The 922,746-nt window shown below is 46.6% G+C and carries 766 protein-coding genes, 3 tRNA genes, 6 pseudogenes, 2 riboswitches and 5 other annotated features (2 of these 782 only partly in view); of the genes and pseudogenes, 163 read left to right on the top strand and 612 right to left on the bottom strand.

From position 1 onward, the window contains the following. From ABXR35_RS08235 to ABXR35_RS08335, 21 genes are all read right to left on the bottom strand, one after another. Nucleotides 1–798, bottom strand: partial view of an ABC-F family ATP-binding cassette domain-containing protein gene (locus ABXR35_RS08235; protein WP_367058031.1) — the 5' portion only. Its footprint begins 759 nt before the window's first position; only the first 798 of its 1,557 coding nucleotides appear in the window; its start codon is at nucleotides 796–798; its stop codon lies beyond the left edge, outside the window. Between the two features lie 141 nt (nucleotides 799–939). Further along, a complete protein-coding gene (locus ABXR35_RS08240; RefSeq protein ID WP_367058033.1) occupies nucleotides 940–1,362 on the bottom strand; it encodes a hypothetical protein in 423 nt (140 codons plus the stop codon). A 199-nt stretch (nucleotides 1,363–1,561) separates the two neighbouring features. Next, the gene (locus tag ABXR35_RS08245; RefSeq protein WP_367058035.1) at nucleotides 1,562–2,737 is read right to left on the bottom strand and encodes a sugar ABC transporter permease; all 1,176 of its coding nucleotides are present in this window, start codon (nucleotides 2,735–2,737) and stop codon (nucleotides 1,562–1,564) included. An 11-nt stretch (nucleotides 2,738–2,748) separates the two neighbouring features. Next, nucleotides 2,749–4,269: an ATP-binding cassette domain-containing protein gene (locus ABXR35_RS08250; RefSeq protein ID WP_367058037.1), complete on the bottom strand. Its 1,521-nt coding sequence runs from the start codon at nucleotides 4,267–4,269 to the stop codon at nucleotides 2,749–2,751. A 191-nt stretch (nucleotides 4,270–4,460) separates the two neighbouring features. After that, the gene (locus ABXR35_RS08255) at nucleotides 4,461–5,588 is read right to left on the bottom strand and encodes a sugar ABC transporter substrate-binding protein (protein WP_367058040.1); all 1,128 of its coding nucleotides are present in this window, start codon (nucleotides 5,586–5,588) and stop codon (nucleotides 4,461–4,463) included. Nucleotides 5,589–5,929: 341 nt separating this feature from the next. Next, nucleotides 5,930–7,225, bottom strand: coding sequence for a D-xylose ABC transporter substrate-binding protein (xylF, locus tag ABXR35_RS08260; protein WP_367058042.1), 1,296 nt, complete (start codon nucleotides 7,223–7,225; stop codon nucleotides 5,930–5,932). Then, the gene (locus ABXR35_RS08265; protein WP_367058045.1) at nucleotides 7,222–8,763 is read right to left on the bottom strand and encodes a response regulator; all 1,542 of its coding nucleotides are present in this window, start codon (nucleotides 8,761–8,763) and stop codon (nucleotides 7,222–7,224) included. The genes xylF and ABXR35_RS08265 overlap by 4 nt, the downstream gene beginning before the upstream one ends. After that, nucleotides 8,738–10,204 carry a sensor histidine kinase gene (locus ABXR35_RS08270; RefSeq protein ID WP_367058048.1) on the bottom strand — a complete coding sequence of 489 codons (1,467 nt, stop codon included), beginning with the start codon at nucleotides 10,202–10,204 and terminating at the stop codon, nucleotides 8,738–8,740. The genes ABXR35_RS08265 and ABXR35_RS08270 overlap by 26 nt, the downstream gene beginning before the upstream one ends. Further along, on the bottom strand, nucleotides 10,201–11,178 hold the full coding sequence (locus ABXR35_RS08275) for a sugar ABC transporter substrate-binding protein (protein WP_367058051.1): 978 nt from the start codon (nucleotides 11,176–11,178) through the stop codon (nucleotides 10,201–10,203). Before ABXR35_RS08275 ends, ABXR35_RS08270 begins: the two co-directional genes overlap by 4 nt. A 217-nt stretch (nucleotides 11,179–11,395) precedes the next feature. Continuing rightward, entirely contained in the window at nucleotides 11,396–11,932 is a 537-nt protein-coding gene (locus ABXR35_RS08280) for a cysteine hydrolase family protein (RefSeq protein WP_367058054.1), read from the bottom strand. Nucleotides 11,933–12,620: 688 nt separating this feature from the next. Further along, complete coding sequence (gene cysI, locus ABXR35_RS08285; RefSeq protein ID WP_367058057.1) at nucleotides 12,621–14,345, bottom strand: assimilatory sulfite reductase (NADPH) hemoprotein subunit; 1,725 nt, start codon at nucleotides 14,343–14,345, stop codon at nucleotides 12,621–12,623. A 52-nt stretch (nucleotides 14,346–14,397) separates the two neighbouring features. Then, complete coding sequence (locus ABXR35_RS08290; protein WP_367058060.1) at nucleotides 14,398–16,236, bottom strand: assimilatory sulfite reductase (NADPH) flavoprotein subunit; 1,839 nt, start codon at nucleotides 16,234–16,236, stop codon at nucleotides 14,398–14,400. Between the two features lie 242 nt (nucleotides 16,237–16,478). Beyond that, nucleotides 16,479–17,333, bottom strand: a complete 855-nt coding sequence (locus ABXR35_RS08295) for a hypothetical protein (RefSeq protein WP_367058063.1) — start codon at nucleotides 17,331–17,333, stop codon at nucleotides 16,479–16,481. A 109-nt stretch (nucleotides 17,334–17,442) separates the two neighbouring features. After that, entirely contained in the window at nucleotides 17,443–17,985 is a 543-nt protein-coding gene (locus tag ABXR35_RS08300; protein WP_367058066.1) for a GrpB family protein, read from the bottom strand. Further along, nucleotides 17,986–19,638 carry a DUF6138 family protein gene (locus ABXR35_RS08305; protein WP_367058069.1) on the bottom strand — a complete coding sequence of 551 codons (1,653 nt, stop codon included), beginning with the start codon at nucleotides 19,636–19,638 and terminating at the stop codon, nucleotides 17,986–17,988. Nucleotides 19,639–19,777: 139 nt separating this feature from the next. Further along, entirely contained in the window at nucleotides 19,778–20,980 is a 1,203-nt protein-coding gene (locus ABXR35_RS08310; RefSeq protein ID WP_367058072.1) for an alanyl-tRNA editing protein, read from the bottom strand. Further along, complete coding sequence (locus ABXR35_RS08315; protein ID WP_367058074.1) at nucleotides 20,977–21,447, bottom strand: GNAT family N-acetyltransferase; 471 nt, start codon at nucleotides 21,445–21,447, stop codon at nucleotides 20,977–20,979. The genes ABXR35_RS08310 and ABXR35_RS08315 overlap by 4 nt, the downstream gene beginning before the upstream one ends. A gap of 230 nt (nucleotides 21,448–21,677) precedes the next feature. Further along, on the bottom strand, nucleotides 21,678–22,505 hold the full coding sequence (locus ABXR35_RS08320) for an aldo/keto reductase (protein WP_367058077.1): 828 nt from the start codon (nucleotides 22,503–22,505) through the stop codon (nucleotides 21,678–21,680). Between the two features lie 349 nt (nucleotides 22,506–22,854). Then, on the bottom strand, nucleotides 22,855–23,877 hold the full coding sequence (locus ABXR35_RS08325; RefSeq protein WP_367058080.1) for an acyltransferase family protein: 1,023 nt from the start codon (nucleotides 23,875–23,877) through the stop codon (nucleotides 22,855–22,857). A gap of 631 nt (nucleotides 23,878–24,508) precedes the next feature. Beyond that, nucleotides 24,509–25,555, bottom strand: coding sequence for an LLM class flavin-dependent oxidoreductase (locus ABXR35_RS08330; protein ID WP_367058083.1), 1,047 nt, complete (start codon nucleotides 25,553–25,555; stop codon nucleotides 24,509–24,511). A gap of 83 nt (nucleotides 25,556–25,638) precedes the next feature. After that, entirely contained in the window at nucleotides 25,639–27,291 is a 1,653-nt protein-coding gene (locus ABXR35_RS08335) for a tetratricopeptide repeat-containing diguanylate cyclase (RefSeq protein WP_367058086.1), read from the bottom strand. Nucleotides 27,292–27,668: 377 nt separating this feature from the next. Between ABXR35_RS08335 and coaA the strand changes: the two genes are divergently transcribed. Both coaA and ABXR35_RS08345 read left to right on the top strand, forming a co-directional pair. After that, nucleotides 27,669–28,598 carry a type I pantothenate kinase gene (gene coaA, locus ABXR35_RS08340; protein WP_367058089.1) on the top strand — a complete coding sequence of 310 codons (930 nt, stop codon included), beginning with the start codon at nucleotides 27,669–27,671 and terminating at the stop codon, nucleotides 28,596–28,598. A gap of 50 nt (nucleotides 28,599–28,648) precedes the next feature. Then, the gene (locus ABXR35_RS08345) at nucleotides 28,649–29,020 is read left to right on the top strand and encodes a DUF423 domain-containing protein (RefSeq protein ID WP_367058092.1); all 372 of its coding nucleotides are present in this window, start codon (nucleotides 28,649–28,651) and stop codon (nucleotides 29,018–29,020) included. 268 nt (nucleotides 29,021–29,288) lie between these two features. Here ABXR35_RS08345 and ABXR35_RS08350 read toward each other — a convergent pair whose 3' ends face one another. The 15 genes from ABXR35_RS08350 to ABXR35_RS08420 form a co-directional block, all read right to left on the bottom strand. Further along, a complete protein-coding gene (locus ABXR35_RS08350) occupies nucleotides 29,289–32,099 on the bottom strand; it encodes a chitinase N-terminal domain-containing protein (protein WP_367058095.1) in 2,811 nt (936 codons plus the stop codon). A gap of 476 nt (nucleotides 32,100–32,575) precedes the next feature. Then, nucleotides 32,576–33,715 (bottom strand): AI-2E family transporter, encoded by a 1,140-nt coding sequence (locus ABXR35_RS08355; RefSeq protein ID WP_367058098.1) that lies wholly within the window; start codon nucleotides 33,713–33,715, stop codon nucleotides 32,576–32,578. Nucleotides 33,716–33,932: 217 nt separating this feature from the next. After that, nucleotides 33,933–34,811: a fumarylacetoacetate hydrolase family protein gene (locus ABXR35_RS08360; protein WP_367061280.1), complete on the bottom strand. Its 879-nt coding sequence runs from the start codon at nucleotides 34,809–34,811 to the stop codon at nucleotides 33,933–33,935. Between the two features lie 120 nt (nucleotides 34,812–34,931). Beyond that, the gene (locus tag ABXR35_RS08365; RefSeq protein WP_367058101.1) at nucleotides 34,932–35,243 is read right to left on the bottom strand and encodes an L-rhamnose mutarotase; all 312 of its coding nucleotides are present in this window, start codon (nucleotides 35,241–35,243) and stop codon (nucleotides 34,932–34,934) included. A 135-nt stretch (nucleotides 35,244–35,378) separates the two neighbouring features. Further along, nucleotides 35,379–36,254: an MBL fold metallo-hydrolase gene (locus tag ABXR35_RS08370; protein WP_367058104.1), complete on the bottom strand. Its 876-nt coding sequence runs from the start codon at nucleotides 36,252–36,254 to the stop codon at nucleotides 35,379–35,381. Between the two features lie 331 nt (nucleotides 36,255–36,585). Next, nucleotides 36,586–37,290, bottom strand: coding sequence for a bacillithiol biosynthesis deacetylase BshB2 (bshB2, locus tag ABXR35_RS08375; protein WP_367058107.1), 705 nt, complete (start codon nucleotides 37,288–37,290; stop codon nucleotides 36,586–36,588). Then, the gene (locus ABXR35_RS08380) at nucleotides 37,290–37,637 is read right to left on the bottom strand and encodes a YojF family protein (RefSeq protein WP_367061282.1); all 348 of its coding nucleotides are present in this window, start codon (nucleotides 37,635–37,637) and stop codon (nucleotides 37,290–37,292) included. The genes bshB2 and ABXR35_RS08380 overlap by 1 nt, the downstream gene beginning before the upstream one ends. Before the next feature lie 322 nt (nucleotides 37,638–37,959). Further along, nucleotides 37,960–39,072, bottom strand: a complete 1,113-nt coding sequence (locus tag ABXR35_RS08385; RefSeq protein WP_367061285.1) for a rhamnogalacturonan acetylesterase — start codon at nucleotides 39,070–39,072, stop codon at nucleotides 37,960–37,962. A 575-nt stretch (nucleotides 39,073–39,647) separates the two neighbouring features. Further along, nucleotides 39,648–40,076 (bottom strand): universal stress protein, encoded by a 429-nt coding sequence (locus tag ABXR35_RS08390; RefSeq protein ID WP_367058110.1) that lies wholly within the window; start codon nucleotides 40,074–40,076, stop codon nucleotides 39,648–39,650. A gap of 19 nt (nucleotides 40,077–40,095) precedes the next feature. Further along, complete coding sequence (locus ABXR35_RS08395) at nucleotides 40,096–41,187, bottom strand: YhgE/Pip domain-containing protein (RefSeq protein ID WP_367058113.1); 1,092 nt, start codon at nucleotides 41,185–41,187, stop codon at nucleotides 40,096–40,098. Between the two features lie 99 nt (nucleotides 41,188–41,286). After that, on the bottom strand, nucleotides 41,287–41,718 hold the full coding sequence (locus ABXR35_RS08400; RefSeq protein ID WP_367058116.1) for a MarR family winged helix-turn-helix transcriptional regulator: 432 nt from the start codon (nucleotides 41,716–41,718) through the stop codon (nucleotides 41,287–41,289). A 104-nt stretch (nucleotides 41,719–41,822) separates the two neighbouring features. Then, a complete protein-coding gene (locus ABXR35_RS08405) occupies nucleotides 41,823–42,074 on the bottom strand; it encodes a YolD-like family protein (RefSeq protein ID WP_367058119.1) in 252 nt (83 codons plus the stop codon). Nucleotides 42,075–42,360: 286 nt separating this feature from the next. Next, the gene (locus tag ABXR35_RS08410) at nucleotides 42,361–42,789 is read right to left on the bottom strand and encodes a universal stress protein (protein WP_367058122.1); all 429 of its coding nucleotides are present in this window, start codon (nucleotides 42,787–42,789) and stop codon (nucleotides 42,361–42,363) included. A gap of 257 nt (nucleotides 42,790–43,046) precedes the next feature. Continuing rightward, the gene (locus ABXR35_RS08415) at nucleotides 43,047–45,005 is read right to left on the bottom strand and encodes a glycoside hydrolase family 127 protein (RefSeq protein WP_367058125.1); all 1,959 of its coding nucleotides are present in this window, start codon (nucleotides 45,003–45,005) and stop codon (nucleotides 43,047–43,049) included. 384 nt (nucleotides 45,006–45,389) lie between these two features. Further along, entirely contained in the window at nucleotides 45,390–47,051 is a 1,662-nt protein-coding gene (locus ABXR35_RS08420; RefSeq protein WP_367058127.1) for a formate--tetrahydrofolate ligase, read from the bottom strand. A 365-nt stretch (nucleotides 47,052–47,416) separates the two neighbouring features. Between ABXR35_RS08420 and ABXR35_RS08425 the strand changes: the two genes are divergently transcribed. Continuing rightward, nucleotides 47,417–49,072, top strand: a complete 1,656-nt coding sequence (locus ABXR35_RS08425; RefSeq protein ID WP_367058129.1) for a putative bifunctional diguanylate cyclase/phosphodiesterase — start codon at nucleotides 47,417–47,419, stop codon at nucleotides 49,070–49,072. 212 nt (nucleotides 49,073–49,284) lie between these two features. Here ABXR35_RS08425 and ABXR35_RS08430 read toward each other — a convergent pair whose 3' ends face one another. The 6 genes from ABXR35_RS08430 to ABXR35_RS08455 all read right to left on the bottom strand — a co-directional run bounded on the left by ABXR35_RS08430 (nucleotide 49,285) and on the right by ABXR35_RS08455 (nucleotide 57,420). After that, nucleotides 49,285–50,283 (bottom strand): GH12 family glycosyl hydrolase domain-containing protein, encoded by a 999-nt coding sequence (locus ABXR35_RS08430; RefSeq protein WP_367058131.1) that lies wholly within the window; start codon nucleotides 50,281–50,283, stop codon nucleotides 49,285–49,287. 530 nt (nucleotides 50,284–50,813) lie between these two features. Then, entirely contained in the window at nucleotides 50,814–51,728 is a 915-nt protein-coding gene (locus tag ABXR35_RS08435) for an ABC transporter permease (RefSeq protein WP_367058134.1), read from the bottom strand. A 90-nt stretch (nucleotides 51,729–51,818) separates the two neighbouring features. Continuing rightward, complete coding sequence (locus ABXR35_RS08440; protein WP_367058136.1) at nucleotides 51,819–52,745, bottom strand: ABC transporter permease; 927 nt, start codon at nucleotides 52,743–52,745, stop codon at nucleotides 51,819–51,821. Between the two features lie 2 nt (nucleotides 52,746–52,747). After that, on the bottom strand, nucleotides 52,748–54,373 hold the full coding sequence (locus ABXR35_RS08445) for an ABC transporter substrate-binding protein (protein ID WP_436669352.1): 1,626 nt from the start codon (nucleotides 54,371–54,373) through the stop codon (nucleotides 52,748–52,750). A gap of 366 nt (nucleotides 54,374–54,739) precedes the next feature. Further along, on the bottom strand, nucleotides 54,740–56,170 hold the full coding sequence (locus ABXR35_RS08450; protein ID WP_367058139.1) for an LLM class flavin-dependent oxidoreductase: 1,431 nt from the start codon (nucleotides 56,168–56,170) through the stop codon (nucleotides 54,740–54,742). 2 nt (nucleotides 56,171–56,172) lie between these two features. Beyond that, on the bottom strand, nucleotides 56,173–57,420 hold the full coding sequence (locus ABXR35_RS08455; protein WP_367058141.1) for a M20 metallopeptidase family protein: 1,248 nt from the start codon (nucleotides 57,418–57,420) through the stop codon (nucleotides 56,173–56,175). Nucleotides 57,421–57,714: 294 nt separating this feature from the next. On the opposite strand from ABXR35_RS08455, the gene ABXR35_RS08460 reads away from it, so the two are divergent. From ABXR35_RS08460 to ABXR35_RS08470, 3 genes are all read left to right on the top strand, one after another. Then, on the top strand, nucleotides 57,715–59,007 hold the full coding sequence (locus tag ABXR35_RS08460; protein WP_367058144.1) for an acyltransferase: 1,293 nt from the start codon (nucleotides 57,715–57,717) through the stop codon (nucleotides 59,005–59,007). 193 nt (nucleotides 59,008–59,200) lie between these two features. Continuing rightward, on the top strand, nucleotides 59,201–59,899 hold the full coding sequence (locus ABXR35_RS08465) for a response regulator transcription factor (protein WP_367061290.1): 699 nt from the start codon (nucleotides 59,201–59,203) through the stop codon (nucleotides 59,897–59,899). Between the two features lie 102 nt (nucleotides 59,900–60,001). Continuing rightward, the gene (locus tag ABXR35_RS08470) at nucleotides 60,002–61,114 is read left to right on the top strand and encodes a HAMP domain-containing sensor histidine kinase (protein WP_367058147.1); all 1,113 of its coding nucleotides are present in this window, start codon (nucleotides 60,002–60,004) and stop codon (nucleotides 61,112–61,114) included. Nucleotides 61,115–61,316: 202 nt separating this feature from the next. Here ABXR35_RS08470 and ABXR35_RS08475 read toward each other — a convergent pair whose 3' ends face one another. From ABXR35_RS08475 to ABXR35_RS08520, 10 genes are all read right to left on the bottom strand, one after another. Then, nucleotides 61,317–62,921, bottom strand: a complete 1,605-nt coding sequence (locus ABXR35_RS08475; RefSeq protein ID WP_367058150.1) for a sensor domain-containing diguanylate cyclase — start codon at nucleotides 62,919–62,921, stop codon at nucleotides 61,317–61,319. Nucleotides 62,922–63,107: 186 nt separating this feature from the next. Further along, on the bottom strand, nucleotides 63,108–64,076 hold the full coding sequence (locus ABXR35_RS08480) for an NAD(P)/FAD-dependent oxidoreductase (protein ID WP_367058152.1): 969 nt from the start codon (nucleotides 64,074–64,076) through the stop codon (nucleotides 63,108–63,110). A 326-nt stretch (nucleotides 64,077–64,402) separates the two neighbouring features. Next, nucleotides 64,403–66,811 carry a glycosyltransferase family 39 protein gene (locus tag ABXR35_RS08485; protein ID WP_367058155.1) on the bottom strand — a complete coding sequence of 803 codons (2,409 nt, stop codon included), beginning with the start codon at nucleotides 66,809–66,811 and terminating at the stop codon, nucleotides 64,403–64,405. Between the two features lie 423 nt (nucleotides 66,812–67,234). Continuing rightward, nucleotides 67,235–67,873, bottom strand: a complete 639-nt coding sequence (locus tag ABXR35_RS08490; protein ID WP_436669353.1) for a pectate lyase — start codon at nucleotides 67,871–67,873, stop codon at nucleotides 67,235–67,237. Between the two features lie 381 nt (nucleotides 67,874–68,254). Next, nucleotides 68,255–68,764 (bottom strand): metallophosphoesterase family protein, encoded by a 510-nt coding sequence (locus ABXR35_RS08495; RefSeq protein ID WP_367058160.1) that lies wholly within the window; start codon nucleotides 68,762–68,764, stop codon nucleotides 68,255–68,257. A gap of 1 nt (nucleotide 68,765) precedes the next feature. Beyond that, nucleotides 68,766–69,638: a (2Fe-2S)-binding protein gene (locus ABXR35_RS08500; protein WP_367058162.1), complete on the bottom strand. Its 873-nt coding sequence runs from the start codon at nucleotides 69,636–69,638 to the stop codon at nucleotides 68,766–68,768. 273 nt (nucleotides 69,639–69,911) lie between these two features. Next, nucleotides 69,912–70,979 (bottom strand): class II fructose-bisphosphatase, encoded by a 1,068-nt coding sequence (gene glpX, locus ABXR35_RS08505; protein ID WP_367058165.1) that lies wholly within the window; start codon nucleotides 70,977–70,979, stop codon nucleotides 69,912–69,914. Nucleotides 70,980–71,557: 578 nt separating this feature from the next. After that, the gene (locus tag ABXR35_RS08510) at nucleotides 71,558–73,261 is read right to left on the bottom strand and encodes a M4 family metallopeptidase (RefSeq protein ID WP_367058168.1); all 1,704 of its coding nucleotides are present in this window, start codon (nucleotides 73,259–73,261) and stop codon (nucleotides 71,558–71,560) included. A 495-nt stretch (nucleotides 73,262–73,756) separates the two neighbouring features. Then, nucleotides 73,757–75,400, bottom strand: coding sequence for a M4 family metallopeptidase (locus ABXR35_RS08515; protein ID WP_367058171.1), 1,644 nt, complete (start codon nucleotides 75,398–75,400; stop codon nucleotides 73,757–73,759). Nucleotides 75,401–75,963: 563 nt separating this feature from the next. Continuing rightward, nucleotides 75,964–77,415 (bottom strand): aldehyde dehydrogenase family protein, encoded by a 1,452-nt coding sequence (locus ABXR35_RS08520; RefSeq protein WP_367058173.1) that lies wholly within the window; start codon nucleotides 77,413–77,415, stop codon nucleotides 75,964–75,966. Nucleotides 77,416–77,843: 428 nt separating this feature from the next. Here ABXR35_RS08520 and ABXR35_RS08525 point away from each other — a divergent pair, with 428 nt between their 5' ends. Continuing rightward, nucleotides 77,844–79,547 (top strand): methyl-accepting chemotaxis protein, encoded by a 1,704-nt coding sequence (locus ABXR35_RS08525; RefSeq protein ID WP_367058175.1) that lies wholly within the window; start codon nucleotides 77,844–77,846, stop codon nucleotides 79,545–79,547. 117 nt (nucleotides 79,548–79,664) lie between these two features. Further along, nucleotides 79,665–81,365 carry a methyl-accepting chemotaxis protein gene (locus tag ABXR35_RS08530; RefSeq protein WP_367058179.1) on the top strand — a complete coding sequence of 567 codons (1,701 nt, stop codon included), beginning with the start codon at nucleotides 79,665–79,667 and terminating at the stop codon, nucleotides 81,363–81,365. Nucleotides 81,366–81,582: 217 nt separating this feature from the next. Here the strand turns inward: ABXR35_RS08530 and ABXR35_RS08535 are convergent, their stop codons facing one another. After that, entirely contained in the window at nucleotides 81,583–82,275 is a 693-nt protein-coding gene (locus ABXR35_RS08535) for a serine/threonine protein kinase (protein WP_367058181.1), read from the bottom strand. A 216-nt stretch (nucleotides 82,276–82,491) separates the two neighbouring features. Here ABXR35_RS08535 and ABXR35_RS08540 point away from each other — a divergent pair, with 216 nt between their 5' ends. The 3 genes from ABXR35_RS08540 (at nucleotide 82,492) to ABXR35_RS08550 (ending at nucleotide 85,649) form a co-directional block, all read left to right on the top strand. Further along, nucleotides 82,492–83,724, top strand: coding sequence for an aminopeptidase (locus ABXR35_RS08540; protein WP_367058183.1), 1,233 nt, complete (start codon nucleotides 82,492–82,494; stop codon nucleotides 83,722–83,724). 424 nt (nucleotides 83,725–84,148) lie between these two features. Further along, complete coding sequence (locus ABXR35_RS08545) at nucleotides 84,149–84,751, top strand: TetR/AcrR family transcriptional regulator (protein WP_367058185.1); 603 nt, start codon at nucleotides 84,149–84,151, stop codon at nucleotides 84,749–84,751. Between the two features lie 172 nt (nucleotides 84,752–84,923). Next, nucleotides 84,924–85,649 carry an MBL fold metallo-hydrolase gene (locus ABXR35_RS08550; protein ID WP_367058188.1) on the top strand — a complete coding sequence of 242 codons (726 nt, stop codon included), beginning with the start codon at nucleotides 84,924–84,926 and terminating at the stop codon, nucleotides 85,647–85,649. Between the two features lie 233 nt (nucleotides 85,650–85,882). On the opposite strand, the gene ABXR35_RS08555 is transcribed toward ABXR35_RS08550, so the two are convergent. Beyond that, on the bottom strand, nucleotides 85,883–87,022 hold the full coding sequence (locus ABXR35_RS08555) for a zinc-dependent alcohol dehydrogenase (protein ID WP_367058190.1): 1,140 nt from the start codon (nucleotides 87,020–87,022) through the stop codon (nucleotides 85,883–85,885). 326 nt (nucleotides 87,023–87,348) lie between these two features. Here ABXR35_RS08555 and ABXR35_RS08560 point away from each other — a divergent pair, with 326 nt between their 5' ends. Further along, the gene (locus ABXR35_RS08560) at nucleotides 87,349–88,122 is read left to right on the top strand and encodes a TraR/DksA C4-type zinc finger protein (protein ID WP_367058193.1); all 774 of its coding nucleotides are present in this window, start codon (nucleotides 87,349–87,351) and stop codon (nucleotides 88,120–88,122) included. A gap of 318 nt (nucleotides 88,123–88,440) precedes the next feature. On the opposite strand, the gene ABXR35_RS08565 is transcribed toward ABXR35_RS08560, so the two are convergent. After that, nucleotides 88,441–89,766 carry a hemolysin family protein gene (locus ABXR35_RS08565; protein ID WP_367058196.1) on the bottom strand — a complete coding sequence of 442 codons (1,326 nt, stop codon included), beginning with the start codon at nucleotides 89,764–89,766 and terminating at the stop codon, nucleotides 88,441–88,443. Between the two features lie 392 nt (nucleotides 89,767–90,158). Between ABXR35_RS08565 and ABXR35_RS08570 the strand changes: the two genes are divergently transcribed. From ABXR35_RS08570 to ABXR35_RS08580, 3 genes are all read left to right on the top strand, one after another. Beyond that, on the top strand, nucleotides 90,159–91,085 hold the full coding sequence (locus ABXR35_RS08570) for a carbohydrate ABC transporter permease (protein WP_436669354.1): 927 nt from the start codon (nucleotides 90,159–90,161) through the stop codon (nucleotides 91,083–91,085). A 56-nt stretch (nucleotides 91,086–91,141) separates the two neighbouring features. Then, entirely contained in the window at nucleotides 91,142–91,906 is a 765-nt protein-coding gene (locus ABXR35_RS08575; protein ID WP_436669355.1) for a carbohydrate ABC transporter permease, read from the top strand. Between the two features lie 182 nt (nucleotides 91,907–92,088). After that, nucleotides 92,089–93,474: an ABC transporter substrate-binding protein gene (locus ABXR35_RS08580; RefSeq protein WP_367058201.1), complete on the top strand. Its 1,386-nt coding sequence runs from the start codon at nucleotides 92,089–92,091 to the stop codon at nucleotides 93,472–93,474. Nucleotides 93,475–93,658: 184 nt separating this feature from the next. Here the strand turns inward: ABXR35_RS08580 and ABXR35_RS08585 are convergent, their stop codons facing one another. The 3 genes from ABXR35_RS08585 to ABXR35_RS08595 all read right to left on the bottom strand — a co-directional run bounded on the left by ABXR35_RS08585 (nucleotide 93,659) and on the right by ABXR35_RS08595 (nucleotide 96,026). Continuing rightward, nucleotides 93,659–94,066 (bottom strand): spore coat protein GerQ, encoded by a 408-nt coding sequence (locus ABXR35_RS08585; protein ID WP_367058204.1) that lies wholly within the window; start codon nucleotides 94,064–94,066, stop codon nucleotides 93,659–93,661. A gap of 335 nt (nucleotides 94,067–94,401) precedes the next feature. Further along, nucleotides 94,402–95,373, bottom strand: coding sequence for an SDR family NAD(P)-dependent oxidoreductase (locus ABXR35_RS08590; RefSeq protein ID WP_367058207.1), 972 nt, complete (start codon nucleotides 95,371–95,373; stop codon nucleotides 94,402–94,404). 218 nt (nucleotides 95,374–95,591) lie between these two features. Then, nucleotides 95,592–96,026, bottom strand: coding sequence for a MerR family transcriptional regulator (locus ABXR35_RS08595; protein ID WP_367058210.1), 435 nt, complete (start codon nucleotides 96,024–96,026; stop codon nucleotides 95,592–95,594). A gap of 285 nt (nucleotides 96,027–96,311) precedes the next feature. Between ABXR35_RS08595 and ABXR35_RS08600 the strand changes: the two genes are divergently transcribed. Next, nucleotides 96,312–97,502 (top strand): LLM class flavin-dependent oxidoreductase, encoded by a 1,191-nt coding sequence (locus ABXR35_RS08600; protein WP_367058213.1) that lies wholly within the window; start codon nucleotides 96,312–96,314, stop codon nucleotides 97,500–97,502. A 183-nt stretch (nucleotides 97,503–97,685) separates the two neighbouring features. Here ABXR35_RS08600 and ABXR35_RS08605 read toward each other — a convergent pair whose 3' ends face one another. The 3 genes from ABXR35_RS08605 to ABXR35_RS08615 all read right to left on the bottom strand — a co-directional run bounded on the left by ABXR35_RS08605 (nucleotide 97,686) and on the right by ABXR35_RS08615 (nucleotide 100,449). Beyond that, on the bottom strand, nucleotides 97,686–98,432 hold the full coding sequence (locus ABXR35_RS08605) for an SDR family NAD(P)-dependent oxidoreductase (protein ID WP_367058216.1): 747 nt from the start codon (nucleotides 98,430–98,432) through the stop codon (nucleotides 97,686–97,688). Nucleotides 98,433–98,748: 316 nt separating this feature from the next. Continuing rightward, nucleotides 98,749–98,925: a hypothetical protein gene (locus ABXR35_RS08610; RefSeq protein WP_367058219.1), complete on the bottom strand. Its 177-nt coding sequence runs from the start codon at nucleotides 98,923–98,925 to the stop codon at nucleotides 98,749–98,751. Nucleotides 98,926–99,144: 219 nt separating this feature from the next. Further along, complete coding sequence (locus tag ABXR35_RS08615; RefSeq protein WP_367058222.1) at nucleotides 99,145–100,449, bottom strand: WD40/YVTN/BNR-like repeat-containing protein; 1,305 nt, start codon at nucleotides 100,447–100,449, stop codon at nucleotides 99,145–99,147. A gap of 248 nt (nucleotides 100,450–100,697) precedes the next feature. Here ABXR35_RS08615 and ABXR35_RS08620 point away from each other — a divergent pair, with 248 nt between their 5' ends. Beyond that, nucleotides 100,698–101,627 (top strand): L-lactate dehydrogenase, encoded by a 930-nt coding sequence (locus tag ABXR35_RS08620; RefSeq protein ID WP_367058225.1) that lies wholly within the window; start codon nucleotides 100,698–100,700, stop codon nucleotides 101,625–101,627. A gap of 368 nt (nucleotides 101,628–101,995) precedes the next feature. Here the strand turns inward: ABXR35_RS08620 and ABXR35_RS08625 are convergent, their stop codons facing one another. Continuing rightward, nucleotides 101,996–103,096, bottom strand: coding sequence for a DUF3900 domain-containing protein (locus ABXR35_RS08625; RefSeq protein ID WP_367058228.1), 1,101 nt, complete (start codon nucleotides 103,094–103,096; stop codon nucleotides 101,996–101,998). Nucleotides 103,097–103,432: 336 nt separating this feature from the next. Here ABXR35_RS08625 and ABXR35_RS08630 point away from each other — a divergent pair, with 336 nt between their 5' ends. Further along, a complete protein-coding gene (locus ABXR35_RS08630; RefSeq protein WP_367058231.1) occupies nucleotides 103,433–104,284 on the top strand; it encodes a leucine-rich repeat domain-containing protein in 852 nt (283 codons plus the stop codon). Between the two features lie 235 nt (nucleotides 104,285–104,519). On the opposite strand, the gene ABXR35_RS08635 is transcribed toward ABXR35_RS08630, so the two are convergent. The 20 genes from ABXR35_RS08635 to ABXR35_RS08730 all read right to left on the bottom strand — a co-directional run bounded on the left by ABXR35_RS08635 (nucleotide 104,520) and on the right by ABXR35_RS08730 (nucleotide 134,002). After that, nucleotides 104,520–105,494 (bottom strand): DMT family transporter, encoded by a 975-nt coding sequence (locus ABXR35_RS08635; protein ID WP_367058234.1) that lies wholly within the window; start codon nucleotides 105,492–105,494, stop codon nucleotides 104,520–104,522. Continuing rightward, complete coding sequence (locus ABXR35_RS08640) at nucleotides 105,491–106,174, bottom strand: GntR family transcriptional regulator (protein ID WP_367061295.1); 684 nt, start codon at nucleotides 106,172–106,174, stop codon at nucleotides 105,491–105,493. Before ABXR35_RS08640 ends, ABXR35_RS08635 begins: the two co-directional genes overlap by 4 nt. A gap of 263 nt (nucleotides 106,175–106,437) precedes the next feature. Further along, nucleotides 106,438–107,835: a branched-chain amino acid transporter BcaP gene (gene bcaP / locus ABXR35_RS08645; protein WP_367058237.1), complete on the bottom strand. Its 1,398-nt coding sequence runs from the start codon at nucleotides 107,833–107,835 to the stop codon at nucleotides 106,438–106,440. A 393-nt stretch (nucleotides 107,836–108,228) separates the two neighbouring features. Continuing rightward, nucleotides 108,229–109,194, bottom strand: a complete 966-nt coding sequence (gene pelA, locus ABXR35_RS08650) for a pectate lyase (protein ID WP_367058239.1) — start codon at nucleotides 109,192–109,194, stop codon at nucleotides 108,229–108,231. A 536-nt stretch (nucleotides 109,195–109,730) separates the two neighbouring features. Further along, nucleotides 109,731–111,131, bottom strand: coding sequence for an MFS transporter (locus ABXR35_RS08655; RefSeq protein ID WP_367058242.1), 1,401 nt, complete (start codon nucleotides 111,129–111,131; stop codon nucleotides 109,731–109,733). A 363-nt stretch (nucleotides 111,132–111,494) separates the two neighbouring features. Next, nucleotides 111,495–113,240 carry a proline--tRNA ligase gene (locus ABXR35_RS08660; RefSeq protein WP_367058245.1) on the bottom strand — a complete coding sequence of 582 codons (1,746 nt, stop codon included), beginning with the start codon at nucleotides 113,238–113,240 and terminating at the stop codon, nucleotides 111,495–111,497. Nucleotides 113,241–113,663: 423 nt separating this feature from the next. Continuing rightward, complete coding sequence (locus ABXR35_RS08665) at nucleotides 113,664–114,551, bottom strand: EAL domain-containing protein (RefSeq protein WP_367058248.1); 888 nt, start codon at nucleotides 114,549–114,551, stop codon at nucleotides 113,664–113,666. Between the two features lie 237 nt (nucleotides 114,552–114,788). Next, complete coding sequence (poxB, locus tag ABXR35_RS08670) at nucleotides 114,789–116,519, bottom strand: ubiquinone-dependent pyruvate dehydrogenase (protein WP_367061298.1); 1,731 nt, start codon at nucleotides 116,517–116,519, stop codon at nucleotides 114,789–114,791. A 260-nt stretch (nucleotides 116,520–116,779) separates the two neighbouring features. Further along, on the bottom strand, nucleotides 116,780–117,499 hold the full coding sequence (locus ABXR35_RS08675) for a GNAT family N-acetyltransferase (protein WP_367058251.1): 720 nt from the start codon (nucleotides 117,497–117,499) through the stop codon (nucleotides 116,780–116,782). A gap of 1,751 nt (nucleotides 117,500–119,250) precedes the next feature. Beyond that, complete coding sequence (gene lipP1, locus ABXR35_RS08680; protein ID WP_367058254.1) at nucleotides 119,251–120,177, bottom strand: LipP1 family hormone-sensitive lipase; 927 nt, start codon at nucleotides 120,175–120,177, stop codon at nucleotides 119,251–119,253. 360 nt (nucleotides 120,178–120,537) lie between these two features. Further along, the gene (locus tag ABXR35_RS08685) at nucleotides 120,538–120,777 is read right to left on the bottom strand and encodes a YkuS family protein (RefSeq protein ID WP_367058257.1); all 240 of its coding nucleotides are present in this window, start codon (nucleotides 120,775–120,777) and stop codon (nucleotides 120,538–120,540) included. A 308-nt stretch (nucleotides 120,778–121,085) separates the two neighbouring features. After that, complete coding sequence (locus ABXR35_RS08690) at nucleotides 121,086–122,228, bottom strand: 5-methyltetrahydropteroyltriglutamate--homocysteine S-methyltransferase (protein WP_367058260.1); 1,143 nt, start codon at nucleotides 122,226–122,228, stop codon at nucleotides 121,086–121,088. Nucleotides 122,229–122,522: 294 nt separating this feature from the next. Next, nucleotides 122,523–123,644: a 5-methyltetrahydropteroyltriglutamate--homocysteine S-methyltransferase gene (locus tag ABXR35_RS08695; protein WP_367058263.1), complete on the bottom strand. Its 1,122-nt coding sequence runs from the start codon at nucleotides 123,642–123,644 to the stop codon at nucleotides 122,523–122,525. A 9-nt stretch (nucleotides 123,645–123,653) separates the two neighbouring features. After that, nucleotides 123,654–124,586 (bottom strand): LysR family transcriptional regulator, encoded by a 933-nt coding sequence (locus ABXR35_RS08700; protein WP_367058266.1) that lies wholly within the window; start codon nucleotides 124,584–124,586, stop codon nucleotides 123,654–123,656. A 362-nt stretch (nucleotides 124,587–124,948) separates the two neighbouring features. After that, nucleotides 124,949–127,375 carry a putative bifunctional diguanylate cyclase/phosphodiesterase gene (locus ABXR35_RS08705; RefSeq protein ID WP_367058269.1) on the bottom strand — a complete coding sequence of 809 codons (2,427 nt, stop codon included), beginning with the start codon at nucleotides 127,373–127,375 and terminating at the stop codon, nucleotides 124,949–124,951. A 104-nt stretch (nucleotides 127,376–127,479) separates the two neighbouring features. Continuing rightward, the gene (locus ABXR35_RS08710; protein WP_367058272.1) at nucleotides 127,480–129,852 is read right to left on the bottom strand and encodes a putative bifunctional diguanylate cyclase/phosphodiesterase; all 2,373 of its coding nucleotides are present in this window, start codon (nucleotides 129,850–129,852) and stop codon (nucleotides 127,480–127,482) included. Between the two features lie 354 nt (nucleotides 129,853–130,206). Further along, nucleotides 130,207–131,739 carry an acetate--CoA ligase gene (locus tag ABXR35_RS08715; RefSeq protein WP_436669356.1) on the bottom strand — a complete coding sequence of 511 codons (1,533 nt, stop codon included), beginning with the start codon at nucleotides 131,737–131,739 and terminating at the stop codon, nucleotides 130,207–130,209. 200 nt (nucleotides 131,740–131,939) lie between these two features. After that, the gene (locus ABXR35_RS08720) at nucleotides 131,940–132,536 is read right to left on the bottom strand and encodes a ferric reductase-like transmembrane domain-containing protein (protein WP_367058278.1); all 597 of its coding nucleotides are present in this window, start codon (nucleotides 132,534–132,536) and stop codon (nucleotides 131,940–131,942) included. Then, nucleotides 132,529–133,530 (bottom strand): FAD:protein FMN transferase, encoded by a 1,002-nt coding sequence (locus ABXR35_RS08725; RefSeq protein ID WP_367058281.1) that lies wholly within the window; start codon nucleotides 133,528–133,530, stop codon nucleotides 132,529–132,531. Before ABXR35_RS08725 ends, ABXR35_RS08720 begins: the two co-directional genes overlap by 8 nt. Before the next feature lie 82 nt (nucleotides 133,531–133,612). Beyond that, nucleotides 133,613–134,002, bottom strand: a complete 390-nt coding sequence (locus tag ABXR35_RS08730; RefSeq protein WP_367058284.1) for a hypothetical protein — start codon at nucleotides 134,000–134,002, stop codon at nucleotides 133,613–133,615. A gap of 254 nt (nucleotides 134,003–134,256) precedes the next feature. Between ABXR35_RS08730 and ABXR35_RS08735 the strand changes: the two genes are divergently transcribed. Beyond that, on the top strand, nucleotides 134,257–134,931 hold the full coding sequence (locus ABXR35_RS08735; protein WP_367058287.1) for a response regulator transcription factor: 675 nt from the start codon (nucleotides 134,257–134,259) through the stop codon (nucleotides 134,929–134,931). Next, nucleotides 134,897–136,339 carry a sensor histidine kinase gene (locus ABXR35_RS08740; RefSeq protein WP_367058290.1) on the top strand — a complete coding sequence of 481 codons (1,443 nt, stop codon included), beginning with the start codon at nucleotides 134,897–134,899 and terminating at the stop codon, nucleotides 136,337–136,339. The genes ABXR35_RS08735 and ABXR35_RS08740 overlap by 35 nt, the downstream gene beginning before the upstream one ends. 299 nt (nucleotides 136,340–136,638) lie before the next feature. Here the strand turns inward: ABXR35_RS08740 and rhaD are convergent, their stop codons facing one another. Continuing rightward, on the bottom strand, nucleotides 136,639–137,487 hold the full coding sequence (rhaD, locus tag ABXR35_RS08745) for a rhamnulose-1-phosphate aldolase (RefSeq protein ID WP_367058292.1): 849 nt from the start codon (nucleotides 137,485–137,487) through the stop codon (nucleotides 136,639–136,641). 538 nt (nucleotides 137,488–138,025) lie between these two features. Between rhaD and ABXR35_RS08750 the strand changes: the two genes are divergently transcribed. Continuing rightward, nucleotides 138,026–139,261: a family 16 glycosylhydrolase gene (locus tag ABXR35_RS08750; protein ID WP_367058295.1), complete on the top strand. Its 1,236-nt coding sequence runs from the start codon at nucleotides 138,026–138,028 to the stop codon at nucleotides 139,259–139,261. Between the two features lie 608 nt (nucleotides 139,262–139,869). On the opposite strand, the gene ABXR35_RS08755 is transcribed toward ABXR35_RS08750, so the two are convergent. Continuing rightward, on the bottom strand, nucleotides 139,870–141,243 hold the full coding sequence (locus tag ABXR35_RS08755; RefSeq protein ID WP_367058298.1) for an MFS transporter: 1,374 nt from the start codon (nucleotides 141,241–141,243) through the stop codon (nucleotides 139,870–139,872). Nucleotides 141,244–141,255: 12 nt separating this feature from the next. After that, complete coding sequence (locus tag ABXR35_RS08760; protein WP_367058301.1) at nucleotides 141,256–142,311, bottom strand: quercetin 2,3-dioxygenase; 1,056 nt, start codon at nucleotides 142,309–142,311, stop codon at nucleotides 141,256–141,258. Between the two features lie 169 nt (nucleotides 142,312–142,480). Here ABXR35_RS08760 and ABXR35_RS08765 point away from each other — a divergent pair, with 169 nt between their 5' ends. Further along, nucleotides 142,481–143,368, top strand: coding sequence for a helix-turn-helix domain-containing protein (locus ABXR35_RS08765; RefSeq protein WP_367058304.1), 888 nt, complete (start codon nucleotides 142,481–142,483; stop codon nucleotides 143,366–143,368). Nucleotides 143,369–143,519: 151 nt separating this feature from the next. Here ABXR35_RS08765 and ABXR35_RS08770 read toward each other — a convergent pair whose 3' ends face one another. After that, a complete protein-coding gene (locus ABXR35_RS08770) occupies nucleotides 143,520–144,596 on the bottom strand; it encodes an SDR family oxidoreductase (protein WP_367058307.1) in 1,077 nt (358 codons plus the stop codon). Nucleotides 144,597–144,972: 376 nt separating this feature from the next. Here ABXR35_RS08770 and ABXR35_RS08775 point away from each other — a divergent pair, with 376 nt between their 5' ends. Next, nucleotides 144,973–145,890: an alpha/beta hydrolase gene (locus tag ABXR35_RS08775; RefSeq protein WP_367058310.1), complete on the top strand. Its 918-nt coding sequence runs from the start codon at nucleotides 144,973–144,975 to the stop codon at nucleotides 145,888–145,890. Nucleotides 145,891–145,951: 61 nt separating this feature from the next. Here ABXR35_RS08775 and ABXR35_RS08780 read toward each other — a convergent pair whose 3' ends face one another. The 7 genes and pseudogenes from ABXR35_RS08780 to ABXR35_RS08810 all read right to left on the bottom strand — a co-directional run bounded on the left by ABXR35_RS08780 (nucleotide 145,952) and on the right by ABXR35_RS08810 (nucleotide 154,897). Beyond that, nucleotides 145,952–147,928 (bottom strand): ATP-dependent DNA helicase, encoded by a 1,977-nt coding sequence (locus ABXR35_RS08780; protein WP_367058313.1) that lies wholly within the window; start codon nucleotides 147,926–147,928, stop codon nucleotides 145,952–145,954. A 206-nt stretch (nucleotides 147,929–148,134) separates the two neighbouring features. Beyond that, nucleotides 148,135–149,652: an ABC transporter permease/substrate-binding protein gene (locus ABXR35_RS08785; RefSeq protein WP_367058316.1), complete on the bottom strand. Its 1,518-nt coding sequence runs from the start codon at nucleotides 149,650–149,652 to the stop codon at nucleotides 148,135–148,137. A 68-nt stretch (nucleotides 149,653–149,720) separates the two neighbouring features. After that, nucleotides 149,721–150,428, bottom strand: a pseudogene (locus ABXR35_RS08790) (ABC transporter ATP-binding protein); the annotation flags it as partial. A gap of 300 nt (nucleotides 150,429–150,728) precedes the next feature. Then, nucleotides 150,729–151,865, bottom strand: a complete 1,137-nt coding sequence (locus ABXR35_RS08795; protein ID WP_367058319.1) for a bifunctional cystathionine gamma-lyase/homocysteine desulfhydrase — start codon at nucleotides 151,863–151,865, stop codon at nucleotides 150,729–150,731. Between the two features lies 1 nt (nucleotide 151,866). Further along, nucleotides 151,867–152,790: a PLP-dependent cysteine synthase family protein gene (locus tag ABXR35_RS08800; protein WP_367058321.1), complete on the bottom strand. Its 924-nt coding sequence runs from the start codon at nucleotides 152,788–152,790 to the stop codon at nucleotides 151,867–151,869. Between the two features lie 330 nt (nucleotides 152,791–153,120). Then, a complete protein-coding gene (locus ABXR35_RS08805) occupies nucleotides 153,121–154,221 on the bottom strand; it encodes a YflT domain-containing protein (protein ID WP_367058324.1) in 1,101 nt (366 codons plus the stop codon). Nucleotides 154,222–154,372: 151 nt separating this feature from the next. Next, nucleotides 154,373–154,897 carry a general stress protein gene (locus tag ABXR35_RS08810; protein WP_367058327.1) on the bottom strand — a complete coding sequence of 175 codons (525 nt, stop codon included), beginning with the start codon at nucleotides 154,895–154,897 and terminating at the stop codon, nucleotides 154,373–154,375. 638 nt (nucleotides 154,898–155,535) lie between these two features. On the opposite strand from ABXR35_RS08810, the gene ABXR35_RS08815 reads away from it, so the two are divergent. The 5 genes from ABXR35_RS08815 (at nucleotide 155,536) to ABXR35_RS08835 (ending at nucleotide 167,780) form a co-directional block, all read left to right on the top strand. Beyond that, nucleotides 155,536–156,507, top strand: coding sequence for an ABC transporter permease (locus ABXR35_RS08815; protein ID WP_367058330.1), 972 nt, complete (start codon nucleotides 155,536–155,538; stop codon nucleotides 156,505–156,507). A gap of 39 nt (nucleotides 156,508–156,546) precedes the next feature. Continuing rightward, nucleotides 156,547–157,458 (top strand): carbohydrate ABC transporter permease, encoded by a 912-nt coding sequence (locus ABXR35_RS08820; RefSeq protein ID WP_367058333.1) that lies wholly within the window; start codon nucleotides 156,547–156,549, stop codon nucleotides 157,456–157,458. A gap of 59 nt (nucleotides 157,459–157,517) precedes the next feature. After that, nucleotides 157,518–159,176 (top strand): type 2 periplasmic-binding domain-containing protein, encoded by a 1,659-nt coding sequence (locus tag ABXR35_RS08825; RefSeq protein ID WP_367058336.1) that lies wholly within the window; start codon nucleotides 157,518–157,520, stop codon nucleotides 159,174–159,176. Nucleotides 159,177–159,563: 387 nt separating this feature from the next. Further along, nucleotides 159,564–163,352, top strand: coding sequence for an S-layer homology domain-containing protein (locus ABXR35_RS08830; RefSeq protein WP_367058339.1), 3,789 nt, complete (start codon nucleotides 159,564–159,566; stop codon nucleotides 163,350–163,352). A 600-nt stretch (nucleotides 163,353–163,952) separates the two neighbouring features. Next, a complete protein-coding gene (locus ABXR35_RS08835; protein ID WP_367058342.1) occupies nucleotides 163,953–167,780 on the top strand; it encodes an S-layer homology domain-containing protein in 3,828 nt (1,275 codons plus the stop codon). Nucleotides 167,781–167,962: 182 nt separating this feature from the next. Here the strand turns inward: ABXR35_RS08835 and ABXR35_RS08840 are convergent, their stop codons facing one another. Then, nucleotides 167,963–170,335 (bottom strand): helix-turn-helix domain-containing protein, encoded by a 2,373-nt coding sequence (locus ABXR35_RS08840; RefSeq protein ID WP_367058348.1) that lies wholly within the window; start codon nucleotides 170,333–170,335, stop codon nucleotides 167,963–167,965. 630 nt (nucleotides 170,336–170,965) lie between these two features. On the opposite strand from ABXR35_RS08840, the gene rsgA (ABXR35_RS08845) reads away from it, so the two are divergent. Then, nucleotides 170,966–172,036, top strand: coding sequence for a ribosome small subunit-dependent GTPase A (rsgA, locus tag ABXR35_RS08845; RefSeq protein ID WP_436669357.1), 1,071 nt, complete (start codon nucleotides 170,966–170,968; stop codon nucleotides 172,034–172,036). A 178-nt stretch (nucleotides 172,037–172,214) separates the two neighbouring features. Here rsgA (ABXR35_RS08845) and murB read toward each other — a convergent pair whose 3' ends face one another. Next, nucleotides 172,215–173,237, bottom strand: a complete 1,023-nt coding sequence (murB, locus tag ABXR35_RS08850; protein ID WP_367058354.1) for a UDP-N-acetylmuramate dehydrogenase — start codon at nucleotides 173,235–173,237, stop codon at nucleotides 172,215–172,217. A 269-nt stretch (nucleotides 173,238–173,506) separates the two neighbouring features. Between murB and trhO the strand changes: the two genes are divergently transcribed. Further along, nucleotides 173,507–174,400 (top strand): oxygen-dependent tRNA uridine(34) hydroxylase TrhO, encoded by an 894-nt coding sequence (gene trhO, locus ABXR35_RS08855; RefSeq protein ID WP_367058357.1) that lies wholly within the window; start codon nucleotides 173,507–173,509, stop codon nucleotides 174,398–174,400. A gap of 325 nt (nucleotides 174,401–174,725) precedes the next feature. Here the strand turns inward: trhO and ABXR35_RS08860 are convergent, their stop codons facing one another. Next, nucleotides 174,726–175,223: a GNAT family N-acetyltransferase gene (locus tag ABXR35_RS08860; protein WP_367058360.1), complete on the bottom strand. Its 498-nt coding sequence runs from the start codon at nucleotides 175,221–175,223 to the stop codon at nucleotides 174,726–174,728. 154 nt (nucleotides 175,224–175,377) lie between these two features. Here ABXR35_RS08860 and xerS point away from each other — a divergent pair, with 154 nt between their 5' ends. Then, nucleotides 175,378–176,460 carry a tyrosine recombinase XerS gene (gene xerS / locus ABXR35_RS08865; protein ID WP_367058363.1) on the top strand — a complete coding sequence of 361 codons (1,083 nt, stop codon included), beginning with the start codon at nucleotides 175,378–175,380 and terminating at the stop codon, nucleotides 176,458–176,460. A gap of 162 nt (nucleotides 176,461–176,622) precedes the next feature. Here xerS and ABXR35_RS08870 read toward each other — a convergent pair whose 3' ends face one another. From ABXR35_RS08870 to ABXR35_RS08925, 12 genes are all read right to left on the bottom strand, one after another. Continuing rightward, a complete protein-coding gene (locus tag ABXR35_RS08870) occupies nucleotides 176,623–177,171 on the bottom strand; it encodes an NADPH-dependent FMN reductase (protein WP_367058366.1) in 549 nt (182 codons plus the stop codon). A gap of 73 nt (nucleotides 177,172–177,244) precedes the next feature. After that, nucleotides 177,245–177,796, bottom strand: coding sequence for a molybdopterin-guanine dinucleotide biosynthesis protein B (mobB, locus tag ABXR35_RS08875; protein ID WP_367058369.1), 552 nt, complete (start codon nucleotides 177,794–177,796; stop codon nucleotides 177,245–177,247). Continuing rightward, nucleotides 177,796–179,061, bottom strand: a complete 1,266-nt coding sequence (locus ABXR35_RS08880; protein ID WP_436669358.1) for a molybdopterin molybdotransferase MoeA — start codon at nucleotides 179,059–179,061, stop codon at nucleotides 177,796–177,798. Before ABXR35_RS08880 ends, mobB begins: the two co-directional genes overlap by 1 nt. A gap of 554 nt (nucleotides 179,062–179,615) precedes the next feature. After that, nucleotides 179,616–182,360, bottom strand: coding sequence for a beta-mannosidase (locus tag ABXR35_RS08885; protein ID WP_436669359.1), 2,745 nt, complete (start codon nucleotides 182,358–182,360; stop codon nucleotides 179,616–179,618). Between the two features lie 271 nt (nucleotides 182,361–182,631). Further along, the gene (locus ABXR35_RS08890) at nucleotides 182,632–183,393 is read right to left on the bottom strand and encodes a DUF4247 domain-containing protein (RefSeq protein ID WP_367058375.1); all 762 of its coding nucleotides are present in this window, start codon (nucleotides 183,391–183,393) and stop codon (nucleotides 182,632–182,634) included. A gap of 12 nt (nucleotides 183,394–183,405) precedes the next feature. Further along, nucleotides 183,406–183,921, bottom strand: coding sequence for a DUF4178 domain-containing protein (locus tag ABXR35_RS08895; protein WP_367058378.1), 516 nt, complete (start codon nucleotides 183,919–183,921; stop codon nucleotides 183,406–183,408). A 69-nt stretch (nucleotides 183,922–183,990) separates the two neighbouring features. After that, nucleotides 183,991–184,395 (bottom strand): DUF350 domain-containing protein, encoded by a 405-nt coding sequence (locus ABXR35_RS08900; RefSeq protein ID WP_367058381.1) that lies wholly within the window; start codon nucleotides 184,393–184,395, stop codon nucleotides 183,991–183,993. Nucleotides 184,396–184,610: 215 nt separating this feature from the next. Further along, nucleotides 184,611–185,279 (bottom strand): PspA/IM30 family protein, encoded by a 669-nt coding sequence (locus ABXR35_RS08905; RefSeq protein ID WP_367058384.1) that lies wholly within the window; start codon nucleotides 185,277–185,279, stop codon nucleotides 184,611–184,613. Nucleotides 185,280–185,990: 711 nt separating this feature from the next. Further along, nucleotides 185,991–187,679: a copper amine oxidase N-terminal domain-containing protein gene (locus ABXR35_RS08910; protein ID WP_367058387.1), complete on the bottom strand. Its 1,689-nt coding sequence runs from the start codon at nucleotides 187,677–187,679 to the stop codon at nucleotides 185,991–185,993. Between the two features lie 570 nt (nucleotides 187,680–188,249). Beyond that, on the bottom strand, nucleotides 188,250–189,278 hold the full coding sequence (locus ABXR35_RS08915; RefSeq protein ID WP_367058390.1) for an NADH:flavin oxidoreductase/NADH oxidase: 1,029 nt from the start codon (nucleotides 189,276–189,278) through the stop codon (nucleotides 188,250–188,252). Nucleotides 189,279–189,752: 474 nt separating this feature from the next. Continuing rightward, nucleotides 189,753–190,475: an amino acid ABC transporter ATP-binding protein gene (locus ABXR35_RS08920; RefSeq protein WP_367058393.1), complete on the bottom strand. Its 723-nt coding sequence runs from the start codon at nucleotides 190,473–190,475 to the stop codon at nucleotides 189,753–189,755. Further along, nucleotides 190,462–191,919 (bottom strand): ABC transporter substrate-binding protein/permease, encoded by a 1,458-nt coding sequence (locus ABXR35_RS08925; protein WP_436669328.1) that lies wholly within the window; start codon nucleotides 191,917–191,919, stop codon nucleotides 190,462–190,464. The genes ABXR35_RS08920 and ABXR35_RS08925 overlap by 14 nt, the downstream gene beginning before the upstream one ends. 914 nt (nucleotides 191,920–192,833) lie before the next feature. On the opposite strand from ABXR35_RS08925, the gene ABXR35_RS08930 reads away from it, so the two are divergent. The 8 genes from ABXR35_RS08930 to cydC all read left to right on the top strand — a co-directional run bounded on the left by ABXR35_RS08930 (nucleotide 192,834) and on the right by cydC (nucleotide 202,644). Then, the gene (locus tag ABXR35_RS08930; RefSeq protein ID WP_367058396.1) at nucleotides 192,834–194,030 is read left to right on the top strand and encodes a M20 family metallopeptidase; all 1,197 of its coding nucleotides are present in this window, start codon (nucleotides 192,834–192,836) and stop codon (nucleotides 194,028–194,030) included. A 48-nt stretch (nucleotides 194,031–194,078) separates the two neighbouring features. Beyond that, a complete protein-coding gene (locus ABXR35_RS08935) occupies nucleotides 194,079–195,197 on the top strand; it encodes a UCP032817 domain-containing protein (protein WP_367058399.1) in 1,119 nt (372 codons plus the stop codon). A 261-nt stretch (nucleotides 195,198–195,458) separates the two neighbouring features. Continuing rightward, complete coding sequence (locus ABXR35_RS08940; protein ID WP_367058402.1) at nucleotides 195,459–195,824, top strand: MerR family transcriptional regulator; 366 nt, start codon at nucleotides 195,459–195,461, stop codon at nucleotides 195,822–195,824. After that, complete coding sequence (locus tag ABXR35_RS08945; protein WP_367058405.1) at nucleotides 195,814–196,524, top strand: SDR family oxidoreductase; 711 nt, start codon at nucleotides 195,814–195,816, stop codon at nucleotides 196,522–196,524. Before ABXR35_RS08940 ends, ABXR35_RS08945 begins: the two co-directional genes overlap by 11 nt. 216 nt (nucleotides 196,525–196,740) lie before the next feature. Then, nucleotides 196,741–198,108 (top strand): cytochrome ubiquinol oxidase subunit I, encoded by a 1,368-nt coding sequence (locus ABXR35_RS08950; RefSeq protein ID WP_367058408.1) that lies wholly within the window; start codon nucleotides 196,741–196,743, stop codon nucleotides 198,106–198,108. Beyond that, nucleotides 198,105–199,118 carry a cytochrome d ubiquinol oxidase subunit II gene (locus tag ABXR35_RS08955; RefSeq protein WP_367058411.1) on the top strand — a complete coding sequence of 338 codons (1,014 nt, stop codon included), beginning with the start codon at nucleotides 198,105–198,107 and terminating at the stop codon, nucleotides 199,116–199,118. The genes ABXR35_RS08950 and ABXR35_RS08955 overlap by 4 nt, the downstream gene beginning before the upstream one ends. A gap of 14 nt (nucleotides 199,119–199,132) precedes the next feature. Continuing rightward, complete coding sequence (cydD, locus tag ABXR35_RS08960; RefSeq protein ID WP_367058414.1) at nucleotides 199,133–200,929, top strand: thiol reductant ABC exporter subunit CydD; 1,797 nt, start codon at nucleotides 199,133–199,135, stop codon at nucleotides 200,927–200,929. Then, a complete protein-coding gene (gene cydC / locus ABXR35_RS08965; RefSeq protein WP_367058417.1) occupies nucleotides 200,926–202,644 on the top strand; it encodes a thiol reductant ABC exporter subunit CydC in 1,719 nt (572 codons plus the stop codon). Before cydD ends, cydC begins: the two co-directional genes overlap by 4 nt. A gap of 222 nt (nucleotides 202,645–202,866) precedes the next feature. On the opposite strand, the gene ABXR35_RS08970 is transcribed toward cydC, so the two are convergent. Continuing rightward, nucleotides 202,867–203,166, bottom strand: coding sequence for a DUF7677 family protein (locus ABXR35_RS08970; RefSeq protein WP_367058420.1), 300 nt, complete (start codon nucleotides 203,164–203,166; stop codon nucleotides 202,867–202,869). A gap of 189 nt (nucleotides 203,167–203,355) precedes the next feature. On the opposite strand from ABXR35_RS08970, the gene ABXR35_RS08975 reads away from it, so the two are divergent. Next, nucleotides 203,356–204,156: an Rv1352/Rv1906c domain-containing protein gene (locus ABXR35_RS08975; RefSeq protein ID WP_367058423.1), complete on the top strand. Its 801-nt coding sequence runs from the start codon at nucleotides 203,356–203,358 to the stop codon at nucleotides 204,154–204,156. Nucleotides 204,157–204,493: 337 nt separating this feature from the next. On the opposite strand, the gene ABXR35_RS08980 is transcribed toward ABXR35_RS08975, so the two are convergent. Next, nucleotides 204,494–204,823, bottom strand: a complete 330-nt coding sequence (locus ABXR35_RS08980) for a polymorphic toxin-type HINT domain-containing protein (RefSeq protein ID WP_367058426.1) — start codon at nucleotides 204,821–204,823, stop codon at nucleotides 204,494–204,496. Nucleotides 204,824–204,953: 130 nt separating this feature from the next. After that, complete coding sequence (locus tag ABXR35_RS08985) at nucleotides 204,954–205,460, bottom strand: hypothetical protein (RefSeq protein ID WP_367058429.1); 507 nt, start codon at nucleotides 205,458–205,460, stop codon at nucleotides 204,954–204,956. An 843-nt stretch (nucleotides 205,461–206,303) separates the two neighbouring features. Between ABXR35_RS08985 and ABXR35_RS08990 the strand changes: the two genes are divergently transcribed. Then, nucleotides 206,304–207,542 carry an MFS transporter gene (locus tag ABXR35_RS08990; protein WP_367058432.1) on the top strand — a complete coding sequence of 413 codons (1,239 nt, stop codon included), beginning with the start codon at nucleotides 206,304–206,306 and terminating at the stop codon, nucleotides 207,540–207,542. 134 nt (nucleotides 207,543–207,676) lie between these two features. Here the strand turns inward: ABXR35_RS08990 and ABXR35_RS08995 are convergent, their stop codons facing one another. The 4 genes from ABXR35_RS08995 to glgB all read right to left on the bottom strand — a co-directional run bounded on the left by ABXR35_RS08995 (nucleotide 207,677) and on the right by glgB (nucleotide 215,062). Beyond that, nucleotides 207,677–208,642 carry an ABC transporter substrate-binding protein gene (locus ABXR35_RS08995; RefSeq protein ID WP_367058435.1) on the bottom strand — a complete coding sequence of 322 codons (966 nt, stop codon included), beginning with the start codon at nucleotides 208,640–208,642 and terminating at the stop codon, nucleotides 207,677–207,679. A gap of 275 nt (nucleotides 208,643–208,917) precedes the next feature. Beyond that, nucleotides 208,918–211,308, bottom strand: a complete 2,391-nt coding sequence (locus ABXR35_RS09000; protein ID WP_367058438.1) for a PAS domain S-box protein — start codon at nucleotides 211,306–211,308, stop codon at nucleotides 208,918–208,920. 339 nt (nucleotides 211,309–211,647) lie between these two features. Next, nucleotides 211,648–213,078: a glycogen synthase GlgA gene (glgA, locus tag ABXR35_RS09005; RefSeq protein WP_367058441.1), complete on the bottom strand. Its 1,431-nt coding sequence runs from the start codon at nucleotides 213,076–213,078 to the stop codon at nucleotides 211,648–211,650. A gap of 55 nt (nucleotides 213,079–213,133) precedes the next feature. Next, a complete protein-coding gene (gene glgB / locus ABXR35_RS09010) occupies nucleotides 213,134–215,062 on the bottom strand; it encodes a 1,4-alpha-glucan branching protein GlgB (protein ID WP_367058444.1) in 1,929 nt (642 codons plus the stop codon). Between the two features lie 508 nt (nucleotides 215,063–215,570). Here glgB and ABXR35_RS09015 point away from each other — a divergent pair. Then, nucleotides 215,571–216,782 carry a glucose-1-phosphate adenylyltransferase gene (locus ABXR35_RS09015; RefSeq protein WP_367058447.1) on the top strand — a complete coding sequence of 404 codons (1,212 nt, stop codon included), beginning with the start codon at nucleotides 215,571–215,573 and terminating at the stop codon, nucleotides 216,780–216,782. A 242-nt stretch (nucleotides 216,783–217,024) separates the two neighbouring features. Here the strand turns inward: ABXR35_RS09015 and ABXR35_RS09020 are convergent, their stop codons facing one another. From ABXR35_RS09020 to ABXR35_RS09045, 6 genes are all read right to left on the bottom strand, one after another. Then, nucleotides 217,025–218,104, bottom strand: coding sequence for a GNAT family N-acetyltransferase (locus ABXR35_RS09020; RefSeq protein WP_367058450.1), 1,080 nt, complete (start codon nucleotides 218,102–218,104; stop codon nucleotides 217,025–217,027). 325 nt (nucleotides 218,105–218,429) lie between these two features. Next, on the bottom strand, nucleotides 218,430–219,827 hold the full coding sequence (locus ABXR35_RS09025) for a sensor histidine kinase (protein WP_367058453.1): 1,398 nt from the start codon (nucleotides 219,825–219,827) through the stop codon (nucleotides 218,430–218,432). Next, nucleotides 219,827–220,525 carry a response regulator transcription factor gene (locus tag ABXR35_RS09030; protein ID WP_367058456.1) on the bottom strand — a complete coding sequence of 233 codons (699 nt, stop codon included), beginning with the start codon at nucleotides 220,523–220,525 and terminating at the stop codon, nucleotides 219,827–219,829. The genes ABXR35_RS09025 and ABXR35_RS09030 overlap by 1 nt, the downstream gene beginning before the upstream one ends. A 48-nt stretch (nucleotides 220,526–220,573) precedes the next feature. Then, nucleotides 220,574–221,824, bottom strand: coding sequence for a hypothetical protein (locus tag ABXR35_RS09035; RefSeq protein WP_367058459.1), 1,251 nt, complete (start codon nucleotides 221,822–221,824; stop codon nucleotides 220,574–220,576). 166 nt (nucleotides 221,825–221,990) lie between these two features. After that, entirely contained in the window at nucleotides 221,991–222,716 is a 726-nt protein-coding gene (locus tag ABXR35_RS09040) for a phosphonate ABC transporter ATP-binding protein (RefSeq protein WP_367061305.1), read from the bottom strand. 103 nt (nucleotides 222,717–222,819) lie between these two features. Beyond that, complete coding sequence (locus tag ABXR35_RS09045) at nucleotides 222,820–224,004, bottom strand: MFS transporter (RefSeq protein ID WP_367058462.1); 1,185 nt, start codon at nucleotides 224,002–224,004, stop codon at nucleotides 222,820–222,822. A gap of 256 nt (nucleotides 224,005–224,260) precedes the next feature. On the opposite strand from ABXR35_RS09045, the gene ABXR35_RS09050 reads away from it, so the two are divergent. Further along, nucleotides 224,261–225,181: a winged helix-turn-helix domain-containing protein gene (locus ABXR35_RS09050; RefSeq protein WP_367058465.1), complete on the top strand. Its 921-nt coding sequence runs from the start codon at nucleotides 224,261–224,263 to the stop codon at nucleotides 225,179–225,181. A 12-nt stretch (nucleotides 225,182–225,193) separates the two neighbouring features. Then, nucleotides 225,194–225,967, top strand: a complete 774-nt coding sequence (locus ABXR35_RS09055) for an HAD family hydrolase (RefSeq protein WP_367058468.1) — start codon at nucleotides 225,194–225,196, stop codon at nucleotides 225,965–225,967. Between the two features lie 71 nt (nucleotides 225,968–226,038). Here ABXR35_RS09055 and ABXR35_RS09060 read toward each other — a convergent pair whose 3' ends face one another. From ABXR35_RS09060 to pdhA, 9 genes are all read right to left on the bottom strand, one after another. Further along, nucleotides 226,039–228,618, bottom strand: a complete 2,580-nt coding sequence (locus ABXR35_RS09060; protein WP_367058471.1) for a type IA DNA topoisomerase — start codon at nucleotides 228,616–228,618, stop codon at nucleotides 226,039–226,041. 231 nt (nucleotides 228,619–228,849) lie between these two features. Then, the gene (locus ABXR35_RS09065) at nucleotides 228,850–230,337 is read right to left on the bottom strand and encodes a glutamate synthase subunit beta (RefSeq protein ID WP_367058474.1); all 1,488 of its coding nucleotides are present in this window, start codon (nucleotides 230,335–230,337) and stop codon (nucleotides 228,850–228,852) included. Between the two features lie 421 nt (nucleotides 230,338–230,758). Further along, nucleotides 230,759–231,244: a dihydrofolate reductase gene (locus ABXR35_RS09070; protein WP_367058477.1), complete on the bottom strand. Its 486-nt coding sequence runs from the start codon at nucleotides 231,242–231,244 to the stop codon at nucleotides 230,759–230,761. Nucleotides 231,245–231,871: 627 nt separating this feature from the next. Continuing rightward, nucleotides 231,872–232,666, bottom strand: a complete 795-nt coding sequence (gene thyA, locus ABXR35_RS09075; RefSeq protein ID WP_367058480.1) for a thymidylate synthase — start codon at nucleotides 232,664–232,666, stop codon at nucleotides 231,872–231,874. A 406-nt stretch (nucleotides 232,667–233,072) separates the two neighbouring features. After that, nucleotides 233,073–233,222 carry a 50S ribosomal protein L33 gene (gene rpmG / locus ABXR35_RS09080; RefSeq protein WP_082472246.1) on the bottom strand — a complete coding sequence of 50 codons (150 nt, stop codon included), beginning with the start codon at nucleotides 233,220–233,222 and terminating at the stop codon, nucleotides 233,073–233,075. Between the two features lie 505 nt (nucleotides 233,223–233,727). Continuing rightward, nucleotides 233,728–235,152, bottom strand: a complete 1,425-nt coding sequence (gene lpdA, locus ABXR35_RS09085) for a dihydrolipoyl dehydrogenase (RefSeq protein ID WP_367058483.1) — start codon at nucleotides 235,150–235,152, stop codon at nucleotides 233,728–233,730. Nucleotides 235,153–235,156: 4 nt separating this feature from the next. Then, complete coding sequence (locus tag ABXR35_RS09090) at nucleotides 235,157–236,521, bottom strand: dihydrolipoamide acetyltransferase family protein (protein ID WP_367058486.1); 1,365 nt, start codon at nucleotides 236,519–236,521, stop codon at nucleotides 235,157–235,159. A gap of 290 nt (nucleotides 236,522–236,811) precedes the next feature. Next, nucleotides 236,812–237,789: an alpha-ketoacid dehydrogenase subunit beta gene (locus ABXR35_RS09095; RefSeq protein WP_367058489.1), complete on the bottom strand. Its 978-nt coding sequence runs from the start codon at nucleotides 237,787–237,789 to the stop codon at nucleotides 236,812–236,814. Between the two features lie 103 nt (nucleotides 237,790–237,892). Next, nucleotides 237,893–238,960, bottom strand: a complete 1,068-nt coding sequence (pdhA, locus tag ABXR35_RS09100) for a pyruvate dehydrogenase (acetyl-transferring) E1 component subunit alpha (protein WP_367058492.1) — start codon at nucleotides 238,958–238,960, stop codon at nucleotides 237,893–237,895. A gap of 264 nt (nucleotides 238,961–239,224) precedes the next feature. Here pdhA and ABXR35_RS09105 point away from each other — a divergent pair, with 264 nt between their 5' ends. Both ABXR35_RS09105 and ABXR35_RS09110 read left to right on the top strand, forming a co-directional pair. Beyond that, a complete protein-coding gene (locus ABXR35_RS09105; protein ID WP_367058495.1) occupies nucleotides 239,225–239,959 on the top strand; it encodes an alpha/beta hydrolase in 735 nt (244 codons plus the stop codon). Between the two features lie 577 nt (nucleotides 239,960–240,536). Then, nucleotides 240,537–241,184 (top strand): thiamine diphosphokinase, encoded by a 648-nt coding sequence (locus tag ABXR35_RS09110; protein WP_367058498.1) that lies wholly within the window; start codon nucleotides 240,537–240,539, stop codon nucleotides 241,182–241,184. A gap of 236 nt (nucleotides 241,185–241,420) precedes the next feature. Here ABXR35_RS09110 and ABXR35_RS09115 read toward each other — a convergent pair whose 3' ends face one another. The 14 genes from ABXR35_RS09115 to rnz all read right to left on the bottom strand — a co-directional run bounded on the left by ABXR35_RS09115 (nucleotide 241,421) and on the right by rnz (nucleotide 254,571). Further along, entirely contained in the window at nucleotides 241,421–242,752 is a 1,332-nt protein-coding gene (locus ABXR35_RS09115; RefSeq protein ID WP_367058501.1) for a MoeB/ThiF family adenylyltransferase, read from the bottom strand. Then, on the bottom strand, nucleotides 242,749–243,516 hold the full coding sequence (locus ABXR35_RS09120) for a thiazole synthase (RefSeq protein ID WP_367058504.1): 768 nt from the start codon (nucleotides 243,514–243,516) through the stop codon (nucleotides 242,749–242,751). Before ABXR35_RS09120 ends, ABXR35_RS09115 begins: the two co-directional genes overlap by 4 nt. Before the next feature lies 1 nt (nucleotide 243,517). After that, a complete protein-coding gene (gene thiS, locus ABXR35_RS09125) occupies nucleotides 243,518–243,721 on the bottom strand; it encodes a sulfur carrier protein ThiS (RefSeq protein ID WP_367058507.1) in 204 nt (67 codons plus the stop codon). Between the two features lie 48 nt (nucleotides 243,722–243,769). Further along, nucleotides 243,770–244,969, bottom strand: a complete 1,200-nt coding sequence (gene thiO / locus ABXR35_RS09130) for a glycine oxidase ThiO (protein WP_367058510.1) — start codon at nucleotides 244,967–244,969, stop codon at nucleotides 243,770–243,772. Further along, nucleotides 244,959–245,693, bottom strand: a complete 735-nt coding sequence (locus ABXR35_RS09135) for a thiamine phosphate synthase (RefSeq protein WP_367058513.1) — start codon at nucleotides 245,691–245,693, stop codon at nucleotides 244,959–244,961. Before ABXR35_RS09135 ends, thiO begins: the two co-directional genes overlap by 11 nt. Before the next feature lie 421 nt (nucleotides 245,694–246,114). Then, nucleotides 246,115–246,222, bottom strand: a riboswitch (TPP riboswitch). Between the two features lie 221 nt (nucleotides 246,223–246,443). Then, a complete protein-coding gene (locus ABXR35_RS09140; RefSeq protein ID WP_367058516.1) occupies nucleotides 246,444–247,349 on the bottom strand; it encodes a hypothetical protein in 906 nt (301 codons plus the stop codon). A gap of 403 nt (nucleotides 247,350–247,752) precedes the next feature. After that, a complete protein-coding gene (locus ABXR35_RS09145; protein WP_367058519.1) occupies nucleotides 247,753–249,255 on the bottom strand; it encodes a serine/threonine protein kinase in 1,503 nt (500 codons plus the stop codon). A 243-nt stretch (nucleotides 249,256–249,498) separates the two neighbouring features. Next, on the bottom strand, nucleotides 249,499–249,972 hold the full coding sequence (locus ABXR35_RS09150; RefSeq protein ID WP_367058522.1) for a DinB family protein: 474 nt from the start codon (nucleotides 249,970–249,972) through the stop codon (nucleotides 249,499–249,501). A 39-nt stretch (nucleotides 249,973–250,011) separates the two neighbouring features. Further along, nucleotides 250,012–251,082 (bottom strand): 23S rRNA (cytidine(2498)-2'-O)-methyltransferase RlmM, encoded by a 1,071-nt coding sequence (locus ABXR35_RS09155; RefSeq protein WP_367058525.1) that lies wholly within the window; start codon nucleotides 251,080–251,082, stop codon nucleotides 250,012–250,014. A 25-nt stretch (nucleotides 251,083–251,107) separates the two neighbouring features. Continuing rightward, a complete protein-coding gene (locus ABXR35_RS09160) occupies nucleotides 251,108–251,431 on the bottom strand; it encodes a YbbN family protein (RefSeq protein WP_367058528.1) in 324 nt (107 codons plus the stop codon). Between the two features lie 76 nt (nucleotides 251,432–251,507). Beyond that, on the bottom strand, nucleotides 251,508–251,846 hold the full coding sequence (locus tag ABXR35_RS09165; RefSeq protein WP_367058531.1) for a cyclic-phosphate processing receiver domain-containing protein: 339 nt from the start codon (nucleotides 251,844–251,846) through the stop codon (nucleotides 251,508–251,510). Nucleotides 251,847–251,869: 23 nt separating this feature from the next. Further along, entirely contained in the window at nucleotides 251,870–252,694 is an 825-nt protein-coding gene (locus ABXR35_RS09170; RefSeq protein WP_367058534.1) for an Fpg/Nei family DNA glycosylase, read from the bottom strand. A 65-nt stretch (nucleotides 252,695–252,759) separates the two neighbouring features. Beyond that, nucleotides 252,760–253,545: a TIGR01457 family HAD-type hydrolase gene (locus ABXR35_RS09175; protein WP_367058537.1), complete on the bottom strand. Its 786-nt coding sequence runs from the start codon at nucleotides 253,543–253,545 to the stop codon at nucleotides 252,760–252,762. Nucleotides 253,546–253,647: 102 nt separating this feature from the next. Continuing rightward, complete coding sequence (gene rnz / locus ABXR35_RS09180; RefSeq protein WP_367058540.1) at nucleotides 253,648–254,571, bottom strand: ribonuclease Z; 924 nt, start codon at nucleotides 254,569–254,571, stop codon at nucleotides 253,648–253,650. Between the two features lie 888 nt (nucleotides 254,572–255,459). On the opposite strand from rnz, the gene ABXR35_RS09185 reads away from it, so the two are divergent. Continuing rightward, entirely contained in the window at nucleotides 255,460–255,999 is a 540-nt protein-coding gene (locus tag ABXR35_RS09185) for a cupin domain-containing protein (RefSeq protein WP_367058543.1), read from the top strand. Nucleotides 256,000–256,139: 140 nt separating this feature from the next. Here the strand turns inward: ABXR35_RS09185 and ABXR35_RS09190 are convergent, their stop codons facing one another. The 4 genes from ABXR35_RS09190 to ABXR35_RS09205 all read right to left on the bottom strand — a co-directional run bounded on the left by ABXR35_RS09190 (nucleotide 256,140) and on the right by ABXR35_RS09205 (nucleotide 258,954). Next, nucleotides 256,140–256,934, bottom strand: coding sequence for an HAD family hydrolase (locus ABXR35_RS09190; RefSeq protein WP_367058546.1), 795 nt, complete (start codon nucleotides 256,932–256,934; stop codon nucleotides 256,140–256,142). Between the two features lie 166 nt (nucleotides 256,935–257,100). Beyond that, on the bottom strand, nucleotides 257,101–257,631 hold the full coding sequence (locus tag ABXR35_RS09195; protein ID WP_367058548.1) for a methyltransferase: 531 nt from the start codon (nucleotides 257,629–257,631) through the stop codon (nucleotides 257,101–257,103). Nucleotides 257,632–257,830: 199 nt separating this feature from the next. After that, on the bottom strand, nucleotides 257,831–258,028 hold the full coding sequence (locus ABXR35_RS09200; RefSeq protein ID WP_367058550.1) for a DUF896 domain-containing protein: 198 nt from the start codon (nucleotides 258,026–258,028) through the stop codon (nucleotides 257,831–257,833). A gap of 278 nt (nucleotides 258,029–258,306) precedes the next feature. Beyond that, on the bottom strand, nucleotides 258,307–258,954 hold the full coding sequence (locus tag ABXR35_RS09205; protein WP_367058553.1) for a LysM peptidoglycan-binding domain-containing protein: 648 nt from the start codon (nucleotides 258,952–258,954) through the stop codon (nucleotides 258,307–258,309). 288 nt (nucleotides 258,955–259,242) lie between these two features. On the opposite strand from ABXR35_RS09205, the gene lexA reads away from it, so the two are divergent. Further along, the gene (lexA, locus tag ABXR35_RS09210; RefSeq protein ID WP_367058556.1) at nucleotides 259,243–259,869 is read left to right on the top strand and encodes a transcriptional repressor LexA; all 627 of its coding nucleotides are present in this window, start codon (nucleotides 259,243–259,245) and stop codon (nucleotides 259,867–259,869) included. 75 nt (nucleotides 259,870–259,944) lie between these two features. On the opposite strand, the gene ABXR35_RS09215 is transcribed toward lexA, so the two are convergent. The 4 genes from ABXR35_RS09215 to ABXR35_RS09230 form a co-directional block, all read right to left on the bottom strand. After that, a complete protein-coding gene (locus tag ABXR35_RS09215; protein ID WP_367058559.1) occupies nucleotides 259,945–260,364 on the bottom strand; it encodes a hypothetical protein in 420 nt (139 codons plus the stop codon). Nucleotides 260,365–260,639: 275 nt separating this feature from the next. Continuing rightward, complete coding sequence (locus ABXR35_RS09220; protein WP_367058562.1) at nucleotides 260,640–260,873, bottom strand: hypothetical protein; 234 nt, start codon at nucleotides 260,871–260,873, stop codon at nucleotides 260,640–260,642. A 27-nt stretch (nucleotides 260,874–260,900) separates the two neighbouring features. Further along, nucleotides 260,901–262,877, bottom strand: coding sequence for a glycoside hydrolase family 127 protein (locus tag ABXR35_RS09225; RefSeq protein WP_367058565.1), 1,977 nt, complete (start codon nucleotides 262,875–262,877; stop codon nucleotides 260,901–260,903). A 42-nt stretch (nucleotides 262,878–262,919) separates the two neighbouring features. Further along, nucleotides 262,920–264,311 carry a glycoside-pentoside-hexuronide (GPH):cation symporter gene (locus ABXR35_RS09230; RefSeq protein WP_367058568.1) on the bottom strand — a complete coding sequence of 464 codons (1,392 nt, stop codon included), beginning with the start codon at nucleotides 264,309–264,311 and terminating at the stop codon, nucleotides 262,920–262,922. 307 nt (nucleotides 264,312–264,618) lie between these two features. On the opposite strand from ABXR35_RS09230, the gene ABXR35_RS09235 reads away from it, so the two are divergent. Then, nucleotides 264,619–265,581, top strand: coding sequence for a helix-turn-helix domain-containing protein (locus ABXR35_RS09235; RefSeq protein ID WP_367058571.1), 963 nt, complete (start codon nucleotides 264,619–264,621; stop codon nucleotides 265,579–265,581). Between the two features lie 301 nt (nucleotides 265,582–265,882). Here the strand turns inward: ABXR35_RS09235 and ABXR35_RS09240 are convergent, their stop codons facing one another. The 21 genes from ABXR35_RS09240 to ABXR35_RS09340 form a co-directional block, all read right to left on the bottom strand. Next, complete coding sequence (locus tag ABXR35_RS09240; protein WP_367058574.1) at nucleotides 265,883–267,994, bottom strand: CBM35 domain-containing protein; 2,112 nt, start codon at nucleotides 267,992–267,994, stop codon at nucleotides 265,883–265,885. 402 nt (nucleotides 267,995–268,396) lie between these two features. Continuing rightward, nucleotides 268,397–268,624 (bottom strand): hypothetical protein, encoded by a 228-nt coding sequence (locus ABXR35_RS09245; protein WP_367058577.1) that lies wholly within the window; start codon nucleotides 268,622–268,624, stop codon nucleotides 268,397–268,399. Next, nucleotides 268,621–269,055, bottom strand: coding sequence for an ASCH domain-containing protein (locus tag ABXR35_RS09250; RefSeq protein WP_367061308.1), 435 nt, complete (start codon nucleotides 269,053–269,055; stop codon nucleotides 268,621–268,623). Before ABXR35_RS09250 ends, ABXR35_RS09245 begins: the two co-directional genes overlap by 4 nt. Nucleotides 269,056–269,170: 115 nt before the next feature. Continuing rightward, nucleotides 269,171–270,499 carry a type I glutamate--ammonia ligase gene (gene glnA / locus ABXR35_RS09255; RefSeq protein WP_367058580.1) on the bottom strand — a complete coding sequence of 443 codons (1,329 nt, stop codon included), beginning with the start codon at nucleotides 270,497–270,499 and terminating at the stop codon, nucleotides 269,171–269,173. Nucleotides 270,500–270,523: 24 nt separating this feature from the next. Beyond that, on the bottom strand, nucleotides 270,524–270,937 hold the full coding sequence (locus ABXR35_RS09260; RefSeq protein ID WP_188777794.1) for a MerR family transcriptional regulator: 414 nt from the start codon (nucleotides 270,935–270,937) through the stop codon (nucleotides 270,524–270,526). Between the two features lie 896 nt (nucleotides 270,938–271,833). Further along, nucleotides 271,834–273,063 (bottom strand): methionine gamma-lyase family protein, encoded by a 1,230-nt coding sequence (locus ABXR35_RS09265; RefSeq protein WP_367061311.1) that lies wholly within the window; start codon nucleotides 273,061–273,063, stop codon nucleotides 271,834–271,836. A gap of 244 nt (nucleotides 273,064–273,307) precedes the next feature. Then, entirely contained in the window at nucleotides 273,308–274,594 is a 1,287-nt protein-coding gene (gene hflX, locus ABXR35_RS09270; RefSeq protein ID WP_367058583.1) for a GTPase HflX, read from the bottom strand. Between the two features lie 46 nt (nucleotides 274,595–274,640). After that, on the bottom strand, nucleotides 274,641–275,189 hold the full coding sequence (locus tag ABXR35_RS09275) for a ribonuclease FAU-1 family protein (RefSeq protein ID WP_367058586.1): 549 nt from the start codon (nucleotides 275,187–275,189) through the stop codon (nucleotides 274,641–274,643). Nucleotides 275,190–275,295: 106 nt separating this feature from the next. Then, nucleotides 275,296–277,977, bottom strand: a complete 2,682-nt coding sequence (locus tag ABXR35_RS09280; protein ID WP_367058589.1) for a transglycosylase domain-containing protein — start codon at nucleotides 277,975–277,977, stop codon at nucleotides 275,296–275,298. 277 nt (nucleotides 277,978–278,254) lie between these two features. Continuing rightward, nucleotides 278,255–278,497 (bottom strand): RNA chaperone Hfq, encoded by a 243-nt coding sequence (hfq, locus tag ABXR35_RS09285; RefSeq protein WP_367058592.1) that lies wholly within the window; start codon nucleotides 278,495–278,497, stop codon nucleotides 278,255–278,257. A gap of 91 nt (nucleotides 278,498–278,588) precedes the next feature. Continuing rightward, nucleotides 278,589–279,578: a tRNA (adenosine(37)-N6)-dimethylallyltransferase MiaA gene (gene miaA / locus ABXR35_RS09290; RefSeq protein WP_367058595.1), complete on the bottom strand. Its 990-nt coding sequence runs from the start codon at nucleotides 279,576–279,578 to the stop codon at nucleotides 278,589–278,591. After that, nucleotides 279,575–280,348: a class I SAM-dependent methyltransferase gene (locus ABXR35_RS09295; RefSeq protein ID WP_367058598.1), complete on the bottom strand. Its 774-nt coding sequence runs from the start codon at nucleotides 280,346–280,348 to the stop codon at nucleotides 279,575–279,577. Before ABXR35_RS09295 ends, miaA begins: the two co-directional genes overlap by 4 nt. 47 nt (nucleotides 280,349–280,395) lie before the next feature. After that, nucleotides 280,396–282,891, bottom strand: a complete 2,496-nt coding sequence (gene mutL / locus ABXR35_RS09300) for a DNA mismatch repair endonuclease MutL (RefSeq protein WP_367058601.1) — start codon at nucleotides 282,889–282,891, stop codon at nucleotides 280,396–280,398. Between the two features lie 191 nt (nucleotides 282,892–283,082). Next, nucleotides 283,083–285,938 (bottom strand): DNA mismatch repair protein MutS, encoded by a 2,856-nt coding sequence (mutS, locus tag ABXR35_RS09305; RefSeq protein ID WP_367058604.1) that lies wholly within the window; start codon nucleotides 285,936–285,938, stop codon nucleotides 283,083–283,085. 449 nt (nucleotides 285,939–286,387) lie between these two features. Continuing rightward, nucleotides 286,388–288,196, bottom strand: a complete 1,809-nt coding sequence (opp4A, locus tag ABXR35_RS09310; protein ID WP_367058607.1) for an oligopeptide ABC transporter substrate-binding protein — start codon at nucleotides 288,194–288,196, stop codon at nucleotides 286,388–286,390. A gap of 39 nt (nucleotides 288,197–288,235) precedes the next feature. Beyond that, the gene (locus tag ABXR35_RS09315) at nucleotides 288,236–289,135 is read right to left on the bottom strand and encodes an ABC transporter permease (RefSeq protein ID WP_367061314.1); all 900 of its coding nucleotides are present in this window, start codon (nucleotides 289,133–289,135) and stop codon (nucleotides 288,236–288,238) included. A gap of 75 nt (nucleotides 289,136–289,210) precedes the next feature. Further along, a complete protein-coding gene (gene opp4B, locus ABXR35_RS09320; RefSeq protein WP_367058610.1) occupies nucleotides 289,211–290,179 on the bottom strand; it encodes an oligopeptide ABC transporter permease in 969 nt (322 codons plus the stop codon). 19 nt (nucleotides 290,180–290,198) lie between these two features. After that, nucleotides 290,199–291,125, bottom strand: coding sequence for an ABC transporter ATP-binding protein (locus ABXR35_RS09325; RefSeq protein WP_367058613.1), 927 nt, complete (start codon nucleotides 291,123–291,125; stop codon nucleotides 290,199–290,201). Continuing rightward, nucleotides 291,103–292,134 (bottom strand): ABC transporter ATP-binding protein, encoded by a 1,032-nt coding sequence (locus ABXR35_RS09330; RefSeq protein ID WP_367058616.1) that lies wholly within the window; start codon nucleotides 292,132–292,134, stop codon nucleotides 291,103–291,105. The genes ABXR35_RS09325 and ABXR35_RS09330 overlap by 23 nt, the downstream gene beginning before the upstream one ends. Before the next feature lie 192 nt (nucleotides 292,135–292,326). Continuing rightward, nucleotides 292,327–293,301, bottom strand: coding sequence for an aromatic acid exporter family protein (locus tag ABXR35_RS09335; protein ID WP_367058619.1), 975 nt, complete (start codon nucleotides 293,299–293,301; stop codon nucleotides 292,327–292,329). Nucleotides 293,302–293,883: 582 nt separating this feature from the next. Continuing rightward, nucleotides 293,884–295,401: a carboxypeptidase M32 gene (locus ABXR35_RS09340; protein WP_367058621.1), complete on the bottom strand. Its 1,518-nt coding sequence runs from the start codon at nucleotides 295,399–295,401 to the stop codon at nucleotides 293,884–293,886. Nucleotides 295,402–295,729: 328 nt separating this feature from the next. On the opposite strand from ABXR35_RS09340, the gene ABXR35_RS09345 reads away from it, so the two are divergent. The 7 genes from ABXR35_RS09345 (at nucleotide 295,730) to ABXR35_RS09375 (ending at nucleotide 303,448) form a co-directional block, all read left to right on the top strand. Beyond that, nucleotides 295,730–296,308: a beta-class carbonic anhydrase gene (locus ABXR35_RS09345; protein ID WP_367058624.1), complete on the top strand. Its 579-nt coding sequence runs from the start codon at nucleotides 295,730–295,732 to the stop codon at nucleotides 296,306–296,308. 510 nt (nucleotides 296,309–296,818) lie between these two features. After that, nucleotides 296,819–297,382 (top strand): PadR family transcriptional regulator, encoded by a 564-nt coding sequence (locus ABXR35_RS09350; RefSeq protein WP_367058627.1) that lies wholly within the window; start codon nucleotides 296,819–296,821, stop codon nucleotides 297,380–297,382. Between the two features lie 100 nt (nucleotides 297,383–297,482). Then, entirely contained in the window at nucleotides 297,483–297,923 is a 441-nt protein-coding gene (locus ABXR35_RS09355; protein WP_367058630.1) for a hypothetical protein, read from the top strand. Between the two features lie 5 nt (nucleotides 297,924–297,928). Further along, complete coding sequence (locus tag ABXR35_RS09360) at nucleotides 297,929–298,216, top strand: YxcD family protein (RefSeq protein WP_367058633.1); 288 nt, start codon at nucleotides 297,929–297,931, stop codon at nucleotides 298,214–298,216. Nucleotides 298,217–298,574: 358 nt separating this feature from the next. Continuing rightward, the gene (locus ABXR35_RS09365) at nucleotides 298,575–300,014 is read left to right on the top strand and encodes a 6-phospho-beta-glucosidase (RefSeq protein WP_367058636.1); all 1,440 of its coding nucleotides are present in this window, start codon (nucleotides 298,575–298,577) and stop codon (nucleotides 300,012–300,014) included. Nucleotides 300,015–300,390: 376 nt separating this feature from the next. After that, a complete protein-coding gene (licT, locus tag ABXR35_RS09370; RefSeq protein ID WP_367058639.1) occupies nucleotides 300,391–301,224 on the top strand; it encodes a BglG family transcription antiterminator LicT in 834 nt (277 codons plus the stop codon). Nucleotides 301,225–301,525: 301 nt separating this feature from the next. Continuing rightward, nucleotides 301,526–303,448, top strand: a complete 1,923-nt coding sequence (locus tag ABXR35_RS09375) for a beta-glucoside-specific PTS transporter subunit IIABC (RefSeq protein ID WP_367058642.1) — start codon at nucleotides 301,526–301,528, stop codon at nucleotides 303,446–303,448. A gap of 184 nt (nucleotides 303,449–303,632) precedes the next feature. Here ABXR35_RS09375 and ABXR35_RS09380 read toward each other — a convergent pair whose 3' ends face one another. The 17 genes and pseudogenes from ABXR35_RS09380 to ABXR35_RS09460 form a co-directional block, all read right to left on the bottom strand. Next, complete coding sequence (locus ABXR35_RS09380) at nucleotides 303,633–304,787, bottom strand: PP2C family protein-serine/threonine phosphatase (protein ID WP_367058644.1); 1,155 nt, start codon at nucleotides 304,785–304,787, stop codon at nucleotides 303,633–303,635. A gap of 226 nt (nucleotides 304,788–305,013) precedes the next feature. Beyond that, nucleotides 305,014–305,910 carry a PhzF family phenazine biosynthesis protein gene (locus tag ABXR35_RS09385; RefSeq protein WP_367058647.1) on the bottom strand — a complete coding sequence of 299 codons (897 nt, stop codon included), beginning with the start codon at nucleotides 305,908–305,910 and terminating at the stop codon, nucleotides 305,014–305,016. A gap of 224 nt (nucleotides 305,911–306,134) precedes the next feature. After that, nucleotides 306,135–308,156 carry an HD domain-containing phosphohydrolase gene (locus tag ABXR35_RS09390; RefSeq protein ID WP_367058650.1) on the bottom strand — a complete coding sequence of 674 codons (2,022 nt, stop codon included), beginning with the start codon at nucleotides 308,154–308,156 and terminating at the stop codon, nucleotides 306,135–306,137. A gap of 64 nt (nucleotides 308,157–308,220) precedes the next feature. Continuing rightward, the gene (locus ABXR35_RS09395) at nucleotides 308,221–308,532 is read right to left on the bottom strand and encodes an STAS domain-containing protein (protein ID WP_367058652.1); all 312 of its coding nucleotides are present in this window, start codon (nucleotides 308,530–308,532) and stop codon (nucleotides 308,221–308,223) included. Between the two features lie 6 nt (nucleotides 308,533–308,538). Then, entirely contained in the window at nucleotides 308,539–310,797 is a 2,259-nt protein-coding gene (locus ABXR35_RS09400) for a flagellar assembly protein A (RefSeq protein ID WP_367058655.1), read from the bottom strand. 27 nt (nucleotides 310,798–310,824) lie between these two features. Next, nucleotides 310,825–311,961, bottom strand: coding sequence for a PP2C family protein-serine/threonine phosphatase (locus tag ABXR35_RS09405; RefSeq protein ID WP_367058658.1), 1,137 nt, complete (start codon nucleotides 311,959–311,961; stop codon nucleotides 310,825–310,827). Between the two features lie 265 nt (nucleotides 311,962–312,226). Further along, the gene (locus tag ABXR35_RS09410; protein WP_367058660.1) at nucleotides 312,227–313,156 is read right to left on the bottom strand and encodes a hypothetical protein; all 930 of its coding nucleotides are present in this window, start codon (nucleotides 313,154–313,156) and stop codon (nucleotides 312,227–312,229) included. 816 nt (nucleotides 313,157–313,972) lie between these two features. Further along, nucleotides 313,973–316,090: pseudogene (locus tag ABXR35_RS09415) on the bottom strand (thioredoxin domain-containing protein). A 340-nt stretch (nucleotides 316,091–316,430) separates the two neighbouring features. Next, nucleotides 316,431–316,778, bottom strand: coding sequence for a hypothetical protein (locus ABXR35_RS09420; protein ID WP_367058663.1), 348 nt, complete (start codon nucleotides 316,776–316,778; stop codon nucleotides 316,431–316,433). 828 nt (nucleotides 316,779–317,606) lie between these two features. After that, nucleotides 317,607–317,945, bottom strand: a complete 339-nt coding sequence (locus ABXR35_RS09425; RefSeq protein ID WP_367058666.1) for a hypothetical protein — start codon at nucleotides 317,943–317,945, stop codon at nucleotides 317,607–317,609. 203 nt (nucleotides 317,946–318,148) lie between these two features. Then, nucleotides 318,149–318,664 (bottom strand): hypothetical protein, encoded by a 516-nt coding sequence (locus tag ABXR35_RS09430; RefSeq protein ID WP_367058669.1) that lies wholly within the window; start codon nucleotides 318,662–318,664, stop codon nucleotides 318,149–318,151. 202 nt (nucleotides 318,665–318,866) lie between these two features. Next, the gene (locus tag ABXR35_RS09435; RefSeq protein ID WP_367058671.1) at nucleotides 318,867–319,133 is read right to left on the bottom strand and encodes a hypothetical protein; all 267 of its coding nucleotides are present in this window, start codon (nucleotides 319,131–319,133) and stop codon (nucleotides 318,867–318,869) included. 106 nt (nucleotides 319,134–319,239) lie between these two features. After that, nucleotides 319,240–319,563, bottom strand: a complete 324-nt coding sequence (locus ABXR35_RS09440) for a hypothetical protein (protein WP_367058673.1) — start codon at nucleotides 319,561–319,563, stop codon at nucleotides 319,240–319,242. Between the two features lie 167 nt (nucleotides 319,564–319,730). Continuing rightward, nucleotides 319,731–320,084, bottom strand: coding sequence for a hypothetical protein (locus tag ABXR35_RS09445; RefSeq protein WP_367058676.1), 354 nt, complete (start codon nucleotides 320,082–320,084; stop codon nucleotides 319,731–319,733). 958 nt (nucleotides 320,085–321,042) lie between these two features. Further along, nucleotides 321,043–321,552, bottom strand: a complete 510-nt coding sequence (locus tag ABXR35_RS09450) for a hypothetical protein (RefSeq protein WP_367058678.1) — start codon at nucleotides 321,550–321,552, stop codon at nucleotides 321,043–321,045. A gap of 416 nt (nucleotides 321,553–321,968) precedes the next feature. Next, on the bottom strand, nucleotides 321,969–322,235 hold the full coding sequence (locus tag ABXR35_RS09455; RefSeq protein ID WP_367058681.1) for a CPCC family cysteine-rich protein: 267 nt from the start codon (nucleotides 322,233–322,235) through the stop codon (nucleotides 321,969–321,971). Nucleotides 322,236–322,598: 363 nt separating this feature from the next. After that, nucleotides 322,599–322,904, bottom strand: coding sequence for a hypothetical protein (locus tag ABXR35_RS09460; protein WP_367058683.1), 306 nt, complete (start codon nucleotides 322,902–322,904; stop codon nucleotides 322,599–322,601). Between the two features lie 140 nt (nucleotides 322,905–323,044). On the opposite strand from ABXR35_RS09460, the gene ABXR35_RS09465 reads away from it, so the two are divergent. After that, nucleotides 323,045–323,311: a hypothetical protein gene (locus ABXR35_RS09465; protein ID WP_367058686.1), complete on the top strand. Its 267-nt coding sequence runs from the start codon at nucleotides 323,045–323,047 to the stop codon at nucleotides 323,309–323,311. A 138-nt stretch (nucleotides 323,312–323,449) separates the two neighbouring features. Here the strand turns inward: ABXR35_RS09465 and ABXR35_RS09470 are convergent, their stop codons facing one another. Beyond that, nucleotides 323,450–323,695, bottom strand: a complete 246-nt coding sequence (locus ABXR35_RS09470; RefSeq protein WP_367058688.1) for a DUF1871 family protein — start codon at nucleotides 323,693–323,695, stop codon at nucleotides 323,450–323,452. 391 nt (nucleotides 323,696–324,086) lie between these two features. Between ABXR35_RS09470 and ABXR35_RS09475 the strand changes: the two genes are divergently transcribed. Continuing rightward, complete coding sequence (locus ABXR35_RS09475) at nucleotides 324,087–325,367, top strand: Y-family DNA polymerase (protein ID WP_367058691.1); 1,281 nt, start codon at nucleotides 324,087–324,089, stop codon at nucleotides 325,365–325,367. Next, nucleotides 325,360–325,701 carry a YolD-like family protein gene (locus ABXR35_RS09480; RefSeq protein ID WP_367058693.1) on the top strand — a complete coding sequence of 114 codons (342 nt, stop codon included), beginning with the start codon at nucleotides 325,360–325,362 and terminating at the stop codon, nucleotides 325,699–325,701. Before ABXR35_RS09475 ends, ABXR35_RS09480 begins: the two co-directional genes overlap by 8 nt. Before the next feature lie 333 nt (nucleotides 325,702–326,034). On the opposite strand, the gene ABXR35_RS09485 is transcribed toward ABXR35_RS09480, so the two are convergent. Then, complete coding sequence (locus tag ABXR35_RS09485; RefSeq protein ID WP_367058696.1) at nucleotides 326,035–327,333, bottom strand: NCS2 family permease; 1,299 nt, start codon at nucleotides 327,331–327,333, stop codon at nucleotides 326,035–326,037. 575 nt (nucleotides 327,334–327,908) lie between these two features. Next, nucleotides 327,909–329,366 (bottom strand): alpha-L-fucosidase, encoded by a 1,458-nt coding sequence (locus ABXR35_RS09490; RefSeq protein ID WP_367058698.1) that lies wholly within the window; start codon nucleotides 329,364–329,366, stop codon nucleotides 327,909–327,911. A 123-nt stretch (nucleotides 329,367–329,489) separates the two neighbouring features. Here ABXR35_RS09490 and ABXR35_RS09495 point away from each other — a divergent pair, with 123 nt between their 5' ends. Further along, nucleotides 329,490–330,338 carry a helix-turn-helix transcriptional regulator gene (locus ABXR35_RS09495; protein WP_367058701.1) on the top strand — a complete coding sequence of 283 codons (849 nt, stop codon included), beginning with the start codon at nucleotides 329,490–329,492 and terminating at the stop codon, nucleotides 330,336–330,338. 240 nt (nucleotides 330,339–330,578) lie between these two features. Here the strand turns inward: ABXR35_RS09495 and ABXR35_RS09500 are convergent, their stop codons facing one another. Then, nucleotides 330,579–330,968 (bottom strand): hypothetical protein, encoded by a 390-nt coding sequence (locus tag ABXR35_RS09500; RefSeq protein ID WP_367058703.1) that lies wholly within the window; start codon nucleotides 330,966–330,968, stop codon nucleotides 330,579–330,581. 258 nt (nucleotides 330,969–331,226) lie between these two features. Here ABXR35_RS09500 and treC point away from each other — a divergent pair, with 258 nt between their 5' ends. The 3 genes from treC to treR all read left to right on the top strand — a co-directional run bounded on the left by treC (nucleotide 331,227) and on the right by treR (nucleotide 335,999). Next, complete coding sequence (gene treC, locus ABXR35_RS09505; RefSeq protein ID WP_367058706.1) at nucleotides 331,227–332,930, top strand: alpha,alpha-phosphotrehalase; 1,704 nt, start codon at nucleotides 331,227–331,229, stop codon at nucleotides 332,928–332,930. Between the two features lie 39 nt (nucleotides 332,931–332,969). Further along, nucleotides 332,970–334,988, top strand: coding sequence for a PTS system trehalose-specific EIIBC component (gene treP / locus ABXR35_RS09510; protein ID WP_367058709.1), 2,019 nt, complete (start codon nucleotides 332,970–332,972; stop codon nucleotides 334,986–334,988). 285 nt (nucleotides 334,989–335,273) lie between these two features. Then, on the top strand, nucleotides 335,274–335,999 hold the full coding sequence (gene treR, locus ABXR35_RS09515) for a trehalose operon repressor (protein WP_367058711.1): 726 nt from the start codon (nucleotides 335,274–335,276) through the stop codon (nucleotides 335,997–335,999). A 342-nt stretch (nucleotides 336,000–336,341) separates the two neighbouring features. Here the strand turns inward: treR and hmpA are convergent, their stop codons facing one another. After that, on the bottom strand, nucleotides 336,342–337,562 hold the full coding sequence (gene hmpA, locus ABXR35_RS09520) for an NO-inducible flavohemoprotein (RefSeq protein ID WP_367058714.1): 1,221 nt from the start codon (nucleotides 337,560–337,562) through the stop codon (nucleotides 336,342–336,344). Between the two features lie 222 nt (nucleotides 337,563–337,784). On the opposite strand from hmpA, the gene ABXR35_RS09525 reads away from it, so the two are divergent. Next, nucleotides 337,785–338,216 (top strand): hypothetical protein, encoded by a 432-nt coding sequence (locus tag ABXR35_RS09525; RefSeq protein WP_367058716.1) that lies wholly within the window; start codon nucleotides 337,785–337,787, stop codon nucleotides 338,214–338,216. A gap of 195 nt (nucleotides 338,217–338,411) precedes the next feature. On the opposite strand, the gene ABXR35_RS09530 is transcribed toward ABXR35_RS09525, so the two are convergent. Further along, nucleotides 338,412–339,320, bottom strand: coding sequence for a methyl-accepting chemotaxis protein (locus ABXR35_RS09530; RefSeq protein ID WP_367058719.1), 909 nt, complete (start codon nucleotides 339,318–339,320; stop codon nucleotides 338,412–338,414). Between the two features lie 359 nt (nucleotides 339,321–339,679). Further along, nucleotides 339,680–340,465: a class I SAM-dependent methyltransferase gene (locus ABXR35_RS09535; RefSeq protein WP_367058721.1), complete on the bottom strand. Its 786-nt coding sequence runs from the start codon at nucleotides 340,463–340,465 to the stop codon at nucleotides 339,680–339,682. A gap of 179 nt (nucleotides 340,466–340,644) precedes the next feature. Here ABXR35_RS09535 and ABXR35_RS09540 point away from each other — a divergent pair, with 179 nt between their 5' ends. Next, entirely contained in the window at nucleotides 340,645–341,706 is a 1,062-nt protein-coding gene (locus tag ABXR35_RS09540; RefSeq protein ID WP_367058724.1) for a Gfo/Idh/MocA family protein, read from the top strand. 170 nt (nucleotides 341,707–341,876) lie between these two features. On the opposite strand, the gene ABXR35_RS09545 is transcribed toward ABXR35_RS09540, so the two are convergent. The 4 genes from ABXR35_RS09545 to ABXR35_RS09560 all read right to left on the bottom strand — a co-directional run bounded on the left by ABXR35_RS09545 (nucleotide 341,877) and on the right by ABXR35_RS09560 (nucleotide 344,061). Further along, the gene (locus ABXR35_RS09545; protein ID WP_367058726.1) at nucleotides 341,877–342,377 is read right to left on the bottom strand and encodes a discoidin domain-containing protein; all 501 of its coding nucleotides are present in this window, start codon (nucleotides 342,375–342,377) and stop codon (nucleotides 341,877–341,879) included. 133 nt (nucleotides 342,378–342,510) lie between these two features. Continuing rightward, on the bottom strand, nucleotides 342,511–343,059 hold the full coding sequence (locus ABXR35_RS09550; RefSeq protein ID WP_367058728.1) for an AAA family ATPase: 549 nt from the start codon (nucleotides 343,057–343,059) through the stop codon (nucleotides 342,511–342,513). Nucleotides 343,060–343,066: 7 nt separating this feature from the next. Beyond that, nucleotides 343,067–343,522, bottom strand: coding sequence for an Imm63 family immunity protein (locus tag ABXR35_RS09555; RefSeq protein ID WP_367058731.1), 456 nt, complete (start codon nucleotides 343,520–343,522; stop codon nucleotides 343,067–343,069). After that, on the bottom strand, nucleotides 343,519–344,061 hold the full coding sequence (locus ABXR35_RS09560) for a GrpB family protein (RefSeq protein WP_367058733.1): 543 nt from the start codon (nucleotides 344,059–344,061) through the stop codon (nucleotides 343,519–343,521). Before ABXR35_RS09560 ends, ABXR35_RS09555 begins: the two co-directional genes overlap by 4 nt. 196 nt (nucleotides 344,062–344,257) lie before the next feature. Between ABXR35_RS09560 and ABXR35_RS09565 the strand changes: the two genes are divergently transcribed. The 4 genes from ABXR35_RS09565 to ABXR35_RS09580 all read left to right on the top strand — a co-directional run bounded on the left by ABXR35_RS09565 (nucleotide 344,258) and on the right by ABXR35_RS09580 (nucleotide 348,810). Continuing rightward, entirely contained in the window at nucleotides 344,258–345,760 is a 1,503-nt protein-coding gene (locus ABXR35_RS09565; RefSeq protein WP_367058736.1) for a hypothetical protein, read from the top strand. 206 nt (nucleotides 345,761–345,966) lie between these two features. Next, nucleotides 345,967–346,371, top strand: a complete 405-nt coding sequence (locus ABXR35_RS09570; RefSeq protein WP_367058739.1) for a CBS domain-containing protein — start codon at nucleotides 345,967–345,969, stop codon at nucleotides 346,369–346,371. 148 nt (nucleotides 346,372–346,519) lie between these two features. Beyond that, a complete protein-coding gene (locus tag ABXR35_RS09575) occupies nucleotides 346,520–347,203 on the top strand; it encodes a response regulator transcription factor (RefSeq protein ID WP_367058742.1) in 684 nt (227 codons plus the stop codon). Further along, the gene (locus ABXR35_RS09580) at nucleotides 347,200–348,810 is read left to right on the top strand and encodes a HAMP domain-containing sensor histidine kinase (protein WP_367058745.1); all 1,611 of its coding nucleotides are present in this window, start codon (nucleotides 347,200–347,202) and stop codon (nucleotides 348,808–348,810) included. Before ABXR35_RS09575 ends, ABXR35_RS09580 begins: the two co-directional genes overlap by 4 nt. 142 nt (nucleotides 348,811–348,952) lie before the next feature. Here ABXR35_RS09580 and ABXR35_RS09585 read toward each other — a convergent pair whose 3' ends face one another. Continuing rightward, on the bottom strand, nucleotides 348,953–349,231 hold the full coding sequence (locus ABXR35_RS09585; RefSeq protein ID WP_367058748.1) for a hypothetical protein: 279 nt from the start codon (nucleotides 349,229–349,231) through the stop codon (nucleotides 348,953–348,955). A gap of 424 nt (nucleotides 349,232–349,655) precedes the next feature. Here ABXR35_RS09585 and ABXR35_RS09590 point away from each other — a divergent pair, with 424 nt between their 5' ends. Next, nucleotides 349,656–350,765 carry a WD40 repeat domain-containing protein gene (locus ABXR35_RS09590; RefSeq protein WP_367058751.1) on the top strand — a complete coding sequence of 370 codons (1,110 nt, stop codon included), beginning with the start codon at nucleotides 349,656–349,658 and terminating at the stop codon, nucleotides 350,763–350,765. 150 nt (nucleotides 350,766–350,915) lie between these two features. Here ABXR35_RS09590 and ABXR35_RS09595 read toward each other — a convergent pair whose 3' ends face one another. The 6 genes from ABXR35_RS09595 to ABXR35_RS09620 all read right to left on the bottom strand — a co-directional run bounded on the left by ABXR35_RS09595 (nucleotide 350,916) and on the right by ABXR35_RS09620 (nucleotide 358,639). Next, nucleotides 350,916–351,296 carry a VOC family protein gene (locus ABXR35_RS09595; protein WP_367058754.1) on the bottom strand — a complete coding sequence of 127 codons (381 nt, stop codon included), beginning with the start codon at nucleotides 351,294–351,296 and terminating at the stop codon, nucleotides 350,916–350,918. 41 nt (nucleotides 351,297–351,337) lie between these two features. Then, nucleotides 351,338–354,478, bottom strand: a complete 3,141-nt coding sequence (locus ABXR35_RS09600) for an efflux RND transporter permease subunit (RefSeq protein WP_367058757.1) — start codon at nucleotides 354,476–354,478, stop codon at nucleotides 351,338–351,340. Further along, on the bottom strand, nucleotides 354,471–355,940 hold the full coding sequence (locus ABXR35_RS09605; RefSeq protein ID WP_367058760.1) for an efflux RND transporter periplasmic adaptor subunit: 1,470 nt from the start codon (nucleotides 355,938–355,940) through the stop codon (nucleotides 354,471–354,473). Before ABXR35_RS09605 ends, ABXR35_RS09600 begins: the two co-directional genes overlap by 8 nt. Nucleotides 355,941–356,100: 160 nt before the next feature. Further along, on the bottom strand, nucleotides 356,101–356,748 hold the full coding sequence (locus tag ABXR35_RS09610; RefSeq protein ID WP_367058763.1) for a TetR/AcrR family transcriptional regulator: 648 nt from the start codon (nucleotides 356,746–356,748) through the stop codon (nucleotides 356,101–356,103). A 262-nt stretch (nucleotides 356,749–357,010) separates the two neighbouring features. Continuing rightward, nucleotides 357,011–357,322, bottom strand: coding sequence for a hypothetical protein (locus tag ABXR35_RS09615; protein ID WP_367058766.1), 312 nt, complete (start codon nucleotides 357,320–357,322; stop codon nucleotides 357,011–357,013). A gap of 207 nt (nucleotides 357,323–357,529) precedes the next feature. After that, nucleotides 357,530–358,639 (bottom strand): GntR family transcriptional regulator, encoded by a 1,110-nt coding sequence (locus ABXR35_RS09620; RefSeq protein WP_367058769.1) that lies wholly within the window; start codon nucleotides 358,637–358,639, stop codon nucleotides 357,530–357,532. 273 nt (nucleotides 358,640–358,912) lie between these two features. Here ABXR35_RS09620 and ABXR35_RS09625 point away from each other — a divergent pair, with 273 nt between their 5' ends. The 3 genes from ABXR35_RS09625 (at nucleotide 358,913) to ABXR35_RS09635 (ending at nucleotide 362,055) form a co-directional block, all read left to right on the top strand. Beyond that, entirely contained in the window at nucleotides 358,913–360,208 is a 1,296-nt protein-coding gene (locus ABXR35_RS09625; RefSeq protein ID WP_367058772.1) for an ABC transporter substrate-binding protein, read from the top strand. Between the two features lie 117 nt (nucleotides 360,209–360,325). Continuing rightward, nucleotides 360,326–361,183 carry a carbohydrate ABC transporter permease gene (locus tag ABXR35_RS09630; RefSeq protein ID WP_367058774.1) on the top strand — a complete coding sequence of 286 codons (858 nt, stop codon included), beginning with the start codon at nucleotides 360,326–360,328 and terminating at the stop codon, nucleotides 361,181–361,183. Next, the gene (locus tag ABXR35_RS09635) at nucleotides 361,180–362,055 is read left to right on the top strand and encodes a carbohydrate ABC transporter permease (protein ID WP_367058777.1); all 876 of its coding nucleotides are present in this window, start codon (nucleotides 361,180–361,182) and stop codon (nucleotides 362,053–362,055) included. The genes ABXR35_RS09630 and ABXR35_RS09635 overlap by 4 nt, the downstream gene beginning before the upstream one ends. A gap of 84 nt (nucleotides 362,056–362,139) precedes the next feature. Here the strand turns inward: ABXR35_RS09635 and ABXR35_RS09640 are convergent, their stop codons facing one another. The 5 genes from ABXR35_RS09640 to ABXR35_RS09660 form a co-directional block, all read right to left on the bottom strand. Further along, the gene (locus ABXR35_RS09640; protein WP_367058780.1) at nucleotides 362,140–362,370 is read right to left on the bottom strand and encodes a hypothetical protein; all 231 of its coding nucleotides are present in this window, start codon (nucleotides 362,368–362,370) and stop codon (nucleotides 362,140–362,142) included. 55 nt (nucleotides 362,371–362,425) lie between these two features. After that, nucleotides 362,426–362,656, bottom strand: a complete 231-nt coding sequence (locus tag ABXR35_RS09645) for a hypothetical protein (protein WP_367058783.1) — start codon at nucleotides 362,654–362,656, stop codon at nucleotides 362,426–362,428. After that, a complete protein-coding gene (locus ABXR35_RS09650; protein WP_367058786.1) occupies nucleotides 362,653–362,952 on the bottom strand; it encodes a hypothetical protein in 300 nt (99 codons plus the stop codon). The genes ABXR35_RS09645 and ABXR35_RS09650 overlap by 4 nt, the downstream gene beginning before the upstream one ends. A gap of 40 nt (nucleotides 362,953–362,992) precedes the next feature. After that, on the bottom strand, nucleotides 362,993–363,322 hold the full coding sequence (locus tag ABXR35_RS09655) for a hypothetical protein (protein WP_367058789.1): 330 nt from the start codon (nucleotides 363,320–363,322) through the stop codon (nucleotides 362,993–362,995). A gap of 99 nt (nucleotides 363,323–363,421) precedes the next feature. Next, nucleotides 363,422–363,745, bottom strand: coding sequence for a hypothetical protein (locus tag ABXR35_RS09660; protein ID WP_367058792.1), 324 nt, complete (start codon nucleotides 363,743–363,745; stop codon nucleotides 363,422–363,424). A gap of 442 nt (nucleotides 363,746–364,187) precedes the next feature. Between ABXR35_RS09660 and ABXR35_RS09665 the strand changes: the two genes are divergently transcribed. Then, on the top strand, nucleotides 364,188–364,343 hold the full coding sequence (locus ABXR35_RS09665; RefSeq protein WP_367058795.1) for a hypothetical protein: 156 nt from the start codon (nucleotides 364,188–364,190) through the stop codon (nucleotides 364,341–364,343). Here ABXR35_RS09665 and ABXR35_RS09670 read toward each other — a convergent pair. From ABXR35_RS09670 to ABXR35_RS09705, 8 genes are all read right to left on the bottom strand, one after another. Further along, entirely contained in the window at nucleotides 364,331–364,570 is a 240-nt protein-coding gene (locus ABXR35_RS09670) for a hypothetical protein (protein WP_367058798.1), read from the bottom strand. The genes ABXR35_RS09665 and ABXR35_RS09670 overlap by 13 nt on opposite strands. Nucleotides 364,571–364,686: 116 nt before the next feature. Then, nucleotides 364,687–365,574, bottom strand: a complete 888-nt coding sequence (locus ABXR35_RS09675; protein WP_367058799.1) for a toll/interleukin-1 receptor domain-containing protein — start codon at nucleotides 365,572–365,574, stop codon at nucleotides 364,687–364,689. 40 nt (nucleotides 365,575–365,614) lie between these two features. Further along, nucleotides 365,615–367,630 (bottom strand): TIR domain-containing protein, encoded by a 2,016-nt coding sequence (locus ABXR35_RS09680; RefSeq protein WP_367058802.1) that lies wholly within the window; start codon nucleotides 367,628–367,630, stop codon nucleotides 365,615–365,617. 44 nt (nucleotides 367,631–367,674) lie between these two features. Further along, nucleotides 367,675–368,298, bottom strand: coding sequence for a TIR domain-containing protein (locus ABXR35_RS09685; RefSeq protein ID WP_367058804.1), 624 nt, complete (start codon nucleotides 368,296–368,298; stop codon nucleotides 367,675–367,677). Between the two features lie 13 nt (nucleotides 368,299–368,311). After that, nucleotides 368,312–369,319, bottom strand: a complete 1,008-nt coding sequence (locus ABXR35_RS09690; RefSeq protein WP_367058807.1) for a toll/interleukin-1 receptor domain-containing protein — start codon at nucleotides 369,317–369,319, stop codon at nucleotides 368,312–368,314. 38 nt (nucleotides 369,320–369,357) lie between these two features. Next, nucleotides 369,358–369,927, bottom strand: a complete 570-nt coding sequence (locus ABXR35_RS09695) for a restriction endonuclease (protein WP_367058810.1) — start codon at nucleotides 369,925–369,927, stop codon at nucleotides 369,358–369,360. Between the two features lie 46 nt (nucleotides 369,928–369,973). Beyond that, entirely contained in the window at nucleotides 369,974–371,938 is a 1,965-nt protein-coding gene (locus ABXR35_RS09700) for a 3'-5' exonuclease (protein ID WP_367058813.1), read from the bottom strand. 313 nt (nucleotides 371,939–372,251) lie between these two features. After that, a complete protein-coding gene (locus ABXR35_RS09705) occupies nucleotides 372,252–372,494 on the bottom strand; it encodes a hypothetical protein (protein ID WP_367058816.1) in 243 nt (80 codons plus the stop codon). Between the two features lie 291 nt (nucleotides 372,495–372,785). Here ABXR35_RS09705 and ABXR35_RS09710 point away from each other — a divergent pair, with 291 nt between their 5' ends. Further along, complete coding sequence (locus ABXR35_RS09710; protein WP_367058819.1) at nucleotides 372,786–373,847, top strand: hypothetical protein; 1,062 nt, start codon at nucleotides 372,786–372,788, stop codon at nucleotides 373,845–373,847. A 120-nt stretch (nucleotides 373,848–373,967) separates the two neighbouring features. Then, a complete protein-coding gene (locus ABXR35_RS09715; RefSeq protein WP_367058822.1) occupies nucleotides 373,968–374,675 on the top strand; it encodes a hypothetical protein in 708 nt (235 codons plus the stop codon). A 48-nt stretch (nucleotides 374,676–374,723) separates the two neighbouring features. On the opposite strand, the gene ABXR35_RS09720 is transcribed toward ABXR35_RS09715, so the two are convergent. The 3 genes from ABXR35_RS09720 to ABXR35_RS09730 form a co-directional block, all read right to left on the bottom strand. Beyond that, entirely contained in the window at nucleotides 374,724–375,137 is a 414-nt protein-coding gene (locus ABXR35_RS09720; protein ID WP_367058825.1) for a hypothetical protein, read from the bottom strand. A 456-nt stretch (nucleotides 375,138–375,593) separates the two neighbouring features. Further along, complete coding sequence (locus ABXR35_RS09725; protein WP_367058828.1) at nucleotides 375,594–377,207, bottom strand: right-handed parallel beta-helix repeat-containing protein; 1,614 nt, start codon at nucleotides 377,205–377,207, stop codon at nucleotides 375,594–375,596. Between the two features lie 128 nt (nucleotides 377,208–377,335). Beyond that, nucleotides 377,336–377,848 (bottom strand): DUF3221 domain-containing protein, encoded by a 513-nt coding sequence (locus ABXR35_RS09730; protein WP_367058831.1) that lies wholly within the window; start codon nucleotides 377,846–377,848, stop codon nucleotides 377,336–377,338. 306 nt (nucleotides 377,849–378,154) lie between these two features. Between ABXR35_RS09730 and ABXR35_RS09735 the strand changes: the two genes are divergently transcribed. After that, entirely contained in the window at nucleotides 378,155–379,531 is a 1,377-nt protein-coding gene (locus ABXR35_RS09735) for a VWA domain-containing protein (protein ID WP_367058834.1), read from the top strand. An 84-nt stretch (nucleotides 379,532–379,615) separates the two neighbouring features. Here ABXR35_RS09735 and ABXR35_RS09740 read toward each other — a convergent pair whose 3' ends face one another. After that, entirely contained in the window at nucleotides 379,616–380,221 is a 606-nt protein-coding gene (locus ABXR35_RS09740) for a DUF1836 domain-containing protein (protein ID WP_367058837.1), read from the bottom strand. 370 nt (nucleotides 380,222–380,591) lie between these two features. Between ABXR35_RS09740 and ABXR35_RS09745 the strand changes: the two genes are divergently transcribed. From ABXR35_RS09745 to ABXR35_RS09755, 3 genes are all read left to right on the top strand, one after another. Then, nucleotides 380,592–381,479 (top strand): DegV family protein, encoded by an 888-nt coding sequence (locus ABXR35_RS09745; protein WP_367058840.1) that lies wholly within the window; start codon nucleotides 380,592–380,594, stop codon nucleotides 381,477–381,479. Between the two features lie 228 nt (nucleotides 381,480–381,707). Further along, nucleotides 381,708–382,256: a sigma-70 family RNA polymerase sigma factor gene (locus ABXR35_RS09750; protein WP_367058843.1), complete on the top strand. Its 549-nt coding sequence runs from the start codon at nucleotides 381,708–381,710 to the stop codon at nucleotides 382,254–382,256. After that, complete coding sequence (locus ABXR35_RS09755) at nucleotides 382,237–383,373, top strand: DUF4179 domain-containing protein (RefSeq protein ID WP_367058846.1); 1,137 nt, start codon at nucleotides 382,237–382,239, stop codon at nucleotides 383,371–383,373. The genes ABXR35_RS09750 and ABXR35_RS09755 overlap by 20 nt, the downstream gene beginning before the upstream one ends. Nucleotides 383,374–383,432: 59 nt before the next feature. Here the strand turns inward: ABXR35_RS09755 and ABXR35_RS09760 are convergent, their stop codons facing one another. After that, entirely contained in the window at nucleotides 383,433–384,755 is a 1,323-nt protein-coding gene (locus ABXR35_RS09760) for a glycoside hydrolase family 27 protein (protein ID WP_367058849.1), read from the bottom strand. Nucleotides 384,756–385,326: 571 nt separating this feature from the next. On the opposite strand from ABXR35_RS09760, the gene ABXR35_RS09765 reads away from it, so the two are divergent. Both ABXR35_RS09765 and ABXR35_RS09770 read left to right on the top strand, forming a co-directional pair. Beyond that, entirely contained in the window at nucleotides 385,327–387,027 is a 1,701-nt protein-coding gene (locus ABXR35_RS09765) for a methyl-accepting chemotaxis protein (RefSeq protein WP_367058852.1), read from the top strand. A 325-nt stretch (nucleotides 387,028–387,352) separates the two neighbouring features. Then, nucleotides 387,353–388,453 carry a DUF4179 domain-containing protein gene (locus ABXR35_RS09770; RefSeq protein ID WP_367058855.1) on the top strand — a complete coding sequence of 367 codons (1,101 nt, stop codon included), beginning with the start codon at nucleotides 387,353–387,355 and terminating at the stop codon, nucleotides 388,451–388,453. Between the two features lie 31 nt (nucleotides 388,454–388,484). On the opposite strand, the gene ABXR35_RS09775 is transcribed toward ABXR35_RS09770, so the two are convergent. Both ABXR35_RS09775 and ABXR35_RS09780 read right to left on the bottom strand, forming a co-directional pair. After that, nucleotides 388,485–389,429, bottom strand: coding sequence for a diacylglycerol kinase catalytic domain-containing protein (locus ABXR35_RS09775; protein WP_367058858.1), 945 nt, complete (start codon nucleotides 389,427–389,429; stop codon nucleotides 388,485–388,487). Beyond that, nucleotides 389,426–390,478 (bottom strand): SPFH domain-containing protein, encoded by a 1,053-nt coding sequence (locus ABXR35_RS09780; protein WP_367058861.1) that lies wholly within the window; start codon nucleotides 390,476–390,478, stop codon nucleotides 389,426–389,428. The genes ABXR35_RS09775 and ABXR35_RS09780 overlap by 4 nt, the downstream gene beginning before the upstream one ends. 189 nt (nucleotides 390,479–390,667) lie before the next feature. Between ABXR35_RS09780 and ABXR35_RS09785 the strand changes: the two genes are divergently transcribed. Beyond that, nucleotides 390,668–391,492, top strand: a complete 825-nt coding sequence (locus ABXR35_RS09785; protein ID WP_367058864.1) for a helix-turn-helix domain-containing protein — start codon at nucleotides 390,668–390,670, stop codon at nucleotides 391,490–391,492. Nucleotides 391,493–391,693: 201 nt separating this feature from the next. After that, a complete protein-coding gene (locus ABXR35_RS09790) occupies nucleotides 391,694–392,077 on the top strand; it encodes a VOC family protein (RefSeq protein WP_367061317.1) in 384 nt (127 codons plus the stop codon). 265 nt (nucleotides 392,078–392,342) lie between these two features. Here ABXR35_RS09790 and ABXR35_RS09795 read toward each other — a convergent pair whose 3' ends face one another. From ABXR35_RS09795 to ABXR35_RS09855, 13 genes are all read right to left on the bottom strand, one after another. Then, nucleotides 392,343–392,672: a hypothetical protein gene (locus ABXR35_RS09795; RefSeq protein ID WP_367058867.1), complete on the bottom strand. Its 330-nt coding sequence runs from the start codon at nucleotides 392,670–392,672 to the stop codon at nucleotides 392,343–392,345. 489 nt (nucleotides 392,673–393,161) lie between these two features. Then, the gene (locus ABXR35_RS09800) at nucleotides 393,162–393,611 is read right to left on the bottom strand and encodes a hypothetical protein (protein ID WP_367058870.1); all 450 of its coding nucleotides are present in this window, start codon (nucleotides 393,609–393,611) and stop codon (nucleotides 393,162–393,164) included. 162 nt (nucleotides 393,612–393,773) lie between these two features. Then, nucleotides 393,774–395,516, bottom strand: coding sequence for a type 2 periplasmic-binding domain-containing protein (locus ABXR35_RS09805; protein WP_367058873.1), 1,743 nt, complete (start codon nucleotides 395,514–395,516; stop codon nucleotides 393,774–393,776). A gap of 225 nt (nucleotides 395,517–395,741) precedes the next feature. Next, entirely contained in the window at nucleotides 395,742–396,662 is a 921-nt protein-coding gene (locus ABXR35_RS09810) for a carbohydrate ABC transporter permease (RefSeq protein ID WP_367058876.1), read from the bottom strand. Nucleotides 396,663–396,780: 118 nt separating this feature from the next. Further along, a complete protein-coding gene (locus ABXR35_RS09815) occupies nucleotides 396,781–397,722 on the bottom strand; it encodes an ABC transporter permease (RefSeq protein WP_367058879.1) in 942 nt (313 codons plus the stop codon). A gap of 357 nt (nucleotides 397,723–398,079) precedes the next feature. Beyond that, nucleotides 398,080–398,952: a D-amino-acid transaminase gene (gene dat, locus ABXR35_RS09820; protein ID WP_367058882.1), complete on the bottom strand. Its 873-nt coding sequence runs from the start codon at nucleotides 398,950–398,952 to the stop codon at nucleotides 398,080–398,082. A gap of 157 nt (nucleotides 398,953–399,109) precedes the next feature. Beyond that, on the bottom strand, nucleotides 399,110–401,059 hold the full coding sequence (locus ABXR35_RS09825; protein WP_367058885.1) for a cache domain-containing sensor histidine kinase: 1,950 nt from the start codon (nucleotides 401,057–401,059) through the stop codon (nucleotides 399,110–399,112). Then, entirely contained in the window at nucleotides 401,059–402,708 is a 1,650-nt protein-coding gene (locus tag ABXR35_RS09830; protein ID WP_367058888.1) for a response regulator, read from the bottom strand. The genes ABXR35_RS09825 and ABXR35_RS09830 overlap by 1 nt, the downstream gene beginning before the upstream one ends. A 32-nt stretch (nucleotides 402,709–402,740) precedes the next feature. Continuing rightward, a complete protein-coding gene (locus ABXR35_RS09835) occupies nucleotides 402,741–404,150 on the bottom strand; it encodes a glycoside hydrolase family 140 protein (RefSeq protein ID WP_367058891.1) in 1,410 nt (469 codons plus the stop codon). Nucleotides 404,151–404,338: 188 nt separating this feature from the next. After that, a complete protein-coding gene (locus tag ABXR35_RS09840; RefSeq protein ID WP_367058894.1) occupies nucleotides 404,339–407,977 on the bottom strand; it encodes a glycosyl hydrolase in 3,639 nt (1,212 codons plus the stop codon). Between the two features lie 105 nt (nucleotides 407,978–408,082). Beyond that, nucleotides 408,083–410,941, bottom strand: a complete 2,859-nt coding sequence (locus tag ABXR35_RS09845) for a glycoside hydrolase family 2 protein (RefSeq protein WP_367058897.1) — start codon at nucleotides 410,939–410,941, stop codon at nucleotides 408,083–408,085. A gap of 227 nt (nucleotides 410,942–411,168) precedes the next feature. Then, complete coding sequence (locus ABXR35_RS09850) at nucleotides 411,169–414,654, bottom strand: chitobiase/beta-hexosaminidase C-terminal domain-containing protein (protein WP_367058900.1); 3,486 nt, start codon at nucleotides 414,652–414,654, stop codon at nucleotides 411,169–411,171. A 423-nt stretch (nucleotides 414,655–415,077) separates the two neighbouring features. Beyond that, complete coding sequence (locus tag ABXR35_RS09855) at nucleotides 415,078–415,962, bottom strand: LysR family transcriptional regulator (RefSeq protein WP_367058903.1); 885 nt, start codon at nucleotides 415,960–415,962, stop codon at nucleotides 415,078–415,080. A gap of 119 nt (nucleotides 415,963–416,081) precedes the next feature. On the opposite strand from ABXR35_RS09855, the gene ABXR35_RS09860 reads away from it, so the two are divergent. Both ABXR35_RS09860 and ABXR35_RS09865 read left to right on the top strand, forming a co-directional pair. Next, nucleotides 416,082–416,600 carry an HPP family protein gene (locus ABXR35_RS09860; RefSeq protein WP_367058906.1) on the top strand — a complete coding sequence of 173 codons (519 nt, stop codon included), beginning with the start codon at nucleotides 416,082–416,084 and terminating at the stop codon, nucleotides 416,598–416,600. Nucleotides 416,601–416,939: 339 nt separating this feature from the next. Continuing rightward, nucleotides 416,940–417,176: a binding site (T-box leader), on the top strand. Between the two features lie 88 nt (nucleotides 417,177–417,264). Then, nucleotides 417,265–418,449 carry an aminotransferase class I/II-fold pyridoxal phosphate-dependent enzyme gene (locus ABXR35_RS09865; protein ID WP_367058909.1) on the top strand — a complete coding sequence of 395 codons (1,185 nt, stop codon included), beginning with the start codon at nucleotides 417,265–417,267 and terminating at the stop codon, nucleotides 418,447–418,449. A gap of 287 nt (nucleotides 418,450–418,736) precedes the next feature. On the opposite strand, the gene ABXR35_RS09870 is transcribed toward ABXR35_RS09865, so the two are convergent. The 3 genes from ABXR35_RS09870 to ABXR35_RS09880 all read right to left on the bottom strand — a co-directional run bounded on the left by ABXR35_RS09870 (nucleotide 418,737) and on the right by ABXR35_RS09880 (nucleotide 422,200). Beyond that, complete coding sequence (locus tag ABXR35_RS09870) at nucleotides 418,737–419,801, bottom strand: M42 family metallopeptidase (RefSeq protein ID WP_367061320.1); 1,065 nt, start codon at nucleotides 419,799–419,801, stop codon at nucleotides 418,737–418,739. Between the two features lie 114 nt (nucleotides 419,802–419,915). Beyond that, nucleotides 419,916–421,199, bottom strand: a complete 1,284-nt coding sequence (locus tag ABXR35_RS09875) for a saccharopine dehydrogenase family protein (RefSeq protein ID WP_367058912.1) — start codon at nucleotides 421,197–421,199, stop codon at nucleotides 419,916–419,918. Next, nucleotides 421,196–422,200: a class I SAM-dependent methyltransferase gene (locus ABXR35_RS09880; RefSeq protein WP_367058915.1), complete on the bottom strand. Its 1,005-nt coding sequence runs from the start codon at nucleotides 422,198–422,200 to the stop codon at nucleotides 421,196–421,198. The genes ABXR35_RS09875 and ABXR35_RS09880 overlap by 4 nt, the downstream gene beginning before the upstream one ends. 263 nt (nucleotides 422,201–422,463) lie before the next feature. Between ABXR35_RS09880 and ABXR35_RS09885 the strand changes: the two genes are divergently transcribed. From ABXR35_RS09885 to ABXR35_RS09905, 5 genes are all read left to right on the top strand, one after another. After that, entirely contained in the window at nucleotides 422,464–423,708 is a 1,245-nt protein-coding gene (locus ABXR35_RS09885) for a helix-turn-helix transcriptional regulator (RefSeq protein ID WP_367058918.1), read from the top strand. A 362-nt stretch (nucleotides 423,709–424,070) separates the two neighbouring features. Next, a complete protein-coding gene (locus tag ABXR35_RS09890) occupies nucleotides 424,071–425,891 on the top strand; it encodes a sensor histidine kinase (RefSeq protein ID WP_367058921.1) in 1,821 nt (606 codons plus the stop codon). A gap of 2 nt (nucleotides 425,892–425,893) precedes the next feature. Further along, nucleotides 425,894–426,568 (top strand): response regulator transcription factor, encoded by a 675-nt coding sequence (locus ABXR35_RS09895; protein ID WP_367058924.1) that lies wholly within the window; start codon nucleotides 425,894–425,896, stop codon nucleotides 426,566–426,568. Nucleotides 426,569–426,653: 85 nt separating this feature from the next. Then, entirely contained in the window at nucleotides 426,654–427,181 is a 528-nt protein-coding gene (gene pssA, locus ABXR35_RS09900; RefSeq protein WP_367058927.1) for a CDP-diacylglycerol--serine O-phosphatidyltransferase, read from the top strand. Nucleotides 427,182–427,187: 6 nt separating this feature from the next. Continuing rightward, a complete protein-coding gene (locus tag ABXR35_RS09905; RefSeq protein ID WP_367058930.1) occupies nucleotides 427,188–427,694 on the top strand; it encodes a DedA family protein in 507 nt (168 codons plus the stop codon). Nucleotides 427,695–427,716: 22 nt separating this feature from the next. Here the strand turns inward: ABXR35_RS09905 and ABXR35_RS09910 are convergent, their stop codons facing one another. The 8 genes from ABXR35_RS09910 to ABXR35_RS09945 form a co-directional block, all read right to left on the bottom strand. Next, complete coding sequence (locus ABXR35_RS09910; protein WP_367058933.1) at nucleotides 427,717–427,887, bottom strand: hypothetical protein; 171 nt, start codon at nucleotides 427,885–427,887, stop codon at nucleotides 427,717–427,719. 197 nt (nucleotides 427,888–428,084) lie between these two features. Beyond that, entirely contained in the window at nucleotides 428,085–428,831 is a 747-nt protein-coding gene (locus ABXR35_RS09915) for an alpha/beta hydrolase (protein ID WP_367058936.1), read from the bottom strand. A gap of 171 nt (nucleotides 428,832–429,002) precedes the next feature. Continuing rightward, on the bottom strand, nucleotides 429,003–430,148 hold the full coding sequence (locus tag ABXR35_RS09920) for a metallophosphoesterase family protein (RefSeq protein WP_367058939.1): 1,146 nt from the start codon (nucleotides 430,146–430,148) through the stop codon (nucleotides 429,003–429,005). Beyond that, nucleotides 430,145–430,477, bottom strand: a complete 333-nt coding sequence (locus ABXR35_RS09925) for a DMT family transporter (protein WP_367058942.1) — start codon at nucleotides 430,475–430,477, stop codon at nucleotides 430,145–430,147. The genes ABXR35_RS09920 and ABXR35_RS09925 overlap by 4 nt, the downstream gene beginning before the upstream one ends. Continuing rightward, nucleotides 430,474–431,316, bottom strand: a complete 843-nt coding sequence (locus tag ABXR35_RS09930) for an HAD family hydrolase (protein ID WP_367058945.1) — start codon at nucleotides 431,314–431,316, stop codon at nucleotides 430,474–430,476. Before ABXR35_RS09930 ends, ABXR35_RS09925 begins: the two co-directional genes overlap by 4 nt. A 189-nt stretch (nucleotides 431,317–431,505) precedes the next feature. Further along, a complete protein-coding gene (locus tag ABXR35_RS09935; RefSeq protein WP_367058948.1) occupies nucleotides 431,506–433,002 on the bottom strand; it encodes an ABC transporter substrate-binding protein in 1,497 nt (498 codons plus the stop codon). 121 nt (nucleotides 433,003–433,123) lie between these two features. Continuing rightward, on the bottom strand, nucleotides 433,124–433,975 hold the full coding sequence (locus tag ABXR35_RS09940; protein WP_367061323.1) for a carbohydrate ABC transporter permease: 852 nt from the start codon (nucleotides 433,973–433,975) through the stop codon (nucleotides 433,124–433,126). A 176-nt stretch (nucleotides 433,976–434,151) separates the two neighbouring features. Further along, entirely contained in the window at nucleotides 434,152–435,015 is an 864-nt protein-coding gene (locus tag ABXR35_RS09945) for a carbohydrate ABC transporter permease (RefSeq protein WP_436669360.1), read from the bottom strand. A gap of 209 nt (nucleotides 435,016–435,224) precedes the next feature. On the opposite strand from ABXR35_RS09945, the gene ABXR35_RS09950 reads away from it, so the two are divergent. The 3 genes from ABXR35_RS09950 to ABXR35_RS09960 all read left to right on the top strand — a co-directional run bounded on the left by ABXR35_RS09950 (nucleotide 435,225) and on the right by ABXR35_RS09960 (nucleotide 437,576). Next, the gene (locus ABXR35_RS09950) at nucleotides 435,225–435,803 is read left to right on the top strand and encodes a GbsR/MarR family transcriptional regulator (protein WP_367058954.1); all 579 of its coding nucleotides are present in this window, start codon (nucleotides 435,225–435,227) and stop codon (nucleotides 435,801–435,803) included. A gap of 117 nt (nucleotides 435,804–435,920) precedes the next feature. Next, nucleotides 435,921–436,895 (top strand): aldo/keto reductase family protein, encoded by a 975-nt coding sequence (locus tag ABXR35_RS09955; RefSeq protein ID WP_367058957.1) that lies wholly within the window; start codon nucleotides 435,921–435,923, stop codon nucleotides 436,893–436,895. A gap of 114 nt (nucleotides 436,896–437,009) precedes the next feature. Beyond that, a complete protein-coding gene (locus ABXR35_RS09960) occupies nucleotides 437,010–437,576 on the top strand; it encodes an O-acetyl-ADP-ribose deacetylase (protein ID WP_367058960.1) in 567 nt (188 codons plus the stop codon). A gap of 170 nt (nucleotides 437,577–437,746) precedes the next feature. On the opposite strand, the gene ABXR35_RS09965 is transcribed toward ABXR35_RS09960, so the two are convergent. From ABXR35_RS09965 to ABXR35_RS09980, 4 genes are all read right to left on the bottom strand, one after another. After that, nucleotides 437,747–439,045: a galactokinase gene (locus ABXR35_RS09965; protein ID WP_367058963.1), complete on the bottom strand. Its 1,299-nt coding sequence runs from the start codon at nucleotides 439,043–439,045 to the stop codon at nucleotides 437,747–437,749. Nucleotides 439,046–439,248: 203 nt separating this feature from the next. Further along, entirely contained in the window at nucleotides 439,249–441,462 is a 2,214-nt protein-coding gene (locus tag ABXR35_RS09970; protein ID WP_367058966.1) for a bifunctional alpha,alpha-trehalose-phosphate synthase (UDP-forming)/trehalose-phosphatase, read from the bottom strand. A gap of 342 nt (nucleotides 441,463–441,804) precedes the next feature. Continuing rightward, entirely contained in the window at nucleotides 441,805–442,470 is a 666-nt protein-coding gene (locus ABXR35_RS09975) for a hypothetical protein (RefSeq protein ID WP_367058969.1), read from the bottom strand. A gap of 166 nt (nucleotides 442,471–442,636) precedes the next feature. Continuing rightward, nucleotides 442,637–443,350: a YceI family protein gene (locus ABXR35_RS09980; protein ID WP_367058972.1), complete on the bottom strand. Its 714-nt coding sequence runs from the start codon at nucleotides 443,348–443,350 to the stop codon at nucleotides 442,637–442,639. Between the two features lie 314 nt (nucleotides 443,351–443,664). Here ABXR35_RS09980 and ABXR35_RS09985 point away from each other — a divergent pair, with 314 nt between their 5' ends. Both ABXR35_RS09985 and ABXR35_RS09990 read left to right on the top strand, forming a co-directional pair. Beyond that, entirely contained in the window at nucleotides 443,665–444,348 is a 684-nt protein-coding gene (locus ABXR35_RS09985; protein ID WP_367058975.1) for a response regulator transcription factor, read from the top strand. After that, a complete protein-coding gene (locus ABXR35_RS09990) occupies nucleotides 444,333–445,733 on the top strand; it encodes a HAMP domain-containing sensor histidine kinase (protein ID WP_367058978.1) in 1,401 nt (466 codons plus the stop codon). The genes ABXR35_RS09985 and ABXR35_RS09990 overlap by 16 nt, the downstream gene beginning before the upstream one ends. Nucleotides 445,734–445,820: 87 nt before the next feature. Here ABXR35_RS09990 and ABXR35_RS09995 read toward each other — a convergent pair. From ABXR35_RS09995 to ABXR35_RS10005, 3 genes and pseudogenes are all read right to left on the bottom strand, one after another. Next, nucleotides 445,821–445,934: pseudogene (locus ABXR35_RS09995) on the bottom strand (excalibur calcium-binding domain-containing protein); the annotation flags it as partial. 744 nt (nucleotides 445,935–446,678) lie between these two features. Then, nucleotides 446,679–447,161: a hypothetical protein gene (locus ABXR35_RS10000; RefSeq protein WP_367058981.1), complete on the bottom strand. Its 483-nt coding sequence runs from the start codon at nucleotides 447,159–447,161 to the stop codon at nucleotides 446,679–446,681. Nucleotides 447,162–447,176: 15 nt separating this feature from the next. After that, a complete protein-coding gene (locus tag ABXR35_RS10005) occupies nucleotides 447,177–449,108 on the bottom strand; it encodes a primary-amine oxidase (RefSeq protein WP_367058984.1) in 1,932 nt (643 codons plus the stop codon). Nucleotides 449,109–449,331: 223 nt separating this feature from the next. On the opposite strand from ABXR35_RS10005, the gene ABXR35_RS10010 reads away from it, so the two are divergent. Further along, complete coding sequence (locus ABXR35_RS10010) at nucleotides 449,332–450,831, top strand: APC family permease (RefSeq protein ID WP_367058987.1); 1,500 nt, start codon at nucleotides 449,332–449,334, stop codon at nucleotides 450,829–450,831. A 336-nt stretch (nucleotides 450,832–451,167) separates the two neighbouring features. Here the strand turns inward: ABXR35_RS10010 and ABXR35_RS10015 are convergent, their stop codons facing one another. The 4 genes from ABXR35_RS10015 to ABXR35_RS10030 form a co-directional block, all read right to left on the bottom strand. Next, the gene (locus ABXR35_RS10015; protein WP_367058990.1) at nucleotides 451,168–451,995 is read right to left on the bottom strand and encodes a helix-turn-helix domain-containing protein; all 828 of its coding nucleotides are present in this window, start codon (nucleotides 451,993–451,995) and stop codon (nucleotides 451,168–451,170) included. Nucleotides 451,996–452,272: 277 nt separating this feature from the next. Beyond that, complete coding sequence (locus ABXR35_RS10020; protein ID WP_367061326.1) at nucleotides 452,273–453,172, bottom strand: TIGR02452 family protein; 900 nt, start codon at nucleotides 453,170–453,172, stop codon at nucleotides 452,273–452,275. Nucleotides 453,173–453,443: 271 nt separating this feature from the next. Next, on the bottom strand, nucleotides 453,444–453,947 hold the full coding sequence (gene ybiA, locus ABXR35_RS10025) for a riboflavin biosynthesis intermediates N-glycosidase (protein ID WP_367058993.1): 504 nt from the start codon (nucleotides 453,945–453,947) through the stop codon (nucleotides 453,444–453,446). 99 nt (nucleotides 453,948–454,046) lie between these two features. Next, nucleotides 454,047–454,961: an NUDIX hydrolase gene (locus tag ABXR35_RS10030; protein ID WP_367058996.1), complete on the bottom strand. Its 915-nt coding sequence runs from the start codon at nucleotides 454,959–454,961 to the stop codon at nucleotides 454,047–454,049. 846 nt (nucleotides 454,962–455,807) lie between these two features. Here ABXR35_RS10030 and ABXR35_RS10035 point away from each other — a divergent pair. Next, entirely contained in the window at nucleotides 455,808–456,179 is a 372-nt protein-coding gene (locus ABXR35_RS10035) for a hypothetical protein (protein WP_367058999.1), read from the top strand. A 177-nt stretch (nucleotides 456,180–456,356) separates the two neighbouring features. On the opposite strand, the gene ABXR35_RS10040 is transcribed toward ABXR35_RS10035, so the two are convergent. Beyond that, nucleotides 456,357–456,692, bottom strand: coding sequence for an antibiotic biosynthesis monooxygenase family protein (locus ABXR35_RS10040; protein ID WP_367059002.1), 336 nt, complete (start codon nucleotides 456,690–456,692; stop codon nucleotides 456,357–456,359). A 109-nt stretch (nucleotides 456,693–456,801) separates the two neighbouring features. Then, entirely contained in the window at nucleotides 456,802–457,929 is a 1,128-nt protein-coding gene (locus ABXR35_RS10045; RefSeq protein ID WP_367059005.1) for a helix-turn-helix transcriptional regulator, read from the bottom strand. A 263-nt stretch (nucleotides 457,930–458,192) separates the two neighbouring features. Between ABXR35_RS10045 and modA the strand changes: the two genes are divergently transcribed. The 3 genes from modA (at nucleotide 458,193) to ABXR35_RS10060 (ending at nucleotide 460,891) form a co-directional block, all read left to right on the top strand. Next, entirely contained in the window at nucleotides 458,193–459,074 is an 882-nt protein-coding gene (gene modA / locus ABXR35_RS10050; protein ID WP_367059008.1) for a molybdate ABC transporter substrate-binding protein, read from the top strand. Beyond that, nucleotides 459,071–459,748, top strand: a complete 678-nt coding sequence (gene modB / locus ABXR35_RS10055; RefSeq protein WP_367059011.1) for a molybdate ABC transporter permease subunit — start codon at nucleotides 459,071–459,073, stop codon at nucleotides 459,746–459,748. The genes modA and modB overlap by 4 nt, the downstream gene beginning before the upstream one ends. Nucleotides 459,749–460,033: 285 nt before the next feature. Further along, complete coding sequence (locus ABXR35_RS10060) at nucleotides 460,034–460,891, top strand: GNAT family N-acetyltransferase (RefSeq protein ID WP_367059014.1); 858 nt, start codon at nucleotides 460,034–460,036, stop codon at nucleotides 460,889–460,891. Nucleotides 460,892–461,148: 257 nt separating this feature from the next. Here ABXR35_RS10060 and ABXR35_RS10065 read toward each other — a convergent pair whose 3' ends face one another. The 3 genes from ABXR35_RS10065 to ABXR35_RS10075 form a co-directional block, all read right to left on the bottom strand. Continuing rightward, on the bottom strand, nucleotides 461,149–461,913 hold the full coding sequence (locus ABXR35_RS10065; protein WP_367059017.1) for a hypothetical protein: 765 nt from the start codon (nucleotides 461,911–461,913) through the stop codon (nucleotides 461,149–461,151). Nucleotides 461,914–461,954: 41 nt separating this feature from the next. Further along, nucleotides 461,955–462,407 (bottom strand): flavodoxin, encoded by a 453-nt coding sequence (locus ABXR35_RS10070; protein WP_367059020.1) that lies wholly within the window; start codon nucleotides 462,405–462,407, stop codon nucleotides 461,955–461,957. A 483-nt stretch (nucleotides 462,408–462,890) separates the two neighbouring features. Then, entirely contained in the window at nucleotides 462,891–463,301 is a 411-nt protein-coding gene (locus tag ABXR35_RS10075) for a hypothetical protein (RefSeq protein WP_367059023.1), read from the bottom strand. Between the two features lie 455 nt (nucleotides 463,302–463,756). Here ABXR35_RS10075 and ABXR35_RS10080 point away from each other — a divergent pair, with 455 nt between their 5' ends. Both ABXR35_RS10080 and ABXR35_RS10085 read left to right on the top strand, forming a co-directional pair. After that, nucleotides 463,757–464,620, top strand: a complete 864-nt coding sequence (locus ABXR35_RS10080) for a class I SAM-dependent methyltransferase (RefSeq protein WP_367059026.1) — start codon at nucleotides 463,757–463,759, stop codon at nucleotides 464,618–464,620. A 5-nt stretch (nucleotides 464,621–464,625) separates the two neighbouring features. Continuing rightward, on the top strand, nucleotides 464,626–465,843 hold the full coding sequence (locus ABXR35_RS10085) for an RluA family pseudouridine synthase (protein WP_367059029.1): 1,218 nt from the start codon (nucleotides 464,626–464,628) through the stop codon (nucleotides 465,841–465,843). A gap of 410 nt (nucleotides 465,844–466,253) precedes the next feature. Here the strand turns inward: ABXR35_RS10085 and gyrA are convergent, their stop codons facing one another. The 6 genes from gyrA to ABXR35_RS10115 all read right to left on the bottom strand — a co-directional run bounded on the left by gyrA (nucleotide 466,254) and on the right by ABXR35_RS10115 (nucleotide 475,595). Then, nucleotides 466,254–468,722, bottom strand: a complete 2,469-nt coding sequence (gyrA, locus tag ABXR35_RS10090) for a DNA gyrase subunit A (RefSeq protein ID WP_367059032.1) — start codon at nucleotides 468,720–468,722, stop codon at nucleotides 466,254–466,256. Between the two features lie 169 nt (nucleotides 468,723–468,891). Further along, on the bottom strand, nucleotides 468,892–470,871 hold the full coding sequence (parE, locus tag ABXR35_RS10095; protein ID WP_367059035.1) for a DNA topoisomerase IV subunit B: 1,980 nt from the start codon (nucleotides 470,869–470,871) through the stop codon (nucleotides 468,892–468,894). A 655-nt stretch (nucleotides 470,872–471,526) separates the two neighbouring features. Next, on the bottom strand, nucleotides 471,527–472,516 hold the full coding sequence (locus tag ABXR35_RS10100) for an ABC transporter permease (RefSeq protein WP_367059038.1): 990 nt from the start codon (nucleotides 472,514–472,516) through the stop codon (nucleotides 471,527–471,529). After that, on the bottom strand, nucleotides 472,509–473,411 hold the full coding sequence (locus ABXR35_RS10105) for an ABC transporter ATP-binding protein (RefSeq protein ID WP_436669361.1): 903 nt from the start codon (nucleotides 473,409–473,411) through the stop codon (nucleotides 472,509–472,511). Before ABXR35_RS10105 ends, ABXR35_RS10100 begins: the two co-directional genes overlap by 8 nt. Nucleotides 473,412–473,573: 162 nt before the next feature. Continuing rightward, nucleotides 473,574–474,419: a GDSL-type esterase/lipase family protein gene (locus ABXR35_RS10110; RefSeq protein WP_367059044.1), complete on the bottom strand. Its 846-nt coding sequence runs from the start codon at nucleotides 474,417–474,419 to the stop codon at nucleotides 473,574–473,576. Between the two features lie 291 nt (nucleotides 474,420–474,710). After that, on the bottom strand, nucleotides 474,711–475,595 hold the full coding sequence (locus ABXR35_RS10115; RefSeq protein WP_367059047.1) for an SDR family oxidoreductase: 885 nt from the start codon (nucleotides 475,593–475,595) through the stop codon (nucleotides 474,711–474,713). A 101-nt stretch (nucleotides 475,596–475,696) separates the two neighbouring features. On the opposite strand from ABXR35_RS10115, the gene ABXR35_RS10120 reads away from it, so the two are divergent. Then, nucleotides 475,697–476,098, top strand: coding sequence for a MerR family transcriptional regulator (locus ABXR35_RS10120; RefSeq protein ID WP_367059050.1), 402 nt, complete (start codon nucleotides 475,697–475,699; stop codon nucleotides 476,096–476,098). A gap of 141 nt (nucleotides 476,099–476,239) precedes the next feature. On the opposite strand, the gene ABXR35_RS10125 is transcribed toward ABXR35_RS10120, so the two are convergent. The 22 genes and pseudogenes from ABXR35_RS10125 to leuC form a co-directional block, all read right to left on the bottom strand. Then, nucleotides 476,240–477,976: a glycoside hydrolase family 13 protein gene (locus ABXR35_RS10125; protein WP_367059053.1), complete on the bottom strand. Its 1,737-nt coding sequence runs from the start codon at nucleotides 477,974–477,976 to the stop codon at nucleotides 476,240–476,242. A 352-nt stretch (nucleotides 477,977–478,328) separates the two neighbouring features. Then, complete coding sequence (locus ABXR35_RS10130; RefSeq protein WP_367059056.1) at nucleotides 478,329–479,042, bottom strand: ComEA family DNA-binding protein; 714 nt, start codon at nucleotides 479,040–479,042, stop codon at nucleotides 478,329–478,331. A 211-nt stretch (nucleotides 479,043–479,253) separates the two neighbouring features. Then, nucleotides 479,254–479,643 (bottom strand): DUF1450 domain-containing protein, encoded by a 390-nt coding sequence (locus ABXR35_RS10135; protein WP_367059059.1) that lies wholly within the window; start codon nucleotides 479,641–479,643, stop codon nucleotides 479,254–479,256. Nucleotides 479,644–479,883: 240 nt separating this feature from the next. Next, nucleotides 479,884–480,426: a CAP domain-containing protein gene (locus tag ABXR35_RS10140; protein ID WP_436669329.1), complete on the bottom strand. Its 543-nt coding sequence runs from the start codon at nucleotides 480,424–480,426 to the stop codon at nucleotides 479,884–479,886. 284 nt (nucleotides 480,427–480,710) lie between these two features. Beyond that, complete coding sequence (locus ABXR35_RS10145; RefSeq protein WP_367059061.1) at nucleotides 480,711–481,166, bottom strand: GNAT family N-acetyltransferase; 456 nt, start codon at nucleotides 481,164–481,166, stop codon at nucleotides 480,711–480,713. Next, nucleotides 481,156–482,343 (bottom strand): formate-dependent phosphoribosylglycinamide formyltransferase, encoded by a 1,188-nt coding sequence (gene purT, locus ABXR35_RS10150; protein WP_367059064.1) that lies wholly within the window; start codon nucleotides 482,341–482,343, stop codon nucleotides 481,156–481,158. The genes ABXR35_RS10145 and purT overlap by 11 nt, the downstream gene beginning before the upstream one ends. A 729-nt stretch (nucleotides 482,344–483,072) precedes the next feature. Next, nucleotides 483,073–484,923 carry an ABC transporter ATP-binding protein gene (locus ABXR35_RS10155; RefSeq protein WP_367061329.1) on the bottom strand — a complete coding sequence of 617 codons (1,851 nt, stop codon included), beginning with the start codon at nucleotides 484,921–484,923 and terminating at the stop codon, nucleotides 483,073–483,075. A 199-nt stretch (nucleotides 484,924–485,122) separates the two neighbouring features. Then, nucleotides 485,123–486,853 (bottom strand): annotated as a pseudogene (locus ABXR35_RS10160) (ABC transporter ATP-binding protein); the annotation flags it as partial. 429 nt (nucleotides 486,854–487,282) lie between these two features. Further along, nucleotides 487,283–491,248: a dynamin family protein gene (locus ABXR35_RS10165; protein ID WP_367059067.1), complete on the bottom strand. Its 3,966-nt coding sequence runs from the start codon at nucleotides 491,246–491,248 to the stop codon at nucleotides 487,283–487,285. A gap of 260 nt (nucleotides 491,249–491,508) precedes the next feature. Next, nucleotides 491,509–491,787, bottom strand: coding sequence for an NAD/NADP transhydrogenase alpha subunit (locus ABXR35_RS10170; protein WP_367059070.1), 279 nt, complete (start codon nucleotides 491,785–491,787; stop codon nucleotides 491,509–491,511). A 15-nt stretch (nucleotides 491,788–491,802) separates the two neighbouring features. After that, nucleotides 491,803–492,537: an endonuclease III gene (gene nth, locus ABXR35_RS10175; RefSeq protein WP_367059073.1), complete on the bottom strand. Its 735-nt coding sequence runs from the start codon at nucleotides 492,535–492,537 to the stop codon at nucleotides 491,803–491,805. Nucleotides 492,538–492,979: 442 nt separating this feature from the next. Further along, a complete protein-coding gene (locus ABXR35_RS10180; protein ID WP_367059076.1) occupies nucleotides 492,980–494,407 on the bottom strand; it encodes an N-acetylmuramoyl-L-alanine amidase family protein in 1,428 nt (475 codons plus the stop codon). A gap of 206 nt (nucleotides 494,408–494,613) precedes the next feature. Continuing rightward, nucleotides 494,614–495,183, bottom strand: coding sequence for an NADPH-dependent FMN reductase (locus ABXR35_RS10185; protein WP_367059078.1), 570 nt, complete (start codon nucleotides 495,181–495,183; stop codon nucleotides 494,614–494,616). 30 nt (nucleotides 495,184–495,213) lie between these two features. Then, nucleotides 495,214–496,458 carry an MFS transporter gene (locus ABXR35_RS10190; RefSeq protein WP_367059080.1) on the bottom strand — a complete coding sequence of 415 codons (1,245 nt, stop codon included), beginning with the start codon at nucleotides 496,456–496,458 and terminating at the stop codon, nucleotides 495,214–495,216. After that, entirely contained in the window at nucleotides 496,455–498,791 is a 2,337-nt protein-coding gene (locus ABXR35_RS10195; protein WP_367059082.1) for a M16 family metallopeptidase, read from the bottom strand. Before ABXR35_RS10195 ends, ABXR35_RS10190 begins: the two co-directional genes overlap by 4 nt. Further along, nucleotides 498,739–499,710 carry an NAD-dependent epimerase/dehydratase family protein gene (locus ABXR35_RS10200; protein WP_367059084.1) on the bottom strand — a complete coding sequence of 324 codons (972 nt, stop codon included), beginning with the start codon at nucleotides 499,708–499,710 and terminating at the stop codon, nucleotides 498,739–498,741. Before ABXR35_RS10200 ends, ABXR35_RS10195 begins: the two co-directional genes overlap by 53 nt. Next, the gene (locus tag ABXR35_RS10205) at nucleotides 499,707–500,810 is read right to left on the bottom strand and encodes a pyridoxal phosphate-dependent aminotransferase (RefSeq protein WP_367059086.1); all 1,104 of its coding nucleotides are present in this window, start codon (nucleotides 500,808–500,810) and stop codon (nucleotides 499,707–499,709) included. Before ABXR35_RS10205 ends, ABXR35_RS10200 begins: the two co-directional genes overlap by 4 nt. Nucleotides 500,811–500,822: 12 nt before the next feature. Then, nucleotides 500,823–501,500, bottom strand: coding sequence for an O-methyltransferase (locus tag ABXR35_RS10210; RefSeq protein ID WP_367059089.1), 678 nt, complete (start codon nucleotides 501,498–501,500; stop codon nucleotides 500,823–500,825). Continuing rightward, a complete protein-coding gene (locus ABXR35_RS10215; RefSeq protein WP_367059092.1) occupies nucleotides 501,497–502,102 on the bottom strand; it encodes an NADPH-dependent FMN reductase in 606 nt (201 codons plus the stop codon). Before ABXR35_RS10215 ends, ABXR35_RS10210 begins: the two co-directional genes overlap by 4 nt. A 17-nt stretch (nucleotides 502,103–502,119) precedes the next feature. Next, nucleotides 502,120–503,982 carry a hypothetical protein gene (locus ABXR35_RS10220; protein WP_367059095.1) on the bottom strand — a complete coding sequence of 621 codons (1,863 nt, stop codon included), beginning with the start codon at nucleotides 503,980–503,982 and terminating at the stop codon, nucleotides 502,120–502,122. Between the two features lie 421 nt (nucleotides 503,983–504,403). Beyond that, a complete protein-coding gene (gene leuD, locus ABXR35_RS10225; protein WP_367059098.1) occupies nucleotides 504,404–505,006 on the bottom strand; it encodes a 3-isopropylmalate dehydratase small subunit in 603 nt (200 codons plus the stop codon). 106 nt (nucleotides 505,007–505,112) lie between these two features. Beyond that, on the bottom strand, nucleotides 505,113–506,537 hold the full coding sequence (gene leuC / locus ABXR35_RS10230; RefSeq protein ID WP_367059100.1) for a 3-isopropylmalate dehydratase large subunit: 1,425 nt from the start codon (nucleotides 506,535–506,537) through the stop codon (nucleotides 505,113–505,115). A 318-nt stretch (nucleotides 506,538–506,855) separates the two neighbouring features. Here leuC and ABXR35_RS10235 point away from each other — a divergent pair, with 318 nt between their 5' ends. After that, nucleotides 506,856–507,782 carry a LysR family transcriptional regulator gene (locus ABXR35_RS10235; protein WP_367059102.1) on the top strand — a complete coding sequence of 309 codons (927 nt, stop codon included), beginning with the start codon at nucleotides 506,856–506,858 and terminating at the stop codon, nucleotides 507,780–507,782. 216 nt (nucleotides 507,783–507,998) lie between these two features. On the opposite strand, the gene ABXR35_RS10240 is transcribed toward ABXR35_RS10235, so the two are convergent. After that, on the bottom strand, nucleotides 507,999–509,138 hold the full coding sequence (locus ABXR35_RS10240) for a phosphotransferase family protein (RefSeq protein WP_367059105.1): 1,140 nt from the start codon (nucleotides 509,136–509,138) through the stop codon (nucleotides 507,999–508,001). A gap of 180 nt (nucleotides 509,139–509,318) precedes the next feature. Between ABXR35_RS10240 and ABXR35_RS10245 the strand changes: the two genes are divergently transcribed. Then, nucleotides 509,319–510,044 (top strand): DsbA family oxidoreductase, encoded by a 726-nt coding sequence (locus ABXR35_RS10245; protein WP_367059108.1) that lies wholly within the window; start codon nucleotides 509,319–509,321, stop codon nucleotides 510,042–510,044. A gap of 221 nt (nucleotides 510,045–510,265) precedes the next feature. Here the strand turns inward: ABXR35_RS10245 and ABXR35_RS10250 are convergent, their stop codons facing one another. From ABXR35_RS10250 to ABXR35_RS10265, 4 genes are all read right to left on the bottom strand, one after another. Then, nucleotides 510,266–510,382, bottom strand: coding sequence for a putative metal homeostasis protein (locus tag ABXR35_RS10250; protein WP_367059111.1), 117 nt, complete (start codon nucleotides 510,380–510,382; stop codon nucleotides 510,266–510,268). 217 nt (nucleotides 510,383–510,599) lie between these two features. Continuing rightward, nucleotides 510,600–511,205, bottom strand: coding sequence for an alpha/beta hydrolase (locus ABXR35_RS10255; RefSeq protein WP_367061332.1), 606 nt, complete (start codon nucleotides 511,203–511,205; stop codon nucleotides 510,600–510,602). A 222-nt stretch (nucleotides 511,206–511,427) separates the two neighbouring features. Then, nucleotides 511,428–512,366: a ring-cleaving dioxygenase gene (locus ABXR35_RS10260; RefSeq protein WP_367059114.1), complete on the bottom strand. Its 939-nt coding sequence runs from the start codon at nucleotides 512,364–512,366 to the stop codon at nucleotides 511,428–511,430. 309 nt (nucleotides 512,367–512,675) lie between these two features. Continuing rightward, complete coding sequence (locus ABXR35_RS10265) at nucleotides 512,676–513,485, bottom strand: carbon-nitrogen family hydrolase (protein WP_367059117.1); 810 nt, start codon at nucleotides 513,483–513,485, stop codon at nucleotides 512,676–512,678. Nucleotides 513,486–513,790: 305 nt separating this feature from the next. Here ABXR35_RS10265 and ABXR35_RS10270 point away from each other — a divergent pair, with 305 nt between their 5' ends. The 7 genes from ABXR35_RS10270 (at nucleotide 513,791) to mtnB (ending at nucleotide 521,785) form a co-directional block, all read left to right on the top strand. Continuing rightward, nucleotides 513,791–515,002: a pyridoxal phosphate-dependent aminotransferase gene (locus ABXR35_RS10270; RefSeq protein ID WP_367059120.1), complete on the top strand. Its 1,212-nt coding sequence runs from the start codon at nucleotides 513,791–513,793 to the stop codon at nucleotides 515,000–515,002. A gap of 697 nt (nucleotides 515,003–515,699) precedes the next feature. After that, nucleotides 515,700–516,809 carry a glutamate 5-kinase gene (proB, locus tag ABXR35_RS10275; RefSeq protein ID WP_367059123.1) on the top strand — a complete coding sequence of 370 codons (1,110 nt, stop codon included), beginning with the start codon at nucleotides 515,700–515,702 and terminating at the stop codon, nucleotides 516,807–516,809. A 154-nt stretch (nucleotides 516,810–516,963) separates the two neighbouring features. After that, nucleotides 516,964–518,223, top strand: coding sequence for a glutamate-5-semialdehyde dehydrogenase (locus tag ABXR35_RS10280; protein WP_367059126.1), 1,260 nt, complete (start codon nucleotides 516,964–516,966; stop codon nucleotides 518,221–518,223). A gap of 169 nt (nucleotides 518,224–518,392) precedes the next feature. Next, nucleotides 518,393–519,262 carry a pyrroline-5-carboxylate reductase gene (gene proC / locus ABXR35_RS10285; RefSeq protein ID WP_367059129.1) on the top strand — a complete coding sequence of 290 codons (870 nt, stop codon included), beginning with the start codon at nucleotides 518,393–518,395 and terminating at the stop codon, nucleotides 519,260–519,262. Continuing rightward, on the top strand, nucleotides 519,259–520,473 hold the full coding sequence (locus ABXR35_RS10290) for a 2,3-diketo-5-methylthiopentyl-1-phosphate enolase (protein WP_367059132.1): 1,215 nt from the start codon (nucleotides 519,259–519,261) through the stop codon (nucleotides 520,471–520,473). The genes proC and ABXR35_RS10290 overlap by 4 nt, the downstream gene beginning before the upstream one ends. Continuing rightward, on the top strand, nucleotides 520,470–521,144 hold the full coding sequence (locus tag ABXR35_RS10295) for a 2-hydroxy-3-keto-5-methylthiopentenyl-1-phosphate phosphatase (protein WP_367059135.1): 675 nt from the start codon (nucleotides 520,470–520,472) through the stop codon (nucleotides 521,142–521,144). Before ABXR35_RS10290 ends, ABXR35_RS10295 begins: the two co-directional genes overlap by 4 nt. After that, complete coding sequence (gene mtnB, locus ABXR35_RS10300) at nucleotides 521,141–521,785, top strand: methylthioribulose 1-phosphate dehydratase (protein ID WP_367059138.1); 645 nt, start codon at nucleotides 521,141–521,143, stop codon at nucleotides 521,783–521,785. The genes ABXR35_RS10295 and mtnB overlap by 4 nt, the downstream gene beginning before the upstream one ends. Before the next feature lie 424 nt (nucleotides 521,786–522,209). Here mtnB and ABXR35_RS10305 read toward each other — a convergent pair whose 3' ends face one another. The 18 genes from ABXR35_RS10305 to ABXR35_RS10390 form a co-directional block, all read right to left on the bottom strand. Further along, on the bottom strand, nucleotides 522,210–522,641 hold the full coding sequence (locus ABXR35_RS10305) for a LysM peptidoglycan-binding domain-containing protein (protein WP_367059141.1): 432 nt from the start codon (nucleotides 522,639–522,641) through the stop codon (nucleotides 522,210–522,212). A 1,301-nt stretch (nucleotides 522,642–523,942) separates the two neighbouring features. Next, complete coding sequence (locus ABXR35_RS10310; protein WP_367059144.1) at nucleotides 523,943–525,190, bottom strand: ATP-grasp domain-containing protein; 1,248 nt, start codon at nucleotides 525,188–525,190, stop codon at nucleotides 523,943–523,945. Continuing rightward, entirely contained in the window at nucleotides 525,172–526,413 is a 1,242-nt protein-coding gene (locus ABXR35_RS10315; RefSeq protein WP_367059146.1) for an MFS transporter, read from the bottom strand. Before ABXR35_RS10315 ends, ABXR35_RS10310 begins: the two co-directional genes overlap by 19 nt. After that, entirely contained in the window at nucleotides 526,395–527,333 is a 939-nt protein-coding gene (locus ABXR35_RS10320; RefSeq protein WP_367059149.1) for a transketolase family protein, read from the bottom strand. Before ABXR35_RS10320 ends, ABXR35_RS10315 begins: the two co-directional genes overlap by 19 nt. After that, on the bottom strand, nucleotides 527,330–528,109 hold the full coding sequence (locus tag ABXR35_RS10325; protein ID WP_367059152.1) for a thiamine pyrophosphate-binding protein: 780 nt from the start codon (nucleotides 528,107–528,109) through the stop codon (nucleotides 527,330–527,332). The genes ABXR35_RS10320 and ABXR35_RS10325 overlap by 4 nt, the downstream gene beginning before the upstream one ends. Next, a complete protein-coding gene (locus tag ABXR35_RS10330) occupies nucleotides 528,081–529,967 on the bottom strand; it encodes a M20/M25/M40 family metallo-hydrolase (protein ID WP_367059155.1) in 1,887 nt (628 codons plus the stop codon). The genes ABXR35_RS10325 and ABXR35_RS10330 overlap by 29 nt, the downstream gene beginning before the upstream one ends. After that, nucleotides 529,958–530,995 carry an N-acetyl-gamma-glutamyl-phosphate reductase gene (gene argC, locus ABXR35_RS10335; RefSeq protein WP_367059158.1) on the bottom strand — a complete coding sequence of 346 codons (1,038 nt, stop codon included), beginning with the start codon at nucleotides 530,993–530,995 and terminating at the stop codon, nucleotides 529,958–529,960. Before argC ends, ABXR35_RS10330 begins: the two co-directional genes overlap by 10 nt. Further along, complete coding sequence (locus tag ABXR35_RS10340; protein ID WP_367059161.1) at nucleotides 530,992–532,311, bottom strand: aminotransferase class I/II-fold pyridoxal phosphate-dependent enzyme; 1,320 nt, start codon at nucleotides 532,309–532,311, stop codon at nucleotides 530,992–530,994. Before ABXR35_RS10340 ends, argC begins: the two co-directional genes overlap by 4 nt. Further along, a complete protein-coding gene (locus ABXR35_RS10345) occupies nucleotides 532,301–532,966 on the bottom strand; it encodes a degT/DnrJ/EryC1/StrS aminotransferase (RefSeq protein ID WP_367059164.1) in 666 nt (221 codons plus the stop codon). Before ABXR35_RS10345 ends, ABXR35_RS10340 begins: the two co-directional genes overlap by 11 nt. 158 nt (nucleotides 532,967–533,124) lie before the next feature. Next, nucleotides 533,125–534,027, bottom strand: coding sequence for a RimK family alpha-L-glutamate ligase (locus tag ABXR35_RS10350; protein WP_367059167.1), 903 nt, complete (start codon nucleotides 534,025–534,027; stop codon nucleotides 533,125–533,127). Continuing rightward, nucleotides 534,027–534,209, bottom strand: coding sequence for a lysine biosynthesis protein LysW (locus ABXR35_RS10355; protein ID WP_367059170.1), 183 nt, complete (start codon nucleotides 534,207–534,209; stop codon nucleotides 534,027–534,029). Before ABXR35_RS10355 ends, ABXR35_RS10350 begins: the two co-directional genes overlap by 1 nt. Continuing rightward, nucleotides 534,206–534,757, bottom strand: coding sequence for a flavodoxin family protein (locus ABXR35_RS10360; RefSeq protein WP_367059173.1), 552 nt, complete (start codon nucleotides 534,755–534,757; stop codon nucleotides 534,206–534,208). The genes ABXR35_RS10355 and ABXR35_RS10360 overlap by 4 nt, the downstream gene beginning before the upstream one ends. A 502-nt stretch (nucleotides 534,758–535,259) precedes the next feature. Continuing rightward, complete coding sequence (locus tag ABXR35_RS10365; RefSeq protein WP_367059176.1) at nucleotides 535,260–535,955, bottom strand: DnaD domain-containing protein; 696 nt, start codon at nucleotides 535,953–535,955, stop codon at nucleotides 535,260–535,262. Between the two features lie 51 nt (nucleotides 535,956–536,006). Beyond that, nucleotides 536,007–537,299: an asparagine--tRNA ligase gene (gene asnS / locus ABXR35_RS10370; protein ID WP_367059179.1), complete on the bottom strand. Its 1,293-nt coding sequence runs from the start codon at nucleotides 537,297–537,299 to the stop codon at nucleotides 536,007–536,009. 38 nt (nucleotides 537,300–537,337) lie between these two features. Beyond that, entirely contained in the window at nucleotides 537,338–538,537 is a 1,200-nt protein-coding gene (locus ABXR35_RS10375; protein ID WP_367059182.1) for an acetate/propionate family kinase, read from the bottom strand. Then, nucleotides 538,534–539,406, bottom strand: coding sequence for a 3-hydroxyacyl-CoA dehydrogenase family protein (locus ABXR35_RS10380; RefSeq protein ID WP_367059185.1), 873 nt, complete (start codon nucleotides 539,404–539,406; stop codon nucleotides 538,534–538,536). The genes ABXR35_RS10375 and ABXR35_RS10380 overlap by 4 nt, the downstream gene beginning before the upstream one ends. A 273-nt stretch (nucleotides 539,407–539,679) precedes the next feature. After that, nucleotides 539,680–541,182, bottom strand: a complete 1,503-nt coding sequence (locus ABXR35_RS10385; RefSeq protein ID WP_367059188.1) for an AAA family ATPase — start codon at nucleotides 541,180–541,182, stop codon at nucleotides 539,680–539,682. Continuing rightward, nucleotides 541,182–541,709: a hypothetical protein gene (locus ABXR35_RS10390; protein ID WP_367059191.1), complete on the bottom strand. Its 528-nt coding sequence runs from the start codon at nucleotides 541,707–541,709 to the stop codon at nucleotides 541,182–541,184. Before ABXR35_RS10390 ends, ABXR35_RS10385 begins: the two co-directional genes overlap by 1 nt. A gap of 622 nt (nucleotides 541,710–542,331) precedes the next feature. Here ABXR35_RS10390 and ABXR35_RS10395 point away from each other — a divergent pair. The 3 genes from ABXR35_RS10395 (at nucleotide 542,332) to ABXR35_RS10405 (ending at nucleotide 547,283) form a co-directional block, all read left to right on the top strand. Further along, on the top strand, nucleotides 542,332–543,327 hold the full coding sequence (locus ABXR35_RS10395) for a substrate-binding domain-containing protein (RefSeq protein ID WP_367059194.1): 996 nt from the start codon (nucleotides 542,332–542,334) through the stop codon (nucleotides 543,325–543,327). Between the two features lie 37 nt (nucleotides 543,328–543,364). Next, a complete protein-coding gene (locus tag ABXR35_RS10400) occupies nucleotides 543,365–545,053 on the top strand; it encodes a methyl-accepting chemotaxis protein (RefSeq protein WP_367059197.1) in 1,689 nt (562 codons plus the stop codon). Nucleotides 545,054–545,246: 193 nt separating this feature from the next. Further along, nucleotides 545,247–545,480 (top strand) — a binding site (T-box leader). 231 nt (nucleotides 545,481–545,711) lie between these two features. Continuing rightward, a complete protein-coding gene (locus ABXR35_RS10405; protein ID WP_367059200.1) occupies nucleotides 545,712–547,283 on the top strand; it encodes a 2-isopropylmalate synthase in 1,572 nt (523 codons plus the stop codon). A 332-nt stretch (nucleotides 547,284–547,615) separates the two neighbouring features. Here ABXR35_RS10405 and ABXR35_RS10410 read toward each other — a convergent pair whose 3' ends face one another. The 4 genes from ABXR35_RS10410 to dinG are packed head-to-tail and all read right to left on the bottom strand — an operon-like array spanning nucleotide 547,616 to nucleotide 553,023. Continuing rightward, on the bottom strand, nucleotides 547,616–548,149 hold the full coding sequence (locus ABXR35_RS10410) for a cell wall elongation regulator TseB-like domain-containing protein (RefSeq protein WP_367059203.1): 534 nt from the start codon (nucleotides 548,147–548,149) through the stop codon (nucleotides 547,616–547,618). A 35-nt stretch (nucleotides 548,150–548,184) separates the two neighbouring features. After that, nucleotides 548,185–549,492 (bottom strand): amidohydrolase, encoded by a 1,308-nt coding sequence (locus ABXR35_RS10415; protein WP_367059206.1) that lies wholly within the window; start codon nucleotides 549,490–549,492, stop codon nucleotides 548,185–548,187. Further along, complete coding sequence (locus tag ABXR35_RS10420; RefSeq protein ID WP_367059209.1) at nucleotides 549,473–550,132, bottom strand: redox-sensing transcriptional repressor Rex; 660 nt, start codon at nucleotides 550,130–550,132, stop codon at nucleotides 549,473–549,475. The genes ABXR35_RS10415 and ABXR35_RS10420 overlap by 20 nt, the downstream gene beginning before the upstream one ends. Beyond that, a complete protein-coding gene (gene dinG, locus ABXR35_RS10425; RefSeq protein ID WP_367059212.1) occupies nucleotides 550,129–553,023 on the bottom strand; it encodes an ATP-dependent DNA helicase DinG in 2,895 nt (964 codons plus the stop codon). Before dinG ends, ABXR35_RS10420 begins: the two co-directional genes overlap by 4 nt. A 387-nt stretch (nucleotides 553,024–553,410) precedes the next feature. Between dinG and ABXR35_RS10430 the strand changes: the two genes are divergently transcribed. Further along, on the top strand, nucleotides 553,411–555,132 hold the full coding sequence (locus ABXR35_RS10430; protein ID WP_367059215.1) for a methyl-accepting chemotaxis protein: 1,722 nt from the start codon (nucleotides 553,411–553,413) through the stop codon (nucleotides 555,130–555,132). Nucleotides 555,133–555,303: 171 nt separating this feature from the next. Here ABXR35_RS10430 and panD read toward each other — a convergent pair whose 3' ends face one another. From panD to ABXR35_RS10480, 10 genes are all read right to left on the bottom strand, one after another. After that, nucleotides 555,304–555,687 (bottom strand): aspartate 1-decarboxylase, encoded by a 384-nt coding sequence (gene panD, locus ABXR35_RS10435; protein ID WP_367059218.1) that lies wholly within the window; start codon nucleotides 555,685–555,687, stop codon nucleotides 555,304–555,306. Further along, the gene (panC, locus tag ABXR35_RS10440; RefSeq protein WP_367059221.1) at nucleotides 555,680–556,585 is read right to left on the bottom strand and encodes a pantoate--beta-alanine ligase; all 906 of its coding nucleotides are present in this window, start codon (nucleotides 556,583–556,585) and stop codon (nucleotides 555,680–555,682) included. Before panC ends, panD begins: the two co-directional genes overlap by 8 nt. Beyond that, nucleotides 556,582–557,454, bottom strand: a complete 873-nt coding sequence (panB, locus tag ABXR35_RS10445; RefSeq protein WP_367059224.1) for a 3-methyl-2-oxobutanoate hydroxymethyltransferase — start codon at nucleotides 557,452–557,454, stop codon at nucleotides 556,582–556,584. The genes panC and panB overlap by 4 nt, the downstream gene beginning before the upstream one ends. Before the next feature lie 748 nt (nucleotides 557,455–558,202). Beyond that, the gene (locus ABXR35_RS10450) at nucleotides 558,203–559,174 is read right to left on the bottom strand and encodes a biotin--[acetyl-CoA-carboxylase] ligase (RefSeq protein WP_367059227.1); all 972 of its coding nucleotides are present in this window, start codon (nucleotides 559,172–559,174) and stop codon (nucleotides 558,203–558,205) included. Next, nucleotides 559,174–560,547: a CCA tRNA nucleotidyltransferase gene (locus ABXR35_RS10455; RefSeq protein WP_367059230.1), complete on the bottom strand. Its 1,374-nt coding sequence runs from the start codon at nucleotides 560,545–560,547 to the stop codon at nucleotides 559,174–559,176. The genes ABXR35_RS10450 and ABXR35_RS10455 overlap by 1 nt, the downstream gene beginning before the upstream one ends. A gap of 9 nt (nucleotides 560,548–560,556) precedes the next feature. Next, nucleotides 560,557–561,717, bottom strand: coding sequence for an N-acetyl-alpha-D-glucosaminyl L-malate synthase BshA (bshA, locus tag ABXR35_RS10460; protein WP_367059233.1), 1,161 nt, complete (start codon nucleotides 561,715–561,717; stop codon nucleotides 560,557–560,559). A 26-nt stretch (nucleotides 561,718–561,743) separates the two neighbouring features. Then, complete coding sequence (gene bshB1 / locus ABXR35_RS10465) at nucleotides 561,744–562,439, bottom strand: bacillithiol biosynthesis deacetylase BshB1 (protein ID WP_367059236.1); 696 nt, start codon at nucleotides 562,437–562,439, stop codon at nucleotides 561,744–561,746. Further along, nucleotides 562,436–562,864, bottom strand: a complete 429-nt coding sequence (locus ABXR35_RS10470) for a methylglyoxal synthase (protein WP_367059239.1) — start codon at nucleotides 562,862–562,864, stop codon at nucleotides 562,436–562,438. Before ABXR35_RS10470 ends, bshB1 begins: the two co-directional genes overlap by 4 nt. 64 nt (nucleotides 562,865–562,928) lie before the next feature. Further along, nucleotides 562,929–563,732: a 4-hydroxy-tetrahydrodipicolinate reductase gene (dapB, locus tag ABXR35_RS10475; RefSeq protein WP_367059242.1), complete on the bottom strand. Its 804-nt coding sequence runs from the start codon at nucleotides 563,730–563,732 to the stop codon at nucleotides 562,929–562,931. Nucleotides 563,733–563,886: 154 nt separating this feature from the next. Further along, entirely contained in the window at nucleotides 563,887–564,246 is a 360-nt protein-coding gene (locus ABXR35_RS10480; RefSeq protein WP_367059245.1) for a nucleotide pyrophosphohydrolase, read from the bottom strand. A gap of 361 nt (nucleotides 564,247–564,607) precedes the next feature. Here ABXR35_RS10480 and ABXR35_RS10485 point away from each other — a divergent pair, with 361 nt between their 5' ends. Continuing rightward, complete coding sequence (locus tag ABXR35_RS10485) at nucleotides 564,608–565,483, top strand: YitT family protein (RefSeq protein WP_367059248.1); 876 nt, start codon at nucleotides 564,608–564,610, stop codon at nucleotides 565,481–565,483. A gap of 325 nt (nucleotides 565,484–565,808) precedes the next feature. On the opposite strand, the gene ABXR35_RS10490 is transcribed toward ABXR35_RS10485, so the two are convergent. The 39 genes from ABXR35_RS10490 to ABXR35_RS10680 form a co-directional block, all read right to left on the bottom strand. Further along, nucleotides 565,809–566,468, bottom strand: a complete 660-nt coding sequence (locus tag ABXR35_RS10490) for a DUF1405 domain-containing protein (RefSeq protein ID WP_367059251.1) — start codon at nucleotides 566,466–566,468, stop codon at nucleotides 565,809–565,811. 233 nt (nucleotides 566,469–566,701) lie between these two features. Further along, nucleotides 566,702–566,941, bottom strand: coding sequence for an IDEAL domain-containing protein (locus ABXR35_RS10495; protein ID WP_367059254.1), 240 nt, complete (start codon nucleotides 566,939–566,941; stop codon nucleotides 566,702–566,704). Nucleotides 566,942–566,964: 23 nt separating this feature from the next. Next, nucleotides 566,965–567,471, bottom strand: a complete 507-nt coding sequence (locus ABXR35_RS10500; protein ID WP_367059257.1) for a gamma carbonic anhydrase family protein — start codon at nucleotides 567,469–567,471, stop codon at nucleotides 566,965–566,967. Between the two features lie 241 nt (nucleotides 567,472–567,712). Next, nucleotides 567,713–568,288, bottom strand: a complete 576-nt coding sequence (locus ABXR35_RS10505; protein WP_367059260.1) for a histidine phosphatase family protein — start codon at nucleotides 568,286–568,288, stop codon at nucleotides 567,713–567,715. 48 nt (nucleotides 568,289–568,336) lie between these two features. Beyond that, on the bottom strand, nucleotides 568,337–568,657 hold the full coding sequence (locus tag ABXR35_RS10510; protein WP_367059263.1) for a hypothetical protein: 321 nt from the start codon (nucleotides 568,655–568,657) through the stop codon (nucleotides 568,337–568,339). A 172-nt stretch (nucleotides 568,658–568,829) separates the two neighbouring features. After that, on the bottom strand, nucleotides 568,830–569,456 hold the full coding sequence (locus tag ABXR35_RS10515; RefSeq protein WP_367059266.1) for an anti-sigma factor: 627 nt from the start codon (nucleotides 569,454–569,456) through the stop codon (nucleotides 568,830–568,832). Then, complete coding sequence (locus ABXR35_RS10520) at nucleotides 569,453–570,049, bottom strand: RNA polymerase sigma factor (RefSeq protein WP_367059269.1); 597 nt, start codon at nucleotides 570,047–570,049, stop codon at nucleotides 569,453–569,455. The genes ABXR35_RS10515 and ABXR35_RS10520 overlap by 4 nt, the downstream gene beginning before the upstream one ends. 954 nt (nucleotides 570,050–571,003) lie before the next feature. Then, the gene (locus ABXR35_RS10525; RefSeq protein ID WP_367059272.1) at nucleotides 571,004–572,110 is read right to left on the bottom strand and encodes a prephenate dehydrogenase; all 1,107 of its coding nucleotides are present in this window, start codon (nucleotides 572,108–572,110) and stop codon (nucleotides 571,004–571,006) included. Between the two features lie 143 nt (nucleotides 572,111–572,253). Next, a complete protein-coding gene (hisC, locus tag ABXR35_RS10530) occupies nucleotides 572,254–573,351 on the bottom strand; it encodes a histidinol-phosphate transaminase (protein WP_367059275.1) in 1,098 nt (365 codons plus the stop codon). 121 nt (nucleotides 573,352–573,472) lie between these two features. Next, the gene (gene trpA, locus ABXR35_RS10535; RefSeq protein ID WP_367061335.1) at nucleotides 573,473–574,276 is read right to left on the bottom strand and encodes a tryptophan synthase subunit alpha; all 804 of its coding nucleotides are present in this window, start codon (nucleotides 574,274–574,276) and stop codon (nucleotides 573,473–573,475) included. Nucleotides 574,277–574,302: 26 nt separating this feature from the next. Beyond that, nucleotides 574,303–575,499, bottom strand: a complete 1,197-nt coding sequence (gene trpB, locus ABXR35_RS10540; protein ID WP_367059278.1) for a tryptophan synthase subunit beta — start codon at nucleotides 575,497–575,499, stop codon at nucleotides 574,303–574,305. After that, the gene (locus tag ABXR35_RS10545; RefSeq protein WP_367059281.1) at nucleotides 575,499–576,425 is read right to left on the bottom strand and encodes a phosphoribosylanthranilate isomerase; all 927 of its coding nucleotides are present in this window, start codon (nucleotides 576,423–576,425) and stop codon (nucleotides 575,499–575,501) included. Before ABXR35_RS10545 ends, trpB begins: the two co-directional genes overlap by 1 nt. Continuing rightward, nucleotides 576,418–577,254 carry an indole-3-glycerol phosphate synthase TrpC gene (gene trpC, locus ABXR35_RS10550; protein ID WP_367059284.1) on the bottom strand — a complete coding sequence of 279 codons (837 nt, stop codon included), beginning with the start codon at nucleotides 577,252–577,254 and terminating at the stop codon, nucleotides 576,418–576,420. The genes ABXR35_RS10545 and trpC overlap by 8 nt, the downstream gene beginning before the upstream one ends. Then, complete coding sequence (gene trpD, locus ABXR35_RS10555) at nucleotides 577,244–578,284, bottom strand: anthranilate phosphoribosyltransferase (RefSeq protein WP_367059287.1); 1,041 nt, start codon at nucleotides 578,282–578,284, stop codon at nucleotides 577,244–577,246. The genes trpC and trpD overlap by 11 nt, the downstream gene beginning before the upstream one ends. Before the next feature lie 104 nt (nucleotides 578,285–578,388). Beyond that, complete coding sequence (gene trpE / locus ABXR35_RS10560) at nucleotides 578,389–579,960, bottom strand: anthranilate synthase component I (protein ID WP_367059290.1); 1,572 nt, start codon at nucleotides 579,958–579,960, stop codon at nucleotides 578,389–578,391. Nucleotides 579,961–580,604: 644 nt separating this feature from the next. Next, nucleotides 580,605–580,973 (bottom strand): chorismate mutase, encoded by a 369-nt coding sequence (gene aroH / locus ABXR35_RS10565; RefSeq protein ID WP_367061338.1) that lies wholly within the window; start codon nucleotides 580,971–580,973, stop codon nucleotides 580,605–580,607. Between the two features lie 8 nt (nucleotides 580,974–580,981). Further along, the gene (gene aroB, locus ABXR35_RS10570) at nucleotides 580,982–582,076 is read right to left on the bottom strand and encodes a 3-dehydroquinate synthase (protein WP_367061341.1); all 1,095 of its coding nucleotides are present in this window, start codon (nucleotides 582,074–582,076) and stop codon (nucleotides 580,982–580,984) included. An 8-nt stretch (nucleotides 582,077–582,084) separates the two neighbouring features. Next, nucleotides 582,085–583,254, bottom strand: coding sequence for a chorismate synthase (aroC, locus tag ABXR35_RS10575; RefSeq protein WP_367059293.1), 1,170 nt, complete (start codon nucleotides 583,252–583,254; stop codon nucleotides 582,085–582,087). A gap of 321 nt (nucleotides 583,255–583,575) precedes the next feature. Beyond that, the gene (locus tag ABXR35_RS10580) at nucleotides 583,576–584,376 is read right to left on the bottom strand and encodes a CheR family methyltransferase (RefSeq protein WP_367059296.1); all 801 of its coding nucleotides are present in this window, start codon (nucleotides 584,374–584,376) and stop codon (nucleotides 583,576–583,578) included. Between the two features lie 52 nt (nucleotides 584,377–584,428). Beyond that, a complete protein-coding gene (ndk, locus tag ABXR35_RS10585) occupies nucleotides 584,429–584,872 on the bottom strand; it encodes a nucleoside-diphosphate kinase (RefSeq protein WP_367059299.1) in 444 nt (147 codons plus the stop codon). A gap of 951 nt (nucleotides 584,873–585,823) precedes the next feature. After that, entirely contained in the window at nucleotides 585,824–586,798 is a 975-nt protein-coding gene (locus ABXR35_RS10590; protein ID WP_367059302.1) for a polyprenyl synthetase family protein, read from the bottom strand. Beyond that, on the bottom strand, nucleotides 586,795–587,658 hold the full coding sequence (locus ABXR35_RS10595) for a menaquinone biosynthesis protein (RefSeq protein ID WP_436669330.1): 864 nt from the start codon (nucleotides 587,656–587,658) through the stop codon (nucleotides 586,795–586,797). The genes ABXR35_RS10590 and ABXR35_RS10595 overlap by 4 nt, the downstream gene beginning before the upstream one ends. After that, nucleotides 587,645–588,328, bottom strand: a complete 684-nt coding sequence (locus ABXR35_RS10600; protein WP_367059305.1) for a UbiX family flavin prenyltransferase — start codon at nucleotides 588,326–588,328, stop codon at nucleotides 587,645–587,647. The genes ABXR35_RS10595 and ABXR35_RS10600 overlap by 14 nt, the downstream gene beginning before the upstream one ends. Beyond that, nucleotides 588,319–589,194, bottom strand: coding sequence for a UbiA-like polyprenyltransferase (locus tag ABXR35_RS10605; protein WP_367059308.1), 876 nt, complete (start codon nucleotides 589,192–589,194; stop codon nucleotides 588,319–588,321). Before ABXR35_RS10605 ends, ABXR35_RS10600 begins: the two co-directional genes overlap by 10 nt. A 1-nt stretch (nucleotide 589,195) precedes the next feature. After that, a complete protein-coding gene (locus ABXR35_RS10610; protein WP_367059310.1) occupies nucleotides 589,196–589,918 on the bottom strand; it encodes a demethylmenaquinone methyltransferase in 723 nt (240 codons plus the stop codon). Between the two features lie 25 nt (nucleotides 589,919–589,943). Next, nucleotides 589,944–590,792 carry a heptaprenyl diphosphate synthase component 1 gene (locus ABXR35_RS10615; RefSeq protein ID WP_367059313.1) on the bottom strand — a complete coding sequence of 283 codons (849 nt, stop codon included), beginning with the start codon at nucleotides 590,790–590,792 and terminating at the stop codon, nucleotides 589,944–589,946. A gap of 323 nt (nucleotides 590,793–591,115) precedes the next feature. Beyond that, on the bottom strand, nucleotides 591,116–591,355 hold the full coding sequence (gene mtrB / locus ABXR35_RS10620; RefSeq protein ID WP_367061347.1) for a trp RNA-binding attenuation protein MtrB: 240 nt from the start codon (nucleotides 591,353–591,355) through the stop codon (nucleotides 591,116–591,118). A gap of 177 nt (nucleotides 591,356–591,532) precedes the next feature. Continuing rightward, nucleotides 591,533–591,805: an HU family DNA-binding protein gene (locus ABXR35_RS10625; RefSeq protein WP_367059316.1), complete on the bottom strand. Its 273-nt coding sequence runs from the start codon at nucleotides 591,803–591,805 to the stop codon at nucleotides 591,533–591,535. Between the two features lie 184 nt (nucleotides 591,806–591,989). Continuing rightward, nucleotides 591,990–592,367: a 2Fe-2S iron-sulfur cluster-binding protein gene (locus tag ABXR35_RS10630; protein ID WP_367059319.1), complete on the bottom strand. Its 378-nt coding sequence runs from the start codon at nucleotides 592,365–592,367 to the stop codon at nucleotides 591,990–591,992. Between the two features lie 2 nt (nucleotides 592,368–592,369). Beyond that, a complete protein-coding gene (locus ABXR35_RS10635; RefSeq protein ID WP_367059322.1) occupies nucleotides 592,370–592,987 on the bottom strand; it encodes a hypothetical protein in 618 nt (205 codons plus the stop codon). A 39-nt stretch (nucleotides 592,988–593,026) separates the two neighbouring features. Further along, a complete protein-coding gene (locus ABXR35_RS10640) occupies nucleotides 593,027–594,070 on the bottom strand; it encodes an NAD(P)H-dependent glycerol-3-phosphate dehydrogenase (RefSeq protein WP_367059325.1) in 1,044 nt (347 codons plus the stop codon). After that, nucleotides 594,063–594,686: a glycerol-3-phosphate 1-O-acyltransferase PlsY gene (gene plsY / locus ABXR35_RS10645; RefSeq protein ID WP_367059328.1), complete on the bottom strand. Its 624-nt coding sequence runs from the start codon at nucleotides 594,684–594,686 to the stop codon at nucleotides 594,063–594,065. The genes ABXR35_RS10640 and plsY overlap by 8 nt, the downstream gene beginning before the upstream one ends. A 12-nt stretch (nucleotides 594,687–594,698) precedes the next feature. Beyond that, nucleotides 594,699–596,021, bottom strand: coding sequence for a ribosome biogenesis GTPase Der (gene der, locus ABXR35_RS10650; protein ID WP_367059331.1), 1,323 nt, complete (start codon nucleotides 596,019–596,021; stop codon nucleotides 594,699–594,701). Between the two features lie 310 nt (nucleotides 596,022–596,331). Then, a complete protein-coding gene (gene rpsA / locus ABXR35_RS10655; protein ID WP_367059334.1) occupies nucleotides 596,332–597,561 on the bottom strand; it encodes a 30S ribosomal protein S1 in 1,230 nt (409 codons plus the stop codon). 66 nt (nucleotides 597,562–597,627) lie between these two features. Beyond that, the gene (locus ABXR35_RS10660; protein WP_367059337.1) at nucleotides 597,628–598,209 is read right to left on the bottom strand and encodes a lysophospholipid acyltransferase family protein; all 582 of its coding nucleotides are present in this window, start codon (nucleotides 598,207–598,209) and stop codon (nucleotides 597,628–597,630) included. 3 nt (nucleotides 598,210–598,212) lie between these two features. Further along, nucleotides 598,213–598,914, bottom strand: a complete 702-nt coding sequence (gene cmk, locus ABXR35_RS10665) for a (d)CMP kinase (RefSeq protein WP_367059340.1) — start codon at nucleotides 598,912–598,914, stop codon at nucleotides 598,213–598,215. A gap of 113 nt (nucleotides 598,915–599,027) precedes the next feature. Next, nucleotides 599,028–599,669 carry a PilZ domain-containing protein gene (locus ABXR35_RS10670; protein WP_367059342.1) on the bottom strand — a complete coding sequence of 214 codons (642 nt, stop codon included), beginning with the start codon at nucleotides 599,667–599,669 and terminating at the stop codon, nucleotides 599,028–599,030. A 91-nt stretch (nucleotides 599,670–599,760) separates the two neighbouring features. Beyond that, entirely contained in the window at nucleotides 599,761–600,459 is a 699-nt protein-coding gene (prsW, locus tag ABXR35_RS10675) for a glutamic-type intramembrane protease PrsW (protein WP_367059344.1), read from the bottom strand. A 130-nt stretch (nucleotides 600,460–600,589) separates the two neighbouring features. Next, nucleotides 600,590–601,201 carry a genetic competence negative regulator gene (locus tag ABXR35_RS10680; RefSeq protein WP_367059347.1) on the bottom strand — a complete coding sequence of 204 codons (612 nt, stop codon included), beginning with the start codon at nucleotides 601,199–601,201 and terminating at the stop codon, nucleotides 600,590–600,592. Between the two features lie 338 nt (nucleotides 601,202–601,539). Here ABXR35_RS10680 and ABXR35_RS10685 point away from each other — a divergent pair, with 338 nt between their 5' ends. After that, on the top strand, nucleotides 601,540–602,481 hold the full coding sequence (locus tag ABXR35_RS10685) for a polysaccharide deacetylase family protein (RefSeq protein ID WP_367059349.1): 942 nt from the start codon (nucleotides 601,540–601,542) through the stop codon (nucleotides 602,479–602,481). Between the two features lie 318 nt (nucleotides 602,482–602,799). Here ABXR35_RS10685 and ABXR35_RS10690 read toward each other — a convergent pair whose 3' ends face one another. Together ABXR35_RS10690 and ABXR35_RS10695 are read right to left on the bottom strand one after the other, a co-directional pair. Beyond that, nucleotides 602,800–603,177: a hypothetical protein gene (locus tag ABXR35_RS10690; protein ID WP_367059352.1), complete on the bottom strand. Its 378-nt coding sequence runs from the start codon at nucleotides 603,175–603,177 to the stop codon at nucleotides 602,800–602,802. After that, nucleotides 603,174–603,767 (bottom strand): CPBP family glutamic-type intramembrane protease, encoded by a 594-nt coding sequence (locus tag ABXR35_RS10695; RefSeq protein WP_367059354.1) that lies wholly within the window; start codon nucleotides 603,765–603,767, stop codon nucleotides 603,174–603,176. Before ABXR35_RS10695 ends, ABXR35_RS10690 begins: the two co-directional genes overlap by 4 nt. 344 nt (nucleotides 603,768–604,111) lie before the next feature. Continuing rightward, nucleotides 604,112–604,346: a binding site (T-box leader), on the top strand. 305 nt (nucleotides 604,347–604,651) lie between these two features. Here ABXR35_RS10695 and serA point away from each other — a divergent pair. Beyond that, nucleotides 604,652–606,244, top strand: coding sequence for a phosphoglycerate dehydrogenase (serA, locus tag ABXR35_RS10700; protein WP_367059357.1), 1,593 nt, complete (start codon nucleotides 604,652–604,654; stop codon nucleotides 606,242–606,244). Nucleotides 606,245–606,913: 669 nt separating this feature from the next. Further along, entirely contained in the window at nucleotides 606,914–607,387 is a 474-nt protein-coding gene (locus ABXR35_RS10705) for a DUF3592 domain-containing protein (RefSeq protein WP_367059359.1), read from the top strand. 75 nt (nucleotides 607,388–607,462) lie between these two features. Here the strand turns inward: ABXR35_RS10705 and ABXR35_RS10710 are convergent, their stop codons facing one another. From ABXR35_RS10710 to ABXR35_RS10735, 6 genes are all read right to left on the bottom strand, one after another. After that, on the bottom strand, nucleotides 607,463–608,890 hold the full coding sequence (locus tag ABXR35_RS10710; protein WP_367059361.1) for a HAMP domain-containing sensor histidine kinase: 1,428 nt from the start codon (nucleotides 608,888–608,890) through the stop codon (nucleotides 607,463–607,465). Then, a complete protein-coding gene (locus tag ABXR35_RS10715) occupies nucleotides 608,891–609,607 on the bottom strand; it encodes a response regulator transcription factor (protein WP_367059364.1) in 717 nt (238 codons plus the stop codon). Between the two features lie 75 nt (nucleotides 609,608–609,682). Beyond that, nucleotides 609,683–610,402 (bottom strand): pseudouridine synthase, encoded by a 720-nt coding sequence (locus ABXR35_RS10720; RefSeq protein WP_367059366.1) that lies wholly within the window; start codon nucleotides 610,400–610,402, stop codon nucleotides 609,683–609,685. A gap of 200 nt (nucleotides 610,403–610,602) precedes the next feature. Further along, nucleotides 610,603–611,190, bottom strand: coding sequence for a hypothetical protein (locus ABXR35_RS10725; RefSeq protein WP_367059369.1), 588 nt, complete (start codon nucleotides 611,188–611,190; stop codon nucleotides 610,603–610,605). A 54-nt stretch (nucleotides 611,191–611,244) separates the two neighbouring features. After that, entirely contained in the window at nucleotides 611,245–611,823 is a 579-nt protein-coding gene (locus ABXR35_RS10730; protein WP_367059371.1) for a hypothetical protein, read from the bottom strand. A gap of 175 nt (nucleotides 611,824–611,998) precedes the next feature. Continuing rightward, a complete protein-coding gene (locus tag ABXR35_RS10735; RefSeq protein ID WP_367059373.1) occupies nucleotides 611,999–614,614 on the bottom strand; it encodes a beta-mannosidase in 2,616 nt (871 codons plus the stop codon). Nucleotides 614,615–614,986: 372 nt separating this feature from the next. Between ABXR35_RS10735 and ABXR35_RS10740 the strand changes: the two genes are divergently transcribed. The 4 genes from ABXR35_RS10740 (at nucleotide 614,987) to ABXR35_RS10755 (ending at nucleotide 619,223) form a co-directional block, all read left to right on the top strand. Further along, nucleotides 614,987–615,937 (top strand): iron-hydroxamate ABC transporter substrate-binding protein, encoded by a 951-nt coding sequence (locus tag ABXR35_RS10740; RefSeq protein WP_367059375.1) that lies wholly within the window; start codon nucleotides 614,987–614,989, stop codon nucleotides 615,935–615,937. Between the two features lie 78 nt (nucleotides 615,938–616,015). Beyond that, nucleotides 616,016–617,032, top strand: coding sequence for a FecCD family ABC transporter permease (locus ABXR35_RS10745; protein ID WP_367059378.1), 1,017 nt, complete (start codon nucleotides 616,016–616,018; stop codon nucleotides 617,030–617,032). Continuing rightward, nucleotides 617,029–618,039, top strand: coding sequence for a FecCD family ABC transporter permease (locus tag ABXR35_RS10750; protein ID WP_367059380.1), 1,011 nt, complete (start codon nucleotides 617,029–617,031; stop codon nucleotides 618,037–618,039). The genes ABXR35_RS10745 and ABXR35_RS10750 overlap by 4 nt, the downstream gene beginning before the upstream one ends. 284 nt (nucleotides 618,040–618,323) lie before the next feature. After that, nucleotides 618,324–619,223 carry an AraC family transcriptional regulator gene (locus ABXR35_RS10755; protein WP_367059383.1) on the top strand — a complete coding sequence of 300 codons (900 nt, stop codon included), beginning with the start codon at nucleotides 618,324–618,326 and terminating at the stop codon, nucleotides 619,221–619,223. A 160-nt stretch (nucleotides 619,224–619,383) separates the two neighbouring features. On the opposite strand, the gene scpB is transcribed toward ABXR35_RS10755, so the two are convergent. From scpB to ABXR35_RS10790, 7 genes and pseudogenes are all read right to left on the bottom strand, one after another. Next, entirely contained in the window at nucleotides 619,384–620,106 is a 723-nt protein-coding gene (scpB, locus tag ABXR35_RS10760) for an SMC-Scp complex subunit ScpB (protein WP_367059385.1), read from the bottom strand. Then, a complete protein-coding gene (locus ABXR35_RS10765; RefSeq protein WP_367059388.1) occupies nucleotides 620,075–620,866 on the bottom strand; it encodes a segregation and condensation protein A in 792 nt (263 codons plus the stop codon). Before ABXR35_RS10765 ends, scpB begins: the two co-directional genes overlap by 32 nt. Nucleotides 620,867–621,071: 205 nt before the next feature. Then, nucleotides 621,072–621,542, bottom strand: a complete 471-nt coding sequence (ribH, locus tag ABXR35_RS10770; protein ID WP_367059390.1) for a 6,7-dimethyl-8-ribityllumazine synthase — start codon at nucleotides 621,540–621,542, stop codon at nucleotides 621,072–621,074. A gap of 83 nt (nucleotides 621,543–621,625) precedes the next feature. After that, nucleotides 621,626–622,240, bottom strand: a pseudogene (gene ribB / locus ABXR35_RS10775) (3,4-dihydroxy-2-butanone-4-phosphate synthase); the annotation flags it as partial. Nucleotides 622,241–622,302: 62 nt separating this feature from the next. Continuing rightward, on the bottom strand, nucleotides 622,303–622,974 hold the full coding sequence (gene ribE, locus ABXR35_RS10780) for a riboflavin synthase (protein WP_367059393.1): 672 nt from the start codon (nucleotides 622,972–622,974) through the stop codon (nucleotides 622,303–622,305). Between the two features lie 87 nt (nucleotides 622,975–623,061). Next, nucleotides 623,062–624,162, bottom strand: a complete 1,101-nt coding sequence (ribD, locus tag ABXR35_RS10785) for a bifunctional diaminohydroxyphosphoribosylaminopyrimidine deaminase/5-amino-6-(5-phosphoribosylamino)uracil reductase RibD (RefSeq protein WP_367059395.1) — start codon at nucleotides 624,160–624,162, stop codon at nucleotides 623,062–623,064. 433 nt (nucleotides 624,163–624,595) lie between these two features. Then, nucleotides 624,596–624,767, bottom strand: a riboswitch (FMN riboswitch). Nucleotides 624,768–624,868: 101 nt separating this feature from the next. Continuing rightward, nucleotides 624,869–625,216: a winged helix-turn-helix transcriptional regulator gene (locus ABXR35_RS10790; protein ID WP_367059398.1), complete on the bottom strand. Its 348-nt coding sequence runs from the start codon at nucleotides 625,214–625,216 to the stop codon at nucleotides 624,869–624,871. A 115-nt stretch (nucleotides 625,217–625,331) separates the two neighbouring features. Here ABXR35_RS10790 and ABXR35_RS10795 point away from each other — a divergent pair. After that, a pseudogene (locus tag ABXR35_RS10795) lies at nucleotides 625,332–626,350 on the top strand (quinone oxidoreductase family protein). A 604-nt stretch (nucleotides 626,351–626,954) separates the two neighbouring features. Continuing rightward, entirely contained in the window at nucleotides 626,955–628,187 is a 1,233-nt protein-coding gene (locus ABXR35_RS10800; RefSeq protein WP_367059401.1) for a replication initiation protein, read from the top strand. A 484-nt stretch (nucleotides 628,188–628,671) separates the two neighbouring features. Here ABXR35_RS10800 and ABXR35_RS10805 read toward each other — a convergent pair whose 3' ends face one another. The 6 genes from ABXR35_RS10805 to ABXR35_RS10830 form a co-directional block, all read right to left on the bottom strand. Further along, on the bottom strand, nucleotides 628,672–629,577 hold the full coding sequence (locus tag ABXR35_RS10805; RefSeq protein ID WP_367059404.1) for an EamA family transporter: 906 nt from the start codon (nucleotides 629,575–629,577) through the stop codon (nucleotides 628,672–628,674). Nucleotides 629,578–629,613: 36 nt separating this feature from the next. Continuing rightward, entirely contained in the window at nucleotides 629,614–630,534 is a 921-nt protein-coding gene (locus ABXR35_RS10810) for a dihydrodipicolinate synthase family protein (protein ID WP_367059407.1), read from the bottom strand. A 386-nt stretch (nucleotides 630,535–630,920) separates the two neighbouring features. After that, nucleotides 630,921–631,358 (bottom strand): hypothetical protein, encoded by a 438-nt coding sequence (locus tag ABXR35_RS10815; RefSeq protein ID WP_367059410.1) that lies wholly within the window; start codon nucleotides 631,356–631,358, stop codon nucleotides 630,921–630,923. Nucleotides 631,359–631,450: 92 nt separating this feature from the next. After that, the gene (locus tag ABXR35_RS10820) at nucleotides 631,451–632,533 is read right to left on the bottom strand and encodes an NAD(P)H-dependent flavin oxidoreductase (protein WP_367059413.1); all 1,083 of its coding nucleotides are present in this window, start codon (nucleotides 632,531–632,533) and stop codon (nucleotides 631,451–631,453) included. Between the two features lie 143 nt (nucleotides 632,534–632,676). Further along, on the bottom strand, nucleotides 632,677–634,284 hold the full coding sequence (locus ABXR35_RS10825; RefSeq protein WP_367059416.1) for an amidohydrolase: 1,608 nt from the start codon (nucleotides 634,282–634,284) through the stop codon (nucleotides 632,677–632,679). Nucleotides 634,285–634,395: 111 nt separating this feature from the next. Beyond that, nucleotides 634,396–635,256: a DMT family transporter gene (locus tag ABXR35_RS10830; RefSeq protein WP_367059419.1), complete on the bottom strand. Its 861-nt coding sequence runs from the start codon at nucleotides 635,254–635,256 to the stop codon at nucleotides 634,396–634,398. 152 nt (nucleotides 635,257–635,408) lie between these two features. On the opposite strand from ABXR35_RS10830, the gene pdxR reads away from it, so the two are divergent. After that, a complete protein-coding gene (gene pdxR / locus ABXR35_RS10835; RefSeq protein ID WP_367059422.1) occupies nucleotides 635,409–636,800 on the top strand; it encodes a MocR-like pyridoxine biosynthesis transcription factor PdxR in 1,392 nt (463 codons plus the stop codon). A 93-nt stretch (nucleotides 636,801–636,893) separates the two neighbouring features. Here pdxR and ABXR35_RS10840 read toward each other — a convergent pair whose 3' ends face one another. The 12 genes from ABXR35_RS10840 to ABXR35_RS10895 all read right to left on the bottom strand — a co-directional run bounded on the left by ABXR35_RS10840 (nucleotide 636,894) and on the right by ABXR35_RS10895 (nucleotide 649,116). Continuing rightward, complete coding sequence (locus tag ABXR35_RS10840) at nucleotides 636,894–637,610, bottom strand: GntR family transcriptional regulator (RefSeq protein ID WP_367059425.1); 717 nt, start codon at nucleotides 637,608–637,610, stop codon at nucleotides 636,894–636,896. A gap of 22 nt (nucleotides 637,611–637,632) precedes the next feature. After that, a complete protein-coding gene (locus ABXR35_RS10845; protein ID WP_367059428.1) occupies nucleotides 637,633–638,682 on the bottom strand; it encodes a sugar kinase in 1,050 nt (349 codons plus the stop codon). Continuing rightward, nucleotides 638,675–639,415 (bottom strand): 2-dehydro-3-deoxy-phosphogluconate aldolase, encoded by a 741-nt coding sequence (gene dagF, locus ABXR35_RS10850; protein WP_367061350.1) that lies wholly within the window; start codon nucleotides 639,413–639,415, stop codon nucleotides 638,675–638,677. The genes ABXR35_RS10845 and dagF overlap by 8 nt, the downstream gene beginning before the upstream one ends. An 81-nt stretch (nucleotides 639,416–639,496) precedes the next feature. Continuing rightward, nucleotides 639,497–640,603: a DgaE family pyridoxal phosphate-dependent ammonia lyase gene (locus ABXR35_RS10855; RefSeq protein WP_367059431.1), complete on the bottom strand. Its 1,107-nt coding sequence runs from the start codon at nucleotides 640,601–640,603 to the stop codon at nucleotides 639,497–639,499. Beyond that, nucleotides 640,581–641,687, bottom strand: a complete 1,107-nt coding sequence (locus ABXR35_RS10860; protein WP_367061353.1) for an amidohydrolase/deacetylase family metallohydrolase — start codon at nucleotides 641,685–641,687, stop codon at nucleotides 640,581–640,583. The genes ABXR35_RS10855 and ABXR35_RS10860 overlap by 23 nt, the downstream gene beginning before the upstream one ends. A 330-nt stretch (nucleotides 641,688–642,017) precedes the next feature. Continuing rightward, on the bottom strand, nucleotides 642,018–642,449 hold the full coding sequence (locus ABXR35_RS10865) for a peptidylprolyl isomerase (protein WP_367059434.1): 432 nt from the start codon (nucleotides 642,447–642,449) through the stop codon (nucleotides 642,018–642,020). A gap of 255 nt (nucleotides 642,450–642,704) precedes the next feature. Next, complete coding sequence (lysA, locus tag ABXR35_RS10870) at nucleotides 642,705–644,039, bottom strand: diaminopimelate decarboxylase (RefSeq protein WP_367059437.1); 1,335 nt, start codon at nucleotides 644,037–644,039, stop codon at nucleotides 642,705–642,707. A gap of 817 nt (nucleotides 644,040–644,856) precedes the next feature. Beyond that, entirely contained in the window at nucleotides 644,857–646,200 is a 1,344-nt protein-coding gene (locus tag ABXR35_RS10875) for a TldD/PmbA family protein (RefSeq protein ID WP_367059440.1), read from the bottom strand. Nucleotides 646,201–646,203: 3 nt separating this feature from the next. Then, a complete protein-coding gene (locus tag ABXR35_RS10880; protein ID WP_367059443.1) occupies nucleotides 646,204–647,592 on the bottom strand; it encodes a TldD/PmbA family protein in 1,389 nt (462 codons plus the stop codon). Between the two features lie 234 nt (nucleotides 647,593–647,826). Continuing rightward, on the bottom strand, nucleotides 647,827–648,288 hold the full coding sequence (locus ABXR35_RS10885) for a DMT family transporter (RefSeq protein WP_367059446.1): 462 nt from the start codon (nucleotides 648,286–648,288) through the stop codon (nucleotides 647,827–647,829). A gap of 11 nt (nucleotides 648,289–648,299) precedes the next feature. Next, nucleotides 648,300–648,734: a DMT family transporter gene (locus tag ABXR35_RS10890; protein WP_367059448.1), complete on the bottom strand. Its 435-nt coding sequence runs from the start codon at nucleotides 648,732–648,734 to the stop codon at nucleotides 648,300–648,302. A gap of 67 nt (nucleotides 648,735–648,801) precedes the next feature. Next, complete coding sequence (locus ABXR35_RS10895; protein WP_367059451.1) at nucleotides 648,802–649,116, bottom strand: ArsR/SmtB family transcription factor; 315 nt, start codon at nucleotides 649,114–649,116, stop codon at nucleotides 648,802–648,804. Nucleotides 649,117–649,335: 219 nt separating this feature from the next. Between ABXR35_RS10895 and ABXR35_RS10900 the strand changes: the two genes are divergently transcribed. After that, nucleotides 649,336–650,838, top strand: a complete 1,503-nt coding sequence (locus ABXR35_RS10900; RefSeq protein WP_367059454.1) for a M14 family zinc carboxypeptidase — start codon at nucleotides 649,336–649,338, stop codon at nucleotides 650,836–650,838. Between the two features lie 230 nt (nucleotides 650,839–651,068). On the opposite strand, the gene ABXR35_RS10905 is transcribed toward ABXR35_RS10900, so the two are convergent. Then, nucleotides 651,069–651,578, bottom strand: coding sequence for a YbaK/EbsC family protein (locus ABXR35_RS10905; RefSeq protein WP_367059457.1), 510 nt, complete (start codon nucleotides 651,576–651,578; stop codon nucleotides 651,069–651,071). A gap of 230 nt (nucleotides 651,579–651,808) precedes the next feature. On the opposite strand from ABXR35_RS10905, the gene ABXR35_RS10910 reads away from it, so the two are divergent. Further along, on the top strand, nucleotides 651,809–652,078 hold the full coding sequence (locus ABXR35_RS10910; protein ID WP_367059460.1) for an ACT domain-containing protein: 270 nt from the start codon (nucleotides 651,809–651,811) through the stop codon (nucleotides 652,076–652,078). A 78-nt stretch (nucleotides 652,079–652,156) separates the two neighbouring features. Continuing rightward, the gene (locus ABXR35_RS10915; RefSeq protein ID WP_436669362.1) at nucleotides 652,157–653,512 is read left to right on the top strand and encodes a PFL family protein; all 1,356 of its coding nucleotides are present in this window, start codon (nucleotides 652,157–652,159) and stop codon (nucleotides 653,510–653,512) included. Nucleotides 653,513–653,683: 171 nt separating this feature from the next. On the opposite strand, the gene ABXR35_RS10920 is transcribed toward ABXR35_RS10915, so the two are convergent. The 6 genes from ABXR35_RS10920 to ABXR35_RS10945 all read right to left on the bottom strand — a co-directional run bounded on the left by ABXR35_RS10920 (nucleotide 653,684) and on the right by ABXR35_RS10945 (nucleotide 659,530). Further along, on the bottom strand, nucleotides 653,684–654,508 hold the full coding sequence (locus ABXR35_RS10920; RefSeq protein WP_367059466.1) for a purine-nucleoside phosphorylase: 825 nt from the start codon (nucleotides 654,506–654,508) through the stop codon (nucleotides 653,684–653,686). Nucleotides 654,509–654,568: 60 nt separating this feature from the next. Beyond that, nucleotides 654,569–655,468 carry a site-specific tyrosine recombinase XerD gene (gene xerD / locus ABXR35_RS10925; protein ID WP_367059469.1) on the bottom strand — a complete coding sequence of 300 codons (900 nt, stop codon included), beginning with the start codon at nucleotides 655,466–655,468 and terminating at the stop codon, nucleotides 654,569–654,571. Between the two features lie 296 nt (nucleotides 655,469–655,764). Continuing rightward, entirely contained in the window at nucleotides 655,765–656,238 is a 474-nt protein-coding gene (fur, locus tag ABXR35_RS10930; protein WP_367059472.1) for a ferric iron uptake transcriptional regulator, read from the bottom strand. 274 nt (nucleotides 656,239–656,512) lie between these two features. Next, a complete protein-coding gene (locus ABXR35_RS10935; protein ID WP_367059475.1) occupies nucleotides 656,513–657,739 on the bottom strand; it encodes an endonuclease Q family protein in 1,227 nt (408 codons plus the stop codon). Between the two features lie 11 nt (nucleotides 657,740–657,750). Further along, complete coding sequence (locus ABXR35_RS10940; RefSeq protein ID WP_367059478.1) at nucleotides 657,751–658,326, bottom strand: NUDIX domain-containing protein; 576 nt, start codon at nucleotides 658,324–658,326, stop codon at nucleotides 657,751–657,753. A 70-nt stretch (nucleotides 658,327–658,396) separates the two neighbouring features. Further along, nucleotides 658,397–659,530, bottom strand: a complete 1,134-nt coding sequence (locus ABXR35_RS10945; protein ID WP_367059481.1) for a M20/M25/M40 family metallo-hydrolase — start codon at nucleotides 659,528–659,530, stop codon at nucleotides 658,397–658,399. A 230-nt stretch (nucleotides 659,531–659,760) separates the two neighbouring features. Here ABXR35_RS10945 and prli42 point away from each other — a divergent pair, with 230 nt between their 5' ends. Beyond that, the gene (prli42, locus tag ABXR35_RS10950) at nucleotides 659,761–659,856 is read left to right on the top strand and encodes a stressosome-associated protein Prli42 (RefSeq protein WP_367059484.1); all 96 of its coding nucleotides are present in this window, start codon (nucleotides 659,761–659,763) and stop codon (nucleotides 659,854–659,856) included. Here prli42 and lipB read toward each other — a convergent pair. From lipB to ABXR35_RS11045, 19 genes are all read right to left on the bottom strand, one after another. Next, complete coding sequence (gene lipB / locus ABXR35_RS10955; RefSeq protein ID WP_367059487.1) at nucleotides 659,841–660,542, bottom strand: lipoyl(octanoyl) transferase LipB; 702 nt, start codon at nucleotides 660,540–660,542, stop codon at nucleotides 659,841–659,843. The two genes, prli42 and lipB, sit on opposite strands and share 16 nt — an antisense overlap. A gap of 172 nt (nucleotides 660,543–660,714) precedes the next feature. Next, nucleotides 660,715–662,121, bottom strand: a complete 1,407-nt coding sequence (locus ABXR35_RS10960) for a dihydrolipoamide acetyltransferase family protein (protein ID WP_367059490.1) — start codon at nucleotides 662,119–662,121, stop codon at nucleotides 660,715–660,717. A 140-nt stretch (nucleotides 662,122–662,261) separates the two neighbouring features. Beyond that, entirely contained in the window at nucleotides 662,262–663,245 is a 984-nt protein-coding gene (locus tag ABXR35_RS10965; RefSeq protein ID WP_367059493.1) for an alpha-ketoacid dehydrogenase subunit beta, read from the bottom strand. Continuing rightward, nucleotides 663,245–664,273 carry a thiamine pyrophosphate-dependent dehydrogenase E1 component subunit alpha gene (locus ABXR35_RS10970; protein ID WP_367059496.1) on the bottom strand — a complete coding sequence of 343 codons (1,029 nt, stop codon included), beginning with the start codon at nucleotides 664,271–664,273 and terminating at the stop codon, nucleotides 663,245–663,247. Before ABXR35_RS10970 ends, ABXR35_RS10965 begins: the two co-directional genes overlap by 1 nt. A gap of 334 nt (nucleotides 664,274–664,607) precedes the next feature. Beyond that, a complete protein-coding gene (gene lpdA / locus ABXR35_RS10975) occupies nucleotides 664,608–666,026 on the bottom strand; it encodes a dihydrolipoyl dehydrogenase (protein ID WP_367059499.1) in 1,419 nt (472 codons plus the stop codon). A gap of 314 nt (nucleotides 666,027–666,340) precedes the next feature. Beyond that, nucleotides 666,341–667,093 carry an SAM-dependent methyltransferase gene (locus tag ABXR35_RS10980; RefSeq protein ID WP_367059502.1) on the bottom strand — a complete coding sequence of 251 codons (753 nt, stop codon included), beginning with the start codon at nucleotides 667,091–667,093 and terminating at the stop codon, nucleotides 666,341–666,343. A gap of 80 nt (nucleotides 667,094–667,173) precedes the next feature. Beyond that, nucleotides 667,174–667,389 carry a hypothetical protein gene (locus ABXR35_RS10985; RefSeq protein ID WP_367059505.1) on the bottom strand — a complete coding sequence of 72 codons (216 nt, stop codon included), beginning with the start codon at nucleotides 667,387–667,389 and terminating at the stop codon, nucleotides 667,174–667,176. Nucleotides 667,390–667,542: 153 nt separating this feature from the next. After that, entirely contained in the window at nucleotides 667,543–668,760 is a 1,218-nt protein-coding gene (locus tag ABXR35_RS10990) for a glycoside hydrolase family 88 protein (RefSeq protein ID WP_367059508.1), read from the bottom strand. Beyond that, nucleotides 668,757–670,367: a response regulator gene (locus tag ABXR35_RS10995; protein WP_367059511.1), complete on the bottom strand. Its 1,611-nt coding sequence runs from the start codon at nucleotides 670,365–670,367 to the stop codon at nucleotides 668,757–668,759. Before ABXR35_RS10995 ends, ABXR35_RS10990 begins: the two co-directional genes overlap by 4 nt. A gap of 25 nt (nucleotides 670,368–670,392) precedes the next feature. Continuing rightward, nucleotides 670,393–672,246 (bottom strand): sensor histidine kinase, encoded by a 1,854-nt coding sequence (locus tag ABXR35_RS11000; protein WP_367059514.1) that lies wholly within the window; start codon nucleotides 672,244–672,246, stop codon nucleotides 670,393–670,395. Nucleotides 672,247–672,507: 261 nt separating this feature from the next. Continuing rightward, on the bottom strand, nucleotides 672,508–673,833 hold the full coding sequence (locus ABXR35_RS11005) for an ABC transporter substrate-binding protein (RefSeq protein WP_367059517.1): 1,326 nt from the start codon (nucleotides 673,831–673,833) through the stop codon (nucleotides 672,508–672,510). A gap of 98 nt (nucleotides 673,834–673,931) precedes the next feature. Next, nucleotides 673,932–674,720, bottom strand: a complete 789-nt coding sequence (locus ABXR35_RS11010; protein ID WP_367061356.1) for a carbohydrate ABC transporter permease — start codon at nucleotides 674,718–674,720, stop codon at nucleotides 673,932–673,934. A 291-nt stretch (nucleotides 674,721–675,011) separates the two neighbouring features. After that, a complete protein-coding gene (locus tag ABXR35_RS11015) occupies nucleotides 675,012–675,947 on the bottom strand; it encodes a carbohydrate ABC transporter permease (protein ID WP_367059520.1) in 936 nt (311 codons plus the stop codon). Nucleotides 675,948–676,194: 247 nt separating this feature from the next. Beyond that, nucleotides 676,195–676,677, bottom strand: coding sequence for a GNAT family N-acetyltransferase (locus ABXR35_RS11020; protein WP_367059523.1), 483 nt, complete (start codon nucleotides 676,675–676,677; stop codon nucleotides 676,195–676,197). 73 nt (nucleotides 676,678–676,750) lie between these two features. Next, entirely contained in the window at nucleotides 676,751–677,797 is a 1,047-nt protein-coding gene (locus tag ABXR35_RS11025; protein WP_367061359.1) for a threonine aldolase family protein, read from the bottom strand. Further along, the gene (locus ABXR35_RS11030; protein WP_367059526.1) at nucleotides 677,784–678,236 is read right to left on the bottom strand and encodes a MarR family winged helix-turn-helix transcriptional regulator; all 453 of its coding nucleotides are present in this window, start codon (nucleotides 678,234–678,236) and stop codon (nucleotides 677,784–677,786) included. Before ABXR35_RS11030 ends, ABXR35_RS11025 begins: the two co-directional genes overlap by 14 nt. Nucleotides 678,237–678,570: 334 nt before the next feature. After that, complete coding sequence (locus ABXR35_RS11035) at nucleotides 678,571–679,113, bottom strand: VanZ family protein (protein WP_367059529.1); 543 nt, start codon at nucleotides 679,111–679,113, stop codon at nucleotides 678,571–678,573. 583 nt (nucleotides 679,114–679,696) lie between these two features. Then, entirely contained in the window at nucleotides 679,697–680,182 is a 486-nt protein-coding gene (locus tag ABXR35_RS11040; RefSeq protein WP_367059532.1) for a hypothetical protein, read from the bottom strand. Between the two features lie 273 nt (nucleotides 680,183–680,455). Further along, nucleotides 680,456–680,890 carry a hypothetical protein gene (locus ABXR35_RS11045; protein ID WP_367059535.1) on the bottom strand — a complete coding sequence of 145 codons (435 nt, stop codon included), beginning with the start codon at nucleotides 680,888–680,890 and terminating at the stop codon, nucleotides 680,456–680,458. A 1,579-nt stretch (nucleotides 680,891–682,469) separates the two neighbouring features. Here ABXR35_RS11045 and ABXR35_RS11050 point away from each other — a divergent pair. Next, nucleotides 682,470–683,339: an AraC family transcriptional regulator gene (locus ABXR35_RS11050; protein WP_367059538.1), complete on the top strand. Its 870-nt coding sequence runs from the start codon at nucleotides 682,470–682,472 to the stop codon at nucleotides 683,337–683,339. Between the two features lie 929 nt (nucleotides 683,340–684,268). On the opposite strand, the gene ABXR35_RS11055 is transcribed toward ABXR35_RS11050, so the two are convergent. The 19 genes from ABXR35_RS11055 to efp form a co-directional block, all read right to left on the bottom strand. Next, on the bottom strand, nucleotides 684,269–685,366 hold the full coding sequence (locus ABXR35_RS11055; protein WP_367059541.1) for a DUF2167 domain-containing protein: 1,098 nt from the start codon (nucleotides 685,364–685,366) through the stop codon (nucleotides 684,269–684,271). Between the two features lie 307 nt (nucleotides 685,367–685,673). Further along, nucleotides 685,674–686,501 carry a sporulation transcription factor Spo0A gene (gene spo0A / locus ABXR35_RS11060; protein WP_367059544.1) on the bottom strand — a complete coding sequence of 276 codons (828 nt, stop codon included), beginning with the start codon at nucleotides 686,499–686,501 and terminating at the stop codon, nucleotides 685,674–685,676. A 459-nt stretch (nucleotides 686,502–686,960) separates the two neighbouring features. Beyond that, nucleotides 686,961–688,700 carry a DNA repair protein RecN gene (gene recN / locus ABXR35_RS11065; protein WP_367059547.1) on the bottom strand — a complete coding sequence of 580 codons (1,740 nt, stop codon included), beginning with the start codon at nucleotides 688,698–688,700 and terminating at the stop codon, nucleotides 686,961–686,963. A 132-nt stretch (nucleotides 688,701–688,832) separates the two neighbouring features. After that, a complete protein-coding gene (ahrC, locus tag ABXR35_RS11070) occupies nucleotides 688,833–689,282 on the bottom strand; it encodes a transcriptional regulator AhrC/ArgR (RefSeq protein ID WP_367059550.1) in 450 nt (149 codons plus the stop codon). Nucleotides 689,283–689,721: 439 nt separating this feature from the next. Continuing rightward, the gene (locus ABXR35_RS11075; RefSeq protein WP_367059553.1) at nucleotides 689,722–690,588 is read right to left on the bottom strand and encodes a TlyA family RNA methyltransferase; all 867 of its coding nucleotides are present in this window, start codon (nucleotides 690,586–690,588) and stop codon (nucleotides 689,722–689,724) included. Nucleotides 690,589–690,784: 196 nt separating this feature from the next. Then, nucleotides 690,785–692,686, bottom strand: a complete 1,902-nt coding sequence (gene dxs / locus ABXR35_RS11080) for a 1-deoxy-D-xylulose-5-phosphate synthase (RefSeq protein WP_367059556.1) — start codon at nucleotides 692,684–692,686, stop codon at nucleotides 690,785–690,787. A 333-nt stretch (nucleotides 692,687–693,019) separates the two neighbouring features. Then, complete coding sequence (locus tag ABXR35_RS11085; protein WP_436669363.1) at nucleotides 693,020–693,871, bottom strand: polyprenyl synthetase family protein; 852 nt, start codon at nucleotides 693,869–693,871, stop codon at nucleotides 693,020–693,022. Between the two features lie 43 nt (nucleotides 693,872–693,914). Beyond that, nucleotides 693,915–694,175, bottom strand: a complete 261-nt coding sequence (xseB, locus tag ABXR35_RS11090; protein ID WP_367059559.1) for an exodeoxyribonuclease VII small subunit — start codon at nucleotides 694,173–694,175, stop codon at nucleotides 693,915–693,917. Next, nucleotides 694,144–695,529, bottom strand: a complete 1,386-nt coding sequence (gene xseA, locus ABXR35_RS11095; protein ID WP_367059562.1) for an exodeoxyribonuclease VII large subunit — start codon at nucleotides 695,527–695,529, stop codon at nucleotides 694,144–694,146. Before xseA ends, xseB begins: the two co-directional genes overlap by 32 nt. A 14-nt stretch (nucleotides 695,530–695,543) precedes the next feature. After that, complete coding sequence (folD, locus tag ABXR35_RS11100) at nucleotides 695,544–696,401, bottom strand: bifunctional methylenetetrahydrofolate dehydrogenase/methenyltetrahydrofolate cyclohydrolase FolD (protein WP_367059565.1); 858 nt, start codon at nucleotides 696,399–696,401, stop codon at nucleotides 695,544–695,546. Between the two features lie 109 nt (nucleotides 696,402–696,510). Next, the gene (nusB, locus tag ABXR35_RS11105) at nucleotides 696,511–696,963 is read right to left on the bottom strand and encodes a transcription antitermination factor NusB (RefSeq protein ID WP_367061365.1); all 453 of its coding nucleotides are present in this window, start codon (nucleotides 696,961–696,963) and stop codon (nucleotides 696,511–696,513) included. A 556-nt stretch (nucleotides 696,964–697,519) separates the two neighbouring features. Then, the gene (locus tag ABXR35_RS11110) at nucleotides 697,520–697,753 is read right to left on the bottom strand and encodes a DUF2273 domain-containing protein (RefSeq protein WP_367059568.1); all 234 of its coding nucleotides are present in this window, start codon (nucleotides 697,751–697,753) and stop codon (nucleotides 697,520–697,522) included. A 15-nt stretch (nucleotides 697,754–697,768) separates the two neighbouring features. Next, entirely contained in the window at nucleotides 697,769–698,308 is a 540-nt protein-coding gene (gene amaP / locus ABXR35_RS11115; protein ID WP_367059571.1) for an alkaline shock response membrane anchor protein AmaP, read from the bottom strand. Nucleotides 698,309–698,479: 171 nt separating this feature from the next. Continuing rightward, complete coding sequence (locus ABXR35_RS11120; protein WP_367059573.1) at nucleotides 698,480–698,887, bottom strand: Asp23/Gls24 family envelope stress response protein; 408 nt, start codon at nucleotides 698,885–698,887, stop codon at nucleotides 698,480–698,482. Between the two features lie 75 nt (nucleotides 698,888–698,962). Further along, a complete protein-coding gene (accC, locus tag ABXR35_RS11125) occupies nucleotides 698,963–700,306 on the bottom strand; it encodes an acetyl-CoA carboxylase biotin carboxylase subunit (protein WP_367059576.1) in 1,344 nt (447 codons plus the stop codon). 40 nt (nucleotides 700,307–700,346) lie between these two features. Beyond that, nucleotides 700,347–700,829: an acetyl-CoA carboxylase biotin carboxyl carrier protein gene (gene accB / locus ABXR35_RS11130; RefSeq protein ID WP_367059579.1), complete on the bottom strand. Its 483-nt coding sequence runs from the start codon at nucleotides 700,827–700,829 to the stop codon at nucleotides 700,347–700,349. Nucleotides 700,830–701,045: 216 nt separating this feature from the next. Beyond that, complete coding sequence (locus ABXR35_RS11135; RefSeq protein WP_367059582.1) at nucleotides 701,046–701,408, bottom strand: VOC family protein; 363 nt, start codon at nucleotides 701,406–701,408, stop codon at nucleotides 701,046–701,048. A gap of 112 nt (nucleotides 701,409–701,520) precedes the next feature. Beyond that, nucleotides 701,521–702,774, bottom strand: coding sequence for an aspartate kinase (locus ABXR35_RS11140; RefSeq protein WP_367059585.1), 1,254 nt, complete (start codon nucleotides 702,772–702,774; stop codon nucleotides 701,521–701,523). Nucleotides 702,775–703,107: 333 nt separating this feature from the next. Continuing rightward, nucleotides 703,108–703,665, bottom strand: coding sequence for an elongation factor P (gene efp, locus ABXR35_RS11145; RefSeq protein ID WP_367059588.1), 558 nt, complete (start codon nucleotides 703,663–703,665; stop codon nucleotides 703,108–703,110). Nucleotides 703,666–703,807: 142 nt separating this feature from the next. On the opposite strand from efp, the gene ABXR35_RS11150 reads away from it, so the two are divergent. Beyond that, entirely contained in the window at nucleotides 703,808–704,017 is a 210-nt protein-coding gene (locus ABXR35_RS11150; protein WP_367059591.1) for a hypothetical protein, read from the top strand. Here the strand turns inward: ABXR35_RS11150 and ABXR35_RS11155 are convergent. After that, entirely contained in the window at nucleotides 703,998–705,074 is a 1,077-nt protein-coding gene (locus tag ABXR35_RS11155) for a M24 family metallopeptidase (RefSeq protein ID WP_367059594.1), read from the bottom strand. The two genes, ABXR35_RS11150 and ABXR35_RS11155, sit on opposite strands and share 20 nt — an antisense overlap. Before the next feature lie 256 nt (nucleotides 705,075–705,330). On the opposite strand from ABXR35_RS11155, the gene ABXR35_RS11160 reads away from it, so the two are divergent. After that, nucleotides 705,331–706,323, top strand: a complete 993-nt coding sequence (locus ABXR35_RS11160) for a DUF1385 domain-containing protein (protein ID WP_367059597.1) — start codon at nucleotides 705,331–705,333, stop codon at nucleotides 706,321–706,323. A gap of 4 nt (nucleotides 706,324–706,327) precedes the next feature. Beyond that, the gene (locus ABXR35_RS11165) at nucleotides 706,328–706,747 is read left to right on the top strand and encodes a hypothetical protein (protein ID WP_367059600.1); all 420 of its coding nucleotides are present in this window, start codon (nucleotides 706,328–706,330) and stop codon (nucleotides 706,745–706,747) included. A gap of 209 nt (nucleotides 706,748–706,956) precedes the next feature. Here ABXR35_RS11165 and ABXR35_RS11170 read toward each other — a convergent pair whose 3' ends face one another. From ABXR35_RS11170 to adhE, 10 genes are all read right to left on the bottom strand, one after another. Beyond that, the gene (locus tag ABXR35_RS11170) at nucleotides 706,957–708,636 is read right to left on the bottom strand and encodes a family 10 glycosylhydrolase (protein ID WP_367059603.1); all 1,680 of its coding nucleotides are present in this window, start codon (nucleotides 708,634–708,636) and stop codon (nucleotides 706,957–706,959) included. 148 nt (nucleotides 708,637–708,784) lie between these two features. Further along, the gene (mntR, locus tag ABXR35_RS11175) at nucleotides 708,785–709,210 is read right to left on the bottom strand and encodes a transcriptional regulator MntR (RefSeq protein ID WP_367059606.1); all 426 of its coding nucleotides are present in this window, start codon (nucleotides 709,208–709,210) and stop codon (nucleotides 708,785–708,787) included. A 286-nt stretch (nucleotides 709,211–709,496) separates the two neighbouring features. Beyond that, a complete protein-coding gene (gene metG / locus ABXR35_RS11180) occupies nucleotides 709,497–711,527 on the bottom strand; it encodes a methionine--tRNA ligase (protein WP_367059609.1) in 2,031 nt (676 codons plus the stop codon). Between the two features lie 395 nt (nucleotides 711,528–711,922). Next, nucleotides 711,923–712,216, bottom strand: a complete 294-nt coding sequence (yidD, locus tag ABXR35_RS11185; protein ID WP_436669364.1) for a membrane protein insertion efficiency factor YidD — start codon at nucleotides 712,214–712,216, stop codon at nucleotides 711,923–711,925. 14 nt (nucleotides 712,217–712,230) lie between these two features. Then, entirely contained in the window at nucleotides 712,231–712,758 is a 528-nt protein-coding gene (locus ABXR35_RS11190) for a Fur family transcriptional regulator (protein ID WP_367059615.1), read from the bottom strand. Nucleotides 712,759–713,248: 490 nt separating this feature from the next. Continuing rightward, the gene (locus ABXR35_RS11195) at nucleotides 713,249–715,447 is read right to left on the bottom strand and encodes a copper amine oxidase N-terminal domain-containing protein (RefSeq protein ID WP_367059618.1); all 2,199 of its coding nucleotides are present in this window, start codon (nucleotides 715,445–715,447) and stop codon (nucleotides 713,249–713,251) included. A gap of 518 nt (nucleotides 715,448–715,965) precedes the next feature. Next, nucleotides 715,966–717,597 (bottom strand): beta-N-acetylhexosaminidase, encoded by a 1,632-nt coding sequence (nagZ, locus tag ABXR35_RS11200; RefSeq protein WP_367059621.1) that lies wholly within the window; start codon nucleotides 717,595–717,597, stop codon nucleotides 715,966–715,968. A gap of 204 nt (nucleotides 717,598–717,801) precedes the next feature. Next, nucleotides 717,802–718,539, bottom strand: a complete 738-nt coding sequence (gene pflA / locus ABXR35_RS11205; protein ID WP_367059624.1) for a pyruvate formate-lyase-activating protein — start codon at nucleotides 718,537–718,539, stop codon at nucleotides 717,802–717,804. 106 nt (nucleotides 718,540–718,645) lie between these two features. Next, nucleotides 718,646–720,913, bottom strand: a complete 2,268-nt coding sequence (pflB, locus tag ABXR35_RS11210; RefSeq protein WP_367059627.1) for a formate C-acetyltransferase — start codon at nucleotides 720,911–720,913, stop codon at nucleotides 718,646–718,648. A gap of 578 nt (nucleotides 720,914–721,491) precedes the next feature. After that, nucleotides 721,492–724,104 carry a bifunctional acetaldehyde-CoA/alcohol dehydrogenase gene (gene adhE / locus ABXR35_RS11215; protein ID WP_367059630.1) on the bottom strand — a complete coding sequence of 871 codons (2,613 nt, stop codon included), beginning with the start codon at nucleotides 724,102–724,104 and terminating at the stop codon, nucleotides 721,492–721,494. A 331-nt stretch (nucleotides 724,105–724,435) separates the two neighbouring features. Here adhE and ABXR35_RS11220 point away from each other — a divergent pair, with 331 nt between their 5' ends. Continuing rightward, the gene (locus ABXR35_RS11220; RefSeq protein ID WP_367059633.1) at nucleotides 724,436–725,164 is read left to right on the top strand and encodes a Crp/Fnr family transcriptional regulator; all 729 of its coding nucleotides are present in this window, start codon (nucleotides 724,436–724,438) and stop codon (nucleotides 725,162–725,164) included. A gap of 122 nt (nucleotides 725,165–725,286) precedes the next feature. Here ABXR35_RS11220 and ABXR35_RS11225 read toward each other — a convergent pair whose 3' ends face one another. From ABXR35_RS11225 to ABXR35_RS11255, 7 genes are all read right to left on the bottom strand, one after another. After that, nucleotides 725,287–725,604 (bottom strand): winged helix-turn-helix transcriptional regulator, encoded by a 318-nt coding sequence (locus ABXR35_RS11225; RefSeq protein ID WP_367059636.1) that lies wholly within the window; start codon nucleotides 725,602–725,604, stop codon nucleotides 725,287–725,289. 196 nt (nucleotides 725,605–725,800) lie between these two features. Next, entirely contained in the window at nucleotides 725,801–726,505 is a 705-nt protein-coding gene (locus ABXR35_RS11230; protein ID WP_367061368.1) for a uracil-DNA glycosylase, read from the bottom strand. A gap of 352 nt (nucleotides 726,506–726,857) precedes the next feature. Continuing rightward, nucleotides 726,858–727,592 carry a ThuA domain-containing protein gene (locus ABXR35_RS11235; protein WP_367059638.1) on the bottom strand — a complete coding sequence of 245 codons (735 nt, stop codon included), beginning with the start codon at nucleotides 727,590–727,592 and terminating at the stop codon, nucleotides 726,858–726,860. Nucleotides 727,593–727,614: 22 nt separating this feature from the next. Then, nucleotides 727,615–728,583 carry a sugar phosphate isomerase/epimerase family protein gene (locus tag ABXR35_RS11240; protein ID WP_367059641.1) on the bottom strand — a complete coding sequence of 323 codons (969 nt, stop codon included), beginning with the start codon at nucleotides 728,581–728,583 and terminating at the stop codon, nucleotides 727,615–727,617. Nucleotides 728,584–728,826: 243 nt separating this feature from the next. Beyond that, nucleotides 728,827–729,930 (bottom strand): Gfo/Idh/MocA family protein, encoded by a 1,104-nt coding sequence (locus ABXR35_RS11245; RefSeq protein WP_367059643.1) that lies wholly within the window; start codon nucleotides 729,928–729,930, stop codon nucleotides 728,827–728,829. Next, complete coding sequence (locus tag ABXR35_RS11250) at nucleotides 729,923–730,690, bottom strand: sugar phosphate isomerase/epimerase family protein (RefSeq protein ID WP_367059646.1); 768 nt, start codon at nucleotides 730,688–730,690, stop codon at nucleotides 729,923–729,925. Before ABXR35_RS11250 ends, ABXR35_RS11245 begins: the two co-directional genes overlap by 8 nt. 155 nt (nucleotides 730,691–730,845) lie before the next feature. After that, nucleotides 730,846–731,925, bottom strand: a complete 1,080-nt coding sequence (locus ABXR35_RS11255; protein WP_367059649.1) for a Gfo/Idh/MocA family protein — start codon at nucleotides 731,923–731,925, stop codon at nucleotides 730,846–730,848. Between the two features lie 266 nt (nucleotides 731,926–732,191). Between ABXR35_RS11255 and ABXR35_RS11260 the strand changes: the two genes are divergently transcribed. Next, nucleotides 732,192–733,016: an AraC family transcriptional regulator gene (locus ABXR35_RS11260; RefSeq protein WP_367061371.1), complete on the top strand. Its 825-nt coding sequence runs from the start codon at nucleotides 732,192–732,194 to the stop codon at nucleotides 733,014–733,016. A 240-nt stretch (nucleotides 733,017–733,256) separates the two neighbouring features. On the opposite strand, the gene ABXR35_RS11265 is transcribed toward ABXR35_RS11260, so the two are convergent. The 4 genes from ABXR35_RS11265 to ABXR35_RS11280 all read right to left on the bottom strand — a co-directional run bounded on the left by ABXR35_RS11265 (nucleotide 733,257) and on the right by ABXR35_RS11280 (nucleotide 736,338). Further along, nucleotides 733,257–733,520 (bottom strand): AbrB/MazE/SpoVT family DNA-binding domain-containing protein, encoded by a 264-nt coding sequence (locus ABXR35_RS11265; protein ID WP_367059652.1) that lies wholly within the window; start codon nucleotides 733,518–733,520, stop codon nucleotides 733,257–733,259. A 568-nt stretch (nucleotides 733,521–734,088) separates the two neighbouring features. After that, entirely contained in the window at nucleotides 734,089–734,454 is a 366-nt protein-coding gene (gene yxiS / locus ABXR35_RS11270) for a protein YxiS (RefSeq protein WP_367059655.1), read from the bottom strand. Between the two features lie 115 nt (nucleotides 734,455–734,569). Further along, on the bottom strand, nucleotides 734,570–735,523 hold the full coding sequence (locus ABXR35_RS11275) for a Gfo/Idh/MocA family protein (protein ID WP_367059658.1): 954 nt from the start codon (nucleotides 735,521–735,523) through the stop codon (nucleotides 734,570–734,572). Between the two features lie 122 nt (nucleotides 735,524–735,645). Then, entirely contained in the window at nucleotides 735,646–736,338 is a 693-nt protein-coding gene (locus ABXR35_RS11280; protein ID WP_367059661.1) for a TerC family protein, read from the bottom strand. 676 nt (nucleotides 736,339–737,014) lie between these two features. Between ABXR35_RS11280 and msrA the strand changes: the two genes are divergently transcribed. Both msrA and ABXR35_RS11290 read left to right on the top strand, forming a co-directional pair. Continuing rightward, nucleotides 737,015–737,974 carry a peptide-methionine (S)-S-oxide reductase MsrA gene (gene msrA / locus ABXR35_RS11285; protein WP_367059664.1) on the top strand — a complete coding sequence of 320 codons (960 nt, stop codon included), beginning with the start codon at nucleotides 737,015–737,017 and terminating at the stop codon, nucleotides 737,972–737,974. Nucleotides 737,975–738,300: 326 nt separating this feature from the next. Then, nucleotides 738,301–738,489, top strand: coding sequence for a DUF2188 domain-containing protein (locus ABXR35_RS11290; RefSeq protein WP_367059667.1), 189 nt, complete (start codon nucleotides 738,301–738,303; stop codon nucleotides 738,487–738,489). Between the two features lie 206 nt (nucleotides 738,490–738,695). Here ABXR35_RS11290 and ABXR35_RS11295 read toward each other — a convergent pair whose 3' ends face one another. From ABXR35_RS11295 to hxlR, 3 genes are all read right to left on the bottom strand, one after another. Beyond that, entirely contained in the window at nucleotides 738,696–741,389 is a 2,694-nt protein-coding gene (locus ABXR35_RS11295) for a septation ring formation regulator EzrA (protein ID WP_367059669.1), read from the bottom strand. 178 nt (nucleotides 741,390–741,567) lie between these two features. Next, nucleotides 741,568–742,215 (bottom strand): SDR family oxidoreductase, encoded by a 648-nt coding sequence (locus tag ABXR35_RS11300; protein WP_367059672.1) that lies wholly within the window; start codon nucleotides 742,213–742,215, stop codon nucleotides 741,568–741,570. A 123-nt stretch (nucleotides 742,216–742,338) separates the two neighbouring features. Further along, nucleotides 742,339–742,698, bottom strand: coding sequence for a transcriptional activator HxlR (gene hxlR, locus ABXR35_RS11305; RefSeq protein WP_367059675.1), 360 nt, complete (start codon nucleotides 742,696–742,698; stop codon nucleotides 742,339–742,341). A gap of 320 nt (nucleotides 742,699–743,018) precedes the next feature. Between hxlR and hxlA the strand changes: the two genes are divergently transcribed. The 3 genes from hxlA (at nucleotide 743,019) to ABXR35_RS11320 (ending at nucleotide 745,732) form a co-directional block, all read left to right on the top strand. Continuing rightward, nucleotides 743,019–743,651 (top strand): 3-hexulose-6-phosphate synthase, encoded by a 633-nt coding sequence (gene hxlA / locus ABXR35_RS11310; RefSeq protein WP_367059678.1) that lies wholly within the window; start codon nucleotides 743,019–743,021, stop codon nucleotides 743,649–743,651. A gap of 4 nt (nucleotides 743,652–743,655) precedes the next feature. Next, nucleotides 743,656–744,228, top strand: coding sequence for a 6-phospho-3-hexuloisomerase (gene hxlB, locus ABXR35_RS11315; protein WP_367059681.1), 573 nt, complete (start codon nucleotides 743,656–743,658; stop codon nucleotides 744,226–744,228). A gap of 472 nt (nucleotides 744,229–744,700) precedes the next feature. Then, nucleotides 744,701–745,732, top strand: coding sequence for an LLM class flavin-dependent oxidoreductase (locus tag ABXR35_RS11320; protein ID WP_367059684.1), 1,032 nt, complete (start codon nucleotides 744,701–744,703; stop codon nucleotides 745,730–745,732). Nucleotides 745,733–745,783: 51 nt separating this feature from the next. On the opposite strand, the gene ABXR35_RS11325 is transcribed toward ABXR35_RS11320, so the two are convergent. Continuing rightward, complete coding sequence (locus ABXR35_RS11325) at nucleotides 745,784–746,338, bottom strand: RNA 2'-phosphotransferase (protein ID WP_367059687.1); 555 nt, start codon at nucleotides 746,336–746,338, stop codon at nucleotides 745,784–745,786. A gap of 107 nt (nucleotides 746,339–746,445) precedes the next feature. Between ABXR35_RS11325 and ABXR35_RS11330 the strand changes: the two genes are divergently transcribed. Continuing rightward, a complete protein-coding gene (locus ABXR35_RS11330; RefSeq protein WP_367061374.1) occupies nucleotides 746,446–747,642 on the top strand; it encodes an MFS transporter in 1,197 nt (398 codons plus the stop codon). 219 nt (nucleotides 747,643–747,861) lie between these two features. Here the strand turns inward: ABXR35_RS11330 and ABXR35_RS11335 are convergent, their stop codons facing one another. The 34 genes from ABXR35_RS11335 to ABXR35_RS11495 form a co-directional block, all read right to left on the bottom strand. Further along, entirely contained in the window at nucleotides 747,862–748,563 is a 702-nt protein-coding gene (locus tag ABXR35_RS11335; protein ID WP_367059690.1) for a YitT family protein, read from the bottom strand. A gap of 491 nt (nucleotides 748,564–749,054) precedes the next feature. Beyond that, complete coding sequence (locus ABXR35_RS11340; protein ID WP_367059693.1) at nucleotides 749,055–750,470, bottom strand: MFS transporter; 1,416 nt, start codon at nucleotides 750,468–750,470, stop codon at nucleotides 749,055–749,057. A 97-nt stretch (nucleotides 750,471–750,567) separates the two neighbouring features. Then, on the bottom strand, nucleotides 750,568–751,083 hold the full coding sequence (locus ABXR35_RS11345) for a hypothetical protein (protein WP_367059696.1): 516 nt from the start codon (nucleotides 751,081–751,083) through the stop codon (nucleotides 750,568–750,570). A 53-nt stretch (nucleotides 751,084–751,136) separates the two neighbouring features. Continuing rightward, nucleotides 751,137–751,349: a DUF6985 domain-containing protein gene (locus ABXR35_RS24060; RefSeq protein WP_436669331.1), complete on the bottom strand. Its 213-nt coding sequence runs from the start codon at nucleotides 751,347–751,349 to the stop codon at nucleotides 751,137–751,139. Beyond that, nucleotides 751,306–751,779, bottom strand: a complete 474-nt coding sequence (locus tag ABXR35_RS11350; RefSeq protein ID WP_367059699.1) for an Imm30 family immunity protein — start codon at nucleotides 751,777–751,779, stop codon at nucleotides 751,306–751,308. The genes ABXR35_RS24060 and ABXR35_RS11350 overlap by 44 nt, the downstream gene beginning before the upstream one ends. Nucleotides 751,780–752,210: 431 nt before the next feature. Beyond that, complete coding sequence (locus tag ABXR35_RS11355; RefSeq protein WP_367059702.1) at nucleotides 752,211–753,116, bottom strand: ankyrin repeat domain-containing protein; 906 nt, start codon at nucleotides 753,114–753,116, stop codon at nucleotides 752,211–752,213. 382 nt (nucleotides 753,117–753,498) lie between these two features. Next, the gene (locus ABXR35_RS11360) at nucleotides 753,499–754,008 is read right to left on the bottom strand and encodes a cytoplasmic protein (RefSeq protein ID WP_367059705.1); all 510 of its coding nucleotides are present in this window, start codon (nucleotides 754,006–754,008) and stop codon (nucleotides 753,499–753,501) included. Nucleotides 754,009–754,254: 246 nt separating this feature from the next. Beyond that, nucleotides 754,255–754,854: a pentapeptide repeat-containing protein gene (locus ABXR35_RS11365; protein WP_367059708.1), complete on the bottom strand. Its 600-nt coding sequence runs from the start codon at nucleotides 754,852–754,854 to the stop codon at nucleotides 754,255–754,257. A gap of 106 nt (nucleotides 754,855–754,960) precedes the next feature. Next, on the bottom strand, nucleotides 754,961–755,374 hold the full coding sequence (locus tag ABXR35_RS11370) for a DUF600 domain-containing protein (RefSeq protein WP_367061377.1): 414 nt from the start codon (nucleotides 755,372–755,374) through the stop codon (nucleotides 754,961–754,963). Between the two features lie 103 nt (nucleotides 755,375–755,477). Further along, entirely contained in the window at nucleotides 755,478–755,945 is a 468-nt protein-coding gene (locus ABXR35_RS11375; protein ID WP_367059711.1) for a toxin-antitoxin system YwqK family antitoxin, read from the bottom strand. A 196-nt stretch (nucleotides 755,946–756,141) separates the two neighbouring features. Next, nucleotides 756,142–756,630: a hypothetical protein gene (locus ABXR35_RS11380; protein WP_367059714.1), complete on the bottom strand. Its 489-nt coding sequence runs from the start codon at nucleotides 756,628–756,630 to the stop codon at nucleotides 756,142–756,144. Beyond that, complete coding sequence (locus ABXR35_RS11385; protein WP_367059717.1) at nucleotides 756,627–759,437, bottom strand: AHH domain-containing protein; 2,811 nt, start codon at nucleotides 759,435–759,437, stop codon at nucleotides 756,627–756,629. The genes ABXR35_RS11380 and ABXR35_RS11385 overlap by 4 nt, the downstream gene beginning before the upstream one ends. A gap of 94 nt (nucleotides 759,438–759,531) precedes the next feature. Then, nucleotides 759,532–759,915, bottom strand: coding sequence for a DUF4280 domain-containing protein (locus tag ABXR35_RS11390; protein WP_367059720.1), 384 nt, complete (start codon nucleotides 759,913–759,915; stop codon nucleotides 759,532–759,534). Between the two features lie 187 nt (nucleotides 759,916–760,102). Beyond that, nucleotides 760,103–760,669 carry a hypothetical protein gene (locus ABXR35_RS11395; RefSeq protein ID WP_367059723.1) on the bottom strand — a complete coding sequence of 189 codons (567 nt, stop codon included), beginning with the start codon at nucleotides 760,667–760,669 and terminating at the stop codon, nucleotides 760,103–760,105. A gap of 216 nt (nucleotides 760,670–760,885) precedes the next feature. Continuing rightward, nucleotides 760,886–761,518, bottom strand: a complete 633-nt coding sequence (locus ABXR35_RS11400) for a hypothetical protein (protein WP_367059726.1) — start codon at nucleotides 761,516–761,518, stop codon at nucleotides 760,886–760,888. Beyond that, nucleotides 761,515–763,005 (bottom strand): phage baseplate assembly protein V, encoded by a 1,491-nt coding sequence (locus ABXR35_RS11405; RefSeq protein ID WP_367059729.1) that lies wholly within the window; start codon nucleotides 763,003–763,005, stop codon nucleotides 761,515–761,517. The genes ABXR35_RS11400 and ABXR35_RS11405 overlap by 4 nt, the downstream gene beginning before the upstream one ends. Beyond that, on the bottom strand, nucleotides 763,002–763,601 hold the full coding sequence (locus ABXR35_RS11410; protein WP_367059732.1) for a hypothetical protein: 600 nt from the start codon (nucleotides 763,599–763,601) through the stop codon (nucleotides 763,002–763,004). Before ABXR35_RS11410 ends, ABXR35_RS11405 begins: the two co-directional genes overlap by 4 nt. A gap of 39 nt (nucleotides 763,602–763,640) precedes the next feature. After that, a complete protein-coding gene (locus ABXR35_RS11415) occupies nucleotides 763,641–764,417 on the bottom strand; it encodes a DNA and RNA helicase (protein ID WP_367059735.1) in 777 nt (258 codons plus the stop codon). A gap of 102 nt (nucleotides 764,418–764,519) precedes the next feature. Continuing rightward, nucleotides 764,520–767,207, bottom strand: a complete 2,688-nt coding sequence (locus ABXR35_RS11420; RefSeq protein WP_367059738.1) for a molecular chaperone — start codon at nucleotides 767,205–767,207, stop codon at nucleotides 764,520–764,522. A 61-nt stretch (nucleotides 767,208–767,268) separates the two neighbouring features. Continuing rightward, on the bottom strand, nucleotides 767,269–767,958 hold the full coding sequence (locus tag ABXR35_RS11425) for an iron-dependent peroxidase (RefSeq protein WP_367059741.1): 690 nt from the start codon (nucleotides 767,956–767,958) through the stop codon (nucleotides 767,269–767,271). Further along, nucleotides 767,955–769,295 carry a hypothetical protein gene (locus ABXR35_RS11430; RefSeq protein ID WP_367059743.1) on the bottom strand — a complete coding sequence of 447 codons (1,341 nt, stop codon included), beginning with the start codon at nucleotides 769,293–769,295 and terminating at the stop codon, nucleotides 767,955–767,957. The genes ABXR35_RS11425 and ABXR35_RS11430 overlap by 4 nt, the downstream gene beginning before the upstream one ends. 327 nt (nucleotides 769,296–769,622) lie before the next feature. Then, nucleotides 769,623–771,365, bottom strand: coding sequence for a serine/threonine protein phosphatase (locus ABXR35_RS11435; protein WP_367059746.1), 1,743 nt, complete (start codon nucleotides 771,363–771,365; stop codon nucleotides 769,623–769,625). Nucleotides 771,366–771,368: 3 nt separating this feature from the next. Then, complete coding sequence (locus tag ABXR35_RS11440; protein WP_367059749.1) at nucleotides 771,369–772,253, bottom strand: PP2C family protein-serine/threonine phosphatase; 885 nt, start codon at nucleotides 772,251–772,253, stop codon at nucleotides 771,369–771,371. 12 nt (nucleotides 772,254–772,265) lie between these two features. Continuing rightward, nucleotides 772,266–772,802, bottom strand: coding sequence for an FHA domain-containing protein (locus ABXR35_RS11445; protein ID WP_367059752.1), 537 nt, complete (start codon nucleotides 772,800–772,802; stop codon nucleotides 772,266–772,268). 18 nt (nucleotides 772,803–772,820) lie between these two features. Next, nucleotides 772,821–773,357 (bottom strand): FHA domain-containing protein, encoded by a 537-nt coding sequence (locus ABXR35_RS11450; RefSeq protein WP_367059755.1) that lies wholly within the window; start codon nucleotides 773,355–773,357, stop codon nucleotides 772,821–772,823. A 31-nt stretch (nucleotides 773,358–773,388) separates the two neighbouring features. Beyond that, nucleotides 773,389–773,823, bottom strand: coding sequence for a J domain-containing protein (locus ABXR35_RS11455; RefSeq protein WP_367059758.1), 435 nt, complete (start codon nucleotides 773,821–773,823; stop codon nucleotides 773,389–773,391). A gap of 72 nt (nucleotides 773,824–773,895) precedes the next feature. Then, a complete protein-coding gene (locus ABXR35_RS11460; protein ID WP_367059761.1) occupies nucleotides 773,896–774,321 on the bottom strand; it encodes a membrane-associated protease 1 in 426 nt (141 codons plus the stop codon). Between the two features lie 390 nt (nucleotides 774,322–774,711). Then, on the bottom strand, nucleotides 774,712–776,880 hold the full coding sequence (locus tag ABXR35_RS11465) for a transcriptional regulator (protein WP_367059764.1): 2,169 nt from the start codon (nucleotides 776,878–776,880) through the stop codon (nucleotides 774,712–774,714). 714 nt (nucleotides 776,881–777,594) lie between these two features. Beyond that, on the bottom strand, nucleotides 777,595–777,693 hold the full coding sequence (locus ABXR35_RS11470) for a hypothetical protein (protein WP_367059767.1): 99 nt from the start codon (nucleotides 777,691–777,693) through the stop codon (nucleotides 777,595–777,597). Nucleotides 777,694–777,713: 20 nt separating this feature from the next. Beyond that, a complete protein-coding gene (locus tag ABXR35_RS11475; RefSeq protein ID WP_367059770.1) occupies nucleotides 777,714–778,739 on the bottom strand; it encodes a serine/threonine protein kinase in 1,026 nt (341 codons plus the stop codon). A gap of 265 nt (nucleotides 778,740–779,004) precedes the next feature. Then, complete coding sequence (locus ABXR35_RS11480; protein ID WP_367059773.1) at nucleotides 779,005–779,613, bottom strand: hypothetical protein; 609 nt, start codon at nucleotides 779,611–779,613, stop codon at nucleotides 779,005–779,007. Nucleotides 779,614–780,008: 395 nt separating this feature from the next. Further along, a complete protein-coding gene (locus ABXR35_RS11485) occupies nucleotides 780,009–781,244 on the bottom strand; it encodes an L-lactate MFS transporter (RefSeq protein ID WP_367061379.1) in 1,236 nt (411 codons plus the stop codon). 243 nt (nucleotides 781,245–781,487) lie between these two features. Then, nucleotides 781,488–782,366, bottom strand: a complete 879-nt coding sequence (locus ABXR35_RS11490) for a LytR/AlgR family response regulator transcription factor (RefSeq protein WP_367059776.1) — start codon at nucleotides 782,364–782,366, stop codon at nucleotides 781,488–781,490. After that, a complete protein-coding gene (locus ABXR35_RS11495; RefSeq protein WP_367059779.1) occupies nucleotides 782,363–784,036 on the bottom strand; it encodes a LytS/YhcK type 5TM receptor domain-containing protein in 1,674 nt (557 codons plus the stop codon). The genes ABXR35_RS11490 and ABXR35_RS11495 overlap by 4 nt, the downstream gene beginning before the upstream one ends. A gap of 360 nt (nucleotides 784,037–784,396) precedes the next feature. Here ABXR35_RS11495 and ABXR35_RS11500 point away from each other — a divergent pair, with 360 nt between their 5' ends. Both ABXR35_RS11500 and ABXR35_RS11505 read left to right on the top strand, forming a co-directional pair. Further along, complete coding sequence (locus ABXR35_RS11500; protein ID WP_367059782.1) at nucleotides 784,397–784,894, top strand: hypothetical protein; 498 nt, start codon at nucleotides 784,397–784,399, stop codon at nucleotides 784,892–784,894. Between the two features lie 289 nt (nucleotides 784,895–785,183). Continuing rightward, complete coding sequence (locus ABXR35_RS11505) at nucleotides 785,184–786,275, top strand: SDR family oxidoreductase (protein WP_367059785.1); 1,092 nt, start codon at nucleotides 785,184–785,186, stop codon at nucleotides 786,273–786,275. A 100-nt stretch (nucleotides 786,276–786,375) separates the two neighbouring features. Here ABXR35_RS11505 and ABXR35_RS11510 read toward each other — a convergent pair whose 3' ends face one another. From ABXR35_RS11510 to ABXR35_RS11525, 4 genes are all read right to left on the bottom strand, one after another. Then, on the bottom strand, nucleotides 786,376–786,828 hold the full coding sequence (locus ABXR35_RS11510; protein WP_367059788.1) for a winged helix-turn-helix transcriptional regulator: 453 nt from the start codon (nucleotides 786,826–786,828) through the stop codon (nucleotides 786,376–786,378). A 275-nt stretch (nucleotides 786,829–787,103) separates the two neighbouring features. Next, nucleotides 787,104–789,155 carry an ATP-dependent DNA helicase RecG gene (recG, locus tag ABXR35_RS11515; RefSeq protein ID WP_367061382.1) on the bottom strand — a complete coding sequence of 684 codons (2,052 nt, stop codon included), beginning with the start codon at nucleotides 789,153–789,155 and terminating at the stop codon, nucleotides 787,104–787,106. A 14-nt stretch (nucleotides 789,156–789,169) separates the two neighbouring features. Then, nucleotides 789,170–790,030, bottom strand: coding sequence for a DegV family protein (locus ABXR35_RS11520; protein ID WP_367059791.1), 861 nt, complete (start codon nucleotides 790,028–790,030; stop codon nucleotides 789,170–789,172). A 46-nt stretch (nucleotides 790,031–790,076) separates the two neighbouring features. After that, entirely contained in the window at nucleotides 790,077–791,855 is a 1,779-nt protein-coding gene (locus ABXR35_RS11525) for a DAK2 domain-containing protein (protein WP_367059794.1), read from the bottom strand. A 567-nt stretch (nucleotides 791,856–792,422) separates the two neighbouring features. Here ABXR35_RS11525 and rpmB point away from each other — a divergent pair. Beyond that, a complete protein-coding gene (rpmB, locus tag ABXR35_RS11530; RefSeq protein WP_367059797.1) occupies nucleotides 792,423–792,611 on the top strand; it encodes a 50S ribosomal protein L28 in 189 nt (62 codons plus the stop codon). A gap of 675 nt (nucleotides 792,612–793,286) precedes the next feature. On the opposite strand, the gene rpe is transcribed toward rpmB, so the two are convergent. The 16 genes from rpe to dapF form a co-directional block, all read right to left on the bottom strand. Next, nucleotides 793,287–793,949, bottom strand: a complete 663-nt coding sequence (gene rpe / locus ABXR35_RS11535; protein ID WP_367059800.1) for a ribulose-phosphate 3-epimerase — start codon at nucleotides 793,947–793,949, stop codon at nucleotides 793,287–793,289. 3 nt (nucleotides 793,950–793,952) lie between these two features. After that, on the bottom strand, nucleotides 793,953–794,873 hold the full coding sequence (gene rsgA / locus ABXR35_RS11540; RefSeq protein WP_367059803.1) for a ribosome small subunit-dependent GTPase A: 921 nt from the start codon (nucleotides 794,871–794,873) through the stop codon (nucleotides 793,953–793,955). A 96-nt stretch (nucleotides 794,874–794,969) separates the two neighbouring features. Continuing rightward, nucleotides 794,970–797,207 (bottom strand): Stk1 family PASTA domain-containing Ser/Thr kinase, encoded by a 2,238-nt coding sequence (pknB, locus tag ABXR35_RS11545; protein WP_367059806.1) that lies wholly within the window; start codon nucleotides 797,205–797,207, stop codon nucleotides 794,970–794,972. Then, entirely contained in the window at nucleotides 797,204–797,977 is a 774-nt protein-coding gene (locus ABXR35_RS11550; protein ID WP_367059809.1) for a Stp1/IreP family PP2C-type Ser/Thr phosphatase, read from the bottom strand. Before ABXR35_RS11550 ends, pknB begins: the two co-directional genes overlap by 4 nt. Before the next feature lie 6 nt (nucleotides 797,978–797,983). Next, nucleotides 797,984–799,030, bottom strand: a complete 1,047-nt coding sequence (gene rlmN / locus ABXR35_RS11555; RefSeq protein WP_367059811.1) for a dual-specificity RNA methyltransferase RlmN — start codon at nucleotides 799,028–799,030, stop codon at nucleotides 797,984–797,986. Between the two features lie 216 nt (nucleotides 799,031–799,246). Then, a complete protein-coding gene (gene rsmB / locus ABXR35_RS11560) occupies nucleotides 799,247–800,635 on the bottom strand; it encodes a 16S rRNA (cytosine(967)-C(5))-methyltransferase RsmB (protein WP_367061385.1) in 1,389 nt (462 codons plus the stop codon). Nucleotides 800,636–800,751: 116 nt separating this feature from the next. Beyond that, on the bottom strand, nucleotides 800,752–801,687 hold the full coding sequence (gene fmt / locus ABXR35_RS11565) for a methionyl-tRNA formyltransferase (RefSeq protein WP_367061388.1): 936 nt from the start codon (nucleotides 801,685–801,687) through the stop codon (nucleotides 800,752–800,754). A gap of 21 nt (nucleotides 801,688–801,708) precedes the next feature. Continuing rightward, nucleotides 801,709–802,188: a peptide deformylase gene (gene def, locus ABXR35_RS11570; RefSeq protein WP_367059814.1), complete on the bottom strand. Its 480-nt coding sequence runs from the start codon at nucleotides 802,186–802,188 to the stop codon at nucleotides 801,709–801,711. Between the two features lie 163 nt (nucleotides 802,189–802,351). Then, a complete protein-coding gene (gene priA, locus ABXR35_RS11575) occupies nucleotides 802,352–804,907 on the bottom strand; it encodes a primosomal protein N' (RefSeq protein WP_367059817.1) in 2,556 nt (851 codons plus the stop codon). Beyond that, nucleotides 804,904–806,133 (bottom strand): bifunctional phosphopantothenoylcysteine decarboxylase/phosphopantothenate--cysteine ligase CoaBC, encoded by a 1,230-nt coding sequence (gene coaBC, locus ABXR35_RS11580; protein ID WP_367059819.1) that lies wholly within the window; start codon nucleotides 806,131–806,133, stop codon nucleotides 804,904–804,906. The genes priA and coaBC overlap by 4 nt, the downstream gene beginning before the upstream one ends. A gap of 364 nt (nucleotides 806,134–806,497) precedes the next feature. Then, nucleotides 806,498–806,725, bottom strand: coding sequence for a DNA-directed RNA polymerase subunit omega (gene rpoZ / locus ABXR35_RS11585; RefSeq protein ID WP_367059822.1), 228 nt, complete (start codon nucleotides 806,723–806,725; stop codon nucleotides 806,498–806,500). A 45-nt stretch (nucleotides 806,726–806,770) separates the two neighbouring features. Next, a complete protein-coding gene (gmk, locus tag ABXR35_RS11590) occupies nucleotides 806,771–807,343 on the bottom strand; it encodes a guanylate kinase (RefSeq protein WP_367059825.1) in 573 nt (190 codons plus the stop codon). A 63-nt stretch (nucleotides 807,344–807,406) separates the two neighbouring features. Next, entirely contained in the window at nucleotides 807,407–807,667 is a 261-nt protein-coding gene (gene remA, locus ABXR35_RS11595) for an extracellular matrix/biofilm regulator RemA (protein ID WP_017814687.1), read from the bottom strand. Nucleotides 807,668–807,730: 63 nt separating this feature from the next. Then, a complete protein-coding gene (locus ABXR35_RS11600) occupies nucleotides 807,731–808,618 on the bottom strand; it encodes a YicC/YloC family endoribonuclease (protein ID WP_367059829.1) in 888 nt (295 codons plus the stop codon). A 32-nt stretch (nucleotides 808,619–808,650) separates the two neighbouring features. Next, entirely contained in the window at nucleotides 808,651–810,543 is a 1,893-nt protein-coding gene (locus ABXR35_RS11605) for a bifunctional homocysteine S-methyltransferase/methylenetetrahydrofolate reductase (RefSeq protein WP_367059832.1), read from the bottom strand. A 247-nt stretch (nucleotides 810,544–810,790) separates the two neighbouring features. Then, nucleotides 810,791–811,627 (bottom strand): diaminopimelate epimerase, encoded by an 837-nt coding sequence (gene dapF / locus ABXR35_RS11610; RefSeq protein WP_367059835.1) that lies wholly within the window; start codon nucleotides 811,625–811,627, stop codon nucleotides 810,791–810,793. 548 nt (nucleotides 811,628–812,175) lie between these two features. Between dapF and ABXR35_RS11615 the strand changes: the two genes are divergently transcribed. Then, nucleotides 812,176–814,056: an Rqc2 family fibronectin-binding protein gene (locus ABXR35_RS11615; RefSeq protein WP_367059838.1), complete on the top strand. Its 1,881-nt coding sequence runs from the start codon at nucleotides 812,176–812,178 to the stop codon at nucleotides 814,054–814,056. A 136-nt stretch (nucleotides 814,057–814,192) separates the two neighbouring features. Here the strand turns inward: ABXR35_RS11615 and ABXR35_RS11620 are convergent, their stop codons facing one another. The 7 genes from ABXR35_RS11620 to ABXR35_RS11650 all read right to left on the bottom strand — a co-directional run bounded on the left by ABXR35_RS11620 (nucleotide 814,193) and on the right by ABXR35_RS11650 (nucleotide 820,013). After that, nucleotides 814,193–814,795, bottom strand: a complete 603-nt coding sequence (locus ABXR35_RS11620) for an NAD-dependent epimerase/dehydratase family protein (protein ID WP_367059841.1) — start codon at nucleotides 814,793–814,795, stop codon at nucleotides 814,193–814,195. A 157-nt stretch (nucleotides 814,796–814,952) separates the two neighbouring features. After that, nucleotides 814,953–815,813, bottom strand: coding sequence for a PHP domain-containing protein (locus ABXR35_RS11625; protein WP_367059844.1), 861 nt, complete (start codon nucleotides 815,811–815,813; stop codon nucleotides 814,953–814,955). A gap of 52 nt (nucleotides 815,814–815,865) precedes the next feature. Beyond that, a complete protein-coding gene (locus ABXR35_RS11630; protein WP_367059847.1) occupies nucleotides 815,866–816,768 on the bottom strand; it encodes a selenium metabolism-associated LysR family transcriptional regulator in 903 nt (300 codons plus the stop codon). Nucleotides 816,769–817,045: 277 nt separating this feature from the next. Further along, nucleotides 817,046–817,483: a hypothetical protein gene (locus ABXR35_RS11635; protein WP_367059850.1), complete on the bottom strand. Its 438-nt coding sequence runs from the start codon at nucleotides 817,481–817,483 to the stop codon at nucleotides 817,046–817,048. 480 nt (nucleotides 817,484–817,963) lie between these two features. Then, the gene (locus tag ABXR35_RS11640) at nucleotides 817,964–818,278 is read right to left on the bottom strand and encodes a YlbG family protein (RefSeq protein ID WP_367059853.1); all 315 of its coding nucleotides are present in this window, start codon (nucleotides 818,276–818,278) and stop codon (nucleotides 817,964–817,966) included. Further along, on the bottom strand, nucleotides 818,253–818,693 hold the full coding sequence (locus ABXR35_RS11645) for a YlbF/YmcA family competence regulator (RefSeq protein WP_367059855.1): 441 nt from the start codon (nucleotides 818,691–818,693) through the stop codon (nucleotides 818,253–818,255). Before ABXR35_RS11645 ends, ABXR35_RS11640 begins: the two co-directional genes overlap by 26 nt. 138 nt (nucleotides 818,694–818,831) lie before the next feature. Beyond that, nucleotides 818,832–820,013, bottom strand: coding sequence for a M20 metallopeptidase family protein (locus tag ABXR35_RS11650; RefSeq protein WP_367059858.1), 1,182 nt, complete (start codon nucleotides 820,011–820,013; stop codon nucleotides 818,832–818,834). A 411-nt stretch (nucleotides 820,014–820,424) separates the two neighbouring features. Here ABXR35_RS11650 and ftsW point away from each other — a divergent pair, with 411 nt between their 5' ends. Then, nucleotides 820,425–821,765, top strand: coding sequence for a putative lipid II flippase FtsW (gene ftsW, locus ABXR35_RS11655; protein WP_367059861.1), 1,341 nt, complete (start codon nucleotides 820,425–820,427; stop codon nucleotides 821,763–821,765). 144 nt (nucleotides 821,766–821,909) lie between these two features. Here the strand turns inward: ftsW and ABXR35_RS11660 are convergent, their stop codons facing one another. After that, entirely contained in the window at nucleotides 821,910–822,317 is a 408-nt protein-coding gene (locus tag ABXR35_RS11660) for an Asp23/Gls24 family envelope stress response protein (protein WP_367059864.1), read from the bottom strand. A 201-nt stretch (nucleotides 822,318–822,518) separates the two neighbouring features. On the opposite strand from ABXR35_RS11660, the gene cax reads away from it, so the two are divergent. After that, a complete protein-coding gene (gene cax, locus ABXR35_RS11665; RefSeq protein ID WP_367059867.1) occupies nucleotides 822,519–823,589 on the top strand; it encodes a calcium/proton exchanger in 1,071 nt (356 codons plus the stop codon). Nucleotides 823,590–823,709: 120 nt separating this feature from the next. Here cax and ABXR35_RS11670 read toward each other — a convergent pair whose 3' ends face one another. From ABXR35_RS11670 to ABXR35_RS11685, 4 genes are all read right to left on the bottom strand, one after another. Next, on the bottom strand, nucleotides 823,710–824,009 hold the full coding sequence (locus tag ABXR35_RS11670) for an Fpa/YlaN family protein (RefSeq protein WP_367059870.1): 300 nt from the start codon (nucleotides 824,007–824,009) through the stop codon (nucleotides 823,710–823,712). A gap of 193 nt (nucleotides 824,010–824,202) precedes the next feature. Then, the gene (locus ABXR35_RS11675; protein WP_367059873.1) at nucleotides 824,203–824,457 is read right to left on the bottom strand and encodes an HPr family phosphocarrier protein; all 255 of its coding nucleotides are present in this window, start codon (nucleotides 824,455–824,457) and stop codon (nucleotides 824,203–824,205) included. A 228-nt stretch (nucleotides 824,458–824,685) separates the two neighbouring features. Then, nucleotides 824,686–825,801, bottom strand: a complete 1,116-nt coding sequence (locus tag ABXR35_RS11680; protein WP_367059876.1) for an aminopeptidase — start codon at nucleotides 825,799–825,801, stop codon at nucleotides 824,686–824,688. 361 nt (nucleotides 825,802–826,162) lie between these two features. After that, nucleotides 826,163–828,154 (bottom strand): diguanylate cyclase, encoded by a 1,992-nt coding sequence (locus ABXR35_RS11685; RefSeq protein WP_367059879.1) that lies wholly within the window; start codon nucleotides 828,152–828,154, stop codon nucleotides 826,163–826,165. Between the two features lie 447 nt (nucleotides 828,155–828,601). Here ABXR35_RS11685 and rpsD point away from each other — a divergent pair, with 447 nt between their 5' ends. Further along, nucleotides 828,602–829,201, top strand: a complete 600-nt coding sequence (gene rpsD / locus ABXR35_RS11690) for a 30S ribosomal protein S4 (RefSeq protein ID WP_367059882.1) — start codon at nucleotides 828,602–828,604, stop codon at nucleotides 829,199–829,201. A 204-nt stretch (nucleotides 829,202–829,405) separates the two neighbouring features. Here rpsD and ABXR35_RS11695 read toward each other — a convergent pair whose 3' ends face one another. The 3 genes from ABXR35_RS11695 to tyrS form a co-directional block, all read right to left on the bottom strand. Beyond that, nucleotides 829,406–831,658 (bottom strand): methyl-accepting chemotaxis protein, encoded by a 2,253-nt coding sequence (locus tag ABXR35_RS11695; RefSeq protein ID WP_367059885.1) that lies wholly within the window; start codon nucleotides 831,656–831,658, stop codon nucleotides 829,406–829,408. Nucleotides 831,659–831,979: 321 nt separating this feature from the next. Next, entirely contained in the window at nucleotides 831,980–834,031 is a 2,052-nt protein-coding gene (locus ABXR35_RS11700) for a methyl-accepting chemotaxis protein (protein ID WP_367059888.1), read from the bottom strand. A gap of 210 nt (nucleotides 834,032–834,241) precedes the next feature. After that, nucleotides 834,242–835,498 (bottom strand): tyrosine--tRNA ligase, encoded by a 1,257-nt coding sequence (gene tyrS, locus ABXR35_RS11705; RefSeq protein ID WP_367059891.1) that lies wholly within the window; start codon nucleotides 835,496–835,498, stop codon nucleotides 834,242–834,244. Between the two features lie 98 nt (nucleotides 835,499–835,596). Further along, nucleotides 835,597–835,930 (bottom strand) — a binding site (T-box leader). Between the two features lie 169 nt (nucleotides 835,931–836,099). Here tyrS and ABXR35_RS11710 point away from each other — a divergent pair. Beyond that, the gene (locus tag ABXR35_RS11710) at nucleotides 836,100–839,204 is read left to right on the top strand and encodes a transglycosylase domain-containing protein (protein ID WP_367059894.1); all 3,105 of its coding nucleotides are present in this window, start codon (nucleotides 836,100–836,102) and stop codon (nucleotides 839,202–839,204) included. Between the two features lie 387 nt (nucleotides 839,205–839,591). On the opposite strand, the gene ccpA is transcribed toward ABXR35_RS11710, so the two are convergent. Together ccpA and ytxJ are read right to left on the bottom strand one after the other, a co-directional pair. Next, entirely contained in the window at nucleotides 839,592–840,596 is a 1,005-nt protein-coding gene (gene ccpA / locus ABXR35_RS11715; protein ID WP_367059897.1) for a catabolite control protein A, read from the bottom strand. Nucleotides 840,597–840,711: 115 nt separating this feature from the next. After that, complete coding sequence (gene ytxJ / locus ABXR35_RS11720; protein WP_367059900.1) at nucleotides 840,712–841,053, bottom strand: bacillithiol system redox-active protein YtxJ; 342 nt, start codon at nucleotides 841,051–841,053, stop codon at nucleotides 840,712–840,714. A gap of 572 nt (nucleotides 841,054–841,625) precedes the next feature. Here ytxJ and ABXR35_RS11725 point away from each other — a divergent pair. Continuing rightward, entirely contained in the window at nucleotides 841,626–842,153 is a 528-nt protein-coding gene (locus tag ABXR35_RS11725; RefSeq protein ID WP_367059903.1) for a type 1 glutamine amidotransferase domain-containing protein, read from the top strand. Nucleotides 842,154–842,373: 220 nt separating this feature from the next. Here ABXR35_RS11725 and ptsP read toward each other — a convergent pair whose 3' ends face one another. The 4 genes from ptsP to aroA form a co-directional block, all read right to left on the bottom strand. Continuing rightward, on the bottom strand, nucleotides 842,374–844,140 hold the full coding sequence (gene ptsP, locus ABXR35_RS11730) for a phosphoenolpyruvate--protein phosphotransferase (protein ID WP_367059906.1): 1,767 nt from the start codon (nucleotides 844,138–844,140) through the stop codon (nucleotides 842,374–842,376). Continuing rightward, the gene (locus tag ABXR35_RS11735; RefSeq protein WP_367059909.1) at nucleotides 844,137–846,017 is read right to left on the bottom strand and encodes a glucose PTS transporter subunit IIA; all 1,881 of its coding nucleotides are present in this window, start codon (nucleotides 846,015–846,017) and stop codon (nucleotides 844,137–844,139) included. The genes ptsP and ABXR35_RS11735 overlap by 4 nt, the downstream gene beginning before the upstream one ends. Nucleotides 846,018–846,330: 313 nt before the next feature. Further along, nucleotides 846,331–846,762, bottom strand: a complete 432-nt coding sequence (locus tag ABXR35_RS11740; protein ID WP_367059912.1) for a CoA-binding protein — start codon at nucleotides 846,760–846,762, stop codon at nucleotides 846,331–846,333. A gap of 47 nt (nucleotides 846,763–846,809) precedes the next feature. Further along, nucleotides 846,810–848,099: a 3-phosphoshikimate 1-carboxyvinyltransferase gene (gene aroA, locus ABXR35_RS11745; protein ID WP_367059915.1), complete on the bottom strand. Its 1,290-nt coding sequence runs from the start codon at nucleotides 848,097–848,099 to the stop codon at nucleotides 846,810–846,812. Between the two features lie 150 nt (nucleotides 848,100–848,249). Here aroA and ABXR35_RS11750 point away from each other — a divergent pair, with 150 nt between their 5' ends. Continuing rightward, a complete protein-coding gene (locus tag ABXR35_RS11750) occupies nucleotides 848,250–848,555 on the top strand; it encodes a rhodanese-like domain-containing protein (protein ID WP_367059918.1) in 306 nt (101 codons plus the stop codon). A gap of 79 nt (nucleotides 848,556–848,634) precedes the next feature. Here the strand turns inward: ABXR35_RS11750 and ABXR35_RS11755 are convergent, their stop codons facing one another. The 4 genes from ABXR35_RS11755 to ABXR35_RS11770 form a co-directional block, all read right to left on the bottom strand. Further along, the gene (locus tag ABXR35_RS11755; RefSeq protein ID WP_367059921.1) at nucleotides 848,635–849,450 is read right to left on the bottom strand and encodes a DUF2262 domain-containing protein; all 816 of its coding nucleotides are present in this window, start codon (nucleotides 849,448–849,450) and stop codon (nucleotides 848,635–848,637) included. A gap of 31 nt (nucleotides 849,451–849,481) precedes the next feature. After that, nucleotides 849,482–850,036 (bottom strand): shikimate kinase, encoded by a 555-nt coding sequence (locus tag ABXR35_RS11760; protein WP_367059924.1) that lies wholly within the window; start codon nucleotides 850,034–850,036, stop codon nucleotides 849,482–849,484. 369 nt (nucleotides 850,037–850,405) lie between these two features. Then, a complete protein-coding gene (gnd, locus tag ABXR35_RS11765) occupies nucleotides 850,406–851,815 on the bottom strand; it encodes an NADP-dependent phosphogluconate dehydrogenase (RefSeq protein ID WP_367059927.1) in 1,410 nt (469 codons plus the stop codon). Nucleotides 851,816–852,015: 200 nt separating this feature from the next. Continuing rightward, nucleotides 852,016–852,612 (bottom strand): YkzI domain-containing protein, encoded by a 597-nt coding sequence (locus ABXR35_RS11770; protein ID WP_367059930.1) that lies wholly within the window; start codon nucleotides 852,610–852,612, stop codon nucleotides 852,016–852,018. 451 nt (nucleotides 852,613–853,063) lie between these two features. On the opposite strand from ABXR35_RS11770, the gene ABXR35_RS11775 reads away from it, so the two are divergent. Then, nucleotides 853,064–853,708 carry a YktB family protein gene (locus tag ABXR35_RS11775; protein WP_367059933.1) on the top strand — a complete coding sequence of 215 codons (645 nt, stop codon included), beginning with the start codon at nucleotides 853,064–853,066 and terminating at the stop codon, nucleotides 853,706–853,708. Nucleotides 853,709–853,794: 86 nt separating this feature from the next. On the opposite strand, the gene ABXR35_RS11780 is transcribed toward ABXR35_RS11775, so the two are convergent. Next, nucleotides 853,795–855,141 (bottom strand): MFS transporter, encoded by a 1,347-nt coding sequence (locus ABXR35_RS11780; protein WP_367059936.1) that lies wholly within the window; start codon nucleotides 855,139–855,141, stop codon nucleotides 853,795–853,797. A 265-nt stretch (nucleotides 855,142–855,406) separates the two neighbouring features. Between ABXR35_RS11780 and ABXR35_RS11785 the strand changes: the two genes are divergently transcribed. Beyond that, on the top strand, nucleotides 855,407–856,885 hold the full coding sequence (locus ABXR35_RS11785; RefSeq protein WP_367059939.1) for an aminotransferase class I/II-fold pyridoxal phosphate-dependent enzyme: 1,479 nt from the start codon (nucleotides 855,407–855,409) through the stop codon (nucleotides 856,883–856,885). Between the two features lie 147 nt (nucleotides 856,886–857,032). Here the strand turns inward: ABXR35_RS11785 and ABXR35_RS11790 are convergent, their stop codons facing one another. Continuing rightward, nucleotides 857,033–857,347: a DUF1292 domain-containing protein gene (locus ABXR35_RS11790; RefSeq protein WP_367059942.1), complete on the bottom strand. Its 315-nt coding sequence runs from the start codon at nucleotides 857,345–857,347 to the stop codon at nucleotides 857,033–857,035. Nucleotides 857,348–857,585: 238 nt separating this feature from the next. Continuing rightward, the gene (locus tag ABXR35_RS11795; RefSeq protein ID WP_367059945.1) at nucleotides 857,586–858,137 is read right to left on the bottom strand and encodes a stalk domain-containing protein; all 552 of its coding nucleotides are present in this window, start codon (nucleotides 858,135–858,137) and stop codon (nucleotides 857,586–857,588) included. 374 nt (nucleotides 858,138–858,511) lie between these two features. Between ABXR35_RS11795 and ABXR35_RS11800 the strand changes: the two genes are divergently transcribed. After that, nucleotides 858,512–859,252, top strand: coding sequence for an MBL fold metallo-hydrolase (locus tag ABXR35_RS11800; RefSeq protein WP_367059948.1), 741 nt, complete (start codon nucleotides 858,512–858,514; stop codon nucleotides 859,250–859,252). Nucleotides 859,253–859,357: 105 nt separating this feature from the next. Continuing rightward, a complete protein-coding gene (locus ABXR35_RS11805) occupies nucleotides 859,358–860,431 on the top strand; it encodes a leucine-rich repeat domain-containing protein (protein WP_367059951.1) in 1,074 nt (357 codons plus the stop codon). A gap of 101 nt (nucleotides 860,432–860,532) precedes the next feature. On the opposite strand, the gene ABXR35_RS11810 is transcribed toward ABXR35_RS11805, so the two are convergent. Next, the gene (locus ABXR35_RS11810; RefSeq protein ID WP_367059954.1) at nucleotides 860,533–862,872 is read right to left on the bottom strand and encodes a glycoside hydrolase family 3 C-terminal domain-containing protein; all 2,340 of its coding nucleotides are present in this window, start codon (nucleotides 862,870–862,872) and stop codon (nucleotides 860,533–860,535) included. A 315-nt stretch (nucleotides 862,873–863,187) separates the two neighbouring features. Between ABXR35_RS11810 and ABXR35_RS11815 the strand changes: the two genes are divergently transcribed. After that, entirely contained in the window at nucleotides 863,188–863,676 is a 489-nt protein-coding gene (locus tag ABXR35_RS11815; RefSeq protein ID WP_367059957.1) for a hypothetical protein, read from the top strand. 281 nt (nucleotides 863,677–863,957) lie between these two features. Here ABXR35_RS11815 and murI read toward each other — a convergent pair whose 3' ends face one another. From murI to ABXR35_RS11840, 5 genes are all read right to left on the bottom strand, one after another. After that, nucleotides 863,958–864,734, bottom strand: a complete 777-nt coding sequence (gene murI, locus ABXR35_RS11820; protein WP_367059959.1) for a glutamate racemase — start codon at nucleotides 864,732–864,734, stop codon at nucleotides 863,958–863,960. A gap of 112 nt (nucleotides 864,735–864,846) precedes the next feature. Continuing rightward, entirely contained in the window at nucleotides 864,847–865,881 is a 1,035-nt protein-coding gene (locus ABXR35_RS11825; RefSeq protein ID WP_367059961.1) for an alpha/beta hydrolase, read from the bottom strand. 307 nt (nucleotides 865,882–866,188) lie between these two features. After that, nucleotides 866,189–866,701 (bottom strand): YdhK family protein, encoded by a 513-nt coding sequence (locus ABXR35_RS11830; RefSeq protein WP_436669365.1) that lies wholly within the window; start codon nucleotides 866,699–866,701, stop codon nucleotides 866,189–866,191. A gap of 382 nt (nucleotides 866,702–867,083) precedes the next feature. Beyond that, entirely contained in the window at nucleotides 867,084–867,671 is a 588-nt protein-coding gene (locus ABXR35_RS11835) for a DUF3841 domain-containing protein (protein WP_367059963.1), read from the bottom strand. Nucleotides 867,672–867,904: 233 nt separating this feature from the next. Then, a complete protein-coding gene (locus ABXR35_RS11840; protein WP_367059965.1) occupies nucleotides 867,905–868,066 on the bottom strand; it encodes a hypothetical protein in 162 nt (53 codons plus the stop codon). 585 nt (nucleotides 868,067–868,651) lie between these two features. Here ABXR35_RS11840 and ABXR35_RS11845 point away from each other — a divergent pair. Both ABXR35_RS11845 and ABXR35_RS11850 read left to right on the top strand, forming a co-directional pair. Next, a complete protein-coding gene (locus ABXR35_RS11845; RefSeq protein WP_367059968.1) occupies nucleotides 868,652–870,013 on the top strand; it encodes a murein hydrolase activator EnvC family protein in 1,362 nt (453 codons plus the stop codon). Then, nucleotides 870,014–871,222, top strand: a complete 1,209-nt coding sequence (locus ABXR35_RS11850) for a HupE/UreJ family protein (protein ID WP_367059971.1) — start codon at nucleotides 870,014–870,016, stop codon at nucleotides 871,220–871,222. Nucleotides 871,223–871,371: 149 nt separating this feature from the next. Here ABXR35_RS11850 and ABXR35_RS11855 read toward each other — a convergent pair whose 3' ends face one another. From ABXR35_RS11855 to ABXR35_RS11930, 16 genes are all read right to left on the bottom strand, one after another. Continuing rightward, the gene (locus ABXR35_RS11855; RefSeq protein WP_367059974.1) at nucleotides 871,372–871,752 is read right to left on the bottom strand and encodes a hypothetical protein; all 381 of its coding nucleotides are present in this window, start codon (nucleotides 871,750–871,752) and stop codon (nucleotides 871,372–871,374) included. A 20-nt stretch (nucleotides 871,753–871,772) separates the two neighbouring features. Then, nucleotides 871,773–871,904: a cyclic lactone autoinducer peptide gene (locus tag ABXR35_RS11860; protein WP_367059977.1), complete on the bottom strand. Its 132-nt coding sequence runs from the start codon at nucleotides 871,902–871,904 to the stop codon at nucleotides 871,773–871,775. Between the two features lie 4 nt (nucleotides 871,905–871,908). Next, a complete protein-coding gene (locus tag ABXR35_RS11865) occupies nucleotides 871,909–872,421 on the bottom strand; it encodes an accessory gene regulator ArgB-like protein (protein ID WP_367059980.1) in 513 nt (170 codons plus the stop codon). Further along, nucleotides 872,414–873,040, bottom strand: a complete 627-nt coding sequence (locus ABXR35_RS11870) for a hypothetical protein (protein ID WP_367059983.1) — start codon at nucleotides 873,038–873,040, stop codon at nucleotides 872,414–872,416. Before ABXR35_RS11870 ends, ABXR35_RS11865 begins: the two co-directional genes overlap by 8 nt. Before the next feature lie 395 nt (nucleotides 873,041–873,435). Next, the gene (locus tag ABXR35_RS11875; RefSeq protein WP_367059986.1) at nucleotides 873,436–873,744 is read right to left on the bottom strand and encodes a hypothetical protein; all 309 of its coding nucleotides are present in this window, start codon (nucleotides 873,742–873,744) and stop codon (nucleotides 873,436–873,438) included. A gap of 264 nt (nucleotides 873,745–874,008) precedes the next feature. Continuing rightward, nucleotides 874,009–874,251 (bottom strand): hypothetical protein, encoded by a 243-nt coding sequence (locus ABXR35_RS11880; RefSeq protein ID WP_367059989.1) that lies wholly within the window; start codon nucleotides 874,249–874,251, stop codon nucleotides 874,009–874,011. A gap of 368 nt (nucleotides 874,252–874,619) precedes the next feature. Further along, complete coding sequence (locus tag ABXR35_RS11885) at nucleotides 874,620–874,829, bottom strand: hypothetical protein (RefSeq protein ID WP_367059992.1); 210 nt, start codon at nucleotides 874,827–874,829, stop codon at nucleotides 874,620–874,622. A gap of 643 nt (nucleotides 874,830–875,472) precedes the next feature. Continuing rightward, entirely contained in the window at nucleotides 875,473–876,975 is a 1,503-nt protein-coding gene (locus ABXR35_RS11890; protein WP_367059994.1) for a methyl-accepting chemotaxis protein, read from the bottom strand. 367 nt (nucleotides 876,976–877,342) lie between these two features. Then, nucleotides 877,343–877,414, bottom strand: a tRNA-Val gene (locus ABXR35_RS11895). 176 nt (nucleotides 877,415–877,590) lie between these two features. Then, complete coding sequence (locus ABXR35_RS11900) at nucleotides 877,591–878,346, bottom strand: stalk domain-containing protein (RefSeq protein WP_367059997.1); 756 nt, start codon at nucleotides 878,344–878,346, stop codon at nucleotides 877,591–877,593. 173 nt (nucleotides 878,347–878,519) lie between these two features. Continuing rightward, entirely contained in the window at nucleotides 878,520–878,798 is a 279-nt protein-coding gene (locus tag ABXR35_RS11905; protein WP_367060000.1) for a hypothetical protein, read from the bottom strand. A gap of 413 nt (nucleotides 878,799–879,211) precedes the next feature. Beyond that, a complete protein-coding gene (locus ABXR35_RS11910) occupies nucleotides 879,212–881,095 on the bottom strand; it encodes an Ig-like domain-containing protein (protein WP_367060003.1) in 1,884 nt (627 codons plus the stop codon). Between the two features lie 224 nt (nucleotides 881,096–881,319). Further along, nucleotides 881,320–881,736, bottom strand: coding sequence for a hypothetical protein (locus ABXR35_RS11915; protein ID WP_367060006.1), 417 nt, complete (start codon nucleotides 881,734–881,736; stop codon nucleotides 881,320–881,322). 23 nt (nucleotides 881,737–881,759) lie between these two features. Continuing rightward, nucleotides 881,760–882,440, bottom strand: coding sequence for a uracil-DNA glycosylase (locus tag ABXR35_RS11920; protein ID WP_367060009.1), 681 nt, complete (start codon nucleotides 882,438–882,440; stop codon nucleotides 881,760–881,762). Between the two features lie 717 nt (nucleotides 882,441–883,157). Beyond that, entirely contained in the window at nucleotides 883,158–884,261 is a 1,104-nt protein-coding gene (locus ABXR35_RS11925; protein WP_367060012.1) for a Gfo/Idh/MocA family protein, read from the bottom strand. Nucleotides 884,262–884,384: 123 nt separating this feature from the next. Beyond that, nucleotides 884,385–885,044, bottom strand: coding sequence for a ThuA domain-containing protein (locus ABXR35_RS11930; RefSeq protein ID WP_367060015.1), 660 nt, complete (start codon nucleotides 885,042–885,044; stop codon nucleotides 884,385–884,387). Nucleotides 885,045–885,207: 163 nt separating this feature from the next. Here ABXR35_RS11930 and ABXR35_RS11935 point away from each other — a divergent pair, with 163 nt between their 5' ends. Next, nucleotides 885,208–886,041 carry a helix-turn-helix transcriptional regulator gene (locus ABXR35_RS11935; protein WP_367060018.1) on the top strand — a complete coding sequence of 278 codons (834 nt, stop codon included), beginning with the start codon at nucleotides 885,208–885,210 and terminating at the stop codon, nucleotides 886,039–886,041. Nucleotides 886,042–886,908: 867 nt separating this feature from the next. On the opposite strand, the gene ABXR35_RS11940 is transcribed toward ABXR35_RS11935, so the two are convergent. The 6 genes from ABXR35_RS11940 to ABXR35_RS11965 form a co-directional block, all read right to left on the bottom strand. Further along, nucleotides 886,909–887,262: a hypothetical protein gene (locus ABXR35_RS11940; RefSeq protein ID WP_367060021.1), complete on the bottom strand. Its 354-nt coding sequence runs from the start codon at nucleotides 887,260–887,262 to the stop codon at nucleotides 886,909–886,911. A 7-nt stretch (nucleotides 887,263–887,269) separates the two neighbouring features. Further along, on the bottom strand, nucleotides 887,270–887,827 hold the full coding sequence (locus ABXR35_RS11945; protein WP_367060024.1) for a hypothetical protein: 558 nt from the start codon (nucleotides 887,825–887,827) through the stop codon (nucleotides 887,270–887,272). Further along, nucleotides 887,811–888,149, bottom strand: a complete 339-nt coding sequence (locus ABXR35_RS11950) for a hypothetical protein (RefSeq protein WP_367060027.1) — start codon at nucleotides 888,147–888,149, stop codon at nucleotides 887,811–887,813. Before ABXR35_RS11950 ends, ABXR35_RS11945 begins: the two co-directional genes overlap by 17 nt. Nucleotides 888,150–888,537: 388 nt before the next feature. Further along, nucleotides 888,538–888,623 (bottom strand) — tRNA-Leu (locus ABXR35_RS11955). Between the two features lie 223 nt (nucleotides 888,624–888,846). After that, entirely contained in the window at nucleotides 888,847–890,289 is a 1,443-nt protein-coding gene (gene gtfA, locus ABXR35_RS11960; RefSeq protein WP_367060030.1) for a sucrose phosphorylase, read from the bottom strand. Between the two features lie 53 nt (nucleotides 890,290–890,342). Further along, nucleotides 890,343–890,570 carry a hypothetical protein gene (locus tag ABXR35_RS11965; RefSeq protein ID WP_367060033.1) on the bottom strand — a complete coding sequence of 76 codons (228 nt, stop codon included), beginning with the start codon at nucleotides 890,568–890,570 and terminating at the stop codon, nucleotides 890,343–890,345. A 238-nt stretch (nucleotides 890,571–890,808) separates the two neighbouring features. Here ABXR35_RS11965 and ABXR35_RS11970 point away from each other — a divergent pair, with 238 nt between their 5' ends. Then, complete coding sequence (locus tag ABXR35_RS11970) at nucleotides 890,809–891,024, top strand: hypothetical protein (protein WP_367060035.1); 216 nt, start codon at nucleotides 890,809–890,811, stop codon at nucleotides 891,022–891,024. A gap of 117 nt (nucleotides 891,025–891,141) precedes the next feature. On the opposite strand, the gene ABXR35_RS11975 is transcribed toward ABXR35_RS11970, so the two are convergent. The 26 genes from ABXR35_RS11975 to ABXR35_RS12100 form a co-directional block, all read right to left on the bottom strand. Beyond that, nucleotides 891,142–891,215: transfer RNA gene (locus ABXR35_RS11975), tRNA-Ile, on the bottom strand. A gap of 226 nt (nucleotides 891,216–891,441) precedes the next feature. Next, nucleotides 891,442–892,083, bottom strand: a complete 642-nt coding sequence (gene pyrE / locus ABXR35_RS11980; RefSeq protein ID WP_367060037.1) for an orotate phosphoribosyltransferase — start codon at nucleotides 892,081–892,083, stop codon at nucleotides 891,442–891,444. After that, on the bottom strand, nucleotides 892,070–892,819 hold the full coding sequence (gene pyrF / locus ABXR35_RS11985; protein ID WP_367060039.1) for an orotidine-5'-phosphate decarboxylase: 750 nt from the start codon (nucleotides 892,817–892,819) through the stop codon (nucleotides 892,070–892,072). The genes pyrE and pyrF overlap by 14 nt, the downstream gene beginning before the upstream one ends. Before the next feature lie 84 nt (nucleotides 892,820–892,903). After that, complete coding sequence (carB, locus tag ABXR35_RS11990) at nucleotides 892,904–896,200, bottom strand: carbamoyl-phosphate synthase large subunit (protein WP_367060042.1); 3,297 nt, start codon at nucleotides 896,198–896,200, stop codon at nucleotides 892,904–892,906. Nucleotides 896,201–896,202: 2 nt separating this feature from the next. Then, nucleotides 896,203–897,333: a glutamine-hydrolyzing carbamoyl-phosphate synthase small subunit gene (gene carA, locus ABXR35_RS11995; RefSeq protein WP_367060044.1), complete on the bottom strand. Its 1,131-nt coding sequence runs from the start codon at nucleotides 897,331–897,333 to the stop codon at nucleotides 896,203–896,205. A gap of 107 nt (nucleotides 897,334–897,440) precedes the next feature. Then, nucleotides 897,441–898,766: a dihydroorotase gene (pyrC, locus tag ABXR35_RS12000; RefSeq protein ID WP_367060046.1), complete on the bottom strand. Its 1,326-nt coding sequence runs from the start codon at nucleotides 898,764–898,766 to the stop codon at nucleotides 897,441–897,443. A 96-nt stretch (nucleotides 898,767–898,862) separates the two neighbouring features. Next, nucleotides 898,863–899,774, bottom strand: a complete 912-nt coding sequence (locus ABXR35_RS12005) for an aspartate carbamoyltransferase catalytic subunit (RefSeq protein WP_367060049.1) — start codon at nucleotides 899,772–899,774, stop codon at nucleotides 898,863–898,865. Beyond that, a complete protein-coding gene (gene pyrR / locus ABXR35_RS12010) occupies nucleotides 899,771–900,334 on the bottom strand; it encodes a bifunctional pyr operon transcriptional regulator/uracil phosphoribosyltransferase PyrR (RefSeq protein WP_436669366.1) in 564 nt (187 codons plus the stop codon). Before pyrR ends, ABXR35_RS12005 begins: the two co-directional genes overlap by 4 nt. Before the next feature lie 812 nt (nucleotides 900,335–901,146). Then, nucleotides 901,147–902,112 (bottom strand): RluA family pseudouridine synthase, encoded by a 966-nt coding sequence (locus ABXR35_RS12015; protein ID WP_436669367.1) that lies wholly within the window; start codon nucleotides 902,110–902,112, stop codon nucleotides 901,147–901,149. A 60-nt stretch (nucleotides 902,113–902,172) separates the two neighbouring features. Further along, nucleotides 902,173–902,664 carry a signal peptidase II gene (gene lspA / locus ABXR35_RS12020; protein ID WP_367060054.1) on the bottom strand — a complete coding sequence of 164 codons (492 nt, stop codon included), beginning with the start codon at nucleotides 902,662–902,664 and terminating at the stop codon, nucleotides 902,173–902,175. A 287-nt stretch (nucleotides 902,665–902,951) separates the two neighbouring features. Then, nucleotides 902,952–906,047, bottom strand: a complete 3,096-nt coding sequence (ileS, locus tag ABXR35_RS12025) for an isoleucine--tRNA ligase (protein ID WP_367060056.1) — start codon at nucleotides 906,045–906,047, stop codon at nucleotides 902,952–902,954. Nucleotides 906,048–906,112: 65 nt separating this feature from the next. After that, nucleotides 906,113–906,389 (bottom strand) — a binding site (T-box leader). 160 nt (nucleotides 906,390–906,549) lie between these two features. Continuing rightward, the gene (locus ABXR35_RS12030; RefSeq protein WP_367060058.1) at nucleotides 906,550–907,143 is read right to left on the bottom strand and encodes a DivIVA domain-containing protein; all 594 of its coding nucleotides are present in this window, start codon (nucleotides 907,141–907,143) and stop codon (nucleotides 906,550–906,552) included. A 305-nt stretch (nucleotides 907,144–907,448) separates the two neighbouring features. After that, nucleotides 907,449–908,231, bottom strand: coding sequence for a YlmH family RNA-binding protein (locus ABXR35_RS12035; RefSeq protein WP_367060061.1), 783 nt, complete (start codon nucleotides 908,229–908,231; stop codon nucleotides 907,449–907,451). 207 nt (nucleotides 908,232–908,438) lie between these two features. Continuing rightward, a complete protein-coding gene (locus ABXR35_RS12040; RefSeq protein ID WP_367060063.1) occupies nucleotides 908,439–908,708 on the bottom strand; it encodes a YggT family protein in 270 nt (89 codons plus the stop codon). 7 nt (nucleotides 908,709–908,715) lie between these two features. Beyond that, nucleotides 908,716–909,165 (bottom strand): cell division protein SepF, encoded by a 450-nt coding sequence (locus ABXR35_RS12045; protein ID WP_367060065.1) that lies wholly within the window; start codon nucleotides 909,163–909,165, stop codon nucleotides 908,716–908,718. 2 nt (nucleotides 909,166–909,167) lie between these two features. Continuing rightward, entirely contained in the window at nucleotides 909,168–909,857 is a 690-nt protein-coding gene (locus ABXR35_RS12050) for a YggS family pyridoxal phosphate-dependent enzyme (RefSeq protein ID WP_367060068.1), read from the bottom strand. 6 nt (nucleotides 909,858–909,863) lie between these two features. Beyond that, nucleotides 909,864–910,709 carry a peptidoglycan editing factor PgeF gene (gene pgeF / locus ABXR35_RS12055; protein ID WP_367060069.1) on the bottom strand — a complete coding sequence of 282 codons (846 nt, stop codon included), beginning with the start codon at nucleotides 910,707–910,709 and terminating at the stop codon, nucleotides 909,864–909,866. A 204-nt stretch (nucleotides 910,710–910,913) separates the two neighbouring features. Next, the gene (gene ftsZ / locus ABXR35_RS12060; protein ID WP_367060072.1) at nucleotides 910,914–912,071 is read right to left on the bottom strand and encodes a cell division protein FtsZ; all 1,158 of its coding nucleotides are present in this window, start codon (nucleotides 912,069–912,071) and stop codon (nucleotides 910,914–910,916) included. A 59-nt stretch (nucleotides 912,072–912,130) separates the two neighbouring features. Further along, nucleotides 912,131–913,390 carry a cell division protein FtsA gene (gene ftsA, locus ABXR35_RS12065; protein ID WP_367060074.1) on the bottom strand — a complete coding sequence of 420 codons (1,260 nt, stop codon included), beginning with the start codon at nucleotides 913,388–913,390 and terminating at the stop codon, nucleotides 912,131–912,133. 401 nt (nucleotides 913,391–913,791) lie between these two features. Then, nucleotides 913,792–914,589, bottom strand: a complete 798-nt coding sequence (locus ABXR35_RS12070) for a cell division protein FtsQ/DivIB (protein ID WP_367060077.1) — start codon at nucleotides 914,587–914,589, stop codon at nucleotides 913,792–913,794. A gap of 133 nt (nucleotides 914,590–914,722) precedes the next feature. Then, nucleotides 914,723–915,847: an undecaprenyldiphospho-muramoylpentapeptide beta-N-acetylglucosaminyltransferase gene (gene murG, locus ABXR35_RS12075; protein ID WP_367060079.1), complete on the bottom strand. Its 1,125-nt coding sequence runs from the start codon at nucleotides 915,845–915,847 to the stop codon at nucleotides 914,723–914,725. A 203-nt stretch (nucleotides 915,848–916,050) separates the two neighbouring features. Then, a complete protein-coding gene (gene murD / locus ABXR35_RS12080) occupies nucleotides 916,051–917,526 on the bottom strand; it encodes a UDP-N-acetylmuramoyl-L-alanine--D-glutamate ligase (RefSeq protein ID WP_367060081.1) in 1,476 nt (491 codons plus the stop codon). After that, complete coding sequence (gene mraY / locus ABXR35_RS12085; protein ID WP_367060084.1) at nucleotides 917,526–918,497, bottom strand: phospho-N-acetylmuramoyl-pentapeptide-transferase; 972 nt, start codon at nucleotides 918,495–918,497, stop codon at nucleotides 917,526–917,528. Before mraY ends, murD begins: the two co-directional genes overlap by 1 nt. Nucleotides 918,498–918,502: 5 nt before the next feature. Next, nucleotides 918,503–919,909 carry a UDP-N-acetylmuramoyl-tripeptide--D-alanyl-D-alanine ligase gene (locus ABXR35_RS12090; protein ID WP_367061397.1) on the bottom strand — a complete coding sequence of 469 codons (1,407 nt, stop codon included), beginning with the start codon at nucleotides 919,907–919,909 and terminating at the stop codon, nucleotides 918,503–918,505. Beyond that, the gene (locus tag ABXR35_RS12095) at nucleotides 919,909–921,393 is read right to left on the bottom strand and encodes a UDP-N-acetylmuramoyl-L-alanyl-D-glutamate--2,6-diaminopimelate ligase (protein WP_367060086.1); all 1,485 of its coding nucleotides are present in this window, start codon (nucleotides 921,391–921,393) and stop codon (nucleotides 919,909–919,911) included. The genes ABXR35_RS12090 and ABXR35_RS12095 overlap by 1 nt, the downstream gene beginning before the upstream one ends. A 112-nt stretch (nucleotides 921,394–921,505) precedes the next feature. Beyond that, on the bottom strand, nucleotides 921,506–922,746 hold the 3' portion of the coding sequence (locus tag ABXR35_RS12100; RefSeq protein ID WP_436669332.1) for a penicillin-binding transpeptidase domain-containing protein. Its footprint extends 1,186 nt past the window's final position; 1,241 of the gene's 2,427 nt are visible here — the last part of the coding sequence; its start codon lies beyond the right edge, outside the window; it ends in the stop codon at nucleotides 921,506–921,508.

The raw sequence follows: 922,746 nt of genomic DNA on the forward strand, positions 1-922,746 counted from the left end.
CTGTTGACGTTTGAATGCTGATTCCAGCTGTTGCTTTTTCATTTCATATACTTCCATGAAATAATCATAGTCGCCGACATAACGGTTCAGCTCTTGATTTTCCATATGGTAAATAATGTTGATAACGCTATTCAGGAATGGAATATCGTGAGAAATCAGGATAAACGCATTCTCATACTCCTGCAAATACCGTGTCAGCCACGTGATATGCACTTCGTCCAAATAGTTGGTCGGCTCATCCAGCAGCAGAATGTCGGGTTTCTCCAACAGCAGCTTGGTCAGCAGAACTTTAGTACGTTGTCCACCAGACAGATCGTTAACGTCCTTATCCAGACCGATGTCTGTCAGACCGAGACCGCGTGCGGTTTCGTCAATCTTGGCATCAATCAGGTAGAAGTCCTGCGCCGTCAATAGGTCCTGAATGGTACCAACTTGCTCTAGCAGCTCTTCCAGTTCCTCCGGTGTAACTTCCCCCATTTTGCCGTACATGTCGTTCATTTCCTGCTCCATATCGAACAGGTATTGGAATGCACTTTTGAGTACGTCACGGATAGTCATGCCTTTTTCCAGCACAGCATGTTGATCCAGATAGCCGACACGCATGCGCTTCGACCACTCAACTTTGCCTTCGTCAGGTTGCAGCTTGCCTGTGATAATATTCATGAAGGTAGATTTACCTTCACCGTTTGCGCCGATCAGACCGATATGTTCGCCTTTCAACAGACGGAACGATACATCTTTAAAAATAGCCCGGTCACCAAAGCCGTGGCTTAACTTTTCTACGTTTAATATGCTCATTCATTACACCTTTTCTATTGGACTTGAGCCTGCGCGAATTGCGGATCAATAGGGCAGAGACATCTCGTCTTATTATAGAGATATATGATGGACAACTCAATGGAAAGTTGATCAATTTTGTAGATTTTTGCAATAATCGTCTCACATCTCCAAATAGATCTCGTAAAATTCCAATCGCTCGCGAGCAAAGCAGATCGCAATCTGTCCTTCGGGAACCTGTTTGCCAGTGAACCCGCCGAGACAAAGACCTAAATCAGCGAACAGTACATACGTGCCTGATTCGTTATAAGTCGCCTTATATGTTTGTTCCAATTGCTGTACAGCATGAGGATCGGAAAAGAGATTGATCTCATCCACCTGTAATTGCCCACCTTTGACGATTATCACATCCGCAAGTTTCTTTTCGATATATGTACAGCGTACACCCTCTCGCATCTCTCTGATTTCTTCCATGATGCCATCCTTCTCTACACTTAACGCTTTGCCACTTTGCTTTTTGATTTGTGCTTGTGTGCTGCCGAATTCATACGCGTCCACGCCTTCATATGGCGTTAATATCATCATGTTTGAGTCGCTCCTTTGGTTTTTTAGAGTATTGGCATCGTTGTTATTATTGCATCATTTGTATGTGGGGATGTCAATTGAAGTTGATCATGCTACAGCAAATTGCAGTTTTCCTAATACAGCAAAAAGCCTCCTGTCATGTATCATACAGGAGGCTTTGCTGACAATAAAAGAGTGAAGGTCGAAATACTACGGTATCTTATCCTCTTTTTCTACGAGTCATGACGTCGAAGATAACGGCAAGTGCCAGTACAGCTCCGCGAATCATGTATTGATAAGAGATACCAACGCCGAGCAGGTTCATACCGCTGGATAGCGATGCCATAACAACAGCACCGATGATGGAGCCAGTAATTTTACCGACGCCACCTGCTGCGGATACGCCGCCGACATACGCAGCTGCGATAGCATCCAATTCAAACAGCGTACCTGCGGTTGTTGTTGCAGATTGCAGACGGGATGTGTACAGAATACCAGACAGAGCGGACAGCATACCCATGGAGCCGAATACGATGTACGTAATCTTCTTAACATTGATCCCGCTCAGGTGAGCGGCTTCTGGGTTACTACCGACCGCATAGATATGGCGACCGAGTACCGTACGTGTTGTTAAGAAGTGGTACACGATTACGACTGCGAGCGTGATAACAACCGTCCAAGAAAAGCCGTGGTATCCGGCAAGAATCCAAGTCACATAAGCGATGATCAGAGAGACGAAGATCAATTTGACAGCGAAGATCGGTTTGGATACGACCTCGAATTTGTATTTCAGCTTTTGGTTGCGCTTGCTAAACTCAGAATAGATAAAGAACAAGATGATCAGTCCGCCGATGATCAGGGACAGCAGGTTCAGTCCACCAACTTGACTCAGCGCTGGTAGATAATCGTTACCGATTGCATTGAATGTTTTGTCTTTAACGATGATGGTACCGGTATTCTCCGTTACTTGCAGCAAGGCGCCACGGAAGATTAGCATCGCAGCAAGCGAGGATACGAATGATGGGATACCGACAGAAGCAACCAGTACACCATTGAACATCCCGATGACGATACCGAGCACCATAATGATCGGAATGGTCAGGTACACCGGCATCCCTAGCTGCGATAGCATAATCGCAGCGATGGCGCCCATAAAACCAGCAGCAAAGCCGACGGACAAGTCAATATGACGAATAACGATAACGAGTGTCATACCAACAGCGAGTACGGCAATATAGCCAGTCGCATCAAGCAGGTTACTGATGTTACGCGATGACATGAACAGACCGTCAGTCAGAATGGAAAAGGTGAGCATGATAACGAACAGGGCGATATACATACCATAATCGCGGATATTCACTTTGAGCAGGGATCTTGCTTCAGTAAAGAAGTTCACGGCCAGTCCTCCTATTGTGTGGCAAATTTCATAATTTTCTCTTGATCGGCTTCTTCCACCGACAGTTCGCCCTTGATGCGTCCTTCCGCCATAACATAGATGCGATCACTCATACCTAGCACCTCGCCCAGTTCGGAGGAGATCATAATGATGCTCATGCCTTCGCTAATCAGCTTGTTCATGATGGTGTAAATTTCAAATTTGGCACCTACGTCGATGCCGCGTGTTGGCTCGTCAAGAATGAGTAGTTTCGGTCCGACGAACAGCCATTTGCCAAGCGATACTTTTTGCTGGTTACCGCCGCTTAGGTTGCCGACGATCTGCTCAATGGACGAAGCCTTGATGTACATCGAGCTTTTGTAGCCGCTGGCGACATGAACTTCTTCGTTTTCATTGAGGATACCGCCGGAGGAGATGCCTTTAAGGTTAGCAGCGGTGACATTGCTTTTGATGTCTTGAATCAGGAACAATCCGTCGCCTTTGCGGTCTTCGGTGACATAGGCGATACCAGAGCGAATCGCTTCGCTAGTATGACGGAAATTCTTCTTCTGCCCATCGACGAATAGTTCGCCTTCTAGCTTGTAATGCTTCGGATTACCAAAGATGCTAAGCGCGAATTCAGTGCGTCCTGAGCCCATCAGCCCAGCGATTCCAACAATCTCGCCTTTTTTGACATGCAGATCAATATGTTTGGCAACATGACGACCTAGTTCCTGATCGTAAGCGCTCCAATTTTTCACTTCAAGAATATGGCTGCCGAACCGTTTGTCTGGGCGCTTCGGATAAATATCTTCGATATCGCGTCCAACCATGTTTTTGATGATGACCGATTCAGTCAATTCGCCGTTTGCTGCGTCCAGTGTACAGATTGTTTTACCGTCACGCAGAACGGTCGCTTTGTCGGCGATGGAAATGACCTCTTTGAGCTTGTGTGAGATCATAATGCAGGTGATGCCCTGCTGCTTCAGATCACGTAGTAGCTCCAGCAGGTTTTCGCTGTCATTTTCATTGAGTGCAGCTGTAGGTTCGTCGAGAATGAGCAGCTTAACATTTTTACTAAGTGCCTTGGCAATTTCGACCAGCTGTTGCTTGCCGACGCCCAGATCGCGGATTAATGTTTCCGGGTTCACGTTCAATTTGACCTTTTGCAGCATTTCGCGAGCTTTGATGATCGTTTCGTTCCAGTCGATCACGCCACCCTTTTTCACTTCATTGCCGGCGAAGATATTTTCATAGACGCTCAAGTCTGGAAACAATGCCAGCTCTTGATAAATGATGGCGATGCCCGTTTTCACGCTATCGCTGATTTTGGAGAAATTTTGCACGTTTCCTTCAAAGATAATATCGCCCTCGTAGGTTCCGTAAGGGTATACACCGCTGAGTACCTTCATTAGCGTAGATTTACCGGCTCCATTCTCGCCGATCAGGCAGTGGATTTCGCCCTTGGCGACTTTGAAGTTTACGTCGGATAAGGCTTTGACGCCTGTAAAGCTTTTGGAAATGCCTCTCATCTCCAGTATGTTACTGTCCATTGATATTCCTCCTTACCCAACGTTTTCTCTTCCTCTATTTCGTCCCTTGCTGGTGTAGCTCATTCGTTATTCCATTTGCCAGATCATATCGCTAGACCATGTGGGAAGTGGGGAATGGAATTGCAAAACAGGAACAGCATCCCGTCCCTGTTTTGCCGTTTGCAATCTGTAGCTGATAATGCCGACTAAGCTTACAGTCCAGTAAAATCGGACGCTTTGTAGTAGCCAGAATCAATCAGTTCTTTTTTCACATTGTCTTTATCAACCACGATGACGTTGGTTTGTTTTGCTTTGACGTCAACGCTACCGTTGTTGTAGGAGCCTGTTGTTTCTGGTGTTTTACCATCCAGAATTTCAACTGCCATGCCCATTGCATCTTTTACGAGTGTACGTACATCTTTGAATACAGTCATGGATTGTTTGCCGTCAATGATATATTGGATGGATGCTTGCTCTGCATCTTGACCAGTGATCACGAAGCTTTTGATTGCAGTATCCGCGCCGAATACGTCAGCGATCGAGCGTGCAGTACCATCGTTTGGTGCCAGAACAGCTACATCGCCTTTCATGTCAGCTGCGGCGGCAGTCAAGTGAGTTTGTGCTTTGTTTTTGGCTTCGTTCGGGTCCCAGTTGGTTGTTACTTGACCGATGATGGAGCCGAGCTGGTCACGAGACAATTCTTTGGTTCCTTTCAGCGCTTCCGCTTGTGAAGAGTTAGCAATTTTGAATGTGCCATCAGCGATTTTTGGTTGCAGTACTTCCCATGCACCTTGGAAGAACAAGAATGCGTTATTGTCGGATGCTGCACCTGCATACAGGTAGAGTGGTTCGCCTGTGCCTTTGGCGTGATCTACCAAATATTTCGCTTGTGCTGCACCAACCGCCAGACTGTCAAACGTTACATAGTAGTCAACTGCATCTGTATCTGTGATCAGACGGTCATACGCGATAACCGTGATGCCTTCTTTTTTAGCAGATTCAACAGCGGCTGCTGCGGCTGCACCGTCTTGCGGACAGATGATCAGTACTTTGATGCCTTTATTGATCAGTGTTTCCACGTTTTCTTTTTCCTTAGCGGATGAACCTTGGCTGAACAGAATCTCTGTCGAGTATTTCGTGCCGGACAATGCTTCTTTGAAACGTTGCTCATCCTGTACCCAACGCGGTTCATCTTTGGTTGGCAATACGATACCTACACTGATTGATCCGTCGCCGCCACTACCGCTGCTGCTTGTGCCTCCGTTATTACATGCGGACATAATGAGCGAGAACATCAATACGATGATCAGTAGGGAAATTGCTTTGCTATGTTTCTTCAATGGTATGTGCCCCTTTCGATGCTTGTCTGTTTGCTTACAGGTCAATCATAGCATCGCTTTCTGGTAATGTAAGCGCTTAAATATAGCACTCTTTTGCAACCTTCTGTACTTTTTTATCCTAGTGGATGATCCTGATTACCATGTGCCTGTTTCAGGATCGTTGTGCTCTGATGCTTGGTGGGATTGGTCTTAGATATGTAAGGCATATGAAACATAACAAAAAAGCACCCATTTCATGCACGGGTGCTTTTCCTGCCTTTATCTGCTTTGTTGGGTTGTGTGACTCATTGAACATTCTTTTGTGTGATCGATCATCATCTTCGAAAACGTACCACAACATCTCATTTTCCATACACTTCTTGTCTGGAATGAAATCCATCGGCAATGACAGTCTGGTTAATATTGTTGCGGTTCACCTCAATGGGACTAAGCAGTATAGAAGGTACTTCGATCTTGCCATTGTTCACATATTGCTTTGCCGTAATGCTCTCGTCCTTCGCCAACTTGACCGCCATCTCTGCGGTAATCTCGGCAAGCTTCCCAATCGGCTTGTACACGGTCATCGTTTGTGTGCCTGCTACAATACGCCGAATAGCTGCTAGATCGGCATCTTGTCCAGCAATCGGAATGCGTCCGGCAAGACCTTGTTCGTTTAATGCTGCCACCGCTCCGCCAGCGGTTCCGTCATTGGCTACAATGACAGCATCGATACGATTATGATTGGCAGTCAATGCTTCGCGCATATTGATCTCGGCGTTCGATGGCTTCCAGTCTCTTGACCATTGATCGTACACGACGCGAATCTGCCCCTCATCGATGCGCGGCTGCAAGACATCGAATACGCCCTGCTTAAACATGTGCGCGTTATTGTCTGTATCCGCGCCACCGATATAGACATATTTGCCCTCGGGAACTAGCTTGGTTATTGCTTCTGCCTGCAAACGTCCGACCTGTTCATTATCAAAGGAGACATATAGATCAACGTCGGCATTTTTGACTAAGCGATCATAGGAAAGAACCTTAATGCCTGCGCGATGAGCACGATTCACGATGGCGGCAGTTGCTTCAGCATTATGCGGTACGATGACGAGTACATCGACGCCTTCGCTAATCATCTGCTCTGCCTGCTCAATCTGGCGTGCATCATCACTATTGGCAGATTGCACGATGACCTCTGCCCCAAGACGATGCGCTGCCTGAATGAACAACTGCCGATCCTTTTTCCAGCGTTCTTCGACTAGCGTATCCATCGCAAAGCCAATACGAATTGGTCGGTTGGCTTTGGAGTTGCCAGTCACTGCTGTACTGCTGCTGGACGATGGGCTTGGAGCTGAATGAGTTGATGGTGTGTATTGCTGCTTGGTCGATGGTGCGACTGCCGTGGAGCTGGCAGCTGATGATTCCGACGATGTGGTTGTCGATGGTGCTGTTGAAGTAACTGTTGTGGATGGTTCAGAATGGGTCGGGCTGGATGATGAACTACAGCCGCTCATTATCAGAACTAGCAATATGCCAAGGGAGATCAGCCATAGGTGGTACGTTAGCAGATGTTTAACAGATAGAGAGCCGATTCTCCATGTGCTTGCTGCTCCATATGATGGATGCGTTGTATCTGTATATGTTTCTATTTGCTTCATTCGCGTGCTCCCAGTAGTGCCTTTCGATATTCCGTTGGTGAGACGTCACAGGACTTTTTGAACACTTTGCTAAAATAGTTCGGGTCCCGATAGCCGACTTCATAGGTGATTTCCTTGAGACTACGCTGCGGATCACCCATCAGCGTTTTCGCACGATTGATCCGACATTCGGTTAGAAAATCAATATAGTTCACACCTAGCTGCTCCTTGAACAGTTTACTAATATAAAACGGGCTTAATCCAAATTGCTCAGCGATGCCTTCCAGCGAAATATCCTGATGCGAATGTTCAGTAATATACTGCTTGATCTTGCCAATCGTATCGGGTTTGATTCGCTGAGCATACGCATCGGAAATACTGCGCATCTGCTCAATCATTAGCGACGTTTCATGACGCAACTGACGATAATCCTGCACTGGTGAGGAATAGACTGGCGGCTCTAACTCCACTCCCATCTCAGTTAGCATACGTGCCGCAATCCAGAGCCGCTGCAAAATTAACTGCTGCGCCTGCAACTGATCTCGTCCAGCCTGCTCATACTGATGTACGGCATGTAGAATATCCTCCCGAATACGATCCCAATCACCAAGACGAACCTGATCAAACAACCGCTGCTCCGCCTGACGTGCTAGTGTACCAGTTCCCGGTGATGCGGTGGACGCGTAATCGTCATAAAAGCGATGCTTGACTGGTAAATACGGATTGCTTGTCGCAATCAAGGCTTCCTGATACGATTGTCGCAAACGTCCAAGCGAGCTGCACGGATTACCGATCCCGATAAAGCATTGCTCTCGTAGCTCTTGTCCAGCAACTGCCAACAATTCACGCGCTATATCCGATGCTTGCGCGCGAAACGATTGTCCAGCACGTCGGAATCCAATGATCGGCACTTGTCGTCCATTTAATGCACCGACCAGACCTTTGCCTGTACGGCGGATTGTTTCTCGAATGGCACCGTATAGATGCTCGGCAGCATCGGGGATAATGACCGCGAGTGCGAATTTCTCACTATCGGGATCAACATCCAGCCAACGTACGGTTTCGTCCAGATGCACATCATGCACATAATCAAATAGCAGTTGCGTCACCATATCTGTCTCGATTACCGGCAGTAGACGTTCCAGCTTATCATCCCGCTGCTTGCTCTGCTCCCGACTCTGACGTTCCGCCTCGATCTCGGCAAAAACCTTTTTGACTGTTGCTGTAATCTCCCCCGCCTTGCTTGGCTTGAGCAGATAATCCTTCACTCCCAGCTTAAGCGCTCGCCGTGCATACTCGAACGTATCATACGCGGTAATCATAATGAATTTGATCTCTGGAAAAGTCGCTCCGATCTGCTCGATCGTTTCCAATCCGTCCATACCCGGCATTTTGATATCCATAAGGATGAGATTCGGCTCGAAGCTGGCAGCTAGCTCAATCGCCAGCTTGCCATTTTTCGCTTGCGCAATCTCCAATTCTGGAAACCCCCGCTGCAAAATGGCTTCTAGTCCTTCCCTCACTACCTGCTCGTCATCGACGATAAGCAGCTTCATCATACGCGTCCCGTCCCCTTACTTTTGGTATTTTTAAGAGAACGCGTACGCCGCGTCCCTCTGTGCTATGAATCTCGATCACATCCCGTACACCATAAAAGAGCCGCAAGCGCTGCACCACATTTGTAAAGCCAATCCCCGTCGAATGCCCTTCACTCTCTACCGGCTGCTCGTCCAGAATCTGCTGAATCTTCACATGACTCATGCCCGGACCATCATCGGCAATCTCCACGGTAACGGTCTCGCCGCTATCGCGGATCACAATCTCAATATTGCCACCATGTTCATCCGGCTCGACTGCGTGGGTGATCGCATTCTCGATGATCGGTTGCAGTGTTAGCCCCGGAATCTGAATTGACAAGCATTCCTCATTAATCTCGGTATGCAAATGTAGTCGGTCGGTAAAGCGCGCCTTCTGAATCTCCATATATTGTCCCATTACCCGTACCTCATCATATAGCGTGACCGAGCGGTCCAATCGCTTGAGATTGTAGCGCAGCAGTCCAGCAACACTAACCAGCAGATCGCTCGTCTCCTCCGCCCCTTCCAGAAATGCCTTCTTGGATAGCGTATCGAGAATGTTGAACAGGAAATGCGGATTGATCTGGCTCTGCAAACTACGCAGCTGACTTTCTTGAAGTAGCAGCTTGTTCCGCTGCAATTCATTTTCCAGCTGTGCCTTCTGCTGAATCTCGGAGATCAGACCATTGATGCTAATGCGCATATGCTCAAACATCTTCGCTAGAAATGAAATCTCATCCGACGAATTAACCTTAACCTGTAGATCAAATCGCCCCTTCGCAAGCTCCTGTGCCGCTTGGGTCAATTGTTGAATCGGACGTGTGATGCTCAGTGAAAACCAATACGTAAATAGCAAAAGCCAACAGGTCATCGTAAGCAAGATCCAGATACCAAGTCGCTTCAATTCACTCGATTGCTGAATAATCCCTCTGTAAAATTGCTCGTAGGTGGTCAGCTCCCGATCCAGTAAGGTGAGCGTCATATCAGAAATATATTTGGAAATGCGTGTTGCTTCGGAGAAAGCATCCGCTGAATCCTCGGTTTCCTTTTCCGAATGAAACATCACGGCGCGCTCTGACGTTTCGATCAGACTGTCGATCAAATTGATATAGCTAGTTAAGGCAAAGTCATTGCCGCTATTACGCAAATTGCTGATTTCCAACTGAGCATCCTGCAATTCCGTTTCCCGTCGGCGTAAACTACTCAAATTACCTTCAGTTGGTGTAATGAGATAACTATTGAGTGACGTAATCACTCTCTGACTTGAGGTGGTCACTTCATTCATTCGCAGGTAGCGTTGCAGAATCTCGTTGTACTGATTCTCTGTCTTCTGGTTGTAGTACATGAGCGTAACCCAGATCATCAGCATAATGAACATGATGATCGCCGTGAGTGTCCATATTTTCCGCTGAATGCTAATCATTGGACCTGCGCCTCCGTACGGATGGAAATGTCCGTCAGATAACCGTCTCGGTTCAAAGGCAGCGTCTTGCCATTCAACCACTGTATCATCATCTGCACGCTCACCTTTCCCATCTCATCAGGCGATTGCTCCAGTATGCCATCTAGCTTGCCGTCACGCAGCAAGGGCAGCACATCTGGGTTGTCGTCAAACGAATAGATTTTATATGATGCTACACTGGAACGTCGGCTGATCTCCTGTACCATCGCTTCAGTTAGATTAGAATCCACTGATATGAAGGCGTTTACATTCGGGAAACGGTTCATAATATTTTGAGTGGCTGCGACGATCTTGTCGCGTACTTCCGGGGTTTGTACATATTCGGTATGAATACCGGGATATTGTTTGAGGATATGCTCCATTCCTTGTACACGTTGTTGCTGGTCGTATTCGTTGCGATCATCGCCCATCAGGACAACGGTGCCCTTTTGCCCCATATCTTGAATCAGTTTACGAGCAATCAATTGACCAGCAGCATGTGGGTCGGAGCCAACATAGGTTTTACGCAAACTGCTCTGCATCGGCACATCGCTGGCAACGGTAATAACGGGAATACCGTAGAATGCGGCTTTCACCTTAGTCAGATTGACAAATTCATCCGTATCCAGCCCTTGCACGATAATACCATCCACGCGTGAATCAATAGCAATCTCCAACTGCTTGAGAAAGCTCTCACGGTCGCGTCCGTAACTTCCCCATACTTCTAGCTTGGCATCCAAGCGTTGTGCCTGCTGTTCTGCGGCAGTACCTAGCTTTTGCCAGAAGGGGGTGCCAAGATCAAAGGTGATCAGAACGAGCCGATATTTCGGTTGTTGCTGGGAACGCACTACAGGCAGTTCATGTTCCGATTGGACAAACCGCAGTGCCGCCATAATGGTAAAGAACAGCAGCGTTAGGGCGACGATCGCCAGTAAAGCGCTTACTTTTTTATGCAAGTGAAAGATCCCTCATTTCGGCTACGATACACGTATTATAGCATCGGTGAGGGTTATGCTAGAAGATAGGAAAGGATAATTTTTTGATGAGTTTTTGGAATGTAAACATACAACACGAGAATAGGAACGTTCGTGTAGAGAGGTCCATTGGGAAACGATCCGTCCTAATTCTGCGTTGTATTGTCATTCTTGCTATCCATCGTTCATTGCTATAATTTCAATTGGTAAATGTAATTTGATCTACCGACTCCAATGTAGCAAAGCGTTTATGCCATACACTCTCATGATGACGAATAATCTGTTCAGCCGACAGAACACTGCTATCTAGCGTACTATGTGCATCCGCCGCAACAATATTGTGTTGGTACCCGATACTGTACGCATTCCGCAGCGTCGTATCCAAGCAAAACTCTGTCTGCGCACCAGCAAAAATTATTTGTTCAATTTCATTCCGGCGCAGCCAGTCCAACAGGCTTGTCCGGTAAAAGGAATCCCAGCGCGTTTTGCGAATGACCGTGTCTCCCAGTTGCCGTGATAATTGAGCACTGATTTCCCAATCTGGCGTATCCGGGTAAAGATCATCACCGGGATTCTCGTCACTGTGTTGAATAAATACAATTGGTACCCCCGCAGCGCGTGCTTTGTCAATTAGTGTGTTGGTGCGTTCTATCAATGATTCCCGTTGGTACAACGCGTTCTCCTCACTGTTGAAAAAGAGTTCTTGCATGTCGATGATGATTAGCGCCTGTTTCATTATGTATCTCCTCCATTTAATCGGAAATGTGAGTGAACCATTTTGAAATTTTAAATTGTTTATTGTGATTGTGCAATGGGAAGTGATTCAATTTGCGTACTGGGGGTTGGTTTTTATGGTCGTTGATACGTGGTTTTTAGTTTTTATTATTGTGAATTTTTCATATAGTGAAATATTTATTTTGATGTTTTGGGGTACTTGTATAAATGGTTGAGACATATTTTTCGTTATTGTAAAATATCGTCTCTTCCTCATTTTATTTAGTCGCTAGCCTACTTCTGCGTTCGCTGGTTCGCTGGTTCGCTGGTTCGCTGGTTCGCTGGTTCGCTGGTTCGCTGGTTCGCTGGTTCGCTGGTTCGCTGGTTCGCTGGTTCGCTGGTTCGCTGGTTCGCTGGTTCGCTGGTTCGCTGAGTAATTGTGACTGGGTGTTTCGTATATGGCAAGTTTACTTTTTGATCTGTTTTTTTATATTCTCTATTGTGAATTTTTCATATGTTGATATTTTAAGATATTTTCTAAAATCCCCTCATCTGTCCTGCCTTATTTACTTCAACCTTCAAAACACTCCTCATTTATAACTTTCCCCTTCCCCATTTTTCATAAAAAAATCGGGAGCATCCGCGTTGTGAACGCGAATATTCCCGATTGCATCATTCTATTATGATTGTTTTTTCCGTTGCATCATTCTTCAAGCATGAAATTGCTGACCATCGTATACCGCTTCCACATAACCTGCACGGATAACGAAGTCGCCAAAATGCTCGCCAAGCTCGCGCTCAGTTGCATAACGCTGGATAATCGGCTTCAGTGAAGATAAAATCTCCTCTTCCCCGATATTTTCACGATACAGCTTATTCAAGCGGCTACCGTCAAATCCACCGCCCAGATACATATTGTATTTGCCCGGTCCCTTACCGATAAAGGACAGCTCTGCCAGCATCGGACGAGCACAGCCGTTGGGACAACCGGTCATACGTACAACGATGTCCTCATTACGAAGTCCCGCTTGATCCAGCTCTAACTCCAGCTTGTCGATCAGCGTTGGCAGGTAACGTTCAGCTTCTGCCATTGCCATACCACATGTCGGCAGCGATACACATGCCATCGAGTTACGACGCAGCGCGGAATAATGCGCGCCATCTGTCAGATGATATTGAGCAATCAGCGCTTCGATGGCTTTCTTCTTCTGACTGCTGACATTGCCGATAATTAGATTCTGGTTCGGCGTTAGGCGGAAGTCACCCGTGTGGACCTTAGCGATCTCACGCAGTCCAGTCATCAGCGGATAGTCTTCCAGATCGACGATACGACCGTTTTGTACAAACAGCGTGAACATCCATTTGCCATTGCTGCCTTTCACCCAGCCGTAACGATCACCGTTATGATCAAATTGATACGGACGCGCTGCTTGCAGTTCCCAGCCTAGACGTTCATGCAGCTCGGCTACCAGCCAGTCCAGTCCACGGTCGTCGATTGTATATTTGAAGCGAGCGTGCTTACGCACCGCGCGATCACCATAGTCGCGTTGAATCGTAACGACTTTCTCTGCAACGTCAATCATCTGCTCTGGTGTAATAAAACCGATGACTTTGGATACTTGCGGATAGGTCGCGGTATCGCCGTGCGTCATACCCATACCACCGCCAACTGCTACGTTGAAGCCAGCAAGTCGTCCATTTTCCACAATCGCGATAAAGCCGAGATCCTGAGAAAATACATCCACATCGTTGGATGGCGGAACGGCAATGCCGATCTTGAATTTACGTGGCAGATAGACGGCGCCATAGATTGGTTCTTGTTCGGTTTCTGTATCACGGCTATCGATAATCTTTTCCTCGTCCAGCCAAATTTCGTGATAGGCACGAGTTTGCGGATCGAGGTGGGTGCTGACTTTGCATGCCCAGTCATACACTTCGGCGTGTACATACGATTGATCTGGATTGGTATTACACATGACGTTCCGGTTAACGTCGCCGCATGCTGCTAGAGTACTGAGCAGCGCATCGTTTACTTCACGAATGGTATTTTTCAGATTCCATTTCAATACGCCGTGCAGCTGAAACGATTGGCGAGTCGTGAGACGGATCGTTTCGTTACCATATTTGTGCGCGATGCTGTCCATCATTAGCCATTGTGCTGGTGTAACGATACCACCAGATGCGCGGACACGCAGCATGAACTGGTACGCTGGTTCCAGCTTTTGCTTTTTCCGTTCGTTGCGCAGATCGCGGTCGTCCTGCATATAGCTACCGTGGTGCTTCATTAAGCGGTTGTCGTCCTCAGGGATGGAGCCAGTGATTGGGTCTTTGAGCGTCTGCTCTAGACTACCGCGCAGATAAAAGCTATTTCGTTTAATATCCTCGACGTCGCTATGCGGACGGTCATGAGGTGGAAATTTTTCGTACTGGACCATGTTCAGTTCTCCTCTCGTAATCGCGGGCGTTTCCCCATTCAGCTGTTATTGCTCAATATACGTCCCGCTGATAACGTTTTTGCTGCAGCATATTGCTCATATACTGGGCAGCTTCTTCTTGGCTCATATTGCCCTCTTCAATTAGAATGCTTTCCAATGTCAGATGAACATCGTTTGCCATATGCTTTTCATCGCCGCATACGTATACAACGGCGCCTTGTTGAATCCACTCGTACAGCTCGCGGCTGCGTTCCTTCATACGGTGCTGAACATATACCTTTTGATCACTGTCACGAGAAAAGGCTACATCCATGCGCGTTAGCACGCCATCCTTGAGCCAACGCTGCCATTCGGTTTGATACAGGAAATCCGTACCAAAGCGGCGGTCACCGAAGAACAGCCAGCTTTTGCCCTCTGCTCCAGTCTCTTCACGCTCGGCGATAAAGGAGCGGAATGGCGCTACGCCTGTACCCGGTCCAATCATAATAATCGGTGTCGAGTCATCATGAGGCAGTTTAAAGTTGTCATTGTGCTGGATGTAGACTGGCAGCGTATCGCCCGCTTCCAGCCGCTCGGCAAGATGCACGGAGCAAACACCGTAACGCTGACGACCATGCTGTTCATATTCAACCTTCCGTACTGTCAAATGCACTTCATCTGGCGATGCCTTGAAGCTGCTGGAAATGGAGTACAAGCGTGCTGGAATTTTACGAAGCAGCGACAGCAATTCATCCGCTGGAATATCATTCAGTGCAAAGTCACGGATCAGATCGAGCAGATCGCGCCCTTGTAAATACGTACGCAGATCCTGCTCGCGCCCTTCTGCCAGCAGATCGTCCAGTTGCTGATTGTCTGCCAGTCCAGCGATTTTTTCTAGTAACGGCTTGCTCAGTGTCGTGATCTCATAATGACGAAGCAGCGCTTCGCGGATGCTTAGTTGATCACCATTTTTGTTAATGACAATGGATTGCTCGTCGTTCCAGCCCGTTTGCTGCAAAATGTCCTCCACCAGCTGCGGATGATTTTGCGGATACACACCCAGACTGTCACCGGGTTCATAGCTCAAACCAGAGCCTTCCAGCGACAATTCTACATGCCGTGTTTCCTGATCTGAACCGCGACCGTTCAGATTTAGATTTTCCAATACCTCTGCTGGAAATGGGTTGGTGCGATTGTACTCCGATTCTACAGCAGAACCAGCCGTACCTTCTGCCGCTACAGACGCAGCGGTCACTGCCGTACTGGCTTGCCCCAATGCAGCCAACACGCCAGCAATCCATTCTCCTGCCGCTTCTTCAAAATCCACATCGCAATCGGCACGATCAACAATGCGCTGTGCACCGAGTTCTTCCAATCGTTTATCAAAGTCCTTACCAGTCTGGCAGAAAAATTCATATGACGTATCGCCCAGACCGAGAACGGCGAATTTCGTTTCTGGTAATTGTGGTGCACGCTTGCTATTCAAAAATTCATAAAAGGGAATCGCATTATCCGGCGGATCGCCCTCACCCTGCGTACTGGCGAGAATGAACAAATTGCGGACCTTTTTCAAATTGTTCGTTTTGTAATCGCCCATCGACGAGAGCGTAACGTCAAAGCCTTGTGCTGTCAGCTGTTGGGACAGCTTTTTCGCCAATCCCTGCGCGTTGCCCGTCTGGGAACCGAACAGAACTGTAACTTCCTTCGGTATTTCTGGTGCTGCGGGCGCTGCCGCAACCTGTGCAGCTTCATTGCTTGCAGCTGGAGCAGATACGGCACTGCTCGTTTGCAGCGAAGCGCTCAGATAACCGCTCAGCCAGATGCGCTGTGTGTCGTTCAAGGTTGGCAGCAGACGATTGAGGAGCTCTGCTTGCTCCTGTGTAAACGGACTGTTAGTAGCTTGAAATTCCAACGATATCCACCCCATCATTTAGCAACGGCGGTCATGTCGCCGTCACTAATTCCTAGTATATTGCTCAGATTAATTTATGCTTACTTGAACTTATCACAGTCCAGCAAAGCGGTCAATTAGAATGCCTTATAGGTCTTATCAGTTCTGCTGATGAACGACATAGCAAAGACAAAAAAGCCTTTTCCATAGCGATACCATACAGTAGTAGCATACCTGTTGGTACCGCCGGAAAAGGCAGATTGTTATTTTACATACACAACGAATCCATAGGTGATCTCATGAAACTCATCCCATTTTGCCGATACGCTGTACTCGTAGTATCCGAGTTTGGTCGGCAGGGTGAAGCTGCGATTGGTGAGCTTTTGTGGAATATATTTTTTGTCGGTAACCTTGTACACAAACAATTCGGTTGGCGTACCTGTCAATTGCACACTCAGTTTGGAGGAAGGCTTGAGCTGAAGTGCATTGTCCTTCATCTTCTGATCGGTTACTTGATACAAATATCCACCGCCTGCCATACCTACTTCATTGCCGGAATAATCGACCGTAGTCCAAATGGAAGCGATGTATTGTAGCGGTAGTGTCTTCTTGCCGCTATTGATCTGTACTTTATTTACAGCAAAGGTTAATGGTGATTTGGTCTTGACTAGCAGATTCCGTAGAATATCCGCCTGCTCTGCGGGAATCTCCTGCACCGCTTGCCCTGCATCTGACGAGGTAACGATCAAGGCTGATTGCCCATATGTAGATCCAAGCGATAGTCGATAGGATGTTACTTCGTTATCTGTTGTTTTTACCGATACTTCGTAATCGGCTGCTTGCTGCGAGCTTCCTTGTGAAGGCGTGCTAAGTGTAATCGCTTGCTGGAACAATTCAATGATTACTTTGTCCGTATACGTTCTGGATACGCAGGGGCTAGAGCTTGATTGTGCTGGTGCTTGAGTAGAACAAGTTGCTGTGATGGATTGCGTATGGTTGACGATGTCTAGCATTTGTTCCGGTGTGGCTGCCCATGATGGCGTAGACGGTACAATCAGGCTGCATACCAGCGCTGCTGGCATGAGCCATGCCGCCTTTTTACGTGTAAAGATGTGCATGAATAAATCTCCTCACTATATTCTATATTATGTATAACATTTAAATTATAGAATAATTTGGGATAATATGCACCTTTCATTTTATACTTATCCTTTAGCAAGTCGCCAATCAGCTGTTACGAAGAGCAAAGATTTGTTGGATATATTGCTCCTTATACGCTGTATATTCCATGATGCCATGCTGCTGTTGAGCGATAAAATTCATTTTCAGCTGTGCATACCGCTTCCGTGCGTCCTCATGTTGATTCATATAATCGCGAAAAAATATCATATTCCGCCAATGCTCACCATCATACGGAATCATATGAATGAAATGCGTCTTCACCTGAAACGCAGCATCCGCAAACCGGGCAAACACCGCTTCCTGCGGACGCTGCACCTTTAACCGATAAAATCCAGCGATACGCAGGGGTGTATCATACACTGACCATTGCGCTTCCTCTTCCTCAACACCCAGCGCTATATCAATAATTGGCTTTGCCTGTAAACCGTCAATCGCAGTACTGCCAACATGCTGAATCTGATCGGATGAGAGACTAGAAAGCTGTTGCAGCAGTTCCATCCGCACCTGTTCAAATTCACGTTTCCACAATGGATCATGCTCCACTACAAGCACTTGATCCGGCTGCAATCCAAGCTGCGGACGTTTCATCTACAGCCCTCCTTGCTTGAGAAATGCTTTCTGCTTGCTTGCATTTCCGAATAGCAGATAGAGAACCCACTCCCGCTCATGATCTTCTAGCGCTCGCAATTGCTCTGCCACAAGCTGAATCCATTCCTGCTGCTGCATAATCTGATCCCCCAGCCCTTTGACCGTTTTGGCAGATTGACCGCTACCTAGCAAGATGTACAGTAGCACTGGCAATGTCTGTTCATCCAGTCCGTGCGTTTCCACAAAAGCAGCAGCATAGGAATTGTGCGCAGACTGATGCTCAGTATCAACCAACTGCATATACCGACGCAATAGCGGGAAATAGTCGCGACTGTATAGACCCAGACCCAAAATGGCATACGTTCCCGGCATGACCGATTTCTCGCCCGGCTCTACATCTTGATACCACGCAAATTCCTGCATAACCTTTTCTCCATAGGTTGCAAGGAGTGGATACAGATTCGGATATTGCATCGCATTGGCGAAAAAGCGATGTAGCGGCGATTTGGCAAGACGTTTTAGCGGTAGCGCATTCTTTTGCTTGCTGCTGAATTTCAGTTTGTATTCACGCGGAAATCCTTGCTCCAACACATCGCATATATACGTGAGCGCTTCACGATACGACGCCTCTTCCTCCGACTCCAATGTAATACTCATCTGTTGCAGCACATCGTTAGCTTTAGCAGTTATATATTCATTTTTGCGTTCATGCTCTATATTGCCGCTGCCCTGTTTTACATACAGAGCTGCCTGCTGCGAATGTAGCTGTACCGCATAATGCAAATAGATTTTACGCTGCTCTGCATCCTGCTTCCCAATCCGCATAGCTGCATAAAGGAACATGTCCAATTCATGCGGATCAACCTCCTCCGCCGTCACTTCCTGTCGAAGGGTTCGCTCGGTGGTATACTCATGCTCTGAATCAAAATATTGCGGCAAAAAGACATCATTCGCCCAGAATTTCAATGCCATCGAGGATGTAGACTGCCATCTCTCATATTGTGTTCTGAATTCAAATAACTTCTGATCCACCTGCTCAAACAGCGGCGCTAGCGTCTGTACATCCGTTGGCACCATATCCTTATTCAGCAGCAAATTGGCGAAAAAATGTAGATCACGTTCATTGGGCAAAACAGGCGGTTCTGCATAAATCTTCTGCTCTATAAACGACTGTAACGCTTGCTGAAGCGATGTCAGCTTGACTGGATTGATAAACGTTTCGCCATATACATACCTCTCATCTGTCTGTTCACTCGCAAATGCAAGCTTAAACTCTAGCCTATAATCAAACATCCGCTTCCCATACTGATCAGATAGGAATAATTCATGCAGCTGTTCACGGAATGTAGGCATAAACTCCTGCTCCAACAAGGAAGATGTCAATGACTCGCGCTCCACCTCGCTTTCCCATGTATACGCCGTATTACTCCATGAAAAGGGTTCCTCAATCTCTACGAAACATTTGCCTGCTTGTCGACTGGAAGCATTCATTCCAGCACGTCCCATTTGATAACCGACGTGCACATAATCGCGGAATCCCGCTTGCAGCGGACTGTGATGATTTATTTCGTCAATCCGACGTTGCTCCTTGCTGTATAGCTGATGTAACTGTGTCCATGTTTCGTGTAATAACTGCTCTATATGCGGGTGCACCCTGATTCCTCCCTTGTTATACCATAGCGTCTGATGATTCATTTTCTATTCTATGTAAGCTTGCATATTCATACAAATATGCAAGCCGATCCGTATTCATCCCCTATTATTATCACCCATTGTCGCGCCTATCTGTCTGTTATCCCTGCTCCACCTTGAGCAGTTCTGACTTCGCAAATGTACAAAATTCCTGCAAAGCCTCACTCGAAGCGAAGCCAGCCTGAGCGATGGTATCATTTCCGCCGCCTTTGCCGCCATAGGTCGACAGATGCTGCTTGAAAAAAGCGCCAGATTTCACATGAGGATGACCGTTCTGCGCCAATACAATCTTGTAATCCTGCTCACTAGACAGCAGCACCGTACATTGGCGCTGATCAAGCAGCTGCGCCGCCAGACGCTGCAAATCCTGCAATGATTTATCAGCAAAATGATGCACAAGCAGTGGTTGCTCCTGCTGCGCATCCACTGAAGATAGCAACGTATTCAGCAAAAATGCGTCATTTTCGCTCCGCAGGCGTTGTAGCTCATCCCGCTGCTGGCGCTGTTCCTGCTCCCATTTATCAAAGCGTCCCACAATATCGCGCCGTCCCGTATTGAAGCGTGATGCAATATGATCCAGAATATGCAGACTTTCGCTGTAATCTGCCCATACGCGCCAGCCATATTTGAAATACAAACGAATATGCCCTTTGGTTTTCTCCGCCTTATACAGCTTAATCATGCCAAGCTCACCTGTGCGGGATACATGCGTACCGCCGCAGGCATTATGCTCGATACCCTCAATCTCCACAATACGTACATGGTCTGTTACCGATGGCGGCTTGACCAGCGTCAAGGTCGCAAGCTGCTCTGCATCCACGAAGTAGCTGTTCACCGGAATATTGCGGTAAATGATCTCGTTAATCTTCTTCTCCAATGCTACTAGCTGGTCGGCAGAGCAATCTAGTGTATCCACATCAATCGTAGATTCCTGCTCACCCAGATGAAAGCTCAACGTCGGTGCAGATAACATATCCAGACAAACCGCTGATAGCAGATGCTGCCCTGTGTGCTGCTGCATATGGTCAAAGCGTCGTTGCCAATCAATCTCGCAATATACCTCTGCACCATCTGGCTGCTCCGGCAAGCTTGGCAACTGATGCAGCACTTGTCCGTCTTGACGCTGCACATCCAGCACCGGAATACCGTCAATCGTGCCAGTATCGCACGGCTGTCCGCCGCCGTGTGGGTAAAAAGCGGTCTGGCTCAGCACGACATAATACTGACCATCCTGCTCCCATGTATGCTCAATGACCGCACTCCAGCTGGTCAAGTATGATGAGTCAAAATACAGTTCCTTCATGCTTCCTTCTCTCCCTGACAACGTTCTACTGCCAGTGTTTTAATCATTTTGCGATGCGGAATCCCTACCTCGATAAACGGTTCATCAAAGGCGGTGTAATTCAATTTTTCATAAAAAGGCAGTGCCACCTGACGCGCATTCAATACGATGTGTATGTACCCGGATTCCAGAGCGACTTGTTCCGCACGCTCTACCAATCGACGACCGATCTGTTTGCCACGCAGCGATTCATCAACCGCCACCTGCTTCATCTGAATGGTATCATCATCCACTTTTTTGAGCAGCAATACACCGACGACACGATCTTCATACAACGCGCACAGATGGATCGCCTGATCTTCGCCGATCAATTCCTCGTGATGAATGCTCATACCTAGCGGCTGACGTAGTACCACATCGCGCAGTTCCAACGTCAGTGGGTATAGCTCACTGGCAGTATCAATTTGTTGAATCGTTACTTCACTCATCTCCAGTTCCTCCTGCACCATATAATCATCTACGTTTATGACAAAGTTAATCATATCCGCGGCGGAAGATCAAGGATTCACACCCACAAGCATGCTGCCACAGGACAACAATCAAAAACGATGCGCCCACATGGACGCATCGTAAGAAAGGATTGCATTCTGTTATATATCATTCGGATATCAAAACCGTACACAACAACGTGTAACATTCCGTTCTATAATTCGCTCTATTAAAAGTCAAAATTGTCCGGGTCTGCGCCAAAGCGTTGATCCTTGTTCAACTCGTCAATCCGTATCATATCCGCATCGGACAGCTCGAAATCATAAATATCGGCATTTTGTACGATACGCTCCTGCTTGATCGATTTGGGAATTGTAACGATACCGCTTTGCAGATCCCAGCGCAGCAGCACTTGCGCAATCGACTTGCCATAGTTGTCAGCAATCTCCTGCAATGTTGGATCATTTAACAAACGACCTTGTGCTAGCGGTGCCCATGCTTCAATCTGAATACCATTTGCTTTACAGAAATCACGCAGTTCCACTTGACTGAGCAATGGATGCAGTTCCACCTGATTCACAACAGGCTGGATCTCCGCATCAGCCAGCAAATCCTGCAAATGATGGATTTGGAAATTGGATACGCCGATCGCGCGCACTTTGCCGTCCTTATGCAGCTGCTCCAGTGCTTTCCATGTTTCTTTGTATTTGCCTTTGACTGGCCAGTGTACGAGGTACAGATCGACATAATCCAGACCCAGCTTATTGATACTCTGGTCAAATGCTTTTAACGTGCTGTCATAGCCCTGATCGGAGTTCCAGACCTTGGTCGTAATAAACAGTTCTTCACGTGGTACACCGGATTCGCGAATCGCCTGACCAACGCCATCCTCGTTTTGATAGAGAGCAGCGGTATCAATCAAGCGATACCCAGCCTCAATCGCCCATTTCACAGAGCTGATTACCTCATCGCCCTCTTCGACCTTATACACACCTAGACCGAACCAAGGCATCTTCACGCCATTGGATAATTCAACAGTAGATTGCAAATGCAGCATAATGATTACTCCTCCTTCAGCGCTTACGCTATGGCAGCGCGATCTTCGATATAAAGTCATGATTGCACAGCAAATCTCTTGCCATCCACCGATCCCCCTTTTCAAGGAGACGCAGATGAATGGCAGATGCTGTTGATATGCCTGTTCACATTATACCTCACACGGGTACAGTCTTGAAATTGAAGGAAATACAGATCACCTGTACAATTTACAGTTCTTGTTTCGATGTATGGTTCTTGCTGGTAATTATGGTTCTTGTTGCGATTGTTCAGCCTACGTAACTGTATTGCAAAGCTTCAAGCACATGATCCAACCTAGACGATGCAATCTGTTTGCACATAACGTGCGCCTAACTCATATCGGTACGACTGCTACGTCCTGATTGCCGCTTGAACATACGCTTTACACCCGGCTCCACCAGCCAACTCGACATCACGCGTACACTGCTCAATGACAGCACAACCGTAATGAGCAAACCAAGCGGAATGAGCAGCAAGCCACGCGCTGGTGCATCCGTAAACCATTCGTAAAATCCACTTACCGTAAGCGCCATCACCAGAAATCCGTGCAGCAGATACGTATACAGCGTATTGCCACCCATGCCGGATACGCCAGCAACACGGCGCTGTGGCATCAGACTCATCACTGATGCCCCTACCAGCACAGCAAGCGCGTATACACCTACCCGATAGATGCCAGCAGACCATTCGTTATGACTAAGCGATTCATACGAGAAGCTTCCATATAGCCATTCCTTGTCGATGTGCGGTGCATAGATGCTCAGCATAATCCATGTTCCGATCAATATCACTGCCGACAGCATCCGCATCATCGGTGTACGCAAGCGATCAATCCACGACCGATCCATATAATACCCTAACAGGAAAAATGGGAAGAACACGATAGTGCGCGATACACTTGCATAATATTCCGCATCATTCGCATATCCCGCCCATAACGCCAGCACCACAGTCAGCGGCAACGCATACTTGATGCGAATCATATATGGCATCGCCGTTTTCCAAAGAATCATACTGAAAAAGAACCACATTAGCCAATATGGCGTGAAAAACGAAAAGACCAGTTGCTCGCGTCCATATAACCAGTAATCCCAAAGCGAATACAGCGATTCAAAAATAAGATAAGGCAAGATCAGCTTGCTGACCACTTTATTGAAATAGTCGCCCGTACCGATATGTTTGGCAAAATAGCCGGAAATCAGTACAAATAACGGAATATGAAAACTATAGATTAGTAAATATAGCGGCTGTAGCAATGGATTATCATACAGCGGCTCAATGAGGTGCCCGATTACAACCAGCGCAATCAGCACAAATTTTAAATTATCAAAATACGCATCCCTCGTCGTCATGTACTGCTCACTCCCTTCGCCTACAGACAGCATCGCGAGATGGTTATCATCAATCTGCGGTTGCTTTCTGATTTTGTAATCATGCGATGGAGGGAAATCATCACGTTTTGTTTGCCATTCTAGTAGGATGAATAGCAGGAATAGCTGTATCCTTCTTCTGGGGTCTTATACCCCGCCCTGCCAGACATGAACCCCATTATACCAACCTGCTATCTGAATATCCAATGGAGGACATACTGGGTTCGACAGTAAAAATGAACTGTTTTGAGCTGGATCAGTACTTACGAACCATACATGCGATGCAAGACATTCAGCTTTATACCCGTCAAAATATACCGAAATGAGGGAATATAAAACTTTTGATACGAGCATATGAAAAGTACTCGCATGTATGTCGGAGGAACTGTTTTTTCATGACGGTCCTATTTTTGGTAGTCAGCATCGCCATTTTTCCCTATTGCTGCTACGTAGCTAACAGTATCGGTATACAAAATCATTCATAGATTCTCATGTATTGCGTTCGGATGTGTAATGCACTACTCCCTATTTCACATACACACATAAAAAAGCAGGCACTGTCTGAACGACAATATGCCTGCTTTTATTGAGAAGAAAGTAACACCAACCATATTTAATCCGCTGTTACAGACTCTCGCAACCCCGCCACTCGGCTAATAATATCATATGAATGCAGACGCGCCTGGTGATCGTGGATCATACTCGTAATGATTAGCTCATTCACACCTGTTTCCTGAATATACTGCTCCAGCCCGCGTCGAATTGTATCCGGTCCACCCTTAATGGAGGAACGAAGCTGCTTCTCCACGGCTGCTTTTTCATACTCTGTCCATTTGCCCGTCATATCGGCAGGCGGCTGAATTTGTCCCGTCCGACCACGGATAATATTGAGGAATTGCTGCTGCATCGTGGTACTTAGCCATTCCGCTTCCTCATCGGTGTCTGCTGCTACCATATTAATGCCCAGCATCACATATGGCTCTTTCAGCATCTCTGACGGTTGGAAATATTCCCGATATACACGTAGCGCACGCTGCAAGTAGTCTGGCGAGAAATGACCAGCAAATGCAAATGGCAATCCTTTTTGTGCTGCCAGACGTGCACTAAAATCACTGGAACCGAGCAACCAGATTGGCACCTGCAAGCCTTCTCCTGGCACTGCGCGCACGGGTGCATGATACGATGTCGCTGATGCGTCAAAATACGCTGTCAGCTCTTCCAGCAGCTCTGGAAAGTCTTCGCCGCTGTTTATATCTCGGCGCAGCGCTAGCGTTGTACGGCGATCACTGCCAGGCGCGCGTCCCAGACCCAGATCAATCCGACCCGGATACATGGACTCCAATGTACCAAACTGCTCAGCAATGACCAGTGGCGCATGGTTTGGCAGCATAATACCGCCTGCTCCGACGCGAATCGTGCTTGTACCAGCAGCCAAGTAACCGATAACGACCGATGTCGCTGAGCTGGCTACGCCCGGCATATTATGATGCTCTGCCACCCAGTAACGATGATAGCCCCATTTCTCAGCGTGCTGCGCGAGATCGAGGCTATTTTGAAATGTTTGACTAGCGGTTGATCCGGCATTGATCGGTGCCAGATCAAGAATAGATAACTGTATATGTCCCGATTGATCGGGTTGGTTAAATGATGATGCAGACATTGAACTGCCTCCTTTGATGTCATTTCTAGAGGTTCAATATCCCATTATGCTCCTATTGAATCGTAAAATCCAGCCTTTTTGCATTATCCGATGGTGCTACAGCCTACAACCTTATTGCGTCCCGAACGCTTCGCTTCATATAGATTGTGGTCGGCGAGAGACAGCAATTCGGTACGGGTTACGTGCGTACCATTGGTAGTACTAACACCAAGACTGGCTGTCACTGGCATCTTACCGGTAATTGAGCTCCAATCTGCCGAACGAATAGCCTGACATAATCGATTCGCATACAGCATGCCTTGCTCGACATCTGTATCCTTAAATACCGCTAGAAATTCCTCGCCGCCGATTCGTGCTAACGCGGACGATGAAGGTGCGGTTAACGACATAATTTTGGCAAGATGTACTAATACCGTATCGCCCACCTGATGAGATAAAGTATCATTGATCTCTTTGAAATGATCCAAATCGATCAGCACTGCCGTTACAGGTTGTCCGCTAACAAGCGATTGACTAAGCAATTCGTCCAGATATGGGTCCATAAAGCGGCGATTATGCAATCCCGTCAACGGATCACGTAGCGCCATTTCTTTGAAATACTCACTATCCCGACGTGCTTCTTCAGCATCAAATGTAATTTGCAAAATCCGTGCGCGTGCTTCCCGTTCCGCCGAGCGCTTAGCTTCATTTTCCTGATGGTACAGCTTGTGCTCCTCGTAAGCACGTCGATAATCGCCAATAGCTGCATACATTTCCGACTGCTGCAATCGAACGCGAACCATTAAGCCAGACAATCCCTGCTCACGGCACATATGGCGAGCTTCGTTCAGCGTTTTCTGCGCTTGTTTGAGCTTACCCTGCAATCGCTGTGCTTCTGCCGTTGTGATGAGGCACTCTGGCAGCACACTTAGATCACCTAGGCGGCGACTGAGTGGATCGTTTACAAGCGGCGCCAGTGTCGCTTCCGCTTTTTCAGGATGACCCAGCAATAGCTCGATTGCAGCGATAGTATCCAAATGCGAAGCATTCAGCTCCACATTATTGAGTCTAGCAATTTCGCGCATCTCGGTTGCGAGGCGATAAGCTTCCTCGCCCTTGCCTTCCTCACAGCGACTATATGCCATATTGTTCAGTGCGAACAGCGATAGCTGCACATCGTCTGTAATTTTCGCAATTTCCAATACCTCATTAAAATGCTTGATCGAATCCTCATATGCCCCTACTTCATCAAGGGTCAATCCAATCATCATTAGATGGTCGGCGCGCAGCGAGAGTAGTGCATTGTCTGGCAGCTGTTGCACACTAATAATCGCATGCTGCAATGCACTCTCATTATCACCCAACCGGCGGAAAAAGCCTGCCAGCAGACGATGGCTACGCGCCAAAATATGCTTGTGTCCGTTGCGTTCTGCCCATTCATTGCTCTGACGGATAATCCGTCCCGCTTCGGCAACCTTGCCCTGACGTGCCATAATATCGGCTTGAATTAGCTTCGTTCGGATCAGCAGCGCCTCATCACCGATCTCCTCCGCAATCGACAGTGCAGGCTGCACCGCCGAGACCGAAGCATTCACGTTCCGATACGGAAGCAGCTCCAACGTATCCAGCATCGCCAAAAAGGCTTCCGGCGTTTGAAGATCAACCGACTCTCTTGTAGAATGAGCGGTATTTTCTCCTGCCTGCGGCGTTTGCTCCTGCCGGGGTGAGGTTGATTGGTTATGGATTGGTTTAGACATACTGCTTCCTCCTTCATGACATGCACAGCGCCAGCTTGCTTCTATATCATTTATTTTCGGTACATTCTATCTAAAATGTTTAAAAATTATGAATCTATATCTAAAATAGCTTTTGTTATGTAATCAAATGGGTAAGAAAAACAAATATTTTTAATATTATACACGTTTAAATTGGTTATCAGGCATATTTTTATCAATCTATTACTAACTATAGCTCAATGGATTATGTATGATAAGTCCTTTTTTTCACTTTTCCTTTACATTACGCAAACATTTTTTCATTTTGAAGTCATTTGCATCTTTTCCATTTGCCTAATAGGGTTTTTTTGCGGTACATTGGGTACATTGGAAATAAAACATGCAGAAAGTGAGAGCACATGAGACGTTATTCACCATACATCGAATTTGATCGTCGGGATTGGGCCGACCTGAGCGATCATTCCACCCCCTTACCTTTAACCGAACAAGAACTAGAGCAGCTAAAAGGTCTAAATGAGCATGTCTCGCTACAAGAAGTGCAGGAGGTCTATCTGCCGCTTACTCATCTGATTCACATGTACGTAGGCGCTTCCCAGCAGCTACATGAGCTTACGAGCAGCTTTCTACGTAAAAAGGCACGCAAAACGCCATTCATTATCGGGATCGCCGGCAGTGTGGCTGTAGGCAAAAGCACGACAGCTCGATTACTGCAAACGCTATTATCGCGCTGGCATACCCATCAGAAGGTCGATCTAGTAACAACGGATGGATTTCTGTATCCAAACGCGGTATTGGAAGAGAAGGGTATTATGAACCGCAAAGGCTTTCCAGAGAGCTATGACATCAAACGGCTGATTACCTTTATGGGTGACATCAAGTCTGGCAAACCGAATGTACGTGCTCCACGCTATTCCCATCTAACCTATGATATTTTGCAGGATGAGGAAAGTGTGATCAACAACCCCGACATTCTGATCGTCGAGGGTATTAATGTGCTGCAAGTGAAAAAGGAAAGTCCATTATTCGTCAGTGACTTTTTCGATTTTTCCATTTTCATTGATGCAGATGAAAAGGATATTGCTCGTTGGTACATTGAGCGATTCCAATTGCTGCGTCAAACCGCTTTTCAAAACCCAAAATCATACTTCCATGGACGATTCTCCAATCTGTCGGAGGAGGAAGCTCATGCGGCTGCCAAGCATACATGGAAAAGTATTAACGCGAAAAATTTGCATGAGAATATTTTGCCGACCAAGGGACGTGCGCAGCTGATTTTGAAAAAAGAAGCCGACCATGCCATTCAGCATATTTATCTACGCAAATTATAACGAAAAAGATGACTTCACTTCGAGTTTCATGTAAAACGGAGGATACCGATATGCACATACTTATTGCGATAGGCGCTATTATGATGTTTCTGGCGGTAGCGATTGGCGCATTTGGCGCTCATGCGCTCAAGCCGAAGCTTACCCCAGAAATGTTGAAAATCTACGAAACCGGTGTTCAATATCACCTGATCCACGGACTCGGTATCATTGTGACTGCTATCATTGGCATTGTGTTGCCGTCAGCAAGTGGATTGGCGACAGCCGCAGGCTGGTGTCTACTGGGCGGCATCGTACTCTTTTCCGGCAGTCTGTATGTGCTTAGTCTGACCGGTGTACGTAAGCTAGGCGCAATCACACCGCTTGGCGGTTTGCTGTTCATTGCAGGCTGGATTGTACTTGTTATAGCAGCAGTACAAGGATAAACGTTTCCCCATTCGCTATAGAAACGTTGCTTATTGTTACCCACTTTTTGGAATACATAAGCAGCTTAATCACAGGAGCATAGACGGTTAATGTACTATATCTGACAGTATGTTCACATCGCTACCTAACCAGCCGTATCGCTTGCCTGACATTTGCAACGATACATGAATATGAAGTAAGGAAACGCCCCGGCAGTGGCTACTTGACCCGTATAGGATCGAGCAGCAGTCCGGGGCGTTTTGTTTCTGCAAAAAGCTTGCCTAGCGATTATTGCGTAACGTTCACTATCAATGGCTCGCTCGTTGTGGAGCCGGAAGCATTCACCAACTCGGCAGTGTATACATATTCTCCCGGCGATTTGCCGGAAATGCTGGATACAGCGCTCTGTGCTTGTGGTGTAGCAGGCTTCAATGACTGTGTATCCACCAGCTTGCCATTTTCATACAAACGATATTCCGTCGCATTGGTGCCCCACCACAGATTTGTAGTCAGCTGATAACTTCCATCGCCATCCCAGTTGTCGCTTGCCAGCACTGGCTTGCCTGGATTTGCATCCGTCACTTTCACCGTTAGCGGCTGGCTTTTTGTCGTGCCGTAGCTGTTGGTCAGTTCCAATACATACGTATAGGTACCGTTCGCTTTGCCTGCAATCGAAGTGCTGACTTGCTGTGCATTCGGCGATTGATCAGATAGCTTGCCGCTCGCGATTACTTGATCGTTTTCATACAGCTTGTAGGACGAACCGTTATTGCCCCACCACATATTCATCGTCATGCGATAGTCGCCATCCAGTAAGCCGGTATCATGACCATTATCGTCGGACAGCACTGGCGTACCCGGTACGCCCGTAGCTTGTGGTTGCTCTGTCGGCGGTTCTGGTGTCGGTTCTTGTTCTACCTTTTCCAGATCGCTCAGACCACGCGGCTTCAGTTGGAAACTATCCTTGAAGATCGCCGCGATCCCACGAATATTGACTACATCGCCCGCCTGATAAGGAAAAGACGATTGAGTCAGACCTGTGCGTGCATCCACGCGTACATGCGTCGTTACTGCCTGCGGCGTGTATACATCGCTTGTAACATCAAATTCAAAGGAGCCTGTCGGTGTTGCACTCACGATATTGCTGATTGTTACCTTGTTCAATTGCACCAATTGACCTTGATTGTACGCATCCACCGTTACCGCTGTAGCTGGTTGCGGCAACGCGGAGGTTCCTTTTTTCTCCAAGGCAATCGGATCGGTTAATTCCAGCTCGGCATTGTAAATGGTCGTTGGCGCCGTAATGCGAATCACATCCCCGGGAGCAAATCCGGTTTGATTTTGATACACGTAGATGCCGCCTGTTTGATCCTGAATATAAAATGCTTGTCCGCCAAAAGAACCCGGTGTTGTAGTCACTACACCTTCAACCGTTACAAGCGTATTCGCATTCTGGCTCCGTGCACTAGAAATGGTGCTGAGCGCTGGAATCTGCACACCACCATTATCCTGCGGTAGCGGTTCAGCTGGTACATTTGCGATTGTAACGGACTTTGTCAGCAGGTTGCTGCCATTTTGACGCAGACGCAGACTGGCTGCACCTGTTGTACCCGGCTTGATGCGTACAGTCAGGTCCTTGATCGCATGACCTTTGCTGTCTGCAGTCAGACTGTAACTCGAGCTGTAACCATACGAAGTCGGCCATGTGCCGTCTGGATTCTGAATTTGTGCCACCTGCGTACCGCCGGTTACATAAATACCTGCGCTAAAGCCAGTGACTGTAGTATTCGGTGTCAGATCGTCGGCGACGATACGAATCTGGAATTCCTCAGCGTTTGGCAGTTGTGCTTGGTGCACAAGGCTATACGTCGGATTGGAGACACTCACTGTACTGCCGAACGAACCCGGTTTAAATGTAGAAGTATCCCACCATTTGTATCCGGCTGCTGGTGCTGCCCACGGTTCTGCTTGCGGTTCTGTCGATGTCTGTGGCGTTTCGATTGCCAACAGCTGCGTCGGCTGATCCAATTGCAGTCCGTCTACTTGATCCAGACTGGTGTAGCTCTCGTCACGAGACAACCAATTGACCGTGTTAACGAGCAGCTTACCATCATCCACTTCTTTGAAGCCATCATATGTTGTTTTCTTAGCGCCTGTTTCCTCGCGCAGATATTTCGGTGTTGCATCCTCGACTGGGGAAGAATCACCGATAAAGGCTGCTTTACCGCCACCCAGCTTGGAGACTGCTACATAAGGACCCTCAGCTACGCCGCCCCCATTATAGACGCCCTGATCGACCGCATTGCCCCATGCTTCTTTCGTTTCTGGCAAGTATACGATGCCTTTGGCTTTGGTTGGATCGGTAATCGCTAGTGTGGAACCAGCGTGCATCGCCACACTATTAACGCCTTCCGTAATACCAAACGCCTGATCCGGCGCTACGATATTGTTAGCGTTAATATCGCCGAGTGCATTATAACGGAAACGCACACCAAAGTTGTCGGACAGCCAATCAGAACTAACGACATCCTTCATCGCAGCGGAATTGCGTTCCTCCTCCGACATTCCTTTGGCTGGGTCTTCCCATGCACCACGACGATAGCCATTGATCGCCTCGGAGCCATCCCAACGGTTTTTGTTACGGTCGGCATTATAATGATCGCCAACGAAGAAAATGCTGCCGCCATTTTCCACATATTGCTTCATCGCTGCCTGTTCACTTGTTTTGAACGGTACATTCGGTTCGGCAATGACAAACACATCATATGGACTGAGATCGGCATATGTAAATGAAGATGTTTTACGCAGCTCTTTTACGTAATACCCATCATTCGCCAGCGCATTAGCAAAATCGGAGAATCCACCATCAATGACCCAGTCCGCCGCTCCTGCGGTTTGTGCGTGCGTATTGTCAAACAATACCTTTTTCCCGGCATTTTGATTGACCACTTTGGCTTCAATATACGGAGCCGGATCACTTGCTGTCTCAGCGTGTGCTACCGTTCCCCCTGTCAAAAGCGCTACTGGCAACGGCATTGCCAGCGATACTGCCAGCAGACTGGTCACCCATTTGGATCGAAATCCATTCCATGTAAGCATACATTTCCTCCTATGTATATAAAATTAAGATAACGTTACTATATTATCATGGAAATATAGTAAAATGTATTTCTTTTTGTAAATTTTTAAACAATAAGGAGATGTAAATTTAATGTTTACTCACATGAATATAAAGAAATGATTCATTAACTCGTATGAATTTACCGAAAACGTGAATAAAGTTTACACAACAATGGATTTTGATCAAATAAACTTTACTTCTATTTCTTGTCTTCTATTTCTTGTCTTCCAATCAAACAATAAAAAAACACGTCCCGCTACAGGACGTGTTTGCTTATGGATAAATAGATATTCAACGACAAGTAGGTATTCCATGTAGCATTGCCTATCGTTAATAATGCTAATTGTCTACAGACCCATTTACCATTTGTTGTTGTTTAGTGCTCGTTGTATTCAAGCAACGATTTAGCCTATACTATCTCATCTTCTACTGTAGAGTTTGATCGCACATTCGATCACTCCGGCAGTTTGTCCGATGACGTATGATGGCTGCTATCAGGATGTGCGTCTTTTCTGCCCTCACTTGTATCTTGTATAGGATCAGGCGGTACAGATACCGGCGGCTCCTTGCGCTTGTTGCCGCGATTGACCCCAATCAGATCAAGGAAGAACACGAACAGCGGAATACCGATAATCAAGCCCCACGGTCCGATAAAGTGCTCAGAGAAGATCAGAATCACAAAGGTATAAAAGACCGGCAAATTCGTTTTGCTGGACATAAGCTTCGGATTGAGCAGATAAGCTTCAATCGCATGAATGACCAGAATCAGAATAAACAGGTACAGCACATATTTGATACCACCAACACTCAGCGCAGTCAATCCGAGCGGAATAAGCGAGATGAATACGCCTGCCACTGGCACCAGACCGAGTACAAATACAATCACAGCAAGCCCCAATAGATTCGGGAAGCCCATAATCCAAAGTGCGCTGATCGTCAGAATCGTATTGATAAATGAAATCAACAGCTGTGCTTCGATAACTTTACCAAACGTATTCAAGAACATACTTCCAAAATAGCCGACCTCACGGAAAAACCAGCTCAGCTTACTATCTTGGAACGAAGCTGTAAAACGTGCGATATGCGAACGATCCAATAGGAAAAACAAACTAAGCAAAATCGCGATAAATAGCTGCGAACCAATCTGGCTGATTTTTAGCAATACGGTAAAGCCCGGACCAATAAATTGTCCAATATGCTCCAGCATCTGCTCAATATTGAGCGTCCGCAGCAATTCCACCACATAATGATTCCATTTGCTGTCCTGTGGGTTGGTATATACACCCTGAATCAGCCCGTACACCTGAGCGACCTGCATACTGATGGTCGGCACCATTCGATAAATCCCCCAGCCGATTACACCTAGCAGCACGACATACACAAGTGGTATAACAAAAAACGGCGATACACTCGGTATGACCTTCTGAAAGATCTTCATCACACCATTGTACAGACTGCCGATCAGAATCGTCAGCAGCAATGTCATCAGGATGATATTCATCATACTCGACATTGAATAGATGATCAGAATCAGAATTGCCAAGACGATAATCCGCCTGATTCCCTCATGGTTAATCCATTCCCTAAACTTCATCCACAGACCCCTTCTCTATTTCAGTCCACTATCTCCATCATAACGTGTTTAACGTTGGCTGTCACCGCATTCCTGCATAGTACACAGCTGAAGAATGGGAAAAGGGGGCATCGTTCTTGTGCTCCCCTGTTTATTTCACAGTATCTACTATGCCTTATGAGGCTGGCAAACCGAGCCTACCCTTTTGCACACTTGGTCCCCACAATCTAGTTATACCTTATACAAATGTATTGGTCAGTTGACCAAGCTTTTCAATCTCAATTGTCACGGTATCGCCAGCGGTCAGCCAGTGCTGCTGCTCCGGCGGTTGTCCGAGGATCACCCCTTCTGGTGTACCGGTCAAGATCAGATCACCCGGCTGCAAGGTCATATGACGGGACAGATAGTGAATAATCTCGTCACAGTGGAAGATCATATCCGATGTGTTAGATTGCTGCACAACTCCCCCATTACGACGTGCTGCAATAGTAAGATGATTCGGATCGCCAACTTCATCTGCTGTGACTAGATAAGGACCAATTGGTGCAAAGCGCTCACAGGTTTTGCCCAGTAGCCACTGGCTCGTACGCATCTGTAGATCGCGCGCGGATACATCGTTGGCAGCACAATAGCCGAACACATAATCCAGCGCATCCTCGCGACTGACATTACGTACTTCCCGCCCGATCACGATACACAACTCCGCTTCATAATCGACCTGCGTGCTGGCTTCTGGAATAGGCACATCATCGCCATGTGCGGCAACAGTATCAGAAAATTTACTGAATACAACCGGCGTTTCCGGCTCCGGCATATTCGTCTCCGCAGCATGCTTGCGGTAATTGAGACCGATGCAGATGACTTTGCCCGGCTGTGGTATACAAGGTAAAAAGCGCAGCATAGATTCGTCCAGTAGCTCCGTTTCCAGCTCGGACCCATGAGTATCCAGTATTTTCTGAATATCGGTATGTAGGTTGGATGCGCTTAGCAGTTCTTCCATACGTTGCGGCAATGGCTGATGGCTGTAACGGGCAAGACTAGGCAGTGACAGAATACCCTTTTCCAGTCGGATGCCAATCTCAGCTTGTCCATTCCATTCATAATGTACATATTTCATCACAAATACACCTCCAACATCTATGATGACATGTTGGAGGTGCGGATACAACTTTTTGCATCACAGTACAGCAATTTCTTGCTGCTTGCTGCTTGCTGCTTGCTGCTTGCTGCTTGCTGCTCAAGAATGATAGTGAAACACTTCAGGAATGTCACTCGATGTGCTGCCATGCTCACCAACAATGAGTAGATCAGCCATATATTCCTGCCAACGCTGATTGGCGGGATGCTTTGCTAGCGTATCCATCGCCTTGCGATAATCCTCAACTTCCATATAAGCAAACAACGTTCCTTCATGCAAAAAGATGCTGTACGTTGAGATTCCTACTTCACCGAATGCCTGTAATAACTCCGGGTATACCGCTTCATGGCGCTTGATGTACTCGTCCCGATCCTCTGGGCGAATATTCAGTACAAATGATACTCGTTCCATCCAGCCTACACTCCCTTTGATTGATATGCACCGCTTACTCACTAAATTGTAAGCGTTATCTCAGTCAAAATCAAAGGTGATTTATATTTGTTTATTTTTGCTTATTTCTATTCATATTCATTTCACAGTTGGTCTTTACTTCTCATCCAAGCCTGGTGGTGTATCGGTAGGATGATCGACATATTTGCCGTGCGACGGTCTTGCCCATTCGTCAAAATGCTCTGCCAATCCTATTAAGGATGCCGACAGCTCCGGTCCTATGATCGGCTGTCCATGACCAGTCAATGCGCTCTCCGGCTCGAGTGAAGCCAGACGCTGTACCGATTCGCGTGCCGCATCCCAATCCGTCGTTGCATAACGCGGCGGTCCGCATAGCTCTCTTTTCTGAATCAAGCTGTCCCATAGCTTGTCCTGATCAACCGTAATAAAAGCATCTCCTGCCAGCAGCATCTTATCCCGCTCGCGGAACAACGAGATATGTCCCGGTGCATGACCCGGCGTATGAATCCAGCGCCATTCCGGCAAGCCCGGCACACTGTTATCAACAGGCAAATTGTGAATATACGGTCGCAGATCAATCGGCTTATTCGGGAATACAGCTGACAATTTGGAGTTTAGCCCACCTTCTACACCCGGATCGTAGCTTGGATAACGTGATTCTCCGGTCAAAAATGGCATTTCCAGCGCATGTGCATACACCGGCACATCCCATTTTTCTGCCAGCTCTACTACTGAACCAGCATGGTCAAAGTGTCCATGTGTTAGGATGATCGCCTTTGGTCTTGCTCCTGTACCAAAACGCTCATTTGCCACCTTGATGATCTTGGATGCCGATTGCGGCAATCCGGTATCTACTAGCACCCAATCGCGCAGATTGTCCTGCTTACCAACAAACGCCACATTAACAAATTGTAGCGTCAACCCGTACACATCCTCGCGCAGCTCTACCTCATCACCACTACCAACCGTCGTCATTGGAATTTTCACATGTTTCAGCGGATTCTCAGCCATCGAAATTTCCTCCTTTGGAGTTGAATTACTTATGGTATTATTACCCAACTGTAGAACGCGCATTCACTACACGCCAATAGCTGTGCACTTCACCACGGTTACCGTTCTCAAACCATGCAAAAAACGGCTGTACCCATAAAGAGCACAACCGTTTAGCAATAGTTATAAAGTGGTGAGCATATTTCTGTTTTACCTATCATTTACCACTTATAGGCGATACGATATGTTGCTTTGCAAGCATGACTTCTTATGGAATCTCATACTTGAACAATGCAAACATAGTTTTGAATATCGAATATATGGTCTTAATCCGTATTCTTCGATACCCTAATTATGCGTTTGGATAATTGGTGTAGGTCCAAAAGCGTTCGCGGCTAAAGCGTTCACGCAGTTCACGATCCATCTTTTTGCTTTTGCCCAGTTCGCCCGGAGATGGGAATTGGGAACGGTGCGCATGGATGGAATTTAGCTTGGTTTGCACAAAGTCGCTCACATCGTTTTCCACATCTGGGAAGCCGATCTCATCTGTGCAATTTCGTGAGAAAGCCATTGTGTACAGCGGTGGACGCTCTGCTTCTGGCAGACGGCTCATCGCACGCACCACAGCCGCTCCGGTGGCATCATGATCGGGATGCACGCTGTAGCCGGGATAAAAGGTAAATACCGCCGCTGGCTTCACTTCATGGATCAAATCCAGAATCGAACCGTCCAGTACCGTACGGTCTTCAAATTCAATCGTTTTATCGTGAAAGCCCATCATGCGCAAATCTTGAATACCGATCGCTTCAACAGACTTTTGCAATTCATCGCGACGAATATTCGGCAATTCTACACGATTGGTAAATGGCGGTGTACCCATATTGCGACCCATTTGACCGAGTGTGAGGCAGGCATAGGTTACTTCGCCGCCACCTTGAATATGTTTGGCAAGCGTGCCGGACAGACTGAAGCTTTCGTCATCTGGGTGCGGAAGCACAACAAGCACGCGTGAATTGGCAGGGATATTCAACTTCATATCTTTCATCTCCTCACTCATTAGAACGGCTCCTTGCTTAGTTGTAATGCTACAACCAACTTGCCTTGTGCATCATGACCGGCAAGCAGCAGGCGCTCCTGTTCGCTATCTTCGTAATGAGTCAGTCCTTCCGAATAGACCCAACCCTGTTCCATCTTCAAGCCAACACGGAAAAATGGTGATTTTTCGGAAATGGAGCCTGTGCTGTAACGAATCTGCGCATTGCTGATAAATGTCGCGGACGGGTGCTTGCTGCTGTCCAGATGGGAGGCATAGGCACCAGTCGTCATTTCGAGGTGAATATACAAATCCTGATCCTGAAGCTCGTTCAAACGACGCTGGATCAATACCGGATCGATTAGCTGCATTGTCATCTTTATCTTCCTCCATATCCTCGCAAAAATGCTTATTATATTATACTACATTATTTTTCGTATGTATAAGTGTTGTTTGAAACGGCAGTAAAAGAGGATAGTAGAACGCCTATTTGGCGCGATGTTCTACTATCCTCGAAACGACTTCCAAAAAATGTTTACGTTAACATTCAACTGTATTTTGTCGATCAATTGGTTTCATTCATGTTCATGTTCATGTTCATGTTCATGTTCATGTTCATGTTCATGTTCATGTTCATGTTCACAATGATGATACAGTATGGTTCCCGATCACAGTGATATAAATCATACACATTTATTGATACAATCCTTGTCGCTTTAACTCCTCCACTACAAGTCGAGCAAGTTGGGCAGCTCCGGCACGGTTGGGATGCAGCGTATCGCCTTCCATGTACAATGCCAGTGTAGCAGTAGCTCCAATCGAGGTAAAATAAGCGGAACTAAGTACATTCAGATCAACCAGTGGCACATTCTCCTCAGAAGCGAGTGCAACAGTGGCTGCGCGATACCATCTGCCTTCGGCGTTATGTACGCCTGCGCTGTTAAAGTCAGTCGCGCGTCCCTGTGGTGTCGATAATACAACTGTCGCGCCTTTTGCCTTCACCTGTCTAATCATATCGCGCATAATATCTTTGAATTGTGCTTCGGTTGTGTTGTTTTTGGCATTGGTATCATTGATACCCAGCTGCACGATAAACATATCACCCGGCTTGATATATTTCACAATCGCTTCCAGTTGCCCGTCATCACGGAAGCCACGGGCAATCTGACCACCAGATGCCATGTTACGAACAAGAAAGCTAGTCGGATTAATATACTGTGCAAGCATCTGTCCCCAGCCACCCTGCACGCTGGAATCAAGCGGGTAATAGTTGGCAACCGTAGAATCACCGCCTACATAGATCGTTGGACGAGTTACCGCAATGGTAGACAGCTGCTGAATCTCAAGTGAGCTAAGTGTGAATGCCGCGCCTGTCTTGCCCTCTGTAACTAGCAAATTTAACTGCCCATCGGTCACCGGAATCTGGAATTGATCCACCGCATTGTTGCCAGTCATATTGATAATCTGGTATACACCCTCTGCTGCTACGCTAGATCGAGTTGTATTGCCGAGTGTTACTTTTACATTGTATAAACCATTAGGAAGATCGACATTAAAGGTATTATTGCTTTTTGTGCCAAATGTAACAAATTGTACAGCATCGCTGTTTACCCCACTACCAGAGGAAGATACATTGCGCATATTGGCAGGCGTATTGAAGCCGTAACCTTTTGCTGCTGTATACGCATCCTCGGCGCGTACGCCTGTATACCCTGCCTGCACCGCTCCACCGCCAAAATCGAATGTGTAGGTCAATGCGGCAGAGGCTTTCTCTGCGGGTGCTACTGTGTATAGGGCTGATAGCATAGCTGCACTCATCGCCATCATGGTCGCCTTTTTCCAAAGACTACGCTTCTTCTTAGGGGACATAGAATGACGCTGTCTGTGGGCAATAAAGCGTGATACCAGCGTACCCGATTCATGCAGATGATCTCGTACTCCTGCATCTGCCACTGCTTTTGCCTGTCGATGTGGCAGCACCTGTGGTATCTGTTCTGCCTGTAATATCGTACGTTCTACTTGCGGAGTCAGCCTGCCATCTGTGTACCGACGTTCTTCATTTGCATAATGTACCATCAAATCCCTCCTATTAATGTAAGCGTATTCATATTGCATGTTATACATTCGACTGCTAGGTACTGCCATCCTTTCTCCGTATAGGCAATGAATTATTAAAATCGGGAAATCTTAAGCATAAAATTATGGATAATCGTAATGATCATCGATATATTGTCATCTCTCGATAATCCCAGCAAGCAACTGCTGCATCCATATGAAAAACCTCCCAATCAGAATGCACATGGCAATTCAGATTAGGAGGTTTGGTATCATTCAACCGTAGTATGATGATTCGATGATAATATGCTCATTCAACCTTCATGCTATTTGACAATCGTTACCGCACATGGAGCGTGCTGAGCGACATAATGACTCACGCTACCCAGCATCCATTCCTGCAACGTGCCTAAACCGCGACTACCGATGATGATTAGATCGGCATGGACATCCGCAGCATAGCGCACAATCTCCTTGCCTGCATGCCCCTGTAATACTGTCACACGCGAAGGATGAGCAGAAGAAGTCAATGCTTTCAATCGATCCTTCACGTCCTGCTCCTCTTCGGCAAAATAAGCATCCAGCTCATGCGTCGGAATGGCGAGTTGCTGTTCCAGCAGTTGTGATTGTGTTGGGTCGACATATACAACGTCCAATGTCGCTTGCAGACCATCCGCTAATTGCACCGCCTGCTCCAATGCACGCTCTGCATTCTGTGAACCATCGTACGGGACAACGATATATTGAAATGCCATTTTTTCTGCCTCTTTTCTATCAATGATTGGCTGCTGGTTGGTTCAATGGGCTGGTTGCCGGTTTGACCAGCGCCGTACGCAGCACGGTAATGCCCCATGTAATGAGTGCAATCAACAGCAGGTGAGCAACAAAACTGTCAATTGGTGCTCCGTTATAAATCAATCGTAGATACCCCTGAATGGCATTCGGTGCAGGCAGGAACGAACCGATATGACGATAAAATGGTGTCAGCATCGCGGACGGAATAATATTGCCTGCTGTCATCAATTGCAGCGGTATTAACGCTACATTGAACAGTGGAGCCGCATTGCCAAACAAAGCAAATGCCATTTGAGTTACACCAATGCTGGCAGCATACACTAAGATATGGAAGCCCCACATTTGCCAGAAGGAAGCAGCGGTATCAGCGAATAATAGCGCTACACTCGTTACGATTAGCGAACCAATGATCGCGATGCCAAGCAACAATAGCTGTCTCCCCCAGAAAATCTCCCATTTGCTGCGCGTACGCTTGAGCATCATCGACGCTAGATTCAACTGAATATTCATCGTCATCACACCGATGTACGTAACGAATCCGAGAATCATCGGGAGCATCGATACAGCAAAATTGCTAATATCATGCGTTTTAACCACATTGGTCGTTACGATCTGTTCCTGTATATCGCCAAATGCTTCTTTGCCGACTGCTGCGGAGATAGCTGGTGCAGAGCCTTCGACAATAGACTTGGCAATATCAGAATTTGCCTGATTGACATAGTAGGACAGCTGCGCTTGCTGCTTGCTACTTCCCTGTTCACTGAAGCCTGCGGGAATCTCAATGACCATTGTCAGCTCGCCCTGATCCATTTGCTGCTGTGCCTGTTCTAACGAGCTATACAATGTCGATTGATACGGCAGTTGAGCCATCATACTACTGGCAATACTGGCGCCGTTGGTGCTGTCTTCGTTGACAATACCTACCTTGAGCTGGGATACACGTTCGGTTGCTCCGTTATAGCCGGTCATCCATACAATCGTGAATAACAGCGGTACGAATATTGCAAATACCATTCCGATCTTCGTCTGTACGATGTTTAAAAAGTCCTTCAATGTGTGTACTGCATTCATTTTGTTTCTCCACTCCATATCTTAAAATGGTTTGTAAATACATGGCTAGCCAATAAAAGGTTGTGCATCTATTATTGCAAAAAAATTTGCCGACCGTATTCAGTCGGACAAACTTTCATAAATATGATGAATGGCATCCCGTAATTGATGCTCATCAGTATCGTGCAATCGATCATATATATCACGATCCAATTGCTTCATAATCGGCATTACCTCTTGCAGCAGCTTGGTGCCGTCGGCAGTCAGATGCAAAATAACAGCACGACGATCTGCCGGATCGACATGACGGGAAATCAACTGCTTATTTTCCAACCGTTCCAGTGTTTTACCGATGCTGGTCTGGTCGCGCTCATGAATACTGGCAAGCTTTTTCTGGGAAATGGCATCGTATTTGCTGAGTTGGTGCATAATGCCAAATTGCTCCGGCGTAATATCGAATGCGCTTAATAGCTGTGAAGCTTTCTTTTTGTACACAAGATAGGTACGCGATAACAGCAGTCCAAGCGACTGATCATGCGCATCCAGAGGCATGATGATTCCTCCCTAACAAAAATACTAGCATAGCCGATAATCGACTATGCTAGTATATGCTGTATATTTTAAATTTGTCAAAACTTTTTTCTCGGTATTTCATCTTAATCACGCGGATAGTTAATATCCATAATGTCCATAAAAGGGACCTTATACAGATCTTCTACGCTCTGAACATGCACTCTACCTGTACGGGAATCCATTTTTACAATTTCGCCACGTACTGTTTCTTCCCAGCCCCAGACAGTCAGAACAATAACGGACTTCTCACGAAATGCTTCAGTCAGTTGATTGCCCAGCTCTTCTAGAACAAATTCATCGCGTGTTGGACGCTTGGCCACTTTTGCTTTAGCCAAAGTAAAACCCTCCCTAAATATATGCTGACCTTTATTTTATCGTGAAAAAGGGAACGTTTCAATAGTTTACACAAAAAAATAAGAACATAAGTTCCTGAAATAGTTCCTATCACTGGATATGAACTGGAAATAAGTAGATTCCATTCCCATCTTACTTGATCAATTTAGCATATAAAAAAGCCGCCTCCTAGGAGACGACTTAGCACTATCATGTATGTTGTTGTAAGGTGTAACCTCGGCTAAGCAGCGTACCTTCTCTGTTGCTTATTGCCACCGTGATATGCTCTTACTTTACGATCATGACAGGAGCCTGCGCGCGCTGGGTCACATAGCGACTGACACTGCCCTTCATGAATTCGTTCATCGTATTCAGTCCCCGACTGCCCATAATGATCAGATCAGGCTTCGCCTGCATCGCATATTCTACAATGCCCTTCGCGGCACTACCATAAATAATGACCGTTCTCGCATCTGGAATACGGGTAATCATTTCGCGTAGATTTTGACGTACGGTATCTTCCTTGTGATCAAAATAAGCCTCCAGCTCGCTTGAGGTCATGATCAGTGGCTGACGAATTTCCTCTACCGTTGCCGAATCGACATACAGAATTTCCAGCTCCGCCTGCATACTTTCTGCGAGTGCAGCTGCACGCTCCAATGCACGCTGGGAATGAAGCGAACCATCATACGGGACAAGCACATGCGAGATAGCCATCGTTACTTCCTCCTTTTGAATATAGGTTGGATTCACAAACGACACACACGGTCATGAAACTTGTATTACAGAGAGCCTGCACTCTATCAGACAGAAAAGTCGCCAGTGTAGACTTGATGTTCTTACTTCTAAAATATACCATTTTTATCATAATTGCAAGCGTTTTCAGTTCAAGCAGATATACTCTCGTCTACCTATGTTAAATGGCAAAAGAAAGCAGCTGTTTATGTCTTCATATATTCATGCACGTCCCATACTCAAGCGCGACGCAACCAGACTGCCATCTCGCCCTCGCCGCGATTGCCCCAAAGGAAGTATGGCACGGCAGTAAAGGATTGTTCTGTTGTTGTTATTTCATGAGTTCGATACAGATTGCCATTCCAATCCTGCTCTTGTTCACGCCATGCGCTACCTTCAATCACAACACAACCGCCCAGCAACTGTTCATCATAGTGAGCGTGCAACGGTTTATCCGTTTCAAGCAGCAACGAAGCCAATTGATCGCCGTTATCCGCCTGCTCCAGACAGTATACAAGCGGTCCGCGCTGTAATGCCACTTTACCAGCATTGGCACGCAGCTTTGGATTGGCATAGATGGTCTGTACGTCCATTTCCAGCTTCCATTCCACCACATCGTCTACCGACCATTCACGTGTCATATACACATAGCCATCGCGCAGGTGGTCGGCATATGCTACTTGTTCTCCATTAATCTGCAAAGAAGCCCGACTACACCAGCCCGGTAAACGCAATGCCAGCGTAAAACTGCGCTTACTCTCCAATGCAAAGGTAAATCTGCTTGCCCCATCCCACGGATATCCGGTTTGCTGTATGATCTTCACCGCGCCCTCTGTGAGTGGCAATGTTGCTTCTCCCCCAACATACAGATGCGTATAGATCGTATCATCGCTGCTACTGTAGAGATAACTGCCGAGCGACGTGATCAGCCGCGCCACATTCGGCGGGCAGCAGGAGCAGCCGAACCATTTTTGCCGTACAGGCTTCACATGATGCTTGCCCGGATTATGATGGCAAGCCTGTGGCCATACTTCAAGAGGATTCACATAAAAGTAGTGCTTGCCATCCTGCGACATCCCGCCCGTTACTGTATTGTACAGCGCACGTTCCAGCACATCAGCATATTCGCCCTTTGGCTCAATTTGCAGCATCCGATGGGCGAAGAATACCATCCCTACTGCCGCACAAGTTTCTGAATACACCGTATCGTTCGGCAGATCATAATCAAAGGTAAATGCTTCTCCATGATGCGTAGATCCAATACCGCCAGTGATGTACATCTGACGGGTCACAATATTGTTCCATAACGTTTTGCAGGCATCATACAATGTGGCATCTCCATTCAAGCCTGCTAGATCCGCCATGGCACTATACATGTACACGGCGCGCACCGCATGACCGACCGCTACCTTCTGCTCCCGTACAGGCAGATGTGCCTGATTATATGCCAGATCTATACGATCCGTTTTGCCAACAAAGAAATTGACCTTGCCACGCTTCTCCCACTCGTCATGCAGAAAGTTCGGCTCCTGCCCACGCTCGTCGATAAAGAACTGGCTTAACTTCAAATAACGTTCTTCACCCGTCAACCGATACAGCTTCACCAGTGCCAATTCGATCTCCTGATGACCATCGTATCCGCGCAGCTTACCCGGCTCTGGTCCAAATACGGAATCAATATAATCGACAAATTTACAAACGACATCCAGCAGCTGACGCTTGCCTGTCGCTTCATAATACGAGACAGCCGCTTCGATCATATGCCCCGCGGTGTACAGCTCATGACAATCCGCCAGATTGGTCCAGCGCTTGTCCGGTTCCTTGATGGTAAAATACGTATTCAAATATCCGTCTTCGCCCTGCGCTTCAGCTACTAGCTGGATCACATCATCCGTGATCTGTTCCAAATCAGGATCGGGATGTGTCATCAAAGAGTACCCTACGGCTTCGATCCACTTGGCGACATCCGTATCCTGAAACACGAAGCCGTGAAATTCGCCTTCCGTACGACCAGCGGCAATCTCAAAATTTTTGATCGCATGGCTTGGCTCCGCATCTGGAATCCGGTCATGTAGCGCATCATATTGATAAGGAATGACTACCTCGCGCACAAGTTGATTATAATGAGACCAGAATGAATCATGAATTTGAACATCCTTCGGACTTACCGTTTGCAGCAGTTCCTTCGCTTTTTGCATCCTCATTCTCCTTTGGATTGGTCATGGTTAGATACGATGTACTTCATATGAGCAGCATGACGCAGACACGTCATCATACAGAGCAGGACGTTTTTAGATAACGCTTTCAATTGTTTCTACCTATGTTGATTGTGGATGATGAACAACGAATCTAACAACGCATAATGCCCTCTTTTTCCTTACGATTGTAATGTGCAAATATGCTGTTATGTAGGTCCTCCTTGCCTCTATAGGTTTACATTATTCTTAATTAATATCATAATCATTAACGTTAAACAAGGGCATAGACCACGAATGGTCCATGCCCTTGCTAATGTTGTAGGATTCGTTCACCATATGTGGGATTTGTGTACCTTGAACACGTCACCCCTACATCATTCACCTTTAAAATAAGCCGTCGATCCATCCATCATCCGATATTGTCATGCGTTCAGCAGCAGGTACTTTCGGTAGTCCTGGCATCGTCATCGTATTGCCAGTTTCTATCACGACAAAGCCTGCTCCAGCTGATAGAGATACACGTGATACATGAATCGTAAAGCCTTCTGGCGCGCCTAGCAGAGACGGCTGATCACTGAACGAATACGGCGTCTTCGCCATGCAAACTGGCAATGATCCGAAGCCTTGCTGCTCTAGCTCGCTTAATCTTTTCTGGGCAGCTGGAGCATAGATCACATCCTTACCACCATAAATACGCGTCACAATGGTTTGGATTTTCTCCTGCAACGATAGGGATGCCTCATATAATGGAGCAAATGTCTGCTCATTTCGATCTTCCAATACATGCAGCAGACGTTCCGCCAGCTCTTTGCCGCCACTGCTTCCTTCTGCCCATACTTGTGAAACAGCACAAGATACACCGAGACGCGTACATTCTTCCATGATTAGCTGCAACTCCTGCGGCGTATCTCCGGCAAAATGATTAATCGCTACAATGACTGGCACACCAAATGTACGCAGATTGTGCAGATGACGACGCATATTGCGCAATCCACTGCGTAATGCCCTATGCTTCGCTTCTTCATCTGTTACATTTTGCTCTAATGAATCGTCATTATTCTGATTGGCTTGACCGTTATATGTTAGCGCTTTGACTGTGACGACGAGTACAGTTGCAGCTGGGGACAGATTGGCTTGACGACATTTAATGTCAAAAAATTTTTCCGCCCCCAGCTCTGCTCCAAACCCTGCTTCTGTTACGACAATATCGCCGAGCTTGAGTGCAGTTTTGGTGCCGATCACGCTGCTGCATCCATGCGCAATATTCGCGAACGGACCGCCATGAATGATGACTGGTGTGCCTTCCAGCGTCTGCACCAGATTCGGCTTGAGCGCTTCCTTGAGCAGCACCGCCATCGGCTCTACCGCGCGCAGGTCGGCAGCAGTCACAGGTTGCTTGTCGTATGTATAGCCGATAATGATGCGACTTAATCGATGTTTCAGATCATGCAGATCCTCACTCAGGCAGAGAATCGCCATCACCTCTGATGCAGAGGTAATCACGTAGCCGCTTTCTCTGGTCTCCCCATTACCAGCACCCAATCCAGTCACAATACTACGCAAGCTGCGATCATTCATATCAACAGCTCGTTTCCAAGTGATTGTTTTCGGATGAATGTGTAGCGCATTGCCATGATACAGATGATTGTCGATCATCGCCGCCAGCAGATTATGCGCCGATGAGATCGCATGAATATCACCAGTAAAATGAAGATTGATCTCATCTGCTGGTACAATCTGCGCTTTGCCGCTTCCGGTCGCTCCGCCCTTCATACCAAAGCATGGTCCCAGCGACGGCTCACGCAATGCCGCTACTGTCTTCGTACCGAGTGCATTTAGCGCCTGAGACAAGCCAATCGTTGTTAATGTCTTACCTTCGCCTGCGGGTGTCGGATTGATCGCTGTTACGAGCACCAGCTTGCCGTCAGGACGAGATGACAATCGCTGGCGCAGCTCTGGCTCTAGCTTGGCTTTGTATTTGCCATACAGCTGTAGCTCGTCTTCCTGTATGCCCGTGTCCAGCGCAATATCGATAATGGGTTTCATACGATGTAGTTCCTCCTATCCAAGATGCTCCTATGCAAAGCTGATTTCTCTGGTATTATCCAGCATCGTTCAACGGTTTGCAACAGAGCGGCGATGAGTTTGCGCTTTTTGTCACAACTATGATTTGGGACCTGCCATTTGTCAAAACACATGATACAATCAGATTATTCCGCACAAATAAGCATGATCGCGTTCTACATATAGGAATCCAGATCTGATTTTCTACTGTTTTATTTTATTTGTTGGACATGTACAAATTGTGCTAAGAATATATGTACTTTTGACCGAACTATACTATATAGTGAGGATAATTTGAAAAACGAGAACAATACTTTGCAAAAGCATAGTATAGGGAGTGGAATCGTATGTGTAATGACAGGAATGAAGTACCTCCGCTTCTTGCTCTGGCTCTGGATGCAATCGAAGATTTTGTATACATTATGCGTGTGCAGGATAAGCAATTTTACTACAGCTATGTGAATCATTCGGCTGCATTATTTAGCGGTGTTAGAAAAGAAGATATGGGCAAGAACTTTTTTGAGTGTTATGCAAATGAGCCGGATATGGCGCATTATCTCCATAACAAATATATGCGAGCACTGGATTCCGGGGAAAGCATGCGCTTTGAGGACGGAAATTTGCTTCCCAACGGTAATTTGAGCGGCGAAAGCATTATCTCGCCATTGCGCAATGAAGATGGAGACATCACCCATCTAATCTGTATGACTCGGGATTATACCGAACGCAGCAAGCATGAGGAAAAACTGAAATTTTACGCATACTACGATGAATTAACGCATCTGTTCAACCGCCGCTTTTTATATGAGTATGCGATTGAGCATGGCACGTTATTTTTGCTGAATATTGATAACTTCAAAAGCATCAACGACATGATGGGTCATGAGAATGGCGACGCGCTGCTGATTCAGATGGCTGGACGCATCAAGCAACTGTTTACTGATGGCGAAATCATCTGTCGCTTGGGTGGTGACGAGTTCCTTGTGGTATGTAAAGATTTATCGCGCATCCCACAAGAGACGGCGCAAAAAATGCTCGATACGCTGAGCACTCCATTTACGCTCAAGGATCGTGAATTGAAGATTACCGCTAGCATCGGGATCGCTCCTTTTACGCAGCATATGAATGCCCAGACGGCGCTGCGTCATGCCGATATTGCGCTTCATTACGCTAAAAGTCAGGGTCGCAGTCGGTATCATATTTTTGATACCGCATTACGGTATGAGCAGATTGTTCGCTTTCATCATGAGATGGCGCTGAACAGTTGTCTGGAAAAAGAAGAACTGCAACTTCTTTACCAGCCTATTTATAGCATGGAGCATCATCGAGTAATTACAATCGAAGCATTACTACGCTGGCACAAGGATCATAAGCAACTCGTCTCGCCTGCGGAATTTATTCCTGTTGCTGAGGATACTGGATTGATTTTGCCGATTGGCGATTGGGTGATTCGTCAGGTATGTAGGGATCTACCGATTTTGCAAAGTAAATATGGCAATGGTATTCGCATAGCAGTCAATATTTCTCGCATCCAGCTGGATGATCCCGACTTTATTTATCGGGTCAATCGCATTCTGGAGGAAGAACAGGTAGCCGCATGTTATATTGACCTTGAAATTACCGAAAGTGTGGCAACAAGCAATGCGGTCGAGGAGCATTCGCTATTGTCTCGTCTGCGCGAGCAAGGATATACGATCTCGCTGGATGACTTTGGTACAGGTTATTCCTCACTAAGTATGCTTACCCGATTGCCGATCGATAAAATCAAGATCGACCGCTCTTTTGTTACACAGATGAATCCACCTGTGCTCAAAGCGTTGATTACGATGGCGGAAGCACTCAATCTGAAGGTCGTTGCTGAAGGCATTGAAGATCAGGAGCAATGGGATCGTCTGGTTGAGCTAGGCTATCGCGAATTCCAAGGCTATTGGCTCAGCTATCCAATGCCAGTGAACAATTTGCCGGATCTGGATCATTTGATGCCTATTTCGCCAGCAGAGTAACATCCATCCTACCGATCGTTGAATGGCAATGGAATATCCTGTCGTTTGATCATCATGTACGTGGCGATACACTGGATAGACAATGAAAAAGCAGCCTTCTCGTTATCGAGAATGGCTGCTTTTTTGATGCTTGTACGATAGGACATTCTACTCTACATACACTTGATCATGTACCTATTTGTATCATTCGTAATGTTCAATCGTCGTTTCTTTTATTGAACACCGATATTCCATTCATTCACGGTCAATGTACCGTTACCGCTCATAACATCAGTACCGAATTTCACACCGCTCACATAGTTGCCCGTGGTTGTCAGTTCATTGCGATCTAACAGATTTTTCACAAAATCAGTCAGATTCAGTGAAATGCTTTCGGTGTTGGCTGTACGCACATAGGTGTACGTTACATTATCATTGGAATTCGCAGGTGTGATGGTATTGTCGGTATTGCTTGTTGTGCGATATACATTCCATGTCGAGCCGCCGATGCTAACGGTATCCAACCACTGCCCCCATGCGCCAGATTCATTTTGCATAGGATCTGTACTACTCATTGTTCCGGTAAACACATTATCCGCTACACTGGTTTCTGTACGATTGGACATATCACTAGAATCCATTGTACCGCTAGTGTCATCATTGCCCGCATTTGCAGAGGTAGATGTAATGACTTTGATCGTAGCTGTTGGCATGGTGTCCATACCCGCCCATTGTGTATTGTGAATATATACAGTATAGCCTGTTGCATAGTCACCTGTTACGTCAGAGGTGGTATACGCAACGGAGGTATCGATGTTTTTCATTTGCGCACCACTGTTGGATGGGCGATTGCGTGCATTATCGCGGAAAATATCTACCGGAATATTGCCAGCACCTTCATATCCATTCGTCCAGTTCCATCCGAATGAAATAGCTGGCGAGGATTGAATACCGGTTGCATCCGATGGATATGCCCATTTATAGCCAAAGGAAGTTGCATTGTCATAGAAAATCGATTGATCACTGGTCATGCCTTCTGCTTCTGTAGTCATAGAGCTTGTACTACCGGTCCATCCGGTATTACTCAAATAACTGCCGCTGTTCAGGGAGAAGCTGCCGTTTGCCATAGTATTATCGTCAGCAAATGCTGCACCCGGAAGTAACAGCGAAGCCGTCAATGTCATAGTTGCCAATGCGCAGATCGGTTTTCTCAGACTGGATTTCTTTTTCATGATTAGTCCCTCCAATGATGTGGTCAATTTGTTGTTAAGAGAGATCGATATACATGATTATACGTAAAGTGGATATTCGCCAAAATCGAGCGCTATCGAATCATCCTTTGAAAAAACTGATACATAAAAAGGCACAGTACATCCAATTGGGATATGCCATTTTACAATCAAGCTGTTGTGTACGGCGACCTGTAGGGTATCCGTCCAACCTCAGCAATTACGTGAGTTATACCGAAGCAGGCGGTATGTAGTTCCACATACTTACGCTTCATGTCCAACTTCATGATTGTATATCGATGTTCCCAGATATTATTTACCCAGCCTTTTGCATCGAATAACCTGTTTTGCAAAAATGTTTGAGAATTTGCTAATATTTGTAATCATTTCTACGTAAAAATACCTAGAAACATAGCAAAACAGACCATTTCTATGGTCTGTTGCCTACTCCCTATTTCTCAGGTTACATAGCAAGATCATACGATACGCTCACTACAATAGACGTATACATATCCTTTTCTATTCTGTGTATATTAACTTGATCTTGGGTCTAGCCGATCACGCAGTTCATCCCCGATCAGATTGACCGCCAGAACAAAGCCCGTAATCGCTAATCCGGGGAATGTACAAATCCACCATGCGACAGTCAGATAGCCGCGTCCCTGCGATAATAGCGCTCCCCAATCTGGGATTTCGCTGACTGTACCGAGACCGAGAAAGCTCAGCCCTGCACCAGTCAAAATCGAACTGCCTAACCCAATGGTTGCCATGACGAGCACAGGCGATACCGCATTGGGCAAAATATGACGGCGTACAATATGCCAGTGGGATGCGCCTAGGGTGCGTGAAGATTCAATATATCCCCGTGTGAGCAAGCCGACTATTTGTCCACGCATGACCCTTGCATAGCTTGGAATAGAAGCAACTGCAATCGCCAATATAATATTGGGCAAGCCCGGACCGAGCGCTGCCGCAATCGCAAGTGCCAGCAGCACACCCGGAATTGTCATCAGAATATCCATTATGCGCATAATGATCGTATCCGTCCAGCCACCAACATAGCCTGCTAACGCACCAAGTGCACCACCTGCCAATACACCAGCAATAACGGAACTAAAACCGATTAGCAGAGAATCTCGTGTGCCGTAAATGACCAAACTTAGCATATCACGACCAAAATAGTCCGTGCCTAGCCAATTCGCTGCTCCGGGCGGCTGCAAGATTCGATCCGCCATCATAGCGGTCGGCGCATACGGGGCAATCCATTGCGGCACTAGTGCAAATACAACTAGCATCGCCACCAGTGCCGCCGCAAAGCCCGCCAGTATTAGGCTCATACGTTGCTGCCTTTTTTGTCGTTTCCAGCCTATGCCTTCCCCTTGTATCGCTTCTACCTTGCCAGTACGATTTCGTCCGTTTAGCGCTGCTGTCCAGAATAGAACCTTCATTTGTACACCTCCCGCTCTGTGACTCCTTGTCTTCTGCATATTTTATATTGAACTGTATGCTAAACAATCTGCTTGGATACGCAATCCGGTTCAAGTGGAGCGACGAATACGGGGGTCGATATAAGCATAGGATAGATCGACAATCAGATTGATCACTACATACACAATTGCCGTGAAAAAGATGACACCCTGCACCACTGGTATATCTCGACCCATAATGGCATCCGCTAATATACGACCAATTCCTTGTCTCGAAAATACCGTCTCGATCACCACCGTACCTGCCAGCGTCTCACCCAGCTGCATACCGACAATGGTTACAACCGGAATGAGTGCATTGCGCAGCGCATGATGGTACATAATCACCCTTTCGCCGATTCCCTTAGCTCGTAGCGTGGTGATAAACGGTTCATGGATCACCTCCAGCATACTGCTGCGTACCATACGGATAATAAAACCCGCGCCGACGATACCGAGTGCAACCGAAGGTAGTACAAGCGTCTGCCAGCTATCTGAGCCCATTGCTGGAAACCAGCCCAGCTGAATGGAGAAGATCAGAATTAGCAGAATGCCTGACCAGAACGTTGGCATCGAGATGCCGAATAGTCCAATGATTCGGGCAATCATATCAATCCAACCATTCCGATGCACAGCCGATAGTACGCCAAGTGTAATCCCGATTACCGCAGCGATCAGTGTACTGGTGAGTGTCAACATCAATGTCGCTGGAAAATGGGCGATAATCTTCGGCAGTACTGGCTCAGAATTGAGCATGGATACGCCGAAGTCGCCGCGTAGAATACCACTCAGATAATTCCAGAACTGAATATAAAATGGCTGATCCAGTCCTAGCTGTACGCGCAGATTTTGTACCATTTCCGCCGTGGCATATGACGGATCAATCATCGACAATACCGGATCGCCGGGCAGTAAATAAAAGATAGCAAATACCAGCACCAGCGATCCCAGCACAACGAGCAATGAAGAGACAATACGTATTCCTGCCAGACGGAGCATCGTCACCCTCCTGTTCCTGTTAATTTCACATCGTTAAAGTCGGGATAACCAAGATGATTAAAGCTTAGACCTTGTACACTTTTGGAGGCAGCTACGGTATACGGGAAAATGTAGATCGGAATAATGATCGCCTGATCGCTAATCCACTGCTGAATATTGCGATAGATCTCTTCGCGTTTAGCTATATCCTGCTCCACTGCGCCTTCATCCAGCCACTTGTCTAGCTGCGGATTGGACAGACCGGACAGCGTCTCACGCGCTCCTTTTGCCGGTGTGTGATAAAAGGAATACAACGCATTCGGATCAGCATTGACTTGGCTATTGCCATACAGATCATACGCCTGATTTTGGTAAATGGTGGTGGCAACATCTTTTGTGATATTCACCTGAACCTCGATACCGACGGCTTTCAATTGCTGCTGCACCATGGTGGCAATATCATTGCGCTTCTCTCGGTTGGGCGAACCGTCCACATACCGCAGAACCAATCGTTTGCCATCTTTCACACGAATGCCGTCCGCACCCTTTGTCCAGCCTAGCTCATCCAGCAATTGATTGGCGCGTTCTACATTCGGCTGAATGTTGTGTTCGAGCGATGAATCGTAGCCGAGAATGCCCGGTGTGAGTGAAGACCATGCCTGTTTGTAGGTGCCTAAGTACAATGTTTTGACGATAGCACCTACATCGATGGCAGATTGTAGTGCTTGACGCGCCTTCAGATCATTCCACGGTGCATTACGTTGATTGATGAACAGCGTGTATGGTAAGCCCGGTGTATCGGCTTGCAGTAACTGTTGATTCGGGCTATTTTGCAATGCCAGTACGTTTTGTGGTGGTACCGTTTCGGCAGCCAGTACTTGATTGCTCTGTACACTGCCGATTCGCGTCGCTTCCTCTGGAATAATGGAGAACGTAATACCATCGAGATACGGCGCCTTCGTATTGCTGACCGTCTCTGGTCCCCACGCATACTTGTCATTGCGCTTCAGCTTGATGCTGGCATTATCCTCCCAGCTAACAAATTCAAACGGTCCGGTACCGACCGGATGCTGACCGAATTGATCGCCGTATTTTTTGGCGGCGGTGGGGGATACGATACCAAGCATCGATTGGCTCAGATTGACCAGAAATGCCTGCGATGGACGAGACAGATTCACTTTAACTGTGTAATCGTCGATCACTTCCGACGACTCATATGGCTGTATCAGCGCAAGCGCATTGGCTGCTTTGGTCGCAGGATCGATCACACGATCCAGATTAAACTTAACAGCTTCGGCATTGAACGGAGTCCCATCTTGAAATGTAACATTCTTGCGCAGCTTGAATGTGTAGCTTTTGGCATCCTTGGATTCGGTCCAGCTCTCTGCCAGCCACGGCTTGATCTTGCCATCCTTGTCCTGTACAACCAGATTGTCATAAATGTTATGGAAGACGCGCACCGACACCGCCCAGCCGCTGCGATGCGGATCAAGCGTATCCGGTGTTGTTGCCAGCGCATATGTCAACGTGCCGCCAGTTCCACCATTAGCAGCCTGCGCCGCATCATTGCTTGTTCCAGCACTTGTGCCGCAGCCGGAAAGGATCAACACCACTGCCATAAGACTGATCAGTGTGCTGCTCCATGCCATACGAGGTGACCACTTTTTGCGACGTTCGCCGCTGGCACGCTTAGCCATATGTCTTGACGACGAAGCATGTGGTGGTTGGTGCTGTTCCTGTGAACTGGATATATTCTCTCTATCTGTCATCATGGTCATGTTCATCTCCCCTTCTCCCCGTTCGATATGCAAAGGTATGTACATCGGCATACAGATACGTTTCTTGCAAAACGTCGGTATGCCGATGTGTGATTTCTAGTCTATTTCCGATAGACAGCCATCAATCGCGATGCGTGTTTGCGCTAGATAATGATGCGTGGCTACGCTACACAATGACGTGTGTTCGTCAGCGAAAGATCAAATACATATCCGCAAATGTTCATCTTGTAGACTCTTTTAGGAATGGATCTTTGCAGCCTGACGCTCTGCGGTATACCGATTCTCTGGTGCAGGCAGACCGAGATTCCCGCGCAGTGTGGCATGCTCATAATCGGTGCGATACAAGCCCTTCTCCTGCAACAACGGAACGACTTGATCAATAAATTCACTCAACCCGTTCGGTGTACCACCGCCAACGATAAAGCCATCCGCTGCGCCAGCGAGGAACCATTCCTCTAGCTGATCGGCAATATGCTGCGCCGTTCCGATAAAGGTCGGTCGTGGCGTTGCCGCCTGTAGCGCCACTTCGCGCAGCGTCAGACCTTTTTCCTTCGCATTGCGCTTTATGCTATCCGTTGTACTACGGAAGCTATTATCACCAAGATCGCCCAGCTCGGGGAATGGCTCGTCTAGCGGATATTGACCAAAGTCATGATGCTCAAAATAACGTCCCAGATAAGCAATCGCATTGTCGATAGTGACCAGCTGGGCAACCTGCCAGTACTTGCGCTCTGCTTCTTCGTCCGTTTCCCCGATAATGACACTGATACCCGGCAGAATCAGCAGATCATCAGAGGTGCGTCCATACTGTGGCAATCGACCCTTTAGATCATTGTAAAAATCCACTGTCTTTTCTAGACTGTCATGACGCGTAAATACAGCATCTGCCTGACTCGCCGCCAAATTCTTACCATCCTCCGATGAACCTGCCTGAAAAATAACCGGTTGCCCCTGCGGCGAGCGACCAATATTGAGTGGTCCCTGTACGGAGAAATGCTCCCCTTGATGATTCAGTGTATGCAGCTTGTTCGGATCGAAAAACTCACCGGTTTCCTTGTTACGGACAAATGCGTCCTCTTCCCACGAATCCCATAGCCCCTTAGTCACCTGCAAATATTCCTGTGCAATCCGGTATCGTTCTGGATGACTGGGATGCTCATCACGGCTAAAGTTACGTGCCGAGCCTTCCAGCGGCGATGTAACCACATTCCAGCCACCACGCCCGCCGCTAATATGATCCAGACTGGCGAACTGACGTGAGACGGTAAACGGTTCGCTGTACGATGTGGATAGTGTACCAACCAGACCAATACGTGAAGTAACCGAAGCAAGTGCCGACAACAGGGTAATCGGCTCAAAGCGATTCAGGAAGTGCGGAATCGACTTTTCATTGATATACAAGCCGTCCGCGATAAATAGGAAGTCGAATTTGCCCTGCTCCGCCTTCTGCGCTTGTTGACGATAGTAGTCAAAGTTGATACTTGCATCCACTGTAGCCTCAGGATGCCGCCAAGCCGACATATTGCCGCCTACTCCCTGAATGATGGCACCCAGATGTAGCTGCTTGCCACGAGCATTAACGTGATTAGCCGCTGAGACAGCAGGTTGCTGATGGGTAGTCGAAGCTTGATATGAATTGGATTGCGGATCATTGATAGAATGACTCATATTTATACATCCTCTCGTGTATAGGAAATGGAAGATAACGCATGTTTAGCAAACTGTACATGTAGTCGCGCACCTAGCAGCAATACATGTTCATCAATATCAAAACGTGGATGATGCAGCGGATACGCTTCTTGCTGATCCGGTGCTCGACAGCCAATAAAGGCAAATGCACCCGGTCGCTGCTCTGTGTACAAGGCAAAATCTTCACCCGCTAGCACAGGCTGCTCTAGCAGCTGCACGCCGTCTGCTCCAAATACATCCTTCGCTGCCAATTCCACCTGCCGTACGACATTAGGATCATTGCGTAGCACCGTACCTGTTCGCTGTACCACTTCAGCGGTTCCGCCCTGCTGCGCCGCAATCTGCTGGGCATACTCTGCAATCGCTGACGTAATGCGCTCTACCGTCTGCGAATCAAAGGTACGAAATGTGCCTGTCAATTCACTTTTGCCAGCAATTGCATTTTTGACTGTACCGGCGTGCAATGTACCGAACGATAACACCGCCGATTCTAACGGATCAATCATTGTCGCCATAAACAGCTTGATGTCATTGATAAAGCGTGCCGCCATGATAATACTGTCCGAAGCGAGATGCGGTGTACTGTGATGTCCCGGCGTACCGCTGAAGGTGATTGTAAAATGACTAGATGCCGCCATTGCCGTACCCGGATGAATGCCAACCTGCCCTGTTTCTAGCTGTGGCCAAACATGAAGCGCAAATACCTGATCCACTTTCTCCAAAATACCGTCCTCGATCAGATCGCGCCCACCGCTGATCAAGCGTCCATCCAGTGGGGACGGAAGTGCTCCCTCCTCTGCCGGTTGAAAAGCAAATACAATCGTGCCATGCAGCTGTTCTCGTTCTGCCGATAAGACTCGCGCTGCACCGAGTAGCATCGCTGTATGCGCATCATGTCCACAAGCATGCATCACTCCTTCGTGTACCGATGCGTATGACGTTGTATTCTGCTCAGTAACCGGTAATGCGTCCACATCCGCGCGTAGTAGAATTACGGGTCCCGGCTCTGCCCCGCGCAGAATACCGATTACGCCTTTATGAAAATGATGTCCCACCTGCTCATGCAGCTCTATATCCCATTTGCGAAGCAGACCAGCGATAAGCTTCATCGTCTCATCCACCTCAAACAGCAATTCTGGATAACGATGCAAATGGCGGCGAATACGTGACAGATCACTTTCCAACGTGTCATATATTAGCCCTGCCGACGAGGATATATGATCCAGCATCTCGTTCCTCCTCTCCTCATTTGCTTATTCATTTAATTCCTATCGAATAAATATGAATTATGACATTAAATGTATGCCTTATCTTCGTCAGCGTCAATGTATCTGCTAATAGATAAGATCAATCCGCTTATAGAATATATCAATACAAGTTCTTAGCATCTGTTAAGAATGTTTTAAAACATTCTTGTGAATATTGGCGCAAAAGCATTAAGAATTACACGTTGTAATAGATACAGTGAAACACGCTGACGTGGAATATACGCCAGCAATTTTAGTTTGGAAAGGAACGTCGGCATGACAACTTCAACTACTGTATCCAGCAAAAAAGAAAGACTCCCTCAGCTTCAGGTCGTGCGAGCCATCGCGATTATGGGCGTGATTACTGTGCATTCGACCTCATATGCCACCCTGAATATGCTGGCATCAACACACTACTGGCTGTACAATTTTCTGAATATTTTCATGAAATTCGGAACCCCTACCTTTATCGCGCTCAGCAGCTTTGTTCTGTTTTATAACTATATTGATCGTCCGTTGGATCGTACATTAGTCACTAGCTTTTATAAGCGCAGACTGCTATATATCGTTATTCCGTATGTAGTATTTTCACTGTTTTACTTTGGTTTTAGCCAGTATCTTAGTAGTAGCCCATCCTCTCTGCATGAGATGACAACGAGCTTTATCCATAAGCTGCTAACGGGTAAGGCGTATACCCATCTGTATTTTGTGTTTATCAATATGCAGTTTTACATTTTGTTTCCACTATTTCTGTGGCTGTTCAAGTCCTCACCACGTGTTGCTCGCTGGGCGATACCGCTCGGATTGCTGCTGCAATGGGCATTCGTGCTAGGGAACAAGTATTATTTTCAGGTGGATAATCGAGGTAGCTGGTCGCTGTCATATTTCTCCTATTATATGCTGGGTGCAACGCTTGGTATCTATTACAACCAGTTAAAAATATGGCTGATCATTTGTCGTAACCATATATCTGCTGCTCGAATCGGAGTATGGTTACTGCTATGGATGATATGGCTAGGAAGCGGTCTAACGCATGTGTATATGTGGTATGAGAATCGCTTGTACGACATATCGTATCATTCTACTTTATTTGATCTGTTTTATAGTCTGTATGCTTTTACAAGTGTGCTAGTACTGCTGCAATTGTCCTTTCTGTTATATCGTGGCGGACGCTCATTGACGGGGCGTGTATTGGCACGACTTGGTTCATTGTCGTTCGGAATATATCTGATTCATCCATTCTTCCTGCTTCTGTACCGCAGATTGATACCGGAATCGGGGTATTCGTTACTGGAGCATGCGTGGTATGCTGGCGGATTCCTTACTGCACTGCTATGCTCGTGGTTAGTCGTTTATCTCGCCGCCCGCTATATTCCGCTGGCTTGGCTGGCATTTGGTAGTCTGCCGAAGATAGGCGCATCGTCTACATCAGCAACCAGCCGATCCACCATGTCATCTGAATCGCATACATCCTCGTCGTCAACGACAACGACTGCATCTATTTCATCGCCAGCGATCCAAACGATGACAAAGAATCACACACCTACAACCGATACGACATATCGTTGATCTTCTCACTATATGAATCGTAAGCAAATCATCTGTAGAACTTCTGCCTACTAGCGAATGAATCTGTATACATTGGTCGTTATATTCCCAGCATCCCTATCCCGTTCATGCCATGTTCATACACCCATTGTATGATCATCTCATATGAGATGCTGCTGGATTCCACTATTAGCAGTGCGGGAGGATACGAATGATGACACAAGGTAAAATATTGCTTGTCGATGATGAGCCAGATATCGTCAAGCTGATGCAGATTTATTTGCAATATGAAGGGTACGATCTGTTAACTGCGACGGATGGACAGCAGGCGCTAGATGTGGTTGCCGCCGAGCAGATTGATCTGATGGTGCTGGATGTGATGATGCCAAGGCTAGATGGCATTCAGACCTGTATGCAGATTCGCGAAAAAGAACATTTTCCCATTATTATGCTGTCCGCCAAAGGGCAGGATATGGATAAAATCACTGGGCTTAGTGTAGGAGCAGATGATTATGTTACCAAGCCGTTCAATCCGCTCGAACTGGTTGCACGCATTAAGTCTCAGCTACGTCGCGCGCAAAGCTATACGCCACAGATCAGCACATCAAGCGAACAGATTGAGCTAGGTCCACTTCATATCGATGTGACCAATCATGAGGTCTTTGTACATGGCGAGCCAGTACGTCTAACTCCGCGCGAGTTTGCCATTTTGCTGCTGCTTGTTCGCCATCCGGGGCAGGTGTTCAGTACCGAGCATATATACCAGAAGGTATGGAAAGAAGACTATATGGATTCACCCAATACTGTAATGGTGCATATCCGTAAAATACGCGAAAAAATTGAGTCTAACCCGCGCCAGCCCCATTACCTCAAAACGGTCTGGGGCATCGGCTATAAGATTGAACATCTGTAAATGATCGTAACAATTGAATACCATCTATTGTTCAACCGATTCTCCATCCCTTGCAACACCTATTACAAAACCATCATGGACTTAGGAAAAGAGTGACTAGATATGATTCCTCGACGTCTCGATACACTAGGCTGGCGCATGACGTTCTATAGTCTCGTTGCCATCGGCTGTGCAGCCGCTATCGTATTCGCCGGATATGTAGGCGCGCGTATGCTGCTTTGGTTTCATCCGCCGCTGCCCGAGCCTGCACTGTATATTAATGTGATTCGCTGGTGTGTCAATAATATCGGCTTTGGACCAGTAATGATCCTTTGTTTTATCCCGTTCTATATGCTGTTCCTGCATCGCTTCTCGCGCCCACTGCTACAGCAAATGCGTCAGCTCAGTAACGGTATGAGTATGGTCGCAGATGGTAATACCGCACATCGACTACCCGTATCGTCTAACGATGAACTGGGCAGATTGTCATCCCAGTTGAATCATATGCTGGATCAACTTCAGCATGCAATGAATGAGGAACGCACCGCGCTACAATCGCAAAATCATCTAATTACTAGCGTTTCCCATGATCTACGTACACCACTCACTTCAATTATTGGCTTTCTTGGTTATGTAGAAAGCGACCGGTATCGCGACGAGATTGAGCTGCGCCATTATGTGCATATCGCCTACGAGAAATCACGAACGATGCAAAAGCTGCTTGAGGATCTACTAGACTATACACGCATCACCTATCATGCCCAACCTCTGCAATGCACAAACCTGAATGTGGTACAGCTATTGGAACAATTGACTGAGGAGTGCGTGCCTATGCTGGAAGAAGCGGGGATGGAATATCATCTTACATCCTCATCCCCCGTACTCATGGTATCGGGTAACGGTGAGGAGCTAGTACGCTTATTTGAAAATGTGATCTCCAATGCGGTGCGTTATGGCAGCTCTGGACATTGGCTTGATATTCAGCTAGAACAGCGACAAGGGCAAATTATGATTCGATTCACCAATTACGGTCAGCCGATTCCGCCAGAGGCACTGCCCTATCTATTTGATCGCTTCTATCGCGCAGATGCTGCACGTTCCGGTTATAGCAACGGAAGCGGTCTTGGTCTTGCCATTGTGAAAAGTATTGTCGAGCGTCATCATGGTAGCGTGTCTGTACAAAGCCATGCTGCTGAAACCTACTTTGACATTGCATTGCCTGTCGCATCATCCTAACGTATAGAAGCAGCATATTCTGCCTGCTACCAATAGATTGACATGTTAATACTATGCCTCACAATCAGAATATCCATCTCTCCATCTATCCACTACATCAAAAAGGCTGCGATTCATCATGCTTGTGCATGAAGAATCGCAGCCTTTTGTACAGAATATGTCTATTCATTTGCTGAATGACACATTCATCTGCTCATTCTATTTAATGCTTGTTGTGTGAAGGATGAGGGTCCAACATCATCTCTTTGGAAAAGACGGTTGTCCGGTTTCTACCCTCGCGTTTGGATGTGTATAACGACTCATCTGCTTTGGCAATGAGATCTGTCGGAGAGTCGCCCTGTTCTGGAAATACCACAATACCGAGCGAGACGGTAATCAATTGTCCCGAAGGTCCCGGCGTACTGCTAACCAGCTGACGCAAACGCTCTGCCACAATATAAGCACGCGTTATGTTACAGCCACGCAGCAGAATGCCAAGCTCCTCACCACCATATCGGAAGCAGAGATCACCCTCACGCGATACATTCCGCATCGTTGACGCTAAAAATTGAATCACGCGGTCACCGACCAGATGCCCGTACGTATCATTCACCTGTTTGAAATGATCAATATCAACCATAATCAATGCAAACGGCTCTGTATCCAGACACCATGCTTCTAGCGTTGCATCAAAGTTACGCCGATTCGCAAGCCCTGTTAAGCCATCTAGTGCCGTTTCATTCCGTAGCTTGTTGATGTACTTTTGCAGCTGCCGAGTCGTTAAACGCAGACTATTATACAGCAACTTGATCTCATACGTAGCTGAACGAACCGGTGGCAGCTCACCAGAGTTCCATTCGGAGAGCATCTTGTCAGAATAATCCGCCAACCTGTTCAGTGGACGAACCACCAAATAAGTCAGCACCCAGCCAGCCGCCAACGTGATCAGCAGTAGCGGTAACGATTGTAGCGTACTGCTCTGCAATAGATTATTCAGCGGATCTTGGATCACGTTCGCCGGTGTCTGCGATACAATGCCCCAGCCAGACTTCATATTGTACGCATAACCGGCATAATACTCTGCCCCGTTCATATCCGTATACGTTACGGAACCGTTGAGACCAGCAATGACCTTCCAAACCGCTTCATTAGAAGCGACATTTTTGCCAATCATCGCAGAATCTGGATGAAAAATAACATTCCCTTTGGAATCGACTGCAAATACATAAGAGCCGTCACTGTCATAATCCTGCTGCAGTATGAGCTGCATCATATTCGACTGGTGCAAATAGATCGTTCCGGCAATATATCCATAATAGTTGTTGTTTTTATCAAATAATGGACTGGTCACTAGCACAAGCAAATTACCCGTCTGTCCGACAAAGGGATCGGTAACCATATTTTCGCGTGCTTTCACAATGGCACGACTTGCATCGCTGTCCAGCTTTTGTCCAATTTTCAAATTGAGATTGGTTGGTGCAACCCCCGTTAAGGTAAAGTCATTGCGTACCACGGTCAAGGAATTGAAGTATTCACTGTTGGTCATATACAAATCATCCAGCCGCGCCTGATCGATACGACCGTCACGCTTCCACATATCCGCCATGGAACTAATACTTTTCTGAATGCGTTCCAGCAAATCGCCGGTTGTAGCGGACAGATCCATAGCACGATCATAATTGCCGCTCAAATAATTATTGACCAGGGATTGTTTACTAACATTGTAAGCGGAATGAATGGAAATGATCATTGTGAGTACAATGGATACGACAATAATAAAACTGACGATAGTAACAAGCTTAAACCCCTTTTTAGGATATAAACTCAATGTTCCATCCCACCTGGCAATAAAATAGTATATCAGCTTCATCATAACACACTGCTGAAAAGAAGGGAACGCAAAAGAACAGTATCCCCTCTTTAATGAATTCGCCATCATTCAGCAAAAAACCTTCTGCGTATACGTGCATACGTATCTGCAGAAGGCATGTTTGCCCATATACGGGGTATCTAGTTAAGAGTGAATCGTATGCTGCTGTCGATTCGCTTGTTGAGGATGCTCTTGATTCATTTTATGCAAGGTTTTATTGATCCAAATTGCTGCCTGCGCGCCTTCGCCCATAGCGATATTCGCTTGTTCGGAATGCGCCGCCAAGTCACCAGCCACCCATACATTGTCGATATTGGTCATTTTGGAGCGTGGATGTGGCTCAATATGGTGATTGTGCAGCGTCTCGACTCCCAGCTGCTCCGCCAGCTCTGAATTGACATGATTGCCACCAAAAGCGATAAACCCGCGCTCTGCTTCCAGCAGCTTGCCATCCTCCAATTCTACACTTTCCAATATTCCGCCTTCTCCATGATGCACCTGTTGAATAGCCGATTCGATATATTCGATTCCCAATTCACGCAGACGCTCCATCGTTTCTGGCTTGAATGGCTTACTCTCATGATTGACATAGACCAGTTGATCCGTACGAGCAGATAAGATCAATGCCATCTGCGCACCTGCCTCGCCTGCCCCCAGTACCAAGGTACGCCGCCCTTCAATCTCATAACCATCGCAATCGGGGCATACATACACACTATGACCTAACGTTTGCATCAAACCCGGCAGACGTGGAAAACGATCAATCAATCCCGTTGCTAGCAATAGTGTGCGTGCACGGTAGCTTTCTCCTTCTGCGCCTTTGAGTAGAAAGTGATCCTCTTCCTTCTTCGCCTCGATTATACGGTCGGCATGGAACTCAACGCCAAGCGGCTCCGCCTGACTACGTCCAAGTTTGCGTAATTCATCGCCAGAGATTCCATTGGGAAATCCCAGTATATTGCCGTAATTCTGACAAAAGGTAGAGCGCCCTTTGCCTGCATCAATCACCAGAACGCGATGAGCCGAATAACGTCCCAGCTGTATCGCTGCCTGCAAACCGGCAATACCTCCTCCTACAATAATGCAATCATATCTTGTATTACTATCAATCATATGGGAACCTCCTAGAGTTTGGATATGGAGTATATATTCATAACGATGCTTATACGTTAATATGTAAACCTTCTAGGTAATATGAAACGGTAATACCTAATATATTAAAGGATCATTTCCTAATATGCCGATCGGCAATCTATTGTATGCCTTTTCATAAATTGATATAAAAAATCCCATCGCCGCGATGCAATCGCAAACGATGGGATATAAAGTACTATTCGGTAAGAACATCCGTACGTATACAACAATCTGTGCTTGTATAGCGAATGGATTCAATGAATAGACATTCCTACTCACCGTACAGATGATGGATTGGTTAGCCTTTAGTCGGTTACATCTTCAGGAGTAATTTCATACAGCTTGTTACTCATCATGCCGAAGCCACCAAATCCGCTAATCACATCATTGATACGACTCATACCATTGCTGGTCGTGCTGGATGTACCTGATGTGCCGGATGTTGATTTGTTACCAGATAACGCATTTTGCACAACAGATGCGGTTGTTTCTTCCCATTGTGAGGATGGCACTTCGGTACCATTTTGCTCAATCCATTCGGTAATCTCACTGGAACCGCCACGACCCATACCGCCAATCAGGAAGTATTTGATCTCTCCAGCTTTGATCATCGCTTTTAGTTTATCCAGCGTTAGGATCGGATCGCTACCACTGTAGCCACCCATCGCCATAACCGCCTTACCTGTTCTGATAATATACGCGGACGCGGAATTCGCATTGCTGACCGCGAACAGATATTTCTCGCCGGTATTGTTTTCCGTCACATAGGACAGCAGCTTCTCATTCACAGAATCCGCCAAGCCCATTCCGCCGCGTGTACGGGTCGTTCTGCCGGAAGTGCTTGTTCCAGTACCACTTGGAGGCGTACCCGGCGTTGGTGTATTCATACCAGCGCCATTCATACCGCCGTTGCCAGTTGTACTTGTTCCGTTTGTACCAGCTCCCATACCTGTTCCATTCGTACCCATTCCGTTTTCCGAACCGGATGTGGTGCCTGCTCCATTATTCATACCCGGCTGACCCTGACCCGCGCCCATCATAGCGCCACCTGGACGATTGCCGCCTCCGCCAAAGCCCATTTCCGTTACGGGACCACCATAAGGCAGAGCGATATTGCTAGACGGATTCATCAGCGGGAAGGAAGACCAGTATACTGGTGTCAGCAGCAAAGCACCAATCGCACCAGAAACGACATACGTTTTGGTACGGCGTAGCGACTTAACACGCGGAATCGCGATCAGTGCTACCGTTGCAAGGATGCCCAATGCAGCAATCAGATAGAACCAGATCGAAGCAATCTCATTGCGATACGGATAAATAACATATAGCTGGAAGGCTGCGGTCAGTAACACGCTGATCGGCAGCAACCACGATAACCAGCCTTTGCCCTCACGATAAAAGCGCCACTGAGCGACCAAGCCTGCCGCTGCAATTGCCGCAACCGGAGGCGCCAGCATAATCAAATAATATTGGTGGAAGAAGTTCGCGATGCTGAAGAATCCAGCAACCGGAAGCAACCACATGAGCCAGAAGACGATTTCTGTGTATTCCAGACGACGCCAGTTCTTTCTGCGTACACCTGCAAACAGAGCAATCAAGGAAATGATGGCGAAGGGCAGCAGCAGACTTGACTGTCCCGACAATTCTTTTTGGAACAGACGGAATGGCCCTACTTCGCCGGTATTGAACATACCGCCTGTACGGCGACCCGTGTCACCGCCACCCGGAGGCTGCATATTGCCGCCCGGCATACCAGTGCCCATAGCATTGCCAGCTGCACCGTTCTCTGTTGACATTTCACCAGTTGCAGATGCTCCACTGCCCTCTGTACCGGTTGTGGTAGAACCATTTTCGCTTGTAGCGCCCGGCATTCCTGGCATACCGCCACCACCCATATTGCCAAAGGTTTGCGTTTCACCAGTCAGACGGCTAACACCGTTATATCCAAATGCCAGCTCCAGTACAGAGTTGGTTTGGCTACTGCCGATATAGGGACGCTGATCTGCTGGCACGCTATCGACGATAACTGGCCAAGAGAGCGATACCCCTGCCAGTGCAATCGTACCGAGTATCAGCACAGATAGCTTCTTTTTCCAATTCACTTTGTAAGCGAGCAGATAAAATACATACAGCGCAGGCAAAATCATGTAGGCTTGCAGCATTTTCTCGTTAAAGGCAACGCCGATCATGGCGAATCCGCCGATGATCCAGCCGATCTTTTGCAGACGTACGCCTTTGAGCAGCATCCATGAAGCCAGCAACAGCGTGAATACCAGAATGCCGTCCACGTTGTTGGAGCGCTGCACGGCTACAGCCACCGGTGTAAGCGCCATGAATAATGCAGCAACACGAGCGGCAGTCAGACCGAAGGTTGGCTTAACCATCGCATAGATGAGTCCAACCGAGCCTATGCCTGCAAGTGCTGCTGGCAATGTTACACTCCATCCGTGCACGCCAAATATCGCCGCAAACAACGTCTGAATCCAGAACGCTACAGGCGGCTTATCAATCGTTACGAATCCCGCAGGATCAAACGAAGCATAGAAAAAATTATGAAAGCTTTGCAGCATGCTTGTAATAGCAGCTGTATAGTACGAGTTGGCATTTCCGTTATCCCAAATATTCCAGAGATTCAGAAATGCGGATAAGATCAAGATGAGAATGAGGGGAATATCTATTCTTGAGCGAGATACAGTAGTGGTTCTTGGTTCCATTGGACTTCCTCCCGAATTGGTGATTGGATGATCTGACGCATCCTTTACAATCGCTCGTCTTGCTCCGCTCCGAATGAGGATGACAGATATTGGGATCGAGCAGTCATGACGGCTTATTTATTCCTCCTCATCTATTAAATATGATGTATATGTATTTTGTATGAACAACATTAAGATCAGTTCATAGAATTCTTAAAAATACATAAAAAATAAAAAAGTACCGCCAATATAGCGGTACTTCAGTCATTTCTTAGTATATATATAAGCGTTATGCAATATAAGGGGTATGTAGCACAGACGCTTGGCGCCTGTAGAAAAGGATAATTGCTGGCTATACGATACTTTGGCGATGATCATTGTATCGCATAGTATGATGGACATGGAACATAGATCAATTCCGCTCCCTATACTTTACAGGCAGGCTTAGTATTGTACATTGCCACTTTCTGTAATGTTAGCAGTGTTTACACCACGGAATTTGGTCGGGATATTATGGTAACGTGTATTTGTCATCTTTACGGTAGAGATACTGCTATCAGTACGGAAAATGGATTCTTTCATATTGGAGATGTCACAGCGATCAATAATCACATTAACTTTGAATGTGCTGCCACCCACCTGACGGATGAATTTACCAGCGTTGGAGCCTTTAAAGTTTTTTACCGTAAAAGTAGATGGAGCGTTAATTTGGAACATTTTATCATCGCCATTGGTAGCGGAACCGCCGTCCAGGGTGACATTACCGCTTTCCTTGATCGTCAGGGCATCTTCACCGATGTCTTCCCAGACAATATTTTGGAGTGTTGCATTGCCGTACGTATGTATGCCGTCTGCTGCAGGTGCGCCAATTACTACATTTTTGATAGCGCCACCATTTTCAATACGGAAAATAGGCTTTTGCCCTTCCTTTTGACTTCCATCCCCCAATGCGCTGCCTGCGATATACCGTTGACCTTTGCCATCGAATACTTCACCGCTTTTTACAATAATCGTCGTGTTCTGTACACCCGGTGTGGCAGACGTTGCCGCTGATACCGTCGCTGTAGGTGCTGGAATTATCATAATAACCGAAGCTAGTACAGTGCCTGCCATCAAAGAAACAAACCATTTTTTCATATTCTCAATCTCTCCTTTATCATAACGTTGTTACCCGAATTTTATTGTAAATAAATGGGTACTCTTCCACAGTATCATCCGTTGGATTACTTATCTATATGAAAATGAAGAACCCTTTTCATGAAATGCTGTAGAATTTTATGTATTTTTCATCATATGAACCTATACAACATTGACGTATCATTCTGTTCATATCTCCTAGATATACAAATGGTGCTAACCGTACATGCCACATATTGCATACCATACGATACGAGATGAGGCAGTTTCGTCAGGTACGCAAACATGCCGCACATCAAGGATGCACGGCATAGAAAGTAATCCTACTTAACGTTTCTGATCCTTATCAAAGAAATAATGCTCATATCGAATATCGTCATCTTGGATAAAAAGCTTCCCATAAGAATACCGAGGCTGCATGCGTTTGTCAGTTGGAGAGCCGGGATTGAACAACAGAACGCCATCACGCTCCTCCGCAAATGGAATATGCGAATGACCGAACACAATAACGTCTACTTCGCCCGGCTCAAAGGAACGGAATGCTCGATCCTGCGTCGATCCCCGGAATCCGCCGTCTCCGTGTACAATGCCGATTTTCTTACCAGCGACCTCGATAATTTTGCGGCGTCCCAGCTTATCGACGATACTCTGTGAATCATTATTTCCAGCAATCGCTTCGACAGGTGCCACCTCTGCGAGTAGCTCATACACGCCCCAGTCGCAAAAATCACCTGCATGAATAATTAACTCTACATCAGCCAGACCATCCCACACCTGCTGCGGCAAGGTCAGACGATGGCGAAACAAATGCGTATCCGAAATAACACCAATAATCATGTTACCCCTCCTTCAATGAATGAGCGAGCCGTCGTTCCTCGCGGGTATTCTTGCTAAGTTTGGGACAGTTAAAGCAGTAATCGCCATCATCCATCTGATGATACAAACAGCAAGCACTGCGAATCAACACCTGTCCATTGCGCTCCAGATTATCGGTATAACGCGGTGGTACTGCAAGTGGATTACGACTCAATGCAAATACGTCAGCAGGCAATTCATGCAGTACATAATGCAGATCCTGCTCTAATTGGCTTTTTACTGGTTCCTCTGCTTGCTGCTGCCATAATGCAACAAAATAATAATATCGTGCTGGCAATTGCCGCCAAAGCATACGTACATGTTCTCCCGTCACCTCTGCCATACATTCCATCAGCGGTCGCAACACTTCCGTATACATCGCTGTCATAACCTCATATCGGAACGTTTCCCGATCACCATTCCATGACGACTCATACAAAATATGTCGCGTTGCATGGTCATTTGATACTTCAAGCTCATCTGTCACTTCATGCTCTGCCGACAATGACTGTAGCGACAGTGTATCCACCTCAAAGGCAAACTGACAATATGCTCCGCTCATGTACATATGGAGCGTCAATTGTTCCAGCGATAAGCGAATTCCCGTTTGATGCACGGACAAGTAATACTGCATCGCTAGTGGCAGCCCAGTCAGCCATGAACAGAAAAAGGTAGCTGCTGGCGCAAGATCAGACGCTCCCAGTCGTGGTGCATAATCCTCCAGAAATGCCTTCATTCCCTCAGGAGTCGCCAATTCCGTAAATGGAATGTGATAGATCGAATCTGGCTGAGGCTGATTCACGATATAAAATTGCTGACGTAGCTGTTCCCAATCCGGCTGTATGATATGCCCCATCGCATTCATCTCCTTTGCCGTGTTCGTGATGATATTCCTTCATCCTATACCATTTATACAGGTAGTTCAAACAAACAAAAAAAGGGACAGCCCGATATACGGACTGTCCAAATCACGGAGGTAATGCTGAGAAAGCGTACCGACTCTTATACAAGCATGCAATCCTTGCATTCCCTAATATGGATCACTGCTATGGGGGAGGCCATAAACAGTCATCGAACATAAGAGCCGGACATTCAGATAAAACCCTTAACCCGATAAAGCATCAGGCGCTTATTGCGCCTGTTTAACGGCAGCCTGCTGTTTCTTACCAGCTACCGATTCCACGGCTGCCGTGCGGCGGTCTTCCGGCGTACCAGTCGACTGAATTTTTGCAATTTTATGCAGCACTTCTTTGTTCGGCAAATAATGAAGCGACTTGATATAACGAATCGTTTTGGTTTTGGCTCTCATGACGATAGAATGCGTTTCGGCACGCTCGTCGCCGACATAACGGACACCACCCAAAATCTCGCCCGGTGTTACACCTGTTGCAGCAAAGATCACATCATCGGTACCGATCATATCCTCCATGCTCAATACACGATAGGGGTCTTCAATGCCCATCGCTTTGCAGCGAGCGAACTCATCTGCATTGGCAGGCATCAGACGGCCTTGAATTTCACCGCCCAAGCATGACAACGCTGCTGCGGCAAGAACGCCTTCCGGTGCGCCGCCGGAACCGATATATAGATCGATACCCGCTTCTGGGAATGCTGGAGCCATTGCACCAGCGACATCACCATCACTTAGAAATTTGATGCGTACGCCTGTTTTGCGCAATGTCTTGATCGTACTTTCATGACGATCACGATCCAAAATCATGACCGTCAAATCCGCCATTTTCTTGCCCAGTGCCTTTGCTGCCTTGCGCAGCGTGACATCCACTGGGTCCTCAATACTAAGCTTACCGACAAGTGCCGGTCCAACGGCCAGCTTCTCCATATACATGTCTGGTGCATGGAGCAGATTGCCCTTGTCCGCTACCGCAATAACCGATAGTGCATTATTCAACCCCTTTGCTACAATGACGGTGCCTTCCAGTGGATCTACAGCTACATCCACCTCAGGAGCTTGGGTGCTACCCAGCTTCTCACCGATATACAGCATCGGCGCTTCATCCATTTCTCCTTCGCCGATTACGACCGTACCATTCACCGATACGGAATCGAACATGGCTCTCATGGCCAGCGTTGCTGCCTCGTCTGCACTGTTCTTGTCACCGCGACCCATCCACGGAGCCGAAGCCAATGCCGCTACTTCCGTTACTCGTACAATTTCCAATGCCAATTCGCGTTCCATGTCTTCCACTCCTTCTATTTGTGGGTTTTCCAAGAGAAATGATTTGTTTCTGCTGACTATAATAGCATCTTTCTTTAAATAAATGTTGCTTTTTTTGAAAATTTTCTTTTAAAACAAATTTATTGCATCAATAAAGAAAGATTATATGTAATTATAACCACTTTTCACGACATGAAACAACATTATAATTTGGTATTTTAGTCCCTTTTCCTATACTCCTTTAAGCTAAATCCATAAAAAACAGCTTAATACATAACAAAAAAGCCTAATTTCTATGAAATGTTAGGCTTTTCGAATCATTTTCAGTTATGAAAATACGACAAAAAATAGCCACTTTGAAATAAACATGAAAATACGGCTAATCAAGGGGGATGATTAGCCGTATTCAACATTAATGTCCGAAACCAACATTCAATGTTATATTCAGACATTTACAATAGGGAGAAACAAACTGTCTGCCTGGCAGACCATCCTATTGCTGCTTCTTTTGCTTGCTGTTGCCGTACGTTTCCTTCATTAGATACATATACCACTATGACTCCAAAAGGAAACTCCATGCAAGAGCAACCATTCTTATATTAGAAGATCCCCACTGCGTCGAAAGCATCCTTGACGGAAGTGGTTTGCGTGGAGCTAGCACCATACAGGTCTGTAGAAGCCTGTGTCATTGCTGCACGGAAATCGGCAAAATCGGAGGTGGACGTCAGATACAGCGTCAGCGCGCGATACACAATGGCAATCGCCTGACTGTTACCGATGCCTTTTACATCGACACCTTCAAATGTACCGCCGTGAGACAGCAGATAATATGTTTTGTTAGGAATCCCACTGTTGGTGTGTACACCGCCCCAATCACCGTCTTCGGTGTTTGGCAGGTTTTTGTATTGATCCATATGAGCTGGATCACCATACAGTGTTGGATCAGCCATCGAACGCAGCGCATCGCCTGCTTTGCTTGGCGTATATACATCCTCGCCGATCAGCCAATCATTTTTACCCTGAATGGCATTACCGAACATGTCGGCAATCGCTTCATTCAACGCGCCAGATTGATTCTCATACTGCAAATTGGCTGTATGCTCGATTACGCCGTGCGTCATCTCATGCCCTACTACATCCAGTGCACCGGACAATGGAGCGAATACCTTGCCGTCTCCATCACCGTAGATCATATAGGAGCCGTTCCAGAATGCGTTATTGTACTTGGACCCATAATGCGTAACGGATTGGATACGCAGACCAGAGCCGTCGAGACTGTTACGGTTAAACTTTTCTTTATAGAAGTCATACACTTTAGCCGCGTAGGCATGTGCATCGACCGCCGCTGGATCAGTAAAGGTAGAACTGGTGCTGGATACCGTACTCAGCGAGCCAGAGGTGCGGTTATTGATGGTATACGTCTCAATGCCACTACCGCGTGTTGTATCGCGTAGCAGATAACGTGTTCCAACCTGAGCAACAGTTAGCGATTTGGTATCACCAAGCACTCCTTTGCCTGTGCCCGTAGCATGCTCTAGCAGCTCCTGCTTCTGAACGATGGAGCCGTCCTTAGCATCGACAAAGTAGCGTGTACGCACCGGCTCTGGATCAAGCAGATTCACTTCAGTCACATAGACCAGATGCGCTTGCTCTCCTTCAGGTGCGTAGATGTACAGGGTAGCTGATGGAGCCTCCAATGGATGTACAGCACTGCCGATGGCAGTAGCTGTATCCTGCTGAGCAATCCGAATCGCTTCCGCACTACTCAGCTTCGGTGTTACTAACGATTGCCCATCTGTCCCATTATCCGTGTTAGATGAACCATTGTCATATACATCATCAGTGACAGCATAATGAGATCGCGTCTGCTTGCCATATACCTCGTCTGTCACACTTCCCTGAGAAGAAGCTAATTTACCGTATACATCGTCAACTACCTTGCCTAGATAGAGCGATACCTGACCGGATGTATCAAAATGCAGCGTCTGGTCTGCACCGTATATCGGTACACCTTTGTACACCTGCGCAAGGCGATAATGATCCGTACCTGTTGCCGAATCTGGCTGACGCTTTGTAATTTCAAATCGCTGCTGTACACTGTCGGAGGAAGAATCGGTTGCCGTCAGAGAGCGATTTTGCTGTTCAAGAAACGACCATACTTTGGCATCACCGGAAATAGATGCCTGACTGACAGCCTTCGGTGTGTAGGAACCGAGCGGATTCACATCGCCCGCTGCAAACACGGATGTCTGGGTACCGATCAACAAACTACCTGCGAGTAAAAGACCTGCTGTTTTTTTCAAAGCATTCTCCCCTGTCTTGTAAATTGGATTACTGACTAAAAAACTTACAAATTCCACATCGCTCATAACTGACAATTTGCAAGGTACAGCTTATGTATATTGCATGAACACGCATGAATGCTTCTCATTGAGCATCATTTCCAAATCCCCATGGGCATCCTCTTTTTCATACGAAGTTGTAAATAATGGAACAACTATCCATGCGTTGGAAAGAATATTATCATGATTCCTAAAGAAAATAAACACTTATTTAGATTTTTTTAAGATTTGTTTAAAAATAGTTCATTGTGCCTGACACTTTGGGTCAGCTTATTCAACGACTGGTCAATAATAATCAATACTAGATCCTACTCTATGTATAAGGGGATAGAATTCCATTACATAAAAGAAAAGCACCTATCCATTACATAAAAGAAAAACACCTCTCTACCCTCAGGCAGAGAGGTGCTTCCTTTCATGTTCATCCATGATCCGTCGAAGAGATCGTTGGCTGAATTAGTTGATGCCTACCGCGCTCAGAGAGTTCTTAACCGCTGTAGTCTGTGTGGAACTTGCACCATACAGGTCAGTGGAAGCTTGAACCATAGCGGAACGGTAGCTGGAGAAGTTCGAAGTGGACGTCAGATACAGTGTCAGTGCACGGTATACGATTTGGATCGCTTGGGAACGACCGATACCAGTTACTTTCACGCCATCGAATGTGCCACCTTGTACCAGCAGGTAGTAGGCTTTGTTAGTGATACCACTGTTCGTATGCACGCCACCATTGTCGGAAGATGTGTTGTAGTAGTCTGCCATACGAGCAGGTTGGTCACCTTTTTCAGGGTTATCCATGTAACGCAGTGCATCACCGGATACGCCTGGTGTATAGATGGAATCACCGATCAGCCAGTTTTTGCCTTCGATTGTGTTACCGAAGATATCGGAGATGGATTCGTTCAGTGCACCGGATTGACCGTAGTATTCCAGGTTAGCTGTATACTCAGTTACACCGTGAGTCAGCTCGTGACCAACAACGTCCAGATCGCCGGACAATGGTACGAAGGTTGTGCCATCGCCATCACCGTATACCATTTGGGTACCGTTCCAGAACGCATTGTTGTATTTGCTGGAATAGTGCGCAGTGGAGCGCAGAACCAGACCATTACCGTCGATGCTGTTACGGTTAAAGTTGGATTTGTAGAAGTCGTAAACTTTTGCAGCATACGCATGCGCATCAACTGCAGCTGGATCGTTGAATGTGCTGCTTGTGCTTGTTACTGTCGAACCTGGCAGGGATGTACGGTTCGAGGCAGTGTATGTTTGGATACCTTTACCACGAGTAGTATCGGACAGAACATAAGAAGAACCGGATGTGCTAACAGTCAGTGTTTTGGTGTCGCCCAGTACACCTTTACCTGTACCTGTTGCGTGCTCGATCAGGTCATATTGGAACAGGATCGAACCGTCTTTTGCATCTACGAAGTAACGAGTGCGCAGTGGTTCTGGTTCCAGCACGTTCACTTCTGTTACGTAAGCCAGACGTGCTTCTTTATCTTCTGGAGCGTAGATATACAGTTTCGCTTCAGGTGCTTTTTGAGCTTCGCCCAGTGCGCCTACTTTGGAGGCAGCATCTTTTTCAGCAACAGCGATTGCGTCAGACGCGCTCAGCTTCGGTGTTACCAGATCAGCGGAGCTGTCTTCTTTCGCGTATACATCAGCAGTTACGCCTTGTACTTTTTCGGAAGATTCCAGTTTGCCATATACATCTTCAACCACTTGACCGAGATACAGGGATACGTTACCCGATTTGTCAAAGTGCAGTGTTTGCTCTGCACCATATACAGGAATACCTTTGAATGTTTGATTCAGACGATAGTGCTCCGTTCCGGTTTTGGAATCGGATTGGCGCTTCGTGATTTCAAACAGTTCTTTTACATCTGTAGAGCTAGCATTATCCGTTACAATTGTACGTTTTTGCTTGTCCAAGAACTTCCATACTTTCGCATCGCCATTGCCAGAAATACCAGCCGTTTGTGTGATCACTTTTGGTGTGTAATCACCGAGTGGTGCCAGACTATTCGTATCAGCTGCAAATGCGGAAGTTGTTGCACCAACGAGCAAACTGCCTGCGAGTAAAAGACCTACTGTTTTTTTCAAAGTTTTCTCCCCTGTTCACTTGGTTTTGTTTGAATAATAAACTGCTCCGGTCGAAAATCCAGCGTACATCCGTAATTGTACCTGTTGCTACCCAACCCGAGATCCTGCTTACACCCTGCCAGCTATGTATAGCGGGCTTGCCAAACCTGTGATGCCGCTGCTTTCTTCACCTCCTGTAGTTGAATGTGAATCATCATTTGCGGAACACATCTCTGTGTGGGAGAAAGCGTATCACGATTCCTAAAAAAAATAAATACCCTTTTGACTAAAAAAATGAAAAAATCTTAAAAAGATCCTAATAACTAACATATGAGGTGCCTTTAATTGACAATCGGTCAAAAAAGATGATGTTTTCACACGCAAAAAAGACTTAAAAAACGCTTCTGCGATTTTTTAAGTCTTTTTTTACATGTTAAACTAAGTTTTCATTTAAAATATATAGGAATCAGGAATATGATTTATTCATTTTGACGCTATCATCTGCCTTTTTTGATTTCCCATTGTAAAAAAGGGAACTAAACAGGAAAGGTAGTTCGACTGGCGAACTATTGCAGGCTCAATGATTAAGAAGATTGATTAAACACAACAAGCTTCGTTTCGAGCATATCTTCTAGTGCATATTTGACTCCTTCACGACCAATTCCACTCTGCTTCACACCACCATATGGCATTTGATCCACACGGAAAGATGGAATATCGTTCACAATAACGCCGCCTACCTCAAGTTGACGAATAGCACGGAAGGCAGTATCCAATCGGGATGTATATATTCCTGCCTGCAATCCATAGTCGGAATGATTCACAGCAGCGATTGCTTCATCCATATCTTTTACCTTATTGATCATAACGACGGGTGCAAATGCTTCGCGGCAAGCAATCTTCGCTTTGGGATCGACATGCAACAGTACCGTTGGCAGCAATAAGCCATCCTTCAGTTCATTTCCGCACGCCACTTCTGCTCCTTGCTCTATTGCCTCGGCAATCCATTCCAATGCCCGCTTTTGCTCCTTCGGTGCGATCATCGCCGCTACATCGGTGTCCTCAGATAATGGATCGCCCAGCTTGAGTTTACCTGTCGTTTCCACAAACCGCTGAACAAATGTATCAAAGATCTCCTCATGCACATAAATCCGCTGAACAGAAATACATACCTGTCCTTGATTACCAAATGCGCCAGAAACTGCGCGTTCGATCATACGATCAATATCCGTATCGCGGTCAATGATAAGACCAGAGTTGGAGCCTAATTCTAGCGTCACCTTTTTCAAACCAGCACGCGAACGAATCGAGATGCCTACACCCGGGCTACCCGTAAACGATAAAGCTTTCACCCGATCATCAGTCACGATGATATCGCCAACGGTCTTGCCGTCACCAGTTACTACATTTAATGCGCCAGCAGGCAATCCCGCTTCTTCTAATAATTGTGCCAACAGTAAGGAAGACAATGGCGTTTGCTCCGCAGGCTTCAATACAACAGTATTACCTGCCGCTAATGCTGGTCCTACTTTGTGGGCAACCAGATTCATCGGGAAATTAAACGGCGTAATCGCACCGACTACACCTACAGGCTCTTTGATGGTATAAGCGATTTTGCCTTCACCTGTGGCAGCAGCATCCAGCGGTACGGTTTCGCCATGAATACGCTTCGCTTCCTCTGCTGAAAATTTGTATGTCTCAATGGTACGTGCAACTTCACCGCGTGCTGCTTTTAACGGTTTGGAGCCTTCGAGGGCAATCAGTCGTGCAGCCTCCTCGCTACGCTCCTCCAGCAGACGCGCCAATTGTTCCAAAATAGCAGCCCGTTTGTGAGCTGGCATATCTCGCATGATAGGTGCTGCTTTAGCGGCGGCGGCAATAGCCTGACGCGTTTCTTCCTCATTCGCTTCTGCCACATTGGCAATCTGTGCTCCATTATATGGAGAGTATAACGCTTCATAGGAAGCAGCTTCCTGCCATTTGCCATCAATATATAGATGCTTGTTCGCAATTTCATTTAGAGTATCCGTCATCATTCATCTTCCTTTCCTTATATCCTATAAAGTAAGCCTACCGTTATTTTAAACGAACAAACCTTCCGTTAATCGAATAACGTCGAAATGTCTCATTTTGTTCATAGGCACCTTCCTTAATTCGATTAAATTCGACAAAATAAGATATATTTCCTATTTTTAACAAGACAGTCCTAGGACTATAATTAATTTACTTAGTCCTACCGACATATAATACAGAGAGCAAGGACAAGAGGATTCAGAGCCAAAAGACATAGAAAACAAGGGGTTATATCATATACAGTCTTTGTTTATAACCATTGGGATACTGGACAGGTCAAAAGGAGAGCACCACAGCAACCAGATTTCAGCATACTTAGATTCGACAAAAAACTGCATTACCGCTTTATCTTTATCCTTCGCAGCCAATTCAATAAAATGGAGTGATTCACATGCGTAATTTGACCGTTCAAACGAAAATCCTTACTTTACTTGCTATCACTATCCTGTTCATGGCGGTAATCGGTTATGGCAGCTACAATGCTACCGTCCAGATCGCTGACAAAGCGAACGATATGTATCACAAAAACATGCTTGCCAGCGAAGATGTAAGCCAGATCATTATTGATAACCGTACCATTGAAGCTGCGGTGCTCGAATTGATGATCACCACTAAGGATGAACGCAATACGGAACTGAGCAGCACAATCACAGAACGCGAAGAAATGAACAAGACTTTATATGAACACATGAAATCCATCGTTCTTGGTGCACAGGCTGCCAAACTGTATAACACCTATCTCGCCAATCTTGATTCGTATCAAACGTTGCTGCAACAAGTACAGACGCTCGCAATCAACAATCAAAATACTGCCGCTTATGCACTGTTCAATACGAAAGTAGAACCACTACGCCAAGCGATGAACGATACGGTTCGTAGTCTCAATGCCGTCCTGAGCAGTCAAGCGAAAGATGCCAATGTGCAAATCGAGCAAATTACTAGCAATTCTCGTTTGGTCATGATCATTCTGATTGTATCGGCTATCGTACTGTCCATGGCAATCGGTTTGTTTATCAGTCGAATGGTAACCAGCCCGCTGCGTACTCTCCGTGAGCTGATGAGTCGTGCAGGTGCAGGCGATCTGACAGTCCATGGCGATTATCGTTCCCGTGATGAGATCGGTCAAGTGACTGGCTCCTTTAATGACATGATTACCAATATGCGTGATATTATTCGCAAAGTAGACGAAAGTGCTTTGACGCTATCCGCTTCCTCCGAAGAATTAACGGCTAGTGCAGAGCAAACCGCACAGGCTGCCGAGCATATCACTATCGCAACTAGCGAATTGTCAACAGGTGTGGAAACACAGGTAGAATCAGTGAACCAAGTGAATAGCTCGGTTAACTCTATGTATGAAAAAATGGGCATCGTCGCTTCCAACAGTCAGCAGGTCGCAGCATTAACGAATGAGATGAAATCCGCTGCCCAAAACGGTCAGGATCAAGTCAAAGATATCAGTCGTCTAATCGAAACGCTTGCGGTCGATATGCAGCGTAACCTGCAAGTCATGCAGCAGCTATCCACTACCTCTGATCAGATCGGTTTGGCATCGTCCTCTATTCAAAATATCGCCAAACAAACGAACCTGCTGGCTCTCAATGCTTCGATTGAAGCAGCACGCGCCGGTGAAGCGGGTCGCGGCTTTGCCGTCGTTGCCGAAGAAATTCGCAAGCTTGCTTCCGGCGCTGCCGATTCATCTCGTGAAATCTCTGATATGGTACAGATGATGCAGGATAGCAGCAAAGCTGCGGTAGAACAAGTTACCCATTCGTCTGCCAGCATTCAAGAAAGCGTGCAAAGCAGTCACAAGGTGAACACCGCCTTTGAAGCGATCCGCCAATCGGTCGACAATACTGCTGAACGCATTCTTGCTTCTGGTAGCATCATTCAAGAGGTAGCCCAACAATCGGAGAAAATTGCCGAAGCGATGGAAAATGTCAGTGCCATTATGGAACAATCGTCGGCAAGTCTGCAACAAACTGGAGCAGCGAGCGAAGAACAGCTGTCCACAATGGAAGAGGTTTCTGGGTCTGCTCGTTATCTGTCCGAGCTGGCTGAGAATCTGCAACAAGTAATGACTCGCTTTACCGTTTGAGTGATTGTCCCTCATTGGGAATCGTTTGAAGAGATTACAATCACACATTCGTCAGAATATAAGGAACAATCATGGACCAATACAGAGAAAATTACGTAGCATAAGGGGATATTCAACATGAAAAATTTGCGCGTCCAAACAAAAATCGTTATTTTGATCATTGTCAATCTACTGTTACTTGTAGCAGTAAGTTACAATGGTACAAACACTAGTTCCAGAATGGCTACTATTGCTACTAATATGTATGAAACCAATATCAAAGCCATTACAGCGATGGATCAAATCGTTATTAACTATAGCACCAATGCTACTCGTTTGCTGAAATTAATGAACCCTACTGCTACTACCGATGAACCATCCTTAATTAGCGAAATTAATACAACTGCTAGCAATACTAAAAAACAATATGAAATTCTAGGCGAGGTTCCACTGAGCGGCGATAATCAAAAGATCTCTGCTCAACTGATCGCCACAGCGCAGCAGTTTTCTACAGCCCGTCAGCAGGTACTTGATGCCGTGGATGCGAAGGATCGCACAGCAGCACAAACCGCTTATACCAATCTAGAGAATGTACGCACTACGCTGAATCAATATCTCAATCAAATGCGTGATAATATGATCAAAGAAGCTGCCAACAGCAAAACCGATGCTGATGGTACCTATAATACATCCAGAATCGTCACCCTTATCGTGCTCGTTGTCGGCATCATTGTTTCCCTGCTGATCGGTATCTGGATTGCGACTATGATTTCAAGACCGCTGCGTCAAGTACAGCAGCTAATGAACCAAGCAGCAGACGGTGATTTGACTGTTACTGCAAGCTATAACGCCCGCGACGAAATTGGTCAAGTCTCTACCGCATTCAACAAACTGATCGACAGCATGCGCAAAGTGATTAAAAGTGTGGACGAGAGCGCTATGACTCTTTCCGCTTCATCTGAGGAACTGACAGCTAGCGCAGAACAAACCGCTCAAGCATCCTCGCATATTGCCGTATCTTCCGGCGAGCTGTCTACAGGCTTCACGTCCCAAACGCAAACAGTCATCCAAGTAACCGATTCGGTCAATCATATGGCGACACAAATGGAACAAGTTGCTCATACAAGCAAGCAAATCGATGAATTAACTGGCAATATGAAAAAAACTGCCGAGCAAGGTTTGGGTGAAGTCAATGACATCACTGGTCGTATTCAGCGCCTATCCAACGACATTCACTCTACACTGAATGTGCTGACTAGCCTGAATAACAAATCTGAACAGATCGGTTATGCTTCTTCCGCTATTCAACAAATCGCCAAACAAACGAATCTGCTGGCATTGAATGCTTCAATTGAAGCAGCTCGTGCTGGTGAATCGGGACGCGGCTTTGCTGTCGTAGCCGAGGAAATTCGCAAGCTGGCGGAGAGCGCTGCTGAATCCTCCACTCTGATTACCGGCTTGGTCACAGATGTACAGCAAGAAAGTCAAAGTGCTGTCGAACAAGCACAGGAATCGGTCAGCAGTGTACAAGCAAGTGTGGATGGCAGCCGCCGAGTAACGGTAGCATTTGAAGCCATTCAGCAATCTGTAGGTAGTACAGTGGAACGTATTGATGAAACGACCTCACTCATTAACAGTGCCAATCAGCGTTCCCAACAAATCGCCGAAGCGATGGAGCATCTGAGTGCGCTGTCCCAACAAGGCTCTGCTGGAATTGACGAAATGAATGCCGCCAGCGAAGAGCAGCTGTCCACAATGGAAGATGTTGCGTCCTCCGCTCGTCATCTGTCTACCTTGGCGGAAGAATTGCAACAATTGATCGCCTTCTGCAAATTGTAAGAGGTACACACCGATCCTTCTGATCGTTCTATAAAATGATTTGTATGCTTCGGCATCTATAATCATCATGAAGCAAAAACTCCTGCATTATCGCGAATGATTGTATTTCGCCATGATGCAGGAGTTTTTCTGTATTTCCATCTGTATTTGCCCAATCACACGATGTTCGTTATATCGCACCATTGACCTTTATTCTAATATGATGAGAAACGCACTATCATTTCATATATCTGGAGAATAGATCGCCTGCTTTTTTGGCGAGTTCTTCCAAGTTCAGTGTATTGTTGACCACACCGATCCGAGCGTACCAGTTTTTGACTGTATCCAGCACCCACGAAGGGATACTTTTACCAGCGATACGATCATACAACTGATCGTACGCCCATACCAGATGATCCCAGCGTTTATCATCGCCCTCTTTGACATATTCGGAGACATCGATGACCTTGGCACGTCCATTTTGCATAATCACATTTTTCAAATGGATATCACGTGGATTCATACCGACTCCGCGTACATATTTGCGCGCTGCCTCCACATCCGTAATGACCTGTCTCGGCACTTCGATTCCTTGCAGCAGACAATCTTGCAATGTTGGTCCGGCTTCATAGCTTAGCACCAAATAATTCGCATCGCTACCATAACAAATAGGGAAAAACGGTGCTGACTTTAACCGTTCATATACCGATACCTCCACCGGAATCTTCTCAATCGCCTGCGGTGTGAAGACTTTAAACGCGTAACCCGGTGCCTGATCATACGTGAATACCGCTGCGTCTGTACCAATTCCGATGCAGCGAACTCCCTCGGCATAACCAGAAATGACAACCGGTTCGTTATCATCGCTACCATTAACAGTGATTTGCTGTAACGCATCTTTTGCGATTTTCCAATCTTCATTCCAATTCATCCTATGTGCTCCTCTCTCCTGCGACACTACGATCCCAATCTTCGTCTATTACATTTGCGTATCGGTTTTTCGGTAATGGTTTTCATCAGCGTTCACATCCTGTAATATAGATGGGACGGGTCATTTCATTTGTATGATCCCAGTTCACTCGTTGTGACCGCTAGAGTGCGGTGCATAACGATACACATACAGATAGTCGAAACGGAGGAACTATTCATGTCAGATTTTCAGACAAACCTGGAACAGTACGCTGAGCTTGCAGTTCGCGTCGGCGTTAATGTACAACCAGGACAAAAGTTCATCATCAACGCACCGCTGCACGCAGCTGAATTCGTACGCCTGCTGACCAAAAAAGGCTATGAAGCTGGTGCTGTATTCGTAAAGGTCAACTGGTCGGATGATCAGATTACACGCCTTCGTTATGAGCTGGCACCTGATGAATCGTTCGAGATCGGACCGAAATGGTATGCTGCTGAGATGGAAGAACTGGCAGAGGAGCACGGTGCTGTACTGCACGTCGTGTCCGATGATCCAGATCTGCTGAAAGGTATTGATTCCAAGCGTATCGCTACCTTCCAAAAAGCAGCCAGCAAAGTGCTGGTCAAATATCGCGAGTATGTGCAATCCGACAAAATGAGCTGGTCGATCGTAGCTGTACCTTCCCAAGCATGGGCAGCAAAAGTATTCCCAGATCAACCTGTGGAAGAGCAAATCAACCATATGTGGGATTATATCTTCAAAGCGGTTCGTGTTGGTCAAGGCGATACCATCTCTGCATGGCAGGAGCATGTAAAACTGCTAAATGAAAAATCCAAATATCTGAACGACAAAGCTTACAAACAGCTGCATTATGTGGCACCGGGTACAGATCTGACGATCGGCTTGCCAGAAGGTCATATCTGGGCAGCTGCGGATAGTGTGAGTGAACGCGGCGACTCCTTTATCGCCAACATGCCAACAGAGGAAGTGTTCACGGCTCCACTGAAGTCCGATGTGAATGGCTATGTGAGCAGCACCAAGCCGCTCAGCTATGGCGGTACAATCATCGACAACTTCAAACTAACCTTCAAAGACGGTCGTATTGTTGGCGTTGAAGCCGAAAAAGGTCAAGAAACACTGGAACATCTGGTAGAAATGGATGAAGGCGCACATTACTTGGGCGAGGTTGCTCTTGTACCGCACCGTTCCCCAATCTCCGAATCCAATATTCTCTATTATAATACCCTGTTTGATGAGAATGCCTCCAACCATCTGGCAATCGGTAGCGCATACGCGTTCAACCTGCAAGGCGGCAAACAAATGTCCCGTGACGAGCTGACCGAACGTGGTCTGAACAACAGTCTGGTACACGTCGACTTTATGATCGGCTCCGGCGAAATGGACATTTACGGCATTACCGCTGATGGTAAAGAAGAGCCTGTATTCAAGCAAGGCGGCTGGGCATTTTAATACCATACGAATCAAGACGGTTGGATGATACGAGAAGGAACTCAAGTTGTTCTATTATTATCCGATCCGTAGATTTGTTAAACAGCAAAGGATTGCAAATAGACACCGAGCCTACATGGTCGGTGTCTATTTATTTTGCTTGTTTGGGTGTGGACCACTCACTTACGTATGTAAACTTTAGTTTAGATTATGGATGGGTTATATGGGACATATTTGTAAGTTCCGCCTGTCTCAGCTCTATTTATATTCCTCCTCCCTGCTTATTGTTTGCAAAATGAAGCAGATCCTTTACAATCATAGAGATAATACGAATAGTCATAGTTTTTTGATGAATCAGATTCGTTTATATTTCTGACCCATTCGTATCATTTCTATGATTCACACGATCAAAGCACTATGTACGAACAGCAAGGAGGAATGTATCATGTCACCACGAATCGGCTTAAATTTGGATCAAATTGTTACGGCTGCTGCCGAAATTGCTGATGAGCACGGTATTCAACAGATCACCCTATCCACGGTTGCACAAAAACTCAATGTGCGCTCCCCTTCCCTATATAACCATGTAGACGGTTTACCGGGATTACGCCGTGCAATGGCGCTCAAAGGTCTGGAGCAACTACGTGAAATTATGATGCAAGCAGCCGTCGGTCGCTCTCGCGATACCGCAATTCGCGAAGTAGCACGAGCGTATTTGCAATTTGTGCGTACACAGCCGGGATTGTATGAAGCGACCTTTTATCAAGCAGAGCAAAATGATCCGTCTTTAAACAAAGTTGCCAACCAGCTATTGGAACTGCTATTTCAAATCTTGCGCGAATTTGAGTTAACGGATGATGGGCTTATTCATGCGGGACGCGGATTGCGAAGTGTATTGCATGGCTTTAGCTCTCTGGAGCGCAATCACGGATTTGGCTTAAAGGTCGATGTAGATACCAGCTTTGAGATTATCATTACTGCATTTCTACATGGATTACAGCAAATGAAAAAGGATGCTCCATCTGTATCCTCTTCAACCGATCAGTAAATGAAAAACAATAATCAACATACCATCCATACCACAATCAACGACTGTCTGATGATCTACATCTACACAGACAGTTTTTACATTCGCAAAAACTAATTATATTAGTATAAATTGAATATAGATATTGATAAAACTAATACTATTAGTTATGATGTGAGTAGAGGTGAACATTATGAAAATAAACAGGAAATCCTATTTGCATCAGCTTGTCTTCTTGCCCGGTACCTTTCCAGTCAATTGTTATCTTATTGAAGAAGATGACAGTCTGACATTGATCGATGCTGGCTTGCCGCATAGCTACAAAGGCATTCAACAGGCGGAAGCTAAGCTTGGCAAACCGCTAACCCGCATCATACTGACTCATGTGCATAGTGATCATGTCGGTTCGCTGGATACATTGGTGCAGCTTTATCCGGGGATCGAGGTATATGTATCGCGCCGAGATGCTCGCCTAATGAATGGCGATCTGTCATTAGATGTCGATGAAGCACAGACACCGATCAAAGGTAGTGTCCCCAAAAAGCTACAGACACGCCCTACCCAATTACTAGAGGACGGCGATCTGGTCGGTTCGCTGCAAGTGATTGCTGTACCCGGTCATACACCTGGCTCAATCGCATTGCTGGATACTCGCAATCAGTTTGTTATCGCAGGGGATGCGCTTCAAACCCGTGGTGGTATCGCGGTAGCTGGCGATGTACGTCTGTTCTTCCCTTTTCCAGCAATGGCTACGTGGTCCAAAGCTGATGCACTGCAAAGTGCGCAAAAGCTGCTGCATCTTCAACCTGCACTACTGGCAATTGGTCATGGTGATATGATTGAACAGCCTGTACAAGCAATGCAGCGCGCCATTCAGCAGGCAGCGTCTCAGTGGAATATCCAGCTTTCACTTTCCTAACTCGGTATTCTAGAAATTGAAAAGATTTTACTATCTCACTTTATACCATGGCTCATATCAAAAAGCCTGCATATGGATGAAAGAATCCTATGCAGGCTTTACTTATGAACGCATATTTTCACAAAATGATAGGTTAAGCCAAATCACATCTCATACATGAGATTACATACGATCCATGCTAACACGAACCATATGATAAAACATCATTATGACACAACATCCATCCTGATCAATTATGGCTTCAGAATAACCTTGATACAGTCTTCTTTTTTATCATTGAAAATATCATATCCGTGTTCAGCATCACTCAGCGACACCTTGTGCGTAATGATGTCTGTCGCATCAATTGTACCGTCGGTAATCTGCTTGAACAGCTCTGGCATGTAGTGAACAACTGGTGCTTGTCCCATCGCCAGCTTCACGTTACGTTCAAACAAATGACCCAATGGGAAATTGTTGTATGTTTCGCCGTATACGCCCGTTACCTGAATGGTACCGAATTTGCGTACTACATTGGCAGCAAGATTGAATGCGCTCAAGCTACCGCCCTGCAATTTGAGGTTGGTTTGGATTTTCTCACCGATGCTTTTATCTGCATCCAGCCCTACGCAGTCGATAACGACATCTGCACCGCCACTCGTGATTTCCAGCAGATGCTGATCAACATCGTCCACTTCTTTGAAGTTAATTACTTCTACATTATTCGTACGCTTCGCATGAGCAAGACGGTACGGCAGGTGGTCAACCGCGATGACGCGTTTAGCCCCTTTTTGCCATGCGAACTTTTGAGCTAGCAGCCCGACTGGTCCGCAACCGAGAATGATAACGGTATCGCCAGCTTTGACACCGCCACTCTCTACACTCCAATACGCGGTTGGCATAATGTCAGATAGGAACAGCACCTGCTCATCTGTTACTTCCGCTGATTCCGGTACGACAAATGGCAAGAAGTTTGCGTAAGGTACACGCATCAGTTCTGCCTGACCACCCGGATAGCCACCATAAATATCGAAACCGAAGTAGGCACCTGTGTTTTTCTCTTCCATTTTGTTGGAGTTGTCGCATTGACTTTCCATTTGATTTGTACAGAAGAAACATTCGCCGCACGATACGTTAAATGGAATGACGACACGGTCGCCTTTTTTGACGCGTGTTACACCGGGACCGACTTCCTCCACAATCCCCATCGGTTCGTGACCGATCACATAATCGTCATGAACGACAGGCATTGCACCGTTGTAGATATGCAGGTCGGAACCGCAGATTGCCGTCGATGTAATACGTACGACAATATCGTCCTGCTTTTGGATTTTGGCATCCTCTACCTCTTTAACCTTTACATTTTGCTTTCCTTGGTAAGTAAGTGCTTTCATCATTATTCCCCTTTCCGGTCTTCTTGAATGTGTGTACAGGCTGATCCTCCGAAATAAACAAACAATGGTGACACCTAACATTGCATAAATTGCATGCTAAGTACAAGGTGAAAGCTAATCTTTGTTGTATTAACCAACCTATTCCAATTACTAACCTTTCGTAGGTAAACAGTAGTTCTTACGATTAAGCTCTTCATTTAATAGGCTATACGTGCAGGAAGATTGATTTTTCGTTTCGCAGGGTAATTGAGGTAGAACGGGTTGTTGCTGTTCATTCGGAGCACAACCAGCCCCATGTAGCCAATGACCGAAGGGAGAAAACAATCATGAAACATTTAACAGATGCTCAAATAGAGGAATTGAAAAACAGCTTACTGGAGGAAAAGAGTGAGCTGGAACGTCACTTCAATAGCGAGGATGAAACTGCGGATGGTCTACCAGAATCAGAACGCGATTCTACTGGCGAGCTGTCCGCTGTCGATAACCATCCTGCCGATCTGGGTACAGAAACATTTGAACGTGGACGCGATCTAGCGATTGATGATCAAATGAGTGACACGCTGGAGCAGGTAAATGCTGCATTGCAACGTATCGAAGATGGTACGTATGGTGTTAGCGAAGTGAGTGGCAAGGAAATTCCATTTGAACGGTTGCAAGCACTGCCATTTACTACGTATCTGGTAGACGAAAGTCCACAACAGAACCAAATCAATGACTATCGCCCGGTCGAAGAAGATCTGATCACTCCTGCTGCGAAAGGCTCCGGTGAAAATCGTCAGCATAATACTGGTCGCTTTGACGATGCAGGTGCATGGCAGGCAGTTGAGGATTACGGGGTTGCTGACTCTCCTGCAATGAGCGCGCAACGCGAGGTTCACGATTATAATGAACTTGCTGAAGGTAGCGGTGATAATGATAATTTCACCGAAAGTATAGAAACATTTGCCGCCAATGATATAGATGGCGATAATCGTCATGTAGAACAGGGTAATGCGGTAAAAGCATATGAAGAACGCGGCGAAGGCGATACTGAGTTGCAAATCGACGAGGACGATCAAGAGGTTGATGCCGAAGTAAAAGAAGCCGATCGTCGTCGATAAGTATTGGCATGACAACCTATAACTGTCGATCAGTATTGCTCGGAAGCGTGCAACTATTGTAGTAGATGATAGGTGTTGTTAGCTAAATATAGGAATGGACTAGCCTATATACTGATATATGGATATTCTATATACTCCAAAAAAAGAAGGAATCCCATCATGCGGGTTCCTTCTTTTTTATGTTCTATTCTCATTTATATTATATTCTAAAAGCATAGTATCCTGATCGTATAGAATATCAAAAAAAGGAGCGGGATTATTCTCCCGCTCCTTTTTCCTGTACGATCCGTGCTCTGAATCGTCAACCGTAGCTTAGTTTTAGGCTCCGGCTTGATTCGTATTGACCGCGAATTGCGTAATAACCAGCTTGATCCGCGAAATACGTTTGTTCTCCGTCTCTTCTACCACTAACAAATGCCCGTCATGTGCCACGCTCTGTCCTACTTGCGGAGGCAGTGATTCAACTCGCGAATACAGCCAACCGCCGATCGTATCATATTCGGAAACATCCAGATCCAGCGAGAAGCGTGTATTGAACTCCTCAATCAGCATCAGGCCATCGATGGAATACATCATTTCATTGATCGGTTCGACTACAGGACGTTCGTGATCAAACTCATCCTGAATTTCACCGACGATTTCTTCCATAATATCTTCCAATGTTACTAGACCGGCTGTACCACCATATTCGTCGATCAATATCGCGATCTGCGTCTTGCCACGTTGCATGAGTTTCATTAGTTCGCTGATCTTGATCGACTCTGGTACAGCAATAATCGGACGAATCAGTTTGACCGAATCGATAATCTGATAACGCATCAGATCCTTAATATGCAGAAAGCCGACAATATGGTCTTTGTCGCCATCACATACCGGATAACGGGTGCGCATGCCATCAAGCGCAATCTGCAAGTTCTCCTCACGGGAGGCATGCAGACTCAGACAAATCATTTCGGTACGTGGAATCATAATCTCGTGGGCGGTTGTATCGGCAAATTCGAATATATTATCAACCAGCGCCAGTTCGGTATTATCGATCAGCCCGCTCTTGTTGCTTTCTTTCATGAGTATGCGTATCTCTTCTTCGGTGTGGGCGGATTCGTGTTCGGATGCCGGAGCGATTCCAAACAATTTCAGCAATGCGTTTGCCATGCCGTTCAACATCCAGATAAAAGGATACATGATTTTGTGAAACAGCATCATTGGTGCAGCTGTCCACAAGGTTACGCCTTCCGCTTTGCGGATTGCGAGTGATTTGGGTGCTAGTTCGCCAAGTACAATATGCAGAATCGTAATCACAGCAAAAGCGATCACAATCGAGACGCTGTGTATGGCAACTTCATTATTCCAGCCCACGGCTGCGAATAGCGGTGAGATTAGTTGGGCAATTGCCGGTTCACCAATCCAACCAAGCCCCAGTGAAGCCAGTGTAATCCCCAGCTGACAGGCTGAGAGATAGGCATCTAAGTTATTGACAATGGACTGCGCAAAGCGTGCCCGTTTATTTCCTTCATCGACCAGCGTTTCCAGTCGACTGCTACGAATTTTGACCATTGCAAATTCCGCGGCTACAAAAAAACCATTCAAAAGTACCAGTGCTAAGACCAGCAAAAGATTCAACAAACTGGGTAAGGGGTCAGTCAAGTGTTATTCCCGCGCTGTGTTCCTCTAGTGGGTATACATACAGCGACGGGTTCACCTCCTTCGAAACTTAAATTTTTGGATAATCCGACATGGTACGATCAGCATCAATTCCCCAACACATTCACCTCTTTCTCATATGTAAGTATAGACGTTGCCTGATTATATTATAGCCCGAAAATGAAAACAGTCAAACATCCCTCCGTCCTATTTTACTGTTACGAAGGATACACAATTTTTACATTCATGGCTATTGTCGTTAACATGCGCTCTTTATACTTTAGCAGGTGAACAGGAACCATGAACTGCTCTTATGCGCAGGCATAATGAAAATAGACATGAAAGTGAGGATGATGATTTTGGACAAATCTACTGCTGTTCCCGTCAAACGTAATATGAAGCGAAGTGCAGTCAACGCCCGCTCCACTCTGCGTCTACCACGACGCGCCGGACGCTGGCAGGAATATTCACTGGCAGGGTTGTTTCTTGCTCCTTCGCTGGTGCTGTTCAGTATCTTTCTATTTTATCCACTGCTCAAATCGGTATACCTAAGTGTGCATTCTACGACACCGCGTGGGGATGTTGCTAAGTACATCGGTTTACGCAATTTTGAAAAGCTGTTCGATTCTGGACATTTTCTGTCGAGTCTGTGGGTAACCTTTGAATTCATGCTATTCACCGTACCGACCTCTATTCTCGTTGCCCTGATTCTAGCGGCTATTTGCCGGACGCATTTGCGCGGCAGCAAAGTGTTCCGCTTTCTGTTCTCGCTCCCGATTGCCATATCGGTCGGTACCGGATCGGTCATCTGGATGATGCTGTTCCATCCGACACTTGGCATGCTGAATGTGGTGCTGCAATCACTTGGCTTACCCGCAGTTCCTTGGCTCACTAGCCCCGATTGGGCGCTGCTCTCGATCTCGCTGATGACGATCTGGATGAATGTCAGCTTTTTGTTTATTTTGCTGCTAGGTGGTATGGAGGGCGTACCAGAAGACATTTATGAAAGTGCCAAAATGGACGGTGCCAGCCCGATCCGCACATTTATTCAGTTAACCTTGCCGCTGATCTCACCTACGCTCTTTTTTGCCAGCGTAACCTCAATGATTGGTGCATTCCAGTCATTCGGGCAGATTCATATACTAACCAAAGGGGGACCGATGAATAGTACCAATGTGCTTGTATACAATCTGTATCAGGACGCATTTGTGAATTTCCGATTTGGTTCAGGCAGTGCTCAGGCACTTGTCCTGTTCGTACTCATTCTCATTCTGACGATCATCCAGTTCAAATTCGGAGAAAAGAAGGTGCATTACCAGTGAAGCCTAATCTTGTGCGTCAAAGTGCTGCCTATGCCGTACTGCTGATTGCTGCGGTAATGATTCTCTTTCCGTTCTGGATCGCTCTGTCGAATGCATTAATGACCGAAGCCGAATCCGCTACATATCCGCCCAAATGGTTTCCATCGAGTCTCCATCTGGAGAACTTTATTAAGGTATGGGACACGATTCCAGTTGGACGCTTTATTCTGAACAGCTTTGTGACGAGTGGCGTCATTACCATCGGGCAAATTGTGACTTCGTGTATGGCTGCTTATGCGTTTGCCTTTCTCCGCTTTCCCGGTCGTAAAGTACTGTTCGCACTGTTTATGGCAACGATGATGATTCCGTGGGAAGTGACGGTCATTCCGAATTATTTGACTGTACGCAGCTGGGGCTGGCTGGACTCCTATCCGGGGCTGACGATTCCGTTTCTAGCAAGCGCATTTGGTACTTTTTTGATGCGACAGTTTTTCCTGCAATTGCCGAAGGAACTGATGGAAGCTGCACGGATCGACGGCTGTGGACATATTCGTATTTTCCTATCCATTGCCGTTCCATTATCCATGCCGGGATTGGCTACATTGGGCGTGTATTCCTTCTTGAGCAATTGGAATATGTATCTGTGGCCGTTACTTATTACGAATACCGAAAGCATGCGTACTGTGCAAATTGGAGTCAGTATGCTGCAATTTGCCGAAGTGACCGCATGGAATATGGTGATGGCAGGCATTGTTATGGTGCTGTTGCCTTCGCTCGTATTGCTTGCGGTTGGATTGGGACGACTGGTTGGTGGACTAACCGCTGGTTCCTTAAAAGGATAATGTATGTTCCCAATCCGCCCTTCTATACTCTGTAGAAACAAGTGTGTGGAATCGCATGGATGGACTGCTAGATGAATCGACAATGATTTAGTACTTTGCAGAGACGATACAAGGCTTACGCTATTTGTCGTATGACTGAATGTTCACCCAATCTATCTTCATTTAAAGGAGAATGTATACACATGAAACGCAAACCTTTCTGGGCCCGCACATGGGGTCTGCTGACATTAAGTCTGTTTTTATTCCTTGCAGCTTGTAGTGGCGGTGCTTCTCAAGGTTCAGAGCCTGCTTCGGCGGCAGGTGGCAGTTCTTCTGAAACCTCCACTGGCCCGGTTAAAGTCGTCTGGTGGCATTCCATGAGCGGTGAATTGGGAGAAACGGTAGATAATCTGGTGAAGCAATTCAACGAGTCGCAGTCCGAAGTAGAGGTACAAGCCGTTTATCAAGGGGATTATGATGAAGGGCTGAACAAATTCAAAACAGCGATGGGTTCTGGCAGTGGTCCTACAATGATGCAGACGTATGAAGTCGGTAGCCGTTTTATGATCGATTCGCAGGCAATTACGCCGATGCAGCAATTTATCGATGCTGACAAATTCGATCTGTCGCAGCTGGAAGAGAATATTTTGGCGTATTATACGTTTGATAACAAGCTCTACTCCATGCCGTTTAACACATCGAATCCGATTCTGTATTACAACAAAGATGCCTTCAAAGCAGCAGGTTTAGATCCCGAACATCCACCAACAACGTTTGCTGGTATCGAAGCAGCAGCCAAAAAGCTGAACAAAGATGGTCAATCCGGCGGTGCTTTCCCAATTTATAGCTGGTTGATGGAGCAATTATTAGCGAATCAGGATGTACAATTGCTGAACAACAATAACGGTCGCAGCGCACTTGCTACTGAATCGCTGGTTAACTCTCAAGCAGCTGTAGATACACTCAGCTGGTGGAAAAAGCTTGTAGACGAAAAAGTCATGATCAACCTCGGTCGCAAAACCGACGATACCAAAAAAGCATTTGCTGCTGGTCAAATTGCGATGACAATGGACAGCACTGCTGCTCTACGCGGGATTGTAAACTCAGTAGGTGGCAAATTTGAAGTAGGTACTGCACCTATTCCTAAACCATCTGACGCATACAAAGGAAAAGGCGGCGTAATCGTAGGCGGCGCTAGCCTCTGGATCATGAACGACAAATCTGAAGCAGAGCAGCAAGCGGCATGGAAATTCATCAAATTCCTAACCGAGCCTTCCACGCAAGCATACTGGCATGTGAACACTGGCTACTTCCCAATTACGAAAAAAGCCTATGACGAAGATTTGGTCAAAGAAAATATGAAGAAGTATCCACAGTTTGATACAGCGGTAACACAGCTGCATGATACGAAGATTGATCCTGCTACGCAAGGAGCAGTTATGGGAATCTTCCCTGAAGCACGTCAATTGACCGAAACAGCAATGGAAGAAGCTATCAATGGCTCCAAAACGCCAAAAGAAGCATTAGATAATGCAGCTTCTCAAATTACGCAAAAGCTGCAAGATTATAACGACTCCATTGCACAATAATCGTATGATGTGCTAATCGAAATTCCACTGCAAAATCTGAAATGGTATTTGATCTGTAAAGCATAAAACTATACAGCAAAGCCCGCCACGGTCAGCATAATGACGACCATAGGCGGGCTTTAGTATAGGTGTGCTTTTTATTTAATATAGAAGGTTATTATTCGCGATGTACCAAACGGACAGCTTATTGACCTGATAACGAGTAACGACTTGGTGCTGCCTGACCCGAAATGCTTGTATAAGCGGAGGTCGATTCGGTAAATACTGCGCTATCCAATGCGGATAATGGCAATACTTCACGTTGACCAGAATTCATATGACGAACAACAAAATGATCTTCGCCTGTTGCTTCCAATCGCCCACGATACACCTGATTGTTCACACCATGACCCGGAATCATATGGAATGTACCGACCAGACCAACTTTCTGCTGTAATTGTTGACGTGTGGACATATAATCGTTGCCCAGCGCTGGCTTGTGATCCTTTACGGACGACTTTGCATTGGCATGTGGCTGAGATGCAGCCTCTCCCGGATGAGTATACCTGTGCTCCGTGCGATAGGAAACCGGACGATAAGGTTGGCTCAACATGATTGCATTCCTCCCGTAACATATATTAGACATCACATCCTATATATTACCCTTGTGCATTTACCCTGAATCGAATACATCCAACAGAATGTTACAGTTGAAGCAAATGATTCTGCCAGCTGTGGTCTATTGGATGTTAGATGGTTTGTAGAATATGTAGTATTTCATTCAATGTTCTGGAAAAGGGTGTACGGTGATTATAGCAGACTTTGATGCTGGCAGGTATGACAATAATTTCATTGTTTGTTAGGAAAAAGAACAGCCTGCCATCCTTACGGACCACGGCTGTTCTTTCTTTACATAATAAAGATAAAGAGCCTATCGCATCAAAATGATTACGCCTGACCGACTCCCGTCAATGTTACCGACAAATCCCATAACCGTTTCGCTTCATCCGAATCAACTGCATATGGCTGTACGCCAACGCGTGGGCCATCTTTGGGTGTCAGCTCAGCGATATCGCAATCCTCACAATATACGCCGCCTTTGCCCTCTAGCTGTGGCGATGTTGCTGCCCACACTTGCGTTGCTGCCCCTTGCTCTGGTGATTTGAATGCAGGATTGACGGCATTGCCTTCCTCATCTACCCATTTCAGATCTACCATTTCTTCACGGCTCAGGTGACGTTGCAATGGTGTCAAAATCCCGCCCGGATGCACCGCAAAAGCACGTACGCCTTGTTCTGCACCACGACGATCCAATTCCACCGCAAACAGTGAATTGGCTGTTTTGGATTGACCATATGCCTCGAATTTATGGTAATTGCCTTCAAAGTTCAGATTATCCCAACGAATCGGCGAAAAATGATGTCCCGCTGACGATGTAGCAACGACGCGTGCACCATCTCCTGCGGTCAGCAGTGGCCAAAGCAGATTGATCAGCGTGAAATGTCCCAGATGATTGGTTGCAAATTGCAGTTCCCAGCCCGGACCGACGCGAGTTTCTGGGCTTGCCATAACACCAGCATTCAGAATCGCTAGGTCAATACTGCGTCCACTATCTAATACTTGTTTTGCAAATGCACGAACACTATCCAGATCGGATAGATCCAGCTCGCCCACTTCCACATTTTCTACACCGCTCAGTGCTTCTGCTGCTACTTCTGGACGACGTGCTGGCACGATAACATAAGCACCTGCATGAACGAGTGCTTTGGTCGTTTCCAGACCGAGACCGGAGTAGCCACCTGTTACCAGTGCAAGCTTGCCTGACAGATCAATTCCTTCTAATACCTCGGTTGCTGTGCTTTTCGGACCAAATCCTGAGTTGATTTTATGTTGTGGTGTGCTTTGATAAGCCTGTTCCATTATGATAATCTCCTTTGCAGTTGGTAATTTCACCGATTTCGTTCACGCTGAGCAGATACACATGCGTATGGCAGTTGTTTGTGCTCCTCGGTGATGATTCCACTTTACAAGCTAGAGTCTACTCTAGGTCAAGCCTGAATTTCGGAAATTACATTGATTGCTCCGTGATGTTTGTCTTATGCTGACGATTCCTACGCTCCACCTTAGATTTCTTGTATCTATTTCTGTGCGATGTGTATCTGCTGCGCTTGTTGCTGACGCAGATGCGATTCGTAAATGTCCGCCTTGGACGTAATCACATCCAAGCACTCATTCAATTCCTCCACCTGCCTTATGACCCGCTGCTGATGTTCTTTTAAAATAGCTAAGCGCTCATATTCATTCCCCGGTCCCAAGCGTACTAATTCAGCAAAGCGCCGAATCTCGGCAATCGGCATACCCGATGAGCGTAAGCGAGTGCAGATTGCCAGCCATTGCACATCCGCTTCACTATACCGCCGTCGCCCGCCCTCATCTCGACTAATTCGCGTTGTCAGCAGCAGCCCTTCGCGTTCGTAAAAGCGCAGCGAATGCACACTCAGACCAGAGCGTTCGGATACTTGTCCAATGCTAAGCGTATGCTGAAGACTGCTATGATTAGGATTCGCATTCATTATTATTCCTCCTTTATCATCTAAACCTGTCCCTATATCCTATGGGCATATGTTGATATGCACATTGGTTCATAGTCATTATCTTATAACGAAGCGTCTGCGTATGCCAACAAAGCATTTGACACCCCTAAATGAACATGCTAGTATTTTTATACCAAGTATGTTTGTCGGATTAGTTAGTACGATTTTCTATTGCTTATGAATTATTTCTATAGATGATGTTTGAATGTTACAGCGTATCTGTACACAAGAGTATCCAATGCCTAAATATAAAGGAGTTTCCTTATGTCTACTGATTACATGTATCGTGAAAATGTTGAATTTGGCTGGTTCATGCCTACGATGGGAGATGGCACCAGTCTTGGACGTGAGTCTGAGCGCAAACCTACGCTAGATTATCTGACCTCAGTTGCCCGTACTGCCGAGCAATCCGGCTTTGAATTCGTGTTAATTCCAACTGGTGGCGCCTGCATTGACTCTTGGGTTGTCGGCTCAGCGATCATTGGTGCTACGACTACATTGAAGCCGCTCGTTGCTGTTAGACCCGGTCTTATCGCGCCAGTCTTGACTGCACGTATGGCTGCCGCTCTGGATACGCTGTCCGAAGGTCGCGCACGTATCAACATCGTAACGGGCAGCTCTCCAGATGATTTGGAAGAATTGGGCGATCCATTAGCGAGAGCGCATGACGAGAAATATGCCCGCACTCGCGAGTATCTTGATGTGATCAAAGGCGTCTGGGAACAGGCAACTGGTCTTTCCTCGACTGAATTTGGCGCAAGCGCAGATGCTTCTGTCAAAGACAATAAGGTATATTACAAAGGCGATTATTATGAGATTAACGGCGGTACAAGCCGTCCAGCTACGGTACAAAAGCCGGGTCTGCCTATCTACTTTGGCGGTAGCTCCCCAATGGCAAAAAGTGTAGGCGCCGAATATGCCGATGTATTCCTAATGTGGTCAGAGCCGCTTGAGATGATCAAGCAGCAGATTGAAGAGCTGCAAGCAGAGCAGCGCAGACAAGCCGAAGCAAGCGGCAGCATTCGTCCGCTACGTGTAGGTATGCGTGCTCAAGTGCTTGTTCGCGATACCGAAGAAGAAGCTTGGGAAGCTGCTCGTAATCTGATCAAGGATATTGATCCAGCAACGATTGAGCGTGCCAAAGCCTCCTTCAGCAAAACTGGTGCGACTGGACAAAATCGCCAAAATCAAATTCGCGATGCAGCCGCTGCCAATGATTTTGTAGTTGGACCGAATCTGTGGGCAGGTCTGTCCAATGTACGCTCTGGCGGTGCACTGATGTTCGTTGGTACACCGGATCAGGTATCGGATCGCTTGCTGGAATATGCCGAAGCAGGTGTAACCTCATTCATCCTGTCCAGCTACCCACATCTGGAAGAAGCTAAGATCTTCGGTGAAAGTACGCTGCCATTATTTAAAGAAAAATGGAATCGTCGCCTCGTATCGTCCGTTTAACAATAGAGTATAATCATATGAAAAGCCCGCTTGCATGTACATCGGCAAGCGGGCTTTTTGTAGTATATTTCATGATACATTACGGATCAGGACTTCTCTACATGATCACTTTACTACATAGCTCTTCATTACATTGTATTTCATTGCATCATACTACGTTATATACCACTACTCGATATACTACTACTCTACATAGATCATCTTACGAGTCATTCCACCGTCGATGACCAGCTCTGCTCCGGTAATAAACGTATTCTCATCTGAGGTCAGGAACAGACAGGCACTAGCAATATCTGCCGGTTTACCGACACGACGCGCTGGGTGCTGCTCATGATCTTCTTTTTTCAAAGCAGCGTAATCACCATTCTCAATCCAGCCGGGGCTAATGCAATTGACACGAATATGATCCTCGCCTAGTGATACAGCAAGTGCGTGCGTCAATGCAGTAATGCCGCCTTTGGATGCTGCATATGCCTCTGAATTCGGCTCAGACATATGCGCACGCGTTGAAGAAATGTTGACGATACTGCCGCCTTCACTCGTTCTCATGACCTTCGCTGCTTCGCGTGACACGAGGAAGCAGGCGCGTACATTCGTATTCAATACATCATCCCAGTCGTCGATGGTCAGTTCATATGGCGATTTCCAGCGTCCGATCCCTGCGTTGTTAATCACTACATCAATCTGTCCGGTCGTATCCACCACTTCTCCGATCATTTGCTTGATCTGCTGCTCGCTACGTACATCGCATGGCAAGAAATGGGCTTGTCCTCCATTCTCACGGATGGCTGCTGCCGTAGCTGCTCCCTCTGAATCTGCCATATCACTTAAAAATACAGTTGCTCCCGCAGTAGCATAATGCTCTGCCACCGCACGCCCAATGCCTTGAGCAGCACCGGTCACAACTACTGTTTTCGATGTATATTGCATCGTATCCCTCCATCAATTTCGTATTCAGGCTGCATCGTATTGCTGCGTATCCTGTTTCGACTGCATCTTCAACCGGAAGAGTCAATGCGCATCACAATATTATCGTATGCGATTCCCGCCTATACAGCAATATTCAACGACTACAACGTGTACGAAACATTCGAATGGGTCTATATATACAAATAAACCTCCACGCGTCCTGTATCGGAGTGTGGAGGTTTATGGATTGCCAGCGATAATATTTGCTGCGCCGTGAGAGAAAGGAGCGATTAGAATGAATGCTCTAGGTTCACGGCGCTTACTGTACCAGCCGGAGTCAAGCATAGTATGCGTGAAGCAGTTGGTTGGTGTCATCTTGTTCTTTATCGAACAGTCCTTGATCTGCCCAGCAAGCGAGACATGTTTCTTCATCCTGACATTTGGCGGCTTCTTCACAGTTGTAACACAGGTCCATATAGTATTTTGTAAAATTCTCGGTAACGTTGGCTTTCATCTCAATCATCTCCTTGTTTTTTCTACACCTTTATCTTAACCGACAGATGCAGATAATAATGTGATTTTTTTCACAATTGAACGCAAATTTTAAATTATTTTTTATTTATTTTGTTTTGATGAAAAAACCGTTGTGCAGATTGGATTCTGCACAACGGTTTTAGAAAAAGTCATAAAAGTCATATATGAATGCAAGCGTTCATATCAGTTGGTTATTGCATCACAGTACATGCCATGTTTTACCGCCATCGGTCGTCTGCATGAGCAAGGAACGACGTTCTTCATTTTTAGAAACGAGCAGCCAGCCTACTTCTTTGGAGAAGAATTGCAGCTTGGATAGCTCTGGGTAATTTACTAGCGTCTTTTTGAGTGTTGCATCCTGAGGCAATGCGTTCCATGTTTTGCCCTGATTTTGTGAGCGATACACGATTCCGTTCACGATGGACCAGCCCGTCGTTTCATTGAGGAACGTCGGTCCCATCGCCTGATTGATACCAGTTTGCGACTTCAATTGAAAAGGCGTCACATCCCAAGTTTTACCGCCATCGGTTGTAAAATAACCCATGTAATGCGTCGCATTGTTGCTGACACAACCAATATTCATCCAGCCCTTTGTTTTGCTAGTGCCAAAAAATTGCGGCTTGCTGGTAGTCAGTGTCGTACATGCCTTCACTTCCTGCGGTACCAATTCCTTGCCCTGCACCCATGATTCGCCGCCATCCGACGTTGTATATAGATGCGGTTGTCCATTATCCTCCAACGTGACAAACCCATTCTTTGCATTTCGGAAGGACATCCCAACCAGCGTACCATTTTGCGGGATTGCATGCGTAGTAGCATTCGCAGTGGAGATCGAGCCGGTGTTTTGCATCATCTTTTTCCAGTTCATGCCGCCGTCATTGGTACGATATAGCGCCTTCTCCTGATTGTTGCCGTTCGTTTCGTCGGATGTCATCACCCAGCCTGTTTTTTCATCGATAAAATAAATGCCAAGGATGGCTTCATCATTGTTGAACGTTTTGACATTCCAATTTTGTCCGCCATCTGTCGTATGCAGAATAAGCGTCTGTCCCACACCATTGGCATTGCGCGCCACCCAGCCATTTTTCTGATTCAGGAAAAAGATCCCGCTACCATACGCGGGAGATTCGGAAAATGTTACCGTTGGTGCTGGTGATACATTGTCCCAGATTTTTCCGTTATCCTGTGTGACATAGATACGCAGTTCATTACGCGTAATCCCCCATGCCAAACCAGCCTTCGCACTAAGCAGCTGGAAATCGGTTAGCCTCGTCTGAATGCGGTAGCCTTCTTCTTGCGTCTTGTTGTCTCCGCCTTTATTTATATTGGAATCCGTTGTTTTTTTGAGTGTAATTGTTTGTCCCTGATCTTCCTTTGACTGCTGAAGCTGTTGTCGGACCGATTCACTGACGGGAGCGATGTCCCCACCGGTTGACGTACAAGCTGACAGAAGAAGGATCATGGAGATTCCGGTTAGAAGCGATTTGGCAATACTCCACTTCATTTGGTAGTTCTCCTTCCACACACTTGCCCTAAGCCAAGATATTCATTGATCACAACTTATATTAGAGTAAACTATATTTTTGATAGGTGGTTTACAGAAAAGTTACAAGCCATTACAGTTTCAAGTCTTTTCGATACGTTTTTACAGTTTTTTGGGTAAAGGACAGAGAAGTCCTTTTTACATTGGCGTGTCTTTCCGCTACAATAGTAGCGAATCTGTAACACAAAATGAGAAGGAGATGATAATTTATGCCTGAATCCGTATCCAAACCTCACCGTGTTGTTGTCATCGGTACAGGTGCCGTTGGCGCCACTACCGCGTATACGCTGCTATTGCGTAATCGAATGTCCGAGCTTGTCTTCATTGATGCCAATAAAGACCGTGCTCTTGGCGAAGCACTTGATATGAACCATGGACTGCCTTTTGTGGGCGGCGTCAAACTATGGGCCGGCGATTACTCCGATTGCAAGGACGCCGATATTATTATCATCGCTGCAGGTTCTAACCAGCGACCGGGTGAAACCCGGATTGATCTATTAAACCGCAATGCCGCCATCTTTGACGACATTATCAAAAATATTACCCAGTATAACAACCATGGTATTTTGCTGGTCGCCACCAACCCGGTGGACATTCTGACCTATGTATCATGGAAAAAGAGCGGCTGGCCTGCAAACCGCGTGATCGGCTCCGGTACCTTGCTCGACAGCGCCCGCTTCCGTTACCTGATCGGTAAGCACAAGGAAATCGATCCGCGCAGCATTCATGCCCATATTATTGGCGAGCATGGCGATTCCGAGCTGCCGGTATGGAGCCTTGCAAACGTAGCTGGGGCCAATATCGACTTTGAGCAAGCAGAACGCGACGAGATCTTTAACAGCACCAAAAATGCCGCCTACGAGATTATCAATGCCAAAGGCTCTACCTCGTACGCGATTGCACTTGCGCTGGATCGGATCGTTGCAGCGATTCTGCAAAACGAGCATGCTGTTCTTAACGTATCTTCCCTGCTGGACAACTACCACGGCATCTCCGACGTCTATCTCGGCGTACCATCCATTGTCGGTCGCGAAGGTATCCGTGAGAAGCTGCAAGTTCCGCTGAATGCACAGGAAGAAGAACTGCTACGCGCTTCGGCACAGAAGCTGAAGGATCAGATTGCGCAATTGAATATTTAAAGAAATCGGTATGTGTATAACAGTATAATAATGAACAAATGGGGGCAGCATAATGCTCCCGTTTTCCTTATGTCAAGTAATATCCTTTGTATAGTTTCGTACATGATGTACTGTTTTGTCAATGAAGGCGTTTACATTATTGCATCCTATCCCCACTTTGAATACAGAGACAGTCGTAACGTATGATAACGAATCGTCCTCATTTTTATTTAAAGCTTCCACTACAAAGGCAAAGCAGCCAACTCATATGGAACAGACGAAGATATTGCTGTAGGTGAATGACGTAAATCTTTGACATGATAGAAATAACGTCGAAAAAAGCATCCAAGTTAACTTGGATGCTTTTTCGTTATATTCCATGTATCTGCTCAATACGGCATGTCATCATCCGGCTCAGACGGACGATTCGCTTTCTCAATCAACTGCTGTGCGAGATTCTCAAAGCTGTCCGGTTGCAGCAATTCAACCGGCGAGAAGCCTTTTTCAAATGTAAACGACTCGCCTTCGATGACCATTGCATAATGATCACCCAGCTTGGCGATATGCATACGGAAGCCAAAATCCGCCAGCAGCCCCTTCACGCTCGTATCGCCCAGCTTCACCCGAATCTCAATCTCCGGCTTGATCTCGACGATGCGCTCAGCGGCTTCGATCACCTGCTGCGGCTCCCATTTCTCCTGCAAATCGCGCTTGTCACTAGCTGCCCATAACTCTAAATCCTGTTCCTCACGCTGACGCTCCACATTCCCAGCATCAGGCCACTTTTCTTCTACGTACGTCTGCACATAATCCATTACACGCTCGTTGACGATCTCAGGAATAGACTGCTCATACGTCACGAATTTCAAAAAGTCTTCAAAATAACGCGCATGGGACGACTGATGCACCTTCAGCTCCCACTCTTCAATCATGCCCTCTTCCGGCATATGCGGGTACTGGATCGATTTCATATTGCGCGCACTAATCGCCATTTCCACTTCGCTGATCAGACTGCGCTCGTCAGAAATGCGAGCGATTTGCTTTTCAAAATCGCATTTCATAACAAATACAAATGGATCATCCAGATGCGTATCCAGCTTGACCTGCGAGACGATGAGCGCACCGCCGCGTACCGAGCTAGTATCCAGATAGCTGCGTACCAGATCATCGCAGGCATTTTTGAAATCGTCTTTGTTATCGACCGTACGTAAACGGGCAAATAAGTTAAAATTGGGATTACTGGTCAATTCATGTCCCGGTTCAACTAGGAATGTTGCCACTTTGGTTGGCGGCTGCTCGCTGGACGGATTCTTTTCCACTTTACGTTTGGCAGTACGGGTGAACTCTGCATGCAAAAAGTTCTTAATCTGGCTTAGCTCATATTCGTCCTCGTCCAGTGTTTGATAATGCTTATAATTTTTGGAGGTCTGGCCTTCCTTGCCCTCGACCTGTAATACGAAAAATGATAAAAATTGAACGCTAAATCGCATGATCTGCTCCTTTATACCATAATATGCCGATGCTCATTGAACGTGCGGATGTCGGTTCCGTATCCATATTTCAGACACTGCCGAATCAATAGCTACGTTCTCCACTATACTTGAAATTGAAGGCGAACGTAAGTTTTAATTTTGAAGATAGACCGAATGAAGCGGTATAATAAAACAGGCATATCATTACATTACAGGTATTCGATACTTTCGATAAGTATGGTATAAAATGCTGTGGCAACATTAGACCACATCCGTTCACTATATGCCCTGCTAAAGCAGCAATTATCACTACTGCTTCGTTATATTGGATACACTCACTGGAGGATACATACGATGAAACTTGATCTTGCACACCGTCAATTACATACCATGCCAGAGTTGGAAGCGGATCCTCTCAACATTACGGATCTCAACCTGTTTGACAATGAATTAAGCGAAATTCCCCATGTTGCTTTTGATATGCACAATCTAACAATTCTCAATGTATCGGTCAACCGTCTCACTCATATTTCAGAACGTATTGGCGAATTGACCAATTTGAGCATGATTGATCTAGGACATAATCAGATTAAACATGTACCGGATGCGCTGTATACACTATCCAATCTGTCAGACTATCTGTATCTGCATAACAATCACATGGAGCAGTTGGATAATCGTATAGGGGATTTTCCACGGCTTCGCTATTTAAACATTAGTGATAATGCACTACTACAGCTACCGGATGGGATTGGTAAGCTTGGCGCTATGGTGGAACTTCGCTGTATGAATAACAAGCTTACTTCCTTGCCAGACGCACTCAATGGTCTGCGCAGTATTCGAGAATTGCATTTCCGCAACAATCATTTGGTAGCATTGCCTGATATGTTCGACTCGTTGTCTACCCTGCGCGTGCTTGATCTGGAAAGTAACCGTCTAACCGCTATACCAGACAGTATCGGTCATTGTCGACAATTGCGTCGGCTGAATCTGCGACACAATGAGCTAACCACACTGCCAGAGCACATCATTGGCTGTCATTCCTTGCTAGAATTGGATTTACGCAGTAATCTTCTGACTTCCTTACCGGAATCATTACGCGAGTTAAAAGGGCTAGAACGACTAGACTTGCGCTGGAATCATGAACTGCAATATCCAGATTGGTTGGAGGACATGGAAGCCAATGGATGTACTGTATATCGCTAATCCAGCAGTATGACATGCAATATACAAGTTGTGGACAGTATACTTTTATTACATGTACTATTTTCTTGTGAAAACGAATAACGTTCAAAACAAAGAGGAAGCAACGTGCACCTACGGCACATTTGCTTCCTCTTCTGCTCTCTGCTCTCTGCTCTCTGCTCTCTGCTCTCTGCTCTCTGCTCAACGATTATCATGCAAGGACTTGCCCCGGGATACGTTCATTTGCATCGCTTGCTTATATCTCATTCATCTGCTTGAGCTTTTTCCTAGATACGCCCGGCTGTCGTGCAGATAGTATGGCGTTAACGACAACTCCGCTCACCACTAGCACCATACCGACCCACATACCTACCGACGTTAGCATAATGCCGAGTAGAATCCATTCTCCCAGTAATGTAAATACTACTTCCAGCGCCTGTGTCGCTTCTACTGCTGCCAATTGTGCAGGGTGGTTGCGTGCCTGATCCGTAGCGCCGAAGAACAATACCGTGGCGATCACTCCAGAAAAGAGTGCCACTAGAAAGGATTGACCGATTTGTCCCGACGAAGGTCCTCCCTGCTGTATCCAGCCGAATACCGACAAGATGATCCAAAAAGGTAAACTAGCGATGCTCATACCGAGCGTACGCTGAAACGCATTCAAGCGCCCATCACACACCTGCATCATTTTACGATTACCAAGCGGGTAAGCAAAAGCCGCAACAACGATCAGCACCAGTGCCTGCCAACTCGCTCCTCCCTCTTGTGCTTGTTCCAGCTGCATCAGCCCGATACCGATCAGCATAATGATTGAAATCAGAAACGCGCTACGCGGAATACGTCCACGCCGCCGCACTGGTCCGTCTGCACTTGGGTAAACGAAAAAAAATAATGGCGATAGTAGCATACCTGCCACTATCGTTAGCTGAAAGCCTGCCGCTGTTAGCCAAGCGGGAGCATACACAGCGGAAGCGCATAAAGGGGCGTAAAACAGCCCAAAGCCTACTGTACTCCACAGCAGCCACTGCCATGGCTGGCGCTTCATCTCCTGCCATACTGGAGTCAACTGACGACGCATCAACACCAATATCCCCAGAAGCGGCACCATAAAAAAGTAACGCAAGGAACCGCTCCATACCCAATATCCACCGCCCACCTCCATCAACCGATTCAGCACAAAGCTGGAAGCGAAAAAGAACGCAGCGGCAACACCAATCCAAACTGCTCTCATGATGAACCTCCATTCGGATTTGCATGATGCTGTTCGTTTAGCCATTGACCCAAACTGAGCCAATTCTGCTCCATAAGCTCCGCCGCCTGCTGCGCTTTCCCTTCGCGACATGCCTCTATAATGCGCTTATGATCTTCTGGCGACTGGGTACGATCAATCTGGCTGAATTTTGCCAATTCCAGACGACGGATTTTGGACATAACGATTTGCAACGAAGAAGCGATCTCTGGATTGCCTGCCACCTCAATAAACACCTGATGAAAACGGTCATCTGCCTCTACCGCCTTCTCTGCGTCCTGCTGCTGCAAAGCCATGATCAACTGCTCATTCGCAGCCTCCATGTCACTATAATGCGAATCCAGCAATTGTGGAGTCGCTAATCGTGTAGCCAATGCGTGCAAAGCTGCCGCTACTGGAAAAGCATATGCTGCTGCCTGTTCATTTAGCGGTGTAATGCGCGTAACTGCACCCGGAAAGGATTCAACCAACCCTTCATCCTCTAGCCGTTTCAGCGCCTCTCTCACTGGTGTCCGACTTACCCCAAATTGAGCAGCCAGTTCAGAGTCATTCAGCTTCTGCTCTGGCGGCAATTCCAAGGAAAGGATATGTTGCTTGAGTGTCTGATAAATCTGATCTCGCAAGGATAAACGATTGATTTTTTGAATATTCGATGTAGAGATGCTTGGCTTGGAGGTATGGGATTGAGCTGCACGTGTTTCTGACGAACGACGAGTAGAAGAAGGTTGAGATGATTCATTATATGTATTCATAAAACCAATATATTGCATATTGATTGCAGTGACAATATGGTTGAAACTCATTTTGTAAATAAAATCTTCCCTGCCTCAAGCTATTTAACATGACATAACCGATTTATTAAACAAAATACAATAAAAAAACCTCCCCACCGCTATCGACGATGGAGAGGTTTGAGAATTAATAATTAACGACGAGTGCCATTCAACAGACTGTGACGACGACCGTAGGAGAAGTACACAATCAGACCGATAACTAGCCAGATAAAGAATGTGACCCATGTTAAAGCCTGCAATTGCAGCATCAGATACACACAACCAACCGCACTCAGAATCGGAATAACTGGAACCCAAGGTACGCGGAATCCTCTTTGCAGATCAGGCTGTGTACGACGTAATACGATTACACCGATACTAACTACTGTAAAGGCAAACAGGGTACCGATATTCGTCAATTCCGCCAGACTGCCCAGTGGAATGAAACCGGCGAAGAATGCAATCACTACGCTGGCAACCCATGTGCCGACAGCAGGGGTTTGGCTTTTGCCGCTAATTTTGGAGAAGACTGGCGACAGCAAACCGTCACGGGACATGGAGTACAGCAGACGAGATTGTCCATACATCATAACGAGCAGAACGGTTGTAATCCCTGTGATCGCACCAAGCGATACGATCCAAGCAATGCCATTCATTTGAACATATTGCAATGCAAAAGCAACAGGATCACTTACATTCAGCATGCTGTAAGGCACGATACCTGTAAGGATCAGGGACACGACGATATACAGCACTGTACAGATCGCCAGAGAAGCAATGATACCGATTGGGAGATCGCGCTGTGGACGTTTTACTTCTTCCGCAGCTGTTGAAACGGCATCAAAACCAATGTAAGCAAAGAATACAGTTGCCGCACCTGCGGTTACACCACTGAAACCGAACGGCAGGAACGGTGTCCAGTTAGCAGGCTGTACGTAAAATACACCTACCGCGATAAAGATCAGCACGACGATCAGCTTGATTGCAACCATAACACCATTGGCGCGTGTTGCTTCTTTGATACCACGCGTCAGCAGCAATGCGATAATTAAAGTGATCGCTGAAGCCGTAATATCAAAATATGTCCCCTTTTCAGGATTAAAGGCACTGGTCAGTGCGGTCGGCAGATGTACACCGAAGCCCGCGAGTAAGCTCTGGAAATATCCTGACCAGCCGCTTGCTACCGCAGCACTGGCAAAGCCATATTCCAGAATCAAATCCCAGCCTAGAATCCAAGCGATAATCTCGCCGAAGGTAGTATAGCTGTAAGTATACGCACTACCCGATGCAGGCACCGAGGAAGCAAATTCCGAATAACATAGGGCGGCAAATGCGCACACCAGCCCTGCAAGCAGGAAGGAAAGCACAAGCCCCGGTCCAGCATATTTGGCAGCTGCCACACCGGTTAATACGAAGATCCCCGTACCGATAATGGCGCCTACACCGAGTGTAGTCAGGTCAAGCGGGCCCAGTACGCGTTTCAGATTGCCTTCGGATGGGACAATCGGTTTGCGTCTGAATAATGATTGTTCGCGTTTGAGATTGCTCATACAACAAATCCTTTCTTCCTGTAAGGTATAGTTACATTATGGACTAATATTAAACGACACCTATAAAAAACTACATAATACTACACTGTGGCGCGTTAAATTATCATAATCTTTTTTTCAGAGTGATACAAAATCTTCCACATCTGACGTATTCCATATGGACAATTCCACAATAATTGAATCAAAATTGTATATTTTAAACAAACGACTGTAAAAAAACGGTATATGGGACCTCAGTTTCTGCAAATGTTCATTTTGTTCATAAAATAAACTGCAACCGTCATGTAAGCAAATCTACATTCTTCCATTCAGATGTCTTCCTATATGAACCGATTGATTTTAGATACAAAAACACGCCTGTAGAAGAACAGGCGTGTTGCAGTGGGAGTGGAATTAGTTAATGCCGATTTTGCTCGGCCAGTTGCCATACCAGGCATAACCAGCTCTGCGCTCTTGCTCAATGTCTTTGAGAGCATATTTTACTACACCATCACGACCGGTAAAGATCGGTTTATTGGTATCCAGCTGATAAAAGCGCGCCCAGATCGGCGCTGCGCTGGAGTCGGCAACGATATAGCTATCTGTGCTGTTGCGCTCATAACGATAGCCAGTAATTTTCACTTTTTTGAACCAATCTTCAGCAGCTTTGATTGAAGCGGTAATTTGCGTCGTTGCTGGTCTTGTTTTGAGGAACTTCACGATGGTAGTGCTCTCGCCTGCGCTTAGAGAAGCGACTTCATAGATACGTGCGCTTGTCGGTTTGAGCGTATTCTCATCATGCTGCTGTCCCCATGCGGTCAACTTACCGCCGGATACGTATTGAGTTTTCAGCAGGCAGTCCACGCCTTTATCGACCGCTTGTTTGGCTTTGCTCGCCAGATTGCTATCCACAAAGGAGAAATCACCTTTTTTGTTGGCAATTTCGTCAAGCAGAATCAGTACATTCACCATCGCGTCATCATTGTACGTGATATGCGTATGATAGTCGGAGCTTTTATATACTTGCGGGAAGCCGCCATTGGCATACTGCATATTCAGCAGGAAGTTAATGCCTTTAATAGCTGCGGCAGAGTACGTCGTATTTTTGCTGCTGGTATATTCGCTGGCTAGACGGCGAATTTCCGTATATGTAGCTTTATTGTCGATAGTGGATTTTGCCCATTCGCCACTTGTTTCGGAATAGTACTTTTTCCAACCACCATCGGCTTGCTGATTTTTTAAGATGTCAGAAATACTCGCAGTGGTACCCGAACCATCTGCTGCCATAACGATCGCTGTAGGAGTCGGGGTGAACAGTGCTGCTCCTACGGAACCTAATAGAGCGATAGATAATGCACAGGTCAGTGTACGATTTTTCATGAATAATACTCCCTCTCGAAATAAATGATGTGTTGCATTGGTATCAAATCTTGTGCTGTATTACTGTACCGCATCAGCACGAGACTCATTCTAGCGAATCTATGTTAACGTTGTCAATTCATACCTTTCCTTGCATATTCTTTATATTTAGAATCATTTTCCATCTATTTCGATATTGTTATGCTTATATATTTCAATGGCATACTCCCTTCCCTTCAATACCTACATCCGCTTTCTCATATGGAAAATAATATTTGAAATAGGTTTTCATTTTGCTGTCAACATGAATGCCATTGGTATAGAGTAATAAACCATCCAAACACAGCAAAAAGACTGGGTCATCGATCCCCCAGTCTCAAGCAACGTACGCCAATACCAAAATATGGAACTCCCCTTTTTATAGATGACAGTTATTCGATAATAATCTAAATAGATACAACGTAATCATTCTTTTCCCGAATATTATGTCATTTTTAACGCTTATTTGCGATTTCGTATGACCCTTTGTAGCTTAATGTCTGAATAATGCAACTTGATTACGTATGGCGAATCGCGATATTGACACGTTCCGAGAAGAACAGCATCAATACAATAAACGCCAACACAACATACGGAAACAATCCAATCTGCACATAGCTAGCAACCACACCGAACAGCGGTGGCAGCAATGTGGCGCCAGTATAAGCAACCGCCATCTGGTAACCGATCAGCCGTGCTGAATTGCCTTCACCGAAGCGTGCAGGTGTCTCATGCAGCAATCCAGGGAAAATCGGAGCAAACCCAATACCGATCATAATCAATCCGAGCATAAGTAGACTTCCCGGCAATGGCAACAGCAGCAAAATTGCACCAACTACAGACAATAGCTGTCCAAGTAAAATCAATGTTCGATTGCTCGCTCGCAATGTCAAAAATCCAGTCACAAAACGTCCAATTGTAATCCCAGCAAAATATAGCGAAATCCAGCCTGCCGCTACTTCTGGTGCAATCTGCCGTGAGCCGACAAGAAAGCTGGCTCCCCATAAGCTAACCGTTGTCTCTGCCCCACAATAGAACAAAAACGTAAACAACGTAAACTTTACACCCGGTAAACGAAAGAGTCCGGCTCCCGGTGCAGCCTTTGGAGTACTGGCTGCTGCCGATTGTTGTGCAGCATCCTGTGGATAATGATCTGGCTCGGATGTAGAGTGAACAGTCCCACTAGGATCATTTGCCACCACATTGGTTGTCGTCTGATCTGTGACGGACGATTGTTGAGGTTGCCCTATAGCAGTATGTGCTCCCTCCTGCGTTCCTTCTCCCATCACGGACAAACCATCGATAGCATGAGTTTCCGCTGCTGCTTGCTTTCGCTGTCGTTCAAATTGCTTTTCCTGCTGCCTTAGTTTTACAACCTTGCCCCATAGTGGCAGTGTGAATAGCAGAATAAGTACCAACGCAAATTGTACACATGCAACCGCAATGTAGCCGCCGCGCCATGAACTGTCCGTACCAATATAATGAGACATAATGATCGGTCCAGCGGTTGCCCCTACACCCCAAAAGCAATGCAGCCAGCTCATATGATGCGCTTTATAGTTGGAAGCGACAAAATGGTTCAATCCCGAATCCACAGCTCCCGCACCAATACCCAGTGGAATCTCCAACAGTACCAACCAACCGAATGACGGCACAAAGGCAAAGCCAAGCAGCGCTGCTGCTGTCAAACAACAGCTAATAAGCGTAATCAGCCCAGCGCCCAGCTTTTCGATTAATTTGCCACTTGCCAGACTGGATAGAATCGTTCCAACCGCCCCAACAATTGCCAATCCGCCTGCCGCACTGAATGGCGTGCCGATATCTACATGCAGCACCGGCCATGCTGCGCCTAGCATCGAATCTGGAATACCCAGACTGATAAAAGAAAGATAGATCACAATCAGAAACAGAGTAGCCATTAACAGAACCTCCAATTATGTATGCTGTTCATCTGTTCTTTTATTGAAAATCAGGATTATCATACCATCTATTGACTTTTTTGCAAGCGGATACGCACGGCATCATTGTTAGCTGAATGAGGAAGACAGACTATATCACGGGAACTATATACGGTGTAATGAAGTGGAGCGATGTATTACAATTGCTGAATTACACATATAGAAGAATATATAGAGAAATATATATAGGAACGGGCAGTGGATAACCTCCACTGCCCTTGGTGAATGAATGCAATAGGCACAGCATAACTTAGATGTGCCTAATATAACCTGCATATCATGACACGTATTTTATACTATCGTAGATAAATAAGAACGTTGAGTTTAGGAAAGAAGCGCCAATACTTCGTGCAATACCTGCTTCATCTGTATCTGTTGGCGTTGACGATCATGACGGTTCATCCATTCTACTTCGCCGTTTACGATTCCTTTGCCTACAATAATACGCAGCGGTATTCCAATCAGATCGGCATCCTTGAATTTGACACCGGCACGCTCATCCCGATCATCCAGCAGTACATCTACACCATGCTGTCGCAGTTGATTATACAACTGCACCGATGCTTCATATTGCTGCCCATCCTTGACCGAAACGGGAATCAGATGCAATTGATATGGTGCCACTGTCAGCGGCCAGCAAATACCGTCTTCATCATGATGCTGCTCAATAATGGCAGATAGTAGGCGCGATACTCCAATTCCATAGCAGCCCATCAGCAGCGTTTGCTGCTTGCCATGCTGATCTTGAACGCGCGCCTGCATCACTTCGCTATAGCGTGTACCGAGTTCAAATACATGACCCAGCTCAATGCCTTTGCCTAGCTGCAATATGCCTTCCTCACAACGCGGACAGCCTTCGCCCGCCTCTACATTGTGCAGGTCATAACGATCTGCTGCTGGCAAATGCTGCGCAGGTACTACATGTTCGTAATGGTAATCCGCTTCATTTCCACCGCAGATCGCTTCATTCATCTCATACACAGCATGATCTACAAGCACACGTATGGACTGTTGCTTCCATGCTTTCAGTTCATACGGTCCGAGGAAGCCAACCGGTACCTGAGTCAGACGAATGACGGTATCATGATCGGCTAACGTTAGCTGCTCTGCCTGCACAATACGCTGTAGCTTGACCTCATTGATCTCATGATCACCACGTACAACCACCAATAGCGGTTGCCCATCCGCGATAAACACTAGCGTTTTGATGATAGCCGATGCCTGTACATGCAGATATTCGGCTAGCTGACTGATTGTTGTTATGCCTGGTGTATGGATTTTTTGTGGTGCTTTGTCTATTCGCTCGGTGACGGAAGCTTCAGTCCATTGGCTATCAGAAGCTAGGGAGAGCCGATATTCCGCTTTTTCCAAATTGGCAGCATAGTGGCAATGGTTGCAGGAAACAATCGTATCTTCACCCACATCGGTTAATGCCATAAATTCATGCGTCCAGCCATCGCCGCCAATCGAACCGACATCTGCCTCCACAGCCCGAAATTGTAACCCGCAGCGTGCGAAAATACGGTGATACGTCTCGTACATTAACAAGTATGATTCCCGTAATGCCTCACGGCTGATGTCAAACGAGTACGCATCCTTCATCATAAACTCGCGTCCACGCAGCAACCCGAAGCGCGGACGATTCTCATCACGGAACTTGGTTTGAATTTGATACACCTTGAGCGGTAGCTGACGATACGAGCGAATCTCGCTACGGATCAGATCGGTGATTACTTCTTCATGTGTGGGACCGAGTACAAAATGACGTCCATGCCGATCGGCAATACGCATCAGCTTGCTGCCATACGTATCATATCGTCCCGATTCTTGCCATAATTCCGTTGGGTTCAGCACTGGCAAATGCAACTCCTGTACACCAGCTTGATCCAGCTCCTCGCGAATGATTTGTTCCACCTGATGCAATACTCGCTGCGCTAATGGCAGATGCGTATAGATACCAGCAGCAACCTGTCGAATATATCCGGCACGCAACAGCAAGCGGTGGCTTGCTACCTCAGCGTCGCCAGGATTTTCACGCCATGTATGTCCAAGCAATTGGCTTTGTCTCATAACTGTTCACTCCCTGATCGGATTACGGTTACATTGGATTGAATATAAGAACGCAAAAAGACGCATTCGTCAGGGACGAATGCGTCGTGGTACCACCCTTATTTATTCATCATTGCCAACGTGTACAGCTGCATGCCGCCAGACGATGATGAATCTTTGTGCCGATAACGGGGCTGCCGGCAGAATCACCGAACATCTGCTTCTCCCATTATGCAATGAGAAAAAGAGGATTCGGGTACTGCTTGCTCACGGGATAGGACTTGATCAGACCGTACATGAGAAACCTTTCAGCCGGTGGATTTCTTCTCTGGACAACGGTAGGATGGATCAAGAGTCTCGATCATTGCAATGTTGATATGTCATGCTCCGGAATATGTAGTGAACAGATTACTGTATCCTTCCCCGATCCGTCAACACCTTTTTTCAGGCTTCATATTGACCAGATACTTCTGCACACCACTCGGCAATCCATTTGTATTTAAGTGAGGTTGCCGGTTTCCCCAACGCATATCCCTGTCCAAACTGGATCTGATGTTGACGCAAAAACAGCAATTCCTCCGTCCGTTCAATCCCTTCCGCAATAATATGCGTACCTGATTCCAACGCAAACTCCTGTAGCAATTTGACGACACGTTGCTGATCGGGACGCGAATCAATATGACGTACAAGTGACTTGTCCAATTTGATAAACTCGGGCTTCAAGCTAACGATTGACTTGAGACTGTTATACCCTGATCCAGCATCGTCAATCGCAATGCGAAACCCTTGATCACGGTAATTTGACAGCACCTTTTCAAAGGCTTCGTAATCTTCCACTGCCTGCTTTTCGGTTAGTTCAAATACAATCTGCTCTGGCTTCAGCCCATAGCGAAACAGATGGCGGAGTGTCTCCCCGCTGCGATAATTGGTATCGCCCAGCACATCAGGATGAACATTGATGAATACCGTTCCCTGTTCAGCCGATGGTGCATAATCCAGCGCATCCCGATAACGTTTAAACGATAATTCACGACAGAATTGCTCAAACGCAAACACTTGATTGGTGCTGCCAATATAATCGTAAAAAGCATCGGTATGCGGAAACAAGGATGAGAATGGCGGACGGTTCAACACTTCATAACCGAGACAGCTGCCATCCTGCAAATTCAGAATCGGCTGGAAATACGTAGCGAGCTGCTGTTCTTTCATAATCTTTTTGAGTTTAAAAAATTGACGCTGGGAAGTAATCAAATGCCCTGTTGTGTAACGCAAATACTCCAAATAACCGTACTTTCCATGTTTAGCTCGCTTGGTCAGAAAAGGGATTTTCATGTTTATTCATCCTTTGAATGCGAAAGCCAGGACAATCATTCCTGTTGCGTGAATTTTGATGGGTCTATAGTAACACTTTTTTTAAGAAAAATCGTTAATTTAAAATAAAAAATGAAAAAAGAATGGGCAACCGCTTTACAACACGATTGTCCACTCTTTTGTTTGGTGCTATAGACCGAGTTATACCTTATCCTACTTGGCTTTTTAGAGAAGCAGAACGTAATAGAACGACATCTATTAGCGTAATAAATTGGATTTGGCAAGGTCGATCAATTCGTCCCCACGTCCGTTCATAATCGCTTTTGCCATCCATAGCGAGAAACCTTTGACCTGCGCTTTGGTAATTGTTGGCGGCATGGACAGTTCCTGACGGTTCACGACAACATCCAGCAGCACTGGACCGTCGTGCGCCAATGCGCGCTGTACAGCATCCTCTAATTCTTCCGCATCCTCTACGCGAATGCCTTGAATTCCAAGTGCGTTGGCAACTGCCGCAAAGTCCGTGCTATGCAGATCCGTTCCTGATTCCAGATAACCGCCCGCTTTCATCTCTAGCTCTACGAAGCTCAGTGCGCTATTGTTGAAAACGACTACTTTAACTGGTAAATTGTGCTGCTTGAGTGTGATCAGATCACCCATCAACATACTAAGACCGCCATCCCCAGAGAAGGAGATCACTTGACGGTCACGCTCGGTTGCCTGCAAGCCGATCGCCTGCGGCAGTGCATTCGCCATCGTACCATGGTTGAACGAACCAATCAGACGGCGCTGCTCGCTCATTTCCAGATACCGTGCGGTCCAAACAGTTGGTGTTCCTACGTCTGCCGTGAAGATTGCATCCGGTGCAGCCGCATCACTGACTACTTTAGTCAAATATTGTGGATGCAATCCTTTGTTGCCGGAGCGTCCTTTGACTGCCATCTCGTCCAGTTCCTCGCGTACCTTGCGATAACGATCCAGCGATTTTTCCAAATGTCCGCTATCATGCTCGGTCGTGAGCAGTGGTAACAGACGTTTCACCGTTTCCTTTACATCGCCACATAGACCATATGTGAGTGTTGTACGGCGACCAAGATGCGATGGGTCAATATCTACCTGCAAGATCTTTGCTTTTTCCGGGTAAAATTGACGGTACGGGAAGTCCGTTCCCAGCATCAGCAGCACATCACAATCCATCATGGCATGATAACCTGACGAATATCCGATCAATCCAGTGAGACCGACAAAATATGGATTATTGTATTCTAGATGTTCTTTACCGCGCAGAGCGACAATCATTGGAGCTTGTAGTCGCTGACACAGCTCCATCACTTCGGCATGAGAGAATTTGCAACCCGCTCCACATAGCAGTGAGATTTTCTTGCCTTCATTCAAATAAGTTGCTAAGGTTTGCAAATCAGCATCATTCGGCACAATAACTGGATGTGTTGGATAAGCGACCTGCTCTGGCACAGGATGCGTGCTTTCTTCCAGACCTGCAATATCTCCGGGCAAAATGACAACCGATACACTCGACTTGGCAATCGCTGTCTGGATCGCCATCGTCAATGTACGCGGCATTTGCTTCTCAGTCATAATGGCTTCGCAAAAGTCACTGCACTCCTGAAAAATCAATTCTGGGTGAGTAGCCTGAAAATAACTGCTACCGATCTCATCGCTCGGAATATGAGCAGCAATCGCTAATACCGGCACACGATTACGATAACAATCGTACAGCCCATTGATCAAATGCAGATTTCCTGGTCCACTACTGCCTGCGCAAACGGCAATTGTACCGTTCAATTCTGCTTCCGCGCCAGCGGCAAAAGCAGCGACCTCTTCATGACGAACATGAATCCATTCGATTTTGCCTGAACGACGAACAGCGTCGATAATCGCATTCAGCGAGTCTCCGGTAATTCCGAATATACGTTTTACCCCGGCATTGACTAATGTTTCTACGACCGAATCTGCAATTGTTTTTTTCAATGTACTCACCTTCCGTTTCTCCAATATGTTCATACATCATTACCCTGAACAGCAATTCAGTTAACCACTGGAATAAGTTTCCTTATTAGGAGTTCATATTGCACTTTTATCATATTCCATACAGACACTTTTACTCTGTACATACGGAAAGCAGACCGCCTATATTGCGATCTGCTTTTCAGCTTGAGAACAGCTTTATGAATAGATATAGACTGTGATCTTATGGTTATTGCGTTGAGATTGGCATGCATGTAAAGCTACTATTCCTTCCACCATACATCGTTATAGCTACTATCGCGTTTAAATTGAACCGCAGCATAAGAGCAGGCTGGTATAATCTTTTTATTCTCTGCGCGGGCTGCATTTACCACTTGATCCAACAAGCCCTTGGCGATCTTGCCACCTCGGAATTCTGGATTCACATACGTATGGTTTAGTGTCCATGTATCATGAAATGGACCCGGAATATACGTAATCTCACCAATCACTTGATCATCTTTTTTCAAGAAGAATGCTGTGCCTTCCTGATACAACTGTCCACCTTCAATCAGCTGAGCGCCTGCATGCTGCTGATCAGCGGCACGGTCAACGTCAGTATATCCATGCTGCGTATGATTGGAAGGAGCGGCGTGCGTGTCTACATTCGCCTCTTCCGCCGTTCTACGCTCGGTAACTGCGCCGAATAGACCTTTTACGATGCTCACGCCCTGTTGAATATCCTTTTTGGTAGAAGCGATATGCTTTTTAGACTGCGTCATACCAGTGTTCGCTTTTTGGAGACTTTGCTTTAATTGCTGCGTTGAATTCTGCGCTTTCTCAGATGTTTGCTTGGCATGATCCATTGTCGTTTGCAGACGCTTCTGCACTTGATCGACATCTCCTTTGACATCGTCCAATGTACCTTTAATACCGTCCATCGTCTGCTTTACTTCGTTAATGCTATCTTTGATGCCTTTTAGTTCTTTGATTGGGTTTCTCATCCTGTATTCCTCCGTTTCGTCTCTGCCTGTTACACTGTCATTTTGTATAAATGTACATGGATGTTTCGCTCATAGAAGTATTCTCTTTATTATATTACCCACATCCTGCACCCTTTAAGACGGCAATTCAGATTATCTTACACTCGCTTAACATTTCAGTTTTTACTGATCGTACGTTTACAAAGCTATTCTCGCATTCTTTTTGTTTGTCAGAAAAAAATAATCTAGATTCGTACTGCTCTCATCTTGTTATGGAAAGATCGAAAGCCTTACATGGCGGGCATTCAAGCGATTATGCGAACACATCTTCTGTGGACGAAAGAACCAATTCAGGCGAAAAACGAACCAAATAAAAGGAAAAAGATGGATTTTAAAGTAAGGTGTATGTATTTGCGTCAAATCGGATTTTACACTGATTTAACGCAGTATATACCGCTTTCATTTTTGTACGAGCGGGTTTATGATGTAGGCATCACCAATAACCAACGCTTTAACGTATAGCATCACCGGCGTTGCAATCTGGTGGTATCCACTCAATTCCTATCCTCAGGGAAGGAGAGACGTCCGATGGAGTAGGTTAAGCAACATACCGTTTCAACTGCAGAACAAACTGGCGTCCGTGAAAACGTCCATATTGCGCAGATTGAGGGTATGTGAAGACAACACTGATCCCATTTGACGACTGTAGGAAGAAGCTTTTTCAAGCAAGCATATTCTACTTGCAAGAAAGGGGCAGGATTCCGTTGGAAAAGGTTAGCGAAGCATACTGACACAACTTCACGCAAGAGAAGCGTAGTGACAGCGTTTTTCGTGACTTTGGGGTATGCGGGGCGTACAATGTGCTGACCGTTGCATCGTTGTGAAGAAAAAGTAAGAAAGTAGGTAAGGAATGAACTGTTTTCAAGCAAGCTTTGATCGTTGCTAAGAAGGGAGCAGGATTCCAATGCAATAACGATAGCGAAGCATATTATAATCGACTGCACATAGAGAAATGTCCGTGAAAACATTTTTCGCAGATCGTGGATATGTGGGACTCAACCTATGAAACAGGAATGTGAAATACGAATGATTTTCGCTTTTAATGAATAAATACTTTTTAATGAATAAATAATTACGATTCAAGTGAAGAATAATGAAATATGGATTTCTCAAACTTCAGAAAGGCTGTGAACAGAGGAAAATGCTATTTTCGAGCAAGCTTACAACAACTTGTTAGGAAGGGAGCAGGATTCCAATGAAGCAGGTTAGCGATGCATACTAAAGTGGATTTCACGCTTGAGAAATGCCAGTGAAAGCATTGCTCGTGAAGACACCGTATGCTGGAAATCATCCCATATGCAAAGACATGGAATGGTTAACTGGGAAGTGTGCGGACCCATTATTCGATCGAATCGGGATTGAATAACATATCATTGCCAACAGGCCAGTCGAAAATGGCTGCGGCAATAGAATGAAGTAAACAATCGCTAAACGATTGTCTGCGACTGCAGAGCATCGACAATCGGCAAGCATGGACGGCGAAAGTAACCATGTCAGGCATGTGGATTGTGTATACGTATAGGAGGAACGTTTAAAATTGAATATTGCTGTTAACGATTAAACCCCCACAGTCTTGTTGATTCAAGGATGTGGGGGATTTATATTTGTCTGCTTCCATTCATACTATCTATTCATACGAACGGATAAGAATTACTATCAAATGATTACTCTCATACACTACATAGACTGGATTGTAGCAAAACGCTTGACACTTAGGATAGCAAGATACGGCGCAACTTCTCTCCTGCCTCTTGTAGCACTACGCCGGAACGATCAAATTGCAGCATAGACAGAAATCCATGAATCATGCCGTCTTCGTTTTGATACTCTACGGTGTTGCCTGCTTCTTGTAGGCTATTCGCATATTGCGCACCATCGTCACGCAATGGGTCGTATTGGGCAGTGATAATAATTGCTGGTGGCAATCCGCTCAGATCATGATACAGCAGTGGTGACGCGTACGGCTGATCTTCATTCTCGCCTTGGCTAAAATAGCTTTGTCTGAACCATGCCATCGTCTCTGCGGTCAGCATATACCCCTTCCCATTTTCGCGGTAAGAATCAGTACCCTCCCCTTTCCCTGTGGAAGGGTACATGAGCAACTGTCCTTTGATTGAAGGTCCACCTTTATCTTTGGCGATCAGGCAGACGACGGCAGCTAGATTACCGCCTGCGCTGTCACCCGCAACGGCAATTGCTTGCTCATCTACTCCCCACTCTGCTGCATGCTCAGCGATATACACTAACGAATCATACGCATCCCAAACCGCAGCCGGATATGGATTCTCCGGTGCGAGTCGATAATCAACGGCAATGACGACTGCACCAGCTGCAATGCTCAAACGACGACACATTTCATCATGCGAATTGAGACTGCCCAATACCCAGCCCCCTCCATGATAAAAAACAATCGCCGGATGAATCGGCGCATCATCTGGCGTATATTTACGTACGTTGATTGTACGGTCAGCAAGTGGAAGCGGAATATCCGTTACATCGTGCAGAGGTGTACTCTGACGCTGCTCTGCCATTTTGCCCTCCATGCTACGAATCAGCTTAGGATCAATGGTGTGCAATGGCGGGATAGGCATATTGTTAAAAGCATCAAGAAATTCCTGTACTTGCGGATCAAGTGGCATCTAGTCTCACGCTCCGTTTCTCGAATTGGATAGTGGTATACATTGTAAAAAATTTACTGCATGATTTTACTTTAGCGTATATCGGTAGCGAAAAGCAATTTGCACCAAGCACGAGTTCAGGAGTTCAGGAGTTCAGGAGTTCAGGAGTTCAAGGCAAAGGTAGCGCGATATAAAAGAATAAACCAATAAAAAAGTCGCACTCTCCAATGGAGACATGCGACTTTTTCCGATAGCGGTGTGGATCATTATGTTGAATCCTATCGCCATCGAAGATAAAACATATCAAACATGTTCGAGTATCCGCTGATCCACGATCTTGAAGATCTGGTCAGGATGAATGCTCTGCCAATGCTTATTTTGTTATTGCAGCTTTTGCAGATGATCTTCCACGCGGCTCACTACTTCATCAATGGATTGTCCATCAATGCTGATAACTGGGAAATCATACAGATCATTATTGCCATCGCTCAGTGCGCGTACCACACCTACATCATAGCCTTTTACTTCTTGATCACTCTCTACCAGATCTACTTGATGTCCTTTTGCTTCAAGTGCTTCTTTTACATCATCAAAAGGTTTTTCTACTGCAATTTTAGCCATGGGAATAACCTCCTTTGAGTTAAAGCATGGATGCGCAGGTCATTATGTATCCATCATCCAGAGGGAATGACATTCATTCGTACAGAATGATGAAATGACAAGTCATGTATGCTTTTCTATTAGAGTGCTTCACCATAACAAGGGCAATTGAAACGTTTGTTATATCATTTTATACATAAAATCACTTATTTTCATTCTGTTCAGAAGTGAAGAATCTTTGAACGTACCGTAATCTATGACGAGAAGAAAAAGAAAGCAGGGCATCTCTAACGTAGAAGAGAATGCCCTGCTTTCGGCTTCGTTTGCTATTATGAATGCCAAACCTCGTCGGCAATTTCCTTGATAAATCGGAGCTTGTCCCATTGCTGCTGCTCGGTAAGAATATTACCTTCCTCGGTCGAAGCAAATCCGCACTGCGGGCTAAGGCAAATCTGATTAATATCTAGGAATTCCGTCGCTTCTTGGATACGTTTGAGAATGGTTTCTTTGTTTTCCAGCTCACCGATTTTGGAGCTGAATAGACCGAGAACGACCTGCTTATGGGCTGGTACATGACGCAGTGGCGAGAAATCTCCAGCACGATCGGTATCAAATTCCAGATAGAACGCATCCACATTGACCGTACCGAACAGCACTTCAGCAATTGGCTCATAGCCGCCACTACCTGCCCATGTAGACTTGAAGTTGCCACGGCAGACATGCATGGTAATTGTCAGATCCTCCGGCAGATCCTTGATCGCTTCATTGTTCAGATGCGCATACAGCTTAGCAACAACCGCTGTATCAATCCCTTGCGCTTCGGTAAACTTCGTATCGCACAGCATGCCCCATGTGCAATCATCCAATTGCAGGTTGCGGCAGCCTGCTTCGTAAAATGCCAGAATCGCCTTCCGATACGCGGTGGCAATGTCGGCAACCAATTCATTGTTATCGCTATATACTTTCGCCAGTTCGGCACGATTCTCCTCATTACGGTTCAATTCAAGGAACAGCTGCGCTGGGGAAGGAATTGTTTGACGAGCAACGACATCGTCGCCAGCTACACTTTTCAGGAATGTAAAATCATCCAGATGTGGGTGATTGACATATTTGATCTTACCGGATGCGTAGGCAGTCTCAGCACGTGTCTCTACGCCGTGAAACAGATAGCCTTCACCGAGTACTTTTTTCGTAACGCCGTCAAATCCCCAGAAGAAATCGAGATGCCACCATGAGCGACGGAATTCGCCATCGGTTACGGCTTTCAGACCAACTTCCTTTTGCTTTTGCACCAGCTTGGTAATTTCTTCATCTTCGATGCTGCGAAGTTGCTCAGCAGTAATTTCGTTATGTTGAAATTGCGTGCGTGCTTCTTTCAAATTCGCTGGACGCAAGAAACTGCCTACAATATCATTGCGGAAAGGAACACTTTTGCGCTGTACAGCCTGCTCATTATTGAATACGATACTCATGGTATTGCCCCCTCGTTCACCTGATTTGCGTTGCAGTTACTATATCACGAACGTATCGCAGCAGCATAAGTTCAAAAAGCTATGACCTATTATAAATGAAAGCTATAGCGATTTAGCTTCAGGCTATAGCGGCAAAATTCCCCTTTTCGATCAATGATAAAACGAGAAAAAGACCCTCGAATCAATCGAGAGTCTAGACCATTTCCAGCAATAGAACAGATATCGTCCTGCATAAGAGAGTGATAAACGAAATTTCATTTTATCCTACATACCTACAATGTGGTGTTTATTGTGTCATACCGGATTACCATTCCAAATTTCATTCGCCGTCTCGCGTACCAGACGGATTTTATTCCATTGTTCTTCCTCTGTCAGCATATTTCCTTCCTCGGTAGAAGCGAATCCACATTGGGTGCTTAAACACAACTTGTCCAGATCGATGTACTGTGTTGCCTCAGCGATGCGCTCTTTCAGCACGTCTTTATTTTCCAATCCGCCATGCTTGGTAGTGACCAACCCTAGCACCACATACTGATCCTTCACATAACGAAGTGGCTGGAAGTCCCCCGACCGTTCATTGTCATATTCCAGAAAAAACACATCCACTTCCGCGTTAGCAAATAGCTCCTCTGCCACTGGCTCATATCCACCAGCTGCAAACCATGTCGAACGGAAATTGCCCCGGCACACATGCAGTGCAATGACCATATCGTCTGGACGACCAGCAATACTTTCGTTGATCAGACGCACATAATCGCGCGCCAATTGATCCGGGTCCTGACCGCGATTGCGAATAAGCATCCGGTGACGACTGCTGCATAGCGTTCCCCAAGTGGTATCATCCAGCTGCAAGTATCGACAGCCCGCATCGTAAAATGCCTGAATCGCTTCTCGATAGACTGCAATAATATCCTGATTCAGCTCCTCAGGATCGTTATACACGTCATTGCCGTTATAGCTTTCCACAAAATGAAATAGTGACGGCGATGGAATCGTCATTTTCGGCATTCGATCACCGGCAAGATCTCGCAAATAGCGAAAATGCTCCACCATCGGATGATCGCCAAACGAAATCCGATCGACGATACGGAAGCTTTCTGCGCGGTTGCGGTTATCGATGCCTGCGGTGGGCAGTCCGATCTTCTCTGTTCCCTGTACTCCGATAAAAAAGTCCAGATGCCACCAGCCGCGACGAAACTCCCCGTCGGTCACCGTTTGCAATCCCATTTCCTTTTGCTTGGCAACCAGCAGGGCAATCTCTTCGTCCTCAATCACCTTCAGCTGATCCGCCGTCATCTCACCGCTTTCAAACTGAAACCGTGCCTCCCGCAGCTGCTCCGGCCGCAGGTAGCTGCCTACAATATCACAGCGGAATGGAGGATGGTTTCGACGCGTACCTGTCATTGGAATTGGCATATGCTCCCCCTATAATAAAAATTGATTCATATTCAAATAACTATTCGATACCAGATCATTCAAAATATCGATATACTGCGAAGCAATCTCGCTTGGCTTGCGATCCTTATGTGCAATCCAGCCGACCGTAAAGTCCTCATTCGTCTGCAAGGGTACTGACATCAGCTGCTCATAGTTAAACTGGGACACGAGAATGCCAGTCCCAATCGTATACCCATCCGTTCCTGCCAACAGATTCGCAAGGGTTGCTCGGTCATTCACCTTGATGCTTTTGCCCACGGTGGAAAAGCTAACCATCTCTTCCGAAAAGTGCAGCGAGTTGTTCGCACCCTGATCAAATGTAATATACGGATAGGCGCTTACATCCTGCGTCGTAACATACTCCTTTTGCGCCAGCGGATGACCAGCACGAATGAAAATATGCGGACTGGTATTAAACAGCGGCGTAAACATCAGATTACCATCGCTGAACAGCTTGTTCATCACTTTGAAGTTACGCTCGTTAATATACAAGATACCGATGTCGCTACGCAATGTTTTGACATCTTCGATGATGTTGTACGTTTGGGTTTCACGTAGATGCAGATTATACTCGCTAATATCGCTTTGATCCATCAATTTTACAAATGCGTCTGCGACAAACGCATAATGTTGAGTCGATACGGAGAAGTGAGTCAGGTTACGTTTGCTGCCATGATAGCGGTTCTCGATCAGTTCCGCTTGCTCAATAATCTGGCGCGCATATCCTAGAAACTCCATCCCCTCCACCGAAATGCTGATCCCCCGGTTCGTCCGGTCGAAGATCGAAATGCCCAGCTCATTTTCCAGTTCCTTGATCGCATTGGATAGGCTCGGCTGGGAAATAAATAACCGCTTGGCGGCCTCGTTCATCGAGCCGCAGTTTGCAATCTCAATCGCATAGCGGAGCTGTTGCAGTGTCATGCCGTTCCCCCTTTGACTGTATGACTGTGGCCCGCCGCTATACGTCCGGGGCGGGTTTGTCCACCTTTACACGGAGTTATCGTAGCACAGATGACCCTCCCAATCCAAGAGTCTTTGCTTGAAAAAGAATGGATGCTCATAGATGAGTAATAGAATTCATGTTGGAATGTCGGATCAGTCTTATACGCAAGCACTACCCATAACTCCTGCAAATGATATATCAAAAAAGACTGCCCAACATAGCTCGGCAGTCTTTTTTGGCATTTTATACGATTGGATGCAGCATTCATTTGGTGTCCAGATGGAAGTACGATTCGGCATTATAATCATCAGCACAAGATAAGCTCCATCTTAGACGCTTATTATCTGATGCTGCGAACATCGTCCACTATTTCCAAACGCTTCAATTCTGGCAACTCATGATCCACCCATTGCTCGAAGTCTGACGTCTTCATCGGACGACCATAATAATATCCTTGGATATAATGACAGCCGAGTTGTAACAGCTGATGCACATGCTGCTGCGTCTCTACGCCCTCGGCAAGCACATTCATGCCCAATTGCTCCGCCAGTTCTAGAATCGAGCGTACGACTGCTTCGTTGCGCGGATTGCGATCAATATCGTATACGAGCGAGCGATCAATTTTGATAAAGTGGAATGGGAAGCTTGTGACCGTACGCATAGAAGAATATCCAGTACCGAAGTCGTCCACAGCCAGCGTTACGCCCATTTTGACGATCTCATTACAGAGCGCCATAATCTGCTCATCCTCACGAATGGCAGCACTCTCGGTAAACTCCAAACACAGCATATGTGCAGGCAGTCCCGTTTGCTTGAGTACCATCTCCACTTTATGGGCAAAATACGGATCGGTCAGCTGGCTGGCAGAGACGTTAACTGACATCTGCATATCGGTAAAATAACCACCGTGCATCCAGCGTACCGCTTGCTCTGCCGCTTCTTTCATCACCCATTCGCCGATCTGGCGGATCATCCCGCTCTGCTCTGCAATCGGAATAAAGTCCTGCGGCGACACAAAGCCCAGCTCAGCAGAATGCCAGCGGAGCAGCGCTTCAGCGCCGATCATTGTGCCCGTCTCGCTATCCACCTGCGGCTGATACACGAGTGTGAATTCTTTATTTTCCAGCGCCGTCTCCAAGCCCTGCTGCATCATGAGATGATGCTCGGCAGAGCTTTTCAGCGTTTCGTTAAACAGTTGATACTGGTTGCGCCCCATCCGTTTGGCAGCATACATCGCTGTATCTGCATTGCGCAGCAATGTTTCGGGATCACCGCCATCAAGTGGTGCCGTACAAACGCCAATACTACAGGATACATGATAATACTTTTCCCGCAGCGCAATCTGCTTGGCGAATCCGCGTAAAATATGGCTTGCGATCTCGGCTGGTGCATATTCATCCTGCCCCGCTGGAATCTCGGCAAGCAGTGAAAATTCATCGCCACCCATCCGTGCTACAACGCTATGTTCCGGTGCATGTTGACGAATCAAACGCGCCACATTGATCAGCAACAGATCGCCAGCGGAATGCCCCATTGTATCGTTAATCCATTTAAAATGATCCAGATCCATCTGCATCACCACGACACGATGATTGTACACACGCGATCTCTCCAGCGCTTCTTCCAGCCGCAAATGGAACTGATACCGATTCGCAAGCCCAGTCAATGAATCGGTGTAGGCAAGCTCAAGCAAGCGCGCCTCGTCCTTCTGCTGCTGCGTAATGTCACGGATCAGCAAATAGCAGTGCATCTCGCCATCCATCTCCAAAAAGTCGCTGTTGATCTCAACCGTATACTGAACGCCTTTGCGATTCACGATCTGAATCTGCATATTCTGCGGTAGGGATCGATTCAAAAAGCCCTGCTCAAACAAATACATATACCGCGACTTGCTATCCTCGCTAAACAGAGCAAACACATCAATATCGTCATGCCCCTCTGGCACGCCAGCCAACTCGCGAAACGCCGGATTGCTTTCTACCGCAATCCCAGAAGCATTTACCAGTGCAATACCACCACTGGATAAGGAAAAGATCAATTTGTACCGCTGCTCTGCCGCTGCAAGAAACTCATACTTGTTCATCGCTACGCGCAGTGTGCAGGCAAGAATCAGCCCTGCATACGAAGGCAGATTGTTCAACGGCACGATAGGATTTTCCGGTAGCACATTGCCAAGCAAGAAGGCGACAATCAGCCAGACCGACGCAACCAGACTGCCGCGAATCATCGTCAGCATCATCTGCTGTTCGCGCTTGTACGCACGGTTTCGCTTCAATTTGCGATAACCGAATACGGTAATCAGCATCAGATACAACAGCGAGTAACAGGCAATGACCAGAAACATAATATCAAAACCAGCACTGTGTATCTCTACACGCCAATATTGCCCTTCCACCAAGCGTACATGATAATAATCGGGATACACGATCATAAGCACAACACCACTCAATGGGACGATTCCCATCAAGTGTACTAGTATTTTCGCTACCTTTAGACGGCTCAGCTGTGTAAAAAAGTACGTTAACAGCGTTAATGCCGCAAAGCTCAATACATACGCAGTCATAGGATTGATTTGGCTGGCAATGGAGAAATCAAGCGATTGAGTCAAAAAGTCGCTCAAAAAAATCAAGCCCAGCAAAACAATCAGCGCCATCGTTAATCGATGCAACGGATGATCGGGATGACGCAGCAATATTTCAATAGCCAGAAATCCTAGCAATATAAACGGAACAAACGATAAAAGCAAAGACATTATAAATACGTACATACGCTTTTTCCTCCAGACAGAAGGTAAACCACTTAACTTATTATCGAAAGATTGGGCGCAAATTGTTAGGGTTTTGTTCTATTGGAGTTGACTGGAAACGACTGTCAGCTTGAAATGAGCCATTGTCGCAGTTCATCGGCACTCATCGGGCGAGCATAATAATAGCCCTGCACATAATGACAACCCAGTCGCTTCAATAATTCCACCTGCCGCACCGTCTCTACGCCTTCAGCTAATACGCCCATATTCAGCTGCTCCGCCAGCTCCAATACAGAGCGTACAACCGCTTCACTGCGGGAGTTTCGGTCAATATCAAAGATCAGCGAGCGATCAATTTTGATACATTGAAAAGGAATGCTCGTTACCGTTCGCAGCGAGGAATACCCTGTCCCAAAATCGTCCACCGACAGTGAGCTACCCATCGCAATTACATTGGCACAAATATCATGGATATGCTCACTCTCCCGAATCGCGACACTTTCTGTAAACTCCAAACAAAATAAGTGCGGTGGCAATGCAGTATGCTCTAGCACATGACGCATCTTCATAATAAAATGCGGATCGTTGAGCTGACTTGCCGATACATTGACCGACATTTTGAGTTCCCCCATACCTTCCTGCTCCCACTGCGCTGCCTGACGGGCTGCTTCCTTCATCACCCACTCGCCAATCGGTCGAATCAATCCGTTCTGTTCAGCAATCGGAATGAATTCTTGCGGTGACACGGTGCCAAGGGTTCCCGAATTCCAGCGCAACAGCGCCTCCACACCAACGGTACGATCTGTGCGAATATCCACCTGAGGCTGGTAGACTAGCGAAAATTCATCATATTTCAGTGCAGCCTCTAAGCCGCGTTGTAGCTGCATCAGTCGTTCCGCAGAATTTTTGAGTTGTTCATTGAACACTTGATATTGGTTACGTCCTAGCTTCTTAGCATTGTACATAGCAATATCTGCATGACTCAGCAGCATCTCCGGTGTATCCTGATCATTCTCAGAAATGTAAATCCCGATACTACAGGACACATCATAATACTTCTCCTTCAAATTCACTTCTCTACGGAAGCCTTCCAAAATACGTGTAGCAATTGCCGTCGCTTCCTGCTGCAATTGATCTGAGGTCAACGTACAGAGCAGTGCAAATTCATCCCCACCCATACGGGCGACCTGACTGCCATCTGGAATATGGCGGGTGATCAGTTCAGCGATATGAACGAGCAGCTGATCACCCGCAGAGTGACCCATCGTATCATTGATCCATTTAAAATGATCCACATCCATTTGCATAACAGCGATATGCGTACCGTCCGCTCGGCACTGCTTCAATATCTGCTCAATGTACAGACTGAACTGATAACGATTGGCTAAACCAGTCAGAGAATCCGTATAGGCAAGCTCCAATAAACGCTCCTGATCCTTTTGTTCCTTCGTAATATCGCGAATCATGGCATAGCAGTACAATTCGCCTTCAATCTCAAGAAAATCGCTATTCACTTCAATCGTTAGCTGTTTGCCAAGAAAGTTGATAATCGGCAATTGAACGCCTTGCGGCATTTTGCGTTCACGATAGCCCTTTTTGTGCATATGAATAATACTCTCACGCTGATCTAATGGATATAACTGAAGTACACTAATATCATTTCGGTCGGCAGATACGCCCATAATCGCGCGAAATGCAGGATTCATTTCAATCGCGATGCCACGAGAATTAATCAGCGCAATCCCATGGGTCGATAACGTAAATAGCAGCTTGTAACGCTGCACTTCACCGACCAAAAATTGATGCTTGTTCATGGACAGCTGCAATGTGTAAGCCAGAATTAAACCGGCATATGTAGGCAAGCTGTCAATCGGGAAATACGGGTTGTCACGTAGCCATGCTCCAATCATAAAGCTACCCAGCAACCATACAACGGCATAGGCGCTACCACGAATAATAGTTAGCATCATACGCTGTTCATGCTGGTAAATTCTCTTACTTCTTAACTTGCGATATCCAAAAAACATAATGAGCAGCAAATAAGCCATCGTGTAACAGGACGTAACGATGACCAAATACTGAAAACCGATACTCTGTACTTCGACTCGCCAATAGCGTCCTTGGGCTACTGTAATACCGAATACAGATGGCATCCACTCCATCAGAATAATGCCACATAGCGGAATGATCGCTGCTGTATGCAGCACAATACCAGGTAAGGTGATACGACTTAATTTTGTAAAAAAATAAATCAGCAATGCCATCGCGCAAAAGCTGAAAATGTAAGTTCCTCGAATGGTAATTTGTCTGGCAATCTCATGATTGAGCACCTGCGTCAAAAAATCGCTCAAAAAAATCAATGCAAGCGTACCAATCAGCATCATCGTCAGACGATGCAGCGGATGATCGGGATGTCGCCACAAAATCTTGAGCGCCAGCAGACCAAGAATCACAAACGGAACAAACGAAAGAAAAAATACAGTCACAAATGTGTACATACTGTCGCCCTCCAGCTGAAGTCAAAAAGCGTCCTATTCTACATTATCGAAACGAGACGTACAAAAAGTTATATCTAATAGGCTTAATTAGTATATTATTGTCGATATTTGTTTCATTTTGTGTAATAAGGCTGGATTTTAGCACAAAAAAAGCGTGGTTCACGGAAAGAAACCGTGATACCACGCTATTGTTATAGAAGTGTTTGGACAAAACAGATGCTGCGCATGCAAATGATATAATTCCTTTTAACTGAAAAACATATCGATCTGCACAGACTGTAAATGGAGAATTATTATTTCTCTCGTGTATCGGCTTAATCAATCTGCTGTCTTTTTAGTGATAGGTTGAACTCATTATTGCTTGTTATGCTCCTGATCGCGCAGCTCAATACGACGAATTTTACCAGAGCTGGTTTTAGGCAAATCGCTGACAAATTCGATTTTACGCGGATATTTGTAAGGAGCTGTCCATTCTTTGACATGGTTTTGCAGTTCACGTACTAGCTCTGGCGAACCTTCCACTCCGTCACGCAGTACGATGAATGCTTTGACAATATGTCCGCGAATCTCGTCCGGGCTGGCAACTGCGGCACATTCCTTCACCGCCTGATGCTTCATCAGCGCCTCTTCTACTTCAAACGGTCCAATCGTATAGCCAGAGCTGATAATAATATCGTCACCACGACCTTCAAACCAGAAGTAGCCCTCTTCATCGCGGCGTGCACGGTCGCCAGTAACAAAGTATTCGCCATTCACACTTTGCTGCTTGCGCTGTGGATCAAGATAATACGTTTGGAACAGTGCAGGCATGTCATTACGTACGGCAATATCTCCAACTTCACCAACTGGTACTGGCTGACCATGTTCATCAATAATCTCAACCAGCCCTGGTGAGATGGATTGCCCCATAGCGCCAAGACGAACCGGTGCACCAGTCAGATTACCGATCAGCAGTGTGCTTTCCGTCTGACCATAGCCATCGCGGATTGTAATATCAAAATGACGACGGAAGGTATGAATGACTTCTTCATTGAGCGGTTCCCCAGCAGACACGGCACTACGCAGCGCTGACAGATCGTAATCGCCCAGACCTTCTGTTTTCGCCATTAAGCGATATTCGGTTGGTGTACAGCAAAGCACGTTCACGCGATGCTCTTGCAGCAGCTGCAAGTATTTGTGCGGTTGAAATGGTCCATTGTAGACCAATCCAGTCGCTCCCCAGCCAAGCACGGACAGGAACGGGCTCCAAATCCATTTTTGCCAGCCTGGTGCAGCGGTTGCCCAAACGGTATCGTCTTCACGAATATCGAGCCACGGGCGAGTAATGCGTAGGTGAGCATATCCCCAGCCATGACTGTGTACAACGCCTTTGGGATTACCGGTCGTACCGGATGTATAGGCGAGGATCGCCATATCGTCGCGATGCGTATCGACTGCGGCGAATTGATCCGATTGGTCGTTCATCAAGCCGCGCAGATCCAACCAGTTTGCTGGTAATACGCTATCGTCGGCAGCAACAGAGATTTTCCATGCCCATTCTGGCAGGTTCTCATCGATTTTGTCTACCTCGGCAGTTACATTGGACCAAGCGATAACTGCGCGTGCTTGTGAATGGTGCAGACGATAAGCAAGATCCTTAGCGCGCAGCATTTCTGAGGATGGAATAATAACAATGCCGCTTTTCAGACAGGCAAGGTAAATAATATAGGCAATAATCTGTCTTGGTACCATGACCAGCACCTTGTCGCCGCGCTTGAGTCCAAGCTGCTGCATACCGTTGGCAAGCTGGTTGGCTTGCTCTAGCAGATTACCGTACGTAATCTCGGCTTGCTCTCCGGCTTCATTCAGCCATTTTAGTGCAAGCTTGGCAGGGTTATGTTTTTCCATTTCCGAAGTGATATTGTATCGTTCCGGTGCAATCCAATCTTGTTGATTCAATGTCATGACCCCTTTGTGCTATATAATTAGGAAAGAATGTTCGAAAGCTTCCATACAGTATAGCACGTCCTAGTACCAGGTTCTAATACTAATTTAACATTGACTCAAAAAAATGCTGCAAATCCGTCTACGATCACGAGTTTGTACGATCACATTGCTGTCGCTGAGCCGGATGAGGAAGGGCGCGGTGACTTGGACTTACGCTTAAACCAAAAGATTCGTGCCAGCAACAACACACCTGTTATCGATGCTGTTATCATATACATCCACCAGATGGGAGCAGACTTGGTATCTGTACCGAGCAATGTCCCATGCAGCAAAGCCATAGCATAAGTGGGCAACGCCAAAAAGTGAATCGTTCTCCACACCTTTTTGCCGAATGCCTTCATATAGTCCGAGCTGATCATAATGAGCAGTAGCATATAAAAGGATATCGTACCCAATCCAGTCAACCATCGCTCATGCGGCGTAGCAAACGGAATGAGCAGTTGCCAGATGGAATAACCGATATAATCGTCAAATACCAATACAAGCCCGTGAATCATTCCGAACAAAAGCCCAAACCACCCACACCATTGATGAATTTGACTAATGATCAGCTTACGCTTGCCTTTGGAAAAGCTGCTGCCTTGCAGCATCCCCGCACTTACCGCAACAAACAGCAGCAGATATGCCGTCAAACCGGCAGCACGCGTTGTGTACCAAACGTTGATCATATTGCCCAGCTCACTCCACAGATTACTCATTATTCATCCACTCTCCTTGTCCCGTCAAGGTGACATATCGATCTAGCGGTCCGTCGATTAGACAGCGCCCGTCCTGCGTTACACCGATCATAGCGGCATCAGGGCATTGTCGGCGCAGCCACGCCGGTCCTTGCTGTTTACCGAGAATAAGCACACATTTGGCATACACTTCGGCATCGGTCAGCGAATCGCTGATGACGGTGAGCTGTACCCAATCCGATTGCGCAGGCATTCCGGTACGAGGATCAAGCAAATGATGATGGTGTCCAGCTCCATTTTGCCAGCTGCGTTTGATCGTGCTGCTTGTTGCTACTCCGGCATCCTTGTGCATGTGTAGGGAAGCAATATGCTGTCCGCTTGACCACGGATCGGCAACATCCACTACATAATCTTGCAGATTACTTCCCCATATGATCAGATCGCCACCCGCATTTACCATGCCACTTGCCACCCCCTGCTGACGCATCATCAGCGCATATTGCTCTGCACTCCATCCTTTGGCAATGCCACCTAGGTCGACCGAGACATCCGCATGAACATGAACCGTTCGCAATATTGGGTCTAGCGTGCATATTCGACCATGGGACTGCATGTACGAAAAATCTCCCCACTGATGTCCATTCATTGTCTGTGTAATTGCATGAGCAGCGTTACTGAATTCATTCGCCTGTAGAGATACTATAGGCATTGTAGCGGTCGAAAGCGAATTCTGATTGGGATAACCAATGCGGGTCAATATTTGTCCCATAAAAGGATCAAACAAATGATCCGTGCGCTGCTGGTACTGTATAGCCTGACTCATCGCTTCATATAGTAAGGCTGAGGCATAAAATGGATACCCCTGCTGACGATTGAGCTGTGACAGCTCACTTTGAGGATCAAACCGACTCAAATGTCGCTCAACAAAAGCAAACCACGATTCGGCACGCTGAATATCCTGCTCCTCTAAACCTGCAATGTAAAATAGAGTACTCATAGCTTGAAAGCTATACAACGTGCTCCCTCCTCTTGCTGTGATACGTTGATGTTCATGCAGCAGCTCAAAGGATCATGAATGGAATGTCTTCCGTATGACATCACGAAGCATGTGTGCGTGTATGCGTAGTGGTCTTAGCAGTTTTACTGGAAGCGGAACGGTCACTTTTCTTTGTCTTGTGGGCTTTGTGAGAGACTGCGGATAGATGTTCAGCTTGAAGCGGAGTGGCAGCAGTCTCAAGCGATGATGCGGTGACATCGCTCGGACTCGATAGTGTTCCCGACTCTTCGCTCCACTGTTGCTGTAATACATCTAGTGTTGATGCAGATTGTTCATCATTTTGAGGAAGTGCCGATACATTGCCAGCCAACGAATGGTCGGTTGTCGATGCCTCTGCCTGCTCATTATGCTGAATCCAACCGATAAAGCCTGTAAACAGCAATGCTCCAGACAAGCCGGTCATCCATTTGATTCGCGTTTGATTGTTCATGGATATCATCCTCACTGTATAATTTTTTGACTGTATCAGATATACCGATACGAGAATCATTGGTCGATCGTTCTGAATCCAAGTGTAGGATAGGATGGTGAAATTACGGTGAAAGAATCGCTATGTTCTCACAGACTCCCTCATTACCATTTCATTGAATTTTCATTGAGCCGTGATATGCTGAAAAAATAAAGACAACATGAATCATCCTCTACTTGATCTTGAGGACGACATGAACGGGGGAACATAGAAGGATGAATATTCTTTTGGCTGAGGATGATATTCGGCTAGGTGAACTGATTGTACACATGCTGCAAAAAAAGGCTGGTCATGCTGTACATTGGGTAACAACCGGCGAAGATGCGTACGAGCAAGCCGTCTGCGAATCATATGACGTTCTCATATTAGATCGAATGATGCCCGGTGGTGACGGAGCAGATGTATGCAAACGACTCCGCCACGAAGGTTATGAGCGCGCGATTCTCATGCTGACCGCGCGTGATGCGCTGCAAGATCGAATCGACGGATTGGATGCAGGAGCAGACGATTATCTCGTAAAGCCGTTTGAAATCGGTGAGTTGCTGGCACGATTACGCGCACTGTCCCGCCGCAATTATGCGCCTATGCAGGCAGAGGAAATCCGTATCGGCAATCTATGGCTAAACCGCACCTGTCAGACCATCTCGCTTGGCTCGCGTTCCGTACAGCTGACGCCGCGCGAATTTCAATTATTTGATTTATTAGCACAAAATCGCGGATTCGTTCTAAAGCGAGACGTGATTCTGGATCGCATCTGGGGGCTTGATGCAGACGTTGAGCCTAAGACGATTGATGCTACGGTCAAGCTACTACGTCGCAAGCTTGCCGAATTAGACAACAAGGAGCTGATCCAGAGTGCGCGAGGGCTTGGTTACAAAATGGAAAAATAGACGAGCGGATCAGCTTACTCACAGATCGTCCGATATTTTCAAACAGACACGTGGTCAGCTGACACGCAAATACAGCCTCGTGCTGATTTCTTTTCTGCTGCTGTTTGTCATGATTCTGTACGGCTTGCTGTATGATTTGCTGATTCATGGGCAGCAGGTGTCCCTGCGCGAAACGATAGAGCAAAAAATTCGCACCTTTACTGCATATCGTTCCGCCGACTCGGATGATAGCTTACAAGAGGATATGGAATACTATCTCGTCAATGATATGTATTTAAATGGCAATCTATTCGTCGGTACAGATGGAAGTACGTTGATGGGAAGCTCTGACTTTTCTACTACGCTGAATGCTTTAGTACAGCATGCCCAAGCAAACCAAGTTCCCTTACCGACTCAACGCAATCAACATATTCTACTCACAGGCAAGAAGATTGGATCCACTGAAAAGCAAAATGATCCCGATCTCAACAATCGTGATATACACAAGCACAACGATGATAACGACGAACCTATACAAATGCTGGTAACTGCCGATCCCGTCATAGTCAACGGTCAAATGATTGGCATACTTTATGTAGGACAGGATGTGACCGAGTCATATCGGCAATTTTACAGCTTACTGCTTGGTATCGGGATCACGGTGTTCTTGTTCTGTACGTTGGCGGTTTATTTTAGTAGCCGGATGGCAAAACGGGCGATGATTCCAATCGCTGCTTCCTATGAGCGACAGCGTGCATTTACCGCTGATGCTTCACATGAGCTGCGTACCCCGCTCAGTGTGCTGCTCTCTTCTATCGAGACAATACAGATGGAAGAAGAAGTGACCAGCAACCCGTTCATCAACCGAGTAGTGCAAAATATGAAGCATGAGGTCCAGCGCATGACCCAACTGTCCAGTAGTCTGCTGATGCTAGCACGTTCCGATTCGGGTCATATTCAGCTGCATAGGATCAGTCATGATCTGAATATTCAGGCACAGCAGGCATTATCATCGGTTGAGCCGCTCGCCAAAGCACGAAACATTCAGCTGGATTATCATAACGATGAAGCTGTCGTTTGTCGCTGCGATGCCGAGCGTGTCCATCAGTTGCTGATTATTTTGCTGGATAATGCGATCAAATATACACCAGAAGGCGGAAAAGTCGCGCTGTCTTTGCAGCGCAGCGGTGAAAAGCACGATAAAGCCATTATATCCGTGCAGGATACTGGCATCGGTATATCGCAGGAGGATCAAGCACTGATCTTTGACCGATTTTACCGAGTCGATCCGGCGCGCAATCGCCAAACGGAAGGATATGGTCTAGGTCTGTCGATTGCCCGTTGGATTGTGGAGGCGCATCATGGAACGATTCAGGTACGCAGTACACCCGGGGAAGGAAGCTGTTTCATTGTGACATTGCCACTATAATCAAAAATGAGGACAGGGATTGTGGGAACTTTCTGTTAGTCCAATCTACTTAGGGCAGCTCAGGATGAAAAGAAATAGAAATCGAGATAACAATATAGCTATAGACGCAGATGTAGATTCAGATGCAGATATAGGATCAACCAAAAAGAGTCCCATAGTCGGGACTCTTTTGCTGATTTAATAGCAAATACAGAAATACCAATACCGCATCCGTCTCTTTTATTCACCAATTTCGGCATGAATCCTCACTATCTTCCATTCGCAGATAGAGATAGGGCTATATTTGCGACTGTCTTCTTTTATCCGTTCAAAATACCAGCTCGCGGCGTTACACCAAATGCCTGTGCCAGATCACTCAACTCGCTTGTCGTGATTTTCTGGCGGATTGGCAGATGGGCAATCAACATATAAATTTGAGCTGCCTTTTCAATCGTTTCAATCAAACCAAACGCTTCATCTATACAGCTACCAGTGCCAAAAATGCCATGCTGTGGCCAGATGACGGCGCGATGCTCTTTCATTTTGTCAGCAGTGGCACGACCAATCTGACTCGATCCAGGCACCATCCATGGAAGCATGCCGATCCCGTCTGGAAATACGACGATACATTCCGTACACATCTCCCAAAGTGTGCGGGTAAAGGCATTTTCGTCCAGATCATGGACAAAGGTCATCGCCAATGTATGGGTAGCATGGTTGTGAATCACGACGCGGTGCTGCGGATCAACCCGCAACCGTTCGATATGACTCATAAAATGCGCGGGCAACTCACTCGTCGGTACGGCTCCATTGTCCAATCCCCACAAGACCTCCAATTGCGCTCCATCTGCCGATACACGCAGTACACCCAGGTTGCCCGCGGGATTATCCAGTACATTTTTAAAGTATTTACCGGAGCCAGTTACGATGAAATAGCGCCCAGCCAGCTCATGTATCGGAAACGCTGGTTGTAATACACGTTTTACCTTGTGAATATCGATATACTGGGCTACCTCCTGCTCATCGAGAATGCAGCTAACATTGCCCCCATTTCGTTCATCCCAACCCGATTTCCACATGCACTGCGTAATAGTTGCCATCTCATGAACAAACGGAATATCCAATGGCTGAGGCTGTGCTACGTATTCATTGACCGATAATGTACTCATGATTATCACTCCTGAATGTAATTTTTTTCACAATAAGTGGCTAGTCGGTATAAGGGGCTTGGGAAAAATGGGATATAGATAGAGTTGATTAGATAAATTGAAGATATAAAATCAAATGAAGTAACCGTATAAAGCTGCTCTTGCTCGGCAAGATTGTATGCCGCTTTTGTATATGTCCAGCATACGCTTTTCATTTCACACAGTCAATATAAAACAAACTTATTCAAACATAAATAAAAATAATTTTTCTGTTTACGTCTGTTTTAATACAAATAAGCTTCATTTGCGTTTATCTTCTATAGATCTATCCTCAATAAATCTTTTGATTAACGCTTTAGCCCGATCATTCCAACCGGATATCATATTACGGAAATTTGCGTAAACAAGTACTTTTGTAAGCGTTTTTATATTACACTGAACTGGAATAAATTCCTTATATCTCCATGATTAAAGTGATTTATTCATCTTTATCGTATGTGTGTTTGCTGGATCACAATCTGCTTCGCCACCCTCATGTTGAAAAGGAGTGTATTTACGAATGAATGGCAAAAAGACAGGCTTGGCTCTACTCTCATTTATCTGCTCGGCAGCACTAATTGTTCCATGGAGTGCAAGTTCCTCTACGGCATCTGCCTCCTCCTCCAGTCCGTGGGTGCAAATCTGGGCAGACGATTTTAACGGAGCCAACGGCACTGGGGTCGATACTTCCAAATGGAATCAGGAAATCGGCAACAATAACGGCTGGGGCAACAATGAGTTGCAGTATTACACGAACAGCACCAAAAATGCGTATATGGAAAATGGGAGTCTGGTTCTTCAGGCAAACAAGGAAAATATGCAAGGCTCTGCCTACACATCTGCCCGCCTGACCACTGCTAACAAATTCAATGTCAAATACGGCAAAATCGAGATTCGAGCCAAGGTTCCATACGGAAAAGGTATCTGGCCTGCCGCATGGATGTTAGGCAGCGATATTGGCAGCAATCCATGGCCGGGCAGCGGCGAGATCGACATCATGGAATATGTAGGTCCCGTCGCACCGAATACCGTCTATGGTACGATTCATGGACCGGGTTATTCTGGCTCCAACGGCTTGTCCGCTGGCTATACTATCGGCGAACGATTCAGTAATGCCTTCCATACATATACTGTGGAATGGGAACCCGCAGCCATTCGCTGGTATGTTGATGGTAATCTGTATCATACCCGTACACCTGTAGATGCAGGCGACAATACATGGGCTTTTGACAAGCCATTCTTCCTGCTGCTGAATCTAGCAGTCGGTGGTAACTGGCCGGGCAACCCAGATGCTAGCACCACCTTCCCACAAAAATATCAGATCGATTACGTGCATGTGTTCCAGCGTCAAAATGGCTACAATATTGTAGCACTGAAAGCAGGCGCGAATAATAAATATGTCTCCGCTGAAAATTATGGCAACGGTGCGTTGATTGCTCGCTCGGATACGGTGAGCACATGGGAACGCTTTGAGCAGATTGATCTAGGCAACAACCGCATCGCTCTGCGCTCGCTAATCAACGGCAAATATGTGACTGCCGACAATACAGGGACCAGCCCGCTAATTGCCAACAAAACGGCAATCGGTACTTGGGAGACATTTGAACTGGGTACGACCGCAGATGGCAAGCGCACGCTGAAGTCGCTGGCGAATAATCTGTATGTCACTGCCGAGAACGGCGGCAGTGGATCATTGATCGCCAGCCGTAGCAGTGTGGATGGGGCTTGGGAAACATTTGAGTTGGTGAAACAATAAATCAAAGCGATGAACACATCAAAAAAACAGGAGAGCCTTAGGCTTTCCTGTTTTTTTGGTAATCCAGCACTTCGTCCCATATTATATACAGCAATCCGACAATGAATAGCACAATTCCCAACGTGGTCAAATGTTGAATCGAGCTATCGTAAAAAACATATAATTTACCAGCTCCCGCTAATGCACCACAAATGAAATACGTAGCATATAGCAATACACCACTCAAACACAATATTGCACCAGCTATTTTTCTATACATCCTATGTACCAGCCCTTCTCTGTTCATTCTATTATTTCTATGCTTTGTGTTCTAGCTATGTATATCGGATGAAGAGCGTATGCCCATTTCAGCTTTCAGCAAATCCCCCTCATCGTTCATTAGTTTATCCAAAAGGAATGTCAATGTCCAATGAAGGGGCGCTTATCGTTACTATCTATAATCTTATTGCATAGATGATTACCAGTCACTCGTAACAGGTATCATTAGCCTTTAGTTCTTATTTCTCCATGACTTCTCGATTGATACTTACTCTCGATGGATGCTTACTTTTGACTTGATTCTTTATTGCTTCCTGCTTGCTTGATCCTGCATTGCTTGCACGTTACTTCTAACGCTCCGTTATGTCTACCTTTTGTTCATTCTCCCGATCACTCTCTCCTCGCCGCAATAACGAGAATCCACCAGCAAAGACCACACCGATCCAAACGGCAAACACAAGGAATATTACGCTAAACACACTCCCCTGCGGCATTCTTAACACAGCGTTTGGCGCCCAGCCGCTATATCCATGATCCAGCAGCAAGCCAAGCACCGTTGTACCGACCGCTCCGCAAATAAAGCTCAGCATCATATACATTCCCATACCAACGCCCACCTGCGAACCAATCAGTGTACGTGATACCGTATTCGCAATCCCTACCTGTGCAAAGGTCAACCCAGTATTGCCCAGCACAAGTAGCAGCATAATCACCACATACGAACTTCCAGTGAACAGAGATAATAGTCCATACGTCACCAGCTGTAACGTAAATGCAATCCCCAGCAAAAAGGCATTGCCCCGACGATCCGCAAGCCGACCACCAATAATGCCAAAGATCGCCGCCACTAACGCACCGGGGAACATGACCAAACCAATCTGAAAGGAACTCATCCCGTTCACACTGCTAAGTAGCTGTGGAATCAGATACGGCACACACAGATTGAATACTAGCATGAGACAGGCAATCACCAACGTGATCGTATAATTCCGATTCGCAAACATAGCGAGATCAATGAAAGGCGCTTCTCCTCGTTTCCGTCTACTATGCCAGACGAAGATAATCCCTAGCATAATGGTCAGCAAGCCGAGTAGTATACTTGTATTCGTAATTGCCAACAATAAGAGCGTAACGCTTAATGCGAGCAGCACTCCGCCTACTGCATCCATCTGTGTCGCTTCGGTCTGATCGCGATTCAAGTATTTACGAAAACATGGGATTGTTACCAACGAGAGCAAGCTGATCGCAAATAAATACCGCCAATCGGCAAAGCTCGTCACTAGACCACCAACAATTGGACCTAATGCTGTACCAAGCGCCATGCCGGATGACGTAATGCCTAGTGCTCGTCCACGCTGCTCTGCTTGGACATATCGAATTGGAATCACCATAGAGGAAGCGGGGATCACTGAAGCCCCTGCTGATTGCAGCACCCGCCCAGCAACGACCATGGCATAATTTTGCGCTAGAAATCCTAATAGTGATCCTATGGCAAACACAAGCAGACCGAAGGTCAGTAGATTTTTTAACTTATAGCGGTCAGCCAGCTTGCCGTAGGTGACGGAACCAATCGCATAGATGATAATATAGCCAGTCACGACCCAGCTCACCTGCGAGCTAGTCAGTTGAAATTCTGTTCGCAGTGCTGGTAACGCCACATTAAACATGGTGGAGTTCATAACCGATAGAATCATAGCAAATGCGAGAATGTAGATGATTTTCATGAAATTATTCCTTTAGTTGGATTGATGAGAATTAGGTGGTGCAACGACTTTTAGATCAAGCGTATCCATATTCGCCATCACCCGATCCATACGCACTGGTCCAGCTTCATTCGGAAACATATGATACTCATACTCATCGCCCAGTAGACGGAAAAATGGTTCAAACAAGCCGCTAACTAGCAACCCGACCACTTGTGTAAAATGATCGTTTAATCGGTAGGAATGTACCGTTCCGGCAGGTACATGCAAAAAGTCGCCGGGAAACAGTTGTACCTCTTGATCATTTGCCCACATCGTCATATTGCCACGAGTACAGAAGAAGGTCTCGGTGTGATGCTCGTGGTAATGGGAGACAATCTCATCGCCTTTCGGTCCATCGCTGGCAACGACGATGTATTCGCCGCCAGTCGTTTGCTGCGTAGCCAGCAGACGGTGTAGCTGATCGCCAGTCAAGAGCCGAATCCCTTCCCCGCTCTCCAGTACATAACTGGTCACTTCACGAGGCACATGATCATGATCCACCAGTGAATAGGCGGGAAACTCGCGATGGATGGCAATGGAATCATCGACTCTGTGGAATACGATGTCTGCTTGCTCCTCTGCCTGACGAAGCTGCTGCTCATCATACGCATGCTGACTGACTGGGGGATATTCAATATGTGGATATGGCTCACCAATGATCGGATAAATCACTGTAGAATCTCCGCTAACAGAATAGGAAATAAAGCGATTCCGATGTCCGATCATCCGGTACGCATGCTCGGTACCCGGTGCAATATGCGCATAATCACCGGGCAGGAGCAAATGACTTTGCCCATCCAGCAATAGCTGTACTTTTCCTTCCAATACATACATGGATTCAAAGGTGTGCTGGTGTCTGTGCAGCGGGAAACTCTCTCCTTTTGCGCCGCCGATGATTGCAGCTGCAAATGTGCCACCTGTACTTTGTTCATTGGCAATAATCGTTGCCACCTGATTGCCGAACAAATAGCGTTCACCTTCGCCACGTCGCAGTAGATACGGTATGCTCTCCTTAGGTAAATGAGTGATAAGAGTAGATGTTGTCATCATATGCCTCCTTGAAAAAGTAATATGCCACGCTAATGAATCAACGATGCCCGATCGATTACTTTCTCATTGTAGCCAACTACACAAATTTGAAATATAGTTAAAGGCGACGTATCTATGGGCAATTACGACATGAATACATAACAAGCATACGTAGGAGAGATCTATCATGAATCGACATAGAGTACCGTATACACGACATCCATTTGAGCCTAATCATCCACTGTCTTTTATTAAAATTGATGTGGATCATTCGTATCAGCAGCATGCACATCATTTTTATGAAGTGATGTATATTTCCGAGGGGCAAGGGATTTTGTTTATTGAGCGGCAATCATTGCAGGTATCGGAAGGAGATTTATTTTTCATTCCACCGGGCATACCGCATATGCTGCAAAAGCAAGATCAGGATGTGAATGTACGCCCGCTGCAAATGCTGAACTGCCTGTTGCTACCGGAGGTGTTGGAGCCGCAATGTCAGGAGGATCAACCGTCGTGGGATACGGAATTTGAGCAGATGGCAGCCTTTTTCCGACAACGTAATTCTTGGCTCGGTTATCGGGAACAACAGCACGAATTTGCCCGCATTATGTATAGTATGCAGGCGAATCAGCAGAATATGCCGCTTGGCTATCGGCATAAGCAGTATATTTTGCTGCTTGATCTGCTGCATACTTTATATATTCAGCATCAATTCAGCTACCCTACAGCACAGACAAAGGTGGATCATCCAGCTGAGTTTGCGATCAGCTATATTGAGACCCATTATCGCGATCCACTGCGACTGGATGCACTGTGCAGCTGGATCGGTGTCAGTCCACGCCATTTGCAGCGACTGATCAAACAAGCAACCGGGCAGACATTTGTCCAAGTATTGCAACATGTACGGATGCTGCATAGCTGTGAGCTACTGCTCGAAACGGATTGGAGTGTGCAGACCGTCGCTGCGGAGGTAGGCATTCAGGATATGAAGTATTTTTATCGAATATTCAAGCAGCATTGCGGGATGACGCCTTCGCGGTTTCGGACAAAGCATAGTTCTAGAGAAACCATCTAGCCATATACGTAGAGTTCTCCTTTGTCCAAGGAAACTCCATCACATAATTAGCAGTACAGCAAAAAACCGGAGGTGGATTCCCTCCGGCTCTTTTGTATAATTTCATCTCGATGAATATAGATTCATGTATAGCAGGCATACGATGCTTAATTTATTGCGGCGCATCATGATCAATCGTTTCGAGTGGCAGACGTACGTCAGTGGTGCTAGAGTTGTCGCACTTATTCTTCGCTATTGCAAAAGCAATCGTTGCCAAACCAGCGAGTGCCAGCGTAGTAATGATCGGATGACGATTGGCTTCCACATAGAGACTGCCCTTACGAATATGCCCTTCATGCGTACCTCGTTCATGCAGCCCGTAGCCCGGCTTGTATAGAGCACTCGTTTCCTTCGGATTGGACGGACGCGACTTGGATTGCTGACCGCGGAACATAAACGCTTCAAAAATAATATCTGTTAGACGTGGCAGCGCATTGCCAAACGATGCGCCTACACGTGCTTGCGAACCGACAAACATATCACGTTTTGGATGCTCGGCAGCATACAGGATGGCACGTGCTACTGCCTGTGGCGGATAAATCATACCACGGTGAGCCGGCTGCTTGTCCAGATAGCTATGCGCATGTTCGTTATACGGTGTATCGATTCGCCCCGGATGAATGAGCGTAACGGATACTGGAGCCTTTTCCTTTTCCAATTCCATACGCAGATTTTCTGTCCAGCCATGTACGGCGAATTTTGCCGAAGAGTAAGTTGATTGCAGCACTACACCCCGATCGCCAAAAATACTGCCTACATTGATCAATGCACCCGGTACACCGCGCTCCGCAAAATGCTGTACTGCGACACGTGATCCGTATACAACGCCCCAATATACGGTATCAAACATACGCTTCATATCGTCAATGCTAACTTCGGTTGCTTTACCGAAGATCGATACGCCCGCATTATTAATCCATGTATCAAACCGTCCGAAGGTACGGATCGCTGTATCGGCAATACGTTGTACATCCTCTTCCTTACCCACATCCGCAGTCACCCACGTTGCTGGATAGCCTTTACCGCGCAGCTCTGCCGCCAGCTGAATGATTGCTTCCTCGTTGCGTGCAGCAACAACCACTTTTGCACCTTTGGCTGCTGCCATTCTAGCCGTAACCAGACCTATTCCACTTGATGCACCGGTGATAACGATTACCTGATCTTTTAGTTTTTTGAGTGATATTGCCATGATGGTGATCCCTCCTTGAAATAGTCTCATCAACCATTTACCCCTACCACATTCATGCCAATCTATCGAATGACAACATGATGTTCTACGGTCATATTATGCGTCCATACGAATCGTCAAACGATTCATATACGTGGACCAATACCAAGTAGGCAAGCATTTATGAATATATGGGTTAATTTATGAGTAGGTTTCTTCCTTTTACGTAGCCCCGATGGGTACAAAGGGAATGAAAATGAAGGTGATGTTATACGTTCACTATACTACAATATAACAAGATAGACCAAATTCGAGAGCGCGATTCCATAAACACCTAGAGCACGTACACATCTAGCAAATGGTAGCAATGGACCACATATCACGGGAGGACTATAACATGCGAAGTGTACAAAGCGTACTTGTAGAAATGATGCTCAAAACATTAAGCAATAAAAGGAATTTTTCCGATGAAAAGCGACTTCACAAGTTCATGGAGCAAAAGCGTATCGAGCACACACAGCCATATGTATTACCAGAGACACTCCGTACGAAGTACAATATTAGCAAAAAACAATACGATGGAATGGATTGCTATATTTTCAATGAGAATCATCCAGCAGCCCATCATCATATTTTGTACTTACATGGTGGAGCTTATATCAGTCAACCGAAACCACAACACTGGAGCTTTTTGGCTTCCATTGCTGACCAAACAAAATCCACAATCTTTGTACCCATTTATCCCAAAGCGCCTAACCATCAGTATACGGAATCCTTTGCAAAGGTAATGCCCATTTACAAAGAGATCATACAAACAGCAGGTTCGGAGCGAACGATCCTTATGGGCGATTCTGCTGGAGGCGGTTTTGCCTTAGCACTTGCTGAATTGCTGCTAGAAGAACATATCCCTCAGCCTAAACATCTTATTTTGCTTTCCCCCTGGCTGGATATTACATTACAAAATCCCGATGCTCTTGCACTAGAGCCTGAGGACCCTATGCTCAGCCTGTACGGACTGATTGAGATAGGGAAAACGTATGCTGGCGATACGGATCGGGAATTTTATTTACTTAGCCCAATCAATGGGAAGCTGGAAGGATTAACAGACATTTCTCTTTTTATTGGTACACATGAAGTGTTTTTACCAGATGCCCGCAGGTTCAAGCAATTGGCAGAAGCAGCGCAGGTACCTCTAAACTATTTTGAATATCCTAAAATGAGTCATGTATTTCCCCTTCAACCGATTCCTGAAGCCAAACAGGCAACACGACAGATTATAGATATCATTAACAACGGATCAGCGCCACTGTCATAATAAAGCAAAAAAAGCAACCATCCGATTCTTTCGATACGAAAGACCGGATGGTTGCTTTTTTTTATGGTAACAACTGTTGAACCGCTTGGCGCACATCATCACGCAGCAGCTCATGCCCGAAGATTGACACATGACCGCTATCACCGCTGGAACGGATCAGGCGACCGATGCCCTGACGCAGACGAAGCAGCATGTACGGCATATCCACTTCATGAAATGGATCATTCGACTCGCGGCGACGTGCCGCAAAGACCGGATCATTTGGTGGAAACGGCAGTGACCAGATAATAACACGGGACAACGAAGGTCCCGGTATATCCAGCCCTTCCCATAGCGTTACTGCACATAGGACACTGCTCTCTTCCTGCTGGAAGGTGGAGATCAGATGACTGATCTCTGCTGTACCTTCATACAGCATCCGGTAAGGAAGCGATATGCCGCTTGCTTCCACAGCTGTACGGAATGCGCTCAATTCCTGCATGGACGAGAACAATAGCAGCGAACGACCGCCAGTGTCGGCAATGAGAGACAATACCTTTTCCGTCTGCAAACGGTGAAGCTCGGCACTTCGATCTACGGATACCGCAGACACACTACCCGAAGCTACAGCCGAACCTGCAAGCGTCTCATCGTCGAACAGCTCAGCTTTCATTTGCTCCTCATAATCGTATGGTGATGCTACCGAAAACGACAAATACTGCTCAATGCCTAGATTGTCAGCGATATAATCGAAAGAACCTTCTACCGACAGCGTAGCAGAGGAGAAAATAACTGGCATTTTGCGACCGAATACCATCTCTGCCAGCACTTCTTTCACCTTTTTCGGCATGATGACTAGTGTTAGATCGTCACCCTCACCGTCTACCCATGAGATCAACTGATCCTGCTGGCGACATAGACCGAGAGCAAGCTGAATCATCTCCAAATGCTCCTCCACGATCTTCATCTGATATTCGTCCAGTGTGAATAGACCACTTTCAAATACCAATTCTTCCTCAATCACATCAATATGCTGCTTCACTCGGCTAATCTGATTCAGCAGTTCCTCGTTCCAGTGAATATCACGACGATCCGAACCCGGTACTGGGCGGCTATGCGATGCGAGCAGCTCAAACAGCAGATCGCTCTCCGCAATGACCTCTTCTACCGCGACTGCCAGCGTTTCACGTACTTCGCCTTCCAGCAAGCGCGTAACAATGCTCTCAAACAACGCCTGCTTGAGCTTATACGTCAGTGCATTTTGCGCAGCCGTTTCCAGCAAATGCCCTTCGTCAAACACAACTGAGCTATGTTCCGGTAGCAACGGCAATTGACCTTCGCGCTTACGACCCTCATAGGTCCATACATGCTCCATATAAAAGTCATGCGAACAAATGATAATATCCGCCGCTTTGCGATAATGATCGCGCGATAGCGTCTGACCACAGCGATGGCGCTGGGAGCATACAAGGCAATCCTGAAATACATCCCAACCAATTCGATTCCACTGTGCATCATCCAGCTCTGGATAATCTTTACGATTACCATATGGATAAAAACGCTGCAATGTATCCGTATAATGAACAAATTCCGGTAAGTCTGTATAAATGTCACGATAAAGATCATCCGATAGCGGCTCTGCGCGCACAGCATCCAGCTTATTCAGGCAAATGTACTGATCCGGCGACTTGCCTAGACGTGCATCCACATTCAGTCCCAAATACTGCGCTAACTTATTAATATCGCCTTCTGGCTTCACCAGCTGCTCAATCAGCGATTCATCCGCACAGGCGATAATTGCTGGCTTGCGTGTATAGCGTGCATATGCAATGGCATACAGCAGATACACCAGCGTTTTGCCTGTACCAACGCCTGCTTCGGCAAACATCGTTTTCTTTTCGGCATATGCTTTTTCGAGCTGAAAAGCCATATAAATCTGTTCATCCCGCAGCTCTAGTCCAGCTTCCGGCAAAATATCATAAAAAACATCCGCAATCCATTCGCCTGCTTGCTGCATAAATGGACGCTTCGAATCAAATGTAAAAGGATAAGTACTCAATCCGTTAGTTCCCCCACCCGCTTAAAAGTACAATCCGAACACCGCTGTATTGGACCCGGCTTCGGCTTGAATAGCATCATTTCATTATAACGGATAAGTTGGGGGTAAGGGAATCATTATTTGCATTTTATATCGTTATCACATCAAACCCTCATACAAGAAACAGATCAACCAAGGGGCGTGGTTCCATCTACTTTCTGAATGAATTATTTCAACAAGCCTTTTTGTTCCAAAAAGCTGCGTGCTACCTCCGCTGCGGGTTCCCCGCCTACATTGACACGATAGTTCATCTGCCGCATCTCATCGTCAGTAATCTGTCCAGCAAGCTTGTTCAGCGATTCAACAACTTCTGGATATTTCTGAAACGTATCGTCTCGCATCAATGGCGCTCCTTGATACGGTGGGAATAGATTCCGATCATCTTCCAGCACCTTCAATTTGTATTGCGCTAGCTCGCTATCCGTCGAATACGCGTCGATCAACTGAATATCACCAGATTCAATCGCTGTATAACGTAGCTTCGGCTCCATTGTTGTCAGATTCGGAAACGTGAAGCCGTACAGCTTTTGCATTCCTACATATCCGTCATTGCGGTCGGCAAATTCACGCGTAAAACCTACTTTCACCTGCGAAGATACCTGTTGCAGATCGGAAATATTATTTAGGTTGTACTGCTGTGCATACTGTTCCGGTACGGCGAGTGCATACGTATTGTTGTATTGCATCGGCGACAGCATATCCATATTAAACTTCTGCTTCATGCCTTCCTTTGCCTGCTGATAGACCTTGCCACTATCTGTACTATTGGCATCCTCACGCAAGAACTCGGAAATTGCAGTACCCGTAAACTCAGGATAAATGTCCACATCGCCATTTTTCAGTGCATTAAATAGGAATGACGTTTTACCAAGTCCCGGTTTAAGAGAGACATTGAGATTGGTATCCTGCTCGATCAATTGCTGATACATATTAATGAGAATTTCTGGCTCAGAGCCGAGTTTACCAGCGATCACCAGATCCTTTTGCGATTGATTGACCAGTGGACCGACAGTCAAGGCGACAACCACCACCGCCGCGATACCTAGCATCCATACAGCGCGTCGGAAGTTCGCTCGCTCCACTACCCGCAGCAGTAGATCGAACACAATTGCCAGCAGTGCGGCTGGAATGGCACCAAGCAGAATCAGTGCAGTATCATTCCGGTCAATCCCTAGCAAAATAATATCACCCAGACCACCAGCACCGATCAATGCCGCCAGCGTCGTGGTACCGATAATCAGTACCATAGCGGTACGAATACCTGCCATAATGACTGGCAATGCTAACGGCAGCTCTACCTTAAATAGACGCTGACTGCGCGTCATCCCCATCGCGTCTGCCGCTTCCAGCAGTGAGGGATCGACTTTGCGGATACCGGTGTAGGTATTACGCAGAATTGGTAATAACGCATAGATTACAATTGCGACAATCGCTGGAATAATCCCAATACCAAGTAATGGAATCAGCAAACCAAGCAATGCCAGCGAAGGAATCGTTTGCAGCACAGCAGCGACACCAAGTACACCTTCCGATATTTTCAAATGTCGGGAAATGTAAATGCCTAGCGGAATCGCGATTACGAGCGCAAACAATAAAGCGATAAACGAGATTAGAATATGCTGCGATAATGCCTCCAGCCATTGATCCTGCCGCTGTGTCCACACGTTCACCAGATCATTCCACATTATTGTTCACCCCGCTCAGACGCAATACCCGACGCATATGCCGATACATCCGGTCCAGCGGCACGGAAAAATTCACGCACAAAGTCATCAGCTGGTTGCTGGATCAACTGCTCCGGTGTATCGACTTGAACCATTTTGCCATCGCGCATAACACCGATGCGGTCGCCTAGCTTGATTGCCTCCTGAATATCATGTGTGACGAAGACAATTGTTTTATGAATACTAGCTTGCAGTGCTAGCAGATCATTTTGCAGACGTTCACGAGCAATAGGGTCCAAGGCGCTAAATGGCTCGTCCATTAAAATAACTGGCGGATCAGCCGCAAGCGCACGTAATACACCGATTCGCTGCTGCTGCCCACCGGATAATTCATCTGGTTTCCGTGTGCGAAAGACCGATGGGTCCAACCCGACCATGTGCAGCAGCTTATCAATGCGTGTATCGGTTTTTTTGCGATCCCAGCCACTCAATTCTGGAGTGACGGCGATATTCTGCTCTACCGTCATATGGGGAAACAGCGCAATCTGTTGCAGTACATATCCGATACCGCGTCGCAGCTCATGCGGCTGCATTTCCTGTACAATCTGATTGTTGACGCTGATCATACCAGAGCTTGGTTCGATGAGCCGATTGATCATTTTGAGTGTAGTCGTCTTACCACAACCACTCGGTCCCACCAATACAAAAAACTCGCCTTGTTCAATATGTAAGTTCATCGGCTGTACGGCGATTGTGCCATCTTCATACTGCTTTGTTACCTGTTTAAATGTAATCATGTCTGGCCTCCTGCATCGTGGTTACCTACTCATTTGCTATTACCCCACACACTGTCAGCTTACCCAGTGAATTACCTTTCCGCAGAAATAATTCATATAACTTTTCATAAACAATCATAACCAACCCAATTGTCATCGATAATGTGTATCGATCACCGAGTTAGAAAGAAATAGAAAAAGGCGACTATCTATCACAATAGTCGCCTTGCGTTTCCTATTTACAAACCAAGCTGTGCATTCAGGCTCAGTTGATTGGTTGAGCTGGTTAATGATACATGCCGTGTAGTGAGCTGTAAACGATCAATCTTCCAGCGCTGCGCGCAGATCGTCGATCAGATCCTCTACATCCTCGATCCCAACCGAGATACGTACCAGACCCGGCGTAATCCCCAGCTCAGCACGACGTTCTTCTGGAATAGACGCATGCGTCATCCGTGCCGGTACGGAGATCAGACTTTCCACAGCGCCCAGACTTTCTGCGAGTGTGAAGTAATGCAGTCGGCTCAGCAGACGCTCTGCTTTTTCATTGCTACCCACATCAAACGAAATGATACCGCCAAATCCTTCAGCTTGCTCCGATGCCAGCTTATGCTGTGGATGTTGTTCCAGACCCGGATAATATACTTTGCTCACTTTATCATGCTGATCTAGGAACTTCACAATCTCATGTGCATTGCGCTCAATCGCTTCCATACGCAGACCGAGTGTTTTGATACCGCGAATGAGCAGCCAAGAATCCTGCGGACCGAGAATACCGCCCACCGCATTTTGGATAAAGTGCAGCTCGTCTCCCAGCTTATCGCTGTTCACCACAGCCAATCCAGCTACGAGATCGCTATGTCCGCCCAAATATTTGGTCGCGGAGTGCAGCACGATGTCTGCGCCGAGTACAAGCGGATTTTGCCAGTATGGTGTTGCAAACGTATTATCTACAACTACCAGCAGATTGTGCTCATGACCAAGGTCGGAGATCGCGCGAATATCAGTTACTTTCAGCAATGGATTGGTTGGTGTCTCGATATAAATGGCTTTGGTGTTAGGCTGAATCGCCTGCTTCACCGCTTCCAGATCGGTCGTATCGACAAATGTAGATTCGATGCCTAGACGCGTCAACACTTTGGTAAAGATACGATACGTACCCCCGTATACATCATCCGTCAGCAGCACATGGTCGCCTGTGTTAAACAGAGTGAATACCGCATGAATCGCCGCCATACCAGAACCAAAGGCAAAGCCGCGCTGTCCTTCTTCCAGATCCTTGATCAGTTCTTCCAGAGCGAAGCGAGTCGGATTGCCAGTACGGGAATACTCATACCCTTGATGCACACCGATGCTTTCCTGCTCATACGTACTAACCTGATAGATCGGAACGCTAACCGCGCCTGTATGGGAATCGCCAGTAATACCAGCGTGAATGAGTTTTGTTTTGCGTTTCATATTAAATGCCTCCCTCGTAAATTTTCTTGCTCAGATAACGTTCGCTGCTATCTGGGAATATCGTAACGATATGCGCACCATCCGGTGCTTGCTCTGCTTCCAGCAGTGCGGCGTGCAATGCCGAGCCTGCCGAGCTACCGATCAGCAAACCTTCCCGTCGTGCCAATTCCGCTACTCGGTTGAACGCATCTTCATCTGTAATTGTATGAATGGCATTGAAATACGATTTGTCGATAAAATCTGGAATCATTTCCATGCCGATCCCTTCCGTTTTGTGAGAGCCGGATGGACCTCCATTTAGAATCGAACCTTCTGGCTCCACGATGACCGTTTTCAGCTGTGGATTCTGTTCTTTTAGATAACGCGATGTACCCATGAATGTGCCGCCAGAACCTGCACCTGCTACGAACACATCGACTTTGCCGTCCAGATCGTTCCAGATTTCCGGTCCCATCGTTTCATAATATGCTTTGGGATTGTCTGGATTGGAAAATTGACTTGGGCAATATGCGCCCGGAATCTCTGCCTCCAACTCGCGCGCCTTCTCAATCGCACCACGCATACCATGGGCTGTTGGCGTATGCACGATCTCAGCACCAAGCGCCTTCATTAAAGTCTGCTTTTCGATACTAAATTTTTCTGGCACAGCAAAAATAACACGAATGCCTTCGTGAATCGCCGCCATCGCTAATCCGATCCCTGCATTACCTGCGGTTGCTTCTACAAGGGTGCCTCCACGCTTCAGCTTACCGGTAGCGAGCGCTTCCTTAACCAGCGCACGACCAACACGATCCTTTACACTTCCGCCCGGATTCATGAATTCCAGCTTGGCGAACAAGCGAATACCACGCGGCAAATCATACGTATGAATCTCTACCAGCGGCGTATTGCCGATCAAATCCATTGTATTGTTATATAAAGTCATGATTATGCTCCTGTTCTTCTTTTAGACCATTGGTCAATAAAATGACAAACCCTGATACAGTACTGGTATATTACTTCCGCACTCTTCATTTATAAACATAACCTATTAAGCTCATAGGAATTGTATATAAACAACAATTTGAGTATATAATCCTTTGTGCTAAGCGTCAAAGGTTATTTTCTTTTTGTTATATTGAAAAAAAGATGACCAGATAGCTACAAACAACTATCTGGTCATCTTTGCTGTATTCCTTCATCTTTATCCATCATCATGGACGATCAAGAATGAACATCAATGATGGAAACCCTCTTTTATGAATGAAGATCGATATTATTTACGCATACGGTCAATTTTGTCTTTGCCACGCTCTAGTAGGTCTTTGCTTTTATCACGTAGCGACTCATCCTGTGCCGTACGGTCATAATCAGTATCGCGTACTGTTTCCGTATTGTCCATATTAGCGCCCATGGCTCCCGTGGTTCCCATACCAGTCGTGGTTGTCGTTGTATCAAGATCACGATCAACCGGTTGACCAGTACGATTGAGACGCTGTGCTTCCAGTGCTGCCTGACTTGTACCCGGATCGTCCTGATTCAGACGACGATTGGCTGCATCCAATCCATCGTTCTCGGTATGACGAATCGGCTCGTTCAGCATATCGCGATCCTCCTGACCGTCCATCATTGGCAGGGTTTCGCGCATATTACGGTCATTTGGAGTATCATTGAGCTGATTGCGGTCTGACAGATTGCGATCCTGAATTGTTGGATCGTTACGGTGCAGACGTTGCTCCGATTCTTCCGTTGTAAATACACCGCTCACATGCTCATCATTCGTTTTGATCGGTGGTGTGGATGTAACATCAGTTACGCTAGTCGTAGCGGATGTGTTATCAAAGTAACGGCTATTCGTTGCATTGTTACGTCGGAAAATATCATAGATCCGACTGCGGTTACCTGCCGCACTATCCACCATCACCAGAATGTTACCTTCATTAATGTTGGTTTCGTATTCACGAGCTTCTTCTTCTGGAATACCTAGACCAATCAATCCACCTACGAGCCCACCTGCACCCGCGCCTGCTGCTGCACCTGTAAGTGCTACAGCAATCGGACCTGCTGCCATAATCGGTCCAAAGATTGGAATTGCGGCGATTCCCAGCCCTGCCAGCAGACCCGCGACTCCACCAATCACACCGCCCGTTGCTGCGCCTGTAGCCAGACCTTCCGGTGCTTTGGTGCCTGTTTCATCGCTCAATTCACGCATATCACGGCGATTTTTACCGACGATGGAAATATCGTCCGATGAGAAGCCTTCATCCTTTAGATTACGGATAGCTTGACTTGCTTCTTCCTCATTTACAAATACACCTACGATTTTACGGGTTTCGTCCTGAAGATTGTCATTACGGTTGTGCTCGTTGTTCAACATGATGTTTCCTCCTTCGCATTCACGCGTAGTTATCTTTCAGTTTTCACTATCTTGATGAACCGTAAACCGTGCGAATGATTGCGCACTCAGTCTACTATTAACCTTGAATTTTCTTTTTAAACAAACCTGACAAACAACTGCCGCTAAGATTCTATTCCTGCGTATCCTGTACATTGGCGGCATGATTTTTACGGAAAATACGATACACTTCTGTCGTCCGTCCTGCTGATTCGGCAACCAGAATCAGAATGTTTCCATCGCCCAACTGATCATGATACCGATGAGCATCTTCTTCCGATAGTCCATAGCCGATCAAAGCACCAATCAATCCGCCAGCTCCAGCACCAAACAGTGCGCCAGTGAACATACCAATGATTGGACCCGCTGCCAGAATCGGTCCCACACCCGGAATGGCAAATGTACCAATGCCCGCCAGCATGCCTGCCAATCCACCGAACACCGTCGTTTCCGACATACTGGATTGCCGTTCTGCTTCAATGTCTACACCCGTTTCCTGTTCAATCAGACGCGCGTCCTCTGCGTCTTTTGCCAATACCGATATATCACGTTCCTCGAAGCCAGCTACCTTGAGATCTCGAATCGTTTGTACCGCATGCTGCTCGTCGATAAATACGCCCACAATCTTTTCCATTACCTTGTTATAATAATCGCTCATGCGTTTCACCCTCATTTCATAAAATTCAGATCATGATGTTATTGTTTCTATCTATTACTTAGACGTATCCATAGGGCAACTAAACGTGAATCCTTGAATTCGCGATGATCATTTGTGTAATTACCAATCCACGATATGTTGCTATGATCGTAATGGTGTATGTATATTGCGCTGTGCATTCATTTGAGATAGAAACGCATACCAACAAGCAATATAGGACAGCAGTGAACAATGTTCACGACTGCCTACTCACTCATACCTCACATGTGTAAACGCAACCAACTTACATCAAAATGAGAATGTTATTTATGATAGCGTTTTCATTAATTGCATATGCCTTTATCTCCTCTATATATCGCTATACAATAAGCCAATCATGACGTCATATTTCACATATTGCTTGTCGTACTGGGCTTTCTACAGGTCTGTAATGGTCTATCGCTCTTGCTTGTATATCCTCATATATGCAGGTACAAAAGTCTGATTCAGTATTATGTATCAAACACGGCAGCACATTCTACATATTTACGCTTCATTGCAGGTTTCCTTACAATAGCCTCAACGCGATACCGCTTTCGGCAATCTTGTCGAAGCCCACATTCGCAGGCAAACGTCACCCATTGCAAAGGAGGAATAGGATGCAAAAGAATATGTCCGATACGGTTCAAGTCGACCGGCTGTCCCAATCCTCGGTACGGGATCAACGTCAAGGCAGATGGAAACGAATTTCGCGCAACTGGGAGTTGTACCTGTTAATCGCTCCCGCCTTCCTGTACTTCCTGATCTTTCATTACGGACCGATGTATGGCATCCAGATCGCCTTCAAAAACTTTATGCCCGCACGAGGCATTACAGAAAGTCCGTGGGTCGGCTTCGACCATTTTATCCGCTTCTTCCATTCATACTACTTCTGGGATCTGATCAAAAATACACTAACCATCTCGCTCTACCAGCTCATCGTCGGTTTTCCATTACCAATTCTGTTAGCACTTGCTTTTAACGAGATCAAAAATGGCTGGTTCAAGCGTACTGTCCAAACGGTCACGTACGCTCCGCATTTTATCTCAGTGGTCGTCATGGCGGGGATTATCGTTACCTTCCTCTCGCCTTCCACAGGTATTATCGTAAAAATGATCGAATGGCTCGGCTTTGCTTCTCCTTCATTCCTTACCGATCCTGCATGGTTCAAGACGATGTATGTGTTATCCGGCGTCTGGCAAAGTACGGGCTGGGGAACCATCATCTACCTTGCTGCTCTATCCGCTGTTGATCCGCAGCTGCATGAAGCTGCCATCGTTGATGGAGCGAGTCGCTGGCGTCGCATTTTGAGTATCAATATTCCGACGATCATCCCGACGATTACTATTTTGCTCATTTTGAATGTGGGCAGTATTCTCGGCGTCGGCTTTGAGAAAATATTGCTACTGCAAAATCCGCTCAATATGAGTTCTTCTGATGTCATTGATACCTTCGTGTATCGTACTGGTTTACTCAATGTACAGTACAGCTTCTCTACCGCCGTCGGTTTATTCAACTCGGTGGTCAATGCGGTACTGCTGATCGCTGTCAATCAGGTTGCCCGTAAGACGAGCGAAAATAGTCTCTGGTAATCCCGTCGCGATATTACCGAGTGAAGGAGGAATTTGATTATGGCATCTGCGATTAAGGAAAGCCCGTCCGACCGCGTCTTTCTCATCTTTAACTATATTTATCTGGCGATTGCCCTCACTTGTGTACTGTATCCGCTTGTTTATATCGTCAGCGCCTCCATCAGCTCGCCAACGTATGTCAATTCCGGTGAGATGTGGCTGTTTCCGAAGGGCATTACGTTTGAAGGGTATCAACGTGTGTTTGAGAATCAATCAATCTGGCAGGGCTATGGCAATACGATTTTGTATACCGTCGTCGGTACGCTGGTCAATCTAATCGTGACCATTCCAGCCGCATATGCGCTGAGCCGATCTGATTTTGTGGGCAGAGGATTTTTTATGGGAATGTTTCTGGTCACGATGTTTTTCAGTGGTGGTCTGATCCCAACCTACCTGCTTGTCAAAAATCTGGGCATGGTCAACACGATGTGGGCGCTAATTCTACCGGGTGCTGCATCCGTCTGGAATATTATCGTCGCCCGTACCTTCTTCCAGTCCACGATTCCAAAAGAATTGCAGGAAGCTGCTCATATCGACGGCTGTACGAATCTGCGGCTGTTCTGGAAAATCGTCGTTCCGCTGTCCGCACCCATTATCGCGGTCATGGCACTGTTCTACGGTGTTGGTCACTGGAACAGTTATTTTAACGCACTGGTATACTTAAATGACGAATCGAAGTACCCGCTGCAAATGGTACTGCGTCAGATTCTCGTTTTGCAAGAAATGACGGGTAGTGGCATTGGGGCTGCAACGAGCGGGGAAGCCGCGATGGCAATGAATGCGCGCGCCGATGCAGCCGCTCTACTGAAATATGCAGTCATCATCGTATCCACGTTGCCGATTATCGCCATCTATCCATTCTTACAACGTTACTTCGTACAGGGTGTCATGATCGGCTCTGTCAAAGGATAATCTCGTCAAGTCATTTCCAAAGCATTATTGGCTCCAACCCACTTTGAAGGAGGAATAATATGACTCACCCATCCCGTGTTCAATCCGATTCATCCCAATCGATGTTCGCCCGGTTCAAAGCGCCCAAAACAGCTGCGCTGGTCATGTCTTTTATTCTCGGCACCTCCATTCTTGCCGGCTGCTCCGGCTCCGCTGAACCGCAGGTGGGCAGCGCCGAATCGGCTGCCAATGTGAGCAAAGAAGGCTTCCCGATTGTTAAGGAAAAGATTACGCTCAGTATGATGGGACCAGACGTAGGGATGCAAAACTGGAAAGACATGCCCGCTTTTCAGGAAATGGAAAAGCTAAGCAATATCTCCTTCCAGTTCGAAAACCCGCCGCTGGATAGCTTTGAAACGAAAAAGAATCTGGTATTCGCCAGTGGTGAATATCCAGACATCTTCTACGCCTCTTCGCTAACACAGGCGGATGAAGTCAATTACGGCAGTCAAGGCATTCTGCTGCCGCTAGAAGACCTGATCGACAATGGTTACGCGCCGAACCTGAAAAAAGTACTCGACGAGCATCCTGAGATCCGCAAGTCGATCACCACACCAGACGGACATATCTACTCCCTGCCGGTTATCAATGAGCAGAGCATCTGGTATCGCAGTCCAATGTGGTATAACGGCGACTTCTTGGAAGCGCTAAATGTAAAAGATACCGATCTCCCAACCACGACAGATGAGCTGTATGATCTGCTCGTACGCTTCCGTGATGAAGATCCGAATGGCAATGGCAAAAAGGACGAAATTCCACTCGCCTCCGTTAAGCTGGACGATATTCGTTCATGGCTGCTGGGCGCATGGGGCATCTATGGGGAAGACATCTACAACGATGCCAACGGCAAAGTGCATTTTGCCCGTACGGAAGATGGTTATCGTGAATTCCTGACCTATATGAACCGTCTGTGGAGCGAGAATCTGCTGGATCACGAAACCTTCTCACAAACACCAGACCAGAAAAAGGCAAAAGGCGCTAATAACCAGCTCGGTCTGTTCCAAGATTGGCACGCATACTTCACCCATGGCGGCAAACCAACGACCAAAGATCCGATGTTCATTCCAGTGAAAAGTGATGCTGTCGATAAGCCTGCTGTAGCCGTGCATCCGGGTCTATCCACTGGTGCATTCGCGATTACCGAAAGCAATCCGGCTCCCGAAGCTTCCTTGCGCTGGGTTGACTATATGTACAGCTATGACGGCGCCATGCTGTTTGACAAAGGACCGGAAGGTCTAATGTACGAGACCGTCAACAAAGAAGATCATACGAAGAAGTGGAAGCCGTTACCGAGCGAATATAACAGCCGTGAAGACTATCGCGGTACGTTGACGCCGAACTATGGCACACCTGCTCCTACCCTGCTGAGTCAGGATTTGCAAAAAGGATTGAAGGAAGATTTTGATATGTGGGTAGACAAGCAAAATGAGGAGAAAATCCTCGCCTATGATCCGCAGCCTCCATTCCCGATCCTGTATCTGACGCAAGAGGAACAAGCAGAGATTTCCAGTCTACGCGCCGATATGGATACGTACATCCAGCAGATGGAAGCCAAATTCGTTACTGGTCAAGAGCCACTCACTGGCTGGGACAACTATCTCGCTACAGTGAAACAAATGGGTAGCGACCGGATCATCGAGATTTACCAAACAGCTTATGATCGCTGGAAAAACAGCTAATATGGGTCAAGAATTCATCCTATCCAACGCATAAATATGCAGAATCTTATATTATAATATTGGATGAATATTCTGCTTTTCTCGAATCTATATATGATAGTATGTACACGGAATAGATTAGCATTTTCCAAGGCAGCTCTTGACGGGCTGCCTTTTTATATTGCTTACTACCTCTTTTAAAGCGTCACCAAGAAAGGTAGTAAGCAAATATTTTGTATCAAATACAGTTTGTGTCTCGCTTGAACTATATAGATATTTGTACAACAATATAAACACTTGTATCAAGAATTTTCAAAAAAAGACTTATCGAGTTAATAAAAAATAGCATAACCGCCGATAATATATTTGCGGAAACAAGATTAAATATGCAATTAAAGGGGACAGCATATGAAAAAATGGATGATTTGGTGTTTGGCGATTATGATCGCCCTGCCGAGCGCAGCAGCTACACCTGTCTATGCCGATGATAACGATACATCGACGACGACAAACACGGATACAACGAGCAACAACAGTACGGTTTCATCGGATACGTACTCAACAAACAATTCTTCAACATCTACCGAGAATACAAATCCTTCGACTTCTGGAGGCGGCGGTACAGTAACTACAGCCGCTACAACGAACCAACCAATTATCAATCTGATTGGCGACAGCAGTGTTCGTATGAAGATTGGTACAACGTTTGCTGATCCAGGCACAACGGTACAGGACGATGTATACAATGACCTCTCCGCAAAGGTAACGTATACACTCAATAACCAACCGGTTGATTCCATCAATACTAATGCAACAGGCACTTACGTGATTCACTACAATGTGACCACTTCTGACGACCGTGTTGCGAATGAAGTTACACGTACGGTAAGTATTGTAAATGTTGGCGATTATATCGATTTGTCCAGTATTTACGTACCTAATGCTTACGGAATGACTTATCACGAAGATTATGTCTATGTTGCACAGCGTGAAACTGGATTAGCACGCGTCAATCTGTATAGTGGCAAAATTGAAACGATCATTAGCTCCAACCAATCCTTTATGGCGGTCGCGCTTGATTCTGCCGGTAATCTTTTTTATACCGTGGACGGCGGCTCTACCATCTACCAATTGAATCACAGTAATCTGGACAATCTTCCTCTGAGCGAAAGTGATTTCAATGCTAAAAAGAGTGTGTATTTCTCCTCTAATAATTACCAATCATTTTATGGTCTGACGTTTGATAACCAGAATAACCTCTATTTCACGGATTTCAGTTCTAAAGGTATTGTGAAGCTGCCTGTCAATTCACTCACTCCGCAAACGGTACTGAGTGGTTTCTCCACCTCCTTTGTCAGCCTCACTATAGATCCACTTGGCAATTTGTATGCAGGCGGCAGAGATAGCAAATTGTACCGGATCAATTCCAGTTTGCTTCAATCCCTCCCTCTTGACGCAAATAGTCTTGTGAATATCAACAACGCTAATTATAATCGCATTTACGGCATGTTTTTTACACCAGATGGTACATCGTATATCGGTCCCTCTTTTACAAAGAATTCAGGATCTACACTTATTCCAGTCATTACGCTGAATGCACCCTCAAAAATCACGGTTACTCAATATGATACCTTCTTAGATCCGGGTGTAACCGTTACGCCAAGTAAATACGATGGTCTGAAACAGACTGTAACGTACACATTGAATGGTGTCTCCGTTCCAAGCGTCGACACGAGTGTTGTGGGTACGTATATCATTCATTATAATGCTTCGATTTCATCACAGTATGTCGCCAAAGAAGTGACTTGTGAAGTCACCGTTCAACCTGGACCATCACAATTGAGTGAGGTGCAAGTGAATAATGCGTTGGGACTTGCTTATTATAATGGCGATGTCTATTATGCCGATTTTGCTCTTGGCATTTCCAAAATTTCAACCAAAACATTTAAAGTTACACCAATTACCAAAACCAATAATACGATTGTAGTAGCAATTGCGTTCAATAAAAATGGCGATATGTTCTACTCGCTTGAAGGTCAAGACACGATTTACAAATTGGATCATTCTTATGTGAGCGATCCAGATAGACTGCCATTGTATGACGAAGATCTTGCAGATTACAGCAAAACGTATTACAAAGCACCATTGGACACATCCAATGATTCGTATTCAACGTCTATCAAAGGCTTGGCTTTTGATCAGAACGACCGTCTGTACTTCGCGGTGCAAATGGAAAATGAGCTACGATCCAAGTCTAACATCATGCGTTTCCCTTCCGATTCTGCAACCACTCCTGAGCTGGTAGCTACGTATCCAGCAAGAGCGTACGGTCTGACCATTAGCCCTCTGGGCAACCTGTATGTGAATGTAGGATTCACTGGTCTGTATAAAGCGGATGCTTCCTTACTGAATAATCTTCCGATATCTGCCACTCAATTCAAATCAATCGGTGATATCAAGCAATCGTACGGTGTTGTATTCCTGCCAGATCTTACAGGCTACACTAGCTTAGTAGAGACTCCAACGTTGAAAAAACTTAGCTTCTTGGACTCCCGTGCAGTCACAAGTGTTAAGCTGAATCAATCGACGCTTACGTTTACAGAAGGTGATCTCCCTGCTCTGCTCACTGCAAGCACTCTGCCAGCTAATGCGACAGATACACAGCTTGTTTGGAAAAGCAGTAATGAACAAGTAGCTACGGTTCAAAACGGTATCGTGACTCCAGTCGGCAAAGGAACGGCAGAGATCTCCGTCTATGTAGCGAACCAGCCCGATGTGTCCGATACAGCGACGATTACAGTCAATGCGAAGCCTGTGATCATAGAGCCTGTGATCGTAAAAGATGACAAAAAGAAAACGAACAGCTTAATCAAACTAGGCGTAGATGGTGGCGTAGGTAAAACGTACGTGCCTTCCACAGCTAGCGAATCCCGCTCCACTCAATTCGATGGCAGTACATTGCGTACGATCACATTTGATGCAGACACCATGCCATCTGCCATCAATTTGCTGAAAAGCATGAATGAATCGACTGTTCGCTTGAATATCCCTACCATCGACAATTTGAATTTGAATACCGATATTAACTTGCCGGTGAATGTATCCCATGCCATCAGCAACAATGACATGAACTTGAACATTAATACGAATAAGATTCAGCTTTCCATCCCATCCAGTTCCATGCTTAATGTCAATCAAGATATCAAACTCAACATCAATGTACTTGATACGTACAAAGACATGATCAACCAGAAACTACGCGCCGCAAACATGGAACTTGTAAAACAAATTGTTGGCAATGGTGATCTGTCTGCTGTTAGCCAACCAATCGACATCGTTACGAACTTCCAGAATAGACCTGTCGATGTATTGATCCCACTAGATACCGTTAAAGTACCGAGCCTTTCCGTCGTGAAAGATCTGTATGTCTATGTAGCGCATAGTGACGGTAGCCAGGAATTTATCAAGCCTATCGAAATTACTGATGATTCCGGCAATACTCTTTTGAAAATCAATACAAGCAAATTTAGTACGTTTACCGTGATGCAAGTGAGTAGCGCTTCGACTCCTACGACCACGGATACTACACCTGTAACAGGTACGAACCCTGCCAATACAAGCGGTATCGTTAAACCTGCTTATATTGAAGGCTACCCGGATGGAACATTCCGTCCAAACAACAGCCTGACTCGTGCAGAGCTCGCTTCCCTGCTCTATCGTTTGCAAGCAACAAGCAGCAATGCAGGAACCGTGAAAAGCTTCAAGGATGTATCATCTAGCTTCTGGGCAAATCAAGCGATTCAATCCATGCAGTCTGCTGGACTGATGAGCGGCTTGCCAAACGGTACGTTTGCACCATCCAAGCCCCTCACTCGCGCGGAAATGGCGATCATTTTGAGCCGCTGGCAAGGTCTTAGCGGTCAAGGCGGTACCACATTCGCAAAAGACATCAATGGTCACTGGGCAGAACGCGAGATCAAGCTCGTGCTGACAGCAGGTCTGATGCAAGGCATTAGCCCATCTAGCTTCCAGCCGAATGCACCGTTGACTCGTGCACAAGCAGTCACGATCCTCAACAAGATTTTGGAGAAAACAGCAGTACTATCTGCTCGTCCAACACCGTGGAAGGATGTACCATCCAGCCACTGGGCATATGCAGATATTATGGAAGCTTCCAACTCCTACTCGTTGAAATAAGGTAACATTGTATAAGCGAAAAGAATGGTAACAAAAACCACCTTCGAGAGAATCCAGCCTATTCACTGCTGGTACTGATCTCGTAAAGGTGGTTTTTGTGTTTTTGTATGAATTCATCTGTAAAGGGAAAATCTGCTTGAGCATGAGCTGTTCTCGCCAACTCCAGATCATCAAGATACACCAAACGGCATATGATCGCTAGAAAAGCAGCCAATATCAGTATTGAATTCTTCCTGTAATACGCATAAATATGCAGATGCTTATGTTGTGTTATTCGATATATTCTCCTTCTCCTATTCGATCTGTACATGATGATATGGCGACTGTATACAATAATATTTCCAAGACAGTCTTAACCGGGCTGTCTTTTTATATTGCTTGCCGCCTTTCTTCAAGTAGCATCATTAAAGATTTCCAGCAAATATTTTGTTTAAAATATAGTTTGCATTTTTTTAGAAGAAATCAAGCTTTGTACAGAAACATAAAAACTTGTATCAAAGATTTTCAAAAAAAAGACTTATTGAGTTAATAAAAAGTAACATACCTACCGATAATATATTTGCGGAAACAAGATTAAATATGCAATAAAGGGGACAGCATATGAAAAAATGGATGATCTTGTGTCTGGCAGCTTTGATCGCTTTGCCGGGCACAGCAGTAACGTCTGTGTATGCCGATGACAATACATCGAGCACAACGACAAGTAATACAAGTAACAACGAAACATCCAGTAACAACAGCACCGTTACATCCAACACCTACTCGACGGAAGAGTCTTCCACTTCCACCGAGAACAGCACTACCTCTACTTCTGGTGGCGGCGGGGGCACTGCTACTACGAATGCAACAACGAACAAACCGGTGATTTCCTTAATTGACGATGCGAGTGTCCGCATGAAAGTCGGCACTTCATTTGTTGATTCTGGAACGACTGTACAGGATGATGTATACAATGACCTTACCGCAAAGGTAACGTATACACTGAATAGTCAGTCGGTTGATGCAATCGATACGAACACAGTAGGTACGTATGTGATTCACTACAACGTAACTACTCCAGATGATCGTATCGCGGACGAGGTTACTCGCACAGTAAACATTGTTGCAGTAGGCGACTATGTGGATCTGTCGACGATTTCGATACCGTCTGCATACGGTATGGCTCAATATGGAGATTATGTATATGTTGCACAACGCCAAACAGGTCTTGCTAGAGTAAATCTGTATAGTGGCAAAGTAGAAACCATTGTCAGCTCGGGTAGTTCTTTTATGGCAGTGGCACTAAATACAGACGGTGACCTGTTCTACACGGTTGACAGTGACCGTAATATCTACAAGGTGAGTCACACCGATCTTCAGAATCTGCCGCTGAGTGAGAGCAGTTTTAATGCGAAGAAAACGGTCTATTACTATGCAGCCAATTACAATTACATCTATGGGTTGGCGATAGATGCGCAGAATAATATGTACTTTTCGGATTATACGACCAAATCCATTCTAAAACTGCCGCAAGGTTCGACAACGCCTGAAGTGGTATTAAGCAACTTTACCACCTACTTTGCAAGTTTTACGATTGATCCATTAGGCAATCTGTATATGAGCGGTGGCGGAGATTACAAGCTGTACCGTATCAATGCAACTACACTAAATTCCCTGCCTGTTAGCTCGTCGAATGTAACCGATATTAGTAACAATAATTACTATGGTGCATACGGAATGTTCTTTACGCCTGATGGCTCATTCTATGTAGGTGCTAAGTTTAAGAAAAACCAAGAAAACTCAGTGTCGGTAAAAGCACAACTGAGTTTGAATGGCAAAGCAGAAATGTCCGTCTATCAAGGAGAGACATTTGTAGATCCGGGTGCAAGCGTTGTGCCTGACATCGTGACTCCAACAGTAACGTACATGTTCAATGGCTCACCTACACCAAGCATTGATACAAATGTAGTAGGTACGTACACCATTCACTACGCTATACCAGCAACATCGCAGTACGATGCCCAAGAAGTGACGCGTACTCTTACCGTTCAGGCAGTACCTAGCGAACTTACCAAAGTACAAATGAATCGTCCATTTGGATTAGCATATTACAATGGCGATGTATATTACACCGATTACGATCGCGGTATATACAAAGTGTCGACTACCACATTCAAAACAGTGAAACTGTTCGATTCGTATCAAATTGTTGCGATCGCTCTTAACAAACAAGGCGATTTGTTCTATACCAAAGTATCTGACAATACAATTTATAAATTAAGTAGTAAATATGTGCGTTATAGCGCAGAAGGTACGTTGAATAAAAGCGACTTTGAAGAATATAGCCGCCAATACTACACTGTACCTGTAGATGAATCTACCAATGATGGTATTAGCATCAATGGCTTGGCATTTGACAGCCAAGATCGCCTATATTTCAATGCTGTATCGCAAAATGAGATGGAAATTTCCGGTTCCAAAATCTGGCGTCTTCCTGCTAATTCGACAGACAATGTAGAGCTGGTAGCTACTTATCCAGTATCTACGCTGGGTATGACAATTAGCCCATATGGTAACTTGTATATCAATGTGAATGGAAGAAACGGATTTGAACTGTATGAAGCAGATGCAGCATTGCTGAATAACGTTCCCGTATCTACCAATCAATTCAGAGCATTAGGCAATACAAACTATGCGTATGGCATCATGTTCCTGCCTGATCTGACAGGGTACACTAGCTCTGTTCAACCGGCTCAAAACCTGACCAAATTGAACTTCTTGGACAAAGATTATTCCATTCCAGAAGTACAAGATATTCCGGTCAGCAACGTGTCATTGGATCAGAACACCCTCAATCTCAAGAAAAATGGTTCTTCTCAAACATTGACAGTAAACATCATGCCTGACAATGCAACTCATACTGAATTGGTATGGAAAACAAGCAATCCTCAAGTTGCTACCGTCAAAGATGGTGTAGTCACACCAGTTGGCAAAGGAACAGCGACGATTCTCGTGTATGTTGCGAATCAACAGGATATGTTTGCCGAAGTCAATGTAACGGTAAAAGATTCCGACAAAACGTCTTCTTCCAGTTCGAATGACCTGAAGCTGAGCGTGGATGATGGAAAAGGCAAAAACACCGTTCCTTCGACTGCAAGCGTATCGCGTTCGGTACAATCAAACGGTCAAATGCAAGATCAGATTACATTCGATTCCGCAGCAATGCTGCAAGCGATCAATACTCTGAAAAGCGCTGCACAGCAAACGGTTCGCCTCGTTGTTCCAGATGCAGCAGATCAAGTGGCTCAAACCGATGTAACCTTGCCACTAAACGTATCGCAGGATTTGAAAAATACGGACATGAATCTTGAAATCAGCACCAACGATGTGAAGCTGTCCGTAGCACCATCTTCTCTGAAGAATGTAAACAACGATCTGTACTTCCACTTTATTCCGCTGAAAACGACAGCACAGCAAAATGCCGTAGCTGCTCGCGCGAAGCAGGAGCAAATCGTGAAAGACGCGCTGGGTAATGGTAGCATCTCGGTAGTCGGTCGTCCGATGACCATTGAAACCAACCTGCAAAATCAGCCGGTACAACTTGTTATGCCAGTTGATAACAGCGTCATTCCAACCAATGCAGCAGATCGCGAACAATGGCTGCAACAGCTGCGTATCTTTATCGAGCACAGTGATGGTGATCGCGAGCTGGTTCAACCAACGGTTGTGTCTTATGGCACGAATGAAACAGGTCTGCAATTCACTGTTAACAAATTCAGTACGTTTACGATTGTCGATATGGATAAGCTGAATGCTTCCAATACGTCAAACTCGACGACAACTGGCAATACCAATTCTGATAACGGAACAAGCGGTACAGTGAAACCAGCCTATATCCAAGGCTACCCTGACCACACGTTCCGACCAGATCAAGGCATTACGCGTGCCGAAATGGCATCCCTGCTCTACCGTCTGCAAGCAAGCGGTGGTACAGGAACAGCCGGTACAGTGAACTATAGCGATGTATCGTCCAGCTTCTGGGCAAAACAAGCCATCGACGTGATGCAATCCAGTGGTCTGATGAAAGGTCGTACAAGTACTACCTTTGCACCAGCTCAATTGATTACACGTGCCGAAATGGCTGCTATTGTTAGCCGCTGGCAAGGTCTGAGTGGTACAGGCAGCTCGTTTGCTAGTGATATTAACGGCAACTGGGCAGAAACGGATATCAAACGCGTTGTAACCGCTGGTCTGATGCAAGGTATTACACCTGCAAGCTTCCAGCCAAACCAACCATTGACCCGTGCACAAGCAGTGACAATCCTGAACAAAATTCTGGAGAAAACCGCTAATCTGTCTGCTGGTACGACTTCGTGGAAAGACGTCCCGTCCTCCCACTGGGCATATAGCGACATCATGGAAGCTTCTAATTCCTATTCGCTGAAATAAGCCACTCTACCATAGATCAGGTAAGCCAGTAAAAGGCGAGCAAGAGTCTAGATGTAGATCATAGCAATGACGAGTAAAATGATGGTGTAACCAAAAAAAGGCAGTCCTTATAATGGGGCTGCCTTTTTTGATGTGAATATTTACATTCTGCCTGTCTACTTCGTGGTTCTGTTCTACGTAGCTCATGAAATGGAGTCGCGTACCTGCAAGCTATCTTCTCCCTCACTACCATGATGCAGCTTGCGATATTGACCCGGTGTACAGCCCATTTCCTTTTTAAATTTACGGATAAAGTTAGCCGTATCCAAATACCCTACCCTCACAATAATATCCTTGAGCGGATCATCCGTTTCCGTAATCTGACGAATCACCTCATCTCGACGTAGCTGCCAAATATATTGGGAGAACGTCTGCCCTGTCTTATCCTTGAACGTCCGGCTCAAATACGAACTCGAAATGGAAAATTGCTGCGATATGGCTTCCAGACTGAGCGCATAATCGCAATACTGCTCATGCACATGCGCAACCACTCGATCCATAAGCGATACCTGTTCGGTTTCCTGCTTATGCTCGGCACATGCGCAGATACGTACAGCCAATTGCTGCAAGCGTCCTTCCAGTTTCTCTGCCGTTTCAAATGCCGACAACTGAGGCATATCACGCAGACTCCCTAACAAGCCTGCATCTGTCGCAGCACGTAGCACCGTATTGAGCAGATCAAACAATATACATCGCATCAGCGGCAATGGTAGCGACTCACTATGCACGCCTGTCGTGATCACATGAATCATATGACTCGCAACCTGAATATTCCCCTGCTTCAAGCTCTGGGACAGCTTCAGCAGCGATTCATTACTAATCCAGTATTGCCCGCTGCCTTGACGATCGTCTTCGTCATGCAATTGATTAAAATAAATGACAGTCGCATCGTCCCCACTCACCCGATATTCCATCGCAGTGGCAGCTTCGATAAACGATTGGTTGATCGCTTCCAATTGCTCATACACATTACCTACACCTACATTCGGACGCGTGCCATAATGCTTGTACACAATATCGCGCACCGCTTCCACAATCCCAGTCATACTATCGGCTGCTGTATCCTCATCCTGCGGCTGCCAGCAAACGGCAAGCGCTAATCGATTGCTGGATGAGTATTCCACGCCATACACGTGGGCAGATAATGCTTCCAGTTGCACCTCGCTCAAAATGTCCGGCAGCGTCAAATAAGGACTATATGTTTCATCCAGCAGCTCCACATTGCTCTGCTCTGACGCTGATTCGGGACGATGAGCGATCAGAGTATCACCCGACACGATCATGACAAAATAACGTTGACCCTCTTCCCGCAGTCCCAAGCCGTCGATCAATCGCGCCGTCTCTACATCATCCGGCTGTCCGTGCTTCATCAGCATCAATAGACATTGATGTCGCACATACGGCTCCTGTAAGCCGACACGATCACGGTAATCCAGCAGGGTCTGGCGAATCCATGCCCATTCGTTATTTAGCGGCTGTGTAGACGCTTTGCCACTTGAGGAGGTGGTAGAACCACTGCGACTCTGAGCGAACTCCACGAGATCGCGTAGCGGACCGTATTGGCGTCTTGCCAGCATAACCGCTACTGGAATACCAGCCAGCGCTACCAGTGCGAAGATTAGTACAATCAGCGTCTGCACATGGAAGATACGGCTAAAGAACTGATCGCTTGGCATCGTGGTGACATATGTCCAGCCGTTTTCCTCTGATTCCACGGCTACGACCGACTGCTGCTTGCCGTTCAGCTCTAGATTATGAATACCGGACTTTAGTTCTGATAGTTTGCCCAGCTCTAACGGTGTGGGCGGTGTATCATGATTATTAGTCGTCAGCACATGACCATTATTATCGAAAATATAACTGTTGCCCTTGAAGTCGCTCAATACCGAATCCATCATACCGGTCAGGCGCGATTCATTAATCAAATACACCACGGTTGCATACGGATACGCATCGGTCGGCTTGATCGGCACCATATGTACCAACATCGATGATTGGCGCGAATTGACGCTCACTTCTTCCGCAGGACGCGTGAGAGGATACTTGATTTCGTTCAGATCACGCCGGATCGCCTGCTGATCCCAACTCGTAAATCTATAGGTTTTACCGAAGACCACATTCAGCCCGCTTAATCCATCCGACGAATAAATGACTGAATCATTGTGAAAATACAGCAGCAGATCATCCACAATCGCACTATTGGCACGATATTGATCCAAGCGCCTAATCGCTTCGCTGCTATAATACGGATGCTTGACCATATAGCGAGTCAGACTGTTGTCATAGCTCATCCGAATCGCAATATCACGTAGCTCTGTCATCCGCCCATCAATTGTCATCCGCACCTGATTGAGCTGATTCACATTGGACTGCTCAATCTCAGTACGTAGACTTTTAACAGCACTTTGATAAATAAAAATAGTAATCACAATCAGCGGAATCAGAAAAATAAGCAAATATGACACCATATAACTCCGCTGCAAACGGGAACCTGAGCCTGTACGTTTAAACCTCATCCGTCTCCTCCTCACGCGCCTTTATCCGCAACAAACGGTAATGGCACCAATGAATTATGGAATACGCAACAACGTGATCGTGGTTGTTGATCGGAAATGTGGAACAAAGCTTACTGTTTCTGTAAATGATTGTGATTATTCGCAAATGACGTTCCATCCATGAAAATGTTCATAACATTACAATGATTGATTTTACAAAACGAGAACATGATTAACCCAATTGTAACTTATTTTCGCTATCTGAAAAGGCTTAACTTTAGTTGAATGCCAAATTTAGTACTTTTTGATCACCTTTTCCTAACGTAGCATTTACACAGTCTGTTGCAAAACAAAACATATAGGAAAAGTAATCCTTAGCTATATGAGCGAAATATTGTATTTGTAAGGATTGTAATACAGAAAGGAATGACTTTTTCCAATCATTCTGGTATGATGAACACGAAATCCCAACAGAAAGGATGATGATCATGAGAACCTTTACATTTTTTCGTAGCCGTCCGACGCCCTTGACCATTTCTGAATTGGGAGCCATGACCGGATAACGTATCATATGCTCCCTTACATCCAAAGGAGCTAATCGAATTGAATACAAATACGAATACCAATAGAACTACAAATACCCACGCCATCATGCACGACTATGGATACAATGATCATTTTGCCCGCGCGTTTCACGAACTAGAGCAAGGTACACCACTGATTCCGGCGCGAGTAACGGCTGTATTTAAGCATGTGCTGCGCGTAGTCTCCGCAGATGGCGAGCAATTGGCACGTCCGAAAAGCTCTGCCTTTCGTGATGCGCTACGTACCGAACGTCCGGCAATTGGCGATTTTGTCGCATTGGAGAGTCATCCGGGCGATACGTCGCTGATCCATGCTGTTCTACCGCGTCAGACGCTGTTCTTACGTGATGATCCAGACCCGGATGAGCAGCAGCAGGTGGTTGCAGCGAATTTTGATTATTGTTTTCTCGTCAATTCAGCCAATAATGACTTCAACATTAATCGATTGGAGCGCTATTTAACCATCGCTTGGAACAGCGGTGCCAATCCAGTCGTTGTGCTAACCAAAGCAGATCTAGCGGACAATCTGTCTACTTATCTGGATGAGCTAGAAGCCGCGGCGCTTGGCGTACCGATCTTCGCTGTAGATAGTCTGAGCGGCAACGGATTTCCAGAGCTGCGCGCTCTGCTCTCCCCTGGTCAAACGATTGTGCTACTTGGCTCGTCAGGTGTCGGTAAATCGTCACTGGTCAACGCTTTAGCTGGCGAGGAAAAAATGAAAACGAGCGGTATTCGCGAAGATGATGCGCGTGGTCGTCATACAACGACGCACCGCGAGTTGCATCTGCTGTCTAGTGGTGTCATTGTCATTGATACACCGGGTATGAGAGGGCTTGGCGTAGGTCAAGCTTCAGAGGGGTTAGAAGAAACCTTTAGCGATATTGAAGCGCTGGGCGAGCATTGTCGATTCGCCGATTGCTCGCACGAAAACGAACCCGGCTGTGCCGTACAACAGGCATTAACCGACGGAACGCTTTCCTCCAAGCATTATATTAACTGGCAAAAGCTCAAACGTGAGATCGCCTTTAATGAGCGTAAACAAAACAGCCAGCAAATGCGTCAGGATAAGCAAAAGTGGAAAGCAATCACCAAAGCCCATAAAGCGAACAAAAACAGTCCCAAAAAAAGCCTAAGATAGCATCTGCTTGGACATATTGTTGGAATGTAGTCATGCAAAAAGCTTCACTTTCTCTACGCGGTTCTCAGAACCAGTGGAAGAAAGTGAAGCTTTTTAGGTATCGTACGCTATGAACGGTTTTATCATATTTGAACCGTTATATGGTATGTTAACGGTTATACTGCCTGTTATTGAAAACTTACAAAATGACAACTTCCGGCTCCGGTACAAAACCAAATCGTGCATCTACCTTTTCCTGCACCAGATGAATCAGATACAGAATATCGCTAGCCGTTGCGCCGCCAGTATTTTGAATAAAATTACCGTGATGCGGTGAAATACGCGCCTGTCCATGCTGTGTACCGCGCAATCCCAGCTCGTCCACCAGCTTACCAGTCGGTTGACCGAAATCGTAATTATTTTTGAATACCGACCCACAGCACGCATGATCAAAGTGGTGCTTACCGCCGCGATCTTCGATCACATCATGAAATGCTTGCGGAACGGTATAGCCTGCTGCTTCTAGACGTGGAATCCAATTTTTGTAATAGGCAAAATATTCTGGTAAGATCGATGACGCGATGCTCGACTCTCTCATCTCGCGCATAATCTCATCCCACTGCTCCTTTTCAGGCAGCGTGTAATCCCCGATATGCAGATCCGCACCAACAATGATCCACGGATTTTGCTGAAAAATGGACTGCTTGTACGCATACTGACATTGCTCTACACCAATCTGCTGCATGCCCTTTTCCGGGTGCATCACATCAATATAATACACACGCTCCAGCAGACCACTAATATCGTGTTTAAAATATTTGGCATTCATATAAATGCCCGCCCCCATCGTACCCGGTAGCAAATACGTAAAATCCATTCCTTGTATACCGGTCATCACACCAATCAGTGCTAGCCAAGTCATCGGCACCCCTGCCGAGACGAATAGCCGATTTGTAGAGAATTCGAGTTCTACATGGCGCTTGAGCGACAGGAACAGCATATCGTCCTGTGGCTGATCTGGGAACAGTATATTAGAGCCCATACCGAACCATTTTACACCCAGTCCTTTTTGATGACTGCCTTCCAGCAGTGTGACCAGTTCGGCAGTCGTTGCAGGCTGTCCCAGATGCCGTGCAGTGCCACCAATTTCATAGGTCGAATAAGGAGCCAGACTGGCATTCAGCTGGCATAATTGATCAAATTGCAATGTGTTCACATTCATCGTAACCCCTCTGTTCATACCCCAAATGTTTGCTTCTCTCTTTTACGTATTGTTCACATGTATATTCCAATTGCCAACAATCGGCATCTTACCTATTATAGATAAGCTCGACTGAAAACCCAAGCATAAAAAAATAATAATTTTCTCATTTTCATGACTTTTTCAACATATTCATTGACTATGCCTGTGAACAGGCGTAAAATTTTAAATTGCGATTATATAAGATTCACGTGTATGCTCTACCCATTTTTGAATAAAAGGTGATAATTATGTCTACAAGTCCATACCGGATTTTGTTGTTCTATAAATTCGTCAACATTGATGATCCGGAAACATTAACCGCTGAGCATTTGCAATATTGCAAAGACCTCGGCATCAAAGGTCGCATCCTGATTGCGCCTGAAGGCATTAACGGTACGCTGTCCGGCACATGGGAGCAAACCGAGAAGTACATGCAGGATATGCGCGCAGATGCACGCTTTGCCGATATGGTGTTCAAGATCGACGAATCCGAAGTTCATGCCTTCAAAAAGATCTTCGTGCGTCACAAGCAAGAATTAGTAACTTTCCGTCTGGAAGAGGATGTGAACCCGAACGATCTAACCGGTACACATCTGTCGCCAAAAGAATTCTACGAGCAGCTGCAACGCGATGATGTCATCGTGATCGACGGTCGCAATGATTATGAATACGATATTGGTCACTTCCGTGGTGCCATTCGTCCGGGCGTCGAATCGTCCCGCGAATTCCCAGAATGGATTCGTGAGAATCTGAGCGAGTTTAAAGATAAAAAGATTCTGACGTATTGCACAGGCGGCGTACGTTGTGAGAAACTGTCTGGCTTCCTGCTAAAAGAAGGCTTCAACGATGTAGCCCAGCTGGATGGCGGTATCGTAACGTATAGTAAAGACCCGGAAGTGCAAGGTCGTCTGTTCGACGGCAAATGCTATGTGTTCGATGAGCGCATCTCCGTTACAATTAACCATACCGACGAGGATGTAATCGTTGGAAAATGCTTCCACTGCGAAGATTCGACTGATCATTATGTGAACTGCCCCGTTTGTAACTTGCAGCATATTGTTTGCGATAGCTGTGAGGACGAGCATGAGCACTATTGTTCAGATGCTTGTCGGGAGAAAGCGCTGGTAACGGCGCAGAAATAAAAGTAAGATTTTGATGGAACGATGAAGAGTGTACGATTGCTGCGGTGCAGTGATCGTACACTCTTTTTGGTTTGTGGGTAGCGCGTTCGGTTGCAACAACTACTCTAGAAAGAAATAAGAAAACGGAACTCCGGTGAAGCCGCGGGAATCTTTGCAATTGGAAAAGAATAAAGATTCCCGCCGCTCTAAAGTCGTTCCTTTTTCCTTATTTCCTTTCCTACGTTGCGTATATTCAGCTATGCTATATATTCAGCATGCTTTTCCACCAAAACAATAACACCTTGAGCTTTATATTCGCTCAAGGTGTTATTATTTTATACTGAATTTACATCATACGATTGGAATGGAAGTATTGGCTTGGTCCGCCGTGATCCAGTTCGAGCTGTTCGCGGTAGTTGTCATTGGTGTATTCGCCAATGATACGGCGCCAGAACGTTTGGGCGGGGATATTGGTACTGACTTGAGTAACTTTCCAGCGACCGGGATAATGGTCAAACAGTTGGTTTGCTGCCCATTTCCCAACACCGGCGCGTCTGTATTTGTGTAGGACGAAAAATTCAGTCATATAATAGTCAGCGGCTTCACCGGCTCCGAGTCGGTCAACAAGTGCAAAACCAGCGATATGATCGTCGGAATAGATGAGATATGGAAATTTGCGTCCGGGGCGGCTCCAGAATTCGTCAAGATCGGGGTATTCGGGAAAGCGTCCTTTTTCATTTAATTCGATATTCAAATAATATGTAAAATCATATAGATAGAGTTGCATCATTTCACGAATAACTTTCTTTTTGCTTCTTGGTACCAATTCCAGCGATAGCGTCATGATCGCCCCTCCGTTGTATGTCAGTCGGTGTGTGTACACATCCAGCACATGAAAATTTTGGAATTTATATGATGCTTTCCCTCTACTATATAACGGAGATGCGCAAGGAAGCAAATCATTATGGTACAATCGAATTATGAGGTGAGACAACCATATGACTATACAGAAAATCACGGATCGCCGCAAGCTGGATGAGAAGCTACCGTCCATGCCTTGGTATGTAGAGCAGTTTATTAGCTACAAGCTGCCTGACCTATCGCCATCCACATTGCTGGAATACATACGGGATTATGAATCCTTTTTTGGCTGGCTGATTGCGGAAGGATTATCTGCGGCGACGTCGTTCAAGGATATTCAATTGCAGGAGCTGGAAACGCTACGAATGGATGATGTGACAGGTTATCGTCTGCATTTGACGACTCGTGTGGAGGGTGCGAATGCGCGTGTAACCGTATCACGTAAGCTCTCAGCTCTCCGCTCGCTATTTCATTATTTAAGTCAGATTGCCGAGGACGATGACTTTTACCCTCTGTTAAAACGCAATATCATGGCAAAAATCGAACTCAAACGGCTACAAAAGCCCAAGGATACTGCTGCCAAGCTAAAAGGCAAAATTCTGGAGGATGAGGAGCTGCTAGAGTTTGTCGGCTATATTCTCGAAGGACACCGCGAAACCATTGCCAACAATAAGCAAGCTTTGTATTCGTATGAACTCAACCGAGAACGCGATGCCTGTATTGCTAGTCTAATTCTGAACACTGGACTGCGCGTATCCGAGGTCGTGAATTTGAACATGAATGATCTGGACCTGAATCAGAAAATGCTATATGTATCGCGCAAAGGTAATAATGACGAGACATTCAAAACGCCAGTTTATTTCCGTGAGCAGGCGCGCGATGAACTGCATACGTATTTGCAGCTGCGTGAGACGCGTTATCGTACGCCGCGCAATGAATCGGCATTATTTGTTGCCAAGCCGAATGGGCACTCATCCGGCAAACGCATGACCAAACGCGCGATTCAGGCGATGATTATCAAATATGCCACGCATTTTGGTAAGCCGTATCTGACCGTACACAAGCTCCGACACTCCTTTGCTACCGATTATTATTTGCAAAATGATATTTATAAGACAAAGGAACAGCTAGGTCATGCTTCGACTGAAACGACGGAGATTTATGCGCATCTGACGGATAAAACGATGTCGGAAGCGATTGAACGTCGCAGCGATCAGTAAGGCAGTTCAACTAATCAGCATGCAGATATGCAAACAACAGATCAACAAAAATAGATCAATAAAAATACCGTCCTGCGTTTCCTTAGGAAAGCATAGGACGGTATTTTGCTTATAGCCGTAATACAACTTGGGAACGATTATCGTTCGGTTGATGATGCTAAATTATGCTTCTTTTGCGTTCGTCAATTTCACTGCCAGATCGATAAATGAAGCAACTGCCGTACGAATCCGCAGCTCCACACCCTCATCTGCTGGATTGCCGTCCTGATCGAATTCGCGCTGTGCGCCACCGATGGAGATCCATTCTGGGCAGTTGATTCCGTGCAGATTGCGCACGATGGTTTGCAGATGAAGCAGCGAAGCAGTACCGACTTGACCACCTGCAGAATTGGCTGCCAGAACGACTTTGTTGTTAAAGGATTCGCTATTGAGGAAATCAAGCGCATTTTTCAGTACGCCGGACAGAGAACCGTGATACTCCGGTGTTGCCAGTACAAGCGCATCTGCACCTTTGGCAGCAGCGGACAGCTTCAGTACTTCCTCATGACCGTACGCTTCACCCGGACCGTATAATGGCAATGGATGCTGTTGTAGATCGAATACTTCCGCTTCATGCCCCTGCTCTTTTAGCAAACGAGCGATATATTCACACAACCGAGTTGTTGATGCTTCCGGGCGCGTGCTTCCTGCGATCAGTGTTACTTTTACCATGTCAATCTCCTCCTGCGTTGTATAATTTCTATTTGTTCACATGCGCTTGATCATCCTTCTATAGTACGGAAAATCAGGATTCTATGTAAGCATTCAATAACGTGAACAACTCCATAATACCATCTTTTCCAGATGGAATAATAGGTATTTGCTTCATATTTAAAAAATGGGTGGCGATGTTCTCTGATTGCAAACGTGCATAAATCCAGTGCAATGCCGTTACCTGCTCCAACAATTCTAGCCCCGAATCATCCGCCACAATAACGACCTTCGGATAGGGTTCCCTTTTAAATCCTTCCACAAGAATCAGATCATACGGAGGATTGCCAGTCTGCGCTAGCTGCTGAATTAGCTCATCCAGTGATGTCGATTGCTGCGACAGAATGGCAGTACGAGACGGCGAGGTGATAGCCACCGCTGCCGCACCTGCTTCAGTGTGAGCAAATGTATCGGTGCCTTCGTGATCCATTTGAAACTGATGAGCATCATGCTTGATCACGGCGACCCGCTTGCCCGCTGCTGCCCATAATGGAAGCAGCGAGGTTACAAGTGTCGTTTTGCCAGCATTTTTGTAGCCTACGATCTGGATGACAGGAATAGAGGGCTTCTCCTGATGACTACTCATTAGCGCGCCAGCCTTAATACTTGGACATTCGTACCGGCAGGCAAGGTTTCGCTCGTCGGTGGAATGATGATCAGGCAATCGCTATCCTTGATCGTTACCATCACATTCGATTCATCCAGCAGTGCCGGATAAGCAACCAGCTTGCCATGATGTGCTTCCAGCCGTCCACGCACAAAACGGGTAAAGCTGTTAATTTTCACATAATCTCGTCCCAGCTCTGCTTGCCACTCTGGTAAATAGCTATCCTGACTGCCCATCATCTGACGAATAGTTGGACGTACTAACAGCTCGCAACCAACAAAGCAGGCGCCCGGATTGCCAGATAAAGCGAATAACAGCTTACCATCCTTAACAGCACAAGTCGTTACGCTGCCTGGACGCATCGATATTTTGTTAAACAGCATCTCAACCTCATCGCTACGAACAAGGTCGCCCATAATATCATAGTCTCCTACGGATACTCCTCCGCTGGATACGACTAGATCATATGTTTCCAGTGCACTCAGCATCACGCCACGTGCTAGTTCCAGATTGTCCTCAACGGCTCCCAATAGATGCGGTTCACCGCCTGCCGCTCTAATTTGCTCCGCTAGCATTAGCGAGTTACTGTTACGAATTTTGCCCGGCTCGATCTCGTCCTCCACATTCAGCAGCTCAGTACCCGTAGAAAATACGGCTACTTGCGGGCGACGATATACCGTTACCGTATGTACGCCAAAGGTTGCAAGTACACTCATCTCCCCTGCTCCGATTACATTGCCTTGCTCCAGCAGCACATCGCCTTGTTGAACCTCAAGTCCAATCGGCGTAATGTTGCGTCCACGCTCCACCTGACGCTTAATACCGACAAAGACTTCTCCCTGCTCGGTACGCTGTTCCGTCATTTCTAGCATCACGACAACATCTGCACCGTCCGGCACCATCGCCCCCGTCATAATACGCGCTGCATGACCGGATGTAATATCTACAGATGGCGTATAACCACACGGAATATTATCGACCACCTTCAACCAGATCATCTGATCGCTAGACGCATGCTCCAAATCCGCTGCCACCAACGCATAGCCGTCCATACCGGAACGACGAAAATGAGGATAGGGGTGCGGTGCCGTTACCGTTTGCGCTAAAAAGCGTCCGCCTGCTGTATGTAACGGAATCTGTTCTGTCGCCGCTGGTTTCACATAGGCAGCAATTTGCTGCTGTGCGGCAGCTGGTGTAATCGGTTTGCGCTGAAATTTGGCGCTATCTAGTGATGCTGGCGTCATGCCAGTTGGTTCTGATTCGGATTGTGCTGTCATGGTTCTATTCCCTCCAAATGGGTGTGTAAAATGTCGTTTTTTTATCGTTTACTAACAGATAAACATGCCGAGTGCATCAGTCTGACTCGGTATCGTATTTTTCATTTATAACGCAACTAGGGTACACATGCAAGTAAACAGACAAGGAATGGATAGAGAATGGTTGGTATGATGGTATATGTAGGAGATTTGCTGATAGGATTCGTGTCATTTTTATTATTGACTAAGAGGTGGATAGTTTAAGATGAGATGGTTGACCTTTACTACATATGTTCAGTGAGTTAGACGTAGGTAGGTTGAATGTGATCTAAATGTGCATAGTACGAATCACTTATTATTGTGAATTATTCATGTATTGAATTTTTAATTTTCGTACTGATCTATTAAAAATAATCAGATCGATCAAACATATGGTTGGTTGGTTGGTTGGTTGGTTGGTTGGTAACATACTTCTATTTTTATAAAATAAAAAACAGGCATCTACAGCTTCTTCCTGTAGATGCCTGTCTATTCATGTTCATTTAACTCTCTTGACACTCCACATTCCAGCCACTCACCTTCAACGTATCCCAAAGAATTGGCTTGCCATGCGGATGCTCTATGTGAACGATCTTGCGCTCACCTGGTAGCAGATCAAAATAATTATCGCTCCATCGCAGCCTACCCTGTTGCAGCTCGACCGTTACCATACGCGCGATAACAGCTCCGTTATTAATCACAACCTGCCCCTGCTCTGCATCAACCTCAACGCTCAACCTCGCTGCAGGAAGCTGTAATTCCTTTGGTGAACGGAGATAATATCGATTTTCTGGTACATTCGGATGATTGGACTTCAGGATTACAATAACCTCATTGGCACTGACACCACTCGAACTGTCTGATGGTTGCAAAATCTGTTCTTCCGATACGCTCCCTAGCTGCAAGGCTTCGTTAGCTGGCACATTTCCCTGAAATGACCGGGAATATATCACTTCACCCTTCCATGTCATCACGTCCAATGTGACCGTCATATCCAGTATAGACAACGTATCATTCACAGCCCAGATATGCAGCGGCTGTCCCGGCTCATGATCCAGCGATAACAGCAATGGATGATAAAAGCGCTTCGCATAATAATACGCTGCTTTGGGCAGTAATTCATAGTCGATAATCGACCAACTTGTGCCAGGCCAGCTATCGTTCAGTTGCCAGATCAGGCTGCCGCTGTTCCGATGCTTATGACGGCGATAGTGCTCAATGCCATACTTTAAACCTTCCGCCTGCGTGAGCATGGAATAGCGAATATACTGCTCCATATTTTGCGGAATGCCAGTATATCCCTCCATCAGCAAAATGCCTTTGCGATGATTCGTATCCTTGTTCCGATATGCCATCTCCTGACTGCCCCAGTAATATTCATCCTCTGGCACATAACGAGATAAAGTATACGGATTGGCAGCTGCGTGCATGCCAAACTCGCTGCTGAACAACGCCATATCCTCCTTATAATGCGCAAAGCTCACTCCCTCGATGCTATAATCCAGCAGCGGCGCTTCTCCATAGCTGCGCGGATACACCGAGCCATGCCACACCTGCCAATTGTGTCGATCACCGACATTTGGATCGTTGACGTCATTCCCTCCATACGGCGAAGAAGGCCAGTACGGACGATACGGGTCCAATTGCTCCAATATATCTGGAATCCATTCGTGATAAATAACTTCGCCATAAAATGGACTTTGAATGTCTCCACCCGCTGTTTTCATATCGTATAACCAATCGATCTCATTGTTACCACACCATAACGCCAGCGATGGACGATTGCGCAATCGGCGCACATTATCCTGCACCTCTGCTTGCACATTGTTCATAAAATCATGATTGAAATCTGGGAATAACGCATTCGCAAACGCAAAATCCTGCCATACGAGAATGCCCAGTCGATCACAATAGTCATAAAAAATATCCTTCTCATAAATACCACCAGCCCATACACGCATCATATTCATATGTGCCTGCACTGATAATTCTAGCAAATCACCATATCGCTGCGATGGAATAGAACCGATCAGATTGTCCGCCGGAATCCAGTTGGTTCCCTTAGCGTACAGTCGAACCCCATTCAATACAAACGCAAACAATGGCTGTCCTTGCCCATCATCCAGCTGCAATTCTAGCGTACGGATACCAATTTGCTGTACAGATCGATCTATCTCTTGTCCGTCCTGCGTAGACAACCTCATGTCCAATTCATATAAATAAGGATCGCCCAGATCATGCGTCCACCATAGCTGGGGCGAAGGAACACACAATTGCGAATGGAGCGGAAGTTCATATGCCTTCTGTCCTCTCGTGGAATGCTCTTGTTGCGAAATGGTCACTTCCTCGCGTGCAATCTGCTGATGATCGCGGTCATATAGAGTAACGGTCCATTGCAATGCTTCTTCATCCTCATGAGCATGCCCATGTGCAGTTGTTGCATTGGTCTGAGTTGACGAGAATGTCGTTTCTGTGCCTTGGGATACAGAGGAGTTCATTCTCTGCTCATTGAAACTCGTATATCGCAGCGGACGCACCATTTCACATGTCGCTTGTATATCCACAACTGCCTGCTTGTCGTTCACTTCAGCCGTATGTACATATACATCCTGTAAACGGGCAATGTGTTGCCGCTGGATGTATACCTCACCCCAAATGCCTGCCGTGATGATACGTGGTCCCCAATCCCAGCCAAAATTCATCGCTGCTTTGCGAATCCACGGTCGCTCCTTCGTGTAAGAGGACCAATCGAACTTCTCCTTGTGGCGATGATGATCATGCAACGGGTCAAAACGTACCGCAATACTGTTCCACCCATGACGCAATAGACGCGATACATCAAACGCATACCGACGGTGCATATTGGCAGCCTGCCCAATCTCATGCCCATTCACATACACTGTCGCAAACGTATCCAATCCTTCAAACACCAATTCATGGCGCTCCCGCCGATCCGTGATCAGCTCATAATCAAATGTCGTCCGATACCACCATTCCTCCTGCTCCACCCAGCGACTCAGCTGATCCTGATGACCAAAGTACGGATCAGGAATCAGTCGATGTTGAATCAACGTACTATGTATGTCTCCGGGTACCGTCGTACTCAGCCAATATCGATCATCCAAGTTGGCAGCCGCCACTTCCAGCGGATTCATCTCTCCCTGCCGAAAATGCTGCAATCGCCACTGCCGATCTAACGTCAACTTATTTTTGTTATCTGCCTGCATTTGCCCAGCATCCAAACCCATCACCAAAAGCCCCCTCTTATGATCTGTATATCGATCTATCACCAGCAAGAAAGCGGATACATATTCTTGGTTCTTACCATAGCATATGTAGGGTACCGTTCCAAATGAAAACTTAACTTTATATACAAATAAAACCGTTACTTTACTCTACGATTCGTCTGAACGAACAGTAGGATCAAGTAACGGTTTGAATAAGACATAGCATTAGGTTTTGTATTTGGCTTAGGCTTGTATTGTGTAGCATTCAATCCATTGCATTCTGCTTACCGTTTTATCTTCGTCCACGCTTGCGTATTTTCCCTGAGCCAAAGCTCGATTTGGGTGAACTGCTGCGTGATGAGAAGAAACCGCCACTGTTATTGGATGAGCTACTACCACGGTTAATCGTTCCGCTAGACGATGGCGACCCACGATTAGAAACGTTATCTCCGTACGTAGAGCGTTTCGATCCCGACGTATTCCCTCGTTTGAAAATAGAACCGGATTTATCCACAGTTAGCGGCGGAGCTTGCTTCATATCCTGTGAGGTTGGCTTATTGTATTGTGTTTTGGGCGGGTACGTGCTCTGACTCGTATATCCTCGGTATGTACCACCGCCATATCCACCGTAACCACCATAACTGCTACCGCCGAACAATTGCTGCAATAGCGATGCCGTCAAATATCCTTGCAAAAAGCTGGAATTGTAATTTTGACGTACATACTCGGTCGAATCAACCTCAATGAGCGTATCTTGCGTTTTTGCAGGGTCACGCTGTACTTGAATTAATTCGTCCTTATATACAAGGAACATGCGCTCTGGGTCCTGCACCGACATATTTTCCGGTGTTCGCTGATCGGACAATTGTTCTGCCACCACTGGCACCGTCTGATTCGCAGCACGGTACACATAGGAGGTCGAATTGCCATTACGGCTGACCGATTCCAGTGGATAGTTGATCTTCGAGCTGCCAAATCCACAGCCCGATAGCAGCGAAGCGACCAGACTGACGATCAGAATCAGCTTAATTGTAAAAGATGAACGTTGTTTCATATGTCTTCGCTCCTAGTTAGCCCGGATGACCGAAACATCGCCATTCAGTACATATTCGCCTTCATACAGGGTAAAGCGTCCCCCCTGCCATTCAATCCGCAGCAGCTTACGATCATCCGATTGATGCATCCATACATGCTGATCGCCATTGGCTGCTCCGGGCAATACGGGCGTACGTCCTGTAGACAGTACAGATCCACTGTACTGCTCATCCAGATAATAGTCGGTGCCATCCATTTCAATATGAGTCGGTACTTCATTTGGATTTTCCAATCCACCGTCGATTGGAGCATACAGCGCATAACGCAGTTGCTCACGCGATTCCACATGCAGATACACGATGTTGGCGCCATCTTGCAGCGTCAGCATCACTGCATTGCGTGCCGTATTTCGCGCAGTGCCGACCACTTCATATGTAATCAGCGATACTTCACATATATCGCCAGCCTTCAAATCCAGCGGTCCTTTTTGCGGACGCGGTGCTTCCGGCTTGGAGATCAGGTTGCTAATTCGTTTCCACAGTCCCATGAGTGTGCCTCCCTTTCTGTACTTGTGATCATCTATTTACATTCTTTGTATCGTTCATGTATCCATGATTTACAGCGAAGCGGAAATAATAAATGCGCCAACCAATTGCAGCGCGCCACCAAGTAATCCATGTCCGATCAAGCCTTGGCGTGTGCCTTCATCCAGATCCAATCCAGCGATCTGTTTGAGCAGTAAACGCGCCAGCTGTTCCAACACCAGCAAAATGACAAACGATACGATCGATACAAGTACTGCTTCCCACAGACTCCACGATGTATTAATCGATACCGACAAAATGTATCCCTGTGCGAATAGCTTCATCACCAGTCGAATCGCTACCGCCGTATTGCCCGCCTTGATCTCGGCAATGTCTTTGTATTTGGTAAAAAAGGAATCCAGATACATTAGCACACATAACAGCACAGCGCCTACACCGGTCCATACGAGAATTTGCAATATAATATCCCAGTTCATGTCGTTTCCAGCCTCCAACAATTCGTAATCCATTCTTGTTTGTATCATTTCTTACTTGTTATGATCGATTGAATCAAAATAGCCAAACAAAAACGAAGGAAGAACCGTTATCGTTCTTGCCTTCGTTCATTATCCGTATCGTGCTGCGTATTAGGTAACGTCCATCTATACAGCGTAGCTATACGTTGACTTCACCAATGTGGATGAGGATAAAATTATTGCTTTTCGTATTGCTTCATCAGTGCAGACAGCTCGTCTTCCACTTCTTTGTTTGTACCCAATGCTTCGATTTCGTCATCGAGCGATTTGCCTTTGGCATTCATCTCGTTGCTGGCTTCGGCGCGTGCTTCCATTTGCAGCATTTTGTCTTCCATGCGCTTCATACCGGAAGCTGCCGAATCGGCACTGAAGCCGTTCATAGTTTTGTTGATCTCGGTTTGCGCTTTGGCTGCATTGTAGCGAGCTACCAGCGTTTCGCGCTTGTTCTTCATTTCGGTCAGCTGCTTGCGCATCTCTTCCAGCTTGCCGCGCAGATTGTCAGCCGCCGCTTTGTTCTGGTCAAAATTGGCTTTATATTCGTCACGCTTCGCTTCAGCGCTTTTCTTCTCTTCCAGCGCACGACGAGCGAGATCAACATTTTGAGCTTGAGCTGCAATATGAGCTTGCTCTTCGCGTTTTTTCACCAGTGCGTCTTGTTCTTCGTACAGCTGCTTAAAGCGTTTCTCAATGGCAATTTGGGAAGCGACTGCTTTTTCTGCATCCTCTAGATCAGCTGCCATATCACGGATATACTGATCCGTCATTTTGATTGGGTCTTCTGCTTTCTCGATCAGGGCATACACATTGGACAGCGTAAGATCACGCAAACGTTTAAAAATAGACATAACTTTGTTCCCTCCACTTAAGTAATTAAAATGCGTAATGCCAAACACAAAACCCCGGTACTGCACATCCGGTTGATTGCTATGCAGGGTAATACGGAGAAACATACATATGGTTTCAGCTTCATGTACCGTATAAAAAAAACGTACCCGCATCCTGTCTACCAGAAGATCTGTATATGGAATATGTACAATCCTATTCGTCAAGATCCATACCCCTTCAACAGGATAACGTATGCAATGAAGCTTTGGGCTGCAACATGATATTCTCTTCTTAATGGATGATTTCCAGTAAGAGGTAATAACCATTTACCCAAACAGATATGGCTTTGATTCTCAACAGTTTCATTTTAACGGATATTAGGACTATAGTCTATATTCGTACAGTGGAAAAGCAATATTTGCATAAGTGCGAAAGACTCAATTGTTTATCGGATAAATGAATGCTATGTATGCAAAAATCCCCATTGACGGTTGGGGAGCCGTCAATGGGGATTTCTTTGCATTCAGAAGGGGTTGGATGGTTTGATGCAATGACTTTGCCCCGGACAAAGGGCGAGTCATTGTGATGCTTGTTTCTATCTAGCTGGTTTGTCTTCAAACATGTGGATCGGTCGTTTTAGCGGACAATCTGAACCGAAATGATTGATTGATCTGATGATGTGTTTGTATAACTGATTGTTGTTTATTGCCTGTTGCTGGTAAATGACCTGATTACATCGATTTGGTCAGGGTGATGGAGCTATTGTTGTCGCTCCATTTTACGTCCCAGCCCAGCAGTTCCGTAATCGAACGCAGTGGCACTACGGTACGACCATCACTGTTCACCATTGCTGCTGCGGACAGCTTTTTGTTTTGACCATTTACAACAACTGTATTTTTGCCAATCCAGAATTTCATTGTATCGGAACCAGCCATTACTGTTACTTCATTAGCAGCTTTGTTCCATGTTACTTTCGCACCGATTCCCTCGCCCAGATAACGCAGTGGGATATACGTAGTGCCGTTCATTACCATGGGAGCCGTATCCATCATGGTTGTTTTGCCATCAATTTTCAGGGTTTTGCTGTTCAGCTTCATCCAGATCATCATATCGCTAGCATTCGAAGTCGATGGTGTAGATGTGCTTGGCGTTGTTGGCATTGGTGCTGGTGTTGTTGTTTGCGGTTGTTCTGCTGGTGCAGAAGCTGTTGCAAATTTGTCAGGGTATTGTTTTACAATCGCGCCACCCAGAGCTTCACCGATACCGAACATTGTTTTGTAGCCTTCACGGTCGGATGTATAAGAACCCGCATAGTCTTTGCTTGCATATTTGTCGATGACAGCTTGTACTTGATCTTCGTGTGTCATCAGTGCATTTTGTGCAGCGCTAGCTGGCAGGTTGTTGGCTGTAGCCGTACCCAAGAAGCTAGCAAAATCTTTAGTGAATGTCGTAATGCGATCTTTAACAGCAGTCAGTGCTGCTTGGTCATTCTTTTTCAAGGCATCCACATAGTCACTTTGTGCTTTGATATGGTTGGTTACCCAGATTTGTTCAAATTGGTCAGCGCCTGCATTACCATAGATGGATGCAATCGCGGCTTTGAAATCATTCGTGTTACCTGCTTCAGCAGCGATCAGTGCATCAGAAGCAGCGGATTTGCCATCATACTGTTCTTTCATTTGCAGTGTAGACAGTGCAAAGTGTTCAGCTGCCAGATGATTCAGTGCAGAACGCAGATCAGCGGCTGGTGTATCCACGCTGCTATTATCAAACATCGCTGGTTTTTGTGCCACAATAGCGCCAGACAGTGCTTTACTGATGGTGAACATGGTATTCAGACCTTCACGATATTCAGTATATGCACCGCTGTAATCGCCAGCTACATATTTTTCAAATACATCTTGTACTTCGTCTTCATGCAGGCGAATTGCTTTTGCTGCTGCATCTTCAGGCAGTTTATTTTCAGTTGCCGTTGCCAGGAAAGCGGCGAATTCATCGACAAAGCTTTGAACTTTCGCTTCGGCTGCTTTCACAGCTGCCTGGTCATTGGCTTTGGTTGCTTTTACAAGGTCATCGGTGTATTGATTATGAGCACGGAAGATCCGCTCGAACTCGTCAGCTCCTTGTTTGCCGTATATAGATTCGATGGCAGGTCCCATATCAACCGCATTCTGGTCGAGTGCTTTGTATGCTTCGGCTGCATCAGGTGCGCCTTCGTAGGCTTTGGTCATCGCTTCCACAGCAAGCTTGAAGTGCTCAGATAACAGGTAATCCAGTCCAGCACGCAATTCCGCTGCTTTAGTGCTTACTGTTGGTGCTGTTGAGGTAGTCGAACTCATGTCTGCCGCAAAAGCACCGGTGGTCGGTACAAGCAGGGATAATGTTAAAACAGGTGCGATCATTTTTTTCATCTTCATCATTAAAAACTCCTTTGCAAAAATGATTGTTGTTGACTGTTCCTATCCCTATCAACGCGGATGGTTTTATTTTGGATCACTTCTTCACAAAAAAATATTTCAAAATCGTTAACCGCTGCTGCACTATTTTGCCGAAAAGTCGATAACCATGCGGGTTGGCAGCTTCAATCATACGCTTGCAATTCTTTCAATTTTGTCATCTTCTATATAGCAAAAACGTTGTTTTTTATGGATCGATGCGACTCAAATAGCTCCATTGTATGCTGATTCTGTTCGATTGTATGGTGGATTCGATGTATTTATTTCACATAGTAGCTTATGAATAATCTGTACAATCAGTTCATCTCATACCAAGCGGTAATATACAAAACCAAATCACAATATGCAAAAAGGCAGCTCTTTGGAAGGGCTGCCTTTACGCTGATGGATGAATCGCGGTATGGAATATACAGTATCGCTTCATCTACTTATACTATTTTAATAGCTATGATATTTACGATTTCGTTTAGTATTGCATTCATTAAGACTTCATTCATTCGTATTGTTCATTCATCCTCTTGGTGTATCGCAAAATTAATGACGATATCCGCGCAGATATGGAACAGGTACATCTGCTTCAGCGTGCAATGCTTTGGCAGCATGAACTGGCCAATACGGATCACGCAGCATCGCACGTCCAATTGCCACTAAATCTGCTTGATCTTGCTCTAGCACACGCTCTGCATCCTCATATTCATCCAGCAGACCCACAGCGATAACAGGAATATTGAGTGAACGCTTAAGCTGAGCTGCCATTTCTGCTTGATATGCTGGACCAACCTTCATGCCGCCTGCTCCAACCGGACCTTCGCCACCAGAAGATACATGCAGCATATCAACACCAGCATCACGATAACGACGACACGTTTCCTCAATCTCGTCCACGCTGTAGCCATGATCGACATATTCGCGTGCAGATACACGCATCAGCACTGCCATATCGTCCGGTACTGCTTGGCGAACTGCCTGCACGACTCTTTCGCCAAACAGTGGTAAATCTTTGCCGTATTCATCATCACGCTTGTTCACAAGCGGCGAATGGAATTGGTGAACGAGATAACCATGTGCACCATGAATCTCTACTGTATCAAAGCCAGCTTCGACAGCGCGTCGCGCTGCATCACCATACGCTTGGATCAATTCCTCTACCTCTGCTGTAGACAGCGCGTGTGGCTCCTTATAGCCTTCGCCATTGTAAGCAATAGCAGATGGAGCTACTGGCGGGTTCGCGTCCTCAGCCTTACGTCCAGCGTGACCGAGTTGAATACCAATCTTGCTGCCATAGCTATGAACCTGATCAACGATGTGACGCCAAGCCGGAATAAACTCATCTGACCAGATGCCTGTATCTTCATCGGTAATACGTCCGTCTGGATGTACCGCCGTCATCTCCACGATGATCAGACCAGTTCCGCCAACTGCACGGCTAATATAGTGAACGTTATGCCATTCATTCGGCATTCCGTCTTTTGTATGCACGGAGTACTGACACATCGGCGGCAAAACGACACGATTTTTCAGCTCCAGGTTTTTTAGTTTATACGGTGTAAACAACTTTGCCACAGTACATTCCTCCAATAAGTAAAATAGAAATAGCCTATTTGAAATGATGATCCTATTTCGTCATGATCAATGAATATGGATCTATACATAAAGTAACTCATTCAAATCGGCATGATCGGTAATGATTATATACTATATTACTAATAATAACAATTAATCAGCTGATCTTATGATATGCCAGGTTTCGGCAAGAACATATTAGTTTACTCTGCTCTGCTCTGCTCTGCTCTGCTCTGCTCTGCTCTGCTCTGCTCTGCTCTGCTCTGCTCTGCTCTGCTCTGCTCTGCTCTGCTCTGCTCTGCTCTGCTCTGCTCTGCTCTGCTCTGCTCTGCTAAGTGTAATATCCTTTTATTGCTAGGTCATATGTTTTATTTCACAAAAAAAGCATACGATCCAGTATCCGAGTTAGGATAAGGTATCGTATGCTTTACAGTTATTTCATCAATCCATCGCCATATAAGGCCTTGTTTTACATTATAGTACTTTACTCAGGAAATCCTGTGTACGTGGATGCGAAGGTGCGCCGAAGACTTGCTCCGGTGTGCCTTGCTCTACAATTTGACCGCCATCCATAAAGATGATGCGATCGCCAACTTCACGAGCGAAGCCCATTTCATGCGTTACGATGACCATGGTCATTCCCTGTTGAGCAAGTTTCTTCATAACTTCCAGCACTTCGCCGACCATTTCTGGGTCAAGTGCAGACGTTGGCTCGTCAAACAGCATCACATGCGGCTGCATAGCCAATGCACGAGCAATCGCGATACGCTGTTTCTGACCGCCGGACAGTTGGCTTGGATAACTGTCCTTTTTGTCGGACAGACCAACCGTTTGCAGCAGATCGAGAGCGATTTTGTCGGCTGCTGCCTTGTCCAACTTTTTCACCTTGATCGGTGCAATCGTCAGATTTTGCAGAACCGTTTTGTGCGGAAACAGATTGAAGTGTTGGAATACCATGCCCATGTTTTTACGAGCACTATCAATATCATACTTGCGAGCGGTAATCAGTTCATTTTCAAAATAAATCTCGCCACCTGTCGGCTGCTCCAGCAGATTCAGACAACGCAAAAATGTACTTTTCCCCGAACCACTCGGTCCGATCACAACAACAACCTCGCCCTGTGCAATTTCGATATCGATGCCAGTGAGTACCTGATTTTTGCCAAAAGACTTTTGTAGACCTTTAACGTCGATCACTTACACTCCATCTCCTTTCCACGATGCCCAGCAATTTGGACAATACAAATGTCATTACAAAGTAAATCGCTGCCGCAATCAGCAGCGGATACAGCGCAGAATACGTAATACTACGTACGGCTTGTGCTTGGAACATCAGATCGGCGACCCCAATAAACGAAACGATCGACGATTCCTTGATAATAACAATAAACTCGTTACCGATTGCCGGCAATACACTTTTCACTGCTTGTGGAATGATAATGTGGCGCAGTGTTGCACCATATGACATACCGAGTGAACGCGCTGCTTCGGATTGTCCACGATCGACACCTTGGATACCGGCACGGAAGATCTCCGCCAGATATGCCGAGCTATTGATCGATAGCGTGATAATACCGGATTGCAGAACGCTAAATTCGATGTGGAACGTTTGCGCGATACCGTAGTGAATGATGAGCAATTGCACCAGCATTGGTGTTCCGCGCAAAATTTCGATATACGTCATCGCGATCCAGCGCAGAATGCCCAGATTGGACAAACGCAGCAGCGCCACGATCAAACCAATCACAAAGCCGAACAATACGCCCAGTGCGGAAAGCAGCAGCGTGTATTGTACGCCTTTTGCGTAGTAGTGACGATAATCCCAGAAGATGCTAAATATATTGTCTGGGGCTTTTTGTTCATCCGAGTTCAGTGCGGTTGCTTCCTGCACGAATTTGGAAACTTCGTCTGTTTTCTTCAACTTGGCAAGTGTACCGTTGATCTGATTCAATAGTTCCGTGTTGCCTTTTTCCACTGCGATTGCCATCTCGGTATCGCTATCTGGAATGGTAGCGGCTGTAATGGCAAGATCGCCACTGTTGGCAACCTGACCTTCGGCAACTGGTCCTTCCATAACTGCTGCATCGACACGACCAGACTGCAATTGCAGCACAATATCCGAAATGCGGTCAACGGAAGTCAGCTTCGCACCTTCGATATCTTTGGCGATGCCTTCTTGGATAGAGCCTTTTTGTACACCGATTGCGACACCCTTGAGGCTATCCAGCGTCGCATATTTGTCTTTATCTTCCGCACGAGTCATGATGACTTGACGCGAAATATAGTAGGAATCTGAGAAATCGACATTTTTACGGCGTTCTGCGGTTGGCGTCATGCCGGAAATGATCATATCAATCCGTCCACTATCCAGTGCCGGAAGCAGACTGTCAAATGGAATGTCCTGAATTTCTAGCTGTGCTCCCATATCCGCTGCGATCTGCTTAGCGATCTCTACATCCGAACCGACGATCTGACCTTCACCGTCGATATTTTTACGAAACTCATACGGCGCAAAATCTGCACTCAGCCCGACAACAATCTTTTTGCCAGAGCCTTGTGAGGCAGACGCCAAAGGTACAATCATAAAAAATAGCATGAGCATGCTTAATGTACATGCTAGCCATGGTTTTAGTGCTTTCAACCTTCTATCTCCTTTACGTCCTATGATGTGGATGGTGCCTTGTTCCTAATGTGACTTTAAAGTCAACCGGTTTATTATAAATGCAATTGTATGATTATTCAATGGTTTTATATACATATGTGTGAATAAATTGTCACACTGGAGTAATGGTAATGGTATTAGTGCATCCGCGGCGGGAAAGGAATTGGGGAACGTCCTTAGGTGGAGGTACGAGAATCTTTTGGATTAGATGGTAACGAAGATTCTTGTACCTCCAAAACAGTAAGATATTTCGCTTCGCAAAAATCACTTTTGATTGAAACACGTGTTTGAAAACCATAAACACTAGAAGTCGTCCTTTTCCCCAATTCCTTTCCCTCCGCTACGATAACTTAGTATCTGTAGCTTGATCTAGACTATTTAGTTTCTTTTTGAAGATTATAGTTACATTCTTTTTTTAGATGTATATGGCTTATTAATGATATGAACATATTTGATATGGGCATATCAGCGACTAGTATCTTTGTCTGTAAGGGTCATCTTTTAACTCTAAACTTTCGATCCGAATTCTATTCAGCCCCATCAAGCAATGGCAAACAGATCATATTAAATCCCATATTTCTTTTCGTCAATTGTCCCCCTTACAAGCGGCTGTTGAATGGTTTCGTTATTAGGAATAGTGGATAAACTGCACTAGCGGAAGAAAGGGGATAAGGGATAAGGGCGACTTTGGAGGGGCGGGAATCTTCATTCACTGCTAATCCAAAAGATTCCCGCGGCTCCACTGGAGTCCCATTCCCTTATCCCTTTCTGTAGCGCCTGCTGCCCCACCTCAAAAGAAATTCAACCCACACATACAGCACACTTGATTTCACCAGCATGCTATACTGGTAACATATCCCCTTCTACATATTTGATCAAAGGAGAATCACATCATGAATCATGAACAGCTAAAACAGCAAATTCGAGTAACGATTGAGCAGCATGCAGAAGCGTTTAAAGCCGTATCAACGTATATTGGACAAAATCCAGAGTTAGGCAATGAAGAGTTTAAAGCTTCGGCGGCGTTGAAAACGTTGCTAGCAGAGCATGGGTTTGAGGTTCAAGGACCTGTGCTTGGGATTGAGACGGCGTTTTTGGCGACCTATTCGGCGGCGAAGCCGGGTCCTGTTGTTGGGTTGATGTGTGAGTATGATGCGTTGCCAGAGATTGGTCATGCGTGCGGGCATCATCTGATTTGTATGATGAGCGTCAGTGCCGCGATTGGGCTGAAACGCGTACTGGATGAGATTGGCGGTACGATTCGTGTATATGGCACACCTGCTGAGGAAACGCGCGGTGCGAAGGTGCCGATGGCGGCAGAGGGCTGGTTTGATGATTGCGATTTTGCGATGATGGCACATCCATATTATGCGTATGAAGAATCCGGTATTTCGCTGGCAATGGATGCGTTACAATTTGAGTATTTTGGCAAATCAGCACATGCGGCTGCCAGTCCGCAGCATGGAATCAATGCGCTGGATGCGGTGTTGCAGTTGTTTAACGGAATCAATGCGATGCGTCAGCAAACTCGCAGCGATACGCGGATTCATGGCATTATCAATCATGGCGGTGTGGCTGCTAACGTGATTCCCGATTATGCATCCGCGCAATTTTATGTGCGCTCTGGTAGTCGGGTCTATACGAACGAATTGGTAGAACGTGTGAAACAAGTCGCGCATGGTGCGGCTTTGCAAACGGGTTGTCGATTAGAGATTTCCAATTATGAGTATTCCTACGATGAGCTGATTACGAATCAAACGTTATCAGCTACATTTAATCGCAATTTGATAGCGAATGGTATTGCTCCAGAAGAGATTCATTCCGGTAAAGATGCTGGCTCACTGGATCTGGGCAATGTCTCGGTTCGCTGCCCAGCCATTCATCCGTATATGAAGGTCACGGATGAAAAGCATGAGCTACACAGCATCGGTTTCCGTGATCGTGCGCAGGAGCCGCAAGCGCTGGATGCTATGATTTTCACAGGAATTGTGTTGGCAGAAACGGCGTTTGATGTCATGACGAATGCGGAGCTGTTACAAGAGATTCGTCGTGAATTTGAACAGCGTGTGCAAAAAGAAGCGGTATTGTAAGAAGCAAGTGTATATGAGGGATATGTATATGAATGGAGGTTTTTCGTTATGTCCACGTCATTTACAGTCATTATTCTGATCTTTGCTTTTATTATGATTGTGATCAATCTATCGAAACGAAAATCGCAGCAGCAGGGTCGTCGTGCAGCGCAGGATGAGCGATTTTTTCGCAAACATGCTCCACCGCCCTCTCATCTAGTCCCACCCGGTCATCCGTGCGAACCGTTAGCACATAAGTTGCTGCAATCGCTACCTGATCATTATGAGCAGCAACTTCGCCAACGCATATTGACCGAGCACCCAGAATTAAGTCGGGACGAATACGAGTGGCGTTGGTTTGAAATGAAGCGGTACTTGCTCCTCTGCGCCCTCTTTCGGGAAATGCCGATGTTCAGTGACCGTGTCGATGAAGTATGGCATGAGATGCTGATGTTCACACGCGATTACCAGCAATTTTGCGAACGGTTTTACGGATATATGCTGCATCATTCGCCACATGGTGGCAAGGTGTCGTTGCCAGATCAACGCGCGCTATTTGATTGGGCATATGCCGAGCTGTTTCCGATTGAGCGTGCCAATTCGTATGTGTGGGGTAGCTTCTTCCGGTTTCCGCTATCCAAATCTATGATTAACGAGATGCTTATGTTCCACCCGCATCAGCAAGGAAGCTGGGTATACAATCGAGCAACATTTGAAAAGATACCGGAAGCGCAGCAGGGCATTTTATATTTGGATCAGCGTTTCCAAAAGCATAGTCAAGCCGCATTGAATGGCAATGCGCCTAATAATGAATCAGATCGAACATCGAATCGCAATAGTAGTACGGATTCCAGCTATACCTATACATCGAGTTATTACAGTGATAACAATTATGGACTAGGTACGGCGGCAGCGGCATGTGTGTATTATTCCAATCTGCCACCAGCAGACTTCTGTTCGGCGATTAACTCACATTTGCCACAGGATGTACAGCAGCAACATTCGCAATCCACTTCGCATTCCAGTTCGGCATGCGGTACAGGTTCTTCCGGTTCAGATCATCACTCTAATCATTCGGGCGGACATCATCATTCGCATGATTCCGGTAGTTCGTGTAGCAGCAGTTCCTGTAGCAGTAGCTCTTGTAGCAGCGGAAGTTCTTGCAGCTCATGCAGTAGCAGTTCCTGATGTTTCGCTTGCATTGCATATGATCCTTTGCTTGCATTGCATTCTATAAAGGAATCATCAGGCAAAGCATAATCCATCGTTACACATACAAGAAGGCAGCATGTATCGCTGTCTTCTTTTTTTATTAGACTGAACCTGCACATTGCTTCGTGCAAATAGTCTTTGTTTTTTAAAATAGACATAGCTGCATTTTTGCTATTGACCCAGAGTTTACTCCGGGGTGTAGTATCGACTATATCCAGTAGAGAAAGCGGTGATGACATGAACAAAATGTATCCACTGAAACAAACAGCAGATCGAAGTGGACTAAGCAAAGATACCATACTGTTTTACGAAAAAACTGGATTGATTCCGCCTATCGCTCGAAATGAGATTGGTCATCGAATCTATAGCCAAGAGAATGTGGATACCCTTCAACTCATTGCTTGTCTCAAAAAGATGGGTATGTCGCTGGAAGATATTAAGCACTACCTTCACCTCAACATATCCGAGGAACGGTATGACATGCTAGAACATCACAAACAGAAACTGGCTCAACAAATGATTGAATTACAAAATGTGATCAACATCAAACTCACCAAATTAAAAAATAAAAAAGGCAAGGAGCATGAACACTATGACATCTAAAACAATTGCACTAGTTACAGGAGCCAATCAAGGCATCGGGAAGGCAATCGTTAAAGGGCTTGCTAATCAAGGCATCATCGTATATTTGGGAAGTCGCAATGCTGAACGAGGTATTGCGGCTGCAAACGATCTACAACATGAAGGGGAAGTTCACTTTATACAGATGGATGTTACGGATCCATCCTCCATTGAACAATCCTATGACACCATCCAAAAGCAATATGGACGTTTGGATATTTTAATCAACAATGCAGGTGTTGCTGCTTCCCGAAACAAACCCAGAGATGCCGATGCAACGGAATTCCGACACGTTTATGAAACAAACGTATTCGGCGTCGTTTCAATCATTAATCAGATGCTGCCCCTGTTACGAAAATCTGCCGCTGGGCGCATCGTGAACATCTCCAGTCTGCGAGGATCGCTGGGAGATGAAGGCGCATTTGTGGGACAGCCCTCTATCTCCTACTCTTCCTCCAAAACAGCACTGAACGCTCTAACCGTCCATTATGCAAGAGAATTGGCCAAAAACAACATCAAAGTAAACTCCGCTGCACCAGGGCATGTGGCTACTGAATTTAATAACTTTAGTGGAACCCGTACACCGGAACAAGGGGCTGCAATCGCTATTCATTTGGCAACGCTGGATGAACAAGGCCCTACAGGCAGTTTCTTTGACGACACCAAACGTATTCCATGGTAAATATTAGAAGTTGGAAATAGTAGTGCTCTTTAATCACGCTTCCCCTAAATGCGCAATAGCTCGAAAGAGTTATTGTGCATTTTTTCACAAAATTGACGCAAAGCTTTGTTATTTGTTTGAAAAGTGTAACAAAAGTCACATCATTCATCAAAAAATTGATACGCTAAGCCCCATCAGGAACATCATCTTACAGTAATCAAAGAAAGGATACCTATCATGATGATCGACACAGTACTTTGGAGCCGACTGGTGACCGGGCTGACGCTATCTTTCCATGTTATTTTTGCAACGATTGGTGTTGCGATCCCGCTTATGATTTCGATTGCAGAGCTGGTAGGCATTCGTAAAAAAGACAAGCACTATACGCTCATGGCAAAACGCTGGACGCGTGGATTTATTATTTCTGTTGCCGTAGGTGTGGTGACAGGAACTGCGATTTCGTTGCAATTGGCGCTGGTATGGCCTAATTTTATGCAGCTTGCCGGAAATGTAATTGCACTTCCCCTGTTCTTGGAAGTATTCGCCTTTTTCTTTGAAGCTATTTTTCTAGGCATTTACCTGTACACTTGGGAGCGATTCCGCAACCCTTATCTTCATTGGCTGCTAACGATTCCGATTGTATTGGGCGCTTCCATGTCCGCTTTTTTCATCACGACAGTCAACGGTTTTATGAATCAGCCAAGCGGATTTGTACTAGAAGGTGGACAATTTACAGCGGTTTATCCACTGCAAGCAATGTTCAACGAAGCCACACCCTCTAAAGTATTCCACGTACTAACATCCGCCTATATGACTGGCGCTGCTCTGTTGGCGGGTATTGCTGCCTTTTCCATTTTGAAAAAAGGAGCTACCGTTTACAGCAAAAAAGCGCTCAAGTTAATGATGGGCGTGCTGCTGATCTTCAGCTTTCTCACAGCATTTGCAGGCGATACGTCTGCCAAATTCCTCGCAGAGCATCAACCGGAAAAGCTCGCTGCCGCCGAATGGCATTTTGAGACTGAAAAAGGAGCAGATCTGATCTTCCTTGGCTGGCTCAATGCAGAACGTGAAGTGATCGGTGCGCTACATCTACCGAAGGCGCTTAGCTTTTTGGCATTTAGTGATTTCAATGCTGAGGTTACAGGCTTGAATGAATTTCCTGCTGATCAACAGCCGCCGCTGATGATCCATTATTTGTTCGATTTCATGGTCAGTATCGGCTTTATTCTGCTCGCTGTATCTGCCTTGTTTTTTGTACTGTTATTCTGGAAAAAGCGCAACGAGCATCATCGTTGGATGCTGCGTACGATTGTGCTCGGAGCACCACTTGCTTTTCTCGCGGTGGAGCTGGGCTGGTTTTATGCCGAAGTCGGACGGCAGCCGTGGATCATTCGCGGTTATATGCGTGTGCAAGAAGCCGCTACCACTTCTCCTAGCATCATGCCGCTCTTTTTCGTCTTTTTGTTGCTGTATATCATTCTCGGAACACTCTGTATTATCGTGCTGCGCCGACTATTCTTGAACAATCCTGCGGAAGCGGAACTAGAAAAAGCCGCCCATGCACATACGGCGATGCCTAAGGAAGCAGGTGACCTTCCATCATGAGCTATGAAATGATTGGTATTTCGGTATTATGGATATTTTTATACGGATATTTGATTATTGCATCCATCGACTTTGGCGCAGGCTTCTTTGCCTTCTATGCAAGAGCAACCGGTAAGGATCATTTGATCAATCGCCTGATTGCTCGCTATCTGTCGCCGGTTTGGGAAATCACGAATGTGTTCTTTGTATTTTTCTTTATCGGTTTAATTGGATTCTTCCCCGATGCTGCGCATTATTATGGAGCCGCTCTACTGGTGCCAGGTAGTATCGCAATTATTTTGCTAGCGGTTCGCGGTGCTTTTTACGCGTTTGAAAATTACGGTTCTAAGAAAAATATCGTCTTTTTGTTTCTGTATGGCGCAACCGGGCTGCTGATTCCAGCCTCGTTGTCGGTAGCATTGGTGCTGTCCGAAGGTGGATTTATTATAGAGCAAAATGGATCGGTGCATCTCGAATATATCAAACTGCTGACCAGCCCGCTTGCTTGGAGCATTGTCGCTTTGGCACTAACCTCGGTATTGTTTATTAGCGCTTGCTTCCTATCCTTTTATGCACATCGGGCAGATGATAAGCCAGCATTGGAATTACTGCGCAGCTATGCACTGTTCTGGAGTACGCCGACGATTATTGCGGCGTTTACAGCATTTTTGTATTTAAGCCAGCACAATGAACGTCATTTTCAAAATATGATGAATCTGTGGTGGCTGCTCGGTTTATCCGTTCTCTGTTTCTTGATTGTATTGTGGCTTCTTTATAAAGGACGTCATTACGGCTGGGCATTCATTGCGGTGATGCTGCAATTTGGTTGTGCCTTTTTCGCTTATGGGATTGGGCATTATCCGTACATTCTGGACCCTTATATTACCGTACAGGGTAGTGCTACAGGAGAAGCGATGGGCATTGCTCTAGTTTCCGTTTTTATCGGCGGGCTGCTGCTGTTGATTCCATCCCTTGCCCTCGTATTCCGACTGTTTCTATTTGATGCCGATTATGTCAAAGGGAAACGTTAAGGAGGTTTCCATCTATGAAAAAGAACGCTGGGCTTTTAAAAGAGCTTATGTACACTCAGCGCAAACGGAAGTTACTGCTTCGGCTGCTCTCCTTCGCGCTCGGTGTCATGACCATTATGCAGGCTGTGCTGCTAGCTGAAGCGGTGCAGCAGATTTTCGTAGAATCTGCTTCGCTGCGTTCATGGCTCTGGGTTGCTATCGCATTACTTGTAGTTATGATCATGCGCACATGGATTTCCTATATCAATGGCTCTATTGGGCTGAATATTGCCGCAGATGCGAAGCGCGCCTTGCGTTTGCGATTACTGCGCCTGCTGGCTTCGCATCCACTGATGTCTGCACGACAAGGGCAAACAGGCAGTAAAATCAGTCTAGCACTGGATACTGTCGATGAAGCTGATGCTTATTTTAGCCAGTATGTACCTAAAATGATCGAAGCGTCCATCATGCCGCTGATGATTTTGATCGTTGTCTTCAGTCTGCATATTCCGTCAGGACTGATTCTGCTATTTACAGCACCATTTATTCCGCTGTTTATGGCATTGATCGGTATACAAACGAAGCAAAAGTCCGAAGAAAAGTTTCAACAGCTAGCTTTGTTTTCCGGTACCTTTCTGGACTCGCTGCAAGGACTACTCACTCTCAAGCTGTTTGGACGTACCAAAGAACAGCAGCAGAAGATTGAGCAGCGTAGCTTGGGCTATCGGGATTCTACCATGAGCATATTAAAGGTGGCTTTTACGAATACCTTTGCACTCGAAACGATTGTTATGCTCGGTATTGGTATTGTGGCGTTGGAGCTGGCATTGCAGCTCGTTGTGTTCAAGACGCTACACTTTCATGTGGCATTTCTGATTCTACTGCTTGTACCTGAGTTCTATAATATGCTTAAAAATATGGGTACTGCCTTTCATGGCGGGCGTACAAGTATGGGGGCTATTCGCAATATTGAAGTGCTGCTGAACGAGGCAAATGTGCAGCAGAACGGTAGCAAAGAGCAGGCACAGACGGACATGGTAAGCCATATGCCTACGTACTCCTCTAGGATTCTGCCATTCATCCAATCGCAGGCACCCGTGATCGAGATACAAAATGTCGCTTTCGATTACGGTGCGGGAGATTTCCAGCTTACGATCGATTCGTTATGTATTGAACCGGGACAGAATATCGCTATCGTTGGCAAAAGTGGTGCTGGCAAAACGACGCTGCTCCATCTGATTGCTGGTCTGCTCCCTCCTTCGGTCGGCGATGTTCGTATAAATAATCAGCCGCTGTCTCTTAGCAATGAGCAGGCGTGGTTTGCACAAATCGGTTATATTACGCAGCATCCTTATATATTTGCAGGTACCTTTGCCGACAATATTGCCATTGCGGTGGATGGAGAAGTATCCAGAGCAGACATTGCTGCGGCAGCCGAGTTGGCTGGATTGACGGAATTGGTTGCACAGTTAGAACACGGCTATGACACACTGGTCGGTGAAGGTGGACGTGGATTGTCTGGTGGCGAAAAGCAGCGGCTCGCTCTGGCGCGTGCCTTTTTGAAAAAGCCCTCTGTGCTGCTATTCGATGAACCGACAACGGGTTTAGACCTGCATACCGAACGTGTCCTTATGCGTTCGATTCGCCTACTGTCTCAGCATGCAACTGTTATTACAATTGCCCATCGACTGCATACGATTCGCGATGCCGATCGGATTCTGTTTATGGAACAAGGCAAGCTTCAATCTAGCGGAACGCATGAGCAGCTACTGCATACTGCTCCATTGTATGCAGAAATGATTTATAACCGTCGTCAGGAGGTGGTCGGATGAGCGAATGGTCCATTTTTGCCAAAGCAATGCTTCAGGAACGCAAAGATATTCTGCTTTCGATCGGTGCAGGATTTGTAGCGGGGATCGCTGGGGTGGCTTTATTTTCGATGAGTGGGTATCTGATCGCAAAAACGGTCTTCCTCCCTCCTCTCTACACATTGATCCTACTGGCATCCTTGGTGAAACTGCTCGGTCTGACGCGCGCAGCTAGCCGTTATGGCGAGCGGCTGTATTCGCACCGTGCTACCTTCTCGCTACTCAGTCGGCTGCGGACGACTTTTTTCGCCAGATTGATTCCGCTGGCACCGGATATGTTGAGTCGTCAGCGTAGCGGGGATTTGCTTGCTCGGATCGTAGGCGATGTGGAGAGTTTGCAATTTTACTTTTTACGGGTCGCTTACCCACCGATGATCGTCATATCTGTATTTTTGGCTACGGTAATTTTCACTTCGTTTTTCTCAATATGGATTGCACTACTATTCGTACTCGGTATGCTTCTCATCGCCTTTGTCGTACCAGCAGTTGTTAGAAAAGGACAGTATAAGCAGCAGGGCGCTGTGCGCAAGCTACGCGCGACATTTTCAACAGAGGCAGCAGAAATGATGTATGGCTTTATGGATCTAAAAGTATACGGGCGGCTATACGAACGCGAGCAACAGTTGGAACAGGTCTCCCGCGAGCTGACCACCATGCAGCAAAAAGACGCTGTTCGTTTACTGCGCGGACAATCGCTACACGCCTTGACCACATTTGTCATGTCGTGGGGTGTACTCGCCTTAGGAGCATGGTTGATTGTTAACGGTTCGATGGAAGGCATATTTCTAGCGATGCTGATTATGACATCTATGACCGTATTCGACGAGTCCGCTGCGATGGCAACACTTCCTGCTTACAAACAAGACAGCGAATTTGCTGCGAAGCGCCTGAATGAAGTCGTCCCACAAACTCCGCCGAGCGAAGAGCCTACTGGATCACTGCAATTACAGGATGATATGCAGGTAAGCATCAATATGGAGAATGTCTGGTTTCGCTATGCGGATGATTGGCGCTGGACGCTGCAAGATATCTCGTTATCTCTGCCTGCTGGGTCCAAAACTGCTATCGTGGGAGCGAGTGGTTCGGGTAAAACTAGCTTATTAGAGCTACTGCTCAAGCTGCATACCGCAGACCGTGGGCAGGTTATGTTGAATGGGATGCCAATCGGTGAGCTGAATGCCGACAGCATCTGGAAGCAAAGCCGTGTGGTGCTACAGCAAGGTCACTTTTTCCGTGGTACATTACGTGAAAATTTGCTGCTAGAACGTGACGACTTGTCCGATGACCGATTGATGAATGTACTGCAACAAGTCGAACTGGGTCATAAGAATCTGGATGATCTCATGCTGGAAAAAGGAGAGAATTGGTCAGATGGCGAAAAACAGCGTCTGGCGCTGGTACGAGCATTTCTCAAACCTGGACAGTTGTGGCTGCTGGATGAGCCGACTTCTTCGCTGGATTATGTGACTGAGCATCGCATTCTTGATCTGCTGGTAGAACGCACCGAAAAATCTACCTTGGTCATGGTCAGTCACAGATTGACCGGATTGGAGCGAATGGATCAGATCGTGGTGATGGATCAAGGGAAGATTGTCGAAGTGGGAACGTATGATGAGTTGATGAGACAACAAGGTTACTTTTACGAACTGAAACAGGTGGAATTAGAGCTTATCGGCTGATGTTGTAGTTAGAGTTATGAGAGCCAATTCGTTGGTTTGCTTATCGTATGAAGTAGCTGATTATTTAGCATCTCGCATATTTCATTGAGAGATGCGTTATTATACAAGCAACCAGCAAGGATCAATATATTCCATGCTGGTTGCTTTATTGTTTGAAGGTTTTGAACATTTACCCTTTCATACGGCACATCCCAATTTTAATGTCAGCCTATTTCGCCTTTACTAATAAAGCGCTACTTCCCAACCTTCTAATGCTGGTTCCATCTGATAGTTGTCGTCAACATAACTGCGGATAAACTGAGCTGCTCGCATTTCTGCATATTTGGCATTCAGGACTGTACCCTCCTCATCCATCTCAATCACATTGGCAAAAATGGCATACGCTTGCTCCAATGCACTGGGTTCTTCAAAAATACAAGAATAATCAATACCTTCAAGTAGTGGCAGACCAACCGTACCATTTGCCATCCAAAACGAGAAGGTTCGAAGGGCTCCGCTGAAGGAGTGGCTTAATTTTTTCATTGTTTTCTTCCTTTCATCTCATTATAAAATGTACCTTAGTGATCATCTTATATTATCAGATGATTATTTATTATGTAGCATTCGCTTTCTATCGACTCTTCTGAACCATGATGAAGCAAGCTAAAATTTCTATTCCGTTTTCCCGATATACTGTGTATGGATAATACATATAAATAAAAAGGAGAACATATGAATATTATTTTTTTTATCTTTGCGAGTATAGGTTTTTTTGCTGGAATAGGCTTACTCATAGCTTCTATAATTCTTTATACAACAAAGAACTACGAAGCGAAAAAATTCTTTTTTTTCACCGGCAGCGCCTTTGCATTTTGTTTTTTGACACTGCTTATCGGTATAACAATCACTATCATTCCAAAAGAGACTGAGAGCGCTCAATCTTCTATTCGTGAGCAAATCACATCTAATCTCGAAAAAACGGAAGTATCATTAACACCAAAACAGGATAAACCCTCGGTTGTAGATGAAAAAGTCAATACGATAACTAAGGGTATTACAATTGATGCTAATGGTATTTTTGCTGTTAATAATGAAGTTCATCCAGGTTTGTACAGAAATGCAAATGGAAATCTATATTGGGCGCGTCTATCTGGATTTACAGGAGATGTGAACGAAATCATTGCAAATAGAAGTGCGGACGAGCTTGGACCTACCATTGTTGAGATAGATGAAACGGATGAAGGATTTGAAACAAACGGGACTGGAACATGGGTGCTCATAGATTCTTCCTATCAAGCAAATCCTCAAAGTACATTTAAAAGTGGAACATATATCGTAGGTAAAGATATCAAACCAGGTAAATATAAAAGTGATGGTTCCATGGTTTATTGGGAAAGACTGAGCAGTTTTAAAGGTGATATTGACAGTGTGATTGCCAATGGTACACCTGAAGGCCCTTCGATCGTGGAAATAAAAAGTACAGATAAAGGATTTGCTACTTCTGGAAGTGGTTCTTGGGTAAAGATCGATTAAGTAATCAGAAAACCGATTTCAGCAACCAGCAAAATCACTCTGTACTATTGTCTAATAAAAACATACGAACTCCCAAGCACATGACACGTGATGGGGTTCGTATTTTTTCGCATAATTATTTATACAATAGAGAAACTGTGTTCCCATCATATACAATGTGCTTAAATAGGCACTAAACAAATGGTTTTTATGCCTGGAAGGCAACAGCCACGGCTGTCTCGCCTTTAAGCATTTTTTTCTATAATCATATCTAGCAACATAGTTCCCATTTCACTTACATATGTTGCATACCCTTTTTTGGCTACTGCCTTAGAATAACTTTCACCCACAAACTCTTTCACGTATCTAATACCTTATCTTTTGAGATATAAGAAACTTCTAATTCGGCAATACTTCTATAAGTTTTTCTCATAGTAAAAAGAGTTGCTACACTTAAACTAGATGGTTCAGTATTATGAATTCGAATTCCAAGGTCATTCACAAAGTACGTATGGAACTCATCAACCGTCATGTTATAAACCGTTACTTGCTCATATTCCAGTCCGATGCTCTCAAACTTGAGTGTATTTCCATCACTATATACAAGCAAATCACCGACTTTACGATTTTTGACATACGTCCATCCTTTGCCTCCCCCATAGAATGTATGGTTGAAGGTCAATTTCATTGTATTGGAGGAATATTATAAGGGGATGATGAGGGTTAAGTTCTTTTGAACGTAGCCGCCCTCTCATTCGGCACTATGTGGGAGTAAAAGAAAGACCTTGAGGTTTATATTCTCAAGGTCTTTCGCAAACTTAAACTTCTATCACTACTTCGTCAATCCTTGTACCATCAGCAAGGTTCTCATTCCAAAACTTCCTTTGTTCTGCCCCTCCGATGTTTATACCATAATAAAAAGATGGGTCAATAAACAATTCTTGTCCATTATCCAGATTTAATTGAAGGCTGTTGCAGATCATTTGATGATTGTCACTAGACTCCATACCGTTAATAACGAAACTCTTCACCGTATTTTTGGCAGACATCGAGTCAGTTAATATGATTTGACTGACCGACGTCTTGCACGGCAACATATCCTCGTCAATTTCAAATTGATATCGAATCGCATCAACTATCCTTACACTTAGGTTTGAATATTGGTTAATTGATTCAAGTTCAATATACTTCTCACCTACTTCGAAATAATAGTAACGCATATCTGGATAAAAATCCGCTACTCCGTCTTCAATATCTACAAAACCAAGCAAGTAAATATCTTGAATTGAGCCACTCTTGAAGATATCAACAAGTTCTTCGATCATATAATCTCTCCTTCATTAAGGGACTGAAGTTCTTGCCTGCGGTAATAATAGTACAATGATGTACCCAAATCTCAAGGTTAGATACAAAGTTAGATATAAAATAAGAATGATACCCGTCGACCATGAAATTGTAAACTGCTATCGCATTCTTTAGCTACTTTGGCAATAGCAGTATATGTATACTGTTGTACTATCCCCTATATGGTAGTCATAACGTCATGATCATCCGTATGCATGGAAGCCACGTTGCCCTGACCGTCTTAGGTCAAACTCATACCACCAGTATACGCAGGCTGCATGTTGCTATCAATGTACGTGCGGTCTGTTGAACGATCGGTCCGAGCAGATTAAATCTTATCCTTTTATACCTATATAAAATACTTATACATGACTGCCCCTTCGTTTATTTTGCCCTTCACAACACTCGTAAAAAAGAGACTATAATTTGTACCTGCTATACATTGATAATCTCCGCTATCGTGCTAAAATTAAGCACAATAGTTCTGAATATAGGAGGTGTCTGGCTCACTCCATCGTAATGAAAAAGGATGATTGTATCGCCAGTTAAAGCAGGGCGAAAATAACAAGCTACATAGTTATCGACGATGAAAATCACTAAAAACAGAAGAAAGTGAATGTCCCTGTATTACCGATTACACTTGTTAGTATTTTGATCGGCACGAAATCGGCATGCTGCCCAAATGATCCCTTTTCACTACTTTGCGAGAGGATAATCATTCATCTATTCACCAACGACATGATTCTTATCTTACACACCATGAATCATCGACAATCCATTGTCCGCTCTACCATCCCACTACCTAACGGAGGATAATACACACTATGGCACGCACCTGGTTCCCCCGACTTCAAGGCAATAGCCGCGGCTGTCTTGCCTTTGAACCTTTTTTTCTAATCCCTTACAGCATGGTTATGACATATGCCACGCTGTATATGTACGAACTGGGCGTTACGGAAACGGCGATTGGTTGGATTACAACACTCAGTTTGATCGTGCAGGTATTCTCTTCTTTCATCAGCGGTTATTTGACCGACCGGATGGGTCGTAAGCGAGCGGTACTGTATTTTGACCTGCTCAGTTGGACGCTGGCGGCGATAATCTGGGCAGTTTCGCAAAATGTCTGGTTTTTTGTTGCTGCCGCGTTGGTTAACGGGTTTCAACGGGTACCTTCTACCGCATTTTACTGTCTGGTCGTTGAGGATACGAAGCCTGCGGATCGGACGTATGTCTTTACCCTGCTACAAATTATTAGTGTCATTGGCGGACTCTTTGCTCCGCTAGGCGGCTTGCTCGTGTATGCTTATGGGCTTGTACCCGGTACACGGATTATGTACATACTCGCGGCTATCCTGATGACGTTTCAGTTCGTCGGTCGGCATCTGACGACACGGGAAACGGAAATGGGTTATCGCAAAATGAAGGAAACGCGCGATCTCGGCTTACGCAAAAGTCTGATCGACTATGCAGGTGCGATACGCGAAATTACGGACAGTCGTGCGCTACTATTGATCTTTAGCGTCTATGTGCTATTTAATTTTCAGACGACGCTCAAAACGACATATCTATCGCTGTATATGGCTGACTATCTACATATCGACAGCGATCTTATCTCATTCGTGCCAGCGGTGTCATCGGTCGTCATGCTGATTGTATTATGGCTGCTAACGCCGCGCATTCCTGAACAACGCATCTACCATTCCATGATGGCGGGCTTTGGCTTATCCGTCCTGTCCAATCTGATGCTGATTGTCGGACCGATTACGCAGCTCAGTTGGATTGCGCTCAGTACAGTTATTTCTGCCGTCGGCTTGATGATTAGTTCCCCGTACTTAGAAGCAGCAGTTGCCAATGCGATTGATGACGAGAAACGTGCCAAAATCTTCTCCATGCTGTCAGTACTCATTTTGCTCATTACTTCACCAGCAGGAATTATTGGCGGTTGGGCGTATACGTTCGATCCGCGCATTCCAATCTGGCTGATGATCGTTGCTTTCGCACTGGCTTATCTGTTGATTGTCGTGTATCAGCGCAAGCAGGTTCAACAGAAGAATGGAATATAGCTTAGTATAAAAAGGAGACCCCTTCTGCCATCGCAGGAAAGGGGTCTCCTTTTTTGATCGTATATCCCGATTGGTTTCCCATCTGTTCATCGGATTGCCGATTGACATAGACAGAGAATGGGAATAGTAGAGAATTACTTGCCGTTGAGGAAATTCAGCGCATCCTGTCCAATCTTCTCGGCAGGTGTAATGCCGCGGAAGCGAGTCCACATATCGCGGTCAACCATGTATACGTGGTTATTTTTCACAGCTTTCAGGTTTTGCCATACCGGCAGCTTCTTCCACTCGTTGGTGATCGCTTCTGAATCATCGGTAGCGATAAAAATAATATCTGGATCAATCGAAGTGATCGTTTCCAGATTCACATCTTTATACGGCTCCTCTTGTGTGCCTTGCACTACATTGTCAAAGCCGATGTCTTGCAGCACTTCACCCGCATAGGATGCTGTGGTATGAGCATTAAAGCCGTCCTTACGCGCTACGCCAATCAGCACTTTTTTGTCGCTAATGCTATCAACCTGCTTTTTCAGATCAGCCATGATTTGATCATGCTGCTGAATGCGTGCTTTGGCTTCGGTTTCTTTACCAACTGCCTTCGCAATAGTTTCAAAATCCTTCAGACTTTCGTCATATGAGCCTTTGCGGCTGTTCAGTACAATCGTCGGTGCAATCTGATCTAGCTGCTCTTTGATTTTGGAATGACGATCCGTATCGGCGATGATCAGATCCGGCGCGGCAGCAGCGATTTTCTCCAAATCTGGTGTTTCGCGCTTGCCGAGTGGCATATATTCAATCGGCTTGCCCGCCAGCTTCTCCATCACTTGATCCTTATCATCATCGGCAATGCCGACCGGTGTAACACCGACGGCAAGCAGATCATCAACAAACGACCATTCCAGCGCAACCACATGCTGTGCCGGTTGTTTCAGTTCAGTCGTACCCATATCATGCTGTATGGAAATACTGCTCGTCGTGGCTGCTGTATCTGCTATGCTATTGGCAGAGGATGAACTACTTCCACCTGCATTGCCGCAGCCTGCCAGCATTGCTACACATGCGCCTCCGATCAGTATATGCTTTGCCCATTGTTGCCATTTCATATTCCTGTCCCCTTTATATGTATTACTCGCTGATAATGATAATTATTATCAACCTTGTCAGTATAACGCGTTCATGTGATGCTGTAAACCACCAATTTAATTGTATACAACAAGTATATTATTTCCAACTTATCCAAATGGAAAAGGACAAGCCATCTCGCAATAGATGCAAGCGCTTGTCCTTTGTGCTTTTTATATCGTCACTTTCTATTTTTCCATTGAAATGATCGTCACGCAAAAAGGGTATCTTACTTCTACTGTTTCCTTATAGCCTTTTACATAGGCTCTCTTCCCGATGCACTTTGATGATACGCATGAATAATACTCGACCATTTATCCAATTGCTGCTCTACATCCTGCACATGCAGCGGCTTGGATATGAAATCCTGCATCCCACTTTGCAAACAAAGCTCCTTCTCCTCTGCTCGCGCAAACGCGGTAACTGCCACAATAACGGGCAGAGCCGGATTAGCACCAGTCTCTCGAATCTGACGAGTAGCTTCCATTCCGTCCAATAAAGGCATATTTACATCCATAAAGATAAGGTCATAATCATGCAAAGCTGCCTGCTTTACAGCTTCGTCTCCATTATGCGCAATATCCGCTTCATATCCACGGCGTTTGAGAATTGCCAGCAGCAGTTTGCGGTTAATGTCGTGATCCTCTGCGACTAGAATACGCAGTGGTCCATATTTGGCTTCTTGAGACGAATATTCTTTTTCCGGCGATAGGATATTCGATTGAATCTCTGGATAATCGCTCGCATTGAGAACGACAGTGAAGAAAAAGACCGATCCCTCGCCCGGCTCACTTTGTACCTCAATCGTACCACCCATCAGTTCCACAATTTTTTTACAGATGGATAGACCAAGCCCAGTACCGCCGTAACGCTGACGTGATTGGTTACGAATTTGGGAAAATGGTTGGAATAGCCGCGACTGCTCACCCTCAGCGATTCCTAGACCCGTATCTTTTACTTTGAATCCAATCACTAGCTTCTCTGGATCAGGTGAAGGCATCTGTCGAGCAGAGATATGCACACTGCCTTTTTCTGTGAATTTGACTGCATTGCCGACCAAATTGACGAGTACCTGCCGCAGTCGACTACCGTCGCTAATAATCGCTTGTGGTAAATGGCGATCCAGCTCAGTAATGAGTATGATTTTCTTTTCGACAGCGACAGGCTCAAACAGCTCGGCAACCTGCGTCAGCAGATCACCCAGATGCACGGCTTCATATTCCAGCTCCATTCGCCCTGCTTCGATTTTGCTAAAATCAAGCAGTTCGTTGACGATCTTGAGCAGTTCATTGCTGCTATTCATGATGATACCAGCGTATTCCTTCTGTACATCCTGCTCCAGCGTCTCTGCCAGCAGCTCCATCATACCAATCATGCCGTTCATCGGTGTACGCAGCTCATGACTGATAATCGCCAGAAATTCAGACTTGGCGCGGTCCGCCTGCTCAGCAATTTCACGTGCTTGAATAATCTTATGCTCTTCGGTACGGTCGCGGAATACGATAACCATTCCCACACGTACACCATGATCCATAATCGGTGTTACACGATACGATGCGAGAAAGCTCGTATGATCTTTGCGCCATAATACAGCCTCATCGCGTTGCAACGTACAGCCCTCCTGCAATGTTTGCCAGATAGGCGTTCCTCCAGACATAATGGGACTTCCGTCTGGACCGCTCTGCTCAAATGCCAACAGCTGCTTTTGACCGACCATTTCACTAATATCATAACCAAGCATCCGAGCCGCAGATGGATTGGCAAAGATCGTATGCCCTTCCAGATCCACACCAACAATGCCTTCCGATACGGAATTCAGAATAAGCTCCTGTTGATTGCTTAGCTTGTAAATCTGGTTAATCTGCTCATTGCGTTCCGTGACATCCTGTACAATCGCATACACGCCAACTAGATCGTTCTCTATATAAATAGGCACATTGGTCACATCTACATCTACAATATGACCATCTTTGTGAATGGTCTGGATTTCATATGACTGCGGACGACCCTGTTTTGCCTGTTCAAATCGTTCCACGGTATACTCCAGATCATGTGGAGCAACCAGTGCATGGAATTTCCCGCGCACTAGCTCTTCCTCGCTATAACCGAGAATTTGTTCAAAGCTAGCATTCGCGGACAAGTACGCTCCATCCAATCCAAGTGCATGAATCCCCAATGGATTGAATGCAAATAGCGATTTATAACGGCTTTCGCTCTCCTTCAACAGCCGTCCCTGCTCAATACGCTCGCTAATATCCCGTGTAATGGCTAATACTTCTACAGCATTTCCTTCATCATCTGTAACGAGACGACAAATCGATTCTGCCCAGAAATACGAGCCGTCTTTTCTTAAATTGCGAAAGGTAAGCGTGACAGCTATATTAGGCTTTAATCCATCACTCAATTTCGCAATAAGCGTATCCCGATCTTCTGGATGAACATAGTCAAAGCCTGCTGTACCGATCATATCTTCCGCACGATACCCCATCAATTTCTCACAGGCTGGCGAAATGGCAGTATACGTAGAACCGGTATCTAATCGATGATGGCTAATAATATCATCTGTGTAATTCAGCACATTTTGATAATTATATTTGAGTCGGATTAAATCCTCATACTCCTGTTTACTGATGATAATGTCGTTCATATGTGTATTGGCTCCTTATAAGTAAAGGCTGGTCTTTTTACTATACTGGACAGCAGCCATTCTAACCATACTTTTGATCTATACTAGCAAAGCACTTGAGCAACCAATTCCATTGCCGTCTAGTCATTTGGTTACTATATTCTTTTCACCGTATATACAGCTATACAAACAGAAAAGGGCGAATTCGCCTAATGATAGCTGCATGCACCATTCCTTTTCCTCATACCTATCACTATATAAGTATGAAAAAACGGATCAACCCAAAGAATGGATTGATCCGTTTTCTTATATTAATAATTCGTTTTCTACTATTATATATACTCGTCTATTGTATGCCGCTTATAAACGGGCTTCGCGATACACATCCAAATATTCTCGCGCTGATGTCTGCCAACTGTAATCACCGCTCATAGCATTTTTCATAATCTGCTTCCATTGCTTAGGCTCTTCATAGAAGGAGAGCGCTCGGCGGATTGTATACAGCATATCGTGCGCGTTGTAGGAATGGAACGTAAAGCCGTTGCCTTCGCCAGTAAACTCGTTATACGAATGAACTGTATCGTTTAGACCACCCGTTTCGCGTACAATTGGAATGCTACCGTAGCGCAATGCGAGCAATTGACTAATGCCGCATGGCTCGAATTGCGATGGCATCAGGAACATATCGCTGCCCGCATACATCCGGCGCGCTACCCCTTCGCTAAAACGAATCTCGGCTGCAAGGCGCTCTGGATGGCGATACGCTGCGCCGCGGAACCAATCCTCATACTGCTGTTCCCCTGTGCCAAGCAGGACGAATTGTACATTGTTATAGTACAGCAATTCATCCAGCACACGGGTCACGAGATCCAATCCTTTCGATTCTGCTAGCCGTGTAACCATAGCGATCACTGGAATACTAGCATCCACCGGCAGGCCAAGCTCTTCCTGCAAGGCTGCTTTATTTTCCAAACGCTTGTTGGTGGCGCTGCGATAATGAGCGTTCAAGTACGGATCAGTTGCTGGGTTATAGCTCTTCGTATCCACGCCATTAACGATACCGCGCAGACGTCCCCCCAGCGAAGTGAGCAAACCATCGAGACCATACCCGTAGTACGGCATCTTGATCTCTTCGGCATATGTAGGACTAACCGTCGTTACACGATCCGCAAATACGATACCCGCTTTTAAGTAGTTTACATTGCCATAGTATTCCACACCCTCTGCCTGAAAGAATCGATCATCCAGACCGAACAACGTGCCTAATACTTCGTATGGAAATATCCCCTGATAGAGCAGATTGTGAATAGTGAATACACTGCGGATGTTAGCATAGAACGGAAGTGACTGATACTGTGCTTTGAGCAACAGTGGAATCATACCCGTATGCCAATCATGTGTATGAATAATGTCAGGCTGAAAATCAATCACTGGCAAAATATCCAGCACAGCGCGATTGAAGAAGGCAAAGCGTTCGGCATCGTCTCCATATCCATAGATACCTTCGCGACCAAAGTAGTATTCATTATCCAGCAGGTAGAAAATAATACCATCCTGCTTGAACTGCTTGATTCCGCAGTACTGGCTGCGCCAGCCTACCTGAACCTGAATCACATCAACCAGCGTCGCCTGATTGCGAACTGCCTCGTTAATGTTGGAATAATGTGGAATAACAACACGCACATCGCATTTTTCTTTTTTCAATGCGGTAGGCAGTGCGCCGATGACATCCGCCAACCCGCCTGTTTTAATAAAAGGGTTCGCTTCTGCTGCTGCAAATAAAATATTCATGCAAACTTCCTCCTTTTGAATGTAACGGTATCACCTTGAGGCGCCCGGTTGGTTATCAAATGCTACTACGTTTTGGCGATTTGCCAGTATGCCGTTTTAATATGATGACACTGAGCGGCGGGATAGTGAGCAGTACACTGTTTTCCTGACGATCCCACGGAGTTTTCTCGGAAAATAAGAACGATTCTGTGCGTCCGCCAGTACCGCCGAATCGCGGCTCATCGCTATTCCATACCTCGCGGTACGTACCAGCCTTCGGTACACCGATACGATAATTCACTCGCGGCACTGGCTGAAAGTTGATAATGACTAGCAACGTATCAGCAGGCTTTTTCCCTTTACGCATATAGGTGATCAGACTGTTCTGAGCATCATCAGCATTTAGCCACTCATAGCCTTCCCAATCATGATCCTTTTCCCATAAGGCAGGTGAAGCCAAATACAACTGATTCAGCTCACGGGTATAGTCCTGCACTTTGCGGTGCATTTCGTAATCAAGCAGTAGCCAATCCAGCTGATCCTGATCCTTCCACTCGATAAACTGCCCAAACTCACCGCCCATGAACAGCAGCTTTTTCCCCGGATGTGTCATTTGGTAAGCAAGCAGCAAACGTAGGCCAGCAAATTTCTGTTCATACGTACCCGGCATTTTATCCAGCAAGGACTTTTTGCCATGCACCACCTCGTCGTGAGACAGCGGCAATGTAAAATTCTCAGAATACGCATATACAAGCGGGAAGGTGAGCAAGTTATGATGCGCTGGACGTTGATCAAATGGCGTCTCCACATAATCAAGCGTATCATTCATCCAGCCCATGCTCCACTTATAGTTGAAGCCCAATCCATTTTCATGAGCAGGCTTGGTCACTCCCGGCCAAGCACTGGATTCCTCCGCCATCATTAATGTATGCGGGAAATAATGAAAGACCGTTTTGTTCAACTGTTGTAGGAATGAGATAGCTTCCAGATTCTCTACGCCACCATGTTGATTTGGGCGCCAGCCGCCGCCCTCGCGCTCAAAATCGAGTCGGATCATGCTTGTCACTGCATCTACACGCAATCCGTCAAAATGATACACATCCAGCCAGTACAATGCACTGGAGATTAGGAAGGAACGGACTTCCGGTTTGCCAAAATCAAAGGACAACGTTCCCCAGCCATGCTTCTCTGCACGATCAGGAGCCGAATATTCGTACAACGGTGTACCATCAAACTGACGAAGCCCATGTGCATCCTTAGTAAAATGTCCAGGCACCCAGTCCAGCAGAACACCAATATTATGCTGATGACACTGGTCCACAAAATACATCAGATCCTGCGGTGTTCCATAACGACTGGTTGGTGCAAAATATCCGGTTGCTTGATACCCCCATGACAGATCGTATGGATGCTCCGTTAACGGCATCAGCTCCACATGCGTATAGTTCATATCTACCAGATATGGAATCAGCAGCTCTGCCATCTCACGATAGCTATATAGACTGCCGTCTTCTTTCTGTTTCCATGTGCCAAAGTGCATTTCATAAATGTTCACAGGTCGCTGATACAATGGACGACGCTTGCGTCTCCATGCAGCATCCTGCCATTTATATCCGCCTAGCGAGGTCACGATAGAGGCAGTAGCCGGGCGAACCTCCGCATGGAACGCATATGGGTCCGCCTTGAAGATCGCTTCCCCCTGCTGCGGGGTAATATGGTATTTGTATACATTGCCCTCGGATACATCGTCAAAAAATCCGGTCCAGATGCCCGTGTGGTCCAGTTTATGTAATAAATGATGTTCCCCGTTCCAGTTATTCCAATCGCCAGCCACACTTACCTGTAAGGCATGCGGCGCCCAGACAGTAAACCGAACTCCGTTTTTTCCATTTTCGGAAGATGGATGTGAGCCAAACTGACGGTAAGCATGATAATTGGTTCCTTCATGAAACAGATAAATGTCCTCAGAACCGGGCAAATGAGATTGTGAATGTGGTTGTCTCAAAAAATCACCTCCAAAATGGATGCCGAACTGCTGGAAAACGCTGAGGAAAATAATTCCTTTCCGCTATATATGTTCCCCTTTTTTGCAGTTACTTTTTACATATTCCAGATGATCCTTACGATATTATTTCATTAGATCGTAAGCGAAATCTGTACTCAACTCCATGTATTACCCTTTTCAGTTCCTGTTGAATAGAAAAAAGTTCGTATTTTACATAGTGATTCGTCATCACCGCCGTAATCCCTGCTGCTATCGCATTCTTCTTTATTGTAGCGGCAACGGAATAGAAATACCATGGATGGAAGAAAGAAACGAATTTTGTCTCTGCGCGTGTGTATTTCGTTCTAATTTTGCAGAGTGCAAAAGCCCGACATGACTGGTGTTTCAGCACATTCGACATATTTTATAAATTTTTACAATTATAATTGTTTCAACAGGGATGGCATGCGTTTATAACACTAATACATTGTCAACTGTGCGTTGTCATGAAAATGGGAGGGAAAACAACATGAAACAGACAAATAAAGATTGCATCGCGATGTTGCTAGCTGGCGGAGAAGGACGCAGACTGGCTCCTTTGACTTCCATCATTGCCAAACCGGCAGTACCGTTTGGCGGCGACTACAAGATTATTGACTTTCCTCTTAGCAACTGTGTGAATTCCGGGATCGATACAGTCGGGGTATTGACCCAGTATGAAGCACAATCACTGCATGACCATATCGGTCAAGGCAACGCGTGGTCTACGGCAGACCAATCTATGAACATTACGCTGCTGTCGTCCGAACGGACAGGTGAATACACCGGTACAGCAGATGCTATTTATAAAAATATTGAATACATTGATGCACTGAAACCAAAAGATGTGCTGATCCTGTCAGGAGATCACATCTATCATATGGATTACACCGAAATGCTGCAATACCACAACGAAAATAAAGCACAAGCGACCATCGCTGTAGTGGAAGTACCGTGGGATGAAGCAAGTCGTTTCGGTGTGATGAGCACAGATGACGATATGAACATCACCAAATTCTCTGAAAAACCAGCTCAACCGGAAAGTAATCTTGCTTCCATGGGTATTTATGTATTTGACTGGCAGTATCTGAGACAACATCTGGTTGCTGATGCGGCACAAGCTAATTCCAGCCATGACTTTGGTAAAAACATCATTCCGCAAATGCTAGCAGATGGCGAGAAAGTCGTTGCTTACGAATTCCTCGGCTACTGGAGAGATGTAGGTACAATCAACAGTCTGTGGGAAGCTCATATGGACATCCTGCAGCACAATCGCCAATTTGAATTAAAAAATTCCGAATGGCCAATGTTCTCCGCTGATTTTAATCCGCTGGAAAACAATAATCATGCAACAGCACCGGATTGCTCTATGGTGAGCAGCAAAGCGGTATTGGATGGCGCAGTTGAACAATCCGTTGTCTTCAACGGTTCCACCATCGGCAAACAAGCGGAAGTGAAAAACAGCGTCATTATGCCGGGCGCATCTATCGGTAAGCACGCACGCATTCAGTATGCTATTATAGCGGAAGGCGCAACTGTCAAAGACGGCGCTAGCGTGATTGGTACACCGGACGAGATTGCTGTCGTTGCACCACACGATACTGTATATGCGAAACCATCCGTACGTACGCAACCAGCACGTTTGTTGCAAGAAGTGTACGACAAATCGGGTCGCGTTCACGCAGGCGGTATGTCCTCCTAATCTAGTTTCTATATGATCTACCAACCGTCTATATGATGGAATAATATAAAAAGAAGCTGTTCTCCCAAGCATCACATGATGCCGAGTAGACAGCTTCTTTTTTTGGATTTGCCTGATCATGGATACATTTGCTTGATAAAATAAGCCATTAGTATGCGCCATCTACCATCTATGCGCCATGCAAATCTAAGCTTCTGATCCAAAGTATCTACTGCATGCACGGAAGCACTCTATTTCTATTATCAATGTGAATGCAATTGCGCACGCCATTCGTCTTCCAGAATAGCCATTTCATAGACGCTGTAGTACTTGCCCTCGATCAGCGCCGTATCGCGCAGCAATCCTTCTTTGCGAAAGCCACATGACTCATACAAGCCCGCAGCCTGCTCATTATAATCAAAGACAGCTAACGTAATCCGATGCAGCCCCAATGCTTCAAAGCCAATGCGTAGCCCTTCCATCACCATCTGTCGCCCATAGCCTTTGCCGCGAGCATGCGGATCGCCAACAAGTACACGAGATAGACGCGCGGATTTATTTTTGCGATCGATTCTGCCTAATGCCATATGACCGACCGTTTGACCGCTTTTGCGATTCACTACTGCATAGATCAGCCAATCTGAGTAAGCAGGATGGTTGGCATCTGCGATATAAGCTTCCAGATCTGAGCGCTGTAACGGATAGTCCCATAATGGACCCGCCCACTGCATCAACATCTGAGCATCTTGCTGCTCTGTCCAGCCCAGTACCGTATAAAAATCACGTTCGCCAAAATATTGCAGACGCAGTTCATGTTCAACCGCAGGCGGCAGTTTTTCATAGAGATTGGCGAGCTTGCCTTTGACCTCATGAGTGCCCATATATCGAAAATCCTGCTGCTGATAAAAACGATTCAGCGGTACCAGCTCTGCTAGACAATCAAGACGCAGCCCCTTTTTCCCCTGTTGAGCAGTTCGTTCTACCGCCCAATCAAGCATCGCCGCTCCCAGATGGTGACCACGGAATTTGCGTAACACAGTCAGACGATGCAAATAGTAGTAGGATTCGTCATTTTTATCCTGCCAGTACTCCATATCGCCCTGCTGTAGCGTAAACATACCCGCAGGCTCGCCTTGATACTCTGCTACATACACTTCACGCTCGATAAAATAACTGCGGATCAGTTCCGGTGTGAACAACACTCGGCGCCACTGTCCGATGCCTTTCTCCTCCATCCAATCCGCCGCTTCAACCAGAAAATCGGTAATTAGCTGCTCTTCTCCCTCCACCGCTGGACGGATCTGCAATCCTTCGATCGAAGTCGGTTGCTGTTCTAATGGCATCTCATCTACTCCTCTCTAGCACTTATGTATGTATTCACTATACTCAAATTATATTATATTGACTACCAGCTTGGTGAAGAAGCTCAGCAAAGGATACAAAAAAAGCGAGCTGCCTCTACCTGATTTTACTATCACTCTACAGCTAATTACGCATACACTACAGCTGATACATATAACAAAAAATCCCTGTCCAGCGTCTGCCGGATACAGGGATTTTGGTTCTACCTATTCCATCAAGGTTTGATTTTACAATCCATTCTGCTTTAGCCTCGCATCATCATAGCTTGATACTACATCCATGATGGATACAACTGTACGTCTGGAATCAAGTCACTTCTTCGTCTGGCCAATCATTTGCAGATTGCTTCTCCTGCAAAGGCAGCTCGACAATAACCGTTGTCCCTTGATCCAATTCACTTTCGATATTCATTTCACCCTTATGCAGTTGAACAATCTGCTGGGTAATAGCAAGCCCCAGTCCGGTACCGCCCTGATTCGGATTGACTTGGAAAAAGCGGTCTTTGACCTTTTCCAAAAACTCTGCACTGATCCCAATCCCCGCATCCTTGACGAGTATGCGTACACGCTGCGGACCTGTTTCTACAATACTAAGTTGAATCGTTGAATCGTTAGGCGAGAATTTGATCGCATTATCAACCAGATTCAGAAATACCTGCTTCAAGCGATTGCCATCCGCATGCACAATATAGGCGGCATTGCCGGGGTCCAGCGTCAGCTTAATCTGCTTTTGCTCGGCTTTTGCCCAGACGTTGAGCATTGTCTCTTGCAGTACCTCTTTCAGATTCACCTCACCCATAACAAGCTTCATCTGATTTTGCTGCAATTTGGAAAAGTCCAACATCTCTTCAACCAATCCGATCAGACGCTCGGTTTCCTTAGAAATGATGCTCATTCCTAGCTTCGTTTCCTCTGGATCAAATCCACCGGAAACCAGCGTCTCACTCCAGCCTTTAATACCAGTCAATGGCGTACGCAGCTCATGTGAGATAGAGGAGATAAAATCGTCCTTGATCTGATTACTACGCACAATCTCATCTGCCATATAATTCAGCGTCGAGGCGAGATCACCAATTTCATACGGATAGTTGCCCTTGATCCTGACGTTAAAATCACCCTTCGCCATCATCGTGGATACGCCAATGATATTGTTAATCGGCTTAACGATGGAGTTCGCAAGACCAATACTAACCATCAATACGATGACTAGAATGATTACGCCAATCCCTGCCGAAACCAATGTAATATAAAATAGCTTCTGATTCACCAGCTCCAACGAGGTGACATACCGAACCAAGTATTCCTTGTCCCCGTTCACCTTGATCAGATGCGTAACCGCCATGACATCCTCACCGGTTCCCGATTGCTTGCCAATCCAACGCCCGGTTGAACCGGATAATGCCTGCTGAATATCACCCGTTTGTACGGGTTTATCCACGATAAAGGCGGTCGAGTTTTGCAGTACATTGCCCTCTGTATCGAGTACCTGCACTTCAGCTTTGTCCAGACTGTAATTGGATATGATATCCCGGTAATTTGCCGGAACGCGTGTATTGTCAAATGACGACTGCAAATAATTCGAGATGCCGTCATAATAATACGTCCGGATGGCGAATAAAAACACCAGTTCCACCAGCAATATCGTCAAAAAGACAACGATAAAGTAATGCAGAACAATCTGTCGGGTCATCCCCTTTTTGATCATTATGAATCCCGGCCTCTCCATTTATACCCATGGCCCCATACCGTTTGCAGGAATTCCGGCTCGGATGGGTTATTTTCGATTTTTTGACGCAGACGACGGATATTCACATCGACAATCTTCGGATCGCCCATGTACTCCTTGCCCCATACATGATCAAGCAACAGATCGCGGCTGAGCGGTGTGTTTTCCTTTTCCAAGAAAAATTGAACCAGTGAGAATTCGGTTGGTGTCAATTCGATCAGCTTGCCGCTTTTTTTGAATTGCTTGGAGATCAGATCCAGTGTGAATGGACCGGATTCAAACGAAACCTTTGTATTCGATTCACGCTGCACATTCACACGACGCAGCAGCGATTGAATACGTGCAATCAACTCAGTTGGGCTGAATGGCTTGCTCACATGATCATCAGCGCCTACGGACAGCGCATATACTTTATCCTGCTCCTGTACTTTGGCAGTCAGGAAAATAATGCCGATACGCTCGTTCTTCTCACGGATGCGGCGGCATACTTCAAAGCCGTCGATGCCCGGCACCATCACGTCAAGTAGCGCAATATCAATATCAGGTACAGTTTCCAGCATATGCAGCGCCTGCTCACCGTTTTCCGTTTCCAATACTTCAAAGCCGTTGCGCTTCAAGTTAATAATAATAAAACTGCGGATTGATTCTTCATCTTCCATGATCAGCACTTTGCTCACGAATGATCCCCTCCAAGATACCTGGTTAATGGATGTTGCTTGTTTATTTTAGTTTTGTACGACATTGATTTTGTTATTTTCCCAGAGAGCGATAATTTGTCCGCGGTTCTCGGTAATAACTCGCCAATCGCCATTGTGGTTATTCCAATCGCTTTCGCTAAAGAAACGAACCTCGGCGACTTTCTCCCCTGTATCCTTGAGTATAAAACGGATATCCTGGTTTTTGTTCGATTTGGTATCGATCGTCAGCTTGTCATTCCAATCTGGTGCGATGCGGATAACGAATCTGCCCTGATCATCACGGTATTGCTGGCTGACCAGCTTGGTTAATTGCTCGCCGCCCGTCCATTGGAAATAGTTTGTAAAGAATGGAATTTCCGTTCTGGCAATATTCTCCCAACCTTCTGGTACTTCCAGCATTCCAATTTCCAAAATACCATCATTATTAATGTCTTCACTGGCGATCAAGCTATCCTTAAATGTCGGTTGTCTGGATATTGGGAATACATCTTCTAGCTTCCCATTTTCCATCACAATCAAATGGGATAAGCCCGACAGTCCGACTGCTTCATCCAGAATGATGCCGTTCTGATTTGGTGTAACCTTACCGGCTATCGTATTGTAAAAACGCTCAATACTGCTCACTAGATCAATCGAATCGATTTCTTGGAAGCCGTTTTTGTAGCGATACGCTGTGATTTTGACATAACCGCCACTATCTACCGTAACAATCGTCAATTCATTTACGCCATCGCCGTCCAGATCGGTAATAAAGTAATACGAATACGTCGTCTCGTATTCATTTTTCACTTTGCCTTTGTCATAGCTGTAAATGACCAGCGTTTTGACACTGCTATCTGAGCTAGACGCGTTGCTAGAATAACCGACAATAATATCGCGTTTGCCATCATGGGTTACGTCTGTAATTTCTACACTTTCCAGTGTGAAGCCGGCGCCATCGATTTTGTCTTTTTTCACCCATGTATCGCCAGACTTCTCAAAGATCAAGCCGTTGATCCGACCATCAAAGGTCTGGTAAAACACAATCGTCTCACTTGTGCCGTCTCCATCCAGATCAACGGTCTGAATTTTGCTGGAATTGCCGTTTTTCGGGCTTTGGATACTTGCGCCCTCTGGCAATTCTGAACTGATCAGGCTGCTCAACGTCTGCTTATCCGAAGGAAGCTCCGGTGTCTGGATCAATGTTTTCGGATCAGCTAACGGATTAAAGCTGCAACCGCTCAAAATAAACAGCAGCCCGGCGATTGCCAGCAATTTGATCCAGATGATTTTGTTCATAATATCACTCTCTCATAAAAAGGAGCGGTATACCGCTCCATTGTTCAAATTGCCACCGTGTATCTTGCTTTGCATACCCAGCCGGTTCTGTCCGGTCTGTTGTCTGTTCTGTAACGACATTCTAGCTCACGGATATGCTATCCATGATATCGATCGCTGCTGCATTCTATAACAAGCGGCGTTCGGCGCTGGTCAATCGTCTGCCCTTAATATCAAAGGAGATATGACCATCCTGCATGCCGATAATGCGCGTTGCATAGCGCTCAGCCAGCTCCAGCGGAATAACGGAAATTACGGTCAGTCGCTCACTGCTGCATAGTCCGCGCAGCGTCTTGATGACCTCTTCGCCAGAACGCGGATCAAGACCGGTAATCGGCTCATCTGCCAGAATGACTTTAGCTCCATGAGCCAGCGCACGCGCAATGGCAACACGCTGTCTTTCGCCACCGCTCAAAGTACCGGCTTTCTGATGCGCTTTATCCAGCAAGCCTAGCGTTTCTAGAACATCCATCGCTCCCATATAATCATCCGAACGTACCATGCCAGTCACCATACGCCAAAGTGGCGTCTGCCCAGGTTGACCGATCAACACTGTTTTCAATGCTGTACGCTCTGGATGCAGCTGTGGGCTTTGCTCCAGAAAGGACCATTCTCGGCTGATTTTGCGCTTACCGCTAAATCCCGATTTTAAAATATCTGTATCGCCGACACGGAAACTGCCTTCCGTCCAGCTCTCTTTCATGGCCAGACATTTGAGCAGCATACTTTTGCCACTGCCGCTCGGTCCGACCAGTGCGATCATTTCGCCATGTTGAATTTCTAAGCTAATATGATCCAGCACACTGGTTTTATTCTCGCCGACCGTTTTGGTCAGATGTTCAATTTGAATCATCGACATCTACTGCTGACCGCCTTTCTGCGCTGTTGCTTCAACCATAACATCCTACTCTATAGTTTAGGGGAAAAAGCGAAGAAATGCCATCCGCAGACCTATTTTATTTTGATTTCCCTGAAAATGACCATCCGAATAAGGCAAACAGCACATAACAACCGCCCAGCACCCAGAACAGACTAGATGGCGAGCCAATCTCAATGCCTTTACCACCGATCGCAGGACCGATAATACTACCAAAGTTAAAATGGAACGAAGCGAGCACATTGGCAGCTGGCAAATAGGTGCGTGGCAAAATATCCGCTGCATAGGCAAGACCAAGTGAAAAGAACGAGCCGACCAGTCCGCCAGCGAGGGCAAAGATGATCGCGAGTATAATCTCCTTAGTGCCAACAAACGGCACTAGCATAAAGAGCAGCCCACCTAGACCGCCTGCAAGCATCAGTACTTTTTTCCGTCCCCAGCGGTCGCTTAGCATCCCTAGCGGAAGCTGCAAAACAAGCCCGCCAATACCGATAAAAGGTAAAAGGAAAGCAATATTGTCCGTGGAAAATCCGATCCGCAATCCATAGACAGGGAAATTACTATTCATTGCCGCCTCCATATAGCCGTACAGTAACGCCGGGATTAAGGCATACCAGGCAAGTCGGTAACTGCGGCCAAAGCGTCCTTTTTCTGGTGTCGTGCTCTCGCCCTTCGCAGGCGCGCCATTGGGCAGCTTCCACCAGACCAGCACAGCAACGATAATAAAGATCGCTGCCATGATCACAAAGGGAACCATCATGCCCCAGTCCAGCAGCGAAATACCCAGCGGCCCGATACTGAAGCCAATGCCATATGACATGCCGTAAATGGATAGATTGCGTCCACGATTGGCTGCTGGTGTAACCATCAGCACCCAAAGCTGAGCCACATAATGGATCGCACTATCGCCGATACCGACAAGCAGTCGCAATACAAACCAAAACGCGATGCCCGGAACAAGTGGGAATAGTGGCAAGGCAATAATGACGAGTAATAGACCGCATAACAACAGTTTCTTGAAACCGAGCTTGCCTAGCAGTCGCTCTGCCACCAAGGTCATGGAAAAAGAACCGACATACAATGCAGCCGCATTGAGTCCGTTCATTGTAGAGGATACGCCCATTTGCTCCAAAAAGATGGCGAGTACCGGCAGCAACATGCCTTGACTTAGCCCTGCGACAATGATGGCGAGAATAAGAATCACGAAATGCAGAGTCTGATTGGAGTCAGCTCCAGTTGATGGTTGTGCAGTGTTGTTAAGCACGGAAGATTCCTCCATTTTTGCTATGTAGATGTGTATTTCATTTTACAAACTGCCGGATTTATGCTGTAATTTAATGATGGTTCTTTTGTAAAAATCCTATGATATGAGCATTTCCGGCCATCACAATATTATAGTAGACAATTGGCCTGCAAACAAGCCATAATAAGCACAACAGGGTTTTAGGAATCAGCCTGTTTTTCAGCATTTTCCGCGGTTGAATATGCGGCTACCGACTATATTTGGGGGGCTTGGTTTCATGAGCTATCAGGTGAAAATCGACATTTCCCCGGTCTATGATCTGCTCGGCAGTTTTATGGTCTATGTGACCAAAAAATGGATTCGTGACATTGATCTGGGCCCGGAATGGATCAGGGAAATTGATAATAGGTTAAGCAATGGAGTACGCATGGCTATTTTGGAAGCTTCCTCGTGGCCATTTGACGACTATGATGCACTGTATGCTTGGGCCAGCTGCCGAACCCGCGAAGGCTCGGTTAGCGACTTTCTAGATCATTTAGAAAGTATGCCAGAAACGGATATGTGGAATGAGATTCATCCGCTGATGCCTGCACTCACACTGAGCGAAGCGATTCGTATTCAGAAAAGCTATGCTCCGCTGCTCAAGCTGTGGTACGAGAATTATTTTAACGAGATTGAGAATGAAATTTTGCCGCTGATCGCTGAAGATGGCGAGGAAAAATTGCGGTTACTTGATAAAATGGACCCTGCCGCGCTGATCGAATATGCGTCTGGCGGTTTGGTCGTTCCAGAGATGCCCGGTCTGAACACCGTTATTCTGTTCCCCACCGTGCATAACCGACCGATCAACACGTATTGTTTTTATGAAGGCTTTTTGCTGATTCAATATCCCGTGGATGTGCATGAAGAAGGCGAAGAGGACCCGCCAAACGTATTGCTGCGCATGACTAGAGCGCTATCTGATCCAGAGCGCTTACGTATGCTACGTTATATTGGCGGCGATGAGCCAAAATCATTGCAGGACATGTCCCATGATCTGCTTCAGCCACAGGAGACGCTCATGCATCATCTGATGATGCTGCGCGTAGCCGGTCTGCTGCGTATTCATTTGGGCAGAGAGGATATTGATAGATTCAGTCTGCGTCAGGACGGTGCGTCCGAGCTGCAGCTGTTTCTTGAATCGTATATCCGTATTTAAGGAGTGAACGTCATGAACAACATTCGGCACCAGCATCTGATCTTCGATATGGATGATACGCTGATTTATTGCAACAAATATTTCAATCTCATTTTGGATGAGTTTATTACCCTGCTATCCGGCTGGTTTAGCGAATACGATCTGCCAATGGATGATATTCGGCAAAAGCAAATCGAAATCGACGTAGCTGGCGTACATGTGGTCGGCTTTGCCAGTGAGCACTTCCCTGCTTCCTTAGTAGAAACATACCGTCATTTCAGCCGTCTATACGGTCGTCCGCTGAATGACAATGAAGAACGCCAGCTGAAGCTGCTCGGCAGCAGTGTGTATGAAAAAGAAGTTGAGCCGTACCCAGGGATGGTCAATACATTGGATTCGCTGCGTCAAGCTGGTCATACACTGTATCTGTATACTGGCGGCGAAACTGCCATTCAACAACGAAAAATCGATCAAATGAAGCTGAGTTCCTTTTTCGGAGAGCGCATCTTCATTCGTCAGCACAAAAATATTACGGCACTGGAAGAAATCATCACCACCCAGCTGCTGCCCCGTCAGGATACATGGATGATCGGCAACTCGCTGCGTTCCGACGTACAGCCTGCGCTGCAAGCGTCGCTGAATACGATCTATATCAAACAGGAGCAGGAATGGGCGTATGATATTGTACAGCTGCAAACAGGCACAGAGCAATCGTTCCATACCGTTTCTCATCTCACCGATGTACCGGATACGATTCATCAGCACTTGAATATCTACGATAACGAACAAAAACGGACCTGGGGTTAAACCCGGTCCGTTTTTTGTTTTTTGTCACATGCTTTATGGCATGGTAGCCGCTTGGATACAGATAAAGAACATTATGAGTCCACCGCTTCTACCGCTAGCTTACCAGTCTGACGATCTACCAGCTTGATCCGTGCTTTAAAATCATGCCCGCCCTTTTTAAAGGACAGTACCTGACTTTCACCTTTCAATAGCAACGCCTTCAACATCTGCACCGATACGCTTTTACCAGAATATTCTTTCCAAATGACAAAGCCGCAGCCCTGTTTAAAATGAGAGCAACCATAGCCTTTACGACCTTCGATAATCGTTCCTCCGCAGCCCTGACGCGGACAGCTGCCTAGTGCCGTGTGAGACGGCGCAGATGCTCCTTTAGAGCGATGAGCGGCGGCACTAGTAGAGTGGGCAGAATCACGCGAATGCGTGGTAGCACTTCGTACAGCACCAGATGCTGATGATGTCGAAGTTTTTACGTTAGCTGAACGATGATCCTCTGCTCTATCGCTACGGGCAGTGCTTGCTTGGGAGCGTGGAGACGATTCATAGCTTGCAGATGCGTATGGCTGTGTATAGTGCATATCCTCCGGCGGCGCTTCTGGCATAGGATGATCCACGACAACGGATGCCGATGACTTTTTGCGACTGCCAGCTTTACTACGTGTCGCTCGCGTGCTGCCTGCTCCATCAGAGGAACTAGCCGAACGGGAACGCGAAGATGTTGCACTGCCTGAACGACTGCTGCTAGTCGTACGGGTGCTGCTGCGTTTGCCTTTTCCTTTGGAGCGTGAAGATTCATCTCCAAATAGTCCCGCAGCGGCAGGTGTCTGTGTTCTTACCTTATCAATGACAGATACAGCGAACTTTTTGACACTTTCCAGAAAACGATCGGAATCCGCCTCGCCGCGCGAAATCTGATTCAACCGTCGTTCCCATTGTCCGGTCATTTCCGGCGAAGTGAGCAGCTCTACACCAGCGGCACGAATCAGCTCGATGGCGGCTCTTCCTTTGAGAGTCAATTCAATCTTTTTGCCCTTGGCGGTGACATAGCCCACCTGCTTGAGACGCTCAATCGTCGCAGCGCGCGTTGCCGGTGTACCCAGACCGGATTCCTTCATCGCATCGCGCAATTCCTCATTCTCAATCTGCTTGCCCGCACTTTCCATCGCTTTGAGCAACGTGCCTTCCGTATACGGCTTCGGCGGCTGGGTTTCCTTTTCCTTCACATCCGCTTTGCGACATTGTACCGGCAGCTTGCTATCAATCGTAAACGGCTTATCCGTTTCCTGCTCCTGCTGCTCCTCACCGTCTCCATCGCGTTTGGTTGATTTGTTCCCCGGCTTGCCTTTATCCTTATCTGGCAATGTAACCTTCCAGCCCGGTGATAGTAATTCCTTGATCGCTGTTTTGAACGTTTCCTGCTCAACAACAGTCAGTACCGTATGATGCTTGTACTCCGCTGGTGGATAGAATTGTGCGAGAAAGCGGCGAATGATCAGATCATATAGCTGCTGCTCTTCCTTGCTAAGCGTACCGGGTTTTTTCAATGTCGGCAAAATAGCATGGTGATCTTCAACCCGTGCTGGATTGCAGACGGATTTATTATTGACATGTACACGTTTGCTGTCCGCTTCACCTGCAAGCTGCGCATAATCGCCGCTTTGCAGCATATTCAGCACCTTGTGCATGCCATCGATATTTTCCTTGGTAACATAGTTGGAGTTGGTACGCGGATACGAAATGATCTTGTGACGCTCATACAATGCCTGCGCCACATCCAGCGTTTTTTTGGCAGAAAAGCCGAATTTGGCATTGGCATCGCGTTGCAGAAGTGTCAGATCATACAGCTTGTACGGATACTCCTTGCTTTCCTTGATGTCGTACTTGCTAATCTTACCTTCCTTGCCTCGTACCTTTTCGGCGATGGCTTCCCCTTTGGCTTTATCGGTCAAACGATCTTCGCCCTGCCATACGCCTTCATACGTTTTGTCCTTTTGCTTGAACGAAGCCTTCACTTCATAAAAGGTTTGGGATTGGAAGCTTTCGATTTCCTTTTGCCGATCATAAATAATTGCCAGTACAGGGGTCTGCACACGACCGACGGATAGCAGATTGTTATGCTTGGTTGTAAATGCTCGTGACGCATTCATCCCGATCAGCCAGTCCGCTTCACTACGCGCCCGTGCAGCACGCGTCAGATTCTCAAACTCACTGCTATCCCGCAGCTGGTCGAATCCACGCCGAATACTCTCGGCGGTCAAGTCCGAGATCCATAGCCGCTTTACCGGCTGCTTCAGCTTGAGTTGACGCTGAATCAGTGCAAAGATATGCTGTCCTTCCCGCCCCGCATCGCAAGCATTGACGATACGGTCGCATTGCTTCGCCAAATCACCGATCACCTTGAGCTGATCCTTGGTACGTGGATTCGGCACGAGCTTGAATTGCTCTGGAATAATTGGCAAATCGCCAAAGTTCCAGCGCTTGTATTTACTATCGTATGCTTCCGGCTCTGCCAGTCCGATCAGATGACCGATCGCCCAAGTGATAATATAACGTTCACCTTCAATATACGTGCGTTGATTGCGTGCGCCCGGTTCGATCACCGCCGCAATATTGCGCCCCATATCCGGTTTTTCGGCAATAACGAGAATTTTCATGCTTTCATTCCTTTCAGGGAATGGTGATGTATACCATAACGGTATGATTATCATCATTTTAACGGATTTTCGGCAAAAAAAGGAGCCACACTCTGGAGTGCAGCCCCCTTTATACCACGTTCGTATAACTCTGTTTTATTATAGCACAATGGCGTTTGTAAATCGAACCGAATCCATTGATGGTATGAATGTCGCGCAACCTGTTTACTGTACCTTTGTGCAAGTTCTGTATTAAACGAGTACCGTTGCGCCCATCAGATATTTATCCACTTCACGCGCCGCTTCACGACCTTCGTTGATTGCCCAAACGACCAGACTTTGTCCACGACGCATATCGCCCGCTGCGAATACTTTGTCTACGTTTGTGTTGTATTTCCCGTAACGTGCTTTGACATTGGTCCAGCGGTCGGTTTCTAGTCCTAGCTGCTGTGCCAGTGTTTGCTCTGGTCCGTCAAAACCGATTGCGATCAATGCCAGTTCAGCTGGGAATACGCGCTCCGTACCCGGAATCGGCTGGTAGATTTTGCGTCCAGTTTCGTCCACAATACGCTGAATCTGAATGGTGTGCAGCTCTTTCAGATTACCATTTTCATCACCGACAAATTTGGTGGTCATGATCGAGAACTCACGCGGATCACTTCCGAAGATTGCTTTCGCTTCTTCCTGTGCGTAATCCAGTGTGTACACATTCGGGAATTGCGGCCAAGGGTTAGCAATAGGATCGCGTTCCAGTGGTGCTTTATCATGTGTACCGAATTGAGTAACGCTACGACAGCCGTGACGCAGGGACGTTGCGACACAGTCAGAGCCTGTATCCCCGCCGCCGATTACAATCACGTCTTTGTCCTGCGAGGACAGGTAGTTACCGTCTTCGAGATTGCTATCCAAAAAGCTCTTGATCGTACCATTCAGATAATCCATCGCGTATACAACACCATTCAGCTTACTGCCTTCGATATTGAATTCACGCGGTTTCGTTGCACCGCCGCAAAGCACGACTGCATCGTAATCATCTACCAGCTGTTGTGCAGGGATGTCTTTGCCAATCTCCGTGCTTGTAATGAACTCAATCCCTTCCTGCTTGAGCAGGTTTACACGACGCTCCACGATTTGCTTATCCAGCTTCATGCTTGGAATACCATACGTCAGCAATCCACCCACACGGTCGGAACGCTCGTATACGGTTACACTGTGACCCGCTTTGTTCAGCTGTGCTGCGCATGCCAATCCGGCAGGACCAGAACCGATAACAGCTACACGGCGACCTGTACGCTTCTCTGGCGGCTCAGGTACAACCCAACCTTCCGCAAAGCCTTTTTCAATAATTGCTTCTTCAATCGTCTTGATCGTAACGGGCTGACCGATTAGACCAACTGTACATGAACCTTCACATGGAGCTGGGCAGATACGACCAGTAAATTCCGGGAAATTATTAGTCTTATGCAGACGCTCTAGCGCTTCTCTCCACAGACCGCGATATACGAGGTTGTTCCATTCTGGAATCAGGTTATGAACGGGACAGCCAAAGGTGGACCCTGCCATGTTCATTCCTGTGTGACAATAAGGCGTTCCGCAATCCATACAACGTGCGCCCTGCGTACGCAGCTCGTCTTCGGACATATGCTTGTGGAACTCTTCCCAGTCTTTTACACGCTCAAGCGGATTACGATCCGCAGGAATTTGTCTTTTATATTCCATAAATCCAGTAGGTGTAGACATGTTAAATTTCCCCCATCCGTTCTATACGCTGCCGACCTTCTGCAATAACCAGCCTGCCGATAAGTTTATTTTCAAGAGTAGCATTATGACCAAGACTGGCAAAATGGATTAAGCGCATAATTATTTGTACTTTTTACATAGAGATTACACCGTCATGAAAGATCTTGCAATAACATTCGCATGATTTTCATCAAATTTTGCATATTTTTATTTTTCAAATCGTATGGATAGTACTCTTTTCCCCTACAGCTGCAAGGGTTTCCGGCTTCTTATCCATCAAAATATACATTTATGCAAAATTCAAAGATTCTCCCATATCTAGACGTGTATCCAGCCATTATACAAAATCCCCAGACTGTTATACAGTTATTATAAGATTTTGTTAATAATTATACATTTTAGTTGAAAGCAATATGCCGATTTAACGACGCACATACTTTTCAAAACGGTAATCATACACATTCTTCTCATCGCGAACGCCTGGCGTGCTTTGCTCCAATTGCCATGCCGACCAATCCACCTTAGGGAAAAATGTGTTTCCATCAAATTCATGCTCAATCTGCGTCACGAGCAACACATCCGCCTGTGGTAAAAACAACTCATAAATTTGCGAGCCGCCGATGATCATTAGCTCGTCACCACCAACAAGCTGTAATGCCTGCTCAACTGTATGCACCACTTCAGCGCCTTCTACCACCAACTCCTGATCGCGCGTTAGTACAATATTGCGGCGATTAGGCAGTGGCTTACTACCAAACGATTCCCAGGTTTTGCGCCCCATGACAATTGTTTTGTGCTGTGTCTGTTGTTTAAAATAAGCCATATCGGCAGGCAGCTTCCACGGCATATCATTATTTTTGCCGATGACACCGTGTTTGCCTTGCGCCCAGATCAATGTCATTGTCATTGTGGCCAAACCTCCTGTCTTCCCATATGTGCCCGGTTGATGTGTCTGAACACAAACCGGATAAGTTTATTCTATATCATATCATTAAAACCTATCATTCTGCATCAACTTCTTGTAATCTTTTACGAATGATTTGTAAGCGTACATAATGGATAATTCGTGAAAAAGCAAGTTATCAAAAGTTTTAAATGGGGAGATTGATAAATTTGATCAGCTTACTGGAAATGGAAGGTGGAGTGGTGCTCTGCTTTTCCTTCTCACTTTTCACTACTCGTTACTCATTGCTACAATTCATTACTCTCTACTCATTTTGCTTACTGCTTACTTCATTTATTTTTGCCTAGCTGCTTGGCATTCTTGTATATTTTTTGATGGTTACTTCTCTGCTGACGTGACCTGTAGGATTATGAGATGTGTGTCTTATGCTTTTGTAGATGTCCAAATGGCTGAAAATATAAAAAGACACTCTCGAGCAGAAGAGTGTCTTTTTGGTATTTAGCTTTATTCATACAGCTCAATTGAAACTTATATACATGGAGCAGTACAAAGTACAAGAGATCTTTTGATTGAATGATAATTGCGTAGTACAGGTTCATCTGCTCACAACATAATTAGTAGATCGGATGATCAGATTGCGATTGGTGCTTTGATGGTTGGATGGTATTCGTAATTTTCGAATTGGAAGTCTTCGAATGTGTAGTCGAAGATGGATTCTGGTTTGCGCTGGATGTTTAAAGTCGGCAGTGCATGAGGCTCGCGCGTCAATTGCAGTTTGACTTGCTCCAGATGGTTATTGTAAATGTGTACATCACCGCCGGTCCAGACGAGATCCCCGACTTGTAGGTCGCATTGTTGAGCGACCATATGGGTCAGCAGTGCATAGGAAGCCAGATTGAATGGCAGACCTAGGAATGTATCGACGGAACGCATCTGGAACATACAGGATAGCTTACCATCGGCCACGTAAAATTGGAAAGCATAATGACACGGTGGCAGTGCCATATGATCAACTTCAGCAGCATTCCAAGCGTTGACGATATGACGACGGGAATCTGGGTTGGTTTTGATTTGATTGATTACAGATGTAATCTGATCGACTTGCTCACCGCCTGGACCACGCCAGTCGCGCCATTGAGAACCGTAGACACGACCCAGATTGCCATCCTCGTCTGCCCATTCATCCCAGATCGTTACGCCGTTTTCACGCAGGTAGTTGATGTTCGTATCACCACTGAGAAACCACAGCAATTCGTGAATGATGGAGCGTGTATGCATACGCTTCGTGGTCAGTAGTGGAAAGCCCTCCTGCAAGTTGATTCGCATCTGACGACCGAATACAGAAATGGTCCCTGTGCCAGTACGATCTCCTTTTTCCACTCCGTTATCCAAAATATCCTGTAGCAGTTCCAAATATGCTTTCATTTCTATGCACCTCATCATTAAGACTTTTGTTCAAAAGAAGCAGCAGCTTCTCAGTTACCTGTAGTACAGGTTCTCCTCTGTCATACTGCTCTTGTTATGCAACATCGTATGCTGCATACGGTCGCTATTTTTACACACAAAATCTAGTGTACCATTCTTCATGATTTTCTGTACAGCTTAATCCAGCTTGCTATTCATTATGTTCTATTATAATCAGTGGATCCAAAAATACCTATAGTTATTCCTGCATAATCGACTGCCATGTATGTATCATGCACATATCCTGTTCTCTCGTTCACAAATGAAAACTTTTGCTAATTATCCTCCTCCCAACAGCAATTAAGACAAAATAAAAACCCCTGACTGCCATAGCAGCCAAGGGTCTTATTACACATTCAAGCGAAAATTAACGAGTTTCGCGGTGAAGCGTGTATTTTTTCAGACGTGGGCAATATTTTTTCAGCTCAAGACGCTCCGGATGGTTCCGTTTGTTCTTGGTTGTTGTGTAGTTACGATCGCCAGTCTCTGTGCATGCCAAAGTTACGATAACGCGCATGTGAATTCACCTCACTTCATTGGTAATCAGGAATGATTAAATTAACTCTTCCGTAAAATCAATTGAAACACCTTGTCCATTTTAGCATACATTGTTTTAAAAACCAACATATTTTTACGAACATGTATTCACTTGAATTCCAGCATATGAAAAACCGCCAGGAGCTCTCTGGCGGCTTTTCTCTGCCTTTACCAGTTCGTGAATCTAGTACCACATTCCGGCGAGCCGGTGATGTGTGTCTCTCTTCACAACGGTATGAAGGCTGCAGGATTGCATACTTCTGCCATAAGCGATAAAGATGAAATTAGGAGTACGAATAAGCAACAAATATGGAATCATGGCAGAGTTTAAAAAGTAATGGGAAAGCAGCAGCGACATCCTATCACACCGCTGAATGCGATAGGATAACGCTCGCCACCTTCTTTCCTACTTCCTGTATGCAACACGGAAGGATCAAGATATATTCATCTATACGATGAACATTTGTCGTCCCTGTTCAAAGAAATTACTTTTTACGTGGAGCAATAACGTGGATCGGATGACCCATAACCAGCTCAGCTGCTTCCATTACGATCTCACCCAGTGTTGGATGCGCATGGATTGTCAGAGCCAGATCTTCCAGTGTAGCGCCCATTTCGATAGCCAGACCCATTTCTGCAATCATGTTCGAAGATTCCAAACCTACGATTTGGCTACCCAGTACAACGCCTGTTTCTTCGTCGGCAACGATTTTCACGAAGCCTTCAGTGTTACCCAGGGAAGTTGCACGACCGTTACCGGCATAAGGGAATTTACCTGCGGATACTTTGTATCCATTTGCTTTTGCTTCAGTCTCTGTCAGACCTACGCTTGCGCATTCAGGATCAGTAAACGCTACAGCAGGTACACATTTGTAATCGATCACGGAAGGCATACCGGAGATCACTTCAGCTACAACTTTCGCTTCGTAGGAAGCTTTGTGTGCCAGTGCTGGACCTTCAACGATGTCGCCGATTGCAAAGATGTGTGGGATGCTTGTACGTCCTTGATGGTCGATTTTCACCAGACCACGATCAGTCATATCTAGTTCAATCAGATCCAGACCCAGCTCGCCGTCTGTGTTTGGACGACGACCAACGGTAACAAGCAGGTAGTCAGCAGTCAGTTCTTGCTCTTTGCCGTCAACTGAGAATTTCACAGTAACATCTTTGTCGGTTTGAGTTGCACTTTCCGCTTTCGCGTTTGTGAAGATCTCTGCACCGGATTTTTTCATGTTTTTCGCTACGAGCGAAGTCATATCTTTATCGAAGCCTGGCAGGATAGTATCCAGACCTTCAATGATTGTAATTTTCGTACCGAATTTAGCATACATTTGGCTCAGTTCGGCACCGATGTATCCACCACCGATAACGATCATCGATTTTGGAATCTCAGGCAGGTTCAGCGCTTCTGTCGAAGACAGGATGCGACCACCGAACGGGAATGCTTTCAGTTCGATTGGACGGGAACCTGTTGCGATGATGCAGTTTTTGAAACGGTAGCGCGGGGACTCGTGGTCGTTGAACAGACGCGCTTCGTTTTCGTTGATGAACATGCACTCACCTTGGAAAACTTCAACTTTGTTGCCTTTGAGCAGACCGCTTACGCCGCCAGTCATTTTTTTCACAACGCCGTTTTTGAATTCTTGGGTTTTGCCGAAGTCAACTTTTACGTCGCCTACAGTGATACCGAATTGTTCGCCGTGCTGTGCAGCTTCAAACTGGTGAGCAGCTGCGATCAGTGCTTTGGAAGGAATACAACCACGGTTCAAACATACGCCACCAAGCTCGGACTTGTCGACGATCAGAACTTTTTGACCCAGTTGTGCAGCGCGGATGGCGGCTACATAGCCACCAGGTCCCGCACCAATTACTAACGTTTCAATATCGATAGAAGCATCTCCTACTACCATTGAATTACACCTCCATAGTTAACAGCTCAGGGTTACCAAGCAGTGATTTGATATGGTTCATAAAGTGTTGTGCAGTTGCGCCGTCAATAATACGATGGTCAAAGCTCAGGGACAGTGCCATTACTGGTGCTGCTACCACTTCGCCGTTTTTGATTACTGCTTTTTCGCTGATGCGGCCTGTACCCAGAATCGCAACTTCAGGGAAGTTGATGATTGGAGTAAAGAACATACCGCCTGCGGAACCGATGTTGGAGATCGAGATCGTACTGCCTCTCATTTCGTTAGCAGCCAGTTTACCGTCACGTCCACGAACAGCCAGATCGTTGATTGTATCAGCGATCATGAAGATGCTCTTACGGTCAGCGTCTTTAACAACTGGTACGATCAGACCGTTAGGCGTATCTGTTGCAATACCGATGTCGTAGTGTTTTTTGTATACAATTTCTTCTGTTTTTTCGTCGATGGAAGCGTTCAGTGCTGGGAATTGACGAGCCGCGGACACGAGTGCTTTTACGATGAATGGCAGGTAAGTGACTTTTGTACCGCGTTTTTCAGCCAGTGGTTTCATGCGTGTACGGAAAGCAACCAGTTCAGTAACGTCAACTTCGTCCATGATCGTTACGTGTGGAGCTGTGTACGCGGATTTCACCATAGCGTTAGCGATAACTTTGCGGATACCTTTGAATGGTACGCGCTCTTCGTCGCCAGCTGCGGATGCTGCTGGTGCGGAAGAAGGTGCTGCTGCAGAAGCTACTGGTGCTGCTGCTTTTTCTTCTGCTGCAACTTCGGAAGTTGCGCTAGAAGCTACTTGACCGCCACCTTGTTTGAACGATTCCACATCTTCGCGAGTGATTTTGCCGTTGCTGCCTGTGCCACTTACTTGACCCAGATCAACGCCTTGCTCACGCGCAAATTTGCGAACGCTTGGTGTAGCCAGTACATCTTTGTTTGGTGCTGCTGGAGCGGAAGCATTTGTTGCTTGACCGTCTTTCGCATCAGCTGGGCTGGAAGCCGCTGGAGAAGTGCTAGTATCAGCGCTACCTTGAGCTGCGTCGATTTCTTGACCGCTCTTCTGTTCTGGTGCAGATTGCTCAGCTGGTTCTTCTTCGTCTTGATCAGGGATATCGCCTGTTGCATCGATGATCGCTACTGTTTCGCCAACGTGGCAAACTTGACCATCTTTTGTCAGTACTTCGAGTACTGTACCTTCAACGGGACAAGGAACTTCAACAACCGCTTTATCATTTTGTACTTCCATGATGATGCTGTCGTCTGTTACTTTGTCACCTGGTTTAATATGCATCTTGATGATTTCGCCTTCGTGCAGTCCTTCACCAAGCTCTGGAAATTTATATACGAATCTTGCCACTTGCAAAACCTCCCTGATTACAATTGTTGAACAGCACATAATGCCGATATTTCAACAATCGTTGATAAGTAAATAATGTGTACCGTACAGCATATTGCGACAGTATGCCGCTTATGGGCAAAGCCAAAAGGCGCCTGTAGAAAGGTATCCGCCGGTCTCCACCTTCCCGGGATGGATGGTTGACCGGACGAATGCCATCTTGCAAACCGCCTCTGGTTTCATTGCACCTTTCATTCATCAAGTCGTGAACCGTAGGTCCAAATGAGCCGAAAGGCTGCTTGAATCCTGAATTAGAAGTTCATTACTTTATTTACAGCGTCGATAATGCGTTGTGGTGTAGGCAACCAAGCATCCTCAACTTGTGCAAACGGATAGATTGTATCCGGCGGGCAAACACGCAGTACTGGAGCTTCCAGATGCAGGATTGCTTTTTCGTTGATTTGTGCGATAACTTCTGCTGCTACGCCAGCGCTCTTTTGAGCTTCTTGCACTACAATCGCGCGGTTTGTTTTTTGTACGGAAGCAATAATAGTGTCGATATCGATTGGGCTCAGTGTGCGCAGATCGATAATTTCAGCATTAATGCCTTGTTCTGCCAGTTGATCAGCAGCTTTGGTTGCTGTGTGAACCGTCATACCGTAACCGATCAGAGTTACGTCGGAACCTTCACGTACAACATTCGCTTTGCCGATTTCGACAGTGTAAGCTTCTTCAGGTACATCAGCACGGAATGCATGGTACAGGTTCAAGTGCTCCATGAAGAATACAGGGTCGTTTTCGCGAATTGCCGCGATCATCAGACCTTTTGCATCGTAAGGGTTCGAAGGGATAACCACTTTAATACCCGGAGTTTGTGCCAGCAGACCGGACAGATCGTCAGTGTGCAGCTCAGCCGCTTTTACACCGCCGCCGAAAGGTGTACGGAACACGATTGGTGCATTGTAGCGACCACCGGAGCGGTAACGCAGACGTGCTGCTTGTACTGCCATTTGGTCAAGAGCTTCAAAGATAAAACCTACGAACTGGATTTCAGCGATTGGACGGAAGCCTTGGATACCCAGACCGAACGCCAGACCGCCGATCGCGGACTCAGCCAGCGGCGTATCGAATACGCGCTCCTCGCCAAACTCGTCTTGCAGACCTTCTGTCGCACGGAATACACCGCCGACTTTACCAACGTCCTCACCAAAGATGAGCACGTTAGGATCGTTTTTCATCTCAACGCGAATCGCGTCACGAATCGCTTCTTTCATATTCATTTGTGCCATTTGCTTCATTTCCTCCTTAAACATTTCACTGTTCATGTTCACGCATCAAGGATGTGCTACGGTACTATAGATAAACCTCAAACGTCACAAAGGACGGATGATCTTATTGGAAATCAGCTTTTTGCTCTTCCAGATCGTGAGGTGTTGTTTCGAACATGCTATCGATCAGGCCAGCAACAGTCATTTTCTCTGTTTTCTCGGCTTTTTTGATCTCTTCATTTACTTTTGCTTTTGCTTCTTCTCTTACGCGCTCTGTATCTTCATCAGACCACAGACCTTTTTCACCCAGATATTTCGCAAGGCGAGCGATAGGATCTTTTTCGCTCCAGATACCTTCCTCGTCTTTTGTACGATATTTGCTCGTATCATCGGACATGGAGTGTGGACGGAAACGATAAGTGACAGCTTCGATCAGAGTAGCGCCTTCGCCGTTACGTGCGCGTTCAGCAGCTTCACGAACAGCCGTGATTACTGCGAATACGTCCATACCGTCGATTTTTACACCTTTGATACCAGCAGCAACCGCTTTGTGAGCGATCGACAGTGCAGCGGTTTGTTTTGCAAATGGAGTTGTGATGGCATAGCCATTGTTTTGTACGAAGAAGATCGCAGGCAGTTTGTATGCACCAGCAAAGTTCAGACCTTCGTAGAAGTCACCTTCGGAAGAACCGCCGTCACCTGTGTAGGCGATAACGACTTGTTTTTGTTTTTTCAGTTTGTAGCCCATTGCGATACCCATCGCATGCACGATTTGTGCACCGATGATGATTTGTGGCATCAGAACGTTAACGCCTTCTGGAATGCGTCCACCTTCTTGGTGACCACGGGAGTACAGGAATGCTTGATGCAGCGGCAGACCGTGCCATACCAGCTGTGGCATATCGCGGTAACCCGGACATACGAAATCTTCTTTATCTAGCGCATATACGCTACCAACCATTGTTGCTTCTTGACCGGAAACCGGTGCATAGAAACCAAGACGACCTTGGCGGCCGAGGTTAACGGCACGATCATCCCAAGTACGTGTAAATACCATACGGTACATAATTTCTTTCAATTGATCATCAGTCAGATCAGGTACTTTGTCAGGATTGACAATTTTACCTTCTGGGGAGAGAACGGAAAGTGCTTCCACTTCTTCCGTGTAAACTTCATAAGGAACCTTGCTCATTTTATTCACCTCAATAAAAAATTTGAATATCATGTTCCGCTGTTATAGAATTATTATACACCTGTTCTACTCGGTTCGTCAAAGCATACATTGAAATTCATAAGCAGCAGCGATTGTTGTATGTATAACAGGTATATTCAATTGATATAACAGTTGATACAAATTTTGATATATTTCTTGAAAAGCAGACTAGTCAATCTTAACGCATTCTGTACTGCAATGCAAAATACGAATACAACAATTACGATGAAAAAGGTGATCACCATGACAGATTCCCGTTACCTCAAACGTACGATTCTAAAAGAAGAAATTCAAAGTCGCCATCTAGGCGAATCGCGTACCCTGCGCATTTACCTGCCACCCGGCTATAATGAACTGCTCAGTTATCCGGTCGTGTATTGCCAAGATGGCGAGGAGTTCTTCAACTTCGGACGGATTGCCACTTACGCCAATCAGTTGATTCTTGATGATAATATCGAACCATTTATTGTAGTAGGCGTTGAAGTAAACACGAAAATCCGTACTCAAGAATATGCACCATTCGGTAGCCGCTTTGATGCCTACACCACTTGCTTTGCCGAGGAGATCATTCCTTATATTGAAGGAAAGTATCCAGTGCGCGCATCGGCTGATGAGCGCATTCTCGCTGGCGACTCGCTTGGCGGCAGTGTATCCATGCATCTTGCCCTTCGCTATCCACAGCTGTTCCAACGCATTATCAGCCTGTCTGGTGCTTATTACGAGCAAAGCCAACAGTTGATTGCTGCTGAAAGCAACCTATCCGCTCTCGACGTATACATGATCGTCGGTTTGCAGGAAACGGATTTTGAAAGTGATACAGGTATATACGACTTTGTACAGCTCAATCGTGATACACGTGATTTGCTGCTAGAGCGCGGTGCCACCGTACGCTACGCCGAAAAAGATGGCAAGCATTTGTGGGGCTTCTGGCAAAAAGAATTACCGGATGCGCTCAAATATTTCCTCAAGGAAGTGTAACAGAGTGGCACATTCCATACTCCCTTTTGCATGAATACATCTAACCATGACTGGTTTTCGTGTCAGGTAGAGATATACATCCATAGACATGGCGATGCCCTTTCTGCGCACCATCATCCAGCCGCAGCGTTTCTGTCGCTGCGGCTTTTCGCTACACACTAGGCAACTGAGCTTGATACGTCTGCTTAAAAAATAGTCAGTCACTATAGATCTCCAGCTTGAGGTGCATGGAGCAGCAGATCACGCTACCTTCTTACAATTATAGGAACTGTCTCTTGCACTCATTGGGACTGTCATGGACAACTCTTAACTTATTACATTTAAAATTGGGAATTCAAACGGCATTTCTCAATGTTTACGCTTACATTTCAAATCGTGAAATGATTCTATCTGTTTACCTTGCTAGACAATAGACGCAGTAAACAGGCAATCTCCCCAAACTCTATTGTATCGGTGCATGTAAAAGTTGCGCAACTGTAATTTTCAATTTAGAGTTACATATATAGGAACGGGATTGCCGTAAACTGCCGCTGTTCTATCGTCGGCACATCATTATGTATAGAAAGAGGGAGATTTCATGGCTGCAACACGCGCTCTTATTTTCTCAGGCGGTCTGTTACACCCTGATTTTTTGAAGGAAATCCGTGAAGATGATTTTGTGATCGGAGCTGATCGGGGAGCCTTATTTCTTGTAGAACACGGGATTCGACCGCATCTAGCGATTGGTGATTTTGATTCTTTGCAAGATCCGCATATTCAGCTGGAGCAAATTCGTGAACATTCCGACGAGGTGATCGTATTCGATCCCATCGACAAAAACTGGTCGGATACCGAAGCCGCGTTCGAAGCCGCCATGCAGCGTCATATTTCAAATATGGTGATCTTTGGCGCACTTGGTACACGTTTTGACCATACGATGGCTAACATACAGTTATTGGTACGGGCTTTGCAGCATCAGGTGCATTGCGTGATTCAGGATATGAACAACTACATATCGTTGACGTCCACCTCCTCCATCGTGCACAAGCTGGAATACCCGTATGTATCGCTGCTACCGATTACTTCTGAGGTAACGGGTATTTATCTAGAAGGATTTCAGTATCCGTTGGAAAATGCTACGCTACGCATGGGACAATCGCTGGGGATCAGCAATCATCTGGCAGCCGAGCAAGGTAAGGTGACCATCGAAGGTGGTCTGTTGATGATCATTCAAAGCCGAGATTAAACGAAGGTAACGCTTCGCTATTGTTATACGTAAGTACAATAAATCGCAACTATTCTTCTATGAAAAAGAGATGTAAGTCATTGTGACTTACATCTCTTTTTTCGCTATTATTCCACTGTTTTTCAAAATAGCCGAATAACCTGCTCAAATTATCATTAAAATTTTAGCTGCTGTTGATGGAAAATGTAGCCGATTCGCTCCATATCTACCTGCTCAGCGACAAATATCATTCGTATTTAACCAAAATAACGGTGATATATCGTTCGTGCTTCGGCAATATCTTTTGTACCATGCACCATCACCCTACCATCCTGAAAGACGACCATTCGTCTCCCCTCATGCAGTGTCATCGACAACAGAAATGGATTTACGGTCACGTCATGCTCTGACTGCCCTCTCAAGCGACGAGCCGTCTGTGGGAGATCAAGCTGTTGTCGCTGTGCGGGACGAATCTGTACCGTATCGCGTCCGCATAACACTTCACTTTTACTCTGTCCTTCATGACTTAAATGCGGATAGGTCGGATGCTCTCCACATGATGGACAGCCGGTACGACGAGCACTATTCATTTTGATCGAAACCTGCTCATTGCGCCACAAATCAAATGACAATAGTGTTCCCCGCAACTGCTCGCTATGCCCACTGAGCAGCTTTAACGCTTCGGTGGTTTGATGGGCAACAACCATTTGCACAGCTGGTGGAATAATACCCGACGTATCACAAGTATCCCCGCCAAGCGGTGCCGATTCCATCAAGCATTGTAGACACGGCGTTACACCAGGAACAATGGTAAAGGTAATTCCGTAACTTCCCACACAACCGCCATAAATCCACGGAATACGGTGCTTTTGCGAAATGTCATTGATCAGCAGACGAGTCTCAAAATTGTCGGTCGCATCCATAATCAGATCAACGCCGTCCACCCATTCCTCGATCTCATCCGCTGTCACATCAGCGATATGTGCTTCAATCTGTACCGTGGAGTTGATCTGTCGAAGACGATCACGAGCCGCAATCGCTTTAGGGACACGATGTGCAGCATCCTGCTCGGTAAATAGCTGCTGACGCTGCAAATTGCTCCACTCCACATAATCGCGGTCAGCAATGATCACGCGTCCTACACCCGCACGTACCAATGTCTCGGCAGAGCTGGAACCCAGTGCGCCAGCACCAATAATGAGCACGGTTGATTGCAGCAATTGCTGCTGACCTTCCCGTCCAAGTGGTGTAAACAACTCCTGCCGTGAGTAACGTTGATGTGTATCAGCCACAGGTGAGGATACTGGCGGCTCGATATCCTGTTCTTGTTCCTGTTGTCTTTGTTCATCGGATTCTGCCTGATAGAGGGCTGCGGCAGCCTTTTGCTGCTCGTCCTCTACTGTATGCTCCAGTAGATCGTGAGCAACTTCCTGCTTGTCTTCCACTATGCGCTCCGATAGATCCGATGCAGCTTGCGGATTGTCCTTCGCTATATGCTGTGGTAGATCGGATTCAGCTTGTTGACGCTCATCCTGTTGATCCAATGAAGCAGCAGACTGCTGCATATTTCGTTTATCGTCTCGACTCAAGTCGTAATCATCCCTTCTGCAGGGCTGCTTGCCACTGCGTACTGCCGTACCGGAATCATGCCTGCTTCTCTGCCCAATCGACCAGCTTCCACAGCCAATCGCATGGCATTTGCCATACGTACCGGATCAGTTGCACCAGATACCGCTGTATTGAGCAGTACGGCATCAGCACCCAGCTCCATCGCACGCGCTGCATCGCCAGGGGAACGAATACCCGCATCCACGATCACAGGCACAGTCGCATCGCCAATAATCCATTCCAACGAAGACGGATTGAGAATCCCGCGTCCAGAGCCAATCGGTGATGCTCCTGGCATGACAGCATGTACACCGAGCTGTTGCAGCCTTTTTGCCAGCATATAATCATCAGAAATGTATGGCAGTACCGTAAACCCATCCGCCAGCAAGATTTCGCAGGCTTTAAACGTTTCCAACGGGTCTGGTAAAATCAATGCGTCATTGCCGATGACTTCAACCTTTATCATATCACACAATCCAGATGCTCTGGCGAGACGGGCGATACGCACCGCTTCTTCCGCTGTGTGAGCACCCGCAGTATTGGGCAGTAGCTTGTACCTTTTCAAATCTAACCGTTCCAAAATATTCGGTTCATCTGGTCGTTCCAAATTCAAACGTCGGACGGCAAAGGTTAATACTTCTGTGCCTGAAGCTTCTACTGCCTGCGTCTGTATATCCAGATTGCTAAATTTACCAGTGCCTAGCAATAGGCGGGATGAGAATTGATGCTGTCCAATATTCAACATATTAGCCACCTCCTACAAAATGTACAATCTCCAGCTTATCGCCTGCTTCTAACTGAGCCTGCCCATGATCCTGCTTTTGCAAAATCTGTTCATTATGCTCGACAATGACCATCTTCTCCTGCAATTGTAGAATGGTTAGCAATTGCTGTACGGTGCCTGGCGATTCGGTAAATGTTCGTGTATTCCCATTAATAATCAACTCCATAGCCATGTCTTCCTTTCGTTGGCGATTTTTAGTTTGCCCTATATTTGTTCATGATGTAGCAATAGGAACAGATGGAGTGTTCATGTCTTTTAAAGAATGCAAGGCACGCTCGGGATGGAAGCAGCTTGGAATGGCAGCATTGCCACGTCCAGCTATACCATCTGCCATCCATTTCGCTGTTCCAGCAGCGAGCAGAATTCCATTGCGATAATGTCCAGAGGCGATCCATAATCTGGGCATCTGCGGAACAGCACCGAGATATGGCAATTCGTCCGGTGTTCCGGGTCGTACACCCGCCCAGCAGCGTAATAATTCACCCTCGGCAAGTCGTGGGATATAACGCTGACCTTTCATCAACAACTCCATCACTGCTCCCGCTGTAAAGGTTGTATCTCGCTGCCCCGGTTTGCTGGTAGCTCCAACCCAAATGCGATGACCATGCTTTGGAATCAAGTACACCTGCTCACCATAAACCGTATGGTGCAGCCAAGGTGTAGGTGTACGCAGTTCAATCAGTTCCCCTTTAACTGGGATAAAAGGTAAACGCCAGTGTTCCGCCGTTAATAGTCGCGCTGTACCTAGACCAGAAGCCAATACTACATGCTCGCCATATAATACAGCGTCATCGGTCACTACACCACGCACCATACCTTGGTGTCCCGGTTCACGCAGCAACCGAATCACATCATGATCCCGATACATTGCTACTCCTGTAGAAATGGCGGCTCCGACCAGCGCTTCTGTCAGTAGTCGCGGAATAAGCTGCATCTCATGACGGTTATACATCATGCCTCGATCTGCCCGTATATACGGCTCGACTACAGCCAAACGTTGAGAATCCCACCATTCCAATTCTTGCTGCTGACTGGTTTCACTGTATACATCACTCTCTGAATAGGCGCTACTTATATGCTCAGAATTGGATGAAGTAGTGGCTGCATGTTCAATTGGTAAAAGAAATCCTTCACTGCGAAGCCCAATATCGATTCCGGTGCAATCATGCAACCGCTGTGCCAATGCTGGATAGAGTGAACGACTGCTTAATGCAAGCCGCTGTAAATCAGGATGGGCAAAATGCTCAGATGATGCTGCCAGCATTCCTCCCGCCGCACCAGAAGCTCCTGCTGCTGGATGTTGCTTTTCTACTATGGCGACGCTTGCTCCACGACTTTGGCATTCCAGTGCAATGGCTGCACCAATGGCACCTGCACCAACAACGATCACATCGTACTTCCCTTTATTTCGCATGGATGTCACTCCCTCCGCTGGTATGGGTATCGAATGAAACAGGTGGCTGTATAAGTTCGGCTTGTACAGTCCCTATATGTTGAATAGCAGCTACATATTGCTGAACGCTCTCCAACGGAGAGTGAGCAGTAAATATAGAGGACATCACTGCTATACCAGCCACTCCGGCGCTACGTAGCTCGGCAATATGCTGTGGCTGAATGCCGCCAATGGCAATAACCGGAATATGCAATGCTGAGCAGACCTGTGCCAGTTCCTCTATACCGCGCGGCTCCATCCCCAATTTGGAGTTAGTAGCGTAAATATGACCGAATATGGCGTAATGACAGCCTTCCTGCTCAGCTTCTACTGCACGTTGAGCACTGTGGACAGAACGACCGATGATCATTGACGATGGTTCATTAGGACCCGCTGATAACGCACCAACGCTCAGGACGCGATCACTACGATCACTGGAATTATTATAGGTCGGCATGGGTGCAAACTCTGGCATATGTACACCTTTGATACCCAATTCCACAACCAACTCTGGATGATTGTTCACCATGATCTTAGACGCAGGTATTCCTCGTAGCAACATCTGCTGCACGGTCTGCCGAATGTGCTGCTGTGTCCAGCTTTTTTCACGAATATGGATAGCTGTAACATGAGGATGAATAAGCGAGCTGATATGGATGATATCTTGCTGCGATAATGTTCCGGGTGTAACTACATGCAGCTGCATTGTGTCACCTTCTTTGTATCATTCGTTTGTATGAGTAATGGATCGTAGGCGCTGAGTAAGACAAATGTTACGCAAAAAAGCCACTTTCCTATTGGAAAGTGGCTGTTTATTTTATCATTATATAATAAACAGGGTCTACATAGAGATACACCTACACATTCAGTGATCTGTCTGCTGCCCAGAGCAATACCAGATGAATGAGGTGAAATAGAAAAAGTCATTCCATGTAGCAGCTTCTCTACACATCATTTGTATGATTGAATGGAATCATCGTGATCATCATTTGATACACTCATGATCTGGTACATCCATGATCTAATACATGATAACAACGCACCATATAATAGATGATAATGCACTCTATTCCTACCATACTTGATGCTATATAAAGCACGGAATACTTATTTATTTTTCTCATATCGTGTATGCTCTTCCACTTCCCTACGCTGGTATGATCCAGATCAGGTCCAAAGGGTTCGTCAGCAGTTCGCTGTCATCTCAGCCTCTATAGGCTCCCCTAGTGCATATGGATATGCAATTGTCGTTTCAAACATTTTCATCTTAGCAAACCTATTTCAATAAAGCAAATATAAATATAACATCTACCTTTATCAATCGGCTTGCGGCTTAGTTCATGTCATATAGTTGCTTATTTATGTAAATGCACCATCGGTGCATTTTATATTCTGTACTTATGCTTTATCGGCGTACACTTGGCGTGCGGATCACACAATATCGGCTATCATTCCATCAGACGGGAGAATATACAAGAGAGGGCATCTTCAATGCTAGATGACGAATTCGATGAATCGTGGAACGCTCGCCTGCCAGTACTGCTTGCTGCGGCAAAGCTGCATTTTCCTGCTGTTCCAATTGTTCCAACATACCAGAGGTCAGCAAAAAGGATTGTCTGAAAAATTGACCTAGCTGTTGCTCCGGCCAATCCAGAACCAAACGATTACGCATAAAGGATAACAAACGCTGCACATTCCAAGCATCCTGTAGCGGCTGGCAATGATTTAGTGTATACAACTGACGCTGCAATCCAAAGCGACGGCTGATTTCGGTCTCCGTCAGCTTGCCTTTCGGCTGATAGGCACCAATGACTGGCATCCACGATGAGCGCCATTCCCAGTCCGCGTACAACGGATTGGCAAAGAAGTTATGCAGAGATTCCCGATTCTGTCCCAAATTCACTACAACTAGATCCGCCAGTTGCAGCAAGGGAAGCTTATCTGCACCACAACCAGCATCCATCAGCACCAGATCATAATGCTGACTTGCCGCCTGAAATAGATTTTTCCAAAATACCGGATTGCGATTGGCATCATGATGTCCGTACTTGGTTCCTGCTAACAAATGAAGACGATCACGTACAAGTGGAACCATATTATCCGTTACATTGCTTGCATTTAAAATGCCCGATTGCTGTAAATAATGTAGACGATCAATGCCCGGTCCGTTCTTCCAGATGTCTGCTGCTGTCTGGCTCAAATCGGCACTTAATCCATATTCCACACCTTGTCCACGTTCATCGTTATGGCAGAGAAGCAGACGTGCTCTGTATTGCAATGCAGCTGTAATAGCTGTAATAACTGTATGCGCAGACGTTTTGCCTTGTCCATTGTCTGGACTCCAAAACATAACCGTCGTCATATTCACTCCCCCTTATCTCCCTGGCTATCCGTGGGATCATAAGCAGTCGGTTTATGATCCTGTTTGTGCGTTCGTGTGTATACAGGCAGCAGACTGACAGCACATCAGGGCGCAACCGACAACAATATGCCGGTGCAAATGTTCCTTGTAACATGGCGATTCATAATCGCAGCCCTGAAACGGTGGCTGTACAATGTTTGCGGATGGCCCGTATCCATTAACCTTTGCTACGAATAGAGAGTGAACAGGTGTGGTTGAGGTCGCAGATAGCCGTTTAGTACAGCTTATAATATATTACTATTGCTTCAAAGTGATAAAAGAACGAGTCTGGAGTAATCATATGTACCCTATCTGCTCTATAAGCATCTGCGACTTTATACATTCTAATTTGGCAAAACCGAATTTAAAACAGGGAAAGACTGAATCGGAAACGCTTTTTACGCGGAACAGACGGTAAGTAATTGCGCAAAAGAGCAGCTAATAATTCATCGGTGTCTTGCTGCCGATCAAACGGATCAGACTGACATGGCAAGCTATATACATGATCAGTTCCTAGTTCTCTCTGCAATCGTTGTACGGCTTCATCCTGTGCGAGTGGCAGACAATATTGCCACTTCTCCTGTGTATACCGCCGCAAATCCTGAACCATATTCAGTATGTCCTGATACCTCCATTCCGCTCCAGAACCGACTACAAGCGGCAAGTCGGCACGTAAAAACTCCTCTAACCGATCATTGCGCCGATATCCGCCCAGATCTAGCACAAGAAAATGATAGCTACCACTAAGCAGCGACACCACTTCCGCTCGCGCCGCTTCACGCCAGTAATCTACCCCTTCTAGCTCAAACCGTCGCGATTCGCCTAGCCTATCTTGTTCAGCCATTCCCTGCAATGCCACCTGCTGAATGCGGGCAAATGCGCCAGGATAGCTGTTCATTTCGACCAATGCGACTTTATGCCCAATCCGGGCAAGATAATGAGCAATACTGACCGCTGTATGAGTCGTTCCTGTTCCTGATGTCGCTCCGATCAGTGCAATGACCTGTGTCGTCTTGTTCCATTGCAGTATGGTGGAAGAAGATTCATCGTTATGACGAGCATTCACATGCCCAATAGCAAGATGCAGCGCAGTTCTTGCTTCTTGCGCCGACTGAAAACGGTTGGCAGGACTATATTGCAATAGGCGACGCAATATTTGTACAACAGCTGGTTTTATATCATGTCGAATTGCAGCTTCTACCTCACTATGCCACTCACTGTATTTGCCCCCAGTAGACAAGTACAACAGCAATGCTCCCAAACCATACAGATCAGAGCGGTGATCGGTCTGTCCACTACCATACTGCTCGGGTGCAGCAAAACCAACCGTGCCTAACTTTACTGTATCCTGATTTTCTTCTGGCTTAAATGTACGAGCAATGCCAAAATCAATCAAACGAATCTCACCCTGAGTCGTAATCATTACATTGGATGGCTTCATATCGCGAAATACGATAGGGGGATTATGCTGATGCAAATATTCTAGTACATTCAGCAGTTGATCACCGCAGCGCGTAATAAAATCGCCATTTACCGTATCCGGCTCCATGTGGAACCGATGCTCTAATGTATCGCCATCAATATAATCCATCACCAGATAAGTATAGCCATCTGGATCACTTTGAATATAATCTACAATGCGCGGTAAAAAAGGATGCACCAGCGTGGTCAGCATCCGTGCTTCAGCTGCCGCTTCGCGATACTTGGACGGTAGCGATATCGTCTCCTTGATCGCCCACTGCTTGCCGGGCAGCTTCAAATCGTGTGCCAAATATACATGACTCATCCCACCGCTACCAATCCGTTGTTCAATACGATACCGCTGCTCCACAATCATTCCTTGTTGCAGTCGTGTCGGAAAAACCATTTCTACCTACATCTCCCCTCCTATAAAAAGCTATAGTATAGCTCCTTACAGTTCGTCTATAGTTATGGCAGCGAACAGTGATGATCTCCTCAAGCGGGTATAAAAAAAGAAAAGCATCCCGCCGAATAAACGCCATTATGGCATTCACTCAAACGGGATGCTTTCCCTGTCCGCTGCATATTTAATGTACCTGAATTATAAATGATGTCATGATCAAAGTAAAGATAGCTATGGTGATCCTCATTACTTCGCTGCCGCAAAAGCATCGCAGTTGCGCTGTACTTGTTTGACATGCGTCTCTAAATGCGTGACACATAGCTTATCAATAACCATACGTGCCGTAATCTCACCATCCTCGGTATGAATACCAATCCGATGCTGATCTTCTTCAGTAATCGTTTCTAGCACTGGTACAAACGCTCTGCGCATTGCGAGCAATGCCTGCAAATGATGCTCCAGATCCAAACTAGCGTAATTGAGACGCTGCGCCCAACGATCCTGATCAAACGCCACCAATGTTGGCGGCTCTGCCTCACACAGAATCAATTTCAAACGGTTTTGTAGAGTAATTTCTACATCAAACAGATGAACAACAATCTCGCGAATACTCCACGCTTCTGGTGCAGGCTTATAATCCAGCTCCGCCTCGGGAATATTCCGTATTGATTCGACAAAGCGTTCCATATCAGGCCAATAACGATAAATGGTATTTTGCATCACGCACATCCTTCTTACAAGATATACAGCAACTACATATTAATATTTTACCATATACAACGTAATTTCATCACGGTTGTGAAACAATTGCTTCGCACGCTGCACCTGAAGTCGCGCATCCTCAAAGGATTGAATCACCTCGCGGATCACAGCTAGTGGCTTTTTGTGCATTAGCTTAACAGTCACAATCACAGTACCACCAGGTGATACCGCATCCAGCAGATCAATAACAAGACGCGCCGTCAGCTTCGGACTCCAGCTCATATCGCATACCAGCAGATCAAATTCGCCGGGGCTGAATTTGACATCTGCCGCATTGCGACGAACGCTTTTCAGCTGTGGATGGTTTTGGAGCGATGGGTGCATTTTGGCAGGATCAACCGCCGTAACGTGCATACCACGTTCCAACAAAAAGGATGTCCAGCCGCCCGGTGCTGCGCCGACATCCAACCCGCGTCGGAACGCGGTAAAGTCGATACCGAACACTGCTTCTGCTTCCAGTAGCTTGAATTTGGCACGCGAAATCTGACCTTCCTCACGTTGAAAACGAATAGCTCCTCCGTTCCAATCGGACAGATTGTCCTCTGGTCGGGAAATGCCTGCGTATAGGCGTTCCGCCGTCCAGAATACCGAGACAACCAGCGTCGGTTGCTGCACGGTAAATTCCGCATGAAGCGATTCCAGCTTTTCCTCCAAACGATGACGCAGCTCCGACGCATTGCCACCATCTGTTTGTGCATCGCCTGTTTTGCGAACCTGAAGCGACAGTGGGATGCCATACAGTTCCTCGCGCTTGAGCAGCAGTTCTGCCAGTGTATCCAGCGGATCAACGGTATCTTCCAGCTGTTCTAGCACGATATCATAACGCACCGGCTGAATATGTCGCAAAAACATTAGCGGTTGGCGCTGCAATTGTTCCAATACCTCCTGCTCATCAGCAGGCAGCGTAAGTAACAATACCTCGCTATGCACCAGTACCGAACTTTTGACCGAACCAAATGCACGTTTTAATTCTTCCTGCGCATACGCAGCAAAGCCGTGATTAGCTGTACCGATCCAGCGCGATTCCGCCTGTTGCTCGGACGGATGTTGTTTATCCTGATCATTCATGAAATATTCTATAGCCTCCAATAGATTATACGGTTGTACCACGCACATGCTCAAGAATACGCTGTACCGATTGTAGCCGGTACAACATACGCGGCTTCCGTTCGCGCCATGCCTCAAATACGATCAGACATGGAACGCTAGTCAATTGCAGCTCCTGCACAAGGCGGGGTGCAAAATTGATGTTGAGCGCATATACCTGTTGTCCGGGCAATAGTGGAAGCGATGCGTCCAGCATCTTTCTGCCTAGCTTGCACGTACCACAGAACGGCGTATACGCATAAATAATCGCCATTTCGCCGGATTGTGATGCCAGTTCCAGCGCTTGCTGTTCATTTATTTCCTGAATCACGACATCACCTCCTGTCGACGTTTTATACTTACCCTTTGACAATACAGTCACGTAATAATGCGTTCTATTCTTGCCCTCAGACCCGACCGGCAGCAATCTGCTCCAATCGTTCTGCCGGAATCGGACCATTATGCAAAATCACATGCTCTGGCTTGGCTTGATACAGCAATTCGTACATGCTTTTCTTACCGGACATGCTTGATGTATGCAGATAAATCTCGCGTGCATATAATCCCTCTTGGATCATCGTCTTGACCACATCGGTGCCATCCATCTGACCCCAGCCCAGCTCATGATCCAGCGATAAAATATCTACCTCGCACTCGCGCAGCATCGTCAGACATTCGCCGCCATCTCTTGCTAACGCAAAGCCTGTTGGACACGGGCGGCAGTCATCCAAATACAGATGAATCATCAGCTGTCCCTCCCGTTCCATCATTAATTGGCAAATTGCGATGCCGGACAATAATACGTCTTTTTGCCAGCAACTTCGGTTTTGACAACGGTGTCGTTGGACGAACGTACAGAAGGCTCACCCTCACGCTCATATACGCGACGCAGCGCATGGAAGCCGCCAGTTAACGCATCATTCGCAGTCATTGGCTGCCCTTCCATATGACCACCTGCTTCAATTGCTTCCTGTAGCACGATATGCATTGCATCATACAGCTTGCCAAGCGCTTCTTCATCCAGTTCCTGCACTTTAGCAGTTGGCAGCAAACCGGCTGTAAAAGCGATCTCGTCCGCATAGTAGCTGCCGATTCCTGCGATAACGGATTGATTGAGCAGTGCCGTTTTCAATGCACCGCGACGACTTTTGATCAAACTTGCAAATTGCTCACGTGTCAGCTTGCGGTCAGTAGCTTCGGGACCAAGATCAGCAAAATAAGCTTGTGCTTCTTTTGCTGAGCAAAAGTGGAAAATGCCCTGACGACCAGCGGTGTAATACAGCGAAGTACCGTCCTCAAACTGCAACTCCACATCGGACTTGCGGTTCGCATTTTGCTCGCGTACACCATAATAGAGCGAGCTGCCCAGTACGATGCTGATAACGATGCGGTGTCCGCTGTGCAGGTGCAGATTCAGATATTTGCCGCGACGTTCGATAAAAGCAACCCGGTTGCCGCTCAGCAGCATATTGGTCGGATCTGCTTCCACATTTGATACACGGGCAAGTCCAAGTACCATTTTCTCGATAGATGTATTCAAAATGTAACGAGTCAATTGAATCTTGTAATTTTCCAGTTCAGGCAATTCAGGCATAATATTGTCCCTCTCTCTCTGATAATGAAACTGCGATGTCATCTATATTCATGCTCAGTATACGTTTATTCTGCGGTCGGATGAATCTCCGCCAGCGACGCACAGATGCGATCTGCCTTCACGCCGCTACGTGCTTCGTGGGCAGATAGATTATCCGCCGTTGTCACACCAGTCGTAACGAGAATGGTATGGCATCCAGCGGCAGCTCCCGCTGCAATATCGGTCAGCATATTATCGCCAACAACAATCGTATCAGATGCAGGCAAACCGATACGATCCAACGCGTACTGCATCAAAATGGAAGAAGGCTTACCGATAATAATCGGCTCCACTGCGGCGGCGGCTGAAATAGCTGCGCCCAGTGTTCCTGCTCCTGGCAGCAATCCGTCATGAGACGGCAATTGCAGATCAGGATTGGTCAGTACAAAGCGTGCCCCCTGCCCAATTAATCGAAGCGCCATCGTCAGCTTATCATAATCAAACTGACGGTCAATCCCTTGCAGCACATAATCCGGCTGCTTGTCTGTAACGATTAATCCTGCTTCCTGTACCGCCTCAATCAATCCTGGTTCACCGATCACGTAGACACGTGCGCCGGGCTGTTCATCCGCGATGTAAGCAGCAGCAGCAAGCGCTGACGTGCACACCTGCTCTGGCGTTGCTTCAATACCCAGTTCGGTAAGATGTGCAGCTACACCGGCAGCTGTACGCGAAGAATTATTCGTCACATACAGATACGGCGTCTTGGCTTGCTCCAGCTGCTTGATCCACGATGCCGCACCAGGAATGACACGGTTGCCATGATACAGCGTTCCATCTAGATCAATCAGCATTCCTTTCGTATGCGCCATCCTATAGCCATCCTCTCTGTTACTCACAATCCCCATTGTAAAAAAAGTTGCGGCATAAGGCAAACGATTTGCTCACCTGACCGCAACCTGTTTTGTATTTTGTTATGCGTTTACCGGAAATAGTACATGCTCGACTGCCAATTCTGTATGCTCAAATACCGTTTTGGCTTCCAGCAGCAGCTCCTGAAGCTGATCTTCATCCTTATAGCGCGAGCTAAAATGAGTCAAAATCAGTTCCTGCGCGCCTGCTTCACGCGCTGCTTCGGCTGCCTCAATCGCAGTACTGTGATAATACTTGCGCGCTGTCTCTTGTAGATCCTGCGAAAAGGTCGCTTCGTGTACGAGCAGATTCGCATCTTTTGCCAGTACCAATACATTATCGCATGGACGAGTATCGCCAAGAATCGTGATAATCTTGCCTTTTTTCGGCTCACCCACTACCTGATGCGAATGAAGCGTTTCGCCATTGTCCAGTGTAATGCTACCGCCATTTTTTAGCTTGCCATAAATCGGTCCCGGTTGAATGCCGTGTTGCTTCAGCAATTCAAAATTCAATTGCCCCGGACGATCTTTTTCAATGATACGATAGCCATAGCTGTCGATCCGATGCTCCAGCAATGCCGCCTCTACGCGGAACGTCTCATCTTCAAATACAACGCCGCCCTCGTGCTCATATACATTTAGCTCATACTCGACACGGGATTGACTTAATCCCATCGCTGTATCGACGAACTGTTTTAGTCCCGGCGGACCGTATACATCTAGCGGTGTCACCCCGCCCTGATTGCCACGGCTTGATAACAATCCCGGCAGACCGAACAAATGATCACCATGCAGATGGGTAATGAAGATCTTTTCTAGCTTACTCAGCTTCAAATGAGAACGCAGCACCTGATGCTGTGTACCCTCGCCACAGTCAAACATCCAGAGCGCCTTACGCTCCTCATACAGTCGCAATCCAATCGAGGTCACATTGCGCTGAAGTGTCGGCACACCAGCATTGGTGCCCAAAAAATAAAGTTCCATACGTCAAACCTTCTCTCTATAGAACAGCCTATTCATAGTCGGCTCTGTCTCTGCACATCGCATCATAAACTTATCCAATCAAAACAATGATCTATTCACCCTACCATCCCAAACGAAGAAGTGATCGTCTCAAGCATCACAAGCGAAAAGTGATCCTTAACAATCTGTGCTGTAGTGCAGAAGATTAGAATAGATGCAAGAAAACAGTGCGGTGCAGAACCCTACTATAAATCATGCTTGTTTATGCAAAATGATAATATCCTTTATCATATCATGTTATGCGTGCAGTAAAAAGCCGTCCGGCGAATAAGCCTGTACTTCCTACCTGTATGGCTGATATGTACCATGCTCCAACTCAGTCATCTTCTTGACCTGTACTTCTGTGATTCATACAACATTTCCTATTCCTAACACCCAAATCAAGGAATACAAACTTTGTCATAATCCTATGCTTCATTTACCCTAACCTCTATTACGATAAGCAGCGTGAATATGTTGCTATTTACATCGAAAATGAACCGTTATAAAAATGGACCGTTATGTAATAGGCTTGCTGATTATACCATTTGGGCATACCTGCCTGTCTCTGTAATATCCCCTTTGCTGCTGACCTTTTCTTCTCCCACGCTATATTTTCTTGCCCGCCCCTATAAATGAGGGTTGAACCGAACAAGAAGCTACTATATCATCAAACATAATACATGCATAAACTTGCACTTTTCAGATTAAACCTGCATATTTCAACATTCATCCTACTTCGACTTCAATCGTCATACTCATGCTTACATTTCCCTACTTATATTCATAATGAGTTTTTAATGAAACTATCGACAAGGTTCAACATATCTTTTATAATACTTTAAAAACCAAGGAAAGAAGGGTAATCCGATGGCTGAAATCAGAATTAGAAATACGAATGAAAGAATTTCTGGTGATGACAACGTACTGGCGTTTTTGAATCAGCATGAAGTTGTATATGAAAAGTGGGATGTGTCCAAGCTGGCTCCTGAGCTGAGCGAGAATTTCTCCCTGACTGATGAGCAGAAGCAAGATGTCCTGCATACCTTTGAATCGGAAATCAAAGATCTCGCTGCACGCCGCGGCTATCGCACATGGGACGTGATTACCCTGTCTGAAGCAACACCGGACCTAGAAGCGAAACTTGCCAAATTTGAGGAAATCCATACACATACGGAAGATGAAATTCGTGCGATTGTATCGGGTAACGGTATCTTCATTATTAAAAGCCCAGAACACGGTTACTTTGATGTCGAGCTGGAACCGGGCGATGTGATCTCTGTACCGGAAAATACACCGCACTTCTTTACACTGGTGGAAAATCGCAAAATCGTCGCTGTGCGCCTGTTTGTAGAAACGGACGGTTGGGTTGCCCATCCATTCGAAGATGCTTCATTCCAAAAAGCATAATCCATGTATCGTTTTTGGATTCTCTAGGTATACGAAGACGTAACAAAATGAATCGCTGGAATTACAAAACCGCTCCTATGGCAGAATGCCGTTCAGGAGCGGTTTTGTATTTTATAAAGTATTGCTATCTCATTGCTCGATTATGCTAGCTGTTCAGCGATTTGATGAAGCTCGCTCAGATGCTTGATTTCATAATTCGGCTTAATATCACTGTCATTGGTTTTGGCGTTGCGATTTACCCATACGGTATGAATACCCGCAGCCAATCCACCTTTAATATCGGTTGTCAGCTTATCGCCTACCATAAGTGCTTGCTCTGGCTGAACGTGCAGCAACTCCAGCGCATGACGGAAGATCGACGGATCGGGTTTGCCTTTGCCATATGCACCAGATACAAGAATCTGATCAAAAAATGGTGCCAACTCCGGCACACCATCCAGCTTCTCTTGTTGCAATGCAGGGCAACCGTTGGTCAACAGCAGCAGCTTTACCTTGCCCTTTAATTCACTCAGAATTTGCAGCGTCTCTTCATACATATGCGGGCGATTGCGACGCTCCTGTACAAAGCGGTCTGCCAGCAATTGAGCCAACTCTTCGTTATCTACGCCCACTGCACTCAAGCCTCTAAGCCATGCTTCGTTGCGATAAATCGGTGCAAGGCGTTCCAGTTCACGGAATTCCGGTTGATCGCCAGCGCTAAACTGCGCCCATAGACCTTCAAACGGGTTGATGCCGATCATCTGTGTAAAAGGAAAGGTCTCATACGATTCATACAATGTGCGTGCTTCGCGGCGTACCGCAGCTTCCAGCTCTGTCGGCTCTACGCCTGCCTGTTCCGCAGCAAACAAACACGTTTGTTCAAATGCTTCTTCAATACTGCGTTCATCCCACAACAATGTATCATCCAAATCAAACAAAACAGCTTCAATACTCAAGTCCAAACCCTCCCGGCAATGTTCAAGCGTATTTATATAGCAAAACAGGTCATCTAGAAAACGGGATAGGATGGTATACCCTTCATTCCTATCCGCTGTATGTCTGATCTACCTGCTGCTGTAAGTTCACTCATGTATTATATAACATATTGTTGCTATATTCGGTTTACACCTTGTCTTCAATTGTAATGTGATGCTGTGCAGCAAATGTGCGCAGATGCTCTGCCATAGCTGCTGTATCATAGCGATTCAGCGTACGTGCGAATACCCAAGCACCACCTTTGGTGTTGTGCTCAATCACTACATAACCTTTTTGCAGACGAATCTTCTTCACTTTATCAGCTGTGATGATGCGGTCGCGGTTGAATTTGGTTGTGATCAAAGAATCTCTGCCGATCTTCAAATAAGGACGGCGGAAATACAAGACAACTCCCAAGAATACATACAACAGCACAGTTACCACAAACAAAATCGTACTGCTATTGGTCGCTGGATACATGATACCCATGATACCGTATACAATACCGAGCAGAACGAGCGTTGCCGGGAACACAAAATTGCGTCCTTTGTACGTGGTAAATTCGGATGCGGTACTGCTGGTGCCATTGCTGCCGATGCGATCTTGACCGGCTTTTTTACGGCGATCGTTCACTTGCTTGGTATTGCGTTTGACTTGCCTTTCCCAGGAACGGGACATCGCATTTCCCCCTAAATAAAATTAATAAATAATGCTTCTATTCAGACATGCAGAATCCTTCTAGGCTTCTGCACGCTCAATACAGACAAACGCCGCAAATAAAAGAAGATGCCGGGGCTTGATCATGGATCAGCTGCGACATCCCTGTATGGTTATTGCGTCGATGATCATAACCGGATTGGACGGGTCAAACCGTCATTCATTTGCCCTTTTCTTCCGTTTCGCTGTCCTCGACCCATTCAATGGTGTCAAGCTGCTGACGGAAATTGCGGCGGATATTACCAAGGTAAACGGCACGAAGCTCGTCGCGTTCCACTGTTTCTTCAGCGGTCAGACCAGATTCCTTCTTTTTGCGTGCCAATTCGTTAATGCGTGTAATGATTCCATCGATGTCCATAACTACCCTCCCAAAACTATCTTTTCTAACTTTGACATGTAAAAAAAAGCTTGTCAAGGTTATTCACACCATGACAAGCCACCAATAAGGTGTATATGTAAAACCGGAGGAGAACCGGTTCGTTGACTGTTGAATACCGCATATAAAAACTTTCATATAAAAGGAGAATCATCATTGCGGCTTGATAGGAGTATCAGCTCAGATTTACTAGAAACCGAATCCACAAGAGGCAAGATTGAATAGATAAAATATATATATGAGAACAACACACGATATAATTAATGATTCGGAATGACCAGTATATCGCCACTTTGAATTTCGCTGGTGGACAGATTGTTCTCATCACGAATCTCAGCGATATAATCACGAATATCTGCATCAGGGGCTTTGTACTGAGAAGCGATTGCCCACAAACTGTCACCATCCGATACGATCACATGCTGCTTCATAGATGGCGATTCGTCGGCAACGACGAAGTGCTGAACGCCACCATACAGTAATACACTAGCAAATAACAAGCATATCAGCATACGTCCGGTCGAGTTCCACTTGGACTTGCGAGATGGGCGCTTGCGTTTCTTTTTGCTTGCCAGCGATTTGCGTGCAGTCATCTGGATCAGCTCTAGCGTTTTCTGACGGAATGTACGGCTGGATTTGCGCGTGCCGGATGATTTGCCTTTGTTCTCACCTGATACGTACATCCATTCTGTTACAGCCGGCTCTTTAGACGTTACCGGATTGCGTACTGCTGAAGATTGACGCACATTGCCTGAACGAGTTGTCTTCATAGAAGAGGAAGAAATGTTGGGTTTGCCGGAAGAAGATGTATGGGAAGAACCGTCAGCTGATTCTTTGCTATGCAAGTCAGTCACTTGAGGTTCTTGTTCCTGTTGGTGGATACTTTTATATGTAGTATATTTTAGCATGTGCTTCACGCTCCAAACGTTTGTTCTTGTTTTCCTGAAAAGAATATAGCACGAACATATGTTTTGATCAAGAGTTTTTTCGAACCTTTGTTCGCTTTTTATTTTTATGTATTTCGAATACCTGTTCCCTTCATTGAACAGAGTCTATCGTACTAAAATCATCAACATATAGAAGCTTCTGTTCCCTCAAAAATATATTCTTGCTAAATTTTAGAACTTATGTTTGTGCGAACGGTAGTTCTGTGTTATACTTTTCCCAAACGTTACTAGTATTGGGGTTGATACGGTATGTCCAAGATTTCAAGCCGCCAACAGGCAATTCTGGAATTTATCCGGAATGAAGTAAAACTGAAAGGCTATCCGCCATCCGTTCGTGAGATCGGCGAAGCGGTCGGTCTTGCCTCTAGCTCCACTGTACACGGTCACCTCGATCGTCTGGAGAAAAAAGGCTTGATCCGTCGCGACCCGACTAAACCACGTGCGATTGAACTGCTCGGTCAGGAAGAATCCGAGAATAATCTGTTATTTGCGCAATCTGTATCCCGCGTACCGATTATCGGTAAAGTAACTGCCGGTGTACCGATTACTGCGACAGAGCATATCGAAGATTATTTCCCACTGCCACAGCAGTTTACCGGTGATAACCAGATTTTCATGCTTTCCGTTATTGGCGACAGTATGATCGAAGCCGGTATTCATAACGGTGACTATGTTATCGTTCGCCAGCAACAAACCGCGGACAATGGCGATATCGTCGTTGCGATGACCGAAGATGACGAAGCAACTGTCAAAACCTTTTACAAGGAAAAAGACCATATTCGTCTTCAACCGGAAAACCCTACGTACGAGCCGTTGCGACTGACACGCGTTACCATCCTTGGTAAAGTGGTCGGATTATTCCGTAACTTGCACTGATTCTGCCCGGTATCAGCTGCATCACAAAAAGGCTCCTGATGATCACATCAGGAGTCTTTTTTATGCTCATTTGCATTATCCTTGCCTCGCCGCAGCCTGCTGTTCGCCCACATCGCCTTTTTTCAATCGTGCTAGCTCGACTCGGAACATCTGCATGAGTGCGTTAATATTCGTGATCTCAGCGTGATGCTGACGTTCCAGTTCTTCAATCTTAGCACTAAATACATCTTTTGCCTTGCTAGCGTGAAACATATACGAGCTATAATCTTCATACGTCTGACCTTGCGGCACACCGGTACGCTCTACCACGCTGTAGACTTCCTCCAGCCTGCGGCATACTTCATATTCGTGCCGAACATCGATCACTTCATCACCAGATACATTGTTTTCGTGTAGCGGATTATCAATCGTATACAGCTGCTTCAAACGGGTAGTCAGGTTTTTTAGATGCTGTTCATACACAAGCGTCAATCGTTCCCTTACGTCTTCGTCCATAGCTGTTCCTCCTTGATGATGCAGGCGTAGCCGTTCATACATGCTTCATTCTGCCAGTGGATGCCTGTCCTGCTGAAATTATATTACCCATGAGACAGATATTCCTATCTTCGGAATAATGAGGCGGATGTATTAGGATACAGCATTACTTTTATACATATAGACGTAGTCAAAAATACAGCAGGTATAGCAACTCCCAAAACAACCATAACAAACAGCCGATGAGGAATCCTGCACCGACTGCTTTAAATGTAATAATATGGAGTTTCATTCTTTTAAAATAGTTTCGTTTCCAGCACCTTAGCCATCAATGCCTTAAAGTCCTGTTTCTCCGCCTTTTCTGCTAGCTGATCTTCCATCGCATTAAATGTTTCTGCTAGAAAGTAAGCATTCAAATAGAGTGCCAGATGATCCTTCGCTATTGCTTCTGCATGTGCCTTATCAGATACATAGCCTGTAATGACCTGTCCTGCAAATGTGGCAGGATGAATATTTACTTTGTTTCGCATCGTTACTCCTCCTTTGTATTCCTGTACTTAGGCTTTATGAAGCCATACCTGCATCTCGCCAGACGTGCGGTTCGCCCAGCTGTAATAAGGAATGAGGGTCAATCGATGCGGCTGAAACGTAGCTTGGACAGAGGAACGATACAATTCGCCCTCCCACTCCTGTGTAATTTGTTGTCGCTGTGCCTGCACCTCAATCGTACCAACACCGCCTAGTAGCTCCGCTCTAAACTGATACGTATACTGCGCTTCTGGCGATACACGAATGAGATGCAGATGCTCACCGTTATCCTCTTGCTCTGCGCAATAGATCAGCGGTCCACGTCCAACCGCCAGTTTGTCCTGATCACTACGTACAAGTGGATGCGCTGCATACTGACGAATATCCATCGGTAATAGCAATTCCAGTCGATCCCCATCCTGCCACACTCTATCCAGTGCTATATATCCATCCTGTAATTCTCCCTCTACCGATTCACCATTAAGCTGAAAAGTGTATCCATCCGACCAGTATGGAATGCGCAAGCTAAGTGTAAAGGCTATGGGCTGATCCGTACGAATAGTCATCTGCACCTCACCTTCCCATGGGAGCTGACTATGCTGCTCCAACTGCACCTGCTGACCATTTAACTCTACATTCGCTACACCTGTTACATACAGATGGGTGTGAATACTCTGTTGCTCCGCATTTACGGTATACACATAGTTATGCAGCGACGTGAGCAATCGTGCCAGATTGGGTGGACAGCACGCACATCCGAACCAAGCAGGACGTGTAAATTTGACATGACTTTTGCCGGGATCATGGATACTGTTCTCTGGACGCACCTCCAACGGATTCACATAATAAAAGTGCTTGCCATCCAGCGCCATACCGCCAATCGCCGTATTATAGAGCGCGCGCTCCAATACATCGGCATACTGCGACTTAACTTCATTTTTTAGCATATGAAAGGCGAAAAAGATCAGTCCGATCGAAGCGCATGTCTCGCAATACATCGTATCGTTCGGCAAATCATAATCCATCGTAAAAGCTTCCCCATCGACGGTGGAGCCAATTCCGCCCGTAATATACATACGCTTGCTCACCAGATTACTCCACAATCGACGGCAGGCTGCTAGCATCCGTTCATCACCTGCCAGATATGCAGCATCCGCCATCCCTGCACATAGATAGACAAGCCGCACGGCATGTCCCTCCGCTGTTTCCTGCTCCAAAATAGGCTGATGTGCCTGATAATAGGCAAGTGGACGATGCTGCATCCCTTCGATCACGGGACGAACACCAGAATCTGCCGCCTGCTGTCTGGCGAAAAAGGTTGGATCAGTGCCACGTTCATATAGAAAATAACGGCTCAATGCCAAATAACGCGGCTCGTTGGTGACGGTATATAGTCGTGTCAATGCCAATTCAATCTCTTCATGTCCGTCATAGCCTTGAATTTTGCCCTCTTCCTTACCAAAATGATGATCAATACAATCGGCAAGGCGGCAGGCGATGGACAATGCCTTTTCACTGCCAGTCGATTCATAATATGCAACCGCTGCTTCGATAAAATGCCCTGCACAGTACAATTCATGACTTTCAGCAAGCTTTTTGAATCGACGTTCTGGCTCCTCAATCGAGAAATACGTATGAAGATACCCATCCTCCTCCTGTGCCAGCGCGATCAGATCGATCACACCATCTGCCAGCTCCTGCAAATGCTCATCTGGGTGAAAGGATAAAGAATACGCAACAGCTTCCAGCCATTTGTACACATCGCTATCCTGAAATACCCATCCGTAATGTTTTCCTTGCTTTAGCCCCGCAGCGATTTTGAAGTTTTCGATGGCATGGCTTTTCTCCGATGGAATGGTATGATCATTGCGCTCTTTTTCGATCACAATATTGGCATCATCATTCAGCACACTCCATTGATAGGGGATCATTTCCGTGCGAACCAGTTCACGATAATGAGACCAGAAGGGATCGGTAATAGTAACCTTTTTCAGTTGTAAAGACATATGGGATGTCTCCTCTCCAAATTGCTTTTTATATACATACTGTTACGTTTGCTGTACAGACTCTTCCTTTTTGATCAGCTGTTTACGAATAAAGCTCTCCTTGCGCTCAAAGCGTCGGTAGAAGATCATTGGAACAATACCAAGCGCGAACACAATCGCAGGCAACCAAATAAAAACAAATTGAATGCCAGACAGCGATTGCGCACTTTGTGTCACATTCGGCACATACCCAAACGCCGACATAAATTGCGTCGGAATAAAGCCGCCTAGACCTGAACCTGCTTTGATACAAAATGCACTGCCAATTGCAGTCAGAATCCCGCTTGCGCGTAGCCCTGTTTTCCACTCGCCATAATCGACCGTATCCGACAACATTGCAAATGGCATGGAACAGGCAATACCCGAACCGATACAAGCAATCATCCATCCAACAATTAACGTGGAGATATGCCCATGAGCGATAAACAAAATCAATTGCCCACCCGCTGCAAGCACAAAGCCCAAAATCATTGTCAGCTGCTTGTTCGTGTATTTTACGATAAACGGAATCGACACCATACCAAGCACCTGAATAATCGAAATTCCATTGATCAGCGGCACTAGATTTTTCTGACCGATATTGTATTCAAAATAATAAACTAGCGTCGACGTGCGAATTGTTAGTGCGATCCAGAATAGCAAATTGGCAGCAACGAGCAGCATCCACGGCCAATTGCCACGAAGTGCTTTTAAGCTAGAACGTAACGGAATCGTTTTGATCTTCTCGGTATTGATCTCGCGCAGATTGCCAAAAGCGATCAGAAACATCACAATCGAGACGACACCAAACAAACATAACGTCCAGAAAAATCCTTTCTGATCATTGCCGCCACCGAGAAATGCCACTAACGGGAGCGTGAAAGTTACCGCTGCGAAGTTACCGATATTGCCGCCAACCATACGAAACGAATTCAATACGACCCGTTCATTGGGATCTCTACTCAAATTCGGCAGAATGGATGTGATCGGCGTGGAGATTCCTGTATACGCAATGCCTGCCAAAATATAGGTCACACTGGCGTATACAATTTTCCATGTCCCATCCAGATTCGGGGTCGTAAATGTTAGAATGGTAAATACAGCAAACGGAAAACAAAGCCATAGAAAATACGGTCGACTTTGCCCATATTTCGATTTGGTATGATCGACAATAATGCCCCATAACGGCGCATCAATCGCATCAACCAGCCGAGTAATAAGTAGTAGCGCTCCTGCGACACCCACCGATAGACCGAACACATCGGTATAAAAGTACAACAGATACCCGCCAATAATGCTGTACAGCAAATTACCCCCAGTGTCTGTAAGCGCATAACTAATTCTGCGGTGAAACGGCACCTTGTCTGTACGCAAGGACGGATGCTGTTCTGGTGAAGCATTGGATACTTGTTCCATAGGGATACCCTCCTGTTTCCTGATCAATACATGTCAGATGGATATTGCAGCGGTGTATGTATATCATTGCTATCATCTGGCTCTTTTATCGTAAGCGCTTTCCGATTGGCAATAAACTTAGGATTTCGTAGGAAAGGTGTATATTTGCGACTATTTGAATTCTAGATTTATTGCGCGAAACCGTATACATTCATGTTATAATAACTGGTAACAACGTAATTTTATAAATGTTTGATCTAAATAGTGTATAAATCCGACTTTTCATGTCCAAAACTGATATTCAGGTAAGGAGTGATCTTGATTTACAATGAAACCCGTATGGAAAATGAATATTGAACGTCCGCTTGCGTATTATAAGTGCGGGCAATTTGTCAGCGATGAAGGCTGGAAACACAAAAAAATGAATATGGAAAAGGATTATGAGCTGATCATCGGCTTGAAGGAAACCATCTATGTTCAGGTAGGCGAGCAGCGTTATGAGATTCAGCATGGTGATGTACTGCTTATTCAGCCACAGGTGGAATATTTCGGTTATGCTCCGTCGATCGCTGGCGCCAGCTTTTTTTGGCTGCATTTTATTCCACGTGGGGGGATTGTCACGGAAGCGGGTGATGTATTTGCCAATCGACTGTTGGGCAGTACATTGACCGAGCAACGGGATGAGACGAATGCGTATGTATGCTTGCCTGACTTCTTTTCCCTCACCTATTTGGATAAGCCATTGATGCTGATGAAGCAAATTCTGGATATTTCCAATACGTCGTATTACAGCACCTATGCCGTCGATTATTTGGTAACCGCACTGATGATTGAATTGACGGACAAATATATGGAGCCGCTGCTGCATCATCAGCTGTTGAACAAGGAGCATAATCAGAAATTCATGCAGATTTTGGAATGGATTCGAGTCAATATGTATCATGATCTCACGGTACAAAAGGTGGCGGATACATTCTGTTTTAACTCCGATCATCTCACGCGTTTATTTAAGAAAAATCTCGGCATGAGCACCATCCGTTATATCAACACGCTCAAGCTCAGTCTGGTTAAGGAGTTACTGTGTACCACGAACCAATCTATCAAGGAAATTGCATACGAGCTGCATTTTCGTGATGAAAAGTATTTGATGAAACTATTCAAAAACTATGTCGGCATGACTCCAACGCAATTCCGTGATACGTACACTAATACGTATATCAACACTGTTACCGTTGACCCGGATATTCCACTACCGCCTCATTTACGGGAGGATTCATCCTTGGTCAAGTAGAGTAGTAAAGGGCTTTTTCTAAAGATTGGGGATTTCTCAAGTAGAGGGAAATGGCGATTGGGAATGAAGTTCATTTCGCTACTAAATAATATATACGGAGCGGTAGCATTGCATCTTATTGTGCTCCATTTTTGCCTTTCATTTTAGAACGAAACAGCCCAGCGTATCCTGTGTAGAAGGAGGAAACGTTGGGCTGTTTTTTTGATGAATCTTATGATTATGAAAAGCATTTTTGCCGAGTACCTACAAATATGCAAATATAAAATACACCAAACTTCATGTTCAACGATTGAAGTTCATGTTAACGAATTTGAATATAATCCAACTCGGCATACCCGTTGCCTTTGCTAAATACAAGCGTATTATCGCCCTGCTTCAGCGTCACAGGTACGGTCAATACTTTGCGTGTACCAGCATTCGGTACATCCGAGATCCAACCACCACTCACTGGATACGATATTGCAGCCTGTGCTTGCCCATTTACGGTCAGTGCATGTGTTGAGGTTGCGCTTGTACCATTGCCATACCCAACATCCATGCTGTATGTTCCACTCGCCGGAGCATACACAGAGAAGGTTACGGAGCTATCTGGATGATCGATATTGCCAACAAACAGACGATTGGATGCAAACGAGCTGCCGACTACTTTGGCATCTTGTACCTTAGCATCTTCCGCCTCCACTCTGACATCAAAATCGCCAACAGGCTGTAGCTGAATATAATCCAGCTCGGCATAACCCGTACTGCCTTTGCCCAGTCGAATAGTATTTTGTCCCTGCTGTAAGGATACGGTTTGTTCCACACTAGCTTGATTGCCCTGTGCCAGCCATCCACCAGTAGTCGGATACGGAACATTAGCGTAAGCTTGGTCATTGACAGCCAACGTATGATTGGCATCTGCCGAATCGCCATTGGCATAACCAATAGTGAGTTTATAATCGCCAGCTGATGGCGCTTGAACCGCAAATTGCACATAGCTGTCTTCATGATCAATCGTGCCAATATAACCGCCATCCGACGCCTGAATACTCGACAACACATCAGCATCATGAACCTCTGCTTGTTCCGCTTCATAGCGACTTACGTCATTGGACTCCACTGGCGTTACGATGATGCGGTATCCGGTAGATGCTTTCATATCCGTCACCGGAATGGTAATCTGTCCGTTTTTGATATGGAAGTTGCCGCTAAACTCATTGGTGGTATTGGGGACCGCGGTATCCACCCCATACCACGGTGTACGTTCAAGCTTCACATGTGCCGTACCGGAAAAAGAAGATAGCGCGTCCAGCCCTTTCACCACGATATTATGGTTACCTGTACCACCGCCAAACACAACATCCACCTGCTGCTTGCTATCATTTACACTGGCGATGCCATCCAGATCAGCAGCCTGAGGATCAGCTGGAGTGGTCATCACCATTTGTCCCGACATGTCGCCATACCATTTATACAGCCACCATGCACCATTTTTCTGTCCAGTATTTGTTACCAAATTGCTCAGGCGTCCCGGACGGAACCAGAAGGCAATATTGGCAGTATCCACACCAGAGCGTTCAAATTCAGCAATATAGCGTACCATACTGCCCGGCACCGCTTGCTCTGAAACTACACCATATTCGTTAATGCTGATCGGTCTTGGACTGATCCCAAGCTCCTTTTCCAAGGCGCGATAAGCCGCAATATGATCGGAGATGTAGCCGGGGGCTGGTCCATTGAGATAGTTTCCTTCTGGAGCACCAAGTTCATGCCAAGAGATGATGTCTGGCAGTACATGATTATCGCGTGCATAGGTCAGGAAGTTTCTCAGCCAAGCTTCATTGTAATGAGTAATGCTAGGTCCAATGGTTTTGGTAGTCGAATCGAGCTGCTTGATGCGCAAATAGGTTTTTTTCCAGCCTTCATTGAATGGACCGGCTGCTTGTGTATTCCAAGTGCCATCTGGTTCATTCCACAACTCATATCCATATATATTATCTGCTCCCGATTGGAGTCTTGCCTGTACAATACCATCTACTTTGTTATACCAATCTTGCCAATCAACCCATTGATAGGGGAAGTTTGGGTATATGTCCGGCATCCGAATGGTCACTTCCGCACCATTTCGTTTGGCAATTGGTGCTACCTTCAGCGCATCACCAATCGGTGTATTTTCTCCATTAGGCAATTGTCCGCCATTCGGCGCCATTTGTGTAAACATCTTTGGCTTCGTTGGTCCGATCAGATCGTCCGTCGGTCGACCTTCCTCTGCTAATCCATACAATGAACCAGAAGCAACATGTGTGACAGGCCTATAGGATTCTGATACATCTACTGTAAACGTCGTCGGAACCGCTGCCGACACAGGTTGCGCAGCAATTGGCAACACACTCATTAGTAATGCCCCACTTAACAAACACGCCATCTTTTTCATTCGTCATCACCTTTCAAAATATCGTACTGTTTCTGGTCAAACGATAAATATAGCGCTTTCAATAGACGTTGGCCGACGTCCATCCACTGGTGTAAAAGTTATAACTTCACACTAATAGGTTATTGGTTTTCCAAGTGGCGGTAAACTTAATAAATCGTAGGATGGGTGCATATTACCGACTTGTAAGGTAAGAGGGATGGGAGGTAGCGATAGATAATGATGAGCCTCGTAAGCGAGTTGTAGAGCCATTTACAAGCTCCTATTCGTTCATTATGTAAAGGCACTTCCCCAATTGACCGGAGAAGTGCTTTGGTATTCCAAGCTATTTTGATAATTATCGCCAAACAAATTTCTCCAATCCTCATTTATACCGTTATGAAATTACACAGTTATGCAGTTATTTTAATCAATTTGCTGTCTAGAAGTATAAACCAAACTTCCACCTAACAATAACAACATAGTGGGGACAATGATCCATACCAATCCTACATTCAAAATATCGTATGTAAACGCGCCTCCATTGATCTGCGACGATTGAGCTGCCCCTTCCAAGCCTGCAAGTATAAACCCTGTGCATAACAGCATAACCGAAGCTAAAATCAATGTGCAGCCTACTACCAATTTGATCATAACGTCTCCCCCCATTCCCATAGACTCAATTTTCCTTTTGCCGGAATTGGTGTTTTCAATTGCTCTATCACTTCCATATCCCACGCATATCGTCCTATCGTAAAATCTCCAAATGTCCATTCTGGATCAGTAATATGCTGCCCATTTTCTAGTATGCAGCCAGACGGTAACGCTTCTATAGCTTGCCAACAATTCATCACCTTTGCTATCGCTATCACGGAGCTGGTAGGCAAGTCTGCCATTGTCAGATAACCATGCCGCTCCAGCGCCTCTCGTACATACACATTTTGAAAAGCGTCCTTATCAACTGTTTTCCCAGCATGAATAGCTAGCTGACCACGCCATGTCGTTTTCCAGCTTCGTGTTTCGTATTGCTTTTCGCCCAGTGAGACGAGTGTTGCCCACGGTTGCCTAATCGTGATTGCTTTCATCAATTATGATCCTCCACTGTCATACTTTCCCCGATCGGAGCACACACTACTATCATATCAAAAAACATATAGAAAAACCTCGGCGCTTGGAGCACCGAGGTTTTAGGTTTGGCTTTTAGTACAGCGTCATATATTGGTCGCGTTCCCATTGATGCACTTGGGTGCGATACATATCCCATTCAATCTCTTTCAGCTCGTAAAAGTGAGCTGTAGCATGCTCGCCCAATGCTGTGATCATCACATCATCACGCAACAGGTCATGCAATGCTTCTTTCAGATCGCCCGGCAAACTAGGAATGCCTTCGTCGATCCGCTCATCCTCCGTCATTATGTAGATGTTGCGGTCGATTGGTTTTGGCAGATTCAGTTTACGATCAATACCGTCCAAACCTGCTCTCAGCATAACAGCCAATGCCAGATACGGGTTCGCTGTCGGGTCTGGGTTGCGCAGCTCGATGCGCGTGCTCAAACCACGGGATGCTGGAATACGTACCATTGGGCTACGGTTACTTGCTGACCATGCCACATAAACAGGAGCCTCATAACCAGGAACCAGACGTTTGTACGAGTTCACGGTAGGATTTGTTACAGCTGCCATAGAACGGGCATGTTTCAGGATACCTGCCATATAGTGACGGGCAATCTCGCTCAGACCGATCTCATCGCTCTCATCGTAGAATGCATTCTCTCCATCGCGGAACAGCGATTGGTGACAGTGCATACCGGAACCGTTCATACCAAACAATGGTTTTGGCATAAATGTCGCGTGCAGACCATGCTGACGGGCAATCGTACGTACAACAAGCTTGAACGTTTGAATTTGGTCAGCTGCTAGCAATGCAGGTGCATATTTGAAATCGATCTCATGCTGTCCCGGTGCTACTTCGTGGTGGGACGCTTCGATTTCAAAGCCCATTTCTTCCAGCGTAATAACGATATCACGGCGACAGTTTTCACCCAGATCAGTTGGAGCTAAATCAAAATAACCGCCTTGGTCATTCAGCTCCTCTGTCGGATTACCATTTGCATCCGTACGGAACAAGAAGAATTCCGGCTCTGGACCGACCATCATATCGGTAAAGCCCATTGCTTCGGCTTCTTTCAGATTGCGTTTCAGTACGCCGCGCGGATCACCAGCGAATGGTGTGCCATCCGGCATGTACACATCACAAATCAGACGTGCCACACGATTGTCTGTTACCCATGGGAAAATAACCCATGTGTCCAGATCCGGGTACAGATACATATCGGATTCTTCAATACGTACATAGCCTTCGATTGAAGATCCATCAAACATCATTTTATTGTCCAGCGCTTTGGTCAGCTGGCTTACCGGGATTTCCACGTTTTTGATCGCGCCCAGCAAGTCGGTGAACTGCAATCGAATAAAACGTACATTTTCTTCTTTGGCAATTCGCAGAATATCTTCCTTCGTGAAACTCACGTTACCCTCTCCTCTGTGCTCTGTTTATTTTTTGTTGAAGAATCGGGATAATTCCCCTTGGATAAGAGACACCTGACCCGGACGCTTGCCGGTAACCAGTTGCTGTTTAAGCATACGATGAAGTTGGGAATCTGACAATTCCCTGCGACGCTCTTCTGTATCCGGTGTGATCACCGTTGCTTCTTCCGATTCTTTGGAAACAGGGTTCATCACTTGTTTGATACCAGCGATATTTACCCCTTTCTCGATCAGTGCTTTGATTTCGAGCAAACGCTCTACATCGTTAAATGAGAACAAACGCTGATTTCCCGATGTACGAGCAGGTACGATCAAATTGTGTTGTTCATAGTAGCGAATCTGACGTGCAGACAGATCCGTCAGTTTCATGACGATCCCGATTGGGAAAAGCGCCATATTTCTCCGAATTTCATCACCCATGTATTCATCAACCTTCCAATTCGCATTTTAGCTTTATATTCTCTTGCTACTATTGTACATATCCTGATATCGAGCGTCAATAACATGTTAAGTTAACTCACAATAATTTTATATTGCTTTAACATGCGCATAACAAACGAACAGATAGAAAGTTTCTATATATGCGCAAGCTCTCTTTTTCACAGACTTATTATAACATGAGATGCCTGTCAAATGCACGTCAGGTCGCTAATCTGTCTGTCAATATTACTATATGATGTGAAGTCGACGAGAAGCCCATGTAGAGGTGTGACTTTCCAATGCTGACTAGCTAATTTGTAATATCCTAGTTTATTGCGCAATGATAGGAAAATGACCTTCGTTTAGTCATTTCCGCAGCAAACATTACAATACGCGCGATTTATATTGTAATTCGCTTGCATTAGAATAGGAATTTGCTGTCTTTGGTAGCTTTTCTGCCCGTTAACAAATATCTCATCAACTGAAGATACGAATGCCTTTGTATGAATAGCACATCTATACTGTTTATCAAAAGAGAGTTACCACGTATAATCATAACTTTGTGACAGAGTGAACATAGTATAACGTATTCAATATCTTCCTATAGAACGAGATCACGTAGATAAAATGCAGCAGTTATTGCGTATGACAATAAACTTATATTCACAACCTATAAGTAAGAGAGCAAGCTGCCTTATTTATCCATATTGATCATAACAGTAACTCATATCTATCAAGGATTTCTATTGACCTTTTATCAACTATCGCGTTCAAAAAAAGAAAGAAAAATGATTTCCGCAACAGATCCTTTCAAATAACCTATTCAAATAGGTTGCGGAAATCAGGCTGCTATATGCTAATTACAACAACATGTAGCAGCATGATATTCTTTTTCTTTATAACAATTGACGCTCTAGCATCGTTTGCAATGCCATCAGTACACCAAGCTTCACATGGGAAAACGTTAATCCACCCTGCATGTAGCCGATATACGGCTCACGGATCGGCGCATCCGCAGACAATTCCAAGCTGCCCCCTTGAATAAAGGTACCAGCTGCCATAATAACAGGATGCTCATAGCCCGGCATATCCCACGGTTCAGGTACAACATGGCTGTCCACTGCTGCTGCGCGCTGAATTCCTTGTACAAAGGCAATCAGCTGCTGTTCCTGCTGGAATGAAACGGCTTGAATAAGATCGGTACGCGGTTCGTTCCAACCCGGTTTGCTGTTGAAGCCTGCCAGCTCAAACATCGCGGCAGCGTAAATACTGCCTTTGAGCGCCTGACCAACGATGGTTGGTGCCATATACAAGCCTTGATAGATACCGCGTGTCGTTCCGAGCATCGCGCCTACCTCGCCACCAATTCCTGGTGCAGTCATTCGGTACGATGCCAGCTCTACGTATTCTCGTTTACCGCAAATATAACCGCCCGTTTCGGCAATACCGCCACCCGGATTTTTGATCAATGAGCCTGCCATCAAATCTACACCAACTTGAGTCGGCTCTAGCGTTTCGCTAAATTCTCCATAACAATTATCTACGAAGATGACAACATCCGAGCGATATTCACGAATCTTACGTACCATCTGCTCAATGTCAGCAATCGTGAAGGATGAACGCCAATCGTATCCACGGGAACGCTGAATGCCGATCACTTTGGTGCGCTCATTCATTTTCCCTTCTACTGCCTGCCAATCCACTTGTCCTTGCTCATCCAGCGCAGCTTCGCTGTACGTAATGCCAAAGTCCGCCAGCGATCCTTTACCATCGCCCGGTTTCCCAATAACCTTGTGCAGAGTATCGTAAGGGCGACCAGTAATGTAAAGCAGTTCATCGCCCGGACGCAGCACACCGAACAGAGCCGTTGCAATCGTATGCGTACCAGAAGCGAAATGCGGACGTACCAATGCCGCTTCACAACCAAACACTTCTGCATATACCTCTTCCAGCACTTCACGTCCGCGATCATTGTATGCGTATCCGGTTGAACCAGCAAAATGATAATCGCTCACTTTATGCTTTTGAAACGCTTCAATCACTTTCCACTGATTGGCATCGACTACTCGGTCCAACTTACGAACCGCCTCGTCAATGATCTGATCTGCCTGAGCAGACCATGCCATAATTGTATCGTCAAAAACCGGCATTTCTTTATCTCCCCGCAATGATAGCCCGCCCCGGTCATGCGGGCGGGCTATATCGTATTCATGTTTGGCTGTCTGCCACGCCTGTTATTTCCGGTGTCAACAAAACGAAATCATGTATCCCGTTCTGTCATGGCGTGTCAAAATGTAAACTTTCGCGATTCATATTTTACACGAAACGACAGCTGAAAGAAATGTCATTGTGAAAATTGTCGCAATTTTGTCACTTTACTTCATACTCTTGCAGCTTGTAGCCAAACTTCTCATAGTCGACCTTATTGATTTCGACGGTGAAAATAGCTTCATTTTCCTCATACTCTTGATCCAAAATACTGCTAAACGTATACAGTTGCGAGATCAGATCACCGCGTTCAGCTGGAATGCGATAAATGCGTTTGCCACCTGCCAGTTGATCCTGAATTAACAGGCTGACCTTTTCCAGATCCGCCTCGTTATAGGCACTAATACGCAGATGTGTACTGTCAGACGGTAACATTTCCAGTTGAGATGGTGTGCACAAATCGGATTTGTTATAAAGGACTACCATCTCCTTCCCACCTGCGCCCAATTCCTGCAAAATGTCATCGACCACCTGCATTTGCTCATCTCGTCGCTCAGAGGATGCGTCTACCACATGCAAAATCAGATCCGCTTCGTTAACTTCCTCCAATGTAGCACGGAAGGCAGCTACCAGATCATGCGGCAAATTTTGAATAAATCCAACGGTATCGGTCAATACAATTTCTTTGCCGCCTGGTAGCTCTAGTGTGCGTGATGTCGGATCAAGGGTCGCAAACAGCTGATCCTGCACATACACATCAGCAGCAGTCAACTGCTTGAGCAATGTTGATTTACCAGCATTGGTATAACCAACAAGTGCTACTTGTACGACGCCGGACTTTTTACGACGTTCCCGATAGAGTACGCGATGACGCATAATTTCTTCGAGTTGTCGTTTGAGATCGGTTACCCGCGTGCGGATATGACGACGGTCGGTTTCCAGCTTGCTCTCACCCGGACCGCGCGTACCGATTCCGCCGCCCAGCCGAGACAGGTTTTTGCCCTGACCGGATAGACGTGGCAGTAGATACGTATACTGCGCCAGCTCGACCTGTAAAATACCTTCGCGTGTTTTGGCACGCTGAGCGAAAATATCCAAAATCAGCTGCGTACGGTCAATAATTTTCGCATCCAGATGCTCCTCCAGATTACGCACCTGTGCACCGGACAGCTCCTGATCGAAAATGACTGTATTGGCGCCAAGCGCTTCAAGCAAAATGCGCAGCTCCTCAACTTTCCCTTTCCCGATAAACCAGCGTACATCCGGCATCTCGCGATTCTGCGTCATCTGCTCCAGTACCTCTACGCCTGCGGTTTCCGCCAGACTGACAAGTTCTTGAATCGAGCCTTCAGCATTGACATTGTTACGCTTGTCCATCTGTGTATAGAGACTAACCAGTACGGCTCTTGCTTGCTGCTCGGTCTGTGTATCATGTGTTCCTTGTTTCATGGTATACCCCTTGTGTATGTTATGACATCATTAATAAAGCGGTTGCTCAGGAGTGATGATCCCGTCCAAACAGACTGCGCCGATGCTTGAGTGATAATGGGAACAGCGGAAAAGCATGCGCATCAATCTGCTTGAGCAGCCGTTTAGCCGTTGCATGAGCCAATTCGTAATCCTGCTTTGTAATGACTCGACGACGTAATGCATCATCTAGCTCATCCTCATCTAGCAGGAAAATCTGCCCATCCTTCATGACTACAATATCCAGATACAGATCATCAAACCACGGAACGCCTTGATCGGTAATCCCCTGTGTTTTGCAGATGTCGATGTACCACTCGATAATCTCTAGCTTGTCATCGAACATAGCGGTTACAACATAGTTGGCGTTATCCGGGTAATACTGCATCCATGAATATTCGGCAGCAGCGATGCAAAACCTCCGGCCTCCGTAAATTTTGTATAATGGTTCGCGCAAACGGTTCATATGGTAGAGCGTCACATATCCTGTAAAAATATTGTTGTTTACATAGCGACGTGTATAACTGCGTTGTATGACACGCCGCCAGTTCGCTCGATCTGCAAATTTACGTTTCATGGAAGCGTCCCTTTCCTACAAAGTAACTTCAGAATAGCATATTTGCGCCCATCGCTCAAAAAAAGCCTCCAATCTTTCCGATTGGAGGCTTGATTCGTGCCATTTCTTACGTACCAGGCGGTGTGGCTGTCGGGTTGTCGGTATTGTTTGTACCGGCATCGCCTGGACCCGCTGGCGGTGTATTATTGCCTGGATTAGGATTGGTCGTGCCCGGCGTTGTTGTACCGTCGGTTGTTCCACTTCCATCCGTACCATTTTGGCCGTTATCCGGCGGGGTGGTGCCTCCATTATTGGTTGAACCATCGGTTGGACCCGTATTGTTTCCAGTATCGCCTGTTCCACCGGTACCGTCACCAGCTCCAGGGCCGGTATCTGTACCTGGTGTTTCTTCACCAGTTGGTGGAGTTGGTGTTTCGCCTTCTGGCGGTACGACTCCATCTGGATTCTCGGCTGGCGGCTGTTCGGTTTGAGCCTGATCAATGGTCACTTGAACCGTGTTCGAGGCATCCGATTGCGAGCCATCCGCAGTCGTTGCGGTTACGTAATAATCATACGTTTGTCCCGCAGTTACTGCACCATCCGATGCAACGGGATCCGCTCCACCGCTAGAAATCGCACTAAACTGGGTGGCTCCACTCTCTTTACGATAGACGGTGTAGCTGGATGCTCCTTCCACTGGATTCCATGCCAGTGCTACGGATTGGCTATCCTGATCAAACGAAGCACTCAGACCTGTTACTGCCGAAGGAGTAACCGGTTGTTCTTCCTCTTCCGGTTCTTCTACCACAGGCGGTGGAACAGAAGCTGTATCAAAGTTCTGTACAGGATATCCTTCTAATGCAGGACCCATTACCGCTGCAAACAATGCTGCTGCCCGTCCACTGCCATCTTTTAGCAGATGAGTACGGTCTGGTTTGTCATAGCCCATCCAGACGGCTGCTGTCCATTCTTTGGTGTAACCAGCAAACCAGATGTCACGGTTGGCACTGCTGCTCAAACCGGAGATTCCATGCTGTGTCGTTCCTGTTTTACCTGCAACTGGACGATTGATCTGCGCCCGTTTACCTGTACCATTTTGAACGACATTTTGCAGCATTTGGGTCATTTCATCGGTTGCATCTTTGCTTAACACTTCGGTCGATTTAGCACTATTTTTGTATACTTCATCGCCTGTGCTGTCGGTAATACTTTTTACAGCATAAGCTGGTGTGTAATTTCCGCCGTCAGCGAATACACGATAGGCTTGCGCCATTTCTAGCGTATTGGTACCTTTGCTCAGACCACCCAGCGCAATGGCTAGGTTGCGATCATCGCCAGTCAGATCGAAACCGACCGATTTGGCATAATTAATACCAGTATCAATGCCAATCTGATTCAGCAGCCATACCGCTGGAATGTTGACGGAATCTTCCATCGCTGCGGTCATGCTAATCGTATTTGAGTAGCCACCGTGCAAGTTATTCGGGCAATACGTACCAAAACATTGCTTCTCATTGCTAAGCATGGAATTGGAATGGTAATTGCCACTTTGCAATGCCGGTGCATACGTGATGATCGGCTTAAAGGAGGAGCCTGGTTGACGATGACTTGTCACACGGCTGAAGTTGCCGCTCACGTAGTCGCGTCCACCCAGCAGTGCGACCAGACCACCGGTATCATTGTTGACGATAACCATGGAGCCTTGCACTTTGACATTGTCGGCGCTCTTTTCAAATAAATCGTCGTTTTTGAACGCATCCTCTAGCGTCTGCTGAGCCTTAGAATCCATCGTGGTGTAAATGTTATACCCACCGCGGTTCAGATCATCCGCGCTTAGACCGGTTTCATCCTCAGCTTCCTGCATCGCATAGTCGATAAATGCCTGAAACTTCGTATTTTTGCTTTCCGGTGATTTGTAGTTGTATGTTACATCTTCTGCTTCTTTTTCCTCTGCTGCTGTAATGTAGCCTTGCTGCTGCATGAGCTGCAATACAACGCCACGGCGTTCCTGCGATAGCTCGGGATTGCTTTGTGGGCTATAGCGTGAAGGTGCCTTTGGCAAACCAGCCAGTGTGGCAATCTGCCATGTTTTTAATTTGCTCAGGTCGCTGACTCCGAAATACGTTTCAGATGCTTCCTTGATGCCATACGCACCAGAGCCGAAATAAATACGGTTTAGATACGTGGTGATGATTTGTTCCTTTGTCATATTGCGTTCAATCGCAAGTGCGATCGAAACTTCGGTTGCTTTACGGAAAAACGTTTTGTCGTTGGTTAGGAAGACGTTTTTAGCAAGCTGCTGAGTGATGGTACTACCACCCTCTACAGCGGAGCGTGCTACGACGTCGCGTACTGCCGCACGACCGATCGACCATAAATCGACACCTTGGTGATCAAAAAACCGCCTGTCTTCGGTTGCCACAAAGGCATTGATGACTTCCTTCGGAATCTCTTCATATTTGACCGGATCGCCTGTGCGAATACTGCGCTGTAAAATCAGCGTTCCATTGCGGTCGTATACTTTGGTCGGCTCGGTGACCGCGAGTTTGTTGATGTTTGCCTGATAAATTTTTTCCCCGCTTACCATAATGAAGAGGTAGCCGGCAAGCGCACAAAATATACCCAGTGCTGTGACGGCAAATAATGTCCAGAATACGCGTTTGCCTGTAATTTTTTTGGTCTTTTTCTTTTTGGCACCCGAGTTGCCCGATCCTCCTGAACCTGATCCAGATGAGCTGGTCCGATTCGGACGGCTTGGTCGGTTGGTATTCTGACCCTTGTCACTACGGGATAGCTGCTGTCTTGGCATTGTTTATTCTGACTCCCTTTCAGTAAACCATGTAGTGCAATTCATGACTTGTATGCAGGACAGGAATGCGAAAGAAAAGAACAACCCTTATAGAGGGGTTGTCCGATTCCTTCTCTGTATAAGACGATATATGAAGCACAAAAGTTTCATTCTTGTAGTTCTGCTCCGAACGGTTCACCCGCCCCGAGGCATTGCCTGCGGAATATTTACTCTGTCTCTTCCACAGATGAATCTATCATCCCTACCGATTCAATCGGCGTTATTGAAGATATATTCCTTAGCTTTCGCTTTGGTTGTCCTGTTGCATTAAGGACACATTGCGCGAAGGTGTAAAGGTAGATACGGCATGCTTGTAGATCATTTGTTGGCGACCATCGCTATCTACCATGATGGTAAAGTTATCGAAGGCTTTGATTGTGCCGCGAATCTGGAAGCCGTTCACGAGGTATACTGTGACCGGGATATTTTCCTTACGCAATTGATTTAAAAAAGTATCCTGAATATTAATAGACTTGTTCATTAACCGTACCCCCAAGTGATTATTAATTCAGCATTGGCTCAATGCTCAATTGGAATAAAGAAGTTGCTGCCTGATGGTGCACACATGCGATTTAAGTTGTTGAAGTATATTCCCTATCCTGGTACAAAGTTCCTGCTACGATGTCATACACTTTCTCGATGTGCTGTTCTTTATTTTCCACATCCGTCACATCGACCCAGTGTATATCACGCATATGGCGGAACCAGGATAGTTGGCGTTTGGCAAAGCGCCGCGTATCGCGCTTCAACAGTACGACCGCTTCCTGCAGATTCATGCCGCCTGACAGATAAGCGGCAATCTCTTTGTAACCCAACCCCTGCATCGCCACCATTCCGGGGGTGTATCCCTGATTCAGCAGATGCTGAACTTCGTTCAGCAAGCCTTCTTCCAGCATCTGATCAATCCGTGCTTCAATACGTTTATATAGCATTTCCCTATCCATTGTCAAACCTACGATACACAATTCGTACGGTGACGTTCTGCTCTGACCGGATAGCTGATCCGACAGCTTGATCCCTGTCAAATGGTGAACCTCCAAGGCACGGATAATCCGGCGCTGGTCGTTGGGATGCAGACGTGCTGCGGATTCCGGGTCAACGGCAGCGAGCCGGTCATGCAGTGCCTGCGCACCTTGACTCTCGGCATATTCCGCTTGCTCGCGGCGAAAATCCTCGTCCGCTCCGCTGTCGCTGAACTGGAACTCATAGCTCACCGATTCCACATAGAGACCGGTACCACCGACGATAAATGGCAGCTTGCCGCGGCTGCTAATATCAGGAATCAGCTCCCGGCAGCGTTGCTGAAATTCAGCAACTGAAAACGGCTCATGCGGATCATGAATGTCGATCAAATGGTGGGGAATTCCTTGCATTTCTTCACGTTTGATTTTTGCTGTACCGATATTCATACCACGGTATACCTGCATAGAATCACCGGAGATAATTTCGGCGCCAAAACGCTTGGCGATTTCGATACTGATGGCGGTTTTGCCGACAGCCGTCGGCCCGATCAGCACGAGCAGCTTCGGTTTATCCGCTGTGTGGTCTGGCCGGATATTCATACATAAATCACTCCGTATTCTATTTTGGATTTTTTGCGCCGGATGCGTTCAAATCCAAGGCGTTCATATTCGGGACTATCCCATTTTTCCTTGAGCATGACCGTTTTGCGTGCAACACGCATGGCATGCTCAATGCACTGTTTATCCAATGCATCATTGTTGGCAAATCCTCGTAATGGTGCAATAGCCGATGATTCATGCAGCGCTTCTCGGAACATGGGATCAAAATAAACAATATCGACGCTTTTGTCTGGCAAAGCGCTTAAATAGGACTTATGATCCTGCGGAATGACGCGAATACGCCGCAAAGCTTCATCTACAGGTGCTAGACCACTTTCGTAAATGCGTAATCCTTCCGTTAACAGTGCTGCTAGCGGCTTGGAATACTCCAAGGCAGTAACTGCGCCCGAAGACCCAGTTGCTAGCGAGAAGACAAGCGAATCCGAGCCTAGACCAGCGGTGCAATCCAGCACCGAATCACCCGCTTCTAGACGAGACGTACTGATCATGACATCCTCTTCGCCTTTAAGCAGTCGCTTCGCACGCACAAACGCCATACTGGGATGGAAAAACATCGCAGACTCACCAGGACGGGCAAGACGCGCTTCTTTCTCCACCAGCACGATAATATCAGGATCATTATATTGAGCCGCCATACGGGCGACAGAGCGCCCTTTACGCGGAATATAGGAAACGGCGAATTCCTCTGCCAGCTGCCGAGCACGTGCCTCGGTTGCGACAGATGGCTCATCGCCAGTTGTAATCAACATACATTCATTCTCCATTCTTTCAGCTTTACATTACGCGTCTTTGAGCTTTACATTACGCGCTTGAACAGTTTTTCCAGATCATAGCTGGAAAAGGATACAACGATTGGTCGTCCATGTGGGCATGTATACGGCTGCTGACAGGCAGCAAGCCGATGTAGCAACGCCTGTGCTTCCGCTTCCGTCAAGCGCTGATTCGCTTTGATCGATGCCTTGCAGGAACAAAGGGTAGATGCTTGTTCGCGCAGCTTGGACAGATCGATTTTGCGCTCGCTTAGCACCCATTCCGTCATTTCTTGAATGACGCGTTGTTCCTCGCCTTTGGGGAACCAGTACGGATACGCACAGACGCGGAAGGTTTGCCCGCCAAAATGCTCCAGATACACACCCACACGTTCAAACCAGTGCAGTCGATCCTTCAGCTTATCTGCTTCGGCACGGGTAAATTCCAGCGTAATCGGCAGCAATAGCTCCTGTGACGCTTCTTCTGGCTGACCGAATTTGTTGTAATAAAATTCGTAATTGACACGCTCATGTGCAGCATGCTGGTCGATCAGAAACAGACCTTCTTCATTTTGTGCGATTAGATACGTACCGTGGTGCTGTCCAATCAGCGTCATTTCTGGAAACTCTGGCTGCTGTGGATCTTCAGCAGTTCCGTAGATCATTTCCGCTGGAATGCCTCGATTGGCATTGCTGGGACGCTGTGGCGGACGTGCAGATGAGCCTGAACCGGACGAGCGTTTGTAATCTGGCTGATATGCACGTTCACGCTCACGAATACCGGATGACTGATCCGCTGTCGTAGCGGCTGAAAAATGATCATATCCTGTTGCTGAATGATCTGCTTGAGCGGATGGTGCTGCCAGATCGGCATTTGGTACAGGTAGTGTATTCGCGCTTGACGTCAGTGTCTCGTTAGAGCTTGCACTATTCCCATTCCCATCATGACTAGGAACCATAGCATTTCCTTGGGATTCAGCTACCGCTTGATCATGAGGATGCTGTGAACCATTATGACGACGCACATGCTTGCCATCTGGTTCTTGCGAACGATCCGATTGGGTTGTATCAGCTGCCTGCTCCTTCGTATGACCAGCAACGGAAGCATTTGATTTCATCTGCTCCTCTTCCTTAACATACTGAGGATGTGGAAGTTGCTCACGTATCGTTGGAGACGCTGCTTGACTACTGCCATTGACTGTTGCACTACTATTATTTAAAGACGAATGTCGTGCAGCAGCTGCTTGCTCTCCCTCCATTTGTCCATTCCATTGTGGGTTCGACTGTTCCTGCTCTGGTGGTAAATCTTGATCACCCAATGGCGGTACATATGGAGCATCCAGTTCGCCAATATCTTCGCGTGCTGCCTGATGCCGTGGCATATTAGCACCGTTCGTGCTATCAGACGTTGGAGACGATACAGGCGCCGTAAACAGATCATTCCCAGCATACGCATCATTAGATACCGATGGACGTGGGAAGCTAAACTGCTCCTGAATAACGGATTCACTATTGCCGCGCTTCACGGTTTGTTTGGTCACATGTGGAATTAGAATCTCGCGACGAAGCGCCTGACGCACCGATTCCTCGACAAACATCATCAGCTCCGGTTCTTTGCTAAAACGCACTTCCATTTTGGCAGGATGCACATTGACATCCACCAGCGATGGGTGCATTTCCAGACGCAGCACGGTCAGCGGATAGCGATTGATCGGCAGTAACGTATGATACGCACGCAAAATCGCCTGATTGACAACATAGCTTTTAATATAACGTCCATTAACAATAACGGACATCGCATTACGATTGGCACGCGCAATCTCTGGTCGTCCAATATAACCGTTAATGCTGTAATCCAAATTATCATTGTTGAGCGGTAATACCATCTTGGCAGCCGATGTACCATACACGGCAGCAATGACCTGTAGCATATCGCCGTTGCCAGGGGTCTGAAGCAGCAGATTGTTATTATGTCGCAGTGTGAATGCAATTTCTGGATGCGCTAGCGACATGCGGTACATAATATCAGAAATATGCCCTAGCTCCGTCTGTACAGTTTTCATATATTTCAATCGTGCTGGCGTATTGTAAAAGAGCGAATTGACCCGAAAATCGGTGCCGCGCGGTGCGGCTTCATCTTCATTGCTTTTCAGTGTACCGCCTTCAATTAGGAGACGACGTCCAGCGCCATCATCGGTGGCACTGGTCAACAGATCGACTTTGGACACGGCGGCAATACTCGGCAGTGCCTCCCCGCGAAAACCAAGACTGGTAATCTGAAATAGATCACGATCATCCGCTAGCTTGCTGGTTGCATGACGGTAAAAGGCAGTTTCGCAATCATCCGCTGCGATTCCCGTTCCATTATCCTGCACACGAATGGACTCCAGTCCACCTTCGCCGATATGAACATCAATCCGAGTCGCACGCGCGTCAATCGCATTTTCCACCAGCTCCTTGACGACGGATGCGGGACGCTCCACTACTTCACCGGCAGCAATCTGGTTGGCAATATGTTCATCTAGTACACGAATATGTCCCAACTTGATCCTCCTCCTTTCCAATTCAGCCTGCAACAAGTAGCTTGATTGCTACCCTCTGGCACTTTGATCATCATGATCTTTGCATTCTATTTACTCGGTATTTCGATTTATTTGGTACTTCCATTTATTCTATATGCAATTGGATGACTCTCATCCTAGTGTTTGATATTTACACATGCGTTAAACCATCATTAGCGAATCGTCTTCATCTTCAATTCGTTTAGCAATTGCATCGCTTGCAGCGGCGTCATATTCATCAGATCGGCATTTTGCAGCTGGCTGATAATTTGCTTGGCAAGCGGATCTTCTTTTACCTTCGTGGGCTGAACCTCTTCCTCACCAAAGATAGACAGCTGTACAATTTCCTGCTGCTTGGTTGCAGCGGTCTGAGAGGAGTGAGTCGTTTGCAGCTCTGTTTGCGCTTCTGCTACCTCTTGTTGCAGCACCTCATCCGGCTGATGCTCCGTTTCCATAACTGCGATCGCAGGAGAAGCTGGAGATGCCGTCGGCTGCTGACCATATAGTGGTGATACTTCGCGAATAGTAGAACGCTGCTCTATCCCTTGGTCGGAATGCGTCGAAGGCACATGCGTCGTTTCATTGGAACGCTGTTCACCGTGCATTCCCGCTTCCTCATGAGATACAACGGTTGTGGTTGCCGCCTGCTCCATCCGATCCAGCAAAATATTGGCACGGTCGATAATACTGCCTGGCAAGCCTGCTAGCTGCGCACAGTATATACCATAACTGCTGCTAGCTGCACCCGGAACGAGTTTACGCAGAAAATGAACCTTATCTCCACTCTCTCGCACCGCCATCGAGAAGTTGCGCAGATGCTCTAGCGTTTCCTCTAGATGTGCCAATTCATGAAAATGCGTCGAGACAAGGGCTTTACAGCCAATCTCATGATGCACATATTCGATGACTGCCTGTGCAATCGCCATGCCTTCACTGGTGGACGTTCCGCGTCCCAGCTCATCAATAATAATCAAGCTGCGACGAGTCGCACGCTCGGTCATCACCTGAATATCCGCCATCTCTACCATAAAGGTACTTTGACCGCCAATCAGATCATCCGCCGCGCCAATCCGCGTAAAGATACGGTCAACCATCGGAATCTCAGCCTGCCCTGCTGGTACAAAGCAGCCAATCTGTGCCATGATCGACAGCAACGCCACTTGACGCATATACGTACTTTTACCCGCCATATTCGGACCAGTGATGAGCAGAATATTCGCTTCATCCTCGGTAATATCTGTACTATTCGAAATAAAATGACTATTGTTCATTACTGCTTCTACAACGGGATGACGACCATCGCGAATACGCAGATTATACTGTTCAGACAGCTCCGGCTTAACGAATCCACGCTCTGCGCTGACGGTTGCAAATGACTGATACACGTCAATGCCTGCTACCTGCTCCGCAAGCTGCTTGAGCCGCGTTACTTCATTAGAAATGCGTGTACGCAGCGCTGTGAATAGGTCATACTCAATATCGACCATTTTCTCCTGCGCTTCTAGAATGAGCGCTTCTTTCTCTTTGAGCTCTGGTGTGACAAAGCGCTCTGCGTTCGCCAGCGTCTGCTTACGCTCATATCGTCCTTCTGGCAATTGAGCCAGATTCGAGCGTGTTATTTCTATATAATAGCCAAATACTTTGTTATATCCAATTTTGAGTGAGCGGATGCCGGTTGCTTCACGCTCTGCCGCTTCTAGCTCGGCGATCCAGCGTTTCCCGTTGACATTCGCTTCCCGCAATTCATCCAGACGCTCATGATACCCTTTACGGATCAGACCGCCTTCACGTACAGAAATTGGCGGATCATCCACCACTGCATTGCCAATATCTTCTGCCAAATCAGCACACTCGTCCATGCGAGCGGCAATCTGCTGCAATGTAGTGGACGGCGATGTTGCGCACAGTTCGCGCAGATCCGGGATGCGCAGCAAGGAATCGCGTAATGCCAACATATCGCGTCCATTCGCTGTTCCGAACGCCATACGACCTACCAGACGCTCCAGATCATAAATGCCTTTCAATTGACTACGCAGGTCCTCCCGCAAAATCAGTCCCTGATGCAGCTTATCCACTGCTTCCAGCCGTTCCTCTACCAATCGCTTCGATAGAAGCGGCTTGTCAATCCAGCGACGTAGCATGCGACCGCCCATTGGCGTTTCCGTGCGGTCTAGTAGCCATAATAGCGTGCCTTTGCGCGAGCGTTCACGTACCGTTTCCACCAGTTCCAGATTGCGGCGGGTAAACGGATCAAGAATCATATAGTTTTCTGGCTCATACGCGCTAATATGTGTCAGTTGACCAAGAGAACGCTTCTGCGTTTCGCTCAGGTACGAGATCAATAAGGCAATACAAGCCTGCCGTTCCTCGTCGAGACGCACCCATGCGGCTTCGCCAAACTGCTGACGCGCCAGTTCCTCACGCTGCTTTTCCCAAGGTGTATACAGAATTTTGCGACCAAACTGTGCAGCTTGGCGATACGCATCGTCGATCAGTTCGATCTTACCAATGATCTCGGACGGCTCATACAAGCCCAGTTCGTCGCGCAGCCATTCCTGCGATGCTGGCGAAGAGGTAACATGCAACTCACCGGTAGACAGATCACAGGCAGCAAGTGCCATTTTGCCATCATGCTCGGTTACGCAGATCATATAGTTGTTGTCTTTGTCGCTCAATGCCTTGCTCTCCATCATCGTACCCGGTGTAACGACACGAATGATTTCGCGCTTTACAATGCCTTTGGCAGTGGCTGGGTCTTCGACCTGTTCACAGATAGCGACTTTGTAGCCTTTTTCAATCAAACGGTGAACATAGTTATCCGCCGAATGATATGGCACACCGCACATAGGAATGCGTTCCGGCGGTCCGCCATTTTTGCCCGTCAACGTAATTTCCAGCTCCTTGGCAGCTAGAACCGCATCGTCAAAAAACAGCTCGTAAAAATCCCCCAGTCGGAAAAATAAAAATGCGTCCTGCGCTTGTTCCTTTATATCAAGATACTGCTGCATCATCGGTGTATACTGACTCATGATTCCCCTCCATGTAAACCTGTATTTCTGTATCAGGATGTAATCCAATTGCTTTGCTTCTGCATCAGAGGAATGGTACCAATCTAATCTGCGGATTGCTATTCATCCTGCTTACGATATAAAAATAATCAGCCACTTGAGTTCCGTGCCGCTGATCATATGCAAATGCTTGTTCGTCTATCCATTATACCGAAAGAACGCAAAAACTTCTATGCTTCTCAGGACTCGCCAACGGCTGCATCTGGATATCGCAACGATTATCAAATATTGTTCACGAATATCATTTATATTTATTCCTATCATGATCGCACGACACGTAAGCAAAAAAACAGGACCGGAAAGCTTCTGCTTCCCGATCCTGTTGATCTTCTGTATACAGTTAACGATCATCAAGTATATCACACTCTTCATACTCATACTGCCGTTGATCACTTGATGATGTTGTTACATTATTGTGTAACTGGTTTGTCCGCAGTCAACTCGATACCTGCCAGTGCGTCAGCGCCGTAGCCACTGCCATACGTGATATCGTAGTTTTTCACGCGTTTGTTCATCGCTACCAGTTCATAACGGTACAGAGTCGGGATAACCGGTGCATCTGCAACCATCAGTTCCTGCCATTGTTTGTATACATCTTTGCGGTACGAATCATCAAATGCTTTTTCAGATGCGCCTTCTTTCAGCAGTTTATCATTCTCTTCGCTTGTATAACGGGAGTAGTTAAACTGTGCATCGCGACCGTACAGACCCGCAGGGTTTACATCCGTACCTGTACCCCATGCTGCTGCATACACATCAACTTCAGGATCGTCTTTTTCAATACGATCATAGAAGGAGTTGAACTCTTGCAGACGACCATCCAGCAGTTGTACATCCAGACCGATGTCTTTCCAGTTTTGGATATAGAATTGTGCCAGTGGCTCAGCAACACTATCACCGCTCATTGCAGAGAAGTTGATTGTCAGCTTGTTGCCTTTTGGATCTTCACGCATACCATCGCCATCTTTGTCTACATAACCAGCTGCATCCAGCAGTTGCTTTGCTTTTTCTGGATCATAATTGTAGCCTTTGATGTCAGCATCATAGTAATCAGCAAATGCAGGAATAATCAGGGAGCTTGCGGCAGTACGCAGACCGTGATACAGCTGCTCACCTACTTGTGCATTGTTCATTGCATAGCCCATTGCTTGACGCAGCGATTTGTTCGCCATTTTTGCATCAGGGTCCATCACGTTCTCGCCTTTGGATTTGTCCCATTTACCCAGTTTGAAGCCTACATACGAGTAAGCCAGATCTTGGTTACCCAGCAGCTCGATGTTGGTAGGCAGTGTTTTCTCATCATATTGGCTCGTTGGCAGACTCACCATATCGACTTGACCAGAACGGATCGATTCAACAACTACGTTCGGGTTGATGACTTTCAGGTTTACGCCATCCAGTTTTGGTGCGCCGTGGAAATAATCTTTATTCGCTTCAAATTCAACGGATTCACCTGTAACCATTGATTTGATTTTGTAAGGACCGTAACCAACCGGAGTTTTACGAACTGGATCGGAGGAAGACATTTTCGCAACTGGAATGTCGCCGAATACTTTTTTCTCCAGTGGGTAAGACCACAGACCAGCTTTGATACTTGGGTCTGGATTAATAAATGTGATTTGCAGTTCTTTATCATTTACGACTTTAATACCGGAAATGGAATCTGCTTTTTTGGCATGATACTCTGTCATACCTGCAATATTCGTAAAGGTGGAGTCGTAACGCACACCATCATAGTCAGGGTCACCGATGACTTCAAAAGCAAATGCATAATCTTCTGCTGTAACCGGATTTCCATCTGTCCAGTTCAGCTTATCATCGATTTTTACAGTAGCTGTTTTGTTGTCTTCGGAAAAGCTCAATGTTGCCGCACCGCCATCTTTTACGTTAAAGCTTGCATCCGTATTGAACAGCGACGGGTAGAAGAATTGGATAACCTCAAAGTCAGGGTTACCGCTGTAGAAAACAGGATTCAGAATACCTTCAAACGGTGTATCCGATACGAGACCATACGTCAACGTACCACCTTGAATGGCAGGGTCCTGATTAGATAAGGACTTTGGAAACTTACCTGTGTCTTTTGTACTTTCGCTCGTTTGCGGCGTTGTTGTCGCCGTATCTGTCGATGTGTTACTTTTCGTGCAGGCAGACAGCACCAGAACCAGTGCAATCAACAAAATGGATATCGTGCTCAGTTTTCTCTTTTTACTTCCCAACATAAACCTTCCTCCTCTTTTGATATGCATGCCTTACATTTATTATCCCAATCGCTGTCTGGCATCTGTCGCGCGCTTCAACGCTTGACCGATAAAGTTGATTGCCAGAATTAACACCAAAATCAGCAGCGATGCTGGTAACCACATCCACCAGTAATTCTGTAAAATATTCGGGTCTGTCGCATTACTGACGATCGTACCCAAACTCGGTGTTCCTTCTGGCAAACCAAAGCCCAGATAGGAAAGACCGGTCTCAATACCGATATTACCGGCAAGATTAAGCGTCATATTTACGATGACGATGGAGCTTAGATTGGGAAGAATGCCAAACGCGATAATTTTCCAGTTTGGCGTACCGAGCGTTTTGGAAGCCTGAACATAATCCAGTTCCCGCTCGGCCAGTACTTTGGCACGGATCAGCCTTGCTTTGCCGACCCACAGGAAGGCGGTCATAATCCAGATAAAAGCCCATATATCATACTTAGGTACAATCGTAACGAACACGATAACCAGCATCAGAAACGGCAGTACCAGAATGAAATCGATAAAACGCATAATCACGTTGTCGATCAAACCGCCGAAGAATCCGGCAATTAGACCGATGCTCAAACCAATCGCAGCAGCTAGCACCGTAATCATAAAGCCAATCGTAAATGAGTTACGCGCGCCGAGTACAACCTGACCAAAAATATCACGACCAGCAAGGTCAGTACCCAGCCAATGATCCGCGCTCGGTGCCGCTTTGATCGACATCAGATCGACTTTGGTCACTGTCGCCTGATCAATAAAGAAAGTAGATCCATAAATAAAGACCAAAAACAGAGCCAAAAATACTAATGAAATTAAAGCCAGCTTATCCTTGATCAATTCTCGTGCAAGGATTGACCAGCTGGACGGTGACTTTTGAATCGTTTCAGCAGGAGCAAATGTTTCTGCACGCATTCCCATACTCAGTCTCTTCCTCCGTTCATATTCAGATACCGGAACCGAAGGTCCGGGTACGGCGATCTTCGCGTTTTAGCTAATCCGAATACGCGGATCGACCCAGCTCAGAATAATATCCGACAACAATGTACCGACAAGTGCCAGCAAACCGGAGATCATAACGAGTGCCGTAACGACAGAGAAGTCACGCTGTGTAATGGATTGTAGGAATAGTTGTCCCAGCCCCGGATAACCGAAGATGGATTCGATAAACAGGTTACCAGCAAGTACTGCTGTCAGATCATAGCCCAAAAATGCAGCAATCGGCAGCAGGGAGTTACGCAGGATGTGGCGGGAATAGACTTTGGATTCCGGCACCCCTTTGGAACGTGCGGTTTTTACAAAATCTTTGAGTCGAGTATCAATAACTTCATTGCGCAAATATTGAATCGTTGCGGTTGTACTGACAAAGGCACCGGCAAACGCAGGTAGAATCATATGATAGATTCGGTTAGCGAAATAATCCCATGTGCCTGGCTGCATCCCCGGATCAATACTACCACTGGTCGGGAACCAGCCTAACTGGAAGCCGAAGACAAACACGACAACGAGCGCAAAGATAAATAATGGTGTGGCAAAGCTTAAATACGTATAGCCGGTAATCGTCTTATCCAGCAGACTGTTCTGATAACGTCCACTGAGAATACCGAGCGGAATCGAAATAATATAAGTAAGGATAAGAATAGCTACTCCGAGATAAAAGGTATTCGCAAGACGGCTGCCGATCAAATATGTCACATCGACTTTGTGCACATACGATACACCCAGATCTCCTTTGAACAAATTGCCGATCCAGCGTGCATACTGCACCGTTGCCGGATCATTGAGCCCAAGCCGTTCGCGCTGCTCGGCGATCATTTGCGGACTCAGGTTTGGATTGTTTTGAATCAATCCGGTCAATGCGTCCCCCGGCATCGCTTTTGCCAGAAAAAATACCAGTACACTGAGCACGAACAACTGGGGAATCATGATCAGAATACGGCGAAGCGTAAATTTCCACATTACTTATGTCCCCCTTACGTTACGGTAGTGCTACCTTGTGTGATGAACTGATAGTTTTCAGTGCAAGCGGTTTGCCTTCCGCATCAAGCAGCTGTTTGAGATCTTCCTGATAGGACGACATAATATTCTGGCGCAGTCTGGCACTTTCCTGACGCTGCTCTGGGTCAATATTCGGAATCGCCGAGATCAAGCGTTTCGTATAAATATGCTGCGGATTTTCGTAAATATCTTCAGTATTGCCCTGTTCGACCAATCGACCGCGATACATAATACCGATCTCGTCACACATATGACGAACGATACCGAGATCATGACTGATAAATAGGTAGGTGAGCTTGAATTCTTTTTGAATTTCCTTCATAAAGTTCAGCACCTGTGCCTGTACGGACACATCAAGCGCAGACACCGGCTCATCGGCAATGATTAGCTTCGGATTCAGCGTTAGAGCTCTGGCAATTCCAATCCGTTGGCGCTGACCACCGGAAAATTCATGCGGATACTTGAATGCTGCTTCCGGGTTCAAACCAACACGCTCTAGCAAATCCTGAATACGGCGACGCTCTTCGTCAGGCGTCAGCTTTTCAAAGTTACGCAGCGGTTCAGCGACAATATCCAGCACGCGTTTTCTGCCATTTAGCGAGGAATACGGATCTTGGAAAATCATCTGAATATCACGGCGCAGCGGATGCTGATTTTTGTGAGCGATGCTGGTCAAATCCTGACCTTCAAAGGAAACGGTACCGTCTGTAATTTTGTTTAAACCAATAATGGCGCGACCCGTCGTGGTCTTGCCGCAGCCGGATTCACCGACCAGTCCATATGTAGTGCCCGGTTCGATACTGATGGACAATCCGTCCACCGCCTTGACTTGGCTTACCACACGTTGGAAAAAGCCGCCTCTGATCGGGTAATGCACTTTCAAATTATTGAGTTCCAGCAATGCCATCCAGTACGTGCTCCTTTCCTTCATCTTCAAAATGAAAATGCTGATAGCAAGTGCAGCGCACCCAATGCTGTGGACTAACCTCATTCAAGGTCGGATTGTCAGCATGCGCTGTCTGCGGAATCCACGGAATGCGCTCAGAGAAGCGGCATGTACCACGCGGAATATTTTGCAGTGAAGGAACGCGTCCCTGAATGACGTGTAGGCTTTCCTGTCCGGCGTTAGCGCCAGGCATAGATGCCAGTAGGGAACGGGTATACGGATGAAGCGGATTACGAAATAGGTCGTTTACATTGGCAATTTCTACGATTTCTCCTGCATACATAACAACAACACGATCTGCCATCTCTGCCACAACACCAAGGTCATGGGTGATGAGCACGATACCAGCTTCTGTCTCTGCCTGCAATTGCTTCAGCAGGTCCAGAATTTGCGACTGGATCGTTACATCCAGCGCCGTTGTTGGCTCATCCGCGATAATTAGCGATGGACGACATGCGATCGCAATAGCGATCATAATGCGCTGTCTCATCCCGCCGGACAGTTCATGCGGATATTGATTGTACACACGCTGCGGGTCAACAATATTGACATGTTCAAGCAGCTCAATCACGAGTTTGGTCTTTTCCTTTTTTGATAACGAAGTGTGATAATCCAGATTCTCTTCAATCTGTTTACCAATCGTCATCAGCGGATTAAGCGCAGTGAGCGGGTCCTGAAAAATCATCCCGATCTCCGAACCGCGAATTTTGTTCATCTGTCCAGGTGACAGCTTGTTCAGGTCTTGTCCCTTAAATTGAAGTTCACCTTGGATACGCGTATTTTTGCTATCGTGCAACCGTGTCAGAGAAAGTGCCAACGCACTTTTTCCGCAACCGGATTCCCCGACAATAGCCAAAACCTCGTTCTTGTTAATCGTCAAATCAAGCTGGTCGACAGCGGGATAATGATGATCCCTGATCCGAAAAGACACCGTCAGACCCTTGATTTCCAATACCGGTTCTGTGTTCAAAATTCTGGTTGCCCCCTCATCTCAAACTTTAACGCAATGTAAACAAACCTCGTAAGATTGTTATCATTTTATATTCATAATCTTCCACAGGTCAATAAAATTTATCTTTTTTCCAATTTGGTTGAAAGATTTTAGCAAAAAAGCTATCACCTGCTGTTATAAAGGTGATAGCTTCTGCCTATAGTCTTATCCTTATTTTACCTTATTATCCTGAGTTAGCAAGGGGTTTCTGCCTTTATCCCGCTTTGAAATTTTCAAATATTGATCCAGCTCGCGGCAAAGCTGCAATGTAGCGGAATGAACTTCAAAATCTTCACGCGTATCTGGCAGATCCAGCTTCACAAATGTCTGCTGAAACGCAATCAGCATCTTTTCTGTTTTGCCAGTGTAATAGGGAGCCTTTACATCTTCAGCCAACTGCTCGAAGATCGCTCCCATCTGCTCGGCATTCGGCATTTTACAATATAGCTGCGAAACCAGCTGCATCATCGTTTGAATAGAATCCAAATGCTGCCTGCGCATATGGAAGTAAACAACCCATGATTCGTCGGGATGCCAAAACTGATTTTCCAGCTCACGGCGGGCAACGACCAGCCCTTGCTCCGCTTTACGCGTCGCTTCGATCACTTCGTTACCATCCCACACATACGCCGGATGTTCCAGCGTACGTCCGATCTGGGCAAACATCGCTGACATTAACTCATGGATCTCCATACGAATCGTATTCAGCTTTGAATGCGGATTCGGCATATAGACGAGGTTAACAATCGCCGCAGCGCCAAGACCGATTAACAGCAACTCTACCTCTACCAGCAGCGCGTGCATCGTCAGCAGTCCACCGTTGTAAATGTGTACCACCACAACGGAGCTGGTCACAATCCCGCCGCTGAAGCGCGCCTTTGTAATCAACGGAAAAGCAATCAGAATATACAATGCGAATACCCAATGTTCAAACCCGAACACGGAAAATAGCACAAACGCACAAGTCATACCAATCAGCGAAGCAAAAAAACGCGCCGAAATCGTCATCAGACTGCGTTTGCGCGTCACATCTACCCCCAGTATAGCGAGCAGTGCCGCCGACATTGCGCTGGGCACTCCCAGTGCGCTGGCTACCACAACAGCCAGCAATGCAGCAATGGCGGTCTTGATCACGCGAAAACCCATTTGTTGTTCTCTCCTTACCCTATCGCTCTCTTTATCTATCTCTTTGTTATATGAATGTTTTTATCCTACTCCATTTTGCCCAGCAGGACAACGTGAAAATATGGACAACTTCAATTTTCAGCAGCTTTTCGACAGAAATTCAGCAAATAACGAACGGGGATCGCATCGTTCGCTTTTAAACCTTGAAAAATCGATATACAATCAGCCAATTTCACCTTTATTTTAATGCCTAAATCGTGTCCCACCCATAGACATTGAATTCACTTTCTACTATTAATAATAGACTAGCAATTTTTCCAGTAACCATTTCTTTTATGCTAATAATTCCATATTTCTGTTTGAGATCCGTTATCATAGCTGCATAACAATAAAAAATCAGACATAACAATTAAAAAAGAGTGATTATCCTCATACTAATCGGGGACAATCACTCTTCTTCACTTATCTTCATCTAACTGTTGTCTCCAATGATAACTAGGAAAGAAAACAGCCTCTTTCATCATCCGCCGCATATTCCTGCTTTTCATGAAGGAATACCCAACCGTACGTTTTACTATGTCATAATCTCATGCTATATCGTAATTACAGGCTATAAATATCTGTATACTTCTGTTCCAGATAATCTGCCAGATAATCCGGGTTCAGTTCTTCGCCCGTAATATCGCGAATCAATTCAAACGGCGTTCTGCTTTTTCCAAAGCGATAGATTTTGTCAGTCAGCCATTCTTTGATCGGCAATAGATTGCCAGCTGCGATCCACTCTTCAAACTGAGGCAGTTCTTGGCGCATTGTATTCGTGATCTGGGCTGCATACATATTCCCCAGCGAATAGGAAGCAAAATAACCAAAGTCTCCGCCTGACCAGTGCACATCCTGCAATACGCCAAGTGCATTCGTTGGCGGTGTAATATTGAGATATTCCTCATACTTGCCATTCCAGACCTTCGGCAGATCAGCTACCGCTAGGTCTTCGTTGAACAGCATTTTCTCAATCTCATAACGAATAATAATATGCAGATTATACGTCAATTCATCCGCCTCAATACGAATCAGCGAATTCTCCACCCGATTCGCGGCACGGTAAAATTGCTCCTGATCCACATCGGCAAGCTGCTCTGGGAACAACTTCTGTAACTTGTCATAATACTGATCCCAGAATACACGACTACGACCAACAACATTCTCCCAAAAACGGGATTGCGATTCATGAATCCCCATGGATGTACCCGTAGCAAGTGGTGTACCGACCAGATCGGTAGAAATGTTCTGCTCATACAGCGCATGTCCACCCTCATGCAGTGAACTAAAAATCGCGCTGAGCAGATCATCCCCGTAATAGTGCGTCGTAATACGTACATCGCCGGGATTCAGCCCAGTCGCAAACGGATGCTCGCTCTCATCCAGACGACCAGCATCAAAGTCATAACCCATTTCTTTGAGCAAAAAGTGACTGATCTCTTCTTGCTTTTGCAGATCATAATGTTGCTTGAGGAAATCATGTTCCGGCGTATAACCAGACTGCTGAATCTTTTGCAGCAAAGGCACCAGACGTGACTTCAAACGATCAAATACTGCATCTAGCTTGGATACTGCCATATCTGGCTCAAACATATCCAGCAGGGTATCATACCGCGTATCTTTGGCACCCCAATAACCGATAAATTCACGCTTCATATCCACGATCTCAGTTAGCAGTGGTGCAAAGCCTTCGAAATCATTATTATGCTTGGCGTCTTCCCACACTGTTTGCGCATGCGTCGTTAGACTAGCATACTTTTGAAAACGTTCTGGTGGAATTTGGCGATTGCGATCATACTCATCCTTGCATTCCTTGACCGAACGACGATCATTATCGCTCAGCTGCTCGGATATTTCGGTACGGGACAAAAATTCCACATATTCGCCCATCTCATCTGAGATCGACAGCTTAAATGCTTCCGTAGCAAGCACGCCGATCGTATTCGCACGCATCTCAGCGCCTTTACGCGGCGCACCAGTACGCAAATCCCAGCCTAGTAGAGCGAGAGCTTCATTGTAACTACTGATTTTGCGGACAAGCTGCTGGAACGATTCTAGTACCTGTTGTACATTTTGATCCATAACCAAGGTCTCCTTTTGTAGATGGGATAGGATGCAACGTAATCCTGCTGCACATTCATTATGCTCAACTCTTACACAAACAACAAGATTTTGAGCAGCAAATCATGGTTCCTGCTTGATGATCTGTTTGGCGCACATTATAATCAATGTTACATACACTATTCTTTAGCCGTCAAGATGGAGCTGTCGGTTTCATGACTATGCAGAAGAATATTAGATTTTACATGTTCACTTTGGGTATTTATTCATTCTTCTGACTACTGTGAATAAATATCAACAAAAGTGAATATAAATACAATTAGATTCGCATTGTTTAGGAGGAGATCACATGGATTCATTGTCAAAAATCATGCAGTTTAACGAAGAGTTTGTATCCAGCAAACAATACGAGGAGTACAGTTCTAGTCCGTTTCCAGATAAAAAGCTTGTCATCGTTACGTGTATGGATACCCGTCTCACCGAGCTGCTGCCACGCGCGATGAATATTCGTAACGGCGATGCTAAAATCATCAAAAATGCCGGTGCAGTTATTTCCCACCCGTACGGTAGTGTTATGCGTAGCGTACTGGTTGCATTGTATGAACTGCAAGCGGAAGAAGTTATCGTATGCGGTCACTATGGTTGTGGCATGGCTGCACTGAATGCTGATCATATGATTAATGAGATCAAAGAGCGCGGCGTTTCTCCAACTGTACTGTCAACTTTAGAACATTCTGGAATTGATTTAAAAAGTTGGTTGCAAGGGTTTGGTAACGAAAAGAACGGGGTAATCAATAGCGTGGATATCATTAAGAATCATCCATTACTTCCCCCCCATGTACCAGTGCACGGCATGATCATTGATCCCTCGACAGGTCAATTGGAATTGCTTGTGAACGGGTACGCCCAGCAAGAAACTTCCATTTAGCGGACGGATTTAACGGCTTCCTACATAATCTTCATTACGGAAGAAGCCGCCCATACCGCCAGGACACGAAGCATGCTTCGTGTCCTTTTTATTTTATCTGCGAACTAGGCTGTTCGGTCTTTATAAAAAAATACATAAAAACCATACACATTTTTGAATCTTTTTAAGAATGTTTACGTATTATATATTGTGTATCGTTTATTTACTCTCAGCAGCCGTTTTATAGATATGTGGCTGTCAGCTGAAGCATAACGCCCGTAACAACCATGCAGCGGATTGGCCGATCCTTTTACCTGCTGGAGTTTATTTCTGTACGGGTGCACAGTTGAACAGCTTACATTCGTTGTGACTTTTGATCTGTAATTATGAAAATTGTTTGTCTATTTCCCTTTATTTTTGTGTACTTTCCCGTATTTTGTCGGCACCTTTCTTGCGAAAGCATACAGTTGTAGTGTACACTTTATCTTAAATCGGCCGATTTGTTGCTTGATAGATAGGAGAGACTGCCTTATGAATACGCTATCGTATGGTTTACTTGCATTGCTTGCCCGCAAGCGTTCTTCCGGTTATGACCTGATGCTCAGAATCCAGCCTTTCTGGCAGGCTAAGCATAGTCAAATTTACCCACTGTTGTCCCGTATGGAGGAGCAAGAATTGCTCACTGCCGAATGGGTCAAACAAACGGATAAGCCGGACAAAAAGATTTATGCTATCACCCCGACAGGTGAACAAAAGCTTCAGGAATGGATTCAACTGCCCGCCGGAGAACCGGTTACACGCGATGAACTTGTACTGAAAGCATTCTGTCTGTGGATCACGGATCGCGATACCGCTATCTCGCTATTCCGTAAGCGTTCCATTTTCTATCAGGAACAAATTCACTATTTTGAGCAGGCGATTCACAAAATGGCGGACGAGAGCCATCATTTCGGTTCTCCTGATTTTGGACTGTACATTCTTCGTCAAAAAGCGCTTGGTACAGCCCGTTCGAACATGGAATGGACAACCTGGGTTATTGATACGCTCAAACATTCAACTCCATCCGAAGCAACAACGGAACCTCAACACCATTAATTGGCTTTATTTATAAGAAAAGATTGAAACGCCTAGGCTTCCTGTTCGTATACCATTAGAAGCACCAAAAATTCAACTTACCAGAGGGAGCATACAGATAATGAAAAAAGTGCTTATGGTCTTCATGGCATTTACGTTATTTTTCGCTTCGCTTGGCGTTGCCAGTGATGCGGATGCAAGACGCGGTGGCGGCGGATTCAAATCTCAGCCTAAATCGTACACAACCACACCGAACCGTGCGGACAATAACAGCGGCAGCGTGAACAGTACAAACCGTTCCGGTGCTAACAACAGCTCGACAGCCGGAACTACTGGCAAACGTGGATTTTTCAGTGGCGGTAGCTTCTTTACCGGTCTGATGGTCGGCGGTCTGGCAGGCATGCTGTTTGGCGGCATGTTTGCAAATATGGGCTTTATGGGCGATTTCCTTGGTCTGCTCGTAAACCTGGCAGCTATTTATGTACTCTTTATTGCAGCTCGCGGCATTTATCGTATGATTCGTCAGCGTAAAAAACCAGCTGACCCTTACGACAGACGATAATGGCAATGACGCTGAGCATGGACGAGATTATTAATGCAGTATGCTTGAACATCGCTGAACGTAAAGGCATCAAGCCTACGGACGTGACGGTTCAACTGGCATGGGAAGAAGATACCGGCTATACTGCGGAAGTCTGGTCACTGGGACGCAGCCAGTACCTGATCGAAAGTAATCTCTACGAAGCCATTCTGCGTTACATGTTTTCCGAATACAATGCGAGAGTATTTCGTGAACAGGTGGAATTGATTTTGAATGAAGATGCCGAGGAGATTCAGGCAATCATTCGTGATTGATGCACGATCCGTCCTGATTATGGATCGATACCTGTGCAGACTATTAGATCCTGCTTGTATCGTATCCGTTATCTAATCACTGGACGTACTAACGACTGAAAACAAACCCTGTCCTATTGCAGACACCTGCGATGGAGACAGGGTTTTTGGTGTTTATGTATTCTTGTTGACAAGACACTCGTCGCTTGTTAGAGTTTTAGTGACAAATACATTCACTTTAGGGATGTTACCTGCGGGGCATAACCTGAACAAAATCGGCAGCCAATGAGCTATCATGCGCCGATCTTGTTCAGGTTTTCTTTTTTTCTCCCCCTCCTCCCTTCGACTCTCACTCATTCACTACGGAAGGAGATTTACCATGTCCAATTTTACATTTCCCGAAAACTTTTTGTGGGGTGGCGCCATTGCCGCGAATCAGGCAGAAGGTGCTTACCTTGACGGTGGCAAAGGCTTAACACTCGTTGATCTGCTTCCTACGGGTGACAAGCGCCGCGATATTATGAAAGGCTATGTGCCGGGCTTGACTCCGCTGGAAGGTGAATTTTATCCATCACACGAGGCGATTGATTTCTACCACCGTTACAAAGAAGATATTGCCCTGTTTGCGGAAATGGGCTTCAAATCACTTCGGATCTCCATCTCTTGGGCACGGATCTATCCAACAGGTGAGGATGCACAACCGAATGAGCAAGGATTGCAATTTTACGATGATCTGTTTGACGAATTGCTGCGCAATGGCATTGAGCCGATTGTTACGCTAGCGCATTTTGATGTTCCGGTAGCATTGATCGAGAAATATGGCAGCTGGCGCAGTCGTGAGCTGGTAGGTCTGTTTGAAACGTATTCTCGTACGGTGTTGGAACGCTATAAAGACAAGGTTAAATACTGGATGACCTTTAACGAGATCAATATGCTGCTGCATCTGCCGTTTCTCGGTGCAGGCTTGACATTCGGTGAAGGCGATAATGTAAAACAGATTCAGTATCAGGCGGCGCATCATCAGCTGGTTGCTAGCGCACTGGCAGTCAAAGCATGTCATGAGCTGATTCCAAACGGTCAGATCGGCTGTATGCTGGCAGCGGGTAGCTTTTACCCGTATACCTGTAATCCAGAGGATATTTATCAAGGTATGGAAAAGGACCGCGAATCGTACTTCTTTATCGATGTGCAGTCACGCGGGGAATATCCAGGTTATGCACATCGCTTCTTCCGCGATCATAATCTGCATATTGAGATGCAGGATGGCGATGCTGAATTGCTCAAACAGCATACAGTCGATTATATTGGCTTTAGCTATTATTCCAGTCGCACAACAAGTACAGATCCAGAAGTGATCAAAAACATGACCTCTGGCAATGTATTTGGCTCGGTTGCTAACCCTTATTTAGAAAAATCGGAATGGGGCTGGACAATCGATCCGAAAGGCTTCCGCATTACTGCCAACCAGCTGCATGATCGGTATCAAAAACCGTTGTTTGTAGTGGAAAATGGTCTAGGGGCAGCCGATCAGCCGGAACAAGACGGCGATGTAAACGACGATTATCGAATTGATTATTTACAGCGTCATATTGCCGAAATGGGCGAAGCAATACAAGATGGTGTTCCAATTATCGGCTATACGAGCTGGGGACCGATTGATATTGTCAGCGCATCGTCGGGTGAGATGCGTAAACGTTATGGTTATATTTATGTGGATCGCGACAACGAAGGCAACGGAACACTCGCACGTAGCAAAAAGAAAAGCTTTGACTGGTACAAAAAAGTGATTGCTAGTCGTGGTAGCGATCTGGGACTGTAAGTATTCCTATAGGCAACAAAGTCGAATCAGAATGTGCGAACAGTCTATAGGGCTGTAAGCGCATATTCTGATTCTTTTTTACGTCATGGAAGCGTTGACAGGAGAAGACGTTGCGGCTACACTAAACCTAACATTATAAATAACATCATTGTTCATACTGGATTAGGATTGTTACTGGTCTGCAGGCAAAACCTAAGCCGCCAAATAAAGGAAGACTATTCCGTCTCTCCTATTTTGTCGTGCTTCGGTTTTTTTGTATTGGAACAAGGAACAGATGAACGATGCGACGCAATCGCGTAAAACGCAGGTTATATTGTGCATGATAGGTTTTGTTGTGCATAATAAGCTTGTCAGGTATGTAGATCGGGGGATCGATATGAAAATTGCAAAGGTGATCAACAATAACGTAATCAGCGTCTTTCAAGCAGATGGCACAGAGTTGGTTGTGATGGGTCGGGGCATCGCTTTTAAAAAAAAGCCCGGCGATGAGGTGGAACAACGTAATATCCAGAAAGTATTTGCCCTGAAAAATAAAAAGGCTTCCGATAACTTCAAAATGCTGCTGCGTGAAGTTCCGATTGAGCTGATTGTTATCGTGGAGGAGATCATTTCCTACAGTCGTCAGATCCTCGGCAAGACGCTCAATGAGAATATCTATGTCTCGCTCACTGATCATATGAATTTTGCCATTGAACGGCATCAGCAAGGTCTAGAGATTAGAAATGTGCTGCTATGGGAGATCAAGCAGCTGTATCGTGAGGAGTTTGGCATCGGTTTGCGAATGTTGGAGCAGATCAAGGACAAAATGCAGATTGAGCTGCCAGAAGATGAAGCGGCATTTATTGCTATACATATCATCAATGCCGAGATGAATGAGGATGTTCGCACGACAATGAATATTACACGCTTTATGCATAGCATCATCAATATCGTCAAATACCATTTTAAAACAGAGTTTGAAGAGGATTCATTGAATTATTTTCGCTTTATCACCCATCTCAAGTTTTTCGCTCAACGGATTATGCATAAGACGCATTATGACAATAACTACGATCATTTGTATGGGATGATCAAGGAACAGCATCGAGATGCAGCAGCATGTACAGAAAAGATTCGACTATTCGTGCAAAAGGAATATGAGCACGAGCTGACGAATGAGGAAATGCTCTATCTGACCGTGCATATTCAGCGCATTGTTAGCCGTAATTAACGGTCAATTAATCTTCTACCCTATACTAGATCACCATTGCTGGCATTCATCATATGTATACAAGAACATAAGAGAATACAAGCAGTATACTTTAAACGTGGATTTTAAAATGTATGCGTTGACAAAAGCATGAAAGCGTTATATCTTAAAAGTATAAATCACATATAACCCGACTCGGATTGTTACTGGTTGAGCAGGCAAAACCTGGGTCATGCTAAACGGCAAGGACGTTATTTCGTTACGTTGTCCTCCGTTTGTCATGGCTCAGGTTTTTTATTGCCAAAAAATGGAGGTATGGAGTATGAATTACGAAAATCTGGCAAAAGAAATACTGAAAGGCGTCGGCGGAGAGCGCAATGTATCGTCGCTCGTTCACTGTGCAACACGGCTTCGTTTTACACTCAAGGATCAGTCCAAAGCAGACAAAGTCGGCTTGGAGAAAACCGATGGTGTCATCACAGTCAAGGAAAGCGGGGGTCAATTTCAGGTCGTGATCGGCAATACAGTCCCAGAGGTATACGAGGCGATTGGTCGTGTATCGGGAATTCTGAATGATGACAAAAAAGAAGATAAAACCGCAACTGCCAAAAAAGGCTTCGGCAGCATTGTGGATGTGATCTCCAGTATCTTCGCCCCACTGCTTGGTGTGATGGCAGGTGCAGGTATTCTGAAAGGGCTACTGCTTATTGCTAGCAATGCTGGATGGCTGGACACGAAGGAAACCACGTACATCATCTTGATGGCGACCGCAGACAGTTTGTTTTATTTCCTGCCACTGCTGCTGGCAGTAACAACGGCTCGCAAATTTGGCGGCAATACGTTTACTGCACTGACGGTAGCCGGAGCGCTCGTCTATCCGTCCATTATTGAATTGAAGACAGCAGGCACAGAGACAAGCTTTTTCGGAATTCCGGTTATTATGATGAGCTACTCCTCCACTGTCATTCCAATCATCTTGGCAGTCATTGTTATGAGCAAGCTTGAGAAGTTCTGTAACCGTCATATTCATGAAAGTGTCAAAAACTTCGTCACTCCACTCATCTCGCTCGTAGTGATGGTGCCGCTGACGTTGATCGTATTTGGTCCATTTGGCGTGTATGTTGGTAACGTGATTGCCACCTCGCTGGTTGCTGCCTTCGGCTTTAGCCCTTTGATCGCTGGAGCCATTATGGGTGCTTGCTGGCAGCTGTTCGTGATCTTCGGTGTACACTGGGGTCTGGTGCCGATCTTTATCAACAATATCGCGGTACACGGTCGCGACGGCATCAAGCCTGCGGCAGCAGCTTCTGTATTTGCCCAGACTGGTGCAGCCTTCGGCGTTATGCTGAAAACGAAAAATAAAAAACTCAAAACACTCGCTGGCTCTGCCACTCTCTCCGCTTTGTTCGGTATTACCGAGCCAGCGGTATACGGAGTAACATTGCCGCTCAAGCGTCCATTTATTGCTGGTATTATCGGCGGTGCAGTCGGCGGTGCGATTATCGGTCAGGCTGGTACGCAAGCCTTTGCTTCCGGCGCACCCGGATTGCTGACGCTGCCTATCTTTTACGGACCAGGTGGTCAAGGCTTCCCTGGCTTGATTATGGGGATTATCGCTTCGTTCCTTATTTCCGCAACCTTGACGTATGTGATGGGCTTCAAAGATCCGGTTGAAGAAACGCCAGTCGAAGCAACACCTGCTTCAACTCCAAACACAACGGCTAAAGTGAACGAAAAAGTTCTGAACCCGGTTGCTGGTCATGTGATTCCACTAACGGAAGTACCTGATCCTGCATTTGCTTCGGAAGCGATGGGTAAAGGTATTGCGATTGAGCCTTCTAATGGACGGGTCGTGTCTCCCTTCAACGGTACAATCACGGTCGCTTTTAAAAAGAAACATGCACTGGCGATCGTGTCTGATCACGGGGTAGAGATTCTGGTTCACGTTGGTATTGATACAGTTCGTTTGGAAGGCAAGCCATTCACACTGCATGTGCAGGAGGGTGATGTCGTTAAAGCGGGTCAACTGCTATTGGAAATGGATTTGCAGCAAATTCGAGATGCCGGGTGTCCAACGGTTACGCCGATTATTGTAACGAACACATTTGATTATGCGGATGTGCTGCCATTGCAGCAGGGTGTAGTAGAGGAACAGGTGGAACTGCTTAGCGTGATAGCACCACAGCCCGATTCACAGCCGAATGCAGCCGTTCCAGTGGGTCAAGCTAAAGAGGTGCTTTTGTAATATGCTATGTGGTTGGGATTGGGTTGAATGTTTCAGATACCACTAACCAAAATGACAATGATCAAGACAGGTACAGAGATATGGTGTTCTGTACAAATCTACCTCTACTCATAACAAAACGACGGTATGGTGCAAATTCGCTCCATCCCGTCGTTTTATTTATCTAGTCTACAGGTTCGTTCACTTATTGAGCCGAGTCACTCGGCAGCTGCTGCAAGTTGACCGACACAATACATACATCCTCCTGCTGACGATGCAAGCGGGTCAGTTTGGCAAGAAATGCTTCATTGTCCTGATACAGCAGACTTTGCGCGTATTGTTCCAATTCGTCAATGACCGACTTCGGATTTGTACCTGGACGAGTAATCAGACCGTTCGTATATAGTACGATGCGTGCAGCGTCCTCATATTCTACAACATGCGTATCGGTGCTCATATCATGCTTCATACCGATCGGCTCCGTTGTTACTGTCAGACGTACCGGATCTTTGCCCTCAGCTAGTAGCAAGCCTTGCGCATGACCAGCGTTGAAGTATTCAATCTGCTTCTGCTCTAGATCGACCATCATATAGATGGCGGTAAAATAAACGGCACGACGCATTTTGCCAAACAATGTGCGCATTTGCCGATTCAACTCAGCGCAGACTTCCTTCGGACGACGATAAATGCCAACGATGCCATCGAGCAAGGAACGAATCGACATGCTAATCAGTGCCGCCGAGATGCCGCTACCGGATACGTCGATCAGCAGCACACCATATTGCTTCTCGTTAAAGTTTTTCCAGTAAAACATATCGCCAGATACATCAGACGATTGAATATAGCTACTACGGATATTGATACCAGGTTCTGTCAATGATGGAGTAAGCACGCTGTTTTGCAAGTGACGGGCGAGCTGAAGATCCTTTTGCATACGGGACTCCCACTCTTTACGTGCATCGGTTTCCTTTTTCAAACGAAGCGCAGATTGTACGCGTGCCAGCAGCTCGTATTCTGGACCGCCCTTTTCGATAAAGTCCATGCCACCTGCATTAAAGGCTTCTTTAAAATGCACTCGATCCGCAGTCAGGAAAATAATCGGCAAATCCTGATACACGGGCATCGACTTAATCAGCTTACATGCTGCAATGCCATCGACTTCGGGCATAACGATATCGAGCAAAATCAGATCAATCGAAGCTGGCTTACGCGGTGCTTGACCGTCATACACACCTAGCAATTGATATGCTTCCTGTGCCGAGCCAGCAGTAATCACATCTTCATAACCAGCTGTTTTCAGTATATTTTCAATAAAAGCAAGGTTTAACTTGGAATCATCCACTATCAGTATGCTGCTCATCGGGTATTCCTCCTGAAAATGAAAAGGTATACCTCTTTTTCGTCAAAATGTGCAAAAGATGTAATAGCGATTCAGTTAGCCGTTAAGATATTTTAGGAATATCGCAAAAAAAAGGACAAGGTTGGTATGCCTTGTCCTTTTGCTATACGTATGCAGATGAGTGGATTGGTGATCAGTAGAAATGGATCGGTTACACTCTTTTATAGAAAGTTGATAAAAAAGTTACTTATAGCTCCATTACACCGCGCAGCGATACGACAGCAGAGCCTGCCATACGCACAATTGCGGATGCTCCGGTAGGCTCAACCGTCGCATACAATGTACCGCCGCGACCGATCATATCACCTTGGCGAATTTCGATCAACGATGGTTGCTGCTGATCAATCAAGCCATTCAGATATAAATACGCCATCAATGCTCCATTGGCTGAACCAGTCACAGGGTCCTCTGCAATACCAATCGCTGGTGCAAAGTCACGCGTATAGATCTGGCTGTGCTGCTCTGCTGTACCTGTAAACAGATGCGTCGTAATGACGCCCAATTCGCGGTTATATTGCGCCAAGTCATTCAGATCGGGCTTTGCTTCATCAATGGCTGCACGATGGATAACAGGTACAAGCAAATGCCAGTTACCAGTATAGCCTAATTGAATCGGATAGGTCGTATCTAGCTGTTGAACCGGAATACCAATGCCGCGACTCAGTCGTTCTACATCAATCTCTGGCTGGCGGATCGCAGGTGCTGCCTGTGTCATTTCTACCTGTGTAACTTGTCCATCCTGCTTGATCCAGCGCACCGGAATGATTCCAATATTCGTTTGCAGCTTGACGCCATCGTCCAATTGCGCTACTCCAGGCTCTGTCGCCAGAATCCATGAAATCCCTACAGTCGCATGACCGCAAAAATCCACCTCATTGCTCGGCGTAAAATAACGGACCCGATAATCTGCCGCTGCATCTTCTGCTGGCAGCAAAAATACCGTTTCCGACAAATTCAATTCATTAGCAATCTGTTGCATCTGTTGTTCATCTAAATGTGCGCCATCCAGTACAACTCCGGCTGGATTACCACCAAATTTGGTTGTTGTAAAGGCATCCACATGATATACGCGTATCGATTTCATCTCTGTCTCTCCTTGGTATTCCATAAACATTGCTATCTGTTAGCGATCATTTGTTGTACTTTAACATTTATACATCATTACGCAGCAACCGTAAAACAGATAAAACCGATAACCGTCATCGGAAAATCTGAAATTCCGTTCTCTAAGGAGAATAGGTTGACTGCTCCTAAACAGCAAATGGTTATTATCTCACCAAAAAAGCCGACCGCCTGCCATCATGACAGTCAGCCAGCTTCTTCAGCACTTAAATAAAATTCCAACAAAATCGCCGTACCTTCTGGACTTGTATGCAGCATCACTCGATCAGCCGACACATACATCAAGGCAAAGCCTTTACCTAACGAGCTTTTACTGCTGTACCCAGAAACAAGAATGGTTTTCGGCAATTCATGCAGCGGAATGCCAGAGCCATGGTCGGTGATATAAATTTGCAAACTACCCGACTTGCGGAATACCTCGATCTTCCCCTGCTGCGCATGTTTGATCAGATTGGTAACTCCTTCGGAAACGGCAAGCTTGATACTCATCAGCTTTTTGGGAAATTGCTGTCGGAGTAGATCGGGAACCTGTTCCACTACTAGCGTGCGGCTAGTCGATACATCTGCCCGTGTACGAATGTCCATGCCTGCTACTCGCTCACCAAGCTGACTCTCAATCTCCTGCTGTTGCAGGCAGATATCCATTTTGCTCTGAGACAGTGTACGAATGACATCACGGTACGAACTTAGCGTATTGTAATGCAATTCTTCCCGATATTGCAGAGCTGGTGTAATGTCAGTCAGCACGACCATCACCCGGGTATGCTCTGGATAAAAGTATGCTTCAAACGTATAGTCTTCTCCGGTGAGCACTTCATAAAAGCTCTCTGCCATCAGCAGCGCACGTTCCGCCAATCCCTCTGCCGCATGTACAATAACTTCGGGAATATCCTGTAATCCAGCACCAGATAGCTTGCCGTTTTCATCATACTTGAGCAGCCGCGTTCCCCCAGTAATGCTGGTCAGCTCCGGGCGCATCGTTTCATCTGGACGAATCACATACTCCAACTCCGCCGACATTTCGGCTTGTTTGTACAAGGTATGCTGTCGTAGCTCAGCAATCGTATCTCGATGTACGAGACGAACGAGCTGCGGGTCCAACTCCTTCCCCGCCATCTTTTCCAGCTGATGGAGCACATCTTCATCACTGGCATATTGACGAAGCAGATATTCCAGCTGGCTGCACAGATAGATAATCCGCGACTCATACGGAATATTCGCGCCCTGTAGCCCATCGGGGAAGCCTTTGCCATCGTACCGTTCATGATGATGCAAAATCCAAGTCGCTGCTTTTTTGTCACCTGTAATATTGCCGACGATTTCGGCACCTTTGAGTGGATGAGATTCGTATTCCTGCTGCTCGCTAAGTGATAATGCCCCGCGCTTGGTCAAAATATCAAGCGGCAACAGCATTTTACCTATATCATGTAGGGCGGCAATATTCGCTAGCTCTGGACGTTTCTTTTTCGGATAACCAAACTGCTCTAGAATCTGCTCGCAAATCATACCTACATTGCGACCATGCCCTTCTGCCTGATTCATAATCCGTAGTTCGCCAATACGGATAAATTCCTCTGTCCCTCGCCGACGCAGCTGAACCTGCTGAATATACCCATAGGAGAAAAAAACGATTAACAGCAAAAACAATAAAATATATACCGTCTCATACACCATATACCCCAGCGACAGATGGTGCAGGAAGTGCGGCACAATCACCGTACACAGTACAACCGGTACAGCCAATTCTTTGAGCTTGATCATGAGATTGTTACGCAGTGGAATGCCGCTAATCGTACGCGAGACACCTGCTGCCAGCGCAATATATAGAAGGCTGAAAACGAGCGTACCTACCGCCACCTGTGTATACAGCAATACATGACTGCCACTATCATTGTCCATCCACTCCATCACACGATGAGCAGCGTATAAACAGATGGTTAACTTCCCCTGCGCAGACAGTACGCGGAATCCGTTAATGTTCCGCCAGTGGAAATTCGCTTTGCGCCAGTGACTAACGATAGTACTCAGTGCAACACCCGCCAGTGCTGTGGTAGGACCGTATGCTAGCAGCAAAATCAGATACCCTGCCAGACTGCCGCTGTATTCCTCACCGCTTAATAAGCGAACAGGGAACAGATCCAGAATCACAATGAGCAGCAAAATTGGCAGTGTACTGGATAATAGCAAGCCGTCCATATCCCAGATCATATAAACAAAACTGCATATACCAATAATACTGAGCGGGAGGGTATATAGATTTTTCTCTTTCACGTTAGCGGAAAGCTTGCTTTCCTAGAATCTCGTCTAGCTGCAATAGTTCAAATACTTCCATCACTTCCGGCTGAATATGCTCCAGCCATACCACCCGCTCTTGCTCCTGCAAATCCTGCACCAGCTTAATCAGCAAACCAATCCCCGATGAATCAACAAACTGTACCTGTGCCAAATCCAGCACAACCGTCCCATAAGATTGCAACGCAGGTTCTAGTTGCTCCTCGATCAATTCCCCAGCATCAATATCAATATCGCCTTCGCAATATATGGTAATCTGCCCGTTCTTCTCTTCCAGTTGATAGGTGAACATGTCCAATCACTCCTCATGCCATACAAAATGTTGATTCCGATCCACACGCGCAAATATATGCTCCCGATCTTCGGTAAACTGATGAATCCGCTCACCGATCCGCAACGTTGTTCCGGCAAGTATACGTTTCACACGTACATAGCCGCCTTCTGCTACATGCAGCAGTGTCGTACCTGTTCCCGGTGAACCGGCTTCGTCGACCGTTATACTTTGTCCTGCGTAATACGTACCGCCACGCAATGAACCGCCAGATTGCAGCTGACCTTCACAATACAGATGGCTGTTATAGCAGCCTTTTTCTACGATAATATCACCGCCACAGCGGATCGTCGTATTTTGCACAAAATGAAACCGTGAGAAAATCTGTTCCATTGCAGGCAACACGACAACCGAATACAAATACCGAGTGCGTCGATTGAAACCTTCCAGATCATCCGCATTGCGGAAGTGACTCGATCCCTCGCTCAAAAAGCCGCGCTGCATTTCTTTGAAATAACGACCCCAGTCTTCACTCAATACCGATTTATACTGATCAGCGATCTTCTGCATCCGATTCATATGATCACGCATCCAGCGGAATCGTCCTTGAAATAGGACTTGAAACAGTGGAGCCAGACCTACATTCTCCACATCACTCAGCTTGAAGGCTGTTGCACTGCTCACCTGACGCACCGCCGCCTTCAGCAGCTCGGTCTGCTCTTCCATATACGTTAGCATCGGAGCAATCTGTCCATAAAATAGATACATTTGTCCGATCACAATGCGACTGCTGATCACATTGGCATTCACAATCAGTGATTGTCCAGCGATAATCTGTGCCATATTGACATTACTGCGGATATGAATATTGCCTTCGGCTTCCACCTGCATCGTATCCTGAACCGCACCGCTAATCTCTACATCACCGAGAAAATGAATATTGCCTGTGCTCAGATTCACATCGCCGCTATGCATCAGCTTCGGTACAATCGACAGCTTAATATTGTATCCTTGCTTGGTCTGACTCGGCATCCCCGGTCGCATTGCAATGGCACTCATTCGGTCAGTGGATAGCTCTACATCTTTGCCCGGAATAATTTGCACATTGCGCACAGGTGGAGCAGCAACGTTACGTCCATAAATATCCATGCCGTCTGTACCCGGTATAGCAGGCAATACGATACCAATAACCTCACCTTCATCCACTGCCGGAAATTCACGTGTTTCCCGATAATCAATCGTTCCATCATCACGCACCTTCGGCTGAACCTTGCGCGCCTCCGTATCAGTCTTAAACTCAAAAGAACCGTCTATCCCCGGAATCGGCAAACGTCCACTGGCAATCACAAACGTACCCGCTTCCGCTGTTTCACAAGCTAGTTGCAGCGCTTGAGCATTCACGCCATAGCTGATGTCTAGCTTGTTCAGCTGCTCTTGTACAGCCGTCACCTCAATCGGAATCAGCCGCTTATGATTTGTCACACGCAGCATCAAGCGAGCTTCTGGCGGGCTATCCAGCAGATTGCGCTGAATATGGCTCCCCGGCTCCACTTGAAGTCTGGCTGTCATCGCATCAGGATCAACCTGAATTTCCCAGACCGGCTCACGCAACTCCTCGGTCAGTATAACCTCGATATGATCCTGCTCGCTCACCTGTGCCGTCTGTCCAGCGAGTAAAGGTTGTCCATTGATCAGAATATCACCTGACTTAAAAGCATCCAGACGAGGAAGCACACCGCCGGGGAAGGTTTGAATCTGAATCTGATTGTTCGCGATCCAGATTTTGCCTTGCAGATCGGTGGTATTGGTGGCAAATGCTTTGAGATCATCATTCTGCTTGTTGGCAAACGAAGCAGCTGTCGCTTTTGCATCGTCTATTGCAGTTCCCACCTTGTTCCTACCCTCTTCTATTGGTACAGTTGGTTCCGATGACGGCATACTTGTCTGGAGCTGAGATATCTGTAGCGCAGAACCCGAAATATGTTCAGACACACGATCCATGCCCGGCAGTGACAGTGGACGTTCTAGCACTTCTGTTCCGGCAATCGTACGATGATCTGCACCTGTATAATTCGGATGGTTGTTAGTAGTAGTAGAGGCTTCGTTATCGTCGCGTACGAGTGTTACCTTCACAATAGCCGGACGAGCATGAAATCCGAGTACTCCTTTATTTTCTTCATCAATAATCTCAATACTGACATCCTGCTTGCTCACTTCCAACAATGCCAGTGCACGGTTTACAGCCTGTTCTACCGTTTTCCCTTTGGAGATTACGCTTCGTTCCATTCGTGTCTCCTCCATTCCCCTGCTATCCTATCCATCCAATTCGATTGATACGATACAGATATCATCATCCCGCTGACGGTTGAGCCGTTCTAGCTTGCCGACAAAATGTTCATTATCCAAATAATCCAGACTTTGCGCATATTGTTCTAGCTTATCAATCCCAAAATGAATCGAGGTTCCCGGTTGCTCCACCAATCCATCCGTATATAGAATAATTCGGCATGGTCCGTCGTAGCTCATATGAGCGGTCTCTATCTTCATATCCTGCTTGATGCCGACCGGAACCGTCGTTCCAACCAATTTGATCGGCGATTGATCCTTTGTTAGCAGCAAGCCGGGGGGATGTCCCGCATTGACGTATTCTAGTTCATGCTTATCTAGATCAATTAGTAGATAGATCGCTGTAAAATAAGCGGACCGCCGATTTTTCCCAAACAACAAACGCATTTGCCGATTCAGCTCCATACACACATCACGTGGTTGGCGGTATATCCCGACAATGCCGTCTAGTAGCGAACGGATCGACATGCTGATCAGCGCTGCCGGAATCCCGTGACCGGATACATCGATCAGCAGCACTCCGCATTTGCGATTCGCAAACATTTTCCAATAAAACATATCGCCAGATACTTCGGCGGACTGGATATAGCGACTGTGGATAGAGATGCCCGGTTCCAACAGCGGCGCGCTGAGTACGCTGCGCTGTAGATGCTTGGCGAGCTGTAGATCCTTTTGCAGCTTTTCCTCCCAGTCCTTACGTTCATCTATTTCTTTTTTTAATCGTAACGCGGATTGTACACGTGCGAGCAGTTCATAGTCTGGACCGCCCTTTTCAATAAAATCCATGCCACCTGCGCTGAACGCTTCCTTAAAATGCGCCCGGTCGGCAGTCAGAAAAATAATCGGTATATCCTGATATAACTCCATGCTTTTGAGTACGGTACAGACTTCGATTCCATCAATCTCCGGCATGACAATATCCAGCAAAATCAAATCCATGGAAGCCCTTTTTCGTGACGGTTGTCCATCAACAATGCCCAGCTCCCGGTAAGCCTCCTGCGCTGAATATGCAGCGCGTACATCCTCATACCCTGCCTCATGCAAAGTATTTTGCAGGTACGCCACATTGAGCTTGGAGTCGTCTATAATCAGTATGCTGCTCATCTAGCTTCTCCTCCGCCAATGTCCCGTTTCGTCGTGGACAGCGTATAGTGATACCATATTTTTCGACATCTTATAGAGGTTATGTAATAGAAATTTAGGGATGTTTGGAAATAAAAGTGCTTTTATTGATAAAAGCAGAATGGAACGGCAAAAAACCGGAATTCTTATCAATGATGCAGCTCTGGATCAGAGCATACATAAACGATAAAACATCCGGTTTCGACCATAAACCATCATTGTATACATTACAAATCACATGCTACAACTACATTTCCAGCACTTGGCGGATTTCTAATCGACGGGCAGCCAGCTTGGGATCATTCGCAAAAAATTGCAGCTTTTTATCTACCGTGCTTTGCGCTTTGCCAGTCGGAAGTGGATTGATCACAAAGGTCATCCATGTCTCTGCCATATCCTCAGCTATATTCGTCGCTGCATAGGAGGTCACGAACGTGTTGGCACCACCTTTGTTACGGTAAAAATTGGCGACTTCCTGCTCATTGGCACCTTCATTTTCGGGAGCATCCTTGCCGTATTTTTGCCAGAATTGCTTATAGTATTTGTAATAATCTGAATTCGGGTTAGCACATGAATATGGGTCTAATTTTACCGTTTTGCAAGGAGAGGTAGAGCTGTTCAGCGGCTTATACGAGGATAGGGTGAGAATATGCCCATATTCATGTACCATCGTATCCGTCGTCCAATCGGCGTCAGTCAGCCCAATCAGATTGATGCCCAGAATCCATTGATTCGGATTATCTGTCGGCTGCACATAAGCAGAGAAGGACTCATTCAGATTGTTGTACACTCGCAATTGCACAATCTTATTCACATCCGAACCCGCGATCTCGGAAAACTGATCCCAGATATTCGTCATCTGCACACTTGGCGTCCCATAATAGCGGGACGGATACAGCTTACCCTGATGAACGGGGAACATGATATTTTTGCCAATATCCTTGTCGACCTTATCAACAGCCTCTGCATCCGATGTTGCCGATGCGGCAGACGCTGGGATTGCGGCTCCGAATAGAATGGATACCGTGATCAATGCCATTAGGCAATAACGCATCGGCAAACTGATGATCTGGTGAGACGAAGGGAATATACGGGATGTAGATTGGGATGTAGATTGGGATGTAGATCGGATTCTAGCTTGAACATTTGGCTGAAGCGGTTGATGACTTGTTTTCATAAATGGCTGCTCCTATACTGTGTAATCGTCAACTTTATTATAGGTGGTCTGTGTGCTGTTGATGTGTCCTTGTATGCTGCTTATGTTCATATTCCATTCTTACCTGCTCCAATCGAGATGCGGACGGAGCCGTAATATGTTCATGCTGTGGTGATGGATATCCCATGGGCTAGCTGAGCTATATGGGTTATCTGGATGGATTACATGGGTTACCTACGTTGCTTGGGCTACATGTGGACTCCATGGGTTAGCTGGACTACAAAGAGTAATGTTTCTTTCTATTAATATGAAGTTCTATTGCGTTACTGCTCTTTACTGTCATGTTTGCCCTATACTGCTTACAACCTTAAATATGTAAAATCTCTCAGTCCTCCCTCTTGTATTCTAGCACGGCGAAATACGTTTGTTAATTGCTTCATTGGGCGAATTCTATCTACGCCCTTCTTTCTTCTTTCTTCTTTCTTCTTTCTTCCACTTCTTTTTCCGATCATCAACTACTCTCAGCAATTTATGCAGTAGCAACGATCTATCGCCATCAAGAAAAAAGGACATCTTCCATTTAGAAGATGTCCTCGTAGGATCATATATTATATCTTACCTCATAAACTTCAAAAGAAGTCTGCATATTGTCCGCTATGCTCTGTATATCATCATTTGTTCTTGTGGGATGTAGCAGATAGCTTTTATAATCATACCTGCTTCCATATCATCATGGATCACCAATGTTTCCATATCTCTAGAATGATCCCGACAATGCTCATTTTCACCTTATCTACATGGCTTGTATATCCATCAATCGCTACCTATCTCAAGCCATTACGACGGTCGCCGTCCAGCAACCAGTTGTTCACGCAGTGCTTCCAGCGTAGTCAACGGCTCATGACAGACAAAGCCTTCGCAAATATACGCAGTCGCTCCATCCTTCATGCCCATGTCCTGTATATGGGGTAACAGCTTCCGTAGAGATTCGCCCGCTTCCCCATGACTGTTAAATAATAAGGAAGCAAATGGACGATACGTCTTCTGCGCTTCCGTAATCATATGCTGGTAATCGATATCTTCGATTTTACCAGCCAGCACAATCTCTTCAGTGCCATTCAGCAGCTGCATCCCTGCCAATAATAACATCGAATACCCTGCCGGATACTGCTCGACCGTGCCTGTAAACGCATCTAGAATCTGCTCTGCATACCCGCGCAGCTGCTCATCTCCCGTTACCGCAGATAGACGCGCAAGGGTCCAAGCTGCCACCGCATTACCAGATGGAATGGCGCCATCATAGATTTCTTTAGTGCGACTTAGCAATTGCTCGCCTTCGCTGCCGGAGAAATAGAAGCCATGCTGCTCTTCATCCCAGAACAGTTCCAGCAGCTGTTCCTTGAGCGTAATCGCACGCTCCAAATGGATGGCTTCCCCTGTCGCTTCATACAACTCCTGCAAGCCCCAGATTAGATACACATAATCATCCAAATACGCTTGGTATGCAACATGCCCATCGCGGTAGCGGGACATCAAACGTCCATCTTCACGGAACATATTTTGCCAGATAAAGTCCACAGCACGCCGAGCAGCATTCGCGTATTCTGGTTTTTGCAGTGTTTTGCTGGCACGAGATAACGCGGCGATCATCATGCCATTCCACGAAACAAGCACTTTGTCATCCTTGAATGGATGTACGCGCTGCTCGCGGTAATCAAATAACTTTTGCCGCGCTTCCTCTAAATCCGTACGCAGCGCCAGCTCATTCAGATCGCGCTGCTCCGCAATCTCCTCCGCAGAATAAGGAATCAGATTGGGGATGCTGGCACCTTCAAAATTGCCTTCTGGCGTAATATCATACACATTGCAATACATGTGCATAGCTTCCAAACCAAGCACTTCCTCGATTTCTTCCCGATCGAACACATAAAACTTGCCCTCTATGCCTTCCGAATCAGCATCCTCTGCCGAATAAAATGCGCCTTCTGGCGACGTCATATCGCGTAACACATACGTAAAGACCGATTCCGCGATACGTGCATACTCTGTTTCCCCCGTCAGCCGATACGCATCCAGATAAGCGATGGATAATAGCGCGTTGTCATACAGCATTTTCTCAAAATGCGGTACCAGCCACTTTTCATCCGTCGAATAGCGGGAAAATCCAAAACCGATATGGTCATATATACCGCCGCGATACATGCTATCCAGCGTCTTCCTAACCATCTCCAACGCCTGCGGCTGCTTGTACGTGTGTGCATAGGCACTAAGAAACATAAAATGATGCGGCGTCGGGAACTTCGGCGCTCCACCAAACCCGCCGTATACATCGTCAAACGAACTCACAAACGTCTGATACCCACGATGAATCAATTCTTCGCTAAACTCACCCGGCTGCGCTTCGCTCTTATGCTCTGCCATTCGCTCGACGATCGCATTGCCCGCTTCTAGAATGCGCTCGTTCTCATTCTCCCATTTATCATGAATCTGATTGAGCATGTCGATCATACCGATGCGACCGTATTTGGTCTGTTTGGGGAAATACGTGCCTGCATAAAATGGCTTTTGGTCCGGCGTCAGCAGCACTGTGAGCGGCCAACCGCCTTGTCCGGTCAGTGCTTGGCAGTAGGACATATATAGATTGTCGATATCCGGTCGTTCCTCACGGTCTACCTTGACCGAAATATAATGTTCGTTCAGCAGCGCAGCAACTTCCTCATCCTCAAAGCTCTCGCGCTCCATAACGTGACACCAATGGCAAGTGGATGTAATCCTCCGCTAGGAATAGCCGACAGACAGGAATACTGGCTTGCCCTCGCGTTTGGCTTTGGTGAATGCTTCGGTTCCCCATGCCATCCAGTTGACTGGGTTATGGGCGTGTTGCAGGAGATACGGGGATTTTTCATGGATCAGGTTGTTGGTATGTTTGTGGTTGCCTTCGATGAATTCGCGCATGTGTGATTCCTCCTTGGGGTTGTTGTTAATAATATAACCCAATGTGGGAGGAAAGAAAAAAGACCTTCATGGATGGGATATCTATCCTACCAGTTATATGTATTAGCTTTCGAACCTATCTCAGTTTTACCAACATATTTTAAATTATGCACCTGAATTTTATCTTCATAATATTAAATTTAAAAATACTATCAACTTAACTTTCAAATTCTTTAATTATACTAGTAGATTTATTCATACCACTATTTTAAAAAGGCTACCCAATCAAATTAGGTAGCTCTCTTTTATAATTTTGTTAATTAGATATGAGAATGAATTTTGCTAAACATATAAATTCAATTCAAAAAAAAGTATCAAATGGTAAATCAAACATTTCTAATTCATTCTCTACAACCTTCATTATACTCGCCACTATAATATAACGACAATTTTTAGAAATAATAATTCGAATACTTTCAGGTAATATATGATCTCCTAGTTTCTGTTGTATATAACTAATATCTTTTTCCTGAGCTTTTTCGAATTTTACATCTGAAAGATAACGAGGTAATTCTATATAATCTACATCTAAAAACATGATATCAATATTAGTTGTATTGTTGTCATCTTTGATACTTCTTAGTAGAAGTTGTCCATGACTAATAGTGTAATACCATAATTTGAATTTTCTATCGCCAAAAGATTTCACTATTGCTAATCCTCCTCTTTTTAATCAAATGGATTTGAAGTAACTCTCAATCGGTTGTGTCTCCACCGCCTCTAGCTGCTCGCGTAACAGCAGACCATAGATTATCTATACCAGTAAGATTGAATTTAATTTCTACATTTGTATCATTCAACTTATTTGTTACTGTAGATTTCCAATTCTCGTCGGGGAAATTTCTCCATGTTTTAGCTTGTTGATTTACTGCAAAACCGTCCAAATGTTCTGAGAGTCCTAAAGCAAATTTTTCAGAACTGTTTACACCTTTTGAACTACAGAAGCCACACCTTTAGTAACAGCTTTACTACCAATTCCTACTCTACCTGTTACTACAGAGCCAAACACAAATCCATTCCATGTATTGTCTACATGAGTTCAACCATCCCCAGTGCTATATGGAATCGACTTTCCTGAAGTATAGTTCATTTATTCACAACTTCATAATCGCCACTTAAAAAACGTATTTCTACAGCCTTATTGTGTGCTGCTTACATTCCAGCAACGTCGCCATGACTTCAAGTTTGACTTTGGTTATTACTTCGGTACCTCATGCTATACAAGTGATTTAGTTACGGGGTGTTGTAGAGATACGAGGACTTTTCGTAGAGCAGGTTGTTAATATGTTTGTGGTCGCCTTCGATGAATTCGCGCATGCATAATTTTTTTTGGATTTGTTATTGTTAATAATACAACCGAATGTAAGGGGAAAGAAAAAAGGACCTTCGCGAATGAATGTGAAAGGTCGATTGTTGAGTGGTTACATATCGATATAAGACCTTGATCATTTTCATTTTCAAAGTCTTATTCTAGTAATTATTCATGAGATGTAAATAGAATTTTACAGTAAAAAGCTAAATTATCATCCTGTTGTGATAACAATAAATATTCTGTATTATGCTCAGTATCCCGCCTTATATAAAAAGTGGAATTATATTGAATAAATTGTAATAAGGAAGAAAATACACTTTTAGCATTAGATAAAGTATATTCATGTAACTTAACATGCAAATGGTATACTTTATCTTTCGAAGTAGCAATTTGAAAGTCCAAAACCTTGTCTTCATAAGCTAGACAATCTCGCATTTCAGATGATAAACCTGGAATGAGATCATAATCTACCTTTTCAATTAATTCCGTAAAAAAATTCTGCATATATACACTCCTCTGTTGATACCTTTATTCAGCTTTATGTCCTGTGCTATTTTTTACTTTATTCTCTCTACTATTAAGCGATTCATCTCACAACCTACCTTCATTCTACTTTGCAGCTACATGCTTTTAGTTTAGATACCGATTATTTTTAGAATATTTAAAAGAAAACCTTGAGGATATATGATCCTCAAGGTTTTTATTCATCAATACTTTTCAACGAATAGACCTAATTGTTCGATGGACGTAATTAATGTATCTATTGATTTTGAAACATGAATTCCCATTAGATAGTCGTATCCAATAAAAACCTTCATTCTTCTAGGGTAAAAGACATCCGAACCAACATCTTCACATAATAATAATCTACAAAAAGAGTCTACTTGCGCTAAATCTAGTTTATAGCCGTCTTTAATACTATTGTACATTTCCATTATATATTGAGAATAAAGTTCACAATCTCTTCTCAAGTCCCTAAATTTTTCGTATGAGAAACTCCATACAACGTGATTGACTGACAAGAAAGGGATTTGTAAATACTCCATTACCATAATTATGGCTTTAATATAACAGTCTTCAATTTGCTTATAGCTGTCAATCGTTAGTAGTTTACCTTCAAATGACTTGCCGATATCACTGATTGCAGTCCAATCCTCTTTAAAACATCTTCTTTTTTCATCGCGTAAATTTGGATCATATTTTGTAATTTCGTACTTATGCAAATTAATCACCCATTGGTTTCAAGTTGATATCTGATTTCTCATTCTAGTATCGTTATTGTTATAATATTTTATACGCGTTATTCTGATTCAATAAATCACTATGTAACCATTCCAAGTCTATCAACGAGTCAATGTAATAAAGATTTTTAATAAACTGGGAATATATATTTCCGTATTTTTAAGTAGTATCACAGTACATAAATTATCTTTCTACTTCAAAATAGATCAATCTATTATTAATATCAAAATAAAAATCCCCAACATAATCAGATGATTTTATATATTCATTAAACTCTTTACTGAATACCCAAGTACGATTAGTCTCATTATTATCTAACTGTATAGAAGGACTGATATCCACTTTATTCCAATTGTATATTTCCACAAATCTTTTAGCTACATCTTTATCAAGATAGACATATCCTTTCAGGCTATACGAAGAGGGTCCAAAGTTTGTATTACCAATCATCTCTGATTTCCAGTACACCTTATTTACTTTTTTTAATTTTGGAAACCGATCTATGATTGGTTTAATTTCTGTTCTATTCTGAGTAGTAGAATCTTCTCTATTGGAACTATCCCATCCATAAAGTAGTGTGATCTGTTTTAAATGCTCCGGGTAACTTTCTCATAAGCAAATCGATTCTAGAAACCATATAATTTAGATCATTGTTCTGTAAATTAGATTCTGCCCAATGTCTCAATTTTTCTAATTCATTAAGAATAGGTTGCAGTTGCTCTTTTTTTAGCTCTGTTCCATTTTTTATGTGTATAATTCCCAATTCATTCATTGCAGGTTGCCAGAACTTTGTAAAAAACTCTTCTCGTGCGACTGGTATTCCAAAATCTAACTCAAACGAATCATCTTCTTTATTTATTCTAAATACACTGACTGACATCAAGAACCTCCAAACTGAGCAGAAAAATGATAGCTCGGATACTTAATTTTAAGTTAATTAATCTGGTTTTGTACTACTCTTAACGTCGAATTATTTGCGTTTATTCTAAATACATAGTTATTGATACTTTGAATATCACCAACACAATGTATATTAGTTATAACACATTAGCCTTCATTCATTTCTTTCCAATCAATATCGTTTGATACAATGCTTACCTTACCAATATCGTCGATACCCGTTAAAATAAATTCCAATTTTTTGTTCTCGTTATTAAGTTTTATCTCAAGAATCTCATTACTATTTATCTGAAAGGAAGAGGGTTCGATCTTGAATAACTCTACCTGTGTAAAAAGTAATGCTCCTTCTTTCATTTCAGGTTTAGATTCATCGTAATTGGTTTGCTTCCACTGACATAGCTCCATTCTAATCAAAACTTCGTTTCTGTCTGATACATACCTGATATCTTCTCTAACACTGTCATGCAAATTATAAGTTGTTAATAGCTCATTCGGTTTCATATCAATCTCCTCCTATAGTTTGATATGAGATGCTTTTGAACTTTTTGCAACAGGGTTACCATTAGCATCAAGATCATTTGCACCGGTTTCTCAAGATCAAACCTCATTCTCATTTTATTTTAGGATTGATATAATCTCCATAATTTTCATTCTATGTAGAGCAATATCTTTTCACCCTTTATCAATTAATTTTACGAAGCTTTTGGAAGATTACTTGTAGAGAATTTCTTCATATCCTTGGTTCTATTTGCCTTTCAGATCAGTATAGCTTAGGATGCTGCCTGCCAATCGTAAGTGTAAATTTCTTGAATCAGTTCATTGTGATGGGTAACTATTTTTGAAAGCGACCATACTTGTAAAAGATTTGCTTGATGTTGTTTAGACGGATAGTGCGATTGTCTGTATTGGTATTTTGGTAATGCAGTCTCCTGTTCTACGTATCATACGTTTCACCAGCATATTTAAACTTATTGGCTATCATTTTCTTCTGCCTCGTCAGATTTTTCCACTGATCGTATCGGTAATTATTAGCGATAGTACCATCTACACTGATGACCTGTATAACATCACCCTGACTTCACATTCGACTTTGGTTAATCCTTCGTTCGCTACCTCATGCCATACAGTTGACTGAGTTATGGGCGTATTATAGGGATACGAGGACTTTTGGTGAATCAGATTATTAGTGTATTTGTAATTACCTTGTATGAATTCGTACTTGTGTGATTTTTCTTGGTGTTGTTATTGGTAATATACCGAATATAGACAAAAAAAGAATCTTCGCAAATTAGAGTGAAAGTTAAATAAAAGAAATAGAACAAATTATCATATTAAAATTTCATTTTCTGAATGGATATGCTAGCAATTCAGCATTGATTATATTATAAAGGATCTTAGCATTATTGCTTGTACAAGGTTCTTTTTAATACAGTTCAGACTAATTTGAAGTTTATTGGCATCATTCAATTATAATTGATTTCCCATTATCAAACTTTATGCAAATACGATTATCTTTTTCTATAAAATTCAATTCTTTTAGTAATGATTGAAGTTTTCCCATTAAAATTTTTAATGAAGGCTGCTCAGAAACGAATAAAACTAGATTTTGAATATACTTTGTTTTTTTATCTAATATTAATTTTACTTTTCTCAACTTATGAATATTATCTTGGTCAATTTCTCCTTCAACTATGATATTTTTGTTATCCATTGTTGTATGATAATCCAATCTTAATATTTCCTTTAGTTCTAAATAATCTAACTCTATACTCCACATCATCTCCACAAATTCCACAATCAAATCTTCAATCGTTCCTTTGTTCATTTCATCACGAGCTTTTTTATAACGTTCGTCATCCATCCATTTCAAAACATCTTCAGTTTTGACATCATCAATAATCAATCCAGAAGTATACTCTAATGTTTTAGCAAAGTCCCATTTATACTCTAATTCTTTTTTGTTTTTCAATATGCTATTTCCCTCCTACTATTTTAATTAGACGTTCTATTCACATAACCATACTTTATCAACATTTCCTGCTTTTTATATTGTATAGCTTCCAAATCGACCTTCAATTCTGCTGTACTATTTTAATTACATTTTTTATTTGTCCTCCTGTAACTTTCTATATATCTCCTATATGTGTAACAATTAAATTATTACCTTCAGGCAAAACAGCTCTCATTTCAGCATATGAAACTTAACAGCAATGGCAATCTTCTTTTTAATATTCACTTGTACTTTAATCGAAGAAAAACATATAGAGAATACAATTAAACTTCCCTATATTAAACGGCAAACAATTTTGCTTTTTATACAACAGCATATCCTTATTCCAATCACTACCCTAGGGTAGCGCATTCAAATAGCAAGGTTATTTTTATTCAATCTGTACTAAAATTATTTTCAGGTAGTTCTTCTTTTAACGGAGCCCTAACTAAATGCTTACGTTGAGGCTTGCTAACACTAAATCTCTTGTAATTCTCAATAGCTTGATTTAATGATATTTTATTAGCACCACTTTCTTGGTCAGGTTTCAAATGAGCTGTAAAATCAAATTGCCAAAAACACACATCACAAATATCTACAATAACTTCATCATCACTTTCAATGGTGAAATATTTACAACAAGGGCATTGGATTCTTCTCATAGGTTAATTTCCTCCCTCATTTAGGCATATGTATTGATTTCGTTTTGCCAATAATTTAATACTTTTGGCTTAAAATAAGTTCCTTCATTTGACACAAATGATTGAGTAGTTGAAGTAGGAACCTTCTCAAAAAAATTTCTTGCACCATTTAAATATTCTGTTTTACTAGGGTAACCAAAATCACTCGCATGATCATCAAAATATTTTTTAAGGTGCTTTTACCATTTCCTCTAGTAAAGTCCGATTTCATATTTCGTATTCCGTTATAAGCTTTACCCTTATAAAATTTGGCTTCATTTTAATTTTCGATTTTTAACTTATCTTCTTTATTATTTTGCATTTCAATCAAGAAACATTTGATATTTATCTCTCAAAAGGAGTAAAGATTAATCTACTTAGTGGTATCTTCTTGCATTTTTTAGCCAATTGTATAATCTCGTCAATATGATCTATTTTCTCAAAATCAGTTAAGCGTTCTTTTAACATTTCAAGTTCAGATATGAGGTTATTCATATTTGAACTTCCAAATACATCGTAAGTACAAGTTGCTAAATCCCCTAGCATTTTAAATTCTTGCTGATCATCCTGTGGTAAATAGTTCTCATTCCCTTCTCTTTCTATACTATCTAATCGCTTAGAATCGACAGACTCCAAAATAATTGTGAACATACATTCATCCTCCACATGCTTTTTTATCAAACATCATATACCTTCTTATACATATTCATCAGCTGTAATTCGCTTCCAACTACGATATGAACTATAATAGACACCAACTCAAACCATACGTTGGAAAGGAGTTGTGCTAATTGATCATTTATATCGTCATGGCATTGATGATGATTTCCGTAGCATTTATTGCATATCGCGCTTCTTCTCAGGGTCCAGAACATCATTTGGTTCAACATGCAACCATCATTATTGTGATTATTGCTGCTGCTTGGTTTTTGGTAAACGGTAATGACTGGATTGAGTGGGTACGAATCCGTTATACCTATACAGCGTTAGGCATTGTTTTCATTCTGTATGGCGCTTATGCAAAATATAAAGGCAATACAGATGGATATGGGCAGTAAAATTATATTCTTTTTCTACTTCGACAAAATAGCTAGGGGGAATGCAATTTCCTTCTAGCTATTTTCATTTCACGCTAAATCTTTATGTATACTCACGCCTAGCTATCTTTTGTAGATGATTCTTTCGAATTTTCCTAATTATCTACAGCTGTTAAGGATTGTTCTGGCAATCTGTAAGCAAGTCATTTCACTAGCTGTAAATATGTTGCCGAATCTTGTGCGAAACACATGAACGATTTCACGAGCTATATGATCTTCATTAAGCTTGTCATGACTACAAAGATAATTCTCAATCAATTTTATTTCTACTTCATACTCATCATCTGGTGCATAGGGAAACAGTTCAATAGGGTCCCAATCATCAATGATTTGCTTTATATTCATGATTCTATCTCCTCTACAAGCTATCTATCGACCATTTCAAGGATTCGGAATCGTCTGCATGGCTATGTCGTCATCATTGTTTTCCTCTCTTTTTTACATAACTCACTACAAAGTCTCCTATTTCATACTATATCCTCTTTTCCAATCATGTACAGCTAATAACTTTTTCAATAAAAATTAATCACTCGCTCTTCTCCTTATTTCTCTTATCTCCTCCATTACCATTATCTATTTCCCATTCTTATTACCAACGAACTCATATTTATTCCGAAATTGCACATCGTGCTTCATACAACCAACCGTCCAGCCATTTGAACACCTAAATCACTAAATTACAAATTACATATCTCGTGTTAAAATAGGAACAAATGTTCTTACAGGAGTGATCATCATGCAGATCGACTATTCTAAGCTTCCCCACTACAAGATTCTCTGCGTAGATCTGAAATCATTTTATGCCTCTGTCGAAGCCGTCGAAATGGGGCTTGATCCACTTCACGATATGGTTGCCGTAGTTGGTGACATTACTAGGCGCGGCGGCGTGGTATTGGCAGCTTCCCCTGCGCTAAAGGAACGCTATGGGATTCAAACTGGAAGCCGACTGTATCAAATCCCTCCAGATGACCGCATACATATTGCCAAAGCGCGAATGGGCTTATATCTCGAAAAGTCCATGCAGGTGACTCATATCTACCATCGCTTTGCTCCACTTGAAGCTATCCAAATCTATTCCATTGACGAAGCTTGGATCAATGTAACCGGAGCCGAAAATCTATTCGGGCAACAAGGAATTCCAGCCACCGCACGGGATATTGCCATGATGATCAAGCGCGCCATTTACAAAGAGCTGGGCTTACTCGCCGCAGTAGGCATTGGTCCCAATAAGTTTCTGGCAAAGGTGGTATTGGATAACTACGCCAAGAAAACCGGGCTTGCCGCCATTCATTATCCACAGATCAAAACATATCTCTGGCCGCTACCCGTACAACAGATCTGGGGCATCGGTCGACGGATGCAGCTCCATCTAAATCGCATGGCGATCTTCACACTCGGCGACATTGCTAAAGCGCCGCTACGCATCTTGAGTAAACGATTTGGTGTGATCGGTGAGCAGCTATATTACCATGCTTGGGGCATCGACCATTCGCCCGTCATCGTCGACCCGCTCGCAGAAGCGCGGAAAGGCTTCAGTCACGGTATTACGCTTATGCGTGATTACCGACATGAAGAAGCAGCCGTTGTTATTTACGAGTTGACGGATATGCTCGCTCGTAAGCTGCGACAGGTCCATGCAGCGGCGTTTACGATATCACTCTCGCTACGCTTCAGCCGCCGACATGACGTGCCTTCATTTAGCAAATCCACCTCTCTCTATTCGGCGACCAATCTCTCTCAACCACTCTATCTTGCCTGTATGGAATTACTGCTTCAAGACCAGACGTGTGCGCCGATTCGTCATATTAGCGTAAGCGTAAGTCATATGGTACATCAGGATGCAATTCAGGTAGATCTATTCGACGGTCTTCATCATAACAAGCTGTACCAGCTAGGGCTGACGACGGATCGTATTATTAACGAATATGGAATGCGCGCCATTATGCGGGCGGTGTCGTTGACACAAGCGGGTACATGGATGGATCGTTCGTTTAAATTAGGAGGGCATGATGAATAACGAGTATCAAGATCGCGGAAACAAAAAATGGAGTGCGATGCTATTGCCTGAGCATCGGGATCGTCTGCGGCAGATGGCTCTGAATGAGCACAACATCAATCGTCCCACCTTGGATGCAGATCAGCAGGAAGAATTGAATCACCAGTTGCACACCTGCCTTGCAGAGCAGAGCCAAGTTCGGATTGTCTATTTTCAAAAGCAGGCATGGGCAGAGGTGATGGGGATCATTCAGAAGTGTGATATGCTACAGCGAATGCTCTATGTCATCGACTCTGATCTACAAATCACTAAAGTTAGATTGCATGACATTCGAATGATCGAAACACTGTATTAGACAATGGTATCCTAGATAGAAGATGATGGGTGCATCGATAAACCAAGGCGTCACATGCTGAGATGTAGCGCCTTGGTTTATCGTTAAAACTATTCTATATGTTATAGAATCAGGAGAGAAAATGCTTATACATTTTGATATTCCATCATAGGTGTTTCTACGCCAACGACTTAATGAATGTATAATAAAAAAGACTGCCGAAATTTCTCGACAGCCTCATTCTATGATCTTTTACAGATAATCATCTTGCTTCTTTGCTTATACCTGTATTGGTTCGTAGCTATCAATCATCGAAACATTCAAATCCAATGACAAAGCACCATACCTTACATTCTAGTGATCCAAAAACACCAACTGAATCAAGAACAACACCGCAAATACATAAAAGATCGGATGTACTTCTTTCCCTTTACCACGTAGCAGCTTTAGTACCGGATAGAAAATAAATCCAAAACCAATCCCCGTTGCAATGCTATGCGTCAGTGGCATCAGGATAATAATTAGAAAAGCTGGAAATGCTTCTTCAAGGTCTTTCCAATTGATCTTGCTCACGACACTGATCATAAAGTAACCAACAATGATCAGCGCAGGTGACGTGATCGCTGGAATACCGGAGATCACGCTGACGATTGGGGCAAAGAACAAGGTGATTGCCAGCAGCACACTCACCGTAAGTGCGGTCAATCCGGTTCTACCGCCTGCAGCAACCCCAGTGCTGGACTCGATATACGCAGACGTTGGGCTGGTTCCGAGCAGGGAACCAGTCGTTGTTCCTACCGCATCCGCAAGCAATGCGCCACGGGAGCGTGGGAATTTGCCGTCTTTGAGCAGCCCTGCTTGCTCTGCTACACCAAGCATCGTACCAGTGGTATCAAACAAGGTGATCAGCAGGAACGTAAAGATAATCGTATACAGCCCATTGGAGAATACACCCGCCAGATCCAATTGGAAAGCGGTCGTTGCCAATCCGTGTGGCATGGACACAATCGATGCTGGTAACTGGAATAGACCGAGAATCCATGCTAGCACCGCCGTTACGACCATACCGATAAACAGATAGCCTTTGACGTTATACGCCATCAGCACTACGGTAATCAGCAGACCGATAATCGTCAGATAGGTCATCGGTTGTGCCAGATTGCCGATGGTGATCAGATTGGATTCCGAAGCGATAATAATGCCGGAATTCTGCAATCCAACTGTTGTGATAAACAGTCCAATTCCCGCTGTAATGGCGTGCTTCAGACTTGCCGGAATCGCATCCAGCAGCATATATCGAAACGAAGTAACAGACAGAATAATAAACAAAATACCAGCAATGAATACCGCGCCCAAAGCAACCTGCCACGATACCCCATATCCACCGACAACACTATAGGCGAAGAAAGCATTCAGCCCCATCCCTGGTGCCAGTACAATGGGATAGTTCGACCACAATCCCATAATGAGCGTAGCTACAATGCTAGCTAGAATTGTCGCAATGAACACACCATTAAAATCCATTCCTGTACTGCTCAGAATGCCGGGATTCACAATGACGATATAGACCATCGTAAAAAATGTCGTCAGCCCCGCAATAATTTCAGTTGAAACGGTCGTGCCTCTTTCCTTGAGCTTAAACCAGTTGTCCATGTAAAGCAGCCTCCACGCCATCATTGATTCATGTCATTCCATAACCCTGAATCATCTATATCACTGCAATGCTGAAGCACTATGATTGTCGGCAGGATTCTGTTATGAAGGGTATGAATACAATCAAGGCATTCTATTGTAGAATTATTCGTTCTTTTGCACCTTACGAATTTTAATGAAATTGACACGCCTTGTCAATGAATATTCGACTTTTTTCGCGTTATTCACGAATGATTAAGGAATGATGTTCACTTTTTATTCGTTTTATTCGCTTAGAATAACAAAAACCGGTAAAAAGTAGACGATATACAAACGTCTTTTTTACCGGTGATTGTGTGTTTTATTCTTCCTGATCAGGTGCTATAGCGATAACAGCTCTACGATCATCATAAAAGTTTTGTAGATAGACGAATATTGTATCTGATTCCTGTAATTTTGAGTCGATTCTACTTTTAATTGAATGCTGCTTTTAAGTCGATTTTAATTTTTAGTTCATTCTAGTTTTCATTCTATTCTACTGTTGATTGTATGCTGCTTTTGAGTGTATGTTGCTTTGCATCCCGTTCTGTTCTGTCTTAATCCAGCTCTATTTTGAATACAACGGGAACGGCGCTTGTCATGGAGCTGGATCGAATGATCAATGCTTCCTCTGTTTGCTCCCATTGTACCGCTTCGTCCAATCCCAGCACATGTATCGTTTGAATGATACCAGCGAAGTGGGGAGACTTTGCTCGCAGCGATTCTATGCGAACCTCGCCATGATCTGGATAGACCAGCACCGTAGCATACAGAGTAGCCCCTTTACACGTAAAACGAATATCCTGCGACGTATACGGCTTCGGCTCGCTGTCGGTAAAATGTCCCTCCGTAATCGTCGTTGGTCCTTCGCCAGAAATGCGCCAATGTGTTGTATCATAGATCGCCTCGCCATTGATACGCAGCCAGTCACCAATCTCTAGCAAAATTTGCCGATCTTCTTCTGGAATGCTACCGTCGGCTTTGGGGCCGATATTGAGCAACAGATTTCCGTTTTTACTCACAATATCTACTAGATCGCGAATAATATCGACCGATGCCTTGTACTCATTATGCTCGGTATAGCACCATGAGTTTTTGGCGACAGCGGTATCCGTTTGCCAGTAGTATGGCTTGAGATCGGCAAACTGTCCCCGCTCCACATCCGGTATAGCAGTGCCAAACATAAAGGCATCGAACTTATAGTTAATCGCTACTGGTATGCCCCATTGTTGTGCTTTGTTGTAATAATAAGCGGCAAATGTACGCAGATACGGCTTGAAGGCAGTATGTTGAATCCACCAGTCAAAATACAGCACTTTAGGCTGGTATGTATCTACAATTTCACAGGTGCGAAGCAGCCAATCTTCCAGAAACTCAGTGCTCGGTGCAGAAGCAAACAGATCATGATGATCTGGTTCCGGCTCAGCTGGCCAGTAAAAGTCGCCTAGCGCCAGCGGCTCATGGATATCCGATTCAAATTCCTTACCATGTGACATGAAAAACCAATGCTCCGCTCGATGTGAAGACGCGCACAGAACCAGCTCCTGCTGCTCAAATGCCTGCTTCATCTCACCCAACAAATCGCGGTGCGGTCCCATATTGTAGGCATTGTAGGCGGAAAGCTCGCTTTTGTACATTTGAAATCCATCATGATGCTCAGCAACTGGCATGACATACTTCGCCCCTGCTGCCTTGAACAGCTCTGCCCATTCCTGCGCATCAAATCGCTCGGCAGTGAACAATGGAATAAAGTCCTTATATCCAAATTCGGTATGCTTCCCATATACCTCCACATGATGCTCATACGCTTTGGAACCCTGCATATACATATTGCGCGAATACCATTCACTTTCAAACGCCGGAACGGAATACAAGCCCCAATGAATGAAAATGCCGAATTTTGCCTGCTTGTACCATGATGGAACCTCAAATTGACTCAATGATGCCCATTCCTCTTTAAACGTACCGCTGGCAATGGTATCCTTGATTTGTTGTATATACGCATTACGATCCATTGGATTATGCACATCCTTCCTGTCCTGTCATTGCTCTCAGTATAGCGGAGCTAGGTAGGCGTTTGAATGTAGATTAATAGCTGACTGATGTACAAAAATAGCATGGAGAGCAGGTTATGGGAGATGGAACATCGCGCATTGCTGTCAAACTATTTGTCCAATCTAAAGGTAGAACTGATCACTGCTAATCATAGTCTATGCGCACCCGATTGGCGGGAGCTGGATTACATACCGGATTACAGTAAGTTTTATTTCATCTGTGAAGGAGAGGGCTGGCTGAAGATTGGCGATCAGGAATACTATCCGCAGCCGGGAGAGCTATTTTTGATGCCCGAAGGTGTGAAGCAATCGTATTCATTCATTAATGAGCGTCCATTTCGGAAATATTGGTGCCATTTTACGGCGTATGCGGGTGGTATTAATTTGTTCAAGCTGCTCAATGTAAATCCGCAATGCCGTCCCCAACAGCCTGAGATAGTACAGCATATATTCAGCGAAATGGTTCAGTATGCGCATTCGCAGGAGGTGTATGCCCGCCTGCTTGCCAAAAGTAAAGTAACCGAGCTGATCAGTCACTATATGATGAACCTGACAAGGAATGCCGACACCGTATCGCTCAAAAATGAGGCAGTTTTCCACAAGCTGACTATGGTGCTGGCTTATATCGACGAGCATATTATGCAAAACATGACGATTGAGGAGCTATCGAGCATTCTCTATATGCACCCCAATTCGTTTATCCGCATGTTCAAGCAATATGTGGGGATGCCCCCCATTCAATATATTACTCGGCAGAAAATTGAAAATGCCAAGCAGATGCTCACCATGACCACGATGCCTATCGCCGAAATCGCGCATCAGCTGGGGTTTAACGATACGTTTTATTTCTCAAAGCAGTTTAAGAAGTATACTGGGCTAGCACCGAGCGATTATCGAAAATATGTGCAGGAGCAGTCATGGGTCATGGAATGATTGACACCAACAATATCAGGGAAGCTTGTGCATGGTTCCTACTAAATAATGAATAAAACCCGTTTGCTTGTCACTTTGGGAACTGATCCCTCGTGCAGCAGACGGGTTTTTATTCATTACAAGCTTATATATCGCCTATCATGTATCTATACGCGCAATCCTATCATCTTGAGGACTGCGTGACGTTTATTTGCCTATTCGACCTACACTCTTCCATTCCAACCTTCTTCCAGTCCCATGCTATTCTACGCAATCTGAACTCAAAAGAATCTGTTTTTGCAATTCATCATGTATTTCATCAAACACCTCATCCAGCGTGGATTCCATTACAATATCCTGCTGTTTGAGAAAAGACAGTACACGATCCGCACTTTTTCTAAATTCCACCGCAATTTTATCGTCTTCTGGACACTTCTCCATGATCGTATCCACAAAAATAGTGTAACTTTCGCAAAGAACATCCTGTGTAATCTCATCTTGTGGCAACAGCGGCAACCAAAAGCGCGCTCCACCTTCAATCACATCTGTTGATCCTTCAAGGTATTGTAGATTGGAAACTTTTAAAATGAATTCTTTCATCTGAAGTTGATAATCAATAAAGGTTGTCACTAGATCTTCCAACTTGCTCATATAGTATGCGCACTCTCCAAATTAAGTTATAAACTTAATTGTACACAATTTAACTTAGGAATCAATAAAAATATAATACTTATCCGTTGTCATTTTATCAATTGACAACTTGTATATACAGGTATACAATCAACAAGGCAAGCTATCCTGTATATACAAGTTAACAGTAAGAAACATATCCATTCGCCTAACCTACATAGAACGACGAATGATAGTTCATTTGCTGAAGCATCGCTAGATTGGGGAGGAATCATACGTATGAGTGTTAGCATGACCGAATGGTGGCGCCGATCCACTGTGTATCAAGTGTATCCGCGCAGCTTTAAGGACACGACTGGCAATGGTATCGGAGATATTCGAGGGTTGACGGAGAAGCTAGATTATTTGCAAGAGTTAGGTGTGGATATTATTTGGTTACAGCCGGTATACGTTTCGCCACAAAATGATAACGGTTACGACGTGGCAGATTATCGCTCTATTGATCCGGTGTACGGCACGATGGACGATTTTGACGAGCTGATGAACGGGCTACGCCAGCGTAACATGCGACTCATGCTGGACATCGTTGTGAACCACTCGTCAACTGAGCATGTTTGGTTTCAACAGGCTCGCCGCTCCAAAGATAATCCGTATCGTGATTATTACATTTGGCGTGATCCTGCACCGGATGGTGGATTGCCGAACAACTGGCAGTCCAAATTTGGCGGCTCAGCATGGCAGTACGACGAATTAACAGGGCAATACTATCTGGCGCTGTTCGATCGCACGCAAGCCGATCTGAACTGGGAAAATGAGAACGTACGTCAGGAAGCGGCAGACCTGATGCGCTTTTGGACAGACAAAGGTGTTGATGGCTTCCGCTTGGATGTGATCAATCTGATCTCCAAGGATCAGAATTTTCCGAATGATACGAACAGCGATCTACTCATTAGTGACGGTCGCAAATTTTATACGGATGGACCGCGAGTGCACGAGTACATTAAGGAATTGTATGAGAAGGTATTCGGTCCGCATGAACTGGTGACTGTTGGGGAGATGTCCTCTACTACGCTGGCGCACTGTATCCGTTATTCCAATCCCAATGAACGCGAGTTCTCGATGACTTTTAACTTTCATCATCTCAAGGTCGATTATCCGCAGGGACGCAAATGGGAATTGATGCCGTATGATTTTGAGGCGCTCAAGCAGCTGTTATCTGAGTGGCAAACGGGAATGTACCGAGGTGGCGGCTGGAATGCGTTATTTTGGAACAATCATGATCAGCCACGTTCGTTGTCACGCTTTGCAGATGACGGACGTTACCGAGTGGCAAGTGCCAAAATGCTGGCGACTACACTACATGGATTGCAAGGAACACCGTACATTTTTCAAGGGGAAGAAATCGGTATGCCTAACCCAAATTGGAACGATATGACGGAATTTCGTGATATTGAATCCAAAAATATGTATCGGATCATGATCGAAATGGGTAAGACACCAGAAGAGGCATTTACTATCATCGCCCGCCGTTCTCGCGATAATGCTCGAACACCGATGCAATGGACTCACGGTGCTAACGCTGGCTTCACGGATGGAACACCGTGGATCAAGGTGGATGAGCGTTATCCAGAGATTAATGCGGAACTACAACAGCATGATCCAGACTCGGTGTTCAGTCATTACAAACGACTGATTCACCTGCGCAAAACGGAAGATGTGCTGACCGACGGAGAATACATTCGGCTGGATCAGCAGCATCCTCAGGTGTATGCGTATGCTCGTCGCAATGAGGTCGATACGCTGATCGTTGTATCCAATTTTACGGATCAACCGGCGACATTCGCACCGCCCGCAGCTTACATAGATGGCAATGGCAACGCCGTTATGGAGCTGTTAGTAAGCAATACGGAACAGGCTCCCATCTGGGGAACTGCCGTCAATCTTGAACCGTATGGTTCGTACATGTGGGTCATCCGGGGGTAACGCCCCCGGTATTTTAAGAGAAAGAATGGAGATGAAGAAATGTCGGTAAACAGAGAAGATGTTGAGAAAATCGTCGCCGCGATTGGCGGCAAAGAGAATATCGAGGTTGCTACGCATTGCGTCACCCGTCTGCGCTTCTCACTGCTGGATGAAAGCAAGATAGATAAGCAAGCCTTGGACGATAACGAGCTTGCCAAAGGTTACTTTTCCACACAGGGACAATTTCAGGTTATTATCGGACCCGGTATTGTCGACAAAGCTTACGAGCAATTGATAGCGATTACAGGCGGTCAGCGTGCCAGTAAGGAAGATGTGAAAGCCGCTGCCATCAAACATAAGAGTCCGATTCAGCAATTTATTAAAACGTTATCCGACATTTTCATCCCTCTTCTCCCCGCGCTGGTTACCGCAGGTCTGCTGCTCGGCATTAACAACCTGCTGACTGGTTCGGATATTTTCTTCAAAGGACAATCGCTGGTCGAGGTATACCCGCAATGGGCGGACTTTGCCGCTATCGTAAATACGATTGCTAGTACCGCCTTTACCTTCTTGCCTGCGCTGGTCGGATGGTCAGCAGCTACAAGGTTCGGCGGCAGCCCACTACTTGGTGTTGTACTCGGCTTGATTCTGGTCAATCCTTCCCTGCTCAGTGCGTATGACTACGCTGCCGCGTACAATGAAGGAACCGTGCCGACGTGGAATCTGTTCGGTCTGCATATCAATGCGGTCGGTTATCAAGGACAGGTACTGCCGATGCTCGTCGCCGCTTATGTGCTGGTGACGATTGAGAAATGGTTGAACCGCACCGTACCTGACTCCTTCAAGCTGCTGGTCGTTGCACCGGTTGCGCTGCTCGTGACTGGCTTTCTCGCTTTTGTCGTTATCGGGCCAGTTACCTTTACACTCGGCAACTGGCTGACTGCTGGTGTCGTCTGGGTATTCTCCACCGTGCCTTGGCTGGGTGGTCTGCTGTATGGCGGACTGTATGCACCGCTCGTTATTACAGGGATGCACCATACATTCCTTGCGGTCGATCTGCAATTGATTAACTCCACTGGCGGTACGTTCCTGTGGCCAATGCTGGCGCTGTCCAACATCGCGCAAGGTGCTGCTGCTCTCGCTATGATGTTCGTCATTCGTACGCAAAAAATGAAAAGTCTCTCCGCTACGACATCCATCACTGCCTTTCTGGGTGTTACTGAACCAGCGGTGTTCGGCGTGAACGTACGTTTTAAATATCCACTGTTTATGGGGATGCTCGGTTCAGCGATTGGTGGCATATTGCTGACGATGAACAATGTACGCGCCTTCGCAGTCGGGGTCGGCGGATTACCTGGTTTTCTGGCAATCAATGTCGGCAACTGGGGCATCTTCTTTATCGGTATGGCAATTTGTCTCGTGATTCCTTTTGTCGGTACGCTGATCTGGGGTAAACTCGCAACACGCAAACAGACTACCTCTGAGGAGGATAGCGAGCAGGATCTTGCCGATCGCGCGGTAGATAAAGTAGAGCATGGACACAGTCCGCTCCCAGCTTCCGACAAAGCGGTTGCTTCCGATTCCACCTCCGTGGATGGTGTGAATACACTGGATCTGCCATCTCCCATTTCCGGTCAAGCCGTATCGCTAGATCAGGTTCCCGATCCTGCATTTGCCGAGAAGCAAATGGGCGAGGGCATCGCGATTGAACCGACAGATGGCAAAGTATATGCTCCGTTCGATGGGAATGTGGCTCATGTGATTGATAAAAGTAAACATGCGCTTATTCTGGAGCATACCAGCGGCGTACAGATTCTAATTCATATCGGTATCGATACGGTAGGTCTCAAAGGGGAAGGCTTCAAGGCTCATGTAGCTACTGGCGACACTGTAAGTAAAGGACAACTGCTGTTAGAATTCGATATGGATATGATTACATCCGCCGGTTATGCAACGATCTCTCCGATCATTGTGCCTGTCGGTCAAGAGATGATTCAGCAGATTGAAGAGTTGCCAGGACCTGTAGAGGCTGGAGAAACGCCAGTACTGCGTATTCATCTGAATGGAACGAATGCCTAATCATTGGATGGATGGTTGGCTTATTCCTTCGAATACTGGTTTGACCGATTGACCGATCATATAAGCATCTCATGATTGTAGAATAGTCTTCGTATCGCCCGCTGTACGGTTCAGAGCCGACAGCGGGCGATTTTTGATTTTGCATATTGTATGTATATGGAATACATAGAAAGTTGCATATTGGTTGAACGCTCACTAAATTCCACATGTAGAACCGTCATCTTACAAGCTAGGACTTTTGCTTTTTTATCGTATAATTCGTACAATAGATGGCGGTGATGTAGAATGAACAAAAATATTTTCTCGCAAATTTACAGTGATTATACACAGCATATTGAAGCGGGTACGCTAAAGCCGGGTGTGAAGCTACCGTCGGAACATGAACTGGCAGAGCAGTATGCCACCTCCAGAGAAACGGTGCGTAAGGCGCTGCATTTGCTATCACAGAACGGATATATTCACAAAATGAAAGGCAAAGGCTCCTTCGTGCTGGATATGAACCGGATGGAATTTCCCATTGCAGGGCTGGTCAGCTTCAAGGAGTTGTCTGAACGACTGGGACGCAATGTGCGTACATTGGTTCACGATACCTCTCTGATTCCCTGCCCACAGCATATCGCCCGACAGCTGAATATTCAGGAAAAAGAGCCGGTATGGAAAGTCGTGCGTGCGCGCGAAATCGAAGATGAGAAAATCATTCTGGATAAGGATTACTTTCTCGCTTCCATTATTCCATCGCTCACGCGTGAAATTGCTAGCCAGTCCATCTATGCGTATCTGGAAGGTGAATTGTCGCTGAAGATCGCCTATGCCAAAAAGGAAATCTCAGTCGAGCAGGTCACAGCAGAGGATAAGCTACTGCTGGACTTGAAGCGCGATACGCATATCGTCGTCGTCCGCAACTATGTGCATCTGGAGGATACGACGCTGTTCCAGTATACGGAATCTAGGCATCGACTGGATAAATTTCAATTCGTGGAATTTGCACGCCGGATGCCATTGGAAGAGTAAGTTCATGCGCCAGCTGCCTTCTGTTCATTCCCACGATACGGGATGTGGAATGCTACAGAGCTTATGTACGATGAATATGGAATAACAGCGAACAGCGGTACATGGCAGATTGCGCCTGTACCGCTGCTCGCTGTTATTTCTCTGACGGAGCAATATGGATCTATCCTATATGCTTGCGGAACATGGCATATAGAATGCAATATAAAACACAGCGTTACCTTCCTACCAAGCAACTCCACTTGCATCTCATCTTGGCGGGTTCCCACCAATCTATCTCATTAAACGGTATCCTCTATCCGCGTTATCTACTCTACCCAAATTCTTTCCACACCATACCCTCACTTAAACTAGCGCTGCCGCTGGACCGAAAAATTCATAATGACGACGTTCTACTGGTACCCCCCACTGCTCCAATATATGATGCATTTCCTTCATAAAACCAAGCGGTCCGCAAAAATAAAATTCTGCTTCTGTTGGATGCGACAATATACGTTGCAGCCATTCCATCTCCATATACCCTTCTCTGTGAAACCTCTGCTCTGACCGATCTTGCTCATTCGGTGCAGTATAACAATAATACACAGACAGCAAAGGCTCCTGCTGCTCCCACTGCGCAATCTCTTCTCGCAGGGCATGATGCTCTCCGTCATGGGTCGCATGGATGAAAACAACCGGTTGCTGCAATGGTTTTTCCAGCAACGCATGCAGCATACTGGTAATCGGCGTCAAGCCCACCCCGCCGCTTAATAAAACGATAGGTCGTTCCTGCTGCCGCTGCAATGCAAAATCCCCCGCAGGTGCTGACAGCCAAAGCACATCTCCTTCCTGCACTTGCCGATGCAGATACATAGATACTTTACCCGCAGGATAAATCCCATTTCCATCTGCTCGTCTGACAGAAATGCGGTAATAGTCATGCTGCGGTCCAGCAGATAAACTATATTGACGAATCTGCTCAAATTCCTCACCCGGTATATGCACCTTCACACTGACATATTGACCCGGTTGAAATGCTGCTAGCGCTCCTCCATCCTCTGGAACCAGATAAAACGAAGTGATGACCGAGCTTTCAATCTCCTTGCGCTGCACAGTAAATGCTCGGAATCCGCTCCAACCGCCCCACAGATGATCCGCCTGTGCATACAGCTCCTGCTCTACACCGATAAATGCTCCCGCAATGACGTCATACGCACGCCCCCACGCGTCCAAAATATCCGGTGTTGCCGCATCGCCTAACACATCACGAATCGCTTGCAACAGATAGCGCCCGACAATAGGATAATGCTCCGGCAGAACGCCGAGACTACGATGCTTATGAGCAATCTGAGTTACAACTGGCAAAATCTCTTCCAACCGATCCATATGCTGTGCCGCCAGATAGGCTGCATTGGCAAGCGCCGTTTGCTGCCGTCCCTGCTTCTGGTTCGCATGGTTGAATAGATTCAGCAGTTCTGGATGATCCCTGAACATCGTTTTGTAGAAATGACTTGTAATCTTCACTCCTTCCGTTTTGAGAACGGGGATGGTGGATTGAATGATTTGTATCGTTTTGGTGTCGAGCATGAATAGTCCCTCTTTTCGCTAATTTCATTTTTATATTAAATTGCATATATGAAATTCTAGCGCTTTTATACTGAGGTGATGTGTGATTGCAATCACAAAATGTATAAGATGTTCTAATTCTATTATTGTCTATTTCGTGAACAATAATCCATATATTGTAATTAAAAGGATTATTATGTTAAAGTGGACTTGGTTGTAAATCTAACAAAAGGAGTAATGTCTATGAAAACACGAAACATTGCATTTCTTTCTGCTTTAACGCTCACAGCCGCTTTTATCACAGCACCATTCGGGACTTCTAGTACAGTCTCCGCAGCCGCTCCTCCAGAAAACACTACATCTGCCATTTCGGTTACCGCAGCAAGCGATTTTCCTGACCATGCAGGTCCTGTTCAAATCGTATCCAACCCTAATAATGGCGGAAAAACTGGCTTATTATTTTTGCACGGCAATCTTGAAATTGAAATTAATCCATCTCGTTACGGAACTTATAATGTCACTATATTTGATAATCAGAATAATCCTATTTCCAATCTTGTATATAGCGGCAGTAGTCCGTATACGCTTTTCAAATCCGATTTTAACATAAGAGGTTATCATTATGTTCAGGTGACTTCCAGTACAGGCGCAGGAAGCTTCACAGTACACTATTGATTTTGAGTCTATTCCTAAAGCTGAACAATAAAAATCCATAATTCCAACCCTGCCTCCTCTTCTGCAACCAAAGAGAGGGCAGGGTTAATCTATTTTCTCCATCTGACCCACTCCTACCTAAGCGCAAAAATCCAGCCTGTTCTACTAATAGACAGGCTGGATTTTTGATCATTACGCTATTCATTTATAGTTGCCTTAGATCCGATTCGCTACCTTCTCCGCCTGCATATTCAACTCATGCGCCGAAGTAAAGATCGCGTTGAAGGATTCCATAGCTGTCTGTACCTGCTCCTGACCGCGCTTGAGACTTTGCTCAACTTCGCCTGTACTGCCAGAGATTTTGCGTACTTCTTGGCTCATGGACTCTACGCTACGTTTGATCTGAGCGATGGAATCCTGCACCATGTTGGATAGCTTGCTCACCTCACGCGCGACCACGTTAAATCCGCGACCGAATTCACCCGCATGCGTTGCCTCAATAGCTGCGTTGAGAGCCAGCATTTGTGTTTGAGCAGCAATTTTACGGATTGTCTGCACAACATCCTGAATCTCGTACGCCTGCTCCTGCAATGTATACACCGTCTCTGCATTGGCACCAGACACATGAACAATCTGCTCCATACTGCGTAACAGATGCTCACTATGCTGAATGCCTGCCGACGAATGCTGATTAAGCTGCTGCGCGGTTTGCTGTAGCTCACTAACGACCAGAGACAGATCATGATGACGATCTGTAATATTGGCGGCAACCTTAGTTACGCCAATGACACGGCGCCGTTGTTGATCCCAAACTGGCATATACGTCGCTTCCAGCCAAACCGCATTGCCGCGTGCATCACGACGCATAATTTTATCGTGAAAGGTTTTGCCAGAAAACAGCTGGTCCCAGAACTGCACATATTCTTTGCTATTATATAATTCAGGAAAACATAGATTTTTATGATACATCCCAATCATTTGTTCAGGAGTATACCCCAGCACCGCTGCAAAAATCGGGTTAACATAAGCGACACGGTGATCCGTATCAAAACGGATGATCGCCAGATTTTCCTGCAATGTGCGTACGACGAGTTCATCTGTAACCTGCTGATTTACATGTTCCATAACCATCCACCCTCTGCATCGGTTTTCGTTTCTTGTTTGCTTTTATATCCTATTTATTACATTTTGTATTTTTTTACTTTATTCACATTATATAGTTTCATATCAAGAATTTCATTTAATTTACTATTTATTAAACAAAAAGTGAACATCCTATTTATATATCGTCATTTACGTTTTTGTAATTAATGCCATTAAGTACCATAAAAATAAAATAAAGAAAAGTCCTGCCCATATTGGACAAGACTGAAAGGTATGCACGATATGATTTTCTATTTTCTATACGCCGTTCATGCTACATGCGATCTACGATTGCGTGATGGTTTGACAGCAAAAGATGAATGATAGGTGGATAAATATAGCTAACGCTTACGGCATACATAGATCATTTGACTAGCATTCTTTGTCAACGGAGTACCATTCCAATCCTGATAACGATGGATCACTGCTAAACCATGAGATGCCAGCAACCGCTCTAACTCCTGCGGATACGTGTATCGCAAATAAATATTGCTGCGTTCTTCGCGCTGAATAGTTCCATGTATATCTCGAAATTTGCGAATCGTAATATAGTGCTGCATTTGTTGTAACGCATCATAACTGCTAAGCGTGTACAAATCGACCGGTAATCCCGTATGCGCATCCGTTACTGTTTTCCAATAGTCTTCTCCTTCAGGTTGCATCAGTTCATCGTTGGAAGGAAAACGCATATCCATTACCATATAACCATCTGTACGCAAATGACTAGATATAGCACGCAGCAACTGATCTTGCTGTTCATTAGTATGAAAATGTTGAAACGCATTGCCATTCATAAGCAGTAAATCGGCAGAATGTGGTGTATAAAAATTGCAGCAATCCTGTTCCAGCCATTGCAGTCGTGTTTCTGGTACACCTGCAAGCTGCGCTTTATGCTTTGCTTCTTGCAGCATGCCAGCATGTAGATCAATCCCAGTCACAGTATACCCTTGCTGTGCCAGCGGTATAGCGATACGCCCTGTTCCGCAAGCCAGATCAATAATATGCTGACAATGGTCAAGCCGATTGGCAAATTGAATCAACCATTGGGTATCGACATCATATTGATTTTCTCTATCGTACTGCTGGGGGTTATCGTATTCTTCTAAATTCTCATTCATATGTATCATGCATCAATTCCTACTTTCTTCCTGTTCTATATTAGATAGCTTTGGTTGCTTTTAGTTTATCATAGAATTTTTGCGTTCACATAAACGAAATAGAATGCTTCTCTTGCTGTCTATGACCTTTTGAATATTCCAAATACAGGGTAAAATGAGAATATAGATCCAGGAAAGGTGGCTCATCTATGGAAACAAATGAAGATTACCGACTGGTGATTGTCGGGTATGGCGGAATGGGCAGTTATCATGCCAAATTGGTAGAACAGGCAGAGCGCATTCAGGTGGCTGGTGTGCTAGATATTGCCGAATACCGACAGGAGCTTGCTAAAAGTCATGGTCATACGACGTACGATGATCTGGAAGCCGTGCTGTCAGATGATACGATTGATATCGTACTGATCGCAACGCCGAATGATGTGCACAAGGAGCTAGCCATCGCCGCATTGCAAGCGGGCAAGCATGTCATTTGCGAGAAGCCTGTCACGATCCATAGTCAAGATTTGCTGGATATTTTGCAGGTGGCGAAGGAGACGGAGCGCGTATTCATGGTACATCAGAATCGGCGCTGGGATGAGGATTTCCTAATCGTTCGTCAACTGATTCAGCAGCAAACGATCGGCGATGTATTTCATGTAGAATCACGGGTACAGGGTGCTAACGGGATTCCCGGCGATTGGCGACAGCTCAAGGCATATGGCGGCGGTATGCTACTCGATTGGGGTGTGCATCTGCTGGATCAACTGCTGCTGCTCACCGATAGCAAAATTGAAAGCGTATCAGCGGAATTAAGCACCATTTTGAATACCGAGGTGGATGACGGCTTCACTGCGCGTATTACATTCAAGGACGGTCTGACCGCACTGATCGAAGTTGGCACCACCAACTATGTGAAGCTGCCACGCTGGTATGTCAAAGGCAGCGAAGGTACCGCTGTCATTCGCGATTGGGATTTGAGCGGTGAAATTGTACGCAAAAATCCTGATGTTGCGCATGTGGAGCCTAAGCCGATTCAAGCAGGACGTGGACTAACCAAAACAATGGCACCGCCTTCTGAGGAATCCACGCTTCGTAGTTCGATTGAGCGTATTCAGGATGTGCCGGAAGAGTTTTTCCATAACTTCGTAGCAGTAGTCGAAGGCACAGCCAAGCCTGCGGTGGATAATGAGCAGGTGTTGCGCGTGCTGCGTCTGATCGAAGCGCTATTTGAAGCCGCTGAGCAGAATCAGATCATCAAGCGTGAATTGTGATCGTTGCCGAGCTATTACGAGTCTTTTTACTACGATAAAAACAGCCATTTGTTCCCACTGTCTGTGCAGGTGGAGAGCAAATGGCTGTTTTGTTCAATATGAGAATGTAGATACAGATGTAGAAATAGAAGAATATCGCAACCGTTATGTTAACCGCTTACAAAATGGCGTCAATTGACCAGACGCAATTCATTGATAACCAGATTGGAAGTCGTGTTGGCATCGATCGATACGAGGATACCCTCATATGTACCAGGGGTTACCTTGATCGGATCAAGTACAGTAGCTTGCCCATTCGCGCCCGGTTCGATAGTACGAGACTCGCGTGCAATCACAGTCCATTCTTTACCTTGCAGACCATAGACCAGATATTTATGCGTCGTGGTCTTGGAAACGGTAGTCGCAATCTGAATCGCACTGAAAGATACTTGTTCGCGGAAGTACAGGCTCATCACATCACTGCTTTTCCCTGCCGTCCAAGCTGTATTGATATCACCATCAATCGCTTTGTACGGTATGTTCTTATCCGCAAAGGTATGCGTGCTCACTACCGTCTGATCTGGTACTCTGGTCGACGACAATTCACTAGCAGCACCCGCCTGCGAAAACGGAACCGCCAGCGTTGCAACACAGGTCAAGCATACAGCAGCGTACTTTAAAGACTTCATCATCAATAACCCCTCCTTTGTAATGTAGATCGTATTTATTATACCTCTTAGTTAAGTAACTTTTGTATATTTATTTATCTTTTTTTGTAAAAATTTTTATTATTTGGTTATCTAAGAGTAAGTATTACGCTCTATATCAAGGATTACGTTCTAGAACTGATTTTTGCCACTGTGCATAAATATACTCCGCCACCTGTTCTTCTGTTCGATGTTGCGTATCCACGTATTCCGAAAAATCATACTGCTCATATGCAGCCAAACAATACTCTGTCTGCTGAAACGCCCAGCTTCCTACCACCTCGCCCCGCTGACGCAAGCGTTGATGAATGGTATCTTGATCAGCAAGCAGACAAAAGTGAGCTATATCCGGCGACAGCTGTTGCAGTCCATTATGTATATATTCGTAATATTCCCGCTTATACAGTGTCATCGGTACAATCAAATGCTTGCCATATTGCCGGAGTAAATGACCCGCAATATCTACCACCAAATACTTCCAAATAACAATATCCTGAAAGTCACCCGTCTGCTCTTGCGGATGCAATATTGTAGCAGGAATTATGCGGCGCAGCAGATCACCAGGCTCCTCAGGATCATAGATCATGCTGTTAGGAATCCGCTGCTGCAACAGCTTGGCTGTCGTCGTTTTGCCTGTACCAAATGCGCCGTTGATCATAATAATCATCTGATGCCTACCCCCTTTCGATCTGATGACGTCGTCCTTGTTGATGCCACTGCTGATAGACACCTCCGATTCGGTCAAAAGCAGCATTCACCATTCCATCTAATTCCGTCATAATGTCGGGTGTCAGCTTTAAATGCGTCGTGATATTATCCACCTTGTACTTCTCCATCAGCAGAATATACGCATTGCTGAAGATCACATCCTCCAGAATCCAATAGATGACGTCATCCGTCTGTGTCGTCTGTTTGCTCATCATATTGCTGCCTCGTTCATACAGTTCAAGCAGATAATGATCGTTGTTCACTTGAATATGTGGCTGCAAATCGCCGTACCAGGATGGGTCAAAAGCTGACGCCGCCATCTCCCGCTGACGCTCGCGGTACGTATCCGTTCGTTGCAGCAGTTCGTCTATCTTATCAATTAATTGCTCGGCAGTTAAAACATTCGGTGACTGAAATGTCATGATCTATTCTCCTTTTTATATAATTGTAAGATGCTGTGTACAAACTCCGTTTTGCGGTTCGTATAGTCCAGACGATCCGATGAGGTGATAGCCAATTCCTTTTTCAACATGCCATATTGCAGGGCTGCTTCGGGATGCTGAAGGAGATGATCGCGAAAGCATAGATGATTCCGCAGTTCCGCACTATCCTGCGGGCATACATACAGATGCTGCTTCATCCATTGCTGCTGACCGGGACACCAGGGCACAGCGTTATCCAGACGATGGTACCCTTCCCTACCGGGCAACAGCTGCAACTGTTCATAGATATAGCCAAGAGTGAACAGCGCCTTCGACACTTCGGGCAATTGTGCTTCATCCTTAATCATTAGATCGATATCGAGTATAGGCTTAGCTGCTAACCCCGGCACCGAAGTACTACCTACATGCTCCACCTGCAAAATAGCAGGGCAGTTCAGCTGAAGGATCAGCTCCTTGATTTGTCGGAATTGCAATGCCCATTCTGGACGATAATCCGCTACCTCGATCAATGGTTTCATGACCTTCCCTTCCTTTCGTTGTATATCGTGTTTCATTATACGCTTCCTGCACATGACTTGCATTTCGCACCTATGATCGTTATTATGTGATTGAATTTGGATGTCATTTGACACGCTATGCTTATTTGAACTCATCATCATTCCCTAGATCGAAAGGAACCCTGTTATGCTACCATCCATTGGAGATATATACTGCGTGTATTCCGATCACATGCAGAGCTATACCGCCTGTCAAATTATTGATCTGGACATGTCTGAATCTAGTGACGAGAGCATTCTCGCTTCTGTGCTAGAGCTAGATTGGTGCGGCAAGGATCTTCCGCATGAGCATGAGTGGCAGCAAATGAAGCCGCTTATTTGCGATTTTTATTTTTGGAATCACAAGCTGGATTATAGCTATATAGACGCTCATGTTCCCTCTAACTACATCTATGTAGGCAATATGCCACCTCTCATTCATGAGAAAACGAACAGCTACAGCGGTGGCTGGAATACTGGCGATTCCTTGTACCGTCAACGTAGCTGGGAACAGATCGATCCGGCAGCCCGTCGTCGCTTCAAAGAAGCCGCCAGCGATTATACCGAAATCCAGATAGGTGGACAGACCCTTCGCCGCAATACAAACAGAGTTGACGACGCATTGCTTCAGCACTTGGAACACTGGTCTGAGCTAGAGCAACTGCCCTGTCTGACCGAAATTCAAACTTCACATTGTGATGAACAGCTGCTGGATTATTTGCACGGCAATCCATTCATTCATCGATTGAGTGTCCGCGATTGTCGTATGCCTGTGCTGGATTTGAGCGACACGGCGGTTCGTATTCTGACTTTGTTTGCACACGATATGAAGGAAGTGCGGTTGCATGATCAGGCGGATCAGCTGTATTTAAATATCATGCAAAACACTCCACTGCGTATTGAAGTCGCCGCAGATGGACGTTATCTGTCGTTATATGCAACAACGTCAGCAGACACGGGGCAGGTCGTTCCTTTCTATGGATTATCGCAGCTGCATGCACTGTATTTGCATCATGTGCGCACCTTGAATGTAGCAACGTTGATGGATCGTTTCCCCCATCTGTGCCAATTGACCGTATGGGGCGCGCCCGGCAAAGTCCAGCATATGGAGCAACTTGCACAGATGGAACGGTTACAGCATATACACATGAATGATCTATTCGACTTTACCGGTGAGCAGTTCCCGCACCCAGATCAGTTACCATCTCTTCGCTCGCTGAGTATGAACAGTCTGCCTGCCGAAGCGGCAAAAGAAATTAAAAAGAACTACAAAAAGCGCGCTGCTGCTGGTATGCAGGTGAGTATTAAGCGCCCGCGTAAACCGGAATGGCTGGCTGAGAATCTAAACAATCCATTCCGCGACTGGGACGGTCGTGAAGGAATAACAGCCACGCAGGCGAAAAAAGCAGCCAAAGCCTACAATACGCTACACGCCGCGATTCGCAAGCTGAATCATGTGGACGAGTCATCGCTGCTTCCACTGGTGGAGCAATATACTGAAGCATTCAACGCTATGCAAAATAGCCGTTCCGGTTACATCGCAACGATAGAACGCGAGGAAGTCTATACGGCACTCGTCTTACTGCTGGATCTGGCAGACGAACAGCGTCATGCGAGCGGTCATCCCCCACTACAACGAGATGCACTGTATGACGCCTTTGACAATATTCGCGATTTTTAACAAGTGGTACAGCATCACATACTACCATAGGTTTGCACATGTTATACTATGATTTGCATATCTTGTATACTGTTCATGGTACATCCCTATCCCTTTTACCGCCAGTTGACAGGCGGAAACAATGCTGTAAACCTTTACACATGGGATATAAAATATGTTTTAATGGAAGTATTATGGATAACATCTGATGTAAAGGAGTGGTCACTGTGCAAATATCGCATTTTCTATTACCCAAGGAACAGGTAACCTACATATCCTCATCCGTAACTATGCTGGAGGCATTGGAGGTGCTGGAACGGCATCCGTACTCCGCCATTCCCATTATTAACGAGCAAGGACATTATGTAGGCACCCTGTCCGAAGGCGATCTACTGTGGAAGCTGAAAAATTCATTCAATCTGGACTTTGAAGGTATGCGTCATGTGCCTATCAGCGATATTCAGCGTCGTGTTAAAAATGAAAGTGTTGTGATTACCGCCGACATGGAAGATATGCTCAGCCGAGCAGCCGACCAGAATTTTGTACCGGTAACTGACAATGATGGATTGTTTCTCGGTATTATCCGCCGGAAAGACATTATTGAATACTACAACGATACGATGACCGACTGATTGCATACGCCTAGATAGGCGTATCCATACGGTATTATCACATGATGAATTGCCCGAGCAGCCGTCAGTTATGCGGCTGCTTTCCTCATACATACAGACCAATAAGCGATATATCCAATCTATCTTGCCCCCTGAAAGGAGCTTGCCCATGTCCATCAAAGTACTCATTGCAGACGATGAAGCCGGTATCCGCAACTCCATCGCCTATGCACTAAAACGAGAGCATTTTACCGTTGAGACGGCGATTGACGGTCGTGATGCACTCAGTAAGGTGGAGCTATTTCAGCCAGATGTGCTATTACTAGATGTGATGATGCCAGAAATGGACGGCTATGAGGTCTGTCGACGGCTGGATCATCGTCGAGGGATGGGCATCGTGCTGCTTACCGCCAAGAATGATGTGATTGACCGTATTCTCGGTCTGGAAATGGGTGCCGATGATTATGTATCCAAGCCGTTTGATCTGCGTGAGTTGATTGCCCGTATTAAGGCACTCGCCCGCCGTATGGATCGTGAGAGTACACCATCACCGGATGACATTACTCGGCTTGGTCCGCTAGAGGTACAACCTGCTTCGCGTCGTGCATTGGTAGATGGTCAGGCATTGGAGTTAACCCCACGCGAATTTGATCTGTTATCGCTGCTGGTCGCTCATCCGGGTAGAGTGTACGCACGGGACGAATTGCTGGAGCTGGTATGGGGAATGGACTTTTTCGGAGAGACGCGTACGGTCGATATTCATATTCAGCGCCTTCGTAAAAAGCTTGATCCGCATCAAAATCTGCTGCAAACGGTATATGGCATCGGCTATCGGGCGGAGCCTGCCGGATGAAGCCCACTCATCCAGTTGATACAGCTTCCTCTTACCCGTCCAAGCATAGTCTGGATCAGGCGCATGATTCGGATCAGAATAACGATCAGGCTGCCTCTTATGATACATCCAACCGTCCGCGATTCAGTCTGCGCTGGAAATTCCCTTTGCTGCTAGGTGCGTTGCTCTTATTCACGGTTTGTGTGCTGAGTATGCTAGTGCTATCCGGTATCCGCAGTAACCAGCAGCAGCAAACCGAACAATTGTTGCTTCGTCAGAGTGAGCTGATGGAGATGCGTATTCGGCAAATGTACCTGACAGGTACCCGTTTGGACCCAATTCTGTTCATGCAGCGTCGAGGCAATGAATTGGCTGTCGATCTGGGATCATCCAGCAATATGCGTGTCATACTGTATGATAACAAAGGCGAGCTGCGCGGTGATTCGTTGCCGCTCGGCTGGCGCAGCGACACCAGTTCTGCGCTTCATTACGCGCTTCAAGGACAAACTGCCTATATTACCGAAGGGTCGAATGTGTTGTATTTGGCACCGGTATACGGCACCAGCAGCTTGCTTGGTGTTGTTCAGCTTCATGTATCGATTGCTGACCAGCAAGCCTTTTACCAGAATATGCTGCTCGTCTGTATATATACCGGCGGCATTGTATTGAGCGTTAGCTTTGTCATCGGCTGGCTGTATATTCGTCGGCAAACGAGAGATATTCGCACGCTAATGAAGCAGGCGCAGTTCATTTCCCGTGGTCATTATCCACAGCCCGGACAGCACCAGCCTGTACAGCGCAACGATGAACTAGGACAATTGGGCGACGGAATCGCTGAGATGGGTGGCATGATCCGGCAGAGTATGAACGAGCTAGAACGAGAAAAAGGGCAACTGGAACAAGCTGTTGCGAAGTTATCTGCCTTGGAGCAGCTACAAAAGGCATTTATCGGCAATATCAGTCATGAATTAAAAACACCCGCCACCTCCATTCAATCGTACGCCGATCTGCTGCGCATGTACGGCGATGATCCTGCACTGGTACAAGAAGCCAGCGCCAGCATTTCCTCAGAAATCCGGCGACTGATTGAACTGATTGAGGATTCGATTCGTCTATCGCTGCTGGACAAATATGATTTCGAGCTGCATCCTGAACCTGTAGAACTGAATGAATTGGTACAGGAAGCGGCAGAGCGTACACGCGGCAAGGCAACGAATCGAGCGATTGAATTAAACGTAGCACTGGATGCCTCGGCTGTGATTACCGCTGATCCTAAGCATTTGATGCACATTTTGTTGAATTTGCTAGATAATGCGGTGAAATACAATGTACCGCAGCAGGGCTGGATTACAGTGCAGACGCAGCTGGAAGAGTCGCATGCCCTGATTCGTATTGGCAGCTCCGGTCCGATCATCCCAGCATCACAATGGGAGATGGTATTTGAACCATACACTACATTAAGTCAAGATCGTTCGCGTACTGGCAGTGGTACAGGGCTTGGCTTGCCATTAGCACGTCGACTGGCAGAGCGTATGAATGGCAGCCTGTATATTATCCGTTCGGATGAGCACGGAACCTTTTTTGTATTGGATATGCCTTTGGATACGCCACCGGATAGCATCGTATAAAAAGACCTTACTCCATGAATCGGAATAAGGTCTTTTCGTTTCTTTTGCATATAGATCATACTTAGCTATACCAAGCCATAGTTTCACTCAGCATCGTCCATTAATGTCAACGACTTGCCTTGAGAAGAGTGGTACCAATCCGCTACTCCAATCGCTTGCCAAGTGCTCGTTCCTCGATCAGATCAATGCCATTTGGGGTAATGGAAAAGTGGATATAGCCCACGATGTCCTTGATCTCGATCAGACCCTTTTTGCTCAAATAATCGTAAGCAAGCCGGGTTTCCTTATCGGTTAGTGGTCCGCTGTTCTTTTTCGGTCCGGGCAAATGAAAGGAACGCTCGTCTGGTCCAAAATGATAATCATACAAATCCTGAAGCAGCTGAATCCGCAGCTGTTGCCGTTCTTCAATGGTAAATGCCATGCTTCTTCACCTCCGTCTGCCTCCGATTCACATGGGGTTGCGGAAATATACAGCGATCCGTGCCAAGCAACGAATCTACCGTCTATTCTTCACGTTGCGCGTGCATGTCACGTTTCAAACCTATCATAACACGAAGCAAACATTTGTACGATTGCCATGACATTCTTTTGTCCCGCCATGTGTACTGACATGCTTGAAGTACATGATCATCATTACTTTGTTTACAGGTTGGATACAAGTGGATATATTACGGCAATATATGGATGCTATATTGGATGTACAGCAGAAGGACACGCTACTCACTCCCATAATCAACCAAATAATAGATTCCATTTCAGTCAATGCTTTATCCCATCGTTACACAAAGGCTAAATAGTATCATGCACCAAGCATCATCTGACTATTGTGAAAAGGAGCAAACGGTATGTTATTACGAACCCATACAAAATCTAGAAGCACGAGCTCCATATGGAAGTGGCACAACGCCTCCCTCTTTTCGTTTGCCGCCATACTGACGTTTACCCTACTGCTAACCGGCTGCAACAGCACCCACACTGGTGGACAGACGCTAACCATACTGGATGAGCAGCAAACCACCCCAACAGAGGAAGCAGTTACCCTAACTTCACTCGACAAGCTGAGTAATGGATATGGGCGTACTTGGTTATCCAACGACGAGTTGATTGTAGAACGGGATGATCGATTGATTATCCATAACGCCGCTACTGGCAAGGAAAAGGAATTAACGCCCGGACGCAAAGGTTTGCAGCTATTGGCAACCGCATCACCCGATGGCAAATATGTGTATTTTACAGAGGGCGTACCGAATGACCGTTACACCATCTATGGATATATACTCACTGTCGCAACCGGCAATATTCGCAAAGTCGGACAGGTGGATATGGTAAATGAAGCAACATGGGCGGATCGTACTCATCTGATTAGCGGTAGACCCGGAACAGGGCTTCAAATAATCGATGTACAGGGGCAGACGACCAAGCTACCTTTACAGGAAGAGCATCCTACTGAACATATTCAGTGGGTACAGCAATCCGGTTCTCAGCTCTATTACTTGGGCGATGACGGCAAAGGCTACAGCGTACTCAACCGCGCAGATACGAACAAACAAGACGCTTCCACCATTCTAACCGGTACAATGAACTTCGACGTAATGCCGGGCGGCAAACAAATCGCTGTATTACAGCAAAAATGGAACAGCAATGAGCCAACCAAGCTTATCATCATTGATAATAACGGTAAAACGCTTGGTACGATCAGTGAAGGCACTTTGCTTGGACGTCCTGCATGGTCGCCAGACGGCAAACTGCTGGCATTTACCATTTATCAGGAAAGCCAGCAGGGTATGAAAGGTTTGTATATTTTTGATCAAGCTACTGGTAAAACAACACCGATCACATCTGAGTTGCAAGCATACAATACCTCAATTCGCTGGAATCCAGATGGCACAAGACTTTCCCTGTATCAGGAGGATAATGGAGTCGTTACCGCAATTGTCGGTATTGGCAAAAAGTAACGGCATGACTTTATTTTCATGGCAGCGTAATTGCAGTGCCGCACGGATCGCCATCCGTCATCTACTCAAAACAGCTTCTGTACCGAAATGCAATACTGACGATTTCGGATACAGAAGCTGTTTGATATGCTTATATAGTAGGATATTCTGCTATTCCAGATACTCCGATAATTCAATCAAATTCCCATCAGGGTCACGGATATAGACGGAGGCGATGTTGCCCATGGCACCCGTACGCTGTACAGGTCCTTCCTCTAGCTCGATGCCTAATTGATGCAGATGAGTCATCACTTCTTCCAAACTGCGATCAATAATGAAGCACAGATCAGCCGAACCGGGCTGTGGCACATTTGCTTTCGGTTCAAACTCGTGACCGACTTCATGCAAATTGATCTTTTGCTCTCCATAATGCAGCGCTTTGCGACCTTCACCAAATGTCTCCACCCGCATACCGAGCACATGTTCATAAAATTGCAGTGTCGTCTCTAGATTGCGAACCGTTAGCACGAGATGATCCAAATGACGAATCATGGATGAACCCTCCTCTACATTGTCTCTCTCTACCTTCATGCTTACACCTGAGGATGATCTCCGTATTCCTCACGCATCCGCTGCTCTAGCAGCGCTTCCTGCTCCGCCTTGCGTGCTTTGCGTTTATCCACACCACTTGCCAATACCATATATAGTGACGGTACGACAAACAGGGTTAGCACTGTGGAAAAGACCAATCCGAATACAATCGCAATCGCCAGCGGACGGAATAGTTCTTCCCCAACCGTTGCCATAGGAAGCAGTGCCACAATCGCTGCCAGCGACGTCAACAGAATCGGACGGAAACGGGCGGAAGCTGCCTGAATAATCGCTTCCTTCATCTCCATACCTTCATGCCGCGCATCTTCGATAAACTCGATCAGCACGATCCCGTTCCGCACGACAATCCCGGCGAGTGAGATCACACCCATAATCGACATGAATCCAATCGGCGTCTGACTAATAAATAGACCAAGTACGCCGCCCGCCGCTGCCAGATAGACGGTTGTCATGACGATCAGCGGAATCCACATAGAGTAGAATTGCATCGCAATCAGAATGAAGATGAGCACGATAACTACGGCAAATAATCGACCCAGATCGGCGAAAATGTCCGATTGCTTGGACGTTTCTCCGCCCGTTTCCCATGTATAGCCTTGCGGGAATTGGATCTGATTCATGCCTGCACGTACATCCTGCATCACCTCGGTAGCTGTACGTCCATTCACATCCGCTTCAATCGTGTTTACCCGTGACAGATTGTAATGGCTAATCTGCTTAATGGAAAACGACGGATTGATCGTCACCAGCTGGGATAACGGTACTTGCACATTGTCTGCACTTGTCACATTCACCTGCTGGAACAGCACGGATGGATCAACACTCGACGCATCCTTCATAAAGATTTTGATGTCCACCAGATCGCGTCCATTGTCAAAATCTCCTGCGCTCACGCCCGTACCCATCATGAGGAGAGTTCGAGTTAGACTTTCATACGTCACATTGTAGCGATCCAGCGCCGCCTTGTTCACTTCAAAATCAAGCGTATAGCTCTGGATACCCATCGTATCGCTAATGTTCCCTGTACCACTGACACCAGCAACGACATTTTTCACCTGATCGGTCAGCTTGCGCAGCTCTTCCAGATCCGTACCAGTAATACGAATCGATACTGGCTTGCCGACGGGAATCCCCAGTTCGGTTTGCTTGATCGACAGGCTCACTTGCGGAAATTTCTGCTTCAGCAAGGCAGGCCATTCATTGACTGCCTGTGTACTATTGAGCAGCGTATTATCGCCTTTGAGCAGAATCTCTGCTTTGTCGGTGCTATATGTCGCTACATTCGTAATATTGTAAAAGAGCGGCGGCGCCGAACCACCTGCCGAATATGATACGGTCTGCACACCCGACTGCTGCCGCACCCATTTTGCCATCTCACGTACCGTCTTGTCTGTATCCTCAAACGAAGAACCGGTCGGCATCGTCATATCAATCGTTAGTTCAGCGTTGGTCGATTTCGGAAACAATTGCACCGGTGTAAAAGCAACCAGTGCGTAGATCGCTGTACTAATAATCAAGCCAATCAGTCCGATCAGCAGCGGGCGTTTTAGTACACCCGGCATCATGCGATGCGCATACCAATCGGTCGCCTGTTGAATCTGCTTGCCCAGCAAACCAGCAGGCTTGTCCTGACGGCGCTTCTTACCACGCAGCAATTGACGACGCTCATACCATTCGCGGAAAATAGGAATGATCGTCAGCGACATCGCCATCGATGCTAGCATCGCCAGTGAGATAACGACCGGAATCGGTTTGATAAATGAACCCACATCCCCGGTTAGGAACATCAGCGGCGCAAAGGCAGCAATCGTCGATAGCGTTGCCGTCAAAATCGACAGTGCCACTTCTTTCGTCCCGCGAATAGAGGCATCATGCGGATTCTCTCGTAGCACGGATAATCGCCGCTCAATGTTATCATTGACGACGACCGCATCATCGACCAGAATCCCCAGTACAATAATCAGCCCGACAACGGTCACCTGATTGAGCGTAATGCCCATCGATGGCAAAATAATCATCGCCATCGCGACCGAGATCGGAATCGCCAGTGCAACGAATGACGAGGTAAGCAGATTCAATCCGAGCATACATACAATCACAACGACGGCGATTGCGATCATCGTCTCATGCAGCAGATTGCTGAAGATACGATCCGTCTCATTTTTCTGGGCAAATAACGACGTGATCTTCGCATCTGCTGGCAATGTCAGCTTCAATTGATCCATCTTTGCATTCACACTGTTATATACACTCGGCACATCGGAGCCGACTTCACTGTTAATCAGCAGCGAGATCGATGGCTGACCATTGTAATAGCTCAGATATTCTGCCTTTTCATTGGTCATCGTAACTGTGGCAACATCCTTGAGATAGACAGGTGTTCCCTGTTCCGAACGGAAGACAACCACATCCTGCAAGGTGCTGGCTTCGTGATTGGCAGGAACCGTTAGCTGATAACTACGATCCCCATAATCCAGCGTACCGGTAGGAACACGGTTATTTTCCGATTTGATTGCATTCATAACGGATTCCCACGGAATACCATACTGCTGTAGCTTCGCCATATCGGCATCGATACGCACCTGACGCTCTGGCAAGCCATTGATCGTTACATCGGTGACTCCCTCCACCGAACGCAGCTGATCACGCCAATCATCCATCAGATTCTGCATGCCCTCAAGCCCCTTGAGATCAGGGCCGTAAATGGCAAATGCCTGTACAAACGACTTGGTCAAATTATCATTAATAATCGGTGCATCTGCGCCGTCGGGTAAATCGGCTTTGGCATCTTCCACCTTTTTGCGCAGTTCACTCCATACAGTCGGTGCATCTGCGGTTGGCTGTGTCTCCACGATAATGCTGGATACACCAGCACTCGATGTAGAGGTAACCGTCTTCAGATTGGATACTTCCTTGATCTTCGATTCCAGTACCCTTGTCACCGTCGTCTCTACCAGCTCTGGTGTAGCTCCCGCATATACCGTCGTCACGGTTGCCTGCTTGACGATAATATCCGGCATCAGCTGACGCGGCAGCTGTGTCGCGCTGAATACACCAATCAGAATGAGCATGATGAAGAATAGAATCGTAATTTTGCGCTTGCGAACGATATACTTAATCATTGCTGCCATCCTTCTGCTGCGTAGCTGCCGCATCGGATGAGGCGGTGCTGTCAATCGCATCTCCCTCAAACAGTCGATCTGCTCCGGCAGTTACCACCACATCGCCGGTTTTCAGACCGCTGGTGATGACAAGCTGATTGTTATAAATGGCGCCCGTTTTGACTGATGTGCGTACAGCTTTCCCTTTTACATCCTTGAATACATATGGCTGATCATTGGTGCTTACTACCGCTTCCACCGGTACCATAATGCCCTTCTCCGCCTGCACCTGACGGGATGCCTTCACAACCTGACCGGGCTTCCAGTCGCGCTGTGGATTGGCAATCTGTACTTCGGCGCTGATCGTACCGGTATTGTCATTCGTTTGCGGATAGATGCTCGTTACCGTGCCAGTACGCTGTTGATCGTACAGACTGATGCTGACCTGCTGACCTTTTTTCCAGCTGCTAATCTCTTCGTCTGGAATCGGCAGCAGCACCTTCAGCTTCGTAATCTCTCCAATCGTAAATGCAGGATTGCCTGCGGCAACCGTCTGTCCCACCGCGATATTCTTCTCCAAGATTACGCCATTGGTTGGTGATTTGAGAATGGCTTTGGAGCGTGCCAGTTGCGCTTGATCCAGACCGACCTGCGCTTGATCGACACTTGCCTGCGCCTGTTCAATGCCCGCCTGTGCTTGCTGCAAGCCAGCACTTGCCTGCTCTACGCTCGCCTGTGCCGATTGCACACCGACCTGCGCTTGCTTGACGGCTGCCGCTGCTTTGGAACGATCCGAGCTGCTAGCGCCTTCCAGTACAAGTGACAGCTGATCCTGCGCATCCTTCAAGCTATCCTTAGCAGTAGCAAAGGTCGTCTGCGCCTGCTCATTCTCCTGCTGCGTCAACAAGCCGTTGTCAAATAGACTTTGCGCACGCTTGGCAGCCGATTCCGCCTGATTGTACGCCGTCTGTGCCTTGCTAACCGCATTGCGCGCCTGTGCCTTCTCCTGCTCACGCGCGCCATCTAGCACACCCTGCTCCTGACTGCGGGCGCTCTCCACCTGTGCATTAGCAGATGCGACACCTGCCAGAGCAGCGGAGCGAACCGCTTGCGCATTACTGAGCGATGCCTGTGCTCCTTTTAAGCCTGCCTGTGCCTGACTAACTGCTTGCTGCGCTTCACTGACCTTCAGCTCCAGATCGGCAGCATCCAGCACCGATAACGTAGTTCCTTTATTGACCGAATCGCCGACATCGACGGCAAGCGATGACACCGTACCACCTAGCTCAAAGGAAACGGGAGACTCTTCTAGTGCCTGCAATGTACCTGACAAATCATACACCGCGGTTAACGGCACCTGCTTGACCGTCGTAACCGATACTGTATTCACTGCCGCAGGTACGGTCTGTTCCGCCGAGCAGCCCGCCAATAAAACCGTAAATGCCACCGGTGCGGCGAACCAAGATGTATACTTCATTTTCATTCTCCTGCTCCTCCTGTAATCCCTATATTCCCCACAAACTCTCTCTATAGTAGATATGCCAATGATTCCGCTATTTCTGTATTGCATCTATCGTTCATATGCTTATGATTTCCACTGCATCAGCCATTAACACATCGTCATGTACATGTGGACGGGATCGTTATACCAAAAAGCGCCGAATCGTATGGAAGATCTGCTCATCGCTCAGCGGCTCAAAGTACCGCTCCCATTCGGTAGTCAACGAATGATAGAGATTGCCTAGCACGAAGGCAGTCAGTCGAATATCGTCGACCTGCACCAGCTTTTGCTCCACTGCCTTTTCCAGCAGACTCATCAATGAACGCATCGTCGCTTCATCCATTTGATCCAAGGCATTCTTCGGTGCAGGTGTGCCAAAATCTCGTGCTTCCTGTGCCAGCTTGTCCATGAGCGTATAATGACGTCGAGTCATAATCGCCGCATAGATTGCCCGATACAGTCGTTCCTCTGCTGTGCCTTCCGAACTCAATTCCGCCTCCACACGTTCGATCATATCCTTAACACAGCTATCAATGATCGCGCTCAGAATATCCTCTTTCGTCTCAAAATATAAATAGATCGATCCTTTGCTAATGCCTGCACTTTTGGCGATTCGCTCGACCGTCGTGCCTTTATACCCCAGTGTGGAAAATACCTCTCTGGACGTATTTATAATTTTGATGTATTTCTCATCCTGACGATGATTGCTCATACTTTCCATCTCTCCCATCGATATATACTCCAGCATAAATGCAACGCTGATAGATTCCTCTACTTCCAATTCCGGCATACTCTCATCTCCCTTAACGGTTGATTCCATGTTCCGCAACATCAAGCACTTATTGGATTCATTCAAAAATGACTAAAAAACTATTTTAGTTCTATGGTCAAAATATAGCATGCCGTATGCTAGATTGCAAACTCTGTTTTTGTTCGTGCATTGCGCTTGCCTGCATCTACTCCTCTCTATATGCAACACTCCCTTGTGGATGAACCAATACCTGTGTTCGTTGTAGTATGTAGAAATAAAAAAAGCGCCCGGAGGCGCTTGATCAAAATGTTCTTGTATATTCTTCTACGAGCAACTGCTGTAGTACCTCTCGCGTATCGCGGCCGTGATTATGAATAAGCCCATTCCCGTCATATACCTCTTTATTTTTGTATATGTCGTTGCCCTTGATCATAAAGTTGTTCATTCCGATCGATACGCTCCATTCCAATGGATAATGACTCGACAGATTGCACTTGGTTGGCACGCCCTTCTCTTCCAGCTGATCCAACAGTTGCTTTAATACATCGCTTACCTCTTCACCAAAATTCTTATGCTTGATATAGCGTTGGGTAATTTCTTCGATCCAATCCATGCTCGTTATATTCCTCCTTTATCCTTGAGAATAGGTATTGTCCGTCCATTACCCCTCCTCATCTTAGGAACCATACTTTGAGAATCATTCACCTTGCTATATACAGTTGAATCTGGATGCAATGTAATTATTTTACTACGTTTATTTTTATTTAAGCAAACAAGTTAAGTACACAGCAAGATTTGACAAAACCGTTCCCACTACGCATTAACGTGATAGCGGAGCCGAAAACGAAAAGCGTACTGGCACAATATGCTCATGCGGTTCATATTCGCCTTCCATCTGCGCTTGCAATAGCTGTACTGCCCACTCCGCCATACTCTGCTCATCCTGCACAATACAGCTGACCCCCGGCAAACCAGAATCGTCGAAGGAGATCATCTCCGTAACATCATTTCGCCCCAATTCATGTAATGCCGCATGGGTCAACTTCGCTGTCTCTGCCGTCAAAGCAAAGATTGCCGTCACATACGGATACTGCTGCAAAAATGTATTAATATACTGCTGCGCTCCCGCTGTCCGCAAAATATCCAGCGGCACATGACAGAGCAGATTTTTATCAATCGAAATGTGTTGATCCATATAGGCATGCTCCATCCCAAACGTACGATCCTGAATCGCCGTATTGGTATTGTCCGGCGAGATGAGCGCGATGTGCCGATGACCCTTTTCCAGCAAATAAGATACGGTGCGATAAGCACCCATGAAATTGTCCGACGTGACCCGATACGTCTCGATATTACGCAAATACCGATCCATGAAAATAAACGGAAACTTGTCTAAGGACAGGCGCAGCAACGATTCACTGTACTTCTCATCCTCTGTTGGAAACACGATCATGCCGCGCACCTGCCGTGCCACGAGCAGCCGAATCGCCTCGGTCTCGTTCACTGCTGACTCACGCGTAATATGCAAAATAAGCTGGTATCCTGCCTGATTGGCATAGTACTCCGTATAATCGACAAGCCGCTGAATGACTCTCGTTTTCATCGTGGGAATGATCAGCCCAATGACGGGTGATAGGGCCGCTGGATGGCTGAGATTCGGTACATGCCGTACGTCCGACCATAGGCTGGATGGGCGTGTTCCCGGCTCCATCGAGACGAAGGTTCCTTTGCCTTGAATCCGTTTCACCCAGCCTTCCTCGGCGAGTTCGATCATCGCATTTTTGACCGTGATTTTGCTCACCTGATATTCCTCCATCATCTCCTGCTCAGACGGAACACGGTCACGATAACGCAGCTCGCCGGATACGATTTTCTGCTGAACATGCTGCTTAATCTGCTTATAAAGCGGTAGTTTTTTCAATAGGCTCACCTCGCTTCATCCAAAATAAAAATGAAGCAACATCATTCGTAAAAACGTAATGATCCACTCCATTCTGCCTTGCTTCTGGTCAATATACTCTCATCCTATGAGATAATGCTGACATTATCTTACAAAATATGAACGCTTTCAATACAAAAATAGATACATAACAAAAAAATATATTTTTTATAAATTTATAACCAATTGATTATATAAATTGAAAAAATTGCGATTTATAATACGTGAATAAAGCGCTTACAAATTTATGATGGAGGTTTGCTTATGAAAACAACCGGACGTCTACTCACCCTTTTGCTCGCCGGCTCCCTCACGCTGGCAGGCTGCGGCAATTCTGCTTCCCAGACCAGCTCATCCACCAGTGATCCCAACGCCAACATCACCCTATCGGTCACGCATTACATGGTTGAGAAGCCCAAGGTCGATACCTTCAAAAAGCTGACCGACCGCTTCACCGAGCTGCATCCGAATATTACGTTTGATGTGCAGGTGATGCCGGTGGACAAGTACAACGACAATATCAAGATGAAGGTCGCCGCCGATGATCAGCCTGACATCATTTTCGGACGTCCACAGGGAATGGTCGACATTACGAAGTCCGGTGCGTTTCTCGATCTGACCAATGAATCATTTATGAAAAAAGTAAAAGCGGACTACCTGCCTAACGTTTCCTACGAAGGCAAAGTATACGGTCTGCCAATCGATCTGATGACCAATGCTGTCATCTACAATAAGGATCTATTCAAAAAAGCAGGCGTAGCCATTCCCAACACATACTCCGAGCTGGTGCAAGCCGCCAAAACGCTGCAATCCAAAGGCATTACGCCATTCGCAGCGTCATGGAAAGACGGCGCATCGTACATGAGCTTTATGTTCCCTGATATGTTCGGCAATCTGCTGAAGGACAATCCAGACTATCCGGGTCAAATTATGGCAGGTGAGAAGAAATTTTCCGACATTCCGGGCTACCGCGACTTCTTACAGCGGTTAAACGAATTGAGCAGCTATGCCAACACCGATGCGCGGGATATTGACTATGACCGTTCATTGCAGTACTTCGCTCAGGGCAAAACAGCAATGGACATCATGGGCAGCTTCGCGATTGGAACGATCCGCAGCTACAATCCAGAAGGCAACTTCGGGGTATTCAAATATCCGGCAACTGACAATGCGGATGAGAACGTAATGACGTACTCCACCGATGACACATGGATGATCGGCGCGCATTCAGAGCATCAGGATGCAGCCAAGCAGTTCTTTGCATTTATGGCATCCGACGAAGGCGCACAGATCTGGGCAGATGGCGTGCAGACGATCAGCACCATTTCCGACGACATCAAGCCAAAGGAGCAAGACCCTATCGCCAAGGAATTCCAAGAGATTTTCCAAACTGGCAAAGTGATCAATAACCAAGTCAAACCGCTCTGGTACGGTCAATACGATACGACATTCGGACAGGATCTGACCTTCTTCCTCGTCTCCGATCCAGCCACTCGCAGTGTAGACGAATTGCTGCAAAAGATGGACGACGACTTCTCACGCATCAACCGCATGAGATAAGGAAAGAGGCTCAGTATCTCTACTCAACTGCGACTGTACACTGGATACATGTCCATTTTACTTTCGGATTCAACACCTGTATCGCTTTACACAATCATGATCACAGAGGTGACTGTTATGACGCATCGACTGCGGGATGAATGGGTAAAATTCTCCTTTGTTGTCCCGGCGTTGCTCTTTTTCGGACTAGTCGTTGTCTTCCCGTTTGTTCGCGGTCTGAATATCGCCTTCACCAACTGGGACGGCATCGCTACTACGTACGATTACGTGGGACTACGCAATCTGCAATTGCTGTTTACCGATCCCGAACTGCTGGCACCAGTGAAAAACACACTATTCTTCACCATCGTGACTACGCTCTGCATTAATGTGTTCGGCTTGCTGCTGGCGGTTGCGCTCAATACGCGCTTCCGCGGCGTCAATCTGCTGAAAAGCTTTATCTTTATGCCCATGGTCATTAGTCTTGTGCTGGCGGCGATCATCTGGCGGTACATTTACAGCGATATTTTCCCGATTCTATTCCAGACAAGCGGCGGGTTGCTGGGCAATCCATCCACCGTTATGCTCGGTATCGCCATTATCTGTATTTGGAAAGAAATCGGTCTGGCGATGGTCATCTATTACGCTGGCTTGCAGACCATTCCGAAGGATATTTACGAATCGGCGCGCATCGACGGCGCGAGCAGCGTTAAGCAATTCAGCCGTATTACCGTGCCACTGCTGCTGCCTGCCTTCACCTACTGCATTCCGCTCTGGATTGGTACTGGGCTGCGCCAGTTCGATTACCCTATGGTCGCTACGAAAGGTGGTCCGGGTACATCCTCTCAGACGCTGGCGATGTATGTGTACAACTACGAGTTTCCATACTTCATGGCAGGCTATGGACAGATGGCGGCGCTCATGCTGTTCGTCTTTATCCTCATCGTGACCGTATTCATCACCAGCTATTTCCGCAGAAAGGAAGTGGAATATTGAACACCACCCATACCGGCGTTCCTGCTCTAACCGCAGAGGAACCTCGTCCGCGCCGTTCATGGACGCATCTACTGCGGATTGCCCTGCTGTATGTCATTGGTCTGCTATTCCTGTTCCCGTTCTACATCGCGGTCGTCTATTCGATCAAAACTCCCGTCGAAACGGCGCAAAGCCCGCTCGCGTTCCCATCGCATATCGCATGGTCGAACTATGCACAGGCGATTGAAGCGTCGAACTTCTTCCTTGCGCTGCGTAACAGCGTGCTGACCACGGTCGGTACCGTAGCGCTGACGATTGCCGTTTGCTCGATGGCGGCATATGTCATCGCACGGAATAATACGAAACTGTATAATTTCTTCTATTATCTGTTCATGTCCAGCATCATGCTGCCGTTTCAGGTGTTGATGTTCCCGCTGTACAAGACATGGAGCGAATTGAGCCTGCTCAACACCATTCCGGGTCTGATCATCGCGCTGACTGGGGTGCAGATTGGATACTTTGCCTTTCTGTATGTGGGCTTTATCAAAACCGTACCGAAGGAATTGGAAGAATCGGCGGTACTGGATGGAGCGTCGCGGTATCGGACATTTGTCAGCATTATCTTCCCGCTGCTCAAGCCGATCAACTCGACGATTCTCGTGCTGAGTGCGCTGGGGGCGTGGAACGACTTTGTGGTGTCGATGATTCTGGTGCAAAAAAAGGAAGCATCTACCTTGCCGCTGGTGCAGTTCCAGTTCTTCGGGGAGTACACGTCGCAGGTGAATATGGCATTCGCCGCGATCATTCTGTCGATGATCCCAATTATGCTGTTCTACCTATTTGCGCAGAAATGGATTATTGGCGGCGTGACGGCTGGGGCTGTGAAGGGTTGAGCTTAGACACAGTGAATGTCGAATCAATATATTACCTTATATACAATCAAAAAGAGTCGCTATGTAATATAGCGACTCTTCTTATCAATTCTTTTTGTTTTCTTTCCACTCAGCGAAAATCAAATATACGATACCGACTACTAGAGAAACGATACTCCAAGTGGTTAGTGTTCCGCCTATATCATGTAATACTTGGTCAAATGTCGTGTTGTTCAAGACGACTCCTGAGCGATAGATAGCAGCAGTCAGATAGCGAGTGCATAATAGCAGCGCGGCAATACATATACATATCACGCCAGCAGTTCTTCTAGACAAGTCAATTCACCCTTTTCCACATCTATTATTATGCAGAGCATATAGACCAATAAGATCAAGATTTGGGAACAAGGTCTTCGCCAAATGACGAACGCATCTGATGTTGTACATTCACCGCTTCATCGAAGCTCGTGGCAGGCGCTACGATATATAATGCTTTGGACGAATCGCCCTCACCCAACCATTTGTTAGATCCCCATATATTGATATTGTTAAAATCCTTGTCAAACCAGATCAAGCCCTGATCGGAGATCATATAGGGGGATTGGTTCGATTGATACGTCATATTCCCTTGGTAGATGTCGTTATTCTCGCTAGACACGACCATTTCAAGCGTATTGTCATTTTGGAAAAAGGCATGGAATCAATCACCACTGTACCTTTAAACGTCGGTTTACCGAACAGTGAACGATACAGGCGTCCATCAATGTTTACTGTTGTTTGTTTTGCAGATGCAGACTCATTCTCGGTACATTGCACAGCTGAACGAGTCACATGAATCTCTTTGGGGAACTTGTAACATGCAAAGAACAATGCCAGTGCTGCTACAGTAAAGATGGATACTATAAATGTTCTCATCATGCCCTCTTGATTGCCCCCTTATTCTACGCCCATCTTATGATCATATTCCCAAGGCTATATCGGGATACTTGTACTTATAATACCTACTTCCTTCTTTTCTCAAAAATATGTACGGCGGCTTATCAGGTGTCATATTCATCTTATACAAACGATCCTGATACACACCATCTCCATAGATAAACTGCTCCAACTCGCTATCTTCTGCCTGCACGGTATCCACATAATTCAGAGCATGTCCCCCATAGGCAGTAACAACAGGCGCACCAGCAAGCATTCGCTTCACATTGGGATATATACCGGTTTTCTCATGTCTAGATAATTCATATTCTGTACCAACATATACAACTCCCACCACCAGCACAATCAGCAAAACCTTTACCGACCTATGTATTCGCCGCATGGCATTCCCTCACTATGTACAAACACCGGATGCAGTTCTACACATCCGGCATTCGCTTGTATTTGAATATCAAAAATTCTCATTCACAATCCATTCCGCCTTCGCATCGTCTGGACGGAAATTCGTAAGCACCTGATTCATCGCATGACGAATGGCTGCTTCTGGGGTGTGCTGTCCACTCTGCTCCAACACATCTGGTGCCGACTGCTTGCCCGGCTGGTAAAAGTGGCTCACGTCATGGTAAAACAACTCGTCTCGTCCCTGCTTGATGCGGATCGCCAAGCGGGTCTTGCCCAGCTTCACATGCTGTACCCAGATCTCCCATTCCCCGATAATCGTATACCGTTCCGCTACATATTCATAATCGTCAAAAAGCTTGCCCATCTCATTCATGGTTTATACCTCCATTTACAGAAATTCATAGTTGTGGCTGATTGTTTCTGAAATCTATTGGTTCATTAACCATTTATCGCCCTGACGATTACGTATTATAGTGGGGGCTGTTATACGAAGTCAAATTTCGCGATGTCGGCAAAAGGACATTTTCACATCAACACAAAAGCGCCTGTGACGGGAATCCCGCTACAGACGCCATTTGATCCATATCCTTGTCGGCACAATCTGAGGAAACACGCGATACACTGAGATTCTACGATGCTGCTACGTTTCATTATGTTTCATACAGATGATTAGAGCGAAGAAATGAGCGAAATATTATATTTCTTTTATGGAATAGAGATGGGATGAACAAGTACTCTGCCCTATAGCCCTTTGTACTTTCGATCTGATATGCTGACTGAATGGGTTAGATCACCAAGAAAGGGAACTCACACTTATGAATGATGAGACGACATATGATGAACTGATGGAATATTTTACGATGCGGCGGAAAATTGAATTTCTGTATAAAGATATCTCGTATGCCTTTCTGTCGGTGAAAGGTGGATTTGTGCTGGTGCGCGAGAATCGTGAATGTAGCTACGCATGGTGATCTTGTTGGATTTGAAAAGGGGCTGTATTGCTCGTGCTTAGATGCTGTTGAAAACGCTGGATTTCGTTCATCGCTTGCTGCTCCTTACCGAAGAACCCGACGGTAAAGGCAGATTCGACGGTTCTGTCTCCAGCGTAGGCAGATAGGACAGTTGCATTGTCTGAGGTTTCGGCGGTGAGCGCAATGGCTTGGACACAGATTTTTTGATTTTGGCTGATGATCCACATATGTAAAATACTCCTCTCGTAAGTAGCTATGAGAGGAGTATAGAATAAAGTTAAGGTATTGGGAATATGAGGAAACAAATCGTTGCATATATTAATGTTGATGAAACGGAATGATACTATTCATTACGAATTTCTTTTAACTTGTTTAATATCGATCCAATATAACTATTAATATTTTGATTTGAGTTAACTATTATTATGCTGTGTTGATTAAGGGACTGTAATAAAATACTATATTCGGAGAATACTTTTTCTCTTATTTCTTCTCTTATCATCATTAAAGTGTAATACTTCTCTTTTTTTCTTTTAATATTTATAGCCATATCCAATTCAAATTTGCACCATTTCGATTCTAAAAAATCTTTAGTTATATAAAATAAAACAATATCAGCATCTTGTAAGCCAGAAATAATTTCGCTTTCCAAAATTTCTATATTTGCGTTTTGAGCTAATCTAAACTTATCTAGCCACGACAATTCATTAATAGCAGTAAAATAAGGAATAATTTTTTCTAGCTCTTGCTTTTGTTTAGAAGAATGGCTCAAAAAAATAGTTGTATCACCTTTTATCTTCTCAAACGCATTGTATCCTTTTTCTTTTAATCTTTGAATATGGTCAATTGATAACTTTTCTTGCTTTAATAGTACATGTCTATCATTATACCAAAATCCATATAAAGCTAACTTAGCTGTAAGTGAATCATTTATTGATATATAATCGAATCCTCTATCACCAATCCTATAAAATAGTATCTTTGATGATAAATCAGGTCTATAGATACCAATCCCTAGAAATTTTTCCTTAATTTCTTGAAGTTCATGTTGTTCATTTGTAGAGTATGACATGTGAACATATAACTCTAAATTAGACGGTATATTATTAATATATACTGCTAATTCTTTTAAAGCCGGGTATTTATATTTATCTGCCAATTTACCTAGCATCTCAAAAATTAGATTTCTATTCTCAAAGTAGTTAAACTCAATAATAAAATCTTGATCCATGTAGATACCTTCCTATCTTAATCTAATATATGAATATCAATTACTTACATATATTTTGAAGTCCTTTAAATACAAGAAATAAAGCCTCGTCTATAAAACTAGTTTCAAAAAGCTTTATATTTTCCTCATATGTTAATCCATTATTTAAAATTGAATTTGAAATTGACATAAGTACTTCTTCATCCGTTTTCACATCTATTCCTTGTTCAGAACATAAATCTAGTAACTGCTTATAACCTGGATTGTTTTGTATTTGCCATTTTTTTGTTAGTTCTTCTGATAGCGATTTATTTTTGAAAGATTCACAAATGCTTGCTGTTACTCCTCCAAATCCTCCCAAAAGATACACTGGCGTACTTTTACTATTTGCAAACAAAATTTCTTCTAATATTCCAGGTAAAATACCTTTATAACCTGTGATTCTTCCGCCAGCACAAATTCTCACATTACATTTCGTATTTATTTCTCGTCGCATTTCTGTTAAGTTTCTACTCCATACATATAAATTCGGTGTATTAACAGGAGGTAAAAATGAATCAATATTCGGTATGAATTTTAATACGTCCTTAGCTGGTTCCAATTCTATCATTGCAGCGACTGATATATAACTTGCCTTCCAGTTTTTCACGTGCTCACTATCTTTTAAATATATTGGCCATGCTATATAATTTTCTAATTGCTTCTTATTATTCATTGCTCTTGTTTGATAGGCTAGAGACTCATTAAAAATAAATTCAGTAAATCCTCCTCCTCTAAGATCTCCACCATAAACAATTCGAGCACCTCGAGAAATTAAATGTCTTGTCAAATCTTGAGATAGTTGGATCAAGTGCGCAGAAGTTTGTCCAATAATTGATAATTCTTCAGAAGAAGGTTCAGAAATAGAAATTCCAAATACTAGATTTTCCAAAGATCCATAATTCATTGTTAACGGAGTACAACATGAAATACCCAACTTACTCAAAAAATTTATTTCCTCTGAATAAACTGGAGGTTCTGGATAAAATAATCTTTTAATTCTACTTGCTATAAATCCATCTTCATTCGTCGATAGTATCTTCTCAATATCCGATACCTCAGGAGGTCGAGATAGTATTTCGTCTTCATCATTTATTACTCCAACCGATTTATATTGCTTTAGTAGCAGTTGAGCATAAAAATATCTAACAGTTTCTAATAAGGCAGCACTTAATATTTTCAACAAATCAATTTTAGTCGGTTCATTATTAAAATTAAAATGAATTGCAGGTATATTAGTAGCAAAAGGAAACCTTCTATCTTCAAACTCTTCTAAAGAATCTACAGCAATTATAGGACGATTATTGTCTTTTGCACTAATTATTTCTCTTTGACACCAATATCTTGATGAGTAAGAATCAGTATGGATAGCAATAACTGTAGAGTTCTTTATATTTTCTACAATTTCATTGTCAAATCTGTATCCTGGAGCAATATCTGTTGCATCAAAAAAATTACGCATCGCGCTGTTATCAATTAGCTTTTTCAATGCTTCTGCTATAACAACTCCACTTTCTCCATTTTTAGTATGACTTAAAAATAACTTTAGAGCAGTATCTTTACTATTCGTCATCATTTCAAAGTTTTCATTTAGTGCGTATCTATAAATCTCATGGGTAATTGAAATAAAAAAAATTTCTTTTGAATACTCCTTGTCAAATTCATAATATCTTATAAAATTTTTATCATTAATTTCATGATGTTTGAAAGCAAGATTATCCAAAGCAATAGGAATACATATTAGGTCTTTTTGTTTTAACAACCTTGATGTATAAGTCATCCATTCTTTATCTATGATTAAATCTCTGCCAACAAAAATAAAAACTATATTTTTTTGAGATAAACTTTTGATTTCTTGCGGAACTCCTTTATGCGTACTTGTTCTATAATAAACCGGAAGATTCATTGATCTTGAGAAAGGCTTTTCTACATCTCGTGATAATAAAGAAAAACAATAATCGAATATAGGTTGAACTTCTAAAGAGTTAGAGGGATACCAAACAAAGTGCACAGAAACAGGTGGATTAAATTGATTCATTTTATTTCTCCTTATCAATTCAGTATTTCATAAGTTAATTATTTTCAAAACCAAAATCCCCCAAAATTTCTAGCTTCTATTTTAGGTGTTTTTGGTAAAAGTCTTTTTTTGACATCAAAATTTTTGTTGCGCTTTTCAAAAGCTTGATTAATATAGGTTTCAGGACAAATAATAAAGGCAGAAAATTTCACAATAGCACAATATACTTCTTGATCTGTATAGTGTGCTAAGCTTCCTAAATACTCGTGATTTCTATATACCAAATCAGGTAGATAATATTTATATAAATTTGTTTGTAACCTTACTGCTCTATTACAATTACAACTTAGAGATTTACACGTATTATATTCAAATATTTTCTCGTAAATTTCGTCTCTAACTATTGCCAATAATCCGCTATAATTAGGACCCCAAAGTGAAGCTTGAATTTCTGAGTTGATGAAAGGTCGTTGTGCCGTTTCGCTTCCAACTATTACAATTGTGACTGTTGAATCCGCTAAAAAATCTCTTCTTATAATCTTCATAATAGTATCTTGTTGATTGCTAGTATTGATATCATTATCAGAAACTGATTTATCTATAAAGTTTACTTTCCCAAAATTTTTAACGATATAATCTTTAATATCTTGATCATTTTTATGATGGTAACTTAAAAATGTTTTATGCATTCTTCAATCCCCTCTATTTTCTAATTAAAGATTTTTTTATAAGGTCTAGTAATTCCCCATTTAATTCGGTTCTATTTTTTACATCGTATATTTTAAGACCTCTAGCTCTTTTAGGTATTATACGAGTACCATCACTGTTAAATATCCAAATATTCATTTTTCCTTCTTCATGCAAATTAAGTGCCAATTCTAATTCGTCAAAACACCAAGGACTACAAGCATATTCTTTACACCAAGTTGCTATAAATGTATTAGATTTAGAAACCCACTCTTGAATTTCTTTTTCTATATTTTTCCCAGTACCAAAATCTCTTTCATCTCTATAAACTTCAATATTTCGACGACGCAAAACCGTTTCAATAAAATCAGCTTCATACGGCCTTAACTTAGGATAACTAATAAAACACTTTAGATCACCGAAATCTTTATAATGATTCTCTTGAAAAACCTTGTTTAATTCGTTTATTTTTGTTTTTTTATTTAAAACATCTATATTTTTTCCTAATCGATCTTTGAGTTCAAATTGTTTACGAATAAATAACTTTTCAGCTGCTCCGCCAAAAAAACTAAATGGCAGTATGTTTTTACCCTTAGACTCTGCCAATAGCAATAACATATTCGCAGAACCTTCATATTTCCCCCCTATAGAAATTACTAAGTCGCATTCATCCAATGCCTGTAACTGACATAGAAGCCAGGAATAATTATCAGCTGCTATACAAGAGATTTTTTTTATATTCAAGTCAAAAAATTCATTGTTCAATTTATTATCTATTTCGTTTTCAACATTTTCTTTATTAGGATGATACAGTTTGACCGGGAATGAATTTATCTGTTCACTTTGTGAGAATCCTCGTAGTATCCAATAATCAGCACTATCCTCAAATAAACTACAAACATTTAACGAATAATCATTTTCTGCTAATATTTTGCCAATTTTTTTACAAGTATTTTCAAAACTTTTTTTATTGTATTGACGCAATTCTTGATTAAATTTCCCTATTATAAAGCATCTTCTCATGATATCTCCTTAATAAAACGAGTCTTTTAGTTTCTAAATCAACTTTTTATTTTAACTGCTAAAATCATCTCCACTAACTCATCCCGCGCAATCAATCGCACATTATTAGACAACGCTAAATTCTTCGCCTGCTGCGTATACTCGCTATTCGTCACAACCCATCCAGCCGATGCTTTATAATGAGCAATCGCACCATGCACCTCCTGCACAGCCTTCAATCCAACATTTTTGCTATAGCGTTTCGCCTGCACTACGATCTTCTCTCCATTCCGGCTAATCACCAGATCGGCGCCATAATCACCTTGAGCACGAGTCGCGTTTGCCTTGTATCCTTGCAATCGAAATAACTGCTCCAAATACTTTTCAAACTGAATCCCATCCATCTTGTCGATCTGTGCAATGCCGGAACGTCGTAACCGAGCAACTTTGGCTTCATGGATCAAATACGCGATTGCTGCTATTACGATCAAAGCAATCACAGCGATCACTCCTGCTGCTATCAGACTTTTTGTAAAATACAGAGTTCCTGTGCCAATCAATACGACCAGCGCCCCCATTGCGTTAAACGTTTCTTGCTGCTGTTTCTTCTTGCTTCGTCTACGTGCCATTTCTATTTCCCCTTTTATCTGTATCATCTATTGAAAATCGATCTGCTCATTTCTCCACGGTCAGATGCGCCTTCTCATCCACCCACTTCGCGAATCCTTCCACCTTGCTATAACTCAAATACAGATGCTCCATCGCCCGTGTCATCCCGATATAGAACCGCGACACCTCTTCATCCCAATCCTCTTCCTTCGCCTTCTCTCTCGGCATACCATCCACGTTCACGATGAACACCGCTCGGAAGTCCATTCCCTTCGCGCTATCGATCGTTGAGATTTTCACGCTAGGATGATTGCGGTCGAAGTTGTCTTTGGTTTTTTTGTTCTCGGTAAACCAGTTGTGCGGGATACTGTTGTTGTCCAGCTCCTGACGGATCGCATCCACGATAAAGGCATTTTTATAGCTGCCCTTCACCCGATACAGAATAACCATATCGGTGTATTCCACTTTTTTGTCCTCATGCAGATGCTTCATCTGTTCGACCACCCATTGCATCTCTTCCTGAATGGAATGACAGCGACGCATTTGTGGTTCGGGACCTCTCCGCTTCGTTCCCTGCGGTGGGATGATCTCGGCGGGTTCATTAGCAGTGATCGTGGTTTGGAATTTGTCCTTTAGCTTGGAATGGGAACGGTAGAAATCCCATGCAAAGTTAACGATTTGCGATGTATTGCGGTAGTTGATGCTCAGTATTTTGGAGCGACCGCGGAAGTCTAGCCCGGTGTTACGCGATAGGCTGACTTTGCGTCGGAAGATCTTTTGCGCTTTGTCCTCTACGATGAGCAGAGACTGGGTATCTGGGTTCAGTACTTTGCTGATCACTTCCAGCCATTGCGGTTCGAGATCCTGTCCTTCGTCGATCAGGATGGCATCGTATTGAGGCGCAGTTACTTCGCCACTCTCCATTTGATCCAGCAGCTCGGCAATTTGGCGTTCGTTTTCCTTTTCACTTTTGGAAAATTTCAATGGAAACTGCTTGTACAACCAGTCATGGAACGTGCCAATCTCTAGCTGTCGGTTCAACGGGTCGTCTGCGTGATCATCTTCTGTCTGCGATTCCATTGCCGACCATTCAAATAAGTCTTCCGGTTCGTTCAGCTTATGCCGGATCATGCTGCGAATATTGCAGGATAGCGGGCTTCCGTAGCAGAGAACCAAGATGCGCCATTCTGGATGTTCGTGCAGCAAGGTACGGGCGCGGGTGGCAAGGATCAGCGTCTTGCCGCTGCCTGCCACGCCACGAATAAGCCGATGTCGATCACCGATCTGACGGGCGAGTGACTCCTGATGCAGATCCATCGCCTGAATGTTATGCAGCGACAGCAGCAGGTCATCCTGATAATAACCGCGTTGACGAATATCGGCAGAGATGCGGACTTCGGGAAACAAATGATACCGGATCGCCTTCAGATCCTCTTCACTCAGCCATTGCCGCTGGTGAAACGGATGCGGGAACATGCTGGTCAAGCGTTCCAGCAGATGGTCGGCATGGAATTGTTCGTCGTCGGGATCGATCTCCTCGCGGGTAAGCAACAGATTCAGGTCGATGCAGCGATGAATCTCGTTGCGGATGATCTGCGCTTCTTTCATACGGGTGAAGACGACGCCGTAACCGTAGCGGAATTTGAGACTATTGGCGTAAGCGCCTTCTTGTTGCAGCAGGTTGCGGTCTTTTTTCAGTTTGTTATGAATATGGAAGGCGTAGTTGCGTGCCTGTGTGATTGGGTTTTTGACGGTTTCCAGACTGCCGGTGCCTTTTTGTGTATGTAATTGCCACTCATCTGGGCTTAACGTGTGTAGGGTGTTCTCGGTATAATCCTTCACTTCGAGTACAAGCAGACCGAGATCGGGACCGATGATCACGTAGTCGGGTCGACGGTGATGACCGTTGTTGATATGGGGTTCGTAATAGACGATATAGTCGTCGGGAAGATGTTTGCGGAAGGTGTTGAATAGAATGCGTTCTCCATTGGTTGCCGTACTCGGAATCGTTTCCGGGATCATATAAGCCATCTGTGGTATACTCCTTGCTGCCGCCGATTCCGATCGGTCTGTTTCCAGTGCTTCTGGAATGCTGACGGGTATGAATTTTTAGTTTTTAGGTATATTGACTTGTGCCATAAGAGGTAAATAATTGAATTATTTTCCTACATCATACATCGTTTGGACTATGAATGGAATACCTATTTTTCTATTTTATGTATGATCTATCTGTATTTTAATATTTTTCAAACAAAAAGAAGCCAATCTTATATCGCTATCGATGCGATTGGATTGGCTTCTGGTGTGTCGTCTGTTATGTGTGTGAACTGCTTTTGCAGCTATGTTATTGTGGCTTCATCCATTTGCTGACGGCGTAGCAGACCGAGAAGAACACGCCCACTAATACACTGAACAGTGTGGCATTGAACAGACATTCCATTACGTATTGATCCATGGATAGTTGTATTTGTATATTCGGTTCCTCTGCCGAGAGAGGCATCGTCCGTTTGGTTAGAAATGAATAAAATAGACCTGTGACGAATCCGTATATCATATATTTCACTAGCTGCTGTTCGAACTTGCTCATCATAACCTCCCTGATCTATGTATGGCATATCACTATTGGAACTATTGGTAGAATTCCCCTCCTTTCTGTCTATTATGCAGGTTGTTGCGGTACAAACTCAAGTATGAATCCTTTGTAAATATAGCGTGCATGTTAGCGATAACAAGCTGTTTTGCGAATCATTTTGCCCATTACTCCACACACATTTTTAATAAATGGATAAATAAGGTTAAAAAGTAAAATATAAGTTGTAAAGTGAAATGGATTCGGTATAATCATGTTGAAATCCAACCCCAAAGGAGATGAAGAATTATGAAAGTATGGATATGCAGTCTGCTTGTTCTGGTATTATTGTTCAGCTCGATTCCGACTATAGAAGGTACGTCATTGGCACGTGCTGCAACCGCTCCAACTTATGCGCCGCTCTCGACTGCTTCTACGGTAACTAGCGATGCCTATGCTACCGCTCCACAGATAACGACTTCCGCTACAGGTAGTGGTGGAGAATGTTTTCCTCAACTGAATGCTCAATCATCCACCTCTGCGGTCACCGCATCATCGGATACTTACATAACTACCGCTGCTTCATCTATTACGTCCTCACCGAATTTCCCCACCAATCGCACGATGGATACGGCGATTGCACTCACGCCTAATGTTCCAGTCGAAGGCTATATTCCACCTAGTGAAGAAGATTGCGTCTATTTTAAACAAGGCGTATGGTACTCGATCACGGTCGCCAAAAAGCAAAAGGTTACGGCTTTGCTGCTCGTTCCGCCGGGTCTCGATTATAGCTTGTTTATGGGAACAACCGGTTCTTTCCGCAAAGATGGTCCGTACGATCTGCTCAGCTTCGTTGCCGAGCCGGGAACATATTACCTGCATGTAACCGAATGGAGAACAAAGGGTAGCTTGGAGCAGCCGTTCAATCTCAAAGTCATGCTCTACGACCAGTTTGACGATTATGAGCAATATTATGATGATGGACATGCGACAGATGCAGGTGTGAATGTGTACGACCCTACTCCTTTTGTACAGACGATCGACAGCGTATTTGATGAAGATTGGAAATCCTTTTTCCTTTGGGATAAAGGCAAGCTGACTGTCTCCTTGAAGAATCCTTCCCATAGTAAAGGAGTATATAAAGTGGAAGTATGGGATTGGGATAACCACTTAATTACCACCATCCAGCAAAATTCCTCCAAAACCTTTGCCGTACCAGATGGACCTTATTATACACGCGTATATTCCTCTTCCTTCCGTTATGATGCAACAGTTCCGTATTCGCTATCCATAGGATTCGCTGCTGATCCTCAACCGGTGTGTCATGAAGATGAAGAACGACCGTGGGAATGGATATGCGAGTATCCTTGATTGATGTCTTCATCCCCCTATATTGCAAACCAGCATGACATGCAAAGATAATTCTTTACATGGAAAATAAATACAACAAAACGCCTTTCTCCTGTGTGTACTACATAGGAGGGTGATCGTATGAACGTATATCAAAAGAGTCTTAGCATGTTCCCACTCGCTGTATTATTGCTATCCGTAGGCTGTTTAGAGAACAAAGCACCATTCACCGAGGGAGATTCTTCTACACCAGTCCATGCAAAAGAGCCTGTATCTGCTACAGGCTCTCCTTTGCTACAAGAATCATTGTCACCAGCGCTGCCATTTCCAACAATAGAGGAATCTGCGCTTGCAGAGCAGCTTCCGTCGTCAGAGCAAACGAAGGAATTGGAAGTAGCGCCCACTACGCAGCCACTTGCGACTGCTCAGTCGCTCATGACTTCGCAGCAGCCTCAACCGCTTCAGCAAGATGAACTACCTTCACTCGTCGTTCAATCAGGCAAAACGGACATTCCCGTTGTCCAAAGTTCGTATTGTTGGGGGAGTCTCGGTTGCGCTGACTATGTAGCCACTCCGGCGATGCTACGTGATCATAAGCTACCCACAGTATCACCCGGAGCTACGATTGATATTATGTTCCCGTATACGCCGCTTCCTAGTGAGATTCAGCTTCATTCGCTCGGTACGACCGCTTCCGATCATGCTGTCATTTCACTGCAAAACGGGACATTCCATGCACCCACGAATCTTGGGACGTATTATTATACATTTCAGGCAGGGTGGACAAGCGAAGATGGCATGTATTCGATGGGCGATACGTCGTTCGTATTCGGATTTCAGGTTGAATAAGGTCTTCGTACTGTCATGTGTGGTGTACCTCGTATCAGATTCCACTTGTTAGAACGCGGAGGTCATGGCTGGTGCAGCGAAAGGAATGGTCGCTAGTTGCACTGGCACATGCTCGCGTGCTTCGATCTCTTCTTCTTTATGCTTGTACGCATAGCTGTGATGCAGATCGATACCGTCACGCGGAGCTGCATCATATTGTGTGATCATGCCCTCATGCCGTTTGTAGTAATAACGCGCATCAGGATCGTCGGTAAAATGTACTTCCACGCCGAGCATCGGATTGATACCGAAGCTGGCTTTGACATAATCAATATCGTCGGCATTATACTGACGACTGTCCACTAAGTATGCTTCGACTTGACGTTCCATCTGAACCTCACTTGTGTATGCTCCGATCCACACGACCGCTGCGAGCAGCAAAACGGTACTGAAAAACATATTGCGTTTGTTGAACGTATCCATTGATGTACCCCTCCTTTTCAGAATGAGCATCTGTATCACAGCGATGTTGAAGTGAAACCTGTGTACATGAATCATGTGATCGCTATCCTACAGATGCGGAATATATTGATGTACAGGTGGTTCCTTACTACTGCATACGGGATGATTACAGTTACGTTTCATCTTTTTGCTCAAATTTCGTTATTTTAGACGATTTTAGGCGAAATAGGTTCATTTTCGTAAAATACATATGTAATGTTGTACATGGGCAAGAGAAGATGATAAGCGACATTTCTTTGTTGGGATTTGCTTTGCAAGCAGTCTGAAAAGTCTTGAAACGTACTCTTTTAAAAGGCAAAGCCAGCAGATAACGGCTTGTCCGCTACTGCTGGCTGTTTGGAACTCGATTGTATATGAAGTTGTCTTACTCGCGTACCATCCAATCTGTCTTTCATCCATTCCATGAGTACTGCTTGCTTAATGATCTCGTTTAACCTCTCCATCCCAAATGACTCTACCATTGTCGAATTTGTATGGACCAGAACCCGGATTGATGATTGTCATACGATTATATGTGATCGTACCAATGTGTCCACTTCCCCAAACGCCTACGCCAAACTTTGCCGCATTCGTACTGGTATTATCATTGAATGTTACATTATCGATCGGCGTGCTTCCAGCATACACCAGTAGATCGGCATGCCCTCTGCTCGTATCCTGCGCTGTACGATCTACCTTATTATTGTTAATAGTCACTGCGTTCACCGACTGTGTTTGATATGCGGATTCGGTTGCGATATAAATACCTGCCATTTGTGTCAATTGGATCTGGTTGCCTTCAATCCGCACATCATGACCGCCCACTACAGAAATCCCACGCGCTCCCGAGTTATAACCTACATCATTACTTAGAATGCTAATATCGTGTGTAGGGTCTAGATTGCCACTTCCATCCACATCGCCGCCATAGCTGACTACAGCAATGGTATCGTCTCCTACATGCTGAACCTTATTATTCTGTACGGTAATGTGACTGCTACCGTCTGTAAGATGGATGCCGTCAGCATTTGTATTTTGTACGACATTGTTCGTAATGGTGCCACCAGTAGAACGTTTTACCAGTATACCTGCCGTACTTGCTTGATCCACACGTATGCTATCGATTGTAAAATTTGTAGCATTTGTTACAGTGATGCTATTTTTCTCGTTTTCTCCATCTCCGCGAGGTACCGTTGTTTGATACACATGCGACAGATTGCGAATGGCTGGGCTGCTTCCGGTCAGATCAATCGAACCGCGCTCTGGATTGGTCGAGGTCAGAATGGATTGTTCTTTATTTTCCCCCTTCAAGGTGATCCCATCTACTGTTACAATATTGCTCAATTCAAACGTCCCTGCTGGTACGTATACATCCTTGCCCTCGGTCTTCGCCTGCTTGATCGCAGCAGCAATGGCTGCGTCATCTGCCTTGTTATCCCCTGCCACAGCGCCAAAATCCAAGATCGACAAGCTGTGATCATCCGGCACATAAGCGCCCGGTGTAAATACAATCGTTGGATTCCACAGCGTATGGTCAAAGCTAATCGAACCAACACGATTGACGACAAAATGAATCTGCGTTCCCTGCTGCACCGGAATGTTGCTGACACTGCTCGGCTGTACTTCTGAGGTGGTACGGATCGTTTGTGACCACAGGTTAGTACTGTCTTTGATAATCGATGCCGTGATGCCATCGCCGTCGGCACTGCCTTTTTGAACAGAGCCTGTAATGGTAATCTTGCCGCTGTTTGGAGCAATCCATGTGCGTACAGAATCAGCGGTATTGCCCGGATGCTGAGCATTGGATGATACCCAAGGATAGGTTCCGTTCGCATCCCAGCGACTCGATGATGGCTGGTATGTAAGATCCGTGTAGGTCGTGCCATTCTTTTGCTGGTAATGCCAGTTGTTGCCGCCTTGTGCTGAACCAAAGCCAGTCGAGGCTGTGTAGGATATGGAATCTGCTGCCTGTGCGATGCCTACTGTACTCATGCTACCGACGGTCAATACTGCGGCAAGACTCCATGCGCTCCATCTTGTATTCTTTTTCAACGAAATACCCCCTGTCATTTTATAGGTTTTTTGTTAATATTAATTATTAACTTACATCATTAACCTTCTACAACCATATCAAACCTCAATAGATGATCCTGCACAAGGATTTCTTGTATGGAGATCGATCATGGAGATTGTATTGAAATACGCGGTTGATCAGGAACAATCTGCATTTGCGCTAGTTTGCCCTGCGCTGGAAAGGAGGTATCCACATTCGGCGCAAGGATGACATGAATAGCGTCTCCGATACGAATGTCATCGGCTTGAGCTATTCCATCCGTCACAAGCCAAATCGCATGAGGGTTGGCAATATTCAAAATATCATCTACAGAATGTCCATCAACCTGCTCCCGCTGCACATCCCATACAAACAAGATCGCCGGAATCTTGTCTTCCTTCTTATCGATCACATAGCCTGTATATTGCCAACTGCTTTTGAGGGGATCAGCCTCATACGGCGATGTAGAATCGGATGATTCCGTTTTGTTATCGCTCGCGCTTGGGGTAGTATGAGACATTGATTGGTCGTCCAAGGTAACGCTATTCACACGAGTGGTCTGGGTATCCTGAGTATAGACAGAACAACCAGCAATCATCATTATACAAACCATCCCTATAATCATTCCGATACGTCTCATACTACTCATCCCCTTTGGTCTGTAATGATTGACATTCGCTATATCGAGTGTAATTTGTAAGCTTGAGCATAACGTATACAATCTCTGGTTACATGGCGGAGCAACCTTATCAACACAAGATGTATACGTATACATGTATCTGAAATGGAACAAAATGCAACTAATAAAGAATATCTTTCTTCTCACCTTTTGTACCACTATTTTACAATGATTTTAGTTTGACGTGGAAGATTAAAGAACTTATGGTAGAAGATATACTATTCATTCTACTGCATGATCCCAATTTACATACAGGAGGTACACAAGATGGCTGGAGAATCCATTCAACTGAATCAGGGGCAAAATACTAATCTGCCGCCGGGCAATACACTAGATGTTATTATTCAATGCAGCGCTGCACCGTCTACACTGGATGTGAGCTGCTTTATGGTCAATGAGGATGGCAAAGTGCCTTCGGATGACTATTTTATCTTTTACAATCAGAATGTCGATCCGCATCAATCGGTTCAGCTTACCCAAGCCGATGCGTATAGCTCGCGTTTTACATTGGATCTGCAACGATTACAGCAAGCACCGATTAGCAAATGCGTATTTACCGCTACGCTAGAAGGCACTGGTACCTTCGCGCAGGTGACCAACTGCCAAGCAGTATTGCAGATGGGCGGACAACAGATTACATATACACTATCCGAAGTAACATCCGAAACGGCAATCATCCTGATCGAAGTGTACAAGTACAAAGAAGATTTCAAAGTACGCGCCATTGGACGCGGATTCTTCGGCGGATTGCAGCCGTTGGCAGAATCGTTTGGCGTGGAGATCGAAGGTGACGATTCGGCAACGGATGAACAGGCTACGTCTGGATCAACTGCCGCTGCTGCTTCGTCTTCAAGTACGACAGGGCATTCGCCAGCTGGTGCAGACTCCTCAACACCACCTGCTCCCTCTTCTACGACGCAGCCATCTCTTACTCCACCGTCTACAGAATCGGCAGCACCAAAATTAACGGTTCCGTTAACCAAGATTGATCTACTCAAAAACAAAGTCACTTTATCGCTGGAAAAGAAACAAATTGCGCCGATCAAAGCGCGTGTCGCTGTAGTCTTCGATGCGTCTGGATCAATGTATTCGCTGTATAGAAAAGGCATCGTGCAGGAAGCATTTGAACGTGTACTCGCGATTGCAGCGGCGTTTGACGATGATGGTGAATTGGATGTATGGTTCTTTGCCAAGGAGTTTTTACGGGCGAAAAGTGTACGGGCGGAGCAGTATGAGGGGTATATAGAGCGTGCTTATAAGCTGGGCAGCAAGGGTGGAACGAACAACGAGCCACCAGTGATGGAGGATGTCATCCGCAAGTATACGAAGGAAGAACCGAATGTGCATCTGCCGACGTATATTATCTTTTTCAGTGATGGCGGGGTGAGCAGTAAGAGTAAAATCGCCAAGCTGATCATCGACAGCTCGCGTTCTAATCTATTCTGGCAGTTTGTCGGACTGGGCAATGCCAATTATGGCGTATTGCGGGAATTGGATGAGCTGAAAGGGCGCTTTGTGGATAATGCGAATTTCTTTGAGCTGGATGACATCTCGAAGGTGAGCGATGAGGAATTATATGATCGGTTGCTGAATGAGTTTCCGAGTTGGATTGAGGAAGCGAAGCGGAAGAGTATTTTGGCTTGATCATACGTCATGGGCAGGTAGAAATAAAAGGAACGTATCCATTGGAGATACGTTCCTTTTTGCATTTCTATCGTGATGTACAACCTACCGTTCACATGCCTGAGCAATATCTTCTTTCCGCTGCTCCTGCTCGGCTTCGTATTCCAAGCCCGTAATCTTCTCCGCTAGAATCTTGCCCGCGTTCGCCAGTGTCGCCATTTTCAGTGAAAATCCTGCCAGCATCTCTTCTTGCGAACCTTCTGCTTGATCGCGCAGTTGTCGTCCTTCCTGCTTTGCCATCTCCATTGTATAACGGGAGGCTTCCTCTTGCTCCTCGCAGAAATGATTGTAAATCTCGCCTAGCGTCCGCGTCTGCAATTGAGTTGCAATCATCGCCTGAATGGTACCAATCGGCAACACAGGCTTCAGGTTGCAGATCATGATCAGATAGGCAATATGCTCACGGGAATACCGTTTTTTTACCGTCGGCGGAATGATCTTCTGCTTGACGTAGTTGTTGATCATGGACGGCGTAATCAGCTTGCCTGCGGCTTCGCCGGGGAATTGGCGAAATTGATACTCTAGCCATTCGACCAGCTGATCCATATAAATGCCGATGACAGGGAGTTGTTCCCAACGCGGAAAGCGGTACGCTACTTTCCCTTCGCCCCATTCCTTCAATTGATCCAACAATGGATATTGCGATTTCATTGATCTTGCCTCCTTTGATTTACGTATGTAGGGGTGTAGATGCTTGTATGTATGTTTATCATATTCAAAAATTTGAATATAAGCCAACCTATCTTCTTTTCCATTATACCGAATAAATCGCAAAACAAAAGTTATTTAGTATTAATAATCATATATAAAGTTTGTAATTACGTCTACATCTGGTTATAATAACTACATCTTAAAGTTATGAAGTACATATGTACATTTTGCTATAAGACATTCTCCATTTCTTCATTCGGAGCATGCGGGCAAACTACGCATATGCTCACAATCTTTGAAACGTGCGATAGATAATAGCACGATTTTCAAGGCATTGTTGAATCTTACTATGGAAAGTAGTGATCTGATTATGAAAACAATCGCCTGGGTTACAGATAGCACCGCTATGATTGATGCTGATTTTGCCCGTGAGCATGATGTGTATATTGTACCGCTGTGCCTGATCGCTGGAGATGAAATCTATCGCGAAAATGTCGATATTACCGCTGAGCAATTTTATGAAAAAATGCGTCAACATGAGAAAGTGAGCAGTTCCCAACCGCCGATCGGCGAATTTGTAGAGTTATATGAGAAGCTAAAGGGCAAATACGACGATATTATCGTTATCCATTGCTCATCGTCGCTTAGCGGCACATACCATTCTTCCCTACAAGCTGCCGAGATGGCAGAGGTACAAGTGATGGGTATCGACTCACAGGTCGGTGCATTCCCACTGCGGGAGATGGTATTGCAGGGTATCCAGTATTATCAGGAAGGCTTAACCGCTTCCGAAATCTGCGAAAAGATTCAAGGAATGATCTCCGATATGTCCTTTTACATGATTCCAGCTAGTCTATCGCAGCTGCACCGTAGCGGTCGCGTTTCCGGTACCCAGCTCGTAATCAGCCAATTGCTGTCGATCCATTTGCTGCTGCGTTTTGAAGGTGGTAAGGTGATTGTCGAGGACAAGATTCGTACGATGAAAAAGGCGAAGCAAAAGCTGCTGGATATTTTGAAAAAGGATCTGGAGCATGTCCGCGATGTCTGCATCATGCACGCGAACAATATGGAAGGCGCCTTCAAGCTCAAAGAGGAAATCGCCCATCTCGCACCTCGCTTGCAGATCGAGATCGCTTCGTTTATCCCAGTAGCAGGTATCCATGCGGGTGAAGGTACGCTGGCACTGGCTTGGATTAAAAATAATCGCAGTTCCTTGGGACGTTTTGGAATGCCGGTATCGGTTTCGACGATGGCTTGAGGATTGTAGACGTAGCATGGTGTAAGCCTATAAACGATTATTACAAAACAGGAGAAGGCGATGCGCCCTCTCCTGTTTTTCATATGCAATTCAAAAAACAAAGTTCCTCCCAATTGGTGATGTTGCTCGTGTATGAATGACATGACCATAAACAAATACCAATAGGATAAAACGATTTCTTCGCCTACTCCGTCTATACTATATAAAGATCAAAAAGGAGGAACAGTTTTGAATGTATCCCGTACAGACGATACAGCATGTTCGATACACCAAGAGTATACATGTGAAGAAGAACGCTTTTATCAGCAAATATTGAAGCATCGACAGCAATTATACAATATTGCCTACAGCTATATGCGTAATCGTGACGACGCACTGGAAGCGATTCAAGAGGCTACCTATCGCGCGTGGAAAAAGCGAAGGTCATTAAAAAATAGTCAAGCCTTTCACCCTTGGATCATCCGAATCTTAATCTACATATGTATTGATGAACAGCGAAGACGCAAGCGACTTGTAGCCATGCCAGAGTCGTTACCGGAAAAGAGCGTATCGATGGATCATCGCAAATTCCAGATGCTGAGTCTATTGGAAAAGCTAAAGCCCAAATACCGTCATATTTTACTATTGCGCTATTACAACGATCTGACTGTACCCGAAATCGCTCGTATTCTTGGCAAACCAGAAGGCACGATCAAAACTTGGCAACATCAGGCATTGAAGCAGCTGCGGAAGCAAACCGACCGATTGGAGGACTGGTATGATGAACACGGAGGATAAACTGGAACAAATTCTGCGCAAGGAAGCCCATCAATGGCGTGACCAACAATCCAACGCACAGGACTGGGAAACAACACGCGCCATTCGACTTGGCTTACAGCAGAGAAGCTCGATCATCCGTCGCTCTCGTTGGCGGTACGGCTGGCGTATCGGTGTGACATCCGCCATTGTGATGACGCTGATTCTATTTGCTGGAATGCATCTATGGAGTCCCTTCTTATTAACACCAGCATCTTCTGTATCCAATGAAAAGGTGCACGAGAATTGGGGTAAGTTAGAACCATATCGTGAATTAACAGAAAAATCCATTTTGTATAATCATGTGCATACCGCCATTCAGCAGCATTATGTACAGTATCTTGGAAAAACGGTCGAACACCGCGGCATTCAGTTTACCATCGATGCGGTAATCGCAGATCAGCAAAATTTGTATTTCTTTTTCACAGTATCTACCAACCAACCACTGGGCATTATGCGACCCGATCTTGTTCGTTTTTTTAATTCAGATAATATGTCACTAATTAGCGATATGAGCTCCATCGATAGCGATTCCAATCCCGCAACTTCGCAAGATCTTCGCGGTATTGGTTCGATATTATTAGATTCGCAACAACCTTTCCCAGATGATATAACAGCTCGAATACGCATCAAAACGGTATCATTGGAGCAATGGACTACGTCTACACTCAATAATGAGGTGATAGCCAAACCCGTTCCCGCCTTTGTCATTCCTTTCCGATTGGCACCTCAATTCAGCCTGCAACAAGAACAGACTCTACCCGTCCATGCTTCATTTACATGGGGAGATGGTCAGATCACGACCAATCAATTCAGCATATTGCCATTAACGACCTCTTTGCAAATCAAATTGGATGATCAAGCAAAGCAACAGTTGGAGAAAACAGGTCCTCCTGATGTGTACCTTTTGTCTAATTCGTCAGGTTCATCTACCAAGCTCGTATCAACATCTACATGGTCTTCCACGCTGGACGATGGAACAACAATTGTGAATTATCGATTTGGAAGTACCATTCTGGAACAACCGGAAGACATGTATATTGTATTACATGATGGAACAAAGCAAGAACAAAAGTACCGTGTATCATTGTCAAAATAAATCTGTAGATAAAAAAGGAGAAGGCGATATGCCTTCTCCTTTTTTATCTACAATGTCTGCTACATCCGTACAACCACATCTTCATAATCCATCGAACTCAGCTTATAAAACTTCGCCCCATGCGGGGGAACCTTCACTTCAATATCATATCCAACCTGTCCCGATTCTCCGCGTTCCCATAGATTGCGCAGTCGGTAATATCCACCCGATAATCCAAGCTGCTCCAGACTCACACGCACCAGTGCCGGATCATCGCTGGCGTTAAACAGCGCTACATACTGATCACCAGTCGTCGCATTCTCGGATGTCCATACAATCCGGTCATACTCATCTCGATACACTTGACGCGCATATCGACCAGAGCGATTCGCTTCCAGCACTTCGTCATTCGTCAGCAGCGACATCGTCCACGCGTCATTGTCCCGCAGTTCGCCGCCGAACATAAGTGGCGAACGGAAGATTGCCCACAGGGTCATCATGGTCAACTGCTCATCCTCGGTAAAGCGTGTCCAGCGGTCGCTTCCTCCGCCATCCACCGAACGAATGCCGATATGACCAAGCGGCAGCATGTCGCAATCTGGCCAGCTCCCCTGCTCTACGAACTGTGCCCATTCCTCGCAGCGCTCGAACATCTCATACAGTAACTCCCACCGATCCCAGAAGTCATCCGTGATGCGCCACATATTGGCGTTATCACGGAATGGCTGGTTATATCCGAGTGGTGCGGGTCCCGGTGATAGGCTAAGCACCATCGGGCGACCACATTGGTCAATCGCGTTGCGGATCAATTCTATTTCCGCCAGATGGGTATCGTACAAGCGTGAAGCGGCAATGTCGTCTACTTTGATAAAATCGACACCCCACTCTGCATACAATTCAAACAGCGAATTGTAATATTCCTGCGCCCCTTCCTTCGTCGCATCCACCCCATACATATCCGTATTCCACGGACAAATGGAATTGGTGTGTGCAATCTGACGCGCAGTTACATGCGTTCCCTTAATCGGCGTATCCTGATGCACTGCCTGCCTTGGAATGCCACGCATAATATGAATACCGAAGCTTAGTCCAAGCGAATGTACATAATCCGCCAGCGGCTTGAAGCCCTGACCTTCAGCTGCCGAAGGGAAACGATTGACTGCTGGCATCAAGCGCGAGTATTCATCCATTTCCAGCGGTACAAATGGACGATATGCTGATGACACTGCCCCCGGTTCGTACCATTGTATATCCACCACTATGTATTCCCAGCCAAATATTCTCAAATGATTCGCCATATATTCGGCATTCCCGCGAATCTCCTCCTCGCGTACGGCTGCCCCATAACAATCCCAGCTGTTCCAGCCCAGCGGCGGAACATGTGCCCATTGATGATGTTGCATTTTGCACACTCCTCATCTGCTGCATATATTGGTATTGCGGTTCTCGTTCTGCTTCGATCATACCTTTTGTGAACGACAAGTTCAATCATCTGGCGATATGAAGAGCACCAGAAGTAGAATGGCTTCTAGGGTATTACTATGGAAGGTATAGGATATAGGTAGAGCAGTGAACATATCCGTTTTATCTAGGTACATCTATTGCTCGTCTTGCCGATTGTGCGCGTACACGCACATATATACGCTACCATAGCAATATAGGACTATTTTTAGGATGAAACTATCTATTTAAACCATATTAGCCGCTTTAAAACACCTTAAAACGACAAAATTCTACATTTATTTTAGTGCTTAAAATTCATAAAAATTTTTATTTTATTATTTTTATACAATATAAGTTCATATAACAATGGATTTTCGTTGCATAATGTATTGTATTGAATTCATATTTCTTGTGTACTGGGTATTTTGTATTAAATTAAGTTTTTTTTCGTGTAAATTTTCTGCTAGCCTTGTCGATATACTATACATAACACAACAAGTAACGAACATTAATTGGCTGGAGCGTGAGTTTATGAAGTATACGATTCAAATGAAGTTATTAACAGGATTTATCGCTGTCATTTTACTTTTGGCGGCAATTTCAACCCTATCGCTGGTAGGTCTCAACGGCTTGAAGGTTCAAATTAAAAACATTGATGAAAAATCCATGCCGAGCGTTTCCTTGCTGGGCATTATGAATGGCGATGTATCCGATGTGGAACGTCTCGCTCTGAATATTGCTATTGAACGTAATACGTCCGAAGTAAACAGTCTGGAAGACAGCTTGGATGCACTTCTGAAAAAAATCGAAACCGAACGTGCACAGTACGCCACTATGGCGCAAACTGATGAAACAAAGCAGCTGCTCGATTCATTCAATACCAATTATGAAACATATCTCAAAACGCTGCCTGCTATGGTAACTGCCGGAAAAAACAACGACATTGATACAATGAGCAGTCTGCATAGTGATGCTTATAAAGTATGGTATACAGCCAATGACACATTGAGCAAGCTGATTGCGTTAGAAAACGAACAATCCTCTGCTTCTACTGCTTCCGCTGTAGAATTGGGTTCCAAAACAACAACGAATATTGTTATCATTTCGATTGTTGCCATCATCCTCGGTCTGGCAATTGCATTCATTATTGCACGTCTTGTCGCTAATCCAGTCAAACGTCTACAAACTGCTGCTGAACGTATCGCCGATGGCGATCTGACTGGCGAAGATATTGTCATCAGAAATCGCGATGAAATCGGTCTGCTCGCAGGGTCCTTTAACAAAATGGCTGGCAACCTGCGCAGTCTGATCGAATCGGTAGCATCGACTTCCGAAACGATTGCTGCTTCGTCGCAACAACTGAACGCAAGCAGTGAGCAAAATACGGATGCTTCTCGTCAAATTGCCGAAACGACACAAGAAGTTGCGGAAGGCACCAACCGTCAGGTGGAACTGACACATCGTTCGTCTCAAGCAATGAAAGAAATGTCGATTGGCGTGGAACAAATCGCTGTTCGTGCACAAACGGTATCTGCCTCCGCATCCGATGCAGCTTCCCGCTCGGCTGACGGTAACGATGCGATTCGTAGCGCTGTTGCACAAATGGATTCGATTCAAGACTCTATGTCTTCGCTTGCCCACATCGTACAAGAGCTGGGTGAACGCTCGCAAACCATCGGTAATATCACAGATGTTATTACCGGCATCTCTTCTCAAACGAACCTGCTGGCGCTGAACGCTTCGATTGAAGCAGCCCGCGCAGGCGAAGCGGGACGCGGCTTTGCTGTCGTAGCCGACGAAATCCGCAAACTGGCTGAACAATCCGCTGAATCTGCACGTCAGATCACTGATCTGGTTACAACGATTCAAAAAGAAACGTACCGTGCGATTCAAGCCGTAGATGTGAACAGTCAAGAAGTCAACAAAGGGATTGCTTCTGTATCGGTTGCTGGAAATGCCTTTGAAGGTATTATGAGTGCCGTGAACCAAGTAGCAGGCGACATTGAGGATGTGTCCGCAGGTGCGGAAGAAATGTCCGCCAGCACGGAAGAATTGCTGCGCTTTGCTAGTGAGATCGCTCGTATTACGGAAGAAACGTCCGCTGGTACAATGAACGTATCTGCTGCAACCGAAGAACAACTTGCTTCTATGGAAGAAATCTCGACGTCCTCCACTGCACTTGCTCAAACTGCTGAGCAGCTGCAAGCACAAATTGGTACATTCAAAATTTAATCACGCTTCCCTTCACGCTGCGACCTATCCAATGAAACATTCAGGTAGGTCGCAGCGTTTTATTATGAGTCATGTGCATCATGTGATCATTCTATAAAATCATCACAATAAACTGGAATTTAGGAACGTGAGCAGGGTACAATAGAAGTGTATCGCTATTTCTACCGCTTCCTCTCGCTTTCTCCTCTAGCATCATGTAGCTGTATATCCGATCATCCGTCATTGGGAAGCACTCATCGACGATTGTCGATCAATCAAGAACTGTACATACCGATTCTTTCCCCATTCTGAAGCCGCCGGCACAGCCGAGAGGAGGACGGTCCACATGAATAATCAGAACAACCAAGCTTCACCCTCAAAGCAGGATTCCCAGCATACAACTCCGTCCTCTTCCACGGTCATAACTACTGCCGATACGCCAGCATTGTCAAACCAAAAAAGGACGTGGTGGAGCCGTATTCGCGACTTGCTGGATATTCGCCTGCTTGTGCTTGTCATTTCCACGGTGATCGTAATTCTAATTCTACTGCTGACCAGTTGGCTCAAGCCGAATCATACGAGCAGCAATGAGCTGAGCTGGGGCGAGCTGGAGCCGTTTCGCTTTTATCAAAGTGAACAGGTGCATAATCAGAGTCTTGTATCGGCTATTGAGCATAATTACATTCAGCATATCGACAAGTCTGCGGAGCAAAATGGATATCGACTAACCATTAACGCTGTTACCGCAGACGAGAACCGCTTGATTCTGCTCTATACCGCACATACCGATAAGGACGCGTACATTCCGGGTGTGAATAGTGTCAAGCTGCGCAATATCGCCACGGGTCAACCGCTAAGTCCCGCTTCTGCCCGTCTGAATGGCATTCAGGATGAGAACAACTCACAGCAATACTATGGCACAGCAACGATCCGACTGGATCAGAAGCAAAATTTCCCACGTGAGATTGCTGCCCAGTTTCAGATTATGTCTACCGCTAGCTCGGATTATTCCGGTGAGGCAGGCGCGCAAAGTATTCACTATTCGCCTACGCTGCTTATCCACTTCTCACTCGCTCCGCAATTTCAGCGGCAGGAAACAGAGATTATTTATCCGAACCGAGTGGTGGAATGGAGCAATCACAAGCTGATCATGTCACGAGTAGAGATTTCTCCGCTAGAGATGCGTGTCCGCTTCACCTCGGATACCTCAGTCGATGAAAAGGATGCACGTCCACTCTGGCTGAAGCCAGAACATATCATTTCCGAGAAACATGGCAATGCCGTGAATCTAGTGCCGACAGGCAGTCGCTTAATTAGCTGTGATCCGTATACGTTTGAGCATGTCTTTTATAGCAATTTGCTGAATGAGCCGGATGCGCTTCAGTTAGTCGTAGAACCGCGTGATGCTTCCGCTTATGAAGATGTACGCATTATCAAAATCAAATAATTTACAGCAATACTATACAGCAAAAAGCGCATCAGATGACAAGATGCGCTTTTTGCTGTGCAATGCTTATCGTGGCGCTTACGCCGGAATTGAATTCCAAATAGTCACTCTCTACCCCATCACTGAAAATCACTCCATCTTCTGGCATCTGAGATACGATGCGCAGCGGATCATTTTCAATACGACCAAAAACCAATTCAGTCGATGTATTGCGGCTTGGAAATGGCTCGCGCACACTGTAATACAAATATGGTGAATCCCAACCAAACGATGAAGGCACAGATGGCGGCTGTACACTGAGTCCGCCGTTTGCCGCATTCATAATGCCCGCTGCTCCGGCAAGTACACTTTTAAACCATCCGGTGGAGCCCATGCCTGTTGAGATGATGATTCCGCTGGACGACTGCTGCTCCATCACCGTGCCATAGCTAATCTGATAGCGAGCAGACACATGCGTTTTGCGCCCGATAAACAGATCATTCACTCCATATAGCATCTGCCCGTCATTCAGCTCCGCACAAGCAAGCCGTACCTCCTTCACCTGCCGTCGCCGAGCGAACACATCCGTAAGCAGCGGCTGCAATTCTTGCACTCGGAACGGCAGTAATACGCCATCCCAACGCTGTGGATCAGGATTAACACCAATCAATGGCAACCCTGTTGCGTACTTCATCGTATTCGCTACCAGCCCATCCTGTCCAAGCACGACGACCACATCGTCTGGTCCGAAAATAAAGCTGGGTACATGCTCTCGATCCAGCAGCTGCACTCTGCCCAGCTGCTGCAATTGTACCGTCGCTTGCTCCAATGCCAGCTGATATTGATGATCCTCCTGCACATAATCGCCAAAATCAGCACCCAGCCGCTCAATATAAAATTGCGCTTGCTGGACGGTATTGTAGCGCACAATCAGTTCTTGTAATCGCGTCCTCCGTTTGACCAATACGATTTTATTCTCGGTCATCCGTCGGTTCATGATGTCCGACCTCCCCGTTGACTGGTCGCTCCCTGTCCATTGTCATTCAGCAATCCTTGCAGCAGATCTGGCGAAATATTCAGCTGTCCGATCCGCCCAGCATTTTCCGCTAAGCCTTGGAATGCCATCGCAATCAATTGATCCGGCTTCATGCCCATGCTTGCCATCGCCTGCAATACATGTGGTGGAACATCTTGCAGCGATTGCATTACCGCCGACATCTCATAGGCTTTTGCATCTGCTTTGGCACGGTCGTTGGTTGTACTCAGCTGGATCAGCTGATTTTTGCGTTCTTCTAGCTCGGTATCGAAGCGAAGCTGTTCTTCCTGCATCTCGTTTTGTTTGATTTTGACCGAGCGTTCGGCTTCTAGCTGGGTTTCACGAATTTGGCGTTTTTTCGTCTCGACAGCGATCTCGGTATTCAGCTCGTTCTCACGCACTTTGCGCTCCTGCTCAATCGAAGCGTTGCGGCGTTCGTACAGCGCTTCATCTGCATTACGCAAAATATGCTCCCTCGCCTGTGCTTCTAGTGCACGCATCGTTTCCTTGTTCGGTAGAATCGCCAGAATCGACAAGCCCATGATCTCGATACCAAGCTTTTGCAGCTCCTCGTTGCTCTTTACTTCTGCTGTAATATTGCGTACGAGCAGTTCACTGGATTGAATCGCTTCACGTAGCGGTAACTGCTCGATCCGCTTTTTCATCAGTACTTTGACGATATTGATCACCCGCTGGGATAGCTTGTCAGGATCATCTGATAAGTAACGGTTCTTTTTTAGATTATAGGTGTAGTTCAAAATACGTGTCGTCTGACGGTATTCAGTAATTCGGTATGTGACCTGCCCCTGTACAGTGACGGTCTGGTAATCACTCGTAATCTCTTCAAACATAAAGGGTACATCAATCGACGAAACAGGAACGACTACGACAGATGTAGTGGGCTCGTAGTAGTAAAACGATAAACCGACGCCTTCCTTCACAATCTTGCCGTTTTTCACTTTCATTACATAATCGCTGGGTTGAAATTTGGCAAACCGCAGTCCGAACATTATAAACACATCCTTTTTATGTTAATAACAATTTGTTAATATCTTTGAGTGGTCTTATCATAGCATCATCATTAGATATAATCAATATGATATTAACAAAAAGTTTATATGATTGAAACGGAATGCTTTATGCTATGTTGAAGTTATGAAGATCATGGTTGGTATCTAGATCACGATTGGAGGTGTGACATGCGTTACTTTGTTCCAGTGCAGCCACCGATGCTAGAGTACGGGGTTTTGCACAAGCATTATCGGTATAACGAATATGCGCCTGATGAGCGTTTGCGAGATGTCGTTTGCTGTTATTGGAGTTCTGCTGCGGAGCCTCAACAGGATTGCCAATGGCATCGCATTGTACCGGATGGTTGTATTGATATTATTTTTGATCTGGATGCACGGGAGATACAGGGTGCCTTTCTATCCCCGCTGATGATGTCGTATGAAGTCATGCCGCTACAGGAGCAGATGGCATTCTTCGGGATACGGATGTATGCTAGTCAACTCCGTCGCTTGTTTGGATATGCAGGTGCCACCTTGATCGGTGATCATATTGGATTGGATGGATGGTTAGGACAGGAAGCAACGGTTATAACAGAGCAAGTCATCACTGCCAGTGATCTAGCAGAACGAATCCAGCTCGTGGATACATGGCTGCTGCATTTGTTATATCAACGGGATGATCCAACATCTTCGTTATGGCATACGGTTGTTCAGGAGATACATGATCGACGGGGAAATGTGAGTATTCGGCAGCTGGCTACAGATACATACTATAGTGAACGCACATTGCGGCGGCTCTTTCAGCAGGAGCTAGGCATTTCGCCTAAGGAGTGGGCAGATATTGTACGATTTCAAGCGGTGCTTCGATACTGGCAAATGAAGCCACAGCTACCTCTACGTGAATTGGCGACAACATTTGGTTATTATGATCAGGCGCATTTGAATTTGGCATTTCATCGGTATTATGGTCTCACACCGGGACAGCTGCGTCTGCGTCAGATGGGTGCCGATTAAATAGATGCAAGATGCAGTTGAGAAGGTTGTCCGTTTTTTCCAAGAGGTCGGAGTGGAGATGCGGTACAGTATATAGTAATAGCGCTCTTGCTTATGAGGTACTCTCTGATACGAACGACATAGTATGGCTAGAGAAGTGTACATTGTATCCGTATGTATGGCTGTGAGGGCTAGAGATGAACAGAATAGGAGTCGATAATGATGAAATTGAATCTCAAGTATATTATTTTGTATGTGAATGATCTGGAGCAATCGCTACACTTTTATCGTGATTTGCTCGGTCTGCCTATCAAAATGCAGGTGGATACCTATGTGGAGTTTGAGACGGGCGATACCACCTTGTCACTAAATACGCGGCAATCGGTGAATGAGCTGCTGAATCTTGGATTGACGGACGATGTTCCCGCAGCGAGCAGCTTTGAAGTGGGCTTTGTTGTTGAGGATGTGCCGACTGTGATTGAGCATCTACGTGATCAATGCGTGATCATCAAGCATGAACCAGTGACGAAGCCTTGGGGACAAACGGTCGCTTATGTGACAGACCCAGATGGGCATTTTGTAGAGATTTGTACGGCGATTGGCTAAATGCCCGATATGGTCAATAGATAGTATAGGCGTGTGGCTGGACGGTGTAATATTGGGCATGAGTGGTTTAAAAAAGGAATTTGCTTCAGTGATTTCATATTGGAGGGCAGAAAAAAGAGGTCTTTTGTGAGAAAGACCTCTTTTTCATATATGAAAAGAATAGCCGATACCAAGAACAGGTACTGGTTCCAACTCCGAATCTAGTTCAGATTCTCCTTCAAACTTCGGTTCTAGTTCTGGTTCTGGTTCTAGTTCTGGTTTAAGGTTAACGCCGTGAGCTATTGCGTGACGTATATAATACTTTGCTTGTGGCACGACCGCCAGTTGCAAGGGCGGGCTGCTGCTTGGGCTGTGGTGCTGGGAAAGCTTCACGAAATGTACCCAGACACTGATTGCACAGTCGTCCTCTATTGATTGGCTGCGAACAGCATTCACATGGGAATGTTAAATTGGGATGATTATACGTGAATCGTCCCTCTTGAATATAGCGATACAATTCCTGCATATCCATACCGGTTGCTGCACTCAGCTGCTCGGTTGTGCTTTTCGGATTGCGCCAGAGATGATCGAGGCAATGATTTAGTTTTTGATCCAATTCATCGCGGCAACCGTTGCACATATTGCGCATATTTTTTTGATAAATTGACCCACAACGGGGACAATAATCCACCATCAAAGTCATCGAATTCACCTCTTCCATGAGATTACGTGCCGTAGTGTACGTACAAACAATCACGCGTCCTTGCGTTTATTCATCATCATCGTTTATAAGTCTAAGGAATGAATATTATCAACTATAATTCTTTGGTTGTAGGTAAATAATACTATATAAATAGACATGTAAACAATACATATTATGCCAAAAGACTTAATAATATGTCTAATTATTGGGACGAATGTATATTTTATTTAAGCAACATCATAAAAAAGTATGAAAAAGGAAATTATCCTTTTATTAGAAAATAAGATGTTCATTCTCGCAAACAAGCTATCCTACATGTATATACACAAACACGCAAAAATTAACCATACAATAATTTCCAATTCACAAAAATATGTATTGTACAAGCGATTATTTTATTAATTAGGAGGATCTAATGGATATCATACCCAACTCTCCTGCTGGAGATAGGGCTATTTTTAGACCATCCCCATATATATGAGTAATATCGCTAATCTCTTCGATCTCCCATGCTTTTGTTTTGGCAAAATCGAACCAATGATCCAAATTCCAGTTGGCCATCTCCCCCAATTCGATACAATGTTTGTTTTTCCCATGAACATCAATATCGATTGCTATGACTTTGGCTGCTTCAACAAAAAAGCTTATATTTTCGTATACATAACAATAGACATTGGATCTTCTATTTATTTTTGCTGGCTGTATATTCGACTCGCCCAGATATAAGGACAGATCTGTTACGGACGAACCTATACCTATATTCTTTACTTTTTTTGAACTGATAATACGATCAACACTCTCGACCATCCCATATGGATCATTCGTACTCATATATGGATCTTGCTCACTCATGACGGCATCTCCTTTTCTTGAATATTGAATATGAACTCATTCCTGCTAAAAGTTTACGATATAATCAACAAAAACAGCAACGCCTTCATTACGAAGACGTTGCTGTTCACATGGTTTGTAGCTATTTTAACACTGCTGAGATCAACGCCGATTGTGGTCGTGTTATTTCACACCTGCGTTTTGCAGGGCTTTGGCGTATTCGGTGGTAATATATTCGGTCAGTTTATCGGCACCTGCCTGTTTGAACGAATCGATTGCTTTTTGTTTATTCGCTGCAAAATCCTCTTCTGTTTTGGACAGAATCATCGTTGCGGCGGTACGGGCGGCAAGTTCTTTGAGCTGTGTTTCCAGCTTGAGCAGATCATCCGTCAGTACCGGCAGAACGACGGTGTTTTGTTTGACAATTTCGTCTTGGCTCAGACTTTTCAGCGGCGTATTCTCGTCATTCAACTTGCCTTCCTGCACGAGCTTGGAGAATACTTCGCCCGGATAGGTTGCGCCGTAGTGCTTGCTAAAGTCTTTTTCCAGTGTGGTCGAGCTTGCTGCCATTGCTTCTTCAGTGGAGAACAGATTGACCGGTGTATCGTTCGACGGATCAATCACACTGCCGCCGAGCCCGATCAAGTTCTGATCAAGTGCGATACCAGTACGTTCCCATGCGTCGCCACCATTGACTTTGGCTGCGATGGTGTCTTTGTTCAGCTGTGGTTTGCCGTTTTCGATAGTCCAGTCTTTGCCTTTGATGCCGCTATACAGCGTTCTAGCACCTTCATACGAGTGGATATAGTTCAGGAATTCCATTGCTTTTTCTGGATATTTGCTGCTTTTGGAGATAGCGTAGCTTTTGTCAGACCAGCCGACAGGACGCACGCCGCCGCTCCATGCTTGTTTACCGATAGGCAGCACCATGTAGCCTTTGTTATCCTTAGCATATTTAGCATTGAAATCGCCCATTGCCCATGTTGCTGGACCGAGGATGAATTGACCAGCTGTTGCTTTTGCCATGTAATCGTTATTTTTCATAGTTAGCGCATCTGGGTCCAGCAGTCCCATACGGTACGCTTTGTTGTAGAAATCCATCGCAACCCAGTAGTTGGACGTATCGTCAGTCAGTACGTTCAGCAGTCGATTCTCACCGAGCGGTTTTGCCATCAGGTCAGAGCCGCCGCTAGCGGTCTGCTGCGTAATCCAAGTGAACGGGATGATGTATGGCCAGAGACCCCAATCCTGCCACATCGATACGCCGTATATTTTTTTGCCTTCCTCTGTTGTCGGATGCTTGGCGCTGATCTGTTGCAGTACATTCAGCAGATCGTCCGTGCTATTGATCGCCGGTGTACCGACTTCTTTGTAATAATCCCAGCGCATCGTTGGTCCAATCGTTACATTCGGATATACCGGGCTTGGGTCCGCTTGAATTTGGGGTGGAAGGAAATACAGCTTATTCTGCCCTTCACTCCAGTTCGCACGGCTGTAATCGACCACCGTCGGGATCGTTTGCTCAATGTCTTTGCCGTACTTGTCCATCATGTCATCCATCGGGATAATCAAATTCCCGTCGATCAGCTGTTTACCATACTGATTCGGATCGGCACGCACGATGTCCGGCAGATCGCCACCTGCGAGCAATACGTTCATTTTGTTAGCATCCGCTTCGACATACTCGATTTTGACGCCGATTTTGTCTGCCAGCTCTTTGGCGATTTCGCTATCGGGATACGTATTCCAGTTGGTTCCGGTCTCATTCACAAGCACACGCAGCGTGACAATTCCGTTAGCATCCTTTGTTCCTGCCTGACTGCCTGCGCCCTCTTGGGTAGTTGTAGAGCCAGAACATGCTGTAAGCGTTATCATAAATGTGAGCAAAACGCTAGTCAGCGTGCGAACCTTGAGTGCTTTTTTCATGGGTTGACCTCCCTTTATGTGTATAGATAATCAATGAGATGGGAACATGACGGTGTTTCATTTACCATGTGCCTGCCAGACTGCGAATGAAGCGATGCGTCTGACAGGTCATATGCAGTTCGTTGGCTGATATACACCTTGATACATATTCGTGCATCTCGGTATTCATTATGTGAGAGTTAGATCACCAAAATGATCTAGTGTGATTGGTTTGGCACAGCTAAATTAGCCTTTGACCGCACCCATCATAATACCTTTTACAAAGAAGCGTTGCAGCATTGGATAGACGAGTACAATTGGCAATGTAACCAGCATTGTAATCGTCATCTGAATCGATTGCGGTGTCATCGTGCGCACCTCGGCGGAATTGGTCATTTCGGCGGCGCTCATGCTGGAGATGCTGTTGGATTGATTGAGGAAATTATACAGCACCAGCTGGAGCGTTTGCAGATTCGGATTCTCTACTAAGAAGAAGTTATCGAACCACGTATTCCACTGTCCCACTGCCGAGAAGACTGCGATAGTGGCGATGATCGGCGTAGATAGTGGGAAGATAATGCGGGTAAAGGTTGTAAAATACCCTGCCCCGTCAATTTTCGCCGATTCCTCTAGCGCTGGTGGCAGCTGCTCGATAAAGGTTTTGATCAGAATGATATTGAAGCCACTTAATGCGGTCGGCAACACATACAGCAGGAAGTTATTTTGCAGACCGTATGCTTTCATGGTCAGATACCACGGAATAAACCCAGCGTTAAAATACATCGTAACGAGCACGAAGCGGTAAATCAACCGACGCATCGGCATTTCACGTTTGGTGATCAGATATGCGAAGAAGGAACAGCATAATACGGTCAAAATCGTACCGATAATCGTCCGCAATACCGAGACGATTGCCGCCTCCTGCAATCCATTCAGCTGCAAGGTTGCCTTGTAGCTTTCTAGTGAGAATCCGGCTGGCCACAGGAATACGCCGCTCTGCGCCTGAAAAGAATCACTGATGGAGTAGATGAAAATGTAGTAAAACGGATAAATGGTCACGATCAGCAGCAGACTGAGGATGGTGTAGTTCACAATGCTGAATAGCAAATCAGGTATGTTGATTGGTTTGCGGGTACGTTCACCGCGTACGCTTATTGCTCTGCCCATGGGGGTTCCTCCTTTACCTGCGTTTAGCTGGTATACTTGCTTATGATTGGCTTATTGCTTTTGTGTAGGGATCGTATTTACCATGGCTAACGAGTGGAAATGTATCTGGTACGAACATTTAGATAATGCTCTCACCACGTACTTTTTTGGATAGGCTATTGATCATAAACAGCAGGATGATACTAATCACCGATTTGAACATGCCGACTGCGGTGGAATATGGATAGTCGTTGGTGACAAGACCGAGACGGTATACATACAAATCCAGCACCTCGATTTTGTCGGCAACCATAATATTGTTGAAAACGAGATATTGTTCAAAGCCTGCGGACAGCAGATTGCTCACTGCCAGCAACAGCAAAACGATAAAGGTTGGCATGATATTCGGAATTGTAATATGCACGATACTGCGGAATCGTCCAGCTCCGTCGATCTTGGCGGCATCGTATTGCTCACCATCAATGCCGACAATAGCAGCTAGATAGATGATGGCGTTCCAGCCGATGGTTTTCCAGATCAGGAGCAAGGTTTGCACCATCCATACATGATCCGGGTTACCGAGTACGTTGAGCGGCGTATCGCTGAGTCCGAGTCTTGCAATAATCGTATTGATCGCGCCCTCCGAGCTGAACATGCTAAACGCGAGTGAGAATACGATAATCCAGCTAATATAGTTCGGCAATGTGGTGGTCGTCTGAATTAGTCTTTTGAAAAATCCGTTGCGGACTTCCGATACCATAATCGCCAGAATGAGCGGCAGCGGTGCAGCGATGATCGACAGCAGGCTAAGCGCCAGCGTATTGATCAATACACGCAACATATCGCGGTCGTGCATCATTTCACGGAAATGCTCCATGCCAACAAACGTCGTCTGACTGAGCGGAATTCCCGGACGATAATCGAAAAACGCATACACCCAACCGAATAGCGGCACATAACTGAAAGCGATTACAAAAATGATAAACGGTAACGTCATTAGTAGCAGCTTGATTCCGTCTGCATGAATGCGGCGCCGCTTGCGCGTCTGAATAGCTTCTCCTTTTTTATACGTAATGTCCACAGCGGAACCTCCTTTGGTGTACCTGCAACTTTGTCCTGAACCTAGTGTATGCTTTCGGGAATGGTCGCTGAATGAACAATATGTAAAAAAAGCTGAATTATCTACAGATGTTGCTGTGAAGCGACGGGAGATGAGTAGAAAGTTGAAGGATATACAGATAAAGTTGAACAGATCTAGAATTGTCCACGGATAAAAAAGGAATAAGAGATTGGTATATTCACAGTCAGCATAGCTCGGAGCATGGATGTAGTTCTCTATGTAACGGAAGGATCATTGTAGACATAACAAAAATCCCTGTAGCTGAGGGAAACGATACAGGGATTTTTATTGATATGATTATTCATTACTGCATCGCAATTATGACAAACTGCTTACCGATCTTCCCGCATCTGCCAGTAATTGCTCCACCGCTTCCACGTACGCGGCTTGCAGTTGCTTCACGATCGGTCCCGGTGTCCCATTTCCGACAGGCTTGCCGTCGATGGTAATGATCGGAGTCGCTTCCTGAGTCGTGCTGGTCAGGAAGGCTTCGTCTGCATCCAGCAGTTGCTCACGATGGAATGCTTGCTCCACATACGGGATACCGAGTTGATTGGCAATTCGATGCACTACCTGCTTCGTAATCCCGTCCAAAATGAGATTGCCATTCGGATGCGTATAGATCGTGCCATCCTTAACAATCAGCAGATTGGATGAGGTACATTCGGTCACCACATCATTGCTGCGAATCAGAATCGCTTCGTGTGCGCCTGCTTCCGCCGCCTCTTGCTTCGCCAATGTATTGGCCAGCAGATTCAGGGACTTGATATTACACCGCAGCCAGCGAATATCCTCCAATGTGATCGCAGCAATGCCCTTCTCTATCGTAGCAGTTGGTCGGGGCAATGGCTCGCAATAACCGAGCATGACAGCTTCGCAATGCTCGGGAAACACATGCGCCCGTTTCGCTTCCCCACGGGTAAATTGCAAATACAAAATGCCGTCTTGATCTCCAAATGTCGCCGCCAACCCGTCAATTTGTTGAGACAATTCTTCGCGGCTCCAATGCAGCGTGATTTTGATCTCATCTAGACTGCGGTATAACCGATCCAAATGCGCTTCCTTTTCAAAAATCACACCCTGATATAACCGGAACACTTCATAAATGCCATCTCCAAAATAGTATCCGCGATCCTTATACGATACACGCACATCTTCTTCCTGTACCAGCTTGCCGTTCCACAGTAACATAAGCTGACCTCCGTATGATTGCGATTTTGCAAATGGATTCCTTGTGCATGGTGACCAAGAGAATATATGCAATATACATCTGTAATGAATTTTAACACGCAGACTCATCGGAAGAAACAGTGAAGCGTGCTGCGACTGTTATGAGTATCGCTGCTACTTACTTTGCCGTCTCGTCCATTTGCAGATGTGCTGGTAACTCATCTGTCAGCTTAGGCAAACGAATGGTCACCTCTGCGCCCTGCGGCACTTGGGGAATATTCACACCATACGGCTTGCCAAAATACAGCTGAATGCGTTTGTTGATATTGTACAGTCCAACCCCGCTACCGCGTTCACTGGTAGCTTCTTCACTGCCAATATGCAGGCTGCTCGGCGGCGTTTTGATGCCACTGACGTTCGGCTTGGCTTCCTCACTCTCTTCATCAACATCGTATCCTTCTCCCGCTGCCAAGCGCGCATTTAGTTCCTCACGCAGCTCTGGGTCGAAGCCTGTTCCAGAATCAACGACCGACAGCCACAGATCCTGCTCATCCTCGTATGCCTCGATACTGATCTCAATACCTTCATGATCTTCGCGTACATACTTAATCGAATTCTCCACCACAGGCTGCAAAATAAAGCGCGGAATTCGATAATTAAGCATCTCTGGCTGAATATCAAAGGTAAATACAATCGTGCTATTGAAGCGCAGATTGATAATTTTGATATAGTTTTCCAAATAATTCAGTTCGTCGCGCAGTGTACACATGCTATCCTTACTGGCGAATACCGGACGCAAAATATTACCGAGCGCCACGACGCTAGTAACAATATTGTCCGCCCGCACCATCGTCGCCATCCAGCGAATCATATTGAGCGTATTGTACAGAAAGTGCGGATTGATCTGATATTGCAGCGCTTCGATCTCTAACTCGCGCCGCTTCTCCTGCATCTCATTATTGCGCCGCAGCAGATCGACGATGCTGAGCGACATTTCATTAAACCGCCGCATTACGGTGCCAAATTCATTATTGGGAATATTGGTAAAGGTCACACCCAGATCGCCCTGACTGACATCGCGCATTTTGTGCGCCAGTAGATGCAGCGGTCGGATTAGCTTCTTTAATGAGAAATACGAGACTCCGAAAATAGCCAGAATACTCAAACAGAACACAATGACCATAATACGCTGTACAGAGAAAATCTGCTGCGAGAACAGACCGAGCGGCACTTCACGCATCATATACCAGTCGGAATCCTGCAATTTGTAGTACACGATCTGAATCGGGTCGCCATTTTTTACCGCATCATAGCTACCAAAGGTTGTATCGCTATCAGTTGGCGGCACATACGGGCTATTCTGACCAACCTCCGCTGGGCTGCTGCCTGATACGATCACACCGCTGCTATTCACGATATACATATTGCCCTCTGCCATATTCAGTGCAGCGGAATAGGTCGATGCTAGATATTGCTCATCCAGATTGAAGATGACGGTTGCATTGGTATTCGGCTCGTATAGCGGACGCACCCCACGAATGAGGCTGATCAGCTTACTTTCATTGTCTCCCGTAATATATGGATTGTAATACGATTCGCTTGTCGCTCCGGCAATCGTCAGATTCGGAAACGACTGCTTAGCACGCTCATATCCCTCGGATTGGAAAAAGCTGTCCGTCCAACCGCGTCCTTCGTGCACAAGCGTACGAGTTGCATCGCCGCCGAGTGCACCATTTTTGTCCGTGATGATGTAGATGGAATGGATGTAGTTGTAGTTGCTGATAAAGTTGGCGATACGTCCGTAGATGTCCTTTTTCAGCTCGATATTTTCCAATTGTGTGCGCGTATCGTTACTTTGCAAATAATTCTGCACATTGTTGTCCAGCAAAAATAGCTTCGACAGCCGATCCACATCGCTCAGCAGACTGTGGATATTATGATCGGTTTGTTGAAATTGCTGATACAGCAGCTTCTCATTCTGCTCCTTGATCAGTCCCAGCATGAACGTATACAGAAAATACGTAGCCAGCGAGAATACAATGATGCTGATTGCCATAAAATAGACGATCAGCTGCGTACCCAGATGCTGAATCCGACCCGTACTGCCAGAACGACGCCAGAGGCGCATCAGCGCTTCACTCCGCCAACGTCGGCGGCACCCGCTCCACTTAGCCATTGACGCCGGTATTCATTCGGATTGAGACCAGTCACTTTTTTGAATACTTTGCTAAAATACGTATATTCCGGCGAAAATCCGACCTGCACGGCGATGTCGTATGATTTTAGATTGGTGCCGATTAACAGCTCCTTGGCACGCTCAATCCGATAGCGATTCAGATAATCGACAAAGGTAATTTGCAGTTCCTTTTTAAACAGATTGCTCAGATAGCCAAAGCTGAGCGAGACATGATCAGCAACCTGCTGCAAGCTGATATTTTGTGCATAGTTTTGCTTGATGTATTGTAGCGCCCGTGCAATCTCATTGCTCATATGCAACAGATTGCGCGAATATTCTACCAGCTCAGACAGATAATCTAGCACCTGATCCAGCATCTCCGGTAGCGTATCGCACTGCTCCAGCTGCCCTGTAATATCCGACAGCAGTGTCTTCTCATTCTGATGGTGATCATACAGACTGGTACTAACCCACTGAATAAACTGGAATAACAGATGCTGCATAGCACGATGATCCGCGCGTAGCTGACTAGACAGCATATCCATATAATCATCATATCGCTGCTGCTTGAGCGGAGATAGCAATTCTCGCACTGGCATATAATGACGGATATGCTCCAAGCGCTGTTCTAGCGGCGTTAGATTCAGCTGCTCGCCACGGGTATGCACCTTACCGCTGCCAGTCAGAAACTTGTTGCCCAACGCCTGTCGTGCTTCATGATACGAACGCGACAGATGGCGATACGTATTCTCCATCTCGCTAATGCCAAACGATACCGAGCTGCCAAAATACGTACGTATCGCTTCCTGCACACGCTGTAGCATCTGATCTAGCTCCTGACGAATGACCTGCTCCGAGCGTACATCGTCAAAGCTGAGCAGCAGTAAGTAATGTCGATGATCCAAATAAAATCCTTCGCCTCGTTGAAAGGAAGACGTCAGCTCAGTCAGCATGTTCAGCAGCGTCATCTTAATCAGATGCCCGTGTTCGTCCTTGAACTTGTCTGTTAGCCGAGCATAATGATCCAATTCAATCACGCAGGCGATCAGCCGCACGGGTGATAGACGCATCCCGCTCTGCTGCACAAATTGCTCAAATTCCTCAGCAGAGTAGATGCCATATAACAGAAAGTCTTTTAGAAACTTTTCCTTAACCAGCTCCAGATTAGCGCTTGGTACAGCACGGCTATGATGGGACACGCTGACCGTGGATTGACGTTGCTGCTCGTCCAGCTCATGCCGGACACCGCCTAATACGCTCTCAATCTCCTGCTCGGTCATCGTCAATTTTAAAATGTAACCGGATACACCAAGCGACATCGCTCGGCGTGCCAATTCGAATTCTTCGAGACAAGACAGCACCACAATACGCGTCTGCTTGTCTTGCTGACGGATACTCGATATTAACTCCATTCCATCCATGCGCGGCATGCGAATATCGGTAATGATCAGATCGGGCTTCTCCTGCTGGTACATATCCAGCGCACTCTGTCCATCTGGCAGATCGGCGATGACGTGCATGCCAAACTTGCTCCAATCGACCGAATTTTTTAGACCGATGCGTACCAGCATTTCATCCTCCACAATCATAACTTTATACATTCCGCTCACTCCCTTGTATTCAGGTCATTACGTTATGTCATCCAAGTCAGACACAGCACCCAATCGTTACCTCGTCCGCTTGAAGGCGCTTTCCATTCTACATATGATTCCCGCTGCTGCGCAGGCTCTAGCAATTCCTGAAATGTCCCACTACGCGGACAATACCAGCGCGCTTGCACCTGCTGGGGAGGTAGATGATCTGCTTTTACTTTAACATACAGTCCATGCGGACAATAGACGAATATGTAGTTTTTCCCTTTTAAAGCAACCGGATAATTGCTACCTGCGGGTGGATTATGCAAAATCTGCTGCGCTGGCTGGGCAGTCTTCCATTCCACCTGCTCCAACAGATGACGTGCATGTCGCATCTGCCATGCGCCCGGACGCTGTAATGCCTGCTGCCACGGCATAATAAAATATCCTTCATGCTCGCTGCTCCACGCCAGATCATCCGGTCCAGTATACATTGACCATACCGAATGATGACCATACGTATGACCACAGGCTCCGCTAAATACCGCATAATACGCCGCCTGCCGCACATCTGCCTCATCAAAATAACCATTTTCCGCTCGAAAATCGATAGGAATATCCTCATAACATGGCTCCGAATCAAGTGTTGGACGCGTTGGTTGCAGATCATAATCATGCTGTACCAGACGATAATTATCCCGTACGCCCGCGCCATGACTGGACTGAATCATATGAAAATCAAGCCATTTCTCATCGTGTACATACAACGAAGACGACACGCCGCCCTTCGGATGAAAGGTGATCAGTTGCGACGTACTAGGCTCTGCCTTCTCCTGTATAGCGAACTCGGTTGTGTCTGGATTGCTGCGCAAGCCTTCTGCCATCTGATGAATCACGTCAAAATGTCGTCGTGTTTGCAGCGCCCGATCACCGCCCAGCACCCAAATGAGATGCGAATGCTGTCCATATCGCTGGTGCAACCATTGCCCGTATACATATGCGAGTTCTGGGGTGAAAATCTCTGGTCCTGCTCCGCCTGCCTGATGGAATTTGTCCCCCCAAGTTGGTAGCAAGGCGACATACAATCCGTAGGATGATGCCAGCTCCAAAACGGCGTCCACATGATGCCAATAGCTATAGTCTCCATCCGTATCTGGTTGACGCACATTCGGCTCGCCGTTCTCATCCAAATGTAGGGGTAACCTGCCATACGCATTCGGTGTATGCAGTCCATCGCGCTCTGCTAGCAATACCGTCTGAATAACGTTGAATCCCTGCTCTGCGCGGGTACGCAAATACAGTTCCGTTTCCTCCCTATTCAGCCGATGCAACAATTCCCACGCCGTATCTGCCAACCAGAAAAAAGGTTGATCGTCGGCGGTAGTCAGAAAATGTCCATCCGAGCTAACGCGAAGTGATGGAAGCTTGGCGGAGCTTGGGCTAGCATCTGTTCTATTATTGATGACCATATTAGATAGTCTCCTTTCAGTGCATGTATAGATGTAGATTAGGTCATACGTAGATGCGCTCACATATAGAGATGAAGGCATGAAATCATAAATCAAGACACGAAAGACAAAGCCTTGATCTCACTGGCTTTGTCTCCCGCTCGTGCTGCATGTTTATTTTACCTATTCCCTGTATTCGTCCGTTCTACTCAGTCTATAACAATCTCCGGTGTACCTTTTAAGCCAAAGCGAACGAGGCAATACCGATCAGTGTAAATATGCTCACCGTTAAAATTACCATCTGTCCAGCTCGGTGTATCGCGGAAGCTGTCAGGACCAACCATCGTCAATTCCCCACGTACATGATGATGCGGACCAAGCAAATTGCGACAGCTGGACATCAGTTCTAGCGCAATCTCGTTATTCCCCGGCTGTAGCCAGTCCGTAATGTCCGCTTCATACGGCGCCCACATCCACGTATGCACCTCGTGTCCATTTAGCCACAGTCGCGAAAGTACCGCATCCGGTCGATTCCAGACAAACGTGGCGGTTTGCCCCTGTTCCAGCTGTGGCACTTCCAACTGCTGCGTCAGCGTCACATTCCCTGCATAAAAGTTCAAGCCCTGTGTCGTCAGATCACCCGTTTGCACCGAACGAACCGGCTCCTGCAATACAAACTGTCCGGCAGTATAGATCGCTCCACGCTCGCCCTCTTCATATCCAGCCTTTGCCTGTACAGCAAAGTCGCCCAGAAGATAGATACTTTCCAGCTCAGTATCGTAAAACATCTTGTTGCCCTCAGACTCGAATTGCTGCGCACGAGCAGCAGCTTCGTACGTTTCCTCCGAATTACGGAATGTACCGCTGATCATAATCTCATTTCGTCCCGGCTGTACCTGTCCGCACAAATCCAGTTTACGGAAGGCAATATCCCGCCACCAGCCCAATTCCTGCGACGGCAGACGCTGCCCATTGACTGTAATCTCGTAGCGCTGCGGCTGCTCCATGATCAGATACAATTCACGATCCAGATACGCTCCATCTTCCGCTTCAAAGACAAATGCCAATTCAATATTCACTGCTCTGCCAAGCTGTACCAGTTCCTCTTGAATGAAAATGACTGGCTTCGCTTCCTGCCATGCTCCACCATCCACACGTAAGCTACACAGATCCAGTGTTAGACTGTTGAGATCAGTTTGTTGAAGCTGCCACTGCTCCTGAAGCGGGATAGACACTTTTCCTGCTGAGTTCAATGCCGTACTGATGTCTGTTGCTGCATTCATTGCCGCTTGAGTGGCGGAATCATGATGAGGATTGGCAATATTCTCGTCTATCGCCTCTTGTTCATGCGTTTCTTCAACGATGATACGCAACATATACGATTCCGCTGGGGCAAATTCAAGCGTTATCGTCGTTTGGTCATGCTGATGGATAACATGATTTTTAGCCATCGACGTTAGATTGATATGCTTACCAGTTTGGAGATCGATTCGCTCTATACGAAGCGCAAGCGTGGCTTCTTCCTGATGGCTTGATGAATGAGCATCGTTCGCTTGGGCTGTGTGTGCCGATTGCGAGCCTTGTATGGATGCAGCTGCTTGCGATGCTATTAACGATCCCGATGATGGCATCGTCAACAACGGCGCATGTGGAATCACAAATTCGGCATGATACCCATGCACACGGTCGGTATTGACGAGATAGATCAGTGTTTCATCGTCCAGCGTACCGATGCGACTGAGCAGCACCGTTTGTCCAGTGTGAGCAGGAGTTTCGGTCGACTCATTGCCTGCCGCTTCCTGCTGCTGGATTGTATCCGGTTGGCTGGATAGCTCAGCGGAGTGTCCACCGTCTGCACCGATTGCGGCGGTCGTATAGCTTTCCTGCTCCTCGCCTGCGGCAGCAGGATATTGAATGAGTTGCGTCAGTTCGAGCCTTGCCGGTACATGCACTTCCAGATAATCTGCCAATGCTGAGCGTTCTAGTGGAAGACATGGGATACGGCTTTCTAGTATAGCCAGACGATCATCATGCTTGCCTTCTACTGACGATGGCAAGGTGCCGAGCGCCAATACCTGTCCACCCTGCTCCAACAGCTGCAATAGCAGGTCCAGCGTATATGAGGAGATGGTCAGCATAGGCGGCAGAATGACTGTACGGTAACTACTCTGTCCGATCACGAATTCTCCCTGCTGCACATGCCCATGACCATCGATAATACTTTCTGAGCCATAATCATGACCATAATGCAGACCACATAGCCACTCGCTCACTGCCACAAAATCGCGATTCAGCCGCTCGCCTTCCTCATACGTACGATTATTGTATACGAGCCATGCCGAACGAATCGGATGCAGCAGTAAAATATCATGCTGCGGTGTACTTTCGGACAGTAGCAACGATAAGCGACTAAAATAATCATTAAATCGGCTATAATCGCTCCACCACGGCTGCTGATAATACAGAGAAGGCGGATAATCCCGCTTGCGAATCCCGCGCATGCTATAGCCTTCCAGATGCTGACACATCAGATTGATGCCATGTACATACTGCCATTCGGCAATCCATTTTAGATCGGCAAACGATACATTCCAGCCGCTGCATCCAAATGTCTCAGATAGCACGAACTTCTGCCCTAGCTGATGCGCTACTGAGCTGGCTTGCTTCGGTGTCAGCGGATTGTCGATGAATCGTCCCAGCCAGTCAATGCCGGGCGTCTGCATATACTCATACGATGCCATCGCATCGCCGACTGAGCTTGTCTGTGCGGTCAGATGGTCTTCGCATACCACATGCCCCGTCAACCGAATCTGATGCTCCCCGCACCAGTCACCAATTTGCTTCATAAACGATTCTGCAAACAGACGCGTCGCCAGCTGCCAAAACCGATAACGCACTTCCTCATACCCTTCCAGTTCTAAAAAAATCGACGGCAGATCATCCAGCAAATTGGGCACCATATCCGCTACCTGCTCATTATTTTGCGTCTGAGCCACTGCATTGCCTTCTGTATAAATGGTGCCGTCTCTATGATCTAATTCATGCTGCACATTCTGACTTCCTCGTCCTGATTGCGCACGATAAGCAGCGGCATATTGCTGTTCCAGCGTAAACGACCACGGAATCTGATTGCGACCATACTGCGGCTCATCGGTAAATATCCCTGCAACCGCCTGCCCGAAATGACCAGCAAATCGCTCCGCATACTTCTCATATGTTGACTCGATAAATGCACGCACCACATGCGCATCCAGCGTGTCAATATAATATGGATTCACCTCGTAATAGATGCGTAGTTCGGCGCGGTGCTCCTGTCCAGACTGCACCCGTACATAGCGATCCTTTTCCTTGTAATAAAGAGCAATGGTACGCTCGTTGGACTTGAAGGCGCTTGCACTATCGTTCGCATCTAGCCACTCCATACGTAGTAGCTTCTGCTGGTACTCCAAACCGAGCTGCGGCACAACACCATCGGCAAAGCCGCTAGGCCAGCCATTTTCATCGTAGCACCATACCTGCATACCGAGACGCTCCCCCTCCTCGATCCCAGCAGCAATGCACTCCATCCACTCGTCACCCATATATGGCGTTTCCAGACCAGCGCGTGCGTGCATAATATAGCCACCCAAACCTGCCTGCTTCATCTCACGTACCTGCCGCCGAATCTCCTCAGGGTCCATGCGATCATTCCACGACCAGAACGGAATGGCGCGGTAGATCGCAGGCGGGTCCAACAAATGCTCATACAGCTGACTTGCAGATAAACGATCTGGACGCTGGATATTGGCTGTGCTCTGCTGTGCCGCCAATTGCGTCTGTGCTTGCATAGATTCATAACCTGAATTCATAGCTGTCCCCCCAGATTGCATATGATTTTGGATATATGATTTGGACATCTTCCAATCGCCATAGGAATGAAAAATGGTGAAGCCGACTGCCCTATGCCCAATCTGTCATTTTACATTCCATGCCCGTACAGACAAGGATTGCGGCGAAGCAACATGAATGATCCGACTCTCGCCACGATCCAACCAGAAGAAGTTATCTTCCGCCAGCAAAATAGACGATGCTGCTTCATTCGACTGAGCGTTGCCCTGTGAAGAACTACGAATATCGTTATATAGCTCAACAGCGACAGCCGGGAATTCACCAGTATTGGTCACTTTGACTTGATGCTTATACCGCGAAGCCCCCACTGCTTGATCTGATCTGTTTGCTTGATTTATAGGGTCTGCTGCTTGGTTTGTTGAATCTACTGGTTGGTGTCCACCCAGCGCTGAGAAAGAGAGACTCACAGCATCCACAGTAATAGCAGTCCCATCCTCCCAATCTAATGACAGCGTCGTCGATGGTAGGTTCAACAATACACCCGGTCTTGCATCAAAATTCAGCCAGTAGAAGGTTCGATACAACACCTCACCCGCCTGTACAAGCTCGGATACGATCAGTAGCGGCGCATCTTCTAGCGGTGCAGAGGTCAATGAAATCTCACCCAACTTACGTACTTGCTGCGCAGCTAGAACTGCTGGTTGATTCGTAGTGTCAAGTGATGAATCGTTGCTATGCTGTGCTGTTGAATGAAGCGTATCCGACGGGCTTGAACCTGCTTGCCAAGCTTCGGATTGTAGCAACTGCAATTGTGCATCATACACACGTACCCCTGCTGTCCAGTCTTCCTGATGCAGATCCAGCTGTCGACGTTCATCTAGTAAATATACCGGCAATGCCTGATCCACATCTGGGCTATTCAGCTTCTCGAACAGAACCACTACTGCTAATGGTGCATACGAATCCGCTGTAAAATAGTGCGACATTTTCGGTACGCCATACCAATCTATCGTCGCCCAAGATACCCCCGGATATACATCATTCAGCTTGTACGTCACCACGCCTGTTTGCAGCGGCCAGTGACAGCGGGCGCGCTCCATTTTATGACGAAGCGAGACGACCTGCGCCAATTGTGTTCCGGTGACGAACTGTTCCAGCGATTCACAAGGCACAAACGAACCAGCAAACTCGGATAGAATCCGCATCTCATCCCGCGTATTAAATGCAGGCAAATGATGATAAAAGCTGCGCCCCGGTTCCGGTGGCCATTGATGCCGTTCCTCTTCTGGCATATAACGCAGTACCGATTCCAGTACCGGCGCGGATGCAAGCCCAAATTCACTCAGCAGCATATCGTCTAAGCCCGCATAATAATCAAAGCTATATGCTGGTGTCCAGCCGTTCCAGACGATATGATCATGCGTACTGCCACCAAGCGGATCGGTACGGTGAAATGGACGCGTTCCATCCAGCTCAACACTGTACCGCCCCATCATATTCATCGACTCATGATCCAATTCGCTGCTCGTCTCATTGCCGCCGCCCCACATCACCAGCGATGGATGATTGCGCAATCGTAGTGTATTACGCTGTACCGTTTCCTCTAGCGCATCGTATGGCTGATTGGCATGACTGCCCCAGCACGTCGGCCACTCCTGTAAAATCATAATGCCCAGTCGGTCGCATAGGTCATAGAAATCATCCGTTTCTGGCATCCCACCGCCCCATGCTCTCATCATATTCACATGCTGATCTGCTGCCAGTTGAAGAAAATGCTCATAATGCTCCCGTCCAAAATCCATCAGCGCATCCAGCGTACACCATCCTGTTCCTTTGGCGAATACTGGTACTCCATTTACGGCAAAGGTCCAATCATACAGCTCCTCCTGTGTTCCTTGCGGTGAAGGCAGCATGCCAATATGACGGATACCGAATGTCGTTTCCACTACATCTCCATTTACATCTGTAGCAGCTTGTTCCCTTTCCCCGTATTGATAAGCAAGCCGTATCCGATACAAAGGCTGCTCTCCCATATCCAGCGGCCACCATAGCTGCGGTTGCGGTATATTTAGCTGAAGATGCACAGGCTCATCATCAGATGACCATTCCCCTGCCTGCGGCTCCCATGTAAATAATACTGCCTGTCCATCACCCTGCTCTGGCCTTATCACACCATGCACCACATCTCCGGGCTGCACCTGACCAGTTAAGGTAAACGATACATCCACCTGTCCCGCCAACGCCTGCTCCAAGCTAAGTGCCGCGACAAACGGATGCCGAATCTCCATCCGATTCACTGCTTCCAGCTTGACCGATTGCCAGATGCCAACGGCAGGCAGATTGACATAGTGCCAGCCATAGTTGCAGTTAAATACAACCGTCGAATGCCAAATATTCCACTCATTACCGAGAGGTGCTGGATGCACACGCACGATCAACGTATTGGATGCTTGTAGCAGCTGCCCTACTTCATGCTCCGGTCCGCCAAATGCACCGTTATGATAACCAAGCGCCTGACCATTCAGCCATACATCACACGCAGGCGATACGCCTTCAAAGACCAGTCGCGCTTGCTGCCATTGCTCAAGCTGATCCAGTTCAAAATCGACTTTATGCCACCATGTACGATGACTGTAATCCTTGGCAGCATCGGCATTTTCGCCAAAGCTTGGATCGCCCAGCACCCCGTTATCCACCAGTGCCTGATGAATACTGCCCGGCACATTCACCACATAAGCATCGTCCCACACTTGTTGCAAGCGTTGCTGTTCATCGCCCTCCTCCGCCATTTGCCATTGTCCATCTAATAATAGGTGCGGTGCTTCCATAATCGTACCAGCTTGCTGTTGCCAATTTGCCTGTGCCTGCCGCCGCTCTACCTGCTCTGTCTGAATCTCGCTAATCGGCTGATCCCACGGTGTATATTGAGCTTTGAAGCTTTGGCGATCTATTTGATCCTTACTAAGCGCCTGTCGTGTATTCAATCGTCTCACCTCTCCTTAACATTCCGGCTAGATCTTGCATTCCTTATTTGTCGCGGTATAACAACGGATTGCTGACCAGTTTGGCACACTCACTTATCAAACATACAAGTGCCATATATAAACGTAACCCTTCACCTGGCAGCGAGTGACGAAGTCTGCACCGTTGTACACAAGGGCAGCTTCGTCACTCGCAGCACATGATCAAGGGTTAACGTTTACTTGATGATTTATTGTGCGTTCAGCTTCACATCATCAATGAATGCCGTATTATCGCCTGTTGTCGACGTCGCTGCGAATCGAATCGTATGATTGCCTGCTGTTACGGTAAAAGCGTTGGTCGTATACGTGGCATACGTTCCGGTATTCGGTGCGAAGGTGCCGACTTTGTTGTTATCCACATACACATCAAAGGTTTGCGTGCCGCCTAGATTCGTACGTTTGGCTCCTTTGAAGCTGAGTGTATACGTGCCGGCAGCTAGAGTTGCCTGCTGCTGAATGCTGCCGTTCACACCGCCATCTGTTTTCAGATAAGCGGTTTGGGTTCCTTCCGGTGCATTCGCAGCAGGTGCGAATACACTACCATTGGCTTGCAGACCTGCACGGGAATCGAATACCCAGTCACTTGTAAATGGACCGACCTTCGTTTTGCTACTGCTAGTGGACGCAATCGTTGGAGCTTCAAATCCGGTGTTTTTCAGACCTGTTGTTGCCGGTGGTTCTGGCTCGGTCGTACCGGAGTCACTACGAATGACCATACTATCCAAGAAAGCGGTATGATCTCCGGTTGTCGAGGTAGCAGCGAATTTCAGCGTATGTTTGCCGCCAGTGACCGTAAAGGCATTTGTCGTCAATGTTGTAAACGAACTGGACGACGGTGCGAAGCTGCCGATTTTCTGGCTATCTACATACACATCGAACGTTTGCACGCCATAGCCGCTACGCGTTGCTGCTTGGAAGCTGAGCTTGTACGTGCCTGCTGGGAAATTCAGCTGCTGGCTGATCGTTCCGTTCACGCCGCCGTCTGTTTTCAGATACGCCGTTTGTTCACCAGACGGTGCATTCGGAGCACCGAATACGCTGCCGTTATGCTGGATACCAGCGCGGGAGTCGAATGTCCAACCGTTTGTAAATGGACCAACCTTGGTGGACGTAATTGCTGGCTTTTCAAAGTCAGTATTGAAAATCGTTACAACAGGTACTTCATTCGGAATGGTTTTTGTATAGAAACAACGTTTGTCGGAGCCTGGTGCTGGATCGCCGCCAAAGGCTTCATCCGTACATAGCGCTCCATCGGTAAATGTTTTGTATTTGAAAATACCATCTGCTCCATAAGCAACCATCGCCTGACCGCTAAAGGTACAGGTTTTGCCTTCATACATACAGAACTGGTAACCGTCCGGTCCAGCTGATTGATCCAGCGTTTTGTACAATCCCGACGTGATACCGGAATTGTTCAGTCCCGACTTGATCGCAATCGCCTTCAGCATGGTGGTCCCGCCGTTCGGTAAAATGAACGCATTGCTGTACAACGTGGAGGAAGCGGTTGGTGTGCTGCCGTCTGTTGTATAACGAATCTGTGCACCTGAGGTGCCGCTCTCGATAAATACCGCTTCTGCCGAGTTGTAAATGCCCGGTTGCAAGCTAAAGGTCGGTGCATCCACACGCGTGCTGATCGAACGTGGTGTTACTTTGATCAAGGCAATGCCGTATGCGCCTGTACCAGTGCCACTGGCTGCTTTGATCGCGACCAGCTTCTCGGTTGCTACATCTGGTGCGGTGTAGAGACCATTGGAAGTAATGGAGCCGTTGTTGCTGCCCAATACCGTCCAAGTCACATTACTCGCAGCCAGTGCATACGTATCATCCGTAGCTGTTGTCGATTCCTCCGTTGTTGCTGTAGTTGCCGATTCTTCGCTACTAGCTGACGGTTCTGCTACCGCAGTCGCTGTCGACGTACCGCTTGCAGAATCGTTGTCTACCGCGGCTGCTGCATTCAGCTTCGCTTGTTCTCCTTGAATAGAGTTGGCAGATGTAGCCGACGCTGAATCTGCTGTAGAGTCAGCTGCTTCATTTGTTGCCACTGTGGCTTGCTCATCCGCCGATGACGTGGAAGTAGTAGATTCCGAATCTTGAGCGGCTTCACCGTACACATCCTCCGCTACCGCAGTTGCACCAGTATACGTGGAGTCGATGACATTTGCGTTCAATTGCAGCGTTTGTCCACCTGTCACCGTTTTCTCCGCTGGTGTTACTTCCACCTGCGTTTGCGGCTTCGCTGTCGTATAAATAGAAACCTGATACCCCGTATCGGAGCTGTTATCGGTAAACGAATTGGTTGCTGCGAATGCACCTTCTACTGGTGGCAAGATAGCATTCGTATCACGCGTTACATTGTCACGATACGTCATTTTGTAAAAGGTTTTGTTGACATTCGTATTGCCAAAGTTGACGGTCAGATTTTTGGCAGTGCCTGCTTTGGATTCAACGAGCAGGGTGTAATTGCCATCCTTCCCTTTAAAAGCAGCTGCCCGCACATCGTCCGCTCCGCCCGTGCTTACTTTCAACACATCGCTATGCTCTGGAATATAACGATTCAGGAAGCCTGCGGAATAATACGTTTTACGCGGTGTACGATCCAGCGGCAGTGAATGCCACATCGTATACGTACCGTTGGTATCTCCATCTGGATCAGAACTCCACGCCCCGTTCATTTGCCACATTACAGCGCCGTGCAGACCGTCGTTAGCCGCTCGAATGACAGAGTTGGCAAAGCCTGCATCCCAGTTGCTGGAATCGTCATCTGCCCAGCCAAACTCCGTCATCACGACTGGCTTGGAGCCAGCAGCTGTTTTGCGGTCAGAGATGACTTTGCTCAAACCGTCATAGCTAGTGCCATAGACATGGAAGGTGTACACGTCAAATGCGCTATCCGCGTTATCCTTCATATACTGCATCCAGTCCAGCGCCCCTGTTTCTTCTGGTCCCCAGATTTCAATATCATCGCGCAGACCGTCGGCAGTCAGTTTGTCGCTGACCTTTTTCACCATTTGCGCGTAGTATGCTTTTTGGTCAGAAGGACCTTCAAAGTCCCAGCTGCCGTTTGGTTCATTGTAAAAGGTTAAGTATTTGATGTTGTTGTAGCCACGATTGTTCATCAGCTCACTTAACGCTCTGGAAGCGGACACCGCATAAGCATCCAAATCCTTCGGTGCGCTGACATACGGATCTTTCAGACCGGGAATGTTAAACCAGTCCTGCACCGTGCTACCTACCTTCCAGCCAAAATTCAGTTCTACTTCGGTGCCTGCACTTTTCAGCGCATCCATGTATTTGTAGAAAGCCTTCATTTTGTCGCTGTCAAAGGTATATGTACCTTTGGCTGGCTCCATCCAGTCGATCTGGAACCATACACGCGCTACCTTAGGCTGAATCTTCTCAATTCGATTCACATCCATTGCCCAGTACGCATCGTTATATCCATATTTCGTGCCAAGCGGCATGAGGTTCGTCGGGATAATATTCACACCAACACCGAGAAAATCGGATTGTACGACGTTGCTGCTATCCACTGTAATCGTACGTGCTACGGATGCGGCTTCCGCTGTCTTCACAGGTACCCCCGGTACAGCTACTGCCAGCACGGGCAACAGCAGAGACAGCAGCAGCACCGAAACCCCAAACACGCTGAATGCTGATCTGGATTTGTTATTCATTCGTTCCTCTCCTTTTCGTATGCAGAATATGGAATCCATTTACAGTTTGAATCATGTACTATCCTACATTGCTTCTCCATCATAGGTCAAAGATAGCGCTTACAAATTGAAAAATACACAGAATAAATTGAATTATATACAGAAGTTATTCCTGCTTGTTGAGTCGCTAAAGAAACATACGTTGAACAAAATTGCGATTCGCTTGAACAATTCGACTACTAGGTAAATGAAGGCAGGAATTTCTGCAATTTCGACTGTTTTCTGGTTTTCGTTCAGCTTCATCATCGGAATTCTACATTGGGAACGCCAAAAAAGCACAGCGATAGGATGACTACCTTCGCTGTGCGTCCAATGTAATCTACTACACTCATGCCAATGGCAATGTTGCCTATCCGATCGTTTATGTTGTTGCGTGTAATATTCTTACTGTGCATCCGCCTGCACATCCAGAAAAAACTGCTTCATAAACTGCTTGAATACCGCTGCATGCGTATTGCCTCGTGCTGAGCGATGCTCGACAATCCCATGATGAATGACCACTGGCTCACCTAGATCGAGCGTCTGCAATTGCCCAGACAGCAGTTCATGTTCTACCGCGCGTTTAGGCATCAACGCGATGCCTGCCCCTCCTATTACCGTCTGCTTGATCATTTCCAGACTGGCATAGGTGATATTCCGATAATCCTGTTTGCCATACTCCTTGAGTATCCGATCCGTGACACTCTGATACATGCAGTGATTGCCAAAGCCAATCACGCGTAGCTCCTTCTGCATCATCTGTTCAGGAACGAGATGATCCGCGCATACAAACACGAATTCCTCCTGCAAAATAGGCGTATATTCCAAACGTGCTATCTGCGGATCAAATGGCACGATCCCATAATCCACCTTCTGATTCATCACATCGTCCACAATATGTTGCTGAAATCCGGTCGTCAGCTCAATGTCCACATTGGGATGCTGAGCAAGAAACTGAACCAGCGGGCTGGAAAACTGAGTCACACAAAACGATTCCAGCGCCTTGACCTTCACTGTACTACGCACATTATGAATCTCGTCGCTCATCTCCTGCGCCAGCTTACTAAATTGATGAGCGTACTTGGCGAAAATCTCGCCTTGCTCTGTCGGTGTAACACCATGAATCTTGCGATCAAATAGCTTAGTACCGAGCATATGTTCAAGAATCTGAATATGATTCGTAATTGACGATTGGGAAAAGCCAAGAATAGACGATGCCTTGCTGATATTACGGTACTCATATACGTTTAGAAACGTGTGGATATATTTACCTTCCAGCTGATTCAGCATTGTATGCACAACCCATCTGTATTTTAGATAATGGTATCAGTATTATCAATTATACAGATAGCTATTTAGCATGTACAATGATCTATGCAATCTAAATTTTGAAAGACGGTGTACACAACATGACGATGCTTAAACAGTATTTCCGCAAATTCCACTCTAGCGCACGCTCTCCCCTACCCATTCATCTTCGGCAAGCATTCTGGGCTTTTATCGGTGGTACGATTGCCGTTTTGATATTGGAAAGTCTGTCTCACAGTATGGATATGACATTGCTGATCGCACCATTTGGAGCCAGCTGCGTGCTAGCATTTGCTTTTCCTGATGTCCCTTTATCGCAACCAAGAAATATTATTGGCGGACACTTTATTACGACATTATGTGGGCTAATCGTTGTTCATGTATTCGGTAATGGCATGTGGGCATTGGCGCTTGGCGTTGGTCTAGGTATCGCGGCAATGCTGTTAACGAAAACGACTCATCCCCCTGCTGGCGCTAATCCTATTATCGTCATCACTTCCGTAAGCTCATGGTCGTTTCTGTTCACTCCCGTATTGGTAGGTTCCGTCGTTATTGTCTGCGTCGCACTGCTATACAACAACTTATTCAAAGGCAAAAAGTACCCTTCCTTTTGGTTGTAACGGATGCGTATATAGGCAAAAGCAAAAAGAACGTAAATGCGTTTTTCATTTTCAACTCGTATATGTATCTATCTCTATCAAAGAATGTATCTATCTCTATCAAAAATCACGTTTATCATATGCTCTCCAACCTTCAGCGCGGAGCGGAACCTACAAAACTTTTTTTCAAACTCCCTCTTGCAATCGTAAAATTCCTGTATTACAATGAGCCTACGATTTTGACCGGTCGGATGAATCGTGATGAGAGTAAGATTCAAACCCGCACGCATCCCGATGATTCAATCATCCTTTACGTGTGTAATCATCAAGCAATGACAGCCGCATTGACGGCTACGATAAACAAATTCCATGACGGGAAAGAGTACGTTATGATTCTGTTCACCAGAGAGTTGGGTCAGGTGTAAGCCAACGTTCAGAATATAACCGAAGCCATCCCCGAGAAGCAGGCTGAACTTACAGTAGGTGCTGCCGCATTTCCAGCGTTAACGGGAACACGTATTGATAGATACGTTGCAGAGTGTCGCTTTGTGATGAAGCGGAACTAGGGTGGTAACACGGGCAAAGCTCGTCCCTTTTCAGGGGCGGGCTTTTTTTGTTTTCAGAAAATGGACATTTCAATAGATTCACTAATAGACAGATACACCCAATCGAGGAGGAACTTATGATGAGCACGATGATAACAAGCCCCGGCAGCAGTCTGATCACGCCGCTAGCACAGGAAATGCCACAATCGGGTATTCGCAAGTTTTTTGATTACATTTCTGGACGCGAGGATATTATTTCACTCGGCATCGGCGAGCCAGATTTCAAAACACCGCGTGTGATTCGCGAAGCTTGTATCGCTGCATTGGAACAAGGTCGGACAGAATATACGCCTAATGCTGGGCTGCTGGAATTACGTCAAAGGATTGCTGGATATTTGCATGATACGCACAAGGTCAGCTATGATCCGAATGATGAGATCATGGTGACAATCGGCAGCAGTGAAGCGCTCGATCTGGCACTTCGTGTATTGATCCAGACTGGTGACGAGATTCTGGTGCCATCGCCATGCTACGTCTCCTACTCCCCGATTACGGGCTTGTGCAGCGGAACAACGGTGGAAGTGCAGACAAGCGCAAGCAATGACTTCAAGCTGACCGCCGAGGAATTGGAGAAATGCATTACCCCTCGTTCCAAGTTGCTCATCTTGAGCTATCCGAGCAATCCAACCGGCGCTGTCATGAGCTATGAAGATTGGCTGCCCATTGCACGTCTGGTGGAAAAATACAATCTGTTCGTGCTGTCCGATGAAATCTATGCTGAGCTGACATATGGCAGTCAGCATGTTAGCTTTGCCGCTATGCCGGGTATGAAGGAACGGACATTGCTGATCAGCGGATTTTCCAAAGCCTTCGCTATGACTGGTTGGCGCATCGGTTATGTATGCGGTCCGTCCGAAGTGGTGAAACCAATGCTGAAAGTCCATCAGTATACGATCATGTGCGCTCCGATTCTGGGACAAATCGCTGCTATCGAAGCACTGAAGCCAGCAGGTCTGGAAGCCAAAGATATGATGATGGATTCGTACAACCAGCGTCGTCAGATGTTTGTACAAGGGTTGCGGCAAGCAGGCTTGCCATGCCATGAGCCGCACGGCGCCTTCTACGCGTTCCCATCCATCGCTCATACCGGATTAACATCCGAGCAATTCGCTGAACGACTGCTTCAGGAAATGAATGTGTTGGTCGTGCCAGGCACTGCATTTGGCGCAAGTGGTGAAGGATTTGTTCGCTGCTCGTATGCTACATCGACCGAGAAGCTGGAACAGGCTTTAGAGAAGATCGGGCAGTTTGTACGTCAGCTGTAAGTCTATATCTATAGAGGTATGTCATTCTGCAGGAACATATATGGATCATGATGTAGAGAGATCACAGTGTGCGCTTGTACTTGCGAGTGCAATAACGATTTCACTTATTCATAAATGTATCCAAAAAAACTGCTCTATCCTATTCAGGATGAGCAGCTTTTTTAATGGGAATAGACTTGGTATTCATGCACTCACTGATCTGTAAATGGATCAATGATTCATACTGGATGACATTCAACTGTCTTTTGTCATAATATATGAAATCTCATCTGCCTTCACAGACTAAATCAGCCAAACAGTTCATCTACCGTCGCACGATCCAGCTTCTGGATTACACGCGTCAGCAACGTGGCTGCATCGTCGAAATCCTTTTTCGCCATAATCGCATTGTGGGTATGAATATACCGCGTCGCAAAGCCCATCGACAGCGTCGGACAGCCTTTGCCGCTAATATGGAATTTACCGCCGTCCGTTCCACCGCCCGGTACGGTTGCAACCTGTACCGCCATGCCAATCTCTTCGGCAGTATCCATCACTAGATCACGCAGACCGTTATGCGGAATCATGGTCGCATCAAGCAGCAATAGCAGCGGACCCTCGCCTACTTTGGAAATAACATGCTCGCCTTCTAGCCCCGGCATATCGTTAGCAATGCCTACATCCAGCGCAAAAGCGATCTCCGGTTCGACCAGATTGGCAACCGTTGTCGCACCGCGCAGACCAATTTCCTCCTGCACCGTTGCACCGGCATACAGCACATTCGGATGTTGCTGCTCTTGCAGACGCTTCATCACTTCTACTGCCAGCGCACAACCGGCACGGTTATCCAGCGCTTTACCAACCCACAGTTCGCCATCGCGCATAGTAGTAAATTCAGATACCGGTACAACCCAATCACCCGGACGCACACCCATCTGCTTTGCATCTTCTGCATCACGAGCACCGATGTCGATGTACATATGTTTTAATTGAACGACTTTATCGCGCTCAGCTGCTTCCATACCATGTGGCGGCTTGGAACCGACGATACCGATATAGTCGCCCTTGCGTGTTTTCACTTTGACGCGCTGTGCCATAACGGTATGCGGCCACCAACCACCCAGCTGTTGAAAACGCAAAAATCCTTTCGGCGTAATACTTGTCACCAGAAATCCGATCTCATCAAGGTGACCGGCGATCAATACTTTCGGGCCGCTAGCATCACCGTTCTTCTTAGCGATTACGCTGCCAAGGCGATCCTTGAGAATCTCGTCGGACAGTGGCTCCAGATAATGGATCATTTCGTCGCGCACACTGCGCTCAAACCCGGATACGCCATCCGCTTCAGTCAATTGCTTCATCATTGCTGTCATTGTATCCAATACCGTGTCTCCCCTTTGCCTGAAAATACTGACCATAGGTTAATTAGTCATTAGAACGATTGTATGCCAGATGGGGAGCGTTGGCAATTGTACAGGTGCAATCTTTTACTGTTCTTCCTCAAGCTCAATGATCTCAAATGGCAAATGCCGTCGTAATCTCTCCGCAAAGGGTGTCCACTCGAACACCTGCTCAATATGCTGCACACCGCCTGGTAAAGTACCTTCCGACTCTAACAGCATCATCGCTGCCAGCGCAGTAACCTCGGCTGTTGCATGGGACTGATTATGTCCATTCAATAGATATGACCGTTGCACTGGTCTGCCATGCTTGATTCCTTTACCATCCATGCGAATCGCATAACGATCACTGCCAACATGAATACGACCCAATAGCCACACCATCACTTTTTGTAGCAACGCAAAACGCAATAGCCGCAATGCTCCCAGCTTCTGTAATCCCGCCAGCATTCGCGTCAGCAGAACCGAATCAAAGCCCAGTCGTGTTGACACGGTAGCTACATTCAACGTTTGCGCCAGAGTCTGTTGATCCGAGAACGGAAAGCGATACACATATTGCTGCACATTCAACTGGCGATATGGCATATAAACGATACGCCTATCCGTTAAGCTATTAACCGTCATTGGTTGCCCCTCCGACATTACGGTAAACGATGATGATAGTTGTTCCACCGTCCAGCTAATCGCCGCCTGCCCATGATGCTCACCGAGACCGAGCATCACAGAAATATCCAATTGTTCTGTCTGCTCCATCTCCCGATGCACCGCAGCTGCTAACAGATTCGTCAATCCCGGTGCCAGACCGATGCTGACCAGTGCAGTAGATAAAGATAAAACAGGCGTTGTAGCCGTATCGGTTGCGGTTGCGGTTGCGGTTGCGGTTGCGGTTGCGGTTGCGGTTGCGGTTGCGGTTATACCACTCCTATTCTGCTCGCTGTTAGTCGCATGAGACATCGCTGGAGAATCACCTATCGCTTGTGAGAATGGTACTTGCGTATCGATCTTCCATTGCTCCATCTGCTGCAAATAATCGCCGTTAGCGGTAATATCCATATAATGAATCCCGTGCTTCAAACAATACTCCACCAAGGTTGTATCATTCAGATCGAGACACATTATCAGCAACCGCGCAGCAGACAGATCAGGCCACATGTCCGGTGATGATTGAATATCCCATTGCAGCGGCTGAATTTGTCCATACGTACTTTCGCTAAATGCCTGCACTGCCGCAGCATTGCGCCCTGCGGCAATCACATGATACGACAACATGCCAGACGTATCGTCGGCAATATACTGTGCTAAGCGCCGCGAAATCTGCTGTCCAACTGTACCATATCCGCCCACCACTATAATCTGATCTCGTATCGTCATGTTGGCTGCTCTCCTTCCCATGCCCGTCGACCACACCATGCTCGTATAAACAGCGTCTGAAAATAACTGTCCACTTCCACCAAGCCGGCATAACTCAGCATCCGTTCGATCTGCTGTACATTGGGCGGGTAGGAGGTGACGCCGATGGAATCCACGAATCGGTGCCAATCCTCCTCTGGAATATGATGATCCTGCATATGCTCATGCCACGCCTGCATTCGCCAATTGTTTTCACCTTCTTTCGGCATATTGGACAGGCAGGCAATCACTACCGGCGCACCCGGTTTGACGCTGGCAGCCAGCTTGTTCAGCATCTCTTGCTGCTCCTGCTCACTTGGCAGAAAGTGCAAAACAAGAATGCAGGAAGCAGCGTCATATAATGAAGCATCCGAGCTACTCTGGTTCCAGTTCGGATTGAATGATGGACAGAAAGTGCCAACAGAAGGTTTAGGATTTTCTGTATATGCTGGAATGATCGTTTCCATCGAAGGATTGTCATAAGGCAAATCGTTTAGACTTCCTTGATACAACTGACAGCGATGAGCCACGCCTGCTTGTTCTATACGTTGCCGTGCCGTTTCCAGCATACGCGCAGATGTGTCCACACCGATACATTGCCAATTTTCATATCTACTTGCCCACGTTACCATCTCCTGACCTCCACCTGCTCCGATCACGGCAATCTTTCTTGCTTGTTGCTGAGATGTAGTATGAATAGGTATGCCTTGGTCGATGGACGGAGGATGTGTCCATGATTCTCTTGTATCCATTCCTGCTTCTAATAGTCTACCGCTTAATTCATACAACACTGAATAGGCTGGAATCTTGCTTGCGATTGTCTGATGATATTGTCCCGCCGCTTTGCCTTGCCAGCTCATATCTGTTCCATCCGTTAGCTGCGTCGCAACTATCGATGCACTTGAGTTGTTTGGAGAAGGTTGAATATTCGTTCCCTCTATAGAGTCGTGCATCTGCTCGAAGCTATCTCGCTTTTGCTGCATAGGTATTGCTCCTTTCATCAAGAAATGCTGGTATGCTGGTAATTGTAGAACGATTGGCGCTTTGCTATACTTTTCTTCATTAAGAACGATTCTCAATGATGCAGTTGCGCTCATCTATTCCCTCTATAGCACTTGCTTTTATTATGAAAGGAACATTCAAATCCGCCTATCCCACAAAGCTGGGATTTAGAGATACCCACTGCACGATCAACACATCTGGCAAGATTATCAAATCATTCATTGTCAGAGAAACGAGGTTTTGTATGTATTCTCACCCTCCCCCACAATCACAACGTACGACGAATATATCGCAGCATACACAGCCAGAGCTGCCTCACCATATACCATCTGCATTGGAACAGGAAATCACGTCTTCTATCCTATATCGTCAGCAGCTATTGGATTGGCTGAACGTCTGTATACCCTTGGGCGGTTCTTGCTGCACACTGGTTGATCCTGATAGCTTGTTGTCCACAGGCGCTGTAGTTGAACGTCAATTGGAAAGCATTCATACGGGGCTACTGGATTATGAGTATCAACATGCTCATGCACCGGATGCGTATGTACAGCTCATTCATGCTCAACCTCCCGTCTCGGTACTAAGTCAGCATGATCCCTCGATTTTGCTTGATCATCCGCGTTATCGTGAATGGTTGCAGCCTGCTGGCTTTGCCGATGAATTGCGTGCCGCATTGATATATAAGGGCAAATGCTGGGGCTTTCTCACCCTGTACCGTCAGCAGCAACAACCGCTATTCAGTTCGCGTGAAAAGCAATGGATTGCACATCTTGCACCATTTATTGGAGAGCGGCTTCGTTGGTTTAGTTTGCATCCATTACAGACCTCTCAATCTAACACGGAGCAACACGAGATGTCTCATAGAGAGCTTACTCATACCGCCTATTCCGATCATAAAATAGCCAAGCATGAGGCTTTCACGAGCAATGATTCTTCCGCCTCAAGCATTGCACATGTTAATGGAAGCATTGCCAACAAGGGAATTCTAATTCTGTCTTCCGATCTGACGATCTTATCCTCCAACCGCGCCGCTTCGTCGTGGCTGGATCAATTGCGTCAGCATGAAAATGAAGACAGCTCGCATCTGCCCCGTCCACTGCATACAGCAGCATTACAGCTGCTTCGCCAATCACCAGATGCACAGCCTTTTCAGGAAGTCGTACAAAGCTGTATTCCAACCACCACGCACTATATGGCGATGCGTGTACAGCTGATGTATACGATGGATCATCATCCACAACTGGTAGTAGAAATGGAGCAAGCATCGCCAGAGCAATTATTTCAACTGCGTTGCGATATGTTCAGCCTGACATCGCGTGAACAAGAACTGATCTCTTATGTAATCAAAGGACGCTCCACGCGCCAAATTGCCAACCAATTATACATTTCTTCGTTTACAGTACAGGATCATCTAAAATCAATCTTCACCAAAACGAACACATCCAGCCGCCGCGAGTTGCTAGCATTGCTGCGCCATTCTTCTATATAGCCGTTCTGCTATTGGAGTTCTTCGATCTACTCACATCCACTCCCGATACGATGCGAAGCCATATCGCAGTATTCGGGAGTTTGTTCTGTATATCACTTCTGAATCTACACTACGAACGAGCAAATTCTCACTAGCGGACTCATTTATGCGTATGTTCCCATCTCACTCCCCTGTTCCATATTCCGATATGGACACATGAAGGACAAACCCTTTCGCTATACTGGATGTATCAGAGTGTTCTCTTCACCCATTCACAAATCAGACGGCAGAAGTGAAAAACCTGACACCTGTCTGCCTTGCTGCTATGGTATGATGCAGGGGTTGTGCACCTATTTCCGGTCGATGATACCAAAGGAGACCAGATGAGAAATCGCGGGATTACATTTAAGCTATTTATTATTACGGTGATTGTCTTTGCCTGCTTTTACGGTATGGTGATGCTCTCCCAATTGCTCTTTTTCAATCAATTTTACGAAACGTATAAAATGAAACAAGTCGAGCGCAATGTTCAGCAACTGGCAGACAGCTACGTTACGGAATCACAAGACAGCCATCTGCTTGCACGCAATGCGATTCGATTCATGGAACGTAATAAAAGCCAGCTGGCGATCGTCGATCTTAATGGTAACTTTATGCTGAATGATACGTACCAATTAAGTATTAACGAAACCTATCATCTTGTGTTACAACAAGCCGATGGCAAAGAACTATTTGTACCGCTTTCCCTGATGATTAGCACATATGGCGGTGAATTACGCCGCGCAGGCATCAAGGTAGGCGATCAATTGACCATTGATGGCACAGTACAGCAACCGTCAGGGAACCAGCCCTACACATTACTAGCACCAGAGCAAATTCGCAAAACCGGCATTCCCACCATCGGTGAGAATCTGGACAGCACACTGGTTGAGCGTACGGGAAAGGTGAAGGAATTGGTTGTGCCGGATATGACCAGTTGGCGATTGAGTCAGGGATTGTTAATGCAGGCGATCTATGAGGAATTTCCACTATCCGCTTCCCAAAAAAATAGCCTGCGGCAAATGCAGGAGCTGCAATTTGGCTGGAGCGATTCATGGAGTGGTGCTAACAACCTGATCACGATGCACCCTTTGGAAAAGAACGGCAAGCTGCAAATCGTATTTGTACTCACTTCTATTCAAGAGATTAGTGATACCAATGAGGCGCTGCGCTGGTTTTATCTATATCTGGGCATCGGCGGCTTTATTCTATTGCTGATTTTGTCGCTGTTCTTTTCAAGAATGGTAACGCGTCCGCTGATCACACTTAATGAAATGGCAAAACGAATGGTTAAGCTGGACTTCCGCAATGTGGCTCCACCGCTGCGTCAGCAAGATGAGCTAGGTGGACTGGCTCGCAGCATGCACACCATGTCCCATAATCTGGATCAGGCGCTACAGGAATTGCAGGGCGCGAATCAGCAATTGCAGCAGGATATGGAACGCAAGCAGCGGCTAGAACAAATGCAGCAGAGCTTTTTTGCCAATGCTTCCCATGAATTGAAGACGCCGCTCAGTATTATTAAAAGCTTTGCCGAAGGATTGCAGGACGGTGTCAATGTTAGCAAAACTGGGCATTACGTCAATGTGATCGTCGAAGAAGCCGATAAGATGGAGATGCTGATCAAGGATATGCTAGATCTGGCACGACTGGAATCGGGAACGATTCAGCTACATCATCGCTCCTTTATGCTGAGTGAGCTGTCCGAAAAGGTCGCCGACAAGCTGATCTATTCCTTACAGGAGCGCGGGCTGAATATGATGATTACGCCGATCAATGAACGTCCGGTATATGCTGATCCTGAATGGATTGAACAGGTGCTTCGCAATCTGATCGTGAATGCGATTCGTCATGCAGAGGAGCAGAGTTTGATTCGGATTGAAATTGAAAGTAATCTGCAATCCACCATCCTCCATGTCGATAATAAAGGCATACGCTTGACGGATGAACAGCTCCATCAAATTTGGGAGCGATTTTACCGAGGCGATACCGCATCGCGTAGCCGCAATCATGGCGGTACTGGGCTTGGGCTGCCGATTGCAAGCCAGATTCTTGATCTGCACGGCTGTCGGTATACAGTAAGTAATCTGGAAGACGGTGTACGCTTTTCGATCATGTTTGACGATCGATCTACACAGACAGCCGAAATGATAGAAGGAGCATGACGATGGCAGGAACTGTACTATTAGTTGAGGATGAATTGCGTATCCGCGAAGTCATTGCCGATTATTTTGCCGGAGATGGCTGGAATATTGTCGAGGCAGAGCATGGCGAGGAAGCACTGGATTTGTTCGATACGGTTCATCCCGATCTAATCATTCTGGATATTATGATGCCGCACATGGACGGCTTTGAAGTATGTCGCCGCATTCGGGCGTGTTCTGGTGTACCGATCATTCTACTGACCGCACGTTCTGCGGATCATGACAAAGTATTGGGCTTTGAACTGGGTGCAGATGACTATGTCACAAAACCATTCAGCCCGAAAGTACTGCTAGCGCGGGCTAATTCTCTCATGAAACGGGTAATGGATAATTATGAACCTCAAGGCTACCGCCTTTCCTTTGGCAAAGCAGCGCTCAATACGTTAACCCGTCGGCTGGAACTGGATGGCTTGCCGATTGAATTGACACCGAAGGAGTATGAGCTGCTGCTTCTGCTGATCCGCAACAAAAATCGCGTCATTTCACGCGATCTGATTCTGGATCGGGTCTGGGGAGCGGAGTTTGAAGGTGAGTCGCGGGTCGTCGATTCTCATATCAAAAAGCTTCGTGCTAAGCTGGGAACGCAATCCGGTCATATTCGCACCATGATCGGTGTCGGCTATCAATTTGAACTGTAATGGATAGTTGCCCCGTATAACCAAGTATATAGACAACATTCACATCATGGATCTGCGACTTCAACGTCGGGAAAGGATATTCATTATGATAAAATGGAGCTTTATTCCTTCTTTATTTACCGTTCTGAATCTGGCAGCTGGTGCAACCTCACTGCTGCTAACGATTCAAGGACATTATAGGATCGCGTTATTAATGATCCTGTCTGCTGCTATTTTCGATGTATTGGACGGTCTAATTGCTCGTCTACTCAATTGTCCGAGCGAATTCGGCAAACAGCTGGATTCACTGGCGGATTTGATTTCATTCGGTGCAGCGCCTGCGTTTCTGGTACTGTTCGATCAGTTGGACGGTTCGCACGGACCTGCTTCGGTAGCAGCAGTGCTATTTATTATCTGCGGTGCGCTGCGTTTGGCACGATTTAATATTTCCGGCTCGAACGATGGCTTTACCGGTATGCCGATTACCGCTGCGGGTACGCTGTTATCGCTCGTTTCGCTAACAGACAATACGCTGCGTCCGGTATTTATCGTGATTCTGATGATCGTGCTATCCCTGTTGATGATCAGCCGGGTTCCATTTCCCTCCTTCAAAAATCGCATGGTCAGGAAGTGATTGACCTTGGAATATGCTGTTGAATATATTGGTCGTTACGGGTATATCGCCATCTCTGCCCTGCTTGCGCTCGGCATTGTGGGACTGCCTGTACCGGACGAGATGCTGATGATTCTAGTCGGCTACCTCGCGTCTACCAAAGTACTTCATTTTCCACTTGTTTTAATTTTCAGCTTTATCGGTTCGGTAGGCGGCATGACGATCAGCTATTGGGTCGGACGTAAGCTCGGTTTGGCAATCCTGCTCCGATATGGCAAATGGATCGGACTCACGCCCAAGCGTTATGATCGGGTGAGGCACTGGTTTCAGCGATACGGTCGCTGGACGGTGCTATTCTCGTATTTTATCCCCGGTGTGCGTCATGCTGCCGGTTATATTTCCGGTATTAGCGCTATGCCGTTTCGCCAATATGTATTGATCTGTATGGCAGGTGCTGTAATCTGGACGGTTGTCTTCGTCTCGATTGGCTATTTTGCCGGTGCCCATTTTTTGCATCATCCTCCACGCATATAAAAATACCGCCGGACAGCGTGCATTAATGCCAGCTGCCGACGGTATATTTTTTTTTGCGACGTAAATGACGTTTGAAGGTGTTTTCTGCTTTGCGCTGGGCAAGCGTGCGACGAATGCCCTGCATCATCAGTTTATAGCGCCATTCATCATTACGATGAATCATGTGTAATTCTTGTAAAAAATAGGCGTCCATAGGGATCACTCCAGTTCTCATGATCAGTGTAATCCCAGTATAGACCGTTAATATGAACAACAGATGTAATCCATCTGAAAGCAAGCTTAAAACGCATTACCTTTGGCATCGATATTTGGCTTCATCTTGCATAACTACTGTGTCTGCATCGTATGTGGAACAGCCTACCATAACTACATGCGTCTTCGCTATCTGTACTATACTTGCCAATCCAATCTATCCAAAAAGTCGGCAATATCTGCAAACACCTGCTCCTGCTCCACATCCATCGGCAAAATATGCCCAGAGCGCGGATACCATTTTAGCTCCTTGTGCGCCGAACCGATCTTCTCGTAAATCTCCTTCGCACTCTGCTGGTACAGCTCGTCATCCTGCTCTCCCTGCATAATCAACGCTGGTACGCTAATCCGTGCCAGTCGTGCCGCTGTCGAGCTGATCAATTGACGCAGCTGCTCCAAATGCGTTAGCGGCTCGGCTGCCAGCTGCTCCAGACGCGCAGCAATAACGCTCTCATCCTTCGTTTGCAGCGATTCATACCAGCGCGCATAATCCAGTACTCTTTTTAAAATATCTGCTGTGTCCTTCTCCTGTACTGGTGCACTCATGGACACCACAGCTTTCACCGGAAATAAGGTGCCAGTGCGCAAAGTGAACACACCGCCCAACGATACGCCAGCGACTGCAATTTCCTCATAACCCTGACTGGTGAGCAGATCGTAGCCGTCCACAACACTTTGCCACCACGCGGCAGGGCGTGTGTGCAGCAACTGCTCCGGTGCGCCGCCATGCCCAGCAAATAAGGGCGCATGGCAGGTATATCCTTTTTCATGCAAATAACGACCGAGTCGGCGTACGTGCATCGTGCTGCCGGTATATCCATGCAGCAGCAGCACCGCTCGCTGATCGCCAATATACGTAAATGACTCAGGTGCAACCATCTTCATCTCTAATCTCTCCACTTCCGGTTTGCAAATTGCTGTCCATCCTTGCTCCCAAGACCATCAGTGGAGAATCATCGTCATTTCATGACTCAATCACAACCTGATCATCTCTGCAATCGACAACAGCATCCATGATCAAGAATATCACAATCTTATCCATCCATATAGGCAAACTCATATCGTTCGTGCTGAAGTGATCGGTTGCTCGGCAACGATTGCTTCTCCATATTCCAATACATAGACGGCATCCTTAATCCATACCCCATTGGCAAAATCGCGTCCGCGTAAAACCAGACGATCTGTATACAGATCGATATACCAGCCCTGACTGCCTTCCCTATACGTATCGTCATCTGTCCACAGGTAAGCGACCGATGCGGCATTGAATAGTACCGGACCGCCTTGCTCCAATACATGAACGGTATGCGGTGCTTGCAGATGCCAGTGCGTATGTCCGGTGAACAGCAGCACCTGCGGATAACGGCGCAGGATTTCTTTGCATGCGTCATCCTGCTCGACACCGTACCAGCCCTGCGCTTCCAATGAACCTGCGACTGTATTCAGTAATGGCTGATGGAGGAACAGAAATATCGGCTTGCCCGGCGATGCTGCTGTGATAATATCCAGTCGTTGCGCTAACCAATCCAGTTGCATATGGGATAGATAGCAATCCTTAGACAATGGACGCTCCGTACCAAGAAAGAGAAAATTATACCCGCCTATACGCCGATGGGTATACACGCCTTCCGTGAAGGTGGAACGGTTAAACATGCCCAGCCGATATTGCCATAGACGATACATACTCTCGTCCATACCGGCTTCTTCCTCTCCATCTGACTGTCCATCAGCCTCCACATGATTAGCCAGCGACATGGAATCATCTTGTTTAAGTGGACGCTGCTGTAAATAGTCGTCTCGCAATGTGAGCAGCTCTTGATCATCCTTACCGACAAGTGAGGACAATTCCGTTTGCCAGCTTAGATCGCTTACATCGTGATTCCCCAGTGCAAAATGAATGGCTGGTAATTCATCCCGATACTGCTCCCAGATGCGATGCAACTCTTGGTATTCTGTACTTAGCCCATGATCGGTCACATCGCCTACATGGATAATGCCCAGACTATCCTTCGCATGTGTGGCAAGATCAGCAAGTGCTAGATCCCAGTGGCGATTATACATATGATCGCTATCCGCCGTCAGATGCGTATCCGTAATCACCTGAAATCCACCCAGTCGCTCGCCCCATGTGTCGCTCGATGTCAGTCCCGCCTGTTGATCCTCTGTCAGCGTCCGTACCTGATAAAACGGTTGTCTGTTCAATGCGCATCACTCCATTTCAATCCGATAATACCGATGACGATCACTGCCATCCAGCAAACCGAAGCTATTTTCAATCGTTCACCGAATAGATAATATCCGGCGATACTGATCAGCGTAATGCCTACACCCGACCAGATCGCATACGCAATACTGATCGGCATATAGCGCACCGCATAATTAAGCAGTGTAAAGCTAGCTCCATAGCAGACAAACATCAATAACGAAGGTCCGAATCGTGTGAATCCGTCCGAAAACTTCATCATCAGCGTTCCGCTTAATTCCAGCGCAATCGCTCCACCCAGCAGTAACCATCCAGTATACACGTTCATGTGCCACCTCCGGGCAATCCAATCAACGGTACAAATGATGGCACGATATAATGCGCCAAGGGAAGCTGTTCTGCCGTGCCAATTCCGATCACTAGCGGGCAGCCTGCGGATAAACCCATATCCATATCTCCATTGGTATCTCCAATAACAGCCGCATGTGATGGATCAACGCCTAGCTTTTGACAAGCCAGCTCTACCATATCGGGAAAAGGCTTGCCGCGCTCTACCTGATCGCTGCCGATGATCACCTCCATGTGCTGCTTCAAGCCCAGCCAATCGAGATGCTTGAGCGCATTGGACGTATCATCAGCGGTCACAACCGCCAAACGAATATGATGCAAAGCGCATTGCGCAACGAATTCTCGAACACCAGACAATGCGCGGGCTGGACGCCACTGCTCCAGCTGTTCATCCGCCGCTTGCGCGCATTGCCGTACCAATCGACTGGCATCGCCCCATGATAAGCCTGCCCGGTAGCCATGCCATGACAGAACCGCGTATACATCATCCATCGTGCCCATGGCAAGCGGTCCGGCAGTGTCATAATCAATAATACGACCCTCGGCATCATGCACCGTACCCCAGATATGCGGAATCTGTTCCTGTGGCAGATGCAGCTGGCGCTTCTCTAATCCTTGTCTAAAATGACTCAACAACGCCTCTGACCATCTCCCCCACATGGATAGAAAATCAAGCAGCGTCCCGTCCTTGTCCAGTAGCACCGCTTGGATCTGGTGCTTTGCAAACAGCGATACCGGAACAGAAAACCTCTGATCAGCTATATCCTTTGGTTCAAGTACATCCTTTGCTTCGGATACATGTATGATATTGTCCAGCATCTCTCATTCCTTTCCTATGGCTAAACGAAACAGCAGTGCACAGCGCCCACTGTACGCTGTGCCTGTCTGCATCGTATCATCACTTCAACTGTTATTTTGAGACTGTATTCGCTAAGCTTCTGTATTCATTACGCTTGGTTTGTTCACATGCTCGTCTACATATCAGATACAGCTATCCAACTTGCTGTATCAGCGGTTGGCACGATCCAGCTCCTGTTGTGCTTTTTGCTGTGCTTCCTGCAATGCCTGAGCGGCTGGCACGTTGTTAATCTGTACCTGATCTGCCGCTACCTTCAGCGCATCGGTAATTTTGCCACCTGTTGGATCTTGGAATGGCGCGGAAGCGTGAGATGCTTGTTTTAACGGTACTTCGATTTGTGGATTTTTGGCGCTAAATGCTTTGAATGCCGCATCATCCAGTGCAGACTGGCGGACTGCGATATATCCCGTATTCATCGACCATTTTGCCGTATTGGAGGCTTTGGAGAAGTAGGTTAGCCATTTAAAAGCAGCCTGCTGCTGCTCTGGGCTTGCTTGCGCAGGAATGCCCGCCATAATCGCATTTGCGACTGGTTTACCTTCACCCACGCCTTGCCAGCCCGGTTGCTCCATGGCACCGACGATTTTGAAGTTCAGATCGCCCTGATCCCCGCTCGAACCGGTATAACCAGCAGCTTTATTTTTCATCACATCATCAATCGTTTTGTACCAGTATTCCCAGCCTTGCCCGCCAGAGTGAATCGTCATAATCTGATCTTCGTGAATCCACTTGCGGAACATCTCCCATGTATCGATCCATTCCGGCGTGTTGATTGTTACCGTCTTGCCATCGGCACTCAGTACGCTGCCGCCCTTACTCAGTACGGCATCCATCATATTGTCCGCCCCCCACATCGGCTCCCAGCCGTAGAAGGTCGTTTTGCCGTTTTCCTTTTTGGTCATTTTGGCAGCCGCAGCCGATAAAGCTTCCCATGTAGTCAGACTTGCCGGATCGATGCCTGCTTGTTTCAGTGCATCCTTGCGGTAGTACATGACCTGCGTGGTACCATACATCGGTAGGAAATATTGCTTGCCGTCTACCTGCCCTTGATTGAGGAAAGTTTGCACGAAGTCGTCTTTGTTAAAATCAGAATCAGCAGCAATCAGCTCGTCCATTGGCGCGTAATAGCCTTTTTTCGCCCATTCTACGTTGGAGCTGAGAACAGCAGCGGGTACCTGACCCGAAGCGATAGCAGCTTGCAGCTTTTGCGAGGTTTCATCATAATCTGCCTGCACGACGCCTTTGACAATCACGTCCTTCTGGGATGCGTTAAAGTCGTCGATCATCTTTTTCATATTGTCGCCCAGCTTGCCGCCCAATCCGTACCAGAACTCGATTTCAACTGGACCTGTGGACGCGGTTTCCGCACTGCTGGACTTGCTATCCGCGGCAGCTGGTGTACTACCAGAAGAACCACAAGCTGTCGTCAGCAGAAACGTCGATAACAGGAGCAGCGAGCAACCCGATTTCCAGCTTGGCAGACGTAGACGTTTGGAAGAATGTTTGATGGATGGCGTTGATATAGAAGGTTTAGATATTGCGGGTTTGGATAGTGCTGCATTCCATGCGATCTCTTTCATTCCTCTCATTTCTTTCATCTCTTTCATTTCGTTGATCGCTTTATTATTATCAACTCGTTGTTTCATGATTTTATTTCCTAATCTTTTCAAAAGATTCACGTATAATCAGCTCCCAATCTCATTTGAATGAATGATGGATCAAAGCATTTCTCACTGCCTGCCGCTTATCGGTGCATTCGCCGTATGCTCAGCTTTTGTTCACACCTGCGGACATATTGACGCTCTCCATAATTGTCTTCTGGGTAAATAGAAACAGCAGCAGTAGTGGTGCAATCGTAAATGCGCTTGCTGCCATAATTTGCGGCCATTTCAGTCCATACGCTCCCCCTTCCACAAAGAAGCTGCGTAGTCCAGCAGATACGAGTTGCAGATCGGGGCTCTTCGTAATCAGCATCGGCCAGAAATAGTTATTATACTGCTCGATAAACGTAATCAGCATCATCACGGCAAAGGTCGGTTTTGCCAGCGGTACGATCATCGTCCACAAAATACGAAAGTGGGACGCACCATCCAACTGCCCGGCTTCTACCAGTTCATGTGAAATCTGCATAAACGCTTGTCGAATCAGAAAAATCGAGAATACACTCACACAGTTGGACAGAATCAATCCGCTGTAGCTGTCCAGCAAATGCAGCTTACTCAGCACCAGATAACTCGGTAAATACACCGCTGTGCTTGGGATCATATAGCCAAGCAGCACCATGCCGGTAAACAGCCCTTTTAACCGAAATTGCATATGAGTGAGCGCATACGACATCATCGCCGAATTGATCACCTGCAGTAGCGCAATCGACGCGCCAACGAACATACTATTGAACATATAGCGGGCAAATGGAGCCGCATGCCACGCATCCGTATAATTGCGCCAAATCATCTGCTCTGGCCAAAAGGTTGGTGGGAAGCGGAAGATTTCGTCATTCGTCTTCAAGCCACTCATCACCATCCAGTAAAACGGAAACGCCATCGTCAATGCCACAACTGTGAGCAGCGCATAACGAACCCACGTAGAAAATGAGAATGCTGCACGCTTTTCACTCATCCGCTTGCGCTCCCTGCCGCTGTCTTGATCCGATGGAGCAGCATGATTGGTAAAAGAAGAAGAGCTGTTAGTAGATACCATATCCACTGTACTGACAGTCGGCTGTAGCAGCAGGTCGCGTTGTGGTGATGACCCGCTAGCATTGTGTTCGGTTTGGTAACGCTGTTTAGTCGTATTCATTGGTAATGCACCATCCTCCGTCCAAGCAAAAAGGATACTAGCGATAGCAGCACGCAGATCAGAATGATAATGACGGCTACTGCCGATGCCTGCCCTACGTCAAAGGCTTCAAAAGCCGCCTGATAATACATATACAGCAACGTCCGCGTCGATCCCGCTGGTCCTCCCTGCGTCATCACATTAATCTGGTCATACGCCTGCAAGGATTGAATAATTAGAATGACCGCTAAGAAAAAAGTCGTTGGCGAGATGAGCGGCAGTGTCAAATATCGAAACCGCGTCCATGCCCCCGCACCATCCATCGAGGCAGCTTCCAACAGATCGTTTGGCAAATTACGCAGTGCCACTAGATAAAAGATCATCGCCCACCCAATCGACTTCCACAGCGTCACGATCAGCACAGCAATGAGCGCCCAATGTGAATCCTGCAACCAGCCAATACCTGCAATGCCAAACCAGCTTAGTACATGGTTCGCATATCCAACATCCGGCTGAAAAATCCACGACCAGACAATCGAAACCGCTACCGTCGGCGTAACCCACGGCGAGAAGATCAGCGCCCGATAGATACCGGAACCGCGCAGCTTGCTGTTCATGAGTAGCGCCAGCAATAATCCGCCAATCATAATCGGTAGCACACTGCCCAGACCGAATAGCAGCGTCACCTTGAGCGCTTGGTAAAAGTCAGGATTGCCAAGCAAGTAGCTGTAATTGCCCAAGCCGACAAATTCCTTGTCTGGGCTCATAAAGTCCCAATCCGTGAAGCTTAAATACAATATGTATCCGAGCGGACCTAGCCAGAAGATAAGCAATGGTATGACCGCTGGCATCGTAAACAGCAGTGCCTCGCCCTCCCGCATCCATTTCAATTTCACTCTCTCCACTCCCGTGTTCAAATTTCATTGAATCCTTTTGTCTTTGACAGCTTTCCACTTCGTTTTGATCTTCCGTACAAAAATTATTGTACACTCCATTACACGACAATGAGTCAAAACAGTGTTAAACTATCGGTGAATATTGTAAAATGTATACTCAATTTCTGGCATATTCAGATCATATACGAGGTGTTATGGTGGAAAAGGAAAAAAATGTACAGGATACGAAGGAAACGAATATGGCTCATTCATCCAAGCATCAACAGTTACGTGCGGAAATCATCGACTCTATTGCGCAGACGATGGATTTGTACGGTGTGAATCATTCATTTGGCGAGCTGTACGGTATTATGTATTTTGAAGATCGACCGATGACGCTGGAAGAGATGAAGGATAGCATGAATATGAGCAAAAGCAATATGAGCTATGCCGTGCGCTCTCTCGTGCAGTCGCGCATGATTACCAAGCTGGACGACAAGCGCGATCGCCGCGATCAGTATCAAGCGGAAACCGATTATTTTAAAACCTTTCAAAACTTCTTCGGTAGCCGGTTACAGCGTGAGATTGATGTGATGACCTCCAGTCTAGAGCAGGTCATTCCGCAATTATCGCAACTGATTCTCGCTCACGATACATCTGCCGAAGAACGCGAAACCGGTCTGCGCGATCTACATAAGCTGCAACATGCACAGCAATATTATGAATGGTTACAGCATTTTGTAGATCAATTGCAGGCTGGGGCGTACTTTCCATCGAAGCCTGAGCAGGAATAGTCCTGTCCAACCATTGACGAAACCAATATTTTGGCGGATGATGGCTAAGGTGGCTTTTGTACCATTTTGTACCATACGCCACCTTATCTATCTACATATTAGGGAGTGTGAGTAGGAATGAAATACCGTAATCTAGGAAACACTGGTTTGAAGGTTAGTGAAATCTCACTGGGCAGCTGGTTAACGTACGGCACAGCCGCTGAACAACAGGCAGCCGATCTGTGCATCCGCACCGCCTTTGAAGCAGGGATTAATTTTTTCGATACGGCAAACGCTTACAATCGTGGTGAAGGCGAAAAAGCAATTGGTGCGGCGCTGGCAAGCTATGAGCGCTCTAGCTATGTACTAAGCACAAAGGTCTTTTTCCCTATGGGCGATGGACCCAATGATCGTGGTCTGTCACGCAAGCATATTATGGAGCAATGCGAAGCCAGTCTGAAGCGACTGGGTACGGATTATATTGATATTTATTTCTGTCACCGCTTTGATCAGGAGACACCAACCGAAGAAACACTGCGCGCACTCGACGATCTAACAGCACAAGGGAAAATTCTGTATGCTGCGGTTAGTGAATGGTCAGCTACTCAGATTACCGAGGCTGCTGCAATCGGTGAGCGGTTGCGTCTGCGTCCACTCGCGGCGAATCAGCCAATCTACAATCTGTTTGAACGTTATATCGAGCAGGAAGTATTGCCAGTATCCCAGCAATATGGGCTTGGTCAAGTTGTCTTCTCCCCGCTGGCGCAAGGCGTATTGACTGGCAAATACAAGCCGGGGCAAGCACCAGCATCCGGTACGCGTGCAGCTGACGATTCGGTCAATCAGGTAATCCGCAGCTATTTCCGTGACGATGTGCTAAGTGTAGTCGCTGAGCTGAACGATCTAGCTGCAAGCATGGACGTCACCTTATCGCAATTGGCATTGGCTTGGGTACTGCGTCAACCGGGCGTAAGCTCTGCGATTATCGGTGCGAGCAAGCCGCAGCAGATTCATGAAAATGTAGAAGCGGTAAATATAACATTGAACACCGAAACGCTAGAACAGATCGACAGTATTATGGAGAAAATCAGCGATTTCGCACCGATGCGCTAACCGTTGTTGCAAAAACGGCGATGTGTGGATCAATGAAGGATGAATGTTCATAGGTTGAGCATAAGAACTGTTGATAGCAGAAGGCTGCGATGTTACTAGCGGAAAGGAGATCCTATGAAGAAGCTTGTCATTAATGGGGTTACCATTGAAGCAGTACAAGGAGACATTACGCGTGAACAGGTCGATGCTATCGTCAATGCTGCCAACTCTAGTCTACTGGGCGGAGGCGGTGTGGATGGAGCGATTCATCGTGCAGGCGGTTCAGCGATTCTAGAGGATTGCTACCGCATCCGCGACCGTCAGGGCGGCTGTCCAACAGGCGAAGCGGTGATTACCACGGCGGGGCATATGCCAGCAAAGCATGTCATTCATACCGTCGGTCCCGTATGGAACGGCGGCGATCAGCTAGAACCGGATTTGCTGCGTAATTGCTATGTCCACTCTCTACAGCTGGCGGATGAGCATCAATTGAAAAGTATTTCGTTTCCTAATATCAGTACAGGCATCTACGGCTATCCGAAGTCGGAAGCTGCGAAGATTGCCGTACACGTTGTTCAGCAATATGCGGAAACTGGCAATGGCAGTGTGACGCATATCCGCTTCGTTTGCTTTGACAATGATAATCTGACGCTGATTGAACAGCAGCTGGATGCATTGAGTCATGGCGCGAGAGAGGAATGAGTACTGCTCAATATGGATCAGAGCAGAAGCATGGAGAAGCATACGTATTCAGCTCTATGACCAGAGCAGCGACTACAAGCGAGTCTGAACATAAAAAAGGATGGCATCCTACTTATCGGATGCCATCCTTTTTGTTATATCTCATTTTCGTTATATGGAATGATACTCGCTTACCCTTCCAGCAGATCGTTCAGACAGAACGCGCCATGCTCACGCACACGTACACGGAAAATGGAAGTACCCAGCGTGTCCTTAATGGTCTGCTCATAGGCAGCAGCATGTTCATTTGGCACTGCTGCCAGAATGACACCAGCGAATCCGCCGCCATGCAGACGACATGCGCCGTCACCGATACGTTGCAGGAATACCTCAGTAATCGCCAGCGCTACCGCTACACTCTGATCATGATGATCCGAATCGCGATAGCAGTTTTGCAGCCATTTCCACGACGAGTTACCGGACGCGGTCAGCAGCTTCAGGAAACCCTCTACATCATCGCGACGTAGTGCATCCACCTGTTGATCTACACGCCCATTCTCCTCCAAGAAGTGCATCGCACGCAGAACTGCACGATCTCCCGCCTGCTCACGCAACGCTGGCAGATTCGCATATACCTGCTCCAACGTAATATCGCGGCATACCTCTGCGCCCAGCTGTTTGGCTACGGCGAACATTTCGTTTGGCACGCTTGCATAATCCTCCGTCAGATCGGCATGGTTTCCGCCTGTGCTGACGATCAGCAGTGAATAGCCTTTTTCATAAAAGTCATACGGCACCGCTTCGATGACGGGTTGTTGTGGATCGGCAAAATCAATCGACACCAGTCCACCATACGCACAAGACATTTGATCCAGCAAGCCAGATGGCTTGTTCCAATAGCGATTTTCCGCATAACGCCCAATCTTCGATAATGCTACCGCATCCAATTGTCCTTCATTGTACAATGTGTTAAGAATAGCCCCGATCAGCATTTCAAAAGAAGCAGACGAGCTTAGACCGGATGCAGACAGCACATTCGTCGTGATATACGCATGGAATCCGCCTACTTTGTAACCCTGCTGCACAAATCCGTCAACGATGCCTTTCACGAGCAAGATTGTAGCGTTTTCATTTTGACCAGAACTCAAATCATCTAGATTCACACGAAATTCGCCTTCATATCCCTCGGATACAAATACGATCTCCTGCTGCTCGGTCGATGCCGCGGCTGCGATCGTATCCAGATGGATACTGCCTGCCAGTACTTTACCGTGGTTATGGTCGGTATGATTGCCGCCAATCTCCACACGTCCTGATGCGCTGAACAGGTGAACCTGCTGCTCTCCAAAATGCTGTCCAAACTGCTCTAACAGCTGTTCGTAGCGCTTCGTCTGCTCCGAACGTTCCTCTTCCCCATATAATTTCACCAGCAAATCCTGTACCGGCTGCTGCTGTACATAATCTGCCGCTTTGGATGTCAAAATACTCATCTTCATTTCCCCCTACCCGCGTGTATGTATACGCTTCAATAATTGCATTCACATCTTCTATCATAGCGCGACTTGCTTCATACGGAAAGGATAAAATACGAATATTTACGGCAGGATTCTAACTGCTTGCCTATCACGCCACCATATCCTATAGCAAAAAAGCAGAAGCGCCTTGATGGCAGCTTCTGCTTTGTTCATGCTTCTTATTTGCTTGCGTTGGTTTCCTTGCGGCTCAATTCGATGAAACGCTTGAGCAGCTGACGAATATTGCGGAACGATTTTAGGCGGTAGTTAGCATTGGTATTGCCTGCACCCACCTTGATCGAGAACGAATCCTTTGGCATTGCGGTGAACAGGTCTTCATCCGTATGATCATCACCGACACCGAAGATAAAGTCGTAATCTTTTCCTTGCAGCATCTGATGCGCACCGTGACCTTTGTTCATACGCGTATCCTTGATCTCCAGTACCTTGTTGCCTTCCAAAATACCAAGGCTCATGGACTGGGTGATCGAAATGAGCGCTTCGCGCAATTCATTACGCTTCAGTTCTGCCATTTCTGGCTCACTTTGTCTATAATGCCATGCGAGCGAGTATTCTTTTTCCTCAATCAGAGAACCCGGTGTACGGTCAGTGTACATTTCGAGTACGTGACGCACCGATTCTTTCCAATCGTTGTCCACGCTCATCGTCATCTTCCAGTCGCCACCCGGTTCACGCAACCACAGACCATGAGAAGCGATAATGTACAGATTCAGATCGCCTAGCCAGTTCTGCATGACATCGCGGTCACGACCAGTAATAATAACGACTGTGTTGTTCGGATCTTCGCACAATTCAGTCAGAATGGTACGCAGCTCCTCATCCGGCTTCGCCTGATCTGGCGTTGGCTTGAAGCCAACCAGTGTGCCATCGTAATCAAGGAACAGCACGCGTTTTTGCGATTCATTGTATGCTTTTTCCACATTGGACGGCTCGGAACGAATATCGACCACGTCTTTCGTTTCGACTTGGGATTCCGCTGTAGCTTTGAGTGCTTCAAGGAATTCGTCCGCCCAGAATTTCACGTTATAACGCGAAATGCGGCGATGCAGCATTTTGTTGCGTTCAATTTTCTCGTGATCCGGCATATCCAGCGCGGTTTTGATACCAGCTGCAATCGCGCCGTAGTCGTTAGCATTGACGATTACTGCTTCGCCCAGTTCACTAGCAGCACCGGCGGTTTCACTCATAACCAGCATGCCTTTGTAATCGCTACGTGCAGCGATGTATTCTTTGGCAACGAGGTTCATACCGTCGCGCAGCGGCGTAACGAGCAGCACATCGCTGTTCCGGTAAAAGGCGATCAGGTCTTCCTGACTGAATGTACGGAAGAAGAACCAAACTGGCATCCAGCTCAATGTACCAAATTCACCATTAACCGAGCTGACCAGACCTTCGATCTCATTTTTTAGCTCATCGTACGCTTCTACACCAACGCGAGATGGAGCGACGATGAGATTGAGACGTACTTTTTCATGGTATTCTGGATATTTTTGCAGGAATTGACGGAACGCTTTGATACGCTCAGGCAACCCTTTCGTATAATCCAGACGGTCGACGGAAATGATGTTTTGTACCGTTTTGGTGCTTTCGATAAAGTCGCGTGCCTCGTTGGACAGATTGTCTGTACCAGACGATTTGGCGAAGAAGTCGTAGTCAATGCCCATTGGGAATGCTTCGACTTGTACGGAATACGTTTCGTAATTGATTTTGTACAGGTTATGTTCTTTACCTAGCAGTCGACGTACACTGCTCAGGAAGTGACGCACGTAATCATAAGTATGGAAGCCGATTAGATTCGCACCGAGCAGACCGCGCAGAATCTCTTCACGCCAGATCAGCAGGCGATAGATTTCAAAGGAAGGAAACGGAATATGCAGGAAGAAGCCGATCTGCGTATCCGGGTATTTTTCACGAATCAATTGTGGCAGCAGCATCAGCTGATAGTCATGAATCCAGATCGTATCATTCGGCTCGATAATATCGTCAATCGAATCGAAGAACTTCTGGTTCACACGCTTGTATGCTTCCCACGTTTCTTCGTTATATTCAGTCATATTCGTAAAGTAGTGGAACAGCGGCCAGATCGTTTCGTTACAAAAGCCTTCATAATACTGTTCAATCTCATCGTCCGACAGGAAGATTGGCAAACAGTTGTATTCATCTTGAAGCTCCTGGTTGATCTGTTTCTGTTCGTCTTCATTCAGATTGTCGCTTGCAATACCCGGCCAGCCCGCCCAAACGGTGTCACCCTGCTCATGGTAGCTTTTCAAACCGGTAGCGAGACCACCGATACTTTTGCTGTATTGAAGTTCGGACTCGTTTTTTTTCACAGTCACAGGTAAACGGTTAGATACAAAAATAATTTTACTCATTGAATCCCCTCTCCTAATCAACAAAGTATAAATCGCATGTGTATGAGAACATGAATGAAACATGCTGCAAATCAGCTTGATTTTAAATAACCGATGCGCTGATGGGTCATACGGCAATTACCCTTTTTTTTGGATTTCGACACATTTACTGTGTAGTAACCTTGCTGTATATACAACAGGAATCCTTTCATAGCAAGGGATTTCATCTTAGTTAACGACCAGGCAAATATGAATTTTGAGAGGGTATGGTGCTGATGTTTTGACTATGAAAATTTGAGAATAGGAATGAATCATTTCATAAGAGTTCCATATAAAAGCATAGATTTACTAGATGTATAGCATTTAGTGCTGATTGTATAATCGCTGTCCATTGATGCTATACATTTCGATCCGATCCAGCACTCTACCTGAATATTTAGAACCTGTTCTGTTGAACTCGACTATGGCATTCATATAATATAGTTGTCCTTGCTCAAGTGGAATAATCGCTACCGTTCCATCGGTAAACTTTAAACGTACCTGTCGGATATTAGGATCATGAACATATCCATAAAAGGCATCGTACATAACTTTGCGTGAATGAGGAAAAGGTAAACTTAGTACACCCCCAGAGTTGCTAGGCTGAACTCTCACATCACCATACTGTTTTTGCGTAAAATTGCTCAATTTAAACCATTTATTTTGATGAAGACCAGCTAGCATTATGCCCATATAATTCACGCTATGATGACGAAATGTGTACAACAATATAGTTGCCCCTGCATTATCGTTTTGCTGTTCAATATGTATTGTCTGCGTATCAATATCCGTTTGATACTCCATTTGAATAGAATGACTAATCAATTCAGAAAGGGAGTCTGATCCTGTTTCAGAAACGTCCCTACTATAGCTTGCCAATTGTGTCGTAATATCTTCTAAATGGTTTTGGTTTAAGCGCATCGCATTCGCATCAGATACATTTGTCATTAATAGAATCAGAATACTTGCTGTTATTGCATATCTTTTCAATCCATTCCCTCCTTTAATATAGAAATCTTAAAATTCCAATTCATTCCATTATACAAAAAAATCTGCTCAACTAAAAAAGCCGGACAACGACAGGCTCGTTATCCGGCTTTCTTCTATGAGGTTACATCAAATATGTTGAAGGATATTCCATTCTCTCTGACATATCTTATTTTTTATCCAGTACCAATTCCAGCTGAACATTGATGTCGTTCTCTGTGCTCAGTACAACGGAGTGAGGGTTCGTCATGCCGAAGTCGGCGAAGGTAACTTTTGTTGTACCAGACAGTAGCAATTGACCATCTTGGTATACACTTTTCATATCAAAGGTTGCTTCTTTTTCTACACCTTTTACTGTCAACGTACCTGTCATTTTAAATTCATTGGTTGCACCGGATGCCCATTCGGTCGGTACATTTTCAAATGAAGTCGCTTTGAAGGTTGCATTCGGGAATTGGCTTACATCGAAGAAGTCCGCTTCTTTGACGTGACCGTCACGTTGCGAGTTGCCGGAATCGATGGCGCTCATGTCGATTTGACCTTCACTCGTCATTTGGGATGGATCGTCTACATTCACATTCCATGTACCACTAACTTTGTTATCGACAAAGTTAACCGTTTCCTGCGAAGTCGTTACAGAGAAGTATACTTTGGACGTAGATTCATTGATTGCCCAATTGCCGTTCAGTTCACTTCCCGTTACACTCTGACCAGTCGTTGTCGATGTTGTGCCTTCTGCGGACGCACTTTCAGTTGGTACAACACTTTCGATAGCTACATTGTTACCCATATAGCTTTTCAGAAAAGTGTAGCCTCCGATTCCTACAATCACAACAATTGCTACAATGGCGATTAACCAGTTCCTTGTCTTTTTGTTCATCATGTACTCTCCTTTGCTTTCTTTGATATGCACAGTATACGAAGCCAATATGTCGAGAATATGTCCAACTAGAAGATAGATTTATTTTTTTTGCAAATTTAAAAGAGTATGTGAAATATCTAAGTTTATATATAGATTGTTTTGTTTCCCTGCTATATAATGCAATCAATCCACGGTTTATATTGCCGCTGGATTTGCTGTGCCTGTACAATGGAAGGAAGTAGACGGGTGAAATACTGATTACAATGTACCCTCTGCTAACACAGGTTATATTACCGGAGTGTTGTTATCTGCTTCGGCAAGGAGTCGCTGAATAGATGAATTTGATTTTGATTGTAGAAGACGAACCGGGGATTGCCCGCGTCTTATCCGCTTATTTAAAAAAGGCAGGGTTTGAGGTAGTTCATGCTGCGGATGGCATCACTGCATTGGAGTTGTTCAAGCAGCATAGTCCTGCACTCGTTTTACTGGATGTGATGCTGCCGGGTATGGATGGCTGGGAATTGTTGCAGCTGATCCGTGAACAAGGCGCCTGCCCTGTCATTATGCTAACGGCACGCGATGGAATTGAGGATCGACTGAGTGGTCTAGACGGCGGTGCTGATGATTATATGACCAAGCCGTTTATGCCCGAAGAAGTAGTTGCGCGCGTCAATGCCGTGCTGCGTCGCCGACCGTATATGAACGACCGTAATAGCAAGCGTCACTTTGGCAATCTAGTGATTGATTATGCTGCCAAATGCGCTTATTTGAACGGTGCGGAGGTTGGTCTTAGTCCGCGGGATCTGTCGCTGCTCCTCTTCCTGTCGGAATATCCGAACCGCACCTTTACACGCGATCATCTGATCGAACAAGTCTGGGGCATGGATTACGAAGGCAGTGACCGTGCAGTCGATCTGTCGGTCAAACGGCTACGCCAGCTACTGTCCAACTGGTCGTCCGATGTGGGCGAGATTCGCACTTTACGAGGAATGGGGTATCAATTTTGGATCAACGAGTGAAGCCGACGCGTACCGTCTCGCTGTTGTCCTATTGGACGATACGCTATTTTATTATTCTCTGTATCGGGTTTGTCATTATCGCATTGGCAGCCATCTATTGGGTGCGCGATACAACAATGGATAACCGGATTCGGACGGCGGGCTTGCTCGGTCAGGAGGTTGCTGACCGGGTTACCACATCGTCTGGGCAGATCAGCATTCCGCCCAATCTGGATTACATTATCAAAAATCGCTTGCGCTTCTTCAACATCGACGATGGGACCTGCCTGATTATTACGGATAAGCAGGGAAATCTGATGTTCTCGCGTCCAGCAATTACCGAAAAACAAATGTACAACAAGCTGTCCGACGATCTTAGCCAAGCGCGCGATGAGCGCTTTATGTCGATCAACACGCCTATCGACAATAGCAGCAATCAGCAGATTGGTCAGGTCAGCATTTTACAATCCAAAAAATCACTGACCTACAGCCCGAAAGAACTGATGTTTATCTTCGTTCTGCTCGGTATGCTCATTCTAGCAGGCTGGCTGACAATCTACCTGCTCTCCCGCAAGCTGTCCCGTCCACTTGGCGGCGTAGCAGAAGCCGCGCAGCAGATTTGCGCTGGTAATTACGACGTCAAGCTGAATATTCATACGAGAGAAACGGAGATTCAAGAACTGGTCTCCTCTTTTGAGGAAATGGCACAGCGACTCAAGCATTTGGAAGAATGGCGCGCCCTCTCTCTTGCTGGTGTCACTCATGAGTTGAAAACACCAGTGACATCGATCAAGGGTCTGATGATGGCGGTACGCGATGATGTCGTATCCGGCGATGAAGCACATGAGTTTCTCGATATTGCGCTCAAGGAATCTGACCGGATGGAGCGTATGGTCGCCGATCTGCTCGATTACAACGCCTTCGCCTCTGGCAGTGTAGAAGTGCGCCGTGATAAGCTGGATTTGCAGCTGTTAATTCGCGAAGTCGCACACCAGTGGAAATTAACACATGAGATGAATGAGATTGATATTCAGCTGGACTTACCCGCAGAGCCAATGTATACGACGGGCGATTCACTGCGTATCCAGCAAATCATCGTCAATCTGCTGAATAACGGCTTTCAGGCTGCTGATCATTCAAGTTGCATTCGTTTTACGATTCGCATGTTTGCCGATAATGATAGGCTGCATGTGGAAGTGACAGATAATGGTTCTGGTGTAGCGCCGGAAGATCAGTATCATATTTTCGAGCGTTTTTACCGTGGTGAAAAGAAAAAACGCAGCGTTCGCGGTCTGGGTCTCGGCTTGACTTACAGTCAGCTGCTCGCCCGCGCGCAAGGCGGCGACTTGCTGCTACGACGTAGCTCGTCGACAGGCAGTACCTTTGCTCTAGAGTTACCGCGATAATTGGATGTAGCTTAGATATACCAATAGAAAAAGCTCCAGCAGACAGGAATTTCACCTGATCTGCTGGAGCTTTTGTTATTTTGATATTTATTCGCAAGCGATGCCGTCTTTGTCGCGATCCAGCTTCAGACGGTATCCGGGTTCGCCTTTGTACAGTGGCGCTTTGCCTGCCTTACGAACAGCCGTGCAGTTTTTGTAAAAGACACCTTTTACATTGGTAAAGCCAGATACCTGCTGCGAAGATTTAGCTTGAACCGGAGAAGATACAGCTACGCCTGTACCTGCGATCAGTGCTGCTGTAACAATGCCTGCGAACATTTTTTTCATCGTATTCATTTGTGTGAACCCCTTTGTCTGTATGATGGTTTTGTAACGGTATGTCTTTTTGTTTAGGTTAATCAGTTAGTTATGTGTTCCAGTGTATTCTATCACATAATTATGTTTTATTTTACCTTTTTTTCAAAATAAAATTGCATGGATAGAATATCGGTTTCGACGCGCATACAATGAATAGGTTTAAGAGAATATACTCATGCTGCGGATGGTAGTGGTGGATAGGTGCGTAGATTTATTTTCTCTATTATGAATTTTTCATGCATTGAAATAATTTTATTAGTATACACTTTAAAAATGGGAGGTCGTTTCCATGTTCTTCCCTCCACTTCATGAACGGGTGAACGGGTGAACGGGTGAACGGGTGAACGGGTGAACGGGTGAACGGGTGAACGGGTGAACGGGTGAACGGCTTGATTGTGTATCAAAAAGTAATATGTCCAGCAAAAACTCCATGTTTCGTTCAGCAATATGTTCGCCGGAAACATGGAGCCTTCATTATATTGATACGGTTTCTGCGTTTACATGCCTACCTTTTGCATCAATTGATCCATACTACTGCCCTACATCTGAATAGTTCCTTTCTCCTCCAATGTACTGCTATATCTGTCTTTATTCGAGCATGATCACAATGCTATAGACAGCTACACCTAGCGATACCAATGAAAAGCCTGCACAAATATAATTCATTTTCACCGTCGGCTTCTTGCGTAGCATGTTCCATAGCTGGTATCCCGCCTGTAGGATGCTAGCAATGGAAATGATCCAGATCGCTCCCATCACAATCTCCATCCACGGGATTGCACTACTCATCGGATAACCACCGTTATCGCTCATGGAGCTATGATCCATCCCCTGCATACTACTGCTTCCATTCACCCTCATGCCACTCCCACTCATGTCCATACTTCCATGTCCCATCATCACCATCGACGATGCCAAAGCAGGCAAAATCAGCATATGAATGGCATGCAGCACCACGATAACCAGAGCAGGTAGTAACGAAGATACCAGTTGTAGCGGAGACATCCCTTTCCTGCGTATTCCACCGGATATAGTACTGTCATGCACAGACCATGCACTCGTTTTCTCCATTCGGTATCCCCTCCTTTATCCATGATGATGCTGACAATGACCATGTGCCTTCGATGGCGACGGCGGTACATCTAGTGCTGGGCTGCGGTCAAAGAATCCGGTTGGCTTCAGCATAAAGCTGATATACGCTGTCGGCATCACGGGCCAGTCCTCTGGACGTGTAATATGATGATGCCCCATGTTGTACCAGACCACCACATCGGTATTCTCAATCTCACGATCCGCTGCTGCCCAATGCTCTAGACCATCGCCACCTGCATGCTGATTCGGATAGCTGCCAGACGCATACCGTTCGTCTGGGTCAAATGGAGTGACATACAGATGATGCTTGAGGAAACCCGCCCGTTTCATCAGCGGTGAATCGTCATGCGCATACGGATACGCATTTTCCCCAGCAAACAGCTTGTAGCCCACCGGATCACCCAGCGCATTTTTTGCATTTGGATTGATGAATTTCCAATAGCGCGCTGTTCGCAAATCCAGATCACGAATTGCTTCGGACTCCTTACGGAAGGTAGTCGTCACCGGATAAAAGCCATTGCTGTACGGATTATCCGGTCCTTTTTCCATCGACACGGTGTTGACCTCGCACACAGAATTGTTAATACCGTCAATCATCAGATCCATACGTACATTGAAGAAATGCTGATGATGCGCAGCAAACAGCTGTGGCGCAATCAGATTGCCATAAGGATAACGTGTATCCGGTTGAATCGCTTCGGTATGCAGAATACCCGTCAACTTCACTTCAAACTGGATCGACCCATCCTGATAAAAGTACCAGAAAAATCCGTACTCATAATTGCCTACTGTGGAGATGCTGGACAGTACCAACCGACGTGAACGACGTACCTCTACATGACCAGTACGCCAGTCTGTATGCTTCCAGCCAATCCCAAAGTCCTCTTCATGCAAACAAATTGCATTATTAATCTGAATAATATTGCCCTGACTATCTGAGAAATGAGCGTCAAAATACTGAATCTCTCCCAAGCAGTCACAGCCCAGCTCTAGCGGGTTGGCAAGCATACCGATACCATATTCGCCCGCATCAAAAGCATTGTTACGGTTCACCGGCTCCGTCGGATCGCCGTATGGCACTACCATTTCCGATAAGGAAGCACGATACAGAATCGGACGTTCTCGTCCCTGATCGTTATAGCTAACCGTATGCAGCACCAGACCCTCGCGTGAAGTGAAGCCGAAGCGCACCTTCCATTTTTGCCAGTCAATCTCATGCCCTTGCACGGTAAAGCTAGGTCCCTGCGGCTGAATAATATCAAGCGGACGTATATCACTGCGCAGTGGTCCAACTGCATCTGCTGTATAATTCCCATCCAGTGGGGGCAGCGGTACAATCTCCCGATCCACTACCTTCATCACTTCCATATGATTCAGATCTACCAGCGCATACAGTCCAGAGATTGGACGAGCATACAGATTATCAAACTCCGACGTCCGATAGTAACTGAGCGCCCGCACAATCCGTCTTCCTTCCTCTTCTTCATGTCCAAAATGTCCAGCTGACCACGGATCAACCATAATTTTATCCATATCAGTCAATCCGCGACGCTCTAACGCAGCGATCATATCAGGATTGGTCTTCACTACGTTCTGACACTCCATAAACTCATCCGCCATGATGGAAGGTTGTACGCCGGGGATATGCTCCCACGAAACGATATGCCCGCCTGTTACCGATACGACAGCTTCATACGTTTGTCCATCGCGATTGTTCAATAGAATGCAAAACGCTTCGCGCTCTAGCACATCTCCCTGCTTGTATTGCAGTACCTGTGCTTTGGGCGGCTCATATAGATTGACACTAGCGAAGCGATAATGCTCATCCAATTCCTTTTCCTTTCTCAAAATCGCAATCGTGTGCTCCAATTCAAGCGCCGTCAATGGTTCCAGTGGATGTGTAACAGCTTCAAGTTTAATCGACATGTTTCGTTCCTCCTCATATATAAAGTCATGTTTTCTGACTTCTTGTGTTGAAATCATATCGAATATCTGAGGTTTATGTATTGTAAAAATGGGATCAACTCAAAAAAATATCGCTTTTACGTTAACTAAACTAACATATATTCCGTTTTTTACAATCTTGGATCACAAGGGATGTACATAATAAAACAAGGAAGACATGCAGTACATTGAAGGGGGAATGAAGATGGAACAAACAACCACGAATGTACAACAAGATAATCGGCAGCAAACATCACTGATGCCGGACGCGTTGGGAGTACCGGGACTGGTTTTTTTCGTAATTTCGGCAGCTGCACCGTTGATGGCGTTGATGGGTACTCTTACGTTTTCTATGGGATTGGGGAATGGCATTGGCGCACCCGGCATTTATGTGTTGGCACTGATTTTATGGATGTTATTCGCGGTCGGGTATACATCAATGAGTCGTCACGTACGTAATACAGGTGCTTTTTACGCGTATGTATCGAAAGGGCTGGGCAAAATTTCTGGCATCAGCGCCAGTCTGCTAGCAATCGTCTCTTATTGTGCATTACTGCTGGCGTTATACGGACTAGTGGGCAATGCGTTCAACTCATTATTGATGGAAGTTGGGATTCATCTACATTGGTGGGTGTACTCGATCCTCTGCTGCGCGATCGTTGGTATTCTTGGGTATCGCCGAGTAGATGTGGGCGCCAAGTTACTTGGGGTGTGCATGATCATGGAAGTGATTATCCTGCTCATTATCGCCGTTGCTGCGCTCACAACTGGTACATCCGAAGGCTATACAGCCGCACCATTCCGAATGGATGTCATCTTTGGCGGTTCACCGGGCATTGCGATTATGTATTGTATGGGTGCTTTTATTGGGTTTGAAGCTACTGTAATTTATGGAGAAGAAGCCAAACATCCGAATCGAACCATCCCCGTCGCTACATATACAGCGGTCGGTATTCTTGGATTGCTGTATGCGTTTATCAGCTATAGCATCGTGATCGGCTGGGGTGAAACAGGGGTTATGACCAAAGTGAATACGATTCTCACCCAAGGTCTTGATCCTGCCAGTCTGTTTACCGATCTGGCGGCTAATCATCTGGGTATCTGGTCGGTATGGGTGCTTCGCTCGCTATTTGTAACTAGCGCTTTCGCTGGGCTGATTGCCTATCATAATGTCATTGCCCGTTATCTATTCTCGATGGGACGCTCTGGTGTATTGCCCGTCGCCCTTGCTCGGCTACACACCCATCATCGTTCCCCGCATGTTGCCGGATTGCTGCTTAGTGTGCTGTCGTTGATCTTTATTGGACTAACGATTGCAGCCGGATGGGACCCGTTTCTACAAACCTTTGCATACTTATCAGCGATGGCATGTCTCGGTCTGCTCTGTCTATATACGGTGGTCGGATTTGCGATTGTATCGTTCTTTATCCGTACAGGCAAGGATCGTCGTCTCTGGCATAGCAAAATCGCTCCGCTCCTGTCCGCCTTCGGTCTGCTTGCCGCTACTCTGATTACGATTATCAACTTCCCCTCACTTGTAGGTACGAGCGCCTCATCTGTGCCGCTACTTATGGAATTCACGCTGGCTCTTGTAGCTGTTATCGGTGTCTGCATCGGAATCTGGCTCAAACTGTATCGTCCATCCGTTTATGCATATGCTGGCGAATCTATTGCCGAAGCAGAAACGGAAGCTACTGCTCCATAATGCAATCATCCACTACGCTGCATCTGTGCGTCTCCTTGTCCATGCTCTTTACCGATCTATTATGATGCTGTGCATATAATATGTCTCTCCAAATCACACCAAAAAAGCCCGGAATGATTGTTCATTAGCATTCTGAACAACCATGCCGGGCTTTATCGCTAAGCCAGCGCGATTTCACTACAAAGGTTATCTTCCACTTTTCCAATACAATACATCGGCTGACCCCAAACTTCGTCTGTTGATCAATCATACCATCAAAGTAACCGTTGTTTGCAGATGTTGATCATATGATTTTAGTATACGATTTGTACATCCATCCACAGCGGATTACATGTTTTACAGCAACTCTAGCTCAGTGATTAATTTGCGCTGGCTCCATTCCAATCGCAGCTGATGCGGTGATAGATGACTGAATTTTTTGAAATTATTCACAAAATGCGAATGATCATAATATCCCTGCTCATGCACAATATCCAGCAGATCCACATCGTTACTCATGATCATATGCAGTGCATGCTGAAACCGAACCGTCTGGGCAAACAGCTTCGGTGAAAAGCCCACACAATCCTCAAACTTTTTACGCAAATAGCGAGTCGAATAACCGGTATACATGGACAGATCGTTGACGGTCACATTGCCACGACATGCGGTCATCTCATTCAGACAAAACTGCACCAGTTCTGGCAATGGCTTCGACATCATCAGCGGCAGAAACAGCGTGGCAAACCACTGTACTCGCTCCTGAAAATGCTGTGCTTCAAATATTCGCTGCATGTACTCATCCGGCAACGCAAATACATCCTGCAAAGCAACTCGCTGCTCCACCCATGCCTTCAGCGGAATGACACCAATCCCATGCCCCGGCAAAAAACGTACGCCAAAATAGCGTGTTCCCGGCTGAAATCGCATCACTCTTGCCGCCAACACACTTCCGCAAATCTCTGCCTTTGGCTGAGCAGCATCGCATAGAAATAACACATCCACACACCCATCCGGTACGACATGAATGACTTCTGTCTGCTCACCGTTCGTAAATTCATAATACAGTACCGGCTGATCAGGCTTTCGCGTCACATTATCTTCCATATAAAATTTAGTTTCTAACTGGAAACCAAATTGAATTGGCATGATATGAGATGGATGAACGACCGATGTACCAACCATTGACACAACCTCCTTTATACGCAGCCTAAATCTAAGAAAAACAATATCTCTTGTTATTATATTTATCACATATATTACGTATATTATAATTAAAATTTGAAGAGGTTCAAGTTCCGATTTTTACAATGAAGTTTCCAAAGATTGATATGCAGCTCTCCTCCATCCTCCATCCCAATACAAAAAAACTCTGAAACAAACAATCATACCGCTGTATGATCAGCGATACTCTTGTCTGTCCCAGAGCAATAGAAGTACAATCTTCAACCAACATAGTCATTCAAGATGACCATACTTTGCGAAACTCGCGAATGACATCACCATTGCGTGAGCGATCCAATACAGCGAATGTAATATGCTCAAATAGAACTGCATATTGCTCATCCACCAAAATGTCACGGAACCAGCGCGCCACGTCGGATGGATCATTCCGAAATACGCCACAACCGAATGCACCCAATACTAGATGACGCTCACCCTGCTCTGCAGCAACTGCCAAAATATAACGGATGCGCTCCTTCATTACGGTTTCAATCCGAGCCACATTGTTTTTTTCGCGTTCCTGTACAATTCCTGCATTCACCGCCGGCGACGTGATCATGGATACAGTATACGGATGGTTGTGCAGCTGACCATCATCCTCGCGGAATACCACCACATCTGGCGAATAGATCATATAATGCGAATAGAGACAGCTTTTTTCACGGCGATTATGGGTGTACATCTCTTCCATTTGTACAATCGAAGGATAGAGAGATGAAGAACGTGCCAGACTTTCTTCCTGTGCCTGACTTCCGCCAAGGAATCCGCCACCCGGATTGCGTGCTGAAGCAAAGTTCAACGCCAGTACATGCTGCTTATGCTCGTCATTGACTAACCTTGCAGCCGCCTGCAAAGTCGATTCATTCGTGCATTCCATCGTTGCAAATCCGTTGCCTGACGTAAGTGCTGCTTGGGTTTCGGCAATTTGCTGTTGCGCCATTTGCTCTACTTCAGGAAGACGGTTGGGACGATATAAGACGGCATCCTGTACCGAATGGGCGATGTCCTCAGCAATATGATGCTGTTGCCCGTCAGGCGAAGTGTATTGCCCTTTATCTAAAATATCCAATGTTTCCTGTGCCCATTGCAAACGGATGTTGCGTGCATTGCCTCCCTTTCCGCCATTGGAGCGTTGCATGGAATGGTTGGACTGCGTTTGCTTATGGTCTGGAGTTTGTTTATTGAGACGTGCTTGTATTTTATCATGATTGGATCGTTCCCATTTGGACATGGACGAAGATGAATCATTCTTGCTACTCATGTTACTTCCTCATTTCTGTATACATTATAAATGTAGCATGCTGCTTTTCATTTCAATAAACATGCTATTCTTACTGCTACTGCTATAGTGTTCCTATCATATTGCGAACTGCATATACCGATGCTGAATTGTTATTATCACTCTTTTGTTACTGTTCTTGTTGTTGCTGCAATAGATGATCGCGCAGCGAAGTGAGTACCTCACCAAGCCAGTTCGTGCCTTCCCAAGTATTGCGGCTGCGAATAAGTGGATTGTCTTCATCCAACCCCACACCCCAGATCGTATCGGTTGGGCTTGCTTCGACCAGCGTTGTGCCTGCTGTAGCCAGCAGCATCTCTAATAAATCAGGATTTTGTGTAAACTTGGCTTGGTTGCCTTGGTATACAATGTCCTTTGCATGCTGTTGCCACTGTTTCTTGTCAAAGTGCTGTACTTCGCGCCCCAATTGCTTTTGCTCACGAGGATGCTTGGCTTGCAAAATGCGCTGCGCTGTTTGCTCATCGTGAAATAGCATTGCCTTGCCGTACATCATATACTGCTCAGCATTTTGAAAAGAATGACCATCTATTGTAAATGCAGCCGGATGCCATTGCGAAAATGGTGACTCTGTACGATAAAAGAATGTAAATTTCTCTTTCGATTTGGAACTCATGTTCAAGCTCCTTTCTTCGTTGGTGTTATGATTGCGATACGATACGCTTGGATGTTATAAGAATTCCTTTTGATGTTAATAATTGGTGCATAACAACACTCAAGCATCTTCCCACTCTGGACGAAAACGGTATAGCTGCGAGGGACGATGACCCGCATCCTTTGTATATTCATTGGTAGCTATAACACGTGCCGCCATTTTCCGCCGAAAAGCCGGTGCGAGTAGCTCACGATCCAAAATGATTTCATATACCTGCTGGAGTGCCGACAAGGTGAATAGCGGTGGCATCAGATTAAACGCAATATCGGTATATTCAATCTTGCTACGCAGTCGTTCCAGCCCATAAGCAATCATTTTCAAATGGTCAAATGCGATACCGCCACTATCCAGCACGTCCCATTCCACAGCTGCCACTGGACCGTGATACGTCCGAGTCACACGTACTGTTCCGCTTAGTTGCAGTTGCTGATGCGATAAGGTGACTTGCATGTCTTTTTCTAAACGACAGCCATCTTCCAAATGAACCTTCTTCTCTTGCGTAATTCGGTAATCCAGCTTAAACCAGCGGGCATCACTAGCATCCTCGCCTGCACGGATCTGCTGACTGGAAGAATCCACAAGCGCCATGTATGAAGCACTGATTACACGAGTCCGCGGATCACGATTCACATCGCCCCATGTATACAGCTGCTCCATATAAATGCGCTCTAGCCCAGTCTCACTATGCAGCTCACGCGCCGCCGCTTCATCCAGACTTTCATCCATACCGACAAATCCGCCCGGCAGCGCCCATTGCCCGAGAAACGGATGTTCTCCGCGCTGAATTAATAGCAAATGCAGCGACTTTTCCGGCAGCTTGCGATAATTATCCTGCTCCTGATCCAGAATCGTAAAAATCAGCATATCCGCAGTCGCCGAAGGTCGCTCAAATTGCGAAACATCGTACCTTTCCAAATATTCATGCTCTGTCAGCCCCTGTGCGTCCACTGGCTGCTCCGGTGTACCATGGCTCATCCTGTTCCCTCCATCTAGATCTTGTTCAATCGCTATCCATATTGAGTACCATTCATCACTGCTTTGGCTTGCTATAAATCTTGCTATGGATCGTGAAGCTATTACAAATCTATTATTATAAAAAGCCAGATCATGCGCGCATATCTGTTACAGCTTGTTTATACTGGTTACATAATGAGTGTTGAGCTTTATTTTATCATTGCTACTATACATCCCAGTGATATGGGATAGCTAGTTCAAGCTATCTTGGTCGTTCTATACCTACTACACATGTCTACTCATTCTCGGTTATACATTTCATGATTATACGTGGTCTACATCTACATCTACATCTACATCTACATCTACATCTACATCTACATCTACATCTACATCTACATCTACATCTACATCTACATCTACATCTACATCTACATCTTATCAAGTATAATTAAGCTTTCTCATATCGCTACATCTTCTTATCAATTATTACTTTTTTAATATTATCTAAATGTTAATAACATAATGTTATTATATATACTCATCTCCTTGTCGTCAACCCAATCGCCACTATCCACCATACGACACCTTACATTCCTACGGAAATATTCTTCTTAAAACGAAACTATTAAGCTGCTGTTGCGTATAATTCATGATGCGGATCTTTGGCTTTACCTATATATCATTGAAATTTTTAATGAATGATCAGTAATATCATCGCTGTTATAACCGATATATAAGGTATACTATGTTTAACATATACGCGCGCCGGGCATTACCGAAGATGACCCGATCCAGCAAACAGCTATGCAGGCTGTGAATCTACCCGGATAATGTTCTATGCTGATCCGGTAAAGGAGTGAACCCATGAGAATCAATCCCATTGACGCCGTACGTAAAATCACTGCTGATTTTGCTGCTTATACACGCCAGATTTTTGAGAAACGCGTTGGCGAACAAACGGAACGAACTCGTCAAGAAACAACCAAAACGACCAATGATACGAATGTGCAATTTGATCAACTGCTAGAGAAAATTCCGGCAAATCATACCGTATTGCCTGTTGCAGCCCCTGCGGTTGCCTCGTATCAGGAGCTAGCTGCCCTTAAGCTACAAAATGGCATTTATGAACACACGCTTCCAGTTAGCCAACGAATCTCGGTTGCCCAGAAGGCATACGAAGGCTCGATGGTCGATCAAGGACATGTAACGATTGAACCGTTTGACTCGCGTGCTTGATAACAAGGTGATGCAATACAGCAAAAAACCTTCCTCTGTAATGGAGGAAGGTTTTTTATGTTTATTGTTTAGGGTATATCAGGTAACATGCCATCCTGCTTGAGTTCATCTACCAGATCATAGCTGATTCCATGTGTATCCTATCCCCAAACACGGCATATCACTATATAAGCAACATTAAGCGTTAGTAGCACCCGCTGCTGTTTTCACAGCTTTGACTTCATATTTTGCATGGCTGACATTCAACATATACTCCGGTTTCGGTCGACCTGCCTTATTGCGATGACCTTGAACATGGGCGTCGCTTTTCTCCCAATTTTTCCAGTCCTGTTCAGATTCCCAACGGAACATAATCACAACCTCTTCTTCACCACGGCGTACTTGTTTGACCAGCACCTGCATATCGACAAAACCCGGCTGTTGCTCTACAACGGTTCCCGGTTGGCTAAAACGTTCAACAACTTGCTCGGCATACCCTTCACTGACAGTAATCGTGCGTAAAATAACGAACATGATTATCCCTCCTCACACCGATTGATTCCGGCGATTACGATTATTATAATTGATAATCATTATCATTGTCAAAACAAAAGATTCTATACCAATCTATTATAAAAGATATTCAATACACACTCTCATGCAGAATCTCGCCTGTGCGCGATAAGTCGTATCCACCAATCGCTTTTAATTCATTTTTAAATTCAGTAGATTGCAAAATACGCTTCAGTGACGCAATCCATTCGGCATTTTCCGGTTTGTTCAACACGACCAGATCGTAACGCTCCAGCGTCAGCGGCACAAACTCCACACCAACTAATGCAGCCGCCTTTTCACTGCCGATCCCTACATCAGCTTCACCGGCAGCAATACGAGCCGCAACTGCAATATGCGAAGTCTCTTCATGCGTATATCCACGTAAGCTAGACGGGCGAATATTGTGTAAACGCAACTGTTCATCCAGCAGCACTCTTGCGCCTGCTCCGCGCTCACGATTCACAATACGGATGCCATTTTGCCCTAATTGCTGCCAATCCGTAATGCGTTTTGGATTGCCGCGCTGCACATACAAGCCCGCGCGCCGTGAAGCCAGATTGATTAGTGTAAATGAATGAGACACCATCAGCTTGCTTACATAGGGTAGATTGTATTCGCCCGTTTCGCCATCGAACAGATGAGTACTTACAATATCGGAATTGCCCATATACATCGATACCAGACTGTCCATGCTACCTGCAAAAGAACGCAGCGGACGATAACGCTGTTCTTTTTCCATATAACGTGCCAGCAGATCCAGACTGGTATCCTGACCTGTAATTACGATCGTTTTTAGATTACTCGGTGGCATGATCGGTTCCTCAGTAATCGGCTGCACGGTGCCTACATTGCGTAGAATCTCTTCTGGTCTAGCATAAGCCGCATGGACAAATGCTGGTGAAACGCCGGTTTCTTCATAATTGCGTTGTTCTGGCGGTAGATGATTTGCTGCATCCGGTGCCAGCCCTGCTTCGGGAATATGTGCCAGTCCGCCATTTTGCAGCTCCTGTAACTGCAATTGACCAGCATTCTCGCGCATCATTCCGTCTTTGGAGCGCTGCTTGTATTGCTCTAGATCGTCATGGTCGATCCGCATCTGCTTGCCGACACGATAGGCAGGCAAGTCGCCTTTCTTGATCAGATCGTATACCGTCAGCTTGGAGACTTTTAGCAGACGGGCGATTTCTTCGGTTGTATAGGATATCTGCTCGCTCATACGCCGTCCCTTCCTTTATCTCAAATTTTATATCAAAATCACGTATCGTAGAATCCTCATAGCAAATCACTCATAGCATCCTATCATGATCCTTATAAGCTATGTTCATCTTACCTGCGTATGTATCTTATTTCAATTCACAAAAATGATAATCAATCCACTTTAAATATAACTAGATATAATTAGTATTATCCTGTATGATTTAGTACGTATATTTTGCACGATACGGCGAAATAACATACCTTAGCTAAGGAGGATTTTACATGAATATACCATCTCACTCATCCCCTTCATCCCGTCGTCCAGCTGCGCGTCTGCGCATGACAGTGTTGATCATGCTGACCGCTCTGGCTGTAATACTCAGTGCCTGTTCTTCGATAGGCGGCACAAGCACAGATTCGTCATCGAAGGCAACAGGTACATCAAGCAGTTCAGCAGCGACAACCGAACTGACGATCTCCGCAGCAGCAAGCTTGACAGACAGCCTACAAGATATTCAAAAGGTATACGAATCCAAATATCCCAATGTAAAATTGACCTTTAACTTTGCCGCTTCCGGCACCCTGCAAAAGCAGATTGAACAAGGGGCTCCAGCTGACTTGTTTATCTCCGCAGGCAGCAAACAAATGCAAGCTCTAATCGACGAGAAGCTAGTGGACAAGGATCACGAGATCAATCTGCTCACCAATGCACTCGTTCTTGTCGTACCGAAGGACAGCACTACAACACCAGCAACGATCGAAGACTTGAGCGGCGATAGTATCAAGCGTTTGGCAATCGGTACGCCGGAATCCGTACCAGCTGGCATGTATGCCAAACAAGCACTAGAACAAGCCAAGCTGTGGGATAGCCTACAATCCAAACTTGTACAAACCAAAGACGTGAAACAAGTTCTTTCCTATGTCGAAACAGGCAATGCCGATGCAGGCTTTGTATACAAAACGGATGCGATGGAATCGGATGGTGTGAAAGTTGCTTTCACAGCGAGCGAGGATAGTCACGATCCTATCGTTTATCCAGCAGCCGTTCTGTCCGCTACTACGCACCGCGAAGATGCAGCGCAATTCTACGCTTATCTGCAAACCCAAGAAGCTCAGGCGATCTTTGCCAAATATGGCTTTACTAAGGCTGCTGCCACCTCATGAGTGAAGCATGGTCCTGGGAAAGCATCGGCTTCCCAGTCACACTTTCGCTGCAAATCGCCTGCTTTTCCAGTATCGCAGTATTCATTCTTTCGATTGCTGTCGCTATGCTCATGAGCAAATATTCGTTTCCCGGTAAAATTATTGTGGAAACGATCTTCATGCTACCGCTCGTATTACCCCCATCTGTCGTTGGTCTCCTGCTGCTTACCATCCTTGGACGGCGCAGTTGGATTGGACAAGCGGCAGAATGGCTAACTCATCAGCCAATCGTTTTTAGCGTAACTGGTGCGGTGATTGCAGCAACCGTTGTCGCCTTCCCGCTAGTGTACCAGACGCTCAAAACTGGCTTTGCCCTCGTCAATCGCGATGTGCTAGAGTCGGCACGTTCTCAAGGTGCTAGTGAACTGCAAGTGCTTCTGTATATGATTCTGCCGCTTGCTTGGCGTTCGCTAATCACTGGCTTTGTGCTCGGATTCGCGCGAGCGCTAGGTGAATTTGGCGCTACCCTAATGGTAGCAGGCAATATTCCCGGCAAAACGCAAACGCTGCCGACAGCGATTTATTTCGCTGTCGATGCAGGCAATATGCAGCTCGCTTGGAGCATGACAATCATTACGATTCTTATCTCCTTTATCCTACTATTACTAACCAGCAAAATTCGCGGCTCTGATTAAGGAGTCGCTTTTTGTTTGCCATGACTTGGATGTTCAAATATTTGGCAGTCAAACATTATTTTGAAAAATTTAATTGAGAATGCTATCATAAAGTATCACCTGTACTTCGTTTGTTCTTTTCCATCCCAATATCCATTTCGATTAGCTATGCAGTGTTACTTTCCTTCTTTTACATAGGCAATTCCATATTCCTAACATCGCTGTATTGTTCTACCCGTCCAATTTCAATAGATTTTACTATTCCTTTATACGTGCAGTTATCCATCGAAAAGAGGTTGTATATTCATGCTCAAGCTTCATCAGCTTTCCGATATTTCTGAATTGCAAACTATATGTGAAAAACACGATCATATTATGCTCAAGCTCAACTGGGATATGTTGAAAAATCGCGTTCCCAGCAGCCAAGAAGACTTTTTTGATTATGAAGATGGCGAATTGCGTTCCTTTTTGGCATTGTATCAATTTGGTGCCAAAATCGAAATCTGTGGCATGACACACCCAGATTACCGTCTTCAAGGTCGATTCAGTCGCTTATGGAAACAAGCCGTCGATAGCGGCTTGCTGGCAAATAAGGAGAAAGTACTGTTCAATGTACCGCAATCGTCTAAGGGCGGACAGCAGTGGGTAGCTTCAAGGCATACAGGTCTAAACAGTGTAGAATATACACTCAAGCTGGGCGATGATGTGAGCGGTCTAGGTATTGGCAGCACGGAAATCGTATCGCTGCGCCCGCTTACTCAGGAGGACGCGGAATTTTGGGCAAAGCTGGATGCGGAGGCATTTGGCATTTCGGAATTTCATACACTTGCTGCATTAGCTGGTCCACACCGCCCGTTATCACGCGCGATGCATGTGATTGAATATCAAGGTCTGGCTGCTGGCAAAATTGAAGTGGATCGCCAAGGTGAGCATAGCTGGATTTACGGCTTTGTGGTCGATCCGGCGCTACGGGGGCATGGGATTGGACGCAGTGCGCTGCGTCAGGTTGCATTGGATGAAAAGGGAAAAGGCAAGCAGGTATGGTTAGATGTAGTATCTGAAAATTCACGCGCACTGCATTTGTATGAATCGTGTGGATTTGTGCAACAGGATATTCAGGATTATTATGAATACGCATATGCAGCAACCCAAACAAATCGGTAATGCAACGACCGATCATGAAGGTCACTATACTAAGATAGGAACACAAAAAGCGTTTATCACAGCGATGGAGGTCCGGTCCACCGCTGGATAAACGCTTTTTGCAGAACTGCTGAACTTTCTGTACATGACTGGGACAGACGGTTCAACAGTCCTGTTTCCCTGTAACAGGGAAGGCCGTATGTTCTTGTATTGCGTATATATGTGAAAAGGCAAGTGGCATCAAAATGATGGGGGATTTTGATACCGTCCTCTTTCACCTAAGTGAGGCTCCATTTCGGAGCAAGGTATGCCGTACCGGCGTTACTTCTGCAATGTGTGCAGATCGTATGTCCGCCCGGCACGGCATGGCGGAGCAATTCCAGATAATCAATCGAACGACCATACTGTTCCGCTGACGGAATATGGTGGCTGACTGTACCTGCCGAAATGTTGAAGATCTCGATACGCTCCGGCATGCTGCCAAAGGCTGTCTGGCAAAACACAGTAGACAGATGAATAAACGCTTCTTCCAGATGGGGCTCATGCTCCCAGAAAAATTTCTGGACAATCAGGCTCTTGTGTCCGAATGGTACAACATCCGGTTGCGCTGTTGCCCAGGGAGTCTGCCATGCCGCCTGAAAAATCAACGATAATTCCGTACCCAGCTCAGGCACGATGACTTTTTGCTGTTCATACAGCATGACCGGATGCGGAGAATGCTGATGTTCGGCAAGCAATGTACCCAGATGGGCGATTACCGTGTCCTTGACCTCCCAGTAGTGGGCTTCACTTTCAAACCCGACTGGGCGGCGAGGCCAGCGAAAATCGACCAGCTTGCCGATATTGCTCACTTCTCGCATATCCGGGGAAAGGCTGTAATAGGCGTTAATTGCATGACCAATCGCGTACAGAACACGCTGCTTCCACGTCGGTTGCGAGGACGGGGAAGTCGGCTTTTGTCCGCCATAGGTTTGACGCAGCCAATCCTCCAGCTTGTAATCATGGAGCACGGGTGGCTCCGAATCTATCGTTTGTATACTCATTCTGTCGTTCACCTGCTTCCAGACAAGACTTTGCCGATTGATTAGACAACGCTGGCAACCGCGTTTACGAACTGTTTGCCGAAATTACGGCAGAGATCTTTGTCGTCCGCAGAAGGATTCAGTTCGATCTTCAGGTTATCCTGTACCAGCTCGGCACCGCGTTCTTTCAGTTTCTCTGACAGCAGATCAACCGCTGCGGCAAACTGGTCATACGCTGTGTCGCCACTGCCGAATACGGCAGCTTTTTTGCCAGACAGGTCCAGCTCGTCCATATCTTCGTAGAAATCGAGGAATTCATCCGGCAATTCGCCGTCGCCCCAGGTGTAGGCACCGAGGATCACTGCATCGTAGTCCAGCAAAATATCTGCGTCTACGTCCATCGATTGTTTTACATCCACTTCCGCGCCTGCGGATTGAACGCCTTCCACGATCAGGTCAGCCATCTCTTCGGTATTCCCGGTCAAGCTGGCAAACACAATTAAAAATTTCGGCATAGCCATCCTCCTGTATGCTTGTTTCTCTCGTCGGTTTCTCTGTGAACATCATAGTTGATAATGATTCTCATTGTCAACATTTAATTTGAATTTTTTATTTTCAGATTGATGTTGTGTATTTCTGCGAGTAGGTGAAATCCTTATAGCTAAGCGGTTTGTAGGCATTTTCATGTTGTGGAATTTATCTTTTATTTTATTGGTTTTCATTGAGAATAGGAGTGAGATTACGCTTGTATTTGTATAGCGATTCTCAGTATGGTGCTGTATTTCTTTGCTTGATCTCCATGCTCATTTTCCATTTTCACATCGTTAATCTTGAACTTATTATTGATCTTTATATACAAAAATACAAAAATACAAAATACAAAAAAAATGGAGCGATCCTCTATTGTGAAGATCGCTCCATTTATATTCTGGTAGTCTTTCGTTATTGTAGTGAATATCTATTGGTAGATCAGATGGTTGAATGATGAGAATGAACATTTAGAATGGCTCTGCCATCGACTTTTGCTCGGGTGACAATAAATCTTTGAACTCGTATACAAATTCGCCATGCTCGGCTATCAGCAGCCGCAATAAGCCCTTGCGCCGCATCTCTTCCAACACATAGCCAGCCTGCGCTAGCGTCAGTGGTGTAAGTAGACTCACATCTGCTGCTGTAAAGCGGTTGTCGCGTCCTGCGGCGATGCGTAATACTTGCCTCTCCATCCAATCCTGCTGCTTGCGCTTGGACGAATGCCAGAGTACATAACCGATTGCAGCTGGTATGATGCCCCACCATAATACGCCGATATGCTCCAGCGGGTCTGGCAATAACGTTTGCAAAAAGAGCAATGCCACAAAGCCCCCCACTCCCATCAACAGTAACGCAATCCGGCGATCTCCCTGTTGCATAATCCTCTCTCCTTTCGGATATCCAGATATGATAAAGGTTTGAATGAACGGCTATCAGTATGTGATGAGTACTGGTGTATGTGTAAACAAGTATACCGCTACTGAGCAATCACTTCCAGTTTTTACAGCCTTTGATTGCCTGAATCCTTTTGTCACACTTTTTACATAAAGGATACAAGCATGACTGTACATCAATTGGCTGCATCTGATCGATATGGGCACTTATAGTAGCATTCTTAGCAAAGTATCGTCATGATGGTAGCTTGTCACTCTTGTTTTACCTCAAAACAAAGCCGTTTTAACAACAACGACTATAGCGTGTGTGATGCGGTTGTTGTACAATGGAATGCGGTGAACCATGAAGGAACATTTGCGGCTTATGCTTGCACGTATACCCTATACTATGTATACCAATGATCCAATCGGTGAAAATTAAATATAAGGATGGTTAGACAATGTATATTGCAGATCAATGGAAAGATTATGAACTGATTGACACAGGTGACGGTGAGCGTCTGGAACGCTGGGGCGACATTTTGCTGCGTCGTCCTGATCCACAGATCATTTGGCCAAAAACAGGCAATGATCCGCGCTGGAGTCAAGTACACGGACATTACCACCGCAGCTCGTCAGGCGGCGGTGAATGGGAATGGAAACGCAAAATCCCAGAGCGCTGGGAGATGGCTTTTCAGGACTTGAAATTTCATATTAAACCGACGAACTTCAAGCATACTGGTCTGTTCCCAGAGCAGGCAGCCAACTGGGCATGGATGATGGACAAAATCCGCAATGCGGGACGTCCCATCTCCGTCCTGAATTTGTTTGCTTATACAGGTGGTGCAACGGTAGCCGCTTCATCCGCTGGCGCTGAAGTCGTTCACGTCGATGCTGCCAAAGGTATGGTTCAGTGGGCAAAGGAAAATCATCAGCTGTCCGGTATCGGCGATCGTCCGGTTCGTTTTATTACAGATGATGTGTTCAAATTCGTGCAACGCGAGCAGCGTCGTGGCAACAAATACGATGCGATCATTATGGACCCTCCATCGTACGGACGCGGTCCTGGCGGCGAAATGTGGAAGCTGGAGCAAAGTTTGTATCCATTCCTCGAATCGTGCATGAGCATCATGTCAGATGAGCCACTCTTCCTGCTGATTAACTCGTACACGACTGGACTAGCACCAACAGTATTGTCGAATATTTTGAATATGACATTGAAGCAGCGCTTTGGTGGACATATCTCTTCTGGTGAAATCGGACTGCCGATCACAAACTCGAATATGGTTCTGCCGTGCGGCATTCTCGGACGCTGGGAAAGCTGATTGCTATGAAATCACGCTCTTCTAGCTCCAAGCAAGGCTCCGGCTCTCGCAGCAAGCAGAACAAGCCGCATTCTAAAGCATCGTCCTTTGCGTCCATGAATGGCCGCAAGGGCAATGCAGCTGATAAAAAAGGAAACACTGCTTCGGAATCATCGTACAATGCACGTAAATCCGGCAGCGAATCAAAAATAGAATCGAGCGGGTCCCATACAGTCGGATCAAAACGTCATGGTATGGCGGGTAAAAAGCAACCGACTCGTCGCAGAAACGATGATGCTGCGCAGATTTCCGGTCCTCATTCCGCATCTACACCAAATCGGTATGCTGGGTCAAAAGGTAAGACAAAAAAATCCGTTCAGCCTTCACAGACGGATCGATCCACTGAGCGGCAGGATAATCTTCGAGAACTTCCAAACGGTTCTTTTCCACAACATGCTGAGCATGATGATCATATCGAAGCATCGGAGAGTACTTCTTCCCATGCCATATCCCGCTCAGTCAGCGTTCCTGTGCTGTATGAGGATAATCATGTGATCGGTGTTGTTAAACCCGTGAATATCCCTTCACAGGCGGACGATACGGGCGATGAAGATATGCTGACTCTGATCAAGCAGGATCTCAAAGAACGGCATCAAAAGGCTGGCAATGTATTCCTTGGGCTGGTGCATCGTCTGGATCGTCCGGTTGGCGGTGCTATGCTGTTCGCCAAAACCTCTAAAGGTGCTTCACGCCTGTCGGATTCAGTACGCAATGGACAGCTACTGAAGCGTTATGTAGCGGTACTGCGTGGTATTCCATCACGTCCCAAAGCAACACTACGGGATACACTGCTCAAAAATGCACGCACCAACACATCTGCTGTTGTCTCACCCGGTACATTAGGCGGCAAAGATGCGGTGCTGGATTACGAGGTATTGGCAACGCACACGCAATCTAATCTGTCGCTTGTGCTGATTACACTGCATACCGGTCGCTCCCATCAGATTCGGGTACAAATGTCGCATGCTGGTTATCCGCTATATGGCGACCAACGCTATGGGGTAAACGTGAACCGTCCGGGGGAACAGCTCGCACTCTGGTCAGTGCTAGCAGGTGCGCCACATCCAGTCAAAGACGAGATGATTCGCATTCTGTCTCTACCACCACGCGTGCGTCCTTGGAATAGCTGGGCGGACAGCTTGTATAAGCAACTGTCAGGGCGTTTGGAGCGCGAGCAGGATTGAGTGTATGGCTTTAACTTATAGGAAGTAGTTGTTGTTAAGGCGTTCTATGGATGATTATAAAAAGCTTTTCTCTTGTACTGAACTACCATTCGTATCTTGGATGTATCTGTCTGCTATCTTTTTAAAACAGATCAGGTATACCAAGATAGGATTGCGAGAGAGCACGGAGAAAAGCTTTTTTTGTTGGATTGGGCGTATGCGTTGGTGTGTATAGAAAAAGCCGTCTGAATTACATCTCAGACGGCTTTTTCGGTATGACTTGGGCTGCTTTATGCAGTTTTTATTGCTCTAGTGTATAGATTGCTTACAACATTTCAATATAGTGATGATAAGGCTCAGCTTGATTCTACAATCGGCAGAACATCCATTATTCACATGATACAGCTCAAGATACAGTTTACGAAATAGAATTAAGCTTGCCCTTTATCAGTTGCTGCCGATAAGTCTTCCAGTACGGCGATGATTACATCGTTTTTATCTAGCGTCACGATGGATTTACCGATATGGCGACGTTCGTCGGTTTGCAGTGCTTGTTTGCTGTTAAATGGAATCGTACGATTCGGCGGTGTAATGGCGATAAAGGAACGATTGTCGCGGCATACATAAGCAGCGATAATGGCATTGCCATTCGGTTTCACGCGTTTGCCTTCTTTCAATTCAAAGGTCGATACGCCTTTGCCACCACGGCTTTGGGTCTGGTATTGCAGCATGGACGTGCGTTTCGCATAACCGAGATCGGTCATTACGAGCAGCTGTCCATCCTCTTCTCCATCAATCCACAGCGCTTGAACCACAGCATCATCATCCACCAATTGAATCCCGCGAACACCAGTAGATACGCGTCCCATCAAACTGACTTCTTCTACACGGAAACGAATACTCATCCCGTTGCGAGTAATCAGCATCAGATCGCGCGCCTGTTCGCCGCGACTGACCGAGATCACTTCGTCACCTTCACCCAGCTTGCAGGCAGCAACCGCGCCGGAGCGCTTAGTAGCGTACTCCTTCAATTCGGTTCGTTTCACCTGACCTCGCTTGGTGACAAATACAAGACTGCCCTGCTCCTGATCCAGACTACGCACAGGAATAATATCGACGATCCGGTCTTCGCGAGTCATGGAAATGACGTTTACGATAGCCGTTCCGTTTTCTTTCCATTTGAAGTCTGGAATCTGGTGAACCGGCAGCAGGAAGTATTGACCGCGCTGCGTGAATACGAGCAGATTATCCAGCGTATTCACATCCATTACTTTGCGGATATAGTCATCTTCCTTCGCACCGGAGCCACCGCGTTCGCCGCCAGAGCGGGTAAACGAAAGCATGCTGGTACGCTTGATATAACCGTCGTTGGACAACGTAACCAGTACATCCTCAGAATTGACCATAACTTCCAGATTGACCTTCAGCTCTTCCACTTCATCGCGAATTTCGGAGCGACGGTTGATACCAAAGCGCTCATGGCTTTCCATCAATTCTTTTTTGATGACGCCAATCAGCTTTTTGTCGCTGTCAAGAATGGCTTGCAGCACCTTGATCTTTTTCTGAATATCGCTCAGTTCCTTCTCGACCTGATTGATCTCTAGATTCGTCAAACGGTACAGTTGCAGATTCAGAATCGCATCGGATTGGCGCTCGGTCAGACCGAACATCCATTGCAGATTTTGATGAGCATCCTGACGGTTTTTCGATGCTTTGATAGCAGCGATCACTTCGTCGAGAATATTCAGTGCTTTGGCGAGGCCTTCCAGTACATGCGCACGATTTTCCAGTTTGTCCAAATCGTAACGAGTACGGCGAGTGACCACTTCACGTTGATGGGCAATATATGCTTGCAAAATGCCTTTCAAGCCGAGTTGCTGCGGTGCTTTGTTGACGATAGCAACCATATTAAAGTTGTAGTTCACTTGCAAATCAGTCTTTTTGAGCAGGTAAGCTAAAATGCCTTCGGCATCAGCGTCCTTTTTCAATTCGACTACGATGCGCAGACCGTCGCGACCACTCTCGTCGCGCACTTCGGCGATGCCTTCTACTTTTTTCTCCAAACGGATATTTTCCATAGCGGTAACGAGACGCACTTTGACCACTTGATATGGAATCTCGGTGATTACAATTTGCTGCTTGCCGCCGCGCAGCGTTTCAATTTCGGTTTTGGAACGGACGTAAATACGACCTCTCCCAGTTTCATATGCTTCACGGATACCGCTTCCGCCCATAATAATACCACCCGTTGGGAAGTCCGGTCCTTTTACATAATTCATCAGCTCGTCTAGCTCCATCGCCGGATTCTCCATCAGGGCGACACAAGCGTCGATAACCTCACGCAAGCTATGCGGTGGAATCTCTGTTGCAAAACCAGATGAGATCCCGCTGACACCATTGACGAGTAGATTCGGATAACGTGCAGGCAGTACCATCGGCTCCTGCGTAGTGTTATCAAAATTATCCTTGAATTGCACAGTATTACGATCAATATCGCGTAAAATCTCCATCGCAATCGAGGACAGACGAGCTTCTGTATAACGCATCGCTGCTGCGGGATCATCATCTGGGGAACCCCAGTTGCCATGTCCATCCACCAGTGTATGCCCCATTTTCCAAGGCTGTGCCATCCGCACCATACCATCATAAATGGACGAATCACCGTGCGGGTGATAGTTACCCATCACGTCACCGACGGTTTTGGCGGATTTGCGATAGCCTTTTTCCGGTGTATTGCCGGATTCGTACATCGCGTACAAAATACGACGTTGTACGGGCTTCAGACCGTCGCGTACATCGGGAATTGCACGATCCTGAATAATGTATTTGGAATAACGACCGAAACGGTCACCGACGACTTCTTCTAGAAACGCCGGCATGTATTTTTCATTTGTAGACATTCACTCACCTTACCTTACCCTCCGATTACATCGGATTGTGATCAAATGCTCCGCCATGCAAAAAGGAATGAAAACCATCCACACAGGTGTCTCATTCCCAGTTGCAGCCGGCAGCTTTGTAGTTTGCCTATAGCTTATATTGAACATACCGCTCGTGGCGATTGTACGATTATTCGACGTATTCGGTAAAATCAACATTTTCGACGATCCAACGCTTACGTGGATCGACCTTATCGCCCATCAATGTGGATACGCGACGTTCCGCCTTAGCAGCATCCTCAATCTGAACTTGCAGCAATGTACGACTTTCTGGGTTCATCGTGGTTTCCCACAGTTGCTCTGGATTCATCTCGCCCAGTCCTTTGTACCGTTGCAATTCGACATTTTTGCCGAACTTTTTGAGCGATTTCTCCAGCTCTTCATCGGTCCAAACGTATTGCTCCTCGGTCTTTTTACCAGAACGCTGTGTAATTTTGTACAGCGGCGGCTGGGCGATATAGATACGCCCTTGATCGATCAGCGGCTTCATATAACGATAGAAGAACGTGAGCAGCAGCACTTGAATATGCGCTCCATCAGTATCGGCATCGGTCATGATAATGATTTTGGCATAATTGCTATCTTCAAAAGCAAATTCGGTGCCAATGCCAGCGCCGATTGCTGCGGTAATGGCACGATATTCCTCGTTTTTCATTACATCTGCCAGCTTCGCTTTTTCTGGATTCATCGGCTTCCCTTTTAGCGGCAAAATTGCCTGCGTTTTGGAATCGCGACCTTGCTTAGCAGAACCGCCCGCGGAATCACCCTCGACGATGAACAATTCGTTTTTGGAAAAGTCCTTCGATTGTGCTGGGCTAAGCTTGCCGTTCAGATTCGAGCTTTCGCTGCGTTTGCGACCGGTACGCATATCATCGCGCGCTTTGCGAGCCGCTTCACGTGCACGGGATGCCTGAACTGCCTTTTTGATCAGCTTTTGACCAACCTGCGGGTTTTCCTCCAGAAAACGCTGCATGTTCTCAGCTACCACTGCATCCACCGCGCCACGCGCGGACGAGCTTCCTAGCTGATCCTTCGTCTGACCGACAAATTCAACTTCCGCCATCTTGACGCTGATGACTGCCATCATACCTTCGCGCAGATCGCCGCCCTCAAGGTTTTTATCCTTTTCCTTAATCATGGCATTCTTACGAGCATAATCGTTCAGTACACGCGTATAGGCTGTTTTGAAGCCTGTTTCGTGTGTACCGCCGCCGCGTGTCGGAATTGAGTTTACAAAGGAAGCAATTGTCTCGGTATAGCCAGCATTGTACTGCATGGCAATCTCTACCTCGATATCATCACGCTCTGCATTGAAGTGAATCACATCATGCAGCACGTCCTTGCCTTCGTTCAAATACTCAACAAACTGACTGGCGCCGCCTTCGTAGTAAAAGCGATCTTCCTTATCATTCCGATCATCCTTGAGCAGAATCTCCAAACCAGAGTTCAGAAACGCGATCTCCTGCAAGCGCTCAGACAGTGTATCATAGTTCAGCGCAATACCGTTCTGGAATACACGAATATCTGGTTTAAAGGTAACTTTAGTACCAGTCACTTTGGTTTTACCAATGACTTCAAGTCCGCTCGTTGGCTCGCCTACATGCTCTTTGCCCTTTTTGTCCGTCCAGTATTCAAAGCGCTGACGGTGAATACTGCCGTCGCGATAAATCTCTACTTCCAGCCATTCGGACAAGGCATTCGTTACCGAAGCACCTACGCCGTGCAAACCGCCGGATTTCTTATATCCGCCGCCGCCGAATTTACCGCCAGCGTGCAAAATCGTAAAGACGACCTGCGGTGTCGGGATGCCACTTTTGTGCATGCCAGTCGGAATACCGCGGCCGTTATCGTATACGGTTACCGAACCGTCTTTATTGAGGCTAATTTCAATTTTGTTGCAATGTTTAGCAAGATGCTCGTCGACTGCATTGTCTACAATCTCCCAGACAAGGTGATGCAGTCCGGACGAACTTGTACTACCGATATACATCCCCGGACGCTTCCGTACGGCGACAAGCCCTTCGAGCACCTGAATGTCGTCAGCATCATACCCGGACGACTGCGGGTTCACGCCACGGGATGAAGTTGTTCTGGAATCGATCTCGACCATTCAAGGTCCCCCTTTGTTTATTTCAATATTGCTACGTGCTGTTTGACCTACGCTTTAGTAGTATACTGTTTCATCCGTAATTACGCCATACTAGCCGTATAATAAAGCCGCTATCTCATAATCACGGAACGCGTATCCGACAGAATGAACATCGGTTAAGCATATCATATCTACAATCCAAGCGCTCCATTTCATTTTATTTACAGAAAATGTAATATAGCCAAACGACGAATCCAATATGCAAACACGTGTTTGCATTTTCTTTATTTATTGTAATCTAAGCACTCGCTTTCGTAAAGCAAATATTACAATTCTTTACCGACAGAATCATTTGTCTGCCTATTCCACAACAAAATCGCCATCATGACTTTACGTGCTGCTGATATAAGCGTTCTCCTTTACAGCAAGCGCTGATATACATATACACTGTTTATGGGATCGTGATATCTCTTTTCTCGGCAAGTCTGTAAAAAATATAAATCGTTTTCATGCTATCTTCGTATATTCGTATGAACATTTGGTGTCCTCCTGATACATGCCGCTGCTTAATTAACGATTTTAGCTGCTTCAGGGAATCTATTGCCATACAACAAGCCTGTTTGCTGACACGTTGCATGTGCCAACAAACAGGCTAATGATCATTCCTACTATAAATTTAGTTCAATACATCCCGTTTTGTAAATACGGTAAAGGAGATTACCAATGAAACGGCCGCCCAAATGCCGAGTACAGCAAGCGAAAATGGTAAGGTCATTCCTTCAATAGGAGCTGGGCTACCGGATAGATAATCCGTCAATCCGAGATTGACCATAAACAAATATTTGGCACTGCTCCACGATGCTGCCATATTGGTTAGGATCGTCCCCGCAATCAATGCTGCCATCATAATGACAATACTCGCCGCCGTACTACGGACCAGCACAGACACCATAAATGCTAGCAAGCCAACCGTCAGACCGACAAACCAGATCAATCCCAGCTGCATCAGAATGAATTGCCATTGATCTACCGCATGTACTGTATCCATATTCACTCCGGTATCGCTCGGCTGGAATCCCGTAAATACTGGTATCGTAAACCCAGAATAACCGAACGCCAGCCCCGATATCCCATAACAAATAATAAATGTAGATACCACAATTAGCGATGTAAACATAACGAGTGTAATGATCTTGCTGAGCAGAATTTTCCACCTGCGTACAGGTCTGGTCAGCAGCATCTTGATCGTGCCGCCGGTTCGCTCACCAGATACTAGATCGGATGCGATGGTCATGATTAGCAGCGGTATAAACAAGCTGCTAGAGTTATCGAGAAACTCACGGGTAAAGGTTACGCCGCCCGGTTCATTCGGATTGACGTCATTTTGTAAATAATACTGCATCTGCTGGATAAAGATTCGACGATACTTTTTCCATTCTTCCGGCACACGGTCGCTGCCAAGTGAATTCTGATTATCGGTAATCGCCTGTTGTAGCTCTGTGCGCCAATCGTCACCGAATTTCTGTCGGTTCTCCTGAGCTTCGCGCATGGACGCGTAGGTGAACATCGGTACCAGAACGAGCAGCACAAGCAGTACAACATAGAATCTTTTTTTCTTAATAATCTTGATCGTTTCGTTCTGTACGAGCGGCCAGATGCTATTCAATCGTCTCACCTTCCGTTATGCCGAGGAACAGCTGCTCCAGGGTGGGATTTAGTTTGCGTACATTGTTCACGGCAATACCGGCTTGTACCAGCGCTTGAATGGTCGGCGCGATACGTTCTTCGGGGGTACGGGTAATGATGCTACCGGATGTGAGCGAAGCGGCGGTATCGTTATCCAGATGTGCTTCGTTGGGATCAAGAACGGTAATATCAGGCAGCGATTGCAGCAATGCTGTTGCCTGTTCCGTTGGTTCCAGCTCCCAGATCACCAGATGCTCCTTGTCCTCAACCAATTCGCTGACACTGCCGACAGCAATAACGCGTCCACTGCCGACGATGGCGACGCGGTCGCACAGCAATTGAATCTCGCTCAGCAGATGACTGGACACGAAAACTGCCATCCCTTGCGCCGCTAGCTCGCGGATAAACAAACGCATATCCCGAATCCCTTTCGGATCAAGCCCGTTCGTCGGCTCATCCAAAATCAGCAACCGCGGACGTCCAAGCAATGCCTGCGCGATTCCGAGTCGCTGACGCATCCCTAGCGAGTATTTGCTTACTTTATCGTGAATACGCTCGTCCAAGCGTACAATTTGCGTCACTTCCATAATGCGTGCTTCATCTACACCGGGCTGCATGCGGGCAAAATGCTGCAAATTTTCCCACCCGGTCAGATACGGATACATTTCTGGATTCTCTACAATAGAGCCGACATAGGCAAGCGCCTTTTCCGGTTCACGGGTGACATCGTAGCCGCAGATTGTAATTTTCCCTTCGGTCGGTCGGATCAGGTTGACCAGCATACGGATGGTAGTCGTTTTGCCTGCACCGTTCGGTCCGAGAAAGCCAAAGATTTCACCGGCTCGCACGTTGAAGGTAACATCCTTGATGATCATGCGCTTGCCGATTTTCTTTTTGACATGTTCAGCTGCGAGCACAATGTCTGGTTCTTTTGGCAATGTGGAGGTAACGATATTCAATGTACTGGAAGAGTAATTGGATCGCTTGTTGTTCATGCAATACGGCTCCTTTCTATGACAAAAATGAGAGTGGGATTACTATTGCAGACTTTGAACGATCCGGGTGGCAATCTGCTCATATCCGTCTCCGTTCGGGTGAAAATGGTCGGATGACAGGTAGCGCGACAGATTATTTTGGAACAGATCAAACGTTGGAATTAGCATCATGTGCGGCTGTTCATTTATTATGCCCATCACGGACGTATTCCAAGCCGTTACCGCTTCATTGGCAGGTACGCGAAGTTCTTTGAGATCGCCAAATGGATTGTACAATCCGAGATATATAATTTGCGCGTCTGGATTGATCTCGGCGATTTTATTCAAGATTTTCTGCAAACGGGCTGCCGTTTCTGGTTCTGCCTTCAGTAGCTGTGTGGCACTAGGCGCTTGCTGCTCCAGATTGCCAAGCGCTTCGCCGCCGTTGAACAGATCGTTGGCACCAATTGATAGCATGATCAGATTCGCCTGCTTCAGCGTATGCTGCACACCCGCTTGATTCAATGAGGATAAAATAGCAGTTGTTTTTTGCCCATTGATGCCTAGATTAGCAACTAGCTTGGCTTCGGTTCCCTGCTGCTGAAGCAGGCTAACCGTACGACGAACAAAGCCGCTACCGGCATCATCGCCCGTACCTTTTGCTAGCGAATCTCCTAGCGCCACAATGCGTACGCCTTCTGATAAGGAAGGAACCGTTGTTTGAGCAGTATCGGTTGCTTGAGAGTCAGCGGTACTATCCTGTCCGCTGCCGGATGTATACGTGCTGCCAACCGGATGCACCACATCGTTGATCGCATACACAAATCCGCCGATCAGCAACAATGTGGCAAGAATGGAGGCAATGCTCGTGATCCTCCAGATGGATGCAGATGAAGAATTGGGCTTCATAGACGAACCTCCAGCTAGTCATTTGAAAATAAGAATGGTACACGACAGTCTGTAATGGTTGCATATGCAACCGTGTGTCTTCTTCATTATATACAAGGATACATGCAACTTCCAAATATGCAGACACTATCTTTTATATACGACAAACATGCTTTCCCCGTAGCAAAAGCGGCATAGTGCCTGCCGTTATCTTTTACCCGGAGAAAGCATGTCGGTATCAGTGTATGAAAAATGCCTGTATAACGATTACCCGCCTACACAAACTGAGTATTCCAATTCTTACATGCTCACTTAGCGATTGAAATAATGCCCTTCTTCCAGATCCTCTAGCAATCCTTGATGCACTGGTTTCCAATGTAGCCATTGTTGCGTTAGATCGCTAGAGATTGGTGTATCCGCCGATGCCGCAAAGTTGATCCAGCCAAAATGCTCCTTCGCTTGTTCCGCCGTAATACTTTTCACTGGCACATTCAGATGACGACCGATTACTCCGGCAATTATTTTGAACTCGATACTACTTTCGCCAACTCCATGAAATGTAGAACCGGCTGCTGCCTGCTCAATCGCTTTGCGGAATAAGACCGCTGCATCCTGACGATGCACTGCTGGCCAGCGATTACTGCCGTCGCCCACATAAGCAGAAAAACCTTTTTCGCGTGCAAGCTGTATCAGCGTATACATGAAGCCAAAATCGTCTTCTCCATGCACGGTCGGTGCCAGACGTACAACGGAAGCATGAACACCACGCTGGAACAATTCTTCGGCTGCGGCTTCGGAATGACGCGTGGAATGCTCTGAAGAACGATCTTCCTCGGTTCCTACTTTACCTGATGCCAACATCAGTGTGCCTGATGTCGACAAGATGCGTTTATCGGTACCTTCCAGTTCGCTACCCATCGCGAGAATCGCCTGACGATCCACTTCTGCCGATGCCACAAAATTAGAAAAATCATGAATAAAGCCGAGATGGATAATGCCATCTGCTGCCCTTGCTGCTTCTCGCAAGCTGTCAGTATCCTCCAATGAACCGCGATGTACGTGTACGCCTGCGTCTTTTAACTTTTGTTCCGCTGCGTCTGACCGTGCCAATCCGGTGACATGATGTCCTGCTTGTAGCAACTCCTGTATCACTGCTGTACCAACAAATCCAGTTGCTCCTGTTACAAATACTTTCATATAAAAGCCCTCCCTGAAGTGATCTGAATACTTACAAACACAGCATAAAGTATAGAGTTCACTCTATAGCAATAGGGGAATTGAGCGTTTATAATAAAAGTATGAAAACTACATTCTCAAGTAAAGAAGTCGCTGCCGAAACTGGTTTGAGTGTACATACATTGCGCTATTACGAACAGCTGGGATTGATTCAAGGTGTCCAGCGCGATGATAACGGCTATCGTCAATACACCGAATCGGATATCAAATGGTTTCAAGTCATTCGTTATTTCCGCGATATGGGATTACCGATCAAGGAAATGCAGGAATTCCAGTCTATGCCCAAAAACATCCCCGGCTCCGCTACTGCCCGTCGCGAATTTATGGAAGCTTACCGGATCAAGGTCATTGAGCAAATGGCAGAACTACAAGACACACTGGAAAGAGTCGATGGTAAAATCGAATTTTTCAAAAATCTAGAAAGGAAAGAACAACAGCAACCTTCTTCTTCATCTATCCGCTAATTGTATGAAGAAACTAGACACTAAGCGGCACCATGTATTTGTATGTGATGCTACTCACTCATGCGAATGGAGCTAGCATGCACAATGTATAATCATAGTTTGATTGCTCGCAAACCTGATCACAGTCTAGCTTTTCAATGACTACTGCCATAGATACACTCTCGCTTCATACGGTTCCAGCTGCAAGGAACGGAGATCATGCTCTTTTGCTTCTTCAGCGCGCTCGCGTCCATGATCTCCGCCATAATTGCTGATTAATAGCTCCGGTTCACTATAGGATACAGTCTCATCCAATGTAAAGGACTGTGCCTGAGCGGTAAAATTCAGTACGACCAGTAGCTTCTTGCCTTCATACGAGCGAATATAAGCAAACAACTGCTCATCCTCCGGCTGTAGCACGGTATAAACGCCATACACGATAATATCATGCTGTCCACGCAGCTCAATCAAGCGACGATAATAATGGAAAATGGAATCAGGATCAGCCAATGCCTCCTCCACATGAATCTCGCGATGATTCGGATTGATCGCCAGCCACGGCGTACCCGTTGTAAAACCAGCGTTTTCCGTGTCGTTCCACTGCATCGGTGTGCGAGCATTATCACGACTTTTTACATAAATCGATTCCATAATCTTCTGATGATCCACCCCGGCGGCGCTGTATTCCTTGTACATATTCAAGGTTTCGATGTCCTTGTAATCATTAATCGATGGCAGCTTCACATTGGTCATACCGATCTCTTCGCCTTGGTAAATGTAAGGTGTGCCTTGAAGCGTATGCAGCAGAGTACCCAGCATTTTGGCAGATGGTTTACGATACGTTGTATCATTGCCAAAGCGTGATACCATACGCGCCTGATCATGATTGTTTAAATAATTACTATTCCAGCCTTTGCCATGCAGCAGCGTCTGCCATTCGGTAATAATGCGTTTGATCTCACTAAGCTGCCACGGACGCAAATCCCATTTGCCCCCCGGTCCTGCATCGACGCGCATCAATTCAAAATGGAACACCATGTTTAGCTCATGCCGATCCTCCTGCACATACAGCGCGCCATCCTGCGGCGTTACATTTACCGTTTCCCCTACAGTCATAATGTCGTATTTGGATAATACCTTCTCGTTCATCTCCTGCAAATACTCATGCACTCGCGGTCCATTGACGAAATGCTGCCCGCCAAAATGATATTGCGATGGTCCATCCGGTTCGCTGGTGCCCATTTCCGCGATACCGTCACGTGCATTCGGCAATCGTGGGTCTTTGGAGATCAGATTAATGACGTCCATACGGAAGCCGTCGATGCCTTTATCCAGCCACCACGTCATCATTTTGTATACTTCCTCGCGTACCGTCGGATTCTCCCAATTGAGATCTGGCTGTTTTTCAGAAAATAAGTGCAAATAATACTCATCTGTTGCTTCATCGTGCTTCCATGCCGAACCGCTAAAAAAGGACGCCCAGTCATTCGGTTCGCGCCCATCCTTACCCGGTCGCCATATGTAATAATCCCGATAATGATTGTCTTTGGACTGACGCGATTCCGCGAACCAAGCATGCTCATCCGAGCTGTGATTGACCACCAGATCCATAATCAACTTCATTCCACGCTGATGTAACCCTTCCAGCAGCTGCTCCCAATCATTCATCGTGCCGAATTCGTCCATAATATCCTGATAATTGCTAATATCATATCCATTATCGTCATTTGGCGATTGATACACTGGGCAGAGCCAGATGACATGCACACCCAGCTGGTGTAAATAGTCGAGCTTGCTAATAATCCCCGGAATATCACCAATCCCATCCCCATTGCTATCCATAAAGCTACGCGGATAAATCTGGTACACAACGCTTTCTTTCCACCATGTCTTATTCAACGAACATCCACCCTTTCTGTTTGGAAATAGCTTTCTTATTATTTCCCCAACGATCCGAGCATGAAGCACATAAACAAATTGGAATACTGCACAGCTAGTACACTCTATATGTTCTATATCTAGGCGCTCTATGTTCTTTTGATGACATTGGTTAGCATGATGGACTACACATCGCTATGCAAAACGGACATATAAAAAGCCAGCTCCATATATAGAACATAGAGCTGACTTGGATCAAAACTGATTTCTTTTTTGTTGTGAAGTACTGATCTTAATACTTTGAAATAGTTATCTTACTATCGAATGTAGGTGAAATTGCGCAATGTATAAGCTATATACTGCCCATGGTGGGTTAGCGATAGGACGAAGAATGGAATTGCAAATGAGGCTCCAATCGTTCCACCAAATGAAGCGGAAGATTCAACTCCTGTGCAAAGTGCTGCATAGAGTCAAACTGCCCAATCTCATTGCGTTTCGCTATAATTGTCTGTGCTAGAATCGTCCCAATCTGTGGCATAGCTGCCAATTGTGCTTCTGTTGCCGTATTGATATGCAGACGTGTATCTTTGTACAAATGAATACCACCTGCTGGAGCAGCGTACGCAGGACTATTCGCTTCTGAACTCCACGTTTTATTTATAGGCTGCTGAAGATCACGATAGGGGTCATAGGGATCGTTTGGCTGACTATCTTGCGTATTGGAATACGTAGGCGAAGGATATTGCTGCTGCAACTGGTAGCGTCGTTCATCCTCCCGAATCGCTAGTAATCTTAGAAAAACAGGGCGAATTCGTGCTGCACCGATGATAGATACAATCCACATCACCATATCAGTAACCATGATGATATTGATATAAGTGTCACTCTGTCCACTCATGTTAAATGGAAAGAACAGACAAACAAAAAAATAAAACACAGCATATATAACCCATTTAAACTTTCTAACTTTTAATCCTGCGTATAGAAATGCGATAAATGATACAAAACCGAATGGAACGAATACAAAAATCATCCACCAGCTTTGCAGTATTTCCCATTTCAATGAGCGATTCGTATACTGGATCACCGTGCGGCGCCTCCTCTATGTATGAAATTGTGTTGTTGCTATATTCCTTACTATCGTCCAAATGGAAGATTGTGTTTAGCCTTGAGTCGATTCGCATGTTTTCATATGGAGAGCATATCGCACCAGAGCAAACAAAAAGCTCACCGCACCTATCGGTTTGGCAAGCCTTTATTATAATCATGTAACAACTGTGTAGCAATGATAAAATGAGCTATCCAGCAAGCTTATTACGCTTTTTGTCTTTGATCTTGTTCTTTTGTTTTTCTTTATTCTTTGGTTTAGTGTTCTTATCTTTTTTATTCTTTTTTGCCTTCTTGTCTGCTTTGTTCTTCTTTTTGGTAGTATGCGATGTATCCTCGTTTTTGGATGGTTCGTCCTGTTTACGAATGAGCAGACTCAGCTGCTCATATAGCTGTTCCGGTGTGTCGGCGCAAATCAGCTTTTTGCCAACTTTGACAAATGGCTGACGGCGGCAGATTTTGCATTCTTTTAGACATCCTTTACGTTGCTGCTTCACATCGGGATACTCACGCGCAATATCGGCATGAACCTGTTTGGTACCGAGCTTGTCGTTTTTAGGACAGTATTGGATTGTTTTCATAAGTATGCTCCCCCATCGGGCATATGGTGTATAGCTGTAAATGTATCTTCATGGTAGGGAGCAGCGTGTACAATGTCAAGCGAAGCCTGTAGAAAGACACAAATAAGCAGGGCGCAATCCATATCCCATGATACGGATTGCGCCCTGCTGACGACGTGATTACAGTCTATGTTGTGTAACGACTGCTATTCGTATTTCGACTTACCTGTATCTCAACTTGCCTCTATTTTGATGATCCTTTTATTTACGGATAAATTCCTGTACCCATACGCCATTTTTCAGACCGACACCGATCTGGGTATAGTTTTTATTCAAAATATTCGCTTTATGCCCGGGGCTGTTCATCCAATCGTTCATCACTTCCGCAGCCGATGATTGACCTTTGGCAATATTCTCGCCTGCATACGTATACGTAATCCCATAGGTTTTCATCATTTTGAATGGTGTACCGTACGTAGGTGAAGTATGGTCAAAATAACCGTTTTTCGCCATATCGTTCGCTTTCACCTGCGCTACCTTTTGCAGATTGGCATTTACACTAAGCGGCTTTAAGCCAGCATTGGAACGCTGTTGATTGACCAGCTTGATCACTTTGAGAATAGCGGCGTCATTCGTACTGTCGGCAGATGCCATTTGAATGGTAGCCAGATTCGTATTGGATATTGCAGCAGTGGCTGCAGCATTCGCGGAAGGTTGAATAGCAAATGTAGCTGTACCTGCCAAGACGGCAGCAGCGGTTGTTGTCATCATCATACGTTTGATAGCAAGCTTGATGGATACCATAATTGGGTACACTCCTCCTGTGCGCAAGGGATTATTTTCGATTGCGCCCTGTATTTTATCATCGGCGCGAGAGCGTTATCAAATGTAGAGGAAGATGGTCCCATTCTGGTATGAACAACGACTTATTTAGCTAGTCACCATATATTCCCTGACTGGTTAGCGAGAAATAGTTACAATTTTGTAAAGAGTATATTCTACTGGGTCCTTGTCATCATACTGTTCCATATAAAAAAGGCGATTCCCCTTGAATCGGGAAACCGCCTTTGATTGATGTACAGCCGTGTTTACATGGATTTGATAAAATTGCAGCCAATCTTCTCATAGCCCATATGCTGGTAAAACGAGCAGGAGGACAAACGCTCATCGCGATTCATACCCGTTACGAATACCGAACGGTCGCCTGCTTCACGAGCCTGCTGTTCCGCTGCGGTAATCAGTTCGCGACCGATTCCGCGTCCGCGATGCGATTCCGCAATCACCAGACCGGTAATCTGCGACGTCTGTTGTCCTGTATCATACGATGTTTTGCGATACAGGGCGATCATGCCCACCACTTGATCATTCCGTTCTGCTACCAGCGTCAAAAACTGGGATTTGCCTTCCAACGCTTCCATCCGGTCGCGCAGTACACTTTCCGTCATCGGGTAACGAAGTTCGCGCATCAGTGAAGTGAGCGCCTGAACATCCTTACTTTCAAACTTACGGACCTTTGCAACTGGCAATAAAACATTAGTCGACATGTACATACTCCTCTTTTAGCAGAGCCGCCGCCTGCACGGCGCGCTTCCGCGCGATTTCCACACTTTCGTCAGCACTGAGCGCTACCGCCATTCGACGTCCCGGCTTGGTGTCCGGTTTGCCGAATACTCGGACCTGCGTACGCGGCAGCTTCAATGCCTCTTCCAGTCCGCCAACAACATAATCGGTTGATGCCTGTGTTGCTTTCAGTGTTGCCGATGCGCCCGGTGTGAGCAGATGAACCCCCGGAATCTCGAAGCCGAGAATTGCTCTAACATGCAGAGCAAATTCGGACAGATCCTGAGTAACCATCGTGACCATACCAGTATCATGCGGACGCGGCGAAACTTCGCTGAAAATCACGCCCTCCTTGGACAAAAACAGCTCCACTCCGAACAATCCGTACCCACTCAGATGTTCCGTAATGGTGCCGGCAATATGCTGTGCCTGCTCCAGCTGCTCCGCAGTCATGTGATGCGGCTGCCAAGATTCCACATAATCACCGTCACGCTGAATGTGTCCAATTGGTGGACAGAACAACGTGCCGGATGCTGAACGCACCGTCAGCAGTGTAATTTCACTTTCAAAATGAACGAAAGCCTCGACGATAACCCGCACGGACTTGCCGCGCGCGCCCTCTAGCGCAATATTCCAGCAGGATTCTGCATCTTCTGGTGTACGGCAGACGCTCTGCCCTTTGCCAGAGGAACTCATCAATGGCTTCACCACGCAGGGAGTGCCTAGTACAGCAACCGCTTCTTGCAGCTGCTCCAGATTGTCCGCAAACCGGTACGCAGCGGTTGGCAATCCCAATGTCTCGGATGCCAGACGGCGTATCCCCTCACGGTCCATGGTCAGTCTAGCGGCAGTCGCGGTAGGAATCACATGATAGCCTTCCTGTTCCAGTTCTACCAGTACGTCTGTGGCAATAGCTTCAATTTCAGGTACGATATAATCCGGTTGCTCCAATTCGATCACCCGGCGCAGTTCTTGCCCATCGAGCATGTCAATCACATGATAACGATGCGCCACCTGCATAGCCGGTGCTTCCGGGTAGCGGTCGACAGCGATACATTCCACTCCGAGCCGCTGTGCTTCGATAACAACTTCCTTGCCAAGTTCTCCACTACCAAGCATCAGAATCTTTTTGGCATGGCGAGAATTTGGTGCCCCCCACATGATAAACAGCACTCCCTTGTTCCGTTTTTTACACTGCTACAGATTGTGCTTTTCTCCTGTCGACGAACACATTGTAAAATTTCCGACGAAAAGATTTATAAACTTTACAATATGTTGACACTCTTATTTTCTTACCTTCCAAGTTAGATTGCAACCCAAAACCTTTAAATTTTTTGACAAAAATCGAATTTCTTTAGTTGGGAACGGTTACAATTGCGAAATTTGTCAAAAGTTGCGGATGAAGGGGATGGTGCGGATTGGCAACATCCACTTCGGAAAGGAATAAGGGAACGGCTCCGGTGGAGATGGAAGAATCTATCGAATGGGAGGTACTTGTAGATTCTCCCATCTCCAAAGTCGCCTTTTCCCTTATTTCCTTTCCTCCGTTCCGTGCGTATTGCAACAGTACCGCATCCTTAGGGAAGTAGTAAGAAAAAGATTTAAAGATATAATCTTAAGAGATTGCTAGTTTTGGTTTTTGAATAGCTGGATTCAACAAGTGAAGGTTTTAGAATATATCGTAGGTTTGAGTTGTATGTATTCATGATAAAAAGCCACTATATTTTAGCTTGTTGGGCTGTAACCCTAAGCTATGAATATAGTGGCGAAGTTAATAAGTATAGTTATATTTTGTGTAAGGTAGGAGGGATTATATAGGTGAATTTTTCTTTGTATAGATGGTGCAAGGGATTATTGGACATTTCATTAAGCGTTGCTTTGCCACGCCGATTACAGGAAACGGAATTGGGCTTCGATTAAGCCGTTGTAGACGCCTTGGTGTTGGATGAGTTCGGTATGGCTGCCTTCTTCTTTGATCTCGCCGTGATCCAGCACGACGATGTGGTCGGCGTGGCGGATGGTGGATAGGCGGTGAGCGACGATGAAGGATGTGCGGTCTTGCAGCAGTACTTTTAGTGCTTCTTGAATGCGCAGTTCGGTTTCGGTGTCGATGCTGGCGGTAGCTTCATCTAGAATGAGAATTCGTGGGTCTGCCAGCAAGGCGCGGGCGAAGGACAGTAGCTGACGTTGTCCCATGGACAGCACGTTGCCGCGTTCTTCCACTTCGGTGTCGTAACCCTTTGGTAGCTTTTCGATAAAGGTATGAGCATGGACAGCTTGGGCAGCGGCTTCGACCTCTTCGTCGGTGGCATCCAGGCGACCGAAACGGATATTGTCGCGAATGGTGCCAGAGAAGATGAAAGTGTCCTGTAGTACGATGCTGATTTGGCTGCGCAAGCTTTCTAATGTCACATCGCGAATATCGTAGCCGTCGATAGTGATTTTGCCGCTTTTGATGTCATAGAAACGACTGATCAAATTGATAATGGTCGATTTGCCGGAGCCGGTATGACCAACCAGTGCAATGGATTGTCCAGCCTTGACGTTCAAGTCGATGCCTTTTAGCGCCTGACGACCCGGCTCATATTCGAAAATGACTTTTTCAAATACAATATCACCTCGGATGCGCGGCAATACTTGGGCATCTGGTTTGTCGGCGACGGACGGCTTTTCATCCATAAATTCAAAAATGCGTTCCGATGATGCCATCGCTACCAGCAGCTGATTATACATATTTCCTAGACGGTTGATCGGGTCCCAGAAGTTGCTGACATAGTTGGCGAACGCAACCAGAATACCGATCTCGATCTCGCCACTGGCGATGAGCGTTGCACCGAAGCCAAACAGGATCATGGAGCCAAGTCCACCGGTGACTTCAATCAACGGTCCGAAGGTTTGGTTCAGAGCGGAGGCTTTGTCCCATGACTGCTTGCTGGACATGTTCATGTTGTCGAAGTATTTCATGTTTTGCTTTTCCTGTGTATATGCCTGCGTGACACGAATACCCTGAATCGATTCGTTCAAATGGGAGTTGATACGCGAGTTCTTCATCCGTACCTCCTGCCACGAACGGCGAATCACTTTGCGCAGCTTGGTCGATACGAAGAACATAATCGGCACCGTCAAAATGACAGCAAGCCCCAGCTTCCAGTTGATCAGCATCAGAATCACAACGATACCAATCAGCTGTACACAGTCGATCATGACGTTAACCGCACCATTGGTAAACAGATCTTGAAGCGAGTTCACATCATTGGTGACCCGTACAAGCACAGAACCGGCAGGTCGTTTATCGAAAAAGGAAAACGATAGCCGCTGAATATGCGTGAACAGATCGTTACGCAGATCATAGATCACACGCTGACCGATGATATTGGTATATTTGATCCGATACGCATTGGCGACCCACTGAATGAGATACAATCCAAGCGCCAGCGCGGTCAAGCCGTACAGCAGACCGAGACTTGGTTGACCATTCGCGGGCTGAATCGCCCGATCAATCGCCGCTCCCGTGATCAGCGGAACCGACAGCTTGGTAATCGTTCCAAGTACCATCATCAGTAGAATAAATGGTAGGATTTGACGCGCATATGGCTTCATGTATCCGAACAGGCGGCTGAATTGCTTCCAGTTAAACGCTTTGTCGATCAGTTCATCATCCTGATAGACGAACCGATCCTCTACGCGTACGGACGAGGTATCGTTTACCTTTTGGCGGCTATCAATGGATGTATTGTTCATGGACGGATTACTCATGCGGTCTCACCTGCTCCCTATCTGTCGATGGCTGATTATGTTTCCATGTGGTTTCTTCCTCTTCAGTCGATGCAGGAGTGGTTTCGTCGTGTTGAGCCTGTTGATGACGTTCTCTCTGCACCGCATCGACGGTCGATTGATCCAATGTGGCATTGGATCTATTCGCTTGCTCCTGCATACGCTGGATATGATCGGCATACTGTACCTTATACGTATCCTGATACAACCCTTCCACTGCGATCAATTCATCATGCTTACCACGCTGAATGACACGTCCTTCTTGCAGTACGAGAATTTCATCCGCATGTCGTAGCGACGAGATGCGGTGAGCGATGATAAAGGTTGTGCGTCCCCTCATAACCTCTTGGAAACCAGACTGAATCTCGTGCTCGGTCTCCATATCGACCGCACTGGTTGCATCGTCAAGAATGAGAATACGTGGATTTTTCAGTAGCGCACGAGCGATGGCGAGACGCTGCTTTTGTCCGCCGGACAACCCAAGTCCACGCTCCCCAACAATCGTATCGTAGCCATTCGGCATTTCCATAATAAAATCATGCGCTTTGGCAAGCTTGGCAACACGGACAACCTCATCCATACTCACCTCATTAATGCCATACGCAATATTGTTCTTAATCGTGGATGAGAACAGAAAGGTTTCCTGAAAAACAGACGATATACTAGCGCGCAAATCCTCAATACGGATATTGCCAATTTCGATGCCGTCGATTAAAATCCGTCCTTCATTGACGTTATACGCTCTCATCAGCAGCTGGATAATCGTCGATTTACCAGAGCCCGTACCGCCGAGCAAACCGATCACTGAGCCCGGTGGCGCATCCAAATTGATGTCTACCACGGCTGCCATTTTGTTGCCGTACGCGAATGTTACATGCTCAAACTGCACATGCCCCTTCATTTCGCTCGGTTGCAGTGGCTTGGCGCTCTCTGCATCGCTAACCTCGATATGTTGATTCAGGATTTCTAAAATACGCTCCGTCGATGCCTTGGACTGCGTATAGTTGTTAATATGAAAGCCAAGCCCCCACATCGGTCCGATAATGTACCAGATCAAGGTGAAAAAAGCTACCAGTTCCCCTAGCGTCATCGCCCCGTTAATTACGAGCGTTCCGCCGAAGCCGAGTAATATAACGATACATACCGAAGCCAATAGTTCCATTACCGGAAAATACCGACTCCACAGTGTCGATGTAAACACCTGATTCGTGCGATACCGTTCATTGCGCAGCGAGAATTTGTCTACCTCATGCGGTTCGCGGGCAAATGCTTTGACCGTGCGTACACCCGTTATATTTTCCTGCACCGCTGTTGTAAGTGAGCTAAGCGCCAGTCGCATCTCCTGAAATGCCGGATGAATGCGCGATTCAAACCGCAGCGCAACATAGACTAGAAATGGAATGGAAATAAGCGTGACCAACGTTAACTGCCAATTGAGTGAGAACATGACAATCGAGCCGAAGATGACCATGAGGAACACATTCAACAGCTGCGCAAATCCAAAGCCGATAAAGTTGCGAATCGCCTCCAGATCACCGGTCAGCCGTGACATCAGATCTCCTGTTTTGGCGGTGTCGTAGTAACGGAAGGATAAAAACTGAAGCTTTTCGTAGCAAGCGTTACGCAGTCGATACGCGAGGTAATTGCCCAACCGACCTCCAAAAAATCCGTGCATGAATTGCATGAATGCCTTTAACAATGTAACGGCAAACAGGGCTATGACGAGCATAGGCACCTGATCAAATCGCCTGAGCCTGATAATATCGTCAATCAGGTATCTAAGCAGATTCGGGTACACCAGTCCGAGAGCGGTAGCGGTTGCAAGACAGAAAATGGAGAGATACAAATAACTCCTTTTTTCCTTGTAAAAGGCTTGCAGTTGCCTGAGAACGTCCATGTTGCGCCTCCTTCAATCACCTGTCAGGTTATTTAGCATAATGAAGCTTACCACCGCGTCAAGCCTGCCGCAAAGACGATACAGGTCGGTTTACAGCCCTTGCTACCAGCTTAGTCCCATAATCAATATGTAATAGGTGAATTATAATGAAATCATGCCAAATTCTCGCAATCCCACCCATTTAATCGAGTGCCATGATTTTTGTAAACTTTAGAGTCCAAATGCAAAGTAAAAGCGTTGTAATTTCAAATTTAAATAACGTTTTTAAGTTATTATTTTATAAACAAATGAACCGATTATATATAATAATAAGGAACTATATGATATATAAAAAAAGAAGGTTCTTTCCGCTTCGGGAAACAACCTTCTATCATTATATGGTGATTATCTCATTTACAAGCTTCTGCTTACGATCTCGTTCCTTACGGCTTAACGTCCTGCTGTGGGTTGACTGGTAGGGACATGCAATTGCTCCAATCGGGTTGCCAGCTGCTGCCAGCGCTCCGGTCCATCTGCCATTTGCAGCGAAGCTTCCGTACCCTCTGCCCATTCGGAAATCTGGCGTTGTAACTCCTCTGCCGTCTGCTGTAGTCGTCCACCTAAACCATCAATATAATACGTAGCCAGTCGGTCACGCTGCCCATCCAGCAGCTTGCCGATCAATTGATCCAGTTCGGTACTGAGCTGATTACGAACCTTATCCCGTCCGCCCTGCTCGAAGAAATAACGCGGATTGCGGAACAGGGGCCAGAACGATTTCCAGTTGAGCGTTTCGCCTGCTAGCAGTGGCGGTAATTCTGGCGTCTGCCAATCAGTCGGTTCAAATGGCGATAAACGTAAGCCCGGTGCTTGCTTCTCTGCTTCTCGTCCATACGTCTGCATCCGGTCCATAATAAGGCGGCGTGCCGCCTTTTCCATCCGTAATGTTGTAGCTAGCACTTCCTGCTCTAGCTCAATGCCAAGACGGCGCTGCAATTCACGTCCACAGGCGGCAAAGTCAGCCTTCAAATCTGCGGATTCCTGATTAAGCTGTGCCGGGTTAAAAATTTCGGGAATCCAATCCAGCGTCTTGAGCTTCAGACGTTGCCGCACATGGAATAACAGTTCTGCACTTTCCTCCTGAATGCGGCGATCCGGCTCAGCTTCAGCAATCGCAGAAATGGTGCGATTCGCTTCCGCCTGCTCCATAATTAGCTGCTGACGGCGTTCGGCGCGATAAGCTTCCCCGCGCTGCGCGGCTTCCTGCCACGAAATAATCACCTCATGAATCCGATGCAGCTCCTCATCAGCAGCATGCACCGCCAATCCCGCCAACGTTTCATCAGCAAAGGACATGAAGTGATGGTGGAAGGCACGGAATCCTTCATCCTGCCCCTGTAGTGCGCGACGGCTCGACAACGAATAAATATGCGGCTCGCGAATGCCGGCACCATTCAGCTCCTGCTGAATACGCCCGACGACCTGCTGCTTCTCCTCTTCTGATGAAGCCAGATCGGACGCGTTGACGATGAAAAACATATTATCTAGTGCCAGACTTCCTTTGACCCGTCCAAGCTGTTCCAGCAACTGACGATCACCAGCGGTGAAGGCATGATTGTAATACGTCACAAATACAAGCGCATCCGCGGATTTCATATATTCAAATGTAACGCCCGTATGGCGCGCATTGACCGAATCCGCTCCGGGCGTATCAACTAGCACCATGCCCTGCAACGTCAGCGGGCAATCATAATACAGATCGACTCGGCGTACAAAGCACGACTGCTGCTCATCCGATACATACCCCCGAAATTGCTGCATATCAACCGTCAGTGCTTGACCTAGCTCATGACGCGCTTTGTCCCAGCCTGCCGCAGCAGCCAACACAAAGTTATAATGCGCCCGTGCCGACGGGTGAATGCGCGCAGGGTTCAATCCTGATACCCCGCGACTCCAATCCTGATCCAGTGTACGATCCGGCAAACCGAGCAGTCGTAGCGCTCCACTAATATCCTCTTGCAGCTCCTGAGCGGACTTCATATAAATAACTGCTGTCGCATGAGGGTGCTGTTCATCCGAGGACATAATCTGCGTAATCGCCGCCGTCATCGGATGCGGTGATACCGGTAGTACTGGACCGCCCAACAGCGCATTGGCAAAGGACGACTTGCCCGCACTAAAGGCACCAAACAATGCCAATGTGAATTTACCATTTTCCATCACTTCCGCCCGGCGACGCAATTCGGCTGCCTGCGAAGTTAGACCGGGAATATCATGAATCCAACCCGCAGCAGTACGAAGCTGCTCTGCCTTACTAAGCAGACGCTGCATCCGGTCGGATGAGCTGCTTACAGTATGCTCAGTGTCTAGCGATACGTTCCCTTTGATATCCGTTAAAGCCGCATGGTGCGAAGCAGTATGATTCTTATGTTGAGCAGCAGATGTATGATCCGCTACTACCGCATCACTGGTAGATGCTCGCAAGTCAGCCATTTGTTTGTCATCCGCATCCATAGCGACCGCTTCCGTCTGCTGTCCGGTCATTGTGGCATCAGTTGCATGTTCTGATTTTGCAGCGTCAGCATGAATGGCTGGCAACCATGACGGCATACCTTGTTCACGTTCTGGTAATATAGCGCGTACGGTTTGTTCCTGTTCTTGCTGCCTGCGCTCTCGTTCCAGTTCAGCAGAACGTACCGCAATGAGCTGCTCCACATGCTGCACTTGCTGACGGATGCCAGCCAATTGCTGTTCATTGGCAGGACGAAGCTGGTCTAGCAAACGATCGGTCGCATCTAGCGCCGCCCGTCGGTAGCGCGCTGCGGTCTGCTCACGCAGAGCACGTGTATAGTTCAATACATATTCGCCCGATACCGGCATGTCTTTGCCAGCACCAGTCGCAATATCCTGCTCGCTAATTTGTGGTAGCGATGATGTTAGCTCTGATTCCTGCTGTTCATTCCACAGCTCATGCTCCCTGCTCCAGCCGCGTAATAGTCCACGTACATGCACATCCAGATTGGCAGTGACCTGCTTGCGGAATGCTTCGAGAAAAGCTTCTGTACGCTGCTGCCGCTCCTGTAATGTTTTTTCCTTGGAGGCAAACAATCCTTTTTTAAAACCGGGACGCTCGCCCTCCAAATACAGCTGTGCCAAATCGCGCAGCTCAGAAGGTGTCAGATTTGCCTGCTCCACGAGTCGTCCAATCTCCCAAGCCCATTTATCCTTGAGCGAGGTCAATTGCCCAGCCGTCTCTTGCTCTTGCTGCTGCAAGATAGTCAGCTTCTGCTGCAAAGCTGGCAGATCATCGTTATACTCTTCCTGATCCCCGTCCTGTTCTTCGTCTTCCTCGGAAAAGAACGTCGAATCGTCACCCGACATAACCGCATTTGACGATTGAGACGGAGAATCATCCAGAGAAGTTGTGAAGGTGTGCGTATCGGCACTGTCATTTACCATATTACGATTCATACTATTATTGGCTGGCTCATTGACATCTCCTTGCGTATCCGTAGAGTGAACAGACAAGGATTCAGCCTGCACCTTATCCTGATCGCCCTGTTGACGCAGCCATTTGCCATGCTCCTCCGCCAATTCCCATGCCGCCTGCAAGACGCTATAATGCACCAGTGGACGATGATCCACTAGCAGCTCACCGATCAAGGAGCGTAGACGTTCCAGCTTACCATACTCGTGCTCCGGTGCCATTCGTGATACATACAGCACACCTGCTGGCTCAATACCGCGTCGAGCAAATGCCTGCTCTACCGCACGGCTATATTCTGTAAACGGCAATTCCTGATCCTCATGCTTGTCAATCTGGTTGACGATCAGATACAGCGGCTTCCCGCGCTCATACAGCGTACGCGCAAACGACAGATTCGTCTCGGACTGCACATGATTGTAATCCATTACGTAAAAGACAACGTCCGCACGGTGCAGCGCTGAATACGTTGCCGCTTCATGCGCATCATCGGTGGAATCGACACCCGGCGTATCCAGCAGCACGCCATGCTTGCCCAGCAGCGGCACATGATCCCAGAGCTCTACCGCTTCGTAATCACCGCCGTTTTTGCAATATTCGTCCAGCTCCTGCAAATCAATATCCAGCGTGCCGCCATCATGCGTATGCACAATCGCACGCGGATCGCCATCGCGGATCGAAGCGATATTCGCTGTCGTTGGCACAGGGCTAGTTGGCAGCACCTGATGACCACACAGCCAGTTCATTAGACTTGATTTCCCTGCCGAAAAATGACCGCAAAAAGCCAGCACCAGTTCATGCGAACGGTACTTGGTTAACAGTTCATCCGCCTTGCGGGCAGCATTGGTATTGCCCTGAAGGCGCAACTCTGCCTCCAGCTTTTCCAGCACAAGCTCAAAAGATTGTTCGTTGTCCGTTGTAATCGCTTGCATCAGTATGTCCCTCCGTGCTTTCTGTCTCGTCTTTGTATGCTGTCTGAATGATACGTTTCATCAGACGCCATTTGATCTGTAATGGTTTGGATCAGGATGCGGCTTTGTCTGTTATCAGCATCCCGTGAATCGTTAAGATGTAATCTTTATCCATTGTATCACTGTATCCGCCGGATCGGAAACACAAAAAAGCCTTTCATTCTTGCCATTCTCCCGTAGGAAAATGAGCAAGCATGAAAGGCTTTGCGGATGCCTCGTAATTAGATTACGCTCGCTTCCGTTTCAGCAACTGGCACCAGAATTTCAAACAGTTTGCCGTGCTGCAGAATGGTGATGCCTCTGCCTTTGTCCTTCATAACAACGACATCACGTTTTTGTGCCATACGCTCGATGTAATGCTCCGGTACGTCGCCGGAATAGTTGACTGTGATACCTTCAACTACCTTCTCTTCATTTTCAGCCAACTCTTCGGATACGATTTGCTCGAAAATATCCGAGAATTGTTCAAAATTGTCAGTGTAGACGGAAATGCATTTCATAACGTTCGACCTCTTTTATGTTGTAGTATTGGTTTCGTTCCCCTGCAGACCGATGGCCGATGACGCGGACTTTCTCGGCTTGGTTGCCTTTTTGTCTTTGATCACCAGGGACGTTTTCATTCGTTTTTTGCCTTCACGGCAAACGTCGAGCAACGGGCAAATCTGGCAGGCGGGATTTTGTGCCTTGCAATGATACCTGCCAAAAAAGATAAACTGATGATGCGACTGCGTCCAATCCTCACGCGGCACCTTTTTCATCAGCTTGCGCTCCACTTCCATTACATTGTCTTTCCAATTCGCGAGACCCAGTCGTTTGGACACCCGTTCCACATGGGTATCCACAGCAAAAGCAGGCACACCAAAAGCGTTGGACACCACCACATTGGCGGTCTTGCGTCCGACACCGGGTAACTGAACGAGCAGATCATGCTCACCCGGAACATCCCCGCCGTATTTTTCGATCAAAATATGGCACAGGTTTTGAATATGCTTCGCTTTGCTTCGGTACAGACCGATGCGCCGTATATCCTGTTCCAGTTCCTCCAGCGGTACACTCAGGTAATCCTGCGGTGTCCGGTACTTCTGAAACAAATCAACGGTTACCTTGTTGACGGTTGCGTCGGTACACTGTGCGGAGAGCAGTACCGCAATAGTCAGTTCAAAGGCGTTACTATGATTAAGTTCGCAGTGTGCATCAGGAAACATGCCGGCGATCGTATCCAGAATATGTCTTACCGTAGCGGCATTCATTTTCATTCCTCCTGCAAAAAACCGTCTGCTCGCGATGTATAATCACGACTCAGACGGTATCGTCTCGCGGTACCTGATGATGGGAATGCTGGGTTATGTTTCAGACTCTCGTGCTCCATCTTCAATGACAATACAATTCGTATCTTAACATGTTCCGGCTGTAATTGCACGCAAACTTTACATGAAATTTCAGCAATTTTATTGTCATTTAAAACAAACATTTAGCCTGCTATACGACTCCCGCACCCGATCACAACCAGATCTCGTCAGAGTGTGATTAATTTTCCACTTTACACCTGCAACGCCATGTCGCAGAAACGCAATCTACGCTTATGTTCCATGCACAACATAAAAACCGGCGTTGCTCCGGTAGAGGAACAGACGCCGGTGAAACTACAATCTTTTGCGGCAAGCCGCAGACATAAGGTATACGCAAAAATGATTACGATACGCCCATGTACTCCTTGATCCCTTTGACAATGGATGCAGCTACTTGATCCTGCTTGCTCGTATCCATCATTTTGGATTCTTCGGTTTTGTTACTGATAAAGCCTACTTCCAGAAGCACGGCTGGCATAGTTGTTTCGCGGATAACATGGAAATTGCCGTATTGCACGCCACGATCCTTGAAGCCGGTCGCTGCCACAAAATACTTATGAATCGTTTGAGCCAGTTTCTTACTGCTAGCACGTTGATAATAGGTTTCCGTACCAGAAGCTGCTGAGGAGCCGCTACTGTTGGCATGAATAGAAACGAATACGTCTGCACCCAACTTCTCGGCAATCTTCACGCGTTCCTTCAATTCAAGGAAGGTGTCATCCGAGCGAGTCAGAATCACATCAATATTCGGGTCCTGCTTGAGCAGAGCTTCCACTTTCAGAGCAAGCGCTAGATTCAGCTTTTTCTCTGTCGTTTGTGACCCAATAGCACCCGGGTCCTGATCACCGTGTCCTGCATCAATGACAACTACCTTTTTACCAGAGCCACCTACGCCTGTACCCGGCTGAGTTGGACCAGTTGTTGTTGTCGGATCGGTCGTTTTCCCTGTGTCTGGTGTCAGATCGACAATCAGCAGACTATCTTCGGTAAAGACCTCATAGTTTTGTTTGTTCTTCAGATCAATGACAACACGTACGCTGGATGGGTCCGTGCTGTATTGCGAATAACGAATTTGAGATACATTGTTGTTGTTTGGCACGGCGATTGTTGCAATCTGTCCTGCACTTGCGTCCGGTCCTTGAGCAGCAAAGCCATCACCGAAGTTTGTGTTAGGCAGATCGACCACAATGCGATCCGGCGAATCCATTTTGGACACTTTTGGCGTTACGCTCTTGTCGAGCGTCACCAGCAACCGACTTTCGCTGAAGCTGATGCCATTCACCAGTGCAAGACCATTTTCGGCGCTACCTGTTCCCGAGCCCGAATTCGTTCCTCCGCCGGTGTCATCACCCGAAGTTGTCAATGTTACGATTTTGTCGCTGTTGTTCCAGCTGAGACCGATACCCATCTGCTCGCTCACGAGACGGATCGGAACCAGTGTTGTACCGTTCTGAACGACAGGTGCCGTGTTCAGATTGTACGTTGTGTTGCCAACCGCAGCGGATTTTTTACCGATAAACAGTTGAATTGACTTACTGTCGCTATCAATCGTTACTCGACCTTCCGATTGATTCCACTGTACCTTGTAGCCTAGATTTTCCGAAACGACGCGGATCGGTATCATGACCGAGCCATCAATATTTTGTACATCCTCCGGAATGCTAAGCTCCTGGCCGTTCAGTACAACTTTTGTGCTAGTGGCGGCTTCGCCAATATGGGGAAAGGACCACAAAAACACAAACAAAAACATCAAAAAACCCAATTTCTTCATTCTTCACCCCTACCATTCCCAGTTTGATTACCGAACTCCCAGCACGGCTGTACCGGCAAATTATTACCAGACGACTAATTAGACGCTTATGCCTATCAAAAGTTGCGAAGGAATTTGCAAATCCATATGTATTTTTATAGGAAGCTTGCATAAACACGCAAAATAAAAATAGACCAATACAATACATTGTATCGGTCTATTTTGAATTATTTTATAGATTGACTTGGCAAAAACTTATGTGCGTAATCTAATAATTGCTCTGTGAATGCGTTCATACGCAACAACATATCTGCATTTTGAATCACATACTTATCATTATCTAATACAAAATCATTATTACACGCTGAAACTTGAGCAGGAATAGCTAAGCCCAGCAAGCCACGTACCACAATTCTAAGATGATCCAGTGGCTGAGTGCTTCTTATTCCGCCTCCATTAGCCAGTAACCCAAAAATCTTATTGCGACATAGATCCATATTCATCCAATCTATCGCATTTTTAAGAACGCCTGAATATGAATTATGGTAATTCGGAGAACCTACCACAATCACATCAGCTTTTTGCAAAATCCCAATAAACTCCTGTACTGCTGGATCGGGAGAAAGATGTGGTTCATGATGATAGGTCGGATCTGTCATAGGCAACGGTTTTTGTTTCAAATCCCAAAGATGGGTGGTACAGCCTTCCTCTTTCAAACGTTGCTCCGTATATTCAAGCAATGCAAGGGTATGAGCGTTTTTAGCAAGGCTACCGCAAATTAATAATACTTCTGGCATACATCTCACTCCTTTTAAAAATAGATACATTTATATGTTGGCTGTTGTATTGATAACAGGATTATTGGTATCGCAGCTTCGCTTCCACCATATATACAGTAAGATAGCCGAGAGAAAAGAGTAGATTGCTGCAATGATTAGAGATACCGCTAAACTAAATATAGATAAAAGACCACCAATAAACAAATAAGCAAACGCATCTGCTACATTGCCAATACTAGAACGAACTGCCATGACTTTACCAAGCATGCTGGAAGGAGACTGAAGTTGCAGCACTGTTGTCATAGTGGTTCCAGATACTGTACTTCCTAATCCAAGTACACAAGCTGCGATTAAAACCATTTCTATATTATTAGCATAGGCTAGAATGACATACGCTGCGCACCGAATAGTATAACCAAAAAACACCCATTTAATCGGTTGCTTCAATTTGAAGTTAGCCAGCGCTAGAGACGATATCATGGCGGAAAATGCAATAGCCGACATCACAAAGCCAAGATTTTGCTCTCCGCCTACTCCGATAAACTGAAGAAGTTCTGGAATTCCTAATTGTAATATCCCTACACCTACTAATAGTTGAAGAGCAAATGCCAGCATCATAATAAAGATGGTACGATTTCCTTTAAACATAAATCCAAAAATCGACCAGCTGTCATATAGCACATTGCTTTTAGAGAAAAGAAGACCCCAATTCAATTTACTGTACTGCATAGCTGGATATTTAATACATACAATCAGTATCGCTGAAATAAAATAAGTCAAACTATCGACATATAATAATTGTGTAGCATCAAAATGAAATAGCAGTAACAATCCTCCCAATGAAGGACCTAACATAAGACTTAAATTTTCGGTCGACCCAATATAGGCATTCACTTTATTCAATTCATTTTTATCATTTGCCAATTCAGGTATACTCGCTTGATTCGCAGGATGAAAAAATGCTCTTAGACTTGTAATTAAAAAGCTTACCACAACAATTTGTGAAATGTTTAAAATACCCAAGCTATGTGCAATGGGAATCCATAGCGTAATAACACCCCTTGCAACATCACAAACTATCATTACATGTTTACGGTTAACACGATCACTTACTGCTCCTCCAATAATTCCAATAAACAGGTATGGAATGACGGAAGCGAATAATACCGCCCCTGCTCCGAGCGCATTATGAGTATACTCAAGAGAAAGTAAGGTCAGAGCCAGTGTATAGATCGATGTTCCAAATATAGATGTAGTATTCGCCAACCATAATAAAACAATATTACGATTCATCCTCTCTCCCCCTGCTCCAAAGGTCCGAATCGAATAATCTTTGGATGTGTTGCGAGCATTTCTTGTACATATTCAAACAACGTATAGGAATCTTTCGATTGCTCCAATCCTTTATTCAAAAAGTATTTTCGCTCTAACGCTTTATAGTAAACGAAACGATCCGTTGATCGTAAACACTGTCCTACTGAATCATATTCGTTTGCTTCCCTATTGCTCCATCTTTGATTCGCCCATTGTTCAATAGTCGACACTCTCTCCACCAAATATTGTATCCATTCTTTTACTAGCTGGATTATATCTAACACATTCGTCATACTACATTGAACACCGAAGTAGTGGTACTGACGATCTGCGGCAATAATGCTTTGTACGATTCGATAGGCAAACCCTTTTTTTCTAATCCAGCTCTCCAAAGAATCAAAGTCTCTTTCCGTTAATCCAAAAGCACATTCCTGCACTATGAATGATTGTCTGCAAATCACAGGAATGGGATATGCTACGACAACCCCCGTCCAATCCCGACTCCAGTGTATACTGTTCCCATCGTCAATGGTTGCTTGCTCATTGTTGTTGTCAAATGAATCCAGATGGTTTGAATTCTGTATGCTTTGAGAAATATGATCCACCGTCAACCGCTCATTCTGAGACATCATAGGTTGTAAGATACTAACTCCCTTTAATTTCGCTAATCCATGTTCATTCGTTCCTATCCAATCGTAGTGCTTCATCGCTTCGTATGTGTTCCACTTCAAATCAAATTCTAGACTAGGAAAATGAAGTTCATCTTGTTTGATGGATGATAAGCTTGCAGTTACAGATTGCAAAAACAACCTAACTGACTCGATAGAATGAATCAAATCACTTGCCTTAAAAAAAGCAAGGTGAATCATCGTCTCGTTCCCTTCATAGCGAATATGTTCAACCATACCATTCTGATATAGCGATTTGCTGATGTCCTTCAATTGCAATAGACGTTGAGACTCCACACGGTATAACACATGATATCGTTCCGTCAGCGATAGGGTACTTAGATGAACATAGGGTAGATCATACAAGTAATCATTAGGAAGCGATTGTAAAGATGTACCCGAAACGGAATGTGCATCTTCGGTTTTGACCTGCATGATTGGGGTGAGTTCCAACGGTTCTCTACTCACAGGATATTTATGTTTTTCCTGCTTTACTGTCATACCAATGGTCTTATACGAATTATTGTAAGATTCATCTGTACCCAAACTTATCATTTCATCCAGATTCAACTGATGAACAATAGCTTGTGCAGTACACTGAAGCTGTTCCAGGCTAGGAAACTGCTTCAGCCATTCCTGTGACGAAAGCATAGGACGCTGAAGCAGATTCTCACGACTACGGAAATAATGAATTAACAAATGTGTTTTACAATATTTATATTCATCCTTGGTTAAAGGCATATTCATCAACGTTAAACATTCATTTACTTTACATTGAAAATCCAAAAAGCTTGTTCCGGCATGATCCAACGTGAACACACCAGCATGATCATACACAAATATACGAGGATTCAGCTTGAGATCAGCTACATGGACTGCTCTTTTGAGTCTATATTTCCAAATGATTAATAATGCCTCCGAGGCGTGTTGAGAGATAGGTTCGTTGTGGTTTAGTACCCACCCAGATCCTTGAAAAGAATGTTTTCTAGCAATAATTGAGTATGAATCTACTGGCAAACATGTATAGCCAACTCCAATTTGATCCACCTTTGCTAAAAAGGATGGATTCGGATCATTGTACATGTTCGATAGAAATGGACGTATGAGATCTTGGATATCCTGTTGTTTCCAAGGACCACAGCCTTCTATTTTGACCGGTGAAGGATACAGAGATGTCCATTGATTCATTATAGTTGTATGAAGCTCTGCTACATTTTCTTTGTTACCTGTAATACTTAATCCATAACTTTGATTAGCAAATATGGCTGCCTGCAATTGTTCTCGATATACATAATTGGAGTCCAAATAATATTGATCCAGTTCACGTAAAATAATAGATTTCTCTCTCTCTACTTCTTCTTCGTCCCACTTCAATTCCGCAATTGTGAACAAGCATTGCATGGCATTATGCAATTGAGAAGCATCACCAATAATTGTGAATTCGGTAAAATCTCTTGTTGTGTTTGCTGATATGTTGGCGACAAGAGCAGCCAGCTTATTAGCAATCAAATGCTCTAACATATGAGCGAGACCCACAGGCACTTCAGAAGCAGCTCCAATAGGGTAGAAAAAAGTTAATTTTCCGGTCGTTCTATTTAACATTTCCTCCCAATTGAACAGTATTTGCTTTTTGGTTGTTTGCATAATCCCTCCCGTAATACTGAGCAATATACATCAGTGAATCTGCAAATGTATAAGCTGGAACATAGCCATATAACGTATTTGCTTTTTCAATAGGCAATGCTTGTGAAGTGGCAAATGTGATCGATTCAGATTGTACTGGAAGTCGAAAAAAACATTTCAATTCATACATCAGTTGTTCTGCAGATAACATTTTTCCAGATCCAATATTTAAGATTTCAATAGATGATTCTGGATTTACAAGATTGCTTTGCAATAATTCCGCTACAAAACCTGCAAGATCCCGAACATCTGTACATTCTATCTCTTGTTTCCATTGTATGGACGAGGATAAATTCGGGTCATCTTTTATAAATAGTTGATTAATTGCAGTACTCATCCAGTTTCCGCTTGTAGATGGATTAGGTCCCAAAACTCCCGCAGGTCTCAAAATGTGTACAGAGGTATTGGTTTGTTGACTTAACCTGCCAATTAACTGTTCGCTATAAAGTTTAGAGATGCCATATGCACTAACAGGTATAGGTAATTGATCTTCAGATCGTTCACGTCCCGATCCATATACTGCAAGAGAGCTTATGTAAATCAGTTGTTTTGGTGGTTTCATGAGACATGCCTCATATATGGACATGAGCAATCGTGCCTCATTTGCAATAGCAGCTCCCGTATGCTTTTGAAATGTTTGATGCATAGAACCAGCAGCAATGATCACTGTTTCAATAGCGTACTCCTGCAAAAGAGTATACACCTGTTCTTTGCTGCTTATCGCCATATCAATCATACATTCTCTGCTCAATCCCGAAATGTTATGGATGTATTCATGCTCCAAGTGAAAACCGACCATTCTCACACAATTTCCTGATGATAAGCAGCTTTTGGCAATATGGCTTCCGATAAGACCTGCACCGATAATCAGGACCGTCATTTCTCCACCTCCTGTCTTTTTATCAATTGAGTGTACAGACTCATCATTTGATGAATAGCCGAAATGACCACATTTTTTTGTTCCCCCATACTGATTCGAATGAGAGATTGGGCAGACTCTCCAAATTCTTTACCTGGCATAACAATAATTCGATGATTTTTATACAGCAAATCAGCGAATTCAACAGCGCTCATCTCAAGTGGTGCAATATCCATACATACAAAAATCCCTGCCCGAGAAGCATAAAAAGGAATGTCTGCATTGCTCAATAGTTGAGTTACACATTCCATTTTTTCCGAAACATCCTCAGCCAAACGTTGAGGGTAATCCTTATGATAGGTTAGAGCATGGATAGCAGCTTTTTGAGAAAGCCAAGCAGAAGACATGCCCGTATTCCAATGTATTTTAGTCAACTTACGAATGAGCAATGGATGTCCTGCAATGCATCCTATTCTTGCACCCGCCATAGCAAAAGCCTTGGAAAAACTGTAAACAAGTAAGGTTTGATCAGGTAGCCATCTAACCGGGCTGACAAATGATTGCCCGCCATTAAAGTCGCGATATACTTCATCCGAAATACAAAGAGCTTTATACGTTTGACAAAGCTCACAAAATTTCTGAACTACTTTCTCTGGCGGGATAAGACCCAAAGGATTATTGGGAAAATTCCAAATTACCGCAGTTGCTCCTTGCTGCAATCCTGCCTCAATCGCTTGAAGGGTATCATCCCATCCTGTATCTATATTCAATGGATAATAGTTATAAGCGATATCCATTTGTGTTAGCATTTTATGATATAGAGGAAATCCCGGTTCCGGAATCAGTACTGTTTTGTTTGTAAGCAAAGAATAGATAGCAGATAAAGCGGAAGATGCCCCACTTGTCACCAAAATATGTTCCGAACTTATCTCATTTTGATAGGCATCCTGTAGGTAAGAAGCCAATTCCTTGCGTAATTCTATCAATCCAGCTGGTGGAGTATATCCTCCCCATTCTTGAGCTGCCAGATCAGAAACAAACGTTCGAATCCCTTCATGAGGACCTCCACGAATATCTCCAAATGATACATCGATGATTGATTGCGAAGAAGTCATATCCATCTGCATGCCTCCTTATTTACAAATACTGATTTCCACACCACATTCGTCGATAGGCAAAGTTAACGTTGAGAGAAACAAATCCTTTTGTTGAACCAGCTCGTGATAAGCTTCAAAATCATTTTTAAATTTAGACACTAGTGGATCATGTGCTAAAACGATGGCTCCGGTTGCCAATTTGGGCATCCATTGTTGCAATAACGGAGCATAATCAGATTTCCCATTATTCTCCACATCTAAAAAAAGCAAATCTACACTATCATTTTCATAAAGATCTGCTGCTTCATAAGCATTTCGATTTATGATGGTTGCATGCTGTAAGCCAGCTACACGCATATTGTGTTCTGCTTGTTGACAGGCATCTGCATTAATATCAAATCCATGAATAAAGGAAGATGGACTATTATATTTGCCTGCAGCCAACCATAACATCGCGTATCCACAATAACTTCCTAGTACAATCGAATTCCCTACACTTTCAGAAGAGCTAATACTAAATAATAAGCGCTCCATCACTTTACTAATGGTAGTGGAAGGAACATCCATCTTTCCTGCAATGCGTTGTTTGAAGCTATGAAATAGAATCGGATCAAATCGTACATCTTGTCGAAGAATTTGAAATTTCTTGAGGCGTTCGATTAGCTGCTGCATCTTTTCATCCAGCGCATTTGGCATTAATGATAGTTCGGTCATTCCAATACCTCCTGAACGTTTTGAGCTGCAATCCATTTGCCTAACTGATATAACTCATGAGCAAGTTTAGTTTGGGTTGATTTGTCAGCATGTCGTAAATTTCCGACTGTTATTTCTTTGGGATGTACTTCCGCCCCCATGGAACTAAACGTGGTGCGAAGTTGAGAAGCTGCAAGCACAGCATCATCGTATTCAGCCCCTACAACAATTAGCGATACCTTTTTACCTTTCAAAAAGTCAGCTTGTTCTGGATAATCGTAAAGCGGACCTCCCAGTACATTCAGCGCATTGGTAAAGCCACCCGATACTGTTCTCCAATACGCAGGTGCAGATACAATCAAATGCTGCGCTGACATGACCGCTTGATACCATGTTTTCACACTTTCCTCTGTATAATCCTCTGGACCTCTACCATCGAAATAAGGCAATTGAAGATCCCTCAAATCCAAATACTCGTAATGATCATAGCCATGATCAGCAAAACTTTTCTTTACAATTTTTAAAACTTCGCGTGCAGCTGACTTACTTTCTTTTCCTGGTCCAGGCTTTAAACTTCCACATACGAGAAGACTTTTACCTGTAACTTGTAATTCATTTGACATTACAATTCCTCCAAATATTAAAGAGATACTGGTGTTATCTTCTGCTTCATATATTCCAGTTCACGCTCACTATCCTGATTAACAAGGAAATCATTCATATCTACATCAGGGATCATTTCAAGATCAACCGATGGATGATAAGAAGACAATTTGCTTTTCGGCATTTTCAGAACGAAGCTTGGTAATAGGGTGACTAGTTCTGTGATAGAACTGGAAAAGAACTTCTGATCTTCCTCAGGCATCCGAGGATCATTGATGAAGGCCTGCACGGTTTCCCATGCCATCTGTAGTGCTCCCTCATGTAAATGTGACGCAGATTTTATATATCCAACAGCCTGACGCCTAAATTCTGGCCAGTGTGCTAACGCGCGAGAAAGCTCCATACCTTTTGAGTAATGATAGAACGCTTGCTCATATTGTTCATGGCAATAAGACACATAACCTAACGCTTCATAAATCCCTTCAAGATCCAATCGATCCTTTTGTTCCATTGCTATCTCTTTGGCTTTTAAAAGACAATCAAAAGATTGATCCACGACACCAGCTTTCCAAGCAAGCATTCCTGTACGATACTGGAATGTATGTTGATTTCCAATCAATCGCTCGAATGCATTCTCCCACATTTTTAAAGCATTTTGATAATCTCCTTTGATCTCAAGCAAAAATGTCATATTCGATAACAAATTGTAGCGAAGGTACAAAGCACCAGGATTATTATCTTGCTTGATCAGTTGAAAAGCCATTCGCTCTCTATAAAAAACGGATTCAAGCTGTTTCTCTTTATCTATACCAGATAATCGTGAAGCAGCTACTGTATCCATAAAGCTCATTCCGTTATACACCCATCCACGTTCGAGACGATTTTGTTCATCAGAATCATCAGTTAATGCTAGTGCCGCCTGATAATGTTGATTTGCAACATCAAGATTATAAAAACGCTTGACTGCCAATAGTGCACATAAGCAGTCAATATGAGCTTTTATAGGCAAGGAACGCGCGTTATCACCTGCTTTTAAAAATAGTGTATATGCCTGATCATAAAGCGAGAGATTGGCATGAACGAGTCCACAAATGCGATATGCTTCTTCACTAATAGTTTCCTGTTGAAATGCAGAACTGCATGCAAGATAAGCATTTTCATAATTTTGTGTAACAAGCGCTAATGCAGCATCAGCCAAAATCCCGTATTCAGATGTTTCATACTCACAATGTTCATATGTAGCCACCGAAACTTCACTTTTATATATTCTTGGTAATTGTTCTGCAGCAAGGCGCTTAAAGATTCTAGCGCGTGCAACTGCAATGCTTGTCTGAATATGAAAAGGTTCATCAAGTTCCGTTTCCAATGGCACAGAATGTTCAAAACGAAAAATAAACGCAACTTCTCCAAATGGCATCAACTTGTATAACCGATTCAGTAGGCGGATGGATGGACGATCCATCCATTCTGCTTTCTCAATGATGATTAACATTCGCTTGCCATTATACTCAGCAATAGATTGAAGAAGAGTAACCATTTTCTCAGCAGATTGGTCAATCCATTTAGCAGTCGTATTGGATTCTCTACTGATTCTGCGGATAATACTATAAATAATAGAATCAGAGTTCATATCCAATCTTCTCCAACTATTCATCAACTGGTTAAATGCATGTCTGGCTTCTTCAATTACATGTACATCAATCAAGTGTTGTTCTGCATATTCCAAAATTTGATTCCAAATCGCTTCTACTGTTGAATAAGCCACAAAATCATGACGCTCAATCAAGTGAGAAACCGCAGCATACTTTGCAAGATGTAATACTTCTTCTCCAAAACAGTCTGCAGATTCGATCCAAATCATGGGTTGAGCATGTAATTGTTCCAACTGCATCGCATTCATTATATTCACTCCTTTATTAAGGAAATATAAAATTGTAGATATAAAGAAAAGGGACAGTTGTCCCTTTTCTCTAATTAAGTATTTAGTTTGAACCATATCACGCTTACCAGTTGGCAACCAGGGAAGCAACTTCGATTTCTTCAGTTTGTGCTTCTTCTGTTTCGATGCTCAAATCTTCCAAGAATTCCAGAAGTTCTTTTTCCATAACTAACACCTCCTTATACAATTTTTGATATATGGTGTTGCTCTTTAAATTTACGATATCTAAATTTTAATGTCAACATTTTGAATGTATTTTTTACAAATAATTCTATATTATTATATAAAAAGAAAAAATGCGGAACCATATGTAATATATGATTCCGCATTATGATATATTTTCATCTATAATTATTTGTTGCGTTAATTATTCTCACCAATATTAAGCGAATAGATGAGCACCACGAGTACGCTCATATTCGCTAATCGCATCGCCATGCTGAAGTGTCAGACCGATATCGTCCAGTCCTTGCAGCAGGAATTGACGGCGATGCTCATCAAGGTCGAAATGAATTTCCAGACCGTAGATGTCGCTCAGCTTTTTCTCTTCCAGATCGACAGTCAGGGTGTAGCCTTCATGAGCTTCCGTACGTTCAAACAGATCCTGTACCTGCTCTTCGGACAGCTTGATTGGCAGAATGCCGTTTTTGAAGCAATTATTATAGAAGATATCCGCAAAGGAAGGTGCAATGACGCAGCGGAAACCGTAGTCCATAATCGCCCATGGTGCGTGCTCACGAGACGAGCCACAGCCAAAGTTGGCGCGCGAGATCAGTACGGATGCACCCTGATAACGCGGTTTGTTCATATCAAAGTTCTCATTCACATTACCCTCTTCGTCCCAGCGCCATTCGTAGAACAGAAACTGACCGAAGCCCGTGCGCTCAATACGCTTGAGGAATTGTTTTGGGATGATTGCATCCGTGTCCACGTTCACCCGGTCAACCGGGGCAACGATACCGTTCAATTTCGTAAATGCTTCCATTGTAAAGACTCCTCTCTGAGTTGCCTTGCATAGTTTTATTTCTATTTACGTATCATATCTTTTATTTAGGATCAGAAGACGATTCACTGTCCAGACGGCACAGTAATCAGTTCAGTACAGGCTCGGATTTGAATTCCCAGTCGCGTACATCGGTAAAGTGACCTTTCACCGCTGCCGCTGCTGCCATCGCTGGCGATACGAGATGCGTACGTCCGCCGCGACCTTGACGACCTTCAAAGTTACGGTTGGAAGTAGATGCACAGCGTTGTCCCGGCTTCAGTACGTCTGGGTTCATTGCCAGACACATACTGCAACCTGCTTCGCGCCATTCAAAGCCAGCTTCTTTGAAAATAACGTCCAGACCTTCCTTCTCTGCCTGCAATTTCACGCGACCAGAGCCAGGTACAACGATAGCAGTCAGACGATCCGAAACTTTGTGTCCACGCGCTACTTGAGCAGCGGCACGCAAGTCCTCGATACGACCGTTTGTGCAAGAGCCGATAAATACATAATCGACTGGAATTTCAGACATTTTGGTGCCTGGAACGAGATCCATATATTCAAGCGCTTTTTCAGCAGCTCTACGTTCATTTTCAGTTGTGAAATCAGCCGGGTTCGGTACACTAGAAGTAATATCTGTACCCATACCTGGGCTAGTTCCCCAAGTGACTTGCGGAATCAATGTTTCTACATCAAACTCGATAACGGTATCATACGATGCGTCTGCGTCAGATGTCAGTTGCTGCCAGCGGGATACCGCTTCGTCGAACGCTTCACCTTGCGGTACATATTGACGTCCACGCAGATAAGAGAATGTCGTTTCATCCGGTGCGATCAGACCTGCGCGTGCGCCGCCTTCAATCGACATGTTGCAGACTGTCATACGTTCTTCCATCGACAGCGCGCGAATCGCTTCACCGGTGTACTCGATAACATAACCAGTTGCAAAGTCAGTACCGTATTTGGCAATTACGCCGAGAATCATATCTTTTGCTGTTACGCCGGTTTTGCGTTTGCCGTTAAAACGAATTTCCATCGTTTTGGATTTGGATTGTTGCAGACACTGTGTTGCCATGACGTGTTCCACTTCGCTTGTACCGATACCAAAAGCAAGTGCGCCGAATGCACCGTGTGTGGACGTATGGCTATCGCCACAAACGATGGTTTTGCCCGGATGTGTCAGTCCCAGCTCAGGACCCATAACGTGAACCACACCTTGATCAATCGTATCGAGGTCAAACAATTTTACACCGAAGTCGCGACAGTTCTGCGTCAGCGTATCGATCTGCTGTTTGGAAATCGGGTCGGTAATATTGAAGCGGTCAAATGTCGGTACATTGTGATCCATCGTTGCAAATGTCAACTCAGGACGACGTACTTTACGGTTGCTCAGACGCAGACCTTCAAACGCTTGTGGAGAGGTAACTTCGTGGACCAGATGCAGGTCGATGTACAATACGCTCGGCTTGCCTTCTTCGCTATAGATTTCGTGATTGTCCCAAATTTTCTCATACAATGTTTTTTTACTCATCATATTCACCCCATCATAGATTGAGAGTTGGCAGTGATCATTTTTCAACAAAGCCTGTTCCACAAGCTTTGCAAACCTTCGGACCTGAAAAATGTCGTTCTGCGCTTCCCTGTGCTGTGCCTCATTTGAGGCTAATTATTATACGGCTTGCGGTGTAGCGTTCACTGTATCGTCCGATCATCATGACGACGACCTTTTTTATAATGATTACAATATAACATTGCTTGTACGATAGGTCTAAGATATTATAACTATAGAAGCTATAGGTTTATCTTATAAGAAGATTAGAGCAAGATCACATACCAAAGGAGCCACATTATGGAACTCAGACAACTACAGTATGCCCTGCAAATCGCCGCCGAGCGTAACTTTTCACGTGCAGCCGAAAAACTGCATATCGCCCAGCCCTCCCTCAGTCAGCAATTGTCCAAACTCGAAAAGGAACTCGGTGTGTTGCTGTTTCAGCGGAATACGAGTAATGTAGAATTGACGCACGCCGGAGCGAGCTTTGTAGAGCATGCGCAGAAGATTATCGATTCCGTTGAGCAGCTGCGCCGTGAGATGGCAGACATCTCTCAGCTGCAAAGCGGACGCGTGATCGTTGGCAGCATGCAGATTACTGGCTCCCATTTGCTGCCCCATGTGCTGCCTGATTTCCGTACCAATTATCCACAGATTGATGTTGTGTTATTAGAGGATACTTCGCTCAATCTGGAAAAGTTAACAGCCAGCGGGCAAACCGATCTGAGTCTGCTTGCGCTACCGCTGACCGAATCGTCACTCACCTACGAGCCGGTTGCTGAGGAGCTAATCGATCTGGCAGTACCGCCCGATCACCCGCTTGCCAAGCGCTTCCTCGGCGGTGACCATACACCAGTACGGTTGGAGGAGCTAAAGGATGAGTCGTTTATCGTTTTGAAAAAAGGACAGGGCTTCCGTAAAATTGTATTTGATGTATGTAAGGAGGCTGGCTTTGAACCGAAAGTAGTATTTGAAAGCAACAATATAGAGACGATTCAATCGCTGGTAGCGACCGGCATGGGGGTCACATTTGTACCTCATTATATTGCACGCGCTCGCCGAGGTGAATTTTTACCAGTATACCTGCCGCTGGCTGAACCCATTCCAAGCCGGACGCTGGTGCTTGCACGTCGTAAAGGTCGGTATTTATCCAAGGCGGCAGAAGCGTTTATTGAATCATTCAAAGATACGATGGAAAATGTAGTCACGCGCGAGCGCTTGTAGAACATAGAACAAACGGCACGCTTGCCTACTATGGATCGTAACGACGAACAAAAGGATCGACATCACAACCATCGCCATACACCATAACAACATTATGATGAATAGCAATCCAAACAACATCAACATAGCCTTGGCTGACTCTAGTACATATCAGTACATAGGATCAGCCAAGGCTATATTGTCGTTCACTATGGATTCAAAAAGTCAAAGCGATAACTACAACTTCTCAATAATTCGATCCAATGTACGCATTTTCTTACGAATCCAATGCGTGAACATTAATTCCTCAAAGTTGCCTTGCCCCACTGCACTCGATTCTCCCCATTGCAGAATCAATTGGTATAACAAATGAATATGCAATCGATCAATAAAATCCGCTTCTGTTTCAAAATGTAACGCTTCAGGCGTTAGATCGCGATAACGTAAACGAATATACGCATGCACCCATTCATGTGCCAATACCGTCTCTTGGCGATCAACAAGCATGATGATGATTTTCACCAGATCGGCAGCCGGATCACCAAAGTAGGCGGTCGTAAAATCGAATATTCCGCTGAGCTTCCAAGTGATCGTATGATCTTCTTCTGATACATGCTGCTCCAGTAGTAGATTTTCCGACTTAAAATCGCCCATAACTACAGTCGGACAACAGAAACGCTCCAATGTTGGCATAACATCCTGCAATTGCTCAACTATGTACTGCCATCCTTCCTTGCCAACCGTATCGCAAAATCGCTCCGCGTCTTTCAGCCAGTAGAACAATCTCTGCTCCAGCCAATGCGCAAATGGTGTAGCTGGCTGCACATACCCCTCCCATGCAAAAGGCGGCACTATTTTCCTGCCATCATACCCCGGTGCAAACTCAGATCTCAAATCGATCATTTCCCCCTGCATACCATCCCATTCGCCTACTTCTTCCACTCGCCAGCTATGCAGCTGATGAAGCGTCTGTGACAGTACATCCAAACATTGTACTTGGGATTGCCGATCGGGCAGACTATCCCAAACCTCATGAAGATGCACGCCTGTCATTTTCGGCATGATAAGATAGCTCCATCCAAATATATCCTTTTGCTCATCCAACATGTAAGGCGACGGTACAGGCAAATGAGTACGCTGAGAAATCTGATCTGCAAAAAACTGTTCTTCCTGCCATTGCCCCTTGTATATAGGGTTGCCTTTTAATATATAATGTCCGCTGGATGATTGAATGGATAGCGTTTGTGCTGACCGTCCATAAGGAGTGAAACGCCAGCTTTGCAGTTGTCCAAGACCGTGACGATCTAGCGCCTGCTGTAATTGTGCCTCTGTCACACCATGCACAGAACGAGACGAAAAATAGATGGTTGTGCTCATTCGATCACCCTTCATCATTTGTTCAGTTGATTATCAAAAGTAATCGTTATATACTGAAGAAGGATAGAGTTGTAACTAACACGGATACAACGTGTCGTAACGTATCTGTATTCACTATCTTCAGGTATGGAAACGATTATACCATGAAGCAACCTAATTTTGATTTGGAGGACAACCATTATGAAAATCGATATCTGGTCCGATTACCAGTGTCCATTCTGCTATATCGGCGAAACAAGACTGCATAAGGCACTGGAGCAATTCCCGCATGCCGATCAGGTGCAGGTGAATTATAAGAGCTTTGAGCTGGACCCTTCTGCGGAGCGCGATATTCCACTGACCAACAATCAAATGCTGGCGCAAAAATACAATACCAGCATTGAGCAGGTGCGTCAGATGAATGCCAATGTAGGCGCACAGGCAGCACAGGAAGGATTGCATTTTGAATTCGATAGCATGATTTTGACGAACAGCTTTGATGCGCATCGTCTCATGCAATTCGCTACCGCCAAGGGAAAAGGCGAAGAAACGAACAAAGCGCTGTTCCATGCTTATTTTACCGAATCCCGTCATATCGGCGATCATGATACACTGGCTGATATTGCTAGCACAGTCGGTCTGGATCGCAACGAAGTGCTGAATGTGCTGAATAGCGAGCAATATAGCGAAGAGGTTCGCCGTCAGGAGCGACTGGGCAGCCAGCTCGGTATTCAAGGGGTTCCGTTCTTCGTGATCAATGACAAATACGCTGTATCCGGTGCGCAGCCGACCGATGCCTTCAGCAAAGCACTGTCTGACATCTGGGCAGAGGAACAGCCACTGCAAATGCTAAACGACTCGGAAACTGGCGATATGTGTACCGATGATTCCTGTGTCATTCCAGATAAAAATAAAGATCAGGTATAAGCAATTATCCTCATTTGAATACGTGTCATCAAATGAATACGTGTCATCAAAACTCCCGATACTTCTTTTGCCAAAGAGGTATCGGGAGTTTGCATATCCATCTATGATCCATTAACCTGATATAGCATGGAATGTTTATTTGGTGAATTCACATAAAAGTCGAATATGGAATGATGTATTGTCATTGCGTTTGGAGTCAGCGATCGTAGTGATACAATATTTTATTTCTGACGCTTCTGCTTTTTGGCTTCTTTGATTACACGTAGGGCACGAGCACGTGTAACTTTGTTTGGACTTTTCAGCTGGCGATATGCAGTTGCTGTATCGGTTTTGGTCATAGCATTCACCTCCAACAGGATAGACGACAAGGAAGCTCTCCATTCTTCCTTATCTTCTCTTTTTATTAATAGTAATTATTACGATTTAATAATATGATAAATGATAAGCATTCTCACTGTCAAGTATATAATACCCTTCTTTTTTTATGAAACGTCATTCTGATTATAAAGAAGCGGTATGCCCATTTTGTTCGGCATACCGCTTTGGTTACGTTGATTAGAATTGACGGTTAAACCATGTTGCCGCAGCCTGAGCTTCGCTTGCTGTCAGCTGGTGACCATTATTTTCCCAGAGCAGTTCTACCTCAGCTCCAGCATCGGTTAGCAATTGCCCCAGCTCTTCACTTTCGGCACGCGGAACAATCGGATCGTTACTGCCGGAAGCCATGAATACGGGTGTCCCCGTCAAATCTGGCAACGCAATACTGCGCAGTGGTACCATGGCGTGATGCAAAATCGCACCTTTCAGCGCTTGTGCATCATGGAATAGCAGGCTGGCGGCGATATTGGCACCGTTGGAATACCCCACCGCTACGATATTGCGACGATCAAATCCGTATTCGGTTGCTGCCGCATCCAGAAAGGCATTCAGCTCATGTGTCCGTGCGATCAGATCCGGTTCGTCGAAGACACCTTCTGCGAGACGGCGGAAAAAGCGGGGCATGCCATTTTCAGATACATTGCCGCGTACGCCCAATACGGATGCTGTTGGAGCAATCAGTTCTGCTAATGGTAGCAGATCACGCTCTGTTCCACCCGTGCCATGCAGCAGCAGTAATACTGGCTGCTGTGGATTACTACCCTGTTTGAAAATATGCTTCATCGTTTCTGTCGTCATGGATTGAATCCTCCTATTGAGATGAGTATGAAATGTGTACATCTATCGTTATACAGGATGCGTTTGTGTCAGACTGCATCTTTATTCTCATGTGCAAGGGTCATGAGTCTGCGCCATATTGCATCTTTATTTCCTGTATGCTTTTTTCCTGTATGCTTGTTGTTCGTAAAGTAATGCCATGTCATAGAAATGCTGTTGAGCATCCGCTTATTGAAGCTTGCGTACTTGAATTGGCAGCAGATTATTTTCAATCAGATCGCGTTGCGGCTCATACCATTCGGGCAGCTGCAATTTGCTTCCCAGCTGGTCAGCCGTTTCATCGTTCGCGAAGCCCGGTGGATCGGTAGCAATCTCGAACAGAATGCCGCCCTCTTCACGGAAATAGACAGCGTTAAAGTATTGTCGGTCAATGACCGGAGTCGGCTGGAAGCCTGCTGCTGCCACCTGACTGCGCCATTGGTCATGCTCTTCAAAATCAGCTGCACGCCAAGCGATATGATGCACTGTACCCGCTCCGCCAATACCGCGCGGCAATTCGTGATTGTTCACATCAATGATATTGCCAATATCGCCAGTAGCTTGAAAACGTACATATCCGTCTTCCTCAGCGATCCGAGTCAATCCCAGCACATGCTCCACGGTATGGAGAGTGCGTTCAGGCAAAGCACTGAACAGTACGCCACCACCGAAGCCCTTGATCGCTTCTGCCGATGTAATACCATCCCATTCCCAAGTATTGACTGCGCCTGCTTCCCGTTCTACCAGTTCGATGCGCAATCCATCATAATCGGTAAAGCGCAGCAATTGCTCGCCAAAGCGGCTGACTGACTCCACCTCAACATGTAATCTTTGCAAGCGTTCTGCCCAGAATGGCAATGCTCCCGGTGGTACTGCAAATACGGTAATACCCAGCTGTCCGCTACCTACCACACCGCGACGTGCGCCTGGCTGCGGGAAGAAGGTGACGATGGTTCCCGGTGCACCGCCTTCATTACCAAAATACAGATGATACACATCTGGTGCATCAAAGTTAATGGTCTGCTTCACCATGCGCAGACCGAGAATACCAGCATAGAAATCCACATTGCGCTGCGGATCAGTAACAAAGGAAGTAATATGATGAATACCTGCGGTACGAAGAGTCATTTTGTTCAGCTCCTTTTGGAATATGGATGATAATATAAGAAATGTTGAATATCTTAATTTAAGACGTTTTGTATAGTTTTATTATATCCTGTTCCTCTGCAAATGAAAGAGTAAACAGCAAAACAATTTCAAAACCACAACTAACTTACTTTTAGTTAGTTTTGTTCTTTTATAAACATTCTATTCCTGTTTCGCTATTTCTTCATAAAAAAGCTCCTTGTCATTCCACCAGTACAGAGCAGGACTGTAACGGAAACGCCAAAGAGCTTTCTCTTTATAGATAAACCATATGATCAACAGTCATACCATTTATTCCTGATGCCGATACAATTCTGGGCGACGATCAGCGAATACCGGTATGCGTCCACGTACCTCATCAGACAAATCTAGATCAATCGTAGCGGTCAGAATACCTTCCTCTTCCCCACTCTCGGCAATCACTTCGCCCCAAGGATCAATCACCATCGAATGACCAAAAAACCTACTTTTCGCGTCGCTTCCGACACGATTGCAGGCGATGACATACATCTGATTCTCAATCGCGCGCGCCGTTAGCAAGGTGCGCCAATGATGCAGACGTGGATGCGGCCACTCGGCAGGCACAAACCACACCTTCGCCCCCGCTAAGGCGAGCGTACGTGCCAGTTCAGGAAAACGAATATCGTAGCAGATGGATGCCGCCGCCGTTACATCCCCTAGCGGAAACAATGCTGTCTCTTCACCGGGTTGCATGAACTTTTCCTCATCCATTAGTTTGAACAGATGAATTTTGTCGTACTTCGCCTGCTGCTGTCCATCTGCTCCATGTACATATAACGTATTGTAAAAGCCGCTGTCACGCTGCTCTGATACCGAACCGCCGACCAGCACCACCTGATGTTTGCGTGCCGTCTCGCTCAGCCAACGATTAATCGGGCCATGCTCCGGCTCAGCGATTCCATCCAGTCGATCCAGCGCATAACCGGTATTCCACATTTCCGGCAGCACAATCACATCTGGGCGCTGCTCGGCGGTCATGGCGCGCTCAATCCATTCTCCAGCACGCCGTATATTTTCCTGCGGCTCCGCCAAGGCGATATCCATTTGAATAAGACTGATATGGTATTGCCGTGCAGTCATTGCTCATCTCTCCCTATGTGCTTGATATTGCATTTATCATAGCCGCAGCAACGACACAAAAGCAATATTTCCAGACAATTCCTCTATACCAATCGGAAAAATCGTGATAGATTAGGATAACTATGTAAGCACCCAGAGAAGAGGACCCCATTTGCAGAATCGTCAGCGAGGATCAGGTTGCGTGTCATATCTATACCGGCTGATGTATGCTCAATAGAAGCATTTGATTCCTGCTCAACCTCTAGCCTTTTCATGACGTATACTAATGTACCATCTCAACTACAGTAACCGGAGTGATGAAGCCGATGTCCAATGTGAACAATAGCAGTGTATCCGCATTTCCGATTATACCGGCGGGAATGATGAATGAATTGCCGGAGCAGTTTTTTGCCAAGCTGGTACAGGATGTAAATCGGCATGTGAACGCCGGGCATGATGTGATTAATCTAGGTCAGGGAAACCCGGATCAACCGACTCCACCGCATATCGTGGAAGAACTGCGCGAAGCAGCAGGCAATCCGCAGTACCACAAGTATTCTCCATTTTCCGGCTATCCTTTTCTGAAAGAAGCCATTGCGAAGCGGTATAAGGAAGATTACGATGTCGATCTGGACCCGCAGACAGAAGTAGCCATTCTGTTTGGCGGCAAAACCGGTTTGATTGAGATCAGTCAGATTTTACTGCAAAAGGGCGATGTATGTCTTGTTCCCGATCCCGGCTATCCTGATTATTGGTCAGGTGTGGCATTATCTGGTGCCGAGATGAGCTTTATGCCGCTAACTGAAGACAATGCTTATTTGCCGGATTACAGCGCCATCTCGCCGGAAGTATTGGAACGGGCGAAGCTGATGTTTCTCAATTATCCCAATAATCCAACCTCGGCGACGGCTCCACTTTCGTTTTATGAAGAAACGGTGGAATTTGCGCGCCGCAATCAGGTCGTTGTAGCGAGCGATTTTGCGTATGGAGCAATTGGATTTGATGGGCAGAAGCCGGTTAGCTTTTTGCAAGTTCCGGGTGCGAAAGAAGTGGGCGTGGAATTCTATACCCTATCCAAAACGTACAATATGGCAGGCTGGCGCGTAGCGTTTGCGCTTGGTAATAGCGAGATTATTCGTCTAATTAATCTGATGCAGGATCATGTGTATGTCAGTCTGTTTGGCGGTATTCAGGCAGCAGCAGCACGAGCATTGACTGATGATCAGCAATGCGTTACCGATCTGGTGGATCGCTATGAATCGCGCCGCAATGCCTTTTTTGAAGAACTGGACAAGATCGGCTGGAAGGCGGAAGCACCCAAAGGCTCGTTCTTCTGCTGGCTGCCTGTTCCAGAAGGTATGGATTCACGCCAGTTTGCTACATTGCTACTGGAAGAAGCGCATGTGGCAGTTGCACCAGGTATTGGCTTTGGTACGGGCGGTGAAGGATATGTGCGCATCGGCTTGCTTACGTCCGAAGAACGGTTACGCGAAGCGGTACAGCGGATTGGCAAGCTGAACTTATTTGGTAAAAGCTGAGCTTGTTCTGTAGAGAATGAACTCATTTTGTAGAGAGTGAACGTATTCTGCAGAGAGTGAATATTTCGTAAAGACTGAACGTGTTCTCTAATCAACTAAGATCATCACTTGAACTTCTGGCAGATGTTTTACAGATAACTAGCTGAATGTATTTGCTAGCGCTGTTGCTTGAAACCTACAGCATATATTTTCCGCAAATACCGATGTTCTGAATATAAATTACACTATCCCTGCCACGCGGTACTTGGCAAAAGTCACAGTCCGTGCTATCCTAATCAGCAACACCGATTGTACGGAACCCCGTTCATCGGACATAAGGACATTATTATCTGACCGAAGTGGTGGATACACCGCACGGACAATTATACAGAACGCAATGAAGGGAATAGTAAGCAAAACAGCGGCGTGCATAGAGAGTGAATTCCAGAGGCTGAAAGGATTCACCGCCAGCTCCTGCCGAACCTGCCCCTGAGCTTTCGGCGCCAAACGCCGAACGGACTTGCCGCCGTTATCGGGCTTCAAGCCGGACAGCTCTGTGCTGTCAATAAAGGTGGTACCGCGGAAGTGTAGACTTTCGTCCTTTGTATTCATGCTGGATACAGAGGGCGGAAGTCTTTTTTGCATTCTGCCCTCGTATGCCGCAGCATGCCATCATGAAGTAATGTTATGTCGTATTATGCAGAAGGAGTGAATCATCATGCAACACCAGCGTATTGTCGTGAAAATCGGCAGCAGCTCGCTGACTGGACCACAGGGTGGTCTGAATCATGAGGCGGTCAACTTTTTTGCCGCCGAAATCGCTGCATTGCAGCAGCAAGGACATTCGGTGCTGCTCGTTACCTCTGGTGCAGTCGCTGCCGGATTCCGCGAGATCGGTTATGTGTCACGTCCACGTTTATTGCACGAAAAACAAGCCGCCGCATCGGTTGGTCAGGCGCTGCTCATGCGCGATTACCAGCAGGCATTTGCCAAGCATGGGATCGTCAGTGCTCAAATCTTACTCACACGCGGCGATTTTACCCATCGCAAGCGGGCAGGCAATGCCAGCATGACGATTGAGGAATTGTTGAAGCAACATGTGATTCCGATTATCAATGAAAATGATACCGTCTCGGTAGACGAACTCAAATTCGGCGATAATGATACCTTATCCGCGCTCGTCGCTAATCTCGCCAAAGCATCGCATCTGCTTATTTTGACTGATGTAGATGGATTGTACAGCGCCAATCCGAGCAAAGACCCGGAAGCAGTGCATTATCCGGTGATTGATGAAATTACTGACGAAATCTATGCTATGGCGGGCGGCGCCGGATCAGCAGTCGGTACAGGTGGTATGCGCTCCAAAGTGGATGCTGCCAAAATTGCCACCCGCGGAGGAATCGAAGTCTTCGTCGGGCGTGTCAAACAACCGGGTGACCTGCTGCTAGCAGCGAACCATCAAGGTAAAGGCACATATTTTTCCACTCACAGTGCGGCATTGCCGATGAAAAAGCAGTGGCTCGGCTTCCTGTCCGTACCGCTCGGCACATTGATCATTGATGAAGGTGCAGAACAAGCGCTAGTCGGCAATGGACGCAGTTTGCTACCAGTAGGCATTCGTCAGTTAGAGGGACAATTCCATGCGGGGGATGTGGTCGAGGTACAAAACATGCAGCGTGATGTACTCGGACGCGGCATCGTCAATTACGATTATGACCAATTGCAGCAAATTATCGGTTTGCCAAGCGGTAAAATCGCCGAAACGTTAGGTGTCGATCATGTCCAGCATCTCGAAGCTGTACATCGAGATGAATGGATTACATTATAATAAGAATGAAAGCATACGCACTACACCTTTCTATCGTATATGCAGTTACGAATCATAGCTTTATATGTATAGGACAAGCATAGCGAGTTATAACGAAATCTATCATTACGAAGCAAGCAGATTATCACATATGATGTTCAAGGAGGACTACGCAATGACTGAAGTAAGCGAAGTAGTACAAAAAGCAACACTGGCAAGCCGTACTGCCCTTCCCCTTGCCAGTGTCTCTACTGCCGACAAAAATGCGGCATTGCGACTCATGGCAGACGCATTGGTGGCGCAGCATGAAGAGATTATTGTCGCCAATGAGGTGGATATTGACAATGGACGTGCCAACGGCACTTCCGAATCCTTACTGGATCGACTACGGTTGACCAAGGAACGGATCGAGGATATTGCCGAAGGGTTACGTCAGATTATAGAACTCAACGATCCAATTGGCGAGCTGCTGGAAACCATTCAGCGTCCCAATGGTCTGCAAATCCACAAAATTCGCGTACCGATCGGCGTGATCGGCATGATCTACGAAGCCCGTCCGAATGTAACCGTCGATGCGGCGGGGCTGGCGCTCAAAACAGGGAATGCTATCGTACTGCGCGGAGGTTCTGCCGCCCTCTCCTCGAACCGTAAAATCATCGAGGTGATGCACGGCGCGCTCCATGATTCCGCCGTGCCAGCAGATGCGCTGCAATTGATCGAGGATTCAGATCGCGCTTCTGTCAATGAAATGATGAAGCTAAACGGTCTGATTGACGTGATCATTCCACGCGGCGGTAGTGCCCTTATTCAAAATGTAGTACAAAATTCCACCGTACCCGTGATCGAAACAGGCGCAGGCATTTGCCATACGTATGCCGATGAATCTGCTGACCACCAGATGGTGGCAGACATCGCTATCAATGCCAAAGTGCAGCGTCCTTCCGTCTGTAACTCGATGGAAACCTTCCTTGTTCATTCCGGCTATGATCAGCAGACATTGATCCGTCTGGCTGAACAACTGCGCGATGAGTATCATGTGGAGCTGCGCGGCTGTCTGCGTACGCGTGAATTACTGCCATGGGTAACAGGTGCAACCGAGCAGGATTATGCGACCGAGTATAACGATTATATTTTAAATGTAAAAATTGTTGATTCGCTCGACGAGGCTATGCAACATATCGCGACCTATGGCACCAAGCATTCCGAATGTATCGTGACCAAGGATCAACATCATGCCAATCGCTTTATGCAGGAAGTGGATGCAGCGGCAGTATATCATAACGCCTCTACCCGCTTCACTGATGGATTTGAATTTGGCTTTGGCGCTGAGATCGGCATTAGCACCCAGAAGCTGCATGCACGCGGACCAATGGGCTTACCATCTCTCACCTCCACGAAATACAAAATCTACGGCACAGGTCAAACACGCGGCTAAACGGAAGGTAGCAAGATGGCTGATTGTAAATGTTTGTTTCAGGCATTCAGGTCGTCTTGCTCATCTTGTTTGTGCACCTTTCATGGTAACTATGCTCCAATGGGTAGAACATCATAACCATGCTTCATTAGATATAGATCAATATTGGAATCAGGAAGGATAGATAAATATGGGTCATTCTGCAAAGCAACACACATTCATAAATCAATCGATCTGCTTCTACGGCGCAGGTTCGATGGCGGAAGCAATTTTGCGCGGACTGGTGAATCGTTCGGTCGTTGTACCAGGTCAGGTAACGATGATTAACCGCAGCAACACGGATCGGATGAATTATCTAATCCAGCGCTACGGCGTATCGGTCGTGAACAACGAGACGCAGCGGGATGAAGTGCTGCAAAAGGCAGACATTATCGTACTGGCAATGAAGCCAGTCGATGCAGCGGCGGCGCTTCATCAGCTAAGTCCACTTTTGAACGATAATCAACTGCTCGTATCGGTCATTGCTGGACTCGAAGTGGAAACGATGCAATATGTACTTGGCAAAAAGCAGCCAATTGCACGCACTATGCCCAATACGTCCAGCACTATCGGTCTGGGTGCAACAGGGCTTGTATTCTCCGCAGAAGTAACAGCTGCCCAGAAACAAACCGTGCAGCATCTGTTTGAAGCAGTCGGCACCGTAACCGAAATCGCTGAAGATCAAATGGAAACGTTAACTGGCATTTCCGGCAGTGGTCCCGCCTATATCTACTATGTCATGGAAGCGATGATCGAAGCCGGTGTACAGGGTGGCTTAACGCGTGAGCAAGCTCATGAGCTGACCGTTCAAACTGTTGTCGGTGCCGCTCATATGGTACAGCAAACCGGTGAACAGCCCGCTGAGCTGCGCGCCAAGGTTACGTCACCAAACGGCGCCACTGCCGCTGCAATCCAAGTATTCGACGAGCATCAAATGAAGCAAACCATTATCCGTGGGATTGAACGCTGTGCAGAACGCTCCCGAGAAATGGGGGCAGCACTCAAGGAGGAGCATCTATGAGCTATTGCATCGCTACGTACCGCTGTTATGACGAGAAGGCGGATTTTCATAAAAAAGCAACCTCTATCGCGGTTGGCATGACGGTTGGTAGTTGGACCGAATTGCCTGCCGCCAAGCAGCAATCTATGAAAAAGCATCTCGGTGAAGTCATTTCGGTCGATGTTGTGGAGCCCGCTGGCGGCGAGCGATATGCAGATATTCGTATCGCTTATCCAGACGCTAACTTTAGCAGTGATATTCCAGCGCTACTCGTTACGGTCTTCGGTAAAATTTCCATGGACGGACGTATCAAGCTGACACATCTGGAGTTTTCCGAGCATTTTCTCGGTCATTTTGGCGGACCAAAATTCGGCTTGCATGGCGTACGCCAGTTGCTTGGCGTTCCTGATCGTCCGCTGCTGATGAGTATTTTCAAATCGGTAATCGGTCATGATCTGGACGAATTGACCCGGCAATTCAGTGCGCAGGCGCTGGGCGGTGTCGATCTGATCAAGGACGACGAAATCCTATTTGAAAATGAACTGACACCGATTGAGAAGCGTGTAGAGGCTTGCCGTAAGGCTGCCGAAGCCGCCAAAGCGGAGACTGGCAAAACTGTGCTCTACGCTGCCAATCTGACCGGCTCTACCTTTCAATTGAAGGAGCAAGCTCGCAAAGCGATTGATGCAGGTGCTAATGCGTTGCTGTTCAATGTATTATCCTACGGCTATGATGTGCTTGCCGAATTGAGTAATGATCCCGCCATCAATATTCCGATCATGGCACATCCAGCGCTTGCTGGCGCGTATTATCCATCACCGTATTACGGCATCTCCGCTTCCGTGCTGCTTGGTCAGCTTATGCGTCTTGCGGGTGCCGATCTCGTGCTGTTCCCTTCTCCTTACGGTTCGGTTACGATGCCAAAAGAAGAAAATATGGCGATCCGCGAGCAGCTATTGAGCGGCAGCCTACCGTTCAAAACGAGCTTCCCTGTACCATCTGCGGGTATTCATCCGGGGCTGGTGCCGCTGATTCTGCGCGACTTTGGCAATGATGTCATCATTAATGCAGGTGGCGGGATTCACGGTCATCCGGGCGGCGCAAGCGCAGGCGGACGTGCTTTCCAACAAGCGATTGATGCGGCATTGTCTGGCGTATCGCTGGCAGATTACGCGGTTCAAGGTCATATCGAGCTGGCGCAAGCGCTGGAAATCTGGGGTGGTGAAGTATGAGCCACAAGCAACCCGTTATCTTTTGCGACTTTGACGGCACCATTACCAATTCGGACAATATCGTATCGATTATGAAGCACTTCTCTCCCCCCGGTTACAAGGAGATTATGGATGGCGTAGTCAATCAGCAGCGCTCTATCCGCGACGGTGTTGGTGCGATGTTCGGTCTAATGCCCTCCTCGCAAAAGAAAGACATTATCGACTATGTATTGCAGCATGCAGGTATTCGTGAAGGATACAGTGACTTTCTAGAGTTTGTGCGTGCACAGCATATTCCCTATTATGTGACCAGCGGTGGGATCGACTTTTTCCTTAAACCGCTGCTGGAGCCGTTTGATATTCCAGAAGATCATATATTTTGTAACAGTGCCGACTTTTCTGAGGAAACTATTACAATTCTATGGCCTCATCAATGTGATGAGCATTGCGACAACGATTGTGGCATGTGTAAAACGACCGTTATGCGTGGATTTTCATCGGAGAAGTACGAGCGCATTCTGATCGGTGATAGCTTAACCGATTTTGAAGGTGCCAAGATCGCTGATCTGGTCTACTCGCGCTCTGTATTGACAGATAAATGCCGCGAACTGGGCGTGCCGCATGTACCGTTTGAGACGTTTCACGATATTATCGATGATCTACGACAACGAACAGGAGCGATGCATACATGAGTTTTGCCAATATTGCACTTGAACATAAACAGGCAGTGCTGCAAGAGCTGAGCGGCATCAAGGAGCAATTTGCCGCACGACACTGGTTTCCGGGTACTAGCGGCAATCTGTCGCTACGTGTGGGCGATTATGAGCCGGACAACTTCCATTTTGCCATCACTGCAAGCGGCAAGGACAAATCGGTCAGCACACCGTCCGACTTTCTCTTTGTCGATCAACAGGGACGTCCGTGCGAAACGACAGCCTTGAAGCCAAGTGCTGAGACGTTGATCCATTGCGAAATCTATCGCGAGACTGGCTGCGGTGCTGTATTTCATGTACATACCGTGTTTAACAATCTGGTAAGCGAATATTTCGGAGAGCAGGGCGCTGTACCGATTCAAGGACTGGAATTGATCAAGGCGTTTAATATCTGGGAAGAGAATGCCGCTATCACCATCCCTGTACTGCCCAATTACGCCGAGATCCCGCGCATTGCTGAGTTAGTACCAGGCGTACTGAATCAGGCGATACCGGGCATTCTGCTACGCGGACACGGCATTTACGCTTGGGGTAAAAATGCGTTTGAAGCCAAGCGTCATCTGGAAGCATTCGAATTTATTTTTGAATATATTTATCGGGATTTGTTGCTGCGGAGGTAAAGGATAGCGCCTTAGCCATATAGGCGCTCCATTTTGTATAAAACCTTTGTTTATAACTCAAAAAATGGGGAGTATTTTCATGAAGATACTACCAAAACTGAACGTTAATTATGATATAAGATGGTAACGTTCGACTTTTCGGTAATGAAAACGTACAAAAAAGCTGACATTATATGAAATGTCAGCTTTTTTTATGTAAAAAATGATTTTTATTATTGCCCTTTATAATAAATACCCGTATACTAAGTTCAATCGTATAAAGCAAGCATGCAATCACTCATGTTATTTCTACATAACTGACGCATACGCTGCACCGCTTCAATAACGAAGAAATACGGAACACCCTTTATCATTATGGCAGTAATGATAGCAGGCATCCCGTTTCCGTTATATGATCTGTTCTTGGCCGATCAGATTATTCTTCTTATTTTTGTGGAACAGTCAATTGAGTTCCAGCAGGCAGCAGGTTGTTGGCAGCAACCAGCTCGTCTACAGTGATACCGTATTGAGCAGCGATTTCAGTCAGGCTGGCACCTTGTGGAACAACAACAGTGACTTGGTTTTTCGCTTGTGTAGGAGCAGTTGTCTCGCTAGGGGCAGCTGCTTCTTCTTTTGTAGCTGTAGTATTTTCGTCAGCATTTTGGTTGCCGAACAGAGCTTCGAATTGAGCATTTTGAGCGTCCAGGAATGCTTGGTTGTCAGCGATTCTGTCTGCTTTGTCTTTGCGTTTGTCGTGGTTGGATTGCTCGCTTGCAGCGAAAGCTTGGTTAGCGTTGAATGGTACAGTTACAGCTACAGCGCTTACGCTTGCAGCAACAACAGTGGACAGCAGTACTTTTTGCAATTTGTGATTCATGATTGTTAAACTCTCCTTCAGTATGTGTATAATTTTTGGTTTTGCATATTTTAAACAGGTCTGTTAGACAAAAGCTCCGGCAGTCCGTAATGACGCATTCACGGGTTTTGGCAGTTGCCCGCTTGATCATTAATGAATAAATATAAGCCGCAACGGGCTCTTATCTCTCAGCCGGTACCTGTACTAACTAGGGCAAAAGCTACTTTACTCCTATTTCAATTAAATTGCAAGCCTACTGAAATCGTTTTTTGACTTCAATCGACCTTCCCTCCACTTCCTTAATTATTTTCCATATGTTAAATATAACGCTTACATTTTACATACTCTTGAATCTGTTTTGAAATAAAGTGCATATTTTTTCACTTTCTGTTTACATTTCAGACACAAAACAAGTTTTGTTCACAAATATATCGCATTTAACTTTAATGTTATATTACCTTACATAAAAAGAGCTTTGTTTGTTCTTTATGATGTTTTTTGTTTGCTTTCCTGTTTCGTTTCCCTCTATTTTGATCATCTTATGTGGACTTTGCTTGGGATCATGAAGTAGTAATCGACCTTTGTTCTATTAATTAGCATAGCTATTTATTTGCTATATAAATGGCTTTTCCGCTCTTTTGGATAAAATAAGCGATTGCTAATTGCTACATTTTTCATATCCTCATAGGAAAATGAATGATTTAGTAAGGATTCCTATTTAGAATTCATTTGTTCGTCAAACCTGACATGAGAAGTGGTCGCTTGCTTCCACAAGAGATCAATCCAGTCTTTTCTTTTTAATATGTCATTATGGTTATATATAAATCAACATTTTATTTCATTGCATAATATTCACATATAACGAATTTTTATTCATTATTTCAAAATATCCATTTTGTTATATCAGTTGTATATATTTGTAATAAAAAAGATTTGATTTTATCGTAAAATTCTCCAAAAATTTTTTTTGAATCTTGCTTATTTGTTGCTTTTGACCTGTAATATATGTACCTCTGGTTGCAGCATGATCTTCTATATACCTGTTAAAAGACATCTCGAGTCATGAACCTATGGCAGCCTTTTGACGTAAAACCGTCTCGTCACATCTACTTATACGTTGCTTTTCTAAGATAATGAATTGATATATGTCCGTTTTACATCCTATTCACTAGATCATTCCTGTGACAAAAAGGGATACACGAATAGAGCAGTGCACCCCTGTCAGACCTTTTTTAGTTTCGACTTGGATGGATTAGCAGAATGGATCTGTTAGCTAATGATCCCAAGGATGACTTATACCGATCTCTCTAACGCATAGAGTCCTATACAACCTCGCCCACTTCTGCATAGCTAATCTCAATACGTGACAATAGTTCTTTTACCAGATCACGTGCAGCCTCTGGCGTATCGGCTTGCACAATAATATAACCAAGCCGATCATCCGAGCTACGTGGAATATCGACTGTATCTCCCTCCTGCACTTGAATCTGGTAACGCGTAATCTGTGGATGTTGCAAGTGCTCTAGACCGCCGATGGAACCGACAATGCCTTGACGATCAGCGACCAGATAGCCAATAGCAGAGGCTTGAACGGTTTGCTTTTCAATCTGCAAAGGCTGGGACAGGTATTTACGGATCGTTTCACGGAAAATATGGATACCATACGCGTTGACGATCAGATCGGATGTGATATTATCGCCACCCGGACGGCCGTTAACTTCAATAATCTTCGCACCTGACTCCGTATACTTCAGCTCTACATGAGCAGGGCCATTTTGAATGCCAATCGCTACGACTGCTTGACGGGCAACATCAATGATCTCATCCCGCTGCTCCTGATAGATGGACGACGGGAATACATGTAGCGTTTCTACAAAATACGGCAGATCAGACGTATGCTTTTCCGTGATTTCGGCAAAGGCAATCTCGCCTTCACTCAGGAAAATCTCTACACTAAATTCCGGCCCTGTTAAATATTCTTCTATTAAATACTCATCCCGCACCTTGAAATCCATATATGTTGTTTTGAATGCACGCAGCTCAGCAAATGCCTTGCGCAGATTCTGCTCGTCGTCTACAAAATACACACCTTGGCTGCTAGCGGCATTGGTCGGCTTCAGCACAACCGGATAGCCAATATCTCCAGCTGCTGTTACTGCTTCCTCCAAGCGGCTGACGACGGCAAAGTTTGCACTGGGAACCTGCTGCTGTGCAAAGACCTGTCTCGCTCGATCCTTATTGCGCGCATTCAACGCTGCATCCGCTGATGTACCCGGAATGCCCAATCGTTCGCCTACCTCTGCGGTGACAGCAGAAGCATAATCGGTTGCCGGAATCAGCGCTTGGAACTGACCGTGATAAGGGCTATTCACAATCGCCTCATAGATGGAGTCTGCATCCCGAATATCGGCAACGAGCAGATCATCATATAGCCCTTCGTATCCATACAGAGTCGGATTATCCTTGTCGGAAGCGATAACGATGACCTCACTTCCAAGTGCTTTGGCTTCCTTTACAAAGCTAACGCCATAAAAGCTTGGCTCTACAAAAACTATTTGTTTGTTTGCCATACTGCACTCTCCTTTTTGGTTAGACTGTGAACATGGTTGGATACGAATCCAAATCCAATCAGCCCCGCTGCCATCAATACACTCATAATGAGGAAGCCGTACCCTGCGCCAAACCGATCAATCACCAGACCGATCCCTGAAGAACCGCCCGCTTGAATGAGCAAGGACAACCCAGTCCAGACTGCCATCGCTCTACCCATAAATGCCTTTTGTACATTTTCCATCAGTAGCGTATTCATCACAATCCGCAGTGAGGAATTACACAATCCGAGGAAGAAGCTGCCCGCATATAGCAGCAGTACAAGCGAATTGGCATATAGCGCGAATAGATTCACAACCGCAATGACAAAAAACAGATACACCATCTGCTTATTCGACAGATTCGTCATTAGCAGTGAGACGAGAAAGCCGGAAATCAGCCCACCAATCCCATAAAACATATCCGACAAGCCAAAGACGATGCTGTCGCTTTGCAAGGTCACATTTACATAGGCGGGCAGCACCACATTGTACAGCATCGTTACTGCCAGCGGCACAATCGATATCACCCCGAGAAAGAAGATCGTTTTCCGCTGACGCAAAAATGCTAAACCGGAACGGAAGCTTTGCAGAAAGCCTTCCTGCTTATCGGTCTCGGTATGTACAATGGACTGATAACGAATCGCCGCCAGTACGGCGCTGCTGATCAGGAACACGGCAATATTAATGATCAGAATCAACTCGAAGCCATAAAATTTGTAAATTATACCGGATATGGCTCCAGCCGAGAACATCCCAACCTGTAAACTGATCTCAATAAATGAATTCCCATTGATCAGCACATCCTCCGGCAAAATCTCCTGAATCAAGCTGCGCGAGGCTGCCATATAGATCGTCCAGCCCATCCCGTTAATAACGGCAAAGCCATACATAAGCGGCAGACTAAACCCTTGGGCAAAAAATAACACCGCCAACAATGCCAGTAAAAAGGCACGCAGCACATACGTCCACAAAATGACCTTTTTCCGGTCAAAACGGTCGGTAATGATCCCAGCCAGCGGCGAGACGAGAAAACCAGCAAGTACGTTGAAGGTGAGCAAAAACCCAACGTACTGATTGGAGCCAGTCTCGGTCATTACATACCAGTTGGCGCCAATAGTTGCCATTCCAACACCAAAGCCAGAGATGACATCAGAAATCAGAAATTTGCGGAACTGCGCATGTTTCAATACGGATAGGAACATAATGGACTCCCTTTCCGAATATCAAGGATAAACTGACGTAGACGTTCTTCTGTGAATCCGAGATATTCCAGCACATCGCTATGACTGCCTCCGTATTTGGGCCATTGCTCATTAGGGGTAAAGGCATACACTTTTTTGTGCGGTAGCAGCAGACTCAGATACGAGCCGACACTACCAGCGCGGCGATGCTCCTCCACGACTACAATCTGCTCTCCACTATTCTCAAGGCGCTGCAAATTGGCGATCAGCGCTTCCTTGTCCACATAACAGAGATGCAGATGATTCAGCTGCGGCTGTTCCCTTTTCAGCGTTAACGCCATCTCGGTTGCCTGCTCGCCGATGGAAATGAGCGATACCGGCGCATCTTCATTCCAGCTACCATCCACAATCAACTCATCGCCCTCCGCGAGCGATGGAATGCTCTCAAATGTATCGTTGCGGGACAAACGGATGTAGTACGGTTGCGCAGATGCTGCCGCTTCTCGAATGACACGACGCGTTTCCTCTTCGCCATGCGGACAGGCAATACGAATATTTTCAAACGTCTGAATTACACCAATATCCTCCAACGCATGATGAGTCGTACCAAACCAGCCACCGGATACGCCACCATAGCTGCTAACAATATTGATATTTTTGCGCATATAACCGAGTGCCAGCTTAATATGCTCGGCACAGCGCAGCGCAACAAACGGAGCAAAGGTGGAGAAAAAGGGCTTGAACCCGCCTTCCGCCAATCCCGCAGCGATATCCACTGATGTCATCTCGGCAATACCCAGATTGAAAAAGCGATCTGGAAACTGCTGCTCAAACGGATGCTTTTTGCCGCCTAGATCGGCTTCTAGCGCTACGATTCGATCATCCTGCTGTGCCAGCAAGGTCAGTTCATCCTTATAGGCATCTCTTCCAGAAAGAGTCATATCAGCGCCTCCTTCCATTTGTACGCTTGAGCACGGCTGATTTTGGCATAGTGGGCGGCAGGATTGCCTTCCATCGCCTTGATGCCTTTGCCTTTGATCGTATGAGCGAGAATCGCTAGAGGGCGCTCTGCCTTTCCTTCCAGCGCCGCAGTAATCTGTTCCAGATCATGACCGTCAATTTCAACCACATCAAAGCCAAATGCTCGGAAGCGATCACCCAGATGAGGAAGAGGCGAAATATCCTGTACTAGCCCGTCATTTTGTCCGCCGTTCACATCAATAATATGAATGAAATTGTTGATTTGCTTGGCGGCGATCACCTGCAACGCTTCCCAGCAGCTGCCTTCCTGCAATTCCCCATCACCACTAATGACAATGCTTATGCCCTGTTCACCGCGAATCCGCTGCGATAATGCCCAGCCTGCTCCATACGCGGGACCGTGACCAAGACTGCCTGTAGCAAACGGAATATGCGGCAGCAAATAATTCGGATGCCCGGTAAACAGCGAATCCTTTTTCCCGTAACTGTCTGCCGGATTGTCTTGGATCAGTCCCAAAACATGCAATGTGCTGTATAGTGCCGCCGCTGCATGCCCCTTGCTTAAAATAATCCGATTGCGTTCATCATGACCGTACAGCGCAAAGCTGGTCAGCAGTAGATCGATCACCGATAAGCTACCACCTATATGGCAGCCTACCTCGGTGGCTGCCATATCAATAATCAGCTTGCGTGCTTGAATCGTCTGTTCATATCGTTTGTTCACGGTTAAGGGCATATGCTTCCTCCTTGCTGTTAAGCGAGAACCAAGTATGAATACTATTGAGCAGAATATCACGACTTAATCGCACTTCATCTACATGAATATGCTCCTCATCGGTATGATCCAGACTTGCATCACCGGGACCATAGGCGACCATCGGTACATCCGTCCACGTCGTTGCTAGTGTATTCATATCGCTGGTGCCTTTTTTCATTTGAAGGGTTAACTTATCATCCAGTATGCCATTGGCACCACGAACGAATGCCTTGACCAGCTGATCTCGGCGCGAATTCTGATAGCCCGGTGTATCACGTAGCACCGTGATGGTGCTATCTGGCCACTCTAGCTCAGCAATATGCTGTTGATAACCAGCGGTTGCCTGCGGAGATACACGGAAATTCAGTACAGCCGACGCATAATGATCTCCGTTCTCTGAGCCGGAGTGAAGCTGGATCAATGCAGACAGATGATCAGCATCATACAGTTCCATTTGCTGACGTATATGAGCGGCAAGCTGGTAGACGCGGTCAATCGGGCTGATGCTGTCTTTACCAGCGGAATGCTTTTGCTTTTGCCGCACATCGAGACGTAACTTGAACAATCCATAGTAGCCCAGCGTCAGACTGCTCGTTCCGCTCGGCTCACCGATAATAACTGCATCTGCCTGCACATGATCACGCACGTAAAAGGCACCTGCGGATGAGGACACTTCTTCCTCTACCGCTCCAATCACAAGCAGTCGAAAGGATGGCGGCACGTCTGCTCGGCGCAGCACCTCGATAAAATTGACCAGACTGCCTTTTGCATCCACGCTGCCCCGTCCCGATAACTGAAAGTCATCCGCTGTGCTGGGCCATAGATAAGGAACGGTGTCAATATGACCGAGCAGCAGCAATGTATGATGTCCATCCCCTTTGCTAAGTACAATATTGCCTACTTCGTCTACCTCTGCCGCAATCTGCTCCGAAGCGCCTCGCTCTTTTAAAAATTCAGCCAATACGCCTTCATCGCCAGATACCGATGGAATACTAATGACCTGATGCAGCAGCTTGATATCGTCGGGTAGATCATTGCCACGCCAGAACCAAGTTTTTCCGCTGCCGTGTAAAGTATGGGGACCAGTAATGGCGATGTCTGCTACGCCTTGGGATAAGGTCAGCTCCGCGGCGCGCAGCTTTTGCTTCATTCGCCCAGATACAACCACATCATCCTGCTGTGGATAAATATCCCTAATCGTTGATTGCGGATCTTCGACATTTTGCAAAATGCCTGCTGTACTCGTAACAAAGCGTACATGACTCGCACGAGTAGCGACTGCCAGATGCGCTGCCAGCATATCTGCATCAATATTGATATACTGCTGAATGTCTGGGTCATAGATTGGTGGTGCTAGGCAGACTACATCATGCGTATGCAGCAATTGCAGCAGCACGTCGTGACGCGCGCCTGTGTAGCTGCCATACAGTGAGTCGCGTACGATCAGCTTTTTGCCATCTTTGCGAACTTTGAGCGGTTTGCCTTTGGTGCCAAGCACCCAGCCATGATCACCAGCGCATTGTGCCAGTACGGACAATCCCTGTGCTTGTAGCGCCGCACGTACAGGGGCAAAGATATGATCCTCGTACGCCTGCCGAATGTGGTCCATATCGGATGGTGGGCAATAACGCACCTGATCGCCATTGTCCAATTCTAGAAATTTGAGCGGCTCATTCAGCTCGGCAAACTTCTGTTCAATCGCTTCCGCTCCGCCGCCGATCAATAGAATCTTGGCTCCACGGCGGGACAGGTCAGCGATCTCAGCAAAAATGGTCTGACTGTTAACAATCGTACTGCTACCCAGCTTGATCACATGCAGATTGTTTATCACGGCCATATCCCCTCATGTTCTGTTGTTAAACCGATGGTTTCTGGAATGTCGTAGTAGATGTTGGCAGCTTGAATCGCCTGCCCCGCCGCTCCTTTGAGCAAATTATCAATCGAGACGAGACTGAGACATTTGCCATCCTTGACGATAAAAGCTGTTTCAGCATAGTTCGTACCATGTACCGTTTTCAGCATCGGACCCGGTGAGGCTTGACCGGAATAACGGATAAACGGCTTGGACTTATATGCTTGGAAAAAGGCTTTTTTCACATCGCTCTCCTCCACTCCATCTCGCAGTACGGAATATGCACTGACAAAGATACCGCGTGCCACATCCAAACTGAATGCGGAGAAGGACACATCCAGCGCATGCTCGCTATACGTGGAAGCGATGCGTTCGATCTCTGGCAGATGACGATGCTCAAACCCCTTATGCAGACGGAAGTTATTCACACGGTCGGCGTGCGTTTCTTTACTGCTTTTGCCTGCTCCACTGGAACCGGTCTTCGCATCAATGAATACATGCCCCTGAATCAGCGAATGCAGAACAAGTGGATAGATTGAGTAAATGGAAGCAACCGCCATACAGCCCGGCAGATTGACAACGCGTGCATCATGATTCACTTCCGAGATTTCCGGTATAAAATAATGACTGCCCGCCTGCTGTACTGTAGATAGAGAACCTGGATAATATGTTTTCAATACGTTGTTATCCGTAAAACGATAATCGCCACTAATATTAAAAATACGCTTCGTATGATTCAGCACATGCTCTAGATGCTGTGGCAAAATGCCAGTCGGCAACGCTGAAAAGATCAGATCATATTCTCCATCCAGCTGCGCCAGCTTGCTGTACGTCAGCTTCGGATTCACCTTACGATACAAAAATGCTTTATGCGTTTTCTCAACCGATCTACCTGCCTGCGATTCCGAAGAGACAAATTCCACATTGAAATTGGGATGCGCACTCAACAGTCGGTATAATTCGCCACCAACAAATCCATTTCCGCCCAGTATGCCTACCCTGTATGTACTCATCCGAGCCGTGCATCCCGTTCATAAGGTGGCTGACTGTTCAGACTGCGAGCATATTCGGCAATCTGATCAATATGCTGATCCAGCTTTTTAAAAGCCAATTCATACGTCAGCAGCTTCTCATATTCAACTGGTGAACGCAATTCACGGCAGATCGCCAGCGTCGTGTTCAGCATATGCAGCGTATTTGGGAAATGTTCCAGACCATACGGCAGCTCGCCACCCTCATACAGACTAAACGGATATTGATTGCCAAAACCCTTGCGATTAATAAACGGCAGATGACCGGGAATCGGTACATTTTGCCATTCGCGTGCAAATACACCTTCCTCCATCAAAATCGTCTGAATCGCTTCCTTCACCTGATACGGCGGAATACCAGCGAATTGAGGCAAATCGACATTCAAGCGCAATCGGAACATGTTAAAGCTATGTGTATACCCTTCTGGAATATACGGTCCTTGAAACAGCGTTGTCGCGTTTAAGGTGTCAATCAGATGATGCGCATTGCGCTGCCGTACGGCATCGTAATACGGGAGTCGTTGTAGCTGACTGATACCAAACGCCGCCGCAATCCACGAAATGTCATAATCAATCCCAGAGTTCTCTAGAAACTGCTGTGCACGCACATAAGCCTCTTCTGTTTTGAAAAAGGCAATGCCACCTTCGCCTCCGACTGGAAAGTTCTTGTCCGCCATCAGACTTTGACCAGCGGTATCGCCTAGCGAGCCGCACAGCTGTCCATCAATGGATGCGGAATGCGCATGTGACGCATCCTCCACCAGCTTCAACTGATACTGATCGCACAATTGTTGAATTGCTGGGATATTGGCAGGCAAACCATGCACATGCACCGGCATAATCACCTTCGTGCGCGGCGTAATCAAGCGCTCAATATCGTTAACATGTAAGCAGTACGTATCCGGGTCGACATCGGCGAAGATCGGTACTGCTTTGGCAGCAACGACCGCCTGTGCTGTTGCGATAAACGTAAACGCTGGCAAAATCACTTCATCCCCCGGCTGCACACCTGCACCGATCAATGCCAAATGCAGACTCGATGTACCGCTCGCCGTGGAGATGGCGTAATTCGCGCCTACATATTGACGATACTGCTCGGTAAATTCAGACACCACATCGCTCGGCTGCTTCTGAATCGAGATCAGCATTTGCAGCACATCTTCCTTTGTAATATTCGGGAAAATGGTTTTGCGTCCTGCCTGCCCTAACACTGCACGTCCACCCTCGATTGCAAGCTGCTCCTGCGCCCATTGCTCTTGCGGCAGCTCTAGCAGATTCAAATTAAAATCAGTCTTCATGTTGTTTATCCCTCCGTAACAATGCAAGCTTCACGCAGGCTCCCACCAGCGGACTGAGACGATAATTGAATTGCACACCCGGCTGAATCTCTAGCTCCTGCTCCGTTTGCGTCCACATCGTACGCAGATCGAATGCACCGAATATTTTGAGCCGCTCCGACTTTTTATACAACGTTTCATCATTCGTTAACAAGGTCGCAATGGGACCGAAGGACAAGCCGGTAAAATTAACGATAATCACTTCATCCTGCCGGTGTCGCTGTAGCAATGTATCAATCTGCGCTAGGTTATTCCAATCTATGTTGATGACGGTATAGGGATAATCCAAGCCCTCCTCTGTACGCACCCCCAGCCAATCGACGAAGCGGCGTTCCTGTGCAGTCGCTGATGCTGGCAGCGAAGTTACACTGCCATGAACCAGATCCTGCCCCCAGAGCGCACCATGAATTGCACCAGTAAAGCTATTGTACAAATTCACATACGTTTTGCCAGATAACTTGGAGAGGGCATTTTCCAGACCCTTCAGTTCCTTTTCATTTTTCTCAATACTCATAATGATGCCGGTATTCAGTACACGGGCAAGCACAAATGAGATGGAAAAGTAGTCCTTCTGCGATACTTTAGCCGGTGATTCCGTGATGTTCGTTAACGACATGTGCCACTCTCCTTCAATAGAGTATGAATGATAGACATGCGATAGATGATAGAAATAATGGATGATGCGGTGATCTGCGACAATCGTCATGTTATGCATAAATATGAATAGCTACATTGTTTACATGAAGTACCATCATTTTCATTGTGCGCAAATACTTAAACGGACGAACGTACAGGTAGACTGACAAGCTCAGTTTGCGAAGCTACGCTTACACTGTACTCTGCAATCCTCTGAGCGACATCGACTTTATGGATTAACCATGATTTCGCAAATTCGGGGTTTTGATTCACTTCGCATACCATATACATGCGGCGGGTATGATCGTAAAATAAATCCAATCCATATATGCCACTTCCAATTGCATCAGTGACTTGTTTGCTGATGTTTATAATCGGCTGACTTACCTGAATCGGCTCAATGTCTGCTCCGAGATGGGTATTGGTGATCCAGCTATCATGAGAGATGCGCTTGATAGCTACAATCGGTTGATCACCGACAATCACCACGCGAATATCGTAATTGGACTTATCCACGTATTCCTGCACTAGTACCGGTAATGCCTTACCTTGCGGATCAAGCGATTCACGGGCGGCAATCCAAGCGTCCAATGTTAGACGATCATTGATCAATGTCACCCCTCTGCCCCATGATGAGCTGACCGGTTTGATGACAAATCTGCCATCAAACCGATCCAGATATTCGTACAACTTGTCAAACGTAAAGGCAATCGCAAATTCGGGCTGGGCAATCTGATGACGCTGGAACACCATCGCTTGAAACGCCTTATTCGTGCAAATACGGATCGCATCATAGGAATTGAGGGTGCGAACACCTGCCAACTCAATATATTGCGCACGCTCTAGCGCCTTGCTCTGCGATAAGCAGCGAATCAATGCCAGATCGTAATGACGAATATCGGCAAGCTCCAGCTGCATGTTATCCGTACATACATCAACTTCCACACCCGATTTGATCAGAACATCATAAATCCGACGCTCTTCCTCACGCAGCTTCGTTACGCAAAATAGCAATCTGGGATGGTGCTGTCGATTGGACATTACTCACCCCAATCTTCTTCCACTTCTGGAGCAAATACCAGATTCGGCTGCTCATTGACCCATTGGAATTCATGCTCTTGCCCGCATTCTTGGCATTCTACAATCTCTCCAGTCACGGTTTGTTGATCCACTTCGACCTCGGCATCGCAAGTCAGGCATTTGGTTGCTGTTACGCTCATCATACACGCTCCCCTATGTGTTTTAACTGCTCATTGATTTGCCGCGCCTGTTCCAGCGCAATCTGATCATGCAAAATATCTCCCGGCTTGTTGCCGGTACCAATCAAATGACCTTGCAGATCCAATTCTAAAAATTCAGCGATGTACGCAAACTGCTGTACAATCGGTTGCGCTTTGCGCTGTGGATCATCTCCACCGACAAGCACGAGAAAGATTTTCTTCCCTTTGACCTGTTCTTGAAATCCTGGTACAATACGCAGCGATTCCGACCAGCGATCAATAAAAGCTTTGAGCTGTGCCGATATGCCGTACCAGTACACCGGTGAACTAAACACCACATAATCGGCTTCCAGAAAGACTGGCAATAGCGCTTCATATTCATCCTGTCGAGAAGTGAACCCCTCCGAATCATGACGCTTGTCAACAATCAGTTCGATGTGGTGGTTCCGTAATGCAATCTCGTTGTACTCCACATGGGTCAGCAACTGCCGAGCAAGTGTGGCAGTATTGCCATCTTCTCTAGCACTGCCATCCAGATGCAAAAACTTCATGCTTCACCTCCGCAAAGGATAATCTATTTGCCCTTATCGTCGATACCAACATTCGATAAGAACATGTGTCAATGTCGACTAACCACAGTATATTACTGGAGTATATATTTGTAAACTATTAACATATTTTACTTTTTATCTTTTTGAATAGAACTACATTTCATATTAAAATTCTGATAACAACGAATAAACATCTTCATAGATATAATATTTCATTTTAGGATATTTCTCGTTTTTGTCGTTTTATATGCCATTTTGTAAATAAGGAATCGTTTTATCTATAATAAGCTAACGAAACATGGAACATTCTATGTTAGTAATGCCACTTGATTTCATTTTTATTCTTTCTACCATTTATCCATATGGAGTGTCCGTATATTAACAATAAACTCCCCTTTTGCCCATCACAAAAAGGCTGTTTCCCGCCAAAACGGAAAACAGCCTGTTCAATCTATCACCATATCCTTATATATCGCGCAAAGCGAATGTACCTTGCTCTTGCTTAGCGCTGACGAAACTTCTGTGTATATGCCCGTACATCATCGGGTGTGCGAATCCGATTGCGATTCCACTCCAATAAAATCCGGTCAATATAGCGAAAATGAAGTTTGCCTGCGAATACCGCTTCCTTCAGTGCCATTAGAATCAGCTCTTCTGGATAACGATCCTGATCCAGCCAGCCGGAGATCGTTTCACATTCCATCGGCGATAAAGGACGCGCAAATTCCTTTTCAAAAATAATGAACAGGTTGCGTTCGCGCTCTTCCTCTTTTGCCGCTGGTGTCTTCGCTGCTTCCTCTGCCTGACGAATCACAGTATTGCGCTCCTGCTGCTCCGAAGCAAGCACAGTGCCAAGCTTGACATACAATCCGCCTAGATCATAGCGTTCGTAACGCACACCAGTCAGCGGGTCCTGCTCATCCTCAATAGCGATAAAACCGGATTTCATTAATTTCTGAATCCGCGCCCCAATGATGGCAGGAGCTGCGCCTGTGCGCCACTCCAGCTCTTCCAGTGTCGGAAATTCATTATGCTCCACCTGACGAAACGATAGCAGCTGCAATAGCAGCATCGCTTCCGCATCGTCTAGATCAAGCGCCTGATAATATTTGAGCAGCGCATACGGAATATTCGCCGTTTGCGCGCCCATGGCATAGGCGGCGCCCTGTGCCCATGATTTCCATTGTTCTCCGCCCATGTTGTTCACCCTTTCTATACTTCCACCGTTGTCCTTGTGTCAGTACAGAGGTTACGGATACAGACGATACAGCATACGAGGGAATGCAATTGTCTCACGTACGTGATCCAGACCACAAATCCAAGCAACTGTACGCTCCAGACCCAGACCGAAACCGGAATGCGGAACCGTACCGTACGTGCGCAGATCCATGTACCATTGGTAAGCTTCGCCCAGATCATGCTCTTTGAAGCGTTGCTCCATCAGTTCTGGATCGTCGATACGCTGCGAGCCACCGATGATCTCGCCATAGCCTTCTGGTGCGATCATATCGGCACACAGTACGACTTCTGGACGATTTGGATCAGGCTTCATATAGAATGCTTTGATGTCTTTTGGATAATGCGTAATGAAGACTGGCTTGTCATAAGCTTCCGCAATCGCTGTTTCATGCGGCGCACCAAAATCGTCACCCCATGGAATGTCAAAGCCTTTGCCTTTCAGGAACTCAATCGCTTCATCATACGTGATGCGTGGGAACGAACCAGTGATGTTTTCCAGCTTAGTCACATCGCGCTCCAGTGTTTCCAGCTCTGGACGGCAGTTTTTCAGTACGGATTGTACGACGTGAGAAACGAATTGCTCCTGCACTTCCAGACTTTCCTCATGATTCACGAATGCCATTTCCGGCTCGATCATCCAGAACTCGATCAAGTGACGACGCGTTTTGGATTTCTCCGCGCGGAAGGTAGGTCCGAACGAGTATACTTTGCCCAGTGCCATCGCTGCTGCTTCCATATACAGCTGTCCACTTTGGGTCAGGTACGCATCCTCGTCAAAATATTTGATATGGAACAGTTCGGTTGTATCCTCTGCGGCAGACGGTGTCAGAATCGGCGGATCAACTTTGGTAAAACCGTTCGTATTGAAAAATTCCTGAACCGCACGAATGATTTCGGCGCGGATGACCATTACCGCACGCTGTCTAGTGGAACGCAGCCACAGGTGGCGATGATCCATCAGGAAGTCGATGCCGTGCTCTTTCGGTGTAATCGGGTATTCAGACGTAATATGAAGCACTTCGATACCAGTAACGGTCATTTCAAAACCGGATTTACTGCGCGGTTCTTCACGAATAACACCTGTTACATACAGCGAGCTTTCTTGCGTGAGGCTTTTCGCATCATTCCAAACGCTCTCTGGCACTTCACTTTTTACGACAACGCCTTGGATGTATCCTGTACCATCACGCAGCTGCAAAAATTGAATTTTACCGCTGGAACGCTTGTTGTTGATCCAAGCTCCAATCGTTACCGATTCGCCAATATGCTCATTGACTTTTTTAATAACGGTTTTAGTGGACATTCCTATATTCTCCCCTTGTCTATGCGTGGCTGCTGTTCTTACTTGTTGATGAGTTTATAAGTATCGCGAGCGATAACCAATTCTTCATTCGTAGGAACAACCAGCACTTCTACTTTGGAATTTGGTGTGGAGATGCGACGCGGATCGCCGGAACGGATTTTGTTCAGTTCCTCGTCGATTTCCACTCCCAGATAGCTCAAGTTTTCGCAAACAGCTTTGCGCACAATTGCAGAGTTTTCACCTACACCAGCGGTGAATACGAGTACATCTACACCATTCATCGCTGCCGCGTAGGAGCCGATGTATTTGCGCAGACGGTATTCGTACATTTCAAATGCCAGTGTTGCGTGCGGATCGCCTTTTTCCAGACCATCGGTAATTTCGCGCATATCGCTGCTGATACCGGAGATCGCTTGCAGACCGCTGTGCTTGTTCAACATCAGGTTAACTTCGCTAACCGTCAGCTCTTCTTTGTTCATTACGTAAGGCACGATAGCAGGGTCAAGATCGCCACTACGTGTACCCATCATCAGACCTTCCAGCGGAGTCATACCCATGGAAGTATCAACAGATACGCCACCTTGGATGGCAGTCAGACTACCACCGTTACCGATGTGTGCTGTGATGATTTTCAGATCTTCCAATGGTTTGCCCAAGAACTCGGCTGCCGCATGGCTAACATAATAGTGCGAAGTGCCGTGGAAACCGTAACGGCGCACTTTGTATTTGTTGTACAGTACTCTTGGGATAGCATACAGGTATGAGCGCTCTGGCATTGTTTGGTGGAACGCTGTGTCGAATACGACAACCTGTGGTACGCCCGGCATATTGATCTCGGATGCGTTGATACCCATGATTGCAGCTGGGTTATGCAGCGGTGCCAGATCGATCAGTGCGCGGATGTCTTTTTTCGCTTGCTCATCCACAATCGCGGACTCTTTGAAGAACTCGCCACCGTGTACGACGCGGTGTCCGACTGCGTTGATTTCGCTAACGCTGGATACAACGCCGTGTACACTGTCAGTCAATTTGTCGATAACTTTGCGGATTGCGGTATTGTGCTCCAGAATCTCGCTTACTTCGGTTACTTCATCCTTGCCGGTTGGCTTGTGTGTCAGAATAGAAGAATCCATTCCGATCCGTTCTACAAGACCTTTTGCCAGTACGGATTCATCGGTCATATCATACAGTTGGTATTTCAGTGAGGAACTACCTGAGTTAATTACGAGTACTTTCATATCCGGTCACCATCCTTGTCATACTTGAAGAAGCCTTCGCCTGTTTTTACGCCGAGACTGCCTGCACGAACCATCTTTTTGAGGATGATGGCTGGGCGATATTTCAGTTCGCCGTATTCGCGGAACATACGCTCCAGCGCTGCATTGACGGAATCCAGACCGAAGCGGTCTGCCATTTCCAGTGGACCATATTGGAATTGGTAGCCGACACGCATTGCATCGTCGATATCTTCAGCGGAAGCAACGCCTTCTTCCAGTACATGCAGTGCTTCATTGATCAGCAGACAGATGATGCGGCTTGTTACGAAGCCTGGGGATTCGTAAACGGTAATTCCTTTTTTCTCTACCGTTTCTTCCACGAATTGCTTGGTTTGTTCAAATGTAGCGTCGGATGTACGCAAACCACGGATGATTTCTACCAGATCGATTTTGGATACCGGATAGATAAAGTGCAGACCGATCACGCGCTCTGGATATTTTGTCGAACTTGCCAGTTCCGTCAAGCTCAGTGTAGATGTGTTACTTGCCAGAATAACGCTGCTGGAACATACTTGGTCCAGTTGAGCAAACACTTCTTTTTTCGCTTCTGGATCTTCACTGATCGTTTCGATAACAAGCTCACAAGAACCCAGATCAGCAAAGTGTGTCACTTTCTGGATTTTGCCCAGAATTAGTTTTTTCTCTGCTTGGGTCAGTGCCCATTTTTCCATTTGCTTATCCAGACTCGTTTCGATCATGGACCAAGCGTTATCCAACTTCTCTTGGTTTTTCTCGACCAGCAATACTTCGATGCCTTTTTTGGATAGCATCTCTGCGATACCTTGACCCATTGTACCGCCGCCAATGACGCCGACTCTTTTAAAATTCATGCTGTATACTCCACCCTTCCAATATTCAATACGGTATGCAAGCTGCCTGTTCTGGACATTGCCGGATACCATGCAGCCCTTCACATTTTCATTTCCTTCTCAAGCTGTATTTAAAGCAAATCCGGTCATGGCAAACGCCATTCCCAACGATTGCCGTCACTTATGAATGCGCGAAAACGATGAATGAAAAATGCCGGGCTTCTATATAATCTCCAACATCTAATAATACCGTAGCACAGCCGAAAAGTAAAAAAAAAGTACCGGCTTTGTGAATTAAGCCGGTACATTTGAACTTTTCTTGAACTGTTCACGGAATTGATCACCGGACAGCACTTCTTCACGCAATAAAATGTCGAGCGAACTGTCGAAAATGTGACGGCGTTGCTCTAGCAATTCACGCGTGCGCTCGCCCAGTTGCTCTAGAATCGCATTGCTTTCTTTCATTAGCAATTCTTTCGGTACCATATTGATCGTTACGATGCCCAGCTTGGTCAGACCCGCTTCTACCATGGTCTGCACAATATTGAGCGCCTGATCAAAGTCACCGCGCGATCCAGTGCTGCGTCCTTCATAATACATTTCCTCTGCAGCGGAGCCAGCAAGAGCGATCATGATCTGCTCCTCCAAAAATGGCTTCGTATACAGATATTGCTCTTGTTGTGGGTTATGTCTCACATAACCGAGTGCCTGTCCACGAGGGCTAAGTGCCACCTGACCAACACTATTCGGACGAACAACCTCTGCCATGATTGCGTGACCAAGTTCATGCAGCGCTACGCGCTTTTTCTCCTCGGTGCTGGACTCGCGGTCGGTTTTCTCACCCATCATCACTTTATCAATCGCCATCGACATATGGCGCTGGGAGATGGTTTGTTCATTTTGACGCATCGCGTAGATCGCGGCTTCGTTCATGACACTCTCCAGCTGTGCACCGGAAAATCCATACGCTTCCTCTGCCAGTTTATCCAGATTGGCTTCATCCGCCATTGGTTTGTTCGCAGCGTGCAGCTCAAGAATGTGTTTGCGACCTTTTTTGTCCGGCAGATCCACCTGAATATGACGGTCAAAACGACCCGGACGCAGAAGTGCGCTATCTAGCATTTCCTTACGGTTGGTTGCAGCGATGATCAAGATGCGCGGCGCTTCGTTGCTATAAATGCCGTCCATCTCAGTTAGCAGCTGGTTCAGCGTCTGATCATACTCACGCTGTTGACCGCCTTCACGTTTACCACCGATCACATCAATTTCATCAATAAAAATAATTGCACTTTGTTTATTTTCACGAGCGGCACGAGTACGGGCATCCTTGAAGAGATCGCGGATACGACCAGCACCGACGCCGACATACATTTCTACAAATTCACTACCGGATGCGCTAACGAATACAGAGTTGGTATAATGCGCTGCCGCTTTTGCCATCAGCGTTTTACCGGTTCCCGGAGGACCTGTTAACAGGATACCTTTTAGTGGACGAATACCGAATTTGTTAATCTCATCATGACGCACGAGAAAGTCCAGTGCTTCGCGCAATTCACGCTTGGCATTTTCCTGACCGCCGATCTGTTCAAAGGTCAGCTTGACTGGACCGTTCTTTTTCCGACCGCGTTCCTGACTCGCACCAACGGCAAGCCCGCCACGCATCTGCATAAATAGCAGCAAACCGCCAATGACAGCAGCAATCAACAGCAACGGTACGATGTTATAACCGATAAAAGCGAGAAAAATCAGTAAAACAGGTACGAATCCGACGACGACTTCTTTGGTCCATTTCGGCATTAGGCATTCCCTCCCGTGGCTTGAGCACCTAGTGGCAATATGAGAAATTTACTTGCTTTCCCATTGCTCAAAGATACATATACATTCCGGTCATCCATCTCGGCTTTGGCAGTAATGCCATTGTTACTGCTCGCTATACGTTGTAACGTCTTAGGTATATCAGTATATTGGCGGTTCGCCATCGCTTGAGAAATCGGGAACATGGCGTTTTCCCAGATTTGATTCAGCGTATCATCTGAATGGTCAATCACTTCAAGTTTAAGGGTACGAGCACCGATAATATCGGCACTTTGTTTGTTTAAGGTCTGAACAAGTGAGCCCAAATCCGTTTCCGGTTTCAGATCGAGTTTCAAAGCTACCTCTTTCTGGTTAATGGATACCTGAGCTGAATTTACACCAGGGTAAGAGTTCACAATATTCATCAGTGGATTGTGAAGGGTCAACTGACGATACGTAAACCATCCCCCAAATAACAAGGCAATTGAGACGACGACTGTAATAATAACAGGCAAAGCCCGGAGCTTCATAAACGTCCTCCTTTGTGAGTGTGCTTGCTTCGTGATGTTCTGTAGCAGGCTATACATTTATTTCGGCACACCATAACCTTTCGATAACACAAAAACGACAGGTTTTTTTGCTTTGTTTAAAATTTTTACACAATTTGCAGATAATCCTAGTATATCACACGGTTTTACGCATTTATAAGGCAACTCTATGAACGTTTACATAATATTGCTTGTACATGCACCATCGTATAAAGAAAACAGCTGCTTTACTGGGAACCATTTCTTTTCCATTCGGAGCCATTTCTTTCTAAACATATAGCCTTTTTTAGATAAAGCAAAATCCGAACTCTCTTCTCTGTTGTACGCAGGGCGGAAAGTTTCGGATTTTTTGTTTTTTTGTCGAAATGGCTATTCATTAAATCTTCATACAAGTCGATAACTTAGTCATCAAGGAAAACAACCTGTATTTTAGACTCCGAAAAGGATGTATGACTATACTACCGCTTTCGCACAGCATTGTGCAAGTTTACTCCGCTGTGTCAGAAATGACATGGATGTAGGCGGTCGCATCTTCCTTTTCAGCATCCAAAGGTTGTATCGATTGTAAGCGCTTTATTTATTTTATATTGATGGGGGTTACGCCATGAGATCACGCCGCTTTTTATTATCCATGCTTTGCTGTTTAATGGTATTCTGGCTTGCTGCTTGTTCTTCCACTTCTAGCAGTACAGAGTCTGCAACCAGCCCTGCATCCTCTACTGCTGCTAGCTCGTCCGCTGGCGGCAAAGCTGAGATTGGTATTGCCATCTTCGATATGAGCGACAAATTTGTCAGCTATATTACGCAGGGTATGAAAGTTGCGGCTACCAAGCAAAATGTACCAGTGAGCTATGTGGATGCCAAAAATGATACAGCTACTCAGGTCAAACAAGTTCAGCAATTTATTAGTGATGGTGTGAAGTCAATCGTGCTCATTCCTACGGACGAAAGCAGTGCCGACCAATCCATCGCCCTTGCCAATAAAGCCAATATTCCGATTATCGTTGTAAACCGGTATTACAAATCGGTGGATAACGCTACCTCCTATGTTGGCTCCGATTCTACAACTGCGGGTACGATGCAAATGGAGGCGGTTGCTAAGTTATTGAACGGCAAAGGCAATGTCGCCATTATGAACGGCGAAATGGGAACAGAAGCACAAATCAACCGCACCAAAGGGAACAAGGACATCATTGCCAAATATCCAAACATGAACGTGGTACTTGAAGACACTGCTAATTATGATCGTGCACAAGGCATGGCGCTGATGGCAAAATGGTTGTCTTCCGGTACAACAATCAACGCAGTAGTTGCCAATAACGATGAAATGATTATCGGTGCCATGCTTGCGGCGCAGCTGGATAACAAGGATAAAGATATGATCTTTGCCGGTGTCGATGCCACGATGGATGCGCTGGAATTCGTCAAAGCAGGACGATTGCAGGTAACGGTATTCCAAAATGCACCAGAGCAAGGTAATCAGGCAGTCAAAGCCGCTATCGCCGCCGCTGCTGGGCAAACTGTTCAAAAGCAGATTATGGTGCCGTATGAGCTTGTCAACAAAGATAATGTCGAAGCATATATCGCTAAATGGCAATGATGCCGCTGTCTGATCCCATACGAAGGAGCCACCGCCTATGAAATTGTCCATTCTGCAAAAAATGCTGATATCCTTTCTTGCGATTGCCCTGATCGCCGGCAGCGCAGGCGTCATTTATATTATGTCCCTGAACAAAATCCACAGTACGACCAATGATATTCTAGATCGCTATGTAGCGCTCAAATCGGAAGCGGATAATTTAAAATTTTACGCGACCGTGCAGAATAGCCATATGCTCACCTATATGCTGAGTCGGGATACGTATTACGGCTCCGAGCTGATGCTGGCGAACAAGCAAACCGCTGATATTTTGACCAGTATGAAAAGCAAAGTAACCGACGAGCATGATGTCCAGCAACTGGATTATCTCGTCAAAATGAATGATTTTTACAAAACCAGCTCAGAGCAGTTATTGCAGCTGACACCTACACAAATCTCACAATCGTATCTGAATATCAAAACCAGCCTGATTCCGATGGGCGGCGTGATCGTCAAATTTGCCCAGCAGTTCTCCGATGAACAAGATGCTCTAATGAATCAAGCGCGCGCCAACAGCGAGCAGACGATTCTAAATACTCGTTGGACTGCGATTATCGTTACCATTTTGACCTTTGTACTGGCTATTCTGATCGGTTCATGGATCTCCAGTCTGATCTCTCGCCCACTCAAAGCACTGTCTCGCAATGCCAAAATGATCGCTGATGGCGAACTCAATATGGATGATGTCCAGGTGAAGCATAAGGACGAGATTGGACAGCTCGCCGCTTCCTTCAACCTGATGAAAAACAATCTGCGCAATCTAGTACATGAGATCAACAGCAGTACCGATCAAGTCATCACCATTTCGCGCGAAGTTGCTGGTGGCACGGCTGAAACGGGCAAAGCTGCCGAACATGTGGCAGGCATTATGTATGAGCTGTCCAACAATACCAGTAACCAAGTATCCACCGTGGAAAATGGGCTGCAAGCAGTACATCAGATCAATACGAATATCGGTCAAATCGATCAGAGCAGTCAACAAGCGAGCGAAACGGCTGCTCAAGCACAAAGCGAATCCCTCAAAGGCGAAAATGAAATTCATCGTGTCATGCGTCAGATGGACGAAATTCAAAGCCGGATGACACAGATCGAAGCGGTCATTTTATCGCTGGGTAAACGTTCTGAGGAGATTGAAGACATCAATAATGCCATCTCCTCCATCGCTACTCAGACCAATCTGCTCTCTCTCAATGCTGCTATTGAAGCCGCACGCGCAGGTGAGCATGGACGCGGCTTCGCAGTCGTCACTTCCGAGATTCGCAAGCTGTCCAATGAAACGAACGAATCTGCTGTGCGCATCCGTTCACTGGTTCAAGCGATTCAAAATGAAACCCAGCGTGCCAGTCAATCGGTCAAGGAAATGGTGAACGAGGTATCTCAAGGAACCGTTGCTGCTGGCTCTGTGACCGATCTGTTCCAACAGATCAAGAAGCTGACCGACCGCACCACACAAGAGATTGGCGAAGTAACCGAAGCTCTACGTCATCTTGCCGGTCACTCTGGCAAAGTCGTCGAATCGATGGAATACATCTCCACCACAACCGGCAGCATCGCTTCCGGTACTGAAAGTGTCAGTGCCGCCGCGGAAGAGCAACTTGCTTTTCTGGAGCAAAGTACTGCGCATACGGCTACACTGCATAGCATGGCGGAGAAATTACAAGAAACGGTATCACAGTTCAAGCTGTAATCAACGTCAATCGGTAGATACAATATCGGGTGTAGCATTCATAGAAAGCCTGTTCTGCCGCAATATAGCGAAGCAGAACAGGCTTTTGTTGGCGTTTGATCTTCACGTGTGATTTTCTTTTTTTATAAAACGCTTGCTTTTTGATAAACGTCTGTGCTACATTATGTAACAAATTTACATACTTTGGATACAAACAAATGTGATGAGTAGAAAGAGTACGAATGACGATCCTTACAGAGAGCCGCTGGGTGGTGGAAAGCGGCAGTGTGAATCATTCCGAACTGGTCTATGAACAGCTGCCTGATATGTAGGGCAAGCCGGAGTTCCCCCGTTACAGGGATAGATGGTGTTAGCCATCGAACAAGCTGAACCGCTGTATGCTGGCGGTTAATTAGAGTGGTACCGCGGGTAATGCCCCGTCTCTATTATGGAGACGGGGCTTTTTGCTGTTCAATTTCCGGAGTTGAACAGCCCTGCTTGATATAGATCAACAAGATACAGCTTATAGTTAGCGTCCCTTATCTTTGCAGCATCCATTTCAAGCGCTTATGGATAGGCAGCATTAGACTTGCACCTTATGTTCACAAACATCGATGTACATCCAACATATTGCATGACAAGCAAGATCCATCATCCCATATTTCAGGAGGTAATACTTATGAACCGTAACATTATTGTATTGGACACAACGCTGCGTGATGGTGAACAAGTACCCGGAGCCCGTATGAATTTGCGACAAAAGATTGAGTTTGCCCGCCAGCTGGAGCGATTGCAGGTGGATATGATTGAAGCCGGTTTCCCCGCTTCCTCTCGTGGCGACTTTGAAGCGGTACAGCATATCGCTCGTCAAGCAGGCGAAAAAACACATATTACCGCTCTCGCACGTGCCGTCAAAAATGACATTGATGCCGTGTACGAAAGTATCCGTGATGCACATAACCCGTTTATTCATATCGTGCTGGGTACATCCAATGTGCATGTGGAGAAGAAATTCAATCGTTCCCGCGATGCGGTCATGCAGATGGGCGTAGATGCAGTCAAATATGCACGCACTCTGATGCCGCAGGTGCAATATTCGACGGAGGATGCGTCACGCTCGGAATTTGAATATTTATGGCAAACGATTGAAGCAGTCGTCCGTGCAGGTGCTACGATCATCAACGTACCCGATACGGTTGGTTATGCGGAGCCAGAAGAATTCGGTCATCTGATCTCTCGCTTGAATGATCGACTGAAAAATCTGGATGATAGCGTGATGCTGAGCGTGCATTGTCATAACGATCTGGGTCTGGCAACTGCCAATACACTGAGCGCAATCCGTGCAGGTGCACAAAAGGTAGAATGTACGATCAACGGGCTGGGCGAACGCGCTGGTAATACATCGCTGGAAGAAGTGGTCATGGCTCTCAAAGTACGCGAGGAGCGTTACCAATGCTCTACTGGTATCCGTACGGAGGAAATTATGAACACCTCCCGCCTGCTCACTCATTTGACTGGATTGGACGTACAGGTGAACAAGGCGATCACTGGCGAAAATGCCTTTGCCCATTCGTCCGGTATTCATCAAGACGGTCTGCTCAAGGACAAAAATGTATATGAGATTATGTCGCCGGAACAAGTCGGTGCCGGTGAAATGGAACTGGTATTGACCGCACGCTCCGGTCGCCATGCCTTCAAAAACGCGATTGCCAAGCTGGGCTATATCGCTGCCGATGAGCAGCAGTTTGAGGAATTATTCGCCCGCTATCTGGAACTGGCTGACCGCAAAAAGGAAATCTACGATCATGATCTGTTTTTCCTGCTGAATCAGCCGAATGAGCAGCATATTGAGCATTCCGATCATCATGCACTGTATGAGCTGGATACGTTCCAAGTCGTCACCGGTAGTCTGCACCCAACAGCAACGGTACAATTGAAAAAAGGCGGCGAAGTACACGCAGGCAGCGCTATCGGCGATGGTCCTATCGACGCGATGTACGGTGCCATCCGTGCACTGACCGGTGTGCAGGCAACATTGAAGCATTACAAAATCAATAGCATCTCCAGCGGTCAGGAAGCGATTGGACGCGTCAATATTCAATTGGAATACGAAGGTCGTTTGTATACCGGTAAAGCGATGGATACCGATATTATCAAGGCAAGCGGGCTTGCTTTCCTGAATGGGGTCAATGCGATTGTACTGGATACCTCTGGCGGTGCGACAGGAGAAGGTCAGCTGTCGCGGGTGTAACCGTCTGATCTAGCCTTGTTACGCCTAAAGAAGGATGACAAAACCAAAGCGTTGTACCTTCCATGTTGAAACGTTCTGTTTGAAAAGTCAAAATACGCTATCTTTACATGTATAACATCCTATCTTAAAACCAAAGCACTATACGTTCAGAGTCAAAATGTTCTATCTTAATAACAAACTCAACAAAAAAATTATGTTTAACGCATTCCGTTTTAAAGCAACCTATCTCTCCTAACCAAAAAAGAATCCACCGCTCCGCATACCTGCGAAGATCGTTGGATTCTTTTCCTACGTTATAATCATTATTTACGATACAGCTACTTCAGCTCACATTATGGAGTAAGCGTGCTTGGCAGCTGCATCGGTCCGCCCAGCTTGGTGCCATCGCGGAAATTGTAGAATACATAATAATACGTCTCGCCAGACTTGGCAAACACTTGCCAAGCGTATTTGCCGTTATACGAGCCGGGAACCGCGCGAACGGCTTCCGCGCCAGGCAGATCATTTTGCAGCAGTTCCATCGCTCGCTGCTGGGTGACTGTACCGGCGGTTTTCTCGACATGCACAGCATTGTTTCCTTGCGCTGGTGTGCCGTCTGTGTTGAATTTTACCCAGACCATCACATCCTGCTGTTGATCGTTCTGACCTTGAATGACCCAGTAGATGGACTTGTCATTCCAGACGGAATGATAGCTGGTCGTTACCGCAGATAGCTTGGCATTCTGCTGTGCTACTTCTAGCGCCGCCTGCTCCTGACTCCACGGCTTCGCCATCACATGTACATAAAACTGGTTCACACCCAAGATGATCAGACCGATCACTGTAATGATAATCGCAATCCATTTACCCGTTCCCAAATTTCGCAAGACACGCCATCCTTTCTGTATCGTTACGCTTTCGGTCAGCGTGTAAGCAAGCCTTCAAATGCCGATTGTGCTTCACGACGAATTTTCTCTTCGTCCAGTGTCAAGGATACGCCATCCTTGATCAGCTGTTTCCCATCAACCCATACATGCAGCACATCTTTGGCACATGCAGAATATACAGTATGAGAAATGAAATCAGTAAACGGCAGGAAATGTGGCTGATCGATATTGAGCGACGTAATATCCGCCTTCATGCCGACCTTGAATGTACCTGTATTGTTCAGGAATACCGATTGAGCACCATATTCCGTACCCATACGCAGCGCTTCCGATGCAGGTACAGCAGTTGGGTCGCCGGATACACCTTTGTGAATCAGTGCAGCCAGACGCATTTCCTCAAACATATCCAGATTGTTATTGCTGGCAGGACCATCTGTACCGAGAGATACGACCACGCCTGCTTTCAGCAGATCTGGTACACGTGCCACACCGCTAGCAAGCTTCAGGTTGCTACCCGGATTATGGGAAACCGTAACCTTGTGAGCCGCCAGTGTAGCAATCTCTTCATCATTCAGATGCACAGCATGTGCAAGTAGCGTTGGACGTGTGAACATGCCCAACTTTTCCAAATGAGCAACCGGACGCAAACCGTAATCACGTACGTTTTGCTCGACTTCGGCAATCGTTTCGGACATATGTGTATGCAGCGGCACATCCAGATCGTGTGCAGCTTGTACGAATTGTTCAATGTATGCAGGTGGGCAAGTGTACGGTGCATGCGGAGACATCATAGTGGTGATACGTCCGTCTGCTTTGCCGTGCCAATCACGTACGAATTGGATCGATTGGTTCAGCTTTTGCTTTTGCTCCTCTTCTGAACACAGACCGATAACGCCTCTCATCAGTACGGCTCTCATACCGGATTGCTCTACCACTTCCGCTACACGCTCGGAACGGTCGTACATATCGAGGAATGTGGTGGTGCCGCCTTTGAGCATTTCCAGTACCGACAATGCGGTTCCTGTGTATACATCATCGCTCGTAAATTTAGCTTCCATTGGCCACATTTTCTCTTGCAACCATACTTGCAGCGCCAGATCGTCGCCAAAGCCGCGCAGCAATGACATCGCCGCGTGACCGTGACTGTTCACCAGACCAGGAATGAAGAATTGGTGGCGTCCGTCTACAATGGCAACGTCATCGCCTACTTGCGGCTCCTCTTCACCAATATACGTAATCAGGTCATCCTCAACGACCATGTAGCCATGCAATACTGGCTTTTCGGCGTTGGGTACAGCGAAAATACCGTTTTTGATCATCCATTTACTCGGAGAGTTGTTCATTGACTTCTAATTCCTTTCCATCTTCAAGGTAGTATGCCAAACTGAGCAGATCAGTCGTAAAATCAGCTGTATGCACACGCACATGCGGTGGTGTTCTTAAAATAATCGGTGCAAAATTCAAAATCGCCTCAATGCCCGCTTCCACCAGCTGATCAGCAACACGCTGCGCTTCTGTATTCGGCACAGTAATGATACCTACGCGGATATTTTGTTCTTTTACCGCGTTCGATAACTCACTGATTGGCTGTACAGTCAACGTATTGATTTTGCTACCTACCTTAGGCTCGTAGGAATCGAATACAGCGATAATCTTCATCGTTTCCTGCAAATAGGCATTGTAGTTGGATAGAGCGTGTCCCAGATTACCAGCACCAATCAGTGCTACATTGATCTGCTGATCCAGCTTCAGAATATGACGAATCTTCTCAATCAGATACGATACATCATAACCGATACCCTTGCGTCCAAAATCGCCGAAGTAAGCAAGATCCTTGCGGATTTGCGCTGGATTCAGATCCAGCTTCTGCCCCAGCTCCTGCGAGGATACCGTTGGTACCTCGCGGGTATGCAGTTCATTCAGATATCTCAAATAGACAGGTAATCTTCGCACGACAGCTTCAGATATTTTTTCGGATTTCATGCTTGCTCCCCCTCTTGATTTGCAGCTTCCGCTTCCAGCGGCCGTTGTTCCAGCCATTCGGCGATACGGGGAATCATCTGCTGGGTTGGCATATGTTCCATTTTGGGACCAGGCAGCGAATAAAGAAAATGTCTGCCGTAATAAGCCTCAATCACCCGCGTATCATAAATCAGTACGATTCCTCGGTCATTTGCCGTACGGACGAGACGTCCAAAGCCCTGCTTAAACCGGATCACTGCCTGCGGCACGGATAATTTCATAAATGGGTTTTTCTTTTCTTTTTTCAAGCGTTCACTTTTGGCTTCTACGAGCGGATGATTCGGCGGCTGGAATGGCAACCGCACAATTGCCAGGCAGGTCAGCGCCTCGCCTGGAATATCGACACCTTCCCAGAAGCTGCTTGTTCCGAGCAATACGGAAGCAGGATGCTCCTGAAAACGACGTGTCAACTTGGTACGGCTGCCGCCATCCACGCCCTGACCGAATACGGCAATCTCACTTGTAGATAAATTCTCTTTCAATGGCTCATACACCTGCTTGAGCATCCGGTATGAGGTAAATAATACCAGCATCCGTCCTCGGGTCGCCCGCGCAGCGTCTGCCAACGAATCGGCAAGCATAGCTACAAAATTCTGATCGCCCACACTGCCCTTCAGACTTGGAAAATCGCGCGGAATCAATACTAGTGATTGCTCGCGATAATTAAATGGCGATTCCAACATCACCGTATTGAGCTTGTTGTTCTGCTCTGCTTCCTTCAATCCCAGTTGCTCGATCATATACTGGAACGTTTTATCAATCGAGAGCGTTGCCGATGTAAGAATGATGCTTTTCTTTTTATCAAAAAAGTGTTCTTTCAGCTGCTGACTCACATCGACCGGTACGGCATACATTTGCAGCGATTTGCTGCGGTAATTGCCATTGGCTTCGTACCAATATACCGTTTCTACACTATCCAGCTTGATAAAATGGCGCAAATCATCGCGTACCGCACCCAAATCCTTGAACAGCCCAGTTACATCGGTAACCAGCCCTTCGTTAACAAGCACATCATCGGATTCTTTGATTTTGCCCATCGTGTGCTCGCCCTGACGAACAATCTGACTGAGTGCAATATGAATGCGGTTCTCCAACTCGGTAATCTTTTCCCATTCTTCCGGCTTGTTCTGTGGAAGTAAACGCAGAGTAAACTGACCTGCTTCGCCTGGTGCAGCATCGCTGCGCTGTGGCAAAAGCGCAAACAGCAGCTCGCTCAGCTTATCCCAGTCTTCTTTCACATCTATGAGTTCAGGATATAGATTGTCAATTGCAATCGCCCATTCCATACCACGCTCACTGCCCGATGATCCCAGCTGCTGGCGAAGCACGGCAAGCTGTCCATTTTTGCTGTCCTTGAATAGACGCAGCAGAGGTTGAACCAATGTGAAATATTTCATGTGCATACCCAGATGCTTACCTGCCACATCCTCCAAATGATGCGCCTCGTCAATGACCAGTCGTTCATAGGAAGGCAGCAATTGATGCCCTGCCTTGATGTCGGTAAACAGCTTGGAGTGATTGGTGATCACTACGTCTGCTGCTCCCGCTTCATGCTTGGCACGGTGATAGTAGCATTGCTTAAACCACGGACAGGCGCGTCCAAGACAGGAATCGGTATCGCTTGCCACCGTTTCCCAGAACTCACCGCCCCGATTGCCCATATTCAATTCCTCATCGTCTCCGGTTTCAGTAGCGGTCAGCCAGACAATCATCTGAGCGGCAATCAACACATCTTCCTTCGGACTCTGGAATTCTTTTGTATTTATTTTATGCTCAAATTTGCGCAGACACAAATAATGCTGTCGGCCCTTGAACACGGCAGCACGAAAGGCAAACGGAATCACCTGCGTCAACAGCGGAACATCGCGCTCACGCAGTTGCTCCTGTAGATTGATCGTATGCGTACTAACCATGACGCGCTCACTGTTCTTCACGCTATGGTAAATGGATGGCAGCAAATAGCCGAGCGATTTGCCTGTTCCAGTGCCTGCCTCGATCAGCAGATGCTTATCATCGGATAATGCTCGAATAACCTCGTCGAACATATGGTTCTGAGGCTGACGTTCTTCATAATCCGGCAGCAGCTTACGCAAATTATCCTTCACCTGCTGCAAAAACTCTTCAAATGATGTATCCGCCAGCGGCATATTGCCACGTTCATCCTCGGCGGACGGAATATCGATCCAATCGCCTACTTTTAGAGCTAACTGACGATAAAAGCGATGGCTGTCCAAATCTTGTACCGGCTGCGCTTCACGCTCCATACGCACCCCGTCAAAATACCAGCCTAGATCGCTATCCTGATTGTCGAACAGCTCAGACAATCGCTGCACGGTAATGAGCGGCAGCTCGTTCAGCTCCTCAATACATTTCAAAAAAACATACGCCGTCGCCAGCGCATCACTATCCGCCTGATGCGGACGGTCATGCTGAAAGCCGAGCGAGCTGCTGACCATGCTCAGCTGATAACTAGGCAGATTCGGAAAGAAAATGCGTAGGAAATCCATCGTATCCAGCACGCGACCTGTAAAAGGCAAATAACCCGTACGATCCAGCGCACGCTGCAAAAAGCCGAGGTCAAAGCCTACATTGTGTCCGACTAGTACAGCGTCCTCCAGCAGCGGGATCATATCCAGCATCACATCGTCGAGCTCCGGCGCGTCCTTCACATCGTCATTGCTAATGCCAGTCAATCCACTGATAAAAGCCGGAATGGAGACGGACGGCTTCACCATCGAACTGTATACCTGTGAAATGGTTGAATCATGATCTATAATGGCAAGTCCCACTTGGATAATATCATCCGTCGATTGGGTTCCTGTTGTTTCAAAATCCAGTACAGCAAATTTCATGGATGTCTAAATCCTTTCCCTGCAGTTGTCTGATCCTGGTGTAAACATACTCAACTATCAGCATACCAGAAGACCGCAGTTTTGAAAATCAACCACACGCACCCACAACAAAAGGTGATACCGGGCGCGAATCGGCTCGCACAGTATCACCCTGCTTCGGCGTTTATGAATGATTACAGTATACCCCAAATCGAACGGTTGTTCCACAGGTTTGTGTAAACACCTCGGAATGGTTCGCAATTTGTAGATACCAGCCAAGCAATGATTTACACTCGCCGTCTGCTAGATTATATTAAGTATAAATACCTTGCTGCGTTGATTACTAAGCACTATACCCCTGCATATATCATCCTAATCAAGCGCTTATATTCCAAAGGAGATATTTTATTGAACAGCTTACTTGCAAGAATGATTGTATGTTTCTCCGTTTTGATCGTGATTGGGTTTGCCATTGTGGGATTGACGGTCTATCAATCCTCAAATTCATTAGTGACTCAGTCTATTGGCACACAGGCTGAACAGGTTGCTCTCCGAGCAAGCGCATTGATCGATCCGGTACAGTATTCTGCCATTCCAGCTCGCGAAGGTGGCGAGACAGCTTATTATACCAAGCTTCGTCAGCAGCTGAATCAACTACGCGAGGATAATGGCTTCCGCTATATTTATACAATGAATCGCACGATGAACAACGGTCAAGAGCAATATGTCTACATTGTAGATGGTGCGCCGCAAGACGTATCTGAGGATGATTTTTCTCCACTGGGGACAGTCGAGGAGGAAGTGTATCCCGCTATGCAGCAGGTAATGAACACCGGACAGCCTGCCGTAGGCGATCTAACCAAAGATCAGTATGGCGCAATTATTACCTCCTTTGTACCGATCAAAAATGCAGCCGGACAAACGATTGGCGTGCTAGGTGCCGATCTGGATGCGACCAATATTTATGAATTGATGCAGAAGTCCAAGCAAACGACACTTATCGTCTCCCTGCTGATCCTGCTTGTAAGCCTGCTGCTTGTGTACATTCTTGCACGTTATCTTATTCGTCCACTCCGACGATTGAACGAGGATATTCATCGGGTGAATGAAGGCGATCTGACGATTGAGATTCGTACAACCAGCAAGGATGAAATTGGGCAATTGTCCGCTTCGTTTGGTAGGCTAGTTGCCGATACACGCAATGTTATTGTCGGTATTCGCGATAGTGCACAGGAACTTCAGCAAGCTGCTATTGGTCTTTCGGAGCAATCTCGCAGCACCTCGGATACGAGTCGTACGATTGCGGGTCATGTACACGAGACGTCAGCCGATACGCAGACGCAAGCTGCTCACGCCATTGAAATGCAGCATGGTATGAACGAAGTGAATGGCGGAATGCAGCGCATTGCGGAAGCCGTCAATATCGTCTCTGATCGATCCAGTGATACGCTGGAGCAAAGTGTTCAAGGTAAACAAGCCATCGGACAAGCGGTGTCACAGATGGAAGCGATCACACAATCGTCGGATCAGATGGCAGCTGCAACAGGGCAGCTTCAGCAGCATTCCGACCGCATTGAAGGCATTTTGCAGTTGATTAATGATATTGCTAGTCAGACACATTTGCTTGCACTGAACGCTTCCATCGAAGCTGCTCGTGCGGGTGAGCATGGACAGGGCTTTGCTGTCGTTGCTGGTGAAGTACAGAAATTGGCTGGACAATCCAAATCCTCCGCTTCTGTAGTGGCTGAGATCGTAACCGCGATGCAGCGTGAGATCGGTGAGCTGCATCGGCATATGGAAGTCAATCGGACAGAAACGTATACGAGTATGAATGTAGTACAGCATGCCGGACAATCGTTTGAACATATTCACCATCGTCTCGGTGAGGTGGCAGCGCAGCTTCATCAAGTATCTGAATCCTCCTCCGAAATATCTGCGATTTCGCAGCAAATGCTTGTCTCAGTTGACGAAATGGAAGCGATCACGCGTCAGTCTGCCCGTCGCTTCGAGCAAGTTACCGAAGGCGCTGAGGAGCAGCAAGCAGCTATGGAGCATGTGAATCATTCAGCGAATCATTTAGCTGGGTTGTCTGAGCGTTTGAATGGGTTGATTGGACGCTTTAAAGTATAGTAAGACAGATATAAACAGGAACGAGCAACATTGGGTATCACATCGACAGGGGAATGACAAAATAAAAAGGAATGCCTGCTTATATAGCAGGCATTCCTTTTTTCTATATTTACGTTGAAGCTTATCTCTAGCCAAATCACGGTTCAAAACCATTCATCGGCTGACTTTGCTTTAGACAATCGTCGCGTGAACTTCCTTGTGGGCTTCCATTACGACTTTGTTCTGCTCGTCCACGAATACGACAGTGGGGCGATGTTCCTTCGCTTCCGCATTATCGACTGTAGCATACGAGATAATGATCACGTTGTCGCCGGGTTGCACCAAACGGGCAGCTGCACCGTTCAGGCAGATCACACCGCTTCCGCGTGGACCGACAATCACGTACGTTTCCAGACGTGCGCCGTTGTTGTTATTCACGATCTGTACTTTCTCGTTTTCCAGCAGATCGGCGGCATCCATCAGATCTTCGTCGATCGTAACACTGCCAACGTAGTTGAGGTTTGCCTCGGTAACGGTAGCGCGGTGGATTTTGGATTTCATCATTGTTCTATACATGCAGGGCAACCCCTTTCGTTTCCATAATCACATTGTCGATCAGACGCGTTTTGCCGAATTTGACAGCCAGCGCCATAATGATCTCGGACGATAGGTCACCGACGACCGTTGTATCTGCCAGTGTCTCCAAGTGTGGAAACGTCATGATCTCAGCATAGTCGATCACTGCAATAGGCGATGTACCAATCTCGCTGCGCAGCATGGCACGAACATCACCAGCAGTCATATGCGGCTGTTCCATGATACGCTGCTTAACCAGCTCTAAGGAACGTGACAGAACCAGTGCCTGACTGCGTTCCTCGTCTGACAAATACACATTGCGTGAGCTGAGCGCCAGTCCGTCCTGCTCGCGAATGATCGGGCATGGCACAATCTCAATATCCATATTCAGGTCGACAACCATTTGCTTGATGACAGCGACCTGCTGCGCATCCTTCGCGCCAAAGAAAGCAGCATCTGGCTTCACAATATTGAACAGCTTGGTCACCACCGTCGATACACCGTCAAAGTGACCCGGACGCGAAGCGCCACATAGAGAATCGGTCAGATCGGCAACACTCACATGCGTTTTGGTCGGTGTTGGATACATATCGTCGACGCCCGGCATAAACACGATGTCCACGCCTTCGCGTTCTGCCAATGCTAAATCGCGCTGTTCATCGCGTGGGTATTGTTCAAAATCCTCATTCGGTCCAAACTGAATCGGATTGACGAAAATACTAATCACGACAATATCATTGTGCTGTTTGGCACGGCGCATTAGACTGGCATGTCCATCATGCAAAAAGCCCATTGTCGGTACCAATCCAACGGTCGCTTCATGTCCATTGCTGGAACGCTCTCCGCGAAGATGTTTAACTTGCTGTCTGACTTCGGATATGCTGCGTACTACTTTCACGATAAATTCTCCACCTTCCGTTGTTGTCCATACAAGGAATCCAGTGCTTTTTCATCTGGATTGAACACATGTTGCTCCGCCGGAAACGCACGGTCTTTCACTTCACTGACATATTGCTCCAATGCGGTACGAATCGTCGTCCCAATATCCGCGTACGTTTTAACAAAGCGCTTGTCGCGGTAACTGTCAGTATATTTCACCACATCGTGGAAAACGAGCACCTGTCCGTCACAGCCGCGTCCTGCACCGATACCGATGGTTGGAATCGACAGCTCACCAGTAATACGAGCAGCCGTATCTTCCGTCACCAATTCTAGTACTACACCGAACGCGCCAGCTGCTTCCAGTGCCTTTGCATCATTCAGCAGACGTTGGGCGTCTTGCTCATCTTTCCCTTGAATGCGATACCCACCAATCTGATGCACCGATTGTGGCGTCAGACCGATATGCGCCAGTACTGGCACACCTGCGCGCGTGATCGCAGCTACGGTATCGGCAATCTCAGCACCGCCCTCCAGCTTGATCGCATGGGCATGCCCTTCTTGCATAATGCGCTTCACGTTGCGCAATGTTTCATCTATACTCCCGTGATAGGTCATAAACGGCAAATCCGCGACGATAAAAGTAGATTGTGCGCCCCGCGCCACCGCTCTGGAATGATAGACAATATCGTCTACGGTGACCGGAATGGTGGAATCGTAGCCGAGCACTACATTGCCCAGCGAATCCCCGATCAACAGCATATCCAGCCCGGCTTCCTCAGCCAGTCGTGCGGTCGGGTAATCATAGGCGGTTACCATCGTAATCGGAATGCCCTCGGATTTCATTTTTTTCATTTTTACAATATTCAGCGGCGTTTTGGCTGCCATGTGACATCAGGCTCCTTTGTATTCAAAATAGTTTTTGGACAAAATAAAAAACCTTTTCGTCTTGTGCGAAAAAGGTCCTGAGTCCAAAAAAGAGTCACTTTGCGATCATCTCTTCTGTCTCGGTCCCATAAGGCTCAGAGCAGAATTGAATATAGCCAACACCTCGCTTCATCTGCGTATCTCATTGGATACGATGATTGGATTCATAGCAGAATTGCCGGATGTATGGAGTTCACACTCCAGCCTGTCCAGCATAATCAGCCCTCCGCTTCCCATCAGTCAGAAAAGTCACAGACTTTTCCATAAGCCTATGCAGTGTCGGAAAATCGAATCCCAATGCTGTATAGGGCTACTGTATGCTCTATGGTCAGATTCCGAATCACAGCCGCGATGACGGTCTGTTTCATCCTCTTCCGAGCAAAGGTTACGCGTTCAGACTGCCGGTGCTTGCCTGCCAGCTCACACCAACGTAACATGAGAAAGTACGGCTCGGCGCTTGCCGATACCGTCTTCCTGCATAGTATACCAGAGTGACATTCAAATTTCACTAATTTCCGCGATAAAATAGATAGCTGTTTACGAATCGTACCTATATCCGATTTTACCACTAGGATTTATTGAATATCATGTAACAATTGTCATCCTAGATTCTATTTCGTATCTAGCTACCCTCTACACTGAATAGACCACATAAAGGCATGCAAAGATACGATATACACAACATACAACGATATAAACGACACCACACTCAGAAGCCGACTTCACCGGAATACACTGGCAAAATCTGTCCATCTGCATGTTCTAGCAGTAGCTCACCGTTTGGTCCAAGCCCGCGTGCGATGCCTTGTAACGAACCTTGTAGCGTTTTGACCGTCACTGGGCTGCCGATTGCAAACGCCAATGCTTCCCATAATGCCGCAATATGCGCAAAGCCTTCCCGATTATACAATTCGTACAGCGATTCCAGCTCGCTCATAATCGCCGTCACTACTTCTGTACGATCAACGGGCTCGCCGCGCTGAATGCGTAGCGAAGTCGCAACCGGACGTACGTCCTCCGGCAAATCCTCTGGTGCCAAATTCACATCAATACCAAAGCCTGCCAGTGCATAACGTACATATCCGTCCTCCGCTGCGGATTCGACCAGAATGCCGCATACTTTGCGACCATCGATCAGCAGATCGTTCGGCCATTTGATACCGATGTCCAGCCCGCTCACATTCCGCAGCGCACGGCAGATTGCCACCGCTGCAAGCAACGTCAGCTGCGATGTATATTGCAATGGCTGCTGTGGACGCATCACAACCGTCATCCACACCCCTCGACCGGGTGGCGAATGAAACCGTCGTCCCTGCCGTCCGCGACCCGCCGTTTGTTCCTCAGCGATAACCAGCGTACCTTCTATTGCGCCTTGCTCGGCAAGCTCCCGTGCTACATCCTGCGTTGAACCGATCGTATCCAGCAGATGCAGTGGCTGTCCCCACGATGTTCGTTTACTAAGCTGCAATCGTAAGGATACCTCGTCAAAACGGTCGGGATACCGCACAATCCGATAGCCTTTACGGGAAACAGAGTCAAATTCATATCCCTGCTCCTTGAGCCGGTTAATGCCTTTCCAGATCGCCGTACGGCTTACTGACATCAGGCGGCTAATCTCCTCGCCGGAAATATATTCACCCGGACGCGCCGTCAGCAATTCCAGCAGTTGTTCGTCGCGCATTATGCCTGCTCTCCTTCCCGGTGTCGTTGGACGGCGTATGCTACGATTGAATCCGTGTCATTCGCTAGATCGCCAACTGCCACTTTTAGCAAAATCTCGTTCATCAGCTGTCCCAGCCATGCACCGCCGCGCGTATCCAGCGCCGCTAGCACTTGCTGTCCGTTAACATTGACATCAGCGAGACTCCAAACTTTTTGAGCAGACAGCCATTCCAGTGCATGAGCAGCAATATAATGTATTGGCGGTATCGTTCCTGCTTCCGGTAATACATTGTACAGCAGCAGCCAGTGCACAGCTGCTTCGCGTCCATGATTTAACACGCCCGCTGTCCAGATGCGATAGACCTGCTCCGTTGTCCACTGTGGTTCGGCTGTCGATGACAACTCTTCGTTTAACCATTCATGCAGCCGAATCAACCGACTCAGCTTGTCGGTAAACACATTGGCAAATGTCCATTCCTTCATCGTCTGACGCACATTATCGCCATTCAATCCGAGCGACATCGCAATCAACGTCCAACTGAGCAGCGAACGATCGATCACTACCTGTTCCCATAAAGACTGCAAATCAGAATTGCCACTGTCCAGTTCTTGCACCCGCAGGTTCAGCTTCACTGCTGTCAGATCATCCAGACGCTTCAGCAGCTCTGGGCGCTGCGGCGGACAAGGCACTTGCATCTTCATATGCTCGACCAGTCCACTACTGCGCAGCAATTCAATCCCTTTATACGGATGCGGTCCAGCGATCATCTTTTCCATCTCTACCCGAATGCGCTCGGTAGCGATATAAGAGATCAGCTCACGGCGATACACCAGCGCCTGCCACGTCTTCTCTTCCAGTTCAAAATCAAATACTGAAGCGAAGCGAATCCCACGTACCATACGTAGCGCATCCTCTTCAAATCGTTCCTCCGCTTCACCTACGCAACGAATGATTCCTTTTCCCAAATCATCCTGACCGTGAAAAGGGTCCACGTATTCATTGTTCAATCCGCGTGCAATCGCATTCATCGTAAAATCACGACGACGCAAATCCTCATACAGATCGCTGACAAACTCTACCTGCTCTGGACGCCGATGGTCCACATACTGACTTTCTGTACGGTAGGTCGTCAGCTCAAAATGCTCACCGTCTACAATGACCGTGATCGTGCCATGCGCAATCCCCGTTGGCACTGTATGTTCAAACAGGTCAATCACCTGCTCTGGTGTTGCGTTCGTTGCTATATCCATATCGTTAATCGGTCGACCAAGCAGCTCATCGCGTACACAGCCACCGACAAAATAACCTTCATATCCGTGATCGGCGAGACGGCGGAGCAGGGAAAGTCCCTGTTCCGCCGTTTTCGCGTCTACCCATTTCCATTGTACCATTGCGTAATATCAGCCCCGTACCGGAGAAGGCTGCGGCGTTGGACGCCCCAGTACCCGGTAATATATTTGTTCATACTTTTCCATCATAAGATCATTGCCAAATTCTTGGCGTGCGCGTGCAATACAATTGCGACGCATCTGCTCCATCTGATCGTCGTGTTGCAGCAGCTGGATCGCATAATCTGCCATCGCTTCTGTATCGCCGATTTCTGCCAGATAGCCGGTTTCACCGTGGACGACCAGCTCAGGAATGCCACCAGCATGCGAACCGATGGTCGGCACACCGCAAGCCATCGCTTCCAGTGCAACCAGACCGAAGCTTTCCTTTTCCGAAGGCAGCATCAGAATGTCCGCGAGCGAAATCACCTGTGGAATATCGTCCTGCTTGCCGAGAAACTGTACACGCTCCGTCAAGCCCAGCTCCTGAATACGGAATTGGATCTTCGGCAAATCGGGTCCTTCACCGACAAACAGAAGCCGTGAGGGTACCTGCTCATTGATGCGGGCAAACGCCTCTACCACATCACCGACCCGTTTCACTGGGCGGAAGTTGGAGATGTGCATAATGATCCGATCATCACCGAAGCCAAAATCCTCGCATAGCTCTTGCGTTTCGCGCGGATAATATACCCGCTGATCCACAAAGTTATACGTCAGATCGATGTCGCGTGTAATATCGAGCAGCTCACGCGTTTCACGGATCAAATCCTTGGAAACGGCGGTCACAGCATCACTTTCATTAATCGCCAAGCGGATCAGGTCCTTGAGCGATTCGTCCTGCGCTAGCACTGTAATATCGGTGCCATGCAGTGTAGTTACTACTTTGAGATGATCGCCGACCATCTGCTTTGCCAGAAAAGCGCAGACCGCATGCGGCACAGCATAATGCACATGAAGCACATCCAGCTGCTGCATTTTGGCAACCTGTGCCATTTTGTTGGCGAGGGTCAGATCGTACGGCGGATATTTGAAGACATAATAGTCATTGACTTCAACTTCATGGTAAAAAATATTTTTATGAAATGTTCCTAGACGAAAAGGTACGCTATGCGAAATAAAATGCACTTCATGCCCTTTTTCGGCAAGTAGCTTGCCAAGTTCCGTAGCCACGACACCGGAGCCGCCAAGTGAGGGGTAACAAGTGATGCCTATTTTCAGCATCGTGTCCATTAGGGCAATCTCCTTTCAGTCTGCTATTACAGCAGCATATCCGCCACAAACGGCGTTTTAATCACAAAGCTCTCGGCATAAGGAATCAGACTGCGCTGCCCAGCGATGGCATCGCGATACTGTACACGTTCTACATAACCCTGCGTAAGCGGCGTTGCCACCGTATCCACACCCGCCAGACCGAATTGTGATGCATAGCAAGATAGCGCCTGCACCTTACGGTCATACTGGGCAGTCACATCAATGACTACATTTGCCGGAACCGTATCATTAATAAAATAATAATAGATCTGCTCCACCTGCACCGGTGGTAATTCCGGCATATAGCGGCGCAGTTTAGCATTAAATACCGCTTCCTCGACCAATCGGCTGCACCATGTATGATCGGGATGTCGGTCTTCCCAATACGGGGCGAAAATAATCCGCGGCGCACATTTGCGAATCTCCGCCGTAATGGCAGACAACTGCTCCTGTGTACGCTCTAGTCCGCGATCCGGCAGACCCAGATTACTGCGGTACGCCAATCCTAGCACATCCGCCGCAGCAGCCGCTTCCTGCTGGCGCAGCTCGACGGTGCCATTGGATGACATCTCTGCATACGTCAGATCGCAGATGCCGACCTTGAGACCGGCATCGCTATGTTTAATGATCGTGCCTGCCATGCCGATCTCCGCATCGTCGGCATGAGCGCCGAAGACGAGAATATCTAGCTTGTCGCTCATTTCAATTCATCTCCGGCTGGCTTGTATTTATGAGTCAGCTCGCGCCATGCAAAATCGCCACGATCCAGCGCCTTCACCAGAATCTCGGCAGTGGCAATATTGGTCGCCACTGGAATGCCCTGTACATCACAAATGCGCAGCAATGCCGTAATATCTGGCTCATGCGGCTGAGCCATCAGCGGATCACGTAGGAAAATAATCAAATCCAGTTCATTTTGTGCAACCAGTGCACCAATCTGCTGATCGCCACCAAGTGGACCGGACATAAAGCGGTGAATCTTCAATTCCGTCTGCTCCATAATTCGCTTGCCTGTTGTACCTGTGGAATACAGCTGATGACCGTGGAATACATGCTCATAGGCGGTGACAAAGTTAACCATTTCGTCTTTTTTACGATCGTGCGCAACAAAAGCTATCTGGAACATGGTAATCTCCCCTAATCTATAGTCTGTGTATATTCGTTCATGCTTGGTCTATTGTGCAATACACTCAATCTACAAATTGTTCAAATCCGTAGACCATACCGGTATATTCCATCACCTTCTCAATTCCGATCTTCACGCCCGGCATATAACCAGCGCGCTCGTAGGAATCGTGGCGGATTTTCAGCGATTGACCGAATGCACCAAAAATCACTTCCTGCTGTGCGAACACACCCGGCAGACGCACACTATGAATGCGGAAGCCATCATATTCGCCACCTCGTGCACCCGGAATTGTTTCTTTTTCATTCGGATTGCCTTGCTTGAAGGAATCACGTACTTCTTTGACCAGTTCTGCCGTCTTAACCGCTGTACCAGATGGTGCATCCAGCTTGTGATCGCCATGCGTCTCGATAATCTCCAAATGTGGGAAATGCTTGGCAGCCTGCGCAGCAAAGCGCATCATCAGAATCACACCAATCGAGAAGTTAGGGGCGATCAGACCGCCGATATTCGCCTGCTTGCACGCATCGTCCAGCTGTTGAATCTGCTCTGGCGTATAACCAGTTGTGCCCATCACAGGACGCACGCCAGCAGCAATTGCCAAGGACGCATGCTCATATGCAAATTCTGGTGTTGTAAAATCAACCAGCACATCCGCCTGCACCTCGTTCAGCGCCTGCTTCAGATCGGCAACCAGCGCCACACCAGCGTGACCGACGCCTACCATCTCGCCTGCATCCTGTCCGGCATGAGAACGTCCGATGGCAGCTGCCAACTCCAGTCCTTCATCGCCCAGTACCAGCTTCACAACTTCCTTGCCCATGCGTCCACTTGCACCAGCTACAATTACTTTGATCGGTTTGCTCATTATTTCGCTCCTTTATACGATACCCATTTATCGTTGCTGCATTATTCAGCGTGTATGATTTTCCAATAGGAATCCCTAATACCAATTACACTAGGTCTACACTATATGTGATCTTCTATGTGTAGCATATGGATTCATGCTTTCGTTTCTTGCTTTATGTCTGCTCTTGTCCATCTTCCGCTTGCTCATCCTCAATACGTGTCCAGCGGTCTTTGTCGCGGGTATTGAATTTGTGCATAACCTGATTATGCGCTTCTGTCAGATCAATGCCCAACGAATTAGCAAAACAGATCGTAATGAACAAAATGTCGCCCAGTTCCAGTTCAATCGAATTGTCGGCTTCATCGCTTTTTTTCGGCTTTTCGCCATACGAGTGATTCACTTCACGCGCCAGCTCGCCTACTTCCTCCGACATGCGTGCAAGCATCGCCAGTGGAGAAAAGTATCCTTCTTTGAACTGAGAAATGTATGCGTCTACTTCTTTTTGCATATCTGCCATTGATTTCTGTGTCATGATTTCCCTCCATACCTTTCCATTCATTAGATTGTAACATGTATTGGTTTGCTGCCTCATTAACCGTTTTGTATGCTACAGCACAGTTCGTCTTCACATAATACGTACCCAGCAGCATAAACATAACGTCTGCTGCATACGTATGCAGTGCTCGTTCCACGGCGTCTATGCTGCCTATTGCCGAATGTCCAACTTGCCCATATAGTAGGGAATGGAGCATCAGTATCGCTGCCCCACTAAGCTTGGTCAACCTTATGACATCATTCACACAATATATCATTACCATGTTAGCGCAAAGCCTTTTTGAAAACAAATCCTTTTTTGCTCAAAACGACATACTCAATCAATGGAGGGAGTCTATATGCGACAATCCTTTTGGAAACAACTGCGCGTCATGGTGCCAATTCTGTTCGGTGCGGCGATTTATGCGTTTGGTCTACTCTATTTTATAATTCCGAACAAACTAATGGAAGGCGGCGTCACGGGGATCACGATTTTGCTCAATTATGCGTTCGGGATCGCGCCTGCGTTATCTACCCTGCTGCTTAATATTCCGCTGTTCCTAATCGGTCTGAAAATGCTAGGCTGGCGGCAAATGATCTATACTGGCGTGGGGATCGGTTCCTTGTCCTTTTTCTTATGGTTGTTCGAACTGCTGATCAAGCTAGACTGGATTACACCGTTTCGGACAGAAAATGATTACATACTTGCCGTGCTATATGCCGGTGTTACGCTTGGTTTAGGTCTGGGCATTGTATTTCGCTTTGGCGGCACGACTGGCGGCTCGGATATTATTGCTACCATTCTAAATCGTAGCTTCGGTTGGAGTATTGGGCAGATCATGCTAGCGCTCGATATTCTGATCATCGGCTCATCCTTATTTTTCATCTCCAAAGAGCTGGTGCTGTATACGCTTGTCACGGTGTTCATTGCAACCAAGATTATCGACTTTATTCAGGAGGGCGCGTATTCCGGCAAAGCGTTTACGATTATTAGTGACCATGCGGAGGAGATTGCCAATCAGATCATGCTACAGCTGGATCGCGGTGTGACGCTGATTCCAGCAATTGGTGCGTACTCCAAGCAAGCCAAGCATATGGCATACTGCGTCGTATCCAGACAAGAAATCCGACGTGTGCATATGATCGTCAAAGCGATTGATGCACGCGCATTTGTGATCATCAATGAAGTTAACGATGTTCATGGAGAAGGCTTCCGCGAGGAGGTACGGCATTAATATTCCAGCGTAAATCGTTGGTCCTTTCTTATGTAGTGAAGGGCAGTGTATCATTACGCGTTTTGCTTTAATCATGTTATGCTGCCTATGTACGAGCCAAGCACCCCTACTCTGCCTACAGCATATAGGGAACATAGCATATATGGAAAGTAGCATAGACGCAGCAGCCCTTCCATTCTCAATGGTATTTTCAAAACAAAAAAGGCTCTACATGATGATGTAGAGCCTTTTTATCTATTGATTTTGTGATTTCCCAGCTATTGTTTCCCTATTGTCAGCAAACAAGCCTCATTTATCTGAGTGATCCAATGGAAAGTAACCTAGCTTAATTGGCATATCGACGAGATTCATTTTCCAGCCGTTCACGCTTCGCTAGCTTCACTGCCAGCGCTCCGATCAGAGCCGATACCAGCGTTAGTGTCACTGTAAAGTTACGCACCTGATCCAGTCGATTCACTAACTCCTGTGTCAACCACGGATATACGCCTTGCCCGTAATCCATATAATCATTCAGCAGCGTCCAACCTAGCGCCACTAGCAACGATGTCCAGCGGAAAAGGAAAAAGCGTACATACAGCAACGCTTCAATCGCCATCGCTAGATGCGATACGGTGAGCATCCAGTTTTCCCAAACAAGCTCCTGTCCAAGCGCAGCGCCCCAGAAAATCATCACAACCGCCCATACGCCATACTTCACTGACGTTACAACCGCCAGCGCTTCAAACAGCACTCGAATGCCTTTTGCCCAGCCCCTACGCGGCGGATACAGTAAAAAAACTAGTGCCACACTAAAAAACAAACTCGCCGTCGGACTGTCCGGCACAAAGACTACAATCCAAGCTGGCCAATGCTGTAGCGTATACTCCATTTGCAATGCGTACCAGTAATACCCGTAAATCGTCCCCAGCACATTGCAAATCAGCAACAACCACAAAAACCCGCGGCTCGTCAAAACATCCCTACTCCAAAAATAAGAAATCGGCATTCCCCAGTCTCCTTCATCTCGACCCTGCATCATGCAAACCCGCACACCCACAGCCCGATCACATATCCCCTTCATTGTAAAAGTACACACTGCTCTCACGCAAGACTTATATCCAAAGCCATTTTCTCCCTTAGAGCAAAACAGCAAAAAAAAGAAGAAGCCCACCTCTATGTATTCAGGTGGACTTCTATCCTAAAGCATTGTGTATAGTAAATCGCAAGTAAAATATGTTATTAGTGAGATAGCGTTTTGCGTTCATAATGCTCCACTTCTGGAAGTTCGACTTGAATTGCCGGTGTCAGTGAACGCAGTTCATTGGTCCATTGTTGAAAGGCTTGCTCGTCTCGTTCGACAAGAGCACGATCAATCAGTTCATTCAGTTCTTCCACCCGATGTTCGCGAAGGACTTGATCCCATACCATCTCTGCAGCCAGACCCAACATAACTTCGTAGGTTACTTTCATCTTGTACATAGGGCGCACCTCCATCATGCTATTCATGGATTTCTGAACTCTGCTCCTTTGTCGACATAACTTTGTGTCGTTTTGGCCATCCGCTGCAAATCGTCTTCCGTCAGTTCACGAATGACGCGCGCTGGCGAGCCGAGAGCAAGAGTGTAAGGCGGTATTGTTTTGTTCTCCGTCACAATTGAACCTGCACCGATCAGCGAATATTCTCCAATATTCGCCCCATTCAGAAGGATAGCGCCCATACCGATCAGTGAACCTTTACCGATGCGGCAGCCGTGCACAATCGCTGAATGTCCGACAGAAACATCATCTTCGATGATAAGGGGGTGAACTTCATGAACATGACCTACAGCCAGATCCTGAATGTTGCAGCGCTGTCCGATCTGCACGGGTGCGAGATCGCCCCGGAGTACCGCGTTAAACCAGACACTGCTATATTGACCGATGCTGACGTCTCCGATCAGCTTGGCGCCCTCTGCGATAAATGTATCGCTATCAACTTTGGGCCAGAGATTGTGGTAGGGTAGTAACATGTCATCCGCTCCTTATCTGCATTTTAACCAAAATCATTGTAAGCGTATCAACAATTTTGTAAAAAATGAGGACATTTAAATAAAAGAATTGTCATATTTCGCAATTCCGCCCTTATTTTGTCCTATTTTGCTATGATCCATTATCGGCAATATAGCAGCTTAACACGCGATATAAAGGCGTTATGTCGCTTCCATAGCTGCTTACTTCCAATTATAGCCAAATAGCCCGGCAGATGCCAGGCTAATTCAGGTGATCGATATTATTATACAAAATCGTATTCCATTTCTCCGATTCCCACTCCAAAATCGTCAAGGACAGATTGCCAATGCGTCGGCTATGCTTTTCCTGCATAAGCAGAGTAAATAGCTGCGACATCAATCCTCCATGACTAACCACGAGAATATTATTGTTTGGAAATTGCTGACGCGTCGATTCCATAAATTCCATCGCTCGTGTGCCGAGTATATCCAGCTTTTCCTGCCCCAACTCCAATGTCTCCCAATCTGCTCCCCATTGCGCCTCACGTTCTTCCCAAGTGAGCCCCTCAATCTGACCGAAGCCTCGTTCCTTGAGCCGCTCATCCGGTTCCATCAGCGGAATATTCAGTCGCTTGGCAATAATACTCGCTGTCTCATGCGCACGCTGCAAATGGCTAGAAATGATATGATCCCATTGGATCGGTTCTGCTGCCAGTCGTTCAGCAAGCAGCGAAGCTTGTCTGCGTCCCTCTTCATTCAACGGAATATCGCTTTGTCCCTGAATGCGTCCCAGCGCATTCCAATCCGTCAGGCCATGTCGAATCAGTCCGATTTGCATAAGTCGTTACGTCATCCTCTCATTATGTAACATGAAATACCTGCTTACTCAGACAAATGGGTTGCCTGCACGCGTCACTTCCTGATGAATCACCAATGGGTCAGAAATCAGACCGTACTGCTCATCCTCTGGATACGTCACTGCAATCTCCGGCTGCTCTCCAGCAAAATCGCGAATCGCTTCCCAAGACGACCAGACGGTGCACAGAAAAAAGTGTGCATATGTTCCTTGCTGCACGATTTGAATATAAGCACCCAGATTGCCTTTAATACTTTGTGAATGCTCGACACCAGTTTTGTGCAAATGCAGCTCGAATGCTTCCTGCTGTTCTAGCGGCACAATCCCGTGCCATGTTCTTGTAATTGCCAATTCAGCTACCTCCTTGCATGTAGCCAAAAGTATAAACGACGCCCACACAAAAAATCAACCCGCCTCCCTGCATCTATGCAGCAAAACGGGTTAGCAAGCTTCCTAACAGAAACGTTGTCGTATCTAGCGGAATATTCATTTGTCGTCAGATGTCTATTCGTTCCAGACTACTTTATTGAGGCCGAGGACGCGCCAGCAGACGTAGGGATACGAGTGCTAGCAGCATACCGACGACCGACAGAATCATCCAGTACTGCGGATGACTTGGGTCCATCGGAATTACGAGCGGATCAATCAAGCCACGCTCCGATCCGGCAAAATGCAGTGAAGAGTTCATTACCGTAGTTGCATCGCTGGTAGCTACACCAGTTGGCACAATCCCATTCACACGTTCCTGAGCGGCTTCTTTATTAAAGCTGCCGGACATTTCCAGCGTCAAAAATACAAAACTGCACAAGAAGACCGCAATCAAGCCAGCAATCCAGAAGGACAGGCGTCGACGGAACATGCGCGAGATCGGCCCACGCCGAATATCGTTTTGCATGACCCACGGCGTCTCCGCATAGATGCGTTCCATCACATTGCGGTTCACCTGCTCGGCACGCATCGTTAGTTCAGGATCATGCTCCAGCTCGGCAGCTTCCGCCTGAATCCACTCCCTGCTCTCCTGCCAGAGCGCAAACTCGGCAGCACAGTCGGGACATTCACATATATGCTTATCCAGCGCCACACGACGGGGATCGTTCGGCGCTAGATCCCAATAGATTCCGAAAACAAGTTCGGCCTCTCTGCAATTCATTTTGTATTCATCCCTTCGATTGGCTCATCGTAGACCGAATCGTAAAAATACGGCTCTAGCCGTGTTTTCACACTCGCTCTCGCACGAAACAAAAGAGACTTGACGGAGCTAACACTCTGACAGAGGATATCTGCAATTTCCTGATAATCCAACTGGTCATATTCGCGGAGGATCAAAGCGGACCGCTGCTTCTCAGGCAGTTGGTCAATCGCATCCCGTACCATCTGTACGCGCTCGCCACGGAGAACGGCATGTTCTGGAACCATCGTATTCGGAGCTACAGGCGTATAGCCGCTCTCTTCCAGTGGTACATTACCTGCCTTGTGCTTGCGCAGTTCGCTAAGCACCGTATTGCGTGCAATGGTGTACAGCCAGGTGGAGAATGAAGCATCCACCTCACGGAAGGAATGTAGGCTTTTGTATGCCTTATAAAACGTTTCCGAACACAGGTCTTCCGCCATCATTTCCAGATTGGCGCTTTTTAACATATGGTAAATGAATGCCAGGATTTTACGCTGGTAACGGCGCATAAGCTCGGAATACAGCTCTACATCACCGTTCTTTATTTCCTGAATGATCAGGGAATCTGTCATTGAAATGCGACCCTCCTCATTGCTGCCGCCGCATCTTCCAGTTCCTATGTATTCATTAATACCGAACTGGGCGGCAAAAGTTGCGGTTCATGACTGAAAACCCGCACTTTACAGCAATTCACTGATTTTATAAGTAGATGGAGTGCCTGCTGGACAGCCTGCAGGCGGACAAGAGACAATCTTTAAACGTCAATCACGACCTAAACGGAGAGCTTGCATACTTGCAATCTATACAATCAACGGATCATTATCATTAGCACATATAACATCATAAAAGGCAGGCAAAGAAACACAACCTTTATATCATACCTGACTTTTAGACGTAACGCAAAGTCGAAAGGTTGCTGTACATGCCAAAAACGCATTGAAGAAAATGGTAGCAAAAGGGCATTGTAAGGGATTGCAATGTATTGCAGGTGGGCAAGAAACGGATGTTTTTCATTATGTATACACGCAAAAATCGCTGCCGTTCTGTACTACATCCACCGCCGCACTCTCTGCCGGAAGGGTGCTTTATGTAAACACGTCTTTTCTTTATACCATAAAACGATATGCAGTACCAAATTTGGCAGATTCGAGTTATGGGATAGTAGATGATTATAAGTCCAGACAAAAAAAGAAACCGCTAACATTTGTTAGCGGCTGAGTCCCCTATTTCAGAAACTCTAGTTATTGGATAGGAGTGGAGAGAAACCATACTGTAGTTACAGTATACTGTATGCGCTTTCATTTCGTCAACCCCTTTCCGTTATTTTTTTGAAGTTTTTTAATTTTTTTGTATTTTATAAAAAACACCCCCTGTGAGGATGGATTTCCATTTTGGAAATGCCATCACTCATCCAAGAGGTGCATGTTGTCATACAAATTGCAATACAAAGTGAATGACAGAGCTGTATGTTTTATCCATTGTATTGATGCTTATCCAAGCATACTATCTTCCTTATACGGGTAGCATCAGACGCGTGCAAATACACTGTACTGGCTATCCAGCAGCATAGCCTTCGCCTGCTCCATATCGTGCTCATTGCGGAACGACAGACGCATTACGCCCGGTACATCCTCCCGGCTCTCAATAATCTGCACATTGCTAATATTGATGCCACGGTTACCGATCTCGGTCGTAATTTTACCAATAATACCAGGATGATCCGGTACATCGAGATACAGATCGTACAGAGTGGTAATCATGCCCTTGCGACGCTCCGGCAATTCATCGCGGAATGCACCGGCTTGTTCAAACTGCTGTTCAATACCCCGTGCGTCCTGATTTTCCAGCAGCTCCACGAATTCCTGTACACCCTTGTTCCAGTCTTGCAACAAATCCAGTACGATGTGCCGATTGTTCAGCAAAATGTCACGCCAAACGATCGGATCGCTGGAGGCAATACGTGTAATATCACGGAAGCCGCCCGCAGCTAGCATCCGATACAGCGGATTATTTTCATTATAGCCGCGAATCTGATTGACTAGTGCTACGGCAATCACATGCGGTAAATGGCTGATTGCGCCGACAATCTCGTCGTGCAGCACCGGCTCTACTTTTACTACTTGCGCGCGGGTATGCGCAGTCAGCAACTCGGCGAGACGCTCATATGCCGCAGTAGGTACATGCTCCGGTGGTGTCAGTACATAGTAGGCATTTTCAAATAGCAGTGCCGAAGCTGCACCTACGCCGGAGCGTTCAGAGCCTGCCATCGGATGACCACCGATAAAATGCACACCATCACTCAGCTTCAGCTGCTCTGCGCAAGCATTGATCGATGCCTTGGTGCTGCCGACATCAGTAATAATGCAGCCCTTTTTCAACGGTAGGCGGCTTAGTTGTTCTAGATAGCTGTTCAGTAAACTGACAGGTACGCATAGAAAAATAAAGTCCGCATCCAGCGCAGCCTCCTCTACCGAAAGCGTCGCATGATCCACAACCTGTCTTTCCTGAAAGGTATGTATCAATTCGGGCAGGTGCGTGTATCCAGTTATATGCAGTCCCGGCTTGTCTTTAAAGCAAAGCGCTAGCGAACCGCCGATCAGCCCTACACCGAAAATCGCAATGTTTGTCGTCATTAGTATCCCACTCATTCTTTATCGATTGTCTTTCCTGCTGCGTTAAAGCAGCAGAATCTATGATGCTACCAAACAGCCGAAGGTGGCGCCGCGCTGCCGATTGATAGCAGTCGCGGCATGTGCCATTCGTCTGAAGGTTTTCTTTATACCGTTGCCACTTGCTCTTGCAGGGTTTCTTCCAGCGCACGAATAAACGCTTCATTCTCTTCCGGCGTACCGATCGTCACGCGGATATAGGTCGGATACTTCTGGTGACCCGCACGGATAATCACCCCGCGACGTAGCATTCCCTGAAAAATATCCATTGCATTGTGCTTCGTATCCACCATGATAAAATTCGTTTCGCTTGGGAAATAAGGTAGACCCAATCGGTCAAATTCACCCAGCAGTACATCCATACCTTCACGATTTTTGGTACGGCAATCATCAACAAATTGTTGATCCCGAATCGCCTGACGTGCCGCAGCCTGAGCGATACGTGAGGTATTGAATGGCTCACGCACCTGATTGACCAGCTTCACAACATCTGCATTACCGATACCGTAACCGATACGCAGTGCAGCCAGCCCGTAGATTTTGGAAAATGTACGCAAAATGAGCAAATTAGGATAACGATCTAGCAGCTTAATACTTTGCGGATATTGCTCTGCCACGACATACTCATAGTATGCCTCATCCAGCACAACCAGCACATGCTCTGGTACACGATCCATAAAGCTAATCAGCTCATTTTCCGGTACAAAGGTTCCCGTCGGATTGTTCGGATTGCACACCCATACGATCTTGGTCGCTTCGCTAACGGCGGCGATCATGGCATGCAAATCATGCGTACCATCTACTAAAGGTACTTCCACTACTGTTGCGCCTTCGATCTCGGCATTGCTTTTATATACGGAAAAGGTCTGATCCGCCATGATCGTCTCATCGTCCGGCTCCAAAAATGCACGCGCCGTTAGTGAAATGATCTCGTCTGATCCACAACCAAAAATAATCTGATTGGATTGTACGCCCAGATGCTGCGCCAATTCGGCAGTCAACTCCACCGCACCGCCGTCTGGATACAGATACAGCTGGGATAATTCGTCTATGATCGCCTGCTGTACAGATGGCGCAGAACCGTACGGATTTTCATTGGAAGCTAGCTTGATGACTTTTTCCAGTCCAAGCTCGCGTTTCACTTCTTCAATCGGTTTGCCCGGCTGATAAACGGGAATATTCACAATACGGGATTTCGGTTTCACTATGCACAACTCCTTCAAGCATCATCGTTAGGAAACGCCGAAACTCCGGCATACCTGTCTGCCACAGCAGAGATATACACGGAGTACTCAGCATTGCCTGTATATGTGTAATTGGGTAAACTTATTTGCTTCCTTTTAATTCTGCCACAAAATTGCGAATTTGCAACAATCCGTCCGCCTTGCGTGCCGGATCCGTCAGCAGTGGAATCTGTGATTCAATATGACGTACAATCGCACTACCGACAACAACACCATCGCAAAATTGGGAGAATTGCTTGACCTGCTCATGGCTGGAAATGCCGAAGCCAACCGCAACTGGCAAGTCTGTATTTTCCTTCACGCTATTGATGAACTGCTCCACATTATTGTGGAACGATGCACGTTCACCCGTCACGCCTAGCGAAGATACGCAGTATACGAATCCCTGTGCTCCATTTAGAATCGAAGAGATACGCTCATGCGATGTCGGCGCAACTAATGGTACCAAGCTGATACCAGCTTCACGCGAACGTGCTCGCATATCTTCCGACTCCTCCACCGGCAAATCCGGTACGATCATGCCACTGATGTCATAATGACGCATCTGCTCAAAGAATCGCTCCAATCCGTATTGCAAAATGGGATTGTAATACGTAAACAGAATAAACGGCATCTGCACGCCGCGCTCCCGTGCCTGCGAAGCAACCTCAAAGCAGGTATCAATCGTCACTTGATGCGTTAAGGCACGCTGGGAAGCGCGCTGGATCACCGGTCCATCTGCAAGCGGATCAGAATAAGGAACACCCAGCTCCAAAATATTGCAGCCTGCCGCTTCCAGCTCGACGATAATATCAACGGTAATTTGCGGATCGGGATCACCAACGGTCAGAAACGGAATTAACGCCGTTTCGCCCGCTTCCTTCAGCTTAGCAAAGGTAACATCCATCCGGTTCTGACTTTGTCCTGTTACACTCACAGCGATCCCTCCCGCTCATATTTCATAATCGATTCCACGTCTTTGTCGCCGCGACCGGATAGACAAACGACCAGCAGCTGATCTGCTGTCATTTCCTTCGCCAGCTTCACCGTATGAGCAATCGCATGTGCCGATTCCAGTGCAGGAATAATCCCTTCGGTACGGCAAAGCAGCTTGAGTGCATCAATCGCCTCTTGGTCGGTAATCGGTACATATTGAGCGCGTTCAATATCTTTTAGGTACGAATGCTCTGGTCCAACGCCGGGATAATCAAGACCAGCGGATACGGAATGCGCTTCTTGCACCTGACCATACTGATCCTGCAGCAGATAACTCATGGAGCCTTGGAATACACCTTTGGTGCCGAGACTCATCGTTGCAGCATGCAGTGGCGTATCAATCCCGCGCCCCGCAGCCTCTACCCCGATCAGACGAACCTCTGTATCATTAATAAACGGGTAAAACATACCGATCGCATTGCTACCGCCACCAATCGCCGCGACTACCGTATGCGGCAGACGATTTTCCTTTTCCAAAATCTGACGACGTGTCTCGTCGCCGATAACACGTTGGAAGTTACGCACCATCATCGGATACGGATGTGGTCCGACCGCAGAGCCGAGAATATAGAATGTATCTTCTACATTGCTGACCCAGTAGCGCAATGCTTCATTGCCCGCATCCTTGAGCGTACGCGTACCAGACGTAACGGGAACGACTTCCGCACCTAGCATATTCATACGGAATACGTTCAGCTGTTGGCGTTTGATGTCCTCTTCGCCCATGAACACTTTGCATTCTAGCCCCATCAGCGCCGCGACAGTCGCTGTAGCAACACCATGCTGCCCCGCGCCCGTTTCGGCGATGACTTTCTGCTTGCCCATGCGTTTCGCTAGCAGCGCTTGACCAATTGCATTGTTAATCTTGTGCGCACCCGTATGGTTGAGGTCTTCGCGTTTGAGATAGATTTTCGGTCCACCCAGATGTCGAGTCAAGCCTTCCGCATAATACAGCGAAGTCTCGCGACCGGAGTATTCTTTGAGCAGATAATCCACTTCCTGTTGGAATTGTGCATCATCCGCGTATTTACGATACGATTCCTCAAGTTCGATCAGTGCGTTCATCAGCGTTTCTGGTACATAACGTCCACCAAAATCGCCAAATCTTCCTTTTGCATCAGGTAATGTTGTCATTATGATCTCGCCCTCTCCACAAACTGTTTGATTTTATCGATATCCTTAACTCCATCGCTCTCGACTCCGCTCGATACGTCAATGCCTTCCAGCGGATAGCCGTGAACCAGTGTATCTACATTATCTGGATTGAGTCCACCTGCAATCAGCAGCGGAATCCCGCGAGCTGATGTCCAGCGGTGATAAGCTTCAATCTCTTCCCAAGCAAATGTTTTGCCCGATCCACCACCGTACAGCGGATCATGAGTATCAAGTAAAAAGGCGTCTACAACGCCTTCGTAGGGGCTGCATTGTTGGTGAACAGCGGCAGAATCAGATTGATTCTCAACTTTGATGTTGCCTCCTGTATGGTGGAATGGATCTGTATGATTTGTCAGATCTGCATCAGGTTGCGGATCTGCGATTTTTGTATGAACGTCCGTTGGTTTCTGCGAATTCGGCGCTTCCTGCACCTCATTTGCCGGCTTTGTAGATGCTGCTTGTACAGAAATGACTTTAATGACTGGTTTGTGTAACGTCTCCCGTACTTGCCGACAAAATTCAGGCGTTTCCTTGCCATGCAGCTGAATTACGTCCAGCGGCGCTATATCCGTAATATGCACCAGCTCTTCCAATGTCGGGTCTACAAACACGCCGACACTTTTTGGAATCTGTCCCTGCGGCCACTGCTTCAACACATCTATCAGCTGCGCAGCGCGCTCACGGTCAATTTGTCGCTTACTGCGTGCAAAGACAAAGCCGATATAATCGACCGGTAATGGTATCATAGATTTTAGCACTTCAACGCTTTGAAGTCCACAGATTTTTATCTTCACATCTGCGTCGCTTTGGTCATCAACTACCGGTATAGATGCTAAATTAAGATTGTTGTCACGCTGTGGATTGGAACTGAATTGCGGACGAAATGTAATGTCATTTTCAGTCATGGGAAATTCCTGCCTGACCATTTGCTTCAGGCTCTGCTGGTGCCATCAAGTTACGTACAGCTGCTTCAATATCCGGCTGGCGCATAAAGTATTCGCCTACCAGTACTCCCGCTGCGCCCGCTTGCTGTACATATTCAATATCCTCTACCGACATAATGCCACTCTCGCTGATCAATGGCACACCTTCTGGTAACAAACGGATCAATTCTGCTGTCGTTGCCAAGGACGTCACAAAGGTACGCAGATCACGATTATTGACACCGATCAAGCCATGCTCCAATGCCCCCTTGGCATGCAGTACGGTTTCTAGCTCCGCCTGATCGTGTACCTCAATCAGAACATCCAGCCCAAGCGATACCGCCACCTCGATATACCGTTCCAGCTGCTCATCTGTCAAAATAGCGGCAATCAGCAATATCGCATCTGCTCCGATCAGACGTGCTTCATAAATTTGACGCTCATCAATAATAAAATCCTTACGCAGCAATGGAAGTTGGATCGCCGCTCGAATATCGGTCAAATATTGATTATTTCCTTGGAAATATTGAACATCTGTCAGAATCGAAATACAGTCCGCACCTGCTTTTTCATAAGCAGTCGCAATCTGTACAGGTTGAAAATCAGGACGAATCAACCCCTTCGACGGCGATGCCTTTTTCACCTCAGCAATCAGACCGAGACGACGATTCGGTGTTGCTGTCAATGCAGCACGAAATCCACGCGTCGCTGGCAGTTCCGCAATCTTGCGTTCTGCTTCGCCCAATGAAAAATGACGTGCCAGTTCTTCCACTTCTTGTTGCTTAGTAACGACGATTTTATCAAGATACATAACTATGCGCCCCCGTAGTTTGGATTAGTTGCTGCAATTTGCCTGCGGCTACACCAGAATCAATCGCTTGTGCAGCAATCGCTGCTCCTTCTGCTAGCGTATTGGCTTTGCCAGACAAATAAATGCAGGCAGCACTGTTTGCTAGTACGACATCACGATAGGCGCCATGCTCACCATTCAATACACGGCGGATAATATCGGCATTTTGCTGTGCATCGCCGCCCAGCATATGTTCAAGTGGATGTGTATCCAGTCCAAAATCCGCCGGTGTGACTTCATACGTATGCACCTCGCCATCACGAAGCTCGGCAATGCGTGTCGGTGCGGCGATACTGATCTCGTCCAGCCCATCATGACTAGCAACGACCATCGCACGTTCTAAGCCAAGCAGATGCAGCGTTTGAGCAACCGTTTCAATTTTACTGCTATCATATAGACCGATCAGCTGGCGATCTGCACCTGCTGGGTTAGTCAGAGGGCCTAGCATATTAAATACGGTACGCACACCCAGTTCACGGCGAGTGGCTGCCGCATGCTTCATTGAAGGATGGAATACTTGCGCAAACAGGAAACAAATCCCGATCTCATTCAAACAGCTGGCAGCTTGTTCAGCATTCAAACCAATATTCACACCCAATGCTTCCAGCACATCTGCACTGCCTGCTTTACCAGATGCGGAGCGATTGCCATGCTTGGCAACACGCACCGATACGGAAGCCGCGATAATCGCAGATACGGTGGAAATATTAAATTTGTGAATGCCTGATCCGCCTGTGCCGCATGTATCCAGCAGTCCAGCCGATAAGACCGGTACACGTCCGCCACTACGACGCATCGCTTCGGCAAAACCGGTAATTTCCTCCACCGTTTCACCTTTGATCCGCAGTCCAGTGAGCAAGCCGCCAATTTGGGAAGGCGTTGCTGTACCATCCATAATCGTACTCATGACTTCGTATGCTTGCTGACGCGACAGATGCTGACCTTGAATAACGTCACCAATTGCCTGCTGTATGATTTCTCCTGTTTGCATCCCATTGTCCTCCCCTAAGTGTTGATTTCTATGATATGATCCGGCAAACTGCCGATTGAATGACGAATGATGAATCTGATGACTTTCATATACAGATTGTCATGTTAGTCGCCCAGCTTCACTGGCTCGTAGCCATACAGATAATCGGGATTCGCTATATTTTGCTCCTTGCTGCTTTTCGGTGGAAACATTGCTTCGGCAACACGAATCGATTTGAGCATCGCTTTGGCTTTGTTAACCGTCTCTTCGTATTCCTTTTCAGGAACCGAATCCCATACGATGCCTGCGCCTGCCTGTACATAGGCGCGTCCATGTTTGAAAATAATCGTCCGAATCGTAATACAAGCATCCATATTACCGGAGAAGCCTAGATAACCGATTGCTCCTGCATATGCGCCGCGCGCTTCATTCTCAATCTCAGCAATAATCTCCATCGCCCGTAGCTTCGGTGCGCCAGATACCGTACCCGCTGGAAGACAGGACAGGAAGGCATCGAAAAAGTCCTTATCTTTACGAAGGGTACCCGATACATTGGATACGATGTGCATCACATGCGAATACCGTTCAATCTGCATAAACGAATCGGCTTTGACCGTACCGAATTCTGATACACGTCCAAGATCGTTGCGACCGAGATCAACCAGCATCAGATGCTCTGCACGTTCCTTTTCATCCTGTAGCAATTCTTCTGCCAATGCTACATCCTCGGCTTCCGTTTGTCCGCGTGGACGTGTACCTGCAATCGGTCTCGTTTGCAGCCGGTCGCCTTCGACCTTCACTAGCGCTTCTGGCGATGTACCGACGATAATTTCCTCATCTAACTTGAGATAATACATATACGGCGACGGATTCATCGTACGCAGCACCCGATATACTTCCAGTGGTGCCACTTCAGTATCAATATGAAAACGCTGGGACAAGACCACTTGGAAAATGTCACCTGCGCGAATGTATTCTTTCGCCCGATCCACTCCATCCAAATACTGTTCCTTGGTCATATTGGACTTGATCTCGCCCAGTTCAATATCCTCAGATACTGGTGCACGTCCAGCAGTATTGATCGGCGGCTGGGTTTGGAGCATCCGTTCCATCTCATCCAACTTGTGCGCGGCATCTCCATATGCTTCGCGGATCGCATCATCATCCGCTCCGTCAGGGACATGTACATTGCTTACCAGCAGGATATGCTGCTTCACATGGTCAAATACGACAATCTGATCACAGAACATAAAGCGAATATCATCCATATTCAGATCATCTACCTTGTGCGGCGGCAGCTTTTCATAATATTGCAGCAGATCGTAGCCGAAGAATCCAATCGCTCCACCGGTGAATGGTGGCAATCCGTCTACCTTGGGACTGCGATAGCGACGCAGCAGCGCTTTCAGCTGCTCTACGGGTTTACCGGATAAGTCGGTCTGTTCCCCATCAATGTCCAATGTGATCTTGCCTTGTTTACCGGAAATAAGCAGGAATGGATCGCTACCGATAAAGGAGTACCGCGCCCATTTGCTGCCGCCCTCCACGCTCTCCAGCAGAAACGCATGCTTTTGCTCCGCATAGCGCTGGAAAATCCGAATCGGTGTTTCCATATCGCCCAGCAGGCGTTTCACGATAGGAATCAAATTGTACTGGCTGGACATGGCAATAACCTGTTCTACATGAGGTTGGATCATGATATTCTCTCCTTTGATCTGTTTGATGTGGTAAGGGAAAGCATATCCGTGGACGGCGATAGCACCGGAAGGCAATAAAAAAGCCTCCACGCGTACGGACGCATGAAGGCTGGAATCACATCAAGTAGGTACAAATGCAGACAATGGATATACACAAATACACCATTGCTGGCTGAATCGACATATAGAGACTGATCATCATATTCGTTTCCCTTAGGAAAGAATACAGCATCGGCTGCTTCTCAAAAGGTTATACGTATAGTGTGTAGCTACCTTGGAACAAACATGGAATATCGATTCTTGCCCCTTAGGACAACAACCTATACATTCATCTTGCCCACTGCTACCTGTAACTATATAAAGGTATAATGATGTTCTATCCTGTCTATTCTGCTCTCGAAACGTCCTCGCACTTGTCTTCCTGCGGACCACCGACCCGAACCGTCCATGGATATGCTCTGACGCATATACCGGTGAACACTCCGCTCAGCCCGCCGACAAGGCTTACGTTTCCTTCTCATCTATACTGCTCTCTCTGCTTACCTGCAATCTCATCTCAATACACGGCTCTGCTTGTTTCTTAAGCTTGTTTTATACTATACCCTATAACTGGTAACTGACGCAACCCTTACGCTGGAATTGGATCAGGATGTTGCCAGATCAGGGCGTAGACGCGTTGCTTCATTCAAATAAACATGACGCATTTCCTGCTGCGTCTTTGTTGTATTCACATGAATCATCAGTCGAATGCACTGAGGCAGACTGCCTTGTACGGATGCTTCCACTGCACACATCAGCGGCACCATATTCCAGCCTTCCATCTCACGAATCGCCAGTGCTGGAAAAGCAGCATCCAGATCGGCAGTCATCGTAATCCAGATGCTACTGATGTCCTCTGGCTCAAACTGATTGCGTTCCACAATCTCCTTCAGCAAGACGAGCGTTTCGTCGAGAATCTCTTGACGTTCATTACGGGTAACCGTCGTTGCCCCGCGAATTCCACGCATGTATATAGTCATACTCAGACCTCCTCCTTTAGCTGTTCCACAGTACGGCGCACCAGATTGTAATCGACATTTTTGTTAATCTCCACTTTGCCGATCGCCTGTGGCACCACGAAGGTCATATTGCCTTCCTGAAACTTCTTGTCGTGCATCATCGCTTCCATGATAGCGTCAATATCCAGATGGTGCGGCAAAACCGTCGGCAGACCGAGACTTTGCAGCATACGACGCGTCGTATCTACTAGTCCCTGCTCGCCCCCAAGCGCTTCACCGATAATCGCAGAACCGACCATACCGATCGAAATGGCTTCACCATGAATAATCTCGCCGTAGCCAGCAACAGCTTCAATCGCATGACCAATCGTATGACCGAGGTTGAGAATGGCACGCAGATCATTTTCACGCTCATCACGCGAGACGACAATCGCTTTGATGGCACAGCCTTTTTCCAGACCGTAGCCCATCGCATCACGATCAACCGCCTGCAATGACTCCGCATGTTCCAAACACCAGTATGCAAAATCAGCATCCCAGATCAATCCGTGCTTGACCATCTCTGCCAGACCAGCACGCACCTCGCGCAGCGGCAAGGTTTGCAGTGTGCTCAGATCGTACAGAACCAGCTCCGGTTGATGGAACACACCAATCATGTTTTTCGCCAAACGATGATTGATCGCCACCTTGCCGCCTACGCTGCTATCATGAGCAAGCACCGTAGTTGGCATTTGGATAAAACGAATCCCGCGCATATACGTTCCGGCTACGAAACCAGCCAGATCGCCGACTACACCGCCACCAAGGGCGATGACCGCCGATTTGCGATCCAATCCGCCTTCAATAGCTTTGGTCATGACAGCTTCGAATACCGCCAGCGATTTGGATGTTTCACCTGCGCCAACTACAGCCGTAACAAAAGTAAAACCTGCCTCTTGCAGTGACTGTTCCAGCTTGTCCAGATGCAGTGGTGCGGTATTCTCGTCTGTGACAATCAGCAACGGGCTTTGCTTGGACAGTTTATGTTGTTCCAAATATCTGCCCGCTTGTTCCAGCAGTTGTTCGCCAATATAGATCGGGTAAGAGCGTTCGCCAAGTTGAACGTCTACTGTGCGAATCTCGCTCATCAGTAGGCTTCCAGCTGTGCGAGGTAATTGTCGTAGTTTTTACGAATCTCAGTCATGGAGTCGCCGCCGAATTTTTCAAGGAAAGCCTTGGCAACTTCCCAGGCAACCACACTCTCCATCACTACGCTTGCCGCAGGTACAGCACATGCGTCGGAACGTTCCACCTGTGCGGTAAACGGTTCCTTCGTATCAATGTCTACACTTTGCAGCGGCTTGTACAGCGTCGGGATCGGCTTCATCACGCCGCGTACGACGATTGGCATTCCGTTGGTCATACCGCCTTCAAAACCGCCCAGACGGTTTGTTGCACGGTGGTAGCCGCGCTCCTCGGTGTACAGAATCTCATCATGTACTTGCGAACCGCGAATATGTCCAGCTTCAAAGCCGATACCGATCTCCACACCCTTGAACGCATTGATCGACATGATTGCCTGTGCAATACGTGCATCCAGCTTACGATCATATTGTACAAATGTACCCAGACCGACCGGTACGCCTTCTACGATACATTCCACAATACCACCGATCGAATCGCCTTCTTTTTTGATCTGATCGATGTATGCTTCCATCTTTTGCTCGGTTTCCTTGTCTACGACACGTACCGAGGATTCCTCTGTACGAGCAATCAGTTCATCCAGTGGCAAATCATTCGCAGGCGCTTCAATCTCGCCGATACGAATGACCTGTCCACCGATTTTGATACCGAATTGCGCCAAGAATTGGCGAGCCAATGCGCCTACACCGACACGGATTGCCGTTTCACGTGCACTGGAACGCTCCAGTACGTTGCGCAGGTCTTTATGATTGTATTTCAAACCGCCGTTCAGATCAGCATGACCCGGACGTGGACGATGTACACGGCGTTTTTCTTCATCCGTGCCTTCCATCGGCTCGATATTCATAATTTTGGTCCAGTGCTTCCAGTCGTTGTTGACAACAACCATTGCTACTGGTGCACCTGTTGTATACCCGTGGCGTACGCCACCCACAATATCCGCTGTATCCTTCTCAATCTGCATACGACGACCGCGACCGTATCCTTTTTGACGACGTGCCAGTTGGAAATTCAACGCTTCAAAATCAAGCTCCAATCCGCTTGGCAATCCCTCAATAATCGCAGTCAACTGGGGACCGTGCGTCTCCCCTGCTGTCAAGTAACGTATACTCATGTTGCGTTCCCCCTTTAAACTGTTAAACTGTGCATCGCTAAAATCCGTAGTTACCTTTGCTTATTATAGTACAGCCTTCATCCATTTGACAAGGAACGTCAAATATTGTATTTGTGCATATCTGCCCGTCGTTTCTATGCTCTACTGCTATGCAAAAAGGCACACTGCCGACGGCTTTCGCCTATAGAACAGTGTGCTTGTGTTTATCATGATTGACTTGCATGTTGCGGTCGTGCACGTAGCCGGCCTTGGAGGATACCGGTTCGGAAAGACAACCGGTATCTATGTTGTTCATGTTGCAGATCAGCCCCCGCTGAATGGTCAACCTTTTTTCTGATAAAAGAATGTCTCGGAGGAATCAAATCCGTATTGACCCGGAGAAAAAATCTGCTCCGTGCTGCCTACAAACAGAACGCCGCCCGGACGCAGACTTGCTGCAAACTTGTGATACAGCAAATGCTTTGCTTCTTCAGTAAAGTAGATCATGACATTACGGCATACGATCAGATCATAGCCTGTTTCAAACTTATCCGTCAGCAGATTGCCCTTACGGAACTGAATCGATTTTTTCAGCGTATCATTTACACTGAACATCGGACCTTGGGCAGTGAAATACCGTTTGACCACGTCCGCCGGCACGTCCTTGAGCGAGCGTTCCAGATAGATCGCCTTTTTGGCTTTTTCCAGAGCACCGTCGTCAATATCGGTGGCGTGCAGCGTGCTGGACGAAAGCAGGTTTTTGTCCGCAAGAATCGTTGCAAGCGTATATGGTTCTTCGCCAGTTGAGCAGGCAGCACTCCATACTTTCAGGTTTTTGCTGGTCCGCTGCAACTCGGGCAGAATCGTATCGCGCAACACTTCCCAACGGTTCGGGTTACGCCAGAATTCAGATACGTTGATCGTCATCCGGTCGAGGAACTCGTAAAACAATGCTTTGTCCTTCAGCATGGCATCGAAGAATGCGCTGAATGTGGAGAATCCGTTTTTGGTACGCAGCGTCGTCAGACGGCGTTTCATCTGCGCTTCTTTGTACTGTGCCAGATCGATTCCTGTATTGTCTTTTACTTTTTTGATAAAGCCGGCATAATCCGCATCCGGTTGAATGGCATCATTCGTAAGCATGGAATCACTTCCTTGATCATGATTATAAGTTTAGTCCATGCGGGGGTATGTGTTAGAGCCAGGCCGAAATGTTTTTTTCGTAAACGCTTAACTCGGTTGGAGCGAAAAAGTTGGCGATTTCCCGTTCCGCACTTTCTGGCGAATCGGAGCCATGAATCAGATTAAACGGCGTATGCGCGGCAAAATCGCCACGGATTGTACCCGGCAAAGCTTCCTTTACTTGGGTTTTGCCCATTAGCATACGGGAAAGGGTGATCACATCATCGCCTTCCCACACCATCGCGAACACGGGACCAGAGGTAATGAAATCAATCAATTCCCCGTAAAATACTTTGCCTTCGTGTTCCGCATAATGGTTTTTGGCTTGCTCCTCGGTAGGAATGAGGAATTTGCCTCCGATCAATTTGAATCCTTTGTCTTCCAAGCGACTGATAATGCGTCCGATTAACCCACGTTGTACTCCGTCAGGTTTAATCATCAAAAATGTTCGTTCCATCTGACTCACTCTCCTGTTATCTACAAAGTGATCTGCTATCGGAGCAATGCAAAATGCTCACTTGTGTATTCTAACAGAAACCGTGAGGTACAGAAAGAAATGGAATCATATCCATTATGGCTCATTTTTGATACAATACCGCCCACATGAATTCTCTTACTTGTTATGCGCCTGTCTGCCGACGTGATTACTGCCATTTGTAGCATCGGGAAACGGTCTGCATACTTCAGTAATGTATATATCGACAATGAGGGGGTGGTCTTTTAGTCCCGAACATAAATAATTTGGAATTTGGTGGGAGTGGGGGGCTGTTGTGAGCGGAAGCGCTCTGGGAAGGGATAGGGGAACGTCCTTCAGTGGAGCGCAGGAATCTACGAAATAGGAGATTATTGTAGATTCCCGCGCTCCAAGGGCGTCCTTTTCCCCTATTCCCTTCCCGCCGCTATGTGCTCACAATGTACTCCGACTCTCACGGGTGGCTGGGGTAGCAGGGAAGGTCAAGGGATTTAAGGATTTAAGGATTTAAGGATTTAAGGATTTAAGGATTTAAGGATTTAAGGATTTAAGGATTTAGGGATTTAAGGATTTAGGGATTTGAGGATTTAATAATATAGAAATTTAGAAATGTAAGATTTAGGAATTTATAGATCTACATATTTGGAGATTTGGGAATTTGGAAACTTATAGACTTATATATTGAGAAACTTAAAGGCTTATATTTTTAGAGATTTATATGCTTGTATACTTAGATATTTGAGGATCAGTATGTATAGAAAAGAAACCAGCACTGACGGATCAGGGCTGGTTTGGGGTGTGGTTTTTTGGTTGACTGTCTTTGTTGCTTTTGTGGACTGCTCGTTGTTGCTGTTTAGAGAGTTGGTTTTACCTTTTTGTTCTCATCGCTTCATTGGCTCTTGTTATTACGTTGCTTGCTATCGGCAAGCTGAGCAATTAGTGGGAGCGTTTGGCTACGAAATGGGCGATTTCTTGCAAGTGTTTGCGGGTTTTGCCTTCTGGCAGTTGTTGTAGCGCATCCATTGCTTTTTGGATATAGCGATCAGCTAGCTGTTCGGCGCGTTCGATACCTTGGCTGTTTTTGACCATATTAACCGCTGTTTTGACGTCTGTTTGACCGTCGGCTTCGTGGATGCGGCGGATTTCGGAGAGCAGGGGCTGGTTTAACTCCTGTTCTTGAAGTGCCAGCAGCACAGGTAATGTAATGTTGCCTTGGCGCAGATCGCTGCCTGGTGGTTTACCGATTTGTTTTTCGGTACCGCACAGGTCGAGCACATCGTCGCGGATTTGGAAAGCCATGCCGACGTTGTAGCCGTAACGATATAGCTGACGTGTATGGGCAGCCGGTGCGTCGGCTGCCAGTCCGCCAAGTTGGCAACTGATGGCGATCAGCAAAGCCGTTTTGCGGCGGATACGCAGTAGGTAGCGACGGATCGTTTGCTCGGTATTGAAAAAGTCGCGGATTTGCTCCATTTCACCGATTGACATCTGTACCATTGCTTTTGCCAGTACGCGGTGAATCTCTGGGTTTTGCAAACGGGCAACGATGACTAACGCTTTGGCATAAATATAATCGCCCGTGTACATCGCAATCCGGTTATCCCATTTTGATTTGACGGTCAATTGACCGCGACGCGTTTCCGCATCATCAATTACATCGTCATGCACTAGCGATGCCATATGGATCAGCTCCAGTGGTACAGCGACATTGCTAAGCTTTTCTAGATCGTATGTGCCGTATTTGCCGCCGAGCAGCACAAAAGCAGGACGAAGCCGCTTTCCTCCCGCTTTTAACAGATGTAGTGAAGCCTCATTCAGCAGTGCATGGTCGGTATCAATGCTGCGGCTCAGTTCTCGTTCAATGACGTTCATGTCTTTTTTTAGTGTCCCGAAAATATCCAGTAGTTTCATTCGTTCACCCGTGTCATCGTATTGTCAGTCCATAATTCCATGTTCACTTCATGGTCCAGCAGGCCAAGCTCATACGCGTAACGGAAATACAGCGCCAATCCCTGCTGTTCCTGTATACCAAAATCATACCACAATTGGCGGAAATAATGTTCCCAGTAGTCGTGCTCGCCGCCCATCTTGCGCTGCGCTTCAGCAATGACCGGTTCAAGATTGTGCAGACTTTGCTGTTTACTGCTTCGCAAACCTGCTCCAATCTCCGTAACAAGCTCTGGATATGCTGCGGCAAATTGCTTGTTAACCGCCCATACCGCAAAGGTCATGCTGTGCCCTGTCCATGATTTCCATTCGCGCCCCAGATCGGTCACGATATATCCACTATCCCGACGCGCTGCTTCAATCGCATGATCACCGATCAGCAGGGCGGCATCGCAGCTGTCCATCATTTCATCTAGATTCGGATTCATCGATACATAGTCCGGCGCAAATCCATACCGTTTTTGCAAAATGATTTTCAGCAAATTCACGGAGGTAGCCGAAGTATTTGTCAGCGCAATCGTTCCATTTCCCAGCTCTGCTACCGGTTTTCTGGAAAACAGAAGAATTGATCCGACCGCATTCTGAGCACTGACCGATAGATCAGGCAACAGCCAGAAGTCCTGCGACCGCGTTCCATAAGCAAATGAGGATACCGGCGTTACATACAGCCGATCTTCCAGCAGTCCGCGATTCAGGTTAGCAGGCAGATCACTATGAATCACTGCCGATACCGACAGCTCCTCTGGTTGAAAATGCTGATAGATCGGCCAATCATTCGTATATTCAATTTTACCAATTTGAATCGGCAATTCAAACTTCGTCACGGTCATTCCCCCATCGTTCAAATAAATCATGATCGATCCCAAGCAGATCGAGCACTTTGCCAACCATGAAGTCAACCGCATCTTCCAGTGTTTTCGGACGATAATAAAAAGCCGGCATGGCCGGAACGATGCTGACTCCCAAGCGTGCCAGCTTGAGCATGTTCTCCAGATGGATCGCATGCAGCGGTGTTTCTCTTGGAACTATAACCAGTTTGCGCTCTTCTTTAATCATGACATCCGCTGCGCGGGTCATCAGATTGGTGGACATGCCGCCGGCAATATTCGCTAGCGTGCCCATAGAGCATGGAATAATAATCATCGCTTTGACCCGGAACGAGCCGCTAGCAATGGAAGCGCCAATATCGGAAAAGGAATGGTATACCAGCTTACCCGGCAGATGACCGAAATGCTGCGATAGCATCTCGTCCCGCCCAGAAGCCGACCAATCCATTTCTTCCTTCAAGACACGCCAGCCCGCATTTGAAATGACCAAATGCACGCTATAGCCAAGCGACAGCAGCACCTCAGCAAGACGAATGCCATATACAGAGCCGCTAGCGCCGGTAATGCCGATCACATAACGCTGACCGGCATGATTAGATTGAACACGATCGTTTCCAACAACAGTCGAAGCAGATAGTGATGATGGATGTTCCTCGTTTACAGCCATTGTTTCACCGCCAGATCAATAAGCGTGAATGCAAACATGATGATGCTGAGTGCACCATTCATCGTAAAGAACGCCGTTTGCAGGCGGCTCAAATCTTTTGGTTTTACAATATAATGTTGATAGAACAAAATTGCACATGCGATCACGACACCAGCGGCGTACCACCAGCCGAGATGCGCGATAAAGAACAAACTGATCAGACCAATCGCCGTAATGACGTGGAAGCCTTGCGCAATTTTCAATGCACGCGGAATACCAAAGCGGCTCGGAATCGAATGCAGCCCTTCCTTGCGGTCAAACTCTTCATCATCACAGGCATAAATCACATCAAAGCCTGCTGTCCAGAACGTAATCGCAACAAAGAACACGATTGCTGTCCAAGTAACCGTGCCAGTAACCGCTACCCAACCACCCAATGGCGCGAGTGCAATGGTCATCCCTAGCACGACATGGCACAGCCACGTAAAGCGTTTAGTAAACGAATAGAAGATGAGCATAAACACTGCAATCGGCAGCAATCGTAACGCCAGCGGAGATAGCTCAGTCACCGCCCAGAAGAAGACCACTAACGAGATAACGATAAAAATAACCACTTCGCCGGAGCGCAGCAGTCCTGCCGGAATAGCACGCATCATGGTACGCGGATTTTTGCCATCAAATGTACGGTCGATCAGACGATTCAATCCCATCGCCGCGCTGCGTGCGCCGACCATAGCAACCAGAATCCAAACGACCTGCTGCCATGTCGGCAAATGTCCATTTACGACATAGGAGCCAAGCATGGCACCCATAAAGGCAAATGGCAATGCAAATAACGTATGCTCAATTTTGATCATTTCCAAAAAGATTTTAATTTTCTTAAACATCCTACTTCTCCTTGATTCCAATATGAAGTGCGGCAATTCCGCCAGTCAGCGGATACGCCTGCACCTGCTGCAAACCAATTTGGCTGAACACATTAGCAAGCTCAGCCCGCCCCGGAAATGCCTTCAGTGAATCCGGCAGCCATTTATACTGCTCATACCGCTTGGCGACAAGACGTCCCATCAACGGCAGCAAATTTTGAAAATAGAAATAATAGATGCCTTTGAACGGCTGCCATGTTGGCTTAGATAGCTCCAGACATACAACCATACCACCCGGTTTCACGACGCGCTGCATTTCGCGCAATGTCTTTTCCAGATCAGGCACATTGCGCAAACCAAAGCCAATCGTTGCATAATCGAAGGAATTGTCTTCAAATGGCAAATCCATCGCATTTCCCTGTGTGAGCGTAATATTATCCTGCCAGCCATCGCGGTCGATCTTCGTCTGACCAACGCTGAGCATATTGGGACTGAAATCCAGCCCATAAATTTTGCCTGTTTTGCTTGCTTCAGCGATGCTCAGTGTCCAATCACATGTTCCGCAGCATACATCCAGCGCAGAATCACCTTGCTGTACATTCATTTTTTTCATAGTAAATTTGCGCCAGGTTTTGTGCATGCGGAAGCTGAGCACATCATTCATCATATCGTATTTCGGCGCAATCGATTCAAATACAGATTGCACGAATTGTTCTTTCGGTTTTGCACTTTCCGGTTTGCTCATTATTTCTTCACCTCTTCTGATGATCTCACACCTGATGAACAAGCTTGGCGTAGCTACTGGTCAGACCGGATATTTCACTTTGAAGCGCATCCTGATCACTCTGCTGCAATCGTTCGCCAATGGCTGCCAGTGCATGTCCGAGCAGTTTTTCGAGACGGGCGGTTGTACCGTAAACAGCATCCCACTCCTGCCAGCGCGGACTATTTTGCGGCTCCCTGTACAATTCATTTCGGCGCTCCGGTGCTTGCTCTAACGCATCGTATAAGCGGAAATGACCGAATGGCTGCTCTGCCTGACCGGGATTCAACTCGGTTGCCAGCAATTCACAGCGGCTAAACAGATACAGTAATTGCTCCCACAACTGACGTTGCTCCTCAGCGATATACGGGGTAAACGAAAGAAACAGCTGCATCTTCAGCTGTATGCTTGCTTCCATATATTGTTCCGCTGTCAATGTACCACGCTGCGATTGCTCGTACAGATTCATTTTCAATCGGTTGTTCTCACAGATCGCTTCACTGAGACGCGATACCATCTGAATCTCGCCTGCTTTAGCTAGCAATTCGTAAAATCGGCTACTGAAATAGTCGCCTGCTAGTACATTCAACTGACGTGATCTCATCTGCTCCTCCTGCTGATGGGCAGGTGAGGTATCGATCATATCATGCGTATCGAGTGCCATCTGTACCAGACCAGTCACAAGGGGAAACAATTCATCCGCATGTATTTGCAAATGATGGCTGCCTGCCTGACTTAAAAACAGGTGCAGCAAGCGGGCACGGACATCCGGAAATCCGGCAACCTCTGTATGCTTTTGAATCATATCGTATTCGGTATATTTTTGGGATGTTTCCAACAAGCGATACGGTTTCATTTCAGCCTCCGCGCCTTATTTAGGCAAGTCTATATTTTCACAAACCTGAAATACACAATACTTCAGATTTAAACCACTTCGGTTCATTATATCATATGTTGTCATCACAAGACAGGGCGATACAGTATTTGATTGCGCTCATGTCGTGAACATCGGACGCATCATAAGATATGTTACTTTTTACAATTCACTATATCCTTTTAACCCCAAAACTATAAAATACCGATACGCTTGTTCGCCGTATACCTGTAGCAGGTTTGGCGATAAACGATCGGTATTTCACAACTGCATTGCTTCTCTATAATACACCTAATAAGCCAAAATCAAACATCCGTATGCATCGTGCCATGCTTGGTCTGCACTTCCGCATCGCCACGAATTTTGATCGCTGATGTATTTTCGGTAAATTGGACGATCAGCACTTCGCCCTTGTCCAGCTTCTCGGTATGATGGAAGCGTGTATCGCGGCCTCGGGTCAATCCGATCACCTGCACGCCGTTGTCTTTTGCTTTGACCACTACATATTCGCTATTCACGTAATTATTATCGTTAGATGGCTGCATCATGTTCCTCCTTCCGCCAGCGGCGGGATTCATCAATTGTTGTATAGACACCATCTTATCATACAGGCAGGCTCAGCCATCCGTAAACCCCAGCCTCGTTTCCACCTTCGATAGACGCGAAAAGACCGTGACCAAACCTGATCACGGTCCCTTTTCTGAATATGGAATATGTACAACTTATTTAATTCCATCTTTCAACGCTTTACCAGGCTTGAAAGCCGGGATTTTGCTGGCAGCGATTTCGATTTCTTCGCCAGTTTGTGGGTTACGACCTTTACGGGCGGAACGCTCACGAACTTCAAAGTTACCAAAACCAACCAGTTGTACTTTATCGCCGCTTTGCAGAGCGCTTGCGATAGCTTCAAAGACAGCATCAACCGCTTTTGTCGCATCTTTCTTTTGCAGTTCGGTTTTTTCAATCACTTGTGCGATCAGATCTGTTTTGTTCATCGTTGTCACCTCCTGAGCAAGTATATGCGTATCCACAAGCTACTATAGTTTCGTGAATACGAAAATATGTGTAAACGGTGCGGATTTGTGCAGGTTGATCCGTCCGCCACAAACTGCGGCAAACAGAACAAAACTATAGTAATACAGCCACCTTTGAATTTCAAGCGTTTTACTTGTTTTTTATCTACCAATCGCTCAAATCATCGTTCTGCTGCTCCAACTGTCTACGAATCGCCACCTTGAGCCGATCTTCTGGCACGATAATGGTCGTCGATGCATCTACTCTCGCCTGACAGCCCAGTCGGATGCCTTCATGTAACTGACTTCCTAGCTTGCGCTGTTCGGCGGCATTTGGCGCTGATAATCCATCGCCACTCCCCTGCTCGCCCGGCTGTACTTGTACTTGTACTTTGCACATTAGACATGCTGCTCGTCCATCGCAGCGCACTGGAAGTGATACACCTGCTCGCCGAATCGCCTGCAATACTGTTGTACCCGCACTCACCTGTATAGAACGCCCAGATGGCAGCAGCTGCACATTCACTTTCTCTACTCTACTCATATTCAGGCCTGTAATCCGGCTAAACGGAGAACTCGCTGCATTAGCTGGGGATGAAAGCCATTGTTGTCGATTAATTGGCGCAGTAGCTGCTCATGATGCGTTGGCTGCTGACGCAAACGCTCTGAGATGGCTTCATACCGATCTGCACGGTCGCGCAATAGATTGAAGATCAACTCATGCTCTAGCGGCATCAGACGAATATCATGACCGTCCAGTTGTATGGTTTGCGCTGCCGCATAGAGTGTGCGATCCACATGCACTCGGTAATAGGATTCACGCGCCCGTACCTCAAAGTCACCTACCAGCTCAATTACGCAAGCGTCTCCCTGATAATGACTTAATGTTGAGCGGTACATGCGCGTTTCATTCAACTCCGGTCCATCCAATACAGGAAAAGATTCACGCAGCCGTTCATCCAGTTTGGAGATCGCAGGTCCATCCGCATACAGATCAATATCGCGCGGCGAACGTTCTAGCTGGACGCCCTGCAACAGCAATCCACAGCTGCCGCCAAGCAGCCAAGGCAAAGAGGTTGCGGAACTACCGATCACGGCAGCAAGCTGATGAAGCGTTCCTTGCAATTCCGGCTGCAATTGCAATGTCTGACTATGCTTTGCCATTGATTTCACTCCTTCCGGGTATAACAAAAGGAAGCAGCATCAAGAATGCCACTGCCTCCATGTTTCCAGCTTCATCGATTCCATTTCATTCTTCGGGTCACGACCCATGAGTGCTTCTACGGCTGTGCGTGGGTCCGCTTGTTCAAACAGTACACGATACAGCTGCTCAGCAATCGGCATCTGCACCTGATGACGACGGGACATATCATGCGCCGCTTGTGTGCTGCGTACGCCTTCCACGACCATATTCATCGAATTCATTACTTCATCCAACGTTTTGCCTTGACCTAGCATATATCCAGCGCGCCAGTTACGACTATGTTTGCTCGTACCAGTAACAACGAGATCGCCGATGCCAGCAAGTCCAGAAAAGGTGAGCGGATTGGCACCCATTTCACTGCCTACACGCACCATTTCGGCGATTCCACGAGTTAGTAGTGCAGCCTTGGCATTATCACCAAAGCCCAGACCATCCGATAGACCAGCACCAAGGGCAATGATATTTTTCAATGCACCCGCTAGTTCTACGCCAATCGTATCGCGATTGGTGTACACGCGGAAATATTCTTCATTCATAAAGAGCATTTGCGCAGCAGCAGCTGCTTTTTCATTCCCCGCTGCTACAACAACCGTTGTCGGCATACGCTTCACGACTTCTTCCGCATGGCTCGGACCGGATAATACAACCACATCGTTCTCCGGCATATTCAGCTCCTCGCTGATTACCGTAGACATCCGTTTCAGTGATCCGGTTTCAAAGCCCTTCGTTGCGTGTACACATAGCATATCCTCATGGTAAAACGGCTTCATCTGCTGACATACCTCGCGCATCGCTTTGGACGGTGCAACGATGATGACAGCAGCCGTATCCAGCATCGCTTCTTCCAAATTGGAAGTCGCAACGATGGATGATGGTAAGTCAGCTTCCGGCAAATACCGGCTATTGCGGTGAAGATTGTTGATTTCTGCGGCTTGCTCAGGCGTACGTGCCCACAGCGATACGTGAAATCCGTTGTCCGCTAGTACACAGGCAAGCGCGGTTCCCCAGCTTCCAGCTACCAGAACAGTCACCTTATCAGACAACTTTGCTTCCTCCCTTGTCCGCTTTAGCTCCGATTTTACTTTCGGTGCCTTTTAGGATCCGGCCTACATTGGCCCGGTGACGCCATACGCCCAGTGCCCAGATCACAATACTGACCGTTACAATCGGTGCCGTATAGCCCATAATCAGCAGCAGAATCGGCGTCAACGTAACAAGGATCAACGAACCGAGCGATACATAACGGGTAAATACAATCGACAGAATAGCGAATACACCAGCAATCAGTGTAGGCACAATACAGAGCGTTGCCAGTACACCGATCGTAGTCGCAATCCCTTTACCACCACGGAAGTTAAAATAGATCGGCCAGTTATGCCCCAGAATCGCAGCCAACCCACACAGCGCGGGAATCCAAAAGTCTGGTGTAGTACTCAGCCAGACACCAATCCAGACAGCAACGATGCCTTTGACCGCATCTAGCAGCAAAACGGCAATCGCCGGTCCTTTGCCGAGTACGCGCAGCGTATTGGTTGCGCCGGCATTGCCACTACCATGATCACGAATGTCGATACCTTTGATACTTTTGGCGATCAGCACGCTGAAGCTGATCGAGCCGAGCAAATAACTGATAATGATAGCCAACACAGATAAGATCACGTGCTTCTCTCCTTAATCCTCCGATGATTTACGGCGGGTAAAGATGCGAATCGGTGTGCCTGTAAAGTCGAAGGCTGCCCGGATTTTATTTTCCAAATAACGCTCATAGGAAAAGTGCATCATTTCCGGCTCGTTCACGAATACGATAATGGTTGGCGGCTTCACCGCTACCTGAGTCACATAGTTAATACGCAGACGCTTACCTTTATCCGTTGGTGGTGGATTGATGGCAACTGCATCGGATACCACATCATTCAGCAGATGCGTAGGAATACGCATGGAATGCTGTTCGGCAGCCTGTTTCACAACTGGCAGCAGCTTATGAATACGCTGCTTGGTCAGAGCGGACAGGAACACAACCGGAGCATATTGCATATAAAGGAAGTGATCGCGGATCGTCGTTTCAAAACGTTGCATCGTTTTGTCGTCCTTTTCCACTACATCCCATTTGTTTACAACCAGAATAGCCGCTTTACCCGCTTCGTGCGCATAACCAGCAACGTGTTTGTCCTGATCAATGATGCCTTCTTCGCCGTTGATTACCATCAACACGACATCGGCACGCTCAATCGCTTTCATCGCACGCATAACACTGTATTTTTCTGTATTTTCATACACTTTACCGCGCTTACGCATACCAGCGGTATCAATCAGTACATAACGCTGTCCATCTTTTTCAAACGGAGTATCAATCGCATCACGCGTCGTACCGGCAACATTGCTGACGATAACGCGCTCTTCACCGAGAATCGCATTCACGAGCGAGGATTTCCCTACGTTTGGACGACCGATCAGAGCGACACGAATGACGTCCTCATCGTATCCGTCATCTTCCAGCTCAGGCAGTTTGTTCACGATCTCATCCAACAAATCGCCCATACCGCTGCCATGACTACCAGAGATACCGATTGGATCACCAAAGCCTACATTGTAAAACTCATAAATATCATTCATCCGGTTCATATTATCAACTTTGTTGACAGCTACGATGACCGGTTTACCAGAGCGGTACAAAATTTGTGCCACTTCTTCATCGGATTGAGTCAAACCGCTCTTTACATCACACATGAATACGATGACATCTGCCTCTTCAATCGCGAGTTCCGCTTGCATACGGATCGATTTGAGCATGGTGTCTTCGCCATCTACCTCAATACCACCTGTATCGATAACACTGAATGCTTTGCCGTTCCATTCGGATGTACCATATATCCGATCACGGGTAATACCCGGTTTGTCTTCTACAATTGCTAACCGATCTCCGATCAGCCGGTTAAATATCGTTGATTTCCCTACATTGGGACGGCCAACGATTGCCACTACGGGTCTTGCCATAGGTTTTATTCCTCCTGTTCTTTCTTTCCGTTAACCATCATAGCAAAAAACGGTAGCATTGGCTAACAATTATGATGATTTGCTCACGAAAAGTGCCAATAAAAGCAATAATCGGCGAATCCACTGTCGGATTCGCCGATTATGCTGTTGGAGCTATCGCAACGCCAAGTCGTATCGAATGACGGTGCGATAGCTCCGGTGTATGAAATGTGATGGTGTTTCTTTGGCAAGAAGATCGCTTGCTAAAAATCTTAGTAAACCGGATTGAAGCGTTCCGGTTTACTCAAGCAAGAAGATCGCTTGCTTGTAATCACTTAAATTTGCTTAGTTTGTCGCCGAACAGGTCACCCAGGGTAACGTTCATGCCTTGATTGCTCAAGGACACGTTAGGGTTGTTCAGTTCTTCTTGTTTAGGTGCTTTGGATTTGCTTTCGCGTGAAGCTTTTGGCTCGTCAGCTGGAGCTTCTTCCGTTTCTTTGATGCTCAGGCTAACACGTTTTTCGGAAGGGTTTACGTCCAGTACTTTCACTGTAACAGTTTGACCTTCTTCCAGTACTTCTTGCGGAGTACCGATGTGTTTGTGAGAGATCTGGGAAATGTGAACCAGACCTTCTACACCTGGAGCGATTTCTACGAATGCACCGAAGTTAACAAGGCGTTTTACTTCGCCTGTTACTACGTCGCCAGTGTGGAATTTGTCAGCAGCAGTTTCCCAAGGACCTGGTTGAGCTGCTTTGATGCTCAAGCTGATTTTACCTTTTTCTGGATCAACGCGAAGGACTTTTACTTTCACTTCGTCGCCTTCAGACAGTACATCAGCTGGTTTGTCCACATGAGTCCATGCGATTTCGGATACGTGAACCAGACCGTCCACGCCACCTACGTCAACGAATGCACCGAACTGAGTCAGGCGTTGTACAGTACCTGTCAGTTCTTGACCTTCTTGCAGGCTCTCCATGATGGATTGTTTGTTTGTTTCGTATTCTGCTTCCAGAACGTCTTTTTGAGACAGGATTACTTTGTTGTTTTCGCGATCCAGTTCTTTTACTTTTACGCGCAGTGTGCGGCCTTTGTAATCGCTGAAATCTTCAACAAAGTGACGCTCTACCATGGACGCAGGAATGAATCCGCGAGCGCCTACATCTGCTACCAGTCCGCCTTTTACTACATCGGACACAGTAACTTCGAATACTTCGCCAGCTTCAAAACGCTGTTCCAGTGTTTCCCAAGCGTTTTCGCTGTCGATTGCACGTTTGGACAGAACGAGGCTTTCTTTGTCGTCGTTGATGCTGACAACCTTGCACTCTACTTCTTGGCCAACTTCGACTGCTTCCGAAGCGCTGTCTACGTGTACCGAAGAAAGTTCACGAACCGGAATAATACCGTCATATTTATATCCAATACTTACGTAAGCTTGATTGTCTTCAATTTTGACGATTGTTCCGGTAACCGTGTCACCTTTTTTCACAGACACTACTTGCTCCAGTGCCTCCTGGTTAGTAACTTCGGTAGTTTCCTGGTTATTGTTTTCTTCCGACATGTCAATACCCTCCTCAATTCAAATCCCATTTATTTAAACTCGCACGATGGCGTAGTTCAAAACACATTATGATTGATGTTGCTGTTTCAGCTGATTGATGGCAGCCATGATCTTATCCGTGGCTTCCTCGGCTGTACCGGTAGCTTGTTTTCCCTTGTAATCCGTCAGATCAACCGGCGTACCATATACAACTTTCATTTTACCGAATAGCTTGTAATGACCGATAATCGCAACTGGGATCACAGCTGCATCACTCCGCAATGCAAATACTGCTGCCCCTTTTTTGGCAACCTGGGCTTGCGAATTGCGCGTACCTTCTGGAAAAATACCGAGTATCCCGCCATCGCGCAGCACATTGAGCGCTGTACGAATGGAATCTTTGCTAATGCCTCCACGTTTCACTGGGAAAGCACCTAGCTTGGGAAGAATCGGTCCAAGTACCGGTAAAGCAAACAGCTCTTCTTTTGCCATAAAACGAATATGGCGCTTAATCAGAATCCCGACCAACGGTGGGTCTAGATTACTGATATGGTTAGAACATAACAACACGCCGCCTTCAGCGGGAATGTTCTCTGTTCCAACCGTCTGGATACGGAACAAGATCCTGTAAACAAAACGAATCACAGCACGAGCAAATGAATAGAACATCGTCTAGTGTCTCCCTGCCAGCGTAGTATGAGCAAGCTCTAGTATGCGGTTGGATACTTCATCAATCGACATTGACGTTGTATCAAGTACAATCGCATCTTCGGCACATACTAACGGCGAGAATTCACGTTGTTCATCCAACCGGTCCCGTTCCGCGATTTCGCGTTCAAGCTGTTCCAGCGTAATGCTCTCAGACGCGTCCATCTCCGCAAAGCGGCGTCTTGCACGCTCCTGTACCGTTGCCGTCATGAAAATCTTCAATTCGGCATCCGGCAGCACATGCGATCCGATATCCCGTCCATCCATTACGACACCTTTGCGCAAAGCAATTTTGCGTTGCACAGCGGCTTGCAAAATGCGTACGCCTTCAATCTGCGCATAGCGCGAGACGATCCGATTCACGGCAAGTGTACGAATCTCTGTCGTAACATCGTTCTGGTTTACCAGTACACGCTGTCCCTGTTCATCAGGTACTAATTCAATCACCAGATTTTGTGCTTCTTGAAGCACCTTTTCGGCATTTTCAGGCTCAATATTTAATTGAAGCATATGCCATGTAACGGCACGGTACATCGCTCCGGTATCTACGTATACATAACCAAGATGCCGGGCAACCATACGGGCAATTGTGCTCTTCCCCGCGCCGGCAGGTCCATCAATCGCAATGTTGATTTTCCCACTGTTGTGCAAATCCTGGCGTTCCAATCGGAACTCCCCCTCGACCTTCATACTCCAACTCAATAAAAAAACAGGCATGGCCTGCGTCAAGCAAATTATAACACAGTCCATACCAACATGCAAAAACGCACAATGGCTTGCTACGTGCGGAAGTCGAACTGTCGTTCAAAGCAGTAACGGATCAGCTTTTGCTGATCTGCCGAGGCAATTGCAGTATATTCAATTTTGCAGCGTCCACCTTGAGCGGTTGCTCCGCTACTAGACAAAACAATCGCTTCCAGCGGCACATGCTCAATAGCACCATTTTTCATGTGAATCAGCAGCCAGCATTCCAGACTGTCGCCGCGCTGTACATTCATGCCCGCCTCTGGTACAAATACTAGACCGCCCGCACTTACCTCAGTCGTTAATACTGTAAAGCGCTGATCACCGCATTTGACTGCTAGCTCCAGCTCTGCACGCACACGCAAGTACTTGCGACTACGCGTTTCAGTCAGCTCCTGCTCATCAGGGCGACGAAATACCGCTTGCTCCGAAGCCGCATCATACGAGACCACTTCGCTGTCAAAGTAATATCGCGTATCATTGCGCAGTACAATATAGCCGCTAATCAGTTGACCTGACTCCAGATGCTTGGCGTTACCGTCTGCACCAAGCAATGAGCCAGTATGTATGTATTGATCATCCACCAGCGTCATATCCGCTGTATAAATATCGCTTGCTTCTCCTACTTCGCCGGTACCAAACTCCAAACACAGATGTTCTGCGTGCTTCCAATCCATTCCCTGCACCTCCCATAGTGACCAACCTACAAAAAACGGACTTCGCTATCATCGGCCGGATAGCCGACTGCGAAATCCGTCTTGGATGTATTCATGTATTCATTTCTTCCTCCCGCTTTACAAAGCGTAGCGGTGAACGGCTATTGGCGCGTGCGATCTTCAGCATGCCACCATACCACAGGAACAGCATTAACGGTACGATGTACCATAGCCAGCCCTGAGTGACCGTATTCAAAATGAAATCATAGACGCCGTGCCAGAATATCGGCAGCAGCAACGAGCAGATGACAAACCAGCGACGTTTGCGAGCATTGATACTGAATTTGGCTTTACCCATATAGTATCCCATAATGACGCCGAACAGCGCATGACCGGATACAGGTAACAATCCGCGTCCAAGCAGGGATACAACCGACATGGAATTGTACAGTGCATACAGTACATTTTCCAATGTTGCAAAGCCAAGCCCGATCGCTACCGCATATACGATGCTATCATACGGTTCATCAAACTCGGTATGATTGTACAGAATGTGGTACAAAATAAACCACTTTACCGTTTCCTCTACACCAGAGGAGATGACAAACGAATATACATACGGATTATCACCAAGGCCAAACATCAGCCCCCGTTGAATAATCATAATCGGAAACACAATCGCAATCCCGAATACAAAAAAGCGGGCAACCAGATGGAGCGGCTCGGTGTCGTATTTGTCCTTCAGGTAAAAATAAGTCAATAGCGCAATGCCCGGAGCAATTGCCGCCATTAAAAGTGAAAATAAAGACACCCGTATACCCCCTCATTAAAATAGCCCGACGACCGGCAGACAATTCATGATCTGCAATGTGTCAACAGGAACTCCTTCCGGCCGGTTCTGACTATTTAGAGTGAAGGACTACCCGGATGCCTCAATTCAATCAATCATTGCGTTCAAAATGCTCGCAGATCGTCTGGATGGCGTGTTCCGGCATAATCACCTTGCCGTATTCCTCCAGCACTGCTTCCGTCAATGATGTTGCATCTCCGAATTCAGCCAGCACCGCGATCAGAGCCGCATGCTTCGACATGTCAACCTCTGCCGGATCGAGTGTAAACACCCATTGATCCTTATAATGGTACAGTCGGCCAGCTTCGGTCACATTTTGCGATAATGTATGTGCCGCTTCGATCAACGTTTCAAAATCCTTAAAGGAATACGCGATAAAATCGGTTTCCTCCAATGTGACTTCCATTTCGTATATCTCATCCGCCAGATCATCTTCGCTCATCGTGCCCAGATGCTGATCGTATTTACCGCGAGTAACGATAACTACCATGCCCTGTGCAGGAAGTGCGAATACTTCGACCGCCAGCGGACCAGTAGCGTCAAATCCAAGCTCCGTATAAGCTTGGTCCATCATCTCTGTGAACAGGTCATGCACCTTTGGAATCTCCTGCCACATATCTTCCTTTTGAATGCCGCGCTCAGTTAGATCGTCAAACGTAAGGAAAATCCGTATTTTGTCTGAGCTCAATCTTTCTATTTTCATGATAGGATCCCCCTTAAAAACATAGGTTATGATCCAGCCGACCGGCCGGTCATTTACTCCCTATTCATTTGATGATAAATATAGCGATGCTATATTCACTATGTTACCATTTATTATCCGTAAATGCACGCAATAAAACGTACTCTTGCGAATTCCTACGCTACAACCCTATTTTGCCAAAAAATGATTCAGCCGCGCTGTGGCGGGGTTAATAAAATGCGGTGTGCCTACGCTCATGCAAAAATAACGAAATATGATTGATTTTTGCTGGCTGTTATGGGTTTAATTTACATATGCGTTTTGATCAACTATTACATAAAGAAAAGAGTGTGACTTTCATGAAAAACAAAACAGCAGCCTGCCTGCTGTTGTCGGTGCTTCTTTTGTCTGCATGCAGCAGTCAGGGCGCAAGCCAATCGACAGCAACCACGTCATCAGGCAGCGGTACTTCTACAACTGCCACCACTACAGAAAACAGTTCAGATAGTGGTGATACAACCACATCAACAAACGGGGAAACGGCTTCTACTGCAACCGAAAGTGGAGAAAGTTCCACTGCGGCGACGGGTACAACGGCAACTGGCGAGCAATCTGGTACCAGTAGCGAATCGACTACAGGTGAACAGGCGGAAGCACCTGCTACGTACACGTATCATATGGACAAAAACTACAACATCATACCGAATGAGGAATCCAAGGAAACGCCGAAAAAAGTCGTTCTGCTGACATTTGACGATGGTCCGAAGGAAAAGGAAATGATCAACAGTATGATGGATACGCTGGATAAGCATAATGCCAAAGCGATCTTTTTCGTTAACGGCTACCGGATCAAAACGCATCCAGAATTGCTGAAGCTGATTCACGACCGCGGCGGTATCATCGGTAACCATACACAGGATCATATCGTGCTCAAAAATGAATCCAAAGCGAAGGTTACACAACAAATCGAGGATACTCAGAAGCTGATCGAAGATACGATCAATGAATCGCCACGCTTCCTGCGCGCTCCAAACGGTGCTACTAACGATACCGTGCATGCGCTCGCAGACAAGCATCATATGCTGTATATGAACTGGTCGGTTGGATCACTGGACTGGGTAAACCTGAAAGACCCGGATGCCGTCATTACCAATGTCATGGATCAACTGCACTCTGGCAGCATCATTCTGATGCACGAATTGCCGTGGACGGTGGAAGCATTGGATCGCCTGCTTACTAAACTAGAGCAAAAAGGCTACACCTTTGTTGATCCAAACAGCATCGAGCCTGAAGCACGCTAAGCAGTGAAACGGATACGTGTATAAACGATATATGTTTGTAGATTACGTCTGATAAATCTTGAGACTATATCTGAGAATCTATACACTACATCTGAGAAGCGCAAAGCACATATTTTACTGCATATCGCACTATACGTACCCTAAGGAAGCCCATTGTGGCTTCCTTTTTTGCTAGGAAACAAAAGCAAATCTCATCTTAACGGGTCAAAGAATCGTATGCAGTGCTCTATACCTTATACTACATACTACGCAAAAAAAGCAGCTTCGGATGAGTATACCGAAGCTGCTTTTGATTGGCGATGTGGTGGCATGTGACTATTAAGTGATCAATTGCTTGAGCCAGCTCCATGTTAATGTAAAGCCGGACAACTGGAAACCCCACCAGAGCAGCATGCTAGTTAATACGACAAACATAAAAATCAGATAGCCGTAGAAAAACTTAGCAAGCTTGATCTTACGTGATGGATAGATTGTACTCCGAGGCGCATATTCCTTTTCCTCGTCTTCTTCCTCTTCCCCATCGACGTCCTGCTCTAGCACTTGCCCATCGACCAATGCAGGCTGATATGCTGCCTGTCTTACCGTCCGTGAAGATCGCTTGCTGCGACCACCCGGCATTTTAATACGTCCACTTGTAAGGATGCCTTCATCTCGATTACTGCCATAGCGTTTCAACCGGCTTAGACGTTCGCTCATTTTTCCCTCCGCAACGAAATAATCAGACCGGATATCAGGTCAATCATAAAATGACATAAAATTGGTGCCCATAATGTACCGGATTCAATATAAATATACCCAAGAGCGTAGCTACTGACAAACACCCAGCCCGTAGGAATCCAATGTCGCAGATAACGAAAGTGAATCGCAGCGAAAATAATGCTTGTCCAGTATGGTCCGAAAGCGTATTGCAGCGCTCCACGGAACAATAATTCTTCACAAACGCCAACGATCAGCGTAATGATTATAATATGCCAAATCGGACGATTTTTGAAAATTAATTCGTTAATACCACCATCGTCCATACTATTGTCTGGCACTACTCTAGAGATGAACAAATCAACCACCAGCATTGCTGCCGCCAGCCCCAACCCCCACCATACAAAGTGCAAATCCGTTGGTAGCTTGAGCAGGGTGAGTGGATTACGTCCCTGCAACCAAATCCAGATCAATCCAACGATTAAAGTTAATCCCTGTGTCAAATATAAGTTGGCAAGCAAAAGCCGATCTGTCAATTGCTCCGGCTTGACGCGCTGCAACTTGAATGAGCGAAGCTTCTTCTTTTTCATAGTCACGATCCTTTGATGGTTACAGTCATCGGGTAGATAATAAGCATTTGGAATACGTATTATAGCATGGCGAACGAAGATGACATAGCTGTCGTTTGCAATTCATTCGGAATGCCCATGTTGCTTGTTCCAAACCAACACCGATATACCTATTTTTTGTAGTTCATTTCAAATTTTGCTTGTTTTGATTGTATTATCGCATAGTTGTGCGCTACAATAAAAGCCGAGTGATCATAACACGTATATTTCAGACCTATTCATCTTGAATATTCGTGTTTTGATTTGAAAATGGTTATTGACATGGCATGTAACCCATGTTACATTATGAAACAATTAAATCATTGAGAACGCCAATGAAGGAGAAAAGCTTCGGATCAGGTTTTCAGAGAGCCGGTGGTTGGTGCAAACCGGTAAACCGATTGATGCTTTGAGCGCTCCCGAGTCACTGTATTGAACATCGAAGTAGGTACAGTCGGATGATCCCGTTAGCGATCCGGTCAAGATTCACTTGACCATAAGGCTGACCCTCGCGAGAGGACAGCGAATTAGGGTGGTACCACGACAGCTCTCGTCCCTTTGCTACAGTTTGCAATTGTAGTTTGGAGATGAGCGCTTTTTTTGTATGATTTTTGCTTTTATGCGTTACTGCGTTTATTCGCTAACAACGTGTAGTTAATGTAATCCATGACCCGCGTAAACGCTGCGCAAACTATGATCTTCCATACTGGAACAGACTCATCCGAAATATTGACATTTCGCCGCTGCGTGTCAGCGCTGGCGACAGAGGCAAATGTTTATATAAATTATGCTGTACCCTTGCAAGTTCACTCACGATGATTACGAATGTTGAAAACGAATGACCATTCTAGAGGAGGAACAATACAATGTTTAAGGTACTGGTATCCGATCCGATCAGCGATCTGGGAATTCAACAGCTGGTGGATGCAACTGATATTACGGTGGAAAAGAAAACAGGTTTGAGCGAAGATGAACTGATTGCCATTATCGGCGAATACGATGCCCTGCTGGTACGCAGCCAAACAACGGTAACAGCTCGTATTATGGAAGCTGCAACAAACTTGAAAGTGGTTGGACGTGCCGGTGTCGGCGTTGACAATATTGATCTGGAAGCGGCAACGCAGCGTGGGATTATCGTAATCAATGCTCCAGATGGCAATACGATTACGACGTGTGAGCATACCTTTGCCATGATGATGGCGCTTGCCCGTCATATTCCACAAGCATATGCCAAAACGATCAACGGTACATGGGATCGTAAATCGTTCCTCGGCGTTGAGCTGCGCAACAAAACACTGGGCGTACTCGGTATGGGTCGCATCGGTAGTGAAGTGGCAAAACGTGCCAAAGCGTTTGGCATGGACATTCTCGGCTACGATCCGTTCCTGACTCAAGAACGCGCAGAAAAAATGGGCATCAAGCTGGCAAGTGTAGATGACATTTTGCAAAACGCCGACTTTATGACTGTGCATACGCCACTGACACCAGAAACGAAGCATATGATCTCCACTGCTCAATTTGCCATTATGAAAAAAGGAATGCGTATCGTGAACTGCGCACGTGGCGGCGTGATCGACGAGTTGGCGCTGGTGCAAGCGATCGAAGACGGTATCGTTGCCGGTGCAGCCTTTGACGTATTTGAAAGCGAGCCTCCACAGGCAGATCATCCATTCCTGAACAATCCACACATCATCGTAACGCCTCACTTGGGCGCTTCGACCGTGGAAGCACAGGAGAATGTGGCAATTGACGTGTCTGAGCAAGTACTGCATATTTTGCGCGATGAGCCGTTTAAAAATGCTGTAAATATGCCGCCAGTGGCTGCCAGCGTGATGAACAAATTGCAGCCATACTTTAGCCTTGGTGAGAAACTTGGCAGCTTTGCCGCTCAAATCTCGGTGCAAGCAATTCAAGAAATTCGCATTGAATATGCGGGCGAATTGTCCGAAGTGGATACGCAGCAGCTGACACGTTATATTTTGAAAGGCATTCTTGCTCGTCATCTCGGTTCGGAAGCAAATATCGTCAACTCGCTGCATCTGGCGAAAATCCGCGATCTGAACGTAGTCGTGACTAGTTCGCCATCGACACGCGGCTTTACCAACCTGATTACTGTAAGTTTGCAAGGTCAGGATGGTACAAGCCAGCAGGTTGCTGGTACGCTGCTGAGCGGTTACGGTGAGCGCATTGTACGCATTAACGGCTACTCGGTGGACGTTCTGCCAGCAGGTCACCAGATTCTCGTTTCCCATACAGATAAACCGGGCATTATCGGTAATGTCGGCTCCCTGCTCGGTCAAAAGGATGTCAATATCGCCTCCATGCAGGTTGGACGGAAAAATGAAGGCGGCGAAGCGATCATGATTTTGACCGTGGACAAGGATGTACCGAAGGAAGTTCTGCTTGGCTTGGTAGAACTGCCGAATCTCAATACGGCGCAGGAAGTTGTGCTGGTATAACGGATTGCCTATTGGTAAAAGAAAAGCAGCAACGCTCACCGTTTCCCGGTAGTCGTTGCTGCTTTTTTTGTTAAGCATTTGTTGTGATCTATTGATCATTTCTAAAAAAATCATATGCTATAAAACGATCAAACACAGTCGTAATGATAAATGCCCCAATCAGGATTAAGGAAAATATGCCAAATGGGTAGTTGGATAATGCATTTCCGAATAGATCATTTGCGAATTGATACGCGAATATAAGATAGACGGCGGCGATTATGCGACCGGTTATATTGGTCTTGTATTTACGTTTTGCCATCATGATGTTCCCCCATTCGTTATGTAGTTGGTTCAGTTTAAAGGAATCTTCGTAGCGCATGATTGTACAAAGTATCATCCTTACTTCTACTAGACTGTACATCTTGTTTTGAATTGATTACCTATACACTCCTACACTAAATATAACCATTACTATCCTTTATATCCTTTTTTTACGTAATAGTTACGACGTATGATTCAACTTTTTGTACGATAGAATGAATAGCATCGGTTGTAGATTATAATGAAATAACAGTATTTATATAGTCAGATAGTAGTTTATACTTAATATAAGCAAATGAATACGATAGCAAATAAGCAAGCATGTAGAGATTCATTTTAATTTTACATACTAGGAGTTTTGGAACAATGTCGATTGATTTTACTATGTATTGGTTTCATCTTGAATCCCCGTTACTAGCACCTTTTTTTGCGCTTTTGGGAATGTTGATGCTTTATTTGTCCTTTCGTTTGATTCAAAAGCATCGTTATCGCAAAAAACATTGGATTCTTACAAAAGGCGAGGTTATAGATGCGCATATCGATATCGATGTAGATATTACGCCATTTGATCGGGATGATCTCGTAGATACACAATATACACGAGAACTCAAAATCCGATTTTATACAAATTCCGGTCAAGAAATTCAATTCTGGAATCCATATAGTAGCAACCTTTCCTTTCAACGTCTTGGCAAAAAGATGAATATTCTATACAACCCCCAACGTCCACAGCAAGCCGTTATCGCCAGTGGAGTCAACGGGGCAGGCTGTCTCACTGCTATGCTTGTTTTTATGAGCATTGCTTTTATATTAGGCGGTATGATGGGAATGGTTTTATGAACATTAGAACAGAATAAATAAAAAGTCTCTGCCCTTTGCATAGGACAGAGACTTTTTGTGATGCTTCCATACTTGTTATGATGATACACGCTCGGTATGACGTAGCGGCAGCAGTAAGGTAAAAGTGGTACCTTTGCCCACTTCACTATCCGCGCTAATCGTACCATGATGCGCTTCAATAATATTACGCACAATCGCCAATCCAAGCCCAGTACCGCCAGATTCACCACGCACGCGTGCTTTGTCAGCTTTGTAAAAGCGTTCAAAGATATGCGGTAGATCTTCCTGCGGAATGCCTGCGCCGGTATCGGTAAAGGTCACCTCGACCTGCTCACCTTTTAGCATCGCTTGTACTTGGACATGTCCGCCCGACGGTGTATGACGGAAGGCGTTATCAAGCAGATTGGTAAATACCTGCTCCAATCGGTCTGTATCCGCCTCTACTACCAGTAGCGGTGGCTGACAGATGACATCTAACTTCAAGTCGCGCTCTTTAGCACGGACAGAGAATTTGCGATCCATGCGGTCCATTAGTTCATTCAGCTGCATTTCATCAAAGCCCATATCCATATGACCAGCTTCCATACGCGACAGATCGAGCAAATCCTGTACCAATCGGCTCATGCGCAGCGATTCCTCATAAATGACCTGTACCAGCTCGTCCGTCTCTTCCTTGGACGAAGCCATGCCATCAAGGAGCGCTTCACTGTAACCCTGAATCATTTGCAGCGGCGTACGAATCTCGTGTGACGCATTGGCAACAAAGTCACGCAGCATCTTCTCCGCTCGCACATCCTCAGTTACATTGCGCAGCACCGATACGGTGCCATGTACATCCTCACCGGAATAAAGTGGCGTCATATTGACCGCCCATACCTGCTGCTTCACATGAATATTGGAGCTTTCCTCCTGCCGTTCGCGAATCACACGCTCAAACATCGGGTACAGCGGCTGCGGCACACGCGATGCAGCTGTGCCTTCGCTACTGCCGTTCTGCTCCCAGCCGGTTTTGTGCCAGCTGTCCATGATCATCTCGCCCAGTGGATTATGCAGAATCATATTGCCCTGCTTGTCAAAGGTGATCACCGCGTCGCCCATACTGCGCAGCACGCTTGCCATCTGTTCCTTTTCCAATTGCAGGCTCTGGATATTCTTTTCCAATTCCTCTGCCATATGGTTGAAGGCACTTGCCAGCTGTCCAATCTCATCGCTGGTGCGCAGATCGAGACGCGTATTGTACTTTCCTTTCCGAATCCCATCGGTCGCCTGAATCAGCTGCTGCATCGGCTGTGTAATCTTAGTCAGCAAAAACAAGGCAAAAAACGTCGTCATCGTAAATCCGATAATCGACACATACGTAAACAGACGCTTGATTGCATCCGAATTGGTAAAGTTGGTATCAATGTACGGCAATAGAAACAATCCGAGCGTCAGCAGTACACACGCCACCAGACCGCTGATCGTCAGCCATAGTTTCCCGACAAGCGTTCTCCAGAAATCCACTTACTTGGGTACCTCAAGCTTGTAGCCTACACCCCAGACGGTGGTAATCATGGCGGCAGAGTCAGGAGATACTTTATTCAATTTTTCACGCAGACGCTTCACATGGGTATCCACGGTACGCAGATCGCCGAAAAATTCATAATTCCATACATCCTTCAGCAATTCCTCACGGGAAAACACTTTGTCTGGAGAGGTTGCCAAGAAATGCAGCAGTTCATATTCCTTCGGTGTCAAGCTGATCTCATAACCGCTTGCCGTTACACGGTGCGCATCATGCTCAATCACCAGATTCGGGAATACGATATTGTTGCTGGAATTGGTCTCCTGCGACAGATACGCGGTTGCTGACGAACGACGCATGATCGCTTTCACTCGGTAAATGACTTCACGCGGACTGAACGGCTTGACCACATAGTCATCCGCACCGACTTCAAAGCCCTGTACGCGGTTGACCTCTTCGCCCTTGGCAGTCAGCATCAGTACCGGTGTCGATTTGGACTGACGCAGACGGTTACACACTTCGATCCCGTCAATACCCGGCAGCATCAAATCCAGCATAATCAGACCATAGTCCTCGGCAAGCGCTTTGCGCAGCGCTGTTTCGCCGTCTTCCGCCTCTTCGATTTCATAGCCTTCCTTTTCCAGATACATGCGCAGCAGACGGCGAATACGCTCTTCGTCATCTACTACCAGAATACGATTCATTGGTTCACTCATTCCCTAATGCCCCCTAGCTGTGCGACGGAATATTCCATAGTTATGGTAAAACAGAGATCGTTCGGTAAGACTGTATTACTTGCTTCCTTTTTGCAATTGGTCGATCTCCTGCTTGGTCAGCGGGCGATAAATACCGCGCTTCAGGTTGCCGATCAGCAATTCGCCAAAGGAAATGCGTTTCAGACGGATAACTTTATGCGATAGCGCTTCAAACATGCGACGAATCTGACGGTTTCTACCTTCATAGATCGTTACACGAATGGTCGCCTGCTTTTTATCAGTATCCACATCATAATATTCCGCTTCAGCGGGCTGGGTCATGCCATCTTCCAGCTTGATACCCTGACGGAATTTCTCCAGTGCTTCGCCGTGTGGTACACCCTCAACGGTAACCAGATATGTTTTGGGTACGTGGTGTTTCGGATGGGTTAGGAAATTTGCCAATTCGCCATCATTGGTCATAATCAGCAAGCCTTCCGAGTCATAATCCAAACGGCCGACCGGATACACGCGTTCTTTGACACCGTCCATATAATTCTGTACGGTTTTACGTCCTTCTGGATCAGAAGCGCTTGTAATAACCCCTTTGGGTTTATTCAGCATATAGTATACTTTTTTCTCGGCCGCGATGGAGCGTCCGTTCACCGTAATCTCATCGACAGTTGGGTCGGCTTTTGTTCCAAGCTCCGTGACCACTTCTCCATTGACGGTTACTTTTCCCGCCAGAATCAATTCTTCACTTTTACGACGCGAAGCGATCCCTGCCTGAGCCAATATTTTTTGCAATCGTTCCATAATAGTCAATTCACCTCACACTAATGATACTCATACGCGAACAAAATCACAAGACAGTATGCAAATTCGCAAGATAAGCAATTTGCGATATACATTGTAATATCTTCGTAAATTTCAATAACTAGAAAAATAACCTATGGACAAAACCCCTCATCGAAGTTTCATCTATAGGTTATAAATGAATGAAAAGTCACTGCTTGTTAAGATGTTCTCATCCAGCCATAGATATTGCCTATTACTCGTGCAGGAAAATTTGGATTCTCATAGAGATATAAGACATAATCGTATGGATCAGTTACTATCTGTTGAATTGTAGAATCGGAAACACCAGATTTTAGAGGAACTTCTAGCTCAAGCGAATATATACTATCACTATTTCCATCCAATTTTGAGCCTTTGACTTCAACAGATTGTGTAGATATAAAGCTTTCTCGCCATTTCTCTGGAACTTCCAATCGAAAATAATACGGTTGCTGATGATCGACAATAAATGCTGTCGCATCCGGTCCAAGCTTGTACTCGAGATGATATGCGACTGTTTTTTTTTGTTTGTTATGTGTCAAAGTAAAATCTTTGATCACAAAATCTGAATTTTCCTTAAATTTATCTCCTGTTAAAAATCCAGCTTCTTCTGAGGATGCCACTTCTTTTGATTGAGAATTTTCGTTTGTATTGTCTTGTTGGATGACCTCATTTGCCGGTGCCAACTTTTTGTTAGAAGAATCTATACATGCAGTTAGCATAACTGAAATAGATAATAGAATTACACATGCACTGATTTTTTTCATATTCACCTCTATATTTATACCTCATACAATGGAGTGACATACCATAATGTCTAGTTAGACTTTTTTCACACTACTATAAGGTCTAGTCGTATAGTATGCCAGTATATACTTACTCGAAGTTACAACCCCTCCCGTGTTAGCAGTTTCAATGTAACCACTTGTTTTCATAGTCTCTTTACCTGTAGAAGCTAAATAATTCCCAGAAGGCTGTGCTGCATCTACTGTCCAACTTACGGTAGTAGTTACAGATGATTTAACACCAGCTTTTACTTCAGCGCTAGCAGTTACAGCTTGACCTATAATTTGTAATTCAGTTTCTCCACCGACAGATAATTCTGTAAATGCTTCAAGTGCTACTGCGCGAGATACTGATGTAGAAACACCTTTAGTATGTTCGATCTTAAAGCTAAAATTTTCTTTCTTAGAAGTGCTTTTAGTAGATGCATCGTAAAATTTCCCCGCACCGCCATACTTTGCAATAGCAGTAGTTCCAATTCCACCTCCTGAAACAATAGGACCTCCATTCTTCAATGAGTTGTTATATGTATCCAGACTTACAGATTGGGCTGAAACATTTGTTGATACTAGTATTGCACATACACCTACAGTTAAAAAGCTCATAATTTTTTTCATTACATTCTCCTTTGTAATCATAATGATACATCGATTTCTAAAATAGAATATATTTAATTTAGCTAGTTGTCAAATATATATGTTATGACAAATAAATACAAATATAACATTGTATAAAAATATACATAAAATAAAAAGCGTATCACAATTAACTGTGTACGCTTTTTATTTTCATCTATGATCCAATGTTAATATAATCTGCCATCGACGTTACCTTCAATCCTTCTGCAGTTGTCGGCGTAAAGTAAGCAGCGCGTACACCGTATTCCGGTTGCTGTGCATCGCGGCGCGGTACAGCAGCCATATGGCGGAAGTAGACCGTATGCGTCTGTCCCGGAAGCAGGTCAAAGTAATTGTCGCTGAACTCGCCTGTGTTATCGGCGGACAACCATACCTGACGCGCCAGCTTGTCCGTGGTCAGCTTGATGACGCTAACGCCATGTTCGGTCGTCTCCGTTACGGTAATATTCGGCTGCTCCAGCACAATATCTTTTGCAGGAACGAAGTAGTTCAGCTTGCTGTCCACAATCTCACCTTCATGCTCCAATTCCACCAGCAATACTGCCTGCTTCGGATCAACACCATCCAGCAGATGATCACGGGACAGAGATAGCTGCTTCACGCAATCGCCACCTGCTAGATTCAGCGATTGTGGAATTTCCTTGTACAAACCGCCATCCAGCCCGAGTACTTTTACCCGCAGCGTCAGTGCTGCCGGAGACAGAATATCGGAAATGGTATATATGTCGAACTGCTCGCCGCTTGTACCATCGACCGATACGGCTAGATCGCGGAAGCTGCGTTTTGCGTAATAATGCAATGCTTTCCAGCGACCATAGTAGTCCATTCCTGCCCAAGAAGCGACTGGCCAGCAATCGTTCATTTGCCAGTATAGCGTTCCCATGCAATACGGCTTGTTGCGGCGATGTGCCTCAATTGCCATCTGCATCGCTTCCGCCTGCAAAATCTGGCTCATATAAAGGAAGGAAGGGAAATCCTTCGGCTGCGGCAAGTATTTGTCCATATATTCCTTGATTAGACGGTTGCCTGCGCCATTCTTCTGGTGACGGAGCATTACTTCCGATTCCAATTCCAAATCGGATTCCTCCGCATACGTCCGTACGGAACGATATTCCGGGAACGACTGGAAGCCGTATTCGCTCATAAAGCGACCGATGTGTACATTATAGTTCTCGAATGGCTCACTGCCATGCCATACGCCCCAATAGTGAATATCGCCGCTATCTGTTAACGAACGAGTATGTTGATGCTCATCCGCTGTCAGGTCAACTAGCGGTGAAGACGGCCAATATTCGGCACCCGGTGCTTCGGTTTGCACGACATCCGGCAGTAGTTCATGGAACACCGCTTCGTAATCTGCCCAGATCTGCTCACGCTGCTCGGTGGTATAATCCTTTTTCCAGCCCCAGCCGCCGTCCTCTACATAATGCGACCATGCGGAGTCAATCTCATTGTTGCCGCACCAGAGCGCGATGGACGGGTGATTGCGTAGACGACGTACATTGTCCTCCGCTTCCGCTTGTACGCTATCCAGAAACTCCTCATCACCCGGATACATACTGCAAGCGAACATAAAGTCCTGCCAAACGAGAATACCGTACTCGTCACACAGCTCATAAAATTCGTCATTTTCATAAATACCGCCGCCCCATACACGCAGCATATTCATATTAGCGTCTGCCGCTGAAACAATCTCATGCAGATAGCGCTGATAATCGACACGCGGGCTAAAGCTATCATTCGGGATATGGTTCGCCCCTTTGGCGAATACAGGTACACCGTTGACTTCAAAATAGAACGAGGTGCCCGGCAAGTCCTCGTGCTGCTCACGTACCAAACGAATGGAGCGGATACCCGTACGTACCTGTTGCGAAGACAGCGGCTGTTGACTAACAGGATCAGCTATAGTCGTTGTAAACGTATACAGATTCGCTTCACCCAACCCACGCGACCACCATAGACGCGGATTGTCCAGCGTAATCGGTAATTCGATAACATCGGTGCCTTCCTGTAAAGTCACCTTTTGCTCCCAATTTTCCTGATCCGTAGCGATATGTAGATTCGCTTCGCGCTCACGCTCCGAATACACCTGTACAATCGCAGTCAATTCCGCACTCTCCGCCGTCACCTGATCCTGACGGATATGAATACTTTCAATACGAACATCCGACCATGCTACCAGCTCTGCCTTACGCCAGATTCCGCTAGTAACAAAGCGCGGTCCCCAGTCCCAACCATAATGATACGGTGCTTTGCGTGCAAAGATACTGACCCGTTTATCGCCTAGCTCTCCAACATCGGATTGATCATTGCTCGCTGGCAGTGGGTAGCCGAGCGCTTCCAGCTTCGGCAGATCCTCATTGATCGGCGAACGAAATACGATACGCAGTGTATTCTCACCTGCTTTGGCATAGCCTTTCACTTCGGCACGCCATGTGCGGAACATATTGTCGGCTGACAACACATGCTGATCGTTCAAATACACATCCGCATATGTATCCAATCCATGAAAAACAAGCTCTACATGCGAATGCTGCAATACCGCTTCTTCGATGGAAACGGTAGATATGTATTCCCAATCCTTTTTATCGACCCACTGCACATCCTTCTCATTGGTACCGTAAAATGGATCTGGAATTTTGTTGTGTGCCAGCAGATCGGTATGTACCGTTCCAGGCACTTGAGCATCCAGCCATTCTTGCTCATCGGTTGCTTTGAATTTCCAGCTGGATAATGTCTGGTTGTAAGGTGTAGATTGCACATTGCTCATCAGTGTATCATCCTTTCAACATAAGGTTATGCCTTCACCTTACTACGTACATACCCAAGAAGCAAATCCATTTTAAGCGTGTTGTAAGCGTTATCTAGCGCTCTCTTATACCCAAGCGCCTGTAACAACGGAATCGGCAAACTATAATCGTCCACAGACACTTTTTTATCGTTTCAATATTCTACGATTTTCATGGTAAAACAAGCGGAAAATTGCCTTCTTTATCTCGGTTCTGTTGCCTGACAGGAATTCTTGTCGATGCAAATAGAAACAAAATTAGATATTGACAAATATGGCGACTCCACTTAAAGTTTTATTGTTATACATGATAATGATTATCAATTTCATTTTATAAAAAAGGGGATTTTCAGCATGAGAAAAACGTTATTACCTTTGATGATGGCACTGGTTCTGATCCTGGGCGCGTGCGGTAATCAACAGAGCAGCACAGCAACCAACGGCGCCGCTTCAACTGAAGAAAGCAGCAGCGCAAGCAGTGACAACGCATCAACGATTACATATCAGTCCGAAACTGGACCTGTACAAGTACCCGCCAATCCACAACGCGTCATTGCACTGGATGGCTCCGCTGGTTCCGTAATGCAATTTGGTGTACCGCTGGTCGGCGTCGATTCATGGACGATGGACAGCCCCGTTTTCAAACCGCATCTGAACGGTGTAACGGAAGTGTCCGCCGACAATCTGGAGAAAATCATTGAACTGAAGCCGGATCTGATCATTGCTAGCAATACCGTGAAAAATGCGGACAAGCTGAAGCAGATCGCTCCACTCGTTACATACACCTACAACAAAGTCGATTATCTGACTCAGGTTGAGGAGATTGCGAAAGCGATCAACAAAGCGGACGAAGGCAAAGCATGGGTAGAAGATTTCAAAACGCGAGCTTCCAAAGCTGGCGATGAAATCAAAGCCAAAATCGGTGCTGATGCTACGGTAACCGTTATGGAAGGTGATACCAAATCGCTGTACATATTCGGCGACGCATGGGGTCGTGGCACTGAGATCATTTATCAAGCAATGGGTCTCAAAATGCCAGAAAAAGTAAAAGAAATGACTGCTAAAGACGGTTATTATGCACTGTCGTTGGAAGTACTGCCGCAGTATCTGGGCGATTACGTATTCTACAGCAAAGCACAGGATGTGGATCTATCCTTCCAAAACACCGATACTTATAAAAACATTCCGGCTGTTAAAAACAAGCATGTTTATGAAGCCGATGCTCGTGGATTTTACTTCAATGATGCTGTAACACTGGATTACCAGTTGGACTTCATTAAGAAAGCGCTACTGGGCCAATCCTAATTGCACATAGTCAACAAAGAAAAGGAACGCCCTGCGTTCCTTTTTTTCTAAATAAAAACGTAAGGAATGGATAGGGTAATGAAAACTTCAACTTCCAAAAAGCATTTCCGCTATTTTCCACTTCAACTGGTACTCAGCTTGATTGCGTTTGCGATTATTTTCATCGTTGCTATGATGATCGGTGCCAAAAACATCTCTCTGATCGATGTACAAAATGCTATTTTCAATCCAGACATGAACAATGACGACATTTCCGTGATTCGCGAATTACGATTGCCGCGCGAGGTTGGCGGTGTACTGGTTGGTGCTGCGCTTGGTGTAGCTGGTGCGATCATGCAAGGTCTGACTCGCAATCCGCTTGCCGATCCCGGTCTGCTCGGATTGAGCGCTGGAGCAAGTGCAGCGTTGGTAACGGTACTAGCATTTGCGCCGGGTGTGGGTTATTTTGGCATTATGATCGCCTGTTTTGTCGGTGCGGCGGTTGGTGTCATGCTCGTATTCGGTATAGCGGCGATTCGTAAGCGCAATATGTCGCCTATGCGTATGGTGCTGGCAGGTGCAGCGGTGTCGGCACTGTTGACTGCGATTGCGGACGGTATCAGTCTACAATTTAAAATCACCAAAAGTGTATCCATGTGGACATCCGGCGGTCTGATCGGTACGACATGGAGCCAGATTCAAGCGATGACACCGGTTATTGTAATCTGCCTGATTGTGGCGATCATGTTGTCTCGTCAATTGACGATTCTCAGCCTGAGCGAAAGTACCGCTGTCGGTCTCGGTCTCAAAACAGCACAAATCAAAATGATTATGTTCATTCTGATTATCCTGCTGGCAGGTACAGCGGTCGCATTAGTCGGTAATCTGGCGTTTGTCGGCTTGATGATTCCCCACTTTGTTCGCATGTTCTCCGGTACTGATTACCGGACAATTTTGCCACTGTCTGCGATTCTTGGCGCTACCTTTATGGTATTTGCCGATACGATGGCGCGTATGATCAATGCACCGTACGAGACGCCGTTGGCTGCTATTATCGCCATCATCGGGCTCCCCTTCTTCTTACTTGTGGTACGTAAAGGGGTGCGTTCATTATGATCAAACAAGTTCAAACTGCAACATACCAACGATGGATTATGCTGTTTTTATTCGTCATCGTGGTGGTGACCTTTGCCATTGCGCTTGGGATCGGGGCTTCTGCTGTATCGTATGATCGGATCATTCCGACACTGCTTGGTCAGGGCAGCTTTGTTGAAAACTTCGTTATCTTTTCTGTTCGTCTGCCGCGTATGGTGATTACGTTGCTATCCGGTATGGCGCTGGCATTAGCGGGCGCGGTATTACAGGGCATTACACGTAATGAGCTGGCTGATCCGGGTATCATTGGGATCAATGCGGGAGCAGGCGTGGGTGTCAGTCTCTTTTTCCTGTTTGCTCCGCTGGATGTTGGCAGCTTTGTGTATATGCTGCCCCTGGTTGCATTTGCGTCGGCGATGCTGATCTCGATTCTGATCTATCTCTTCTCGTATAGTCGCCGAGATGGGATGCAGCCAATCAAGCTTATCATTACTGGTGTCGGCTTCTCCTTAGCGATGTCCGGTATTATGATCGTACTGATCTCGTCTGTGAGCCGGGAAAAAGTAGACTTTATCTCCCGCTGGCTGGCGGGCAATGTGTGGGGAACGGATTGGCCGTTTGTGCTGGCTCTGCTGCCGTGGCTCATTGTGCTGATTCCGTATATATTGTACAAATGTCGCACGCTGAATCTGTTGGCGCTTAATGAAGAGACGGCTGTCGGTGCAGGTGTGCATATTCAGCGCGACCGTATTGTGCTGATGCTGGCGGCTGTGGCACTTGCGGCTTCTGCGGTATCGGTTACTGGTGGAATTTCCTTCATTGGGCTGATGGCTCCGCATATCGCCCGTGCGCTCGTCGGCCCACGTCATCAGCTGTTCGTTCCCGTCAGCATTTTGATTGGCGGCTGGCTACTGCTGATCGCGGATACGATCGGTCACAACCTGTCCGACCCCGATGGGATTCCGGCAGGGATTGTAGTAGCTTTTATCGGAGCACCGTATTTCCTATATCTGTTGCTGAAAAAGTAGAGGACTACTCTGCTAAGCCACAGATTGTAGATAAATCATGATTTGCTTATGCAGAGATGATCAAGCAGAACATGAGCACGATACCCATATAAAAGAACCCATTCATCCTCAAATGGAATGGGTTCTTTTTTTAAGCTCTTTCGGATGTCTATGGAGTTTTTTTAGGTTAGATCTTCCTTTTCTATGCTCGTCAACTTGTCTAAGGGTAATCATAACAAAAATGGACAAGCCGCTCCCCTGCACCTTTGCTACAATACAGATACCGATCGGGAGGGACATAACGTATGGATCATATTGCCTGTATACAGCAAAGTATCGATTATATTGAAGATCATCTCAAAGAACCACTGAATGCGGAACAACTAGCAAGTCTGGCAGGCTTCTCACTGTATCACTTCTACAAAATCTTTCAAATGCAAACCGGATTATCCGTGATGGATTATATCCGTCGGCGGCGACTTGCTCATGCTGCCGCAGATATGGCACATCCGAAACCATTGCTGGAGATTGCACTGGACTATGGCTTTGAGACTCATGCAGGGTTTACCAAAGCCTTTGGCAAGGTGTACGGCATGTCGCCGGAGCGTTATCGCATCCATGCGACTGGTTATGTACCTGAACGAGTAGACTTGCAGAAGCTTGCCTATTATCAACTACATGGAGGCATGATGATGAGACCTACCTTTATAACCAAGCCTGAGATTCAGCTAGCGGGCTACGCGTTGGAAACGACTGCTAATGGACAAAATCTATCCGATATTCCTGCGTTTTGGGAACGTTATAATCAAGAAGATTGGGGGCATACGCTACATGATGTGGTGCAGCCCGTTCATCATGGTGAATACGGCGCTTGTATTATGAATGCGCCGCAGTCAGAGCAATTTACCTATGTGATCGGTGTCGAGGTTGCTCAGTTTGACGATGTACCGGAGGCATTGTATACGACTACGTTACCAGCAGCGACGTATGCTGTGTTCACTACACCACCTGCGCAGCGTCAGGATGGAGGATTTATCAAAGCGATTCAGGGGACGACCAAGTATATTTTTAACGAATGGTTTCCATCTTCGGGGTATATGTATGACGATGCTGCTGCTGATTTTGAACTGTATGATGAGCGCTGCTATGGAGATGAGAATCTGGTGATGGATATTTATATTCCTGTGCAGAAGAAAGCGGAATAGAAATCAGCAAACATAGGAATGACTATGTATTACATGATAGATAGACAGTTATGATGGGACATGTAGAATATAGTAGATCAAAATAAACAAGCAGGTGAACCGGATCATTTCCAGTCCACCTGCTTGTTTATAGTATTATCAATGGATTCCGTATCATCCGTTATGACTCTTTACGATGATCATCATCCGATTCGGAACGCCCGTCACTTTGATGCGGTGCTTGTGCTTCCATTTGATCCAGCACTTCCTCGGCTGCTTCGATCAATTCCTCGCCAAGCTCCTCCAGCTCGGAAATATCTTCGCCATAGGTCTGCTCTTCCAGACGGTTGAACAACAGTTGCGTTTCCTCTTCCAAATTCTCGTTATCTTCAAACTGTGACGCATCCGGCAATTCACGCAGACCGCTCAGTCCAAAATAATCCAAAAACGACTTGGTCGTTCCGTACAGTATCGGGCGTCCAATCGCTTCGGCGCGACCGACCTCCTGGATCAAGTCCTTATTCACCAGCGTATAGATCGCACGGTCCGTTTTGACTCCGCGGATTTCCTCAATTTCAACCCGTGTAATCGGCTGCCGATAGGCTACGATAGATAGCGTCTCCAGCGCCGCCTGTGATAGCGAGGAACGGTTTGGCGAATCTGCCAGCCGCTTGTAATATGCGGCATGTGCGGGCAATGTAGACAGCTGATAGCTGCCTGCAATATGCACAATCTGAATGCCACGGCGTGCCTTTTTCAGATCAGCTTGCAGCTCGTCGATCGCGATCTGCACAGTCTCGGTATTCTGTTCGGTTACTTCGGCAATCTGACGTACATTTAGCCCTTCCTCCCCCGACAGGAAGAGCATACCTTCAATAACTGCTTTCAACTTCTGGGACTTCATTACTGCTAACTTCTCCTCTCCACTCCATCACAATATCGTCAAACACCTGGCTCTGATAACACGAAATCTGCCGCATCTTCATCATTTCTAGTATCGCTAGAAAGGTAACCACCACTTCATGACGGATCATCTCCTCATGCAGCAGTTTGGAAAAGAGCAGATTTTCCCCTTGTGTCAGACTACGAAACCGGTCTGCCACCTCGCGTATCCGATCCTTGACGGAAATCTCGTCACGCTGAATTGTAGTAATGCGCTCGCGGCGTGTTGCCCGTCGCAATGCTTTTTGAAAAGCTTCTACCAGATCCAGCGTATGTAACCCCTCGACCGGATTGTAGTTCACTCTCGCTACAAACGGTGTCATATCCTCCGGTTCCTTGGTAAAAATCAGGCTCCGCTCTTCCTCGCGCTCCCGCAGATGACCGGCAATGCCTTTGTACTTGCGGTATTCTTCCAGCTTGCGTACCAGCTCCGCGCGCGGATCTAGATCATCTTCCTCATAATAATCAAAATCGTCGATCTCCATGACCGGAGGCTTCGGCAGCAGCAATTTGCTCTTGATTGACAGCAAGGTGGCTGCCATGACCAGAAATTCGCTGGTCACTTCAAGTTCAAGCTCTTTCATACTATGAAGATAATCCAGATATTGATCAGTGATCTCACTGATCGGGATATTCTGGATATCAATTTCCGATTCATCAATTAAGTGAAGCAGCAAGTCGAGCGGCCCTTCAAACGTGGCGAGTTTGTATAGTACAGTCACAGGCACACTCCTTTGATTCAATGTTGGACCTTGATTACGTATGAACTCAGCATGACGCATATAGGTCAGCGTATCACACAAACCTTATTTTATCCTTAATGTGAAGGCATGACTATACATATTCAGCAAAAAGAAGGCCAATCCTCTTTGGACGGCCTCTTTTTGTAAAGATTTGCGCATATGCGTAATGAATGTAACGTGTAGATTAATCCTCGAATTGACGCGACAGATTCGCCATCTCAATAGCAGCATTGGCAGAATCCCAGCCTTTGTTGCCAGCTTTGGTGCCTGCGCGTTCAATCGCTTGCTCAATATTCTCTGTAGTAACCAGACCGAAGATGACCGGTACACCGGTTTTCAAATTGATAGCAGAGACGCCTTTGGCAACCTCGTTGCACACGTAGTCGTAATGCGTCGTTGATCCACGGATCACCGTACCCAAGGTGATGACAGCATCGTATTTGCCGGATTGAGCCATTTTCTGAGCGATTAATGGAATCTCGAATGCGCCTGGTACCCAAGCCACATCAATATCTTCCTGCGCCGTACCGTGGCGTTGCAGCGCATCCAGTGCACCGCTCAGCAGCTTGTTCGTAATGAATTCGTTAAAACGTCCAACAACAATACCGAATTTCAGACCCTGAGAGACTAAGTGACCTTCAAAAATATTTGCCATGAATGATTTCCTCGCTTTGTATTGGATTTGTATAAGAATGGAATAAAGGATCGTTAGGCGTTATCTTGCCATGCTTCTGGATGATCCTGCATATACCGGATTAGCTCCTGAATACTGATTAACTTCAAATCATGCTTGAGGGCAATCTGCTTCAGCTGATCCAATCGCGCCATTGTACCGTCTTCATTCATGATCTCGCAGATCACGCCTGCTGGATATGCACCGCTCAGACGTGCCAGATCGACCGCCGCCTCGGTATGACCGGGACGCGATAACACCCCGCCTGCATTGGCAATGAGCGGGAACATATGCCCCGGGCGACGGAATTGCTCCGGCCCAGCTTCGGGATCGGTAATACCAATGGCAGTCATAGAGCGCTCATGCGCAGAAATGCCCGTCGTTGTACCGATGTGATCCACCGACACCGTAAATGCCGTGCCATGATAATCAGTATTCTGTGCAACCATCGGCTGCAATTGCAATTGTTCCGCACGCTCTGCTGTAATCGGCATGCAGACCAATCCGCGCCCTTCCGTAACCATAAAGTTAATCACTGCTGGTGTCGCACGTTCTGCCAATGCAATAAAATCGCCTTCGTTCTCGCGATCTTCATCATCCACAACAATAACGACTTTCCCCTGCTGCAAATCCTGTATTGCGTCCTCAATCCGGTGAAGGCCGGAAAGCTCTTGGGACATCTTCTCCGCCTCCTCTAGCTGTATCTTGATTGTTGGGTATTTTCATATATTTGTATCTTCATTTACCAATAGCCGTTTTGCTGTAAAAAGTCGGCGGTCAAACCGCCACCTGTGCCACCTGCTGCATCATTCGGTGTCGCTTCGCGATACCGCAGCATATGCTCCACATATTTGCCCAGCACGTCACATTCAATATTGACGGTATCGCCCGGCTTCCGATGACCGAGCACGGTTTCCTTGAGCGTATGCGGAATGATAGAAATGGTAAAGCTGCCGCTCTCCACACTCACGACCGTCAAGCTGATGCCATCGACAGTAATCGAGCCTTTCGGAATAATATAGCGGAACAGATCAGATTGCTGCGGCTTGATACGGAAAATAACCGCATTCTGATTATGCTCAATCTGTTCAATGCTCGCTGTACCATCGACATGTCCCTGCACAATATGCCCGCCAAAGCGACCATTCGCTGCCATCGCACGTTCCAAATTGATAGGGCTGCCAGTACGCGCATCCTTCAAGCTAGACAAGCGGTATGTCTCCGGCATAACATCGACCGTAAATAAGGAGCCAGCAATCGTGGTCACTGTCAGACACACACCGTTGCAGGCGACACTATCGCCGATCATCAGACCGGGCATGATATGCGATGCCTGAATACCAAGCACCATCGCTTCGCCGCGTCGGTCAATTTTTTTCAATATACCGATTTCTTCGATCAATCCGGTGAACATGTATTGTCACCTTCCTTCAATCAGGATAAATGAGCAGGATCGATATCATCCTCTACTTATACATAAACCAAACATTACATTGGAATCTTACTGATGATGATAACGAGCCAGACCGCTGATGCACACATTGTCATCCAGCGTTTCCACTTCCAGCTCCTCTAGCGTGACTGCCTGATTCATCGTTTCAAAGCCGTCAAAGGTAAAGGTGGATAGATTCCCACCGATCAGCTTCGGTGCGAAGAATAGTGTAATCCGGTCAACCAATCCGGCTTCCAGCATCGCGCCGTTCAACTGCCCGCCACCTTCCAGCAAAATCGACGAAATCTCCCATTCGCCCAACAGTTTCATAGCCTGCTTCAGATCGACATGGGGACCTTCGCCGCTGATGATCACGCGTACTCCCTTTTCTTCCAGCTGTGAGATACGCTCGGCACTCGCACTAGCTGTCGTTACAACAATCGTTGGCGCTACACTTGTATCCAACAGACGCGCGTTATCAGGAATACGCAGCGTGGAGTCGATAACGATCCGCACTGGATTCAAGCCCGGCACCTCTGTACGAGTCGTCAATTCGGGATCATCCGCCAATACTGTGCCGATGCCCACCATAATCCCCTGATGGCGATGACGCATTCCATGTACACGTTCGCGAGCAGCAGCATTGGAGATCCATTTGCTGTCACCAGTACGGGACGCCAGTCGACCATCCAGCGTACTTGCCGTCTTGAGTGTGACGAATGGCAATTGGGTCGTAATATACTTGTTAAATGTTTCGTTCAGACGCTCCGAACGTTTGGCAAGAACACCTGTCACTACCTCAATACCATGACTGCGCAAACGTTCAATTCCTGAGCCAGCGACCTGTGGATTAGGATCAACCGCTGCAACGACAACACGCTTGACCTTTTCCTTGATCAGTCGGTCGCTGCAAGGCGGCGTTTTGCCATAATGACTGCATGGCTCAAGCGTGACATACGCTGTTGCGCCTTCCGCTTCTGCTCCTGCCATATTGAGTGCATGCACTTCCGCATGTCCGGTGCCGCGCTTCAAGTGCGCACCCATGCCGACGATACGACCGTCTTTCACAACGACACAGCCGACAACTGGATTAATCTCCGTTTGCCCCTGCGCGCGTTCCGCCATATCCAGTGCAAGTGACATATAAAATTCATCGTTTAACAGATTCATCCTCAGGGCTCCTTCATCTTGTGCAAATGTGATGTGATCTGTTGCGAAAAAAACAGATCATGAGTATTATTCAGTTACCATTTATAACATAGTAACAAAAATATACCACATGAACAATCCAAAAAAATGCGAAAAGCCCCGCAGACCGGCATCGTTCCGGTACTACGGGGCATCATAAATAGACAGAAATATGGGTATCCATTATGCGCAAACGAGCCGCCTAAGAATGGAGCATACCCATTCATTTAGCAGTTGCTGATAGATCGTTTGGCATAAGCCTGCATAGCAAAGAGATCTACATAATATACAAAGATGCCATTCTATAAAGGATGCGGCAAAATAAGCCACTTCCAGTCGGCATTCCTGTCATCATGCTTCTCCAAATACGCATGACTCTCCATACAGACAGCGCCTGCAATATTATCAGACCTGTCCTGTTCCTCTCCCATCCAGACTATACTGTCGGCTCTGGATTCTCACCAGATCCACCGCCAAACACCATAAGATGCCTGCCGGGTCACGGACTTAGAGCTTACAGACTGCACATAGCAACCCTGTATCTCAACACCGCCGGTGGGGAATTTCGCCCCGCCCCGAGGATAAACGTTATTCAATTGATTCATTCACTTGCGAACCACAGACTGCCGTCTTCCATGCAGTGTGATGGTGAAATCATATCACCTGCGTACACGAAAATCAAGAAATCTTATACATCTTGTTGGAATTGCTCATTGCATAATTGCTGTGCTCCCCATTCCGACATCAACTCCAGAATGGGCGCAAGCGTCTCACCAACCGGTGTTAATGAATATTCGACACGGGGCGGAATCTCATTATATTGCTCTCGATGCACCAATCCATCTGCTTCCAGTTCTTTAAGTTGTCTGCTAAGTGTCCGATGGGCAATCGGCTTCAATTCATCCCATAATCGGTTGTACCGGATGACTTTCGATTTATATAGCTTGTACAAAATCACCCATTTCCATTTGCCCTCGATTTTCGAGATCGTATAGTAAATGGGGCAATTGCCAAATTTCACATCAAAGTCCATCATGATCCTCCTATTACTGACAAAAAGGTTAGTCTATAACCTTAATGTGCATACTTTTGCAATCCATATTTCTCTTTTATACTTTGAAATCTAACATTATCCTATCAGGAGGTTGAACATGAGAGCAATCCTACATGCAGGTGGAGCAGGTGTACAGCATCTGCACGATACAAAACAACCGGAGCAGTTTCCCAAGGCTGGTGAGGTGAAAATCCGACTAAAAGCAGCTGGACTGAATCATCGCGATTTATTTCTGATGAATGACCGAACCCTTCACGATGACCCGCTCATCCTCGGTTCAGATGGTGCAGGCGTGATCGAAGCCATCGGCGAAGGCGTGGTGAATCTAACGGTCGGTACGGAAGTTATCATCAATCCGTGTCTAGGTTGGGAAAAGGCGGATCAGGTTCCTTCGGTTCCCGATATACTCGGCGGTCCCACTTCGGGTACATTTGCCGAATTTGTCATTGTGCCTCAAGAAAATGTCGTTCGCAAGCCGACGTATCTGTCATGGGAAGAAGCGGGTGGATTGTCGCTCGCCGCGCTTACGGCTTATCGGGCATTGTTCACGAAAGGGCAGCTCATGCCAGAGCAGCATGTTCTGATTCCGGGCATTGGTGGTGGAGTGGCTACCTTTGCCGCACTGATGGCATCTGCAATCGGAGCACAGGTTACGGTCACATCTAGAAATGAAAGCAAACGCCAAAAAGCGCGACAATTGCCGATCACCCAAGTACTGGATAGTCATGCAGACTGGGCAAAACAGATCGGCAATGATTCCATCGATCTTATTCTCGATAGCATCGGGCAAGCGACGTTCCTGCAATATTTTGACGTGATCAAGCCCAATGGCAATATTGTTGTCTTCGGTGCGAGCTCTGGGATCAGCTTACGATTCCGATACGTTCGCTATTTTTCCCACAGGTGAATATTATGGGAACCTCGATGGGAAGTCATGAAGAATTTGCCGCTATGATTGCGCTGATGGAGCAGCATCACATTCATCCGATCATTGATAGCGTCTATCCGCTACACAAGATTGGTGCTGCCTTCGAACGAATGGAGCGCAGCGAGCAGCTGGGGAATATCGTGATACGGATCGACGAGAATGAAGATGCGTCGGTGCCTGAAAGCTGAAGTATGGAAGTCAAAGCACACAACAGCAGCATCGGCTATGATCAACCGCTGTCGATTGCTGTTTTGATACTTGCTGCTTTGAGACATTGAGGATGTTATCTATTCTTTACTTCATGTTATATGGACAAATATAGGGCGTATGCTGGATACACTACTCCCCTTTTCTCGATTTCAAAGGCTTATTCTGATCCTATGCCATAAACAATGACAAAAATAGGGCATGTTGTACAGGATCAACGGCTATGCCCTATTTTTGTCCATAGTGACCCTTAAAGTGTCCTCTTTCGCCCTACATATGTCCATCTATATCCTATTTCTGTCCATGTATACAACCTAATTTCGTCCACACTATATCCTAAAAACGACCATGCCTCACCCTAAAAATGTCATACTTTGCCCTAAATTCGTCCATGCAAACAACGAAAAAGCCTTGATCAGATTGACTTTATGCTGATCTAAAACAAGTAAATATTTTAAAACAGTAAAAACAAGAAATGTAAAACAGGAGTAAAACATCACAAAGCGATTGTTGTTGTCTTCACTCTATGTTTCTACTCATTTATACTATATAATGGGCTGTATTATCTGTTGTGGAGGAATTGATATGCGCGGCAACAACCTCGTTACGAAAGCAAACAACTTGATCGAGACACCATTGAAATTAGGGGTCGTTGAAATGCGGATTGTCATTGTGCTAATTAGTACCATTTCTCCGCATGATGATGAATTCAAGCCATATCGGTTCAAAATATCTGAATTTGCCAAGATGATCGGTGTGAAGAACAAAAACATCCATCAGCAAATCAAGGATTATACATATAGCCTAATGTCGCAGCCCTTTTATCTGCATGATAATTTGCAGGTGACATGGCTGGCATCTGCCGAATATTTTCCGGGTGAAGGTGTCGTGGAAGTGGAATTCTCGCCCAAGCTGCGACCGTATCTGCTGCAATTGAAGGAAAAGTTCACCACGTATCGGTTGATCGATATTATTAAGCTAAAAAGTGCCTATGCGATGCGTATCTACGAATTGCTCAAGCAATATGAGCGCATTGGTAGCCGGACATTTACCGTCCAGCGGCTCAAAGAACTGCTCGGCATCGAGGATCAATATCCCGTGTATGCCGATTTCAAAAAACGTGTACTGGTCAAGGCGCAGCAGGAGATCAACAAGCATACCGACATCTCCTTTTCATTTGAGGAAATGAAGACGGGACGCAAAATTACAGAGATCAAGTTTCTGCTTAGCAGCAAGTCCGCCGATGCCAAATCAAGTGTACTGTCCGATCCTGATAAGCCTGCCAGCACGCGCCATCATACGTCTTCCCGGTTGCGTCAGCAGCTCAAGGAGGAATTTGGTCTGCAAGCAAAGGCGATTGATCAGGTGCTATCGCAATACGACAAGCATTATATCGCTGAAAATCTGGATGTTGTGCGTGCCGATGCCAAACGCGGTCGAATCAAAGATATTCCCGCGTATACAATGTCTGCGCTCAAAACCGATTATCGCAAAAAGCGCTCTGGTCTGGAAGACGAGCAGATCGCTACCCAGCAAGCCAAGCAAATCGAAAGTGATCTGCTAGAATCGTATATTCAGCAGCTATCGCAGCAGGTTCGCGATCATATTGCGAATCTATCCGCTGCACAGATTCAGCATGAGCTGGAAGGGCTGAAGTACAGTGTGCGTACGCTGGGCATTGATATTGTAGATGATGAGGTCACCGATCCATTTAGCGAAAGTGGCAGTTATTTTATCCAGTATATTCAGAAAAAGTACTTTAAGGACTATACATTTGAGCTGTATTGCGAGCAACATGCAGATATGGATATTGTATAGTATGACTGTGAATAGACTCCCCCTATCCATACCTGTATATCCATTCTTGCCTACCAAGAGATATCGGTTTACCGTTTGATAGGGAATCATAAAAAGCCAGCGACCGTTAGAGGTGCTGGCTTTTCCGTATGGATGTATGAGCAGGCTGGATGAATAGGTGAACGGTTTGGATAATAAGTAGGTGGTTTTTTTAGATGGACAAAAATAGGGTCATATATGATAGGGTGCGATATTCTGCCTAGTGATTTGACATGAATCCGTTGAGTGGTCCCCTGCTTTACCTTTAGGGACAATTCCTCTTGTTCATTGACTCTGATTTGTACCGATATAGGAAGAAAATAGAGCGTAAACAAGGGAATATTCCCATGCCCTTGCTTAACTATGACAAAAATAGGGTGGTTTCTGTGAAGCAAGCCTAATCATTACCCTATTTTTGTCCACATTAACCCTATCATTGTCGTACATGTACATAATATTTACATAATCAAAACACCTTCATAATCACCACACCTAGCAGTGCCAGTAATACACCGTACACTTCCAGCGGGCGCCATGATTCTTTGAGATAGAAACGTGCGTATATCAGCACGACTACTACGCTGAGTGCCATAATCGCCGAAGCAACGCCAGTAATTCCACCGTCAAAGGCTGCCAGCTTCAGCATCATGGCGGTTACATTGATTAGAGCGATAAGCACGCCCAATCGTAGCATGCTGGAAAACGTCCAACTGTTGGTTTTCGGCTGCTTGGTACGTGTTGTGAAGTCGTCGGTTGAAGCAGAAGCTGGATGCCTTTCCCTCTGTCTCCATTTGCCATGTAGATAGGATAGGGTAAATAATACGCTACTAGTCATGAACATTATTGTCAGCGTTGGGATAATCGAAGCGCCCATGAATAGCGCCTGCTTGGAGGTCAGATCGGTGAGGCTGTACCATACAATCGCTAGCAATCCCCACTGCCAGCCCGTATACTGCCCCTGTTGCAGCTCCTTCGTATATCTCACAATGAACAGCGACCCTACTACGATAAGCAATCCAACCCATTGCATCCATGCAAGCTTCTCCTGCCATAGCCATGCCGCTGCCACCGTGACGAGTACGGGCGTTAAGCCTGAGAAAAAGCCGATCACCGAAGCTCTGCCTACCGCATAGCCTTTGTACAGACAGGTATTCGCGGTACAAGAGAATATTCCCATCACGATACCTAACAATGCCGCTTGATTCCAACCCGGCTGCATCCATATATCCACGCCAATCATCAAGATCGTACTGCCTATGTACACCATCGCAAAAAGCAAATGACGATCAATTTGGCGCTGCGACGACCATTGATACAATATGCTGCGCAGCCCGAAAAAGAAAGCCGCACCCAGCGCACAGGTAAACCACATTAGGCGCTCCTCCTTTTTCCACAGCTTGCAGTATGACTAGGTTGTTGAAAAAAAGGAATGGGTCTGCTCGTGGGTTTGCAGGTCTTGTACGATATGACGCAACTGTTGTTGTACATCACGGCTGACGGGCTGTAGCGGCAAGGGAAGCCCCGGCTCCGAGATCCAGCCTTGTATAACGGCTAGCGCGGTTACGACGCGCAGACTGCCATATTGCTGAAATAATGTCCAGAGCGGCTGCAAGGCATGTGACAGCTGGTGGGCTTCATCTGCCTTGCCCTGCTGCGCCAGAGACGTCATGGTTAGACTGATTTCTGGATATAGACCGCCCAGTACGGAGTACCATACGTCACAACTAGCAAGCAAACCTGTCACTGCGGCAGAATCGCCGCTGATGCCGAGCGTCACTTTGCTATCGATCATGCTGCGTAGTTGTTGTACACGTTCGCGCGCCGCCTGCTGCTCTGCGGGGATTACGGGAATTTTGATCGAATGGATATGTGGTAGTGCGGCAATGCGGGTATATAATTCGTCGGTAAATTGTACATGCGATGTACGCGGATTGTCGTATACACAGAGCGGTACAGACAGTGAAGCCGATACCTGTTCATACAGACCGAATACTTCCTCATCTGTTAACGGCTGATACGAGATTGGCGCGAGCAGCACCGCACTTGCTCCTGCTTGCTGGGCATCCTCTGCCAGACGCAATACATCTGCGGTGCGCAGTGCGCTAATGCTGGTCATAACCGGAATACCATTCGCCTGCTCCACCGCCAGCTGCAATACACGCTTCCGCTGCGCATGATCCAGATAAGCATAGTTGCCAGTAGAACCGAGCACACCGATCTGCTCCACTCCTGCCTGAACGAGACGGTGGATCAGCTGGACGAATTCATTTTCATGAATAGTGGATTCATTCATTGGTGTTAATGGAAAAGCACATAATCCTTTGAACATTATTGAAACGCCCTCTCTTCGATGAACTTGAAGCTGATGGTTATTATAGGGGGAATTAAGGGTTGTTTTAAGTGCCAATTTTGCGAAAATGGACTGTGCCAATTGGAATGTACAATTTTGATATGGTGTCGATTTTACAGTCTGATGTGAAAGATGGACAAAAATAGGGTGGTGGATGATAAGACTATGATCCCTAAAGCTATGTATGCTCAATTCTCTAGATTCTGTCTAGAAATTAGGCGCAGTATGACGATCTTGGAGCTATTATACATACAACTATGACAAAAATAGGGCATGAATCGTTGAAGCAACTGATTCATTACCCTATTTTTGTCCATATTAACCCTATCATTGTCCGATTAGGGCAATATGTTGAACGCAGACGATCAGGATGAATACGTATACCCTGCTGCTATCACTTCCACATAGCTATCATAGCCAATTAGCAAAAAGTGCTTAAGCTGCAATCGTTGCAGTGGATCATACAGCTTGCCTTTTTCTTTTATAACTGTAGAATCCACAACTTCGTACAAACGAGAATCGGCAGGAAATCCATGTTGTTTCCAAAAAGACATCGGTTCCTCTTCGGTAGACTCTCCATCGGATGCCCATTCATATGCACAGGTCTCAAAAAAATTCAACGTCGTGCATCTCAATTCGGCGACAGTCGTAAAATGAAATCGAAGCTCGCGATAATGATTACGTTGAGAGTCTTCTATACTTTGCCCATCTACCCGTACCTCTACACCACCTGCCTCGGTGTATGTCACTTCAAGATCGGTAGTGGAAATTTGAAAAGCAATCGATTCTGATTTTAGCTTCATGCTGATCTGTACTCCTTGTTGATGTAGCTAGACTTGGTAGAGTTTAGCGCAATATTCATAGCTAGAATATACGACATCTCGTAGAGAGATGATTAGAGTCGCCCTTTGATCTCATTCGCTTCATCAATGATCTGCTCTACAATTTCCTTGGCGGATAGATGGGACGAAAGCATTCTCGTGCCTTGACCTGCCCAGAGTGCCATATACTCGGAACGATGTTGTAGAGCGGCAGCATTGCGAATATCGCGTGTCAGCGTATTTTGAGTGGGAAAGGATAACGGCGACAGCCCACCTGCATTCCACTGCTGGATAAATGAATTCGATATGCCTCTAGCGGGTCGACCTGAAAACGAATTCGTCAGCACCGTGCTCTCCTCTGTGCTATTCAGCAACTCTTGCTGATAAGCTGGATGTGCTCCTGATTCCGTAGCTGTCAGAAAACGCGTCCCCATCTGGACTGCCTGTGCACCCAGTGCCAGTGCTGCAATCAACCCTCTAGCATCCATAATGCCGCCAGCGGCAATCACTGGAATATTCACATGATCAACAATCTGCGGAACCAACGCCATCGTTCCAATATTGGCACCCATCGGAGCGGAGGATACATCAAAGGTACCGCGATGTCCGCCAGCTTCACTTCCTTGTGCTACAATACCGTGACAACCACTTTGCTCTGCTTGTATGGCTTCATTGACGGTAGTAGCGGTGCCGATCACGCGGATACCTGCCGAGTGAATCTTATCCATATGCTGCTCGGACAACAAACCAAATGTAGTGCTGATCACGGGAACCTTTTGCTGGATTAAGATGTCCAATTGTTCTTCCATAAGTGCACGGGTACGGACCTGATCTTGCGTGGGACGTGTAATCTTCAGTTCATCCCGTGCAGCCTGCAATTGATCATTGACAGATTCAAATTGGGTATACTCATCTTCACCCACCTGGGCAAATATATTCACTGCAAAAGGAAGCGATGTTAAGGCTTTAATCTCCTGAATCGCCGTATGTAGCTGCGCTGGTTCCATGTAAGCAGCACCTAGCGTGCCTAGCCCGCCCGCATTGGATACAGCGGCGACAAGTGGTGCCATATTCGGAATGCCCGCCATGCCTGCGAGAATGATAGGATGACGAATGCCCAGCAGATGACAAAGAGAATGATGGTCTGATATAGTCATAATACATAGCCTCCTTGTATACGAGATATAGTAGTATACGTATCATAATCAGTCGTTGAAATCAAACGAATAGGCTCCCTTTCCATTGTCGAAGCCCCTGCTGCTTCGTATCATCAGGGGCTTCATTAGGAGCTTCACTATAGTCAAGAAGAAGTATAGGCAATCTCGCCATTTACAATGGTCATGCGCACGTTCGCGCTTAGCAATTGCTCAGCGTCTGTATAAATATCGCGATCCATGACCGTAAAATCGGCAGCTTTGCCGATTTCTATACTGCCGCGTGTCTGCTGCTCACTCACTGCGGCTGCACTACCGGAAGTAAACAAATGCACTGCTTCGGCGATGCTGAGACGCTCATCTGGCAAGTAACCAGATGCTGGTTCACTTTGATCAGGACGACGACGCGTAACCGCAGCGTGCATACCAAGCAGCGGATCAAGCGGCTCGATAGGAGCATCGCTACCACCTGCGCACACAACGCCTGCTTGCAGGAGCTTTTTCCAAGCATATAAATAGGACGTTCTCTCTGCTCCTACCCGATCCAATACCCACGGGAAATCGCTGGCAACAAAGCGCGGCTGAATATCGGCAATCAATGGCAATGCCGCCATTCGTTTCAGCAAATCCGCATCCAGTACCTGCGCATGGATGAAACGATCCGGTAAATGGCTGATTCCTTGTAGCGGATACCGCTCCATCGCTGTCAATGTCATATGAGCAGCGCCGTCACCAATCGCATGTACAGCAATCGGGAAACCGAGACTGCGGGCGCGAGCAGTTAATTCGTCCAGTACCTGCTGATTGTGAATCGCCATGCCAGAGGTAGAGGGATCATCGCTATACGGCTGTTGTAGCAGCGCTGTCCGTCCACCAATCGCACCGTCGGAGAAGATTTTGGCGGCACCGATGCGCAGCCACTCATCCCCATCGCCTGCACGTACATTGAGCGCTTCTGCTTCATCCAGATGCGTATAATACAGCAGCTGATGACTGCGGAAACGAAGCCCTTCCTCTCGCAGCTCCCGGTGAATACGCAACATAGTCTCGATGCTGCCGAGAAAGCGCAAATCTTCTGTATGCGCACCCGTCAGACCGAGACGCAGACCATCTTCGCAAGCACGGCGAATCGCTGCTTTTTTCGTCTCATAATCCGGTTCTGGCTGTACACGAGTAAAATATTGATTTGCTTCCTCATATACCCAACCATTCAGTTCACCCTGCTCATTACGTCCAAACGAACCAGACGCTGGATCAGGTGTATCGTGATGAACGCCTGCACGCTGAAATGCCGTACTGTTCGCCAGAAACGCATGGAAGCATGTCCGAGTTAAATAGATCGGATGTGCCGTTGTAATCTCATCCAATTCATCCCGTAGCGGCGGCACCGCTGGTTGAAAGGCATTTTCATTCCAATTCAAGCCTAGAATCCATTCTCCTGCTGGTGTCACCTGTACCCGTTCACGAATCAGCTGTAGCATCTGTTCCTTGGAGGTAACATTGGAAAAGTCCAGCATCGACAGCTTCATGCCGTGCATAGACAAGTGCATATGCGAATCGACCAACCCCGGCAGTACATGACCACCATCCCAATCCACCACCTTGTAATCGGTGCCGGATAATTGAAGCTGCAATTCAGCACGGCTTCCTATCGCACGGATGATGCCCTGCTCGTCGGCATATACCGCATCGTGACCAGCTGCGATACGTGTGGGCGCGGCAAATACGCCATGTATGTATAAGGTTCCACTCATATTCATTCTCCCCTATTCGCTGATGTGTAGGCATGTCTTGTGTCTCTATTTCATTATGCCATAGATACTCCCTGCTTGTCCGATAGGGATCACATCGGTTGGAGGATAGAATTAAGCAAAGCGCTTCGCCGCCATCACACAACCCACGACTGCTACATTTACAACGATTAGCATCATGCCGATATGCTCATGGATCAGCAGCGCAGCTAGAAGCAATCCGAAAAAAGGCTGCAATAACTGCAATTGCCCAACCGCCGCAATACCACCCTGCGCAAGCCCGCGATACCAGAAAACAAACCCGATTAGCATACTGAATAGCGATACATATCCTAGACTCAACCAAGCCGGATAACCAATATCATGCCAATTCGTAGGTCGCAGCCAGAAGGACAATACCAGCATGATCGGCAGCGATATAGTGAGCGCCCAGCAAATGACTTGCCAGTGTCCCAACTTGTTCGACAGCTTGGCTCCCTCTGCATAGCCAAGCCCGCATACGAGGATGGATAGCAGCATATATATATTCCCCATCCACGATCCATGTCCACCCTGCGCAAAAGCAAATCCGCCAACAAGCAAACTGCCTATGATCGAAAAGAACCAAAACCATTTATGCGGTCGTTCTCCACCGCGAATAACGGCAAAAATGGCAGTCGCCAGCGGTAGTAGTCCGACAAAAATAATCGCATGACTGGTAGTCATTTGTTGCAAAGCTAGTGCAGTCAGCAAGGGGAATCCAATCACTACGCCCAATGATACGACGATCAATGGCAGCAGGTCTTGCACCTGTGGTCGCTTCTGTCTATATCCGGTTAATAAAAGAATCGCCACGATTCCCGCAATAGCTGCTCGGCAAACAGTCAGGAATACAGGATTTAGATCTTCTACCGCCAGTCGTGTTGCTGGCAGGGAGCCGCTAAAGATCAGTACTCCTAGCATCCCATTGATCCAGCCTTTTTGAGTATGATTCATGTATATTGCTCCAGTCTGTTTATTTCATCGTCTATACACTACAATGATTACATTCACTATAAACGGTAACTGGCATCGTCAAAATGGTCAGATTGCTACAAAAAAAGCAGTCCAGTTATATAGAACGCCAAGGACAGGAGCATCCAAGTACGATGGACCTTACTTTTTTTCTAGATCGAGAACATGCTACTCCGCTCTACCAACAACTCTATACTGCTTTGAAGGATCATATGCACGAAGGCAGATTGGAGAGGCAAGCACGTCTTCCTTCCAAACGAATGCTAGCTGCACACCTATCCGTCAGTCAAACGACCGTAGAACGCGCGTATGATCAGCTGGAAGCGGAAGGTTATATTGTTAGCAAACCTCGCAGTGGTCGATTTGTCGATTACGATGCTTCCAATGAGCTACAGATGTCGGTGGACGCGGTCACAAGCCGTACTGTAGCACCATCTTCCAATGAAGCGATGATTGATTTTCATTATGGCAGTACGGATACGGTTGCTTTTCCGCATACGGTTTGGAGAAGAAGTCTGCTGCATAGTCTAGATCAGTACGGACAGCGTCTATACCAAACCGGACAGCCTACAGGTGAGCCGGAACTACGAGAGCTGATTGCAGATTATGTCTATCAGGCGAGACAGATTCGTTGCTCCCCCGAGCAGATCATCATTGCAGCAGGTACGCCGATTTTGTTGCAATGGATGGGGCATTTGTTTGGTGCTACCACCTCTATCGGATATGAGCATCCGGGTTCGGCGCGCTCGCGGGACATTTTCGCTAACAATCATTGGAGTCTCCTTCCTATTCCGCTGGATCGGGAAGGCATCACGATCCATCCTTTACAGCAGCAGTGCCCTCAACTGGTTTATGTTACGCCTTCTCACCAGTTTCCTCTCGGAACGGTGATGACTATCAATCGCCGTATTCAGCTGTTGCAATGGGCTGTTGATACAGGGGCTTATATTATCGAGGATGATTATGACAGCGAGTTTCGTTATAGCGGCAAGCCTATTCCTGCCTTAAAGGGATTGGATCGACATGATCGAGTAGTGTATACAGGTACATTTTCCAAATCGGTGCTACCATCGCTACGGATCAGTTATATGATCTTGCCAGAATCGTTATTGACGCAGGGCAAGCAGATCGCTTCTCTGTATAAACAGACAGTAGCAAGCCATCTACAACTGGCACTGGCGGATTTTATGCAAAATGGTAGCTTTCAAAAGCATATCAATCGTATGCGTAAATGGTATGGCAAGAAGCGGTTGGTTTTGCTGGAAGCTATCCAGAGTCAATGGGGAGATCGTGTGACGATACGCAGTACCGATTCAGGGCTTCATGTGCTACTGGATATTCATTCTGACTTCACGGAGCAACAGCTGATTGATCGTGCAGCGCTGTATGGTGTGGTTGTGTATCCGGCATCGGTCTTCTATGAATACGATTCTCCCTCTCATACGATTATGCTTGGATTCTCCGGCATGTCGGATGAGGATATTCGTAGAGGTGTTCACTTGCTTGGAGAGGCATGGAATCTGTAAAATTGTCAGATCCCAGATAACAAAACAAAGACGACGACAGGAACCTTGATTCATGTCGTCGTCTTTGTCATTTGATTGTGTTACTCGTGTAGATTATACGTCGTAATTCACTAGATAATGCTGCAAGCTCGTATTGTAAAAGCCTTGGCTGTACTCTACCAGATTGCCGTCAATATCGTACGAATAACGCAGCCGCTCTAGCATGACGCTGTACGGCTCTACTTGCAGCAGCTTCGCCGTGTCCTCATTGGCGGACGATACGGTAAAACTATCGCGGAAATGATGCAGCTCGATGCCGTATTCCTCGATCAGATCATACAGCGATTGCAGCGATAGCCCTTCCAGCGACAACGTTTGTGGGAAGACGGGGGCTAGATAGTGCACATAATGAATATACGGCTGCTCGTCCAGCCAGTATAGCCGTTCCACCTTCAGACAACGTGAGCCAAAGCGCTGATACAGCGTGTTGTCCGCCTCGTTACTCACCCATGAGGTGTGCAATAGCTGCTTGCGAATCTGGTGTCCATTTTCGACCAGCAGCTCGGTAAACCGTTTGCCCTTGGACAATTTGGATAATGACGTATTGCGGATGACCGTAGTGCCGACACCGCTGCGCTTCTCCACATAGCCTTCCTGTGCCAGCTCCTGCACCGCATTACGAACAGTCATTTTGCTGACACCGAATTCGTTCTCCAACTGTGGCTCTGATGGAATAGTCGTTCCCAGCGGATAGACACCGTGCATGATGCGGTCTTTGATAATTTTTTTGATTTGTAAATAAAGTGGTCCTTTTTTACGCGTAATGGACATGGATGTCCTGCCTTTCCGCCCGTTACCTGTCCACATCCCTGTACATATCCGCCATCGCCTGCCTAATCTCCGTTTCGGTAGACAACGGGGTATCGCCAGTAACTGTATGCGCCAGCATCGCTGCAGCTGCGGCAAAATCTACCGTTTGCTGCGGCATCCAGTCACTCAGCTCGCCATGAATAATGCCTGATGTGTACGCATCACCTGCACCAATCCGGTCATGCACGGGGAATGTCAGACTTTCAGAAAAAGTAAACGAGCCATTCTTATACATGTAGCCCTGTAACGAGTGCATATGGTTGCTCAGAATCGCACGATGCGTTCCAGCAATTACAGGAATATCATACTGTGCAGCTACCTGCGGAATCAATTGTTTTAATTGTAGCTGTCGTTCCCCACTCTCACAGGGCATACCGAGAATGCCCATTGCATCCCGTTCATTCATCATAACAATATCTGCCATATAAAGCATCTTCTGATAATGAGGACGAGCAAATTCATAACTGTCTGCTCCCCACAGGGATGGGCGGAAGTTGCAGTCAAAGACCACTTGATTGCCTTGTTGCTTTACGGTTTGTGCAAGCTGTAGCATCTGCTGCCGAACAGTATCATTCATCGCCAGCGTAATACCGCAGAAGTGCATCAGCTTGATTGTGCCAGCGATTGCTTCCACATCGTAAGCGTCTGCTGGCGATGTGTTAAAGCTGCTGCCCAATCGATCATTATACGTCACTCGGCTCTGGCGCGACCCAAAACCATTTTCCAAAAAGTACATGCCCAGATGCTTACCGTCACGGCGAATTAGCGAAGTGGAAATGCCAAGTCGCCGCAGATACGCGATTGCTGCTTCCCCTAGTGGTGTCGGCGGCAACGTAGATACTAAATACCCATCATGCCCAAACCGTGTGACCGCAGAGGCAATATTCACACCTGTACCGGAAAAGGAATAGCGCAGCTCATTGCCTTGCGCCAGCGTCTCCACGCCCGGCACCTGTAAGCGCATCATGACTTCGCCAAATGCTCCGACCTTGTGACTTGGTGTTGCCGAAATATCATTCGGCTGTTCAGGCATAGGCATCCACCAGCTTTTTCAGCTTGCTCATTAGCGTCTCCACATCCTGCACACGGGTATTGCCATCACTGTCAATGATGGATGAATACACATGCGGAATGACCTGTGGAACACCGGCTTCCAGTGCAATCTGAACAATCTGCTCAAAGTTATCAAGGTCGATACCGCCCGTCGGTTCCAGTGCAAAATTCGCTTCTGCACATGCCTTCACGACAGCGCGATATTCCTCTTCCAGCTGCAATCCTTTCATTGGAAAATACTTAATCGCATTCCCACCCATATCGCGAATAAGGGCAATTGCCGCTTCAATCGGCACAATAGCTGGTTCCGCCGCCGCACTGAATGGACCAGTTGAGATATTCACATAGCCCGGTTTGCCGCTTGGTGAGACCAGACTGTTAATCCAGCTGTCTCGATTGCCCAGCTTGGCGCGTGTTCGTCCAACGGCGGGGAACACCTGATTGATATGCGTACCGCCATACTGCGAAGCAATCTCAGCTACCACCGCTGCCTGTCGATTATCGCCTGCACCGAGACCGATGGATACGGCATCCTCGATTTCGCTACCGTATTCACGCATCGCGGTAATGGCTGTCTGTGCATCTGGATAGCTTTTGGACAGGACACCAACCAGCACATGCCCTTCTGCGGCTGCAAATACGTCCTTCGCATTCTCGATACTATCAGCAAGTACATTGAGGGCTGCACGACCACGGTATAGGCGCTTTGCCATAGCTGGGAATACACTCTGCTCCGAAGCAGTGGATGGTACTGCTGCATTGCCTTTTGCGGAAGATGTGGATGGATTCATGGATTAACCTCCTATAATTTCGCGTAAACGGCTGGCAATCATCTGTAGATCGTCACCCAACAGTGGACGCGGATCAATATCGAAAAACCCCTGACGTACTCCATAATCGCGTGTATAAATGGCAATATCGCCTTCACGCAAACGGTCGTTCACCTGAATGGCATCAAGTCCAACGATGGACTTGTCGATATGCATTCTGCCTCGGAAAATAGCGCGTCCCGCTTCATCCTGCACAATCACTACTTTTACACCCGGCAATTCATCGGATAGCGGCATCAACACGTCTTGCAGCGCTTGCTTTTCCGCTTCGCTATTGTCTGGCTTATCGCTGTATTCATCTAGCGCTTGTAGCAGACCGAATGTGGTTTCCTTACCGACCTTCATACTGCGACCAATCCCGTGCAGATGTACCTTTAGCCATTCGATATATTGTCGTTTACCGGCGACGATACCGGATGAAGGACCTTCTATTGCTTTGGAGCCGCTGAAAATCACAAGATCAGAGTACGGAATAAATGCTTGCAAATCCTCCTCTGCGGCGGCGTCGATGATCAGCGGAAGGTTATTACGCTGTGCGACTTCCCATGCTTCCTGATAAGAGATCATATTCTTCTGCACACTATGGTGCGACTTTACATATAGAATGGCGGCTGTCTGCTCCGAGATTGCTTCTTCCAAATGCAGTGCCTTGCCTTCATTCGCATAGCCCACCTCGGTAATACGTCCGCCACCCAGATAGACCATCGTCTCTACTGGTGCGCCATACTGAACATTATGCCCCTTGAACAGCAAAATCTCGTTGCGAAGCAGTGGCTCCTGATGCAGCCGCATACTGCGCCGATGATCACCCTGCGTCACCATCGCTGCTACCGACAAGGCGATTCCGCTCGATGCAGAATTGACAACAACAGCCGCTTCCGAGCCAATCACACCAGCAATACGGTCGCCTGCCTTATTGACCAGATCAGCGATTTCGACATAGCTCTGTCCACCGATCTTCATCGCTTCCATAATGGTATCCGTCGGCGCCGAGACGCCGAGTATGCTCATGCGTCCGCTGGCATTGATAACACGCTTCAATCCATATTTAGCATGCAAAGAATGTTCCATCTTTTACCACTCCTCTGGCTGTAATCCGTTGCTGACTCTCGCGCTGCTGTCCATCTGAATCCGTTAATATCGTCGTTGTCTGATCTATCGAAAAAAGGGTCAAATCCGCTGGTTGCCCCACTTCCAGCACTGCCAGCTCCGGTCGACGCAGCCATTGTGCCGCTGTTGTCGTCACCGCGTTCACAATCTGCTCCAGCTCATAACCGAGCAACAAAAACTTGCTGAGTACGTTGGACATATTATACACCGGACCGTCCAGACGATTGCCACGATAAATGTCGGTGCTGATCGTTTGCAGCGCAATACCAGCCCGACGAGCCTGCTCGGCTACTTGAAACGAAAAGCTTGCCGAGCCATGCCCCACATCCAGATGTACCCCGCGTTCCAGTGCTGCCAGCAATTCTGGCAAGGGCTGCCCATCATCGTCAAACAAATTGTTGTCCTTGCCATTCAGATAGTGGGTGATCACATCACCGTCTGCCAACAGATGCAGCACATCGCGAATATCCGGTGGACCAGAGCCGATATGCACCATCAATGGCAGCTGCAATCGCTCGGACAATTGACGCGCTCGGCGTAGCGGCTCCAAACCACTCTCCTTGACGACACTAGAGCTAATCCGTGCCTTCAAGCCGATGATCTGTGAGCTGTATCTTTCCGCCGCCTGTGCTGCCAGCTCCTCATCAATCCATTCCAATTGCGATAATTCATCTGTACGTCGCAGCCCGATTTTGGAAATGTTCAGAAACGCAAGCAATGAGGTCTGAGCTGTCTGCCCCTTTTCCAACAATATCCCAATCTCGTCTGCACCGCAGCTGCCCGCATCTACAATCGTCGTTACGCCATGCTGGATACCAATCTCATCCATATCGTCCCCATACGGCGACAATTCAGCATACGCATGCACATGCAAGTCAATCCATCCAGTCGATACATACCAACCGTGGCAATTCACAATATGTAGGTTGTTGCCATCTGCTGCCTGCTTCTCTTGTTCAGCCAATGACGCTTCCAGAGATTCATATGGCATAATCGATGTGACCACACCATTATCCAATCGAATATTAACTAGACGTTGATCCAGCAATCGCGCTTGTTGCAGCAGTAGTGATGAGGCAGAGTGATATGATTTCGATGAGATGATGTGGGAGGATGTAGAGCCAGAGGGCAAATATTCTCCTTTTTGTTGCTGTGCATTTGAAGAGTGCTGCAAACGTTCCACCTCCTGTTGGTCATGGTGAATGGCTACATTTTGATTTCTTGGTATTACCATACCACATTCTGCTATACATTTAAACATAACGTTATAATGTTTTGAATAAAAAAATACCGGACATGTGAGTGTCCGGTATTTTTCATCCTCATTGCTGCATGATCCTGTTACAGGTAGGCAGCTTTCTGAGTAGATATTGGATTATGCTTCAACGATCTCAACGGATTCCATTTTCTCGCGACCTTGGAATGCGTCCACATACTCCATACCTTTTACCACTTTACCGAAAACGGTATGTTGACCGTCCAGATGTGGTTGTGGTTGGTAGCAGATGTAGAATTGGCTTCCGCCTGTGTTACGGCCAGCGTGAGCCATAGCCAGTGTACCGCGCTCGTGTTTGTTCGGGTTGATTTCGCAGTTGATTGTGTAGCCAGGACCGCCAGTACCTGTACCGTTCGGGCAACCACCTTGTGCTACGAAGCCTGGGATAACACGGTGGAAAACAAGACCATTGTAGAAGCCATCGTTTGCCAGTTTTTCAAAGTTTGCTACGGTGTTAGGCGCGTCTTGTTCGAACAGATCGATAACAACCTCGCCGCCATTTTCCAATTTTACTTTTGCTTGTTTCGTCATGAATAATCTATCTCCTCTCATTGTTAAGCATGATCCTCATGCCATATCGTATATCCTCATATCCCGCGTTCCTATCGCCACACCGTTATTCCATTTACCGAGATAAATGAGGCTGCCTGTTCATTGAACATACAGCAACAGGTGAACGGATAAACACAGGATGCCGTACCCGCAGACATGACAGTCCTCGGCACAGCACCCTATCAGTGTACTATGAAATTCCAGTTTACGCAAAGGATATGCAAATGCTGCAATTTAGCTGCGCGCTGTTACTGACGCACGCAGACGTGCAGGCACAACATCTTTGCGGGTAATATCTGCAAAGCTTTCCCGTTCGACGATCAGATCGCTCTGCCCGTCCTTCACCAGTACCACTGCCGGACGGCGGATACGATTGTAGTTGCTTGCCATCGAATAATTGTATGCACCTGTGCAAGGAACCGCCAGCAAATCACCCGCAATTGGCTCTGCCAGCTCAATATCCCAGATAAGCATATCGCCGCTCTCACAGCATTTACCAGCAATCGATACGAGTTCAGACGGCTCATCATTCACTCGGTTGGCGAGCAGTGCTTCATACTTAGCATCATACAGCGCTGGACGCGGATTATCGGTCATTCCGCCATCCACGGAAACGTACTTGCGTACGCCCGGAATGTCTTTGCTCGTGCCAATCGTATACAACGTCGTTCCCGCATCGCCAACAATACTGCGACCTGGTTCGATCCAGATTTGCGGCAATTCACCTTCTAGACCTTCAAACTGCTGCTTCACCGCATTCGCAATTGCTTCTACATACGTATGTGCTGCTAGTGGGCTATCCTCTTCGGTATAACGGATACCAAAGCCGCCGCCCAGATTGATGACTTTAAAGGTTACGCCAGCTTCCTGCTGCAATTGACGGGCAAAGTCCGCGACCCGCTGTGCTGCTACTTCAAAGCCATCTACTTCAAAAATCTGCGATCCAATATGCGAATGCAGTCCCAACAGTTCCACATGTGGCAATTGATGCGCATGCTTCACCGCTTCCTCTGCGGAGCCGTTACCGATGTCAAAGCCGAATTTGGAATCTTCTTGTCCCGTGGAGATAAATTCATGCGTATGAGCTTCCACGCCTGGCGTCACGCGCAGCAGAATCGCAGGCTTCAGCCCTTTTGCCGCTGCGATGGCATTCAGCATTTGCAGCTCGATGAAGTTATCTACGACGAAGCAGCCAATGTTGGCATCGAGCGCCATTTCCAGTTCATCTGGTGTTTTGTTGTTGCCATGAAAATGAATCCGTGCTGCTGGGAAGCCTGCTTCCAGCGCAGTGTGCAATTCGCCCTCAGACACAACGTCTAGCGATAACCCTTCCTCTTCGACGATGCGGCAAATTGCCATCGTGCAAAAGGCTTTGCTGGCGTAAGCAACCTGAAACTGCATACCAGTGGCGCGGAATGCGTCCATGTATTCGCGGCAGCGCTGACGAATCAGCTGCTCGTCCATAATATATAAAGGCGTGCCGTACTGCTCTTTCAATTCGAGTGTATCACAGCCGCCAATCTGTAAATGTCCTTGTTCGTTAATCGTGCTCGTTCCGTGTAAATACATCGTTGTCCTCCGTTCATTTGCTGTCGACTGATGTGATGGCAGGCGCAACGTGCTGTTGGGTGCTGTATCACAATGTAAGGTCAGTATAGATTTGTTATGCGATGTTCAGAATGGATTAATGTGCTGAACATTTGTATTTTGTGAGTTGGTGTGGGTGTTGATGGTATTGCAGGATGTTGGCTGGTGTTATTGTAACATGGAATGGGTTAGCATGGTTAAATATGCTATTGGTTGTATGTTTATACTTGGATGATTGGGAAGTGCATCAAACTCTTCGGGAAGGGATTTTTTGATTAGAGTTATTAGTTATTTACTACGCAATATAACCTATCCAAATTCAGAGTGCTTTTTCATATATGCAGTTCTGCAACTCTGTAATAGGATAACGCTATTTACTTACTCATATCATATATCGTCTTTGTTATTTTAAAATTAAATTTATTATAGGTATGGATGAATGTACTACTTAGTGGATCGATATATGTATTAGCTTGCTGAGGTCATAAGATAGGCGATTTAGAAGGTGGTCAGGTGTGAGATGGTAAAGGTTTATTGAGGGAATAAAAGATTGGTCAATGACAGCTTGAAGTGAATGGGGCGCGTAAGATGAACATCATTTGCCATGGTAGCAGGATGGATGGGAGTATACGTTATGGAGCTTGTTCTATGCTTGGTTTGGATATTGCCGGTGTACACTTGGTTGGTTATGAGCGGCTTAGCTTGACTCATTGGAAGAAGTGTACACCAGCTGTTGTAAGATGTGATGTTGCTGAATTATCTATTTACATGTTATAAGGTCAGTTTATCGATTGGATCGTTAGCTTCCTGAGATCGACAACGAGCCAATTTTTAGTGATGGTGAGGTGCAACTCCCGGTGAAGCGTAGGTCGCTGCCTAGTTCCTCTACGTCATTTAGCAGCTCGTAAAAGTTGCCGGAGACGGTGATCTGATTGACGGGACGGGCAATGGTACCATTCTCGATCAGGTAACCGAGACAGGCGAGTGAGAAGTTGCCGCTGGTTGGATCGGTACCAGCATGCATCCCTTGCAGTTCGGTGATCAGTACACCTTTATCGATGGAAGCGATCAATTCATCCAGATTGCGAGTCCCTGGCTGAAGATACAGATTGTGATACGAGATGCCCAGCTTGCCTTTGTAGCCGCCTTTGGAAGCATTGGCTGTGGTAGACAGTCCAGCTTTGGCGGCGGTTTTACGGTTGTGTAGGAAGGTCTTGAGCACCCCATTTTGAATTAAGGTATGCGGGCTGGCAGCTACTCCTTCCGCGTCAAACATTGTCGTACCCGGTACATGCTCCATTAACGGATCATCGATCAGGGTAATATTGCTACCTGCGATGGATTGCTCCAATTTGCCCACCAGACTGGAAAAGCCCTTCTCAACCTGTTCAGCGGAAAAGGCACTCGTATGCGCAGACAGTAGCGCCGACGCAGCATCCTCACGCAAAATGACCGGATAATTGTCGGATGGCACGGGAGTCGCACCCAGCTTGGATACGACCTCGTGTACCGCCTTGGCGGCAACATCTTCGATGGAAATATCGTCAAAGTCACGTAGGTCGTAGTCAAACCAGCCACCGCTGACCGTTTCGCTATCCGCTCCAGCAAGCACATACACGCTCACGCTACCAACACTGTCTCGCTGATGGCAATGCAGCCCTTTGCTGTTCGCGATCAGCAGCTCATGCTCGCGCACGCTGGCGGAGCTTTGACGCACCATCGTAATGCGTTCGTCACGATCAAGTACAAGCTGCTCCAAACGGGTAGCAGCGGCGATCAGCGTTTCTGGAGAGGTCTGAATGATGGATTCGGAGTATGTGTTCAGCTGTGGATAGGAGACGGAACCAGCGAACAGATCGCTATCGTCGGCAATTTCCAATATGCCTGCATTGCCAGCCGCTTCATCCAATAGAAAAGGAATGCTGTCCGCAGCGATCTTTTCGGTAGAGGCATAGCCCATCTGACCATTGATCAGTCCGCGGAAAGACAGCCCTTGCGTCTCGGCAACACGGTAGCTGTCCACCTCGCCCTTGCGTACAACAGCTGCGGTAGAACGGCTTGCGGAGTAGTATACTTCCATTTCTGTATATCCATACACCTTACCCTGATCAAATAAATGCTGCTGAAAATCCGTAATATTCATCTCTTACTCCCCCTTTCTGCCGCCGATGGTCATTTCGGATACGCGCAATGTTGGCTGTCCACAATTGACTGGCAGACTGCCGCTAACGGAACCGCACATACCTGGACCATGATCCAGATTGCCGCCGACCATATCGATTTTTTGCAGTGTATCAATGCCTTTGCCGATCAGCGTTGCCCCTTTGACAGGTTCAGCGATCTTACCGTTACGGATAATATAAGCTTCATTAATAGCAAAGTTAAAATCACTCGTAGCCGTATTGACCGATCCGCCACCAAGCGAACGCGCATAAATACCGTATTCCGTGTTGGCGATCATCTCCTCGCGGCTGGAATCTCCCTCGGCGATAAAGGTATTGTTCATACGCGATGCTGGGGCAAAACGGTACGATTGCCGTCTACCTGAACCTGTCGGTGCCATATTCATTCGGCGTGAACCGACGCGATCGATCAGATAGCCTTTAAGAATACCGTTCTCAATCAGCACATTGCGCTGGGTTTTCATGCCCTCATCATCAATATTAAGCGATCCCCAAGCGTTCGGGATGGTTCCATCATCAATGGCGGTCACGAGCGGCGAAGCGATCTGCTGACCGAGCTTGCCTGCGAAGACAGATGCGTTCACACCAACGGCTGTTGATTCCAGTCCATGTCCACAAGCTTCATGGAACAGCACACCGCCAAAGCCATTTTCGATCACCACGGGTACTTTGCCGCTTGGTGCATAGTCGGCTTTGACCATCGTAGCAGCGATGCGACTGGCTTCGCGTGCCTCAGCTTCGATATCCAATCCCTCTATAAATTCGAGTCCAGCATGTGCACCCGGTCCGCGGAATCCAGTCTGACGCTGGTTGCCATCTACGGCAACGGCGTTTAGGCGCAGACGTGTATACGTGCGGGTATCCTCCGCCCACAATCCTTCGGAATTGGCGATCAGCACCTGCTGCTGCCAGTTTAGAATGCCGACCGATGTTTGCTGAATCAACGGGTCCGCTGCCTTGAGCGCTTCATGCGCACGCCGTAATATATCCACCTTACGTGCATTTTGCGCAGCCGATGGCGGCTGTAACACCGGATGGCGATTCTCGACCTGCAAACGGTCAAAATTCAATACAATATCGCTCTTGGCACCTTTCAATGCGCCAGCTGCCTTACGTGCGGTCTGAATCAGATTCTGTTCGCTCAGATCACTTGTATACGCGTATACGGAAAATACGCCCTGTAAAATGCGGATTCCGATGCCGTAATCCCGCCCAGACAGCGCGCGTTCTACCACGCCGCCGATCATGCCCAGATCGCGGTCAATCCGGTCCTCGACAAATACTTCTGCAAAATCGCCGCCCGTTTCCAGCGCAGCTTGCAGTATGTTTTCTACCAGTGCAGGTTGAAGCATCAGATTCCCTCCAGTCGTTAATGTTGCCAATATTCATGAAGATGATAATATCTGCAATGTGTAATAGCGTTATTGCATTGGTAAACGATAAGCTTCTGTATATTGTAGCATTTTACATCGTCTCATCCTAATCGTATGCCACATGCCTTTTGTCGCCGCGCAAGCGGGAAGAACCGAATAGATTGCTTCCAAGTATTGTTCTTTCATCGCCTCTTATCGCAGTAGTAATGATCTTTAGGCTGTAGTTGTAGCGTCTGCCTTTTTCTCACGGAATACGAAGTAGAGTGCAATCAGCATCAGCACCACGCCGATCAGTCGTTTCCAGCCAAACGGTACAATCGCACTTTCAAACCAGCCGAATTGGTCAATCGCCATACTGGCAACCAATTGCCCCACGATCACAGAAATAACCGCTGCCGTTACGCCGATTTTCGGAACTGCCAGCACCATCAGGGATAGGTAAATAACCCCGAAGATCGCACACAGCAGCTGCCAGCGTGGAACCTCATGTAGATTTAGAATATTGCCCTGCCCGAAAAAGTTAACGACAATCGTCAAAACGATGGCTCCGGTGAAAAAAGTGAAAAAGGCACTCTCAATCGTGCCAATCTGTCGACCCAGTGTACCGTTAACAGCCGACTGAATACTCAGTCCAATTCCCGCTAACAGCGGTAAAATCATTAAAAATAAACTCATGCTTCCGCCTCCTATAAAATCAAGATAAATGATACCGCCAGCAGCACAACCGCCGCTAACCGATTTGCGTTCAATGGAATCTTCTCTACACCAAGCCATCCAAAATGCTCAATCAGAATGCTCATTATAATCTGCCCGACAATGACAGCTGTGACCGACACGCCCACTCCAATCAGCGTCACGCTAATAACGAGCAGTCCCAAATACACAACTCCCAGTAGCCCCCCAGTCAAATTCCAGCGAGGTACAGTAAAAATCTGCTTGAGATTCCCTTTACCGAAAAAGAGTGTTACCAGAAAGGTAGCCATCGCTCCGATAATAAAAATGTAATACGTACTCTCCAGCTCGCCGATATGCTCGCCAAGCGCCCCGCCAATAGCGGCTTCAATACTTAGCGACATCCCCGCAATCACAGCTGCGGCATAGATCAACAGTTTGGTCATCATGTCCACTCCTTTATATTTATATATCGAGAATATTCGATATAGACAACCGAAAAAGAACCTGACCCGGTCAGATTTCCTGATCGAGAAACCGGGCCAATTGCTTAATAGTATCTTCATTCCGCCGATAATACGTCCATTGTCCGTAACGAACGGCTTCCAGCAGCCCTGCCTTCTGCATCATGGACAGATAATGCGATACGGTTGACTGAGACAGATTCACCTTGTCCTGAATATCACCCACACATACACCGCCCTTGATACTAACCTCCTTCGGCAGATGCGCTTGTTGTTTGGGAAAATGCTGCTCAGGTTCTTTCAACCATTGCAAAATCTGAAGACGCGTCCGATTGGACAGTGCTTTAAACATATCGATTTCCGTCATGAGACACAGTGTATATCGAATAAGTTCGATATGTCAAATCCTTCATGCCACATTGATAGGCAAAATAGGAATATGTACTGGATCATGTTCCAGATCAATGGCTAAATAAATCATCTGTACCGACAAATTCCGATACCTCAATACGACTGGACTTGCTATACTGGGACAAAGCATTGCGCTTGGTGGCATTGACAACCTTATATCGACAGGAGGATTCTTTTGAAAAAGATTGTATTTGCCTTGCTAGGTCTGCTATTGCTGCTGACCTCCATCCCTATGTCTGCTGCCCAAGCGGCGAGCAGCCAGATTGTGGATTCTACCGCCACCTATACATATGCACGCATGACTCGAGACATCCAGTCACTCGCAAAACAGTATCCTGATGTGATCCAGTACAAGTCCATCGGCAAAACCAAATATGGTCGTGATATTTGGGCAGTCAGTCTGGGACATGGACAAGCGACCGTATTCATTAATGGCTCGCATCATGCGCGGGAATGGCTAACCACTACCCTCAATATGACCATGATCGAGCAATACGCTGCTGCGTATACCGCCAATCGTACCTTTGAAGGATACAATGTGCGCAGTATTCTAGACAAAACGAAAATTTGGTTTGTACCGATGGTCAATCCAGATGGTGTGACGCTACAGCAGCTCGGCTTGAGTCAATTTCCCGCCTCGATTCATCAGGCGCTCATTCGTATGAATGGTGGTAGCACCAATTTTAAGCGCTGGAAAGCCAATCTCCAAGGTATCGACCCGAATCGTCAGTATGATTCATATTGGGCGACATTAGAAGCGAATGTGGCATATCCGTTCTGGCGTAATCATAAGGGAACTGCTCCAGTGCAAACGTTGGAAAACAAGGCGATCGTGAATTTCACATACGAGATCGACCCAGAAATCGCTGTTTCCTATCATTCCGCTGGGCGTATTCTGTATTGGAGCTTCCATACGCTAGCCGCGAATCTGCCGCGCGACAAGCGCCTAGCGAATATATTCCGCCAGTTTACTGGGTATCAGCTGATGCCACAGCGCAGCGATTCCTCTGGTGGTGGATATACAGATTGGTTTATCACAACCTTTAAGCGTCCTGCCTTCACGCCGGAGATTGGGATCAAAAATGGGGAGACAAATTTGTCGGTATCCGTTTTCCCCGAAGAATGGCGCCGCAATAAGAAAATCGGTCTTTGGATTGCACAGGAAGGCTATACATTATGGGCGAAGAAACATCCGAATCCGGTCATTCCGCTGAAGGTACTCATCGACGGGCAGGAACCGACAAGCGAAACGCAGGCGTTCCTGCGTAATGGCATCAATTATGTCGCATACAAACCACTGCTGAAGCAATATGGCTTTAACGCGTTCTGGGATCAGACAACCAAGACGGTTACCGCAACCTCTAGCGCATCCGGTACGATCAGCTTCACGATGGGCAGCAAATATGCACGCGTGAATGGCAAGGTTGTCACCATGGGCGGCGCGCCAATCATGACGGATAATGTTATCTATGTACCTGCACGCCTGATCAGTCAGGCAACAGGCGCAGCACTGGAAGTAGACAGCAAATCTAGCGAAATCCGCTTTACCAGCCCTGCTCCAACGGAACCGGTGATCCCACCAACCGAATCGGAGCAACCACCGGAAGCGGAACAACCTCCAGCGGATGCTCCTGCCACATCGCCTAGTGTAGAAGATTCCACATATGGCGAATCCTGATGACAGGACTCAGATGGTATACACCAATCGTTCTTGCGTATCTCATTCTGGATGAATACACGTTTATGACAATGGACATGATACGTAACAACTGAGGAATAAATACAAAAAGCAGCTTCTACCGATTCATACGTAGAAGCTGCTTTTATATGTATCCTGTCTATAAGGAGAAGGATTTTGTTTACCAGATAGCTAGCGCTGTCTAGGGTATTCCATCCATATCCCCGATCTCAACCCGTACTTTCAACTTCAGCACCAGCATCTTCTTCCTGCCAGCCTTTGCACACATCCAACCATCCTTTGGAACCAGCAAATCGCTCTAACTCTGGCAAGGTCAATTCAATCGCAGAATTGCTGCTGCCACAGGCAGGAAAGACGGTATCAAATCGTTTCAAAGACTCATCCATATACACGTCCAATGGATTCGCCAATCCAAAAGGGCATACGCCGCCAACTGCATGACCAGTTTGCTCCAATACTTCCTCCGCAGTCAGCATACGCGGCTTGAGGTGAAGCGCGGCACGAAACTTTTTGTTGTCGATCTTGGCATCGCCTGCTGCGACAATTAGTACCGCTAATTCCCCTTCACCGCGAAACGAGATCGTTTTGGCAATACGCGCTGGAATCACGCCGATTGTATCCGCAGCCTCCTGTACTGTAGCACTGGATGTCTCAAACTCCTTTACATCCTGCTCCCGCCCCCATTGCCGGAAATGCTCTTTTACCTGTTCAATCGCCATAATTCTATTTGCCTCCCATCTGTCTATCTGTATGTTTGTCCATCTTAGGAACATATACTAAAACAATCTCTCATGCCCGTCAAATGAGGTTGAACGATTGTCAAACGTCTGACATAATAACGATAGCTCGCCAAACGGGTACAGTAACGCGGTGTCGGAGAAAAGAAAATAGACATACCGATATCCCCCGTCGGCGCTGCATATTATGCTATAAGGAGAGGTTGTTGGTTATGAAAGGAATCATTACTGTACTTGGAAAAGACAAGGTTGGCATTATCGCTGGCGTATGTACATATTTGGCTGAACAAAACGTGAATATTCTAGATATTTCACAAACGATTGTTCAAGATTACTTTAACATGATGATGATTGTCGACGCATCCGTTGCCCGCAAAGCCTTTGAAGAATTGGTTGAGGATTTGCAGCAACTCGGTGTTGAGATTGGCGTCGAGATCAAGCTACAGCATGAGGATATTTTCAGCACGATGCACCGTATTTAATCAAGGGCGTATATCATTCATCAAGCAACTATTACGCTGCCAGTCCATGTGGCGTTTTCATACAGGAGGAATAGCATGATTTCAATCGTTGAAGTACAGGAAACGAATAAGATGATCCGCGAAATGAATCTGGATGTGCGGACGATTACGATGGGTATTAGTCTGCTGGACTGTGGTCACAGCGAACTGGATGTGTTCAATCGCAACATCTACGACAAAATTACGACGCTAGCTGAGAAGCTGGTCAAAACCGGTGAAGATCTGGAACGTCAATTTGGTATTCCGATCATCAATAAACGTATCTCTGTTACGCCAATCGCCATCGCAGCAGGTGGCGTACATGCCGAATCGTATGTACCCATTGCCGAAACGCTAGACCGTGCAGCACGCGAGGTCGGCGTAAACTTTATCGGCGGCTTCTCTGCGCTGGTACACAAGGGCTTCACTACCAGCGACCGCAAGCTGATCACCAGCATTCCCGAAGCACTTGCAACAACCGAGCGTGTCTGTTCGTCGGTCAATATCGGTTCTTCACGCAGCGGGATCAATATGGATGCAGTCAAATGGATGGGCAGTATTGTAAAACAAACGGCGGAACGAACCGCTGATCGCGATTCCGCTGGTTGCTCCAAGCTCGTCATCTTCTGCAACTCGGTTGAAGACAATCCATTTATGGCGGGCGCCTTTCATGGTGTCGGTGAAGCCGAATGTGTGATCAATGTCGGGGTCAGCGGTCCCGGTGTAGTGAAGCGTGCGCTAGAAGATGCGAAACATAGTGATTTTGAAACATTATGCGAAACCATTAAACGGACAGCATTCAAAGTGACTCGCGTTGGTCAACTAGTCGCGCAGGAAACATCCAAACGCCTTGGCGTTCCGTTTGGTATCGTGGATCTGTCTCTCGCCCCAACACCGGAAATTGGCGATTCCATCGCTGAAATCTTCCAAGTGATGGGTCTGGAGGAAGCAGGCGCACCGGGAACAACCGCTGCACTGGCAATTTTGAATGATAACGTTAAAAAAGGCGGAGTGATGGCATCCTCGTATGTCGGCGGTCTGAGCGGGGCATTTATCCCAGTCAGCGAAGATCATGGTATGATTGAAGCTGTACAACGTGGCGCCTTAACTCTGGAAAAGCTGGAAGCGATGACGTGCGTCTGCTCCGTCGGTCTGGATATGGTCGCGATTCCGGGCGATACCAAGGATTCCACCATTTCCGGCATTATCGCTGACGAAGCGGCAATTGGTATGGTGAATAACAAAACAACCGCTGTCCGCATCATTCCAGTAATCGGCAAGCAGGTGGGCGAGATCGCCGAGTTTGGTGGGCTACTCGGTTATGCGCCTGTGATGCCGGTTAACGGTTTTAGCTGTGAAAGCTTTATCAACCGCGGCGGACGCATTCCAGCACCGATTCATAGCTTCAAGAACTGACAGTTCAAGACGCCGTATGACGAAAATTATCATACGCGCTACTATCGACATAGCATTGCCTTACACCAAGTCTTCACGTAGAAAAGCCGATAAAAACAAAAGACTATCGTTCCTCTATGATAAAAGAGAGGAATGATAGTCTTATTTTATACTATTGTATTCAGGAACATTTTACATTTGTGGAATGATCGCCAGCACCAGCTTCAGGAACTGATCACGCACGCGATCTGCTGTTTCCATTACTTCGTCATGCGATAACGGCTGATCCAGAATGCCTGCTGCCATATTGGTAATACAGGAAATACCGAGTACTTCCAATCCAGCATGACGTGCCACAATCGTTTCGGATACGGTAGACATGCCGACTGCATCTGCGCCCAGTGTACGCAGCATACGAATCTCCGATGGTGTTTCGTACGTTGGACCGAGCAGACCCGCGTAAACGCCTTCCTGCACCTTCAGACCTTGCGAAGCGGCAGTATCCTTGAACACAGTGCGCAGACGACGACTGTATGCTTCGGACAGATCAGGGAAGCGTACGCCCAATGCTGGATCGTTTGGTCCGATCAGCGGGTTGCGTCCGGTCAGGTTTAGGTGATCGCTCAGTACCATCAAATCGCCCGGCTCATACGACGTATTCACGCCGCCAGCAGCATTCGTTACGAGCAGACTGGATACTCCGAGTTCCTTCATCACACGTACGGGGAACGCAGTCACTTCTGGACCGTATCCTTCGTACATATGGAAGCGACCTTTCATCATCACAACCGGACGACCTTGTACGTTACCAAGCAGCAGCTCACCATCGTGACCTTCTACCGTCGATACCGGAAAATGTGGAATATCGCTGTAGGAAATAGATACGCCGTCTTCGATCAGATCGGCGAGAACGCCCAGACCGGAACCGAGGATCAGACCGATCTCTGGGGTGATACTGCTTTTGCTGCGGATATAGGCTGCTGCTTCTTGAATCGTTGCCTGTGTAATAACTGTCATGACAATTCCTCCTTCGATAAATGGGGCGCTATGCCCTGTTCTATATGATATGCAACACGATTAGGTCGCATTCGCGCGTGGATGATGCGCCTCGTACACGTCCTTCATGTTCTTTTTGGATACACGCGTATAAATCTGAGTCGTTGAAATGTCAGCATGACCGAGCATTTCCTGTACAGAACGCAGATCCGCACCATTTTCCAACAGATGCGCAGCAAAGGAATGACGCAGCGTATGCGGCGTGATGTCCGTCTCAATGCCCGCTTCGCGAGCATGCTTTTTGATAATTTTCCAGAAGCCCTGACGAGTCAGACGAGTACCGAGCTGATTCACGAACAGCGCCAATTCTTCGTCACGGTTTCGCACTAACTGCTGACGACCATCCTGCACATATTCACCGATCCGTTTAACGGTAACGCCAGTGATCGGAATCACACGCTCCTTACCTGAACTACTGGAACATCGTAGAAATTTCAAATCCAGACGCACATCCTCAACATTGACCGAAATCAATTCAGATACGCGAATACCGGTTGCATACAGCAATTCCAGCATAGCACGGTCGCGACGTCCTTGTGCCGTGCGATGATCCGGCGCATCCAATAGACGCTCCACTTCCTCGACGCTCATTACCTGTGGTAAACGCTTCTCTGCTTTGGGAGCTTCCATATGTACCGACGGGTCCTGCTGAATAACATTTTCACGCACCAAGTACTGGCAAAAGGAACGCAACGAAACCGTCATCCGTGTAATAGTGGATGACGCTCTGCCGATCTGACGCATTTCACCGAGGAACAGGGCGATATGTGTTTTGCGAATCTGATCTGGCATCATAATGTAACGCTGATGAGCAAAATCGATAAACTGACTCAAATCGCGCTGATACGATTCCAGCGTGTTGCGGGACAGACCTTTTTCCTCCGTCAGATAACGGATAAACTTCTCTAAATATTCGTTCATCTCAAGTCAGCCTCCTCTATATGTCCGTGAAATGGATGGTGTTATGTACATGGATCGAGATATGGACCGAAAGCTTGCTAGGATACCGCTGGGCTGCCCAAGCTGTAAGCTTCTTTTGCAAGCGCTCTAGCAAATGAGCAGCATGAGGCGTATACCGGTATCCATTACGGCAAAAAGACTCTCTCCCGAACAGCCAAACTATCGGGCGAGAGTCTCTGGTATCCATTTCATCTATTCAATTGTGTTATTAGCCTGCCGAGCAGGTTGTCTGAATAATGATGGCAGCGCAGTCTGAATTACTGTTCGTTGCCGGATTGATTGTCCCCGTTTTCCTTATCCTTGCATCGGTAACAGATCCCATAAAAGTCCAGTCGGTGATCCAGAACCGCAAAGTCGAATTCCTTGTCCAGCCGTTCTTCCAATGGTCCCAGCCAATCCTCACGAATCTCGTCCATGCTTCCGCATTGCACGCAGATCAGGTGATGATGGTGATGCTTGCTCGTGTCGGTACGCAGATCGTAACGCGCCACGCCGTCGCCAAAGTTGATTTTCTCTACGACATGCAGTTCACTCAATAGCTCAAGGGTACGGTAAACAGTTGCCAGACCGATTTCGGGAGCCTTTTGCTTCACGAGCATGAATACGTCCTCTGCACTCAGATGATCTTCCTCGTTCTCAAGGAGCACTCGCACGGTAGCTTCCCGCTGGGGTGTTAGTTTGTAACCTTTGGATTGTAATTGATGTTTGATTTTATCGATCCGTGCTTCCATTTTTGCCCTCCCCCTGTGGAAATCACTGCATCGCTTAAATGCTCACTTCAATTATTATAGGGGGATTATGAAGTTAAAGTCAAACGTTTTAGCAAGTTAAGCTGGGGGTGTTGGCGTAGGGCAACTTTGCTGGCGTTTGCACTAATGTGGGTAGTGTGACAGCGCTGCGGCAAGGGATTGGCTATGTAAAATAAAAAGCCGCAGCCTTTGAGCGGATTGGCTCGATGGATGCGGCTTTATGATTTTTTCTTTTGCCATATAAGCGAATGATTCTCTACCCTTTGACGACCTTGCCATAGGTTCCGCCGCCTCCGGCGCTTAGTGTTAATGTACCGGTTCTGGCTTGATGGATGTAGTCTGCAATGTCAGTACCGACGATAGTAGCGAGGTCGGTGGTTGATGTGTTGTGTAAAATATCCATTTCGGTGCCAAACGCATCTAGTAGGCGGTTCATTTTGGCAGGACCAAGACCCGGAATGAATGCTAATGGTACTTGGTAACGATACGGTGGTCGGCTTGCTGGGGGCTTAGGCTCAGGGCGGTCAGCGATGTTCAGGACGCGATCCAGAACGCCGATGGTTAATTTGGTGCTGCCGCAGTAAGGACAGCGCTCGAGCGCCGCCTCTGGCTCGTGAATGATATGCTCGCAGTTCATGCAGTAGGTTCGATGGTATTTGCCGAGACGTGGATCAAGCCCGTAATTGGCTTCGATATGTCGTCCGTTGGTACCACGCAGTACTTGTTTCAGCTCGTCGAAGCTAGGTTCCTGCATTTGCATAACATTATATTCACGACCAATTTTACCGAGCGAATGGGCGTCGGAGTTGGTTAGCAATGGATAAGCGTCCAATTCGCTAATATAACCTGCCATTTCGGTATCGGCGCTGAGTCCCAGCTCGCCGCCGTCGATCTGATCCAAGTTCAGCACATGCTCCATCCGATCGGTGACACTACCATAAATACCTTTGTGCGGGGTAAACATATGCGCGGGCATAAATAGCCCACCGCGTTGTTTCACCTGCTGTTGCAGTTCACGATAACTCGTACGCAGACGCTGAGAACTCAGCTGGAGATTCTTCATATACTTGCCCATCCAATGAGCGAAATCATCCATCATATCTAGATTGCGAAAATACACCAGTACATGCGCTTCATGATAACCCGGCTCACGAATCTCAATCTCGGAGCCGAGCAAAATGGTCGTATCGCGATACCGAATACCGCCCCCCGGAATCTCACTCATCTCGCCACTTGCAATCAGATTACGAATATCCTGACGAACGCCGGGTGAGTGGCAGTCGATAATGCCGATCAAGTTGATACCTTTACGCAGAGAAGCTTCACGAGCAATATTGGCAAAGGTCAGATTGCGACTGCCGCTGATCTTGACCGGCTGTCCGTCCTCGCTGCGCCCAATATGAATGTGCAGATCTGTATAGATGCGCTGCAAACCTGTAGACGTATCGCGGGTTGAGTCTGGCTGTGTGGTTTGCTTGTTCATCCTGTGATCCATCACTGTCCCGGCTTGCCGCCGAGCTTGATTAGCTGCCATGCCTGCACTGCCATAATCGTCTTCGCATCGCTGATCTGATTGTTGGCAATTTGCTCGTATGCTTCTTCCAGCGTGATTTTACTCATTTCCAGAAATTCGTCCTCATCCAGCTTGGCTTCACCCTCGATCAGCTCATCCGCCAGATACAGATGAATCAGTTCATCCGCAAAGCCCGGCGATGTATAAAAGGAAAACAACAGCTTCAGCTCTTTCGCCTCATAGCCAGTTTCTTCTTTTAATTCACGTGCAATCGCATCCTTCGGATCTTCGCCCGGCTCTAGCTTGCCTGCGGGAATCTCAACCTGTGTCCGCCCGAGCGGCTGACGGAATTGCTCAACAACGATCATTTTATCGTCATGAATTGCCAGTACCGCAACCGCCCCGTTATGACGAATAATCTCACGTTTGCTTGTTTCGCCGTTAGGCAGCTGTACGGTATCAACTTGCAGCTTGATCACTTTGCCGTCAAAAATCTTTTCGGTGGACAGTGTAATTTCGTCCAATGCGGGATTCGGTGTATGCTTGGAATTTTTCATGATGAGCCTCCTGAACAGGTTTAGTATATGCAGCAACATGTCTCAACATCTTGCCGATGAGTGGTACTTGTTATGCCTTCACTTTCGCAGTTTCGCGTACAATCTCAATTACCAGACGTGCAGCATTAATCAGCTCATCGCGGTGAATACGCTCGCTTGTCGTGTGAATATCTTGATAACCTACTGCCAGATTAGCGGTTGGTACGCCCATGCCATTGAAAATATTAGCGTCACTACCACCGCCAGTATGGAAAATATCATTCGGCAGACCAAGATTGGCGGACGCGCGCTGAGCAAGTGCCACCACTTCGTCATCGGCTGTAAATTTGTAGCCCGGGTAGACAATCACGCTCTGGAAATGAGCTTTAGCACCAAAATCGGCACATGTCTGTTCCAGCGACTCTTTCATCGCTTCCAGTTGGGCAACAACCTTTTCGTGCACCAGACTGCGCGCCTCAGCTTCTAGACGAGCATAATCGCATACGACATTCGTTGCGCCGCCGCCCTCGAATTTGCCGATATTCGCAGTGGTCTCGTGGTCGATGCGTCCCAGCTTCATGCGCGAGATTGCTTTACCTGCTACTTGAATGGCACTGATGCCATCTTCGGGATTCACACCTGCATGGGCAGATTTTCCGTAGATTTCCATGACAACACGTGCTTGCGTCGGTGCGGCTACAGCAATGGTTCCTACTGCGCCATTGGAATCGAGTGCATAACCAAATTCAGCATCCAGCAGCGATGCGTCCATCGCACGCGCACCCATCAGACCGGATTCTTCGCCTGCGGTGATAATCAGCTGAATTTGACCATGCGGGATATTTTGCTCGCGTAATACACGTACCATCTCGAACAGTGCCGCTACACCGGCTTTGTCATCTGCGCCGAGAATGGTGTCACCTGCGCTGCTGATCCAGCCCTGTTCGTCGATAACTGGTTGAATCCCAATCCCCGGTGTTACAGTGTCCATATGAGTGGTGAAGAAGATTTTTGGGAAAGGCTGCTCCGTATTCGGTGCCAGCGTTGCAATCAGATTGCCTGCGCCATGCCCTGTTTTTGCCGCCGATTCGTCCTCCACTACAGTAAAGCCAAGGGCGATCAGCTTCTCTGTCAGCACGTCAGCGATCACACGCTCGTGCTTCGTTTCGCTATCAATCTGTACCAGTTCCATAAATTCTTCAATCAATCTGCTTTGGGATACCACAACAATTCGCTCCTTTAATCTACATACAATTTCGATAGTACATCCGACCAGACGCATCCTAAGAGATAGTATCCACGCGCCGTTAACGCCTTATATCAGAGCTGACATAAGGATGATAAACCTCTTTGCAAATGGACAGCGGAATGGGTATGATAACAGGGATACGCCTTTTGGGGGCGTACAGGGTTAGACCTGTAAGATCATTTACCACTCGGCAAAGGAGTCTCGTTATGCAACAGAAAAAATGGTTTAAAGTATTCGTTTATGTCATGCTGCTCGCGCTAGTCGGATCAGTTATTTTCTCCCTTGTTCAGCCGTTTTTATAAAGGCTGTCCCATACCGGCTGCTCATAGCCAAAATGGCGCACAAAATGCGGTACCATATCCTCGGCAACCTGACGGATATCATATGCGCGGCCGGTCATATCCTCTAATGATGTTACCCCGTATTGCTCAATTCCACACGGAATGATTCCACTGAAGCCTTCATGTTGAATACCCGACGTTACATTAAATGCAAATCCATGACTCGTAATAAAGCCCTTACGATTACGGCACTTGTTAAACTTAATACCAATGGCAGCAATTTTCAGATCACCGATCCAGACACCGGTGTATTCTTCCTTGCGTCCCGCTTCGATCCCCTGATCTGCCAGATAGTCGATAATGACCTGCTCCAACGTACGCAGATAGGTATGCGGGTCCATGCCTTTGGCAATATCAAGCAGCAGAATCGGATACCCAACCAATTGCCCCGGACCGTGATATGTAATGTCCCCGCCACGATCAATTTGAAAAACGGCGATGCCGCGTTCCTTCAGCTCTTCCTCGCTCCACAGCAGATGCTCAGGATGGCGCTGTGAACCGATCGTATAGGTTGGCGGATGCTGAAGCAACAACAGCTGTTCGTCTAGCTCTCCTTGATCAATCTGCTGTACCAATTCCTTTTGTCTGTCCCATGCTGACGCATATTCCATCAAAGGAGTATAAGACACGTGAATGGACCTGCTCATGCTGAAACACTCCCTCCCCATCGTTACCCTCAATTACGGAATATGAAGAAAACATAAGCAAAAGGTCGACAAAACCGTATGGCTGTCAACCTTCTGCATATGCGTATTCCGCTACGTATTCACTTTATTTAATGTACCGCATTCGCTCATGCAATACAACTTTGAGCGTGTATCAGTACAGCTTGGTATCCATATTGTAGCCTTCGAGATTGTCTTTTACCCGTTGCAGGAAACGACCGCTAATGACGCCATCCAGAATCCGGTGATCCAGCGACATACACAGATTCACCATCGAACGGACACCGATCATATCGTTGATTACAACTGGACGTTTCACAATCGATTCAAAGGTCAGAATCGCTGCTTGCGGATAGTTGATGATCGGATATGACAGTACCGAACCGAAGGAGCCGGTATTGTTGACGGTAAATGTACCGCCCTGCATATCGTCCAGCTTTAGCTTGCCATCGCGGGTACGACGAGCCAGATCATCAATCTCGTGTGCGAGCCCGGCGATATTTTTCTGATCGGCGCGCTGGATCACTGGCGTCATCACCGAATCCTCCGTACCGACAGCCAGCGACACGTTAATATCGCGTTTCACGATAATCTTATCAACCGCCCAGACGGAGTTGACGATCGGATAATCCTTGATCGCGTTCACGACTGCTTTAATCAGAAACGGCAGATAGGTCAGGGTAATGCCTTCGCTACGCTTGAATTCATCCTTGAGCTTGTTGCGCAGCATAACCAGATTGGTCACATCGACCTCAATCATCGTCCACGCATGCGGGATTTCCGATACGCTTTGACGCATATTGCGGGCAATCGCATTACGCAGCGGAGTCACGTCGATCATATGCTCGCCGCGTCCCGGTGCAGAATCACTTTGCTCCAATTCGATCTTCGGAATGGCTGGCGTTTCGCTCAAATGAATACCGGAATTACGAACGGCATAATCAGTTGTCGACGGTGTTGATGCTGCAAAGGATGCAGATTGTGCAGAAGGTGCTGCCTGTTGTGGTGCAGCAGACGGTGCAGTTCCTGCTACGGCACTGCCATTTTCGACAGCCTTGAGCACATCGCGGCGAGTAACACGTCCGCCTGCGCCTGTGCCTTGAATCAACGACAAATCCAGCCCGTGCTGAGCAGCCAGCGTTTGTACTGCTGGAGAATAACGTCCAGCCATAGCTCCCGATGCTGCTGGTGCAGCCGTACGCTGTGGTGCTGGTGCAGACGATGCAACAGCGGAAGTCGATGGTTGCGCTGCTGGCGCTGCCGGTACAGTCGGTTGGGTTGCCTGTGGTGGAGCGGCTGGCGCTTCGCCCTCTCCATGAATACGGCAAATAATCTCGCCAACAGCAACTTCTTGACCTTCCGCTGCCAGCAGCTCGCCCATGGTGCCTTCCATAATAGATGGAATCTCGGCGTTTACTTTATCGGTAATCACTTCACAAATCGGTTCATACTGGTCGACCGGATCGCCGGGCTGTTTGAGCCATTTGGCGATGGTTGCGGATACGAGCGATTCCGCCAGTTGCGGCATCGCAATATCAGTCGGTTTTCCTTGTTGAGGCATTATTTTCACTCCTGAAAATTGCCGGTCACCCTGTAGATGAACCGGCAATTTATTTTGGTTGTTGTTGCGAACTACACAAGATGGCGCGGACAGGCGGTTCGACCCTCCGCTGCCATGAGATGATGCAAATACAATATATGTTAGAAAAGAGCCAGATCGCGCATAGCAGCTTTTACTTTATCCTTGTTCAGCATATACGCTTTTTCCTGCGGTGGGTTGATCGGCATTGCCGGTGCATCTGGTCCTGCCAGACGGCGAATCGGCGCATCCAGCTCAAACAAGCATTCTTCCGCGATAATCGCAGCCACTTCGCCACCTACGCCGCCTGTTAGATTGTCCTCATGCACGATCAGCACTTTCCCCGTACGGCGAGCCGCATCAATGATACCCTGACGGTCGATCGGTTGAATCGTACGCAGATCCAGTACATGACTGGTGATGCCTTCTTGCTCCAATTCGTCTGCTGCTTGCATGATGAAATGCAGCGGCAGACTGTAGCTGATTACGGTAATATCGTCGCCTTCGCGCAGCACATTGGCTTTGCCGATCGGCACAACATAATCATCCTCTGGTACATCGCCTTTAATCAGCTTATAACATTTTTTATTTTCAAAAAAGAGCACTGGGTCTGGGTCGCGAATAGCTGCTTTGAGCAGCCCCTTCGCATCGTACGCAGAAAATGGAGCGACGATTTTTAAACCAGCGGTTCCAAAAAACACGGACTCCATACATTGCGAGTGATACAGACCGCCGAAAATACCGCCGCCGATCGGCGCGCGTACAACCAGCGGACAGCTCCAGTCGTTGTTAGAGCGGTAGCGAATCTTCGCCGCTTCACTAATAATCTGGTTCGTCGCTGGCAGCATAAAGTCCGAATATTGCATCTCGGCAATCGGCTTCATACCGTACATTGCTGCACCGATCGCCACACCGGCAATCGCCGATTCGGACAGCGGCGTATCCATGACGCGATCTTCGCCGTAGAGTTCTTGCAGCCCTTTGGTTGTGGTGAATACGCCGCCTTTGACGCCGACATCCTCACCGAGTACGAATACATTCTCGTCCAGCGCCATCTCTTCCTTCATCGCCAGACGAATCGCATCAATATATTCCATCATTGCCATTACTGTGCATCCTCCCCGTCACCTGCAAATACGTGCAGCAGTGTGTCTTCCGCGCGCGGATAAGGGGCGTTGTCCGCGTATTCGGTCGCTTCCTTCATGATCTGCGTGCATTCCTTTTGCAGCTCTTGATCTTGCTCTTCGGTCCAAATACCGCAATCCAGCAAATACTGCTTGTAGCGCGGCACGCCGTCTTTTTTCCAGTTCGCGTCCACTTCTTCCTTGGTCCGGTAAGCCAGATCGTTATCGGAGGTGGAGTGCGGGGACAGACGGTATACCATCGATTCGATCAGTGTCGGACCTTCGCCGTTCATGGCACGTTCGCGTGCTTCTTTGACCGCAGCGTAGACTTCTAGTACGTCATTACCATCGACACGAATACCAGGGAAGCCGTAACCGAGTGCGCGGTCGCTGACCTTGCCACTCAATTGCTTGTGCAGCGGTACAGAGATCGCGTACTGGTTATTTTCACACATAATGATAACCGGCAACTTATGTACACCGGCAAAGTTACAGCCTTCGTGGAAGTCGCCTTGGTTGCTTGAGCCTTCACCAAACGTTACGAAGGATACAAGCTTCTGCTTCTTCATCTTAGCGGCAAGGGCTACACCGACAGCGTGTGGCACCTGCGTCGTTACCGGGCTAGAGCCTGTTACAATGCGCAGACGCTTGCTGCCGAAGTGACCTGGCATCTGGCGTCCGCCGCTGTTTGGGTCTTCCGCTTTGGCGAATGCCGACAGCATCAATTCACGGGCAGTCATACCAACAGACAGTACAAATCCGTAATCACGGTAGTATGGCAGGAAATAATCTTGCTCGCGATCCAATGCAAATGCCGCACCGACCTGAGTCGCTTCCTGTCCAACACCGGATACGTGGAAATTAATTTTACCAGCGCGTTGCAGCAGCAGACAACGTTCGTCAAACTTACGCGCCATCATCATATATCGATACAGTTCAATCGCCTGTTCGTTGCTTAGCCCGAGCTGTTCATGTCGGGTTTGCTGGTCAATAGTACCTTTTGCGTTCATTACAGGTACCTCCTTCATCAATAGCGAAGCCGATGTTCGGCTTCTTGGCTGTGTGGAATATCCTTCATCCGATGGGATGCACGTTGCCTTTGGTCTGTATAGGTTAAGGGTACACTTCTGTCTACTCATTCGCAAATGACGCTTCGTTATCTTCAAGCAGGACAACGTTTATGACGTAATTGCCTACCGCAGATACGCGTTCATTGGCGCTTGTCTTAAAACCTGGTACTAAGACTTAGGTACAACCCTATTATAAGCATACTTTCTGGCAAAAGAAAAGATGGATTTGTCCATTCCGCAGAATGGGCAGTCCATCTTTTACGATTTGTTGAAATTACATGCCAGTCGCTTTGCCATCTACCGCCAGCATCGCCTCGCCCATAATTTCGGCAAGCGTCGGATGCGCATGCACCGTTTGTCCCACTTCCCACGGTGTAGCATCAAGGAATTGCGCCAATGCTGCTTCACTGATGAGATCGGTTGCTTGTGGACCAACGATTTGCACGCCGAGCAGATCGTCCGTCTGCGCATCGGCAACCACTTTTACAAAGCCGTCGCTCTCGCCATGAACGAGTGCTTTACCGATTGCTTTGAATGGGAATTTGCCGATTTTGACAGTTTTGCCCTGTAATTCGGCTTGTGCTGCGGTAATGCCCACACTAGCAACCTCTGGACGTGTGTAGACGCAGCGGGATACTTGATCAGCATTATAATGCACATGTTCGCCGGACAGATGATGCACCGCTGCGATGCCTTCATGACTGGCGGCATGAGCTAGCTGCAATCCGCCAATCACATCGCCAATTGCATAAATATGCGCTTCGCTGGTCTGCATATTTTCGTTCACTTTGATAAAGCCGTTCTCCACTTGAATATCCGTATTGGCAAGACCAATCGTCTCCACATTGGCACGGCGACCGACCGATACTAGCATCTGTGAGGCTGATAGAGTAACGGTTTCCTCCTTGTGCAGCATATCAATGGACAGCTGTCCATCACCAGGACGATATGTATCCAATTGTAGCGCTGCTCCAGTGTAAATGGTCACGCCACGTTTTTCCAGTAAACGACGCAGCTCGCGCGCTACTTCCTCGTCCTCCAATGGCAAAATCTGTGGTGCCGCTTCTACAACTGTCACCTGCACGCCAAAGTCATTCAGCATCGACGCCCACTCCATACCAATGACACCACCGCCTACGATCAAGATCGACTCAGGCAATTGCTCCAATTGGAGTGCATGATCACTGTTCAGAATAAGCTGTCCATCCGCTTCTAGACCGGGCAGATCACGCGGACGCGAACCGGTGGCAATGATCAGATTTTTGGATACCACTGTCTCCATCTCGCCATCTTCAAATTCAACCGCGACCGCACCACTTTGCGGGGAAAAGATCGATGGGCCGATGACACGTCCCTGTCCCTGCACTACGCGAATTTTATTTTTGCTCATCAAATATTGTACGCCCTTGTGCAGCTGATCGACGATGCCCTGCTTGCGCGCCTGTACACTGGCGAATTTCAATGTCACATTGTCCGCAGCTACGCCATAATGCTCACTGTCCTGCATCAAAGTGAACACTTCGGCGCTGCGCAGCAGACTTTTACTTGGAATACAGCCACGGTGCAGGCAGGTTCCGCCCAGTTTGTCCTGCTCAATAATAACGACATCCTTGCCAAGTTGGGCTGCACGGATCGCCGCCACATATCCTCCGGTGCCGCCGCCTAGAATCGCTACATCACAATTTATAGTCATAGGTAAGTCACTCTCTTTTCGGAATTTGAAATAAAGTACGGATAATCATCCCATTATGTCATATAGAAAACCCTTGATTATAGTAAATCCAGACACCGACAAAATTCAAGTCCGAATATATGAACTTGTATCCCAACTGCTATTTTCTTATGCAATTGTGTTGTACGATGCTGAATATAACTCTGTAGTGATTGTGGATTTTATGCTATTCATCCATGTTGATCCTTGTTTGTTCATTGCTATAGCTTATCTTATCTCTGGAAACATGTCCTGATCATCTAACTATCATCCCTTTGAAACAGCAGCCCTTAACCTTAACGACGACGAAGGATCAACAATTCATGTGCTCCTTGCTGAAAACGATAGTTGGTAGGCTGCACTTGAGATACCCACTGCCCTTCACCAGCAATCTCCACTACATCCTGCCGATATTCCACGGGATGCCCTTCCAGCGTAACTAACGGAAATATCCGTAATTCATTCGCCGTTACACGCATCAGTTCGCGCAGAGTAGCAATATGAAAATCCCGATCCAGTCGATCGGCATACAAAAATAGAAAATGCGCACTCAGCGTTAGATCAAACTCCTGATTCGCAAATGGCAGCTGCGGCAACTGTGCCGCTATGTAGCGCTGTGGAAATGCACGGCGATCCTGCACCATCTGTTCTAAAGCAGACAGTCGTACCTCTGCCAAATGCTGCGGATGACGCATCAACGACCAGTCGTAGCGATCACGAGCCGTCTCCATCGAAATCAGCATATGATCAATATCGCTGCGACCTTTATGATACAGATCATCTCCGGCAAAATAATATGCAATATCCGCCGCAGTCGTATCCGCGCCATGCTTAGCCGCTTGCGCACTGAATGAACAAGCGCCGCCTGGACAATCCAGTATCTTTTTATGATTCAGCTCAGGGATGGTCAGATTGAACATGCTGCTGTATTCCTCAAACGTACGTCCTAGAAAGACGATGCGCTCCAACTGCAAGCCTGCTTGGGCTTGATGCTCTGCTGATGGTATCTGTTTATCTTGATTCGACTTCTCATTCAAAAACTCACTCATCTCTGCTCATCCTTTCTCGTCTCCACTATTCTGTTCTCGCCAATTGTCATCTTCCCCATCGTTGCACGAGCCGATATTATTTACTCGTATAACGCATCCTTCAAACGAGTGGACATTTTCGGCTTCTTGCTGTTATTTGCCTTCACCAATGCACTGCGCAGCCGCTGATTCTCTGCTTGCAATGCTTGCACCGTTTCTAGCAAATGACGTACGGACTGCTCATCATCCGGGCTTAATCGTTCTTGACGCAATAACGCCTCCACGTCTTCGATCCATTGCTGATGTTGCTCATTCATAGCTGGTTCCTCCCTGTCGCTGCGGGAATGGACGGCAAAACACAGATAAACCAGGCGCAACAGGCCCGGTTTATGATTCGCGTCCGTATGTTCAGATGATCCCACACCTCTATTTCTATAGTTCCACAATGCCTTGCAAGCGTCAAGCAACAGTTAAGGACGTGCCTGCAAGCCCGGTGTCATCAGCCCTTGTCCACCACGCAGCTTAACCAGCGCTTCGGTAAAAAAGTAATCTCCATAAATGACCGGTACGTGCAGATGCCGCTGCTCTGAATCCGCCACATAGGCATCTGTAATCAGCCCTTCATCGTCCGTATGCCGAGTCGAATACTGCTCATATAGCCCCTTTACCCCGATCAACGCGGCTCGCTGAAATCGACGTCGCTCCGATTTGATCACATAGTTGGACAGCTCCAGCAGACTGCTGGCAGCAATCGCAGTTGCGGAGGAATCGATAAGATGTCGCTGTTCTGAGGGTGCACGCCAATCCCAGCAAGGCACTACTTGTTCATCCAACTGCTCCAGAAAATAGTCTGCAATCCTCTGTGCCAGCTCCAAATATCGTGTCTTGGCAGTATACGCATAGGATAACGTAAACCCATACAATGCCCATGCCGTTCCGCGCGCCCATGACGAACCCACATGATACGCCTCACCTGCATGTTCCCGCTGTCGTTGTCCCGTAGTATGATCAAACTCTACCACATGGCAGACTGAACCATCCTCCCGTACCATTTCACGCGCTATCGTATCCGCATGCGCCATTGCCAGCGCACGATAACGCGGATCACCTGTTTGCAGCGATGCCCAGTATAACAGTGGTAGATTCATTAGACTTTCGATGATCGTGACCCCGCGCGTATCCATTCGCGCCGATTCAAAGTTCCACGCCCGCAAATACCCGCCTCGCACATTAAATCGTCCCGCCAATAAATTGGCAGCCAGCAGACTACGACGTCGCGCCTCCCTATCACCAGTCTGCTCATAATTTGCCACCCCACTGAGTGTCCAGATCATGCCCAGATTGTGATCCACCTGTTCAGGATGATACAGACATCGTTCCAGCTGCTGCTCACAGCTGCATGCCCAATCTCGCAATAGCGCGTTCGGCTTCACTTGCTGATATGCTAGCGATCGTAGAGATTCACCACCATCATAGTGCATCGTATCGCTCACATCATAGCGCTGCACCAACCACAACAAGCCTGGCCAAAAGCCAGCTGTCCACCATTCAGGGCTACAGCGATCATACCGACCATGCTGCGCGATATGTGGGAAATGATCGCGAATAACCGATGCCTGTGCTCGTAGTTTCTCCATCGTCCATATCCAGACTTCACGGGAGCTTTGCATTCCCGCCGTAGCGTTCATCCCTGTTCTCCTTTGCTTTTGACAGGAGATTGACCGGTATACAGCTTGTATAATTTCAGAAAATAGCTCTTGTACTGATAGCCAAGCATCCGTGCCACCTCTTCCACCGTGCCTTCGCCCGACGAGATCCATTCCTGAGCACGCTGCATTTTGACACGTGTAACATATTCGATAAACGTCTCTCCTGTCTCACGCTTGAACAGACGGCTAAAATAACTATGATTCAGATGCAGATGATCTGCCACCTCTTCCAGCTTGACTAATCGGTACATATGCTGCTCCACATAACTGCGCGCTCGAAAAATCTCCGGTCGGCAATCTGGCTGTCCCGCCCAGTTGCGCGCTCGCTCTGCCAGCGCTCCGAATGTACTATCCAGCCATTCCTCTAGTTCTCCAAGATGTCCTACTTCCGACATTTGCCGATGCAGCTGCTCCACCGGAATAGCAAAAGGCTGCCCGTATCGCTGCTGCCGCTTGATTTGCCAGTCAATCGCCAGCTTGAGCATAAACGATTTGACCACCTCTGGGTGATAGCATTGCTCTGTGATTTGCTGTAATCGCTCCGCGATCCACATATGAATATCACCTTCGGGCTGCAAAGCCGCGGCAAGTGTTTCCGTTACGACCGGATAATGAGCAAACAACTGACTTTCCTGTCCAAAAGACACTGGTACTGGTGCTCGATACAGCTGCGACGGATGCAAATAGAAATAACAATCACTCTGCTCCTTGAGCAGCATCGACTGCCGAATTAAAGGCAACAGGCCCGACTGGACGGCTCCAGCGACAGCAATCATTTCCGCCTTGGCGAATGTTTTGACACTGTGCATCATCCGGTAGATCACATCATGCAAAATACGCTCCCGCTCGCTATGCGACCGCACTGGCAGTGAGATCCAGATATAGCCTTCTCCGCCCTGCTGACTCAAATGAATCGCCCGCCCAGACCCTTCAGCAATCTCCTCCACGATATTTTCGACCGCAAACGACAGCAGCTCCAGATCGTGAAAACGGCGCTTACGCTCCGCACTGGCGGTAATCCGGTAATACACTGGCACCAATCCACTTCCATTCCATTCAAATCCAAAATGTGCTAAGCGCCGAATGCCATACAATTCGTCTACCTCACCACCCGACAGCAACTCATCCGTCAGCTTGCGCTTGAGCAGCAGTCGATGACGACGATGCTCCTCCTGTAAACGACGGCGTTCACGGGAATCAGATTGCTCGCGCTCCAGCCGTTCGCAAATTTCCTTGAGCACATGCTCCAATTGATCTGCCGTCAGATTCTCCTTGAGTAAATAATCTTTTACCCCCAGTTTCACTGCCTGCTGTGCATAGGCAAATTCACCATGACAGGAAATGATCACCGACTGCAATGCTGGTTGCAGCTGCTTGATCTGCGTAATCAGCTCAATTCCGTTCATCTCCGGCATACCAATATCTGTTACGACAATATCAATGCCATGCTGCTCCGCATACGTCAGCGCTTCACGCGATCCACTGAAGCATCCCTTCAATTCCAGCCCCAACGACTCCCATTGCACCGACCGAGACAAATAATTCAAGACGGGTCGGTTATCGTCAACGATTATTACGCTGTACATACAGCTTCTCCTCCTTGTTATTTCATCATTCTGTCTCGGCAAGCGTACCGAGAGGTATAGTTGATTTGGAGTATCCATCCGTTGATTCGCCTGAATCGGCTTCCACTGCATATGGATGTAGCGGAATGCCCAGCATAATGCCAGTGCCTTCACCCGGATGACTATCCACCTGAATTTGGACTTGATTGCCATAGATCATATAGAGACGCCGTACCACATTGGTCAGCCCGATACCAGAAATACCAGTACGTGCTAACAAATCCGAATCGTCAAATACATCTGCATCCACAGGCTCCGCCAGTGCAGCCAACTTTGCCCTCACTTGTTCCAAACGTAGCTCATCCATGCCTTCTCCACTGTCACGCACTTCAATATGCAGAAACGCTTCACTCACCCACGATTGAATCCATAATATGCCGCCATAGCGTGACAATCCGTGCTGATACGCATTCTCGACTAGCGGCTGAATAATAAAGCGCGGCAGCATAACTTCCAGCGATTCCGGCTGCATATCCATTTCCAACCTCACCCTTGTATCGCGTTGAAAGTCGATGAGTCGCACATAATGACGGACGGTTTCCATTTCTTCCCGAACCGGAATCATCTCATTGCCTCGATTGATCGTCATACGCAGCAGTGAGGAGAGCGAACCTAGCAGCTCCGCTGCTTCCTCAGAGCCTTTGAGTAGCAGATCCATACGAATTGCACCCAAAATATTGAACAGAAAATGAGGATTAATCTGTGCTTGCAGCATATCCAATTCAGCCCGCCTACGTTCGCTCTGCTCGCGCTCCACCTGTCGGATCATATTCTCCACCCGATCCAGCATATCGTCGAGTGATTGACCAAGTAGCCCAGCTTCATCGTCGCCGCGAATGCCAGAGCGCAAATGCAGATGCTCATTGTCGATCTGACGTACCACTCGCACGAGTCGGGCAATCGGCTGTGTCAATCGGGCGATACCGAGCATCAGTAATACCAAGAACAACAACACAACGACCGCCTGTACCAGATTGGTCACCTGATAGATTCGGTTAATCTTCTGCGCGGCTGCTCCATACGGCACTAGCCCTGCCAGCCGCCAACCAGAAACAGACATATCACGCTCCACCTCTACCAGATCGCTACGTCCGTTTTTTACAGCATCAAAATCCTTGCCAATCATCCCATCATCATTATGCGAAATAATCCGATTATCTGGTCCGACCACCATCATCTGAATGGTGGAGCTATATTTGCTCAGCACTTCCTTGAGTCGCTGCTCATCCATACTGATCACCACATAGCCATATGGCTTGCCTGATAAAATGCGCAAACTTCGCGCCACGGACAGCATATACGGCTGCTGCTGCTCATCTGTCCCCTGCTGGCTAATATACGATGGATGCAGCCAGAAATTTAGCCGTCCGCCGGGTGCAAATTGCTCACTATGCACAATACTGCTCATATTCAGCCCATCAATCCGATATTGATCCGATTGAAAATTGCTATAAATCATCTTGCCATCGCCTGTCCAAACCGAAATGTATACCGGCTCACCTGCATACGACAGATTGTCCAGCTTGCGCATCACATCAGATACTTCTGTTTGCCCGACATACACGCCACTTTGCCGATATTTCAGCGACAGATTCAATTCATTATCTAAATATAAATAATTGGAAATATAGATCAGACGGTTGATCTGATCGGTCAAATACAGATTCGCCGCATCAAGCGAATTGCCCGCATTCTGGATAACGGTTTCTTTCATCATATCCTTCGTTAACCAGCTCGATAGTAGCGAACCTGCTCCGATCGTCAGCAACAGACAGCAGGCGACTGCTACAATCAGCTTGCTACGCAGTGATACCGGTCGCCATCCGCGCCACTTTTTCATCCCGTCCGCCTCTTTTCCATTTGAATTGATGGTTTGGATCATTCTTTGTTTCGACGCTGCAAGTATGCTTTCTAACAATATGATTCCGTATGCTCTGGATCATCCATCGATGGTTTTTTTGACTATATACTTATTATATTGTTATCGCTTACATTATAAATCGGGAAACGGAACAACGGCGCGTCAATATGCTGAACGCGCCGCAGCCGAGTGACCGTTTCCCCTATTGCCTATACGGGTTATACGTATATCCGCCCTTCGTCAATTGCGATTGGCATCTATAATTTGCTGCACAATCGCTTTGCCGTTGGCAATCGTCGTATTCAGGTCCTGCTTCTGCAAAATATACTTTTCAAATTCAGCATTCACTTCGGATTCGATCTCTGACAGATACGGAACAGCAGGCGGCTTGTTGATGCCTTCGCTCACTTTAAAGGTGGCAGTGAGTGAATCGAGATCGACGTTTTCTGGATGCGTACCATTGTTGACGATCGTTTCCAGTTCCTTGCTCACATCTGCCTTTTTCCAAGAAGAAATGTCCGTGCCTTGTGCTTGCAAGCCTTCGGTTGTCATCCAGCGAATGAATTGGAAAGCGGTCTCTTTCTGCTGGGAACCAGCACCAATGCCATAATAATCATAATCATTGCTCGTATAGATCGTTTTGTCAGTTGCGTTGTTTTTCGGATATGGTGCTACGGCTACTTTGAAGTCTGGTGCCGATTCTGCTGTACCGGAGATGGTAGAATTCATCCAGCTTCCCATCACCAGCATACTGGCTGCACCACTGAGGAATTGATCGCGGTAGTTCAGCTTTTGAGAAATAGCATCGCTGTAAGGAACTGCCGAATGATCCGTATGCTCAACGTCATAACGCAGTTGGAATGAGTTGCGCAGATTAGGATCATCCATATTGGAAGTACCATCTGCTTTGAGATAACTGTTGTTTTCCGGCTGGTTCAGCAGCTCTAGCAGCGTCTGGGATGCCCATGTGTGGAAATACACACCATAGTAGCTATGATCTGGGGCAGTCAGTTTTTTCGCATAATCACGGAATTCGTCCCATGTCCAATCCGTGGGCACTTTCAAACCTGCTTTGTCCAGACGGTCTTTGTTCAGCAATACGTAGGTGATCGAGCGCTTGCCCGGAATCGCATATCGCACATGATCTACCGGGAAATCTGCCAAATATTCATCCTCATACTTAAAGTCAATCATATCATCCAGCGGTGCAAACATACCCATATCCACGCGCTGTGCATAGGTCATCGCATTGTTGACCATCACCACGTCCAAATTATCGCCTGACCCAGCAGCGAGATCGAGCTTTTTGATATATTCGTCAGTATCGCCCTTGGTGGATAGACCGACGTACTGGATGTCGATGTCGGGATGTGCCTTTTGCCAAGCCGCATATACTGTATCCCAGTTAAATTGCTCCTTCGTATACCATGTGTAAAAGGTGATCGTCTTCTTGCCGTCTGCTCCGGTAGTGGCGCTTTGCGATTTGCCACAGCCTGCCAGTACCAATGATAAACAAAGGAAGATCAATAAGGCGGAACGGAATGTATAGGATGTATAAGTCATCATAATCCCCTTTCGACTACGAAATATTGGATATTCTCACGCGTGCTATTTGCATTATTTCTCTTTACCTAATGATGAATACGTAGGGGTACTCTGTCTGATTAGCCTTTGACCCCGCCCAGCGCGATCCCGCCGATAACATGCTTTTGTGCCAGTAAGAATACGATTAATAGCGGTAAAATCGCCGAGCATGTACCTGCCATAATCAGCGAATAAAATTCCCCAGTCGCATCCGCGAATCGATTAATGCCTAGCTGTACTGTAAATAGCTCCGGCGAACGAAGAAAGATCAGCGGAGCCTGATAATCATTCCATGTCCAGATAAACCGCAAAATGGCATAGGTCGCAATAAAAGGCTGTACGAGCGGCAGCGCAATCTGGGCAAAAATACGCGCATGTCCAGCTCCATCAATCTTGGCAGATTCGATAAACTCTGTATGAATCGACATAAACGCCTGCCGCAGCATAAACGTCCCCAGCGCGCTAAATGATTCCAGTAGCACCAATCCGATATGCGTATCAAACAATCCGAGACTGCGATACATAATGAATTGCGGTACAAGCAGCGCCTGACCCGGAATCATAAACGTCAGCAGCACCACGATAAACAGCGTATCTCGACCGCGAAATTGAATTTTGGAAAAGGCATACGCCGCCATCGCCGAGGTAATCACCGAGATCAGAATGGTCAACACGGACACTTTAATAGAGTTCCAGTAATACAATACAAACGGTGGGTCACCGAACCATACGGTGCGGTAGTTCTCAATAGCGTTCCAAGTTTGCGGAATCCACTGCACTGGATATTTGAACACATCTGCTTCCGGCTTGAATGAAGCGGACAACATCCAGAGGAATGGTAGCAGAAAAATGACGCCTATGATCAGCATGATAACGGTTACAATTATTTTCGTCAAAGACCATTTGACGGTAGGACGGCTCTTGCTTTTGGGTGGTACAGAGCGTGCAGGAGCTGGAATCGAATTGAGTGGATTATCCAAGGGACACACCTTCCTTTCAGCTGGATTATGGGTAGGTGGATGTGCTTCTTACATGGTCCGCTGCGGAAAGGAATTGGGAAACGGACTATAGTGGAGCTACAAGAATCTTTTGGATTAGGCAAAATGTGGTTCGTGTTGTGTGAATACGTTGTAGTTCAGTTGTTGTATTAATGAGATGTATTAGTAGTTGACCCACTTTTTTTGACCCCAGAATTGTAGGATGGTGATGAGTAAGATGACCGCGAATAGAAAGACGGATTCAGCGGCAGCGTAGCCCATTTTGAGATTAATGAATGCTTGGTCATAGATTTCGTATACCATGACATTGGTAGACTTGGCGGGACCGCCTTGAGTGAGCACGGCGATCAGGTCGAACGTTTTGAAGGAATAGATCACACCAGTGATTAGTAAGAAAAAGGTAGTTGGCGACAGCATCGGTACGGTGATCGAACGGAATTGGCGCAGCTTGGATGCGCCGTCGATCTCGGCGGCTTCGTACAGATCTTTGGGAATGGATTGCAGACCTGCCAAGTACACGATCATGTTGAAGCCGATGGATGTCCAGACGCTGATCAGCATAATGGACGGCAATGCGTACGATGTATCGGCAAGCCATTTGGGCGGGTTGTCGATACCGATGGACATCAGAAAATGGTTAACTGGTCCTTGCGACGGGTGGAATAGAATCTGGAACACAATCGCCACCGCCACTACGCTGGATATGTAGGGCATGAAATAGATGACTTTGAAAAAGCTTTTGAAATACACCAGCTCATCCACAACAATCGCCACAATCAGCGATAGGAATAGCGTGACCGGAACAGCAATTAGCAACTTCAGGTTGTTCAATAGCGATACGAAGAAAGTCGTGTCCTGAAACAGATGGCGGAAGTTATCCAGTCCGACCATCTCCACCCCGCTCAATCCTTGAATAAAATTCCATTTGGTCAAACTAACGAAAAAGAGCGAGATCATCGGAATCAAAATAAATACGGTCAAACCGAGCAGCATTGGCGCGGCGAATAAGTAACCAGCCAGTGTTTCTTTCATCCTGACCGACAGCCACGAACGCGAGCCGGCTGTTTTGGATGAAGCTGTGGATGCGGAACGCTCCATCGCAGGCACCTCCCTGATTCCTGTTTGCCCAGCCGCGGACTGGTGCAGATACAGGAGTATGATATGTGACTTCTGCTGTTATTGTATCGTTTGGCAGAAAAGGAGATAAGCAACAGATATGACTGCTTTGGAGACAAATCTTACTTATTACGGCAAAAGAAGCCCCGTCTATGATTATGTTGGTTCCTTCATCATAGACGAGGCTTTAAGTTGTAGTAGGAAGAGTACGCTGTGGATGTAGGGATTGTTATTCGGTAAGATCCTTGACATACCAAGCATCACAGGCGCCATGCTCGGTATCTGCGAATGGTTCTTCTAATTGACGGAAGCCGAATTTCAGATAGAGATTGTTGGCGGCTTCCAGTGCTTTGAAGGTTTCGAGATAGCAGGACGTATAGTGCTCTGCCGCGAACGAGAGGGTGGTTTGCATCAATTGTTTGGCGATGCCTTGACCTTGAGCTGCAGGAGTAAGATATAGCTTTTGCAGTTCACAGACATCGGGATTTTGACCAAATGGACCGATGCCAGCGCCGCCCAGTACTTCGTCGTGATCGTTAACAGCTACCCAGTATTTGGCTTTATCGTGCTGCTGATAGTATTCAGCAAGATTGCTCAGCTGCGGATCAAAATAGGCAGTGCCGGGTAGATTGAGCTGGAACGATTCCAACGAGCGCTTAATAATTTGCTCGATAGCGTAGTTATCTTTGGGTTGGATTTCGCGTATGTTCATAGGTACAGCTCCCCTCTTGTCATATTATATTATGGTATGTGCTAAGCGTACTTTGCCATCTGTTGACCATTGCTTATGCTTGCTGCTCCAATACCTCAATATCTGTAACCAGTTCGTCCACCTGTGCTGGATTGGTTGCCCAGCTTGTACAGAAGCGGATCGCGCTATGATGGTCATCGACCTTTTCCCAGAAGGAGAATGAGTATTTCGCGCGCAAGGTCTCCAGTAACGTATCATGCACAATGGGAAATTGCTGATTGGTGCTGGAATCATAGCGGAAATGGAATCCACGTTTAGCAAATACGTCACGAATACGCAGCGCCTGTTGTACGGCATGCTGTGACACTTCTAGATATAATCCATCCTCAAACAGCGTTTCGAACTGGATACCTAGCATGCGCCCTTTGGCAAGCATACCGCCGCGCTGCTTAATAAAATAGCGAAAATCCTTTTTCAACACATCATTCACAATCACAACCGCTTCGCCCATCAGTGCGCCGACCTTAGTACCGCCGATATAAAAGACATCGCACAGCTTCGCCAGCTGCGGCAAGGACAGATCATTCTCTGGAGATGCCAGCGCATAACCAAGACGCGCACCATCAATAAATAGCGGCAGCCCATTGCGATGACAGACCGCATACAGTGCTTCCAACTCAGCACGACTATAGATCGTTCCATTTTCCGTCGGCTGGGAAATGTAAACCATCCCCGGCTGTACAATATGCTCATGCGTTACGTCATTCCAATGTGCATCATATGTATGCTGCACCTGAGCAGCAGTTATTTTGCCATCGTCGCTGGGCAGCGTGATCACTTTATGACCGGTTGCCTCGATTGCACCCGTTTCATGTACAGCGATATGCCCGGACTCTGCTGCGACTACGCCCTGATGCGGTCTGAGAATCGCAGAAATCACCGTCGTATTCGTCTGTGTACCACCGACAAGAAATTGCACCTCAGCCTTGTCATCGCCGCAGGCACGGCGAATATGCTGTCTGGCGCGTTCGCAATACTCATCCATTCCATAACCGCTAGTCTGTTCCATATTCGTTTGTATCATCTTTTGTAAAATACGCTCATGTGCGCCTTCGGTATAATCGCTCTCAAATCGTATCATCATCCATCCGCTCCAGTTGGTCCAATTTTTGTTCAATCTCGCGCATTGATGTGTGCATTTCGATCAGCTCCTGCTCAGGTAGAGCACGAAACAGACGAATAATCTGCTCATCGGATTTATCATTGATCTCGTTGTATAATTGCTGCCCCTTCTCTGTCAAATGAAGCAGGCTTACGCGCTGATCTTCATTCGACGGCTGACGCGACAGGATCTGCAATTTGACCAGTCGATTAATAATCCGGCTCATATAACTGCGGTCAATATTGAGACTGCCTACTAGCATATTGGCGATACAGGGCTGACTCATACCAATCTCAACCACTACACGTGCCTCAGCAAATGAATATCCACTATCTAGCACATGACTATTCAATACGCCAAGCGTGTTCGTGTAGCGACGGTTAAAACGGCGAATATCTGCAATAATCTGTGCATCCATATCGGTCACTCCCTCATGGCTGTCCATCAATTAGTGGACATCGTCCACAATCAAGTTGTATGTATCATAAAGTGGTTTGTGGACACTGTCAACAAAATTCTACTGTTATCGACATTCTCTTGCTATGTATAGCCTTTACTTAACTGTACATCGCTTATGCGTATTCCTTCCTTAGTTCGCTACACCTTTATCCCCAGCTATACTTTTAACTGCTGCCCATTGCATACACGCATTCATAACTAAATACAAAGCATGTATCCATAGCCAAGCACAAAAAAAGACAGGCTATATGCACCTGTCTTTACTATGTTTCCTATCATGTGCCTACGAATCTCTATGAAGCAAATCGTAGCCCTTGTTTACGATAACGTCGCTTACGAATCAACGCATAGATAGCGACGACTAGCATAATACCAATCGCATCAATCAAAGTATCCGCAAAATGCCCTGTACGCCCTTCAACAAAGGTCTGATGCCATTCATCACTACAAGCATATGCGTAAGCAATAACACCGCCCCACAGCAGCGGAGCATACGTAGAACGCATCCATAGCGACAACACCCGGATCAGCAAAAAGGTCAACACAGCGAACTCGCTCACATGCCCGCCTTTGCGTATAAAAAACTCCCAAAAATCATACGGATGCTGTCCGCTCACTGTGTACCCATCATATGTAAATTCCAATGGTGGCGTGAACGCCGCCAACGATGGCTCTGCAATCCAAGTAGCCAGCAGCGGCTTCATATCCTGCTCCTGATACGGTTGATTGGACATCATAAATATAAAACCCATCCAGCCAAGCGTCAGCAATGACCAGATGATTAGCGGTACTACACGCGGACGCTGTTGATGATAAGACGAATGCGTCGATAGCATAGCGCATCCTCCTTTCTACTGTTCAATATGCACATATGCCGTGTAGTATACTCGTTTTGATAGCGCTTTTCAAACACGAACCATTCGTCTGTACGGTTTCAGTCATGTCTTACTTGTCGGGTTAAGTATTATCATACGTACCACTGTGCGAATCGTAATGAATCCTAGACATCGTCCATATCCAGTGGACATTATTGTAGTTCTCCCAGCTAATTCAACAATCAAATATCGATACGTAAATACGCCATATTGTTGTCGACATATGTTCCGAATAGCTACACTATGTACGGCATGTCCCCTTGATCAGTATGCAGAACACGCATACTAAACCGATTTCAGACATCCCCATTTTCCAATCTGTATCCTCTAGTTGTGAGGGTTACGAAGTTAACCATTGTTTTATTTTACTCGGTATACGCCCTATTTTCGTCCATACTTTACTATCGCACAATAACCTAACTTATTAAGTGAAAAATTGCTACCAGAATGAAAACAGTCTGTCTATGTCAGACCAAATGAGCGCACGGACTTCTCCCAATCATCCGGCATTCCTTTGGCAGTCATAGTACAGACTGTCGCTATATTATTCAATCGGAGCGCGTTCTACAAAATATTTGTTGGTCATATAATACGCTTCACCGCGAGAAGTTTCTACTTTACCCTTTTTCGGGTCCAAAAATACGATTTCTTTACATTTGGTGCAATACCATTTGGTCCGCATAAACGGCGAATCCGTTGTATAGGCGGTTCCACATTTGCAATCCACTTTGATCAGAATTTCGTTTTGCTTGTAAGCACTGCTCAGATGTTCCTCTTCCTCCGGCTGCTGATTTGGTACAATGACACGCTGGTAGTCGGAGAATTGATTCTGTACTTTAAAATCGGCAACAAGCTCTGGATTCAAACCAAAAAATTCCTTGCCTATACTGGTTACATAACGCGTATTCGTTCTGTAGCTTTCAAGCCATTCTTCAATTTGTTGATTGGATAAAGGCACAGTGCCCTTGATTCCGCTGTTCAAGGTGTAAGTCATGATGTGCAACGCATCATTCTGTTTGCTTGAGTACATTAGAAACCTCCTCTTTCTTCAAAAGCTAATGTACTACAAAATATCATTTTAATCAAAGCGTGAATTTAACTAAAATTCCATGTTATTCAATTCGCAATCAGCTTTGACTGTATTCAGGATATTTGGCAGTCTGGCATAGGTTCATTATCGCAATCCGGTAAATTGGAGTTACCCAATGATCCCATCCTATCATCAGCTTATTTCAAATGTCGTAATTCTATCGTTTCCTGCTATTCACATGCTGTTCCATTACGATCAGGTTATCATGCCTAATTATATAAGATCGCCCATATCCACTGTCCAGTTTACCCGGTTGCGTTGAAGCCAGAGCTGTACAGCATCGTGCAAATGGCGCGCAAATTGTTCCTTCTCAACCTCGTTTACCCAGCAAAAATGGTCCACCAGATGATACTTCTCAATCCAGCCATTCATATCTGCAAAACCGATATGCTTGACCATATGACACTGGAAACACAACGACTGGAAACCAGTCAAATGCTGAATCTCATTAGGTACATCGAATGCCCACATTTCATGACAATGAAGTTTATGTATGTCATGTCCTTTCTTGCGTCCGCAGATGACACAGGCATATTCATCACGTCGCTGAATTGCCTGACTGAGCTTCTTCCACCGATAAGGGGTAAGTTGGCTGCGTACATTCACATTCATCGTAGGTAAAGGAATCAGTTCAATTTGTAGTTTCATGGCTCTATCCTCAAAATTAATGCGGTTAAACTTTGACGTACAGACATGCTATTGTACACCGAATATGCAAGGTCGTCCAATCTATGATGATCGGTGCTCAAGTGTTAACGCAAAGACAAAGCAAAAGTTGTGCTGCTATTCTTCGCTACTACCATAAGCATAATCCATGCCTAGCCATACTTGGGTACTTTCTTTCACATCCTCTGGCGCGATGATATTTAGTGAAGCTTGGTTCGATACGTATTCAAAATTGCGCCTGTTTGATCATAACCCTATTATCTTCATTTTTACCAGATAATACATGTTATTATTGTACTGTATTTAATAGCGATTATACATGAAATCGACAAAATTTCACCTGTTATTTGTGTGTTTATGCAATTTTCCCGAAAGTTTAATCTCGTTTGCTTGCAGATGTTCATATTTCAACGGAATGATGACATTGGAAACAATTTTTTTCATTTTTTTGTAAATAGCACTAGATGTTTATGTAAACCTATGCTAAACTATCCCCATACAGAAAGGAGGTGCGTCAACATCAATAATCACATGTTGAACGCGTCCTTTACCCAAACCGAGGTTCTGGTGTAAGAACCAGAATTTCCGGTCGGCGCGGGATGCGGTCAGATTCAAAATAGCGCCATCTGGGTTAGAAAGGTCACCTGCGGGTGGCCTTTTTATTTTGCCTTTTTTCGGTTTATCTACTCTCTCGTCTACTCACCCCATTCAGGTACCGGTTCCAATTTATTCCATATCGTTCACTTCCATATGATTACATGATCAGTATACGTTCCAAAAAGCGACACCTTTTTGCCGAAACGATACACCAGCCGCGCTACCTAATGGTATGGCATCCTTGTTTCTAATTTCATTTGCTTTTTTCAGCATTGAAAATGAGAATAGCTCATCGGGTTATTCATATTGCATATTTGCTATAGTATGTATACAAAGATTGGTCCATTCAACTATCTTATCTACCTTCATATTCAAAATAGCGAAATACAGTTGCAGATTATATAAGCTGTATAGCTAAATGGTAAAACAACTGTTTTATCCTGTTTCTTCCTATTAATATGTATATCATCTGAATATGTATATCATCTGAATATGTATTTCTCTTCGTATTTGTGTTATGTCAATTTGCTATGTGTTTTATTTTGCATGTATGCTGTATCGTTTATTTCTTCTAGAGTTATTCGGCATCTATACATAGATCTATGAAAAGATACACTCTACAGTCTAGACAAGTTATTTGATCCGTTCTCTTCTTTTCGATTTCTCGTTAATACTATTCTCCGCAATCACACATCTGTTATTTCATCATCGTTTTCTCTATTTTCCTCTTTCCTACCACTTCCTTTTTCAGATATATTCTTATAAAATACAAAAACATTCGATGAAGTGTACATGAAAGAATTGATAATTTTAAAGATAACGCTTACAATTTAGTTATGCTTTTCCACGGGTAACTGATTCAATTACTGTCGTATTGGAATAGAATGTCGGACAGAATGTACCTTGTCATTCGCGCGCCGGACTTCTTTATTCCGCATGCTACCTATGCAGGAGGAAGATCATTATGATGAGCTACTGGGAAAAGGCATCACATGTATGGACAGAAGATTCAACTCGCCTTATACTGACGCCGTCTTCTACTGCACAGGCCTACTACTTTTACGTTCAAGAAATCGGGCATTTGAAGACGTCAGCGCCCTTTGCTACCGATCGCGAGCATCTCAATTCCTATCTCATTTTGTATACAGTATCTGGACGTGGCAAATTGCGTTATCATGGTCAGCAATATACGCTGAATGCGGGAGATTTGTTCTTTATCCATTGCAGTGAGCCACATCGTTATGAAACATGGGCCAATGAAGAATGGGAGTTCTTATGGCTGCATGTGCGTGGTGTAGCGATGGATGGCTATTACGGACCATATAGCCAGCGTCAGCTGCCTGTATGTCATCCGGCAGACTATTCGCCTATACCGGAGCTAATGAATCGTTTGTACAACGTTCAGACGCCGCGCAACAACAAAACTGAGCTGATCAGCTCGCAGCTAATCGTTCAGCTGCTAACCGAGATTTTGCTTACTTCTATTTATGCAGGCGAAAAGCATAATGGAATCCCTGCACCGATTCTGGATTTGCAGTCGTATCTGGAAAAGCATTATACCGAGCCGATCACACTGGATGATTTGGCAAAGAAATATGCAACCAACAAATTCCAGTTAAGCCGCGATTTCAAGCAGCATATCGGTCTGCCACCGATTGAATACCTGATTAACATTCGTATCAATGCCGCCAAAAACATGCTTCGCTATTCTGACAAAAGTATTCAACAGATTGCGAGCGAGGTTGGCATTTACAATGTATCGCACTTTATCAATCTGTTTAAGGCACGTGTCGATTGTACACCGCTAGCGTATCGCAAAGAATGGACACATTGAGCTTGAATCGAAGCAGCTGAGAAAGCAGATTAGACAATTGCAAAGGGATGCTATGAATCGAGTGTATGTACAAAATAATAGGTTCTTTCTGCGATGTTGCTATTGCGAATGATCGAAAGAAAAAGTCGTTGCCCCACTTGCTCTGCTGATTAAGATCAGATCAAGCAACTTGGGGAACGACTTTTTGCATGTTTGTAGGCAGTGGTCTGTAAGGATGACTGCACGATGCAGTTCATAGCACAATATGGCTCAACAAGCTTACATCCCATCGCTTATACTTATTGGAAGAATAAAATATCACTCAGCTTCCACGTTCCGAAAAACAACAGTACGCCTACAACATATGTACCAAGTACCAGCACCCACGCATTTGTCTTTTCCATATCTATCCCTCCGTTCTGTGTAGTCTCTGTACAGATATATTTATTATATACGTTTACCGAAGTGTAAGCGAATCATAGCGATGAAAGTACACTGTATAGCTGGAGTATGATTGGGTAGCATTACAGCATCACCAGAGCATTATTGGAGTATTATCAAAGCACTATTAAAGCATTATAGACTATTACTGGAGCGTTTTAAATTGAAGCTTTACTAGAATCTTTGTTAGCGCATCATTCTAAATAAATACAGTATGATTATAAGATTAGATTGCATGATAAAATACGAATTCATCGTCTTTCTTCTATACTATAGTGTTTGATTTTATATAGTTTTATTTATTCCCACATACTGAAGTATGTTTATGTTAATAGCATTCTATACACTTTATTTCCTTTTTTCGTTGTGAGAGAACGAATCGTTTCAGCATAGTGAGATTAAAGGGATTTTCAGCTCAAGGATTCACTTTCAAAAATAGCATAAAGAACTTGTGCTTTATACTCTCTTCTACATAAGTACCTACTATACATCGTGTTGCCAACTTTCCATTAGTGCTTCTCCTCAGAAGATACAGAAGATTTCTCTTGAACTAACGGTGCTAGCGGCGGTTCTGGCTTAGGGCGGCGAACGGGCAGCTCATTTTGCTGATAATCACGGGATTGAATCTCCTCGATCATCTCTTCATGCTCACGCTCACGTTTCGCACGGTTGCGCTGGTATAAATAGATGCCAACGGCGATCAGCGCAACGATGTACCATAATTTTTTGACAAAGAAGTAAAAGCTATATCGATGTGCAGCTCCGATCCCTGCGCCACTCGCAATTAAACCTTGCAATGTCATTGTGGAGACGTGATCCTGATTCGGAACATAACTGTCGTATGTGGCGGCCGGATTAATATGCATATAAGGCAAAATGGATTGATTCAGCATGTGAGTATCATAGGAGTAGTGATCTCTGGTTGTAATCAGCAATGCACTGATATAGCCTGTACGCGTTAAGATACGGGCATTGTAATTGACTGTATTGTCAGATGGACCACTGACCATCATCAAGTACCATGATAGCGTATGAGTTACATGTTGATACATTGGCATCTGTCCCCAACCAACGACTTGCAGTTGCTCATCTGCCGAGACTTTTTTATTTTGTTCGTCTACATTACGTCTATATGTGGATAGCAGCTCTTGAGAATCAATTTGATTATAATCATTGTCCAGAATATGCCCTGACTCTACATATTGCAAAATAATCCAACTGTCTGTTTTGGGAATATTGATCATGCCTAGCATGGAACCATTAAGCAAATCGCCAGTATCAAAAAACTTGGTAAATGCAGCTGCATCTTTTCCATTCATATATTCGAGATTTTGATTCAGTGTTAATGAAACAATGTTATCGAGTTGAACAGTGGCAGGAGCGACCTGTACGTGATATGTAAAGGATTGATCATCTGTACTGCTTTCTGAATCGCCTTCATAGACGAGCGTTCGTTCTTCCTGGTGAGTGGCATTGCTTGATGAATGGGAAGATGAATTTTGTTGCGTGGTTGTAGCTGAAGCATATGCCGTTGCCGTGACTGGCATAGTGATGGCTGCCGTCAATGAAGATAGCAGCACAAGTTTGGTAAGAATATTTCGTTTCAAGTTTGAGCCTCCTATATAATGTAGATTTACAATCCAGTTGTAAGCAATATAACAAGCAAAAAGTGCTAAGTGTATTTTAGCTGATGTTTGATCATGATAGTCAATTAAAATTTAAGCATCATGTCATTTAGTTTGCCTCATATCAACGCGCACCACCTTCAAATTCCAAACAAAAACCGTCAGCTTGGATCACTGACGGCTTCAGTTGAGTGATTCTGTGGCATATGCAATTTGTATCATATCTTTATTGATAATTTGCGCATTTGCTTAGCTGGATGAGTTCACACTGAACATTACAAAACAAATATCAATTCGGAACTTTGTTTTCAATACGTAGCTTATCTGCAACCATGGCGATAAATTCGCTATTGGTTGGTTTGGATTTACTAATATTGATCGTATAGCCGAACAGATGGCTAATGCTGTCGATGTTCCCTCTTGTCCAAGCCACTTCAATCGCATGACGGATAGCACGCTCAACACGTGAAGGTGTAGTTTTGAATTTCTCAGCAATGGCTGGATAGAGCGTTTTGGTGATAGAACCGAGAATTTCGATATTATTGTATACCATCGTGATCGCTTCGCGCAGATACTGATATCCCTTAATATGCGCTGGTACACCGATCTCGTGAATGATTGCTGTAATACTGGCATCTAGATTACGACCTTTAGCTGGAGCAGACATAGGCTTGTTCGCGTTATGAACCATGCCATTCATATTACCAGAAGCCACGTTATTGCTCACCGTTACTGGTACACCTACCAGCTGACGTACGCGACTGACCAGCACTTCCATATCAAACGGCTTCAAAATATAATACGACGCGCCTAGCTGTACTGCACGCTGCGTAATGTTCTCCTGACCAAACGCAGTCAGCATAATAATCTTCGGTGAAGGATTCAGATTCATGTCGCGCAAGCGCTCCAATACACCCAGACCATCCAGATGCGGCATAATAATATCCAGAATCAGTACATCCGGCAGTACAGGCAAACTTTCAATCGTCTTCAATACTTCTTCACCGTTAAAAGCAATACCGGCTACTTCCATATCCTCCTGACTGGAAATATAATCAGCCAGCATATTCGTAAATTCGCGGTTATCATCGGCAAGTAAAACTTGAATGTTAGACAAAGTAGTTCCTCCTCTAAAATCGGTATATGCTTCGCTTCATAGCATGAATACATTCCACATGAATGATTCGCCAAAATAAAACGGAAAATTTAAAATTAAGCGTTCATATCCTTATATTATATGTAATTCGACATTTGTAATATAATACCTTCTGTCGAAAATGAAAAATCACATAAATTTCCCAATTTTTCTATACTATGTATCGTTACTGACCTCACCTATTATTAGGCTACGATAAACTACATTACACATGACACTAAACGCCTTTTAAAGATCATGGACAATAAGCAATATATAGAAATGAACATTTATATACATATGAATATACACATAGATATGGATATATCCAGCAGACATGAGACAAAAGAAAAGGAAGCTCTACCTTAAATGGCAGGCTTCCCGCTCCGCTAATACACATACATATGGAAATACATATCAATTTAAGGCATGCCTATCATTCTAGTGAACGGCATACGTTGCGCCATCTTTACGTGCCTCAGCCAGCTTGAGCATTTCGAGCGCGTGGTGATTCGTTTTCTCCGTAATCTCTACCCCACCCAGCATACGTGCCAATTCATCCACACGTCCATCTTCATGCAGTGATATAACACGTGTTGCTGTACGGTCGGCAATGATTTGTTTTTCGATCAGATACTGATGATCTGCCATGCAGGCAACCTGCGGCAAGTGAGTGATCGAGAATACTTGGCACTCGGATGACAATTTGAACAGCTTCTCTGCAATAGATTGTGCCGCACGTCCGCTTACACCTGTATCGACCTCGTCAAATACTAGTACAGGAACTTGCTCATGACGGGCAAAGATACTTTTCAATGCCAGCATAATACGTGACAGCTCACCACCAGAAGCGATTTTGCCCATTGGACGAAGCGGTTCGCCAGGGTTGGCAGAGATAAGGAATTCAACATTGTCTAGCCCTTGACGGGTAATGCGAATGTGACGACCATCGCACTCTACTCCGTTAGGATCATCAATATAATCCATTTTCACACCAAGCGATGTACGCTGCATTTGCAGATCTTTCAATTCTGCTTCCACCTGTTTTGCAAGTTCGTCTGCGGCTTCACGGCGAAGCTTGCTCAGCTTGCTACCGGTTTCCAGCAACTGAACACGCAATTTGTCGCGCTTGGCTCCCAGCTTGAGTAGGTGCTCATCCTTGTTTTCCAGCAAGTCGGTTTCGCGTTTGATTTTTTCGTAGTATTCCAGAATTTGCTCAACGTTTTCACCGTATTTACGACGTAAGCCGATCAGCAGATTCAGACGCGATTCCACTTCCTGCAAGCGTGAAGGGTTGAACTCAATATTTTCTTGGTATCCGCGTAGCTGATACACAACATCTTCTAGCTGGTAATAAGCAGATTGAAGCTGCTCCACTACAGGATCAAGGTTTTTGGAGTCGTAACGCGCTACATCGCTTAGACGGGATAGGGCAATACTGATTGCTCCCATCGTACTGTCGCCATTGAGATTATGATACCCACCAGCTACCGCTTCCATCATTTTCTCACTGTGAGCGAGACGCAGACGTTCTTCTTCCAGCGTCTCGTCTTCGCCTGGCTTCAGATCAGCTGCAGCAATTTCTTCCAGCTGGAAGCGATACAGATCCATCATCTGATATGCTTTTTGACTATTTTCCTGCAATTCGCGCAGCTCACGTTCCACCTTAATATAGGCGCTGTACTGCTCATTATATTTTAATTTGACCGGAGCGATCTTCACATCGCCAAATGTGTCCAGCAGACCGAGGTGACGTTCCGGCTTCATCAGTGATTGGTGTTCATGTTGTCCGTGAATGTTGACGAGTTGCTCGCCTACCTCGCGCAGCATGGACAGATTCACGAGTTGTCCGTTGATACGCGCTGTACTTTTGCCGCTGCTGGTCACTTCGCGACGGATCACAAGATGTTCTTCCGCTGTGCCTTGAATACCAAGGCGCGAGAGCGTTGACCAGACCGGATGGGTAGCGCGCAGCTCAAACAGCGCTTCCATCTCTGATTTGTCGCAGCCGTAGCGGACGATCTCCGCTGAGCTTCTGCCACCTGCAATAAGACCGAGCGCATCGATGATAATGGATTTCCCGGCTCCCGTTTCACCGCTTAGCACGTGGAATCCTTTGTGAAAGTAAACGTCGATTTCTTCAATAACAGCCAGGTTTTTAATGCTCAGCATGACCAGCATGCAGATCACTCCTTCTCGTCATAGAAACTGACGATCAACCACTATAATCCCGTGGAGCTTTGTTTCTGCATGCCAGCATACTCATACTGACAATCATTGAATACTATCGACTCTTTATGCACGTATCTCCAATCAGGAAATAAAGCCCATAATTTGTTCGATTACCTTCTGGCTGTCTTCACCAGTACGACAGATGATCAGCATCGTATCGTCACCGGAAATGGTTCCCATAATCTGCGGCCATTCCATGCTGTCGACCAGCGAGGCAATGGAGTTGGCAGTACCAGGAAGGCATTTCATGACAACCAGATTATTCGTGTAGTCAATTTGCAGAAAGTTATCCACTAGTGCACGCTTCAGCTTTTGCACCGGGTTATAGCGTTGATCGGTTGGTAAAGAATATTTATATCTTCCATCGTCTGTCGGAATCTTGATCAGTAATAATTCTTTAATGTCACGGGATACGGTTGCTTGAGTCACCTGAAAGCCTGCTTGACGCAATGCTTCAACCAGATCGTCCTGAGTTTCGATATCCTGATGTGTAATAATTTCTCGAATTTTAATATGTCGCTGTCCCTTCATAAAGACCTCCGTTGGCAGTATGCTCTATAGTTATTATGCAAATGACCGTTATGATGAATGATTTAGAATACCGGTTCATCTCATACACCGGATTCTATAATTATTCGTCCTTATGCAGGTATATTCCTTTTTGCTTCATAAAATTGGAAAATCCTACTCCTCATAACTGAATCGCAAATTTAGCTCGCACATTACCCTATTGTAACATTCAGAACGGAAAGGTCCAAACCCCAATGCAGATCACTTCAGGGCGGAACGTTCGTTCTCATTATATAGGAATATCTGTTCGTAAATCAATAGCCAAATTTGAATTTGGATCATTAAATTTGTCAACTTTTGTATATGTTGCGTAGTGGTGCGGGTTGAGCGTCATTGTAAACGCAAAAAGACCCGTACCGGCATGGGCGCCCTTGTACGGGTCCTGGCAAGTTGTACTATGTTACTCCTTTGCCGCACCGCCACGAAAACGATGCGATGCTTCTGCTGCGGTCTGAACAGCCAGCGCTTTGATGTCCGTAAGCACTGGTGATGCCTGTTGTTCGTCTGCTGCTATTTCCTCTGTAGATGGCAGATGCCAGTGCGCCAGAAACTCAATATTACCCTCGCCGCCAGTAATAGGCGAAAAGGTCAATCCTCGAAGCTCATAACCAAGCTCCTGTGCAAAGCCTAATACCGTTTCCAGCACTTCCTGATGCACCTTGGAATCGCGCACTACGCCCGTTTTACCGACCTTTTCACGCCCAGCTTCAAACTGCGGCTTGATCAGCGCCGCCACATCCGCAGGACGCGCCAGTAATTCCTTGAGTGGTGGAAGCATAAGACGCAACGAAATAAACGATACGTCAATACTAGCGAAGTTAGGCACAGGTCCTTCCAACTGATCTGGTGTCATATAACGGAAATTGGTACGTTCCATCACATTGACCTGCGGATGATTGCGTAGCGACCAGTCCAGCTGATTGTAGCCTACATCAATCGCGTATACATACTCCGCACCATGTTGTAGCGCGCAGTCAGTAAATCCACCAGTAGACGAACCAATATCAAGCATTGTACGTCCCTGCATATCAATACCAAAATGATTGATTGCCTTTTCCAGCTTCAATCCGCCACGACTGACATACGGATGTACAGCACCTTTAACATTTAACGCCGTATCGCGCGGGATCTTCATACCCGGCTTTTCCAGACGCTCGGTGCCTCCATAAACAAGTCCTGCCATAACGGCGGCTTTTGCTTTTTCCCTGCTTTCATAATAGCCCTGTTCGACGAGCAGGACGTCGAGACGTTCCTTATCACTTGCCATGCGTTTTAGCTCCTGTACGGCTTACCGTATTTTTATTCATAATTAAAGTATACAATAAACGGCAAACGAAGCGGAAAGGAAATCCTTCCGCTTCGATTTACCACTATATAACGACTTCGTTGGTCGCGATTGTATCATACTGCTCACTCTCATTTACGATCCTATCACGAAAATGAAATGGCATTATAGGCTTGGCTTAGACTGAGTTCTTCTGGAACGTCCAAGCTTTTCCCGGTGCAAGTGCTTTTAACGAAGCAGCGATATGTTCTGGAGTCAGACCCGCTTCGCGCTGCTGATCCTTAATACTGCCATGCTCGATAAATTCGTCTGGAATCCCCATCAGACCGACTGTTACATCGTGCAGACCACGTGCTGCATAGAATTCCAGCACTGCACTGCCCATACTGCCTGCTTGAGATACTTCTTCAACGACGAGCATACGTGTACCGCGATCTGCCAACTCAATCAGCATGTCCTCATCCAACGGCTTCATGAAGCGAGCGTTAATAACCGCTACATTCATGCCATCGCGCTTCAGTTCTTCAGCAACTTCAAGTCCCATTTGTACCATTGGACCGGATGCGATAATGGCATAATTCTCGCCTTCGCGTACCGTTTCCCATTGACCAATCGGAATAGGTGTCAGCTGTTGATCCAGTGGTACGCCTAGCCCGTTGATCCGTGGATAACGGTAAGCGATAGGACCATCATTGTATTCAAGCGCCGTTTTCATCATATGGCGCAGTTCATTTTCATCCTTCGGCATCATGATGACCATATTCGGAATATGGCGCATAAAGGCAATATCATACACACCTTGATGCGTCTCACCGTCCGCGCCGACAAAACCAGCCCGGTCAACAGCAAACATTACATTTGCATTATGACGGCAAATATCATGCACGATCTGATCATACGCACGCTGCATAAAGGTCGAATACACCGCATAGACCGGCTTCATACCTTCCATTGCCAGCGCTGCACACATCGTTGCTGCATGCTGCTCGGCAATACCAACGTCGATCATACGATCTGGGAAACGAGCTGCAAACGGGAATAATCCCGATCCGCCTGGCATTGCTGGTGTGACCGCAACAATGCGCTCATCCTGCTCTGCCAGCTCGATCAGCGTCTGACCGAATACTTCGGTATACATCGGATGACCAGCGGCTTTGACCACCTGACCGGATTCGATTTTGTACGGCGTAATGCCATGCCATTTGTACGAATCGGCTTCAGCAGGCAAGTAGCCTTTACCTTTGATCGTTACGACGTGAATCAGTACCGGACCATCCACGTTATCCGCCTGACGGAATGTTTCCAGCAGCTTCGGCAAATCATGTCCATCGACTGGACCGAAATACGTAAAGCCCAGCTCCTCAAACAGGACGCCAGATACCATCGCATATTTCAGCGAATCTTTCAGCTTTTCCGCTGTTTTGGCAATTTTGCCGCCAATAGCTGGAATTTTCTTGATCAATTGTTCCACTTCGTCCTTGGCACGCAGGTACCCTTTGTCCGAACGGATTTTGCCGAGATATTTGTGCATGGCACCGACATTGGGAGCAATCGACATCTCGTTATCATTCAGCACAACGGTCAGCTTACGCTGCTCATGACCGATATGGTTAAGCGCTTCAAATGCCATACCGCCAGTCAGAGCGCCGTCGCCGATAACAGCCACGACTTTGTTATCTTCTTTCTTGAAATCGCGTGCAAGCGCCATACCCATCGCCGCCGACAGCGATGTACTGCTATGCCCGGCTTCCCATACGTCATGCTCGCTCTCATTGCGTTTGACAAAGCCACATAGTCCTTTGTACTTGCGCAGCGTGTCAAAACGATCCATCCGTCCAGTCAATACTTTATGCACATACGCCTGATGCCCAACGTCAAAAATAAATTTATCCTTCGGACTGTCATACAGATAGTGCAGCGCCAATGTTAGTTCCACGACGCCCAGATTGGAAGCCAGATGCCCGCCGGTTACCGACAATTTTTCAACCAGAAACTGACGAATCTCACCCGCCAGCTCGGTCAACTGTTCTGTTGTTAAATGTTTAAGGTCACTTGGTTGATGAATCTGTGGAAGCAGCACACCATTTCCCCGCTTTCCTGTGAGTATCGTAACGGCACTCAAATGTTGTTTACATGCAAGTTCCATGTCATTGATCTGTTTTATACGTTTTATAATTACTTTCCACTATACCACAACGACAACATTTTACGAAATCCAACACTGTGGTTGATCATCGCTTAACAGGGAGATAGCTTACAAAATGCTGTTGCAGTACAGCTTGTAGTTCATACCATACGTTTTCTATGCAGATCAGTGCAAGTCAAATGCCATGGTTCCACTCCGATAAAATACCGGCTATTGAGCACCTTGCTTGTTGTATATAGGACGAACCTTACTGGCTATACGTAACCATTAATGATCGCGTTGCACCAGATAATCGGCGATTTCTTCCAGACGACTGGAGTCTTTGAGATTGGCTTGTTGTAACGCATCCTTCGCACTTGCTGTTAGCCGCGCCACCTCTTGCTGCGAAGCCTCCAAGCCGATGAAATACGGATACGTTACCTTTTGCAGCTTACTGTCGCTCTGCGTTTTTTTGCCAAGCTTGGCTTCGTCGCCGATCACATCGAGAATATCGTCCTGAATTTGAAAAGCAAGCCCAATATCTGAGCCAAAGCGACGCAGCGCTTCCAGCTGTTCATCCGTAGCGCCAGCAGTTCGTGCACCGGCAGTCAGTGAAAACATGAACAGATCGGCTGTTTTGTGCAGATGAATATATTGCAGCTGCGATAGCTCCGTCATGCCCTGCTCGCCTTCCATATCAGCAACTTGTCCGCCCACCATACCGCGCGGACCAGCATATTCTGCTAAATCACGTACAATATGCAGAGCAGCTTCGGCGCTTACTCCATGCTGTACCGAATCGGTAGCAGCATGAAACGCATGGGTTAGCAGAGCATCGCCTGCCAGAATTGCCATCGCTTCACCGTAGACTTTGTGGTTGGTCAGCTTACCACGACGATAATCGTCATCGTCCATCGCAGGCAAATCGTCGTGAATGAGTGAGTACGTATGTACCATCTCGACTGCACTCGCAACTGGAGCCGCAGCTTCCCGACTTCCGCCAAGCGCTTCCGCTGCTGCAATTACGAATACGGGACGCAGACGCTTTCCACCTGCCATCAGCGAATACAGCATGGATTCCTTGAGCGTCCCCGGCACCTGCCACTCCTGCGGCAGAAACTGCTTCAGCTGTTGTTCCATAAATGCAGAAATATCGTTGATATAAGATTTCAGCTCTGGACGACTAGTCAATGATTTCACCGCTTTCGGCAGCATCAAAAGGCTTTTTGCGCAGCTCGCCGTCTTCCTCAACGATCATCTCGATCTTACGTTCCACTTCTTCCAATTTGGAGCCGCAAACCTGCGACAGCTTCATTCCTTGCTGAAACAGATCAATCGCCTTTTCCAGCGGTACATCGCCGTGTTCCAGTTCGGATACGATTTCTTCCAGTCGATCCATCGCCTGTTCAAAATTAAGCTCCTGTTCCTTTGCCGCCTTCGCCATCGTTGTGCGCCTCCTCTATCGTGAATACATTACAATGCAATTGTCCATCTTCTAGATTCACCTTGATCATATCGCCCGGTGATACTTGATTGACCGATTTGATCAACTGCTGTTCCGGCTCATCATATACAAGACTGTAGCCGCGCGCCATGACCTTGAGCGGGCTGAGCGCATCCAGCTGTTTGAGACCGAAGCCCAGCTTCTGCTGCTTTTGTCGCACAATCTGCTGCATACGCAGCTCCAATTGACGACGAGCAGATTCGGTGCGACGTTTCGCATACACTAGCTGATCCTGTGGATTATGACGTGCTAGACGCTGATTCAATCGCCCGAGTCGGTCACGCTGAATATGCCCGCGCCGCTGCAAACTGGATGTCAGACGACGCTCTAGCAGATCAAGTCGAGTCATATGCTGAACGAGCTGACGCTGTGGATGCAGCAATGCAGGCGAGCGCTTGAGTCGATTCAAGCGATCCCGCTGGCGCTGAGACAAACGGAGTAATCCCTGACGTAGCTGGCGCCGCAACTGACCGATTTGTGCTTTCAGCTCATTCATGCTCGGCACTGCCAGTTCTGCTGCTGCTGTCGGTGTAGCCGCGCGCAGATCAGCAGCAAAATCAGCAATCGTAAAATCAGTTTCGTGCCCCACCGCGGAGATGATCGGAATCTTCGAGCCAACGATAGCGCGTGCCACCATTTCCTCATTAAATGCCCATAACTCTTCCAATGAACCACCGCCACGACCGACAATCAGCACGTCGGCTTCGCCAAGTGCATTCAGATCGCGGATCGCTTTGACAATGGAAGGTGCTGCACCTTTCCCCTGTACCAGCACCGGATAAACTATGATGTTGACAACCGGATACCGTCGACGCAAGGTGATGACAATATCACGTACCGCAGCACCGGTTGGTGACGTAACGACACCAATCGTACGCGGATATTGCGGTAATGCCCGTTTGCGTGAGGAATCAAACAGCCCTTCATGCTCCAGCCTCTGCTTGAGCTGTTCATACGCCAGATACAGACTGCCGATACCGTCCGGCTGCATCTGAGTAGCATAAAATTGATACTGTCCGTCTCGCTCATATACAGAAATATAGCCGCGCGCAATGACGCGCGCGCCTTCTTTCGGAATAAACGGCAACCGCTGATTGTACGATGCGAACATAATACACTTAATCCGGCTACCTTCATCTTTTAGCGTAAAATACATATGTCCGCTCGAATGGTGCGTGAAATTGGAAATCTCGCCCCTCAGCCAGACTTCGGAGAGCAGCGGATCAGACTCCATTTTCATTCGGATATATTTATTAATCTCCTTGATGGAGTATATGCGCTGCTGTTGCTGCATGTAAGCCGCCTTTCTCAGTTCAAGCCATAGGCACGTCGTGCAGCCACCAGCGTATTTTGCATCAGCATGGTGATTGTCATAGGACCAACGCCGCCCGGAACCGGAGTGATTGGACCGGATACTTCCTTCGCACTTTCAAAATCAACATCGCCCGCCAGCTTGCCATTTTCGAGGCGGTTCATGCCCACATCGATGACAACAGCACCCGGCTTAATGAAGCTAGCATCGACAAAGTTAGCACGACCGATTGCTACTACGAGCACATCCGCTTGCTTTGTCAGCTCTTTCATGTTAGCTGTACGGGAATGACACATCGTAACCGTCGCATTCTCGCGTTGCAACAGCAGGGACACCGGTTTACCGACGATATTGCTGCGTCCGATGACGACCGCATGCTTGCCGGACAGATCGATGCCCGTGCGTTTGATCATCTCAATCACGCCTGCCGGTGTACATGGCAGCAAACTATCATCGCCGATCACCAGATTACCGACATTGATCGGATGGAATCCGTCTACGTCTTTGATTGGGGAAATCGCGTCGATTACTGCTTTTTCCTCAATATGCTTCGGCAATGGAAGCTGAACGAGAATACCGTGAATATTGTCCTGCTTGTTCAGCTTATCAACGAGGGCAAGCAGTTCGTCCTGCGACGTTTCAGCCGATAGACGATGCACTTCGGAATAGTAGCCTAAATCATGGCAAGCCTTTTCTTTATTGCGTACATAAACCTGTGAAGCTGGGTCTTCGCCGACCAGTACAACTGCCAGTCCGGGCTGAGCACCCTGCGCTTTCATTTTCTCCACTTCCTGCTGGATGTCCTGACGGATGTCCTTCGAAATCTGTGTACCGCTAATGATTGTTGCTGCCATGATAATTCGCTCCTTTAACATTGAAAAATGGTATGATGCAGGGTAACCCTGTGTATACACGTAACTTTTGCAATGACCTGATGCGGAATAACACTCATGCTGTCGATAATTACTGCTGCTTGCCTTTGAGCTTGTCGAGATCCTGAATCATTTTACCAAGCACGCCATTTACGAACTTGCCAGATTCCTCGGTGCCAAAATGCTTGGACAATTCAATTGCTTCATTGACCGCAACCTTCGCCGGTACATCCTCGGTAAACACCATCTCATACACCGCCAAACGCAAAATTTGACGATCCACACGAGACAGACGGCTAACCTGCCAATTCTGCAAATAATCCACCAGCAGCCCGTCAATCGCTTCGCGTTGATTCCAGACGCCATTTACAACGTCCAGCACATACGCACTCAGTTCTACTTCGTCGCGTACTTGAACTTCTGATTCATTATCCGCAGCCGCTTCTTCCAGCAGCATCTCGACCGCTTCCTTCGCCTGCACCTCATTCATTTCCATCTGATACAAACTTTGCACCGTAATCTCCCGCGCCAATCTTCTTTTAATCGCCATTTCCTTCATATCCTTCCGCAACCACCCGCAGTCCAAGATAACCAAGCCATACCCAGCCGCCACAACCCCACGCCCTATATCGCCCATCATCCCAAGCCCACGACCATTGCCTCTTTATTGTGTGTAATCCATTCCAACAACATTCATATCCAAAACAAACAAAACAAACTTCAACTCATACCACTATAAAATGAAGTTCATCCAAACTCAAAGTTCAAGCCCATCTTCTAACACCCAACCAAAGTTTTCATTTGCAACCTCTCCCAAGCGCCAAAGCCCATTCTTGCAAGCTCTTATGCTCTTGTCTCTTACCAAGCAGTCTCCAACCAGCAACCTAATGAATCACAAGCGCCAGCCATTCACCCATAGTCCGCAGTGCATAACATCCAGCCCACAGCCTATGCGCAATACTCTTTTGAGAAAAAGAAAGCGTCGTAGAACACCCTCAGCACCAAAGAAAAGTTGCAAATGAAAAACCCCATCATACATAATTTGCCGGTTCACGCCTCAACAATAATAGTGCAATCCGGGAAATGATGTATGACAGGGTTCATCGAAATGGACGCCAGCGGTCGCCGAACCATTCACCGAGGCGCTGCCACGGAATGAACGGACCAAGCCGGAGATCCCGGTTTCGACCGACGGTATAACCTATGAACACTAACAATGCAAAGAACAACATATCCCAAAAACCAACCGTTAAATACAAAATACCGCAGCAGATGCCTGCCAGCACGCCAAGAATACGTCCGCCGTGCGTCTCCCAGATCTGTTTCCATATCATGAGGATAGCCTCCCTCTACTGCACTCTGCTCTTGAATGCAGGCGAATGAACGATATTGGCGATGTAGACCGAAACATTGGACACAGGAATCCCTGTAATCTGCTCAATTTCGGTATGAATACTTTTTTGCATACTTTCCGTCAGACCGGGAATCGGCGTCTCGCCGTCTACAACGGCACGAATCGTAATATCCAAACCGGATTCAATCACACGAACACGGGTTTTGAGATCCCGCACACCGCGCGTTCGCTCCGCTACCTTCAACGTCATATTTTCAATCGTTTCCAGTGAAATCTGAATATCGCCAAACTCAGTATGCTGATGCACCGCATTCATGTTCCCCCGCTCCGTCCGAATGGACACATAGAAAAAGCGGATGCTAAGCAAGAATAGTACGACGGCAATGATTACGATGGTGATATATACATTTTGCTCATTCCGGTAATCCAGTTCCATGGGAACCTGACCGCTAAGCAGTAAGATGACCAGCACGGAGAGAATACCAATACTGAGACTGTAAATAAATAAGAGCAGCCGATCCATAATTTTAGCCAACAGTGTGCAGCCCCCTTACAATATACTAAACCCCAGACTGCCTCGTCAGGGGTTTATGATTGAGTAGCTTAGTGAAACCAAGCGAACTCGCTTCTGGCATATACGATGCGCATATGCGGGGTTGAATAGAATGCGGCAGCTTATGTTTTGCATAGATGCTGCCGCTTTCTTTTATTTTACACGGTGGGTGAATTCGCTCTCTTCCGCTTTCTCCACGGTTTCCAGATGGACATCGTGAATCTGCACGTTGACTTCAATAACGCTCAGACCGGTCATTGTTTCGATGGAACGTTTCACGTTGCGTTGAATCTCGGCAGCCACTTCTGGCAAACGATGTCCGTATTGGACAATAACCGATACGTCAACCGCTGCTTCGCGCTGACCAACCTCGACTTTGACACCACGGGACAAATTTTTGCGTCCCAGCAGTTCAGCGATTCCGCCAGCGAAGCCGCCGCTCATGCCTGCCACTCCGTTCACTTCAATCGTCGCTAGACCAGCGATGACCTCGATCACTTCGGGCGCAATCTGAATCTCGCCGATGTCCGTCCGTTCAAATTCAGTCGGGAATGTACTCATGATTTATACACCTCCTGCCAAGTAAACTAAATATAACATGTACCCGTTTGCTTGACAAACGCAAGCTGGCGGGGATTACACTTCGTTTTCTTCGAGGAATTTGATGTCAAAATCGCCGCGTACAAACGTCTCGTGATTCAGCAAACGCAGGTGGAACGGGATCGTCGTATAGATGCCTTCAATCGCGAATTCATCCAGCGCACGCTTCATTTTGGCAATCGCTTCGGCGCGTGTCGGCGCCCAGACGATCAGCTTAGCAATCATCGAATCGTAATACGGAGAAATAGTGTAGCCTGGATACGCGCCACTATCGACACGCACACCCGGTCCGCCCGGTGGCAGATAAAAATCAATTTTACCCGGGCTTGGCATAAAGTTACGATCTGGATCTTCCGCATTGACGCGGCACTCGATGGACCAGCCGTTGATAACGACCTCTTCTTGTGTAAAGGACAATGGATGCCCTTCTGCCACATGAATCATTTCCTGAATCAGATCGACGCCGGTTACCATTTCGGTTACCGGATGCTCTACCTGAATCCGAGTGTTCATTTCCATGAAGTAAAATTGCTCATCTGGACCGAGTAGGAATTCCAGTGTACCTGCACCAGAGTAATTGACCGCTTTGGCTGCGCGTACAGCCGCTGCGCCCATTTTCTCACGCAGTTCTGGCGACAACACAGGGCAAGGTGCTTCTTCTACCAGCTTTTGACGACGACGCTGTACTGAGCAATCGCGTTCGCCCAGATGCACGGCATTGCCATGACGGTCAGCGATGATCTGTACTTCGACGTGCTTCATGCCTGTCAGGAATTTCTCCAGATACACGCCGCCGTTACCGAATGCTTTCTCGGCTTCTTGCTGTGCGTTTGTAATCTGTTTGACAAGTGATTCTTCATCCTCAGCAAGACGAATCCCTTTACCACCACCGCCAGCAGTTGCCTTGATGATGACCGGATACCCGATCTCACGCGCGATTTTCACCGCTTCGTTCAGATCTTCGACAATACCGTCGGAGCCTGGAATAACCGGTACGCCCGCTTCCAGCATCGTACGCTTCGCTTCGGATTTGTCACCCATACGATTGATCGCGTCTGGAGACGGACCAATAAAGGTGATGTTGCACGATTCGCAAATTTCCGCGAAATCGGCATTTTCCGCCAAAAATCCATAACCCGGATGCACCGCATCGCATTCTGTCAGCGTTGCAATACTCATCAGGTTCGTCAGATTCAGGTAGCTGTCCTTGGACAGTGTTGGACCGACACAGTATGCTTCATCTGCAAGACGAACATGCAGTGATTCGCGATCTGCTTCGGAATATATCGCTACCGTGGAGATACCCAGCTCACGGCAGGCACGAATAATACGAACCGCAATCTCGCCGCGGTTCGCGATCAGAATTTTTTGAAATTTCATTTGCCTTTCCTCCTTCAGCCTTATACGCGGATGCGTGGTCTTATTCCGGCTTCACCAGGAACAAAGGTTGGCCGTATTCAACCAGCTGTCCGTTTTCGGCAAGCACTTCGACGATCGTTCCGTTCACTTCCGCTTCCAGTTCGTTCATCAGCTTCATCGCTTCGATAATGCAAACAGGGGATTTGGTGTTGACCTTGTCGCCTACACTTGCGAATGGTCCCGCTTCTGGGGACGGGGAACGATAGAAAGTTCCGACCATAGGAGACACAATTTTATGTAGTGTCGGATCGGCTTCCGGTGCTACTGGCGCAGCGGCAGGTGTCGCTGCAGGAGTTGCTGGTGTAGCTGCGGCAGGTTGAACCGCCGGTGCTGCTTGTACAGCTGGCGCTTGCATGAATACCGTTTCGGCTTTGCCTGGTTTACGGATAACGAGGCGAGAGCCTTCGTTTTCGATTTCAACTTCCTGTACGGACGTCTCGTCCACCAGTTGAATGAGTTCTTTGATCTCGTTTAATTTAAACATCTATACATTCACTCCTTTGGCTTTATCGCCTGTCAGATGAGCGCAATTTGGCGCCCATTTCGGGAAAATTACACATAACGCTATGTATTATAGCACATTCATCAAAAAGGCGTGAACATCTTTGTTCACGCCTTTTGCGGAAGAAGTCATTTACCCGCTATTCGGTGAACGACTGCTTGCCAATTTTCAATTTTACAATGCAAAAGGAATACGGTATTACGATTCCTCTGGTGAAACGATCCGACCAATACGTACCAGTAAACCAGTAGGGTCGCTGACTGCAAATTCATACACGCCCCACGGTTTGACGCAAGGTGTTCCTTTTTCGATAATCAAATCGCTCACCTGTGCCGCTATCTCATCGACGTTATCCACATACAAATACAAACCAAAGGGATTGTCCTCGACCGTTTTAGGCCAATCGGGTACATGATTCAAATGCAGATGCCAACCGCGTCCATCCGCGAGAATCCGGTACTCGCCGTAATCACTGAGTACGTCAAACCCTAATCGTTTATAGAACGCTTCACTTTCATCCAAATCTTTGCTCGCTATAATAGGAACGGAATAATGATTCACTTCATCTTCCTCCTCTTTGTAGGCAAAGCTGCTGCCGATTTAGCATGATCATGTCTGTCCCTTTAAGACTATCCTTAGGCTCTATCGTATGTTGCTGTGGAGTTCAGTCGACTTAACGACGATCCTGTGGTCCGCCTACGAAGGCTTGTTCTTCGGTATCCAGACCGTAAGCGGTGTGGAGAGCAGCTACAACGTCATTCAGTTTGCCTGCTTCGATTACGCAGGACACTTTGATTTCGGAGGTGCTGACCATTTTGATACTAACGCCTTGAGTGGAAATCGCCTCGAACATTTGAGCAGCTACACCCGGATGGCTAACCATGCCTGCGCCAACGATGGAAACTTTGACCAGATCAACTTCGGATGTCACTTCATCGTATGGAAGTTCGCCGCGGATCGCTTGGATCACTTGCAGGGCGCGTTCGCGTTCTTCGAGATTCACGGTAAAGGAGAAATCAGCTTTGCCGTTCATTACGCCGCTTTGTACGATAATATCCACGTCGATCTTGGCAGTTGCGAGTTCGCTGAACATTTTGGCGAGTACACCGGGAATGTCATTGACCCCTCTGACCGTAATACGTGCTACGTTTTTGTCATAAGCGATGCCGCTGACTACCGCTCCCTGTTCCATAACCGCTTCCTCCTTCACTACCGTTCCTTCATTATAGTTAAAGCTGGATCGTACTACGAGGCGTACGTTGTTGTGCTTGGCGTATTCTACTGCGCGTGGATGCAATACCGCTGCGCCGAGGTTCGCCAGCTCCAGCATTTCGTCATAAGAGATTTCTTTTAGCTTGCGAGCGCATTTGACAATACGCGGATCGGTGGAATAGATGCCATCCACGTCTGTATAAATTTCGCATACATCTGCGTTAATAGCTGCTGCCAGTGCTACAGCTGTCGTATCCGAGCCGCCGCGACCGAATGTCGTAATCTCGCCGTCTTCGGTAATCCCTTGAAAACCAGCTACGACTACAATTTGACCAGCGCCAAGCGCTTTCAGTATACGTTCTGGGCGAATCTCGCGAATACGAGCGCGACTATGCTCTGCTTCCGTTTCAAAGCCTGCTTGCCAGCCGGTAAAGGATACCGCTTCGCGTCCTTGATGTGCAATCGCCATCGACAGCATGGCAATCGAAATCTGTTCCCCCGTCGTCATCAGCATATCCATTTCACGCGCGGGCGGATTCGGATTCAGCATCAGTGCTTGATCGATCAGATCATCTGTCGTGTCTCCCATAGCGGATACAACGACGACGCATTGGTGTCCTTCATCCTGCTTTTCAATAATGCGTTTTGCTACGCGCTGCATGCGCTCTACATCGCCGACGGAGCTACCGCCGAATTTCATCACGTACAAAGCCAAGACATCTTCACTCCCTACTTGATACTGGCTCGGCAAGCGCCACAGCCATCATTAACAGCATATCCATTCTACGGATATGACATGATATGAAACACTCAGTCTTTACCAGTATAATACGACAACGCGTTAAGTACTACCGTAAATTTTGTACGTTTCGGCTTCTATCGCTTGCCGCTGTTGTCTATGTACATCGTACTGCAAATGATCATGCAATTTATGCAAATTTATGACCTCGACAGTATAATTATGCAATATGTTGTGTAAAAAAGCAGGCTGTTTCCGCCAAAAATGACGGAGAGCAGCCTGCTGTGCAGTCCATAGACTGTCGAATGATTACGCGCGGGAAACGTATTTGCCTTCGCGTGTGTCGATGATCAGTACATCGCCTTGATTGATAAACAGAGGCACTTGAACGCTGTGACCTGTTTCCAGTTTTGCACTTTTCGTTGCGCCTGTAGCAGTGTTACCTTTGATACCCGGCTCTGTTTCAACGACTTCCAGCTCAACGGATGTTGGCAGGTTGATTCCGATGATTTCGCCTTGGTAGCTAACGATGTTAACGGTCATGTTTTCTTTCAGGAATTTCAGTTCCCATTCCAGTTGGCTTTCGTTCAGCTCGAACTGGTCGTAGGTTTCGTTATCCATGAAAGTGTGCTCTTCGCCGCTTGCATACAGGTATTGTACGCCACGGTTTTCGATTTGTGCACGAGCAATATTTTCGCCAGCGCGGAATGTGCGCTCAACAACGTTACCGTTACGCAGGTTTTTCAGCTTGGAGCGTACGAATGCAGCACCTTTACCTGGTTTTACGTGTTGGAACTCAATAACGGAGAAAATGTTACCGTCTACTTCTACGGTCAAGCCTGTTTTAAAATCGTTAACTGAAATCAAAATAACGCCTCCTCATGTATGGTAAAGCCAGTGGTCATACAATATATGTTCATTTTTACTGCTGCTGAAACATTCGTGATGGATGTCCTCAGCCTCACTTCTATATATTGTACCCTTCCTGCCAGCGTATGGTGACGACTGTATGCAGAAAGTTGCGGAATATGCGTTGGCGGAGGAATCGCCACAGCGACGGACCGGTGATAATACACGACTGCTTGCACAGTCCTCGTTCATCACCGGTCTGTCGAGATGGCGACCCATATCTCCGCGCGCATGCTCCATGTATTTTATTCGGCATCCTAGTCTCCGCAACCTGCTGGAAGCGGAAAATGTTATGCCGGTAAAATCGTGAATTCTTTGCTCGAATGAGTCAGTACACGGATACCTGTTTCGGTAATCAGCACATCATCCTCAATCCGTACACCGCCAAAGCCTGGAACATAAATGCCTGGCTCGACTGTAACAACCATGCCTGGCTTGAGCACCATGTCGCTCATTTTGGACAGACGAACATCTTCGTGCACCTCTAGACCAATTCCGTGCCCAGCACTGTGTCCGTAAGCGTCGCCATAGCCGTGTGAAGAGATAATGTCGCGGGAGAGTGCATCCGCTTGCTTACCAGTCAGACCCGGTTTTAGGTTTTCCAATGTATGCAGCTGCGATTCCAGTACGATATTGTAGATCTCGCGATGCTTATCCGACGGTGTACCAACGAATACGGTACGTGTGAGATCGGATACATAGCCGTTGTACAATGCGCCAAAGTCAAACGTGATGAACTCATCGCGTCCAACAGGCTTCTCGCTCGCTGTACCGTGTGGCAGAGCCGAACGTACACCCGAAGCGACAATCGTCTCGAACGAAGGACCGGACGCACCTAGACGGCGCATGAAAAATTCCATTTCCAGCTCCAGTTCTTTTTCGGTAACGCCTGGCTTGATGTAGCCGAGGATATGCTCGTACGTTTTGTCAGCAATCTCGGTTGCCTTTTCGATCAGGGCAATCTCGTCTGCATCCTTGAAGTTACGAATGCCTTCCACCAGTCCAGATACCGGCACTAGCTCGATTGGAGTCAATTGTTCCTTGTAGCTTGCATAGCGGCTGAACGATACATGCTCCTGTTCAAAACCAAGCTTTCCTATGCCCCAGCCGGACAGCAATTCCTTGACTGTCTCTGCTACATTTGGCTTGTGCTCTACAACGGTAAATGCGGTCGCCTGTTCTGGCGCCTGAGTCATATAACGGAAATCGGTTAGCAAATACGCCTGCTCTGCGGTCACCAATACATAACCCGCAGAACCTGTAAAACCAGTCACATACCGGCGGTTGATACCGCTTGTAATCAGGATTGCTTCCAGTTCACGCTCCTGCATCGCATGGCGCAATTGGTTTAAACGTGCTGTAGTCATAAACACTCTCCCCTTCGCTCCGTTCTGTCTTCAAATAGCCAGAGATTATTTTACCATACCCGCAGCATTTTTGAGAATAGTCAGTTGTAACATTCCGCATAGCGCAGCGGTTTGGAACATGTGGTAATGATACGGGAAATCCGCTACAATATAGTGTATCAACACTTTGCGCCTCTATGCGCTTCATCAAAATAGGCGCAATTGCCACTTTAACTATCATCCACTCGGATGATCAATTATGGAAGGGTGACTGTACTTGCCAAAACAATCTTCTCCAGTCAGCTATGGCGGCCAGGCCGTAATCGAAGGCGTTATGTTCGGCGGCAAACACGTCAATGTGACCGCAGTCAGACGCAAGGACGGCGAGATCACCTATCTGGAAGTTCCACGCAGTGACAAAGCTTGGGTGCGCTCTCTGCGACGTATTCCGCTATTGCGCGGGATTGTCAGTCTGATCGATTCTAGCGCCAAAGGCTCGCGTCATCTCAATTATGCAGCGGACGCTTATTCTGAGGATCAGATGGACCCAGAAGAATATGCTCGCGAAAAGGAAAAAGAACAATCCAAAACAAGCCTCAATACGATTCTCGGTGTTGCCGTTGTCGGTATTCTGTCCCTGATCGTCGGCAAACTGATCTTCACGGTCGTACCTGCTGCGATTGAAGGCTTCTTATTCTCTCATTTATTCCAGAGCCAGTTTTTGCATACATTGCTGGAAGGGGCAATTAAGATCATTCTGCTGCTCGCGTATCTGTGGGGCATCTCGCAGACACCGATCATCAAGCGCCTGTTCCAATATCACGGTGCTGAGCATAAGGTAATAACCGCTTATGAAAACGGCTCCGAGCTGACACCGGAAAAGGTACAGCAATTCAGCCGTCTTCACTACCGCTGCGGCAGTAGCTTTATTATTTTGACTGTAATTATCGGTGTATTGATCTACTCTCTCTTTCACTGGGATGGCATGACCGAGCGCATTATTCAACGAATTGTGCTGCTGCCGGTCGTGATCGGCGTTTCATTTGAGTTTCTGAAGTTTACGAATAGTTTGCGGGATATTCCGGTGCTCCGTTATTTGGGTTACCCCGGCTTGTGGCTGCAGCTGCTCACAACAAAAGAACCTACGCTGGATCAGCTGGAAGTCTCCATCGCCTCCTTTAACCGGATGCGCGAGCTGGATACACAGCTGGAACGACAATCCGTAGCCACAGTTGTACCGGATGCTTCTCCTGACCCTGTGAAAGGATGATGTAATGATGAGAAAGTCACCTGCTCAAACGGTGTTTGTTGGCATTATGGCTGTACTGGCGTTGGTCGGACTGGTCTGGGGAGTGTACCGCATGATTTTTATGCCATCCACGATTGATTGGAGCGGCATTATCGTAACGCTGGTGCTGATTGGTATTCTGGTATTTGCCTTTCGTTCCTCGGCATTTCAAGGAGGCTCACGTAAGCAACCGAAGGTGAAACCATCCGCTCGTACAATGGCCAAAGTCAAAGCACAGCAGGGCAATTACAAAAACATGTCCCAATCATCTCCTTTTGCCAAATCCAGCTCACCGAACAGAAGTACATCAAGTTCGGTCGGCAACAAGCCGAAAAAGAATTATCCGTTCCATGTGATTCAGGGCAACAAAGGCAAAGATGACGAGGAAGTTCCAAAATATCATTAATCCTATTCTTTTTATAACGCAACTGTCTTTATACGATACGATTATTTGAACTGTTTGATATGATAAAAGAGCTGCTTTCCTAGTGGAAAGCAGCTCTTTTTGGATTCATCTGTTTTTTTCGTATATCTGTTACCTTTACATATCTCTGTTTATTGTCACAGTCTCTGTCCCTCGTATGATCACAGGGCTGGCTGTTTGTCTATGATCGCTTACAGTCCCCAGTACGAACGCAGCTTACTGAGAACATCCAGCGGGTTCTTTTTCAGGTCCTTGGCACTGAAGAAGATGCTGCCTTTGATTGTGCTGTATTTGGCATTGTATTTGAGCTGGTTAATGATCTCATTGGAAGTATTCCAGCCCACTTCTGGGGTGTTGATTTTGTAAATGGCATGACCGATGTACAGATCAACGCCGGAGTTTTTCGTTTCGTTTACCCACCAGTCAACCACTTTATCATAACGGGCAACGGGCAGAGACAGACTCCAATATACTTGTGGTGCGATATAATCGATCCATTTATTTTTGATCCATGTGCGTGTATCCGCAGACATGCTATCATAAGCGGTTACGCCAGCTTTTGTATCGGAGCCAGTGACGTCAGTTGCCTTGTTACGCCATACACCGAATGGGCTTACACCGAAGCGAACAGATGGCTTCGCTGCATGAATATCTGCACCCAGATCTTGAATAAAGCTATTGATATTGGCTCGTCTCCACTCTGCTTTGTTGGAGGTTTTGCCTTTGTACGTTGTGTACGTGCTATCGTCGGCGAACTTGTTCGAGGACGTTTCGGAGGACGGGTAGAAATAATCATCCAAATGCACGCCATCCACATCATAGTTATTCACAACTTCCATCACAGTATCAATAATGGATTGACGAGCTGCTGGAATCCCCGGATTGATGTAGTATTTATTGTCAAACTTGATCACCCAATCTGGATGCTGTAGCACGACATGATTGGATGCGAGCGAACTAGTATTGGCATCAGTCGTCGCACGGAATGGGTTGAACCACGCGTGCAGCTCCATACCACGCTTGTGAGCTTCCGTTACCATGTATGCGAGTGGGTCATAGCCCGGATTTTTGCCTTGTGTGCCAGTCAGGTATTTTGACCATGGCATTGTGGACGATTTGTACAATGCGTCACCAGAAGGACGAACCTGTACAAACACAGCATTCATGCCCATGCCCTGCAATTGATCCAACAGACTGGAAAACTCTTGCTTTTGCTTCGTTGCGCCGGATGTACTGCTGCTCGGCCAATCCAGATTAAACACAGTGGAAATCCATGCACCGCGCATTTCCTTTTTGGCACTTGGCGTTGGTTTAGACGATGTACCTGTCGATGTCGATGTACCGGTTGACGTACTGCCAGAGTTGTTCGATGTGCCCAATGTACTGCCATTGCCTGTTGTACTTCCTGTCGTTGTACCGCCTTTGGGAGTACCGCCCGTTTGCAATGTCACAGTCTGTGTACTCTGGTTCCAGCCAACAGTCAAGCCAAGCCCTTCACCGATAAAGCGTAGTGGCACCATCACGCGTCCACCTTTCATCTGAACCGATGTATCCAGCGATACGGATGTACCATTAAGGGTCGCAGTCGGTTGTCCTGAAGTCAGGATCAGCTCGTTATTGCCGCTATTGATTGTAACTGTGCTGGTTTGTTGATTCCAGCCGATGGTAGCACCCAGATTTTCACTGATCAGGCGCAGCGGTACCATTGTGACATTGCTGTCACTCGTTATGTACGGAGCTGCGTCTCCCTGAATGGTCTTGCCATCCAATACAATCTGAATGTTTGATGCTGCTACAGCCATAGTGCTGCTAATGATAGGGAAAATAACGACAAGTGCCAGAAATAAAGATGTGAAACGAATCCATTTCATAGGTTAGCATACCTCCAGTAAATCATTTGCCCCTCTGCCCAACGTCTCTCTATACGGCATACTGCTCTTATTTAGTTAAACCTGATCCACGGTGAAAAGTTGCGCACAAAATAAAAGACATCTGTCAGATGAACGACAGATGTCTGCCTTATGAATCGCTAACTAGCTCATTTTGCAGCTTTTTCAGTGCTTCGACACGTTCCGGGTCGCGGCGGAAATATTCAACCAGCGTCTCGATCTGCGTAATCGAATCCCAGCTCAGGTGATGCTCAATGCCTTCTACGTCCTTGTATATATAATCGGGATTCACTCCGATAATATCCAGAAAATCCTCCAGCAGTTGGTGACGTTCTACCAGCCGTTTTCCCATTTTTTTGCCTTTGCTTGTCAGCACAAGACCACGGTATTTTTCATAAATCAGGTATTCATCTTTATCCAGCTTCTGGATCATTTTTGTAACGGATGAAGGATGTACTTCCAGCCCCTCGGCAATATCCGATACACGCGCATAGCCCTTTTGATCAATCAGCTTGTAGATGCGCTCCAAATAGTCTTCCATACTGGGCGTTGGCATCTTGCTCCCCCTTTGGTTACACTCTCTAATTCATGATTCTGCTGCCGATGAATGGCTTCGCTGCTTGCGATCAGAATCACATGGTTCATTCAATAATCATACATGGAATAACGACGGGTTGGCAAGTTTTCACGTATTTTTTTGCCGGATAAAGAACCTTTCACACACGCTGTATATACAGATCACAGCGGTATGAAAGGTTCCGTCCAACTTGTATATTTGTTCTTATTTTCGTTTGAAGATAACGGTGGTTTGCGTAGGGTATACTATGATGGTTTTGCTAGTATTACTTGACGATAGCGCCATTTGGCATGCTATCTGGCACAGTTGCCAGTGTCAATTGATCGCCCTGTGATGCCGCCAGAATCATACCACGGGATTCTTCGCCGCGCAGTTTGACCGGTTTCAGATTGGTGACGCAGATGACTTTGCGTCCAACCAGTTCCTCTGGTGTATAGAATTTGGCAATACCAGATACGACTTGACGTTGCTCAAAGCCCAAATCCAGTTGCAGCTTCAACAGCTTGTCGGCTTTTTTGACTGGCTCGGCAGCGATAACCTGTGCCACGCGCAGCTCTACTTTGGCAAAATCGTCGATGCTGATTTCCGGTGCAGACTCTTCTTCCTGTACAGCTGGTGCAGTGACTGTTTGCTGCTCAGTCGTCGCCTGTGCTGTTTGCTCGGCTTCCGTTTTCAGTACGCCGCCCATTGCTTCCACGATATATGCCACTTCTTCTTTGGAATCAAGACGCGGGAAGATTGGATCGCCTTTTGCTACCGCTGTACCTGCTGGAATCAGACCAAAGCGGCTAGCGCTGTCCCATGTGGTCAGTTCGCCATCGGCAATGCCGATTTGCTGACGAATCTGCTTCGGTGCGCGTGTCAGGAACGGCTCCAGCAAGATGGAAATAATGCGCAGTGCTTCTGCCAGATGGAACATGACCGAATCCAGCTGCGGACGGTTGGCTTCATCCTTCGCAAGTACCCATGGCTGGGTTTCGTCGATATATTTGTTCGTACGGCTGATCAGCTGACTAATCGCAGTCAATGCGACCGAGAATTCCAGTTTCTCCATCGCCGTTTCGATTTTGCCAATTGTATCGCCGATAAACTCCTGCAATTTGCCGTCTACTTCATTCACTACGCCATTGTAAGCAGGCACGGAGCCACTACAGTACTTGTCGATCATCGCGACCGAGCGGTTCAGCAGGTTACCGAGATCATTTGCCAGATCGGAGTTTACTCGATCTACAAAGCTTTCCGGTGTAAAGGTACCGTCAGAGCCAAATGGCACTTCACGCAGCAGGTAGTAACGCAGCGCATCAAGACCGTAGCGTTCGATAAGCGTTACTGGGTCTACAACATTACCTTTGGATTTGGACATTTTGCCGTCCTTCATCAGCAGCCAGCCGTGACCGAATACTTTTTTCGGCAGTGGAATATCCAGCGCCATCAGCATGATCGGCCAGTAGATGGTGTGGAAACGCACGATTTCTTTCCCGACCAGATGAATGTCTGCTGGCCAGAATTTGTTGAATAGCTCTTCGTTGTCGCTGCCGTAGCCGAGTGCTGTAATATAGTTGGACAGCGCATCGATCCATACGTATACAACGTGCTTCGGATCATTTTTCACCTTAACGCCCCAGTCGAAGGTCGTCCGCGATACGGCGAGATCTTCCAGACCCGGTTTGATAAAGTTGTTGATCATTTCATTTTTGCGCGATTCTGGCTGAATAAAGTCAGGATGATCCTGATAGTATTGCAGCAGACGATCTGCGTATTTGCTCATACGGAAGAAGTAGGATGCTTCTTTAACGAGCTCGACCGGATGTCCACTGTCTGGGCTCTTACCGCCAGTGACTTCGCCTTTATCATTGCGCTCAATATCAACCAGCTGCGTCTCGGTGTAGAACGTTTCATCAGGAATGCTGTACCAGCCTTCGTATTCGCCTTTGTAAATATCGCCTTGCTCCAGCAAACGGTCGAAAATATCTTGTACGACCTTCTTATGACGCTCTTCGGTTGTACGAATAAAGTCATCATAGGAGATGTCCAGCTTGTCCCACAGGCTCTTGATGCCTTCCACGATGCCATCGACGAATTGCTGCGGTGTTTGACCTTTCTCAGCAGCTTTGCGCTCAATCTTTTGACCATGCTCGTCCGTACCAGTCAGATAGCGTACCTCATATCCGCGCAGACGCTTGTAGCGTGCCATAGCATCGCCTGCTACCGTCGTATAGGCGTGACCGATATGCAGCTTGTCACTAGGATAATAAATCGGGGTCGTAATATAAAATGTTTTGTTCTCTTCTGGCATCTTGATTCCTCCTTGGATTAAATACATCCATCATCTGATGGGCAAGTCTAGATCGCTCGCTATACAGCAAATGGACGCAAAAAAGCTCCCGCCCCTAATGGGACGAGAGCTTGTACTCACGCGTTACCACCCAACTTCCCCGCTTTTTTGCAAAAGCAGGCTCAGCAGCCTATACAGGCTGACCCTTAACGCGGGCTTACGCTGGAGCCTTACGTACCGATATAATCCGGTATGCGCTCGACTTCAGTTCCTCCCGGACCATGTTCTACAGTGGCTTCCAGACCGGTTCGCAGCTGTTCCGGCTCTCTGTGCTGTGCCTATTCCGTATACTTATCCGTTCACTGGATTGCATATATAACTATGTTTCTCAATATACCGAATACCCGCCGAAGCTGTCAAGCATTCCGCGGGTCCTGTTTGTATTCATGGATATGATGCTCCGGCTCATGATCCACATCCTGACGCTTGCTGCGCGGCGGTGGAACAAGATCAATACCGCCCGGATGAAACGGATGACATTTGCTGATGCGGCGTGCTGCGAGCCAGCTTCCTTTGAGTACACCATGTACTTCAATCGCTTCCAGCGCATATTGCGAGCAGGTTGGGTAAAAGCGGCAGCTTGGCGGCTTAAGCGGAGAAATGAATTTACGGTAAAAGTGAATCGGCACCTGTACAGCGCGACGGCTCAGCTTTTGTGGCGTATTCACTGCTCTTGCCCTGCCACTGCGGATACGGCTTTCTTTTTCAAATGAAGCGCAGGGCCTTCCTTGCCGTCACCGCCGATAGGCATACCCTCTTCGCCGTTTGATCCGGCTTGTTGTGCCAGACATTCCTTACAATAACCGAACACCTCGAATTTGTGGCGGATCACCTGAAATTGCTCTGGCATATCGGTCATATCCATCGGACAGAAAGCGATCGGATACGTTTTTTCACATTGCAAGCAGATCATATGGTGGTGATGATGATCCTGACTGCAATGACTTTTGAATTTGACTCCGTCTTCAAATACAACCTGTTCCAATACGCCCAGCTCCTGCATAACGCGTAGATTGCGATACACGGTATCAAAGCTCAGACCGCTATATTTACGTTCCATATATTCGTATACATCCTTAGCAGTCAAGTAGCCCGGCGCTTCAGCAAACAATTTTGCCAGCGTCCGACGCTGATCGGTAATACGCAGACCCTGCTTGGACATAATATCAATAATTTGCTCTGTGGACAGCATGAATCTTCCTCCTATCATCGTTCTGAATCGTCTACGATCAGAAACCCGCTTCTATAAATAATCATTTTCTATATCCTGGTTCCTTTAACTCTTATCAAATCCATCATAGTTCAAACAAAAATAGACTGCAAAGCGCATACCTTGCAATACCGGCAGTCCTCTACTTTTCGTATACATGATCTGTAGATATAACACTATTCGTAATCATAACTATTATACACGAAAACGAGCGTAATGCCGAATATTTCTTAGAATTCATAAGAATTATTTGAACGGTTGGAGCCTATGTATTGTGATATTCCGCTTTGATTCCAACGCATTCATTGGATGCAATATAGAAAAAACCGAAACCGCAATCGCGGCTTCGGCTATTTGAACTGGATAGCCCGTACATCACAGGCAGGGATGCGCATGAGGTGTACGGGTGTAGGTTCCAGTTGTTGAGATCTGGCAAAGTTTGTGAGCAGACATTCTTTGTGTCAGATCTTGATTATTGTTTTTTGGTTGGCATTTGGTTAAACAGCAGGTTGACTGGCAAGTTACTGCCCGGTGCGGCTGTAAACCAAATTTCTACTGATTCCGTATCCAGTGTACCGGTACGGTAAATGACAACATTATCGTTCGCGCTAGTTGTACCACCGTTGTTTTTGATCGGAGTACTGGTGCCATTTACATAAATATAACCAGAATAGCGTCCGCCACGCGCATTAAAGGAAATAAGCGTATTCGGTGCTACCATATCCAGCTTGATTCTGTACAATACACCAAAGTTACCAGCGTTGGATGCTTCGGTTTGTGCCAGCGGGTCCGTACCAGTCAGGTTCGGGTCGCTGTTGTTGTCGCCCAGTGGCAGACGAACGCTTGTGTTGCCGATCAGCTCGCCCACGTGGATAATGCGAGTCGCATTGTCATACGTACCGCGGTTGTGGATACCGTCGCGATCCAATTTTGGCAAAGTGTTCATCGCTTGCAGCGGATCAGCGTTCTCATCCACCATGAGTACGGTGTATTGAACGGTAGCATCACTGACCAGATCACCGAACAGGGAAATAACGGTGTCGTTTTTCATCGTCGATGCGCTGAGTTGATTGAAGATCACTTGGCTTTGACCCGGTTGCAGGGTTACGGTTTGAGCATCTGCACCAGATTGAATGGATTTGTAGTAACGATCGATCGAGACTTTACCCGCTGCGGTTGCATAAGGGTTCGGTCCACCAAAACCAACATCCTGAATATTCAGGTTTGCCGGTGTAGCATTGGTGTTGGTAGCAACGATGTACATTTTTACATTTTTGCCTGTTTCGTTCAGATGGTGAACCATGAAGCGTGTTGCACCCGTTGCGGTTTCTTGATAAACGATACCTTCCGACAGTACGCGTTCTGGACTGTTACTGCGGATCAGGCGTACCGGCTCAGAGCTGGTTTCGAATGGTGTAATCGCGCGACCCGGTACTTCTGCACCGTTAAAGTCGAAGGAATCACCGATTGGTGTAAACAGCGGGTAGAACTCATCAGCTGTGTACAATGTGCTATCTGTAATGTTGATCGTTTTGCTATACGTGTTTGTTTCGCCGTGCTTGTCTGTTACCGTTAGTGTGACGGTTTGTGGACCTGGAGTAAAGAATGCAAGCTGCTTGTTGCCCCATTCCGTTTTGGTAATGGCATTCTCATCATCTGTACTCATATCGGTATACGTGATCAGTTCACCCATACGATACGAGTCGGTGTTGGTATTGAACATAGCAACTGGCGGTTGGTTTGGAGGCAGTACATTGATCGTTACACTGTACGGATCGCTCCATTGTCCATTGGAATCCAGAACTTGATACGTCACAACATGCGCGCCCGCATCAGCGAAGATGTCCTCGCGTCCAGTCCAACGCTCATCCACAATGGTAGCTCCGTTGGAAGAACTCGATTGTGTTTTGTATTGTACGGTTGTTTGAGTCGCATAGACATCTTTAGGCGATACAGTAAAGGATGCTGTCGGTTTTACCTGAAGATCCATGATGACCATTTTGCCTTGTACTGTATACGGAATACCCAGTGCGGCAGTGATGGAAGTGAGCGGCACCATAAACGTTCCTTTTTGCTGGAACGATGCGCCTTTCATCAGCGATTGTACGCCGTTCACTGTGTAATACTTGCTATCTGTTTTGAAACGCAGTTCTTTGCCGTCTTTGGTCATGACGGTTTCTTTGGTTACGGAATCATATGTAAGCGTAAGGCCAACACGTTCCACCAGTGCGCGCACAGATACATAGGATACACCGTTTTTGACAGTCATCGGCTGATTGGAGAAATACAGCTTGCCGTCACGGTAAATCTGATTGGAGTTCATCATAAAGATCAGTTTGTTCGGACCTGCGGAATACACATCCGTTACCACCTGTGGTGTTGTCGTTACAGGTGCTGTTGGTGTAGTGGTCGGTGTTGTCGGCGTAACCGGTGTGGTTGGCGTCGTGGTTGTACCGTCCGTTCCTGTAGTGCCGTCCATGCCTGTTCCGTCGCCCGTTGTTGTCGGATCAGTTTGTACGGTATCCGTAGTAGAGTTATCGCTATATACATCCTGTTGGACAACTCCATTTGCTGTATCGCCTTCTGCTGCGAAAGCCTGCGCTGCAGGAAACGTTGCCACAACCTGTGTGAAGGCAAGTACAGCTACTAGTATGCTCTTCTTGAATTTCATCGTTCGACTCCTTCTTGTATCTTTTTTTCTATACCGAGATGTCAAAGAAAAACTCCCCCTGAAAGGCACAATTCCCTTCCCCTTCGCAGGTCGGAAGCCGGTTGCTGCAAAGGCAAAATTCCATTGTCCCCCCGCGTCTGTAAACTCGACGCTTGTATGACACATTAATAAGACGCGACTTTTTTTGAAAAGTTTCTCTGGAATATCGCAATCACTCATTAAAAGTCATGTATTCACAATTCGTTCACATTTACATTTAGGGGTACTTGAGCTTATTTTCATAGGATATGTAAGTTATTGTATGCCATTACAGCCATATACCTAGACGTCCTGCACATCGAAAAAGCCTGTCCATCCGTAGATCGACAGGCTTTGTTACACGCACTGGCGTTTGTACTTTATTCGTCGCATAACCGGAACAGGAATACATGATCTCGTTCGGCATGCGCAAATAAAGATTCTTTGAACATCTCGCTAAAGGTTATGCTTCACATGATATGCGCTGGCGACAGACAAAGTCAAATTTGCACCAGATAACCTGGATTCAAGCTGACTGGAAGCTTGCCTGTAGCGGTTTCTGTTCCTGCCAGCACCGCCGCTAATGCCTCCACTGCATATTTCCGATTTTCATACGTACAGATATAGGTACGTAGCTCTGGCAGCTCATTCCAATCATACGGATTACGCATCGACACGACGATCAGAGGTATCTGCAATTGTTCATGCAGAGCGTGCACCAGTTGCGCTTGTTGTTCTGGCAGCTGCCCTGCGGAGGTGTACGTAATCTGCACCACAAAGCCAGCCTGCTGTGCCTGTTGCAAGGCTTGTTCTCGCTCCTCTGCATCCGGCTCCGTGCTAATTATTAAGCGCTCTGCTGGCAAGCCAAGTGCTGTCAGTACCTCCGCCAGATTGCGATCATGTCCCACTGCCTCAGCTACTTCTGTACGACGCGATAGCTGTGGCCAGATGACCAACCCCTGCTTACCATCCGTTGCAGGCTGAAGCGGTAGCTGATCATCATCCTTAACTACAGTGATGCTGTGTAGAGCGATGGAACGCAATATATTGGCATTGTCCTCATTGCGTAGGATCGTCATTAGTTCCTGTTCGCTGACTGGCTCACGATCCATATTCCGTTTGGCTTTTAGCTTGCATATCCGTGCAACTGATTCATCGATCCGCTGCTCAGATATACGTCCCTGTTCTACCGCCTGCCGCACCGCTTGAATCGCAGCGATTTGGTCTTCTATCGTATGGCTAACTAACAGCAGATCCGCTCCTGCCTCCAATGCCATCACGGTCGCCTCGGGAATGGGAAAATGCTTCGCAATCGCGTGCATTTCCAAACAGTCGGTCACGATCACACCGTCAAAACCCAGCTGCTGACGCAGTAGTCCCGTTAACACACGATGCGACAACGTCGCTGGTATAGAGTCCGGTTCAAATGCTGGGAACATCACATGCGCGGACATGATCAGGTCAGTGCCAGCAGCAATCGCCTTCTGGAACGGCAGTAGTTCTATTTGCTCCAGACGCTGTACATCATGCGGCACCGAAGCCAGTCCATAATGCGAATCCACCTCTGTATCGCCATGCCCCGGAAAATGCTTGGCGGTCGCAGCTACGCCCTGCTCTTGCATAGCGGTGATCGCTGCTGCACCGTGAGCCGCGACAACGTCTGGCTTTTCTGAATATGAGCGTACGCCAATGACGGGGTTACGCGGATTGTTATTCACATCGACACAGGGCGCAAAATTCACATTGATCCCTAATGCACGCAACTCACGAGCACTAATCGAGGAAGCTTGCGCTGTCCAAGCCGGATCACCCGTAGCCCCCAGCGACATATTGCCCGGAATCAGACTCAATTCCTCCTGATCAATCCGGCTAACCATACCACCTTCCTGATCAATCGTAATCAGTAACGGTGGCAAGCCCTGATCATGCGCCTGCTGCTGTAGCTCTGCCGATAGTCGGTGAATCTGTTGCGGTGTACCAATATTGCGGCGAAAATAAATCACCCCGCCAATCTGATACTCTGCAATCAACTGCTTCACTTGAGCATCCGGCACAATATCATGAAATCCGCATACGAATAACTGTCCAATCTTCTGCTCCAACGTCCACTTATCCATCGTCCATTGCGACATCTGTATCCCTCCTGCGGACCCGTACACTTGGCGATCCGGTAGTGTATGTATTGTAATCCAGTATAAAGTCCACTCACTCCTACAACAATTGGACAAACTGTACAAAAAAACACCCCGTCCGAAGACAGGGTGCCCATGAGGTGAAGCGGTAGACTTATGAATACACACGATTTCATACATGAGGATGATACAAACAGATATATCTTATACGCAGGCTCCTTGACGTCTGCCCTGCTCAATCAGGCGATACGCGCGTTCTACTTCGGCTTCTGTCGGTGAAGGTACGCCGTCCAGCGGATAGAGGCGACCAAGCGACTCCCATTTGTAGATGCCCATCTGGTGGTATGGCAGAATCTCGAATTTCTCCACACCATGTAGGGTAGCGATGAATTCACCCAATGCGATCAGGTCTTCTTCCGCATCGTGGATGCCTGGTACGAAAACATGTCGTATCCACATTTTACGTCCATGATCCGATAACCACTGTGCCAGCTTCAGTGTACGCTCATTGGATACGCCCGTTAGCTTTTTGTGCTTTTCATTGTTGATATGCTTGAGATCCAGCATAACGAGATCGGTCACGTCTAGCAGCTCGTGAATCTTTTCCCCATCATTGTAGCCGTTGCTATCGAGGGTTGTGTGCAGATTCCAGCGTTCTTTGACCTCTTTGAACAATGCTTTGACGAAAGGGGCTTGTAGTGTCGGTTCACCACCAGAGACGGTAAGCCCGCCGCCGGAGCTGCGATAGTAATTCAGGTAAGGCTGGATTTCGGAAAGAACTTCTTCCAGTTCCATCACCTTGCCGCCGTCTAGATTCCAGGTATCGGGATTATGACAATACTGGCATTTCATCAGGCACCCCTGCATAAATAGTACGAATCGAATACCTGGACCATCGACAGTACCGAAGGTCTCCAGCGAGTGAACACGGCCTGTTACCATGATCATTCAGCCCCTTTCATTATGAGTGATTTGCAGGACATGTCTATTGCTGTTACATATGACATGTCCTGCAAGCGTTGATGTGTTGGTTGAATATGCTGCGTAATTACATGTTGCTGTGGAACGTACGGTTGATTACGTCCAGCTGTTGCTCTCTAGTCAGTTTAATAAAGTTAACCGCATAGCCAGAGACACGAATGGTCAGCTGTGGATAGTTCTCTGGATGTTCCATCGCATCCATCAGTTGTTCACGGTCAAATACGTTGACGTTCAAGTGGTGAGCGTCACTACCGAAGTAGCCATCCAGCATAGCCACCAGATTGGATTTGCGAATTTCTTCTTCTTTACCCAGTGCTTTTGGCACGATGGAGAAGGTGTTGGAGATACCGTCTAGGCTATCTTCGTATGGCAGTTTAGCAACGGAACTCAGGGATGCCAGTGCGCCTTTTTTGTCGCGTCCATGCATTGGGTTCGCACCCGGTGCAAATGGTTCGCCTGCTTTACGTCCGTCTGGTGTAGTACCTGTTTTCTTACCATATACGACGTTCGATGTGATGGTCAGTACAGATTGAGTCGGCAGTGCGTTACGGTACGTTTTGTGTTGGCGAATCATGCTCATGAAGGTTTCAACCAGCTCTACGGCGATCTGATCGACACGATCATCGTTGTTACCGTAGCAAGGGTAGTCGCCTTCAATTTCAAAGTCAACAGCGATGCCTTGTTCGTTACGGATCGGTTTCACTTTCGCGTATTTGATAGCGCTCAGGGAGTCAGCAGCAACCGACAGACCGGCAATACCGCAAGCCATTGTACGCAGAATGTCACGATCATGCAGTGCCATTTCGATACGCTCATAGCTGTATTTATCGTGCATGAAGTGGATGATGTTCAGTGCATCCATGTACACTTTCGACAGCCATTGCATCATCGGTTTGTAACGGTTCAGCACTTCATCATAATCGAGGTACTCGGAAGTAATCGCTGGGAATTCAGGCCCTACTTGTGCGCCGGATTTCTCGTCTTTACCACCGTTGATCGCATACAGCAATGTTTTGGCAAGGTTGGCACGTGCGCCGAAGAATTGCATTTGTTTACCGATACGCATCGCGGATACGCAGCAAGCAATACCGTAGTCATCACCATAGATCGGACGCATCAGATCATCATTTTCATACTGAATAGAGCTTGTTTCGATAGAAACTTTGGCACAATATTTTTTGAAGCCTTCTGGCAGTTGTTCAGACCACAGAACAGTCAGGTTCGGTTCTGGTGCAGGACCTAGATTGTACAGGGTATGCAGGAAGCGGAAGCTGCTTTTGGTTACCCGAGTTTTGCCGTCGACTGCCATACCACCGATTGATTCGGTTACCCATGTTGGGTCACCACTGAACAGTTCGTTGTAATCTGGTGTACGCAGGAATTTCACAATCCGCAGTTTCATAACAAAATGGTCAACTAGTTCTTGTGCTTGTTCTTCAGTCAGTGTGCCTTCTTTTACATCGCGTTCAATGTAAATATCGAGGAAGGAAGATACACGTCCGAGCGACATTGCTGCGCCGTTTTGTTCTTTCACAGCTGCCAGATAACCGAAGTACAACCATTGGAACGCTTCTTTAGCATTTTGTGCTGGTTTGGAAATGTCGAAGCCGTGTTCGGCTGCCATTTGCTTCAGTTCATTCAGCGCTCTGTATTGCTCGCTGATTTCTTCCCGTTGGCGAATGGTGTTTTCGTCCATGTATTCGCCCAGTGTTTCGTCATGCTCACGTTGTTTTTGTTTCATCAGGAAGTCTACACCATACAGCGCTACACGGCGATAGTCACCGATAATGCGTCCACGACCATAAGCATCTGGCAGACCAGTTACGATACCGGATTTGCGTGCTGCACGAATCTCAGCAGTGTAAGCATCGAATACACCTTGGTTATGCGTTTTACGAATGTTAGTGAAAATGTCGATTATGGATTGTGGAACTTCAAATCCGTATGCTTTACAAGCATCGATCACCATGCGGATACCACCATAAGGCTGAATCGCACGTTTGAAAGGTGCATCCGTTTGTACGCCGACAACTTGCTCTTTGTCTTTGTCCAAGTAGCCCGGACCGTGCGATACGATGGAAGCTGGTGTATTCACGTCTACATCCCATACACCGCCACGCTCGCGTTCTTCTCTGGACAGCTGGGAAACGATGTTCCACAGGTCATTTGTATTTTGAGTTGGACCTGCGAGGAAGTTTTCGTTGCCAACATAAGGTTTAATATTTTCGTCAATGAAGTTTTTTGTGTCTACATGATTGGTCCATTTACCTGTGTGAAAACCTCTCCAGGCTTGTTGTTGTGATTGATCCTGTACGTTTCTTTCGATTACCGACATTGATAATCCCTCCATTATTTGTGAATAAAATCACAAATTGTGTTATGACATTGACTTGGTTGTCTCAGCGCCGGTTCGTTGTGTTCCGGCTATGTCCTTATTATGCAGGATGATGGATCATATTGATGTGATTTTTATCACATTAATGGCGTCTCATTATGATTTTTATCACTTTCTGTCATTGATACAGCAAAATTTTAAATATGATACAGATGCACCTCCTTAGCGACGGACATATGCAAAAAATACAATAGTCCACATCCCCTACACTCTACTGACTTGATACAGGAAGACGAGAAATCCCGATACAGTTGCCGTACTTTTGAACAATATAAAATGGAACTGCTGCAATTTGAAATGCACTCCGCTTCCTTCAAATTATATTCCGCAGAGGATATGGGATGACGAGCAACACCTCCTTTCCAGAATAAGAAAAAAGGCTGCGGTCAATCCGTACTCACAGCGGATGACAGCAGCCTATCATAAAGGGAGGAGAAACTACATCGAACACATTAGGCAATTATAGGATCATGGCAACGATTCATTTCCAGCTTTGGCTCTGTCGAGCCGCTGGTCATTTATTCAAATTTGCCATAGAACGCGTTGCGGTATACATCAGCCAGCTCGGTTACAAGCGGCATTTTCGGATTGGCAGTGGTACATTGATCTTCAAAGGCACGGTCTGCCAAATAATCTACACGCGATTCAAAGTCCTTCGCGTCAAAGCCCAGCTCTTGGAATGTCTCAGGGATGCCCAGTTTGCGGTTCAGATCGCGAATCGCGTTGACCAGACTATTCACACCTTCTTCTGTCGTACGAGCAGGCAGTCCCAGAATACGGGCGATTTCGGCATAGCGTTCGTCAGCGATAAAGTGCGAATATTTAGGGAACGATGCAAACTTGGTCGGTTTTTTCGCATTGTAACGGATGACGTGTGGCATCAGAATCGCATTGGTACGTCCATGTGCGGTATGGTATTGACCGCCCCATTTATGCGCCAGACTGTGGTTGATGCCAAGGAATGCGTTAGCAAATGCCATACCAGCGATGGTCGAAGCGTTGTGCATTTTCTCGCGTGCCAGTTTGTCGCCAGTCAGTGCCGATTGCTCCAAGTATTGGAACACCAGCTGAATCGCTTTGATCGCCAGACCATCGGTGTAGTCATTCGCCATATTCGATACATAGGCTTCGATAGCATGAGTCAGCACGTCCATACCAGTATCCGCTACCGCTACACGTGGCAGGCTGTATACAAATTCGGGATCGACAATCGCTACGTCTGGAGTCAGCTCGTAATCTGCCAATGGATATTTGGTATTGCCTTTTTCTTTGTCGGTGATAACAGCGAACGAAGTCACTTCCGAACCGGTACCCGATGTGGTTGGGATGGCAACGAATTGTGCTTTTTGACCTAGATTTGGATATTTGTAGATCCGTTTGCGAATATCCATGAATTTTTGTTTCAGGTTGTCAAAGCTTACATCTGGATATTCGTAGAACAGCCACATACCTTTGGCAGCATCCATTGGCGAACCGCCGCCCAGTGCGATAATGCAGTCTGGCTGGAAGCGTTCCATCATTTGACGACCGCGTTCTACCGTTGCTGTCGATGGATCAGGTTCCACTTCCGAGAATACTTCAATAGCTACTGGCGTTTGACGCTGACGCAGATAGTGCTCTACTTTTCCCACATAACCGAGCTGTACCATCATCGGGTCAGTAACAATCGCTACACGGCTGATGTTCGGCATTTTGGCAAGGTATTGCGTCGATCCTTTTTCAAAGTATACTTTCGATGGGATTTTGAACCATTGCATATTCACGGTACGGCGAGCCACCCTTTTAATGTTAATCAGATTGACGGCAGTGACGTTCGACGATGTCGAGTTGCGTCCATACGATCCGCAGCCCAGTGTCAGCGAAGGCAGGTTCGTATTGTAAATGTCACCGATTGCGCCGTGGGTCGAAGGCGAGTTAACGATGATCCGTCCTGTTTGCAGACGATCCGCGAATTTCTGGATTACGTCTTCATTGTTCGAGTGGATCGCCGAAGAGTGACCCATGCCGCCAAATTCTACGATTTGAGCCGCACGTTCGATGCCTTGATCAGCATTTTTTACTTTATAGCAAGCCAGTACAGGGCTTAATTTCTCAGCAGATAGCGGATATTTGGTGCCTACCCCTTCCAGCTCGGCTACCAGAATTTTGGTATCAGCAGGAACGGTAATTCCGCTCATTTCAGCAATTTTGGTGGCAGGTTGTCCGACGATGACTGGATTCACTGCACATTTGTCCACATTCATTGCGCCGGCAGTCAGTTTGCCGACTTCTTCTTTGGTGAGGAAATAGCAGCCGTTGTCGATCATCAATTTTTTTACTTGATCGAAAACAGGTTCTTCAATAACTACCGCTTGCTCGGAAGCACAGATCATACCGTTATCAAACGATTTGGACAGGATCAGATCAGTTACCGCTTGTTTCAGATCGGCGCTTTTCTCAATAAATGCAGGTACGTTACCCGGACCTACGCCCAGTGCAGGTTTACCGCAGCTATATGCCGCTTTTACCATCGCACCACCACCAGTAGCCAGAATGAGTGCTACGTCAGGGTGATTCATCAGCGCGTTTGTTTTGTCCATCGACGGATTGTCGATCCATTGGATACAGTCAGCAGGTGCACCATGTTTGACAGCTGCTTCTAGCAAAATGCGAGCAGCTTCACGGCTGCATTGCTGTGCAGATGGGTGGAAACCAAAGATGATTGGGTTGCGCGTTTTGATTGCAATCAATGCCTTGAACATTGTTGTAGATGTCGGATTCGTTACAGGCGTGATCCCCATGATAATTCCAACTGGTTCAGCAATCTTTTGGAAACTGTCATACGCGTTGTCTTCAATCACGCCGACTGTTTTCTCATTTTTGATGCTATGGTAGATATATTCGGTAGCAAACAAGTTCTTGGTGATTTTATCCTCATATACCCCCCGGCCTGTTTCTTCCACTGCCATTTTAGCAAGGTGCATATGCTTGTCTAGCCCGGCAAGCGCCATCGCCTGTACAATGTTGTCGATTTGCTCCTGATCCATTTTCATAAAAGCGTTGTAGGCTTTGTTGCCCTTGTCGATCAGCTTTTGAATCTCTTCCTGTGCAGTCAATTCAACGGTACGAGCGGCATCATTTTTTACAGCCATTTCTCTCATCCTCCTCAGAATGTGTGTTGCTTTTGTCTACGCACTGATCATAGCATAGAGACATAAATCATAATGTGATTTTTTTCACAATCAATTTTAATTTTTAAAAATTTCTTTTTTCTGTTTTTTCTTTTTGCATTTTAAATTAAGTAGAGGTATACTATAAGTGAAAATAATCACAAAGTTATTTATATTATGTTTTCTTTCTTTTCACCGATATGATTAAGAGTACCATATGGAAGAACAGAAATATTCTTACTAATTTTTCCTATAATTTAATGCAATCTGGTTATTTTCTACGTATAATGGGGACAAAAGGAGAGGACGAATCATGAATAATCAAATGGAACGCATGACTCAGAACGAAAACAGCAATACGACTAGCTTCTCGCCCGTCAATATGGAGCGACTCTTATCGTATGCAACGGAGCGCAATGTGCCTGCCGGTTCGCATCTGTTCTGGGAAGGCGATATTTCGGACAAATTATATTACATTAAAAGCGGACGTGTAAAACTAACCAAATCGACTGACGAAGGTAAAGAACTCATTCTGTATATGTACCAAAATGGCGATATGATCGGACAGGCAGATCTGTTCTCGGGTACGCGTCTGGGCTTCACTGCGGAAGCGTTAGAGGATACCGAGGTTGCGGTAATCGATCATAAAGACTTGGAGCTGATCATCTGTCAGCACTGTGACTTTGCGATTGATTTTATGAAATGGATGGGTACACACCACCGTCTGACTCAAACCAAAGTACGTGACCTGATGCTGTACGGCAAACCAGGTGCACTCTGCTCGACGCTCATTCGTCTGAGCAATACGTATGGCGAAGATTATAATGAAGACGGCTCGATCCTGATCAATAAAAAAATTACACATACTGATCTGTCGAATATGATCGGCGCTACCCGTGAGAGCGTCAACCGGATGCTGAGCGATTTGCGTAAAAAAGATACGATTGAATACGAGCATGGCATGATCATTATTCACGATCTGGAGGCTTTGCAGGAAGTGTGTCATTGCGAACTATGCCCGAAAGAAGTCTGCCGCATCTAATCCCCTCTCCCCCTACGTATAACCAGATAGATTCATATAGCAAAAAAGCTTTCCACCGGCATTCACCGGGGAAAGCTTTTTTTGTATGGCCGAAACTCCAACAGATCAGCCTGATCGACGTATTAGTCTACCCACTGCTCCGCCCAATTTTGGATTTGATCCATAACCGGCTGCAGGGCGCGTCCTTTTTCCGTCAGTTCATACTCAATCCGTACCGGAGTCTCCGGATAGACCTGGCGTAACAAAATACCGCTTGCTTCCAGATCCTTCATACGCTCTGAGAGCATTTTGTCGCTCATCATCGGGATGAGATTGGATATGTCTTTGAACCGTTTAGGTCCGCTCATCAGGGACTGAATAATCAGGCCGTTCCATCGTTTCCCGAGAAAAGAGAACGCTGTCTCAAACCGCGGACATAAACCCAGCTGATGCTGTTCCATCGTTTCACCTCTTTACTGGTCCGTAGCCCGATATCATCCTGCCTATCGTACCGGAACTCTCAATGTAAACTTACAATAAGTTAGCATATATAGTTTAACATATTTTTAACTATAATAAAACGAAAACCTACCGATTTCAGCGGTTTCTGTCGTATATTTACACCAGTTCGCGCTGGACATAACCACCTATAATAAATCATTGTTCCGGCTTATATTTTATAACTTCGTGAATGAAATCGCGCAATCGATGCAGATCCTCCTGAATGGTCTGCTCTAACGAACGATTGTACAGAATTGCTGCTGGATGATAGAGCGGAAACACCCAATAAGACTGCTCCGACCACGTGTATCCTTGTTCTGGATGGTACGGGTCTACCTGCCGAATCGCAGTCTGCCGTGGTTGTCCATGAATCTGCGATACGCTGGTGCTGTTGCCGATCAATCGGTGCAACCCAATATTGCCCAGTGTGATCAATACCTGCGGCTGTACAGTAGCAATCTCATAATCCAAAATGGGTGCATATGCCAGCACTTCTTTGCTGGTCGGTGTACGATTCGCCCGACTGAGGCGCTCTGGGTGATTCTTCACTGGCTTGTCACGATACGGACGACTACGCACCGCACTCGTAATGTATAAATCATCGCGCGTCAATTGTAAATGATCCAGATAGCCGTCCAGCACCTTGCCTGCTTGTCCGCAAAATGGACGTCCCTGCTGAATTTCGTTGGCTCCCGGCGCTTCGCCAACTAGCATCAGCGAACCCGGCCATTTGCCGAATCCGGTCAAAAACCCTTCTAACCGCAGCCCTTCGACACGCTTGAGACAGGACTGTACTAGCTCTGGCGGCAAAGGAACATGACCAATTGCAAAAGCAGAGTCGTGGCTGTTCCTATATTCCATCAATGCAAACCCCTCCTCAGACATACCTAATCCTCTTGCCTGTCGGGTATCCGGTTTTAAAGAATGAACCGGTCATAAAAATCTCCCCATAGCTTATGAATCTATTACCCCAATCCTAGTACTAGCTACAACAATCAAAAAGGTACGTCTGCTGGTCGGAATCAACCATGCAGACGTACCCTGAAAATCATGCTCGTCTATCTCATTATTATGGCATTACATAAAAGTTAGGCGTCCCGTCCGTCCATCTGCTCAATCACAACAGGTTGCATACAGTATGATCAAAGTGGGCTTGCCGATCCTTATCGGCAGGCGTACTAACCCTTCCCTTATGCCGACGCAGCTGACAATATTATACGGTCAGTTTGCTGCTGCCGATTGCACGTTGCGGTTCGGTACGTCCAAATGCTGGACGTGCGTTGCTGGCAGGATATGCCCAGCGTACCGCATTGGCAATGATGTGCATAATATCTTGATTGTAATACGTAGGGTACGTTTCATGACCTGGACGGAAGTAGAAGATCTTCCCGTGACCACGGCGATACGTACAGCCGCTGCGGAATACTTCCCCGCCTTCAAAGTTGCTCAGGTACACCAGTTCATCCGGCGCTGGTACATCAAAGAATTCACCATACATTTCTTCTTTGTCCAGTGTGATCGAAGGGTTAACGCCCTGTGCGATCGGATGCGTCGGGTTGACACACCATAGGATTTCCTGCTCGTCGGCTACGCGCCATTTCAGATCGCAGCTGGTGCCCATCAGTTGTTTGAATGGTTTGGAAAAGTGTCCAGAATGAAGCACAATGAGACCCATGCCTTCATTTACGCGTCGTACGACTGCTTCGGCGATATCGTCGTCGACCAGGTCGTGCGCAGTATGGCCCCACCAGAGCATAACATCCGTAGAGTTCAGAACGGATTCCGTCAGACCGTGCTCATCCTGATCCAGCGTTGCTGTGCGGCAGGCGAAGCCTTCTTTGGTCAATCCGTCTGCGAGTACTTTGTGAATTCCATCCGGGTATACGGCTTTTACATCATCGCGGATTTGCTCATGTACAAACTCATTCCAGACTGTTACGTTAATCATACTGTTACTGCCTCCCTGTTGTTTAGACCCACCACATCTCGCCGAGTTCTTCTTCGATCATAACCTGCTGCAAGTTGTGGACGGCTTTAGTAAATCCTTCGTTTACGGACATTAATCCGTCTTCATGCTCTATGCTAACAACGTAATCGTAACCTACCAGGCGCAGGGCGCTGACAATGTCTGCCCATGTTTTCAAATCGTGACCATAACCGACGGTACGGAATTGCCATGCTCTATCGTTCATCTCCGCGTAGGAGTGCATGTCCGTTACACCGTTCATATTCATATTATCGGTATCCGTGATCGTATCTTTAGCATGAAAATGATGAATTGCGCCATTTTTCCCCAAAATTTTTATTGCTGCGACAGGATCGATCCCTTGCCACCACATATGACTTGGGTCAAGGTTCGCTCCAATCGCTTCGCCTGCTGCTTCACGCAGCTTCAACATTGTGCCTGGGGTATGCACGGAGAATCCACCGTGTAGCTCAATACCGACTTTGACATTGTGATCAGAAGCCAGCTTGCCATTCTCCGTCCAGTATGGAATGACTTTCGTATTCCATTGCCAGTCCAGCAGATCGCTGTAATCCGTTGGCCATGGTGCTACGGGCCAGTTTGGATATTTAGCGTTGTCGCTGTCACCCGGACAACCAGAGAACGTATTCACGACTGGTACATCCAGCTTTTGAGCCAGCTTAACTGATTTAACAAAATCCTCATGTGCTTCCTGAGCAATCGCTTTTTGTGGATGCAGCGGATTGCCGTGGCAGCTCAATGCGCTAATCATCAAACCACGAGATTCTACCGCTTTTTTGAACTCGCGCAGCTTGCCTGCATCTGCCAGCAATTCGTCCGGCTTACAGTGAACTGCGCCCGGATTACCGCCCGAACCGATCTCTACCGCCTTAACGCCTTTTTCGGCAACATAGTCAAGCGCCTCCTCAAAGCTTTTGTTGTTCAGCAATACCATAAATACGCCCAATTTCATTCGTGTTTCCTCCTGGTTCAACTGTTTTGTTAGGTAAAGTGGAATGGATGTTGTGTTTGATTGGTTCGAATGATCTTCTACCTATTAATACGAACTCCATACCGATAAAGTTTGAAATTTCAGGAAATTTGTTAATAAAATTTTACTTATCTGTCATATAAAAAATTTTGTTTAGGCTGCCTATATTCTGCGTTGATGTTGTTCAACAACTTCTCGCCGCGAAATAGACGAGTAGCGTAGCATTTATACCGATGCTACCTGCTGCTGCAATTCAATCGCTCGACCTGTGCGTGCTGATTCGTAGATGGCTTCTAGAATTTGCGTAACAACCAATGCCTGCTCTGGCTTCACCAGCGGCTCGGTATCGTTGATGATCGCTTCCAGCCACATGCGAGCTTCGCGTGCACCAGCATCTTCCGTATCGCCGGAGTAAAAAGCAACGCCGCCAGAGTTGAGATCAACCTTGCTGTCGATCAGACGCCCATTCTTTTCCCCGTTGATATGCAGCCCATCACTCATATCTGCACCGCCCTCGGTTCCACACAGTAATGTCTGTGCTTCGCCGAATTGACGAATATTGAGCGCCCAGCTGGATTCCAGCGCGATGACCGCTCCATTCTCCATCGTGATAAAGCCAAATGCTGAATCCTCTACCTTAAACTGTTCTGGGTCCCAAGGACCGAACGCATTCGCAGAGTTCGGACGTGGACCGAGCTTATGGAATGTAGAACCAAGAACACTTTTTGGCTTGTAATTGTCCATCAGCCATAAGGTGAGATCCAAAGCATGGGTACCAATATCGATCAATGGCCCGCCGCCTTGCTTGTCCTCATCCAGAAATACACCCCACGTCGGTACAGCGCGGCGACGCAGTGCAATCGCCTTGCCGTAATACACATCGCCTAGATCGCCATCTTCGACCATTTGCTTCAAGTAGAGACTGTCGTCACGGAAGCGGTTTTGGTAAGCGATAGATAACTTTTTGCCTGTGCGTTTGGCTGCATCGACCATTTGCTGGGCTTCGGCAGTCGTTTTTGCCATCGGCTTTTCACAGAGTACGTGCTTGCCGGATTCCAATGCCGCAATACTGATGACAGCATGGGAATCATTTGGTGTGCAGACGTGAATCACATCAATACTGCCATCTGCGAGCAGTTCCTTATAATCGGTATATACTTTGGCACCTGTAACGCCGTATTGCTCTGCTGCTTCCGCTGCGCGCTCCTGCACAATATCACAGAAGGCAACGAGCTTGGCAAGCGGCTGCTTGGCGAGACTTGGCAAGTGCTTGCCGTTAGCAATCCCGCCGCAGCCGATGATGCCAATATTCAATGTCTGATTAGACATTTACGACGCCTCCTTTGGCGCCATAGCTTTTCACCCAATTGATACTCTGCTCGATACTTTGCATCGGAGCTTGCAGGCTGTTGTCCTGTTCCACAATGATCCATTCCGCTCCGGCTTTGTCCGCAGCATCCGCGACGCGTGCAACCGGCACTTCGCCTTCACCCAGCTCCATCATTTGAATACCATCATCGGTACGTTTGAAGTCTTTCCAGTGTACGAGCGGCAGACGGCCAGCATATTTGTCAATATATTCAATCGGATCGTAACCGCTATACTGTACCCATGCTGTATCCAGCTCTACCTGAATCAGATCAGCAGGCAATTCGGAATACAGAGCATCGAATACAGTGCTGTCACCGATCTTCTCTGTAAATTCAAAATCATGGTTGTGATACAGCAGAACTACATCGTTCTGGTTACAAACCTCTGCAAACTTACGCAGATTCGCAAAGATCTCTGGCCAATTGCCACGTTGCTCCTCAGACAGATAAGGAACAATAATATATTTGTTACCAATCGCTTTGTTATAATCAATCAGCGATTGAGCGTCATTCAGAAGATCATTGTATTGCGTATGGGAACCGACCACTTCCAAATTGTTCTTTTTCAGCAATTCGTTAATTTGGTCGGCACTGCGTCCGTAAAATCCAGCAAACTCTACACCTTGATAACCGAGTTGAGCAATCTTTTCAATCGTACCTTCAAAATCGCGTTCCAGATCTTCACGTACGGTAAACAGCTGCAATCCAACTTTTAACATAATAGAATTCACTCCTGTAGGTAGTTTGGTTGAAACATGCGATGATGTCGATTCCAGATGCTAGTACTGCTATTTACTGTTATGCTATGTGTGGTATCTGTCGCTGTATCTAAGATATAGCGAGCAGGTGTATGCAAAATGGATGATGCGATTGGTTAATACACATTGCCCTGACGATAACCGGCACGACTCTCAATGATGACATGCTTGCCTTCCAATGAAGAACGCTGGAACGCATGCATCACTTCTAAGACGTGAAATGCCAGTTCTCCGCTAGCGCGATGCGGGCGATTGTCGTGGATAGCAGATATCATCTCATTCAGCCCTTTGCCGCGCTCATTGCTGACCGGCTCAAATACCGGTGTAACAATCTCGTAGCTCTCTGCGCCTGGACGCTTCAGACGAACGTCACCGTCGAAAAAGTTTGGATCAGGAATATCCAGCGTGCCTTCAGTACCATAAATCTCAATACGTGGTAGTTGCGAGCCGCCCGGAATATCAAAGCTGGTGACTAGCGTAGCAATCGCACCATTTTCAAAATCAATCGTGCCTGCTAGATGCGTCGGCGTTTGTACACGAATCGGCGAGTTTGCTTTTGGTCCGGTATGCACTTTACGATCAGGAATCTGAATGCCCGTTGACGAGCTAACTCGTGTCATCGATCCAAGTAAGCTTGTAAGCGCGGTCAAATAATATGGTCCCATGTCGAACATTGGACCCCCACCCGGCGCATAGAAGAATTCAGGATCAGGATGCCAGGATTCGGGCCCAGCCCCCATCATAAAGGCAGAGGCGGCAATCGGACGCCCGATCAGACCGTCATCAATCGCTTTGCGTGCAGTTTCGATTCCTGCTCCGAGGAATGTATCCGGCGCACTGCCGACGCGTTTACCGACTTCTTTCGCTTTTTCCAATGTACGTTTGCCATCGCCCAGCGAAACGGCGAACGGCTTCTCAGCATACACATGCTTACCAGCTGCAAGGGCTGCCAAATTAACAGACGCATGCGCTGCGGGAATGGTCAGATTGATAATTAATTCAATATCATCCTGCTTGAGAATTTCTTCCGAGGTGAAGGCGTTTTCAATACCAAACTCTTTTGCCCGTTCTTCCGCGCGTTCCTTCACCATGTCGGCACAGGCTACAATTTCGACAACCGGACTTGATTGCAGATTAGTGAAGTAAATAGAACTAATATTGCCGCATCCGATTAATCCGGCTCTCATTCGTTGCACAGGTAATCCTCCTTTGGCATGTGCCAATGTATGATAAACCCGATATGTACGATGGACTTATCCATACGATTGCTTGCCATTTATTGGTATAAATCGTTATACAGCATATTATGCAAAAAATAGTACGTTGAATGGCGTGCAAAATATGTTGTTTTATGTTCGTTACCATAGTATTACGAAATCGTATCAATTAAAATGAATAATATGATTAAAACATGAACTATTTGGTCAAAATTTAAATTTGTTGCTGAAATGAGGATCACATGATGGATGGACACGGAGAAGATTGCAAAGTATATACCGCAGGGTACTCCTTTCACCGGAAGCCCTTTTATATGAATGAGCCGGATGGCATTCACAACTATCTGTTCCGTCTGCAAACGGAAGGCAGCTGTCAATTGCGCTGCGATGGTGAGTTAGTTCATGTGGAGACGGGAGAATTACATATGTATGACCCGAATGAACCTTATGAGCTGCGAATCGGTGATACGCTTGATTCTACGGGCAAAAGAGCAATAGAAAGCGGAGATTATCACATTTTTTTCGGCGGTCCTTGGGTAGACGAATGGTGGACACAGAACAAACGCCCATGCAAAATTAAAATCCCGCTGACCGATAATATTATGGATCTGATGCGTCAGATTGCGATGGAGAAACGTCGGATTGATAACCCCAATCCTGAAATCTCTAGTCACTATATGAAGATCCTATGCCTGTCTGTGGATCGTTATCTAGCCGAGCAGCCTGTCGGCGCACCGCGCACTTATCTGGCTTATCAAATCAAGAGTTATATCGAGGAAAATGCAGCCTCAACGTTTAAATTAGAGGATGTTGCGCTTCATATTGGCATTAGCGTATCACGTGCCGTTCATCTGTTCAAAGAGGCGTTTGATACAACGATTATGCAATATGCGCTTGATGTACGTCTGAATATGGCACAGGAGCGAATTATGTTCAGCCCTATGCCGCTGGAAGAAGTCGCAGAATCCTCGGGCTTTGCGAATTATACGTATTTTCATCGGGTATTTCGCTCCCGTTTCGGCATGTCACCGAAAGAATTTCGACTATCCAAGCGCGAGCCTATTACATGATATGCTTGTCTGCTTTCATATTACACATTCAATACTCCTAACCCCACTAATACCCCGAAGGAAACTAAAAAGGCATTCTGGCGAATCATCGCCGGAATGCCTTTTATATATGCAACCGAATACGGTCACTTACAAATGTATATTCACAATCATAGAAATCGAATAGATCACGAACAGAATAGATCATAGTCACTGCTTGTACAGCGGCTGGTATCGATTTCAGTTCTCTCAAAAATCACTTTAGCTCTTTTGAGAATTACGGATTTGTGTCAGTTCATCAATGACGCTGCGGCTGATCAGCTTACCTTTAAAGTAAACAAGGTCTTCCGTATCACCGGTAAAAATGCAGGAAGGCTCGTATTTTTTCAAAATAATACGGTCGCTATCCACGAAAATTTCCAGTCCATCTTTTACATCGATATTCATAATACGGCGAAGCTCGATTGGAATAACAACTCTGCCCAATTCGTCCACTTTTCTCACAATACCTGTTGCCTTCATCATACGAATTCTCCTCCAATATCATCATTCTACATTTATCTACAAAATTTTTAATCGTAATAATTATTATTAAAACACACTGGAACTAGAATGCCAAGTTAATATTTTACTTCATATGAAAATTATTAAATATTTTATTGTTATCAATCCAATGATTAAAGAACCTTCCTACTTAGGATTTATGACCGCCAGCCACTAATTTACGGGGATATAGAGTTATAAACAAAATTTCGACTTTTTAATCGCTTGCTGACTAAAAACGTCGAATGATGAGGTCAATTGGTCGTTTAACGAATACTTGTTTCTACAATAGTATCTACAATTAACGACATAAACTGTCATATGTAAAGATGGAGGTGACTATCATTCTCTGATCGTATAGAAGCTAATATTATACTGTTTCACTATCCATCCAAGTCATATGGTACAAGAAACTCTGGCTATAAATCATAAAACTATATAAAAAAACGGCACTTTTTCCGTGAATAACGCTGGAAAAAGTGCCGTTTCCTATGTCATAACCCATCCATACCATTTAGGAACGATTATGCCTGTTCATTTTCTTACCAGATCATGCCTCTTCGTTATGCTCTCCTTGTCGATGCTGCTTAGCACGTCGCTCGTCCAACGCTTCACTTACAGCAAAAGCAAGATCATCATTGCCATACATTGCAAGTACACCAAGCAAAGTATCATTCTCGATCTCGCCCGCCTCTTCCTTCGGCACAGTCAAACGAATGCCCTGCTCTAAGCGAGGATTGTCGATCTGATCAGGGTATGCGCTGCAATACAGCTCACGCGCATCAAAATCATTATTTACACACCATTGTGTAAAGACAAGAATCATCATATCTTCATCGCGACGATAGCTCTCTACAATCTGCTCTTCACGTCGCTTGAGTTGTTCCTCGCGTGTAATGTCATCAAATTCATCCATGAATGTCATCCTCCTGCCTCGTGTTCCTCATCGTAGTTCATCGCCTACTGCTTGCTTGTTTATCATGTACTACTGGATTATCTATCATCTACCATTTTATTGAGCCGAATCTACATTATAAACCAGCCGTCAACTGCTCTGCTAGCTCATGTGTATCCAATACCAAATCCGCACGAATGCTGCACTGCTCCGGCGCATTGAGACGATCTAGGAAATGATCCACTACTCCAGCAAAGCCGCGCCGCTCCAAAATGGTCTCCCAGCTGCCAAACATCTGCTGCTGCGGCAATTGTCCCTTTTCATACAAATGCAGCTGCTCCATATTGATCACTTCCGCCGAGCGCCCGCCCCCATGCAGCGACAGCTTTTCGCTATCCAATCCGGCGCTACGTACCATGCTGTACTGACCATAGCGCTCATTGCCAAGTGAGAGCATACCCGAAGCATGCAGCAATGGTCCATTTCCCTGACGACGCAGCTGGCGTGCTAGCACACTGTAGCTATCATTGCCTAGCCAGAGTAACAGATCAAGAATATGGATTAGATCATCATATACTGTTTCTTTGGCAGGGATACTTTGTAATCGGGTACGATGCTTACTAATCTCACACAACTCAAATCCACCCGCTTCTGCCAAAAAAGCATACGCATTCATATATAAAGGAGCAAATCGACGGTTAAAGCCTACTGCTAACAGCAATCCTTTCGCTTCGGCGAGCGCTGTCATAGCACGCGCCTCATCCATATCATACGATAATGGCTTGTCTACGTAGACTGGCAATCCATAGTCCAGACATGCAGTGACCGTATCATAATGCGTTTCCGTAGGGCTATGAATAAAGACTGCATCCACATCCCAGCTAGCAATGTCGCTGACCTGTGTACTGCCATGCGATAAACGATAATCTTCTACCGTCTGGCGAACCGTCGCTTCTGAGCGACTCACGACGCCAACTAGCTCTACATCCGAACGCCCGCATAATAATGGCAAATACACTTTACGTGCAATCCCGCCGATTCCGATCAAAGCTACCCTTTTGCGTTTACGTACGACTTCTACTGATTCCATCTTTCTGCTCCCCTTTACAGCAACATATGGCTTCATTATAACAGCGATATGTTCCGGTTCCTATACGAAAACACCCCTGCATCGCAAAGTGGCGAAGGCAGGGGTATTGAAAATGGGGATCATTACAGAGCTGGCTCGCTCATGGCACGGGATTGTTCTTTTTTCTTCTTCGTACGCAATCCGAGTAAAATGACCGCCAATACGATAACAATTTCAAATCCATATTTTACAAAGCCATTGGCAAAATAACCACTAATAAACGATTCTTCCATCACCATCTTAGCTGCTGTCCAAGCAAGGATGGCAGAACCGAGTATGATAATCCATGGGAATCGCTCCATCAGCTTCATGATCAGCGTACTACACCAGACCATGACTGGAATGGAGATTGCCAGACCAACGATAACGAGCAACGTATCGCCGTGTGCAGCACCGGCAACTGCCAGTACATTATCCAGACCCATCATCGCATCGGCGATAATAATGGTACGAATCGCCGCCCACATGCGTGTGCTACCAGATACATCACTATCCTCCTGCTCCTCAATCAACAGCTTATAGGCGATATACATTAACGCCAATCCGCCAAGCAAGTGCAGACCCGGAACCATTAACAAGTAGACGACCAACAACGTCGCAATAGCGCGGATAATCACTGCTCCTACCGTTCCCCAAATAATAACCTTTTTCTGGTTTTCCTTCGGGATGTTGCGCGCCGCCATACCGATGACGATAGCATTGTCGCCAGCAAGCACCAAGTCAATCATAATAATGGATGCCAGCGCCAGCCAAAATTCAGCTGTCAAAATCTCCATGTGACCACTCCTTCTTTGTGTTTGGCTTCCGCCAGAATGATTTGCTGTAGCTTCCAGACATAAAAAAATCACCATGACCCGAAATGGGGTCTATGGTGATCTTTGAAATCAAAAGAGACCTCACCCAATTCAGTAATCAGGCAAAGGTCTCGCTAACAACGTAATGATGCGTTGCCGGTAAAGCCGGGGACTTAATCCCGTAATGACGACTTTACTGTAGGAAGCTACTCCCCTTTGGAAACTATGTTTAAGCAATAATTGCAGTATACACTATTTTTTCCATAGCGAATAGTCCTATATTTGCTGCGTTCCTATAATCATAACCGAATATACATATATCGACTTTGGTATTTTCATACCAACTGTTTTCAAGTCAGTTGAATAGTAGGTAGAACATAATCCCATACTATTCTAAAAAATAGACACATCCGTTGATATCCTTTTTTCGTATAAGGTAACAGCAGTTGATACACGACAAACAATATCTTGAAAACTGGATTTATTAGGTTGTATGTGATATAATAGCCATCTATCATCTTGTATAAAATAATATTTACGGGATGATCGTGACGTTTGCTTGAATATGGAGCGTCAGCTATGGGTATAATTACATTGAACTGGTGTATTACCAGTATTGTTTATTTTAACAACTCTCATGAAATGGAGTGACTTATACATGACTGAATCTCGTCACGAAAAAGCAACATTTGCTGGTGGATGTTTTTGGTGCATGGTAACACCATTTGAGGAATTGCCAGGTATTGTTAGTATCCGTTCCGGCTATACAGGGGGGCATACCGAGAACCCGACGTATGAAGAAGTATGTACGGAAACAACGGGTCATGCGGAAGCTGTACAGATCGTATTCGATCCAACCATTTTCCCTTATACCAAATTACTAGAACTATTCTGGCAGCAAATTGACCCAACGGATGCAGGTGGACAATTTTATGACCGTGGTTCTTCGTACCGTACTGGCATCTTCTATCATACCGAAGAACAACGTGAACTGGCAGAGCAATCCAAAAAAGATCTGCAAGCTAGCGGACGCTTTGACAAGCCAATTGCTACTACCATTGAGCCTGCTCAAACGTTCTACGAAGCGGAAACGTATCACCAAGATTATCATAAAAAAAATCCGGGTCATTACAAACGCTATCGTAAAGGCTCCGGTCGCGATGCCTTTATTGAAAAACACTGGTCCAAAACGGTAGATAAACAGGAGCTGAAACAGCGCCTAAACGATATGCAATTCAAAGTAACTCAGCAAAATGGCACGGAGCCTGCGTTCCAGAATGAGTTCTGGGATCATCATGGTGAAGGTATCTACGTGGACATCGTATCCGGCGAGCCGCTGTTCAGCTCAACTGACAAATACGATTCCGGCTGTGGCTGGCCTAGCTTTACCCGTCCACTGCGCGATTATCATGTAAAAGAAAATATGGACTTGAGCCACTTTATGGTTCGCACCGAGGTACGTAGCCGCGAAGCGGACTCCCATCTCGGTCACGTATTCGACGATGGTCCCGGTCCAAACGGACTGCGCTATTGCATTAACTCCGCTGCCCTTCGTTTTGTACCAAAAGAGGATCTGGATGCAGAAGGTTATAGCGAATACAAAGCATTGTTCCAATAAGCCAATATAGATCGAAGAACCTGTAGGATTCTTTCACACTACGAGTACGAGGAAGTAGAATTTTTGATGCTACGTGGAATGAGTTCTTAGTATAGGTTGAATCAAATCGCACGTGATTAAGCGGCGGCAGAATGTATTCTGTCGCCGCTTTTCTTTTTGAGATACGATGAGGATGACAAGGGACGAAATGAAGTGTCACAAACGTTTCTTCCTATCCATTTCGGGTAAAGCATACATAGAGAAGTGATCATACAGACGCAGAGTAGCAGGATGATATAAGATCCATCTTCCTCTGTCTGTCATTACAAATCAAAGGAGCGATACCGATGCCATGGACCAAAAGTGACTACCCTACTTCTATGAAAAACTTGGACAAACGTGTACGCGACAAAGCAGTCGACATTGCAAACGCCTTGCTGGACGAAGGCTATGAAGAAGGTCGTGCGATTGCCATTGCTACATCGCAAGCCGAAGAATGGAATGAGAATCACCCAGAGCATAAGCAGAAGAAGTGATCTGACTATATCATCACGTCGCTTCATTCCAACGATGATAGATTTTAAAAAAGCCTGTCTGTATAGGCAACGAGATGGTTACTGTATCATAGACTGAAACTTCTCTCTGTAGAGAAGTTCCAGTTTATGATTACCTTATCTCGCTGCATACAGGCAGGCTTTTTTAGTATGCGATTATATTTCCATATTCTCTCTTCTCTACTGCGTTACCAATTCGATCCGCCGGATGAATCTCCGCTCGTGTTATCACTGCTTGAACCACCACTGGAGCTGTTATCGGACCAGTTCGAGCCGCCACTGGAATCTCGATTACTGCTCCAATTGGAGCCACCGCTGGAACTCTCTTCACGGCGGCTGGAACTAGAAGGCGCACTCCAAAAGCCAGCGGAACTAGAAGGGCGATGATTGACTCGATGACGGTTACGCTCCAATCGAGCATTGTGTGCCTGAATACGCGCACGACGCTGCGCCTCTTTGCCTGAATGAGTAATAGACAGCAAATCATCGATCAGAGATCGAATGCGACGCAGTGGCTCATCTGCTGACTCGTAACGCCCCTCATTCATACATTCGCTGTAGCGTCCCCAATACAAGTCGTAATCATGATCATATGCCGCTCGCTGACGTCGATTCATAAATGAACGCGCTCCGCGAAGAGCATGCTTATAATCGGATGCCACAGCATTGGCACGCGAATGTAATGTATTGCGTTGTTGCAGCAAATCTCGCAGTTGTTGATCCAGATTGCGAATCATACTGTCGTAACTGGCTACCTGATCTGTCAGCAGCTGCAAATCCAATCGTCCATCGTCAAACAGCGATTGCAACGAAGCGCGCAGCTCTTGAATCTGATTGTACTGACTCCATAGCTGATTGCGCCGACGCCAGATCAGACCGCTGCTTTGCAGCATATCGTTCATAGAATTCCATAACTCATCCGCATGTTGAAACGATGTGCGAACATGCTGCTCCTCTTGCTGCCAGCGTTGAAAGCTTTCTCGATTGCCGCGCATGACATATTGCGATTGTTCCGCTAGCTGCTTTAGCTCATTTAACACCTCACTAGCTTCCTCATATGCCTGACGCTCTGGACGAATCAGTACCTTGAGGTGACGAATCTGATTGTCGCCATGCTGAAGACCAGACACCATACGTCTAAATTGCTGCTTTTCCTCTTCCCATAGATAAGAGCGATACCGATTCTCTATCGCCTGCCACTCCTGTTCCAAGGATACTGTCGTACCCTTCAGATTGGACAGCCTGCCTTCGAGTAAAGGTAATTGCTCTTCAATATGCTGCTTCCATTCGACCTGCTGCTGTACCCGCTGCACGGATTGTTCCAGCAATGTATTCATCTCTGTCCATACGTTACGGGCAGAATGCATATCGCCGATCTCCAACCATTGTTGCAACAACGGCAATTGATTTGTTGCTTGCCGTACCGCTTCGTTGGCATGCAGGGATGGCAGTAAGCCATGCTGCTGGATCACGCTGTCCACCTGATGACCAACCTGCTCTGCTTTATGCGCAAACTCACCCATTTGACTGTAATAAAGAGGCAAATCATGCACATCCTTGCGCAGCTCTGTACTTTTATTGGTTGCATAGCCTGTTAATTCGGCAGCTTTTAACGGCTCTTGATAACGCGAAGCTTCAGCAGCTTCCTTCCATTGACGAATAGTCGCCATACCCTCGATCAAATGATCAAGTGGAAATCCGGTTTGCTGCTGAACACGATCTAGTTGCTGTTGTAGATCAGTGACCGTATGCTCTAGCTCCTGCAATTGATCCAATGCCTGCTTCTCGGCAGCAGCTACTTTTTGTACCTGACCGATATGAAGTTGAATCTCCTGCTCTGTTCTGTCCAGACGATTCGTTGTCTCATCCAGTAGCTGACGCAATGCATGACGCTTAAACAGCCAGTACCATGGCTTGATCAACTGTGGACGCTGCTCATTCAGCTCGACCATGACTCGGCTTAATTGCTGATCTGCCTGACGGATCAATGATCCGCTCTCTCCTTTTGTCATATCCAAAAAAGGACGTAGCTGCTCTAATCCGCGCATCGCTGTTGTCATCAGGTCCATCGTCCGATTTTGCAATGCTGGTAGCTCGACAAAACGCGGCTTAACCATGCGATACAGCCGCTTCCCCACCCAATACATGAAAAACAGAATCAGACCAATCAATCCGATCAACAATACCACAGCTGCGATTTTACCAAACATGGCACCGAAGCTATTCGGATCATATGAATGTGCTGATTCTTCAGCAATCGAAGATTCTGCTGCGTTTGTAGAAGTATCGGCATGACTCGTCTTCGGTGCTGACGACGCAGCTAATGGTGCAGCAGAGCTTGCACCGGACTGATTCTTTTTGGATGCAGATGGAGCGACAGCTTGAATATCCGGCAAGCTTTTGCTATAGCTGCGAATGCCCTGCATCAGATTGGATGCACCGCCTGCATAATCGCCTTCCTTGGCATACGGAATAAAGTACCGATCAGCGATGACTTTGAGTGCTTTGGCATCGGTATCTACATATTCTCTGTCCAGCATCGCATCTGCCAACGGCGCATTGGTAAACTGAATTTGAATACGATGCTCCTGCTCGGCAATGACAAGTAAGACATCACTGCTTTTTAGCTTCCATTTTTTATATACCGCTTTGGAATATGTAGCTGGCTTCTGACCATCTAGCGTAGGAATCGTCAAAATATAAAAGTGTAGCTTATTGCCCTGTGCTTCTTGCTTTAATTGCTTTTTGTCGGTATTACTGAACATTGCTGCATGATCCTGTACATAGCCTAGCTTGTCAGGTAGCGTGGCAGCGTGAATATGTCCGCCTGTGCAGAGTGTAACCATCAGCACGATCAGCAGACTAAGTCCCCATTTTTTCATACAAACACCCCTTTTGATGACCTATAACGAGCAGAGACCGTATATTGTCTATTTTTGCAATCTCTTGCTCTTCTATACGTATAGTATCGGCATTTTGCTTCAAAAATGAAAGCCGCAGGGTAATCGGTACGATACCGATTACCCTGCGGCTGTTATGCCATATGCTATATGCTGGTGTTTACAGAGATTTCAACGCGTCCGCAATAGGGGTAGAGCCGGAAATGACATCATAGCCTTTGCGATACGTTTGTTTGTTGTCGATCAACTGTGCAATTAGCTCAGCAACATCCGCACGCGGAATGCTACCGCCTTCGCTCAGCTGTTCGCCAATTTCGATATTGCCTGTGCCTTCGTCATTTAGTAAACCGCCCGGACGCACGATGGTATAATTCAGTGAACTAGCTTCCAGCATACGGTCGGCATAGTGCTTGGCAACATAATACGGCTTAATGGAATCCGACCATTTGGTACGATCGTAAGAGAACATCGCGCTGACTAGCACAAAACGCGAAATGCCTTCCTGCTCTGCTGCTTCCATACTTTTCACTGCGCCATCCAGATCGATCAGTAGCGTTTTATCCTCGCCAGTACTACCGCCGGAGCCTGCTGCGAATACGACAGCATCCGCGCCCCGAATGACCTCGGCTAGATGATCGACAGTGCCTTCCAGATCAGCCAGTGCCGTTTTCGCACCAAATTGCTCTAATGCTTCCGCTTGCTCTGGCTTGCGGATCACTGCTGTCACCTGATGTTCGGTATGAGAAGCAAGTCGCTCGGTCAGCAACTTGCCAATTTGTCCATTTGCTCCGATGATTGTAATATTCATGATGAATCTCCTCCTGTGTGCGAATATACGGTAAAGGCCTGCAAATGAGTGCATCATTCAGGCTCCCTTACATGTATACCCGCAAATCGAGGTTCTTCTATCATCCTATTGTACAATTGTCTTTTAGTTCCACATCGCTGGCTTGATTTCTACTGGTTCAATTTCGGCTACTTTCATATAATTCTGCCCCCAGCTGTACATCGCATCCAGAATCGGCATCAGGCTCTCGCCAATCTCGGTCAATGAATATTCTACTTTGGGCGGAACCACAGGGTACACTTCGCGGTGAATGATCAGATCTTCCTCCAGCTCACGTAATTGGCTAACCAGCATACGCTGCGTAATACCCGGAATGAGCGATTTTAGTTCGCCAAAGCGCTTCGTGCCTGTTTTGCCCAAATGCCATAAAATCAGCATCTTCCATTTGCCACCAATGACTGAAAGTGTCAATTCCTTTTCGCAATTAAATATCCGTTCACGCATCTATTCATTCCTCCATTGATTTTCCACAAAATGAGTAATTATATCGTTCTGCATGGATTTTATTTCTTATCCATCGCCTTGTATCATCTGCCGTAAGCCGCGTCATTCCTCATAGTATACTTTTAGGCACTATGTAAAGAAAAAGTGCGTACTTACAAAAGTCACAATGTTTACTTTATACTAGCACTACAGCGAACGCAACCGTTCCTCGCCGAGTGCGATGAACATTTTATAGCAATTTGCTTAAAAACCCATTGTTCGCATCGTAATAATCAATTATATAATCCGCAGCGGCGGACAATTACAGGAGGAATTATACTATGGAACTGCAACTCGCATTGGACTTAGTCAACATCCCTGAAGGCATCGCACTGGTTAAAGAAGTGGAGCCTTTTATCGATATCGTAGAAATTGGTACACCTATCGTTATTAACGAAGGACTGCATGCAGTCAAAGCTATGAAAGAAGCGTTCCCGAACCTGAAAGTACTAGCTGACCTGAAAATTATGGATGCTGGTGGTTATGAAATCATGAAAGCTTCTGAAGCAGGCGCAGACATCATCACTGTACTGGGTGCAAGTAATGACCTGACCATCAAAGGCTGTGTCGATGAAGCGAAAAAACAAGGACGCAAAGTATTGGTCGATATGATCAATGTAAAAGACATCGCTTCCCGTGCCAAAGAACTGGACGAGCTGGGCGTAGATTACATCTGTGTACACACTGGTTATGACGGTCAAGCAGCGGGTCAAAGCCCATTCGCTGATCTGGCAACAATCAAAAGCGTTGTGAAACAAGCAAAAACAGCTGTAGCTGGTGGCATCAAGCTGGATACACTGCCAGAAGTAATCAAAGCCAACCCGGATCTGGTTATCGTAGGTGGCGGTATCACTAGCCAGGACGACAAAGCAGCAACAGCTTCCCAATTCCGCGATCTGATCGCACAGGCGTAAGTACATGAGTACGACACCTGACATTTCGCTGCATTTCCGTACGGTGCTCCGCGAATTGGAAGGCACACTGGCAGCCATTCCTGCGGAACAGGTGGAGCAGTTAGCACAGCGTATTCTAAGCGCACGCAAAATCTTTACCGCAGGCGCAGGACGTTCTGGTCTGATGGCAAAAGCGCTAGCGATGCGACTCATGCAGCTTGGTCTAGACGCTTATGTCGTTGGTGAAACGGTGACTCCACGTGCTGGTGAAGGCGATCTGTTGATCATCTCCTCCGGCTCTGGGGAAACACAAGGCTTAAAAATTATGGCGGACAAAGCAGTACAAGCAGGAGTTGCACTGGCGGCAGTGACGATTTTCCCAGATTCCTATATTGGGCAAAAAGCGTCCCTCGTTGTACAAGTTCCGGGTTCGCCCAAAGACCCTGCGGATAAAGGTAGCTTTGAAACCGTACAGCCAATGGGTTCGCTATTTGAGCAAACGATCCTGCTGCTGTTTGATAGCCTGATGCTGCATCTGATGAGCCAAAAGGGCGGCGATACCGCAGCCATGTTCGGCAATCATGCAAATTTGGAGTAGTCTACGCAAATGGTATTGGTTGTAGTTATACCTTTTATATGGTCTTACATGATACAATCCCCGAACAGTCACGGCGCAGTGGCTGATTCGGGGATTTTGTATATCGTTCTCTTATTCCAAATAGTCGCGCATTCGTATTGTCGCTATTGCATAACAGGGTGCAGCATGTGTATACAGGCATTCAAACGAACCGATCGCGATGATCGTAGCAAGTCCTTTCAGTACATATAGCCTTTGAGTTTTTATGCAATATGTACTATACTATTAGTTACGACATCAAAGTAACATAGTATTAAAAAGTAACAAAATGAATAGGTCCATATCCTTCTGCATGATCTAGATAATCTATCCTTTGTACCCTAATGTCGGTTGCTATGGGCAATCTATTTTGTTGATAGCTGCTGAAGAATGCTTGATATAATGATGTAATTGCTTGCATAAACATCTATTCTGAACGAATGAGGTGATCTCTATGTTAAAACTGGGAATTCTGGACCAGAGTCATATTAATGAAGGTCAAAATGCGTCTGATGCCTTGAACAATACACTTCAACTGGCACAGGCAGCAGATACATTGGGATATTCGCGATATTGGATGTCTGAGCATCACGCGTTTCCAAGTTTGGCGCATTCTAGTCCAGAGATTATGATTGCGCATATTGCTTCGCATACGTCACGGATTCGCGTCGGCTCCGGCGGTATTATGCTGCCTCATTATAGCGCTTATAAAGTAGCAGAGAATTTCCGTTTGTTAGAGGCATTGTATCCGAATCGTATCGATCTGGGCGTAGGACGTGCTCCGGGTGGTACACCACTCGTCAATCGTGCGTTGCAAGAAGGGAAATTCCCATCGATGCACGCAGCAGATCGGTATCCACAGCAAATCGTCGATCTGATCAGCTATTTGAACGATGCGACACCGTCAGATCATCGTTTTGCTGGTTTGACTGCGCAACCGAGTATTGATCATATGCCTGAATTATGGCTGCTTGGCTCTAGCGGTGGCACAGCCGATCTAGCTGCGATGACAGGCGCATCATATGCCTTTGCTCAATTTTTTGGTATGACCGGTGGTGAAGATGCAGTAGCGCATTACAAGGAGCATTTCCAACCATCTGTTATGTCGCCTACTCCCAAATCACTGGCTGCGATTACTGTTGCCTGTGCAGATACAGAGGAAGAAGCTGAATACCTGATGCGCAGCAATGATTTGTATTTTATCGCATTGCGTGAGAATCGACCGCTTCCTTACTTGCCTTCGGCAAAAACGGCAGCAGATTACCACTATAACAGTACAGAGCTTGCCCATATTCAGGATACCCGTCGCTTCCGCGTCGTTGGTACGCCAGATCAGGTCAAGGAAAAACTGCTTCAGTTCGCCGCTGATTATCAGACAGATGAATTGCTGATCGTCTCTGCTATTCATGACAATCAAGCACGCATTCGTTCATATGAACTGCTGGCGGAAGCTTTTGAATTGCGTACCCCTGAACCACAGCGTTAAACCATAGCAAAAAAGCAGCGAATCCTGCGATCTCGCTGCTTTTTTTACTGATTACAACTGCGCAACGGAAATGCAATCCGCTGGAATATGCTCCGTCAGCCACACCTGATGCCCTGCATCGTAGAATAGTACGCCCTGCTGTGCAGCACGTACCGTATCAATATGCAGCAGCAATAGTTTACCCTTACGACGTCCAGCCAGTTCTGCAAAATGTGTATCAGCGGACAAATGTACATACTGCCGCCCCATCGGCTTCAAGCCTTCCTTTTCAATTCTTGGATATACGGACTCTGCTGTACCGTGATATAACAGAGCAGGCGGTTGTGCTACTGGATAATGAATCTCCGGTTTGCTATGTCCATAGCGTGCTCGAATGCGATCACCCACAATCTCAAACCGTTGCTTCTCCGAATTCGCGACCACCTGTCGCACATCCTCTTCGCTGACGAACGCCCACCCTCTTTGCTCGGATAAAATATGACTTAACTCGGCAAGTGGGCAGGAAGCGTCTTCTGGATCAAGCACTAAACCGTATTCTCCGGGATTGTGACGTAGCATATAGCTCATTTGTTTACTGAGCTGCTTTTCTTGCGATGCGTTTAGCATGATTGATTCCTTCTTTCATGAGTATATGAATTTGCAATTTGAAATGTTACGATACATAGATCGTAGAAAAAGAAAATTTCAGAAACAGGAGAGAAACCATGCAAAAAATGGAAACTACAGAACCAATCACGAATCAAAGTGGTCGCTTTCCGATCGCTCTATTCTGCCTGACCGCTGGCGCTTTTGCCATCGGGATGACTGAGTTTGTCATTATGGGATTGTTACCCAACGTGGCAGAAGACCTGAATGTCACCATCCCACAAGCAGGACAGCTTATTACCGGTTACGCGCTTGGCGTCGCTGTTGGTGCACCAATTCTCACAATCGCTACAAATAGGATCGCGCAGAAGCAATTGCTGTGTCTGCTCATGCTCATCTTCATCGTCGGCAATCTGGTTGCCGCTCTTGCTCCTAACTATGAGCTGTTAATGGGTTCCAGACTAGTGACCGCCCTTGCGCATGGTACATTCCTTGGAACAGGCTCTCTCATTGCTGCAAGGCTGGTACGACCGGATAAACGAGCGGGCGCCGTATCCATGGTACTCGCTGGATTGACCATCGCGAATATTATCGGAGTGCCTTTTGGTACACTGATTGGTCAACAGCTTGGCTGGCGTGCTTCGTTTGGTGCGATTACGATTATGGGCGTGATTTCGTTAATCGGCATCATTTTGTTAATTCCCAAAATTCAGCAAACCGAGCAGCCTCGTCTGAGTAAGGAAGTCAGCAGTTTGTTTCAGCCACAGGTGCTGCTTATTCTCGCCACGGGTGCCTTTGGTTGCTGTAGTATGTTCACCGTCTTTACGTATATTACGCCACTTCTGACCGATGTAACCGGATTTCAGGAAAGTAATGTAACTTGGATTCTGGTCATGTATGGTGTTGGGGTGACACTGGGTAATATTCTCGGCGGTCGTCTGGCAGATTGGAAACTGATGCCTTCCGTTATTACCATCTTCGCTATCCTATCAGCGCTGCTGATGATTCTGTCTGGTGTGCTGCATATTCCGGCGCTCGCCCTGATCTTTATTTTCCTGTGGGGTATGGCTGCGTTTGGCATTATGCCAGGCATTCAGCTACGCATTATGAATCTGGCGCATGAAGCACCTCGTCTGGCGGCAACATCCAGTCACTCTGCGCTGAATCTGGGTAATGCAGCAGGTGCTTTTCTCGGCGGTGTTGTTATTACACATCTCGGTCTCGTATATGTACCACTGATCGGCGGATTGATTGCTGCCGTCGGTGTTGCTGGAGCCTTATTAAGCTATTATATGGTAGAAAAAAAGCAACAACGCAACGCGTAGTGTGATTGTCTACCGCATTGTATTATCAGTAAATAAAAGAAAGGGCGCGCTGTGCGGATGATGGTCCGTACAGCGCGCCCTTTCCTGTTGCAGACTTGGCTGCTCAGTTGTCTGTGTATCACGATTACCATAATGACAAGTAACAGTCATCGTAACCCGTCGGTACAATGAGAATCTAGGTAGCGGATGGCGATTCGCCATCATCAGCTTATCCATCGATTAAGACGAGCGCGGCAGTGTAGACGCGGTTTGAACCGGAACCTGCACTGAAGACGCGGCATCTTTGACTTTACCGACTGTAAATGGCATTTTGAATTCTACTGTTACCGTCCAAGTGATCATCTTACCTGCCAGCCATACTGCCAGCATCGTAAACATCGTTTCCTTGAATGGCATAAACAGAAGACACAATCCAAGTACAATCACATCACCAGCAAAGAAGACATTACCAATCTTCCAGCCTTTCCAATCACTGATCAAACGGGACAATACATCGTCGCCTCCCGTGGCCCCTCCATAGCGGAGAACAATACCTGCGCCCAGTCCGGTTAGAACACCGGACAATACAGCAGCTGCCAACATGCTTCCGTGTAAGTCCACGACAAACGGCGATAATTGCTCAAATCCCGCATAAAACAACGAGAATGCTCCCGCTCCGAGCAGTGTCATTAGCATAAAGCGATGACCTTTTAGCCACCATGCCAATACAATGACTGGAATGTCTAGCAGTAATGTACTCCATGCCGGCGACCAGCCGAACAAGTACTTGCCGAGCAATGCCAGACCTACAAATCCGCCTTCCGACAGATTGTTGTGAAAATTAATATGATAATAAGCAAACGCAAGAATAAATGTACCGATCAAAATGGCAGCGATCTGTCCAGCCACCTTTGTCCAATTGTTATTCGTTGTTCTCCTCATGCAGGTTCCCTCTTTTTCTCGTAAGTGTGGTCGTAATAGACCTGTTCTTACGGGAGGTGCACCTGGAGGACTTCATCCTTCGCATACATGCTGCTCCTTTTCCGTAAGATAGGCCGAATATGGGGCACTACTTTACGGAAAAGCTACGTGTAGGAGAGATCATAACGTTTCCAAATCGTCCTTTGGGAAATCATCCTTCGGGGACACATGGTATCCTGATCCTTTCTGGTGTTAGAGTTAAATTCTATCTCTATTATACCACGGCGATGTCATTGCTAAACAACTTGCCTGAAAGCCGTATTCTGCAATAAGCCGCAATGGTTCGGAATAAACCGCCGTTATCCTGTCATATTACGCGATACGTTCACTATCCTGTATGGTTTGCTTCATTATGCGACGTTTCTCGCGAAACCTGTACATATGCTGATTTGATGCACTTTTGGATGGGTATGATTTTTTGATTTTCCGCGAATCTAGCGTTTACAGCGCATTTACAATTCACTGGACGTATCGGTATTATCAGTATATTGCTTGAATGCACGACGGTTGAGCAGCCCATAACCAAATGCGCATACGGACAGTAGTCCAGCGAGCACGTACAGATTCACAATCCCAAATTGCTCGGCAACCCAACCCATACCAAGCAGAGAGATACAGAAGGTAAAATTGAGTATGGCATCCTGCGCCGAGAATACTTTGGGCAATTGCTCGCGACCTACGCTTCGTTGCAGCAATGTACGTCGACTGACTGCTGCCAGCTCTGTAGCCGGGCCCATCACGATGACTAATAATAGCGCAAGCAGTGGAATCGTATTGAGGGCAAATACAACGGTAAGGATCGAATATACCGCAACACCGACTAACATGGCGATGAATTCTTTGCCTTTTAACCGATCCACTAATCCCACTACGAGCAAGCCGCCACCGATGGCTCCTCCAAAATAAGCTGTATTCAAGAATCCCCACCATTCCTCGCCCTGACCTAGCGCTTGCTGGACAAAAGCGAGCATAAACACACCTACCCAGACGGAACCGCCTAGCATATCAACCATATCCATAAATACCATCGTACGGATGCTACGTGTATGCCAGATCAGCTTCCAGCCTTCGGTTAATGTGCGTAAATGGCGTTTCTCGATATGCTGGGTATCGTTTGTTTCTTGAAGCGAATCGGTTTGCTGTGTTGCAGTAGTTGTGAGAGTTTCCTTTGATACGTTGTTATTTTGATTGTTTTCTGTTGTGAATTTTGCAGGTGATGTAATATTAGGTTTAGAGGCGTCGGCAACGAGATCATGATGAGGTTCACGAATAAAGATCGTAAAGAACATTGCAAATGCATAAAAAACAGCTGCCAGCATCAATGTAGGCAATGCTCCGATCCAAGCGACTAAGATGCCGCCCATTGCCCAGCCTGCACAACGAATCATTTGGTCGCTAACCGAGACGATGCCATTGGCACGCAGCAAGCCATCCTTTTCCACAAGGCGCGGCACTAGACTATTGCGCGCTGGCGTTGTCCAGCCGTCCAAAAAAGACATTGCAAAAATCAGTGCAAATACGATGGTCAGCGAAGCCTGTATGCCTGCTGTCCATAAATAACCTGCCAATACGGAGAAGATGAAAAACTGTCCGAGCTGGCAAAACAATAATAATCTTGGCAAATAAAAACGCGCCAACACAAGCGGCGCAATCAACCCACTAAGCAGCTGAGAAGCCATACGAAAAAATGGTACAAATACACCCGCCATGATCGAATCCGTTCCTGCCAGTACAAAAGAGACAAGTCCCATGATGTAGATGATGTCTGCGGCGTTGGATACGGTTTGTGTACCGATCAAATAATAGAATGAGCGATGCTGCGCAAAGGGAAGCCGCGATTGCGAGGATGAAGAAGTCGTTGTTGTCATGGCTCGTATACTCCTGAGGTAGATTTGGTTGAATCAACCTATATTGTAGCATGATTACCACATATGCAATTAAGAAATACGCCTTCTTTTAGTTCTACTATTGGAAATAATTTCGCCCCTGATGTATCCAATATTGCTCTGACACAGGAATATGCTGTAGAACATCTTCGTATCGTCCTTCCCATCCATGTGGAACTAGATTTTCAAAAGAAGCAGGTTCAGGAAAAGACGATAACAGCATTTTCGCATCAAAATCTACGAACAGAGATGGCGCACATTCTGTTACAAATGAGAAATCTTCAGACAGCTGCCGCTCTTGGTGCTCTGACCCTTTCAGGTTCAATAGATATTGCTGTAGTTCTGCTGACTTCACTTCATAGTCTGCAATATTTTGTAAAAATCCGTCTACCGTCGTTTCATCCAACACTCCAATATGGAATCGTTCGTTGTAAGTGCCCGGATGTGGAAGCGAATATCCTTGTTTGAGATACGCTTGTTCCAACTGTACCCAATCCAGATACCACCAGTCCTTCTCGGTTACGAACCAATAGAATGTTTGACGATAGCGGACAGCAACAATAATATGTTGAGCATATTCAGGTTGGAGCTTCATGGGGTCACCCGCTTTGGAAATTTTAAAATAGGAAGATAGAATAAGATGATGTATTATGTATCATTTCTTATTATTGTGCAATGAAATAACAATCCAACGTTTCGTTCTGGATGAAGATAGCCATAAGGAATGATCATACTGTCCAAGGTGATCATAGGTATAATATCCGCTACCGTTTGGATATGGGGATAGTCCTCGTTTTCTTGAATATCATATCCCAGTTCAAACCTTCGCTGCTGATAATAGGCGAGTTGTCTGCTCAGCATATAATTCTGGTTGTTCTTTTTGAATGTCAAGTAACAGGGTTATGATCCTTTGGCATATCGGTGCTTGGATATTGATCAGAGCTTGTTCATACAGCGTAGTTAACTCAGTAGATTCTAATACTCTTTTATGAATTTGCTCTGTCCAAAATTCCGCTTTGGGCAACATACACGGTATATTGTCAGCAAAAATTTCAAACCCTTTAGGTGTATGGTGGTTGAGCAAAATATAAAGTAGTGTTTCGACCATTGTATCACCAGCAGAAGCTTCACTAATCTCATCTTCAAATATACAACATAATTTAGGAATATCCGCTATTGTTCCTTGAATCGATAAATCATTCAAAAGCTGCTCAAACTCTTCAATGGTATCTCCTTCACTTTCCAAGAAACGCATCTGGTATAGCCGTTCCAATTTTGCAGTATTGTCCATGAGTTCCTCCCAATTTTATTTTCAGTTATGATATGTAAAATATGGAAGTATCCCAAATGGATTCTCCATTTTGCATAGTTTTATGTAATTGATGTCTTTTAAAAATTTCACTACCCATTTCATACTATACTTCAACTTAGTTTTACGTCCCTCATCTTCATCACAATAAGTTTTGGTACAAAAAGATTGAGGAATAAGGGAAATAGATAGTCTACCATTTTTTCTACTGTATATAATCCTGTTCTCCAGCTATTTAGCTACAACTTCATCTATAGTTAGAATTTTTGGTTGCATAAGCATGTCAACACCCTTTCATTATACTCTTACTCATTTTATGAGATGAAAATTATATACAATAAATATTAATAGGAAACAATATGAATGAAACCTAGGTTTGAACATTCATGGAATTGGTACAAGCAAGAAGCTATTCAATTATACTTGTCTTGCAACAATTCAATAGCAGGATGAAATTTGAGCTGCTGGGCTAACTTCAAAGCATCTATATCCTGCATAAACTCATTGGAATATTTTATATTCAGATCGATTCCTGAATCCATTATAACTTCTACCGCTTCTACATTCTTTGTTCTAATTGCTGTAAAAAGAGGGTTTAATTTAGGTGAATACATGTTGAGTTTCATGTGTTTATCAATCAGCAAATTCACAATGTTATTATGACCTTGAGCAATAGCTGTATTTAATTCTATTCCTGAAAATTTATTAATATCTATGCCATGATCAATCACCCAAAGTGCTACTTCTACATTATTATTTAGCAGAGCACTGTTTAATATGCTGCCATCTATTGTTGTAATATCGATTGAAATTTCTTTATTCTGAATCCATTTCTGAACTTGCGTATTTTGATGCTCTGACATTGCTTTATTCAGTTTATGGCATTGCTCCGCATAATCGGGAGATTCTCCCCATAAGCAATTTTCGTTATAGCGCTCTATAAATTGATCATATTCTGTAGTGCCTGGTTTAGGTCCTTCGATAACAGCCTTTTGAAAAACTTGTGGAGGACTATATTCCTGATCCAAAATAGATTTCAATATCGTATCGGGTGCAGCAAATTTTTGGTCAGTTTTATTGCTAAGTACTCTAATTTCAGAATAGCCCAATTTTATTTCATTTCCTCTATACTCAAAAGAAGTGGGATGAGAATGACGCTGCTTGTTAAATGGACATTTGATATATTCATATAAAGCCTCAATAAACTCAAAAGAGGGTTTGGCGCGCGGAAATTCTTTATTTGTATCTAGCCATCCAATATTTTGTGAATGTTCGAAATGATCTTCTGAGTAGTACGTTAAGTCTTCGTAAAAAGTCAAACCGATGTTCCTCCTTTATTCTGTAAGTTCCATAAATTTTAATAATCATCGTCACCGCTCACTATAAAACCAAGCACCAACAATTGTTTGATTTGAATTAACTATTTGTTTCATTTGTTCTTCGGAAAGACCGTTAACATCCAGAACATCTACATGCTCTCTACTTCCCCATTTAGTTAATTCATTTTCGAAAACTTTAAACAAATAGGGCAAATCTTCAATTGCTCCATCCTGATTTGATTGTCAGCTAATCTATATAAAAATAATGAAGACGAGCAAATTATAAATAGCTGCTCATCTCCGCCCTACGATATTAAATTAGAAATTGGGATTTGTTTTATTCTTTATTAAGTTTCCTAGGATGTTTCATAGTGTGCAATGCTTATCTTTCAAAATCCCCGCTCGGCTGATAAACGATCGGTTGCCCTTGGGGATATGGTCCTTCCCAGCTACAAGGCCAACCGCCAGCCTGATATATTTTGAAAATATGTTCATAAAAATGATCTTGTTGACCATTGATCAAGCGATTTAAAGCACATTTATATAAATCAGATTGAACTTCTTCATTAATATCCCAAACATCTATAGGGAAAAACTCTTCATGATAATTTTCTTCGTCTGAAAAAACATCGTATAATTCGTCCTCTAGTGTTTTCAAATCCTCATCACTAGAGATAATGTTCAACACTTTAGAACTTTCATTCGATTTTATATTCTGCCATATTACATCAACCGATTCTAAATCTTGAGACCAAGCCAACTCTTTCGCACGTTCAAAATCATCAATGACTGAAATATTTAAATCCATAGTTCTAGCATTAGTAAATAAAAGATCATTTTTGATAAAAGCAATTACTTCTTGTACTAAGGCATCGTTTTTTCCGTATCTCATTTATTTACCTTTCCGGTAGTTCTTGAGTTGTTTCTACTATCATTTTATCTGTTTTGCATTTCATGCTGTCAATTGCAACTGTATAAAGTCAGGCTTATTTCTACATATCTACATTAGAATAAGTTTGTAAATCCGTCATTGTTAAATGAATTTTATATAATGGATTCTCTGGCAATATGAAATGGATCCATTTCCTTTTCCTCTACAGGATTTATATCATAAATATTTATAACATCATTTACGAATTTACTTTTCAAAAATGCGTTCTACTACCCCCGGGTCAAATATAGCATTTGTTATATTGGCTCCTGTCCAATCAACATCCTTCAGAATGGAATTCGTAAAATCGGCGTTATCAAAATCCCCATTTCTTAAAGAAGCCCCGGTTAAATCCGTATTTGCAAAACTTGCTTGCTTGGCAACTGTCCCAGTTAGATTGGCAAAACGAAAGGTAGAAAAGTTAAAAGAACTCCCTATCAATTCAGTATTTTCAAGATTTGCCTGATCAAAACAAGTTTTTACGCACATACTAATATTCATTTTACTATGGGACATATTGGCGGCATTTAAATAAGCATCATCAAATTGACAATCTGCCATATCAGCATAAGAAAAATTAGTGTTTCTCAAATTAGCTCTGGAGAAATCGCAATCAAGCAAAGAAGCATGACTGAATATAGCTGCTTCCAAATTGGTATTCACAGCTGAAAGACCGTCTGCGATTAGTTCAGAAAAGTCCACCATACTTAAATCGATAGTGTCTATATTCAGACTTTGAATACTTTGACGTGAAGCTGTATATTCACTAATATGAGCAATCCACTGCTTTTTATTCCAATTTTTCATGTTAGACTCCTAGACTTTTAAAAGTAAGTTCGTGCAGTCAATCCAAAAGGTCCATTTACCCCTAAATTGACAGATGCAGGCTGTGCACAGAAATCCATTCAACGCTTCATTTTTCGATGAAATGAACAGCTTCAAACCACTCTTCTGCAATATCATCTGCATCTTTTACAGGATCACTTGAATAGACTAGATCATACTTGTACTCTGCTTCTAATTGATTGGCGGATACATCATAAACTAATTTCATCTCCGTCATTATATCCCGTTGCATTTCTTTGCACAGTTTTATTATTCTCTCTATATCCTCATTTAAAATTCTCAAGACTGCTTTTTGCCTACCAATGGAAGAATCATAAATAGACTCTCCATTTTGCATGGCTTTATGTAATTGATGTCTTTGAACAATTTTACCATTTATTTTGTAGAAAAAGTCAGTTGAAATGAATCCTTCTTCGTGTGAAGCATACACATAGATTTTTTCAGCTTTATGATGTACATACTCTAAGCAAATCCTGATCATATCAGCTTGAATTTCACTAAAATAATCTTCAAATCCTTTATTCAATATTGTCACCCCTGAGTTTAATATTGCTTTATCAAATGTCTAAGTAGTATATAAAATTTCAATTATGTGCAGACCAGTTATCGTACTTCTCAATCATTTCTTTTTCAAATGCGCCCGCTTCTAATTGTTCTGAAATAACATTTCCGTATTCATTCCATTCTTTATAGCTCTTCTTAAATCCGTATTTATATGCTGCCATCATTTTGATTTGTCTGTTTTTATGCCATGAGATGTATATTCCATGCGTAGTACCCTTGATTATTTGACGATATAAGGATGGCAATCCATTCTCAAAAAACTCTACATATTCTTTTTCTTCGATTCCATTAATATAATGAGCATAATATACTACTTTTCCATTTCTATTTTTTTCATATACCAATCCAGATATTAGCTTCCCTCCTTCCTCTAAAGGTCGATCATACAGTTCCTGTCCTGATGTTCCAGAATAACAGACATCATCAGTAAACTCTGTTCCTTTAGCCACAATTTCATCTATAGTTAGAATCTTTGGTTCAATATGCATATTAACATCCTTTCATTACTTGATTGGATAGAGTACTAAAATCATCTCTTTATTATGTATTTAAAAACAGTAACCTACTGGAGCTATATAGGTTACTGTTTTTAAGATTTTTAAGAATATGAAATGTTAGTGGTCTCAAAATTGTATCGAATGTCTAAGTCATTTTTGAATAGAATTGGGTCTATATGATTTATATTCATTTATAATATGCAATGATTTGTCCTTCATCAGGATAATTCCCTTGCCAGCCACAAGGAAAACCTCCCGATTTATATATTTGTAGTATAGTTTCATAAAAGGTATCTACTTTACCATTGACTGCACGATTGATAGCACAATTTTTTAAATCAACAACTACATTTTCAAAAAAGGCACTGTATTCTTCTGGTATACTTTCTCTCAATATATCAGCTATAACTTCTGTGAGATCCTCTAAACCTTCTGGTTTAGATTCTGCATCCAATTCATATAGTTTTCCTTTCACCTCCGAATTTTCTAACTGTCTAATATCTGACCATGTGTATTCATCCTCGCCATACAACTCGTCAAACGCATATTTTTCAATGTCTGAATACTCATTTGTTATCACAATACCTTTTGGTTTTTCTACAGAAACTGCATGATTCATTTTTCTAGCTACGTCAATAACTTCCTCTACTAGAACTTGATTTTTTCCATATTTCATAATTTATCAAACCACCTTTCCCACATTTCGACTGTAGCTCCTCCGCCTCTGGCCCAGACAGGTTTAATTTTATCTTTATTATTCGCGCGATGAATAATATATTCATCCATTCCTTTCGATTTAATTTTTCTCAACTCTTTGTTTAGGTAATCATCTTTCAAGTATAAAGGCAATCCTTTTTCTTGAAGCTTCTTCAGTTTTTGTTGTAAATCATACACTTGTTTTTCTAATACATCTACATTCTGATTAATATCTAATGTATTCAACTTTTTTTCAACAAAATCGCTATAAACGGAGTGATATCCTTGATGCCTTGAAGTTGGACTAACATGCTCATCAGGAATACGTAGAAAATAACCATTGGATGCATGATCCAAGTCCATTCCTATTTTTTGTAAAACGGGATGTTTTTTAAAGTCCGCAGGAATGACATGTTGCGCTTGATATGGAGTCCTTTTTGTGGATCTAGGCAACCCCATTTCCTCAAACATATTTTTACCTAACTTTTGTGAGCTTCCCCCTGTAACTTTGCCTGGTTCTCCGGGTATTAATCTTACTTTTTCATTTGCTTCATTCATCACCTTATTATAATTCCGCTGCACGTCCGTCTCCGGTATACTTCTACTCTCCATCCGGTTTACATTGCTACTGCCCATATCCATGTGGGCTCCATTTACAGTAGCCATTTGTTGACCGCCAAAACCGCCGCTTATTTTCTGTCCCAGTCTGCTACCGGATTCGCCGATCTGAGTGACGGCATCATTGAAGCCTTTGCCTACGGCTTTAACTCCATCTTTAATGGCTTTTGGTGCAGCTTTCACACCTTTGCCGATCATTCCGCCGATCGCTTTACCTGCTTTGGAATTCACCACACCTACGGTTGCAACGCCGATACCGGCACTTATGCCGACAGATTTCCAATCCAATTCGGATAAACTTTTGCCCTGCAACATCTGGCTTGCGACGTCTGACACTGCATTCTCGGCAGCGCCCAATGCCATTTTACCAGCAATGGCTCCGCCGGCTCCAAACGGACCAAAGATTGCCCCCGTCACGGCTCCGATAAACGACTCCCGCAATGCGGTCGCCGCATATTCCCCGAAATCGCTCACTTCCCCTCTTGCGATGTCGGATGCGGCCTGTACACCGACGGCGATTCCGCCAGCGGCCACCGCGCCAACGGCTACGGCACCGACGATGAGAGGGCCTGCCCCCAATGTAGCAACGGTGAAGGCTGCCAGCGCGGCTACGCCCACAACGATGGCGAGTCCGCCTAGTACGTTGCGACCGAGCTTGCCCCAATCAAATGGTTTGGGCGGGTCTGGTGGTGGCGGTGGAGTACCTTTTTGTGGTGCATCTTCATACGCAACATATGCGGTACGGTCGCTGCCGTCTGCCCATACGTTTTGACCGAGCAGATGATATTCGCCCTCCACAGCGATGCCAGAGGATGCACCGGTTTTGTAAGCCATGATCATCTCGGCGGCATTTAGGATGACTTTCTTTTTACTCTTCAGTACGATATCTTCTTTACCCGTAATGGTCAGTTTTTTCGGACTACGGATTACGACCCCGACGCCGTCTTGCAGACTGATCGACAGGGTACCGTCGGGATTGCCATAAAAGTGAACATGATCCGGGGCAATCTTCAATTCATTGCCGTGCTCGCTGCCATAGTAACGTGTATTCGGATCTCTTGTTTTGGCTGCGGTGGCACCATTGGTACGCACCGATCCCAGCACTTGAGCATGTAATCCGCTACCATCTGGATGATACAGACTTGCTTTTGTACCAATCTGCGGCATGCTGTACATGGGGCTACCGGTTGGCGGAGCAAATGGATACCAGTGCGGGTCAGCCTTGCCGTCGTCCTGATCCACATCCAGCTTCAATTTGACCTCTTCGCCGCGTACGTCGAGTACGGTCCCTTCTAGTGACACACCGACGGCTTTGTCATTTAAAATGATCGGATGCCGTACACCTGATTCGCGTGCAAGCACATAGTTGAACAGCAGCTCGCCTTTTTCCATATGAGCGTGCAGTTCTTTGACAACCAGCTGCTTGTCTCGGAAACGCACGCGGTCGCCGATTGCGAGCGGCTCGTTATATTGTAATTCGTATCGAAAAAAGTCCGTATCATGCAGTTCCGCTCCGGTTGCAACCGCTCGCTGATACGCTGCCAAATCCTTATGCGCCGTATATGGTGTATGATCTGGCACAACCACGTCCTTGCCTTCTGGCAAACCAAAATGCAAATACGGCTTTACTGATTTCAGCATATCACAAACAATAACCGCCTGTAATGTGCTCGCCAGCCGCTTGCTCAGCTCCCAATCGGTTTCCTCATATTGCAGAGTGGCATCGCCGATAGCTTTATCTGCTCCAGTGTGAAATTCCATCTCACTACCTGAATAGTCCTCGATCACTTTGTTCAGCAGCTGCTCATACGTCTGAGTCGGTTCGGGAAAGGTACGCTTGCGCTTTTTGACATCCCAGAGCGATGATGCACTAATGCCTTCGATGCTAATTTTATGTACGCTGTTTTGCCGATAGGCTTCCACTTTATTGACGACACCGCGAAATAAAGGCTGCTCTATGCCAAGCCCCATCCAAATCGGCGTATTATAAAATATTTCAATCTCATCTTGTACGGAGGCCGTAAGTGGCATCTCCATCTGCAATTGCTCGTCCATCCAGCCAGTGAGCAGCAATTTGGCATGCTCGCCGGGCTGCCAGTCGATTTGCAGTTCGTGAATATGCAGGAGTGGATACGGGCATTTGACCCTAATTTGATCGTAACCAATCACCTTGTCGACCTCCGATTCCGATGTAGCTGTAGTTGGTGCTGCTTTTTCAACATAATGATGTGCCTGCTACGCTGTTGTTACTATTCCGTTATTGTCATTCCTGTCCACTGGTTTCAAAGGTGATGCTTCCTTTGTACATGCACATATGGCAAGAGGATGTCGTTAAGGCAGGCTTGCTCTCGACGCGCGTCTTTTCCATCGTATTCATCCACGGCTGCATCAGCATTGGGGTGCATGGTTTGCCCTGCACTTGTCCGCCGCCTTCGCCAACCAGATACACGGTAGCCGAGCTAGGATTCGCGGAACTGCTACACACGCCAAAGCTCGGCACATTGACCGGTTTGTAATCGTCCTCGTTCATCATAGGCTGTGTTTTGACAAAAGCACCGTGACTGGCAGGCAGATTGATTTTGCGTGGATGGGAACCACAGTTGCAGCGCATGGAAGCACCACGTACGACGTAGAATTCATCTGACATCTTCTGTTCCTCCTTGCATGACAGAATATTGGGATGGGTTGAACATTAGAACGTATATATCCGTGCATGTTCTATGCAGGATCATTTTGGAACCGTTGCGATGTATCGTATCCCTGCATGTCTATGGTCCAAGCGAATACAATAGATCCATCCATACCTATATACATAGACAATGCTTTTGGAACGATTAGCGTGTATAAGAGTCTGCTGGCCGATACATTGTTTTAGGTGCCGCCAGTTCTAGCTTTTGCAGCTTGATCCCGGTCATATCGCGACGCAGAATGCTTTCTGCTACATCGAGACGAACAATGATTTGTGGCTTGGCGCTTTCGCCGATCTTAAAAATTTTACGACGCGGCAATTTGCTGCTATCCAGTACAATATGCTGCAACAGGGTACGATCTGAATTCCATTCGCTATCCTCGTGCAGTACATCCACCGCTGCTGGAAACGCCAGATGATACGTCATTTGCAGCGATAACTCTGCATTCATCAGCACGACGGGATGAAAGCTCATATGCGGCTCGTACATTTGCCATAATTTCATCATGCGGCTGGATAATAGCGGTAGCGCCTCTTCCAAATAATCCAGATACTCGCTATCTTCGTGGCTTTGAATATACAAGCCTAGCGGCTGCTGTAAATCGCCGGGCTGCACAAATTCAGGCTTTAATGCAGGGAGCTGACGACTAAGCGGTTCTAGCTGTGGAAAATCCGTGTAGCGCCAATCCTGTGTAAGCAGAAAGTAGTCCATATCGCCATATCTCCTTTTCCCGCAATGATGTATCGCTTGCGCTCCATGTCATTGTATTATCGAAGTTACACATATACCTTCGTCTATCCTTGTTCACGGCTCGGACTCGGACTTAAGATGGTGCTTTGGGCTTCTTTATTTGAAACATCATTGTTGTACATGCCCATTCTTTTTTTAGAAACTTACGGATGGTTATTTCCCATCCTTCTTTTTAGATTAGACCTGTCCGTGATTCTGCTGCACATCCGCTTGCTCCAGCCCTTCCTGATGCAATAGCTCGCATTCATCGTGGAATTCGCCAGCATAGATACAGCAGTCAGATGTTTTATGGAGTGCGAGCCATGATGGATGTTCTAGCCAATGTGGCAGTAGTGCGTGTAATACATGCACAGTCAGCATATGGTATTTGATGGCTTCCAACTGCATTATCTTCTCTATATCCATCACGGTGATGCGGCGACCATACGATTTGCGTTGTTCTTTGAGCTGCTGCATCCGTTGAAATAATGGATCAAATATCAAGCCAGCGTTCCAGTACGCGTGACTATCTGTTTCGTCCAAAAACCAGCGATCGTCATGACAATGAATCTGATACATCGCTTGATCATCCAGCAACGAGGTGCGCAATAAGGAGATATAGATGTAGCGCACTGGTCCTTTTTCACCTTGGTGCTGTAAACGGGCTGCTTTGACACATGCCTGCTCTAGTGTAGACAGCAGGGTATCGATCAATGTCTGCTCCTGCTCCGTGCAATTCTGCTCAATGATCGGTACATCATCTAGCCAGCCCTGTAATACATGCTGTTCTAGAAATTCCTGCATCGCTTCATCCCGGGTAGGCAGTCTCATTCGATATTCACCTTGCCTCCCGTCAGACGCACATCATCCTTAATATTGACGGTCGCACCGCCTTGTACGAAGTCGACGCCCTCTTTGCCTTCGATCATAATCTTCGTTTTGCCTGTAATCTCGATATCCTCGTCAGCCGTCATAATAATCTTCTTGTTGCTGTTGATCTCAATCCCGCCCTCGTCAGTCAGGCGGATCAGTAGCTCGCCGTTAGCGATAATCTCCACCGCTCCCGGCTTGAAAATTACCTGCTTGCCGTATTTGGTACTGATGCTCTTGACTGCGGGATCACTGCGTTTGACCGGATCGGATGATTTTAGATCGACTGAGCTGGCGACAAACGCATGCTGCTCGCGTTCATTGGGGAAATACAGCCGAATCTGATCATTGACCTCTGGCATCGCATACCAGCCACTGCCATCGGGTGAAGAATAGACCGTTGAATACGGAAACCACATAGCGCCGCTATCTTCAGAGCCTTGGTCAATATCCAGCTTGATCTTGACCTGATCCTTCATAATGTCGATTACCTTGCCGAACAATGAAGAGCCGGACAGTTCATATGGCCAGATGATGCGATTGCGGAAGCTGGGACGGTCGCGCAACATATATTTTCCCATCAGCACTTCGTCGTCAATCCCGATTTCGGCAGATGCAATATACAGCACCTTATCCAGAAACTGTACAGGAGTACCTAATTCCAATAGCTCGTAACTACTCACTTCATAGCTAATGCTGGATTCTTCCAGATCATCGGGAATATCATTGTTCGCTTTGAGCTTATGCTCCATCAGGTCTTTTTTGACCGTGTAATTGTATTCGTTCAGTATGATCGGCGTATCGCCTTCCGGCACACCAATCATGAGCTTCAATCCGGGCTGGGTGGACATCGGAATGAGCGGCGCATGCAGACGGGAAGCGAGACGTTTGAGAAATGCCCAATCCGTTTCCTTATTCTGTACAAACAGTTCACCCAAGTATTGACCGTTGGAAGCTTCGTCCAGCACCTTTGCCTCGGTATAATCTGACGCCACATGATTGAACAGATCGCGATATGTATCTTCGGTTTTTTGGAACGAGCGCTGCTTTTTCTCAATATCCATTTTGGACGTTAGACTTTGCGCTTCAATATGCAGCTCCCGTACGCCATGCACGGCTTTGATCGAGATATTGGTTACGGTGCCTTGAAACAGCCGCTCCCGCTCGCTGTACACATCTTCCAGCAGATTCGTAATAAATACTTCGATCTGCTCATTTTCATCTGCATGTTCTACATATTGATCCATCAACTCCTCCGGCACGATACCACTGAGGGTAAAGGTCACATGCTCGTTCAGCTGCTTCACGATTTTGAGATCGAGGATGCGTTCAAACTGATACGGCTGCACATCCAGATCGCCAATGCTGAAAATATCGGGAAACAGCATCGGCAGTTCGCCATTCGATAAATCCGGCCATTTGGATGATGAGGTGGGCATAAAGCTCATTGGATCGTTCCCCCTTCCGTTGTAGCTTTCGTGTGGATCGTATGCAACATTTGCATAATCAACGGACGCCAATCCGCATGACTTTTATACGGACAGCTAAATCCGCCCATAATCGTCTCCCCGTCCAATTCCAAATAAAACATCAAGCGATACGCAGGCTGATCCAGCGCCGGGCTTTTAAAATCAAAATAGCCGATACTCTTGCCGTTTACCTGCTCTACCTTTTGCTCGTAAAAGACATTCGTCGGCTGTACATTGCGGATCATCTGCTTCATTCCGTCGACCAATTCAGGAATCCAATCATCCTGTAACGGCTGATCCACATGCTGAAAGGTAAGATCCACCTCACAACGCCCATTTGTCAGAATAACCGCCGGACGATCTTCATACGGATATTTGGCTTTTTGCATCGACTTGGACATTAACTGAAACGATTCCGGTACATACATATGCAGCCGATCGTCAAAAAAGGAACGCGGTGCAAACGTGTATGTTCTCCCCTCCGCTTCAACCGGTCCGCTCAAAATATCATGATTGCGCTGTTGTTCTTCCCATTCATTCAATACGGCAGCAATTTTCTCATCTTCAAATGGCATCGGTGATTCCTCCCTGTGTTGTCAGCTAAGCTGCATATATTAATCCACGATCATCCGTCCACCGGGGCTGCGACCATTCCAGCGAGACGAGCTTCGTTTACCACGGGCAGCATCCTGCAAAATAACAGTCAACTGGCGGTGCAGCCTCATATTGCTGCCACTGCCGGGTTCGGTCTGATTGCGAGCGGCGATATAATGTTCGACCACGGTGCGCTCAATTCGCTGCGCATTTAATACCATAAAAGCAAATGCGTAATCCGCTGCATCCTGTGTGCCTGTCTGTAACAGCTCACGGGCAAAACGGTGCAATATCTCTGGTCGCAGTGTATCTTGACCAATACCCGCATAACGCGCAGAGACGGGATTCCATGTGTTAAACTCTGTCACCATATCAGCAAAATCCACATAATCCGATCGCAGAATCGCGCCCTGCTTCAATTTAAATCGTCCTAGCTCCAGTTCATCCGGCGTAGGCGGCTGCTCTCCCAGCACCAGCACTCCCGCCAACCGATCAAAATCACTATTCGATCCATGATCTTCAAACCGAATGCGCAAAATTTGCTCCTGTTCTGTCGCCTTGTAAAATAGCCGCTGTGGCTGCTCTAGCATATACAGGTGATCACGAAATTTAACCAGCCCCGGTGCTACAATCAGCTCTGCCGGATCGACAGTCACATTCGCACCGTTGATAATGCCGTCGCTATATTCGTCGTACTGAATATTTGCTAGTACACGCGGATAATCGCGCACCTGCTCCAGCATTTCCGTTTTCAGCACGCGTCCTTTTTCAAAACGAGGTTGTATATACGTAAACACTGCACCACCTCCTTTCGTTTACGTGTCATTGATTAGCTGGTATAGCGATTGAGCGCTGCATCCGTTCACTACATAGTGCATAATTCTATATCGCTGTTACTTCTACTTCGTACCGTCGAAGAAATCCAGCTCTGATAGATCATTTTCAAAAGCAAAGAATTGGCGATCTGCCACATAGAGCTGTTCGTTATCCCGCAGCACCGGTACGATATGGAAGCCCCAGCGCTGTTCGCCAGCAAAAACGAAAAATTTCGTTTCTCCATTGCTAATGCTATCCGTCTCGTCCTGAATGATATAAGCGCCGTACATATCTTCAATTTCCTCGTATACTACCGGACGGAAGCTCTCTGCCCAGCCTTTGTATACGTATCGGTGACGCAAGCTGCCATCATCCGCCCACACGAAAAATTCAATCTCTGTCGTATGCTGTGGACGCGATACATTGCCAAAGGTACGACCGCGCTCCAGACTACGAATAAGCGTCATCTCCTGACGAGTATGCGTATACGCCGTCACCGAATATGGAATCGCTGGTGTTTCATTGGTCAGTACTGGCTTGATCATACCGATCTTCTTAGCATTCAGATAGCGAATCGCGCCGCGCAGACAGGCAAGCTTCAGGTCTGGCACTTGACTGTTTTCTTTTGTTTTCTGCCGAAATTCGATGCTGCGTCCCGGTACAAATTCTTTCAAGGCTTCGCGGAATACGTCAATCCGGCATGATTGTCCTGTCAGCTTGATAATCGAGAAGTCCTGCAATCGTCCATCCTGATAAAATTCATCCAGAAACTTGCGTACAATCTCATAAATATCCGCCTTGATCAGCTGATTGATCTCACGAATATTAAACACGACATCTGGCGGACGATACTCGTTGCGCAGCCGTCCATCTGGTTCTCCGACTGACAAAAACCAGCGATCGACGCGCGTAATTTTAATATCGCTATCCATCGTCATTTCACTGTCATCATGAAAGCGACTGCGCAAAATGCCGGTTTTGCGGAAAAACTCCTGCTTCATCTGATCCGCCATTGCCCACAGAAAATAGAAATTACCGCGTACACGCTGATACTCGTCTCGACTACGCTGCTCATAATCGCGGTACTTGGTCGGGATGATCTTTTCCGCTTCCAGATAGCGTGCTTCCATGCCCTCATATACTGCATGAATGCCGTATTCATCGACATACCGGAACAGTTCTGCACCCGGAATATCGATCAGTGCATCCATATCAATCCGGCGCTGTTGACCGCTATACCATTCAGCAAAGACGATCTTCATCCACTGCATAATCCGATATGTAATATTGTTGCCGCCAAAATTGGTATCGCCATTTTCATAACTGGTGTGAATATCCAGACCATAGGAGATACGACCCTCGTGAATGCTGAATCGGCAGGAGCTAAGGTCAGTCGTACCGCCGCCACAATCAATGACCAGCGCTTGATATTCCTCGCCGTCCACATAGGTTCCTTTATCAATCTGATCGGCAATCGTGTTATAGAGTACCGACATACCTTCATCCAGTGCATCCTCGGTTTCGATCTCGTACTCTGGCAACATGCGGGTGAACATATCTAGAAACTGGGTTTTCAGTTTGACTGGGCTGGAAATATGCAGATGGGTAAATCGGCATTTGAATTGCTGCTCTGCCGTTTCTACCACATACGACATATATCCTTTCAAAATATCGCCACGAGTTAGATACGCTGTATTGCCTGCCGCGTCCATCAGCTCCTCGGTGCGATCATAATCGTTCACCCAGCGCTTCATGCCGCGAAATACGGTCGCACGGCTGTTATGCCCATTGCGCTGAATATAAGCGAGTGCATCATAGCCATATACCATCTGCACATTGTCCGCATCTGCACAATCTGCCGCCGCAGACAGAGTCGGCAGTAGCTCCAACCACTGCTCCTGCTTGTCGGTCACATTGGGAAAGACCACATAGTTGATCTCGTCGCGCTTACGATATGGTGTATTCTGACCGAACAGCCGATCCTGATTGCGTGATCCATATTCCTCCTGCTGTACTGCTTGTCCGTATCCACTACCAAGATACGCACCTGCTGTCGTATTCGATGTACCAAAATCAATAGCCAGCACGGTATCGGTTGGCTCAGGAATCCGAATTTCTAGCTCAGCTACAGGCACACGATAATAATGCAGATTCGCTGGAATCAGCGGGCGGTCGCTATAATACGCATGATATAGATAATCCGAATCCTGTCGTCTCGTAAAATACAAGCTGTAATTCTGGTTCGCCGTCATCCGATATTCCCAATGACTTGGTGCAGTCAGCAAATATTTGCCTGGCTCATCTTCCAGCCCTTTCACATTCAAAATGCCGCAAAGCTCGCCGTTATCGTTCACAAGTAGCACATTCTCGCCCAACCCCGGTCCAGCTTCGATCATATAATTGTCGAGTAAGCCTAACCGAATCCCTTGATACAGCACGATACGAGCAGGTACACGAATACTGCCATGATCCGGCTTTTGCGCATTCAAATACCGTCCAAGCACCGATACAATTCGCTCAAATCCGCCTTTGCGATGACGTTCAATCCGCAGGGTATGCTGCATACCACGGAATTTGAGAATGGTACGGATTAGTTCCTCACGATCCAGCGTACCGGCGATACCTTCGACCAGTCGCTCCTTGTAGCAAATATTCCGCAGTTCAAAGGTGGTCATTTCCTCCAATTCATCTCGGGTGAAACGCGCCTGACCTTTGCTGCTTTGACGCTCCAGCGGATGATTGTGCAGCCGGTAAGAGTATGTTTTGTTCATGTGCGATCATCCTTTCGTTGTCCGTATGCCTATGCGCGATACGGCGTATCGTGATGTTGGGTCAATAGAGGGCAATGCCATCGATCTTCATCGTCTCATCCGTGCCGACTAACCCGAAATGATGGCTCCAGTACATGCGTACCTCAAACAAAATCGGTACAAACAGCAACAGCAGCAGATTCACTCTGGCGCGATTGCCCTCATGATCCGGTTGACCGATATACACTAGCAGTTCTTGACGCTCATCCCGATTCACATATATGAGTGAGCGCGGGAACCAGCGTCGCAACAGCTGTCGCAGTAAGGCAATCGGCTCTCCCATTTCATACAGCCGTAGCAATTGCTCGCCCAGCTGCTCCTGTTCATCCCGATTCAACATATGCATATATTGCGCTGCTTCAGCGCCGAATACACCCTGTTCCAGATCATGCAGGATAAAGCGAATTTCATACTCGCGTCTCGTCATCCCCTCATACCGATCAATATGTGCGAGAAAGTGCATGATCATATCGAAGAGTATGAGCCGCATTTCCTCATCCTCTTGCAGATCAGGATGAAACCAATGCTTGAACAAGGTTTCAAACCGATAATACGGATTCAGCTCTACACGCTGCTCAATCTCGGTCGCATTCAACTCATTCAAGCTTAGCTCCATATACGGCGAGTAGCTTTGCGCCGGTACAAAGGTGATGGACGATTCAGGTATGCCCTTGTCCTGCGCGCGTATGAGCAAATCCCAAATATAATTCATATCCATACTCCTTTGCACCGATATTCTGGCAACCGGCGTTGTAGCTCGGCTACAAGATAATGAAGCTGATCCTGCTGTAAAAAGGCAGGTAACGCTTGAGATGGCAGCTGTCGAAATTGTAACGTCAGTAGCGGGCGATGGGCATCCGGTCGGATATTATCGCCAAGAAATTCGTTTAGATCTAGCTCGTTATACTCGGTACGCGGTGGTACGGATACAGGCGCTTGGGAGTGGGGTTCCGTTTGCATATCGACCAGCTTTATGCCTCTGGCATAAGCTAGCATATGTACCAGACGTTCCAATTCACCGCGCGTACGAATCGGTAAGGATTGTCGCTCTGCATGATGATGGGCAAATGGATCCTCGTATCTGTTATCCAGCAGCGGATAGGGACTATGAGTATATCGCGATTCGTCGGGACGATGAATTTGCAGCACCTGCCAAAAGCCAGATCGTTCCTCGGTCGATACAATCGTCATATCCTGTGTGCCGCGCTTAATATACCGAATATCCTCCGCAGACGCATCGACTGCATACCCATGCTCCGTTCCATAGCGCTGCAATGTGATCAGATGCTCATAATGAATGCGATCTAGCGCAGGCATCGGAAATCCAGTGCTCTTGATACGCAGCTGCTGTACATTCCAAACTGGAATCCAGCCCGGTCGCTGATACGACTGAAATTCCTCCATATCCACTGTAATCGACACAATTTGCTCTTCCGGTGTCGGCTGTACCTCCCAGCGTTGTAGTAGGACATCCACGAATTTATACAGATATGGATGGTATACCGTTTTCCAGCCCAATCCGCTCAACTGGAAGCTGGCATATAGATGCTCTAGCTGCGCTGCATAATCATACGATGGACGCAGCATCGTATGGACATCGTATCGACCAGCATTGGTCGTCACGACTGCGCGAAAGGTTCGTCCACTGCGTGCCAGCTGCTGCACCTCAGCCGTCTCCATTTCCAAAAATAAGCGGCACAAGCGCTGCTCCGATGCTCCGCCGATACCCTCTTGCGCTGTACCGGCAGATAGCAGCTCTCGGATATTCAAATGCTGTTGCTGTACGTCTTCTGGCAAAACAGGATATAGAAACGTACGTGCACTGTCCCAATCCTCTTGGCGGCAAACCGTTCCATAGATGTCGTATCGGTCGCTGATGGTACGGCTCTCTTCCATAACGCGCTGCTCCAGCCGATTCAGCATTTGCTCCTGATGGTCAACCATGTCAATCAAAAAGTCATTGACCAGCTGGCGCATCAGTCGGCGATCGTCCAGTTGGGTTAGGCGTTGGATCCGGTCTTGCATGATGGCTTGCAGCTGGCTTTTCATGGTGGGGCTCCTTTGGGAATGACATATTTGGTGCAGGTATGCGGGGACGCTCCGGGAAGAGATAGGGGAACGTCCTCCGATGGAGCCGCAGGAATCTACGGATTAGGAATAACTTGTAGATTCCCGCACTCCAAAGTCGTCCTTTTCCCCTATTCTCTTCCCTCCGCTCCGTGCATATGCACTATGTTCAGTTTCCAAAGGCTTAGGGTGGGGCAGGGTATTGATTGAAGAGCAAGGTCAAGGGCTTTGGAAGACTGAGATATATTTTGATGTTGGTTCTTTTGATGGTCTTTTTATTGATTTTTTTTGTTTAGGTTATCTTATTTTTTAGGAACCGTTGGCTATGCCGCTATCGGTGATGCCGGTGGATTCGGTGGCGGGCTTGGTGGCTCCGTTACTTGTGGCGGTGGGACCTGTGCCGTTTAGGGTTCCGGTTGTTTCGGTGGTGCTAGTACCTGTTGCGGGCTTGGTGTTGTTTAGGGCTGCGTTTTGTTGGGCAGCTTGATTTTGAGCAGCGATGGCGGCTTCGGCGCGTTTGTCTTGTTGTTCTTCAGCTTTGCTGATTTTGCGTTCGACGGATAGCACTTTTTCGAGTTTATCGATGTCTTGGTAGATGCCTTGTGCGTCGCCGTAGGCGGTAACAGCAAGTTCGTAGTTGCCTGCGTCGAGTGCTTTATCACCGCGTTTTTCTTGTTTTTCGGCACGCAATTCTTGGGTTTGCTGTTGGATTTCGTCCAGCTTGGATTGAGTGTCGGTTAGTTTGGCGGTGACGTCTTTTTGCGCATCGGTGTATGCCACTTGCGTTGCTTCTTTGTTTGCCTGTTCGTACAGCTTTTTGGCGGCGCTATATTCGCCGGATTGGAATTTGAGGTCAGCCTGCTGCACAGTTTGATTTACATTGGCAAAGGCTTCGGTCTGATCCAGTCGCTTTTGGATAGCGGCTTCGCTGAAGATCGGGTAATTCTCTGCTTGCTGACGGGCAGCCTTGTAGCTAGTAATCGCCTGATCGTATTCCTTTTGCTTCAGATAGCCGTCCCCATCAACGATGGATTGAGCAATTTTCATTTTGTCACCTAAGGTAACTTTGTGCAGACGGTCGCGAATTTTGACAGCAGAATTGCGTGCTTCACTATACGATTTGAGTGCTTTGTCGTAATCGCCTTGTTGGGTATATTGATCCCCCGTTTGCTGATATTCGACCAGATTAGCGGCAGCTTCGGCTTTGCGCTCCATACTGCGGTACGTCGCCCACCATACACCTCCACCGAGGACAAAAAAGACAAGTGCCGCAATGAGGATGCGGCGGATGATGCGCATTTTCTTTTTCGGGTCATCCTGATACACCTTGTTTATGTAAAGGGCTGCGGCGGTATAATTGTCGTAGTGGTACGCCTGCTTGCTTAGCAGCACATCCTCCAGCGTATCGGCAAATGTCTGGGGGTCCTGCGACTCAGACAGCGCATCGGCAATCTCAGTCTGATCCAGCCCCTTCCACAATCCCGCCGTACTCAGCAGCAGCACATCGCCGTCCATCATACGTGTCTTACGGATAAAGGACATGCCGAACTGCTCCGGCTTACCGATATATTCCATCAGATTGCTGCTTTCCTCGTGATGGTACACCTTATCTGGTGCCAGCTTGCCACGATCTGCCATCAGCTGTGCCAGACTCTGATCATGACTTTTCACAAGCAGTCTTCCATTACGCAGATGCAGCAGTCGTGCATTGCCGCTGGATGCGCAAACATACTTGGTATAGTCAGTCACGATCACGAGCAGACTCGCTTTCAAACGCATACGACGACTTTCAAATTTGAGCGTTTCGTGCGCTTCCTTGAGCCAACGGCGAATACGCCAGCGCGATAGGCTTGGCTTTTCCATAAAGTTTTCCAAAATGATCTTGGCTGCCATCTCGGCGCTACGCTGCTGCTCATCCTCATCCAGTCCGTCAGCGATCACGTAACAAGCGCGATCATCCAGCTCAGTATAGGCAAAATAATCCCGATTATCGAGCAAAGAGCCTGCCTCCGAGACGAAAGCTGTCTTTACATCACTGTTTTCTCTTCTCATTGACTACCTCCCGCTCAGGCCATGCTCCATAATGATCACTGTCGCATTATCCTGGTGCTTCAGCTGTTTTTGTTGAATACTCTCGATGATCCGATCTGCCGCATCCTGCGGTGTCTGTTCTGCCTTCAAAATGGCTTCCAGCTCCACCTCTGTCAGCGCATCGTAAATGCCGTCGCTGCATAGCAGCACTTTGTCCCCCGGACGCAGTACAAACGGCGTATCACAAATTTCCATATGGTCAAACCCTTCATACCCCAGATAATTGACCAGCTGCTTACGCTGTGGGCTGCTATCCGCCTGCTGACGTGTCATTTCGCCGGACAATACCTTTTGCTGCAATACGGCTGCGCCGAATGTATGCATCGAATTTACTGGAATAAAGCTGCTATTACGGAACACGGTAATGATGCTATCCCCGACCGCGCCCCAATACAGATGACGCCCCGTAATTACCACCGCTGCCAGCGTAGTGCCACCGTGATTGCCCTTAAGCTGCTGCACAATCTCACGATTGCTGGCAAACGCCGCTTCCTCCATATAATCTGGAATCTGACGATACTCCTTCACCTGCTCATAATCCTGCATAAAGGTCGTAACTGCCAGCGTACTCGCCATCCGACCATGATCCAAACCGCTAATGCCGTCTGCCAGAACTGCCAGCGTACCTACCGAAGTCGTTTGACTGGCAAAATAATCATCCTGCTCCGGGCGCGTACCAATCGTCTGTCCATTACCAAGCTGTACACCTTCCATCGGCAAACCAGCAGTGCTGACATGCAGCGGCATGCCTGCCGTTTGCAGCACCAGCCGATGCCGCAGCACGAGCAGTCCACCCAGAATGGCACAGGCACAGACAAATACAATATAGGGCGTTACCATTGCACTCATCAGCCAACCCTCCTATTCAGCAACAAGAGCGTTATTTTCCCATTCAAAATGGGCACCGCACAGCGGAATAAAGATAAATTTGCTGTGACCTAGCTGCAATACATCATAGGGATTCAGCTCTACCGGCGAATACACCGCTTCATTGTTATGATAGGCAAGACCGGAAGCATCCCCGGGCAGTAGATAGAAATTGCGCTTTTTCGGATCGTATACAATGACCGCATGATTGCGACGGGAAATGGCGTTATCGCCGATAATGCGAATGTGCATCTCTTCCGCACGACCGATGAAGTTTTTCTCCGCCATAATTCGGTAATCCTGACCGAGCTGTGGACCTTCGATGCAGACCAACCAACCGGTAACCGGATGAATGCCCACCGTTTCACCAAGATAAGGCATCGTTTTCTCTTCTTCTTCATGAATGCGGATAGCTGGACGCGGTCCGCCGGTGCCTGTCTCCATAGCGACTACTGTGTTGCAATACGGGCAAGTGCTACCATGTCTTCTTGTGCTGAACATATGTCCATTGGGGCATCTTGTTAAACTCATCGTTGTCATCTCCCAGTCTCAATTTACGAGCAATCTCGTGTTGGCAATATATAAAACATCCCCGGGTCCAATCGGATAAGGACGTCCAATTTCGATTTTGTTGGATTTGTTCTCGGTTGCTGGACGAATGCCTGTGCCATTACTGGAATCAGCATCTTCCACATACCAGAGACCGTTCACACAATTCAGCACGGCATGCTGGCTGCTAACGAGAGAGGCATAATCGCTGCCGGACAGATCAATATCGACCCGATTATGGCGCGTATTTTTGCCGATTAGCATGCTGGTTTCGCCAATAATATCCCAGCCTTTGATGCGTTCACCAAATTCGTCAACGAGAATAATTTCGCGAATTTCCTCATAAATGGCGACCTCATGTCTGCCCTTCACCCACCGATCATAAACAAACCAGCCTAGGGCAATCAGCACCATTAGTACAGCCAGTATTCGGAGTACAATCGAAGGTGTCATAAACACATACACCAGCATTGCCAGCGACAGAGCGGCAATTCCGATATCGACACTCCATAATGCTGCGGTTCTCTCGGATTTCATGTATGTACAACCTCCATTGCAGGACTGACCTTCACTTTCGCGGTCCAAAATACCGGTCAAAGATGTGTGATGTGTCCAGCGGATTTTTACTTGTTTTGTTATCGGGTTCTGCCTTTTTCTGTCCATTGGCATTAAAGCCAAAAAAACGTTCAAACTGCGCCTGTACATTGCGCGGATCGAAGTCAGGGCTTGCCGTCGCCGTAGATCGCTTGGCTGCATGGTTCTGTGCCGAAGAGGAATGCGGTTCCGATGTATTGCCTGTTAATGTCTGATCATACTGGCTGCGACGTTGTTCATCGCTTAGCGTTTCGTAAGCCTGCTGAATCTGCTTGAACATCTGCTCTGCCTGTGCGCTCCCCTGATTGCGATCAGGATGATACTGCTTGGCGAGCTTGCGATACGCTTGCTTGATTTGTTGTGGACTGGCTTGCTGTGGCACTTCCAGTACTTGATACCAGTTTTTCATGAGCGACTCACCTTCTTTGCACAGAATGAGAGGATAGAGCCGCGCGGTCGCACGGCTCTGGTGTATCCGATATTAACTGGAATAACCGCCCTCGATTTTGGCAAGCTCGGTTTTGTCTTTCTTTTGCTTGATAAACAGACTGAATTGACCAACGCCTTCTACATCGCCAAAGCGCTCGTTGTAATCCACGACAAACGCATTCGGGAAATAGATTTTGCGTACCACTTGATCAGCGGAAATCACTTCCAGCGTCACTTTGCGGTAGCAGTCTGCTTTTTCAGCAGGAACGAGCGACCATGTTGCAAGCTTCATTGTGTCATCCGCTTTGTCACCATCGGTAGCGGTGATGATTTTGCCGGTAATCCGCAGTGTGGAGCCGACATCCGTGGAGCGTGCGTTGGAATCATCCGGTGTATCCGTGTCGTATACAACCGTTTGAATGTTGTCCAGACCCAGCTCGATTGTTTCTGCGCCTTCTACTTTGAGTGTGAAACCCATGTGTGTTCCTCCTTGGATACGAACTTTTTTGTTTTTTTTATGTAAAGGAACGGAGCCTGTGGAGCCGCCCCCAACATACCTTGCTTCCGTTGTACATAACGTCCAATAACGACAGAGACTGAACAATTGGTTCAACATTTTTTTGCTGATTCCGTAGTACCTGCATCCATCCTAATACGGGAGGATTCAAATTTTGATGTCGTCAATTCGTTGTTATCACAACTTATATGTCATGAAAGCATATAGAGCACTGCTGGCGACCCAATTTCCATTTTAAGAATCGAAAATGGTAGCCAGAAGATTGGCAGGGATGCCAGACGAATCGTCGTCCTAACGTTACGGCGTTCCCTGCCGGTGCTTCCGGTTACTGCCAAACAGCAAGACCATGTCTTATGCGCGAGCTGCGCTGGTGGCTTTGGTAATAGTAACTTCGAGATTTTTCACATTGCCGTTGAACATCAGATCGATATTGCACAGATTGTTCTTCTCGTCGATCAGATAATTAAGATCGTCGCCATCCTGCACAATCGAATTGACCGAGCCTTTGGCGCCGAGCCAGCGGCTTTTCTGACTACTTGGGTTGTTGCTGAAAAACTTGACGATATTTTCGTATTTGAAATCGCTCGTCTGGAAGCGCAAAATGCGTTCGACATAGGTGCTAACCAGCGTTTTGTAAATGGAGTCAAACCCGTCCTCTGACATCGCCAGACTTCTTGCCTTATACACCGTAATGCGGCGAATATCCTTGCCCAGCAACTGCGCATTTTCCGAGGAAAAGACAAAGCCGAAGTTTTTACGGTTGATTGAATCTTTGATGCTGTTGGTGAAGCCGGTAATTTCTTTTGCCATTGTCGTTACGAAGCGCAAACTGTTATCGCCGGATTCAATATCGAAGCGTACGCCCGGTGCATCACGCTGCACCTGCTTGAAATGCTCTTTCAAGTACTCGGGGCATTGATACGCGGCGGTCACACCAGCAGCTACATAAGCAGCGCCGACATATACACCCTCAATCCACAGCTTCAAAATGTCTTCTTTTTCTCGCGACAGCTCTACACCAGCTTCGGTGCGCATCATACGGCTGTCAATAATAACGCCCGATTTATCCTTCGGAATAATCGTAAAGTTCGGCAGGCACGGAATCGCGAATTCGCTGTAATCCTGACGCAGCAGCGGTGTACATTTGTCGATAAATTTGTCGATACCGGATGTAGCAACATGGTTGAACGTCGTTTCCTCACCGGATTCAAAGTTAAAGAACAGCTGTACTTTGTAGTTTTTGACGATTTGCAGCAGCATCGATAGTGATTCCAGCGTATTCCCATCCTGACGCAGCGATTTCTCAGTGCCTTTGAAACGGGCGCGGCTCACGCGTACATTGTTCGATGCTTCCAGCTCAATGGATGGCACGATGCCAAACCATACAGTATCGGTAAAATCGTTTTTGGAGTTGACTGTATTCAGATACGTTTCCAAACGCGGTGCATTCGTACTTTTGACCAGCAGATCCAGCTTCGTATTTGTTACGAGCAAACTTGGCGCCATGCCGCGATTTTTGGTTGCGTATTGGTCGAAGAACATTTTCACGCCGAGCAGCTTTTCTACTAGTGGCTTCACGGCTTTCACGAATTCATCCTTCGCCGTTTTGTAAAATTCCAGATAGGTGTTGTAATTTTGTACTTCCAGCTCAGTATTCACTTCTGTGTTGACCGCAGGTAGCGGACAGAAGGTGCGTACGACCAGATCCTTGACGTACATCGACGGCGTCTCGCTAACACTTTCGTAATCCTCTTCGAATACAGAGATCAGCTCAGTCGTGCTGGTATCGTCCAGCAGCATCAGCTCTGTTGTATCCGCCTTCGGCGCTTCTACGATTTGCAGCTCACCGCCGTCACCAATCTTCAGCATACCGATACGGAATTCCTCCGCTTGTCGGTCATCCTGCGAACCGCCCAGCAGCAGCCGCGTTTTAATATCCTCAATCGCCAGCGGCAGCATCGCCATCACGTTGTTATAGTTGAGACTCGCTTCCTCAAACATTTGATTCAGCTTATCGCCCATTTCCAGCTTCTTCGGATCGCCTTCATCCAGCTGATCATACTGACCGTACATATAGTGGATTTCCTTACGCACTTGGCGAATATCGTCCATTACTTTTTTCGGTGAGATCATATCCAGTAGATTTTCAAATTTGAAGTCCACATTGGTAATTCCCTGACTGCGCTTCGTATCAATCAGTGTGAACAGCATTTTCAGAAAATCATTGTTCTGGTCAATACGAATCTCAGAAATGCAATCATCTGCGATGCCTTCTGGTTTTTTCAGTGTGTAAACGACCTTCTGATTGGCAGCGTTAAAAAATGAATAGACGGTCGGGGTGAAACGGTTCAAAAATTCATCAAAGCTACGTACCAGCAAATGCTGGCTGATTTCCCTAATCTTATCGTCACTCAAACTATCAATGCCACGAACATCTCCAACCAAGGTGATTAAATCAAGCTTTTCCGGGTTAATCTCCTCAAAGAGCATCGTACGGTTTGTCTGGTTAATAATATCCACCGTTATTCCTCCCATTCTCGCCTGCATGCTATGTATAAACGGTCATACGCGGAGTTGCAAAAGTAGGATTGCAAATACGGATAATGTACTGCTTCCACAGCTTCATTACCGCTTGTTATGGTGTATGCTTGCTGACCTCCGAGTTACAAAACACATCATACAATATCCACAGGGTTACTTGTCAATTTTTTGAATTTAGTCATTTTTATAGGAATTCGGCACTAGGAAATCATACGAACAAATGTCGAAACGTTTCAAAATGACCTTGTTTTGTCTAAATTATGCCGAAAATCTGTAATATTAGTTCTAAGTCTTAAATTTTCAACCTGAAAATGTAAAATTATTGTCATCTCCATATAAAACGACTATAGACCTAATTTGGGAAAGTATGTTCGCATTTTAAATTCTAGCCAGCTATAGTCAATTAAAGCGCTAAGGCTTTACATTACGCGGCGATAGCAAAAATGTATATGTTTATTTTTTGGTATCAAAGTCCTTTTACTTTTGTTCCACAACTTTCTTACAAAATTTCACCAAACCTTTTGTACTATTTTTACGTTTGTCCAATATGATTCCAAAAATAGTCCTATTTTTGAATAAGTGATAGCCTATGTCTGTTTTGGCATGTCAGTAATCAACATGTTTTTACATAAAATCCAATACCATTTGTACTTTCATTACATGATTGTGTAAACCAGATTGCATACTGTATTGCTATACGAAACGTATTTTGCTTATTTTGCCTTGCAAAACCTCATAAACAAATAAAAAAAACCACATCGGGATGATGTGGTTTGCTTGTGTTTTTTGCATTGATCAATATCTCGCCTTATTTATTTAAGCGAATATTCTGCTTCGTTCGACTGCTCGATTTTCTGTTCAGCCGATTCATCGGGTGCAGCTATTGTAGAGGTAGACGTTTGCACAGAAGCGTGGTTCGTCTGACCTTTTTTGCCACGCGTCAGCACCAGATTACGATTCCAAAAGCGCTCTGCCTGCATGGCAATTTTGAACCATTTTAATGAGGCACAGCGCTTTTCTGCTGAAACAGCAAGTCCCCAATGGATCACTCGCGCCAGAATAGGCGAAGCCACCTGATTGGTACCTAGCTTTTCCAGCGTATCATTAAATAGACGTTTTGGCACATCGACCGGAGCCTTACCTCGGCAGCAGAAGTAGAATGTCGCCGCCAAGCTGTAGATGTCCGACACCGGACCCTGCACAGAGCGTCCCGAATAAAACTCAATCGGCGAATATCCGGCTGTGGTGAGAATCTGATGCGTACGATCCTCATAACGAACCGCCGAACCGAAATCCAGCAATAGCGTCTGACCATCTTCTGTCAGCATAATATTGCTAGGCTTCACATCGCGATGAATATAACCCAGACTGTGTATGTATTCCAGTGCATCAATAACCGGAAACAATCGTCGCTGCAAAAATCCGGCATCCAGCTCCTCTGGGTGCTCTCGGATATGACGATCCAGCGTCTTACCTCGGTAATATTGCAGCACCAGATACACCGTACCATGCTGCTCAAATTCCGATTCATAACGAACGATGCCCGGATGATCCACTTCGCTCAATATTTTACCTTCTTGTCGGAAGGTCTGCATCATATCAGCAAATTTGGATTGTAAATTCGCCGCATTACACTTGACCGTGCGACGATCCCGACTGCGGCTCACTAGCGCTGCCGGAAAAAATTCCTTAATTACATGTAATGTTCCGTGCTCCATATGTCTTGCCACATAAATGATCGACAGCTCGCTGACCGATAACGTCCGGCGGATCTGATATGTACTGGCAAGTTTCTGGTTGCGGGGGAGGGTTTGCCTGTTCACCGGTTTGCTCATCATTTCCACCTCACTTATCGCGGTTTACAGCATCTATACTGCGGACCGGCAAAAATATAGGGCCGTACATGTAGGAAGCGGCCAGCAAGATTGCTAGAGGCTCACAGAGAAATGTACGGCCGTTGTTACAGACATTCTAGCACAAAATGTGCTGCTTGTAATTGCCTTTGGCACAAAATGCAACACTTTATGAAAATAATTCTCGATTCTTTTGCCATGTGCATAGCAGTTCCACCTTTTTCAGGAAGAAATCGTTACGATTCGTCTCTCAGCGCGCTGACGATTGCTGTGGATCGCTCCAATCGCTCTCTCTCATAATACGAATCGCGCTCTCTGCAATAGCAGATACACGCGTATCAGGGTCGCGTTCCATCGCTGTCGCTAGCATCGGCTCAAATTCTGCCCAACCGACAAAACTGGTTGCAAATACTGCCGACTGCCGCACCCGTACATCGCCATCCAACATATAATGATGAAACACATCTAATATGTCCGCCCGCACATCAAAATATGAAGCAATGCCCAGTCGACAAATCAAATCAATCTTATCATCCGTATGACGAGCTTCCCGACACTGTGAAATGAGTTCATCCGCCGTTTCTACGATCCTTGCCTGCTGTAGCATCCTTGCTGCCGCTTCCGCTTTCGGTCCTTCCAGCAGCAAATATGGAATGCTCGTTGACTGATCAATAATAACGTAAATCATTGTAGACTGATCATCCCATACAAAAGCGTAATATCCTTCCTCACCGACCGTATGTTTGTCATGCGCTTGCTGAGGAAGTTTGAGTGGCGACAATGCCTTTTCTCTTGATAACGCTTCCAGCAAATCCATAACAATAACTTGGCGGCGTGTACATAACCGAATCTGTGTCATTCTTATCTCTCCTTCCTATGTGATACCATAGAGATTGTCATTTGTCGCTGTCACACAACCGATATAACCATCGTATATGCGCGAAATTACGTAAAACCATCATTATTTTGCTAATATTTGTAATTTCAATTGTATTTATTATACCCTAATTAGCACCAATAATCCTATTATTATGGGAATTTATACGAGCGAAATGGATTTGTTCCTCCCGCCTCTTCTCTCTTTCTTCTGTCTATTCCTCTTGCCTATCGATCATACAAAACAGCCCCCTATGAGTAGGAGGCTGTTTTATGATGCAACAAATGAGCACAATACAAATGAGTCGAAACTATACAGCAATACGATACTGGATCATTCGATCTGTTATTCCCGTTGAACTCATCCAGCATCGAAGCTTATCGAACGGTGTGAGGTTCGGGTTTCCATTTGGATTTGGCATTGTCGGGTTGTTCTTCCAACCGTTCGCCATACACGGGCGGTTTGATTAGTGCAGCGATCAGGAACGAGATCACACACAGGATGCCGATTACAATAAAGGTTGGTTTGAAGCCACCCATCCAAGCTGCGATAAACGAACCAGCAAGGGCGCCAATACCAAACCCTTGATAGATGATACCATAGTTTTTGCCATGATTTTTTAGACCGAAGAAATCGCTGACGATCGCTGGGAAAACGGTAATGTTCCCACCGAAGCAAAAGGCAATGGCAGCTACAGCGGCGAAGAAGATACCGAAGTTCAACGGTACAAAGCTCAGTACAGCAACTGCTGCAGCAGTTACGATAAATGTACCGCATACTACTTTGAGACGACCAACTTTATCCGACAGCGCGCCGAGAATGATACGACCGACAGTGTTGAAGATTGCGATCATAGCGACAGCATTAGCGGCTGTTGCCAGATCCAGACCAGCCAACTGTACGCCGATGTCTTTGACAATACCGATCAAATACAGTCCACTCATACAAGCGCTAAAGAACATGATGAACAGCAGATACGCTTGTTTTGTTTTCAGCATTTCTTTGACTGTGTAGTTATGAGCAATAGCTGGTGTAGCCACAGTTGTAGTCGATGTTGTACCATCTTTCACTTGCGATGCCTTGGCAACAGCCGGTGCTTCGCTGACTACAGCTTCACGAATCAGTCGCGAACCAATTACGATCATCGCCAATACGATGATGCCCCAGTACAGAAATGCCATCGATACGCCAACCGAACCAATCAGAGCGCCGTTAATGTATTTGAAGATCAGACTACCTGTTCCGTAAGCGCCGACCGAGATACCGGAGATTAGACCTTTCCGTTCTGGGAACCATTTAATCAGGTTCGACAGAGAAGTCATATACGCGGTACCATCTGCAAAACCGACGACAACGCCAGCCAGAATATACAGCAGCGACAGCGACGATACTTGCGAGCTGAGCATCAGACCAACGCCGAGTACAATACCAGCGGTTCCGATCAGACGACGGATTCCCCATTTTTCCTGCAATTTACCGGAGAACAAGGTAGCAAAAGCAAGCGCGAAGCTTGTAATCGAAAATGTAATAGCGACCGAGCTAAGCTGCCAACCGAATTTATCGACAAGTGGCTGGTTGAACAAGCTCCATGTATAAATGGTACCCAAACCCATCTGCACGATGATGGTACCCAATACGATCAGCCAGCGATTGACTGGTTTGCTAGTCGTTTCGCCAGTTTGTGGAAGTGGTGTGTTGTACGCGGGTTGTGTTTTCATCATGGATATTCCTTTCCGTCATAACCGCAATTTGTAGTGTGAACACTTGAGAATTCTCTATGGGACAAGTATACCCCTACATCGCGTGTCAGATGACGGATTCGGAATGAAATGCATGGAATGTGGAATGAAATGCACTTATATATTCATGATCTGCCGGAACTCTTTGACTTTACTGCGGCTGACAGGCACTTCATCATTCAGATCATGCAGTCGCAGTAGATACGTATTGTTAAACCAAGGGACAATTTCACGAATTTTGCTAATATTGACGATATATGAGCGATGACAACGGAAGAAATAATCATCCGGCAATGTTGCTTGAAACTCTGAAATGCTAGTGCTGACGGTATATTGATCACGCCGTGTGAACACATTGGTCACCTTTTCACTGGCAGAGGCATAATACACATCATCAACTGGAATAACCTGAATATTGTCGTTTTTCCACAGGCTGATCTTGCCTTGCAGCGCATGGATGTTATGACTGACAGGAGATTGCTGACCTGCCGGATGGACAAAGGCACGACTACTGCCGACGGAATGTGGGTTGACATCGGGTTGCGTACCGGCTTGCGCCACCTGCTGCCATGGTCGTTCCGGTTGCCATGTCGCAGGTGGCGCAGCATGATTCTGCGCTTGTTCGCCATGCTCACGCTCATAGGTTGCTTCCAACTTGGTTAGCATCGAGGTAATCCGCGATTCACTATACGGCTTCAAAATATAATCAAATGCCTCAATCTCGAACGCCTCTGCTGCATGCTCCTTGTATGCCGTAATGAAAATAATATACGGCTTGCGTGAAAACTTGCTAATATTGTGCGCTAGCAATACCCCATCCAATGATGGAATATTAATATCGAGGAAAATAGCGTCGATCTCGTGATTTTGTACATATTTCAGCACATCCAGACCATCGTCAAAGCTGCCGGTGATCTCGATGCTGCTGTACGTTTGAATATAGTATTCCAGCTCCTGACGCGCCAGAAATTCGTCTTCCACTACAATCGCCTTCATGATGCCCTCCGCTCCTTTTTGATTTTGAATCGGATGCTTGTGCCTTTGTCCAGTCGTTCGATCTGAAGCCCTTCACCATAGATCAGCTTCACACGCTGATGTACATTGGACAGGCCGATCCGATTTTCAGGCATTTTGCCGCGATACACTTTGTCGATGACATCTGGGTCGATACCAGTGCCTGTATCCTCGACTGTAATTTCTACATATTCGCCAATATCTTTGACTGATAACGTCACCGTACCGGAACCGCGCCCTTTTAAAATACCATGTACAATCGCATTCTCCACCAGTGGCTGAATGATCAGACTTGGCATTTTCACTTCCACCTCATCAATATCGTAAACCACATTCAGCTTGCTGCCAAAGCGCGCCTTCTCAATTTCCACATAATTGACGACCTGTCCCAATTCCTTGTTAATATCGATCAGCTCGTCGCTCCATTCCAGACTATGACGCAAATAGCCAGACAGATTGATAATCATCTCACGTGCATTATCTGGGTTGATACGGATGGATGAAGCGATAGCATTCAGCGCGTTGAATAGAAAGTGTGGATTGATGCTCGTTTGCAGCGCTTTGATCTCAGCGCGATTTGCCATCTCCTTCATCTGCTCGATGCGTGATACTTCCATCAGAGTGGAGATGATCTGAGATAAACCGACAGCGAGCGTTTTCAGTGAATAGGTGATTTTGTGGGCATTACGGTAGTAGATTTTCAGCGTACCAGTCACATCGCCCTTTTCCTTGAGTGGAATAATAATCAGCGACTGAATATTCGGCACCTTGCCCTCGGCGTCGTCATTGATCAGTACAATCTCCCCGCTAGAGATTGCCTGCTTGGTCGCATCCGTTATAATCTCGTGACCAATATTATAACGCTCCTCGCCCAGACCGACATACGCCAAAATATAGCGCTTATCGGTAATCGCCACCGCATCGGCATGAATATCCTGTCGGATGATGGTACAGATTTTCCTTAATGAATCGCTATTGATGGAGCGGAAATACGGCAGCGTTTTATTGGCAATATCGAGCGCCAGCTTCGCCTGACGAGCGGCAATATTTTCCCGCTCTCCTTCTACGCCTTGTACGAATAGCACAATCAATCCAACACTGATCTGACCAAGAATCATGGGCAGTGCGATAATCGATACAATCTCCCGTCCCAGCGCATACGGATGTGACATGACCAAAATGAGAATCATCGTTAATGCCTCACACGCCATACCAGCGATAATCCCGATCAACCAGCGCTTATGACTGCTGACCTTATTATGAATATACCCGGATACAATCCCGGCAGTGATGCTCGTAATGAGACACGGAATCGAGGTGACTCCGTCAATATCAATCAAATAACGATGAACACCAGATACAATCCCTGTAATCAGTCCCACGGGCCAGCCAAATAGAATACCGCCAGACACAATTGCAATAATCCGTACATTCACCAGCGATCCTTCTACATTAATCCCTGTATACGTACCGAGAATGGCGAAGCCGCTGAAAATAATCGACAGGATAATACGATCCTTCGTATCCAGCACTTCCTTCTGAAAAATCTGACGAAAATGCGGCAGCTTGCTTAATAAAAACAAACAAATTAGCAATAGTGCCGCCCGCTCAAACAGCTGTAATAAAATAATCGGTGTTACAATATCATTCAAAATGACCGTCCTCCAAACGCAGGATGCTTTGTTTTGACCATCCTTTTATCTTAATTGTGCAGGAATAGGAATTCAATACGAATTATTGCTGAGACAAGGAACCGACTGTGATAATGATATCGAAATCCAGCCCATAGCAGAGAATACTGATATTTGAAAGTAGAATCATATAGCAATCGCACCATTCCTGTCCGTTCGAGTAGTGAACAAGTAAAGGATACGTTTGATTTTATGTCAGCTTTGTGTCGTCTTAGCAGTTTCAGCATTTTTTAAGATTACATTAACGAATCGTTCATATGCGTGGTTTACAATGGCAACAGCAACTTATCCACAACAGGAGAGGCAGGAGGACGTATGAACATGATGTATAAACAAACAACAGGCTCTCCGGCGCTCGCTGGTGTTGCCGTTAGAGCCACTGATTATACGGTTGCCGGAGCAAACAACAGCTATATGACCTTACAACATAAACGCCAATCTTCGTTATCCTATATCCATCCGTATCATCGTCCAGCACCAACGCGTGCGAGTGATTACGATGCTGCTGAACAGGATCACTCCCATATGACTGATCATCATGATTCCAAAGAATGGATGCTATCCCGACTGCTAGAGCATGCCGCAAGCCTGCTTGGTTTGCGCGTAACTGAGCTCAAACAATATTTGCAGGATGGCGATCATGTGATTCATATTGCCGAACATCAAGGCATTGCTGCCGCACAATTTCGCGAGCTGCTCAGCCACAACATAAGTCTGACCCTGAAGAAAAAGCGTTCTTCGGGCAAAATTACACATCTGCAATATGAACAATACCTCAATATTCTGGATGAACAGCTAGCAGTAATTATTGCTTTGTAAGTTCATGATAACGTTATGAGACGGATATTGCTCTATACGTCCATGATGACTCTTAGAGACGAATGTTACAGTCCCCTCCAACCGTCAGTGATCCAACACTCATTGTATGATGAGATCTACACTGACGCTCGGAGGGGATTTTTTATAATGTGTATCCTCTGAAACTCTCTCCAACGCCAATAGTAACTTCAAAGTAACAGTGTAACCTGAAAGTGCGTACTATTTTTCACTACTTATCTCATGCACAATGAACAGGCAAACCAAATCGTAAAATTAAAGGAGCCTGTATATGACCAACCAATCTTCTTCCTCTTCTTCTGTGAATCGTCCCCCCAATGTTGCACTTGTGATCGGTGCAAATGGGGTCATTGGCAGCAATTTGATTCAGCATTTGCTGACTTTGCCGGATTGGCATATTATCGGCGTATCGCGTCGCGGTGGTACGGATCGTGAGCAGTTGCGTTATATAAGTGTGGATCTGCTAGATCCGAACGATGCCGCATATAAGCTAGGCATATTGAAGGGAGTCACGCATATTTTTTATGCGGCGTATCAGGATCGTCCAAGCTGGGCAGAATTGGTAGAACCGAATGTGACGATGCTAGTAAATGTGCTGAATGCAGTCGAACCAGCGAATCCTGATTTGCAGCATGTGAGCTTGATGCAGGGCTACAAAGTATACGGTGCGCATCTCGGACCGTTCAAAACACCGGCGTTGGAGCAGGACGCCGCGCCGATGCCACCCGAATTCAATATGGCACAGCAGCAGTTTCTGGAGCAGCGCCAACAGGGCAAAAGCTGGACTTGGTCAGCGATGCGTCCATCTGTTGTCTGCGGTGTCGCGCTTGGCAATCCGATGAATCTGGCGCTTGTGATCGCGGTCTATGCGTCGGTATCGCGCGAGCTGGGCATTCCGCTGCGCTTTCCCGGCAAACCGGGCGCGTATCATTCGCTATTGGAAATGACCGATGCTACGCTACTAGCAAAGGCAACGGTGTGGGCAGCCACTGAGCCGCAATGCGCCAATCAAGCATTGAACATCAACAATGGCGATCTGTTCCGGTGGAATGATCTATGGCCGAAGATTGCGGCTTATTTTGATATGAAGATGGCTCCACCGTTGCCAATGCCACTGGATGTGATGATGCAAGATAAAGAGCCTGTATGGCAGCATATGATTGAAATGTATGATTTGCAGCCGCACCCTTATAGCGATGTATCCTCATGGGCATTTGGCGATTTTGTATTCAGTTGGGATTATGACTTTTTCGCGGATGGTAGTAAAGCACGTCGACTTGGTTTTCATGAGTTTGTGCATACGGAGCAGATGTTTTGGGATATATTCGACGAGTTGCGGCGTCAGCGGATTATTCCGAGTTGAATGTGGACATTATCTCTACTGCGGATGAGCAGGCTTTAGATTGAGATTTGAGATGCAATATTGAAGAGTAAGATTCAACATTACAGATAGATGTCTGGTGTTAAGAATGCTTAGCAGCGCTGCGGATTGCGATTGGCATATCTTCTACAGAATGATCATTTTCACAACATTCTAGGCTCTCTTCTTGTTCCGAAAAACGATCATGCGCAAGAATCTGCGCCTGCTCACCGTACGTGCGCTCTACGTGCTGATCTCCCCAGCGACACATCGCATGTAAAATCTCTTTTAGACTGTCACCATAAGCGGTCAGCTCGTATTCCACCCGTGGCGGAACCTCATTATATACGATGCGCTGAATAATACCGTCGCGCTCCAATTCTTTTAAGTGCTGGGTTAACACCTTTTGCGTAATAGAAGGCAATAGACGCGCCAGTTCGCCATTGCGCTTTTTGCCAAATGTCAGGAAAAAGAGAATAACTGGCTTCCATTTGCCACCGATCACTTCCAATGTAGCTTCCACGGCGGTATTGTAGTGTTTGATAGGTTCCGACATAAAGCATTCCTCCTGTGGATGTGTAGATAGGTTCTATCATTTTAGCATGTTCATGTGGATTCGTCAGATTCCTTGATACGCCGCTTAGATATAGTACAACTGTCTATTACCTACATTATAAGGTCACGATATACAAAATAAGGATCACGATATACAAAAGAGACGCTGACGATGAATATGACTCTCTTCTTAATTAGTAGAGTCTCTTCAAGTCGCGTCTCTTATTGTTCATTCATTGCTGAATAATTGTTATCTCGTTGTTGGATTGTTGTAGGTTAGTCGATCAGCTCACCCTGAAATACCTGCTGACGTTGCAAAAACTCGCGCAACGGCTCGTATTCCGGCGATGTCCAGAAGAATTCACTTGAAACCATCTTAGCAGCGTCGTTGCGAGCAATCTCCAGCACTTCAAAATCACTGACCATATCGGCAATCTTAAACTCCGGTAATCCGCTCTGACGTGTCCCGAAAAATTCACCCGGTCCGCGCAGCTCCAGATCGCGCCTTGATACCTCGAATCCATCATCCGTCTCTGTCATCGCTCGCATCCGTTCCTGTCCAATCTCAGACTTCGGATCGGCAACTAAAATACAGAACGATTCGTGCTCCCCCCGACCGACGCGCCCACGCAGCTGATGCAGCTGGGATAATCCAAATCGATCTGCATCCATCACGATCATCAGCGTCGCATTCGGCACATCGACACCGACCTCGACCACTGTAGTCGAAACAAGCAGCTGCGTTTCATTACTATAAAACGCTCGCATCGTTTCTTCTTTTTCCGCCGCATTCATCCGTCCATGCAGCAGTCCAACGGTAGTGTCCGGCAGAGCCTGATCCAGCTCGACGTACAGATCAATCGCATTTTGCACATCCAGCTTGTCCGACTCTTCGATTAGTGGGCAGATAACATATGCTTGCCGTCCCTGACCAATTTCGCGTGAAATAAAGCCTAGCACACGATCCATCATATTGTGCTTCACCCAATACGTAGTGATCGGCTTGCGTCCTTTGGGACGTTCGGAGATCGTAGATACATCCATATCACCAAATGCCGTAATCGCCAGTGTACGCGGAATCGGCGTCGCCGTCATCGTCAGCACATCCGGGTCAAAGCCCTTCCGCCGCAAAATGCTGCGCTGATTCACCCCAAAGCGATGCTGCTCATCCGTAACAACAAGACCGAGACTGCGGAAAAAGACATCCTCCTGAATGAGCGCATGTGTACCCACGATAATATTCGTCATACCCATTTGCAGTGATGCTAGCAAATCCTTGCGTCGACGTCCGGTTACGCTGCTGGTTAGCATTTCCACCGTAATATCAAACGGCTCAAACAGCTTTTTGAGCGAGCGTACATGCTGCTCCGCCAGAATCTCGGTCGGCACCATCAATGCACCCTGATGACCGGATCGCACCGTTGCGAACAAGCCAATCGCTGCCACCACCGTTTTACCAGAGCCGACATCGCCTTGCAGCAAACGGTTCATGCTGTACGGCGAACGCATATCCTTCAGAATTTCCAGCTCAACCTGCTTCTGTGCATCCGTCAATTCAAATGGCAGACTGCGCACAAACTCACGAATCGTTGCATTGTCGGTTGTATGCACAATACCGGTTGAACGCTTACGATTCATGCTACGGTACGCCTGCAATTTGAGCTGAAACATAAACAGCTCCTCATATACCATCCGCCGACGTGCCTGCTTACCTTCGCCCACATCCTGTGGCTGATGCAGCTGACGAATCGCCTGTTTGCGTGACATTAATTTATATCGCTGAATCAATTCCTGCGGCAATACCTCAGGAATCATCTCACCATACTGATCCAGCGCCTGATTAATCATTTTGCGAATCCACGTTTGCGTAATCTTGCCACCAACCGAGTAGACCGGCTGCAGACTACCGCTACGTTGTGTCCCTTTATCAGGAAATTCCGAATCGGTGATCGTCATTTGCGCACGACGTTGATCCCATTTGCCTGTCAAAATAATATCGCGCCCGGTCGTCAATTGATCCTTTAAAAAGTGACGGTTAAACCAAGTCGCCTTGACCATCCAGTTGTCGACCATCACATTGCATGTTAAACGCGATTTTTTACCATAGCGTTGTAATACCGGCAGCCCGACAATTTTGCCCTCTACCGTGATTTTGTCGCCATCTTTGACCTCTTGCAGTGCCTTCAGCCGGTAATCTTCATATCGGAACGGAAAGTACTCCAACAAATCCAGTACGGTAGAGATGCCAAAGGCGTGAAGCTCCCCTTCTTTGGAAGCACTCACGCCGCTGACCTGCCGAACGCCAATCTGATCCAGATTGATATTCATCATTCATCCCTCATTTATTGTTCATCCGGCCAAGCGAATACGGCAATTGTACCCGCGCCTGTATGCGTCCCGATGACCGGCCCGATCTCCGAATAGATCAATTCACCGATCTCGTAATGCTGCTGTAGCAGCTGCAACAGCGGCTCGCAGGATTCGCGGTTCGCCGTATGCCCCAGCGCCAGATGGATTTTGCGTGCAGTCAGCTTCTGCGTCATCATCTCTACGATTCGCAGCATCGCTTTTTTCTGCCCGCGTACTTTTTCAACTGGGTAAATCACTCCATTTTCATCAATGGATAGAATCGGCTTCACGTTCAGCAGCGTACCGATCATCGCTGAAGCACGACCGATACGCCCGCCTTTCCGTAAATATTCCAGATCATCCACAAGAAAATACAGCTCTCGCTCCGCCAACAAGCGATGCACATCCGCCTCAATGGCGCGCGGAGATAAGCCTTCCTGTGCAAGACGCGCCGCATGAACAACCGCCAGCCCATAACCGTATGAAGCGGATTTGGAGTCAATCACGGTAATCCGTTCCGGCTGTTCAGTCATTGAGCGTCCAATCGTTGCCGACTGATAAGTGCCGCTTAGACCGGACGAGAGATGGATCGAGACAATCTCCCGCTCCGGGTCTTCGGTCAACAATCGTTCATACGTAGCTGCATAATCCGCCGGAGACGGTTGTGATGTGGTTGGCAGCTGGGAAGCTGCTGCCAACTTGTCATAAAACTCCGATGGTGTAATATCAATGCCATCCGCATAATTGTCCTGTCCAAACAACAGACGCAGCGGAATAATTTGAATGTTATATTGCTTGATCAGCTCTGCCGGAATATCGGCGGTGCTTTCGGTCACGATAATAGGATGTGCCATTCAGTACCCTCCTTGTGAGGCTGTACGTTGCCTTGATCGCGGACGATCAAGATTCTACGGAGAACAGATAGTGATACACCGGCTGTCCACCATTATGAATCTCTACCTCCGCATCTGGGTAAGTGGATTCCACCCACTCTGCCAGTGCTGCCGTTTGCTGCTCATCGGCTTCGCTGCCAGTGAGGACGGTAATCACTTCCTGCCCATCTTCGATCATCGCTGCCAGCAATTGCTGACAAGTATGCAGCAGATCGGCATCGGTAGCTACAATTTTGGAATTATGAATACCGATATAATTACCCTGTTTGATGATCATATCATCCATATTCGTATCCCGCACAGCGAGTGTTACCTGACCGGATTTTACATGAGTCAGTGCTTCGTTCAGGTTGGACGTATTCATATCCACCTCTTCGTCCTCTTGGAACGCGAACGCTGCGGCGATGCCCTGCGGAATACTTTTACTCGGAATTACCGTAATCTGCTTGCTCTCTTCCAGCAGATCGCGCGCTTGCTGCGCTGCCAGCACGATATTCGAGTTATTCGGCAAAATATAAATATGACGCGCCGCTAAACTTTCTGCCGCTTTAACAAAGTCCTCCGTGCTTGGATTCATCGTCTGACCGCCTGCCAGAATGATATCTACGCCAAGGCTGCGGAAAATCTCGGAAATACCATCACCGGACGAAACCGCAATGATGCCATAAGGTGCTACTTCCTCTGCCGGAGGAACCGCTTCGGCTTGAGTCTGCACAGGCTGTTGCGGAATATCTGCAAACAGCTCCGGTGGTGGCGCAATATCCAAACCTGCCGATAACAGATCGCGATGCTGCTCACGCATATTCAAAATATGGATCTGGGTAATCTCACCATATTGTAGTGCCAGATTCAGCACTTCGCCTGGTGCGCGGGAATGTACATGCACTTTGATCACTTCATCATCCGAAATAACAATGATTGAATCCCCATTCACACCCAGTGCCTTACGGAACTGATCTTCGTCAAAGTGTGCTTTTGCTGCCTGACCTAGTGTACGATTGATGAAAAATTCCATATCATACAAAAACTCAATATCTTCCGTCTCCAGCTTGGCTTGCGCCGATACTGGTACATCAATGGTCGGCACGGTCTTCACCGCTACCGCAGATGGTGCATTGCCAGTCGGCGTAGAAGCGGCTGTATGAACCGTGGTACCATTTGTCGCTTGTCCATGCTGCAAATATTCGTAAAATCCTTCATAAATATAAACAAGTCCCTGACCGCCAGAATCGACAACACCGACCTGCTTGAGTACAGGCAGCATTTCTTGTGTCTGCGCCAGCGCCTCGTGTGCACGCTTCAGCACTTCACCCATTAGTTCGGTCAAATCCGTCGTGCGGCGGGAATAGTATACTGCATGCTTGGCAGCTTCTTTTGCTACCGTTAGAATCGTGCCTTCCACGGGCTTAACGACCGCTTTGTAGGCGGTTTCTACACCCTGTTGCAGTGCAGCCGCGAATTGAGCAGCATTTAATTCATCGCGGGATGATGCCGAACGGCTGAAGCCGCGGAACAGCTGGGACAAAATAACGCCCGAATTCCCGCGCGCGCCCATCAGCAACCCTTTGGACAATACGGTTGCCGCCTGACCAATGGAGGACGACTCATGTAGCTTCAGTTCTGCTACACCTGCCGTCATCGTCAAATTCATATTTGTGCCTGTATCGCCGTCCGGCACAGGAAACACATTCAAGGAATTGACATGCTCTGCATGCTGATGCAATTGCGCCGCACCCGCCAGTACCATTCCGGTAAAATCAACCCCGTTTAAAGAACGCTTACTCAATGAAAAATCCCCTTCCCTCATCTATCCGCTTCGCCAGTGCCAGCTGTGAAACGGAACTATACGCTTGTAATAGTTAATTGTTAGTTATTCATGATTCATGTGTCCGTGCATCCTTCAACAATGGATGACAGTCAGACGCTGGTGCTGATATGGGATACAGTATGATCCATCATCAGCATGCCATGCAAATATGGCTTATCATGAACCTTCGGATGTGCTGTATTATACGCCAGTAGTATGGCGAACGTTTCATATGTTTAGCACCTTATCCAAGTACCAAGTACCAAACTCGGGCAAACATGCGCCACTACAGCATTTTTTCAATCATACAGGTTTGCAAATCAGTTCCTCTATGACAAGGATAGCATACGATAAAACGCTTTTATAAATGCGCGCAGCATTACCTTTATTTCAGTCAAAAGGTCATACGGAACTATGTTACATTGTACTATAAGCGTGTGCAGAAATAAATAAAGTATTTAGAAGTGTTGACGTTGCTTTCTTGATTATGATAATATGTTATGAGTGTTGTTTTCATGCACTTTTTCGGAAATAGGAGGTGTAACTATGGCCCGTAAATGTTATGTAACAGGTAAAACTGCTGGTAGCGGCAACCACGTATCTCACGCTAACAACCGTAACCGTCGTACTTGGGGCGTGAACGTTCAAAAAGTTCGCATCCTCGTAAACGGTAAACCAAAACGCGTATACGTAAGTACTCGCGCTTTGAAATCCGGTAAAGTTACCCGCGTATAATGATATGATGATGAGAAAGCACTCTCCAATATGAGGGTGCTTTTTTGCTGCTCACATTTTGGGAGTGGCGCGGGGATTAGGCTGGGAATAGGTACAGCGCTTCGGTAAAGGATAAGGGAACGTCCTCGGGTGGAGCCGCGGGAATCTTTTGGATTGGGAGTGAATGAAGATTCCCGCACCTCCAAAGCCGTAAGATATTTTGCTTCGCAAAAATCACTTTCTATTGAACACCGTGTTTGAATATCGCAAACACTGTAAGTCGTCCTTTTCCCTTAGTCCTTTACCTACGCTATGTGCTGATTCAAGCATAATGTGCTCGCGTGAAGAAATGTGGAGCAGCTTTGGTGGTTTGGTAGGAAATTTATTAGGAATTGAGCAGTTGATTGTGACCTTTATTTGTTTGTATGGGAATGAGATATACATAGAAGTTGTGGGAGAATATAAGAAAAGGCAACTGATTTTATATGAAATCAGTTGCCTTTTTTTGTTGAGTAAGATGTTATGCGGATTGGATGTGATGAATGATGTGATCCGCATAGGGTTTGTTTTGTATAGATCCATTTGTATGCTTGAGAGTCAATATGGCTTTTGTTGAAAAGATGAATTTACTCTATTGAGCATAAGGATGGCTCTATAGATTGAATTTGTTTCTTTCGATTGCTTATATGACCGCAATTAGATTAGGCTGTTGCGGATGCTTTGGATGGCTGCGGCGCGGTTGGGGGCGCCGAAGACGGCGCTGCCGGCTACAAGGACGTCGGCGCCTGCTTCTACGACCTGACGGGCGGTGGAAGCGGCGATACCGCCGTCTACTTCGATGTGCAGGGCGGTGTGACCGATGGCGTTTGCCCAGTCACGGATTTCGCGAATTTTGTGTACGGTGCGTGGGATGAACGATTGACCACCGAAGCCGGGGTTAACGGTCATGACCAGTACCATATCCAGATCTTCCAGCACTTCGCGGATAGCGCTAGCTGGGGTTGCTGGGTTCAGGGCTACGCCTGCTTTGGCACCGTGTTCCTTGATCAAGTGAATCACGCGATGCAGATGCGTGCAAGCTTCGGCATGGACGGTGATCATTTGAGCACCGGCTTTTACGAAGTCAGCGATATAACGATCCGGGTTCTCGATCATCAGATGCACATCAATGAACAATCCGGTATGTGGAGCGATGGATTGCAGTACAGGTGCGCCAAACGTAATATTAGGGACGAAATGTCCGTCCATTACGTCAACGTGCAGCCAGTCTGCCCCGCTGCGTTCGACTTCTTTGACTTCATCCAACAATTTGCCAAAATCGGCGGATAAAATGGATGGTGCGATTTTGATATCATGCATGGTTCAGTACCTCCGTTTCTCGTCTTTCATCTCCTGATAAAACTGTTGATAATGCTTGTAGCGGCTTTGCGCGATCTCGCCTTCATTCAGCGCTTCTAGCACTTTGCAGCCCGGCTCATGCAGATGAGTACAGCCGCGGAATTTACAGCTATCTGCATAACGATTGAACTCGCGGAAGCAGGATGCCAGATCATCGACCCCAAGCTGGGTGAAGTTCAACTGGCTGAAGCCCGGTGTATCGGCGACATAGCCGCCGCCTTCCAGCTCGATCAGCTCTACGTGACGAGTCGTATGTCGTCCCCGACCCAAGCGCATGCTAATCTCACTCGTATTCAGATCGCTGCCCGGAATGACGGCGTTGAGCAAGGATGACTTGCCTACACCGGACTGACCAGCGAACATGCTGAGACGTCCACTGAGCTCTGACGAGATCTGCTGCGCTCCAAGCTGACTTTCGGCACTGGTCAAAATGACGTGATAGCCGATCTGTTCATATAGCAGACGCGCCTGTTCCACTTCATCTCGAGTCTGCTGATCCTCATCGTCCAGCAGATCCATTTTGCTAAAACAAATGAGTGGTTCCAGTCCAGCATGCTCAATATGTACCAGAAATTTATCCAGCAAAATCAGACTCAAATCCGGTTCTTTGACGGAAAAGAGCAGCACCGCCTGATCAATATTAGCCACAGGTGGACGAATCAATTCGGTCCGTCGCGGCAATATTTCATCTACGGTGCCTTCTCCATTTTCAGTCAATGAATAGATTACCTGATCGCCGACCAGTGGCGAGATGCCTTTTTTCTTGAAAATGCCTCGTGCTCGGCACTGAATCGTGCCGGATAAGGTACCAGCATCGCCAGCCTCTTCAACCGGTTTAACATAATAATATCCACTTAGCGCTTTGACGATTAAGCCTTCAGGCATGTAATCCGTCCTTTCACTGACTCTCATTGACTTTGATTGAGTGGCAATACATATGATAAGGGCAACCTATACAGATTGCCCTCATCCATCTTCACATTAATCGGTATCGGTCGTATTCGGATCGGTTGGCGGTGTGGTTCCATCGGTCGTACCATCTTGACCGGGAGGAGTACCGTCGTTATTTCCGGGTCCTTTACCATTGCCATTGCCGTTTCCGTTATTACCATTATCATTGCCATTCCCCGGATCGGTTCCATCCGTGTTGCCTGGCGAAGTTGTTCCCGGCGTGTTGCCCGACTGATTGGTATTGTCCGGCGGCGTCACTTCACCAGAATTGCTTGGCTCCACAACACCTTCCTGTACCGTATTCTGTTTGGCATCGTTATAGCTAATGGCAAAGGTATCGAGGAATTGCCCATCACGATACACTTTGACTACACCATTTTGACTTGGGTCCAGAATCATATTAACCTGTAACGACTGTCTTGAATTAATCGTTTTGGTTCCCCAGTTGCGATCCGCGCCACGAGCATCGGTATAAATGATATTGATTTTGCTCGCCTGACCTGCGGTTTTAGGCGGTACGGATACACTATACGTGTAATCCAGCGCTTCTGGCGGATAACCGGTACTTACCCAGAAGTCGACTTTACTGCCTTTTGTTGCAGAACCGCCTGCTTGTGGATTTTGGCGAGTAACTTTGCCGGATTCCACACTATAGCTGGATTCCTGCTGTACATTACCAACACCAAAGCCCGAATCGGACAGCTTGGATTGTGCGCTAGACTGACTCGAATTGGTCAGATCCGGTACTGTTGCTGTAGAGGCTCCTTTGCTGACAATCAATGTGACTGCCTGCATCTCCGGTTTTACCTCTTCATTCGCACCCGGATTCTGATCTAGCACGACTCCGCTGTCTACACTATCGCTTGTCTGATCTTCACGAGTGATCTGATCATCTTTGAAGCCTAGTGCCAGCAATTGCTTACGTGCATCCTCAAAAGTAATACCGCTTTTAAGATCCGGCATCTTGATCGGGTCTTTATCAACGGTCACACTGAGCTGTACGGTCGCTCCCTGCTTGACTACACTGTTCGGCTCAGGGTCCTGTGCAAACACAATCCCCGGCTCCTTGCCTTCCTGATATTCATATACAATATCATCTGAAACGACAAGCCCCTGCTCACTCAAAATCTGCTTTGCATTGGCTTCCGTTTCATTAAGTACGCTTTTCACCGTTACTTCCGGTACGTTCATGGTAGCATTCACATACATAACGATTGCGCCCATAATGACCAGCACCAATACGACGATAGAGACCCATACAGCGGGCTTTTTCCAGAAGCTTGGTTTGGCAACAGCACTGCTTTTTCTGCCGCGGTCGCGTTCCATATTGCGAACCTCCTCCTTTTCCGGTGGCGGAATGGGGATGGAGTTCGGCCGAATTGCCGATACCACCTTGGTTTGCTCATCATCATCATTGCTTGCAAAATAGACTCGCGATTCCTTGCTGCGCTCTGGCAGCAGACATGTATCGAGATCTGTCAGCATATCATGAGCGGAATGGTAACGCTCTGCTGGATTTTTGCGCATCGCCTTCAGAATGATATTTTCTACACTTTGCGGAATCAGCGGATTAATCAAGCGCGGATCTTCAAACTCATCCTGCAAATGCTTGAGCGCTACGCTGATCGGGCTTTCGCCTTGAAATGGCAAGCGTCCAGTTAACATCTGATACATAACGATACCAAGTGAATACAGATCGGACTTCTCACCTGTTGTTACACCCTTGGCATGCTCCGGTGAAAAATAATGCACGGAGCCGACAACGGAACCAGTCTGCGTAATCGTGGTCGAGGTGACCGCACGCGCAATTCCAAAGTCCGTTACTTTGACCCGTCCATTACGACCAATCAAAATATTATGCGGCTTGATGTCGCGATGAATAATTTGATTGTGATGGGCATGATCCAGTGCATCACAAATCTGAGTAGCAAAACGGACAGCTTCCTCTACCGGCAGCGGTGCCCGTTCCTTGATAATCTCGTTCAGATTCTGCCCATTGATATATTCCATGACGATATAATGCACATCGTCTTCTTGACCTACATCGTAAATGCTGACTACATTCGGATGGGACAGCGAAGCAGCCGATTGCGCTTCACGACGAAAACGGCGGATAAATTCCTCATCATATACAAATTGCTGACGCAGTACTTTAATCGCTACATGACGATTCAGCAGCACATCCAGCGCTTTGTATACGAGCGCCATACCGCCGCCACCGATTTCTTCCATAATTTCATAGCGGCCGCCTAGAACACGTCCAATCATGGCGTCCACCCCTTATCGTCAGACTCTTGTACAGAGTCTGTAAATTCGAACAGGGCAACCGTAATATTGTCCTCACCGCCTGCTTCCAGCGCGAGTGCAATCAGATGACGCGCGCGCTCTTCTAGCGGAATCCCTGCCAATGCGACCGTTTCGATCTGTGCACCAGCAACCATATTGGTCAAACCGTCACTGCATAGCAGCAGCACCTCGCCTGTCGATAAAGCAATCTCGTCCAGCTCCACATTCACTTCCGCATCGGTGCCAAGTGCGCGCGTTAATACATTGCGACGTGGGTGTGCGGCTGCCTCTTCTTGGCTGATTTGCCCTGTTTTCAGCAATTCATTGACCAGACTATGATCCTGAGTGAGCAATCGCAGCGCATCCTCGCCGACCAGATAAGCACGACTATCGCCGATATGACCGATGATGCCCTGATTGCCCCGCAGCAGAACAGCTACTACGGTTGTTCCCATATTATGATAATCACTGCTTGTTTGCGCGGTATGAAAAACAACATCATTCGCATGTAAAATCGCATCATGCAGCGCTGCACGACATGCTTCTGTCGACAGCCCTGCTTCCAGACCTTGAAGATCGGATACTACCGTTTGTACAGCCAACTGGCTGGCGGTATCACCTGCACGGTGACCGCCCATTCCATCCGCTACAATGCCCAGTACATATTCATTCTGTATACTGCCAATCCATACGGAATCCTCGTTAACCTGTCTGACGCGCCCCTTATCACTCAACTGTGCTGCTTTAATCAACGCCAATCACCTCGCAGTCGACTCCATATGCTTCGCACGTAATTGTCCACATGCGGCTGCAATATCATGACCCTGCTCACGACGGATCGTAACATTCACACCTTTGTCCGCCAGAATGCGCTGAAACTCAAAAATGTCTTTACGCGGGGTGCGTACGTAATCGCGTTCCGGCACATAGTTAACCGGGATTAGGTTGACGTGGCACATCATATCTTTTAGGATGTTGCCCAGTTCTTCCGCATGCTCAGGACGGTCATTTACGCCACCGATCAAAGCATATTCAAACGTAATCCGGCGACCTGTTTTTTCCATATAATAACGCAGAGATTCCATTACATCGTCAAACGGGAAACGGCGGTTAACTGGCATCAGCTTGGAACGCAGCTTGTCGTTTGGTGCGTGAATGGAAATAGCTAGATTGATCTGGGTATTCTCATCAGCAAACTGATAAATATTCGGCACGATTCCACTGGTGGAAACGGTGATATGACGCTGACCGATATTCAGACCTTTTTCGTGAATCATAATACGCAGGAATTTCATCGTTGCTTCGTAGTTTTCAAACGGTTCACCGGAACCCATGATTACGATGCTGCTAACGCGCTCATTTGTTTCGTCCAGAATCTTCTGTGCTTGTACGACTTGAGCAACGATCTCACCAGCGGTCAGGTTACGCTTCAGACCGCCCAGTGTGGACGCGCAAAATGTACAGCCGATCCGACAGCCGACCTGAGTCGTTACGCAGATACTGTTACCATAATTGTGACGCATAATAACCGTCTCAATCGCATGGTTATCATGCAGACCGAACAGGAATTTTACCGTACCATCTTTGGATTGCAGCTTTGTAATTTCATCTAGCATGACAAAAGAAAACTGGTCGTTCAGCTTGGCGCGCAGGCCTTTGGAAAGATTGGTCATTTCCTCAAACGACGTTACGCGTTTCACATACAGCCAGTCAAAAATTTGCGATGCCCGGAATGCAGGCTCATTATTCTCTTTCACCCAATCCTGAAGATCCTCCAGGGAAAAGTCATATATAAAGGGTTTCATTGCAGTTATCACACCTATTCTTAATATCATTAAATTTATGGAGCACTATACACGTCATACATATCTGTCATTTACTATCGGGTTCACATCTTTATTAGTTTAGCACAAAACAAAGAAAGCCTAAAGAGGCACTCCGCCAACATCTGCGCTTTCTTATGCAAATATTGAGTGTGTGGGGTGCCTCCTATTAGGCTATGCCGAAAAAATCAGTCTTTTTTATCGCACACGGCGTAATGCCGCAATATAAAATCCGTCTGAATGATAATCCTGTGGCAAAATTTGTACACCGATGGTGGACGGTTCAGCTTGCCTATCGGTCGATGACTGCGAATCCGGCGATACTGAGGTTCCATCCGCTGACTGTAACAGTGCATGCAGCGGATTAGGCGCCGCCTCAAAGTCATCGTGCGCTTCCAGAAAACGGCGTACCATATCTTCATTCTCGCTACGCTCAATCGTACAAGTGCTATACACTAAAATGCCATCTGGCTTGAGCAATGGTGCTACCGTTTCCAGCAGTTGCTGCTGCAATTCAGTAATAGCCCCAATATCAGCTGCCGTTTTATTCCACTTCAAGTCCGGTTTACGGCGAATAACGCCTAGACCGGAGCATGGGGCATCTAGTAAGATACGGTCAAATGAGCCTGCTGGATACCGATCCGCCAATGTCAGCGCATCGCCAACTGTCGTTTCGATCACGGAAATATGCAGGCGCTCTGCTTGATCGTCGATCAGCTTGCGTTTGTGCTCATGAATGTCGTTGGCGATAATACGACCGCGATTTTGCATTTTTTCTGCCAAATGCGCGGTTTTCCCACCCGGAGCTGCGCAGCAATCCAGCACATCCATACCGGGCTGTGGCTGTACGGCTTCGGCAACCAGCATAGAGCTTTCGTCCTGAATGGAAATCTGTCCGCTGCGATACCAGTCGGTCAGTGCCATATTGCCACTGCCACCTAATACAATACCATCCGGTGCAATCGCCGATGGCTGAGCATAATATCCTTGCTCATTCAGTATATCCAGCATTTTCTCGCGAGATACCATATTCGTATTCACGCGTACACTAACCGCTGGCGGTTCGTTGTTAGAGATGCAAATCTGCTCGGTCGTTTCCTCACCGTACTGCTTGATCCAACGCTTCACAAGCCATTCAGGATGCGAATATTGCAGCGATATGCGTTTCACCGCAGACAGCCCGTCTGGAATCTGCAATTCATCCAGCTGACGCAGGATATTGCGCAATACGCCATTTACCATACCGGATACACCCTCATGACCACGACGCTTGGCAATATTCACCGCCTCATTAACCGCAGCATGTGCTGGAATCCGATCCAGATAATACAGCTGGTAAAAGCTCAACCGCATCAAACTGCGCACCCACGGTTGCAGCTTGTTCAGCCCTTTGGATACAAAGTCATTCACAAAATAATCAATGGTATTCAGATGCGCAATCGTACCATAGACAATCTCCGTTGCCAGTCCAGCATCTGGACGCTCCAGCTTCGCCTGTACCAGCGCCTGATTGAGCTGCAAATTGCTGTATGATCCACTTGCATCCACATCCGTCAGTACATTCAGCGCAACTTCACGAGCCGACAGCTGACGTGCCTGCGGTGCCTTGCTACGAGAGGTACCATGGGAACGCGCTGAGCCGGAAGAAGCCTTGGCAGATGATGAGGACGGATTACGTTTAGAATGGAAGCTATTAGAATCGCTCACTGGAACACCGTTCCTACTGCAAGCGCGTTACCCCGAGCAAAGTCGGCAGCGTTTAGCGCCTTTTTGCCTGCTGGTTGTACTTCGGTCAGCGTCAACACGCCATCGCCTGTACGTACAACGATACCACTTTTGCCTAGCTCTACTACAGTACCCGGCGCTGCATCTGCCGCTCCCGCAGGCAATGAAGCTTGGGGTTGAGGCTGTACGGTTTTCCATACTTTGAATACATCGCCGTTCCAAAGGGTAAAGCCGCCTGCGAACGGAACCAAGCCGCGAATCTGATTGTAAATGTCACGACTGCTGCGCGACCAATCGATCTTCTCGTCATCACGGGTTAGGTTCGGCGCATAGGTTGCTTCGTCGTCGTTTTGCGGTTCTGCATCTATTTTTCCCGCCAGCAAGCGCGGAAGCTCAGCAGTCAGAATCTGTGCGCCAGCTTCACTCATTTTGGCAAATAACGTACCGGATGTATCGTCATCTGCAATCGGTACTTCCAGACGTGAGATCATATCGCCCGTGTCCAGACCTTCCGCCATATACATCAGTGTAATGCCCGTCACCGTCTCGCCGTTAATAATACAGCGCTGAATCGGTGCACCGCCACGATACTTGGGCAGCAAGGAGCCGTGGATATTCACGCAGCCAAGGCGTGGCAAATCCAGCACAGCTTTTGGCAAAATCTGTCCATACGCCGCGGTAATAATGAGATCAGGCTCATAGGAAGCCAATTCAGCGACAGCCTCGGGGCTACGCATACGCTGCGGCTGCAGCACTGGCAGATTATGTTCAAGAGCGGCGGTTTTGACCGGAGATGGAGTCAGTACCTTTTTTCGACCTTGCGGTTTATCTGGCTGTGTTACAACACAGACTACATTCATGCCCTGCTCCAGCAGTACCTTTAGACTGGCTACTGCGAAGTCGGGAGTTCCCATAAAAGCGATTCTGGTCAATGCTTATTCCCCTCCCTCATCCAGTCTGCGGTCATAGACACGCTCTGCAATATCGGTAAATAATACGCCGTTCAGATGATCGATCTCATGCTGAAGCGCGCGTGCGAGCAGTTCTGTACCCGTAATGGTAATTTCTTTGCCGTCACGATCCAACCCTTTGACTGTTACTTCCATGGCGCGACGTACTTCGCCGTTTAGCGCCGGAATGCTCAGGCATCCTTCGGAACCGAGCTGCTCGCCGCTGCTGGATACGATCTCTGGATTGATCAGCTCGATCAGCCCATTGTCATCGCCCACATCCACCACGATCACTCGTTTTAAAATACCCACCTGTGGTGCAGCCAGACCAACGCCGTCTGCGTCATACATCGTTTCCGCCATATCGGTCAGAAGCTTTTGTACGTTAGGCGTAATTTTGGTTACTTCTTTTGCTTTTTTGTGTAGTACTTCATCTGGTTCTTTTACAATAATACGAATTGCCATCCTGTCATCCCATCCTTTATCTATTGTGCTATTCGTTGTCCTGTTATGTGATGCTGACGTATTTGCATCGTTCTGTTTGCTGTATCGCTCTGTTCAAGCCGAATACAGGGCAGCAAAATGATGCTGCCCTGTTGGTATGTCTGCCCATCCTCAGATACTAAACTTACATCATTACCTGAGGATCAACATCGATGCTGATCAGCAAATCCTTGTCGCGTACGCTGTCCTGTAGCTGTTCCGATACATACTCAGCCAGCCGAGCAACGTCCATATCTCCACGCCATTTTATCATACATTGGAATCGGTATCTATTTTTTAGCCTTGGAATCGGCGAAGCGACCGGTCCGAGCACATCTAGCGCCTCAGTCGAAAAGCGTTCTAGACTGCCAAGCCAACCGACTCGCTGCGCATGATCCTTGACCATTTGTACATAATTCTCAGCGATCCGTACAAGCAGCGGTAGCTTCTCATGCGAAAAGGTCACCAGCGCCAAACGACAGTACGGCGGATAGCTGAGCACCTGACGATGCTTGAGCTCCTCTCGCACAAAGGAGGCATAATCATGATGACTGGCATGAATGACCGAATAATGATCTGGGTTGTACGTTTGTACAATCACTTCACCGGGCAAATGATGTCGTCCCGCACGTCCAGCAACCTGTGTTAACAGCTGGAACGTTTTCTCTCCTGCACGGAAATCCGGCAAATGCAGCGCCGAATCGGCAGCGATCACACCGACCAGCGTCACATCTGGAAAGTCCAATCCTTTCGCGACCATTTGTGTGCCAAGCAACAAATCTGCCTGCTTGTCGCGGAATTGATTCAACAGCTTCTCATGCGAGCCTTTTTGCGTGGTTGTATCCACATCCATCCGTACAACACGGATACCTGGAAATAGCTTCGCCAGCTCTTCCTCCACTCGCTGCGTACCTGTACCAAAATACCGAATATGCTCGCTACCGCATTCCGGGCATACGTCCGGTGCCGGTTCCGCGTGTCCGCAATAATGACAACGCAAATTGTTGGAGCGCTGATGAAACGTTAAGGAAATATCACAGTTCGGACATTCCGCCACATAGCCGCATGTACGACACATGACAAAGGTCGAATGCCCACGTCGATTGAGCAGCAGTACGATCTGTTGCTTTTTCTCCAGACGGTCTTCAATCGCTTCATGCAGCGGACGGCTGAACATGGAACGGTTGCCTTCCTTCAGCTCTTCACGCATATCAATAATGTGCACCTGCGGCAATTCGCTGCCAAGTGCCCGACCGTGAATCTCTAGCAGTGTCGGGCTAAATTCGTCATTGCTCTGCGAACGCGCCGCATGATAACTTTCCAGTGACGGGGTTGCCGAACCGAGCAGCACCACCGCCTGATGCTGATGCGCACGATGAACGGCGACATCACGAGCATGGTATTTCGGGCTTTCTTCTTGCTTGTACGATGTCTCGTGCTCTTCATCCATAATGATCAGCCCTAGATTGGTAAACGGAGCAAAGATCGCCGAACGTGCACCAATCGCCACCAACGCCTGACCTTCACGAATTTTACGCCATTCGTCATAACGCTCACCGCTCGACAAGCGGCTGTGCAGTACGGCAACATGATCGCCAAACCGACTCTTGAAGCGTTCGACCATTTGCGGCGTCAGCGAGATTTCTGGCACAAGCATAATCGCCTGCCGATCCTGCTCAATCACCCGCTGGATCGACTGCAAATACACTTCTGTTTTCCCGCTACCCGTAATCCCGTGGATGAGAAATTCGCCTTCTCTCCGTTGATCGATCTGTTGAACGATGGCATCGTATACCATCTGCTGCTCATCAGTCAGCACAAATGGTACACTTGGCTTGAAATTACGGTCTTTATACGGATCACGGAATACTTCGGTATCCCGAATAACGATATAGCCTTTGTCTGCCAGCGATTTGACTGTGCTTGCCGTTACGCCAAGTACCGTTAAAATCTCCTTCATCTGCACGTCACCGCCGGTATCGGCAATAAACGTCAATACTTCCTGCTGTCGTCTCGCCCGCGCTGGAAACTCGTCGATAATGCGGCGAATCTCATCCTCTGGCAAATGCAGCGACACAGTACGTACCGTTTTCTTTTGCACCTTGTCGCGAATGCTGCGCGTTTCGGATAATACACCACGTTGCAGCAATCGCTTGATCACATTGGCATGATTGGCAAACTTACGGCTCAGATGCTCCATGCGCACTTCCTGCTGTTTGCGGATATGGGTAACGATGGTCGCTTCCATTTCGTCCAATTCATCCACCGTCTCAAACAATACCGGTTCATCGGCAGCAGCGGATGAGCTGCTCTGTTCGCGGTCGCCCCATTCTGCTGGATCCGCAACGGAAATATAGCGCTCTGCTTTTCCTTTTAATGCAGCCGGTAGCATCGCTTGCAGTGCCGTAATCCGGTGGCAAGCATAACGCGCGCTCATCCAAGCGGACAACTCTACTAGATCCTCCGACAACGGTGGAACCAAATCAAGTAACTCTTTAATCGCTTTTAGCTTGATGTCCGGCGTTTCCGATTCCTCCGCCAGCCCTATTACGAATCCTTGCAGCGTACGCGGACCAAATGGTACACCGACCCGGCTGCCAATTTCCAGCCAGCCTTGCATGGATGGTGGAATCAAATAATCAAACGGTCGGTCGGTGCCACGGCTCGGTACATCCACGATCACCCTGGCAATCCGGCTCATGAGGCAGACACCCCACTCAGACGACGTGCAGCGAGTTCTAGCAAACGCACAGCTACTTCCTCTTTGCTCATTAATGGCACATCGTCCGCCAGTCCATGACGATCATAAATCTGTACTTTATTCGTATCAGTGCCAAAGCCTGCACCGGCAGCAGTCACATCATTGGCAACGATCAAATCGCAGTTTTTGCGCTGTAATTTATCCATCGCGTACTGAGCCACGTTTTCCGTTTCAGCGGCAAAGCCAATCAGAAACTGATGATCCTTGCGCTCGCCCAGACTTTGCAAAATATCGATCGTTTTTTCTAGCTCTAGCGTTAAATCGTTGTCTTTTTTCTTCATTTTGGTAGCATGAACCGTTTTGGGACGATAATCGGCAACCGCTGCGGTTTGCACCATAATATCTGTGTGATTCCATTCGCCCAGCACTGCTTCATACATCTCCTGTGCCGACTGTACACGTACCACATCCATATCTTGCGGCAATGGCACCTGTACGGAAGCAGCGATCAGACGCACCTCCGCCCCCATCTGCTTCGCCATGCGTGCGACGGCAACGCCCATTTTGCCGGAAGAATCGTTCGTAATATAACGTACCGGATCAATGCGCTCAATCGTACCGCCTGCCGTCACGGTTACTTTGCGACCGGATAGCAGATGGCTGAGCTGCTTCTTATGCTCTTGTGCAGCGAAGAAATCGTTCACGACCGAGATGATCGTTTCTGGTTCTTCCAGTCGTCCTTTGCCCACATAACCGCAAGCAAGCATGCCTTCGCCCGGCTCTATCATCAGTACGCCGCGCTCTACCAGTGTATTCATATTTTGAATGATTGCCGGATGCTGATACATATGCACATTCATCGCTGGGGCAACCATAATCGGTGCAGTAGTGGCAAGCAGCATAGAAGACAACATATCGTCTGCCAGACCGAGTGCCATTTTGGAGATTGTATTCGCTGTTGTCGGTGCAATCAGCACCAGATCAGCTAGATCGGCAAGATGAATATGAGTCACCACTTCGGGATTGCGCTCGTCAAATGTATCGATATGCACCGGATTGCGTGATAGCGTCTGTAGCGTCAGCTCAGTGATAAAGTGAGAAGCTGATTCGGTCATGATCACATGCACATCCGCTCCTTGCTTGACCAATCCGCTACATAGCGATGCTGCTTTGTATGCGGCAATGCCTCCGGTAATCCCGAGCACGATCTTTTTGCCTTTTAGCATAATATTCCCTACTTTCGTATTGGAATGACTGCCCGAAGGCAGTGTGTCACTTGTTTGTTGTCTATGCGGTCTTGTACCGCTTCATCCGCTGTATCGGATGGATGTTGAACGAACTCTATGAGAGGAATCAAGCACGAAATTGGATGCCTGAATGTATAAATAAAAAGGGAATGAGAATTGTATTCTCAATCCCTTTATTATAACTCCAATTGTGCAAAAAGGGTACAGGCATTCGCACTTTTGGACACCTTTTCAACCATGTTGTAGATTGTATGATCGCTTTGAAATATGCGCGGACACAAAAAATAACAACCTTGCGGTTGTTATCATTGCCCACTGCTGTCTCATTCGAGACAGATGGATACTATTCGCGATCGCTTTGTTCCAGTTCCGCTTCGGTTCTGCGTTCGATCTTGATGTTGTCGTTGTAGATTTCTTCCAGTGCTACACCAACGAATTTGTGAGCTTTTGGATGGTGCAGTTCACTTTTGCTGCCATCACGCAGTTGTCTTGCACGACGGGACGCGGCAACAACGAGCGAATACTTACTGTCGACTTTGTTCATCATTTCATCAATGGACGGATATAACATGGCTTTCGCACCTCATATTCTTCCGGGGCTAAATGCTACCGGGGTTTATTTGCGGATCTTGCAGTGTTCGGCGATAATAATGCTCTCAATACGCTGGCAAGCCAGATGAATCTCATCATTGACGACCGAATAATCATAATGCTTCATCATTTCCAGTTCGTCAGCAGCTGCGGTCATACGACTGTTGATCGTATCCATCGTTTCGGTACCGCGTCCTTGCAGACGACTTTGCAGTTCTTCAAAGGAAGGCGGCGTCAGGAAAATAAACACACCCTCTGGGAACTTTTCCATCACTTTCAGTGCACCCTGCACTTCAATTTCCAGAAAAATGTCGTTGCCCGCTTCCAGCGTACGCTCTACAAAATCGCGCGGTGTTCCATAATGATTACCCACATACTGCGCATGTTCCAGCAGCATGTCGTTGTCGATCATCGTTTGAAACTCCTCATGCGTTTTGAAAAAATAGTTTACGCCGTCCACTTCGCCGGTACGCGGCTGACGGGTAGTCGCCGATACCGAGTAAATCAGCTCCGGTTTGCGTGTGCGTAGCTCCGCACTGACGGTTCCCTTGCCGACGCCGGATGGCCCGGACAATACAAATAATAATCCTTTAGACATGATACACTCCAATGTAGGCTGCCAGCATCTGTCCATATGGATGAGCTGGCAGCCTGTATTTGTTTATTCGTCGTTGTCGTCGTCCTTGAGGGACAGACGATGTGCTACAGTTTCCGGCTGTACAGCCGACAAAATCACGTGATCGCTGTCCGTAATGATCACGGCGCGCGTACGTCTGCCGTACGTTGCGTCGATCAGCATATGGCGATCGCGTGCTTCCTGAATGATCCGTTTAATTGGTGCGGATTCGGGGCTTACAATAGAAATGATCCGGTTCGCGGATACAATATTCCCAAAGCCAATGTTGATAAGTTTGATTGCCATCTTCAGGTTTTTCCCCCTATACATTTGACTCAATCGCGCCGAAATTGACGTCGCTTATTGGTCTTATTCCAAGTTGGCGGCTTGTTCACGGATTTTTTCCAGCTCCGCTTTCATCTCGACGACATGGTTAACTAGAGCCAGATGATTGGCTTTGGAACCAATCGTATTGACTTCCCGGTTCATCTCCTGAAGTAGGAAATCGAGCTTACGTCCAATCGAGTCATCCTGCTCCATCAATTGACGGAACTGTTCAAAATGGCTTATCAGACGCGTCAATTCCTCGTCAATATTAGAACGGTCGGCAAATACCGCCACTTCCATTCCAACTCTGGATTCGTCCCAGTGGAAACTGCCATCCTGCAATTCAGCTAACCGCTGTCTTAACCGGGTTCGGTGTTCCTCCACCACAGTTGGTGCCAGACGGCGCATCTCTGCATACAGCTCTTCCAGATGCCGGAGACGATGTTGCAGGTCGAGGACCAGGTGCCGACCTTCACTTGCCCGCATATGCAGCAAGCCGTTCAGCGCCTCGTCCAATCCCTGCTGCAGCAGAGCTTGCAGCTGCTCTGGTTCTTCCTCGTTGCTGCTCTCCATCGCCTTCATTACACCCGGCAACGATAGCAATTGACTGACTTCCAGCGTACCGTCCACGCCATACTGCTGTTTCAATTCAGCTGCCGCCGCCAAATAAGCGCGTGCTGCTGAATGATCAAGCTGAAGCGCAGACATCTGTCCATCCGCTTGTTCCTTGTTTACAAACACGTCGATCCGACCGCGCTTGACACGACTCTGTACAAGCTTGCGTAGACCATCCTCCGCTGCCGCCCATTCGCGCGGCAAACGCAGCATCACCTCGCAATAGCGATGGTTGACGGATTTTACTTCAATCTGGATTTTGTAGCCGCCATATTGCACGGCGGACTGACCGTATCCGGTCATACTGAATGACATCGGCATCACATCCGTTATCCTATTGTAATTGATTATTTGCCTTGAAACAAGGGGTTCGGACGCTGCTTTGCTTTTGCCCATACATATTCCGTCAGCGCGGCGCTCATGCCATACAGCATGAATGGAGTCATGATATAGATTCCATTAAAATGTTCCAGCGCCACGTCGATCAGCTCCTGCGCGATCATCACACCGGTTTGCCGTCCCTCTTCGCCTTCGAGACCAGACATGCGTCCGCGAATATGGTCCGGCAATTGGATACCCGGCACCTCATTGTGCAGATATTCCGCATTGCGCCCGCTCGCGAGCGGCATAATTCCGATAAATACCGGCACATCCAGATGAATGGTCGCTCTACGAATATCGGCAATAAGCTGCGGATCGTAAACCGGCTGCGTCATCACATAGTCGGCTCCAGCGGCGATTTTCTTTTCCAATCGCTGGACGGCTTTGTCCAGATGCTTCACATTCGGATTGAGCGCTGCACCAACGACGAAGCGTGCGCGATGCTTGAGCGTTTTACCTGAAAAGGCAACTCCCTCGTTCAATTGCTTAATCATTTTTATCATATCAAAAGAAGTCATATCGTACACGGAGCTGGCTCCGGGCAGGTCGCCGAATTTGGACGGATCGCCCGTCACTGCCAGTACATGGTCGATACCAAGCGCATTCAATCCCATCATATGAGATTGGCTGCCGATCATATTGCGGTCGCGGCATGTAATGTGTACGAGCGCGCGTAGCCCCACTTCGCGCTGTACCAGATGTGCGAGCGCCATATTGCTCATGCGCGTGACCGCCAGCGAATTATCCGCCATTGTCACTGCATCAGCACCAGCTTTTTTCAGCATCTCCGCACCGACCATAAAATTAGCAATATCCAGATCGCGCGGCGGGTCCAGCTCGACAATAACAGTCGGACGCTCCTGCACTAGATCGACAAGGGTTGGCGGTACGTCTTCACCGTTGGAGTCCCAGCCGTGTAAAATATCCTTTTCCATCGTAATGCTGACCTGCGGCGAAGGTACCTTGACCGAGGAGAAATCCAACGCTGGCGAACTGTAATCCTCCAGCGCACGCGCCATCGCCGCAATATGCTTGGGCGTTGTACCGCAGCAGCCGCCTACTACCCGCGCTCCAAGCTCCGCCAAACGCACGGCACTTTGACCAAAATACGACGGCTTCGCCTTGTACCGATACTCACCGTCTATATAGCTTGCCACCCCAGCGTCAGGATATACAGACAATGGCAACGCCACCTTGCCGCGTACATATTCCAGCGCCTTCATCACACCGTTTGGACCAATGCGGCAATTCAGCCCGACCATGTCCGCACCTGCTTCTGCTAGAATCGCAAACGCATCTGGTAGAGGATACCCATCCTGTGTGCGCACCGAATCTTCCACCGTTAGCTGGCAAATAACCGGAATATCCGTCAGCTTGCGAACTTGCCGCAGCGCCAATGCCAGCTCCTCTAACTCAAAAAACGTTTCTAGCAAAATGCCATCCACGCCTTCTTCCAAAATTGCGTGCAACTGCTGGCGAAAATATTTGCGCAGCTCTGCCAGCGGCGTATTGGAGCGCTTGCCTTCCCGAATCGCGCCCACCGAACCGACCACGTATGCCTGATCACCAGCAGCCTGACGGGCAATACGCACCCCAGCCCGATTGATCTCCTCGACCTTATGCTCCAGCCCAAATTTCGCCAGACGCTCATAATTAGCGGAGAATGTATTCGTCTCGATCATCTCTGCACCAGCATTTACATACTGACGATGAATATCTTCAATCATCTGCGGATTGAGCAGATTCAATTCCTCATATGAAATACCGACTGGAAAGCCCAGCTGATATAAATACGTTCCCATTGCGCCATCGCCTACGATCACACCTTCTGTCCATCTCGTCCGTAAATCTGGCTTCATGTGTTACACCTCGCTGTCATCATTTACGCTTAATGTAACATAAAAATTAGCAGATTCTGGCTGATATAGCTAAAAGGTATAACGAGGCACTGTCGCGTGTTGAAAGGAGACAGCAGAGGACGATATAGCTGCAATATAGCATTGGTGAAGTATATCAACTTGTCTGTGATCTATCGTATAGGCTACTTACATTCCTGCACATCATCCTATCGTGCATACCGTATTCAGTCCAGCATAGTTATCATATTCAGTCCAGCGTCTGCCCGCTGTATACCGCTTCTGCTGGTCCGGTCATGTATACACGATTGGACACTTCATCCCACTCAATATACAAATCGCCACCCTTGAGTGATACCGTCGCATTGCGATCCGCATGTCCATTCAATACCGAAGCAACCAATGTAGCACATGCGCCCGTACCGCATGCTAGCGTCGGTCCAGCTCCGCGTTCCCAAACCCGCATATCCAGATGATCACGGCTTCGTACTGTTGTAAACTCCACATTGACCTTACGCGGGAAGAATGGATGATTTTCCAGCAGCGGTCCCCATGTATGCAGATCTACATTTGCCGCATCCTCCACATAAATGACGCAATGCGGATTCCCCATCGAAACGGCGGTAAACCGGAATTGCTGTCCGTTCACTTCAATCGGCTCATCCAGCACCGGATTTCCTTGCACCGTTACCGGAATACGCTCACCCTCCAAGATCGGTTCGCCCATATCAACACGCACGGTACGTGCTTTGCCATCCTCCGCTTGTACAGTGACCGTTTGCACACCAGCACCAATCGTTTCAATCTGAATATCGGTGCTGCCGACGATCTGACGATCATATACATATTTGGCAACACAACGTACCGCATTGCCACACTGCTCCGCTTCCGAGCCGTCCGAGTTAATAATGCGCATCATCACATCTGCACGCGCGGATGGCAAAATAAACACCAGCCCGTCTGCGCCAATACCAAAATACCGATTACAATGCCGAATCGCCAACTCCGCCGCATTCGCAGGCAGAGAAGATTCACCATATACGACGATAAAATCATTACCCAGCCCGTTCATTTTCGTAAATTCCATTCCGGTTCTCTCCCTTGCTCTGTGGTCTGCTGTTCCATCATTTACCTAACGGTAAGCATAGCACGATCTTTAGCTTAGGTTAAGGAGATTCTTGCAGAGTACAAGATACAATGCTCTAAGAAGCGATTCAGCCACGAACACTCATATTAATAACAACGAATTTCAAAGCAATTTCAAATCCACCACAAATCAGCTATGATATAAGGATACTTTTAGGTGGTATAATAGATAAGTTGAACAATCAAAACGAGCAAGCGACTATCCGCTCTCAATATAAAATCTTTCCACCTACTTCCCACCCCACTACAATGAAATGCTTCGCACAGATCGAGACGTTTGCAAGCATCGCGGAACGAAGGAAAGGAAATAAGGGGTAAGGACGACCTTGGAGTGCGGGAATCTTCATTTCCTCCCATTCCAAAGATTCCCGCGGCTCCACCGGAGGACGTCCCCTTATTCCTTTCCGAAGTGAATGATGCCAAAGCAAATCATCTCCATCATTGTGGAACATTTTAGACATTTCAGACACTTCAAGGAGACTATAGATTATGGCATTAGATGGTATTGTAACCCGTGCGATCGTACAAGAGCTGCAAGTGCTGGTCGGATCGCGTATTAATAAAATTCATCAACCAACCGAGAACGACATCGTATTTCAAATCCGTGCACAGCGCGATAATCGCAAATTGGTGTTAAGCGCCAATCCGACCTATCCGCGTGTGCAGTTTACCGATCAATCGTTTATGAATCCGCAGGAAGCACCAATGTTTTGTATGCTGCTGCGTAAGCATTGCGAGAGCGGCATTATTGAAGCGATCGAACAGGTAGGCATGGAACGGATTATTCATTTTCATGTTCGTCAGCGTGACGAGCTGGGCGATGTATCACTCAAAAAGATTATCGTCGAGCTTATGGGACGACATAGCAACCTGATCTTGGTCGATCCAGCGACTGGCAACATTCTGGACGGTATTCATCATGTAACGCCAGCAATCAGTAGCTATCGAGTGGTGATGCCGGGCTTCAGCTATCAGGAGCCGCCGCAACAGCATAAACTGAATCCGCTGGACGTCACGCAGCAGGCATTCGTCGAGGCTTATCAGGCAAGCACCGATTCTTCATCCCGTTTTATTCTCAATGCGTTTACCGGCATCAGCCCGCTAATTGCGGATGAGATCGTTCACCGCGCGATCCGTAGTGGTGCACAGCTGGAAGCACCGCAAACGATAGATTCAGAATCGGCATCCAATAGCTCGAAGGATCAAAGTAACACTGATTCTGCCAACACCAACGATGAAAAGCAGTCACCAACCTCAGAAGCAGATACGCCGCCCGTTGCTCTTAACGCTGTGCGTATTGAGCATGAAGCGCTATGGTCTGCGTTTGCAGCCCTAATGGATACGGTACGACATGGTGAGTTTGTCCCATCAAGCGGATTGAATGCACGCGGGAAAATTATCTTCTCGGCGGTGCCGTTGACACAAGTGGTAGACGAAGCCAAATCGTACGATTCCATTAGCGCCTGCATGGAAGCCTATTATGGCGACAAAGCAGAGCGCGATACGGTCAAGCAGAAGACAAGCGATCTGCTACGCTTTTTGCAAAATGAACGTAGCAAAAATATCAAAAAACTCGACAACCTGCACAAGGATCAGCTGGAAGCAGGCGATGCGGAGAAATACCGGATTCAGGGGGAATTGCTATTCGCTTCCCTGCATCAGATCAGTAGGGGCGATAAGCAGATTGAGCTGGTGAACTTTTACGATGAGGAACAGCGTCCCATCACCATTACACTTGATCCGCAGCTTAACCCGTCAGACAATGCGCAGCGTTATTTCAAGCGGTACAATAAATACAAAAACAGCCTTGCTGTCATCGAAGAACAGCTGATCAAAACGCATGAAGAAATCGCCTATCTCGACTCCCTGCTGCAACAGCTGCAAAGTGCTGCCTTGCAGGACATCGACGAGATTCGCGAGGAATTGGCGGAACAAGGCTATGTTCGCAATCGCAACAAAAAGGCGAAAAAGAAGAAAAAAGACAATCGTCCAACGCTGCATATTTATACATCCAGTGAAGGCATTGAGATGTACGTCGGCAAAAACAATTTGCAAAACGAATATATCACCAATAAAATGGCGAGCAATAACGACACATGGCTGCATACGAAGGATATTCCTGGCTCGCACGTAGTCATTCGCAGCAGCGAATACGGCGATGCTACGCTAGCGGAAGCGGCGCAGCTGGCAGCTTATTTTAGCCAAGCCAAAGAATCCAGCAGCGTACCGGTCGATTATACTCAAATTCGCCATGTGCATAAGCCGAACGGTGCGAAACCGGGCTTCGTCATTTATGATCATCAGACAACCTTGTTCATCACACCGGAAGCAGACGTGATTAAAAAGCTTCAGAGTACGGTCAAAGCCTAACCCTTGCACATGCAATTCTGTACCATTACGGCAAATTCAAATTGTTAGCATCACAGCAAAACCAAATCGGTAGAATCACAAAAAAGCGTTCTTGATCGTCTATTATGACTTCAAGAACGCTTTTTCCTATCATGAATCAGAAACAAGATCTAATTATTTCTCTTCTTTGAAAATATGCTGGGCTTATATACGCACTCATATCGCGTACCGTCATGAATTGACCATGTTGAAATTCATCAAATGCGCCAATTCGCAGCCCTACACTCTCCAGCCCATGTTCATATGCGTAGTAGCTCGCAAGTGCTTCTACAAAAGCTTTGCTCACTCCGTACATATTTTTGGGACGGATCTGCATGGTTGTCGTCGTCTGCACATCCACAGGATAGGCTTCCATCACCTGAGCACTGCTGGCAAAGACAATCCGTGATACTCCATTTTGCTGGCAGGCAGCATACAAATTATAGCTACTTTTCACATTGTCATTGAGCAAAGAATCATAAAACTCCGCGTCTGGTAACGGATTGCCTGCCAGATGAATGACCCAGTCTACATCGGCAGTCAACGCTAGACACGCATCGAGGTCAGCCAAATTAATCACATGTTGCGTAGTACGCTGCTTGATGTCATCCTCCAAATGATCAAAATGCAAATCAGCCAAAATGAGATCATGCGTATCAATAAGGTGCCGTGTAAGAATCGTACCAATTTTGCCGGAAGAACCTGTAATCAGAATACGCATGCAAGATCCCTCCTTTTATGATGGGCTTCGACTCTGTGATAGACAACAAGCCATTATTGTTGAACTCTAATCAAATGAATGAACGGATAGGGGCGCCCTTGATTATCGCATCTGCACCCTATTCTCTCCTTCAACGTCCCAATTCCAAAATAAAAATCTATACTCGCTTCAGCTGCTCCAACACCGCCGCTGGAACTTTGCGACTGCCTAGCGGACCATGAAATACTTTCCCTTGTCGTTCCCCATGATAATCCGAGCCACCCGTGACGATCAATCCGCGTTGTTCAGCAAGCTTTAGATAACGCTGCTCATCGTCCGGCGAGTGATCTGAATGATATACCTCAATCCCTGCCAGATCGCTCTGATCGAAGATGCGCGCTACCAGATCATCATCTCCGTAAATGCCCGGATGTGCCATCACTGGCGTTCCACCCGCTTCGATAATCCACTGCGTCGCTTCTACTGGCGTAATGCGTGGCGGCGATACATACGCAGCCGCTCCCTGTGCCAAATATTTATCAAACGCTTCGCGCATATCCTGCACATATCCCTTGGCTACGAGCGTGTCTGCCATATGCGGACGACCAATGCTTTCATCCGGTAGCAACTCACGACCAAGCTGTGACAATACATCCTCCATCGTAATCTGAATGCCAAGCTCGCGCAGCTTTGCTAAGATCAGCTCATTGCGGTCATCACGAATACGACGCAAGCCTGCCAGCCGCTCTAAGAAGATAGGATCTGTTGTATCAATATAGTAACCAAGGATATGAATATCCTTGCCATCTTCCATGGTGCTGATCTCGACGCCCGGTACGACGGTTACTCCGTGCTGTTCACCAGCAAGTAAAGCTTCCGCTATCCCAGCAACGGTATCATGATCCGTAACTGCGAGTGCACTTAAACCGACTTCGGCGGCGAGACGTACATTGTCAGACGGGCTATTCATCCCATCTGATGCCTGACTATGCGTATGCAAATCGGCAAACGCTAGCTGTATATGTTGTTGTTCAGTCATTATACTCACTCCTGTTCATTGCGATTACTTTCTTTTCTTTCCTACCTCCGCTCTAGTCCAGCGAATACTCCTGCAAAAATTGCAAAAATGCCGTGGATGGCATACTCAGCAATGTCGATTTCAGATGAATGGAATAAAATTGCCGCGGAAACGACAGCCCTTCAATAGTGAGCACCTTGAGCAGCCCCAATGCCACCTCATGCTTCACCGACGAAGGCGACAGAATCGTAATACCGAGTCCCGCTTCTACCGCTGACTTGACGGCACCAGTGCTTCCTAGTTCCATCACGGTGCGAATATCTGCCAGATCAACATGATGACGGATAAATTCCTCCTCCATCACCTGCCGTGTTCCTGACCCCTTTTCCCGCAGTACAAATGGATATTGCAGTACATCCTCCAGCGTGACCGCTTTCATAGCAGCCAGCGGATGATCACCCGGTACAATCAGCTTTAGCTCATCCTGCATAACCGGATTGATCGTCATATCGGGATGCTCCACCGGTGCTTCAATCAGCCCAAAGTCCAGCCGATTGCGACTGATTTCGTCCAAAATCTGTGTCGTATTCATAATCTTGAGCATGACTTTCATGTCTGGATAACGCTGACCGAGTGGCACGAGCAGCCGCGGCAACACATATTCGCCGATCGTATTGCTTGCCCCTAGCAGTAGCCGCCCTGCCAGATCGTCGGTAAAGCGCGACATGGCAGCATCCGTTTCCCGCATCAATTCGATTCCACGCCGTGCAAATGGCATCAGCACATGCCCTGCTTCGGATAATTCAATCTTTTTGGTCGTACGGATAAATAATTTGGTACTAAAATGATCCTCCAGCGATTGCACCTGCATAGTCACTGCTGGCTGGGTCATATGCAGCGCATGAGCCGCTGCCGAAAAGCTACCGCGCTCCGCCACCGTATAAAAAATATGCAATTGATGAAAATTAAATGCCACTGCCGTTCCCCTCCCTGCTCTCGTTCTTATTGTACCCTATCGTCGTAGGCGTGTTCCAGACTGTATCTGTTGATAAGGCATCAACGACGTTGCAATATACGTTCGATGGATAGCATTCCATCCTATGAATTGCCATCCAAAAATAAACAATCCACTATTCAATGCGCACAAACCTCCGCCTGCATTTCCAAATGTAGGCACAAAAAAGAGCCTGCAGTAGCAGGCTCTGGGTTTACTTGATTAAACAATTATTGAAAATAATACTGACCTGTATCCATTATTTGCGTTTACGGCTGTTTTTAATCAGTGTCATACGACGGGAGTGTCTCAGCCAGGAGTAATACGATTTCAGGTCGCGGAGCTCAATCGTTTCGGACATTTTGCCGAGGAATGTAACTATAATCATCTTGTGCAGTGGATTACCTGCCAGATCAAATTCGCCTGGAAGTTCAGCAAACTCAGCCACCACTACGATATCTTCATCAATCAGGTACACATCTTCTTCTTTACGATAGTATGATACGATCCGGTTTTGCTTCAGACTATCCCACATAAAACCGGCAATATCCTCAATCGGTGTTTGACCTTTCGCAATCCGGTCGTTGTAACGGCTGATGGCATGGTTGGTGATAACGATATCGGCTACTTTCTTTTCTCCAAGTACTACGTGGAAAGGTTCGTAGGTGCTCCAGCGCTCCATAACTTTGTCTCTCATTAATTACTCACTCCCCATCTTCACAGGTCTTATTACCTAAGTATTTTCCCCTTTATTATCAATTGTAAATCTTTAGACCTACATTCAGGGGTTCCATTTATCATTGTGAATTACCGACTTGGCGCACAGTCTCAAAAAATTTCAGTATAGACCCAATTGGCTAACTTATTGCACTTCTTAATCAGTGCTTGAGTCCCATTAAGGATTATATCGACACTTCCCTACTATCTTTTAACCCATTTTCTTAAAAACTTAAAATTATCGCTTATATATTTTTAGTTTTTATTACAAATACTTCCTTTTCACTGTAACCGCTTGCTATATATCCATAAAAAAAGCGGCCCTGCGGCCGCTAGTATTCACTTTGGTTTTTACGGTGCAGATAACACCAAGCTAATCTGTGTCACCTGCATCGTAAAAGGTATCATCATCCTGCGAATAACAGCTGCATCTGAACAGCCACTGACTCACGGTCGTTACTTAAATGCCGAAAAACTGGGTTGGGTCCGGTACTTTTTTGCTGTACTCGGTTTTGATCTCATTGCGATACGAACGCTCTACTTTGCGAACGTATGAGAGTTTGTTTACATTTTTCAGTACATTCTCTGCCTTGTCAGCATTGACGTACATAACTACATAATGCATACGGCGTGAAATATAATGAACGCATCCGTATTTTTCCAAATTGCGTGCAGACTTGATATCACTTACCCAGATGATATAGCCGATGCGCTCTGGAAATGTCAGTTCTTCTTTTGGCAGGTTGTTATCACCCGCATCCACATGAGCCTCCACTACCGCATCCGCCTCCTTTTGGTAAAGGATCATTGCTTGGAACCTTGATTGTCTGCGAGACGGAATGTGCAATTGTCTCCGACATCTCATACAGCATGCGGTCTAGACTGCTCTCGGCTTCGCTAAACCGACGCACTGCCTCAATCCGCTGCATTTCCTCCTGTACTGCCTCCACTTCTTCTCTAGCGGCATGATAGTTCGGATGGAAATGACCGAAACGCTGAGTTTCCTCGAAAAGTTCCTTTTTACTATTGAGCTTTATGATCAAACGCTGGACGTCGGGATGCTGCTGCATCCGTTCTTTCCAATATAGATAATTAGCGACTTCGATAGAATTGTTGATCATATCGCCCAGATCGTAGGCGCAAAGCAATACTTCGGCCATGTCAACCGTTCTTGTCTCGGTAACGCTCATGAAGTTCATCCCATTCCTCTATATGATGGACAGCATCTCTTCACGCTGTCTACCCCATCATATCATAAGCCAAGAACAGATTAGAAGCCCTTTTACGAAAAACGAGCCGTTCATGTGAATCATTCTGCCATCAGCAGGTTAGCTGGCATCTTCGCTGGAAGACAGTACATCCTCGGTCAGCGAGATCAGAATACGTGCCGCGTTGACCATTGCCCGCTCATCAATATCAAAGCGCGCATGATGATGTGGATAGATCGCTCCCGTCTCCGAATTGCCTGCACCGACAAAGATAAAGCAGCCCGGCACCTGCTGTACATAATAAGCAAAATCCTCAGCTGGCATCATCGGCGGTGTCTGCACGACCTGCTCCTCTGCGAAGACGGAACGTGCCACTCGGAAAAAGCGCTCCGTTTCCCCTTCATGATTCACTAGAGTTGGATACCCCATCATATACTCTACCTTGCACTCCGCCCCATTCAGCGCACACATCTGCTCTGCAACTTCATGAATACGACGCTTAATCAGCATACGCGTCTGTTCGTCAAAGGCGCGTACTGTACCTGTAATGCGGCTCTGTTCCGCAATGACATTTTGTGCCGTCCCGCTATTAAAGGTACCGACCGTCAACACAGCTGGTTGCAGCGGATTCACATTACGGCTGACGATGGATTGCAGCTGTACAACAAGCTGCGCACCGATTAATAGACTATCCACCGTATCATGCGGCATGCCACCATGACCGCCTTTTCCGATAACATCAATGAAGAACTCATCCGTCGACGCCATCAATGGTCCGGGTGCACTGGCAAGCTGACCGTACGGAATCGGTGTCCAAAGATGCACACCATAGATCACATCCACCCCATTCAGTACACCAGCGTCAATCATTTTCAGTGCTCCCCCCGGACACACTTCCTCGCCGGGTTGGAAAATAAAACGAATCTCACCCTTCAACTGCTCGCGGCGCTGGCTAAAATAACGCGCTACCTCCAGCAAGCCGGACGTATGACCGTCATGACCACATGCATGCATCACTCCCTGGACCGTGGAAGCATAGTCGCAATCCTTCTCATCCTGAATCGGTAGAGCATCCATATCCGCTCGCAGCGCTACCGTTTTACCCGGCAGTGTACCGCGAATAATACCCAGCACGCCGGTATCGCCGACGCCCTCTTGCGTGTCTACGCCAAAGGAACGTAGCTTCTCAGCAATAAATGCCATCGTTTGATGCTCATGAAAAGACAGCTCTGGATGACGATGCAAATGCCGCCGCCATTCCACCATTTCCGTTAATCGTTCATCCCAGTGGTAGTCCCCCATCTGACTCCATCCTCCTGTCCGTTTACCGGCAATCTTGCATTTGTTGTATTTTTGTTTCAATATCGTTCACCGGGTTAAATACATCTTTAGGCATTATTCTGACTGAAAACGTGCAGTTTGTAAAATGCACATTTCACAACCGTTATGGACAATGCCCAATCTGCGTCATTTCCCTCCTACGAAAGCTTGCGCCCGTACACAAAACGTACTATCATGAAAAAATAAACTTAACATAATTTTGCAATCGACGTCTGACATTTCATCATCGTTCTTCACTGCTTGCTATTGACGTTGGTAGGATGGATTTTTTAATTTATAAGAGGGGGGATTTGTACATGACGAGCACGCATTTCCATTCTGCTCACTACTCATTCCATTTGTACATATCCGTTCCGTTATCGGGGATACATCATGAATAAAATGAGACAATCGGCTTCACGCTCCAACCAATCGCAAAGTCTGGCAGACCGTTACCGCAATGGTGGCAACAGTCGCAGCAATGTGCGCAATATTCCTAATCCCGCTCAGCCTGAACGCAAAGTGCTGAAGCAGGGTGCACCGGATTTTCAATTATTGGTGCTTACGCTGATTCTGGTCGGCTTTGGCATTCTGATGGTATTCAGTGCCAGCTCCAGTCTGACCTTTACAAGTAAATCATTTGATTACGATTCGATGTATTTCACCAAAAAGCATCTGATGTTTGCCTTTATTGGTCTGGTCGGTATGTTTTTTGCTATGAAGGCACATTATAGTAAATACAAAAAATGGTTTGCGCCTTTCTTTCTGTTTACGATCTTCCTCTTGGTGGTCGTACTGATCGCTGGTGCGCATATTAACGGTGCGCGCAGTTGGATCAAAATTGGCGGTCTATCCTTGCAGCCGGGTGAATTTGCCAAGCTGGCGGTCATTTTGTATCTATCCGCACTAATCGCCAAAAAGGGTGAGAAATTCCGCGATCTGCGTTCCGGTTATATTCCGGTTATGTTCATTGTCGGTTTAGTCGCTGGTCTAATCATGCTACAGCCCGATCTGGGTACTTGTATGATTCTAGTAGCAACTGCGGGTCTGATCATCTATGTAGGTGGCGCGAGCATGAAGCATATTATGGGTTCATTGCTGCTACTCGTATTGGCAATGGCGCTCGTGCTAGGCGGCAAGGCGCTGCTTAGTCATGACAGCGATCAGGCATCGTCCTCCAACTATCGGGCAGACCGGATTCAGACGTTCCTTAACCCGTTTTCCGATCCACAGGGCGCTGGCTACAACCTAATTCAGTCGCTGACTGCGATTGGACAGGGCGGATTTACCGGCTCTGGCTTTGGTCAAAGTATTCAAAAGCTGCATTATCTGCCGAACCCGTACAATGACTTTATTTTCTCCGTCATCGGTGAAGAATTTGGCTTTGTTGGGACGACATTATTCTTGCTGGTTTATGCCTACTTTATTATTCGGGGCGTCTGGATTGCATTACGCTGCCCTGATATTTTCGGTACGCTTGTCGGTGTCGGGATTATGGGATTGTTTGCGATTCAGGCATTCATCAATATCGGCGGTGTTACGAATACGATCCCACTAACCGGGGTTCCACTTCCATTTATTAGTTATGGTGGTACCTCACTGATGGTTATGATGTTGAGTATGGGTATCATGCTGAGTATCTCGCGTGAAACCAATCGCGCGCTGGCGGAGCAAAAAGCTTCCGGCAACGAACGTACGACTCGCCGACAGTCCATCTCCATGCGCATGAAATAAAACACAATCATCCATAGCCATAACAAAAAGGAACAGCGGAATAATCCAGCTGTTCCTTTTTTGTATCCTTACTATTGCTGTTTCCTCGTTATATCATAGACCTGTTCTTATCAGGCAAGACCTGTTCCCCGTCCGTATAACGGCTTATAGTACTTTGAAATGATTGCCTGCGCCTTTGAGCTTGTCCAGCTCGACCAACTCATCCTTGAAAGCAACGCCTTCTACTTTTACATTGACCTCAACCACTTTCAGTCCGGTCAAGTTCTCTACCGCTTCGCGAACATTCTGCTGCAACATCCGGCATACTTCATGAATCGGTGTTTCGTACAAAACGATAATACGCAAATCAATGGCAGCTTCTAGCTGACCCACTTCTACGGTTACGCCCTTCTGTACGTTTTTACCACTCAGACGCTTGGCAAAGCCTTCTGACAAGCCGCCGGACATCGCAGCGATTCCGGGTGTTTCCAGCGCGGCCATGCCCGCCACTTTTGCGACGACGTCATCGGCAATTTTTATGGTGCCCATCTCTAATTGTAATGATTCGGTCATGCCCATCCTCCTCTGGATTTGAATAGCTGCCCTACATTGAACACAGGCTCAAATCGCATAATGATTACCTCTCTATTTTATTGCATCTGGCGCTTATATTCAAAATTAATATTTCGTTACCGATTCCAATTACCGCAAAACGTTTACTTTACTAGGTATATTGGGTATATTGTTTAAGAATTTACATAGTGAGGTGGCAATATGAAAAAGCATTTATCTACCATTCTGCTTGCAATCTTCTTCGTACTCAGCGCCATTGCCCATTATGCCGGCTTTCATCCGATCGTCCAGTTTATCTTCTCGGCTATTGCCGTCGTGCTGGTCGCCGGATTTCTTGGACGTGCGACAGAAAGTGTTGCCCATTACGCCGGTCAACGGCTGGGCGGATTTCTGAATGCGACATTCGGGAATGCGGCGGAATTGATCATCGCGATCATGCTGTTGCGCGAAGGATTATACGATATGGTCAAAGCGAGTCTGACCGGTTCCATTATCGGTAATCTGCTACTCGTGCTCGGCTTGAGTATTTTCGCAGGCGGATTGAAGCACAAGGTACAGAACTTCAATGTGGCGTTAGCCAATATGAACGGCTCATTGATGATTGTGGCGGTAATCGCCTTGTTCGTACCGGCGCTATTCCTGAATACACACTCGATTACACATCCCCAATTGAATGTGCTTAGCCTGATCGTAGCGGGATTGCTCATTCTGGCGTATATCGCTTGGTTGATCTTTTCCATGGTTACGCACAAAAATTATCTCGCCGATGTGCAGACGCCGAAGGGTGACGGGGGTGAGCATGAAGAAGAACCCGCTTGGACCAAAGGTCGCTCCATCTTGTATCTGCTGATCGCTACGGTGATGACGGCATTTGTCAGTGAATGGCTCGTTGGTACGCTGGAAACGTTCACCGAAAGCTTTGGCTTTAGCGAACTGTTTGTCGGGGCATTTGTTGTAGCGATTATCGGTAATGCGGCTGAGCATAGTGCAGCAATTCTGCTGGCCATGAAAAATAAAATCGGCGCTTCCGTCGAAATTGCCGTTGGCAGTAGTTTGCAAATTGCTCTGTTCGTCGCACCAGTACTCGTATTCGTCAGCTTCTTCCTCGGCAACACGATGGATATTGTATTCACTACACTGGAACTGGTGGCGATTATGGTCTCCGTCTTCATTGCCAAATCCATCATTCAAGATGGCTCTACCAACTGGTATGAAGGTACATTGCTGATGGTGGTATATATCATTCTCGGCGTATCCTTCTATATGGTCTGAATACTCTACTATCCGGTTATTTTATTCATACTATCGAATATGCAACACAACCGAATACGCAACAAAAAATGCCTGTACTCCAACATTGGGGTACAGGCATCTCTATGTGATTCACAGTTCCTACTCAGCAGACTGTGTCTTATTATTCATCGCTTCATACAGGACGGACAGATTGCGCTCTAAGCTGCTAATTAGCTGCTTTCCTACAGGTTCGGACACTAGACCTGCACGAATCGCAAAATCGACTTCCTTGGAAAAACCGTATACCTGTGTATCCAGCACTTCCTCATAGAGAGGACAATACCGAGTGTCCAGATTCTCCATCTGGATTTCAATCAGTTTTTCAATTTTATGTGCATCTTCTTGCAGAAGATTTAATGCTTTTATATTCAACTGCTCTTGCAGATCAGATGAAGTCATGTTCTTCCCCCCTATGTTCACGAACTCTCGGCCATTACTACTCCTAATATTAGACGAAATCCGAAGCCAATACAAGAACCTCACGCGAAATACAATGATAATATCTTATATTTGAAATAATGGGGTTGCGCCCATTCCGCCCGGAAATAGGAAAATGCTGCCTTCCCGTGGAAAGGCAGCATCTCAGCAATTCTTAGTTGTCGGCGAGCTTCACACGCAGACCGTGTTTTTCAAAAACGGCAGTAACCGCTTCTTTGGCAGCCTCTTCATCTGGACCATGAACATGCAGTTCATACTCGTGGTTCGCTACCAGTGTAGTGAACAGTCCAAGGATGCTTTTCACATCGATGAATTTGGTTTCATATTGCAGTACGATTGATGATGTGAACTGGCCCGCAGTCTGAGCGATTTCCACCACAGCTGCATTGTTTGTGTTGCTTGTTGCCATAATAATCCCTCCTACCATCTGGTTATGCTGTAAACAAGTTTTCCATACCATCATAAATGAATACGCTTTCTTATGCAACTGCTTTCTTGCGCCTATCCTATGAAAAAGAGGATATATGCGCAGACACCTTGAAAACGCGTCCCTGCTACATATATACCCCTTTTTTTCATAGACTTGACTGCCGGAATAGCATTATATTGCGGCGATGCTGGTTTGGTTAAACAATCCTTATTTCAGGTTGTCTGGATTGAGTGCTTCCAGTTCTGGAATCACGAAGATACCGTCCTTACGAATCAGTACATCATCAAAATAAATCTCGCCGCCGCCATATTCTGGACGCTGGATCAATACCAGATCCCAGTGAATCGATGAGCGATTGCCATTATCGGTTTCTTCATACGCTTGACCCGGTGTGAAGTGGAAGCTGCCTGCGATCTTCTCGTCAAACAGAATGTCGTTCATCGGATGCAGAATATGTGGGTTGAAGCCGATTGCGAATTCGCCGATATAACGTGCGCCCTCGTCGGAATCTAGAATATTGTTCAGCTTATCATTGTCATTGCTTGTTGCTTCAACGATTTGGCCATGTTCAAAACGGAAGCTGATATTTTCAAAGCTCGTGCCGTTGTATACCGTTGGCGTGTTGTACGTGATCGTACCATTAATCGAATCGCGTACTGGTGCACTGAATACTTCGCCATCTGGAATATTGCGATGACCAGAGCATTTTTTGGCGCCGATGTCTTTGATCGAGAAGGTCAGATCGGTGTTCGGAGCAACGAGACGTACTTTGTCTGTACGTTCCATCAGTTGTTGGAGTGCATCTTGGGCTTTATCCATTTTCGCATAATCCAAGTTGCAGACATCGAAGTAGAAGTCTTCAAATGCTTCGGTGCTCATACCTGCCAATTGTGCCATGCTGGCGTTTGGATAACGCAGTACGACCCATTTGGTATGCTTCACACGCTGCTCGCTATGTACCACATGCTGATACAGGCGATTGTACAGCTTTTGTTTGTCATCCGGTACATCAGACAGATCGTTGATATTCTCGCCTGCACGGATGCCGATATAGCCTTGCATTTGCTTCATACGCTCCAGATCCAATGCTGCCCATGTGCGCAGGCTATCTTCTGTAGCGTTCATCAGCATAGCGCGTTGTACTTTACGGTCAGTCAGCTGTACGAATACATTCCCTCCGCGCGCTCCAACTTCATGAATAACGGCATTCAACAGATCACGCTCAGTGCCGATCATTTCGACCAGTACGTTTTCTCCGGGTTGTACATCAATGGAATACTGAACCAGATTTCTGGCAAGTACTTTCACTCTAGGGTCCTGCATGCTATATCTTCCTCTCCTTGTTTTTGAACAACGGTTAATTATTCACCGATAAGTGTACCACGATGTTAGATAAGTTGTCTTTCATTCAAGGAATATTTATGCGAAAATCATCGTTCTTCACTATAATGAACTCTCTTCACTATAATGGACATGAAATATAAAACCGCCACCTCTGCTGCGAACAGCAATAAGTGGCGGTTGGTTATTCAAACGATTGGTGGACATGTGCGTTAGCAACAGTCCAGTAATGATAGGAGCTATTTTGTTCATAGATGTGACAAAATCCATGCAGTGAATATATTCTACAGAGAAGAGTCTTTACAGAATATATTCTGCTACAACGTTCTACCCTGCTCTACCGTTATGCTCTCAAGCTAGAATCCACACATACCTGATCACGTCCGCTATTCTTCGCCTGATATAATGCCCGATCGGCGCGGTAGAATAGTGATTCGACGCTGACCTCTTTGTCCTTCCAGTTCCAGTCCGCAATGCCGCATGATACGGTAACATGCGGATCGGTTTCCTCAGAAACGGCAATACGGATACGCTCAGCGATAAACTGCGCACGACCTTTATCCACCTGTGGCAAATATACTGCCAGCTCTTCGCCGCCCCAGCGTGCCGCAATATCGCCATCACGAATCTGCTGCTGTACCACTTTGCTGACCTGCTTGAGCACTTCGTCGCCCGTCTGATGACCATACGTGTCGTTGACCGCTTTAAATTTGTCGATATCCACCATCAGCAACGAACCACTATAGGTTGCATTTTGATAATTTTTGATCGATTCGTCCAAATAGCGGCGCTGGTACAATCCAGTTAACGCATCCTTACTTGCCATTCGGCTCAGTTCCGCATGCAGTGCGGCATTGGATACTGCCAAACCGATATGCGTCGTAATGACCTGTAATAGCTTGAAGTTATCATAGGAAAAGTAATGCTTGTCCTTATGACCAAGATAGATGGCTCCATTCACCTCGCCGCCGCCCATCATCGGCGAAGCGATCAATGAACATGCACCCGACTCACGCATAAAGATCGACTCTGTCTGATGCTCGTTGCAATAATCAGACAAAATGATCGGCTCGCGATTACGATAAATAAGACCGCTCAATCCTTCATTTTTATCAACCACTCCGCTTTGCAGCGATTCCACGTTACCATCCATCACTTCAAAGCAGTCCGTTTCTGGATTCAAATACATCACGACCACATAATCCGCTTGGAAAATACGCAGCAGCTCCTCAGCGGCAAACTTGAAAATCTGACCAAGCTGCAAATTCTGATTCAATCTGCGGGAAATGTCATTGATCAGACGCAAATCCTCATTCATCATCTTGGATTGCTCATACAGCTTCGCATTCTCAAAGGTACGTCCCGCCGCCTCGGCAATAACGACCATCAGTTCCAAGTCTTCCTCTTCCAGCGGCACGTCGGACAGCAAATGGAATACACCATATACGCCCTGTTTGCCCATCAATGGAATCGCAGTCTCCATCTGATCAGAGGTTCCTTCTGCCTGCTCATGCACCTCAATCGCCACTTCACCAGTTGTAAAGGCGCGCACACACATATCCTGCTGCGGGCTTTGCAATTGCAGCAGTTTGACACGAGGATTGCTGTTCTCGCTATCCTGAGCAACCAGCAGCTCAAAGCGAATTTGCGGATACATATGATCCACAATAGCAAATAGCTCGCTAATCAGCTCCTGAATATCGAATTTATCATACATACGCTGAATTACCTGAAACAGCACCGAGCGGCGCTGGGCTTCACGCTCTACCACCGTCGCTGAATACAGCATATCCGCTACATACGTATATTCAAACCTTTTATAAAATAGCGAGGTATAAAACATCGCCAACATCTGCATTTCTCCGGTACTCAACGGAAACGATGGTGGGCTTACACATCCAAGCATCGCAAAGCATTCTTGATGATTGCGTGTATATAGTGGCGTAATCATTACCACGGAATCTACAAGCGTATACTTGCTTTCTTGTTTGATCACTTCGCTGAATGGCGCATGATTGAGCAGTGCTTGCGCTGCGGTGTGCTGTACGATAGCACGCAGCGGCTCTTCCAGATCGGCAGCTGCTACGATCATTCTGCGCTCATGATTCAGCAAAAACCAGCGTGCGTTGCTCACCTGAGGCAGCAAACGATTTTGCTGGAGCCAGTCTGTTAGTCCTTCCTCTAGCAGTGGTTCAATATGCGGGAAATCGGAGGCTGTGATATCGACTTTTTGCAGCCAGAACGACTCGTCCGAAATGGGCACTACTGGATAAGAGGTAAGTTTATCTTCAGTACGCCAGTTTTGCGCAGGCGAGTTCCACGAATTGTTTGACATAAAAGCCTCCCCAATTTCTACACGTAATGACAGCCAAATGCTGCTCCGTTGCCTCTTTTATGATAGAATGCAATCCGCCCTAATCGGCATCATATTTGCTCATTTTACAATCATAACAGGGATTTGTTAAACAGATAAGCAGCTTTATCATTTATATCGGCAACAGTGTACAAATTATCAATAAATAATTAACCAAAATCATTGACTTTGCTATTTTGAATACGATATAATTTATCCTTGATGAAGAATGGATAGATTCTGATTTGGGCGTAACGTTGTTTCACCCTCACGCTTTTTGTTGCTGATTGGACAGCGGCTGAACTCTTCGATCAGTAGTGAGGCATTTCTATCCGGCCCCACGACAAACAAAACGCGGCAACATGAATCAAAGACCCAAAGCCCCGATATTAACCAAAACTATATTGAATTCAAAGGAGCTTGCTATAAATGGCACGTTACACTGGTCCTAAATTTAAATTAAGCCGTCGCGTAGGTATTTCCCTGAGCGGCACTGGTAAAGAATTGAAACGCCCTTTCCCACCGGGACAACACGGTCCTAACCAACGCAGAAAAATGAGCAACTACGGTATGCAGTTGCAAGAAAAACAAAAACTGCGTTTCATGTACGGTCTGGGTGAAAAACAATTCGCAACTCTGTTCAACAAAGCACAAAAACTGCCGGGTATCGCTGGTGAGAACTTCCTGTTCCTGCTGGAAAGCCGTCTGGACAACCTCGTTTACCGCATCGGTTTCGCTAACAGCCGTCCGGGTGCACGTCAACTGGTTTCCCACGGTCACGTTACAGTAAACGGTAAAAAAGTAGACATCGCTTCTTACGCTGTAAAACCAGGCGATGTTATCGGTCTTCGTGAAAGAAGCCGTGGCCTGAGCTCCGTTAAAGAAGCTCTGGAAAACCGCACTCATCTGGTAGCTTACGTTGAATTCAACGAAGCAGCAGTTGAAGGTAAATATGTTCGTCTGCCTGAGCGCGCTGAGCTGACTCAAGACATCGACGAAAGACAAATCGTTGAGTGGTACAACCGTTAATCTTAACGAATATCAAACCGCCGGATTCTTTCCGGCGGTTTTTTCTATGCGCGTGTTCTGCGCCCGAAAAGTATCCACTCTGCGTATCCATGTATCATTCATGTTCATTTCGATACCTTCTACATACAAAAGGCTGCTATACATGGTTACATGTATAGCAGCCCTTTTGCATATAGCTTGCTGACAAGCTGGATCGACTGTATATTAGCCTGCTTTAGGCTGTGATGGATCGTTTGAAGTTAAAGAGGTCGTTTCATCTGTATTGGCAGTCTTTTCTGCTCTAGACGAAGAGGTCGCTTGTTGATTCATAGCACTGTTAGCATCCTGTACAGGTGCTGGCTCTGCATGTTCGTCCAGACCGTCTGCTATAGATGCTTCAGTATCAGGAGATTCTGCTGCCGCTTCTGTTTGGAAACGAGCGATCAATTCATTCAAAGCATCGGCTACGGTATGCAGCGATTGCGCAGAAGTCTCCAATCGATCAAGCGATTCCAGCTGCTCGCTTGATCGTGCCGTAGCTGTGCCAGCTTTTTGTGCCGTACTGCGAGCGACATCAGCTAGATTTTCCAATGAAGCGGTAATTTCCTGCGCTCCAGCGGACATTTGCTCAGAGGCAGATGATACTTCTTGAATCTCGGCAGACATTTGCTCGACATCTTGTTTGATGTAATCGAACAGACGGCTTGTTTCTTCCAGTGAAGTCATTCCTTTGGTTACACGACTCGCGCCATTTTCCATGCCTGCTAGTACGATAGCTGTTTCTTCCTGCATGGCGGTAATTTGCGTCGTGATCATACGTGTCGATTCGGCTACGCTAGTCGACAGATTACTAATCTCCGAGGCAACGACACCGAATCCACGTCCGGCATCCCCTGCGCGTGCAGCTTCAATCGAAGCATTCAGCGCCAGCAAGGTTGTCTGCTTGTTGATGCCTTGAATCACATCAATAATACCGTTGATTTGTTGAGCACGCTCATGTAGAGAACGCGCCATTTTGCCGCCTTCATCCATCACAAGTTTGGCGGAATCAATCTGGCGGACAGCCTTGTGCAGTTGCTGGTTGCCATCCTGCGTTTTCTGTTCCATTTGCTGAGCGGCATCAGCTACTTCCTGAATCGATTCAGCAATCCGTTGAACACCAACCGCCATTTCTTCCATCGCTGTTGTACTTTCGTCGGTTGCTTGCAGTTGGGTCGCAGAGCCTTGTTCCATTTGCTCTAGCTCTTCCACATTGTGGCGCGCTACATTGGCATTGCGTCCTGATTCCTCTGCCACACCAGCAGCAGTTGTTTGGATTTTTACCGCTTGATCGTTTAGATGGCGCAAAATGGATGATGTAGAATCAAGAATCCGGTTGAACTCCGTCGCCATCTGTCCAAATTCATCGCGTCGTGTTACCTGCAAACGGTCGGAATAATCCCCAACTGCCATCCGGCGGCTCATGTGTACGACTTTTTTAATTTCACGCGTCATGCCTAGATTATTCCACAAAATCGCTGCTGCCAGTAGAATCAGACTGATCCCGCCGATGATCAACAGCGTATTCAGCATTTCTTTTGCAGGTTCTTGAATTTCCGATTCGGATAAAATAATCCCTGTTTTCCAGCCCGTATCCTTTAACGTTTGGAAGTATAATGTATATTGTCCTCCACCCAGTACAAGCGGTACATGACCATTCGGCTGCTGCATCACCGTAGCCAGCGAACCTTTGTTATCATTATCACTGCCTTCAATCGCTTGACCAGCGGTAATTCCCTGCTGACTGCTTGCCAGCACATGACCTTCCCGATCGAGCAGCAGCGTGTGTCCCACTTTACCGATGTCCATATTATTCACATAATCCTGAATACTGTTGATGCTAAAATCCGCCGTTGCTACGCCGATTGCCTGACCATCGCTGTTGCGAATCGTTTTACCGGCGGTGATCATCTCAATCTTGCTCTCCTCATCTAGCTCCGGTTCTGTGTAGTAAATGTTATCCCAATTGCCCAATGTGCCAGTATACCACGGCTGATTCAGATAATCATACGAAGCTGCATCATAATCAAAGCTTGCCGTAATATTATCGCCATCACGCGAAGCATAGACCGAATGATACGTTTTGCCATCATCAAAGGCATCTGATGCAAAAAACAATCCTGTGCCATGGGTAAGCTTGTTCAACATTGTCCAACGCTCCGTTAATGCAGCGTATTCATCCATCGTCATACCTTTGGCAATTTGCCCCGCCGCATCAGCAAGCGAAGAAGCGACCAATGAGTTACGCGAAACCTGTTCAGTAATGCTGGAACTAACACCGTTCAGCGTACTGCTGGCTGTATGCCCCATCTCCTCATTCAATTTCTGTTTGGAAAACTGATACGCCAGCAGGCTAATCAGCACAACAACAATCAGCACAATAGGCAGCAATGTGCTTAATGTGCGAGCCTGAATACTTCTAAACTGTAATTGTCGCAAAATAATCGTGTCTCCTCTGTATCCTATGTAGTGATTCAAATAAGCATCACAATCTATATATATCGGTCGTAATCCCTAATTTCTGTAGGTTTTCACGCAATTTTCTGTCATTTCATGTCTATTCAAGTAGGACTTTGGATGGAAAAACGTTTCAATCCGTGTATAGCAGCATTTTCTTCATGCAATATGTTCCTACCAAAAAGCAGATAGATATTCCTTCTAGTATCGAAAAGGAATACGCTATCTGCTTATCTGTGACCTCATATCGTCTGCCTCTATTCACACTCGCCACTATAGCTATATTTCTGTATACACAGGTAGTTATTTTGTGCGGAATTGACCAATGATTTGGTTCAGCTTGTCGCTCACTTCGGTTAAATCATCGGTGTTGCTGTTCAAGCTATCCAGCGATTGAAATTGATTTTGCGAATTGGTGAGCGCTGTATCGGCATATGCGGCGGTAGCACGGGCAATATCAGCAAGCTGTCCAAGCGACGCACTGATCTGCTCCGAACCGGCAGACATCTGCTCCGAAGCCGAAGATACCTCCTGCACTTCATCAGCAACCCGACTAATATCGTCCCGAATAGTCGCAAAGCGCTGTTTGATCTCATCCAAAATCACAAGACCTGCATCGACCTCTCGATTGCCTTCCTCCACCCCATGCAGTGCCGATTGCGTTTCAATCTGCATCTCGCCAATCTGGGTAGTGATACGTCCTGCGGATTCTCCGACACTCTCCGCTAGCTTGCCGATTTCGGAAGCCACGACAGCAAAGCCTCGTCCATGCTCTCCAGCACGTGCCGCCTCAATCGACGCATTCAGTGCTAGCAGCTTCGTTTGTCCACTAATACCATGAATAAACTGAATGACTTCACCGATCTGAACGGAGCGTTCGTTCAAGGAGCGCATGACACTACCTGCTTCATCCAGCGATTGGCGTGCTACCTGAATCTGCTGATTCACATGTACAATGCGTTCATTCCCCTGCTTGGTTTTGGCATCAATGCCGTGAGTCGCTTCGGAAACTTCCTGCACAGATTCAGCAATGCGCTGAATACCGATTGCCATTTCCTCCATCGCTGTTGTGCTTTCGGAAGTAGAAGTCAGCTGCATCTCTGCACCACGTCGCATCTGCTCCATCTGCTTCACATTGGATTGGGCTTCCTGCGCGGCTTGTGTCATGCCTGTCGACAATTGATTAGAAGAACGACGAATCAGCTCTGCTTCGTCTCGCAAGGTGTTAACGATGGACGAGGTGCTGTCCATCACCTGATTGAACTCGGCAGACATTCTACCGAATTCATCCTTACGACGACTGACGATGTGATGGGAATAATCGCCTTGTGCCATATGACGGCTTATCACGCTAATATTGCCAATCTCCCGCAGCAGATCACGGTTATTGATCCAAAGTGCGATAAGAATGATTACGATCCCAATGATACCGACAGCACCTAATAGCATAAGCAGTTGATTCATCGGCTTCTCAATCTCTGCGGTTGGTAGCAGGATTGCCATCTTCCATCCTGTCTGTGCAATTTGCTCATATACGACATGATAATTGGCAGAAGCCGCTGTCCAGTCTCCCTCTCCTTGCGATTGTTGCTGGATACGACTTGCCAACGAATCGCCGAACGCTTCTGCTGCCTGTTGACCCTGCTTGATCAGCGAGCTGCCGCTTGCCAGTACAGCACCATTTTTGTCTAACAATACAGCACTACCGCCATCGCCAACCTTTAACTGACTAACCGTAGCGGCAATATTACTCAAATCCAGATCGGCCGTAGCCACACCTGCAATTTGTCCATTGCCATTATAAAAAGCCTGCCCTGCTGTAATCAATGTAATATTCAATGTTTTATCATAATACGGCTCGGTATAAAACACTTTGCCCGCTGCTGCTGTACTGCCGGTATACCACGGCTGATTCAAATAATCATAATCGGCAGCATCATAGCTTTGGGTCGTTGTAATCTTCCCACTATCGCGATACGCGTAAATGGAACGATATTTCACATTCGATGCATATGCTCCATCGGCAAAAAAGACGCCAATCCCATACGTAAACGGCGTATAGCCTAGATCAGCTGTAGCTAACTGCCCATATCGTGTAATCGGAATCTCACTGCCCAATGTACCTGCTGTACCCGCCATCGTCGAAGCAAAGGAAGAATGATTCGCCAATTGGCTGTTAATATCAGCTGAGATAAGATGCAATGATTTTAGACTGCTTTGGTTAATCTGTTGGCTCAATGCGTTGCGTGAAAATGCGTATGATACGAGGCTAATTAAAATCAATGTAATGAGTACAATCGGAATCAGTGTAACCATCGTTCTTGTTTTAATACTGCGAAAACGGTAATACAACATACGTATCCCCCCGTATTATATGAATAGGTATCTAACCGTCAATATCGACAACAACACTAATCTTTGTTAACCAAATCATTCGCTTAAATTCCATATTTTATCTAAAAATAATAACTTTTTTATGATTTTATTGTTTTTGTATAGCTGACGGGAGGATTGGCAGCAAAAAAGCGCCTCCCAGCTAGGGAGACGCTTCATGTTGGCAAACTATTAAGACAGAGTCAGTTTAGCAAATTTGCGTTTGCCGACCTGCACGATGTCACCTTCTGCTGGTGTAATCTGTGCATTGACATCGTCCACTTTTTCTTCATTGATCTTCACAGCACCTTGCTGGATACTGCGTCGTGCATCGCTTTTAGAAGCAGCAAAGCCGAGAAGGCTGATCAGGTCGATCAAACCAATCGTTCCGTCGGTCAGTTGATCCGCTTCGATCTTCACTTCTTGAATATCATCTGGCAATGCGCGCTGTTGGAAGACCGTTACGAAATGATTCTTCGCCGCTTCTGCTGCTGCTTCATCGTGGTACATGCGTACGAAGGTGTACGCCAGATTCATTTTGGCATCGCGTGGATGAACGCTGCCGTCCACCAGACCTTTTTTCAAAGCATCCAGTTCTTCGTTGCTAATATCAGTTGCCAGCTCGTAGTACTTCGCCATCAGCTCATCGGGAATACTCATCGCTTTGCCGTAGATTTCGTTAGCAGCTTCGTCGATACCGATGTAGTTACCCAGACTTTTACTCATTTTCTGAACGCCATCTAGACCTTCCAGCAGTGGCAGCGTGATTACGACCTGTTGCTCTTTGCCGTATTCTTTTTGCAGTGTACGACCCATTAATACGTTAAACGTCTGGTCAGTACCGCCCAGCTCAATATCGCTTTCCAGAGCAACCGAGTCCATGCCTTGCATAAGCGGGTAGAAGAATTCATGAATACTGATCGGCAATCCATTTTGGAAACGCTTGGTGAAATCATCGCGCTCCATAATGCGTGCTACCGTCACTTTAGCAGCCAGATTGACAACCTCAGCAAAGTTCATCGGGCTTAACCACTCGGAGTTGAAGTACACGGTTGTTTTGGCAGGATCGAGAATTTTGCTAATTTGCTTCTGGTACGTTTCCGCATTGGCTTTGACTTGTTCTTCGGTCAATTGTTTACGAGTTTCCGATTTGCCGGTTGGATCCCCGATTCGTCCCGTAAAGTCACCGATCAGCAATTGTACGACGTGACCAAGCTCTTGAAACTGGCGCAGCTTTTGCAGAACAACGGTATGACCGACGTGAATATCCGGTGCGGACGGATCAAGACCTAGCTTGATTTTCAGCGGTTTGCCCGTCAGTAGCGATTTGATGATTTTGTTACGCAGTTCGTCCTCCGGTATGATTTCCACTGTACCGCGCTTGATTACGCTTAGCTGGTGGTTGACCTCCGCTTGTTGTTCGGGCGTTAATTCTTCCCATTTTGCCATTGTAAACATCCTCTCTATTCTCTACATTGAACCTGTGTGCCGATGGTTCGCCCCATCCTTTGTCGCAAACGACATGCAAAAAAAACCTGTCGCCCCAACAAAGGGACGAGCAGGTCTCGCGTTACCACCCTAATTAGAATGCTATTTTGCTCTAACCGATATCGGTATATCGATCTGGCGTTCAACTCGCAGTTGACCGATCCAAAGCAGTAGCGATTCTCACTTCATTACCATAACGGAATGGATATTCCGGTCCAGCTTGCTCCGTGACCGCTGCGTTTCTCTACCCATAGGTAAAAGATGCAGTTCACTGGGAGTACTGGACAGCTCCAGACGTGTAATTCAAAGGAAGGCCACTACCGGTTTGCACCAACCACCGGCTCTCTGCAAGGGGAATCTCCACTTCTACTGCGCGTCTTTCCAAGCTTTTGTTGTATTTGGCTGTACTGAAAAAAGATATTCCTTTTTATATCATATCCATGTCAGCAAGTCAATGCAAAGGGGTCGGACTATTTGCCTATCGCCATTTATCGGTCAGAAGAAACTGATTGCTGACTCGTATTTTGTGCTATAATAGTGGCTGGTAAAAGGGGGAAATTTCATGGCTGAAAAGAAGGACAATCGTCCGACTAAAAAACCTGCCAAGCCTTCCGGCGGCCGTTCCTGGGGACGCAAGATCTGGACATCCTTTAAATGGATTATGATCTTCGGCATCACGGTTTGCCTGTTTGGTGGGGGACTTATGCTGGGCTACGTCTCTTCCATTGTAAAAGACGAACCGGTGCGTTCACGAGAACAAATTGTGAAGGCGATTGATGAAAATGCCGTTACCGGATTCGCTTACTTTAGTGATGCTTCTCCAATAGGACAGTTGCGCACCGAAGAAGACCGACGTCTGGTCACTTATGATCAGATTCCAAAAACCGTTATTGATGCCATTATATCCATAGAAGATAACCGTTTCTACGAACATATGGGTGTGGACATGAGCGGTACACTGCGCGCCGTGAAGCAAAAAGTGCTGAATGAATCGGTTCAGACAGGCGGCAGTACACTCACCCAGCAGTTGGCAAGACGGGTATTTTTGAGTGCAGACAAAACCAATGACCGTAAAATCAAAGAAATGCTGCTTTCGATGCGCATTGAACGCTTTTTGACCAAAAACGAAATATTGACCGCCTACTTGAACAAAATGCCGTTTGGTAAAGGTTCTAACGGCTACAATATTTTCGGTATTAAGGCAGCTGCCAAAGGCATCTTCGGCGTCAACGATCCATTGGATCTGAACATTGCCGAATCTGCTTATATCGCTGGTTTGCCCCAACTGCCAAGTGCCTACTCGGCATTCAGCAGCGGTGGCAAGTTCAACGAAGAAGGCTTTAAACGGGCTGTACAGCGTCAACAGCTAGTGTTGAAGCGGATGAAAGACCTGGGCAAGATCACGAATAGCCAGTACACAGAGGCACTAGCGTTCGACATCAAAGGCGCACTTGCCAAGCCGACTGCCAAAGCATACTCCACGTATCCGTATCTGATGATGGAAGTAGAGCGTCAAGGCGCACAAGTCGTTATGAAAATGGAAAATCCAGATCTGGATACATCCAAGCTATCGACCGAGGAATACAACACGTTATTCGAGGAATCACGGCAAAAGCTACTGACTGGCGGATACCGTGTGTATACGACAATCAACAAAACGATCTACAATACGATGCATGAAGTTGCCGAAGATAGTAGCAACTTCTCACCGGATAGCTCTACCAAAGGCAAGGAACAAACCGCAGCCATGATGATCAACCATAAAACCGGCGCGATTCTCGGGATGATCGAAGGCAGAAGCTTCCAAGAAGAGCAAATGAACTATGCGACGCAGATGACGCGTCAGCCGGGTTCGGCGATGAAGCCTATCGCCGCTTATCTACCGGGACTTGACAGTGGTGTGGTACAGCCTGCCAGCATACTGGACGATGCGCCGATGATTTTAAAAGACGGCAGCAAGGGCTTCCACATTCCGGGCAATGCCAACGGACGTTATCAAGGTCTTGTGACGGCACGGACAGCGCTCAATGAATCGCTGAATCTGCCAGCACTCAAGATCTTTATTAACAAAGTCGGGATCGACAAGGCATGGGCATTTGCCAAAAAATTAGGAATCACCACGATTCAGGATGCAGATTACTCGGCTCAAACCGGTGTACTCGGTGGTCTGAAATATGGTGTTACTGTAGAGGAATTGACCAACGCTTACGGTTCCATTCCGAACAAAGGTGTATTCAATGATGCGTATATGATCACCAAAATCGTTGATCCTTACGGTAAAACGGTGTATCAGCATGAAGCGAATCCACAGCGCGTCTATTCGCAGCAAACAGCATATCTGATGACGGATATGCTACGTACCGTTATCTCTGCTTCAGATGGTACAGGTCGCTCGCTGCAAAGCTTGTTTAACAAGTATGGCAAGATTCCAATCGCTGGCAAAACAGGAACCACGCAAAACTATGCGGATGTGTGGTTTATGGGCTTTACCCCAGATGTGACGCTTGGCGTGTGGGCAGGTTACCGCGAGCCGGTCAATACCTTGTCTGAAGACGGCAAAAAGCGCGCACGTACGATCTGGGCAACGATTATGAACAAAGTGACCGACCGTGATCCACAGCTGTTCAAGACCGATTCGTTCAGTAGACCGGATGGTATTGTCAGTCAGACCGTATCAGGGTACAGCGGCAAATTGCCAACCCGCGCAACTCGCGCTTCCGGCAAGCTGGTCACCGATCTGTTTAACAGCAAATTTGTTCCAAAAGACTTCGATGATGGCGTATCATATGCCAAGTATATTACCTACAACGGAGTCAATTATATTCCGCAGGATAGCACACCAGACGATATGGTTAACCAGCGTACGGTGGTGAAGCGGGAAATGCCTATTTCTCAGCTGATCAAAGACCTGCAAAATGCCTTGTCCAAAATGAGAGGCAATCGTTACTCGCTCAGTCATTATCTACCGGAAGATGCTGGTGCCGATGCACCGACACAGGTCGATCCGCGTCGAGATGATGGTAGTGCACCATCGTCGCCAAGCAATGTGCGCCTGTCCGTTAATGGCGGCAGTGCCTATATTACGTTTAATGGTAGCGGATCAAGTGATGTTGTTGGCTATCGTCTGTATCGTTCTAGCGGCGATGGCTCGTATCAGTATCAGAAATCCGGTCAGCTGGGTACAGGAGGCTTCAGCTCCACTGTCTCTGGCAACGGTGATACATCCTTCTATGTTACCGCAGTAGACGTGGGCGGACATGAATCCGCACCAAGCGAAGCCGCAGGCTATAGCGCGATTCCTGAACCGGTAATTCCAGAAAATGAAGAAGGTGTTCCGGGTGGTAGTGAGCTGGGTTCTGGCTCTGACGAGGGCAGTACAAGTCCAGATGAAGGCACAGGCGCACCAAGCGCACCATCCGGTGTGAGCGTGCAGCCTGCCGATGGTGGGGCAGCCAATGTAAGCTGGTCGGCTCCATCGCAAACGACGACCGGATACCGTGTATATTTCAGTCATAAAAATGGCGGACCTTACAGTCTGGTCGGCAATGTGCCTGACACCTCGTATCAGTATAATATCGGAACCAAGGTAAGCGGCTGGTTCTACGTCGTCGCCGTCAATGGTGATCTAGCGTCGAATCCATCGTCACCGGTTCAAATCAAACAGTAGATGTGATGTAAGACAGCTTACTCATTGTTTGAAATAACGAATAAACCCGCAGCCTGTACATTCGGCTGTGGGTTTTATTTGTATATAATGGAATGTACATCGTAATGTGTGCGCGTTATGATGAAATGCGCGTCTGATGGTGTGCACGTTGTTATGGAGTGTACATTTTGATGGAGTGCGCAAAAAGAGCAGGTATCCTTTGGGATAGCTGCTCTTTTCTTATTCATTATGAGTAGGTTGGAAAATAAGAGTGCGACCTAACCGACACCGCGCTTCGGTTACATCCTACCTTCCCTCACTTATTTAGTTCTTGTTGTCACAATGACCATACGGTAATCATTCTGTCTGTCGCATATCACCCACGACTAACAGGTAATATACTACCTCTTAGCGTTGGTTCACGGACAGACGCAGGATCGTTTCATGTGGCAGAATAACGCGGGAGTTATCCACGTTTTCTTTTTTCATCAGTTTGGTTAACAGACGCATAGCTACCGCACCCAGATCATACATCGGCTGTGCAACGGTTGTCAGCTGTGGACGTACCATGGATGCCAGACGGATGTTGTCGACGGAAATAACGGAGAAATCGTCCGGTACTTTCAGACCTTCGTCTTGGATACTGTGGATCGCACCGATTGCCATTTCATCTGTAGCAGCGAAAATAGCGGTTGGGCGTTTTTTCAGACCGATGAAATATTTCATTGCTTCCACGCCGGATTCATAACGGTAGTTACCGATACGTACCCAGTCTTCTTTGTACTCAATATTAGCAGCTTCAAGCGCTTTTTTGTAGCCTTGGAAGCGTGCGTAACCGTTTGCCGGATCTTGCAGTGTGCCGCTGATCATAGCGATATCACGGTGACCGTGGCGAATCAGTGTATTTACAGCATCAAATGCCGCCTGCTCGTGGTCGATATCGACCGAAGGAATTAGACCTTCTTCATCGCGTGTTGCGCACAATACGATCGGCACTGCCGCTGTTTGGAACGCTTGCAGATGATCTTCGGTTACTGTACCACCCATGAACAACAGACCGTCCACTTGCTTTTCCAGCAGTGTGTTCACGACGCGGATTTCTTTTTCTTTCTTCTTGTCGGCATTACAAAGGATAATATTGTAATGATACATATTGGCGATATCCTCGATACCGCGAGCGATTTCTGCAAAAATCGAATTGGAAATATCGGGAATAACCACACCAACTGTGGTTGTTTTTTTACTTGCCAGACCACGAGCTACGGCATTTGGACGATAGCCCAGACGCTCGATCGCTTCATACACCTTTTTACGGGTTTGTGGCTTTACATTCGGATTGTTGTTGACTACACGGGATACGGTAGCCATTGAGACGCCAGCTTCGCGTGCTACATCGTAAATAGTTACTGTCACGTTCCTTCTCTCCATTATCATTAAATTTTCGTTACATTTTCAAAAAATTTCTCAAATTTTCATTTACATTCATAATACGCTAAATCATTGGGCTATGCAATCATATGCGCTGTATTCAGGAGAGCGCTTCACGCAATGCACTTGCTGTGATACGTGAATGGGAGGTATCCCAGACCGGTGCGCCATCTTTCACTAGAATAACTTGCGGTGATTCATGTTTCACATTCAGTGTATCAGCAGCTGCCAGCGATACATCGCGATTTTCCACGACATAGATCAGGCTGTAGTCTACATCCTCACTTGGCTGTTCGCTCAAATACGATTGAAATTGCTGATATGCACCTGCACTGATTGGACAACGAGTACTATGTTTGAAGACAAGAAGCGGCTTTTGTGCGGTATGATCCAGAGCTTCATTCAGTTGTTCTATCGTTTTCAGTTCGTTCACATTTGCCATTACCCACACATCCCCTTTTGCTGTATTAAATGTAAGAACGTTTTCATAATCAACTATCATAAGTATCTTATCAAAAACAGGCTGAAAAATCTATTTTTTTGTCAATGTTACCGCTTTTTTCGGACTTTAAGGGGAATTGTAAGTTTCATGGTGTTTTCAGAATACGCGGTTGTGAAGGGGCGCTGCGGGAGTGGGAAATGATTTTGGGCTTGGGTGAAGGGTGGAGTTTTTATGATGGAAGGTAAGAAGGCGGTAAAAACTCCACCCTTCAAAGGCGCCCAAAATCATTCTCCCTCTCCCTCCGCTCCGTGCAAGCCCTGTTTCTGTGTGGTGGGCGGTAGGTAAAGAATGGAGTTTAGGGTATTTTTGAGGTTATGTTTTAGTTTGAGGGATTTTGGTTGAGCGGATTAGGGTTGAATTTAGGGGAGGATATGTAGAGTTTTAGAAAATTGGGGGTTGAGTTTGGGAGCTAAGATATGTGTAGGGAATGAATTGGTCGTTTTGAACGGGATTGATGAATTTGTTACAATGGCAAGGTATAGGGCTATGAATAGATGGAGAAAGGGTGATATATGATGAGATTGGCGGGTAAAAAGGTTATTGCGCTGGTGGATGAGGAATTTGAGGATTTGGAATTGTGGGTGCCGGTGTATCGGGTACGTGAGGAAGGTGCAGAGGTGCATCTGGCTGGTGCGGAGAAGGGGAAAAAGTATATTGGCAAGTATGGCGTGCCTGCGGAAGCAGAGTATAGCTTTGATGAGCTGAACAGCAGTGATTATGATGGGATTCTCGTGCCGGGTGGTTGGGCGCCGGATAAGCTGCGTCGGTATCCGAAGGTGTTGGAGCTGGTACGTGAGATGCATGAAGCACGCAAGCCGATCGGGCAGATTTGTCATGCAGGCTGGGTATTGATCTCGGCGAAGATTCTGGATGGGGTGACGGTTACATCGACGCCAGGTATTCGCGATGATATGGAAAATGCCGGAGCGATCTGGAAGGATGAAGCGGTTGTTGTCGATGGACATATTATCTCCGCTCGCCGTCCACCAGATTTGCCGCCATATGGCAAAGCGTTCTGTGATGCGCTTGCTGGTGAGTGATTGAATATAGGTAATATTCATTTTTCAGAAAAAACTCTCTGTGTAACATCAGTAGCGATATGGTATATGGTTGATTGGCGTTGTATAAGAGTAGTGGATTGAAAATGATGCACCAAGAAGACCTTTCTCAATGAAAGGTCTTTTTGGTGCATCTGTTTATTGATTGGACACGCTCAAGACCTATAGTTTGATAGCAATGAGATACAAGAACTCATGTAGGTTATGGAGCGAGTGATGCTAGCTTCTGATCGGGCGACATGCTAGCATGCAATGCTTTGACGTAAATATTCAATTCACGTTCAATCTCGGCAGTCGTGCGCAGCTTCATGCAGTTCGCTGCTAGTCGGGCAGATTCGCTGGCGGACGTATACAGCACAGATTGCTTGATTTTGAGCAGCGATTGCGGAGACATACTTAACTGGCGAATCCCTAGATTCATCCAGAATGGGATAGAACGCTCATCTCCTGCCATCTCGCCGCATACACTGACGGGAATCCCATTCTCGCGTGCTGCCTCCACTGTCGTACGCAGCATGCGCAGCACAGCGGGATGATACGGCGTATACATATGCGCGATATGCTCATTCATACGGTCCACTGCAAGCACGTATTGCACTAGATCATTACTACCAATACTGAAAAAGTCGCATTCCTCTGCGAGCAGATCAGCAATTGCTACAGCAGCAGGAACTTCGATCATGATGCCGACTTGAATCTCGCGATCATAGGCTACACCGCGTTGATCCAGTTCTTTTTTGGCGATATTCAGCAGTTGGTTTGCCTGTTGCAGCTCCTCTACGGATGAGATCATTGGATACATGATTTTCACCTGACCATAGGCGCTAGCACGCAGGATGGATAACAACTGGGTTTTGAACATGTCCGGTTGATCCAAGCATATGCGAATAGCACGATAGCCCAGAAACGGATTCTCTTCTTCCGGCACTTCAAAATAATCCAATTCCTTGTCTCCACCGATGTCTAGTGTACGAATAACGACTGGGTGTCCGCCTGCCTTCTCAGCGACCTGACGGTAAATATGAAATTGCTCGTCTTCGCTTGGCAGCGACTTACGATCCATATACATAAATTCAGTACGGAACAGACCGACGCCCTCTGCCCCATTTTGCAAAGCGATCTCCAATTCCTTGAGCGAGCTAATATTAGCAGACAAACGCATACTGACACCGTCGCGAGTAATCGGATCAATCGCGATGAGCTGCTCCAGCTGACGCTTTCGCTGCTGCTGTTCACGGCGCAGCTTGCTGTAATGCTCCTGCGTGTCGTGGTCAGGATCGACGTATACAACACCTTGATCGCCGTCAACAATCACCTTTTGCCCCGTTTGGATTAGGCTATCCAGCTCGCCTTCCAGACCGGATACAAGCGGAATGCCTAGCGCACGCGACATGATCGCAGAATGAGACGTTTTGCCGCCCATAATTGTTACAATGCCAAGTACATGCTCTGGATTGAGATGCACCAGTTGCGACGGCGGTAGCTCTTTTGCCACCAAAATGTACGGCTGATTGTCAGTCGGCAGCTTCACTTCGGGCGCACCAAGCAGATGCTTGAGTAGACGATTACCCACATCCTTAATGTCGGCAGCGCGTTCCTTCATATATTCATCATCCAGCAGATCGAACATGGTAACAAAATGGTCGGTTGCTTCCTGCACCGCCACCTCTGCCGCCTTGTACTGACGTTCGATAATGCCTCGGATTTCGTTCATAAATTCCGGGTCTTCCAGAATCGCAATATGCGCATCAAAGATGCTGGATTCCTCAGGACCGGCAATTTCGGCAAATTCAGTTTTCATCGATTCAATCTCATGCTTGGATGTGCGAATCCCTTCATACAAGCGTTCAAACTCCTGAGTGAGATCGGTCGCATCGAGCTTCTGCTCCGGCACATCCCATTCCCAGGTTGGCAGCACAAATGCTTTGCCCATAGCCACCCCTGCGGCGGCCGCAACTCCATGAATCATGCTTTTTCCTCCCCACCGTTCTTGTCGTACAAGACGACCGACATTACGGTTCCCTGACCTTTTTTCACCTGTTTAAATGGAGCAAAGCTCCATGATTTGACGCGATCCGGGTTCGTAATAACCATCGGTGTCGCAAGCGACGGTGCGTTTTTTTGCAAATGATCTAGATCGAATTTGATTAATAGCTGCCCAGCCTCGATCACATCACCAGCTGCCACATGTGCTTCAAAGCTACCTTTGAGTTGGGATGTATCAATCCCAATATGCAGCAAAATCTCCACACCCTCCACGGTACGAATACCGAGTGCGTGCATGGTTGGATACAGATGAATGACCGTGCCGGATACCGGTGATACCAGTTCTCCACTGTCCGGTACAAAGGCAACTCCTTCCCCAACCAGCTTGCCTGCAAAAATCTGATCCGGCACCTCGGTCAACGGAATCATTTTACCCTGTACAGGTGCACAGAATTTGACCTGTGACAGATCGCGCTCCATCAGCTTACGAATCTCCTCACGAATCAGCTCGGAATAAGTGCCGAATACAATCTGCACATTACCGCCACCCAGCTTGATCAGCCCAGCGGAACCAAGCTCCTTCAGCGCTTTGCCATCCAGCAGTCGATCATTAACGACTGTCAGACGTAGACGCGTAATACATGCCTCGACCTGCACGACATTTTCCTTGCCGCCGAGCGCCTGTAGAATCAATGGAGCCTGATAAGGTATATTACCCACCCAGTCCCCAAGTGTCGACGCTTCCTCTCGTCCCGGTGTCGGGATACGGAAGGTACGGATGGCGTAACGAAACACCGTATAATATATAACGGCATAAACAAGCCCAATCGGAATAAGCAACCAGGCATTCGTTGATAAATGATAATTGAGTACATAGTCAATCACTCCGGCAGAGTACGAGAAGCCGTGATGAATATCCAGCGCATACGTAATCCACATCGCCAGACCAGACAGCACGATATGCAAAACAAACAACCCTGGCGACGCAAACAGAAACGCAAATTCAATCTGCTCCGATACCCCGGTCAAAAAGCACACCAGCGCCGCGCGCATAAAGGTCTTATGCACCTTAGGCTTGAGGTCCTCGCGTGCTTCATGAATAATCGCCAGCGCCGCCGCAGGCAATGCAAACATCATAATCGGATACAAGCCTGCCATATAAATTCCCGCTGTCGGATCGCCGCTAAAAAAGCGCGGCAAATCGCCCTGAATCACATCGCCGTGTGCTTCATACGAGCCGACCTGAAACCAGACGATATTGTTGAGCAGATGATGCAGCCCGAACGCAGACAAGATCCGGTACAGCGCTCCATATAGAAACAATCCGAATCCACCCATCGTTGATAGTACCCAAGTCAGTCCATTCAACACATGCTGAAGAACCGGAGCGAGCCAGAGCATAACGCAGGCAAAAACCGACGAAAACAGCCCCATAAACAGCAGAACAAACCGAGAGCCGCCAAAAAACTGAATCGCCTCCGGTAGTCGTACATTTTTGAATCGCCTGTATGCCGCTCCTGCAATCACACCGATAATGATCCCAATAAGGGTAGAAGGCTGAAGCAGCGCATCACTGAAATGTTTTACAACATAATCATATAAAGCCATTCCGGCAAAAGCCGCCAGTCCGGCTGGTCCTTCCTGATTGGCAAGGCCAAGCGCGACACCGATTGCAAATATAAAAGGCAAATAATGAAAAATACTCTGTCCTGCGATGGTAGCGACTTCCGAAACCATCGGTACGCCCCATGACGACCACGGTAATCCGCCTACACTGAGCAGAATCGCCGCAGCCGGAAGCACCATCGTAGGGAGCATGATTGCTCTGCCGAACTGCTGCAGGGAACCTAGCCAATTCAACGCGCCTTCCCCCTTCCTATACCTGATGGTACGCTGTCGGTCAGATTTTGTCAAAGCTATTGGCAAACCATTCTATAATCCTGAATTAGACGGCTCAAGCTTCTTTGCAAGCGTTTGCGAAACACCATCTATATGTGGATGATCGATGCACATGTCCAATACCAACAAACCATCCTTTATACCAAAAGAAAACTGCTCCGGCATCTTACCTACCGGAGCAGTTCTAAATGAGCTTATAGAGCAGTTCTAAATGAGCTTATTCGGGACCATTTGAGATGGACATAGATGGATGAATGCAATCGGGTCCGTACACTTACTGACGTACCGGACGCAAAATTGCTTCTTCTACCTTGATACAACGATCCATAATGATGTTCAGACCGTTCTCCTGAGCGATCTGTGCTGCCTCCTGATTAACGACACCCAGTTGCAGCCATAAGGTACATGCACCGACCTCCACCGCTTCGCGTGCAATATCCGCGCAAAATTCACTGCGACGGAACACATTGACCATATCAATCGGCTCTGGCACATCGGCAAGCTGCGCATAGCAGGTCTCGCCCAGAATTTGCTGCCCCGCAGCCATGGGATTGACCGGAATAATGCGGTAGCCGCGACTTTGCATCGCTGCTGCTACCATATAAGAGGTGCGATCCATTTTATCGGATAGACCGACAACCGCAATATTACCAGTTTGCTCCAGAATGGTTTTGATCTCTTCTCTTGCAGGATTTTCAAAAGCCATCGCTTTCGCCTCCTTGATCCATGTAGTAGGATTGTTACCGTTCTATCCTATACCCATTCTACCTTTGCGCCAAGCGCAGCGATATGATCAAAGTACTGCGGATACGATTTGGCGACGTGATGAGCATCTTGAATACGAATCGGCGCTTTGGCACGCAGACCGACAATCGACAGCGCCATAATCACTCGATGATCATAATGCGCATCAATCGTTACGCCGCCTTCGACGCCTTCTGGACGACCGTGCACGATGATCTCTGCTTGACGCTCCTCCACATTTGCCCCTGCTTTGCGCAGCTCGTTCAGGTAGTCCGTAATTCGGTCGCATTCTTTGTAACGTAGGTTTTCTACATTATAGAAACGGGATGTACCTTCTGCGAAAACAGCGGCAGCGACCATAGCCAGTACCGCATCCGTTGCAGCATCACCGTCAAATTCTACCGCTTTTAGCGTTGCATTGCCTTTTACGTGTACGATGTCATTGTCATGCGTCAGCGGAACCTGCATCATTTGCAAAACGTCGACAACCGCCTTCTCGCCCTGCTTGCTCTCTACTGGCAGACGGTGAATAATCACGTCAGAGTTCGTTACAGCAGCAGCAGCCAGCACGGCAGCCGAACCCGGGTAGTCGCCTTGAACAATGTATTCCTGCGCCTTATACTGCTGGCGACCACGTACACGATAGTGCATCAGATCGTCGCTCGCTTCGATTACGATGCCTGCCTGTGCTAGAACCTCTAGCGTTTGACCGACAACAACTTTGGATTTTAGATCGTGCAGAACGGTAATCTCACTGTCTTCTTCTAGCAGCGGAGTCAGGAACAGCAGCGCGCTCAGGTACTGGGAACTGACACTACCAGATACCGTGATCTTGCCGCCCTTCGGCTGTCCACCACGGATCGTAATCGGCAGACGACCATTCTGGTGCTCCACCTCGACACCCAGTTGACCAAGCGATTCAATCAGATCGTCATGCGGACGTTTACCCAGCGAATCTGGGTATGTATTTACAAATGTCACCTCTGGACACAAGGCAGCAATCGCCATCAGAAAACGAAGTACTGCTCCTGCATTGCCTACATTCAGTTCTTTTACATCACGGGGCTTGCTGCCAAATCCGGTAATAACAATTTTCTGCTCATCCTCTTCCAGTACAGCGCCTAGATCGCGGATACAACGACGCATTGCATCGCTATCCTCGCTATGTGCTGGGAAATGAATTGTACTTGTACCGTCAGCCAGTGCAGCGACGAGCAGGTAGCGTGTCGTGTAGTTTTTGGAAGATAATGCTCCAATTTCCCCTTTTAATTCCGGGGTAGGGGTAACGATAACATCCATGGTTTAAGCTCCTTATAGGTTGAATTTAGATGACCGGTACGGTACTTTTCCCCGCTTTTGCATGCAATTGACAGGGTACGCCATGCCCGGTATGATGAAAATAGATTCTCTTTTGTATACAATTCCATTTCATGAATAGAGGGTATAACTATGTCCAGAGAAACGCAGATTACGACAGAAGAACTTCGTCAACGCATTGCAGCTGGTGACAAGTTCCAGCTGATCGATGTTCGTGAGGTTGAAGAAGTGAATCAAGGCATGATCGAAGGTGCACAGCATATTCCGATGGGTCAGATTCCATCACGTTTGGACGAAATCAGCTCTGATACCGAAGTAGTGCTCATCTGCCGTAGCGGTTATCGCAGCGAGCGCGTACGCGAATATTTGAGTGAGAATGGCTATGATAACTGCTTGAATATGTCAGGCGGTATGATTGAATGGGTGGAGGGCGAATAAGCTCCCCGCCCTTTTTCATGGTTGCTGGATGTACATGCTACGCCCACGTGTATACTTTCTAGAGAAACGGCATTATGCTTTAACCCGCAATTTGCGCGTGATTCGGTCCCTCTTCAGTTGTACCATCTACATAAACCACATGACCCCAGAATAGACCATTATCGTGAAACCAGAAGGAATAGCCATTCGGCGTAATCGTAATATCGTCCAACTGTAGACGCTTGGCGAACGCTGCTTCTGTGAGCGGCTGCTCGTCTTCCTCTAACCAGCTGTCATTTTTGAGTTCTGTCAGTTGTTTGGCTGCAAAGGTACGAATACGTTCATCCCACTGCGGCGCCTGATCCAGCAAGTGATAGGCGATTTGCAACTGCTGCTGCAAGGATTCTCCTTCACTCTGTTCGATGCTGATCCGTACTGGTTGCCCCAGCCAATTCAACTCAGTGTCAAAGGTTTGCACCATTCGATTCAGCGTCAATGTACCCAAACGCGCATCCTGCAAAGACACATGCTCCATCTGCTCTTGCAGCATCGATTCCAGACCTGGATCTTCAAACGGGTCAATCTCCGCTAACCATTCGACAAGCAAAAATCGGTTGCCGTTACGCCGCACTTTGAGACGATATAAACGATCTGATTGGATCTGCTCTGCATAACGATCCAGTACCTGCACCTCATCCTTGACCAGCAAGGTGAACGATCCAGTCTGTATCTGATCCTGATCATGCAAACGCCAACCGTTTAGACCGATCACGCCCGTCCAGTACTCTTCATCAAACATACAGCTACGCGTGAAGCCGGTACTGCCAATCAGCACAATTACATCCAGTACCTCAGGAGCAAAGGCGGCTTCAAACTGCTGAATTCCCTCTGGCTTGTGCTGTTGTTGCTCATCCATGATGCTAACCCTCCACTTCTACGCCTAAAATCTAAGAAGCTTGAACGCGGTAACGTGCTAAAACCTGCGAAGTGACTTCATCTGGGGTCAGTAGCGAAGTATCCACGGTAACATGTGCGAATTGATACACCTCTTTGCGTTCTTCCATGATGGTACGTACCCGTTCACGTGTATCCCCAGCCAGCAATGGACGATTCTCGTCTCCGGCAACACGATTTACGATATGATCTACATCGGCAGTCAATGCGACGACCAGTCCTTTGTCCAGCATGATCGTACGGTTACCTTCACGCAGTACGCAGCCGCCTCCGGTGGAAACGATCTGTCCCGTTTGGTGCAGCACTTCTTCCAATACACGGCTTTCCAAATCGCGGAAATAGGCTTCGCCATGAATACGGAAAATTTCCTGTACAGACATTCCTTCCTTTTCAGCAATGACCGTATCCATATCAACCAGTGGATAGTCTAGCCGATCTGCCAGTAGCGTGCCGACGGTTGTCTTACCTGTTCCCATCATGCCGACGAGAATGATGTTGGCATGCTGAATTTCACTTTCCTGATGCAATGTGCACACCTCTTTCAGCATCTGTTTTGTTCCACACATCATACCATATGGGGGAAAGTTTAGACAATCCTTTGGGTGGGGATGTGGGGAACTGGGATTGGGTGCTGGGCAGGGTCCACTTCGGGAAGGAATAAGGGGACGGGCTCGGGTGGAGATACTAGAATCTACGAATGAAGAGGTACTGTAGATTCTAGTATCTCCAAAGTCGCCCTTTCCCCTTATTTCCTTCCCTTCGTTCCGTGCTGCTTGCACCAAAGCAGATTCACCGTATGGTGGGGGAGTAGCAGAGAAAAACAAGAAGTATGGGATATAAAAAAGGAGCGGATGGGTATCCGCTCCTTTGGGAATCTTGCTTTCTGGCGAAAGCTGATTGTAGATATGATGTGAAAATTAGTTCATCCACTCGTAGTGGAATGTGCCTTCTTTGTCCACGCGTTTGAAGGTGTGGGCGCCGAAGTAGTCGCGTTGTGCTTGCAGCAGGTTAGCTGGCAGGCGCTCGGTGCGGTAGCTGTCGAAGTATGCCAGTGCGCTGGAGAAGCCTGGAACTGGGATACCGTATTTTACAGCAGTCGCAACGACTTCACGCCATGCGTCTTGGTAGTTTTCGACGATGTTTTTGAAGTAGTCGTCAAGCAGCAGGTTTTTCAGGCCGCCGTCTTTGTCGTATGCGTCTTTGATGTTTTGCAGGAAGCGGGAACGAATGATGCAACCGCCGCGGAAGATCATAGCGATGTTGCCGTATTTCAGATCCCAGCCGTATTCGTCGGACGCGGCGCGCATTTGAGCGAAGCCTTGTGCATACGATACGATTTTGGATGCGTACAGTGCTTTGCGGATCGCTTCGATGAACTCGGCTTTGTCGCCAGAGAACGCTTCGGTTTTTGGACCGCTCAGGATTTTGCTTGCTGCTACGCGTTCTTCTTTGATCGCGGACAGGAAGCGTGCAAATACAGATTCGGTAATCATGGACAGTGGCACGCCGAGATCCAGTGCACTTTGGCTCGTCCATTTACCTGTACCTTTTTGACCAGCAGCATCGAGGATTACATCAACCATCGGTTTGCCAGTTTCTTCGTCATATTTGGTAAAGATATCAGTTGTAATTTCAATCAGGTAGCTGTCCAGCTCGCCTTTGTTCCACTCATCGAAAATGGAATGCAGTTCTTTAGTGTCTGCACCCAATACGGATGTGAGCAGATTATATGCTTCGCCGATCAGCTGCATGTCGCCATACTCGATACCGTTGTGAACCATTTTTACATAGTGGCCTGCACCGTCCGGTCCGATATATGTACAGCACGGATCACCCTCTACATGTGCAGAGATGGAAGTCAGAATTGGTTCAACCAGCTTGTAGGCACTTTCCTGTCCGCCCGGCATAATTGCTGGACCTTTCAGGGCGCCTTCTTCGCCACCGGATACTCCGGCACCGATAAAGCGGAAACCTTTGTCTTCCAGTTCTTTGCTGCGGCGCTGTGTATCAGGGAAATGCGCGTTACCGCCATCGATAATAATATCGCCTTGATCCAGATGTGGAACCAGTTGCTCGATTGTAGCATCAGTTGCCGGGCCTGCCTGAACCATGATCAGGATTTTGCGCGGAACTTCCAGCGATTGTACGAATTCCTCAATCGAGAAGGTGCCGACCAGATTTTTGCCTTTGGCTTCTTCCAGCAGATCGTGCGTTTTTTGTGGGGAGCGGTTAAATACAGCTACGCTAAACCCTTTGCTTTCGATGTTAAGAGCCAGGTTCTTACCCATTACGGCAAGACCAACGACGCCAATTTGTTGTTTGGACATTTCCGGTTCTCCATCCTTTACTTCGGTATTTGTATTTCCTCATTTTGAATCTTTCATGTGAGTCCATTCAACATTTTACATGTTTTATGGATATAAAGAAAGTCCAAAGGCGTGATCCCGTTAAAATTCATAAAAACGTTGAATTTTTGTGTAAAATTCTAACTATTTTTACGATTCATACGTAGATCACGCCTTATACTTTACTTTTCCAAACGAATTAACTCGAAACGCAGATTTTCCAACATTTTTTTACATGCCTCAGCAGTCTCGGTATCGCCTGCTTTGAGCGCTGCATTCAGACGGTCAAGCGACTCATCGATTTGATCTTCAATCGACGCAATGCGCTGCTCGCCCTCCATCGACATATACAACGTGTTCAGTGACTCGCGTGTTGGTGTGGATTCCTTCTGATACAGAATGCGCTGTTCAAAGCCGGAAATTTCCACCATGCGAATCACTTCACCGAACAGAATATTTTCGACCAGAATCTGTTGATCGCGGAAACGTTTGACGATCGCATGACCTTTGGTATCGCCAATCAGCTTTTCCATCCATTCTGCCAAACGTGCATCATGAATGCGGTAATCGCCGATCAACTTGTACCCTTCCTGCGTCTGTTGGAAACGAAGCTTGGTCATATGATTGTTCGTCCGAATCGATACGATGAATGAGTCGTCAGTTTCGCGCCAGTAGAGGGAATAACCTTCTTTGATCAGATCACGGATCAGATTCTGGATATCCCGGCGTTCAAAACGCAGTTCCACATTACAATATTCCACTTCATAGCTCTTGTTCACAGTAATCCCTCCTTTTGGGCGTTAGGTGCGAAACGCAAACGGGCATTGGATTTCATTGAAACAGCAACGATAAAACGATCGTGTTTGCTATCATTTATAGGAATGAATAGTTATGGGATTCAGCAGACAATGGAAGCAATCGTGTTCCTAATCTGTAGTGACAATGGTTGAACATGTTAGTGGGTGGGAAATGAAACGGAAACCGATATAGATATAAGAATCTTCCTAACTGTGTCAGTCAGCCGAATCGTTCAGCAACGACTGGTGTCCACGTTTTCATTTACCGGAATAGCTTGATTATTTTTTACCCGTTTGCTCGTTTCTCTAAGCAGTAAACGGCGGTACACATGTAATCTTCATGAAATATACGGAGTAGAATATGCTATTATAGCTGGTAGATGATCTCGTAGATCGATAACAACCTGTATACGAAAGAGAGGCTGTCCCCCTGATGAAGCAAACGACAGAACATACATTTCCCGGCTTTACCGCCAAAGACTTTGACGTATTTTCCATCGACGGTCTGGAACCTCGCATGGAAGCATTGATTGAGCGTGTACGTCCCAAGCTGACTACGCTTGGTGAACAGCTGCAACCGCATCTATCCACGCTATGTGGCGAAGAAATGTTCGTACACGTCGCCAAACATGCAAGACGCACCGTGAATCCACCTAAGGACACTTGGGTCGCATGGGCAGCGAATAAACGCGGCTACAAAGCCCTTCCCCATTTTGAAGTCGGCATGTTCGGTAGCCATGTGTTTGTCGTATTTGCCATTATATATGAAAGCCCGCGCAAAGTAGATTTTGGTCGCGCGATGACAGAACATTTGAACAAAGTAAAACATGCTGTACCCGATCATTTCTATTGGTCGCCAGATCATATGTCGCCGCAGGGTACCCCTCAATCGGAGCTGTCCGATCAGGCACTGCTAGATATGGCTGAACGCTTACAGCAGGTAAAAAAATCCGAAATCATCTGTGGGCTGCGACTCGATAAGGACGATCCATTGTTACAGGACGGCGAGACATTCGTCAAAACCGTCGAAGATACATTTGAACAGCTACTTCCATTATACAAGATGGCGTTTGCCTGATGACAATAAGGCATATGACTCATTCATGTGCCAATAAAAAAGAAATGTCCGCAACCGTTAATGATACGGGGCGGACATTTCTTTTGTTAGCGAATATCGGGGCGTTGCCGGATCATAATATAATGAATGATAAACAGCAGCAGCATTGCACTAGCACTCACATAAAATGGCGCCTGTGGACTGATGCTGTCCCACAGCTTGCCAGATATAATCGGTCCGATAACGAGTCCAGAACCTTGTAAGGTTAGAAATAGTCCCCACACCGCTCCTTTTTCCTTCGCCGGAACGAGATTGGCAAGTAGCGAATTCCATGCTGGCAAAATCATCGCATAGCTGAATCCAGCACATAGAACAAAAACCCAGATCCAGAACAGCTGCATGGTCGATGCCAATCCGATCAATGCCGACGCTGCCATCAAAAAGCCGATACGCAAAAAGAACTTACTACCGACCTTATCAATCAGCCGCCCTGCCGGAATCAAGCCCAGCACCGTTATCGCACCACCACCGATTAATAGAGCGTTGAAATACGCAGGTGTTAATCCCAGCTCGCTCACTACATATAACGTAATGATCGGCGTCAAGACGCCAAGTGCAAAGGACTGCATAAACAGCGCCGGATATAGGAGCGGATGAATACGCAGTGAGCGCAGCAGCTGTATATAATAATGAAGCTTGCTTTCTCCTGATTGACGCTCCGGTAAAGATGCTGCTGCATCGTTGTGAGCCGAAGTGGCTGTAGCATTCCCAGTCCGAGACGCAGACGACACGGAATCCTCTCCCTCTTCTCCTTTCACTTCCGAAGTGTGAAGGTGAGTATTGCTGCTATGACGACGTCCCGGTAAAAATAGTGCCACGACTACGACGATAATCATACAGAGCAACAAAATGCCGAATGAGAATACATAGGAGTCGCCATTCAACGCATTCATCACGACCGGTCCTAAGCCCGCTCCTCCCAGCGAAGCGATCTCAATAATACTCATATGTGTACCATAATTGCCGGTCTCACTCGAAATATCAGTGATTTTGGACATGACGCATGGCCAGAGCGGTGCACTGCCGATGCCCATGGCGGCACAGGCTACAATCAGCCAGCCCTGCTGCTGCACCGTAGACATCACGATAACTGCGCCCAGAATAAGCAGCATCCCCAGTGTCATCACCATACGGAAGCCCAGCCGTTCCGCCAGCCATCCTGCCGGACTACGTAGTGCATTATCCCCTACATACTGACAGGCAAAAGCGATACCGATTGCAAACGCCGGTAATCCAAGCCGATGTCCCATATACAGTGGCAGCAACGTAACAAGCAATCCGCCTTTTACAAATTCTACAAAAAAAATAAGCAGCCACAAATACACAAACAGTAGCCGATTGCGCTGGCGTCTGGATGCAGATTGTTGTGCAGTCTCATATGAAATGGAGGACATTCACTACTCCCTTCATGCTACGGATTTCATGCCATCTCCAACCATTGTATCACACACCAAAGCCACCTCAGCAAGTTTCCCTGCTTCCTTCCATCAGGTCCATATTTCCTTATATATAGGGCTTTACACGGATTTGACGAAAATCTGCCATAAGATAACTATTGCATTCCCCCCTCTTTTTGCTATACTCATTTTTGTTTGGTTTTTCAAAGCTAGACTTAAAATCGACTCTAAATCCAATTTCGAAAGGTTGTGACAGCTTAAAATGGATCACACGCAAACCCCGCTTTTCACTGCTCTCAAGCAGCATGCGGCCAGCAATCCCGTTCAATTTCACATTCCGGGACATAAAAAAGGACTCGGCAGTGATCAGGAGTTCCGAGAGTTTATTGGCGACAATGCCCTTTCCATAGATCTGATCAACATTGCGCCGCTTGACGATCTTCATCAGCCGATGGGGGTTATTGAGAGGGCGCAGAAGCTCGCAGCTGACGCGTTCGGCTCCGACTATACCTACTTCTCTGTGCAGGGAACAAGCAGTGCGATTATGACGATGATCATGACGGTATGCACGCCGGGCGATAAAATTATCGTACCGCGTAACGTGCACAAATCGATCATGGCAGCGATTATTTTCGCCGGCGCCAAACCGATTTTCGTTTCGCCAGTGCGTGACGAAAATCTCGGAATCGACCACGGCATTACGACCTCATCGGTCCGCCGTGCACTGGATCGCCATCCTGACGCCAAAGGCGTACTGGTGATCAATCCGACGTATTTCGGCGTATGTGCCGATCTGAAGGAAATTGTGGAACTGGCTCACAGTCGCGGTGTACCCGTGCTGGTAGACGAGGCTCATGGGGTACTGATCCATTTTCATGAAAAGCTGCCGGTATCCGCAATGGCTGCTGGTGCTGATATGGCTGCAACGAGCGTACACAAGCTGGGCGGTTCGATGACGCAAAGCTCTGTGCTGAACGTGAATGTAAAAAATGGGCATGTAAACCCGCAACGTGTGCAAACCATTATCAGTATGCTCACCACAACATCGACTTCCTATATTTTGCTCGCTTCACTGGACACGTCGCGTCGTAATCTGGCGCTGAATGGTCATGAGATTGCCGAGCGTGCCATCGCATTGGCACAAAAGACGCGTCGCCGGATTAACGAAATCGAAGGGCTGTACTGCTTTGGCGAGGAATTGCTAGGCGGCGAAGCAACCTTCAATTATGATCAGACCAAGCTGACGATCCATATTCGTCATCTGGGCATTACCGGTTATGATGCGGAAAACTGGCTGCGCGATCATTTCAATCTGGAGATCGAGATGAGCGATATGTACAATATCCTCTGTCTGGTAACGCCGGGTGATACAGAGGATAGCGTAGAGACGCTGGTACAAGCACTGACAGCAATGTCTGCCGAGTTCCACGGTTCCGGTCGCGAGATCAAGGAATTGGTCGTGAAGATTCCAGAGATTCCGCTACTGGCAATTACGCCACGCGATGCGTTCTATGGCGATACCGAAACGATTCCGCTGGCAGAAGCTGCCGAGCGTATTATTGCCGAGTTTATTTATGTATATCCGCCGGGCATTCCGATTCTGCTGCCGGGCGAGGTCATTTCGCAGGAAAATATCGACTATATTACAGATCATGTAAAAGTCGGATTGCCAGTGAAAGGTCCTGAGGATCGCACAGTGCGTAATGTAAAAGTAATCGTGGAGGCGGATGCGATTATTTAACTCGTGGTGTTAGCAGCGGGAACCGCTTCGGGAAGGGATAGGAATAACAAAAAGGACTTCGATCCATAAGGATGAAGTCCTTTTTTGTTTGAACTGTAAGACACGTTATCGTTTGGTACGATGGAAGTGTCGTTATGGTGTAGTGAATTAACCTTCTTCGGACTGGGCTACCAGTTCTTCGTAGGCTTGTTCTACGGCTTTCCATTCGGCTTCATCTTCGATGTTTGCCAGAACCATACCGTCTTCTTCTTCTTCAAGACGCATGATGTAGCCGTCTGCTTCAGGGTTACCGCGTTCCAGCAGCAGGGCGTACAGCTTTTCGCCTACGTCGAATGTTTCGACCATTACCATCTCGACATCGTTGCCTTCTTCGTCGGTCAGGGTCAGGACGTACTCTTCATGCTCGTGGTCATGATCGTGATCATGGTTGCAATTCTCATCATGTACATGCTTGTCGCTCATGGATATAACCTACCTTTAATTATATTTGGGATATGATATCTTTATACTCACGCACATATTTCCCGGTTTCCATCAATCTATCGGGTGTTCGGACATGACGCTGCCGAACGGTCCGTTTCCGCTTCTGTCCGGAGATGAACTGCCCGGAAGTTAAAAATAACACCTGTGTATCGTACCACTTTAGCCTGTACAGGTCAATTGAACCATGCACATCGATTAGTGGCATTGTTCGATGTAATTAGTTAAGCGCAGTGATGACTTTTTGGGAAACAAGTGTGTAGTCGCTGGCACCGGATTTTTTCATATAAAAGCCAACGGTATATTGCCCTGTCGTTGCGAAGTTATACGTAAAATCGTAGGTTCGGAACCAGAAGTTGTCTTTCTGCTGGGAGATGTTTTGACTCTGGATGTCTTTCTCGCTACCGGAAGGGTCGGTAATCGCTACCTTCACGGCAGAAATATCCGTGCTCAGATTGTCCACCTGAGTAAACACGTTAAATTTTACTTTTCCTTTGTTTACATTACCGAAAGCGGTATCTCCCTTGAATAAAAAGATATGTACGTTCGGCTTATACAGCTTGACGGTTTTGGCTTCATTGTCAAAATCGACTAAACCGTCGATTTCACGCAACGGCACATAGGTTTTGCCGTCAATGATATAGGAGCCTCCATCCACTTCATTGCCATTGATCCAGACGCGAACCTGCTGATAGGCGGCATCCGCGAACAGCACCGAGCTTCCCATCAAAAAGAAAGTCAGGGTGAGGGCTGCTATTGTTTTCCATTTCATTTACTGCTCCTCCTTCAACGATATGTCAAGCATGAGAACCATGCTGATCTTCTATACATGTATACTCCGCATTACGCGTTCTGTTGCGGTAAAAAATTTGTAACCTTTTGCACCGAAAACAGCATTGAAAACAGCATGAATACGTCGATAGGCGTCATGTTATTTTCGGATGTTCATTATGTAGGTAACCCGTACTTCCATTGTATCCAGAACGCTTCCTTTGCACCAGTGTTTTCGTTGCTATCCTGTATGTTTTCTAATTGGACATCTTGTGATGCAGCAGATTACGGCATATTTTGGTCCATGTTAAGAATATGGTACAGTTAAGGCATATCTATCGCTTGTATATTGGAACGTTGACGAGGAGGATCATCATGACAATTACACTACAGATGCTAGGAACCGGCAATGCGTTTGCCAAGAAATATTACAATAACAATGCGCTTGTCCATGCGGACGATTATACGCTAATGATTGACTGCGGCATTACAGCACCGATAGCGCTACATGAACTGGGCAAGGAGATTACGGACATTGATAGTATTCTGATTTCGCATATTCACGGTGATCATGTCGGTGGCTTGGAGGAGATCGGATTTCGGGGGCATTTTGTGCATCAACGCAAGCCAGTATTGTACATCGCCAGCCCTTTGATTCGTCCACTCTGGGACAATACACTGAGCGGCGGTATGAGTCAGGACGGTATTGAGCGCATTGAGGATGTATTTGATGTGAAGCCACTCGTTGCTGAACATCCGGTGCAGCTATCGCCCGGTTTGAAGATTGAGCTGATCCAGACTCCGCATATCGATGGTAAGAACAGCTACTCCGTGCTGATCAACGATACGACCTTTTACAGCGCTGATATGAAGTTTCAGCCGCAGCTGCTGGAGCATCTTGTTTATGAACGCGGGGTACGCACCATCCTGCACGATTGCCAGCTCTATCCACCGGGCATCGTACACACGACGTTGGACGAGCTACTCAGTCTGCCACAGGATGTTCGTGCTACAATCAAGCTAATGCACTATAACGATACTAAGGACGATTTTGTCGGTAAAACGGCTGAAATGGAGTTTATCGAACAGCACAAAGTATATACATTTCCACAATAAATGAGAGATCGGCTCAGCCATATCTCTGTATTCTTTATAGGAATGACATGACATGTACGTCTTACAGCTCTACATCTGACGAACGCAGGACGGTGACGTGATCGTATGTATCGCAATTTGAATACGGGTGTGGTGGAGGTAGACGGCAAGCTGACGATGGAAGAGGCAAAGGAAATCGCTCGTCTCTCTTCTATCCGCACTCTACAATTTACCGCCGCTCTGGAATGGCAAAGCTACCATTATATCCATACTATCCTGCTGCCCGCTTGCCCCGATATGACGATACGCGCGTATCATTTTCATGGGCAGGTATGCGACCTTGCCTTTGTGGAGCAGTTGCCGAATTTACGAAGTTTGGCAGTACTCTGTCAGGGTGAATTTACGAATCTGGATCGGATAGCCGCGTTGCCTCAGTTACAACGACTGAATGTACAGCTGCATCAACTAGACAGCTTTGACTTTTTACAGCAGGTCAATCCCCAGCTTCACGCACTCACATTGGGACAGACTTCTTCCAAAAAGCCATCGCTGCAAGGCATTTCACGGTTTAAGCAATTGCATGAATTGACGGTGGAGGGGCATCGCAAGCAGATCGAAGAGATTGCGCAGCTGACTCATTTGCAAAAATTAAGCCTACGCTATCTCACCCTGCCTAATGTAGACTTTCTACAGCAGCTATCCGAACTATGGTGGCTACAAATCTATACAGGTGGCACGAATCAGCTGGATGCACTCGCTGAATTAAAACAGCTCAAGTATATCGATCTATCGCAAATTCGTGGGCTAGATCAACTGGACTTTCTCTCGTCGATGACGGGCTTGCAGTATATTCGCATAGGTGCCATGCCCCATATTCATGAGCTGCCTGCGCTGGATTCATTGGATAAGCTGCGTAAGATGGAGTTGTATAATATGAAGGGCTTGCAGCATCTGGACAGTTTGCAGCACGCTCCGGCACTGATCGAATGTATACAGCGTGAAGCATGGGAAATGGAACCCGAGGATTATATTCCTTTGCTGCAAAATCCGTCATTACAGCGTGCCTATGTGCATCTGCGCAATGAGAAGAAGTTCACTCGCTTTCGGCAGTTGCTACAAGAATACGGCAAAAAGAATGCAGCCGATGAACAAAATGCCGGGCGTACCAGCTGGCTGACAACCGATTTTCCATTTGAATAAACAGAAAGAGCCGTATGCCCTTCGATGGAGATTTCTTATCCTCCATTGAAGATAGCATACGGCTCTTTTTTAACGCGGCTATTAGACTATACTTATGCAGCTTAGTTTGTTGCGTCTTTCATCATCTGGTTTAATCGCTTCACATCTTCATCTAGCATCTCTTCGGTATACTGTCCCTGTCCAAAATTCACCAGCGCTCGCAGTGGCATAAAGCGCGTCATTGCTAGCAGCAGATCAGGGCTATCTCCCATCATCTCATTCAGACCAGAGCGTTTACCCAGCTCCTCCGCCATATCCGCGGTTGCTGGATTGTCAGCAATATCACCGATAATCGTATTGCGATGGAAGACGGTTTTTAGTTGCACTGTCGATTCTACCTGAATGGTTTGCTTCAATCTAATATCGCGCGAAGATGCGCCAATACGCAGCTCATACTCACCAGATTCCACATGCCAGTCGCGCAGCTCTGTATTGTAGTAAGCAAATGCCCGCTTATCCAGTGTAAATGCAACTACCTTACTCTCTCCCGGCTCTAATGCAACCTTAGCGAAGCCTTTTAGCTCCTGCTCTGGACGAATCACCCGACTCTCTGGATCATGCACATACAGCTGCACAATGTCCTGTCCAGCAACCGAACCAGTATTACGTACCTCTACCTGAACCTGAACAGTATCTTGATCCGTCATCGACGTACGATTGACTTGTAACTTGTCATAGGCAAAGGTCGTATAACTCAGCCCATAGCCAAAAGGAAATAATGGCTCTACTTGCTTCGTATCGTAATACCGATAGCCGACAAAGATTCCTTCTCGATACTCCACCCGATCGCCTTCACCGGGGAAATACAGGAAGGATGGATTATCACTTAGCTTGACTGGGAACGTCTCTGGCAGCTTACCGCTTGGATTCATTTCACCAAATAGCAAATCGGCTGCTGCACCGCCGCCTGCCTGACCACCCAGATACCCTTCCAGCACAGCTGCCGTCTGATTCAGCCACGGCATCGTTACTGGTGAACCATTGCTCAATACTACTACGAGATTGGATTGCACTGCTGCCAGTGCCTCAATGAGATGCTGATGATTGAGCGGCAGATCCAGATGAGTACGGTCATATCCTTCCGATTCGTAACGATCCGGCAGACCTGTGAATAGAATCACCACATCCGCATCTTCTGCTAGCTTCACTGCATCGTGCACCAGCTCATCTTTTACCTCATCGCTATCCAGATCATACCCCGGCTCATAGGTTACCTCGGCATCACTGCCCACCAAGCCGCGAATCTCATCCAGCGCCTTATCCAAATGAGTAGGGTTGATATGCGAGCTGCCACTACCTTGATAACGCGGCTGCACTGCAAATTCACCAATTACGGCAATCTTTCCACTTTTCGATAAGGGCAGTAGTTGATTGTCGTTTTTGAGCAATACCATGCTCTCGGCAGCAACACGACGTGCTAGCTGATGATGCTCATCCTTGTCAAACGTAGCATTCGGCTGTTGCAGTTCCACCGCTTGGAACACAAAGCGTAATACCTGCTCAACCGCGCGATCCAGTACCTGCTCATCCAGCTTGCCTTCCTTAACTGCTGCGACAATTTTGGCGTCACCGATACCGCCGTTCGCAGGCATTTCCAGCTCTAGTCCAGCTTTGAGTGCATCTACACGTTCATTGACCGCACCCCAGTCCGACACGACAAAGCCTTTAAAGCCCCATTCCTTACGCAAAATATCAGTCAGCAGATACTTATGTTCTCCGGCATAGGTGCCATTGACTTTATTGTATGAGCACATGACGGTCCACGGCTGTGCCTGCTTCACCACACCCTCAAAGCTTGCCAGATAGATCTCACGCAGCGTCCGCTCATCAACAATCGTATCGACCGACATCCGTCGCTCCTCCTGATTGTTAGCGGCAAAGTGCTTCAGCGATGTGCCGACATGTTGACTTTGTACGCCTTGAATATGATGGGTTGCCAGCTCCGAGGACAGGTACGGATCTTCGGAAAAGTATTCAAAATTCCGCCCGCATAATGGTGAGCGCTTGATATTCGTACCCGGACCAAGTACAACAGCAACCTGCTCTGCCTGTGCCTCTTCGCCGATTGCCTGTCCCACCTCATGCAGCAGCTCGCGATTCCATGATGCCGCCAGACCTGCTGCTGTTGGGAAGCAGGTTGCTGGTACGCTGTCGTTTAGCCCCAGATGGTCGCCGCCTTCACTTTGCTTGCGTAACCCGTGTGGACCATCCGTCATCATAACAGATGGAATACCCAGCCGCTCAATCGGTTGGGTGTGCCAGAAATCTAGCCCGGAACAGAGACTTGCCTTTTCCTCTAACGTCAACTGGCGAATCAGCTCAGCGATGTCTCTAGTAGATGCGTTACTGCTAGATGCGTTAGCAGTTGATGATTGCTTAGAATGGGATGATTGATTGGACATATATAATGTGCTCCTCTCTGATTATCAAAATTCGATCAAGCGATTATCGAGGCTCTGTATCTTCCGTTACTTCAACCTTGCTACATACTGTCACTACAGCTTATGTAACGTTACGATTCATGAAAATATCGCGTCAAACCTCAATGTAGCCTACAAAAATTTAGCAAGTTACTCTCCCTCTCATTACCCATAAAAGATATATTGATAAACGAATATTATAGGACGAAACGACTCATTTAATGATTGAAAAAGAACACTTGTTCGTATATAATAGATATAAATAAACGAACAAACGTTCTGATTAGAGGGATGATTATGCTAGCCAACCATATTGGACAATTGCTTGAAATTGTATATCTGGATCAGACAGGCAAGCTGTCCCAGCGCCGTATCGAGATTCGGCATATTCGCAATGGTCTTGTCTATGCCGACTGTCTTCGTTCCGGTGAACCACGCACCTTTAAACAAGAAAATATTCTCGCCTGGCAGCCTTCCAAAGCTATACGACCAACGATTTCGGTTAAGGAACTGGCGGCACAGTCAGCCAACCAGATGACAAAGGAAGTAGCGTCTGCCACAGCTTCATCATCTCCTGTTACACATGCTCATAGATCGACAACCACGAAACCTAACGATAAAAGAACCATGTTCACATCCCACTTTTCTACAAATACACGCCATCGCCCTTCTCACTCCAAAACCAACAGCTATTCTCGTACATCACCAACTACTCGACGTTCATCAACAATGAGCAAGATGAAGCAAACGACGACCGAGCCTTCGCCTGTGTCACATATCTCCTGATCGCCTGAATCACAAGTTACATCTTTACGGTTATTCAGCCACTCCTCTCCATCGGAATCCCGAAAACAATTCAATAAAAAACAATACGAAAAAACAGCGGCTTTCTCTATCGAGAGCCGCTGTTCACTGTTATTGCTTTTAAATTGTTACTGCTTCTGATTGTTATGCAGATGGGATGTAGTCGTATGCTGCTCATCTTCATAAGTATCTGGGAAGCATTCCCACTACATCAAATGACATCAAACTCATTACATCATCAAAGGAGCATTCGCACAACACCATCAAAGTCGCGATAATCGATTCAGCAACTCATGATAATCCGCAAGCTCCTCAGCTGCGTTCACAGGCTCGCCGGATGTAACAAACTCCACCTTACTGTGACCGCCGCCCAATTGACCGCGTGCTTCCAGCACATGCTGCAAATGGCGCGCGGTGCCGTTGCTGCCATCGATAATATCGACTTCTTCTGGAAAATACCGCCGCAGCTGATCTCGGAAAAAAGGAAAATGCGTACAGCCCAGTACAACTGTCCCGTATTCATCCAGTTTGTAACCCGCCAACGCTTCATCCAGATACGCCATCACATGCGCATCGTCAAATTGCCGCCGCTCCGCCAGCTCCACCAAGCCCGGCATCGGCAAGCTTTCGACCAGATCCTGTGTGTCGATGCTTTTGACCAGATTATGAAACTTCTCTTCATTTAAAGTTAAACGTGTTGCCATCACAAGCACTTTTTTGTGCTTAATCGCGCTATTTTGCACCGCTGGCTTCACTGCCGGTTCAATGCCAAGAATCGGAAAATCATACCGCTCCCGCAATGCAGTAACAGCGATACTGGTCGCCGTGTTACATGCGAGTACAATCGCTTTGACATTCTGATCCGCCATATACTGCGCGGCTTCCATCACATATCGCTTCACTTCGTCTTTGCTTTTCTCACCATATGGCACATGCTGGGTATCCGCATAAAACAGATAATCCTCGTCCGGCATGAGCTTCATAGCTTCATGCAGCACCGTTAACCCACCGATGCCAGAATCAAATATTGCGATCTTCACACCGTTCACTCATCCTTCTATCCATTCATTGGCCGCCTGCCCGTCATTCGGTACAGCTCCGGTCGTTATCTTCATATGTGTCATTATAGCCTGTTCCTCTAGAAATGAACACTCACGCCTGCATCCAATCCACAGCCTGCTGCAACAAATCGGTAAAATGGACCGGATAATTATGCTCCAAGCCGGGTAGCATATGCAAGACATGCGGAATATCGCGCGCCTTCAATTCAGCGGCCAATTCCTCCACACCCGGACGGCAATCCTCATCGTGTTCCCCACAAATCATATACAATTTCATACCATGTTCTTTCCAGTCATTTAACGCTTCCTGCCATTCTTCTGGATGTGGGAGCCACGGTGCCACTAGAATCAGTCCAGCCGCCGCAGCCGGGTACAATCCAGCAGTATACAGCGCTACCCTTGCACCTGCCGAGAAGCCCGCTAGCACTGGCTTATGCGCCGTAAATGGTGCGGTTGTACGTTCACCGTCCTGCATATGCTCTTGCGCACGCTCCGTTGCCGATTCCGGCTCACCTGCTACCGGTAATCCACTATCGATTCGTGCCAACTCCATCATCGCATGCTCCAATTCACCGGATGCTTGCTCCATATCGTTCCAATCATACGCATCAGAAAATTGAACCTGTGACGATTGCAGCAATGCCAGCTTGTATCCTCGGTCTAGCGCCGGTTTCCAGACTGGCTCAACAGCTTCGTTATTTTCCAATTCGCCATGCAGAACAAACAATGTCCGCAGTGAGGAGGGCGACTGCTCATCATCCGGCAGTACGATTTGAAGTGCCGCCGTACTTTGGGCAATGGCTTGAGCTTCTCGATCACGACATACCGCAACTACCTGTTCAAAACCTGGCTCATCGCGCAGCTCAGACAAATCCTCATCATCCAGTAAATAATCTGGGCTATACCAATATCCCTTTTCCAGTACTGCTTCTTTAAGCAGTGCCAGCGCTTCTTCCTTACGTCCACATGCCGCACGCAACGAGTATTGCAAATTGTACAGCTGCGCCGGATTTGCCTGACCATCCTCTACATGTTCGCACACAAAATGATGCGCCGCTGCGCTTCCATGCTGAGCATAAATATCCATCGCACGGTGCATGAACCCTGTATATGTAAATTCACTCATGACGTAAAACCCTCCTGTATTAGCTTTCATCGCTTGATCTCGATCCTCATGTATACATGACTATCCTTACACAGTATACATGAATATTAACCAGTTACAGAATAGGGGGCATCATTCGAAGCGCAGAGAGACATCCCGTATTCCCCCCATTAACCACAAATAAGCAGGCAGCAAATGAATCACTGCCTGCGGATTGTAATGAATGACTATTAGTCTGCCTACAACCATTTCGCACTGTAAGCTTGTGCTTGAAATGAGAACACCTTATGATCATCAATACGACACCATTTCATGGCATCCGTATACCTTATTGATTCGCCGACAATTCATCTCCAATGAGCCACTTATGATTTTTGACTGGCTGACCGCCTTCCGTTGGTGTGTAATCCACCATATATACAGTCGTTTGTTGCGCGGAATCGATCGTGGCGTGCGCCCCATCCATCCCTTGCATATGATCGGCATCAAGCACAACTTGATCGCCGACTTTATAAGGCGTTGCCGAAGCATCCTCAATTTCCTCATGGACTACCCATTTGTGATTGCTAACAGGTTGACCGCCATTGGTCGGTGTATAAGATACGGAATATACCGTCGTATCATAAGCACCGCTCACTGTCGCTTTGGCACCCTTCATCCCTTTCATATGATCGGCTTGAATGATCACCTGACTCCCAACTGCAAATTCGGGCTGAGCTGCTGCTTTCATATCATCTGGCGCTTCTTCTCCATCGTTATGCTCCATATCATTGTCTTGATGATCGTCGCTATCCTCCATCTCTTGTTCAGTATCCGTTGTACCCAACATATTCGTTTCCATAGAGCCAGCGTTGGTTGCACTGTTTTCTGTGGTACTCCCTGTTTTCTGTTGACTCGTTGTACCCGTTGTGGCGCTATTGTCTCCACAAGCACTGAGCAGTAAGGTTAGCGCAAGTATGCCGCTATACACCATCCATTTGGATGATTTGCTTCCCTTCGATGAGTTCGCTCCCTGAAACGTCTTGCTTCCTTTGGCTGTATTCATGTTGTTAGCTCCCTTCGTGATATTCAAGGTCATGCTCGTGTTCGGCTCTATGATCATTCCCTATACGAACGTCTCTTTATACACTATACCCCTATATGGTATAAGCTAACAATTTCATCAGAAAAGACACAAAAAAATCGCAATCTTCTTCACGCGAAGACTGCGACCCCTATGTACTTTATACATAATCATACCGTTTCCGAGCCGATGTTTCATTCAAATGCTCTACCCGAATTACCTGCTCTAATGGCACAGCTCCTGTTACGCCCTGTAGCTGTCGCCAACCGGATTGCCCCGTTAACGATTCGTTATCCGGTCGCTCCGTATCAAAGATGCGCTGCCAGCTCTGTTCCTTCGAGATCATTCCATATCCAGCGCGGTAACGTTGCCACTCCCGATGATTGCGCGCGTTGAATGTATCATTCAACACCGCATGCCACTCCTCAAAATCCGAGAGCAATACATCCTCCGGCTGCAATCTCAGCGTCAAGCAGACACATTGCTGACGTCCGGTATAATGGTGCAGCTCCTGCAAATCCGGCTGCTGCGGCCATACCCAGACTGGATAGCTGCCATCATATCCGGGCAAACGCTGTCCCATCTGGCTCATCATCCAATGATACGGCTTCATAAACATAATATGTTCAGGATGCCCATGCAAAAATCCACTGCGTTGTGCAGCGTCCCATGCCTCTAATGATTGAACAGTCCAGTATTTGGTTGTCGAAAGTGGTTTAAGGGTAGACGATATACTGCTATGGATCATCGGTCAACCTCCTGACAAACATTCATTTTCGTATCATACCAGAAAACAACTATTTTTTTAAGTCACCGAACAAGCGGTGTCATGCAACAATAAACAAAAACGCGCAGCTGCGGTCTTACGACCGTTCTGCGCGTTTTTTATTTAGAGGACCCTTGATCTCCTATGATTCTCGACTTATTAGCCGATACGTATAGAGTAGGATCGTGTGTGATAAAAATAGAGGGGACGCTGCTTTAGTTTGTTTCCATGTATTGTGTCAGCAGTTGTTTCACTTTCCCACGTACCGCCAAGTCGGAGTTGTTGTGGTTGCTAACGATCTGCTGAATTTGGGACATAAAATCCAGCTCGCGGTTGTCTATGTTAAATGTACCTTGTTCTTGTGTATTTTCCATCATGATGTTCATCCTCCGTTGTATATAATATGGCGTCAGCTGAATGGCTGCGCGTGACGGGAAGTACCCCGTGTTTGTTATCAATATGAAAGTGATTGTAAATGTAAGATTCAGTGCAACGATTTCTAATTTGTATATCACCTTCCTGCACACATTTCAAACAGCTTTTTGCAAGTTTTTTACCAGAAATTATGTAATTTTCGTGAATATAATAATGATAGCGGTATCATTTTGCATACTATGCTCCTGATTATTCGGTATTGCTCACAGTAGCGCTGAGATACTGCACTTTCCATTGACGATCCAGTACTGCACTGCTATATTCTTAATAGTAAATATTACGATTTTTAAACCTTTTGTATTATTTTCGTCTCCACAGGCAGGGAAGTACAATGACGTGGTCGAACATAGCTAATAACCGGGAGAAAAGTAGGAGATTTTACGGGGGTTATGCTCCTGCTTTGATTCGATTGTCATGTATGAGTGACATCAAAACGTTATAGCCAATTGGGGACAGATGCAAGGGAATGTACGGCATCTTGAGTAACGGCATCAATGAAAAACGCATAATAAAGGATGGGCGCTTAATTGAAAACATTAATATCCTTCGCAGCCGTATTGCTGCTGACTGGTGCAATCGTGCAGCCAGGTTATGCAGCCAAGTCGTCAAATGAATTGCAACACGAACTGGATGCCGTTGAACAACAATCCAAGGATGCCACTGCTAAGCAAAAAGCCGCTGAAGCGCAAAAGCAACAATCTCAAGCGCTCAAGCAGCGTGCTCAGGATGATCTTGGTAACGTATTGACTGCTATCAACGATGTCAGCACGCAGCTCGCTCGCGTCTCCAATGATATTTCCCAGACGGAAGCTGGTCTGCGTCAGGCAAAGCAAGATCTGCAAGAAGCCAAGCAGCGTATTCAAACGCGTGAAGGCATGATCGATACACGCGTGCGTATGATGTATACCGATGGCTTTGTGTCTTATTTGGACGTGTTAATGTCGGCGAACAATTTCTCTGACTTTCTCGCTCGTGCCGACTCACTGCGTATGATCGTGGAGCAGGATCAGGATATTTTGCAGCAGCAGGAACAGGATAAGCAGCAGGTCATTATTACGCAGAACCAGCTAACTGCCGATTACGCGCGTGCCAAATCGCTCTATGCCGAAAAGGCAACCCGTAAAGCCGAATTGAGCGCCAAGGAAAATCAAAAACATATTCTCATTACCAAATACAATGCCCAGATCGAAAACGCCGATGACATCAGCGCCGATCAGGAGCAGCAATTATGGGCGCTTGCCGATCAACGCGCCTCGTTGTATCAGGAAAAAACAGCTGCCGAAAGTCGCGAACGTGAGGAACGTGCACAGGCGGAAGCACGCGCTCGTGCGGCTGAGCAAGCACGTCGCGCTGCTGAAGCGGCAGCAGCCGCTGCGGCACAACAACAGGCTGCTCAGTCCGCACAGGCACCAGCCAGCAACAATGACAGCAGCTCCGATGATGGCGGTGGCAGTGACGCTCCCGGCGATTCTGGCGGCAATTACCAGCCAAGCGGTAGTGGCATCATGACCATGCCAGTCGTCGGTGCGCGCATCTCTTCCCCATTCGGTTATCGTTATCATCCGATCACCGGACAGTATAAAATGCACACTGGTATTGATCTCGCCGCTCCTCAAGGTACACCAATCTATGCCGCAGATGGCGGTACAGTCGTCGTGGCAAGCTGGATGAATGGATACGGCAATGTGGTTATTATTGACCACGGTAACGGTATCCAAACGCTGTATGCGCATATTCGCGACGGCGGTACGATGGTATCGGTCGGTCAAGGTGTAGGCAAAGGTGACAAAATCGCCGAAGTCGGCTCCACTGGGAACTCGACTGGACCGCACTGTCACTTTGAAGTACGCATCAATGGCAATCCGGTTGATCCAATGGGGTATCTGTAAATGATATCCCCTACATCCGCTGTGAATCGATTTCACCGTTTACCGTTTCGGCCAGCCAGCTTGTATGTGCTGGCCTTTTTGCTGCTGATGAGTATGAATATGCTGCCGCTGCGTACCGCTTCTGCTCATGCGTACAGCGTCGCTTTTACCCGAATCAGCTATAGCGATGGGCAGATGACTCTGCAATATGCGCTTGATGATCTATCTGTGCTGGAGGCATTGCCCGGTGTGGATCGTAATCAGGATTATTATTTGGATGAGCAGGAGCTATCTGCTGCTCATGATCGTATTATGGCATGGTTCCATCAGTATTTGCATGTACAGGATCAGGGGCAGCCCGTTGATTTGAGTACGGGTACTTTGGTGCTGAACAGTGAACTGCCGGACAAAGAGCATTTCAAATTCAAGGACAAGATCAGCTATAGCGATCTGCTGCTGCCCAATGCCAAGCTGGTTACGCTCACTGTACATCTTCCAGTGACGGGCAAACTGGATACTATAAGCCTTCAGGATGATTTTCATCAAGTTATCCCTAGCGAATACGCTAATTTTATCAATGTTATAAATGAAGGTACGATTCAATCCACCTCTGCCCTGTTTCAAGCACCATGGAGCTTTCAGGTGGAGATCAACCATGTGGATGGCAGCAGCAAAGTGGACAGCAGCGGCTGGCTCACCTTTCTCCGACTTGGCTCGCAGCATATTTTGACGGGAACTGATCATCTTCTGTTTCTCCTCACCTTGATCGTGCTGCGTATGCGATTGCGCGATTACGTCAAAATCATCACGTCATTCACGATTGCCCATAGTCTTACACTGGCGCTGTCTGTACTTGGTATTGCCACGCTGCCATCGCGGTTTGTAGAGTCGATGATTGCCGCCAGTATCGTCTATGTCGCATTGGAAAATTTGTTTTTTCGCCGTAATGCCCGGAATCGCTGGTGGCTGACCTTTCTGTTCGGGCTTATTCACGGACTCGGTTTTGCCGATTTGTTAGTGGATATGCAGCTACCTACGAATCAGCTTGTCCCTGCCCTGCTTAGCTTCAATCTCGGTATTGAGTTGACGCAATTGACCTTGCTTGCGATTGCTCTACCATTGCTAACTCTGTGGTATCGCACCCGATGGTATCCGCGCACCTTTATCGTTGTTAACGCCGCGGCGGTTTGTGTGGCTGCATTTTGGCTGTTTCAACGGTTGACGATGTAACGCTACATCTACATCGGATTCCACTACATCTTACAATATGTCATAAGAACTGTGTTATATGTCTGATTCGTATGTTGCTGTTGCAACGAGAAGGATTTCAGACATCCCATCTCCTTCTCCACCTGAACGCACAAAAAAGCCTGCCTTCATCAGGCAGGCGATGTAATACTGAGACCCGGATTCATGCGGTGTAGCTCATCCACGGTATTCAAAAACCGATGATGGGCGATGCCGCATTTTTTTGATTTGCGGTTGGTTTCCATTTCAAAGTAGGCTTCTTTACGCATCAGGTCGATCCAAACGATACTGTCTGCATGGATCAATACTCCACGATCCACCTCTAAAAAATGATACCCCTGTTCCCGCAAATGACTAGCCCAGTGCTTGATCGAGCCGTTCATATAATACGTTCCGTCCTGTGTATGTACCACGATCCGGTCTTTACGGCGATCATAGCTCATGAACCAGACAGCAGATACGGCAATCTCAAGTGAGTAGGTTTGTTTCTCTTGTTCTCTGGTTACTTGCAACAACACGATCACTCCTATAATTATTTCTGTAAGAGCTCCTCGGGTGCTTCTGGAGAATAAACGAACAGCGAGCTGGATATACTGACAAAAAACAGGCTCAATGAAGACAACACGGTTGCCAGCACAAAATATCCATGTTGGATTGCGCGCATAGGATCACCTCCTTCGAATCAGACTAGCTGATTGAACGAAGAAAGCCAGCGCAACCGGCACAGACAGCACATAAAGGTTGATCGCGACCAGACAGCAGCCCACTATTTTGAGCAGCGGATAGTAAGTTTCAGGAATACGGGAATGTTTTGCTAGATGAGATGGAGCATAACAAAGAATGAGCATCATACTCATACATGTCAAAATTATACAATAGATAGACGGCAATGTCACCATGGATAACGCGACAAACAGAAGAGAGGAGAACCATACACACGCCATTCCCGTTTTTAGATGATAGCCACCCGTGAATTGGCGTAATACAGCAAAGGAGAACATGATGAGCATGGCACGCCCGAAGGTGCCAAGCAGCATGGAGAGAAGCATCGTCACCAATATAATCGAGGTTATATTGATGACAATGGATAAAGCATATGTGAGAACGGCAGTGCTGGAAGGATGATGTGGGACCACACGCTTAATATGTTGCGCAGTTCGTTCAGCCAGATATTCAATCATAGGCCGCCCGCTCCTTCATAATGGAATAGTAGATGAATATTCCTGCCAATAGCGCGAAGAAGATAATGATGTAATAGAGGTTGTTGTAATACATGAGAAATGAGGCAAATATCAGAGCGGCAATGGTAAAGATCACAATTGCGATATGCTCAAACTTAAAGCGGAATTTCTCAAAGTCAGCGATAAATCCGAACTTGAACAAATGAAGGACATAACAGATACCGACAGCAATCAGACTGGAAACGACCTGAATAATCGAACCTGCCACCGAATACTGCATATCCGATGTAAACGAACCATACAGCCCAAGAATAACAAGCGCTTGGATGATCGCATACACCAGAATCCCGCATACCGCGATAATCGTAGACCATAACACAGGCACGCGTACAATGGTCGTCATGATTAGAATAAATGAGATCGTACTCACCGCTGTCATAATCGACGATAACTCCAGCTCCGCTCGAATCAGATAGCTAATCAAACTCATAATGAGCGAAATTATCGCTACCGATCCAATATAGTCCAGCGGACGTAATCGAAAAATCGAAAGCATCAGTGCGAAAACTGCCAAATTCTCAACACTGGAAAAGAATACAAATCTTATTGCATCAAGCAATTTTCTTCCTCCTAATTCAAATACATACATAAATTATACGTGAATTGGTAGCTTTTTCAATACAGAAAATCAAGCATCCATCCTTCTGCTTCTCCCTCATGCACATCTGCTTTTCATCCTACATGCAGCAGAAGAATCATACTTTGATTCAACCGTCTCCCCACCTTTTCGATCTATCTTGCATGGATGAAACAATAGGACCAAGCAAAAAAATCGAATAAGCATGCAGTATAACGCTGCTGCTTATCCGATTTTATGTTTGACAGGAATGCTTAATTGCTAGCTATATACATTGTTGCATACATGCGTCTAATTATGATCAATACCAGCTGCTACGAACGATTATAACAGGAAACCTATTCGCATAGCTTGCACCGAAAGTGCTTATACTGACATCAGTCTTCCGATACATCTGCGCGCAATACGCTGGCTACTTCAATCATCTTCGGAATGACTGCTTCATTGGCACCGGATACGTACAGATCGCCGCCATAATGACGAAACGGAATCGTTGCCGTTCCTTGATGCCATAGGAAGAAGTCACCTTCAATTGACATCGTTGCTTCGCCTTTGACCGTAAATACGCTGGTATATTCCATATCCGCTTGCGTTGCAAAATACGCTTTGCATTCCTCCAGCGTAATTTCCTTGGCACTCTCATCAATATTTTGCATTTCGCGCGTAATGCGATAACGTTGACTCATTGGTTACTCTCCTTTTAACTCTAAATTAAACGTCCAACACTTGGACACTTAGCTTTCTCGAATCTACATTATACACAAAGTTGTGCACAATATACAAAGAGAACATAGGCAAAAACCCTCCATCATTCGGAGGGTCGCCCAAGCTTGATTGCAACACATCAAGGCACGCTGAATTGTAGAACACGAACAGATATGATTTTACAGGAAGACGTAACAACAACATCCTATTTACACAAGTCTAATGAGATTGTATATATACGCACGTCAGCGTAGTGCATCAATAGCCGCCTGCACATAGGTTGGGATAGAACGCTCGTGCTTCTCCATCATATTGCGGGTATAAATGACCAAGGGCTTGCCCTCCACAACGGGATACCCGCATTCATGCTCACCTTTGTATTCGATGATAGAGCCTTTGGCATGCTTCCTTGCATCCTCATAGTCGATTAACACATGGAACACCTGATTCGCCGTTTTGTCGATATACGCATAAGCCTGCTCAGCCATGCATCTCCCTCCTTTGTCTCTGCTTGGTTAGATGATTGATTTGTGCTTTTTTCTATTATGTAAATGTTGACTGCAAAGTGCAACCTCGGAAGCCAAAAACGTAGGTATAGCAAGGGATCAAGGACGATGGTGAATACGGATGAATGAAGTATTTGGTATTCTAACTGTTGAGTCTAAGCAACCTACTTATCTCGCTTCCCATTGTAGCTTTTGGCTTTTGGCTTTTGGCTAAGTATAGCGATGATGCTTCTATAAAAAAGAAGCGCTCTATGAGAACTAAGCAATATTTGATGACTGCTTAATCCTCATAGAGCGCCAAGAATTATACTACATATTCGCTTGTACAGATACATACAACTCCTAACGCATCAAACGGTAGTCTTTCCCGTTCTCACCGTATACGTGAATAACCGCACAACAACCAGTGCCAGACCAATCCATACCAACACACTAAGCGGTACATCTCGCAAAGCCAGCTTGATCGTCATGAAAAGAGTCGTCAACGGAATCAGGACTACAAAAACGAGCACAATCGCAAACACAATTCCAAGCACTCGGTTCATCAGAGTTTTGTTCATGATGGACAATCTCCTTTTTGATAGGATTGCATATGAATACAGATCATATGGCGTCAAACTTAAAGTATATTCTTATATCGTAAATGTCGTCTAATGATTCATAAAATAGAGAGTATACTTCGACATGCTATAACTTCATAAATATTCTATTCGCTGATCATATCCATTCCCCTGCTACGAAATTGCCAGTAAAGCAAATTTTCAGTAATCCGTATTGTACGTGCATCTCTGTGTCTCTGTGTCTCTGTGTCTCTGTGTCTCTGTGTCTCTGTGTCTCTGTGTCTCTGTGTCTCTGTGTCTCTGTGTCTCTGTGTCTCTGTGTCTCTGTGTCTCTGTGTCTCTGTGTCTCTGTGTCTCTAATTATGATACTTGTCATTTCCTATCTAATCATCGAATACACATATGCATATGATAAATATTTTCTTATGTCGTGTGATACTAAGCTAATACCGATCAGCATTTGCCCCAAACCGACGAAATGCCCCGCTATGCTAACATAGACGGGGCATTGTGCTATCTGTAATTACCGACATGTATATGGAGTCTGTACCACGTATGTCTAGTATTCTTTTTATCATCAACTGATCTTTACAACCCAATCAACTGGCAGCGCATCACTAGAGCTAGGCGCAGCGACTGCTTATCAAATTTGGCTAGTTAAATCCGAAATAGAGCGAGCCATATGATCAATCTCATTCATAGAGGCATTCAGTTGCTCTGTTAATGCTGCCTGTGATTGAGTGAGAGTAGTCATATTGCTGATCTGGAACAAAATTTGCTCAATTTGTTCTTTCATCTCGCTGAGACTTTTCTCAATATTCTCAGTCGCACTGGCACTGTTGATTGCCAGCTTACGTACTTCATCAGCGACGACTGAAAAGCCTCGTCCCATCTCACCAGCTCTAGCCGCTTCAATCGATGCATTCAAGCCAAGCATATTCGTCTGATTCGCAATCTCACGGATCAGGTTGGAAATGTTTTGTGTTTCGTCGGCACTCACTTTGGCGCGGTTTGCTGCTTGAATCGAATGCTCTTGAGCACCTGAAACTTCCTGCGCTTGTCCAGATACAGAGTTGATCGCTGTCGCCATTTCCGAAATCGAGTGTGACAGTTGGTTCATCCGCTCAGTCATCGCTTGGACGATGGTTTCTTTGTTTTTCTCAAAGGTAATATCTCGCAGTGTGCCTGCAACACGTAGCGGCACTCCTTTCGCATCGCGATTCGTTGTGCCATTCGCATGACACCAGCGATAGTCGCCATTTTTTAGCTGAATGCGGTAATCGAGATCAAATGGAGTACGACCGCTATGATCCAGCATATGATCGGCAAATGCTTGCACGACGCGCTGCGCATCCTCTGGGTGTAAACGTTCACTCCAGCTGCTCAATATATTGGGGAATTCCTGCTCACTATGAAAACCCAGCATCTCGCGGAATTGCGACGAATACCAGATTTCGTTTTTGGGATTTACTGGATCGCCAGCTTCTACTGTCATATCCCACGGTGCTTCGACCAGCGCTTTGCTAATGAGATCATATCGCACAACCAACATTTCAAGCTGCTGATCGCGAATATACTTTTCATGCACATCCATCAAAGCACCAGTCACGTACAGCGGTACTCCTTTTGCATCTCGCTCTGTTTCTGCGGTAGCACGGAACCAGCGATAATCCCCTGTTTTCAGCCGCAGACGGTAGTGAATATCGAATTCTGTTCGACCGCTATGATCTAGTAAATGACCCATAAATGCAGCAAATACTTGTTCTTGATCATCAGGATGTAAAGCAGAAGACCAACTGCTCATCACGTTCGGAAAATCAGTTTCATCTTTGTAGCCGAGCAAGTGACGGAGTTCGTCTGTCCAGAAAAAAACATTATCTGGATTCAGTGGATCGCCACCTTCAATTGCCAAATCCCAAAACGCTGTATTCATAGATTTGTGCGTCAATTTCATACAGACAGAAAGATACTTATTTTGTTTATGTACATGATCCAGCGCATAATTGACATGATGAACCACACCAAGAATAGTTGGATCTTCAGTTTGTAGTTGTAAGCGATTGGAAGGTTGCTTCGCCAGTTGATCGGCAGCATCAAGCAATGGTTGAAGGTCAGACGTATTGCGTTTTACAGAAAAAATAGACATTATGTTGATATTCTCCTTTGAGCGGCGTAGCAGCCGAACCTGTTACATTTCCTTGCTGCCGCTTGTTTGTATTTTCTCAATGAATCAATACATATTCTTTTTCACCCCAAAGACCTAAACGAATCCTTTCACTAAATTAGCAATTTAGTATCGCTTATATTTATATTCGCACGTTTTCATCGAAAATTTATAGGTATTTGTACCTAATGTTTAAATTTTTAATTATTTAAATTCTGTTTTTATACAAAAAAATGATTCATTATGCTTAATTTAACATAATAAATCACAAAGGTAGGCGATATGATTGGGATTACGTTATATCATGACATAACAAAAAAGCCCTTGATTTCTCAAGGACTTTTGGCGATGACCTGTAGTGGGATCGAACCACTGACCCCTACCCTGTCAAGATAGTGCTCTCCCGCTGAGCTAACAGGTCATATTATAATCACAAGATTTAATATATCAAATCAAAAGAGCGCTGTCAATCCTAGCTTGCCAAGTACAAAGGGATGCAGATACGACATCTGCATCCCTTTTGCTATTCAAATTATCGAGTATCTGTTGGATTGGCTATCATCTATCCTGAGTGAACATCATCAGCTTCTGTTTATGTTACAGCTTGCTTACCGATCCGGCTACACCAATCAGCTGATCCTTGGTCAGGCTGCTATCCAGTGCTGTGATGGTAAAATAGTTACCTTTCCATTCAAAGGTCACCTGTGCTCCAGTGTCGCCATTTGCTGCATAGTAATTACCAGTTACACCGTTACTCAGCTTCACCTGTGTACCGCCTTTGCCAAAATCACCGCCGCTGTTATCGCGTGCTGCTGCGGAGACGCGCATATGCTTGTACAGCAGGTTAACGCTGTCTGCACCGTCTGCGGCAGCGACTTTGATAAAGGAATCTTGGCTGCCGATTTGCGTTGGGGCGTATGGTACAGCGAATGCGTCTACGCCAAAGCCACTTCGTGCTTGTTTGATCTGATTGATCTGGGCGGTCGTGTATGTGATTGATTTCAGGCTGCTGGTACTGCCTGTCGAGCTACCGCTACCGTTGCTACTATTGCCAGAGCCGGACGAGGTGCCTAGTGATACTTTGCCTGCGGAGGCGTTATAGTTTACAGGGACATTCAGTGCATCTGCCATCGCACGTACAGGTAGATACGTAGAGCCATTATACGTGATCGGTGCTAGCTGCTCTCCATTTGATCCTTTGGCGGTATAGGCACTGCCATTCACTTCGATCTGAATGCCATGATTGACGTAAGCGCGAATAGATTCCAGCTTGGTGCCTGCGTACACACCTGCGGATGTAGTAAGCGTCATTCCTGCTGCCAATGCGACGGTGATCCATGTTTTCGATTTCATATGAAGGACTCCTTTAATGTTGGGTTTGATCCGATGATGTACCGGATGTCTGTTGTTGTTCCTGTCCTTACTTTAACCAACAGTTGTATCGGTACACGCTCGTCATTGTATCCAACTTGTAAACAATTCACTGTCTACCTGCGTGTTCTCCATTATGCGACTAACGCTTTATTTTAATATTGCGTCCAATAGGAGGTATCGGTAGGTGCAAAGCGGCGTGGCAACGGCTTGTCCTTGCGCTCCCAGCCCTCAATCATAACGATGGTATGAGGTCCAGAGTGGTCTTGCCAATGTATGTATTGCTGCGATTCCAGCGATAGCAGTGTATCTGTAAGCTGGGATCGCGTCTTATAGGTCATGGCGGTCAGCTCCTTCCATACCGGCATCCGCCGCCTTGAGGCAAAAAAGTTAAACAATATCCGCAGCAGTTTGCGTTCTGCATCGTCCAGCATGCTCGGTCACCTCCTGTGCTTTTGCAGAGATAACATAAACCCAATCCGTATGCTTCTATGACCAATACCATTCGCCCAAAGCCTTACCTTATGCGTATTCAGATAGGATGCTGTGATTGGATAAAATACGAATAGATAAGATAGAAATAGATAAACAGGAACATATGTTCTTTTGATATTATAAGATCCCTATTGCTTTTTGGCAACAGCATTCTGCTGATTCTCCTCCGTATCGTTCACTTCCCCCTCTTTTATCCCTAAGAAAAAGCCGCTCCCTTCTCCGTAGAGATAGGAAGCGGCTCAACATAGATTGTCTTTGGTTTAGCATCCAGCAGATATCTGCTAGATCAGCTAGCTACCGGTAATCGGAATAGCGATTCACCAGACTGGACAGGTCGCTATATGAAAAGGGATTATTTACCTGCTGCATCCTTGACGTTCACGTTTGTGCTTACACGTTTACCGTCGAATTCCGCACGAATCGCAGAAACACCTTTGGATACAGCTGTAATTTTACCACCACTTACAGTTGCTACATTCGTTTTGGACGATGTCCATGTTGCATTTTTGCTTACATCTACTGTTTCACCTGTATCATATTCTGCCGTTACGAGCAGAATCGTTGTTGTACCGGTTGTCATTTTCAGCGATTTTTCGGAGAAGGTCAGTTTTTTGACCTGTGCGCTTACTGTGACTTTGACAGTAGCGGTCAATCCTTGATACGAGCCTGTCAGCGTAGTTGTACCCATGCCAATCGCTTTAACGGAAGTACCTTTTACGGTAGCTACTGCTGTATTGGAAGATACCCAGTTCATTTTGGTGGACAGGGTTACAGACTTACCGTCTACATACTTTCCTGTCACTCTGATTGATTTGCTTTTGTTCAGTGCCAGGTTAATATCGGTTGGCGATACAGTAATGGAAGCCAGTTTGCTTTCCATTTTAACGCTAACACGTACAGTTTGGTTCAGGTACGTTCCTTTCAGAGAAGCGGAACCTTTAACCAATGATTTTACTTTGTCGCCTTGTACGAGCAGTTTGTTGGACGTAGATGTCCATACTACATCGTCACTTACATCAGCTGTTGAGCCGTCTGCAGATACTGCTTGTACAGTTGGCAGCGATGCTGTCGAGCCTACCACCACGCTCAAGCTTGTTGCGCTTGGTGTCAGGTTGAGCACTTCTGTTTTCACACTTACTGGAATGCTGACTTGCATATTCCCTACTGTACCTACCAGCGTTACGTCACCAGCAGCTTCACCAGTGATTTTGCTGCTAGTCAGGGAAGCAACAGAGCCATCCACAGTCCAGTTGATTACTTTGGACAGATCGGTTGTTGTACCATCTACCGCGGTGCCAGTTACTTTTGGCAGTGTCACGGAATCGCCAGTTACCAGATCAATCGAAGTGACGCTTGGCTCCAGCTTTTTCATTGTTTTGTAGACTGTTACTTTAAAGCTTTTGGTAAAATCTTCGTACTGTGCCTTAATCGTCGATGTGCCTTCTACCCATGGGGTAAGCAGACCTTTGTCGGCGGTGACATTCAGCGGATTGGAGGATGTCCAGGTTACATCCGCAGTTACCTCTTTCACTTGTGTCGAATCAGCAACCTCTGCTTTGATTTGCGTTGGTGTCTGTCCGATGAACATGACCTGATCGTCTTCTGGGGTCAGCATAAGACCTTGGAAAGAAGAACGTACATACAGTGTTGCACTTGCGGTCAAACCTGCATATTTGGCTGTCAGTGAAGTTGTGCCCTGCGAGATCCCGGTAACCTGTCCATCCACCACTTTTGCTACTTTGGTGTCATATGTAGACCAGGTAACGGTATCGGTTACGTCTACGGTCGTTCCATCTGTTTTCGTCGCAGTTGCGGTAAACTCATACGGTGTGCCAATCGTTACATTCGTCGCGCTGTCTGGAGACAGAGTGAGCGTTGTATACGGCGAAGTTACAGTTACTTTTTTGGTAGCAGCTAGATCGCCATACTTGGCAGTGATCGTTGTAGAGCCTTTACCTACCGGAGTGATTGTACCATCTTTTACTGTGGCTACAGCCGCTGCACTGGAAGACCAGGTGGCTTTCTCGGTTACGTCCGTTGTGTTGCCATTGCCATCCACTGTGTACAGCGTCAGATCAGTTGCATCATCTTCCAGAGACAGTGCCAGCGTGTTATCGTCGGAAAACTTAAGGGAAACGGCAGTCGAATCGGCAGCGAATACCCCGTTCGGAAAGATCATTGTGCTGAGCAATACCAGCATAAGTGTCCATTTTCCCAATTTGGAAATACGTATCATTTATTTCTCCCCTTAGTATAGTATCGTCTATGTCCAGTCCTTAACTAATATCGGACAAAATCCAAAAAATTGAAGACGTATCTGTAAATATACCCTGATTTTTACCAAAATAAGACTATCGTCCTGTATGGTGGACGATAGTCGCTGTTACCGTTTGTGAGTATGCGAAACTTCATGTACACGCTATTTGTATGATGGTGATGCGGTTTAGGCGAAGACGTTCTCTAGCATCCTCGACGTGAGCGAACAACAAACTGATACTCGGATTTGGCAAAAACACGCTGATCATCCAACACGACCCGTTCACGATTATGACGCACCAGCTTGGCGAACGGCTCGATCAGCTGATCGCCCTTCCAGATCATTACCTTGGAGCTGAATAGAATCGCATTGTCGAATTGAACGGGCTGCTTCATCACATACCCGACGGAATTCAGCTCCCATGCTGCTGAGTTCAGATCCTGTGGCAGCTTGTCCAGTTCCTTGATATGCAGAATATCATTCAGCAGCACATGCACAGAGCCGGGTTGTAGCACCAGCCGATTTTTTTCTACATCCCAATTCTGAATTGTGCCGTACAATCTGGAATGGTATTCATCATCTCGCGTAATGACGACCTTCTTGCCTTCCCACCGTTTCATGATCCCACCTCCATGCGCCATAATCAGGTCAACTCCGGTATGGTCCAGTCAATCGGCTGCTGGCCTTGTTCGGTTAAAAATGAATTGGTACGTGAAAACGGTCGGCTGCCGAAAAAGCCTTTGCGTGCAGCAAACGGACTTGGATGCGCGGAACGGATGATGAGGTGATGCTCTGTGTTGATCAGCGCTTCCTTCTCTGCCGCATGATTGCCCCATAAAACAAATACCATCGGTTGCTGACGTTCGTTCAATAATTGAATCACGGCATCGGTAAATCGCTCCCAGCCCTTGCCCCGATGAGAGGCTGGCTGACCGGCACGTACCGTTAGTGCTGTGTTCAGCAGCAGCACGCCATGCTTGCCCCAGCTAACGAGTGAACCATGCTTCGGAATTGCTGCACCTGTGTCTTCTTGCAATTCTATGTAAATATTGCGCAAGGATGGCGGTACTTTCACACCGGGTTGTACAGAAAAGCTTAACCCCTCTGCCTGTCCAGCTCCGTGATACGGGTCTTGTCCCAAAATGACTGCTTTCACCTCCGAGTACGGAGTTAGACGAAAGGCTTGAAACAATAAATCACGCGGCGGATAGATCGTGTGCTCCTCGTATTCTTTGTCCAGCCAAGTCATCAGCTCTTTAAAATAAGGCTTCTCCATCTCTTCCTTCAGTATATCATCCCAATCGTTTCCAAACATGTGTAACATCCTTTCTTTCGTATGATAATGTGTCGTGGCAACTGCATGCTTCTTGTTGAAGGGTGGTGCTGGTTGTGTAGGATGCAGCTGTAGGACGGTTGGTGGTGCGTTCTTGGTTTATTACCCTGATTTTATAATAATGTATTGGGTGGGGGAAGCAGGTTTTTAACTTTTGAGGGGTTTGAGCGGATTTGGAAGGAGGTTTTGTTTAGTTTTACGGGTGGATGTAGGGGCAGTGCTGCGGGAAGGGATAAGGGAACGGGACTCAGGTAGAGCCGCGGGAATCTTTTGATTTGGGAGAGAATGAAGATTCCCGCCCCTCCAAAGAGGTAAGATATTTTGCTTTTGCAAAAATCACATTTCATTGAACATTGTGTTTGAAAATCGCAAACACGATAAGTCGCCCTTTTCCCTTATTCCCTTCCCTCCGCTTGGGGGTACTTGGTAATTATATGTAAAAGAATAAAAAAACATGTTTGTGGGTTGCGACCAATAGCCGGTTAGAGTTACGGGGTTAAAAAGACTGCTTGGGTGGGTTAGTAGCAGAGTTGAAAGAATAGTTGATATAGCGTGTGATATCGCATTGAAGTGATAGACTGTAAATAGTAGGAATGCAATATTACAGTTTTGCTTTTAGGGAGATAGGAAAAAAAGCACCGCTTCGGGGAAGGGTGCTTGTGAGGATTGGGATTTGTGCTTTTTCTTTTTTACTTTTCACCTTTTCATTTAGGTGAGGTAGCCCTTGATTAGGTTGGGGCTTAGAGGGGTTGGTTGGGTGCAGGTGGATTGGAGAACTTGGTGTGTTTGGGTGTCGGCGCTGGTGTGGAAGGCTTGCATGATTTCGAGGACATGGCTGGTTAAGTGACCGTTAGCTCTTGGGATGCCACCGTGTTGGATGCAGTGTGCCATGTCGGAAATGCCGATGCCGCGGCTGTTTTCTTCGTATTGGTGGATCAATGGAAATTCCATAAAGTCGGCGCTGTTGGCTGGACGTAAACGGATGGGACCGCCGAATGTGTTCGGGTCTGGGATGATCAAGGTGCCGAGTGTGCCATAGATTTCGATAAAGGGTAAGGTGCTGCTCCAGATGTCGAAGCTGGTGATCATGGTGGCGATGGCGTTATTTTGGAAACGAATCGTGCCGGTGATATGGGTTGGTACTTCGACGTCGATGATCTCGCCATAGCGTGGCTGACTTGTGATCGTACGCTGAGGTAGCGAGGTTTTGGTCATACCGGATACGGATTGCGCTGGTCCAAGTAGAGAAATGAGCGCAGTCAGATAGTATGGTCCCATATCGTACATCGGACCGCCGCCTGGTTTGTAGTAAAAGGACGGGTTCGGGTGCCAGCTTTCGTGTCCGTGGTTGACCATAAAGGCGGTTGCGGCTACTGGATCGCCGATATAGCCGTCGTCGATCAGCTTGCGACAGGTTTGCAACCCTGCACCGAGAAATGTATCCGGTGCACCGCCGAGCAGCAGCCCTTTGGACTCTGCCAGCTCTACCAGCTCTTTTCCCTGCTCATAAGATAGAGATAGCGGCTTTTCTACGTAAACGTGTTTGCCGCCTTCCAATGCTTGACGACAGATCGCGTAGTGATCCGGCGGTGTGGTCAGATTGACGACCAGTTGAATCTCGTCGCTGGCGATAATCTGCTCCGCTGTCCAGCGATTGGGTACGCCGTATTGCTCAATGGCTTCGTTCAGCTTATCCTCATTAAAGTCCGCACAGGCGTAGACTTCGGTGTTAACGAAAGTGCGCGTGAGATTTTCCAAATAGATGCCGCTAATATTGCCGCAGCCGATGATACCGATTTTCACTTTGCTCATAAGGGGTTCACCTTTCTGTTGTCATTTGTTTGTGTATTTATTTAAAAGCACCCATGCTTAAAATGCGCAATAGACAAACGTATCACGTCTTCTTGCCCACTCCACTTGTCTGCTGCCAAGGAATCAACGTGCTGCCCAGATCAGTCCACGGCGCATCAATTCTTTGGCTTCGGGAATATCAAAAATGTTCACCTGATGACCCAGTGAGTTGTAGTACACGTTGCCTTTGCCCCATTTCTTCGTATAAACGACAGGCATTACAATTTCACCATTGGCAGAATGCGGACCTTCGCTAAGGCGGAATGTCGTTGTTGCCAGTACATTCACGGCAGGATCGACATGCAGATAGTATTGCTCGGAAACAACTTTAAAATCAGGAATGCCTTCTACCAATGGGCTGGACGATGTTTTTACGATGCGTACGTCATATTCCACGCCGTCGTTAAACGGATGCGCCACCCACTGCGATCCGGTCATAAATTGCCACTCTACACTGTTCCGAAACGAGTCACACATACCGCCGTGACAGCCAGCCAGACCGACACCAGATGCTACTGCATTCAGTACGGGTTGCAACTGCTCATTGCTAATCTCCCCCATCGTCCAGACAGGAACGATCAGATCCAGCTGCATCAGCTTCTGTTCATCTAGAAAAGCATCCAATGTATAGGCAATCTCTACCTCAAAACCTTCCACACGTAACAATTCTGCGAATAAATCGGCGACTTCCTTGGGCTGATGTCCATCCCAACCACCGCTAACGATCAATGCTTGTTTGCTCATATTCAGAAACGCTCCCATCTGTAAGCTGCGATATTCATGCTGATTTCACATGTACAGCCACATTGTAAAGTAAACGCATACATGATGCGCGCCATTTTCATTGTGGAAGTGGACATTTTTTGCTAATCTAGGGACACACAACAGGAAACATGAGGTGAGAAGAATGCGAGCTTTTCATGAGAATCGTACATATGGTAAAGGGTTACCCGTGCAAATGGGACGGATTCGGAATATCAGCTTTTTGGCACATTGGCATCATGATCTGGAGTTTATGTATGTGACGGAAGGTAGTTTGCAGATTGGAATCAATTATGAGACGCGGGTATTGAAGGCGGGCGATTTTGCTTTTTGCGGCAGTGGGGATATTCATTATTACGATAGCAGTCGCGGCGAATCCGAGATCATCATGATCATTTTCAATCCACGTCTGATCGGCAGTCCGGCGGGTTGGCCAGTAGAGCAGGATTTCCGCTCGCATTTTATTACCTCTATGGATGGGATGACTGTGGAGCGACAGCAGGCATTGGCTCAACTCGCACCGGTGATGCAGGCACTGGATGTAGAAGCTCAGCAAGCAGAACCGTCGGAGATGATCATTACGGGGCTGTTGCAATTATTATGCGGTCTGGTTGAGCGACTTATTCCAGTCGGGTCGGGTGAGCAGAAGCGCCAGCATCGTTCGACTGCTCATTTAAAAATGATGCAGGAGCTGCTCGATCAGTTGGAGCAAAATTGTACGCAGCCGCTGACCTTGCAGGATGGTGCAGATTATGCGCGGATGAGCGTGTTTCACTTCTCGCGCTTTTTTAAAAATGTGACTGGGATGGGATACAACACGTATGTGAATGAATTGCGAATTCGGCGGGCAGAGCAGCAGATTGTACATACGGATGAGCGGTTGTTGGATATTGCGCTGGATTGCGGGTTTGGGAATATTCGCACGTTTAATCGGGTGTTTCGGCAGTTGCGGGGGTGTAAGCCGTCGGATTTGCGGTGATATGGAAAATACGTTTAATTTTTGAAACCAAACGAAAGTTGTAACATTTTGCTATTAACATCTACTTTCATTTCTACATATATCTTATATATTAAAGTGCATTATTTTACTGTCTATATAGTGAGTGACACCTTACGCTACAGTAGCGAGTTACCTGTGGAGGCCTTGACTTTCTTACTGATATACAGGTAATAGAGGTATTAGCCATTTTGCTGCCTGTCGTCGATGTACAAACCATATTAATCAGGATCAAGCTAGACTGCGTACACCCCACTCTTTCAGTGTGCAGTTGCATTTATAACTTTGCACTTTCCGTTCTGTTGTGGTCCACTTACTTGTAAGCATTCCTATCAATAACAACATCCGTATGCTATTGCCAGTAATACGCTTGACGTATTTCTTTACGTTGGTCGGTGCGAAATAAGCTATTTTGTAATGAATGAAATCATTTATACTGACCATCATGAATCCGAAGTCAGTTTTCATGGTACTGACTACATTAATCAATCCAAAATTTCATCAGGACGTTGCGGTTCTCCTGCTTTATTCAATACCAGTACCATATTGAACGGCTGATCCAGAAAGACTTTCATCCAGTTAAACCAACTACAGTCACTGTAATGGACACTGTATTCAACGCTGTGGTCGCGTTATCGTCAATTACTATTCGGATATCTAGCAACAGATTTGTAGTAGATGTACTTTGGTAGATTATTTAGAATCTACATTAGACATTTTACGTTGCTTATTTTTTATCAAAGAGAAAAAGAATTATTATTATGTATTTCGTTTATAAATAAAAAAGCCACTTCATATTGAAGCGACTTGATATAGTATCATTTTTGATATTTATTATTAATGATAAATTCATTTATTTAATAGTTCTGTAATTATCCGTTCTAAATTATTTTTGGCATTAGTAACTTTTTGATTATTTATTTCTACGCAATCGTATCGTGCAGCCCTACTTTCGAAATATAATGCCATATATGCGTTTCTCACTTCACGAAAGCATGCCATACTTTTTACACTTTTATTTCTTTGTATATGGTTTCCAGAATCTTTATGATAATCAGCTAGTATTGATTCTACAATGTGCAAGGCGGTATAAAAATAAACTATTACTAACCAATCATTGGGCTTGATCTCTAAACTCTCTAGATAGTTATACAACTTAATGTTATTTTTATATTTACTTTGATGCGATAGTTTAGCGGGCATATGGTTTCTACTCCTTTTTATAAAAAGTACCATCTAAAGATAAAGGAGCTAAACTACCATTTTCATAAACTATATAATTCACTTCATATTCAAAGTCTGGATAAATATCATATATTTTGTTATCTATTTCTGCTATTTTATTAGTAATATCGTCATGATCCTTATTTAGAACAATTGTGAAATTATGATCGTTTTTATTTAAGTAATGATTAACACCAATCACATCCTCCAAATCCAAAAAAAATCTAGAAATTTTTTTTGGAATATCTTGCTCCGCAAGTCTAGAATCAATCACCTGCAAAACATCAGATCCAAATATTGTAACCAATGGCGTTGCTCTCAAACGTGTTGTTTCCTCATCAAGTTGCAATCTATTTTCTCTAATATTCTTTAAGTATTTGACATAATTATTTCGAGGTTTTGGTGTTTGATATTGGCTAATTATTGTATCTTCTAATCTTTGATGTACCCTAACTTCGACAGAGCGTCCTGGTATATTATTTGAACGAGGCTGAGAACCAACAAGATTAACTCCTGATTTTTCATTTTTATTCTTGGTCTTCATCCCTGTGCTCCTCCCCATCATCTCCAAAATTATTGATAATCCATTCAGCCAATTCCAAAGCCTGTTGCTTATTAAGCGTCACACTACATTTTCTTTCACGCTCTATTACAATTTCGTGAATATCTCTACTATATTCTGTAGAAGTAACTTGATTATTCTCATCAAAAACTTGTTCTGTAATTAAAAAAGGATCATATTTCTCCTCGTAAAAATCTATAGCTATCTCTCCACGAGGACTAATCGAAGTAAGACTTGCGTTAGAATAAAAACTCGCATAATTTTCACTTTTAAAATCTTTATACCGAAATGTTCTGGGTTCCATTAGTAATCGCCTCTTTCGAAATAATTTCATCAATTTTCTTATACATTAACAAACAAAATATAAAGATTGTATATACATTAAACAGAAATTAACCTTATAATCCTATTTATACAAAGATACAATATATGTATGTAGAAAACAATTAATATGCTATTAAATTATTCTTTTAATAGTTACTTTATTTTTCATGTAGGTACAGTCAAAACTTATTACTATACCAAAAATCTCAGTTGTAGAACCACACCTCACTTTAATGTATTCAATCCTAAAGTTCGTCCCCCAAACTGAAAGCGACACTTATTCTTGATAAAGAAATAAAAACCGGATGTCTAGTTAGAAAAAACAAAAAAACCCTTGCTACGCAAGAGTTTTTGAGTCATACAATATATGCCGAGGACGGGGGTCGAACCCGTACGGTAGTCACCTACCGCAGGATTTTAAGTCCTGTGCGTCTGCCAATTCCGCCACCCCGGCATGTTCAATAGGTTGTTGCTTGTGTGTTCACCAATGGTAAAGCATAAACTGCTGACTGCTATGTATATTGGCATTCCAGAAGATCACTTCCGTTTTCCGAACACCAATATATCGTATAACAGATACGCCCAATTGTAAAGTAAAATTTTATAACGTATGAAATAAGGGGGAAATAAGCATACTCTTCCCCCACATTTCACCATCCTACATACTGCCAGATTCCTTACAATACACTCTGCCAGCCAGCACCGTTTGCATTCTCCGTCACTGAAAACTCATGCGTCTTCAGATTCGCTTCCAGACGCGCCGACGTCTCTCCATGGGTCCATGTGATCGTCAGCTCATTCTCTCCGCTCTCCTCCACCGCAATTTCGCCGTCAAATGCAGCACTTGTATTGCGGAAGCGCAGCAGATCGAACAATCGCTGAACAACAGGACGCTGAATCTCCTGCGCTACTTCTTCTTTACTATAATAATGACGGTTGATGTTGCGTCCTTCCTTCGTCCGCTCTAGCAACTCAATATCGTTCTCGCCCGCTAACAGACCCACGTAATAAATCTGCGGAATACCCGGTGCGAAGCATTGCAGCGCCCGTGCCAGTACATATGCCTGATCGTTATTGCCAAGCGCGGAATAATACGTACAGTTAATCTGGTAAATATCTAGATTGTTGTACGCTTCGCTGCTATAGATTTTCTTGACGTTGGCGCCTTTGCTGTACAGGCTTTCGCGTGTCATCTCGGCTTCCTCGTCAGTCATTAGGTCCTTCACATCGACGACGCCAATACCGTCATGCGTGTCCAGCGTGGTAAATTGCTTACGCGGACAGATATTCAGCCAATTCGCCAGACGATTCGTTTGCCCACTGTACAGTGCGTGCAGCACGAGCATCGGCAATGCAAAATCATATACATAATAGCCTTTATCGGCAATTTTCAATTGAATGCTATAATGCTCGTGAATCTCCGGCAGCACTTCTACACCCTTCGCCTCGGTCAAATCTGCTGCATATTGCAGCATCTCCCAAATGTCCGGCTCGACGAAGAAGCAGTTGGTACCGATCTTCTTATTCGCATAGGCGAAGGCATCCAGACGAATGACAGACGCTCCCTGCTCAGCGAGAAAATTCAGATTGTCGCGAATAAACTGACGGGTCGTCTCAGTCGTCACATCCAGATCGATCTGCTGCTCGTCAAAGGTACACCATACCTTTTCCGTACTGCCATCCTTAAAGGTTACCTCCACATACGGCGCACGCGGCTTGCGTTTGTAGATCAGGTCAACATCCTCTTCGGTCGGCTCGCCGTTTGGCCAGAAATCCTTATAACGGATAAACAGATCGGCATACGCAGATTCATCTTTCTTTTCCAGAAAATCCTGAAAGTACTTCGATTGCTGCGAAATATGATTAATCATAAAATCGTACATCATATAGAAGGTGCTGCTAATCCGGCGTACATCTTCCCAACTGCCGAGCGCCGGGTCTACCTGCGTATAATCCATGGGCGCGAACCCGCGATCACCGGAAGACGGATAAAACGGCAGTAAATGCACCCCGCTGATAACCCCCTGCAAATGCTGGTCCAGAATATCTGCCAGCTCACCCATATTATTGCCCAGACTGTCCGCATACGTGATCAGCATCGCTTTGTTTTGAATTGACATGTACGGTTCTCCTTTTCAGTCGTGGTGAATGATGTGTATACCGATGGTAGCAATCAATCTGGTGGAATCGAGCGGAATACAACAGTCTCAAACGGTCGCAATATACCGCTTTCATGATGCTCCAGATTGCCCAGCATGATCTCGTCACCCATACTATCGGGCAAAGATATCGTGCTATCTGTAAAATTACACCACACACTCCAAAATTCCTGCTTGTCGGAACGAATATATGCAGCAATTTGCTCCGAACCGTTCTGAATCGGTGATGTTTTCATAATCATTACGATTGTTGCTCGTTTCATTCCTATCTATACTGTATTTGATTCATACTGATGCTGTTATGTTTATTCGATAACATAGGCATTGGACGTGTAACCAATGCTCTAGTTATATATTGCGCACATACGAGGGTACTCCAAAACGATATGGACAAAAAAATCCATATGGAGCTGCATCAACTGCGCAGTAAGCAATCATAGTAAATATCAAATCAATCGCCATAGGAAAGGATGTATACTCATGAATGAACATAACGATAAGCAACCGAAAAATACAAACAATGATGAAGCATTTGAACAAGGCAAGGGCGCAGGTGTAGATCCGATTCCTGATCCCGATCCGAATCATAAAGATAGCGCATCCGATCTGCTAGAGCAGGCGGTAGACGATTCCTTGGAAAAGCTGGAAGATGATTTTACCGGTGACGATAACAAACCGCAAAAGCATAAAAGCTGATTCTGCTTCAACATCGGCTTCTAGCTGTATCGGTTTCTATATCAAACTAGAATGCTATCTCAACACAAAAAGACGATTCGCCGTTAAATCTCAACGGACGAATCGTCTTTTTTCATATGGGCCCAGAGGGACTCGAACCCCCGACCAACCGGTTATGAGCCGGTAGCTCTAACCAACTGAGCTATAGGCCCGCACGACCATAATTGACGTTTCATTATGGTACTTCATGTAAACAGCGACTCAATTAATATACCGCAATTTTTGATGAATTGTCAATCATTTTCGTGCTGACTGTGATCCTTCACTACTACCAAACAGATGAATAAGCAAAAGGGCAGCAGTTCAATTCGCTAACTTCTTCTCTGCTGCCCCTTTGTCACTGTTCTATTATGAGTATTGGCTATTGAACACAGTTATTTATTTGCCAAATGCTTCTGGGTTTTCGCGCCATGAATGCAGCAGCGCCAGATCCTCTTCCTGTACTTTGCCCAGTTCAACGGCTTTTTCGATCAGCGCCGTGTAGTTAGACAGTGTTTGCAGTGGCAGATTTGCATCTTCAAATGCTTGCACTGCTTTATCCAGCTGGTAGCTAAAGATCGCCAGTACAACCAGTGGCTCAGCGCCAGCTTCACGGATCGCTTCAGCGGCTTTGATCGAGCTACCGCCTGTGGAGATCAGGTCCTCGATCACAACGACGCGTTGACCGGGTTTGATCAGCCCTTCGATCTGATTTTGCTTGCCATGACCTTTGGCTTTGTCACGCACGTATGCCATCGGCAGATCCAGCTTCTCGGATACCCAAGCTGCATGCGGAATACCAGCGGTTGCAGTTCCAGCAATCACATCAGCATCTGGATACTGATCACGTACAATCGTTGCGAACGCATCGGCAATCTGGTCGCGAATAAACGGATACGACATGGTCAGACGATTATCGCAATAGATGGGCGACTTGATCCCCGATGTCCAAGTAAAAGGTTCTTGCGGGCTTAATGCGACTGCTTCGATTTTGAGTAGGGCTGCGGCGATATGTGCCGGGATTTCTTCAATGGTTAACATGTTCACTCATCTCCTTGATAATCTGTTCTGCTGCTTCTCTAGGGTCGGCTGCGGCAGTAATCGGACGTCCTACTACTAGATAGTCGTTCCCCGCTGCAATCGCGCGTCCAGGCGTCATGATACGCGTCTGATCAGCCACATCGCTGCCTGCTGGACGTACACCGGGTGTAATCGTTAGGAAAGCTGCACCGCACATTTGCTTGATCGCTGGGCCTTCCAGCGGCGATGATACGACGCCGTCCAATCCACACTCGCGTGCCAGCTGAGCATACCGTACAACCGTATCTTCCACTTTCCCAGCGATACCTATCTCTTCATTCATAACCTGCTGGGACGTGCTAGTCAGCTGTGTCACAGCAATGAGCAGCGGACGACTCAAATTGGAATCCTCGCTCAATGCCTGCTCCATACCAGCAACGGCTGCCTGCATCATCTGCTTGCCACCAGCGGCGTGCAAGTTAAACATATCCACACCAAGCTTTGTAATGCTATGGGCGCCGCCTTTGACGGTATTCGGAATATCGTGCATTTTGAGATCAAGGAAGACATAGTAGCCTTTTTGCTTTAATTCGCGGACAAACGCTGGACCGGCTGCATAAAAGAGCTGCATGCCCACTTTGATATAACAGGGAATGCCTGTTAGCTTATCGATCAGCTGTCGCGCCTGCTCTACATCCGGGTAGTCCAGCGCCACAATAAGCCGCCGTGCGGCAGCGCTATGTACATATTCGCTCATCTGTCTTCATCTCCTTTATATCGATGCGCACACAAATGACGGCGGACACGAGAATGGTCCGCCGCGCATATGATGGTTTCGCTTTTAGCTCATGATCGTTTCTTGATCCTGCAATTGACCGACAACGGCTTGAATATCTTTACTTGCTGGCTCTGCCTGTTTTTGCGTGCTCAGCGATGGCATCGCGTACGAAGAGAAGTTGATTGTATCCAGCATTGTCAGTAATGCTTCAACTGTATCCAGCGAGGTCATGCAGACAACGCCATTCTCGACCGCTTCACGGCGGATACGGAATCCGTCACGCTCAGGCGTTTTGCCTTTGGTCAGCGTATTAACAACAAAGTTCGCTTGTCCGCTGCGGATTAGATCCAGAATATTCGGTGTGCCTTCGGACAGCTTGTTTACTACCGTCACTGGAATATTGGCTGCCTTCAATGCTTCGGCTGTACCGCCAGTAGCGATGATTTTGTAGCCAAGACGGTAGAAGCCTTTGAGCAGACGTACTGCTTCTTCTTTGTCTTTATCCGCTACCGTAGCAATCAGCGCGCCAGTGGATGGAATTTTCATACCGGCACCGATCAGACCTTTGTACAGTGCTTTGGCATACAGCAGATCGCGACCCATAACTTCACCAGTTGATTTCATTTCCGGTCCGAGTGTCGGTTCTACACGACGCAGCTTAGCAAAGGAGAATACCGGCACTTTCACGGATACATGATCGCTTTCTGGCCACAATCCCTCTTGATAGCCAAGATCTGCCAGCTTGCGTCCAAGGATCGCTTGTGTAGCGATATTCGCCATTGGGATATTGGTTACTTTGCTCAGGAACGGTACGGTACGGGAGGAACGCGGGTTTACCTCGATCACGTACACTTCATTTTGGAAAATAACGAACTGGATGTTAACCAGACCAATCGTTTTCAGTTCCTTAGCAATTTTGATCGTGATGTTGACGATCTTCTCTTTCAGCTCAGCAGTCAGATGCTGTGGTGGGTAGACCGCGATGGAGTCACCGGAGTGAACGCCCGCTCTCTCAATATGCTCCATGATGCCCGGTACAACTACCGTGTCGCCATCACAGATTGCATCCACTTCCACTTCTTTGCCGAGCATGTAACGGTCGATCAGTACCGGATGCTCTGGATTGATCTTCACCGCTTCTGCCATATAGCGCAGCAGTTCATCATCGGAGTAGACAATTTCCATCGCGCGTCCGCCGAGTACGTAGGATGGACGCACCAGCACCGGATAGCCGAGCTGTTGTGCTGTTTCTACTGCTTCATCGACCGATTGGACCGTGCTGCCTTTTGGCTGAGCGATATTCAAGCGGGACAGCAGCGCTTCGAACTTTTTACGGTTCTCTGCTTCGTCGATGCTATCAAGGCTCGTACCGAGGATGTTCACACCTGCTTGTTGCAGTGGTGCAGCCAAGTTGATCGCCGTTTGTCCACCAAACTGTACGATAACACCGATTGGTTGCTCCTGCTCAATCACGTTCATTACGTCCTCGAAGAACAGTGGTTCAAAGTACAGACGGTCAGAGGTGTTGAAGTCGGTCGATACCGTTTCCGGGTTGTTGTTGATGATTACCGCTTCATAGCCTGCTTCTTGAATCGCCCATACGGCATGTACTGTGGAGTAGTCAAACTCGATACCTTGACCGATACGGATTGGGCCGGAGCCAAGCACGACGATTTTTTGCTTCTCGGCTTGTGTAACTTCGTTCTCCGTTTCATAGGTCGAGTAGTAGTAAGGCGTGGTCGCTTCAAACTCAGCTGCGCACGTATCAACCATTTTATATACAGGCACTAGACCTTTTTCTTTCCGATAAGTGCGGATGGAATGCTCATTGCTGAATGTATCATCCGGCTGGTTCGGCTTACGCAACTCGGCAATCGTACGGTCGGTAAAGCCGAGACGCTTCGCTGTGTACAGCGTTTCGTCAGACAGTTGTTCTTCCATAGCGATTACGGATTCGTAAGCGACGATACGCTCGATTTTGTCCAAGAACCACCAGTCCACATTGGTCAGCTCTTGAATCTGATCCAGACTGTAGCCGCGACGGAATGCTTCTGCTACCAAGAACAGACGCTCATCATCCGCTTTGGTCAGGCGCTCGTTCAGTTTCTCATCAGGAATCTCGTGTGCATCCTTCAGCGCGATGCTGTGCACACCGATTTCCAGTGAGCGTACTGCCTTGTGAATCGCTTCTTCAAAGGTACGACCGATTGCCATAACCTCGCCCGTTGCTTTCATTTGCGTACCTAGCTTACGGTTCGCACTCGTGAACTTGTCGAACGGCCAGCGTGGGATTTTCGCAACGATATAATCCAGTGTTGGTTCAAAGCATGCGTAGGTTTGACCAGTTACTGGGTTCATGATCTCATCCAGTGTGTAACCGAGGGCGATCTTGGCAGCCATTTTGGCAATCGGATAGCCTGTTGCTTTGGATGCCAGTGCCGAGGAACGGCTGACACGCGGGTTTACCTCGATCACGTAGTATTGATAACTTTGCGGATCAAGGGCGAACTGTACGTTACATCCGCCTTCGATGTTCAGCGCGCGGATAATTTTCAGCGACGCGGAGCGCAGCATTTGATATTCACGGTCAGACAGTGTTTGGCTTGGCGCTACTACGATGCTGTCGCCAGTGTGGACGCCAACCGGGTCAAAGTTCTCCATATTACATACGACGATACAGTTATCGTTCGCATCGCGCATGACTTCGTATTCGACTTCCTTCATGCCCGCAATGCTCTTCTCAACCAGACATTGACCGATTGGGCTATACCGCAAACCTGCGGCTACCGTTTCGCGCAATTCCTCTTCGTTAGCACAGATACCGCCGCCAGTGCCGCCCAGTGTATACGCCGGGCGTACGATGATCGGGTAACCAATCTCGTTGGCGAATACGAGCGATTCTTCCAATGTGGTAGCGATGATACTTTCTGGAACCGGCTGTTCCAGTTCTCTCATCAGGTCGCGGAACAGATCACGATCTTCCGCTTTTTCGATGGAGTTCAGTTGCGTACCGAGCAGTTTTACATTTTCGCTTTCTAATACGCCAGCGCGTGCCAGTTCCACCGCCATGTTCAGACCGGTTTGACCGCCCAGTGTCGGCAGGAGTCCATCTGGACGCTCCTGACGAATGATCTGGGTTACGAATTCCAGTGTAATCGGCTCAATGTATACTTTATCCGCCATGTTGGTATCCGTCATGATCGTTGCTGGGTTGCTGTTGATCAGCACCACTTCAACGCCTTCTTCTTTGAGCGCCTGACACGCCTGTGTTCCTGCGTAGTCAAACTCGGCTGCTTGGCCGATTACAATCGGACCGGAACCGATCACGAGGATTTTCTTGAGGTCATTATTTTTAGGCATGCTTAGTTGGCTCCTTTCACAGCGGCAAACATTTCGGCCTGGCGTGTTTTCTTCGGATTATCTTGCTTATGCTCACGAATCATATTCAAAAATTGATCGAACAGATAGCTGTTGTCAAATGGTCCCGGTGCCGCTTCTGGGTGGTACTGTACAGAGAAGGCAGGGTATTTGCTGTGCTTCAGTCCTTCAATCGTTTTATCGTTGTTGTTGATATGCGTTACTTCCAGATCCGTTCCTACGATGGATTCTTCTTTGACCGTGTAGCCGTGATTCTGGGATGTGATATAGCAGCGTCCTGTGCTCAGGTCTTTGACAGGGTGGTTCCCACCGCGATGACCGAATTTCAGCTTCTCGGTGTCCGCACCACATGCTAGGGCAAACAGCTGGTGACCAAGGCAGATGCCGAAGATTGGATATTCGCCCAGCAACTCGCTCAATACGTTTACTGCATGAGGAACGTCTTTCGGGTCCCCAGGGCCGTTGGACAGCTGGATGCCATCCGGGTGCAGACGGCGAATCTGCTCAGCTGTTGTATCCTGTGGTACTACGACCACGTCGCAACCGCGCTGTGTCAGCTCGCGCACAATCCCGCTCTTCGCGCCGTAGTCGATCAGCACGATGCGCTCTTTGGCACCAGGACTGCTGTAGATGTGGCGAGTCGATGTACGGCTCACTTGATCAATGGAAGATGTCGTGCCTTGCAGACGCTCCATCAATTCCTCTGTGGACAGCGATGCGGTGGACAGAATACCGCGCATCGTGCCTTGATGACGGATGCGGCGTGTCAGCATCCGTGTATCAATATCGCTAATGCCGATGATGCCGTATTCGCGCAGCAGTTCGTCGATGCTGTACTGAGCGCGCCAGTTGCTTGGAACCGGCTCATGCCGTCGGACAACGAATCCATTAATATATGGACGAACCGACTCGAAGTCATCGCGGTTAATACCATAATTTCCGATCAGTGGATAAGTCATCGTTACAATCTGCCCGCAGTACGACGGATCGGACAGTACCTCCTGGTAACCGGTAATTCCGGTATTGAATACAACCTCTCCCGTCGTTTCGCCTTCCGCTCCGAAGCTACGGCCGGTGAATAATGTTCCGTCTTCCAATAACAATTTTGCCTGCATTCCGTTTCACTCCTCTGTCTTTCCTGAAAGTTATAATGATGGAGCATGGACACCCATGCGTCCTTCTTATTTGATCGTCTGAATAATTATATCACAAGATGGTATATTTATGCACTAGTTGTTATAGTTTTCTCTAACCACACGATTTGACCGCCCACAATTGTCGTGGTTGGCCACCCTTGTAGCTTCCATCCTGTAAATGGTGTGTTCTTTCCTTTGGAGGCAAATGTCGCCGGATCAACTGCTCTTTCACTATCCAGATCGATCAATGTCAGATCAGCAGGTGCGCCCGTTTCCAGACGTCCACTGTCAAGGCGGAATACTCGTGCCGGATCAGCAGTCATACGCTGTACGAGCAGTTCAAGCGACCAACGTCCCGTCTTGACGAATGTGGTATACAGCAGTGGAAATGCTGTTTCAAATCCAGTGATACCAAACGGCGCCAGCTCCATGCCCTTCGCTTTTTCCTCGGCACTATGCGGTGCATGGTCGGTAACGATGATGTCGAGTGTCCCATCTTCCAGTGCAGCGATGCAGGCTTCCACGTCACGCGGCGAGCGTAGCGGTGGGTTCATTTTCCAGTTGGCATCCATACCCGGAATGTCTTCATCGGATAAGATCAAGTGATGCGGGCATACTTCGGCAGTCACGTTGATGCCGATTGATTTCGCCAAGCGGATCAGGCGGATCGACTGCTCGGTGCTGACGTGGCATACATGATAGTGAACGCCTGTCGCTTCCGCGAGCAAAATATCGCGTCCAACATGAATCGCTTCGGATTCGTTCGGAATACCTTTCAGTCCGTGCTTGCGGGCAAATTCGCCATCCGTTACGGCTGCGCCAACAACGAGCGAATCGTCCTCACAGTGAGCGATGACCGGCATGTCCATGGAAGCTGCCAGCTTCATCGCATCCTTCATCATTTGCGCATTCTGTACACCCACACCGTCATCCGTAAAGCCGATAGCACCGGCTGCTTTGAGTGCTGCAAAGTCAGTCAATTCGCGTCCTAGTTCGTTGTACGTGATCGCTGCATACGGCAGTACTTTGACGCCATTGGCTTGTGCAGCTTTATCCAAAATAAGTTCTACTACTTCTGGTTTATCTGTCACCGGCTTGGTATTCGGCATACAAGCGATGGTGGTATACCCGCCTTTAGCTGCCGATTCCGTACCGCTAGCAATCGTTTCTTTATGTTCAAATCCCGGTTCGCGCAGATGCACGTGCATATCGATCAAGCCCGGTGTCAGCAGCTTGCCTGTACCGTCAATTTCCGTCCATTCCGTGCCATTTCCAAGTCCGCGAATGATCTCTTCTGCCGCCTGATCTGCGGGGAAGATACGGGCGATTTTGCCATCCTCTACCCATACATGCTTTGCTCTCAATTCACCTTGTCCGTTCAGTACATTTGCGTTTTTTATGAAAAGTGTCATGATCTACCTCCGAGTTTGTCGGTATCCGCCCACTGCATAATCGTTGCATACAGATGCGGATACCTGAATCGTTATTCAAGTGTATCTACTGTATGGTTAATTGCGCAGTGCACGTTCGATAACCGCCATACGGATCGGTACACCATTTTGCATTTGCGTAAAAATTTTGGATTTTGGACTTTCGACTAAGGCATCGTCGATCTCGACATTACGGTTGACCGGAGCCGGGTGCATGATGATCGCGTGTGGCTTCAGCTTGGCTGCTCTCTCCTCTGTCAGTCCATAGTGCAGTCGATAGTCTTCCGCAGATTGGATCATGCCGCTAGCGTGACGCTCCAGTTGTACTCGCAGCATCATGACCACATCGGCTTGCAGTGCTTCTTCCATGGAGATGTATTTCATATCTGGAATATCGTTTGCTTTCATATTATCCGGTGCGCAGAAGCTTACGTCTGCCCCCATCGCTGTCAGCGCCCAGAAGTTGGAGCGAGCGACGCGGCTGTGCATGATGTCGCCCACAATCGCGACACGCAGACCTTTCATTTCGCCAAAATGACGCTTCATCGTGTACAGATCAAGCAGTGCCTGTGTCGGGTGTTCGTTGTTACCGTCACCAGCGTTAATTAACGGGACGCTAACTTTCTGTGCTAGCTGTTGCAGCACACCTGCTGGTTTCAAGCGAATGACCCCAGCATCGATGCCCATACTTTCCAGTGTACGAACGGTATCGTAGATCGATTCGCCCTTCTCTACGCTAGAAGCCGCAGAGGTAAAATTCAGTACTTCCGCGCCCAGTCGCTTTTGTGCCATTTCAAAGGAGACGCGCGTACGGGTACTGTTTTCGAAAAACATATTCGCTACGAATTTGCCTTGTAGGACGGACACCTGTTTCTCGGTGTGTGCGTCCCAGTAAGCGGCGCGATCCAGAATCGAAGTCAATTCAGAAGCGCTCATACCCTTCAGTCCCAGCAGGCTGCGTTGGTTCAAGTTTGTCGTTGTCATGATCATACCAGTACCTCCCGTCGTTGCAGGATGTTGACCTGATCGTTCCCGTCTACTTCGCTCAACAGCACTTCAATCTCTTCCAGCTTGGATGTTGGTACATTCTTACCGATATAATCCGGTCGGATCGGCAGCTCACGGTGTCCGCGGTCAGCCAGTACCGCCAGTTGAATCATGTTCGGTCGTCCGCAGTCCATCAGCGCATCCATTGCTGCGCGGATCGTTCTGCCTGTATATAGTACATCGTCGATCAAAATAATCTTCTTATCGCGAATGCTCAGATTCTCTGGCGTCAGTCGCACTTGTTCGCCCAGTGCCGCCTTTGGCTCGTCGCTGCGGTCATCACGGTAACCTGTGATGTCCAGTTCGCCGTAAGGAACCGGAGTCCCTTCGATCTCTTGAATACGTGCTGCAATCCGTCGTGCCAGATACACGCCGCGTGTACGAATGCCGACGATGATGCAATCTTCGATCCCTTTATTTTTTTCCAAAATTTCGTGTGCAATACGGGTCAGTGCCCGGCGAATTGCCGTCTCATCCATGATAATGTTGATATGCGTATCCATCGTCATGATTTGTAGCCTCCTCAGGTTTATGTTGCTTACACCTAAGGCCCCGTGGTTAACAGGCATACCGTCATGTGGTCATGCTGCTTACTCCTCTGCTGTCATTGCTCTACCATCGAAAGCAGGGTATAAAAAAACTCCCTGCCCTAAACGGCAAGGAGTCTGCAGTCATCTACCAGCGGTTATGACTGTCATACTTAGACGCACTGTAACCTCGCCACTCCAGCGGAGGGCGTACTTACAGTGAACATCATTCACGTTACCTTGCCAGTCTCTCGGGACTGAATTAAAGGTGCTTATTCATCTGAACTGAATTATGACAGATGCGGGCGGGGATGTCAACCTTATTGGCGGTATTCGTTTTATGAATAGGCAGCTGCTAGGCAGACAAAACTCCAGAAAAGGAACATGCCAACGACCTCAGGTGAAGAGTAGAATTTTTCTGAATAGGGGGTAAGATGTAAAAACTCCACTCTTCAAAGTCGGTCTTTTAGCATTGTTCCTTTTCCTCCGTTCCGTACGGCTTGCCACACCTCACACCTCACACCTCACACCTCACACCTCACACCTCACACCTCACACCTCACACCTCACACCTCACACCTCACACGATGAATTTTGTAGGTTTGGATTGAGGAGATGCAAGTTTTATATATGGGGATGATCTATAGGGCAATAGGAAGCAGTATGGATATTAGGAAAAGTTATCAATCTATGCAAAAAGACTGGATATCCGCTGTTGAGGCAGATTCCAGTCTTTTTGTATCGATCGGCAGACGTTTATTATGTGATCCGTCTGCCTATAAAAGAACTTAACGGTTACGCAGGGCGAACAGTTCTTGTTCCATATCGTCCGGGATCGGTGCCTCGAATTCGAGGTATTCGCCGGTCGTTGGGTGGACGAAGCCGAGGACGGCAGCGTGCAGCGCCTGCCCCTTCACAAAGGTAGCTTTGGCGCGGACGCGTCCGTACATTGGGTCGCCAACCAATGGATGGTCAATGAATTTCATGTGTACGCGAATCTGGTGGGTACGTCCGGTTTCGAGACGAAGCTCGGCAACAGTGAAATCGCCAAAGCGTTCGGTCACGGCAAAATGAGTGACCGCATGTTTACCATTTTTCTCAGTGACAGTGAACATTTTACGGTTCTGGGATGCGCGTCCGATGGGAGCGTCGATGGTACCATGATCGTGATCGATATTGCCGTGTACAAGCGCAATATATTTACGGGTTACGCTGTGATCTTTGAGCTGAGCCGACAGGGATGCGTGGGCTTTGTCGTTTTTGGCAGCCATCAGCAGTCCACTGGTATCCTTGTCGATACGGTGTACGATACCGGGACGTAGCTCACCATTAATGCCAGACAGGTCGGTACAGTGATACATCAGTGCATTGACCATTGTACCGGAATAGTGACCAGCAGCAGGATGTACGACCATGCCGCGTGCTTTGTTGATAACAATCAGATCGGAATCCTCATATACGATATTGAGCGGAATATTTTCTGGTTCCAGTTCAGTTGCAGACAGATCGGGAATCGTTACGATGACCTGCTCGCCCTCTGCCAGTTTGCGATTGGCTTTGACGGTTTGTCCGTTGACGGTCACATGATTATCTGCGATCCAACCTTGAATCTGGGAACGGGAAAAGCCTTCCGGCATCCGGTCGGTAATGTATTTGTCAATCCGTGCTTTGGCATCTGCCGCTTCCACGGTCCACTCCAATGTCTCGGAGCCAGCTTCTTCGTCATCCAGCTCAGCGGATACGTCGTCAACCAATGTCTGGTCGTTCAGTTCCGCTTCATTTTGCGGGTATTGCTCATTATTATGATTACTCACTTAGATGTTCTCCTCTTTCTGCTCTGCAGGCTGATTCTTTTCGCGGCGCATATCTAGCAGCGCGTCTAGAATGATCAACGCCACCCCGACCACGATGCAGGAATCCGCAACGTTAAAGATCGGGAAGGTATAACTGCCAAAATTAAACTGGAAGAAATCGACGACCTCTCCCATCCGTGCACGATCTATAAAGTTGCCGACCGCCCCGCCAAGTACAAGCGATAATGCGACAGGCAGCAGCTTATCTGGACGTGATTTCACTTTTTGAATGTACCATACGATTGCTACAACAACCGCAATTGTAATCACGATGAAAAACCAGCGCTGATTTTGCAAAATACCAAATGCTGCTCCTTGGTTACGATGCGACGTAATCAAGAAAAAGTCACCAATCACCGGAATTTGCTCTCTCAACTCCATGCGCGTTGCTACGAAAAATTTGCTAATCTGGTCAATAATAATTGCCACGAGCGCAATGACATAATAGATCACGTTCATCCTCCACCCTGTTTGTTCAATCCCTGTGTAGGCGACAGCGGATCGCCTTACAGGGTCCGTTTCATCGTGAACACAGCTTTTCTTATTGTAGCATAGGGGTGGGGGTGCGTCTATTGATCAAACAGGGATCGGTTGGTGATGCCATGTCCTTGTATGCTCCAAGCACAATCCTACCAACATAAAAAAGCAGCCTGTGTCCTAATCAAAGGAAACAGGCTGCTGTATTCAAACGATTTATATATAACAATGAAGGCTTATTACAGGTCAAGCGCAATAACAGATTACGATACGTGGATACTGGCTTTTTGCCCAACCAGCTCGACTTGCTCCATTCCCTCTACTTCACCAAAGGTTACATCGGTTACGAGTACATTCTCACGCAGTACGCTGTCAAAGGCTTCGATTGCCTGACGCAGCTCGTCGCTAACGTTGAGAGTCAGATGCACATATTTCTCGATCGGCAGATCCAGCTTTTTGCGGTAGTCCTGTACGGTACGTACCACTTCGCGCACCCAGCCTTCTTGTTCCAGCTCTGGTGTGATGTCGGTGTTGAGTGCAACGGTCAGACCATAGCCAGATGCGGAGGCAAAGCCGGATTTGGCTTTTTTCTCGACCAGCAATTCTTCACTCGTTACATGTAGCTCTTCACCTTCCGGCGAAGTGATGTTCAGCACGCCTGCTTGTACAACATGACGAGTTTCTTCTGCCGTCATTTCTTTAAAGAAGTTTTGCAGGAAGCCGACATTTTTGCCGTATTTTTTACCAGCTACTTTCAGGTTCAGCTTGAAGCTAAAATCAACAAAGCCTGCATCGTCGTGCTCAGTACGGATACCTTTCACGTTGATCTCGTCCTTGATGATCTCTTCATAGCTTGCCAGATCAAAGTCCTTGTCGATTGATACGATCAGCTCAGACAGCGGCTGACGGTTTTTGATACCTGTTTCGTTACGCACGTTGCGCGCCAGTTCGACGATGCGGCGTGCTGTTTCCATATCGCGTTCCAGTTCAGAGTCGATCAGTGCTTCGTTGGATACCGGATAGTCATCCATATGCACGCTCTCGCCACTGCTCAGGTTCAGATAAATGTCCTCAGCCAGCATCGGTGTAAATGGTGCCAGCAGCTTCGCAGTGGTCAACAATACCTCAGTCAGTGTACGGTATGCGTCCAGCTTGTCTTCAGTCAATCCAGTACCCCAGAAACGGTCACGGGAACGGCGGATATACCAGTTACTCAGTTCATCGACAAATGCTTCAATCGCTTTGGACGAATTCAGGTAATCGTTCACTGCGAGTGCCTTTTCAACTACGATGATCAGGCTGTTCAGACGGGAAACGATCCAGCGATCCAGCTTGTGTGCCGACGGTTGGAATGGATGCTCTGCCGGATCAAAACCATCAATCGTTGCATACAGCGTCAGGAACGCATGGGTATTCACCAGTGTATCCACCAGCTTGGACTTCGCTTCGCCAACGATGCCTTTGGAGAAACGTTTACTGTTCCACGGTGCGCTATCGGACAGCAATGCCCAGCGGAATGCGTCTGTTCCATATTCATCAATCACTTCCCACGGATCGATCACGTTACCTTTCGATTTGGACATTTTCTGTCCGCTCTCATCTAGGACGTGCCCCGTTGCCATAACCGCTTTGTATGGCGCTTCACCTGTCAGCAATGTCGATACTGCCAGCAAGCTATAGAACCAGCCGCGTGTTTGGTCGATGCCTTCGCAGATCATATCCGCTGGATACTGCTGCTGGAATACATCGTTATTTTCAAACGGATAGTGCTGTTGGGCGAACGGCATAGAGCCGCTATCGAACCAGACGTCGATCACTTCCGGTGTACGTTTCATTTCGTAGTTGCCACAGGAGCTGCGTACTTTGACATCATCTACATACGGCTTGTGCAGTTCCAGATTTTCCGGTACATCACCGATAGCGCGCTCACGCAGTTCAGCGATGCTATGTGGTGCAAATTGCTCGCCCGTTTCTTCGCATACCCATACGTTGAGCGGCGTACCCCAATAACGGTCACGGCTGATATTCCAGTCTACGAGGTCTTCCAAGAATTTACCGAAACGACCTTCGCGTACGTGACCCGGATACCAAGTCACTTCATTGTTGTTCGCGATCAGCTGATCTTTGATCGCTGTTGTTTGGATAAACCAGCTGTCCATCGCATAGTACAGCAGCGGTGTATCACAGCGCCAGCAGAATGGATAGCTGTGCTCATAACGCTCTTTGCTGAACAGGGTGTTGTGCTCCGACAGATATTTGATGATATCTACATCGCAATCTTTGACAAAACGACCTGCAAAATCAGTCACTTCTGGTACGAATTTACCTTCCAGATCGACCAGATTGACGAAGCTGATTCCATTTTCGCGGCAAACGCGATAGTCATCTTCACCATGAGCAGGCGCCATGTGTACGATACCCGTACCACTCGCATCGGTAACAAAGCCTGCGCCAAGGATGATATTCGTTTTCTCTGCCTTGATGTAGCTGAATGGAGAATCGTATGTTTTGCCTACCAGATCGGAACCTGGCAGTGTGCTCAGTACTTCGTACTCAGCTTTGATTGGAGCCATTACTTTGTCAACCAAGTTTTTGGCAACGATATACACTTCACCGTTCTGACTAATGCGTGCATATTCCATGTCTGGATTCACTGCCAGCGCTACGTGGGAAGGCAATGTCCAAGGTGTTGTCGTCCATGCCAGTACATACTCACCGCTGTCATGCAGCTTGAACTTGGCAGTAGCACTCAGGTCTTTGACATCTTTGTAGCCTTGCGCTACTTCGTGAGAGCTTAGTGTTGTCTGGCAAGATGGGCAATACGGGCTTACGCGGTGTCCACGGTACATCAGACCTTTATCGTGGATCGTTGCAAGGATATTCCATACGCTCTCGATATAGTTGTTGTTGAGCGTGATATATGGATTGTCCATATCTGTCCAATAGCCGATCGCTTCCGTCAGATCGCGCCATTGCTGCTCATATTCAAATACGCTTGCTTTACATTCGTTGATGAATTTCTCTACACCGTAATCTTCGATTTCCCATTTGTGGGAGATGCCAAGCTTCTTCTGTACGCCCAGTTCGACTGGCAGACCGTGTGTATCCCAACCCGCTTTACGAACGACGCGATAGCCCTTCATCGTGTTGTAACGACCGATAAAGTCCTTGATGACCCGACCAAGTACGTGACCGATATGCGGCTTGCCATTCGCTGTTGGCGGACCTTCGTAAAAGACGAAGTTCGGTTTATCCTGACGGTTTTCGATGGTGCGCTGGAATGTTTTTTCGGTATTCCATTTGTTCAAAATACGCAGATCGCGCGCCCGTGCTTTTTCTTTAACATCCACTCTTTGCATGATTGATTCATCCTCTCTTCATTCAAGCCATCCCGCTTGCAAAACATCAAAAAACCCCGTCCCTGGAAAGGGACGAGGTTGCTCGCGTTACCACCCTTGTTTCATAATGAACGCCATTATCATGCTCCTCAGAACATGCCATGTGCATTCAATATGACACTTATGCCCGCACAATGTATGCGGCGCCTTGATAACGGCAGGCAATCCGGCTTGGCTTACTGGTTCCTTTCAGCCTCGCTTCTCCGGGGAGATATTCCATGGTTCATTGTTCATTGGCTTGCACCGACCGCCAACTCTCTAAAGAACAAACATAACCTGTACTGGCCCCATCACAGAATGTATGCAAATGTATTGCGGGGAGTGACACGGGACATAATCCGGTCACAGTTATAAAATATTTATATCGCTTTGTCCGACAAATGTCAACCATTTCGGCATAACAATGGACAAATGTCCGTATCTGCCGAAGCTTGATCATCCGTACGTGCAAAGGCTCCGATCCTTAATATAGATCGCTGCCACCGGAACGGCTTTCTTCTGGTTCGCGCTCATCCTGACGATCACGGTTCCATTGTTCACGGTCGCGCTCATTGCGCTCTTGACGCTCGCTGCTTGTACGTTCCAGCTCACGCGTTTGGTTTTCCAGCGCATCCCAGCCGTCTTGACCGAGCAGCTCCAGCTGTGCTTCAACCAATGTACGGAAACGAGTACGGTAAATGGAAGCCTGCTTCTTGAGCTCTTCCACTTCCATCGATACTTTACGTGCCTTGGACAGCGACTCATTGATGATCCGATCCGCATTTTTCTCGGATTCCTTGATGATCAACTGCGCTTCTTTTTTGGCGTTGTTTTTCACTTCATCCGCCGCTTCCTGGGCAACAATGATTGTTTTGCTCAGTGTCTCCTCCAGGTTTGCAAAATGGTCCAGACGCTCTTGAACGCCGAGCAGCTGATTTTGCAATTCCTTGTTTTCGCGGATAAGCCCCTCATAATCCTTGATCACCTGATCGAGGAACTCATTCACTTCATCTTCGTCATAACCACGCAGCCTGCGCGAGAATTCCTTATTATGTATATCCAGCGGGGTTAATGGCATGGTAGACACCTCCTATAATATTCGGGCCGCTAAACTGCCTCATTAGTGATATCATACTGCATTTCGACACGATTGAATACCATCTTGTACATAAAGCGGCGACATGATAACTATATCGGTTGCAGCGGCGATTGTATTGAGCTTTTGACCATGGAATCATCATCTGACATAGACGGAAAATCATGTAAAATGACGGCTTCGCCCGGACATACAGACCCTTTTGTATATACACCTGAACATAGTGAACTTGAAACAGGTCGTTGCATTATATATTCCGCGGGGAGCCGTCTTTTTCCTGCTTTCATTTACACAAATTTTCCAATTTTCACGCGATACCGACCTTTTTTTGTGATGCCTTCAAGCTCCAACACTCGAAAACGACCGAATCCTTGTACGGATACCATATCGCCTTCCTTTAGTGGATGCGATGGATCTTCCTCTGGCTTCCAGTTCACTTTGCAGCGTCCAGCCTTGATTGGCACCAGAATTTTGCTGCGGCTTAGTCGGTATACATCGCTGGCGATTCCATCGAGACGCAGCGAAGCGACAGACAGCTCCAGCGTTTGCAGCTCCGGCTGGGCTGAACGCAGCTGGCTGATCGGCAGCAGCTCCGTCATGACATGCAGTCGATGTACCTGATTCATATGCAGGTTGAGGTAAGAGGACACCTCAGAAGCGACCACAATATGGCATCCATCGTCCAGCACATGAATATCGCCGATCTTGTCCCGTTTCAAGCCTAGACCTAGAATAGAACCCATATAATCGCCATGTTCCAGCTCCGTATACTTCTGACCCTCTGGTGTAATCATCAGCACTTCCATCTGCATATCCTCATGACTCAAATCCAGATAATCCGGCGCAATGATCGCTCGGCAACGCTCGGCATGTTCACCGCCACCTTCTAGTCGCACCTGCACATCCGGCTCACGCGCTGCCAAGGTGGACAGAATATACGCTTGCCGCGGATCAAGAAAATCGGTCAGCTTTTGCTCATGATATCGGGCGGCATTCTCCACCCACTCTGCTGCCCGTTCCACAAATTCGCGCTCATCTGGGTGAAAATGATGATAAATATTGTTGTTCATACGTGATGTCTACCTTTCCTGAAAGATATATGCGTCTATTAAAACATAGATACTGTCACTATCCCATTGTTCTTCACGTTGAACGCCTATCCATGATAGGAGTAACTAACGCAAACCAAAAAGCTGAAACGAAGTGCGGATGAATACTTTGCATACCGTCCGCACTGCGCTTCAGCTTTGATTGTTTCATATCATTCCCATGCCATCTTAGTAAATGAGCATTTGCAGCAAATACAGCAGACCGCTGAACGCCAGTTGCAGAACAAACAGCGCTACGATTGGGGAAATGTCCAGCACGCCGCCAATCGGCGGAATAAAGCGCCGGAATGGTGCCAGATAAGGTTCAACCAGTCGACCTAGCAGCTGTCCGAATGAGCTCTCGCGAGCACTTGGCAGCCAGGACAATAGGATGTAGATAATGATCATGTACATGTAAATGCGGTACAAAATACCGAGTACTTCAAAAATTACGCTCAACGTCCGCTCACCTCATCTTGTTATAATCAAAATCGTCGCTCAAAATCTCAGCGATTGTGCCTTCGATTTCGACTGTATCCGGTGTACACAGGAAAATGTTGCCGCCGATTTTGGAAATGCTGCCGCCCAGCGCATAGACCGTGCCACTCATAAAATCGATAATACGCAGCGCCTGATCGGTACGAACGCGTTGCAGATTGACGATGACCGAACGATGCGAACGCAGATGATCGGCAATGTCTTGCGCTTCGTCATAACTGCGCGGTTCATTCAAAATGACTTTGACGTTTTTCTGTGAATGAATACTGACGACATTATTGGCTCTACTGTTCTTACGTACGTCCGCCGGAGAAGTTTCACGCGAATCTTCTTCTTCCTCGATAATCTGCTCACGCTCGATGACTTCTTCCTCTTCCTGCAGCCCCAGAAAATTCATAAATCGATTCATTACACCCATCGTTAATCCTCCTCTTTGCCAACCAGGATGGAGCCAAGACGTACAAAGGTCGCCCCTTCCTCGACAGCTATTTCAAAATCACCCGACATGCCCATGGATAGATGCTGAATCGGCTCTTGCGTTAGTTTCAAGCCGTTCAGCTGATCACGCAATTCCCGCAATCCACGGAACACTGGTCGTGTCTGCTCCGGGTCATCCACTTCTGGTGCCATCGTCATTAATCCAATTACTTGTATATGCGGCATTCCTGCAACCTGCTCTAGCAAGGACTGCGCCTGCTCTGGGGAAATTCCGTATTTGGATTCTTCGCCCGATATATTAATCTGCAAAAATACCTGTACCGTCAAATCGGCTTCCGCCGCCTTTTTCTCCAGCTCTTTGGCAAGAGACAGACGATCCAGTGAATGAATATATTGAAATTTACCGATGACGTCTTTGACTTTGTTTGTTTGCAAATGACCGATAAAGTGCCATACTCCGCGTTCATGCAGAGCTTCCCATTTATCCTTTGCATTTTGCCAGCGATTTTCGCCCAGATGATTCAGCCCGGCATTCAATACACGCTCTGTTTTATCAGTGGATACATACTTGGTCACAGCGACCACCTGTACTTCATCCGCCTGTCGTCCGCTACGCGCACAAGCAGCCTCAATACGCTGCTGTACCTGAGCTATTCGTTCTTGCAATCCCAATCTGTGTCACTCCATTTCTATACCAATCCAGCTTGCCATTCGGCCTGTGCGGCCTCCATCAGCGCGATATGAGAAGAAAAGATCATGATGATCATACGTACACCATCTACTGTATTCGATGTGCTGTGGCTGTATTCCTGCAAAAATCATGATTTCGCGGTTTAATTGTTTTAAATCCAGCCACGTTTTGCCGGGTGATCCCGGTTTTGCATATGTAGGCTCTTGTCCATTACCCTGCAACGCAGCTGTCCAAACATCCACCTTGTCCATGACATACGCATCCACCTCGTAATTGTCCACTCCAATCGAAGGTCCAATAGCAGCGTGTAGATCGGCAGGATGACTGCCATATTGCTGCTGCATCGTACGTACCATCTCACCAGCAATATCGGCGACTGTACCTTTCCAGCCAGCGTGAGCTAGTCCGACTACCTGATGCACTGGATCTATAAAGTATAATGGCACACAATCCGCATAAAAGGAAGTTAACAGCAGACCCGGCACATTTGTCACCAGTCCGTCTGTATCCTGAAACGCACTTTCCCGATCTGCCCAGCCTTTGCCAGCATCATCGGCGGTTACCACTGCAATATGATTGCTATGCACTTGCTCACCACATACCCAGTTTTGCGGTTGAAAGCCCAGTGCTTCGCAAAGCAGACGACGGTTACCCAGCACATCCTCCGGGCGATCCTCCACATGATATGCCAGATTAAACGAATGATACGGCTCTCGGCTAATGCCACCGCGACGTCCCGTAAACCCTGCACTAATGCCACTGCTCCATGCCGAGCAATCCCACGGAAACAGCTCCGGTCCGGTAGTTTGAATACGACTTTCGAATGGTTCCATGCTGCACCTCGCTGTTCAGAAATATAAAACGATCATCTCATATTCGACCTACGTTACAATAGGACATCGCACAGTCTATATACGATGTAAATGAAAAAGACCTGTTTTCCGTAGAAAACAAGTCCTTTCCCTATGCGAACTGCAACGTTCGCTACCGCTGCATTGCAGTCATTTTTACGTTAATTGCTACTATACTCTATCGTTCTAGTCGTTTTTGTGACGGGAACGATTACGCAGGAACGTCGGAATATCCAGTTGATCTCCGCTTGGCTGCTGATTGTTGTTATTGAACTGGCGCGGACTTGGTGCTTTTTCCTCGCTTGGTTCAGTAGAAGAAGATTGAGGCGGCTGTTGTTGTTGCTGCTGTGGCGTCGCTGGACGACGGGAAGGCTGCAACGGCTGCGCCGGTTTGTGTTCAAAGCCTGTCGCAATGACGGTGACTTTGATCTCTTCCTTGAGGTTCTCGTCGATGATCGCACCGAAGATCATATTCACTTCTGGATCAGAAGCACTGATCACGATCTCGGCTGCTTCATTTACTTCATACAGCGACAGGTTGTTGCCGCCAGTGATGTTCATGATCACACCGCGTGCGCCCTCGATGGATGTTTCCAGCAATGGGCTCATGATCGCTTTACGTGCCGCTTCTGCTGCACGGTTCTCGCCTGTTGCTTCACCAATACCCATCAGAGCCGAACCACGCTCGGTCATGATTGTTTTTACATCGGCAAAGTCCAAGTTGATCAGACCTGGTACAGCGATCAAGTCAGAGATACCTTGTACAGCTTGGCGAAGTACATTATCCGCTTCACGGAATGCTTCCAGCATCGGAGTCTTCTTGTCTACGATCTCCAGCAGGCGATCGTTCGGGATCACAATCAGTGTGTCCACTTTTTCTTTCAGTGCTTCGATACCCAATTCAGCTTGAGAGAAGCGTTTGCGTCCTTCAAAGGTGAATGGACGGGTAACAACGCCGACAGTCAGCGCGCCGCATTCTCTGGCGATCTCAGCGATCACTGGAGCTGCACCTGTACCTGTACCGCCACCCATACCAGCGGTTACGAATACCATATCTGCACCCTTCAGGGTATTGCTGATCAGGTCGCGGGATTCTTCCGCTGCCTTTTTACCAACATCCGGGTTTGCACCGGCACCGAGACCGCGAGTCAGCTTGTCGCCAATTTGCAGCTTGTGCTCGGATTTAGCCAGATGCAGTGCCTGTGCATCTGTATTTACCGTTATAAATTCCACGCCTTGAACACCATTTTCAATCATACGGTTCACGGCATTGCTTCCGCCGCCACCTACACCGATGACCTTAATCTGGGCCAGGCTCTCCATTTCGAAATCAAATTCCAACATCTATCCCATCTCCCCCTCATTGTCCATGAATGGCTCGTTTCCAGCAAGAATGAACTTCATCAGATAAATTCACTGAACATATTTTTGAGCCGTTCAATCAAGCCCGGTTTTGCATTGCTTTCCGGGGTCGATGCAGCCTTATTGCGCACCGGTGCTTTTTTGGCTGTTCCGGCTACACTACTGCTGCCACCGCGAATATTGCGGATCACATTGTACAAAATGCCGACACCGCTTGTATAAGCAGGGTCACGTACACCGATATAATCAGGAACCGCCACTCTGACGGAAGCTGCCAATTCTTCACGGGCAATTTCTAAAACGCCCGGCATTGAAACTGTGCCTCCTGTGAGTATATAACCACCAGGCTGCTCATGATAACCGAGACGTACAACTTCCTGACGAATCAGTTCGAAAATTTCCTGTACACGTGGCTCGATAATCGCCGCCAAATCCTGTTGGGTAAATTCCTTATCCACATTGCTGCCGATCCGTTGAACTTTGAATACAACATCCGGCGCGGATTCTTCAACCAGCGCGCAGCCGTACTTCAATTTCACTTTCTCCGCATTTTCCGTGAGGGTACGCAATCCGTACGCAATATCGTTGGTGATAAATTCGCCTCCGATTGGCAATGTAGAAGTTGCTTTGAGCGCACCTTCTTCAAATACAGCAATCGTGGACGAGCCTGCACCGATATCCACTAGTACGGCACCCATTGTTTTCTCATCTTTGGATAGCGCCAATTGACCGGCTCCCAGTGAGATCAAAACCAGATCCTTGATATGTAGATCGGCTTTTTCCACACAGCGGAGCAAATTGTGAATGGATGTTTTGGCACCGGTGATAATGGTTGCCTCGACTTCCAGACGCACTCCGATCATGCCGCGAGGGTCTTGAATTCCTTCTAAACCATCGACGACGTATTGTTTGGCGACAACATCGATAATTTCACGTTCAGGAGGAAGGGCAATTACTTCTGCCGCCTTCAACACCCGTTCGATATCCTCTTCGCCGATTTCACGGTCCTCATTGGATACGGCTACAACTCCATGGCTCGTTTGAAGTCCGATGTGATTTCCCGAAATACCCACGATTACTTCAGATATTTGAATGCCGACCATACGCTCTGCATGATCAACAGCATTTCGGATGGATTGCACAGTCTGATCGATGTCAACGATTGCGCCTTTGCGAATCCCTTCCGAGTCGGCAGATCCAACTCCAATAATATTAAAGGTTCCATTATTAACTTCCCCGATAATAGCACGAACTTTGGATGTACCGATGTCCAAACTAACAATGATGTCATTGTTGCTCAAGCCCCTGGCACCTCCTGCATATTGCATAATAAATGATTGATTTCCAGCGTTTGGCGATATTCCCGCTGACCGGAAATTCAATTTCCGAAAAACATTTTTTTAAAATTGCTCTCTACTTTAGTATTCAACATTACGTATGCTTTCCCTCTTTTTTCTGTAAACTTTTTAAAAGCCGTATGGCAGGTAAAAGTGTAAAGAAAAAAGAATGATCGCGGGGCGTGTGATAGTTCTCAGCAGATGCCTTATCATGTTTGCGAACATCAAAGTTTACAAAACTTTAATATCTGCCAAACTTATTCTAGCATTTTTCTTCCCTCACAGAAAGTGCCGTCGCCATATCCTTATGCCTCTGCGGAAAAAAGGGAAGGCAAATCGCCGTTATACCGTTGCAAAACAGGCGTTTATTGCTCGCCTGTTCCTTCGCTATCCTCGGTCGATTCTGGCTTGAATGGCGTATACGAGTCCGCTTCCAGCATTGTAATAATGCCTGGAGGCTGCGTTTCAATAACCTGATTCAAATACTCCACCTTATCCGCTAGCAGTGAAATGCTCGTAATGACTTCAAACTGCGAACGCGTGTAGATCATAATGCGATCTGGAAAGGAAGGGGTCGGTGAAGGCATAATTTCCGAGATGTCTGACGTCAGTTCATTCGGAATTGTGCCAAGCACCTTGCATAGCTCGACTTTCTCTTTGGCATAATCTGCCCACTGAGTCAGTACCGGTTTCTCGACAGCAACGCCGCGATCATCTGCGCGCACCGATGTACCATTTTGCAGAATCGCTGTCAGCTCACCTGCGCTTGTCAGTTCATATGCGACAACCGGATATTCAGTAATCTGAATATCGACCTGACCGGGAAAATGCTTCGTAATCACAGCATCCTGAATCGCAGGAATCGTCAGCAGTCGCTGCTTGATCGTCGATGCCGATGTACCGTAAAAGGCATCGCCTTTGGCAAGACGCGTCGCATTGAGCAAATCTGTTTTGGACGTAAACGCGTTGCCGGTAAACGTAATCTGCGAAATTTTGCCAACCGGCGAAAACCAGAATACGACACCCGCCACGATAATAAACAGAATGCTCAGTATGACGATCCATCTGGTTTTGGCACTCATCAGCGGCCTGCGTTTGACGGAAGGTCGTACATTAGCAGTAGGTTCATTTTTCGGGACAACAATCAATTTTCGCTTAGGCATGGCATGTCTCCAGTATTTCGTATTTATAGCACCCGGCAGTACAGGCAGGTGTGTTACGCTTGCCGCCAGTCGTTCACGCCTTTTTGTATAGCAAGCGATGAACTAGCTAGATGTACTTGGTCGTTTTACGATTTTACTTGGCGCTTTTAGGATTCTGAGTTAAGCGCTGAATCTCTTCCACCAGTAAAAAGGCAGATTGTGGCGTGCCCAATGTTTTGGCAGCGACCGACATCTTGTGACGCTCTTGCTCATTATCCATAATCCGGTCGATCAGCGCAATCAGCGAATCGCCAGTCAGATCACGTTCTAGCAGCATCTCGGCTGCTCCAGCTTTTCGCAAAGCCAGCGCGTTCGCTTCTTGGTGATTGTTGGTCACATTGGGCGACGGAATCAGAATGGATGGCGTACCTAGCGATGTAATCTCTGCTAACGAGGAAGCCCCTGCTCGACCGATCAATAACGCTGTCGCAGCCAGCACTTCCGGCATATTCGGAATATACGGCAAAATGTGCAAATGCGTCGGAATGGAATCCACTGCATCATTAATTCGCTCGTAAATCTCGTCGTAATATATTTCGCCAGTTACGAACACATAATGCACGTCAGGCTTATTTTTCAACAACGGAGCCGTTTGTACCATTGCTTCAACCAATGCTCTCGCTCCTCGGCTACCACCGACAATCAGAACAATCTGAGCATCTGCCGGTAAGCCGAGCGAAGCCAGTCCGCGTTCGCGGTCCGCATGCTGAACCATAGTGGCACGCGGATTGCCGGTAAATAGCACATGCTTGGCACGCTTGAAGCGCGGAATCGCATCTTCAAAGCTCACAGCTACTGTATTGGCATAGCCGCTCAAAAACAGATTGGTCAATCCTGGCACAGCATTTTGCTCATGGACCAGTGTGGGAACACCCAGCTTGGCTGCCGCATACACAACAGGTCCGCATACATATCCGCCTGTACCAATGACAATATCCGGTTTAAAATCGCGGATCATCTGTTTTGAATTTTTCACACCCTGAATGAAGCGATTGACGGTGCGAATATTTTCAAGTGAAAACAATCGCCTTCTGAATCCAGTAATATCAATTGCTTCAAAGCGCATGCGCGTCTCTGGTACAATCTTCGTTTCCAGTCCACGCTTGCCGCCAATGTACAGAAATTCGGCTTTGATGCCTTGCTCCTTGAATTGCTCAGCAATTGCCAGCGCTGGATAAATGTGACCACCTGTACCGCCGCCTGTCAAAACAATACGCATAATATATTCCTCCTTTCCTCTAAACATGGCATAGCCTTTACAAGTAATGAGTATGCTATAGGGTAAAAATTGAGATAACGATTGAAAATACCAGTATTTATCATAGATGCTGTGGCATATCAGCTTTGGAAATAGAACATCATAGCGTTATGACGGTCCGTCCACTGTATACCATGCACGTATTTGAAAGTGAATAGATACCGTTATAGCGCATGTACCGCTTCTTTGAATTGCTCGCCGCGTACTTCATACGATGAGAACATATCCCAGCTAGCGCATGCAGGTGATAGCAGTACAATATCGCCTGCTGTGGCGAATTGAGTAGCCGCTTGCACCGCTTGGGCAATCGCTTGGGGCGTATTCTCGGTTTCGTCGATGACGGCAACCTGTTCAATCCCCGCCTGCTGGGCAACGTTTGCCAGCTTGTGACGAGTTTCTCCTAGCAGCACCAGTGCCTTCACCTGACTTTGCAATGCAGGTAGCAGATCCATATAATCGGAACCGCGATCCAATCCGCCACCAATCAATACGATATCGCGATCCTGAAACGCAGATAACGCCGTCAGGGTTGCTTTCGTATTGGTTGCTTTGGAATTGTTGTAGTAGTCCACATCGTTATACTGGCGTACATATTCAAGACGATGCTCCACTCCACGGAAGCTGCGCAACGATTCTGCTAGCTGAGCTGGCTCGCAGCCAGCGGCAATCGATATGGCACAGGCAGCAAGCGCATTGGCGACATTATAGCGCCCCGGAATACCAACCTGCGATACCGGCAAAATCTCCACTTCTCCATGCTCATCATGATACATGATGCTGCGTTCGCATTCATCTTCTACATCTTCGATATATGGTGGCGATACGTACAGCGCCGCCGCTAACGGCTGCTCGCTCGATTGCGCAGCATTAGCAATCGCGCTGCCTAATTCCTCATAAATGGAAAACGGCACAATCTTGCCAGCGCTCAGATAAGGAATGATACTACGACAATAGCTGTCATCCCAATTCAATACTGCTGTATCCTGCTCACCTTGATTGGCGAAAATTTTGCGTTTGGATTCTACGTAATCGTCCATCGTGCCGTGGTAATCCAGATGCGTCTCCGCTATATTGAGCAAGCAGGCAATACGTGGATTAAAATCCTGTGTGCCTTTTAACTGAAAGCTACTCAATTCCGCAACAATCATATGCTCTACATGGGGATCAGCTTCTGCTACCGCCTGGCATAATGGAATACCGATATTGCCACCAACGATAGGATTCAGATGCGAGGACTCTAGCATTTTGCCTACCCAAGTGGTGGTGGTCGTTTTGCCGTTGGAGCCTGTGATGCCAATCATCGGAATATCAGTCAAACGATAAGCAAGTTCAACCTCCGTAATGACTTCAATGCCAAGCTCCAGTGCCTGCCGGATAGGCGGGGCAGTATACGGAATCCCCGGATTTTTGACCAGCAGCGCCAGTCCGTCATGGATCAATCCCTCTGGATGACCGCCGCAGATTACCTCTATATTCAATTGTTCCAGTTCCGCCGCTTCCGGCGATTGTTCGCGCGGCTTCAGATCATTGACTGTGACGATGGCACCGAGACGGTGTAGCGCTTTGGCAGCTTCTACACCACTACGAGCTAGACCGATCACGACGACCTGCTGACCAGCATACGATTGAGGATCATTCATTAGGACAACCCCTTGCTAATATAAACTCCAATCACAGCTAGAATCAGGCTTACTGCCCAGAATGTCGTTACAACGCGCCACTCCGACCAACCGGATAATTCAAAATGGTGATGAATCGGTGCCATTTTGAATACGCGTTTGCCGTTACGGGTTTTGTAGGAGACGACCTGAATAACAACGGACAGCAGTTCAATAACGAATACAAGCCCGATGATGAGAAATAGCAGCTCACTTTTGGTGACAATGGCAATACCGCCAATCGCACCACCAATCCCAAGCGAACCCATATCCCCCATAAACACTTTAGCTGGATGGGCATTAAATACGAGAAAGCCAAGAACCGCACCGATCATTGCCGCTGCACATACTGCTGCTGCTGGCGAAGACATTTGAATTGCAATGACCGCATACGCTGCAAATGCAATTGCGCTCACACCGGACAACAATCCATCCACACCATCAGTAAAGTTTACCGCATTGGTGATGGCAAGCAGCATGATGACAATAAACGGATAGTAAAACCAAGGACCCCAGTCAAAAGCAAAACCAGTGCCCGGAATCGCCAGTGCCGTGCTATGCCCTTTTTGAATGAGCAGGAAGCAGATAATCGCTGAAAACAGCAATTGCAAAATCAGCTTCTGCTTGGCAGTTAGACCGAGTGAGCGTTTCAGACCAATTTTGATATAATCGTCCAAAAAGCCGATCAGTCCAAACCCAACGGTCGATGTTAGCAACACCCAGAAATTGATGTCGATCACCGAAAATTTGATATACACGATTGTTGCCGCCAAAATGATGACAATACCGCCCATCGTTGGCGTACCCGCTTTTTTCAAATGCGTTTGCGGTCCATCGTCCCGCACCTGCTGACCGAATTTAATCCGACGTAGCAGTGGAATCAGAATCGGCATCGCAATCAGCGATAAAATAAATGATGCGGCTGCCGCCAATAACAATAATTGAAAATCCATTACATTTACTCCTCCAGCGCTTCTGCTTGGCTTATTGAATCAGGCATCAGCGCCTGTATAACTTCCTCCAGTCTCATACCACGGGATGCTTTCACCAGCACCACATCCCCCTGCTGCACAGTCTCCAGCAGCGCCTGAATCAGCTCTGGCTTGGATGTATAACTGTATACCAGCTCCGATGGCATTTGACGCAGTGCTCCCGCAGCAATGAATCGACCGCGTTCTCCATACGTAAATAGCAAATCCGCATGTTCTGCCGCATACACGCCCATTTGTTCATGGTACGTCTGCTCCTCGCTGCCCAGTTCCAGCATATCGCCCAGCACTGCAATGCGGCGGCTATGACTTTTCATGCTGCTCAGCACATCCAGAGCGGCACGCATAGAGCTTGGACTGGCGTTGTAAGCGTCGTTTAGCAAGGTAGAGCCTTGACGTCCATCCAGCTGTTCAATCCGCATACCGGACAATTGAAGCTGCGACAGACCGATACGAATCTGTTCATCGGTAACATGGAAGTAGCGTGCCACAGCCATCGCTGACAATGCGTTTGTTACATTGTGTAGTCCAGGCAGCGGTAGCGTCCAAGCGTCATCCGGCAAATCATTCGTGGTGAAAATGGTAGTCCGTCCCTGTGCCATCACACCCGTAACATGCAGATCATTCTGCTGCTCCACGCCAAATGTCAACGTAGCCATATCCCGTTGCTTGAGTTTCGGCTCCGCTAGCACCTGATGCAACAGCGGTTCATCACCGTTATAGATCAGCAGACCACCCGCCTGCAAACCGCTGACGATTTCTAGCTTCGCACGGGCGATTTCCTCACGTGTACCGAGCTGTTCCAGATGCGACTCCCCGATATTGGTAATGATCACAGCATGTGGACGCGCGATATTCGATAACAGCTCGATCTCGCCCCGTGCACGCATACCCATCTCCAAAATCAGCACTTCCGTATTCGCTGGCATATCCAAAATGGTCAATGGCAGACCGATGTGACTGTTAAAGTTGCCTTGTGTTTTGTGCACACGATATGCCTGCTTCAGCAAAGCCTCTACCATGTCCTTAGTCGTTGTTTTACCATTGGAGCCAGTAATGCCGATCACGCGCGGCTGTGTCTGGTTCAAATACGACCGTGACAACTGCTGCAATGCCTGTAACGTATCTTCCACAAGAATGATAGTACCAGCTGGCGGCGTACCATGATCATGCTGCCAGAAGGATACCGCTGCTCCAGCGGATAGCACACCGGCGACAAAATCATGACCGTCAGCACGTTCACCGATAATCGGAACAAACAGACAGCCTTCATACACTTTACGCGAATCGATAACGACACCGTGCCAAACGGCTTCAGCGTCGCCTTGCAGCTGTCCGCCACACATGTCGGCTAATTGACTCATTGTTGTTTTTATCACTGGTTAAGACCCCTTATCGCTTCTTTGGCTACAAGCCGATCATCAAAATCGATAACCTCCGTACCGATAATCTGGTACGTTTCATGCCCTTTGCCCGCAATCAATAGTACATCGCCAGGCTGCGCCATTTCAACCGCTTTTTGAATCGCGGTACGACGATCAGCGATCAACTCATACCGCTCAGTCGAAATCCGGTCTTCCTGCAAACCGGCTTCAATTTCACTAAGGATGGATAATGGTTCTTCCGTACGCGGATTGTCCGAAGTGATAAAGGTATAATCACTGTATGTTGCGGCTACTTTGCCCATTAACGGACGCTTCGTCCGATCACGGTCACCACCACATCCAAACACGGTAATGATACGCTGCTCGGCAAACTCCTTGATCGTAGACAATACGTTGTCCAGACCGTCCGGTGTATGCGCATAATCAACAATTACAGCAAACGGCTGTCCAGCATCGACTAGCTCAACCCGTCCATCTACACCGGGAATGCGTTCCAAACTAGCGGCAATTTGCTCTAGCGGTACGTCCTCGATCAGTGCAGCGGTCAAAGCGGCAAGTGCATTGTAGACGTTAAACGTTCCGACCATCTTCAATGTGATGTCGGCAGAACCTCGGAAGGTATCTACATGAAACGTCGTGCCTGCGGATGTAATGGAAATGCGCGAGGCACGTACATCCGCTTGTTGTTCTACTCCGTATGTAATCACATCAGCTGCGGTAATACGGCGGAAATAGTCTGCTGCGGGATCGTCGATGTTCAAAACTGCATATTTGCGCTCGTGAGGTTGACCGTAGCTATTGCCAAGCCGAGAAAAAAACAATCCCTTCGCGGCAATGTAGTCAGCCATCGTATGATGATAATCCAGATGATCCTGACTGATATTGGTGAATATGGCGGTGCGATAATCCGTACCTTTTACCCGTCCTTGCTCCAATGCATGGGATGATACCTCCATCACACAGCACTGTACGCCTTCATCTGCCATATTCCCTAGCAGACGTTGCAGTTCTAGCGCTTCCGGCGTTGTGCGCGGCATCGGCACTGACTGCCCATTATAGCGCATCTCGATCGTACCGATCAGTCCAGTATTGATCTGATGATCATTCATAATACGCTCAATTAGATAAGAAGTTGTGGTCTTACCATTCGTTCCAGTCACACCAATCATATTCAAGCGCTGACTCGGATAGTTGTAAAAGGTATTGCCCAGCACTGCCATCGCATGGCGACAACTGCTGACAATCAGCTGCGGTACATCCAGTTCCAGCACACGCTCAACGACAAGTGCGACTGCACCTTGCTGAACTGCCTTTTCCGCAAAATCATGTCCATCTACCGTAAAACCGGGCAAACAGATAAACAGGTCACCCTGTTGAACCTTACGCGAATCCACCTCCATTCCCGAAAATTCCGCAGCCGGATCACCGTGAATCCGGGACGTTATCAATAACTTTGCGGCTTCAGATAGCAGCATGCGTATTCCTCTTTTCCAAAATTAATAACGATACCCGGCAACAATCAAGCGCTCAGAAGTAGGCTTCTGTCGCCGATTGTTGCCGGGTTATCACAGATGGTGCATACATCAACTAGTTGGTTGGAGCGCCCTTGGGCTCTGGAATATTCAGACTACCATCCGCATTGGTGGTGGCAGTGCCAGAGCTTTCGGACTTGTCGGATGTCGAACTATCAGCAGAATTGCTACTGTCGGCAGATGTTTCGGACGAACTACTGTCCTTCTCGTCAGTTTGTGTATCATCCGTACCTGTTTCGGCAGGATCTGCAGCATCATTCGTATCCTTTGCATCTATTGCATTTTCCTCTGGATCATCAATACCAGTGACAGTTGCTTTCGCAGATTTGAGCGTCAGGGTGATCGCGCGGCGACCATTGCCTTCTGACTCCACTTGCTCGGCAACATAGCCTGTACCTACTGTAGTAACCTCCACTTTCATGAGATTCAGAATTTCCAGCGCATCACGTAAGGATTCGCCCTTCAAATCTGGAATCGCCATTTTGGTTGGGTCTTCGGTCATCAGATAGATACTTTGACCGCTTCCTAATATAGCACCAGCTGCTGGATACTGCTTAACGACTTTGGTGCCAGAACCGACAACCTTGTACGAAATCCCACCTGCCAGCAGTTTTTTCTTAGCTTCATCCAGCGATTTGCTTGTTAGGGTCGGCGCTGTATACGATACCTGCATCGGTTGGGATTTGGCAGTCGCTTGCTGAGCAGTTGCGTCCTCGGCTACTTTGGCTACACCCATGTATGGAAGTGCCTGACTGACGATTTTTTTGAAAATTGGAGCTGCTGCTGTACCACCACCCAGCGCAGAGTTAGCAGGCTGATCCACAACAACAATCATAGCGATTTTTGGATCATTTGCCGGTGCAAAACCAATAAAGGATACAACCTGTTTGGTATAGTCGTATTTTCCGTTGATAACTTTTACAGCCGTACCAGTTTTACCTGCTACGCGGTATCCTTCGATATACGCATGGCGCCCTGTTCCTATATCCTGATCGGATACCACTTGTTCCAGATAGCCACGGACTTTGGCGGAATTGGCGGCATCAATCACTTGACGAACCTCATGTGTAGGCGTATCTGTAGTCACACCCGTATTCGGATCGGTAATGGATTGCACCAGATGTGGCGTTAACAGTTTGCCGCCATTCGCTACAGCCGCTACAGCTGCAAGCTGCTGTAAAGGGGTAACCTGTACGCGACCATGTCCATATGCCGCTGTTGCAACTTCTGTTTTGATATTAGGACGAATGGTAATCGCACCAGAAACCTCTCCGGGCAGATCAATCCCTGTTTTCA

This window comes from Paenibacillus sp. JQZ6Y-1 (genome assembly GCF_040719145.1).
In the GTDB taxonomy this organism is placed as follows: Bacteria; Bacillota; Bacilli; order Paenibacillales; family Paenibacillaceae; genus Saccharibacillus; species Saccharibacillus kandeliae.

What these genes read in the sequence shown, in the direction of transcription:
- rpmB (WP_367059797.1), top strand. Translation starts at nt 792,423, where the DNA reads ATGGCCCGTAAATGTTATGTAACAGGTAAAACTGCTGGTAGCGGCAAC.
- ABXR35_RS09425 (WP_367058666.1), bottom strand. Translation starts at nt 317,945, where the DNA reads ATGCAGAATTTTTTTACGGAATTAATTGAAAAGGTAGATTATGATCTC.
- ABXR35_RS11340 (WP_367059693.1), bottom strand. Translation starts at nt 750,470, where the DNA reads ATGACAACAACGACTTCTTCATCCTCGCAATCGCGGCTTCCCTTTGCG.
- ABXR35_RS10115 (WP_367059047.1), bottom strand. Translation starts at nt 475,595, where the DNA reads ATGAAAGTATTTGTAACAGGAGCAACTGGATTTGTTGGTACAGCAGTG.
- ABXR35_RS10110 (WP_367059044.1), bottom strand. Translation starts at nt 474,419, where the DNA reads ATGAAGCCCAATTCTTCATCTGCATCCATCTGGAGGATCACGAGCATT.
- ABXR35_RS09930 (WP_367058945.1), bottom strand. Translation starts at nt 431,316, where the DNA reads ATGCTGGACAATATCATACATGTATCCGAAGCAAAGGATGTACTTGAA.
- ABXR35_RS09865 (WP_367058909.1), top strand. Translation starts at nt 417,265, where the DNA reads ATGAGCACGATGATAACAAGCCCCGGCAGCAGTCTGATCACGCCGCTA.
- rlmN (WP_367059811.1), bottom strand. Translation starts at nt 799,030, where the DNA reads ATGAAACCCTTTATATATGACTTTTCCCTGGAGGATCTTCAGGATTGG.
- fur (WP_367059472.1), bottom strand. Translation starts at nt 656,238, where the DNA reads ATGGAAGCACGGATCGATAAAATCAAACATCAATTACAATCCAAAGGT.
- ABXR35_RS09850 (WP_367058900.1), bottom strand. Translation starts at nt 414,654, where the DNA reads ATGAATAACAAATCCAGATCAGCATTCAGCGTGTTTGGGGTTTCGGTG.
- ABXR35_RS10000 (WP_367058981.1), bottom strand. Translation starts at nt 447,161, where the DNA reads ATGGAGAAAACGAGTGCATGGTCTGTGCATGACAGTACTATATCCGGT.
- ABXR35_RS08800 (WP_367058321.1), bottom strand. Translation starts at nt 152,790, where the DNA reads ATGACTTTATATAACAATACAATGGATTTGATCGGCAATACGCCGCTG.
- ABXR35_RS08825 (WP_367058336.1), top strand. Translation starts at nt 157,518, where the DNA reads ATGACTCACCCATCCCGTGTTCAATCCGATTCATCCCAATCGATGTTC.
- treC (WP_367058706.1), top strand. Translation starts at nt 331,227, where the DNA reads ATGAGTGTTAGCATGACCGAATGGTGGCGCCGATCCACTGTGTATCAA.
- ABXR35_RS08940 (WP_367058402.1), top strand. Translation starts at nt 195,459, where the DNA reads ATGAACAAAATGTATCCACTGAAACAAACAGCAGATCGAAGTGGACTA.
- ABXR35_RS09955 (WP_367058957.1), top strand. Translation starts at nt 435,921, where the DNA reads ATGAAATACCGTAATCTAGGAAACACTGGTTTGAAGGTTAGTGAAATC.
- ABXR35_RS09605 (WP_367058760.1), bottom strand. Translation starts at nt 355,940, where the DNA reads ATGAAAATGAAGTATACATCTTGGTTCGCCGCACCGGTGGCATTTACG.
- ABXR35_RS11475 (WP_367059770.1), bottom strand. Translation starts at nt 778,739, where the DNA reads ATGATGAGCAAACCGGTGAACAGGCAAACCCTCCCCCGCAACCAGAAA.
- ABXR35_RS10985 (WP_367059505.1), bottom strand. Translation starts at nt 667,389, where the DNA reads ATGAATGAGCAACATCAGCAATGGATCGAAGACGTGGAGGCGTTATTG.
- ABXR35_RS11375 (WP_367059711.1), bottom strand. Translation starts at nt 755,945, where the DNA reads ATGCATATTGAACCAAAGATTCTAACTATAGATGAAATTGTGGCTAAA.
- ABXR35_RS11405 (WP_367059729.1), bottom strand. Translation starts at nt 763,005, where the DNA reads ATGAGCTTTATGCCCACCTCATCATCCAAATGGCCGGATTTATCGAAT.
- argC (WP_367059158.1), bottom strand. Translation starts at nt 530,995, where the DNA reads ATGAGTACATACAGGGTAGGCATACTGGGCGGAAATGGATTTGTTGGT.
- ABXR35_RS10390 (WP_367059191.1), bottom strand. Translation starts at nt 541,709, where the DNA reads ATGAAGCTCCGGGCTTTGCCTGTTATTATTACAGTCGTCGTCTCAATT.
- ABXR35_RS09670 (WP_367058798.1), bottom strand. Translation starts at nt 364,570, where the DNA reads ATGTGGATCATCAGCCAAAATCAAAAAATCTGTGTCCAAGCCATTGCG.
- scpB (WP_367059385.1), bottom strand. Translation starts at nt 620,106, where the DNA reads ATGAAGTCCCAGAAGTTGAAAGCAGTTATTGAAGGTATGCTCTTCCTG.
- ABXR35_RS08385 (WP_367061285.1), bottom strand. Translation starts at nt 39,072, where the DNA reads ATGCTATCAGCCCTATACACAGTAGCACCCGCAGAGAAAGCCTCTGCC.
- ABXR35_RS08765 (WP_367058304.1), top strand. Translation starts at nt 142,481, where the DNA reads ATGAATCGACATAGAGTACCGTATACACGACATCCATTTGAGCCTAAT.
- ABXR35_RS08820 (WP_367058333.1), top strand. Translation starts at nt 156,547, where the DNA reads ATGGCATCTGCGATTAAGGAAAGCCCGTCCGACCGCGTCTTTCTCATC.
- ABXR35_RS09615 (WP_367058766.1), bottom strand. Translation starts at nt 357,322, where the DNA reads ATGGATTGGATCGAAGAAATTACCCAACGCTATATCAAGCATAAGAAT.
- ABXR35_RS11685 (WP_367059879.1), bottom strand. Translation starts at nt 828,154, where the DNA reads ATGTCAAACAATTCGTGGAACTCGCCTGCGCAAAACTGGCGTACTGAA.
- ABXR35_RS10355 (WP_367059170.1), bottom strand. Translation starts at nt 534,209, where the DNA reads ATGATGAGCGTAACAGCAACCAAATGCCTGACTTGCGATGCCGAGGTC.
- ABXR35_RS08250 (WP_367058037.1), bottom strand. Translation starts at nt 4,269, where the DNA reads ATGGACAGTAACATACTGGAGATGAGAGGCATTTCCAAAAGCTTTACA.
- ABXR35_RS09350 (WP_367058627.1), top strand. Translation starts at nt 296,819, where the DNA reads ATGAATACGCTATCGTATGGTTTACTTGCATTGCTTGCCCGCAAGCGT.
- ABXR35_RS09965 (WP_367058963.1), bottom strand. Translation starts at nt 439,045, where the DNA reads ATGAGTATTTTGACATCCAAAGCGGCAGATTATGTACAGCAGCAGCCG.
- ABXR35_RS09945 (WP_436669360.1), bottom strand. Translation starts at nt 435,015, where the DNA reads ATGCGGGAGGGCGAGGCACTGCTGTTTACGATGCCAGCGGTCATACCA.
- ribD (WP_367059395.1), bottom strand. Translation starts at nt 624,162, where the DNA reads ATGAATCTGTTAAACGATGAATTTTATATGTCACTTGCACTGGATATG.
- ABXR35_RS11920 (WP_367060009.1), bottom strand. Translation starts at nt 882,440, where the DNA reads ATGTTACACATGTTTGGAAACGATTGGGATGATATACTGAAGGAAGAG.
- ABXR35_RS11500 (WP_367059782.1), top strand. Translation starts at nt 784,397, where the DNA reads ATGATGTATAAACAAACAACAGGCTCTCCGGCGCTCGCTGGTGTTGCC.
- ABXR35_RS11430 (WP_367059743.1), bottom strand. Translation starts at nt 769,295, where the DNA reads ATGAAAAGCCAGCTGCAAGCCATCATGCAAGACCGGATCCAACGCCTA.
- ABXR35_RS10395 (WP_367059194.1), top strand. Translation starts at nt 542,332, where the DNA reads ATGAGATCACGCCGCTTTTTATTATCCATGCTTTGCTGTTTAATGGTA.
- ABXR35_RS09120 (WP_367058504.1), bottom strand. Translation starts at nt 243,516, where the DNA reads ATGTTGAATATTGGACAGCATCAATTCTCATCCCGCCTATTGCTAGGC.
- ABXR35_RS11290 (WP_367059667.1), top strand. Translation starts at nt 738,301, where the DNA reads ATGCCATGGACCAAAAGTGACTACCCTACTTCTATGAAAAACTTGGAC.
- ABXR35_RS11395 (WP_367059723.1), bottom strand. Translation starts at nt 760,669, where the DNA reads ATGGACTACTTTCTGCTTACACAGGATTGGCGCTACACGGATTTTCCA.
- ABXR35_RS09800 (WP_367058870.1), bottom strand. Translation starts at nt 393,611, where the DNA reads ATGAGTGAGCAAGATCCATATATGAGTACGAATGATCCATATGGGATG.
- ABXR35_RS08480 (WP_367058152.1), bottom strand. Translation starts at nt 64,076, where the DNA reads ATGATTGATAGTAATACAAGATATGATTGCATTATTGTAGGAGGAGGT.
- ABXR35_RS09915 (WP_367058936.1), bottom strand. Translation starts at nt 428,831, where the DNA reads ATGAAGATGGTTGCACCTGAGTCATTTACGTATATTGGCGATCAGCGA.
- ABXR35_RS10385 (WP_367059188.1), bottom strand. Translation starts at nt 541,182, where the DNA reads ATGCCGAAATGGACCAAAGAAGTCGTCGTCGGATTCGTACCTGTTTTA.
- ABXR35_RS09325 (WP_367058613.1), bottom strand. Translation starts at nt 291,125, where the DNA reads ATGGCATTGCTGGAACTCAATAATTTGAAAGTGCATTACCCGATCAGA.
- pssA (WP_367058927.1), top strand. Translation starts at nt 426,654, where the DNA reads ATGATAAAATGGAGCTTTATTCCTTCTTTATTTACCGTTCTGAATCTG.
- ABXR35_RS09055 (WP_367058468.1), top strand. Translation starts at nt 225,194, where the DNA reads ATGAACAACATTCGGCACCAGCATCTGATCTTCGATATGGATGATACG.
- ABXR35_RS08300 (WP_367058066.1), bottom strand. Translation starts at nt 17,985, where the DNA reads ATGAAACGTCCGCAGCTTGGATTGCAGCCGGATCAAGTGCTTGTAGTG.
- ABXR35_RS09135 (WP_367058513.1), bottom strand. Translation starts at nt 245,693, where the DNA reads ATGCAGCTGCATGTAGTTACACCCGGAACATTATCGCAGCAAGATATC.
- ABXR35_RS11660 (WP_367059864.1), bottom strand. Translation starts at nt 822,317, where the DNA reads ATGACCGAATCATTACAATTAGAGATGGGCACCATAAAAATTGCCGAT.
- ABXR35_RS10235 (WP_367059102.1), top strand. Translation starts at nt 506,856, where the DNA reads ATGGAACTCAGACAACTACAGTATGCCCTGCAAATCGCCGCCGAGCGT.
- ABXR35_RS11235 (WP_367059638.1), bottom strand. Translation starts at nt 727,592, where the DNA reads ATGATTAACGTAACAGTCTGGAATGAGTTTGTACATGAGCAAATCCGC.
- thiS (WP_367058507.1), bottom strand. Translation starts at nt 243,721, where the DNA reads ATGGAGTTGATTATTAATGGGAATACACGAACATTTACCGAATCGCCA.
- ABXR35_RS10720 (WP_367059366.1), bottom strand. Translation starts at nt 610,402, where the DNA reads ATGGAACGATTGCAAAAAATATTGGCTCAGGCAGGGATCGCTTCGCGT.
- ABXR35_RS11230 (WP_367061368.1), bottom strand. Translation starts at nt 726,505, where the DNA reads ATGGAATATAGGAACAGCCACGACTCTGCTTTTGCAATTGGTCATGTT.
- ABXR35_RS11040 (WP_367059532.1), bottom strand. Translation starts at nt 680,182, where the DNA reads ATGTACTCAAGCAAACAGAATGATGCGTTGCACATCATGACTTACACC.
- ABXR35_RS11245 (WP_367059643.1), bottom strand. Translation starts at nt 729,930, where the DNA reads ATGTCTAATCAGACATTGAATATTGGCATCATCGGCTGCGGCGGGATT.
- dapB (WP_367059242.1), bottom strand. Translation starts at nt 563,732, where the DNA reads ATGAGCAAACCGATCAAAGTAATTGTAGCTGGTGCAAGTGGACGCATG.
- ABXR35_RS10940 (WP_367059478.1), bottom strand. Translation starts at nt 658,326, where the DNA reads ATGAAAAATTCCAAGCATACACCGAATCCCGCATTGGACGAAATTACA.
- hfq (WP_367058592.1), bottom strand. Translation starts at nt 278,497, where the DNA reads ATGAACAAGTCTATTAATATTCAGGATACTTTTTTAAATCAATTGCGT.
- ABXR35_RS09340 (WP_367058621.1), bottom strand. Translation starts at nt 295,401, where the DNA reads ATGGATCAAAATGTACAACAGGTACTAGAATCGTTCCAGCAGCTTGTC.
- leuD (WP_367059098.1), bottom strand. Translation starts at nt 505,006, where the DNA reads ATGGAAGCATTTACGAAATTGAACGGTATCGTTGCCCCGGTTGACCGG.
- ABXR35_RS12030 (WP_367060058.1), bottom strand. Translation starts at nt 907,143, where the DNA reads ATGCCATTAACCCCGCTGGATATACATAATAAGGAATTCTCGCGCAGG.
- priA (WP_367059817.1), bottom strand. Translation starts at nt 804,907, where the DNA reads ATGAGCCGGATTGCCAGGGTGATCGTGGATGTACCGAGCCGTGGCACC.
- ABXR35_RS08975 (WP_367058423.1), top strand. Translation starts at nt 203,356, where the DNA reads ATGAATATTATTTTTTTTATCTTTGCGAGTATAGGTTTTTTTGCTGGA.
- ABXR35_RS11915 (WP_367060006.1), bottom strand. Translation starts at nt 881,736, where the DNA reads ATGAAACGGTGGGAAGGCAAGAAGGTCGTCATTACGCGAGATGATGAA.
- ABXR35_RS09875 (WP_367058912.1), bottom strand. Translation starts at nt 421,199, where the DNA reads ATGACGATACGAGATCAGATTATAGTGGTGGGCGGATATGGTACAGTT.
- ABXR35_RS10455 (WP_367059230.1), bottom strand. Translation starts at nt 560,547, where the DNA reads ATGGTACAATGGAAATGGGTAGACGCGAAAACGGCGGAACAGGGACTT.
- ABXR35_RS09410 (WP_367058660.1), bottom strand. Translation starts at nt 313,156, where the DNA reads ATGAAAACAAGTCATCAACCGCTTCAGCCAAATGTTCAAGCTAGAATC.
- ABXR35_RS09685 (WP_367058804.1), bottom strand. Translation starts at nt 368,298, where the DNA reads ATGCATAAAACATTTTTAAGTTACCATCATAAAAATGATCAAGATATT.
- ABXR35_RS08295 (WP_367058063.1), bottom strand. Translation starts at nt 17,333, where the DNA reads ATGCACATCTTTACACGTAAAAAGGCGGCATGGCTCATGCCAGCAGCG.
- ABXR35_RS08620 (WP_367058225.1), top strand. Translation starts at nt 100,698, where the DNA reads ATGCCTGAATCCGTATCCAAACCTCACCGTGTTGTTGTCATCGGTACA.
- ABXR35_RS09680 (WP_367058802.1), bottom strand. Translation starts at nt 367,630, where the DNA reads ATGAATCAATTTAATCCACCTGTTTCTGTGCACTTTGTTTGGTATCCC.
- ABXR35_RS10635 (WP_367059322.1), bottom strand. Translation starts at nt 592,987, where the DNA reads ATGGCAAAGCATAGTCAGACATTGCAATTGCAGCCGGAATTGCAAGGA.
- ABXR35_RS10180 (WP_367059076.1), bottom strand. Translation starts at nt 494,407, where the DNA reads ATGAAGAAATTGGGTTTTTTGATGTTTTTGTTTGTGTTTTTGTGGTCC.
- ABXR35_RS10740 (WP_367059375.1), top strand. Translation starts at nt 614,987, where the DNA reads ATGAGAAAAACGTTATTACCTTTGATGATGGCACTGGTTCTGATCCTG.
- ABXR35_RS09040 (WP_367061305.1), bottom strand. Translation starts at nt 222,716, where the DNA reads ATGATTCAAATTGAACATCTGACCAAAACGGTCGGCGAGAATAAAACC.
- pdxR (WP_367059422.1), top strand. Translation starts at nt 635,409, where the DNA reads ATGGACCTTACTTTTTTTCTAGATCGAGAACATGCTACTCCGCTCTAC.
- ABXR35_RS09060 (WP_367058471.1), bottom strand. Translation starts at nt 228,618, where the DNA reads ATGAAAATTCTCGTTATTGCCGAAAAACCGGATATGGGGCGCAATATT.
- ABXR35_RS10200 (WP_367059084.1), bottom strand. Translation starts at nt 499,710, where the DNA reads ATGACGGTCCTGATTATCGGTGCAGGTCTTATCGGAAGCCATATTGCC.
- bshB2 (WP_367058107.1), bottom strand. Translation starts at nt 37,290, where the DNA reads ATGAGTGAGGAGATGAAAGATATGAAGTTGAATATCCCTGCCAATTCA.
- ABXR35_RS10525 (WP_367059272.1), bottom strand. Translation starts at nt 572,110, where the DNA reads ATGACGACAAACATTGCGATTTTCGGTGTAGGGCTGATCGGCGGTTCG.
- ABXR35_RS10875 (WP_367059440.1), bottom strand. Translation starts at nt 646,200, where the DNA reads ATGAATATTACGGATTTTCAGCAGCATTTATTTGATCAGGGTAAGGTG.
- ABXR35_RS08365 (WP_367058101.1), bottom strand. Translation starts at nt 35,243, where the DNA reads ATGGAACGAGTATCATTTGTACTGAATATTCGCCCAGAGGATCGGGAC.
- ABXR35_RS09375 (WP_367058642.1), top strand. Translation starts at nt 301,526, where the DNA reads ATGAATTACGAAAATCTGGCAAAAGAAATACTGAAAGGCGTCGGCGGA.
- ABXR35_RS09260 (WP_188777794.1), bottom strand. Translation starts at nt 270,937, where the DNA reads ATGGGTGATGAAATTCGGAGAAATATGGCGCTTTTCCCAATCGGGATC.
- ABXR35_RS08395 (WP_367058113.1), bottom strand. Translation starts at nt 41,187, where the DNA reads ATGAATGCAGTACACACATTGAAGGACTTTTTAAACATCGTACAGACG.
- tyrS (WP_367059891.1), bottom strand. Translation starts at nt 835,498, where the DNA reads ATGGCAAAATGGGAAGAATTAACGCCCGAACAACAAGCGGAGGTCAAC.
- ABXR35_RS09150 (WP_367058522.1), bottom strand. Translation starts at nt 249,972, where the DNA reads ATGCAAAATACCATTTATCGTTATTGGCCTGATATGGAACGCTTTGTC.
- ABXR35_RS11440 (WP_367059749.1), bottom strand. Translation starts at nt 772,253, where the DNA reads ATGAGTGCAATGGTAACGCCCTATATTGTATTTGTCTGTGCCTGTGCC.
- ABXR35_RS11800 (WP_367059948.1), top strand. Translation starts at nt 858,512, where the DNA reads ATGACAATTACACTACAGATGCTAGGAACCGGCAATGCGTTTGCCAAG.
- ABXR35_RS11445 (WP_367059752.1), bottom strand. Translation starts at nt 772,802, where the DNA reads ATGAGTTTAACAAGATGCCCCAATGGACATATGTTCAGCACAAGAAGA.
- adhE (WP_367059630.1), bottom strand. Translation starts at nt 724,104, where the DNA reads ATGGCTGTAAAAAATGATGCCGCTCGTACCGTTGAATTGACTGCACAG.
- ABXR35_RS08360 (WP_367061280.1), bottom strand. Translation starts at nt 34,811, where the DNA reads ATGAAATATGTACATTATGAATGGAATGGACAAGCTGAGATTGGCATC.
- ABXR35_RS08655 (WP_367058242.1), bottom strand. Translation starts at nt 111,131, where the DNA reads ATGGCTACTCTGTTTCTGATTGTGATCTATCTTTCTTTTATCAGTCTG.
- ABXR35_RS09480 (WP_367058693.1), top strand. Translation starts at nt 325,360, where the DNA reads ATGAATAACGAGTATCAAGATCGCGGAAACAAAAAATGGAGTGCGATG.
- ABXR35_RS08785 (WP_367058316.1), bottom strand. Translation starts at nt 149,652, where the DNA reads ATGTGGAATGATCTGGTGAACGTGTGGACACAGCGGCAGGATCAATGG.
- ABXR35_RS11600 (WP_367059829.1), bottom strand. Translation starts at nt 808,618, where the DNA reads ATGTCATTCAGTATGACCGGATACGGTCAGTCCGCCGTGCAATATGGC.
- proC (WP_367059129.1), top strand. Translation starts at nt 518,393, where the DNA reads ATGGGTCATTCTGCAAAGCAACACACATTCATAAATCAATCGATCTGC.
- aroA (WP_367059915.1), bottom strand. Translation starts at nt 848,099, where the DNA reads ATGGATGTTATCGTTACCCCTACCCCGGAATTAAAAGGGGAAATTGGA.
- ABXR35_RS09550 (WP_367058728.1), bottom strand. Translation starts at nt 343,059, where the DNA reads ATGATTATTATGATCAACGGCGCATTTGGTACAGGCAAAACGACGACA.
- ABXR35_RS11740 (WP_367059912.1), bottom strand. Translation starts at nt 846,762, where the DNA reads ATGGCTTTTGAAAATCCTGCAAGAGAAGAGATCAAAACCATTCTGGAG.
- ABXR35_RS11220 (WP_367059633.1), top strand. Translation starts at nt 724,436, where the DNA reads ATGAATAATCAAATGGAACGCATGACTCAGAACGAAAACAGCAATACG.
- ABXR35_RS10450 (WP_367059227.1), bottom strand. Translation starts at nt 559,174, where the DNA reads ATGCGCGACGAACAACTGCTGGAATTGCTGACGGCGCGTCCGGGTGAA.
- ABXR35_RS11680 (WP_367059876.1), bottom strand. Translation starts at nt 825,801, where the DNA reads ATGCAGGACCCTAGAGTGAAAGTACTTGCCAGAAATCTGGTTCAGTAT.
- ABXR35_RS09660 (WP_367058792.1), bottom strand. Translation starts at nt 363,745, where the DNA reads ATGAATGAGATGGGCAAGCTTTTTGACGATTATGAATATGTAGCGGAA.
- ABXR35_RS10375 (WP_367059182.1), bottom strand. Translation starts at nt 538,537, where the DNA reads ATGAAAGTACTCGTAATTAACTCAGGTAGTTCCTCACTGAAATACCAA.
- cydC (WP_367058417.1), top strand. Translation starts at nt 200,926, where the DNA reads ATGAGCGAATGGTCCATTTTTGCCAAAGCAATGCTTCAGGAACGCAAA.
- ABXR35_RS11760 (WP_367059924.1), bottom strand. Translation starts at nt 850,036, where the DNA reads ATGCTGAAAGAGGTGTGCACATTGCATCAGGAAAGTGAAATTCAGCAT.
- ABXR35_RS10745 (WP_367059378.1), top strand. Translation starts at nt 616,016, where the DNA reads ATGAAAACTTCAACTTCCAAAAAGCATTTCCGCTATTTTCCACTTCAA.
- ABXR35_RS10855 (WP_367059431.1), bottom strand. Translation starts at nt 640,603, where the DNA reads ATGGAACATTCTTTGCATGCTAAATATGGATTGAAGCGTGTTATCAAT.
- der (WP_367059331.1), bottom strand. Translation starts at nt 596,021, where the DNA reads ATGGCAAGACCCGTAGTGGCAATCGTTGGCCGTCCCAATGTAGGGAAA.
- gnd (WP_367059927.1), bottom strand. Translation starts at nt 851,815, where the DNA reads ATGTCCAAACAACAAATTGGCGTCGTTGGTCTTGCCGTAATGGGTAAG.
- ABXR35_RS11860 (WP_367059977.1), bottom strand. Translation starts at nt 871,904, where the DNA reads ATGCGCGCAATCCAACATGGATATTTTGTGCTGGCAACCGTGTTGTCT.
- opp4B (WP_367058610.1), bottom strand. Translation starts at nt 290,179, where the DNA reads ATGTGGAAATTTACGCTTCGCCGTATTCTGATCATGATTCCCCAGTTG.
- recG (WP_367061382.1), bottom strand. Translation starts at nt 789,155, where the DNA reads ATGAATATCAATCTGGATCAGATTGGCGTTCGGCAGGTCAGCGGCGTG.
- ABXR35_RS11190 (WP_367059615.1), bottom strand. Translation starts at nt 712,758, where the DNA reads ATGCTGTCCACAGAGCAAATTATTGATATTATGTCCAAGCAGGGTCTG.
- ABXR35_RS11150 (WP_367059591.1), top strand. Translation starts at nt 703,808, where the DNA reads ATGCAGAAAGTTGCGGAATATGCGTTGGCGGAGGAATCGCCACAGCGA.
- nagZ (WP_367059621.1), bottom strand. Translation starts at nt 717,597, where the DNA reads ATGTCGCAATGGACGATGGATAAGTGGACGTTGGAGCAGAAGATTGGA.
- ABXR35_RS10045 (WP_367059005.1), bottom strand. Translation starts at nt 457,929, where the DNA reads ATGAGCGAGCAGATATCCTATACAACCGAAGAAATCGCCCGTCTGCTA.
- ABXR35_RS09530 (WP_367058719.1), bottom strand. Translation starts at nt 339,320, where the DNA reads ATGGAACATGTAAATCAGCAGGTTACAGATGAACTCGTCGTACGCACA.
- ABXR35_RS10520 (WP_367059269.1), bottom strand. Translation starts at nt 570,049, where the DNA reads ATGACAGATTCCCTGATCATTCAGGAAATAAAGAACGGTGATGTAGAG.
- ABXR35_RS10865 (WP_367059434.1), bottom strand. Translation starts at nt 642,449, where the DNA reads ATGACGAAACAAGCAAAAGTAAAATTGGAAAATGGCGGCGAGGTTGTT.
- ABXR35_RS12035 (WP_367060061.1), bottom strand. Translation starts at nt 908,231, where the DNA reads ATGAACAACAATATTTATCATCATTTTCACCCAGATGAGCGCGAATTT.
- ABXR35_RS10340 (WP_367059161.1), bottom strand. Translation starts at nt 532,311, where the DNA reads ATGAAGACTGATTTTAATTTGAATCTGCTAGAGCTGCCGCAAGAGCAA.
- ABXR35_RS10750 (WP_367059380.1), top strand. Translation starts at nt 617,029, where the DNA reads ATGATCAAACAAGTTCAAACTGCAACATACCAACGATGGATTATGCTG.
- ABXR35_RS11865 (WP_367059980.1), bottom strand. Translation starts at nt 872,421, where the DNA reads ATGATTGAATATCTGGCTGAACGAACTGCGCAACATATTAAGCGTGTG.
- rsgA (WP_367059803.1), bottom strand. Translation starts at nt 794,873, where the DNA reads ATGCCTGAAGGCTTAATCGTCAAAGCGCTAAGTGGATATTATTATGTT.
- ABXR35_RS08495 (WP_367058160.1), bottom strand. Translation starts at nt 68,764, where the DNA reads ATGATTATTGGTGTTATTTCGGATACGCATTTGTTTCGCCATCGTCTG.
- ABXR35_RS09215 (WP_367058559.1), bottom strand. Translation starts at nt 260,364, where the DNA reads ATGGACGAAGACGTAAGGGAACGATTGACGCTTGTGTATGAACAGCAT.
- ABXR35_RS09385 (WP_367058647.1), bottom strand. Translation starts at nt 305,910, where the DNA reads ATGAAATCGATACGCGTATATCATGTGGATGCCTTTACAACAACCAAA.
- ftsZ (WP_367060072.1), bottom strand. Translation starts at nt 912,071, where the DNA reads ATGTTGGAATTTGATTTCGAAATGGAGAGCCTGGCCCAGATTAAGGTC.
- ABXR35_RS09560 (WP_367058733.1), bottom strand. Translation starts at nt 344,061, where the DNA reads ATGAAACCATTGATCGAGGTAGCGGATTATCGTCCAGAATGGGCATTG.
- ABXR35_RS10890 (WP_367059448.1), bottom strand. Translation starts at nt 648,734, where the DNA reads ATGATGACCAAACTGTTGATCTATGCCGCAGCTGTGATTGCGGGGATG.
- ABXR35_RS10965 (WP_367059493.1), bottom strand. Translation starts at nt 663,245, where the DNA reads ATGGCAATGATGGAATATATTGATGCGATTCGTCTGGCGATGAAGGAA.
- rpoZ (WP_367059822.1), bottom strand. Translation starts at nt 806,725, where the DNA reads ATGTTATATCCGTCCATTGATGAAATGATGAACAAAGTCGACAGTAAG.
- ribE (WP_367059393.1), bottom strand. Translation starts at nt 622,974, where the DNA reads ATGTTCACCGGATTGATCGAAGAAATCGGTATATTGAAAAAAATTGAC.
- ABXR35_RS11945 (WP_367060024.1), bottom strand. Translation starts at nt 887,827, where the DNA reads ATGAAGACCAAGAATAAAAATGAAAAATCAGGAGTTAATCTTGTTGGT.
- licT (WP_367058639.1), top strand. Translation starts at nt 300,391, where the DNA reads ATGAAAATTGCAAAGGTGATCAACAATAACGTAATCAGCGTCTTTCAA.
- ABXR35_RS10910 (WP_367059460.1), top strand. Translation starts at nt 651,809, where the DNA reads ATGAAAGGAATCATTACTGTACTTGGAAAAGACAAGGTTGGCATTATC.
- ABXR35_RS11350 (WP_367059699.1), bottom strand. Translation starts at nt 751,779, where the DNA reads ATGGACAATACTGCAAAATTGGAACGGCTATACCAGATGCGTTTCTTG.
- ABXR35_RS08455 (WP_367058141.1), bottom strand. Translation starts at nt 57,420, where the DNA reads ATGCTGGATCATATATCCTCGTCGGCAGGGCTAATATATGACACGTTG.
- pflB (WP_367059627.1), bottom strand. Translation starts at nt 720,913, where the DNA reads ATGTCGGTAATCGAAAGAAACGTACAGGATCAATCACAACAACAAGCC.
- ABXR35_RS11880 (WP_367059989.1), bottom strand. Translation starts at nt 874,251, where the DNA reads ATGGCTGAGCAGGCTTATGCGTATATCGACAAAACGGCGAATCAGGTG.
- ABXR35_RS11450 (WP_367059755.1), bottom strand. Translation starts at nt 773,357, where the DNA reads ATGAAATCCGAGAGAACCGCAGCATTATGGAGTGTCGATATCGGAATT.
- ABXR35_RS11170 (WP_367059603.1), bottom strand. Translation starts at nt 708,636, where the DNA reads ATGAAATGGATTCGTTTCACATCTTTATTTCTGGCACTTGTCGTTATT.
- ABXR35_RS10365 (WP_367059176.1), bottom strand. Translation starts at nt 535,955, where the DNA reads ATGGGCGGAGAACAATGGAAATCATGGGCACAGGGCGCCGCCTATGCC.
- ABXR35_RS10065 (WP_367059017.1), bottom strand. Translation starts at nt 461,913, where the DNA reads ATGAGTATACAAACGATAGATTCGGAGCCACCCGTGCTCCATGATTAC.
- ABXR35_RS09455 (WP_367058681.1), bottom strand. Translation starts at nt 322,235, where the DNA reads ATGAGAAGAATCCAATGCCCTTGTTGTAAATATTTCACCATTGAAAGT.
- ABXR35_RS11000 (WP_367059514.1), bottom strand. Translation starts at nt 672,246, where the DNA reads ATGAAAAAGTGGCGCGGATGGCGACCGGTATCACTGCGTAGCAAGCTG.
- ABXR35_RS11850 (WP_367059971.1), top strand. Translation starts at nt 870,014, where the DNA reads ATGATATCCCCTACATCCGCTGTGAATCGATTTCACCGTTTACCGTTT.
- ABXR35_RS10315 (WP_367059146.1), bottom strand. Translation starts at nt 526,413, where the DNA reads ATGTTCCTATCCGTATTGAAACATGCGCAGTTCCGCAAATTTCTGATT.
- ABXR35_RS08985 (WP_367058429.1), bottom strand. Translation starts at nt 205,460, where the DNA reads ATGATCGAAGAACTTGTTGATATCTTCAAGAGTGGCTCAATTCAAGAT.
- murB (WP_367058354.1), bottom strand. Translation starts at nt 173,237, where the DNA reads ATGAATGTGAACACATTGCAATTTGATCAATTATGCCAGCTGAATGCC.
- ABXR35_RS11010 (WP_367061356.1), bottom strand. Translation starts at nt 674,720, where the DNA reads ATGCTGATCATAGGCGTCATTTTTCTGCTACCATTCCTCTGGATGTTG.
- ABXR35_RS08400 (WP_367058116.1), bottom strand. Translation starts at nt 41,718, where the DNA reads ATGCCTCTGGATGCGCATGATCAGTCGCTTGGACTGCTGTTATCGCGT.
- ABXR35_RS10190 (WP_367059080.1), bottom strand. Translation starts at nt 496,458, where the DNA reads ATGAATCGTAATATTGTTTTATTATGGTTGGCGAATACTACATCTATA.
- ABXR35_RS08545 (WP_367058185.1), top strand. Translation starts at nt 84,149, where the DNA reads ATGTCACCACGAATCGGCTTAAATTTGGATCAAATTGTTACGGCTGCT.
- ABXR35_RS10035 (WP_367058999.1), top strand. Translation starts at nt 455,808, where the DNA reads ATGAGAATCAATCCCATTGACGCCGTACGTAAAATCACTGCTGATTTT.
- ABXR35_RS10695 (WP_367059354.1), bottom strand. Translation starts at nt 603,767, where the DNA reads ATGAAAAAGAAGAAGCTTCGCTCATTCAAGTTGCAGCGCGTCAAGCCG.
- ABXR35_RS09950 (WP_367058954.1), top strand. Translation starts at nt 435,225, where the DNA reads ATGGTGGAAAAGGAAAAAAATGTACAGGATACGAAGGAAACGAATATG.
- ABXR35_RS08630 (WP_367058231.1), top strand. Translation starts at nt 103,433, where the DNA reads ATGAAACTTGATCTTGCACACCGTCAATTACATACCATGCCAGAGTTG.
- ABXR35_RS09745 (WP_367058840.1), top strand. Translation starts at nt 380,592, where the DNA reads ATGAAAACAATCGCCTGGGTTACAGATAGCACCGCTATGATTGATGCT.
- fmt (WP_367061388.1), bottom strand. Translation starts at nt 801,687, where the DNA reads ATGGGAACTCCCGACTTCGCAGTAGCCAGTCTAAAGGTACTGCTGGAG.
- pgeF (WP_367060069.1), bottom strand. Translation starts at nt 910,709, where the DNA reads ATGGAACCATTCGAAAGTCGTATTCAAACTACCGGACCGGAGCTGTTT.
- ABXR35_RS11085 (WP_436669363.1), bottom strand. Translation starts at nt 693,871, where the DNA reads ATGGAACAACAGCTGAAGCAGTTTCTGCCGCAGGAGTGGCAGGTGCCG.
- ABXR35_RS11505 (WP_367059785.1), top strand. Translation starts at nt 785,184, where the DNA reads ATGACCAACCAATCTTCTTCCTCTTCTTCTGTGAATCGTCCCCCCAAT.
- ABXR35_RS08280 (WP_367058054.1), bottom strand. Translation starts at nt 11,932, where the DNA reads ATGAAACAGGCGCTAATCATCATCGACATGCAAGAACTCTTTTTCAAC.
- lysA (WP_367059437.1), bottom strand. Translation starts at nt 644,039, where the DNA reads ATGTATTTACACGGAACGAGCACGATTAACGAACAAGGACATTTACAG.
- hxlB (WP_367059681.1), top strand. Translation starts at nt 743,656, where the DNA reads ATGAGTACGACACCTGACATTTCGCTGCATTTCCGTACGGTGCTCCGC.
- ABXR35_RS11775 (WP_367059933.1), top strand. Translation starts at nt 853,064, where the DNA reads ATGAAGCAAACGACAGAACATACATTTCCCGGCTTTACCGCCAAAGAC.
- dapF (WP_367059835.1), bottom strand. Translation starts at nt 811,627, where the DNA reads ATGGAATTTACGAAAATGAACGGGCTGGGTAATGATTTTATCGTCGTA.
- ABXR35_RS10880 (WP_367059443.1), bottom strand. Translation starts at nt 647,592, where the DNA reads ATGCTTCAACCTGCACTGGTAGAAAACATACTGCAAGCTGCGCTGGAA.
- accC (WP_367059576.1), bottom strand. Translation starts at nt 700,306, where the DNA reads ATGAAATTTCAAAAAATTCTGATCGCGAACCGCGGCGAGATTGCGGTT.
- ABXR35_RS11020 (WP_367059523.1), bottom strand. Translation starts at nt 676,677, where the DNA reads ATGAACATACGCGAAATCCAACCCAAAGATAACTACGCTATCGAGCAA.
- metG (WP_367059609.1), bottom strand. Translation starts at nt 711,527, where the DNA reads ATGCCAGAAGAGAACAAAACATTTTATATTACGACCCCGATTTATTAT.
- ABXR35_RS08595 (WP_367058210.1), bottom strand. Translation starts at nt 96,026, where the DNA reads ATGAATGCGAATCCTAATCATAGCAGTCTTCAGCATACGCTTAGCATT.
- glpX (WP_367058165.1), bottom strand. Translation starts at nt 70,979, where the DNA reads ATGGAACGCGAATTGGCATTGGAAATTGTACGAGTAACGGAAGTAGCG.
- rpe (WP_367059800.1), bottom strand. Translation starts at nt 793,949, where the DNA reads ATGCATGATATCAAAATCGCACCATCCATTTTATCCGCCGATTTTGGC.
- ABXR35_RS11045 (WP_367059535.1), bottom strand. Translation starts at nt 680,890, where the DNA reads ATGAAACTACAAATTGAACTGATTCCTTTACCTACGATGAATGTGAAT.
- ABXR35_RS11165 (WP_367059600.1), top strand. Translation starts at nt 706,328, where the DNA reads ATGATGAGAAAGTCACCTGCTCAAACGGTGTTTGTTGGCATTATGGCT.
- ABXR35_RS09365 (WP_367058636.1), top strand. Translation starts at nt 298,575, where the DNA reads ATGTCCAATTTTACATTTCCCGAAAACTTTTTGTGGGGTGGCGCCATT.
- ABXR35_RS09650 (WP_367058786.1), bottom strand. Translation starts at nt 362,952, where the DNA reads ATGATGAGAACATTTATAGTATCCATCTTTACTGTAGCAGCACTGGCA.
- ABXR35_RS10330 (WP_367059155.1), bottom strand. Translation starts at nt 529,967, where the DNA reads ATGGCCGTGATAAACAATCTGCATGTGATCAAGCTGGGTAGCAGTACG.
- ABXR35_RS11195 (WP_367059618.1), bottom strand. Translation starts at nt 715,447, where the DNA reads ATGAAATTCAAGAAGAGCATACTAGTAGCTGTACTTGCCTTCACACAG.
- ABXR35_RS11910 (WP_367060003.1), bottom strand. Translation starts at nt 881,095, where the DNA reads ATGATACGTATTTCCAAATTGGGAAAATGGACACTTATGCTGGTATTG.
- ABXR35_RS11280 (WP_367059661.1), bottom strand. Translation starts at nt 736,338, where the DNA reads ATGGAGATTTTGACAGCTGAATTTTGGCTGGCGCTGGCATCCATTATT.
- ABXR35_RS09970 (WP_367058966.1), bottom strand. Translation starts at nt 441,462, where the DNA reads ATGAGTAAAATTATTTTTGTATCTAACCGTTTACCTGTGACTGTGAAA.
- ABXR35_RS11425 (WP_367059741.1), bottom strand. Translation starts at nt 767,958, where the DNA reads ATGAATTATATTTGGGATTTGCTCATACGCGCGCAGGACAAGGGCATA.
- ABXR35_RS08895 (WP_367058378.1), bottom strand. Translation starts at nt 183,921, where the DNA reads ATGGGACTGTGGAAACGAATTAGCAACCTGATCTCCAAGCCGGAAGCA.
- ABXR35_RS08835 (WP_367058342.1), top strand. Translation starts at nt 163,953, where the DNA reads ATGAAAAAATGGATGATCTTGTGTCTGGCAGCTTTGATCGCTTTGCCG.
- ABXR35_RS10105 (WP_436669361.1), bottom strand. Translation starts at nt 473,411, where the DNA reads ATGATCATCAAGGATGTTACCTTCAACGTGCGAGCCGGTGAAATCTTT.
- ABXR35_RS09400 (WP_367058655.1), bottom strand. Translation starts at nt 310,797, where the DNA reads ATGGAACGAAGCGTAATCTCCAAAGGGAAAACGGTAGAACAGGCTGTA.
- ABXR35_RS11935 (WP_367060018.1), top strand. Translation starts at nt 885,208, where the DNA reads ATGCGAGCTTTTCATGAGAATCGTACATATGGTAAAGGGTTACCCGTG.
- ABXR35_RS10610 (WP_367059310.1), bottom strand. Translation starts at nt 589,918, where the DNA reads ATGAGCAAACCGGAAAGTGCAAAACCGAAAGAACAATTCGTGCAATCT.
- ABXR35_RS08310 (WP_367058072.1), bottom strand. Translation starts at nt 20,980, where the DNA reads ATGAAGGAACTGTATTTTGACTCATCATACTTGACCAGCTGGAGTGCG.
- ABXR35_RS11620 (WP_367059841.1), bottom strand. Translation starts at nt 814,795, where the DNA reads ATGCGTATTCTGATTACAGGTTCTTCCGGCAAAATTGGTACGATTCTT.
- ABXR35_RS09755 (WP_367058846.1), top strand. Translation starts at nt 382,237, where the DNA reads ATGATGAACACGGAGGATAAACTGGAACAAATTCTGCGCAAGGAAGCC.
- ABXR35_RS09110 (WP_367058498.1), top strand. Translation starts at nt 240,537, where the DNA reads ATGGCTGCAACACGCGCTCTTATTTTCTCAGGCGGTCTGTTACACCCT.
- ABXR35_RS09235 (WP_367058571.1), top strand. Translation starts at nt 264,619, where the DNA reads ATGAAACCCGTATGGAAAATGAATATTGAACGTCCGCTTGCGTATTAT.
- serA (WP_367059357.1), top strand. Translation starts at nt 604,652, where the DNA reads ATGTTTAAGGTACTGGTATCCGATCCGATCAGCGATCTGGGAATTCAA.
- ABXR35_RS11480 (WP_367059773.1), bottom strand. Translation starts at nt 779,613, where the DNA reads ATGACACAGATTCGGTTATGTACACGCCGCCAAGTTATTGTTATGGAT.
- def (WP_367059814.1), bottom strand. Translation starts at nt 802,188, where the DNA reads ATGGCAATTCGTATTATTGTAAAAGAACCAGATGAAGTACTACACAAA.
- pyrE (WP_367060037.1), bottom strand. Translation starts at nt 892,083, where the DNA reads ATGTTAACCATTGAAGAAATCCCGGCACATATCGCCGCAGCCCTACTC.
- ABXR35_RS08610 (WP_367058219.1), bottom strand. Translation starts at nt 98,925, where the DNA reads ATGAAAGCCAACGTTACCGAGAATTTTACAAAATACTATATGGACCTG.
- ABXR35_RS08485 (WP_367058155.1), bottom strand. Translation starts at nt 66,811, where the DNA reads ATGGAACCAAGAACCACTACTGTATCTCGCTCAAGAATAGATATTCCC.
- ABXR35_RS11625 (WP_367059844.1), bottom strand. Translation starts at nt 815,813, where the DNA reads ATGACTGAACAACAACATATACAGCTAGCGTTTGCCGATTTGCATACG.
- ABXR35_RS11710 (WP_367059894.1), top strand. Translation starts at nt 836,100, where the DNA reads ATGGCTGAAAAGAAGGACAATCGTCCGACTAAAAAACCTGCCAAGCCT.
- carB (WP_367060042.1), bottom strand. Translation starts at nt 896,200, where the DNA reads ATGCCTAAAAATAATGACCTCAAGAAAATCCTCGTGATCGGTTCCGGT.
- ABXR35_RS09665 (WP_367058795.1), top strand. Translation starts at nt 364,188, where the DNA reads ATGAATGATGAGACGACATATGATGAACTGATGGAATATTTTACGATG.
- ABXR35_RS08500 (WP_367058162.1), bottom strand. Translation starts at nt 69,638, where the DNA reads ATGGGGCATATCATACAGCCGGATTGGGAACAGCTACGTCAGCAATTT.
- ABXR35_RS08690 (WP_367058260.1), bottom strand. Translation starts at nt 122,228, where the DNA reads ATGAGTATCGTATTCAATAATGAGCAGGCTGTACAGCGCAAAAGTGTT.
- ABXR35_RS09585 (WP_367058748.1), bottom strand. Translation starts at nt 349,231, where the DNA reads ATGGCATTTACCATTGAAGAACGGCAACAGCTGCGGATTCAGCTGCTT.
- ABXR35_RS09240 (WP_367058574.1), bottom strand. Translation starts at nt 267,994, where the DNA reads ATGAAAAAGATGGCGTGTTTGTTAAGTGGGGCATTACTAATGAGTGTG.
- ABXR35_RS09645 (WP_367058783.1), bottom strand. Translation starts at nt 362,656, where the DNA reads ATGACGTATCAATCGAACCAATCCCCCTATATGATCTCCGATCAGGGC.
- ABXR35_RS08550 (WP_367058188.1), top strand. Translation starts at nt 84,924, where the DNA reads ATGAAAATAAACAGGAAATCCTATTTGCATCAGCTTGTCTTCTTGCCC.
- ABXR35_RS09165 (WP_367058531.1), bottom strand. Translation starts at nt 251,846, where the DNA reads ATGATTCATCTGTATTTGGATGACTGCCGCCCGTGTCCAACAGGCTTT.
- ABXR35_RS09595 (WP_367058754.1), bottom strand. Translation starts at nt 351,296, where the DNA reads ATGATTCGTCATTTGGATCATCTCGTGCTAACGGTTCGCAATCTAGAG.
- ABXR35_RS08880 (WP_436669358.1), bottom strand. Translation starts at nt 179,061, where the DNA reads ATGACGCCAGCATCACTAGATAGCGCCAAATTTCAGCGCAAACCGATT.
- ABXR35_RS08270 (WP_367058048.1), bottom strand. Translation starts at nt 10,204, where the DNA reads ATGATTAGCATTCAGCGGAAAATATGGACACTCACGGCGATCATCATG.
- ABXR35_RS10920 (WP_367059466.1), bottom strand. Translation starts at nt 654,508, where the DNA reads ATGACAGTTATTACACAGGCAACGATTCAAGAAGCAGCAGCCTATATC.
- pdhA (WP_367058492.1), bottom strand. Translation starts at nt 238,960, where the DNA reads ATGAGCAAGGTTCCTTATGAAGTTTACACGGAAGAAGTGGAAGCACTT.
- ftsW (WP_367059861.1), top strand. Translation starts at nt 820,425, where the DNA reads ATGAATAAAATGAGACAATCGGCTTCACGCTCCAACCAATCGCAAAGT.
- ABXR35_RS09440 (WP_367058673.1), bottom strand. Translation starts at nt 319,563, where the DNA reads ATGTCAGTCAGTGTATTTAGAATAAATAAAGAAGATGATTCGTTTGAG.
- ABXR35_RS10265 (WP_367059117.1), bottom strand. Translation starts at nt 513,485, where the DNA reads ATGACTGCACGGCAATACCATATCAGTCTTATTCAAATGGATATCGCC.
- ABXR35_RS11780 (WP_367059936.1), bottom strand. Translation starts at nt 855,141, where the DNA reads ATGTCCTCCATTTCATATGAGACTGCACAACAATCTGCATCCAGACGC.
- hmpA (WP_367058714.1), bottom strand. Translation starts at nt 337,562, where the DNA reads ATGCTCGACACCAAAACGATACAAATCATTCAATCCACCATCCCCGTT.
- ABXR35_RS08935 (WP_367058399.1), top strand. Translation starts at nt 194,079, where the DNA reads ATGTCCACGTCATTTACAGTCATTATTCTGATCTTTGCTTTTATTATG.
- ABXR35_RS08635 (WP_367058234.1), bottom strand. Translation starts at nt 105,494, where the DNA reads ATGAGAGCAGTTTGGATTGGTGTTGCCGCTGCGTTCTTTTTCGCTTCC.
- ABXR35_RS11510 (WP_367059788.1), bottom strand. Translation starts at nt 786,828, where the DNA reads ATGTCGGAACCTATCAAACACTACAATACCGCCGTGGAAGCTACATTG.
- ABXR35_RS09895 (WP_367058924.1), top strand. Translation starts at nt 425,894, where the DNA reads ATGGCAGGAACTGTACTATTAGTTGAGGATGAATTGCGTATCCGCGAA.
- ABXR35_RS09445 (WP_367058676.1), bottom strand. Translation starts at nt 320,084, where the DNA reads ATGAAACCGAATGAGCTATTAACAACTTATAATTTGCATGACAGTGTT.
- rpsA (WP_367059334.1), bottom strand. Translation starts at nt 597,561, where the DNA reads ATGTCGGAAGAAAACAATAACCAGGAAACTACCGAAGTTACTAACCAG.
- ABXR35_RS11320 (WP_367059684.1), top strand. Translation starts at nt 744,701, where the DNA reads ATGTTAAAACTGGGAATTCTGGACCAGAGTCATATTAATGAAGGTCAA.
- ABXR35_RS08320 (WP_367058077.1), bottom strand. Translation starts at nt 22,505, where the DNA reads ATGCTGCATTTGCAATCTACTGTTGAATTATCCAATGGCGTGAAGATG.
- ABXR35_RS11840 (WP_367059965.1), bottom strand. Translation starts at nt 868,066, where the DNA reads ATGATGGAAAATACACAAGAACAAGGTACATTTAACATAGACAACCGC.
- rsgA (WP_436669357.1), top strand. Translation starts at nt 170,966, where the DNA reads ATGCACGACTATGGATACAATGATCATTTTGCCCGCGCGTTTCACGAA.
- pyrC (WP_367060046.1), bottom strand. Translation starts at nt 898,766, where the DNA reads ATGACACTTTTCATAAAAAACGCAAATGTACTGAACGGACAAGGTGAA.
- lipB (WP_367059487.1), bottom strand. Translation starts at nt 660,542, where the DNA reads ATGAGCAGGTCCATTCACGTGTCTTATACTCCTTTGATGGAATATGCG.
- ABXR35_RS10885 (WP_367059446.1), bottom strand. Translation starts at nt 648,288, where the DNA reads ATGAGTTTATTTTTAATGATTTTACCGCTGTTAGCGGGAATTGGACTG.
- ABXR35_RS11345 (WP_367059696.1), bottom strand. Translation starts at nt 751,083, where the DNA reads ATGAAGCTCCAACCTGAATATGCTCAACATATTATTGTTGCTGTCCGC.
- ndk (WP_367059299.1), bottom strand. Translation starts at nt 584,872, where the DNA reads ATGGAACGAACATTTTTGATGATTAAACCTGACGGAGTACAACGTGGG.
- ABXR35_RS09935 (WP_367058948.1), bottom strand. Translation starts at nt 433,002, where the DNA reads ATGAAACAACGAGTTGATAATAATAAAGCGATCAACGAAATGAAAGAG.
- ABXR35_RS11265 (WP_367059652.1), bottom strand. Translation starts at nt 733,520, where the DNA reads ATGATGAAGGCAACAGGTATTGTGAGAAAAGTGGACGAATTGGGCAGA.
- ABXR35_RS11605 (WP_367059832.1), bottom strand. Translation starts at nt 810,543, where the DNA reads ATGAAGCCAGATTTACGGACGAGATGGACAGAAGGTGTGATCGTAGGC.
- ABXR35_RS08665 (WP_367058248.1), bottom strand. Translation starts at nt 114,551, where the DNA reads ATGAAAATCCCTTTTCTGACCAAGCGAGCTAAACATGGAAAGTACGGT.
- ABXR35_RS11225 (WP_367059636.1), bottom strand. Translation starts at nt 725,604, where the DNA reads ATGGAACAGCATCAGCTGGGTTTATGTCCGCGGTTTGAGACAGCGTTC.
- ABXR35_RS08685 (WP_367058257.1), bottom strand. Translation starts at nt 120,777, where the DNA reads ATGGCTAAAATTGCAGTAGAAAAACCTTTTGATGATGTAAAAGAAGCA.
- ABXR35_RS11805 (WP_367059951.1), top strand. Translation starts at nt 859,358, where the DNA reads ATGTATCGCAATTTGAATACGGGTGTGGTGGAGGTAGACGGCAAGCTG.
- ABXR35_RS08470 (WP_367058147.1), top strand. Translation starts at nt 60,002, where the DNA reads ATGATTCCTCGACGTCTCGATACACTAGGCTGGCGCATGACGTTCTAT.
- ABXR35_RS10895 (WP_367059451.1), bottom strand. Translation starts at nt 649,116, where the DNA reads ATGACGGAAATCGATATGTTTAAAGCACTGTCCAATCGGACGCGTCTT.
- lpdA (WP_367059499.1), bottom strand. Translation starts at nt 666,026, where the DNA reads ATGACTATAAATTGTGATGTAGCGATTCTAGGCGGCGGCACCGGAGGA.
- ABXR35_RS08810 (WP_367058327.1), bottom strand. Translation starts at nt 154,897, where the DNA reads ATGAGCGATTATTATAACAAGGTAATGGAAAAGATTGTGGGCGTATTT.
- panB (WP_367059224.1), bottom strand. Translation starts at nt 557,454, where the DNA reads ATGGCAGCCAAAACGCCGCTGAATATTGTAAAAATGAAAAAAATGAAA.
- mntR (WP_367059606.1), bottom strand. Translation starts at nt 709,210, where the DNA reads ATGCCAACGCCCAGTATGGAAGACTATTTGGAGCGCATCTACAAGCTG.
- bshA (WP_367059233.1), bottom strand. Translation starts at nt 561,717, where the DNA reads ATGGACACGATGCTGAAAATAGGCATCACTTGTTACCCCTCACTTGGC.
- ABXR35_RS09830 (WP_367058888.1), bottom strand. Translation starts at nt 402,708, where the DNA reads ATGTATAAAGTTATGATTGTGGAGGATGAAATGCTGGTACGCATCGGT.
- ABXR35_RS08870 (WP_367058366.1), bottom strand. Translation starts at nt 177,171, where the DNA reads ATGGTAAAAGTAACACTGATCGCAGGAAGCACGCGCCCGGAAGCATCA.
- ABXR35_RS11785 (WP_367059939.1), top strand. Translation starts at nt 855,407, where the DNA reads ATGGATCACACGCAAACCCCGCTTTTCACTGCTCTCAAGCAGCATGCG.
- ABXR35_RS11670 (WP_367059870.1), bottom strand. Translation starts at nt 824,009, where the DNA reads ATGACTTCATCTGATCTGCAAGAGCAGTTGAATATAAAAGCATTAAAT.
- ABXR35_RS09780 (WP_367058861.1), bottom strand. Translation starts at nt 390,478, where the DNA reads ATGTTCGGACTGCGGTTTGCCAAATTTCAACCCAGCGATTATGTAATG.
- ABXR35_RS11905 (WP_367060000.1), bottom strand. Translation starts at nt 878,798, where the DNA reads ATGCTGGACGATGCAGAACGCAAACTGCTGCGGATATTGTTTAACTTT.
- ABXR35_RS09395 (WP_367058652.1), bottom strand. Translation starts at nt 308,532, where the DNA reads ATGTTCACCTATCAACTGGAAGAGAAGAACGGGCAGATTACCATATAT.
- treP (WP_367058709.1), top strand. Translation starts at nt 332,970, where the DNA reads ATGTCGGTAAACAGAGAAGATGTTGAGAAAATCGTCGCCGCGATTGGC.
- hxlA (WP_367059678.1), top strand. Translation starts at nt 743,019, where the DNA reads ATGGAACTGCAACTCGCATTGGACTTAGTCAACATCCCTGAAGGCATC.
- ABXR35_RS08900 (WP_367058381.1), bottom strand. Translation starts at nt 184,395, where the DNA reads ATGAACTGGGATATTATATTGCAAATTCTCGTATGGACCGGTGTAGGC.
- ABXR35_RS08350 (WP_367058095.1), bottom strand. Translation starts at nt 32,099, where the DNA reads ATGCTTACATGGAATGGATTTCGATCCAAATGGGTGACCAGTCTGCTG.
- ABXR35_RS09070 (WP_367058477.1), bottom strand. Translation starts at nt 231,244, where the DNA reads ATGACAATGACATTGATCTGGGCGCAAGGCAAACACGGTGTCATCGGC.
- ABXR35_RS08240 (WP_367058033.1), bottom strand. Translation starts at nt 1,362, where the DNA reads ATGATGATATTAACGCCATATGAAGGCGTGGACGCGTATGAATTCGGC.
- ABXR35_RS10165 (WP_367059067.1), bottom strand. Translation starts at nt 491,248, where the DNA reads ATGCAAGCGATTACAACGGACAACGAACAATCTTTTGAGCTTGTGCTG.
- trpE (WP_367059290.1), bottom strand. Translation starts at nt 579,960, where the DNA reads ATGATCCAACCTCATGTAGAACAGGTTATTGCCATGTCCAGCCAGTAC.
- ABXR35_RS08345 (WP_367058092.1), top strand. Translation starts at nt 28,649, where the DNA reads ATGCACATACTTATTGCGATAGGCGCTATTATGATGTTTCTGGCGGTA.
- ABXR35_RS11940 (WP_367060021.1), bottom strand. Translation starts at nt 887,262, where the DNA reads ATGCCCGCTAAACTATCGCATCAAAGTAAATATAAAAATAACATTAAG.
- ABXR35_RS11025 (WP_367061359.1), bottom strand. Translation starts at nt 677,797, where the DNA reads ATGATACGATTTGAGAGCGATTATACCGAAGGCGCACATGAGCGTATT.
- ABXR35_RS10145 (WP_367059061.1), bottom strand. Translation starts at nt 481,166, where the DNA reads ATGTCGACTAATGTTTTATTGCCAGTTGCAAAGGTCCGTAAGTTTGAA.
- ABXR35_RS10990 (WP_367059508.1), bottom strand. Translation starts at nt 668,760, where the DNA reads ATGAACGCTACGGCGGGAATGCAAAGCTCCCGTGAAGTCTGGATATGG.
- ABXR35_RS09205 (WP_367058553.1), bottom strand. Translation starts at nt 258,954, where the DNA reads ATGCTAAAATATACTACATATAAAAGTATCCACCAACAGGAACAAGAA.
- ABXR35_RS08370 (WP_367058104.1), bottom strand. Translation starts at nt 36,254, where the DNA reads ATGGCTGAGAATCCGCTGAAACATGTGAAAATTCCAATGACGACGGTT.
- ABXR35_RS11005 (WP_367059517.1), bottom strand. Translation starts at nt 673,833, where the DNA reads ATGATGACTTATACATCCTATACATTCCGTTCCGCCTTATTGATCTTC.
- ABXR35_RS08795 (WP_367058319.1), bottom strand. Translation starts at nt 151,865, where the DNA reads ATGAAACGCAAAACAAAACTCATTCACGCTGGTATTACTGGCGATTCC.
- ABXR35_RS09360 (WP_367058633.1), top strand. Translation starts at nt 297,929, where the DNA reads ATGACGCTGAGCATGGACGAGATTATTAATGCAGTATGCTTGAACATC.
- ABXR35_RS09540 (WP_367058724.1), top strand. Translation starts at nt 340,645, where the DNA reads ATGGAAACAAATGAAGATTACCGACTGGTGATTGTCGGGTATGGCGGA.
- ABXR35_RS08590 (WP_367058207.1), bottom strand. Translation starts at nt 95,373, where the DNA reads ATGGAACAGGCTTATCAAAGCACACCACAACATAAAATCAACTCAGGA.
- ABXR35_RS08950 (WP_367058408.1), top strand. Translation starts at nt 196,741, where the DNA reads ATGATGATCGACACAGTACTTTGGAGCCGACTGGTGACCGGGCTGACG.
- yxiS (WP_367059655.1), bottom strand. Translation starts at nt 734,454, where the DNA reads ATGGATGAATTTGATGACATTACACGCGAGGAACAACTCAAGCGACGT.
- ABXR35_RS09735 (WP_367058834.1), top strand. Translation starts at nt 378,155, where the DNA reads ATGGCTGGAGAATCCATTCAACTGAATCAGGGGCAAAATACTAATCTG.
- leuC (WP_367059100.1), bottom strand. Translation starts at nt 506,537, where the DNA reads ATGAGTAAAAAAACATTGTATGAGAAAATTTGGGACAATCACGAAATC.
- ABXR35_RS10960 (WP_367059490.1), bottom strand. Translation starts at nt 662,121, where the DNA reads ATGCCTCAACAAGGAAAACCGACTGATATTGCGATGCCGCAACTGGCG.
- ABXR35_RS08435 (WP_367058134.1), bottom strand. Translation starts at nt 51,728, where the DNA reads ATGAAGGTTCTATTCTGGACAGCAGCGCTAAACGGACGAAATCGTACT.
- ABXR35_RS08930 (WP_367058396.1), top strand. Translation starts at nt 192,834, where the DNA reads ATGAATCATGAACAGCTAAAACAGCAAATTCGAGTAACGATTGAGCAG.
- ABXR35_RS08660 (WP_367058245.1), bottom strand. Translation starts at nt 113,240, where the DNA reads ATGAGACAAAGCCAATTGCTTGGACATACATGGCGTGAAAATCCTGGC.
- rpmG (WP_082472246.1), bottom strand. Translation starts at nt 233,222, where the DNA reads ATGCGCGTTATCGTAACTTTGGCATGCACAGAGACTGGCGATCGTAAC.
- ABXR35_RS10205 (WP_367059086.1), bottom strand. Translation starts at nt 500,810, where the DNA reads ATGGATATGACTTCTTCGCAATCAATCATCGATGTATCATTTGGAGAT.
- ABXR35_RS08605 (WP_367058216.1), bottom strand. Translation starts at nt 98,432, where the DNA reads ATGCAATATACATCGAAAACAGTAGTTGTGACCGGTGCTGCTCAAGGC.
- ABXR35_RS08945 (WP_367058405.1), top strand. Translation starts at nt 195,814, where the DNA reads ATGACATCTAAAACAATTGCACTAGTTACAGGAGCCAATCAAGGCATC.
- ABXR35_RS11925 (WP_367060012.1), bottom strand. Translation starts at nt 884,261, where the DNA reads ATGAGCAAAGTGAAAATCGGTATCATCGGCTGCGGCAATATTAGCGGC.
- cax (WP_367059867.1), top strand. Translation starts at nt 822,519, where the DNA reads ATGAAAAAGCATTTATCTACCATTCTGCTTGCAATCTTCTTCGTACTC.
- ABXR35_RS24060 (WP_436669331.1), bottom strand. Translation starts at nt 751,349, where the DNA reads ATGCTGAGCAGACAACTCGCCTATTATCAGCAGCGAAGGTTTGAACTG.
- ABXR35_RS11420 (WP_367059738.1), bottom strand. Translation starts at nt 767,207, where the DNA reads ATGAACAAAACATACTCTTACCGGCTGCACAATCATCCGCTGGAGCGT.
- ABXR35_RS11755 (WP_367059921.1), bottom strand. Translation starts at nt 849,450, where the DNA reads ATGGATGAGCAACAACAGCACAAGCCAGAGGGAATTCAGCAGTTTGAA.
- ABXR35_RS10905 (WP_367059457.1), bottom strand. Translation starts at nt 651,578, where the DNA reads ATGGCGATTGAACAGGTAAAAGAGCATTTCCGGCAATGGGGGCGGGAG.
- ABXR35_RS11390 (WP_367059720.1), bottom strand. Translation starts at nt 759,915, where the DNA reads ATGTCAGATGAATTCTACGTCGTACGTGGTGCTTCCATGCGCTGCAAC.
- ABXR35_RS08980 (WP_367058426.1), bottom strand. Translation starts at nt 204,823, where the DNA reads ATGAAATTGACCTTCAACCATACATTCTATGGGGGAGGCAAAGGATGG.
- ABXR35_RS11520 (WP_367059791.1), bottom strand. Translation starts at nt 790,030, where the DNA reads ATGGCACATCCTATTATCGTGACCGAAAGCACCGCCGATATTCCGGCA.
- remA (WP_017814687.1), bottom strand. Translation starts at nt 807,667, where the DNA reads ATGGCAATCAAACTTATCAACATTGGCTTTGGGAATATTGTATCCGCG.
- ABXR35_RS10350 (WP_367059167.1), bottom strand. Translation starts at nt 534,027, where the DNA reads ATGTCCAATCGACAGCACCATCCCAGATTGCTATTTTGCGTAACGAAG.
- ABXR35_RS09105 (WP_367058495.1), top strand. Translation starts at nt 239,225, where the DNA reads ATGACAGATTCCCGTTACCTCAAACGTACGATTCTAAAAGAAGAAATT.
- coaA (WP_367058089.1), top strand. Translation starts at nt 27,669, where the DNA reads ATGAGACGTTATTCACCATACATCGAATTTGATCGTCGGGATTGGGCC.
- ABXR35_RS10215 (WP_367059092.1), bottom strand. Translation starts at nt 502,102, where the DNA reads ATGTCAAATGAATTACAAGTTACAGGTAAAAGTCTTCTCGTATGTGGA.
- ABXR35_RS10240 (WP_367059105.1), bottom strand. Translation starts at nt 509,138, where the DNA reads ATGAGCACAACCATCTATTTTTCGTCTCGTTCTGTGCATGGTGTGACA.
- ABXR35_RS09500 (WP_367058703.1), bottom strand. Translation starts at nt 330,968, where the DNA reads ATGAGCAAGTTGGAAGATCTAGTGACAACCTTTATTGATTATCAACTT.
- ABXR35_RS10625 (WP_367059316.1), bottom strand. Translation starts at nt 591,805, where the DNA reads ATGAACAAAACAGATCTGATCGCACAAGTGATTGAAAAAACCGAACTG.
- ABXR35_RS11120 (WP_367059573.1), bottom strand. Translation starts at nt 698,887, where the DNA reads ATGAGTACATTCCCGACTGAATTTGAACGGACGGACATCGGCGAGATT.
- ABXR35_RS09855 (WP_367058903.1), bottom strand. Translation starts at nt 415,962, where the DNA reads ATGCTGAATCAGCTGGAAGGTAAATATATCCACACGTTTCTAAACGTA.
- pyrF (WP_367060039.1), bottom strand. Translation starts at nt 892,819, where the DNA reads ATGAGCGAATATGTACATAGCGCTGCCGCACGGCGGCTTATTGTGGCG.
- ABXR35_RS10810 (WP_367059407.1), bottom strand. Translation starts at nt 630,534, where the DNA reads ATGTTCAAAGGATTATGTGCTTTTCCATTAACACCAATGAATGAATCC.
- ABXR35_RS09980 (WP_367058972.1), bottom strand. Translation starts at nt 443,350, where the DNA reads ATGATGAACAAAAAGACAAGGAACTGGTTAATCGCCATTGTAGCAATT.
- ABXR35_RS08525 (WP_367058175.1), top strand. Translation starts at nt 77,844, where the DNA reads ATGCGTAATTTGACCGTTCAAACGAAAATCCTTACTTTACTTGCTATC.
- ABXR35_RS10805 (WP_367059404.1), bottom strand. Translation starts at nt 629,577, where the DNA reads ATGTGGTTTACCTGTGCGCTGGGTGCGGCTTTCTTTTTCGGGCTGCGC.
- ABXR35_RS08520 (WP_367058173.1), bottom strand. Translation starts at nt 77,415, where the DNA reads ATGATGACGGATACTCTAAATGAAATTGCGAACAAGCATCTATATATT.
- ABXR35_RS10515 (WP_367059266.1), bottom strand. Translation starts at nt 569,456, where the DNA reads ATGAATTGCAGAGAGGCCGAACTTGTTTTCGGAATCTATTGGGATCTA.
- ABXR35_RS09535 (WP_367058721.1), bottom strand. Translation starts at nt 340,465, where the DNA reads ATGATACATATGAATGAGAATTTAGAAGAATACGATAACCCCCAGCAG.
- ABXR35_RS11330 (WP_367061374.1), top strand. Translation starts at nt 746,446, where the DNA reads ATGGAAACTACAGAACCAATCACGAATCAAAGTGGTCGCTTTCCGATC.
- ABXR35_RS08860 (WP_367058360.1), bottom strand. Translation starts at nt 175,223, where the DNA reads ATGACGCTATCGCTGGAATTGGTACCAAGAAGCAAAAAGAAAGTTATT.
- ABXR35_RS08715 (WP_436669356.1), bottom strand. Translation starts at nt 131,739, where the DNA reads ATGGAAAAACATAACCCTGCCAAGCTTGCACTAAAATGGCTGAATGAA.
- ABXR35_RS11700 (WP_367059888.1), bottom strand. Translation starts at nt 834,031, where the DNA reads ATGTTGTATTACCGTTTTCGCAGTATTAAAACAAGAACGATGGTTACA.
- ABXR35_RS09525 (WP_367058716.1), top strand. Translation starts at nt 337,785, where the DNA reads ATGAAAACACGAAACATTGCATTTCTTTCTGCTTTAACGCTCACAGCC.
- ABXR35_RS10580 (WP_367059296.1), bottom strand. Translation starts at nt 584,376, where the DNA reads ATGCTTACGAATGATGCCATTCAACCGGATGCGGATTATGCCGGCTTT.
- pflA (WP_367059624.1), bottom strand. Translation starts at nt 718,539, where the DNA reads ATGGTAACAGGCCGTGTTCACTCGCTGGAGACCTTCGGTACTGTCGAT.
- gtfA (WP_367060030.1), bottom strand. Translation starts at nt 890,289, where the DNA reads ATGTCAATTCAAAACAAAGCGATGCTGATCACGTATGCGGACAGTCTG.
- ABXR35_RS08390 (WP_367058110.1), bottom strand. Translation starts at nt 40,076, where the DNA reads ATGGCATTTCAATATATCGTTGTCCCGTACGATGGTTCACAGAATGCA.
- trpB (WP_367059278.1), bottom strand. Translation starts at nt 575,499, where the DNA reads ATGACAACATTACCTGATGCAAAAGGAAGATTTGGCGATTTTGGTGGA.
- ABXR35_RS11410 (WP_367059732.1), bottom strand. Translation starts at nt 763,601, where the DNA reads ATGCCATTTGAAGATGAGAAAATTGCTGCCGTATTGAATGAATGGGAA.
- ABXR35_RS10690 (WP_367059352.1), bottom strand. Translation starts at nt 603,177, where the DNA reads ATGAGCGAACGTCTAAGCCGGTTGAAACGCTATGGCAGTAATCGAGAT.
- hflX (WP_367058583.1), bottom strand. Translation starts at nt 274,594, where the DNA reads ATGAAACAAGGAACACATGATACACAGACCGAGCAGCAAGCAAGAGCC.
- ABXR35_RS09700 (WP_367058813.1), bottom strand. Translation starts at nt 371,938, where the DNA reads ATGGCTTATATGATCCCGGAAACGATTCCGAGTACGGCAACCAATGGA.
- pelA (WP_367058239.1), bottom strand. Translation starts at nt 109,194, where the DNA reads ATGAAAAATCGTACACTGACCTGTGCATTATCTATCGCTCTATTAGGT.
- ABXR35_RS09630 (WP_367058774.1), top strand. Translation starts at nt 360,326, where the DNA reads ATGACGCATCGACTGCGGGATGAATGGGTAAAATTCTCCTTTGTTGTC.
- ABXR35_RS10420 (WP_367059209.1), bottom strand. Translation starts at nt 550,132, where the DNA reads ATGAAATCCGAAAAAATATCTGAAGCTGTCGTGCGAAGATTACCTGTC.
- ABXR35_RS09065 (WP_367058474.1), bottom strand. Translation starts at nt 230,337, where the DNA reads ATGTCTACACCTACTGGATTTATGGAATATAAAAGACAAATTCCTGCG.
- ABXR35_RS08420 (WP_367058127.1), bottom strand. Translation starts at nt 47,051, where the DNA reads ATGAAACCCATTATCGATATTGCGCTGGACACGGGCATACAGGAAGAC.
- ABXR35_RS09840 (WP_367058894.1), bottom strand. Translation starts at nt 407,977, where the DNA reads ATGAATTCAGGTTATGAATCTATGCAAGCACAGACGCAATTGGCGGCA.
- ABXR35_RS10735 (WP_367059373.1), bottom strand. Translation starts at nt 614,614, where the DNA reads ATGAGCAATGTGCAATCTACACCTTACAACCAGACATTATCCAGCTGG.
- ABXR35_RS09230 (WP_367058568.1), bottom strand. Translation starts at nt 264,311, where the DNA reads ATGGAACAAGTATCCAATGCTTCACCAGAACAGCATCCGTCCTTGCGT.
- ABXR35_RS10705 (WP_367059359.1), top strand. Translation starts at nt 606,914, where the DNA reads ATGTCGATTGATTTTACTATGTATTGGTTTCATCTTGAATCCCCGTTA.
- ABXR35_RS08335 (WP_367058086.1), bottom strand. Translation starts at nt 27,291, where the DNA reads ATGTCTAAACCAATCCATAACCAATCAACCTCACCCCGGCAGGAGCAA.
- dagF (WP_367061350.1), bottom strand. Translation starts at nt 639,415, where the DNA reads ATGGCAAAGCGCCTATACCGTGGTCGTGCAGCCCTCAATGTACTTGCT.
- recN (WP_367059547.1), bottom strand. Translation starts at nt 688,700, where the DNA reads ATGCTGGTCATGCTGAGCATTAAAAACCTGGCTGTTATTGAAGAAATC.
- ABXR35_RS08995 (WP_367058435.1), bottom strand. Translation starts at nt 208,642, where the DNA reads ATGAAATGGCAACAATGGGCAAAGCATATACTGATCGGAGGCGCATGT.
- trpD (WP_367059287.1), bottom strand. Translation starts at nt 578,284, where the DNA reads ATGCAAACAGGAGAAATCATACAGCAGGCAATTGGTGACGTTATTCAA.
- ABXR35_RS08450 (WP_367058139.1), bottom strand. Translation starts at nt 56,170, where the DNA reads ATGAGTCATTCTATCAATGATCCGCAATCCAATTCATATCAAGCTTCG.
- ABXR35_RS08380 (WP_367061282.1), bottom strand. Translation starts at nt 37,637, where the DNA reads ATGCAGCTAATCGATCCGGTATTGATCCAGCGTCGTTTGAACGAGCTT.
- ABXR35_RS08265 (WP_367058045.1), bottom strand. Translation starts at nt 8,763, where the DNA reads ATGATGAAGCTGCTTATCGTCGATGACGAGCAGGTAGTGAGGGAAGGA.
- ABXR35_RS10605 (WP_367059308.1), bottom strand. Translation starts at nt 589,194, where the DNA reads ATGTTTAAGAAAATTAAAATCTTTTTGGAAATGATCAAAATTGAGCAT.
- ABXR35_RS08560 (WP_367058193.1), top strand. Translation starts at nt 87,349, where the DNA reads ATGAAACATTTAACAGATGCTCAAATAGAGGAATTGAAAAACAGCTTA.
- mtrB (WP_367061347.1), bottom strand. Translation starts at nt 591,355, where the DNA reads ATGCAGCCATCTAACGATAATAATTACGTGAATAGCGAATATGTAGTG.
- ABXR35_RS11380 (WP_367059714.1), bottom strand. Translation starts at nt 756,630, where the DNA reads ATGAAATATGGAAAAAATCAAGTTCTAGTAGAGGAAGTTATTGACGTA.
- ABXR35_RS11970 (WP_367060035.1), top strand. Translation starts at nt 890,809, where the DNA reads ATGAATGAACATAACGATAAGCAACCGAAAAATACAAACAATGATGAA.
- ABXR35_RS08750 (WP_367058295.1), top strand. Translation starts at nt 138,026, where the DNA reads ATGAATGGCAAAAAGACAGGCTTGGCTCTACTCTCATTTATCTGCTCG.
- ABXR35_RS09295 (WP_367058598.1), bottom strand. Translation starts at nt 280,348, where the DNA reads ATGTTGATTACAACTGGCGATGAGCCATCTGTCGCAACCGAGGCACGT.
- ABXR35_RS09790 (WP_367061317.1), top strand. Translation starts at nt 391,694, where the DNA reads ATGAAATTGAATCTCAAGTATATTATTTTGTATGTGAATGATCTGGAG.
- gmk (WP_367059825.1), bottom strand. Translation starts at nt 807,343, where the DNA reads ATGTCTAAAGGATTATTATTTGTATTGTCCGGGCCATCCGGCGTCGGC.
- ABXR35_RS10935 (WP_367059475.1), bottom strand. Translation starts at nt 657,739, where the DNA reads ATGAACAAGCAAACCACACAGCCAGACTCAACCCGCGATACGTCTACA.
- ABXR35_RS10725 (WP_367059369.1), bottom strand. Translation starts at nt 611,190, where the DNA reads ATGAAAAAAATCAGTGCATGTGTAATTCTATTATCTATTTCAGTTATG.
- pyrR (WP_436669366.1), bottom strand. Translation starts at nt 900,334, where the DNA reads ATGGATACGCATATCAACATTATCATGGATGAGACGGCAATTCGCCGG.
- ABXR35_RS10755 (WP_367059383.1), top strand. Translation starts at nt 618,324, where the DNA reads ATGGATCATATTGCCTGTATACAGCAAAGTATCGATTATATTGAAGAT.
- ABXR35_RS11035 (WP_367059529.1), bottom strand. Translation starts at nt 679,113, where the DNA reads ATGCTATCGACGCATTCGTCTTATCATCAACAGCGTCCGCGTGTAGTA.
- ABXR35_RS08720 (WP_367058278.1), bottom strand. Translation starts at nt 132,536, where the DNA reads ATGAGTAATCTGTGGAGTGAGCTGGGCAATATGATCAACGTTTGGTAC.
- ABXR35_RS08770 (WP_367058307.1), bottom strand. Translation starts at nt 144,596, where the DNA reads ATGGCAATATCACTCAAAAAACTAAAAGATCAGGTAATCGTTATCACC.
- ABXR35_RS10070 (WP_367059020.1), bottom strand. Translation starts at nt 462,407, where the DNA reads ATGCCGAAATTTTTAATTGTGTTTGCCAGCTTGACCGGGAATACCGAA.
- ABXR35_RS09390 (WP_367058650.1), bottom strand. Translation starts at nt 308,156, where the DNA reads ATGATCTGGGATATGGACGGCTTGCTATTATCCAGTACACTGCCAATT.
- ABXR35_RS08625 (WP_367058228.1), bottom strand. Translation starts at nt 103,096, where the DNA reads ATGCGATTTAGCGTTCAATTTTTATCATTTTTCGTATTACAGGTCGAG.
- ABXR35_RS11615 (WP_367059838.1), top strand. Translation starts at nt 812,176, where the DNA reads ATGGCATTAGATGGTATTGTAACCCGTGCGATCGTACAAGAGCTGCAA.
- ABXR35_RS10600 (WP_367059305.1), bottom strand. Translation starts at nt 588,328, where the DNA reads ATGGCTGTAAACGAGGAACATCCATCATCACTATCTGCTTCGACTGTT.
- ABXR35_RS09890 (WP_367058921.1), top strand. Translation starts at nt 424,071, where the DNA reads ATGAGAAATCGCGGGATTACATTTAAGCTATTTATTATTACGGTGATT.
- ABXR35_RS10195 (WP_367059082.1), bottom strand. Translation starts at nt 498,791, where the DNA reads ATGCAAACAACCAAAAAGCAAATACTGTTCAATTGGGAGGAAATGTTA.
- ABXR35_RS11400 (WP_367059726.1), bottom strand. Translation starts at nt 761,518, where the DNA reads ATGAGACTGCCTACCCGGGATGAAGCGATGCAGGAATTTCTAGAACAG.
- ABXR35_RS09925 (WP_367058942.1), bottom strand. Translation starts at nt 430,477, where the DNA reads ATGAACGTGTATACTGGATGGTTACTGCTGGGTGGAGCGATTGCGCTG.
- ABXR35_RS09140 (WP_367058516.1), bottom strand. Translation starts at nt 247,349, where the DNA reads ATGACGACGGTTATGTTTTGGAGTCCAGACAATGGACAAGGCAAAACG.
- ABXR35_RS10505 (WP_367059260.1), bottom strand. Translation starts at nt 568,288, where the DNA reads ATGCAAATCGGACTGATTCGACATGGCCTGACGGATTGGAATGCGCTG.
- ABXR35_RS09245 (WP_367058577.1), bottom strand. Translation starts at nt 268,624, where the DNA reads ATGATCAAATTGGTAGTAGGCTGCACATTGATTTTAGCTTCGGTTATG.
- ABXR35_RS11830 (WP_436669365.1), bottom strand. Translation starts at nt 866,701, where the DNA reads ATGGAAACGAATATGTTGGGTACAACGGATACTGAACAAGAGATGGAG.
- ABXR35_RS11360 (WP_367059705.1), bottom strand. Translation starts at nt 754,008, where the DNA reads ATGAGATACGGAAAAAACGATGCCTTAGTACAAGAAGTAATTGCTTTT.
- ABXR35_RS09740 (WP_367058837.1), bottom strand. Translation starts at nt 380,221, where the DNA reads ATGAAATCGCAATATCCATTGTTGGATCAATTGAAGGAATGGGGCGAA.
- ptsP (WP_367059906.1), bottom strand. Translation starts at nt 844,140, where the DNA reads ATGATTCATGGAGTTGCGGCCGCCGCAGGGGTGGCTATGGGCAAAGCA.
- ABXR35_RS09460 (WP_367058683.1), bottom strand. Translation starts at nt 322,904, where the DNA reads ATGTTCACAATTATTTTGGAGTCTGTCGATTCTAAGCGATTAGATAGT.
- coaBC (WP_367059819.1), bottom strand. Translation starts at nt 806,133, where the DNA reads ATGCTAAAAGGCAAAAAGATCGTGCTCGGGATTACCGGAGGCATTGCC.
- dinG (WP_367059212.1), bottom strand. Translation starts at nt 553,023, where the DNA reads ATGAAATTTGCTGTACTGGATTTTGAAACAACAGGAACCCAATCGACG.
- ABXR35_RS10060 (WP_367059014.1), top strand. Translation starts at nt 460,034, where the DNA reads ATGCTCAAGCTTCATCAGCTTTCCGATATTTCTGAATTGCAAACTATA.
- ABXR35_RS10730 (WP_367059371.1), bottom strand. Translation starts at nt 611,823, where the DNA reads ATGAAAAAAATTATGAGCTTTTTAACTGTAGGTGTATGTGCAATACTA.
- opp4A (WP_367058607.1), bottom strand. Translation starts at nt 288,196, where the DNA reads ATGTTGGGAAGTAAAAAGAGAAAACTGAGCACGATATCCATTTTGTTG.
- ABXR35_RS11470 (WP_367059767.1), bottom strand. Translation starts at nt 777,693, where the DNA reads ATGCAAAAAACACAAGCAAACCACATCATCCCGATGTGGTTTTTTTTA.
- ABXR35_RS09485 (WP_367058696.1), bottom strand. Translation starts at nt 327,333, where the DNA reads ATGGACAACTGGTTTAAGCTCAAGGAAAGAGGCACGACCGTTTCAACT.
- proB (WP_367059123.1), top strand. Translation starts at nt 515,700, where the DNA reads ATGCAACACCAGCGTATTGTCGTGAAAATCGGCAGCAGCTCGCTGACT.
- ABXR35_RS10260 (WP_367059114.1), bottom strand. Translation starts at nt 512,366, where the DNA reads ATGACTCTTCGTACCGCAGGTATTCATCATATTACTTCCTTTGTTACT.
- ABXR35_RS11930 (WP_367060015.1), bottom strand. Translation starts at nt 885,044, where the DNA reads ATGAGCAAACAAGCATTGATCGTTAGCGGTGGTTGGGATGGACATCAG.
- ABXR35_RS09600 (WP_367058757.1), bottom strand. Translation starts at nt 354,478, where the DNA reads ATGATTAAGTATATCGTTCGCAAGCGCAAAATTACGATTCTATTCTTC.
- ABXR35_RS08440 (WP_367058136.1), bottom strand. Translation starts at nt 52,745, where the DNA reads ATGCTCCGTCTGGCAGGAATACGTATTGTCTCTTCATTGCTCGTTGTG.
- ABXR35_RS11485 (WP_367061379.1), bottom strand. Translation starts at nt 781,244, where the DNA reads ATGGGTTTGGGTACCATTTATACATGGAGCTTGTTCAACCAGCCACTT.
- thyA (WP_367058480.1), bottom strand. Translation starts at nt 232,666, where the DNA reads ATGAAAGCATATTTGGAACTGCTACAGGATATTTTGGATAACGGAGTG.
- ABXR35_RS10015 (WP_367058990.1), bottom strand. Translation starts at nt 451,995, where the DNA reads ATGGTTGGTACATCGGTCGTTCATCCATCTCATATCATGCCAATTCAA.
- ABXR35_RS08805 (WP_367058324.1), bottom strand. Translation starts at nt 154,221, where the DNA reads ATGTTGAACAACGAGCACAACCGTAATGACAATCTTCAGGACGAAACC.
- ABXR35_RS09835 (WP_367058891.1), bottom strand. Translation starts at nt 404,150, where the DNA reads ATGGTCATCAATAATAGAACAGATGCTAGCCCAAGCTCCGCCAAGCTT.
- ABXR35_RS09175 (WP_367058537.1), bottom strand. Translation starts at nt 253,545, where the DNA reads ATGGCGCATACGAAAGGAATGCTGATTGATCTAGATGGAACGCTGTAT.
- ABXR35_RS08570 (WP_436669354.1), top strand. Translation starts at nt 90,159, where the DNA reads ATGAAGCGAAGTGCAGTCAACGCCCGCTCCACTCTGCGTCTACCACGA.
- ABXR35_RS10270 (WP_367059120.1), top strand. Translation starts at nt 513,791, where the DNA reads ATGTCCAATGTGAACAATAGCAGTGTATCCGCATTTCCGATTATACCG.
- panD (WP_367059218.1), bottom strand. Translation starts at nt 555,687, where the DNA reads ATGTATAGAACAATGATGAAATCCAAAATCCACCGCGCTACCGTTACC.
- ABXR35_RS10480 (WP_367059245.1), bottom strand. Translation starts at nt 564,246, where the DNA reads ATGACACAGAAATCAATGGCAGATATGCAAAAAGAAGTAGACGCATAC.
- ABXR35_RS10255 (WP_367061332.1), bottom strand. Translation starts at nt 511,205, where the DNA reads ATGAAGCATATTTTCAAACAGGGTAGTAATCCACAGCAGCCAGTATTA.
- ABXR35_RS10170 (WP_367059070.1), bottom strand. Translation starts at nt 491,787, where the DNA reads ATGAAATGCATTTCCGTCTACACTGACAATTTTGAACAATTCTCGGAT.
- ABXR35_RS08735 (WP_367058287.1), top strand. Translation starts at nt 134,257, where the DNA reads ATGAATATTCTTTTGGCTGAGGATGATATTCGGCTAGGTGAACTGATT.
- modB (WP_367059011.1), top strand. Translation starts at nt 459,071, where the DNA reads ATGAGTGAAGCATGGTCCTGGGAAAGCATCGGCTTCCCAGTCACACTT.
- ABXR35_RS10120 (WP_367059050.1), top strand. Translation starts at nt 475,697, where the DNA reads ATGAAAACTACATTCTCAAGTAAAGAAGTCGCTGCCGAAACTGGTTTG.
- ABXR35_RS08415 (WP_367058125.1), bottom strand. Translation starts at nt 45,005, where the DNA reads ATGCAAAAAGCGAAGGAACTGCTGCAAACGGTAAGTCCGAAGGATGTT.
- ABXR35_RS10040 (WP_367059002.1), bottom strand. Translation starts at nt 456,692, where the DNA reads ATGTTCGTTATTTTACGCACGATTACTGTCAGTGAAGGGTATGCCGAG.
- ABXR35_RS08700 (WP_367058266.1), bottom strand. Translation starts at nt 124,586, where the DNA reads ATGACACTGCAACAGCTCCGCTATGCGATTGAGATTGCAAACTGCGGC.
- ABXR35_RS09200 (WP_367058550.1), bottom strand. Translation starts at nt 258,028, where the DNA reads ATGGACATCGATGGAATCATTACACGCATTAACGAATTGGCACGCAAA.
- ABXR35_RS12070 (WP_367060077.1), bottom strand. Translation starts at nt 914,589, where the DNA reads ATGCCTAAGCGAAAATTGATTGTTGTCCCGAAAAATGAACCTACTGCT.
- ABXR35_RS10685 (WP_367059349.1), top strand. Translation starts at nt 601,540, where the DNA reads ATGAAAAACAAAACAGCAGCCTGCCTGCTGTTGTCGGTGCTTCTTTTG.
- xylF (WP_367058042.1), bottom strand. Translation starts at nt 7,225, where the DNA reads ATGAAGCAAATAGAAACATATACAGATACAACGCATCCATCATATGGA.
- ABXR35_RS08465 (WP_367061290.1), top strand. Translation starts at nt 59,201, where the DNA reads ATGACACAAGGTAAAATATTGCTTGTCGATGATGAGCCAGATATCGTC.
- cysI (WP_367058057.1), bottom strand. Translation starts at nt 14,345, where the DNA reads ATGGTCCAGTACGAAAAATTTCCACCTCATGACCGTCCGCATAGCGAC.
- ABXR35_RS10680 (WP_367059347.1), bottom strand. Translation starts at nt 601,201, where the DNA reads ATGAAAATAGAAAGATTGAGCTCAGACAAAATACGGATTTTCCTTACG.
- xerS (WP_367058363.1), top strand. Translation starts at nt 175,378, where the DNA reads ATGACTATACAGAAAATCACGGATCGCCGCAAGCTGGATGAGAAGCTA.
- ABXR35_RS10010 (WP_367058987.1), top strand. Translation starts at nt 449,332, where the DNA reads ATGGAACAAACAACCACGAATGTACAACAAGATAATCGGCAGCAAACA.
- ABXR35_RS09335 (WP_367058619.1), bottom strand. Translation starts at nt 293,301, where the DNA reads ATGGGTTTTCGCGTGATCAAGACCGCCATTGCTGCATTGCTGGCTGTT.
- ABXR35_RS10290 (WP_367059132.1), top strand. Translation starts at nt 519,259, where the DNA reads ATGAGCTATTGCATCGCTACGTACCGCTGTTATGACGAGAAGGCGGAT.
- ABXR35_RS08460 (WP_367058144.1), top strand. Translation starts at nt 57,715, where the DNA reads ATGACAACTTCAACTACTGTATCCAGCAAAAAAGAAAGACTCCCTCAG.
- ABXR35_RS09265 (WP_367061311.1), bottom strand. Translation starts at nt 273,063, where the DNA reads ATGGCATGGTCTGCTCAGGCAGATCAGATCATTGACGAGGCGGTTCGT.
- ABXR35_RS09155 (WP_367058525.1), bottom strand. Translation starts at nt 251,082, where the DNA reads ATGAATGATCAGGATAAACAACATCCGTCCGAGCAACAGGCGGAATCG.
- ABXR35_RS10970 (WP_367059496.1), bottom strand. Translation starts at nt 664,273, where the DNA reads ATGAACGCAAAAGGTACTATTGACCAGCAAACCCGACATGAACAGCTC.
- carA (WP_367060044.1), bottom strand. Translation starts at nt 897,333, where the DNA reads ATGCAGGCAAAATTGTTATTGGAAGACGGAACATTATTCACCGGCCGT.
- ABXR35_RS08990 (WP_367058432.1), top strand. Translation starts at nt 206,304, where the DNA reads ATGGCACGCACCTGGTTCCCCCGACTTCAAGGCAATAGCCGCGGCTGT.
- ABXR35_RS08885 (WP_436669359.1), bottom strand. Translation starts at nt 182,360, where the DNA reads ATGGGTTTGGATGCTGGGCAAATGCAGGCAGATAACAAAAATAAGTTG.
- gyrA (WP_367059032.1), bottom strand. Translation starts at nt 468,722, where the DNA reads ATGTCTACAAATGAAAAATACATGCCGGCGTTTCTAGAAGAAGTCGTC.
- bcaP (WP_367058237.1), bottom strand. Translation starts at nt 107,835, where the DNA reads ATGAGCAATCTCAAACGCGAACAATCATTATTCAGACGCAAACCGATT.
- ABXR35_RS08615 (WP_367058222.1), bottom strand. Translation starts at nt 100,449, where the DNA reads ATGAAGTGGAGTATTGCCAAATCGCTTCTAACCGGAATCTCCATGATC.
- ABXR35_RS09760 (WP_367058849.1), bottom strand. Translation starts at nt 384,755, where the DNA reads ATGCAACATCATCAATGGGCACATGTTCCGCCGCTGGGCTGGAACAGC.
- ABXR35_RS09170 (WP_367058534.1), bottom strand. Translation starts at nt 252,694, where the DNA reads ATGCCTGAATTGCCTGAACTGGAAAATTACAAGATTCAATTGACTCGT.
- ABXR35_RS08955 (WP_367058411.1), top strand. Translation starts at nt 198,105, where the DNA reads ATGAGCTATGAAATGATTGGTATTTCGGTATTATGGATATTTTTATAC.
- ABXR35_RS10715 (WP_367059364.1), bottom strand. Translation starts at nt 609,607, where the DNA reads ATGAGTGAACCAATGAATCGTATTCTGGTAGTAGATGACGAAGAGCGT.
- ABXR35_RS10140 (WP_436669329.1), bottom strand. Translation starts at nt 480,426, where the DNA reads ATGGTATCCATCAAGCTTGCTATCAAACGTATGATGATGACAACAACC.
- ABXR35_RS09785 (WP_367058864.1), top strand. Translation starts at nt 390,668, where the DNA reads ATGCGTTACTTTGTTCCAGTGCAGCCACCGATGCTAGAGTACGGGGTT.
- ABXR35_RS10490 (WP_367059251.1), bottom strand. Translation starts at nt 566,468, where the DNA reads ATGCCGATTTCTTATTTTTGGAGTAGGGATGTTTTGACGAGCCGCGGG.
- treR (WP_367058711.1), top strand. Translation starts at nt 335,274, where the DNA reads ATGAACAAAAATATTTTCTCGCAAATTTACAGTGATTATACACAGCAT.
- trpC (WP_367059284.1), bottom strand. Translation starts at nt 577,254, where the DNA reads ATGTATCTTGATAAAATCGTCGTTACTAAGCAACAAGAAGTGGAAGAA.
- ABXR35_RS09380 (WP_367058644.1), bottom strand. Translation starts at nt 304,787, where the DNA reads ATGAGCAGCATACTGATAGTGGATGATTCCAAGTTAAACCTTGCTTTT.
- ABXR35_RS10380 (WP_367059185.1), bottom strand. Translation starts at nt 539,406, where the DNA reads ATGAATTTTAAAAGAGTCGGCGTCATTGGCGGCGGTACAATGGGTCAA.
- ABXR35_RS10615 (WP_367059313.1), bottom strand. Translation starts at nt 590,792, where the DNA reads ATGAAACCGTATCGCTTGTTGGAAACATCCCAAAAATATACCGAATAC.
- ABXR35_RS12045 (WP_367060065.1), bottom strand. Translation starts at nt 909,165, where the DNA reads ATGGGTGTAATGAATCGATTTATGAATTTTCTGGGGCTGCAGGAAGAG.
- ABXR35_RS09880 (WP_367058915.1), bottom strand. Translation starts at nt 422,200, where the DNA reads ATGCAGCAAAAGCGAGATAGCTTCGAGCAGATGCACGACTCTATAGAG.
- ABXR35_RS08585 (WP_367058204.1), bottom strand. Translation starts at nt 94,066, where the DNA reads ATGTTGAGCCAACCTTATCGTCCGGTTTCCTATCGCACGGAGCACAGG.
- ABXR35_RS08430 (WP_367058131.1), bottom strand. Translation starts at nt 50,283, where the DNA reads ATGAAAAAGAAATCCAGTCTGAGAAAACCGATCTGCGCATTGGCAACT.
- ABXR35_RS08555 (WP_367058190.1), bottom strand. Translation starts at nt 87,022, where the DNA reads ATGAAAGCACTTACTTACCAAGGAAAGCAAAATGTAAAGGTTAAAGAG.
- ABXR35_RS09490 (WP_367058698.1), bottom strand. Translation starts at nt 329,366, where the DNA reads ATGGATCGTAATGCGTATATACAACAAATCAAGGATACCATTGCCAGC.
- ABXR35_RS10500 (WP_367059257.1), bottom strand. Translation starts at nt 567,471, where the DNA reads ATGTTACTACCCTACCACAATCTCTGGCCCAAAGTTGATAGCGATACA.
- ABXR35_RS10245 (WP_367059108.1), top strand. Translation starts at nt 509,319, where the DNA reads ATGAAAATCGATATCTGGTCCGATTACCAGTGTCCATTCTGCTATATC.
- xseA (WP_367059562.1), bottom strand. Translation starts at nt 695,529, where the DNA reads ATGCAGCAACAGCAGCGCATATACTCCATCAAGGAGATTAATAAATAT.
- ABXR35_RS11295 (WP_367059669.1), bottom strand. Translation starts at nt 741,389, where the DNA reads ATGAAAAAATGGGGACTTAGTCTGCTGATCGTGCTGATGGTTACACTC.
- ABXR35_RS08730 (WP_367058284.1), bottom strand. Translation starts at nt 134,002, where the DNA reads ATGAACAATCAAACGCGAATCAAATGGATGACCGGCTTGTCTGGAGCA.
- xerD (WP_367059469.1), bottom strand. Translation starts at nt 655,468, where the DNA reads ATGAACGAATATTTAGAGAAGTTTATCCGTTATCTGACGGAGGAAAAA.
- ABXR35_RS09710 (WP_367058819.1), top strand. Translation starts at nt 372,786, where the DNA reads ATGAAAGTATGGATATGCAGTCTGCTTGTTCTGGTATTATTGTTCAGC.
- mraY (WP_367060084.1), bottom strand. Translation starts at nt 918,497, where the DNA reads ATGGATTTTCAATTATTGTTATTGGCGGCAGCCGCATCATTTATTTTA.
- mutS (WP_367058604.1), bottom strand. Translation starts at nt 285,938, where the DNA reads ATGAGTCAGTATACACCGATGATGCAGCAGTATCTTGATATAAAGGAA.
- ribH (WP_367059390.1), bottom strand. Translation starts at nt 621,542, where the DNA reads ATGGCAAATATTTTTGAAGGTCACTTAGTCTCTCAGGGTCTGAAATTC.
- ABXR35_RS11875 (WP_367059986.1), bottom strand. Translation starts at nt 873,744, where the DNA reads ATGAGTCAACGTTATCGCATTACGCGCGAAATGCAAAATATTGATGAG.
- ABXR35_RS11300 (WP_367059672.1), bottom strand. Translation starts at nt 742,215, where the DNA reads ATGAATATTACAATCATCGGAGCAAATGGACAAATTGGCAAGTTGCTG.
- ABXR35_RS11890 (WP_367059994.1), bottom strand. Translation starts at nt 876,975, where the DNA reads ATGTCTATTTTTTCTGTAAAACGCAATACGTCTGACCTTCAACCATTG.
- ABXR35_RS10030 (WP_367058996.1), bottom strand. Translation starts at nt 454,961, where the DNA reads ATGAGCCATGGTACACCGGAGCAGCCAGTGGACGCACAGGGGCTGACA.
- ABXR35_RS10660 (WP_367059337.1), bottom strand. Translation starts at nt 598,209, where the DNA reads ATGTTCTATTCATTTGCTCGTGCTGTGATTCGTTTTGTTTACAGGATC.
- bshB1 (WP_367059236.1), bottom strand. Translation starts at nt 562,439, where the DNA reads ATGAGCGACAAGCTAGATATTCTCGTCTTCGGCGCTCATGCCGACGAT.
- ABXR35_RS09495 (WP_367058701.1), top strand. Translation starts at nt 329,490, where the DNA reads ATGGAACATCGCGCATTGCTGTCAAACTATTTGTCCAATCTAAAGGTA.
- ABXR35_RS09940 (WP_367061323.1), bottom strand. Translation starts at nt 433,975, where the DNA reads ATGAGTGAAAAGCGTGCAGCATTCTCATTTTCTACGTGGGTTCGTTAT.
- ABXR35_RS10590 (WP_367059302.1), bottom strand. Translation starts at nt 586,798, where the DNA reads ATGAAACTACTGGATATTTTCGGGACACTAAAAAAAGACATGAACGTC.
- ABXR35_RS10400 (WP_367059197.1), top strand. Translation starts at nt 543,365, where the DNA reads ATGAAATTGTCCATTCTGCAAAAAATGCTGATATCCTTTCTTGCGATT.
- ABXR35_RS10800 (WP_367059401.1), top strand. Translation starts at nt 626,955, where the DNA reads ATGCGCGGCAACAACCTCGTTACGAAAGCAAACAACTTGATCGAGACA.
- ABXR35_RS09770 (WP_367058855.1), top strand. Translation starts at nt 387,353, where the DNA reads ATGAATAATCAGAACAACCAAGCTTCACCCTCAAAGCAGGATTCCCAG.
- ABXR35_RS10250 (WP_367059111.1), bottom strand. Translation starts at nt 510,382, where the DNA reads ATGACCAAAACCGATACAGCAACTGCATATCGCCAGCTGAAAAGTCCA.
- mobB (WP_367058369.1), bottom strand. Translation starts at nt 177,796, where the DNA reads ATGAGTAGTCATCAGGAGAAGCCCTCTATTCCTGTCATCCAGATCGTA.
- ABXR35_RS10845 (WP_367059428.1), bottom strand. Translation starts at nt 638,682, where the DNA reads ATGCCTGAACAGCCGAATGATATTTCGGCAACACCAAGTCACAAGGTC.
- ABXR35_RS11250 (WP_367059646.1), bottom strand. Translation starts at nt 730,690, where the DNA reads ATGTTAAAAGTTGGATTGCAGCTGTTTACCGTACGTGAAGATCTGGAA.
- ABXR35_RS08445 (WP_436669352.1), bottom strand. Translation starts at nt 54,373, where the DNA reads ATGGCATGGAGCAGCACACTGATCAGTCTTATGGCAGTGGTGTTGATC.
- ABXR35_RS09025 (WP_367058453.1), bottom strand. Translation starts at nt 219,827, where the DNA reads ATGATCAAAAAGGGGATGACCCGACAGATTGTTCTGCATTACTTTATC.
- ABXR35_RS10830 (WP_367059419.1), bottom strand. Translation starts at nt 635,256, where the DNA reads ATGAATCATACTCAAAAAGGCTGGATCAATGGGATGCTAGGAGTACTG.
- ABXR35_RS09220 (WP_367058562.1), bottom strand. Translation starts at nt 260,873, where the DNA reads ATGCGAAACAAAGTAAATATTCATCCTGCCACATTTGCAGGACAGGTC.
- ABXR35_RS09695 (WP_367058810.1), bottom strand. Translation starts at nt 369,927, where the DNA reads ATGGCACGTAGACGAAGCAAGAAGAAACAGCAGCAAGAAACGTTTAAC.
- ABXR35_RS10630 (WP_367059319.1), bottom strand. Translation starts at nt 592,367, where the DNA reads ATGAGTAGAGTAGAGAAAGTGAATGTGCAGCTGCTGCCATCTGGGCGT.
- ABXR35_RS10135 (WP_367059059.1), bottom strand. Translation starts at nt 479,643, where the DNA reads ATGAAAACAATCCAATACTGTCCTAAAAACGACAAGCTCGGTACCAAA.
- ABXR35_RS11645 (WP_367059855.1), bottom strand. Translation starts at nt 818,693, where the DNA reads ATGAGCGTTACCGAGACAAGAACGGTTGACATGGCCGAAGTATTGCTT.
- ABXR35_RS10305 (WP_367059141.1), bottom strand. Translation starts at nt 522,641, where the DNA reads ATGAATCACAAATTGCAAAAAGTACTGCTGTCCACTGTTGTTGCTGCA.
- ABXR35_RS08410 (WP_367058122.1), bottom strand. Translation starts at nt 42,789, where the DNA reads ATGGCTATCTCGCATGTGCTTGTCCCGTATGATGGTTCGCTTCATTCC.
- nth (WP_367059073.1), bottom strand. Translation starts at nt 492,537, where the DNA reads ATGAATGCCGCTACGGTAAGACATATTCTGGATACGATCGCCGGCATG.
- rpsD (WP_367059882.1), top strand. Translation starts at nt 828,602, where the DNA reads ATGGCACGTTACACTGGTCCTAAATTTAAATTAAGCCGTCGCGTAGGT.
- ABXR35_RS09280 (WP_367058589.1), bottom strand. Translation starts at nt 277,977, where the DNA reads ATGCCAAGACAGCAGCTATCCCGTAGTGACAAGGGTCAGAATACCAAC.
- ABXR35_RS10545 (WP_367059281.1), bottom strand. Translation starts at nt 576,425, where the DNA reads ATGACTGAAAATGACATTACATTTCGTCCGCAATTCAGTTCCAATCCA.
- ABXR35_RS10820 (WP_367059413.1), bottom strand. Translation starts at nt 632,533, where the DNA reads ATGACTATATCAGACCATCATTCTCTTTGTCATCTGCTGGGCATTCGT.
- ABXR35_RS11325 (WP_367059687.1), bottom strand. Translation starts at nt 746,338, where the DNA reads ATGCTAAACGCATCGCAAGAAAAGCAGCTCAGTAAACAAATGAGCTAT.
- ABXR35_RS11335 (WP_367059690.1), bottom strand. Translation starts at nt 748,563, where the DNA reads ATGAGGAGAACAACGAATAACAATTGGACAAAGGTGGCTGGACAGATC.
- ABXR35_RS08490 (WP_436669353.1), bottom strand. Translation starts at nt 67,873, where the DNA reads ATGATAATTCCAGCACCTACAGCGACGGTATCAGCGGCAACGTCTGCC.
- ABXR35_RS11075 (WP_367059553.1), bottom strand. Translation starts at nt 690,588, where the DNA reads ATGGCAAGTGATAAGGAACGTCTCGACGTCCTGCTCGTCGAACAGGGC.
- ABXR35_RS11790 (WP_367059942.1), bottom strand. Translation starts at nt 857,347, where the DNA reads ATGAGCGACAAGCATGTACATGATGAGAATTGCAACCATGATCACGAT.
- ABXR35_RS11950 (WP_367060027.1), bottom strand. Translation starts at nt 888,149, where the DNA reads ATGGAACCCAGAACATTTCGGTATAAAGATTTTAAAAGTGAAAATTAT.
- ABXR35_RS11900 (WP_367059997.1), bottom strand. Translation starts at nt 878,346, where the DNA reads ATGAAATCGAAAACATGGATCACCGTCGCATTGGCAGCAGGAATGACG.
- ABXR35_RS08905 (WP_367058384.1), bottom strand. Translation starts at nt 185,279, where the DNA reads ATGTCTATTTTTAAACGTTTGCGTGATCTTACGCTGTCCAATGTGTAT.
- ABXR35_RS09470 (WP_367058688.1), bottom strand. Translation starts at nt 323,695, where the DNA reads ATGAATATAAAGCAAATCATTGATGATTGGGACCCTATTGAACTGTTT.
- ahrC (WP_367059550.1), bottom strand. Translation starts at nt 689,282, where the DNA reads ATGAAGGGACAGCGACATATTAAAATTCGAGAAATTATTACACATCAG.
- ABXR35_RS10280 (WP_367059126.1), top strand. Translation starts at nt 516,964, where the DNA reads ATGACTGAAGTAAGCGAAGTAGTACAAAAAGCAACACTGGCAAGCCGT.
- ABXR35_RS10815 (WP_367059410.1), bottom strand. Translation starts at nt 631,358, where the DNA reads ATGAAGCTAAAATCAGAATCGATTGCTTTTCAAATTTCCACTACCGAT.
- glgA (WP_367058441.1), bottom strand. Translation starts at nt 213,078, where the DNA reads ATGAATATTTTATTTGCAGCAGCAGAAGCGAACCCTTTTATTAAAACA.
- ABXR35_RS09000 (WP_367058438.1), bottom strand. Translation starts at nt 211,308, where the DNA reads ATGAACGACATTATCATCAGTAAACAGGAGTATGAGGATTTAATCCGA.
- ABXR35_RS08580 (WP_367058201.1), top strand. Translation starts at nt 92,089, where the DNA reads ATGAAACGCAAACCTTTCTGGGCCCGCACATGGGGTCTGCTGACATTA.
- ABXR35_RS09610 (WP_367058763.1), bottom strand. Translation starts at nt 356,748, where the DNA reads ATGCCGGAATTGGAAGTAGAGGAATCTATCAGCGTTGCATTTATGCTG.
- ABXR35_RS08535 (WP_367058181.1), bottom strand. Translation starts at nt 82,275, where the DNA reads ATGAATTGGAATGAAGATTGGAAAATCGCAAAAGATGCGTTACAGCAA.
- miaA (WP_367058595.1), bottom strand. Translation starts at nt 279,578, where the DNA reads ATGAATATCCGGCCAGACCACACAGCGGATAAACCGAAGCTGCTCGTG.
- ABXR35_RS10405 (WP_367059200.1), top strand. Translation starts at nt 545,712, where the DNA reads ATGAACCGTAACATTATTGTATTGGACACAACGCTGCGTGATGGTGAA.
- ABXR35_RS11050 (WP_367059538.1), top strand. Translation starts at nt 682,470, where the DNA reads ATGATGAGCTACTGGGAAAAGGCATCACATGTATGGACAGAAGATTCA.
- ABXR35_RS10295 (WP_367059135.1), top strand. Translation starts at nt 520,470, where the DNA reads ATGAGCCACAAGCAACCCGTTATCTTTTGCGACTTTGACGGCACCATT.
- ABXR35_RS09225 (WP_367058565.1), bottom strand. Translation starts at nt 262,877, where the DNA reads ATGTCTTTACAACTGAAAAAGGTTACTATTACCGATCCCTTCTGGTCT.
- ABXR35_RS10670 (WP_367059342.1), bottom strand. Translation starts at nt 599,669, where the DNA reads ATGGATTGGAAGCACGCAGAACATCTGTGTTTGGAGTTTGGTACCGGC.
- folD (WP_367059565.1), bottom strand. Translation starts at nt 696,401, where the DNA reads ATGGCAGCAACAATCATTAGCGGTACACAGATTTCGAAGGACATCCGT.
- ABXR35_RS10020 (WP_367061326.1), bottom strand. Translation starts at nt 453,172, where the DNA reads ATGCAACGCTCCAATGGCGGAAAGGGAGGCAATGCACGCAACATCCGT.
- ABXR35_RS11435 (WP_367059746.1), bottom strand. Translation starts at nt 771,365, where the DNA reads ATGAGAAGAGAAAACAGTGATGTAAAGACAGCTTTCGTCTCGGAGGCA.
- ABXR35_RS09910 (WP_367058933.1), bottom strand. Translation starts at nt 427,887, where the DNA reads ATGGACGCCTATTTTTTACAAGAATTACACATGATTCATCGTAATGAT.
- ABXR35_RS08315 (WP_367058074.1), bottom strand. Translation starts at nt 21,447, where the DNA reads ATGAGTGAAGTAACGATTCAACAAATTGATACTGCCAGTGAGCTATAC.
- murD (WP_367060081.1), bottom strand. Translation starts at nt 917,526, where the DNA reads ATGAATGATCCTCAATCGTATGCTGGTCAGCAGGTCGTCGTGATCGGT.
- ABXR35_RS10075 (WP_367059023.1), bottom strand. Translation starts at nt 463,301, where the DNA reads ATGCAACAGGGAGATCGCCGGATTGCGTTACTGTTGATGGGAGTGGGG.
- ABXR35_RS09095 (WP_367058489.1), bottom strand. Translation starts at nt 237,789, where the DNA reads ATGGCACAAATGAATATGAAAGAAGCGATTCGTGACGCGATTCGCGTT.
- thiO (WP_367058510.1), bottom strand. Translation starts at nt 244,969, where the DNA reads ATGCGAAATAAAGGGAAGTACGATGTGATCGTTGTTGGTGCAGGTGCC.
- ABXR35_RS11835 (WP_367059963.1), bottom strand. Translation starts at nt 867,671, where the DNA reads ATGATCCATAGCAGTATATCGTCTACCCTTAAACCACTTTCGACAACC.
- ABXR35_RS09315 (WP_367061314.1), bottom strand. Translation starts at nt 289,135, where the DNA reads ATGCGTGCAGAAACATTTGCTCCTGCTGAAACGATTCAAAAGTCACCG.
- ABXR35_RS09575 (WP_367058742.1), top strand. Translation starts at nt 346,520, where the DNA reads ATGTCCATCAAAGTACTCATTGCAGACGATGAAGCCGGTATCCGCAAC.
- lexA (WP_367058556.1), top strand. Translation starts at nt 259,243, where the DNA reads ATGTCCAAGATTTCAAGCCGCCAACAGGCAATTCTGGAATTTATCCGG.
- ytxJ (WP_367059900.1), bottom strand. Translation starts at nt 841,053, where the DNA reads ATGGCAAATGTGAACGAACTGAAAACGATAGAACAACTGAATGAAGCT.
- cydD (WP_367058414.1), top strand. Translation starts at nt 199,133, where the DNA reads ATGAAAAAGAACGCTGGGCTTTTAAAAGAGCTTATGTACACTCAGCGC.
- ABXR35_RS09195 (WP_367058548.1), bottom strand. Translation starts at nt 257,631, where the DNA reads ATGTCCCGTTCCTGGGAAAGGCAAGTCAAACGCAATACCAAGCAAGTG.
- ABXR35_RS08705 (WP_367058269.1), bottom strand. Translation starts at nt 127,375, where the DNA reads ATGTACGTATTTATAATGTCTTTGCTTTTATCGTTTGTTCCGTTTATA.
- ABXR35_RS09345 (WP_367058624.1), top strand. Translation starts at nt 295,730, where the DNA reads ATGGATTCATTGTCAAAAATCATGCAGTTTAACGAAGAGTTTGTATCC.
- ABXR35_RS09355 (WP_367058630.1), top strand. Translation starts at nt 297,483, where the DNA reads ATGAAAAAAGTGCTTATGGTCTTCATGGCATTTACGTTATTTTTCGCT.
- msrA (WP_367059664.1), top strand. Translation starts at nt 737,015, where the DNA reads ATGACTGAATCTCGTCACGAAAAAGCAACATTTGCTGGTGGATGTTTT.
- ABXR35_RS08695 (WP_367058263.1), bottom strand. Translation starts at nt 123,644, where the DNA reads ATGCCAATTCCAATGACAGGTACGCGTCGAAACCATCCTCCATTCCGC.
- ABXR35_RS11810 (WP_367059954.1), bottom strand. Translation starts at nt 862,872, where the DNA reads ATGTCCAATCAATCATCCCATTCTAAGCAATCATCAACTGCTAACGCA.
- ABXR35_RS11885 (WP_367059992.1), bottom strand. Translation starts at nt 874,829, where the DNA reads ATGAACAAAACTCTGATGAACCGAGTGCTTGGAATTGTGTTTGCGATT.
- ABXR35_RS11015 (WP_367059520.1), bottom strand. Translation starts at nt 675,947, where the DNA reads ATGGAGCGTTCCGCATCCACAGCTTCATCCAAAACAGCCGGCTCGCGT.
- ABXR35_RS11460 (WP_367059761.1), bottom strand. Translation starts at nt 774,321, where the DNA reads ATGGGTTTCACACTCAAAGTAGAAGGCGCAGAAACAATCGAGCTGGGT.
- ABXR35_RS09435 (WP_367058671.1), bottom strand. Translation starts at nt 319,133, where the DNA reads ATGATTGGTAATACAAACTTTGGACCCTCTTCGTATAGCCTGAAAGGA.
- ABXR35_RS11635 (WP_367059850.1), bottom strand. Translation starts at nt 817,483, where the DNA reads ATGAGAGACAAAGTTATGGAGCGCTGGAGCACCTACGAACCTTTCCAC.
- ABXR35_RS09960 (WP_367058960.1), top strand. Translation starts at nt 437,010, where the DNA reads ATGAAGAAGCTTGTCATTAATGGGGTTACCATTGAAGCAGTACAAGGA.
- ABXR35_RS09765 (WP_367058852.1), top strand. Translation starts at nt 385,327, where the DNA reads ATGAAGTATACGATTCAAATGAAGTTATTAACAGGATTTATCGCTGTC.
- ABXR35_RS09555 (WP_367058731.1), bottom strand. Translation starts at nt 343,522, where the DNA reads ATGACATTTCAGTCACCGAATGTTTTAACTGCCGAGCAATTAATTGAT.
- aroC (WP_367059293.1), bottom strand. Translation starts at nt 583,254, where the DNA reads ATGAGTATACGTTACTTGACAGCAGGGGAGACGCACGGTCCCCAGTTG.
- ABXR35_RS10005 (WP_367058984.1), bottom strand. Translation starts at nt 449,108, where the DNA reads ATGTCGATTAAACTTGAAGCTGTTACACATCCACTGGAACCATTGACG.
- prli42 (WP_367059484.1), top strand. Translation starts at nt 659,761, where the DNA reads ATGCAACAGAAAAAATGGTTTAAAGTATTCGTTTATGTCATGCTGCTC.
- ABXR35_RS11155 (WP_367059594.1), bottom strand. Translation starts at nt 705,074, where the DNA reads ATGACTACAGCACGTTTAAACCAATTGCGCCATGCGATGCAGGAGCGT.
- ABXR35_RS09020 (WP_367058450.1), bottom strand. Translation starts at nt 218,104, where the DNA reads ATGCCATTAGAACAGCAACCGACTTCGATCGAAGGATTGCAGATCCGT.
- ABXR35_RS11815 (WP_367059957.1), top strand. Translation starts at nt 863,188, where the DNA reads ATGCTAGCCAACCATATTGGACAATTGCTTGAAATTGTATATCTGGAT.
- ABXR35_RS08830 (WP_367058339.1), top strand. Translation starts at nt 159,564, where the DNA reads ATGAAAAAATGGATGATTTGGTGTTTGGCGATTATGATCGCCCTGCCG.
- ABXR35_RS09810 (WP_367058876.1), bottom strand. Translation starts at nt 396,662, where the DNA reads ATGGGCAGAGCAATAAGCGTACGCGGTGAACGTACCCGCAAACCAATC.
- ABXR35_RS08890 (WP_367058375.1), bottom strand. Translation starts at nt 183,393, where the DNA reads ATGAAACAACGTTCATCTTTTACAATTAAGCTGATTCTGATCGTCAGT.
- ABXR35_RS12095 (WP_367060086.1), bottom strand. Translation starts at nt 921,393, where the DNA reads ATGCTGCTATCTGAAGCCGCAAAGTTATTGATAACGTCCCGGATTCAC.
- ABXR35_RS09250 (WP_367061308.1), bottom strand. Translation starts at nt 269,055, where the DNA reads ATGAAAGCAATCACGATTAGGCAACCGTGGGCAACACTCGTCTCACTG.
- ABXR35_RS09590 (WP_367058751.1), top strand. Translation starts at nt 349,656, where the DNA reads ATGTTATTACGAACCCATACAAAATCTAGAAGCACGAGCTCCATATGG.
- ABXR35_RS09475 (WP_367058691.1), top strand. Translation starts at nt 324,087, where the DNA reads ATGCAGATCGACTATTCTAAGCTTCCCCACTACAAGATTCTCTGCGTA.
- hxlR (WP_367059675.1), bottom strand. Translation starts at nt 742,698, where the DNA reads ATGCGTGAACGGATATTTAATTGCGAAAAGGAATTGACACTTTCAGTC.
- ABXR35_RS11455 (WP_367059758.1), bottom strand. Translation starts at nt 773,823, where the DNA reads ATGAAAAACTGGTATCAAGTACTGGAAGTGCCACAGCAAGCCAGTCCA.
- ABXR35_RS10210 (WP_367059089.1), bottom strand. Translation starts at nt 501,500, where the DNA reads ATGACCGAACTATCATTAATGCCAAATGCGCTGGATGAAAAGATGCAG.
- ABXR35_RS10185 (WP_367059078.1), bottom strand. Translation starts at nt 495,183, where the DNA reads ATGCCAGAAGTATTATTAATTTGCGGTAGCCTTGCTAAAAACGCTCAT.
- ABXR35_RS09860 (WP_367058906.1), top strand. Translation starts at nt 416,082, where the DNA reads ATGACGATGCTTAAACAGTATTTCCGCAAATTCCACTCTAGCGCACGC.
- ABXR35_RS11490 (WP_367059776.1), bottom strand. Translation starts at nt 782,366, where the DNA reads ATGAAGGCGATTGTAGTGGAAGACGAATTTCTGGCGCGTCAGGAGCTG.
- pknB (WP_367059806.1), bottom strand. Translation starts at nt 797,207, where the DNA reads ATGATTGGACGTGTTCTAGGCGGCCGCTATGAAATTATGGAAGAAATC.
- ABXR35_RS12005 (WP_367060049.1), bottom strand. Translation starts at nt 899,774, where the DNA reads ATGATCATGACAACGACAAACTTGAACCAACGCAGCCTGCTGGGACTG.
- ABXR35_RS11650 (WP_367059858.1), bottom strand. Translation starts at nt 820,013, where the DNA reads ATGGGGGACTACCACTGGGATGAACGATTAACGGAAATGGTGGAATGG.
- ABXR35_RS09720 (WP_367058825.1), bottom strand. Translation starts at nt 375,137, where the DNA reads ATGGATACGTTCAACAAACGCAATATGTTTTTCAGTACCGTTTTGCTG.
- ABXR35_RS10840 (WP_367059425.1), bottom strand. Translation starts at nt 637,610, where the DNA reads ATGTCCATTACGCGTAAAAAAGGACCACTTTATTTACAAATCAAAAAA.
- ybiA (WP_367058993.1), bottom strand. Translation starts at nt 453,947, where the DNA reads ATGAGTTCCAAATCGAAAGAGAAATTTACATTCTTTTATCGTACAGAG.
- ABXR35_RS09775 (WP_367058858.1), bottom strand. Translation starts at nt 389,429, where the DNA reads ATGAACCGACGGATGACCGAGAATAAAATCGTATTGGTCAAACGGAGG.
- ABXR35_RS08910 (WP_367058387.1), bottom strand. Translation starts at nt 187,679, where the DNA reads ATGATGAAGATGAAAAAAATGATCGCACCTGTTTTAACATTATCCCTG.
- modA (WP_367059008.1), top strand. Translation starts at nt 458,193, where the DNA reads ATGAATATACCATCTCACTCATCCCCTTCATCCCGTCGTCCAGCTGCG.
- trhO (WP_367058357.1), top strand. Translation starts at nt 173,507, where the DNA reads ATGTCTACAAGTCCATACCGGATTTTGTTGTTCTATAAATTCGTCAAC.
- ABXR35_RS10325 (WP_367059152.1), bottom strand. Translation starts at nt 528,109, where the DNA reads ATGCCCTTAACCGTGAACAAACGATATGAACAGACGATTCAAGCACGC.
- ABXR35_RS09885 (WP_367058918.1), top strand. Translation starts at nt 422,464, where the DNA reads ATGTATTCTCACCCTCCCCCACAATCACAACGTACGACGAATATATCG.
- ABXR35_RS08675 (WP_367058251.1), bottom strand. Translation starts at nt 117,499, where the DNA reads ATGAGAAACCCAATCAAAGAACTAAAAGGCATCAAAGATAGCATTAAC.
- ABXR35_RS08530 (WP_367058179.1), top strand. Translation starts at nt 79,665, where the DNA reads ATGAAAAATTTGCGCGTCCAAACAAAAATCGTTATTTTGATCATTGTC.
- ABXR35_RS11825 (WP_367059961.1), bottom strand. Translation starts at nt 865,881, where the DNA reads ATGAGTGAATTTACATATACAGGGTTCATGCACCGTGCGATGGATATT.
- ABXR35_RS09985 (WP_367058975.1), top strand. Translation starts at nt 443,665, where the DNA reads ATGAATTTGATTTTGATTGTAGAAGACGAACCGGGGATTGCCCGCGTC.
- ABXR35_RS08330 (WP_367058083.1), bottom strand. Translation starts at nt 25,555, where the DNA reads ATGTCTGCATCATCATTTAACCAACCCGATCAATCGGGACATATACAG.
- ABXR35_RS08815 (WP_367058330.1), top strand. Translation starts at nt 155,536, where the DNA reads ATGCAAAAGAATATGTCCGATACGGTTCAAGTCGACCGGCTGTCCCAA.
- ABXR35_RS11260 (WP_367061371.1), top strand. Translation starts at nt 732,192, where the DNA reads ATGGATGGACACGGAGAAGATTGCAAAGTATATACCGCAGGGTACTCC.
- ABXR35_RS11275 (WP_367059658.1), bottom strand. Translation starts at nt 735,523, where the DNA reads ATGGAATCAGTAGAAGTCGTACGTAAACGCAAAAGGGTAGCTTTGATC.
- ABXR35_RS09625 (WP_367058772.1), top strand. Translation starts at nt 358,913, where the DNA reads ATGAAAACAACCGGACGTCTACTCACCCTTTTGCTCGCCGGCTCCCTC.
- ABXR35_RS11750 (WP_367059918.1), top strand. Translation starts at nt 848,250, where the DNA reads ATGTCCAGAGAAACGCAGATTACGACAGAAGAACTTCGTCAACGCATT.
- ABXR35_RS08755 (WP_367058298.1), bottom strand. Translation starts at nt 141,243, where the DNA reads ATGAAAATCATCTACATTCTCGCATTTGCTATGATTCTATCGGTTATG.
- ABXR35_RS09545 (WP_367058726.1), bottom strand. Translation starts at nt 342,377, where the DNA reads ATGATGAAGTCTTTAAAGTACGCTGCTGTATGCTTGACCTGTGTTGCA.
- ABXR35_RS10415 (WP_367059206.1), bottom strand. Translation starts at nt 549,492, where the DNA reads ATGAACAACTCTCCGAGTAAATGGATGATCAAAAACGGTATTTTCGCT.
- ABXR35_RS10220 (WP_367059095.1), bottom strand. Translation starts at nt 503,982, where the DNA reads ATGAATGCGATGCAGTTGGAACAATTACATGCTCAACCCATGATTTGG.
- ABXR35_RS11240 (WP_367059641.1), bottom strand. Translation starts at nt 728,583, where the DNA reads ATGAAATTGGGCGTATTTATGGTATTGCTGAACAACAAAAGCTTTGAG.
- ABXR35_RS08760 (WP_367058301.1), bottom strand. Translation starts at nt 142,311, where the DNA reads ATGACAACATCTACTCTTATCACTCATTTACCTAAGGAGAGCATACCG.
- ABXR35_RS09715 (WP_367058822.1), top strand. Translation starts at nt 373,968, where the DNA reads ATGAACGTATATCAAAAGAGTCTTAGCATGTTCCCACTCGCTGTATTA.
- ABXR35_RS10360 (WP_367059173.1), bottom strand. Translation starts at nt 534,757, where the DNA reads ATGAAGTTTTTGCATCTGGATGGCAGTGCTAGAGAAGATGGCAATACT.
- ABXR35_RS09580 (WP_367058745.1), top strand. Translation starts at nt 347,200, where the DNA reads ATGAAGCCCACTCATCCAGTTGATACAGCTTCCTCTTACCCGTCCAAG.
- rhaD (WP_367058292.1), bottom strand. Translation starts at nt 137,487, where the DNA reads ATGAGTACATTATCGGTCAATGAATACGTAGCACAGCCTCAGCCATTG.
- ABXR35_RS08970 (WP_367058420.1), bottom strand. Translation starts at nt 203,166, where the DNA reads ATGAAAAAATTAAGCCACTCCTTCAGCGGAGCCCTTCGAACCTTCTCG.
- ABXR35_RS10825 (WP_367059416.1), bottom strand. Translation starts at nt 634,284, where the DNA reads ATGAGTGGAACCTTATACATACATGGCGTATTTGCCGCGCCCACACGT.
- ABXR35_RS08710 (WP_367058272.1), bottom strand. Translation starts at nt 129,852, where the DNA reads ATGTACACATTTGTGACTGTATTTTTTCTTTCGTTTGTTCCGTTTGTG.
- murG (WP_367060079.1), bottom strand. Translation starts at nt 915,847, where the DNA reads ATGCGTATTGTTTTGACAGGCGGCGGTACAGGTGGTCACATTTATCCA.
- ABXR35_RS10155 (WP_367061329.1), bottom strand. Translation starts at nt 484,923, where the DNA reads ATGAACAATACATCCATTGATAGCCGCCAAAAGGTAAACGATACCTCG.
- lipP1 (WP_367058254.1), bottom strand. Translation starts at nt 120,177, where the DNA reads ATGCCACTTGATCCGCAAGTACAGGAATTTCTTGATGCTTTTAACAAT.
- dat (WP_367058882.1), bottom strand. Translation starts at nt 398,952, where the DNA reads ATGTTACTGTGGAACGGCAAGCTGGTACAGGAAGAAGATGTGCGTGTA.
- ABXR35_RS10085 (WP_367059029.1), top strand. Translation starts at nt 464,626, where the DNA reads ATGAAATCACGCTCTTCTAGCTCCAAGCAAGGCTCCGGCTCTCGCAGC.
- ABXR35_RS09405 (WP_367058658.1), bottom strand. Translation starts at nt 311,961, where the DNA reads ATGAGCAGCATACTGATTATAGACGACTCCAAGCTCAATGTGGCGTAC.
- ABXR35_RS09050 (WP_367058465.1), top strand. Translation starts at nt 224,261, where the DNA reads ATGAGCTATCAGGTGAAAATCGACATTTCCCCGGTCTATGATCTGCTC.
- ABXR35_RS11370 (WP_367061377.1), bottom strand. Translation starts at nt 755,374, where the DNA reads ATGATCAGGATTTGCTTAGAGTATGTACATCATAAAGCTGAAAAAATC.
- ABXR35_RS10790 (WP_367059398.1), bottom strand. Translation starts at nt 625,216, where the DNA reads ATGATGGACTTTGATGTGAAATTTGGCAATTGCCCCATTTACTATACG.
- ABXR35_RS10980 (WP_367059502.1), bottom strand. Translation starts at nt 667,093, where the DNA reads ATGAGTGAGTTTTTGAATGAGAAGTCGAATCAAGATAAACAGATACCA.
- ABXR35_RS08540 (WP_367058183.1), top strand. Translation starts at nt 82,492, where the DNA reads ATGTCAGATTTTCAGACAAACCTGGAACAGTACGCTGAGCTTGCAGTT.
- trpA (WP_367061335.1), bottom strand. Translation starts at nt 574,276, where the DNA reads ATGGATGTTACCTTTGCTAAGCTGAAGGAAGCGGGCGAAACGGCGTTA.
- ABXR35_RS11725 (WP_367059903.1), top strand. Translation starts at nt 841,626, where the DNA reads ATGATGAGATTGGCGGGTAAAAAGGTTATTGCGCTGGTGGATGAGGAA.
- purT (WP_367059064.1), bottom strand. Translation starts at nt 482,343, where the DNA reads ATGTGGGGGGCACCAAATTCTCGCCATGCCAAAAAGATTCTGATGCTT.
- ABXR35_RS09690 (WP_367058807.1), bottom strand. Translation starts at nt 369,319, where the DNA reads ATGAGAAGATGCTTTATAATAGGGAAATTTAATCAAGAATTGCGTCAA.
- ABXR35_RS08600 (WP_367058213.1), top strand. Translation starts at nt 96,312, where the DNA reads ATGTCTACTGATTACATGTATCGTGAAAATGTTGAATTTGGCTGGTTC.
- asnS (WP_367059179.1), bottom strand. Translation starts at nt 537,299, where the DNA reads ATGTCCACTAAAACCGTTATTAAAAAAGTCAATGAGCATATTGGCGAA.
- ABXR35_RS09805 (WP_367058873.1), bottom strand. Translation starts at nt 395,516, where the DNA reads ATGAAAAAAGCACTCAAGGTTCGCACGCTGACTAGCGTTTTGCTCACA.
- ABXR35_RS08325 (WP_367058080.1), bottom strand. Translation starts at nt 23,877, where the DNA reads ATGACGACGAGGGATGCGTATTTTGATAATTTAAAATTTGTGCTGATT.
- mtnB (WP_367059138.1), top strand. Translation starts at nt 521,141, where the DNA reads ATGAGTTTTGCCAATATTGCACTTGAACATAAACAGGCAGTGCTGCAA.
- ABXR35_RS11795 (WP_367059945.1), bottom strand. Translation starts at nt 858,137, where the DNA reads ATGAAATGGAAAACAATAGCAGCCCTCACCCTGACTTTCTTTTTGATG.
- ABXR35_RS11965 (WP_367060033.1), bottom strand. Translation starts at nt 890,570, where the DNA reads ATGATTATGAAAACATCACCGATTCAGAACGGTTCGGAGCAAATTGCT.
- ABXR35_RS09825 (WP_367058885.1), bottom strand. Translation starts at nt 401,059, where the DNA reads ATGCGCCTCTGGCGTCGTTCTGGCAGTACGGGTCGGATTCAGCATCTG.
- rnz (WP_367058540.1), bottom strand. Translation starts at nt 254,571, where the DNA reads ATGGAACTTTATTTTTTGGGCACCAATGCTGGTGTGCCGACACTTCAG.
- ABXR35_RS09275 (WP_367058586.1), bottom strand. Translation starts at nt 275,189, where the DNA reads ATGAAACGTAAATTTGCAGATCGAGCGAACTGGCGGCGTGTCATACAA.
- ABXR35_RS09035 (WP_367058459.1), bottom strand. Translation starts at nt 221,824, where the DNA reads ATGAACAAAATCATCTGGATCAAATTGCTGGCAATCGCCGGGCTGCTG.
- ABXR35_RS09015 (WP_367058447.1), top strand. Translation starts at nt 215,571, where the DNA reads ATGAAACAGACAAATAAAGATTGCATCGCGATGTTGCTAGCTGGCGGA.
- ABXR35_RS10080 (WP_367059026.1), top strand. Translation starts at nt 463,757, where the DNA reads ATGTATATTGCAGATCAATGGAAAGATTATGAACTGATTGACACAGGT.
- ABXR35_RS11365 (WP_367059708.1), bottom strand. Translation starts at nt 754,854, where the DNA reads ATGAAAAATTGGAATAAAAAGCAGTGGATTGCTCATATTAGTGAATAT.
- ABXR35_RS09705 (WP_367058816.1), bottom strand. Translation starts at nt 372,494, where the DNA reads ATGAGCAAGTTCGAACAGCAGCTAGTGAAATATATGATATACGGATTC.
- ABXR35_RS10495 (WP_367059254.1), bottom strand. Translation starts at nt 566,941, where the DNA reads ATGTACAAGATGAAAGTAACCTACGAAGTTATGTTGGGTCTGGCTGCA.
- ABXR35_RS08775 (WP_367058310.1), top strand. Translation starts at nt 144,973, where the DNA reads ATGCGAAGTGTACAAAGCGTACTTGTAGAAATGATGCTCAAAACATTA.
- ABXR35_RS10470 (WP_367059239.1), bottom strand. Translation starts at nt 562,864, where the DNA reads ATGTTCCAGATAGCTTTTGTTGCGCACGATCGTAAAAAAGACGAAATG.
- ABXR35_RS10320 (WP_367059149.1), bottom strand. Translation starts at nt 527,333, where the DNA reads ATGACTCTTTCTGGAAGAGATGCCTATAAGGATGAACTGACCTTGCTG.
- ABXR35_RS10995 (WP_367059511.1), bottom strand. Translation starts at nt 670,367, where the DNA reads ATGTACAGCGTAATAATCGTTGACGATAACCGACCCGTCTTGAATTAT.
- ABXR35_RS11675 (WP_367059873.1), bottom strand. Translation starts at nt 824,457, where the DNA reads ATGGCAACAAGCAACACAAACAATGCAGCTGTGGTGGAAATCGCTCAG.
- ileS (WP_367060056.1), bottom strand. Translation starts at nt 906,047, where the DNA reads ATGCAAAGAGTGGATGTTAAAGAAAAAGCACGGGCGCGCGATCTGCGT.
- xseB (WP_367059559.1), bottom strand. Translation starts at nt 694,175, where the DNA reads ATGGCGAAGGCGGCAAAGGAACAGGAGCTTAATTTTGAACAGGCGATG.
- ABXR35_RS08425 (WP_367058129.1), top strand. Translation starts at nt 47,417, where the DNA reads ATGTGTAATGACAGGAATGAAGTACCTCCGCTTCTTGCTCTGGCTCTG.
- ABXR35_RS08575 (WP_436669355.1), top strand. Translation starts at nt 91,142, where the DNA reads ATGATTCTCTTTCCGTTCTGGATCGCTCTGTCGAATGCATTAATGACC.
- ABXR35_RS08355 (WP_367058098.1), bottom strand. Translation starts at nt 33,715, where the DNA reads ATGAAGTTTAGGGAATGGATTAACCATGAGGGAATCAGGCGGATTATC.
- ABXR35_RS10485 (WP_367059248.1), top strand. Translation starts at nt 564,608, where the DNA reads ATGCGACAATCCTTTTGGAAACAACTGCGCGTCATGGTGCCAATTCTG.
- parE (WP_367059035.1), bottom strand. Translation starts at nt 470,871, where the DNA reads ATGGTCGAGATCGATTCCAGAACAACTTCATCCCGTGGCGTGAACCCG.
- ABXR35_RS09185 (WP_367058543.1), top strand. Translation starts at nt 255,460, where the DNA reads ATGGCTGAAATCAGAATTAGAAATACGAATGAAAGAATTTCTGGTGAT.
- lpdA (WP_367058483.1), bottom strand. Translation starts at nt 235,152, where the DNA reads ATGGTAGTAGGAGATGCTTCTATCGATATTGAAACGTTAGTAATTGGT.
- ABXR35_RS09730 (WP_367058831.1), bottom strand. Translation starts at nt 377,848, where the DNA reads ATGAGACGTATCGGAATGATTATAGGGATGGTTTGTATAATGATGATT.
- ABXR35_RS11110 (WP_367059568.1), bottom strand. Translation starts at nt 697,753, where the DNA reads ATGATATGGAAACAGATCTGGGAGACGCACGGCGGACGTATTCTTGGC.
- ABXR35_RS10310 (WP_367059144.1), bottom strand. Translation starts at nt 525,190, where the DNA reads ATGGCAAACAAACAAATAGTTTTTGTAGAGCCAAGCTTTTATGGCGTT.
- accB (WP_367059579.1), bottom strand. Translation starts at nt 700,829, where the DNA reads ATGTTTAAATTAAACGAGATCAAAGAACTCATTCAACTGGTGGACGAG.
- ABXR35_RS09675 (WP_367058799.1), bottom strand. Translation starts at nt 365,574, where the DNA reads ATGGATCAAGATTTTATTATTGAGTTTAACTACTTTGAGAATAGAAAT.
- ABXR35_RS10345 (WP_367059164.1), bottom strand. Translation starts at nt 532,966, where the DNA reads ATGTCGTTAACGAACATCACGGAATCACCGGCTAAAGTATCGCAGAAG.
- ABXR35_RS09870 (WP_367061320.1), bottom strand. Translation starts at nt 419,801, where the DNA reads ATGACAGCAATGATGAAGCAATTGACTGAAGCGGATGGCGTATCCGGG.
- ABXR35_RS08840 (WP_367058348.1), bottom strand. Translation starts at nt 170,335, where the DNA reads ATGAGGTTTAAACGTACAGGCTCAGGTTCCCGTTTGCAGCGGAGTTAT.
- ABXR35_RS09145 (WP_367058519.1), bottom strand. Translation starts at nt 249,255, where the DNA reads ATGGTTTTTCCGACACGACTGCAACAAGGAATGATTGTGGAGCAGCGG.
- ABXR35_RS11030 (WP_367059526.1), bottom strand. Translation starts at nt 678,236, where the DNA reads ATGGATGCACAGATTATTGCAGATATTCGCCGTTTTAACCGTCGCTAC.